Below are 897,067 nucleotides of genomic sequence, written 5' to 3'. Positions count from 1 at the left end.
GGCGCGCCCGAGGCGAGCATCAGGAACTGCGTGGCCGCGGCCTCGCGCGAGTTTCGCGTGCCGGCATCGGGCATCGCTGCGGACAAGGGCTCGACGCCGCGCGACGGCGTCTACGCGGTCAATCTGAAGATCGGTCCGCAGGGACGACCGGCGCTGTGTACGACGGATGAAAACAGCGCGGTGCTGGGCGTGGTCTACAAGCGGCCGGAATAGGCAATGGAAAAGCCGGCACCATCGCGGCCGCCGGCTTTGTACGAGCAGAGGGCAGCTTTACTTGCCCCAGCTGTCCCGCATGCCCGCAGCACGATTGAACACCCGCTTGCCGCCGGCACTCGCCTTCGCATCGAGCACGAAGTACCCGTGCCGCTCGAACTGAAATGCCGCGCCGTCATCAGCCTTGGCCAGTGACGGCTCCACGAACGCAGAGCAGGTTTCAAGGCTGGCCTTGTTCAGCTCATCCATCAGTTCCCCGCTGCCCGGATTGGCGGCCGCGAACAGCCGCTCATACAAGCGCACCTCGGCCTGCACCGCATCGGCCGCGGCCACCCAGGTGATGTTGCCCTTCACCTTGATGGCGTCCGCGCCGGGCGTGCCGCTCTTGGTGTCGGGCACCAGCGTGGCCTGCACTTCGACGAGCTTGCCGCTCGCGTCCTTGGTGCCGCCGGTGCACTCGATGACGTGGCCGTACTTCAGGCGCACCTTGTTGCCCGGGAACAAGCGGAAGAAGCCCTTGGGCTGCACTTCTTCATAGTCGGTGCGCTCGATCCAGACCTCGCGACCGAGCTTGAATTCGCGCTTGCCCATCTCGGGGTGGTGTGGATGCACGGGGGCGGAGCAGTCGTCGAGCACCTCGTCGCCGCCCATCAGTTCGCCCCAGTTGGTGATCACCAGCTTGACCGGGTCGAGCACGGCCATGGCGCGCGGGGCGATGGGGTCGAGGGTGTCGCGCAGCGCGGCTTCCAGGCTCGCGTAGTCGATCCAGCCGCCGGACTTGGTGGTGCCGCTGCGTTCGCAGAACAGGCGCAGCGCCTCGGGCGTGTAGCCACGGCGGCGCAGGCCCGCCAGGGTGGGCATGCGCGGGTCGTCCCAGCCGTCGACGTGCTTTTCCTCGACCAGCTGGCGCAGCTTGCGCTTGCTGGTGAGCACGTGGGTGACGTTGAGGCGGGCGAATTCGTACTGGCGCGGATGCGGGCTCGCGATGAGGCCGCCTTCGGCCAGGCGGTCGAGCAGCCAGTCGTAGAACGGGCGCTGGTCTTCGAATTCCAGCGTGCAGATGGAGTGGGTGATCTGCTCGAGCGCGTCTTCGATGGGGTGCGCAAAGGTGTACATCGGGTAGATGCACCACTTGTCGCCGGTGTTGTGGTGGGTGGCCCGGCGGATACGGTAGAGCGCAGGGTCGCGCATGTTGATGTTGGGGCTCGCCATGTCGATCTTCGCGCGCAGGATGGCGGCGCCGTCGGGCAACTGGCCGTCGCGCATGGCGCGGAAGCGGGCGAGGTTTTCTTCCGCGCTGCGGCTGCGGAAGGGGCTGTCGGTGCCGGGCGTGTTGAAGTCGCCACGGTTGGCGCGGATTTCCTCGGCGCTTTGCTCGTCCACATAGGCCAGGCCGGCGCCGATCAGGTATTCGGCGGCGCGGTACATGAAGTCGAAGTAGTCGCTCGCGAAGTATTCGTGCGGCTGCAGGGTGCCCGGTGCGCTCGGGCGGTCGGCCAGGCAGGTTTCATAGCCGAGCCACTGGACGGCGTCGCGGATGGAATCGACGTATTCCTGCTCTTCCTTTTCGGGGTTGGTGTCGTCGAAGCGCAGGTGGCAGACGCCGCCGTATTCCCTGGCCAGCTCGAAATTGAGCCAGATGCTCTTGGCGTGGCCGATGTGCAGGTAGCCGTTGGGCTCGGGCGGAAAGCGCATGCGCACCTTGGCCGGGTCGGCCATGCCCTGGGCGTGATGGGCGGCGTCGCCGGGCGAGCCACCCCATTTGCGGCCAGAATAGGCCCCCTGCGCAAGGTCGTTTTCGATCACGTGACGCAGGAAATTGCTCGGTGCAGCGGCTGTTTTTGCGCTGTCTTTGTCGGTCGGGGAGGTCATTGCGGCATTCTAGAACGCACCCCCTGCCGGTTACCTTTGGCTACGTTCTTCACATTACGGCGGGCAACCGCTTTGCATTTGGCGCGTTCAATACCTACATGGGCGGGAAACGCCCCAACAAGGAGTCCAAGATCATGAGCCTCACACGTTCAACCTTCTTCAAATGGGCCGCTGCGGGTGTCGTGGCAGCCGGTGCATTGTTTGCGGCCACCTCGGCCAGTGCCCGTGGCGACGTGAGCTGGTCGATCGGCGTGGGTCTGCCCGGAGTTGCCGTGGGCGTAGGCGCTCCGGCCTACTACCCGGCACCGGTTTATTCGGCCCCCGCGCCGGTGTACTACGCGCCGCCGCCCCCGGTGTACTACCGTCCGCCGCCGCCGGTCTACTACCGCCCGGCCCCGGTGTACTACGCGCCGCCGGCGTACTACGCACCGCGCTACTACGGTCCGCGTGGCTACTACCGCGGCCATCACCACGGTCACGGCCACCGCCACTGGCGTTGAGCGCCGCGGGTGCAGAATCCCGCTATCTGAAAAAGCCGGTTCGCAAGAGCCGGCTTTTTTCATGGGCGGGCCATTCGGTCGATTTCACATGGCGCGAAAAAGATGGCCGTAAAGCCGGCTGACGGGAATCTTCTCGGTCCGGCCGCGCAAGTCGAGGTGCAGCTTGCCGGCCTCGTCGCGGTGCACGGCCTCGATGGCCGAACTGCGCACCACCACGGCGCGATGCACCTGCCAGAAAGTCTCGGGGTCGAGCTGGGCCAGCAGCTGCTTGAGCGGCGTGCGGATCAGGTATTCGTGCGTGGCGGTCAGCACGCGGATGTATTTGTCGGCCGCCTCGAAATACAGCACCTCGCCGATCGGAACCATGCGCACGGTGCTGCCGCCGGCTTCGCTGGCGGCAATCATCTTCAGCGGGGCGGTGGAGGCGGGCTGCGACGACGCGCCGTTGCCTGCTGCGGCTGCAAGCAGCTGGCGCCACTGCGCAAGGGTTTGCTCGAGCGCCTCGTCGGCGGCGGCAGGGGCTGGCTTGGCCTGCTGCTGCACCGCCAGCGCCTGCTGAAGCCGCAGCACGGTCTTGCGCAAACGCTCGGGCTGCACGGGCTTGAGCACGTAGTCGATGGCCTGGGTCTCGAAGGCGCGGGCGGCGTATTCGTCGTAGGCGGTCACGAAGACGAGTTGCGGCATGGGCGCCTCGTCGACGGGCCAGCGGTCGGCCAGTTCGGCGGCAGCGGCCAGGCCGTCGAGGCCGGGCATGCGGATGTCGAAGAGCAGCACCTGCGGCAGCAGGCGCAGTGCCTCCCGCACGGCGCTGCGGCCGTCGCCCGCGATGGCGAGCACCTGAAGTTCGGGCCAGGCAGCGGCGAGTTCGGCCTTGAGGGCCTGGGCGAGCAGCGGTTCGTCTTCGGCGATGAGGGCGGTGGGCTTCATGCGTGTGGCGGCAGGGGAAAGCTGAGTGTGGCAAGGGTTCCGCCCGAAGGCCCGGCGGCCAGGCTCATTCGGCCCTGGTCGCCATACGTGGTGGCGAGCCGCTCGCGCACCTGCTCGAGCCCGAAGCCGCTGCCTTCGGAAGTTTGCGCAGCATCGAGGCCGACGCCGGTATCGTTCACTTCGATGACCAACCGGCCGTCGAGCTGCCGTGCGCGCACGGCGATCGCGCCGCCTTCGACCTGGGGCTCGAGCCCGTGGCGGATGCTGTTTTCGACCAGCGGCTGCAGCAGCAGCGGCGGCACCGGCGTGCCGCGCAGTTCATCGGGCAGATCGAGCGTGTAGCGCAGTCGCTCGCCCATGCGCACGGACATCAGTTCGAGGTAGTCGGCCAGCCGTTCGAACTCGGCCGACAGCGGATGCGCCAGGGCGCGCGAGCCGCTGAGCGTCATGCGCAGGTAGTTGTTGAGGCGGTCGAGCATGGCCACGGCGCGCGGCGGGTCGGCCGTGATCAGTACGCGCAGGTTGGCCAGCGTGTTGAACAGCATGTGCGGTTCGAGTTGGGTTTCGAGCAGCTTGAGCCGCGCCTCGGTGGCGTTGCGCTGCGCCAGGTCGATCTGGCGCCGCATGTGCTTGCTCCTGCCCAGGCTGTAGAAGAAGAAGCACATGCAGACGGTGGCCGTCACCGTGATGATGATCGTGGTTGCGAGCTTGCGCTCCGTGAAGTTGCCGAAGTCGAGCAGGGGCTGGTGGGTCCAGGCATCGCCGATCGCATTGCCCCCCAGGAAGCCCACCGCCACGCCGCCCGCCACCAGCAGATAGCCCCAGGGGCCGAGTGGCCAGAGGACTTCCCGGTGGCCGCTGATCAACAGCCGGCCCACGTCGATGAAGAGCCAGCTGATCAGCCCGATCGACAGCGAATACACCATCTGCGCGCCCCAGTCCCCGTGCTGCGTGATGGCCAGCGCCGCGGCGATGAAGCAGCAGAACACGACGGTGATCAGGCCATGCCGGAGCAGGCCCCGGACGTTCTCCGCGCGGAAACGAGGGAGCGCTTGGACGTTCATTGGTGCACCCTTGGCGCTGCGCGCCGTCCCGCCAAGCGGGAGCGAGCGGGCTTGGGGCGGCCCTGCGCTCCGCTCATCCGCGCTCCCCGGAACGCAGCGCGCGCCGTTCGCGCTCCACCAGCCGGTCGTAGAAGCTGCCGCCGGGCGCGATGAACCAGATCACGGCGCCGTGGATCAAGAGGCCCAGGCCCCAGCCCATGAGTGGATACACGGCCCAGCTGTGGCCGCGCGATGCGGAGAGCGCCACCAGCCCGAGATTGACCAGCACATAGACGAGGGCATGGATGTACCAGCCCATCTTGGCGCCGGCGCGGCGGCGGGCGAGCTTTTCGACGTCGGAAACGGAGGTGTTGGCGTGTGTGGAGTTCATGACGGTTGTCCGAATGGATGAATGATTGGAGTCGGTCGATGAAGCGGCCGTGATCTTAGGCCGCGCGGGCGTCTGCGGCCATGGCGTCGGTGCTGATGGCCAGCCGCCAGAGCCGCACGGCGCGCGCCGCGAAGATGCCGCTGAAGGCGCCGTAGAGCATGGGAACCGCAACGGCGAAGCCGGCCTGCTGGCGCAGTTCGGGGTGCATGGCCAGGGACGCGCCCACCACATACTTGGTGAAGAAGATGCCCATCATCAGCAGCAGCGGCACCGCGCTGCCGGCCACGTGGAACTCGCGCGCCGCGCGGTCGTAGCGCGTGCTGGCGGGCAGCGGGCTCTGGAGCACCAGCAGCACCAGCGCGGCGGCCGCCACGGCCCAGCCGAGCAGGGCGCCCGGCGAATCGCCGAAAGCCGAGATCACGCCGGCCAGCGAAAGGCCGGTCATGGCAATGGGCATCACCGTCACCTTGGCCAGGCTGACGCGGCCGGTCAGCAGCTGCCTGCAGCCAAGCCACAGCAGAAGGACGAAAACGGCGAAGACCCATTTCGGGGTGTGATGAATGATCTGCAGCAGCATGGTGTTTCTCCAATGAAAAGACGATTCGATGGGCCGGACTGTGCCGGCGCCCCCGCGCAGCCGCCACGGGCGTGCGACGAAATGCAGGCCGGCGGCGCCAGCCGCGGCGAACCGGCGCGAAATGCAGCCCTTGTCCGCAGCTTTACCGGCGCTTTACGGTTCATAAGACAGGCGCGCTACGATCCGGCGCTCCACTAGCGGCTGTACTTGCGCACTGCCACACCCCATGGAATCTCCGAACTCCGAGCCTTCTTCCGGCGATTCGCCTGCTGTCCAACCGGCAACCCCACCTTCTTCGTCCCCGCCCCCGCGGCCGCCTTCGCGCCGCAGGCTCTGGCTCGGCAGCCTGATCGCGCTGGTGCTGCTGATGGTGCTGGGGGGCGGCGCCTGGTATCTCATCAACCGCAAGGGCAGCACCGCTGGCGGACCGGGCTTCGGCGGTGCGACCGTCACGGTGGGCAATGCGGCGGCGCGCGAGATCGAGTTGCCGGTGACCATCGATGCGCTCGGCACGGTCACACCGCTCGCGACCATCACGCTCAAGGCGCAGGTCGGCGGCGTGCTGACCGAAGTGCTGTTCACCGAAGGGCAGACCGTGGCAAAGAACCAGCTGCTCGCGCGCATCGATCCGCGGCCCTACGAGCAGGCGCTGATGCAGGCCCGCGGCACCCGCCAGCGCGACGAGGCGCAGCTCGAGGCCGCGCGCGTCACGCTCGCGCGCTACCGCACGCTGCTGGGGCAGGACTCCATTGCCCGGCAGGACGTCGACACCCAGGCCGCGCTGGTCCGCCAGCTCGAAGGCACGGTCACCACCGACCTGGCCGCCGAGGCCGCCGCCAAGCTGAACCTCGACTACACCCGCATCACCTCGCCCGTGGCCGGCCGCATCGGCCTGCGCGCGGTGGATGCGGGCAACACCGTGACGGCCAACGCGACCACGGGCATCGCGGTTATCACGCAGATGAACCCGATCGACGTGCAGTTCTCGGTGCCGCAGGACCGCGTGCCCGACATCCAGGCGCAGCTGGCCAAGGGCGAGCCGCTGCCGGTCACCGCCTTCGACCGCACCCGCGCGGCAACGCTCGACACCGGCACCTTCTCCACGCTCGACAACGTGGTCGACACCACCACCGGCACGGTCAAGGCCAAGGCGCGCTTCGGCAATGCGCAGACCACGCTGTTCCCGAGCCAGTTCGTCAATGTGCAGATGCTGCTGCGCAAGGTGCGCGCGGTGGTGGTGCCGGTGACGGCGGTGCGCACCGGCCCCAATGGCGACTACGTCTATGTGATCAACGAAGACCGCACGGTGTCGATGCGCGCGGTGAAGCGCGGCGAGGCCAATGTCGAGGTGGTGGCCATCACTTCGGGCCTGAAGGCCGGCGAGAACGTGGTGACCGAGGGCGGCGACCGCATCAAGGACGGCGCGGTCGTGCAGCTGCAGGGCGACCGGCCCGCGGCAGGCCCGCGCGCTGCGGCTTCGGGCCCGCGTGGACAGCGCGGCGAAGGCGGTGGAGAGCGGCGGCGCCAGCGTCCGCCGCAATGACGAGCAACCGCCACAACAACCCACGGAACAAGCGAGCGCGTCCGCGATGAGCCCCTCCCGCCCCTTCATCGAACGGCCGGTGGCCACGGCGCTGCTGATGGTCGCCATCGTGCTGGCCGGCCTGGTGGGCCTGCGGCTCCTGCCGCTGGCCGCGCTGCCGCAGGTCGACTACCCGACCATCCAGGTGCAGACCCTCTACCCCGGCGCCAGCCCCGAGGTCATGAGCCGTACCGTCACGGCCCCGCTGGAGCGCCAGTTCGGCCAGATGGCGGGGCTCAACCGCATGAGCTCGGTGAGCTCGGCGGGCGTGTCGATCGTCACGCTGCAGTTCGCGCTCGACCAGACGCTCGACGTGGCCGAGCAGCAGGTGCAGGCCGCCATCAACGCCGGCGGCTCGCTGCTGCCGGCCGACCTGCCGGCGCCGCCCGTGTATGCCAAGGTGAATCCGGCCGACGCGCCCATCCTCACGCTGGCCGTGAGCTCCGAGACCATGCCGCTCACCGAGGTGCAGAACCTCGTGAACACGCGGCTCGCGCAGAAGATCAGCCAGGTCGGCGGCGTGGGGCTGGTGTCGCTTTCGGGCGGGCAGCGGCCGGCCGTGCGCATCCAGGCCGACACCAACGCGCTCGCGTCGGTGGGCATCGGGCTGGACACCTTGCGCAGCGCCATCACCGCGGCCAACGCCAACAGCGCCAAGGGCAGTTTCGACGGACCGCGGCGGGCCTACACCATCAACGCCAACGACCAGCTCGTGACGGCGGACGACTACAAGAACCTGATCGTCGCCTGGAGGAACGGCGCACCGGTGCGCATGACCGACGTGGCGCGCGTGGTCGACGGCGCCGAGAACACGCAGCTGGGCGCCTGGGCCGCACTGCGCGCGGGCGAGCAGCCGGCCACGCTCTACCCGGCCATCATCCTGAACGTGCAGCGGCAACCGGGCGCCAACGTGATCGGCACGGTCGATGCCATCAAGAAGCAACTGCCCGAGTTGCAGGCCTCGCTGCCGGGCTCGCTCAAGGTGGAGGTGCTGAGCGACCGCACCACCGGCATCCGCGCCTCGGTCTCGCACGTGCAGCTGGAGCTCGGGCTGGCCGTGGTGATGGTGGTGCTGGTGATCTTCTTCTTCCTGCACAGCGTGCGCGCCACGGTCATTGCGAGCCTGGCGGTGCCGATCTCGCTCGTGGGCACCTGCGGGCTGATGTACCTGCTGGGCTACAGCCTCAACAACCTGAGCCTGATGGCGCTGACCATCGCCACCGGCTTCGTGGTGGACGACGCGATCGTGATGATCGAGAACATCGCGCGCTACCTGGAAGAGGGCGATCCGCCGTTCAAGGCCGCGCTCAAGGGGGCCACGCAGATCGGCTTCACCATCATCTCGCTCACGGTGTCGCTCATCGCGGTGCTGATTCCGCTGCTGTTCATGGGCGACGTGGTGGGGCGGCTGTTCCGCGAGTTCGCGGTCACGCTGGCCATCACCATCCTGATCTCCGCCGTGGTGTCGCTCACGCTGGTGCCGATGATGTCGGCGCGCTGGCTCAAGCCGCAGGCCGAGGAGGGCGGGCGCTTCGGGGCCAGCGTGCAGCGCCGCGCCGGCGACGGGCCGCCCCTAGGCGGCGCAGCCCCCTCGGGGGGCAGAGAGCCACACGAAGTGGGCGAACGTGGGGGCGGTTTCCTTGAGCGCGTGATCGGCCGCTACGACGTGTGGCTGCAATGGGTGCTGCGCCACCAGCCGCTCACGCTGGTGGTGGCGGTGGCCACGCTGGCGCTCACGGTGCTGCTCTACGTGGTGATCCCCAAGGGCCTCTTCCCGACGCAGGACACCGGCCAGCTGCAGGCGCGCATCGAAGCCGCGCAGGATGTGTCGTACACGCGCATGGCCGAGCTGCAGCAGCAGGCCGCCAACGCGATCCTGGCCGACCCCGAGGTGGCCAGCGTGAGCTCGGTGGTGGGCGTGGACGCCGCCAACAACACGGCGCTGAACACCGGCAGCATGCTCATCAACATGCGCCCCGACCGCGGCAACCAGGAGGCCACGATGCAGCGCCTGCGCGAGCGGGTGCGGGCCGTGGCCGGCGTGACGCTGTACCTGCAGCCCACGCAGGACCTGACCATCGATGCCGAAACCGGCCCGACCGAGTTCCGCGTTTCGCTCGAAGGGGTGGACACCAACACCGTGGATACCTGGGCGCAAAAGCTCGTGGAGCGCCTGCGCTCCGAACCGCTGGTGCGCAATGCCACCACCAACGCGGGCGCGAAGGGTTTGGCCGCCTACGTGGACATCGACCGCAACACGGCCTCGCGCCTTTCGGTCACGGCCAGTTCGGTGGACGACACGCTCTACAGCGCGTTCGGCCAGCGCATCGTCTCGACCATCTTCACCGAGACCAACCAGTACCGCGTGATCCTTGAGGCGCAGCGCGAGGCCCTGGCTTCGCCGCAGCTCCTGGGCAACCTGCAGCTGCGCACCGGGGGCGGCGGCGCCACCACGCTCTCGTCGATTGCCACGGTGCGCGAGCAGGCCGCGCCGCTGCAGGTGACGCACGTGGCGCAGTACCCGGCCGCCACGGTGGGCTTCGACACGGCCGAGAACGTGGCGCTCGGAAAGTCGGTGGCGGCCATTCGCGCGGCGGCCAAGGAAATCGGCATGCCCGCGAGCATGACCATGAGCTTCCTCGGCGCGGCCGGAGCCTACGAGAAATCGCTGTCGAATCAGCTGTGGCTCATCCTGGCGGCGGTCGTGTGCGTGTACATCGTGCTGGGCGTGCTGTATGAAAGCTACATCCATCCGCTGACGATTCTCTCGACGCTGCCCTCGGCCGGCGTGGGCGCGCTGCTGGCCTTGATGGTCACGGGCAACGACCTGGGCGTGATCGGCATCATCGGCATCATCCTCTTGATCGGCATCGTCAAGAAGAACGCGATCATGATGATCGACTTTGCCATCGACGCCGAGCGGCGCGAGGGCAAGTCGCCGCACGAAGCCATCCACCAGGCGGCACTGCTGCGCTTCCGGCCCATCCTGATGACCACGCTGGCGGCGCTTTTCGCGGCGCTGCCGCTGATGTTCGGCTGGGGCGAGGGGGCAGAGCTGCGCCGGCCGCTGGGCCTGGCCATCTTCGGCGGGCTGGTGGTGAGCCAGGTGCTCACGCTGTTCACCACGCCGGTGGTGTACCTGGCCTTCGACCGCATGGGCCGCCGCTTCGGGCGCAAGCGGGAGGCCGCAGCCGCATGAACCTGTCCAGGCCCTTCGTCGAGCGTCCGATTGCGACGGTGCTGCTGACCATCGGCATTGCGCTGGCCGGCATCGCGGCGTTCTTCGTGCTGCCTGTGTCGCCGCTGCCGCAGGTCGACTTTCCCACCATCTCGGTCACCGCCAGCCTCTCGGGCGCCAGCCCGAGCACCATGGCATCGAGCGTGGCAACGCCGCTGGAGCGCCGGCTCGGGGTGATCGCGGGCGTCAACGAACTCACCTCGACCAGCTCCAACGGCTCCACGCGCATCAGCCTGCAGTTCGACCTCAAGCGCAACATCGACAGCGCCGCGCGCGAGGTGCAGGCGGCCATCAACGCGGCGCGGGCCGACCTGCCGGCCACCCTGCGCAGCAACCCGACCTACCGCAAGCGCAACCCGACCGCCGCGCCCATCGCGATCCTGGCGCTCACGTCCAGGACGCGCACGCCGGGCCAGATCTACGAGGCCGTGTCCAACATCGTGAGCCAGAAGCTCTCGCAGGTAGAGGGCGTGGGCGAGGTCGAGATCGGCGGCGGCTCGCTGCCGGCCGTGCGGGTGGAGCTGGAGCCCTTCTCGCTCAACCGCTTCGGCATCAGCAGCGAGGACGTGCGCGCCGCCATCCAGGCCAACAATGCCAACCGGCCCAAGGGCGCCATCGAGAATGACGAGCGCCGGCTGCAGATCTACACGCCCTCGCCGGGCCGCCATGCCGTGGAATACCGCGACATGGTGATCGCCTGGCGCAACGGCGCGGCCGTGCGGCTGGGCGACGTGGCGCGGGTGATCGACAGCGTGGAGAACACGCGCACGCTGGGCCTGTTCAACGGCCAGCCCGCGGTGATCGTGCTGGTCACGCAGGAGCCGGGCGCCAACATCATCGACACCGTGGACGGCGTGCGTGAGCTGCTGCCCGAACTGCGCGCGCAATTGCCGCAGGACATCGAGGTGCAGGTGGCCTCCGACCGCACCAACTCCATCCGCGCGTCGCTGCGCGAGATCGAGGCCACGCTCATGATCTCGATCGCGCTGGTGGTGCTGGTGGTCGGCCTATTCCTGCGCCGCGCGCGCGCCACCATCATTCCGGCGGTGGCCACGGTGGTGTCGCTGCTCGGCACCTTCGGCGCGATGTACCTGTTCGGCTACAGCCTCAACAACCTGAGCCTGATGGCGCTCACGGTGGCCACGGGCTTCGTGGTGGACGACGCCATCGTGGTGCTCGAGAACACCAGCCGCCACATCGAGGCCGGCATGGGCCGCATCGAGGCGGCCCTGCGCGGGGCGCGCGAGGTGGGCTTCACCGTGCTGTCGATCAGCCTGTCGCTGGTGGCGGTGTTCATTCCGCTGCTGTTCATGGACGGGCAGATCGGCCGACTGTTCCGCGAATTCGCGGTGACGCTGTCGGTGGCGGTGCTGATCTCGCTGGTCATCTCGCTAACCACCACGCCCATGCTGTGCGCCATGCTGCTGCGGGCCGAGGAGCCCGATGCCAAGCCGCCGGGGCGCCTGGCGCGCATGGCGGAGGGCGTGTACCAGTGGAGCCTGCGCACCTATGCCCACAGCCTGGACTGGGCGCTCGCGAGCAAGGCCGTGGTCATGGCGGTGCTGCTGGCGGTGGTGGGCCTCAACGTGTACCTGTTCTCCGCCATTCCCAAGGGCTACTTCCCGGAGCAGGACAACGGCCAGCTCAACGCCGGCCTGCGCGCGGACCAGAGCATCTCGTCGGTGGCGCTGAGCGAGAAGCTGCGCCAGGCGGTCGACATCATCCACAAGGACCCGGCGGTCGATACCGTGGTGGGCTTCTCGGGTGGCAGCCGCTCGGGCGGCGGCTTCATGTTCGTCAACCTGAAGCCGCTGTCGCAGCGCACCGAGAAGACCGCCGCCGTCATCAACCGGCTGCGGCCGCAGCTCAACCAGCTCACCGGCCTGCGCGTGTTCCTGAGCCCGGTGCAGGACCTGCGCATGGGCGGGCGTTCGAGCAACTCCACCTACCAGTACACGCTCAAGGGCGACAACCTCGCCGACCTGCGCACCTGGACCGCCAAGCTGGCCGACCGGCTGCGCCAGGAAACCGCGCTCACCGACGTCGACAGCGACCAGGCCGACAACGGCGTGGAGACCTACGTCGACGTCGACCGCGACAGCGCCGCGCGCCTTGGCGTGACGTCGAGCGCGGTCGACAACGCGCTCTACAACGCCTACGGCCAGCGCTCGGTCGCCACCATCTACGACGAGCTCAACCAGTATTCGGTGATCATGGAATGGGCCCCGCGCTACCAGCGCGCACCCGTGGTGCTGAAGGACCTGTACGTGCCTTCGACGCTCACCACCAGCACCACCACGAGCGGCACCACCACGGTGAGCTCGCTGGCCAACACCACCGACGCGAGCACCGGCACCTCGACCACCACGTCGGCCAACCCGGGCCTGCGCACCGCTTCCACCGGCCAGGCGCTGGCGGCCAACACCACGCTCATGGTGCCGCTCTCGGCCATTGCCAAGGTCAGCGAGCGCGCGGTGCCGAGCTCCATCGACCACCAAGACACGGAGCTCGCAAGCACCGTATCGTTCAACCTGGGCGAAGGCGTGACGCTGCAGGACGCGCGCCGCATCGTCGCGCAGGCCGAGGCCGACATTGCGATGCCGGTCAACGTGCGCGGCAGCTTCCAGGGCACGGCGCTCGCGGCGCAGCAGTCGCAGGGGCAGCAGCTCGCGCTCATCCTGGCGGCGATCGTGGTGATCTACATCGTGCTCGGCGTGCTCTACGAGAGCCTGATCCACCCGATCACGGTGCTGACCACGCTGCCTTCGGCGGGCGTGGGCGCGGTGCTGGCGCTGCTGCTGTTCCGGATGGATTTTTCGATCATTGCGCTGATCGGGCTGTTCCTGCTGATCGGCATCGTGAAGAAGAACGCGATTTTGATCATCGACTTTGCGCTCGAGGCCGAGCGCGCGCGCGGCATCTCGGCCGTGGAAGCGGTGCGCGAGGCCTGCATGCTGCGCTTCCGCCCGATCCTCATGACCACGCTGGCCGCCGCGCTGGGCGCGCTGCCGCTGGCCATCGGCTTCGGCCAGGGCGCCGAGCTGCGCCAGCCGCTGGGCGTGGCGATCATCGGCGGCCTGATCGCGAGCCAGCTGCTCACGTTGCTGACCACGCCCGTGGTCTACGTGCTGCTCGACAAGTTGCGCCGGCGCTCGGGCAACGAGCGGCACCTGAGCCGCGCCGCGAGCTCTCCGACCTGAACAGAAGAATGAACGAAGCCGCCATGACACACCGACAACGCATCCTTTCGCATCTGCCCGCCAGGCTGTCCGCCCTGGCGTTGGCGGCCGTGCTGGCCGGCTGCGCCGTGGGCCCCGCCTACGAGGTGCCCAGCGCAGCCCTGCCCGCCGGCTGGAAAGAGCAGAAGACCGCCGAAGGCTGGCTGCCTGCCGCGCCGGCCGATGCACTCGACCGCGGCGAATGGTGGAAGCTTTTCGGCGACGCCACGCTCGACGAACTGGCCGCCCGCGTGCAGGTGTCGAACCAGAACATCGCCGCGGCGGTGGCCAACTATGCGCAGGCTCAGGCGCTGGTGCGTGGCGAGCGCGCCGCGCTGTTCCCCACGGTGTCGCTCGACGGCAGCGGCCGGCGCAGCGGCAACATCGGCGGCACCAGCAACGCGGCCAATGCGTTTTCGGCGACGCTCGGTGTCGACTGGGCGCCCGACGTGTGGGGGCGCCTGCGGCAGGCCGTGAGCAGTGCGCAGGCCAATGCACAGGCCAGCGAGGCCGACCTGGCGTCGGCGCGCCTGTCGGCCATCGGCGACCTAGCCACCAACTACTTTTCGCTGCGCGAGGCCGATGCCGAGATCGTGCTGCTCGACCAGACCATCGAGGGCTACCAGCGCGCCTTCGAGATCACGAGCAACCGCTACAAGGCCGGCATCGCGGCCCAGACCGACGTGCTGCAGGCGCAGACCCAGCTCGTGAACGCACAGGCCGACCGCGTGGGCCTGCAGCGCACCCGCGCCACGCTGGAGCATGCCATTGCGATGCTGGTGGGCGTGGCGCCGGCCGACTTCAACTTGCCCGCGGCGCAGTGGACGCCCACGGTGCCGGGCATTCCGGCAGGCGTGCCTTCCACGCTGCTGCAGCGCCGGCCGGACATCGCGGCCGCGGAGCGTTCGGTGGCCGCGGCCAACGCGCAGATCGGCATCGCGCGGTCGGCGTACTTCCCCAACTTCGGGCTCAGTGCCTCGGTGGGCAGCAGCGCAAGCCGGGTGAAAGACCTGTTCAATGCATCCAACACGCTGTGGGCGCTCGGCCTGTCGGTCGCTCAGGTGGTGTTCGATGCCGGTGCCATCGGCGCGACCGTCGACTCGGCCAAGGCGGCGCACGAAGCCAGCGTGGCGCGCTATCGCCAGACCGTGCTCACCGCCTTCCAGGCCGTGGAAGACCAGCTCGCTGCGGGCGCCGCGCTGGCGCAGCAGGAGGGCCTCCGGCGCGAGGCCTCGGCCGCGGCCGACAAGACCGAGCAGCAGTTGCTCAACCGTTATCGCGCAGCCCAGGTGAGCTACACCGAGGTCGTCACGGCACAGGCCGCCGCCCTCAGCGCGCGGCGCACGCTGGTGCAACTGCAGGTGAATCGCCAGACCGCCGCGGTGGCGCTGATCCAGGCCCTGGGCGGCGGCTGGCAAGCCGGCTGGGCGGGCGAGACGCCGCCTGCGGCACAGCCTGTCTCCCTCCGCGCGGCGGAGTGAAATAGCTGACAGGAGGAAGGGCGGCTGCCCGTCCCCCTCAGCCCCGCTGCGCCAGGCGCGCGGGGCCGCTTCTCACGATGCGATCGCCCGTGTGCTCAGTGCGCGTGGCGATCCATGCTCCCGCCCAGGTAGTCCTTGTCGGTGACAAGCACCCACAGCGCGAGCACCAGGATGGCCGCAGCCACGAGCACTGCGTTGACCATCGCGTTCTCCACGGTGGCAAAGCCGAGCACCCAGGGCGACACGGCCAGCCAGATGGCGAGCGCGCCTTCGGTCCACTCTTCCCATGCACGCGGCACCAGCGTTGCGCCCAGCGCCACGGCGCCCAGCAGGACACCCGTCACCACTGCGCTCCACATGGCCGCCGTGACGCCCTGGAAGCCCAGGACCCAAGGCGAGATGATCAGCCACGCCCCCAGGGCGACGTTGACCGGATCTTGCCAATGCTTCACTTGCTTCATGGTCATTACCTCCTGTCGCGACACAAAACCGCGACAGCGGTTGGACCATGCCGTTTCAGCGGGGTTCCGCGATGCGGCGCTGCAGCATGCAATCGAGCCCGCCGGGCCTAGCCTCCGCGCGCCACCGGCGCCACCAGGTAGGCACCCGACTCGAACAGCTGCGCCTCGGCCTGGTCGATGCGCCGGATCACCGGCTTGCCCGCGCGGCTCGCGAGCAGCTCGACCAGTGCTTCGGTCACGGCCACGCCGGCCGCCACCGACGGAAAGAACGAGGGGCTGTTGATCGTGAAGAGCAGCGTTTCGTCCGCCAGCAGCGACAGCGGCGAGGCCACGCTGTCGGTGATGGCCACGATGCGGCAGCCGGCCTCCCGGGCCGCCTCGGCCACCTGCAGCGCCTCGCGCGAGTAGGGCATGAAGCTGGCCACCACCAGCGCGTCGCCCTTGGCGAAGGCGCGCTGCTGCATTTCGAGCGAGCCGCCCTGGCCGTCGACCAGGTGCACGCTGGCGCGGAAGAGCCGGTAGACGTAGACGAACGAGAACGCGATCGGAAAGCAGGCCCTGAAACCCGCCGCATGCACCGCTGGCGCCTTCTCGATCAGTGCGCAGGCTTTTTGCAGCGCCTGCTCGCTCTGCTGGTGCGTGGCCTCCAGGTTGCGGCGCTGCACCTCGAACATCTCGGCCGTGAGGCTGCGGTCCTGCGCGCGGCCGATCAGCTGCTTGGCGCGCCCGCCGTAGCTTTCGCTGCCCAGGCCCATGTCGCCGGCAAAGGCTTCCTTCAGCTGCGGCCAGCCCGCATAGCCCAGGTGCTGCGCAAAGCGCACCAGCGTCGCGGGCGTGCTCTGCGCGCGCGTGCCCACGTTGCGCATCGACGCGGTCACCACCTCGTTGGGATGGTCGAGCACATAGCGCGCCACCTGCTGCAGCGCGGGGCTCAGTTCGTTGAAACGCTGGCGGATCTGGTCTCTGGCGCCCATGGCGGTGTCTCTCTTCTGGCGGTCGTTGGAACGAATGTACCGGACCTGGAACGGCGGGACAGTTGACGGAACAAATGTTCCAAACAATAATTCGACGGAAACGTTAGTTCCAGAACCGGATCCGCCAGCAACCGCCATGACGCACGTCTTCCACCGCCACCTTCGCCACACCCCGCCGGTTGCCGCCGGCTCCAGCGGCATGTTCATCCGCGACGCCGAAGGGCGCGAATACCTCGACGCCTCTGGCGGTGCGGCCGTGTCTTCGCTCGGCCATGCGCACCCCGAGGTGCTGGCCGCCATGCATGCGCAGCTCGACCGGCTGGCGTATGCGCACACCAGTTTCTTCACCAGCGAAGTGGCCGAGCAGCTGGCCGACGAGCTGATTGCTTCCGCGCCCGAAGGCATGAGCCACGTGTACCTGGTGAGCGGCGGCTCCGAGGCGGTGGAGGCTGCGCTCAAGATGGCGCGGCAGTATTTCGTCGAGACCGGCCAGCCGCAGCGCACGCACTTCATCGCGCGCCGCCAGAGCTACCACGGCAACACGCTGGGCGCACTGGCCGTGGGCGGCAACGCGTGGCGGCGCGAACCGTTCGCGCCCATCCTGGTGCCGGCCACGCATGTGGCGCCGTGCTATCCGTACCGCGAGCAGCGCGCCGATGAAAGCGCCGAGCAGTACGGCCTGCGCCTGGCGGCCGAGCTCGAGGCGGCCATCGTCGCGCAGGGTGCCGACCGCGTGATCGCCTTCGTGGCGGAAACGGTGGGCGGTGCCACGGCCGGCGTGCTCACGCCCGTGCCGGGTTACTTCAAGGCGGTGCGCGCGGTGTGCGACAAGTACGGCGTGCTGCTGATCCTCGACGAGGTGATGTGCGGCATGGGCCGCACCGGCTCGCTGCACGCCTGCGAGCAGGAGGGCGTGGTGCCCGACCTGGTCACCATTGCCAAGGGCCTGGGCGGCGGCTACCAGCCGATCGGCGCGGTGCTGGCGCAGCGCAGGATCGTCGAGGCCATGTCCAAGGGCAGCGGCTTCTTCCAGCATGGCCACACCTACCTCGGCCATCCGATGGCCTGCGCGGCGGCGCTCGCGGTGCAGCAGGTGATCCGGCGCGACGGCCTGGTCGCCAAGGTGCGCGAAGACGGCGCGGCCTTCGGCGCCATGCTGGCCGAGGCGCTCGGCGGCCATGCGCATGTGGGCGACGTCCGCGGCCGCGGCTTCTTCTGGGGCATCGAGCTGGTGGCCGACCGCGCGAGCAAGGCGCCGTTCGATCCGGCGCTGAAGGTCCATGCGCTCATCAAGAAAGACGCGATGTCGCGCGGCCTGCTGTGCTACCCCTTCGGCGGCACGGTCGATGGCCGGCAGGGCGACCACGTGCTGCTCGCGCCGCCCTTCATTGCCACGCGGCAGGAGTTGCAGGACATCGCTGCCCGCCTCGCTGCTTCGATCGATGCGGTGACGCGCATCGCCGCGCGCTGACCGCTTCGTTGCCGATTTTTCTTTCGCCTGTTTTCTTCAACCGCCGTTCCGAGGAGCGCTTCCATGCCCAAGCTTCGTCTGCCGATCCCTTTCGGTGCTGCCGCTCTCGCGGTGGCCTTCGCCGCCCTGTTGCCGCACGTGGCTGCGCAGGCCCAGGAGAACGACACGCTCGCCAAGATCAAGGCGAGCGGCGCCATCACCTTCGGCTACCGCGAGTCGTCGTTCGGCTTCTCCTACCTCGACGGCAACCTGAAGCCGGTGGGCTACAGCATCGAGATCTGCAACCGCATCGTCGAAGCGGTAAAGGGCGAACTCAAGCTGCCGGCCATCGAGATCAAGTACCAGGCCGTGACCTCGGCCAACCGCATTCCACTGGTGCAGAACGGCACGGTGGACATCGAATGCGGCTCCACCACCAACCTGGTCGAGCGCCAGAAGCAGGTGGCCTTCTCACCCGACATCTTCCGCTACAACGTGCGCATGCTGGTGAAGGCCGATTCGGGCATCAAGAGCATTGCCGACCTGCAGGGCAAGACGGTGGTCACCACCACGGGCACCACCTCGTTCCGCCTGCTGCGCGAGGCCGACAAGGGCCGCAGCCTCGAGGTGAACAACCTGGGCGGCAAGGACCACAGCGATTCCTTCCTGCTGGTGGAAAGCGGCCGTGCGCAGGCCTTCGTGCTCGACGACATCCTGCTGGCCGGTCAGATTGCGAATGCGCGCAATCCGAAGGACTTCATCATCACCGGCGAGAGCCTGCGCACCGAGAACCAGTCGCTCATGTTCCGCAAGGACGATCCGGCCTTCAAGGCGCTGGTGGACCGCGTGGTGTCGGGCATGATGAAGTCGGGCGAGATGGAAAAGCTCTACAACAAGTGGTTCATGTCGCCGATTCCGCCCAAGGGCATCAACATCAACTACCCGCTCAACGCCGAGACGAAGGAGGCCTTTGCCAACCCGTCGTCCAAGGGCATCTGACCCTTCCTGCCGCATGACCCGCATCGCACTGATCCACGCGCTCTCGCACTCGGTTGCACCCATCAACGCCGCCTTCGAGCGCGACTGGCCCGAGGCCGTGCGCATGAACCTGCTGGACGACAGCCTCTCGGCCGACCTCGCGCGCGGCGGCAAAGGGCTCGACGCCGCCATGCATGAGCGCTTTCAGCGGCTCGCGCAGTACGCGGTCGACACGGGCGCGGAGGGCATTCTCTTCACCTGCTCGGCCTTCGGACCGTGCATCGAGGCGGTGGCGCGGCGGCATGCGGGCATTCCGGTGCTCAAGCCCAACGAGGCGATGGTCACAGAAGCCGCACAAGGGCAGGGCCGGCTCGGACTCATCGCCACCTTCGCAGCCACGCTGGTGTCGATGCCGCCGGAGTTTCCGCCCGGCATCGCGCTCGAGCCCGCTCTGGCCGAAGGCGCGCTCGACGCGCTGAACGCCGGCGACACGCAGCGGCACGACGCGTTGATCGCCGCCCAGGCGGTGGCGCTGCGCGAGCGCGGCTGCACGCGCATTGCGCTCGCGCAGTTCAGCATGGCGCGCGCGCGTGCCGCCTGCGAAGCGGCCAGCGGCCTGCCGGTTCTCACCACCGTCGACAGTGCGGTGCGGGCCCTGCGGCTGCGCACGGACCGAGCTCCACGATAAAGCCCGCGGATGCCAGGGGACAGCTGAACCTGGCCTGACTCGATGCCTCGCCATAATTGGTGCTCTTTAAAGGAGTAAGCGTGGACATCGTTTTGCTGGTGAAGGCTGCCATCATGGGCATCGTCGAGGGGCTGACCGAGTTTTTGCCGATCTCGTCGACAGGGCATCTGATTCTTGCGGGCTCGCTGCTCGGTTTCGACGACGACAAGGCCAAGGTGTTCGACATTGCCATCCAGACCGGTGCGATCTTCGCGGTGATCCTGGTGTACTGGCAGAAGATCCACTCCACCGTGGTGGCGCTGCCGCGGCAGCCCAAGGCGAGGCGCCTGGCCATCAACGTGGTGCTCGGCTTCATCCCCGCCGTGGTGCTGGGCCTCGTGTTCGGCAACATGATCAAGGCGCACCTCTTCACGCCGGTGGTCGTGGCCAGCACCTTCATCATCGGCGGCTTCATCATCCTGTGGGCCGAGAAGCGGCCGCCCGGATCGGTGCGCATCGAGCATGTCGACGACATGACGATGTGGGACGCCCTCAAGGTCGGCCTGGTGCAGTGCTTCGCGATGATCCCGGGCACCAGCCGCAGCGGCTCGACCATCATCGGCGGCATGCTGCTCGGCCTGTCGCGCCAGGCGGCCACCGACTTTTCGTTCTTCCTGGCCATTCCCACGCTGATCGGCGCCGGTGCCTACAGCCTCTACAAGGAGCGCGCGCTGCTGTCGGTGGCCGACATTCCGCTGTTCTCGGTGGGGCTGGTGTTCTCCTTCATCAGCGCCTGGCTCTGCGTGCGCTGGCTGCTGAAGTACATCAGCACGCACGACTTCATTCCCTTTGCCTGGTACCGCATCGCCTTCGGCATCGTGGTGCTGGCCACGGCGTGGACCGGCACGGTGGTCTGGGCGGAGTGAACATGATGCGCGGCTCTCAGGCGCCGCGCCCATTCCCGTGCCCCAGGATGGCGCTCGCGGCACGGGCTTCCTGCCGCACCGCGGTGGCGATCGGGCCGTCGATGGCCGGGTCGAAGCCGCCCGTGGCGCCCAGCGCGGTGAGCACCGCGCAGACGCGGCCCGCATAGTCGTAGACCGGTGCCGCCACGGCGCTGATGCCGCGCAGGTAGGTGTCCTTCACGCTCGCGCAGCGGGCCTCCTGAACCTCGCGCCGCAGCTGGCCGATGGGGTCCTTCGCGTCCAGCGTGGCGCGCATGTCTTCCGGTGATTCCGCCAGTTCCTGTTCGGCCAGCGCCAGCACCCGCGACTCGTCGAGCAGGCCCAGGAACGCGCGTCCGGTGGCCGACCAGAGCATCGACATCACCGAGCCGGCGCGCACGTTGACCGTGACCGGCAGGCCCGGCTCCTCGAAGCGCACGATGGTCGGCCCCTTGTTGCCCATGACCGCGACGAAGCAGGTCACTTCCAGCGATTCGCGCAGCCGCACGAGGCAGGGCTCGGCCGCGCGGATCGGGTCGGCCTGGCGCATGGCGGCCAGGCCGATCTGGATGGCTTCCGTGCCCAGGTAGTAGTGCTGCGAGACGGCGTCCTGCAGCACCAGCCCTTCCTCCATCAGGCTGGCGAGGTAGCGGTGCACCTTGGCCGGGCTTTCGGCCACGTGGGCCGACAGGGCCGTCAGGCTGCTGCGGCCGCCCAGGTGGGCCAGGCCCTTGAGCACCGCCATGCCGGTTTCGGCCGATTGCACGCGCTGGCGGCGCTCGCGGGTCGCGGGGGAGAGAGGGGGGAGCTCCGGAGCTTGGGTCATGTGGGCTGCATGTTAGGTGCTGGGGCCGGGCGGCCGCCCGGCTTCAGGGTTGTCCCTTGAACCATGATTACGCAATGCGTATGATACTTACGCAATACGCAATCATGCCGCAGACATCTATGAAAACCCGCCTTGTTCGGTGCCTTGCCGTTCTTTCCCTCGCTGCCGCGGCAAGCGCCGGCGCCCAGACCTTTCCCGCCAAGCCGATCCGCTGGCTCGTTCCGTACGCGGCCGGCGGCGGCTCCGACTTCCTCGCGCGCACGGTGGCGCAGACGCTCTCCACGCAGGTGGGGCAGCCGGTGCTGGTGGACAACAAGCCCGGCGGCAACACCGCGCTGGCCGCGGCCGAGACGGCGCGCGCGCCGGCCGACGGCTACACCGTGCTGTCGGCCGACAACGGCACGCTGGTGTTCAACCCGGCGCTCTACAAGTCGCTGTCGTACAGCCCGACGAAGGACTTGGCACCCGTCACGCTGATGGGCAAGTTCCCGATGATCCTGGTGGTCGGCGCCAATTCCGGCATCGCGACGGCCAAGGATTTCATCGCCAGGGCCAAGGCCAAGCCGGGCGACCTGAGCTACGCCTCGGCCGGCGCGGGCAGCCCGCACCACCTGGCGATGGAACTGCTCAAGGTGGAGGCGGGCCTCTTCATGGTCCATGTGCCGTACCGCGGCGCGGCGCCGGCGCTGGCCGACGTGGTGGGCGGGCAGCTGCCGGCCATGATGGTCGACCTGGCGGCCGGCGCCGGCTTCATCAAGGGCGGCAAGGTCCGCGCGCTGGCGGTGGCCAACCCGACGCGGCTGCCGCAGTTGCCCGACGTGCCCACCTTCGCCGAGCTGGGCTACAAGAACGTCGAAGCCGCCGCGCTGGTCGGCGTGGTGGTGCCCTCGGCCACGCCGCCGGAGGTGGTGAACACGCTCAACCGCCAGCTGTTGGCCGCGATCAACGAGCCCTCGGTGAACAAGCGCATGACCGACTTCGGCGTCGAGCCCGTGGGCAGCACGCCGGCGCAGTACGCCGCGCTGCTCAAGAGCGAGACGACCCGCTGGCACAAGCTGATCCGCGACCTGAAGATCACGCTGGATTGAGGACGCCCCCCGAAGCGCCTTCGGCGCCTCCCCCCACTGGGGGGCGCACCCGGCGGCCCGGCGGAGCCGGTTCCGCGGGTGCGCTGGGCTGGCGCATGTCGTTTTAGAGATTGAAGGAAGCATCACCATGCCCGATACCGCCAATCCCCCGCGCGCCGCAGGCTGTCCTGTCGCGCACGGGCCGCTGTCCCCCGAGCGCACGCCCACCGGCTGTCCCGTGAGCGCGCGCGCCGCCGAGTTCGATCCCTTCGAGGACGGCTACCAGCAGGACCCGCCCGAGTACGTGCGCTGGGCGCGCGAGAAGGAGCCGATCTTCTTCAGCCCGAAGCTCGGCTACTGGGTGATCACGCGCTACGACGACATCAAGGCGGTGTTCCGCGACAACATCACCTTCAGCCCCTCCAACGCGCTCGAGAAGATCACGCCCACCGGGGACGAGGCCAACGCCGTGCTCGCCTCCTACGGCTTCGCGCTGAACCGCACGCTGGTGAACGAGGACGAACCCGCCCACATGCCGCGCCGCCGCGTGCTGATGGACCCGTTCACGCCCGAGGCGCTCAAGCACCACGAGCCGATGGTGCGCGAACTGGCGCGCAGCTATGTCGACCGCTTCATCGACGACGGCCGTGCCGATCTCGTCGACCAGATGCTGTGGGAAATTCCGCTGACCGTGGCGCTGCACTTCCTTGGCGTGCCCGAGGAAGACATGGACACGCTGCGCAAGTATTCGATCGCGCACACCGTCAACACCTGGGGCCGGCCCAAGCCCGAGGAGCAGGTGGCCGTGGCGCATGCGGTTGGCAACTTCTGGCAATACGCCGGCAAGGTGCTCGAGAAGATGCGGCAGGACCCCGACGCGCCCGGCTGGATGCAGTACGGCATCCGCAAGCAGAAGCTGCACCCCGAGGTGGTGACCGATTCGTACCTGCACTCGATGATGATGGCCGGCATCGTGGCCGCGCACGAGACCACCGCCAATGCCACCGCCAATGCGGTGAAGCTGCTGCTGCAGCATCCGCAGGTGTGGCAGGAGCTGTGCGAAGACCCGGGCCTCATTCCCAACGCGGTGGAAGAGTGCCTGCGCCACAACGGCTCGGTGGCCGCCTGGCGGCGCCTCGTCACGCGGAACACGCACGTGGGCGGCGTGGACCTGCCGGCCGGCTCGCGGCTCCTGATCGTCACTTCGTCGGCCAACCACGACGAGGCGCACTTTTCCGATGCCGACCTGTTCGACATCCGCCGCGACAACGCCAGCGACCACCTGACCTTCGGCTATGGCTCGCACCAGTGCATGGGCAAGAACCTGGCGCGCATGGAGATGCAGATCTTCCTGGAGGAGTTCACGCGGCGGCTGCCGCACATGCGGCTCTCGGAGCAGCGCTTCAGCTACGTGCCGAACACCTCGTTCCGCGGGCCCGAGCACCTGTGGGTCGAATGGGACCCTGCGGCCAATCCGGAGCGCAGGAACCCCGCGCTGCGCGCGGTGCAGGTGCCGGTGCGCATCGGCGAGCCCTCGCGGCACGCGATCACGCGGCCGGTGGTGGTGGAGCGCGTGACGCCGGTGGCCGAAGGCATCGTGAAGCTGCGGCTGGTGTCGCCCGATGGCAAGCCGCTGCCGCGCTGGACCGCGGGTTCGCACATCGACGTGGAATGCGGCTCGTCCGAGCTGTCGCGCCAGTACTCGCTGTGCGGTGACCCCGACGAAGCCGGCGTGCTGGAGATCGCGGTGCTGCACGAGCCCGGGGGCCGCGGCGGCTCGGCCTGGGTGCACACGCAGGTGAAGGCCGGCGACCGGCTGCGCATCCGCGGGCCGCGCAACCACTTCCGGCTCGACGAGTCGCTTGCGAAGGCGATCTTCATCGCGGGCGGCATCGGCATCACGCCCGTGAGCGCAATGGCGCGCCGCGCGAAGGCGCTCGGCATGGACTACGAACTGCACTACAGCGGCCGTAGCCGCGCGCGCATGGCCTTCCTGGACGAGCTTGCGGTACTGCACGGCGAGCGGCTGCAGGTCCATGCGAGCGACGAAGGCCAGCGCTGCGATCTGCGCGCGCTGCTCGCAGAGCCCGTGGCCGGTGTGCAGGTCTATGCCTGCGGCCCGCTGCGCATGCTCGAGGCGCTCGAAGACTGCTGCGCCGCCTGGCCCGAGGGTGCCTTGCGCGTCGAGCATTTCGAGTCGACGCTCGCCACGCTCGATCCGTCGAAGGAGCACGCGTTCGAAGTCGAGCTGAAGGATTCCGGCCTCGTCGTCACCGTGCCGCCCGACCAGACCCTGCTGTCGGCACTGCGCGCAGCCAACGTCGATGTGCAGAGCGATTGCGAGGAGGGCCTGTGCGGCTCCTGCGAAGTGCGGGTGCTGTCCGGCAAGGTCGATCACCGCGACGTGGTGCTGACCCGCCCGGAACGCGAGGCCCACAACAAGATGATGGCCTGCTGCTCGCGCGCTTGCGAGGGCCGGCTGGTGCTCGAGCTCTAGGGCTGGTGGTCAGCGCAGCAGGGCGTGCCCGCCGGCTATGTGCGCCGTCTCGGCGCGCGAGCCGAGTGCCAGCTTTCTGTAGATGCCCTTGATGCGGCATTCCACCGCGAGCCGGGGCATGGCCAGCGCTTGGGCGACGTCGCGGTGCCCGAGGCCCTGCACCACGAGTTCGAGCGTCTTGCGCTCCTGCGGCGCCAGCGCCGCGTCGGGCATCGACCCCGGATCGGCCGCGTGCCCGGCGTGCCAGGCCAGCACGCGCCGCGCGATGGCCGGATCGATGGTGGCACCGCCCTGTTCGATGCTGCGCAGGCCGATGCTCAATTCGAGGTCGTCGCGTTCCTTCAGCAGATAGGCCACCGCGCCGGCGCGAAGTGCGGAAAAAATGGCTTCCTCGCTGCGGGAGGCGGAAATGGCCACGGCCGGCACCTGCGGATGGTGCGCCTGCAGCCACTCGACGAGCTCGACCGCGTCGTCGCCAGGCAGGCCGATGTCCACGAGCACGACGCCGAAGCTCGGCTTCTCCAGCAACTGCATGGCCATCTCGGCGTCGTCGGCCCAGGTGATCTGCGGCTCGTCGCATCCGAGCGTGGGCAGGATGTAGCGCAAACGTTCCTGCATCGCCGTGTCGTTTTCGACCACGAGCACCGAGTTCAGCGAAACGGTTTCGACGGCTTCCGAGGAGAACATTTGGGCGGCATTCTGAGGCTGTGGCCGAGAAACTGGGACGTTTCGACTTATTTTGCGCGAATGTTGCTGGAATTCACAGCTATATCCTTCGGTTTGCCCATGCCTTGATGAGGGCCTTGAACAGGACCTTGCACGGATGGCCCGGTGCAGGCGGCGCAATCCGTTCCGGCAAAGGGCAGGAGGGGGCGCGCAGGCCCTCAGGCCACTGCTGCCAGCGGCATGCGCAGCGCCAATTGCGTCTGGCCGGGCCGCGACTGCAGCTGCAGGTCGGCCCCCAGGCGGCGCGCGCGCGTGCGCAGGCTGCGCAAGCCCGCGCCGGCGCCCTTGTCGGCGCCATCCACCGCGAAGCCGCGGCCGTCGTCGCGCACGCTGAGCTGCAGTTCGGCGCCGGTGCGCGTCACCGCCACGTCCACGCGGCGGCTTGCGCTGTGCTTGAGCACATTGGTCAGCGCCTCCTGCAGGAAGCGCAGCAGGTCCAGGCTCTGCGAGGGAGGGAGTTCGAGCGTCTCGATGTTCGACACCTGCCAGCGGCAGTCGATGCCGTTGGCGTCGAGCAGCTGAGAGGTGCGGTGCCGCAGGGGCACGAGCAGTTCGCCGAAGGCCCGCGTGCCGTCGTGCTGGCCGGTGGCCTCGATGATCAGCCGCAGGTCGTCGCGCAGGCGCTTGAGCATGGCGAGCAGTTCGGGCGCGGAGAGTTTCTCGGGTTTGCGTTCGAGCGTTGCGATGCTGCCCACCAGCATGCCGCCCAGGCCGTCATGCAGGTCGCTTGCGAGATTGACGCGCTCGCCGATGCGCGCATGCGCCAGCTCGAGCGCATGCTGCTGCGCCAGCGTGACGCCCAGTTCGGCCTTGGCCGCGTTCACTTCCTCGATCAGCTCGGTGTTGAAGTTCTCGATGCGTTTCAGGCTCTGCACGAAGCGCCCGGCCTGCGTCAGCGCCATGCCCAGCAGCAGGCCGTACGAGGACATCGTCGTGTAGTAGATGTTGCTGTCGATCACCTGCGTGAACACCAGCAGGTCGTGCGCGCCCGTTGCCGCCGACAGGGCCATGAAGGGCGCGAGGGAGCGCATCGGGCTGTGGCGATGGCGCAAGGCATGGATCAGCGCGGCACTGTTCACCGCAATGATCGTGAGGCCGCCCACCAGCGTCCAGACGGCGCGGTGGGTGAGCAGGTTGGCGGAACCGGTGAGCCACAGGTCGAGCACGCCGGCCACCGCGACCAGCAGCGCAAGGCCTTCCAGCCGCGGCATGCGCCGCTCGCAGAAGCGCAGCGCGAACACGGCGTAGGAAACACTGAAGAGCAGCAGCAGCGAGGTGTTCAGCGCCTGCCAGCTGTGGTTGCTCGCAAAGGGCCAGGGGCTGGTGGCGATCTGGTTGTAGCCGAACAGGAGCCACAGCACCGACATCAGCGCGAACCAGCCGTAGGCCGTCTCGCGCCGGCGCATGGCCCACAGCGCGGCAAAGAAGGCCGAGACCGCGGCGCTCACCGCGAGGCCGAGCATCTGGAGATCGCGGCGCCAGACGCGCTCCTGCCCGTACGCCGCCTGCATCGCCGCCGGTGCGCCGAGGCTGACCGGGCCGAGGCCGGCCTGGTAGGCGGACAGGCCCGAGACGCGCACCAGCAGCGTGTTGCGGCCCGCCTGCAGCAGCGGCGGCGCCAGCAGCCAGTAGCGCGGGCTGTTCCAGGCGCGCGTCAGCGGCTCGACCAGGCTCTGGTCGCGCCAGATCGGGGTGCCGTTGAGCGACACCGCGCCGGCCATGTTGAGGTAGTGCAGCAGCAGGCCGACCTCGGTGACCTCGGCGGGCTGGTCCCAGGTGAGCCGATACCAGACCACGCCGTCGAAGCCGGGCCAGCGTGCGGCCCAGCTGTCGGGCAGGGCGACGGGCGTCCAGCCATCGGCCGGCGGAGCGGCTTCGTCCCAGCCGGTGCCGCGCACGGCTTCGACCTGGAATGCAGCCTGGAATGCAGGGGCGGGCTGCGCCTGCGCCATGCCGGCCGCGGCGAGAAGAAGAACAACAAGGAAGAAGCAGGCGCCGGCCCGTGCAGCAAGCCATGCCGCAAGGCCCGGGCGCGCATGCCGGCGGCCCGCCTGCGGGGGAGATTCTTCATATGGCATTTACCAGCTTTCGGGGATGGCTTGGTCGGGACGCGAAATACACACTTCGTCTTACTTGTTTTATTTGCTTTCAAGAAAGAAGTCCATGCCCACACGAATCCATGACAGCGACGCCCCACGCGGCTTGCACAAGGCGCCGGCCAGACAACAGCGGTGGGTGCGCGCATTCCGGCATCTGCCTGCGGTCGCGCTGCTGGTCGGGGGAAGCGCCTACGCGGCAGGTTTGGTCGGCGGCGCGGCGGGCAATGCCGGCCCGGCAACCATCAACGGGACGGCAGGAGCCGGTGGCGCTGCGGCCGCTGTCTCGGGGGACGGAGCCACTTCGCTCGGTGCGGGCGGCAACGGCGGCATGGGCACTGCGGGCGGCACCGGCGGCGCGGGCGGGGCGGGCGCCAGCGCAACCGCGGGCGGCGCGACGGCGGTCGGGGGTGGCGGTACCGGTGCGCTGGGCGGGGCGGGGGGAATCGGCGGCGCGGGAGGGCGTGGCGCCCAGGCCACGGCGGGCGGTGCGATTGCGCTCGGCGCGGGTGGCGCGGGTACCGAGAGTTGCTGCCTCGACACCGGCCCGGCGGGTGGCAATGGCGCGCAGGCTTCGGGCTATGCGGCAATCGCCATCGGAAGCGCCTCGAACTTCAGAGAGGGTGCCGTGGCATCCGGCGACGGCAGCACCGCGATCGGCGGCGCCAATGGTGCAGCTTCAGGCGCGGCCGCATTGGCCACGGCCGGCGTGGCGGTTGGCACCGGCAGCCGGGTCGAGAGCGGCGCGACCGGCGGCGTGGCCATTGGCGCGAATTCCGTCGCCACGGCGGCCAATACCGTGTCCTTTGGGTCCACCGGCCGGACGCGCGGCCTGGTCAACGTCAGCGCCGGATCGGTGACGTCCACGAGCACCGACGCCGTCAACGGCAGCCAGCTGTACGGCGTACAGAATGCGGCGGATTTGGCTCAGGCAACTGCCAGCGCCGCAAACGGCGCGGCGTTCCTTGCTTTGGCTGATGCGGCGCTGGCCCAAGACGTGGCGAACTCCGCGGTTGCCAGCGCAGGCGTCGCACAGATCATGGCCAACGGTGCCCACACGGCGGCGGTTGCTGCTCAGAGCAGCGCGGGCACCGCGCAGACCACAGCCAACGGCGCCCAGACTGCGGCCGCTGCGGCCCAGGGCACGGCAAATACGGCGCTCACGAATGCGGCCACTGCACAGGCCACGGCCAACGGCGCCCAGACCGCGGCGGCTGCCGCCCAGGGCACGGCGAACACCGCCCTGGGCGTGGCCAACAACTCGGTCCAGTATGGTCCGGGCGGTACCAGCGTCAGCCTGAACGCCAACGACGGCGCGGGAACCACGCTCAACAACGTTCGCGCCGGCACGGCCGCAACGGATGGCGCCAACGTCGGGCAGGTCCTGCAGGCGGAGCAAGGCGCCGTCACGGCCTCCAACAGCTTCACGATGCAGCAGGTGAGCGCGCTGCAGAGCGTCATGAACCAGGCCCTTGCCAACGGCCTGTGCAGCTTCAGCGGGGGCAGCGTGACCTGCGGCACGGGCAGCAAGGCCACCGGCGCGGGTGCCACGGCAATGGGCACCAACGCCATTGCCGATGGCGAGGGCACCACCGCGCTGGGCAGCGGCGCCGAGGCCCGCCATGCCGGCTCGGTGGCCATCGGCGCCGGCGCCAGGGCCCTGGCCGATCCCACCACGGCCGTGGGCAACAACGCAGTGGCCACCGGCAACAACGCGGTCGCACTGGGCGCCAACACGCTGGCCTCGGGCAGCAATGCGGTGGCGCTGGGCCAGGGGTCGGTGGCGGACCGCGACAACACCGTTTCGGTGGGCAATGCGGCCACCGGACAGTTGCGCGGCATCGCAAATGTCGCGCCCGGCGTGCTGGGTACCGATGCCGTCAACGTCAACCAGTTGCAGCAGGCGGTGAGCAACGCGACCAGCCAGGCGAATGCCTTTGCCGCGCAGGGCGTGGCAGCGGCACTGGCCATGCCGTCGATGCCGGCCCTCTCGGCGGGCAAGAAGTGGATGGGCGCCGCCGTGGGCAACTACGCCGGCGCAGCGGCCGTCGGCTTTGCCTTCGGCTACCAGGTCAACGACAACCTGAACCTGGGGCTGGGCGTTTCCACCGCCACCAGCAGCGGCAGCAGCAACCGCATTGCCGCCCGCGTGCAGGCCGGCTATTCCTGGTGAGGCGTGGCACCGGACATCAGTGCAGCAAGCCGTGCCTGCGGGCCTGGTAGACGGCTTCGGTGCGGGAGCTGACGGCCAGCTTGCGGTAGATGTTCTTGGTGTGGCATTCCACGGTCAACCTGGAGATCGACAGCGATTCGGCCATGTCGCGGTTGCTCAGCCCCTGCGCCACGAGTTCGAGAATCCGGCGCTCCCGCGGGGTCAGCGCGACGGGCAGCGCAGCGGGCGCATCGGCCGCCGGCACGGCTTGCGGCGAAGCCTGCTGCGCCGCAAGCCAGCCGAGGATATGGCGCGCAATGGCCGGATCGATCGGCGAGCCGCCCTGCTCGATGCTGCGCAGCGCAATGCCCAGTTCGAGATCGTCGCGGTCCTTCAGCAGGTAGCCGATGGCGCCGGCCCGCAGCGCCGCGAAGATGACGTCCTCGGTGCGGAAGGCCGAGATCACCACCGCGGGCACCGTGGGATGCTGCGCCTGCATCCAGCCGATCAGCTCGACCCCGCTGCCGTCCGGCAGGCCGATGTCGACCAGCGCGATGCCGAAGCTCTGCGCACCGAGCAGTTCCTTGGCCGCGGCAATGCTGTCGGCCCAGGCGATCTTCGGCGCGGCGTTGCCGAGCGTGGCCAGCACGTGGCCCAGGCGTTCGCGCATCGCGGGATCGTCTTCGACCACCAGCGAAGGGCTCAGGGAAACGCCTTCGATGGCTTCCGGGCTGGAATTGGACATGGGGAAACGGTGTTCTGCTCGGTGGCAAGGCCAGCAGGTGGTCTTGCCGATCCTGGGGATTGTTCCAGAATATTTCCGTTCGATCAGCCCATCAGGTTGCGCAGCGCCGCTTCCACCGCCGCGGCAGTGGCCAGCGGCTTCTCCATGGGAAACAGGTGCGTGCCGTCGAGCACGGCGATGCGCCCCCTGGTGACCTTCTGGGTCATGGCCATGCCCACTTGCTTCATCTCGACGGACTGGCGCCCGCCGATGAAGGCCGCCTTGCACTTGAGCGGATGGTTGCGCAGCAGCGCGCCCAGGTTGTGGGGCAGGGTGTCGTAGATGGCCGTTTCCACGTCGCGGTCGAAACTCAGTTCGCGCATGTCTTCGCTCGCGAAGGTGCCGTGGTCGATGTAGTCGTGCAGCACCTGCTCGTCCCACCTGGCAAAGGCCTTCTTGCTGCGGAAGTGCTCGAACACCGCTTCCCGGTGCGCCCAGCTGTTCCTGCGCTTGCGGCTGATGGCGCCGGGCGACACGGTCTTCATCAGCGAGGTGCGCTTCACGATGCTCAGCGTGTTCGCGCGCCAGCCGCTGAGGACCGGCGAGTCGAGCAGCACCACGCCGCAAGCGAGCGCCGGATGCAGCGCCGCGCACATCAGGCTCAGGATTCCGCCCAGCGAATGGCCGACCAGGAACACCGGGCCGCCGGCGCGGTCGGCGTGCCGTTGTGCGAAGTCGGCCAGCTGCTGCACCAGGTGCGGCCAGTTGTCGGTGACGGGGTACTTCGGGTCGTGCCCGAATTTCTCGATGGCATCGACCTCGAAGCCGCGGCTGCGCAGGCTGTCGAGGACGACGCGGTAGGTGCTCGCGGGAAAGCTGTTGCCGTGCGAGAACACGACGGGAGGCATCGGCATGGCCGCGGTCGGCTTCAGATCAGCTTTTCGTCGGGCGTCGAGATCTTGCGCAGCGGGCTGTGCCGCGTGGCCGGCATCTTCAGCGGATGCTCGGTGGCGGAGTCGTCCCACACCGGGTCCTCGATGCTGTCGAACACTTCGCGCAGCTTCTGGCCCCAGCTGTTGTGCATCATGCGGTAGTAGGGGTTGTCGGCATCGATGCAGATCACGCGGTCGGTCTCGAGCTTGTTGGCCTCGTACACCACCAGGTCGAGCGGCAGGCCCACCGACAGGTTCGACTTCATGGTCGAGTCCATCGACACCAGCGCGCACTTGGCGGCTTCGTCGAGCGGGGTCTCGGGCGTGAGCACGCGGTCGAGCACCGGCTTGCCGTACTTCGATTCGCCCACCTGGAAGTAGGGCGTCTCGGTGGTGGCCTCGATGAAGTTGCCGGCCGCATAGACCAGGAACAGGCGCATGCCTTCGCCCTTGACCTGGCCGCCGAAGATGAAGGACACGTTGAAGTCCAGCCCCGCATGCTTGAGCGCCTCGGCGTCGCGGTCGTACACGTGGCGTACGGCCGAGCCGAGCACGCGCGCGGCGTCGAACATGCTCTTGGCGTTCCAGATGGTGATGGGATCACCCTGCGAGCCGTCTTCGCGCGTTTCGCGCAGTTCCTCGATCTGCAGGATCTCGCGCACCGACTGCGAGATGCTCAGGTTGCCCGAGGACAGCAGCACCATGACGCGGTCGCCCGGCTGCTCGTAGACGATCATCTTGCGGAAGGTGCTGATGTGGTCCACACCCGCGTTGGTGCGCGAGTCGGAGAGAAACACCAGGCCGGCGTTGAGTTTGATGCCTACGCAATAAGTCATTTTTTCATCTCGCACGAAGGATGCCCGCTCACATGGCGCTGCGTTCGCGCGTGTTCAGTTTTTGTAAGGCATAGAGCGCGTCGAGCGCCTCCCGTGGCGTCATCGCATCGGGGTCGAGCGCGGCCAGGGCGGATTCTACGGCGCTGGCCATCGGCGTTTCGGCCGCCGGGGGCGGGGCGAACAGGTCGACCTGCGCGCGCGTCTGGGCGTGCTGCGACTCCAGCGCCTCGAGCGCCTGCCGCGCGTGGTTGACCACGGCGGCCGGCATGCCGGCGAGCCGCGCCACCTGGATGCCGTAGCTCTTGCTGGCCGGGCCGGGCTGCATTTCGTGCAGGAACACGATGTCGCGGCCCGCCTCGGTGGCGCTCACGTGCATGTTCACGGCGCAGTGGTGCGTGGCCGGGAATTCGGTCAGCTCGAAGTAGTGGGTGGCAAACAGCGTGAAGGCCTTGCTGCGGTCGTGCAGCTGGGCCGCGATGCCCGCGGCCAGCGCCAAGCCGTCGAAGGTGCTGGTGCCGCGGCCGATCTCGTCCATCAGCACCAGCGACTGGGCGGTGGCGCTGTGCAAGATTTGCGCGGCCTCGGTCATCTCGAGCATGAAGGTCGACTGCGCGTTGGCCAGGTCGTCGGCGGCGCCGATGCGGGTATGAATGGCGTCGATCGGCCCGAGCCGGCAGGCCGCCGCCGGCACATGCGAGCCGATGGACGCCAGCAGCACGATGATCGCCACCTGCCGCATGTAGGTCGACTTGCCGCCCATGTTGGGGCCGGTGATCACCTGCATGCGCTGCTGCGGCCCGAGCTGCGTGTCGTTGGCGATGAAGCCGCCCGACGATTTTTCGGCCAGCCGCGCCTCCACCACCGGATGGCGGCCCTGCTGGATCTCGATGCAGGGATGCGAGACGAAGCTCGGCGCGCGCCAGTGCAGCGTGTGCGAGCGCTCGGCCAGTGCGCACAGCGCATCGAGCGTGGCAATGGCGCCGGCCAGCTGCGTGAGCGCGGGCACCGAGGGCTGCAGCGCGTCGAGCAATTGCTCGTAGAGCCACTTCTCGCGAGCCAGCGCGCGGTCCTGCGCGCTCAGCGCCTTGTCCTCGAAGGCCTTGAGCTCGGGCGTTATGAAGCGCTCGGCATTCTTCAGCGTCTGGCGGCGGCGGTAGTTGTCGGGCACCTTCGATAGCGCGCTTTGCGTCACCTCGATGTAGAAGCCGTGCACGCGGTTGAACTGCACCCGCAGGTTGCTGATGCCGGTGCGCTCGCGTTCGCTGACTTCGAGCTTCAGCAAGAAGTCGTCGCAGTTCTCGCTGATGGCGCGCAGCTCGTCGAGCTCGGCGTCGTGGCCGGTGGCGATCACGCCGCCGTCGCGCACCAGTGCCGACGGGTCGGGCTTGATCGCGCTCGCCAGCAGGTCGGCGCAGCCCGGCGGCGGCGCGAGCCGTTCGATGATGCGGCCCAGCAGCTCGCCGGACGCCGGAAGCGCCGGCGCCAGCTGCTCGGCCTTCGCGAGCGCGAGGCGCAGCGCGAGCAGCTCGCGCGGACGCACCTGCCTGAGCGCGATGCGCGCCGCGATGCGTTCCACGTCGCTGGTGTTCTTGAGCTGTTCGCGCAAGGTGCGCCAGGGCGCGGCGGTGCCGCCCAGCACAGTGGACTGGAGGGCGGCAATGGCTTCGAGCCGGGCCTGCGCCTCGCTGCGGTCGCGCCGCGGCGACAGCAGCCAGCGCTTCACGAGGCGGCTGCCCATGCCCGTCATGCAGGTGTCGAGCAGAGAGAACAGGGTGGGCGAGTCTTCGCCGCGCAGCGTCTGCACCAGTTCGAGGTTGCGGCGCGTGGTGGGCGGCAGCTCGACCAGGTCGCCGTCGCGCTCCACCGACAGGCGCTGCACGTGCGACAGCGCGCGGCCCTGCGTGTGCTCGGCATAGCCCAGCAGCGCAGCCGCGGCGGCATGCGCGTTGGCGAGCGACTCGGCGTTCCAGGCCGCGAGGCTGTTGCTGCCCATCTGCTCGCTGAGCTTGCGCTCGCCCAGGCCGCCGTCGAACTGCCACGCGGGGCGGATCGAGAGCGTGAAAGGTGTGGCCGAACGCGCGGCCTTGAGCCGCTGCTCGAAGGCCGGCGTCACCTCGGCGCTGTAGAGCAGCTCGCTCGGCGCGATGCGCGCGATCCAGGCTTCGAGCGCGTCGGCCGGGCACTCGGCCAGCCGCAGTTCGGCACCGGTCACGCTGAGCCACGCCAGGCCGCAGAAGTTGCGCGTGCCCGCATGCACCGCGAGCAGCAGCGATTCGCTCTTGTCGTTGAGCAGTTCCGAATCGGTCAGCGTGCCGGGCGTGACCACCCGCACCACCTTGCGCTCGACCGGGCCCTTGCTCGCGCCGACTTCGCCCACCTGCTCGCAGATGGCCACCGATTCGCCCAGCTTGATGAGCCGCGCAAGATAGGTGTCGACCGCATGGAAGGGCACGCCGCACATCACCACGGGCTGGCCGGCCGACTGGCCGCGCTGGGTGAGCGTGATGTCGAGCAGGCGCGCGGCCTTTTCGGCGTCGGCCCAGAACAGCTCGTAGAAATCGCCCATCCGGTAGAACAGCAGGGTGTCCGGATGGTTCGCCTTGAGGCCCAGGTACTGCGCCATCATGGGCGTGTGCCCGGAGAAGTCGCTGGTGGAGGGGGAGGGTTGCGCGGTCGTCGTTTTCACTCGGACGATTATCGGGGACGGCGAACGGCTCGGCCGGGCGGACAGCCCGCCTTTAAAATCCGCCGGCGCGAACACCGCGTGAAGAAACAAGGCGCCCATGGTCCATCCGGATGAATTCAAAGGCCCCGAAGCGGACGCGCTGCCCGACACCGCCACCTTGCCCGCAGAACTCGCCGCGCTGTACCTCTGCATGCCGCCGGCCCAGCTCGCCGACCTGCGCAAATCGAAACGGCCCGATGGGCGGGCGGGCAACGGCGCGTCCATCATCAAGCCGGTGGAAGGCGGTGCGAAAGACCCGGTGCTCTACAAGCTCGGCACCTTGCGCGAATTTGCCAAGTCGCACACCGCCCCCACTGCCTTCGACACCGCGCTGGACTCCGGGTTGCCGGGCTGGGTGTCCGCCAAGCTGCCCTTCTTTGCCGAACGCGAACCCCGCATCAAGCGCGGCCGCCGCGTGCTCATCGGCGGCGCCTGGGACCGGGCGGACCCGCTGCGCGAGAAACGCTTCGCCGATCTGGCGAAGGGCCGCATCCGCTTCACCTCATTGACCTGCGCCGAAGCCGCCGCGAGCCTGTGGGCCGATGTGGCAAGCCACGCTGCACTCGCCGAAAAGGGGCTCGCCCTGCTCAGGAGCGAGACGCAGGCCATCGAGGCCGCGCTGGCGGCGACCGGGCAGCTGGCCGCGGCTTCGAATCCAGATGCGGTGGCCTGACCCGCGTCCTTCAAGACAGACCATGGACGAGCACCGATGCTGATCAACTGCGTGGCCTACGAGAACGGCGCCAAGCTTGCCGACATTCCGGTCGAGGACATCAGCGAGTACATCTCCCGGCCCGGCTGCTTCGTCTGGGTGGCGCTGAGCGACGCCACGCCGCAGGAGCTGGCCCAGATGCAGGACGAGTTCAACCTGCATCCGCTCGCGGTGGAAGACGCCCAGCACGGCCACCAGCGGCCCAAGGTCGAGGAATACGGCGATTCGCTCTTCGTCGTGATGCACCTGGTCGAACCCTCTGCCGAGGGCGAGCACTGTGTGAACGTGGGCGAGGTCGACGTGTTCGTCGGCAAGAACTACGTGCTGTCGGTGCGCAACCGCAGCCAGCAGGGCTTCCTGGGCGTGCGCGAGCGCTGCGAGCGCGAGCCCGAGCTGCTGCGCAACGGCTCGGGCTTTGTGCTGTATGCGCTGATGGATGCGGTGGTCGATCGCTACTTTCCGGTGATCGATGCGCTCGAGGTGGAGCTCGAATCCATCGAGCAGCAGATCTTCACGCAGGGCGGCGCGGCGCGCGACAAGATCAAGCAGCTGTACGACCTGAAGCGGCGCAGCATGGTCCTCAAGCGCGCCGTGGCGCCGCTGGTCGAGGCGTCGGGCAAGCTGCACGGCGGGCGGGTGCCGCAGATCTGCGTGAGCTCGCAGGAATATTTTCGCGACGTGGCCGACCACCTGGTCCGCATCAACGGCTCGATCGACGCCATGCGCGACACCATCGGCACGGCCATTTCGGTGAACCTCTCGATGGTCACCATCGAGGAGAGCGAAGTCACCAAGCGGCTGGCGGCCTGGGCCAGCATCTTTGCGGTGTGCACCGCGTTCGCGGGCATCTGGGGCATGAACTTCGAGCACATGCCGGAGCTGAAATTCCGCTACGGGTACGCAGTGGCGCTGGTGCTGATTGCGGCTACCTGCAGCTATCTCTACTACCGGTTCAGGCGCGCGGGCTGGCTCTGAGCACTACCAAGGCGCTTTACTCGTCGTGTGTATCGTGCGTGGCCACCGCGCCGCGCCGCCAGTAGCCGGAGGCGCGAATCCACTTAGGGTTGGCGCCGCGTTCGCCCACGAGGTGCGCACGCAGCGCCTTCGCGATGGCCGATTCGCAACCCACCCACGCATGGAAGTCGCCGGCCGGCAGCGCCATGGCCTTGAGCGCATCGAGCAGCACCGGGCTCAGGCCCGGTTCGACGCCGTTGCGGTGCACCCACTTCAATGTGAGCTGCGCCTGCGTCTCGAACGGAACCTGGTCGGCTTCGCTGTCGACTTCGGCCAGCACCACCACCCGCGCACCGGCCGGCAACTCGGCCAGGCGCCGCGAGATGGCGGGCAGGGCGGTGTCGTCGCCGATCAGCAGGTGCCAGTCGAAGGCCGTCGGCACGATGAACGAGCCGCGCGGGCCGCCCACGCCGAGCAGGTCGCCGGGCCGGGCCTGCTCCGCCCATTGCGTGGCGGGGCCGGCATCGTGCAGCGCGAAGTCGAGCTCCAGCGTGTTGGCGTTGGCGTCGTGGCGGCGCGGCGTGTAGTCGCGCATGGTGGGCCGGCCGCCCGCTGGCCACACCGGGCCGTCGGGCCCCACGGTCGGCAGCGTGAGCTGGCCGGTCGCATCGGGGAAAAAGATCTTTGCGTGGTCGTCGAAGCCCGGGCTCGTGAAGCCCGCGAGGTCGTCGCCCGTGAGCGTGATGCGGATCAGGTGCGGCGTCACGCGCTGCACGGTCTTGACCGTGAGCTGGCGAAAGCGAAGCTCGTGGCGCACGCGGTGCGGCGTGCGGTCGGGCGTGAGGGAAGCAGGAGTGGTTGTGAAGTCGGTCATTTCAAAAAGAAGAAGTTCAGATGCGCTCTAGCTGTTGAGCGGCGCTGTCGAGCACCGCGGCGAAATCGTGGGCCTGTTGTTCGGTGAGGGGGGCGCCCGAGAGGCGCATGCGCATCGCGAGCTTGAGGTTCTCGATGGCGCGCGTGACCTGCGGCGGGCGGCCGCCGCGCGGGCCGGCGCCGTCGACGCCGCCGTTCATGCGGGCCATCATGGCGTCGGCCGTGTCGCGGTTGGCCGCCAGGAAATCCCGGCCGCTCGCGGTGATGCTGTAGCGCTTGCGCCCGCCGGTGTCGGCCGTTTCCACGCTCAGGTAGCCCATCTCCTCGAGCAGCGTGAGGGTGGGGTAGACCACCCCGGGGCTCGGCGCGTAGCTGCCGCCCAGGCGGTCTTCGATGGCCTTGATGAGCTCGTAGCCATGGGCGGGCTTGTCGGCGATGAGCTGCAGCAGCACGAAGCGCAGGCCGCCGTGGCCGAACACCCGCCCGCCGCCGCGTCCGCCGTGGCGGCCGCGGCCGCCCGAGAGGCCGTCTTCATGTTCGCCGCGCGGGGAGTGGCAGTGGTGATGGTGGTGATGGCCGAAGTGGAAATGTCGCATGTCGATGTCCTCTCGAGGTATATCGAAATTATTTTCGATATATCTAAAAAAGTCAAACAGCTCTGCCTGCCGCATCACTGCAGCGCATCCACGGGGTGGTTTAGGTCGGGTTGGGCCGAGGCCCAGGCTGACGGGCGGGCGGCGCCCGTCCGGTGATCAGGCGATCATCGATTCCAGGTCGGACGCCAGCTCGCGCGGTGCCGGCATGTCCTGCATCACGTCCTCGGAAAGGCCGATCGCGTCGGCAGGCTGGGCCGGCCAGACATGCTGCGCGTCGCCGATGCGCAGCCCTTCGCGCTCCAGCGCGACGCGCCAGACCGCCAGGTGCAGCACGCTGGCGAGCGGGTCGACCTGTTCGGCCTCCATCGGGTTGGCGAAGGAGGAAAGGGCGCTGACGAACTCGGGCGCGAATTCCCAGCGGGCAGCCAGCCGCGCGCCGACCTGGCCGTAGTGGAAGCCGAACTTCTGGCGCTCCACCTCGAGCCGCCCCATGCGGTCGAAGGGGTGCGCGGCATTGAGCTCGGCCATCGGCTGCTTCATGGGCACGGCGCCGGCCATGATCAGGTGCCCGATGGCGTGCATGCTGCCGACGGTGAAGGCCAGGCTCTGGTCCACGCGGCGCGTCTTGCCCGCGAGGTAGCGGGCCACGGCGGCCACGCGCAGGCTGTGCGACCAGAAGGCCGGCAGATGCACGCCTTCGACCTTGCGGAAGGTGCCCGTGAGGCCGGAGCTCACCACCAGGGAGCGGATCGAGGAGAAGCCCAGCAGCTGGATCGCGTCCTGGATCGACAGGATCTTGCGGCGCAGCCCGAAGTACGGCGAATTGGCCATGCGCAGCACGCGGGCCGTCAGCACCTGGTCGAGCTCGATCTTGCGTGCCACCACGGAAACCGCGGCGTCCTCGTTGCGAAGGAGCTCGATGAGATCGAACACCACCTTGGGCACCGTGGGGAGCAAGTGGCTGTCGGTAAACAGTTCGTCCAGGGTCATGGCGATCTCGGGCTGTAGTTTTTTGCTGCCCGGGATTGTCCTGCAACCTTAGTGTTACATGTTGATGTCTTCGGAATCGGGCCGGTTCCGCGGCCCGGTTGCAGACTTCCAGCAACACAGAGCGGTGACGCGCTAGCCTCGCACCGCGCTCCTGAAGGCCGCCGAAAGCGCGGCCAGCGCATCGCGCGGCCGGCCGTCCTTGACCCTCGAGTGAAGCAAAACCGGCAGGCGTGGCAGATCGGGAAGCCCGAGCCTGGCGCCTACGTCGACTGCGCCGAACGGCAGCATGCGCGGCGCCAATGCAGCGACGCCCAGCCCGGCCATGACGGCCGCAGCGACCGCCGCAACGCCGCCGCCGACGAAAACTTCTGCCCAGGGCACGGCTGCCGCATCGAGCAACTGCCCGGCCATCGCGCGCACGCCGCAAGGCTCGGCCATCGTGGCAAGCGGCAGGGGCTCGCCCGCGCGATGCTGCCAGCCTGGCGCTGCGAACCAGCCGAATTTTTCTTCGGCAAGAATTTCCCCGTCGCTGCGACCGGCATGCAGGCGGACGATCACCGTGTCGAGTTCCCGCCGGTCGAAGCTGCGAAGCAGATCGCCCGACGATCCGATCCGGATTTCGATCAGCAGCTGCGGATCTTGCGCGTTCATGCGCGCGATCAGCGCGGGAAGCTCCGGGCCCGCCACATGGTCGCTGATGCCGATGGTGAGGCGCTGCCGGGCTTCGGCAAATACGGCAAGCGCGCGATCGTGGACTTCCAGGAGTTCGCGGGCGTGTTCGAGGAAGGCGGCGCCTCGCGACGAAAGCTCCACGGATCGGGGCGTGCGCTCGACGAGCCGGCAGCCGAGCCTCTCTTCGAGCCGCTTCAGCTTCAGGCTGACGCCGGCCTGTGTCGTCTGCATGGCTTCAGCCGCGCGCGTGAAGCTGCCAAGCTCGACGATGCGGATGAAAGCCTCCACGGCATCCAGGTCGAGAGGGCGGTCAATCATTTCAATTGATTATCTTTGATATAAATATCAATATCAAATTGAAATAGATGGCATCGAACCGGGACACCATGGAAAGGACCCGGATGCCACTGCTTCAGATCTCGCTTCGCGCCGGAAAGCCGGAGGCCTACCGGCAGGCGATCTTCGACAGTCTTTATCGCGCGATGCGCGAAACGCTCGACGTGCCTGAAGACGACCAGTTCATGACCATCACCGAGCATGAGGCTGCGAACTTCCGCTACGGCGCTGCCTTTGGCGTGGCCCGCAGCGACGATCTCGTGTTTATCCGGATCACCGTGTTCAACACGCGCACTGCGGAGCAGAAGAAGGCGCTGTTCCGGCGGATCGCGGAATTGCTCGGCGAGAACCCCGGCATCCGGCCGGAGGACGTGTTCGTGAACATTGCCGACGCCGCGAAAGAAAATTGGTCCGTCGGCAACGGCCTTGCGCAATTTGCTTGAGGCGATCCTGTTGAACGCGCCCGCCCTCAGCGCTGCGGCATGTCCTTGACCGAGTAGCCCAGGCTCACCGTCGCATCCTCCGGAATCGCGGGCATGGTCGCATTCCAGGCCAGCCAGTCTTCCCGCATGGCCGCGAGCCGCTGCGGCTCCTTCTTGCCCAGGTTCGCCCGCTCGCGCTCGTCGGCCGGAATGTTGAAGAGGTACTCGTTGCCGTCGACCTTCAGGTACTTCCAGTCGCCGTCGCGCATGGCCTGCTGGCCGCGGTGGTTCATGCGCCAGTGCAGCGGGCGTCGGAAGCTGTGCTTCGCGTCCTTCAGCACCGGCATCAGCGACACGCCGTCGAGCGGATAGTCCGCATCGGCCTTGACGCCGGCCGCGTCGAGCATGGTGGCCGACCAGTCCATGGTCATGCACAGCTGCCGGCTCTCGCCGCCCTTGGCAATCACCGCGGGCCAGTGCGCGATCCATGGCACGCGGATGCCGCCTTCGGTCAGGTCCATCTTGCCGCCCACCAGCGGCCAGTTGTCGGAGAAGCGCTCGCCGCCGTTGTCGCTGGTGAACACCACCAGCGTGTTGTCGGCCATGCCGTGCTTCTGGAGCGCGGCCATGATCCAGCCGATGCCTTCGTCCATGTGATGGATCATGCGGCGGTACATGTGGATGTTGCCGCCGGCCAGGTCGAACAGGTTGTCCTTCACGAGCGGCGCCTTCTCGGCGTCGTCGCGCGTTTCCCAGGGCCAGTGCGGCGCGGTGTAGTGCAGGCTCAGGAAGAAGGGCGCGTCCTGCTTTGCCATGCGCTCCACGTAGTCGACGGCGCGCTTGGAGAGGATGTCGGTGAGGTAGCCCTCTTCCTTTTTGTCTTCCTCGCCGAACCACAGGTCGTGGCGGCCGGTGGAATCGCAGTGCGTGAAGTAGTCGACGCCGCCCGACATCGGTCCGAAGAACTCGTCGTACCCCGAGCGCAGCGGCCCGAAGGTGGGCGGGTAGCCCAGGTGCCACTTGCCGATGAGCGCGGTCTGGTAGCCGCCGGCCTTCAGCAGCGAAGGCAGCGTGGGGTGGTCGGTCGGCAGGCCGAGCGTGGTGCTGCCGCGGCTCTTGCTGTTGATGGGTTCCTCGGCCGCGCCGCGCAGCCGGTACTGGTAGCGCGCGGTGATCATCGCAAAGCGTGTGGGCGAGCACACGGGCGAGTTCGAGTAGCCCTGCGTGAGCTTCAGCCCATGGGCCGCCAGGCCGTCGAGCACGGGCGACACGGGGCCGAATGCGGCATCGCGGCCGCCGTAGCAGCCGAGGTCGGCATAGCCGAGGTCGTCGGCCACGATGAAGATGATGTTGGGTCTGGTCATGTCGCTGGAAAGGTTCAGGGCTGGTAGCCGGACTTCTGCACGACGGGTGCCCATTGCGCCTTGTAGGCCTTGAGCATTGCGGCGGTCTGCGCCTGCGTGCTCACCACCGGCGTCATGCCGGCGTCCTTGAACTTGCGCTGCGTGTCCGCATCCTGCATGACTTCGCGGATGGTGGCGGCCAGGCGCTCGACCTTGGCCTTGGGCATGCTGGCCGGCGCAAAGAAGGTGTTCCAGCCGGTGGCGGCCAAGTCGAGGCCGGCCTCCTTGAAGGTCGGGATGTTCGGCGCGAAGGGCGAACGCTTTTCGCCCGACAGCGCCAGGATGCGCAGCTTGCCGGCGTTGTGCTGCGGCAGCACCACGTCCTCGGTATCGACCGAAATGGGTACCTGGCCGCCGATCAGGTCGTTCAGCAGAGGGGCCGAGCCGCGGTAGCCGATCACCTGCGTCTGCACCTTGGCTTTCTCGCCCACCATGAGGCCGAAGAAGTGCGGCAGGCTGCCGGTGGCCGGCACGCCCACGTTGGCCTGGTTGGGGTTGGCGCGCATCCACGCCAGCAGGTGGTTCAGCTCGCGCACCGGCAGCGTGGGCGAGACCGACAGCGCGAAGTCGTAGCTGTTGACGTGCGACACGGGCACGAAGTCGCGCTCGGGGTCGTAGTTGTTGTCCTTGAAGACGAGCGGCGCCACCACCATCACGGCCGGGTTGGCGAGCATCAGCACGTTCTGGCTGGCGGGCGTGTTCCTGGCCTGCTGCGCGGCAAGGCGGCCGCCCGCGCCGGGTTTGTTGTCGACGATGACCGGCACGCCCAGCCGAGCGCCGAGCTTGTCGCCCACGATGCGCGCCACGCGGTCGGTGGCGCCGCCGGGCGCGTAGCCGACGATGATGTGCAGCGGGCTGTCGATCGTCTGCGCGCCCGCGCTGGCGGGCACGGCGGCGATGGACGCCATGAAGCCGGCTGCGGCAAGCAGCGCGGCAAGGCGGCGGGTGATGGGGGCGGTCTTGGGCATGTCGGGGTTCCTCCTCGTTCGGTCGTTCGTTCGGTTGTTCAGTCGGTGGCCTGGAAATTCACGGCCTTCATGATGCCCGCCCAGCGCGCAGTGTCCTCGCGCATGGTCTTGAGCAATGCCTCGCTGCCGTCGCCGACCGGGTACATGCCGTTCTGCAGCAGCAGCTGGCGCACCTCGCGGGCATTGACGGCCCGGGTGAATTCGGCGCGCAGCTTGTCGATGACGGGCTGTGGCGTCTTGAGCGGCGCATAGTAGGCGAACCACGCGGTGGCCACCACGTCCTTGTAGCCGGCCTCGACGAAGCAGGGCAGGTTGGGCATGAGCGGCGAGCGCTTCTCGCCGCTGGTGGCCAGCACCTTCGCGCGGCCCGTGGGCAGCATCTGCTGCGCGCCGCCGACGGTGTCGAAGTACACGGGCACGGTGCCGCCCATCAGGTCCTGCCGCGCGGGCGTGGAGCCGCGGTAGGGCACGTGCACCATCTTCAGTCCGGCCGCGCGGTTGAGCATCTCGCCGAGAAAGTGCGAAGGCGTGCCCGCGCCATAGGAGCCGAAGCTCAGCTTGTCGCCCTGCGTCTTGGCCCAGGCGATGAATTCGGCCAGCGTGTTGGCGGGCACGTCCTTGTGCACGGTCAGGGCCAGCTCGAAGCGCGCCGCGTTGATGAGCGGCACGAAATCCTTGATGGGGTCGTACGACAGGCTGCGGTACGCGCTCGGGAACATGGTCATCATGCTGGCCGTGCCCAGCAGCAGCGTGTGGCCGTCGGGCGCGGCCGTCTTGACGGTTTCGGCCGCAATGCGGCCCGCCGCGCCCGCGCGGTTGTCGATGATGAGCGGGCCCAGTGCGTCGCGCACCTGCTGCGCGATGGCACGCGTCAGCACGTCCTGGGTGCCGCCGGCGGGCACCCCGATCAGCACCTTGATCGGCTGGCCGGGCCTGAAGGCCTGGGCCTGCGCATCGAGGGCGAGCGGCGCCAGGGCGAGTCCGCCCAGCGCGGCGAGTGCGCGGCGGCGGTCGAAGCTCAAGGAAAGAGGTGTGCTGGGCATGGGGCGGTGTCTCCGGGGTCTTATAGGGCTGGTGTTGGATCCCGAAGGACTTTAGAGACGCTACATTCGATTGATCTAATCAACCATCCCCCGGACTAACCCCGAATGACCGCGCCGCGCCGCTCGCCCGACGACCTGCTGCTGTACCGGCTCGCGCGGCTGGTCGGGGTGGCGGGCAGCATGGTGATCCGGCTGTGCGAGGGCCGCTTCGGCATCACGCGGCGCGAGTGGCGGCTGATCGCGGTGCTCGCGAGCCGCGGCGAACTGGGCTCCTCGCAGCTGGCCGAGCACGCCCAGCTCGACCGCGCCCGCACCTCCAAGACGATCGGCTCGCTGGTCGAAAAGCGGCTGGTCTCGCGCGTGGCCCGCGCGGGCGACCGGCGGCAGGTGCTGCTGGGCCTGACCGAGAGCGGGCAGGCGCTGTACGAGGAGCTTTTTCCGCTGGTCACCCAGATCAACGCCGAACTGATGGAGGCGCTCGACCAGGAAGACGCGGTGCGCCTGGACGGATTCCTGGACCGCCTGCAGGCGCAGGCCGAGCGCATGGTGCAAAAGGCCGTGCTGCCCAAGGCCGACCGTGGGCGCCGCGGCGCGGCCGGCATCAGTCCACCTTCATCCCGGTCGCCTTGACGATGCGGCCGTAGCGCGCCTGATTGCCTGCCAGGCGCTCGGCCGCGGCGGCGCCGGTCTCGCCGAGCGCCACCATGTCGAGCGAAGCAAGGCGCGCCTTCACCTCGGGCAGCGCCAGCGCCTTCTGCAGCGACTGGCGCAGCACCTGCACCACCGGCTCGGGTGTGGCGGCCGGCACCATCGCGAGGTAGAGCACCTCGAACTCCAGGTCCTTCAGGCCGAGTTCGCCCACCGTGGGCACCTCGGGAAGCAGCGGCGAGCGCTGGCGGCCGGTCACGGCCAGCGCGCGCAGCTTGCCGGCCTGCACCTGCGGCAGCAGGCCCGGCGTGGCGAGGATGCCGGCCTGCACCTCGCCGCCCAGCAATGCCATCACGGCCGGTGCGTTGCCCTTGTAGGGCACGTGCGTGACCTTGGCGCCGGTCGCGGTCGAGAAGATGCCGGCCGCAAGATGCCCCGGGCTGCCGTTGCCGGCGGAGCTGAAGGTGGCGGGCTCGGCCTTGGCCTGCGCGATGAATTCCGGCAGCGTCTTCGCCTTCACGGCGGGCCCGACGCCGAAGCCCAGGCCCGAGGAGCTGAAGATCATCAGCGGCTTCAGGTCCTTGGCCGCGAAGGGCATCGACGCGTACAGGTGCGGGTTGATGGTGAAGGTGCTGTCGATGCTCAGCAGCACCGTGTAGCCGTCGGCCGGGCTCTTGGCCACGAGGTCGGCGCCGATGTTGCCGCCGGCGCCCGGCCGGTTGTCGACCACGAAGGGCTGCTTGAGTTCTTTCTGCAGCACGTCGCCCAGCGCGCGGCCGAGGATGTCGAGCGGACCGCCGGCCGGGAAGTTGGTGATGAACTTCACCGGCTTGGCGGGGTAGGCCGCGTCGGCATGCGCGGCCGGGCTGCCCAAGGCGAGAGAAAGCGCCGTGCAAGCAGCGGCGGCAAGGGCCAGGCGGCGCGATGCGCCCGGGGCGTTCTTCTTCGAGAAACCGGTGGTCATGTCTTTGCTTGTCTCCGTATCGGGGGCCACTCTAGAAGGTGGAAGGGGCCCGCACAACTGAAAGCTCTTCTGCCAGCTATTCCATCTGGTTATATTTGAACGGCCGCCTCACAGGGAAGACACCCATGTCAGCCATGAACAACTTTGCGCGCCTCAAGCTGCGCCACCTGCAGTGCCTGGTGATGGTGGCGCAGGAGCGCAACCTCGTGCGCGCGGGCAAGGCCCTGTCGCTCACGCAGCCCGCGGTGTCCAAGACCATCGCCGAGCTCGAGGAGATCGTCGGTCGCCAGTTGCTGTTGCGCCGCCGCCGCGGCGTCGAGCTCACGCCGGCGGCCGAGGTGCTGGTGCGCCATGCCGTCTCCGCGCTGCGTGGACTGCGCGAAGGCATGGGCCTGGCCATGGACCAGCCCGAAGCCGAACAGCTGCACGTGGCCGTGGGCGCGCTGCCCAACATGGCGGCCAACCTGCTGCCCGAGGCCGTCGCGCGGCTGTATGCATCGCATCCGGCGCTGCGCGTGCGCGTGGTGAGCGGCACCAATGCGCAATTGATGACGCAGCTGCGCCAGGGCGAGATCGACCTCGTGCTCGGCCGGCTCGCGCAGGCCTCGGCCATGGCCGACCTGGCGTTCGAACAGCTCTACAGCGAACCGCTGCTGCTGGTGGTGCGCCCCGGCCATCCGCTCGCCGCGCGGCGCAAGCCCACGCTCGATGCGCTGGCCAACCATCCGCTGGTGCTGCCCGTCTCGGGCACCCTGATCCGGCACACGGCCGATGCCTTCCTGATCGCGCAGGGCATGGCGCTGCCCAGCCGGCTGGTGGAGGCGACGGACACCAGCTTCGTGGTCGGGCTGCTGCAGCGCTGCGACGCGGTGTGGTTCGCCCCGCAGGGTGCCGTCGAAGGCTTCATTGCGCAGGGCGCGTTGAAGCGCGTGGCCATCGACACCTCGGGCACCGAAGGGCCGGTGGGCTTCACGGTGCGGCGCGGCGGCGAAGCGGGCGAGGGCGCGCGGCTGCTGGTCGAGGCGATCCGCGGCATCGTCGCGGCCGCGGCGCGCGGGGAGCGGGCTGGTGCCAGACTCGGGAACACTGCATGAACACCGCTCCCCAAGCCATGGCGCCCCGCCAGCCTCCCGCGCAGAACCCGGGCGGCGCTGCCTCGAACGAACGCCAGCAGATGGTCGATGCGCTGCGCGGCTTCGCGCTGCTGGGCATCCTGGTGGTCAATATCGCGAGCTTCGCATCGACCTATTACGGCCTGGGCGTTCCCGATCCGATGGCCGTCTCGCTGGCCGACCGCTGCGCATCGTTCGTGCGGGCCTTCGTGTTCGAGACCAAGTTCTACCTGCTGTTCTCGTTCCTGTTCGGCTACAGCTTCACGCTGCAGATGCGGTCGGCGGAACGCGACGGAAAAGCTTTCGTGCCGCGCATGGTGCGGCGGCACGTCGGCCTGTGGGTCATCGGCGTCGTGCATGCCGTGCTGCTCTACTACGGCGACATCCTCACCACCTACGCGGTGCTGGGCGCCGTGCTGCTCATGCTGCGCAGGCGCGGCGATGTGTTCCTGGCGTGCGCGGGCATCGCGCTGGTGCTGCTCACTTCATTGCTGTGGGCCGCCGTCGGCCAGATGTACACGCACATGGACATGCTGATGGCCACGCAGGCGGCGTACGCCGAAGCCGCCGCGGCGCTGGCCGCCTACCGCGCCACGCCCGCCATGGTGGTGGTGCAGCACTTGCGCGATCTCTCGCAGACCTGGTGGATCACGGGGCTGGTGCAGGCGCCGGAGGCGCTGGCCATGTTCTTCGCGGGGTTCATCGCCGGCAAGCGCGGGCTCCTCGCGCATGTCGAAGCGCATCGCGCGCTGTTGTGGCGCGTGTTCTGGTGGGGCCTTGCCGTCGGCCTGCCGGGTGCGCTCGCCTACGCCTGGCCGACCCTGCGGCTGAACGACCCGGTGCGCGACATCCAGGGCCTCGCGGTCACGCTGCTGACGGCGCCGTTCCTGGCTGCCGCGTATGCGGCCGGCATGCTGCTCGTGTTCCAGCGCGGGCGCGGCGGCCGGGTGCTGGTGCAACTGCTGGCGCCGGCGGGCCGCATGGCGCTGTCGAACTACCTGCTGCAATCGCTGGCCTGCGCGTGGATCTTCCTCGCTTACGGGCTGCGCTGGATCGGAACGATCGGGCCGCTGGCCACATTCGCAGTGGCGTTCGCGATCTTCGCGGGCAACCTGGCGCTGAGCCGGTGGTGGATGCACCGCTTCGCCTACGGCCCGGCGGAGTGGCTGCTGCGGGCGTTCACCAACCTCCAGCGCCCGCCGCTGCGCCGGCGCCGGCGTGCGGATCAGCGCGACAGCAGCGCCGAGAGCTGAAACACGGCAAAGCCCAGCAGCAGTGCGCCCGACAGCCGGTTGATGGACTGGAGCACCCGCGCACCGAGCTTGTGCCGCACCATCGACACCACGGTCGACAGGCCCACCCACCACAGTGCCGACCCGAAGAAAACGCCCAGCACCATCGTTACGGCGGCGCCGCTGCTGCTGCTCGCATGCCCGGTGCCGATCGATGCGAACACCGCGACGAAGGACAGGACCGTCATCGGGTTCGCGAGCGTGAGCATGAACACCGACAGCATGGCCTTGAGCGGCGTGGCGGCGTCCTGCGCGGCGCGGGCCTGGGTGGCGGCCGGTGCGCGCAGCAATTGCACGCCCATCCACGCCAGGAAGGCCGCGCCGCCGAGCGCCAGCGGCACACGCGCCGCCACCATGGACGAAATGACCGCCGACACGCCGAACGCGCCGATGGCGCCGTAGCACGCATCCGCCAGCGCGGCCCCGAGGCCGCTGAGAAAACCGATGGCACGGCCGTGCGCGAGCGTGCGCTGGATGCAGAGCAGCCCGATGGGACCCACGGGTGCGGCGATCGACAGCCCGATGACCAGGGCCTTGAGGAAAAGAGAAAAGTCCATGCCTTCGATTGTTCGGCGCGGCCTTCATGGCGAGAATGACGAAATTCAGGCGTGCAGCGTGCCCAGCCTGAAATCGGAAGTGAAATTCCCAACTGCACCTTAGATTCATGGAAATCGACTCCAAGCACTGGCAAATCCTCGACGCGCTCCAGCAGGACGCGCGCACCTCGCTGACGGCGCTGGCGCGGCAGGTGGGCTTGTCCGTGCCCTCGACCTCGGAGCGCGTGAAGCGGCTCGAGGAGGCCGGCGTGATCGAGGGCTACCGCGCGGTGGTTCCGCCGCGCAAGGCGGGCTATACGGTGACGGCGCTGATCGGCATCACGACCGCGCAGCCCGACAAGGCCCGGCTGCTGAAGCTGCTCGATGGCCGGCGCGAGGTGCTCGAGTGCTTTCACGTCACCGGGCAGGATTCCTATGTGCTGAAGGTGGTCGCCCGGGACATCGAGCATCTCGAGTCCTTCGTGAGCAGCATCAACCACCTGGGGGAGACGCGCACGTCGATCGTCATGTCGGTGCCGATCCCGGCGCGCGCGGTGGCGGTGCCGGCGGGCACCGTGCCGGGGTGATTCGCTGCGGTGCGCTTCTTCAGCTCGCTGCCGCGCCCTGCGGCGGATCGGCCTCGATGCGCATCCTCGGCAGGAACTGCGGGTACTCGCGCTGCATGAAGCCGATGAGCCCTTCGCGCACCTTGCAGCGCAGGTCGAAGGCCAGGCTCGAGGTGGCCGCGGTGCAGAGCACGCGGACCTGCATGGTGCGCTCGGTGGCGTCGGTCACCTGTACGTTGAAGAAGCGGCCGTCCCATTCGGGCGCCGCCTTCACGATGCGCTCGACCTCTTCGCGCAGCGGCGCGAGCGGCATGCCGTAGTCGGCATAGACGAAGACCGAGCCGAGCAGCTGCGACGAATGGCGCGTCCAGTTCTGGAACGGCTTTTCGATGAAGTAGCTGAGCGGCAGGATCAGGCGCCGGTCGTCCCAGATCTTGAGCACCACGAAGGTGCCGGTGATCTCTTCGACGCGGCCCCATTCGCCCTCGACCACCAGCACGTCGTCGATGCGGATCGGCTGGGCCAGCGCGATCTGCAGCCCGGCGATCAGGTTGCTGAACACCGGCTTGGCCGCGAGGCCCGCCACGATGCCGATCACGCCCGCGGAGGCCAGCAGGCTCGCGCCGACCTGGCGCGCGCCCGGAAAGGTCATGAGCATCATCGCGCCGCCGGCCACCAGCACCACCGACATGGCCGTGCGCGCGAGCACGCGCGTCTGCGTGAGCACGCGGCGCGCCTGCAGGTTGTCGGCAATGTCGGAGGGATGCTGCGCGAGCACGCCGTCGGCAAAGCCGCTGATGGCCCTTACCGTGAGCCAGGTGGTCGCGGCAATCAGCAGCAGGCCGTTGAAATGCCGCACGCTGCCAAGGAAGCGCAGATCCTCGGGCGCGGCCTGGAACACCAGCAGCAGGGCCACCAGCGGCAGCACCAGCCGCGCCGGTGCGTTGCAGTTGATCACCATCGCATGCACCGCGGGTGCGGGGCGCGTGATCCGTTTCAGCACAAGGCCGCCGATGCGGTGGATCAGCAGCGCGAGCGGAACGGCAATCAGGGCTGCGAGCCAGGTACCGAACCAGGGGTGGGCAAGAAGCTCTTGGTTCATCAGGCGGTGGTGGGTGTTGCTTCGGTTGTCTCGTCCAGGTGTTGAAGGATTCGCGCCGCGTCGTCGCGCAGCTGCGTCGAAAGTGCCGTGGCCAGGTCGAGCCGGCGCAGCAGCCAGGGGCTGATGTCGTTGTCGAACGGGTCGGGCAGGGGAATCGGGCCACCCACGGTGGTGGAGCCGGGGCTTTCGGGGAGCGAGGGGCCGGTGGTCGGCGCGGTGCCGATGGCGGCCTCGATGCGCTGCGCGGTGCGCGCGAGCGGGCCTTCGATCTCGGCGGCCGTGAGCCGGTCGCGCCGCAGCACCAGCATCGACTTGACGGCGCTGAGCTGCGCGAGCAGCTGGTAGCTGTGCGCCTGCAGGTGTTCGAGCGGCTCGAGCGGCGGCTGCACCGCGCGCGGCTCCGACAGCGAGCGCTGCGTGGCCTGCACCAGGGCCGAGAGGCTGTCGTAGGCCTCGCGGCGCGCGAGCCGCCATTCGAGCTCGGGGCTGCTGTCGACGGCCTGCAGCTGGCCGAGGCCGAGCGCCAGCCGTGCATGGCGCGCCTGCGCGGTGAGCGTGCGCGCCACCAGCGCCGGAATCTGCCCGCGCTCCCACGAGGGCAGCACATAGCAGAAGCCCCAGGCCAGCGCCGCGCCGATCAGCGTGTCGGCAATGCGCTCGAACAGCGCGAAGATGGGCGCGGCGCCGGTGTTGAGCATGTGCGCCTGCACCAGGCCCAGCACCGTGGCCGCCACCGCCGTGATCAGGTAGCGCCGCACCGCAAAGCTGTGCGCAATGGCCTGCGCCACCGTGAGGATGACCAGCAGCATGAGCGGCGAAGGATGCGCGGAGAGCAGGCCCACCGCGAGCACGCTGCCCAGCAGCGTGCCGGCGACGCGGCTGTTGCGCCGCTCCAGCGTCTGCGAAAGGCTGCCGCGCAGCACCACCACGATGGTCAGCAGGATCCAGTAGTCGTGCGAACCCCAGGGCAGCGACACCGCAATCGCGTAGCCGGCCGCGATGGCCAGCGCCGCGCGAATGGCGTGGCGCAGCGGCGGCGCGTCCCAGCGCCACAGCGTGAGAAAGGGCAGCAGCGACCAGTCGGTCGGGCTCACGAACATCTGCCAGTTGGCGCGCACCACGGCAAGGTTGGGCTCGGCATCGCCGCGCGCCATGGCCGACAGGCGCAGCACCTCGTCGTTGATGTGGCCGATGCGGCTGGCCAGGCCGCGCGCGAGCATGGCGGCGTTCGGGCCGGGCAGGCCGTGGCTGGCGATATGGTCCTCGCCCGAAAGATGGATCGATGCGAGCCGCGGCCGCCGGTCGGCCACCACCCCGGGCTGGCGGCCCATCAGCAGCGCGTCGCCGAGCGCGATGGTGTCGTCGGCCAGTTCCTCGAGCACGCGGCGCATCTCGATGAGCGCCTCGGCGTGCGCGGGATGGCTCTTGAGCGCGTCCAGGTCGAGCTCGCTCGCGAGCAGCTGGTCGCGCATCTCGAGCACGATCACCAGCATGGCGGCCAGCCGCTGACGGCGCGGCGTGCGCGGCGATTCGAGCACGATGTCGCGCGTGGCCTGCAGCTGGTCGGCCAGCGCGGCCTGTTCGCGCAGCAGCTGGCCCAGCAAAGGCGCGGGGGTTTCGCGGATGTCGCTGGTGTCGTCGCGCGGCGTGAACTGGCTGGCCTCGGTGCGCATCAGCGCGGCCAGCGAATACAGCACGTCCGAGACCGACTGCACGCGAAAGCGCGAATTCAGCGCATGGTTGGCGAGCGTGGCCCAGATCACGTAGAGCCCGGCGCCAAGCCCGAAGTGCCAGGTGCGCTCGAGCGCCTCGGCCATGCCGCTGGGTGCGGGCGTGGCCATCGAGAAGATCATCGAGAACATCACCGCGATGGCAATGGGGATGCCGCGCTTGCCCCATGCCATGGCCAGGAAGGCGACGAAGGTGGCGGGCACCAGCACCAGGCCGAGGCGAATGGGGGCGGCGTGCAGCAGCTGCACGAAGAAGAACAGCGGCAGCCCGATCAGCGGGGCCGGCAGCATCTGGAAGAACTTGCCGCGGCGCGGGCCGGGCAGGTCGGGCGGGGCCGTGACGATCACGCCCACCGCGGCGGTGGAGGCCGCGATGGCGCCGAGCCACAGGTGCGCGCCGGCCGAGATGACCAGCAGGCCGAGCGCGACCGTGAGGCCGCTGGCGACGTACTGGCTCAGCGCAATGCGCAGCGCCGCACGGAACCGGAGGGCGGCACCTGGCCCCTGCATCACTTGGCGGAAGCGTCGCCTTCGGAGGAGCCGCCGCCAGCAGGCGCGTCGCGGCGCACGCGCGTGAGCTTGCGCTGCACGGGGGCGGCCGGCGCGGCCGCGGGAGCGGGCGCCTCGCCGTCGAGCGGCGCGGCCGTCAGGTCGGTGACCGTGCTGCGGGCGTACAGGTCGACCGATTCGTCGGCACCGGGCCGCGCGGCGGCCGATACGGCGCGCACGCGGTCGCTGGCGCGCATCTTGTCGTCGATGCCCGCGAATTTGGAATATTTGGAGAGCAGCGGCACCAGCTGGCCGTAGATGCGCGGCGCGCCGGCCAGGCATTCGCGCTGCTCCAGGAAGTCGGGCTCGCCCGTGAAGTTGCCGATCAGGCCGCCGGCCTCGGTGACCAGCAGCGAGCCTGCGGCCACGTCCCAGGGGTTCAGGCCGGTCTCGAAGAAGCCGTCGGTGAAGCCGGCCGCCACGTAGGCCAGGTCGAGCGCCGCGGCGCCGGGGCGGCGCAGGCCCGCCATGCGGGGCATCATGTCGGCCATGATGGCCAGGTACTGCTTGAAGTTGTCGCCGCTGCGGAACGGAAAGCCCGTGGACACCAAGCATTCGCTGAGCCGGGTGCGCTTGGAAACGCGGATGCGGCGCTCGTTCATGTAGGCGCCGCGGCCCTTGGTGGCGGTGAACAGGTCGTTGCGGCTCGGGTCGTAGATGACCGCCTGCTCGATCTTGCCGCGCACCGACAGCGCGATGGACACGCAGTAGACCGGGAAGCCGTGGATGAAGTTGGTGGTGCCGTCGAGCGGATCGATGATCCAGACGTAGTCGGAATCCTTGGCGCCATGCTCGGCGCCCGATTCCTCGGCCAGGATGCCGTGCCCCGGATACGCGCCAAGCAGCGTTTCGATGATGACCTGCTCGCTGGCGTGGTCGACTTCGGTGACGAAGTCGTTGACCTGCTTTTGCGAGATGCGCACGGCCTCGACGTCGAGGGCGGCGCGGTTGATGATGGCGCCGGCGGCGCGTGCGGCCTTGACGGCCACATTGAGCATGGGATGCAGGTTGGGGGACGACATTCTGGATTGTGAGAAGAGCGGTGGGGTAGGTCCCCTGGAGGCGACCCTGCGGTCCGGCGATGCGGGCGGCGAGAATCGGGCATTTTACCGGCTCCGCCGCCTTGTGTCTCCCAACCCCGCCATGCGCACCCGCTTCATCCTGATCCAGACCAGCCACGCCGGCAATGTGGGCGCCGCCGCCCGCGCCATGAAAACCATGGGTTTCGACGACCTGGTGCTGGTCGCGCCCAGGTGGGCCAACGTGCTGCGGCGCGAGGAAACCATCCAGCGCGCGAGCGGTGCGCTCGACGTGCTGGCCAATGCCCGCATCGTCGAAACGTTGGACGAAGCTCTCGATGGCGTGACCCACCTGTGCGCCACCGCCATGATCCCGCGCGACTTCGGCCCGCCCACGCGCACCCCGCGCGAGCACCTGGAGCCGCTGGCGAAGCAGGGCGACCAGCACGTGGCCTTCCTGTTCGGCTCCGAGCGCTTCGGCATGCGGAACGAAGACGTCTACCGCTGCAATGTGGCGCTCAGCATTCCGACCGATCCGAAGTTCGGCTCGCTGAACCTCGGGGCTGCGATCCAGGTGGTGGCCTACGAATGGCGGCTTGCGCTGGGCGGCTACGAGGTGCGCGATGCCACGGCGCCCATCGAGGCGGCCGATGCCAAGGCGGTGGCCGGCATGCTCGAGCACTGGGAGCGTTCGCTGGTCGAGATCGGCTTTCTGGACCCCGGGGCACCGAAGAAGCTGATGCCGCGGCTGCAGCAGCTGTTCAACCGCGCCCAGCCCACGCCGGAGGAGATCCACATCCTGCGCGGCATTGCCAAGGCGATGGCCGATGCGGCCCGCGGGCCGCGCAACGGCTGACAAAACCCCATCGGCGATGCGCGAAGACGGCCGGCCTTAGACTTCGCGGCCCTATCGATATAACGACAACAAAGGCTGCGATGTTCTCTCGATTGCGCGCCGACATCCGGTGCATCCTCGAACGCGACCCGGCCGCGCGCAGCGCCTGGGAAGTGATCACGGTCTACCCCGGCTTCCATGCCGTGGTGCTGCACCGCTGGGCGCACGCCTGCTGGACGCACGGTTTCAAGTGGCCGGCCCGCTTCATCGCGCATGTGGCGCGCGGGCTCACGGGCATCGAGATCCATCCGGCGGCCAAGATCGGCGAGCGGGTGTTCTTCGACCATGCGATGGGCGTGGTGGTGGGCGAAACCGCCGAGATCGGCGACGGCTGCACCATCTACCAGGGCGTGACGCTGGGCGGCACCTCGCTCTACAAGGGCACCAAGCGGCATCCGACGTTGGGCAAGAACGTGGTGGTGAGCGCGGGGGCCAAGGTGCTGGGCGGTTTCCTCGTCGGCGACGGCGCCAAGATCGGCAGCAACGCGGTGGTCATCAAGCCGGTTCCGGCAGGGGCGACGGCGGTGGGCATTCCCGCGCGCATCATCCCGTCGAAGGCCGGCGAGAGCGCCGATGTGGCCGCGCCGCAGAAGTTCTCTGCCTACGGCATCACGCAGGACGACGACCCGCTGAGCCAGGCGATGCGCGGGCTGATCGACAACGCCGCGGGCCAGGAACACCAGATCGCGCTGCTGTGGCAGGCCATCGAGAAGCTGTCTGCGCATCCCGGCACCAAGGACTGCGTGCCCTGCGACGCGGCGCGTGATGAGAGCTTCGAGGCGGAGAAGCTGACGCAGCTGATCGGGAAGTGACGGTTCAGGGCGCTTGTGTTCGGACGCTCTTGTTCAGGGCGCGTGCACAGGACACCGGGTACTCCCCTCCGCGAATGTCCCCCGCCTTCGGCTCCTCCTTTATTTCGCTGCGGGGAGCACCCGATGCCCTGTGCCCGTGAGGCGCGGCTGCGGTGCTGGCCGATCAACGGCCGCTCTGAATAACGATCACGTCGATGGGGTGCCTTGCGCAGCGAAATCAAGGGGGAGGCCGCAGGCCGGAGGACATTCGCGGAGCAAGGTACCCCGTCGGCGGGAGCGCGCCCTGAAACTACGTCAACTCAAGCCGAACGCTTCGACGCCGCACTGTGCAGCGACCCATGCACATGCCCCGCGTGCTGCCCGAAGGGCTCGGCTACGGGCGCGGCGGTGTCCAGCTCCTGCAGGATGCCGCAGTTGCGCGCCGATTCGGCGCCGCAGCATTGCTGGCGCAGCGCCTTCAGCTGCTTCTCCAGCGTCTTGAGCTCGCGGATGCGCGCGGCCACGTGGCCGATGTGGTCGTCGAGCAGCTGGTTGACCTCGCCGCAGTCTTCGCCCGGTGCATCGCGGAACCTCAGCAGGCTGCGAATCTCGTCGAGCGTCATGTCCAGCGAACGGCAGCGGCGGATGAAGCCCAGGCGCTGGGCATGCTCGTCGTCGTAGATGCGGTAGTTGCCTTCGGTGCGCGCGGGCTCGGGCAGCAGCTGCTCGCGCTCGTAGTACCGGATGGTTTCGACCGGCGTGTTCGCGGCCTTGGCCAAGTCTCCGATTTTCATGATGCGGCAAGATGAATGAGTGGAGGAATCGTCGTTTGACTCTACACCTGCTTCAGGGTTTCCAATCGGATTCATGACGAACCAGAATGCCCTGAAATCGATGACGCCGCATCCTCAGCCCCATGCGCAGGCCGCTGCCGAAACGGCCTGCTGCGGCAGCAAGGGCTGCGGCTCGCCGGCCGTCGCCGTGGCCCCTGCCGACATTCCGAAGGGCGCCTTGCTCTTTCGCATTCCCACGATGGACTGCGCGGTCGAAGAGTCCGAGATCCGGCGCGCACTCGAGCCGGTCGCGGGTGTGCGGGGGCTGCGCTTTCGGCTCGGCGAACGCACGATGGCCATCACGGCCGACGAAGGCGCCTTGCCCGGTGCGCTCGATGCCATCCGCAAGGCGGGCTTCAAGCCCGAGCCGCTGAACGACGCGGCAGGCAGCCCAGCCGACGGTGCGCAGCCGGTGGCCGCTCCCGCAGGCATCGCGGGCATGAGCAGCGGCCTCGTGCGCCTCATTGCCGCGCTGGTGCTGGCCATCGCGGCCGAGGCCGTTTCCTTTCTCGCACCGGAGGGCGCCGGGTTCATGGCGGCGGAGATGGGGCTCGCGCTCGCGGCCATCGCACTGGCCGGCCTCGACACCTACAAAAAAGGCTTTGCCGCGCTGCTGCGCGGGCGCCTGAACATCAACGCGCTGATGGCCGTGGCGGTCACGGGCGCCTTCCTGATCGGGCAATGGCCCGAGGCGGCGATGGTGATGGCGCTCTATGCCATTGCCGAGCTGATCGAGGCGCGCGCCGTCGATCGCGCGCGCAACGCCATCCAGGGCCTGCTGGCGCTGGCGCCCGAACTGGCCGAGGTCAGGCAGCCCGACGGCAGCTGGAAGACCGCCAAGGCCGATGCGGTGGCGCTCGATGCCGTGGTGCGCATCCGGCCCGGCGAACGCGTGCCGCTGGATGGCGTGGTGACCGAGGGCGCGAGCGCCATCGACCAGGCGCCGGTCACGGGCGAGAGCATCCCCGTCGACAAGACGGTGGGAGACCCGGTGTTCGCGGGCACCATCAACCAGGCGGCCGCGCTCGAATTCCGCGTGACCGCCGTGGCGGCCAACACCACGCTCGCCCGCATCATCCATGCGGTCGAGGAAGCGCAGGGCACGCGTGCGCCCACGCAGCGCTTCGTCGACCGGTTCGCGGCGGTCTACACGCCCGCGGTCTTCGTGCTGGCGATGGCCGTGGCGCTGCTCACGCCCTGGCTCATGGGCTGGAGCTGGACCGAGGCCATCTACAAGGCGCTGGTGCTGCTGGTCATCGCGTGCCCGTGCGCGCTGGTCATCTCGACGCCCGTCACGGTGGTGAGCGCGCTGGCCTCGGCCGCGCGGCGCGGCATCCTGATCAAGGGTGGCACCTACCTCGAAGAGGCGCGCAGGCTCAAGGCCGTGGCGCTCGACAAGACGGGAACCATCACCGAAGGCAAGCCGAAGCTGGTCGCGTCGCGCCTGCTCGATCCCGCGGCGGATGAAGCCGCGATCTTTGCCATTGCCGCGAGCATCGCGGGCCGCTCCGACCACCCGGTGTCGAAGGCCATTGCCGACGGGTTGAAGCGCGAGCACCAGCCGGTCGGCGACTTCAGGGCCCTGCCTGGACGCGGCGTGCAGGCCGTGCACGAAGGCCGCTGCTATGTGCTCGGCAACCACCGCCTGATCGAAGAGCAGGGGCTGTGCAGCCCCGCGCTCGAAGCCGAGCTGAAGCAGCATGAGGAAGCGGGGCGCACCGTCACGCTGCTGGCCTCCGGCCAGGCCGTGCTGGCGCTGTTCGCGGTGGCCGACACCATCAAGCCTTCTTCGAAGGCGGCCATGGCCGAGCTGCGCGCGCTGGGCGTCACGCCCGTGATGCTGACCGGCGACAACGCCGCCACGGCCAGGGCGATCGGCCTGCACGCGGGCATCGATGACGTGCGCGGCAACCTGCTGCCCGAGGAGAAGCTCGATGCCATCAAGGCGCTGCAGCAGCGCCACGGCATGGCCGGCATGGCGGGCGACGGCATCAACGATGCGCCCGCGCTCGCGCAGGCCGATATCGGCTTTGCGATGGGCGGCGCCGGCACCGATACCGCCATGGAAGCGGCCGACGTGGTCATCATGAACGACGACCTGCGGCGCCTGCCCGAAACCATCCGCCTCTCGCGCCGCGCGCATGCGGTGCTGTGGCAGAACATCACGCTGGCGCTCGGCATCAAGGCGGTGTTCTTCGTGCTCGCGGTGTTCGGCAGCGCCACCATGTGGATGGCCGTGTTTGCCGACATGGGCGCAAGCCTGCTGGTGGTGGCCAACGGATTGCGGCTGATGCGCTCCCCGAAGACCGATTGAGGAAATTCACCAGCGCGCGGCCCACTCCTCCAGCGGCACGCGCGCGGCGTTGCACACGTAGCTCACCGCGTGGTACCAGCCCGCGAGCATCATCAGCTCGATCAGCTGCGGCGGGCTCCAGTGGGCGCCCAGCGCCTCCCACAGCGCGTCATCGATGTGGCTGGTGTCGTGCAGCTGGTCCACCATCGACACCAGCAGCCGGTCGCGCGGGGCGAGCAGCGCCACGTCTTCGGCCGACGACGCCATCACGCGCCGGTCGGTGGCGCTGAACCCGGCGGCATCGCCGAAGGCGGCCACGTGCACGCCCCATTCGTATTCGGCGCCGCAGCGGGCGCAGGCGCGCGTGATCACCACCTCGCGGTCGCGCAGGCCGATGGCCGCCTTCCGGCCCAGCAGGTAGCGGCCCAGGCCCAGCGTGCGCTCGGCAAGTTCGGGGTTGATGGCCAGCACGCGGAACAGCGCGAGGATGTCGGCGCGCCCCGGCGGATTCATCCGGTTCAGCAGGTCGGCGATGGGGTCGGGGAAGGGCGCTTCCAGCGGTGGGATGCGGGGCGCGGAGGCAGTAGGCGCAGCGAGGTTGGGCATGGGTCGGATCCTTCGTAGAATGCGATTGAAATCGCTACGAAATCCGTAGCGATCGACTCAGTCTATCGCTACGAAATGCGTAGCGCAAGGGCAGACGCGACCACTTTGGAAAAACAGGCATGAACGACGCTGAAAGCTCGCAAGAACAAGCGGGCGCGACCGCATCCCGCCGCCCGGTGATGCGCCTGCTGGAGCAGCTGGGCCGCAAGGGCACGTTGCGCATCCTGTGGGAGCTGCGCGATGGACTGCCGCAGAGTTTCAGGGCGCTGCGCACGAGCACGGGGGACATGTCGCCTTCGGTGCTGAACGACCGCCTCAAGGAATTGCGCGCGGGTGGCATCGTCGCGCTGGCCGATGCGGGCTATGTGCTCACCGAATCGGGCAGCGAGCTCGTCAAGCGCCTGAAGCCGCTCAATCAATGGGCCGACCGCTGGTTCGAGGCGCCCGAACAAAACTAACATCGGCTGCTCCGCTCACCCCAGGTCCCCGGTTCCATGTCCGCCACTTCCCTCCTGCTGCAACTCATCGTCATCCTGAGCACCGCGCGCATCTGCGGCTGGGTGCTGCGCCATGTCGGCCAACCCAGTGTGGTCGGCGAAATGGCGGCGGGCCTCATGCTCGGGCCGGTGGTCATGGGGGCGCTGTTTCCCTCGCTGCATGCGCAGCTGTTTTCCAAGAGCCATCTCGAAGGCCTGTCTTCGCTCTCGACGGTGGGCCTGGTGCTCTTCATGTTCGTGGTGGGCCTGGAACTGCGGGCCACGCAGGGCGTGCGTGCGCAGCTGAAGGCGGCTGGCTATGTGGGCGCGCTGAGCATCATCGTGCCGATGGTGCTGGGCCTCGCGATCTCGCCGGCGCTGCATCCGGCGCTGGCGCCCGCGGGCGTGGGCTTCTGGCCGTTCGCGCTGTTCATGGCCGCGGCGCTGTCGATCACGGCCTTTCCGGTGATGGCGCGCATCCTGAAGGACCGCGGCCTCGCGCGCACGCCGTTCGGCCAGCTGTCGCTCGGCGCCGCGGCGGTGGTCGACGTGTTCGCCTGGATCCTGCTGGCGCTGGTGGTGGCGCTCGCGGGTGCGGGAGAGGGCTACACGGGCCTGTTGAAGACCACGGCCGGCGTCGCCGTGCTGCTGGCCGTGCTGTTCTTCGGCCTGAAGCCGGCCTTCGCATGGATTCTGCGCACGCGCGCACCCGACGGGGAACCGTCGACCACGGTCATGGCCTCGCTCATGATCGGCCTCCTGGCTTGCGCGATGGTGACCGAATGGCTGCACCTGCATGCCGTGTTCGGCGCCTTCCTGTTCGGTGCCTGCCTGCCACGCGACGACCGCCTGCTGAGTTCGCTCACCGAGCGCATCGAGCCGATTTCCATCGTCGTGCTGATGCCGCTGTTCTTTGCGCTCGCCGGGCTCGGCACCACCACCAATGCCTTCTCGGGCGCGAGCATCGGCGCCATGCTGCTGATCGTCGCGGTGGCCACCATCGGCAAGCTGGCCGGCGGCGCCATCGGCGCGCGCATGGCGGGCTACGGATGGCGCGACAGCCTGGCCACCGGTTCGCTGATGAATGCGCGCGGGCTGATGGAACTCATCGTGATGAAGATCGGGCTGGACGCCGGCCTGATCGGCCCCGAGCTCTTCACCATGCTGCTGGTGATGGCGCTGGTCACCACCGCGATGACCGGGCCGCTCATCAACCTGGTGATGGGGCGCGCCAAGGCCCCCACCGGGGCCGAAGAGGCCGAGGCGCGCGCCAAGCCGTGATGCGCCGTCAGCGCGCGAGCGGCACCGCGAAGCCGATGCGGGTCTCGCCGTTCGCACTCGAGGCGAACACGCGTCCGCCATGCATGCGCGCAATGGCCTCCACGATCGAGAGCCCCAGGCCGTGGTGGCGCGCCGACCTGTCCCGTGCGGGATCGGCGCGGTAGAAGCGCTCGAACAGGCGCGGCAGCGTTTCGGCTGCGATCGGCTCGCCACGGTTCACGACGCTGAGCGTGGCTTCGTTCGGACCCTTGCCGATCTCGATGCCGATGCTCGATGCCGGGGCCGCGAAGCGGATCGCATTGCCCAGCAGGTTGGAAAGCGCACGCCGCACCAGGGAGGCGTCGACGTCGGCCACGGCTTCGCCGGTGACCGTGGCGCGGAGCCCGGCTTCCTCGAGCATGGCTTCGTGGAAGTCGATCACGTCGCGCGCCTGCGCGGCCAGGCTCGTGCCTGCCTTCACGCGCAGCGGCGCACCGCGTTCGGCCTGCGAGAGAAAGAGCATGTCGGTGACGATGCCCGAGAGCCTGCCGACCTCCTCGAGATTGGAGGCCAGAACGGCCTGCAGTTCGTCGTTCGGCCGCGGGCGCGACAGCGCAAGCTCGGTGGTGCCGATCAGGTTGGCGAGCGGTGTGCGCAGTTCGTGCGCGACGTCGGCATTGAACGATTCGAGCTGCACATAGGCCTTCTGCACGCGCAGCAGCAGGGCATTGAACTGCGTGATCCACGGGTGCAGTTCGCGCGCGAACGCCGATGCATCGATGGGCTGGTTGATGTGGTCCGGCGTCAGCGCCGCGGTGCGCTCGGCCAGCGCCTCCAGCGGCCGCAGCCCGCGCCGCACCAGCTGCGCGCCGGTCAGCGAGACCAGCAGCGTGCCCAGCACGGCGGCCGCAAGCAGCGTCCATGCAAGCCGGCGCAGCAGCACCACGTCCCTTGCCACGTCGATGCCGATGCGGATCGAAAGCGGCGTGCCGCCGCCTGCCTGGCCCCAGGTGTGCACGAAGTCGCGCTGGAGCCAGCGTCCGCCCGCGGGCGGTTCGGAGCGGAAGAACACGCTGCCGTCGGACTGCCGCGCAATCGAGAGCCTGACGTCGTCCTGCAGCGAGAAGAAGTCCTCGAGCTTGTGGCGCAGGAACGAAAGGTCGCCGTCCTTCTCGCCTTCCTCGAGCAGGTGCCGCACCAGCTGCGCCTTGTGCTCGAGCTCGCCGTCCTGCTTTTCGCCGAAGCTCCATGCCGTCACCAGGTAGACCGCGAGGCAGGCCACGCTCAGGCAGAAGAAGGCCTGCGCGGCGAACCAGGAGGTGAGCCGGTTGCGGATCGAGTGCGGCCGTGCCGGGCTCACGACCAGGAACGATCCTCGAGCACGTAGCCCATGCCGCGCACCGTGTGCAGCAGCTTGACGTCGAAGGGATCGTCGATCTTGCTGCGCAGCCTGCGGATGGCCACCTCGACCACGTTGGTGTCGCTGTCGAAGTTCATCTCCCACACCTGCTCGGCCAGCGTGCTGCGCGAAAGTATCTGGCCGCGGCGGCGCAGCAGCACCACCAGCAGCGTGAACTCCTTGGCCGTGAGGTCCAGGCGCGTGCGGTTGCGAAAGCACTTGCGGCTGGCCAGGTCGAGCTCCAGGTCGGCCAGCCGCAGCACGGTGGACTCCTGCGGCTTGCCGCGGCGCAGCAGCGCCTGGATGCGCGCCAGCAGCTCGGAAAAGGAAAAGGGCTTGACGAGGTAGTCGTCGGCGCCTTGCTGCAGGCCGTTGACCCGGTCCTCGACCTTGTCGCGCGCGGTGAGCACCAGCACGGGCACGTTGCTGGTGCGCCGGATCGCCTGCAGCACCGCGAAGCCGTCGATGCCGGGAAGCATCACGTCGAGCAGGATCAGCGCGTAGTCGCCCTCGGTGGCGAGGTAGCGGCCTTCGATGCCGTCGCGCGCGATGTCGACCACGTAGCCGTTCTCTTCCAGGCCCTTCTTCAGGTAGTCGCCCAGCTTGGGCTCGTCTTCAATGACCAGAATTCGCATCGACGGATGTTAACGATGGGGCGTTGGCGCCGCAGGTTACGAATTCGTAATCAGAGCGACGGGCAAAAGCCGCACGCCTGTCGTACATTGCGCCGCAACCTGCAAACCGCAGGGGCATTGCAGGCCAGCATGCCATATGCCGCCGATATACTTTTTGCTCCATGCGCCGCTGGCTTCTGATCTTCTTGCTGCTTGTGCTTCCGTTCCAGTTCAGCTGGGCGGCCTCGGCCGCCTATTGCCAGCACGAGCGCGATGCGCAGCCAGGCCACTGGGGCCATCACGAGCACGAGCCGGACCGCAGCGCGGACGGTTCCCGCGCCGACGATGCGCAGAAGAGCCCCGGCACCCCGCCCAATGCCGTGCTCGGCGATTGCGCCGCCTGCCACCTGGGGCAGGCGCAACACCTGCCATCGGCGGCCGATCGCGCGCATGCGCCGTTGCCCATCGCGCAGGTGCTGCGCGCCGTGCCCGCCGAGCATTTCATCTCGCACATCTCCGAAGTGCCCGTGCCTCCTGCGTGGCCTCTCGCCCTTTGATTCGGCGAGAGAACAAGCACCCCCATCCCTGATACCCGACATCAGCCGCTGAGCCCTCTCGCCGAATTCGTCCGCCCGTTGTTTTGCAACCCAGGAGAATTCGATGCGCACGCTCTTCGTGCCGCTGGCCGTCATGGCCTTGGCGGTACCCCCGGCATTTTCACAAACCGCTGCCGGTTCCAACCCTTCGCCGATCCGGCACGCGGCCGCGGCAACGGCGGAGCCCGCCGGCCCGCTGGACCTGCGCAGCGCGCTCGCGCTCGCACTGCGCTTCAACCCGGGGCTTTCGTCCGCCTCGCGCGAGCGCGAGGCCAGCGATGCGGCCGTGCTGCAGGCCGGTGCCTGGCCCAATCCGGTGTTCGACGCGCAGGTGGAAGACCTGCGCCGCGGCAGCCGCACCACCACGCTGCAGCTGAACCAGCCCATCGAGCTGGGCGGCAAGCGCGCGGCCCGCGTGACGGCGGCCGAGCGCGCGCGCGACCAGGCCGCTTCGGCGCTGCTCGCGCGGCGCTCCGAACTGCGCGCATCGGCGATCACGCTGTTCTTCGAGGTGCTGGCCGCACAGGAGCGCCTGCGCCTGGCGCAGGATTCGGTGGGGCTTGCGGAGGCGGCGACCCGCGCCGCCGCCAACCGCGTGGCGGCCGGCAAGGTCTCGCCGCTGGAAGAAAGCCGCGCGCGCGTGGCCGAAGCCGGCATCCGCGTCGAGCTGCTGCAGGCCGAAGGCGCGTTGCGTTCGGCGCGCCAGCAATTGGCCGCGCTCTGGAGCAACCCGAACCCGCGCTTCACGCAGGCGGACGGCGCGCTCGACCGGCTGCCGGCTGATGCTGCTGCGGATGTGGTGGGCCGACTCTCCGCGGCGCCGGTGCTGCGGCAGGCGCGGCTCGAGGTCGAGCGGCGCCGGGCGCTGTCGGAGCTGGAACAGGCCCGGCGCGTGCCCGACGTCACCGTGTCGCTGGGCGCCAAGCGCGTGCCGGCCGATGAGGGCATGGGCAGCGGCCGCAATCAGGTGGTGGTCGGCCTGTCGGTGCCGCTGCCGATCTTCGACACCAACCGCGGCAATGTGGCCGAGGCGCTGAGCCGCGAAGAGAAGGCGCGCGACGAGCTCGCCGCGGCCGAGCTGCAACTGGGCGCCGACGTGGCACAGGCCACCGAGCGCCTGCGCTCGGCGCGCGCCACCGCCCTGACCCTGCAGCGCGATGCACTGCCCGGCGCCGAAGCCGCCTACAAGGCCGCCGCCAGAGGCTTCGAGCTCGGCAAGTTCAGCTTTCTCGAGGCGCTCGATGCGCAGCGCACGCTGTTCCAGGTGCGCAACCAGCACCTGCTGGCCGTGGCCGACGCGCACCGCGCTGCCGCCGAGCTCGACCGGCTGCTCGGCACCGGTGGCGAAGAAGAAACCCCTGATGCGGCACCCGCCGCGCGCTGACAAGGAATGCACGAACCATGAACACCAAAGAAGAACGCAAGTCTTTCGCCGAACGCGTCGGCAGGAAGCAGTGGATGGCCATCGCGGTCGTGCTGGCGCTAGGCCTCGGCGCCGGCGCGATGATCCTGCGCACCGCGCCGCCCGCGCCCGAAGCCGCCGGGCATTCGGAAGCCGAGGGGCATGCCGATGGCGAGCACCACGAGGAAGGCAAGGCCGAGGGCAAGGACGAGCACGGCCACGGCCACGGTCACGGTCACGGTCACGGCGAAGCCAAGGGCCATGCCGCCGAGGAGCACAACGAGGAAGAAGAGAAAAAGATCGTCTTCACCGACGCGCAGATCCAGGCCGCCGGCATGGCCATCGAAAGCGCCGGCGCCGCGCGCATCAAGACCACGCTGCAGCTGCCTGGCGAAATCAAGTTCAACGAAGACCGCACGGCCCACGTGGTGCCGCGCGTGGCGGGCGTGGTCGAGAGCGTGCCGGCCAACCTCGGGCAGGAGGTCAAGCGCGGGCAGGTGCTGGCGGTGCTCTCGAGCCCGATGCTGTCGGAGCAGCGCAGCGAGCTTCGGTCGGCAGAGCGCCGGCTCGAACTGGCCCGCACCACCTACCAGCGCGAGAAGAAACTCTGGGAAGAAAAGATCTCGGCCCAGCAGGACTACCTGCAGGCGCAGCAGGCCATGCAGGAGGCGCAGATCGCCGTGGCCAATGCCAACCAGAAGCTGCTGGCGCTGGGCGCCGCGCCCGCCTCTTCGGCCCTGGGACGCTACGAGCTGCGCGCGCCCTTCGACGGCATGGTGGTCGAGAAGCACATCTCGCTCGGCGAATCGGTGAAGGAAGACGCCAGCGTCTTCACCATTTCCGATCTCTCGACCGTGTGGGCCGAGATCAGCGTGGCCGCCAGCAACCTGAACCTGGTGCGCATCGGCGAGCCGGTGACCATCCGCTCGACCGCGTTCGAGCAGGCGGCCAGCGGCACGGTGTCCTACGTAGGCTCGCTGATCGGCGCGCAGACACGCACTGCCACGGCGCGCGTCACGGTGACGAATCCGCAGCGTGTCTGGCGGCCCGGACTGTTCGTGAATGTGGAGCTCGTTTCGTCGGAGGCAGAGGCCCCGGTGACGGTTTCGGCCGATGCGGTGCAGACGGTGGAGGACAAGCCCACCATCTTCCTCAAGGTGCCCGGCGGCTTCATGCCGCAGCAGGTGCAGACCGGCCGCAACGACGGACGGCGCATCGAAGTGTTGAGCGGGCTGAAGCCCGGCACGGCCCATGCCGCGAGCGGCAGCTTCGTCGTGAAGTCGCAGCAGGGCAAGAGCTCTGCCACCCACACCCACTGAGGACGCCGCATGTTCGAACGAGTCATCCGGTTTTCCATCGAGCAACGCTGGCTGGTGCTGCTGGCCGTGCTGGGCATGGCGGCCCTCGGTATCTTCAGCTACCAGAAGCTGCCGATCGACGCCGTGCCCGACATCACCAACGTGCAGGTGCAGATCAACACCGCCGCGCCCGGCTATTCGCCGCTCGAGGCCGAGCAGCGCGTGACCTACCCCATCGAGACGGTGATGGCCGGCCTGCCGGGGCTGCAGCAGACCCGGTCGCTGTCGCGCTACGGCCTTTCGCAGGTGACGGTGATCTTCGAGGACGGCACCGACATCTACTTTGCGCGGCAGCTCGTGAACGAGCGCATCCAGTCGGCGCGCGAACGCATGCCCAGCGGCATCTCGCCGGTGATCGGGCCGATATCGACCGGGCTCGGCGAAATCTATCTCTGGACCGTCGAGGCCGAGGAGGGCGCGAAGAAGGCCGACGGCAAGCCCTACACGCCCACCGACCTGCGCGAGATCCAGGACTGGATCATCAAGCCGCAGCTGCGCAACGTGAAGGGCGTGACCGAGATCAACTCCATCGGTGGCCATGCCAAGGAGTTCCAGGTCGCGCCCGACCCCGCCAAGCTGCAGGCGCACGGCCTTGCGATGGCCGACCTGGTCGGCGCGCTGGAGCGCAACAACGCCAACGTGGGCGCGGGCTACATCGAGAAGCGCGGCGAGCAGTACCTGATCCGTGCGCCGGGGCAGGTGAAGTCGGTGGAGGACATCGGCAACGTGATCCTCGCGAACTCCAGCGCGAGCGCGGCCGGCATGCCGCTGCGCGTGCGCGACGTGGCCGAGGTCGGCATCGGCCAGGAGCTGCGCACCGGTGCCGCCACCGACAACGGCCGCGAGGTGGTGCTGGGCACGGTCTTCATGCTGATCGGCGAGAACAGCCGCACCGTCTCGCAGGCGGTCGACAAGAAGATGCAAGAGATCAACCGCACGCTGCCCGAAGGCGTGAAGGCCGTCACCGTGTACGACCGCACGGTGCTGGTCGACAAGGCCATTGCCACGGTGAAGAAGAATCTGTTCGAGGGCGCGGTGCTGGTGATTGCGGTGCTGTTCCTGTTCCTCGGCAACATGCGCGCGGCGCTGATCACCGCGCTGGTGATTCCGCTGTCGATGCTCTTCACCTTCACCGGCATGGTGAACCAGAAGGTCAGCGCCAACCTCATGAGCCTGGGCGCGCTGGACTTCGGCATCATCATCGACGGCGCGGTGGTGATCGTCGAGAACTGCGTGCGGCGCCTCGCGCATGCGCAGGCCAGGCACGGGCGGGCACTGACGCGCAGCGAGCGCCTCCACGAGGTGTTCGCGGCCTCGCAGGAGGCGCGGCGGCCGTTGCTGTTCGGGCAGCTGATCATCATGGTCGTGTACCTGCCGATCTTTGCGCTCGCGGGCGTGGAGGGCAAGCTGTTCCACCCGATGGCCTTCACCGTGGTGATTGCGCTGCTGGGCGCGATGATCCTGTCGATCACCTTCATTCCCGCGGCCGTGGCGCTCTTCATCGGCAACAAGGTCAGCGAGAAGGAGAACCGCCTGATGCACTGGGCCCGGCGCGGCTACGAGCCGCTGCTGGCGCGCGCGATGGCGGCCAGGCCGCTGGTCATCACCACGGCGGTGGTGGCGGTGCTGCTCTCGGGCCTGCTGGCCACGCGCCTGGGCACGGAGTTCGTACCGAGCCTGGGCGAAGGCGACTTCGCGTTGCAGGCGTTGCGCATTCCGGGCACCAGCCTCACGCAGTCGGTCGAGATGCAAAAACAGATCGAACGCACGCTGAAGGCGAAGTTTCCGGAGATCGAGCGCGTGTTCGCGCGCACCGGCACGGCCGAGATCGCGTCGGACCCGATGCCGCCGAACATCTCCGACGGCTACATCATGCTCAAGCCGCAAAGCGAGTGGCCCGCGCCACGGCGCACGCGCGATGAGCTGCTGGCGGCAGTGCGGGAAGAAGTCGAGAAGCTGCCGGGCAACAACTACGAGTTCTCGCAGCCGATCCAGCTGCGCTTCAACGAGCTGATCTCGGGCGTGCGCAGCGACGTGGCCGTGAAGATCTTCGGCGACGACATGGAGGTGCTGAACAAGACCGCGGCCGAAGTGTCGGGCGTGCTGGGAAAGATCCCCGGCGCCGCCGAAGTGAAGGTCGAGCAGACCACGGGCCTGCCGATGCTCACGGTGAACATCGACCGCAGCAAGACCGCGCGCTACGGCCTCAACGTGGGCGACGTGCAGGACGCGGTCTCCATCGCGGTGGGCGGGCGCGAGGCCGGCACGCTGTTCGACGGCGACCGGCGCTTCGGCATCATCGTGCGGCTGCCCGAGAACCTGCGCACCGACCTGGAGGCGATCAAGCGCCTGCCGTTGGCGCTGCCCGCGGGCGCGGGCGCGCAGGCTCCGCAGCGCGCCAGCTTCATTCCGCTCGGCGAAGTCGCCACGCTGGAGCTTGCGCCGGGCCCGAACCAGGTGAGCCGCGAGGACGGCAAGCGCCGCATCGTGGTGAGCGCCAATGTGCGCGGCCGCGACCTCGGCTCCTTCGTGGCCGAGGCCGAGGAGGCGATGCGCAAGGTGCGCATTCCGCCGGGCTACTGGACGGCGTGGGGCGGCCAGTACGAGAACCTGGCGTCGGCCGCCGAGCGGCTGCAGGTGGTGGTGCCGGTGTCGCTGCTCTTGGTGTTCACGCTGCTGTTCGCGATGTTCGGCAACCTGAAGGATGGGTTGCTGGTGTTCACCGGCATTCCGTTCGCGCTCACGGGCGGCATCGTCGCGCTGTGGCTGCGCGGCATTCCGCTGTCGATCTCGGCGGCGGTGGGTTTCATCGCGTTGTCGGGCGTGGCGGTGCTCAACGGGCTGGTGATGATCTCGTTCATCCGCAAGCTGCGCGAAGGCGGACTGCCGCTCGACGCGGCAATCAGCGAAGGCGCGCTCACCCGGCTGCGGCCGGTGCTGATGACCGCGCTGGTCGCGTCGCTGGGCTTCGTGCCGATGGCCATAGCCACGGGCACCGGCGCCGAGGTGCAGCGGCCGCTGGCCACGGTGGTGATCGGCGGCATCCTGTCATCGACCGTGCTGACGCTGCTGGTGCTGCCGCTGCTCTATCGCATGGCGCACCGGCGCGAGGAGAACGAAGAGAAGGAGGGCGCGCGCGAACAGAGCCATGGTGCACCGCTCGATCCTGCGCACGGAGTGGTCCATGGCACATGAACTGGTCCGCGCCGGGCTTTACGGGCGGGCCGGTTCCAAGTAGCTTTCGCCCCTGGTGTCACAAACCATTCCCACCGGACGTCTTGCTTGCAAGGACGTCCGCGGGGGGCGTTCTCTGGACTGCCTTTTCACAAGGAATCGACCATGAAGATCGTCATCATCGGGGGCTCCGGCCTCATCGGCTCCAAGCTCGCCGCACGGCTGCGCCGCACCGGCCACGAAGTCGTTGCCGCCTCGCCCTCCACGGGCGTCAACACGCTCACGGGCGAAGGGCTGGAGGAGGCCCTGGCGGGTGCACAGGTTGTCGTCGACGTGGCGAACTCGCCGTCGTTCGAGGACGAGGCCGTGCTGCGCTTCTTCGAGACCTCGGGCCGCAACCTGCTCGCGGCCGAGGCCGAAGCCGGCGTGGCCCACCACATCGCGCTCTCGGTCGTCGGCACCGACCGGCTGCTCGCCAGCGGCTATTTCCGCGCCAAGCAGGCCCAGGAAGAGCTGATCGAGGCCTCGCCCGTGCCCTACACGATCGTGCAGGCGACGCAGTTCTTCGAGTTCCTGGGCGGCATTGCCAACGCAGGCGCCGCGGGCAGCGAGATCCGCCTGTCGCATGCCTTGGTGCAGCCGATTGCGGCGGAAGACGTTGCCGCTGCGCTGGCTGACATCGTGAACGAGCCGCCGGCCGGTGGGCGCGTGGAGATCGCAGGCCCCGAGGCCGTGCCGCTCGATGAGCTGGTGCGCCGTTTTCTCGCTGCGACGGGCGATGCCCGGCAGGTCGTGACCGATGCCGAAGCGGTTTACTTCGGCGTGCGCCTCGACGACCGCTCGCTCACGCCGGCCGCCGGCGCGCGCCTCGCGCCGACCGGCTTCGAGGCCTGGGTCCGGCAGCGCCCGAAGGCCTGACCCCGCTGGCCCGCCGCCTAGCGCGGCGGCCGGATGGCCGACTTGGGCCGGAAGGCCTTGCAGACCGTGTCGTCCGTTTCGAGGTACGGACCGCCGATCAGGTCGATGCAGTAGGGCACCGCCGCGAAGATGCCGGGCACGGCCTGCACGCCTTCGGTGTCCTTGAGCCCTTCGAGCGTTTCCGCGATCGACTTCGGCTGCCCCGGCAGGTTGATGATCAGGCTCTTGTCGCGGATCACCGCCACCTGGCGCGACAGGATCGCGGTGGGCACGAAGCGCAGGCTGATCTGGCGCATCTGCTCGCCGAAGCCGGGCATTTCCTTGTGGGCCACGGCCAGCGTGGCCTCGGGCGTCACGTCGCGCAGGGTCGGGCCGGTGCCGCCGGTGGTCAGCACCAGCGAGCAGCCGGCGTTCACCAGCTCGATCAGGGTGGCGCTGATGAGGGCCGCTTCGTCGGGAATCAGCCGGGCCTCGAAATCGATCGGGTTCTTCAGCGCGCGGCCGAGCCAGGCCTGCAGCGAGGGCAAGCCCTTGTCTTCATAAGTGCCGCTGGAGGCGCGGTCGCTGATGGAGACGATGCCGATGCGGACGGAGTCGGGTGTGGTCATGCGTCCTCTTCCCGATCCTGCGCGGCCGCCGCGGCCGCATGGTCCGCACCGCCGTGCACCGCGAGCTGCGCGCGCACCAGCTGGAAGATCTCGCGGTAGGCCTTGCCCTGGCGCGGCGCCTCGCCGGCCGGCCCGGCCTTCAGGTCCTTGCGGGCCTGGCGCACCAGGGCGCGCAATTGCTGCGAATCGGTGGCGGGGTGGGTTTCGATCCAGCCGCCCAGCGCGTCGTCGTCGGCAATCAGCCGATCGCGCCAGCGCTCGGCCTCGTGCAGCGCGGCGGTTTCGGCCGCGGGCACGCTGTTCTGCTCGGTCAGGGCGAGCTTCACGGCTTCGAGTACTTCGGGTTCGAGCTTGCGCATCAGCTTGCCGATGAACTGCATCTGGCGCCGCTTGCCCTCGAAATTGGTGATGCGCTTGGCCTCGGCGACGGCGTCGACCAGTTTTTCGCCCAGCGGGAGCGCGTCGAACAGGCCGGCGCGCAGGCCGAGCAGTTCGGTGCCGAGCTTTTGCAGTTCGTCGCTTTCGCGCTTGAGGTCGGTGCGGCTGGCTTCGTCGGTGCCCTTGAGCTCGCGCTTGAGCTCCAGGTCGAGCTCGCTGCCAACGGCTACGAACTGGCCACGGACGAAATAGCCTTTTTTGGGTTTGCGGGACATGGGGTGGATTCTGGGCCGCACCGTGCGGCGTTGCAACGCGTGCAATGCGCAAGTGGGAAGCCGGGGCAAAACGGGATATGGGGGGCGCAAGTATCATAGCCACCACATGACGACATCCTCCTCGCGCGCCGATTCCGGCTTCGCCTACAGCCGCTCCTTCTTCGAAAACCTGGTCGACACGGCCCTGGCCCACGCCAGGAAGCTCGGTGCCACCGACGCCGGCGCCGAGGCCTCCGAGGGCTGCGGGCTCAGCGTCTCGGTCCGCAAGGGCGAACTCGAGAACGTGGAGCGCAACCGCGACAAGTCGCTCGGCATCACGGTCTACGTGGGCCACCGCCGCGGCAACGCCAGCACCTCCGACTTCTCCGAGGCCGCCATCGCCCAGACCGTGCAGGCGGCCTACGACATCGCCCGCTTCACCGCCGAAGACCCGGTCAGCGGCCTTCCCGACGAAGAGGACATCGCCAAGGAGCACCCCGAGCTCGACCTGTTCCATCCCTGGAGCGTGACCAGCGAAGAAGCCGCCAGGCTCGCGCTCGAATGCGAAGAGGCGGCGCTCTCGACCGACAAGCGCATCACCAACAGCGAAGGCGCGGGCGTCTCGGCCCAGCAGAGCCACTTCTTCAGCGCCCACACGCACGGCTTCCGCGGCGGCTACGCCAGCTCGCGGCATTCGATGTCGGTCGCGCCCATTGCCGGCAAGGGCGACGACATGCAGCGCGACTCCTGGTACAGCTCCATGCGCTCGGCCGGCGAGCTGGCCAGCCCGCAGGCGGTGGGCCGCTATGCCGCCGAACGGGCGCTGAGCCGGCTCAAGTCGCGCAAGATCAAGACCACCGAGTGCCCGGTGCTGTTCGAGTCGCCGCTGGCCGTGGGCCTCCTGGGCGGGCTGGTGCAGGCCGTGAGCGGCGGGGCGCTGTACCGCAAGAGCACTTTCCTGCTCGATTCGCTCGGCAAGCCGGTGCTGCCCAAGCACGTCGACGTGGCCGAAGACCCGCACATCCTGCGCGGCAAGGGCAGCTCGCCCTTCGACGACGAAGGCGTGGTGACCCGTGCACGCAAGGTGGTGGACGCCGGCCGGCTCGAAGGCTACTTCCTCTCGACTTATTCCGCGCGCAAGCTGGGCATGAAGACCACCGGCAACGCCGGCGGCTCGCACAACCTGATCCTGAGCTCGCGCCTCACCAAGCCCGGCGACGACCTCGACGCCATGCTCGCCAAGCTCGGCACAGGCCTGTTCGTCATCGAGCTGATGGGGCAGGGCGTGAACTACGTGACCGGCGACTACTCGCGCGGCGCGAGCGGCTTCTGGGTCGAGAAGGGCCGCATCGCCTTTCCGGTGCACGAGATCACCATTGCCGGCAACCTGAAGGACATGCTGATGGGCATCGAGGCCATCGGCGCCGATGCCTACACCTTCGGCGCCAAGACCACCGGCTCGGTGCTGGTCAACCGCATGAAGGTGGCCGGCAGCTAGCCGGCCGGCGCATCCATCAGACGATGCGCACCGACAGGTTCGGCAGGCCGTCGATGTGGATCTCGATCACATCGCCGCGCACCACCGGACCCACGTTCTCGGGCGTGCCCGAATAAATGATGTCGCCGGGCATCAGCTCGAAAGCCTGCGACAGGCGGCTGATCTGCTCCGCCACCGACCAGATCATGTGCTTGAGCGTGGCGTTCTGCTTGGTCTGGCTGTTCACCTTGAGCCAGATCGAGCCGTCGGTGTAGTGGCCGACCTTGGCCACCGGATGGATCGGCCCGATGGGCGCCGAGCGGTCGAAGCTCTTGCCGATCTCCCAGGGCTTCTTCTGGTCGCCCAACTCGCGCTGCAGGTCGCGCCGGGTCATGTCCAGCCCGAGCGAATAGCCGTAGACCAGGCCCAGCGCATCCGCCGCCGCGATGTTGCGGCCGCCCTTGCCGAGCGCGACCACCAGTTCCACCTCGTAGTGGTAGTTCTTGGTGAGCGAGGGGTACGGATGGTCAGCCACGGTGCCGGGCGTGACGACCTGGATCGCATCGGTCGGTTTCTGGAAGAAGAAGGGCGGCTCGCGGGTAGGGTCGGAACCCATCTCGCGCGCATGGGCCGCATAGTTGCGACCGATGCAGTAGATGCGGCGCACCGGAAACGCCTGCTCGCTGCCGGCGATCGGCACCGTGGTCTGCGCCACCGTGAAGGGCGTTGGCGCCGAGCGCGATGCGCCGGCCGGCAGCGCGCAGCCGGCCATGGCGCTGGCGGCCACGGCGGCGGAGCCGGCCAGCAGGCCGCGTCGTGAATTGGACATGGTCTTTGTCTCCTGGATCTTTGATGAAAGGCGATGAAGGCCGGCCGCAGCCGGCTGGGCCATTCTGGAGCGCGCCGCGGCGGCGCTTGCGTACGCATCTACGCAAAAACAGGACGCAAGCAACACCGGGCCGCCTGCAGGGCCGCCCAGGACAGGGGCTTACCATCGCGCCATGCCGTCGGCCCTTCCATCCAGCAGCCTGCGCCTGTACGGCATGCAGGAGCGCGCGAACCACCTCGACTTCGACATCCGCTTCGAAGGCGCGCGCGACGTGCTGGCGCGTCCGCACCGGCACGAGTATTTCCAGATCCAGGTGAGCATCCACGGCGGCTCGCAACAGGTGATCGGCGGCGCGGTGCGGCCGTTCACCGCAGGGCACCTGAGCTTCGTTTTGCCCTACCGCGTGCACGTGGTGCCGCATCCGCCCGGTGCGCGCTATGCCATCGTGAATTTCGACCAGGGCTTTCTCTGGCCCGAGCTCGCGGTCGAGCCGCTCGACCTCGAGGAGGTGCCGGCCGCGCGCCAGCCCGAGCTCGCGCCCTTCCTGTTCCAGGAATACGTGGACTTCCACTTCGGCGATGCCGATTTCGCGCGCATCCTCGGATGGCTCGATGAGCTCGCCGTGCTGAACCGCGAGCGGCGCTTCGGCGCCGTGGGCGCGATCCGCGGCATCCTGCTGCAGCTGATGGCGCTGGCCTGCCACCGGCACGAGGCGCCGCTGCTCGCGCAGGCGGCGCTGCAGAGCGGCCGCAGCGCCGGCCACGCTGCGCTGCAGCGCGTGATGCGCTACGTGCGCGAGCACCTGGCCGAAGAGATGTCGCTCAACGACGCCGCGGCGGCGGCCATGCTCTCGCCCAACTACCTCGCGCACCTGCTCAAGAAGCAGACCCAGCGCACCTTCACCGAGCTGGTGACCGAGCGCCGCCTGGAACGCGCGAAGGAACTGCTGGTGACTTCGAACGCCCGCATCGGCGACATCGCGCGGCAGTGCGGCTTCGGCGATGCCGTGTACTTCAGCCGCCGCTTCAGGCTGCACAACGGCGTCACGCCGCGGCAGTTCCGCAGCCAGGCCGATGCCGGGCTGGCGGCGGCGGCGCAGGCGCTTTCCAGCCGCTAGGGCCGCGCGCCGCGAAGCGCTTCGGTCATCGCATCCACGATGGTCGCGTTGGCCGTATCCTGCAGCCGCACCACGCCCACCGGCGGCAGGTTCCACTGCAGGCGCTGGGGCATCACGCGGGCGCCGCTCGCATCGGCCACCTCCTGCGCAATGTCGTCGGGCAGGATGGTGATCGCGTCAGGCATGTGCCGCAGCACCGACACCAGCGTCTTGTGCGCGTAGGCCTCCAGCAGGGGCACCGGCACCGGCTGCCCGGCCGAGGCGAAGATCGAATGGATCATCTGGCGGATCGGCGTGTCCGCCGGCGGGAAGATCCAGTGCAGGGACACGAAGGCCTCCCAGTCCAGTCCGCGCCGCAGCAGCCGCTGGGCGGCCGTGCGCGACACCACGAGGCGCGGCTCCTGCTCGTAGAGAAACTGCTGTGCCAGCCCGGCTTCGGCGCTGGCCGGCGTGAAGCGGCAGATCGCGCAGTCCAGCGTGCGCGCCCGCACGGCCTGCACGAGCGCATGGGTCGTGGCCTCTTCGACCACGAAGCCCAGGCGCGGCCGCACTGCCAGCAGGTGCTGCCAGACGGCGTCCTGCGTGACGCGCGAAAGAAAGGGAATGACGCCGATGCGCAGCCGCCCCTGCAGCCCCGTGCCGAGCGCTGCCAGGTCCTCGCCCAGCGATTGCGCATCGGCCAGCGCAACCCGCGCCCGTGCCAGCACCAGCAGGCCCGCGGCCGTGGGCTCCAGGCCGCGCCGGCCGCGGGTGAACAGCGGCGTCATGAAGATGTTCTCGATCTCGCCCAGCGCGCGCGTGACGGTGGGCTGGCTCAGGCCGAGGTGCTGCGCCGCGCGGCTGACCGAGCGCTGGCGCTCGAGCTCCGCGAGAAGGGCGAAGTGGCGCAGCTTGAGCCGCGGCGTGAGGTGTTGCAGTGTCGGCGCCGGCATGCCGCCATCCTATGCGAGAGCTATAGCAGCCAATGCATGCATTCATCAGAAAATATGCAGAAGCAGCTATTCGTTGTTTCTACACTCGGCCGGATGTTCACGACCCGTCCTGAAATCGCCGGCACCTTCGGCGTCGCCTCCTCGACCCATTGGCTGGCCTCGCAAACCGCGATGGGCGTGCTCGAGCGCGGCGGCAACGCCTTCGACGCCGCCGTGGCCGCGGGCTTCGTGCTGCAGGTGGTGGAGCCGCATCTCAACGGCCCCGGCGGCGAGGCGCCGATCCTGCTGTGGAGCGAACGCGAGCGGCGCATGCACGCCATCCGTGGACAGGGCTGCGCGCCGGCCGAGGCCAGCGCCGCGGCGTTCCGTGCGCTCGGCTTCGAGCAGGTGCCGGGCATCGGCCTGCTGGCGGCCACGGTGCCGGGTGCGTTCTCCGCCTGGCTCACCATGCTGCGCGAGCACGGCACCTGGTCGCTCGCCGGGGTGCTGGCTCCGGCGATCGGCTATGCGCGCGACGGCTTTCCGCTGGTGCCGCGCGTCGCCGAGGCAATTTTTGCCGTGCGCGGCCTGTTCCTCGAACACTGGCATTCGTCGGCCGAGGTGTGGCTGCCCGGCGGCAAGCTGCCCCAGCCGGGTGCGCTGTTCCGGCTGCCGGCGCTGGCTGCCACCTACAGCCGCATCGTCGAGACCGCCGAGCGCGAAGGCAGCGGCCGCACCGGCGTGATCGATGCGGCGATCCGCACCTGGCAGCAGGGCTTCGTGGCGCGCGAGATCGACAGCTACTGCCGCGGCACGGCCGTGCGCGACAGCAGCGGCGAGGCGCATGCCGGCCTGCTGCGCTTCGAGGACATGGCCGCATGGCGCGTTGCCACCGAGGCGCCGCTCACGGCCCAGTTCGGCCGCTACACGGTCGCGAAGTGCGGCTTCTGGAGCCAGGGGCCGGCTTTCCTGCAGCAGATCGGCATGCTGCGCCACGCGGGGCTCGAGCACCATGCGCCCGGCACGGCGGGCTTCGTGCACCGCATCACCGAAGCCGCCAAGCTGGCCCTGGCCGACCGGCTGGCTTGGTATGGCGCGGCGTCCGGCGCGCGGGCCGATGCGCAGCAGGCGCTGCTGTCGGATGCCTACCTGCGCGAACGCTGGGCCATGGTCGATCCAGCGCGCGCGTCCGACGTGCTGCGGCCCGGCGAGCCGCTCGGCCTGGCGCCGCGCCTGCCCGACCTGGACGTGAGTGCGCGGACCCTGCGCACGGCCGACACGCGCTTCGGCGTCGGCGAGCCCACCTTCGCCGCGCTGCCGCCGGTCGCCGAATGGGCGGAGCGCGAGATCTTCGTGGGCGACACCTGCCACATCGACGTGGTCGATCGGCACGGCAACATGGTCGCGGCCACGCCTTCGGGCGGCTGGCTGTCCTCGAGCCCTGCGATTCCGGCGCTGGGCTTCGCGCTGAACACGCGGCTGCAGATGAGCTGGCTCGACGAGGGGCTGCCCAGCTCGCTCGAGCCGCGCGTCGCGCCCTGCACCACGCTGTCGCCGTCGATGGCGCTGCGCGACGGCGAGCCCTACATGGCGTTCGGAACGCCCGGTGGCGACCAGCAGGACCAGTGGTCGGTCGGCTTCTTCCTGCGCCATGCGGTGCACGGCCTCAACCTGCAGCAGGCCATCGACGCGCCGGCCTGGCACGTCAAGCACGCTCCCGGCTCCTTCTGGCCGCGCCAGACCACGCTCAACACGCTCACGCTGGAATCGCGCTTCGACCCCGAGGCGCTCGAACAGCTGCGCGCAATGGGCCACCGCGTGCAGGTCGGCGATGCCTGGTCCGAAAGCCGCATGTCCGCCTGCAGCCGCGAACACGACGCGCAGGGCCGGCTGGTGCTGCGCGCCGGCGCCAACCCGCGCGGCATGCAGGGCTATGCCGTGGGCCGCTGATTTCCGCCCCTTTGCTTCAACTTCCTCCTCTTCGTTCCAAGGACATCACCATGCTCCAACGTGCCTTCCGGGGCCTGCTTCTGCTGGCCCTCTCATGCGCCGCGCAGGCCGCGCCGGCTGCCTACCCCGAGAAGCCGATCACGCTGGTCGTTCCCTGGGCCGCCGGCGGCTCGACCGACATCCTGGCGCGCGCCATTGCCGAGCAGCTCGGCAAGTCGATGGGCCAGCCGGTGGTGGTCGACAACCGTGTCGGCGCTTCCGGCAACATCGGCTCCAACTTCGTCGCCAAGGCCAGGCCGGACGGCTACACGCTGCTGATCGGCTCGATGAGCACGCACGCGATGAACCCCACGCTGATGCCCGGCATGCCCTTCAAGGGCGCGGATGACTTCACGCCCATTGCGCTGGTGGCCAACGTGATCAACACGATGGTCGTCAACCCTTCGGTGCCGGCAAAGGACCTGCGCGAGTTCATCGCCTACGCCAAGGCCAACCCCGGCAAGCTGGCGTACGCCTCGGCCGGCGGCGGCTCCACCAACCACCTCAGCGCCGAGATGTTCAAGAAGGCGGCCGGCATCGACATGCTGCACGTGCCCTACAAGGGCGGCGCGCCGGCCGTGCTCGACACGGTGGGCAACCAGACCCAGGTGCTGTTCTCCGCCGGCACGCAGACGCTGCCGCACGTCAAGGCGGGCAAGCTGCGCCTGCTGGCCGTGACGGAGCCCAAGCGTTCCGCGCTGCTGCCCGATACGCCTACCGTCGCCGAGACGCTGCCCGGCTACGAGATGAGCGTGTGGTACGCCGCATTCGGACCCGCGGGCATGCCCGCCGAGCTGGTTGCGCGGCTCAATGCCGAAATCAACAAGGCCCTGGCGGTGCCCGAAGTTCGCGCCCGCATGGACGCGATCGGCGTCGAGCTGGTGAAGAGTACACCCGAGCAGCTGGCCGCCTCGCTTCGCAGGGACACCGAGCGCTATGGCAAGGTCATCCGGGACCTCGGGATCAAGCTTGACTGAGGTGTTGTCCGCCGAAGTGTGCGAGCGGCTGTGCGACGCTTTGCCGCGGGCCGCCACGGTCGATGCTGCGCTGGGGCACATCGAGTCGGCGCGCCGCGCGCTGCTCGGGCCGGGGCTGCTCACGGTGAACCTGAACGCGACGGCCCCGGATGATCCGCCGGACGAAGTGCAGCTGCAGCGCCTCTGGTCCTCCGACCCGCAGGCCTATCCGGTGGCCGGCCGCAAGCGCAAGACGCTCACGCGCTGGACGCAGCAACTGCTGGTGCGCGCCGAGGTCTTCGTCGGTGAAGGCGAGGCGGCGCTGGCCGAGGTGTTCGACGACCACGTGCTCATTGCCACGCTGGGCTTGCGCGCGGTGGTGAACGTGCCGCTGCTGGAAGACGGCCGATGTGCGGCCACCTTCAACGTGCTGGGCACACGCCCGCGCTGGACGCAGCAGGAGATTGTGCTGGTGCGGCTGCTGGCCCTGCTGGCCACGCCGTGGGTGTTGCGCGCGCGCCGCGATGCTTTGGCATCTAGGCCGCGGCCGCCGGGCCGACAGCCTTCCTCCACCGTCGCGTAAGTCCTAAGTCCTATAAACCTTCGCCGCGCGCAGACTCGCGCTTGCCGGTCCCCTTGGCCGGCAAAGCACAAGGAGCGGCATGGCTGCACTGGACCGGATCGGCTGTCATCGCTGCGGGCGCGTTCGCCTGCACGCCGATGCGCCATGTCCGGCCTGCGGCGCGGCGCCTGCCGCAAGAGCGGCGGTGGCGGGCGCGAACGAGCCCTTCGTCGGCCGCCGCGGCGAATTGCAGCTGGCGCACGATGCGCTCGGCGGGGCGCTGGCCGGGCGCGGCCGCGTCGTCATGCTGAGCGGCGAGGCCGGCATCGGCAAGACGCGGCTGGCCCAGGAGGTGGCGACGCTGGCGCTGCGGCGCGGCATGCTGACGCTGTGGGGCCGCTGCCTCGAGGAACCGGGCGCGCCGCCCTTCCTGCCGTGGACCCGCGCGATGCAGGCCTGCCTGCGGGCCTGCCGCGACGAGCGCCTGCCCGCGCTGCTCGGGCGCGAGGCCGCCGCGGCCGTCGAGATTGCGCCCGAGCTCGCCGAGCGGCTGCCCCCCGGCACCGCGGTGCCGGCGATCGGCGAGGGCGACCAGGCGCGCTTCCGGCTGTTTGCCGCGGTCGCGCATTTCTGGCGCCAGGTGGCGACGCTGCGCCCGCTGCTGCTGATCCTGGACAACCTGCACTGGGCCGATGCATCGTCGCTGCGGCTGCTGGCCTTCATCGCCCAGGATGTCGGCGAATCCCGCATCCTGCTGCTCGGCTCCTACCGCGAGGCCGGCCTGTCGCGCCAGCATCCGCTGGCGGCCACCCTGGCCGAGCTGCTGAACACGCGGCAGTTCTGCCGCCTGCCGCTGCAGGGCCTGAGCCTCGACGAAACCGAGCGGATGGTGGCCGCGGCCAGCACGGTGACGCCGCCGCCCGCCGTGATCGCGACCATGCATCGCCGCACCGAGGGCAATCCGCTGTACCTGGTCGAGACGCTGCGCTTCCTGCAGCAGGGGCACTGCGGCAACGACCCGCACGCCGCCGCGGCGCGGGCCGAGACCGTGCCGAGCGGCATCCGCGCGGTGATCGGCCGGCGGCTCGACCAGCTCTCGGCGCCGTGCTGCGAACTGCTCGCGATCGCCGCATGCATCGGCCGCGACTTCGACCTGCCGCTGCTGGCCGAGCTGGCCGGCACCGGCAGCCAGGCCGCGCTGCTGGGCAGGCTCGACGAGGCGCTGGTGCAGCGCGTCATCGAGGCTGTGCCGCCCGGGCCGCAGTACCAGTTCAGCCACGTGCTGATCCGCGAGGTGCTCTACGACGAACTGCCCGCGGCGCGCCGCGTCGCGCTGCACGCGCGCATCGCCGAGTCGCTCGAGGCGCGCCACGCCGGGGGGCTCGATGCGGTGCTGGCGCAGCTCGCCTACCACGCGGCCGCGGCCCTGCCCGCGGGCAGCGCGGCGCGCGCGCTGGACATCGCGCAGCAGGCCGCCGCGCGGGCCGTGGCGCTGATGGCACACGAAGAGGCCCTGCGCTGCTACCGCCTCGCGCTGCAACTGCAGGAACGCTGGCTGCCGGCAGAGCGCGCGCGGCATGGCGCGCTGCTGCTGGCACTCGGTGCGGTCCAGGTGCATGCCGGCGAGAACGACGCCGGCGCCGCCACATTCCTCGAAGCGGCCACGCTGGCGCGGTCGCTCGGCGACGCGGACCTGTTCGCGCAGGCGGCGCTCGGCTTCGAGAACAACGGCTGGCGCATCAGCCGCCCGGGCGAGCAGGCGGCGGCGTTGCTCGAGGAAGCGCTGGCGTCATCGGACAGCTTCGACGCCGCGCTGCGGGTCGACCTGCTGGCCGCGCTGTGCCGCGCCTGCATCTTCTGCGGCCGCCAGCCGCAGGCCAACGCGGCGCAGCGCCAGGCGGTTGCGCTGGCGCGCGAACTGGCGATGCCGCAGCCGCTGTTCAAGGCGCTGGCGGCGATCCTGCCGGCGCGCGCCGATCCCACCCAGCTCGACGAACGCCTGCGCTGCGCGCGCGAGGCACTCGAAGTGGCCGAGCGTGCCGGCCACATGGAGTGGGTCGACGCGCTGACTGGCTGGTACTTCGGTGACCTGGTCGAGAAGGGCGAACTCGGCGCGGCGCGCCCGCTGGCGCAGGTCCATGCGCGGGTGGCGGACGCGATCCGCCAGCCCTTCATGCAGGCCATGGGGCTCGCCAGCCTCACATTGCTCGCCGCCTACGAGGGCCGCTTCGCGGATGCCGAGCGGCTGGCCGGCGAGACCTTCACGGTCGGGCAACGCTTCCTGCCCGGCAACGCGCAGGGCGCCTACAGCCTGCAGATCTTCGTGCTGCGGCGGCACCAGGGCCGCCTTGGCGAGGTGCTGCCGGTGCTGCGCGGCCTGGTCGGCAGCGTGCCGCGCGACAGCCTCTGGCAGCCCGGCCTCGCGCTGATCTGTACCGAGCTCGACCTGCACGAGCCGGCCCGCGAGGCCTACGAGGCGCTCGCGGCCGACGGCTTTGCCGGCATTGCGCGCGACGGCATGTGGCTGACCAACATCGTCTTTGCGGCCGAGGTCTGCGCCCGCCTCGGCGACCGGCCGCGCGCGGCGCTGCTGTACCGGCTGCTCGCACCCTATGCCGGCCGCAATGTGGTGACCGGCACCAACATCGCCTGCTTCGGCGCCGTGGACCGCTACCGCGGCATGCTGGCCGCGCTGGCCGGCGACGATGCGAACGCCGCAGTGCATCTGCAGGCCGCGGTCGCCCTGGACGAGCGCTGCGGCGGCCGCCCCTGGCTGGCGTACAGCCGCTTCGAATGGGCGCGCTGGCTGGCCGCGCGCGGCGATGCAGCGGCCGCGGGCACGCAGCTCGATGCGGCACTCGCGCTCGGCCGCGAACTGGGCATGGCCAGCCTGGCGCGGCGCTGCGAGGCGCTGCAGCGCGAACTGGCAGGCGCCAGTGCGGTGCCGTCCGCGTCTCCCGAGGGCCTGAGCCGGCGCGAGCTCGCCGTGCTGCGGCTGCTCTGCGCCGGCTGCAGCAACCAGGCGATCGCCGAGCGCCTGTTCATCAGCCCGCACACGGTGGCGCACCACGTGCGCCACATCCTCTCCAAGACCGACTGCCGCAGCCGCACCGAAGCTGCGGCCTGGGCGCACCGCCACCGCGTCGCGGCCGACGGCCTGGAGCAATCCTGATCGCCGGGGCGGTCCGGCGCGAAATGGTCAATTCGGGCGATGCGCGGCCGCGCGCCCAGGCCTAACTTCGGTTCTCGGGCTCGGCGCCGCCGGGCCCCTCAACCTGAAGGAGTGCGCCCCATGCCTGCAACCCTGTACGAACGACTTGGTGGAGAGGAGCGCATCCAGCGGCTCGTCACCGACGTCGTCGAGAACCACTACACCAACCCGCTCATCCGTTCGCGCTTTGCGAACAGCAACCGCGCCGACGTCGAGCGCCACGTGGTCGAGTTCCTCTGCTCCGGCAGCGGCGGCCCGCAGTGCTACACCGGCAAGGACCTGGTGTCGGCCCACAAGGGCATGAACATCAACGAGCAGGAGCTGGTCGCCGCAATGGACGACATCGTCGCGGCCATGACCAAGAACGGCTACGACCAGGCCGAGAAGAACGAGGTGGTCGCGATCCTCTATTCGTTGAAGGGCGACGTGGTGCGGCTGTAGACGCAGCCGCAGCTCTCGCTCGCGCTCCGGCGGCGCTTCGCCGGTGACACGGAAGGAAAGGAACCTCACCATGACACGCCAACCATTTGCCGCCTGGGCGATCGGGGCCGCCCTGATCGCGGGCATCGCCACCAGCTGGGCCCAGTCCGGCGACCACCGGATGATCTCGCCCGCCGACCTCAAATGGGCCGATGTTCCCTCGCTGCCGCCCGGCGCGAAGCTCGCGGTGATCGAAGGCCCGATGAGCGAGGCCGTGCCTTTCACGGTGCGCATCAAGGTGCCGGCCAATTACCGGATTCCGTCGCACTGGCATCCGGCCGTCGAGCGGGTGACCGTGCTCTCGGGCACCTTCCACATGGGCCTGGGCGACAAGCTCGACATGCAGAAGTCGATGCCGGTGGTTGCGGGCGGCATGATGATCCTGCAGGCCAAGACGCCGCACTTCGCCTGGACCAGCGAGGAAACGGTGGTGCAGCTGCACGGCACCGGTCCCTGGGGCGTGACCTACGTCAATCCGGCGGACGACCCGCGGGCGAAATGAACTTCAGGCCGACAGGAGGTCGGCCGGCAGCGGCGGCGGGCGCAGCTCGCCGACCTCGACCACCACATCGGCCGGCAGTCCGTTGCGCCGTGCCGCCTCGCGGATCGGCTCGATGCCGGGGGCTTCATACAGGCAGTACGTCTTCTTCTTGTCGGCGCTGAGGAACGAATACAGCCAGCGCACGCCGACGTCGTCGTTGACGCGGATGATGCCGGCCGCGGCCTCGGGCGAGACCTCGAGTTGATCCGCAAAATTGCGCTCGATCAGATAGAGAGGCATGGCGGCTCCTTCGTCGTGAGGAAGTGCCATCGTAGTACGGCGGGCCGCAAAAACCTAAGATGTGCCCTTCATGGACACATCTCCCGACAACCCGGCGCGCCCGCGGATCTACCTTGCCGGCCCCGACGTCTTCCGCCCCGACGCCAGGGAGCACTTCGTGCGGCTCGCGGCAGCCTGCGACGCGCTGGGGCTGGCGGCCCTGCTGCCGGCCGACGGCAACGAGGAGCCGGGCGCACAGGCGCCCGAAATGCAGATCTACCAGGCCAACATGCAGCGCCTTCGCGGCGCCGACGGCGTGGTGGCCAACCTCGCGTGCTTCCGCGGCCTGGAGCCCGATTCGGGCACGGTGTTCGAGGTGGGCGCCGCGGTGGCGCTGCAGATTCCGGTCGTGGCCTACGGCGTGCCCGCGGGCAGCTATGCCGACCGTGCCCGGGTAGCGCTGCAGTGCGCGCCCGATGCGGCCGGGGTGCTGCGCGAGAGCGGCAGCGGCATCGCGGTCGAGGACTTCGGGCAGCCGCTGAACCTCATGCTGGCCTGCTCGATCCACATCGCGCCGACGCCGGAAGCGGCGCTGCAGAAGATGGCGGAACTGCTCGCCGCGCCCGCGCGCTGAGCCGGCCGGAGAAGGGCGCCGCGGCTACTTCGCCGCCACCTGTTCCACCGGTGCCACCAGGTGCTCGAGCATGCGCCGCGCATTGAGCGGCAGCTCCTGCGACGAGCGCACGCATGCCATCAGCGTGCGCTCGGCCCAGGCGTCGCCGAGCGCGGCGCGCGCGATCTTCATCGAGCGGGCGCAGCGTTCGGCCGCCGTCTGCGGCACGATGCCCACGCCGATGCCGTGCGCCACCATGCGGCACACGGCCTCGAAGTTGCCCACGCGCACGCGGTAGGCCAGGTGCTTGCCGAGCGCGCGGGCATGCTGCGTGAGCAGCAGCTGCAGCGCGCTGTCGGCGGGCAGTCCGACGAATTCGCTGTCGATCACCTCGGCCAGCATCACGCGGCGGCGCCCGGCCAGCGCATGGCCGCGCGGCATCACCAGCACCAGGTCGTCGCGGCGGAACGGGTGGCATTCGAGTCCCTCGGTGTCGATGGCGTCCGAGACGATGCCGATGTCGCAGCGGCCGCTGCGCAGCGCGTCGACGGTGTCGGGGCTGGGGCGCTCCTCCAGGTCGACCGAGATGCGCGGGTGCTGCATGAGAAAGCGGCTCAGCACCTCGGGCAGGTGCTCGGTCAGCGCCGAGGTGCCGCACATGAAGCGCACGTGGCCCTTGAGGCCCTGGCCGTATTCGCCGAGCTCGCCGCGCAGGCGCTCCATCTGCTGCAGCACGACGCGCGCATGGTGCAGCAGCGTGCGGCCGGCCTCGGTGGGGCGCACGCCCTGCGCATGGCGCGTGAGCAGCGGGCTGCCGAGGGCGTCTTCCATGCCGCGCACGCGCTGGCTGGCCGAGGCGAGCGTCATGTGCGAGCGCGCCGCACCGGCCGTGAGGCTGCCGGCCTCCACAACGTGGAGAAAAAGCCGCAGGTCGGTGAGATCGAATCGCATGGTGAGGCCGCAAGGTAGCACGGGAGCCTCAGCCTGTGCCTGAGGCCGGCTGCGCGAATGCCGCATTTCCAGGCGCGGCCGGTGCCGGCAGACTGCGCCGCAATGACGATTTCGAATGATTTTGCAGAACTGGCAACGGGCCACTGGGCGGCGGCCACCCTGGTGTTTCTGCTGGCCGGCGTGGTCAAGGGCGTGATCGGGCTCGGACTGCCGACGGTGTCGATGGCGCTGCTTGCGCTCTGGATGCCGCCGGTGCGCGCGGCGGCGCTGCTGATCGCGCCTTCGCTCGTCACCAACCTCTGGCAGACCGGGCCGCGCGCGAGCTTCTGGGCGGTGCTGCGCCGCATCGGCGGCATGCAGGCGGGCATCGTGGCGGGCACCCTGGGCGGCGCACTGTGGCTCGGCGTGCCGGCGGGCACCTGGGCTTCGATCGCGCTGGGCGTGGCGCTGGTGGCCTATGCGCTCTGGGGGCTCACGGGGCGGCAGCTGCAGGTGCCCGCGGCGCACGAGCGCTGGCTCGGGCCGGTGGTGGGCGCCGCCACCGGATTGGTGACGGCGGTGACCGGGGTGTTCGTGGTGCCGGCCGTGCCCTATCTGCAGGCCCTGGGCTTCCAGCGCGATGCGCTGATCCAGGCGATGGGCATCTCGTTCACCACCTCGACCGTGGTGCTCGCCATCGGGCTCGCGGGCAACGGCGGCTATCCGATGGCGGCGGTGGGGGGATCGCTCGCCATGCTGGCGCCGGCGATCGGCGGCATGGCGATCGGCACCTGGCTGCGCAAGCGGTTGCCGGTGGCGGTGTTCAGGCGCTGCTTCCTGGCCGGGCTGGCGCTGCTGGGGCTCTACATGGTGGTTCGCGCGCTGGCGTGAACCCGACGGGCCCTACGCTGCGAGCAGAGCCGCGCGAACGCGCTCGATGGCCTGCTGGTAGGGCAGGGTGAAGTTGGCGGTGTCGTCACCGGCCGCCAGCCAGCTGAACGAGAACACCAGGCCGTCTTCCTCGGGGCTGCCCATGGCCACGTGGTCGAAGGTTTCGGGCAGCGGGCCGTCGGCGCGCATCAGGAACAGGTGCCACAGCTGGGGGTGGCGCAGCGTATTGCCCTCGATGCCGGCTTCGCAGTCGCGCTGCAGGGTGCCGAGCGGCAGCAGCTCGCCGACGTGGTCGATGCCCGATTCCTCCAGCAGCTCGCGCCGCACCGCCACCTCGGGCGATTCGCCGGGTTCGATGGTGCCCTTGGGCAGCTGCATGTTGCCGTCGCCGGGGTGGCGGAACACCAGCAGCCGGCCCCTGGCGTCGACCAGGCAGGCGCAGGCCTTCAGGATCGGGCTGGTGCGGCCGCTGCTGCTGTCGTTCATCAGGCGTTCGCGAGGGCGGCCTTGACCGCGGCGCTCACCTGGCCCATGTCGGCCTTGCCCGCGAGGCGGGTCTTGACCGCACCCATCACCTTGCCCATGTCGCCGGGGCCCTTGGCGCCCAGTTCGGCCACGATGGCCTTCACTTCGGCGGCCACTTCGTCGGCGCTCATGCGCTGCGGCAGGTAGACCTCGAGCACCTTGATCTCGGCCGATTCCTTGTCGGCCAGGTCGGTGCGGCCGCCGGTGGTGAACGCGGCGATCGAGTCCTTGCGCTGCTTGACCATCTTGTCGACGATGGCAACGACCATGGCGTCGTCGAGCTCCACGCGCTCGTCGACTTCCTTTTGCTTGAGCGCGGCCAGCAGCAGGCGGATGGTGCCCAGGCGCTCCGAGTCCTTGGCGCGCATCGCGGTCTTCATGTCTTCGGTGATCTGTTCTTTGAGTGTCATTCGGCACAGCCTTTCGGAAAAAACAAAAGCCGCGGCAGGTTTCCCTGGCGCGGCTGGAGCAACGGGGCGCTGGCGGTGACTTTCGTCGACGGCCGGGCCCGGGTGTTGCTTAGTACAGCTTCTTGGGCAGCTGCATGCTGCGCACGCGCTTGTAGTGGCGCTTGACGGCGGCTGCCTTCTTGCGCTTGCGCTCGGCGGTCGGCTTTTCGTAGAACTCGCGGGCACGCAGGTCGGTCAGCAGGCCGAGCTTTTCGATGGTGCGCTTGAAGCGGCGCAGGGCGACGTCGAAAGGCTCGTTTTCTTTAACGCGGATGGTGGTCATTGATGAATCGTTGAACTGAATTTGGCCTGGGGAGATCGAGGCCCCAAGCCGGGGTTCCTCAACTGAAAAATTTTTGCGGCCGTTGAGGGAAGGCCAAAGTTAGCCCGCGAGTATAGCACTCCCCCAGGCTCCGCGCACTTCGTGTCGCTCCTCCCTCCCCCTCGCCGGGGGCAACACCAGTGGCCCGGCGGAGCCGGTTCCACGGTGTTCTGGAAAGGAGGCCTTTTCAGAAGGACGTGGCGCAGGCGTGAGCACTGGCCCAGGCCCATTGAAAGTTGTATCCGCCCAACCAGCCCGTCACATCGACCACTTCGCCGATGAAATACAGGCCCGGCTGCTTCGATTCCATGGTCTGGGAGGACAGATCGCGGGTATCGACGCCGCCAGCGGTGACTTCGGCCTTTTTGTAACCTTCGGTGCCGCTGGGGGTGATCTGCCAGCGGGCAATGCGCTCGGAAAGCGCCGCCAGGGCCTTGTCGGCGGCCTCGTTGACGGGCCGCTGCAGGGCCGGATCCTGCCCGACCCAGGCATCCGCCAGCCGGGAGGGCACCAGCGCGGCCAGCTCGTTGGCGATGCGCTTCTTCGAGCGCAGCTTGGCTTCGCCCAGGGCCTCGGCCACGTCCACGCCGGGCGCGAAGTCGAGCGTGAGCGGGCTGCCGGGCTTCCAGTAGCTTGAAATCTGCAGCACGGCCGGACCGGAAAGGCCGCGGTGGGTGAACAGCAGGTCTTCGAGGAAGGCCATCCTGTCTTTCTTGGCGCCGGTCTCGATGCGCACCGGCAGCGCCAGCCCGGCCAGTTCGGCATACGGCGCCCAGGCCTCGCCGCCGAAGGTCAGCGGCACCAGGGCCGGGCGCGGCGTGACGACGCGCAGGCCGAACTGCTCGGCCAGCCGGTAGCCGAAGTCGCTGGCGCCGATCTGCGGAATCGACAGGCCGCCGGTGGCGACCACCAGCCTGGGCGTCTCGATGGGGCCCCTGGTGCTATCGATCCGGTAGCTGCCTGCGCCCGATGCATCGGCGTCGGAGGCTGAAAACACGATCTTTCCCAGCTTGCACGGCTGCCAGCGCGTGACGCTGCCCGCGTCGCACTCGGCCAGCAGCATGTCGATGATCTGCTGCGAGGATCCGTCGCAGAACAGCTGCCCCTTGTGCTTCTCGTGGAAGGCGATGCCGTGCTTCTGCACCAGATCGATGAACTGCTGCGGCGCATAGCGCGACAGCGCCGAGCGGCAGAAATTCGGGTTGTCGCCGATGAAGTGGCGCTGTGGGGCGCGCACGTCGAGGTCGCGGTTGGTGAAGTTGGCGCGTCCGCCGCCCGAGATGCGGATTTTTTCCGCGATCTTTTCGCTGTGGTCGACCAGCAGCACCTTGAGCCCGCGCTGCCCGGCGAGCGCCGCGCAGAACAGGCCCGCGGCACCGGCGCCGACCACGACGGCGTCGAAAAGATGAACCGGAGAAGAATTGCTCAAGGCGGTCAGGGGCCGTCCGCGGCAAGCAGCGGCGGCGGGTTGTATTTGAGGTGGCCCACGTAGCGCAGCGGCTGCGTGGCGGCAATCGAGGGCACGTCGCCTTCGCGCATGTGCAGCAGGTCGGCCGGGCTGACCCAGCGCGGGTCGGCGTCGGTGATCGGCAGGCCGGCCCGGCGGTAGGCCTCGAGCACGAACTGCGAGCAGAAGAACTGGTCGTCGCGGCTCGCGCCCAGCTGCACCATGGCCATGCCGCTGATGCAGTAGTGGCTGACGGCAGAGGGAATGAGCGGCAGCTCGCACAGGCGCCGGTTCAGCACGAAAGGCGCATTCAGCAGCACGCCGGTGGTGTTGTAGCGGATGCCCACCTGCGAGTTGGCCCAGGTACGCAGTTTGTGGGCCCCCGAGTCATCGAGCCCGGGCACCCGGAAGGCCACGACCATCTGCTCTTCGTCCACCACGTCGGCCAGCGGCCGCGCGCGCACGCCGCTGCCCACCGCCTCGGCGATCAGGCCGTCGCCCAAATAAAGCACGGCGTGGCTCACGGGCGAGAAGGTGCCCAGCCGGATGCCGAAGGAGTTGACCGTGGCGATGGAGGTCAGCAGGATGTCGCCGGGCTGCAGCGCCTCGGCGGCAATGAGCTCGCCGCCGTTGCCGGGCGCGATGACCGAGCTCTGCACGCGCAGGCGCAGCCCCGCGTCTTTCGACGGCAGGTCGACGCGGGTGGCGCAGGCCGACAGCAGCAGCGATGCGCAAGCGGCGAGCGCCGCCGCGCGCAGAGGGGGCCTCGTCATCATCCCTTCCAGACGAAAGGAAACTTCAACTGCTTGAAGAAGCCGTTGGGCACGTAGTCGCCGAGCACGCCGTACTTCTCGGGCCAGAGCTTGGTGCTCTTCACCGCGGTGCCGAAGAGATAGTCGAGAAAGGCGTAGTGCGCCGAATAGTTCTTGTCGAGCGCCTCCACGTCCTGGCTGTGGTGCCAGTGGTGGAAATTGGGCGTGACGATGATATAGCGCAGCGGCCCGAGCCGCACGCTCACATTGCAGTGGTTGAACACCGCCTGGAAGCCCACCACCACGATGTACGCGTCGATCACTTCCTTGGAGAAGCCCAGCACGTAGATCGGCGCGAGCACCAGCGTGCGCGTGATCAGCAGTTCGAGGATGTGCTGGCGCGAGCCGGCCATCCAGTCCATGCTCTTCACGCTGTGGTGCACCGCGTGCAGGCGCCACAGCACCGGCACCTCGTGGTAGGCGCGGTGGGTCCAGTACTGCACGAGGTCGGCCACCAGGACGATCAGCAGCAGTCCGGCCCAGAACGGCAGGTTGCCCACCCAGCCGCGCACGCCGTCGTTGGCGGCCCAGCCGAAGAACTTGTGCACCATCAGGTTGGTGGCCAGCAGGACGAAGCCCACGATCATGTGGTTGACCACGAAATGGTGGAAGTCGGTCTGCCATTCGGCGCGGAACACCGGCTGGTCCTTGCGCAGCGCGAACAGCTTCTCGATGAAGATGAAGATCAGCGAGGAGCCCAGCAGGTCCAGGATGAACCAGTCCAGGCCGATGTAGGGCGTGTTGTCGGCAAAGTCGTTCACCGGCACCTTGTGCCCGCCCAGCAGCGCGGCCGCGGCCACCAGCAGGAAGGCGGCCGAAGAGAGCCAGCGCGAGCGGTTGAAGATGATGTTCACCAGCGCCAGCCCGCCCGAGACCACCATGGCCGCCAGCAGGATGAAGCGCATCACGTCGACGTTGTAGCTCTTGCGCAGCTCGGGCGTCGTGAGGTACTGCGGAAAGTGGAAGGCCAGCACGCCGAGGAAGCACAGGATGCCCAGGCTCAGGGCGATGGTTCCGGTGACGAGGCCGCGGCCGCGCTGCAGCTCGCCATGGCTCCCCGTGAAGTCGTTCAGTTTGTCGAGCATGTCCGCCTCTCTCTCTCTCGCTTGCGCTTTTGTTGGAGCGCGATTTTAGGCGGCTGTAGGAAAACGCTCACGTCCGCCAAAAGGTCTAGACGCGGCCGCCCGGCTGCCGGTCTTCGGTATCAGCGCGGCCGGACTGCGCGCCGGCGCAGGAGCGCGGCCGTGCCCAGCGCCACGGCCATCACCAGCAGCGAAACGACGGTGGTCACCGTGCCTAGCGCATAGATGGAAGGCGTCGTGACGGTCGAGGTCAGGCCCTGCAGCTCGAGCGGCAGCGTGTTGACGTCGCCGATGGCCTGCGAGGTGCGGGCGATCTCGTCCCACGACAGCGTGAAGCCGAACATGCCGATGCCGACGATCGACGGGCCGATCAGCGGCAACACCACGAAGCGGAAGGCCTGCCACGGGGTGGCGCCGAGGTCGCGCGCGGCTTCCTCGTAGGCCGGGTTGAAGCGGTTGAACACCGCGAACATGATGAGCAGGCCGAAGGGCAAGGTCCAGGTCAGGTGCGCGCCGAGCGCGGAACTGAACAGGCCGAGCGCGGTGCCGTAGCCTTCGAGCAGCGTGGTGGCGTCCATCGCCGTGAGCACGCTCTTGATGCCGGTGTCGAGCAGCCGGAACTGCAGGCCGATGCCGAGCGAGATGATGATCGACGGCATGATGAGGCTCGCGACCGTGACGAAGAACAGGGCGTTGCTGCCCGCGAGCTTCTTGCGGAACGCGAGCCCGGCCAGCACCGACAGCACCACGGTGAAGCCCATGACCACGGTGCCCAGCGCCAGCGAACGCCGGAAGGCCGCACCGATGTCGACGGTGCCCAGGCCCTCGGCCAGCTTGTGGAACCAGTGCAGCGAGACGCCGCGCAAAGGGAAGGTCAGGCCGCCTTCGGGGCCCTGGAAGCTCAGGATGAAAATCGTGATCATCGGGCCGTAGAGGAACAGCACGAAGAGGGCGAACACGATCGCCAGGGGCCAGAAGCCGGGGGCTCGTTGCTCTCCCATGCGTTGGCTCATTTGTGTTTTTCTTTCGGGGGGCTGTTGTTCAGGGTGCTGCTGTTCAGGGCGCTGTTGTTCAGGGCACTGTTGTTCAGGGCGCGTGCACAGATCACCGGGTACTCCCCTCCGCGAATGTCCCCCGGCCTGCGGCCTCCTCCTTTATTTCGCTGCGGGGAGCACCCGATGCTCTGTGCACTTGGGCACGCTCGTTGTGCATCGCTGATCAACGACCGCTGCGCATAACGCTCCCGCTGATGGGGTGCCTTGCGCAGCGAAATCAAGGGGGAGGCCGCAGGCCGGAGGACATTCGCGGAGCAAGGTACCCCGTCGGCGGGAGCGCGCCCTGAACAACGAAGCCCGAATCGAACAAAGGAGCCCAAGTTCACCCTAAAGCTCCTTGCGAATATCGACCAGCCGCGTGAGCCCCCAGATGATCATCAGCACCACCGCCAGCAGGATCACCGCGTTGGCCGCGGCCAGCGGAAACTGCAGGTACGAGGTCTGCACCTGGATGATCTTGCCGATCGATGCGATCTGCTGCCCGCCCATCACGCCGATGGTGACGAAGTCGCCCATCACGATCGTGATGACGAAGATCGAGCCGATCAGGATGCCGGTGCGCGACAGCGGCACCACCACGTTCCAGAGCGTCTGCCAGCCCGAGGCGCCCGCGTCGCTGGCTGCTTCGAGCAGCGAGCGGTCGATGCGCATCATGCTGTTGAAGATCGGCACGATCATGAACATCGTGTAGAGATGCACGAAGGCGAGCACCACCGAGAAATTGGAGAACAGCAGCCACTCCACCGGCTGGTCGACCAGGCCGAGCCCGGTCAGCATCTGGTTGACCAGTCCGTTGCGGCCCAGCAGTGGCACCCACGAGATCATGCGGATCACGTTGGAGGTCCAGAACGGCACGGTGCACAGCACGAACAGCGCCGTCTGCATGCCCGGCGATCGCACGTGGAACGCAAGGAAGTAGGCCACCGAAAAACCGACCAGCAGCGTGATGCCCCACACCAGCAGGCAGAACTTGAAGGTGCTCAGGTAGGTGTTGAGCGTGACGCACAGGTCGCCGTTGTCGGTGAGCTGCGAGCAGCCCTCGAACAGGCTCAGGTAGTTGCGCAGCGTCACCGCCGGGATCAGCTCGTACTCGTTGAAGTTCCACAGGCTGACCATCGCGACCAGCGCCAGCGGAACCAGGAAGAACAGCAGGAACACCAGCGCGAACGGTGCCGCCTGCCACCATGCCTTGACAGCGTGGACGGACGGACTGGGCGCGTGCGCGCTGGCGGTGGGAGCGCTCACGGGGTCAGGCTGCGACGAACTCGTTCCACTTGCGAACCATGTATTCGTTCTCGTCCATGACGGCGTTCCAGCAGGCGATGCCGCCCATGCGCTGCTCGTAGCTGCCGCCGTCGCGCACCGCGCCGGCCTTCGCCAGCAGGTCGCCGTTCGGGCCCTTGATGTCTTGCGTGGCGGGCTTGCCTTCCATCCAGTAGGCCCATTCGTAGGCCTCCATCTTGGCCTTGGCGGTGTCGAGCACGGCGCTGTAGTAGCCCTGGCGGTTCAGGTAGGCGCCGGCCCAGCCGTCGAGGAACCAGTTGATGAATTCGTAGGCACCGTCGAGCTTCTTGCCCGAGAGCGTGGCCGGCAGGCCGAAGCCGGCGGCCCAGGCGCGGTAGCCTTCCTTCAGCGGCTGGAAGTTGCAGGCGATGCCCTTGGTGCGCACGGCGGTGACGGCCGGCGACCACATCGACTGGATCACCACCTCGCCCGAAGCCATCAGGTTGACCGATTCGTTGAAGTCCTTCCACAGCGCGCGGAACTGGCCGGCCTTCTTGGCTTCGATCAGGGTCTTGATCGTGAGGTCGATCTCGGCCTTGGTCATGTTGCCCTTGTCCTTGTACTTGTGGATGCCCTTGGCTTCCACCACCATCGCCGCATCCATGATGCCGATCGACGGAATGTTCAGGATTGCGGCCTTGCCCTTGAACTCGGGGTTCAGCAGTTCGGCCCACGAGCCGATCGGCCGCTTGATCAGGTCGGGACGGATGCCCAGCGTGTCGGCGTTGTAGACCGTGGGAATCAGCGACATGAACTGCGTGGGCGAGGTAGCGAACTTCTTCGATTTCTCGCCTTCGAGATAGATCACCTTCTTGGGCGCGGTGCCCTGGTCGCCCACCGCCTTGCCGGCGACCTCGCCCTTGGTGAAGAGCGTGGTGATCTTGTCCGCGTTCTTGATCTTCTGCGTGTCGATGCCCTTCAGGTTGCCGGTGGGCACGATCTTCTTGAGCGAGAAGAACTCGGTGTCGATCAGGTCGAAGCTGTTGGGCGCGGTGACGGCGCGCTTGGTCACGTCGTCGGTGGTCACGGCCACGTACTGGATCTCGATGCCGGTGTCGGCCTTGAACTTCTCGGCGATGGCCTTGTCCTGGTTCACCGCCGTGCCCAGGTAGCGCAGCACGATCTTTTCCTGCGCATGCACGAAGGGCGCGATGCCCGTGGCCAGGATGCCGGCGGTGCCTTGCAGCAGGGTGCGACGCTGGAGGCCGGCGGACGAGTCGATGGGGTCGGTCATGGAAGAGTCTCCGTGGAAGAAAAAAGCAGGGGAAGGAAAACGAAAAAAGGCGAACGGACCTGCAGGCAATGCGTGAACGGCCGCGCGCTCACAGCGGCATGCTCGCGAGCGCGGCCAGGTCGTCGCGCGCGGGGCGGCTGCCGCTGGCGGCCGGCACCGGCACGCGTTCGGCGGGAGGCCTGGCGCCGGGGCCGAGCACGCGCGCATCGGCCTCGGCCCAGGACAGGCGCACCGCATCGCCCGGCGCATGGGGGCTCGCAAGAAAGGCGGCTTCGCCCAGCAGCACCGAGACGCTGCCGCGGCCGGGTGCGGCGTCCTGCAGCGCGAGGCCGAGCAGCACGTAGGTGCCCTGGTATTCGACGTCGGTGACCGTGGCGGCCAGGCCGCCGTCCGCATCGCCCGCCGCGATCTTCATGTGGTCGTTGCGCACGGCGATCGGTCCGGCGGGCGTGTCGAACACGTTGTGGCCGCCCATGAAGCGCGCCACGAACTCGCTTGCCGGATGGTTGTAGACCTGGTGCGGCGAGCCGACCTGCTCGATCACGCCGTGGTTCATGACCACCATGGTGTCGGCCAGCGCCATCGCTTCTTCCTGCGAGTGCGTGACGTGGACGAAGGTCAGCCCCAGTTCCTTCTGCCAGCGCCGCAGCTCGGCGCGCATCTGGATGCGCAGGAACGGATCGAGCGCCGACAGCGGCTCGTCGAGCAGCAGCACGCGCGGCTCGGTGATGAGTGCGCGCGCCAGCGCCACGCGCTGCTGCTGGCCGCCGGAGAGCTCGCCGGGCTTGCGCTCGGCCAGGTGGCCCATCGCCACGCGCTCGAGCAGGTCGCGTGCGCGTTTCTGGCGCTCGGCCTTGCCGACGCCCTTCATCTTGAGGCTGAAGGCTACGTTGTCCAGCGCCGAAAGATGCGGGAACAGCGCGAAGCTCTGGAACATCATCGCGGTGCCGCGCGCGGCCGCGGGCAGGTTGGTGATGTTGCGGTTGTCCAGCAGGATGTCGCCGCTCGTGACCGACTCGTGGCCCGCGATCATGCGCAGCGTGGTGCTCTTGCCGCAGCCCGAGGGGCCCAGCAGGCAGCAGTAGCTGCCGCTCGCGATGCGCAGGTCGATCTGGTCGACGGCGGCGGGCGTGCCCGCGGCATAGCGCTTGCTGAGCGCGACGACCTCGACGGCGGCGGGCGGGGGCGCGACGGCGGCGGTCATCGATGGGCCCCGGGCGCGGGAAATGATCGGAAGGCGAGCATGCTGGCGTTAAGCACGCTCCATGCCACCCTGGGCGCTAAAGCGCGGCGTTCGGGCGCGCAATCATCTTCGGCGTGATGAACACCAGCATTTCGACCTTGTTCACCACCCGCTCGCGCGAGCGGAACAGCGCGCCCAGGTAGGGCACCTCGCCGAGCACCGGCACGCGCGACTCGTCGTTGGTCTCGGTCAGTTCGAAGATGCCCCCGATCACCACCGTGCCGCCGTTCTCGACCAGCACCTCCGTCTGCACGTGCTTGGTGTTGATGGCCGGGCCGGCCGAGGTGCTGACGCCGCGGGTGTCCTTGCTCACGTCGAGCGTGAGGATGATGTTGCCCTCCGGCGTGATCTGCGGCGTGACCTCGAGCTTGAGCACCGCCTTGCGGAACGAGATGGAGGTCGCCCCGCTCGACGTCGCCTGCTGGTAGGGAATTTCCTCGCCCTGTTCGATCAGCGCCTTGGTCTGGTCCGCCGTCACCACCCGCGGGCTCGACACCAGCCGGCCCTTGCCTTCGGCCTCGAGCGCGGAGATCTCCAGGTTCAGCATGCGCGTGAGGCTCGAGTTGAACAGCGACAGCGAAAACGCTCCTGCGCTGCTGCCGGTGCCGCCCGCGTCGCCGGCCGGCAGGTTCACGAAATTGCTGCTCGTGTACGAGGTAAAGCTGTTGTCGCTGCCCGTGGGGCTGGTGCCGAAGGAGCTGTTCTTGCCGATGGCCCCGCCGCCCAGCTTGACGCCCAGCGACTTGCCGAAGGTGTCCGAGGCCTCGACGATCCGCGCCTCGATCAGCACCTGCCGCACCGGCACGTCCAGCTTGCGGATGAGCTCGCTCACCTCGGCCAGCCGCACCAGCGTGTCGGTCACGAAGAGCTGGTTGGTGCGTATCTCCGCAATCGCGCTGCCGCGCGTGCTCAGCAGGCGCGTTGCCGAAGCGCCGCCGCTGCCGCCCGCGCTGCCGCTGCCCGTCAGGCTTTGCACCACCGTGGCGGCCTTGGCGTAGTTGAGCTGGAAAGACTGGGTGCGAAGCGCCGCCAGGTTCTCCAGCGTGGCCAGCGCCTCGAGCTCAATCTTTTCCTTGGCGTTGATTTCGTCCCGCGGCGCGATCCAGAGGATGCTGCCGTTCTTTCGCAGCCCCAGGTTCTTTGCCTGCAGGATGACCTCCAGCGCCTGGTCCCAGGGCACGTCCTTGAGCCGCAGCGTCAGCACGCCGGAGACCGTGTCCGAGGTCACCACGTTGAAGCCGGTGAAGTCGGCGATCACCTGCAGCAGCGCGCGGACCTCGACGTTCTGGAAGTTGAGCGTGAGCTTCTCGCCGGTGTAGCCGGTGCCCTGGGTCAGCTTGCCCGGATCGGTCTTGCGCGGGCGCACCTCGATGACGAACTGCTCGTCCGTCTGGTAGGCGCTCTGTTCCCAGTCGCCGCGCGAATGGATCGTGAGCCGGACCCGGTCGCCGACCTGCTGTGCAACCACCGATTCGACCGCCGTGCCGAAGTCCGACACATCGAGCCGGCGGCGCAGCGCCTCGGGCAGCGAGGCCCGCACGAACTCGGCCACCAGCGTCGAGCCCTGCCGCCGCACGTCCACGCCGAGCTGGCTGCTGCCCATCGCGATGAGCACGCGGCCGGCGCCGTCGCCGCCGCGCCGGAAGTCGATGTCCTGCAGCGGCGTCACCTGGCGCTCCCTGCCTTCGGCGAACCCGGCGGTGGACGATGTCCTGGGCGGCTGGCCCGTTCCGGACTGCAGCGAGACCAGCAGCGAGCGGCCCTGGATTTCCGCCTGGTAGGTCGTCGCATGCTTGAGGTTCAGCACCACGCGCGAGCGTTCGCCGGCCTGCACGACGTTGGCGGTGCGAAGGTTGCCCAGGTTGAACTCGATGGCCGAACGCCCCACGGCATTGGCCACGCCCGGAAAGTCCAGCGCAATGCGCGCAGGCTCCTGCACCACGAAGCCGGTGGGCAGCGCGGCCAGCGGGTGGGTGAAGTCGATGCGGACCAGCTCCACGTCGGCCCTCGCGGTGCTCGTGACGGCCTCGATGGCGTTCTGCGCCTGCGCCGCCATCGACAGCAGGGAGGCGAGCGCAATGCCGATCCATCGCCGCAGTCGCAAAGCGCTCGGGGAGCGCGGGCATGTCTTCATGGGTTCTCTCCGTGTACGGCAGGCGCGAACGACACGCGCGCTCTTCCGGTGACGGGTGAATGGTTTCGCCCAAACTGGGAGGAATCTTGCCGAGCCGCGACCGATCGCAACTTGTGTTGCACGGATGCAATGGATCGCAGGCGGCCGCGCCTCTCCGATTTCTCCGAATTTGCGGGGAACCATCGCGGTTTTCGGATTCCGTGGAGCGCGTGAATGATGGCGAGTCGATCGATGGTTGCGATGCTTGTGGGCGCGCTGGGCATCGCCTGCGCCGGGTCCGGCATGGGCGCGAGCCACGCCGTGGCCGCACTGGAGCGCCGGGAACTGCCGCCCGTGGCCTCGGCATTGCGGCCCACGGCGCGCCCCTGGTGGTCGGCCTTCGAGAGCGAGACCTTGAACGCCTTGATTGCCGACGCCAGCCGCGAGGCGCCTTCGGCGAGCGCGAGCCTGGATGCGCCGGTCGCCGAGATCGGCGTCTCGGCGGCCTACGTGACGCTGTTGGTCCAGACGCTGCGCCTGGCCTACATCGACAACGCACGCGCGGCGGCGCGGCGTCAATCGCAGCTCATGGCCGCGAGTCCGGCGCTGCACGACGACTTCAGCAAGGAACTGAAGCGCCGCGAGGCAGTCACCGAGGCGGCGATGGAAAAGATCGATGTGCAGCGCGAGGCGACCCTTGCCTTTCTCGTTGCGCGCTGCGGCCTGCCTGCGGACGCGTTGAAACAGACGATTGCCGACGAGGCCGCAAAGCGCAGGCTGCCCCGTTTCGCGGCCCCGCTGCTGCAAGCCGTGCCCGCCGCACTGCTTGCCAACCGTGACGACATCCAGCTGGCGGCGTCGCTGTACGGCATCGAGGCGCGCGCCTTGCTCGCGGGCACCATCGACGCCGTGGAAGACGCTGGCGAAACCGATGTGCAAGCCGATGCAGGCTTTCCCGGCTACCCGCTCTTTCCGCAGGCCGTGGCGCAGGCCCGCGCAGAAGTTGCCGATGCCTTGCGAAGGCTGCAGGCATCGAACGACGCGGCGTTCGAGGCGAACCGGCGGGTGCGCGATGCGAAGGACGAGTTCGAGCGCGCTAAAACGCGCATGAGCCGCAAAGAGATTTCGGAAGTCCGGATGCTGGAAGACTTTCAGGGCCTGATGCTGGACCAGCAGCGGCTGGTCGTGGCCGATGGCGAACTGGCCATCGCCTGGATTGCCCTCGTCGCCAGCCTTGGAAGCCGCACGCCGGCGGTGCTGCGCGCGAGCCCTGCACCGGAAGCCGCTGCCCTCCGCGCGCGGCTCGGGCTCGTCGGGAGCTTCTGAGAAGCCTAGGTGCCGAAGCGGTTCGCGTCGGCCGGCAGCGCCGCCGCGGCCAGTCCGCGCAGCACGTCGCCCACCACGATCACCGCGGGGCTCGCGATGCCGGCTTCGGCGATGCCGGCCTGCAGCTTGCCGAGCGTGGTCGCAACGTGGCGCTGGTGGGGCAGGCTCGCGTGCTGCACCACGGCCACGGGCGTGTCGCCGGGCAGGCCGTGCAGCAGTTCGCGTTCGATGTGGCCGGCGCCCGCCACGCCCATGTAGATCACGAGCGTGAGCCGCGCGCTGTGCGCGGTGGCGGCCAGGGCGCGCCAGTCGGTCGGGTCTTCGGCCGCGCCGGCGCCGGTCTTGGCGTGGCCCGTGACGAACACCACGCCCTGCGCATGGTCGCGGTGCGTGAGCGGCACGCCCAGCGAGGTGACGGCCGCGAGGCCGGCCGTGATGCCGTTGACCACCGTGCATTCGATGCCGGCTTCGCGCAGGTGCTCGACCTCTTCGCCGCCGCGGCCGAAGATGAAGGGGTCGCCGCCCTTGAGGCGGACCACGGTTTCGCCTTCGCGCACCGCGGTGATCATGAGCCGCTCGATGAAGGCCTGCGGCGTGCTCTTGCAGCCGCCGCGCTTGCCCACGTGCACGACGCGCGCATCGGGCCGCGCATACGAGGCCAGGATGTTCTCGCTCACGAGGTCGTCCACCAGCAGCACCGTGGCGGCCTGGATCGCCTTGACGGCCTTGAGGGTCAGCAGTTCGGGGTCGCCGGGGCCGGCGCCCACCAGCGTGCAGCTGCCGGTGGTGGATGAAGAAGTGGCGTTGTTCATGCGTGGGATGCCAGTTGCGTGATGTGCCTCACCTGCGTTGCGATGGCCTCCGGCACGGGAAGCTCGCCATTCAGCACACGCCGCGTGTACGCGGCCGTGGTCGCGACGTCGATCTCCTTCGGCAGGCCCGGCACCTCGCTTGCCGTGCCGCTTTCCTGGGCCTGCAGTTCGCTGCGCACGCCGCGCACGAAGCCGTCGATCTGCGCGGTGCGGCGCGGGTCTGAAACGACCTCGCCCTCGAGGCCGCGCGAGAGCAGGGCGGTCATGCCCATGAGCTCGAAGGTTTCGCCCATGGTGCGCGCGTATTCCGGATGCGTGTAGCTTGCCACGATCACGCAGGGACCGGTGGTCGGCTGCATCAGCTTGACCACGCTGTGGCCAGGGTTGCGCAGGCCGACCACGCGGCGCACGTCGAGCAGCCGCTTGAGCGCGGGGTTGAGCAGCTCGGTCGGCGCAAAGCCCACCTCGCCGGAAGGAATCTTGCGGATGGCGGGCAACGCGGGCACGTCCAGCGCCTCCAGCACGTTCGACGCCAGCACGCGCGAGGTTTCGGTGGCGCTGCCGTGCACCAGCACCGGCAGGCCTTCGCGGGCCAGCAGCAGCGCCAGCAGCGGCGTGAGCACCGGCAGCCGGCGCGCGCCGTTGTAGCTCGGCAGCACGATGAGCGGGCGGTCGGCGGCGGGCAGGTGGTTGAGCCGCGCGTGCGTGGCATCGAGGAAGCCCGCCATCTCCTCGGGCGTTTCGCCCTTGATGCGCATGGCAAGGCAAAAGCCGCCGATCTCCAGGTCGGTGACGGTGCCGTCCAGCACCTGGCCGAACAGGTCGGTGGCCTGTTCGCGCGTGAGCGGCTTGGCGCCTCGCGCGCCGCGGCCGATTTCCTTGATGTATTGGCTGATTCCCATGGGTGCGCCGATTGTCCCGCAATGCTTATGCCGGAATGCAAGTCGGCTTATGCACCCTCGGCCACGGTCTCGACGGGCGTTGCGCGCACCATGCGCTTGAGCTCGGGCAGGCAGGAGCCGCAGTTGGTGCCGCATTTGAGCGCGCCCTGCAGCGCGGCCAGGCGCTCGTCCGGCGTGCCGGTGCAGCGGCCCAGTTCGGCCTGGATCGCCAGGTCGGTCACGTTGAAGCAGGTGCAGACCGGATGTCCGCGCGACTGCACCGCCACCGGCGCGCGCGCGCCCGGCGACAGCAGCAGCCGGCCGTAGCTCTGCGCCGGAATCTCCTCGCGCAGCAGGGTGCCGATCCAGGCCTCGGCGCTGGTGTCGCCGCCCAGCAGGAAGGCTTCGAGGCCGGCGTTGCCGTCGGCGCGCCGCAGCAGCCGCGCCACGCGGCGCTGGCCGCGCCGGCGGTCGGCGTAGCGCAGGGCATCGCTGCCGCGCAGGCCGAGCAGGCCTTCGATGCGGTCGATGGTTTCGTCGGCCGGCGCATCGTGCGCGGCGGCGCGGAACAGGATGCCGCTGCGCTCCTCGCCCGGCGTGTTGCCCGAGAACGGCACGCAGGTGGCAAACGGAAACATCGCCATCATCGGCTTGAGCGCCTGGTGCGCCGCCAGCGCGGCGTCGGGCGGCAGCCAGGCCATGGCCAGCAGCGACCAGGGCAGCTCGGCCTTGAGGATCTTGACCGGCGTGTGCTTGAGCTCGGGCTGCTTCGAGGTGGGGCAGTAGGCCGAAGTGGTCAGCGCATTGATGCCGGCCAGCGGCGTGCCGGTCGAGGAGCAGCCGCTCAGGTATTCCTCGCCCCAGTGCATCGCGACGAAGGCCTGGCTCAGGCCGATCTCGGCGCTGGCCTGCACAGGCAGCAGGATCGAGCCGCGCTTGGAGGTCAGGTGCACGAGGTCGCCGTCCTTCAGCTGGCGGCGCGCCATGTCCTGCGCATTCATCTGCACCAGCGGCTCGGCCACGTGGCCGAACAGGCGGCCGACGGTGCCGGTGCGGCTCATGCCGTGCCACTGGTCGCGCAGGCGCCCCGTATTGAGCGAGAACGGATAGCGCGCCTCGCGCGCCTCGGCCACCGGCTTGTAGACCGTGTCGACAAAGCGCGCGCGGCCGTCCGGCGTGGGGAAGATGCCGTCTTCGTAGAGGCGTGCGCGGCCGGTGGCCTCGCCTTCCTTCAGCGGCCACTGCTGCGGGCCCACGCTGTCGAGCATCGCGTAGCTCATGCCGGTGATGTCGAGGTCGCGCCCGCGCGTGGATTCGCGGTGCTCGTTCCACACCCGTTCGGCGCTGTCGTAGGGAAACAGCGTGGAGGTGCGGCCGAGCCGCTGTTCGAGCCGGCGCGCGAAGTCCACGGCAATCGACCAGTCATGGCGCGCCTCGCCGGGCGCCGCCACCGCGGGCCGCACGCGCGAGATGCGGCGCTCGCTGTTGGTCACGGTGCCTTCCTTCTCCCCCCAGGTGGTGGCGGGCAGCAGCAGGTCGGCGAAGGCGCAGGTGGCGGTGGTCGAAAAGGCTTCCTGCACCACCACGAACTCGGCGCGCTCGAGGGCGCGGCGCACCGTGGTCTGGTCGGGCATCGACTGGGCAGGATTGGTGCAGGCAATCCACAGCGCGCGGATCTCGCCGTCAGCCGCGGCCTGGAACATCTCCACCGCGGTCTTGCCGGGCTTTTCGGGCACGGAGGGCACGTTCCACAGTGCCGCCACTTCGGCCCGGTGCGCGGGATTGGCCAGGTCGCGGTGCGCGCTCAGCAGGTTGGCCAGGCCGCCCACTTCGCGTCCGCCCATCGCATTGGGCTGGCCCGTGAGCGAGAACGGGCCGGCGCCGGGCTTGCCGATCTGGCCGGTCGCCAGGTGCAGATTGATCAGCGCCGCATTCTTGGCGGTGCCGCTGGACGACTGGTTGAGGCCCTGGCAATAGAGGCTCAGCGTGGCCGGCGAGGTCGCGAACAGGCGCGCCGCGGCGAGCAGATCTTCTTTCGAGATGCCGCAGATCTGCGCCACCTTGTCGGGCGTGCATTCGCGCACCGTGGTCTTCAATGCGTCGAAGCCGCTGGTGTGGGCCGCGATGTAGCCGTTGTCGGTCCAGCCCTCCCACAGCATCAGGTGCAGCATGCCGTTGAACAGCATGACGTCGGTGCCGGGCTGGATCGGCAGGAACAGGTCGGCGATCTCGACCGTGTCGGTGCGGCGCGGATCGGCCACGATGATCTTCAGCCCGGGGTTCGCGGCCTTCGCATCCTCGATGCGGCGAAACAGGATCGGATGCGCCCACGCGGCATTGCTGCCCACGATGAAAAGGCATTGCGCATGCTTGAGGTCGTCGTAGCAAGCCGGCGGCGCGTCGGCGCCCAGCGTCTGCTTGTAGCCGGCCACCGCGCTGCTCATGCACAGGCGCGAGTTGGTGTCGATGTTGTTGGTGCCGACGAGGCCCTTGGCGAGCTTGTTGAAGACGTAGTAGTCCTCGGTGAGCAGCTGGCCCGAGACATAGAAGCCTACGGCGTCGGCGCCGTGGTCGCGGATGACCTGGGCGAACTTGTCGGTCGCCATGTCGAGCGCGCCGTTCCAGCCGATGGCCTCGGGCATGGCGCCGCGCTCTGCCCGCCGCATCGGCTGCAGCAGCCGCGTCTGCCGCGTGACCGTGGCCGTGGCCGTGAGATGCAGCGTCGAGCCCTTGGTGCACAGGCGCCCGAAATTCGCGGGATGGTCCGGATCGCCGCGCACGCCGGTGATCTGGGCGCCATCGGATTCGATGACCACGCCGCAGCCGACGCCGCAATAGGGGCAGGTGGAGCGAGTCTCAGCCATGGTTGGACAAGAGAAGGAGGTTGCGGCGTTCACGTGCACCGCGGAGCGGACCGCCGAAGGCGTGTCCGCAGCCCACGCCGCAGTAGGGGCAGGTGGAGCGAGTTTCTTCCATGGGTCGGTGCCTTTTTTCGCCTAGCTGCCGTGCGGCGCCTGCACGTCGAAGGTCTCGTCTCCCAGCTTGCCAGCCGTGGCGGCACCGGGGCCCGCGCGAGGCGGCGCCAGGTCGAGTGCGTGCGTCTTCAGTTCGACCACGTTCATCATGACCTGGCCATCTTCGACCTTCACCGCAAACCTCGGCGTACACCCCTCATCCGGCGACTTGGCACACCCGTCATCGAGCCCGATGGCCCAGTTGTGCAGCGGACATGCCACGCTGGTGCCGAACACGATGCCCTGGGAGAGGGGCCCGCCCTTGTGCGGACAGCGGTCCAGCAGCGCGAAGACCTGGTCCTCGGCATTGCGGAACACCGCCACGTCCACCCCCACCGGGCGCGCCACGCGGCGCGCGCCCAGCACCGGGATGTCCTCGACGCGGCAGATCACCTGCCATTCGTTGTGATTGCTGTTGTTGCTCATGGGTTGTTTCTCCTTGTCCTTCAGGCCGCCTGGGTGGCCTTGTCCGCGTCATCCACCACCGCCACCGGCGTGAACTGCCGCACATCCACCGACGCCTGGCTCGATTCGAACCACGGATCCGGCTCCCCATCCAGCGCGAACTGCAGCCGCTCCCACAGCGCCTTGCGGCCGGCCTCGTCTTCCAGGATCTTCTTCTTCACATAGTCCAGCCCCACCCGCCCGATGTAGTGCACCGTGCGCTCCAGGTACCAGCCTTCCTCGCGGTACAGCTGCAAGAAGGCGCCCGAATACTCCATCACCTCGGCGGCCGTCTTCACCTTCACCAGGAACTGCGCCACCTCGGTCTTGATGCCGCCGTTGCCCCCCACATACAGCTCCCACCCCGAATCCACCCCGATCACCCCCACGTCCTTGATCCCGGCCTCGGCGCAGTTGCGCGGGCAGCCGGAGACGGCGAGCTTGACCTTGTGCGGCGAATACATCGCCCACAGCGCGCGCTCCAGGTCCTTGCCCATCTGGGTACTGTCTTGCGTGCCGAAGCGGCACCACTCGCTGCCCACGCAGGTCTTCACCGTGCGCAGGCTCTTGGCATAGGCAAAGCCCGAAGGCATGCCGATGTCCTTCCAGACACCCTCCAGGTCCTCCTTCTTCACCCCCAAGAGGTCGATGCGCTGGCCGCCCGTGACCTTGACGGTGGGAATCTGGTACTTGTCGGCCGCATCCGCGATGCGGCGCAGCTCGTCGGGCGTGGTGTGGCCGCCCCACATGCGGGGGATGACCGAGTAGGTGCCGTCCTTCTGGATGTTGGCGTGGCTGCGCTCGTTGATGAAGCGGCTCTGCGGATCGTCCCTGGCCTCCTTGGGCCAGGTCGAGATCAGGTAGTAGTTGACGGCCGGGCGGCAGGTGGCGCAGCCGTTGGGCGTGCGCCAGCCCAGGCCGCGGTAGACCGCGTCGTGGCTGAGCCAGTGTTCCTTCTTGATCGCGTCGCGCACGTCCTGGTGGCTCGCGTCGGTGCAGCCGCACACCGCCTTCTTCTTGGGCGTGGCCGAGTAGTCGCCGCCGGCGGTGAACATCAGGATCTGCTCCACCAGGCCGGTGCACGAGCCGCAGCTGGCGCTGGCCTTGGTGTGCTTCTTGACCTCGTCCAGCGTGAACAGGCCCTTGTCCTTGATGGCCTTGCAGATGGTGCCCTTGGTCACGCCGTTGCAGCCGCACACCTCGGCGTCGTCGGGCATGCTGGCGGCCTTGCTGTGGCCCTCGTGGCCGGTGTCGCCGATGTTGGACTCGCCGAACATCAGCTTGTCGCGGATGTCGTGCACGCTGCGCCCGTCGCGCAGCAGCTTGAAGTACCAGCTGCCGTCCACCGTGTCGCCATAGAGGCACGCACCCACCAGCTTGTCGTCCTTGATGACGAGTTTCTTGTAGACCCCGCCGAAGGGGTCGCTCATGACGATCTCTTCCGTCCCTTCGCCGCCCATGAACTCGCCGGCGCTGAAGAGGTCGATGCCGGTGACCTTGAGCTTGGTGGAGGTCAGCGACCCGAGGTAGCGCCCGATGCCGAACTGGGCCAGGTGGTTGGCCGCGACCTTGGCCTGCTCGAAGAGCGGCGCGACCAGGCCGTAGGCGATGCCGCGGTGGGCCGCGCATTCACCGACCGAGTAGATGCGCGCATCGGTCACGGTCTGCATGGTGTCGGTGACGACGATGCCGCGGTTGCAGTGCAGGCGCATCTGCTCGGCGAGCTCCACATTGGGGCGGATGCCGACGGCCATGACGGCCAGGTCGGCGGGCACTTCGGTGCCGTCCTTGAAGCGGATGGCAGCCACGCGGCCCTGGTCATTGCCCACCAGCTCCTGGGTCTGGGCACCGATCAGGAACTTCAGGCCCCGGTCCTCCAGCGACTTCTGCAAGAGCTTGCCCGCGACGTCGTCGAGCTGGCGCTCCATCAGCCAGGGCATGACGTGCACCACGGTGACGTCCATGCCGCGCAGCATCAGGCCGTTGGCCGCTTCCAGGCCCAGCAGGCCGCCGCCGATGACGACCGCGCTCTTGTGGGTCTTGGCGGTCTCGATCATGTAGTCGGTGTCGGCGATGTCGCGGTAGGCGATGACGCCCTTCAGGTCCTTGCCGGGCACGGGCAGCATGAAGGGGTTGGAGCCGGTGCACATGAGGAGGCGGTCGTAGGGCGCCTCGGTGCCATCCTCGGCACGCACGATGCGCTTGACGCGGTCGACCTCGACCACCTTCTTGCCGGCGTGCAGGGTGATCTTGTTCTCGGCGTACCACTCCCAGCTGTTGAGCACGATCTCGTCCACGGTCTGCTCGCCCGCGAGCACGGGCGACAGCAGGATGCGGTTGTAGTTGGGGTGCGGCTCGGCACCGAAGACGGTGATGTCGTACAGGTCGGGGGCGAGCTTCAGCAGCTCCTCGAGCGTGCGCACGCCGGCCATGCCGTTGCCGACCATCACGAGCTTGAGTTTCTTCATCATGGGTGGGGCCTTCCGAAAATCAAACGAGGGAAAGCGCACGGTGCGCGTGGAGAATCGCGCCATGAGCTTTGAAGTGGACATCGGCTACAGCAGCCAGCGCGGACCGCGCGATGTGAACGAAGACTTTGCCGGCGCCGTGAACGCACCGCCCGGCGAAGAGTCGCGCGGGCTCATCGCGGCCATTGCCGATGGGGTGTCCATGGGCGGGCGCGGCCTGGAGGCGGCGCAGACTACCGTCATGGGCCTTTTGGCCGACTACTTCGCGACGCCCGACACCTGGGAGCCGACCGCCGCGCTCGACCGCCTGGTGGCCGCGCAGAACGCCTGGCTCGCCGACCACAACCGGCGGCGCCAGGGCGGCGCCACCGCGCTCACCACGCTGACGGCGCTGGTGCTGCACGGCCAGAGCTACACGCTCGCGCATGTGGGCGACACGCGCGCCTGGCGCGTGCGCGCCGACGGCGAGCCGGCCATGCCGCTGACCCAGGACCACGCCTTCGAGCATCCCGACATGCGCAGCCGCCTGACGCGCGCCATCGGCCTGGACGACCAGGTGCGCGTCGACTACGCGCAGGGCGACGTGCGCGTGGGCGACTGCTTCGTGCTCACCACCGACGGCGTGCACGGCGTGCTCAAGCCGCAGCGCCTGGCCGCGCTCGCCCTGCAGGGCAGTGCCGAGGAAGCGAGCGAGGCGCTGGTGCGCGCGGCGCTCGACGCCGGCACGCGCGACAACGCGACGGCGCTGGTCATTCGCGTGGTCGGCCTCGATGTGCGGCAGCTGGACGACGAGCTCGGCGACGGCCGCCGCCTGGCGCCGCCGCCGTTCCTGAAGGTGGGCGACGCGCTCGACGGCTACGTCGTCACCGCGCTGGTGGCCGACACCGGCGTGCACCTGCTGTACCAGGCGCGCAATGCGGCCACGCGCGAACTGGTGGCGCTCAAGACGCTGCATCCCTCGCGCGCCAGCGACCCGCAGGAGCGCGCGATGCTCGCCCACGAAGCCTGGCTGGGCCAGCGCGTGGGCAACAGCGGATTCGTGCGCGTGCACGAACGCGCCGAGAACGCGAGCGCGCTCTACATCGTGTTCGACTGGCACGGCGGGCGCACGCTGGAGCAGATGCGCAAGTCCGGCGCGCGCGGCGCGGTGGCCGAGGTGGTTGCCGCCGCCATCGAGCTGACCAAGGCCCTGGGCCGGCTGCACCGCCACGGCGTGGTGCATCGCGACATCAAGCCTGGCAACCTGCACCTGGGCGATGACGGCCGCTGGCGCATCCTCGACCTGGGCGTGGCGCTGTCGGGCCGCGAAGGCGCGGCCCAGCGGGAGCTGCATGCCGGCACGCCGAGCTACATCAACCCCGAGCAGTGGGAGGGCGCCGAAGCCGACACCGCGAGCGACCTGTTCGCGCTCGGCGTCACGCTGTACCAGTGGCTCGGCGGCCATCTGCCCTACGGCGAGATCGAGCCCTACCAGGTGGCGCGCTACCGGCGCGATCCGGCCGCGCTCTCGCGCCTGCGGCCCGACGTGCCCGTGTGGCTCGACCACCTGGTGCGCAAGGCCGTCGCGCGCGACCCGCGCGAGCGCTTCGAAACCGCCGAGGAAATGCTGCTCGCGCTGGAGCGGGGTGCTTCCCGCCCCGTGAGCGCGCCCGCCGCCACGCCGCTGATCCGCCGCGACCCGGCCGCGCTCTACAAGATCGCGCTGGCCGTGTCGCTGCTGTTCAACGCACTGCTCGTGGTGTGGCTGCTCTTCTTGCCACGTTGAGGACGGGCGGAGGAAGGTCATGGCCGCGCCGTCTTCCTTGGGGGCACGTACTTGGCGTCGGCCGTGTGGGGCGAGGTGCGCGCGCGGCCACCTTTCTCGGCCCAGGTGCGCGTCCAGCGGATCTGCATCACGCGCATGACGCCCAGCATCACCAGCGACAGCGCACCGAAGAACACAAAGCCCCAGACGTAGCTGCCCAGGTACTGCTTCGACAGGCCCATGGCGTTGGGCACCAGGCCGCCGCCCAGTGCGCCGATCTCGCCGATCATCGAGCCGGCCACCGCGGTGCTCGTGGGCCAGCGCAGCGGCACCAGCTGGAACAGCGCGCCGTTGCCCGCGCCCAGCGCGGCGAAGCACAGGATCAGCAGCAGCGTGGTGAGCGCGAGCGACGCCGAGGAGATGCCCACCAGCACCAGCCCGACGGCCACCACCAGCAGCACCACGGTCAGCGTGTTGACGCCGCCCCAGCGGTCGGAGATCCAGCCGCCGACGATGCGCACCGCGGCGCCCATGAAGGCGGCCAGCATCGTGAGCTGTCCGGCCTGCACCTTGCTCACGCCGAACTGGTCGTAGTAGTAGGAAGGCAGGAAGGTGATGAGCCCGATGAAGCCGCCGAAGGTCACGCCGTAGATCAGGCTGAACACCCAGCCGTCCTTCTCGAACAGGCAGGCGATGTGCTCGCGGAAGCTCGCATGGCTGTCGACGTCGGGCGGCTCCTTGGCGAACACGATCATCACGATCATCGGCACCAGGATCGCGGCCGCCGCCACGGCATACACCGCCTGCCAGCCGAGCCACTGCGCGAGCGGCGGCGCCACCAGCACCGACACCGCCGTGCCCACGTTGCCGGCGCCCACCAGGCCCATCGCCAGGCCCTTGTGCTGCGGCGGGAACCAGCCCGAGCCCAGCGACAGCGCCACGCCGAAGCTCGCGCCCGCAATGCCCAGCAGCACGCCCATGGCGAGCAGGTCGTTGAAGCTCTTCACGAAGAAGAAGCCGAACAGCATCGCCACGGCGATCAGGCCCATCTCGACCAGCGTCGCATTCTTGCGGCCGATGTACTGCGACAGGATGCCGAGCGGAAAGCGCATCAGCGCGCCCGCGATGATCGGCACCGACAGCATCAGGCCCTTCTGCGCGGGCGAGAGGTCGAAGGTCTCGCCGATGAAGGGCGCCATCGCGCCGTTGAGCACCCAGATGCAGCACGAAAACGAGAAGTACAGGAAGGACGCAAACAGCGTCGGCCCGTGGCCGGAATGCAGAAAGGTCTTGAAGCTGGACATGGCGTTCAATCGTGCGAAATGCCGCGGCGCGGCCTCGCAGGAGCCGTGTCGACGGACGGGGTTGGGGCGGGATGCCGGCAGCGGACGCTGTCGGCGTGGGGGTGCTTCCCGGCACGTGCAGTGCCAGGACGGATGCAGGAGCCTGCAGCCTCACCAAAGCGGTGCTTCGTTACACCGCACCCTGTTCTACGCAAGAGGCGTGCCTGCGAAAGCGCGCGGGCCTGGCCTATGCTTGCACTGCTCTGCATCACCTCGCCATGATTTCTCTTCTCGCCGTCCTGCCCAATGAATTCGCCGGCTCCGCGCCCTTGTCGGACCTGCCGGAGCCGTTGTGGCTGGCGCTGGAGGGGGTGAATGCCACCGTGCTCGGAAGGGCCACTTGCCACACGCTGGTGCAGCAGGTGAGTGCGCTTGCACCGCAACAGGCCCTGGTTCATCTGCCCGAGCCGGCGGACCAGCTGCCGGCGCTGGTCGAGGCACTGCAGGCGTGGGGTGGCGCGCCGCCTTGCGCGCTGAGCCTGGCCAGTGCGCCGCTGGGCGGAGAACAGCACGAGGCGCTGACCGCGCTCGGCGTGCACGCCTGGGCGCCCATCGATGCGCTGGACGCCGCGTCGCTCGCGGCACTGCTCGCTCGCGCGCAGGCCCGCTGGCAGCGCGAAGCCGCGCTGCGCACCGAACTCGACGCCCTGCGCACGCGCATGGACGAGCGCAAGTGGGTCGATCGTGCCAAGGGCCTGCTGATGTCGGCGCGCGGCATCGGCGAAGACGAAGCCTTCGGCCTGCTGCGCGGCGCGGCGATGCATGCCAACCTGCGGCTGGGCGAGGTGTCGCGCTCCGTGATCGAGGCCGCGCAATGGGCCGACGCGATCAACCGCGCCGGGCAGCTGCGCATGCTCTCGCAGCGGCTGGTGCGCGTGGCGGCGCAGCTGCTGTCGGGCATCGACGTGCAGCGCGCACGGGTCCTGCGCACGCAGTCGACCGAGCGGGTGCAGCAGAACCTCGATCATCTGGGCACCCTCGAGCTGGGCGCGGCTGGCGTGCTTGCGCTGGGCGAAGTGCGGGCCGCCTGGAGCGGGCTCGCCGGCTCGCTGGCCGCGCGTCCCACGCAGCCGGGGCTGGCCGAGATCGACGCGCGCGGCGAGGCCTTGCTCTCGGCCGCCGAAGCCATGACCGAAGCGCTCGAGGCCTCGGGTGCGCGGCGTGCGCTGCGCATCGTCAACATCTGCGGGCGGCAGCGCATGCGCGCGCAGCGCCTCGCGAAGGACGCATTGCTCGCATCGACCATTGCGGCCGAGGCATCGCGCGAGCGGCTGCTGCCGACCATGAACGAGTTCGAAGCGGCGCTGCTGGAGCTCGAACGCGCGCCCCTCAGCTCACCCGAGATCCGCGCCGCTTTGGCCGCCGCGCGCGATGAATGGCTGCGCCTGGTCGGCGGCGTGCAGGCGCAGGGCAGCCCCGAAGGCCGAGCGACGCTGGTGCGTTCGAGCGAGGCGCTGGTCGATACCTTCGAGCGCCTCACCGCCTGGTACGAGCACAGCCTGCAGGTCATCATGTCCTGACGCCGGTCGTGCCGTGCCTGCTGGGTCAGGCTGCAGCCTTCTCCACGTGTGCCTGGCGCGTGTAGAGGAAGTCGATCACGGCCTTGCGGGCATGCACGTAGATCGGGTCTTCGGCCAGTTCGACGCGATTGCGCGGACGCGGGATGTCGACCTTCAGCACCTCGCCGATGGTGGCGGCCGGGCCGTTGGTGAGCATCACGATGCGGTCGGAGAGCAGCACCGCCTCGTCGACGTCGTGCGTGACCATGACGACGGTGCTCTGGGTCTTCTGCACGATGGCGAGCAGCTCGTCCTGCAGCTTGGCGCGCGTGAGTGCGTCGAGGGCGCCGAAGGGCTCGTCCATCAGCAGCACCTTGGGTTCCATCGACAGCGCGCGCGCAATGCCCACGCGCTGCTTCATGCCGCCGGAGATTTCGCCGGGGCGCTTCTGCGCGGCCGCCGAGAGGCCGACCATCGCAAGCGCCGCATCGGTGCGCGCGCGCAGCTGCGCCTTGCCTTCGGTGGCGGCAAACACGCGCTCGACGGCCAGGTGCACGTTCTCGAAGCAGGTGAGCCAGGGCAGCAGCGAGTGGTTCTGGAAGACCACCGCGCGCTCCGGTCCCGGCCCCTTGATTTCCCTGTTCGCGCACAGCAGCACGCCCTGCGTCGGCGTGGTCAGGCCCGCGATGAGGTTCAGCAGCGTCGACTTGCCGCAGCCCGAATGGCCGATCAGCGTGACGAACTCGCCCTTGGCCACGTTCAGGTTGACGCCCTGCAGCGCAAGGAAGCTGCCCTTGGCGGTCTTGAAGCGCTGCTCGACGTCGTGGATCTCGATGTATTTCGAATCGTCATTCATGACTTCACCTCTTCGAACGTGAATGCAGTGGCAAGCTTGATGAGCGCGAACTCCAGCACCAGGCCGACGATGCCGATCACGAAGATCGCGATGATGATGTTGGCGACGTTGAGGTTGTTCCACTCGTCCCACACCCAGAAGCCGATGCCGACGCCGCCGGTCAGCATCTCGGCCGCCACGATCACGAGCCAGGCGGTGCCCACCGCCAGCCGCACGCCGGTCAGCATGTAGGGCAGCACGGCCGGGAACAGGATCTTCGTGAAGATCTTCCACTCCGACAGGTTCAGCACCTTGGCCACGTTCATGTAGTCGCTCGGCACGCGCTGCACGCCGACCGCGGTGTTGATCACCATCGGCCAGATCGAGCAGATGAAGATGGTCCAGATGGCGGCCGGGTTGGCGCCCTTGAAGACGAGCAGGCCGATCGGCAGCCAGGCAAGCGGCGACACCGGGCGCAGCAGGCTGATCAGCGGATTGAACATGCGCGAAAGGAACTCGAAGCGCCCGATCGCAAAGCCCGCCGGAATGCCGACCGCCGCCGCCAGGCCGAAGCCCAGTGCCACGCGCTGCAGCGACGAGAGCACGTTCCAGCCCACGCCCTGGTCGTTCGGGCCCTTGCTGTAGAACGGGTCGCTGAAGACCGTGAGCGCCTGCTGCCAGGTGGCCAGCGGCGACGGAAAGCCGGTGGTGCTTTTCATGGCGACCAGCTCCCAGACCAGCACCAGCAGGCCGAAGCCTGCGAGCGGCGGCAGCACGCGCATCCAGAAGGCGCGCAGGTCGATGGGCGAGCGTGGCTTTTGCTCCCTCTCTACTTTGGGCTGCGAGGCCGCCTCGGCGCGGGGCGCACCCTCGCCCCGGCCCTCTCCCGCACGCGGGAGAGGGAGAGATGCGTCCATCGGCGAATGAAATACAGCACTGACCATGATGTGTTTCTCCTCAGACATGCAGCTTGAAGGAATCGGCGTACTTCTTCGGATCCTTGCCGTCCCACACCGTGCCGTCGAACAGCTTGCTGCTGCGCATCACGTCCTTGGGCACGGGGGTCTGCGTGGCGGCGGCGGCCTGTTTGTAGATGTCGATGCGGTTGATCTCGGTGGCCACCTTCAGGTAGTCCGGATGCTCCTTGAGCAGGCCCCAGCGCTTGTGCTGCGTGAGGAACCACATGCCGTCCGACAGATAGGGGAAGCTCACGGCGCCGCCGTTGTAGAACTTCATGTGGTTGGGGTCGTCCCAGCTCTTGCCCATGCCGTTGACGTAGCGGCCCAGGATGCGCTGGTTGATCGCGTCCACGCTGGTGTTGACGTAGCTCTTGTCGGCGATGGTCTCGGCCATCTTGTTCTTGTTCTGCAGGCCGGCGTCGATCCACTTGCCGGCCTCGATGATGGCCGCGGTGACGGCACGCGCGGTGTTGGGGTACTTCTTGACGAAGTCGCCGGTGGTGCCGAGCACTTTCTCCGGGTGGTCCTTCCAGATGTCCTGCGTCGTGATGGCCGTCACGCCGATGCCGTCCATGATCGCGCGCTGGCCCCAGGGCTCGCCCACGCAGTAGCCGTCCATGTTGCCCACGCGCATGTTGGCCACCATCTGCGGAGGCGGCACCGTGATGTTCTTGACGTCCTTGAAGGGGTCGATGCCGGCCGATGCGAGCCAGTAGTAGAGCCACATCGCATGCGTGCCCGTGGGAAAGGTCTGTGCGAAGGTGTATTCGCGCTTCTCGCTCGCGATCAGCTTGGCGAGCGAGGGAGCATCGACTGCGCCCTTGTCCGCGAGCTTCTTCGACAGCGTGATCGCCTGGCCGTTGTTGTTGAGGGTCATGAGCACGGCCATGTCCTTCTTGGGGCCGCTCAGGCCCAGGTGCATGCCGTAGACCAGGCCGTAGAGCACGTGCGCCATGTCCAGGTCGCCGTTGGAGAGCTTGTCGCGCACGCCGGCCCAGCTGGCTTCCTTGCTGGGCACGATCTTCACGCCGTACTTCTTGTCGATGCCCAGCACCGAGGCCATCACCACGCTGGCGCAGTCGGTCAGCGGGATGAAGCCGATCTTCACTTCCTCCTTCTCGGGCTTGTCGGAGCCCTGGGCCCAGACGGCGGCGCGCAGCGCGGGATCGATGGCCACGGCGCCAATGGCGGCGGCTTGCAGTACGCGGCGGCGGCTGAGGCGGGTTGTCAGCGGGTCGGTCATGTGGCGGGCTCCGGTGAGTGAAGGAAGAAGAACGAACAAAAGCAGAAAACAAAAAAGGCGTCCGCACCGCGCAGGGGCTGCTCGAAAACGAGCCCTTGCGGGATGGGGACGCCTTTGTCCGGTTTCGGTGGACGACACCCGCCGTTGGGTGCCGCCTGCCTGGGACCCGAAGGTCCATGTACTACTTCAGCAAACTATGTGCCAGCTTTCGTGGCTGCCGATTGCTATCGAATCGGCAGCAGGAGAGCGGTTGCCGGCTTGCGCGAAACGGCCGCAAGGCGGAAATCCGGATTCATGCACGGTTGTTGTGCGCCGCACCAATTCGAACGCTTTTCGGGCGGCGCTCAGCGGCGGGGCGCTGCATCGAGCGGCAGGTAGTCGGCCATGGCGAGCATCGACTCGGCCACGTCGACGAGGCGGCGCTTCTGGTTCATGGCCGTCTGCAGCAGCATCTTGTGCGCCTCGTTCTCGCTCATGCGGCGGTGCGCCATCAGGAGGCCCTTGGCGCGCTCGACCAGCTTGCGCTCGTTGAGCGAAGCGCGCACGGTTTCGAGCTCGTCGCTCATGGCCTGCAGGCGGCGCGACTGCTCCTGGACCATGTCGAGCACCGAGCGCTCGAGGTGGCGGCCGTACTGCGCAGGCTCCGTGGCCCGGGTGTCGGCGTCGTCGAAGAACACCGCGCCCTCGGGCTGCGGCGCCAGGTTGCCGAGCACCTCCTGGTATTTCTGCAGTTCGGCGCGCGCCTGTGCGGTCTTGCGGGCGCAGAGCTCGCGCAGGTCGGCGGCGAGCCGGTGTTCGACGGTCTTCATGGCGTCGATGCGGCGCGTGCACCAGTCGAACCAGGCCTGGCTCAGCCGGGCGTCGGGAACGCACGCCGAGGCCGCCTGGGGCGTGCTCACGCTCATGCGGCGCTGGCGCTCGATCTCGGCCATGACGGGGTCGGACTGGCCTTGGTGCCAGAGCGCCAGCACGCCGCTGCTCGAAAAATCGGTAAAGACCTGGAAGCAGCGCTCCTGCAGTTCGATAAGGTGCAGCCATTGCTGGCGCTGCGCCTCGTCGCTGCGCCCCAGCGCCAGCGACGCGGCGCCGAAGGCGCGCTCCTGGCCGGCAAATTCCTTGCCCTGCATGAAGTTGAACATTGCCACCAGCAGGCGCGAGATCTCGGGGTCGGTGGCGCCATCGGCCGCTTCGAACACCACCGCCAGCAGGCCGGCAACGAGCTTTGCGAACGCGGCGGTGGCCTGCGCGGGCGTCAGCTCGAGCGCGCCGATGCGCTGGCGCAGGGCGGGCAGGCCGTCGAGCCCGGGGAGCACCCAGGCAATCCGGCTGAAGAGGCGGGCGCTGTTGCCTGCGGTGGCGCCGGGGTGCGCTTCGGTCTCGAGCTGGTCGAATCCGGCGCGCACCTCCTGCTCGAGCGCCAGGCATTCGGCGATCTGCGGATCGCGCTGCTCGGCGAAGCGGACGCCGCGCGAGGCGAGGAACACGTTGGACATGCCGCGCTCCCGCTGCAGCGCATGGACGAGCCGCGCGATCAGGCCGACCAGGTCGCTGGTGCGCGCGAGCTGGTCCAACTCGTCGATTTCGCACTTTCTGGCGGCGATCAGAAAACTCAGTCCGGATTTCATGGTGGGGGAGGGGTAGCAAAAGGCTTGCTGCAACATCCGTGCCGCACGGGCATTCTTCGCCGCCTACACTCCCGGGCATGCTTCTCCTGGGAATCGAATCATCCTGCGACGAAACCGGCGTGGCGCTGGTGGAAACGCATGGCAACGCGCTGCCGCAGCTGCGCTCGCATGCGCTGCACAGCCAGATCGCCATGCACCAGGCCTATGGCGGCGTGGTGCCCGAACTGGCCAGCCGCGACCACATCCGCCGCGTGCTGCCGCTGACCGAAGCCGTGATGGCCGAAGCGGGCCGCACGCTGGCCGAGATCGACGTGGTCGCCTACACGCGCGGGCCGGGCCTGGCCGGGGCCCTGCTCGTGGGCGCGGGCGTGGCCTGCGCGCTGGGCGCGGCGCTCGGCAAGCCGGTGCTCGGGGTGCACCACCTCGAAGGGCATCTGCTGTCGCCGTTCCTGAGTGCCGATCCGCCGGAATTTCCCTTCGTGGCGCTGCTCGTATCGGGCGGCCATACGCAGCTCATGCGGGTCGACGGCGTGGGCCGCTACGAGCTCCTGGGCGAAACCATCGACGATGCGGCCGGCGAGGCTTTCGACAAGAGCGCCAAGCTCATGGGCCTGCCTTATCCGGGCGGCCCCTGGCTGGCCAAGCTGGCGGAGGCGGGCAACCCCGCGGCGTTCAAGCTGCCGCGGCCGCTGCTGCACAGCGGCGACCTCGATTTTTCCTTCGCAGGCCTGAAGACTGCGGTGCTGACGCAGGCCAAGAAGCTCGGCGCCGAGCTCGAGGCGAACAAGGCCGACCTCGCCGCGTCCACGCAGGCGGCGATCGTCGAGGTGCTGCTGAAGAAATCGCTGGCCGCGCTCGGGCAGACGGGCCTCAAGCGGCTCGTGGTGGCCGGCGGGGTGGGCGCGAACCGAAGCCTGCGGGAGCAATTGAACGCCGCCTGCGCCCGGCGCGGCGTGCGCGTGCACTATCCGGAGCTGCATCTGTGCACCGACAACGGCGCCATGATTGCCATGGCGGCCGCCATGCGGCTGCAGTCGGGCCTGGCGGAGGCGAGCGAGCGCTATGCCTTCGACGTCAAGCCGCGATGGCCCATGGCTTCGCTGATGACGTCATCCGCGGCGCCGGTGTCCGCATAGCTGGCGACGGACGCGAACGGCCGAGCGACGGCAGCGGCAGCACGTCGAGCACGTTGCGCCAGAGCTGGCGCCATTGCGGCCAGTCGTGGCCGCCCTCGGTGGTGAAGACGCGGCCTTCGGGCAGGGCGTCCGCCAGCAGCTTGTGGTTGCTGGCAAAGCGGTCGCTGAGGCCGAATCCGAGATAGAGCTGGGGCAGGCTCTGCGACTTCTGCGGCTCCAGGTACTGCTGGAACCAGGGCCACAGCTTGCGGTCGACTTCCTCGTCGGGCAGGGGGCCGGCCGGCGCCTGCCAGGTGCGCAGGCCGCCGGCCTTGAGGATCTCGGCGCCAAGAACGCGGCGTCCCAGGTAGGGCGCCAATGCGACGATGCCGTCGACCGAGCCCGGCCGCGACAGTTCATGGATCAGCGCGCCGAAGCCGCCAATGGAAATCCCGACCAGCCAGATCGACTTGTAGCCCTGGGCGCGCTGCGGCTCGATGACGTCCGCATGCAGCCGCTCGCTGAGCGTCTGGTCGTAATAGTAGGAAACATCGGCATCCACCAGCAGCGAGTCGGCCGCCAGGTGGCGCTCGCGCACGGCGCTGATGAAGCCCTCGCGCTCGAACTCGTCAGGTTTCAGGTAGGCGCCCGGCAGGAAGACCAGGAGCGTATCGGACCGTTCATCGTCTTTGGCTGACTTGAGGTGCGTGATCATGGCGTGCCTTGAGGGGCACCCGAATCCGCACCGTCATGGATTCGATGCGTCTGTCGAAACGCCCACGAAGAAAGGAAAATGTGAAAACGTCACATGATGTGACGTTATTCGCTGTCGTATTGTGATTAGAGAGCGTCTTCAAAGTCAAAAACAATAGATAACGACACTTTCCTCTTGTGGGCTTTGCAGGCTCAGTTGATCGGCAGCTGCGCCACCTGGCTGACCGGCACCTGCTTGCCCAGCTTCAGCGTGAGCACGCCGTTCTCGAGCCTGGCTTCGCTCGAAGCCACGTCGATGTCCAGCGGCAATTCGTAGGCTGCCTTGAACTGGCGCTTGGCTTCTGCCTTGCTGTCGATGCGGACCACGGCGCCCTCGATGCCGATGGCGAGGTCTTCGCGCGAGAGGCCCGGCACGTCGATGGAGAGCGTCCAAGTCTTGTCGTCCTGCTCGACGAGCGGCGAGGTGCGCGTTCCGGCGAAGGCATCGTTGACGAAGCGCTCGAAGGCGCGGTCGTACGAACGGGGTGCAAAGCGGGCGGTGCGAAGGGTGGGTGCGAAAAACATGGGAGAACTCCTGAATGAACACAATGGGGACAAGGAATGTGTGTCCCTTACACTGCGCGGCCATTCAATCCTGAGTGCCGCTTGACACCCATCTAGGCACAGCCGCACCCGTTTCAAGACAATGAATCCCCCCTTTATTTGGCGTCGCAAGGCCTTGAAATTTGCGGCGCTGGCGCTATGCGCGGCCCCCTTCGCAGCGCAGGCGCAGACACCGCCCGCACCCATCCGCCTCGCGCTGATCGAAAGCATGAGCGGGCCGTTCGCCAACACCGGCGAGGCGGTGTTCCGCAACCTGCTGTGGGCCGTGGAGCGCGTGAATGCGCGCGGCGGAATCAAGCTGCCCGGCGGGGCGCGGCCGCTGCAGCTCGACCGCTACGACAGCAAGGGGCAGAACGAAGAAGCGCTGTCGGCGCTGCGCGCGGCCATCGACGACGGCGCGCGCATCGTGCTGCAGGGCAACTCGTCGGCCACCGCCGCGGCGCTGGTCGATGCCATCGAGAAGAACAACGAGCGCGACCCCGCGCGGCGCGTGATCTTCCTCAACTACGCGGCGGTCGATCCGGTGCTGACCAACGAGCGCTGCAGCTTCTGGCACTTCCGCTTCGACGCGCATGCCGACATGCGCGTGGCCGCGCTCATGGAAGTGGTGAAGGACGATGCGGCCATCAAGCGCGCCTACCTGATCGGACAGGACTACAGCTTCGGCCAGGCGGTGCTGCGCGAATCGAAGCGCCAGCTCGGCCTGCAGCGGCCCGACGTGGAGATCGTCGCGGAAGAGCTCCATCCGATGGGCAAGGTGAAGGACTTCGCGCCCTATGCCAGCAAGATCATCGCGAGCGGTGCACAGGCGGTGTTCACCGGCAACTGGGGCAACGACCTCACGCTGCTGGTGAAGGCCGCGCGCGAGGGCGGCTTCAACGGCACCTTCTATACCTTCTATGGCAACGCGCTCGGTGCGCCGGCAGCCATCGGCGACGCCGGCATCGGCCGCGTGATCGCGGTGGCCGACTGGCTGCCCAACGTGCAGACCGCGCAGTCCGAGGCCTTCTACCGTGCCTTCCGCACGCGCTTTCCCAAGCCTGCCGACGACTACGTGCACATGCGCATGCAGTTGCTCGTGGAGTCGCTTGCGCAATCGATCGCGCGTGCGGGCAGCGTCGACGCGGTGGCCGTGGCGCGCGCGCTCGAGCAGGCCGACGTGAGCCTCTACGGCCAGCGCGGCCGCATGCGCGCGGCCGACCATCAGTTCCAGCAGCAGCTGGTGGTCGGCGTGATGGACAAGCAGGGCAGGCCGGGCGTGCAGTTCGATGTCGAGGGTTCGGGCTACGGCTTTCGCGTGGTCAAGACCATCGCCCCCGAGCGCGCCGAACTGCCGACCACCTGCAAGATGAAAAGAATCTAGGAAACGAAGACATGCGTGAAGCCATCCACAACCTCGAAGCCTCCAAGATCCGCGAGGTTGCCAATGCCGGACTCGGCCGCGACGACGTGCTCGCGTTCTGGTTCGGCGAAAGCGACGAGGTCACGCCCGAGGTGATCCGCCAGGCGGCCATCGACTCGCTGCAGCGCGGCGAAACCTTCTATGCGCACAACCTCGGCCTGCCCGAATTGCGCGAGGCCATCGCGCGCTACACCAGCGCGCTGCATCCGGCGGTCGATGCGTCGCGCATCGCCGTCACATCCGGCGGCGTCAGCGCGCTGATGCTCGCGGTACAGGCGCTGGTCGATGCGGGCGACGAGGTGGTCGCTGTCACGCCCGTGTGGCCCAACCTCACGGCGCAGCCCGCGATCCTCGGCGCCCACGTACGCACCGTGCCGCTGGTGCCCGCCGATGGCCAATGGACGCTCGACCTGGCCGCGCTGCGCAAGGCGGTCACGCCAAGGACCAGGCTGCTGATCGTCAACGCGCCCAACAACCCGACCGGCTGGACCATGACGCGCGAAGAGCAGCAGGCCGTGCTCGACCACTGCCGCGAAACCGGCACCTGGATCCTGGCCGACGAGGTGTATGAGCGCCTTTACTTCGAATCCACGCCGAACGGCTGCGCGCCCAGCTTCCTTGACATCTCCAAGCCCGACGACCGGCTGGTGGTGACGCACAGCTTCTCCAAGAGCTTCCTCATGACCGGCTGGCGCCTCGGCTGGCTCGTGCTGCCGCCCGCGCTGGTCGACGGCATCGGCAAGCTGATCGAGTTCAACACCTCCTGCGCCAGCGTCTTCACGCAGCGCGCCGCCGTGGCTGCCATCGAGCACACCGCGGAGATCACCCCCCGCGTGGTGGCCCACCTGAAGCAGTGCCGCGACACCCTGGTGCCCCTGCTGGCCGCGCTGCCCGGCGTGCAGGTGGCCCCCGCCAAGGGCGGCATGTACGCCTTCTTCCGCCTCGAAGGCTTCGGCGACTCCCTCGACCTGGCCAAGCGCCTGGTCGTCGAAGCGGGCCTCGGCCTGGCCCCCGGCAATGCCTTCGCCCCGGAAGCCCAGGGCTGGCTGCGCTGGTGCTTCGCCTCCAAGGACCCGCAGCGGCTGGTGCAAGGCGTGGAGCGCCTCAAAACCTGGCTCGCCGCCCAGAAATAGGCGCCCGCCAAAATCGCGCCCGGCGAAGCCAGGGCCGTTCGGGAAACACCGCGGAACCGGCTTTGCCGGGCCGCCGGTGTTGCCCCTCGAGGGGGAACGAGCTACACGAAGTGAGCGAGAACGGGGGAGGGTTATAATCCCATGGCTTTGCATGCCGCAAGGCGCACGGCAGGGGCAGTTCCAGCGCCTACCGCAAGTCAAACATCCCGGAACAAGGAAATTCAACATGATCGCAGCCTCCATCAAGGCCGAAGTCGTCAAAGACAACGCCCGCGCCGCCAACGACACCGGCAGCCCTGAAGTGCAAGTCGCACTGCTGACCGCCCGTATCAACGAGCTCACCCCCCACTTCAAGACGCACGCCAAGGACCACCACGGCCGTCGCGGCCTGCTGCGCATGGTGAGCCGCCGCCGCAAGCTCCTCGACTACCTCAAGTCCAAGGATGCCGACCGCTACACCGCGCTGATCGCCAAGCTGGGTCTGCGCAAGTAAATCGAATCGCATGAAAAAACGCCTGGGTTAGTCCGCTAGCTCAGGCGTTTTTTACTTCGCGATCCACTTTCGGAGTGCCAAAACAGAGCGAAGCTGTGTCATTCCAATGAAGTTCCCGCCGAGCTTCGCTGGAATGGCATCGTGTTCTGAGAAGCCTCCGTCCCTGCGGAACCTGTGCCCAATGCAGGTCATCCGCTCTCAAAACAGGAGCAAAACATGAGCCTCTTCAACAAAGTCACCAAGTCCTTCCAATGGGGCGACAAGACCGTCGTCATGGAAACGGGTGAAATCGCCCGCCAGGCCAGCGGCGCCGTGGTGGTCGACATCGACGGCACCGTGATCCTCGCGACCGTGGTCGCTTCCAAGACCGCCAAGCCGGGCCAGGACTTCTTCCCGCTGACCGTCGACTACATCGAGAAGACCTACGCTGCGGGCAAGATCCCCGGCAGCTTCTTCAAGCGCGAAGCCAAGCCCAGCGAACACGAAACCCTGACCAGCCGCCTGATCGACCGTCCGATCCGCCCGCTGTTCCCCGAGGGCTTCCTGAACGAAGTGCACGTGGTCATCCACACGCTGTCGCTCAACCCCGAAGTCGATGCCGACATCGCCGCCATGATCGGCGTGAGCGCAGCGCTGTCGATCTCCGGCATTCCGTTCAGCGGCCCGATCGGTGCTGCCCGCGTGGGCTACATCAACGGCCAGTACGTGCTGAATCCGGGCCAGACCGCCCGCAAGGATTCGCAGATGGACCTCGTCGTGGCCGGCACCGAAGCCGCCGTGCTGATGGTCGAATCCGAAGCACAGCAACTCAGCGAAGAAATCATGCTGGGCGGCGTGGTGTTCGGCCATGAGCAGGCCAACATCGCGATCAACGCGATCCACGAACTCGTGCGCGACGCCGGCAAGCCGGTGTGGGACTGGCAAGCGCCGGCCGAAGACGAAGCCTTCGTCGCCAAGGTCAAGAGCCTGGCCGAGGAAAAGCTGCGCGCCGTCTACCAGATCCGCAGCAAGCAAGCCCGCACGCAAGCCCTGCGCGAAGCCAATGCCAGCGTGATGAACACGCTGAAGGAAAGCGGCGAGCCCTTCGACGCCGGCAAGGTCAATGACCTGCTGTTCTCGATCGAATCCAAGATCGTCCGCAGCCAGATCCTCTCGGGCGAACCCCGCATCGACGGCCGCGACACGCGCACCGTGCGCCCCATCGAGATCCGCAACTCCGTGCTGCCCCGCACCCACGGCTCGGCGCTGTTCACGCGCGGCGAGACGCAGGGCCTGGTCATCACCACGCTCGGCACCGAACGCGACGCGCAGCGCATCGACGCGCTGGCCGGCGAGTACGAAGACCGCTTCCTGTTCCACTACAACATGCCTCCCTTTGCCACCGGCGAAGTGGGCCGCATGGGCTCGACCAAGCGCCGCGAAATCGGCCATGGCCGCCTGGCCAAGCGCGCGCTCGTCGCCGTGCTGCCGACCAAGGAAGAATTCCCGTACACCATTCGCGTGGTGTCGGAAATCACCGAATCCAACGGCTCCTCGTCGATGGCGTCGGTGTGCGGCGGCTGCCTCTCGATGATGGACGCCGGCGTGCCGATGAAGGCCCACGTGGCCGGCATCGCCATGGGCCTGATCAAGGAAGACAACCGCTTTGCGGTGCTGACCGACATCCTGGGCGACGAAGATCACCTGGGCGACATGGACTTCAAGGTGGCCGGCACGACCAACGGCATCACCGCGCTGCAGATGGACATCAAGATCCAGGGCATCACCAAGGAAATCATGCAGGTTGCACTGGCGCAGGCCAAGGAAGCGCGCATGCACATCCTCGGCAAGATGCAGGAAGCCATGGGCGAGGCCAAGACCGAGGTGTCGCAGTTCGCACCGCGCCTGACCACGCTGAAGATCAATCCCGAGAAGATCCGCGACGTGATCGGCAAGGGCGGCGCGGTCATCCGCGGCCTGCAGGAAGAAACCGGCACGACGATCAACATCGACGAAGACGGCACGATCACCATCGCCTCGACCGACCCGGAGAAGGCCGAATTCGCCAAGAAGCGCATCGAGCAGATCACGGCCGAAGTCGAAATCGGCAAGGTCTACGAAGGCCCGGTCACCAAGATCCTGGACTTCGGCGCGCTCATCAACCTGCTGCCCGGCAAGGACGGCCTGCTGCACATCAGCCAGATCGCGCACGAGCGCGTCGAGAAGGTGACCGACTACCTGAGCGAAGGCCAGATCGTCAAGGTCAAGGTGCTCGAGACCGACGAAAAGGGCCGCGTCAAGCTGTCCATGAAGGCCCTGACCGAGCGTCCGGCCGGCATGGAATACAGCGAGCGCCCGCCGCGCGAAGACCGTGGCGACCGCGGTGACCGCGGCGGCGAGCGCCGCGAGCGTTCGGACCGCGGCGACCGTGGTGGCGATCGCGGCGAACGCGCTCCGCGTTTCAACAACGAGCAGCAACAGCAGCCGCGCAGCAACGAGCAGCAGCCGGCGCCCGTCGGCGAGCAGCCGTACGCACCGCGCGATTCGCAAGAGTAAGAAAGCAGGGCGCAGCGGCAGCCATGCCGCTGCCGTCCAACTTTCCAGTATTCGCTAACCACGCCCGGAAACGGGCGTTGCAGGCCAAAGACCATGAAAGCCATTGAAATCACTTCGTACGGCGCCCCCGAGGTGCTGCGCGCCGTGGAGCGCCCCGATCCGGTGGCCGGCGTGGGCGAACTGCTGATCCGCGTCGCCGCCAGCGGCGTGAACCGTCCGGACGTGCTGCAGCGCAAGGGGCACTACCCGGTTCCGCCGGGCGCCTCCGATCTGCCGGGCCTCGAAGTGGCCGGCGAGATCGTGTCGGGCGACGCCGCGGCCCTGGCCGAGGCGGGCTTCAAGATCGGCGACCGCGTCTGCGCGCTGATCGCGGGCGGCGGCTATGCCCAGCTGTGCGTGGCGCCCGTGGCGCAGTGCCTGCCGGTGCCCAGGGGCTGGAGCGACATCGAGGCCGCCTCGCTGCCCGAGACCTTCTTCACCGTCTGGAGCAACGTGTTCGAGCGCGGCCGCCTGCAGAAGGGCGAAACCCTGCTGATCCAGGGCGGAACCAGCGGCATCGGCGTGACGGCCATCCAGATCGCCAAGGCGCTGGGCGCCACCGTGATCGCCACGGCGGGCAGCGACGACAAGTGCGAGGCCTGCAGGAAGCTGGGCGCCGATCATGCCATCAACTACCGCACGAGCGACTTCGCCGAAGAGGCGAAGAAGCTCACCGGCGGCAAGGGCGTGGACGTGGTCCTGGACATGGTCGCGGGCGACTACGTGGCGCGCGAGATCGAATGCATGGCCGAAGACGGCCGGCTCGTGATCATCGCGGTGCAGGGCGGCGTCAAGAGCGACTTCAATGCGGGCCTGGTGCTGCGCAAGCGGCTGGTGATCACCGGCTCCACGCTGCGTCCACGGCCGGTGGCCTTCAAGGGGGCGATCGCCAAGGCGCTGCGCGAGAAGGTCTGGCCGCTGCTCGAAAGCGGCGCGGTCAAGCCCGTGATCCACAGCACCTTCGCGGCGGACGGCGAACCCAGCGGCGCGGCACAGGCGCATGCGCTGATGGAATCCAACCAGCACATCGGCAAGATCGTGCTGACATGGTGACGGACAACAACACGATGACCACGAAAAAGAAGCTGATCGCGGGCAACTGGAAGATGAACGGCAGCCTGGCTGCCAACGAGGCGCTGGTGAAGGCCCTGCAGCAGGGCCTGGCCGCGGCGCCGGCCAACTGTGACATCGCGCTTTGCGCGCCGGCCCCGTATTTCGCACAGCTGCAATCGCTGCTGGCCGGCTCCACGGCCATGGCGCTTGGCGCACAGGACATCTCGGCGCATCCGCAAGGTGCGTTCACCGGAGAGCAATCGGCGGCCATGCTGAAGGACTTCGGCGTGCGCTATGCGATCGTCGGCCATTCGGAGCGCCGCCAATACCATGGCGAAACCGATGAGGCCGTGGCGGCCAAGACGGCGGCCGCGCTCGCGAACGGCATCACGCCGATCGTCTGCGTGGGCGAAACGCTGGCCGAGCGCGAAGCAGGGCGCACCGAAGAAGTCGTCAAGCGCCAGCTGGCCGCGGTGATCCACGTCAATGGCCATTGCATCAGCGAGATCGTCGTGGCCTACGAGCCGGTCTGGGCCATCGGCACCGGCAAGACGGCCACGCCGGAACAGGCGCAGGCGGTGCATGCCGTGCTGCGCGCGCAGCTGCACCATGCCGCGAGCGAGCACGCCGCCGGCATCTGCATTCTTTACGGCGGCAGCATGAACGCGGCCAACGCCGCGCAGCTCTTGGCGCAGCCCGACATCGACGGCGGCCTGATCGGCGGCGCGTCGCTCAAGGCCCCCGACTTTTTGCAGATCATTTCCGCCGCTTCCCGCTGAACGCGGGCAGTGGCCGATATCAATTAGGAGTAAGAACGAATGAATGTGGTCCTCAATCTACTGGTCGGCGTGCAGATGCTGTCGGCCCTTGCAATGATCGGGCTGATCCTGATCCAGCACGGCAAGGGCGCCGACATGGGCGCGGCCTTCGGCAGCGGCAGCGCGGGCAGCCTGTTCGGTGCGAGCGGCAGCGCCAATTTCCTTTCGCGCACCACGGCAGTGCTGGCAGCGGTCTTCTTTGCATGCACCTTGCTGCTGGCCTACTTCAGCCACGCGCGGCCTGCGGGCGGCGGCAGCCTGCTCGAGCGCGCAGCCATCGGTACGCCGGCAACGCCCGCCTCGGGCGCGGCAGGGCAGATTCCGGGCAGCACCTCGGGCGCAGCGCCTGCCGGTGCACCTGCTTCGGCGCCTGCCGCACCCGTTTCGGGCGCGGGCCAGATCCCGAACAAATAATCAAGTTGTTTTCATGAAGCTGTCAGTGAGAAACTGCTTCATTTCAGGGTAAACTCTAAAGCTGTTCGGAAAGCCAAACACCTTTCCAGGTACCTCATGCCATCCGAACAAAAAACCGCGGTCGTGGTGAAATTGGTAGACACGCTATCTTGAGGGGGTAGTGGCGAAAGCTGTGCGAGTTCGAGTCTCGCCGACCGCACCAAATCTCACCGGCAGAAAACCTCATCCAGAGTGTTTTCCTGCCGGTGGCAAGCGGTGAAAAATCTCCCGATGAACCTCGATTCCTATCTCCCCGTCCTCTTGTTCATTTTGGTCGGTGTCGGTGTAGGCGTCGCACCGCAAGTCATCGGCTACATCCTGGGTCCCAACCGGCCCGACGCAGCGAAGAACGCTCCCTACGAGTGCGGCTTCGAGGCCTTCGAGGATGCGCGCATGAAATTCGACGTGCGCTATTACCTCGTCGCCATTCTCTTCATCCTGTTCGATCTCGAGATTGCCTTTCTCTTTCCGTGGGCCATTGCGCTCAAGGAAATCGGCGCCGTCGGCTTCTGGGCCATGATGATCTTTCTCGCCATCCTCGTCGTGGGCTTTGTCTACGAGTGGAAAAAAGGCGCGCTCGACTGGGAATGACAAGGAATCGACAAAATGGCCATTGAAGGCGTCATGAAGGAAGGCTTCGTCACCACCACCTACGACTCGGTGGTGAACTGGGCGAAGACCGGATCACTTTGGCCGATGACTTTCGGTCTGGCTTGCTGTGCCGTCGAAATGATGCACGCAGGCGCGGCCCGCTACGACATCGACCGTTTCGGCATGCTGTTCCGGCCCAGCCCGCGCCAGTCCGATCTGATGATCGTGGCCGGCACGCTGTGCAACAAGATGGCGCCGGCATTGCGCAAGGTCTACGACCAGATGCCGGAGCCGCGCTGGGTTCTTTCCATGGGCTCGTGCGCCAACGGCGGCGGCTACTACCACTACAGCTATTCGGTGGTGCGCGGCTGCGACCGCATCGTGCCGGTGGATGTCTATGTGCCGGGTTGCCCGCCCACCGCCGAAGCGCTGCTCTACGGCGTGATCCAGCTGCAGCAGAAGATTCGCCGCACCAACACCATTGCGCGCGCCTGAGGGATTGCCGAAGATGACTGACTTTGCAATTTCGCCGGAGGTGCTGCGCGCCACCATTGCCGAGACGCTCGGCGCTCGCGCCAAGAGCGTGACGCTCGCGCTGGGCGAGGTAACCGTGGTGGTCGGCGCTGCCGACTACATCGAGTCGGCCATGCTGCTGCGCGATGCGCCCGGCTGCCGCTTCGAGCAGCTGATCGACCTCTGCGGCATGGACTACTCCGACTACCGCGAAGGCGAGTGGCAGGGCGAGCGCTATGGCGTCGTCACGCACCTGCTGTCGGTGAGCCTCAACCAGCGCGTGCGCCTCAAGGTGTTTGCGCCGAACGAAGACCTGCCCGTGGTCGATTCGCTCCAGCCCGTGTGGAGCGCCGCCACCTGGTTCGAGCGCGAAGCCTTCGACCTCTACGGCATCGTGTTCGAAGGGCACGACGACTTGCGCCGCATCCTGACCGACTACGGCTTCATCGGCCACCCGTTCCGCAAGGACTTCCCGGTGTCGGGTCACGTCGAGATGCGCTACGACGAAGAGCAGAAGCGCGTGGTCTACCAGCCGGTATCGATCGAGCCGCGAGAAATCACGCCGCGGGTGATTCGCGAAGACAACTACGGCAGCGGTTTGCATTGATATGGCCGAAATCAAGAACTACACACTCAACTTCGGTCCCCAGCATCCGGCAGCGCACGGCGTGCTGCGCCTGGTGCTCGAGCTCGACGGCGAAGTGATCCAGCGCGCCGATCCGCACATCGGCCTCCTGCATCGCGCGACCGAGAAGCTCGCCGAATCGCGCACCTTCATCCAGTCGCTGCCGTACATGGACCGTCTCGACTACGTGTCGATGATGAGCAACGAGCACGCCTACTGCCTCGCCATCGAGCGGATGATGGGCCTGGACGTGCCGATCCGCGCGCAGTACATCCGCGTGATGTTCGCCGAGATCACCCGGCTGCTGAACCACCTGCTGTGGCTCGGCGCGCACGGCCTGGACTGCGGCGCGATGAACATGCTCATCTACTGCTTCCGCGAGCGTGAAGACCTGTTCGACATGTACGAAGCCGTGTCGGGCGCGCGCATGCATGCTGCGTACTTCCGCCCGGGCGGCGTCTACCGCGACCTGCCCGATGCGATGCCGCAGTACAAGGTCAGCAAGATCAAGAACGCCAAGGCGATCGAGAAGCTCAACGAGAACCGCCGGGGCTCGCTGCTCGATTTCATCGACGACTTCTGCAAGCGCTTCCCCGGGATGGTCGACGAGTACGAAACGCTGCTCACCGACAACCGCATCTGGAAGCAGCGCACCGTGGGCATCGGCGTCGTGACGCCGGAGCGCGCGCTGAACCTCGGCTTCACCGGCCCCATGCTGCGCGGCTCGGGCGTCGAATGGGACCTGCGCAAGAAGCAGCCCTACGACGTCTACGACCAGATGCAGTTCGACGTGCCGGTCGGCAAGACGGGCGACTGCTACGACCGCTACCTCGTGCGCGTGGAAGAAATGCGCCAGGCCAACAAGATCATCCAGCAGTGCTCGGCCTGGCTGCGCGCCAACCCCGGCCCGGTGATCACCGACAACCACAAGGTCGCGGCGCCCGCGCGCGAATCGATGAAGGCGAACATGGAGGAGCTGATCCACCATTTCAAGCTCTTCACCGAAGGCTTCCATGTGCCCGAAGGCGAGGCCTATGCCGCCGTCGAGCACCCAAAGGGCGAGTTCGGCATCTACCTGGTGAGCGACGGCGCCAACAAGCCGTACCGCCTGAAGATCCGCGCGCCCGGCTTCCCGCACCTCGCCGCCCTCGACGAAATGTCGCGCGGCCACATGATCGCCGACGCTGTCGCGGTGATCGGCACGATGGACATCGTGTTCGGCGAAATCGACAGGTGAGAAAGAGCGAATGACGACTTCCTCGACCCACCATGACACGGCGCCCTCGGCGCCTTCTGCTCCTCTGAAGCCCGCGATTCTCGAGCGCTTTGCGCGCGAAGTCGCCAAGTACCCCGAAGCCGGCAAGCAGTCGGCCGTGATGGCCTGCCTGGCCATCGTGCAGCAGGACGAAGGCTTCATCAGCATGCAGCGCGAGCGCGAGATTGCCGAGTACCTCGGCATGGCGCCCATCGCCGTGCACGAGGTCACGACCTTCTACAACATGTACAACCAGCACCCGGTGGGCAAGTTCAAGCTCAACGTGTGCACCAACCTGCCGTGCCAGCTGCGCGACGGCGTCACCGCGCTGGTCCACCTCGAAAAGAAGCTCGGCATCAGGATGGGCGAGACCACGGCCGACGGCATGTTCACGCTGCAGCAGAGCGAATGCCTGGGCGCCTGCGCCGATTCGCCCGTGATGCTGGTCAACGACCGCACCATGTGCAGCTTCATGAGCAACGAGAAGCTCGACCAGCTCATCGACGGGCTGCGTGCTTCCACCAAAGGGGAGGCCGCCTGATGTCGCCCGAACAAGTGCTCCAGCAATTCCAGGCCACGGGCGTCCAGACCTGTTTCCATGACCGCCACATCGAGCCGCAGATCTATGCCGGCCTGAACGGCACCAACTGGCGCCTGGCCGACTACGAGGCGCGCGGCGGCTACAAGGCGCTGCGCAAGATCCTCACCGAGGGCCTCACGCCCGACCAGGTGATCGCCGAGGTCAAGGCCTCGGGCCTGCGCGGCCGCGGCGGCGCGGGCTTCCCCACGGGCCTGAAGTGGAGCTTCATGCCCCGCCAGTTCCCGGGCCAGAAGTACCTCGTCTGCAATTCCGACGAAGGCGAGCCGGGCACCTGCAAGGACCGCGACATCCTGCAGTTCAACCCGCACATCGTGATCGAAGGCATGGCCATCGCCGCGTATGCGATGGGCATCAGCGTGGGCTACAACTACATCCACGGCGAGATCTTCCAGAGCTACGACCGTTTCGAGGAAGCCCTTGAAGAAGCGCGCGCCGCCGGCTATCTCGGCGACAAGATCATGGGCAGCACGTACAACTTCCAGTTGCACGCCGCCCACGGCTTCGGCGCCTACATCTGCGGCGAGGAAACCGCGCTGCTCGAATCGCTCGAAGGCAAGAAGGGCCAGCCGCGCTTCAAGCCGCCGTTCCCGGCGAGCTTCGGCCTCTACGGCAAGCCGACCACCATCAACAACACCGAGACCTTCGCGGCGGTGCCCTGGATCATCAACAACGGCGGTCCGGCCTACCTCGAATGCGGCAAGCCGAACAACGGCGGCACCAAGATCTATTCGGTGAGCGGCGACGTCGAGCTGCCGGGCAACTACGAAGTGCCCATGGGCACGCCGTTCTCCAAGCTGCTCGAACTGTGTGGCGGCGTTCGCAAGGGCCGCACGCTCAAGGCCGTGATTCCCGGCGGATCGTCGTCGCCGGTGCTGCCGGCTTCGATCATGATGGAATGCACGATGGACTACGACTCCATCGCCAAGGCCGGCTCCATGCTGGGCTCGGGCGCGGTGATCGTGATGGACGACAGCCGCTCGATGGTCGAGTCGCTGCGGCGCCTTTCTTACTTCTACATGCACGAATCCTGCGGCCAGTGCACGCCGTGCCGCGAAGGCACGGGCTGGCTGTACCGCGTGGTGGACCGCATCCACAACGGGCAGGGCAGGGCGTCGGACATGGACCTGCTGAACTCCGTGGCAGACAACATCCAGGGCCGCACCATCTGCGCGCTCGGCGACGCGGCGGCCATGCCGGTGCGCGCCATGATCAAGCACTTCCGTCACGAGTTCGAGGCCCTGATTCCGGGCTACGTCCCGAAGGCGCCGGTTCAAGCCTGAGCGCGAGAAGAAACATACTCATGATCGAAATCGAACTCGACGGCAAGAAGGTCGAAGTGACCGAAGGCAGCATGGTGATGCATGCGGCCGACAAGGCGGGCACCTACATCCCGCACTTCTGCTATCACAAGAAGCTCAGCATCGCGGCCAACTGCCGCATGTGCCTGGTCGACGTGGAGAAGGCGCCCAAGCCGATGCCGGCCTGCGCCACGCCCGTCACGCAGGGCATGATCGTTCGCACCAAGAGCGAAAAGGCCATCAAGGCGCAGCAGTCGGTCATGGAGTTCCTCCTGATCAACCACCCGCTCGATTGCCCGATCTGCGACCAGGGCGGCGAGTGCCAGCTGCAGGACCTGGCCGTGGGCTACGGCGGTTCTTCTTCGCGCTACGAAGAAGAAAAGCGCGTCGTCTTCCACAAGGACGTCGGCCCGCTGATCAGCATGGAAGAAATGAGCCGCTGCATCCATTGCACGCGCTGCGTCCGCTTCGGCCAGGAAGTGGCCGGCGTGATGGAGCTCGGCATGACCCAGCGCGGCGAGCACTCTGAAATCGAAACCTTCCTCGGCGATTCGGTCGACTCCGAACTGTCGGGCAACATGATCGACATCTGCCCGGTCGGCGCGCTCACGAGCAAGCCGTTCCGCTACAGCGCCCGCACCTGGGAACTGTCGCGCCGCAAGTCGGTGAGCCCGCACGATTCCACCGGTTCCAACCTGATCGTCCAGGTCAAGAACAACCGCGTGATGCGCGTGGTGCCGCTCGAGAACGAAGAAGTCAACGAGTGCTGGATCGCCGACCGCGACCGCTTCTCGTACGAAGCGCTCAACGGCCCCGAGCGCCTCACGCAGCCCATGCTCAAGCAGGGCGGCCAGTGGCAGCAGGTCGACTGGCAGACCGCGCTCGAATACGTGGCCAACGGCCTGAAGCAGATCAAGGCCGACCACGGCGCGCAAAGCATCGGCACGCTGGCGAGCCCGCACAGCACGCTCGAAGAGCTGCAGCTGGCCGCCATGCTCACGCGTGAGCTCGGCAGCGACAACATCGACTACCGCCTGCGCAACGCCGAATTCACGGCGTTCGAAGGCGTGCGCTGGCTCGGCACCTCGATCGCTTCGCTCACGCAGTTGCAGCGCGCGCTGGTCGTCGGCTCGAACCTGCGCAAGGACCATCCGCTGTTCGCGCAGCGCATCCGCCAGGCCGTGCGCAAGGGCGCCGCGCTGTCGGTGATCACCTCGGCCAGCCTGATGGCCGACCGCGACGCCTGGGCCATCAGCGTGGCGCAATCGGCCATCGTCGAAGCCGGCCAGTGGGTCGAGGCACTCGCTGCCGTTGCTGCCGCCATCGGCAAGACCAACGGCGCGACCGCACCGCTGGCACCGAAGAACGAGCCCGACGCCGCCGCACAAGCCATCGCCGCCTCGCTGCTGAGCGGCGAACGCAAGGCCATCCTGCTCGGCAACGCCGCCGCCCACCACGCGCAAGCCAGCAGCCTGCTGGCCCTTGCCAACTGGATCGGCGCACAGACCGGCGCCACCGTCGGCTACCTGACCGAAGCCGCCAACACCGTGGGCGCGCAGCTCGTCGGCGCGTTCCCGAAGAACGGCGGCCTCGATGCCGGCCGCATGCTGGCCGCGGGCTCGGGCCTCAAGGCCGTGCTGCTGCTCAATACCGAACCGGTGTTCGACTCGGCCGCGGGCGCCGCAGCCGCCGACATCATCGGCAATGCACAGATGGTCGTCACGCTCAGCCCCTTCAAGGCCAACCTCGAATTCAGCGACGTACTGCTGCCAATCGCACCGTTCACCGAAACGCCGGGCTCCTTCGTCAATGCCGAAGGCCGCGTGCAGGGTTTCCATGCCGTCGTGAAGCCGCAAGGCGAAGCGCGTCCGGCCTGGAAGGTGCTGCGCGTGCTGGCCAACCTGCTCGGCCTGCCGGGCTTTGCATTCGAATCGACCGCTGACGTGCTGCGCACCATCGGCGACAACGGCAGCGTCCCGGCCAATGCGCTGAACAACGCCACCGCCGCCAAGGCCGCGGCTTCCAGCAGCGCCGCTCCCGCGCCCGTGGTCGCGAGCATCTATCAACTCGACTCGATCGTGCGCCGCGCACCGTCGCTGCAACTCACCGCCGATGCCCGCAACGCATCGGCCGCTCCGGCCCGTGCCGAGGAGGCATTGGCATGATCGACGCATTGCATGCTTTCGGCCAGGGACTGGTCCACGCGGGCTGGTGGACGGCCATCGCCTGGCCGGTGATCTGGACGCTGATCAAGATCATCGTGGTCGTGCTTCCGCTGATGGGGGCCGTGGCCTACCTCACGCTGTGGGAGCGCAAGGCGATCGGCTTCACGCAGATCCGCATCGGCCCGAACCGCATCGGGCCGCTGGGCCTGCTGCAGCCCATCGCCGACGCGCTCAAGCTGATGACCAAGGAAATCATTCTTCCGACGGTCGCCAACAAGGGCCTGTTCCTGCTGGGCCCGATCATGACCATCATGCCGGCGCTCGTCGCATGGGCCGTGATCCCCTTCGGCCCCGACGTGGCGTTGGCCAACATCAACGCCGGCCTGCTGTTCGTGATGGCGATCACCTCGCTCGAGGTCTACGGCGTGATCATCGCGGGCTGGGCATCCAACTCGAAGTACGCATTCCTGGGCGCGCTGCGCGCCTCGGCACAGATGGTGAGCTACGAGATCGCGATGGGCTTCTGCTTCGTCGTGGTGCTGATGGTCTCGGCCAGCCTGAACATGACCGACATCGTGACGGGGCAGGGCAAGGGCATCTTCGCCGACATGGGCATCGGCTTCCTGTCGTGGAACTGGCTGTCGCTGCTGCCGATCTTCGTCGTCTACTTCATCTCGGGCCTGGCGGAAACCAACCGCCATCCCTTCGACGTGGTCGAAGGCGAGTCCGAGATCGTTGCGGGCCACATGATCGAGTACTCGGGCATGAGCTTCGCGATGTTCTTCCTGGCCGAGTACGCCAACATGTGGCTGGTCTCGATCTTGTGCGCCGTGCTGTTCCTCGGCGGATGGCTGCCGCCGTTCGAATTCCTGAGCTTCATCCCGGGCTGGATCTGGCTCGGCGTCAAGACCTTCTGCGTGGTCACCATGTTCCTGTGGGTCCGATCCACCTTCCCGCGCTTCCGCTATGACCAGATCATGCGGCTCGGCTGGAAGATCTTCATTCCGGTCACGCTCGTGTGGCTGGTCGTGGTCGGTGCCTGGATGCAGACCCCGTTCAACATCTGGAAATAACTGGAAGCGCCAACATCATGACTGCTGCGCATACCGCCGGCGCGCTCGCGCGCCCTTCCAAGCTCGCATCCGCGCCGTTCTCGCTCAAGGACTTCCTGGGCAGCTTCATGCTGTTCGAGCTGTTCAAGGGCCTGGCCATCACCGGCAAGTACGCCTTCGCCCGCAAGATCACGGTGCAGTTCCCCGAAGAGAAGACGCCGCTGTCGCCGCGCTTTCGCGGCCTGCACGCGCTGCGCCGCTATGAAAACGGCGAAGAGCGCTGCATTGCCTGCAAGCTCTGCGAAGCCGTGTGCCCGGCGCTGGCCATCACCATCGAATCCGATGTGCGCGACGACGGCTCGCGCCGCACCACGCGCTACGACATCGACCTGACCAAGTGCATCTTCTGCGGCTTTTGCGAAGAGAGCTGCCCGGTCGATTCGATCGTGGAAACCCACATCTTCGAATACCACGGCGAAAAGCGCGGCGACCTGTACTTCACCAAGGACATGCTGCTGGCCGTGGGCGACCGCTACGAAAAAGAAATTGCAGCGAACAAGGCGGCCGACGCCAAGTACCGCTGATCCCGCTCAGCCCGAACCCCGTACCAATTCGAATTCCAATGGACGTCAAGACCGGTCTGTTCTATCTGTTTGCCGCGGTGCTGCTGTTCGCAGCCTTCCGCGTCATCACCGCCCGCAATCCCGTGTATGCCGCGCTGTACCTGGTGCTGGCCTTCTTCCAGGCTTCGGCGATCTGGCTCCTGCTGCGCGCCGAGTTCCTGGCGATCTCGCTGGTGCTCGTCTACGTGGGGGCGGTGATGGTGCTGTTCCTGTTCGTCGTGATGATGCTGGACATCAACGTCGACGGCCTGCGGCAGGGCTTCTGGAAGCACTTTCCGCTGGCAGCCGGCGTGGGCGCGCTCATTGCGCTCGAAATGGCCGCCGTGCTGATGGGCGGCTTCCGCCTGGCGGAGCCGCCGCGCGCCGCAGCCGGCATGGCAGCCAACAGTTCGAACACGCTCGAGCTCGGCAAGCTGCTGTATTCCGAGTACCTGTATCCGCTCGAGATCGCGGCCGTCATCCTGCTCGTGGCGATCGTGGCGGCCATTGCGCTGACGCTGCGCACCCGCAAGGACAGCAAGTACGTCAACCCCTCCGACCAGGTGCGCGTGAAGGCGCGGGACCGCGTGCGCATCGTGCAGATGCCGGTCACGCGCGCCGCCGAGCCCGTGGTGGAAGCACCCGCAGACGCAGCAGCAGCGGCAAAGGAAAACAAGGCATGACGCTCACGCTCGGACACTTTCTATCGCTCGGCGCCATGCTCTTTGCGCTGTCGGTGATCGGCATCTTCCTGAATCGCAAGAACCTCATCGTGCTGCTGATGGCCATCGAGCTGATGCTGCTCGCGGTGAACATGAACTTCGTGGCGTTCTCGTACTACCTGGGCGACATGCACGGCCAGATCTTCGTGTTCTTCATCCTGACGGTGGCCGCGGCCGAGTCGGCCATCGGCCTGGCGCTGCTGGTCCTGCTGTTCCGCAACAAGTCGAACATCAACGTGGACGAACTCAACTCGCTCAAGGGTTGAAAGCAACATGAGCGCAACCCTTTCCGCATCCACCCTGCTGGCCGTTCCGCTGGCACCCCTGGTCGGCGCTGTCGTCGCCGGCCTGTTCGGCACCAAGTTCGGCGGCAATCACATCGGCCGCAAGGTCACGCATTCGCTGACCATCCTCGGCGTGCTGGTCGCCTTCATCATCTCGGCCATGACGCTCAAGAGCGTGGTGGCCGACGGCGCGCGCTTCAACGCCACCATCTACGAATGGATGGTGGTGGGCGGCCTGAAGATGGAGATCGGCTTCCTGGTCGACGGCCTCACGGCCATGATGATGTGCGTGGTGACCTTCGTCTCGCTGATGGTGCACGTCTACACCATCGGCTACATGGAAGAAGACGAGGGCTACAACCGCTTCTTCGCCTACATCTCGCTGTTCACCTTCTCGATGCTGATGCTCGTCATGAGCAACAACATGCTCCAGCTGTTCTTCGGCTGGGAGGCGGTGGGCCTGGTGTCGTACCTGCTGATCGGCTTCTGGTTCAACAAGCCGACCGCGATCTTCGCGAACATGAAGGCCTTCCTGGTCAACCGCGTGGGCGACTTCGGCTTCATCCTCGGCATCGGCCTGATCGCCGCCTACGCCGGCACGCTGAACTACGGCGAAGCCTTTGCCAAGGCCAACACGCTGGCCGGCATCACCTTCCCCGGCACCGAGTGGATGCTGGTGACCGTGATCTGCATCTGCCTGTTCATCGGCGCCATGGGCAAGAGCGCGCAGTTCCCGCTGCACGTGTGGCTGCCCGACTCGATGGAAGGCCCGACGCCCATCTCCGCGCTGATCCACGCCGCGACCATGGTCACGGCCGGCATCTTCATGGTGGCGCGCATGTCGCCGCTGTTCGAACTGAGCGACACGGCCCTGAGCTTCATCCTGGTGATCGGTGCCATCACGGCGCTGTTCATGGGTTTCCTCGGCATCATCCAGAACGACATCAAGCGCGTGGTGGCGTACTCGACGCTCTCGCAGCTCGGCTACATGACGGTGGCGCTCGGTGCCTCGGCCTACTCGGTGGCTGTGTTCCACCTGATGACGCACGCCTTCTTCAAGGCGCTGCTGTTCCTTGGCGCGGGCTCGGTGATCATTGGCATGCACCACAACCAGGACATCCGCTGGATGGGCGGCGTGCGCAAGTACATGCCGATCACCTGGATCACCTCGCTGCTGGGTTCGCTCGCGCTGATCGGCACACCGCTCTTCGCCGGCTTCTACTCGAAGGACAGCATCATCGAAGCGGTGCATGAAAGCCACCTGTGGGGCGCGCAGTTCGCCTACTACGCGGTGCTGGCGGGCGTGTTCGTGACGGCGTTCTATTCGTTCCGCATGTACTTCCTGGTGTTCCACGGCAAGGAGCGCTACGACCAGAACCCCGACGCGCACCACCACGACGAACATGCGGAGCACGACGACGATCACGGCCACGGCCACAAGCCGCACGAATCGCCCTGGGTGGTGTGGCTGCCGCTGGTGCTGCTTGCGATCCCGTCCGTGGTGATCGGCTTCATGACGATCGAGCCGATGCTCTTCGGCGAGTTCTTCAAGGATGCCATCGCGGTCGACGCAAACAAGCACCATGCCATGAAGGAACTCGGAGAAGCCTTCCACGGCCCGCTGGCCATGGCGATCCACGGCCTGCAGACGGCGCCGTTCTGGCTGGCCCTGGCAGGCGTGGTGCTCTCGTTCTACATGTACATGGTCAACCCGGCGCTGCCGGCCGCGATCAAGCGCGCCTTCGGCCCGGTCTATCGCCTGCTCGAAAACAAGTACTACCTCGACTGGATCAACGAGAACATCCTCGCCCGCGGTGCGCGTGCCTTCGGCACCGGGCTGTGGAAGGGCGGCGACCAGGCGCTGATCGACGGTGCGGTCGTCAATGGCTCGTGGAAGGTCGTGGGCCGCATCTCTGGCGCGGTGCGCTGGCTGCAGTCGGGCTACATCTATCACTACGCCTTCGCGATGCTGCTCGGCATCTTCATCCTGATGACGTACTTCGTCTGGTTCAAACGCTGAGCTTTAGCGCTGGAGAAAAACAAAAATGGGTTTGTTGAGCCTTGCCATCTGGGTGCCGATCGCATTCGGTGTCGCGTTGCTGGCGTTCGGCCGTGACGAGCATGCCAGGGGCGTGCGCTGGGTCGCGCTGGTCGGCGCGATCGTGAGCTTCCTGGTGACCGTGCCGCTTTACACGGGCTTCGAGAACGGCACCGCCGCGATGCAGTTCGTCGAAAAGGGCAGCTGGATCGCGCGCTTCAATGTCAACTACCACCTGGGTGTCGACGGCCTGTCGCTCTGGCTGGTGCTGCTGACCTCGTTCATCACCGTGGTGGTCGTGATCTCGGCCTGGGAAGTGATCACCGAGCGCGTGAACCAGTACATGGGCGCGTTCCTGATCCTCTCGGGCTTCATGATCGGCGTGTTTGCCGCGCTCGACGGCATCCTGTTCTACGTGTTCTTCGAAGCCACGCTGATCCCGATGTACCTCATCATCGGCATCTGGGGCGGCCCGAACAAGATCTACGCGGCCTTCAAGTTCTTCATCTACACCCTGCTCGGCTCTCTGCTGATGCTGGTGGCGCTGATCTACCTGTACAACAAGTCGGGCGGCAGCTTCGACATCCTGAGCTGGCACAAGCTGCCGCTGGGCTCGACGGCGCAGACCTTCCTGTTCTTCGCGTTCTTTGCCGCCTTTGCCGTCAAGGTGCCGATGTGGCCGGTCCACACCTGGCTGCCGGACGTGCACGTCGAGGCGCCGACCGGCGGCTCGGCCGTGCTGGCCGCGATCATGCTGAAGCTCGGCGCCTACGGTTTCCTGCGCTTCTCGATGCCGATCGCGCCCGACGCCTCGCACGAATGGGCTTGGCTCATGATCGCGCTGTCGCTGATCGCGGTGATCTACGTCGGCCTGGTGGCGCTGGTGCAGGAAGACATGAAGAAGCTCGTGGCTTATTCGTCGGTTGCCCACATGGGCTTCGTGACGCTCGGCTTCTTCATCTTCAACGACCTGGGCGTGTCCGGCGGCATCGTGCAGATGATTGCCCACGGCTTCGTGTCGGGCGCCATGTTCCTTGGCATCGGCGTGCTCTACGACCGCGTGCATTCGCGCCAGATCGCCGACTACGGCGGCGTGGTCAACACCATGCCCAAGTTCGCCGCGTTCGCGCTGCTGTTCGCCATGGCCAATTGCGGCCTGCCGGGCACCGCTGGTTTCGTGGGCGAGTGGATGGTCATCCTGGGTGCGGTCAAGGCCAACTTCTGGATCGGCGCCGGCGCTGCCACCGCGCTGATCTTCGGCGCGGCCTACACCCTGTGGATGTACAAGCGCGTGTACCTCGGCCCGGTCGGCAACGACCACGTCAAGGAACTTACCGACATCAATGCCCGCGAATTCCTGATGCTGTCGCTGCTGGCCATTGCCGTGCTGTGGATGGGCATCCATCCGAAGCCGTTCACCGACGTGATGGACGCTTCCGTGACCGAGCTTCTTCGCCACGTGGCGATCTCGAAGCTGCCCTCCTGATGCCACGCTGAAGAAGAGAACGAGATGATTGACAAACTCAGCTGGGTCGCGATCTACCCCGAAATCGTGCTGCTGGTCATGGCCTGCATCATTGCGCTGGTCGACCTGTCGAGCACCAGTGCGCAGCGCACGCGCACCTACATCCTGACGCTGCTCACGCTGGCCGTGGTGGCGGTGCTGACCGGCCTTGCCGCCAACGAGGGCAAGACGGTCTACGGCTTCGGCGGCATGGTCGTGAGCGACCCCATGGGCAACTGGCTCAAGTGCTTTGCCACGGTAGCCCTGATGGTCACGCTGGTCTACGGACGGCCCTATGCGGCGGACCGCGACATGCTGCGCGGCGGCGAGATGTTCACCATCGGCATGTTCGCGCTGCTGGGCATGTTCGTGATGATCTCGGGCAGCAACTTCCTCCTGATCTACCTGGGCCTCGAGCTGCTCACGCTGTCGAGCTACGCCCTGGTGGCGCTGCGCCGCGACAACGCGGTGGCCAGCGAGGCGGCCATGAAGTACTTCGTGCTCGGCGCCATGGCCAGCGGCTTCCTGCTCTATGGCCTGTCGATGCTGTACGGCGCGACCGGTTCGCTCGACGTCAACGAAGTGTTCAAGATCATCGCCAGCGGCAAGGTGAACCACCAGGTGCTGGTGTTCGGCCTCGTGTTCATCGTGGCGGGCCTGGCCTTCAAGGTGGGTGCGGCGCCTTTCCACATGTGGGTGCCCGACGTCTACCAGGGCGCTCCGACGGCGGTCACGCTGCTGATCGGCGCGGCGCCCGAGCTGGCCGCCTTTGCCATCATCATCCGCCTGCTGGTGGAAGGGCTGCTGCCGCTGGCCATCGACTGGCAGCAGATGCTGGCGCTCTTGGCCATCGCCTCGCTGCTGGTGGGCAACCTGGCCGCCATCGCGCAGACCAACCTCAAGCGCATGCTGGCCTACTCGACCATTGCGCAGATGGGCTTCATGCTGCTCGGCCTGGTGGCGGGCGTGGTCAACGGCAACACCTACAACGCACAGTTCGCCTACAGCGCTTCGATGTTCTACATCGTGACTTACGTGCTGACCACGCTGGCGAGCTTCGGCATCATCCTGCTGCTGGCGCGCGAAGGTTTCGAAAGCGAAGAGATCACCGACCTGGCCGGCCTGAACCAGCGCAGCCCGCTGTACGCCGGCGTGATGGCCATCGCGATGTTCTCGCTCGCGGGCCTGCCGCCGCTGGTCGGGTTCTACGCCAAGCTGGCGGTGCTGCAGGCGCTGATCGCCTCGGGCCAGGCGCTCTACATCGGCCTGGCGGTGTTCGCGGTGATCATGTCGCTGATCGGCGCCTTCTACTACCTGCGCGTGGTCAAGGTCATGTACTTCGACGCTCCGGTCACGGCCAGCACCGTGTCGGCGCCGCGCGACGTGCGCACCGTGCTGTCGATCAACGGCCTGCTGATCCTCGTGCTGGGCATCGTTCCCGGCGGCCTCATGACGCTGTGCGCCAAGGCCATCGTGGCCACCCTGGCGAACTGACCCCGGCCTGCCCACGGTGTCGCAAACCGCATCGGTCTGGGTCGTTCTGCTGGTGGCGCTGGTGGCGGCCAACCTGCCGTTCTTCAACGACCGGCTGTTCGGCGTCGTGCCGCTGGCCACGCGGCCCAAGCCGCTGGCGGTGCGGCTCGCCGAACTGGTGGTGCTGTACTTCGTCGCAGGCGGCGTGGGGTTGCTGTTCGAAAGCCGGGCAGGGCAGATCGCCCCCCAAGGCTGGGAGTTCTATGCGGTGACCGGCGCGCTTTTCATCGTGCTGGCCTTTCCAGGGTTCACCTGGCGCTACCTCATGAAGCACAGGCACGGATGACCGACATGACTTCTCCCATTGCCGATTCGCACCTGAAGGAAGAACGCACGGCCAGCGAGGTGCTGGTCAAGGGCAATTTCCTCCAGGTCTGCCGCGACACCGTGCGCCTGCCCGACGGCCACAGCGCCACGCGCGAGTACGTGATCCATCCGGGCGCGGTGGTGGTGATTCCGCTGCTCGACGACGGCCGCGTGGTGCTGGAGCGGCAGTACCGCTATCCGGTCGGGCATGTGATGGTCGAGTTTCCGGCCGGCAAGCTCGATGCGGGCGAAGACCCGCTGGTGTGCGGCCAGCGCGAACTGCTCGAGGAAACCGGCTACACCGCGGGCGAATGGGCCTACGCCGGCGCCATGCACCTGGCCGTGGCGTATTCCACCGAGATCATCCACATCTACTTTGCGCGCGGCCTGTCGCTCGGGAAGCGGCAGCTCGACCACGGCGAGTTTCTCGACGTGTTCACGGCCACGCCGGCCGAAGTTGCGCTCTGGTGCCGCGACGGCACGCTCACCGATGCCAAGTCGCTGACCTGCACGCTGTGGCTGCAGAACGTTCTTTCGGGTGCATGGTCACTCGATTGGCAAGCCACCGCTTCGCAGGGCGGCGCGGGATAATCCGCGCATGAAGGTTCTCGATCTGCGCTGCTCGCATGGCCACGGCTTCGAAGGCTGGTTTGCGTCCAATGAAGCTTTCGAAACCCAGCTTGCCGCCGGACTGGTGGAATGCCCGGTGTGCGCCGACACGCGCATCGTCAAGCTGCTGAGCGCGCCGCGCCTGAACCTGGGCAACGCGAAGGCGCCGGCAGAGGGCGCTGCAACATCGCCATCGGCATCTCCAGCGCCCGCCAAGGCCCAGGCACCGGCCGAACAATCTCCGGAGGCCCGCTGGATGCGCGCCGTGCGCGAGGTTCTCGCAAAGACCGAGGACGTGGGCGACCGTTTTGCCGACGAGGCACGCAGGATGCACTACGGCGAAGCCGAAGAGCGCGGGATCCGCGGCCAGGCGACCCGCGAGCAGACCGAGGCGCTGCTCGAAGAGGGCATTCCGGTGATGGCCCTGCCCATTCCCGCGGCGCTCAAGGAAACGCTGCAGTAGCAGCAGCCTGCCGCCGCTGGTTCAGGCCGTGAACTGGAGGGCCGCCAGGCGGGCATAGACCCCGCCTTGCGCCACCAGCGTGGCGTGCGTTCCCTGTTCGACGATGCCGCCATGGTCCAGCACGATGATGCGGTCGGCCTTCTGCACGGTGGCCAGGCGGTGCGCAATCACGAGCGTGGTGCGGCCTTCCATGGCCGATTCGAGCGCTGCCTGCACCATGCGCTCGCTCTCCGCGTCGAGTGCGCTCGTGGCTTCGTCGAGCAGCAGCAGCGGCGGGTTCTTGAGGATGGCGCGCGCAATCGCGATGCGCTGGCGCTGCCCGCCCGACAGGCGCACGCCCCGTTCGCCGAGGAAAGTGTCGTAGCCCTCGGGCAGCGCCTGCAGGAAATCGTGCGCAAAGGCCGCGCGGGCGGCGGCATGCACCTCGTCGGCCGTCGCGTCGGGACGGCCGTAGCGGATGTTCTCCAAGGCGCTGGCCGAGAAGATCACGGCGTCCTGCGGCACCAGGCCGATGCGGGTGCGCAGTTCGGGCAGCGCGAGCGAGGCCAGCGGCACGCCGTCGAGCAGCAGGCCGCCCGACTGCGGATCGTAGTAGCGCAGCAGCAGCTGGAACACCGTGCTCTTGCCGGCGCCGCTCGATCCCACCAGGGCCACTGTTTCGCCGGGCGCGATGTCGAGGCTGAAGTCCTTGAGCGCCGGTGTGCCGGGCCGCGAGGGGTAGTGGAAAGTCACCGCCTCGAGCTTGACGGCGCTGCCCGCCACGGGCACGGGTGCAGCCGCCGGGTTGGGCGGTGAAACGATGGCCGCCGGGGCATGCAGCAGTTCCATCAGGCGCTCGGTTGCGCCGGCCGCGCGCAGCAGGTCGCCATAGACCTCGCCGAGCACCGCGGTCGCACTCGCAAGAATGGCCACGTAGACCACGGTCTGGCCCAGGTGGCCGGCCGTGATGTCGCCGCGCAGCACCGCCTGCGTGCCCTGGTACAGGCCCCAGAGCAGCGCCGCCGAGGTGGCGATGATGATGAAGGCCACCAGCACCGAACGCGCCCTGGTGCGGCGCACGGCGGTTCGAAAGGCGTTTTCGGTCGAGGCATTGAAGCGGCCGGCCTCGCGCGATTCGGCCGTGTAGCTCTGCACCACCGGAATCGCGTTGAGCACCTCGGCCGCGATGGCGCTCGAATCGGCCACCCGGTCCTGGCTCGCGCGCGAGAGCTTGCGCACGCGCCGGCCGAACCACATGCTCGGCAGCACCACCAGCACCAGGATGCCCAGCACCTGGACCATCACATAAGGATTGGTCCAGATCAGCACCGCCAGCGCGCCCACGCCCATGACGGCATTGCGCAGGCCCATGCTCAGCGACGAACCCACCACCGTCTGGACCAGCGTGGTGTCGGCCGTCAGGCGCGACAGCACTTCGCCGGTCTGCGTGGTTTCGAAGAACGCCGGGCTCTGGCGCAGCACATGGCCGTAGACGGCATTGCGCAGGTCGGCCGTGACCCGTTCGCCGAGCCAGCTCACCGTATAGAAGCGCGCCGCCGAAAAGAGGCCCAGCGCCACGGCCACTGCAAACAGGGCGCCGAAGTGCTCGCGCAGCGCCATGGTCTGCGCGCCCTTGTCGGTGCTCACCAGTCCGCCGTCGATCAGGCTGCGCAGTGCCAGCGGAAACACCAACGTGGTGATGGCGGCCATCACCAGGAAGATGCCCGCCAGCACGATCTGGACGCGGTAGGGCCGAAGAAAAGGGCTCAGGCCCGACAGCGATCGGGGCGAGCCCTTGGCCGGTGAAGACGGAGGGGAAGAAGCCATGGCCCGGATTCTACCGACCCTTGCCATCGCAAAGGTGGCCTTGACAATAATTGCCCAGACAATTAATATTTTGACCCATGAGCGATGCAGACAATCCGCAAGTCCCGCCAGCCTCGGGCGACACCGAGCGCCGGCCGGTCGATTTCTACCGTGCCGAGACCTACAAGGCCGAGGAAAGCATCGGGTACTTGATGCGCCGCATCCTGAGCGCGGTGGCCCAGGCGGTAGAAACCCGTATGTGCGAGCCCGGCAGTCCCACCTTTCCGCAATGGTTGCCGCTGTACAAGCTGCACGTCGGCGCAGCCACCACGGTGGCCGAATTGGCCCGGGCCTGCGAGCTCGACGCCGGTGCCATGACGCGCCTGCTCGACCGCCTCGAGGCCAAGGGCCTGTGCCGCCGCGTGCGCTCGCTCGAAGACCGCCGCGTCGTCAACATCGAGCTCACCGAGGAAGGCCGTGCCGCCGCCCAGGAAGTGCCGTACGTGCTGAGCCGCGTGCAGAACGAGCACCTGGCGGGCTTCACCAGGGAAGAGTGGGAGCAGCTCAAGGGCTACCTGCGCCGCATTCTCGACAACGCCCAGGCCCTGGCGGCCCGTGGAGATAAAAATGACTGAATCCCTTGCCGCGCGCGCCGTGCGCCGCACTCCCGTCGTTGCCGCCGTGCTGCTCGTGGCTGCGCTGGCCGGCTGTGCCGACATGGCCGGCATCGGCTCCGAGGCCCGGCTGCGCGACGCCGCGTCGCTCGGCATTGCCGCGGACCGCAGCGCCGCCGCCGTGCCGGCCCTCGAGCGCCAATGGTGGCTCGCCTTTGGCGATGCGCAGCTCAACGCGCTGATCGACCAGGCCGTGGCCGGCAATCCGAACCTGCAGGTGGCGCGGGCGCGGCTCGCGCGCGCGCAGGCTTCCGCGGACATCGCCGGGGCGGCGCTGAAGCCCAAGGTCAACGGCGAACTCGACCTGAACCGCCAGAAGTTCAACAGCAACTACATCTACCCCGAGCCGCTCGGCGGCTCCACGCAGAACATCGGCCTGCTGCAGCTCGGCGCGAGCTGGGAGCTCGACTTCTTCGGCAAGAACCGCACTGCGCTCGAAGCCGCCATCGGCGCCGCCAACGCCGCGGCGGCCGATGCCGATGCCGCGCGCGTGCTGCTGGCCAGCAACGTGGCGCGCAGCTACTTCCAGTGGGCGCGCCTGAACGAACAGCTCGGCGTGGCGCGGCGCACGCTGGCCCAGCGCGAGGAAACGCTCAAGCTGGTGCGCGACCGCGTGTCCGCGGGCCTCGACACCCGCCTCGAACTGCGCCAGAGCGAAGGCGGCCTGCCCGAAGCGCGCCAGCAGATCGAAGCCCTCGGCGAGCAGATCGCGCTGCAGCAGCACGCGCTCGATGCGCTCGTGGGCCAGCCCGATGTGTCCGCATCGCTCAAGCCGCCGATGCTCGAAGCCGTCAAGCCGATGGCGCTGCAGGCCAGCATTCCGGCCGACCTGCTGGGCCGCCGCGCCGACATCGCCGCCGCGCGCTGGCGCGTCGAGGCCGCCACCAGCGACGTGGCCAATGCCAGGACCCAGTTCTATCCCAACCTGAACCTCACGGCCTTCGTCGGCTTCCAGAGCCTGGGTTTCGGCAAGCTGCTCAAGTCGGGCAGCGAGCAGTGGGGCGTGGGCCCCGCGATCCACCTGCCGATCTTCGAAGGCGGCCAACTGCGCGCCAACCTGCGCGGCAAGGCGGCCGACCTGGATGCCGCAATCGAAAGCTACAACGCCACCGTGCTCGATGCGGTGCATGACGCGGCCGACCAGGTGTCCAGCGCCCAGTCGATCACGCGCCAGCAGGCCGAACAGCGCGCCGCGCAGGCCGCCGCCGAAGGGGCCTACGACATTGCCGTGCAGCGCTATCGCGCGGGACTGGGCAACTACCTCAACGTGCTGACCGCCGAAACCGCGGTGCTCGCGCAGCGCCGGCTGGCGGTCGACCTGGCCGCGCGCGCGCTCGACACGCAGGTGGGCCTGGCGCGCGCGCTCGGCGGCGGCTGGCAGCCGCCGGCAACCGCCACCGCCACGGCGCCCGCCTCATCTGCTGCATTGAACTGAACTGAATCGACTTTTTTCGTCTTCGGAAAGAACTCCATCATGAGCGACAACAACACTCCGACGCCCGCTGCAACCGACGCTTCCGCAGCTCCCGAAGCACCCGCCGGCAACGGCAAGCGCCGCCGCGCGCTGACCGCACTGGCGGCCGTGGTGATCGTCGCCGGCGGCGGCTGGGGCCTCTACGAATGGCTGGTGGCCAGCCACTACGAGGACACCGACAACGCCTACGTGCAGGGCAACGTGATCCAGATCACGCCGCAGATCGCCGGCACCGTCATGGCCATCAACGCCGACGACACCGACTTCGTGAAGGCCGGCCAGCCGCTGGTGCAGCTGGACCCCGCCGATGCGAAGGTGGCGCTCGAGCAGGCCGAGGCCGCGCTCGCGCAGGCCGTGCGCCAGGTGCGCACGCTCTATGCCAACAACGGCTCGCTGGCCGCGCAAGTCACGCTGCGCCAGGCCGACATCGTCAAGGCCCAGAGCGACATCGCCAAGGCGCAGGACGACCTGCAGCGCCGCCGCGCGCTGTCGGGCAACGGCGCGGTCTCGAAGGAAGAACTCAACCACGCCGAAACGGCGCTCGACAACGCGAAGAGCCAGCTCGCCGCTGCGCAGGCCGGCGTGGTGGCCGCGCGCGAAGCGCTGGCCAGCAACCAGTCGCTGACCGAAGGCACCAGCGTGGCCCAGCACCCGAGCGTGCAGGCCGCCGCCGCCAAGGTGCGCGAGGCCTACCTGGCCACGCAGCGCGTGGCCATGCCCGCGCCGGTCGACGGCTACGTCGCCAAGCGCACCGTGCAGCTTGGCCAGCGCGTGGCCGCCGGCACGCCCATGATGTCGATCGTGCCGCTGAACCAGCTGTGGGTCGACGCCAACTTCAAGGAAGTGCAGCTGCGCAACATCCGCATCGACCAGCCCGTGAAGCTCACGGCCGACGTCTACGGCAAGAAGGTCGAATACACCGGCAAGGTCGCGGGCCTGGGCGTGGGTACCGGCAGCGCCTTTGCGCTGCTGCCGGCGCAGAACGCCACCGGCAACTGGATCAAGGTGGTGCAGCGCGTGCCCGTGCGCATCGCGCTCGACCCCGAGCAGCTCAAGGCCAACCCGCTGCGCATCGGCCTGTCGATGGACGCCGAGATCGACATCTCGCAGAAGGGCGGCAAGATGCTGGCCGACGCGCCGCGCGCCACCGCCATTTCACAGACGCAGGTCTACAGCAAGCTCGACCACGGCGCCGATGCCGAAGTCGACCGCATCGTGGCCGCGAATCTCGGCCGCGGCGCGCCGACGGCCGCCGCAGTGCCGGCGGCGGGCCGCTCCGCCACGCCCGCGGCAACGGCCGGAACCGCGGCCCACGGCGCTTCGCAGTCCCATCCCGGCTGATCGTCATTCACGGTTCCCGAGGCAAAGCCAATGGCCACTGCTGCTCCCGCCTACGTCGCGCATCCGCCGCTCGAGGGCGCCGCCCGCGTCTGGGGCACGATCGCGCTGTCGGCCGCCACCTTCATGAACGTGCTCGACTCGTCGATCGCGAACGTGTCGCTGCCGGCCATCTCGGGCGACCTTGGCGTGAGCACCACGCAAGGCACCTGGGTCATCACCAGCTTCGCGGTGGCCAACGCCATCGCGGTGCCGCTCACGGGTTTCATGACGCAGCGCTTCGGCCAGGTGCGCCTGTTCATGGCGAGCGTGATCCTGTTCATGGTCGCCTCGCTGCTGTGCGGCCTGGCGCCGAACATGACCACGCTGATCCTGTTCCGCGCGCTGCAGGGCTTCGTCGCGGGGCCGATGATTCCGCTGTCGCAGACGCTGCTGCTGTCGAGCTACCCGCGCGCCAAGGCGGGCCTCGCGATGGCGATGTGGTCGATGACCACGCTGGTCGCGCCGGTGATGGGGCCGCTGCTGGGCGGCTGGATCACCGACAACATCTCGTGGCCGTGGATCTTCTACATCAACATCCCGGTCGGCATCGTCGCGGCCGCGATCACCTGGGCGCTCTACCGCAAGCGCGAGAGCAGCACGCACAAGGTACCGATCGACGCCATCGGCCTCGCACTGCTGGTGCTGTGGGTCGGCGCGATGCAGCTCATGCTCGACAAGGGCAAGGAGCTCGACTGGTTCCACTCGCCCGAGATTGTCACGATGGCTGTGATCGCGGTGGTGGGCTTCGCCTTCTTCCTGATCTGGGAGCTGACCGACAAGCACCCGGTGGTGGACCTGTCGCTCTTCAAGCGCCGCAACTTCTGGTCGGGCGCCGTGGCCACGGCCATTGCCTATGGCCTGTTCTTCGGCAACGTGGTGCTCTTGCCGCTGTGGCTGCAGCAGTGGATGGGCTACACCGCCACGCAGGCCGGCATGATCATGGCGCCGGTGGGGCTGCTGGCCATCTTCTTCTCGCCGTTGGTCGGGCTCACGGTGGCCAAGATCGACCCGAGGCGCTACGCCACGTTTTCATTCCTGGTGTTTGCGCTGGTGCTGTGGATGCGCTCGAACTTCAACACGCAGGCCGACTTCGTGACGATCATCATCCCGACGATCATCCAGGGCATCGCGATGGCGTTCTTCTTCATCCCGCTCGTGACCATCACGCTGTCGGGCCTCACGCCCGACCGCATCGCGGCCGCGTCGGGGCTGTCGAACTTCCTGCGCATCACCGCGGGCGCCATGGGCACGTCGATCACCACCACGCTGTGGGAGAACCGCGCGGCGCTGCACCACTCGCAGCTCGCGGAGTCGGTGAACCAGGGAAACAACGCGGCGGCCAGCGCAATGTCTGGGCTGGCGAGCAGCGGCCTGAGCACCGAGCAGGTGATGGGCCAGATCAACCGCATCGTCGACCAGCAGTCGTTCATGCTGGCCACCAACGACATCTTCTATGCGTCGGCGATCCTCTTCCTGCTGCTGATTCCGCTGGTGTGGCTGGCCAGGCCGCAGCGCGGCGGTGCCGGCGGCGATGCGGCCGCCGGGGCTCATTGAGGGCACGCGTTCCTCTTCAGGCGCCGAGTGCCCGCAAGACGTCGTAGCACGCCCCCGTGGTGTGATAGTCGGTCTTGCCGGCCGGGCTTTTTTCGTCGCTGATCTTGCGGTTGTCGGGCGCGAGGATGCGGTACCACGCGCCATGGCGGTGGTCGACGAAATGCGCCCAGCTGTAGGCCCAGATGCGGTCGTACCAGTTCCAGTAGCCGGCATCGCCGGTGCGCGCCGCCAGCAGGGCCGCGGCGGCAAAGCTCTCGGCCTGCACCCAGAAGTACTTGTCGCCGTCGCACACCGCGCCATCGGGGCCGAATCCGTAGGCGAGGCCGCCATGCGCCGCATCCCAGCCACGGAGCATCGCGGTGTCGAAGAAGTGCCTGGCGCGCGGCACGGCCCAATCCGCGTCGCGGCCCGCGGCAACGAGCGCGCGCTCCAACTGCAATAGGAGCTTGGCCCACTCGGTCAGGTGCCCGGTCTGGAAGCCCCAGGGCCGGAAGATGTTGCTCTTGTCGCCGCGGTTGTAGTCCCAGTCGACCGACCAGTCGTCGCGGTAGTGCTCCCAGACCAGCCCGCCGGCCAGCGCGGCCTGCCGGCCCGTGACCGACTCCGCGAGCGCGAGCGCGCGATCGAGGTAGCGCGCGTCCTGCGTGGCCTCGAAGGCCGCAAGCATCGCCTCGCAGGCGTGCATGTTGGCGTTCTGGCCGCGGTACGCACCCACATGCCAATCGGGGGTGGCCTCGTCGGCATAGAGCGCGTGCCGAGGCTCCCAGAAATGCCGTTCCATCAGCTGCCACGTGTCTTCGAGCCCCGCGCGCGCCTCTTCGATGCCGGCCATGAGCGCATGCGCATGCGCGAGCAGCACGAAGGCCAGGCCGTAGCAATGCTGCGTGCCGTCCTGCACGGTGGCGCGGCCGTCGTGCCAGTCGATCTGCCACGCGTAGCCGCCGCCGGGCTGCGCATGCGCGCGCTGCACGAACGCCAGGCCGTGGCGCGCAGCGTCGAGGTGCTTCGGATCGCCGAAGCGCCGGTACGCCATCGCATGGTTGAAGACGAAGCGCGTGCTGCTGACGAGGTGCCGCGTGCGCCGGTCGTACACCGTGCCGTCGTCCTTGAAGAAGTGGAAGAAGCCGCCTGATGGGTCGCGGCTGACCGGCTCATAGAAGGCCAGCGTGTGCAGGATGTGGCCGATCAGGAATTCGGGCGAGCGGAAGTTCGGCATGGGCGTAGGGGTTCGAACCGATGAGTCATTGTCATTGTGACGACAGTCGTGCGCTGCCGGAGACAGCCGCCGAAGGCAGGTTGCACTGCAGCATAGGCATTTGCCCCAGTATGCAAGCGGGAGACGGCCACGAACAATCGGTCCGCGTTAACAATTACGCAACAAAGATGGACCGCATGACCCAGCAATCTTCTCGGTACCCGGGCGACTTCGCGAGATGAGCGACGTCATCCTCGAAACACGCCAGCTCACCAAGGAATTCAAGGGGTTCACTGCGGTCAGCAAGGTCGATCTCTCGGTGGTGCGCGGCTCGATCCATGCGTTGATCGGCCCGAACGGGGCCGGCAAGACCACCTGCTTCAACCTGCTCACCAAGTTTCTCGAACCCACCAGCGGCACGATCCTGTTCAACGGGCACGACATCACGGGCGAGCGGCCGGCGCAGATCGCGCGGCGCGGCATCATCCGCTCGTTCCAGATCTCGGCGGTGTTTCCGCACCTCACGCTGCTGGAGAACGTGCGCCTCGGGCTGCAGCGCGCGCTCGGCACCTCGTACCACTTCTGGAAGAGCGAGAAATCGCTCGAGCCGCTCAACACACGTGCCCGCGAACTGCTGGCCGAGGTCGGCCTGGCGCACGAGGCCGACGAGCTCACGGTGAACCTGCCCTACGGCCACAAGCGCGCGCTCGAGATCGCAACAACGCTGGCCATGGACCCCGAACTGATGCTGCTCGACGAACCCACGCAGGGCATGGGCCATGAAGACGTGCACCGCGTGGCCGAACTCATCAAGCGCGTGTCCGCCGGCCGCACCATCCTGATGGTCGAGCACAACATGAGCGTGGTCTCGACCATTGCCGACACCATCACGGTGCTGCAGCGCGGCGCCGTGCTGGCCGAAGGGCCGTACGCGGAAGTCTCGAGGAATCCGCAGGTGATGGAGGCCTACATGGGCACCACCGACGGCCAGCTTCAAGGGGCACATTGACATGACCGCTGCCTTGGAAATCAAAGGTCTCCACGCCTGGTACGGCGAATCGCACGTGCTGCACGGCGTCGACATGGTGGTGCAGCCCGGCGAGGTCGTGACGCTGCTCGGGCGCAACGGCGCGGGGCGCACCAGCACGCTGCGCGCGATCATGGGCCTGACCGGCTCGCGCAAGGGCAGCATCGAAGTCAACGGCGTGCAGACCATCGGCATGGCCACGCACCGCATCGCGCACCTGGGCATCGGCTATTGCCCCGAGGAGCGCGGCATCTTCGCGAGCCTCTCGGCCGAGGAGAACCTGCTGCTGCCGCCGACGCTCAAGAACGCCAGGGGCGCAGGGCAGGGCATGTCGGTGGCCGAGATCTACGAGATGTTCCCCAACCTGGCCGAGCGCCGCAACAGCCCGGGCACGCGGCTGTCGGGTGGCGAGCAGCAGATGCTGGCGGTGGCGCGCATCCTGCGCACCGGCGCCAAGCTGCTGCTGCTCGACGAGATTTCCGAAGGCCTCGCGCCCGTCATCGTGCAGGCGCTCGCCCGCATGATCCACACGCTGCGCGGCAAGGGCTACACCATCGTGATGGTGGAGCAGAACTTCCGCTTTGCCGCACCGCTGGCCGACCGCTTCTACGTGATGGAGCACGGCCGCATGGTCGAGGCCTTCGGCGCCAAGGAACTCGAAGCCAAGATGCCCGTGCTCAGCGAGCTGCTGGGCGTGTAGCCGCGGCCGCGTCCATTCATTTTTTTGTTGACTCTCTCAACCGTTCCAGGAGACACCATGCAAACCAAGCTCAAAATCATTGCCCTCATGCTCGGGGCCGCGGGTCTTGCGAGCCATGCCGTGCAGGCGCAGGAGAAGGTCGTCATCGGCTACATCAGCGACCTGTCCGGCCTGTACGCCGACCTGGAAGGCAAGGGCGGTGCAACCGCCATCCAGATGGCCATCGACGACATGGGCGGCAAGGTGCTCGGCCAGCCGGTGGAGGTGCTGAGCGTCGACCACCAGAACAAGCCCGACATCGCCGCCTCGAAGGCGCGCGAGTGGATCGACACCGCGGGCGCCACGATGATCTTCGCGGGCACCAATTCGGGCGTGGCGCTGGCCACCGCCAAGGTGGCACAGGAAAAGAAGCGCGTGTTCTTCACCAACGGCGCGGCCACCTCGGCGCTCACCAACGCGCAGTGCAGCCCCTACACCGTGCACTACGCCTACGACACCGTCGCGCTCGCCAAGAGCACCGGCGGCGCAGTGGTCGACACCGGCGGCAAGAGCTGGTTCTTCCTGACGGCCGACTATGCCTTCGGCCATGCGCTCGAGGGCGACACCGCCAAGGTGGTCAAGGCCAAGGGCGGCACGGTGGTGGGCACGGTGCGGGCGCCGCTCAATGCGTCGGACTTCTCTTCCTTCCTGCTGCAGGCGCAGAACTCCAAGGCCCAGGTGCTGGGCCTGGCCAATGCCGGCGGCGACTTCATCAATTCGATGAAGGCATCGAAGGAGTTCGGCATCGACAAGTCGATGAAGGTCGCGGGCCTGCTGGTGTTCCTCACCGACGTGAAGAGCCTGGGCCTGCCGGCCACGCAGGGCCTGCTGCACACCACCAGCTGGTACTGGGACGCCGACGACGAGTCGCGCAAGTGGGCCGCGCGCTACGAAGCCAAGACCAAGAACAAGCCGACCGACATCCAGGCGGCCGACTACTCGGCCACCATGGCCTACCTCAAGGCCGTGGAGGCGGTGAAGAGCACCGATGCCGACAAGGTCATGGCGCACCTCAAGAAGACCCCGATCAACGACTTCTACGCCAAGGGCGTGATCCGCCCCGACGGCCGCATGGTGCACGACATGCTGCTGGCCGAGGTCAAGAAGCCTTCGGAATCCAAGGGCCCGTGGGACCTGCTGAAGATCGTCAAGAAGGTGCCGGGCGATCAGGTCTACACGACCAAGGAAGAAAGCACCTGCGCACTCTGGAAGTAACCGTTGCCTGAGCGGGAGCCGGCCGTACGCGGCGGCCCCCGCGCGAAGCCGCTGCCTCCTTTCTGAACCTCGATTCCATTCACGATGAATATTTCCATGCCTGCCCTGTTGAGCCAGCTCCTGCTGGGGCTGGTCAACGGGTCGTTCTACGCGATCCTGAGCCTGGGGCTGGCGGTGATCTTCGGGCTGCTCAACGTCATCAACTTCGCGCATGGCGCGCTGTTCATGATGGGTGCGGTGCTGTCGTGGATGGCGATGAACTACTTCAACGTCAACTACTGGGTCATGCTGGCGGTGGCGCCGCTGATCGTCGGCCTGTTCGGCGTGCTGATCGAGCGGCTGCTGCTGCGCTGGATCTACAAGCTCGACCACCTCTACGGCCTCCTGCTCACGCTGGGCCTCACGCTGCTGATCGAAGGCGGCTTCCGCTCGGTGTACGGCGTGTCGGGCCTGGCCTACAACACCCCCGAGGCGCTGAGCGGCGGCACCAACCTGGGCTTCATGTTCCTGCCCAACTACCGTGCCTGGGTGGTCGTCGCATCGCTGGTGGTGTGCTTTGCCACCTGGTATGCGATCGAGAAGACGCGGCTCGGCGCCTACCTGCGCGCGGGCACCGAGAACCCGCGGCTGGTGGAGGCCTTCGGCGTCAACGTGCCGCTGATGGTGACGCTGACCTACGGCTTCGGCGTGGCGCTGGCGGCCTTTGCCGGCGTGCTCGCGGCACCGGTGATCCAGATCTCGCCGCTGATGGGGCAGAACCTCATCATCATCGTGTTCGCGGTGGTCGTGATCGGCGGCATGGGCTCGATCATGGGCGCCATCCTCACGGGGCTGGGGCTCGGCGTGATCGAGGGCCTGACCAAGGTGTTTTACCCGGAGGCTTCGGCCACCGTGGTGTTCGTGATCATGGTCGTGGTGCTGCTGATCCGCCCCGCGGGCCTGTTCGGCAGCGAGAAGTGAAGTCCATGAAGAAAATATCGCTCGTCGTCTACGGGGTGCTGCTGCTGGCACTCATCGCGGCACCTTTCATCGGCTTCTATCCGGTGTTCGTGATGAAGGTGCTGTGCTTTGCGCTCTTTGCCTGCGCCTTCAACCTGCTGCTGGGCTATACCGGCATGCTGTCCTTCGGCCATGCCGCGTTCCTCGGTGGCTCGGCCTACCTCACGGGCCAGGCGCTCAAGGTCTGGCATTTCACGCCCGAACTCGGCCTCGTCATGGGCACGCTGGCCGGCGCGCTGCTGGGCCTGGTGTTCGGCTGGCTGGCCATCCGCCGCCAGGGCATCTACTTCTCGATGATCACGCTGGCACTGGCGCAGATGATGTACTTCGTCGCGCTGCAGGCACCGTTCACGGGCGGCGAGGACGGGCTGCAGAGCGTGCCGCGCGGCAAGCTCTTCGGCATCGTCGACCTGCGCGACGACCTCACGATGTACTACGTCGCGCTGGTGATCGTGGTTGCGGCCTTCCTGCTCATTGCGCGCACGGTGCATTCGCCGTTCGGGCAGGTGCTCAAGGGCATCAAGGAGAACGAGCCGCGCGCCATTTCGCTCGGCTACGACGTCAACCGCTTCAAGCTGCTGGCCTTCGTGATCTCGGCCGCGCTGTCGGGCCTGGCGGGCTCGCTGAAGACGCTGGTGCTCGGCTTCGCTTCGCTGAGCGACGTGCACTGGACCGCTTCGGGCCACGTGATCCTGATGACGCTGGTGGGCGGCCTTGGCACGCTGTCGGGTCCGCTGGTGGGCTCGGCGGTCGTGGTGCTGCTGGAGAACAAGGTGGGCGACTTCGGCAGCTTCATGGCGCGCCTCACCGGTGTCGACTGGTTCAATACGCTGGGCGAGTCGGTCACCATGGTCACGGGCCTGATCTTCGTGATCTGCGTGCTGGCATTCCGCAGGGGCATCATGGGCGAGGTCATCGCCTTCATCGACCGGCGCCGCGGCAAGAAGGCCTGAAGCGAAAGAAGGCGGCTTCTGTCCGCCCTCGTCGTTTCTGAGTAGCGCGATGTTTGGTCCGGTGCCTGAATACCCTGGCACGGGAATTCAGGCCGTGCGCGTTTCAGTTCTTGGATGGTTTGGGCTCGCGACTTTCTCGCAGCGCCTTGAGCCGTGGTTCTGCCTGACCTGGGGGAATCTGGCCTTCTGCCTCCAGTCGTCTGAGTCGGCGTTCATCTGCCCGATTCAGGGCGTCTTTGAGAAGTGCCATCTTTCGTGACGCGCAGGGCTCGCATTCGTAGTAGGTCTCTGGACGACCAGCGGGCTCCAGTTTTGCATTCAGCTCAAATGTGTTTATTCGGCCTGAGGGCTCAATGCCGATAGTGATGGCCTTGCCATTCTTAAAAAAGACTCGTGCGCCCCCTAGGCATCCCGTCCTCTCCGTATCTTCGCTGTAATAAGATTTTTCGGAGACCCTCCGCATGTGACGTAATGCGTAGAGAACGTCGTCTTCGGTCAAGACAACGTCGTCACAGTCCAGGAAATCCTTCCTTTCCCAAGCGGACCGGATCGAAGGTTCGGTGATTTCAATCTTCTTCACATATGCGACAGGGTATCGCTTGTCAGCCGCGTGAGTGGCGCAGACCGCTGATGCCAAGAACAGCGCGACTGCCAAGATGTTGGTCTTGTTCATGGGGCCGTGACGGGGAGATTCCAATTCGCTCCCTGCGCCTCCGTTGGGTTCTTCCTGCTGGCATCTGGATGACGAAAAACCTCGCCCGGCGCGATCTGCATGGAGTCTTCAAGTGCCTTGACAAGCCACGAGAGCGATTGATTTTGAGCTGCGGTTGGCGTGTCGTAGATGCCAAATTCCCCGCGTAGCTGTTCCGCAGATCGCTGCTTGCGAGGGTCTGGGTCCCTGAAGCCCAGTGGCAACCTGGCTCTGCCGACCATCTCAATTCCGACGGCTTCCATATTGCTCGGGTAGCGGTCGCTAGGCGGTTTGGTCATTTCAATGCGGTGCATCGCGTCTACACCTGAATTTTTTGGGCCGTATGCCGGCATACAACTGCCCGTGAGAAGGCACCTCGCCCTCAATGGCCCAACATGATTCGTGCGCTGGTAGATCGCGGCCGTCTGGTAAATGGTTCCATCGGTGTCGATGAGAAAGTGTGCGCCATTGGCCTTGGGACGTGTGTAACTGCTCAGCGAGGATGCTGCAGTATCCGCATCGGTCTGGTGCACGATGATGCCGGTGATAGGAACGCTCCGCCTGCCCCGTTCAATGATTTGGCTGCGAGCACTGCGCACTCTCGCGTGAATGATCATTCCGTCTGTGTCAATTTGAACTGCCATGCGACCTCCTTGAAGAATTATTTGTCGTCGGTTGGCGTGCGGGGCGCAGGACATGGCGGGTCAACTGACCGATCGTTGACATGAGTTCTCTCCCTTTTCGACCGGCCGAGCGGCGATCCTGCGGCATCTTATCGGCGCGGGCATGGTCCACCAGTCAACCAAAAGACTGCGGTGGCTGCTAGCGGCCGTGGCGAGACCGGTAATTTGTCACGCTCCGTGCGGCTTTTCGCGGCAGACTGAAGCGGCCCGCCCCAGCTTCCAGTTCCTCTGGCTCTACGGCTGGTGACTCGGCAACGTCTCCAAGAGCTTGGCGCGCTCCGCAAACAGGTTGTTGCGCACACTCTGGATCAGATCGAGGAACTCGTCGATATTGCTCAGTTCAGCCAGGCCATCCACTCGTATTGCGCCCAGGGGAACATGACGCCATGGCCCCCGGTCTCCCAATACGGCGGATCCATGTAGAACAGCGTATGCGGATGGTCGTAGCTGTCCGGGCAGGCCGCCCAGACGAGCCCCTCGATGGCGCAAACCCGCTCAGGGCAGCGCGGTAATGCGGTTGGCCGCGGGCGGCGCGAGCGGGCTGTTCGCCTTGATGTAGGCCTCGAGGGCGTCCACGTCCTGGTCGCCGCCGAGCGTGTCGGTGCCCTGGTTGAAGACCGTGAAGTTGTCGCCGCCGGTGGCCAGGAAGCTGTTCATCGTCACGCGGTAGCTCGCACCGTCGGTCATCGCGGTTCCGTTGAGCGCCATGTTGCTGATGCGCGAGCCCGCGGGCGCCGAGAGGCTGTAGCTGTAGCTCAGGCTGCGCGAAGGCAGCAGCACCCTCGGCGAGGCGACCGTGTTGCTGCCGCTGTTGAACTGCTGCTCGAGCAAGGCCTTGATCTGCGCGCCGGTCATCGTCTTCACCACCAGGCTGTTGCCGAAGGGCTGCACGCTGAAGATCTGGCCATAGGTCACGCTGCCGTCGCCGGCCGGCACCAGGTCGGCGCGCACGCCGCCCGGGTTCATGAAGGCGATCTGGGCGCCGCCCTTGTCGCTGGCGCTGGTCGCGGCGAGCTGCGCATCGGCGATCAGGTTGCCGAGCACGCTTTCGCGCGATGCCGTCTGCGTGCGCATGGCCGGGGCGGAGAGCGTGCCCACCACCCGCTGCACCAGCGGCGCCGCGACGGAAAGGTACTGGCTGACGAGCGCGGCCACTTCCTGGTTCTTGCCGAACACGGGGTACTGGTCGGTCACCGCCACCGTGGTCGCGCCGCTGGTGTAGGCCTCGCCCTGGACGATCACGTTGTCGGCCGACTTGGCCGTGACCTTGCGGGTGCGCGTGTCGATCGTCAGGTTGATGTCGGTCAGCAGGGTGCCGTACTGTCCGGCGCTGGTCAGCAGGAAGGGCTTGGCCGGGTTGGTCTTGCCGTAGTCGCAGATGTAGGAGCGGTGCGTGTGGCCCGAGATCACCACGTCGACGGAGGCGTCGAGCTTGTTGAGGATCGGCAGGATGTCGCCGTTCAGGCCGGCGCAGCTCTTTTCGTTGTAGCCCACGGTGGTGGTGCCGCCTTCGTGGACCACCACCACGATGGCGTCGGCGCCCTGGGCCTTCAGCTGCGGGATCAGCGCGTTGGCCGTATCGGCTTCATCCTTGAAGCTCAGCCCCGCAACGCCGGCCGGCGTCACGATGCTGGGCGTGCCCTTGAGCGTCATGCCGATGAACGCCACCTTCACCGTGGCGCCGTCCTTGGTGAAGGTCTTGATGCCCGTGGCGGGGAACAGCGTGGTGCCGTCGCTCTTCACGGTGTTGGCCGCCAGGAAGCCGAAGTTGGCGCCCGGGAAGGCCTTGTTCACGCGGCAGGGCTCCAGCGGCGTGTTCTTGGCGCAGCCGCCGTTCTTCATGCGCAGGAGCTCGGTCTGGCCCTTGTCGAACTCGTGGTTGCCGACCGCGTTGAAGTCGATCTTCATCGCGTTCACGGCTTCGATGGTCGGCTCGTCGAGGAACAGGGCCGACACCAGCGGCGAGGCGCCGATCATGTCGCCGGCGGAGACCACGGCGTTGTTCTCGTTCTTCGCCTTGAGCGACGCGATGGCCGAGGCGAGATACGCGGCGCCGCCGGCGGGCACCGGTATCGTGCCGCCGCCGCTCGCCGGCGCGGTGATGGAAAGTCGGGGCGGCTCGAGGTTGCCGTGCAGGTCGTTGAAGGCAATGAGCTTCACGTCCATGCTGCCGGGCGCGGCGGGCGGGGGCGGTGCCGGCGGCGCGGGAGCAGGGGCGGGCGGGAGGAACGGAATGAACCCGTTCGAATTGCTGCTGCTTCCGCCGCAGGCGGACAAGGTGGCCAGGACCACCCCCGCCAGGGCGAGATGTTTCAACGATGCGTGCATGAGCCTCTCCTCTTTGATGGAATGCAGCAGCGCATGCTGGACATGGCAGATGACGTCGCCATGACCGCCCCGCAGGAAGAGTGATCAGGGCAGGGGAACCACGCGGATGGCCACGCCGGGGCCGAAGGCGCGCCGCAGCAATTCGCTGGCCTGGGCGCTCTGCGCGTCGCCGGGCGACTGCACCGCCAGCCATCCCTCGGTGGCTCGCCGCTGCAGGTGCCAGCCCTCCTGCCCGATGCGGATCAGGCTGGCAAGCGACGCGGCGTCCGCGATGGGCAGCGCCGCGGGCACGATGTCGAGCCAGTCCACCACCTGGTCGGCTTCGCCGCCGAGCCGCGCGGTCGCGCCGTCCACCAGCGCGCGCTGCGTGGCCGCATCCCTGACCGCGCCCTGCAGGATGATCCCGTTGCCGTGCCAGCGGATTTCAAGCGCTGCGTTCGTTGCCGGCGGGGCCGGCCGCGCGGCTGCGAACACCCACGCGGCGCCGGCGGCGGCCAGCAGCACCATCAGCAGCGCGATGAGCCGGGGTCGTCTGTTCATTCAAGCCTTGTTGGCGCACGTCCATCGTGCAAGTGTCGAATGCCGAGTTCAGGGGCCCGGCATGACGGCGTGATGACAGACGCACAGGGCTGCTGCGCGGCCTCAGAGCCGCAGTGGTGCGGCGTAGCCGGTCATCTCCAGGTAGCCCCGGCCGACGCGGCGGCCTTGTGCATCGACGAGGTCGCTCAGGCCTTCCCAGTAGACCCCGCCGGTGGAGCCGCGGCTGTCGAGCTCCTGGTCGTCGAGCAGCGCGCGCACCTCGAAGCTGCCCGACGGCGTCTGCACGCGCCACCGGGTCGGGTACTTCGCCTGCGTGCGCGGGCTGGTCCACGTATTCGCGCTTTCGAAGCGCACCTCGTCGTTGTTGAAAACGCGCAGCGCACCATCGCGCGTGCGAAACGATCCGCCGGCCCACAGCGCACTGCCGTCGCGGCGCCGCAGGCGAAAGGCGGTGAGGGCGCTGCCGTCGTCCAGGTTCATGCCGATCCAGTCCCAGCCCACGGCCTCGGGGTGCATCAGCGCTTCGCTCCATTCGTGGTCGAGCCAGGCGATGCCGTCGACATCGAAGGCCTGGCCCTTGAGCGTGAGCCGGCCCTGCGTGCGCAGCTGGGGCTCGCTGTAGTAGTAGCTCGCCTGTGTTTCCTCCGGTCCCTTGCGCGAGAGCCCGGCCTTGCCCTGCAGCAGCACCGGCTGCGTGGGCGTGAAGCGCAGGTCGAGCGAGAACTCGCCGGCCGGGATGCGCGCCGAATAGCTGCCGTTCTCCCTGCGCACCAGCGACCAGTCGCGCAGGCGCACGTCGGTGTCGGCTTCGCTGGCCGATGCAACGCCGAAGCCCGCGCGCGCAATGCGCTGGTCGTGCAGCAGCACGCGGCCTTCGAGGTCGGTGACGGCCGCATGCGCGAACACGAGGTTCCTGGCCGCGAAGGCCGAGCGCAGGCCCTCTGCCGCATCGACGCGCGAGCGGAAGAAGGTCACCTGGAAGCCGAACTCGCGTCCCGCCGGAGTCTTCGCGTGGCCCGTGATGTACCACCACTCGGTCTGCAGGTCAGGGTGGCTGCCGAAGTCGCGCGGGAACTGCAGCGTGCGCGCGGGCAGTGCCCAGCCTGCGGGCGCGGCGGCCAGCGCCGCAAGCAGCAGGCTGCGGCGCGAGAGCTTGTGAAAGAACGCGGCCGGCGGCATCACCCCGCAACCAGTGCGTCGATGCGCTGCTGTGCCGGCCCGATGTCGCCGAATGCGTTCTGCACCCAGGCCGCATCGTGATAGCTCGGCAGATAGCGCTCGCCCGCATCGCACAGCAGCGAAAGAATGGAGCCCTGCCGGCCGGCCGCGCGCATTTCGCCGGCAATGGCCAGCATGCCGACGAAGTTGGTGCCGGTCGACGGGCCCACCTTGCGGCCGAGCAGCGCCGAGAGCGCGTGCATGGCCGCCACCGAATCGAGATTGGGCACCTCGATCATCCGGTCGACCAGCGTGCGGATGAAGCTCGGCTCCACGCGCGGCCGACCGATGCCTTCGATGCGCGAGCCCGCCGCCGTCAGCGTGGCGTCGCCGCTGCGGTGGTAGGCCGAGAACACCGAGCCTTCGGGATCGGGCACGCAGACCTGCGTGTCGTGGCAGCGAAAGCGCACATAGCGCCCGATGGTGGCGCTGGTGCCGCCGGTGCCCGCGCCCACCACGATCCACGCCGGCACCGGATGCCGCTCGCGCGCCATCTGCTGGAACATGCTTTCGGCGATGTTGTTGTTGCCGCGCCAGTCGGTGGCGCGCTCGGCGTACGTGAACTGGTCCATGTAGTGGCCGCCGGTCTGCTCGGCGAGCGCGTGCGCTTCCTCGTAGACCTGCGCCGCATGGTCGACGAAGTGGCAGCGCGCGCCATAGAAGGCGATCTGCGCCACTTTCTCGGGCGAGGTGCTGCGCGGCATCACGGCGATGAAGGGCAGCCCCAGAAGCCGCGCGAAATAGGCTTCGCTGACCGCCGTCGAGCCGCTCGAGGCCTCGACGATGGTGGTGCCCTCGCGCACCCAACCGTTGCACAGCGCATAGAGGAAGAGCGAGCGCGCGAGCCGGTGCTTGAGGCTGCCGGTGGGATGGGTCGATTCGTCCTTCAGGTACAGGTCGATGCCGGCCGCGGCGAGCGCGGGCAGCGGCAGCGGGATCAGGTGCGTGTCGGCGCTGCGCTGGTAGTCGGCCTCGATGCGGCGGATCGCGCCGCCGAGCCAGCCGCCGCAGGAGGAAGAGGAGGGGGTTTGCTGCATATCTGTGGCAGTCTACAAGTCGTGGGTGTGGATGGTCTCTGTTGGGCTTGTTTGTTTTCCGGGGCCGGGTCTCGCCCCGGCGGGCGAGCTACTTTCTTTTGCTTCGCCAAAAGAAAGTAGCCAAAGAAAAGGCGACCCCACTGTCTGCGATCCCTTCGCTTCGCTACGGGGCAACCTGCGGTGCTCGCGTTTCGCGGGGTCTCGCCCAAACTCGCTTCGCTCAAACAAGGGCGAGCCCTGATCCGCGAAACCCTGCGCTCCTCGGCGCATACAGAGGGGAGGGCAAACCACACGGGCCTTTGCTTCGCTCGGCCACCAAGCCACCGCGGCGCGCAGCGCCGCGGTGGTTGGGATTGGCTGTTGGGTTTGGTCTTGGGGCCGAGCGAAGCGAAGGTGCCCGCTCCCACCCCTTCTGTATGCGCCGAGGAGCGCAGATGGAGGCGGGATCAGGGCCGCAGCTGTCTGAGCGGAACGCAGTGCAGCGAGTTCTGCGGACCCCCGCCGTAATCGAGCACCGCAGGTTGCCCGCAGCGAAGCGGAGGGACGCAGACAGCAGGGTCGCCTTTTCTTTGCTTACTTTCTTTTGGCGAAGCAAAAGAAAGTGAGTCGCCCGCCGGGGCGAGACCCGGCCCCCGAACCCAAAAACCTACCAATCCTCCTTCACAGCCAGAACCACATCCCTCCCCGCAGCAGCCCGCCCCGCCAGCCACGCAGTCACCGTCCCCGCGGCAACCACGGCCGCGCAGAGCACCAGCAGCCGCCCCCAGGGCACCAGCAGATCCATCGTCCAGTGAAAGCTCTGCGGATTGACCACCTTCACCAGCACCACCGACACCGCGAGCCCGAGCAGGAGCCCCGCCACGGCGCCGATCGCGGTCCATGCGGCGCCTTCGCCGGCCACCACCGCCAGCACCTGCCGCCGCGTGAAGCCCAGGTGCGCGAGCAGTCCGAACTCCTTGCGCCTGGCCAGCACCTGCGCGCTGAAGCTCGCGGCAATGCCGAACAGGCCGATGGCAATGGCCACGGCCTGCAGCCAGTAGGTCACGGCAAAGCTGCGGTCGAAGATGCGCAGCGAGGTGGCGCGGATCTGCCCGACCGACGAGATCTCGACGTTCGTAGCAGTCGAATCGGAGCCACCGCCGCGTGCCGCCAGCTCGCGCACCGCGGCCTGCACTGCGCCCTCGGACGCGCCGGACGCGAGCCACAGCGACACATCGCTCACGTTGCGTTCGCCCGTCAGGCGCTCGAAGTCGCGCGCGTCCATGGTGATGGCGCCGAACTGCCGCGCATAGTCGCGCCACACGCCCGCGACGAAGAACGCGGCCGGAGCGGAGTCTGCGGTCGTCAATGCCGGCGACAGCGGCGCAAAAAGCGAACCCGGCTTCGCGCCATACAACTCGACCATCGGCTCGCTCACGTAGATGCCGACCTGGCCGGCGGGTACCGGCAGCGCGGGCCCCACCAGCGGCAGCGCCTGTGATGCGCCGCCCTCGAGGCTTCGTGCGATCAGCGTGACCGCGGGTTGCGCGGGGTCGAGCTGCAGCGAGCGGGTTCGCAGCGTGCCGATGCGTTCCACGCCAGGCAGCCGTGCCAGCGCCTGCACGAAGGCCGGCGCAAAGGTGGCGGTGTCGCTGCTGCTCTGGGTGCCCGAATTGCCGGAGCGGCCGCTCGAGGTGGCGCGAACATAGAGATCGGCCGGCAGCACCACGTCGAGCCAATGCGTGACCGAGTCGCGAAAGCTCGCCACCATCACCGTGAGTGCCACCGCAAGGCTCAGGCTTGCGACCACGCCGCTCACCGCCACGGCCGCGGTGCCGCGCATGCGCCGCGCGCGCTCGATGGCCAGCATCGGCAGCACGCGCTGCGCGAACGCAGGCGCGATGCGGTCGTACAGCAGCGCAATCAGCCAGGGCAGCGCGGTGATGCCGCCCACCAGCAGGCAGCCCACCGAGAGATACGCCGCAATCGGAATGCCGCCGACCGCCGGCATGTTGGCCAGCGCCGCGCTGGCGGCAATGAGCCCGAGCGCGAACCAGTGGCCATGGCTCTGCACGGGCGCGGCGCCCAGGCCCTTGAGAGTTTGCGCTTCGGGCAGCGCCTGCGCCGCGCGGGCGGGCCACCAGCCGCCCACCAGCGCCGCAAGCACGCCGAGCCCGCCATACAGCAGCGCCGAGGCGCTGCTCCAGTGCAGTGTGGGCGCCACGCCCTCGAAGTAGCCGCCGCCCAGGTCGCCGCCGAGCACGCGCAATGCGAAGGCCGCGAGCGCCGTGCCCAGCGCAAGGCCGGCGACGCTTCCGATCAGACCCAGCACCAGCGATTCGACCAGCACCAGGCGCAATCGCTCGCGCGGCGTCAGGCCCAGCACGCCGAGCAGCGCGAACTGCTGCGCGCGCTTGGCCACGCTGAGCGCGAGCACCGAGAACACCAGGAAGGCCCCGGTGAAAAGCGCCACCAGCGCGAGCACCGTCAGGTTGACGCGGTAGGCGCGCGAGAGATTGCTCACGCGCTCGGCCGCATCGCCCGGCTCGGCAAACTGCAGGCCCGCGGGCCAGCCCGGTGAGCGCTGCAACGACGCGGTGAAGGCCGCCCGGTCGGTGCCGGGAGCCAGCCTCAGGTCGACGCGGCTGAGCTGGCCAATCTTGTCGAACAGGTCCTGCGCGGCCGCGATGTCCAGCACCGCCAGCGCTGCGCCGCCCGCGGCGACGTGGCCTGCAACCTCGAGCCGCTGCCAGGCGCCGCCGCCCGTGCGCAGTTGCACCGTCTCCACGCGGCCTTCCTCCGCTTCGGCCGGGAGCCCGAGCGCGCTGCGCGCCGCGGCATTGAGAAACACATGGCCCGGCGCGAGCATCGCGAAGCGCGCGGCGTTCCTGCCGGGCTGCGGCATCAGCGCCGGCGCGATGGTGGGCAGCGCCAGCGCATCGATGCCGATCACGCGCATCGGCAGCTGGCGTTCGCCGGACAGCGCGAGTCCCTGGAATTCGAGCACCGGGCTCGCCAGCGCCACCTGCGGATGCTGCGCGAGCCGCGCGAACACCGCTTCATCGAAGCTGCCCTGCACGGCGCGCACTTCGAGATCGGGCTGGCCGTTGACCGAGCGCACGGCGCTCGAGAATTCGTCGAGTGCCGAGGCATTGATCAGCTGCACCGAGAACGCCAGCGCCACGCCCAGCATCACGGCCAGCACGGCCGCGGCGTTGCGCCAGGGATGGTGGCGCAGTTCCCGCCAGGAGAAGGTGGTGAGCAAGGCACGCATGCCGCGATTGTGGCCGCCGCGCGCCAAGTTTCGCGGCCGTGGCACCATGGCGCCTCTTCGATGCCTGGGAATTCCACGATGCGGCTTTCTTGCTCCGCCTTGGTCCGCCGATGGATGGCGGCCTGGCTTGCTGCCCTGCTGCCGGGCGCCGCCGCATGGGCACAGCCGCTGCCCATCACCCTGGCCAGCGATCCTGCCGCCATCGCGAAGATGGCGCTCGGCGCCGAAAGGGGAACGCTCGTGGTCGGTGTGCTGCGCGGCGGCAAGGCCACCTATGGCGTGGCGCACAACCCCGAGCCGTCTGCGGCGCCACGCGCCATCGAGCCGAACAGCGCCGAGCAGCCGATGTTCGAGATCGGCTCCGTGACGAAGGTGTTCACGGGCCTGCTGCTGGCGCAGTCGGTGGAGCGCGGGGAGCTGAAGCTCGACAACACCGTGGGCCAACTGCTCGCTGGCAAGCTCGCATCGCCGCTCTCTCCCGCGGTCGCTTCCGTGACGCTGCGCCAACTGGTGACCCACACCGGCTGCATGCCCGTGATGGCCGACGGCGTGGCCGGCGGGCCCGCGCTGGCCGCGCAGTTCCGTGCCTTCGACAAGGCGGCGTTCTGGGATGCGCTGTCGCGCCTCAGGCTCACGGGGCCGGCGCCGCCCTGCGAGGCGGCGTACAGCAATTTCGGGATGGCGCTGCTGGGGCAGATCCTGGCCGAGCACCACGGCACCACCTGGGGCGAGTTGGTGCGCGCGCGCATCACCGAGCCGTTGGGCATGAACGACACGGTGATCCAGCTCGGCGACAAGGCCTCGCGCATGGCCCCGGCCTTTGCCGGCGATCGGCGCCAGCGGCTGCTCGACATGGCGGCCTATGCGCCGGCCAGCGCGCTGCGCTCCACGGCGGCCGACATGCTCACGCTGAGCCGCGCGATCCTGGCGGGCGCCAGCGGTCCGCTGGGCCCCGCGGCCGAGCGCATGCTCACGCCGCTCGCACGCTACGAAGGCGCCGAGATCGGCTATGCGGTGATGGTGCGCGGCCCTGAAGGCGGCCGGCGCACCTACTACCACGCGGGCGTGACCGAGGGCTACCGCACGCTGTGGCTGCTTGCGCCCGACACCGCAGAGGCGCTGATCGTGCTCGGCAGCAATGCGCGCGCGCCGCTGCAGTCCGTGATGCTGGCCATCGGCAAGAGCCGCTACCCGGTGCCGACCGTGGAGGTGCCGGTCGATCCGCAGCGCCTTGCGGATTACGAAGGCGAGTTTCGCATCAACAAGGCCAAGACGCTGGGCTTTGCCGTGCGCAGCGGCCGCCTGCTGGTGCGCGAGACGGGCCGGGGCTACAACGCGCTCACGCCCATCGGCAGCGACCGTTTCGCGGTCACGGCCATCGGCGCCGAGGTCACCTTCCGGCGCGGCGAAGGCAACGCGGTGGTCGGCGTGACGCTGGCACAGGGCGGCAGCCGGCTCGATGCGCGCAGGGTGGGCGAGGCCGTCGCGGTTCCGCAGGATTGACCTGTCTTCGGGCGATGAAAGCTCAAAGCCGTTCCGACATTGCGTTGAGGTAGGCGCGCACGGCGGCGTTGCTGCTGAGGCCGATCGCGCGGTCATAGGCCTGGCGCGCCGCCGCGCGCGCGCCACCGGCCGCAAGCAGGTGCGCGCGGGCGGCCCAGAACGGCTGGTAGCTTTGCACCTCGGCTGCCGGCATGGCCTCCAGCGCGCGCAGGCCGATGTCAGGGCCGCGCGCATTGGCGAGCGCGCAGGCCAGGCTGACCTGGGCACCGATGCTGGGCCGCAGCGCCAGCAGTCCTTCGTAGAGCGACACCAGCACTTCGGGCGGCACGGGCGCGCCGACGCGGCGCTCGCAATGGGCCGACTGGATGGCCGCCTCCAGCTGGTAGGGGCCGAGGAGTTTCATCTCTGAAGCCCGGCGCAGGCAGCGTTCGGCCTCCGCGAGCAGGTCGGGGTTCCAGCGCAGCGGATCCTGCTGGTCGAGCGGCACGTAGGCGCCGGTCTCGCTGCGCCGCGCTGCAGCGCGGCTTTCGCAAAAAAGCATCAGCGCGAGCAGGCCCAACGGCTCGGGCTCGGCGGGCATCAGGCTGCACAGGATGCGGCCGAGGTCGATGGCCTCGGCGGTGAGGCCGCGCGGCAGGGCGTCGGCGCCGTCGACGTCGTCCCAGCCGGTGCCGTAGGCGGCGTAGATGCCATCGAGCACGTCCTGCAGCCGCTGCGGAAGTTCGCGCGCCTGCGGATATTCGAAAGGAATGCGCGCGGCGCGGATGCGCGCCTTGGCCCGCACCAGCCGCTGGCCCAGCGTGGAAGGCGCGGTGAGAAAGGCGCTGGCCATGCGGGCCGCGTCGAGCCCGAGCACGGCCTGCAGCATCAGCGGCGCGCGGGCCGCCGCGTCGATGGCCGGATGCGCGCAGACGAACATCAGCCGCAGCCGCTCGTCGGGCACGGCCGCGCCTTCGGTGCCGGCGGCATTGTCGACCTCGCCGGCCAGCAGCAGCAGGGTCTGTGTCGCGTCGTCCTGCACGCGGCTGTGGCGCCAGGCGTCGAGCTTGCGGTGCCTGGCCACGCTCAGCAGCCAGGCGTCGGGCTGCGCGGGGATGCCGTCGGCCGGCCAGCGCTCCAGCGCGCGCGCGAAGGCCTCGGCCAGCGCATCTTCCGAGGCGGCGATGTCGTGCGTGCGCGCGCTCAGGATGGCCAGCAGGCGGCCGTACGACTCGCGCGCCGCGCGTTCGGCGGCCTGGTGAGCCGCCGGGTCGTTCACGGTGTTGCCGCAGCGATGGCTGTGGCCGTGAAGACCGGTCGCACTTCCACGCCCCCGCTGGCCGCGCAGGGCGCACGGGCCGCCCATTCGAGCGCGGCATCGAGGTCGGGCACGTCCACCACGAAGTAGCCGCCGAGCTGCTCCTTGGTGTCGGCGAAGGGGCCGTCCTGCACCTGGCGCTTGTCGCCGCGCACGCGCAGCGTGGTGCCGGTCATCGGCGGGAAGAGCCCGTGGCCGCCGAGCGAAATGCCCGACTGGCGCACCGCATCGGCATACGCGATCCAGTTGGCCCGGTAGGCCTGCGAGGAAGCGTCGTCCCGTTGTTCGAATTCGGCCGCGGGCTGATAGAACATCAACATGTACTGCATGGTGTCTCTCCGTCGTGGAAAAGATGCTGAGCAGGATCGCTCACCACAATGACGGCCCGCTGCCGGTCATTTCGACACGGCGTCCGTGTCGAGCAGATGATTTTTTACGCTATTGACGTTTGGCGCAACGGTTGCGCTACTTAGGCTTCAGGCCGCCTTGGCCTGGGCGGCGGGCGCGAACATGGCCTCCATCTCGCTTCGCAGCCTGTACGCGGGGGTCGAGGTGTCCATGGCCACGTCGGCCCAGCAGAGGCTCTGGCCCTTCTTCACCGGGCGCACCAGCTTGAGGTTGTGCGCGAGCCCGAGCGGCAGGCCGCCCAGCCCGAGCGAGCGCTCGGCCGGCAGCAGCTTGCCCCAGACGGTGTAGCCGCCTTCGCCGTCGAGCATTTCGCCGGGCGCGAGATCGCGCTTGGCCGTGGCCACCACGTCGGCATTCCAGCAGGTGGCCACGCCGGTGGGCTCGCCGCGCAATGCGACGCTGGCCACCGACATGCCGACCTCCAGGCCGATCAGGTGCCAGCGCTTGTAGAGCGTGAAGTAGCGTCCGCTCGGGTCGGTGTGGGCGTTGTATTCCTCGAAGCAGTTCTTGATGTAGTCGGTCTCGGCCTCGACCGTGACCCACACGCCCATGCGGATGTCGTAGGGGATCTTTCGCCCATTGGCCTCGAGCGAGGAAATGACCTCGACCATGCCCTTGCGCTCGAGCACGCCGCCTTCGCTCTGCGGACGCGTCACGAAGGGAATGTCCTCCACGCTTGCGGGCGGGTAGAGCAGGCCGTTCGAAGGCACCGTGAGGCCGGTGGCGTTGGCCACCGCCGAGCTTTCGATGGACGGCTTGGAGCCGTCGAGAAAGCTGTTGAACATCTTCGGATTGAGCCCGCCGCGCAGCGCCTGTTCGGGCGTGAGGCCGTAGTTGCCCCAGACGGTTTCGGGCGTCGATTCGGTGAAGTGCGGCAGCCACTTGTGGCCGCGTCCGGCCGCCACCACCGGAAAGCCGCAGGTGCGCGCCCAGTCGACCAGGTCGCAGATCAGCGCGGGCTGGTCGCCGAAGGCCAGCGAATAGACCACGCCGGCCTGCTGCGCGCGGCGCGCGAGCAGCGGGCCGCAGAAGGCATCGGCCTCGACCGTCACGTTGACCACGTGCTTGCCGTGCGCAAACGCATCCAGGCAATGCTCGACGGCCGCCACCGGGTTGCCGGTGCACTCGACCACGATGTCGATCGACGGCTCGCGCGTCACGGCCTGCCAGTCGTCGGTGATCCAGGTGCTGCCCGTCTTCAGGGCCTGCTGCACCGAGCCCGCCGCGGCGCGCTCCGGGTTCCAGCCGACGCGCTCGAGATTGGCGCGCGCCGCCGCGGGCGAGAGGTCGGCAATCGCCACCAGCTGCACGCCGGGCGTGCGCGGAATCTGCGCGAGGTACATCGAGCCGAACTTGCCGGCGCCGATCAGGCCGATGCGGATGGGGCGGCTTTCGGCGGCGCGCTGCTTCAGGCGGGTGTAAAGGCTCATGGCGTCAGGCCTCCGCGGTGTCGAGAACTTCGAGCGAGGTCTGCAGCGCACTCTCGGGCAGGCCGTTCTTCCAAGGCACCTCGACCGGGTAGGGCTTCAGCAGGCAGTCGTCGGGCAGCAGCTCGATAGGCGCGAAGTTTCTGTGCGCGATGTACTCGGGCCGCTTGTGGCGCCGGATGTGGTTGCTGACGGCGCACAGGCTCAGGTACACCGCCACGCGGTTGAACGGCGAGAGGTTGCTGCCCGAGGCATGCACGAGGCAGCTGTGGAACAGGATCATCGAGCCGGCGGGGCCCTTGGGCGAGACGATGCCGCCCCCGACGTGGCGGCCCGCCGCGTCGTAGTGGCCTTGGCCGCCGGCGCGGTCCACCAGCTGCCGGATCAGGTCGTTGTCCACCGTCCAGAGCGGATAGCTGGTGGTCGTGAGGTCGTGCTTCGCGTCCACCACGCCCTTGCGGTGGCTGCCCGGAATGAACATCAGCGGACCGTTGTGCTCGTTCACCTCGTCCAGGAAGATCGCGACGTTCATCGCGCGTTCGGTGGGCATCAGGTCGTCGTTGAGCCAGGTGCCGTAGTCCTGGTGCCACTGCCATACGTCGCCTTCGAAGGCCATCTTTCCGTTGATCTTGAACTGGTGCATGTAGACCTCTTCGCCGAAGAGGTCCATCACCGGCTCCACCATGCGCGGATGGCGTGCGAGCCGCGCGAAGGGCTCGCTGATCAGGTGCGCGGCAAAGTTCGTACGCACCGCATCCGAGCCTTTCTCGCGCACGTTGAAAGCCTCGCGCTTGCTGTACAGGTCGGGCACCGCATCGGTCAGCGCCCTCGTTTCTTCGGGCGAGAAATGGCCGGGAAAGAACAGGTAGCCGTCGCGCTCGAACTGCGCGCGTTGCTCGGGGGTCAACTTCATGCCTTGTCTCCTTTGCGGGTGGGGGTGGGTGCGGATGCGGTGCGCGCGAGCTGCTGTGCGAGCCGCCGGCTCAATGCCTCGCTGGCCCGGGCAACGTGTTCCTCGCTCAGCTGCGCGGCGCGCTGCGCATGGCCGGCCGCAATGGCGGCGGCGATGGCCTCGTGCTCGTCCCAGAGCGTCTCGCGCTGCGGCTCGGCCTGCAGCACCGCGCCCATCGCCCGGCGCAGGTGGCGCCAGTGCTGGCCGGCGCTCTGGCCGATCAGCGGATTGCCCGAGGCTTCGTAGATGGCCTGGTGGAAGGCCACGTCGGCATCGATCATGGCTTCGACATTGCGCCCGCGCGCCGCACGGCGGCCGCGCTCCAGCAGCCTGGGATCGATGCGAAAGCGCTGCGCAGCCGCGAGCCGCGCGGCCAGCACGTCGAGCGCGCCGCGCACCTGGTAGACCTTGCGCATCCAGTCGGCGTCGAGCGGCGCCACCAACACGCCGCGGCCGGGCGCGTCATGCACGAAGCCGTCCTTCTTGAGCAGGCGCAGCGCCTGCAGCACGGGCTGGCGCGACACCGAGAGCCGCTGCGCGATGTCTTCCTGCGTGATCCGCTCGCCGGGCGCCAGCGCGCCGCTGCTGATGGCGCCGAGCAGGGCGCGGTAGACCTGGTCGACGAGGTCGGGCGCGGCTTCGATGCTGACGAGCTGGGCGGGCATGGATGGTTTTCCTTGAACTCTGTATACAGAGTACGGAATCCGGAGCTGCCGCGCATCCCGGGTTTTTACCCATGGGGGCTGCAAAAGAACGTAACCCGCCGCTAAGCTCGGCCCATGCAACTACCTACCTACGACGACGTCATCGCCGCGGCCGCGCGGCTCGAGGGCCATGCCCATCGCACGCCCGTGCTGCAATCGCAGACGGCCGACGAGCGCTGGGGCGCCAGCTTCTTCTTCAAGTGCGAGAACTTCCAGCGCATGGGCGCATTCAAGTTCCGCGGTGCATTCAATGCGCTGTCGAAGTTCGACGCCGCGCAGCGCAAGGGCGGCGTGATCGCGTTCTCGTCGGGCAACCATGCGCAGGCCATTGCGCTGTCGGCCCGGCTCTTGTCGATGCCGGCCGTGATCGTCATGCCCAAGGACGCGCCGGCCGCCAAGGTTGCGGCCACGCGCGGCTACGGTGCCGAAGTGGTGACGTACGACCGCTTCAGCGAAGACCGCGAGGCGCTCACGAAGCGGCTCGCGCAGGAACGCGGCATGACGATGATCCCGCCCTACGACCATCCCGACGTGCTCGCGGGACAGGGCACGGCGGTGAAGGAACTGATCGAGGAAACCGGCCCGCTCGACCAGCTGTTCGTGTGCCTGGGCGGCGGCGGGCTGCTGTCGGGTTCGGCGCTGTCGGCGCGCGCGCTGGCGCCCGGTTGCAAGGTCTACGGCGTGGAGCCCGAAGCGGGCAACGACGGCCAGCAGTCATTGCGCGCCGGAAAGATCGTGCACATCGAAACGCCCAAGACCATTGCCGACGGCGCGCAGACGCAGCACCTGGGGCAATACACCTTCGGCATCATCCGGCGCGACGTGGACGACATCTTCACCGTAACCGACGAGCAGCTCGTCGAGGCGATGCGCTTCTTTGCCGAGCGCATGAAGATCGTGGTGGAGCCGACCGGCTGCCTCGCCTTTGCGGGGGCGATTGCCGCGGGCAAGGCCATCGCGGGCCAGCGCGTGGGCATCGTGGTCAGCGGCGGCAACGTCGACCTTTCGCGCTACGCGGCGCTGCTCGCGTAGCCCCCTCAGGCGCGGATTCCCTCGGCCGTGAGGTGCAGCAGGCGGTCCGCGCGGGCCGCCGCGCTCTCGGAATGCGTCACCAGCACCAGCGAGGCGCCGTGCTCGCGCGTCTGGCCGATCAGCAATTCCATCACCTTCGAAGCGGTGCCCGGGTCGAGGTTGCCGGTGGGCTCGTCGGCCAGCAGCAGGGCGGGCCGGTGCACCAGTGCGCGCGCGATCGCCACGCGCTGCAGCTGGCCGCCCGAGAGCGTCTGCGGCAGCCGCGCGCCCATGCCGGGCAGGCCCACCGCATCGAGCATGTGCGCGACGCGGCTTTCGTCGCGCTTGCCGCCCAGCAGCATCAGCGGCAGCGAGACGTTCTGCGCAACGTCCAGGTGCGGCAGCACGTGGAAGGCCTGGAACACGAAGCCCACGTGGCGCCGGCGCCAGAGCGCGCAGGCTTCGCCGTCGAGCGCGCCGATGTCGATGCCGCCGTGCGTGACCGTGCCCGCGTCCCAGCTGTCGAGCCCGGCCATGCAGTTGAGCAGCGTCGACTTGCCGACGCCCGATTCGCCGACGATGGCAACGAACTCGCCGGGCTCGACGCCGAGCGTCACGTTCTCGAAGACAGGCACATCGCCGTAGTGCTTGGCGAGCCCGGAAATGCGCAGCGTCATGCGGTGGTGCCTGCCATGCGTTGGACGGCCGTCTGCACGGCGTCGGGCGCGTCGCAGGCGATGACGGTGCGCGCCGGCATGCTGCGCAGCCAGGTGATCTGCCGCTTGGCGAGCTGGCGCGTGGCCGCGATGCCGCGTTCGCGCAGCTCGTCCATGGCCTTGGCATCGGGCTCCGCGCTGCCGCATGCGTCGAGCATTTCCCAGGCCTGCCGGTAGCCCACGCAGCGCATCGAGGGAAGCTCGGTGGAGAGATCGCCGCGTGCGCGCAGCGCCCTGACCTCGTCGAGGAAGCCGGCGGCCAGCATGGCGTCGAAGCGCTCGGCAATGCGCGCATGCAGCCAGGCGCGGTCGGTGGGTTCGAGCGAGAACAGCGCGCCGCCGGCCAATCCTTTCACTGCCTTGTCCTTGTCGCCGGCATGAAAGCGCGACAAGGGTTGGCCGCTGCTCTCCCACACTTCGAGCGCGCGCTGGATGCGTTGGCTGTCCTGTGGTGCGAGCCGCGCGGCCGTCGCGGGATCGACCTGGGCCAGGCGCGCGTGCATCGCGGGCCAGCCGAGCGCGGCGGCTTCGGCGTCGATGCGCGCGCGCACCGCGGCATCGGCGGCGGGCATGGCGTCGATGCCGTCGAACAGGGCTTTGAAATACAGCATGGTGCCGCCCACCAGCAGCGGCAGGGCGCCGCGCGCACGGATCTCGCCGATGAGCCGTGTCGCATCGGCCACGAAGGCGGCCGCGCTGTAGCTTTCGCGCGGGTCGAGGATGTCGATCAGGTGGTGCGGCACGGCGGCCCGTTCGGCAGGGCTGGGCTTGGCGGTGCCGATGTCCATGCCGCGGTAGACCAGCGCCGAATCGACGCTGACGATCTCGACCGGGCGCACCCGCGCCAGTGCGAGCGCTGCCGCCGTCTTGCCGGAGGCGGTCGGCCCCGCGAGCGCGATGTACTTGAGGTTTTCAGGAAGGCCGGAAGCGGCAGCGGAGGGCGGCATAAGCGCCCGAGGGTAACAACAAAAACGAAGCGGCTAGGCCTTGCCTCAGATCGCCTGAGCGCTGGCGCTGGCCTTGCCGCGCGCTTCCTGCGGCAGGGCGGGCGAATCCGCCTGCGCGGCCGCCGGCGAGGCAGGCAGCGATGGCGTGCTGCGCAGCACGGGCGTGACTTCGCCCTGCCGCGAAGCCAGCGTGGTCTCGGGCTTCATGCGGAACAGCTGCGAGAGCGCCGAGCGGTACTGCGCCTCGCCGATCGAATTGGTGTTGTGGTGCGAGCCGCCCTCGACCAGCACGAAGAGCTTGGGCACGGTGGCCGCGTTGTAGAGCTTGCGGCCCAGCGTGGGGTTGATCAGGCTGTCGGCGGTGCCATGCACCACCAGCAGCGGCGCGCCGATGTCCTTGACGCGGTTGATGGCTTCGAAGCGCTGCGTGATGAGCGGGCCGAACGGCAGCCAGCCCCACTTGAAGCCGCTCACCACGTCGGCAATGGAGGTGAAGGTGCTTTCGACGATGGTGCCGCTCTCGTCGTTGACATGCGCGGCCAGGTCGATGCCGATGGCGCCCCCGAGCGAGTGGCCGAAGATGTAGCGGTGCTGCCTCGGATGGCGGGCCGCGAGCCAGGTCCAGGCGGCGCGGGCGTCCTCGCGTGCCGATTCTTCCGACGGCAGGCCCTTGGAGCTCTTGCCGAAACCGCGGTAGTCGATGGCCAGCACCGAGAAGCCCAGCTCGTGCATGCGCTGGATGCGCGGCGCCGAGCCGGCCACGTTGTAGCGGGCGCCGTGCAGGTAGAGCATGACCGGCCGGTCGGTGGTCTCGGGCTCGCCGCCGAGCCAGAGGCCGTGAAGGCGCGCGGATTCGCCGGTAATGGACGACTGGAAGTCGATCCAGACGTCCTGCATGCCCTCGGTCATGGTCGCGGTGTTGCCCCAGCTGCGGTCGCTGGGCTGGAAGATCCACTCGCGTTGCTGTTCGTCGAATGTGGAGCAGCCGGCGGCCAGAAGGGCGCACAGCGAAAGAACGGAGGCAAGGAGGGACCAGCGTTTCATGGACTAGAGGGACAGCGAAGCCGGCGGAAAGTTCATGCTCGAGCATGGAACGCGCCGACACTGCGCTCCAGCACCTCCCCCATAGTGCCCTCAGGTGGCACTTTGTTCTACATATGCAACGCCCGTGCCCGCTTCGCGGATGACTCTCCAAAACCCCGGAAAAACCCTCAAAATGCCCCGATTTGCTATCTGCCGCGCATAAAAAGCGCGTCCAGCTCCCGAATCGACAGCTGCCGCCAGGTCGGCCGGCCATGGTTGCACTGGTCCGAACGCTCGGTGGCTTCCATTTGACGTAATAAAGCGTTCATTTCGTCGATCGTGAGCTTGCGGTTGGCCCGGACCGCACCATGGCAGGCCATGGTCGAGAGCAATTCGTTCTGCGCCCGCTGCACCACGGTGCTGGCGTCGTGCTGCGCCAGTTCGGCCAGCACGCTGCGCGCAAGCTCCACCGGATCGCCGTCGGCCAGGGTGCCCGGCACCGCGCGCACCGCAAGGGTGCGCGGTGAAAACGGCGTGATCTCCAGCCCCAGCGTGGGCAGCACCGCGGCGCAGGCCTCGGCGGTGGCCACTTCCTGGGGCGTGGCCGCGAAGGTGGCCGGGATCAGCAGCGGCTGGCTCGTGATGGCGGCGCCGTCGAGCTGGGTCTTGAGCCGCTCGTAGACGATGCGCTCGTGCGCCGCATGCATGTCGACCACGATCAGGCCCTGGCTGTTCTCGGCCAGGATGTAGATGCCCTGCAGTTGCGCGAGCGCGCGGCCCAGGGGCCAGGCTTGCTCGTTGGTGGCCAAGTCACCTGCGCCCGGCGATTCGGCCGGCAGCCCGACAGGGGCCCGGAACGCTGCGGGCGCCGCGCCCGCCGCAGGCCAAAGGGAAGGGCCGGATTCGGCTGCATGGCCCGGTCCGCCGGTCCGCTGGGGCCACAGGGCCTCGAAATCGCCGGCGCCGCGCTCCGCGGCCACGAAATCGATGCCCGGCTGGGCCCAGGTGGCGCCCGAAGCGGGCACATGGGGCTTGAAGAAGGGTTGCTGCGGCGTTGCTGGCGTGACGGCATCGCCTGCGCGCGGTGCGGCAAGCGCGTTCTCGATCGCGTGGCGCACCGCCTGGTGCACCTCGCGGCCATCGCGAAAGCGCACCTCGATCTTGGTCGGATGCACGTTCACGTCGACGCGCGACGGATCGATTTCGAGGTACAGCGCATACACGGGCTGGCGCTGGCCGTGCAGCACGTCTTCATAGGCGCTGCGCACGGCATGCGAGAGCACCTTGTCGCGCACGAAGCGGCCATTGACGTAGAAGAACTGCTGGTCGCCGCGCGACCGCGCCGCATCGGGAATGCCCGCACGGCCGGCCACGCGCACGGCGCCGCCCAAGTGCTCGACAGCGACGCTCTGCGCCACGAAGTCGTCGCTGAGCGCATCGGCCAGGCGCTGCTCGCGCCGGTCGGCGGCGCGCCACTGCTCCATCAGCTTGCCGTCGTGCCACACCGAAAAGCCGACTTCGGGCCGCGCCAGCGCATGGCGGCGCACGGCCTCGATGCAATGGGCGAGTTCGGTGGCGTCGGTCTTCAGGAACTTGCGCCGCGCCGGGGTCGCGAAGAAAAGCTCGCGCACCTCGACCGTGGTGCCGACGGCACGGGCCACCGGCCGCAGTTCGCCGGTGCGGCCGTCGAGCGCGAAGGCGCCGTCGGCGCTGGCAAAGCGCGAAAGGATGCTGAGCTCCGCAATGGCGTTGATGGCCGCGAGCGCTTCGCCGCGAAAGCCCATGGTGCCCACGGTCTCGAGATCGTTGAGGCTCGCGATCTTGCTGGTGGCATGGCGGCGCAGCGCCACCGTGAGTTCTTCGCGCGGAATGCCCTGGCCGTCGTCCTCGACCGAGATCAGCCGCACGCCGCCCGAAGCCAGCCGCACCGTGACCTGGCGCGCGCCGGCATCCAGCGCGTTGTCGAGCAGTTCGCGCACCACGGAGGCCGGGCGTTCGACCACTTCGCCCGCGGCGATCTGGCTGATCAGCTCGTCGGGAAGTTCGCGGATCGGACGGCGTTCGAGGGACGGAATGGAAGAGGGAAGGGCGCTCACGCGAGCATTCTAGAAGCCGGCTGCCGCCGCCGCGCCGTTGCCCGCGGGAGCCCTTTCAGCCTGGCATCAGCGTGTCAGGCCGCCAGGTACATCGGGCTGCTGGCGCCAGAACAGGTCTGGATGTATCGACCTGTCATCTTGAATCTCCGAATTCGTCGTGGGACGCCACACGGCGCGCAGCAAGGATAATCCGCGACCATGGAAATCATCAGCTTTCTCGTCGACTTCATCCTGCATGTCGACAAACACCTCGAGGCCTTCGTCGTCGCCTATGGCCCCTGGGTCTATGCGCTGCTCTTCCTGATCGTGTTCGTGGAGACAGGCGCGGTGGTGATGCCCTTCCTGCCCGGCGATTCGCTGCTCTTCATCGTGGGCGCGCTGTGCGGCGTGGGGCTCATGAGCTTTCCGGTGGCCTGCGCGGTGCTCATTGCCGCGGCCATCCTGGGCGACCAGTGCAACTACAGCATCGGCCGCTTTTTCGGGCCCAAGGTCTTCCAGTGGGAGAACTCGCGCTTTTTCAACCGCAAGGCCTTCGACCAGGCCCACGCGTTCTACGAGCGTTATGGCGGCATCACGATCATCCTTGCGCGCTTCATGCCCTTCATTCGCACCTTCGCACCCTTCGTGGCTGGCGTGGCCGAAATGAACCGCGCGAAATTCACCATGTTCAACGTGGTTGGCGCGCTGATCTGGGTGCTGGGCATCGCAACGGCGGGCTACTTCTTCGGCAACCTGCCGTTCGTGCGCGAGCACCTGGACAAGATCATCTGGGCGCTGATCTTCGTGCCGGGCCTGATCGCGATCTTCGGCGCGTGGCGTGCATCGCGTGCGGAAAAGGCGCGTGCGCAATTGCCTTCGAAGGCCTGACGGCAGGCAAAAAAAAGCGCGCCCGCGGCGCGCTTCAGTGAGAGTGGAATCGAGTCAATAGCTCGGCCCGTTGTAGGGGTAGTAACTGCGCGGCGGATAGGCGCGCTGGCTCTCGTAGTAGTTGCGTTCGTCCACACTGCGCCCCACCTGGTTGCCGATCACGCCGCCAATGGCCGCGCCGCCCAGGGTACTGCCGGTGTTGCCGCCGATGGCGTGGCCCACGGCCGCGCCGCCGAGCGCGCCGATACCGGTGCCCAGGTTCTGGTTGGGGCCGGATGCGCAACCTGCCAGCGCCATGACCGCGGTTGCCGCTGCAGCGGTCATCCAGATTCGTGCCTTCATCATCATGGTGTCCACCTTTCTAGAGTGATGCATCCATGATGGGCAAAAGGCGCCGGTTCCCTGTGTAGGAGCCTGCCGCGCCTGCCTGTGCGTTGCCACGGGCCGGCCGGCGTGGGACGGCACGGCGCGCGCGACGCTCAAAGCTGGCGGCTGCGCGCGAGCGGCGGGTTCTGCGCAAAGTAGCGCTGGATGCCGCGCATCAGCGCATCGGAAAGGCTTTCCTGGTAGCTGACGCTGCGCAAATTGGCTTCTTCTTCGGGGTTGCTGATGAACGCCGTTTCGACCAGCACGCTGGGAATGTCGGGCGCCTTGAGCACCGCGAAACCAGCTTGCTCTACCGCGGGCTTGTGCAGCCGCGCACCGATGCCGCGGATCTCCCCGAGCATGGCGCCGCCGAGCTTGAGGCTGTCGTTGATCTGCGCCGTGGTGCTCATGTCGAGCAGCGCGCGCTGCACCTGCACTTCGTGGTTGCCCACGTTCACGCCGCCGACCTTGTCGGCTTCGTTTTCCTTGTTGGCGAGCCAGCGCGCGGCGCTGCTCGAGGCGCCGCTCTGGCTCAGCGCAAAGACGCTCGCGCCGCGCGCGGCGGGCGTGGTGAACGCATCGGCATGGATGCTCACGAAGAGGTCGGCCTGCACGCGCCGCGCCTTTTGCACGCGCACACCCAGCGGCACGAAAAAATCGGCGTCACGCGTGAGAAACGCGCGCATCGGGTTGCCGTTGACGCTGCTCGCGTTGATGCGGTCGCGCAGGCGGTGCGCGATCTGCAGCACGATGTCTTTTTCGCGCGTGCCGTTGGGGCCGATGGCGCCCGGGTCTTCGCCGCCATGGCCGGGATCGAGCGCCACGATGATGATGCGGTCGGTGCGGCTCGCGGTGGCGCCGCCGCGTGCGGACGCGAGGGGCGCGGGAGGCGCCACGGGTACGGCAGGCGCAATGGTCGGCGCGGGTGGCACGACGGGGCTGGGCCGGGTCGACTGCTGCGCCATCAGCTCGCCCAGCGGATCGGGTGCGGGCGCGGCCGCCGTGGCCGGCGGGCGGGAGGGAGCTGGCGCGATGCTGCCGGGCGCAGGGCGCGGCGCGGGCACGCTGGGCGACGGCCGCACGAGGATCGGCGGCCCGCCGTCGGGCGCGAGGCCCGAGGAGGGCGCGGCCGGCGGCGGCACCGAGGGTGCACTCGCCACGGCGCCGTTGTTGCCGCCACCGTTGCCGCCGCGCGGTGCCTCGCGCAGGCGTTCGGTGATCAGCGCTTCCATCGGGTCGATGGCTTTTTCGGGATACAGGTCGAGCACCAGCCGGTGCTTGTACGCGGCAATGGGCGCCAGCGAGAACACCTGCGGCACCACCGCCTGCTTGAGGTCGAACACGATGCGCACCACCTTGGGTGCGTTCTGGCCGACGCGCAGGCCGTTGATGTACGGGTCGCCCGGCTTGATCTTGCCGACGAGGTCGCGCAGCTCGGGGTTGAGGTCGATGCCTTCGATGTCCACCGCCAGCCGCGGCGGACTGCCGACGACCAGCTGCTGCGAGTGCAGCCGCGCATCGGATTCGATGGTCACGCGCGTGTAGTCGGCCGCGGGCCACACGCGCACGGCGAGGATGGTGGCGCCGCGCGCGATCTGATGCACGCCGAGCATCAGCGCGACGCTGCCGCCCTGCAGCAGCACGCGCCGCTTGAGGCCGCTGGCCTTCATGCGCGGAGCTGCGTCAGCAGGGCGCTGCCGCGGGGAGTGTTCGCCAGGAGGGTCACGCTGCGGGTGTCGTCTGTCATTGCTTCTATTTTAATAGCGAGGTCGGCAATTGGTGTGCGGCCGGCAGCGTTTTCTGGCCACTCCGCGAGCTTGAGGCCCGGTCCCGCGAAAATGTCACGGAAGCCGGCGTCGTCCCACTCGCGCGGATCGTTGAAGCGGTAGAAGTCGAAATGGAAGATGGCAAGCCCGTCGGGCGCTTCGTGCGGCTCGACCACGGCATAGGTCGGGCTCTTGATGCGGCCCTCGATGCCCAGCGCGCGCAGCAGGTGGCGCACGAAGGTGGTCTTGCCGGCGCCGAGGTCGCCGTGCAGCGCAATGAAGGCATCGCGCAGCGCGGGCGAGGCCGCCAGCGCGCGCGCGAAGGCGTCGGTGTCGTCCTCGCTGCGCCAGTGCAGCGTGCGGCCGGCGTTCTTCGGCGTTTCTACAATCGGCAAGTGATCGTCAGCCATCCACTCGTTGCTCGTATTCAGGCATTGGCCCGGGAACTCGGATTCTCCCAAATCGGAATCGCGGGCGTCGATTTATCGAGCGCCGAGGAAGGTCTGATGCAATGGCTGGCCCATGGGTTCCATGGCGAGATGAAATACATGGCCGCGCACGGCACGCGCCGCGCGCGGCCGGCCGAACTGGTGCCGGGCACGGTGAGCGTCATCACGGCACGCATGGACTACCTGCCGCGCGACACGCCGCTCGATGATTGGCAGGCCGTGGAGTTCGATCGGCTCGCGCGGCCCGGCGAAGCCATCGTCTCGGTCTATGCGCGCGGCCGCGACTACCACAAGGTGATGCGTGCGCGGCTGGCCAGGCTGGCCGAACGCATCGCCGAGGAAGTGGGCCCGTTCGGCCATCGCGCCTTCACCGATTCGGCGCCGGTGCTCGAAGCCGAGCTTGCATCCCGCAGCGGCCAGGGCTGGCGCGGCAAGCACACGCTGGTGCTGGACCGCAGCGCGGGCTCGATGTTCTTCCTGGGCGAGATCTACGTCGACATGGCGCTGCCCGAAAGCGAGCCTGTCACCGCGCACTGCGGAAGCTGCAGCGCCTGCATCGATGTCTGTCCGACCAAGGCCATCGTTGCGCCGTACCGGCTCGATGCGCGGCGCTGCATTTCGTACCTCACCATCGAGCACGGCGGGCCGATCCCGCTGGAGCTTCGGCCCCTGATGGGCAACCGCATCTACGGCTGCGACGACTGCCAGCTGATCTGCCCCTGGAACAAGTTCGCAAAGAAGAGCGCTCTGCCCGACTTCGATGCGCGCGAAGGGCTCACCGGCCAGGCGCTGGCCGCGCTCTTTGCCTGGAGCGAGGAAGATTTTCTTCGCTTCACCGAAGGCAGCCCGATCCGCCGCATCGGCCATGAACGCTGGCTGCGCAACATCGCGGTGGCTCTGGGCAACGCACTGCGCGCGGGCGAAAGCAGCGCTGCAGAGGCACTGGCCACGCGTGCCTCGGACCCGAGCGAACTGGTGCGCGAGCATGTGGCCTGGGCACTGGCGCAGCGCCCCGAAACGCCGAACGAGTCCTAGCGCGGCAGCGCCAGCGCAAACGGCAGGCTCGCCACCCCCAGCAGCGTGGACAGGGTCACGAGGCCTGCCACATACGGTCCGTTGTAGCCCATGCGCGCCGCCAGCACATAGGCGCTCGAGGCCGTGGGCACGGCGGAAAACGCCATCAGCACGGAGGCCTGCGTCGCGTCCAGCCGCAGCGCAAGCGAGAGGCCCCAAGCCACCAGCGGCAGGAACAGATGCCGTATGGCGAGCACCGACACCGCCAGCACCTTGCCGCGCCCCAGCGTGGCGAACTGCATGCCCGCGCCCGCCGCCAGCAGGCCGAGCGCGAGCGATGCGGCGCCGATGCGCGTGAGCGTGGGCGTGGCCCAGTTCGGAACGGTGAAGCCCAGCACGTTGGCCAGCAGCCCGGCCAGCGTGGCGACGATCAGCGGATTGCGCACCAGCTGCCGCGCGAAGCCGCTCTCGGCATGCCGCGCCATCGGCCAGACGGCCGCGATGTTGAACATCGGCACGCACACGCCGATCAGCACCGCAATCAGCAGCAGGCCCTGCGCACCGGCCAGCCGCTCGGCGAGCGCTAGGCAGATGAAGGAGTTGAAGCGGAACCCGATCTGCGCGCTGGCCGCATGGTCGCGGCGGTCGATGTGCGAACCGAGGCCAGGTGCGTAGGGAAGCGCGTAGGCCATCGCGATGCCGCTGAGGCCGATGCCCACGCCAGCGGTGAGCAGGCTCGAGGTGGCGGCAAAATCGAGCGGGCTGCGCACGATCGAGTGGAACAGCAGCACCGGGAATAAAAAGTAGTACACCAGGCTTTCGACCTGGTCCCAGACGCGGCGGTCGAGCGCCGTGTAGCGGCAAAGCAGCCAGCCGATGGCAATGAGCGAAAAATCCGGGAAGAGCAGCTGGGCGAAGTTCACCGCTTCGAGCATAAACCGTGGCGGACCATGGGTAATCCACAGCACGGGTCAAGTGCGAAGCCGCTAGCATCCGGGGCTTTGGTTTTTCGACATCCCTCAGTCAATCAAGGAGTTATAGATGCAACGTCGTCAATGGGGCGCCATGGTGGGAGCCGCCGCGCTGGTCGCGGCCGCGGGCCAGAGCTTCGCGCAGGGCTATCCCAACAAGCCGGTCGAACTGAGCGTGCCCTTTGCACCGGGCGGCACGACCGACATCGTGGCGCGCGTGATTTCCGATCCGCTCGGCAAGGTGCTGGGCCAGCCGGTGGTGGTGATCAACCGCGCGGGCGGCGGCGGCATCGTGGGCGCGGCCGAAACGGCACGCGCCACGCCCGACGGCTACAAGCTCGGCGTGGCCACGGTCTCGAGCACGGCGGCCAACCCGGCCATCAACCCCAAGGTGCCGTACGACCCGATCAACGACTTCACGCCGATCATCAACATCGCGGCCACGCCCAACATCATTGCGGTCAACCCGAGCTTCCCGGCCAAGAACTATGCGGAGTTCGTGGCCGAGCTCAAGAAGAACCCCGGCAAGTACTCGTACGCCTCCTCGGGCACGGGCGGCATCGGCCACCTGCTGATGGAGCTCTACAAGAGCCTCACCAACACCTTCGTCACGCACATTCCCTACCGCGGCGCGGGCCCCGCGCTCAACGACGTGGTGGCCGGCCAGGTGCCGATCATGTTCGACAACATCCCGTCGGCCATGCCCTTCATCCAGAGCGGCCGGCTGATTCCCATCGTGGTGTCGGCGCCGCAGCGCCTGGCCGCGCTGCCCAATGTACCGACCTTCAAGGAAGTCGGGCTCGAGCCGGTCAACCGCATGGCGTACTACGGCATCCTCGGCCCCAAGGGCGTGCCGAAGGAAGTGGTCGACAAGATCAACGCCGGCGTGAAGAAGGCGGTGGAAGACCCGGCCGTGAAGAAGCGCATCGAAGACACGGGTTCGCTGATCGTGGCCAACACGCCCGAGCAGTTCGCCGCGCAGATCAAGGCCGAATACGAGGTCTACAAGCAGGTCGTCGCCAAGCAGAAGCTCAAGCTCGACTGAGCCTCGCCAACCCTGCCAAAGCCGCCCGCGCCACGGGCGGCTTTTTCTTTTTGTTATCTTGCAGCGCATGACCGAGGCCGCCGCCACACAAACCCCCGAGATCGACGATTTCATCGATGCCCTCTGGCTCGAGGACGGGCTGTCGAAGAACACGCTGGCCGCCTACCGCCGCGACCTCGCGCTGTTCGCGCAGTGGCTGGGCAGCCAGCGCAGCGGCGGCGCGCTCGACACGGCGCAGGAGTCCGACCTGCAGGCCTACATGGGCGCGCGCCTGTCGACCCGCGGCAAGGCCACCTCGGCCAACCGGCGGCTCACGGTGTTCAAGCGCTACTACCGCTGGGCGCTGCGCGAGCGCCGCATCGCGGCCGACCCGAGCATCCGGCTCGCGCCCGCGCGGCAGATGCCGCGGGCGATCAAGACGCTGTCGGAAAAGCAGGTGGACGACCTGCTGGCCGCGCCCGACGTCGAAACCCCGCTCGGCCTGCGCGACCGCGCGATGCTCGAGCTGATGTACGCGAGCGGCCTGCGCGTGAGCGAGCTGGTGGCGCTCAAGGTCATCGACATGAGCCTCAACGACGGGGTGCTGCGCGTGCTCGGCAAGGGCAGCAAGGAGCGCCTCGTGCCCTTCGGCGGCGAGGCGCGGCGCTGGATCGAGCGCTACCTGGAAGAGTCGCGCCCCGCCATCCTCGGCGGGCAGCAGACGCCCGACCTGTTCGTGACCGCGCGCGGTGCGGGCATGACGCGCGTGATGTTCTGGATCATCGTGAAGAAGCAGGCCGCCGCGGCCGGCATCCATGTGCCGCTGTCGCCGCACACGCTGCGCCATGCCTTCGCCACGCACCTGCTGAACCACGGCGTGGACCTGCGCGCGGTGCAATTGCTGCTCGGCCATGCCGACATCTCCACGACCACCATCTACACCCATGTGGCGCGCGAGCGCCTCAAGCAGCTGCATGCGCAGCACCACCCGCGCGGCTGAAGGCGCGGTGTTCCTTCACTTCATCAACAGCAAAGAGACTTCGTTCATGCAGAAAAGAATCTGGGTCGCGGCGGCATTGCTCGCTGCCGGCGGCGCACAGGCCCAGGCCGTTCCCAAGACCATCCGCATCATCGTGGCGTATCCCGCAGGCGGCGTCAGCGACGTGGTCGCGCGTGCGCTCGGCGACAGGCTCGCCACGCAGCTGGGCACCACGGTGGTCGTCGACAACCGCGCCGGCGCCAGCGGCGCCATCGGCATGGACGCCGTGGCCAAGGCCGCACCCGACGGCGCCACGCTGGGCTTCTCGGCCATCAGCCCGCTGGTGCTGAGTCCGCACCTCGGCAAGCTGCCCTTCGATCCGCTGAAGGACATCGCGCCGGTGGCGAGCGTGATGTATTCGCCGGTGCTGCTGATTGCCACGCCGGCCAGCAAGGCCCGGGACTTCCGCGCGCTGATCGCCGATGCCAAGGCGCAGCCCGGTGCGGTGCGCTGGGCCACCTCGGGGCCGGCATCGCTCGGCCACATCGTGCTCGAGCAGGTGAAGGCGGCGGCGGGCGTGGACATCACGCACGTGCCCTACAAGGGCGGCGGCCAGCAGCTCAACGATGCGCTCGGCGGGCAGTTCGAGATTCTCTCGAGCAATGCGAGCCCGACGCTCACTGCGCACATCCAGTCGGGCAAGCTGCGTCCGCTGGCCGTGGGTGCGCCCGCGCGGCTCGAGAGCCTGCCGCAGGTGCCCACGCTGGCCGAGCTGGGCTACAGCGCGGCGAACATCAATTCGGTGTTCGGCGTCTTCGCGCCCGCGGCCACGCCGCCCGCATTGATCGCAAAGTACAACGCCGAGATCAACAAGGCCCTGGCCAGCCCCGAACTGCGCGCCAAGCTCACGGCCACCGACAACGTGCCGACCGGCGGCACCCCCGCGGCCTTTGCCAAGGAGATCGCCTCGGAGTTCGAAGGCAACGGGCGCATCGTGAAGGCCGCGAACATCAAGGCCGATTGACCCTGCGGCTTGTGGTTCCGATTTCCCTACCTTATAGTAGGTAGATGAGCAGCGCCATCGCCCCTTCGACCGCACTCGCCGCCGGCAGCACCCGGGAGCAGATCCTCGGGGTGGCGCGGCACCTGATCGAAACGCGCTCCTACCTGGGCTTCAGCTTCCAGGATGTGGCCGATGCGGTCGGCGTCCGCAAGGCGAGCCTGTACCACCACTTTCCAACCAAGGAAGCGCTGGGCATTGCGGTGATCCGGCAGGCCACCCAACTCTTCAAGGACTGGGACGCGGCGCGCGTGCGCACGCCGAAGGACGCGCTCGAATCGTATTTCCGCATGTTCCGCAACACGCTCAAGGCTGGCTCGGGCATGTGTCCCGCGGGGGCGATGACACCCGGCTGGGACTGCATCGACGAGGAACTGCGCCAGGCCGTGCAGGAACTGCGCAACACCCAGGTGATGTGGCTCACGGGCGTGCTGGGCGCGCTGGCGCCGGCCCGGCAGGAGAAGGGCGCATCGCTTGCATCGCAGGCGGCCTATGTGTTCGCGGTGTGCCAGGGTGCGCTGCTCGCATCGCGCATGACGGGGCGCGTCGAAGACTTCGACGAAGCCATCGCGCAGCTCAGGAGTTCATTGCCCGGCTGATCGCCGGGCGGCATCGCGGGCACGCAGCGCGTGCCTATTTTTTGACCTCGTTACCTACCGATTGGATGGTAGGTTTTGACCAAGGAGTGTTTCCATGAAAGCCGTCATTTCGGCCTACGCCCGCTCGCCTTTCCACTTTGCGAAGAAGGGTGCGCTCGCCGAGGTGCGCCCCGACACGCTGGCCGCCGGCGTGGTCCGCGGCCTGCTGCAGCGCACCGATCTCGACCCCGCGCTGCTCGAAGACATCATCCTGGGCTGTGCGTACCCCGAGGCCTCGCAGGGCAACAACCTCGCACGCATCGTCGGCCTGCTTGCCGGCCTGCCGCACGAGGTGGGCGGCATGACGGTCAACCGCTTCTGCGGCTCGTCGATGCAGGCCGTGCACATTGCCGCGGCACAGATCGAGGCGGGCATGGGCGAGGCCTTCCTGTGCGTGGGCGTGGAGTCGATGACGATGGTGCCGCAGGGCGGCTTCAACTTCTCGCCCAACCCTGAGCTGCAAGAAGACACCGATGCCTACATCTCGATGGGCGAGACCGCCGAGAACGTCGCGCAGCGCTGGAACGTGAGCCGCGCCGACCAGGAAGCCTTCGCGGTCGAGTCGCACCGCAAGGCCGCCGCTGCGCGCACACAAGGGCGGTTCGCGGGTGAGATCGTGCCGGTGCGCCTGGCCTCGCGCGAGGTGGTCGATGCCGATGGCTGCATCCGACCGGCCACCTCGGCCGAGGCGCTGGCAGGCCTCAAGCCAGTGTTCCGTGCCGATGGCGTGGTGACGGCCGGCACTTCGTCGCCGCTCACCGACGGCGCCGCCGCCGTGCTCGTGACCAGCGATGCCTTCGCCGCGAAGCATGGCCTGCAGGCGCTCGCGCGCATCAAGTCCTTTGCGACCGTGGGCGTCGACCCGGCCGTCATGGGCATCGGCCCGATTCCCGCCACGCGCAAGGCACTGGCGCGTGCGGGCCTCGCTGCGGCCGACCTCGACGTGATCGAACTCAACGAGGCCTTCTCGTCGCAGGCGCTGGCCTGCATCCGCGATCTCGGCCTCGACGCGGCGAAGATCAATCTCGATGGCGGCGGCCTTGCCATCGGCCATCCGCTGGGCGCGACCGGTGCGCGCATCACGGGCAAGGCGGCTTCGCTGCTTGCGCGCGAGAACGGCCGCTATGCGCTGGCCACGCAATGCATCGGCGGCGGGCAGGGCATTGCCACCATCCTCGAGCGCGTCTGAGCGCTTGTTCGAGAATGCGCGCAGGCACTACAAGGAACTCCCATGCCGGCACTCCCTGACGACCCGGACGCCAAGCGCGCGCTCTACCTCGAAGACCTGTCGGTCGGCGACCGCTTCCAGAGCGGCGAACACGCGCTGGACGTGGCGCAGATCAAGGCCTTTGCATCGCAGTTCGATCCGCAGCCCTTCCACACCGACGAAGAGGCCGCGAAAAGCACCTTCTTCGGCGGCCTTGCGGCCAGCGGCTGGCACACGGCGGCGCTCACGATGAAGCTGATGGTGGAAAGCGGCATTCCGCTCGCCGAAGGCATCATCGGCTCGGGCGGCGAACTGCAATGGCCCAAGCCGACGCGGCCCGGCGACGTGCTGCACGTGGTGAGCGAAGTGCTCGACATCACGCCCTCGCGCTCCAAGCCCGGCCGCGCGATGGTCACGATGCGCTGCCGCACGCTCAACCAGCGGGGCGAGGTGCTCCAGTACTTCACGCCCAAGCTGGTCGTGCACGCCCGGCCCGCGTAGGCCTCCCGTTCAGTCCTTGCCGCCGGCCGAGAGGGCGCGCAGCTCTTCGGGGCTGAAGCCCGCCCGCCCGCGGGCTTCGAGGTTGAAGGGCGGCTTCAGGCGCGGCGCTTCGTAGCGCGCCACGAGTTCGGGGTATGTCGCCTCGGGGTCGCAGCCGGCGCGCTCGCAGAGCCAGCGGTACCAGCGGTTGCCGATGGCCACATGGCCCACTTCGTCGCGCAGGATGATGTCGAGGATCTCGACCGCGCGCAGCGCATCGGGCGTGTTCACGCGCTTGAGCTTGGCCTGGATGAGCGGCGTGGCGTCGAGCCCGCGCGCTTCGAGCGTGCGCGGCACCAGCGCCATGCGCGCGAGCACGTCGTCCCTGGTCTTCTCGCACATGCTCCAGAGCCCGTCGTGGCCCGGGAAGTCGCCGTAGCGCCAGCCCATGTCCTGCAGGTGCGCATGCAGCAGCGTGAAGTGCTGCGCCTCCTCGTCGGCCACGCGCAGCCAGTCGCGGTAGTAGGCCTCGGGCATGCCGTCGTAGCGCCACACGGCATCGAGCGCGAGGTTGATGGCGTTGAACTCGATGTGGCAGATCGAATGGATCAGCGCGGCGCGGCCTTCGGGCGTGAAGGGCGAGCGCTTTTGCACGGCGGTGGCGGCCACGCGCAGCGGCCGTTCGGGGCGGCCCGGCACGCCGACGTCATCACCCACGGTGCGCAGAGGGTCGATTGCTATGGAATCGGTAGCGGCCAGGGCAGCAGTGGCGCGCGTTGCCGCAACCTTCTGTTCAGGGTCGGTGAGTCGCAGCGCGGCCAGCGCGCTCAATCGGGGGTGCATCCCTACAATTCTAGGTTTTGCCCCCGGAGACTCCACGATGGCCCTCTACGAACTCGACGGCGTTGCGCCGCAACTCGGCACCGGCGCCTGGGTCGCCGACAGCGCGGAGGTGATCGGCAACGTGCAGTTGGGCGACAACGCGAGCATCTGGTTCGGTGCGGTGCTGCGTGGCGACAACGAGAAGATGACCATCGGGCGCAACAGCAACGTGCAGGACATGTCGATGCTGCATTCCGACCCCGGCAGCCCGCTCACCATCGGCGAGAACGTCACCATCGGCCACCAGGTCATGCTGCATGGCTGCACCATCGGCGACAACTCGCTGATCGGCATCCAGGCCGTGGTCTTGAATAACGCGAAGATCGGCCGCAATTCGATTGTTGGCGCCGGCAGCGTCGTGACCGAGGGCAAGGAGTTCCCCGACAACTCCCTGATCTTCGGTTCGCCCGCCAAGGTGATGCGCACGATCAGCGACGAAGACGCCGCCCGCCTGCGGCACGGCTCCGATCACTACGTAGCAAACGCCATTCGCTATGCGAAGGGCTTGAAGAAAATCGCCTGACACTGCGCAGGCCCAACAGAAAGAAGAATCCGTTTTGAGCGAGCTGCACAAATTCCTGTTCGATGGCCTGCCGGTGCGCGGCATGATCGTGCGCCTGACAGATGCGTGGCAGGAAATCCTGGCGCGGCGCGCCTCCAACACCGCCACCGGCGCCTACCCGCCGCCGGTGGCCGAACTGCTCGGCGAGATGACGGCCGCGGCCACGTTGATGCAGGCCAACATCAAGTTCAACGGCGCGCTGATCCTGCAGATCTTCGGCGACGGCCCGGTCAAGGTGGCCGTGGCCGAGGCCAAGCCCGACCTGAGCCTGCGCGCCACCGCCAAGGTGATCGGCGACCTGCCAGCCGATGCGCGCCTGCCCGAGATGGTCAACGTCAACAACAAGGGCCGCTGCGCCATCACGCTCGACCCCAAGGACAAGCTGCCGGGCACGACGCCCTACCAGGGCGTGGTGCCGCTGTTTGACGACGAGGGCGAGAAGCTCGGCAGGCTCAGCGACGTGCTGCAGCACTACATGCTGCAGAGCGAACAGCTCGACACCACGCTGGTGCTCGCGGCCGACGACAATGTGGCGGCCGGCTTGCTGATCCAGCGCCTGCCGGTGAAGGGCGAGGGCAACCTCGAAGGCACCTCCGGCACTTCCGACAGGGACCACGACCAGGCCAACGAAGACCAGATCGGCCGCAACGAGGACTACAACCGCATCTCGATCCTCGCCTCGAGCCTCACGCGCGACGAGCTGCTCACGCTCGACATCGAGACCATTCTTCGCCGCCTGTTCTGGGAAGAGAAGCTGCTGCGCTTCGAGCCGCAGGCGGGCCTGCTGGGTCCGCACTTCGCGTGCACCTGCGGCCGCGACCGCGTGGCGCAGATGATCCGCGGGCTTGGCGTCGAGGAGGCCGAGGAGATCCTGGCCGAGCGCGGCGACATCGAGGTGGGCTGCGACTTCTGCGGCAAGCAGTACCGCTTCGATGCGGTCGATGCGGCGCAGATCTTCAGGCCGCCGACGGATCAGATCCCTGGGAGCCCGATCGTCCAGTAGGTCTTGGCGCGCCGGCCTTGCTCAAGCGGGCTGGCGCAGCACCTTGATCATCGCGGCCAGCCGTTCGTTCGCCAAGCCTGCATTCAATGAGCGGTCGAACAACCCCATCAGAAAATCCGGAAAGCTCGCATCGAGGCCTGCTTCGCGCGCCTGCTTCGCGAAGAGCCGGCCCGAGCCCACGCAGGTGGCCATCGAGCTCTCGGGTTCGCCGTACTTGCCGGCGTGGATGGCCTCGCCCTCGGCGGTGATCATTTCACCGAGCACCGGCGAGATTGCGCCGATCATCTGTGAGAACGCGTTCACCTGCAGCCCTTCGGATTCGCAGATGCGCACGCCGTGGAAGAAGCCGCTCATCGCGCCGAACATGCACGAGAGCGTGGCCAGGTCCCAGGCGGCCGCGTTGCCGATGGGCTCGCCCATGTACTGGATGTTGCCGGCAACGGCTTCGAGCACCGGCCGGCACGCGGCCAGCGCCCGTTCTTCGCCCGAGATGAAGAGGGGTGTGTCGGGCCGGCCGATCTGGCTGGGCGTGGCGAGCAGGGCGCCGTCGAGGTAGGCCACGCCGCTCAATGCGGCCCAGTCGTCGCGCGCGTCCTGCGGGGTGCCGGTGCTCAGCTGCACCAGCACCTTGCCGCGCAGCGCGTCGGCCACGCCGGGCGCAGCGAGGATCGCGCGGGACGCCGCATAGTCGGCCACGCAGACCAGCACCACGGGGCTGGCCTGGACCGCGGCGAGCGCGCTGGCCGCGAGCACCGTGCCCTGGTTCAGCAGCGGCTCGGCGCGCTCGGCGGTGCGGTTCCACACCGTCAGCGTGTATTTCGATCGAAGGGCGCGCGCGAGTGCGATGCCCATGGGGCCGAGGCCGATGAGGGAAACGTCGGTCATGTGCTTTTGTTCCTTGGTGTGTGATCAGGCGGCGGCCGGCGTGAGGTTCTGCCCCAGCCCGCCGTCGACGGTGAGCCGCGCGCCGGTCGTGAAGGTCGCCTCGAAGGCGAAGAAGAGCACCGCGCGCGCCACCTCGGCGGCCGTGCCGTGGCGCCGCATCGGCGTGATCTGGTCGCCCAGGCGGATGAACTCGGCGCGTTCCTCGGCCGTGGCGTCGGCAATGCCGAGCGTGGGCGTGTCGATGAAGCCCGGGCTCACCACGTTGACGCGGATGCCGCGCCCCACCAGCTCCGCCGCGAAGCCCGAGGCGAAGGAACGCAGGGCCGCCTTGGTCGCGCTGTAGACGCTCAGGCCGTGCATGCCGCCCTCGTCCGCAATGGACGAGGTGACCACCACCGCGCCGCCCGCGGGCATCAGGGGCACCAGGCGCTGCACGGTGAAGAAAGGGCCCTTGGTGTTGATCGCAAAGGCACGGTCGTAGCCTGCCTCGGTGACCTGCTCGAAGGGCTCCAGCGTCGAGATGCCGGCGTTGATGTGCAGCAGGTCGATGTGGCCGAGCTTTTCCCGCACGAGCGTTGCGAGTGCGTCGATGTCCGCAAGCGAGCCGGCATCCGATGCGACGACGTGGGCGCGAGGGCCCAGCGCGCGCCGCGCGGCTTCCAGGTTGCGGGGATTCAGGCCGGTGACGAGCACTTCGGCGCCGCCTTCCAGCAGTGCCAGCGCGGTGGCCAGGCCCATGCCGATGGTGCCGCCGGTGATGACGGCCTTCTTGCCTGCGTAGTTGCCGGTGGTGGCGTGGTCCATGGATCGCGTGTCTTGGGTGGTTGTGTTCATGACAGCCGATGATCCGGAAAGCGGCCCGCAGGGTCGCGCACGTTCGGCCGCGGTGCAGCACGAACGGACGGCGACGCGCGGGCACGTTGCGCCGCAGCGCCGGATAATGGCCCGATGAGCCACGACGCCTCCTCCGACACCCATCTGAACGTGCACGTGCGCCACACGCCCGGCGGCGTGGTCGGCCTCGAGGCCGTGCCCGACCACCGCATCAAGGTGCATGCGGGCGCGCCGGTGAATGGCGCCTGCCGGCTGCACAAGTTCCGCTATACGCGGGGCGACATCGACATCCTGCCCGCCGGCACCTCCGACATCTGGCACGAGGAAGCCGCCAGCACCTCGCTGGTCGTGCGCATGCCGCCATCGCTGCTGCGCCGCACCGCCGAGGAAATGGGCCTGCCGGCCGAACGGGCCAGCCTGGCGGAGCGCCACCAGCTGCGCGACGCGCACATCGAGCACATTGCCTGGGCGCTCGACGCCGAAAGGCGCGCCGGCTTTCCCAACGGCACCCTCTACGCCGACAGCCTGGGCACCGCGCTGGCGGTGCACCTGCTGGGCGGGCACCGGCGGCAAGAGGCGGCGCCGGCACAGGGCCTCACGCGGCCGCAGCTGCGCCGCGTGACCGACTACATCGAGACGCACCTCGACGGCGATCTTTCACTGGCCAGGCTGGCGGAGGTCGCAGGCCTGAGCGCGTCGCACCTGAAGACGCAGTTCAAGCGTTCCACCGGCCTGCCGGTGCACGAGTACGTGGTTCATCGGCGCGTCGACCGTGCGCGCGGCCTGCTGGTGCGCAGCGCGATGGCCGCAAGCGAGGTGGCGCTGGAGAGCGGCTTTTCGCACCAGAGCCACATGGCGCGCTGCATGCGCCGCGTGCTCGGCGCCACGCCGGGCGAGGTCCGGCGCGCCGGCTAGCCCCCGGCCGGCGCAGGCAGCCGGCCTCAGCGCGTTGTCAGCGCGGCGCCTTGTCGTCGAAGTCGCTGAAGGCGATGTCGGGCGCGCTGGTGTTGTGGCGCGACGGCAGGCTGCGGCCGAAGCGCACCTGCGTGGCGTTCAGCGTCTTCACATCGGGCAGCGGCAGCACCTGTTCCGCGGCCTCGGGCGATTCCTGCCAGCGCAGCTCGCTCACGTCGGCGTTGTCGGGCGCCACGTACATCGAGCGCAGCACGGCAAAGGGCCGCGCGTCCGCCGTGGGCTTGGAGAGCGTCACGTCGAGCGCGGTGCGCTCGCGGCTGATCTCGGACACCTTGGCCACGGCGCTGCCGCCCCCGACGAAGCGCAGGTGGACGGCCAGCGGCTTCGGCACGATGCGGATCGACGCGATGTCGACCACCGGCCGGCTGCCCTGTTCGACCGGGCCGAGCAGGAACGACGAGCCATACACCCCGTCGCCGAAGCGTGCCTGCGGCAGCGGCTTGATGCGCCAGTAGCCGTCGGCCGGATAGAGCACCAGCGCTTCGAGCGCCTTGCCTTCCTCCTTGCGGAAGATCTGCAGCAGGTGGAAGCCGCGGTCCGTGCGCGCGCCCACGCGCACCGGCACCTGCTGCGGCCGCCAGAAGCTGGGCAGCGTCATGCCGACGATGCGCCACTGCGCGTCGTCGAGCAGCACCACGCGGCGCGGCTTGAACTTGTGCGCCGGATCGGTGGGATGCGCGCCGCCGTCGAAGTTGCAGCCCGAGAAATCGGGGGCGGTGATGTCGTTGCCGATGCTGTCGAGGTAGGCCGGCTGCAGCGCCTCGATGCGCATGCGCCGGATGCCTTCGCCGCGCAACACCAGCGACACGTTGTCTTCCTCGGCGCAGGCAGTGGCTGTGGTGGCGTTCTCCACGGTGGCCGCGACAGGCGCGGCCGTGGCAGCCGTTGCCAGCAGCGCGGCAAGGAAGAAGCCGCAAAAGCGAGAGAAGCGAGGCGGGAACATCGATCAGGTCTCCGAGCTGGGGGTTGAAGGCGTGTCGTCGCGGCGTCCGATCAGGTCGCTGAAAAGCCGATGCTCGCATTCCGGGTCGGAGCACTTCTCGCAAGGCCATGACCAGGAAGCGGGTTTGGATTCGAGGCGGCCCCGTGCGCGGGCCCGACCCTCGCTGCCGGCGATGGAATTGATGGCGTTCCACGCATTCGAGAGCCTCTCGCTGCCGGTGCCATGCACCACCGCGAACGAAAGCCCCGCGCCCGCGAGCGCCGCACGCACCAGCGCATCGGTGGGTTCGCGCGCGTGGTCGCCATCGCGCAACGGGTCTGCGATCCACGGGATGTCGAGCGCGGTCAGCAGGGTGATCGCGCAGCGCGCCTGCGCCGCCAGCGCGTCGGCATGCAGCGAGGTGTCGCCGAACAGCAGTTCGCTGTAGACCGCGGTCATGAGGGCCGTGGTGTCGGCCACCACCACGCCCGAAGCGGCCGCGGCATCGATGCGGTGCGTCTGTTCCTGCGCGATGGCCCGCTGCTCGTCGGGGCGGGGCGTGCGGCCTTCGCGGTCGCACCATTCGCGCAGGTATTCGTCCACCAGTGTGGTGGCAATGCCGCGTTCCTGCAGGCGCTGCGCGAGCGCGCGGGCGAGTTCGGTCTTGCCGGTGCTCTCGGCACCGAGCAGCGCAATCACGCATCCAGCCGGCAGCATCGGCGTCATGAGCGCGCTGCTGCCCCGTCGTGCATGCGCGTGCGCCACGCAAGAAAGCCAGCCACGCTGAGCACCGCGAACACGGCGTAGAGCCCGACCGTGAGCCACAGGCCCTTGTGGATGAACAGGCCCACGCTCACGACGTTCACCGCCAGCCAGACCAACCAGTTCTCGATGAATTTGCGCCCGAGCAGGAACTGGCCGACGAGGCTGAGCCCGGTCGAGAATCCGTCCCACCAGGGCACGTCGGTGTCGGTGAAGCGGCGCAGGAAGAGGGCGACCGCGGGCCATGCCAGTGCGCAGGCCGCGAGTGCCAGCGCGATGCCGCGCGGCGAAAGCCGGCTCACGCGCAATGCGCTGCCATCGGCGCGATGGCCGCGCAGCCATTGCGCCCAGCCCCAGAGCGCGACCACGGCGAAGAACACCTGCAGCGAGGCATCGCCGTAGATGCGCGCCTGCGCGAACACGGCCACGTAAAGAAGCGAACTGACGATGGCCAGCGGCCAGCCCCAGTGGATCTCGCGCATGTTGCAGCCGACCATCGCAAGCGCCAGCACCGCGGCCACGAGTTCGAGCCAGCTGACCGGTGAGCCCCAGAGCGCGAATGCGGGGGCCGAGAAGAACTCGGGCATCAGCAGCCGTTGGTTGTCTAGTGCGTGACCTGAACGAACACTTCGTTGGGCTTGACCATGCCCAGCTCCTGCCGCGCACGCTCTTCGACCATCTCGAGGCCGATCTTGAGGTCGTTGACTTCGGAGGCCAGCCGCTCGTTGTTGACCACGGCCTTGGCGTTGGCCGCCTTCTGGTCGGCCAGCTTGGACTGCAGCTGCGCCACGTCGCGCACGCTGCCGCGCCCGTTCCACAGCTGCCACTGCAGGATGACCAGCAGCAGCAACAGCACGATGGGGGGAACGAGGCGCGAGCGCATGCCGCCGGCTTCGCGCGCTACTTCAGGTTGTAGAACGCGCCGCGGCCAGGGTAGCTGGCGATGTCGCCGAGGTCTTCCTCGATGCGCAGCAGCTGGTTGTACTTGGCGATGCGGTCCGAGCGCGAGAGCGAGCCGGTCTTGATCTGGCCCGCATTGGTGCCCACCGCGATGTCGGCGATGGTGCTGTCCTCGGTTTCGCCCGAGCGGTGCGAGATCACGGCCGTGTAGCCCGCGCGCTTGGCCATCTCGATGGCGGCGAAGGTTTCGGTCAGCGTGCCGATCTGGTTGATCTTGATCAGGATCGAGTTGGCAATGCCCTTGTCGATGCCTTCCTGCAGGATCTTGGTGTTGGTGACGAACAGGTCGTCGCCCACCAGCTGCACGCGCTTGCCCAGGCGCTCGGTGAGCAGCTTCCAGCCGTCCCAGTCGCCTTCGTGCATGCCGTCTTCGATGCTGATGATCGGGTACTTGTCGACCCAGGTGGCCAGCATGTCGGCCCAGTTGCCGGCCGAGAGCGTGAGGTTCTCGCCGGAGAGCACGTAGTTGCCGTCCTTGTAGAACTCGCTGGCGGCGCAGTCGAGGCCGAGCGCAATCTGCTCGCCCGCCACGAAGCCGGCCTTGTCGATGGCTTCGAGGATCAGCTGGATCGCCGCTTCATGGCTTTCGACGCTGGGCGCGAAACCGCCTTCGTCGCCGACGGCCGTGCTGATGCCGCGGTCGCCCAGGATCTTCTTGAGCGCATGGAACACCTCGGCGCCGTAGCGCACGGCTTCGCGGAAGCTCGGAGCGCCCACGGGGATGATCATGAACTCCTGCAGGTCCAGGCTGTTGTTGGCGTGCGCGCCGCCGTTGATGACGTTCATCATCGGCACCGGCAGCTGCATGCCGCCCATGCCGCCGAAGTAGCGGTACAGCGGCAGGCCCGACTCTTCGGCCGCGGCGCGTGCCACGGCCATCGAGACGGCGAGGGTGGCGTTGGCGCCCAGGCGGCCCTTGTTGTCGGTGCCGTCCAGGTCGATCATCGTGCGGTCGAGGAAAGCCTGCTCGCTGGCGTCCAGGCCGAGCACGGATTCCGAGATCTCGGTGTTGATGTTCTCCACTGCCTTGAGCACGCCCTTGCCGAGGTAGCGCTTCTTGTCGCCGTCGCGCAGCTCGATGGCTTCCCGCGAACCGGTCGATGCGCCCGAGGGCACGGCCGCGCGGCCCATGGTGCCCGATTCGAGCAGAACGTCGCACTCGACGGTGGGATTGCCGCGGCTGTCGAGGATTTCACGGCCGACGATGTCTACGATTGCACTCACTTATTGCCTTTCGATTGAACGGGATCTCAGACCGGGGCGGAAACGCCCTCGACCAGAACCATGTTGAAGAACTCGGTCGCGCCGGCACGCTTGGCGCGCGCGGCGCGATACAGCTCGTCGTCGTAGAAGGCCTTGGCCTTCTCATAGCTGGGGAAGCGCAGCATGGCCACGCGCGCGGGCTGCCAGCTGCCTTCCATGGTCTCGAAGCGGCCGCCGCGCACCAGGTACTCGCCGCCCGCGGCCTTCACCGCCTCGGGTGCGACAGCCATGTACTGCTTGTACTGTTCGGGGTCGGTGATCTTCATGTCGACGATGATGTAGGCAGGCGCCACGGTGTTCTCCAGTCTTGTTGTGGGGGGCTCAGTTGAAAGCGTTTTCGAGGAAGCCGTTCTTCTTCGTGATGCGGTCCAGCTCGAGCAGCGTTTCCAACATGGCCTTCATGTGCTTGAGCGGCACGGCGTTGGGGCCGTCGCTCAGTGCCTTGGCGGGATCGGGGTGCGTCTCCATGAAGAGCCCGGCCACGCCCACGGCCACGGCCGCGCGCGAGAGCACCGGCACCATTTCGCGCTGGCCGCCCGAGGTCGTGCCCTGGCCGCCCGGCAGCTGCACCGAGTGGGTGGCGTCGAACACCACGGGGGCGCCGGTCTCGCGCATGATCGCGAGCGAGCGCATGTCCGACACCAGGTTGTTGTAGCCGAAGCTCGCGCCGCGCTCGCAGGCCATGAAGCTGTCTTCGGGCAGGCCGGCTTCCTTGGCGGCAGCGCGCGCCTTGTCGATCACGTTCTTCATGTCGTGCGGCGCAAGGAACTGGCCCTTCTTGATGTTGACCGGCTTGCCCGACTGCGCCACCGCGCGGATGAAGTCGGTCTGGCGGCACAGGAAGGCGGGCGTCTGCAGCACGTCGACCACCTTGGCGGCCTCGGTGATGTCGTCCTCGGTGTGGACGTCGGTCAGCACGGGCAGGCCGAGCTCGCGCTTCACCTTGGCCAGGATCTCCAGGCCCTTCTCGCGGCCCGGGCCGCGAAAGCTGGTGCCCGAGGAGCGGTTGGCCTTGTCGAAGCTGCTCTTGAAGATGAACGGAATGCCGAGCGAGGAAGTGATTTCCTTCAGCGTGCCGGCCGTGTCCATCTGCAATTGCTCGGATTCGACCACGCAGGGGCCGGCAATCAGGAAGAAGGGCTGGTCGAGCCCGATGTCGAATCCGCAAAGTTTCATGCGACAGCCTTCAGGTTCTTCGCGCCGCCTGCGCTCCGGGCCTTGTGGTCGAGCGCCGCCTTGATGAAGGCGTTGAAGAGCGGATGGCCGCTCCACGGCGTCGACTTGAATTCAGGGTGGAACTGCACGCCCATGAACCACGGGTGCACGTCCTGCGGCAGCTCGACGATCTCGGTCAGGTGCTCGCGCTGCGTCAGCGCGGAAATGACAAGGCCGGCGGCGCGCAGTTCGTCGAGGTAGTTGACGTTGGCTTCGTAGCGGTGGCGGTGGCGTTCGGTCACCACGTCGCCATAGATGCTGTGGGCCAGCGTGCCGGCCGAGACGTCGGAGCTTTGGGCGCCCAGGCGCATGGTGCCGCCGAGGTCGGACTTCTCGTTGCGCGTCTTCACGGTGCCGTCGGCGTCCTTCCACTCGGTGATCAGCGCGATCACGGGGCAGGGCGTTTCGGGATCGAATTCGGTGCTGTTGGCGTTCTTCAGGCCCGCCACGTGGCGCGCGTATTCGATGGTGGCCACCTGCATGCCCAGGCAGATGCCGAGGTAGGGCACCTTGCCTTCGCGCGCGAAGCGGGCGGCCGAGATCTTGCCCTCGACGCCGCGCTGGCCGAAGCCGCCGGGCACCAGGATCGCGTCGTACTTGGCGAGCCGCGAAACATCTTGTGGGGAGATGGTTTCGGAATCGATGTAGTCGATCTTCACGCGCGCATGGTTCTTCATGCCGGCGTGGCGCAGTGCCTCGTTCAGCGACTTGTAGCTGTCGGACAGGTCGACGTACTTGCCGACCATCGCGATGCTGACTTCCTGCTGCGGATGCTCGACCTCGTACACCAGCTCGTCCCAGCGCTGCAGCTTGGCCGGCGGCGTGTTGATGCGCAGCTTGTCGCAGATCAGGCCGTCCAGGCCCTGCTCGTGCAGCATGCGCGGCACCTTGTAGATGGTGTCGACGTCCCACATGGAGATCACGCCCCATTCGGGCACGTTGGAGAACAGCGAGATCTTGGCGCGCTCGTCGTCGGGGATCGGGCGGTCGGCGCGGCACAGCAGCGCGTCGGCCTGGATGCCGATGGCGCGCAGTTCCTTGGCGGTGTGCTGCGTGGGCTTGGTCTTGAGCTCGCCGGCGGCGGCGATCCAGGGCACGTAGCTCAGGTGCACGAAGGCCGAGTTGTTCGGGCCCATGCGCAGGCTCATCTGGCGCACGGCTTCGAGGAAGGGCAGCGATTCGATGTCGCCCACGGTGCCGCCGATCTCGACGATGGCCACGTCCACTTCATGTGCGGTGCCGAGGCCGGCGCCGCGCTTGATGTATTCCTGGATCTCGTTGGTGATGTGCGGAATCACCTGCACCGTCTTGCCCAGGTAGTCGCCGCGGCGCTCTTTCTCGAGCACGGTCTTGTAGATCTGGCCGGTGGTGAAGTTGTTGGCCTTGCGCATCCGCGTGGTGATGAAGCGCTCGTAGTGGCCGAGGTCGAGGTCGGTCTCGGCACCGTCGTCGGTGACGAACACCTCGCCATGCTGGAACGGTGACATCGTGCCGGGGTCGACATTGATGTACGGATCGAGCTTGATGAGAGTGACCTTGAGGCCGCGCGATTCGAGGATCGCGGCGAGGGAGGCGGAGGCGATTCCCTTGCCAAGGGAAGATACGACACCACCGGTGACGAAGACAAATTTGGTCATGCCAGTTCCGGACCAGAGATCCGGGCAGTGGGAAATTGCGATTATAGGTGTCCCCTTTGTGCCCCTTGGGCCCAAGGCCATCCCATTCCTGATCTTGTCGGTATGTGAGCAACAATATGACTCATGCAAGATCTCGCCGGCAAACACATCGTCCTGGGCCTTACCGGTGGTATCGCCTGCTACAAGTCGGCGGAGCTGTGCCGCCTGTTCGTGAAGGCGGGCGCCACCGTCCAGGTCGTGATGACCGAGGCGGCCGAGCAGTTCATCACGCCGGTCACGATGCAGGCGCTCTCGGGGCGCACGGTCTACACCTCGCAGTGGGACGCGCGCGAGCCCAACAACATGCCGCACATCAACCTGAGCCGCGAGGCCGACGCCATTGTGCTGGCGCCCTGCAGCGCCGACTTCATCGCGCGGCTGGTGCAGGGCCGGGCCGACGACCTGCTGAGCCTGATGTGCCTCGCCCGCCCGATGGAGCGCGTGCCGCTCCTGATCGCGCCGGCCATGAACCGCGAGATGTGGGCGCATCCCGCCACCCAGCGCAACCTGATGCAGGTGGCGGCCGATGGCGCCACGGTGCTGGGCGTGGGCAGCGGCTGGCAGGCCTGCGGCGAGACGGGCGACGGCCGCATGCTCGAGCCGGCGCAGTTGCTCGAGGACATCACGGCCTTCTTCGTGCCAAAGCTGCTGGCGGGCCAGAAGGTGCTGGTGACCGCGGGCCCCACCTTCGAGCCGCTCGACCCGATCCGCGGCATCACCAACCATTCGTCCGGAAAGATGGGCTTTGCCATTGCGCGCGCCGCGCGCGAGGCCGGCGCCGAAGTCACGCTGGTGGCCGGCCCGGTGCACCTGCCGACGCCGCGCGGGGTGAGCCGCATCGACGTGCTCAGCGCGCAGGACATGCTCGAAGCCACCCTCGATGCTGCGCAGTCCGCTAGCATTTTTGTAGCGACGGCCGCGGTTGCCGACTGGCGGCCCGCCACCCACAGCGAGCAAAAGATCAAGAAGGACGGCAGCGGCAAGACGCCCGTGCTCAATTTCGTCGAGAACGCCGACATCCTGCTGGCGGTGGCCCAAAGCGAGCGCGCGCAGTCCCGCAAGCTGTTCTGCGTGGGCTTTGCGGCCGAGAGCGAGAACCTCGCCGAGCACGCCAAGGCCAAGCGCGAGCGCAAGGGAATTCCGCTCCTGGTCGGCAACATCGGGCCGCTGACCTTCGGGCAGGACGACAATGCGCTGCTGCTGGTGGACGCAACGAGCACGCGCGAACTGCCGCGTGCGCCCAAGCTCACGCTGGCACGCGAACTCATGACCGAGATTGCCGCCCGACTGCCTGACTGGAGAGTCTGATGAACCCCCAATGGAACACGCCGCCCAATGGCGATTTCGCCAGCTACGTCGAGCGGCTGTCAGCCCAGGCCGCATTGCCGAAGCGGGCGGCACACGAGGGCGACCACGGCCTGGACGTGGGCATCACGCCCGCACCGGGCGCGCAGGGCGCCGCGGCGGCCGCCGCCCAGCGGCGCGAATCGTCGAACGGCGACACCTCCGCGCCGGGCGCCGGGGCGCTGCCGCCCGCGGCGCTCAAGATCATGGCCGCCGTGGGGGCCGTGGTGCTGCTGGCGCTGTGGTCGGCCGGCGTTTCCCTCGTCGTGCTGGTGTTCCTGGCGGGCGCGGCTTTCTGGCTCGCCAGCAAGCTCAAGGGACTGAAGCTTTCACCCGGTGTCGCCAAGTGGCAGCAGGTGCTCGAGGAAGCCGCCCGCAAGCAAAGAGAACAGCAACAGAAGCAAGGCAAGTAGAAGTGAAAGTAGACGTTCGTATCCTCGATCCACGCATGGTGGACCAATTGCCCGCCTATGCGACGCCCGGCAGCGCTGGGCTCGATCTCAGGGCCTGCCTCGACACGCCGATCACGCTGGAGCCCAACGCCTGGCAGCTCGTGGGCACCGGCATCGCGATCCACCTGGCCGACCCGGCCTATGCGGCGCTGATCCTTCCGCGCTCGGGCCTGGGCCACAAGCACGGCATCGTGCTCGGCAATCTCGTGGGCCTGATCGACAGCGACTACCAGGGCGAACTCAAGATCAGCGCCTGGAACCGCAGCGACACGCCTTTCGTGCTCCAGCCGATGGAGCGGCTCGCCCAACTCGTGATCGTGCCGGTGGTGCAGGCGCAGTTTCGCGTGGTCACAGAATTTGCAGCTTCGCAACGCGGCGAAGGCGGCTACGGTTCCACCGGCAAGCACTGACCGCTCCCCGTCTTGCCCGGCTTCGTGTCGGGCCCGTAAAGACCGGAACTGGCGGTTCGCGGCGCGCTCCTACGTTTCGGTGTGTGTCTTGCGTCATCCCCGTTGCGGGCGAGACGTTGGATACAGGCTTTGGCGCATCGGAATGCGCCGATTTATCCGAGGAGCCTCTCAACATGAAAATTTCAACGCGCTTCATTTCCATTGCCGCTTCCGTGGTGGCGCTTGCCACGCTCACGGCCTGCGTTGCTCCCGCGCCGGTCTATCACACCACGCGCTATCCCTACCAGGCACCGCCGCAGGCCGTTCCGTACCAGGAGGCGGCCTATGTCGAATACGGCCACGTGGCCAACATCGAGGTGCTGCGCAGCGAAACCGCGGGCACCGGCACCACCGGCGGCGGTGCCGTGGCGGGCGGTGTGCTCGGCGGCGTGGTGGGTAACCAGTTCGGGCACGGCAGCGGCCGCGCCGCGGCAACCGCCCTGGGCATCGTGGGCGGTGCGCTGCTGGGCAACACCATCGAAGGACAGGCCAGCGGGCCGCGGGCCTACGAGAGCTACCGCATCTCGGTGCAGACCGACCGCGGCGGCTACCGTGCCTTCGACGTGCAGCATCCGGGCGACCTGCGCATCGGCGACCGCGTGCGCATCGACAACGGCCAGATCTCGCGCATGTAGCCGTGTGCCGCAACAAGCAAAAAGCCGGGCACTGCCCGGCTTTTTGCTCGTTGCGGCGGTTTGCCCATGAGGTCAGTGCAGCAGGTCGTTGCCCGGCGCGGTCGGCGGCACCTTGAAAAAGGCCGTGCCCGCCGTTCCACTGCCGACTTCTTCTTCGGTGGCCTCGCGCACCGAGCGCACCGTGATGTCGAGCCGGATCGCGATGCCCGCGAGCGGATGGTTGCCGTCGAGCACCAGGTGGTCCGGATAGATCTCGGCCACGGTGTAGATCACGTCCTTGGGCATGGCTTCGCTCACGCCTGGGGGCAGGGCGGCGCCGTCGAAGGTCATGCCTTCCTCGGTGCCTTCGGGGAACAGCGAACGCGGCTCGAGAAAGAGCAGCTGGTCGTTGAAGTCGCCGAAGCCCTGTTCGGGCTCTAGCTGCAGTTGCACCCGGGCGCCGGGCTCGTGGCCCTGCAGGGCAGCTTCGATCACGTCGAAGAGGTCATCGCCTCCCACCATGAACTCCACCGGTTCGTCGAGCACGTCCAGAACTTCGCCCAGGGTGTCTTTCATCGTCCAGGTCAGGCCGACCACGCATTGTTCAGAGATTTCCATTGCAGAATTCTCCCATGGAGATTACACAACCGCTGCCGTTGCTCGGCGGCCTGAGCGCCGCGCAGTTCATGCGGCGGCACTGGCAGAAGAAACCGTTGCTGGTGCGCCAGGCCATTCCCGCCATGGTGCCACCGATCGAGCGCAGCGCGCTCTTTGCCCTGGCCGAGCGCGAAGACGTCGAATCGCGCCTCATCCGCCATGGCAAGGCCGGCTGGACGCTCAGGCATGGGCCGCTTGCGCGGCGCGCGCTGCCGCCGCGCAAGCAGCCGGCGTGGACGCTGCTGGTGCAGGGCGTCGACCTGCACCACGACGGCGTGCACGCGCTGCTGCAGCAGTTCCGCTTTCTGCCCGATGCGCGGCTGGACGACCTCATGATCAGCTATGCGAGCGACCAGGGCGGCGTGGGCGCGCATTTCGACAGCTACGACGTGTTCCTGCTGCAGGCGCAGGGCAGGCGGCGCTGGTCGATCGGCAAGCAGAGCGACCTGCGCCTGCAGCAGGGCGTGCCGCTCAAGATCCTCGAGAACTTCGAGCCCGAGCAAAGCTTCGTGCTCGAGCCGGGCGACATGCTGTACCTGCCGCCGCGCTATGCGCACGACGGCGTGGCGGTCGGCGACGACTGCATGACCTGCTCCATCGGCTTGCGGTCTTCCGCGGCCGGCGAGCTTGGCGCCGACCTGCTGGCGCGCGTGGCGCAGGCGTATGCGGAAGCGCTGGAAGATGCGGGCCCGGCCGAGCTGGCGCGCTACCGCGATCCGACGCAGCCCGCGGTCGAGGCACCGGCCGCCATGCCGGCCGCGCTGCAGGCCTTTGCGCGCAAGGCGGTCGACGCCGCGCTGCGCGATCCGGACGCCATCGACCGCGCGCTGGGCGAATCGCTGACCGAACCCAAGGCCAACGTCTGGTTCGAACAGGGCGCCGAGGCACCAGCTGAACTGCACGCCGTGGCGCTCGACCGCCGCACGCGCATGCTCTACGACGCGCGGCACCTCTACATCAATGGCGAGAGCTTTCGCGCAGGCGGGGCCGATGCAACGCTGATGCGGCGGCTGGCCGACCGCCGCGCGCTCGGGCCGCGCGAACTGGCGCGCGCGAGCGACGGTGCACTCGCACTGCTGGCCGAGTGGTGCGAAGCGGGGTGGGCCCATGCCGAATGAGAGTTTCGCGGCGTCCGCGCCGGCCTTGCCCGAAGGACGCTTCGATGGCCCCGAAGCCTTCGCGGGCATGGTGCGGGACGCGCTGTCGAGCGCAGCGCGGCAGGGGTGGAGGGAGCTGGTGTTCAGCGATCCCGACTTCGTCGACTGGCCGCTCGGCGAGCGGGCCAGCATCGAGGCGCTCCAGGCCTGGTCGGCCACGGGCCGCCGCCTCATGCTGCTGGCGCAGCGCTTCGATGCAGTCGAACGTTCACATGCGCGCTTCGTTGCGTGGCGGCGCATGTGGGATCACATCATCGAATGCCGCGCGGTGCGTGCAGAGGCGGGCAGCACCGCGGTGCCGAGCGCCATCTGGACGCCCGGGTGGTTCGCCCACCGCACCGATCCCGAGCGCAGCCGCGGCCTGTGCGGCTTCGATCCGCGGGCGCGGCGCGAACTGCGCGAAACAATCGATGAGTCGTGGCGAGTGGGCGTTGCCGCATTTCCGGCGTCGACACTGGGCTTGTAAGCCAATGCCGCGAATGAGGCCGCGAGACACAAACGGGCAGCGATGCGGGTCTAGAATTTTTTCGTTCTGACATCCATTGCCAAAGGAGTTTCCATGAAGAAGTCATCGTCCGTCCTGCTCGCTTCGTTGATCGCCGCTGCCGCACTCGTGGCCTGCGGAAAGAAAGAGGACGCCGCGCCGGCGGTTGTGACACCCCCGCCCGCTCCGGTGACCGAACCGGCCCCGCCGCCGCCCGCAGCTGCGCCGGCCCCGTCGACCACCGATCCGTCGGCCGCAACCACGCCTTCGCCGGGTGCATCCTCGGCGCTGGACGCCGCCAATGCCGCGACCGAAGCTGCCAAGAAGAACGAAGCGCCGAAGCAATAACCCGGGTGTTCATTCACCCCGGCAAAAAGCCGCCATGAGGCGGCTTTTTGCATGGGGGCTCGGAACAACACCGCGCGATCACACGTCCAGCCAGGGCGAGCCTTCCGACGCATTGGCCGTGAGCATCTCGGCCTCGTGCCCGCCAAGGGCTTCGGCCATCAGGCGCCGCACGATGTCGGGACGGTTGTTCTGCTCGCTCAGATGGGCCGCGACCACGTGGCGCAGGCCGTCGTGGCGCACCGCGCGCGCGATCTCCGCGGCCGCATCGTTCGACAGGTGTCCGTGCCTGCCGCCGACGCGCAGCTTCAGGAAGGCCGGATAGGCCGAATTGGCGAGCAGTTCGCTGTCGTGGTTGAACTCGAGCAGCAGCGCATGCACCCCGCTCAGGCGGGCCAGCACATGCGCGGTGGCATGGCCCAGGTCGGTCAGCACGCCCAGCGTGCGCGCACCGTCGGAGCAGCGAAGCTGCAGCGGCTCGCGCGCATCGTGCGGCACGGTGAAGGGCTGCACCGCGATATCGCCGACTGCAAACTCGGCGTCGTCCCGCGCGAGGTTGAGCCGGCCTTCGAAATCGCGGGCCCCGGTGGCCAGCCAGGTGCCTTCGCTCATCCAGACGGGAATGCGGTTGCGCCGCGACAGCGAGTGGGCGCAGCCGATGTGGTCGCCGTGCTCGTGGGTGACGAAGACCGCATCGATGTCGCCGGCCGCGAGCCCGGCCTTGGCGAGCCGCAGGTCGAGTTGCCGCAGGCCGAAGCCGCAGTCGACCAGGAGCCGCGAGGTGCGCCCGCCGCTGCTGGATTCCACCAGCGCGGCGTTGCCCGTGCTGCCGCTGCCGAGGCTTCGGAAGCGGAGCATGCGGCTTACTTCAGGTCGTCGGCAATGACCTGGACGATGCGCTGCGCGTTCGCCGAGGTTTCGGGCGCGCCGTTCGCGTTCAGCACCGAGACCGTGGTGCTCTCGCCCTGGCCGCCCTTCACGAGGATGCGGAACTTGATCGGTGCTTCGTTCTTGCCGGAGCTGCCGAACAGCTTGCCGAAGAAGCCGGGCTCCTTCTTGTCGGGATTCGGGGTCACGTAGCGCACGTAGTAGATGCCGGCGCTGCGGTCGCGGTCTTCCACGGTGAAGCCGGTGCGGTCGAGCGCCAGGCCCACGCGGCGCCATGCGCGGTCGAAGCCTTCGCTGATCTGCACGACCGGCTGGCCGCCCACATTGGCGACGGTGGCGGTCTTGGACGGCGCGGTGGTGGCGGCCAGGATCTTCGACTGCTCTTGCGTCACGCCGAGCTTGACCATCAGGCGGCGCAGGAATTCGGTCTCGAGTTCAGGATCGCTCGGGCGGGGCTGCCAGACGGTCTGGTCCTGGCGGCTGTTGTTGTAGACCTCCTGCATGCCGCGGTGGCTGATGAAGATCTCGGTGCCCGTGGGCGTGCGCTCCAGGCGCGTGCGGAAGCGGTCGAGCTCGCCGGTCGAGTAGACCGAATCGACCAGCTTGCCCAGCGTGCCGCGGATGATGTCCTGCGGCAGCTTGGCGCGGTTCTCGGCCCAGTCGGTTTCCATGATGCCGAGGTTGCGCTGCTCGGTGGTCAGGAGGAAGCCGCTTTCCTGCCAGAAGTCCTTCACCGGATCCCAGAGCTGGTCGGGCGAGCGGTTGATCACGATCCAGCGCTGCGTGCCCGAGCGCTCCATGCGGACGTCGCCGATGTTGGCCACCGCGGTGGGAATGCCCGGCGCGTTGGCGGCACCGGCCTGGTAGGCGTTGGCCGTGACCGCACCGCCCGGCACCGCATAGCGGTTTTCGCGCGAGAGCTGCGACAGGTCGGGCGGGACTTCGAGCGTGGGAGCCTTGCCGGCGCTCTTGTAGTCGATCTTGTCGCTCTCGAGAACGGAGCAGGCGGCGAGGCTGACAACGAGGGTGGCCAGCAGTGCAGCTCGCGAAATGTGCGAAAGGTTCTTCAACGTCGTCTTCCTTGTTGGAATGGGTTCGGTCAATCTGTGGGCCGCATTGCCCGCACTCTCTGAGCACGGTTCAGGCAAAAGGTTGCGTAACCTCGATGCGGCAGGGAAAGCGATGGGGTGTCGAGAAGAAAAACGGGAGTCAGCCCTTGAGCAGGCCGGTGGCGCGCAGGGCGGCCTCGACCACGGGCCGGTTCGTTTCCGCCAGCTCGGTGAGCGGCAGCCGCAATGCGCCGCCGCACAGCCCGAGCCTGGACATGGCCCACTTCAGCGGGATCGGATTGGGCTCCACGAACAGGTGGCGGTGCAGCGGCATCAGCTCGAACTGGATCTGCATCGCGCGGCGCACATCGCCTGCGATGGCCGCAACGCACAGCTCGTGCATCTTGCGCGGCGCGACGTTGGCCGTGACGCTGATGTTGCCCTGGCCGCCGCAGAGCATGAGGGCGACTGCGGTCGGGTCGTCGCCCGAGTACACGGCAAAGCTCTTGGGCAGGTCGCGGATGAGCCACTGCGCGCGCTCGATGTTGCCGGTGGCTTCCTTGATGCCGATGATGCCCGGCACCTGCGCCAGGCGCAGCACGGTGTCGTGCGCCATATCGGCCACGGTGCGGCCGGGCACGTTGTACAGCACGGTGGGCAGGTCGCCCACGGCTTCGGCGATGGCCTTGAAGTGCTGGTACTGGCCTTCCTGCGTCGGCTTGTTGTAGTAGGGCACGACCTGCAGCTGCGAATCGGCGCCCACGCCCTTGGCGAACTTGGCGAGCTCGATGGCTTCCTTGGTCGAGTTGGCGCCACAGCCGGCCATCACGGGCACGCGGCCCTTGGCCTGCTCGACCGCCACGCGGATGATCTCGCAATGCTCTTCCACGTCGACCGTGGGCGACTCGCCGGTGGTGCCGACCACGCCGAGGCAATCGGTGCCTTCGTCGATGTGCCAGTCGATCAGCCGGCGAAGGGCGGGGTAGTCGACACTGCCGTCGTCGTGCATCGGCGTGGCAAGAGCGACGATGCTGCCTGTCAGTTGCTCCAAGGGGAATCTCTCTGTCGGGTGGACGAAAGCGCCGATTCTACTGACTCCGGCGTCCCCGGAAACGGCGGCCCCGGGGGGCTCAATTTCCCTGCAGCAGATGGCGCGGGGGCTGGCCCGCGCTGGCATCGTCGACACGGATGGCCGCGATGCGCTGCACGAAGCGCGCCGGTTCGGCGAGGAAGCCGTCCTCGTAGGCCACCACGTGCAATTCCCGGCATGCGGCCAGCAGTTCGCCGGGCCGCAGCAGGAAGTCGGGGCGCGAGGGCTTGCCGACCATCTCGTTGCCCGCTGCGAAGGTTTCATACAGCAACACGCCGCCGGGCGCGACCGCGGCCACGATGTCCGCCATGCGCGGACGCCACAGGTAGTTGGTGACGACCACCGCGCCGAAGGCCTGGCCCGTGAAGGGCCAGGGGCCCGCCTCGATGTCGGCGGTCAGCACGTGGCCGAAGGCGCCCGCGGCCTCGGCAGCCTCGGCCGCGCGGTCCACGCCCGTCGCCGCATGCCCGCGCGCTGCGAACCAGCGCATGTGCCGCCCGTGGCCGCAGGCCACGTCAAGCACGGTGGCGCCAGGGGCGAGCAGGTGGGACCACCGCACGATCCATTCCGACGGCGCTGTTCCGCCATGCGAAGGTGCTACATCTTTCATAGCAATGATCAGAAGCAGGACCAGACCTGGTCGACCAGCGCCACCAGGAAATCCGGGTGGACGTAGAGCGCAAAGACGCCGCCCAGCGCCGCCAGCGCGGCGGCCAGCCAGCCGGCATGCACGAGGTGGTGGCGCATCTGCGGAGTCATGGGGCCATTGTCCTCCGCCAGGGTCAGCCGGGCACGGCGGCCGGCCGGCCGGCGCGCGCGATGGCGCTTTCCTTCACCGGCAGGTTGATCAGCGCCGCGAACACGCCCAGCGCGATCGCGATGTACCAGACGATGTCGTAGCTGCCCGTGGTGTCGTACAGGTAGCCGCCCAGCCAGACGCCGATGAACGAGCCGACCTGGTGGCTCAGGAACACGAAGCCGCTGAGCATCGACAGGTGCGCCACGCCGAAGATGCCCGCGATGATCGCGTTGGTGGCGGGCACCGTCGACAACCACAGGAAGCCCATGGCCGCCGAGAACACGTACACGCTGAGCGGCGAAATGGGCGCCAGCAGGAACAGCGCGATCGAGACCGCCCGCGCAAAGTAGATGGCCGCCAGGATCTTGCGCTTGGCCAGCTTCTGGCCCAGCAGCCCGACCGTGTAGGTGCCGAACACGTTGAAGAGCCCGATCAGCGCCAGCGCGTAGCCCGCCACCTCGGCCGGCAGGCGCTGGTCGCGCAGGTAGGTCGGCATGTGGATGCCGATGAAGGCGAGCTGGAAGCCGCAGACGAAATACCCCGCCATCAGCAGCCCGAAGCTCGGGTAGCGGAAGGCCTCGCCCACCGCCTGCAGCACCGACTGGTCGCGGTGCCCGGCGAGCGCGCCGCGCTGCGGTTCGCGCAGGCCGAAGGCCAGCGGCATGATCACCAGCGCCAGCATCGCCACCGCCGCGAGCGCGCTCTGCCAGCCCAGCTGCCTGATCAAGAGCCCCTCGATCGGCGCCAGCAGGAACTGCCCGAACGAGCCGGCCGCCGCCGCTACCCCCATGGCCCAGGAGCGCCGCTCGGCCGGAATCTGGCGCCCGATCACGCCGTAGACGACCGCATAGGTGGTGCCGGCCTGCGCCGCGCCGATCAGCACGCCGGCGCTCAGCGTGAACAGCAGCGGCGTGGGCGAATACGCCATGCCCAGCAGGCCCAGCGCATAGAACGCCGTGCCGGCGATCAGCACCCGGAAGGCGCCGAAGCGATCCGCCACCATGCCCGCGAACACGCCGAAGATGCCCCACGACAGGTTCTGCACGGCCAGCGCGAACGAGAAGGTCTGGCGGCTCCAGTCCTGCGCCTGCGTGATCGGCTGCAGCCAGAGGCCGAAGCCGTGGCGGATGCCCATGGAGAGCGTGACGATCATGGCGCCGCAGATCAGCACCTGCTTGACCGAGAGAGTGGGAGAAGAGGCTTGCATGCCATCGAATGTAGCGACTTGGCCACTTGGGCAGGCGCGCCGGCGGCCAAGGCCATTGATGATTTGTGGCGCCGGCTTTGATGCGCGGCACGCATCAAAGCCGGCGGCCTGCCGTGAACGCGCCGCGTGCCTGTATGGGTATCCAGTTGTTTGGTGGCGACTGACTACAATCCGCCCCCATGGCGACTCCCCCCAAGACTCCCCCCAGTTCATCGTCCGCGTCCTCCGGGTACTCGGAAGGCTCCATCCGCGTGCTCAAGGGCCTCGAGCCCGTGAAGCAGCGCCCGGGCATGTACACCCGGACCGACAACCCGCTGCACATCATCCAGGAAGTGCTCGACAACGCCGCCGACGAAGCGCTGGCGGGCCACGGCAAGAAGATCAAGGTCACGCTGCATGCCGACAACTCGGTCAGCATCGAGGACGACGGCCGCGGCATTCCCTTCGGCCTGCATCCTGAAGAAAAAGCCCCCGTGGTCGAGCTCGTGTACACCCGGCTGCACGCCGGCGGCAAGTTCGACAAGGGCTCGGGCGGCGCCTACAGCTTCTCGGGCGGCCTGCACGGCGTGGGCGTGTCGGTGACCAACGCGCTGTCGAAGCGCCTCGAAGTGACGACGCACCGCGAAGGCTCGATCGCCCGGCTGGCCTTCAGCGGCGGCGACGTGATCGAGGCGCTCGAAATCCGCAAGCTCGAAGCCGGCGAGCGCAAGCAGGGCACCACGGTGCGCGCCTGGCCCGACGCCAAGTACTTCGAGACCGCGGCGCTTCCGATGGCCGAGCTCACCCACCTGCTGCGCAGCAAGGCCGTGCTGATGCCGGGCGTGAGCGTCACGCTCACGGTCGAGAAGACCAAGGAAACGCAGCAGTGGCTCTACAAGGGCGGCCTGAGCGACTACCTGATGCAGACGCTCAACGGCGACCCGGTGATTCCGCTATTCGAAGGCAGTGGCCATGCCGACAAGAACGCCGACAACTTCGCCGAAGGCGAGGGCGCCGACTGGTGCGTGGCCTTCACCGAAGACGGCCAGCCGGTGCGCGAGAGCTACGTCAACCTGATTCCCACCAGCGCCGGCGGCACGCACGAGAGCGGCCTGCGCGACGGCCTGTTCACCGCGGTGAAGGGCTTCATCGAACTGCACTCGCTGCTGCCCAAGGGCGTGAAGCTGCTGCCAGAGGACGTGTTCGCACGCGCTTCGTACGTGCTGAGCGCCAAGGTGCTCGACCCGCAGTTCCAGGGCCAGATCAAGGAACGCCTCAATTCGCGCGATGCCGTGCGCCTGGTGTCGAGCTTCGTGCGCCCCGCGCTCGAACTCTGGCTCAACCAGCACGTCGACTACGGCCGGAAGCTCGCCGAACTCGCCATCAAGGCCGCGCAGACGCGCCAGCGCGCCGGGCAGAAGGTCGAGAAGCGCAAGGGCTCCGGCGTGGCCGTGCTGCCCGGCAAGCTGACCGATTGCGAGAGCAAGGACATCAGCCACAACGAAGTCTTCCTGGTCGAGGGCGATTCGGCCGGCGGCAGCGCCAAGATGGGCCGCGACAAGGAAAGCCAGGCCATCCTGCCGCTGCGCGGCAAGGTGCTCAACACCTGGGAAGTGGAGCGCGACCGGCTCTTCGCCAACACCGAAATCCACGACATCTCGGTGGCCGTGGGCGTCGATCCGCACGGCCCTGCCGACACGCCCGACATGAGCGGCCTGCGCTACGGCAAGATCTGCATCCTCTCCGATGCCGACGTGGACGGCTCGCACATCCAGGTGCTGCTGCTCACGCTGTTCTTCCGCCACTTTCCCAAACTCATCGAAGCCGGCCACGTGTATGTCGCAAAGCCGCCGCTGTTCCGCGTCGATGCGCCTGCGCGCGGCAAGAAGCCGGCCTCCAAGGTGTATGCGCTCGACGAGGGCGAACTCACGGCCACGCTCGACAAATTGCGCAAAGATGGCGTGCGCGAAGGCGCCTGGAGCATCAGCCGCTTCAAGGGCCTGGGCGAAATGAGCGCGGAACAATTGTGGGAAACCACGCTCAATCCCGATACCCGGCGCCTGATGAAGGTGCAATTGGGGCGCTTCGACTTCAGCTCGACCCAGGGCGAGATCACCAAGCTCATGGGCAAGGGCGAGGCAGCCGCCCGGCGCGAACTGATGGAACTGCGCGCCGACGATGTCGATATCGATGTTTGACCACCCTCGTGAAAATTCCAGATCTCATGCGTCCGTTGCTCCTGGCCCTGCTGCTGTGCGCGCAGCAGGGGCTCGCGCACGCCGCTGACGTCTACGGCTACATCGACAGCAAGGGCGTGGCGCACTTCGCGTCCGAAAAGATCGACGAGCGCTACCAGGTCTTCTTTCGCCGCGGCCAGAGCTTCGACACCGCGCAGGGCCTGGCACCGTTCGCGCGCGGCGGGCGCAAGCTCGACGGCAAGGTGCCACAGGCCTCGCAGACCCTGCTGGCCCTGTTCGAGGCCTCGCCAAGCTACAAGACCGCCAAGGCCGCGCTGCGCGATGCGGCGAACAAGCATTCGATCGACTACGAATTGCTGCAGGCGCTGATCGCCACCGAATCGGGCTTCGATGCCCAGGCCGTTTCGCCCAAGGGCGCGATGGGGCTGATGCAGCTCATGCCGGCCACCGCGCAGCGCTACGGCGTGGCAGCCGACAAGCGCAGCACCATCGAGAAGAAGCTGTTCGATCCGCGCATCAACATTGGCGCGGGCTCTCGTTACCTGCGCGACCTGATCGCCATGTTCCCGGGCCAGATCGAGCTGGCGCTCGCTGCCTACAACGCGGGCGAAGGCGCGGTGCAGCGCGCGGGCAACAAGATCCCCAACTACAAGGAAACGCAGAACTACGTGCAGACCGTGCTGCAGCTCTACGCCTACCTCAAGCCATCGGCGGCGGGATCGTCGGCCATGGCGGGTGGCGGCGGGCGCGGCGGCAAGACGCCGGGGCGCATCCGCATGGAACTCACCGTACCCAAGGGCGGCGCCCTGGGCCGCGGCAACATGCCGCCCGATTCGCCGGGCGCCATACCGGCCATGCCCGATGCGCCCGAGCCATCGGCGGTGCCGGACGGCGGCTCGGACGCTCCGGTGTCCTGATGGCCGGCCCCGCCTTTCCTCGCCGATGAAGGAGCCCTTCTTCATGCACCGCCGAAGCTTCGTTCTCGCGACCGCCGCCTGCGCGGTGGCCAGCGCCGCGCGCGCGCAGCACGCGGCCACGCACGACACGCTGCCGCCGGCGCCTTCGTCGAAGGAACCCTACGCGCGGCTGCAGGGCGGCGTTCCGCACCACATGACGCCGGAGCAGGAAGCCCAACGCGTCACCGACAGCCCCGCACCGGCCGGCCCCGCGGGCCGCTGGGTGCCGCGTGCGGCGCTGCCCATTCCGCGCAGCGAGATGGCCTGGGCCACCGCGGCGCAAGGGCGCATGCACGTGGTCGGCGGCTATGGCGAGGGCGCGGTCAACCGCGACTACCACCACATCTACGACCCCAAGGCCGATCGCTGGCTCGACGGCGCACCGCTGCCGCGCGGCGCCAACCATGTGGCGGTGGCGGCCGATGGCGACCGGGTCTACGCCCTGGGCGGCTTCGTCGAGCAGAACCGCCGCTCCGACACCAACGCCTACGTCTACGAGATCGCGGCCAACCGCTGGAGCGCCATCGCACCGCTGCCACGTCCGCGCGGCGCCGCAGCCGCGGTGATGCAGGGCGGTGTGCTGCACCTGATCGGCGGCGCCTCCGAGCCTGCCGCCGAACGCGCGAGCGTGGGCTGGCACGAGGTCTACGACCCCAAGGCCGACCGCTGGTCCTCCGCCAAGCCGCTGCCCGGCGCGCGCGACCACGTGGGCTGCGTGGCGCACGGCGGCCAGATCCACGTGATCGGCGGGCGCTTCAACACCTTCGAATACAACACCGACCTGCACCACGTCTACCTGCCCGCGCGCGACACCTGGGAGCTGCGCGCGCCGCTGCCCACCGCGCGATCGGGCCACGGGCTCGTGGTGTACCGCGGCCGCTTCTTCGCGATGGGCGGGGAGGGCGGCTTCCTGGCGGGCGGCGTGCCGCGCCAGGCCAAGGTGTTCGGCCAGATGGAAAGCTACGATCCCGTGGCCGACAGCTGGCAGCGCCATGCCCCGATGCTCACGCCGCGCCATGCGGTGGGCGCCGCGGTGATCGGCGACTGGATCTACGTGGCCGGCGGCGGCGCGGTGCTCGGCGGCGCCGTGCAGTCCGCGGTGCACGAGGCTTTCACACTGGGCTGAGCGCGAACGCGCACAGCCCGCAACCGTTTCTCTTTCTCTCTTCCACATGGACTCCCAACCTCCGCTCGATCTCCAGGGTCCCACCGACGGCGACACCACCCTCACCCTTGCCGACTACGCACAGACCGCCTACCTCGAATACGCGCTCAGCGTGGTCAAGGGCCGCGCGCTGCCCGACGTGTCCGATGGCCAGAAGCCGGTGCAGCGGCGCATCCTGTATTCGATGTCGCGCATGGGCCTGGGCTTCGGCGGCGCCAACGGCACCGTGGGCGCCAAGCCCGTCAAGAGCGCGCGCGTGGTCGGCGACGTGCTCGGCCGCTTCCACCCGCACAGCGACCAGGCCGCCTATGACGCGCTGGTGCGCATGGCGCAAGACTTCTCGCAGCGCTATCCGCTGGTCGACGGCCAGGGCAACTTCGGCAGCCGCGACGGCGACGGCGCCGCGGCCATGCGCTACACCGAGGCGCGCCTGGCCCGCATCACCAGCCTGCTGCTCGACGAGATCGACGAAGGCACGGTCGACTTCATTCCCAACTACGACGGCAGCACCGAGGAGCCACGCCTGTTGCCCGCGCGGCTGCCCTTCACGCTGCTCAACGGCGCGAGCGGCATCGCGGTCGGCCTGGCCACCGAGATCCCGAGCCACAACCTGCGCGAGATCGCCGATGCCTGCGTGGCGCTGATCAAGTCGAACGGCAAGCTCAGCGACGAGGAGCTGCTGCAGATCGTGCCCGGCCCCGACTACCCGGGCGGCGCGCAGATCATCAGCGGCCCGGCCGACATTGCCGACGCCTACCGCACCGGCCGCGGCTCGCTCAAGGTGCGCGCGCGCTGGAAGATCGAAGACCTTGCGCGCGGCCAGTGGCAGCTGGTGGTCAACGAGCTGCCGCCGGGCGTCAGCACGCAGAAGGTGCTCGAGGAAATCGAGGAGATCACCAATCCGAAGGTCAAGGCCGGCAAGAAGGCCCTGAGCGCCGACCAGACCCAGCTCAAGGCCGCGATGCTCTCGGTGCTCGACGTGGTGCGCGACGAATCCAGCAAGGACGCCGCGGTGCGCCTGGTGTTCGAGCCCAAGACCTCGCGCATCAGCCAGGAAGAGTTCATCACCACGCTGCTCGCGCAGACCTCGCTCGAAACTTCGTCCCCGATCAACCTCACGATGGTGGGCATCGACGGCAAGCCCACGCAGAAGTCGCTGCGCCAGATGCTCAACGAGTGGATCGCGTTCCGCGAGGTCACCGTCGAGAAGCGCTCGCGCCATCGGCTCAACAAAGTGCTGGAGCGCATCCACATCCTCGAGGGGCGGCAGCTGGTGCTGCTCAACATCGACGAGGTGATCGCGATCATCCGCGCGGCCGAGGACCCGAAGGCCGCGCTCATCGCGCGCTTCAACCTCAGCGAACGGCAGGCCGAGGACATCCTTGAAATCCGCCTGCGCCAGCTCGCGCGGCTCGAAGCCATCAAGATCGAACAGGAGCTCAAGGGCCTGCGCGACGAGCAGAAGAAGCTCGAGGACATCCTCGGCAGCCCGGCCGCGCTGCGCCGCCTGCTGGTGAAGGAAATCGAGGCCGATGCCAAGACCTTCGAAGACCCGCGTCGTACGCTGATCCAGGCCGAGAAGCGCGCCGTGGCCGAAGTGAAGGTGGTCGACGAGCCCGTGACCGTGATCGTCTCGCAGAAGGGCTGGGTCCGCGCGCAGAAGGGCTGGGCCAGCGAGAAGGCCGCGGCGAACGGCGCCAACGGCTCGGCAGCCCCCGAGTACAGCTTCAAGTCCGGCGACGCGCTCTACGGCGCCTTCGAATGCCGCAGCGTCGATACGCTGCTGGTGTTCGGCTCGGCCAAGGACAAGAGCGTGCGCGTCTACACCGTGCCCGTGGCCTCGCTGCCCGGCGCGCGCGGCGACGGCCAGCCCGTGACCACGCTGATCGAGCTCGATGCCGGCACGCACGTCACGCACTTCTTCGCGGGCCCGGTGGGCGCCAGCGTGCTGCTGGCCAACACCGGCGGCTACGGCTTCATTGCCACGGTCGAGAACATGATGTCGCGCCAGCGCGGCGGCAAGGCCTTCATCGACGTGGGCGAGGGCGAACAGCTCTGCCGCCCCTCGCTGGTGGGCGGCGCGAGCGGCGCGGAGCCGATGCCGGCCGCCACGCACGTGGCCTGTGCCTCGACCGGCGGCCGCATCCTGACCTTCGACATCGCCGAGCTCAAGAGCCTGCCCAAGGGCGGCCGCGGGCTCACGCTGATCGACCTCGACGCCAAGGACACGCTGGCGGGTGCCGCGGCCTACACGCGCAGCGTGAAGATCGAAGGCATCGGCCGTGGCGGCAAGGAGCGCGATGAAACGCTGGAGATCCGCACGCTCAACAACGCGCGCGGCAGCCGTGCGCGCAAGGGCAAGGCGGCCGACCTCGGCTTCAAGCCGACGAGCATCGTGCGGGTGCTGTGATGGGCGGCATCGACATCAGCGTCATCGGCCTCGTCATTGCGGTGATCACGGGCCTTGCCAGCTTCTGGTTCGGCCGGCGCATGCGCCTGAAGCGCGGGGCCAGGCAGCGCGAGAAGGACCGCATCGCGGCGCAGGCCAACGAAACCCGGCAGCAGCGCCGGGCGCGCGAGCGCAGGGAACGCGGCTAAAGCCCGCGCGCCCTAGCGCAGGCCCTGCCACCAGCGCTCGTTGGTGCGCGCCTTTCCCACCGTGAGCACTTCGCCGATCACCGGCGTCGCGAGTTCGATCTTCTTCGCCTGCGACAGGTTGGCAATGCGGTCCAGCGGATCGTGCCAGGTGTGGAAGGCCAGGTCGAAGGTGGTGTTGTGCACCGAATAGAGCACCTTGCCGCGCAGGTCCTCGAAGGCCTGCACGCTTTGTTCGGGCGTCATGTGCACCGCGGGCCAGTAGGCGTCGTAGGCGCCGTTTTCCATCAGCGCCAGGTCGAAGCCGCCGAAGCGCTCGCCGATCTGCTTGAAGCCCGCAAAGTAGCCCGAGTCGCCGCTGTAGAAGATGCGCTGCTCGCCGCTTTGCACCACCCATGACGCCCACAGCGTGCGGTCGCGGTCCGTCAGCGTACGGCCCGAGAAGTGCTGCGCCGGCGTGGCGGTGAGCTTCACGCCGTCGTGCTCGCCGCCTTGCCACCAGTCGAGCTCCGTCACGCGTTCCGCGGGCACGCCCATGGCCACCAGCCGCGCGCGCACGCCCAGCGGCACGAAGTAGCGCTGCACGCGCTGCGCGAGGTACTCGATGGTGGCCACGTCGAGGTGGTCGTAGTGGTCGTGCGAGAGGATCAGGCCTTCGATGGGCGGCAACTGCTCGAGCGTGAGCGGCGGCTTGTGAAAGCGCTTGGGACCGGCGAAAGTGAACGGCGACGCGCGCTCGCTGAACACGGGATCGATCAGCCAGTACTTGCCGCGCAGCTTGAGCAGGTGCGACGAATGGCCGAGCCGCACCACATGGTTGGCCTTGGGGTCGAGCGCTTCCAGGTCGGCGGTGGCCAGCATGCGCACCGGAATCGGGTCGACCGGCACGGTGCCGACCTTGTCGCCCACGATGAAGCGCGTCCAGATCCGCCAGCCGCTGGCCGAAGGCAGCACGTCCGGGTTCGGCAGGTTCTGGAAGCTGCAGCCCTTGAACTGCGGCGATGCGTCGTAGCGCGCCTCGCATCCGCTGCTGCTGGCGCAGCCCGCGACCAGTGCGCAGCCGGCCGCGAAGAGCGAGGTGCCATAGCTGCGAAGACGGCGCTTCAGTAGAGGAATCGAGAGGCGGGTGGCGTCGTTCATGGGCTGCGATGTGGTCGGGTTTTTGCGGCGCGAGCTTAGCCGGCGTGCGGCGGCCAATGGTTTCAGCGGCAGAAACATTCGGCGCACAGGGACATTTGCGCGCCGCTCGTCGTAGGCCATGCGTTCTATGGCCGCCCGCGGCATCGCGCGGCACACTGAAGCGCGCCACGTTCCGCAGGCTTCAAGGAGGCGACCACCATGAGCAGCAACCGCTATCCCATCATCTATGTGCGCGGCTACGCCATGACCGAGGCCGAGCGCGACGACACTGCTGCCGATCCGTTCTGCGGATTCAACGTGGGCTCCACCGTCTACCGCGCCACCGTGAAGAAGGATGCGCCGGCGCAGAAGTTCGTCTTCGAGTCTCCGGTGGTGCGCCTTTTGGCCGACTTCCAGTACCAGAGCGTCTACCAGAACGGCCTCGACATCCTCGACAACGACTGGAAGCCTTCGCCCGACGAAACCGGCAAGGACGTGGATGGCATTCCGGCCGCATCGATCGTCATCTACCGCTACTACGACAGCGGCTCGGAACTGCTGGGCGACGGCAAGTCGCGCGACGTGAAGATCTACGCTCAGGGTTTGAGCAAGCTGATCCTCCGCGTGCGCGACCTGGTGGCGCTGCGCGAGGGGGCCGCCTTTTCGCCGGCCGACTTCCGCTGCTACCTGGTGGCGCATTCGATGGGCGGGCTGGTGGTGCGGGCCTTCCTGCAGAACCCGGCCCTCGGCGATGCGGCGGCGCGCGCCTGCGTCGACAAGGTGTTCACCTACGCCACGCCGCACAACGGCATCGACATGGGCGGCGTCAACGTGCCGGCCTGGCTCACGGCCAACGAGATGAACACCTTCAACCGCGAGCGGATGTCGGAGTTCCTGGACACGGCGCCAGTCGACGGCCGCATGGACTATCTGCCGGCCGCCGCATTTCCGTCCGAACGCTTCTTCTGCATGGTGGGCTCCAACCGCGGCGACTACGAGGCCGCCAAGGGCCTCTCGCGCATGTTCGCGGGCCACGGCAGCGACGGGCTGGTGCGCATCGAGAATGCCTCGCTCTGGTCCATCGATGATGCGAAGCGCAGCAAGCCGGTGGCCACCGCCTACGCCTTTCGTTCGCACTCGGGCTACTTCGGCATCGTCAATTCCGAGGAGGCCTATCAGAACCTCGTGCGCTTCCTGTTCGGCGACGTGCGCGTCGATCTCTGGTTCGAGGTCGACGGCGTGACCCTGCCGCCGGACCTGCCCAAGGATGCCGACGTCGACGCGCTCTACCAGGTCGAGCTCTTGGCCGCGCCGCGCGGCAAGCGCTGGTACCTGAGCCGGCGCGTGGCCGAGGAAGACTCGCCCGCCTGCCGCACGCACAAGGAACTGACCGATCCTGAAAGGCCCGAGCGCCGCTCGATCTATCTCTCGACCGTGTTCCTTGCCAACAAGGCGCGCGTGAAGCAGGACCGGCCGACGCTGGCCTACGCGATGACGCTCGGCGTGCGCGTGCCCGACTACCAGGTGAACAAGAAGTTCTGGCTCGACGGCCACTACGAGGGCAGTTCGCTGTTCCGCGACACGCTGGTGATCGAGATCGCACCGCCCCAGCCCGACGACGCGGCGCAGAACTGGAACGTGAAGTACGGCTGGCAGACCGACACCGCGGGACAGGCGTCGCTGCCGATGAGCCCGAAGCAGCTGGCCGACGGCAAGCTGCAGTTCGTCGTGCCGCTTTCGAGCCTGGGCGCGGCAGCGGCGGCGCCCGGCATCAGCGGCAAGGTGCGGCTGGAGGTGAGCGCCTGGAGTTGAAGAAAGCGCCGCCCGGCGGGGCGCCGGCGTCATACTCGGGGCGGTCCAGGGTCCTGCCTTCTCCTCCCCCATGAAAACTGCCGTTCTCGTCATCGACATGCAGCGTGGCCTTTACGACGACCTGCCTCGCCCTCACGAGGCCGCCGAGGTCGCGCAGCGGATCAATGACCTCACCGGGCGTGCCCGTGTCGCGGGCGTGCCGGTGGCCTTCATCCAGCACGAGAACGCCGTCGACCTCGAATTCGACTCCGAGCGCTGGCAGCTTTCGAGCACGCTGGAAGTCGATCCGGGCGACACGAGGATCCGCAAGTCCACGGCCGACTCGTTCCTGCGCACGCCGCTGCAGGCATGGCTCGCGGGGCATGCGGTGCAGTGCGTGGTGATCTGCGGCTATTCGTCGGAGTTCTGCGTGGACACCACCGCGCGCCGCGCCGCAGCGCTGGGCTACGAGGTCGTGATCGCGGCCGACGCGCACACTTCGCACGACAAGCCGCACGCCACCGGCGACTTCATCCGCGCGCACCACAACGCCACGCTGTCGGACATCACGAGCTTCGGCGTGCCGATCCGGGCGGTGCCCGGCGCGAAGATCGTGTTCGGCGATTGATCCCTAGGGCATGCGCCCGGTGGCGAGGGCATGGGCCCAGTCCGGCCGCTCGTGCGCAAGCGCCAGTGCCGCCATGGCCATGTGGTCGTAGGGCACGGCGACCAGCCGGGAGGTCCAGCCGTCTTCGCGCCGCTCGACAATGGCATAGCGCGCCTTCGGCGAGCCGGTTTCGACGGCGTGCGGATACGGGTGGATGTCGTCGTAGGCCGGCAGGCCGACGCTGCCCGGATTGACGATCAGCTGCCCGCTGGATGCACGCGCCACGCGCGGCACATGCGTGTGACCGCAGGCGATCAGCTCCGCATCGACTTCGCCGAGCCGTGCATCGATTTCCGCCTGCGTGGCCGGGCGGAAGTCCGTGGGCTCGACGGTCTCCAGGAAATATTCGAGGTCGCTGGCCGGCGTGCCATGGCAGAGCAGGACCTCGGGACTGAAGCGCAGGCTGTGCCCAAGTGACGCCATCCACTCGAACTCCTTCGCGCCGAGCCGGGCATGCGCGAACGCATCGGACGCGCCGCGCTTGTCCGTGGGCGTTGTGAGCAGCTGGCGTTCATGGTTACCCGCGAGATGGACCCAGTCCTGCGCCATCAGGAACTGCGCGGTCTCCAGCGGCATCAGCGGACCGGAGAGGCTGTCGCCCAGGTTGACGATGGCATCCGCGCCGCGGCGGCCGATGTCCTCGACCACGGCTTCGAGTGCAGGAAGGTTTCCGTGGATGTCGGAGACGAGGGCGATGCGCATTGGTGGGTTTGTCTTTGGGCGCGGGTGATCTTAGTCCTGAGGTGCTTTGTTTTGGGCCTTTGTTTCAGGGCGTGTGCACAGGCCACCGGGTACTCCCCTCCGCGAATGTCCCCCGCCTTCGGCTCCTCCTTTATTTCGCTGCGGGGAGCACCCGATGCCCTGTGCACCTGGGCACGCTGCTGGTGTTCCGCCGATCAACGACCGCTGCGCATGACGCTCCCGTCGATGGGGTGCCTTGCGCAGCGAAATTAAGGAGGAGGCCGCAGGCCGGGGGACATTCGCGGAGAAAGGTACCCCGTCGGCGGGAGCGCCGCCCTGAACAACGCACTCCGGCAAATTCAATCAGCCCCGGACCGCCAGACCCGCGCCAGCGCACCGAGTTTCCCGCGAAACCCCAGTCGATCATTCGACAGCGCATCGATGAAGTCCGACAGCCGCTGCGACTTCACCATCGTGTAGATCGTGAGCCAGGTGGTGAAGACGAACACCACGCCGAACCAGATCGCCTTGCGCCATAGCGGCGCATCGGCTTCGGCCAGCAGGTTCATGCCGAGGAAGCCGGTGGTCACCGTGCCGATCAGGCCGAACAGCGTGACCACCGTGAGCCGCACCACGGTGCTGGCCTGCCGGCGCAGGCTGTCGGCGTCCAGGTAGGTGTTCATGTCGGCGATGCGCGCCTTGACTTCGTCGTAGAGCGGATCGAGCCCGAGGTGCGCGGTGCACATGTGGGAGAGCGCGCGCACCTGCGCCTGCTCCGAGATCTCGTGGAACCAGTAGCGGTGCGTGAAGCGCAGGAAGCGCTCGAAGCTCGAGCGGATCGCGCGCTTGAACTGCTTGACGCTCGGCGTGCTGTGGATGTCGAGCCGCTTGAGCGCCTCGACCAGCTGGTCCGAGAACATCAGCAGCGCCGCCTTCTGGAAATGCGCAATCAGGAACAGCAGGAAATGCTGGTGGCGGAACTGCGCGAGCACGCCGCGGTCGCGGCAGCAGAAGAATTCAGAGCGTGCATCGCCCACCACGATGAGCGCGTGGCCGTTGCACAGGTAGCGCGTGTTGGGCGCGGCGCCCGCATCGACCCAGAAGCGGTCGTAGCAGTAGCGGTGCTCGAAGTCGGCCAGGTGCTGCTCCGCGTAGGGCAGGTGGGCATGCTGCGCCGCATCGGCTTCGGCCGCGCCGGTGACGAGGCCGAGCCGGATGAAGTCGTTGCGCGTGAGGCGCTTGGGATCGTCGAGCGAAAGATAGGCCATCACCGGCATGCGGTAGTACTCGATCTGCCGGTAGCGCAGCACGCCGGGGTCTTCGGAATGGTCGCTCACCAGCGGCTGCATCAGGTAGGCCCAGTGGGCCGAGATGCGCGGCGCACGGTGCTGGGCCACGTGCGAGAGAAAGGCTTCGCGCTGCTGCGCATCCGACCGCGCGAGCACGCTGCCGTCGGCGGCCAGCCATTCGACGCTGGCCATGCAATGCAGCGCACCGCCCTCGGCGTTCCAGCCCGCGGGATAGGCGCGGCCGAAGCGGTAGAGCAGGTCCTGCGCCTGCGCGAGGCTCAGGTGGTCGGCGCCGACCTCGAGGTTGAGCAGCACCACGTCGATGTCGAAGAAGAAATACAGGTCGCAATGCACCACGTCGAGCGTGATCGGCGCGTCGCCGTGCTGTGCCACCACGCGCACAGCCGCAATGTCGCGGCGGCGGAAGATGCGCATCGGCGAATCGCCGTCGCTGCCGGCGTCGGCGCCGTCCTTGTTCTTCGAGCGGCCCTCGCCGTAGAGGAAGCGCTGCACGTACGGCAGGAAGCTCACGAACTCGTTGTAGTGCCGCTCGTGGAAGCGGCTGCTGTCGCCGGTGTATTCGTCGATCTCCTCGCGCCAGGGCGAGGCCTCGCCCATCTCGCGCAGCACGTGCCAGGGGCCGTGGTGCGTGGGCTTGGCATCGGGGGCCGGCACCAGCCGCAGGGGCCAGAGCAGGGCCTGCCTGAAATGCTGCACGGCAGGAGGTGCAACTGCCTGTGCGGGCACGGTGGCCTCGGATGTATTCAGCATCGCGCGAGTGTAGGCAGAAGGGCCGTCGGAAGACCGACCTAGGGAAATCCCTGCCTTGGTCTGAAACCGGTTTCATATAAGCTGCAAGCATTGCTTTCGAGGCATGCGCATGGCCACGCCGTGCTCGCCCCACCCATGAACTACCAGTTTCAATTCGACGCCGTCTTCGCTGCCTGGCCGCTGCTGCTCAAGGGCACCTGGATCACGATCCAGCTCTCGCTCGTGGCCACGCTGCTGGGCCTGGTGGTCGCTATTTTTTGCGCCTGGGGCAAGACCTCGGGGCCCGGTTGGCTGCGCTTTTTCATCAACGCCTACATCGAGGTGATCCGCAACACGCCGTTCCTCGTGCAGCTGTTCTTCTTTTTCTTCGCGCTGCCGGCCATCGGGCTGCGCTGGTCGCCGCAGACGGCCGCGCTGGTGGCCATGGTGGTGAACCTTGGCGCCTACGCCACGGAAATCATCCGCGCGGGCATCGAGTCGATTCCCAAGGGGCAGATCGAGGCGGGCAGGGCGCTCAACCTCAAGCCCTGGGAGATCTTCCGCTTCGTGATCATCAAGCCCGCGCTCAAGGCCATCTACCCGGCGCTCACGAGCCAGTTCATCTTGCTGATGCTGAGTTCGGCCGTGGTCTCGGTCATCTCGGCCGACGACCTGACCTCGGTGGCCGCCAACCTGCAGTCGCAGACCTTCCGCAGCTTCGAGATCTACATCGTGGTGGCCGCCATCTACCTTGCGCTGGCGCTGGCCTTCTCGGCGATGTTCAAGCTGATCTACAAGCGCACGCTCAACTACCCGGATCGCCGGTAGCAGGCCCCAGAGCGGAGCAGGAAAAAACCATGCGTACCTTCGGCTTTCCCGAATTCCTTTTCATCCTCGAAGCGGCCAAGTGGACGCTTGCGCTGTCGGCCATCGCCTTCGTGGGCGGCGCGATCCTGGGCTTGATCATCGCGCTCATGCGCACGTCGGAATCGGCGTGGGCGCGCGGCGTGTCGACCACCTTCATCCAGATCTTCCAGGGCACGCCGCTGCTGCTGCAGCTGTTCCTGGTGTTCTTCGGCGCGCCGGTGCTGGGGCTGGACATCAACCCCTGGGTGGCGGCCGGTGTCGCGCTCATCCTGAACAGCGCCGCCTTCCTCGGCGAGATCTGGCGCGGCTGCATCGAGGCCATTCCGCGCGGCCAGTGGGAGGCTGCGCAGGCGCTCAACCTCAAGTACGCAGCGCGCATGCGCGACGTGGTGCTGCCGCAGGCGCTCAAGATTGCGCTCGCGCCCACGGTGGGCTACGTAGTGCAGATCATCAAGGGCACCTCGCTCGCCGCGATCATCGGCTTCGTCGAGGTCACGCGCGCCGGGCAGATCGTCAACAACGCCACCTTCCAGCCGCTGGTCGTGTTCTCGGTGGTGGCCGCCATCTACTTCGCGATCTGCTGGCCGCTGTCGCTGCTCGCTGCCCGCATGGAGCGCAAGCGCGCGCGGGCGCTGGCCCGCTGATTCCTTTCCCTTTCTTCATTGCTTCCCTCTTTATCCAGGAGACACTTTCCATGACCCGTACCACCACCCGCCGCGCTGCGCTGGCAGCTCTTGCATCCCTGGGATTGGGCGCCGCGCTCACCGTGTTCGCACCCTTCGCCTCGGCACAGTCCGTGGCCGACATCAAGAAGAAGGGCGAGATCACCATCGGCATGCTGGTCGACTTTCCGCCCTACGGCACCACCAACGCGAAGAACGAGCCCGACGGCTACGACGCCGACGTGGCCAGGCTGCTGGCCAAGGACTGGGGCGTCAAGGCCAACATCGTGCCGGTGACCGGCCCCAACCGCATTCCCTTCCTGTTGACCAACAAGGTCGACGTGCTGGTCGCCTCGCTGGCCGTCACGCCCGAGCGCGCCAAGCAGGTGCAGTTCTCGCAGCCCTACGCGGCCGCGACCATCGTGCTGTACGGCGCCACCAAGACGCCCATCAAGGCGGCCGGCGACCTGAAGGGCCTGCGCGTGGGCGTGGCCCGTGCCTCCACGCAAGACGTGGCCGTGACCAAGGCCGCGCCCGAAGGCACCGAGATCCGCCGCTTCGACGACGACGCCTCGGCCATGCAGGCGCTGATCTCGGGCCAGGTCGATGCGATCGGCTGCTCGGTGACGGTGGCGGCGCAGATTGCCAAGCGCGTGCCCGCCGGCAGCTACGAGAACAAGTTCACGCTGGTGCAGCAGTCGATGGGCATCGCGATGCGTCCGGGCCAGGAAGAGCTGACCAAGGCCGTGAACGAATTCGTCGCCAAGAACACCGCCAACGGCGAGCTCAACAAGCTCTACCAGAAGTGGCTGCAGGCCGACCTGCCCAAGATGCAGTGAGCTTCGAAGGCTGAAGAAGAAGGAATCCTGGCATGACGACGGAATCGATCATCCGCATGGAAGCGGTCAACAAGTGGTACGGTGAATTCCAGGTGTTGACCGGCATCGACCTGTCGGTGCGCCAGGGCGAGCGCATCGTGATCTGCGGGCCTTCGGGCTCGGGCAAGTCCACGCTCATCCGCTGCATCAACCGGCTCGAGACGGTGCAGAAGGGCCGCATCGTGGTCGACGGCATCGAGCTCACGGCCGGTGGCAAGAACGTGGACGCAGTGCGCGCCGAAGTGGGCATGGTGTTCCAGCAGTTCAACCTGTTTCCGCACCTCACCATCCTGGAGAACTGCACGCTGGCGCCGATGCGTTCGCGCGGCATGACCCGTGCGCAGGCCGAAGAGGTGGCCATGAAGTACCTCACGCGCGTGCGCATTCCCGAGCAGGCGAACAAGTACCCCAGCCAGCTTTCGGGTGGCCAACAGCAGCGCGTGGCGATTGCGCGGGCGCTGTGCATGTCGCCCAAGATCATGCTGTTCGACGAACCCACTTCGGCGCTCGACCCCGAGATGGTCAAGGAAGTGCTCGACACCATGATCGGCCTGGCCGAAGACGGCATGACCATGCTGTGCGTGACGCACGAGATGGGCTTTGCCCGCAGCGTGGCCGACCGCGTGATCTTCATGGCCGACGGCAAGATCGTCGAGCAGGCGCCGCCGCAGGAATTCTTCGGCAACCCGAAGGACGAGCGCACGCGCCAGTTCCTCGGCCAGATCCTGAGTTCGCACCAGGCCCACTGATGTCCTTCCAGGTACTGATTTCTCTGTCGTCCTTCGGTGCGGCCGAGGTGGGCAGGCATGGGCAGCTCTGGTGCGCGCAGATGGCGCTGGAGGCCGGTGCCGATTCAGTCGAGGTGCGCGGCGAGATGCTGCGCAACGCCGACGGGGAGCTGCCTTCGCTGGCCGGCCTGGCCTCGGTGTATTCGAGCCCCGAAGGGCTCTGGGCCGAAGGCGGCTGGCTCGACAGTGCCGCGCTGGCACGCGGCATCGCAGCCGCAACCAGGCTGGGCGCACGGCGGCTCAAGATGTCGATCGGCGACTTTCGCGCGTCTTCGCACGGCTCGCTCTGGGGCCTGAAGGTGCAGCTTGCGGAAACCCGCGTCGAACTGCTGATCGAGAACGACCAGACCGTGCGCGCCGGCACGCTGCCCGCGCTGCAGGCCTTCTTCGATGCGGCCGATCGCGCCGGTGTCGAGCTCGGCATGACCTTCGACATGGGCAACTGGCACTGGCTCGGCGAGTGCCCGCTGCAGGCCGCACAGGCGCTGGGACGCCGCGTGCGCTACGTGCACTGCAAGGGCGCGCAGCGGCTGCCGCACAAGTGGGTGGCGGTGCCGCTGGCCGACTCGGCCGCGCCGTGGCGCGCGGTGCTGCGCGCGCTGCCCGCCGATGTGCCGCACGCCATCGAATATCCTCTGGCGGGCGACGACCTGCCGGCCGTCGTGCGCACGCAGGTCGACTTCATCCGCGCCGCGCGGGCCTAGGGAGAAACACATGACAGAACCCACTGCTTTCGACGTTGCCCTGTTCGGCGAAGCCATGCTGCTGCTCGTGGCCGACCGGCCCGGCCCGCTGGAGGACGCGCAAGCATTCCACAAGCGCACCGCCGGCGCCGAGACCAACGTGGCCATCGGCCTCTCGCGCCTGGGGCTCAAGGTGGGTTGGGCCAGCCGCCTGGGCACCGACTCGATGGGGCGCTACCTGATCGCGGCGATGAAGGGCGAGGGTATCGACTGCTCGCACGTCATCTGCGACCCGGCGCAGCGCACCGGCTTCCAGTTCAAGGGCCGCGTCACCGACGGCAGCGATCCGCCGGTCGAATACCACCGCAAGGGTTCGGCCGCGAGCCAGATGGGCCCGGCCGATATCGACGAAGCCTGGCTGCGCTCGGCGCGCCACCTGCATGCCACGGGCGTGTTCGCGGCCATCTCCGACACCAGCCTGCAGGCCGCGCTCAAGTCCATGGAGGTGATGCGTGCGGCCGGCCGCACGATCTCGTTCGACACCAACCTGCGGCCCACGCTGTGGCCGTCGACCGAGACCATGCGCCACTGGATCAACGAGCTGGCCTCGCGCGCCGACTGGGTGCTGCCGGGCATCGAGGAAGGCCTGCTGTTGACGGGCCATGACAAGCCTGAAGACGTGGCGAAGTTCTACCGCGAACGCGGCGCGAAGCTCGTGGTCGTCAAGCTCGGTGCAGCGGGCGCCTACTACGACAGCGACGTGGCGGGCACCGGGCATGTCGACGGCTTCCCGGTGAAGGAAGTGATCGACACCGTGGGCGCGGGCGACGGCTTCGCAGCCGGCGTGGTGAGCGCATTGCTCGAAGGCAGGAGCGTGCCCGAGGCCGTGCGCCGCGGCGCCTGGATCGGCGCGCGCGCGGTGCAGGTGCTGGGCGACACCGAAGGCCTGCCGACGCGCGCACAACTCGAAGAAGCGGGACTCTGACCATGACGACGAAAAAGAACGTGCTTGTCTTTCGGCCCCTGCCTGAGGACCAGCTGGCGCGCCTGCAGGCTGCGCACCATGTGACCGTGGCCGATCCGCGCAAGGAGCCCGAGGCCTTTGCCGCCGCGCTGCGCACGGCGAACGGGCTCATTGGCGCGAGCCACACGGTCGATGCGGCGCTGCTCGATGCGGCGCCCGAGCTCGAGGTGATTTCGAGCATATCGGTCGGCGTCGACAACTACGCGCTGGCGGAACTGCACAAGCGCGGCATCGTGCTGTGCCACACGCCCGACGTGCTGACCGAGACCGTGGCCGACACGGTGTTCGCGATCCTCATGGCCACGCAGCGCCGCATCGTCGAACTCTCGAACCTCGTGCGCGAAGGTCGCTGGACCAGGAACATCGGCGAAGAACTCTTCGGCACCGACGTGCACGGCAAGACGCTCGGCATCCTCGGCTTCGGCCGTATCGGCCAGGCCGTGGCACGGCGCGCCGCGCTGGGTTTCGGCATGCCGGTGCTCTACCACGCACGCCGTCCGGTCGACCTGGCCGCGCAGGCGCCCGAGCTGCAGGGCCGCGCCACGCACACGCCGCTCGACGATCTGCTCGCGCAGTCGGACATCGTGCTGGCGATGCTGCCGCTGACCGACGCGACGCGCGGCATGATCGATGCCGCCTTCTTCGCGCGCATGAAGCCCGGCGCGTCCTTCATCAACGGCGGCCGCGGCGCCACGGTGAACGAAGAAGCGCTGCTGCACGCGCTGGACCACGGCACGCTGCGCGCAGCCGGCCTCGACGTGTTCGCGAAGGAGCCGCTGCCCGCCGATTCGCCGCTGCGCACGCATCCGCGCGTGACGCCGCTGCCGCACATCGGATCGGCCACGCACGAGACGCGGCACGCGATGGCGGAGCTTGCGACGACCAACCTGCTGCAGGTGCTGGCGGGCGACAAGCCGACCGCGCCGTACGACACGGCCGCGGTATGAGCCGCGCATGAACCCCAGCGGCCGCGCCACCATCGCCGACGTCGCCGAGGCGGCCGGCGTTTCCAAGGCCACGGTCTCGCGCTTTCTCAACCACCGCGAGCGCCTGCTGAGCCATGACATCGCGGCGCGCGTGGAGGCGGCCATCGCCAAGCTGGCCTACACGCCGAGCCCGATGGCGCAGGCGCTGAGCCATGGGCGCTCGCGGCTCATCGGCCTGATCGTGGCCGACATCACCAACCCCTATTCGGTGGCCGTGCTGCGCGGTGCCGAGAAGGCCTGCCAGGACGCCGGCTACCTGGTGATGCTGTTCAACCTGGGCAACGAGAGCGAACGCGAGCGCGAGGCCATCGATGCGCTCGCGGGCTACCAGGTCGACGGTTTCATCCTCAACACCCTGGGCCGCGGCAGCAACGTGGTCGATGCGGTCACGCTGCACGGCAAGCCCGCGGTGCTGGTGGACCGCCGCCACGCCGGCATGCACACCGACTTCGTCTCGCTCGACAACCACTCGGCCATGCGCGACACCTGCGGCCACCTGGTCGAGGGCGGCTACCGCGAACTGCTCTACGTGACGGAGCCGCAGAAGGGCGTGAGCTCGCGGCGCGAGCGCACGGCCGCCTTCGGTGCCTGCGTGGCCGCGCACGAGCCGCGCGTGGCGGGCGAGGTGTTCGAAAGCGTGGAGGGTGATGGCGCTGCGCTCGACGATGCATTGCGCGCCCTGCGGCAGCGCGCCAAACGCGGGCGCCGCGCGGCCGTGGTCGCGGGCAATGCGGTGGTCACGCTGCGCATCGCGCAGTCCATGGCGCGGCTGGGCTGGCAGTTCGGGCAGGACCTGGGCTTCGTCGGCTTCGACGATCCCGAATGGGCTTCGCTGATCGGCCCCGGCCTGAGCACCGTGGCGCAGCCGACCGACGCCATCGGCCGCACGGCCGCCACCTGCCTGATCGAGCGGCTGCGGGGCCTGGATGCCGCACCGCGCCAGCTGCTGCTGCCGGGGCAACTGGTGGTGCGGGGCTCGTCGCAGCCGGCCTAGGCGCCGCCGATCAGCCGACTTCGGCGATCAGCTCGATCTCGACGCAGGCGCCCATCGGCACCTGTGCCACGCCGAACGCGCTGCGCGCATGCGCGCCCTTCTCGGGGCCGAACACTTCGGCGAAGAATTCGCTCGCGCCGTTGGTCACGAGGTGCTGTTCGGTGAACGTGCCCACGGAGTTGACCAGGCTCATGACCTTGACGATGCGCGTGACCTTGTTCAGGTCGCCCACGGCCGCATGCAGCGTGCCGAGCAGGTCGATGGCAATGGCGCGCGCGGCCTGCTTGCCTTCTTCGGTGCCGATGTCCGCGCCGAGCTGGCCGGCCCACACCTTGCCGTCCTTCCTGGCGATGTGGCCGGAGAGGAAAACGAGGTTGCCGGTGCGCACGAAGGGCACATAGGCCGCGGCGGGGGCGGCGACCGGGGGCAGGGTGATGCCGAGGCTGGAAAGCTTGTCGTAAACGCTCATTGAAGATCCTTTTCAGTGGGTTGCGATTGAGTCTGTGATTGTGACTGCGCCGCCTCTTCGGCCTGCGTGCGCAGCTCTTCGATGGGGCGCACCGTCACGCCCACCTTGAGCGTGTGGCGTGCGCCGCCGTGCAGCACGCCGCGCATCGGAGAAACGTCGGAGTAGTCGCGGCCGATCGCGAGCGCGACATAGTCTTCGCCCGGCTGGCGCCCGTTGGTGGGGTCGAAGTCGGCCCAGCCGCCGGCGCTTTCGGGGCCGTCGCCCGCGCCCGGCAGGTAGACCGACACCCAGGCGTGCGAGGCATCGGCGCCCACCAGCCGCGGCTGGCCCGGCGGCGGCTGCGTGAGCAGGTAGCCGCTCACGTAGCGCGCCGGCAGGCCCATGACGCGGAAGCAGGCGATCATGATGTGGGCGAAGTCCTGGCACACGCCCTTGCGCTGCGCCAGCGCCTCGGCGGCCGGCGTGTTGATCTCGGTGCTGTCGGCGTCGTAGGCGAAGTCGCGGTACATGCGCTCGGTGAGGTCCATGGCCACGTCGAAGGTCGGCCGCTCGGGCGCGAAGCTCGCGCGCGCGTAGGACGCGAAGTCGTCGTGGCGCGGCACGTAGGGCGACGGAAACACGAACTCCGAGGCCGGGTCGAAGGTGGCGTCCTTGCGGTAGCGGAAGCGCTCGCGCACGGCCTCCCAGGGCAGCTCGCGCGCAACGCCGGGCGCGAGCTGCGGCGTCGAAGTCTCGACCACGCTTTCGGCCGTGACGACCAGGCTGTCGTGCGTGGCCTCGAGCGCGAAGAAGGCGCGGGTGTTGCCGTAGACGTCGGGCACTTCGCTGCGCTGCGCGGGCTGCGGCTCGATCGCGAGCTTGTGGCTCACGAGCCGCTGCGAGCCGGTGGCCAGCGGCTTCAGGTGGGCCAGGTGCTGCGCGGTCTCGACCGCGGGCGAATATTCGTAGCGGGTTTCGTGCGTGACGTGAAGGAGCATGGTTGTTCCTGTGGGACTGCGGTGCAAAGCGGCGCCGGGCCGTCCTGCCTCAGGCGCCGACCGAGCGCAGCGATTCCGAGGTGAGCGTGAAATAGCGCGTGCCGATGGCGTCGGACACATGGTAGGCCGCCGTCTCGCAACTGGCCAGAAGCTGGACCAGCGCCGGGTAGTCGGCCTCGGCGCCGGCTGCGCAGAGATGCTCGAGCGTCCAGGCCGCGGGGTCGGGCAGCTCGTACGACAGCGCGGTAAGCTTGCCGGGCGCGCTGCCGGCCAGGCGCGCAATGCGCCCGCGCAGCGTCTGCGTGACCCATGCCAGCGAGCGCGGGTTCTCGGCATCGAGCACCAGCAGGTCGACCAGCGTGGCCACGTCGCGCCGCTGCTGGTAGCGGGCGTGGAAGGTGATGGTGCTGTCGAACAGCGCCACCATGGCTTCGAAGCCGCTCACTTCGTGCACGGCGCCGTTCTCGAAGCCGGCCTCCAGCGCGCTCGAAAGAAAGCCCAGCCGTTCGATGTGGCGGCCGATCGACAGCAGGCGCCAGGCGTCGTCGCGCGTCATGCGGTCGGTCTGCGCGCCGGTCATGGCGGCGAGCGCGGTGCTGGCGGATTCGAGCGCGCGCAGCGCGGCGCCGGTGGCGAAGCTGCCTTCGCCGGCCTGCTCGGCCGCGCGCCGCAGGAAGTCGGCCTCGGCGCGCACGATCTGGTTCCAGGTGTCCTGCGAGAGCCGTTCGCGCACGGCGGCGGCGGCCTGCCGGATGCAGCGCAGGCTGAAGCCCACGCTGCCGCCGCGCGCCACGTCGCCGAGCTCGGCGATCAGCGCGCGTTCGAACACGCGGCGCGACTGCGGCGCGCTCGGCGCCTCGGCCGGCACCAGTGCATTGCGCAGCGCCATGCGGTGCAGCCAGTCGAGCAGCGGGCGCGACGACTGGTCTTCGCTGCCCAGCAGGTTGAGCGTGAGGCGCGCGAGGCGCACCGCGTTTTCGGCGCGCTCGGTGTAGCGGCCGAGCCAGAACATGTTTTCGGCCGCGCGGCTGGTCACGGGTGCGCGGTGCCGCGCGAGCGAGGCCGGCGTGGCATGCGGCTGCAGCAGCGTGGTGCGGTCGACCTCGCCGTGCGTCTGCACCCACACGTCGGCGCTGCTGCCGCCGCGCTGCATGGAGGCGATCTGCGCATCGCGGCCCGCGAGCCGGGCCAGCCCGCCCGGCAGCACGCGCCAGGACTGCGGCCCGTCGCTCACCGCGAAGACGCGCAGCAGCATGGCGCGCGGCGCGATGTGGCCGGGGCCCATGTCGTTGGCCCAGGTGGGCATCTGCGACAGCGGCAGGTAGCTCTGCACCGTGTGGGCCTCGCCCTCGCGCACGATGCGGCCGGCCCATTCGTCGAGTTGGCGCCGGCCCAGCTTGCTGCCGAGCACCGCGTCGAAGCTGGTCTGCCCGTCCGACCCGGGATAGGTGGGCTTGATGGCGCAGTCGCCCAGCTGCGGCAGCACCGCCTCGAGCGCGGCGCGCTCGCCGCACCACCAGGTCGGCAGCGCCGGCAGCTTGAGCTTTTCGCCGATGAGGCGGCGCGCGAGACCGGGCAGGAAGCCCAGCAGCGCGGGCGATTCGAGGAACGCCGAGCCCGGCATGTTGGCCACCAGCACATTGCCGGCGCGAATTGCCTGCAGCAGGCCCGGCACGCCCAGCGTGGAGTCGGGGCGCAGCTCGAGCGGGTCGAGGAACTGGTCGTCCAGCCGCTTGATGAGACCGTGCACCGGCCGCAGCCCCTGCAGGGTCTTGAGGTAGAGGCGCTGGTCGCGCACCGTGAGGTCGCTGCCCTCGACCAGCGTCAGGCCCAGATAGCGCGCGAGGTACGCATGCTCGAAGTAGGTCTCGTTGTAGGGGCCGGGCGTCAGCAGCGCGATGTGCGGCGGCGCGCCGGCCGGGCACATGCCCTGAAGGCCGTCCATCATGGCGCTGTAGGTGGCGGCCAGGCGCTGCACCTGCAGGGCCTCGAAGGCCTGCGGGAACTGGCGCGTGATGGCCAGGCGGTTCTCGAGCAGGTAGCCCAGGCCCGAGGGTGCCTGGGTGCGCTGCGACACCACCCACCAGTTGCCGTCGGGCCCGCGGGCGAGGTCGAAGGCCGCGATGTGCAGCCAGGTGTCGCCCGGCGGCTTCACGCCGTGCAGGGCGCGCAGGTAGCCGGGGTGGCCGCACACCAGCGCCGCCGGCAGCAGGCCATCGGCCAGCAGCTGCTGCGGGCCGTAGACATCGGCCATGACGCGGTCGAGCACGCGCACGCGCTGCAGCACGCCGGTCTCGATCTGGCTCCAGCTCTCGGGCGAGACGATCAGCGGGAACAGGTCGAGCGACCAGGGCCGCTGCGGGCCATCGGCGTCGGCATAGACGTTGTAGGTGACGCCGTTGTCCCGGATCTGCCGCTCGAGGCTGACCGCGCGCCTTGGCAGGTCGTTGAATCCGCCCGGGCCGAGCTGCTCGAAGAAGTCGTTCCAGGCGGGCGTGAGGGGCGGGGTGTCGCCGGAGGCGGGCTGAAGGACCTGGGCCTGCGTTTGAGCCTGCGTCTGGGACTGAGACTGGGACTGCGACGGGCCCGGCAGCTGCGCCGCAGCGTCGTAGAGCATGGGCGGCATCGGCGCCAATGGCGCTGCCCCCGCGGCCGGCCGCGCCGGCGGCACGGGCGTGGCCTGCCCGCGCAGTTCGTCGAAGTGGCCGGGCAGGGCGGCCGGCGCGAGCGCCGACGCCAGGGCGGCTGGAAATTCCAGCGCCTGGGCATCGAACAGGGATTCGTTCAGGGGTTCCACAGGAGGTGGATTGTCACATTGCCGTCACCGGTCGGATGACGGGCGATGTGCTGAATGTCCTCTTGCGGGCTTTTCAAATCCCTCTCAGCGTCGCAAATCGAGCGTGAACGGGAATTCGCGGCTGCCCGCGAGCTCGATGGTGGCCGGCGGCGTGCGCATCAGTCCCGGCGTGTGGCCCATCTGCGTGAAGCGCGACATGCGCCGGCTTTCCGCCTCGTAGGCATTGACCGGGAAGGTGTCGTAGTTGCGCCCGCCCGGGTGGGCCACGAAGTACTGGCAGCCACCCAGCGAGCGCTTCATCCAGGTGTCGACGATGTCGAAAGTCAGCGGCGCATGGGCGCCGATGCTCGGATGCAGCGCCGACGGCGGGTTCCAGGCCTTGTAGCGCACGCCCGCCACGAACTCGCCGACGGTGCCCGTGGGCTGCAGCGGCAGCACCTTGCCGTTGACGGTGATCACGTGGCGGCTTTCGTTCAGGCCGGTCACGCGCACCTCGATGCGCTCGAGCGACGAATCGACATAGCGCACCGTGCCGCCGGCCGAGCCTTCCTCGCCCATCACGTGCCAGGGCTCGAGTGCATTGCGCAGCGACAGCTCCACGCCCATGGCCTGCACCTGGCCCACCAGCGGAAAGCGGAACTCCAGGTGCGGCGCGAACCAGTCGGCATCGAAGGCGAAGCCGGCCTGGCGCATCTCGCTGATCACGTCGTCGAAATCCATCTTGACGAAGGTCGGCAGCAGGAAGCGGTCGTGCAGCTCGGTGCCCCAGCGGGTGACGGGCGCCTTGTACGGCTCGTCCCAGAAGCGGGCCACCAGCGCGCGAATGAGCAGCTGCTGCGCAATGCTCATGCGCGCATGCGGCGGCATCTCGAAGGCGCGCAGCTCCAGCAGGCCGAGGCGGCCGGTGCTCGAATCGGGCGAGTAGAGCTTGTCGATGCAGAACTCGCTGCGGTGGGTGTTGCCCGACACGTCGATCAGGATGTTGCGCAGCGTGCGGTCCACCAGCCAGGCCGGCATGTTCTGGCCGTGGATCTCGCGGCTCCTCGCGATTTCCTTCAGTGCAATTTCGAGCTCGTAGACCTGGTCGTTGCGCGCCTCGTCCACGCGCGGCGCCTGGCTGGTCGGGCCGATGAACATGCCCGAGAACAGGTAGCTCAGCGAGGGGTGGTTGTGCCAGTAGAGCAGCAGGCTCGCGAGCAGCTCGGGCCGGCGCAGGAACGGGCTGTCGGCCGGCGTGGCGCCGCCCATCACGAAGTGGTTGCCGCCGCCGGTGCCGGTGTGGCGCCCGTCGGTCATGAACTTCTCGGCCGAGAGGCGGGTCTCGAACGCGGCGTTGTAGAGGAACTCGGTGTGGGCGACCAGTTCCTTCCAGTTGTGGGCCGGATGGATGTTGACTTCGATCACGCCGGGGTCGGGCGTGACGGCCAGCATCTTCAGGCGCGGATCGCGCGGCGGCGGATAGCCTTCCATCACGATGCGCATGCCGAGCTGCTGGGCGGTGGCTTCGACGGCCGCGACCAGGTCGAGGTAGTCCTCCAGGCGCGCGAGCGGCGGCATGAAGACGTAGAGCACGCCCGAGGCGCTGCCCTTTTTCTCGGCCGCGGGGCCGTTGGCGCGGCGCGGATCGCGCACTTCGACGCACAGCGCGGTGCGCGTGACCCAGTGGGCCGATTCGCCGCGCACCGGCTGGCGCGTGGACGGCGTGGCGGAGGAACGGGTGGCTGCTGCTGCGTCGGCTGAGGCGGCATCGCTGCTCGCGGCTGTGCCTGCTGCGGCCGTTTCGCCCGGCGCCTGCATGCGCAGGGCCGCAGGCACCACCGGCGGCGCGCCGAAGGCATAGGGCACGGCGCCCAGGTCGGCGCCCGTTGCGCCGCCGGCCGGCACGGCATAGCGCGCACGGTAGTCGGCCGAACTCGGCAGCGCGGCGCGCGGCGCGGTGGGGTCGCGCTCGACGAGGTAAGGGTAGTCGCCCTTGCTGGCCCAGGGCTGCGAATCGAGCGGCAGGCGGTAGCCCATCGGCGAATCGCCCGGGATCAGGTAGAGCCGGTCGTCGCGCAGGAACCAGGGGCCGGTCTTCCAGCCCGGGCCTTCGAGCGCGGGCGCGTCGGCATCGGCATTGGCGGGTTCGAGCGGCAGCATGTAGCCGATGACCGCGTCGAGCTTCTGCGTGAACACGCGGCGCAGGCGAATGCGCTCGAGCTCGTCGTCGAGCTTCGACTCGAAGGGGTCGACGTTGACCGGCAGGCGGCGTTCGCGCCAGAGGTAGTAGTAGACGTCTTCGTAGCCGGGCTGGACGTAGCGCTCGGTGATGCCGAGCTTGTGCGCCAGCACGGTGGTGAAGCGGCGCGCGTCTTCGCTCGTGTAGTGCGTGGGCACGCGCTCGTCGGCGAAGAGTTCGGGGTCGTGCCAGAGCGTCTGGCCGTCGGCGCGCCAGAAGATCGACAGCGCCCAGCGCGGCAGCTGCTCGCCCGGGTACCACTTGCCCTGGCCGAAATGCAGGAAGCCGCCCTGGCCGTACTCGGCGCGCAGCTTGTGCACGAGCTCGGTGGCATAGCCGCGCTTGGTGGGGCCGAGGGCATCGGTGTTCCACTCGGGCGCGTCGCGGTCGCTGGTGGCCACGTAGGTGGGCTCGCCGCCCATCGTGAGGCGCACGTCGCCGGCTTTCAGCCGCGCATCGACCGCGTCGCCGAGTGCGAGCACCTCGGCCCATTGTTCCTCGGTGTAGGGCTTGGTCACGCGCGGCGATTCGTAGATGCGCGTGACCTTCATCTCATGGCCGAAGTCGACCTCGGCTTCGTCCACCCCGCCTTCGATGGGCGCGGCGCTCGAAGGCGTGGGCGTGCAGGCGAGCGGGATGTGGCCTTCGCCGGCCAGGAGGCCAGAGGTGGCATCGAGGCCGACCCAGCCCGCGCCGGGCAGGAAGACCTCGCACCAGGCGTGCAGGTCGGTGAAGTCGACCGTGGTGCCGCTCGGGCCGTCGAGCGCCTTGACGTCGGGCGTGAGCTGGATCAGGTAGCCCGAGACGAAGCGCGCGGCCAGGCCGCAATGGCGCAGCAGCTGCACCAGCAGCCAGCCCGAGTCGCGGCAGGAGCCGCTGCCGCTGGTGAGCGTTTCTTCCGGCGTCTGCACGCCGGGCTCCATGCGGATCAGGTAGTTGACGTCCTGCTGCACCTGCTGGTTGAGGCCGACCAGGAAGTCGATGGTGCGCTGCTCCTTGCGCTCGATCTTGTCCAGGTAAGCCGACAGCAGCGGCGTGGGTTCCTCGGTGACGAGGTAGGGCGCGAGTTCCTCGGCCTGCGAGGCGGTGTACTTGAACGGGAAGTTCTCGGCCTGCGGCTCGAGGAAGAAGTCGAAGGGGTTGTAGACCGCCATCTCGACGACCAGGTCGACCGTGACCTTGAACTCGCGCGTCTTCTCGGGAAACACGAGCCGCGCCTGGTAGTTGGCGAACGGGTCCTGCATCCAGTTGACGAAGTGCTCGGCCGGCTCGACCTGCAGCGAATACGAGATGACGTTGCTGCGGCAGTGCGGCGCGGGACGCAAGCGCACGACCTGCGGGCCCAACTGCACCGGGCGGTCGTATTTGTAGTGGGTGACGTGGTGGAGTGCGGCGTGAATGGACATGCGTTTTGTGTGCAGTACTGCGAGATTGCATCGAAAAGATGTCTCTTGTGAGACGCATACTAGCCCAGAAGCAAAGCAATTAACGCGCCACTGAGCGTGAGTACAGGGAGGGTTTGCATCATGTGTTCTGGAGTTGGCCGGTGAGGCCGGCACGCGCGTCCGGCGGCGCTGCGGCATCGTCGTGGGCCTTTGCTGCGCTGGGCGGATCGCTCGTCGGCGCGGCCTTGCAGTTGCACCAGCCGAGGCTGTGGAGCGCGGGTGCCTATGCGGCGCTGCTCTTCGCAGGCTTGGCCGGCATGGCGGCACTGTCGCGCCGATGGCGCCGGCCGCTTCGCGCGTGGCGCATGCCGGCAGGGCTTGCGATGGCCCTTGCGCTGGCCTCCGGAGCGCTTGCCGCCGGCGGGCTCGCGGGCTGGCGCGCGGTGGCCTATGCAGGGGGCGCGCTCGACCCGGCTCTCGAAGGCCGCGACCTGCAGGTGGTTGGCGTGATCGCGCAGATGCCCCAGCGCAACGAGGGCGGCACGCGCTTTCGGCTCGATGTGGAGTCGGCGCGCTGGGCTGACGGGCGCGCCGGGACTGCGCCACGCGTTCCGGCGCGCATCGCGCTCGGCTGGTACCGCGAGGACAGCGCTCTTTGGGGACGTGCGACGGAAGGCCGTGCCGCAGCCGGCGATACGGCTGCGCTGCATGCAGGCGAACGCTGGCGCCTCACGGTGCGGCTCAAGGCGCCGCACGGCAATCTCAATCCACATGGCTTCGACAACGAACTGTGGCTCTGGGAGCAGGGCGTGCATGCCAGCGGCTATGTGCGGACCGGTGCCCGCGATGCCGCACCGGCACATCTGCAATCCACGTGGCTGCATCCCGTCGAGCGTGCGCGGGAGGCGGTGCGCGACGCGGTGTTCGAGCGCGTGGCCGACGCGCGGCAGGCGGGCGTCATCGCCGCACTCGTCACCGGCGACCAAAGCGCCATCGATCGCAGCGACTGGGATGTGTTCCGCGCCACCGGCGTGGCCCACCTGATGTCGATCTCGGGGCTGCACATCACCATGTTCGCCTGGCTCGCCGCGCATGCGGTGGGCGCGCTCTGGCGGCGCAGCGGCCGGCTGATGCTTCGCGTTCCCGCGCCGCAGGCCGCGCTGGCCGGCGGCGTGCTGCTGGCCGGGCTCTATGCGCTTTTCAGCGGCTGGGGCGTGCCTTCGCAGCGCACGGTGTGGATGCTCGCGACCGCGGCGCTGCTGCGGCTCACGGGGCGGCGCTGGCCGTGGCCTCATGTCTGGCTGCTGATCGCGGCGGTGGTGGTGGCCGTCGACCCGTGGGCGCTGATGCAGGCCGGGTTCTGGCTCAGCTTTGTGGCGGTCGGCATCCTGTTCGCGACCGGCTTCATGCGGCCGGCCGAGGAGGCGGCGGGCCGGTCGGCCCGGCTGCTGGCGTTCTTCCGCGAGCAATGGGTGATCACGCTCGCGCTGACACCGCTCAGCCTGCTGCTTTTCCAGCAGGTGTCGGTGGTGGGCCTGCTGGCCAACGCGGTGGCGATCCCCTGGGTCACGCTGGTGGTCACGCCGCTGGCGATGCTGGGGGCCGTGGCGGCACCGCTCTGGGATCTTGCCGCCTGGGCTGTGCAGGCGCTGGCCCTGCTGCTGCGGTGGCTGGCCGCACTGCCGTATGCCACGGTCTCGATGGCGGCGCCGCCCGTGTGGATGGCGGCGTGCGGCGTGGCGGGCGGCGTTTTGCTCGCGATGCGGCTGCCCTGGTCGCTGCGCACGCTGGGCCTGCCGCTCCTCTTGCCGGTGCTGCTCTGGCACGCGCCCCGGCCGGCCGCGGGGCAGTTCGAACTGCTGGCCGCGGACATCGGGCAAGGCAACGCGATTCTCGTGCGAACCGCAACGCACAGCCTGCTGTACGACGCGGGCCCGCGCTACAGCCTCGAGAGCGACGCCGGCCACCGCGTGCTCGTGCCCCTGCTGCGCGCCTTCGACGAGCGCCTGGACATGCTGGTGCTGAGCCACCGCGACAGCGACCACACCGGCGGCGCGCCCGCGGTGCTCGCGATGCAGCCGCAGGCGGCGCTGTTGAGCTCGATCGAAGCCGCGCACCCGCTGCAGTCGGTGCGCCCGGCCCGGCGCTGCGAGGCGGGCCAGCGCTGGACCTGGGACGGCGTGGATTTCGAGATCCTCCATCCGGCGGCGGGCGACTACCTTTCGTTCACCAAGCCCAATGCCGTGTCGTGTGTGCTGCGCATCGCCAACGGCCGCGCCACGGTGCTGCTGGCCGGCGACATCGAGCGCCTGCAGGAGGCCGCGCTGGTGTCGCGCACGGCCGACCTGCGCGCCGACGTGCTGCTCGCGCCGCACCATGGCAGCAAGACCTCGTCGAGCGCGCTGTTCCTCGAAGCGGTGCGTCCGCGCATCGCGCTGGTCCAGGCGGGCTACCGCAACCGTTTCGGCCACCCGGCCCCGGAAGTGGTCGAGCGCTATGCCGCGCAGGGCGTGAAGCTGGTCGAGAGCGTGCCTTGCGGCGCCGCGCTGTGGCGCAGCCGGGAACCGGCCGAAGTCGGCTGCGAACGGGAGCGCAATGCCCGCTACTGGCACCACCGCCTGCCGTGAAAGCGGGCGGCGGCGCGGTGTTTCGCCTCAACATAGGGCTTTCACTGGCCTCGAACTTGCTAAGCTATGGCTCAAGGAGATTGGTCGTTCCATGCACAAATTCGACGAGATGTATGAGCAGTTGCCCTATGCGGGGGCTGCAATCCGACAGCACTACAAGCGCTACGACCAATGGCTTGCGAAGCAACCCGGCGAGGTGATGCGATCGCGGCGAGAAGAGGCGGAAATGATCTTCCGCCGGGTCGGCATCACCTTTGCGGTGTACGGCGCCAAGGACGAGGACGGTTCCGGCACCGAGCGGCTCATACCGTTCGACCTGCTGCCGCGCATCATTCCGGCCCACGAGTGGGAGAGCATGGAAAAGGGACTGGTGCAGCGCGTGACGGCGCTCAACCGCTTCCTGCATGACGTTTACCACGACCAGGAAATCATCAAGGCCGGCATCATTCCGGCCGAGCAGATCCTGAACAACGCGCAGTTCCGCCCCGAGATGATGGGCGTCAACGTGCCGCACAACGTCTACTCCAACATCTCGGGCATCGACATCGTGCGCGCCCCCGATGCCCAGGGCAACGGCGAGTACTACGTGCTCGAGGACAACCTGCGCGTGCCCAGCGGCGTGAGCTACATGCTGGAGAACCGCAAGATGATGATGCGGCTCTTCCCCGAGCTGTTCAACCAGAACCGCATCGCGCCCGTGGCGCACTACCCCGACCTGCTGCTGGAAACGCTGCGCGCCAGCGCACCGCCCGCCACGGCCGAGCCCACGGTGGTGGTGCTCACGCCCGGCATGTACAACAGCGCCTACTTCGAGCACGCCTTCCTTGCCCAGCAGATGGGCGTCGAACTGGTCGAGGGGCAGGACCTGTTCGTGAAGGACAACTTCGTCTACATGCGCACCACGCGCGGGCCGCGGCGCGTCGACGTGATCTACCGCCGCGTCGACGACGACTTCCTCGACCCCGAGGTGTTCCGGCCCACCTCCACGCTCGGCTGCGCGGGCCTGATGCGCGCCTACCGCGAGGGCAACGTCGTCATCTGCAATGCCGTGGGCACCGGCGTGGCCGACGACAAGTCGATCTACCCCTACGTGCCCAAGATGGTCGAGTTCTACCTCGGCGAAAAGCCGATCCTGAAGAACGTGCCCACCTACATGTGCCGCAACAAGGACGAGCTGCAGTACACGCTCGACAACATGAAGGACCTGGTCGTGAAGGAGGTGCACGGCGCCGGCGGCTACGGCATGCTGATCGGCCCGGCCGCCACACAGGCCGAGATCGAGGACTTCAAGAAGGCCGTGATCGCCAAGCCCGACGGCTACATCGCGCAGCCCACGCTGAGCCTGTCGACTTCGCCGACCTTCGTCGATGCCGGCATTGCGCCGCGCCACATCGACCTGCGCCCCTTCGTGCTTTCGGGCAGCGAGGTGCAGATGGTGCCCGGCGGCCTCACGCGCGTGGCGCTCAAGGAGGGCTCGCTGGTGGTCAATTCATCGCAGGGCGGCGGCACCAAGGACACCTGGATCCTCGAAGCCGACCGCGCGCCCAGGCCCAACAAGGCGGCGCAGTCGCAAAGCCAATCGTAGGAGCACAAAAGATGCTGTCACGCACCGCCGATCACCTTTACTGGATGTCCCGCTACACCGAGCGCGCGGAGAACACCGCCCGCATGCTCGACGTCAACTACCAGACCTCGCTGCTGCCCCAGTCGGCCGAAGTGGCCAAGTACGGCTGGCAGGGCGTTCTGTCCATCAGCGAGCTGCTGCCTTCGTACAACAAGAAGTACGAGCAGATCACGCCGCACGACGTGATGGAGTTCATGGTCAAGGACGAGAGCAATCCGTCTTCCATCCTTTCCTGCCTGAAGGCCGCGCGCGAGAACGCGCGGGCGGTTCGCGGCGCGCTCACCACCGAAGCCTGGGAAACCCAGAACACCACCTGGCTCGAAGTCAACCGCATGCTGCGCGCCGGCGATTTCGAGCGCGACCCGGCCCAGTTCTTCGAATGGGTCAAGTTCCGCTCGCACCTGTCGCGCGGCGTCACGCTCGGCACCATGCTGCAGGACGAGGCGTTCTACTTCTCGCGCCTTGGCACCTTTCTGGAGCGCGCCGACAACACCGCGCGGCTGGTGGACGTGAAGTTCCACGCACTCAACAGCGAGTTCTTCGGCACCGCCACCGAAGAAGACCAGGAGTACGACTTCTATCACTGGAGCGCGATCCTGCGCAGCGTCTCGGCCTTCGAGGTGTACCGCAAGGTGTACCGCGACGTGATCAAGCCCGAGCGCGTGGCCGAGCTGCTCATTCTTCGCGCCGACATGCCGCGCTCGCTGCATGCGAGCCTGGTCGAAGTGGTGAACAACCTCGCCAAGGTGCAGAACGAGCAGAGCGCCGAAACCCAGCGCCGCGCCGGCAAGCTGCTGGCCGACCTGCAGTACGCGCGCGTCGACGAGATTCTCGCGACCGGGCTGCATGCCTATCTCACGCAGTTCCTCGACCGGGTGAACGAACTCGGCGGGCGGATCAGTCAGGACTTCCTGGTTCCGGCGCACTGAGCCCTGCGCCTCGGGCCGGGATCGTCGCCGACAACGGGGCGAGGTTCCCGGCTGCTGCTTCAGGCAGGTGGTGATGCGGCAGCCCGCTCCCTGGCGTCTCTGCACTTGAGTTGCAGTTGCTGGAAATGCGACCGCCATGCCACCGCGTCGAACCAGCTCTCGACATCGAGCCTGAGCGATACGCGGCGCACGCCATCGTGATACTGCGTCACCTTGACCCGCAGGCCGTCATTCGCCGGGGCGGAAGCGATATCGACCTGCGAGTTCGTCAGCGCGATGACCAGGCGCTCGCCCGGGTCCGCGTTGCGGGATTTCTTCAGCACGAGATGGCAGCTGTCCTGTTTTGCGAGCTGTCTGTTCCCCGCGCCTGCTGCCAGATAGCGATTGAGCGCCTTCAGGTGGGCGGATGCGGTCATGCGCCTGTCGTCCAGCGCGTCTTCGATGGGATAGCGATCGCCGCACCCTGATGCCAGGATGCAGGCAAGCAGCGACAGGCTCAGGGCTCGTCTCATGAGCGGGGACGCGGATGGGGCGCCATGGTGCGCTGCGTTCGGCAACATCCTGCAAGTATCGGCCATGGCGTGCTTGTCGATGGACGGCGCACGCGGCGACTCAGGGATATCCCCCACGGAACTTATTGCGCCTCACAGGCCCAGACGGGCTCGCCCGGCATCGCCGGACATATTCGTGAAGCCCGATAGAAAGGAACCGTCCCTCCATGTTCAGATCCAGCCGACTGCCCGCGCTGCTCCTCGCATTCGTTCTCTCGTGGATGGCACTGCCGTCCGCATTCGCCGCCGAGCGGCAGATGGTCAGTTCCGCGGCCAAGACCCTGAACATGCGCACCGGTCCGGGCCAGCGCTACGAAGCGCACTGGACCGTGGGCAAGGGCTACCCGTTCCGCGTCATCGGCAGGAAGGGCGACTGGCTGCGGGTCAGCGACTTCGAGAACGACAAGGCATGGGTCTACCGCCCGATGACCAGCAGGACGCCGCATCACGTGGTGAAGGCGAAGGTGGCCGTGCTGCGCAGGTCGCCGAGCACGCGCAGCCCGGTGGTGAAGCGGGCGGTCTATGGCGACGTGCTGCGCACGCTCGAACGCCGGGGCGGCTGGGTCAAGGTCCGGCATGAAGGCGGCGGCACCGGCTGGGTGGCGCGGCGCCTGGTGTGGGGCTGGTAGGCCTCAGGTCGCCGTGGCCTGCCGCACCGCGCGCTCCCAGCGCGCCATCGACTCCTCGGCCTGCGCGCGGCCCATGGTCGGCATGAAGCGCCGCTCCACCTTCCACAGCTTCGACAGCTGCCGCGCGTCGCTGTAGACGCCGGTGGAAAGGCCCGCAAGGTAGGCGGCGCCGAGCGCGGTGGTCTCGATCACTTCGGGCCGCACCACGGGAATGCCCAGCAGGTCGGCCTGGAACTGCATCAGCAGGTCGTTCACGCTGGCGCCGCCGTCCACGCGCAGTTCGGCGACGGGTGTGCCGCCGGCCGCCACCGCGTCGCGGCTCATGGCCTGCAGCAGCGCGGCGCTCTGGTAGGCGATGCTCTCGAGCGCGGCGCGCGCGATGTGCGCCACCGTGGTTCCGCGCGTGAGGCCGGTGATGGTGCCGCGCGCATCGGCGTCCCAGTAGGGCGCGCCCAGGCCGGTGAAGGCCGGCACCATCATCACGCCGCCCGCGTCGGGCACGCTTTCGGCGAGCGACTGCACTTCGGCGCTGCCCTTGATGGCCTTCAGGCCATCGCGCAGCCACTGCACCACGGCGCCGCCGACGAAGACGCTGCCTTCCATCGCGTACTGCGGCGTGGCGCTGGTCTGCGCGGCGCTGGTCACGAGCAGGCCGTTGTGCGAGGGCTGGAATTCGCCGCCCGTGTGCATCAGCAGGAAGCAGCCGGTGCCGTAGGTGTTCTTGGCCATGCCGGCCGCAAAGCAGGCCTGGCCGAAGAGGGCGCTCTGCTGGTCGCCGGCCACGCCGCCGAGGGGCAGCGCGCGGCCGAGCAGGGCCGCGTCGGTGTCGGCAAAGTGCGAGCTCGAGGGCTGCACGTTGGGCATGAGCGCGGCGGGAATGTCGAGCGCCTTGAGCAGGTCGGCATCCCATTCGTTGCGGTGCACGTTGAAGAGCATGGTGCGCGAGGCGTTGCTCACGTCGGTCACGTGCACCTTGCCGCCGGTGAGCTGCCACATGAGCCAGCTGTCGACGGTGCCGAAGGCGAGTTCGCCGCGCTCGGCCTGCGCGCGCGCGCCGGGCACGTTGTCGAGCAGCCAGCGCAGCTTGGTGCCGGAAAAATAGGCATCGATGACGAGCCCGGTCTTCTCCTGGATGGTGGTGGTCATGCCTTGCTCGCGCAGCTGCGCGCACATCGGCTCGGCGCGCCGGTCCTGCCAGACGATGGCGTGGTGCACCGGCTGGCCGGTCTTGCGGTTCCACAGCAGGGTGGTCTCGCGCTGGTTGGTGATGCCGATGGCGTGGATGTCCGCAGGCTGCAGCTTGGCCTTGGCGAGCACGTCGCGCGCGGTGGCAAGCTGGCTCTGCCAGATCTCCATCGGGTCGTGCTCGACCCAGCCGGGGCGCGGATAGATTTGCGTGAGCTCCTTCTGCGCAATGGCGACGATGCGGCCTTCGCGGTCGAACACGATGCTGCGGGAGCTGGAGGTGCCTTGGTCGAGGGCGAGCAGGTAGGTCATGGCTTGAATGGTCCTCGGGGTCGGGTCATGTCATTTGTTCTTGGCGCTGTTGTTCTTGGCGCTGTTGTTCAGGGCGTGTGCACAGAGCATCGGGTACTCCCCTCCGCGAATGTCCCCCGGGGGCTGCGCCCCCTCCTCCTTGATTTCGCTGCGGGGAGCACCCGATGCTCTGTGCACCTGGGCACGCTCTGGGTGCACCGCTGATCAACGACTGCTCTGTCCAACGCTCCCGCCGATGGGGTGCCTTGCGCAGCGAAATCAAGGGGGAGGCCGAAGGCCGGAGGACATTCGCGGAGCAAGGTACCCCGTCGGCGGGATCGCGCCCTGAACAAGGCAGCTCAAACACGACAGAGAAGCAAGTTTTCATCTTCAATCGCGCGCAATCTCGAGCCGAACCTGCGCCGCATGCAGCAGATCGGCAAAAGGCGCCGGCGGCTCCGCGTCGGTGAAGAGGCGGTCGATCTGCGAGAGCGTGCCCAGCTGGATCATCGCGGGCCGGTTGAACTTGCTCGCGTCCGCTGCCAGCCAGACCTCGCGCCCCTGCGCGATGATGGTCTGCGCCACCTTCACCTCGCGCAGGTCGAAGTCGCGCAGCGACCCGTCGGGCTCGATGCTCGACACGCCGATCAGCGCGATGTCCACCTTGAACTGGCGGATGAAATCGATGGTCGCCTCGCCCACGATCGCGCGGTCGCGCGGGCGCACCGAGCCGCCCGCCACGATCACCTCGCACGAGGTGTTGCCGCTCAGGATCGTCGCCACGTTCAGGTTGTTGGTGATCACGCGCAGGCCCGTGTGGCGCAGCAGCGCCTTGGCGATGGCTTCGGTGGTGGTGCCGATGTTGAGGATCAGCGAGCAGTCGTTGGGCACCAGCTCGGCCACGCGCCGCGCGATGCGCGCCTTGCCCTCCGCGTGCAGCGTTTCGCGCTGCTGGTAGCCGATGTTCTCGGTGGTGGAGCTCGGCACGCGCACGCCGCCGTGAAAGCGCGTGAGCAATCCCTGGTCGGCCAGCCGCTGCACGTCGCGCCGCACCGTCTGCAGCGTGACGCCCAGCATGTCGGCCAGTTGCTCGACGGTGACCGAGCCGCGCGTGCGCACGGTATCGAGAAGATTGATCTGGCGCGGATTGGAGTTCACAGAAACGTCGTGGAAAGCGGGAAGACTCTCCAGAGAGTACAGGCCGTGCCACTTTAAAACGAACGAAAACGAATCTTACTAAGGGAAAACTCGGAGGAAAATCGCGTCAAAAGGAATCCAAATGAAAAGACGCGAAAATACAATGGCGCCCTTCCGTGACCGAAGTCATGAACCAACGGGCCCATCTTCTGTGAGCGATTTCTCCTCCAATCCGCCTTCGCCGGCAACCGATTGCGACGTGCTGATCGTCGGCGGCGGCATCAACGGCTGCGGCATTGCGCGCGACCTGGCCGGACGGGGCTGGCGCGTGGTGCTGTGCGAGAAGGACGATCTCGCCTCGCACACCTCGTCGTCGTCCACCAAGCTGATCCACGGCGGCCTGCGCTACCTGGAGTACTACGAGTTCTCGCTCGTGCGCAAGGCGCTGCAGGAGCGCGAGGTGCTGCTCAAGAGCGCGCCGCACATCATGTGGCCGCTGCGCTTCGTGATGCCGCACGACCCTTCGATGCGGCCGGCCTGGATGATCCGCATCGGCCTGTTCATGTACGACCATCTCGCCAGGCGCGAAGTGCTGCCGGGCTCGCGCAGCATCGACCTGCGCAGCCATGCGGCCGGCGCGCCGCTCAAGCCGCAGTTCAAGCGCGGCTTCGTCTATTCCGACGGCTGGGTCGACGATGCGCGGCTCGTGGTGCTCAACGCCATCGACGCCAGGGCGCGTGGCGCCGAGGTGCTCACGCGCACCCGCTGCGTCCATGCGCAGCGCGATGCCGATGGCTGGACCGCCATGCTCGAAGCCGCGGACGGCGGCATCCGCGTGGTGCGCGCGCGCGCCGTGGTCAATGCCGCGGGGCCGTGGGCGGAATCGTTCCTGCGCGGCGTGGCGCAGTCGGCCAAGGGCGAGCCGCTGGCCACGCGGCACCTGCGGCTGGTCAAGGGCAGCCACATCGTGGTGCCGCGCCTGTTCGAGCACGACCATGCCTACATCTTCCAGAACCCCGACAAGCGGATCATCTTCGCGATTCCCTACCAGGACGAGTTCACGCTGATCGGCACCACCGACATCGAGCTGAACGGCGACGATCCCGGCGCGGCGTGCATCGCCGAGGAGGAAATCGCCTACCTCTGCCTGCAGGCGAGCCGCTATTTCGACAAGCCGGTCAAGCCGGCCGACGTGGTCTGGACCTATTCGGGCGTGCGCCCGCTGCTCGACGATGCGTCGGGCGATCCGTCGGCCGTCACGCGCGACTACATGCTGGAGTCGAACACCACCGCGGCGCCGCTGCTGTCGGTGTGGGGCGGCAAGATCACCACCTTTCGCAAGCTGGCCGAGGACGCGGCCGACGAGGTCGGCAAGATGCTCGGCCAGTCGAGCGCGCAGCGTCCGCCCTGGACCGATGGCGCCTTCCTGGCGGGCGGTGATCTTTCCGCATGGATCGGCGCCGCCACCCGGCCCGACGACGATTTCGAACGCTTCGTGGCCGCGGTGCAGGCACGCCATGCATGGCTGGACGCGCGGCTCGCGCGCCGGCTGGCACGTGCCTACGGCGCGCGCGTGGCCGAGCTGCTCGGCGATGCCAAGTCCATGGAAGACATGGGCGAGGCCGTGGCGCCGGGGCTCCACGAGCGCGAGCTGCGCTTTCTGCAGGAGAACGAGTGGGCCGTGAGCGCCGACGACGTGCTCTGGCGCCGGTCGAAGCTCGGCCTGCGCTACACGGCCGAAGAGCGCCGGCAGGTGGCCGCCTGGCTGCAGGCGCGCACCACCAACAACAGCTACATGATCAACGGGGAGCGCTGATGCAATTGACTCTGGAGCGCGTCACCAAGAAGGTTGGCGCGCAGACGTGGCTCTACGAACAGGACATCGCGCCCAGGAGCGGCGCGGTCACCGTGCTGCTGGGCGCCACGCAGGCCGGCAAGACCAGCCTGATGCGCCTGATGGCGGGACTCGACACGCCCAGCACCGGCCGCGTGCTGGTCGACGGCAAGGACGTGACCGGCATGCCGGTGCGCGAGCGCAACGTGGCCATGGTGTACCAGCAGTTCATCAACTATCCATCGCTCACGGTGGCCGACAACATCGCCTCGCCGCTCCGGCTGCGCGGCGAGAAGAACGTCGAGGCGCGCGTGAAGGCGCTGGCCGACAAGCTGCACATCGGCATGTTCCTCGACCGCCTGCCGGCCGAGCTGTCGGGCGGGCAGCAGCAGCGCGTGGCGCTCGCGCGCGCGCTGGCCAAGAACGCGCCGCTGATGCTGCTCGACGAACCGCTGGTGAACCTCGACTACAAGCTGCGCGAAGGCCTGCGCGAAGAGCTCACGCAGCTGTTCGCCACCGGCGATTCGACGGTGATCTACGCCACCACCGAACCCGGCGAGGCGTTGCTGCTGGGCGGCTACACGGCCGTGATGGACGAGGGCGAACTGCTGCAATACGGCCCGACCGCCGAGGTGTTCCATGCGCCGCAATCGCTGCGTGTGGCGCGCGCCTTCAGCGATCCGCCGATGAACCTGTTGGCCGGCACCGCAACGCCCGGCCGCGTGCAGCTCGCAGGCGGACCGTCGCTGGCGCTGGCGGTGCCTGAAAGCGCTTCGGGCGCGGTCACGGTCGGCCTGCGCGCGAGTGCATTGAACGTGGACGCGGGGGAGGGCGACATCGCCTTGCCCGGCAAGGTGGAGCTGGCCGAGATCTCGGGCTCCGACACCTTCGTGCACGTCGAGACGGCGGTCGGCGAACTGGTGGCGCAGCTCACCGGCGTGCACCGCTTCGAGCTGGGCGCGCCAATCACGCTGTACTTCAGCGCCTCGCAAGCCTATGTGTTCGATGCCGGCGAAAAGCTGGCGCTCGCGCCGGAGAAATAGGATGACCCCCAGTCTTCGCGCACTTCGTGTCGCTTCGCCAACCCCCTTCCAGGGGGCAACACCAGCGGCCCGGCAAAGCCGGTTCCGCGGTGTTCCGCGAAAAGATATCGATTGTTTCAGTGATTGCGTATCGCGCGGAAGCGTGAAGGAGAGCTGACATGGCACGCATCGATCTCGACCTGGCCCACGCCTACCGTCCCAACCCGAAGCAGGACAGCGACTATGCGCTGCTGCCGCTCAAGATGAGCTTCCGCGATGGTGGCGCGTACGCCTTGCTCGGCCCCTCGGGCTGTGGCAAGACGACCATGCTCAACATCATCTCGGGCCTGCTGGTGCCCTCGCAGGGCACGGTGACCTTCGATGGCCGCGACATGACGCGCGCCACGCCGCAGGAACGCAACATCGCGCAGGTGTTCCAGTTTCCGGTGATCTACGACACCATGACCGTGGCCGAGAACCTTGCGTTTCCGCTGCGCAACCGCAAGGTGCCCGAAGACCAGATCAGGAAGCGCGTCGGCGAGATTGCCGAGATGCTCGACATGAGCGGCCAGCTGAACCAGCGCGCCTCGGGCCTTGCGGCCGATGCCAAGCAGAAGATCTCGCTCGGCCGAGGCCTGGTGCGCAGCGACGTCTCGGCCGTGCTGTTCGACGAGCCGCTGACGGTGATCGATCCGCACCTCAAGTGGCAGCTGCGCCGCAAGCTCAAGCAGATCCACCGCGAGCTCAAGCTCACGCTGATCTACGTGACGCACGACCAGGTCGAGGCGCTCACCTTCGCCGAAGAGGTGGTGGTGATGACGCGCGGCAAGGCCGTGCAGGTGGGCAGCGCCGAGGCGCTCTTCGAGCGGCCGGCGCATACCTTCGTCGGCCACTTCATCGGCTCGCCGGGCATGAACTTTCTTTCTGCGAAGAACGCGAACGGTGCGCTCGAGGTGGCGGGCACGCCGCTCGTGCCGACGCGCGAACTGCCGCAGGGCGCACTCAAGATCGGCATCCGGCCCGAGTACCTGCGCCTGTCGAACGCGGGCGCCGCCGGCGCCGTGCCGGCCGTGGTGAAGCAGGTGCAGGACGTCGGCACGCACGCCATGCTGAGCGCCGAGGTCGATGGCGGCGTGGTCAAGGTGCGCCTGCACTCGGACGACCAGCCGCCGGCAGTGGGCGACACCGTGTGGCTGCGGGTGCTCGACACCCACACCTGCTACTACAAGGACGAGGAGCTGGTCGCATGAGCGCAGCGCCGGGCCGCCCCAAGCAAGCTCGCACCGCAGTGCGGAGCACGGAGGTACTTCAATGAACGCAACCAACAAGCCCATCAACCAGAAGGCCTGGTGGCTCGTGCTGCCGGTGCTGATCTGCGTGGCCTTCTCGGCCATCGTGCCGCTGATGACGGTGGTCAACTATTCGGTGCAGGACATCATCTCGCCCGACCGCCGCGTGTTCGTCGGCACCGAGTGGTTCGCCTCGGTGATGCGCGACGACGAGCTGCACCAGGCGCTGTGGCGCCAGCTGGGCTTTTCGCTGTCGGTGCTGCTGGTGGAGATTCCGCTGGGCATCTGCCTGGCGCTGTCGATGCCGGCCAAGGGCTGGAAGTCTTCGGCGGTGCTGGTGGTGGTGGCGCTGTCGCTGCTGATTCCGTGGAACGTGGTCGGCACCATCTGGCAGATCTACGGCCGTGCCGACATCGGCCTCCTGGGCCATGCGCTGCAGAAGCTGGGTATCGACTACAACTACACGGGCAGCGCGACAGACGCGTGGCTCACGGTGCTGGTGATGGACGTGTGGCACTGGACGCCGCTGGTGGCGCTGCTGTGCTTTGCCGGCCTGCGCTCGATTCCCGATGCCTACTACCAGGCCGCGCGGATCGACGGTGCGAGCAAGTTCGCGGTGTTCCGCTACATCCAGCTGCCGAAGATGCGCGGCGTGCTGATGATCGCGGTGCTGCTGCGCTTCATGGACAGCTTCATGATCTACACCGAGCCCTTCGTCCTGACGGGCGGCGGGCCGGGCAACGCCACCACCTTCCTGAGCCAGTACCTCACGCAGAAGGCCGTGGGGCAGTTCGACCTGGGGCCGGCGGCCGCGTTCTCGCTGATCTATTTCCTGATCATCCTGTTGTTCTGCTTCGTGCTCTACAACTGGATGCAGCGGGTCGGGACACAGGAAGTCGAGGTCGAGAAATGACTTGTTCCTGGTCCTCCTATTCAGGGCGCGCTCCCGCCGACGGGGTACCTTGCTCCGCGAATGTCCTCCGGCCTGCGGCCTCCCCCTTGATTTCGCTGCGCAAGGCACCCCATCGGCGGGAGCGTGATTCAGAGCGGTCGTTGATCAGCGATGCACAACGAGCGTGCCCTCGTGCACAGGGCATCGGGTACTCCCCGCAGCGAAATAAAGGAGGAGCCCGAAGGGCGGGGGACATTCGCGGAGGGGAGTACCCGGTGGCCTGTGCACCCGCCCTGAACGAGAGCGCCAAGAAAAAGCAGCAACATGCCGTGGAGCAACCGACATGAACGATAAGAGATTCCGCAAACGCAGCATCTTCCTGGTGCTGTACATCCTGTTCGCGCTGCTGCCCATCTACTGGATGGTCAACATGAGCTTCAAGACGAACGAGGAAATCGTCTCCAGCTTCTCGTTCTTTCCGCACGAGCTCACCTGGGCCAACTACGCGCGCATCTTCACCGACGAGTCGTGGTACTCGGGCTACATCAACAGCCTGATCTACGTGGCCATCAACACCGTGATCTCGCTCACCGTGGCGCTGCCGGCGGCCTACGCGTTCTCGCGCTATTCGTTCCTGGGCGACAAGCACGTCTTCTTCTGGCTGCTGACCAACCGCATGACCCCGCCCGCGGTGTTCCTGCTGCCGTTCTTCCAGCTCTACAGCACCGTCGGGCTCATGGACACCCACCTGGGCGTGGCGCTCGCGCACCTGCTGTTCAACGTGCCGCTGGCGGTGTGGATCCTCGAAGGCTTCATGAGCGGCATCCCGCGCGAGATCGACGAGACAGCCTACATCGACGGCTACTCGTTCCCGCGCTTCTTCGTGAAGATCTTCCTGCCGCTCATCAAGGCCGGCGTGGGCGTGGCGGCGTTCTTCTGCTTCATGTTCAGCTGGGTCGAGCTGCTGCTCGCGCGCACGCTCACCAGCGTGAACGCCAAGCCCATCGTCGCGACGATGACGCGCACCGTGAGTGCCTCCGGCATGGACTGGGCCACGCTGGCCGCCGCCGGTGTGCTCACCATCGTGCCGGGCGCGATCGTGATCTGGTTCGTGCGCCACTACATCGCCAAGGGTTTCGCGATGGGCCGCGTTTAAGAGGAGGCGAAAAGACATGTTCGACTGGATGGTCTGGACCACCCCGGTGGCCGTTTTCTTCATCTGCATCGCGCTCATGCTGGTCGGCATGACGGTGTGGGAGTTCAAGTCGCCCACCACCATGCGGCGCGGCTGGCTGCCGATTGCCACCACGCGTGGCGACCGGCTCTTCATCGGGCTGCTGGCCGCTGCCTACGTGAACCTGGCCTTCATCGGCCTGGCCGGCAAGTTCCAGGAATGGATGAGCCTGGAAGCCGAGCCCTCGATCTGGATCAGCTTCGTGCTGTCTATGTTTCTTCTGGCGCTGGTGATGCGCAAGGGCTGAGCCCGACGATTTTCAGACGCGACCGGCTCTCCGCCTCCCCGGAGCCGCGATCGAAAAAACCGGGGAAGCTTTCAACCGAGGAGACACATTCATGAAGATGCGCTACACGGCATTGGCAATGGCAGCGGCGGTGTTCGCCGCGCAGGGAGCATGGGCCGCAGAGCCCGAGGCCAAGAAATGGATCGACAGCGAGTTCCAGCCATCCACGCTCAGCAAGGACCAGCAGGCTGCCGAGATGAAGTGGTTCATCGATGCGGCCAAGAAGCTGCAGGCGAAGGGCGTCAAGGAGATCTCGGTGGTGTCGGAAACCATCACCACGCATGAATACGAATCGAAGACGCTCGCCAAGGCCTTCGAGGAAATCACCGGCATCAAGGTGAAGCACGACCTGATCCAGGAAGGCGACGTGGTCGAGAAGCTGCAGACCTCGATGCAGTCGGGCAAGTCGATCTACGACGGCTGGATTTCCGACTCCGACCTGATCGGCACGCACTACCGCTACGGCAAGATGATGAACCTGACCGACTACATGGCCGGCGCAGGCAAGGAGTTCACCAACCCGGGCCTGGACATCAAGGACTTCATCGGCACGAAGTTCACCACCGCGCCCGACGGCAAGCTCTACCAGCTGCCCGACCAGCAGTTTGCCAACCTCTATTGGTTCCGCGCCGACCTGTTCGACCGCAAGGACCTGAAGGACAAGTTCAAGGCCAAGTACGGCTACGACCTGGGCGTGCCGCTCAACTGGAGCGCGTATGAAGACATCGCCGAGTTCTTCAGCGTCGACGTCAAGACCATCGACGGCAAGCCGATCTACGGCCACATGGACTACGGCAAGAAGGACCCGTCGCTCGGCTGGCGCTTCACCGACGCATGGCTCTCGATGGCCGGCACCGCCGACATCGGCAACCCCAACGGCATGCCGATCGACGAGTGGGGCATCCGCGTGGCTGACGACAAGTGCACGCCGGTGGGTGCCTCCGTGTCGCGCGGCGGCGCCACCAATTCGCCGGCCGCCGTGTACGCGCTCACCAAGTACATCGACTGGATGAAGAAGTACGCGCCCAAGGAAGCCATGGGCATGACCTTCGGCGAATCCGGCCCGGTGCCGGCGCAGGGCCAGATCGCGCAGCAGATCTTCTGGTACACGGCCTTCACGGCCGACATGACCAAGAAGGGCCTGCCCGTGGTGAACGAGGACGGCACGCCCAAGTGGCGCATGGCGCCCGGCCCGAACGGCCCGTACTGGAAGCAGGGCATGCAGAACGGCTACCAGGACGTGGGTTCGTGGTCGTTCTTCAACGGCCACGACGCCAACAAGACGGCCGCCGCCTGGCTCTACGCCCAGTTCGTCACGTCCAAGAGCGTCTCGCTCAAGAAGACCATCGTCGGCCTGACGCCGATCCGCGAATCGGACATCCAGAGCAAGGCGATGACCGACATGGCGCCCAAGCTCGGCGGCCTGGTCGAGTTCTACCGCAGCCCGGCCCGCGTGGCCTGGACGCCCACCGGCACCAACGTGCCCGACTACCCGAAGCTCGCGCAGCTCTGGTGGAAGAACGTGGCCGAGGCCGTCACGGGCGAGAAGACCCCGCAGAAGGCGATGGACAACCTGGCCGACGAGATGGACAACGTGATGGCTCGCCTGCAGCGCGCCGGCATGGCCCATTGCGCGCCCAAGCTCAATGCCAAGGGCGATCCGAACAAGTGGCTGAGCGACAAGAACGCCCCGTGGAAGAAGCTGGCCAACGAGAAGCCCAAGGGCGAGACCATCGAGTACAGCAAGATGCTGACAGCCTGGAAGGAAGGCAAGGCGCGCTGAGCGGCTGCTTCTTGCCGAACAGCGTTTGACGAAGGGCCGCGCCGAAAGGGTGCGGCCCTTTTTTTCGTCCATTCGTGGGATCGACGCGACGGCATGACCAATGGCAGATGCGCCAGTGCTACGGTTGGCTTACATTCGACGGCCCCCGCCTTGCCCCAGCACGTGAACTCAAGCATTTCCAGCCCCGCCGCGCGCATCAAGCGTGTCCTGGTGATCCACTATTCGCAGACCGGCCAGCTCGGCAGCGTCGCCGAGCAGATCGTCGCGCCGCTCAGGGCCGATCCGGGGATTTCGGTGCACGTCGAGACCCTGCGCCCAGAGGCGGATTTCCCGTTTCCCTGGCCCTTCCTGACCTTCTTCGACGCGTTCCCGGAGTCGGCCCACATGAAGCCGCCGCCGCTGGCGCCGCTCTCGCTCACGGGCGATGAGCAGTTCGACCTGGTCATCCTGCCCTACCAGGTGTGGTTCCTGGCGCCGTCGCAGCCGGTCGTCGCCTTTCTCAAGCATCCGCTGGCCCGGCGCCTGCTCGAGGGCAAGCCGGTGGTCACGGTCATTGCCTGCCGCAACATGTGGCTGCTCGCCCATGAAAAGCTCAAGGGCCTGCTCGACGCGGTGGGCGCGCGCCTGATCGACAACGTGGTGCTCACCGATCCCGGCCCGACGCTGGCCACCTTCTTCACCACGCCGGCCTGGCTGATCTGGGGCCGCAAGCGCGGTTTCTGGGGCATGCCCGATGCGGGCCTGAGCGACGCACAGATCCAGGGCGCGGGCCGTTTCGGCCGGGCGCTGCGCGAGGCGCTGCACGGCGACCGGGAGCGCGGATCGCAGCCGCTGCTCGCGGGCCTGGGTGCGGTGCAGGCCGATGCGCGGCTCCTCATCAGCGAAAAGGCCGGCACGCGCAGCTTTTTCCTCTGGGGCAAGCTGATCATGGCGGCGGGCCGGCCCGGCGCCTGGCAGCGCAAGCCGCTGCTGCTGCTCTACGTGGTGTTCCTGCTCGTGCTCATTGTCACGGTCGTGCCGGTGAGCTTGACCCTCCAGGCGCTGCTGCGGCCGTTGTTCAAGGGGTGGCTGACTAAAATGACAGCCAGCTTCGAACGCCCTTCGGGCTCGGCCACGGACCGTTTCCCCCTCTATGACGACTGAAGTCTTCCTGACCCGCACCGCCGCCTTCCTGCCCTTTTCCCCGGTCAGCAATGAAGACATCGAAGACGTCCTCGGCCGCATCGGCGGCAAGGCCTCGCGCGCGCGGCGGCTGATTCTTCGCAGCAACGGCATCCAGTCGCGCCACTATGCGATCGACCGGGCCACCGGCCGGCTCGCCATGAGCAATGCGCAGCTCACCGCCGAGGCCATCCGGGCGCTCGGCGACATCGGCCCGGTGGACTGCCTCGCCACCGGCACCTCGCTGCCCGACCAGCTGATGCCCAACCACGCGGTGATGGTGCACGGCGAGCTCGGCTGGCCGCGCCTCGAAGTGGTGGCTTGCGCGGGCATCTGCCTGGCGGGCACCACGGCGCTCAAGCACGCTTGGCTCTCGGTGCGCTCGGGCGATGCGCGGCGCGCGGTGGCCACCGGCTCGGAACTGGCCTCGGCCGTGATGCGCGGCTCCAGGTTCGAAGCCGAGCTCGAGCACAAGCTCCAGGCGCTCGAGGAGCGGCCGGAACTCGCCTTCGAGAAAGACTTCCTGCGCTGGATGCTTTCCGACGGCGCCGGCGCGGTGCTGCTCGAGCGCGAGCCGCGCGGCCCGCTGTCGCTGCGCGTGGAATGGATCGACCTGTCTTCCGCCGCGCACGAGCTGCCGGTGTGCATGTACGCGGGCGCCGACAAGAATGCCGAGGGCGGGCTCGACGGCTGGGCGCGCATCGCCCCCGAAGACTGGCGGCGCGAGTCGACCTTTGCGGTCAAGCAGGACGTGCGCCTGCTCAACGAGAACATCGTGCGCGCCACGCTGGGCGAGCCGCTGGCGGCCATCGTCGAGAAGCGCGGGCTGAAGGCTGCGGACGTCGACTGGTTCCTGCCGCACCTGTCGTCCGGCTATTTCGTCGAGCCCGTGAGCCGCTGCCTCGAGCAGATGGGCTTTGCCATTCCGCGCGAGCGCTGGTTCAGCAATCTCGCGACCAAGGGCAACACCGGGTCGGCATCCCCCTACATCATGCTCGACGAACTGTTCCGCTCGGGCCGCATCAAGCCCGGCCACAAGCTGCTGATGTTCGTGCCCGAAAGCGGCCGCTTCTCGAGCGGCTTCATCTACATGGAAGCCGTGTGACATGAACCACGCCACAACTCGCCGGGAGGCCTGACATGGACCTCGACGCTGTTCCGCAAGAAGGCAACGCCACCCTCGACGGCCACGCCAAGCTCATGTACGCGCGCGACGCGCAGGGCCGCGTGGTCACCACCCGCTCGCGCGGCTGGGAGGCGGAGGAAATCGTCACCAGCCATGCGGTCGACGTGCTCGTCGAGCAGGCCCGGGACGCGAAGGAACGCGCGGCCCGGGGACTCGCGTCGCCGCTCGAATTCTGGATGTACGAGCGCCGCATGGACGTGGCGCTGCTCTCGCAGACCAGCGGCTTCTGGCAATGGCGCGTGCGGCGCCACCTGAAGCCGAAGCACTTCGCAGCGCTGCCCCAGAAGCATCTGGCGCGCTATTCCGAGGCGCTGGGACTTCCCGTTTCCACCTTGCAGGGCCTGCCGTGAAATTCGAACACCAGCAAGCGGCGCATTGCGAAAGCGGCGTCATCTCGAACCTCATGCGCCACCACGGCGTGCCCATGACCGAGAGCATGGCGCTCGGCCTGTCGTCGGCGCTGTCGTTCGCCTACCTGCCGTTCATCAAGCTCTCGGGCCTGCCTCTCATCTCGTACCGCATGCCGCCCAAGGCCATCATCAAGGGCCTGCTGGCGCCGATGGCCGCGCGCTTTCGCTTCGAGACCTTCCGCAGCGCCGAGGCCGGCGCGCAGCGCCTCGATGCACTGCTCGCGGGCGGGCAGATCGTGGGGCTGCAGACCTCGGTCTACTGGCTGCCGTACTTTCCGCCCAACATGCGCTTCCACTTCAATGCGCACAACCTGCTGGTGTACGGCAAGGAGGGCGACGACTACCTGATCAGCGACCCGGTGTTCGAAGAGCCGGTGCGCTGCGCCAGCGCCGATCTTTCGCGTGCGCGCTTCGCCAAGGGCGTGCTCGCGCCCAAGGGCCTCATGTACTACCCGCAAGCCATCGAGCGCAAGACGGTCGATGCGGCGTCGGTGACCAAGGCGATCCGCAAGACGGTGCGCACCATGCTCGCGCCGGTTCCGATCGTCGGCGTGCGCGGCATGCGCACGCTCGCCAGGCGCATGCAGAAGCTGCCGCCGGGCGATCCGCGCAGCGTCGACTTCATCGGCCACGTGGTGCGCATGCAGGAAGAAATCGGCACGGGCGGGGCGGGCTTTCGCTTCATCTACGCGGGCTTCCTGCAGGAGGCGGCGCAGCTGCTCGACAAGCCGCAGCTGCAGCAGATGTCCGAGCGGCTGATCGCCATCGGCGACGATTGGCGCGCATTCGCACTCAAGGCCGCGCGCATGGTGAAGGGCCGCGAGCCGGTCGATCCTGTGGCGCTGGCCGACAAGCTGCGCGAGCAGGCGCAGCAGGAAGAAACCTTCTTTCGCGACCTCAGGGCCGCTGTCGCCTGAATGGGATCTTGTTCTTCTGTTCGTCGCGTTGTGTTTGGCGTGCGTGCTTCTGGGCGCTGCTGTTCAGGGCGCGTGCACAGGCCACCGGGTACTCCCCTCCGCGAATGTCCCCCGGCTTCGCCTCCTCCTTTATTTCGCTGCGGGGAGCACCCGATGCCCTGTGCACAGGGGCACGCTGCTATTGATCCTGCGATCAACAACCGCTCTGCGCAACGATCCCGCCGATGGGGTGCCTTGCGCAGCGAAATCAAGGAGGAGGCCGCAGGCCGGGGGACATTCGCGGAGCAAGGTACCCCGTCGGCGGGAGCGCATCCCGAACAGCACCCCCCCGAACAAGACACAGCCCGATGCTGGAACTGAAGAACCTAGGCCACCGCTATCCGCACGCCGACGCGGCTGCGCTGGCCGATGTCTCGCTTGCGGTGCCCCGGGGCTGCGTGATGGGACTGCTCGGCCCCAACGGCGCGGGAAAGACCACGCTGATCTCGCATCTGTCGGGTGCACTGGCCGTGCAGTCGGGTGAGATCCGCATCGACGGCCAGCCGCTGCAGCAGGTGCGCGCCAAGGCACCCACGCGCATCGCGGTGGCGCCGCAGGACCAGGCCTTCTATCCGATGCTCACGGTGGCCGAGAACCTGGCCTGCTTTGCCGCGGCGGGCGGCCTCGCCGGTGCGCGCAAGAAGGCGCGCATCGAGGCCTGCACACGTTTTTCACAGCTCGAACAGTTTGCCGGCGTGCGCGCCGAGCGGCTCTCGGGCGGCCTCAAGCGCCGCCTCAACCTGGCCATCGCACTGCTGCCCGAGCCCGAGCTGATGCTGTTCGACGAGCCCACGGTGGGCGTCGATCCGCAGTCGCGCGCCTTCATCCTCGATGCCATCAAGAGTCTGGCGCAGCAGGGCGCGGCGGTGATCTATGCCTCGCACTACATGGAAGAGATCGAGGCCATTGCCGACCGCGTGGCCATCCTCGACCATGGCCGCGTGCTGCGCGAAGGCTCGCTCGAGGAACTGCTGTCGAAGAGCGCCATGCTGCTCACGCTGGCGGCCGACGGGCTCGACGCGCAGAAGCTCTCGCGCTTCGGCACGGTGGAGCAGGGCGGCGTGCACTGGCGCATTCACCTGCGCGAAGGCACCGGCCCCGGCCCCGTGCTGCAGGCCCTGGAAGCCGAAGGCATCGAGGTGCGCCACGCCGAGTTCGGCCGCCACGATCTCGAGCAGCTCTTCATGGCGCTCACCCATCGCTCGCTGCGCGATTGAAGAACCCCATGCTCTTGGCGCTCATCAAGAAGGAACTGCTCGCACTCGTGCGCGACATGCACGGGCTGGCGGCGCTGTTCCTGATGCCGATGGTCTTCATCGTGCTGATGTCGCTCACGCTGAAGGACATCTACCGGCCGCCGCTCGCGGAGCTGAGCTATGCGGTCGACCGGCGCGACACCGGCACGCCCGCGCAATGGCTGCAGCAGATCTGGCAGCGCAGCCACGGCGCGCCCAAGACGCTCGACGCCGACTGGCAGGCGCAGCTGCGAAGCGGCACTCTCAAGTACGTGATCGTGCTGGAGCCCGGACTGTCGGCGGAGCTCGAATCGGCCGCGCTGTCGACCCAGGCACATATCCGGCTGCTGACGGAGCCCGGCATCGACGCCAACCTGTTCAACGCGCTGCGCGCCGAACTCGTCGGCGCGTCCGGCGAGCTGAAGGCGCGCCTGGCGCTGGCGGTGCCCGGTACCTCGGGCCCGCCGCCGGGCGCATCGATCCAGGCGCTGGTGAATGCCGAGCGCTATGCCACCGCCGGGCCGCGGCCCACCTCGGTGCAGCAGAACGTGCCCGCATGGCTGGTGTTCGGCATGTTCTTCGTGGTCGCTTCGCTCTCCAGCCTGTTCGTGCAGGAACGCGGCTCGGGCGCGCTGGGCCGGCTGCGCAGCCTGGGCGTGTCGCGCGTCATGCTGCTGATGTCGAAGGCGCTGCCCTACCTGGGCGTCAACGCGCTGCAGGCCGTGCTGATGCTGGCCGCCGGCATCTGGCTGATGCCGCTGATTGGCGGCGACGCGCTTTCGCTCGCGGGCATCCATTGGGGCGCGCTGGTGCTGGCGCTGGCGGCCGTGAGCCTGGCCGCGGTGAGCCTGTCGCTGGCACTGGCCTGCGCGGTGCGCAGCCATGCGCAGGCCGCCACCATCGGACCGATGGTCAATGTGCTGATGGCGGCGGCGGGCGGCATCATGGTGCCCAAGTTCGTGATGCCGGGCTTCATGCAGCGGCTGGTCGAGATCTCGCCGATGAACTGGGGGCTGGAGGCGCTGCTCACCGTGCTGCTGCGCGGCGGCGGCGTGGCCGAGACGCTGCCGCAGGTCGGCCGGCTCGTGGTATTTGCGGCCGCCATGTTTCTTCTCGCCGTCTTTCTGTTTCGCAGGCGCGCATCGTGACCCACTCCCATTCCGCTGAATTCATCGCCAGCCTGAAGGCCATGGTGCTCGAGGCCGTCGAAAAGGACGCACCGCCGGGCGGCCTTGGCGACGACGAGCCGCTGTTCGGGCCCGAGGCCCGGCTCGACCTCGATTCGCTCGACGCGCTGCAGGTGTCGATGACGATCCAGCAGCGCTTTGGCGTGCGCATGCCCGACAGCAAGGAAACGCGCCGCGCGCTCACTTCCATCGCCCATCTGGCCGACCACCTGGTGCAAGCGGGCAAGGCATGAGCGGTGCGGGCGTGTACCTTGCCGGCATGGGCCTGGCCTGCACGCTGGGCAACGATCTTCCGACCGCCGTGGCGGCTCTGGCGCGCGGCGGCGTGCGGCCCGTGCCGCTCGCAGTTTCGGAAGGCGTGCAGTGGCCGGTCCACATGCTGCCGCCGCAGGAGGGCGACTGGCGGCAGCGCCTGGAGCGCGTCGTGCGCGGCGTGGCCGCTCAGGCGTACGAAGGAACAGCGGTTGCACGGTCCGGTCCGCTCTTCGTCGCATCGTCCTCGCTGGACATCGGCGGCATGGAACACACGGTGCAGGACCTGCGGCTGGGCGGCGACCTGCAGGACTTTGCCGGCCTCGTGGCCGCTGCGCTCGACTGGCAGGGGCCGGTCTTCACCATTTCCACGGCCTGCACCTCGGCGGTCAATGCGGTGCTCGCGGCTTGCGACCTGATCCGAAGCGGGCAGGCCGACGAGGCGCTGGTGATCGGCGCCGAGCTCGGCAACCGCTTCACGGTGGCCGGCTTCGGCGCGATGCAACTGCTCTCGCCCGACGGCGCGCGGCCCTTCGGCGCCGGGCGCAACGGGCTGGTGCTCGGCGAGGCGGTGGCCGCATTGCGCCTTGGCTCGCGCGCGGCGCGCTGGCGCATTGCGGGCGGGGCCAACGTGGTCGACGGGCGCAATCCCTCGGGCACCGAGGCCAGCGCGGTGCTTGCGATGTGCCATCAGGCGCTGGCGCAGAGCGGGCTGCGGCCGCAGGACATCGGCCTGGTCAAGGTGCAGGCCGCGGGCAGCCCGGTCAACGATGCGATCGAGGCGCTGGCATTGAAGCAGGTCTTCGATCCGCTGCCGCCGCTGGTGTCGCTCAAGTCGGCGATCGGCCACACGCTGGGGGCATCGGGGGCCGCCGAGCTGGCCTTGCTGGTTGGCTGCATCGAAGCTGGCGTGTGGCCGTCGGCGGGCTATGCCATCGACGATGAACTCGGCCTTGCCCTGAGCACGCAGGCGCCTTCCGGTCTGCGCAACATCCTGCTCAACGTGGTCGGCTTCGGCGGCGGGCACGCCTCGCTGGTGCTGGAGGATGGCCGATGAACGACGGTTCCGCCCCCGCATGGCGCACCGTCGCCCACTTCTCGGCCGATCCGCTGCCTGCGGACTGGCGCGACCAGCTCGCGCACCGGCTCGGCCGGCGGCCGCGGCGCGTCGGCGTCTGGACCGAGCTTGCGATGTTCGGGGCCCGGCAGTGCCTCGATGCCGCGGGCGAGGCGGCCTTGCCCGCGGGTGCGCGCCTGCGCGTATCGAGCCTGCGCGGCGCCTGGGGCGCGACGCATGCGGGCCTGGCGCAGCTCGACGCCGGCATGCTGATGCCGTTCACTTTCATGCAGGGGCAGCCCGCGCTGATGCTGGCGGAGGTCGGCCGCTGCCTCGAATGGCAGGGCGACGCGAGCTTTGCGCTGTGCCGCGATCCGCAGCAGCTGCTGCAGCTCTCGAAGCTCGGCGCCGGCAGCGCCGGCTTGCTGGTCGGCGTGGTGGAAGAGGAGCGCAACGGCGAGCAGCCGCGCTCCGAATGGTGGCGGCTGGTGCCGGCCTGAAGCATTGCAGGGCCGCCTCGGGACGGAGCGATCAGGCCAGCGCCGCGATCGACCGGGCCAGGTTGGCGCGAGCCCTTGCCTCCAGCAGCGCGTGCATTCGCGGCGTGGCGTAGATCGCGTCCCGCGCAAGAAAACGCTGCAGGATCGCGCGGCGGCGCGGCCGGCGCACCTCGTCGGGCACGAAGGCATATTCGGCATGCACCTGCCGTTCATATTCGTCGAAGCGCGCGGGGTCCGCGCCGAGGATCGACAGGTCGATGTCGACCAGCAGTTCGGCGTCGCGGCCTTCGGGCACGGCATCGTGGCGCGTGGCCATCACGAGGGCATGCACGCGTTCGGCCGCGTCAGCCGGCGCGCCGGCCGAGAGCATGGCGCTGCGCGCCCAATCGGCGCTGCGTGCCTCGTTGTCGTGCGCATGCACGTCGTAGACCGCGTCGTGGAACCACAGCGCGAGCGCGACTTCGGCGGGGTGCTCGGCCGCTTCCTTCTCGCGCTCGAACCAGGCCAGGCATTCGCCGAGGTGCTGCAGCGTGTGGTAGTGGCGCTGCGGCTCGCCGTAGCGGCGCTGCAGCTCGATGCCGAGCGCCTCGTCGGCAGCGGTCACGCCCAGCGCGCGCCAGGCGGCGTTCCAGTTGTCCCGCAGTGCCTCGGGCGCCATCGGCTATTGCTCCATGGCGGCCTTGACCTCCTGGCCGAGGTCGAGCACCGACATCGCGTAGTAGCTGCTCCAGTTGTAGCGCGTGATCACGTAGAAGTTGCGCGTGCCGGCCACATAGGTCGGCGCTGCGTCGGCGCCGTTCTGCAGTTCGATCAGGGCGAGCAGGCCCTTGTGGCGCAGGCCCTCGCCTTCGGGCACCGCACCGGCTGCCACGAAGCTGTCGGCGCTGAAGCTCGGCAGGATGTCGGGCGCCAGCAGCAGCGCCTTCTTGAGGCGGGTCTCCTCGAAATGCACCGGGTAGGTCGCGGGCATGCCGGGCGTCCAGCCGAAGGCCTTGAAGTAGTTGGCCACCGAGCCGATCACATCGGCGGGGTTGTCGACCAGGTCGATGCGGCTGTCGCCGTCGAAGTCGATGGCGTACTTGGCGATGCTGCTGGGCATGAACTGCGGCATGCCCATGGCGCCCGCATAGCTGCCCACGGGCAGCAGTGGGTTGTCGGCAGTGCGGCTTTCGGTGCTCAGGAAGCTCTCGAGCTCGCCGCGGAAGAAGGCTTCGCGCTCGGCCGCGCGCGGATGGGCCTGCGGAAAGTCGAACGACAGCGTGGCCAGTGCATCGATCACGCGGAAGTTGCCCATGTTGCGGCCGTAGATGGTCTCCACGCCGATGATGCCCACGATGATCTCGGCCGGCACGCCGTACATCGCCTCCGCGCGCGCGAGCGTGTCGGCGTTGCTGCGCCAGAAGCGCACGCCGGCGGCAATGCGCGTCGCGTCGATGAAGCGGCTGCGATAGGCCTGCCAGTTCTTCACCGTGCCGGCCGGGCCCGGCAGCATCAGGCGCGGCACGTTCGGCAAGAAGCGCGCGCTGCCGATGGTGGCGCGCACCCATTCGCGGTCGAGGCCGCGGCGCTCGGCCACCTCGTCGGCAAAGCGCATGGCGTCGTCGCGCGTGGCGTAGGGCGTGCTGCCGGCCACGGTTTTCACGCTGCGGGCGCTGGGGGCTTTCTGGGCCTGTGCGGCCATGGACGCTGCGCAGCAGGCGGCGAGGAGGGCGACGGCGGCGGCGCGGCGCGGCGCGGGAAGAAAAAATCGCATGGAGCCGATTGTGCCGTCCGCGCGAGCCCGCCTTGGCGGGACGCATGCGGCATCAGCGCCGTGTGGTGGGCGCGGCGGGCCAGTCCAGGCGCCGGAACTCGGCCCGCAGGGCCGCGAGCGAAGCCGGCGAGGCCGGGGCGTAGCGCTGCGCCTCGAGCTTCAGCAGCCATTCGCGCACGGCCTGTGCCGCCGGGCCGAAGCGTGCCTCGGCCTGGGCGGCCATCTGGCGCGGCGGCGCGGTGTCGGGCAGCTGGAGGCCGGCCTTGGCGAGGCGCGCGCGTGCCTGGCCGAGCAGTCGTAGCCACGGGTCGTGCTGGCTGCGCTCCCACAGGGTCCATGCCGCACCGGCAAGGCTCGCACCCACCAGCAGGTAGAGCAGCACGTAGGCCAGGTCCTCGAGGCTGGGCGCGTTGAAGCCGATGGTCTTGAGCAGGTTGAGCTGGCGGCTTTGCGTGTAGTTGAGCACCCACTGGTTCCAGCTGTTGTTTACCGCTTCCCAGGCGGCGCGCAGGTTCTGCGCCAGCGTGGGGCTCATCGCGCCGATGGCGCCGGCAAACAGGCCCGGCTGCGGCACGAGCCGCTGCAGCTGGCCGACCCGGCCCGGCGACACCGCGCCGGTGGGATCGACGCGCACCCAGCCCGTGCCGTCTTCCCAGACCTCGGCCCAGGCGTGCGCGTCGCTCTGGCGCAGCACCCAGTAGTTGTCGACGCTGTTGAGTTCGCCGCCCTGGTAGCCGGTCACGATGCGCGCCGGAATGCCCGCCCCGCGCATCAGCACCACGAAGGCCGAGGCGATGTGCTCGCAGAAGCCTTCCTTGCGGTCGAACCAGAACTCGTCGGCCGTCTCGTTGCCGTAGAAGCCGGGCTCCAGCGTGTAGGTGTAGCCGCCGGTGCGCAGCCGCTGCAGTGCGGCGCGGATGAAGGCCTGCGTGCCGGCGTTGGCCAGCGCGGGCTGGGCGCGCATTTCGGCGGCGAGGGCGGCGGTGCGCGGGTTCGATCCGGGCGGCAGCGCGAGATAGGGCCGCAGCGCGGCCGTCTGCCGCACGGGTCCGCTGTGGAACTGCGTGTAGCTCTCGGCGCGGTAGCGCACGAGATCGGAGATGGGGCGGTTCACCAGCCACTGCAGGTCGGGCGTGCCCGTGACCTCGAGGCCGGGTGCCTGCGGTGCGCTTTGCGCCGCATCGAGCGTGAGCAGCCAGGGGCGGTGGTTGGGCTCGAGCGTGACCTCGTAGCGAACCGGCTGGCCGCTGGTGCGCAGGTTGCCCGAGGCCGGCGCGCCGCGCGCCCAGGACGGCAGCGCCGTCCATTCGCGCCCGTCGAACTGCGCGAGCACCGGCCCGCGGAAGTACAGCTGGCTCTGGGGCGGCGCGCGGTTGTCCTCGAACTTGATGCGCGCCGCAATGCTGTCGTCGAGCGCCAGTTCGGCGATGGCGCCCACGCGCATGGTGTTCGACAGGCCCGTTCGCCCGGCCATCGCATCGCCAGGCGTGCCCCACAGCGGCGCGAAGCGCGGAAACAGCAGGAACAGCGCCAGCATGATCGGCGCGCCCGCCAGGGCCATCCAGCTGGCGGTGCGCGCGGCCTGCATCAATGGCGGCTTGCCCACCGGCATGTGCGCATTGACCAGCGCGGTGAGCAGGCCCAGCAGCGCAAGCAGCATGGTGACCGCGGTCATCAGCGACTGCGAGTAGAAGAAGTTCGTGAGCATCGCGAAGAAGCCCAGGAAGAAGATGACGAAGGCGTCGCGGCGCGCGCGCAGCTCCAGCGTCTTGAGCGCCAGCAGGATCACGATCAGCGTCACCCCGGCGTCGCGCCCCAGCAGGGTGCGGTGGGTGGCGAAGGTGGCGGCCAGCGTCAGCGCCAGCAGGCCCACGCGCGCCCACTTGCCCGGAAGCGGCCGGGCCTCCACGGCGAGCGTGCTGCGCCACACCAGCACCATCGCCGTGATGGCGGTGCACCACCAGGGCAGGTTTCCGACCTGCGGCAGGACGATGAGCGCGATGACCGCGAGCAGGAACAGCGTGTCCCGGGCGTCCCTTGGCAGCGCAGAGATCTCGCGCATGAACTTGTTCATGGGCGCGGCTCCCGGCCTGGAGAAGAACGAGCGGCGTTCGGATTCAACATAGCGCCAGCGCCTCCAGGCAAGCTCTTCGGTGGGCTTCTCCCTGCGAGGGCTGCACCACGCGCGCGGCCACGCGGATGCCGTAGTCCACGCCCAGGCGGTCCGCCATCAGCACCCAGGCGCAGAGCCGCGACACCCGGGCCTCGGTGTCGGCCAGCTGGGTGGCCTGGGCATCGAGCCACAGCTCTTCGCGCTGCGTCTGCTGCGTGTCGCGGCTCACCAGGTCTTCCGAGCCGGTGGCTTGGGCGCGGGCCGCCTTCTTCCAGACCACGAGCTTGAGCGGGTCGCCGCGCCGGTAGGCCCTGAGGCCGTCGTATTCGCCGGCGGCCTGGGCGCGCAGCGCGGCCGACGTGGCGGCCGGGCCTGACAGCGGCTCGCCCGGCGGCAGCGGGGGCGGATGCGCCTCGGGCGCGGGATAGACCAGCATCTTCGCGGCCGGCCGCCACACCGTCCAGACGCGGAAGGTGCCGAGCGGAAAGCGCGTTTCGGCGGTCAGCGCGGGCACCGGATGGAGCCCGCGCCGCTCGGGCTTGAACGCGATCTCGACGGTGGCGCTGCCCTCGGCCGGGACGTCGGTCCAGGCCCACTGGCCGCTGCCGCGCACGGCCATGCCGATGCCGTAGCGCACGCTGCGCCGCGTGTTGTGCAGCACCACGCGAAAGACCGCGGCGGCGCCCGCATAGTGCGCCTCGGGCGGCATCATGTGCATGGCCAGGCCGCGCAGCGTGGCGTGGCACACGTGCATGCCCACGGCCACGCTGCCCGCGAGCAGGAAGGTCAGCAGGTAGCCGAGGTTGAGCTGGTAGTTGATCGACGCGATCAGCAGCACCAGCAGCGTGGCGCCCAGCGTCCAGCCGGCGCGCGTGGGCACGATGTAGACGTTGCGCTGCGTGAGCTCCAGCGTGTCCGAAGGCGGCCGGCGCGACAGGAACCAGCCGTCGATGCGCGAGCGTAGCGACGCGATCATCGGTGGCCGGCGGGCGTGCTCGTTTTCACGGCAGCGGCACGTCCGCGATCATCGCGCGCACCTGCTCCACCGCGCCCCGGCCCGCGTCGCCCACCGGCGTGAGGCGGTGCGCAATGGTCTGCGGCAGGATCGACTGCACGTCGTCGGGCGCGACGTAGTTGCGGTTGGCCAGCAGCGCCTGCGCCTTGGCGGCGCGCAGCACGGCAATGCCGGCGCGCGGCGAGAGGCCCTGCAGGAACCAGCGGCCGGAGCGCGTGGCCGCGATCAGGTCCTGCACGTAGTTCAGCAGCGGCTCGGCCGCATGCACCTGCTGCACGCGCTGCTGCAGCGCCGTGAGCTCGCCGGCGGTCAGGAGCGCGGGCAGGGTGGCCAGCATCTCGCGGCGGTCGGCGCCCGAGAGCAGCTCGCGCTCGGCGGCGCGGTCGGGGTAGCCCAGCGAGATGCGCATGAGGAAGCGGTCGAGCTGCGATTCGGGCAGCGCGAAGGTGCCGAGCTGGTCCTGCGGGTTCTGCGTGGCAATCACGAAAAAGGGCGTGGGCAGCGGCCGCGTCTCGCCTTCGATGGTGACCTGCTTTTCTTCCATGGCCTCGAGAAGCGCGCTTTGCGTCTTGGGGCTGGCGCGGTTGATTTCGTCGGCCAGCAGCACCTGCGCGAAGATCGGCCCGGGGTGGAACACGAAGGCCTGCTGGCCCCGGTCGTAGATGGCCACGCCCGAGAGGTCGCCCGGCATCAGGTCGGCGGTGAACTGCACGCGCGAGAACTGCAGCCCGAAGGTGTGCGAAAGCGCATGGGCGAGGGTGGTCTTGCCGACCCCCGGCACATCCTCGATCAGCAGGTGCCCGCCCGCGAGCAGGCAGGCCACGCAGTCGCGCACCTGGGGCTCCTTGCCCACGATCACCGTGTTAAGCTGACTCAGCAAAGTGGCAAGCTTCGCAGCAACGTCCATATTTGTATCCATATGCAAACGATACCGTAAGACTGCGCGGCCCCATGCCGTGTGAGGTCTAGATACGACAGAGACACGGCAAAGACATGGGCAAGACCGGCTACTTCACACATCGCGATTGCTGGAAGCACGACATGGGCCGGGGCCATCCCGAATGTCCCGAGCGGCTCGACGCCATCGAGGACAGGCTGCTGCTCACCGGCGTGGGCGATGCCCTCGAACACCGCGACGTGCCGCTGGCCACCCTGGCCCAGATCACCCGCGCGCACAGCGAGGCGCACCTCGAACACCTCGAATCCCTGCACCAGCGCCTGGTGGCCGACGAGCCGGCCGGCGGCCCCCGCCATGCGCAGCTCGACCCCGACACCATTCTGAACCGCTTCACCCTGCTGGCCGCGCGCCGCGCCGCGGGCGCCGCCATTGCCGCCACCGATGCGGTGATGGCGGGCGAGATCGAGAACGCGTTCTGCTCGGTGCGCCCGCCCGGGCACCACGCCTGCTACGAACAGGCCATGGGCTTCTGCTTCCTCAACAACGTGGCCATTGCGGCGCGGCATGCGCTCGAGGTGCACGGCCTGGAGCGCGTGGCCATCGTCGATTTCGACGTGCACCACGGCAACGGCACCGAGAACATCCTGTCGAACGATCCGCGCGTGCTGATGGTGGGCTTCTTCCAGCATCCGTTCTATCCGTACAGCGGCACCGAGCACCCGGCCTCGAACATGCTCAACCTGCCGATCCCGGCCTACACCAGGGGCATGGACGTGCGCGAGCTGATCGAGGCCGCCTGGATGCCGCGGCTCGAGGAATTTGCGCCCGAGATGATCTTCGTGAGCGCGGGCTTCGACGCCCACCGCGAGGACGACCTGGGCCAGCTCGGCCTCACCGAGAACGACTTCGCCTGGATCACGGGCCGCATCCGGGACGTCGCGCGGCGCCATGCGCAGGGGCGCATCGTCTCGATGCTCGAAGGGGGCTACAACCTGGACGCCCTCGCGCGCAGCGTCGAAGCCCATGTCCGTGTCCTTGCCGATCTGTAGAGCTGCCGGCGCACACACCGCGCCATGTTTTCCCAAGAGATGAATTTCAACGATTTCACACAACGCCTGGGCCAGGTCGACGCACGCGGCCTGGGCATCGAGTTGGCGGCGCTGGTCGCCTGCGTGGTCATCGCCTGGGTGGTCACCCGCTGGTTCGGGCGCGACCAGCCGAAGGATTCCATCTGGTTCGGCGAGCGCACCTTCGACGGGCTTTTGTTCCCGCTGCTGGCGCTGGTCTTCGCCGAGCTGGCCCGGCGCCTGGTGAGCGGCTACCAGCCCGTGCTGGTGCTGCGCATCGGGGTGTCGGTGTTCCTGTCGCTGGCGGTCATCCGGCTGTTCGCGCGCGTGATGCGGGCGGTCTTTCCCACCTCCAACCTGGTCCGGCTGCTGGAGCGCACGATCTCCTGGCTGGCGTGGATCGGCGCCATCCTCTGGATCGTCGGGCTGCTGCCGCCGGTGCTGGCCGAGCTCGATGACATCACGCTGGCCTTCGGCAAGACGCGCGTCAGCCTGCAGACCATCTTCCAGGGCGTGCTGTCGGCCGGGCTGGTGCTGGTGATCGCGCTGTGGATTGCCGCCACCATCGAGAAGCGCATCCTGCGCGAGGCCGTGACCGACCTCTCGATGCGCAAGGTGGCCTCGAACGCGGTGCGCGCCTTCCTGCTGCTGGTGGGGCTGCTGTTCGCGCTGTCGGCGGTGGGGGTCGACCTCACGGCGCTCTCGGTGCTGGGCGGCGCGTTGGGCGTGGGCCTGGGCTTTGGGCTGCAGAAGCTGGCGGCCAACTACGTGAGCGGCTTCGTGATTTTGCTGGAGCGCTCCATCCGCATCGGCGACAACGTCAAGGTCGACACCTTCGAGGGCCGCATCACCGACATCAAGACCCGCTACACGCTCATCCGCGCGGGCAACGGGCGCGAGGCCATCGTGCCGAACGAGTCGCTCATCACCAGCCGGGTCGAGAACCTCTCGATGGCGGACCGCAAGTTCAACATCACGACCAGCATCGTGGTGGGCTACGACAGCGACGTGGCGCAGGTGCAGTCCATCCTGTGCGCGGCGGCCAAGGCGCAGGCCCGCGTGATGACCGACCCGGGGCCCGTGGCCTTTCTGATGAACTTTGCGCCCGACGGGCTGGAGTTCACGCTGAACTTCTGGGTGGCCGACCCTGACAAGGGCAAGGACAACGTGCGCTCGGCCATCAACATCGCCATTCTCGAGGGCCTGCGCAGCGCGGGCGTGGACATTCCGTATCCGCAGCGCGTGCTGCGGGTGGAGTCGCTGCCGCCGGGCGTTTCCGCCACGCGCGAGGCTGCCGTATAATCACGGAAAAGCACGGTCGTTCTTTTTTGTTGCACTGCAGTGCCAGTCGCCATGGGCGCAGGTGCGGCAAGGGCCGGACTCTAAAATGACCGGCTGCCCTCGAAGCCCCCTTTTTGCAATCCCAATGGAGTCAAGTCAATGAAGGTTCTAGTGCCTGTCAAACGGGTCGTCGATTACAACGTCAAGGTGCGCGTGAAGAGCGACGGCACCGGAGTGGACATTGCCAACGTCAAGATGAGCATGAACCCCTTCGACGAGATCGCCGTGGAAGAAGCCGTGCGCCTGAAGGAAAAGGGCGTGGTCACCGAGGTCATCGCCGTCTCCTGCGGCGACGCCAAGTGCCAGGAAACCCTGCGCACCGCCATGGCCATTGGTGCCGACCGCGGCATCCTGGTCGAGACCACCGAAGAGCTGCAACCGCTGGCCGTGGCCAAGCTGCTCAAGGCCCTGGTCGACAAGGAACAGCCCCAGCTCGTGATCCTGGGCAAGCAGGCCATCGACGACGACGCCAACCAGACCGGCCAGATGCTCGCCGCGCTGGCCGACCTGCCGCAAGCCACCTTCGCCTCCAAGGTCGAAGTGGCCGATGGCAAGGCCACCGTCACGCGCGAAGTCGACGGCGGCCTGGAAACCATCCAGCTGAGCCTGCCGGCCGTCATCACGACCGACCTGCGCCTGAACGAGCCGCGCTACGTCACCCTGCCCAACATCATGAAGGCCAAGAAGAAGACGCTCGACGTCTTCAAGCCCGAAGACCTGGGCGTGGACGTGAAGCCCCGCCTGAAGACCCTCAAGGTCAGCGAGCCGCCCAAGCGCGGCGCCGGCATCAAGGTGCCCGACGTCGCCACCCTGGTGGACAAGCTCAAGAACGAAGCCAAAGTGATCTGAGGAAGACAACGACATGACCGCACTAGTTATTGCCGAACACGACCACGCGACCGTCAAGCCCGCGACCCTCAACACCGTGACCGCGGCCCTGGCCTGCGGCGGCGACGTGCACGTGCTCGTGGCCGGTGCCAATGCCGCCGAAGCCGGCAAGGCCGCCGCGCAGATCGCCGGCGTCAGCAAAGTCATCGTGGCCGACAGCGCATCGCTCGCAGAAAACCTTGCAGAGAACGTCGCCGCCCAGGTGCTGGCGATCGCATCGAACTACAGCCACATCCTGTTCCCCTCGACCGCCAACGGCAAGAACGTCGCGCCGCGCGTGGCCGCCAAGCTGGACGTGGCGCAGATCTCCGACATCACGCTGGTTGTGAGCCCCGACACCTTCGAGCGCCCGATCTACGCCGGCAACGCCATCGCCACGGTGCAGAGCAGCGACGCCACCAAGGTGATCACCGTGCGCACCACCGGCTTCGATGCCGCGGCTGCCACCGGTGGCAGCGCAAGCGTTGAAACGGCTGAAGGCGTGGCCGACAGTGGCAAGTCCAGCTTCGTGGGCCGCGAAGTCACCAAGAGCGACCGCCCAGAACTGACGGCCGCCAAGATCATCGTCTCGGGAGGCCGCGCGCTGGGCAGCGCCGAGAAGTTCACCGAAGTGATGACGCCGCTGGCCGACAAGCTCAACGCGGGCCTGGGCGCGAGCCGCGCCGCGGTGGACGCGGGCTACGCGCCCAACGACTGGCAGGTGGGCCAGACCGGCAAGATCGTCGCGCCGCAGTTGTACATCGCCGCGGGCATCTCGGGCGCCATCCAGCATCTGGCCGGCATGAAGGACTCCAAGGTGATCGTCGCGATCAACAAGGACGAAGAGGCGCCGATCTTCTCGGTGGCCGACTACGGGCTGGTGGCCGACCTGTTCACGGCGGTGCCGGAACTGGTGAAGGCGCTCTGATCGAAGCAAGGCATTGATTGAGCCGGAGGGCATCGTTCGCGATGCCCTTTTCGTATCCGCTGTATCTGGAGACAAGACATGAGCTACACCGCCCCCCTCAAGGACATGCTGTTCGACATCGAGCACCTAGCCAACATCGGCGAGATCGCCAGGCTGCCGGGCTTCGAGGACGCCGGCCTCGAAACCGCGCAGGCCGTACTCGAGGAATGCGCGCGCTTCAACCAGGACGTGATCGCGCCGCTGAACATCGAGGGCGACCGCAACCCTTCGTCCTTCAAGGACGGCCAGGTCGCGACCACGCCGGGCTTCAAGGAAGCCTTTGCGCAGTACGTGTCGGGCGGCTGGCAGGGCCTGCAGCATCCGGCGGATTTCGGCGGCCAGGGCCTGCCCAAGACCATCGGCGCGGCCTGCGGCGAGATGCTCAACTCGGCCAACATGAGCTTCGCGCTGTGCCCGCTGCTGAGCGACGGCGCCATCGAGGCGCTGCTCACGGCCGGCTCCGACGAGCTCAAGGCGGTGTACCTCGAGAAGCTGGTGAGCGGCCAGTGGACCGGCACCATGAACCTCACCGAGCCGCAGGCCGGCAGCGACCTTGCGCTGGTGCGCAGCCGCGCCGAGCCGCAGCCTGACGGCACCTACAAGGTCTTCGGCACCAAGATCTTCATCACCTACGGCGAGCACGACATGGCGGAGAACATCGTGCACCTGGTGCTCGCGCGCGTGACCGGCGCGCCCGAGGGCGTGAAGGGCATCAGCCTGTTCGTGGTGCCGAAGTTCATGGTCGGCACGGACGGTCGCTTAAGCGAGCGCAACGACGTGCACTGCGTGAGCATCGAGCACAAGATGGGCATCAAGGCCTCGCCCACGGCCGTGCTGCAGTACGGCGACGGCATGGCGGCGAGCATTGCAGACAGCGCCGGACCCGGCGCTGTGGGCTACATCGTCGGCCAGGAGAACCGCGGCCTCGAATACATGTTCATCATGATGAACTCGGCCCGCTACGCCGTGGGCATGCAGGGCATCGCGATTGCCGAGCGTGCCTACCAGCACGCCGTGGCCTACGCCAAAGACCGCGTGCAGAGCCGCCCGGTCGACGGTTCGATGAACGCGAGCGCACCCATCATCCACCACCCCGACGTCAAGCGCATGCTGATGACCATGCGTGCCTACACCGAAGGTTGCCGCGCGATGGCCAGTGTGGCTGCCGCCGCCTACGACGCCGCGCACCACCACCCGGATGCCGAGGCGCGCAAGCAGAACCAGGCCTTCTACGAATTCATGGTGCCGCTGGTCAAGGGCTACAGCACCGAGATGAGCCTGGAAGTGACCTCGCTCGGCGTGCAGGTGCATGGCGGCATGGGCTTCATCGAGGAGACCGGCGCGGCGCAGTACTACCGCGACGCCAAGATCCTCACGATCTACGAAGGCACCACCGCGATCCAGGCCAACGATCTCGTGGGCCGCAAGACCGCGCGCGACGGCGGCCAGACCGCGAAGGCCATCGCGGCGCAGATCGAGAAGACCGAGGCCGAGCTGGCCAAGAGCAGCAGCCCCGCCGCAGCCGCCGTCCTCAAGCGCCTGAAGCCCGCGCGCGAGGCTTTCGTGGAAGTGGTCGACTTCGTCGCCGGCCAGACCAAGGCATCGCCGAACGCCGTGTTCGCGGGCAGCGTGCCCTACCTGATGCTCGCGGGCAACCTCGTGGCGGGCTGGCAGCTGGCGCGCTCGCTGATCATTGCGGAGGACCTGGCGTCGCGCAGTGTCGACGTGGACTTCATGCAGGCCAAGATCGCGACCGCGCGCTTCTATGCCGAGCACATCCTGAACAAGGTGCCCGGGCTGCGCGACAGCATCGTCGATGGCGCGGAAAGCGTCACGGCACTGGCGCTCGACGCCTTCTGACCCACGGCCCGTGTCGCCCATCTGACGGGCGATGCAGGCCTTTCTCTTATATAAAACCGAACCCCATTCCCGGAGAAGACATGTCCAAGCTGCCCCCCGTGCTCGCGAACCTGCCGCTGCCGATCATCGGCTCGCCGCTGTTCATCATCAGCAACCCCAAGCTCGTGATCGCGCAGTGCAAGGCCGGCGTGGTCGGCTCGATGCCGGCGCTCAACGCCCGCCCCGCGGCGCAGCTCGAAGACTGGCTGGCCGAGATCACCGAGGAGCTCGCGGCCTACAACAAGGCCAATCCGGACAAGCCTGCCGCGCCGTTTGCTATCAACCAGATCGTGCACAAGAGCAACGACCGGCTCGAGCACGACATGGAAATGGTCGTGAAGTACAAGGTGCCGATCGTCATCACCTCGCTGGGCGCGCGCACCGACGTGAACGATGCGGTGCACAGCTACGGCGGCGTCACGCTGCACGACATCATCAACAACAAGTTCGCGCAGAAGGCGATCGAGAAGGGCGCCGACGGCATCATTGCCGTGGCGGCCGGCGCCGGCGGCCATGCGGGCGTGAAGAGCCCGTTCGCGCTGGTGCAGGAAATCCGCCAATGGTTCGACGGCCCCATTGCGCTGTCGGGCTCCATCGCCACCGGCGGCGCGGTGCTCGCGGCGCAGGCCATGGGCGCAGACTTCGCGTACATCGGCACCGCCTTCATCGCCACCGAGGAAGCGCGCGCGAGCGACGAGTACAAGCAGGCCATCGTCGAAGGCACCTCCGACGACATCGTCTATTCGAGCCTCTTCACCGGCGTGCACGGCAACTACCTGGCGCCCAGCATCGTCAAGGCCGGCATGGACCCGGCCAACCTGCCCGAAGGCGACGTCAAAACCATGAACTTCGGCGGCGGCGAGGGCAGCAAGGCCAAGGCCTGGAAAGACATCTGGGGCTCGGGCCAGGGCATCGGCGCCGTGACCGAAGTGGCCAGCGCCGCGGCCTTCATCGAAAAGCTCAAGCGCGAATACCAGCAGGCAAGGCAGCGGCTCGCACTTTGAGCGGCGCGCGCAACCCGGCGCCTGCCGCAGGGCCCGCGCTGCGCGGGCGGATGCCGCTGCTCGACATCGCCAAGGGCATGGCCTGTGCGGTGATCGTCGGGCACCACCTGTCGCGCTACGGCACGATGCCGGTGGGCGCCTTTCCGCTGGCGCCGGGCTTCCTGGGCTGGCTGGCCGATGACGGCCGGCTCGCGGTGCAGGTCTTCCTGGTGATTGCCGGCTTTCTTGCGGCGGCCAGCCTGGCGCCCGACGGCGTGCTGCGCGTCGACCGGCCGATGGCGCGTATCCTGCAGCGCTACGGCCGCCTGGTCATGCCCTACCTGGCGGCGCTCACGGTGTGCGTGCTGGTGGCGGCGCTCGTGCGGCCCTGGATGCTCGGCGACGACGTGCCGGCGTCGCCGAGCATCGGCCAGTTGCTCGCGCACGGATTGCTGGTGCAGGACCTGCTGGGCTACGAGGCGCTGTCCACGGGCGTCTGGTACGTGGCGATCGACTTCCAGCTGTTCGTGCTGGCGCTCACGCTCATGGGGCTCCCCGCCATGCTGCGGCGGGCGCCGGCGGCGGCTGCAGCGGCTTCGTACGAACGCTGGATTCCGGTGGCGCTGGTGCTGGCGGCGGCCACCACCTCGCTGCTGCTCTTCAACCGCAATGCCGATCTCGACGACACGGCGTTCTATTTCTTCGGTGCCTACGGGCTCGGCATGCTGGCTTTCTGGATCGGACGCGCCACGCGGGCCAGCACCTGGCACAGTGCCGTCGTGCTGCTGGCGCTGACCGGCGCGGGCGCACTGGCCATCGACTGGCGCAGCCGCATCGCCATCGCCCTCTTGAGCGCGCTGCTGATTGCCGTTGCGCAGCGGCGGGGTTGGCTGTCGCTCGGGCGCTGGCCGGATGCGGCCATGCCCCTGCAGCGGCTGGGCCGCATTTCGTACTCGCTGTTCCTCATCCACTTTCCGGTGCTCTTGGCCACCAACGCATTGGCGGCGCAACTGGGGCCGCATGCCGGCTGGATCGACGCACTGGGCATGGCCGCCACCTTCGGGCTTTCGGTGGGCGCGGCGCTGCTGCTGTACCGCGGGGTCGAGGTGCGGCCGGCGTCATGGCGCGCGGTCGCGACACTGTTCGCGGCGCTGCTGGTCAGCGGGATGCTCGTCTCGTTCTGACCCGAGCCGCCCGTGCCGGCAGTGCAGGGCGCCGGCCGTTTTCGCTGAAATAAGGGGTTGCAAGAGGCCGCCGGAGCCGTCAGGCTCCAGCGGCTTCATGGGTTTTTCGTCTTTGGTAATATTGCGAATATTCAGTAAATACTGAAAATACAAAATATCAAGGAATGATCAAGCATCCTCCGCCACGGCCGCCGCTGCAGTTTTCTGCGCGGCCGGATGCCGCAAGCCTCGTGCAAGGCATGGCGGCGCTCACGTGGATTCCGCAGGCGGCGCTGCTGGCCATGGCCGTGCAGGGGCTGGCATCGGGGCAGGGGATTTCGGCGGTGCAATGGCCGGCTTGCGGCATCCTGCTGCTCGGCGTGCTGCGGGCGGTGTGCGAGGCTTGGGGCGCACGGCGTGTCTTCGGGCATGCCAGGGCGCAGCTCTCGGCGCTGCGCGCCCAGACCGCCTTCGCGCTGGCGGCCGGTTCGCCGCTGGACCGCGAGCGTGTCGAGTCCGGGCGCGCGGCCAGCGTACTCGCCGAGCAGGCTGAAGCGCTGGTGCCGTATCTCGTGCGCTACCGGCCCGCGCGCTGGCGCGCGATGGTGGTCCCGGTCGTCATCCTGGTGGCGGTGGCCAGCCTTTCGTGGGTGGCGGCGCTCGTGCTGCTGGTGGCCGCCCCGCTGATTCCGCTTTTCATGGCCATCGTCGGCTGGCGCGCCAAGGCGGCGAGCGAGGCGCAGATGGTCGAGATGGGCGGCATGAACGCCTTCCTGCTCGACCGCCTGCGCGGGCTGGCCACGCTACGCGCGCTCGATGCGGTGGATGCCGCCGCCGAGCGGCTCGCGCAGGCGGCAGAGGCGCTTCGGGAACGGACCATGGCGGTGCTGCGCATCGCCTTTCTTTCGTCGGCGGTGCTGGAGCTTTTCTCGGCGCTGGGCGTGGCCATGGTGGCGGCCTACGTCGGCTTCCATCTGCTGGGCACCTTGGGCTTCGGTGCCTGGGGAGGCCAGCTCAGCCTGGGGGAGGGGCTGTTCATCCTGCTGCTCGCGCCGGCGTTCTTCGAACCGCTGCGCGAACTCTCGGCGGTCTGGCACGACCGCGCGGCCGGCGAGGCGGCACTGCAGGCGCTCGACGCGCTGCAAAGGCGCGCATTGCCCCTGCCCGGGGCGCAGGCGCCTGTCGCACGTGCTGCAACAGGTGCGGCCCGCGCGGGCTCCGCGCCCGCCATCGCGGTCCGCGACCTGCATTTCGCCTGGCCGGGCGAGGAGCGCAAGGTCTTCGATGGCCTGGACCTGCGCATCGGAGCCGGCGAGCACGTGGCGCTCACCGGCGCAAGCGGCGCGGGCAAGACGGCGCTGCTGTCGCTGCTGGCGGGGCTGCTGCCGGCAGCGCACGGCGAAATCTCGATTGGCGGCGTGCCGCTGTCCGACCGCACCGCGGGTGCGCTGCGCCAGCGCATCGCCTGGATGGGGCAGAGGCCGCATGTGTTCGCGGGCTCGGTCGAGTCCAATGTCGCACTCGGGCGCGCAGGCGTCGGCACCCCGCAGGTTGCGGCGGCGATGCGCTTCGCCTCCCTCGAGACGGTGGCGCAGGCGCATCCGGGCGTGGCGCTGGGCGAGGGCGGCATCGGCCTGTCGGGCGGCGAGGCGGTGCGCCTGGCGCTGGCGCGCATCGCCGTCCATCGGCATGCCGACCTGCTGCTGGTGGACGAGCCCACCGCCCACCTCGACACCGAAACCGCCATCCAGGTGGCCGACGCGCTGCTGGCCCTGGCGCGCGGAAAGACCCTGGTCGTCGCCACGCACGACCCGGTGCTGGCGGCGCGCATGGACCGCTCGATCCCTCTCGATGCCGAACCTGCCGATGCAGTCTTGGAGCGCGCCGCATGAGCAGGTCCCAGGGCGGCTGGCGCGATCTTCGGCTGGTGCTGCGGCCGTTCCTGGCGACGCAGCCCCGCGCGCTGCTGTGGGGCGGCCTGCTGGCGGCGGTCACCGTGCTGGCCGGCATGGCCTTGCTCGGCCTGTCGGGCTGGTTCATTACCGCGACGGCGCTGGCGGGCCTGCATGCGGCCACGGCCTTCACCTTCGACGTGTTCATGCCCTCGGCCGGCATCCGGCTGCTGGCGCTGGGACGCACCGCATCGCGCTACGGCGAGCGCCTGGTTACGCACGACGCAACCTTCGGCGTGCTCGCGGACTTGCGCGTGCGCCTGTTCCGCGGCTGGGCGCGCCCCGGCGCGGCGCTCCAATTGGCGATGCGGCCGTCGCGGCTCCTGTTCCGGCTGACTTCCGACATCGATGCGCTGGAGTCTCTCTACCTGCGGCTGCTCGTGCCCGCCGCCGCGGCGCTGGGCGCGGCGCTGCTCGCGGGTGTGGTGCTCGGCTTCATGCACGCCGGCCTCGGGCTCGCGCTGCTGCTGTGGCTGGTGGCCGTCGGCTGGGGCCTGGCGCTGTTCATCGCGCGGCGTGCCCGGCGTCCGGCGGTGCGCCGCGCACATGGCATCGAGGCGCTGCGGGCGCGCACCGTCGACCTCGTCGCGGGCCAGACCGACCTGGTGATGGCGGGGCGCGCCGATGCGCAGCGCGAAGCGCTGATGAATGCCGATGCGCACCTGGCCAGGGCCGACCTCGCGCTGAACAGGCTCGAGACGTCGGCCGGCGCGGCCTACGGCGTGGCCGGCACGCTGACGCTGGTGGGCGTGCTGCTGGCGGTGGGTGCGCTCGTGGGCGAGGGCGCCATCGGCGCACCTGCCGCGGCGCTCGGGCTGCTGGTGGCGCTGACGGCCACGGAGCCGTTCGCGGCCCTGCGGCGCGGTGCGCTCGATGCCGGCCGCACCTGGCTCGCGGTCCGGCGCCTCGCGCCGCGCATGGCACCGGACGAGGCGCGGCCAGGCGTCGCCGCTGTCGAATCCGGCGCGGCGTGCGCCGTGAACCTGGTCTGCCTGAGCGCGGCGCACGCCGGCAGCGGCATCGCTGCGCTGAACGATGTCTCGCTGGCCATCGTTCCGGGCGAGCGGGTGGCGCTGATCGGCGCGAGCGGCGCGGGCAAGTCGACATTGCTCGCGGTGATCGCCGGAGAAATCGCGCCGCTGGCCGGCAGCGTCAACGCACAGCCGGCCTGCCTGCTGACCCAGCGCACCGAGCTCTTCCAGGACAGCCTGCGCGACAACCTGCGGCTCGCCGATCCCGCCGCGGACGACGCCCGCCTGTGGAACGCATTGCAATCGGCCGGCCTTGCGGGCGACGTGCGCGCGTTCCCCGCCGGACTCGATACCGCGCTGGGCGAAGGCGGCCTCGGCCTTTCAGGCGGGCAGTCGCGCCGGCTCGCGCTCGCGCGGCTGCTGCTGCGTCCGGTGCCGCTCTGGCTGCTCGACGAGCCCACCGAGGCGCTGGACGCCGCCATCGCGCATGACGTGCTGCAGCGCCTGTACGCAGAGGCCGGCCCGCGCGCGCTGCTGATCGCCACGCACCTGCGGCGCGAGGCCGCGCTGGCCGACCGCCTGGTGTGCATGCGCCAGGGCCGCATCGTTGCCGACCTGCGGCGCGGCAGCCCCGCCTTCGACGCCGCACTGAACGCGCTGCGGCCCGACTGAACCGACAGAAGCCAAAGACCGAAACAGGGAACACAAAAGGAAGCCACCCCATGGACCTCGACATCGTTGCGCTATCGCGCCTGCAGTTCGCCGTCACGGCGCTCTACCACTTCCTGTTCGTGCCGCTGACGCTCGGGTTGTCGATCATCCTCGCGGTCATGGAAACCGTCTACGTGATGACGGGCCGCGTGATCTGGCGCGACATGACCAAGTTCTGGGGCGTGCTGTTCGGCATCAACTTTGCGATGGGCGTGGCCACCGGCGTGGTGATGGAGTTCCAGTTCGGCATGAACTGGAGCTACTACAGCCACTACGTCGGCGACATCTTCGGCGCGCCGCTGGCCATCGAGGGGCTGATGGCCTTCTTCATGGAAGCCACCTTTGTGGGCCTGTTCTTCTTCGGCTGGGACAAGCTCTCCAAGGTGGGCCACCTGGTCGCGACCTGGGCCGTGGCCATCGGCTCCAACTTCTCGGCGCTGTGGATCCTCATTGCCAACGGCTGGATGCAGAACCCCGTGGGCGCGGCCTTCAACCCGCAGACCATGCGCATGGAGGTGACCGACTTCTTCGCGGTGCTGACCAACCCGGTGGCGCAGGCCAAGTTCGTGCACACCGTGTCGGCAGGCTATGTGTGCGCGGCGGTGTTCGTGCTCGGCGTGTCGGCCTGGTACCTGCTCAAGGGCCGCCACCTCGAACTGGCCAAGCGCTCGATGACGGTCGCGGCCTCGTTCGGCCTGGCGGCGTCGCTGTCGGTGGTGGTGCTGGGCGACGAGAGCGGCTACCTGTCGACCGAGCACCAGAAGATGAAGCTCGCCGCCATCGAAGCCATGTGGGAAACGCACCCCGCGCCCGCGGCCTTCACCGCCTTCGGCTTCCCCGACCAGGAAGCGCGCGAGACGCACTACGCCATCCACATTCCGGCGGTGATGGGGCTGATCGGCACGCGCTCGCTCAACACCGTGATTCCCGGCATCGACGAGCTCGTGAAGCGCGCCGAGGTGCGCATCCGCGAAGGCATCAAGGCCTACGACGCGCTGCAGCAGATCCGCGCCGCCGGCAGTACGCAGGCCGTGCCGCAGGGCGTGCGCGACACCTTCGAGAACGGCGGCGCCGACATGGGCTATGCGCTGCTGCTCAAGCGCTACGTCGACGATCCGCGCAACGCCACGCCCGAGCAGATCGCCAAGGCCGCATGGGACACCGTGCCACAGGTGGCGCCGCTGTTCTGGCTGTTCCGGATCATGGTGGGCATCGGCATGCTGCTGATCGTGCTGACGGCCACCTTCTTCGTGCTGTCGGCGCGGCGCCGGCTCGACCGCCACCGCTGGTTGCTCCGGGCCGCGGTGCTGGCCATCCCGCTGCCGTGGATCGCCATCGAGGCCGGCTGGCTGGTGGCCGAGTTCGGCCGCCAGCCCTGGGTGATCGAAGGCGTGCTGCCAACGGCGGTGGCCGTGTCGAACCTGGGCGTGAAGACGCTGCTCATCACGCTCGGCGGCTTCATCGCGATCTACACCACGCTCTTCATCATCGAGATGAAGCTGCTGCTCAAGGTGATACGCAAGGGGCCGGAGGCCGAGCACGCGCCCGATGTCGGCGAAGCCCGGTCCCATGTTCCGCCAGTTCGCGCCATGGCGGCGCCTGGGAGTTCCTCATGATCCTGCATCAACTCATCGACTACGACACGCTTCGAATCATCTGGTGGGCGCTGATCGGCGTGCTGCTGGTCGGCTTTGCGGTCACCGACGGATTCGACCTGGGAAGCGGCATCCTGCTGCCGTTCGCCGCGCGCACCGATCTCGAGCGGCGCGTGGTCATCAACAGCGTGGGCCCGGTGTGGGAGGGCAACCAGGTGTGGCTGATCCTTGGCGGCGGCGCGATCTTCGCGGCCTGGCCGCAGCTGTACGCGGTGTCGTTCTCGGGCTTCTACCTGGCGATGTTCGTGATTCTCACGGCGCTCATCCTGCGGCCCGTGGCCTTCAAGTTCCGCAGCAAGCGCGAGGAGCCGGCCTGGCGCGCCCGCTGGGACGCGGTGCTTTTCTTCAGCGGCCTGGTGCCGGCGCTGATCTTCGGCGTGGCCGTGGGCAACGTGCTGCAGGGCGTGCCGTTCCGCTTTGCGACCGACATGCACATTCATTACGACGGCAGCTTCTTCGCGCTGCTCAATCCGTTCGCGCTGCTGTGCGGGCTGGTGTCGGTGGCGATGATGGTCACGCACGGCGCGGCATGGCTGCAGCTCAAGACCGCGGGCCCGGTGGCCGAGCGCGCGCGCCTCTATGGCAGCGTTGCAGCGGTGGCGGGCATCGTGCTCTATGCGCTGGCAGGCGTGTGGATGGCCTCGGCCATCGGCGGCTACCGCATCACCAGTGCCGCCCAGATGACGGGGCCGTCGAATCCGCTGCTGAAGACCGTCGAGTTGCATGCGGGCGCATGGCTTGCCAACTATGCGGCCCACCCCTGGACCATGGCGGCGCCGGCGGCGGGCTTTGCCGGGCTGCTGGGGGCGCTCGCGGGCCTGCTGCTGCGCCGGCCGGTGCTCGCGCTGCTGGCGGCCGCGCTCGGCATTGCCGGCATCATCCTGAGCGTGGGCGCATCGATGTTCCCGTTCATCCTGCCGTCGTCGATCGACCCGCGTGCGAGCCTCACGGTATGGGACGCATCGTCGAGCCACCTCACGCTGTTCATCATGCTGGTGGTCACGGGATTCTTCATTCCCATCATCGTGGCCTACACCACCTGGGTCTACCACGTGCTGTGGGGCAAGGTCGACGAAGAGGCCATCCGCGAAGAGAGCGGACACGCGTACTGAACGGAGAAAAAATATGTGGTACTTCGCCTGGATCCTCGGCCTGCCGCTGGCGGCCGCCTTCGCCGTTCTCAACGCCATGTGGTACGAGCTGATGGACGACGACGCCATCCGCAAGGAAAAGCTCGCGATGCCCGAAGCGCCGCAGGGGCAGGAGCGGCTCTGACGAAGTCGCTCAGCCGGCGGCCGGCTTTTTCTTCTTCTTGGGCGCGCTCCCGGTGATGCGGTCCTTGAGGCTCAGCACCTTGGTCACGGTGGCGCCCATGCCCATCAGCTGCATCGCGGTTTCGGGCGCGAGCCGCTGGACGTCGTCGAACCACTTCATGAGCCGGTCGATCAGGTCGTGCATCTCGCGCATGCGCTCCTGCGCGTGGCGCTCGGCGTCGCTGGCGGGCGATTCGAGCAGCGCGCTGCGCAGCATCGAGAGCGTGGGCTCGATCTCGCGGCGGCGGCGCTCCTCGGCCAGCACGCGAAAGATCTCCCACACATCCGCCGGCGCCTCGAAATATTCGCGCCGGTCGCCCGGTTGATGGCGCAGCTGCACCAGCCGCCACGCCTGCAACTCCTTCAGGCCCATGCTCACGTTGGAGCGCGAGAACTCGAGCAGTTCGGCAATCTCGTCGGCATTGAGCGCATGCTCGGATATGAAGATCAGCGCGTAGATCTGGCCGACGGTGCGGTTGATGCCCCACTTGCTGCCCATCTCGCCGAAGTGGGCGACGAACTGGCGGTTGAGCGGGGGAAGGGTGGCGGTTGGCATCGGCAGATTTTCGTTGCGAATTGCTGTAGCTTCAAGAAAGACTGAAGTTTTCTGGCGGCGAAAATCAGATTGGAAGACTTCTCCAACAAAGGTGTGGCAAAGGAGGCGAGGCTATGGAAATCGACCCGGAGAACCTGCTGAATTTCCGGCTGTGGAGGATCGTTTCGATGTCGGGCGCTCCGGTGACGCGCCTGTGTGAGGGGCGGTACGGAATTACGCGGCGCGAGTGGCACCTGTTGATCCTGCTGTTCCGTGATGGCCAAGTATCACCTTCGGAATTGGCGGAACGCGCCACGCTTGACCGTGCGCGCGTTTCCAAGGCCGTTGCGGGACTGATCGAGAAGTCTCTGGTTCAGAAGACCGCCGGACGCGATGATCGGTGTCGGGTCATCCTGGCGTTGACGGACAAAGGGGTGAGACTGGTCAAGGAATTGTTTCCCCAGGTAGAGGCTATCAACGCGCGGGTTCTTTCTGCAGTCCCTCTGGCAGATCAAGATGCGCTATTCACCGCATTGGATGCGATGACGCGGAAGGCAAATGAGATCGCTCGGGAGATCGGAACGGATATCCGAGCCGATCGATGTCGCGGTGGTCGTAAGCGACCCTGGGAAGGTAACGAGTTTTCCGATTGATCTGGCCACTTCGCCCACTCATGGGGCGAAGAATGTCATCAGTAAAATTCGCGATTCAGCGGAAGTGGTAGTCAGCGGAGTTCACTGTTCGCGTCATGCCTTGATACTGCGTTTGCGTGCCGGGAAAGTTGGTGACCACCTTGCCTGCGGCGTTCATGTAGTAGCTGCTGCAATGAGCGGCGGTTTGGGTGGTGGATGCGATGTCCCGCTGCAGGTCGTCGCAGAAGCAACGCATCGCTTTCTGGCTGACCTCCATCGTGGTGGCGCCGCGCGAAGCCAGAGTACGCAGTGCATCCATGATGTACTGTGCCTGGCACTCCAGCATGAAGAGCACGCTGCCAGGCACATTGGTGTTAGGGCCGAACTGGATGAACATGTTCGGAAATCCATGTACGGTGATGCCAAGGTAGGCTTCGGCGCCATCCTGCCAGATGTCGTGAAGCAGCACGCCCTCGCGGCCGCGCACGGTGATGCCGGGCAGGTAGTTGGAAGGATTGAATCCCGTGGCGTAGATGACAAGGTCGACTTCGCGAAGCTTTCCATCCCGGGTGAGAACGCCGGTTTCGGTCAGCGTCTCGATCGACTCGGTCACCACTTCCACGTTCGGCTGTTGCAGCGCCCGATACCACTCGTTGGAGAACAGCGATCGTTTGCAGCCCAGGGTGAAGTTGGGCGTGAGTTTGGCACGCAGCGCCGGGTCTGGGACCTGTTGCGCGAGGTACTGCATGAAGGCATCCTGCGCCGCCTGGGTGGCGGTGAAGTCCTTGCGGCGACCCGCGACTGCCTCGAACTCGGTAAAGATACGTTCGCGCTCTGACAGGGGCTGGCCTGCGGCAATGACCGACTTTGGGACGACGAAGGGCGGCGTGCGCTGGTACAGAGAGACTTGGGAAGCAGCCCGCGCCATCTCCGGCACGATCTGTATGGCGCTGGCGCCCGTGCCGATGATGGCCATGCGCAGGCCGGCGGGATCCAGGTCATCTCGCCAATGAGCCGAATGGAAGGCCTCGCCGTGGAAGCGTTCACGCCCGGCGATGCGTGGCATCGTCGGATCGTTGAAGATCCCGACAGAGGGTACGAAGCACTCGCCTTCCCAGGCTATGCCTTGTTCGGAGGACACAGTCCAGCGCTGGCGGCCGTCGTCGAAGGCAGCCTCGGTCACCCGCTGGCCAAAGCGCAGATGCGGGCCGAGACCGTACTTGGCCACGACGTGGTGCATGTAGTCCAGGAGTTCGCGCTGCTTCGGGTAGCCTGTGGACCAGGGGTATTCGGCTTCGAAGGAGTAGGAATAGAGTACCGCCGGGATATCGCAGGCAGAGCCGGGGTAGTGATTGTCCCGCCAGACGCCGCCGATGTCGTCCGCGCGCTCAAGGATGACGAAGTCGTCGATGCCGGCTTGCTTGAGGAGCACTCCCAGGCCGATGCCGGCGAAGCCCGCACCTACGATGATGGCGCGATGTGTGCCGTTTGTAGCGCTGCGTGCTGCGCCGGGTGCTTTCGCAGATGTGTTCATTCCAGATATCCCCCATCGATGAGGAAGGTCTGCCCGGTTGTCATGCAGCTCTCGTCGCAGGCCAGGAAGAGCACCGACTGTCCAATCTCCGTGGGCGTAACGAAACGGCCGAGCTTGATGCGCGCAATCAGGTCGGCATGGCGCTGCTTGGGATCGGGGTGCCGGTCGATCAAGCGACGCAGCATCTCGCTTTCAACCATGCCGGGATGCACTGTGTTGACCCGAATGCGCCGTGCCGCAAGATCGCCCGCGGCCGAGCGCATCAGCCCCACCACAGCATGCTTGCTGGCGGTGTAGGCGATGTTGCGGGGTGCGCCCGCAAGCCCCATGACCGAGGACGTGATGATGACGCTGCCACCGTCGCGCAAGTGAGGGGCGATGTACTTGATGCCAAGGAAGACCCCCTTGACATTCACGTCCATCACCTTGTTGTACACATCTTCGGGATAGTCGGCTGTGGGCTGCACCACGCCTTCCACACCCGCATTGGCGAAGAAGATGTCCACACCGCCGAAGCGCGCAATGGCCTCTTGAGCGGTGCGCTGGGTATCCTCCGGCGATGTGACGTCCGCTGCTACGAACAAAGTGGTGGCGGGATCGAATTCCGCGCAGGCGCTCTCCAGTGTTTCTCGCTTGGCATCAACGAGTACCAATCGCGCGCCTTGCTGGGCGAACAGCCGAGCCGTCGCCAAGCCGATGTTGCCTGCCGCCCCGGTGATGATGGCGACCTTGTCTTTCAATCTCATGGGTTACCTCGCTTGGGTTTGTTCGTTATGTGCTTACGGGTTGGCCTTGAAGCCGGATTCCTTGATGACGGCGGACCAGCGCTTGTGGTCGCGCGCCATGATCTCGGCGAGCCCCTGGGGGCCGATGTTCATCACCTCCAGTCCGTAGTCGGACAAGCGCTTCTTCATGTCGGGTTCATTGACGGCAGCAAGGGCGGCACGCGAGAGTGACTCGACCATCGGCTTCGGGGTCTTGGCCGGCGCGAAAAGCGCCAACCAGGCCGAACCTTCGGCATCGACGCCGGCCTCCTTTAGCGTCGGCACATTGGGCAGCAGTGCGCTGCGCTTGCTGCCCGAGGTGGCGAGGATGCGCACGCGTCCGGATTTCTCCAACTCCAGCACAGCGGACACGGGCGCCACCAGCATGCTTACCTCGCCCGACAGCAGCGCTTGCTTTGCTGGCGCATCGCCGCGGTAGGCAACGTGCACCAAAGGGGCGCCTACCGACTTGCCAAACATCAGCCCGAAGAAATGCGGCAGGCTGCCTGCAGCGGGCGAGGAGAAGTTGGCCATCTGCGGGTTGGCGCGGGCCGCCTGCGCCAGCTCCGCAATGGACTTCGGTCCACTCGTGCCGTGCACCACGATAGCCAGGTCAAACATCGCCAACAAAGCGACCGGCTCATAGTCCTTGATGGGGTCATAGCGCAGGTTGTCGAAGGTGTAGGGGAAGGTCACCATCGTCGCCAGGGGAGCCTGCATGATGAGGTTGCCGTCAGGTGGCGCGGCCTTGACGGCCTCTGCCGCGAGAATGCCGCCCGCACCGGGCCGGTTCTCCACCACGACACTGCGGTGCAGCAGGGGGCGCATCTTTTCCGCTGTCAGCCGCGCGAGCACGTCACCGACATCTCCTGCGGGAAAACCCACCAGAATCTTCAACGGAGGAGCCTCTTGCGCGCCCGCGGCGAATGCGCACGCGCCCATGGCGCAAGCGAACAACAATTGATTCAAGAATTTCATGACCTGTCTCCTACATTTTTTGGCGGGTGATCAGAAGGCGTGGCGCATGCCCAGTTCGAGGCCACTGGATTGACGCCCTGGGCTCGGAGCGACGCCTCCGGAGACCAGGTACGTGGCCTGACCCTGGTTGGCAATACGTGCATAGGTTCCGTAGAGAGCAGTGCGCTTCGACAGGTTGTGGACATAGCCTATGCCCCAGAGGCGCGCATCATTGGAACTGCGCTGTGAGCCGTTCGCGTTCCTCAGCACGGAGCTACTGCGGTCGTTCAGGCGCGCGTAGCTCAGTCGTAAGCGGCCCACCTGGCCGAGGGGAATGTGCGCGCCGATCTCCGATGTGTGTTTTCGTACGTCGCCGCCCAGGATCTGCACTTTGGCGAGGTTGTAGAGCGCGAAGAATCTAACGAACCCCGCTTCCCATGAGGCTCCCAGGTTGCCGTGCGTGTAGTCGCCGAGTGTGGCCGTGCTGGTGTAGTGGGTGCGTCCCAGCGCTCCTGCGACGTCGAATGGACCGGAGCGCCAGCCCAGTCGGCCACTGACCATGTTGCCGTCGCTCGCGTTCCCGGTATTCGAGGCATTCTCACCGCGGGCGAGCATGGCCATGCCGTAGAGCCCGCCAAGGTCGGGCGGCAGCCAATAGCTGATGCTGTTGCTGGCCACGACGGTAGTGGGCAGGTTGCCTGTGCCCACGGTGGAGAAGGTGAACGCAGCTGCGCGCGCCACGCCATTCGCGTTGAAGGGGTCGAACTCGAAGATGTTGTAGTGAGTGGGAACAAAGTCTCGGCCCATGCGCAGCTGACCAAACGCACCGGAAAGGCTGACATAAGAGCGGCGGTTGAAGGTCAGGCTGCCACCGCCCGTGAAGCCGTTGGGCTGGTTATTGGTGTTCGTGAGTTGCCCGGAACCGGTGTCGGGGTTGAGGCCACTCTCCAGCCAGAATCCAGCGCTGAGTCCGCCGCCCAGATCTTCCGTTCCGCGAAAGCCGAATTGGCTCGCACCCAGCCCCGAGGAAGATATCGTCCTGGCGGATGCGTTGCCGCCTTTCGAGTGCATCACGCTCAAGTCCATCACCCCGAAGATCGTGACAGAGGATCGCGCGCTGGCGCCGCTGCATAGCAGCGCCAATGTGACGCCGCATGTGGCTGCGGTCTTGGATTTCATGGGTTGTCTCCTTCTTATGGTGTGAAAATTGGGGGCGTGCGTTCGGGCGCCGCTTGCTCGCGACCTGCTCAGTCGCACAGCAGCGACACTGATTTGGTGTTGGTGTAGGCGTCCAGTGCTTCGGGGCCGCCTTCGGAGCCGAACCCGGAATCCTTGACGCCGCCAAAGGGCAACTCAGGCCAAGCCAGCGCCGGCTGGTTGATCCACAGGAGGCCAAGTTCGAGCTGCTGACTCAATCGGTGGGCGTTCTTCAGAGAACGGGTGAAGGCGTAGCCAGCCAGGCCGTAGGGAAGCCGGTTGGCTTCGGCGATCGCCTCATCCAGCGTCCGGAAGCGTCGCACCGCAGCGATTGGACCGAACGGTTCGTCATTGAAGACACGTGCACTCTGCGGTACCTCGGTCAGCACGGTGGGCGCAAAGAAGTTGCCATGTCCACCGACCCGCTCGCCGCCGACGGCAAGTTGCGCTCCCTGTTGGATCGCATCGGTGGTGAATGCCTCCATCGCTGCCAATCGGCGCTCGTTGGCCAGCGGCCCGAGCGTCGTGCCTTCATCCATTCCGTGACCGAGCTTCAGTCCCTGGGCATGACGTATCAGCTCGCGCACGAATTCATCGTGAATGGAATCGTGAAGGATGAAGCGCGTCGGAGCGACACAGATCTGGCCAGCATTGCGGAACTTGGCGGAAGCGCTGGCACGCACAGCAAGTCCGATGTCGGCGTCCTCGGTCACAATGACGGGCGCGTGTCCTCCGAGCTCCATCGTCACGCGTTTCATGTGCGCGCCGGCAAGTGCTGCGAGCTGTTTGCCAACGGGGGTAGAGCCGGTGAAAGTGACCTTGCGCACTACCGGGTGAGGAATCAGATATGCGGAGATTTGGATCGGGTCGCCGAACACCAGGCCGATGACACCCGCGGGGACGCCGGCATCGACGAAGGCACGAACCAGCGCAGCGGGTGCAGCCGGCGTTTCCTCCGGTGCCTTCACGATGATGGAGCAGCCGGTCGCAAGCGCTGCTGCGATCTTTCGCACGGCCTGATTGATCGGAAAATTCCACGGCGTGAAGGCTGCTACCGGTCCGACCGGTTCGCGCAGTACCAGTTGTTGTACCGCCAAGTTGCGCGAAGGTATCACGCGTCCATAGAGTCTGGTCCCCTCCTCGGCGAACCACTCGATCACGTCTGCGGACATGCGTGTCTCAGCCAATGCCTCGACCAGCGGCTTGCCTTGCTCACGGGTGAGGAGGCGAGCTATGAACTCGGCGCGCTCGCGCATCAGCTGGGCAGCGCGCCGGAGCATCCGGCCACGCTCGATCGCTGATGTCTGCCGCCAGGTTTCGAAGCCGCGGGCCGCAGCGCCCACCGCACGGCTCAGATCGACAATGTCAGCGTGCGCGACACGGCCGATGGATCGGCCGGTCGCAGGATCGAACACCTGCAGCGTGCGGCCATCGACTGCATCGCACCATTTGCCATCAATGAGAAGCTGCGTATCGGGATAGTTCATCTGTTGCATCCAGCCTGGTCCTTGTCGGACTTGATCGGCGACTACTGCCTCGAAAAATCAGCAGGAGTCAGTTGATTGGCTCGTGCTGGGGCAATCTTCGGGACCGCTGTGCTAATTGCTCAAAACAATTAGGCTGCGGAGTTACCCGAATGCGGACGGCAAATGCACCCGCCAGATTGCTTCAAGAGGTTCGGATACCACAGGAAAAAGGGCCGCGCACCTTGGGTCGAGCGAGATCTATCGACCGTCGCGCTTTGATGCACTTGCTGTTGATGCGGATGGAAGCCGTGGCAATCGCACGGGGTCCTGTCCCGATGTCACCCCAATGGGGCGCATGAGTGCCGTGCTGAGTTCAGGCGGCCTGCGCCTGCGTTTGCGCATCGGCGAAGCGCCGCAGGTGGGCGATGAAGGTCGCAGCCGTCTCCGACAGCGGCTCGCCGATGCGCGTCAGCACCCCAAAGCCTTTCAGATCCTTGCCGATGGGCACGGGCAGCACGCGCAGCAGCTTCGCGCGCACGTGGTCGCGCACGACGGATTCCGGCAGGGCGCCCACCGCGTCGCTGGCCTGCAGCAATTGCAAGGTGGCGAAGACCGACGCGCATTCGACGAGGTTGGCCGGCGTGCTTCGTCCCACCGAGGTGAATTCTTCCTCCATCAGTTGGCGGGCCGGGCTGGTCAGCGGCTGAAGAATCCAGGGCCAGGCCGTGAGCGCCTCGAGCGTCAGGCCGCGCTGGCGTGCGCATGGGTGCCCGCGCCGCACGACCACCTGCATGGTCTCGTTGGCCAGCGGCGCGAAGGCAAAGGTGTTGTGCTGCTTGAGCGAGGAGAAGCGTCCGACGGCGAATTCGATCTCGTGCCGTTCGAGGAGGGCGCCGACCTGGTCGCTGGTCTCGCCGAGGATGCGGACGTTGAGGAGCGGGCGCTCGCGCTTGATCTCGGCCATCGCACGCGCAACGAGGTCGGGAGCCGCGCCCATGATCGCGCCGATGACCAGTTGTCCGTGGCCGCCGCGGCGCTTGATCTCCAGGCCTTCGAGGAAGCGGGACAGGCCGGCCTGTGACTGGCGCGCGTAGGCGACGACTTCTTCTCCGAGCGGCGTGGGACGCAGGCCGCGCGAGTGGCGCTCGAACAATGGAAACCGGAAGGCCGATTCGATGTCCGCCAGCATCTTGGTGGCCGAAGGCTGCGTCACGCTGATCGCGGACGCGGCTTGGGCGAGCACCGGGCTCTCGGCCAGCGCGGCGAGAAGCGCCCAGTGCTTCAGCCGCAGGCGATTGATGAGCCGGGGCGCGCTGTTCGGGCTGTCGAATCGATATTCCATTTTGGAAATGCTCATGCCAAATTTTCGATTGGATCGTAATGGCGGCGGCTTCTAGAGTCCAGGCCATCGAACACCAAGGAGACAACATGAGACTGCTGCGATATGGCCCCGCGGGCCAGGAGCGACCGGGCCTGCTCGACGCCGACGGGATCCTTCGGGACCTGTCGTCCTTTGCGCCCGACATCACCGGCGAAGTGCTTTCACCCGCGAGCCTTGCCAGGCTCGCGGCGCTCGACCCGCAGGGCTTTCCGGCCGTGCCGGGCCAGCCGCGGCTGGGTGCGCCGGTTGCCAACATCGGCAAGTTCATCGCCATCGGCCTGAACTACGCGGACCATGCGGCCGAATCGAACCTGCCGCTGCCGACCGAACCGACGGTGTTCACCAAGGCGACGTCCTGCATCGTCGGACCCCACGACGAGGTCACCATTCCGCGCGGATCGGCCAAGACGGACTGGGAGGTCGAACTGGGCTTCGTGGTCGGCACGCGCGCAAGCTATGTGCCCAGGGAACGCGCTCTGGAGCACATCGCGGGCTATGTGCTCGTCAACGACGTGTCCGAGCGCGCCTTCCAGATCGAGCGCGGCGGCACCTGGGACAAGGGCAAGGGCTGCGACACCTTCGGGCCGATCGGCCCCTGGCTCGTGACGCGCGACGAAGTGGGGGATGCGCAGCAGCTGGGCATGTGGCTTGACGTGAACGGCCAGCGCCGCCAGACCGGCAGCACCGGCACGATGGTGTTCGACTGCGCAACCATCCTGAGCTACCTGAGCGAGTTCATGACGCTGATGCCGGGCGACGTTGTCACCACCGGCACGCCGCCTGGCGTCGGCATGGGCATGAAGCCCGAGCCGATGTACCTGAAGGCCGGCGACGTGATGACCCTGGGCATCGACAGGCTCGGCATGCAGAGGCAGACCGTGGTCGCCTGGAAGGAGGCCGCATGACTGCCGCTCCTTACGCCAATCGCTTCGCGGGCCGCCGCGCCGTCGTCACCGGCGGCGCTGCCGGCATCGGCCTGACCTTTGCCACGCGCTTCATCGCCGAAGGCGGTTCCGTGAGCCTGTGGGACATGAACCAGCAAGCGCTGGACCAGGCGTGCGCCGCGCTCGGCGCCAGGGCTTCCGCAGTCCAGGTCAACGTGGCCGACTGGGCGGAGGTCGAGGCAGCGGCCGCCGCTTCGGCCGTGCAGTTCGGCGGCGGCATCGACGTGCTCGTGGCCTGCGCGGGCATCACCGGCCCCAACGTGCCGCTGGCGGAGTACCCGGTGGACCAGTGGCGGCGGGTGGTCGACGTCAACCTGAACGGGCTCTTCTACTGCAACCGCGCGGTGCTGCCGTACATGCAGGCCGGCAACTACGGCCGCATCGTCAACGTGGCCTCGGTGGCGGGCAAGGAAGGCAATCCCAACGCCTCGGCCTACAGCGCATCGAAGGCGGCGGTGATCGGGCTGACCAAGTCGCTCGGCAAGGAACTCGCCAAGGCCAACATCACGGTCAACGCCGTGACGCCGGCGGCAGTGAAGACCGCGATCTTCGACCAGATGTCGCCGCAGCACATCGAGTTCATGTTGTCGAAGATCCCGATGGGACGCTTCGGCACGGTCGACGAGATCGCGGCGGTGATCGGCTGGCTTGCGAGCGAGGAGTGCTCGTTCACCACGGGCAGCGTGTTCGATGCCTCGGGAGGCCGCGCCACCTATTGAAAGAAACCGTGCGGCCGGCATGCCGCGAACAGACAAACACAAATAACGGAGACCTCGATCATGAATTCCATCGCCACGAGCACCGCGCTCGACAAGGTGATCGCCAAGGCGATCCGCCGCCTGGTGCCCTTCTTGCTGCTGATGTACGTGCTGGCTTTTCTCGACCGCGCCAACGTCGGCTTTGCCAAGAAAGCCTTCCAGCTCGACACCGGCCTTTCGGACGCCGTCTTCGCCTTCGGCGCCGGCGTCTTCTTCATCGGCTATGCGCTGTTCGAAGTGCCGAGCAACCTGATCATGCATCGCGTCGGCGCGCGTGTCTGGATGTGCCGGATCATGGTGACCTGGGGCCTTGTCTCGGCCGCGCTCATGTTCGCGCACAACGAGACCAGCTTCTATGTCTTGCGCTTTTTGCTCGGTGTTGCCGAGGCGGGCTTCTTCCCGGGCGTCATCTACTTTCTCACGCGGTGGTTCCCGGCCAAGGCGCGCACGCGCGTGATCGGCATGTTCTATTTCGGCGCGCCGCTCGCGTTCATCTTCGGCAGCCCGCTCTCCGGCTTGCTGCTCGAACTGAACGGCGTGTGGGGCCTGAAGGGCTGGCAATGGCTGTTCCTGGTGGAAGGCGTGATGGCGTCGCTGGTCGGCGTGTGGGCTTACTGGTACCTGGACAACAAGCCGCTCGACGCACGCTGGCTGTCCGCCGAAGAGCGCCAGATGCTGGAGCGCGCCATCGACGCCGAAGAAGAACAGAAGACCGCGCATGGCCCCGCCACGGTGCTGAAGGCGCTGACCAATGGCCGCGTGCTGTTTCTTTCGCTGATCTACTTCCTGATCCAGGTCAGCGTCTATGGCGTGGTGTTCTACCTGCCGACCCAGGTGGCGGCCCTGCTCGGCAAGAACGTCGGGCTGCTGGTGGGCTTTGTCACCGCCATTCCCTGGGTCTGCGCATTGGCGGCCGCGTACTTCGTGCCGCGCCTGGCCGAGCGCAGCGGCCAGCATGCGTTGATTGCGCTGGTGGTGCTGGCGGTTTCGGCGGCAGGCATCGCGGTGTCGGTCAATGCCGCCTCGCCGCTGGTGGCACTGATCGCGCTGTGCTTCGCGGCCGCCGGCTTCATTGCGGTGCAGCCCGTGTTCTGGAGCTTCCCCACCGCGTACCTCGGCGGCGCGGCGGCGGCGGGCGGGATCGCGCTGATCAATTCGCTCGGCGCGATGGGCGGCTTTGTCGCTCCGAACGTCAAGACCTGGGCCGAGCATGCCTTCGCATCGCCCAGCGCCGGGCTCAACCTGCTGGCCGCGACCACGGTGGTCGGCGCCATGCTGTTCCTGGCACTGCGCCAGACGCGCAGCGCCGCAGCAGAGGCTGCCGCGTAGCGCCGCCCTTCATCACTCTCTCTGCTCGACGAAAGGATTCCCCATGAGCATGCCCACGATCAAGCACGTGCGCGCCTTCACCCTCCGCGGTGGCGGCGCCGACTACCACGACCAAGCCGATGGCCACTGGATCGACGACCACATCGCCACGCCGATGAGCAAGTACCCCGAGTACCGCCAGAGCCGCCGCAGCTTCGGCCTCAACGTGCTGGGCACGCTGGTGGTGGAGATCGAGGCCAGCGACGGCACGGTCGGCTTTTCGGTGACGACCGGTGGCGATCTCGGCTGCTGGATCGTCGAGAAGCACCTGGCCCGCTTCATCGAGGGCGCCCGGGTGACCGACATCGAGAAGATCTGGGACCAGATGTACAACGCCACGCTGTTCTACGGGCGCAAGGGCATCGTGCTCAACACCATCTCGGGGGTCGACCTGGCGCTGTGGGACCTGCTGGCCAAGGTCCGCAAGGAGCCGGTCCATGCGCTGCTGGGCGGCCCGGTGCGCGACGAACTGACTTTCTACGCCACCGGCGCGCGGCCGGACCTCGCGAAGGACATGGGGTTCATCGGCGGCAAGATGCCACTGCACCATGGGCCCGCCGAGCGCGAGGAGGGCCTGAAGAAGAACCTCGACATGCTGGCCGACATGCGTGCCGAGGTGGGCTCCGACTTCTGGCTCATGCTGGACTGCTGGATGAGCCTGGACGTGGAATACGCCACGCGCCTGGCGACGGCCGCGCGCAACGAGTTCGGCCTCAAGTGGATCGAGGAGGCGCTGTCGCCCGACGACTACTGGGGCTACGCCGAGTTGCGCCGCAACGTACCGCGCGGCCTGCTGGTAAGCACCGGGGAGCACGAAGCCACGCGTTGGGGCTTCCGGCTGCTGCTGGAGATGGAGTGCTGCGACATCCTGCAGCCCGACGTCGGCTGGTGCGGCGGCATCACCGAGCTGATCAAGATCTCGAACCTGGCCGACGCGCACGGCAAGCTCGTGGTGCCGCACGGCTCGTCGGTCTACAGCTACCACTTCGTCATCACGCGCCACAACAGTCCGTTCGCCGAATTCCTGATGATGGCGCCGAAGGCCGACGAGGTGGTGCCGATGTTCAATCCCCAGCTTCTGGACGAGCCGGTGCCGGTCAATGGCCGCATGAAGGCCTCCGCGCTCGATGCGCCGGGCTTCGGCGTGCGGCTCAACCCGGACTGCGCGCTGCACCGCCCCTTTCCCAGATGAGCGCCCCTAGACCCACGGCGTAGGCGGCGGAATCTCGCACACCGGCTCGACGTCGATGCTCTTGAAATCGGCCGGCGAGACGATCTCCAGGTATTCCATGTCGGGCGAGTAGTCGAACAGGAAGTGCCGGATGCCGGGCCGCTGGTGCACCACGTCGCCAGCCTCGACCCGCGTTTCCTTGTCCTCGTACATGAAGCGGGCCCAGCCCTTGAGCATGATCACGATCTGGAAGTCGGCCTCGTGGCGGTGCCAGCCGGTGCCCGTTTCCGGTGCCATGTTGGCCTTGACGAGGTGCGCGATGACCTTTCCGTTGGTGGCCTCGGCAATGCCGAGGTCGCGGTAGAGGAAGAAATCGCGCAGGCCGCCCGAGACGTACTCGGTGTCGCCGGGCTTGACGTGGGAGAACTGGGTGGCGGTTCGGTCCAGCATGGGGCGCTCCTTCGCGGCAGGTGGTGGTGATGGCGCGGCACGCATAAAACGTTCCCAAAGGCATCTGCCGCGAAGGGCTGATGCGGGCATCGCTTGACGCCCCCGCGGCGCACCGGGATACTCAACCACATGGTTCACTCAGACAATGCCACGCTCGACGCCGTCTTTGCCGCGCTTTCCGACCCCACGCGCCGCACCGTGCTGGAGACGCTGGGCGAGCGCAGCCTCAGCGTGACCGAGCTGGCCGAGCCGCATGGCATGTCGCTGACCGGCTTCATGAAGCACCTGCGGGTGCTGGAGGACGCCGGGCTCATCTCGCGCACGAAAGAGGGCCGCATCGTGCGCTGCGAGCTCTCGCCGCGCCCCATGCAGGAGGCCGCCGTGTGGTTGTCGCGCTATGAGAAATTCTGGACCGGGCGCCTCGATGCACTGGCGCGCTTTCTCTACCACCAAGAGGAGACCGAATGGCAAAAGCTGCCGCCCCCGCCACCGAGCGACCCTCGCTCACCCTCCGCCGGCACTACCCCGTCGCCCCCGAAAAAGTCTGGCGCGCGTGGACCGACCCGCAAGCGCTGAAGGCCTGGTTCGGCCCTGAAGAAATCGTTTCCGTGCCGCTGGCCGAAGTCGACCTGCGCGTGGGCGGCCGCTTCCGGGTGGCCATGCGCGCGGCTGACGGCGAGACGCACGACGTGAGCGGCACCTACCTGGAACTCGTGCCCAACCGCAAGCTGGTCTTCAGCTGGGCTTGGCGCAGCACCCCGGAGCGCGAATCGCGCGTCACGGTGCGCATCGAGCCCGACGGCAATGGCTGCGAACTGGTCCTGCTGCACGAGCAGTTCTTCGACGAGGCCGCGCGCGACGGGCACAGCCACGGCTGGGCCGGCGCCATGGTCAAGCTCGAGCAATGGCTGGTGAAAGCGGTCGAATGACCGGCCGGCGCGACAAGGCTGTCGGCAGGCCGCCGCCGGCCCGCGCAACAGCGCGCGAGTGGACGGGCCTGGCCGTCATCGCGCTGCCGTGCATGCTGTATTCGATGGATCTCACGGTGCTGAACCTGGCGATTCCCTCGATCAGCGAAGACCTCAAGCCCACCGCCTCGCAGTTGCTGTGGATTGTCGATATCTACGGCTTCTTCGTCGCCGGGCTGCTGGTCACCATGGGCACGCTGGGCGACCGCATCGGCCGGCGCCGGCTGCTGCTCATCGGCGCGGCGGCCTTCGGCATCGCCTCGGTGCTGGCTGCGTTCTCCACCAGCGCCAACATGCTCATTGCCACGCGGGCGCTGCTTGGCGTGGCGGGCGCGACGCTCGCGCCGTCGACGCTCTCGCTCATCCGCAACATGTTTCTCGATCCGGGGCAGCGCACGGTGGCCATCGGCGTCTGGATTTCCAGCTATTCGGCCGGTGCGGTCATCGGCCCGGTGCTGGGCGGCGTGCTGCTGCAGTTCTTTCCGTGGGGCTCGGTGTTCCTGATCGGCGTGCCGGTGATGGTGCTGCTGCTGGTGCTCGGGCCCATCCTGCTGCCCGAACACCGCGACCCCGAAGCGGGGCGGCTCGACCTGGCCAGCGTGGTGCTTTCGCTCGGCGCGGTGCTGGCGGCCATCTACGGCATCAAGCAGGTGGCGGAGCACGGGCCCGATGCCATGTCGACCCTGGCCATCGTGGCCGGTGTGGCGCTCGGGTGGGCGTTCGCGCGCAGGCAGCGGCGGCTCGCCGACCCGATGATCGACCTGCGCCTGTTCCGGTTGCCTGCCTTCAGCGTCTCGCTGGCGGCCTACATGCTGGCGTGCTTCGTGATGTTCGGCATGTTTCTCTACAACGCGCAGTACCTGCAGCTGGTGCTCGGGCTCTCGCCGCTGCATGCGGGCCTTTGGAGTGTGCCGAGCGCGGCTGCTTTCATCGCCGGCTCCATGGTCGTGTCTGCGCTGGTGCGCCGCATGCGGCCTGCGTTTGTCATGGGCGGCGGCTTGGGTGTTGCGGCCTTGGGATTCGCGATGCTCGTGGTGCTGCCCGCGGAGGGCGGCCTGGCGTGGATGGTGACCAGCACCGTCATTTCCTCTCTCGGGTTGGCACCTGTGTTTACGCTCGCAACAGACCTGGTGGTGGGCAGCGCGCCGCCCGAGCGCGCTGGCGTGGCCTCTGCCATTTCGGAAACGAGTTCGGAGTTTGGCGGTGCGCTTGGGATCGCGATTCTGGGCAGCATCGGCGCGGCCATCTACCGCAGCACGATGGCCGATGTCGTTCCGGCCGGTTTGGCGGGTGCTGCCGAAGTGGAGGCTGCGCGCAGCACGCTCGGCGGGGCGGTGGCCCTGGCAGGACAACTCGGAGGTACCGCTGGCGCCGAACTGCTCGACACAGGCCGGGCCGCCTTGCTTCATGGCCTGCGGCTGACAGCCGGGATTTGCGCGGCGGTGCTGCTTGCGGTGGGCGCGCTGGTGGCTGTGCGGCTGCGCAGCGCCGGAGAGGCCGCGCAGCCCGAGGCGCCGTCGGATGCATTGCCGGAGCGCTGACGAAGACCCATACTGGGGCCTCCACGACGAGACGACGAACGGAGCCTCCCATGAGCAATGAACTTCGCAAGAAGCTGCACGACCTGGCGGAACTGGCCGACAACACCACGGACCCGCAGACCAAGGCCATTGTCGAGGCCATAAGGCTGCAGACCGCCGTGCTGAACGAACGGCTCTTTGCCATCGAACTGCAGTTGGGCACGCTCACCAAGCGCATGGAAAACACGACGGACTGAGTGGCCGCCGCTTTGTAGGGATAATCCCCACCATGAGCGGCAACACCTTCGGAACTCTCTTCGCGGTCACCAACTTCGGCGAGTCGCACGGCCCGGCCATCGGCTGCGTCATCGACGGCTGCCCCCCGGGCATGGAACTGAGCGAGGCCGACATCCAGGGCGACCTCGACCGCCGCCGTCCCGGCACCAGCCGCCACGTCACCCAGCGCAACGAGCCCGACGCGGTGCAGATCCTTTCCGGTGTCTACGAAGGCAAGACCACCGGCACCCCGATTGCGCTGCTGATCCAGAACACCGACCAGCGCAGCAAGGACTACGGCCAGATCGCCCAGCAGTTCCGCCCCGGCCACGCCGACTTCACCTACTGGAAGAAATACGGCATCCGCGATCCGCGCGGCGGCGGGCGCTCCTCGGCGCGGCTTACGGCGCCCATGGTGGCGGCGGGCGCGGTCGCCAAGAAGTGGCTGGCCGAAAAATACGGCATGGTGTTTCGCGGCTGCATGACGCAGATCGGCGAAATCGCCATTCCGTTCGAGAGCTGGGACCATGTCCGGAACAACCCCTTCTTCGCCCCGATGGCAGACGTGAGCGAGCTCGAAGCCTACATGGACCGCCTACGCAAGGCCGGCGATTCCTGCGGTGCGCGCATCCGCGTGACGGCCAGCAACGTGCCCATCGGCTTGGGCGAACCGCTGTTCGACAAGCTCGACGCCGAGATCGCCTACGCGATGATGGGCATCAACGCGGTGAAGGCGGTCGAGATCGGCGCCGGCTTCGAGAGCATCACGCAGCGCGGTACCACGCACGGCGATTCGATCACGCCCACGGGCTTCGTCACCAACAACGCGGGCGGCATCCTGGGCGGCATCAGCTCGGGGCAAGACCTCGAAGTGAGCATCGCGATCAAGCCCACCAGCTCGATCATCAGCCCGCGCCAGTCCATCGACATCCACAACAACCCGGTCGAGGTGGTCACCAAGGGCCGCCACGATCCGTGCGTCGGCATCCGCGCGACGCCCATCGCCGAGGCCATGCTTGCGCTGGTGGTCATGGAGCACGTGCTGCGCAACCGCGCGCAGTGCGGCGATGTGCAAGCCCAAGCCGACAAGACCGAAGCCGCGTCCCCGCAGGCGTCTTTTCTCTAGTGTCCGCCCCGCCACAAGTGGCCGCCGGGCGCGGCCACCTGCTGGCGTTCGCTGGTCTGTCGGCCAGCTATTTCGCGCACATCGGTTTCTTCAACCCCTACCTGCCGCTGTGGCTCAAGGACCTGGGGCTGCCGATCTTCACGATCAGCCTGCTGGCTTCGGTGCAGTCGATCACGCGCGTGTTCGCGCCCTATGCCTGGGGCGCGCTCAGCGACCACACGGGACAGCGCGTGAAGCTGCTGCGCTTCAGCGCCGCGGTGGCGCTTGCCAGCTCGTTCGGACTCTGGTGGCATGGCGGCGCCTGGTGGCTGGCGCTGGTGCTGCTGGTGATGTTCACCCACACCAGCTCGATGATGTCGCTCACCGAGGCCGCCATGGCGCAGCTGGTGGCGGGCGACTGGGGGCGCTACGGTCGCATCCGGCTCTGCGGCTCGGCCGGCTTCCTGGTGACCGTGTTCTTTGCGGGCGAGTGGTTCGAGCGCTTCGGCATGAAGCACTTTCCGGCCTGGGCCGCGGGCACGCTGGCCATCGTGCTGATCGCGACCATGAAGCTGCCCGACATCCGCGAGCCAGTGGCGGCGCACGACGCGGCCCGCGAGCCGATCGGTCCGGTGCTGCGCATTCCGGCGGTGCGGTGGTTCTTCGCATCGCTGTTCTTCCAGGTGATGTCGCACTTCTCGGTCTATGCGTTCTTCTCGCTGTACCTCGATTCGCTGGGCTACGGCAAGAGCGTCATCGGCCTGCTCTGGGCGCTGTCGGTGGTGGCCGAGATCGTCTGGTTCTTCCTGCAGGGGCGGCTCATCGGCCTCTTGCCGATGCCGCGCTGGATGCTGGTGTGCGGCATTGCCGCCGTGGCGCGGCTGGGCCTCACGGCGGGGCTGGGCGGCTCGATCGCGGCGCTCGTCGTCGCGCAATGGCTGCATGCGCTGAGCTTTGCGGCGCACCACACGACCTGCATCGCCGTGGTGTCGCGGCGCTTTCCCGGCCGGCTGCGCGGACGCGGGCAGGCGCTCTTCACCGTGATCGGCTACGGGTTCGGCGGCGTGCTGGGCGTGCTGCTGGGCGGTGCGGTGGCGCAGGAGCTGGGATACCGGACCATGTTTGCGCTGGCGGCTGTGCTGGCGGCGGTGGGCAGCTTGTGTGCCTGGCGGGTGGTGAGGTTGGAGCGGGTGGCCAAGACCTGAGCTTCTCGCGGCTGGCGCATGGAGACCGTGCAGCAAAGTGTCACGGGCCCTAAATGTCCACGTCATCGGGCCTGCATACGCTGCGCGCTTTCCAACGCTTTGCCATCCACATGTCTGTTTCCGACGATCCGCGCGGTGCGCGCACCCCGAGCCATCTTTCCCTGCCCGAATCCCATGGCGAACCGGCGGCCGCGCCGCGCCGCCAGGTCCTCAAGCTCGGTGCGTCCCTGCTGACCGTCGGTGGCAGCAGTGCCTTGCTGGCCGCCTGCGGTGGAGGAGGAGGCGGTGCGCCCGGCTTCGGCCCGTTGCCGGCCCCGGCTCCCGCGCCTGCTCCAGCGCCCGCACCGCCACCGCCCGCGCCGCCGCTCGACACCAGGATCTCCAGCTTCGCGCTCGCCGTGATGCCCGATACCCAGTTCTATGCGCGCTACGCCACGGCCGCGGAGAGCGATCAATACGACAAGCGATTCGGCAGCGCACCCTTCGCCGCCCAGACGAAATGGATCGCAGCCAATGCCAAGGCGCTGAACATTCCCTTCACCATCCATCTCGGCGACGTGGTTGACCAAGTCGGCAAGCCCGACCAGTGGAAGGTGGCCGATGCGGCCATGAAGGTGCTCGAAGACGCCAGGCTGCCCTACAGCGTGCTTGCCGGCAACCACGATGTGCTGAACGACGTCGACTACAGCATCGATCCGAACAGCGGCACCGATGCGACCCGCACCCTTGCCAGCGAGCCCTACCTGCAATGGTTCGGCACCGAACGCGCCAAGAAGCAGGCCACCTTCGGCGCGCGCGATGCCAGCGGCTTTCACGAATACCACGTGTTCGAGGCGCAGGGCCAGAAGTTCATGGTGCTGTCGCTGTCGTGGCGCATCTCGGACGCGGGCATCGCCTGGGCGCGCCAGGTGATCACGAAGAACCCGACGCTGCCGGTGATCCTGGTCAACCACCAGCTGCTCAACATCGCTGCCGACGGCACCAGCCCGCTCGAGACCGACTACGGCAAGATGCTGTGGGAGAAGCTGATCCGCGACAACGACCAGATCTTCATGACGCTCAACGGCCATCATCACGGCGCCGCGCACCTCACGAAGACCAACGACTTCGGCCACAAGGTCGAGGAGATGGTGGTCGACTACCAGATGGCCTACCAGGGCGGCAATGGCCTGATGCGCCTGTACGAATTCGACCTGACCCGCAAACAGATTAAGGTGCTGTCGTTCTCGCCCTGGGTGCCGCAGAAGCCGGCGGCCACGCTGACGTCCTTCGACCAGGCCGTGCTCGCCACGCCCAACGAGGCCTTCACTATCGAGATGGATTTTGCGCAGCGTTTCGCGGGCTTCAACAAGAGCTTTGGCACGGGCAGCGCCACCATCGAGGGTTCGCTGGTCGACCAGGCCAGGGCCATGATCCTCGCGAACTACACCGAACCCGAAGTGGCCGCACAGCGGCCGGCTGCGAACCCGGACGACTACCCCAAGGTTGCGAACACGCTCGCGCACTGGCGCTTCTTCGGCGGCGCCGTCAACCAGCCGGTGCCCCCGGGCACCGTCATTCCCGATGTGGCGGGCGCCAATCCGCTGCATCGCGATGCGCTGAACCAGGGCGGCATCCAAGGCGCAGCGGACGCCGACATCGTCTGGACCGACGACCGCCACCATCTCTCGGCGGCGCCGGGCTCGGTGCGTTTCCTGAACACCGACAAGAACGTGCCGCGCCTGAGCTATTTCCTCACCGAGGCTGCCGCGCCGATCAACGGCCAGACGCTGGAGAGCGGCTACACCGTCGAGGCCTTCGTGAAGATCGACAAGAGCTGGACCAGCAGCAAGCAGGCGTGGATGAACATCATGACGCGCGACGGCCGGCGCGGCGATCTCGCCGGCTACCAGGGCGGCGACCCCGAAGCACCGCCGATGCTGTTCGCGATCTCGAGCCTGCGCGAAGTGCAGTGGGAAGTGGTGCCGAGCGCCGCGGGCACCCGCTCGCCCAAGACCAACTGGTCCGGCGAGGTGATTGCCGACCGCTGGGTGCACATCGCGATCGTCAACGACCCGGTGTCGCACGACACCACGATGTATGTCGAAGGCGCACCGGTGCTGCGCAACATCGGCAACGCACCCGGACTGGCCACGCTCTCGGCCAGTTCTCCCTGGGTGGTGGGCGGCGGCTCATGGGACGGCGCCCGGGCGGACGGCTTCTTCGGCAACATCGGGGAAGTGCGCGTGGTGGGCGCCGCGCTGGCGCCTGGCCAGTGGCTGACGGCGCGCGCGGGTTGATCCAGAACAGATGAGGGCGGGGGCTGCTGCTTCCCGCCTGCCTTTGCCGGCTTGCTGCGCGCTATGCGCAGCAGCGCAATTCGGCTGGCTCTTTTTTTAATTCCTCGATGTCGATCACATGTCGATCACGGCTCCTTCTTCCTGGAGTGCCGTGAGGCTCATTCGTGTGACCTTTTTCACTGATGGCGAGGAAAAACAAACCTAACCTCGAGCAATTGACTCCTCAATCCGGTATTGCCTCTTACGATAAATCAACACTTAAAATAATTGCATAAGAGAGCAAAGGGAGGTGAGCATGAAGCTCAATTTGAAAACAATAATCTTGTTTGTTAAATTTCTTTTAACAAAATTAAATTGCCGATTCGCGGCGATTCGGCAATGAAGCGCCGAGTCACCATCGAGACGCCGTTGGGCGAGATGTTGCAGTTCCGCCAACTGGTGGGACGCGAGGCGCTGAGCCAGCTGTACGCCTTCGACATCCAACTGCTGGGCCGCCACAACGCGATAGATGCGAAGTCCTTGCTGGGCCAAGCCTGCAGCGTGGCGTTGAAAACCGAGAGCAGCGTGCGCTATCTGGGCGGTATTGCCACGCACTTCGGCCTTGTCCAGGAAGATGCTCGCCACGCCTTCTATCGGCTGCAACTGCGTCCCTGGCTGTGGCTGGCCACCCAGCGAAGCGACTTCAGAATTTTCCAGTCGAAGAGCGTGCCCGAGATCCTCATGGAAGTGCTCGACCGCTACGGCCACCCCATCGAGAAGAAGTTCAGCCGCAGCGACTATCGCCGTTGGGACTACTGCGTGCAGTACCACGAGAGCGACTTCAACTTCATCGCGCGCCTGTGCGAACTCGAAGGCATCTACTACCACTTCCGTCATGAGCCTGAGAACCACGTGCTGGTCTTCGCAGACGACATTGCCAGCTCGCACAGCCCGCTGCCTGGCGGCGAAGACGTGCGCTACCACCCGCTGGAGAAGTCCGGCATGGGCCAGCGCGAACGCATCTACGCCTGGGAGACGGCCGAGGAAGTGCGCCCGGGCCACCACGCCAGCGACGACTACGACTTCGAGAAGCCGAGGGCTGAGCTCTTGCAGTTGCGCCAGATGCCCCCTGGGCACGATCACGACAGCCACGAGCGCTACGCCTGGCCCGGCGGCTTCACCCAGCACGACGACGGTGAGGCCTACGCACGCCTGCGCACCGAAGAGCAGTTGAGCCAGCGAAGCCGTGTCCGCGGCCGCTCCAATCTGCGTGAACTGGCCACCGGACATACCCTGCGCCTTGCCAGCCATCCCCGGGCCGACCAGAACCAGCAATACCTGCTGCTCGCGGTGAGCTATCACCTGCAGGAGAATCTGCAAGCCAGCGAAGGCGCCAGCGCCAGTGAAGGCTCGGTGCAGCGCTTCGCCTTCGAGGCCCAGCCCACGAGCTATGCCTGGCGTCCTCCGAGCGTCACGCCCAAGCCGCGCACCCACGGGCCTCAGACTGCGAAGGTCGTTGGTCCCGCGGGCGAAGAAATCTGGACCGATCAGTACGGACGCATCAAGGTGCAGTTCCATTGGGACCGCATCGGACAGGACAACGAGCACTCCAGTTGCTGGGTGCGCGTGTCCACTGCTTGGGCTGGCTCCACCTTCGGTATGACCTCTGTGCCGCGCATCGGCATGGAGGTCATCATCGACTTCCTCAACGGGGACCCCGACCACCCGATCGTCACGGGTTGCGCGCACAACGCCGACGAGATGCCCGCGTGGCAGTTGCCAGCGCAGAAGCATCTATCGGGCATTCGCAGCCGCGAATTCGGCGGCGGGCGCAGCAATCACCTCGTGCTGGACGACGGCGCGGGGCGGATCCAGGCGCAGCTCAAGAGCGACCACCAGAGTTCCAGCCTGAGCATAGGCCACATCGGGCGCATCGAGGACAACGCGGGGCGCAAGGACGACCGGGGCCAAGGCTTCGAGTTGCGTACCGATGGACACGGGGCTGTGAGATCAGCCAAGGGACTGCTGGTGAGCACCGAAGCGCGGCCCAACGCGCAGGCGCATATCACGGATATGGGCGAGACGGTAGCGCGGTTGACCAGCGGGCGCCAGCAGCACGAGAGCCTGGGCGATGCGGCGCGGCAGGCCGGGGCGCATGAGACCGGCGACCAAGACGAAGTGGCCGAGGCGCTGAAGGCGCAGAACGATGCGCTGAAGGGCAGCGGCCGGCACCTGAGCCAGGGCGAGTTTCCCGAATTTCAGGAGCCGCATCTGACGCTGGCAAGCACGGCCGGAGTCCAGAGCACTGCGCAGGGCTCGACGCACATCGCCAGCGGGGAGCACCACGCGGTGACCAGCGGTGGGCACACGAGCGTGAGTGCGGGAAAGAGCCTGCTAGCCAGCGCGAAAGGGGCCGTGCGGCTGTTTGCCTACAAGGCTGGCATGAAGCTGATGGCGGCAAACTCCAACATCGACATTTCCGCGCTCAGGAACAGCGTCAACGTGCTGGCCAAACTGAACATCACGCAGACGGCCGAGACGATCATCATCACTGCAACAAAAGAAGTGCTGATCAACGGCGGCTCAAGCTACACGTGCTGGAATGCCAGCGGCATCGTGCACGGCACCAACGGCCTCTGGCGTGAGCATGCAGCCGTGCACAGTCTGGCAGGACCGGCGAGCAAGATGGTTGAGGAAACCGCGTTCCCAGAAACCAGCCTGCGCAACGGCGAATATCACGAAATGTTCCAGGTAATCGACAGGAGGGGCCGAGCCATGAAGGGCGCGCGATTCGTGTTGGAAGGTGATCCGGGCGGACCGATCTACGGGAGAACGGATGAAGCCGGCCGCACGCCTCGTGTGTTTACCGAGGGAGCGAGAGATCTTTCGCTGAAGGCTGTTTTCGACGAACTCGAATTGCCGAAAGACGCAGCCGGTGATAGTGCCGGAGCCTGAATAGGCCGGCGAACCTACGACACAGCGAATCCAACGAGACATCGATCGGCGAAACATGGGAACATTTGGAAGATCAGCGCAGGAGCAAGGCCTGACAAACCCGCGACCTGCCTCGCGGATTTGCGTAGAAGCGGACTGTTGCTACAAATGGAGTGCTCTGCAAGAGCAGACATACAAGCGCGTCTCCACACCGGGACGCACTCTGGACAACGGCGCGCAGAGCCACACGATCATCCTGGACAACCTGCGGCGGGCCAAGCGGATCGCTGCGACCTATGCGCGCATCTATCTGGAAAGCGAAGATGTGCAAGGAGACAAGACGAAGAAAGGGCGCTATTACTGGCCGGCGCTTGGTGCCTTTGCCGTGAAGCAGGTGTATTGCGGCTTCAAGTTCGCGGACGAGGCGTTGGTCATGAAGCTCGTCGGCTGGATCCCGGCATTCAAGAAAGACAACGCATTGCTGCTCGAGGCCATGTCGCGCGGCAATTTCTGGCTATTCCAGGAGATTGCGCCCTGGCATCTCTTCTACACCCACTGGCCTGACGATTTCGACGAGTGCATCGAAGAGCGCGACGAGCAGCAGTTTCACGAAACCGTACGCAAAAATCTGAAGACCTTCCCATGGAACTCACAGGAATCAATTGCCAAGCTTGATCATTTCCGTGTGACCGCGGATCTGCGGCGCGGTCTGAAGCTTTTCAAGAAGATCGAAGAGGCTGATGAAATAGGCCGGCCGCAGTTGCAGTACGACTCTCTGGTCTTTCTTGCCAAGCACGAACAGAACGTCGTGCTTCAGCGTCTGACCTATGCCGATGCTGAAGTCCAGCGGATCCTGAAAATGCAAGCCACGACTGAAACGATGGTGCCCGGCATGATGGAACGCGCAGTATTTTTTGCGGCAGCGTGCGAACTCCACGAGACCGAACCCAATCGCGCACTCAAAGTACGCATGGGCTACACACAGGATGGTGAGCACGAAGAGAGCCGCGACATGCTGGGCCGCGATCCCGAGGCGGACGCTTTCGGCCTCGCTCCGCGTCCGACGCGTTTCGGAAGGGAACTCAAGGCTGAGAAAGCACTTTTCGACGCCAGCCAGCGGTGGCTGTTCGTGACGCGGGTGGCGGATGCGTTCCATCGCTTGATGCAGAAGAGAACAACCTACATGGAAGATCAAATAGCAGCCATCGCCAGTTGGAGCAACGCATGAGCCAGCGTTCAGGTGTGCTTCTGGCTGGTGTAGCGGTGGTCTGCGCGGCGGCTTTTCTGGTGGCGGCGTGCGTAGAGGAGAAGAGGGGAGACAGTGGAGCAGGCATGAGCAATTCAAACAATCCCGATCAGATCGATCTGCGAATCGGTTCATCCGAGGTTTTCGGCCAACCTGTTGCGTACGGGGACCTGGGCCTTGGAACGTCAAACAAGGACTTCGACCACCGGCGGCCCAAGCATCCTCGTGTGCGATTCGTGCATGGCGCCTTCACGCTGCTCACTCCTGAGGTGAACCATATCGACGCCTCCAGCGAGAAGGAGCTTGGGGGGCTGACAGAAATCAAGCTCACCCTGCATGAGCCGCTCTACGGAGCAACGCACGAGCAGGCGCGTGATTTCGTTTACGGCCTGATGAAACAGGTTCAGGCTGCAGGTTGGAAACGACTGATCGATATTGGGGCTCCGCGGCTCAAGGGGGAATCGTCGATGCGCGCGGCCTTTAGCGACCACTATGGATTGCCCAGCCGCGTGTCGGTGATGCACCTGGACCCCGGCTACCTGATCCCAATCGAGGACATGGTTCGCGAAGGACAGAGTGGTGCGTGGAGTCCGAGGTTCCGCTGGCAGTTCTACGCCGATGGCGTGGAGCTGACGGTCGGATTGTTCGACACCAAATTCGACGAAAAGAACCCCGACTTCAATACGTACCGTGTCCAAATGGCATTTGTGTCTCAAGAGGCGCGGGTGCGTTTACTGTTCCCCGAGAAGGACCGGGCGAAATGGCGCGAGATGTGGCCGGCAAAGGCGGCAGAATTCGCAGGTTCACGCTTGGAGCGCGAAGCCCTGGCGCGCCAGCAGAAGCTCGAAATCGACGAGAGCTATCAGGATCCGCCCCTGGCACCTCCAATGGCAGATCGTCCGCTGCAAAAAGGTGAGCTCTTGCCTCAGGAGCAGGTGATGCCCAAGAGGCTATCCAGCCTTAACGTGCTTCCCGGCGATCCCTGTCCGCAAACTGGGGACTGGATCGCACCGGCGCTCCGCGGGCGTGTAGTGCATGCTGCCCGTGGCGAGATCATGCCCGGGCCGCAATATTCGGATATCGGTCTGGTGATCTGGCATTTGCAGCGGGCTTGACGCAGACGGCCGGCGGCACGTCTTTCGCGGGAAATTTCTATGGGCTTCGCTCCGGTCCCGTCGCTTCTTTTTCTATTCTTGCTGGTTGCTCTGCCAGCCATCGCCGTGGTTGGCACGATCGTTATCGTGCTGATGTGCGGCCATTCAAGGTGGATCAACGGGACGGGCTGGTGGCCTTTCAAGTCCAAGCGCATCGTGTACTTCGTGGTGCTCCCACTGGTTCTTTTGGATGCTGGCGTTTCACTTGGGGCGTGGAAATCCCACGAACTCAGTGTCGAACTCGAGCATCAGCGCGTTCGCAGAGAGGCCCGCAGGGACTTCGTACTCGAGCAGGAATTCCAATACGGCGAATTGCTCATTCCCGCCGGCACCCGGATCAAGCGGCATGACCCTTTCGACAACGGCGAACCGGACCGACCGCTCAAGCTCACCGGACTGATGGCTGTTCGATTTCCGCGGCCGGTTGATGTTGCAGGCGTGAGCGCTATTGCGTTCAACGCGTACCCGGGCATCATCGAACTTGCGAGCGATCAAACCATTCAGGGTGTGCAATGCAAGAAAGGGAATCTGGCCAGATTCGAGATTCCCCCAGATACCCTTGAGGCAATCGCCGAATTTGGAAAGGAAGCGCCGGACGGCCCCAAAGCGAACTTCTGGCCCAGTCAATGGCGCTTCGTCGGTTGCGCAAACGGCCATCCCATTTTGGAATCGAAGCGTTGATCGGTTGCCGAACGCGACGCTTGCCCAGTAAAAAAACTCTACCCGCCATAAACCATGAGCGCCCAACAAATCATCCTCGACCACGACAAATGGCGCAAAGGCCTCGGCGGCGCTCCCGCCGGGCTGGCCGGCCAAAGCGATGCCAATGTCTATGCAGGCCTTGATCTGGAGACGGCGCAGTTCGCCTCGTCGTCCTTCTCGGGCAGCAGCTTCACGGACACGGTCTTCCGGCACGCCGGCTGGACCGCCTGCCAGCTCGACGGCTGCAGCTTCACGCGCTGCAATTTCGAGCACATTGCCATGGCGGATTGCGTGTTCACGCGCTGCGCCTTCGACCATGCGCAATTCAGCCAGAGCTCGCTTCGCGGCTGCCGTTTTGTCCAGTGCACGTGGAACGGCATGAATTTCGACGGCAGCGACTGGCGAAACGTGCAGGTGCTGGAGTGCAAGGGAACGGACGTGCACGCCAGGAACCTGCGCGGCGAGCAGGTCGACTTCACGAACAGCTATTTCGAGCAGCTCGAATTCGAAGGCGCCTTGCTCAACAACAGCCGGTGAAGGGGCAAGGACGGGGACGCGGCGCGAGCCCTGCAACCCCGGGTTTTCGATAACTAAAACCACTTGATTTAGTCGCTCCCCTCATCGATAGTCTCCCTGCGTCCGGTCGCCACTCCCTTGCACACGGGGCACGCGGCCGGTTATCCAGCCCTGCGGGCGCCTGCCGCCCGCCAACGAACGTACGGAGACAAACCATGTTCAGCTCCCGCTCCATCCTGGCCATGGCGGCCATGTCCCTGGCTGCATCGTCCGCCGCCTTCGCCGCCGACCAGCCCGTCATCGGCCTGGTCACCAAGACCGAGACCAACCCCTTCTTCGTCAAGATGAAGGAGGGCGCGCAGGAAGAAGCCAAGAAGCTCGGCGCCAAGCTGCTCTCCGGCTCGGGCAAGGCCGACGGCGATAACGCGGGCCAGATCACCGCCATGGAAAACATGATTGCCGCGGGCGCCAAGACCATCCTGATCACGCCGAGCGATGCCAAGGCGATCGTGCCGGCCATCAAGAAGGCGCGCGACAAGGGCGTGATGGTGATCGCGCTCGACAGCCCGGCCGATCCGCCGGATGCGACCGACGCGCTCTTTGCCACCAACAACTACACGGCCGGCGTGCTGATCGGCGAATACGCCAAGGCCGCGATGGCCGGCAAGCCGCCCAAGATCGTCGCGCTCGACCTGCTGCCGGGCCACCCGGTGGGCGCACAGCGGCACAACGGCTTCATGAAGGGCTTCGGCCTGCCGGCGAACGACGCCAAGTCGAACGAGCTGTCGAAGGCGCCAGAGATCGTCTGCATGGCCGACAGCTTCGGCGACCAGGCCAAGGCGCAAACCGCGATGGAAAACTGCCTGCAGAAGGCGCCCGAGGTGAACCTGGTCTACACCATCAACGAACCCGCCGCGGCCGGTGCCTACAACGCCCTGAAGCGCGCGGGCAAGGAGAAGGGCGTGCTGATCGTCTCGGTGGACGGCGGCTGCCAGGGCATCAAGGACACCAACGCGGGCGTCATCGCGGCCACCTCGCAGCAGTACCCGCTCAAGATGGCCGCGATGGGCGTGGCAGCGGGCGTGGAGTTTGCCAAGACGGGCAAGAAGGCCTCGGGCTACGTCGACACGGGTGTGACCCTGATCGCCGGCAAGAGCGTCGCGGGCGTCGACAGCAAGGACACCAAGACCGGTGCCGAGCTGTGCTGGGGCAAGAAGTAAGCATCGGAGCGTTTTGATGGCGAAATCTCCAACGCACCAGATTCCGTGGGGCGCCCTGGGGCCGTGGCTGGCCCTGCTTGGCGCATGCATCTTCTTTGCGACCCAGTCCGACCGTTTTCTCACGGGGGACAACCTCTCGCTGATCCTGCAGCAGGTGATGGTGGTCGGCGTGATCGCCATCGGCCAGACGCTGATCATCCTCACGGCGGGCATCGACCTGTCGTGCGGCATGGTGATGGCGCTGGGCGGCATCATCATGAGCAAGTTCGCAACCGAGCTCGGGCTGCCGGTCCCGGTGGCCATTCTTTGCGGCGTGGGGGTGACGACGCTGTTCGGGCTGGTCAACGGCCTGCTGGTCACGCGCATCAAGCTGCCGCCCTTCATCGTGACGCTGGGCACGCTGAACATCGCGTTCGCGATCACGCAGCTGTATTCGTCCTCGCAGACCATCACCGACCTGCCCGCCGGCCTCACGGGCCTGGGCACCACCTTTGCCGTCGGCGGCGCCGCGGTGGCCTGGGGCGCGGTGCTGATGCTGGTGCTCTATGCGCTCGCGTGGTTCGTGCTGCGCGAGACGGCCGCGGGGCGGCACATCTATGCGGTGGGCAACAACGCCGAGGCCACGCGCCTGGTCGGCATTCCGACGCAGCGCGTGCTGCTGGGCGTTTACGTGGCGGCGGGCGCGCTCTACGGCATTGCCTCGCTGCTGTCGGTGGCGCGCACCGGCGTGGGCGACCCGAACGCGGGGCAGACCGAGAACCTGGACGCCATCACGGCCGTGGTGCTCGGCGGCACCAGCCTGTTCGGCGGCCGCGGCGTGGTGCTGGGCTCGCTGATCGGCGTGCTGATCGTGGGCGTGTTCCGCAACGGGCTCACGCTGATGGGCGTGTCGTCGATCTACCAGGTGCTGGTGACGGGCGTGCTCGTGATCCTGGCGGTGGCGGCCGATCAACTCTCGCGCCGGGGAGCCCGCTGATGAACGCCGTTGCAAACCCCAAGATCGTGATGCAGGCCCGGGGCCTGGTGAAGCGCTATGGCCAGGTCACGGCGCTCGACGGTGTCGACTTCGAGCTGCGCGAAGGAGAAATCCTCGCGGTGATCGGCGACAACGGCGCGGGCAAGTCGTCGCTGATCAAGGCGCTGTCGGGCGCCATCGTGCCCGACGAGGGCGAGATCCTGCTCGACGGCGCGCCGGTGCACTTTCGCAATCCGCTCGACGCGCGGCGCGCGGGCATCGAGACGGTCTACCAGGACCTGGCCGTGGCGCCGGCCATGACGATCTACGAGAACCTCTTCCTCGGCCGCGAACTGCGCCGCCCCGGCTTCCTGGGCAACGTGCTGCGCATGCTCGACAAGAAGAAGATGCTGCACGAGAGCGCGGCCCGCATGGCGGACCTGAAGGTCGGCATCCAGTCGATGACGCAGGCGGTGGAAACGCTCTCGGGCGGCCAGCGTCAGTGCGTGGCGGTGGCGCGCAGTGCGGCCTTCGCGCGGCACGTGGTCATCATGGACGAGCCCACCGCGGCGCTGGGCGTGAAGGAGGGCAACATGGTGCTGGAGCTGATCCGCCGCGTGCGCGACCGCGGCCTGCCGGTGGTGCTCATCAGCCACAACATGCCCCATGTGTTCGAGGTAGCCGACCGCATCCACGTGGCGCGCCTGGGCAGGCGTGCGGCGGTGCTCAACCCGAAGAACATCAGCATGAGCGACACGGTGGCCGTGATGACCGGCGCCATGACCGCCGACCAGCTGCCCGCGGAGGCGCATGCCTGATGCAGAAGCCCCTGCGCGCTCGCCCGACCTGCTGCGGCCCCGCGGGTCCAACCAGGTCGGCATGCGCCAGTTCAACGAGCGCACGGTGCTGCAGGCGCTGCGCGTTCACACCAGCCTGCCCAAGGCCGACCTTGCGCGGCTCACCGGGCTGAGCGCGCAGACCATCGGGCTCATCACCGCGCGGCTCGAGGAAGACGGGCTCATCGTCAAGCAGGGCCGCGTGCGCGGCCGCATCGGGCAGCCCTCGGTGCCGCTCGCGCTCAACCCCGACGGGGCCTTTGCCATCGGCATCAAGGTGGGCCGGCGTGGCGCCGAATGGCTGCTGATCGACTTCACCGCGAAGGTGCGCGAGCGGCATGCGATCAGCTACGACTTTCCCGATGCGGACGAGCTGCTGCCCGCCATTGCGCAGCACATCCACCGGCTGCGCGAGGGCCTCGGGCCTCTCGCCGTGCGCAATGTGGGCGCGGGGCTGGCCGCACCGTTCCAGCTCGGCGGCTGGCACCGCACGCTGGGTTTGTCGAAGGCGCAGGCCGACCTCTGGAACCAGATGGACCTGGCGGCCGAGGTGCGCGCACGCACCGAGGTGCCCGTGAGCTTTGCGCGCGACACCGTGGCGGCCTGCGTGGCCGAACTGGTGGGCGGGCGCGGCCATGACCTGAAGAGCTTTCTCTACATCTTCGTCGACACCTTCGTGGGCGGCGGGCTGGTCATCAACTCGCACCTGCATACCGGCGTGCACGGCAACGCGGGCGCACTGGCCTCGCTGCCGATGCAGCCGGCGCAGGCCGGCCCGGGTGCGGCGCTGCCGCCGCAGGTGATGGCGGAGGCTTCGCTGTGGGAACTGGAGCAGCGGCTGCAGGCCGAGGGGCTCGATACCACCGCGGCCTATGACGACCGCGCGCTGCAGGCGCCCTTTGCCGCGGCCACGCAGGCCTGGCTCGGCTCCGCATCGCTGGCATTGGCGCATGCCATCGTGAGCAGCACCGCGGTGCTCGACCTGGCGGACGTGGTCATGGATGGCTCCATGTCGCGCTCGCTGCTGCAAGCCCTGCTCGAGCAGACCCGCGCCGCGCTGGCCCGGTGCAACTGGGAGGGTCTATGGGCGCCCCAGCTGCATGGGGGCCGGGTGGGCGCGCAGGCCTGTGCGCTGGGCGGGGCGATGCTGCCGCTGCATGCGAACTTCGCGCCGGACCACGACGTGTTCCTGAAGGCGGCCTGAGCGGCGCGCGGCTTCGGCCGCCGCGCAATCAGTCCGGCTTGATGTTGGCCCTTGCAATGACCTTCTGCCAGCGCGCCTGCTCGGCCGCGATGAACTGCGCGAACTGCTCGGGCGTGCCGCCGACGGCCTCGGCCGCATCGGCCGTGAGCCGCTGCATCGAATCGGGCGACTTCACGGCCTTCATCGTTTCGGCCGAGAGCTTGGCCAACTGCGCGGGCTCGATGCTGGCCGGCGCGAGCATGCCGTACCACTGCGTCATCTCGAAGCCCGGAAAGCCCTGTTCGGCGACCGTGGCCACGTCGGGCAGCTGCGCCAGGCGCTTGGCCGAGCCGGTGGCGATGCAGCGCACCTTGCCGGTCTTGATGAAGGGAAGGATGGCCGCGGCGCCGATGGCCGAGGCCTCGAGCCGGCCCGAGAGCAGGTCGGTGACCATCGGCCCGGTGCCGCGGTAAGGCACGTGCAGCATGAACACGCCGGCGGTCATCTTCAGGTATTCGAAGGCCAGGTGGCCTGCGCTGCCGTTGCCCGCGGAGCCGTAGCTCAGCTTGCCGGGATTCGACTTGGCGTAGGCGATGAACTCCTTGAGGTTCTTCGCCGGCACGTCGGGGTGCACCACGTAGAGACTGGGCACCTTGGCCAGCAGGCTCACGGGCTTGAAATCCTTGTTCGCGTCGTAGGGCAGCTTGGCGAAGATGTACGGGTTGACCGCCAGCGTGCCGATGTGGCCGAGGATCAGCGTGTGCTGGTCGGTGCTGCGCGCCACCTCGCTCATCGCGATGTTGCCGGCCGCGCCGGGCTTGTTGTCGACGAAGACGCTCTGGCCCAGCGTGCGCGAAAGCTCGGCGGCGGTGGAGCGCGCCACGATCTCCGAGCTGCCGCCCGGCGCGAAGGGCACGACAAAGCGCACCGACTTGCTGGGCCAGGCCGACTGCGCCGAGGCCATCGAAGGCAGCAGCCCGCCCAGGGCCAGGGCGCCGCCGCCCTGCAGCCACTGGCGGCGCGTGGGCTGCGGGTCGTTCAGGAAGTGGTCGTCGAACATGGTGCTTGTCTCCGTCGTCTTGTGTGAAAGAAAAGCCTGCATCCTGCCAGACGGATGCGCTCGGAAAGCCGCCGCTCAGATCAGGTTGCGCATCGCCTGCGCGGTTTCGCGCAGCACCGGCAGCACGCGTGCCACCGCGTCCTCGGAGCTTTCGTGGCCCATCGGCATGGTGATGTTGAGCGCGCCCACCAGCGTGCCGTGCCGGTCGCGCAGCGGCACCGCAATGCCGCGCGAATTGAGGTCGAGCTGCTGCTCCGACAGCGCCCAGCCCTGTGCCCGGATGCGTGCGAGCTCCAGCTTCATGCGCTCCATGCTCGCGATGGTGTGCGAGGTGAACACCTGCAGCTGCCGCGTGGCGAGCCAGTCGGCCAGCTCGGTATCGCTGCGCAGCGCGAGCATCAGCATGCCCGCGGCCGTGACCTGCGCCGGCACCCGCGCGCCCAGCACGTAGCCGGTGCTCATGCTGCGGTTGGGGCCGTTGCGCGCGATGTAGACCACTTCGTCGCCGTCCATCACGCTGAGGTAGGCGATCTCGCTGGTGCCCGCGGCCACGCGCTGCAGGAAGGGCTGGACGATCCGCGGCAGCCGCGCCGAGTCGAGGTACGACTGGCCGAGCCGCAGCACGCGCGGCGTGAGCCAGAACAGCTTGCCGTCGCTCGCCACGTAGCCCATGTGCTGCAAGGTCAGCAGGTAGCGCCGCGCGGCCGTGCGCGTCATGCCGGTGCGTTCGCCGGCCTGGCTGGCGGTGAGGCGCGGATGGGCGTCGTCGAAGGCTTCGATGATGCTCACGCCGCGTTCCAGCCCGGCGATCCAGTCGCGCTTGTCGAGGCCGGCGGGCGCTGGAGAAAGATCGGTGGCATCGGTGCTCATGGCCCGGAGTGTGCCGTGCGGCGGGCGGCGCGGCGGCCCGGCCGGATCAGGACAAACCCTGTTTATGTACGATCATCGAACGAATACGGACGATTGTCGATCGATTGGGGCTCAGCTCCTGAGCGAAATCCGCGGAGAGGTGGCTAAAGTTCGCCCTGGCAATGGCCCTGGAGCGATTGCCGTACAAAAAAGAGGCAAGACATGACCACCTCCATCAGCGGCAGCACCCTGGCGTACCTGATTCCCGGCGACCCTGTGCGCAACGTGCGCCTGCCCCGGATGTTCAACGCCGCCTTCGAGCGCTTCGGCATCGACGCGGTGCTGGTGCCCGTGCAGGTGCCGCTGCGCGATTTCGCGGTGTTCTTCAAGTCGGCGTTCCTCGCCCGCAACGTGCGCGGCATGGTGATTGCGCCGCCGCACAAGCCGCTGGCGGTCGACCTGCTCGACGGCTGCGGCCTGTTCGGCCGCGTGGCGGGCTCAGTCAACGTGGTGCGCCGCATCGAGAACAACGAACTGGAGGGCGACCTGTTCGATGGCGAAGGCCTCTTGGGCGCGCTCGATCACTTCAACATTCCGTTCCGCGGCAAGCGGGTGCTGATCCTGGGCGCCGGCGTGAGCGCCGCGGCCATTGGCGTGGCGCTGGCCGAAGGCGGCACGGTCGACGGTGCCGAGCACATCGCGTTCTACGACACCTCGGCCGGCAGGGCGGCCGGCGTGGCGGCCAAGCTCGACGCCTTCTTCGATGCCAACGTGGTGTCGGTCGACAGCAATGCGCCCGAAGGCTACGACCTGGTGATCAACGCCACGCCGCTGGGCCTGGACGAGGCCGACGCGCTGCCCGTCGATGTCGCGCGCATGGATTCCCATGCCGCGCTGTTCGACATCCTGCTGCGCAACCAGCCGACGCCGCTGGTGCGTGCGGCACGCGCACGCGGCCTCAATGCGCAGGCCGGCTTCGAGATGCTGATCCAGCAGATGCCGCACTACTTCGGGTACTTCGGCCACAAGGATGCGGCCGAAGCGCTGCGCAAGGACTCGGATTTCCTGCGCGAACTGATCTATCCGGCCGCCATGGCCGCGGAGATTGCCGCGCCGCTGCGCTACCAGTCACCGAGCGTGGCTTGACAGAGAGGCCGCAGCCCGGAGGACCGCCGGGCTCCAAGCGATCGGCGTGGGAACCAATTTTCAAGGAGGAGACGCAATGACAAGGATTTTCGACGGCTACTGCAAGTTGCTCGATGCGCTGATCGCGCTGGCGCTTGCCATCATGGTCGTGCTGGTGTTCGGCAACGTGGTGCTTCGCTACGCCTTCAATTCGGGCATTACCGTGTCGGAGGAAGTGTCGCGATGGCTCTTCGTGTGGGTCACGTTCCTGGGGGCGGTGGTCGCGGTCAAGGAGCGCGCGCACCTGGGCACTGACTTCCTGGTGGCCCGCCTGCCGGTGCTGGGCAAGAAGATCTGCCTTGTCGTGGGCCATCTGCTCATGCTGTATGCGACCTGGCTGCTGTTCAGCGGCAGCCTGGCGCAGGCGAGGATCAACTGGGACGTGGAGGCGCCGGTGACCGGCGCATCGGTGGCGATCTTCTACGCCTCGGGCATCGTGTTCGCGGCCTCGGCGGCGGTGTTCCTGCTGAGCGACCTGGTGCGCGCGCTCACCGGCCGGCTGAGCGAAGAGGAACTCGTGATGGTGCAGGAATCGGAAGACCTTGCGCAGCTCCAGCGCGACGAAGCGGCCGAGCGCGCCGCGCACGACAAACGCTGAGCACCGGAGCCCGCCATGACCGTATTCATCTTCCTCGGCTCCCTGCTCGGCGCAATGGCGCTGGGCATTCCGATCGCCTATTCGCTGCTGCTTTCGGGCATGGCGCTGATGGTCCACCTCGACCTGTTCGACGCGCAGATCCTGGCGCAGAACGTGGTGAACGGCGCCGACAGCTTCCCGCTGCTCGCCGTGCCGTTCTTCATGCTGGCCGGCGAGATCATGAACGTCGGCGGCCTCTCCAAGCGCATCGTCAACCTCGCCTTGACGCTCGTCGGCCATCGCCGCGGCGGACTCGGCTTCGTCGCCATCCTGGCGGCCTGCCTGCTGGCCGCGCTCTCGGGCTCGGCGGTCGCGGACACTGCCGCGCTCGCGGCACTGCTCCTGCCGATGATGGTGCGTGCGGGCCACGACAAGGCACGCGCCGCGGGCCTCATCGCCTCGGCCGGCATCATCGCGCCGGTCATTCCGCCCTCGATCGGCTTCGTGATCTTCGGCGTGGCCGCCAATGTGTCGATCAGCAAGCTGTTCCTGGCGGGCATCGTGCCGGGCATCATGCTGGGAGCAGGCATCGCCATCGCGTGGTGGTGGGTTGCCAAGCGGGAGAACATCCAGCCTGCGGCCAAGGCCACTGGCGCCGAGCGTGCGAAGGCCTTCAAGGAGTCGCTCTGGGCCCTGTTCCTGCCGGTGATCGTGCTGGTGGGCCTCAAGATGGGCGTGTTCACGCCCACCGAGGCGGCCGTGGTCGCGGCGGTCTACGCGCTGTTCGTCGCGATGGTGGTCTACCGCGAGATGAACTTCGCGCAGCTCTACCGGGTCTTCGTGAGCGCGGCCAAGACCACGGCCGTGATCATGTTCCTGGTGGCGGCGGCCATGGTTTCCGCCTGGCTCATCACGGTGGCCGACCTGCCGAGCAAGCTCATCAGCCTGCTGGAGCCCTTCATGGGCAACCAGACCCTGCTGCTGATCGCGATCATGGTGCTCGTGATGGCGGTCGGCACGGCCATGGACATGACGCCGACCATCCTGATCCTCACGCCGGTCCTGATGCCGGTGGTCAAGGCTGCGGGCATCGACCCGGTCTACTTCGGCGTGCTGTTCATCATCAACAACGCCATCGGGCTGATCACGCCGCCGGTGGGCACCGTGCTCAACGTCGTGGCGGGCGTCGGCAGGATGAAGATGGACGAGGTGACGCGCGGCGTGCTGCCGTTCATGACGGCGCAGTTCATCGTGATGTTCCTGCTCGTATTTTTCCCCTCGCTGGTGCTGGTGCCGATGCGCTGGTTCGCCGGCTGACCCCGCGTTTCACGTTCCCTTTTTTTCGACCCGACCCCCAAGGAGACCATCCATGAAGAAGACCATCACCCGGGCCCTTTGCCTCGGCATCGCGATGCTGCTGCCCGTGGCTGCTGCCGTTGCGCAGGACATCAAGGAGCGTTCGATCAAGTTCGCGTTCCAGAACCAGGGCGATCATCCGCAGGCCCTGGGCGCGAAGAAGTTCGGCGAACTCGTCGCGCAGAAATCAGGCAACAAGATGCAGGTCAAGCTGTTCCCGGGCGGCACGCTCGGCGGCGACGTGCAGACGGTGTCGGCCATCCAGGGCGGGACCATCGAGATGACCGTGCTCAACGCCGGCATCCTCTCCAACCAGGTCAAGGCCTTTGCGGTCTTCGACTTCCCGTTCCTGTTCGCCAATCCGCAGGAAGCCGATGCGGTGACCGACGGGCCGTTCGGCAAGAAGCTGTTCTCGGAACTCGCGGCCAAGAACCTCATCGGCCTCGGCTACTGGGACCTGGGCTTTCGCAACGTGACCAACAGCAAGCGCCCGATCCACAAGGTGGAAGACCTGGCCGGCCTGAAGATCCGCGTGATCCAGTCGCCGATCTACATCGATCTCTTCAATGCGCTCGGCGCCAACGCCACGCCGATGCCCTTTCCAGAGCTCTATCCGGCGCTCGAACAGAAGGCAGTCGACGGCCAGGAGAATCCGAACACGGTCATCCGCACGTCGAAGTTCGCCGAAGTGCAGAAGCACCTCGCGCTCACGCAGCACGTCTACAACCCGCAGGCGCTGATCGTCGGCAAGAAGCTCTGGGACTCGCTCAGCGATGCCGAGAAGAAAATCATGACCGAAGCGGCCGCGGAAGCCACCAGGTTCGAGCGCGAAGTGTCGCGCGGCCAGGCGCAAGCCGCGCTGGACGATCTCAAGAAGGCCGGCATGCAGGTGACCGAGTTCAGCCCCGCCGAAATGCAGCGCCTTCGCGACAAGGTCAAGCCGGTGGTGGACAAGCACAGCGCCCTGGTGGGCGAGGCCGTGGTCAAGGAGCTGTACGCCGAGATCGCCAAGGTTCGCAAGTAACCCAGGAAGGGGCGAGTGAAGAACACCATGATTTCCGGCAAGACCACCCTCGTCGCGCACCTGGGCTTTCCCACCGAAAGCTTCAAGGCGCCGATGATCTACAACCCCTGGTTCGAGAAGCAGGGCATCGACGCCGTCGTGGTGCCGATGGGCGTGAAGCCCGAGGACTATCCGGCGGCCTTCGCCGCGCTGTTCCGGCTCACCAACATCCGGGGCGCGTTGGTGACCATGCCGCACAAGATCACGACCATGGGCCTGGTCGACGAGGTCACGCCCACCGCAAAGATCGCCGGCGCCTGCAACGCGGTGCTCAAGCGCGCCGACGGCACGCTGGTGGGGGACCAGTTCGACGGCGCCGGCTTCGTGCGCGGTGTGCTGCGCAAGGGCTGCGCGCTCGAGGGCGCGCGCGTGCTGGTCTCCGGCAGCGGCGGCGTGGGCTCGGCAATTGCCGCCTCGCTGGCCGCGACCGGCGTGGCGGAAATCGCGCTCTTCGATGCCTATGCGGCTTCGGCCGAGGCGCTGGCCGGGCGCCTGCGCACGCACTATCCGGCGCTGGCCGTGTCCACCGGCTCGAACGATCCGGCCGGCTTCGACCTCGTCGTCAATGCCACGCCGCTGGGCATGAAGGAGGGCGATCCGCTGCCTTTCGACGTGGACCGCATCGCGGCCTCGACCTTCGTCGGCGAGGTGGTCATGAAGTCGGAATACACGCCGCTGCTGCGCGCCGCCCGCGACAAGGGTTGCGCGGTGCAGGTGGGCACCGACATGCTGTTCGAGATGATTCCCGCATACCTCGAGTTCTTCGGCTTCGGCACGGCGACGGCCGATGCGCTGCGTGCCGAGGCCAAGATCAGCTACTGAGCAGTGTGCAACGCCGGCCCTGCGCCGTGCGGCGCGAGGGAAGACGCGGTGTAATGCTGTTGCGCTCACTCGATTTTTTTGACGCAAGAAGACATTCACCATGAGCATTTTCGAAGGCTTCCTTTCCACGTCCGAGACGCTTTCCGCCTTCAGCGACCACAATTTCGTCGACGCGATGCTGCGCTTCGAAGCCGCATTGACCCGCGCGCAGGCCGCGCTCGGGCTGGTGCCGGAGACTGCCGCGCATTCGATTGTCGGCAGCTGCAAGGTCGAGCTGTTCGACGTGGCCAAGATCGTGCGCGACAGCGGCCGTGCGGGCAGCGTCGCGATTCCGCTGGTCAAGGCCTTGAAGGAGGCCGTGGGCCTGTTCAATCCGGCTGCCGTGCCCTTCGTGCATTTCGGCAGCACCAGCCAGGACGTGATCGACACCGCGATGGCGCTGGTCACGCGCGAAGGCATCGCGCTGATCGAAGCCGACGTCGACCGCGCCATCGAGGCGCTGCTGCAGCACGCCGTGCAGCATGCGGCCACGCCGATCCTTGCGCGCACGCTGATGCAGCCCGCGTCGGTCACGAGCTTCGGCCTCAAGTGCGCCGGCTGGGCCGCGCCGCTGGTGCGCAGCCGCGCCCGCCTGCGCGAGGCCGCGCGCCATGCGCTCAGCGTGCAGCTCGGCGGCGCCGTCGGCACGCTCTCGCAGATGAAGGGGCAGGGCGCGGCCGTCGTGCAGCGCGTGGCGGACGAGCTCGGCCTCGGCAATGCCGGCGCCACCTGGCACACGCAGCGCGACGAATGGGTCGCGCTCGGCTGCGAGCTGGGGCTGCTCACGGGCAGCCTCGGCAAGATCGCGCGCGACATCGCGCTCATGGGCCAGTACGAGGTCGGCGAGGTGGCCGAGCCCACCGAGCCGGGCCGCGGCGGCTCCTCCGCGATGCCGCACAAGCGCAACCCGGTGGCGGCGATGGTGGCGCTCGCCGCGGCCCAGCGTGCGCCGCAGCGCGTGGCCGCGCTGTTGGCAGCGATGCCGCAGGAACACGAGCGCGCGCTCGGCGGCTGGCAGGCCGAGCTGGCCGAATGGCCGCAGCTGCTGATGTCGGCGCACGGCAGCGTGCGGGCGCTGGCCAGTGCGCTGCCGGGCCTGCAGATCGACGCGGCGCGCATGCGTGCCAACATCGACATCCTGCGCGCGGAGCTGCCGCGCGAGGCGGCGGACGAATGGTTCGATCCCGCGCTGGCCGGTCCCGCCGGCGAAACCGCGCTGCGGCAAGTCGCGGCACTGCGCGCCCAACTGATTGCGAAAGACACCCCCTGATGACCGACGAAACAAGCACCCCACCTCCCGACGACTACGAAGCCGGCCTCGTCAACCGCCGCCGCGTGCTCGGCGACGCCTGGGTCGACAAGTCGCTCGCCAACCGCAACGCGTTCAACGCCGAGTTCCAGGAGCTCATCACCCGCCATGCCTGGAACGACATCTGGGGCCGGCCCGCGCTCGGCGACAAGACGCGCCGCTACATGGTGCTGTCGATGATGCTGGGCATCCATGCCTATGAAGAATTCGCGATGCATGTGCGCGCCGCGCTCGACGGCCCGCCCGAGTCGCGCCTCACGCCCGAGGACATCAAGGAAGTCATCATGATGGCGGCCATCTACTGCGGCGTGCCGGTGGCGAACCACGCCTTCGGCATCGCGACCGGCATCCTTCGCGAGAAGGGCTTGCTGGCCGCGGCCGCGCAGTGACCGGACCGCGCATCCGCAAGGACCGGTTCGAACCCGGCTTCGGCCTGCTGCTGCCGCTGCTGCTGGCGGCGCAGCCCGTGGCCACCGACAGCTACCTGCCCGCGCTGCCCGCCATTGCGAAGGAGCTGGGATCGGCCAGCACCAGCCTCACGCTGTTCGTGCTGGCCTTCGGCTTTGCGCAGTTGCTGTGCGGCCCGCTGGCCGACCGCTTCGGCCGCCGGCCGGTGCTGCTGGCGGGGCTCGGCTGCTACGCGATCGCGGCGCTGGGCGGCGCCTTCGCCGGCAGCGTGGCGGTGCTCGCGGGCTGGCGCACGCTGCAGGGCTTTTCGATGGCGGCCATCCTGGTGTGCGCACGCGCCGCGGTGCGCGACCTCTATCCCGCGCACGAAGGGCCGCACGTCATGGCGCGCGGGCTCACGGGCCTGGGCGTGGTGGGGCTGCTGGCGCCACTCCTGGGCGCGTGGCTGGTGCAGGGCGCCGGCTGGCGCTGGGTGATGGCCTCGATGGCGCTCTACGCGCTGGTGCTGCTTGCCCTGTGCTGGCGCTCGTTCGCGGAAACGCGGCGGCCGCTGGCCGGCGAGTCTTCGGCGCCGCGCGGCAGCACCCGCGCCGTGTTCGCGAGCCGCAGCTTCCGGGCCTGGGCCTCGGTGGCCGCAACCACCTACGGCGGCCTTTTCTGCTTTCTGCTGCTGTCGCCGATGGTCTATATCGGCTACCTGGGCTGGTCGCCCGCGATGTACGGCTGGATCCCGGCCGGCGGTTCGCTGGTCTACATCTTCAGCACCACGCTGTGCCGGCGCCTGCTGCGCAGGCACGGACCGGTGGGCACGGTGCAGCTGGGTGCCACGCTGAGCATGGCCGGCGCGGCGATCCAGGCGCTGGGCTGCTGGCTGGCGCCGCACAGCGCGCTGCCGCTGCTCGCGGGCCACGCGGTCTATTGCCTGGGCCACGGCATCCACCAGCCCTGCGGCCAGGCCGGCGCCGTGGGCGACCTGCCGCACCTCGCGGGGCGGGCCGTGTCGTGGTCGGGTTTCGGCATGATGATGGTGGCGTTCAGCGTCGGGCAGATGGCCGCGCAGTTCGTCGACACCGATTTTTCGAACGGCGCCTGGCCGATGGTCGTTCCGATGCTGCTCGCGGGCTGCGGGTTGCTGGCCATCGCGTTCCTCTGGCTGCCGCGTCTTCAACATCCGATGAAAGAAAAGGAATCACCATGACCCGTTTGAACGTCGTCCGCGAAGGCAGCGGTCCTTTTGTCGTGCTGAGCCATGCGCTGGGCTGCGACCTGCACATGTGGGACGGCGTGGCCGAGCAGCTTGCGCGTGCCCACACCGTGATCCGCTACGACCACCGCAACCACGGCGGCTCGCAGGTGGTGCCGGGTGCGCTGCGCGTGGAGACGCTGGCGCAGGACGCGGCCGAGCTCATCCAGCGCGAGGCGGGCGGGGAGCCGGTGCACTTCGTCGGCCTGTCGATGGGCGGCATGACCGCGCAGGCGCTGGCGGTGCGCCATCCCGAGCTGCTGCGCAGCGTGGTGATCGCGAATTCGTCGGCCCACTACCCCGACCAGTCGCCGTGGCGCGCGCGCGCCGAGACGGTGGCCGCCAAGGGCGTGGCCGCCATCGCGCCGGGCGCGGTGGCGCGCTGGCTCACGCACGGCTATGTCACCACGCAGGAGGGCAAGGCTGCGGCCGAGGCGCTGCACGACGTGCTGGTGCGCACCGATGCGCAGGGCTACATCGAAAGCTGCAACGCGGTGGCCGCCATCGATTTCCGCGAGGGTAACCGCCGCATCGCCGTGCCCACGCTGGTGATCGCGGGGCTGCAGGACGAGGCCACGCCGCTGGCCATGTCCGAAGCCATCGCGGCCGCCATTCCCGGCGCCCGCCTGGCCACCATCGACGCGGCGCACCTGAGCGCGGTGGAGCGGCCGGTCGAGTTCACCCAGCTGCTGATCGATTACTGGCGCAGCCTTTGAGAAACGCCGCCTTCGGGCCCTGGAGGTTGGCCTAGGTCTAACCCCTATTTCGTGCGAACAATGCACGCATGCGTTCGATGATCGAACACTGAGGGGGCTCGGAGCGTTGTGGGCGGCGGCGGGTGTTTCTACAGTCACCCCCCATGCACCGCTCCATTGCCACCGTCTCCCTCAGCGGCACGCTTCGCCAGAAGCTCGAAGCCGTTTCGGCCGCAGGCTTCGACGGCATCGAGCTGTTCGAGGCCGATTTCGTCAACTTCAAGGGCAGCGCCGCCGAGCTGCGCCGCATTGCCTCGGACCTCGGCCTCTCGATCGACCTGTACCAGCCGTTCCGCGATTTCGAGGGCATGCCCGAGGCGCAGTTCCGCCGCAGCCTGGAGCGCGCCGAGCGCAAGTTCGACCTGATGGAGGCCATGGGCGCGCCGCTGATGCTGTGCTGCTCGAACACCTCGCCGCTCTCGGTGAACGACCCCGCGCTGGCCGCCGCGCAGTTGCACGAGCTCGCGGAGCGCGCCGCGCGCCGCAATCTGCGCGTGGGCTTCGAGGCGCTGGCCTGGGGCCGCCACACCTCGCTGTATGGCCAGGCCTGGAACATCGTGAAGCAGGCCGACCACCCGCAGCTCGGGCTGATCCTCGACAGCTTCCACACGCTGTCGCTGAAGGACGATGCTGCGGGCATTGCCGCCATTCCGGGCGACAAGATCTTCTTCCTGCAGATGGCCGACGCGCCGCTGCTGTCGATGGACGTGCTGCAGTGGGCGCGCCACCACCGCTCGTTCCCGGGCCAGGGCGATCTCGACGTGATCGGCTTCTTCGAGCAGGTGCTGCGCGCGGGCTACACCGGCCCGCTGTCGCTGGAAATCTTCAACGACCTGTTCCGCGAAACGCCCAACCGCCGCACCGCGGTGGACGCCATGCGCTCGCTGCTGTACCTCGAAAGCGAGGCGCAGCGGCGGCTGGCTTCCTCTGCCGATGTGCCGGCGCTGAAACCGCAGATCGAGCTGTTCAGCCCGCCGCCCGTGCCGGCGCTCTCGGGCCTGTCGTTCATCGAGTTCGCGGCCGACGAGGCCTCGGCCGGCACGCTCGGCGCGCTGCTGGAGCAGCTCGGCTTCCGCCGCGTCGGCCGGCACCGATCGAAGGCCGTGGCGCTGTACCGCCAGGGCGAGATCAACCTGATCGTCAACGCGCAGCCGGATTCGTTCGCGCGCAGCCGCTTCGAGGCGCACGGCACCTCGGTGTGCGCGCTGGGCGTGCGCTGCGCCGATCCGCTGGCCGCCGTCGAGCGCGCCACGGCCATGCGCTCGCAGCGCCACGACAGCCCGGTCGGCCCGAACGAATTGCGCGTGCCGGCCATCGTGGCACCGGGCGGCAATCTGATCCACTTCGTGCCCGAGGCCCTGGGCACCAACGGCCTGTACGAGGCCGACTTCATCCTCGAGCAAGACGCCGCGGCCGATGCCACCGGCGCCGGCCTCGCGCAGGTCGACCACGTGGCGCTCGGCCTCGCGCTCGACCAGCTCGACACCTGGGTGCTGTTCACGCGCGCCGTGCTGGGGCTGGAGCCGGGCGAAAGCCTGGAGCTGGCCGACCCCTTCGGCCTGATCCGCAGCCGCGGCGTCGCCAACGCCGAGCGCAGCGTGCGGCTGGTGCTCAACGTGTCGCTGAGCCAGCGCACCCGCACCGCGCGCACGCTGAGCCTGACCGGCGGCGGCGCGGTGCACCACATCGCGCTGCGCTGCGACGACATCTTCGAGAGCGTGGAGCGGCTGCGCGCCGCGGGCACGCGCTTCGTGCCCATTTCGGACAACTACTACGACGACCTGGCCACGCGCATCGACCTGGACCCGGCGCTGCTCGCAAAGCTGCGCGCGGCGGGCGTGCTGTTCGACCGTTCGCCCGCGGGCGACTACCTGCACATCTACACCGAGAACATCGAAGGCGGACTGTTCTTCGAACTGGCACAGCGCACCGCGGGCTACGACGCCTACGGCGCGCTCAACGCACCCGCGCGCATGGCATCGCAGGCGCAGCAATAAAGATTCTTTTCGTCAACCGGAGACAAACCATGGCAACCATCACGGCCCACGAGCCGAAAGGCAAGCACCAGTCGAAGAAGGCCACCGCAAGCGGCTGGATCGGCTCGGCGCTGGAGTACTACGACTTCTTCATCTACGCCACCGCGGCGGCGCTGATCTTTCCGCAGATATTCTTTCCCAAGGGCGACCCGCAGATCGCGATCATCGCGTCGCTCGCGACCTACGGCGTGGGCTACGTCGCACGGCCGATCGGCGCACTGCTGCTGGGCCACTGGGGCGACACGCACGGCCGCAAGACCGTGCTCATCCTGTGCATGTTCCTGATGGGTTTTTCCACCATCGCCGTCGGCCTGCTGCCGACCTACGACCAGGTCGGCCTGTGGGCACCTGCGATGCTGGTGGTGCTGCGCCTGATCCAGGGCTTCGCGGTGGCGGGCGAGATTTCGGGCGCGAGCTCGATGATCCTGGAGCACGCGCCATTCGGGCGCCGCGGCTTCTTCGCGAGCTTCACGCTGCAGGGCGTGCAGGCCGGCCAGATCATGGCGGCCGCCGTGTTCCTGCCGCTTGCGCACTACATGGACAAGGACGCCTTCAATTCCTGGGGCTGGCGCATTCCGTTCCTCCTGAGCTTCATCGTCATCGTGGCCGGCTACATCATCCGCAAGGAAGTGGACGAGACCCCCGCCTTTGCCGAAGTCGAGAAGAGCACGAAGCCGAAGGCGCCGGTGATCCAGGCCGTGACCGAGAGCTGGGGCGACATGCTGCGCGTGCTGCTGTGCTCGCTGATGAACGTGATCCCGGTGGTCGCGACCATCTTCGGCGCCGCCTACGCGGTGCAGCCGGGCTACGGCATCAACTTCGAGAAGGACATCTATCTCTGGATTCCGGTGATGGGCAACATCCTGGCCGTGATCGTGATCCCGTTCGTCGGCAACCTGTCGGACAAGGTCGGACGCCGCCTGCCGATCGCCGTCGGCGCCATCGGTTCGGGCCTGCTGTCGTTCGGCTACCTGTATGCCATCAGCATCCACAACGTGCCGCTGGCCATCGTGATGTCGCTGCTGATGTGGGGCGTGGTCTACCAGGGCTACAACGCCGTGTTCCCGAGCTTCTATCCGGAGATGTTCCCCACCCGCACCCGCGTCTCGGGCATGGCGATCTCGCAGAACATCGGCACCGCGATCACCGCGCTGCTGCCGGCGCTGTTCGTGGCGGTCGCGCCCCCCGGCGCCGCCAACATCCCGCTGACGGTCGGCGCCATCACGCTGGCAATCTGCGCCATCGCGGCAGTCTCGGCCCTGAGCGCACGCGAAACCTACCGCGTGCACATGAACGACCTCGGCAATCCCGACGCGGTGCCGGTCGACAAGCTCGAATACGACCGGCTGCGCGAAGAGACGCTCGCCACCGCACGCATGGCCGCCAAGGCCGCGGCCTGAAGACCTTGCGCGCACCAAGGGCGTCGGGGCGATGAAGAATGGCGGGCATGACCTCCCATCTCAAGATCGATTTCGTTTCCGATGTTTCCTGCCCCTGGTGCGCCGTCGGCCTGGGCTCGCTCGAGGCGGCGCTGCGGCGCGTCGCGCCCGACGTCACGGCGGAACTGCATTTCCAGCCTTTCGAGCTGAACCCGCAGATGCCGCCCGAAGGCCAGGACACCTTCGAGCACCTGAGCCAGAAATACGGCTCCACGCGTGAACAGCAGGCGCAGTCGCGCGAGATGATCCGCCAGCGCGGGGCCGAGGTGGGCTTCGAGTTCAGCCCCGAGGGCCGGCCGCGCATCTACAACACCTTCGACGCCCACCGCCTGCTGCACTGGGCCGAGCTCGAAAGCCCGGCCAGGCAGGCAGCGCTCAAGAAACTGCTCTTGAAGGCCTACTTCACCGACCGCCAGAATCCCTCCGACCACGAGGTGCTGGTGCGCCTGGCCGCTGAAGCCGGGCTCGATGCGGCACGGGCCTGCGAAATCCTTGCGAGCGGCGAGTTCGCCCGCGAAACCCGCGAGCGCGAACGCATGTACACCGATGCCGGCATCCATTCGGTGCCCGCGATCATCATCAACGACCAGCACCTGATCTCGGGCGGCCAGCCGGTCGAGGTGTTCGAGCGGGCCTTGCGCCAGATTGCGGGCGCTGCACCTGCCAGCGTGGCGGTTGCCTGACTTAGCGGGAGCTTAGGCACCGCCTTGCGCGGCGCCGCGAAGGTAAAGTGCGTCAACGCGGAGCGGGGCACGGCGGTTGAGGAAGCGTCCTTGAACCGCCGTCACTCACAGGAGCTCCGAAGATGAAGAAGAAAAGCCTCATCGCCGCATTCGTTCTCATGGCCGCGGCCTCGCTGCCCGCATTGGCTGACGAATACGGCAGGCACCCGTTCTACCTGCACGCCCTGTCCGACCTGCGCACGGCCGCCTGGAAGGTGGAGCACCGCCGCCCCGAAGACGGGCAGGTCTCGCGCGACGAGCAGGTGGTGCTCGACGAGATCCATGCCGCCATCGGTGAGCTGCAGCATGCGGCGTGGCTCGACGGCAAGCCCATCGAATGGCGCGAGCCCACCGATGCCTGGCTGCCGCGCCAGAGCCGCCTGCATGCGGCGGTCGACCTGCTGCGCAAGGTGCGCTCCGATGTGGCGCGCGAAGAAGACGACCCGCGCTCGCGGCCGTTCCAGCAGCGCGGCCTGGCGCATGTCGACGCGGCGCTGGGCACCGCGCAGCATGCCATCGGCGACGTGCGCCGCCACGACCTGCGCACGGAGTGAATGCGGTGGCGGCCGCCGCTTCGCAGTGGTTGTTGTTCTCCCCGCGCCGAGTGCCGATGGCGCTGGCTGCATGCGCGCTGGCGCTGCTCGCGGCTTGCGCGAGCGACCCGGGGGAGCATCGGCCGCTCGTGTCGGTGTCCTTGCCTTCTGCACCCATGAACGAAGCCGCGCGGCTGCGCTGGCTCGACCGCGTCGGCTGGGGTGCCAATGCGAGCAGCGAGGCGCGGCTGGCGCGGCGCGGCCTGCCGCTGTGGATGCGCGACCAGCTCAATCCGCGGCCCGCACCGCTGCCGCCGGCCGCGCAGGCGCAGATCGATGCCATGGCCATTTCGCGCACGCCGCTCGACCAACTCGTCACCGGACTAGACGCGCAGCGCAAGGCCGCTGATGCGCTGCCCGATGAAGACCAGAAGAAAGCCGCGCGCCAAGCCTACCAGCGGCGGCTCAACGAGCTGGCGCGCGAGGCGCAGCAGCGCTTCGTGCTGCGCGCGCTCTATTCGCCCAACCCGCTGCAGGAGCAGATGACGTGGTTCTGGATGAACCACTTCAACGTCAACCTGCGCAAGGACAACATCCGCGCGATGGTGGGCGACTACGAAGAGAACGCGATTCGCCCGCATGCGCTTGGCAGGTTCCGCGACCTGCTCGGCGCCACGCTGCACCACCCCGCGATGCTGCGCTACCTGGACAACGCGCAGAACGCCGCCAACCGCATCAACGAGAACTACGCGCGCGAGCTGATGGAGCTGCACACCATGGGCGTGGGCGGCGGCTATTCGCAAGCCGACGTGCAGGAGCTGGCGCGCGTGCTCACCGGCGTGGGCGTGAGCTACCAGCCGCTCGATGCGCCGCCGCCCAATGTGCGGCCGGCCCTTCGCGCCGACTACGTGCGCCGTGGCCTGTTCGAGTTCAATCCCAACCGGCACGACTACGGGCCGAAGACGCTGCTGGGCCAGCCCATCCAGAGCCGCGGGTTGGCCGAGGCCGACGAGGCGCTCGACCGGCTGGCGCGCGCGCCGGCCACCGCGCGCTTCATCTCGCGCAAGCTCGCCGTGTACTTCGTCTCCGACGATCCGCCGCAGGCATTGGTCGAGCGCATGGCGGCGGCCTTCACGCGCAGCGACGGCAACATCGCCGTCACACTCAAGGCGATGTTCGAGTCGCCCGAGTTCGCCGCCTCGCTCGGGCGCAAGTTCCGCGACCCGGTGCACTACGTGATCGCCGGCGTGCGGCTTGCGTACGACGAGCGCGTGGTGACGAACGTGGGTCCGATGCTCGGCTGGATCAACCGCATGGGCGAGCCGCTGTACGGCCATGAGACGCCCGACGGCTATCCGCTCAACGAAGCGGCCTGGGCCAGCGCGGGGCAGATGAACACGCGCTTCGAGATCGCGCGCGCCATCGGTGCGAACGGCGCCGTGCTGTTCCGCACGGACGACAAGGCGCCGCTCGAGAAACCCGCATTCCCGCCGCTGGCCGATTCGCACGCGGTGCGCGCGATGCAGGCGGGCCTGGGCGCGGACACGCGCGAGGCGCTCGCGCAGGCGAAGAACCCGCAGGAGTGGAACACCTTCCTGCTGGCGTCGCCGGAGCTGATGCGCCGCTGATGATGAGAAAAGGACACACCGCCATGCAACGCCGGGAACTGTTCAAGCTCATGGCCGCCGTTCCGTTCGCGGGCGCCGCCGGCCGGCTGATGGCCGCGCCCGCAGCCGAAGGTGCCAAGCTGCTGGTGGTGTTCCTGCGCGGCGCCTACGACTGCGCCAGCCTGCTCGTGCCCACGGGCAGCGACTTCTACTACGCCTCGCGCCCCAACATCGCCATCGCCCGGCCCGGCATGCCCGGCGGCGCGCTGTCGCTGGACGGCAACTGGGGCCTGCACCCCGCGCTGGCACAAAGCGTGATGCCGATGTTCGAGCAGAAGCAGGCCTCCTTCATCGCCTTCGCCGGCACCGACGACCTCACGCGCAGCCACTTCGAGACGCAGGACTCGATCGAACTGGGCCAGGCGCTCGACAAGCGCCGCGACTACGGCTCGGGCTTTCTCAACCGCCTGGCCTCCGTGCTCGGTGCCGGGCCGCTGGCCGGCGTGTCGCCCATGGCGTTCACCAACCAGCTGCCGATCGCGATGCGCGGCAGCGCCAAGGCCGCCAACATGGCGCTCGCGGGCAGCGCGCGTCCCTCGATCGATGCGCGCCAGAGCGAGGTGATTTCGGCGATGTACCGCAACACGGCGCTGGCACGGCCGGTGGCCGAGGGCTTTCAGGTGCGCGACGAGGTGGTGCGCGCCATGCAGGCCGAGATGGACGCGGCCAGCCGCGATGCCATGACGGCCAAGGGCTTCGAACTCGTCGCGCGCCGCATGGCGCGGCTCATGCGCGAGCGCTTCGATATCGGCTTCGTCGACGTCGGCGGCTGGGACACGCACGTGGGGCAGGGCGGCGCCACCGGCTACCTCGCCAACCGTTTCGAGGAACTGGGCCGCGGCGTCGCCGGCTTCGCGCAGGAGATGGGCGACGACGCCTGGCGCCAGACCGTGGTCGTGGTCATCAGCGAGTTCGGCCGCACCTTCCGCGAGAACGGCAACCGCGGCACCGACCACGGGCATGGCAGCGTGTACTGGGTGCTCGGCGGCGGCCTCTCGGCGCAGGCCGGCGGGCGCATCGTGGGCGAGCAGCAGGAGGTGGCGCAGGCCACGCTGTTCCAGAACCGCGACTACCCGGTGCTCAACGAATACCGCGCGGTGTTCGGCGGGCTGTTCAGGCGCATGTACGGCCTCTCGCCGGCACAGCTTGCGCGGGTGTTCGAGGGAGTGGCGCCGAAGGATCTGCAGCTGGTCTAGCTGTCCGGCGCACCGGGCGTCCAGGAGCCGCCGAGAATCGGTGCATGCCCCACGCCGTCTCCTTCCTTCGCGCTGCGCGCCTGGCGCGAAGCGCCAAACCCTTTCTGGCCCGTGGTGGCTTCAAGCGCGAGCGCTGCGCGGGCTGCCGCCTGGTGCCCAGCCATTGCATGTGCGCCGTGCGCCCTTCAGTGGGAACGCGCGCGGGGGTGTGCCTGCTCATGGCCGACATCGAGCCGCTCAAGCCCACCAACACGGGGTGGCTGGTCGCCGACGTGGTGGCCGACACCTTCGCTTTCGGCTGGGCCCGCACCGAAACCGATCCCGCGCTGCTGGCGCTGCTGGACGATCCGCAATGGCAGCCCTACGTGGTGTTCCCGGGGCAATATGCGGCGCCCGAGCGCGTCGTCCTGGCCGTTCCGGCGCCTGGAGCGGACGGCAGCGGCATTTCGAAACGCCCGCTCTTCATCCTGTTCGACGCGACATGGGCCGAGGCACGCAAGATGTTCCGCAGAAGCCCTTACCTCGACCGGCTGCCGGTGCTGAGCCTGCAGCCGGAGCGGATCACGCAATACAGGCTGCGCAACTCCGGCCGCGACGACCACTTCTGCACCAGCGAGGTGGCCGCGATGTGCATGAGCCTGGCGGGCGAGCCTGTTGCCGAACAGACGCTGGAGGCGTACCTGGCGGTGTTCACGCACCACTATCTGCATGCGAAGAACCAGCAGCCCATTGCCTGGGACGATGCGGCGCATCGGCGGCTGCGCGAGCTGTCCGCCCGGCCGCCGGCCTGATGCCGTCGGTCTGGCGTTCGGCATACTCTCGGTGCGCCAATCTTCGGAGGTTCATATGCCGCCACAACCGTCCATCGCCAAGACCGCACCGCAAGCCGCATGGGGTCCCATTGCGCTCGCGCGCCTTCTGCACGGCGTGGTGGCGCTGGCCGCAGCCGGGGGAATCGGGCTCGAGCTGAGCGCGGCGATCAGCGGCGGCCCCGGCATCGCGCCCACGCATCTCGAGCGCTTCGTGCGGCTGTTCAGCTACTTCACCATCGATTCGAACCTGCTCATCGGCGGTGTCTGCGCGCTGCTCGCCTTTCGTCCCGCGCACGACGGGCAGCTGTTCCGGGTGCTGCGGCTCACGGCGGTGCTCTGCATCGCGGTCACGGGCATCGTGTTCCACACGGTGCTCACGGGGTTGCGCGAGCTCACGCCCTCGGGGCAGCTCGCCAACTTCCTGCTGCACACGGCGGCGCCGGTCTTCGCGGTGCTCGGCTGGTTCCTGGTGGGCCCACGGCCGCGCACCGGCCGCGGCACCATCGCGTGGGCGGTGCTGCTGCCGCTCGCGTGGATCGCCTACACCTTCGTGCGCGGCGCATTCACCGGCTGGTATCCGTATCCGTTCATGGACGTGGGCACACTGGGACTGGCACGCGCAACGCTCAATTCGGCTTTCGTTGCCGCCGTCTTCCTCGTGATGGCCATCGGCCTGCGCCTGCTCGAGAAGCAGCTTCCCGCCGCGCCTGCCGGCTGAGCGCAGGGGCTTTGGGCTTCGCCGCAGAATAGGTGCTGGCATGCGCGCCACATTCAAAAGGAACATCCACCAATGACCACCTCATTGCAGCAACTCCTCGGCATCGAGCTGCCGCTGATCCAGGCACCCATGGCGGGCGTGCAGGGCAGCGCCATGGCCGTTGCGGTCAGCAACGCAGGCGGGCTCGGCTCGCTGCCCTGCGCCATGCTGAATGCCGACGCCATGCGCAGCGAGCTCGCCGCCATCCGCGCCGGCACCGGCAAGCCCTTCAACGTCAACTTCTTCTGCCACACGCCGCCGGAGGCGAGCGCCGAGCGTGAGGCGGCATGGCGCAGCGCGCTGGCGCCGTACTACGCCGAGTTCGGCATCGATGCCGCGAGCATCCCCACCGGCCCGGGGCGCAATCCGTTCAGCGCCGAGGTGGCCGGCCTGCTGGCCGAGTTCCGTCCTGCTGTGGTGAGCTTTCATTTCGGGCTGCCTTCGGAGGCACTGATGGCGCAGGTGCGCGGCTGGGGCGCGAAGGTGCTGGCCTCGGCCACCACGGTCGACGAGGCGCTGTGGCTCGAAGCGCATGGCGTCGATGCGGTCATTGCGCAGGGGCTGGAAGCCGGCGGCCATCGCGGCCATTTCCTGTCGCACGACCTGACGATGCAGCTCGGCACCTTTGCGCTGCTGCCGCAGCTGGTGCATGCCGTGAAGGTGCCGGTGATCGCGGCCGGCGGCATTGCCGATGCGAACGGCGTGGCCGCCGCCATGGCGCTGGGTGCCGCGGGCGTACAGGTGGGCACGGCCTACCTGCTGGCGTCCGAAGCCACCACCAGCGCCGTGCACCGCGCGGCACTGAAGAGCGATGCCGCGCGCCACACGGCGTTGACCAATCTCTTCACGGGCCGGCCCGCGCGCGGCATCGTCAACCGCGTGATGCGCGAACTGGGCCCGATCGGCCCGGCGGCGCCCGAGTTTCCGCTGGCCACCTCGGGCATTGCGCCGCTGCGCGCCAAGGCCGAGGCGCAGGGCAGCGGCGATTTTTCTCCGCTGTGGTCGGGACAGAACGCCACCGGCTGCCGCGAGCTGCCGGCCGCCGAGATCACGCGCGCATTGGCGCAAGGTTTTCAATCTCTTACGGCCTGACTTCATGACGCAACTCCACCTGCCTTTCAAGTTTCTCGAGCAGGCCGCGGGGCCGAACGTGCGCGAGCCCTGGCTGCTGGTGCTGATGCACGGCGTCGGCAGCAACGAGCAGGACCTGTTCGGCCTGGCGCGGCTCATGCCGCCGCAGTTCCACGTGCTGAGCCTGCGCGCGCCCTATGTGCTGTCGCCCGATGCCTATGCGTGGTTCGAGTTCCAGGTGCTGGCCGATGGCGAGCGGCGCATCAACGAGGCGCAGGAGCGCGAAAGCCGCTTCCTGGTGGGCGAGATGGTGGCCTCGGCGTCGCAGCAACTCGGCGTACCGCCCGAGCGCGTGGTGGTCGGCGGCTTCAGCCAGGGCGGCATCATGGCGCTGTCGCTGCTGCTGACACAGCCCGAGAAAGTGCGCGCCGCGATGGTGTGGCACGGCCGGCTGCTGCCGCAGGCGGCGGCGCACATCGCGGCGCCCGAGGCTTTCGAGGGCAAGGCGCTGTGGGTGAGCCACGGCAGCGCCGACAACGTGATTCCGCCAGGCGCTGCGCAGGCCACGCGCGAACTCGCACGCGGCCTGCCGCTGGCCTTGTCGGGCGCCGATTTTCCGGGCGGCCACGAGATCCGCCCGGCCGAGTTGCAGGGCGCGCTGGCTTGGCTGCAGTCGCTCGGTTCGGCGGCGGGCTCGTCCTAGCGGGCGAACTTTCTCGCCGCGGGCGCGTCACAGGGCGTTACGGGACGAAGCCGCGGCCGGGCGCCATCTGGTGCACCATAGCCGCTCGTCTCCCCTTGCAATCCTCGAAAAAGGAACCGCAGACATGTCCGACCGAGACATCCCCGAAATTCCCGACGCGCACGATTCGCGCGATGCGCCCGCGTACAGGCCGCGGCGCGAGACCTCGACCGGCACCATCATCGTCATCGTGCTGCTGGCGATCGCGGCCGGATTCCTCGGCTGGCGCTGGTACCAGCAGCAACAGCCGCTGCCGGTCGAACCGCCGGTGGCCGCCGCCCCGAACGACGGGATTGCGCCCGCACCGCCCCCCGCCCTGCCCGAATCCCCGGAACCGCAGAATCCCATCGACGCGATCGCGCTGCCCGAATCGGGCTTGCCCAAGGTCGCCGATTCCGATTCGCGCGTGATGAAGGCGCTCGTCGACCTGATGGGCAGCAAGAACGTGGCGGACTTCCTGCAGTTCGAAGGCATCGTGCGCCGCTTCGTGGCCACGGTCGACAACCTCGCGCGCGAACAGTCGCCCGCGAGCACCTGGCCGGTGCAGCCGACGAAGCAGCGCTTCACCACCCAGGGAAAGGGCGAGAAGGAGACCATTTCGCCCACCAATGCCGCGCGCTACAACCCCATCGTGATGGTGGCCGAGTCGATCGATCCGGCCAAGGCGGCCAAGGTGTATGCGTGGCTCTATCCGCTGTTCCAGCAGGCTTATGAAGAACTCGGCTATCCGGGGCGCTATTTCAACGACCGGCTCGTTGCCGTGATCGACCATCTGCTGCAGGCGCCCGAGCCCGCCGGCCCGGTGCCGGTGCGCCTCGTCGAGGTGAAGGGCAACGTGCCGTCGCAGCGGCCCTGGGTGCGCTACGAGTACGCCGATCCGCAGCTCGAATCGCTCTCGTCGGGCCAGAAGATCATGGTGCGCGTGGGGCTGGAGAACGAGCGCAAGCTCAAGGCCAGCCTGCGCGGCTTCCGCGAGCAGATCGCCACGGGCGAGCTGATGAAAAAGAAAGCGCAGCAGCAGCGCTGACCGGGTGCGCCGTGTAGGCGCGGGCCGATTGCATGCGGCCCGGATGCCGGGGATGATTCGCGGGATCCCAAGATTTCGAGGACACCCGTATGAACCTGATGAGCGTCGACCTCTACCAGAGTGCCACCGATCCCGAGAAATTCCTGGCGCTTCCCGCGGGCACCGACCCCGCCGAGCTCATGGGTCCGATGACCTTCGACCGCGATTTCGCGCATGTCAGGTGCTACAGGGAAGGCTTCGAATTCGATCCATCCGAAAGCTACGCGGGCGTCAACGCCGCAAAGATCGCCGCGGACATCCTCACCGTGAAGTGGGCGATGTACCGCCGCGAAGCCTGAGCGGCTTTTTTCAGGCCTCTTCGGTTTCCTTGTAGTCGCCCACCGGCACGCAGCTGCAGAACAGGTTGCGGTCGCCATAGACGTTGTCGACGCGGCCGATCGGCGGCCAGTACTTGGCCAGCTTGAGTTCGGCCAGCGGAAACGCGCCGAGTTCGCGCGAATAGGGATGCGGCCACTCCGTTCCGAGCAGGCTGGCCGCGGTGTGCGGCGCGTGCTTGAGCGGGTTGTCGTCCTTCGGCCAGACGCCTTCCTCGACACGGCGGATCTCGCCGCGGATCGCGATCATCGCGTCGATGAAGCGGTCGAGCTCGGCCAGTGGCTCGCTCTCGGTGGGTTCCACCATCAGCGTGCCGGGCACCGGGAAGCTCAGCGTGGGCGCATGGAAGCCGTAGTCGATCAGCCGCTTGGCCACGTCCTCGGCGGTGACGCCGCTGCTGTCCTTGAGCGGGCGCAGGTCGAGGATGCACTCGTGCGCGACGTGGCCATTGGGGCTCGCGTACAGCGTGGGGTAGTGGTCCTTGAGGCGCGCGCTGATGTAGTTGGCGCTCAGGATCGCGATTTCGGTCGCGGCCTGCAGGCCCTTGGCGCCCATCATGCGGCAATACATCCAGCTGATCGGCAGCACGGCCGCATTGCCGAGCGGCGCCGCCGAGACGGCGCCCACGCCGTTGGATGCCACGCCGGCCGTCGCATGGCCAGGCAGGTAGGGCACGAGGTCTTCCACCACGCACACGGGGCCCACGCCCGGGCCGCCGCCGCCGTGCGGAATGCAGAAGGTCTTGTGCAGGTTCAGGTGGCTCACGTCGCCGCCGAACTCGCCCGGTGCGGCCACGCCGACCAGCGCATTCATGTTGGCGCCATCGACGTACACGCGGCCGCCGTGCTCGTGCACCAGTTCGCAGAGCTCCTTCACCCGGGTTTCGAACACGCCGTGCGTGCTCGGGTAGGTGATCATCACGGCCGCGAGCTTGTCGCTGTGCTTCTCGCAGGCGCGCTTCAGGTCGTCCATGTCGACGTTGCCCTGCGCGTCGCAGGCCGTCACCACCACCTGCAGGCCCACCATCTGTGCGCTCGCGGGGTTGGTGCCGTGCGCCGACGAAGGAATGAGGCAGATGTTGCGGTGCCCCTGGCCGTTGGCCTCATGGAAGGAGCGGATGGCCAGCAGGCCCGCGTATTCGCCCTGCGAGCCCGCGTTGGGCTGCAGGCTGATGCCGGCGTAGCCGGTGGCTTCGCAGAGCCAGGCGCGCAACTGCGCGTCGAGCTGGGCGTAGCCCACCAGCTGCTCGGCCGGCGCAAAGGGATGGATGTTCGCGAACTCGGGCCAGGTGATCGGGATCATCTCGCTGGTCGCGTTGAGCTTCATGGTGCAGCTGCCGAGCGGGATCATGCTGCGGTCGAGCGCCAGGTCCTTGTCCGACAGGCTGCGGATGTAGCGCAGCATCGCGGTTTCGCTCTTGTGGGTGTTGAACACCGGGTGCGTGAGAAAGGCGCTGGTGCGGCGCAGGTCCTCGGGCAGGCGCGGCACTGCGTTGGCCAGGTCGTCGAAGCGCGGCATCGGCGTGCCGGTGGGCACGAACAGGGCCCAGAGCGTCTCGATGTCGGCGCGCGTGGTGGTCTCGTCGAGCGAAATGCCCAGGTGCTGCTGCAGCCGCTGGCGCAGGTTGACGCCGGCGGCCTGGGCGCGCTCGATGATCTTGGGCGTGTCGTCGCCGGTGCGGATGGTCAGCGAATCGAAGGCGGTGCCGTTGACCGGCTCGCGGCCCATCTGCGCGAGGCCTTGCGCGAGGATGGCCGTGAGCGCGGCCACGCGCTGCGCGATGCGCGTGAGGCCGTCGGGGCCGTGGTACACGGCGTACATGCTGGCCACCACGGCCGGCAGCACCTGCGCGGTGCAGATGTTGGAGGTCGCCTTCTCGCGGCGGATGTGCTGCTCGCGCGTCTGCAGTGCAAGGCGGTAGGCGGGCTGGCCGTGGGTGTCGACGCTCACGCCGACCAGGCGGCCCGGCAGCGAGCGCTTGAATTCGTCGCGGCAGGCCAGGTAGGCCGCGTGCGGGCCGCCGTTGCACATCGGCATGCCGAAGCGCTGCGTGGTGCCGCAGACGATGTCGGCGTCCCATTCGCCGGGCGGCGCGAGCAAGGTGAGCGCCAGCAGGTCGGCGGCCACGCAGAAGGCGGCGTCGCACTGGTGCGCATGGCCCGCGAGCGGACGCAGGTCGTGCACATGGCCGGTGGTGGCGGGGTACTGCGCAAGCACGCCGAAGAACTCGCCGCTCACCATCAGGTGCGGCAGCGTCTCGGAGACAGTGCTCACCTTCACCTCGATGCCCAGCGGCGCGGCGCGCGTCCTGATGACCTCGATGGTCTGCGGATGGCAGTCGCCCGACACCAGGAACACGTTGCTCTTGCTTTTCACGCTGCGCTTGGCGAGCGTCATCGCCTCGGCCGCCGCCGTGGCTTCGTCGAGCATCGAGGCATTGGCGATGGCCATGCCCGTGAGGTCGCACACCATGGTCTGGAAGTTGAGCAGGGCTTCCATGCGGCCCTGCGAAATCTCGGCCTGGTAGGGCGTGTAGGCCGTGTACCAGGCGGGGTTCTCGAGCACGTTGCGCAGGATGACGCCCGGCGTGTGCGTGCCGTAGTAGCCCTGGCCGATGAAGCTCCTGAAGACCTTGTTCTTTGCCGCGATCGCCTTCAGTTCGGCCAGCGCATCGGCCTCCGTCGCGGGCGCCGGCAGCCGCATCGGCTTGGCGCGGCGGATGGCCGCGGGCACGATGCCGTCGATGAGTTCGGCACGCGTTTCCGAGCCGATCACCGGCAGCATGCGCGCCTCGTCCGCCGCATCGATGCCGATGTGGCGGGCGAGAAACTCTTCGGCGTTCTCCAGTTGTTGCAAAGAGGGAAGGGCGGGAATCGGCATGGCGGGTGAAGGCTCGGGAATGAGGAAAAAGGCGGCTTGCGAATTCGGCGGATCAGGACTCGGCAGCGAACTTGTCGTAGCTGGCGGCGTCGAGCAGCGCGTCGAGCTGCGCGGGTTCGCTGAGCTTGACCTTGAAGAACCAGCCGGCGGCCAACGGGTCGGTGTTGGCGAGCGAGGGATCGGCGCGCAGGGCTTCGTTCACTTCGGTGATCTCGCCCGACACGGGCATGAACACATCGGCCGCGGCCTTGACCGATTCGACGACACCGGCCACCTCGCCCTGGGCAAAGCTCTTGCCGACTTCGGGCAGGTCGACAAAGACCACGTCGCCGAGCGCGTCCTGCGCATGCACGGTGATGCCGACGGTGGCTGCGCTGCCTTCGGCCGAGACCCATTCGTGGTCCTTGGTGTACTTGATGCTCATGGTGGAAAACTCCTCGTGGAAAAAAATGATGATCGGGGGCGCAGCGCCTAGCCGCGGTAGTAGCGGGTGGGCACGAAAGGCAGCGTCGAGACTTCCATCGGCACCGGCTTGCCGCGCACGATGGCCTGCACGCGCGTGCCGGGCTCGGAAAACGCGGTGGCCACGTAGCCCATGGCGATCGGGCGGTCGGCCGTCGGGCCGAGCAGGCCGCTCGTGACAAAGCCGATGTCCTTGCCTTCGAAGGATTGCAGCATGGTGCCGTCGCGCACCGGAATGCGTTCCAGCGCCACAAGGCCGACGCGCTTGCGCTTCAGCGTGTCGTGGTCGGTGTGGCCCGCGGCGCCGGCCGTGGCGGCGGCGAGCTGGGCCAGCACCCTGGCCGCGCCCGGAAAGCCGCCTTCGCGCGCGCCGCCCGTGCGGCGCACCTTCTGGATCGCCCAGTTGAGCGAGGCTTCGATTGGCGTGGTGGTGGTGTCGATGTCGTTGCCGTAGAGGCACAGCCCGGCTTCCAGCCGCAGCGAATTGCGCGCGCCCAGGCCGATGGGCTTGACCTCGGGCTGGGCCAGCAGGAGGCGGGCGAGGGCGTCGGCATTCTGGCCGGCCACCGAGATCTCGAAGCCGTCTTCGCCGGTGTAGCCGCTGCGCGTGGCAAAGGCCGGAATGCCGCCGATCTGCACCGCGCCGCCGGTCATGAAGACGAAGCGCTCGATGCCGGGCGACAGCCGCGCCAGCACCACGGCCGCCTGCGGCCCCTGCAGCGCGAGCAGCGCGTGGTCGGGCATGGGCTGCACATCGCAGCGTGCGCCGATCTTCTGCTGGATGTGGGCGATGTCCGCCACCTTGCAGGCGCCGTTCACGATCACGAAGATCGAGCCGTGGCCCTCGTTGAAGAACATCAGGTCGTCGAGGATGCCGCCCTGGTCGTTCAGCAGCAGGCCGTAGCGCTGCTTGCCGGGCGCGAGGTCGATCACGTCGACCGGCATCAGGGTTTCAAAGGCGGCCGCGGCGTCCGGGCAGACCAGGCGCAGCTGGCCCATGTGCGAGATGTCGAACAGACCGGCCGCGTCGCGCGTGTGCCTGTGCTCGGCCATGAGGCCGGCGGGGTATTGCACCGGCATCGAATAGCCCGCAAACGGCACCATGCGGGCGCCGAGCTCCACGTGCAGGTCGTACAGCGGGGTCTTCAGGAGTTGTTCGGCGGAAGAGGAGTCGGAGGAAGCAGCCACGGGGCACTCCAAAGGGGCAGACGAATTCCATGGCGCGAGCCATGGGCCACCCCTGCTGTCCGCTTTACCTGAGAGATTCGCCCCACGATCGGGGTTTGCTCCTTCGGTGGGCCGGTGCATGGTTTGGGATGCAGCGGCCTCTCTCCAGCAAGGAAGCGCCGGCATGCGCCAGCGCTGTGTCAGTCCTTTTGCCTGAGCGTTCGGGAAACCCCTGCGCCTTCGGCGGCCCCGGCTGGCGGGGCTCTCTCCTGACCATAGGAGTGTAGTGGATCGCGGCCGCCCGGTCTGCGGCTCAGTGCACGGTCTCGGCCGGCGGCAGCAGCCGGTCGATGCGCTCGCGCAGCGATTCGGCCCGCTCGGCGCCGGCGGCTTTCTCGACCTCGGTGAGCATCAGTGCGGCAATGGTCAGCATGGCGCCGCGGTCGCGCGCCTCGCGCAGGGCGTCGCGCATCTGCAGCGCGAACTTGGGGTCGCGGCGCACGAACATGCGCTCGCAGATGTCGAACAGGAACATGCGCGTGGTGGCCAGGGAGCGCTTGCCGTCGAAGTTGTCGGCCGAGGTGGCGAGCCGGATCGGGTCGGCCGCGGGTACCGGGGCGGGCGGCTGCGCCACGGCTTGCGCCGCCGTGGCAGCAAGCGCCTGCGCGTCCTGCAGATAGCCTTGGCGCATCAGCGCCTGGATCGCCTGCTCGGCTTCGGTGCGGCTGGCGAAAAGCGGGCTGAAATCGGTCAGCGAACGCCGGCCGTCGGCCATCAGCAGCAAGGCGCGCTCGCGCTGGCTCAGCGTGCGCTCGCGGCCTTGGAGTTCGTCGCGTGCCTTGTCGGTCTTGGTGGGAAACATGGCGCCACAGCTTTGGGGATCGAGGGCTGAAGCATCGTTGCAAGCGGTGACATCTTCATGAAACGTTTGCCTTACAGGGAAACCGCCGCACAAAAAAAAGCAGCCTGCGAACAGGCTGCCGTTTCTTCTTTTTCGCCTTGTTTCCGCTATTTGGCGTACGCCAGGTCGCGCAGCGCGAGCGATATCCACGGCACGTAGGTGATCACCATCAGGCAGGCCAGGATCACGAGCACGAAGGGCACCAGGTATTTCACGATCCGGTCGAGCGAGATGCGCGCCACCGTGCAGGCCGCGAACAGGTTCACGCCGAAAGGCGGGGTGATCATGCCGAGCGCCAGGTTCACCACCATGATCAGCCCGAAGTGCACCGGGTCGATGCCGAAGTGCACCGCCACCGGCGCAAGGATGGGCGCGAGCACGATGATGGCCGCGCTGGTCTCGATGAACATGCCGATGACGAACAGCGCCGCGTTCACGCCCAGCAGGAACATCGCGGGCGACTTCAGCACTTCCTGCAGCCAGTGGCCGATGGCGTCGGGCACCCCTGCACGCGTGATCAGGAACGCGAACAGGCCCGCGTTGGCGATGATGAACATGATCACCGCCGACGACAGCACCGACTTGCGCAGGATGACGTACAGGTCCGTGGGCTTGATCTCGCGGTAGATTCCCACGCCCACCACCAGCGCATAGAGCACCGCCACGGCCGAGGCTTCGGTGGGCGTGAAGATGCCGCCGTAGATGCCGCCCAGGATGATGACGGGCATCAGCAGCGCCCAGCCGGCCTGCCACGTCGCCTTGAAGAAAGGCATGCGGCCGTCGCCGTCGTTCTTGCCCCAGCCCTTCCACTTGCAGAAGGCCCAGACGAACAGCATCAGCGCCAGGCTGATCAGGATGCCCGGCCCGAAGCCCGCAATGAACAGCTCGCCGATCGACACCTCGGCGCTCACGCCGTAGAGGATCAGGGGAATGGAGGGCGGGATGATCACGCCGAGCTCGGCGCTCGTGGCCTGCAGCGCGGCCGCGTACGCGGTGGGATAGCCGTGCTTGATGAGCGCCGGAATCAGGATCGCGCCAATGGCGAAGGTGGTGGCCACCGACGAGCCCGACACCGCCGCGAAGATCATGCAGGTGAGCACGCAGGTCATCGGCAGGCCGCCCTGCACGCCGCCCACGATGCTCTTGGCAAACTCGACCAGCCGCCGCGAGATGCCGCCGGTTTCCATCAGGTTGCCGGCCAGGATGAAGAACGGAATCGCGGCCAGCGGAAACTTGTTGATCGAATTGAACATCTCCTTCACGGAGATCAGCATGTTGACGTTGGCCACCTGGATACCCAGGATCGAGGCCAGGCCGATCGATACGGCCACCGAAACCGACAGTGCAAAACACAGCACCATCGTTGCAACCATCACGGGCGTCATTGCGCGGTCTCCAGTTCGAGCCGCTTGGGATCGAGAAAATTGCCAACAATGCCAAAAAGGCAGAAAACCGAGCCGACCGGCAGCGCCAGGTACGACCACATCATCGACAGGCTTTCGAGCCCGGCCATCGACTGCACGCGGCCACGCATCGCGTAGTCCCAGCCCCACCAGAGAATGACCAGCATCAGTGCCAGCGCCGCAATGCTGACCACCGCGTCGAGCACGCGCTTGATGCGCGGCGGGCTCCAGCGGTAGAGCACGTCCACGCTCACCATCGCGCCTTGGCGGAAGGCCATCGGGATGCCGAGGAACACCATCCAGATCAGGCTCACGCGGATCAGGATCTCGCTCCATTCGGCGGGCTGCTCCAGCACGAAGCGCGTGACGATCTGGAACACGCCCAGGCCCGAGGCGATGACCAGCATCACGCAGGCCGCGATCATCGAGACGCCGGTGGTCCAGCGCTCGATGCCGAGAAATTTTTCTTTCATCTGCAATCGTGATTGTTGAAAACAAAAAAGCCCGTCAGATGCAACTGAACGGGCGGGTGATGCTACCTAAAAGATAGCATCGGGGGATCACTTGAAGTTGCGGATCTTGTCGAGGTTGGCCTTGCCGAAATCCTTTTCGAACTGGGCATTCACCGGCGACAGCGCTGCGACGAACCTGGCCTTGTCGACGTTGTCGATCACGGTCATGCCCTTGGCGCGCAGGTCGGCCACGCCCTTGGCGTCGTCTTCGTCCACGCGCGCACGGTTGGCCTTGGTGGCTTCCTTGGCTGCTTCGAGGAAGGCCTGCTTGTCGGCCGCGCTGAGCTTGTCGAACGACGCCTTGTTCATCAGGAAGATGCACGGCGAATAGACGTGGCCCGTGAGCGACAGGTGCTTTTGCACCTGGTCGAACTTGGCCGCGATGATGACCGACAGCGGGTTTTCCTGGCCGTCGACCGTGCCCTGCTGCAGGGCGGTGAACACTTCGGGGAAGGCCATCGGCGTGGTGACGATGCCGAAGGTCTTGTAGGCCGCGATGTGCACCGGGTTTTCCATGGTGCGCATCTTCAGGCCCTTGAGGTCTTCGGGGCCCTTCACGTCGCGCTTGCTGTTGGTCATGTGGCGGAAGCCGTTCTCGGCCCAGGCCAGCGCCTTGAAACCCTTGGCGTCGAACTTGGTCAGGAGCTCCTGGCCGATCGGGCCGTCGAGCACGGCGCGGGCGTGGGCCTTGTCGCGGAACAGGAAGGGCACGTCGAGGATCTTGGTCTCAGGCACGAAGTTGGGCACCGGGCCGGTCGAGGACAGCGCCAGTTCCTGGGTGCCGAGCTGCACGGCCTCGATCGATTCGCGCTCGCCGCCGAGCGAGCCGTTGTAGAAGGTCTGGACCTTGTAGCGGCCCGCGGTGCGCTTCTCGACTTCCTTGGCAAAGACGTCGATCGCGACGCCCTGGTGCGAGTTCTGCGCGGTGGAAATGCTGATCTTCATGGTGGTCTGCGCGAAGGCGGCGCAGGCCATGCCCAGGCCCAGAACCAGGCCGGCGGCCAGTCGGGTCAATTTCATTGTGTAGTCTCCAGAGAAAAGAAGTCGCGAAGAAGGGAAAAGGAGGGGAACTCCGCGGGCAGCCGTCGACTATGCCGTAACCGAAAGCTTCACCGCGTCGGGATTTTCACGGACGTAATCGCGAATAACCGCTTCGAAGCTGGCATCGGCCGAAAGCCCCAGGCGGCTGGCGCGAACGGTTTCGATGCGCCCGGGCCAGGTTTTCACGATGCGCTGGATGGCCGGATCGGGCGTGCGGTCGAGCAGGGCGGTGGCGGCCTTGCCGGCCACGCGCTCGAGTGCCGCGGCCATTTCGCCCACGGTGGTGGAAAGCGAGGGCAGGTTGAGCGCGGTGCGCGGGCCCCATTCGGCATCGCTTGCCTGGGCGGCGCGAATGATGCCTTCGACCGTGCGCGCGGGCGACGCAATGGCCACCGGCGTCTCGTCGGGCACTGGGCAGGCGGCGCGGATGCCCGCGAGCGGCTCGCGGATCATGCCGCTGAAAAAGCCCGAGGCCGCGCCGTTGGGCCGGCCGGGGCGCACGCTCACCGTCATCAGGCGCACGCTGCGCCCGCGCACGAAGCCCTTGCGCGTGTAGTCGGCCATCAGCTGTTCGCCGATGAATTTCTGGATGCCGTAGCTGGTCTGCGGCGTCGGCAGCGTGTGGTCTTCGATCAGCGGCGGCAGCGGCTGCTCGGGCGAATCGCCAAACACCGCGAGCGAGCTGGCAAACACCAAGAGCGGCCGGGTGCCCACGGCGCGGGCCTTTTCGAGCAGCGCGTGCGTGGCGGCAAAGTTGCTGCGCATGCCCAGGTCGAAATCGGCCTCGCATTCGCCGCTGACTGCGGCGGCCAGGTGAAAGATGGCGTCGGCCTCGGTCCAGGGCGAGGCGTCGGGCGAGGCCAGCTGTTCGTTCAGGTCGCCGAGCGCAGTAGCAATGCGCGGGTCGGCCGCAAGGTCGGCCGGCGGCGCGGCCCGGTCGACCAGCGTGATGCGGGAAATGGTGCGTGCCGGCGCACCGGCCAGCGAAAGCTCGCCCTGCTTCAGCAGGGTGCGGGCAAGGCGTGCGCCCAGGAAGCCGGCGCCGCCCGTGATGACGATCTGCATGGTGGTCTTGTCTCCTTCGCCAACGAGCATAGCGCAGCGGAATGCGCGGCTCAGGCGACACTTGCACGATGAACCTGCGATTCGTCGAAGCCTTCCACTGGGCTGTGGCGCTCAAGAGCGTCACCCGTGCGGCCGAGAAGCTGCACCTCACGCAGTCGGCGCTGTCCAGCCGCATCGCCGCGCTCGAGCGCGAGCTGGGCGTGCTGCTGCTCGACCGGCGCGACAAGCAGTTCCGCCTCACGGTGGCGGGGCAGCGCTTCCATGCCTTCGCGCAGAAGCTGCTCGAGATGCAGATGCACATCAAGGCCGAGATGGGTTCGGGCACGGTGCGCGAGGCCGTGCTGCGCGTGGGCGCCATCGAATCGGTGGTGCACAGCTGGCTCACCGGCTGGCTCAAGCACATGCAGGCCACGCACCCTGATTTCGAACTGGAGCTCACCGTCGAAACCACGCCGGTGCTGGTCGACCAGCTGCAGCGCGGCAAGCAGGACCTGGTGTTTGCCGCGCTGCCGGCCACCGGCGACGGCGTGCGCACGCGGGCCGTGCCACCGATGCCCATGTGCTTCGTCGGCCACCGCGAGCTGCACCTGAAGCGGCGCTACCGCCTGCCGGACCTGCTCTCGCTCGACCTGCTGACCTTCCAGCGCGGCTCGCAGCCGCACGTGGCGCTGCTCGAGCTGTTCCGCGAGGCCGGCAGCCCGCCGCCGCGCGTGCATGCGATCTCGTCGATCTCGGCGATGGCGCAGCTGGTGGAGGCGGGCTTCGGCGTGGCCGCGCTGCCGCGCGCGGTGGTCGAGCCGCTGGCGCGGCGCCTGCCGCTGCGCGTGCTGCCTTGCGATGTGACGCTGGAGCCGCTGCCCATCTATGCGAGCTACCGCGACGACCCGTCGTCGCCGCTGCCCGAGGCCGCGCTCGGCTCCGCCGTGGTGCACGCGTCGCACCGCATGGGGTCATCGAAAAAATCGATGACTTGAGCGAGAAACTTTGCGTTGGCGTTCGTGAGCGCGGATTCCCACAATCCGGCGCATCACACCACAGCGATGCCCCGGGCATCGGAAACGCCAAATGTCGAACCGTCCATCCTTCGCAGAACAGCCCGGCGCAGGCAGCAGCGCGCTGGCCGTGCGCCAGGCCTGCCGCAGCGGTGCGCTGAGCTCCCACACCAGCGGGCTCGCGAGCGCCCATGTGCAGGGCAACCTCGTGATCCTGCCGCGGGCGCACGCGGCCGACTTCCTGCGCTTCTGCCAGGCCAATCCCAAGCCGTGCCCCTTGCTCGGCGTGTCGGAAGCCGGTGACCCGGCGCTGCCGGCGCTCGGCGAGGACATCGACATCCGCACCGACCTGCCGCGCTACCGCGTGTGGCGGGACGGCGTACTGGTGGACGAACCCACCGACGTGCGCGCACTCTGGAGCGGCGACCTGGTGAGCTTCGTCATCGGCTGCTCCTTCACCTTCGAGCACGCGCTGATGGCCGAGGGCATCGCGCTGCGCCACGTAGAGCAGGGCCGCAACGTGGCGATGTACCGCACCTCGATGGCCACCGAGCCGGCCGGCGCCTTCCATGGGCCGATGGTGGTGTCGATGCGCCCGCTGCGGGCGGCCGATGCCATTCGCGCAGTGCAGATCACCTCGCGCTTTCCGGCCGTGCACGGCGCGCCGGTGCACATCGGCGACCCGGCGCTGATCGGCATCCGCTCGATCGCCGATCCCGACTACGGCGACGCGGTCGAGGTGATGCCCGACGAGCTGCCCGTGTTCTGGGCCTGCGGCGTCACGCCCCAGGCCGCGCTCGCCGCCGCCAGGCTGCCGTTCGCCATCACGCATGCGCCGGGCTCGATGCTCGTGACCGACCTGCTGCACCACCAGCTGGCCGCGTTCTAGCCGCGGCGCTGTCCACCCCCCATTTCAAAACGCAAGGAGACAACCCCATGAAGACCACCCTCGACGCCGCCCAGGCGGGCGACGACACGCAAGCCGGAGGCAGCTGGCTGCGCACGCTCAACCCGAACGAGAAACGCACGCTCACCGCATCCTTCAGCGGCTACGCGGTCGATGCCTTCGACTACTACACGCTGCCGCTGGTCACGCCCATCCTGCTGTCGCTGTGGGGCATGAGCAAGACCGAGGTGGGGCTGATCGGCACTGCCACGCTGGTGGCCTCGGCCATCGGCGGCTGGGCGGCCGGCATCCTGGCCGACAGGTACGGCCGCGTGCGCATCCTGCAGCTCACGATCCTGGTGTTCGCGATCTTCACCTTTGCCTGCGGGCTGGCGCAGACGCCCGAGCAGCTGCTGGTCGCCCGCACGCTGCAGGGCCTGGGCTTCGGCGGCGAATGGGCGGTGGGCTCGGTGCTCATCGCCGAGATGATCCGGCCCGGCTACCGGGGCAAGGCGGTGGGTCTGGTGCAGAGCAGCTGGGCCGTCGGATGGGGCGCGGCGGTGCTGGTGTCGATGGCGCTGTTCTCGTTCCTGCCGCCGGAGTATTCATGGCGCGTGATGTTCATGCTGGGCCTGCTGCCGGCGCTCCTGATCGTGTTCATCCGCCGCTCGATCCGCGACCCGGAGATCTACGTGCAGAGCCGTGCTGCCGTGGCGCGCGGCGAGCGCAGCGGCAATTTCCTCGCGATCTTCAAGCCCGGCATGCTGGGCACCACGGTGCTCGCGAGCCTGCTGTTCACCGGCATGCAGGGCGGCTACTACGCGATCGGCGTCTGGCTGCCCACCTTCCTGAAGAACGAGCGCCATCTCACGGTGCTGGGCTCGGGCGGCTACCAGTTCATGTTCATCATCGGCGCCTTCATCGGCTACCTGTGCGGCGCCTACCTGTCGGACCGGCTCGGACGCCGCCGCGCCTTCATCCTGTTCGCAGTGGGTGCCGGATCGCTGGTCTACGCCTACACGCTCTTGCCCATCACCGACGGCCTGATGCTGCTGCTGGGTTTTCCGCTCGGCTTCTTCATGTCGGGCATCTTCAGCGGCGCCGGGGCCTTCCTGGCCGAGCTCTTTCCCAATGAACTGCGCGGCTCCGGGCAGGGCTTTTGCTACAACTTCGGGCGCGGCATCGGCGCCACCTTTCCGGCGCTGGTCGGCGTGCTGAGCGACCGCATGCACCTTTCGCTGGGCACGGCCATCGGCGTGTGCGCCGCGGTGGCCTACGCCATGGTGGTGATCGTGGCGCTCTGCCTGCCCGAGACGCGCGGGCGCGACCTGCGCCAGAACTGACTCGTATCGATTTTTCCAGGACTCTTCCTTTCCATGACCACGCATTCCCTTCTCCCGTCCCGCTGGCAGTTCTGGATCGACCGCGGCGGCACCTTCACCGACCTGGTCGGCCGCGACCCCGTGGGCGGCCTGCACACGCTCAAGCTGCTGTCGGAGAACCCCGAGCAGTACCAGGACGCCGCCGTCGAAGGCATCCGCCGCCTGCTGAAGCTCGCGCCCGGCGAGGCCGTGACCCCCGAGCGCGTCGAGTGCGTGAAGATGGGCACCACCGTGGCCACCAACGCGCTGCTGGAGCGCAAGGGCGAGCCGACGGTGCTGGTCACCACCGTGGGCTTTCGCGATGCGCTGCGCATCGCCACCCAGGCGCGGCCGCGCCTGTTCGACCGCCGCATCGTGCTGCCCGAGCTGCTCTACCAGCGCGTGATCGAAGCCGGCGAGCGCATGGATGCGCAAGGCGGCGTCGTGCAGCCGCTGGACGAGCCTGCGCTGCGCGCCGAGTTGCAAGAGGCCTTCGATGCCGGCCTGCGCGCCTGCGCCATCGTCTTCATGCACGGCTGGCGCTACGCCGCGCACGAACTCGCGGCCGAGCGCATCGCGCGCGCCATCGGCTTCACGCAGGTGTCGGTGTCGCACAAGACCAGCCCGCTCATGAAGCTGGTGCCGCGCGGCGACACCACGGTGGTCGACGCCTACCTGAGCCCGATCCTGCGGCGCTACGTGGAGCAGGTGTCGCGCCAGATGCCGGGCGTGCCGCTGTTCTTCATGCAGAGCTCGGGCGGACTCACGCAGGCCGACCGCTTCCAGGGCAAGGACGCGATTCTCTCGGGCCCGGCCGGCGGCATCGTCGGCATGGTGCGCACCGCGCTCGACGCCGGCCACGCGCGCGTGATCGGCTTCGACATGGGCGGCACTTCCACCGATGTGTCGCACTACGCCGGCGAATTCGAGCGCTCCTTCGAAACCCAGGTGGCGGGCGTGCGCATGCGCGCGCCGATGATGAGCATCCACACCGTGGCCGCAGGCGGCGGCTCGGTCGTCGCCTTCGACGGCGCGCGGCTGCGCGTGGGGCCGGAGTCGGCCGGCGCCAACCCCGGCCCGGCCAGCTACCGGCGCGGCGGACCGCTCACCACCACCGATGCGAACGTGCTGCTCGGCAAGATCCAGCCTTCGCACTTTCCGCATGTGTTCGGGCCCAATGCCGATGAAGCGCTCGACCTGGCGGCGGCGCGGCGCGGCTTCGAAGCCATGGCGCGCCGCATGTCGGAAGCCACGGGCCGCAGCGTGGGCGCCGAGGAAGTGGCGAGCGGCGCGCTGCGCATTGCCGTGGCCAGCATGGCCAATGCCATCAAGCGCATCTCGGTGGCGCGCGGCTACGACGTCACGCAGTACACGCTGCAGTGCTTCGGCGGCGCGGGCGGCCAGCACGCCTGCCTCGTGGCCGATGCGCTGGGCATGCGCAGCGTCTACCTGCATCCGCTCGCGGGTGTGCTCTCGGCCTTCGGCATGGGGCTGGCGGACCAGCTCGCGATGCGCGAGCTGGCGCTGGAGCGCCGGCTCGATGCACAGGGACTGGTGGCGGCGCGCCAGGCGGCGGCTTCGCTGGCGGCGCAGGCCAAGGCAGAACTGCGCGAGCAGGGCGTGGCCGATGCGGCCATTGCCGCGGTGCACCGCGTGCAGCTGCGCTACGAAGGCACCGATACCGCGCTGGCCTGCGCGCTGCCCATGGCGGGTTCGGCCGACGAGGCGATCGCCGCGATGCGCGAAGAATTCGAAGCCGGCTATCGCCGCCGCTTCGCCTTCCTGATGGCCGAGCGCGCGCTCGTGATCGAAGCCGTGACGGTCGAAGCCGTGGGCGCCGGCGAGCGCGCGGCGCCGCCGGCCGCGCAGGCCGATGCGGCCGCCCATGCACCTGAACCGCTGGCGGCCGTGCGCATGTACTGCGAGGCCGACGAGAAAGCCGCGGGCTGGCGCGACGCCGCGCTGTTCGACGAGGCGGCGCTCAAGGCCGGTGCTTCCATCGACGGCCCCGCCATCCTCGCGGGCCGCAATGCCACCACGGTGATCGAGCCCGGCTGGCAGGCGCGGGCCACCGCGGCCGGCATCGAGCTGCACCGCGTGCGCCCGCGCGTCGCCACGCAGGCCCTGGGCACCAGCGCCGATCCGGTAATGCTCGAGGTGTTCAACAACCTTTTCATGAACATTGCCGAGCAGATGGGCCTGCGGCTGCAGAACACGGCCTACTCGGTCAACATCAAGGAGCGGCTCGACTTCTCGTGCGCGCTGTTCGACGTGCAGGGCAACCTGATCGCCAATGCGCCGCACATGCCGGTGCATCTGGGCTCGATGAGCGAGTCGATCAAGACCGTGATCGACGGCAACCCCGGCATGAAGCCGGGCGACGTCTTCGTGCTGAACGACCCCTACCACGGCGGCACGCACCTGCCCGACATCACGGTGGTCACGCCGGTGTACCTGGCGTCCCACGACGCGCGGCCTTCGTTCTACGTGGCTTCGCGCGGCCACCATGCCGACGTGGGCGGCATCACGCCGGGCTCGATGCCGCCGTTCTCGGCCACCATCGGCGACGAGGGCGTGCTGATCGACAACTTCAAGCTGGTGGAGGGCGGCCGCCTGCGCGAAGCCGAGCTGCGCGCGCTGCTGGGCGGCGGTGCGCACCCGTCGCGCAACATCGAGCAGAACCTGGCCGACCTGCGCGCGCAGATCGCTGCCAACGAGAAGGGCGTGCAGGAGCTGCAGGCCATGGTCGCGCAGTTCGGCCGCGAGACCGTGGCGGCCTACATGGGCCACGTGCAGGACAACGCCGAGGAGTCGGTGCGCCGCGTCATCACGGCGCTGAAGAACGGCGAGTTCACGCTGCCGCTGGACAACGGCGCGCAGATCCGCGTGCGGGTCACGGTCGATGCCGTCGCACGCTCGGCCACGGTCGACTTCACCGGCACCAGCGCGCAGCTGGCCAACAACTTCAACGCGCCGCGCGCCATCACCATGGCGGCCGTGCTGTATGTGTTCCGCACGCTGGTGGACGACGACATTCCGCTCAACGCGGGCTGCCTGAAGCCCATCGAGGTGGTCGTGCCGGACGGCTGCATGCTCAACCCGCTGCCGCCGGCGGCGGTGGTGGCGGGCAACGTCGAAACCTCGAGCTGCGTGACCAACGCGCTCTACGGCGCACTCGGCGTGATGGCCGCGAGCCAGTGCACGATGAACAACTTCACTTTCGGCGACGGCGAGCACCAGTACTACGAAACCATCTCGGGCGGCTCGGGTGCGGGCCCGGGCTTCGACGGCACGAGCGTGGTGCAGACCCACATGACCAACTCGCGCCTCACGGACCCCGAGGTGCTCGAGTTCCGCTACCCGGTGCGCCTTGAAAGCTATCGCCTGCGCGCCGGTTCAGGTGGAGCCGGGCGCTGGCGCGGCGGCGATGGCGGCGTGCGGCGCGTGCGCTTCCTGGCGCCGATGACGGCCTCGATCCTCAGCAACGGCCGGCTCTACGGTGCGTTCGGCGGTGCGGGCGGCGAGGCCGGTGCGGTGGGCATCAACCGTGTCGAACGCGCCGATGGGACGGTCGAGACGTTGGACCACATCGGACAGGTGCAGATGGCACCGGGGGACGTGTTCGTGATCGAGACGCCTGGTGGGGGAGGGTGGGGCGAAGCCGGCTCTTGAGCTGTGTTCTGTCGGCAGGGGTGCGCTCCCGCCGACGGGGTACCTTGCTCCGCGAATGTCCCCCGGCCTGCGGCCTCCTCCTTTATTTCGCTGCGCAAGGCACCCCATCGGCGGGAGCGTGATTCAGAGCACCGGTTGATCAGCGGTGCACCCAGAGCGTGCCCTCGTGCACAGGGCATCGGGTGCTCCCCGCAGCGAAATCAAGGAGGAGGGGCGTAGCCCCGGGGGACATTCGCGGAGGGGAGTACCCGGTGTCCTGTGCACGCGCCCCGAACAAGAGCAACAGCCCCCGAGAAAGAACTACATCCCCACGTAGTTAGGCCCGCCGCCCCCTTCAGGCGTGACCCACACGATGTTCTGCGTCGGGTCCTTGATGTCGCAGGTCTTGCAGTGCACGCAGTTCTGCGCGTTGATCTGCAGGCGCTCCTTGCCGGCGTTGGCCTCGTCGGGCACGAACTCGTACACGCCGGCCGGGCAGTAGCGGCTTTCGGGGCCCGCGAACTTCGACAGGTTGATGTTCACCGGCACCGACGCATCCTTGAGCGTCAGGTGCGCCGGCTGCTGCTCCTCGTGGTTGGTGTTGCTGATGAACACGCTCGAGAGGCGGTCGAAGGTCAGCTTGCCGTCCGGCTTCGGATAGGCGATGGGCTTGCACTCCGCCGCCGGCTTGAGGTACAGGTGGTCGGGCTTGTTGCGGTGCAAGGTCCATGGAATATGGCCCTTGAGCAGCCACTGCTCGATGCCGTTCATGAAGGTGGCAATGCCCAGCCCCTTCTTGAACCAGGCCTTGAAGTTGCGTGCCTTGTTCAGCTCCGTGTAGAGCCAGCTCTTCTCGAACGCGGCCGGGTAGGCCGTGAGCTCGTCGTGCTGGCGGCCGGCCTGCACCGCGTCGAAGGCCGCTTCGGCGGCCAGCATGCCGGTCTTGATGGCGGCATGGCTGCCCTTGATGCGGCTCACGTTCAGGTAGCCCGCCTCGCAGCCGACCAGCGCGCCGCCCGGGAACACCGTCTTGGGCAGCGACATGAGGCCGCCGGCCGTGATGGCGCGCGCGCCGTAGCCGATGCGCTTGGCCGGCTTGATGCCCTGGGCCTCGTCGCCTTCGAGGTACCAGCGGATGTTGGGGTGCAGCTTCCAGCGCTGCATTTCCTCGAACGGGCTCAGGTACGGGTTGCTGTAGTCCAGGCCGGTGATGAAGCCCATCGTGACCTTGTTGTCCTCCATGTGATAGAGGAAGGCGCCGCCGTAGGTGTCGCTCTTCATCGGCCAGCCGGCCGTGTGCAGCACGAAGCCGGGCTGGTGGCGCTTGGGGTCGATTTCCCACACTTCCTTCACGCCCAGGCCGTAGGTCTGCGGGTCCTTGCCTTCGTCGAGCTTGAACCTGCTGATGAGCTGGCGGCCCAGGTGGCCGCGCGCGCCTTCGGCAAACACCGTGTACTTGCCCAGCAGCTCCATGCCGAGCTGGAAGTTCTCGGTGGGCTCGCCGTCCTTGCCCACGCCCATGTTGCCGGTGGCCACGCCGCGCACCGAGCCGTTCTCGTTGTAGAGCACCTCGGCCGCCGGAAAGCCCGGGAAGATCTCCACGCCCAGGTTCTCGGCCTGCTGCGCCAGCCACTTGGTGAAGGCGCCCAGGCTGATGATGTAGTTGCCGTGGTTCTGGAAGCAGGCCGGCAGGAAGGCGTTGGGCGTGCGCAGGCCCGACTTCTCGCCGAGGAACACCATGGCGTCGTCGGTCACGGGCTGGTTCAGCGGGGCGCCCTGTTCCTTCCAGTCGGGCAGCAGCTCGTTGAGCGCGCGCGGGTCCATGATGGCGCCCGAGAGAATGTGCGCGCCGGGCTCGGAGCCCTTCTCGAGCACCACTACCGAGATTTCCTTGTCGTGATGGGCCGCCAGCTGCTTGAGCCGGATGGCGGTCGAGAGGCCGGCCGGGCCGCCCCCGACGACCACCACGTCATATTCCATGGATTCGCGGGGGCCGAACTGGGTGAGGATTTCGTCGTGGGTCATGTGGGTCTCGTCGATAATGATTTGAGGCTCGGACGCTTCGAGGGCGCGAAACATTTTATGTGGAGTGCCGGGCGTCACCTCGGCGACTCGGCAACGGCTCAACAGGACCCCCTTCCCATGGCTTACAGCATCGATCTTTCGGGCCGCGTGGCCTTCATCACCGGCGCTTCCAGCGGGCTGGGCGCGCAGTTTGCCAAGACGCTGGCGCGCGCCGGCGCCGCGGTGGTGCTCGCGAGCCGCCGGCTCGAGAAATTGAAGGAGCTGCGCGCGCGCATCGAGGGCGAGGGCGGCGACGCGCACGCGGTCGAGCTCGACGTGACCGACATCGGCAGCATCAAGGCCGCCGTGGCGCGCGCCGAAACCGAGGTCGGCCCCATCGACATCCTGGTCAACAACTCGGGCGTGAGCACCACCCAGCGCCTTTCGGACGTCACGCCCGACGACTACGACTACATCTTCGACACCAACGTGAAGGGCTCCTTCTTCGTCGCGCAGGAAGTGGGCAAGCGCATGCTGGCGCGTGCCGACGGTTCGGCGCCGGGCACCTACATCGGCGGGCGCATCATCAACATCGCCTCGGTGGCGGCGCTCAAGGTGCTGCCGCAGATCGGCACCTACTGCATGAGCAAGGCCGCGGTGGTGCAGATGACCAAGGCCATGGCGCTCGAATGGGGCCGCTTCGGCATCAACGTGAACGCGCTGTGCCCGGGCTACATCACAACCGAGCTCAACGAGGACCACTGGGCTTCCGAAGCCGGCGCCAAGCTCGTCAACATGCTGCCGCGCAAGCGCGTGGGCAAGCCCGAAGACCTCGACGGCCTGATCGTGCTGCTGGCCAGCGGCCAGAGCCATTTCGTGAACGGCGCGGTCATTGCGGCCGACGACGGGTTCGCGCTCTGATCCTCTCCATCAAAGCCCACCGATGAGAATCGAAATCCCCGAAAAGAAGAAGTTCGTGTTCGAGATGTCCATCCCCATCCGCTGGGGCGACATGGACGCCATGGGCCACCTCAACAACGGCACCTATTTCCGCTACCTCGAAACTGCGCGCATCGACTGGATCCGTTCGCTCGGCATCGAGCCCGGCCCCGGCGGCGAAGGCATGGTGATCGTCAACGCCTTCTGCAATTTCTACCGCCAGATCGAATACCCGGGCGACGTGCTGCTCAAGATGTACGTGAGCGACCCGGCCCGCACCACCTTCGAGAGCTGGGCCACCATGGCGCGCGCCGAGGCGCCCGAGGTGATCTGCGCGGCCGGCGGGGCGACCACGATCTGGGTCGATTTTCCTAGGCAGAAGGCGCTGCCCTTGCCTGACTGGCTGCGCGCGGTGGTGAGCGACTAGGCCGGCCGCAGCACGATGCGCGCCTCGAAGCCGCTGGCGGCACCTGCCGGCGGCGATGCCAGTTCGAGCCGGGCGCCGTGCTTCTCGACGATAGTGCCCACGATCGACAGCCCCAGCCCATAGCCCGCGCGATCGGAGCTGTGGCGCACATGGCGCTGCTGCAGCGTGGCGAGCTGCCCGGCGCTGACGCCCGCGCCGAAGTCGCGCACCGCGAGCGTGCAGGGCGCCATCACCTCGATCACCACCCGGCCGCTGCCGCCGTAGCGCAGCGCGTTCTCCACCAGGTTGCGCAGCGCGATCGCCAGTGCGTCGACATCGCCCGAAGCGACGGGAGCGGCGTCGTCGGGCACCTTGAGCGCGAGCCGCTCGCTGATCTGCGGGTCGTTCCAGAAGTCCTGCGCCACGGCGCCGGCCAGCTGCACCAGGTCGACCCGTGCGCGCGCGAGCGAGGCGCCCGACTCGGCACGCGAGAGCTGCAGCAGCTTCTCGGTGCGGTGGCTGAGCATCTGCAGCGCATCGAGCGCCGCCTGCACGTCGTTGCGCTGCAGGTCGTGCTCGAGCGCGGTCTGCAGCCGCAGCCGTGCCGCGGCCAGCGGTGTTCGCAGCTCGTGCGCCGCATTGGCGGCCAGCGCGCGTTCGACGTCGAGCGAATGCGACAGGCGTTCCAGCAGGCTGTTGACGTGGTCGCCGACCGAGCGCAGCTCGCGCGGCAGGCCGGGCAGCGTGATGGGGCGCAGGTCGGAGCCGCTGCGCTTCTCGATCTCGCCCGCGAGCTGCTGCAGCACGCGCAGCTCGTTGCGCGCCACCTTGCGCAGCACCAGCGCCAGCAGCGGCAGCACGGCACCGAGCGGAATGATCAGCCCGAACAGTGTGCGGTTGAGCGCCGAGCGCCGCTCGTCGAGCGGATCGGCCACCTGGAAATACAGGCCCAGCGTGGGATGCCGCACCGTATAGATGCGCCAGGTCTGGTTGTTGGCGAAGCCCGCGGCCAGCGGCACGTCGAAGGCATCGGTGGGTGCCTCGGCCGAGCGCAGCAGCACCTTCTCGTGGATGTCCACCACCTGGTACATCACCGCGTCTTCCGAGAACAATTGCTTGGGCGCGATCAGCGGCGTGTCCGGTGCCGCGCCCGGATGCTGCAGCTTGCCGAGCTCCTGCAGCGCCATGTCGAACATGCGGTGCGACACCTCGACCAGCTCGTTGTCGAAGTTGTGGTTGATCTCGCGGTCCACATACCAGACCACGGCCAGCACGCACAGCAGCCACACGCCGCCGACCCAGAGGATCAGGGTGCGAGTCAGGCGGCCGGCCAGCGTGTCGCGGCCGTCCTTCGGGTGTGCCGCGGTCATTCGTCCTCGTCCGCCGAGGTCGACAGCCGATAGCCCAGGCCGCGCAGCGTCTGGATGTGGCTCTTGCCCAGCTTGCGCCGCAGGCGGCTGATGAACACCTCGAGCGTGTTGCTGTCGGCCTCGTCGCCGAAGCCGTAGAGCGCGTCGGCCAGGTTCTCGCGGGTGTGGATGCGCTCGGGCCGCGTGGCCATCACGCGCAGCAGGGCCCATTCCTTCTGCGTGAGGACGACCGGGTTGCCGTCCTTGCGGACCCGGTCCTGCGCCAGGTCGATCTCCAGCGTGCCCAGATGCAGCACCGGCGAGCTGCCGGCGCTGCGCCGCCGCTCCACCGCGCGCAGCCGCGCCAGCAGTTCGGCCGGGTCGTAGGGTTTGATGAGGTAGTCGTCGGCGCCGGCGTCGAGGCCGCGGATGCGGTCGGTGACCTGGTCGCGCGCCGTCAGCACGATGACGATGGGCGGTTCGCGCAGCGCGCGCACCTGGGGCAGCAGCGAAAGGCCGTCGCCGTCGCCCAGGTGCAGGTCGAGCAGCACGGCGGCGTACTGCACCGAAAGCAGGGCGCCGCGCGCCTGGGCGAGGCTGGGCGCCACGTCGACCACGAACGCCTTCGCAAGCAGGTAGCTGCAGACGGCGTCTGCCAACGCACTGTCATCTTCGACGAGCAATATGCGCACGCGATGGGGTCTTTCCAAAAAAACGCAGTCTAGCGCCGACTGTCGCGGGGCCGGGCGGCGTCAGTTCCCGCTCAGGGCCGCTTCAGGCTCGGTTCAGGCCGCGAACGTAGGCTCAGGGGGTTTCAGGCTTGCTGGTTTTTCTCTCTCTCTGCTCATGACGCGTGTCCCGAATCTTCCGAATCCCTCGAATCTCCGCCTGGGAGGCATGACCCTCCTTGCATTCGCCTTGCTGCTGGCATGGGACGCCACCGGCGGTGATCTCGCGCTGGCGCGCCTGGCGGGTACGCCGATGGGCTTTCCGTGGCGCGACAACGCCTTCATGGTGCACGTGATGCACGAGGGCGCGAAGAACCTGAGCTGGCTGTTCGTGATGGCGCTGTTCGCCGGCATCCGCTGGCCGCTCGGCATCCTGCGGCGGCTGCCCGTTCGCGCCCGGGCGCAGCTGGCATTCACCGTGCTGCTCTCGGTCATTGCCATCAGCCTCATCAAGCATGCAAGCCACACGAGCTGCCCGTGGGACCTGAAGGAGTTCGGCGGCGTGGCAAGCCATGTGTCGCATTGGGCGTGGAAGGTCTACGACGGCGGCTCGGGCGGGTGCTTTCCGGCGGGCCATGCGTCCGCGGCCTTTGCCTACGCAGGCGGCTATTTCGTGCTGCGACGGGTGTCGCCGCGCGCCGCCATCCTCTGGCTCTGCGCGTCGCTGGCCGCGGGGCTGATGCTCGGCCTGTCGCAGCAACTGCGGGGAGCGCACTACATGAGCCATACGCTCTGGACCGCCTGGATCTGCTGGGTGGTGGGCTTTGCCATCGACCTGGCCGTTGCACCCCGTGCCTCCCGGCTGCCCGCAGCCGAAACCGCCGTGTTGCATGCAGGCCATTGATACCGCCCTGTTCGCGCTGATCAACGCCAGTGCCGCGGCACCGGCGTGGAGCATCTATTTCGCGCGCTTTGCCTCCGACGTGCTGCCGGCCTTGCTGGCCACCGCGATCATCGGCGCGGCGGCGCTCGACCGCCGCCTGCGCTATGCCTGCTTCACCGCGCTGGTCAGCGTGCTGGCGGTCTGGGTCTTCGTGAACGTGTTCCGCTCGGCCATGCCGTTCCAGCGGCCGGCCTTCTACGGCCTTGGCATCCAGTGGGCGCCGCAGGGGCCGCGGCCGGGTTTCCCGAGCCTGCATGCCGCCTGCACCTTCGCAGCCGCGTTTTCGCTGTGGTGCCTGCCGTGGCGCGCGCCCATGCTTGCCGCGCTGGCGGTGGCTGCAGTGGTCGGGTGGAGCCGCGTGTTCCTCGGGCTGCACTTTCCGCTCGACGTGGTCGTGGGGGCGATGCTGGCCGCCCTGGCGTCGATCGTGGTGGAGCGCGGCGTGAGCCGGCCGCTCAACCTGGCGCTCAGGGCCTTCATGCGGCCCAGGCTCCGGGCGAGAAGGGCGCGAATCTGAACACCGGCTGAACGCGCAATTCAGGCTGCCTTCAGTTGCGCTTCCTACAGTCGGTGCATGTCATTTTCAAGAATCGAACCCGCGCCCGTGCGGGGCATGGCGCTGCCGGCAGCCGGCGCGCCGCAGCTGGCGTCCGCACGTGCATTCTGGGCGCGCATCGACCTGTGGCTGGTACGGCCCCGATCGGCACAGCGCGTGGTCGTGTGGCTCGCCATCTACCTTGCCGTGGCCGCCAACTGGCCGCTCTGGAACGAGCTCGCGCGCATCGGCGGCGCACCCAGTGCCTACCTGCCCACGAGCGCCGCCATGGCGGTGCTCATGGTGTGCGCCACGGTGGCGCTGCTGTCCTTCACGGCCTGGTCGCGCTGGATGAAGCCCTTGTGGTTTGCGGTGGTGCTGCTGGCCGCGTTCGTGCAGCACTACATGCTCGAGTACCGCGTGGTGATGGACCCGACCATGATCGCCAACGTGTTGCAGACCGACCCGAACGAGGCGCGCGACCTCATGAGCTGGCGCATGGCCTTCCATGTGCTGCTGGTGGTGCTGCTGCCGGCGCTGGCGCTCTGGCGCGCGCGCATCGTGCCGATGCGCTTCGTCTCCAAGCTCTGGCGCAACGCGGCGCTGCTGCTGCTCGCGGTGGTGCTGGCCCTGGTGGCGGCGGTGTCGATGAACCGGCAACTCGCGCCGCTGATGCGCAACAACGTCCACCTGCGCTACATGATGAACCCGGTCGCGAGCCTCTATTCGGCCGGCTCGGTGGTCCTCAGGCCGATGTTCAAGCGCAGCCGCAAGCTGATCCCGATCACGGCCGGAACGGCGCTGGGCGCGAGCTACGCGGGCCAGGCGCGGCCGCCGATGTTCGTGCTGGTAGTGGGCGAGACGGCGCGGGCCGACCACTTCGGCCTCAACGGCTATGCGCGCAACACAACGCCCGAGCTGGCAGCGCGCGGCGTGCAGAGCTGGCACGACGTGCATTCGTGCGGCACCAACACGCTCGCCTCGGTGCCGTGCATGTTCTCGCCGCTGGGCAAGCAGGGCTACGAATCGCGCAGCGACGACTACGAGAACCTGGTCGACGTGCTGCAGGCCGCCGGGCTGGCGGTGCTGTGGCTCGACAACCAGGCCGGCTGCAAGGATGTCTGCACGCGCATTCCCAACGCCTCCGCCTTCGACAGCCTCACGCCCGCGCAGAAGAGCGCGCTGTGCGACGGCGAGGAATGCCTGGACGACGTGATGCTCAAGGGGCTGGACGCGCGCATTGCCGCGCTGCCCGCCGAGCGCCGCGCAAAGGGCGTGGTGCTGGTCATGCACCAGATGGGGAGCCACGGGCCGGCCTACTACAAGCGCTCGGCGCCGGAGATGAAGCGCTTCCTGCCCGAGTGCAGGACCAACTCGCTGGCCGAATGCGGCCATGCGGAGCTGCAGAACGTCTACGACAACTCGATAGCGCAGACCGATCATTTCCTGGGCCAGACCATCGACTGGCTCAAGGCGCAGTCCGGCCAATACGACCCGGCCTTGCTCTACGTGAGCGACCATGGCGAATCGCTCGGCGAGTACGGCCTGTTCCTGCATGGCGTGCCCTACAGCTTTGCGCCCGAGGCGCAGAAGCACGTGCCCATGGTCACCTGGTTCAGCGCCGGCATGAGCGAGCGCCGCAAGCTGTCGCGCCCGTGCATGGAAGCGGAGCTCGATGCGCCGCTCACGCACGACAACCTCTATCACACGGTGCTGGGGCTGATGGACGTGAGCAACCCCACCTACAAGCCCGCGCTGGACGCGCTCGCATCCTGCCGAAGCAGGGCCTGAGCCGCGGTGCGCGCTACTTATTTCTTCTCACGGGGCAGCCGCCCCATCAGGAAGAACTCGGTGTTCGGCTGCATGCCGCTGAAGCTCGCGAGGCGGTTGCTCAGGCCGAAGAAGGCGGTGATGGAGGCGATGTCCCAGATGTCCTCGTCGTCGAAGCCGTGGGCATGCAGCGCGGTGAAATCCGCGTCCTCGACTTCATGCGAGCGTTCGCAGACCTTCATCGCGAAGTCGAGCATGGCGCGCTGGCGCGGCGTGATGTCGGCCTTGCGGTAGTTCACCGCCACCTGGTCGGCCACCAGCGGCTTCTTCTCGTAGATGCGCAGCAGCGCGCCGTGCGCCACCACGCAGTAGAGGCACCGGTTGGCCGCGCTGGTGGTGGTGACGATCATCTCGCGGTCGCCCTTGGTGAGCGAGCCCTCCTCCTTCAGCATCAGCGCGTCGTGGTAGGCGAAGAAGGCGCGCCACTCGGCCGGGCGGCGCGCCAGCGCGAGGAACACGTTGGGCACGAAGCCGGCTTTTTCCTGCACCGCGAGGATGGCGGTGCGGATGTCTTCCGGCAGGTCTTTCAGCTCGGCGAGGGGGTAGCGGTCGGCCATGTTCTGTCTCCTGGGTGGCAATGCCAGGATCATAGGCAACTGCCCGTCGCCGGGCCCGCTGCCTACTTCAGTGCCTTGCCTTGGGTTGCGCCCAAGGGCGTGTGCAGCTGCGAAGCCACCCACTGGCCGGTGTTGTCGTCGCGGCCCTGCAGCAGGTAGCGCGTGTCGGGCTTGCCGTAGTTCTGCACCGCCATCGCCGAGAACTTGCCGATGTCGGTCTTCGGGTCGCGCAGGCGGTTCACGATCAGCACCTTCTTCGTGTCGGCGAAGTCGGCCATCATGTTTTGGTCGCCCTCGCTGTCGCCGGCAATGAAGCAGGGCCCGTAGCCGTATTTGCTGACCAGGAAGCGCTGGATGTTCTTGGTCTTTCCGGGGCCCTGCGTCTGGTCGTAGCCGCGCCGGTACTCGGGCTGGATCACGCCGCTGGCGTCGCGCTCCAGTTCCATCGCCAGCACGCGTTCGGGCGGGTTGTTGTAGCCGAAGGCGGGGTTCGACGAAATCTCCTTGATCACGTCGACGAAGGAGGCCGAGCACACCCACACGTCGAAGCCCGCGTTGCGGAAGGCGGCGTACAGCTCCTGCATCTCGGGCTGCAGCCGCAGGCCGTTCTTCCAGCTGACCGAGACCACGCCGGCCTGGCCCGGCAGCGCGGCCGGCGAGCTCCATTTCACCTTGGCCACGGGCTCCTTCAGCTGCCAGGCCACGGTGGCGGCCGTGAGCTTGCGCACCTGGGCTTCGGTCATGCCGACGAAGAGATAGGTCACCCAGGGGTAGGCGGTGTCGTGGTCGAAGGTGTCGCCGATGGCTTCGTACAGGTAGCGCACCTTGGTGGTGAAGGCGATGTAGTGTGGGCTGAGCTTCACAGCGGCCAGCGGCTGGCTGCCCTTGAGGCCGCTGTAGTTCTGGTAGAGCCAGGTGTAGCTGGCCACGATGTCGGGCACCACGCGGTCGATGTTGACCGGCTGGCCGGCCGCATTGTTGTGCGCCGGCAGGAAGTCTTTCTTCGGGATGTTCTTGCGCAGCGCCACCTCGAGCTGCGCGGGCGTGGCGCCGAACACCAGGTTCTCGAGCTGGTAGATCAGCGAGGCTTCCTCGGCGTCCAGGAAGATGCTGGTGTTGTCCCAGTCGAAGACCACGTAGGGCGGCCGGGCGGCGCTGTAGCCCGGACTCGCCTTGCCGAGGCTGGCGATCAGGCCTTCGATCTGCGTGCGGTTGAAGGCGTCCCAGCGGCCGGGCGAAAGCGTGGTGGACGCAGAGGGGGCCAGGCTGGCGCAGCCCGTGGCGGCGAGTGCGGCGGCGAGCGGCGTGAGAAGAATCAGGCGGCGTTGCATGGAGTTCCTGTTGTTGTGCGGCGTTGAACGGAAGGCCGAGCGTAGGGAACGCTCGTGACACTTCGGCACAGGCCTACGCATCAGCCATGCCAGCCTGGGCACGGATGCGGTCGTACTGCTGTTCGATGAAGGCCGCCACGCGGCGCACGAGTTCGCGGTTGCCGCCGGCCGCGTGCAAAGCTCGCCTATCCAGGCAAGGACAGTGCCGGCCGGCCGGGCTCGAGCACCGCGAGATCGCTTTCGTCCTTCAGGCCGACGCCGGTCAGCCCTAGGCGAAGGGCTTCGCGCATCAGCCATGCGAGCTTGAAAGCCGCAGCTTCGCAGGGCAGGCCTTCGGGCCGCACGTTCGAGATGCAGTTGCGCTCGGCGTCATGCCGGCCGCGCTTCGGCGAATGGGTCAGGTAGATGCCGAGGCTGTCCGGCGAGCTGAGCCCCGGGCGCTCACCGATCAGCATCACCGAGAGCGCGGCGCCGAACAGCTCGCCGACCTCGTCGGCCAGCGCCACGCGCGCCTGGGTGGCGATGACCACCGGGGAGAAGCGCGTCTCGGGCGGCAGCTGCGCGCGCAGCGCGGCCAGCAGCGGGGCGGCATGGCGCGCCACCGCGAGCGAGGAGAGGCCGTCGCCGACGACGAGGCACACATCGCAATCGCCTTGCGCGGCGGCCTGCAGGCGCTGCGCGTCCGCGGGGTCGAGCTGCCGGCCGAGGTCGGGGCGGCGCAGGTAGGTGGTGCGGTCTTCGGCGCGGCTGCGGGCCCGCATGACTTGCCAATGCTGTTGTTGCAGTGTGGCTTCGAGTGCGTCGACGTCGAGCGCCGCGTGGATGGCATCGCGCGCCATGGCATGGGCCCAGCCGAAGCGCAGCGTCTCGTCGGTCGGCATGCCGGCGCCGGCGCGGCCCAGCGCCAGGCGCGCGGGCGTGGCCGAACGCCACTGCGCCCAGGGATTCGGCGTGACGGCGTCCTTGCTCATGGCGCGAGCGCGGCCAGTCCGCTCATGTCCGCCAGCAGGCGGTTGGCCGAGGGCGGCGCGAGTTGTCCCGCCGCGTCGGTGATCTGCATGCGCTGCAGCCAGGCCTCGAATTCGGGCGCGCGCTTCAGGCCCAGCGTCTGGCGCAGGAACAGTGCGTCGTGGAACGAGGTGCTCTGGTAGTTGAGCATCACGTCGTCGGCGCCCGGAATGCCCATGATGAAATTGATGCCCGCGGTGCCCAGCAGCACGAGCAGGTTGTCCATGTCGTCCTGGTCGGCTTCGGCATGGTTGGTGTAGCAGATGTCGCAGCCGATGGGCAGGCCCAGCAGTTTGCCGCAGCAATGGTCTTCGAGCCCGGCGCGGATGATCTGCTTGCCGTCGAAAAGATATTCGGGCCCGATGAAGCCGACCACCGTGTTGATGAGGAGCGGCTTGTAGCGCCGCGCCAATGCATAGGCGCGCACCTCGCAGGTTTGCTGGTCGACGCCGAAGTTGGCATTGGCCGAGAGCGCGCTGCCCTGGCCGGTCTCGAAGTACATCACGTTGTTGCCGACCGTGCCGCGGTTCAGCGCCAGCGCCGCGGCGTGTGCCTCGGCCAGCAGTTCGGGCGTGACGCCGAAGGACAGGTTCGCCTTCTCGGTGCCCGCGATCGACTGGAACACCAGGTCCACCGGCGCGCCGGCTTCCGCGAGCCTGAGTGTGTTGGTCACGTGCGTGAGCACGCAGCTCTGGGTCGGAATCTCGAAGCGCTGGATCACCTCGTCGAGCATGTGCAGCAGGCGGCCCAGCACCTGCATGCTGTCGGACACCGGGTTGAGGCCGATCACCGCATCGCCCGCACCGTAGAGCAGCCCGTCGAGCGTGGAGGCCGCCACGCCGCGCAGGTCGTCGGTCGGATGGTTGGGCTGCAGCCGCACGGCCAGGTGGCCGGGCAGGCCGATGGTGTCGCGAAACTTCGTGACCACGCAGCACTTCTTGGCGACCGACACCAGGTCCTGGTTGCGCATGAGCTTGGACACGGCCGCCACCATCTCGGGCGTGAGGCCGGGCGCCAGTGCCGTCAGCGCTTCGGTGGTGGCCTGCTCCGAGAGCAGCCAGTTGCGGAAGTCGCCGACCGTGAGGTGCGACATCGGCGCAAAGGCCTCTGCATCATGGCTGTCGATGATGAGGCGCGTGATGTTGTCGCTCTCGTAGGGAATCAGCGCTTCGGTCAGGAACTGCTTGAGCGGCGTCTCGGCCAGCACGTGGCGCGCCGCCATGCGCTGCTGCGCGGTGGCCGCGCCGATCTCCGCGAGGTAGTCGCCCGAGCGCGCCGGGCTGGCCACGGCCATGATCTGCTTCAGGTCGTCGAAGGCGAAGACCTGGCCGGCGATGGTGGTGCGATAGCGCATCTTTCTTTCTTCTTGTTCACTCGATGGTGCGGGAGGACAGCATCTCGTCGGGCGCCGCCGCCTTGCGCTGCGCCGAGGTCAGCAGGAAGTAGCCGTAGGCCGCCGCCATCAGCACCAGGAACAGCAGCGTGAGCATGGCGTTGAACCAGACCATGGCACCCAGGCAGACCACGCCGAGCCCGAGCGCAATGGCCGGAAACACCGGATAGAAGGGCGCGCGGTAGGTGCGCAGCAGGCCGGGCTCGCTCTTGCGCAGCTTGAAGAGCGCGGCCATCGAGATCAGGTACATCACGATGGCGCCGAGCACGGCCATGGTCACGATGTTGGCGGTGAGCGTCTGGCCGCCGAACTGCACCCACTCGTCGCTGAAGATGGCCACCACGCCGATCACGCCGCCCGCCAGCAGCGCGCGGTGCGGCGTGTCGAAGCGCGGGCTCAGGCCCGCGAAGTAGCGCGGCAGGTAGCCGGCGCGCGCCAGCGCGAAGATCTGGCGCGAGTAGCCCATGATGATGCCGTGGAACGATGCGACCAGCCCGAAGAGGCCGATCCACACCAGCATGTGCAGCCAGCCGCTGTTGTCGCCCACCACCGCCTTCATGGCCTGCGGCAGCGGGTCGTTGATGTTGGCGAGCTTGCGCCAGTCGCCCACGCCGCCCGCAAAAATCATCACGCCGAAGGCCAGCACCACCAGCGTGACGATGCCCGTGGTGTAGGCGATGGGAATGGTGCGGTGCGGATCGCGCGCCTCCTCGGCGGCCATGGCCGCGCCCTCGATGGCCAGGAAGAACCAGATCGCGAACGGTATCGACGCGAAGATGCCCGAGACGGCCGCGCCGTTGAGCACGCTGCCGCCGGCCCAGCCGTTGGCGACGAAGTTGGCCATCGACCAGCCCGGCGTGACCACGCCCATGAACACGACCAGCTCGAAGATCGCGAGTACCGTCACGAACAGCTCGAAGGCCGCCGCAATGCCGATGCCGATCCAGTTGAGTGCGATGAAGATCACGTACGCACCCAGCGCGAACCACTTCGGGTTGATGCCGGGGAACTGCACGTTGAGGTAGGCGCCGATGGCCAGCGCGATGGCCGGCGGCGCAAAGACGAATTCGATCAGCGTGGCAAAGCCCGCCACGAAGCCGCCGGTCGGCCCGAAGGCGCGCCGCGCATACGCGAAGGGGCCGCCCGCATGCGGAATGGCGGTGGAGAGCTCGGTGAAGCTGAAGATGAAGGTGGTGTACATCGTGGCCACCAGCACCGTGGCCACCAGGAAGCCGAGTGTGCCGGCGGTGTTCCAGCCGTAGCTCCAACCAAAGTACTCGCCCGAGATGACAAGGCCCACGGCGATGCCCCAGAGCTGGACGGGGCCGAGGACCTTCTTCAGGTGGCCGGTGCCTGTGGGAACAGTGGCTGCGACCGGCGTGACTGTGGTGGGCTGCATGGGGCTTCCTCTTTTTGCGGATGTTGACAGTGCGTATCCGGCAAAGCAAGGCCCGTTCCATCGCTGGCCATAATCGTGCTTTTCAATCTCCCGAGGTGTTCAGTGAAGTCTTCCTCTTCTCTCTTCTGTGCCGCCCTGGTTTCGCTGTGCGCGGTGTCGTCCGCCGGGGCGCAGTCGGCGCCCGTCACCACGCCAAGCGGCCTGGTCTACCAGTCGCTGAAGGAAGGCACCGGCGCATCGCCCGCCGTCACCGACGTGGTCAAGGTGCACTACCGCGGCACCTTCCCGGACAGCGGCAAGGAATTCGACAGCTCCTACAGCCGCGGCGAACCGACCGAGTTTCCGCTCAACGGCGTGATCCCCTGCTGGACCGAGGGCGTGCAGAAGATGAAGCCCGGCGGCAAGGCCAAGCTGACCTGCCCGCCGGCCATTGCCTACGGCTCGCGCGGCGCGGGCGGCGGCGTGATTCCGCCGAACGCCACGCTCAACTTCGAAGTCGAGCTGGTCTCCGTCAAGAAGCGCTGACCGGCAGATCTCGAGAACTCAACTTGGCTGGAACTGGAACAGCCAGGTTTCGGTCAGCGTCTTGTCGCCGGTCTTCAGGTAGAGCCGCATGTCGATCGGCTCGTTGCCTTCGGGCGTGAAGTCGAACTGGGCGCGCCAGTGGCCCGGCACGCCGTTGGGCACGGCCTCGGCAAAGACGTAGGAGAACTTGCCGCGTGGCGCCGTCAGCACCAGCTCGGGCTTCACGCCGAAGGGCACGGTGGTGAGCGGCTGCCCGACAAACTCCACCATGAACTTGCGCACGCCCGGCGGGCGCGGCTGGCCGGGCTGTCCGCCGCGCCCGATGCGCGTGGCCACGCAGCGCGCGAGCGGCGAGGGAAAGGGCTCCTGGTCGGTCCAGTGCAGCCGGTACTGCAGGCTGTAGCTCGCGCCCGCCTTGGCATCGGCCTTGGGCACCCAGAAGGCGACGATGTTGTCGTGGATCTCGTCGTCGGTCGGGATCTCGATCAGCTGCACCGAGCCTTCGCCCCAGTCGCCCAGCGGCTCGATCCAGAGGCTCGGGCGCTTCTCGTAGTTGACGCCGTCCTGGTAGTTGTCGAACGCGCGGTCGCGCTGCAGCAGCCCGAAGCCGCGCGGGCGGGTGTCGGCAAAGGCCGAGGCGCGCGTCTGCGTCGGGTTGTTGAGCGGGCGCCAGATGCGTTCGCCCGCGCCGTTCCAGATGGCCAGGCCGTCGGAGTCGTGCACCTCCGGGCGCCAGTCGATGGCGGTGGGCTTGATGGTCTCCGAGTACCAGTACATCGAGGTGAGCGGCACCAGGCCCAGGCGCGACACATCGCGGCGCAGGAAAACGCGTGCGTCGATGTCCATGATCACGGCCTTGCCGCGCTGCATCACGAACTTGAACACGCCCGTGACGCTCGGCCCTTCGAGCAGCGCGTAGACGGTCATCGAAGTGGTGTTGTTGGCGGCCGGCGTCTCGAAATAGAAGCGCGTGAAGGTGGGGAATTCCTCGGGCTTGTCGGGCACCGCCACGTCGAGCGCAAGGCCGCGCGCCGACAGGCCGTACTGGTAGAGCTCGCCGATCGCGCGGAAGTACGAGGCGCCCAGGAAAGCCACCCAGTCGTTCTTCTGCCAGTCGAGCTTGCCCTGGTCGCCCAGTCGGCTTTCCTGCAGCCGAAAGCCCGCAAAGCCCGCGCCGGCCGGCAGCGCGCGCGCCGGGCTGTCGGGCGGCATCGAGAAGTACGAAGGGCTGTAGAGCACCTCGCGCGCGAAGGCGTCGCCATCGGAATTCTCGAGCACGTGCATGCGCACCGGTGTCTGGAAGAAGCGGCCGAGGTGGAAGAAGGTGACCGGAAAGGCGCCCGGGCCGTCGCGGAAGAGGGCGTTGGCCGGGTCGAACTTGATCTTGCCGTGCGCGTCGTAGTCGATCTTCTCGAGCACCTCGGGCGCGAGCGGCGCGGCAGCGGCATAGGGCTGCCCGGCCAGGCGCCTGGCCTGCGCCACGAGGCGGTCGAAGGAGAAGGGCGAAGGCTGGCTCAGCTTCAGGCCGTTGGCGGCCAGTGCCTCTTCGGGCAGTCCAAGGGCGGCGAGTGCGGCGGCGGCACCACCTGCGGCAAGGAAGGATCGGCGATCAAGCATGTGTTTCTTGAGGGTTGCGGTCTTGGGAGTACGTCGTGGAGTACGAAAAGGAATGAGCGGAAGGCGATGCGGCCGGAGAAACCATCCTAATGCAGCCGGCGCCGGGAATTTTCCGCGCACAAGAGCGGCGAGCATGCCGCGGCCGTGGGGTTTCGCGCGTCAGCCAAGCTGCGCAGCGCGAGCCGGACAAGGCCGGGATTTGAGATATTTGTGCGTTTATGTATCGGCGCTGTCATCGGCGCTGTCGGCCACGCCCAGGGCGTAGACGGCATAGAGCGGCACGCCGAGCAGCATCAGCGCCAGCGGCGCGAACAGGGCGTAGGCCAGCCCGACGCCTTCGAGCACCCGGTAGGTGGCCTCGAGGCGCAAACGCGGATGGGGCTGCGCTAGTTCGGCGGTCTTGCGCAGCCCCCAATGAAACTCCGCCCCGGTGGCGCGCAGCGAGGGATGCTGCGCGGCACGGCCCACCGCGAGCCAGCAGACGGCATCGAAGGCCAGCACCGAACCCGCGGGCGCGCGCTCGCCGAAGGTCGCGAGCACGGCCTGCGCCTGCTGCGGCTGCAGGTACATCAGGACGCCTTCGGTGAAGAGGAAGACGGGTTGTGCCTGGCGCTTGCGCGGCAGTTCGAGCGCGTCCCACCAGCGGGGCGATGTGAGGTCGAGCTCGCGCGCATCGTGGCGCGGGTGGGCCTCTGGCAGCAGCTCGCGGCGCAGCGCCATCACTTCGGGCAGGTCGGCATCCGTCATGCGCGACCTTCCGTCGTCCAGCCACTGGAAGTAGTGGCTCAGGCCGCAGCCCATGTTCACCACGCGGCCGCCCGGGTGCTGCTTGAGGAACTCCTGCGCGAGGCTGCGGAAGCGCCGCGTGCGGCTCAGGATGCTGTAGATGGTGGTCCGGTCCTCGGGCAGCGGATGGCCTTCGTCGCGGATCTTCTCGAGAATCGACGCGGCGTAGGCGTCCCGCACGGCCATCTGCGGAAACATCGCGTCGCCGGAAGCGCGCGCGGCGAGCGGAATCCGCAGGGTCGACGGCACCGCCGAAAGCCTTTGTGCGGCTCTCTTGCTTGCTGTCATGGGCGCAGGCACCGGGTCATGCGCAAGTCTGGCTGCTCCCACGCGGCGGAGCAAGTCAGCCTTTCGTTAGCCCCCGCGCCGGCCGCCGCTACACCATTTACTTGGCGGTGGGCATCACGAACTCGGCGCCCTTGGGCGTGCTCTCGGGCCAGCGCTGCATGATCGACTTCTGCTTGGTGTAGAAGCGCACGCCTTCCTCGCCGTAGGCATGCATGTCGCCGAACAGGCTGCGCTTCCAGCCGCCGAAGCCGTGCCATGCCATCGGCACCGGGATCGGCACGTTGATGCCGACCATGCCCACCTGGATGCGGCGACCGAACTCGCGCGCCACGTTGCCGTCGCGCGTGAAGCAGCTCACGCCGTTGCCGAATTCATGGTCGTTGACCAAGTCCACCGCGTCCTTGAAGTTGGCCACGCGCACGCACGAGAGCACCGGGCCGAAGATCTCTTCCTTGTAGATGCGCATTTCGGGCGTGACGTGGTCGAACAGCGTGCCGCCCATCCAGAAGCCGTCGCCGCAGCCAACGCCTGCCTTGCCGCCGTCGAACTGGCGGCCGTCGACCAGCAGCTTCGCGCCTTCCTGCTCGCCCTGGGCGATGTAGCCGGTGATGCGCTCGTGCGCCGCGCGCGTGACGATCGGGCCCATCTCGGCCGCGAGGTTCTCGCCGTCGAGCACCTTGAGCGTCTTGGTGCGCTCGATGAGCTTGGGAATGATCTTGTCGGCCACGTCACCCACCAGCACCGCTACGCTGATGGCCATGCAGCGCTCGCCGGCCGAGCCGTAGCCCGCGCCGATCAGCGCATCCACCGTCTGGTCGATGTCGGCGTCGGGCATCACCACCATGTGGTTCTTCGCACCGCCAAGCGCCTGCACGCGCTTGCCGTTGCGTGCGCCGGTTTCATAGATGTAGTTGGCAATGGGCGTGGAGCCCACGAAGCTCACGGCCTTGACGTCGGGGTGCTCGAGCAGCGCGTCGACCGCCACCTTGTCGCCCTGCACCACGTTGAACACGCCGTCGGGCAGGCCGGCTTCCTTCAGCAGCTCGGCCATGCGCAGCGACGGGGTCGGGTCGGTCGGGCTGGGCTTGAGAATGAAGGTGTTGCCCGCGGCAATGGCCACCGGGAACATCCACATCGGCACCATCACCGGGAAGTTGAAGGGCGTGATGCCGGCCACCACGCCGAGCGGCTGGCGCAGCGTCCAGTTGTCGATGCCGGTGGAGACCTGGTCGGTGAAGTCGCCCTTGAGCAATTGCGGGATGCCGCAGGCGAACTCGACGATGTCGATGCCGCGCGAGACCTCTCCCTGCGCATCGGTGAACACCTTGCCGTGCTCGGCGGTGATCATGTGCGCGAGCTCGTCCTTGTGCAGGTTGAGCAGCTCCAAAAACTTGAACATCACGCGGGCGCGGCGGATCGGCGGCGTGTCGGCCCACTTGGGAAAGGCGGCCTGCGCGGCGGCCACCGCGGCATCGACGTCGGCCTGGACGGCCAGCGCCACCTTGCCCGTGACCTTGCCGGTGGCCGGGTTGGTGACGTCCTGCGTGCGGGTGGAGTTGCCGGCGGCGTGCTGGCCGCCGATGAAATGCGCGATCTGTGTGGTCATGGAGAGTCCCAGGTCAAGTGATTGCGCCAGTCTAGGAAAGGCAAGGGCCCCTGCCTAGGCGCCAGGGTTGAACTGTTTGTTCGCTATAGTGAACAATCCCGCCATGGATCTGCAAAAAGCCGAATCGCTCTGGATGCACCTGCACTGGCTGATCGTGCTCGGCCAGCAGGGCAGCTACACCGCCGCCGCCGCGCGCCTGGGCGTGAGCAAGGCCGCCATGAGCCAGCGCATCGCCGAGCTGGAGCGCGCCGTGGGCGTCACCCTGGTGCGCCGCACCACCCGCAGCATGCGGCTGACCGAGGCCGGGCAGCAGCTGGTCGACCAGACCCGGGAGCCCTTCGAGCAGATCGCCCACAGCTTCCTGCAGGCGCAGGACCACGCGGGCGAGCCGCGCGGCCTGGTGCGGGTGACCGCGCCGGTGGCGCTGGGGCGGCAGCAGCTATTGCCCAGGCTTGCCGACTTCCTGCTGGCGCATCCGTCGATCCGCGTCGAAATGGAACTCTCCGACCGGCTGAGCTCCCTGGCCACCGAGGGCTTCGACCTGGCGGTGCGGCACGCGGCCTCGCCGCCCGACACGCATGTGGCCTGGCGGCTGTGCGACACGCGTTCGGTGCTGGTGGCGAGCCGTGCCTACCTGCGCCGCAAGGGAACGCCGCTGGCGCCGCCCATGCTGACCGAGCACGACTGCCTGCACTATCCCCGCGGGCAGGAAACCAACGTATGGTCCTTCGAGCGGCGCGGCGGCCGCGCGCGCCATGCCGAGCGCGTGACCGTGCCCATCGCCGGCCCGCTGGCCGCCAACAACAGCGAGGCGCTGCGCGACGCCGCCCAGGCGGGGCTTGGCATTGCGCTCTTGCCCGACTTCAGCGCGCAGTCGGGCCTGCAGGCGGGCAAGCTGGTCGAGGTGCTGCCCGACTGGCAGCCCACGGGCGCCTTCGCCGACCAGATCTACGCCATACGGCCGTATTCGCTGCACATTCCGCGTGCGGTCAACCTGTTCGTGAGCCACCTGCGCGAGACGCTGAAGGCGGGGTTCCCGCTGCCCGAGGCCTGATGGCCTGCGGGCTTCCGGCCTCGCTTTCGGTTTTTCAGGTCGACGACGCCATCAGCTGCCCAACCAGCAGCTGCGCCGCCGGCGACAAGGTCTCGCCGGTCTTGGTGGCCATCAGCAGGCGGCGCACGGCCCAGGCATCCTTGAGCCGCACCACCTTGAGGCCGAGTGCGCTCACCTGCGCCTTGCAGGCCGCGAGCGGCACCACGCCGATGCCGAGGTTGGCCGCGATCATGTGGCACATCGCGTCGAAGCTGCGCACCTGCACGCGCAGGCGCATCGGAATGCCGGCCTGCTCGGCCGCGCGCGAGGTGAGCTCGAGCAGCGAGCTGCTGCGGTTCAGGCCCACGAACTCGTGCGCGAGGCAGGTCTTGAAATCGGTCCGGCGCGTGCGCGCGAGCGGATGCTGCCGGGCGCACAACACCACCAGCTCGTCGGTCTGGAATGGCGCCACGTCGAGCCCGTAGGCCGGCGTGTTCTCGGCGAACACGCCCACGTCGGCCAGGCCGTCGACCAGCGCGCGCACGATGTCGCCGCTCAGCTGCTCCTCGACTTCGACGCGGATGTCCGGATGCTGGCCGAGGAAGGCGGCCAGCGTGGCCGGCAGGAATTCGGTGAGCGCCGACATGTTGGCCCACAGCCGGACATGGCCGCGCACCCCGCTCGAATAGTCGCCGAGCTCGTTGCTGAACTGCTCGAAGCCCTGGAACAGCCGCATCGCATGCTGCATGGCCACGTGGCCGGCCGGGGTCAGCGCAATGCCTTGCGAGCTGCGTTCCAGCAGCTTCGATCCGGTTGCGGCCTCGAAGTCCGACAGCCGCCGGCTGGCCGCCGAGAGCGCCAGGTGGCAGGCCTCGGCGCCCTTGGTGATGCTGCCCGACTGGGCCACGGCGCAGAACAGGCGCAGCGTGACGAAATCGACGCGGGCGGGGTTGATGGGGGCGGCCATGCTCGCATTCTAGAAAGCCTTCGCATTTTGCGAAGGCCTCCTCCCACCAAAGCAATTCCGTTCGCAGCGATCTGTTTCTAGAGTTGGGGCAACCAATCAGGAGACAAGATGAACGCACTCGAAGGCCTCAAGGTGCTGGAGCTCGGCCAGCTCATTGCCGGCCCGTTCGCCGGCAAGACGCTCGCCGAGTTCGGCGCCGACGTGATCAAGGTCGAGCCGGCCGGTGTCGGCGACCCGCTGCGCAAGTGGCGGCTGCTGCGCGAAGGCACTTCGGTGTGGTGGGAGGTGCAGTCGCGCAACAAGCGCTCGGTGTGCCTGGACCTGCGCAGCGCCGAGGGCCAGCAGGCGGTGCGCGCGCTGGCGCTGGAGGCCGACGTGCTGATCGAGAACTTCAAGCCCGGCACGCTCGAAGGCTGGGGCCTGGGCTGGGAGCAGCTGCATGCGCTCAACCCGCGGCTCATCATGCTGCGCATCTCGGGCTATGGGCAGACCGGCCCCTACCGCGACAAGCCGGGCTTCGGCGTGCTCGGCGAATCGATGGGCGGGCTGCGCTACCTGAGCGGCGAGCCGGGCCGGGTGCCCGTGCGGGTGGGCGTTTCGCTGGGCGACACGCTGGCGGCGCTGCATGGCGTGATCGGCGTGCTCACGGCGCTGCACCATCGCACGGCCCATGGCGGGCAGGGGCAGTTCATCGACGTGGCGCTCTACGAATCGGTCTTCAATGTGATGGAAAGCCTGCTGCCCGAATACGACGCGTTCGGCGCGGTGCGCGAGCGCGCCGGCAGCGCCTTGCCGGGCATTGCGCCGACCAATGCCTACAAATGCAGCGACGGCCACTACGTGCTGGTGGCGGGCAATGGCGACAGCATCTTCCGCCGGCTGATGCGCGCCATCGGCCGCGCGGACCTGGAGAACGATCCGCAGCTCGTGCACAACGACGGCCGCGTGCAGCGGGTGGAAGAGATCGATGCCGCCATCGAGGCCTGGACGCTGCAGCGCAGCCGCGACGAGGTGCTGGCGGTGCTCGATGCGGCCGGCGTGCCGGTCGGGCGCATCTACACGGTGGCCGACATCGCTACCGATCCGCAGTACCTGGCGCGCCAGATGATCGTCGAGGCGACCACCGCCGACGGCGACATGCTCAAGGTGCCGGGCGTCGTGCCCAAGCTCAGCGCCACGCCGGGGCGCATTGCGCACCCCGCTCCGCGGCTCGGCGAACACACCGATCAGCTGCAAGGCGCAGGCTGGCCGGCGCGCCGCACCGCAGAAAGCGAGGCCGTATGAAAGAAGGCAAGGGCAAGCGGCTCTTCATCAACGAAGTGGCCACGCGCGACGGCTTCCAGATGGAGAGTCGCTTCATTCCCACCGATGACAAGATCGCGCTGGTCGACCGGCTGAACACGCTGGGCTACGCCAAGATCGAGGTAACTTCGTTCACCTCCGCCAAGGCGATCCCGGCGCTGCGCGACGGCGAGGAAGTGATGCAGCGCATCGTGCGGCGGCCGGGCGTGGTCTATACCGCGCTGGTGCCGAACCTGCGCGGTGCCGAGCGCGCGCTGGAAAGCCGCATCGGCGAATTCAATATCGTCATGTCGGTGAGCGAGACCCACAACCTCAGCAACCTGCGCATGACGCGCGAGCAGTCCTTCGCGCAGCTGGCCGAGGTCATCGCGCTGGCCAGGCAGGCGGGCGTGCCCGTGAACGTGTCGCTCTCCTGCGTGTTCGGCTGCCCGATGGAAGGCGAGGTGCCGCTGGCCGCGGCGCTGGAATGGATCGACCGATTCGCGGCGCTGCAGGTGCAGGGCGTCACGCTGTGCGACACCACGGGCATGGCTTTTCCGACGCAGGTGCAGGCCGTCTGCGAAGCCGTGATGCCAAGGCACCCCGGCCTGCAATGGACGGCGCACTTCCATAACACGCGGGGCATGGGGCTCGCGAACACGGTGGCGGCGGTCGAGGCGGGCATCGAGCGGCTCGACATGTCGCTGGGCGGCATCGGCGGCTGCCCGTATGCGCCCGGTGCCACCGGCAACGTCGCCACCGAGGACGTGGTGCACATGCTGCAATGCATGGGCTACGACACCGGCATGGATCTGGGCGGCCTGATCGATGCCGCCTCGGAACTCGAAGCGCTGGTGCAGCACGACTTGCCGAGCCAGGTGCCGCGCGCCGGCCACCGGCTCACGCGGCATGCGCCGCCGGCGGATTTCAACGACATCGCGGCGCGTGCGCATGCGCGCCGGGCCAAGGAGCTGAACCCATGATCGACCATCTGGACCACCTGGTGCTCACCACCGCTGACGAGGAGGCCTGCACCCGCTTCTACGTCGACGTGATGGGCATGGCGCTGGAGACCTTCGGCGCCGACCGCAAGGCCTTTCGCTTCGGCAACCAGAAGATCAACCTGCATGTGAAGGGCCACGAGTTCGAGCCCAAGGCGCAGGTGCCGACGCCGGGCTCGCTGGACCTGTGCTTCATCGCGAGCGTGCCGCTGGAGGACGTGATCGCACGGCTGAAAGACAAGGGCGTGCCGATCCTCGAAGGCCCGGTGATGCGGACCGGCGCCACTTCGCGCATCCGATCGGTCTATGTGCGCGACCCCGACCTGAATCTCATCGAGATATCCGAACTGGCGCCCTGACGCGCCGGCTTCGAATGCAACCCTAAAAACACCGGAGACAGACAAACCATGAAACCCACCCATCGCCTTCTGATTACCGCAGGCCTCGCGCTGGCGGCGGCCGCGGCCGGCGCCGACACCTGGCCCTCGAAACCGATCACCTTCATCGTGCCCACCGCGCCCGCCGGGTCCACCGACATCATGGCGCGCATGGTGGCCGACCCGCTGCAGCGCGCGCTGGGCCAGCCCATCGTGGTCGACAACAAGCCCGGCGCCAGCGGCAACATCGGCACCGAGGCGGTCGCGCGCGCCGCGCCCGACGGCTACACGCTGCTGATGCAGTACTCGGGCTACCACGTCGGCAACCCCGCGCTCTTTCCGCAGATCAAGTGGAGCCCCACCAAGGACTTCGTGCCGGTGGCGCTGGTGATGCGCGCACCGCACGTGGTCGCGGTGAGCGGCAAGCTGCCCGTGAACTCGATGAAAGAACTGATCGAGTACGGCAAGAAGAAGAAAGAGGGCGGCCTGTTCTACGCCTCGTCGGGCAACGGCTCGATCCAGCACATCGCGGGCGAACTGCTGTCGCGGCAGGCGAAACAGCCCATGACGCACGTGCCCTACAAGGGCTCGGGCCCGGCCATCAACGACCTGATCGCGGGCAACGTCGACATGTTCATCACCACGCCGCCGTCGGTCATCGGCCATTTCGCGGGCGGGCGCATCAAGCCGCTCGCGTACACGGGCAGCAAGCGCCATCCGTCGATGCCCGATGTGCCGACCTCGGCCGAGGCGGGGCTGCCAGGCTACGAGGTGGAATCGTGGTTTGCGGTGTTCGCACCGGCCAGGACGCCGCCCGAGGTCGTCAACAAGCTCAGCGCCGAGATCAGGAAGATCGTCGAGAGCGAGCCGTTCCGCAAGAAGGTGGACGAGCAGGGCGCCTTTGCCACCTACATGGACCCGGCGGCCCTGGGCAAGTTCGTCGACCAGGAACTCGCGGCCTGGGCGAAGGTGATCAAGGCGGCGGACATCAAGCCGGACTGAGGGGCCTCGCCAGCACGGCGTTCGCTCGCCGCGCCAGGCGCTTTTGGGGCGCGAGAAATGAACGGCGCATCGCCGGCCCGGCGAATCATCCGGCAACCCGCATGCACACTGGATTTTCGCTTGCGCACCTCGCGAAAGTGCGCAAAAAGGCCTGGGCAGCTACGCCTCACGCTGGTAGCCTTGGGCGGAAAGGCAATCAACCAAATGATTGCTTTTCATAGTGCGCCTAAGGGGGAATTTGTGGCTGAAGTACTGGAAATGGCAGTGATGGACCGGGTCGGCGAAGCCATGCGGCGGGCCCTGCCTCTTTTGCCAAGCGAAGCTCGGTCTACCGTCATGGCGATGTTGCAGCCCCAAGCGCTTGCGATCATCGCCGGGACGCTGGTCGTGTGGGCTGGCTCGCACTTCTTCGGGGTGGGCGAAATCGTCGACATCATTCTGCTTGTGGTGGGCTTCGCTGCACTCGGGATGTCGGTATTTTCAGGAGCCAGTGAGCTCACCGATTTTGTGGAGAAGGCGGTAAATGGCCGGTCGGATGCGGATCTCGATCAGGCCGCCGAGCACTTTGCAAAAGCGATTTCCTTGCTTGGAATTTCGGCGATTCAGGCTCTGCTGATGCGCGGCGCTGCCCGTACCGTGATAGAGCGTGGCATACCGAAAGTCGAGCCCTTGCCCAATGTTGGGACGCCCCCTCCCGCGGGCAATGCGCTGCGGCTCAGCCGGCCCGAGACCCTGCCTGGCGGGTCGCTTGGTTCTACTGGTGTATTCGGCGAGATCAGTGTTGCTCGCAACCAGAGCCTCACCGAGCAACGACTCACGCTCTTTCACGAGTTGGTCCACCGCTATTTCTCGCCGCGCATGGGCCCCTTGCGTCAGCTGCGCGCCCAGATGAGCTGGTCTGCCTACTCTCGATCCGCGCTGCTTCGTTATCTCGAAGAAGCATTGGCGGAAGGCTACGGACAGCTGAAAGTGCATGGCTTGGCGCAGGCACTTGGCGCGTATCGCTTTCCAATCCAGAACGGGTACGTCACGGTATCTCAGCTTGCGGTTGAGGGCATGTACATCGGCCGAATTCTTATCGGTGGATCCAGCTTCTGGGTTGGTGTGAGTGGCGGCCAGATTCCCAATCGCAAACCATGATTGACGAGCAAACCGCAGTGGAGATCGCCAGAGCCGAAGCACAGTCGATGGGCTGGGCCTTTGGCGAACCCGTTGAGGCTGTGTTGAGACAGCGTCGATCCTGGTTCGGCAAGCTCGAGAACCGCGGGCGGTGGAATATTCGCGCCAACGCCATGGCACGTGGAACTTGCGCCTGGTTTGTCATTGACGCCGTCGATGGACGGGTCCTTGAAAAGGGCTATGTGCCGCGCTGAAGCGATCTCTAGCCCGCAATGAGCTTCTGCACCAGCTCCGCCGTGGTCGCCGCCGCGTACTTGCGCATCAGCCGCGCGCGGTGCAGCTCCACCGTGCGGTGGCTGATGCCGAGCGCCTTGCCGATCTCCTTGGACGTGAGCCCGCGCATCACCTGCGCGGCCACCTCGCGCTCGCGCGGCGTGAGCTCGGCCTTCACGGCGCGACGCGATCCCAAATCTTCGAAGGTCCAGATGCCGGCCTCGTGCGGCGCGGCGCGGTTCATGGCGTGGCCGGTGACATGGCACCAGAAGGTCTCGCCGGCAATGGCGCCGTGCAGGCCGCCCAGGCGCTTCATCATGCGGTTGTCGGCATAGCGGCCGCTGGCGTTCAGGAAGGGCTCCATGCGCTTGCCGATGCGCTCGAACTCGGCCACGCTCGGGTACAGGATGCTGAACGAATGCCCGACCAGGGCGGAGGGCGTTGCACCGAAAATCTCGCACACCCGCTCGTTGCAGGCCACGATGGTGCGGTTGCTCGACACCACCATGCCGACGGGCGCCTGTTCAAAAGCCAGCCGGTAATCGATCTCGGGCATCGGGGGTCACCATTACGAAATACTACGTATGCGACTACGTAGTATCGTTCAAGGCTCTGCAAAGCTTTCGCCAACTCTCCACCATCCATCAAGGAGCCCGAGTGAACAAGATTTATCCCTCCGCAGACGCGGCACTCAAGGGGGTCGTGGCCGACGGGCAGATGCTCGCGGTCGGCGGCTTCGGCCTGTGCGGCATTCCCGAGGCGCTCATCGACGCGCTGCGCGACTCCGGCGCCAAGGATCTCACCTGCATCTCCAACAACGCGGGCGTCGACGGCTTCGGCCTCGGCAAGCTGCTCGAGACGCGCCAGATCAAGAAGATGATCGCGTCCTACGTGGGCGAGAACAAGGAGTTCGAGCGCCAGTACCTCGCGGGCGAACTGCAGCTCGAATTCACGCCCCAGGGCACGCTGGCCGAGAAGCTGCGCGCGGGCGGTGCGGGCATTCCGGCCTTCTTCACCAAGACCGGCGTCGGCACGCAGGTGGCAGAAGGCAAGGAGCTGCGCGAGTTCGACGGTGAAACCTACGTGATGGAGCGCTCGCTGGTGCCCGACGTGGCGCTGGTCAAGGCCGACGTGGCCGACAAGTCGGGCAACCTGCGCTTCCGCCTCACGGCGCGCAACTTCAACCCGGCCGCCGCCATGGCCGGCAAGATCTGCATCGTCGAGGTCGAGAAGATCGTCGAGGTGGGCGAGCTGGCCCCCGACGACATCCACCTGCCGGGCATCTACGTGCACCGCATCGTGCTCAACGCCAAGCCCGAGAAGCGCATCGAGAAGCGCACCGTGAGCGCAGCCGCGCCGGCCGATGCGGCCGCCGCCAAGGTCGAAGCGCAGGCCGCCATTGCGCAGGCCGCCGCCGGCAGCGAAGTGCCTGCCCCCGTCAAGAACAACAAAGGAGCCTGAGATGTCCTGGACCCAAGACCAAATGGCCGCGCGTGCGGCGCAAGAACTCGAAGACGGCTTCTACGTGAACCTGGGCATCGGCATTCCCACGCTGGTGGCCAACTTCGTCGGCGACAAGGAAGTGTGGCTGCAAAGCGAGAACGGCATGCTCGGCATCGGCCCGTTCCCGACCGAGGACCAGGTCGACGCCGACCTGATCAACGCCGGCAAGCAGACCGTGACCACCATCCCCGGCTCGGCCATCTTCGGCAGCCACGAGAGCTTCGCGATGATCCGCGGCGGCAAGATCAACCTGTCGATCCTCGGCGCGATGCAGGTCAGCGTGGAGGGCGACCTCGCCAACTGGATGATCCCGGGCAAGATGGTCAAGGGCATGGGCGGTGCCATGGACCTGGTGGCCGGCGTGAAGCGCGTGATCGTGCTGATGGAGCACGTCGCGAAGAAGAAGGACGGCACCGAGGACCTGAAGATCCTCGAGAAGTGCACGCTGCCGCTGACCGGCGTGGGCGTGGTCGACCGCATCATCACCGACCTGGCCGTGATGGACGTGGTGCCCGAAGGCCTCAAGGTGGTCGAGCTCGCGCCGGGCGTGAGCTTCGATACGCTGCAGGCCAAGACCGGCGCCAAGCTGATCCAGTAAGGCCGCCGACGCAACGACGACCAAGGGCAGGGCCGCGAGAGCGGGCCCTGCCTTTTTGCTTTGGACGTTCTGGAGGAATGAAATGAATGCGAGCGAAGCCCTGGGCAGCATTTGGCAGCGGGCGGACTTGCCGCCTGAGGCCTTGCAGCATGCGCGGCTCGCGGGCGAAGACCCGGTGCTGCCGTCGTCCTTCGCAGTGGGCGCGGCCGCGCAGAGCACCATCGCCGCAGCGGCGCTCGCGGCCTGCGAGCTCGGGCATCTGCGCGGCGTCGCGCGCCAGCAGGTGGCGGTCGACATGCGGCATGCGGCGCTCGACTGCACCGGCTGGTTCAGCCTCGACGGCCGCGTGCCCGAGCTGTGGGACAGCTTCTCCGGGCTGTACCGCTGCGCCGACGGCTGGGTGCGCATCCACGCGAACTTCGCGCATCACAGGGAGGGCGCGCTGCGGCTGATGAAGCTGGACCCGGACGCCGCCACGCGCGCCGAGGCCGAGGCGGTGATGGCCACCTGGCGCGCGCTCGATTTCGAAGACGCGGCCGCCGCGCAAGGCCTGGTGGCGAGCGCGCTGCGCCGCTTCGACGAATGGGACGCCTCGCCGCAAGGCCGGGCCATTGCGGCACAGCCGCTCTTCACCATCGAACGCATCGGCGATGCGCCGCCGCGCGTGCTGCCGCCGCTGCGCGAAGACCAGCGGCCGCTCACCGGCCTGCGCGTGCTCGACCTGACGCGCATCCTCGCGGGCCCCGTGGGAGGCCGCGCGCTGGCGGCCTATGGCGCCGACGTAATGCTCGTCAATTCGCCGCATCTTCCGAACATCGAATCCATTGCCGAAACCAGCCGCGGCAAGCTGTCGGCGCATGTGGACCTGCGCACCGAAGCGGGCCGCGCCACGCTGCGTCAGCTCGCCGCCGACGCCCATGTCTTCGTGCAGGGCTACCGCCCGGGCGGCATCGCGGCGCTGGGCTTCGGGCCGGCGGAACTCGCGCGGCTCGCGCCCGGCATCGTGTGCGTGTCGCTCACGGCCTATGGCACGCAGGGCCCGTGGGCGCAGCGCCGCGGCTTCGATTCGCTGGTGCAGACCGCCATGGGCTTCAACCATGCCGAAGGCGAAGCAGCCGGCGACGGCAAGCCCAGGCCGCTGCCGATGCAGATCCTCGACGAGGCCACGGGCTACCTGATCGCCTTCGGCGCCGCCGCGGCGCTCTGGCGGCAGCAGCAGGAGGGCGGCAGCTGGCATGTGCAGGTGTCGCTGGCGCAAACGGGCCAATGGCTGCGCGGGCTCGGCCGCGTGCCCGGCGGGCTGTCGATCGCCAGGCCCGACTTGAAGCCCTATCTGGAGACCTCGGCCTCTGGCTTCGGCGAACTGACCGCGCTGCGCCACAGCGCGCAGCTGTCGCGCACGCCGGCCGCATGGCCGCGCCCGTCGATGCCGCCGGGCAGCCATGCGCCGGCCTGGCCCGGCGGCGCCGGGCGATGAGAAACTTGGCGCATGCAGACGACGAACAGATACGAAGGAAGGCCGTTGCTGCGGCTGGTGGATTGCCTGGTGCTGGACGCCATTGATCAACTCGACGACGCCAAGCGCGCCAAGCTCGAGGCGCTGGAGCCCACGCTCGCCCAGACCTTCAGTGCGAGCGGCACCTGGCAGGAGATGGTCGGCACCCAGATGGGCTTTGCCGATGATGTGCAGGACCAGATCCGGCAGTTCTGGCGCAGCTACCTCGACCGTGCAGTAGAGCAGCAGCTGCGCGCGGACCCGCAGGAGTTCGTGATCGAGTTCGTGGCGCAGAACTTTCCGGACCTGGCTCCGCCGCGGCGCTGACCCTTCGGCGTCATGCGGATGCAGGCAGCAGCAGCTGCCGCTGTGCCTGCGCCGTCTCGCGCAAAAACTCCCACACCGCCTGCATGCGCACCAGGTGCTTGGTCTCCGCGGGCATCGACATCCAGAACGTGCGCGTGAAGTTGGCCTGCCCCGGCAGCACGGGCTTCAATGCAGCGTCGTTCTCCGCGATGAAGGCCGGCAGCACCGCAATGCCCGCGCCCGCCGCCACCGCCCGGTGCTGCGCGAGCACGCTGGTGCTGCGCAGCGCAAAGGCGTCGGGGCGGTGCAGCTCGTCGAGGTACTGCAGCTCCTTGCTGAAGAGCAGGTCGTCCACATAGCTGATGAAGGTGTGGCCGCGCAGGTCTTCGCGCGTCTTGATGGGTTTGTGCGCGGCCAGGTACTTCTTCGATGCATAGAGCCTGAGCGTGTAGTCGGTGAGCTTGCTCACGACTACGGGCCCGCGCGCCGGACGTTCGAGCGAGATCACGATGTCGGCCTCGCGCCGCGACAGGTGCACCAGCCGCGGCATCGCGAGCAGGTCGATGGTGAGCCTGGGATGCTGCTGCGCGAACAGGGCCAGCTGCGGCGCCAGCACCACGGTGCCGAAGCCCTCGGTGGCGCCGATGCGGATCAACCCCGACAGGCCTTCCTGCGAGGCCGGCGCAGTGCTTTCCACCGCCTGGAACGCGCTTTCCATGGCCTCGACCTGCGGCTGCAGCTTGCGGCCCGCCTCGGTGAGCCGGTGGCCGCCCGATTCGCGCGAGAAAAGCGGCGCGCCCACTTCCTTTTCAAGCGCCTGGATGCGCCGCGCCACCGTGGTGTGGTCCACCTCGAGCCGGCGCGCGGCGCTCATCAGCGTGCCCGAGCGGGCCAGCTCCAGAAAGTAGCGAAAGTTGTCCCAGTCCATGTGCTCGCGTTCCCTCGGGTTGGCTCTGCATTTTTGCAAAGCGATAGCGCATATTTGTCTATTGTCATGGCAAATCTGCAAAGCTAGGATGCGTGTTGAACCTGCCACGCAGGCCTCGTATTCACAGGAGACAAAACCCCATGGACGCCACTACCACCCCCAAGACCCAGGTCGCCACCGTCAAGCTCTTGATCGGCGGCAAGTTCGTCGAATCCAAGACCACCGAATGGCGCGACATCGTCAACCCGGCCACGCAGGAAGTGCTGGCCCGCGTGCCCTTTGCCACGCAGGCTGAGCTCGACGCCGCCGTGGCCTCCGCCAAGGATGCCTTCAAGACCTGGCGCAAGACGCCCCTCGGCGCGCGCGCCCGCATCTTCTTGAAGTACCAGCAGCTCATCCGCGAGAACATGGGCGAGCTGGCCGCCATCCTCACCGCCGAGCAGGGCAAGACCCTGCCTGATGCCGAGGGCGACGTGTTCCGCGGCCTCGAGGTGGTCGAGCACGCATCGAACATCGGCAACCTGCAGCTCGGCGAGCTGGCCAACAACGTGGCCAACGGAGTCGACACCTACACGCTGCTGCAGCCGCTGGGCGTGTGCGCCGGCATCACGCCGTTCAACTTCCCGGCCATGATCCCGCTGTGGATGTTCCCGATGGCCATCGTCACCGGCAACACCTTCGTGCTGAAGCCCTCGGAGCAAGACCCGATGGTCACGATGCGCCTGTGTGAGCTCGCGCTCGAAGCCGGCATTCCGCCCGGCGTGCTCAACGTGGTGCATGGCGGCGAAGCGGTGGTCAACGGCATCTGCGACCACAAGGACATCAAGGCGATCAGCTTCGTCGGCTCGACCAAGGTCGGCACGCACGTCTACAACCGCGCCACGCTGGCCGGCAAGCGCGTGCAATGCATGATGGGCGCGAAGAACCACGCCATCGTGATGCCCGACGCCAACAAGGAGCAGACGCTCAATGCACTGGCAGGCGCAAGCTTCGGCGCGGCCGGCCAGCGCTGCATGGCGGTGTCGGTGGCGGTGCTGGTGGGCGAGGCGCGCAACTGGGTGCCCGAACTGATCGCCAAGGCCAGGACGCTGAAGATCGGCGCCGGCACCGAGAAGGGCGTGGACGTGGGCCCGCTGGTCTCGTGCGCCGCCTACGAGCGCGTCAACGGCCTCATCGAGCGCGGCGTGGCCGACGGTGCCAAGCTCGAGCTCGACGGCCGCAAGCCCACGGTGCCGGGCTACGAGAAGGGCAACTTCGTGGGCCCGACGATCTTCTCGGGCGTGAAGCCTGGCATGACGATCTATGACCAGGAAGTGTTCGGCCCTGTGCTGTGCGTGGCCGACGCCGAGAACATCGACGAGGCCATCGAGCTGATCAACAGCAACCCGAACGGCAACGGCACGGCCATCTTCACGCAGTCGGGCGCCGCGGCGCGCCGCTTCCAGGAAGACATCGACGTGGGCCAGGTCGGCATCAACGTGCCGATCCCGGTGCCGGTGCCGATGTTCTCGTTCACCGGTTCGCGCGCGTCGAAGCTCGGCGACCTGGGCCCGTACGGCAAGCAGGTCATCATGTTCTACACGCAGACCAAGACCGTGACGGCACGCTGGTTCGACGACAGCACCGTCTCGCACGGCGTCAACACCACGATCAGCCTCAAGTGAGCCGCGCGTTCCGCGCTGTCGCGGCATCGGCCGTGCTTCTCCTGCTCGCCGCGGGCGCGCATGCGGCCGATGACGCCAACCCGCTGGACTGCAGGCCCGACGGCAACCAGCAGCAGATGAACGCCTGCGCGGTGCGCGACTTTCGCGCCGCCGACGCCGCGCTCAACATCCGCTACGGCGAGGTGATGAAGACGCTCTCGCCGCAGATGCGCGTCGCGCTGCGCACCGAGCAGCGCACCTGGCTCAAGGGCCGCGACCCCTCTTGCAAGCGGGCCTCGAAAGCCAACGAAGGCGGCTCCATCTGGCCGCTGGTGTTCAATTCATGTCTGGAGAAGTCGACCCGGCAACGGACGGCCGAACTGGATCGCTGGAAGGGTCGCGAACAATGAACTTCGAATTGTCTGAAGAGCAGAACGCCTTTGCGCAGACCGCGCGCGATTTTGCACAGGCCGAGTTCGCGCCCCATGCGGCGCGGTGGGACGCCGAGGCCATCTTTCCGAAGGAGGCCATCGCCAAGGCCGGCGAACTGGGCTTCTGCGGGCTCTATGCGCCCGAGCGCATCGGCGGCCTCGGCCTGCCGCGGCTCGACTCGGCGCTGGTGTTCGAGGAGATGGCCGCGGTCGATCCTTCGACCACCGCCTTCATCACGATCCACAACATGGCGACCTGGATGCTCGGCACCTGGGCGACCGACGCGGTGGCCGCGCAATGGGGCGAAGACCTCACGAGCGGGCGTAAGCTGGCTTCCTACTGCCTCACCGAGCCGGGCGCCGGGTCGGACGCGGGCTCGCTCAAGACGCGCGCCGAGCTGCAGGGCGCCGAGTACGTCATCAATGGCGGCAAGGCTTTCATCTCCGGTGCCGGGTCGACCGACGTGCTGGTGCTCATGGCGCGCACGGGTGGCGGCGGCGCGGGCGGCATCTCGGCCTTTGCGGTGCCGGCCGACGCGCCTGGCGTGAGCTACGGCAAGAAGGAGCACAAGATGGGCTGGAACAGCCAGCCCACGCGCACCATCAACTTCGACAACGTGCGCGTGCCGGCCGAGAACCTGCTGGGCAAGGAGGGCGAGGGCTTTCGCATCGCGATGAAGGGGCTCGATGGCGGCCGCATCAACATCGCGACCTGCTCGGTGGGCGCGGCGCAGGGCGCGCTCGATGCGGCGCGCCGCTACCTGCACGAGCGCCAGCAGTTCGGCAAGCCGATCGCGAGCTTCCAGGCCCTGCAGTTCAAGCTGGCCGACATGGCGACGGAACTGGTGGCAGCGCGGCAGATGGTGCGGCTCGCGGCAAGCAAGCTCGATGCGGGCCATGCCGATGCCAGCACCTACTGCGCGATGGCCAAGCGCTTTGCGACCGATGCGGGCTTCAACGTCTGCAACGACGCGCTGCAATTGCACGGCGGCTACGGCTACCTGAGCGAATTCCCGCTCGAGCGGCTGGTGCGCGATACCCGCGTGCACCAGATCCTCGAAGGCACCAACGAGATCATGCGCGTGATCGTTGCGCGAAAATTGCTGGAAGGGGACAGCGATATCCGCTGAAGCCCCGCACCCAGAACCTCTCAAGACAATGACCGACTCCGTAGTTCTCTTCGACGAAATCAAGACCACCGGCGGCAAGCGCTTTGCCACCGCCACGCTCAACGCACCCGCTTCGCTCAACGCGCTGTCGGTGGACATGGTGCGCCTGCTCACGCCCAAGCTGCGCGAATGGGCGGCTGGCGACGGCATCGTCGGCGTGCTGCTGCAGGCGGCCGGCGAGAAGGCCTTCTGCGCCGGCGGCGACCTGCGCCAGCTCTACCAGACGCTGCTCGAGTGCGGCCCCGCGCGCAACACCTACGCCGAAGACTTCTTCCGCGAGGAGTACGAGCTCGACTACCTGATCCACACTTTTCCCAAGCCATTCCTCTGCTGGGGCCACGGCATCGTGATGGGCGGCGGCGTGGGGCTGATGTCGGGCTGCTCGCACCGCGTGGTCACGGCGCAGAGCCGCATTGCCATGCCCGAGATCAGCATCGGCCTGTACCCCGACGTGGGCGGCAGCTGGTTCCTGCGCCGCACGCCGGGCCGCACCGGCCTGTTCCTGGCGCTCACGGCCGCCAACCTCAATGCGGCCGACGCCATCTTCTGCGGCCTGGCCGATGTGCTGGTGCCGCACGAACGCAAGGGCCAGGTGCTCGAAGCGATTGCCGCTGCGCCATGGCGCGGCGAGCAAAAGGCCGACCGCGCCGAGCTCTCGCGCATCCTTGCGCGCGCGGGCGAAGGCGCTGAAATGCCGCCCTCCAAGGTGCGTGAACACTACGACACCATCAACGCGCTGATGGCCGGCGACGACCTGCTCGACATCGCCGTGCGCCTGCGCAGCCTGCAGAGCGACGATGCCTGGCTGCAGTCCGCGTCCAAGACCTTCACCAAGGGCGCCCCGAGCTCGGCCGCGCTGAGCTTCGAGCTCTGGCAGCGCGTGCACCGCATGTCGCTGGCCGAGGTGTTCCGGCTCGAATACTGGGCCTCGCTCGGCTTCTGCGCGCACAAGGACTTTGCCGAGGGCATCCGCGCGGTGCTGATCGACAAGGACCGCAATCCGCGCTGGAACCCCGCCACCATCGAAGAGATCACGCCCGCCTTCGTCGAGGACCACCTGCGCCCGCGCGGCCAGATGCCCGCGGAACTGGCTGCGCTGGCCTGAGCCTCTTCCATACATACAACGGAGACATCAAATGAAAATCGCATTCATCGGCCTCGGCCACATGGGCGGACCCATGGCCCTGAACCTGCGCAAGGCGGGCTTTGCGGTCAAGGCCTTCGACCTGTCGGACGAGGCCTGCAAGAAATACGCGGCCGAAGGCCTGGCCATTGCCGCATCGGCCGCTGAATCGGTGACCGACGCCGACGTGGTCATCAGCATGCTGCCGGCCAGTGCGCACGTGGAAGGCCTGTTCCTCGGCAGCGGCGGCGGCAAGCCCGGCCTGCTCGACAGCATCCGTGCCGGCACGCTCGTGATCGACAGCAGCACCATCGCCGCCGCCACCTCGCGCAAGGTGGCCGATGCGGCCGCCGCCAAGGGCATCGCGATGATCGATGCGCCAGTTTCCGGCGGCACGGGCGGCGCGATTGCCGGCACGCTGACCTTCATGGTCGGCGGCGAGGCCGACGACCTCGAACGCGCGCGCCCCGTGCTCGAGAAGATGGGCGCCAACATCTTCCACGCGGGTGGCATCGGCGCGGGCCAGACCGCGAAGATCTGCAACAACATGCTGCTCGGCATCCTGATGATCGGCACCTCGGAGGCGCTGGCGCTGGGCGTGGCCAACGGGCTCGATCCCAAGGTGCTGTCCGAGATCATGCGGCGCAGCTCGGGCGGCAACTGGGCGCTCGAAAAGTACAACCCGATGCCCGGCGTGATGGAAACCGCGCCCGCATCGAAGAACTACGCGGGCGGCTTCGGCACCGACCTGATGCTCAAGGACCTGGGCCTCGCGCAGGAAAACGCCACCGCCGTGCGCGCCGCCACGCCGCTGGGCGGGCTGGCGCGCAGCCTCTATGCGGCGCACAGCCTGGCGGGACATGGCGCACTCGATTTCTCGAGCGTGCTGAAGCTGCTGCAGAAGGCTTCGTCCTAGCCTTCCAAATTTCTAGCCGAACAGGGCGTCGCTGGCCCACAGAAGGCCCAGCACGCCCAGGAACAGCAGCAGGAACACGGCCCATGCGCGGGTGAACGCCTGCGTCTCCGTGACTTCGACGGGAGCCGTTTCGGGCGGCTTAGGAGCGCTGGGCGTGTGTGGGTTCATTCCCGACTGTACCCCGCGCGTCCGATTTTGCCGCCGCACGCGTCTTCGACATGGCCAGCAGCACCGCGGCCGCGACCAGATTGGCACCGATGCTGGCGAGGATCGGCAGCAGGTAGCTGCGGCTGATGTCGAACGCAAAGCCCGCCGCGCTCGGACCGACCAGGGTCCCGAAGGCCACGCTGGTGTACAGCACGCCCAGGATCGCGCCGATGCTGCGGCCGCCGAAGTAGTCCATGACCAGCGCGGGCAGCAGCGCGACGAAGCCGCCGTAGAACACGCCGTAGGCAAAAGCGAACGCGGCCAGCCCCCAGAAGCCGCTGGACACCGCCCACACCACCAGCGAAAGCGCCATGCCGGCCGACATCAGCGGCAGCGCCAGTTGACGGCCCAGCCGATCGGCCAGCCCGCCAAGAAAAAATCGCCCCGCGGTGCTGCCGATGCCGATCGCTCCGAGCAGCAGCACGGCCGAGCCGGCCGGCAGGCCGTGGTCGAGCGCGTAGGGCACCAGGTGGACGAAGGGAACGAACAGCCCGAACGAACTGATCAGGCACGCCGCATAGAGGCCGGCGAAGCGGCGCGAGCTGATCGCGTTCCGCACCGTGGAGCCTGCGGGCACGGCCGACGGCGCCTGCGGCTGCGGCGGATCGCCGTCGGGCCCGAGCCCGCGGTGGCGTGGATCGTCCTCGATCAGCAGCGCCATGCCGGCGCCCACCACCACGGCCAGCACGCCCAGCGCCAGGTAGGCGTGGCGCCATCCCAGCGCGTCGATGAGGAGCGACGCCAGCGGCGGCATCGCCAGCGTGCCCACGCCGATGCCGCTCACCGCCAGCCCCGAGGCGAATCCGCGCCGCCTGACGAACCAGCGCTGCACCGCGCCCAGCACCGGCACATAGGAGGCGCCGACACCGAGCCCGACGCCCAGGCCGTAGGCCAGGCAGGCCTCGGCCAGGCTGCGCGCCTGTCCCGCGGCGGCCAGGCCCAGGCCGACCAGCACCATGCCCGCGATTGCGAGCCGCCGCGCACCCCACCGGTCCGCGAGCGGGCCGCTGACCACGCCGAGCCCGAAGTAGAGAAAGCCCGCGAGCGAGAACACCAGCGACACCGAGCCGCGCGAGGCGCCGAAATCGCGTTGCAGCGATTCGAGGAAGGCGCTGAAGGTGTAGGCACTGCCGAAGCCCACGAGCGTGACGGCGAAGGCGCCGGCCACCACGAACCAGCCGCGGAAGAGGCGTGTGCGGGGTGGTGAATGGGAAGAGGGGGTCAAGGGAGGGTCTCCGGGTTTGCTCAGAATATCTATTGGCTGGAGAATGGGATCCGGCGCGGAACGAGTCGATGCTCCTCCTTCCCTTGCGGCCTCGCAAACCAGATTTTCTGAGGCGATCGGATCAGAATACCTAAACCATGGAACACCAGCTCCCGCCGCTCAACGCGCTGCGCGCCTTCGAGGCGACCGCACGCCATCTCTCGGTGAAGAACGCGGCCGACGAGCTCTGCGTCACCGCCGGCGCCGTGAGCCAGCTGGTCAAGTCGCTGGAACTGCACCTGGGCATTGCGCTCTTTCGCCGCGCGAACCGCGGCATCTTTCTGACCGATGCGGGCCAGGCCTACCTGCCGCCGGTGCGCAATGCCTTCCGGCAGATCAGCGATGCCACGCGCCGCATCGCCGCGCCCGCGGAGACCGGCATCCTCACGGTGAGCGCCACGCCGTTCTTCGCGTCAGCATGGCTGGTGCCGCGCCTGAAGGGCTTTCACGATGCGCATCCGGACATCGACCTGCAGGTGGTGAGCAGCACCGCGCTCGCCGATTTTTCGCGCGACGGCGTGGACGTGGCGATCCGCCACGGGCTCGGCCGCTATCCCGGCTTGATCAGCCAGCGCGTGCTGACGGTAGAGATTGTTCCGGTTGCAACGCCGGCCCTGGTCAGGCAGCTCGGCATGCCTGGATCGCCGGCCGATCTCACGCGCTGGCCGCGCGTGAACGATGCCGAGCGCAAGGGCTGGGCGCTGTGGTTCGAGGCGCAGGGCATCGACGATGCAAAGCCGGCGCGCGGCCCGTCCTTCGACGATTCGGGCCTGCTGCTGAAGGCGGTGCTCGCAGGGCAGGGCGCGGCCCTGCTGCCTGCCGCGGTGGTGGCCGACGACCTGGCAGAGGGCCGGCTCGTCCAGCTCTCGGACCTGGGCTGGCTCGAAGACTTTGCCTACTACCTCGTCTGCCCGGAAGGCAGCCGCGACCGCCCCAAGATCGCGGCCTTCCGCGAATGGATCGCTGCCGAGTCCGGCAGAAAAGCCGCCAGGCCGCGCAGGAAGACGCCGGTCAAAGCAGCTCGATCCCGGGCAGGCTCTTGAAGCAGCTCTCGCGCGTGACGCGCACGAAGTCCGCCAGCCACGGCTGATCGGACGTGCCCTGGGTGCAGGCCATGTAGAGCCGTCCCGTCAGGCCCCGGGCACCCACGCGCCGCGCCGTGACATAGCCGCGGTCCAGGTAGTTCTGCACCGCCCACAGCGGCAGCGTGGCCACGCCGCGGCCGCTGGCCACCAGCTGCAGCATCGCCACCGTGAGCTCGGTCGTGCGGCGGTGCGCGGGCGCCACGCCGGCCGGCGCCAGCACCTGGCGCACGATGTCGAGCATCTCGTCGGGCACGGGGTAGGTGATGAGCGTCTGGTCGGCAAAGTGGCGCGCCGTGAGATGCGGTTTGGCCGTGAGCGCATGGTCGTTGGCGAGCAGCGCCACGATCTCGAAGCGGAACAGCGCGTGGTAGTCCACGGTCTCATCGGGGTCCTGCTCGGAGACGATCGCCACCTCGGCGCGGTTCTGCATCACCAGCGCGATCGGGTCGGGGTGAAAGCCCGAGACGATGTCCAGCTCGATCTCGGGCCAGCGCTGGCGGAAGGCATCCATGGCCGGCATCAGCCAGTCGAAGCAGGTGTGGCACTCGACCACGATGCGCAGCTGCCCGCTGCGGCCCAGCGCCAGCCGCGCCACGTCGCGCTCGGCTTCCTCCACCAGCGGCAGCGCGGCATCGGCCAGCTGCAACAGGCGCAGCCCCGTGGTGCTGAACTGCGGCGGCACCGACTTGCGCTCGAAGAGCTGCGCGCCATAGCGGTCTTCGAGCAGCTTGATCTGGTGCGACAGCGCCGACTGCGTGAGGTTCAGCAACTGCGCCGCGCGCACCAGGCTGCCGGTGTCGCGCAGCGCAACCAGCGTGCGCAGGTGGCGTATCTCGAGGATCGACTGCAACATGAATGATTTTCAAGTGAATGGGCAAAATGTTTCGTTTGAATCATAGGCCCCAAAGCCCGACCATTGCCGATTCCCAAGATCCAGCGACCGGAATACCTGCAATGACCACCCGTACCCACATCCTCGGCTTTCCGCGCATGGGCGCCCACCGGGAACTCAAGTTCGCCCTCGAAAGGCACTGGCACGGCGAGATCGACCGCGCTGCGCTGGAAGAAGTTGGCGGCCAGCTGCGCGCGCGCCACTGGCAGGCCCAGCGCGACGCCGGACTCGACTACGTGACGGTGGGCGACTTCGCTTTCTACGACCACGTGGCCAACCACATCCAGCTCCTCGGCTGCGAGCCGGCGCGCTTCGGCTTCAAGGGCGACGAGCCCGAGCTGTCGCGCTATTTCAAGATGGCGCGCGGCGTGGAGGACGAGGCCGGCCATGTGCACGATGCCGGCTGCACCCACGGCGCCGAAGGCACTTTCGCGCTGGAGATGACCAAGTGGTTCGACACCAACTACCACTACCTCGTGCCCGAGTTCAAGGCCGACACGCAGTTCAAGCTCGCATCGACGCGCCTGTTCGACGAGGCGGCGCAGGCGCAGCAGGCCGGGCATGCGGTCAAGGCCGTGCTGCTCGGGCCGCTGAGCTTCCTGTACCTCGGCAAGGAGAAAGAGGCGGGCTTCGACCGCCTGTCGTTGCTCGATGCATTGCTGCCCGTGTACGAGCAGGTGCTGAACCGGCTCAAGCAGCAGGGCGTGGAATGGGTGCAGATCGACGAGCCCATCCTCGGGCTCGACCTGCCCGATGCATGGCGCAACGCCTTCGAGCGCGCCTACTGGCAGTTGGCCCGCAGCGCGCCCAAGCTGCTGCTGGCCACCTACTTCTCGCCGCTGTCAGACAACCTGCGCCTGGCCTGCCAGCTGCCGGTGGCCGGCCTGCACGTGGACGCCGTGCGCGCGCCGCAGGAGCTGACCGGCGTGGCCGACTGGCTCGCCACGCACAAGGTGCTGTCGATCGGTATCGTCGACGGCCGCAACATCTGGCGCACCGATCTGGACGCCGCGCTTGCCACGCTGCGCCCGGTGATCGACAAGCGGGGCGCCGAACTCTGGATCGCGCCATCGTGCTCGCTGCTGCACGTGCCGTTCAGCCTGGCCGCGGAAGACCGGCTCGATGCGGAACTCAAGTCGTGGCTCGCCTTTGCCGTCGAAAAGCTCGGCGAGCTGCGCGTGCTGCACGCCGTGCTCGACGGCCGCGAAGACTCGGTTGCGCAGGAGCTCGAAGCTGCGCGCGCCGCGCTGATTGCAAGGCGCAGCAGCCCGCGCGTGCACCGCGCCGACGTGGCGCTGCGGCTTGCCCGCAGCGTGGCCGGCGACGACCAGCGCGCATCCCCCTTCGGCCAGCGGCAGCAGGTGCAGCGCGCGCGCTTCGCATTGCCCGCGCTGCCCACCACCACCATCGGCTCGTTTCCGCAGACCAAGGAGATCCGCGCCGCGCGCGCCGTCTTCAAGCGCGGCGAGCTCGATGCCGCGGGCTACCGCGAGAAGATGCGCGCCGAAATCGCACTGGCCGTGCGCAAGCAGGAAGAACTGGGCATCGACGTGCTGGTGCATGGCGAGGCCGAGCGCAACGACATGGTCGAGTACTTCGGCGAGCAGCTCGACGGCTTTGCCTTCACCGCCAACGGCTGGGTGCAGTCGTACGGCTCGCGCTGCGTGAAGCCGCCGGTCATCTTCGGCGACGTGGCGCGCCCGGCGCCGATGACGGTCGAATGGACCGCCTATGCGCAGAGCCTCACGAAGCTGCCGATGAAGGGCATGCTGACCGGCCCCGTCACCATCCTGCAATGGTCCTTCGTGCGCGACGACCAGCCGCGCAGCATCACCTGCGAGCAGATCGCCTGGGCGATCCGCGACGAGGTGGTGGACCTCGAGAGCGCCGGCATCGGCATCATCCAGATCGACGAGCCCGCCATCCGCGAAGGCCTGCCGTTGCGCCGCGCCGGCTGGCCGGCCTACCTGAAGTCGGCCACGCGCGCCTTCCGCATCAGCGCCTCGGGCGTGCGCGACCAGACGCAGATCCACACCCACATGTGCTATTCGGAGTTCAACGACATCCTGCCCGAGATCGCGGCCATGGATGCCGACGTGATCACCATCGAGACCAGCCGCTCCGACATGGAACTGCTGCGTGGCTTTGGCGGCGAGAACAGCGCGGGCGGCTTCCGCTACCCGAACGAGATCGGCCCGGGCGTGTACGACATCCATTCGCCGCGCGTGCCCTCGGTGGACGAGATCGTGCGCCTGATGCGCAAGGCCGCCGGCGTGGTGCCGCCCGAGAACCTCTGGATCAATCCCGACTGCGGCCTGAAGACCCGCGGCTGGCCGGAGACCGAGGCGGCGCTGTCGAACATGGTGGCCGCCGCGAAGCTGCTGCGCATGGAGTTGGCGGCGGCCTGAAGCAAAAGGGGCGGCCATGGCGGGCGCCAATAATGGCGCCATGCTTGCCTCTTCAGTTGCTTCGCGCCGCTTCTTTCGCGCGCCTTTCCATCTTCTCCTGCTGTCGCTGCTGCTCGCACCGGCCGTGGCCTCTGCGCAAGACCGCGCCGAGGCCCTGCTGCAGTTCGAGGGCGTGCAGGCGCGCTACCAGGCGGCCTATGCGCCGGGGGCGGTGTCGCGCGATGCGCACCAGTTGCTCGAGCCTGCCGACCAGGCCATTGCCGGCAAGGCGCTCCAGGCGCTGGACGCGGCTGCTGCGCGGTCTTTCGACGTGGCGGCATCCGTGGCCGCCATCCAGCAGGAAGTGGCGGCTGCCGGCAAGGACGGCGCAGCGCCGGGTGCGCAGGTGCAGGCCGCGGTGGCCCGCTTCTCGAAGCTGCGCGCCGATTACGCCGCCATGGACGACGCAGGCAAGCAGGCGTTCTTCAACCGCGAACGCGCGAAGCCGGCCGACCCCGCACGCACCGAACTGCTCGAACGCATGGCCGTGGCCGACCTGCGCGAGGTCGACTTCTCGAGCCAGCTGCTGCTGAGCTCGGTGGCCAAGCAACTGGCGCGCGGGAACGCCGGCCAGTTCACCTCGCTGCCGGACCGCACGCTCGACATGGCCGTCGACACGCTGTGGTCGCGCGGCATCACCTCGCCGCGCCCGCGCAACCTGCTGACGGTGGCGCGCGAGTTCGAAAGGCAGGTCACGCAGGCGCTGCTCGCGGCGCTGCCCGATGCGGACGTGGCCGCCTTGCTGGCCTGGCGCAACGACCCGCAGGCCGCGGCCGAGCGCGAAACCCTGGTCGGCAGCTACCGCGCCGAGGTCAAGGGGAGCGGCGCCGTGGCGATCCGGACGCTGGTGCGCGGCTGGCCGCGTTCCTGAGCCCGCAGTGGCTGGCATGCAACATGCGTGGGCTGTCTTGCGCGATACTCGCCGCCCAAACGGAGTTAGAGAAAAAATACGCCGATGGGCCGAATTTCTTAATCAAAGTGTGCACTTTGGCGCTCACGTCAAAAAGTTCCCCGTCATTGTTTCAGTTTCATGAACACTGCGATTCGATTGGCTAGGGTTTTCCCTTGTCATCGTGGTGCAAACTTCAGGGCATCCAAAGCCCAATCAAGAAGGAAATTGAAATGAAGACCTCGAACATCCTCGCCGCCGCCGCTCTGTCCCTGCTCGCCGCTGCCGGCGCCCATGCAGAAACCTACGAAGGCGTGCAGCCGCTGAGCTCCGGCTACAGCCGCGCCGACGTGGCTCCCCAGGCTGCTGCCGCAGCCCGCGAAGGCAACGTCTACAGCGACGCCGCTTCGGCCACCGTGGCCCCCGTGCTGGCTGCCTCGACCGACCGCGCCACGGTCCGCAGCGAAGCTGTTGCCGCCGCTCACGCGCCCGGCCAGAACCTGCGCCGCGAAGCTTTCGCCGGCAGCGTGGTTCCCTCGCAGGCACGCAGCTTCACGCGCCAAGCCGGCCTGTAAGAAGGCGGGCAGAAGAGAAGAGACGGCGGCATCGGGCCGCGCGTCTTTGCTCTGCAAGAAAAAAGCCGGACGGCGCCCAGGTGCCGTCCGGCTTTTTGCGTTTTTCAGCGCTGCCGCGGCGCGCCGTGGTGGCAGAAGCACGCGGGCGCATGGTCGTCCACGATGCCGGTGGCCTGCATCCATGCATAGACGATCACCGGCCCCACGAACTTGAAGCCACGCTTCTTCAGGGCCGCCGACATCTGTTCCGAAAGCGGCGTCTTCGTCGGCACCGCGCCGGTCCTGTTGACGATGGGCTTGCCGCCGGCCATGCCCCAGACGAATTCCGAAAAATCCTCGCCCGCGGCCTGCATCGCAAGGTAGGCGCGGGCGTTGCCGATGGTGGCCTCGATCTTGGCGCGCGAGCGCACGATGCCCGCCTCCAGCATCAGCCGGTCGACGTCCGCCGCAGTGAACCGTGCCACCTTTTCGGGCACGAAGCCCTCGAATGAAGCACGGAACGCATCGCGCTTGCGCAGGATCGTGAGCCACGACAGGCCCGCCTGGAAGCCGTCGAGCATGAGCTTTTCCCACAGCGCACGGCTGTCGCGCTCGGGCACGCCCCATTCGGCGTCGTGGTAGGAGGCCAGCAGCGGATCGCTCTGGGCCCAGGTGCAGCGGGGCTTGGTTTCGGGTGGCATCTGGAGGTGGGTTTCGTTCATCTTCTACGCGGGATGGTTCGGACTTTAACCACCGATACTCGAGCCCTCATGATCTCAGTCCATCTCCACGGCCAGCGCTTCCAGGTGCGGGCCGCCGCGGTCATTCTTCATGCGGGCCACGCGCTGCTTCACCGGGCGCCGGGCGACGACTACTGGGCCTTGCCGGGCGGCAGGGTCGAAGTCGGCGAAGAGGCCTCGGTGACGATCGTGCGGGAGATGAAGGAGGAGCTTGGCGAACAAGTCGAATGCGGCCGGCTTCTTCATGTGGCGGAGAACTTCTTCGACCTCGCGGGCCGGCGCAACCACGAGATCGGGTTCTATTTTCTCGTCTCGCTGCCCGAGGATTCGCCCCATCTCGACAAGGCGCGAAGCTACCGGGGCATCGAGAGCCACCTGGATCTGGAATTCCGCTGGTTTCCCATCACGGAGCTGGCCGCCGTCAACCTGCGCCCGACCTTTCTTCCGGCCTCGCTCGCGGCCAATCCGCTGGTCTTCTCGCACGCGGTCCAGCGTGAATACCCATGAACGGCGAGCGCTACCTGTTCAATGTGTTCGGCCAAATCGTGGCCATCGAAAGGATCGAAGACCGCTGGATCAGCTACTTGAAGGGAGCGGATGGCAAGCGCTGCAGGATCCAGTTGGCAATTCCGTCCGACCTCAGCCGCGGCGAGCTTTCGCAGTATCTCTACGACATCTATCACGAGCAGGCGACGCCGACCAACGGCGATGTCTTCGAGATCTTCCAATGACAAACCACCATCGATTGCACAAATCCCGCCGCGAGGCGCTGCCCTCGGGCGCGCGCGTGGCCGGCCTCTATCGCGGCGCCTTCCTGGCCGACGCCTTTGCCATCGACCTGCCGCCGGGCGCCACCCGCGACATGATGGCGCTTGTGCGCTTCGCGTTCGAGCGTCCCGCTCCCTGGGTCAGCGCGCTGTTGGCGCTGCGCGACCGCCTGGTCGGCGGCTTCGGCCTCAAGACGACCGGCGCGCTGCGTGCGGGCACGCCGGGCGATGCGCCGCGCGTCGGCTTCTTTCGCATCTACGAAACGCATGCCAACGAGGTGGTGCTGGGCGAGGACGACCGGCACCTGGATTTCCGCGTCTCGGTGATGCGGTCCGGGGCGGGGGATTCGCTCACTGCGGTCACGGTGGTGCACTGCCACAACCTCTTCGGGCGCAACTACATCCGGCTGATCGCGCCGTTCCATCGGCTGGTGGTGCGTTCTGCGCTCGAACGGGCGGCGCGCTCGGGCTGGCCCGCGGAAGCGGGGGCCTGAACCCGGCGGAACGCCTGGTTACCGCCTGGAACGTTTGCTTGAACTTTCCGTTCTGGCGGGCGCAGCGGAGCGGGGAGGCCGAGGGGAGCTGCCGGTGTAGACTGCCAGGTTTTTCGTTCTGGCGGGTATGGCGCAAGTTTCACAGCGCACAGTTTTCAACGGCTCGGCGCTTGTTCGCTTGCTTTCTCGGCTGACCGACATCGACCTCCGCGAACCCCGGCAGGCCACCGCGGATCGATTGAGCCAATGGTTCGGCTGGACCGATGCCATCTCGCTGTCGGCGGCGCTGGACGGCGCCGTGGCGGCGGCAGCGCCTTCGCGCGCGCGGGCTTCCGCGAGCGCCGAGGAGCGCGAATGCGTCCGTGCGCGGGCCGCGTTGGCCAAGGCCGTGGCCGAAGACGGCGCTGTCGCGGCGGCCGTCGACTTCACGCCGTTTCGCCGCCGCCATCTCACGCTGCAACAGGCCATGGAAGCGGGCATCGGCCCGCTGCGCGGCCGCTTGCGGGCGCTGCTGGCGGCCAGGTCGCCGGCCATGGCCCGGCTCGCGGCCGTGGACGTGGTGATGGAGCAGGTGCTGGCTGCGCGCGAGCACAGCCTGCTCGCGGCCGTGCCCGCGCTGCTCGAAAAGCATTTCACGCGCCTGCGCCAGGCCAGCCCGGAGACGATGGGCGAACCCGAGGGCGAGGCAGAGGCCGGCGAGTGGCTGCATGTGTTCCGCAAGGACATGAAGAACGTGCTGCTCGCCGAACTCGATTTCCGATTCCAACCGATCGAAGGGCTGCTCGAAGCCCTTCGCATGAGGCAACCAGAGTGCCATGAATAGATTTCTTCACTACGCTGTTTTTGCCGCGGGCCTGGTCGTCGTCTGCTGGGTCGGGGCCGGATACATCGGCTCGCACACGCTGGCGCTCGCCGTCACGATGCTGGTCGGCGCGTTCTACCTGATGGGCGCGCTGGAACTGCATCGCTTCCAGCAGGCCACCGCCACCTTGTCGCGTGCCGTGGCGGATCTTTCCGACGCGCCCGCGAGCCTGGGCGCCTGGCTCGACCGGCTGCATCCCACGCTGCGCAACGCGGTGCGCCTTCGCATCGAGGGCGAGCGCGTGGGCCTGCCGGGCCCGGCGCTCACGCCGTACCTGGCCGGACTGCTGGTGCTGCTGGGCATGCTGGGCACCTTCCTCGGCATGGTGGTCACATTGAACGGCACCGGCATGGCGCTGGAAAGCGCAACGGACCTGCCGGCCATCCGCGCCTCGCTGTCGGCGCCCGTGAAGGGCCTGGGGCTGGCATTCGGCACTTCGGTGGCTGGCGTGGCCGCCTCCGCGATGCTGGGGCTGGCCTCGGCGCTGTGCCGGCGCGAGCGGCTGCAGGCCGGGCAGATGCTCGACAGCAAGATCGCCACCACGCTGCGCGCCTACTCGCTGGCCCACCAGCGCGAGGCCTCGTTCCAGCTGCTCGAGCAGCAGGCCCACCAGATGCCGCGGCTGGTCGACCAGCTGCAGGCCATGATGGCGGCGATGGAGCGGCAGAGCCAGGCCCTGAACGAGCGCCTTGCCGCCGGCCAGGCGCAGTTCCACACCAAGGCCGAGGCCGTGTATGCCGGGCTGGCGTCCTCGGTCGACCAGTCGCTCAAGCAGAGCCTGAGCGAAAGCGCGCGCATCGCCGGCGCGACGATCCAGCCGGTGGTCGAGGCGACCATGGCGGGCATCGCGCGCGAAACGGCCTCGCTGCACGACACCGTGGCGCGCACCGTGCAGCAGCAGCTCGACGGCCTCTCGAGCCGCTTCGAGGCCACCACCGCGAGCGTGGCGGGCACCTGGCAGGCTGCGCTGGCCGAGCACCAGCGCACCTCCGAGGCGCTGTCGAGCGACCTGCGCGCTTCGCATGACCGCTTTGCCGAAACCTTCGAGCAGCGCTCGGCCTCGCTGGTGGAGGGCGTCTCGGCCCGGCTGGAGAGCACGGCGGCCGGCGTGTCGGACACCTGGGGCAGCGCGCTCGCGCAGCACCAGCGCGTCAGCGAAAAGCTGTCGCAGGAGGCGCAGCAGTCGCTCGCGGCGGCCACGGCCGGCTTCGAGCAGCACTCGGCATCGCTGCTGCGCACCGTGGAACAGGCGCACGCCACGCTGCAGGCCGACATCGCAGCGCGCGACGAGCAGCGCCTGTCGGCCTGGACAGAGGCGCTGGCCACGGTGTCCGCATCGCTGCAGCAGGAGTGGCAGCAGGCGGGCGCGCACACGGCAAGCCAGCAGCAGCAGCTCTTCGATGCGCTGGCGCAGACCGCGCGCGACATGTCCACCCAAGCCGAGGCGCACGCGAAGAACACGGTCGGCGAGATCTCCCGGCTGCTGCAGGCCGCGTCGGAAGCGCCGCGGGTGGCGGCCGAAGTGGTGGCCGAGCTGCGCCAGAAGCTGTCCGACAGCATGGCGCGCGACAACGCGATGCTGGAAGAACGCAGCCGCATCATGGAAACGCTGGGAAGCCTGCTCGATGCCGTGAACCACGCCTCCACCGAGCAGCGCTCGGCAGTCGATGCGCTGGTGGGTGCATCGGCGGACGTGCTGGACCGCGTGGGCAGCCGCTTCACCGACAAGGTCGACGAGGAAACCGGCAAGATGGCCGCGGTCGCCGCGCAAATCACCGGCAGTGCCGTCGAAGTGGCAAGCCTTGGCGAGGCCTTCGGCTTTGCCGTGCAGCTGTTCAGCGAATCGAACGACAAGCTGGTGGCCCACCTGCAGCGCGTCGAAGGCGCGCTGGGCAAGTCCATTGCGCGCAGCGACGAGCAGCTGGCCTACTACGTGGCGCAGGCGAGGGAAGTCATCGACCTGAGCATCATGTCGCAGAAGCAGATCGTCGAAGACCTGCAGCAGATCGCGGGCCGGCAGGCCGCCGTGGGCAGCGAAGCGTGATGCGCGACGATCTCGACGCCGGCCTGGAGCCGAGCGTGCCGGTGTGGGCGGTCTTCGGCGACCTGATGTCGGGGCTGGTCGGGGCCTTCGTGCTGATCCTCGTGGGCGCACTCGGCATGCAGCTGGACCTGGCCGCCAGGCTGCAGGCCGAAGTGCAGCAGCGCCAGGCCGAGACGCAGCGCCGCGAGGCGCTCGAACAGGCGCTGGCCGGACCGCTCGCGGCGGGCCGCGTCACGCTGAACAACGGGCGCATCGGCATCAGCGGCAGCGTGCTGTTCGCCTTCAACTCGGCCGAGCTGCAGCCCGAAGGCCGGCAGGTGCTCAAGAGCCTGGCCACGCCCGTGGCCACCTACCTGCGCGCGCGCGACGAGGTGCTGATGGTGAGCGGCTTCACCGACGACCGGCAGATGCGGCAGTCGAAGGACGGCAACCGTCCGTTCGCCGACAACTGGGAGCTCTCGGCCCAGCGCGCATTGACCGTGACGCGGGCCCTGATCGAAGAGGGCGTTCCGTCGTCGTCGGTGTTTGCCGCGGCCTTCGGCTCCGAGCAGGCGGTGGCATCCAATGCCGACGCCGAAGGGCGCGCGAAGAACCGCCGTGTCGAGATGGCGCCCACGCCGCGGCAGGCTGGCGCCGGCACCAAGTCCCGTGAGTAGCAGCAGCATCGATACCGCCGCGGTGCTCGACGCCTGGCGCGCGCAGGGCGGCCATCGCCGCGATCCCGTGCGCTTTCGCTTCATCGAGGCGCTTGCGAGGCGTGCGGCTGTCCATGAAGGCGATGCGCGGCGCATCCTCGACGAGCGTCTGGCCGCGCTGCTCGCGGCGTATCGCGAGAAGCTTGAAGATGCCCGGTGCGTTGGCAGTGCTTCGGCCGTTCCAGATGCCAGCACGAAACAGGCGGCCCGTCTTTCCCGCAGCCCGCTCGCGGAGCTTGTCGAGCACATGGCGCGGCAGGCGCCGCTGCAGGGCGATGATGTTGCGGCGGCCGATGATGCCGCACCCGCCACCCCCGAGCTCAAGACGCTGCGCTACTTCAGGAGCACCTGGTCGCGGCTCAGTGCCGACCGGCGGCTGACGCAGTCGCTGGCCAAGGTGCCGGAGAACGCGGGCCCGCTCAACTCGCACCACCTCGTGCACCGGTCGCTCATGCTGATGCACGAGCTGTCGCCGGAATACCTCAACCGGTTCATGTCGTACGTCGACACCTTGCTGTGGGTCGATCAGCTGAACGCCAGCAACGGCCCGGCGGCTCCCGCGAATGCGCCGCGCGCCGAAGGCCAGAAGAAAACAGCGCGCGGCAAGCCGGGCTGATCTGCGGCTAGCGAAGCCCGTGCGCGCGGATCACGGCCTTGAGCCGCCGCACCTCGTGCTGCAGATCGAGGATCAGCGCAGCGGCATCGAGGCCCACGCCAAAGTCGCGCTCCAGGCGGCGCGCCTCGAGCGCGCATTGCAGGTCGGTGCTCGAGAACCGCCAGTGCTCGGGCGGCGCCTCGGCCGTGGATATCTGCACGATGCCCACCTCGACGAGCTGCACCACCCATTCGGTATCGGCGCCGCAGGCATGGGCCAGCTCGCTGGCGGCGAGCGGCTGCGAAGCGCTGATGGCTGTGGTCACGGAAACGGTCGCCATGCTCACACTCCCAGATGCTGGCGTGGGTTGAACGAAGCGGACGCCTGCGCCAGCTGCTCGTAGGCCTTGCGCGCGGCTTCGCTGTCGGCGGGGGGCAGCGCGATCTCGAGCAGCAGGTACAGGTCGCCGGTCTGCTTGCCGGCCAGCCCGCGGCCCTTGAGCCGCAGCTTGAGGCCGCTGCGCGCGTTGCGCGGCACGGTCACCTCGACCACGCCGCCGGTGGGCACCGGCACCTGGACCTGCGCGCCGAGCGCGGCCTCGGTCGGCGTGACGGGCAAGGTCATGTAGAGGTCGCGTTCCTCGATGCGATAGAGCCGGTGCGGCGCGATGCGCACCTCCAGGTAGAGATCGCCCGCGGGTTCGCCGCCATGGCCCGGCATGCCCTGGCCGGCGAGCCGGATGAACTGCCCCGGATGCACGCCGGGCGGAATCTTGACGCTGAGCGTGCGCGTCTTGAAGGTGGGCCGGCCCTGCGCGTCGAGCTCCTGCGCGCGCAGCGTGATCTCGCGCTCGGCACCGTTGAGCGCATCTTCGAGCGCGATCTCGATGGCCGCATGATGGTCTTCGCCGCGTGCGCGGTAGTTGCGCCTTGCGGCGCCGCGCCGCTCGGCCTCTCCGAACAGCGACGAAAAGAACTCGCTGAATTCGGCATGGTCGGCCGGGCCCTGGTTCGGCCCGCGGTGGAATTCGAAGCCGGCGTCCCAGCCCGGCGGCGGCTGGAAGTCGCCCTCGGGACGGCCGCCGCGCGCCACGCGGTCGGCCAGCGCGTCGTAGGCAGCGCGCTTTTCCTTGTCGCGCAGCACGTCGTTGGCTTCGTTGATGTCGCGCATGCGCTTCTCGGCGTCGGGCTCCTTGCTGACGTCGGGGTGGTACTTGCGCGCGAGCTTCCGGTAGGCCTTGCGCACGTCGTCGTCGGACGCGGTGCGGTCGATGCCCAGGGCGCTGTAGTAGTCCTTGAATTCCATGCTATTCGGTGGTGTGGATGCCGAAGGGTACGCCTGCCGGCCGCCTCAGGCCAGGCTCGAACCGCCGTCGGCATGCCGCAGCAGCGGCGTCACGGCCCATGTGGGGCCGCTGCGCGAAAAACGCAATGGCTGCGCATTGCCGAGCAAGGCCAGGTCGATGGGCAGGCCGATCAGCGCAGCCAGCGCATAGAGCGTGCCCCCGTGCGCCACCACCAGCACTGGCGCGGGTTGCGCCAGCGCGGCGTCCAGCGCCAGCCGCTTGCGGGCCACGAACTGGGCCAGGGTTTCGCCGCCCTCGGGCTCGCAGGCCCAATCGATCTCGGCCGACGAGGTGCCGATGAGCGCACCGAAGTTGCGCTCGCGCAGGGCCGCCTGCGGCGTGGGCACGAGGCGCAGCACGGTGGCCACCGCATGCGCGGTGTCGTGCGCGCGGCGGGCGTCGCTGCAGACGATGGTGCGGATCGGCTCGCCCGCCAGCAGCTGCGCGGCGCGCGCGGCCTGCTGCAGTCCGAGCTCGCTCAGCGGCTCGTCCACGGCCTGGAAGATGCGCTGCGCATTGCGGCCGGTCTGGCCGTGGCGCAGGAAGTAGAAGTGATCGCAGGCCGGCGCCAGCGGCTGCTCGGCGGCGATGCGGACCAGCTGGTCGAGGCCGGTGGCCGCGCCGTGGGGGAAAGGTGCCTTTGACATGGATGGGTGCGGTTCAGCCGAACTTCATGCCCTTGGGCCGGGCCTGTAGGCGATCGATGTAGGCATCGATCCCGGGCCGGTTCGAGTGCCCGCCGAAGGCGCGGTGCCAGATGAACATCGCGCCGATCATCACGTCGGCCGCGGTGAACTGCGCGCCGAAGAGATAGGGGCCATCACCCAGCTCGCGCTCCACCGCATCCTTGGCCTGCTCGAAATCGGTCCAGCCGCGCGCGCTGTTGTCGCTGTGCAGCCCGAGCAGGCTGTCGCCCATCGAGGGTTCGAGCTGCGCCGTCGAATAGACCATCAGCGACAGGTAGCGGCCCCGGTCGGGCGAGCCCACCGGCGGGGCCAGTCCGGCCTCGGGAAACTTCTCGGCCACGTACATGCAGATGGCCGCGTTCTCGAACACGCGGGTGCCGCCGTCGACCAATGCCGGCAGCTTGCCCGAGGGATTGATCTTCAGGTAGTCGGGCTTCTTGTGCGCCTTCTCCTTGATGAGGGTCGGCACGATCTCGTAGTCCACGCCGGCTTCGTCGAGCATCCATTTCGCAACCTGCGAGCGGCTTTGCGGATCGAAATACAGCTTCATCATTTGAAGGGGTTCCTTGGAGTGGATGGACAGACAGTCAATCAGAACTTGGGAATGCGCAGCGTCTTGCTGATCATCAGCGTGCCCGAGAGCGCGAAGAGCAGCGTGAGCGGATGCAGCTGCCAGGGCCCGAGCATCCAGGCGCCGCCCCACACCGCATCGCCGATGCGGCCCTGCCAGGCGGCCCAGGCCAGCACGCCGACCAGCACCACGCTGGTCGGGATGGGCGTGCCTTCGAAATACTTGACCTTGTCGGCGCCCGCGGAAAGCGCCTCGGCCGTGACGTTGTAGCGCGCGAGCCGGCTCACGCCGCAGCACACGAAATAGATCAGCAGCACGCAGTCCCAGCCGCCGTCCAGGCCCGCGGCAAAGGCCAGCGCGGCCGGCGCCACGCCAAAGGAGATCACGTCGGCCAGCGAGTCGAGTTCGCGCCCCAGCGCCGAGTGCGTTTGCCGCCAGCGCGCGATGCGCCCGTCGAACACGTCGAACACGAAAGCCGCGGGCGCGAGCGCCGCGGCCCAGAAGAATTGCGCGAGCGACTGGCTCGCCATGAAGGCCATCGAGAGGAACACCGCACCCACCCCGCATGCCGCGTTGCCGAGCGTGAATGCATCGGCCAGGTGAAAGCCGCGGATCATCGAGAAATGCTTGCGGACCGGTACGGGGGAAGGGGTGGTGGCCATGGGGGTGCTTCGGAGTCGGCGGATGCTCCGCACCTTAACGCAAGCGCGGGCGCTTGCCTGTAGTCGCCATCCGACTCCGCAAGGGGGCCGGCCGCGCCGGATGGGGCGGCGCGGCTTGTTCGCCGGCTCAGGCCGGAAGGCGTTCGTCGTAGGCCTTTTCGAGCGCCGCGTGGTTGGTCCAGAACCCCCGCGGCTTGCGGCCGTGCAGCACGTCGTCGAGCACGTCGAGGTGGGCGTGCCAGCCGCTGGAGACGCTGAGCGTTTCCTTGCGGTCGGGCAGGCGCCGGTGCGTGAGCACGAGGCGGGTGGCATCGCCCTCCTGCGTGAATTCGAAGCTGACCTCGGAGGCGGTGGCGCTTTCGCTGCCCCAGCTGATGGTCAGGCGCTTCAGCGGTTCGAATTCGACGACCCGCGATTTCTGGGAGATGGGGCTGCGGCAGGCGGCGAAGCGTTCGGGGGCCACTTCGCCGGAGAGCCGGGTGTGGTCGAAGCGCAGCTCGAACACGCTGCCGGGCTCCTCGGCCATGGTGCCGCCGGCCAGCCAGGCGGCGCGCTTGTCGGGGTCGACGAAATAGGCCCACACGCGCTCGACGGGGGCGGGCAGGGTGCGCTCCATGCGCAGGGTGCCGGGTTCGATCAGGGTTCCGAGGTGGCTCTTGGCCATGGCTTGCTCCTTGAAAAAGAATAGGGACTTCACTTGCCGCGGGATGCTTCGCGCCGCAGTTCCTTCTCCAGCGCGTCCAGATGGTTGTTCCAGAAGCCTTCGTAGTAGCGCAGCCATGCGTTGGCCGATGCGAGCGCCGCCGGCTCCAGCCGGCAGACGTGTGCGCGGCCCTGCACCGTGCGGGAAACCAGCCCGGCGCGCTCCAGCGCCTTGACGTGCTTCGACGCGCCCGCGAACGACATGCGAAACGGCGCGCCGAGCTCGCCCACGCTGCATTCGCCCTGGGCCAGCAGCTGCAGCATGGTGCGGCGGGTGCTGTCGGCCAGGGCATGGAACACGGCGTCGAGCCGTTCGTCGTCTAGTTCAACCATGAGGTTGAATATAGTCGTGCCCCGGAAATTATTCAACCGATTAGTTGAATGATTTTTCCGGTTACACCCGATACAGCCGGGACGCGTCTGCGCCGCCCGGCGCTGGAGCCTGCGCGATGGCGCTCCTACGATGGCCGCCGTTCCATCCACTCGCAGAAAAAACCAATGAAATCCTTCGCCAATCGCCGCACTTTCCTGCTCGCCGCCTCCGCCTTGCCCTTGGCCAGCGCCTGTACCGCATGGTCCGCCAAGGGGCCGCAGGCCGCCACGTTTTCGAAGGCCGAAGCGCAGCTCGCAGCCCTCGAACGCTCCGTGGGCGGGCGGCTCGGCCTGGTGGCCTTCGACACCGCCACCGGCGCGCGCGTGCAGCACCGCGCCACCGAGCGCTTTCCGATGTGCAGCACCTTCAAGATGATGGCGTCCGCCGCCATCCTCGCGCGCAGCACCCGCGAGCCCGGCCTGCTGGAGCGGCGCGTGAGCTACGCGAGGAGCGACATTCTTCCCAACTCGCCCATCACCGAGAAGCACCTGGGGCAGGGCATGACGGTTTCCGCGCTGTGCGCCGCCACCATCCAGTACAGCGACAACGCCGCGGCCAACCTGCTGATGAAGATTCTCGGCGGCCCCTCCGCGGTGACAGAATTCGCGCGCTCCATCGGCGACCCGGTCTTCAGGCTCGACCGCTGGGAGACCGAGCTCAACAGCGCCATTCCGGGCGATCCGCGCGACACCACCTCGCCCGAGGCCATGGCCGCGAGCCTGCAGCGGCTGGTGCTGGGCGACGGGCTCGGTGCGGCGCAGCGCAGCCAGCTCGAGGCCTGGCTGCTGGGCAACACCACCGGCGCCACGCGCATCCGCGCGGGCGTGCCGGCCGACTGGAAGGTGGGCGACAAGACCGGCGCCGGCTCCTACGGCACCGTGAACGACATCGCCGTGCTGTGGCCGCCGGCCGGCGCGCCGCTGGTGATGGCGGTCTACCTGACCTTCCCCAAGCCCGATGCGCCGGGCCGCAACGACGTCATCGCGTCGGCGGCGCGCATCGCGGCGGATGCGCTGCGGGGCTGAGCCGCCCCGCGTTCGCTGGGCTCACTCTTCGCTCGTCCACTCCACCTGCGCGCCCAGGCTGCGCAGGTTCTCGGCGAAGCGCGGGTGGGCCCGGCGGATCGGCGCGGCGTTGCGGATCTCGGAGCGGCCTTCGATGCTTGCCGCCACCATGAAGAGCGCGATCGCCACGCGGATGATGTAGGGACTCTCGACCACGGCCGGCGTCAGCGGGCTGCCGCCGAAGCTGATGAGCCGGTGCGGGTCCGAGGAGAACACGTGGGCGCCGAACTTCGACAGCTCGCCGGTCCATCCCAGCGCGCCGTCATACACCTTGTTCCAGAACATCGCATTGCCCTGGGCGCGCACGCCCAGCGCAATGAAGATCGGAAGCAGGTCGACCGGAAAGTACGGCCACGGCGCCGCTTCCACCTTGGTGAGCACGTTGCTGGTGAAAGGCGTCTGCACCTTGAGCGGGCCGTTGCTGCTGGCGCGCGACCAGCCGTCTGCGTGCGTGACCGTCACGCCGAACTTGTCGAAGGTGCGGTCGATCAGCGGAAAGTTCTCGGGCGCGCTGTTGCGCACGACCACGTCGCCGCCCGTGATGGCACCCAGCGCAAGGAAGGTGGTGATCTCGTGGAAGTCCTCGTCGAAGCGGAATTCCCCGCCGCCCAGCGTGCCGCCGCCGTGCACCGTGAGCCGCGAGGTGCCGATGCCCTCGATGCGCACGCCGAGCATCGCCATGAAACGGCAGAACTCCTGCACATGCGGCTCGGAGGCGGCATTGGTGAGCGTGGAGCTGCCGTGGGCCGCGGCCGCGCACAGCACGAAGTTCTCGGTGGTGGTGACGGAGGCGTAGTCGAGCCAATGCTGCGCGGGCACGAGCGGTCCGGCGCAGCGCACCAGCAGCGAGCCGCTGGCGCGTTCGACCTCGCCGCCGAAACGCCGGAACACGTCGACGTGCGGATCGATCTCGCGCACGCCGAGCGTACAGCCCTTGACGTTGTCTTCGAGCCGCGCAATGCCGAAGCGCGCGAGCAGCGGCGGCACCAGCATGATCGACGAGCGCATTTCCTCGGGCAGCCGGTCGCGCGTGGCATCGAACGCCGTGTCGCGGTGGTGCAGCTCGAGCGTGCCGGTGGCGTGGTCCATGCGCGCCTCGCTGCCCAGGCTGCGGAAGATGTCGAGGATCTTGCGCACATCGGTGATGTCGGGCACGCCGTGCAGGCGCAGCGGCTCGCGCGTAAGCAGCGTGGCGCACAGCACCGGCAGCACGGCATTCTTGTTGGCGGAAGGTGTGATGCGGCCACGAAGCGGCGTGCCGCCGTGCACGATGAGGCTGGACATGAAGGAAGAGCGCGGCCGGCTTATCCGTTCAGCTGCTCGGCCACTTCGCGGCGGCCGAGGCCCCGCACGGCGGCCAGGCCTTCGAGCTGGGCCTTGCGCGGCCTGGCCTTGCCTTGCTCCCACTTGTAGATGGTCTGGCCGGTCACGCCCACCAGCTTGCCGTAGGCGGCCGCCGAGAGGCCGAGCTTGCCGCGGTGCGCGGCCAGCCGGCTGGCACTGAATCGCCGGTGCGGGCCCGACTCGGCGGCTTCGTCGGCATCGCCTGCGGGAGCGGCGCGTGCCACGGTCTTGGTGGCGCGGCGCAGTTCCTTCTCCAGCTTTTCGACCTGCCGGCGCAATGCGGCGATCGAGGCGCGGTGGAGCGCGGAGGCTTTTCTGAGCGTTTCGATCTCCGTGCGAACTTCCTTGCGGGCGACACGGGAAATCTCGGATTTCAGGATGGAGGCGATATTTGGCATGGGGCGCATTGTGCACATCCCACGACGCGAAACCCCGCGAGAGGTGGTAACAGGCGCTTACGGTGGGGCTGCTCGCCCGCGGCTGCGCATCACAGCACGAACCAGCCCACGGCCACGAAGTGGCTCGTGGTGCCCGCGAGCACGAACAGGTGCCAGGTGCCGTGCGCATGCCGGAAGCCCCGCCGGTTGCGATAGAACACCGTGCCCGCGGTGTAGAGCACGCCGCCGGCCAGCAGCCACGCAAGCCCGCCGCTGTCTAGCCGCGCGGCCAGCGGCACCGCGGCCAGCACGCCGAGCCAGCCCATGGCGATGTAGAGCGCCAGCGGCGGCTTCGACGCCTCGCTGCCTGCCTGCAGCAACTCGCGCCCGATGCCGAAGAAGGCCGCGCCCCACACGGCGGCCATCAGCAGCCAGCCCCAGAGCCCGTGCAGCGTGACCAGCGCGAACGGCGTGTAGGTGCCCGCGATCAGGAGGTAGATGGCGCAGTGGTCCACGCGCTCCCAGAAGCGCTTGCGCGGCCCGCGCGTGCTGTGGAACAGGGTGGACGCCGCATACAGCACCACCGCCGAGAGCGAGAACACCAGCGCGCCGGCAATCCGCGCGGCGTCGCCGGAGGGCAGGGTCTTGGCAAGCAGCAGCGCGGTGGCCGCGAGTGCGAGCACCAGGCCCAGCAGATGGCTGTATCCGTTGAGCCGTTCGCCGGGGTACATCGCGTGGAGTGGTGTGCAGTCTGAGGAGAGGGGCGGCAAGGGCCTGCGGATGCTAGGTGCGCCGCGTGACTGCGCGGTGACCACCGCGGGCGGGGCCACCTTGCCGGTGCCTATGCAGCCGCACCGCCGAAGCGCTCCGCATAGAGCTGCGCGATCCAGTCGATGAACACCCGCACGCGCGGCGAGAGCTGGCGGTGGTGCGGGTACAGCACCGAATAGACCATCGGCGGGCAGGGCGTGTGCTGCAGGATCTCGACCAGCGAGCCCTCGCGCAACTGGCTCTCCACGCTGAAGCGCGGCACTTGGATGATGCCGCAGCCCTGTTCGGCGCAGGTCTTGTAGAGATCGGCGTTGTTGACGCTGATCCAGTCCTTCAGCATGCAGGTCTCGAGCTTGCCGTCCACCATGAACTCGTACGGAAACACCTCGGGCCGCGAGGCCGAGAAGAAATTGACCGCCAGGTGCCGGGCCAGGTCGGATGGCTGCGTGGGCGTGCCGTAGGCGGCCAGGTAGCCCGGGCTCGCGCAGGTCACTTGCGGCAGCAGCGCCAGGCGGCGCGTGACCAGCGACGAATCCTTGGGTTCGCCCGCGCGCACCACGCAGTCGACGCCTTCGCGCACCAGGTCCACCAGCCGGTCGCCGCTGCCCACGACCAGCTCGATGTGCGGATAGCGCGAATGGAACTCCTGGATGCGCGGCAGCACGATCGCCTGGGCGGGCGCGCCGTGGATGTCGATGCGCAGGCGCCCGCGCGGATTGACCGCCAGTTCCGCCAGCGAAGACTCGGCCTCCTCGAGCTCGCGCAGCAGGTGACGGCAGCGCTCATAGAAGGCCTGGCCGTCGACGGTTGTGCGCACCTGGCGCGTCGTGCGCTCCAGCAGCCGCACGTGCAGCCTGGCCTCCAGTTCCTTGATGGCATGCGTGGCCGTGGCGCGCGGAATGTCGAGTGCGGCCGCGGCCTGGGTGAAGCTGCCCAGATCGACGATGCGGGTGAACAGCTGCATGGCGTCGAAGCGGTCCATGGGTCTTCTCGATTGTTGAGGCTCCTTGAATTGTATTGGCGAGATTTGCGTATTTATTCGCGCGGGGAGAACAGAGAGACTTTCTCTCGCGCCATCTTTTCGGCGCTTCCCGCAACCCCTTCGACCCAGGAGCGATCCCCATGCAACTGATCTTTCCACGGCTGCGCAGCCTCTATGACCGGCTGGAGCCGCTGAGCCATGCGCTGCTGCGCATCGCGTTCGGCCTGATGCTCATGACCCACGGCATCCCCAAGCTGCTGGGCCGCAGCCACGGCAGCATGGCCGATCCGATGGCCGGCTCGGTCAACCTGATCGCCAACGTGCTGCACCTGCCGGCCGCACCGCTGATCGGCTGGTTCATCGCGCTGCTCGAAGGCGTCGGCGGGCTGATGCTGGCACTGGGTTTCCTGACCCGCATCGTCGCGCCGATGGTGGTGGTGCAGATGCTGGTCATCAGCTACCTGCTGGCACCCACCTTCCCCTGGATCGATCGCGGCTACGAGTACCCGCTGATGCTGGTCTTCGTCGCGCTGTGCATCGCGGCGCGCGGCAGCGGCCCCGTGTCGGTCGATGCGCGCCTCGGCCGCGAATTCTGAAGAAGCAAGAAAAAAGGAAAGCCCCATGAGCCACCTCTCCCTGCAGAACGCGGCAGGCCCGTTGCCTGCCGTCAACCGACGCATGTTCATGATGACCACGGCAGCCAGCGCGGGCGCCGCGGCTTCGGCCGGCGCCGGTGCGGCCGCGGACGCCGGCAGCGCGGTATCCGGCCTCGGCACGGGCGCGCGGGAGACCCGCGTCACCATCAACGGCAGGCTCCACGAACTGAAGCTGGAGCCGCGCGCCTCGCTGCTCGACGTGCTGCGCGAACAGCTCGGCCTGACCGGCGCCAAGAAGGGCTGCGACCACGGCCAGTGCGGCGCCTGCACGGTGCACGTGGACGGCCGTCGCGTGGCCTCGTGCCTCACGCTGGCGGTGAAGACCGACGGCTGCGCCGTGACCACCATCGAGGGCATCGAGTCGCCCGACGGCACGCTGCATCCGATGCAGCAGGCTTTTGTCGACCATGACGCGCTGCAGTGCGGCTATTGCACGCCCGGCCAGATCATGGCGGCCATTGCCTGCGTGCGCGAAGGCCATGCCACCAGCGACGCGCAGATCCGCGAATACATGAGCGGCAACATCTGCCGATGCGGCGCGTACGCCGGCATCCTCGAAGCGATCCGCGAGGCCGCGCCGCATGTGCGTCGCATGGACGGCCGCATGGAGGGCAGCCGCCATGCATGACTTCGCCTACCTGCGTCCGCGCAGCACCGGCGAAGCCGTGCAGCTGCTCGCACAGAACCAGCCCGGCGCGCGCTACTTCGCGGGCGGCACCACGCTGTTCGACCTGATGAAGCTCGGCGTGGAGGCACCGGCCACGGTGATCGACATCACCCGCATCGAAGGCCTGCGCGACGTCGACGCAGCAAGCCGTGGCGAGTTGCGCATCGGCGCCCTCGCGGCCATGAGCGACGTGGCCGACAACGCCGTGGTGCAGCGCGAATTCCCGGCCCTGTCGGAGGCGCTCTGGAAGGCCGCCTCGCAGCAACTGCGCAACATGGCAACGGTGGGCGGCAACCTGCTGCAGCGCACGCGCTGCGCCTACTTTCGCGGCGGGCCCGAATTCGCCTGCAACAAGCGCGTGCCCGGCAGCGGGTGTGCGGCGATGGGCGGCCAGAACCGCGGCCATGCGGTGCTGGGCGGCAGCGATGCCTGCGTGGCCGTCTATCCCGGCGACTGGGCCGTTGCATTGGTGGCCTTCGATGCGCTGGTCGACACCGTCAGCCCGCGCGGCGAGCGCACGCTGCCGGTGCGCGAACTGCACCGCGCACCGGGCGCCACGCCGCACCTGGAAACGGTGCTCGCGGCCGACGAGCTGATCGTGCGCATCCGCGTGCCGCGCGGGGCGATCGGGCGGGGCTCCACGTACCACAAGATCCGCGACCGCGAGTCCTACGCCTTTGCGCTCGCCTCGGCGGCTGTGGCCCTGGAGCTCAGGAGCAACCGCGTGGCCGACGCGCGCATCGCACTTGGCGGCGTGGCAACGCATCCGTGGCGCGCGGCCGAGGCCGAGCGCAGCCTGGTCGGCCAGCCGTTCACGCGTGCGGCCGCGCGGCGCGCCGCCGAGCTTGCCTTCGAGGGCGCGAAGCCGCTCGCGCACAACGCGTTCAAGGTGGCGCTCGGCATCGAAACGGTGACCGATGCGCTGATGCTGGCCAGGGAAAGGAGCTGAAGATGGCAACGAGCCTCAAGACAGTGATGGCGAAGCGCACGCCTCGCGCGGGTGCCGAGCGCGTCGACGCGCGCGACAAGGTGCGCGGCGCCACGCGCTATGCGGCGGACGATGCGCGCGCCGGGCTGCTGCATGCCGTGCTGGTGCCGTCGCGCATTGCGCGCGGCAGCGTCACCGCCATCGACACCGCGGCGGCGCAGCGCGTGCGCGGCGTTCGCACGGTGTTCACGCACGAGAACATCGGCAGCTTCGACACCGGTGGCTTCCTGATGGGCGGCGGCTTCGGCTTCCAGAGCTTCTATCCGCTGCGCTCGCCGCAGGTCGCCTACCGCGGCCAGACCGTGGCCATGGTGGTGGCCGACACGCCCGAGGCAGCGCGCGAGGCCGCGGCGCTGGTGGCCGTGACCTATGCCGCCGTTCCTTTCGTGGCGACCATCGATGCACCCGATGCCCAGCCGCAGGCGCAATCGGCCCTGCTGCCGCAGCCCATGTTCGCCGACCGCCGCGCGGGCGATGCCGAGGCTGCGCTCCAGGGCGCGGTCTTCACGGTGGACGCGGCGTACGAGTTGCCGGTCCAGCACCAGAACCCGATGGAGATCATCGCGACCGTGGCCGAGTGGAGCGCCGACGGCCTGCTCACCATCCACGAGCCGACCCAGAATGCCGAAAGCGTGCGCCACGGCCTGGCAAAGCAGCTCGGCATCGAGCCGGCCAGGGTGCGCGTGCTGTCGCCCACGGTGGGCGGCGGTTTCGGCCAGAAGAATTCGCTGCAGTCGCACACCGCACTGGTGGCACTTGCGGCGCGTGCGCTGGGCCGGCCGGTCAAGCTCGTGCTGTCGCGCAGCCAGCTGTTCCACAACGCGAGCTTCAGGCCGGCGAGCCGCCATCGCGTGCGGCTGGGCGCCGACCGCGGCGGCAAGCTGGTCGCCGCCATCCATGAGATCGACCAGCAGACCTCGCGCCACGACCTCTTTCCGTCGAGTGGCACCGAGATCACTTCGCGGCTCTACGGCATCGGCAATTTCCTCGGCCGAGAGCGGCTCGTGCGCACCGACGTGCAGACGCCCGGCTACATGCGCGCGCCGTTCGAGCATCCGGCCGCCTTCGCATTCGAAAGCGCGGTGGACGAGATGGCTTACGCACTGGGCCGCAACCCGGTCGCGTTCCGCCTGGCGAACGATGCGGCGGTCGACCCGCTCAGCGGCAAGCCCTTTTCGTCGCGCCACCTGGCCGAGTGCCTCGCCAAGGGAAGCAGCGCCTTCGGCTGGGCGCGCCGCACGATGGCGCCGCGCTCGATGCGTGCGCCCGACGGCAGCTTCATCGGTTGGGGCGTGGCGGTTGGTGCCTACAAGGCGGCCATTGCACCGGCCATTGCCAAGGTGCGGCTCGATGCGAACGGCACGGTGCGGGTGGCGGTCGGCGGCCACGAGATGGGGCAGGGCATCCGCACCGCCATTGCATTGACGGTGGCGCGCGTGCTTGGCGCGCCGGTGGCCGCGGTGGAGATCCTGGTCGGCGACACCACCGCCGCGCCGCAGCACCTGACCGCCGGCTCCTGGGGCACGGCCACCGCGTTGCCGCCGGTGCAGGAAGCCGCGCAGCGGCTCATGGAGGACCTGCGGCAGAACGCGGGCGCGCAAGCTGGCGCGAACGGCGCCACGGCCGTGGCGCTGCTGCGGGCTTCCGGCCGCTCCTTTGCCGAGGCCGAGAGCCGGATGCGCGCGCCGGGCCAGCCCGAGCAGGTCTTCGGCCGGCTCACGGGCGGCCTGCCCGCCGCGGCGGGGCCGGTGTATCCGGACTTCGTCGCCTTCAGCTTCATCGCGCACTTTGTCGAGGTGCGCATCGAACCCACCACGCGGCGCATCCGCGTGCCGCGCGTGCTCAGCGTGGCCGACTGCGGCACGGTGGCCAGCCTGCGCACCGCGCGCAGCCAGGTCGAAGGCGGCGTGGTGTGGGGCATTGGGGCCGCATTGCGCGAGGCGAGCGAGGTGGATGCGCGCTACGGCGGCTTCCTCAACGCGGACCTGGCGGAATACGTGCTGCCCGTGGCGGCGGACATCGGCCGCATCGATGTCGACTTCGTCGGCAAGCCCGACATGCGGCTCAATTCCATGGGCGTGAAAGGCCTGGGCGAAGTGGCGATGGTGGGTGTGGCGCCCGCCATCGTGAATGCGGTGTTCCATGCCACCGGCAAGCGCCTGCGCCGGCTGCCGCTGCGGCTGGAGGACCTGCTCGAAAGCTAGGCCCGAAGGCTATCTGCCGGTGCCGAACGAGTTGACGTGCACCTCGACGATGTCCACGAACTCCGGCAGCTCGAGCAGGAACTCGGCATCGCGCGCCAGCGGCGCCACGCGCAGCGGATCGCCGCGCTGCGCGTGCATCGCGTGCATGTGCTCGATCGATTGCCAGTAGGAGACGGTCCTGAATTCGGCGGTGTCGCCGTTCAGCTTGCGAAAGTACTGCACGCCCAGGCATTCGGGCTTCTTCGCGATCTCCTGGATGCCGTGCTCGAAGCTGTAGCGCAGGTATTCGTCGGCCCGCGCAATCGGCGTGCGGCCTTGCCACACGCGTCCGATCAAGGGGGTGGCGAGCAGTTTGCATTCGACGGCCATGGGTGCTCCTTTTTCGATGAAGACAAAAAGACGAACGGCACCCCGCGTGCCATCGATGTCCTCGAAAAAAAGAGTGGGGCGTGCGGCAGCGCCGGCGCGTAGGAATCGGTCGCCTCCGCCTGCAAGCGAAGGCAGGAGCGGCGCTCAGGGTTCGAAGGCGCCCTGCAGCGTGCGCGCGAGATCGGCCGCGAGCGCGTCGCGCTGCGGCGCGGGGCGCCAGAAGCCGCGCGTGGCCAGGCCCGCCGATTCCCATTCGGGATGGCTGCGCGCGGGCCGCACCGCGCGCACGGCGGCGGCCGTGGCGCGCGTCGGCGCGTCCTGCGTCGCGCTCGTTTCGGCCGCGATGCGCCCGGTGGCCGCATGCCCGCGCTGCTCCAATGCGCGCGTGAGCTTCAACTGCCATGCCACCAGCGCAAACAGTACGCCGTCCTCCACCGTGAGCTCGTGCACGTTGCGCAGCCGGTTCGCCAGCTTGCGCCCGAACGGGCCCCAGCCCTGCGACACCGCGCCGCCGATGGCGCCGCCCACCGCCGCGCCCGTGCCCAGCGAAATGCCGGCCACCGCCAGGTCCGCCACCACGCCCACGGCCGCGCCGATGGCGGCACCCTTGCCGAGCCGCAGGCCCGCGTCCTTCATGGCTTCGGGGCTGAAGAAGTCCAGCGTCCAGCGGCCTTCGATGAGCGGCAGCGGCGCCTCGCCCGCATCGTCCTGGCGAAAGCCGTAGAGCGCGAGCAGGTCGTCGGTGCAGCGCTGCGCCTTGTCGAACACCTCCTTCTGCAAGGCCGCGACGAAGGCCTTGCGGCGCGCCGTGTCGGCGAACTCTTCGGCCGGCACCGTGCGGCGCAGCGCCGCGGCGTCGACCAGCAGTTCGGCGATGCGCGCGCAGGCCGCACGGCGGCGTTCGGCGGCTTCGGCGGCGAGCGAATCCGCCACCGCGCGCAATTGCTCGCGCCGGTCGCGCAGCAGTGTCGACAGGTCGCCGTAGAGCTCGCGCTCGGCCCCCACGAAGGGTGCTGCGGCATCGAAGCGCACCTGCACGTGCAGGCCGTAGGCCGAGAGCAGCTCCTTCCAGTCGGTCTCGCGGCTGGCCGCATCGCGCACGAAGTTGAGCACCGGCAGCACCGGCCGCGCGCAGGAGTTGAGCAGCTCGATCTCGTCGCGGAACTTGGGCAGCACCGGCTCGCGCACATCGATCACGAGAAAGGCTGCATCGATGTCCTGCATGGTGCGCAGCACCTTGGCTTCCTGCTCGAACACGCCGTGCGCCTCGGGGCCCTGCAAGAACAGGCGGATGCGCTCGGGCGGCGTGGCCTGTGCATCAGCAAGGCCGGCCAGGTGCTCGCGCAGCGCCACCGCATCCTCCAGGCCCGGCGTGTCGAAGAAGCGCACCGCGGCCTGGCCGTTCACGTCCAGATCGACCGATTCGACATGGCGCGTGGTGCCGGGCCGCTGCGACACCTCGCCGAAATTGGCGCGCCGCGTCAGCGTGCGCAGCAGCGAGGTCTTGCCCGCGTTGGTGTGGCCGACCACGGCGATGCGGATGGCTTGCGTCATGAGGCGACCCCCAGGCCTTGCAATGCGTCTTCGAGCCGGGGCGTGGCCGCGATGCGCTGCAGGCCGGTGCCCTGCAGCCAGTCGATCCAGCGTTGCGATGCGTTGGTGTCGGGCGTGTCCTTGGCGGCCGAGGCCAGCCAGAGCCGGCATTCGCCGCAATGGGCCAGCACTTCGCGCAGGAAGCGTTCGGTGCCGCGGTCGGGGCTCGATGCGGCGTGGCACACCAGCAGCACGGCGCGCGGAGGGGCCGCTGCCAGCCGGTCGAGCAGCGCGCGGCGCGCGGGCGCGCTGCCGTCGATGCGCTGCAGCTGGGCCGGGGTGATGGCGGCGGGCAGTCCCTCGGGCGGCCACGGCGTATCCGCGGGCAGCTCGAAGCCGATGACGAACAGCTCGTCCCGCAACTGCGATGGCGCCAGGCCCGCAGGCGCCGCGCCCGGCGCGCGCCCCGGATCGGCATCGACGATGGCGGGCGGTGCGAGTGCGGCGAAGCGAGCCGCGAGCTTGCGGTAGTAGGGCTCGCTCCAGTCGGGCCGCAGCGCCGTGCGGCGCCGCTGCCACACCACTGCGCTCAGCAGCACCAGCGCCAGGCGCGGCAGCAGCCCGTACACCACGATGCAGCCGGTCAGCCACAGCGCCCAGTTGCGCTGGCCCGCGGCGCCGGGAGAAGCAGAGCGCACGGTCGCGGCATCGGGAACCGGAAAGCCGATTTGCGACGGTGCCCAGCCCAGCACCTGCACGGCGTCCACGAAGAAGGCCGGATCGAGGATCGTCGTCTCCCAGCTCAGCGTGTAGCTGCGGAACGCCAGCGCAAACAGCAGCGCGGCCAGCACCACCGCGAACGAGAGCGACCAGATGCCGTGGCTCACCAGCCCCAGCGCCCAGGGCAGCAGCCTGGCGCGCGCGAGCAGCCCGGTGGCGGCCCGCACCAGCACCGGCGCCTGGCCGCGCTTGCCGCCGGCCACGCGCGCGGTGAGCGAGAGCCAGATCCAGCCGAGCGAGCTCGTGTTGAATGCCCCCAGCGGCAGCCACAGGCCGGCCAGCCAGAGCAGCAGCGTGAGCGCATGCAGGCCGAGCAGGCTCGCGAGCGCGACGGTCACGTTGATGTGCCGTTCGCCGCCGCCGACCACGTTGCCCGCGAGGCCCAGGCCGGCCATGACGATGAGCGCCACCAGCCCGAGCAGCACCCATGGCGCCCATTGGCGGGCGCGTGCCAGTTCGGATTGCAGCCCGATGCGCTCACCGAGCAACAGGGCGCGTGCGGTGATCCGTGCCGGTGCATCGGAAGCGCGGTGGAGGGCGGCGCGCAGGACCTCTGCATCATCGAGCGGACCTTTCTCCTCGGTCCATCGGATCGCTTCGGTGACGACCGCGTCCGGAAAGGCAGGTTCGCGCAACGCGGTGTTGGTCAACAGGGTCCCTTCGCAGCAAGTGGTGCCCCGCAAGTCGCAAGTGCCGGGGCGCGCGAATTATGCCCGGCGCGCTCCGGGCGACCCATGAGAAACGGGGCCGCGCGGACGGCCCCGTTCTTGTTCAGCAGGCGAGTCGAAAACGCGTGCCCGGTTTCAGCGCAGGCCGAAGAACGAAAGCACGGCCACGACCACGACGACCAGACCGACGATGTAGATGATGGAATTCACGCGAGGACTCCTCGTTGTTGACGACAGCTTCAGCATCGCGCCCGGGGTGTCGGGCTGCTGTCGGCGAGTGGCGGCCCGTGCTGTAGGACTCGCCAAGGCCCGGCCGACCGCATGCGCCGTGCCGGCGCGCCTCAGGCGGCCGGCTTGCGGCGGGGCTCGGAGCCCAGCGCCTGCTCGAGCAGCCAGAGCATCGCCGAGCGGACGTCCTGCGCGTCGGCGCCGGCATCGATCTCGAGCGCGGCCCGGTCGAAGGCGGCCGAGAGCAGCCGGGCGAGCGCATCGAGCGGCACCTCTGCCTTGCCGGCCCTGGCCCTTTCCAGCCCCTGGCGCAGCGAGTTCGCCGAGGTGGCCGCGTCGATGGCCATGACTTCCGCAAGGCCCAGCACGGCGGGACCCTCGATCAGCAGCAGCCGCGTGCGGCCCGGAACGGTCATGGCGTCCAGGTAGGCCTTGCTGCCCTCGACCAGCGCCTCGCGCGGCGTGAGCTGCCCGGGCGCGGCCGCCTCGATGCCGGCCGCCACGGCCTCGGCCTCGCGCACCAGCACCTGCCTGAACAGGTCGCGCTTGTCCACGAAGTGGTGGTACAGCGCGCCGCGCGTGATGCCGGCGGCCGCTGCAATCTCGGGCGTCGAGGTGTCGCCGTAACCCTTGCTGACAAAAAGGCCGCGCGCCGCCTCGACCAAGGCGAGCCGGGTGGTTTCCGTGCGTTCACGGTTGGTCCTGGAAGGAGGGGTGGCGGCGGTCTTGGTCATTTACATACAGGCTGTCTGTAGATTAATATGGAGACTTACATGCAGTCTGTATGTTAATTGAAAGGACCGATGCCATGAAAGTGACGAGCTACTACCCGGTGATCATGACCAGCGACGTGGCCGCCACGGCCCGCTTCTACCAGTCGCACTTCGGCTTTGTGCCGCTGTTCGCGAGCGACTGGTACGTGCATCTGCAGCTCGAAGGCGAGCCCTCGGTCAACCTGGCGGTGCTGGACGGCCGGCACGAGACGATTCCCGCCGCCGCGCGCGGGCAGGTGGCGGGCGGCCTGCTGCTCAATTTCGAGGTGGACGACCCCGACGCGGTGCACGACCGCCTCGCGGCCGCGGGCCTGCCGATCCTGCTGCCGCTGCGCGACGAAGACTTCGGCCAGCGCCACTTCATCACCAGCGATCCGAACGGCGTGCTGATCGACATCGTCAAGCCGATCCCGCCGAGCGCGGAGTTCGCCAGGCTCTACGAGGCCGGCGCGCTTCCGGGCTGAGACGGCGCGGCGCGGCTCAGGCGCGCAGGGCTTCTTCTTCCTCGTCGAGATCGTCGCCCAGGAAGCCGCCGCTCTGGTGCGCCCACAGCCGCGCGTAGAGCCCGCCCTGCGCCATCAGCGTGCGGTGGTCGCCTTCTTCCACCACGCGGCCTTCGTCGAGCACGATCAGCCGGTCCATCGCCGCGATGGTCGACAGCCGGTGCGCGATGGCGATCACGGTCTTGCCTTCCATCAGCCGGTAGAGGCTCTGCTGGATGGCGGCCTCCACCTCGGAGTCGAGCGCGCTGGTGGCCTCGTCGAGCAGCAGGATCGGCGCGTCCTTGAGCATCACGCGCGCAATGGCCACGCGCTGGCGCTGGCCGCCCGACAGCTTCACGCCGCGCTCGCCCACATGCGCCTCGTAGCCGCGCCGGCCGCTGGCGTCGCCCAGCGTCTGGATGAAGTCGTGCGCCTCGGCGCGGCGCGCGGCGGCTTCGATCTGGGCCGGCGTGGCATCGGGCCGGCCGTAGGCGATGTTGTCGGCCACCGAGCGGTGCATCAGCGAGGTGTCCTGCGTGACCATGCCGATGTGGCTGCGCAGCGAATCCTGCGTCACATGGGCAATGTCCTGCCCGTCGACCAGGATGCGGCCGCTCTCCAGGTCATGGAAGCGCAGCAGCAGGTTGACCAGCGTCGACTTGCCCGCGCCCGAGCGGCCGACCAGGCCGATCTTCTCGCCCGGCCGCACCACCAGGTTCAGGTCGTCGATGACGCGGCGGCCCGCATCCGCATAGCGGAAGCTCGCGTGCTCGAAGCGCACCTCGCCGCGCGGCACCTCGAGCACGCCGGCATCGGGCGCATCGAGCACGGTGCGCGGGCGCGACAGCGTCTTCATGCCGTCCTGCACGGTGCCGATGTTCTCGAACAGGCTGGTCATCTCCCACATGATCCAGTGCGACATGCCCTGCAGGCGCAGCGCCATCGCGGTGGCCGCCGCCACCGCGCCCACGCCCACCGTGCCGTTCGACCAGAGCCACAGCGCGGTGCCGGCCATGCCCGCGGTCAGGCCCATGCTGAGCGTGTGGTTGACGATCTCGAAGGCGCTCACCAGCCGCATCTGGCCGTAGCCCGTGTACATGAATTCGCGCATCGCCTCGCGCGCGAAGCCGGCCTCGCGCTGGGTGTGCGAGAACAGCTTGACGGTGGCGATGTTGGTGTAGGCGTCGGTCACGCGCCCGGTCATCAGCGCGCGCGCGTCGGCCTGCGCCTTGCCGACCTTGCCCAGGCGCGGCACGAAGTACATCAGCGCACCCGCATAGAGCACCAGCCAGACGATGAAGGGCAGCACCAGCTGCACGTCGAGCACGGTCACCAGCACGATGATGGTCACCACGTACACGCCCATCGCCACCACCACGTCGGCCAGCACGAACAGGGTGTCGCGCACCGCCAGCGCGGTCTGCATCACCTTGGCCGTGATGCGGCCCGCGAACTCGTCCTGGTAGAACGCCATGCTCTGGCCCAGCATCACCCGGTGGAAGTTCCAGCGCAGGCGCATCGGCAGGTTCACCGCCAGCGTCTGGTGCTTGACGATGGTCTGCAGCGCGACCACGCCGATGCTGATCACCAGCAGCGCGGCCAGCCACGCCAGCGTGTTGCCGCGCTCGGCCCACAGCTGCGACGGCACCTGCCCGCCGAGCCAGTCGACGATGCGCCCGAGGATCGCGAACAGCAGCGCCTCGAAGCCCGAGATGGCCGCCGTGAGCGCCGCCATGGCGGCCATCTTGAGGCGCAGGCCCTGGGTGCAGGCCCACAGGAATGCGAAGAAGCCCGTCGGCGGAGGCGCCGGTTCGGCCGCGGGATAGGGATGGAGGAGTTTTTCGAAGAAACGGAACAAGGCGTGCGGTCTCCAGGGGAAGCCGCGACTTTAGCCCGGGGTGGCATGTCCTTGCCCCGAAAGGGTGCGTTTTGCCGCCGCGGGCGGCTGGCCGCCGAGCCGCTCGCCGAGAAAGTCGATGAAGCTGCGCAGCTTGGGCGCCATGTACTGGCGGCTGGTGTACACGGCAAACAGCGTGACCGGCGGCGAGGCGTGGTCGGGCAAGAGCCGCACCAGCCGGCCCGCGGCCAGGTCGTCGTCGACCAGCCATTCGGGCAGGAAGGCAATGCCCATGTCCGCGCGCACCGCATGCAGCGTGAGCGTGGTGTCGTCCGAGCGCAGCGCCGGCGTGAGCCGCAGCGGAAACATCCGCCCGCCCGGCCCCTTGAGCGAGAGGTTGTCGAGGTTCACGTAGCTCGGCACGATGGCGCCGAGCCGGCCCACGTCGGCCGGCAATGCGGGGTTGCCGCCCATGCGGCGCAGGTAGGCCGGCGTGCCCGCCAGGTGAAACGGCACGCGGCACAGCGGCCGCGCAATCAGCGCGGGGGAGGGCTCCTGCGTGGCGCGCAGCGCGAGGTCGTAGCCGTCGGCCGCGAGGTCGACCTTGCGGTTCTCCAGGTGGATGTCGACCAGCACTTCGGGAAAGCGCTCGCGGTAGTCGGCCAGCGCGCGCGCGAAGCGCGGCGTGGCACACCACACCGGCGCGCTCACCTTGAGCTGGCCGCGCGGCGCCTCGCTCTTCTGGCCGATGGCGGCTTCGGCGGCATCGAGCAGGTCGAGCGCGCGCCGGCTCTGCTCGTACCAGGCGGTGCCGGCCTCGGTCAGGCTCAGGTGGCGGCTCGATCGGTGCAGGAGCCGCGCGCCCAGGGATTTTTCGAGCTGCGCCACATGCTTGCTGGCCATGGGCGGAGACATCGACAGGCGCTCGGCCGCAGCCACGAAGCTGCCCGATTCGACGACCTCCCGGAACACGCGCAGGCTGGTCAGGCGGTCCATGGATGCTTTCCTCAGAAGAAATGAACCGATGCATCGTAGCCTGTCGATTTCCTGCTGGGAAATATCTACAGTCGATGCAACGCTTTCAAGGAGCATCGGCTTGACCCACGACAACACCACCTCGCGCCTGCCCACGTATTTCATCTCGCACGGCGGCGGCCCATGGCCGTGGATGAAGAAGGAAATGGGCCCGACCTACGACCAGCTGGCCGCCGCGCTGGCCGACATGCCGCGCCAGATCGGCCGCACGCCGGACGCCATCCTCATGGTGTCGGCGCATTGGGAGGCACCGGTCTTCACGGTGCAGGGCAACCCGCGCCCGCCGATGATCTACGACTACGGCGGCTTTCCCGCCCACACGTATGAAGTTCGCTACGACGCACCGGGTTCGCCCGAACTGGCGCGGCGCGTGCAGTCGCTGCTCGAGGCGGCCGGGCTGCCCGCGGCCATCGACGCCGAGCGCGGCTTCGACCACGGCATGTTCTCGCCCATGAAGGCGATGTACCCCGATGCCGGCGTGCCGGTGGTGCAGCTGTCGCTGCGCCGCGGGCTCGATCCGGCGGAGCACCTGGCGCTCGGCCGCGCGCTCGCGCCGCTGCGGGACGAGAACGTGCTCATCGTGGGCAGCGGCCTGAGCTATCACAACCTGCGCAACTTCGGCCCGCAGGCGCACGGCGCTTCCAAGGCCTTCGGCGACTGGCTCGACCACACGGCCGTGCAGTCGCCGCCGCAGGAACGCGTGCAGCGGCTCGCGGACTGGGCGGCGGCCCCTTCGGCGCGCGTCGCCCATCCAAGAGAAGAACACCTGATCCCGCTGATGGTGGCGGTCGGCGCGGCCGAGCAGGAGCCGGGCGAGCGCGTCTATCACGAAGAGGCCTTCATGGGCGGGCTGGTGGTGTCGAGCTACCGCTTCGGCGCCGCCGCCAGCTGAAAAGGCGGTGCGTTGGCAAAATCGGGTGATGCCTTCCATTCCCGATACTGATTTCAATACCGAAGCCCGCCTCTCGATCGAACGCATCGCCGCGATCGGTACGCGCCACGACGTGGTGCACGGCGGCGTCCGCGTCTGCTGGCGCCGCTTCGGCGCTGAAGAAAGCGCCCATGCGCCGCTGGTGCTGCTGCACGGCGGCCACGGCAGCTGGATGCACTGGCTGCGCAACGTCGAGGCGCTCTCGGCCGGGCGCACGCTGTGGCTGCCCGACATGCCCGGGTTCAACGATTCCGATGCGCCGCCGCGCGCCGTGCCCGGCGAAGATCCGCTCGGCCCGCTGCTCGATGCGCTGGGCGGATCGCTCGACCAGCTGATCGGCGCGGGCACGCCCATCGACCTGGGCGGCTTCTCCTTCGGCGGGCTCACCGCCGCGCGCTTCGCGGTGCGGCGCGGTGCCATCCGGCGCCTCGCGCTCGTGGGCAGCGGCGGCCACGGCACGATGCGGCGCATGGCGGTGGAGATGATCAACTGGCGCGCCGCGCCCAACCGCGAGCGGGAACGCGCCGCGCTGCTGCACAACCTGGCCGCGCTGATGCTGCACGACAAGGCCGCGATCGACCCGGTGGCCTTCGAGATCCACGACATCTCCTGCCACGGCACGCGCTTTCGCAGCAAGGACGTGTCGCAGGCGGGCGGCCTGCAGGCTGCGCTCGACACGCTCGGCGGGCCGCAGTTGCTGCTCTGGGGCGAATACGACGTCACCGCCGATCCGCGGCCGCTGGTGGCGCGGCTCACGGCCGGCCATCCGCAGCGCGAAGGCGTGGTGATCGACGGGGCAGGGCATTGGGCGCAGTACGAGCGCGCCGATGAATTCAACCGGCTGCTGCTGCGCTTCCTGGGCTGAGCTCCGGGGGCATTCATCGAATCTTAAAAAGCCTAAAGAGTTATTAAAGCCTCAGGGTCAGCATCCGGCGGCGAGGCGGCCATGCTGCTTCGAACCTTCGACTTTTCACCCTGAGGATCCTGATGAAGAAGCAAACCCGCTTTGCCGCCCGAGGCCCCCGTTTCCATGGCCGCTCGGCCTTCGCGGCAATCGCCGTGGCCGCCATCTCCGCCACCTGCATGCCACTCGCCCGGGCACAGTCCGACGAAGAGAAATTCCAGGCCGGGGGCTCCCAATGGGGCCTCGGTATCGCGGCCGGCATGGATCGCAAGCCCTACCGTGAATTCGACGACAAGGCGGTCGTCATCCCCATGGTCACCTACGAGAACCGATGGGTCAGCGTTGCGGGCCCGAGCCTCGACCTGAAGCTCCCTTCCGCTGGCCCGGTGTCGTTCCGGCTGCGCGCGCGCTACGCGTCCGACGGCTACGAGGCCGAAGACTCCCCGTACCTGATCGGCATGGACGAGCGCAAGGCCAGCATCTGGCTTGGAGGTGCCGCGATCTGGCGCAACGAATTCGCCAACTTGTCGGCCGAGCTGCTGGCCGACGCTTCCGGGCACAGCAAGGGCACCCGGTTCAAGCTGCAGGTCGACCGCCGCTTCACCTCGGGTGCCTTCAGCTTCACGCCGCGGCTCGCGCTGCATTGGGCCGACCGCAAGTATGTGGACTACTACTACGGCGTGCGCGCAGCGGAGTCCCGCTCGGACCGCGCCCGCTACGACGGCGACGCCGCCGCGAATGTCGAACTGGGCCTGCGCGTGGACTACGCGGTGGCGCCGAAGCAGACGATCTTTCTGGACCTCAGCGGCACCAGCCTCGGCAGCGGCATCAAGAACAGCCCGCTGGTCGGCCGATCGAGCCAGACCGGCGTGCGCGTCGGCTATCTCTACAGGTTCTGATCCGGCACTGCGACCATCACGGGCGGAAACAGCACGCGGATGCCGAGGCCGCGGCCGTCGAGCCCGGCACCGGTCTCGATGGCCGCGCGATGCACCTCGGCGATGCCCGCCACCAGCGACAGCCCGATGCCGCTGCCGCGCGACGGCGTGCCCGGCACGCGGTGAAAGCGCTTGAAGATCGCGGCGCGCTCCGCGGCCGGCACGCCGGGGCCGTCGTCGGCCACCTCGAGGTAGACGCGCCGCGCCGCGTCGGCTTCGGTGCTCGCCGCGTGGCCGCAGCTCACGCGCACGCGGCCGCCCTTGGGCGTGTAGCGCAGCGCGTTGTCCACCAGGTTGCGCAACAGGATGCCGATCTCGTCGATGTCGCAGCGGATGGTGCACGGCCGCGCGTCGAGCAGGATGGTGCGCGCGTGCTGGAGCGCATGCACGTCGAACTCGTTTGCCACGTGCATCACGAGCGCGCCCAGGTCGGCCGGCGCATGCTGCGGCGCATTGGCGCCCGCATTGAGGCGCGCCAGGTCGAGCAGCTGCTCCGACAGGCGCGTGCTGCGCTCGGCCACGGCGAGCAGCTTGGCGAGCGCCACGTCCTTCTCGGCCGCGGTGGGTGCGCGCAGCGCGATCTGGGCCTGCGCCTGCAGCGCCGAGAGCGGCGTGCGCAGCTCGTGCGCCGCATCGCCGATGAAGCGGCGCTCGCCCTCGACCGCCTCGTCGAGCTGCCGCAGCGCATGGTTGAACGACGCGACCAGCGGATGCAGTTCGCGCGGCAGCGGCGCCGGAGAGAGCGGCGTGAGGTCGAAGCTGCGCCGCTGGCGCATCTGCTCGCCCAGCGCCAGCACCGGCTTGAGCGAACGGCGCACCACGAACCACATCAGTGCGCCCACGAGCAGCAGCAACAGCGTGTTGATGACCAGCGCGGTCATCGCGTCCTCGCGCAGTTCGGCGTCCACCACGCTGTGCAGGTTGCCCACCTGCACGTGCACGCGGCCGGTCTTGTCCGAGACGGAATAGACGCGCCATCGCGCGCCCGCGATCACGCTGGTGGCCGCGCCGCCCGCGAAGCCGGGCCGCAGCGCGGTGTCGGGCGCGCCGGGCGAGCGCACGAGCAGGCGGTCGCCATCGAGCCAGATCTGGAACGCGAGCGCGTCGCCATCGGGCAGCGCCTCGTCGCGCAGCTGAAGGCCGTTGGCGCGCGGCCGCAGCCCCTTGAGCTTGTCCTCGCCGGGAATGGTCAGCAGGATGCGCGTGGCGATGGTCTGGAGCTTGTCGTCCCAGATGCTGTTCCTGTTGTGCGTGAGGTAGACAAACAGCACCGCGAGCGCCACCGCCCAGCACAGCGCGATGGTCGCGGCGATCACCATGATCATCCGCGCCTGCAGCGAGTTCAGCCTCATGGGCGCGGCTGGCCCACCACGTAGCCGTGCCCGTGCACGGTCCGGATCAGGTCGTCGCCGAGCTTGCGGCGCAGCTGGTGAATGAACACCGCGATGGTGTTGCTCTCGACCGCGCTCGCGCTGCCGTAGACGGCGTCCTGCAGATGGTCGCGCGTGACCACGTGGCCGGGCCGCTCGAGCAGTGCCAGCAAGGTGCGGTATTCGTGTGCGCTCAGCGTCACCTCGGCGCCGGCCTTCGACACCACGCGGCGGCTGCGGTCGACCTCGATGTCGCCATGCGAGAACACCGGGATCACACGGCCCTGGCTGCGCCGGATCACCGAGCGCACGCGCGCCCAGAGCTCGTCGAACTGGAAGGGCTTGACGATGTAGTCGTCGGCGCCTGCATCGAGCCCGTGGATGCGCTCGCTGAGCTGGCCGCGCGCGGTCAGCATCAGCACGGGCGTCGGGTCGTAGCGGCCGCGCATCGCGCGCAGCACCGAGAGCCCCGACTCGCCGGGCAGCCCGATGTCGAGCAGCACGGCGGCATAGGCATGGTCGATCAGCGCGAGCCGGGCCGCGGGCGCATCGCAGACATGGTCGATGGTCCAGCCGCCCTGGCGCGCGCCGTCGCACACCGCCTCTCCCAGCATGGCATCGTCTTCGACCAGGAGCAGGTGCATGGGGGGTGGGCGTGGGGTGGGGCGCGTGAAAAGCAGTGCGGATGATGCCCCAGAGTTTTTAATATCTCTTTAAGCCCGAGCTTCGCTATTGCTTCGCGAGCCCCAGCTTGCGGATCATGTCGCCCCACTGCTCGTAGGTCGCGCGCGTGAGCTCGGCCAGTTGCGCGGGGCTCGACGACTCCGCCTCGTAGGCACCCTGGCGGAAGAAGTCGCGCGTGGCCGGCATCGCCAGCACCTGCGCGAGCGCGGCGTTGAGCCTGGCGACCACCGGCGCGGGCATGCGCGCGGGCCCGTAGAAGCCCAGCCAGCTCGGCATGTCGACCCCGCTCACGCCCTGCTCGGTCATGGTGGGCACGTCGGGCAGCATCGCGCTGCGCCTGGGCGCCGCCACCGCGAGCATGCGGACCTTGCCGGTGGCGGTGTTCTGGATCGCGTTGGGCGCCGCGTCGAAGTAGTACTGCACGCGGCCCGCCAGAAAGTCCTTCGCGGCATCGGCACCGCCCTTGTAGGGCACGTGCACCACGTCCAGCCCCGCCTGCTTCGCGAAGGCCTCGCCGTAGATGTGCGAGGAGGTGCCGGTGCCGAAGGAGGCGTAGCTCATCTTGCCGGGGTTGGCCTTGATGTAGGCCACCAGCTCCTGCACCGTGCGCGCCGGCACGCTGGCGTGCACCGTGAGCACCAGCGGCCCGCGCGCGCCGAGCGAGATGGGCGTCAGGTCCTTGAACGGGTCGTAGCGCACCTGCGCCAGCGTCTGCGGGTTCTGCGCCACCACGGAAGAGGGCGCGTACATCATCGTGTAGCCGTCGGGCGCGGCGCGAATCACTTCCTCGGTGGCCAGGATGAAGCTCGCACCCGGCCGGTTCTCCACGATGACCGGCGTCTGCAGCACCTCGCCGAGCTTGTTGGCGACGAAGCGCGCCTGCGCATCCGAGGCGCCGCCCGCCGCGAGGCCGAGCACGATGCGGATGCTGCGGCCTTTTTCAGGGAAGGGCTCGGCCGCGAGCGCGGCACACGGCAGCGCGGCCGCGCCGAGCGCGAACACCAGCCACGCGGCAACGCGCCGGCGGCCGATGGAGGAATGGGGCCAGGCGTTCATTGCTTCGCCAGCCCGACCTGCTGCACCATCGCGCCCCAGCGCTCGTAGGTCGAGCGCGTGACGCCGGCGAATTCCTCGGGCGTGCTGGCCCCGGCTTCGTAGCCGCCGCTGCGGTAGAACTCGCGCACCTGCGGCATCGCCAGCACCTGCGTGAGCGCCGCGTTGAGCTTCGCGACCACCGGCGCGGGCATGTGGGCCGGCCCGTAGAAGCCGAGCCAGCTCGGCAGGTCGAGGCCCGCCAGGCCCTGCTCCGCGAAGGTCGGCACCTCGGGCAGCGCGGCGATGCGCGCGTTTGCGGCGATCGCCAGGATCTTCACCTTGCCGGTGCCCGAGGTGATGATGGCCGACGAGGCCGAATCGAACATGTACTGCACGCGGCCGCCGATCAGGTCCTTGGCCGCGTCCGAGCCGCCCTTGTAGGGAATGTGCACCGCGTCGATGCCGGCCTTCTTCACGAAGGCCTCGCCGTAGATGTGCGACGAGGTGCCCGCGCCGAAGGAGGCATAGCTCACCTTGCCGGGGTTCGCCTTCACGTAGGCGATGAGCTCCTTCACGTTGCCGGCCGGCACGGTGGTGCTCACCGACAGCACCAGCGGCCCGCGGCCGCCCATCGAGATGGCGGTGAAGTCCTTGAACGGGTCGTAGGGCACCTGCGTGAAGGTGTGCGGGTTCTGCGCCATGGTCGACGAAGGTGCGTAGAGCAGGGTGTAGCCGTCGGGCAGCGCGCGCGCCACCTCGCTCGCGGCCAGCATGGTGCTGGCGCCGGGCTTGTTGTCGACGATCACGCCGGTGCCCAGCACCTCGCCGAGCTTCTGCGCCACGATGCGCGCCTGCGCATCGGTGCCGCCGCCGGCCGTGAAGCCCACCACGATGCGTATCGGCTTGCCGCCGCGCACGGGAAAGTCTTGCGCCAGCGCCAGGGGCGCCAGGCCCAGGAGGGCCGCCGCGCCGAGCGCCGCGCCGAATGCGCGGCGGGTGCCGCAGGGGTTCTTCATCGATGTCTCCGTTTGGAATGTTCTTCTTATATTGGTTTAGAAAACCATAAAAATCTATATCGACTAGGGAATACCCCGAAGAAATGCCTTTTTCAGGCTTTTGTGTTTGACAAAATGAACATTGAAATCAAAATACGATGCAACAGCCCATCCAAGACACTCATCCATGAAAACTGTCGTCCGCACCGACGAGCGCATCCTCAGCTCCGACATCTTCGACCGCGACAGCCGCGTCAAGCGGCCTGACCACGGCACCTGGGCCGAGCCCGGCAAGGACATTCCGGTCTACCACCGCTGCGGCGTGCTGGTGGTCGGCGGCGGGCCTTCGGGCACCGCGGCTGCCGCAGCCGCCGCGCGCGCCGGCGCCGACGTGGCGCTGCTCGAGCGCTACAACCACCTGGGCGGGCTTTCCACCGGCGGCCTCGTGATCTGGATCGACCGCATGACCGACTGGGAAGGCCAACTGGTGATCCGCGGCTTTGCCGAAGAGCTGTTCGACCGCTTGCCGGCCGATGCCATCGCCGGACCCGCGCGCGAGGACTGGGGCTCGCAGGACGCGGCCAAGGCCGCCCACTGGTCGCAGCGCACGGCCGCCTACCACGGCGTGGTCACGTGGTCGCCCACCATCGACCCGGAGCGTCTCAAGCTGCTCTCGCAGGAGATCGTGCTGGAGCGCAAGGTCAAGCTCATCTACCACTCGTGGGCGGCCATTCCGATCGTGCAGGACGGCGCGGTGAAGGGCGTGGTGTTCGAGAGCAAGGAAGGCCGCATGGCGATCATGGCCGACGTGGTGGTCGACGCCACCGGCGACGGCGACCTGTTCGCGCGCGCCGGCGCGGCCTACGTGAACGACATCGAGGAGGCCGACGTGCACCACTGCATGAACACCTCGTGGCTGTTCGGCGGTGTCGACATGAACCGCTGGATCGAATTCAAGGCCGGCCAGCCCGAGGCGTTCAGCGCCTTCATGGCGCGCGGGCGCGAAGTGTGCGGCCTGTTCGAGCGGCCCTTCGTCTCGTGGCGCAACGACGTCGCGCTGTTCATGGGGCCGCGCCAGTCGGGCTATTCCGCGCTCGACGTGGACGACCTCACGGCCGTCGAAGTGCGCTCGCACCGTGCCATGGCCGCGCACCTGGACTACTTCAAGGCGCATGCGCCGGGCTTCGAGGAGGCCTACCTGATGCTGAGCGCACCGCAGATCGGCGTGCGCCATGCGCGGCGCCTCAGCGGCGTGGGCGCGGTGCTGCGCAGCCAGTGGCCCGACGGCGTGGCGCTGGCCGACGAGGTGGGCGTGACGCCCGCGGTGTCGCCCAAGTTCCCGAACATCTCCATTCCCTACGGCGCGCTGGTGCCGCAGCAGCTCGACGGCCTCCTGGCCTGCGGGCGCCACATCTCGTGCGACCGCAACTCGCACGGCTTCATGCGCGAGATTCCGCAATGCTGGATCACCGGCCAGGCCGCGGGCGTGGCGGCGGCGCTGGCGTCGCGGGGCTGCATCGAACCGCGCTTCATCGACGTGGGCGCGCTGCAGGCGGCGCTGCTCGCGCAGGGCGTGTACCTGCGCGCCGGTGCCGGGCAGGGCGCGCAGGCGCTGGCCGCGGCCGAAGCCGGTATCTGAACCGCATGAACCCGGCCGACGCGCTTTCGCCAGCCTCTACATTGCAGAGTCTTGCAAAGGGTTCCTCCATGTCCACTGACAAAAACGACAGCTCTCTTTCCGCCGCCGATGCCGCCGATGCGCGCGGCGACCGCGCCGACACCGTGAGCGCGCTGGAGCGCGGCATCTCGGTGCTGCGCTGCTTCAGCGAGGCGCGCCCCGTGCTGGGCCATGCCGACATCGCACGCATGACGGGCATCCCGCGGCCGACCGTCAACCGGCTCGTCGCCACGCTGCTCTCGCTGGGCATGCTCAAGGCCGCGCAGGTGGCCGACCGCTTCATGCTCGGGCCCGGCGTGGTGTCGCTGTCGCGCGTGTTCCTCGGCAGCCTCGACGTGCGCGCCGCCGCGCGGCCGAGCATGCAGGCGATGGCCGAGGAGGTGGGCGCCTCGGTCTACCTGGCGATACGCGACGGCATGGAGATGGTGCTGATCGAGGCCTGCCGGCCGCGCTCGTCGATGCTGTCGGCGCGGCTGGACGTGGGCTCGCGCGCGCCGCTGGCCAATTCGGCGCTGGGCCGCGCCTATCTTTCGGCGTTGCCCGAGGCGCAGCGCAACCAGCTGGTCGATTCGATGCGCCTGCTGCGCGGCCCCGAGTGGGACAGCATCGCGCCCGGCATGACGCGCGCCATCGGCGAAGCCCGGCGGCTCGGCTACTGCCTTTCTCTCGGCGAGTTCCACCGCGAGATCAACTCGGTGTCGGTGCCGCTCATCGGGCCGGACGGCGAGGTGATGGCGCTCAACGGCGGCGGCGCGGCCTTCGTGTTCACCGAGGAGCGCCTGCGCAACGAACTGGCACCGCGCCTGCACGACATCGCGCTGACCATCGCGCGCGACATCGGCGGCCATGTGCCGACGCCCCTGCCGGGCTAGCCCCGGCCACCCCACGACACATAACAACGGAGACACAGGGCCATGCACCTGAGCGATGAAGAAAAAGCCATGATGGACGGCCGCGACGGGCCGGCCGTGCAGAAGGCGATGGACCTGCTGATGCGCTACGGCGAGGCGCTGGGCGCCGAGCGGCTGGTGGAGACGCGCAACGTCTGCGCCACCATCACCTCGACCACGCCGTTCCAGCGCGACTTCGCGCTGGCCAAGGGCGGCGGCATGGACGCGGTGTTCTCCGAGTTCAGCCTCGACAGCCAGGAGACCGTCGAGATCCCGAAGTTCAAGGTCTTCACGAGCCACCTGCAGCTGGGCTTCGACCCTGGCCAGCCCGAGCGCATGGGCGTGAGCGAGGAGATCGTGCAGTTCTACAACAAGAGCGAGCGCCATGCGGCCGGCCTGGGCGCGCAGATCATGAACACCTGCACGCCCTACCAGGTCGGCAACATCCCGACGCGCGGCGAACACTGCGCTTGGATGGAGTCGTCGGCCGTGGTGTATTGCAATTCGGTGCTCGGCGCGCGCACGAATACCGAAGGCCGCGAGAGCACGGGCGCCGCCATGCTCACCGGGCGCATTCCGTACTGGGGCTACCACCTCGACGAGAACCGGCGCGCCACGCACGTGGTCGAGCTCGACGTCGAAGTCGAGTCGGTGCAGGACTGGGGCTTGCTCGGCTATTACATCGGCGAGCATGTGCAGGAGCGCGTGCCGGTGGTGCACAGCAGGCGCGGCATCGGCCGCGTGCCCAACCTGCCGCGGCTCAAGCACTTCGGTGCGGCGGCATCGTCGTCGGGCGGCGTGGAGATGTACCACATCGCGGGCATCACGCCCGAGGCGCTGACGCTCGAGCAGGCGCTCGGCGGCCGCGCGCCGGTGGAGGTGCTGCGCTTTGGCGAAGCCGAGCGCCGTGCCACCTACGAAAAGATCAACGCGACCGGCAAGGACGCCGAGGTGCAGTACGTGATGCTCGGCTGCCCGCACTACACCATCGAGCAGATCTGGGAGGCCGCGCAGCTCATCGAGGGCCGCAAGGTGCACCCCGATTGCGAGCTGTGGATCTTCACGCCGCGCGCCATCAAGTCGCTGGCCGACCGCAACGGCTACACGAAGATCATCGAGGATGCGGGCGGCATCCTCATGACCGACAGCTGCTCTGCCATGAGCCGCGCCGTGCCCAAGGGCACGAAGACCGTGGCGCTCGATTCGGCCAAGCAGGCGCACTACCTGCCCGCGATCCTCGGCGTGCAGGCGTGGTTCGGCAGCACGGCGGAGTGCATCGATGCGGCGTGCACGGGGCGGTGGAATGGAGGCATGCAATGAGCGACGCCGTCATGAATGAACAGACCATCGTCATCGGCGGCCGCAAGGTGGTCGGCGGCGTGGCCGAAGGCGAAGCACTGGTCACGCGCGACCGCATCTCGGGCTGGGGCGGCATCGATCCGCGCACCGGCACCGTCATCGAGACGCGGCACGAGCTGCGCGGCCAGAGCTTCGCGGGCAAGGTGCTGGTGTTTCCGGGCGCCAAGGGCTCGTCGGGCTGGTCGGCCATGTTCCACATGACGCGGCTCATGAACTCGGCGCCCGCGGCATTCCTGTTCAACGAGATGACCACCAAGATGGCGCTCGGCGCCGTGGTCACGCACGCGCCCTCGATGACCGACTTCGAGCGCGACCCGCTCGAATGCATCGCGACCGGCGACTGGGTGCGCGTGGACGCCGACCGCGGCGTGATCGAGATCACCAAAAAGAGTAAACCCGGAGACCGCCCATGACCACCCGTCCCCTGCGCAGCAACTTCCCGCGCGGCTCCTACCTCTGGTCGGTGCGCAATGCGCACTGGCGCGCGCTCGGCATCCCGGAAGAGGATTGCGAGAAGCCGAAGATCGCGATCGTCAACAGCTCGTCGGAGCTGGCGGCGTGCTTCAGCCACCTCGACCGTGTGGCGGCGGAAATCAAGACCGCGATCCGCGCCGCAGGCGGCGTGCCCTTCGAGATCCGCACCGCCGCGCCCAGCGACTTCATCACCGGCGCCGGCGCGCGCGGTGCCTACATGCTCGGCGCGCGTGACCTCGTGACCAACGACATCGAGGTGGCCGTCGAAGGCGCGCAGCTCGACGGCATGGTGTGCCTCACCTCGTGCGACAAGACCGTGCCGGGCCAGCTCATGGCGGCCGCGCGGCTCAACATTCCGACGCTGCTCGTGCCCTGCGGCTACCAGCCCAGCGGCGAGTACCGCGGCAAGCACATGGACATCGAGGAAGTGTTCATCGGCGCGATGCATGCGGTCACGGGCCACCTGCCGGTGGAAGAACTCGTGGGCATGAGCCGCGAGGCGATCCGCGGGCCGGGCGTGTGCTCGGGCCTGGGCACGGCCAACTCGATGCACATCGTCTGCGAGGCGCTCGGCATGGCCTTGCCGGGCAGCGCGCCGGTGGCTGCGCTGAGCCCGAAGATGATGGCCGACGTGCGCGCCGCCGGCACGCGCATCGTGCAGATGGTGTGGGACGACCTCAAGCCGCGCGACATCCTCACGCCCGGTGCCTTTGCCAACGCGGTGCGCGCGGTGCTGGCCATCGGCGCCTCGCTCAACACGGCCAAGCACCTGCAGGCCGTGTCGACCGAAGGGGAGTGCGGCGTCGATGTGTACGGCCTCTTCGAAAGCCTCGGCCCGGCGACGCCGGTGCTGGCCGGCGTGCGGCCGATCGGCGAGCACAGCATCGAGGCCTTCGAGGCGGCGGGCGGTTGCCGCGCGCTGATGAAGCAGCTCGCGCCGCTGCTCGACATGGGCGCGCTCACGGTCACAGGCGGCACCGTGGCGGACAACCTGCGCGATGCCGAGGTGACGGAGCCCGAGGTGATCCGCCCGATCGAGCGCCCGGTCGCGGCGCATCCCGCCATCGTGCTGCTGCGCGGCAACCTCGCGCCCGAGTCGGGCCTCATCAAGACCGGCATCGTGGAGCGCAAGGTGCGCAGCTTCACGGGGCCGGCCGTGTGCTTCTGGACATCCGATGCGGCCATCGCGGCGCTCAAGAAGGGCGAGATCCTGCCGGGCCAGGTGGTCGTGATGCGCGGCGCCGGCGCCTGCGGCGGCCCGGCCATGGGCGGTGGTGCCTCGCGCGTGGTCTTCGCGGTCGATGGCGCGGGCCTGGGCGACCAGGTCGCGATCCTGACCGACGGGCATCTCTCGGGCCTGGTCTGCAAGGGCCTCGTGGTGGCCGAGGTGTCGCCCGAAGCCGCGCTCGGCGGGCCGCTCGGCCTCGTGCGCGATGGCGACGTGATCACCATCGACCTCGATGCACGCCGCCTCGACATCGCATTGACCGACGCCGAACTCGCCGCCCGCCGCGCCGACTGGCAGGCGCCCCCGCCGGCCTTCGACACCGGCTGGCTGCAGCAGTACCGGCGCAACGTGAGCCCGCTCTCGAAGGGCGCCGTGCTCGTGCGCACCGAACGCCCCGAGCCCTAGGCCTTTTTCACCCGGCCTTCGCCAACCGGCGCGCACCCCCGCGCGCACCCGGTGGCGCAGCCCTGCGCGCGTACCCGAGTTTTTCAACCAAGAGAAGAAGCAGGAGACAAGAAAACATGAAGAGATTCTTGATGGGGTCGGCGCTGGCGCTGGCCGGCAGCGGCGCGGCGCACGCGCAGTCCAGCGTCACCGTGTTCGGCGTGGTGGACCTCGGCGTGCAGTACACGAAAGGCGAGGGCGGCGGCTCGGTCAAGGCGCTGTCGAACGGCGGCCTTTCGACCAGCCGGCTCGGATTCCGCGGCACCGAAGACCTGGGCGGCGGCCTGCGCGCAGGCTTCTGGCTCGAAGGCAGCCTGAACCCCGACACCGGCACGGGCCGGCCGAGCAACAGCAACAACCAGGCGAGCGGCGCGGGCACGGCGGGGCCGATCACCTTCGACCGCATGTCCTTCGTGAGCCTGTCGCACCAGAAGTTCGGCGAGCTGCGCCTGGGCCGCGACTTCATTCCCACGCACTACAACAGCATCTACTTCGATCCCTTCAACGCCAATGGCGTGGCGCGCGCAGGCAACCTCACGTTCGCGGGCGCGGGCACCGGGCCGCTGCCCACCGGCATCACGGGCAGCAACACCGTGAGCTACTGGCTGCCGGCCGGGCTCGGCGGCTTCTACGGCATGGCGATGATCGGCACCGGCGAGAACGACTCCACCGCACCCAACCGCGACGACGGCAACTTTGCCGGCGCGCGCTTCGGCTTTGCCGCGGGCGCATTCGACATTGCGGCGGCCGTCACGCGCTCGCACTTCAATGCCACCGCCGCCATCGGCAACTACACGCATGCCAACATCGGCGGCACCTGGGACGCGGGCTTTGCGAAGTTCTTCGCGCTCTACAACAAGGTGACGGTGAAGCTCGCCGCCGGCACGGTGCGCAAGAACACCGCCGAGATCGGCGCGCACATTCCGGCCTTCGAGGTCGGCCGCATCCGCCTGAGCTACGCCTACCTGGACGACCGCAGCGACGAGAGCCTGCGCAACGCCAACGGCATGCCACGCAACCGCGACGACGCGCGCCAGTTCGGCATCGGCTACGTGCACAACCTTTCGAAGCGCACTGCGCTCTACGGCACCTATGCGCGGCTCATGAACGGCGGCCAGGCGCGCTATGTGGTGAGCGGCGGCGTGGCGCCGGCGGGCGGCAAGCGCTCTTCGGGGTGGGAGTTCGGGGTGCGGCATCTTTTCTGAAAGGAGCCTTTCATGCGACGCAGAGACCTGGCCCTTGCGGCCCTTGCAACGACGATGCTGCCCGGTGCGGCAGCCTGGAGCGCCCAAGGCAGCTATCCGGACAAGCCGCTGCGCCTGATCGTGGGCTTTGCGGCCGGCGGCGGCGCCGATGCGCTCACGCGCATCATCGCGGAGGGGTTGTCGAAACAGCTCGGCCAGCAGGTGATCGTGGAGAACCGCCCCGGCGCCGACGGCGTGCTCGCGGCGCAGGCCACCTCGTCCGCCAAGCCCGACGGCTACACCTTGCTGATGGGCACCAACACCGCGATGGTGGCGGCGCCCACGCTGCGGCCGACGCCGCCCTACGACCCGTTCAAGGCCTTCACGCCGATCAGCTCGGCCGGCCAGTTCTCGATGTTCCTGGTGGTGCCGGCCAGCCTGCCGGTGAAGAGCGTGAACGAGCTGCTCGCCATGGTGTCGGCGAAGCCCGGTGCCTACAACTCGGCATCGAGCAACAGCGCTTCGGAACTGGCCATGCTGCAGCTCCTGGGCGAGCGCAAAGTGGTCAACGCGCGCTACAAGGGCGACATGCAGGCCATGACCGACCTGCTGGGCGGGCAGATCCACATGATGTTCACCACCGGCACGCTGGCGCCGGGCTTCGTGAAGGACGGGCGCATCCGCGCGCTGGTCACGCTGCTGCCGCAGCGCAGCGCCTTGCTGCCCGACGTGCCCACGGGCGGCGAGCTCGGGCTGGGCAAGCTCACCATCACGCCCTGGGCCGGCTTCTTCGGGCCGCCGGGGCTGCCGCAGGCGATCACCGACAAGCTGTCGCAGGAGCTGCAGAACACGCTCAAGCGGCCCGACGTGCATGCGCAGCTGGTGCAGCAGGGCTTCGAGGGCTATGGCATGAGCCCCGCGAAGTTCGCCGAATTCTTCCGCGCGCAGTACGAGGCCTTCGGCGCCACCGTGCGGCAGCACAACGTGAAGTTCGAATAGCCGCGGTTGTGGCGGCTCAGAGCCCGATCGATTCCGCGTTGCGGCGCCAGAACGCCGCATCCGGAAATGCGCCGGCGCCGGCCGCGGCGTTGTCGGCCATGTGCTCGGCGCGGCTGGTGCCGGGAATGGTGCAGGTCACGGCCGGGTGGCTCAGCACGAACTTCAGCAGCACCTGCGCCCAGCTCGTGCAGCCGATCTCGCCGGCCCAGGCGGGCAGCGGCTTGCCGCGCAGCCGGCGCAGGAGTCCGCCGCCGCCGAAGGGCATGTTGACGATCACCGCCACGCCGCGTTCGGCCGCGAGCGGCAGCAGGCGCTCCTCGGCCTCGCGCGCGTCGAGCGAATAGTTGATCTGCAGGAAGTCGAGCTTCTCGGCGCGCAGCACGGCCTCGACCTCGCGGTAGGCCGAGGCCGTGTAGTGCGTGATGCCGATGTAGCGCACGCGGCCTTTCTCTTTCCAGCCGCGCAGGGTGGCGAGGTGGGTCTTCCAGTCCATCAGGTTGTGCACCTGCATCAGGTCCATGCGCTGGGTGCGCAGCCGCGCGAACGACTGCTCCATCTGCGCAATGCCGGCCTCGCGGCCCGAGGTCCAGACCTTGGTGGCGAGAAAGGCCTTGTTCTCGCGCGGCTTCGATGCGGCGGCCAGCAGCTCGCCGGTGGTTTCCTCGGAGCGGCCGTACATCGGCGAGCTGTCGATCACCGTGCCGCCGGCCGCGAACAGCGCGTCCAGCACGCCGGGCAGGCGCTGGTATTCGTCGCTGCCGGGGCGCTGGTCGAAGCCGATCCAGGTGCCGCAGCCGACCACCGGCAGGGCTTCTTGCGTGGAGGGGATGGGGCGGGTGTTCATCTTCAGGCGGCCTTGCTGCGCGGATGCGGGGGGAAGCGCCGCGCCGGCGCACAGCGCCATGCCCAGGCGCAGCAACTGGGCGCGCGTGAGGAAAAGACCGTTTGCCGGCAGGGTCACGGGAGAAAAAGTCCTTCGGGGGTGGCGTTGCCGTTACGGCTTTCAGTATCGGCCGGGACGGCGCACAGGGCCACCGCGCAAGGAAAGCCCCTCCAGCCGGCTTTCCAGTTGCGACGCATGGAATACTGTATAAAAATACAGTTAACAGTTGAATCATGGGCCTCCCTTTCCTCGACTCCTTTTCCGCTGCCGCGGGCCGCGGCGTCTGGCATGCCGACGAGCTCGGCCTGGCCGATGCACAGGTGGTTGCCACCGGCCATGCCGCGCTCGACGCGCAGCTGCCGGGCGGCGGCTGGCCGGTCGGCGCCATGACGGAGCTGCTGCAGACCGCGCCCGAGGCGCATGTCTGGCGGCTGCTGCTGCCCGCGCTGGCGCAGGCGGTGCAGGCGCACGGCGGGCCGGTGGTGCTGATCGGCGCGCCCTACGAGCCCTGCGCGGCGGCGCTCGCGGCGCAGGGGCTGCCGGTGGAGGCGCTGATGTGGGTCCGCAGCGACGCGCCGGCCGCGCGGCTGTGGGCCTGCGAGCAGGCGCTGCGCTGCGCCGACGTGGCCGCCGTGCTGGCCTGGCTGCCGCAGGCCCGGGTGGGCGAGCTGCGCCGGCTGCAGCTGGCGGCCGCCCAGCACGACGTGCTGCTCTTCGTGTGCCGGCCCGCATCGGCCGCGCAGGGTGCATCGCCGGCGCGGCTGCGCCTCCAGGTGGAAAGCTGCGAGGCCGATGCGTCGCAGATCGAACTGCGCATCCTGAAGCGGCGCGGCCCGCCGCTGGCCGCGCCGGTGATGCTGCCGGCGCGCAACGAGCGCATGAGCGCATTGCTGGCCGCCGCCCGGCTGCGCCGCAAGCTGCGGCTGCAGCAGCAGGGCACGGTGCCGGCCGGCGAAGCGGCGGCCTCGGCCACGGTGGTGCGCATCGACGCATGGAAGGGAGGCCCCAATGCACTGGATCGCATTGCGGTGGTCGCTTGATGCCGACACGCCCGATGCCCCGGTGCTTCCCACGCCCGAGGCGCTGGGCTGGTGGGCGCTGCGCTACACGCCGCACGTCGCCTGGCAGGACGAGGCGCTGATGCTCGAAGTCTCGGCCTGCGAGCGCCTGTGGGGCGGGCGCTCGTCGCTGATGCGCCAGCTGGCCCACGAGAACCCCGCGCCCGGTGCCGTGATGCGCGGCGCGCAGGGCGCCACGAGCCTGATCGCGCTGGCGCGGCTGCGCCTGTTCGAGCGCAACGAGAACCGGCCCAAGGACATTCCCGCCGGCCTGCCGCTGGACACGCTGACGGCCGCGCACCCCCACCTCGACCTGCTCGCGCGCCTGGGCTGCCGCACCTGGGGCGAGGTGGCGGCCCTGCCGCGCGGCGGCCTCACGCGGCGCTTCGGCGCGGAACTGCGCAAAGCGCTCGACACCGCCTGGGGCCTGTGCCCTGAAAGCCACGACTGGCTCACGCTGCCCGACGTGTTCGAGCAGAAGCTGGAGCTGCCCGCGCTGGCCGAGACCGCGCCCGAATTGATGTGGTCGGCCAACCGTTTGCTCGCGGCGCTGCAGATCTGGCTGCGCGCGCGCCAGCGCGGCGCGCGCGCGCTCGAACTGCAATGGACGCTCGACCTCAAGCGCTTCAACGGCGTGAACCTGCCGCCGAACCAGCAGGTCACCGTGCGCACGGCCGAGCCCACGCAGGACATGGCGCACCTGCGCCGCCTGCTGTCCGAAAAGCTCGCCCTCACCACGCTCGCGGCGCCCGCGAGCTGGCTCAGGCTGCGCACGCTCGAAACCGATCCGTGGGCCGGCGCCAGCACCAGCTTCCTGCCCGAGGACAACCGCAAGGGCGACAAGCTGCACGAGATGGTCGAGCGGCTCAGCGTGCGGCTCGGAGCGCACCAGGTGGTGGTGCCCGCGGCGCAGGCCGACCACCGGCCCGAACGCAAGCAGGCCTGGCGCCCCGCGCTGCAGCAGGACAAGGCGCCGGCGGACAAGGCCGGCAAGCAAGCGAAGGCCGCGGCCTTGCAGCCCGATGCCATCTACCCGCCCTGGCTGCTGCCCGAACCGCTGCTGCTCGAGATGGACGGCGAGAGCCCGTGCTACCGCGGCCCGCTGCGCAAGCTGGTCGGGCCGCAGCGCATCGAGGCGGGCTGGTGGGGCGGCAAGGAAGACGGCGGCCAGCCCGCGATGCGCGACTACTACGTGGCGGAAAGCCCCGAGGCCGGCCTGGTGTGGATCTTTCGCGAGCGGCCCTCGGCGCGCTTTTCTCCGGCCGAGGTGCGCTGGTACCTGCAGGGGTTCTATGCCTGACCTGAGCGAAAAGCAGCTGCGCGGGCGCAACTCGGCCAAGGTGCATGCGCTGCCCTTGCCTTTGCGCAAGGCTGCGCCGACGCTGCCCGACTACGCCGAGCTGCACTGCCTCAGCAACTTCAGCTTCCAGCGCGGCGCCTCCACGCCCGAGGAACTGGTCGAGCGCGCCTACCAGCTCGGCTACACGGCGCTGGCCATCACCGACGAATGCTCGGTGGCGGGCATCGTGCGCGCGCATGTCTGCCTGCGCGAGCTGCCGGCCAAGCTCGAGGAATACGAGCGCGAGCACCCAGGCGAACCATCGCTGCCGCGCAACCCCGGCTTCCGGCTGCTGTTCGGCAGCGAGTTCCGCTTCGAGCGCTTCAGGCTGGTGGTGATCGCGAACGATACCGAAGGCTGGGGCAATCTCTGCGAGTTCATCACCGCCGCGCGCAACACCGAGCTGCCCAAGGGCGAGTACCGCGTGAGCTGGGAGCACAGCGACGTGGCCTCGCTGCAGGACTGCCAGGTTCTCTTCGTGCCGCACCGCGAGCCGGGCGCCGCCGTGGACGCGGCCACGCTGCATGAAGACCTGCTGGCCGCCAAGGCGCTCTATGGGGAGAACCTGTGGCTGGCGATGGAAATGCTCAACGAGCTCGACGACGACCTCTGGTTCGCCGCGCTGATGCAGGCGGGCGAACAGGCCGGCGTGCCGCTGCTGGCGGCCGGCGACGTGCACATGCATGCGCGTTCGAGCAAGCCGCTGCACGACGTGCTGACGGCCGTGCGCGAAGGCAGGACGGTGGCCGCGTGCGGCTTTGCGCTGCAGCCCAATGCCGAGCGGCACCTGCGGCAGCGCGTGCGGCTGGCCGAGCTCTACCTGCCCCGGATGCTCGCGAACACGCTGGTGGTGGCCGAGCGCTGCCGCTTCGATCCGGAGGTGATCCGCGAGAACTACAAGTACCCGCTCGAAACCGTGGGCAGCAGCGAAACGCCGGCCGAGACGCTGGTGCGCAAGACGTGGGAAGGCGCACAGGTGCGTTTTCCGGAGGGCATTCCGGACAAGGTGCGCGCGCAGCTCGAGAAGGAGCTCGCGCTGATCGTCGAGATGAAGTACGAGATGTTCTTCCTCACGGTGGAAGACATCGTGCGCTTCGCCAGGTCGCAGGACATCCTCTGCCAGGGCCGCGGCTCCTCTGCCAATTCGGCGGTCTGCTATTGCCTGGGCATCACCGCGATCAATCCCGAAAAAGGCCACCTGCTGTTCGAGCGCTTCCTGAGCCGCCACCGCCATGAGCCGCCCGACATCGACGTCGACTTCGAGCACCAGCGGCGCGAAGAAGTCATCCAGTACATCTACAGGAAGTACGGCCGCGAGCGCGCGGCCATCGCGGCCGTCGTCATCTGCTACCGCGCGCGCAGCGCCTTGCGCGACGTCGGCAAGGCCATGGGCATCGACGAGCGGCTGATCGACGAATTCGCCAAGGACCACTACTGGTTCGACGACACCGTGCTGGGCGAGCAGTTGTTCAAGGCGGCCGCGCGCGTCGGCGTGCAGGAAGACGAACTCAAGCTGGTGCAGTGGATCGAGATGACGCGGCGGCTCAAGGGCTTTCCGCGCCACCTGAGCCAGCACGTGGGCGGCTTCGTGCTCACGCACACCCGGCTCACGCGGCTGGTGCCGGTCGAGAAGGCGTCCATGAAGGACCGCTCCGTCATCCAGTGGGAGAAGGACGACCTCGAAGCCATGGGCATGCTCAAGGTCGACGTGCTCGCGCTCGGCATGCTCAGCGCGATACGGCGCGGGCTCGACCACATGAACCGCTGGCGCGGCTCGATGGTGCAGATGCACCACATCCCCAACGACGACCAGAAGGTGTTCGACATGATCTGCGACGCCGACACCATCGGCGTGTTCCAGATCGAGAGCCGGGCGCAGATGTCGATGCTGCCTCGACTGAAACCGAAGACTTATGAAGACCTGGTGATCGAGGTCGCGATCGTGCGGCCCGGGCCCATCCAGGGCGGCATGGTGCATCCCTACCTCAAGCAGCGCGAGCGGGTGGCCAAGGGCCTGGCGATCCATTACGAGAAGGAAGAACTGAAGCCCGCGCTGGAGCGCACGCTGGGCATTCCGATCTTCCAGGAACAGGTGATGCAGATCGCGATGATCGCGGCCAGGTTCACGGCCGACGAGGCCGACCAGCTGCGCCGCGCGATGGCGGCCTGGAAGCGCAAGGGCGGCCTCGAGAAGTTCCACCACAAGCTCGTGAAGGGCATGACCGACAACGGCTACAAGGCCGAGTTCGCCGAGGCCATCTTCAAGCAGATCCTCGGTTTCGGCGACTACGGCTTTCCCGAAAGCCACGCCGCGAGCTTTGCGCTGCTGGTCACCGTGAGCAGCTGGCTCAAGAACTACGAGCCGGCCTGTTTCCTTGCGGCGCTGCTCGACTCGCAGCCGATGGGCTTCTACAGCCCCTCGCAGCTGGTGCAGGATGCGCGGCGGCATGGCGTCGAGGTGCGGCCGGCCGACGTGACCTGCAGCGACATCGACACCACGCTCGAAGCCCGTGCGCCCGATGCGCCGCGCATGCCGCCGGGCACCGATGCGCGCTATGCCGATCGCCTCGGCCGCGAGAACCAGCCCGCGGTGCGGCTCGGCCTGAACCGCATTTCGAGCCTCAGCAAGGAGGGCGCCAGGCGCCTGCTCGAAGCGCGCGCGCAGGCACCCTTCACCAGCACCGAAGACCTCGCGCTGCGCGCCGAGCTCGACGGCAAGGACATGGCGGCGCTGGCCGCGGCCGATGCGCTGATGTCGCTCTCGGGCCACCGCCGCCAGCAGGTGTGGGACGCTACCGCGCAGCGGCGCTCGCCGGCCCTGCTCAAGGGCGTGCCGATCAACGAGCAGGTGCTGCAGCTGCCCGCGGCGCCCGAGGGCGAGGAGATCGTCGGCGACTACGCCGCGCTCGGCCTCACGCTGCGCCGCCATCCGCTCGCGCTGCTGCGCCCGCGCCTCGCGCGCATGAAGCTCATGAGCGCGGAGCAACTGCGCGCGCAGCCCAGCGGCCAGACCGTGCGCGCCTGCGGCATCGTCAAGGGCCGCCAGCGCCCGGGCACTGCCAACGGCACCATCTTCGTCACGCTCGAGGACGAGACCGGCAACGTCAACGTGATCGTCTGGAGCCATGTCATCGAGGCCTGGCGCGAGCCGCTCTTGAAGTCGCACCTGCTCGCGGTGCAGGGCACCTGGCAGCGCGACGACGACAGCGGCGGCAAGGTGCAGCACCTGATCGCCACCGGCTTCAAGGACCTGACGCCGCTGATGGGCCGGCTGGCGCAGAGCAACACCAGCCGCGACTTCCATTGAGGGCATGGCAATCGAATGCAACCGATCGTTCCATGTCTCGCGCACCCCACGACTTTTCGCTAACCTGTTTCTCCCATGCCCGCACTCGCCCTCGATCCCGTCGTCGACACGCCGATCGGCCCGCCGCCGCCCGCGCCCGACGTGCCCATTCCCGTGCCGCCGCCACCGCCACCGGGGCCTCCGCCCGAGGGCGATCCGCCACCCGTGGAGCCGCCGTTCACCGACCCCGGTTTTCCGCCGCCCGTGATCGATCCTCCGCCACCGATGCAGCGGACCGGCGAGGTGCCGTTCGGCAAGCTGCATGCGCGGCGGCTGCGCGAGATCTACCGTTCGGCGGGCTGGCCCTGCTGCGATGCCATCGAGGTCGAACTGCTCGCGGGCGGGTTCCTCGAACGCGTGCGCACGCCGCATGGCCACGAGACCCTGCGCGTGACCGATGCCGGCATTGCGCGCATTGCCACCACGCTCACCCTCAACCGCGCGGCGCTCTCGCCGCACGAGGCACTGGTCGAGCGCGTGGCACGCGAAATGACGCGCGGCGGCCGCATTGCCTGGCGCGGCCTGGGCCTGCGGGCACGCCTGCCGCCGCTCGAAGAAGGCGGCAAGCCGCGCTGGTGCATCGCCAGGCCCGACGTGTTCTCGATCCGCAATACCAGCGTCGAGGCCTATGCGCATCCCGTCGTGCACGAGGTGAAGGTGAGCCGCGCCGATCTGCTGGGCGACCTGCGCAAGCCCGACAAGCGCGCGGCCTACCTCGACCTGGGCGGCGAATGCTGGTACGTGCTGGGCAACGATGCGCGCGGCCGCTGCATTGCCTCGCCCGACGAGATTCCGCCGGAGTGCGGCGTGCTCGTGCTCGAAGGCGAACGGCTGTTGGTGGCACGCGCCGCCGTGCACCGCGCCTTCGACCGCATTCCGTTCGGCGTGTGGCTCGCGCTTGCCAAGGCCCAGCCCATCGCGGGCTTCGACGACGACGCGCAGGACTTGCTCGGCGAGCCCGGCGCGCACGAGAGCGCCTAGGCAATTTCCATTCAGCCGGCCGGCGGCCACCAGTGCTCGGCCGTGGTGCGCAGCACGCGCGCCGCATGCAGGCGCATGTCATTGCCGTCGCCAGGGAGGCTGCCGCCGTCGCGGTCTTTTTCGGAGGCCACGCGAAAGGGCCAGGTCGAGATCCGGCCCACGGGCTGGCGCGGCTGCGAGCGCCGCAGCGGCGAGAAAAACAGGATTCGCGCAGAGGACGCCGGCGGGCTGGCGGTGGTCATGGTGTCGCCTTGAATGTTTGCTCTTGGAGACGAGTAATTCTAGAGGAAACACTGTATGGAAGAACAGTATTTTTGCGGTGCTTCAAGGCACTGGACGCTCAGGTATCGAGCAGCGGATGCGCCGCTCTCGGCATGTCCGGCCCGCTGCGCAGGTTGCGCTCGATGAACTCGCGCGCAATGGCATCCACGTCGGCCGGTGCCGGCGCCTCGAAGGACATGCGGTACTTCAGCAGCCGGCCGTTGCGCGCGGTGAGAAAGGTGAACGACTCGTAGGCCTTGCGCGTGACGGCATGCACGATGCGAAGGCTCACGCGGCGAAAGTCCTGCCCCTCGATCCGCACGTCGCTGATGGGACCGACCTCCACTTCGGCGTAGAAGCCCCTCGCACCCGCGAGCCGGATCTCTTCCACCGAGGACTGGAATTGCGCCTCGAAGCGCGGATCGTCGACCCCGGCCTGCCAGTGGCCCTGATTCATGTCGTACAGGTAGACGTCGATCCAGCCCACGCGGCTCTGGTAGCGGTGGCTGATGCCCAGCCCCGGCTGCCGCGCCTCGTGCCAGGTCGAGCGCATGTACTGCCACGTCACCGTGCCGGCCGCGGGCGCCGCCGGCACGGGCGCGGCTGGCGGCGGCGTGGCGGTGGGCGCAGCGCAGCCCGAGAGCAGGGCGGCGGCCAGCAGCGCAGGCCAGAGCTTCGTCATGGCGGATGCTGCGCAAGGGTTGCGGCAGCTACGGGGCAGGGGCCAATTGCGGCGCGGCCACGGGCACGGGCACGGCGGCCGCGGCGGCATCCGGCAGCGGCAGCGCCTGCGCATCGCCGCGCGCCTTGGTCGAAGGGCAGCGGCCGTAGGTGTCGTCGAAGCGCACGATGTCGTCCTCGCCCAGGTAGCCGCCGGTCTGCACCTCGATCACTTCCAGCATCGTCTTGCCCGGGTTCTCCAGCCGGTGGATGGCGCCCAGCGGCAGGTAGATGGATTCGTTCTCGCGCACCAGCGTGACCTGTCCGTCGCAGGTGGCCTTGGCTGTGCCCTGGACCACGATCCAGTGCTCGGCGCGGTGGTGGTGCATCTGCAGCGAGAGCTTGGCGCCGGGCTTCACGGTGAGCCGCTTCACCTGGAAGCGCTCGCCGAAGTCGAGCTTGTCGTAGGCCCCCCAGGGCCGCACCACGCGCCGGTGTTCGGTGGCCTCGGCCTGGCCTTCGGCCGCGAGCATCCGCACCACGTCGCCGACCTGCTCGGCACAGTCCGCGCCCGCCACCAGCACGGCATCGGGCGTGTCCACGATGATCAGGCCGCGGGTGCCCAGCGCCACCACGCGGCGGTGCGGCGCGTGGATGAAGGTGTCGCTCGAACGCAGCGCGCTGGCATTGCCGCTCAGGTGGTTGCCGCTGCCGTCCTGCGGATGCAGCATGGCCACCGCGTTCCAGCTGCCGACGTCGCTCCAGTTGCCGTTGAACTTGACGACCGAGATGGCCTCGTGCTTTTCGAGCACCGCGTAGTCGATGCTGTCGGCGCGGCAGGCCTCGAAGGCCTCGCGGTCCAGCCGGTCGAAGCTGCCGTCGGCCGAGATGGCGGCGGTGGCGCGCTCGCAGGCCTCGAGGATGTCGGGCGCATGCGTGCGCAGCGCCGCAACCAAGATGTCGGCGCGCGCCAGGAAGATGCCGGCGTTCCAGCAGTAGCCGCCGTGCAGGATCAGCGACTCGGCCACGGCGGCCGTCGGCTTTTCGACGAAGCGCACCACGGCGTGGCTGTGGCCGTCGGCCGCGGGCGCGCCGGCCTCGATGTAGCCATAGGCCGTGCTCGCGAAGCTGGGCGCCACGCCGAAGGTCACGATCCGCCCGGCCAGCGCCGCGTCGACGCCGCTGCGCACCGTCTGCGCGAAAAGCGCGGTGTCGGGAATGTGATGGTCGGCCGGTGCGAACAGCAGCAGGTCGTCCGGCCCCGCGCGCAGCGCCGCGGCGGCCATGGCGGCCGCCGTGTTGCGCGCCACCGGCTCCAGGATCTGGCGGCCTGTGGCGCCGGCCTTGTCGACCGCCTCGCGCACCAGGAAGCGATGGTCTTCCGATGCCACGCAGGTGATGTCGCGGTTCAGGCTGCACAGGCGCTCCAGCGTCAGCTGCAGCAGGCTCTTGTTGCCGATCAGCGGCGCGAACTGCTTGGGCAGGGTCTTGCGCGAAAGAGGCCACAGGCGCGTGCCGCTGCCGCCGCACAGCACGACGGGGTGGATGGTGGGGGTGGTCATGGCGTCATCCTCGTGAAGGGTGGTGGGCGCTTCTTCCGGTCAGAGCTGGCCGGTGTGGGTCGCCAGGCTCACCGCCTGCGCGCGCGAATGCACATGCAGCTTCTTGTAGATGTTCTTGATGTGGGCGTTGACGGTCTGCCCCGAGATCCCGAGCCGGATGCTGATCTCCTTGGAGACGCAGCCGCGCGCCACGAAGCGCAGCACCTCGCGTTCGCGCGCGGTCAGCGTGGCTTCGCGCACCGGCGTTTCGGTGGCCGGCCGCTCGCCGCTGCCCTGCAGGTTCATGCGCGTGAGCAGCCGGCGCGTCAGCTTGGGCGTGATGGCCGCGCCGCCGTTGACCACCTGCAGCACGGCCTCGGCAAAGCTCTGCAGCCAGGCGTGCTTGAGCAGGTAGCCGGTGGCACCGAGCTCGAAGGCGTGCATCACGTGGGCATCGTCCTCCAGCGCGGAGATCACGATGATTTCGCAGTAGCGGTGCAGCTTGCGCGCCTCGCGGATCAGGTCGAAGCCCGAGCCGTCGCCCAGCCGCAGGTCGACCATCAGCACGTCGAACTCGTGGGTGGCCAGCAGGCGGCGGCCGTCGCGCACGCTGCTGCCTTGCCCTTCGAGCTGGATGCGCATGTCCGACAGCAGTTCCTGGGCGATCACGCGCCGCATGAATTCGTCGTCGTCGATCAGCAGCACGCGCACCGGCGCGTCTTCCTGCCCGGTGAGGAAGTGCGGCCACAGCGGTTCGGGCGGTGGACACAGGCCCGGCGGGCTGGCTTTCCGGCGCTCCGGCAGGCGGCCGGGATCCGGCGTGTCGGAAGGAGGAGTGGTGTCGGACATGTGGATCCCCAGGTTGGAGTTGGAGGAAGTGGATGTCGTGGGTGGCGTGTGGGGTGGTGTCAGTCGGCAAGGCAGCGCAGCAGCTCGCGCTCCAGGCGCTGCAGGATGGCGTTCTGGTCCAGCTCCGTTTCGGCGAAGGAGCGGGCGGCCGCCCCCATGGCTTCGCGCTGCGGGCGCGAGGTGGCGAGCTGCGCGATGGCCTCGGCCAGCGCATCGGCGTCGCCGGGCGCAACCACCAGGCCGCGGCCCGACACCACGTTGCTCAGCTCGGTGCCCGCATGGGCCGTGACGATCACGGCCTTGCCGCTCGCAAGCATGCCGCCCAGCTTCGAGGGCATCACCAGGTCGGCGGCGTCGGCGCGCTGCGGCAGCACGTGGATGTCGGCCATGCCCAGCAGCTCGTTGAGCCGCTCGGCCGGCTGCAGGTCGAGAAAGTGCACGTGGTCCAGGCCTGCGCATGCGGCCTTCAGCGGCTCGCGGCTCGGCCCGTTGCCGCAGAGCACGAAGTGGATGTGCCTGGCGGCCGCCAGCCGGCCTGCCGCCTCGGCCAGCACCTCGATGCCCTGCTTGTTGCCCAGGCTGCCCGCATAGAGCACCACGACCGCGTCGTCCGGAATGCCGAGCATGGCCCGGTAGCCCGTGGCGCCGTCGCCCGCGTCCGGGGCGGCGGCCGCATGCGGGTAGATCGAGCGCACGTCCACCCAGTTGGGAAGAAGCACCAGCCGCGCCGCGTCGATGCCCTTGTTCCTGGCCTTGTCGAGCATGGCGGCGGAGATGGTCGACACCCGGCTGAAGCGGCTCAGCAGCCAGCGCTCGGCCGAGAGCGCGAAGCGCCGCACCCGTGCGCCGCGCACCAGGCCCAGGTCGAAGGCCGCGTCCACCTCGTAGTCCTGGATGTGCAGCCACGACTTGATGCCCAGCATGCGCGAGAAGAACAGCACCGCCGGCGCGCAGAACAGAGGCGGCTCCACGACGAAGACCAGGTCCGGCTTCCAGCGGACCTGCCCGAAGAGCAGCGGCATGCTCGACAGCATGAAGGAGAACAGGTGCAGCATGCGCGCCAGCGCGCGCGGCCGCGCGGGCACCCAGGTGGGCGCGCGCCAGACCGTGATGCCGTTCCAGTCCGTCTTGCGGTAGGCCCAGGCCGAATGCCCTTCGAACGGCGCCCAGTGCGGAAAGAACGGCGGCGAGGCGATCACCCGGACCGTGTGGCCCTTGGCATGCAGCCACTGGGCCATCTCGCCCGAGTACTTGCCGATGCCCACGAGCTCCGGCGTGAAGTTCATCGAATAGAGCAGGATTTTCATGAACGCCTCGGGAAGGAACCGCGAACCAGCCGTGCGAGCGGAAAGAAGCCGAGCAGCGCACGCATCCGCACCTCGTAGAGGAGCAGGTCGGAAAAGGCGGCAATGAAGAACACGTAGTGCGGCTTGCCGGGAAAGACCGCGACCACGGCGCCGTACGACAGGAGCCGCAGCAGCACCTCGGCCAGCGCCCACCATCCCAGCGAAGCCATCGAAACCTTGAGCGCGAGCAGCATCTCGTGGTGGACCGTGTAGGTGCGCAGCAGGAAGTAGGGCGCCATGCACAGGAAGATCTCGAGCGCCTCGCGCCCCACCTTCAGCAGCGGCGCGGCGGCCGCGATCACCACGGCGAGCGCCGCGAAGAGCGCGCAGCCCAGCAGGAACGAGTGCTTCGCCAGCCGCAGCTCCGAGCCGTCCGAGCTCGCGGCGTCGGTGCCCAGCATCGGCCGTGTCTTGGTGTAGAGAAAGGCCTGCACGAACTGCGACGGTGCCTCCGCCAGCAGGAAGGCGACCTTGAAGGCGCCCACGTAGCCGAGCGGCATGAAGAAGGCCACCACCAGCAGGTCCGACTTGCGAAGCAGGAACATCAGCAGCGAATAGACGGTGGCGCTGCCCTGCGAGGCCAGGCCGAGCGCGGGGCGTCCGGCCGGCGGGCCCGCGGCCCAGCGGCTGTGCATGCAGGCCGCGCCCACCAGCAGGAAGGCCAGCAGGTTGATGAGCAGCAGCTGCGTGGCGCGCAGCTCGGCGCCCCACGCGGCGAAGGCCGCCACCCCGATGACCAGGATGGTCGAGCGGATGCCGCCCTCCAGGTTGAGCAGCCCGGCAAGGCCCAGTCCGCGGCTGTAGGACAGGCGCAGGCTCATGAGCGAGAAGACCGCGAGCGCCGCCATCAGCAGCACGAAGGGCGCGCCCACCACCGGCAGGTGCTGGATGCGCAGCACGGCGGCACTCAGCAGCGCGGCCAGCGGAAGCCCGATGGCCAGCGTGCGCACCACGTCGCCGCGCCGCACGCCCGGCGGCACGGTGGCGGCATTGCGCGCGAAGAGCAGCGAACTGCCCAGCGTGGCAACCACCAGCGCCACCTCCAGCACCGACTGGTAGATCGAGTACTCGCCGAAGTCCGATGGCGAGACATACGCCGCCATCAGGAACAGGGCCAGGAAGCCCGACAGGTACACATAGAGCCGCGATGCCAGCGCGCCCAGGCCGTGGAGCTGCACCGCGCGCATGCCGGTGAGCTGGGCGGTGCGGTGGAGGATGTTCATGGCGTGCCCGGGAGTGCGTTGCCTGCGGGCTCATTTCGGCCCGGCGGCGCCGGCGAAGCGTCCGCCGTTCACGGCGCGCTGCCCCAGCAGGCGCACGCCGAAGGCCCAGTTCTTGGCCCGGCGCGCCAGCAGCAGCGCATAGGTCAGCGCGGCGACCGTGTGCACCCGGCCGCGCAGCACGTGCGGCATCGCGATCTTTGCGCTGCCCTGGAAGTGCAGCGCCATCACGTTCACCATTTCGCCCGCGGGCGTGACCACGCAGGGCCGGCCGTCGACGAACACGAGGCGCTTGGCGCCTCCCCGGCCCTGGAATTCGTTCGCAAGCAGATTGCGCCCGCCGTTGATGTTGTGGTCGATCACGCGCCCGTCGAACATCCGGTTGATGGGCGCCGCATTGCCGCTCGCGTGGGCCCAGAGGTGCAGCAGGGTCATGTCCGACACGCCGCCGCGCACGCCCCTGGCGGCAAACCGGCCCGCGATCGCGCGCAGCTTCCTGCGGCCGCTGGACGTTGCGTAGGTGTTGAGCAGGAAGGCGATGAACTGCTGCAGGCCCGCCGCGGTCCAGTAGCTGACGTGCGGCGAGATCTGGCACGGGTCCCAGCCATCGTCGGGGCGCATGTAGGAGCCCGAGAAATCCGCCTTTCCGGCCACGCTCCGGATGTGCGCGCCGACGCCGCGGAACAGCAGCACGTCGCTGTCGATCAGCACGAACTCGCGGTGCTCGGGATGGGCACGCAGGTATTCCGACAGCAGGAAGTAGCGCCGGAAGCAGATCTTCTCGAACTCCGGCGGATTGCTCGACAGGTGCACATAGGTGCGGCACAGGCGCTCGTAGCCGGGCCCGGCGTCGGTGTCCGACAGCACGATCAGCGGCTCCTGCGCGCGCGCCGCGGATTCGCGGCACAGCAGCAGGGACTTGTTCTGGCGGTCTTCCACCACGATGAAGGGAAGGGAATGGGTCATGGTCATGTGTCAGGGCCGGGGCGCCGTCGCATTGCGGACCAGCGCGACGTGCGCGGGAAGAAAGCGGAAGTCGTCGTCCAGCGGCAGGTCGAGCGTGAAGAGCCCGCCGCGCGCGTTCGCCTGCGCGATCCAGCCGCGCAGCTGGGCGGCCGTGAAGCGCGGCGCCGTCGGCTGGCCCCAGGAGGCGCCGAGCGGGGTCAGCAGATGGAACTTCAGCTCCGAGCGCGGCGCGCTCAACTGCGCGGGAGGCTGCATGAATTCGCCGGCCATCAGGTTCTGGCAGGGCGCTGCCTTGGCGCTGAAGCGCGCCGGACCTTCGCCGGCATTGAAGGCCAGCCACCGGTCGGGGGCGCCGCTGCGCGCCGCTGCGCACAGCGCATCCCAGCCGGCCGGCGAGATGCCCCGGGTGTTGTAGACGCCGTCGAACCACCAGCCCCTGGCCAGCGCGCCGTAGTGCTGCGACCAGTCGCGGATCACCGCGGTCCATGCGGCGATGAAATCCGCCGGCGGCGGTTTCTGCTCGGAGATGTCGCCCAGGCAATTCATCAGCTCGGGATCGGCCTGCGGCGCGCGGAACGGCAGGTAGAGCACCATGGCGATGCCGCGGCTGCGCAGCGCGCGGCCGATCTCCAGCGGCAGGTCGCGCGGCGGCCGGTTCGCGGCAGTGTGCGGGCACAGCGCCTCGAGCGCCGCATTCGGCGCAATGTACTGGCCGTTGTTCTGCCCGAGCGTCAGGATGAGGTGGGACGCGCGCATCTGCGCGAGCGATGCCGCAAACGCTTCGACGTCGAAGCGGGCGACATCGGCGATCGATTGCCTGTCGGGCAGGTAGTGCACCATCACGCCGAAGCCGGTGGCCGCCGTTGCCGAAGCCGCGCAGGCCGCACCGAACAGCGCCGCCGCGAGCAGCCGTCCAAGGGCGCTTGCGGTGCGTGTCATTGCATGGCTCCGGCCAGCGAGACGGCTTCGCGCTTGAGCATCAGATAGCGCCTGGCCACCGCGCCCGGCGCGCAGGCCTCGGCATGCAGCCAGGCCGGCTGCGTGTCGCGGTGATCGTCCAGGTAGCGCGACAGCTGGCCCATGTCGCATGGCTCGCTGCCGATGAGGAAGGCGTAGCCGCCGAACAGCTCGCGGTGCACCGGAATGTCCGAGAGCAGCAGCGGCACGCCCAGCGTGGCGGCTTCGGCGGCCGAGAGATTGAAGCCCTCGAAGGCCGACAGCGAGATGAAGGCCGTGGCGCCGCAATAAAGCCGCGTCAGTTCCTGGCGCGAGACCAGCCCGCGGTGCCGCACGCAGCTGCCGAGCTCGGGTGCCATGCTGGCGACCATCCGTTCCACTTCGGCCGCGCCGTTGCCCGTGATGTCGAGCCAGTCGACCAGCCCCTCGCGCTTCATGCGCTCGAAGAGCTTCAGCGCGGCGCCGAAATTCTTGTGCGGGTAGTAGTGGTAGGACGCGATCAGGTAGCGCTCGCCAACGGGCGGTTCGCGGGACGGCCCGGCCGCAGCGGCCGAGCCGGCTGTGCGCGTGGCCTCCACCGGATTGAAGATGACGCTCGCGTGCTCGCAGCATCCGAAGTACCGCTCGAAATCCTGCTGGCTGCTCCTGCTGATGAACACCACGTCGGCCGCGCTGCGGGCCACGCGCCTGAGGCTCCAGTCGAGCCACAGGCGCTTGGCGCGGCTGAAGTACACGGGGTAGTACCGGTACTGCAGGTCGTGGACGATCACGATCGAATCGCGGTGGCGCCCGAAAAGCGTGAACGGCAGGAAGTAGTTCGGGAACAGCGAGAACACCCGCTCGCCCGTGGCCAGCGCGCGCAGCCGGTGGTAGTTGTAGAGCAGTATCTCGACCAGGAACCGGCTGATGCGCAGGAACCGCGCCGCGGCGAAGAGGCGCGGATGCAGTTCGCTGACCGGCTGGATGTGGTCGCCCTTGCACAGGCGCATCCTGCGCAGCAGCAGGTCGGACACGTTCAGCACGCCGCCTGCGCCGCGGTTGAGGCGGATCGTGTCGTAGAACAGGTACTTGTACATGCCGGACCTCAGGCCACGCGGGGGGCGTAGGGCGCCGCGCCGCGGCGTGCCGGGCGGAAGCGCGAGCTCAGCAGGCCGGCGAGCAGCGCCGCAATCAGCCCCGATGCCGCGAACGGCCCCCAGCCGAGGATCGGCCCGCGCATGAACGGCACGTAGGCGGCCAGCAGCACCAGCGCGCACAGGTAGCTGCCGGACAGCGCGGCGCGCGGATCGACCAGCCTGTCCAGCACCCGGAAGCCGGCCGAGATCGCGAGGCCGAACATCACCGGCCCGGCCAGCCCGAAGTCGAAGTACGCGGTGGTGAAGGGCGGCAGCGACAGGTTGGCCTGCGAGAAGTTGCCCAGGATGGCGGGCCACCCCAGCGGATCGAAGTCGGGAAACAGCTTCAGGTCGCGCGGCAGGAAGAACGAGAAAGCCGACAGCAGGTAGCGCCCCCATCCGAGCTCCGGCTCGGATGCGCGCTCCAGGATGCCGGCCACGACGTACATCGCGTCGAAGTCCGGGCTGTAGGGAAAGGTGGTGAGCGTCTCGCCCCAGATGCTGCCGCGCGACACCAGGTTGAGCACCGGGCCCAGGCCCGCAATGGCGCCGAAGATCAGCAAGGCCAGCGTCCAGCGCCAGCCCCGGCCGAAGAGATGGATGAAAAGAGGCAGCAGGCCGATCAGCAGCACCTGCCGCGCCGTGTTGACCGGGTTCGCGGCGAAGGCGGCCATCGCCAGCGCAAGACCCGCGGCGCACCATGCCCAGAACGTGCCGCGGCGCATGGCATGGATCGTGAGGGCCACGAAGCAGACCAGCACGATCAGCTTGGGCAGCGTCGAGTAGACGATGAAGTCGACCGGAACGTTGTCTTCGGCCCCCGGAATGCCGCGCGCGATGAAGTTCAGGTCGGGGCGGATGAACAGCGAGGCAAACGCAGAGATCGCGCCGCTCAGGAGCAGCAGCGCGGGGTGGGCCACGCCGGCCGACTGGACCTGGGGGCCTGCGTCGCTGCGCACCGGCGCCGGCGCATCGGGCAGGCCGAAGCGGGCCGCCTCGACACCCGCCATGTACAGCAGCAGCAGCGTCAGCGCCTGCATGTGCGCGGCCGGGCCGATCACCCCCGTGTCCCAGAACGAGACGTCGGCGGCGATCTGCATCGCCGGCGCCACCGAGAAGTAGGTCAGGATCGTGGCGTAGTGGATCAGCAGGAAGACGCTGGCCCCCGGCGCGCGGAGCATCGACAGCTGGACCAGCGACAGCGCGCACACCACCGCATAGCCCCAGGCCGGCTCGAGCGAGCCGCACAGGAAGGCGATGCCGATGCCTGACCAGAAGGAGAGCGCTCTCATGGAAGGCCTTGTGCTTGTTGTTGCATGTGGAGCCGGCGCGGGCTCAGGCGTGCGCCAGTTCCTGCGCGGCGGGCTGCAGCGACTTCTGGTAGTCCGCATAGGTGCGCTGCAAGCCCTCGGCCAGCGACACCGTGGGGTGCCACCCGATGGCGGCCGCGCACGACACGTCGAGCAGCTTGCGGGGCGCGCCGTCCGGCCGCGAGGTGTCGAAGCGGATGCGGCCGCGGTAGCCCACGACCTCACCGACCAGCTGCGCCAGCTCGGCGATCGACTGGTCCTCGCCCATGCCCAGGTTGATGTGGGCGCACATCGGCGTGGTGTGCTGCTCGTAGCCCGCGCGGCTCAGGCCCATCACGGTGGTGCAGCCTTCGGCCATGTCGTCGACGTAGAGGAACTCGCGCCTGGCCTGGCCCGTGCCCCAGATCAGCACCTCGGGCGCGTCGGTGGTCTTGGCAAGATGGAAGCGGCGGATCAGCGCCGGCACCACGTGGCTGTTCTCGGCGTGGTAGTTGTCCCCGGGGCCGTACAGGTTGCACGGCATCACGCTGCGGTAGTCGATGCCGTGCGAGGCGCCGTACTGGCGGTTGTAGCTCTCGCACAGCTTGATGCCGGCGATCTTGGCGATGGCGTAGGGCTCGTTGGTCGGCTCGAGCTGGCCGCCCAGCAGCGCGTCCTCGCGGATCGGCTGCTCGGTGAGCCGCGGATAGATGCAGCTGGAGCCGAGGAACAGCAGGCGCTTGACGTTCGCAAGAAATGCCTGGTGCGTGACATTGGCGGCGATCAGCAGGTTCTGGTAGATGAACTCCGCCGGATAGGTCATGTTGGCGTGGATGCCGCCGACCTTCGCTGCCGCCAGGTACACCTGGTCGACGCGCTCGGTGGCGAAGAAACGGCGAACGGCTTCCTGGTCGAGCAGATCGAGTTCCTCGTGGCTGCGCGTGACGACCTCGTGCCCGAGGCTGCCCAGACGCTTCACGAGCGACTGCCCCACCATGCCGCGATGACCAGCAACGTAGATACGCATATGTTCTTTCGGTTAAAGGTTGAGGGTTGAGGGGGTGGCGCCTAGCGCGAGCCGCGTGCTCCGGCCACCACGAGGAAGGTCTTCAGGAGGATCGCGATGTCCTGGCGGATCGAGAGGGTGGCAACGTAGTCCGCATCCATCGCCGCGCGGCGCCGGTAGCTGATCTCGTTGCGCCCGCTCACCTGCCACAGCCCGGTGATGCCGGGCCGCACGGCGCAGTAGCTGCTCCAATAGACGCCGTACAGCTCCTTCTGGGCAAACATGCAGGGCCTCGGGCCGACCACGCTCATGTCGCCCTTGAGCACGTTCCAGAACTGGGGCAACTCGTCCAGGCTGTACTTGCGCAGCACCGCGCCGAAGCGCGTGATGCGCGGATCGCGGTCCAGCTTCTGGTACATCTCCCATTGCCGCCGCGCCGCCTCGTTGCCGCGCAGGTAGCGCTCCAGCACGGCGTCGGCATCGGGCACCATGGTGCGGAACTTGTAGAAGCTGAAGACGCGCCCGTCCCGGCCGTAGCGCGGCTGCTTGTAGATGCCCGGCTTGCCGGAAGTCAGCAGCACGCCGACCCAGACCAGCGCGAACGCCCATCCGAGCAGAAGGAAGAAGCCGCCGGCCAGCAGCACGTCCACGGCCCGCTTGGTGCCCATCAGCAGCCGTGAATTGCCAGGCGAATGGACTGCGGCATTCGATGGCAGCGTGTTCATGATGCGGCGCTCGCACGGGCAGGTTGTGGAAGCTCGGCCACCGCGCTCGGGTACTCGTGAACCCGCGGCTGGTAGCCGCCATAGCGGTAGGCCAGGTTGCCGTAGTAGCGCCGGCTGGTGTCCATCGCGTTCAGCACGACGCCCTGGAACTGCGCCCCTGCATGCCGCAGCTGGTTCGCGCTTTCCGACAGGTCGCCCAGCTCGTTGTCGCCGGCGCGCGCCACCATCAGCAGCGTGCCCATGCAGGGCGCCATCTCGGCCGTCTCCGAGGCGAGCAGCATCGGCGGCGTGTCCACGATCACCACGTCGTAGCGTTCCGAGGCCTTTTCGAGAACCTCGGCAAAGGCGTCGCTGGTCAGGAGCGCGCTCGGGTCCGTGGGCAGCGACCCGGTGGTCATCACGTCCAGGTGCCCGAGCACGCCCGTGTGGATGGCGTTCGGGAATTCGATCGAGCCGCGGATCAGTTCCGACAGGCCGCCGCGGCGCTTCAGCCCGAACATGGCCGCCACGCTGCTGCGCCGCAGATCGGCGTCGATCAGCAGCACGCGGCGGCCGGTCGAGGCGAGCACGGCCGCGAGGTTGGCCGACACGAAGGTCTTGCCCGCGCCGGGCGTGGCGCTGGAGATCATGACCCGGTTGTTCGCTGCCTTGGGCATGGCGAACTTCAGCGCCGTGCGCAGCCGCCGCAACCCTTCGAGCGCCGGGTCGTTCGGATGCTGCGCCGCCAGCAGGTGCACGCCGGGCTTGCCGTGGCGAATGGCGCGGTCGAGCAACGGCTGGTGCGCGCTCAGCGTCACGGTGCTGTAGACGTCCAGGCCCGTGTGGGTCTCGATCTCGGCCGGGCTGGCGATGGTCTTGCGCCACGACCTGCGCAGGAACGCCGAGCCCGCCCCGAACGAAAGGCCTGCGATCAGCGCGATGCCCATGACGATCACCGCCTTGGGCCGAATCGGCTTTTCGGGGAGCAGCGCCTGGTCGAGCACGCGCACGTTGCCGATGCGCCCCTCCTTGGCCAGGCGCATCTGCAGCGAGCTGTTGAGCAGCGACACGTACAGGTCGGTGTTGACCTTGATGTCCCGCTGCATGCGCAGCGAGTTCTGCTGCAGCATGGGCATGCGGCGGATGCGCTGCTCCACGCCCCCGAGGGCTTTCCTGAGCGACGCGATCTGTGCGTCGATGGTCATCACGCTCGGGTCCCTGGACGTGAAGCGCTCGGAGAGCTCGATGCGCTTCTGCGTGGCATCGAACAGCTTCGTCTGCAGTTCCAGGTTCTGCGACAGCGCGTTGCGCGCCTCATCGTCCAGGCTGATGGTTCCGTTCTGGTTGCGGTACTGGTTGTAGATTTCCTCGGACTGCTCCAGCTGCAGCTTGAGCTTGGGCAGCTCGGAGCCCAGGAAGTTGAGGGCGCGCTGCGCCTGCGCCGTCTTCTGGTCGATGTTCACGCGCACATAGAGCCGTGCGACTTCGTTGAGCAGGTTGGCCAGCTGCGTCCGGTTGCCGTCGCGCCAGCTCACTTCCACGACCGACGACTGCTTGCCTTTCTCGATCACGCGCAGCTCGCGCTGCAGTTCAATCAGCACGAGCTGCTTGGACTCGCGCACCAGTTCGAAGGCCGCGCCGGGCAGGCCCGACATCGAGCCCACCAGCAGATGGATCGGGCCGAGCGGGGTCTGCATATCGAGCGGCACGCCGACGGTGCCGGCCATCGGCTTGTCCAGCTTGGGATGGGTCAGCGTGTAGCTACCGTTGGCGCCCGCGGTCAGCAGGAAGCGCTTGCCTTCCAGGTCGGCCGGCACGTCCATTTGCGCGACCACGATCTGCTCCTTGCCGCTCACGTAGCCCGACAGGCCCGCGAAGCCCGGCTCGGAGAGCGTCTTGGCGCGCCGCGCCAGCCAGGCGCCGACGATCGGCACGTACAGCGGCTGCGCCTCGATGTAGAGCTTGGTGTTCTCGATCGCCTGCTCGAGCACCAGGCGCGACTTGAGGATCTCGGCCTCGCCCGCGGTCGGCGTCTTGGCGTTGAGCGCATTGCTCGCGGAGTCGCCGACCAGCGTGCCGCCCGAGCGGTCCGGGTCCTCGACCTGGATCAGCACGTTGGCCTCGTACACGCGCGGCCCGAACATGGCGTAGGCCGCGCCCAGCAGCAGCGCGACAGCGGTGATGCCCGCGATCTTCCATCGGCTGTCCAGCAGCAGGTCGACATGCTCCCTGAGCCTGGAAGGAGGAGGGGTGTCGGACGCCGCGGCATCCGCGGCCGAGGGAGCGGGAAGTGCAGGTTGCCAGTGCGCATTCATGGGAATCACCTTTGTGTGTTGCCTGGACGGGTGGAGGCGCGGCTTCAGCGGCGGCTGGTGTTGCCGCCGAGGTTCACGACCTGCGCGGCGGGAAGGATCAGGCTGATCACCCGGTTCCAGCGCGCCAGCGGCACGGGGTCGACATAGACCACGTCGCGCGGCTGCAGCTCGAAGCGGTCGGCAAGGGCCAGCGCCACCGGGTTCTTCGCATCGAGGTGGAACACCTCGGGCACGTCGCCGCTCGAGTTGCGCACCACGTAGATCTGGTCGGTCGAGGCGGTCTGCAGCGCCGGTCCGCCCGCATCGCCCAGCGCCTCGTTCAGGCTCAGCCGGCCGTCGCGCATCGGCAGCGCGGTGGGGCGCTGGATCTCGCCCATCACGTAGATGCGGCTGTCGTCGCGGCTGCCCACGTTCACGATGTCGCCGTTCTGCAGCGGGATGCGGGTCGGGTCCAGTCCCAGGCGGCGAAGCAGCGGCAGGTCGATCACCATCGTGCGTTCCGCGCGCGTGAGGGACACGCGCGAACGGTCGCCGGCCTGCGTGATGCTGCCGGCGCGGTTGATCGCCTCGGCCAGCGTCATCGGCACGTCGGTGAAGATCTGCAGGCCCGGCGCGCGGACCTCGCCTTCCACATAGACGCGCCGGCTGCGGAACGACTGGATCCTGACGCTCACGAGCGGATCCTTGACGAAGGGCTTGATCTTGCCCGAGATCATCTCGGCGGCGGACCTCTCCGTCATGCCTTCGATCTTGGTGCGGCCGATGTAGGGAAAGCTGATCTCGCCCTCGGCATCGACGATGAAGCCGGGCGCGACGCTCACACCGGTCGGGTCCGTCTGCTGCGAGATGACCGCGCCCGCATTGGGCATCAGTTCGGGATGGCGGTAGACCACGATGCCGACCACGTCGCCCGGGGCGATGGTGTAGGCCGGCGCCTTGCCGAACAGCTGCCGCACATCGGCCGGCAGCGCGGCGGGGTTGCGCGTTGCCATCGTGCGGATCAGTTCGGGCGTGATGGAGACGATCTTCGGTTCGCCCCGCGCGTCGCTGCCGCTCGAGCGATAGGCGCCCCAGTTGCCGCTGTCGGGCGGGCCGAAGCCCGGCACCCCGCAACCGGCCAGGCACAGCGGCAGCAGCAGCAGCGCCGCCGATCGGATGCGGATTCGGGCGCGGGCGGGAACGGCGCGGGCGATGCGCAAGGAACTGGCCGGATCGAGGTGTGCCATGGGGTGTGTCCTTTCTTCCTGGGGAATCGGTTCACTGCGGGACGTAGGCGCCGTGCTCGGGGCGCTCCACCACGGGTGCGAGCGGGCTCGGGCTGGTGCTGGGGCTGCGGCGTTCCGGGCCGGCGCTGATGGCGCAGGCGGCCACCCAGCCGCCGACGGAGCGCAGGAACAGCTGCTGTCCCCGCGCCGTGCACAGCGTGTGGTCGGCATCGCGCATGAATTCGTACTGCACGGCCTGTGCGAACGGTTCGCTGCGGAACGGACCGAGCTGGTCGCGGTCGTGGTCGCAGACATGCAGCGAGCCCGAATAGAGCAGCTGCACCGCCACCTTGCGTTCGACCAGGCGCCGCATGGTGGCGCCGAACCACACGGCGTTGACCTCGGGCGGCTTGCGTTCCGCGAAGAAGCCGGGCAGCGGCTTGGTCGAATGGCTGGGCAGCAGGTGGCGCTGCAGCCAGCGCTTGGCCTTGCCCGCGAACGACGGATGCGCGGGCGCCGCCAGCGCGCGCCGCAGCGTGCGTTCCCAGCGCGAGCGCCGGTCCGGAAAGGCGAAGCCGTCGAACAGCGAGAGCGCCACCACGCGCGTGTCCGTCGCGGCCGCGGTCATGGCGTGCTCCACGCCCGAGCACATGCCCACGATCGCGAACTTGCGGATGCCCAGCATGCTCTCGAGAAGATCCATGCCGGCGCGCAGGTCGCGCACCGCGCGGGCCTGCAGGTCTGACGACGCATCGGATGCGTCGCTGTCCCCCAGGCCGCCAAGGTCGAAGCGCAGGCTGCTCACGCCGCGCGCGGCCAGCGCGTGCGCCAGCTTCACGTTGATGCGGCGCGGGCCGACCCGGTGGTTGGCGCCCATGTTGAGCATCAGGCAGGCGACGTCGGCCGGCGCCCGGTACATGGGAATGGTGATCATGCCCATCAGTGCGTCTCCCGGTCCGAACCGGACGGGGCATTGCGTCATGTCATTCATGGAGGGCACCCTGCAAGCGGTTGAGCGCGTCGGCCGGAACCATGGCGCTGTTGGGATAGGGATCGGCGGTCCAGTCGAGCCGGTGCTGGAAGTAGGCGAGCCGCACCGGCATGTGGCGCGACTGCTGCTCGGCCGCCCATTGCGCGGTGTGCTCGTCGTCGGGCGAGGTCAGCACCAGCGTGTCGTGCAGGGCGGTGAGCGGCAGCGATTCGGGCGCCAGCGCGCCGAGCTGCGTGCGCAGCGCGGGCGAGAGCAGGGTGCCCAGCGCTTCCTCGGGCAGCGCGTCAGGGTCGTGCGCAAGGCTGCGGCGCCAGACCAGGTCCGGAATGCAGAAGGTCGTGTCGATGGCCGCCACATGCTGCTCGCGCAAGTGGCGCGCATAGCGCCGGCCGTCGATCACCGGCTCCCACAGCACCAGCCGCGCCGGGTCGCAGCGTCCGTTGCGCGCGGCCAGCACGGCCAGGGTGGCGCCGAGCCGCGCGCCGACCCAGACGATGCGGCTGCCCAGGGCCCTGCGGCGCAGCTCCTCGTGGGCCGAGCACAGGTCGCGGCGCCAGCCGTCGAGCTCTCCTTCGCTTTCATCGCCGGGCGAGTCGCCCGCGCCATGGAAGTCGAAGCGCAGCGTGGCGATGCCCGAGCGCGCGAGGCGCTCGGCCAGCACCTTGAAGAAGCGGTGGGTCCGCAGGCCCTCCTGGCCGAAAGGAGGACACACGAGCACCGCGGTACTACCGGGCCGCCCATCGCCGGCGGCATGGAACACGCCGAAGATCTGGCGCGACGCCGGTCCGAACATGAAGGGGTATGCGTTCATTGCGGGACCCTTGGCGCCGCGCGCCGTTCCGCCGAGCGCGAGCGGGCGCAGGTCTGCGCCGCGAAACCCGGCATGCTGGCGCGCACGTGCGTCTGCCGCCATTCCGCAATCGCTCCCACGCTGTCCACGCGCAGCGGCGCGGGCTGCAGCACGAGCCACAGGATCCGGCCGGCCACCGGCACTTCCACGCTCCGGCAGTCGGGCTCCAGCCCCACCTCGAAGCGCTCCGTCGGCACCACCAGCCCGAGGCCGATGGCCTTGAGGCAGGCTTCCTTGCGCGTCCAGCAGGTCAGGAAGGCGTGCTCGCGCTCGGCCTCGGGCAGGGCCAGCAGCGCTTCGTTCTCGCTGTCCGTGAAATGCTGTGCGGCAAGCTCGAGCGCATCGGGAATCGGCCGCAGCAGCTCGACGTCGGCTCCCAGCGGACCGCGTTCGCCGATGGCGAGCAGTCCCAGCCCCAGGCTGTGGCTCAGCGAGAACCGCACCCGCGGCCAGCCCGACAGCGAAGGCTTGCCGAATGCGCTGCGGGTGAAGCGCAGCGCCTCGGGGCGCTCGCCCGTCTGCGCGGCCAGCGCGCAGCGCAGCGCAACATGCGCGGCCACGAAGCGCTGCCGGTCGGCCGCGAACCGGAACTGCGCGGCGCGCTCCAGTTCCTCGTCAGAGAGGAACCGCTCCGCCTCGGGGCCGGGTTCGTCGTCGAGTTCGAGATACCGGCAGACCGGCGCATCGACGGAAGTCAGGGAGAAAGCTGCGGCGCCCATGATGGATCACTCCTTGCGCAGCCAGTTGCCGAAGGCGCGGCTCAGCAGGCCGTCGCTGCGCGCCGCGCCCTTCAGGTTGCCGAGCGGCAGCTTTCCGAGATCCGGGAGCTCCGCGTCCTCCGCGGCCTGGTGGGCGGACGAGGCGATCTGCCCGAGGTTCTCGAACAGGTAGCGGCGCGAATGCACGTGGTAGCCCAGCGTCTTCTCGGCCTGCTGGATCGCACGCAGCACCAGCAGCGAATCCCCGCCGAGGTCGAAGAAGTTGTCGCTCGAGCGGATGTCGTTGACATCGATCCCGATCACCGAGGCCCAGATCTGCGCGAGCCGCGCGTGCTCGGGGTTCAGGATGGTGTCTTCCTGCGCCTTGCCCGCACCGGCCGGCGCATCCACCGGCGCGGCAGGCCTGAGCGGATCGACGGCGGCGAGCCTGCGCAGGTAGACGGCGCTCGCGGAGCCTTCTTCGCTCGCAAGCTCGGCCAGCGAGGCCTCGGGACGGTCGGCCACTTTCTGCAGCAGTTCGAGATAGCGGTCGCGCAGCTGCGCCCCGGTCTCGCGCAGGTAGATGTCGGCGTTGTAGATCAGCGCGCCTTCCAGCCCGTGCGGCTTGTCCATCAGCCACACGCCGATGTCGTCGGTGGCGCCGCGCTGCATCAGGTGCAGCTGCCGCGTCTGCAGGCTGCCGAGCCGGCGCGCACGGTCGCGCGCATCCTGGAACGAGAACATCGACTGGTAGGGCCCGACCGCCCGGATGCGCGCGCCCAGCGCGGGCTCCGCCATCAGGCGCTCGAACGGCACCTGCTGGTAGTTCATGAGCGAGAGCAGCTCGCGCTTCACGCAGCGCATGAACTCCGCGAGCGGCTGCTCCAGGCCGACCTGCAGCGACACCGGCAGCACGTTGTTGAAGAAGCCCATCACGTCCTCGGTCTCGGGCTGCTGCCGGCCGCGCACCGGGTTGGCGATGACGATGGTCTCGGAGCCGATGATGCTGCTCATGGCAAACGCATACACGCCGAAGGTCAGCATGCTGAGCGTCACGTCCATGTCGCGCGCCACCTTGCGCAGCTGCTGCGTGGTGGCGAGGTCGACGCGGATCCAGTGGGCGCCGCCCTGGCCGCTCTTGCCCGCGCGCCGCGGCATGTCGGTGTTGGGCAGGCGCGGCATCGGCGCGCTCGCGAAGCGCTTGAGCCAGAAGTCGAGCTGGTCCTGGAACGACGGCTCCTTCATCCAGTTGGCCAGCCACTCGGCATAGTCGCCCTGCGTGGTGGCAATGGGCGCCAGCGCATGCGGCCGGCCGCGCTCCGCCGCGTCGTAGATGGCGGAGAGTTCGCGCTGGAGCAGGTCGAAGGACCAGCCGTCCCAGATCAGGTGGTGCGGCACGAAGACGAACACATGCTCGTGCACGTCGAGCTGGAACACCGCCGCATGCAGCATCGGTGCGCGGTGGATGTCGATCGGCCGGTCGGCGAGTTCCTGCATGCGTTCGGCCAGCTCGGCCTCGCGCTGGTCGGCCGGCAGGTCGCGCAGGTCGATGAAGGGCAGCGAGAAATCCACCGACTCCGAGATCAGCTGGGCCGGCTGGCCCGTGTGCGGATCGGTGCCCATGCGGGTGCGCATGGCGGGCTGGCGGCGGATGATTTCCTTGAATGCGGCCTCGAAGCGCTCCGCATCGAAGACGCCGGTCAGGCGCTGCGCCGCGGGCGCGTTGTAGACCGAGCGGTCCGGGTGCAGGTCTTCCATGAAGCGGATGCGCTCCTGCGCGGGCGTGAGCGGCGCCGTCTTGCGATCGATGCGGCAGGGCAGCGGTGCCTGCGCGCCGGCGCCCGCGTGCTGCAGGCCTTCGACCACGGCGGCCAGCTTCTCGGCCGTGGGCGCCTCGAACAGCGAGCGCAGCGGCAGCGTGATCTGGAATTCGCGGCTCAGCAGCGTGGTCAGGCGCGAGGCCAGCAGCGAGTGCCCGCCCATCGTGAAGAAGTCGTCGCGCATGTCCAGGCCCGGCAGGCTCAGCACCTTTTCCATGGTGGCGAGCACCTTGCGTTCGCATTCGGTGCGCGGGCCGGCGCCGCGCCGCGCCTCGTCGCGCGACACCGCCTGCGGCGCGGGCAGCGAGACGCGGTCGACCTTGCCGTTGGGCAGCGTGGGCAGCGCGTTCAGCGCCACCACGTGCTGCGGCAGCATGAAGGCCGGCAGGTGTTCGCGCAGGTGCGCCATCAGCGTGTCGAGCTCGAAGTCGACGCCGGGCGTCAGCGCAAGGTAGGCCACCAGCCGGACGTCGCCGGGGCTGTCTTCGCGCGCCACCACCACGCAGCGCGATACGCCGGCCACCTCGCAGCAGCGCGCCTCGATCTCGCCGGGCTCGATGCGGTAGCCCCGCACCTTGAGCTGGAAGTCGAGCCGGCCCAGGTGCTCGATGAGCCCGTCGTTGCGCCAGCGGCCACGGTCGCCGGTGCGGTACACGGTTTTTGCGCTGCCGAAGATGCGCGCGGCAACGAAGCGCTCGGCCGTGAGTTCGGGGCGGTCGATGTAGCCCAGCGCCAGGCCTTCGCCCGCGATGCAGATCTCGCCCGGCACGCCGATCGGGCAGGGCTGCAGGTCGCCGTCGAGGATCCATATCTCGGTGTTGTCGACCGGGTGTCCGATCGACACGCCGCGCGATGCGACGACGTCGGTGCGCACCAGCCAGGCCGTGGAATACACCGTGGTCTCCGTCGGCCCGTAGCCGTTCCAGAGCTCGTCCAGCCGCTCGCACAATGCGAGCGCCAGGCTGGGCCGCAGCGGCTCGCCGCCGATCCAGCCGCGAAAGCCCGGGGCGCCGGGCCACTGGGCGTCGAGCAGCATCTGCCACATGCCGGGCGTGGCCTGCAGGAAGGTGATGCGTTCTTCCTGGAGCAGCCGGCACAGGCGGATGCCGTCCATGGCCAGTTCGCGCTGCACCATCACGATCTCGGTCCCGGTCGACAGCGGCAGCAGCAGGTCCGGCACCGCCATGTCGAAGGAGAGCGTCGTCACCGCGGCGATCCGGTCGCTTGCGGTCATGCCCGATTTGCGCTGCATCCATTGCAGCAGGTTGGCCACCGACCGGTGCCGCGCGCACACGCCCTTGGGCAAGCCGGTCGAGCCCGAGGTGTAGATCACATAGGCGCCGTCGTCGGGGCCGGCGTCGTCGCCGCTGGGCGGCAGGGGCTCGCCGCTGTCCTGCTGCCAGGCGGTGTCGCGGTCGATCTCGAACACCTGTCCGCCCGCTTCGCCGCGCCAGTTGCGCGGGGCGGCCGCGATGTCCGACGAGGTCAGCAGCAGGCAGAGCCCGGCGTCCCTGGCGTAGTGTTCGAGCCGCGCCTGCGGAAACGCCGGGTCGAGCGGCACATAGGCGGCGCCGGCCTTGAGCACGGCCAGCAGCCCGGTGATCATCTCGATGCTGCGCTCCAGGCACAGCCCCACGCGCTCGCCGCGGCGAACGCCGCGCGCGCGCAGTGCCCGCGCCAGCCGGTTGGACTGCGCATCGAGCTCGGCATAGCTGCAGACCCGTGCACCGTCGCGCACCGCGGGGCGCTCGGGCTGCATCGGCACGCGCGCCCGGAAGCGGGCCAGCGCATGCGGCGCACCATCCAGCTCGGTGGCCGGCGGCTGCAGCGCGACCAGCGCCTGCGCGGCCTCGGCCGACAGCACGTCGAGCCGGCCGATCGGCTCGCCGGGGTTGCGCGCGGCCGAGCGAAGCACGCATTCGTAGATGTCCAGCCAGCGCTGCACGCTGGCCTCGTCGAACAGGTCGGTGTTGTACTGCGCCTCGATCTGCAGGCCGCCGTCGAGCGGACGGAGGTTCAGGAAGAGTTCGAAGTTCTCGTACTGGCGCGCGATCGTGTCCTGCGCGACCTCGATACCCGGGAAGGTCTGCGCGCTGCTCGCAACGTCGGGGTCGACGTTGAACGCCACGCTCACCAGCGGCAGGCGGCTCGGGTCGCGCTGCAGCGACAGCTTGCCCAGCAGCGCGCCGTAGGTGAGCGCCTGGTGCTCGAAGGCATCGAGCACGGCGGTGCTGCATTCGCTCATCAGGGCATCGAAGCGCAGCTGCCCATGCGCGGCGATGCGCAGCGGCAGCAGGTTCACGCAATGGCCGACCAGGCCGGGCATGTCGCGCGCGACCTGGCCCGATGCCGGAATGCCCACCACGATGTCGTCCTGCCCCGTGAGGCGGTGCAGCGTGGCGATGAAGCCGCTGAACAGGCCCGCGAACAGACTGGCGCCGGTCTTCGCGCTCACGGAGCGCAGGGCGCTCACCAGCCGGCGGTCGAGCAGGCGTTCGGTGCGCAGCGAATGGAAGGTGCGCGTGGCCGGGCGCGGATGGTCCACCGGCAGTTCGAGCACGGGCAGGGTGCCGCCGGCGAAGCGCTCCAGCCAGTAGTCCACATGCGGCTGCATGTCGGGATGCGCGGCTTCGGCGGCTTCCTGCGCGGCAAAGTCGGCATAGGTGGGCGCGGCCTTCAGCGGTTGCCCGTTGCCGGTCTGCTCTGCATAGAGGTGGCCGAGCTGCTCGGTGATGACCATCCAGGACCAGCCGTCGCACACCACGTGGTGGGCCGACATGACCAGTTCATGCTCGGTCTCGCCCAGCCTGCAGAGCACCGCCCGGAACAGCGGGCCGTGCTCCAGCGCGAAGGGCGTGCACACCGCGTCGTCGTGCACGGCCTTCAGCGCCTGCTCGCGGGCTTCGGGCAAGAGGCCGCTGAGGTCCTGCTGCTCCAGCAGGCCTTCGCCGGGCCGGCCGACCAGCATGCAGCTGCCGTCCGGCGAGATGGTGGCGCGCAGCGCCTGGTGGCGCTCGACCAGCCGGGCCATGGCACGTGCCATGGCGGCGGTGTCCAGCGCGCCGCGCAGGCGCAGCAGCACCGATTCGTTGTAGGCCAGCGAGGCGTCGGTGCTCATCGTCGCGCCGAGCCAGATCTCGCGCTGCGATTCGGTTGTCGGTATGACGCATTCGATGAGGCCGCCGGTGGCGGCGGGGCGGAGAACGGCGTTCATGCTGCGGCCTTTCCATTGATGAGGGGGGTGGGGCTCGCGGCGTCGGGCACGTACCAGAAGGGCTGGCCGTCGACGTCGCGGGCGAGGACGGAGCCGTCTTCCTCGCAGCGCTTGCGGTAGTCGAAACCCGTGACCACCGTCGCGCGGCGCGGCAGGAAGCCCGATTCCTGCATCTCGGCCACCGACTCCTTGAAGACGCGCTGGATGGTGGCGATGTCCTCGGCGCTGTGCGCGCTGGTGAGGAAGCAGGGGAAGTTGTCGAGGATGTGCACGCCGCGGCTGCGCATCATGGCGAACAGCAGGTCCTGCAGCGGATGCTCCTCGAGCCAGCTCACGCGCCAGAGCGAGGCGAACTGGCGGATCGCGATCGGTGCGCCCACCTCGGTGCACCAGGCGGTCAGTTCGTCGGCCATGGCGGCGGTGCTGCCCGTGAGGCCGGCCTGCAGCGACGGGCCGGCTTCCTTCAGGTGCGTGAGCGAGGCCTTGGCCGCGGCCAGCGCGAGCGGGTGCCGCACGAAGGTGCCGGCAAAGTAGGTCACGCCGACGCCCGGGATCGAGTCGTCGCCGTACTGCCAGGCGCCGCCGTCGAGCGCGTCCATGAAGGCCCGCTTGCCGGCGATCACGCCCACCGGAAAACCGCCGCCGATCACCTTGCCGTAGGTGGCGAGGTCGGCGCGCACGCCGAACAGCTCCTGCGCGCCGCCAAGGCCGACGCGAAAGCCGGTGATGACCTCGTCGAAGATGAAGCAGGTGCCGCTCTTCTCGGTGATGGCGCGCACTTCCTGCAGGAACTCGCGCGGCTGGAAGTCGGGCCGGCGGCTCTGCACCGGCTCGGCCAGTACGGCGGCCAGGTCGTCGGCGTTGTCGCGGATGAAGGCCAGCGCCTCCGCCGTGCCGTAGTCCAGCACGCGGATGTCGCCGAACATGCCGCTCATCACGCCGGGCGCGGCCGACAGGCCCTTGCCGCCCTTGCCGGCGCGCACCAGCACCTCGTCGAAGGTGCCGTGGTAGGAGCCGGTGAACACCACCACGGTGCTGCGCCCGGTGACCGTGCGCGCGATGCGCAACGCGGCCATCACGGCTTCGGAGCCGGTGTTGCACAGCGCCGCGCGGTCGCAGCCCGTGAGCTCGCAGATGAGGGCGGTGACGTCGGCCGCCAGCGGATGCTGCGGCCCGATCTCGTAGCCCGCGTCGAGCTGCTTGCGCACCGCTTCCTGCACGAAGTCGGGCTGCCAGCCGAACATGTTCATGCCGAAGCCGTTGAGCGCATCGACGTACTCGTTGCCGTCCAGGTCCCAGAGCTTCGAGCCCTTGGAGCGCTCGATGACGATCTGGTAGGTGATCTCCTTGGTCAGCGGCCGGAAGCCGTTGACCACGCGCGGGTCGGCCATGTGCGGGCGGTTGGCCTGCGTGAACTGCTTGCTCTTCTGCGTGCGCTCCACGTAGCGCCGCATGAAGGCCGCCAGCCGGGCCTTCTGCCGGCCGCTCGGCTCGGCGGTGCGCTGGGTGTGGATGCGCGCGATGGCGCCGAAGGCCTTGGCGACGTCGTAGCGCTGCGGCTCCTTGGCCGGGGCGGGTTCGTCGGCGGCGGGCTGCGCCGCCACGGCCACGGTGCTTGCGGCGGCGGCCGGCATGGCGGGCACGGTGGACGCAACGGGCAGCGCGTCCATGCCTGCGCCCGACAGCAGCGCGAGCTGGCGCCGCATCAGTTCCATCTGCTGCGCGACCAGCTGCACGATCGGCCCGCTGCCGATGTCGGTGCCAGCGGCCGCTGCGTTCATCGCCGGCAGGAACGCGGCCGGCGGCTGCGCGGCCGCCGCCTGCACCGCCATGGCCACGGCCAGCGGCACCGCAGCAGCGGATGCAGGCGCAGCCGCAACCACCGGCTCGGGCGGCAGGCTCTCGCGCAGGAACGCGGACAGGGTGTCGAAGCTGCGGTAGTTCTCCATGAGCTGGCGAAAGCTCAGGTTCACCTTGAAGCGCTTCTTGATCTGCGTGGCGACCTGCGTCAGCGTGAGCGAATCCAGGCCCAGCTCGCCGAAGGCGGCGTGTCCCTCGGCCTGCATCATGTCGATGCCGGAGATGTCCTCGAACAGGGATCGCAGCCGCGCGTCCATGGATTCGGTGGGCCCAGTGGAAGCAGGGGACGCGGGTGAGGAAGGAAGTGGCGGGGGCACTGCAGCTGTCACGGTCGACTCCAGGAAAGTGGGTGGAACGAAGAGCGCGGGCGTGGGTGGGGCAACGGGCAGCAGGGCCGGCGGCGAAACCGGCGCGGGAATGGCCGGGCTCGCCGCGGCCGCTGCGATGTCGACCCAGAAACGCTTGCGTTCGAAGGGGTAGGTGGGCAGGCGCACGCGTTGTGCGCCGGTGCGAACGGAAAGGCGCGACAGCTCCACGTCCGCGCCGCAGGTCCAGAGGCGGGCCAGCGCCAGGCGCAGCGTGCGGGCCTCGTCGGCCGGCTCGCCGTGCAGCAGCGGCATCACTTCGGCCGCGCCGTGCTGGCGCACCAGCGTGGCCAGCGTGTTGCGGGGCCCCACCTCGATGAAGAGCGGGCGCGCCGCCTGCGCCATGGCGCTGCGCACGGCGGGCGAGAAGCGCACGGTGCTGCGCAGGTGGCGGGCCCAGTAGGCGGGGCTGGTGGCCTCGGCATCCTCGAGCAGGCGGCCCGTGAGCGTCGAGAAGATCGGCACCGTGGGCGGGTGCAGCGCCACCTCGCCGACCAGCGCCTCGAAGGGCGCGACGGCACCATCCATCATCGAGGAATGGAAGGCGTGCGAGGTCTGCAGCTGGCGGCTCGCGATGTCTTCTTCCTGCAGCGAGGCGCGCAGCGATTCGATCGCGTCGAACGGGCCGGCCACCACGCAGGCCGTCGGGCCGTTGTCCGCCGCCAGCGAGAGCAGCGGGCCGAGCCGGGCCGAGAGTTCGTCCGCACCCAGGCGCACCGACAGCATCGCGCCCGCGGGCTGCGCCTGCATGAGCGCGCCGCGGCGGGCCACCAGCCGGGCCGCGTCTTCCAGCCGCATCACGCCGGCGATCACCGCGGCAACGAACTCGCCCACGCTGTGGCCGATGAGCGCATGCGGCCGCACGCCCAGCGAGAGCAGCCGGCGCGCCAGCGCGTACTCGATGGCGAAGATGGCGGGCTGCGTGACGGCGGTGGGCAGCAGCGCCTGCGGATCGTCGCCGAACATGCGCTCGCGCAGGTCGAAATCCACCGCGCTGCCGAAGGCCTTCAGGCAGGTGTCGAAGGCGGCCGCGAACACCGGATCGTTGGCGTGCAGGATCTTGCCCATGCCGGCGTACTGCGCACCCTGGCCCGGGAACATCAGCACCGGCTGCGGCGCCCGCGCATCGACGCGGCCGCTGGCTCGCCACGGGCTGTCGCCCGCGCGCAGTGCGGCCACGGCCTGCGCCGCATCGCCGGCCACCACCGCGCGGCGGAAGGCATGCGCCTTGCGGCCGACGCTCAACGTGTAGGCCACATCGGCCAGCGGCACGCCGGGCGTCGCGTCGAGGTGCGCGGCCAGCTGCTCCGTGGCCACCGCCAGCGCGGCTTCCGAGCGAGCCGAGATCGGCAGCACCTGCGGCCCCGCGGCGCTGGCCGTGGCGGGCCGCGCGGGTGCTTCCTCGAGGATGATGTGGGCGTTGGTGCCGCCCACGCCGAAGGCGCTGACGCCGGCGCGCCGCGGCTGGCCGGTGCGCGGCCAAGCCTGCAGGCTGCCGCTCACGTAGAAGGGCGTGCGTGCGAAGTCGATCGCCGGATTCGGCGCGCTGAAGTGCGCGGTCGGCGGAATCGCTTCATGGTGCAGCGAGAGCGCCGCCTTGATGAGGCCGGCGGCCCCCGCGGCCGTCACCATGTGGCCCACGTTGCTCTTGAGCGAGCCGAGCGTGCAGTAGCCGAGCGCGCCGGTGTGCTCGGCATAGGCGCAGGTCAGTGCCTCGACCTCGACCGGGTCGCCCATCGGCGTGGCGGTGCCGTGCGCCTCGACGTAGGAGATGCTGCGCGCGTCCACGTTGGCCGCCGCCAGCGCCGCGCGGATCACCGCGGCCTGCCCGTCCACGCTGGGCGCGGTGAAGCTGGCCTTGGTGCCGCCGTCGTTGTTGACGCAGGCGCTGCGCAGCACCGCATAGATGGTGTCGCCGTCGGCCTGCGCGTCCGCCAGGCGCTTGAGCAGCACCACCGCGGCGCCGTCGCTGAAGACCGTGCCCTGGGCCTGCGCGTCGAAGCTGCGCGTGCGCCCGTCGGGCGAGAGCATCGAGCCTTCCTGGTACAGGTAGCCGCTGCGCGGCGGGCAGGTGACGGACGCGCCGCCGGCCAGCGCCATGTAGCACTGGCCGGTGCGCAATGCGTGGAAGGCATGGGCCACGGCCACCAGCGAGGTCGAGCAGGCGGTATGGATGCTCACCGCCGGCCCTGTCAGGTTGAGCCGGTTGGCCACGCGCGTGGTGATGTAGTCCTTCTCGTTGGCCAGCATCACCTGGAACTCGCCCACCGCTTCGATGAGGTCGGGCCGGGTGGCGACGTGGCGCTGGAAGTAGCTGGCGTTGTACATGCCGGCATACACGCCGACCGGGCCCGGTGCGGCGTCGGGCACGTAGCCCGCGCGCTCCAGGCATTCCCAGCAGATCTCCAGGAACACGCGCTGCTGCGGGTCCATCAGCGCGGCGTCCTTCGGGCCGATGCCGAAGAAGGCGGCGTCGAAGTTCTCGATGCCCTCGATCACGCCGCGGGCCCGCACGTAGGCCGGGTCCTTGCGCAGCGCTTCGCTCACGCCGGCATCGAGCGTGTCGTCGTCGAAGAAGCTGATGGTGTCGCGGCCGGCAACGAGGTTCTCCCAGAACTGCTCGACATCGGCCGCGCCCGGGAAGCGGCCCGCGGTGGCGATCAGCGCAATGGCTTCCGACATGTGGGCGTCGGGCTCGGCGAGCGGCTGCTGTTCGTTCCCCGTGCGCGGTGCGGCGGCGGGCGAGGGCGTCGCGTCGGCAGTGGTCGCCAGCTCGGCCGCGATGGCGCTCGGCGTCGGATGGCGGAAGAAGAGATTGGTCGACAGCGGCTGCGCGCTGTCCTGCTGCAGTTCGGCCAGCACCTGCAGCACGCGCAGCGAGTCGCCGCCCAGGTCGAAGAAGTTGTCGTTGCGCCCCACCTTCTCGATGTGCAGCGCGCGGGCGAAGGCTTCGCACACGCGCTGCTCGGCGGCGTCGCGTGCCTCCTCGAAGGGCTGCGCGAGATCGGGCCGCTCGGCCGCCGGTTCAGGCAGCGCGCGGCGGTCGAGCTTGCCGTTGGGCGTGACCGGCAGCTGCGCGAGCCAGACTTGCGCGGAGGGCAGCAGCGCCGCGGGCAGGCGCGCGGCCAGGTGCGTACGCAGCGCATCCCACGAAAGCCTGTGCGAACGCGCGACGAGGTAGGCCACCAGGCGCAGCTGCCCGTCGGCGTCGGGCCGCGCATCGACGGCGCAGGCCTGGATCGCGGGGTGCGAGAGGATGGCCGCCTCGACCTCGCCGGTCTCGATGCGGTGGCCGTGGATCTTGACCTGGCCGTCGCGCCGGCCGATGAATTCGATCGTGCCGTCGGGCAGCCAGCGTGCCAGGTCGCCGGTGCGGTAGAGGCGCTCGCCGGGTGCGCCGAACGGATCGGGCACGAAGCGCTCTTCGGTCAATTGCGGCTGCCGCAGGTAGCCGCGCGCGAGCCCGTGCCCGCCGATGCACAGCTCGCCCACCAGCCCGGTCGGCAGCAGGTCCATCGAAGGGCTCAGCACGCGCAGCACGGTGTCCTTGATCGGCCGGCCGAGCGGCACCGAGCGCAGCTCGGCGGGCAGCGCGGCCGGAATGCGGTGGGTGGCCGCGAAGGTGGTGCATTCGGTCGGCCCGTAGCCGTTGCTGAGCGCAAGTGCCGGCAGCGCGGCCAGCGCGCGCCGCACGTGCGGCACCGAGAGCGCTTCGCCGCCGGTGATGAGATGCCGCAGGCCCGCGAGGTGCGCCGGGTCGTCGTCGACCACCGCGTTGAACAGCGCCGCCGTGAGCCAGGCGGTGTGCACCTGGTGGCGCGCGACGGTGCGGGCCAGGCCGGCGCCCGTGGGCACGCGTTCGCCATGCACCACGCAGCAGCCGCCGTTGAGCAGCGGTCCCCAGATCTCGAAGGTGGCGGCATCGAAGCCGAGCGGCGCGGCATGGAGCACGTTGCGGCCCGGGGCCAGGTCCGCATAGTCGACGCCGACGACCAGGCGCAGGATCGCGTGGTGGCAGATCTCGATGCCCTTGGGCGTGCCCGTGGAGCCGGAGGTGTACATCACGTACGCCACCGATTCGGCGTCGATGGCGGGAGCGTTCCAGGGCGCGGGTTCGGTGGCCCCGGCGGCTTCGTCGAGCAGCAGCAGCGCACGGGACGCGGGCACCAGATGGCGCAGCGCCGAGGTGCTGACCACCTGCTGCGCGTTCGCCTGCTCGAGCATGAAGGCGATGCGCTCGGGCGGGAAATCCGTCGGCACCGGCACATAGGCCGCGCCGGCCTTGAGGATGCCCAGTTGCGCCACCACGGCCTCGATCGACCTGTCGAGCACCAGTCCCACGTTGTCTCCCGAACGCACGCCCAGGTGCTGGAGGCGGTGCGCGAGCTGGCCGGACCGGCGCTCGAGCTCGCCGTAGCTCATCTGCGCATCGCCCTGCGCAAGTGCGATGGCATCGGGCGCGGCCGCGGCCTGGCGGGCGAACATGCCCACCACGGTGAGGCTCGGGTCAAGGGGAGAGGGCGCCGTGTTCCAGTCGGCAAGCTGGTGCTCGCGGTCGGCGGATTGCAGGGTGCGGATGTCGCCGAGCGGGCTGTCGGGCCGCTCAAGCAGGTCGGCGGCGGTGTCGGCAATGGCCGCGAGCAGCTGCTGCACCGATGCCGGGTCCAGCAGGCTTGCAGCCGCGCTGGCGTGAAGGCGTGGCGCGTCCGATGCGGTGGTGCTCAGCCAGAGGAGGAGGGGGGCCTGGGCGCCGTCGACCGCCGGGTCGCCGCGCAGCCAGAGAGCTTTTGTCGATGGCTCCCGCGAGCCTGCCGCTGCTGCCTGGCGCCGTTCCTGGTCGAGCGAGGCGAGCCAGGCGTGGGCCGATTGGGCCGGATCCGGCTGCTGCTCGCCGAGCCAGCGCGCCTGGAGCAGCAGCCACGCGGCCGCGAAGGGGGAGTCGGGCAACTGGCCGGTGGCGCCGAGCCACTGCGTCCAGCGCTGCGCGCCCTGTTCCCCGAGTGCCACCGAGCCCTGGACTCGTTCGTCCGGCCTGTCCGAATTGGGACGCGAAACGAACAGGTCATCCAGCGAAAGTCGGGGGGGCGCGAATTGCGCCGGATCGGCTAATTGAATTTTCATAGAGAAAATAAAAGAAGTGATGCATGCAATGGAGGCGGGTTCGGAAATTGGCGATCAAGCCAATTAAATAGTTAGTACGTTAGTTTGTATTTCGGGGCAATCCTAGAGGCTTTGTCGGGCACGGTGTTGATCAAAGTTTGTCGGGTTACATTTCTGAATCGTTCGTTACATGTTCGTACTACCTCATATCGCTCGAATAGGGTAGCTAGCGGTCATTTCCGCCGGCTTTCTCCGATTCGCCCGATCTGCGGGAGGGGCGTTTTCCCGAAAGGCATTGGCCCAGGGAACTCACTGTAGGAATTGCGCCGCGGCCGCGCATGAGCAATGCGCCCCCTCCCGAGGGAGACAAGCGCCCCCGGCCGCCCGGCTTGCGACCATGACAAAGCGCCTGCCAAAAACATGGCAAACCGCTGCTGCGCAAGCCGAATAGATCTGCAGAATGGGGAGACGGGGTAGAGGCGAGACAGGGGAGTGCCGGCTGCCCGGCATTCCCTGCGCTGGATACCGCAGCCTGCGGGCCGGAAGCAGATTCGGCGGGGCTGCGAAGCGCAATGGATGTAATCGCTACCCGCGCAGGGCAAGGTAGCTATTAATTGACTTGGCTTTGGGTGAATATGAAAATATTCACCGAGGGCGCGCCGGAATTGTGTAACTCCAGGGTGGCCGGCTGCCCCGCTGATTGACAGGATCCAGGCCTGTTTTTTTGTAAATTTAATAAATCAATCGGGTTTGTGGCGTTTTGATAGCAATTCGAGGCCTGGAGGTCCGCAGCAAATCCGAAAAGCACCGGCGCTTGCCGGAAGTTCGTCCGTGCGGCACCCGAATCGTCAGGTGCGCATTTCAGCCAAAGAGGAAACCAGCCCATGCTTCCCAACCTGCTGCCCTTGCGTCACCGCGCCGAAGCCTACAGGCGCAAGTTCCTGGTCAACGAGACCGAGAACCTCTTCATGGGATCGTTCGAGAGCTTTGCGGCCGCCGAGGCCGGCGCGCCGGAGTCGAAGGCCATCGGCTACAGCAACGCCAAGGCCGCCGGCGAGCTCTACACCCACCAGATCTACTTCTACGACTACCCCGGACTTTTCTGGCTCGGGAGATCGTTCGACGAGGGCATGCGGCGCGTGTTCGACCTGGGCGGCCACGTGGGCATCAAGTACTACGCATTCCGCCGTGTCCTGCCTTACCCGGACGCCCTGCGCTGGACGGTCTGCGACGTGCCCGGGGTGGTGCAGTCAGGCAAGGAACTGGCCGTACAGCGCGACGCCACCGCGCAACTGGACTTCACCACCGACTACCAGGACGCGAGCGGCTGCGACGTGCTCTATGCCTCGGGCAGCCTGCAGTATTTGCCGCAGCGCATTGCCGAGATTCTTGCCACGCTCGCCGTGAAGCCGAAGCGCATCGTGCTGAACACGACGGCCGTGCACCCCGAGCGCACCATCTTCACGATCAACAGCATCGGCATCGCGTTCTGCCCCTACCGCATCCAGCACGTCGAGGAACTGTGGGCCGAGCTCAGGGACGCCGGCTACAAGCGCCGCGATGCCTGGCGCAACGAAGGCAAGCCCATCGAGGTGCCGTTCGTCGAGGGCGGCGACAAGCCCTACTACGCGGGCTGCTGCTTCGATCTGGCGGGATAGTGGGTACCTAGGTACCATATCCGGTACTCGGCCCCGTGGTGACGCCAGCCTCGGTGGCCCGAATCCCCAGCTCTCCGCCAGGAGAGTTTCCCCGTTTTAGTGCTTAAGTTGGCGCCTTTGCTACAACGCGGCTGGCTTGCGTCCGACAAGCCGACGCGGCAGGGAAATACTTTTTTCGAATCTCACGCGAAGGAACATTTGCGGCAACAACATCGATCGAGGGACCCGCATGCCTCTGACTTTCCTGATGAGCCTCCAGCACGTACCGCTGCCCAAGAAAGTAGTGACGCCCGAAGATATTCGACACGTGTCGGTCCTCAAGGCAACGGGCCTGATCGAGGCGGAGATAGCGCCGGCGCTGGATGGCTCGGGCAAATACAAGAACGCCCGCAACGCCATCGTGACGCGCATCACCAAGGAGGGGCTTGCCGAGATCAACAGGATGCGGACCGAGGAGAGCCGGTCGAAGCTTGCGCGGCGGCTGTGAGTGTCGCGCAGGCCGCGCAGGAGTGCGGGGCGTGTGGAGCGGGTGAAGGGAATCGAACCCTCGTATGAAGCTTGGGAAGCTGCCGTTCTACCATTGAACTACACCCGCAGCAGGCGCGGATTCTACCGTCAGTCCGGGCACCCCACGGCCGCCGAAAACTACCGCCGAAAAACCGAAGGCTCGTTCTGCCCCTTCGCCGCTGCAAGGCACTTGCTCGCCGCCTCCGCCGCCTCCTGCATCAGCTGCTGATCGAGCGCATCGGGCGCAGGCCCGAGGTCGCGGAAGTAGGCGATCTGCTTCTTGTGCAGGTCGCTCGCCGCGTCGCGGGAGCGCTGCTCCAGTTCCTTCCACAGCCGCAGGTACGCGACGGTGGCGGGCACGAGCTCCGGCGCAGCCGGGGCAACGGGGGCGGGGGTGGCGCCTATATCGATCTCGCCCGCATGTGCGAACTGTTCCTCGGCCCATGCCGGCTGGGGCGGCATGTTCCCGGCATGGGCCGCTTCACCGATGCCGGCGGCAAACCAGCGGTAGGTATTCCTGCGTTTGCCGACGCGGCCCGTGGTTCGCACGAACAGGTAGCCCGCTGTCGCGTTTCCCGTTTCATCGACCGGTATGCCCGCTGCCCGGAGCGCCTCGACCCTCTCGCCGACGCTCAAGTAGAAGGACAACTGCAACGTGACTGTTGCGTTGTGAATGACCTGATGGACCATTTCTCCGCTCACATTGATGGGTTGGCAAAGGGCGAAGCTTCCCTTTACCGGCCCCGCAAGTGAAGACATGGGGGAGGTCAAAAGTGTGAATTTCTCCACGAATTGCAAAAAAGTTTGCAATCGTGTGCCGGTCAGCGCAGGAAGACGTGCTCCATGAACTGCCTGATCGGGTATTGCACCACGGCCTGCACGCCGGCCGGCAGTTCCAGCGGCCGCATCAGCATCTTGAGCGTGGCGCCTGGGCTCAGGTGGGTGCGCACGGTGCTGTTCATGCGGGTGCTCAGCTGCTGGATGTAGGCCGTATCGGCAGCCCGCTCGGGGGTGCGGGCGCGCACCACGTGGCGGATGGCGCAGTCGGCGTCCTCGCTCTTGAGTTCCAGCGTGCGCCGTCCGATGGTGCCCAGCACGCGGAAGCGGCCCAGCCTTTCCTCTTGCCGGTAGCGGCGGAAAAACCGGTAGAAGTGCTTGTAGTGGCTGACCTCGTCGGCCGCGATGCGGCTCGCGAGGTCGCACAGCACCGGTTCGGCCGTGCTGCGCGCCAGGGCCCGGTAGTAGCTGGCGGTGCCGGTCTCGATGACGCAGCGCGCGGTCAGCTCGAGCCCGCGCGTGGGCGCGAGCAGCTCCACCTTGCAGTAGGTGGCGTATTCCTCCAGGAAGCCGCGGTAGGCACCTTCCCAGTCGAATTCGGGCCAGACGTGAGACACATAGGCGCGCAAGGCCCTGCCATGCTGCAGTTCCTCGGCTTCCCATTGCTGGGTGAGCCAGGCGGTGACTTCGTCGTCGCCGCGGAAGAAATCGACCAGGTTCTGGGTGTAAAGGTCGGAGCCGCTTTCGATGAACGAGGCGCAGGCCACGAGGTTGAAGAGATTTTCGTCCCGGCGGACCTCCGGCCGCGCGATACGGGAGAAATCCAGGTCCTCGATCTTCCAGTGTGCCGCCTCTTGGCCTGCCATGCATGCTCCTTGATTCACGTTGAAATGAATGGGACGAAGCCGCGCGCATTTGGTTCTGCGCGCTAATTCCCATATTAGCTTTGGCGTTCGCGCGGTGCGGGCGCCGCTCCCGGCGGGGGGCGCAGCCCGCTAGCCAAACCTATAATCGATTGTTCAAGCAAATCAAGCAGTCAGGTCGGTTCGCCGCAGTGGTTTCGACGAGAGGGTCGCCATCGCCAGGCCGCCCTCGACAGAAGACGAAATCCAAAGATGAGCCAGCCCACAATCACGGTCGCGGACATCCGCAAGACCTTTCTCGATTTCTTCGCTTCCAAGGGCCACACGGTGGTGGCCTCCAGCTCGCTGGTGCCGGGCAACGACCCCACGCTCATGTTCACCAACTCGGGCATGGTGCAGTTCAAGGACGTGTTCCTCGGCGAAGACAAGCGCCCCTACGTTCGTGCCGCCTCGGTCCAGGCCTGCCTGCGCGCCGGCGGCAAGCACAATGACCTGGAGAACGTGGGCTACACCGCGCGCCACCACACCTTCTTCGAGATGCTGGGCAACTGGAGCTTCGGCGACTACTTCAAGCGCGACTCGCTGAAGTGGGCCTTCGAGCTGCTGACCCAGGTCTACAAGCTGCCGGCCGACAAGCTCTGGGCCACGGTCTACATCGAGGACGACGAGGCCTACGACATCTGGACCAAGGAAATCGGCCTGCCGCCCGAGCGCGTGGTGCGCATCGGCGACAACAAGGGCGGGCGCTACATGTCCGACAACTTCTGGATGATGGCCGACACGGGCCCCTGCGGCCCGTGCTCCGAGATCTTCTATGACCACGGCCCCGAGATCCCCGGCGGCCCGCCCGGTTCGCCCGATGAAGACGGCGACCGCTACATCGAGATCTGGAACAACGTGTTCATGCAGTTCGACATGCAGCCCGACGGCTCGGTCAAGAAGCTGCCCGCGCCCTGCGTCGACACCGGCATGGGCCTGGAGCGCCTGGCCGCGATCCTGCAGCACGTGCACAGCAACTACGAGATCGACATCTTCGACGCGCTCATCAAGGCCGCCGCGCGCGAAACCGGCGAGAAGGACCTGGGCAACAACTCGCTCAAGGTGATTGCCGACCACATCCGCGCCACCTCGTTCCTGGTGGCCGACGGCGTCATTCCGTCGAACGAAGGCCGCGGCTACGTGCAGCGCCGCATCGTGCGCCGCGCGATTCGCCACGGCTACAAGCTGGGCCAGAAGAAGCCCTTCTTCCACAAGCTGGTGCCCGACCTCGTGAAGCTCATGGGCGAGGCCTACCCCAAGCTGGTGGCCGACGAGAAGCGCATCACCGACACGCTCAAGGCCGAGGAAGAACGCTTCTTCGAGACGCTGGCCAACGGCATGGAAATCCTCGATGCGGCCCTGGCCGGCGACGCCAGGACGCTGCCGGGCGAAGTCGCCTTCAAGCTGCACGACACCTACGGCTTTCCGTTGGACCTGTCGGCCGACGTGTGCCGCGAGCGCGGCGTGAGCGTCGACGAGGCGGGCTTCAATGCCGCCATGGAAAAGCAGAAGGCCGCAGGCCGCGCCGCCGGCAAGTTCAAGATGGACCGCAACGTCGAATACGGCGGCGCGGGCAACGTCTTCACGGGCTACGAGAAGCTCGAAGAAAACGCCAAGGTCGTGGCGCTGTACTTCGAAGGCGCGGCCGTGCAGCAACTGAAGGAAGGCCAGCCCGGCATCGTGGTGCTCGACACCACGCCCTTCTATTCGGAGAGCGGCGGCCAGGTCGGTGACCAGGGCGTGCTGGTGGCCGAGGGCGTGCAGTTCGGCGTGGACGACACGCAGAAGATCAAGGCCGACGTGTTCGGCCACCACGGCACGCAGACGCAGGGCACGCTCAAGGTGGGCGACACGGTCAAGGCCGCGGTCGACACCGCGCTCCGCGCCGCCACCATGCGCAACCACTCGGTCACGCACCTGATGCACAAGGCCCTGCGCGAAGTGCTGGGCACGCACGTGCAGCAGAAGGGCTCGCTGGTCGATGCCGACAAGACGCGCTTCGACTTCGCACACAACGCACCCGTCACGCACGACCAGATCCTCGAGATCGAGAAGCGCGTGAACGCCGAGATCCTGGCCAACACCGAGACGCATGCGCGCGTGATGGACATGGAGTCGGCCCAGAAGACCGGCGCCATGATGCTGTTCGGCGAGAAGTACGGCGAGAGCGTGCGCGTGCTCGACATCGGCTCGAGCCGCGAGCTCTGCGGCGGCACCCACGTGGGCCGCACGGGCGACATCGGCCTGTTCAAGATCGTGAGCGAAGGCGGCGTGGCCGCCGGCGTGCGCCGCATCGAAGCCGTCACCGGCGCCAATGCGCTCGGCTACCTGCAGGAGCTCGAAGCCACGGTGCAGAGCGTGGCCGCCACGCTCAAGTCGCCCGCTGCCGAGCTGCAGGGCCGGCTCGTGCAGGTGCTGGAGCAGGTGAGGGCGCTGGAGCGCGAGGTGGGTTCGCTCAAGGGCAAGCTCGCGTCGTCCAAGGGCGACGAGCTGCTGGCGCAGGCGGTGGACGTCAACGGCATCAAGGTGCTGGCTGCCAAGCTCGACGGCGCCGACGCCAAGACGCTGCGCGACACCATGGACAAGCTCAAGGACAAGCTCAAGACGGCTGTCATCGTGCTGGCCGCGGTCGACGGCGCCAAGGTGCAGGTGGCTGCGGGCGTCACGAGCGACACGGTCGGCAAGGTCAAGGCCGGCGAACTGGTCAATTTTGTTGCGCAGCAGGTGGGCGGCAAGGGCGGCGGCAAGGCCGACATGGCCATGGCCGGCGGCACCGATGCCGCGGGCCTGCCGGCGGCGCTCCAATCGGTGCAAGCCTGGGTGGCGGAACGCACCTGATGGCCCGAGCCGAGGTGCCCGACCGGCCTCCCGGCGAAGTGCTGGTGATGGGGGCGGGCACCATCGGCTGCTTCGTGGGCGGCAGCTTGGCGGCGGCCGGTGTGCCGGTCACTTTCGTCGGCCGTCCGCGCGTGCTGCAGGGCCTGGCCGAACACGGCCTGGCGCTCACCGACCTGGAAGGCGGCACGCATCGGCTGCCGGCCGCGAGCCTTCGGCTGAGCGAGCAGGTGCCCGTCGGCGCGATGCCGGCACTGGTGCTGCTGTGCGTGAAGAGCGGAGCCACGGCCGCCGCCGCCGCCGAGCTCGCCTTTGCGCTGCCCGCGGGCACGCTGGTCCTCTCGCTGCAGAACGGCATTTCCAATTGCGCCGCGGCGTCGCGCGTGGGGCCCACGCTCCAGGTGCTGCCGGGCATGGTGCCCTACAACGTGGCCGAGATCGGGCCCGGCGCCTTCCACCGCGGAACGGCCGGCCGCCTGGCGGCGCAGGACGATGCGGCGCTGCGGCCCTGGCTGCCGGTCTTCGAGCGGGCCGGCGTACCGCTCGACCTTTACCCTGACCTGCTGCCGGTGCAGTGGGGCAAGCTGCTGCTCAACCTCAACAATCCCGTCAATGCGCTCTCGGGCCTGCCGCTGCGCGACGAACTGCTGCAGCGCGGCTACCGGCGCTGCTTTGCGGCGCTGATCGACGAGGCGCTGGGCGTGCTGGGCAGCGCCGGCATCGCGCCCGCGCAGGTGGCCGCGGTGCCGGCGCAGCGGCTGTCGGCCGTGCTGCGGCTGCCCGACTGGCTGTTTCGCATTGTCGCGGCGCGCATGCTGCGCATCGACGCCAAGGCCCGCTCGAGCATGGCCGACGACCTGGCGCTCGGGCGCCGCACCGAGATCGATGCGCTCAGCGGCGAGGTCGTGCGGCTCGCGCAGGACCAGGACCTGGAAGCGCCGCGCAACGCACGGATGTTCGCGCTGCTCGAGGAGTGGCCCGCGCAGCCCCGGCGCTGGACGGCACGGCAATTGCAAGACGCACTGGGCCTGTAGCGCGGACGCTGTACCCTCCGGGGGGCCATCGGTGCGCATGGTTTCAAGGGAGTGTTCTCATGCAGGTTCTGATCCTCGGCAGCGGTGTCATCGGCACCTCGGTGGCGTACTACCTGGCGCGCGCCGGCCACGACGTGACGGTGCTCGAGCGCCAGCCCGCGCCCGCGCTCGAAACGAGCTTCGGCAATGCGGGCGAGGTGTCGCCCGGCTATTCGGCGCCCTGGGCCGGACCCGGCGTGCCGCTCAAGGCCATCAAGTGGATGCTCATGCAGCACAGCCCGCTCGTGATCAAGCCCATGCTCGATCCGGCCATGTGGCGCTGGGGCCTGTCGATGCTGTGCAATTGCACGCAGGCGCGCTATGAACTCAACAAGGGCCGCATGGTCCGGCTTGCCGAATACAGCCGCGACTGCCTGAAGGCGCTGCGCGCCGACACCGGCATCCGCTACGACGAGCGCGCGCTCGGCACGCTGCAGCTCTTCCGGACCCAGAAGCAGCTCGACGGCATCGCCAAGGACGTGGAAGTGCTCCAGGCCTCCGGCGTGCCCTACCAGGTGCTCGACCGCGAAGGCTGCGTGCAGTACGAGCCGGCGCTTGCGGCCGTGAAGAACAAGTTCGTCGGCGGGCTGCGCCTGCCGGGCGACGAGACCGGCGACTGCTTCAAGTTCACGCAGGCGCTGGCGGTGCTGACCGAGGCGGCCGGCGCGAAGTTCCGCTTCGGCGTGGCCATCCAGGCCATCGAGCACGACGCCGGCGGCGTCACGGCCGTGAACACCGATGCCGGCCGCTTCACGGCCGACCGCTACGTGGTGGCGCTCGGCAGCTACTCGCCGGCCATGGTGAAGCCGCTGGGCATCGACCTGCCGGTGTACCCGGTCAAGGGCTTCTCGATCACCGTGCCCATCTCCGACGCCAGCGGCGCGCCCGAATCCACCGTGATGGACGAGACCTTCAAGGTGGCCGTCACGCGGCTGGGCGAGCGCATCCGCGTGGGCGGCACCGCGCAGCTCTCGGGCTTCGACCTGCGGCTCGATGCGAAGCGGCGCGACACGCTCGAGCATGTCGTGACCGACCTCTTTCCGAAGGGCGGCAACGTGCGCGACGCCTCCTTCTGGACCGGCCTGCGCCCCATGACGCCCGACGGCCCCCCGGTGATCGGCGACACGCGCATTCCCAACCTGTTGCTGAGCACCGGCCACGGCACGCTCGGCTGGACCATGGCGGCCGGCACCGGCCGCGTGATGGCCGACCTGATCGATGGCCGAAGCCCCGCCATCGACATGGAAGGGCTGACGGTGGCGCGCTACGGCGCGTGAGCCGAGCCGCCGGACAACCCGCCTGATAACCACCCGCCGTCGGTACGGCGGGCCGCGGCCGTGCGCGCTCGATTCAAGGGTTTGTACCTAGATTGACGAAGCCATTCGTACTCGGTATTCTTCGTCTCGTTCCATTAATAAATCATTGTTTCATTAGTGAAACAAGCAGATCAACCCACGAACGCCATGCCATCCACACGCCGACAAGCCATTGCAGCCGCCGTCGCACTGGGCGCCGCCTGCGCCACCGGGCTCGCCCGGGCCGACAGCTATCCGAGCAAGCCGATCACGCTGGTCGTCGCCTATCCGGCCGGCGGCGACACCGACGCGCTGGCGCGGCTCTTCGCCGAGAAGCTGTCGGCGCGCGTGGGCCAGCCCGTGGTGGTCGACAACCGCCCCGGCGCCAGCGGCATCATCGGCAGCGCCCATGTCTCGAAGGCGCAGCCCGACGGCTACACGCTGCTGCTTTCGCCCAGCACCTTCTCGATCGCGCAACTGGTGCTCAAGACGGGCGGCGCCTCGAGCTACGACGTGCTGAACGGCTTCACGCCGATCGTGCAGACCGGCAGCCAGCCGCTGTTCCTGGTGGCGAGCGGCGCCAGCGGCATGGCGAGCGCGAAGGACCTGGTGGCCGCGGCCAAGGGCGGCAAGCCGCTGACCTATGCGAGCCCGGGCAGCGGCTCGCCGATGCACATCCTGGGCGAGATGTTCAACCGCGCCGCGGGCGTGAACCTCGCGCACGTGCCCTACAAGGGCGTGGCGCCCGCGGTCAACGACGTGCTGGGCGGCCACGTGCCCGCCACCTTCATCACGCTGGGCCCGGTGGCGCCGCACCTCGCCAACGGCAAGATGCTGCCGCTCGCGGTGGCATCGCGCGAGCGCTCGGCCCTTGCGCCCAAAGTGCCGACGCTGCAGGAGCTCGGCTACAAGGACGTCGAGGTCACGGCCTGGAACGGCCTCTGGGGCCCGCGCAACCTGCCGCCCGAAACCGTGAAGACGCTCAACGCGCATTTCAACGAGATCCTCAAGATGCCGGACGTCGTCTCGCGCATGGCCGTTCTCGGCACCACGCCGGTGGGCGGCGGCGCCGACGTCCTCGGCAAGACCAATGCCGCGGACTTCGAGCGCTTCGGCAAGGTCATCAAGGACATCGGCATCCAGGCCGACTGAAAAAGCATGACCGAACCCAAGGCCCTTCCCGATCCCTCGAGCCTGCAGGCCCTGCTGGCCGAACTGCCCGCCAACCTGCTGGCGGGCCGCCGCATCCTCGTGACCGGCGGCGCGCGCGGGCTGGGGCTTGCGTTTGCGCAGTGCATCGCCGCGGCCGGCGCGCAGGTGGTGCTGGCCGACATCCTCGGCGAGCTGGCCGAGAGCGAAGCCAAGGTACTTCGCGATGCCGGCCACAAGGCGCATGCGTTGGCCGTCGACCTGTCGGACCCGGCCTCGATCGAAGCCTGCGCCGCGGAAGCGCTTCGCCTGCTCGGTGGGCTCGACGGCCTCGTCAACAACGCGGCCATCACCAATTCGGGCGGACGCGATGCGCACCAGCTCGACGTCGACACCTGGGACCGCGTGATGAACGTCAACGTGCGCGGCACCTGGCTCATGGGCCGCGCCTGCCGGCCCGCGCTCGCGGCCAGCGGGCGCGGTGCAGTCGTCAACCTCGCCTCCGACACCGCGCTGTGGGGCGCGCCCAACCTGCTGGCCTATGCGTCGAGCAAGGGCGCCGTCATTTCCATGACGCGTTCGCTGGCGCGCGAATGGGGCGGCGACAACATCACCGTCAACGCCGTGGCACCCGGCCTCACGCTGGTGGAAGCCACCGAGTACGTGCCGATGGCGCGCCACCAGAAGTACCTCGAAGGCCGCGCCATCCCGCGCGAGCAGCAGGCCGCCGACGTCTGCGGCGCCACGCTGTACCTGCTCTCCGGCCTCGCGCGCTTCGTGACGGGCCAGCTGCTGGCCGTCAACGGCGGCTTTGCGATGCACTGATTCAAATTTTTTCCGACGAATGGAGTGAACACGATGAGCGATCTGTCCGAACAGCAGAAGATCACAGATACCGCCGGCAGCACGCTGGCGCAGCCCGAAGGCAGCAGCCTGGCCGAGTGGATGAACAGCCGCATCGCGCGCTACGAAACCCGCAAGTACGACTGGGATGCGCTCAAGTTCCAGGCCGACCTCGACCCCAAGTTCCGCCGCGCGCAGATGCGCTACGTGGGCACGGGCGGCACTGGCGTTGCGAAGGACGTCAACACCGTGCCGGCCGAGCACTTCACCTTCTCCACCATGGTGATCCCGGCCGGGCATGAAGGCCCGCCGCACCTGCACACCGATGTGGAAGAAGTGTTCTTCCTGATCCGCGGCAAGCTCAAGGTGGTGATCGAAAAAGACGGCGAGCGCTTCGAAACGATCATGACCGACCGCGACCTGATCTCGGTGCCGCCCGGCGTGTACCGCGAAGAAATCAACATCGGCGACGAAGACGCGCTGATGTGCGTGATGCTCGGCGCGAAGAAGCCCGTGACGCCGACCTATCCGGCCGACCATCCGCTCGCGAAGATCAAGCGCTGAAGAAGAAAGAGGCCATGAACGACGCCATTGCCACCCACGCGCCGACCGCCTTGCCCGCTTCCGAGCTGGCGCTGCTGGAGGCCCGCTTTCCGGCGCGCGCCGTGCCGGTGGGCGGCGGCGCCGCGGTGTCGGTGCGCGAATGCGGCGCGGGCCCGGCCATCGTCTGCCTGCATGGCATCGGCTCGGGTGCGGCCTCGTGGCTCAACGTCGCCTTGCTGCTTGCGCCGCAGGCCCGCGTGGTCGCGTGGGATGCGCCGGGCTACGGCGCATCGACGCCGCTCGCGCCCGCGGCGCCTTCCGCGGCCGACTACGCGCAGCGGCTGCACGGCCTGCTCGATGCGCTCGACGTGCAGTCCTGCGTGCTGGTCGGCCATTCGCTCGGTGCGATCACGGCAGGCTGCGCGGCGCGCAAGGATTCGGCGCTGGCTTCGCGCATCCGGCGCCTCGTGCTCGTCAGCCCCGCGGCCGGCTATGGCGCCCCGCAGCGCGAGGAAGCCCGCCGCAAGGTGCGCGCCGAGCGGCTTGCCACGCTCGACGAGCTCGGCATCGCCGGCATGGCCGCGAAGCGCGCGGGCCGGCTGGTGTCCGCCAACGCCAGCGAACTCGCGCGCCAGTGGGTGCAGTGGAACATGGCGCAACTCAACGGGGGCGGCTATCGCCAGGCCGTCGAACTGCTGTGCAATGCCGACCTGCTGGCCGACCTGCCGCCCGCCATGCCGGTGCGCGTGGCCTGCGGCGCGCTCGACGCCGTCACCACGCCCGAGGCCTGCGCCGAAGTCGCGCGCCGGTGCGGCGTGCCGCTCGAGCCGATTGCCGATGCCGGGCACGCGAGCTACGTGGAGCAGCCGCAGGCCGTTGCCGCACTGCTGCGCGAAGCACTGGCCGCCTGACAGGCCTGATAGAAGACACACGACAAGACCACCAACGGGAAGAACGAACCACCATGGCCACCAACGACAACGAGACAATGGAAGAGGGCGGCGAGCGCTACAACGTGCCGGCGCTCGAACGCGGCCTGCGCGTGCTGTGCGAGTTCAGCCGCGAGAGCCGCACGCTCTCCGCGCCCGAGCTGGCGCGCCGCCTCGACCTGCCGCGCTCGACCGTGTTCCGGCTTCTCACCACGCTGGAGAACATGGGTTTTCTCGAGCGCGCCGAAGGCGGGCGCGACTACCGCCTGGGCCTGGCCGTGCTGCGCCTGGGCTTCGAATACCTGGCCTCGCTGGAACTCACGCAACTGGGCGCGCCGCTGCTCAACCGCCTGTGCGACGAACTGCGCACGCCCTGCAACCTGGTGGTGCGCGACGGCCGCTCCATCGTCTACGTGGCCAAAGTGGCGCCGCCCACGCCCTTCGCAAGCTCGGTCACCGTGGGCACGCGCCTGCCGGCCCATGCCACGGTGCTCGGCCGCGTGCTGCTCGAAGACCTCACGCTGCCGCAGCTGCGCGCGCTCTACCCCGAAGACAGGCTCGAGACCTTCTCGCCGAGCACGCCCAAGACCGTGAGCGAGCTGTTCGACATGGTGCAGGCCGACCGCACGCGCGGCTATGTGCTGGGCGAAGGCTTCTTCGAATCGAACATCTCCAGCATTGCGGCGCCGGTGCGCGACCACAGCGGCCATATCGTGGCGGCGCTGGGCGCGACCATCACCTCGGGCCACATCGAGGAGAACCGCATGGACGAGATGGTGCAGCGCGTGCGCGCCACCGCCGAAGAAATTTCGGGCCTCTTGAACTACTCGCCCGCCCGCGCGCAAAAGGTGGTGCCGCTTCGCAGCGCATGAACCACGCCATGACACAGCCATCTTCTTCTTCCTTCTTTGCCGCCGACGCACTGGCGGGCCGCGTGGCCGTGGTCACGGGTGGTTCCTCGGGCATCGGCCTGGCCACGGTCGAGCTGCTGCTCGAATGCGGCGCCGCGGTGGCGCTGTGCGGGCGCAATGCCGGGCGGCTGGAGCGCGCGGTTGCAGGCCTGCGCGAGAAGCACCCTGACGCGCGGCTCTTCGCGCAACCCTGCGACGTGCTCGACGGCCCCTCGGTGCGCGCCTTTGCGGCCGCCAGCGAGGCCGCGCTCGGCCCGGCCTCGATGCTGGTCAACAACGCGGGGCAGGGGCGGGTCTCCACCTTCGCCGATACCGACGACGCGGCCTGGACCGAAGAGCTCAGCCTGAAGTTCTTCTCGGTCATCAACCCGACGCGCGCCTTCCTGCCGCAGCTCGCTGCGCAGCGGATCGTGCACGGCGACGCCGCCATCGTCTGCGCCAACTCGCTGCTCGCGCGCCAGCCCGAGCCGCACATGGTCGCCACCTCGGCCGCGCGCGCCGGCCTGCTGAACCTGGTGCGCTCGATGGCCACCGAGTTCGCACCGCAGGGAGTGCGCGTGAACGGCATCCTGATCGGCCTGGTCGAGTCGGGCCAGTGGCGCCGCCGCTTCGAGGCGCGCGAAGACCAGTCGCAGGACTGGGCCGCATGGAGCGGCCAGCTCGCGCAGAACAAGCACATCCCGCTGGGCCGCCTGGGGCTTCCGACCGAAGCCGCGCGCGCCATTCTTTTCCTCGCTTCACCGCTCGCGTCGTACACGACCGGCAGCCACATCGATATTTCCGGAGGCCTTTCGCGCCATGCATAACCCGAACAACAACACGGTCACGGTCGGCGCAGTCGTCGCGGCCTTTCTCGAACAGTGCGGCGTCAAGGCGGCATTCGGTGTGATCTCGATCCACAACATGCCGATCCTCGATGCCTTCGCGCAGCGCGGCGCGATCCGCTTCGTGCCGGCGCGCGGCGAGGCCGGGGCCGGCAACATGGCCGACGCCTATGCGCGCTCCACGGCAAGCCTGGGCGTGTGCCTCACGAGCACCGGCCCGGCGGCCGGCAACATCGCGGGCAGCATGGTCGAGGCGCTGACGGCCGGTGCGCCGCTGCTGCACATCACGGGGCAGATCGAGACGCCGTACCTCGACAAGGGCATGTCGTACATCCACGAGGCGCCCGACCAGCTCACCATGCTCAAGGCGGTGTCGAAGGCGGCCCTGCGGGTGCGCAGCGTGGAGACCGTGCTCGGCACGCTCAAGCGCGCGGTGCAGCTTGCATTGACGGCGCCGACCGGCCCGGTCAGCGTGGAGATCCCGATCGACATCCAGTCCGCGCTCACGACCATGCCGGCCGACCTGTCGCCGCTGCCGATCGAGCGGCCCGTGCCTTCGGCCGCATCGCTCGACGCACTGGCGGCGCGCCTGGTTGCCGCCAGGCGCCCGATGCTGTGGGTCGGCGGTGGCGCGCGCCATGCGGGCGCCGCGATCCGCCGGCTGCAGAAGCTCGGCTTCGGCGTGGTCACGACCACGCAGGGCCGCGGCACGGTGCCCGAGGACGATGCGGGTTCGCTCGGCTCCTACAACATCCACAAGCCGGTCGAGGCGCTCTACCAGCGCTGCGATGCGATGCTGGTCGTCGGCTCGCGGCTGCGCGGCAACGAAACGCTCAAGTACGAGCTGAAGCTGCCGCGCCCGCTGCTGCGCATCGATGCCGACGCCGCCGCCGAAGGCCGCGGCTACGCCACCGAGCTGTTCGTCTACGGCGATTCCGCGCTGGCGCTCGAAGGCCTGGCCGACCGACTCGAATCCGCGAAGTACAGCGCCGACCCGGCGCTGCTTGCCGAACTGCGCGCCGCACACGCGCAGGCCGTGGCCTCGCTGACCGACGGCCTCGGTCCCTACGCCGCGCTCGTGAAGGAGCTGCAGGCTGCAGCCGGCCGCAGCTTCAACTGGGTGCGCGACGTCACGGTGTCGAACAGCACCTGGGGCAACCGCGAGCTGCGCATCTTCGAGCCGAGCGCGGGCGTGCATGCGACGGGTGGCGGCATCGGGCAGGGCATGCCGATGGCCATCGGCGCGGCCATCGGTGCGGCCGAGACGGGCTCGGGCCGCAAGACCTTCTGCCTGGCCGGCGATGGCGGCTTCATCCTGAACCTCGGCGAGCTTGCCACCGCGGTGCAGGAGCAGGCCGACATGGTGATCGTGCTCATGAACGACAAGGGCTACGGCGTCATCAAGAACATCCAGGACGCGCAGTACGGCGGCCGCCGCTGCTATGCCGACCTGCATACGCCCGACTACGCGATGCTGTGCGCCTCGCTGGCCCTGCCGCATGCGCGCGTGCAGCGCATGGACGAGCTGAAGGCGAAGCTCGGCGAGGCGCTGGCAAGGAAGGGCCCGTTCCTGCTCGAGATCGACATGCTGTCGATCGGCGAATTCAAGAGCGCCTTCGCGGGCCCGCCGACCAACACCGTGACCCAGATCCCGGCGCTCGGCAAGGCTGCCGCCGCGTCGGTGGAGTGATCGGCATGGCCGCGTTGCGCGTTGCACTCATCGGCTGCGGTGCCATCGGCACTTCGGTGCTCGAACTGCTCAAGGGCGATACCGCGCTGGCGGTGGCGGCCATCGTCGTGCCTGAAGAAGGCGTGGCCGCTGCGCAGAGGCTTGCGCCCGGCGTGCCGGTTGCAAGCCGCGTGCCGGCTTCAGGCATCGACCTCGTGGTCGAGACGGCCGGCCATGCGGCCATCGAGGAGCATGTGCTGCCGGCGCTCGCACGCGGCACGCCGTGCATCGTCGCCTCGGTGGGCGCGCTGTCGGCTGCGGGCCTCGCCGAAAGGCTCGAAGCCGCCGCCACTGCCGGCCGCACCCAGGTGCAATTGATCGCGGGCGCCATCGGTGCCATCGATGCGCTGGCAGCCGCCCGCATCGGCGGGCTCGACAGCGTGCGCTACACGGGCCGCAAGCCGCCGCAGGCCTGGAAGGGCACGCCGGCCGAGCAGGGCCGCGACCTCGATGCGCTGACCGAGGAAACCGTGATCTTCGAAGGCTGCGCACGCGAGGCGGCACAGCTCTATCCCAAGAACGCCAATGTCGCGGCGACCGTGTCGCTCGCGGGGCTGGGGCTCGACAAGACGATGGTGCGGCTGATCGCCGATCCGGCCATCGCCGACAACGTGCACACGGTCGAGGCCGAGGGCGCCTTCGGCAGCTTCGAGCTGACCATGCGCAACAAGCCGCTCGCAGCCAACCCCAAAACCTCCGCGCTCACCGTGTACAGCGCGGTGCGCGCGCTGCGCAACCGGGCCGCGGCACTCGCCATCTGAGCCATTCCCACCATGATCTCTTCCGAACTTCTTCCGATCTGCGTTGCCGGCGAGTGGCGCCTGGGCGGCGGCGACGTGTACGAGAGCCTCTATCCCGCCACGGGCGAGCCGATCGCGCGCCTCAGGGCCGCAAGCCTGGCCGACGTCGAGGAAGCCATCACGCGCGCCGACCACGCGTTCCGCAACAGCGGCTGGGCCCAGCGCCTGCCGCACGAGCGCGCCGCCGTGCTGCACCGCGTGGCGCAGCTGATCCGCGAAGAAGGCGAATTGCTCGCGCAGAAGCAGCGCCTGGACAACGGCAAGCCGATCAACGAAACGCGCAACCTCGTGGCCAGCGCGGCCGGCACCTTCCAGTTCTTCGCGGCCGCGCTCGAAACGCTCGAAGAAACCATCACGCCTTCGCGCGGCGCCTTCGTCACGATGAGCGTGCACGAGCCCATGGGCGTGGTCGCGGCCATCACGCCGTGGAACTCGCCGATCGCGAGCGAAGCGCAGAAGCTCGCGCCCGCGCTGGCGGCCGGCAACGCGGTGGTCGTGAAGCCCGCCGAAGTCACGCCGCTGATGGCGCTGGAACTCGCGCGCATCTGCGAGCAGGCCGGCGTGCCGAAAGGCATCGTCAGCGTGCTGCCAGGCAAGGGCTCGGTCATCGGCGATGCGATCACGAAGCACCCGCTGGTCAAGCGCGTGTCGTTCACCGGCGGCACCACCACCGGCAAGCACATTGCGCACATCGCGGCCGACAAGATGATGCCGGTGTCGCTGGAGCTGGGCGGCAAGTCGCCGACCATGGTGCTCGACGATGCCGACCTCGACCATGCGGTGAGCGGGGTGCTCTACGGCATCTTCAGCTCGTCGGGCGAATCGTGCATCGCGGGCTCGCGGCTTTTCGTGGCGCGCGGCATCTACGACGAGTTCCTCACGCGGCTGGCCGAAGGCGCCAACGCCTTGCGCGTGGGCGACCCGGCCTCGGAGCGCACGCAGATGGGCCCGCTCATCACCGCCAGGCACCGCGAGGGCATCGAGCGCTATGTGGAACTGGGCGTGTCCGAAGGCGGGCGCATCCGCACCGGCGGCGTGCGTCCGCATGGCGGCGAGTACGACAAGGGCTACTTCTATCGGCCGACGATCATCGAAGGCCTGGACAACAGTGCGCGCATCAGCCAGGAAGAGATCTTCGGCCCGGTGCTGGTCGCAATGCCCTTCGACGACGAGGAGTCGCTGATCGCGCAGGCCAACGACAGCGTCTACGCGCTGGCCGCGGGCGTCTGGAGCCGCGACTTCAAGCGCGCCTGGAAGCTCGGCCGCGCGGTGCAGGCGGGCACGGTCTGGGTCAATACCTACAAGCAGTTCTCGGTCTCCACCCCCTTCGGCGGCTGGCGCGACAGCGGCCTGGGCCGCGAGAAGGGCCGCGAAGGCATCTTCCAGTACATGGAGCAAAAGAGCATGTACTGGGGCACCAACGAACAACCTCTGCCCTGGGCACTGACATGAGCGTACTTGGCATCGACCAGATCACCTATGGGGCGGACGACCTGCCCACCTGCCGCCGTTTCTTCGAGGACTGGGGCCTCGCGCTGAAGTCGGAAGCGGCCGACGAGCTCGTCTTCGAGTGCCTCAACGGCTGCAAGGTGGTCGTCGCGGCGTTGGACAAGGCGGGCCTGCCGCCCGCGATGGAAGAGGGCCCGACGCTGCGCGAAGTGGTGTGGGGCGTGGAAAGCGAAGCGGACCTCGACCGCTACGCCGCCGCCATCGCCCAGGACCCGGCCTTCTTCGACGGCACCACCGACGGCGCGCGCCGTATCGGCTGCATCGACCCCAACGGCCTGGCCGTGCGCCTGCAGGTCAGCCGCAAGCATGCGGTCGAGCTCGACTGCGGCGCCATGAACACCTGGAACGCCAAGCCGCGCATCAACCAGCCGGCACCGGTCTACGAGCGTGCGACGCCGATCGAAGTCGGCCACGTCGTGTTCTTCGTGAGCGACGTGGCGGCCACCAGCGCGTTCTATGCGCAGCGTTTCGGCTTCATCTCGTCCGACAGCTATCCGAACCGCGGCGCGTTCATGCGCTGCGCGCCGGAGGGCGGCCACCACGACCTGTTCCTGCTGCAAATTCCTTCGGGCAAGCGCGGACTCAACCATGTGGCCTTTACCGTGCGCGACATCCACGAAGTGTTCGGCGGCGGCCTGCATTTTTCGCGCCGCGGCTGGGAAACGCAACTGGGCCCGGGGCGGCACCCGGTGTCGTCGGCTTACTTCTGGTACTTCAAGAATCCGGCCGGCGGCCTGATCGAGTACTACGCGGACGAAGACCAGCTTACCGCCGACTGGCAGCCGCGCGAGTTCGAGCCGGGCCCCACGGTGTTTGCCGAATGGGCGGTCGACGGCGGCCTCGATGGCAACACGCGCCGCCAGAAGAACGCGGAAGGCCCGAAAGGCGCCTTCCTCACAGAGAAAAAGTGAATCCGACAACCACGACCATGCAACGACGTCTTTCCCTTTCCCTTTCCCTTGTGTTCGCCGCGCTGTCGGCCTTCGCCATTGCTTCGCCCGCGCGTGCCCAGGGCGACGCGCAGAAGCAGCTCTCGAGCGACCGCTTCACCATCGTCTCGCCGTTCCCGCCCGGCGGCCCGGTCGACACACTGGCGCGCGTGCTTTCGGACGGGCTCGCCAAGCGCTACGGCCAGGCCGCGGTGGTCGAGAACCTGGTCGGCGCGGCCGGCAACATCGGCATCGACAAGGTCAAACGCGCCAAGGGCGACGGCCACACGCTGCTGGTGGTGCCCGCGGGCAACCTCACGATCAACCCCACGCTGATGCCGAACTTCCCGTTCGACATCGAGAAGGATTTCGTGCCCGTCACCATGCTGGCCAAGGCGCCCAATGTGCTGGTGGCCTCGCCCTCGTCGGGCATCAGGAGCGCGAAGGATCTGGTGGCGCAGGCCAAGGCCAGGCCCGGCACGCTGTCGTATGCCTCGCCCGGCGTGGGCAGTGGCCTGCATCTGGCGGGCGAGCTGTTCAAGCAGCAGGCCGGCATCGACCTGCTGCACGTGCCCTACAAGGGCACGGCGCCCGCACTCAACGACGTGCTCGGCGGCGTGGTGCCGCTGATGTTCAGCAACCTGCCCGCGACCATGTCCTTCATCAAGAATGGCAAGCTCGTTGCGCTGGGCGTGACCGAAACCGCGCGCAGCCCCGCCGCGCCCGACATTCCCACGCTGGCGGAGCAGGGCATCCAGGGCGTGGCCGTGACCTCGTGGTATGGCCTGCTGGCACCCAAGGGCACGCCGCCCGCGGTGGTCGAGCAGCTCGCCAAGGACGCGGCCGAGATGCTGGCCCAGCCCGACGTGCGCGAGCGCCTCAAGGCCCAGGGCATGACCGACGCCGCCATGAAGCCGTCCGCCTTTGCCGCGCACATCCGCGACGAGACGGCCGTGTGGGCCAAGGTCATCAAGGCCCGCAACATCGTGGCCGAGTGAGCCGCCCCTTTCACATCCACCTCACCCCACGGAGGCAACCATGCAACAAGACCGCTACCTGCAACCGCACCAGGCGCGCCAGCGCCCCGCGACCACCTATGAAGACCTGCTGGGCGACGTGATCGAGCGTGCCTTTGCCGACGGCATCCACGACCTGCCCGGCCTCGTGCAGCGGCTCAACGACAGCGGCCTGGCCACCCCCGGCGGGCAGCCGTGGACCGAGGCGCTGTACCGCAAGGAAATGGCCACGCTGGCCGCCTGAGGAGCATCACACCATGACCATTGCCATTACCCCCGTTGCCGCAGATCCGGTCGATCACCTGCTCGAGATCGGCCTGAAGGATCTCTGGTATCCGATCTGCCCCTCGCACTTCATCAAGGAGAACCCCGTCTCGCTGCGCCGCCTGGGCCGCAAGATCGCGCTGTGGCGCGACGGCGAAGGCGTGCTGCATGCGCTGGAAGACCGCTGCCCGCACCGCGGCGCGCCGCTGTCGCAGGGCGTGGTGCTGGGCGACCGGCTCTCGTGTCCCTACCACGGCGTGGAAGTGCGCCATGACGGCGTCGTCACGCGCGTGCCCGGCAGTCCGGGCTGCAAGCTCGAAGGCTCGCAGGCCACGCGGCACTTCCATGTGCAGGAGCGTGCGGGCGCCGTCTTCCTCTACAACGGGAAGGAATCGGTCGACGTGCCGCCGCCGCTGGTGCTGCCCGAGCAGCTCACGGACGATGCCGAGTATTCGAGCTTCCTTTGCTACACCGAGTGGAAGGGCGACTACCGCTACGTGCTCGACAACGTGATGGACCCGATGCACGGCACCTACCTGCACAAGCAGTCGCATTCGATGGCCGAGGGCGATTCGACGGCCAAGTTCGGCATCCGCCAGACCGACACCGGCTTCGTGTTCGAGAAGGAAGGCCAGCGCAACGTCAACTTCGACTGGACCGAATGGGCCGACACCGGCATCCACTGGATGCGGCTGGAAATTCCGTATCCGAAGACCGGCGGCCCCGGCGGCAACTTCATCATCATCGGTGCCTTCTCGCCGATCGTGAAGGGCATGACGGCCACCTTCTTCTGGCGCGTGCGCAAGCTGCCGCAGGGCTGGGAGCGCGACACCTGGCGCTTCCTCTACAAGAACCGCCTCGAGGTGCGCCACTGGCACGTGCTGGAGCAGGACCGCGTGATGCTCGAAGAGATGGAGCCCGACGCCAACCAGCACGAGAACCTGTACCAGCACGACCTGGGCATCGTGCGCCTGCGCCGCCATATGCGGAACCTGGCGCAAGCCCAGCTCGTGGAACCCGCCGCAGCCACGGCCTGATCCATAGAAAGCTTTGCCATGTCTTCCCCCACGCTGAACGCCCTGGTGCACACGATGCGCTACGAGGCCGACGGCATCGTCAGCGTCGAGTTCCGGCCGGCTTCGCCCGAAACGGAGTTTCCCGCCTTCGAGGCCGGCTCCCACATCGACCTGCACCTGCCCAACGGCCTGGTGCGCAGCTACTCGCTGTGCAATCCGTCGAGCGACCGGCAGCGCTACGTGGTCGGCGTGCTCAACGACCGCAAGAGCCGCGGCGGCTCGCGCTACGTGCATCAACAGTTGCGCGTGGGCATGACGCTGCCGATCTCGGTGCCACGCAACAACTTCAAGCTGGAAGAGGGCGCGGGCCATTCGGTGCTGGTGGCCGGCGGCATCGGCGTGACGCCCATCTGGTGCATGCTGCAGCGGCTCGCGGCGCTGGGCAAGCCGGTGGAACTGGTCTACTGCGCGCGCACCCGCAAGGAGGCCGCCTTCTGCGATGCGATCGAGGCGCTGGCGTGCGAGAACGCGGTGCCGATCACCTGGCACTTCGACGACGAGAAGGGCGCGCCGCCCGACCTGGCCGCGCTGCTGGCCGGCAAGGGCACCACCAGCCACTACTACTGCTGCGGCCCCACGCCGATGCTCGATGCCTTCGAGAAGAGCTGCGAGACGCTGGGCTATGCCAATGCCCACATCGAGCGCTTTGCCGCGGTGCACGTGGAGGCGCCGAGTGCCACGCAGGGCTGCGTGGTCGAGTGCGCCAAGAGCGGCCGGTGCGTCGAGGTGCCCCCCGGAAAGTCGATCCTCGACAGCCTGATCGATGCCGGCCTGAACCCCGACCACAGCTGCAAGGAAGGCGTCTGCGGCGCCTGCGAAACAACCGTGCTCGAAGGCGAGATCGACCACCACGACGGCATCCTCACCAAGATCGAACGTGCGTCCAACAAGACCATGATGATCTGCGTCTCTCGCTGCAAGGGCGAGCGGCTGGTGCTCGATATCTGAGATTCCCCCACCAAAGCAAGAAAGCGTAGAGAGACATCCCATGAAAAAGTACGTGTTCGCGCTGGCTTCGGCCGGCGCGGCTGGCGCAGCGCTGGCCCAATCTTCCGTCACCCTGTTCGGCGTGGTCGACGCGGCCGTCACCCACACGCGCGGCAGCGGCGACGGATCGGCCCGCAAGACGCAGCTGACCAGCAGCGGCAACATGTTCAGCCGCATCGGCTTCCGCGGAACCGAGGACCTGGGCGGCGGCCTCTCGGCGGGCTTCTGGCTCGAGGCCGGCCTGCAGAACGACAGCGGCACGGGCTTTCCCTCGAACACGAACAACCAGGCCAGCGGCAACGGCACGCCGGGCGTGCTGAGCTTCAACCGCCGCTCGACGCTGAGCCTCGCGGGTCCGTTCGGCGAAGTGCGCCTGGGCCGCGACTACGTGCCGGCCTTCTGGAACACGGCCATCTTCGATCCGTTCGGAACCGGCGGCGGCATCGGCGCCAACCATATCTATTTCTCGGGCCTTGGTGGCCTGCCCGCGCCCACCGGCACGCGCGCGTCGAACAGCATCGGCTACTTCCTGCCGGGCAACCTGGGCGGCTTCTACGGACAGGCCATGTATGCGATGGGCGAGAACGACTCGACCTCGGTGCTGCCGGGCACGCTGCGCTCGAACCGCCGCGACGGCAGCCACGTGGGCTTTCGCTTCGGCTATCTGCAGGGCGGCTTCAACATTGCGCTGGCCACCGGCAAGACGCGCTACGCGAGCGGCGACCTCCGCGTGACCAACCTCGGCGCGTCCTACACCTTCGGTCCCTCGCTGATGAGCCTGAAGCTCACGGGCGAGCTCTACACCGAGTCGAAGGGCAGCACCGACGGCAAGGGCGCGCTGATCGGCTTCCAGCTGCCGGTCGGCCCGGGCGAGATCAAGGGTTCGTATGCGCACTACCGGCTCGAGCCCGCGGGTGCCGCACTGAAGCCGACCACCTCGAAGTTCGCGATCGGCTATGTGCACAACCTCTCGAAGCGCACCGCGCTGTACGCCACCTTCGCGCGCATCGGCAACCGCAATGGCGCGGCACAAGCGCTTGCGGGCGCCATCACCATGCCGAACCGCGCCTCCAGCGGCACGGAGTTCGGCATGCGCCACATCTTCTAGGGCCTGTTCGCGCGCATGGTGTGGCTATGGGGTCACACCGAATGCATTCCGCTTTCCCGTTCAGTGCAGTGCGCATGGCATGAAGAAAGAACCATCTTCGTAGTGCCTTGCGCGCGCGTGTTCGATGACTCCATTTGTCGTATGGCGCGCGAACATTTTGAGAGCGAAAAGTTCCGTGCTTCGTTGACGCTGTCATCTTCGATCAGCTAAAAATGTGCGCACTTCCAAGGAGGGAGAGCGCACGTGAAGCTACCCACAACAGCTACAAGAGAACCTGCCGCAGCGGCCGCCATTTCGATGGCCGCTGCGGCGCATGAAGCCGCAGCGCCAGCGCGCTTGCGCTAAGCCTACCGCTCAGGCATCCAGCCCAGCCCGGCATTCCATCGCCCTCGCACTCGACGGGAATGGAACCCATCACTCCCCGCATCCTGGGACCGCCCGCATCGCTTGCGCTGCGGTCTGGTGCTGCGCGTTCGCGCCGCGCCGGCTGAAAAAAGCAAGGCATTGCCGTGCCGTGTTTCCTGGCGAACCTCTGGTTCGGCGGGAGGGCGCGGTGCTGCCTGTTCGATGTGTTGTTCATCCATTCCTGCGCGCGTCCGCGCACTGCCGGCTACCCGCCGGCGCAAGCGGGGCGGCGCTCGTTGTCCTTACCAAGAGGCGATCATCATGAAGAAACTTGCCAAGCCAGTCGTCGGCCATCTTGCCATCACCGCCGTGACCCTTGCCGTGCTCACGGCCTGCGGTGGCGGAGGAGGCGGCGGCGACGCTTCCCTGGGCGGTGCCGGGCTGAACGCGTCCGCGCCCTCGCTCGACAGTCCTGCCGCCTCGTCCCCGGCGCCCAACGACGGCCCTGTGCTTGCACCCGAGTCTTCGGTGGCGCAGGTCGACCGCTCCGTGAAGCCGATGGAGCTGCCCGACACCGTCTGGCCCATCAACTACAAGCTGTGGTTCAGGCCCGATGCGGCGCTGAAGACCTTCGTGGGGCGCGGTGACGTGGAGATCGAGGTGCTCAAGCCGGTCGATGCCATCGTGGTTGCCGCGCACGACCTCAAGTTTGCGAACGGCCGCACCACCTTGCGCAAGCTGTCGAACCCTTCGGAGGTGATTGCGCTGGTGCCCACGCCGCAGACGCTGGGCGACTTCGTCCAGCTACGGCGCAATGACGGGCAGATCGCCAAGGGCAAGTACCTGCTGCACATGGAGTGGGACGGCAAGATCCAGTTCTCCGACGCGGAGTACTGCCCGCCCGACGAGATGGCGCGCAATCCGTTCTGCTCGGCCGCCACCGGCATCTTCAAGGTGGGCCTTTCCACGCCCGAGGGCGTGAGCAGCGATGCGATCGTGACGCAGGGCGAAACCAACTTTGCGCGGCAATGGTTCCCGGGCTGGGACGAGCCGGCCTTCCGCCACACCTTCGAGATCTCCGCCGAGGTGCCGGGCGACTGGCAGACCGTGTCGAACGCCGCGCAGAAGTCGGCCGTCAAGCTGCCCGATGGCTACCAGCAGGTGTCGTTCGAGAAGACGCCTTCGATGCCGATGTACCTCGCGTTCTTCGGTGGCGGCAAGTTCGACATTCTCTCGGACACCTTCAAGAACCCGCTCGACGGCAGCGAGATGCCGCTGCGCTGGTTCACTCCGCCGGGCCGCTCCACCTGGGCCACCTTTGCCATGGAGTGGACCAAGGTGGCGATGGACTACTACTACAACTACACCGGAATTCCACTGCCGTTCAAGAAGTTCGATACCGTGGCAGCCAACGACAGCTACGACAACAAGCCCAACACCGGCTTCGGCGGCATGGAGAACTGGGGTTCGATCTTCGAGTTTGCCGACCGCGTGCTGACCAGGCCGGGCGACACGCCCACGCTGTATTCGGTGACGGTGGTGACGCACGAGATCGCGCACCAGTGGTTCGGCGACCTCGTCACGCTCGACTGGTGGGACAACGTATGGCTCAACGAATCGTTCGCGCGCTGGTTCGACCGCCGCACCACGATCAAATTCCACCCGAACTACTACAGCTTCTCCGACTACGTGCTTGACAAGCACGCCGTGATCGTGGCCGACCTGAAGGACACGGCGGTGCCGGTGCAGCGCAACCTCAACGATGCGGGTTCGTTCGGCTTCATCAGCCCGTCGATCTTCGTCTACAACAAGGGCAGCCATGTGCTGGAGATGGTGCAGAACTACATCGGCGAGGAGGCGATGCAGAAGGGCCTGCAGATCTACCTGAAGGATTACGCCTTCGGCAATGCCACGCCGTCGCGGCTGTGGACCTCCATCGAGAAGGCGAGCGGTGGCAAGAAGGTGGCGGACATCGGCGACAGCTTCATCCGCCAGACCGGCGTGCCGCTGCTGACGGTGGACGCGCAATGCGCGGGCGACCGCACCTACGTGTCGATCAGCCAGGAGTCGTTCCCGAACCAGAACGCCTATCCGGCCTCGGCGTGGACCATTCCCGTGACGCTGGCCTACGGCGACGCGATGGAGCAGCGCAAGAGCTTCGTCATGGCGACCAGCACCACGCAGCTGGATCTTCCGGGCTGCACCGCGGTGCTGGCAGGGCCCACGGGGCAGGACTACTACGTGAGCAACTACAGCACGCAGTCATGGAGCGACCTGCTGGCCAAGGCGCAGAACTTTGCCGACAACAAGCCGCTCCTGCTGAACATCGAGCGGGACGCGTTCCGCCTGCTGTCGGTGGGGCGCATCACGCAGGGGCAGTACGACCAGATCAAGGGCGTTCTCAACCTGCCGACGACGCTCTTGGCCAAGACCGAGGCAAGCCAGCAGAAGATGAGGGCGCAGGAGGCCGGCGGCAAGGAAGACTATCCGCACGCGCTGCGCTACCAGGGCAGCCTGAAGCTGCGCGGCAACGAGAAGCGCTGAGGACGCACCATCATGAAAAAGTCACTCAACTGCCTTGCGGCCGGCCTGTCGTCGCTGCTGTTGCTGGCCGGCTGCGGCCCGCGCGCCGAGCCCGAGGCGCAGCTGGTCGGTGTCTATGCCGTGAAGAAGAACGGCGCGCTGCGCGAGCTGGTCAAGATCGAGCGCCAGGGCGGCCGCTACATCATGCGCGACAAGGTCCGCACCCCCGAGTGGAGCGAACCGAAGATGCAGATGCAGCCTGTGACGCGCGAGCGCTGGAACCGGATCACCACCGACAGCGAGAACACCGCGTTTGTCGGCGTGTCGAGCGACCAGCTCGCGATCTTCAAGGTGCTGCCGGGGTGGCAGAAGAACAGCTTCAAGACGGAGACCGGCTACTTCCTGTTCTATTCGCAGGGGCCGGTGGAGGCGTACAAGCTGTGACGCGGTTCTTGCGTTTGCGTTGAAGGGGAGGGCGCGGGAGCGGGTTCGGGTTCATTCAGGGCGCGCTCCCGCCGACGGGGTACCTTGCTCCGCGAATGTCCCCCGGCCTGCGGCCTCCTCCTTGATTTCGCTGCGCAAGGCACCCCATCAGCGGGAGCGTGATCAGAGCACTGGTTGATCAGCGATACACCAGCAACGTGCCCTGGTGCACAGGGCATCGGGTGCTCCCCGCAGCGAAATAAAGGAGGAGGGGCGTAGCCCCGGGGGACATTCGCGGAGGGGAGTACCCGGTGGCCTGTGCACGCGCCCTGAAAAACAGCGCCGAGAACTAAGGGCCAGTTGAACCCGGCGCCACGATCGCACCTTCAATGCGATGACGCTCAAGCGCGTCGGCAACAAAGCCGCTCGCCTTCATCTCCTCGACAAAGGAAGACAGCAGCGCCTGCGCCTGCGCACCGCGGCTCGCGGGCGTGCCCATGGCCTGCTGGATCACCATGAAGCGGCCGGGCAGCACGCGCACACCCGACTCGCGCCGCGCTTCGGCTTCGAGCAGTTGGCGAATGCCGGCGGCCACCTCGACCTCGCCTGAACGCAGTGCCGCCAATGCAGCGGCCGCGCCCTGGAGCCGGACGATCTCGGCCTGCTGGATCTCGCGCGTGAGGAACAGGTCGTAGGCGCTGCCCGCGCCGACCGAGATGCGATGGCCCTTGGCATCGACCTGCGCGTTGTCGGTGAACCCAGATGACTCGCGCACGAGGTAGCTGCCTTCGATCAGCACATAAGGCGCGGTGAACAGCAGCCCTTCGCTGCGCGCCGGGTCGATCGCGAAGAAGCCGATGTCGGCCTTCTCGTTCTTCATCGCGTCGACCGAGGCCGCCGCCTTCTCGAACACCACGAGCTCGATGCCCACGCCAAGCCTGCGCGCGAACTCCCGCGCGAGATCGATCGACACGCCCACCGGTTCGCCGGTGGCCGCATCCTTGTTCGCGAGGATCGGGTTGCCGAGGTTGATCGATGCGCGCAGCGTGCCGCCGGGCGCGAAGGCGGAGACAAGGGCGGGGGCAACAGCTTGGTTCATGGCGTGCATCGTCCGGGAAAGAGGATGGGCGCCAGTTTACTGAGCCGTTGTTTCAGCGCGCCGTCAGCGGCTCCAGCCCCGTCTTTGCAATGGTCGGCGCCGCTTCGAGCGAGTTGAGATGGCGGATCAGCTGGCGCGCCGCATCGGGCTGCTTCGAGGCCGTGGCAATGCCGGCCGAGAACACCGTCACGCGCTGCACTTCCGCGGGCAGCGGCCCGATGTAGTCGATGCCCGCGATCGGCAGCAGTTCGCTCACCTGCTGCAGCCCGAGCGCCGCGTCGCCGCGTGCCACCACGGTGCCCACGCGCTCGCTCAGGATGCGCTTGCTCTTGGGCTTGACCTGGTCCTCGATGCCGAGCTTCTTGAGCAGTTCGGTCTCGTAGTAGGTGCCGCTGGCGCTGGCCGAGTAGGCGATCGAAGGCGCCGCCAGCAAGGTGCGCTTGAGCGCATCGACCGTCGAGATGTCGGGCTTGGGCGCGCCCTTGCGCACCGCAAAGCCGATCGAGGAGCGCACCAGGTCGACCTGGCTGCCCGGCACCACCTTGCCTTGGGCCACCAGCGCATCGAGCGCGGGCCGCGCGAGGATCACCACGTCGGCCGGCTCGTTGCGCGAGAGCCGGCTTGGAATGGAGTCTTCGGCATTGCCCATGGAGGCGCCATACGCGGTCTTGACCGTGCGGCCGCTGCTGCGTTCGAAGCCGGGGCGCAGCTCGTTGTACGCGGCCGTGAAGCCGCCCGAGGTCATCACGTGGATGTCGCCGGCCGCGGGCGGCCGGCTGCCGAGGCTGCCGCATGCGGCAAGAACGGATGCCGCAGCCAGCAGGCTGGCGCGGCGGGTCAGGCGGTTGAGCGAGAAGGTGGGGGTCTTCATGGTGTCTCCTGATGAATTTCCCTCGATCGTAGGCAGCGAGGCTGTCAATCGGCCTTCAGCGCCTTCGGGGTAAACACCAAGGTCTGTGGCCCCCGGCTGGCAGAATCCGGGGCGAGCGGCCTTGCTGCCTTTCACACCCATGACCTACCTTCGCAGCGTGCTCGTCGATGCGCCGCTGCGCGACGTGCTGTGGCAGGCGCTGATGCAGGGCGCGGTCGCGGGCTTGCTGGGGCTGTGGATCTTCGGCGCGGCCGTCGCGCGCCTTGGTGCGTCGCAGGCGGCGGCGTTCGGAGGGCTGGCACCCGTTTTTTCCGCAGTGGGCGGATGGTGGTGGCTGGCCGAGCCCGTCACGGGTGTCGACCAAGTCGCCATTGCCAGTGCCGTGATCGGCGTGACGCTGGCCAGCGGTGCCTGCACGCGCGCTGCGCGCATGGAATCAACCGCGGGGTAGATCGAACTCGCGCAGCATCACCGGCTCGATCGAGCCCTGCGCCACCCGTCGGCGCACGGCCGCTTCGAGCTGGTCTGCGTACTGTGCGTAGATCTCCATCGGGTCGTCGCCCTGCGCGCCGGGGCGGAAGCGGTAGCGCAGGACGTCCTTGCTGATGCTCGCGCCCATGTGCTGGCCATCGATGAGCACCCAGAAGCGGACCGTGCCGGAGGCCTCGTGGAAGAAGGGTGGATCGACGGGGTCCGTCCCGGAAAGAGGCTGTTCAGACATGGCGTGTGTTCCGGTAGGAGGAGCCTCAGGATACGCTCATCGAGTACCCCTTTTCTCCGGCGCCCGGGCAGTGGTGGCTCCTGGGCCGAATCTCCTGCTGTCCTACACGGGCGCATACTCCGTCCAGCATGCGCCTGAGCCAATTCATCAAAGACAACATCGAACCCATCCTCGTCGAGTGGGAATCCTTTGCACGAACGATGATCCCGCCGGCGGAGACCATGTCGGTCGTCGAGCTGCGGGACCATGCGCATGAAATCCTGCTGGCCATTGCCGGCGAAATGGAATCGGCCCAGTCGGAAAAGGAGCGCGAGGCAAAGTCCAAGGGACTTGCGCTGCCGTTCCTCAAGGAGACGTTTGCCGCCGAACACGGCGGCCTGCGCCAGCGGGTGGGTTTCGACCTCTCCCAGTTGGGCGCGGAATACCGCGCGCTGCGGGCCACGGTTCTTCGTTTGTGGATGGGGCAGGTCGGCACGGTCGATGCCGCGGTCCTGGAAGAAGTGATGCGCTTCAACGAAGGCATCGACCAGGGCCTTGCCGAGGCCATGGCCACCTATTCGGACCATGTGGCCAATTCCAGGGACACCTTCCTGGCCGTGCTGGGGCACGACCTGCGAAACCCGTTGAGCGCGCTCAGCTCCTGCATTCATCTGCTCGAGCTGGCAGGCGAGGCCAAGCCCAAGGAGCGCACGCTCCAGATCGCCAGGCGAAGCATTGCGTCGATCAACGACATGGTCACCGACCTGCTCGAGTACACGCGCACCCGGCTCGGCCGCGGCATCGAGGTGGTGCCACAGGAAGGCAACCTGAGTGCCCTGTGCCAGGAGGCCTTCGACGAGGTCTGCGCGGCCTATCCCAAGCGGGAGCTCGTCGCCGAGCTTCCAGCCGATGTGGTGCTGATGTTCGATGCGCCCAGAATGCGCCAGGTCCTCACCAACCTGCTGAGCAACGCCGTGCAGCATGGAGACCCCGCCCATCCCGTGGCGCTGGCGATCCGGGACGAGGGGGTGCACGTGACCTTGATCGTCAAGAACCAGGGAAGGCCGATTCCTCCCGATTCGATGCAGGTCATCTTCAACCCGCTGGTGCAGGTTGCGACACGCGAATCGGCTCCGCACGAGCGGCCCGCCACGAGCCTGGGCCTCGGCCTCTACATTGCGCGGGAGATCGTGACGGGGCACGGCGGCACCATCACGGTGACCTCGTCCGCGGCGGAAGGCACGGCATTCACGGTTCATCTGCCTCGCGGCGGCAAGCAGGCGACCCAGCCCGGCGGGTGATGCCGTGCCCGCGTGCATGGGCACAATCAGCCGCATGAAGCTCGTTTTCATCTACGGCCCGGTCGCGTCGGGCAAGCTGACCATTGCAAGGGAACTGGGGCGCCTCACCGGTCTTGCGGTTTTTCATAACCACCTGGTCGTCGATGCGGTGGCCTCGGTGTTTCCGTTCGGCACGCCGCAGTTCGTGCAGCTGCGCGAGAGGATGTGGCTCGACATGATGCGCGAAGCTGCACAGGCGAAGCGCTCGCTGATCTTCACCTTCGCGCCGGAACCATCGGTGGCAGAAGGCTTCCCGCAGCGGGCCGTGGCCGCGGTGGAAGCCGCGGGCGGCAGCACGGCCTTCGTCCAACTGCGCGTTCCGGTGGCCGAGCAGGAACGACGGCTCGTGGCCCCGGGCCGGACCGAGTTCGGCAAGCTTCGGTCGCTGGAGCTGTTGCGGCAGATGCAGGCGCAGTTCGCCGCATCCGAACGCGACATGCCGCAGGCCCAGGTCGCTGTCGACACCTCGGCGGTGCAGCCGCCGGCCGCTGCGCGCGCCATTGCTGACGCGCTGGGATTGCCGGAGATCTAGCAAAGCCGCGAAGCCAGGCGCCGCGCAGCTATCCCTTTCGTAGCGCCGACGACTGGACCGGCCCGCCATGAAGACTTTGGACTACAAGCCGGATTTCCGGCCGTGTCTAGCTTGGCCTTGTCGAAACATCAACAAGGAGACTTCGATGAAGCTGACACGACGTATTGCACCGACCCTGGTGGCGGTTCTCATGGGCGCCTGCGTGGCCCCGCTCGCATTGGCTGCAGGTGGCGGTGCCGGCGGTAGTGGGGGCGGCGGCGGCAGCAGTGCCGGCTCCGGCGTGGGTGCTGGCGCAGGCGGCAGCGGCGCGGGCGCAGCCAGCGGCTCCAATGCCTCGGACAACGCCGCCACGCCGGCGACACCCGCCACGCCAGCAACACCGGCCACGGCCACCTCGCCTGCGACGCCAGCTACGCCTGCGACACCGGCCACGCCATCGCCGCAGTCTTCTTCCTCCACATCGTCCTCGATGTCTGCCACGCCCGCGACGCCGGCCGTGCCCGGCTCCAAGGCCGACGGCAGTACGACGACGCCTGCGGTGCCTGCAACGCCGGCAACGAAGAGGTAGGCAACTCGATCAGGCCAGCTGGCCGCTGGGTGGCTCGATCAGGCCAACTGGCCGCTGGCCAGTGCCGCCGCGGCGGCGCGCGTCTCGACGCCCAGCTTCTCGAAGATGTGCTCGAGGTGCTTGTTGACCGTGCGCGGGCTGGTGCCCAGGATCTCGCCGATGTCGCGGTTGGTCTTGCCCTTGGCAAGCCATGAGAGCACCTCGGTCTCGCGCGGCGTGAGCGCCGCTTCGGCCAGCCGCGCCGACGGCGTGCCCGCGGCTCCTTCGCGCTGCGCCGCGAACAGCAGCATGGTCTCGCCGAGCGCCGCGGCGCCGAGGTTGCGCACCGAGATGCGTGCGCCTGCCGCCGTCGTCACCGCAATGGCAGCGCCGGGCGCAAGCGCGGGTGCGAGCGAGGCGGGCAGCAACCCCGCCGCCGGCGGCGCATCGAGCGCCTGAATCCACAGCGCGGCTTGCGGCGAGCGCCATGCGATGCGTCCGCGCGCATCGACGAAAACCACGCCCATGCCGGCCACGTCGACCGCATCGCGCGCCATGCGCGTGATCCGTGCGTTGCGCGTGTGCGTGTGCAGCCGCGCGAGCACCTCCTGCGCGCGGATCGGCTTCACCACGTAGTCGACGCCGCCGCATTCGAAGCCCTCGACCACATGCGCGGTTTCCGAGAGGCCGGTCATGAACAGCACCGGAATGTGCGCGAGCGCCGCGTTGGCCTTGATGCGCCGGCAGGTCTCGAAGCCCGACAGGCCGGGCATCAGGCCGTCGAGCAGGATGGCGTCGGGCACCACCAGTTCGAGGCGCTGCAGCGCGGCCTCGCCGTCGGCCGCGACCAGCACGGTGTAGCCGCTGGATTCGAGCGTGTCGCACAGCATGCCGAGGCTGCTGGGGGCGTCGTCCACCACCAGCACCACGGGGCGTTCGGTTTCATCAGGGGGCGAGAGTGTCTGCATCTTGTTCTGCGAGTGCCTTGCGGAGCTTGTCGAGTTCGAAACGGGTGACCATGCCGCGCAGCCAGGTGCAGGTGGCCGCGGCCGGCGGGGAGGCGGCGGCAAGGCGGTCGAGCACCTGGTGCAGGCCGCGCATGTGGCCCATCTGCACCAGCCGCATCAGCTCGGCGCGGTCGTCTTCCGAGAGCGCGAGCTGCACCGGCCGCGGCGCCGTGTCGACAGTGGGCGGCATGGCATCGTTCGACGCCAGCCATTCGAGGCCGAGGTGGCGCTCCAGCGTGGCGATCAGCTGCGACTCGATGACCGGCTTGCCCACGAAGGCCTGGCAGCCCGCGGCGCGCAGCAGCTCGCCCTGGTTCTCGAACATGTTGGCCGAGACGATGATGATCGGCAGCCGGTCGAAGCCCGAGGCGCGCACCAGCGCCGCGGTTTGCCAGCCATCCATGTCGTCCATGGTGAGGTCCAGCAGGATCGCGGAGGGCAGGTTCTCGCGCAGGCTGTCGAGGCACTCGGTGCCGCTCGCGGCCTCGCGCACCTCGAAGCCCAGCGGCGCGAGCATGCCGGCCAGCATCTGGCGCTGCACCGGCTGGTCGTCGACCACCAGCAGCGTGCGGCGCGCGCCGATGTAGCCCGACACCGGCCGCCGTGTCTCCGCCTGCGGGCCGGGGTCGGCCACTTCGCGCAGGTACACCCGCACGCTGAAGGTGCTGCCCGCGGGCGAGGTGGCGGCCAGCGCCAGCTCGCCGCCCATCAATGACGTGAGCAGGCCCGTGATGGTGAGGCCCAGGCCCGTGCCGGGCTCGCCGCGCCGGCGCCCGGCGGCCCCGCGCTCGAAAGGAAGAAAGATGCGCTGGTGGTCCTGCGGCGCCACGCCGATGCCGGTGTCGACCACGTCGAAGCGCAGCACCTCGCGCCGCGCATCCACATGCAGCGTGACCGTGCCGCTGTCGGTGAAGCGCACCGCGTTGGCCAGCAGGTTGATGAGGATCTGGCGCAGCCGCTTGGCATCGGCATGCACCCAGGGCGGCAGCCGCCCGCTGTGGGTGTAGATGAACGCCAGGCCCTTGTTCTCGGCCTGCGGCCGCACCATGTGCACCACCTCGTCCAGGAAGGCCGGCAGCGCGAGCGGGGCGGGCTCCAGCTGCAGCCGGCCGGCCTCGATGCGCGCCAGGTCGAGCAGCCCGTCGATCAGCCCCAGCATGTGCTCGCCGCTGCGCTGGATGGTCTGCACCGCTTCGCGCGGCGGCGCCACGGCCTCGCCCTTGAGCAGGATCTGCGAATAGCCCAGGATGCTGTTGAGCGGCGTGCGCAGTTCGTGCGTCATGCCGGCCACGTAGCGGGTCTTGGCCTGGTTGGCGGCTTCGGCGGCTTCCTTCGCGGTCTGCAGCGCGGCGTCGGTGCGCTGGTGCGCCTCGATCTCGACGGTGAGCAGGTGGTTGTGGCGGTTCGATTCCTCCTGCGCCATCTGCCGGCTCTCGCTGCCCAGCACGATCCACCAGGCGGCCACGGCCGCCACCAGCGACAGCAGCGCAAACACCTTGAGGAAGGCGCTGCGCAGGGCAGGGTCCACCGCATCGGCGCCCACGATGGCCTCCTGCGCATACACCACGCCCATCACCGTGGCCAGCAGCGCCACCAGCGAAGTGGCCACCATCAGGTAGTGCGCCACGCGGAAGTTGAGCCGGCCCGACAGCGCGGGCGGCAGCAGCGCCTGGAGCCAGCCGCTCATCTGCTCGGCCGCGCGCGAATCGGTCTTGCAGCGGTCGTGGCAGCGCGATTCGAGCGTGCAGCACAGCGAACAGATCGGCGCGCTGTAGGCCGGGCAGTGCGCCATGTCCTCGGACTCGAAGCTGTTGTCGCACACCGAGCATTTCACGATCTGCCCCGGCGTCCAGCGCCGGATGTCGCTGCGCGCCAGGTAGTAGCGCCCGCGCGTGCGCCAGGCGAGGAGCGGCGAGACCACCAGCGCGGTGATCAGCGCGATGAACGGCGAGAACGCGCGCGCCCACTGGCCCAGCACGCCGGAGTACGCCAGCATGGCGAGCGCCGCCGCCACCAGCATTGCACCCAGGCCGACCGGATTGATGTCGTACAGGTGCGCGCGCTTGAACTCGATGGTGCGCGGGCTCCAGCCCAGCGGCTTGTTGATGACCAGGTCGGCCACCAGCGCGCCGACCCAGGCGATGGCGATGTTGCTGTAGAAGCCCAGCACGTGCTCGAGCGCCGCAAACACGCCCAGCGTCATCAGCAGGATCGCGATGACCACGTTGAACACCAGCCACACCACGCGCCCCGGGTGGCTGTGCGTGAGCCGCGCGAAGAAGTTCGACCACGCCAGCGAGCCCGCGTAGGCGTTGGTGAGGTTGATCTTCATCTGCGAGACCACCACGAACAGCGTGGTGATCGCCAGCACCCAGGCCGGATCGCGCAGCACGTACGAAAAGCCCGTGAGGTACATCAGCGTGGGCTCGACCGCATGCCTCGCCGAGATCTCGTGCTGGAGCGCCAGAAAGGCCAGGAAGGCGCCGCCCATCATCTTGAGCATGCCCGGCACGATCCAGCCCGGCCCCGCCACCAGCACCGCGGCCCACCAGCGGCCGCGGTTGGCGGCCGTCTTCTCGGGCAGGAAGCGCAGGTAGTCGACCTGCTCGCCGATCTGCACCACCAGCGAGAAGGCCACCGTCGCGGCCGCGCCGAACATCAGCGGGTCGAAGCTGCTGCTGTCGGAGCTGCGGCCCACCAGGCCGGTGAAGTCGGCATACAGCTCGGGCTTCTTCACCAGCACCGCGATGAACGGGCAGACGAACAGCACGATCCAGATCGGCTGTGTCCACAGCTGCAGGCCCGAGATCAGCGTGATGCCGCGCATCACCAGCGGCACGATCACGATCGACGACAGCAGGTAGAGCAGCGGCAGCGGCCAGTCCAGGTACAGCTGCAGCGCCAGCGCGAGGATGGCCGCCTCCAGCGCGAAGAAGATGAAGGTGAAGCTCGCGTAGATCAGCGAGGTGAGGGTGGAGCCCAGGTAGCCGAAGCCCGCGCCGCGCGTGAGCAGGTCCATGTCCACGCCATGCCGGGCCGCGTAGTAGGAGATCGGCAGGCCGGTGAGGAAGGTGATGAGCCCCACCACCAGGATGGCCCACAGCGCGTTCGAGAAGCCGTAGCTCAGCGCAATGGCGCCGCCGATGGCCTCCAGCGCCAGGAACGAGGTGGCGCCGAAGGCCGCGTTGGCGACGCGGAACTCCGACCACTTTCGAAAGCTGCGCGGCGTGTAGCGCAGCGCGTAGTCCTCCAGCGTTTCGTTCGCGACCCACGCGTTGTAGTCGCGGCGGATGCGAAAGATCTTCTGGCCGGTGACGGTTGGCATGGTGGGGTCTGGCGGCGAGGGCGGCGGTGGCATGGCAGGCAGACACAGCAAGAAGCGCTCCCTGCATCCGGCCCGCCTGTGCACGGCTTGCGAGTCTGGCTGCTGCGGGCGTCCTGGCCGCTACGTTGAATGACGTATTCGCGCCGGCACAACTGATTTCTAAAGTACCAGCCATGGTGCTCGGGGCACCGTCCGATGCACTGCGATGGTGCGCGGCTCAACCTTCCAACAACCTGCCTGGAGTTTCCCGATGTCGCGTGATTCAGAAGACCTTTCCCTCGATGCCCTGGCATTGCGCCGCCGCCGCTTGCTGCAGGGCGCCGCCGCGCTGCCCGTGATGGGGCTCTCCGGCCTGAGCTTCGGCCAGTCGCAGTTCCCCACGGCCAAGGTCAACACCACCAAGCTCGCGGTGACCGACACCGAAGTGACGGTGGGCCAGCTGCACTCGTCCTCCGGCACCATGGCTATCTCGGAGACCGGCTCGATCCAGGCCGAGCAGCTCGCCATCGACCAGATCAACGCGATGGGCGGCATCCTCGGGCGCAAGATCAAGGTCATCAAGGAAGACGGCGCCTCCGACTGGCCCACCTTTGCGGAGAAGTCGAAGAAGCTCTTGGTCAACGACCACTGCGCCGCGGTGTTCGGCTGCTGGACCAGCGCCTCGCGCAAGGCGGTGCTGCCAGTGTTCGAGAAGGAGAACGGCCTCCTGTACTACCCGACCTTCTACGAAGGCCTGGAGCAGAGCAAGAACGTGATCTACACGGGCCAGGAAGCCACGCAGCAGATCATCTGGGGCCTGGACTGGGGCGCGAAGGAGAAGAAGGCGAAGACCTTCTTTCTCGTCGGCTCCGACTACATCTGGCCGCGCACCTCGATGAAGATCGCGCGCAAGCACATCGAGAACTTCCAGAAGGGCTCGGTCAAGGGCGAGGAGTACTACCCGCTGGGCCACACCAACTTCAACTCGCTGATCAACAAGATCAAGGTCGCCAAGCCCGACTGCATCTTCGCGGCGGTGGTGGGCGGCTCGAACGTGGCCTTCTACAAACAGCTCAAGGCCGCGGGCATCACGGGCGACAAGCAGTTCCTGCTGACGCTGGCCGTGACCGAGGACGAGATGACCGGCGTGGGCGGCGAGAACTTCGCGGGCTTCTATTCGTCGATGAAGTACTTCCAGTCGCTCGACAACGAGAACAACAAGAAGTTCGTGGCCGCCTTCAAGGCCAAGTACGGCAAGGACGCGGTGATCGGCGACGTCACGCAGGCCGGCTACCTCGGCCCGTGGCTCTGGAAGGCGGCGGTGGAGAAGGCCGGCAGCTTCGACGTGGACAAGGTGGTGGCCGGCTCGCCGGGCATCGAGCTGAAGACCGCGCCCGAAGGCTACGTGAAGCTGGACGCGAACCACCACCTGTGGAGCAAGGCGCGCATCGGGCAGGGGCAGTTGGACGGGACGTTCAAGGTGGTGGCGGAGTCGGCTGATTTGATCAAGCCGGATCCGTTCCCGAAGGGCTATCAGTAAGCAGGCCGCCGACCCTCACCCCCACCCTCTCCCGCGCGCGGGAGAGGGAGCCAATACAGGAATCTCCATGACTCTGTCGGACATGATGAACATCGGCCTCATGCAGGGCTTCGCGGGGCTGAGCCTGTTCGCGGTGCTGCTGCTGATGGGCCTCGGGCTCGCGATCATCTTCGGCCAGATGGGCGTGATCAACATGGCGCATGGCGAGTTCATGACCATCGGCGCCTATTCGATCTACCTGGCCGCGCGCGTCACCGAAAGCCTGGCGCCGGCGTTCATGCCGTACTACTTTCCGATCGCGATCGGCCTGGCCTTCGTGTTCGCCTTCATCGTCGGCTGGATCGTGGAGTGGGTGCTGATCCGCCATCTCTACAAGCGCCCGCTCGACACGCTGCTGGCCACCTGGGGCGTGAGCCTGGGGCTGCAGCAGATCTTCCGCACCTTCATCGGCCCGAAGGAAGTGAGCCCCACGCTGCCCGAGTGGCTCATGGGCTCGTGGACGCCGCACGAGGGCCTGGACATTCCGATCAACGGCCTGTTCGTGCTCGCGCTTACCGCGCTGGTCACCGGCGGCGTGCTGGTCGCGCTGCACAAGAGCCGCTGGGGCCTGCGCGTGCGCGCCACCGTGGCCAACCGCACCATGGCCAACGCGACCGGCATCGACACCATGAAGACCGACCGCCTGACCTTCGCCATCGGCTGCGGCATTGCCGGCATGGCGGGCGCGGCCTTCACCACCATCGGCTCGACCGGGCCGACCTCGGGCTCGCTCTACATCGTCGATGCCTTCCTGGTCGTCACCTTCGGCGGCGCGGCGAGCCTGCTGGGCACCGTGGTTTCGGCCTTCGGCATTGCGCAGACGCAGTCGATTTCGGAGTTCTTCATGACCGGCTCGATGGCCAAGGTGCTGACGCTCTCGCTGATCGTGCTGATCCTGATGATGCGGCCGCAAGGGCTTTTCGCAGTCAAGGTCCGCCGCTGATGAACCCGATTCCTTCCTGGAGAACGTTCCGATGATGAATTTCATCAAGGCCTCGATCCTGCGCTACCAGCTCGGCAGCCTCTTGCTGCTGGTGCTGCTGCTGGCGGTCGTGCTGCCGCTGTCGCTCGACATCTTCCGCCTGAACCTCGTGGGCAAGTACCTCACCTATGCCTTCGTGGCCGTGGGCCTGGTGATGGTGTGGGGCTACGGCGGCGTGCTGAGCCTGGGGCAGGGCGTGTTCTTCGGCATCGGCGGCTACGCGATGGCGATGTTCCTCAAGCTCGAAGCCTCCGACCCCGTCACGACCAAGATCCAGTCGACCCCCGGCATCCCCGACTTCATGGACTGGAACCAGATCACCGAGCTGCCCGCGCTCTGGCTGCCGTTCAAGAGCCTGCCGCTGAGCCTGGCGCTGGTGGTGCTGGCGCCGATGGCGCTGGCCTGGCTCGTGAGCTTTGCGATGTTCAAGCGCCGCGTGGGCGGCGTGTACTTTGCGATCATCACGCAGGCGGTGGCGCTGATCTGCACCGTGCTCATCATCGGCCAGCAGGGCTACACCGGCGGCGTCAACGGCATGACCGACCTGAAGACGATGCTGGGCTGGGACACACGCACCGACGGCGCCAAGTACGTTCTCTACTACGTCTGCGTGGGCCTGCTGGTCGCGAGCATCGTGCTGTGCCGCTGGATCCAGACCAGCAAGCTCGGCACGCTGCTGCTCGCCATGCGCGACAAGGAAGACCGCGTGCGCTTCTCGGGCTACGACGTGTCGAACTTCAAGGTCTTCATCTTCTGCCTGGCGGCCGGGCTCTCGGGCATCGGCGGCGCGATGTTCGCGCTGCAGGTGGGCTTCATGTCGCCGAGCTTCGTGGGCATCGTGCCGTCGATCGAGATGGTGATCTTCTGCGCCGTGGGCGGCCGCATGAGCCTGGTGGGCGCGGTGTACGGCGCGCTGCTGGTGAATGCGGGCAAGACGCTGTTCTCGGAGAGCTTTCCGGACCTGTGGCTGTTCCTGATGGCCGGCCTCTTCATCGGCGTGACCATGGCCTTCCCGATGGGGCTTGCGGGCCTGTGGGACGAAAAGTTGAGGCCGTGGTGGAAGGAGCGCCGCAAGGCGCTGCGCGAGGCCGCCGTGCAGCCGCCGGCCTCCACGCCGCTGCCGCCCTCCACGCCGCTGCCGCCCGCTGCACCGGCCGCGGCCGCGGCGCCCGAACCCCACCTGCCCGACGGCGTCGGCAGCCAGCGCGCCTGAAGAACACCGGAGCCACCACCTCATGAGCAACACCGACTTCGCGCTTGCCGTGGAAGACCTCAGCGTCTCGTTCGACGGCTTCAAGGCCATCGACGACCTCACGCTGTACATCGACAAGAATGAGCTGCGCGTGATCATCGGCCCCAATGGCGCGGGCAAGACCACGCTGCTCGACTTGATCTGCGGCAAGACGCGTGCGAGCGCCGGCAGCATCAAGTTCAAGAACACCGAGCTCACGAAGATGGCCGAGCACAAGCGCGTGCGGCTGGGCATCGGCCGCAAGTTCCAGACGCCGTCGATCTACGAGAACCTCAGCGTGTTCCAGAACCTGGAGGTGTCGTTCCCCAAGGGCCGCTCGGTGCTCGGCGCGCTGGCGTTCAAGTGCGACGACGAGGTCAAGTCCAAGGTGCAGGCGGTGGCCGAGGACATCGGCCTGGCCGACAGGCTGCGCACCGAGGCGGGCCTGCTGAGCCATGGCCAGAAACAATGGCTGGAGATCGGCATGCTGCTGATGCAGGAGCCCGAGCTGCTGATGCTCGACGAGCCCATTGCCGGCATGAGCGCGCGTGAACGCGAACTCACGGCCGACCTTCTCAAGCGCATCTGCCGGAACCGCGCGGTGATCGTCATCGAGCACGACATGGCCTTCGTGAAGCAGATCGCGCACAAGGTCACGGTGATGCACCAGGGAAAGATCCTGGCCGAGGGGCCGATGGAGAAGGTGCAGGCGGATCCGAAGGTCATCGATGTTTATCTGGGGCACTAGATGAGGCGCTGTCTTTCAGGGCGCGCTCCCGCCGACGGGGTACCTTGCTCCGCGAATGTCCTCCGGCCTTCGGCCTCCCCCTTGATTTCGCTGCGCAAGGCACCCCATCGACGGGAGCGTTATGCGAAGCGGTCGGTGATCGGCGATGCACAACGAGCGTGCCCTGGTGCACAGGGCATCGGGTGCTTCCCGCAGCGAAATCAAGGAGGAGGGCGAAGCCCGGGGGACATTCGCGGAGGGAAGTACCCGGTGGCCTGTGCACACGCCCTGAACAGCAGCACTAGAGGAACAACCAGATGAGCAACATCATGCTGAAGGTAGAAGACCTCCACGTCGCCTACGGCCAGAGCGAGGCCCTGCACGGCATCTCCTTCGAAGGCCATGCCAACGAAACCATAGCCGTCATGGGCCGCAACGGCATGGGCAAGACCACGCTGTTCAAGAGCTTGATGGGCGTGCTTCCCATCAAGAGCGGGCGCATCGAGGTGGCGGGACAGGACGTATCGCGCGACGAGAGCTTCAGGCGGGTGGCCAAGGGCATCGCCTACGTGCCGCAGGGCCGCATGATCTTTCCGACGCTCACGGTGGAAGAGAACATCCAGACCGGCCTGGAGAACTCGAAGACAAGACGCATCCCCGAAGAAATCTACGCCCTGTTCCCCGTGCTGTGGGACATGAAGCGCCGCAAGGGCGGCAACCTCTCCGGCGGCCAGCAACAGCAGCTGGCCATTGCGCGCGCTCTCGTCACCGACCCCAAGGTGCTGCTGCTCGACGAGCCCACCGAAGGAATCCAGCCTTCGATCATCAAGGACATCGCCAAGGCCCTCAACGAGATCCGCAAGCTGCGCGGCATCACCATCGTCGTGTCCGAGCAGGTGCTGAGCTTTGCCATGGACGTGGCCGACCGGCTCTTCGTGATCGAAGGCGGCCGGCTCGTGCACGAGACCGCGCGCGACAAGACCGACGTCGACCACATCAAGGCCTATCTCTCTGTTTAACCACAACCCAACCAGGAGCCACTGCAAATGACGGACACGCTGATCAAGGTCGACCTGACCAAGCCGCCCACCGAGAACGAGATGATCCACAACCGCTGGCATCCGGACATTCCGATGGCCTGCTGGGTCAACCCGGGCGACGACTTCATCCTCGAGACCTTCGACTGGACCGGCGGCTTCATCAAGAACGACGACAGCGCCGACGACGTGCGCGACATCGACCTGAGCACCGTGCACTACCTCTCGGGCCCCGTGGGCGTGAAGGGCGCCGAGCCCGGCGACCTGCTGGTGGTGGACCTGCTCGACATCGGCGCCAAGCAGGACAGCCTCTGGGGCTTCAACGGCTTCTTCTCGAAGAAGAACGGCGGCGGCTTTCTGACCGACCACTTTCCCGAAGCGCAGAAATCCATCTGGGACTTCAAGGGCATGTTCACCAGCTCGCGCCACATTCCGGGCGTGAACTTCGCGGGCCTCATCCACCCCGGCCTGATCGGCTGCCTGCCCGACAAGCCGATGCTCGACATGTGGAACGAACGCGAAGGCAAGCTCATCGCCACCGACCCGGACCGCGTGCCCGGCCTCGCCAATCCGCCGTTCGCCGGCACCGCCCACATGGGCAAGATGACCGGCGAAGCGCGCACCAAGGCGGCGGCCGAGGGTGCCCGCACCGTGCCGCCGCGCGAGCACGGCGGCAACTGCGACATCAAGGACCTGTCGCGCGGCTCGAAGGTGTTCTTTCCGGTGTACGTCGACGGCGCGGGCCTCAGCGTGGGCGACCTGCACTTCAGCCAGGGCGACGGCGAGATCACCTTCTGCGGCGCCATCGAGATGGCGGGCTGGGTGCACATGAAGGTCACGCTCATCAAGGGCGGCATGGCCAAGTACGGCATCAGGAACCCGATCTTCAAGCCGAGCGTGATCACGCCGCAGTACAACGACTACCTGATCTTCGAAGGCATCTCGGTCGACGAGGCCGGCAAGCAGTACTACCTGGACGTGAACGTGGCCTACCGGCAGGCCTGCCTGAACGCCATCGAGTACCTGAAGAAGTTCGGCTACTCGGGCGCGCAGGCCTATTCGATTCTGGGCACCGCGCCCGTGCAGGGCCACATCAGCGGCGTGGTCGACGTGCCCAACTCCTGCGCCACGCTCTGGCTGCCCACGCAGATTTTCGACTTCGACATCAACCCGAACGCCGCGGGGCCGATGAAGATGATCGACGGCAGCATCGACATGCCGCTGTCGCACGACCTGGTCTGACGGACGCGCCCATGCCCACCTACGACTACGCCTGCGGCCAGTGCGGCGGCTTCGAGGCGCTGCGGCCTTCGGGCCAGCGCGACGATCCCGCCGCGTGCCCCGACTGCGGATGCGCATCGCCGCGCGTGCTTTCGGCGGCGCCGCGGCTCGCGCTGATGGCCTCGGGCACGCGCCGCGCGATGGAGACCAACGAGCGCGCCCGGCACGAGCCGGGCAGCTCGCGCGACTACGCGCGCTTCAAGCATCCGGCGGGCTGCGGCTGCTGCTCGGGTTCATCGTCGCGGCGCAGTGCGACAGTGACGGCGCCCAACGGTGCCAAGTCGGCGCCGGCCAAGCGGCCCTGGATGATTTCGCACTAATCCTCCACTAAGACTGCGGGGCGGGCGGTGCCATGGCATCTGCCCCATTGTTTCAATCTCGTGAACGCCGTGATTCGTTTTGCGGCGTTTTTTCATGGGGCTTCGGGATCAAACTTCATCTCACCAACCAACCCATTAGGAGATTGAAATGAATGCCTCGAAAGTCCTCGCTGCTGCTGCTCTCTCGCTCCTGGCTGCCGCCGGTGCGCATGCAGAAACCTATGAAGGTGTGCTGACCGTGAACTCCGGCGTTTCGCGCGCCGAGGTCGCACCGCAAGCCGTTGCCGCCGCCCGCGCCGGCAACGAATACGGTGACGGTGCTACCGCACAAGCCTTCACCTCGACCGCCGACCGCGCGACCATCCAGGCCGAAGCCGTTGCCAAGGCGCACGACCCGCTCGCAAGCCTCGACCGCCGCGCGTTCTACCGCGACGAAGTGCCGCAAGCCTACAAGAAGCCCAGCGTGTCGTTCACGCGCCAGGCCGGCCTCTGAGCCGAAGCGATCCCTTGATCGGCGCAATGAAGAACGGGCCCTCGACGGGGCCCGTTTTTCGCGTCTTCCGCCAGCCGCCGCATCATCATCCGATCCTGAACACCCTGGCTTGGCCGTTGCATCGGGCGCGCAGCAGATCGCCATCGATCTCGATGTGCGTCCAGGTCGCGAACACCCCATCGCCGTCCAGCAGCTCGATGCTGTCGGCAGACAGCACGCGGTAGCGAAAGAGCGGTGCGCATGCGGGCCCGTTCTTCTCTCCCAGGATCGCGGCGACGGTGCCGTCCGGACCGAAGCTGTAGTTCTCGATAACCGTTTCGGAGACGAGTTCGAGGCGGCGCCCGGTGGGCACGGGTGTTTTCATCATTGATCGATCGTCCATCGCGCCTCACTCCCGCGTGAGCGCGAAGCTCTTCCTGATGCCGCCCGCGGCCGAAGGCGCCACCCACAGGTCGAACTCTCCCGGCTCCACCGTCGGCTTCATGTCGCGGCCGATGAACTGCAGCTCGTCCGCGCGCAGCGTGAACTCGACCACCTTCGACGCGCCGGGCTCGATGCGCACCTTGCGGAAGTTCTTGAGCTCGCGCACCGGCCGCGTCACGCTCGCGGCGCGTTCGGCGGCATAGAGCTGCACCACTTCCTCGGCCTGGCGCTGGCCGGTGTTGGTGACGGTGGCGCGCACGCGTAGCGTGCCGCCGAGCGGCAGCCGGTCCTGGCTCAGCTCCATGCCGTCGTAGCGCACCGGCGCATAGCCGATGCCATGGCCGAAGGGGTAGAGCGCCTGGTTGGTGGTGTCCACGTAGCGGGTCTTGAAGGCCATGGCCTGGTCGTTGTCGGGCAGCGGCCGGCCGGTGCGCTTCTGGCCGTAGTAGAAGGGCACCTGGCCGGAGGCCTGCGGAAAGCTCACCGGCAGCCGGCCCGAGGGATTGAAGTCGCCGAATACCACGTCGGCAATCGCCGTGCCGGTCTGCACACCGAGAAACCAGGTGACGAGGATGGCGTCGGCATTGCGCACCGCGCCCCTGAGCGCCATCGCGCGGCCATTGCTCAGCAGCACGACCACCGGCCTGCCGGCGGCGGCCACGGCCTCGGCCAGGTCCTGCTGGGCCTGCGGGATGCCGATGTCGGTGCGCGAGCGGGCCTCGCCCGACATGCGCTCGCTCTCGCCGATGGCGAGCACCACCACGTCGGCATCGCGCGCGGCGGCCACGGCGGCCTCGATGCCGCCGGCCAGCGGCGAATCGATGCCCGAGCCGCGCACCACCGTCAGCGCGCCAGGGTCGGCCAGCGCGGCGCGCAGGCCTTCGTCGATACCGACGGGCGCCGACTGGCCCGGGAACAGGCTCCATGCGCCGAGCAGGTCCTGCGTGCCCGAGGCGAAGGGCCCGATCAGCGCGATCTTCCGGCCCGACTTGGGCAGCGGCAGCACCGCGCGTTCGTTCTTCAGCATCACGATGGAGCGGCGCGCATCCTCGCGTGCCAGCGCGATGTGCGCGGGGTTGTCGGCCCGGGGCTGTGCCGGCGCGGCATCGAGCCCGCGCAGCGGCTGGTCGAAGAGGCCGAGCTTCTGCTTGACCCACAGCACGCGGCGCACCGCGTCGTCGAGCCGCGCCATCGGCACTTCGCCCGAGGCCACGAGCTCGGGCAGGTGGCGCATGTACAGGCCGCTCTGCATGCTGACGTCGGTGCCGGCCAGGAACGACTGCTTGGCCGCCTCGCGGCCGTTGGCGGCATAGCCGTGCGCGATCAGTTCCTCGTCGGCCGTGTAGTCGGACACCACGAAGCCCTTGAACTTCCACTCGTCGCGCAGCACGCCTGTGAGCAGCGCCGGGTTGGCAATCGACGGAATGCCGGAGATCTCGTTGAAGGCGCTCATGACCGAGAGCGCGCCCGCGTCCAGCGCGGCGCGGAACGGCGGCAGGTAGACCTGGCGCAGCGTGCGCTCGGAGATGTCGGTGGCGGCATAGTCGAGCCCGCCTTCGGCAGCGCCGTAGGCCGCGAAATGTTTGGGCGTGGCCAGCAGCGAGTCGGCGCGCGAGAGGTCGCTCCCCTGGAAGCCGCGCACGCGCGCGGCCGCGAACAGGTTGGCCAGGTACACGTCTTCGCCGGCGCCCTCGATGCCGCGGCCCCATCGCGCGTCGCGTGCAATGTCCACCATCGGCGCGAAGGTCCAGCGGAAGCCGTCGGCGCTGGCTTCGACCGCGGCGGCGCGCGCGGTGCGCTCGGCGAGCTCCGGCTCCCAGCTCGCGGCCTCGGCCAGCGGCATGGGAAAGATGGTGCGAAAGCCGTGGATCACGTCGGCGCCGTAGAGCAGCGGAATGCCCAGGCGCGATTCGCGCACGGCCACCTCCTGCAGCACCCGCTTGCGCTCCAGTCCTTCGTTGTTGAAAAGGCCCGTGAGGCGGCCGGCGCGCACGTCGTCGATCTCTTGCTGGGCGTTGCGCTGGCCGGCCTGCGGGTTGCCGGGAATATTGGTGTTGGCGGGGCCGTAGAGGCTGAGCTGGCCGACCTTCTCCTCGACCGTCATGCGGGCGATGAGCGATTCGATGCGGGCATCCGCGCCCGCGGCGCCCTCGGCGGTGGCCGGGGCTGCGTGGGAGACGGGGGAGGAGAGAACAGAGGCCAGGCCCAGCAGGGCCGCCGCCATGGCGGAGATTCGAACGTGCATGGCACGCCATTCTCACGCCAAAGCGATGCCGCACGGCACGGCTGGGTCTTAACGCTGTTACACCCTGTTCAGCAGCGGCTGTCCCCGGGCCCAGCGCCGCAGGTTGTCCAGGAAGATGGTGGCCACGCGCGCCTCGTTGCCGTCCGAGTGGCCGGCGGTGTGCGGCGTGACGATCACGTTGGGCAGCATCCACAGCGGCGATGCGGCCGGCAGCGGCTCCTGCGCGAACACGTCCAGGCAGGCGCCGGCCAACGCGCCGCGCTGCAGCGCATCGATGAGCGCGGCCTCATCGGCCACTTCGCCGCGGGCCACGTTCACCAGCCGCGCGCCGGCCGGCAGCCGCGCGAGCGCGGCCGCGTCGACGAGGTTGCGGGTGCGCTCGCTCAGCGGGCAGGCCAGCACCAGCCAGTCGGCACGCGGCAGCACTTCGCCGATGCGTTCATAGCTCACCGATTCCGATGCGGGCGGCTCGGCCGCACGGTCGCTGCTTCGAACCGCGACCACGCGCAAGCCCAGTGCCGAGAGCAGCGAGCCCAGCCCCTGGCCGATGGGACCCCAGCCGACGATCACCGCGGTCTGTCCCGCAAGGTCGCGCGGCAGCCCGCTGCCCACGAGCGGCGCCCAGCTTCGGCTGCGCTGCGCTTCCAGCAACTGCGGAAAGCAGCGCGCCAGCATCAGCACACCGGCGAGCGCGGTCTGCACCACCACGCCCGCATTGGCGCCCGACGAGGTCGTCACGGCCACGCCGCGCGCAAGCAGTTCGCCATACACCGGCCGGTCGGCGCCCGACGAGTGGGCATGCACCCAGCGCAATGAAGGCGCGGCGCGCAGCGCGTCGTGGAAGCGTTGCGTGTCAGGCAGCACCGCATGCTTGGTCGAAAGGCCGGTGACGTCGCGCGAGACGAAGGCCACGTCGGCATCGTCGCCGATGCCTGCCAACACGTACGGCCGGGCGCCCAGCGCTTCCGCCAGGCCGCCCGCCGCCTGGTGCGCGGCCGCGGGCGACATCAGGATGCGCAGGGGCTGTGTCATTCGGCGGTGGCGCCCGATTCGCGCACGATCAGCTTCCACTTCTCGTACTCGCGGCGCGCGAACTGCCCGAACTGCGCCGGCGTGCCGCCGACCGGGTCGGCGCCCTCGCGCACCATCTGCGCACTGAGCGAGGGCAGGGCCTCGTTGACCGCCTTGTTGAGCAGCGCAATCACCGGCTCGGGCGTGCCCTTGGGCGCGAAGAAACCGAACCACGAGCCGGCCGAGAAGTCCGGAAAGCCCTTCTCGGCCACCGTGGGCACATCGGGCAGGGAACGCGAGCGCTGCAGGCTGCTGACCGCGATGGCGCGCAGCTTGCCCGCCTTGATGTGCGAGATGACCGATGGAATGGTCGCGAACATGAACTGCACCCGGCCCGCGAGCAGGTCGTTCAGCGCAGTGGCGCCCTTGTAGGGAATGTGCAGCGTCTCGGCGTCGATGCGCTTGCTGAGCATGTAGCTCGACAGGTGCGACGAGGTGCCGACGCCGGTGGAGCCGTAGTTCAGCTTGTTCGGATTCGCCTTGGCATAGGCGATGAATTCCTCCATGGTCTTCGCGGGCACCCCGGGATTCACCACCAGCACGTTGGGCACGTCGGCAATCTGCACCACGGGCACGAGGTCGGTGAGCGGGTCGTAGGGCAGGTTCTTGTAGAGCGTCTGGTTCACGGCCATCGGGCCGACCGAATTGACGATCAGCGTGTAGCCGTCGGCCGGCGCGCGCACCACGAACTCGGTGCCGATGTTGCCGCCGCCGCCGGGCTTGTTGTCGATGACGAAGGGCTGCCCGAGCTTCTCGGACATCTGCTGCGTCACCGCGCGCGCCAGGATGTCGGTGGTGCCGCCGGCGGTGAAGGCCACCACCACGCGCACCGGCTTCGAAGGGTAGGGCGACTGCGCTTCGGCACGGTGGGCCGCGGCCAGGCCGCCTGCGAGCAACGCGAGTGCCGCAGCACTGGCGAAGCCGCGGCGGCGCATGGCGAATGAATGGATGGATGATGAAGGCTTGTCTCGTGTCATTTTTTCTGGTCCTCTGATGGGAGTGCGGGATGCGGGGAGGTATCAGTCGCGAAAGCCCGGGTCCATGCGGTCGAGCTTGCGCAGCAGCGCGGGCCATTCCATGAGCCCGTAGGGGCGGCGCGTGCCGGGCTGGTAGTTGTTCCAGGTCTCTTCGAGGACGTGCTGCGGCACCGCCTGGAGCGGCGTGTTGCACGACATCGCGCCGATCTGCGCGCGGCAGGCCAGCTCGAGCCGGTGCATCCAGTTGAAGGCCTCGCCCACGCTGCGGCCCACCACCAGCGCGCCGTGGTTGCGGAAGATCACGGCTTCGCTCTGGCCCAGGTCGGCCAGCAGCGAGGCCTGCTCCTCGGTGTCGAGCACCACGCCCTGGTAGTCGTGATAGCCGATCTTCAGGAAGCGCATCGCGGTCTGCGTGAGCGGCAAGAGGCCGCATTCGAGCGAGGACACCGCCATCGACGCCCAGCTGTGCGTGTGGATCACGCAGGCCACGTCGGACCGCGCGGCATGCACCGCGCTGTGGATCACGTAGCCGGCCTTGTTGATGCCGTAGTCCAGTTCGCCGAAGTCGGGCTTGGAGAGGATGTTGCCGTCCTGGTCGACCTTGATGAGGCTCGACGCGGTGATCTCCTCGTACATCATTCCGTACGGGTTGATGAGAAAGGCGCCTTTCTCGCCCGGCACGTGCGAGGAGATGTGGTTGGCCATCATGTCCGACATGCCGTAGAGATCGACGAGCCGGTAGCAGGCGGCCAGGTCGATGCGGGCCTGCCACTCGGCCTCGGAGCAGCGGCCTTTCATGGAGGGGATCTGGAGTACGCCCGGAGGGGTCATCGCGTGGTTCCTTTCTTCGATGGGAGGATTCGTTTCATTCATTCACTCGGCGCCCAGCTGCAGGCGGCTGGGCAGGCGTTTTTCGATCGCGAACTTGAGCAGCGCCGCCGAACGGAAGATGCCGTGCGCGAACTTGCCGTAGGGCAGCGTGAGGAACAGCGCCATCACCACGCCCAGGTGCACCGCGAGCAGCAGCGCCATGAAGCCGGTGTCGCGCCACGCGAGCAGGGCCAGGCCCGTGACGCTGGTGAGCAGCAGCAGCGCGATGAAGCCGCGGTCCATCGGCCGCTGGGCCACGTCGCCATGCGCCGCATTGCGCCGCAGGTTCATCCACAGCAGGCCGACCGGGCCGATCACCAGGCCGATGCCGCCGGCGGTGCCCAGCAGCACCGGCAGGCTCGTGAGCGCATAGGGCGCGTGCAGGCCAAGAAGGTAGTGGTAGAGCGTTGCCACGCAGGTGGAGGCGAAGCACAGCATGAAGCCGTAGAAGGTGAAGTGATGGAAGCGCCGGCGCCAGAGGGTGAAGCGGTCGTCTTCGTTGTTGCAGCCTTCGCCGTGGCCGCCGCCCAGGTAGCTGAGGCGCAGCACATCGTGCGCGGCCTCGGCGCTGGCCGCGGCGCGCACGCCGGCCACTTCGCCCGGCGCGTTCTCCTGCGCCGGCGACACCTCGCGCCAGAAGCGCCGCACGCCCATCGCCAGCGCGAACAGCACGAAGAGGAACACCGCACCGAACACGAGCGCGAGAAAGTTGTGCGGGAAGATCGCGTAGAAGTTGCCCGCGAGCGGTTCGTGCAGCAGCGCGCCCGTCATCGCCACGGCCAGCACCAGGAACAGCGCGAGCCCGCCCGCCAGCGCCAGCGCAACGGTGAGGCCGGCCTTCTTGTAGAGCGCGCCCATCGCGGGTGGCCAGGCGTAATCGTAATAGGTCTGCATGCGCACCTGCGCCATCGCCTGCGGCACGTTCACCGCAAACTCGTGCGGCGGCGCATATTGGCAGGCATGCAGGCAGGAGCCGCAGTTGTGGCACAGGTTGGCCAGGTAGTGCGTGTCGGCCTTGCCGAACTCGAGCCGACGCGTCATTGCGGGGAACACGGCGCAGAAGCCTTCGCAATACCGGCAGGCGTTGCAGATCTGCAGGATGCGCGCAACTTCGGCTTCGCTGGCGGCGAGCGGCAGGGCCGGGCGGATGGGAATCACGCGCGCCGAGGCGCTGCCGATGCCGTCGGCATCCGCACGGGCGCGTGCGACCAGGTCAGTGAGCTGCTGCAAGGGCGGTCTCCGGGGACTTCTTTTTCGAAAGGTTCTTTGCTGCGCGCGCCGCCTGCGTGCCCGCGATACGGCCGAAGGCCGTGCCGATGCTCATGCCCACGCCGGCCGTGTAGCCCTTGCCCAGCACATTGCCGGCCATCATTTCGCCGGCCACGAACAGGTTGGGGCTGGGCCGGCCGCCAAAGCGCACGGCCGCGGTCTCGTCCACCTTCAGGCCGAGATACGTGAAGGTGATGCCGGGCCGCACGGGGTAGGCGTAGAAGGGCGCGGTGTCGATCGGGCGCGCCCAGTGCGTCTTGGCGGGCGCGATGCCTTCGGTGTGGCAGTCGTCGAGGGCGGTGTGGTCGAAGCGGCCGACGCGGCAGGCGGCGTTGTAGTCCTGCACGGTGCGCACGAAGGCGGCTTCGTCCAGGCCGATCTTCTGCGCGAGTTCGCCGAGCGTGCTTGCCTGGGTGCCGGCGAACACCGGCGGCATGAAGCGCCCGACCGCCTTCTGGTCGATGACCGACCACGCGATCTGCCCCGGCTGCTGTGCCACGAGCCGGCCCCAGATCGCATAGCGCTTGGGCCAGAAGTCTTCGCCTTCGTCGTAGAAGCGCTCGGCCTCGCGGTTGACCACCACACCCAGCGACACGCAGTCGATGCGGGTGCAGATGCCGCCGTCGTAGAGCGGCGCGCGCGCATCGATGGCCACCATGTGGCCCTGCGACGGATCGCCGATGCTGTCGGCGCCGGCTTCGATCATGTACTTCAGCAGCACGCCCTGGTTGAAGCGCGTGCCGCGGACGAGGAAATTGTCGGCCGGCCATTCGCCGCGCTCGTTCCGGCCCCAGGCTTCGCGCAGCCATTCGCGGTTCGACTCGAAGCCGCCGGCGGCCAGCACGCAGCTCCTGGCTTCGATGCGCTCGCCGGCCTCGGTGCGCACGGCCACGAAGCGCTCGCCGTCGAGCTCCACCGAGGCCACGGGCGTGTCGTAGCGGATCTGCACGCCCAGCTTTTCGGCGCTGCGGAAATAGGCATTCACCAGCGCCTTGCCGCCGCCCATGAAGAAGGCATTGGTGCGCGCGACGTGCAGCGCACCCGACAGCGGCGGCTGGAAGTGCACGCCGTGGCTGCGCATCCAGTCGCGGCAATTCGACGAGGCGCGGATCACCAGGCGCGCGAGGTGCTCGTCGGTCAGGCCGCCGGTCACCTTCAGCAGGTCTTGCCAGTACTCCTCTTCAGGGTAGGCATCGACCAGCACGTCCTGCGGTGCGTCGTGCATGCAGCGCAGGTTGCGGGTGTGCTGCGAATTGCCGCCGCGCCATTCTTTCGGCGATGCTTCCAGCAGCAGCACCGAAGCGCCGGCCTCGCGCGCCATCAGCGCGGCGCACAGCGCGGCATTGCCGCCGCCGACAACCAGTACGTCTATCACTCGTGGGTCTCCTTGGAAAAGGGCCTGTTGACGCTATTCAAGGGGTCGCGTTGCTCCGCCAAGGGGCTGGATGCAAGGCGCCCGGGCGCAGCAAGGCTGAAGCCTTGCAAGCGCGGGCAACGCCGCAGACAGCCCCTTGGCGGAGCAACCCGCAGGGAAGCTCGCCACAGTCCGCCCCTCGGCGTTGCGCTCCTTGTGCGTGCGGACGCACGCACAGCGTCACGCGTCTTGATGGGCGGACTGTGGCGAGCTTCGCGACCCCTTGAATAGCGTCAACAGGCCCTATGAGACTTTAGGGAGCCAGGCCTTCACGCGAAAGGCCGAAAGAGGCAACGGGTGTTCAGTTTTCGAGAAGACTGGCCCCGGTCCAGCGGCCTTCGCGCACCAGGGCACGCGCCGTGTCGGCGACCACCACGCGTGCGGCCAGCGCGGCCGGCGAAAGCTCGTCGTCGGACAGGCTCACGAGCAGGTTGCGGCGGCCCACGTGCGCATCGCTGATCTGCGTGAGCTCCAGGTCGTCGCGGTCGTGCCGGGCCGTGGCGGCGCCGGGCTGCACGGTGGCGCCGTAGCCCGCGCGCACCGCGTCCATCAGCAGCGCAAGGCCGTCGACTTCGGCAACGATGCGCGGCTGGATGCGGGCCCGGGCAAAGGCCGCCATCAGCGTCGCGCGCAGGCCGTGGCTGCCGCTCGGCAGGATCAGCGGCACCTCGGCGAGCTGCGACAGGCGCACCTTGGTGCCCGTGGGGCGCCCGTCCAGCGTCGGCGATGCGATCACGAACAGCTTCTCTGCCAAGAGCGGCGTCACGCTCCAGCGCCGCGGCGTGTCGGTCTGGAACAGCACCGCCAGGTCGAGCTGGCGCGCATGCAGCATGGTCGTGAGATGGCCCGACAGCGCCTCGACCATGTGCAGCCGCACCTCGGGGTAGCGCTCCTGCATGGCGCGCATCAGCGGCACGCCGAGCACGGTGGCCGTGGTGGGCGCAAGGCCCACGCTGACATGGCCCGACAGGCGTGCCTGCTGCGCCGCGCGCACCGCGTCGTCGGCATGGCGCAGCGTGAGCTGCGCCTGGTGCAAAAAGGCCATGCCGGCGTCGGTGGGCACGACGCCCGTCGAGCTGCGCTGCAGCAGGCGCGTGGAGAGCTCGCCTTCGAGCCGGCTGATCTGCTGGCTCAGCGCCGAGGTGACCACGCCCAGCTCGATGGCCGCGCGGCCCATGCTGCGGAGTTCGCAGACCTTGACGAAGTAGCGCAGTTGCCGAAGTTCCATGCGCGCATCATCGCGCAGGAACGGCCACCGGTTGGCGCCGGCGCAGCAGCAGCCAGCCGAACAGCGGCGCGGTGATGTACATCACCACCGAATAGATGGCTGCCGGCAGCGCGAGCGGAAAGCTGCCGAGCACGCTCACCGCGATGAAGATGGCCAGCGTGGAGTTGTGGATGCCGATCTCGTAGCTGATGGCCGTGGCCAGCGGCTTGTCCAGGCCCGCGGCGCGGCTCAGGTAGTAGCCCGCGAGCAGGCTCAGCAGGTTGAACAGCAGCACCGGCAGTCCGATCTCGGCAAAGGTCGTCGTGATGGTCTTCCATTCGTTCGCAATGGCCAGCACCGTCACCACCGCGAGCACTGCGGCGCTGAAGATCTTGGTCGGCTTTTCCATGCGCGCGGCAAAACCGGGCCGGCGCGAGGCCACGAACATGCCGATGGCCACCGGCACCAGCACGATCGCGATCACCTCCACCAGCTTGCGCGTCTGCAGCGGCACCACCTGGCCGCCTTGCGCGAAATGCCCGATGGCCCAGTTCGCGATGAGCGGCAGCGTGACGATCGACAGCAGCGTGTTCACGGCCGTGAGCGAGATGTTCATGGCCACGTTGCCGCCGAACAGGTGCGAGAACAGGTTGGCCGAGATGCCGCCCGGCGATGCCGCAAGCAGCATGAGGCCGACCGCGAACACCGGCGACAGCCCGAAGCCCACGATGATCGCGTAGCAAGCGAGCGGCAGCCCGACGACCTGCAGCACGAGCGCGATGGTCACCGCCTTGGGGTGCTTGAAGAGCCGCCGGAAGTCGTCCAGCGAGAGCGACAGCCCGAGCCCGAACATCACCAGCGCGAGCGCGCCGAACAGGAAGCGGGTCACGATGAGCGTAGCGTCCATGGCTTGTTGTCTCCTCTTTCTGGTTCTTCTGAAAAAATGGCCGCCAACACCCGTCGCGCAGGCGCTGGCAGCCGTGGAAACCGGGATCGGCGCTCTGCTTATTGCTTGTAGCTGTCGTCGATGCGGTCGAGCTTGCGGATCAGCGAAGGCCAGACGAACTGTCCGCCCAGGCCGCCGGTCTGCACCTTCATCGCCTGGCCCACGCCCTCGACGATCTTGGGGTTCACCTGCGTGAGTTCGCTACCGCCCGATTGCGCGGCGATCTGGATCTGGCAGGTGTTCTCGAAGGTGTACATCGAAAGGAAGGCGTCGGCAATGGTCTTGCCGCAAGTCAGCAGGCCGTGGTTGCGCAGCATCAGGAAATTGGCGTTGCCCATGTCGGCCTGCAGGCGCGGCTTCTCGTCGTCGCGGAAGGCCACGCCTTCGTAGTCGTGGTAGGCCAGCGACGCCAGCACGAAGGTCGACTGCTGGCTGATGGGCAGCACGCCGTTCTTCTGCGCGCTCACCGCGATGCCGGCCCGGGTGTGGGTGTGCAGCACGCACTGGATGTCTTCGCGCGCCGCATGCACGGCGCTGTGGATCACGAAGCCGGCCGGGTTCACGGGGTAGGGCGAGTCGATGATCTTGTTGCACTGCTGGTCGACCTTGACCAGGCTCGACGCGGTGATCTCGTCGAACATCAGGCCGTAGGGGTTGATCAGGAAGTGGTGCTCGGGCCCGGGAATGCGCGCGCTGATGTGCGTGAAGACCAGGTCGCTCCAGCCGTAGAGCGCCACCAGGCGATAGCAGGCGGCAAGGTCGACGCGCAGCTGCCACTCCTCGGCGGAGACGAGCTTCTGGATTTCAGATTGGGAGTTTGCGTTCATGGTGGGTTGGTTCCTTGTGGGGGTCAGACCGCGGCCGGTTCCTTCATGGCCGCCTTGTAGATGCTCTGCTTCGGCTGTGCCATCAGGCGCTGCAGCATGGGTTCGAATTCACCGATGGGCAGCGTCTCGGCGCGGGGGTCGAAGGCCGGGTTGTCGTAGAGCGCGCAGAACTCGGCCGTGCGCTCGTAGTGCGGATGGTCCTTGAAGCCGTCGCGCATGTCGCGGTCCAGGCCGATGTGATGGAAGAAGTAGTGGCCCTGGAAGATGCCGTGGTGCTGCACCATCCAGTGGTTGGCCTCGCTCACGAAGGGCTTGAGGATGGCCGCGGCAATGTCGGGATGGTTGAAGCTGCCGAGCGTGTCGCCGATGTCGTGCAGGAGCGCGCACACCACGTATTCCTCGTCGCGGCCGTCGCGCAGCGCGCGCGTGGCGGTCTGCAGCGAATGGGTGTAGCGGTCGACCGGAAAGCCGCCGTAGTCGCCTTCGAGGATCTGCAGGTGCTTGATCACGCGCGCGGGCAGGGCGCCCGCGAACTGCCTGAACTCGCCGCCGATCAGTTGCCAGTCTTCGCGCGTGCTCTCCTGCATGCTCCTGAAACCTGCCCGTTCGCTCATCGTGTTGTCTCCGTGTTCTTTGGGGGGAGCGGCCACTGTAGACCCGGGCTTGACGTTCAACTGTCAAGAATTTGACAATGCAAGGCTCTGGTAAACCCCCGCATGCCGCCTTCCAAACCGCGTCTTTCCCCTGTGCACCGCGCTGCGATGGAGCGCAATCCATGGTTCACCAGCATGCCGCGCGCGCAGCGCGAAGCACTGCTGGGCGCGGGCGAACTCATTCACGTGCGGCGCGGCGCCATGGTGTTCCGCCAGGGCGATCCGATCCATGCCGCGGGCGGCGGCTTCTATGGCCTTCTGGCCGGCACGATCAAGATCTCGTCGCTGCGGCAGGACGGGCGCGAGGCCATTCTTGCGGTGCTCGAGCCCGGCAACTGGTTTGGCGAGATCACGCTGATCGATGGCTCGCCGCGCACGCACGACGCCACCGCGCTGGAGGCGCTCGACCTGCTGGTGGTGCCGCCCGAGGCCTTTGCCCAGCAGATGCGCGACGTGGTCTTTGCCAACGCGATGGCCGCCATGCTGGCCGCGCGCGTGCGCATGCTCTACGGCCTGACCGAAGACGCCACGCTGCGCAGCCTGCGCGCGCGCGTGGCGCACCGGCTGCTGGTGCTGGCGCGCGGCGACGCCACGCAGTCGGTGCAGCTGCGCCGCACGCTGATGCTGCCGCAGGAGGCGCTGGCGATGATGCTCGGCGTCACGCGCCAGACGCTCTCGAAGGAGCTCAATGCGCTGGCGGGCGAGGGCGTGCTCGCACTGGGCTACGGGCGCATCGAGCTCAGGTCGCTCGATGCGCTGCAGGCGCTGGTGAGCACCGGATAGCGCCTCAGCGCAGCACGCGCCCGTCGGCCGAGATGCTGATCAGGTCGATGGTGCGCGAGGCATCGCGCAGGCCCGGGCGCAGGTTGACGCGGAAGCCGCCCACGTCGTAGTCGGTCATGGCGGTCATCACGCGCTGCAGGCTCGCAGTCGTGAAGCCGCGGCCCGCGCGGCGCACCGCTTCGCCCGCCACCTTGACTGCGATGAAGCCTTCGAGGCCTTCGTACGAGGGCGTCTGGTCGGAGTTGTCGACCGCGGCGCGGTACTCCTTGACGATCGGGATGGCCGAGGGCCGCGGCGACGGCACCACCTGCGAGATCACGATGCCGCCGATGTCCTTGCCCAGTTCGGCATAGAGCGGGTCGATGCCCACGATCGAGAAGGCCATGAAGCTGCCGCTGTAGCCGCTCTTGCGCAGCTTGCGGATCGCGTTGGCCGTGGTGCCCGAGAGCGACACCAGCACGATGGCCTGCGGCGTCTGCTGCAGAACCGTCTTCAGCGCCGCGTCGAGCTTGTCGGCGCCGCCGGCCGGCACCATCGCCGAGGCCACCAGCGCGGGCAGCTTCAGCTCGGAGATGGCCTGCTGGACGGCGGCCAGGCCGGCGCGGCCCATGGCGTCGTCGTCGCCCACCAGCGCGATGCGCGTCTGCCCCACGGTGGCGCACTGGCGCACGATCTTCAGCGCCTCGTCGATCATGCCGGGGCGCACGTGGAACACGTTCGGATGGCTGGCTTCGCGCAGCGCGTCGGCGGCGGCAAAGGGCGCGAACAGCAGGCTGCCCTGCTGCGCGGCCACGTTGGCCCCGGCATCGCTGCTGGCGGTGCCCACGAAGCCGAACAGCATGTCGGCCTTGTCGGCGCCCAGCAGCGTGCGGGCATTGGCGGCGGCCCGGCCCGCGTCGTAGCCGTCGTCGAGCTGCAGCAGCTTGAGCTGCAGGCCGCTGGCGGCATTGCGCTCGTTGAAGTCGGCCACCGCGAGCCGGCCGCCGGCCGCGAAGGCCAGCCCGATCTCGCCGGCTGCGCCCGTCAGCGGCACCGACTGGCCCAGGACGACCACCCGTGCGCCCGCGGCGCGGCCCGACGATTGCGACAGCACCGGCAGATGAACGCCGCCGCCCAGCAGCAGCGCCCCGCACGCCTTGCCCAGCCATTCCCTGCGAGAACTGTCCATGGGTCACCTTTTTTAACAGTAGTAAAAAAGTGTAGCAAGTTCGGTGCCCATGGGGAAGGCTGCGGCGCGCGCCGCCGGCAGGCTGCGCAAGCCGCTTCAGGCGCGCCGGAACACCAGGTCCCAGACGCCGTGGCCCAGCTTGATGCCGCGGTTCTCGAACTTGGTGAGCGGCCGGTACTCCGGCTTGGGCGCGTAGCCTTCGGCCGTGTTGCGCAGCAGCGGCTCGGCGGACAGCACCTCGAGCATCTGCTCCGCGTAGGGCTGCCAGTCGGTGGCGCAGTGGATGTAGCCGCCCGGCTGCAGGTGCTCGGCGAGCTTCTTCACGAACTCGGGCTGGATCAGGCGGCGCTTGTTGTGGCGCTTCTTGTGCCAGGGATCGGGAAAGAACACATGCACGCCCGCCAGCGAGCCGGGCTGCAGCATGTGGTCGAGCACGTCGACCGCATCGTGCGCGCAGATGCGGATGTTGGTGATCGACTGCTCGCCGATGCGCTTGAGCAGCGCGCCCACGCCGGGCTCGTGCACTTCGCAGCACAGGAAATTGGTCTCGGGCAGCACGGTGGCGATGTGCGCGGTGGCCTCGCCCATGCCAAAGCCGATCTCGAGCACGGTCGGGCCGGCGCGGCCGCCGAAGGCCGCCGTGAGGTCGAGCGGCTCCGGCTTGTAGGGGATGAGGAACAGCGGGCCCAGCTCGGCAAAGGCGCGCGCCTGGCCGTCGGTGGTGCGGCCCGCGCGCTTCACGAAGCTCTTGAGACGGCGGTGCAGCGGATGCGGCTTGTTGCTGTTGTCGTCGGCCGCGTCGTCGTCGTCGCTGGGCGTGGAATCGTGGGGCACGGTGTCGGAAGAGGTCATTACGGCCGCGAATTGTAGAGATCGCGCCATTCGGGCACCCAGCCGGCCAATGCAGGTGCGCAGGAAGCGGCCGTGGTGCCGCGCAACCCGAGCACGCGCGCGGCCGCGTCGAGGGCCGCCAGCGCAGCCTCGGGCGTGGCGGTGTCGATGGCGGTGGCGCCGTTCTGCTTGGAGAGCTTGTCGCCGTCGGCGCCGCGCACCAGCGGCGTGTGCAGGTAGCCGGGGGTGGGCAGGCCGAGCGCGCGCTGCAGCAGGATCTGGCGCGCGGTGTTGTCGGCCAGGTCCTCGCCCCGCACCACGTCGGTCACGCCCTGTTCCGCGTCGTCGATCACCACCGCAAGCTGGTAGGCCCACGGGCCGTCGGCGCGGCGCAGCACGAAGTCGCCGACTTCGCGGCTCACGTCCTGGCACTGGCGGCCGAGGCGGCGGTCGGTCCAGCAGAGTTCGCCGGAGGCAAGCGCCGGCTGGGCGGATTCGAATTTCTCGGTGGCAAAGCGCCAGGCGCGTGCGGGCTTGCCATGCAATCCATCGCGGCAGGTGCCGGGGTAGACCCGCTCGCCATGGCGCGTGTGCGGCCGGCCGAGCCGGGCGAGCGCCTCGTCGATGTCCTTGCGCGAACAGCCGCAGGGGTAGGCAAGGCCGAGGCCCTGCAGCCTTGCCAGCGCGGCTTCGTAGCGCTCGGTGCGCTGCGTCTGCCATACCGGCGTTTCGTCGGGCAGCAGGCCGCAGTCGGCCAGCTGCCGGAGGATGTGCTCGCCCATGCCGGGCAGGCAGCGTTCGGTGTCGGCGTCCTCTATGCGGACCAGCCAGCGCGCCTGAGGGCCGCGCGCGCGCACGTCGAGCCAGCTTGCGAGCGCAGCCACCAGCGAGCCGGCATGCAGCGGGCCGGTGGGCGAGGGCGCGAAACGGCCGGTCTCCCGCATCCGCGGATCAGATCACTGCAAGCGCCAGCGAAAGGCCCGAGAGGAACGCGTCTTCGACCCGGTGCCCGGTGCACCAGTCGCCGGCTACGCCGATGCGCGCCTTGGCGTCCCACAGGTGGCTCTTGCCCACTGGAACCTGGGTCTGCGCTTCGGGCCAGCAGCGTGCCCGGGCGTGCGTGGGCGCGGCATGGATGCCGGTGATCTCGGCGAAGGCGCGCAGCAGCTTGGCCTCGACGCGCGCGGCATCGTCGCGCAGGTGCTCCTGCGACCAAGTTGCGCTGGCCTGCAGCGTCCAGCGCTCGACGCGTTCGCGGCCGGGCTTGGACGACTCGCGCGCGAGCCATGCCACGCGGTGGTGGGTGCTGCGCGCCGCATTCCATTGCGGGCCGAGGTGCGACATGTTGGCCTGGTTGGCCTGCGGGAAGGCGATCATCAGCGTCCAGCACGGCGCGATGCGCACCGGCTCGATCTTCTGGCTGATGGCGGCCGAGAGCTTGCCGTCGCCCAGCAGCGCGCGCGTGCGCGAGGGGGGCACGGCCAGCAGCACGGCGTCGAAGCCCGAGTACACGTGCTGCGAATCGTCTTCACCGGCGGTGCGCAGCTGCCAGCGCTTGGCGTCGAGCGCATCGGGTTCGATCTGCGTGACCTGCGTGTCGAGCACGAGGCTGTCGCCCAGCGGCGCGGCCCAGTGGGCCACCAGGGCGTCCATGCCCGGCTGGGCCACCCAGTGCGATTCGCGCCCGGGCAATGCGGCCTCGGCCACGCGGCCGTGCGCATCGAGCACGCGCACGAGGTTGGCGCTCCAGGGGCGGCAGAGGCTGGGCGTGGCTTCCAGCGCCAGCGCAAAGCGTGGATCGCGCACGGTGAAGTACTGTGCGCCGCTGTCGAAGCGGCCAAAGGCGGTGTCGACGCTCGCCATGCGCCCGCCGGCCGCGGCCTCGCGTTCGAACACCGTGACCTTGTGGCCGGCCTGCACCAGCGTCCGGGCGCAGGCGACTCCGGCAATGCCGGCGCCGACGACGGCGTAGTGGCGTGGAGCGGCGGGGGTTCGGTGGCGGTCGGCCGCCTTTGCAGTTGCGCGAGTGGTCATGAGGGACTCTTTTCTTGTGTACGGAGACGGATGGATGTGTCCGGACTCTACATCGGTCCGGGAGCGGGGCTGGAGGACGCGTCCTGTTCGGGGTGCGTGCACAGGCCACCGGGTACTCCCCTCCGCGAATGTCCCCCGCCTTCGGCTCCTCCTTTATTTCGCTGCGGGGAGCACCCGATGCCCTGTGCACGACAAGCGCCGCGCTTGTGCTGGCGGATCAACGACCGCTCTTTCCAACGATCACGTCGATGGGGTGCCTTGCGCAGCGAAATAAAGGAGGAGCCCGAAGGGCGGGGGACATTCGCGGAGCAAGGTACCCCGTCGGCGGGAGCGCGCCCTGAACAGCAGCGACCCGAACAATGCACCCGAACGTACCCGCACCGAGTCAACGCCCGCGATGCCGTTCAAGCAAAGCGCGCCGCGTGGCCTCGTGCTCGAACTGCGCGAGCCACCATTCGAGTGCGCGGCCCGGTCCGCCCGCGCTGCGCACGCGCCAGGCGCAGTGCATGGTCGCGAGCGGCGGCTGGCGTTCGGTCTTGCGCTCGACCAGGTGGCCGGCCTCGATGTAGGGCCGCGCCATCGGCTCGGGCAGGAAGCCGCCGCCCAGCCCGTGCAGCTGCGCGTTCAGCTTGGCCTGCATGCTCGGCACCGTGAGCACGTCCTGTCCGCCGACCAGGTTGACCGTCATGCTCGGCCCGCTGCGCACCGAGTCGGCCGCCGCCACCGCGCGATGCTGGCGCAGCACCACATCGGTCAATGGCTCGGGCAGGCGCGCGAGCGGATGGTGCGGCGCCACGGCATAGACAAAGCACAGCTCGCCGATCGGCCGGCTGCGGATGCCGGTGGCGGTGAAGGCCAGGCTCGCGGCGTCGAGCACCGCGCCGATGGCCAGGTCGGCCTCGCCGCTGGTCAGCGCCTCGATGGTGCCGAGCAGGGTTTCGTCGCGCAGCTTGAGCCGCGTGGGCGGATCGAGCGCGAAGAAGGCCGTGGCCAGGTCGAGTAGCGGGTCGCGCGCGATCACGCTGTCGACCGCGATGGTGAGCATCGGCTCCCAGCCGGTGGCCACGCGCTTGACGCGGTTGGCCACCGCATCGATCTCGCCGAGCAGCCGCGCCGCCTCGCGCAGCAGCTCGGCGCCGGCCTCGGTGATGCGCGCCTGGCGCGCGCTGCGGTCGAACAGCAGCACGTCGAGCGCGTCCTCGATCTGGCGCACGCGGTAGCTGAGCGCGCTGGGCACGAGGTTGAGCGCGCGCGCCGCGCCGGCAAAGCTGCCGGTGCTCGCCACGGTCTGCAGCATGGCGAGCGCATCGGGGGTCAGTACGTCTCTGGCGCTGGGCATGGCGGCTCCTTCGACCGGTGGATCGATCGATCAAAAAATTTGAATGATGCCATCAAAACCCGGCGCTTTTACTGATGGGGTGCGGGCCTAAAGTTCTTCACATCCGCTGCGCATCCGGCGCGGCATACGAAGAAGGCCCGAGCATCCCCACGGGGCAGGGCCGAAGGAGTCTGACGATGTTGCAAGTCCGTAAATCACAGGAACGCGGTTATGCCGACCATGGCTGGCTGCGCTCGTTCCACAGCTTTTCCTTTGCCGGCTACTACGACCCGGCCCACATGGGTTTCGGCAACCTGCGGGTGATCAACGAAGACCGCGTGGCCGCGGGCGCCGGCTTCGGCACCCATGGCCACAAGGACATGGAGATCATCAGCTACGTGCTGTCGGGCGAACTGGCGCACAAGGACAGCATGGGCAACGTGGAATCCATCCCGCCGGGCGACGTGCAGCGCATGAGCGCGGGCCGCGGCGTGATGCACAGCGAGTTCAACCACAAGGCCGACGAGACCACGCACTTCCTGCAGATCTGGATCGAGCCGAACGTGCGCGGCATTGCGCCCGGCTACGAGCAGAAGAAGTTCAGCGACGCCGAAAAGCGCGGCAAGCTGCGCCTGGTGGCTTCGCCCGACGGTGCCGACGGCTCGGTCACGGTGCATGCCGATGCGCGCCTCTTCGCAGGCCTGCTCGACGGCGACGAGAAGGCCAGCCTGGCGCTCGACCCCGAGCGCAAGAGCTACGTGCACCTGGTGCGCGGCGAACTCGAAGTCAATGGCCAGAAGCTCGCGGGCGGCGACGCCGCGATGCTCCAGGGCGAATCGCAGCTCACGCTCGGCGCCGGCAAGGATGCCGAAGTGCTGGTGTTCGACCTGGCGTCCTGAGGTCCTGAGAAGGCGCTCTCTTTTTTCCCCGTTTTCCGTCTCTTTCTTTCAATTCAACAACCGAGGAGTTTCATCATGACAACCACTGCATTCAACGCAACCGCCACCACCACCCCCACCGCTGCCCAGGACACGCTGGCACTGGTCGGCCGCGTCCTGATCGCACTCTTGTTCGTGCCAGCCGGTTTCAGCAAGCTCATGGGCTTTGCCGGCACGGTGGGTTACATCTCGTCCGTCGGCGCACCGCTGCCGCAAGTTGCTGCAGCCATCGCAATCATCGTGGAGCTGGGCCTGGGCCTGATGCTGCTCGTCGGCTTCAAGACGCGCCTGTCGGCCGTCGTGCTGGCGGTGTTCACCGTGGCGGCATCCGTGCTGTTCCACAACTACTGGAGCATGCCCGCCGACAAGGCCTTCGTGAACCAGCTGATGTTCTTCAAGAACATCGCCGTCGCCGGCGGCTTGCTCGCCTTTGTCGCCTTCGGTGCCGGCCGTTTCAGCATCGACAGGAAGTAAGCTGACCCCCAAGGCTTCGCATCGACGGCCATCGTTTCCACTCAGGAGAATCATTCAATGCCCAACATAGTCATCGTGTTTCATTCCGGCTACGGCCACACCCAGCGCGTGGCGCAAGCCGTGGCCGATGGCGCAGGTGCGCAGCTGCTCGCCATCGATGCCGATGGCAACCTGCCCGAAGGCGGCTGGGAGACGCTGGCCGCAGCCGACGCGATCATCTTCGGCTCGCCGACCTACATGGGCGGCGTGAGCTGGCAGTTCAAGAAATTCGCCGATGCCTCGTCCAAGGTCTGGTACACGCAGGGCTGGAAGGACAAGCTCTTCGCGGGCTTCACCAACAGCGCCACCATGAACGGCGACAAGGTCGCGACCATTGCCTACCTGTGGACGCTTGCAATGCAGCACAGCGGCCTCTGGGTCAGCATGGGCATCCTGCCGACCAACAACAAGGCGGCCACGCGCGACTCGATGAACTACGTGGGCGGCTACGGCGGCCTGCTGACGCAATCGCCTTCGGACGCGAGCCCGGCCGAGATGTTCAAGGGCGACTTCGACACCGCGCGCGCCTTTGGCGAACGCATTGCCGCAGTGGCAAGATCGCGAGTCTAGAACTTACCCCCAGTCTTCGCGCACTTCGTGTCGCTTCGCCAACCCCCTTTCAGGGGGCGACACCAGTGGCCCGGCAAAGCCGGTTCCACGGTGTCCCACGAAAAGACAGTGACGAAGCTGACAAACAACGGAGCCCCCGATGACCGATACCGCCGCACAGACCCAATTGCTTCAACCACACGACAAGGACCTGGGCGGCGGCTTCAAGGTGCGGCGCCTGCTGCCCGCGGCGCAGCGCCGTTCGGTGGGCCCGTTCGTGTTCTTCGACCACTTCGGCCCGGCCACCGAGCAGCCCGGCACGGCGCACGACGTGCGGCCGCATCCGCACATCGGCCTGTCCACGGTCACCTATCTTTTCGAGGGCGCGATGATGCATCGCGACAGCCTCGGCAGCGTGCAGGAGATCCTGCCCGGCGCGATCAACTGGATGACCGCGGGGCGCGGCATCGTGCACTCCGAGCGCAAGCCCGAGCGCCTCAAGGCCGACACCTACGTGAACCACGGGCTGCAGCTCTGGGCTGCCTTGCCGCAGGCGCATGAAGAAACCGAGCCGAGCTTCGAGCACACGCCGGCCAGCGCCATTCCCGAGGTGGTGGAGCAGGGCGTGGCGGTGCGCGTGCTGGTGGGCGAGGCCTTTGGCGTGCGTTCACCCGTGAAGACGCTCTCGCAGACGATCTACCTCGACATCGCATTGCCCGCGGGCGGCCGCTTCGAGCTGCCCGCGCTGGCTCCCGAACTGGCCGTCTACGTTGTCGATGCCGATGCGAGCGTCAACGGCGAAGCGATTTCCGCGCACACGATGGCGGTTCTGCCCGACGGCCAAGGCGCGGTACTGGCTTGCGACAGCGCCGCACGCCTGATGGTGATCGGCGGCGAGCCGCTCGACGGCCCGCGCTACATCACCTGGAACTTTGTCTCGAGCCGGCGCGAGCGCATCCTCGAAGCCGGTTCCGACTGGGCTGCGCAGCGCATGGGGCATGTGCCTGGCGAGACCGAATTCATTCCGCTGCCCGGCAAGCCCTTTGGCGTGCGCGAGCCCGACGTGGGCACGACGCCGGTCTGATCTCCAAAGCGCGTGGCCGGCAATCCGCCGGCTATTTTTTCAGGCCGCTGCCGAGGTCGACGTCTTCCGCCGCACGCGCACTGGCATCGGCCGCACGCGCGCTCAGGTCGGGCGCCAGCGCGCGCCGGCCGTCGAACACGAAGCAGTCGCCGTGGTAGTGCGCGCCGCCGACCTCTTCGAAATATTTGAGGATGCCGCCTTCGAGCTGCAGCACGTTCTCGATGCCTTCTTCGCGCATCAGGATGGCGGCCTTCTCGCAGCGGATGCCGCCGGTGCAGAAGCTCACCACCGTCTTGCCCGCGAAATCGGCGCGGTGCGCCTTGAGCGCGGGCGGGAATTCGGTGAACTTGGTGATGCGCCAGTCGATTGCGCCGTCGAAGCTGCCTTCGTCGACCTCGAAGTCGTTGCGCGTGTCGAGCAGCGCGATTTCCCGGCCTTCGTCGTCATGGCCCTGGTCGAGCCAGCGCTTGAGCGTGGGGGCGTCCACGCCCGGCGCCCGGCCTGCTGCCGGCTGGATGGCCGGGTGGTCCATGCGGATGATCTCGCGCTTGAGCTTCACGAGCATGCGGCGGAAGGGCTGCGCGGCGGACCAGCTTTCCTTGGTCTCGAGGTCGGCGAAGCGCGCATCGGCGCGCAGGCCGGCCACGAAGCTGCGCACGGCGTCGGGCAGCCCCGCCAGGAACAGGTTGATGCCCTCGGGCGCCAGCAGGATGGTGCCCATGAGGCCCAGGGCCTGGGCGCGCCCGCGCAGGTCTTCGCGCAGCACGGGGCTGTCGTCGATGGCCACGAACTTGTAGGCCGCGATATTCAAAATCTCTTGCACGGGGGGCGATTGTAGGGATTGCCAACCCACATCGTGGAGTGCCGGTTTCTACAATGGGCGGATGTTTGTTCACCTGCGCCTGCACACCGAGTTTTCCGTCGTCGACGGCACCAACCGAATCGACGAAGTCGTCAAGGCCGCCGCTGCCGACAAGCAGCCCGCACTGGCCATCACCGACCTGAACAACCTGTTCGGGGCGGTCAAGTTCTACAAGCAGGGGCGGAGCAAGGGCGTCAAGCCGGTCATCGGCGCTGAAATCTTCATCGAAGGCCTGGGCAAGGAGCCCGGCGTGCTCACCCGCATCGTGCTGCTGGTGCAGAACATGGAGGGCTACCTGCACCTGTCCGAGCTGCTCGCACGCGCCTGGACGCAGAACGTGGGCCGCGGCCAGTCGCAGGCGGCCTGCAAGCTCGAATGGCTCCAGGAGCTGCAGGGCGGGCTCATTGCGCTTTCGGGCGCGCAGGCCGGCCCGCTGGGCGCACCGCTGCTGCAGGGGCAGGAAGAGCGCGCCGCCGAGCTGGCGCTGCAACTGGCGGGCATGTTCCCGCATCGCTTCTACATCGAGCTGCAGCGCGCGGGCCGCCCCGAGGACGAGCCGCACGTGATTGCCGCCGTGAAGCTTGCGGCCCGGCTGCGCCTGCCGGTGGTCGCCACGCACCCGGTGCAGTTTGCCGAACGCCAGGACTACGAGGCGCACGAGGCGCGCGTCTGCATCTCGGAAGGCGAAATCCTCGGCAACCCGCGCCGTGTGCGCAAGTTCACCGAGGAGCAGTACTTCAAGTCGAGCGCCGAGATGCAGGCACTCTTTGCCGACGTGCCGAGCGCGCTGGCCAACACGGTCGAGATCGCCAAGCGCTGCAACCTCACGCTGGTGCTCGGCAAGCCGCAGCTGCCCGACTTTCCGACGCCCTTCATCAACGAAGGCGTGCGCATGCCGATCGACGAGTTCTTCCGCCAGGAGTCCTTCCTGGGCCTGGAAGAACGCCTGGCGCACCTCTACCCCGACCCGGCCCGGCGCGACGCCGAGCGGCCGCGCTATGTGGAGCGGCTGGAGTTCGAGATCAACACGATCCTGAACATGGGCTTCCCCGGCTACTTCCTGATCGTGGGCGACTTCATCAAGTGGGCCAAGAACAACGGCTGCCCGGTGGGGCCGGGCCGGGGCTCGGGCGCGGGCTCGCTGGTGGCCTATGCGCTGAAGATCACCGACCTCGATCCGCTCGAATACAAGCTGCTGTTCGAACGTTTCCTGAACCCCGAGCGCGTCTCGATGCCCGACTTCGACATCGACTTCTGCCAGGGCAACCGCGACCGCGTGATCGACTACGTCAAGGACAAGTACGGCCGCGACGCCGTGAGCCAGATCGCCACCTTCGGAACGATGGCCGCGCGCGCCGCCATCCGCGACGTGGGCCGCGTGCTCGACATGAGCTACATGTTCTGCGACGGCATCAGCAAGCTCATTCCCAACAAGCCGGGCCAGCCCGTCACCATCCAATATCCGCCGGACCCGAAGGTGGAAGGCGACAAGAACAACTACGCCATCGAGATGGAGCCGCAGCTCGCGGCGCGCATCGAGAAGGAAGAAGAAGTGCGCATGCTGGTCGAGCTCGCGCAGAAGCTCGAAGGCATGACGCGCAACATCGGCATGCACGCGGGCGGTGTGCTGATTGCGCCCGGCAAGCTCACCGATTTCTGCCCGCTCTACCAGCAGCCCGGCAGCGACTCGGCCGTGAGCCAGTACGACAAGGACGACGTGGAGGCCATCGGCCTCGTGAAGTTCGACTTTTTGGGCCTGGCCACGCTCACGATCCTCGAGATCGCGAAAGAGTTCATCGTCAAGCGCCACAAGGGCCAGGAGAACTTCGCCTACGAGAACATCAAGCTCGACGACCGCGAGACCTACAAGCTGTTCTCCGAGGGCAAGACGGAGGCGGTGTTCCAGTTCGAAAGCCGCGGCATGCAGGGCATGCTGAAGGATGCGCGGCCGACGCGGCTGGAAGACCTGATCGCGCTCAACGCGCTGTACCGTCCGGGCCCGATGGACCTGATCCCGAGCTTCGTGGCGCGCAAGCATGGCCGCGAAGAGGTGGAGTACCCGCACCCGGCCGTGGCCGAGATGCTCTCCGAGACCTACGGGATCATGGTCTACCAGGAGCAGGTGATGCAGACCGCGCAGATCCTGGGCGGCTACTCGCTCGGCGGCGCCGACCTGCTGCGCCGCGCCATGGGCAAGAAAAAGCTCGAGGAGATGGCCGAGCACCGCGAGAAATTCCGCGCGGGCGCGCTCAAGACGCACGGCATTCCCCAGGACAAGGCCGACGAGATCTTCGACCTGATGGAGAAGTTCGCGGGCTACGGCTTCAACAAGTCGCACGCCGCCGCCTACTCGCTGCTGGCGTACCACACGGGCTGGCTCAAGGTCCACTACACCGCCGAGTTCTTCTGCGCCAACATGACCGTGGAAATGGACGACACCGACAAGCTCAAGGTGCTGTTCGAGGACGCGCAGAAGAACTTCGGCATCACCTTCGAACCGCCGGACGTGAACCGCGGCAACTACCGCTTCGAGCCGGTCACCGACAAGGTGATCCGCTATGGCCTGGGGGCCGTCAAGGGCACGGGCCAGCTCGCGGTCGAGGCCGTGGTGCGCGCACGCGAGGAGGGCGGGCCGTTCAAGAGCCTGTTCGACTTCTGCGTGCGCATCGACCGCCAGCGCATCAACAAGCGCACGGTCGAGGCGCTCATCAAGGCCGGTGCCTTCGACGCGATCCAGCAGAACCGCGCCTCGCTCATCGCCTCGGTCGACCGCGCCTTTGAGTTCGCAGCCGCCACCGAGGCCAATGCCGCGCAGGTCGACATCTTCGGCGACAGCGAGCACGGCTCGGCCACGCAGGAGCCCGAACTGGTCGACGCCACGCCCTGGGGCGTGAAGGAGCGGCTCACCTTCGAGAAGACGGCCGTCGGCTTCTATCTTTCGGGCCACTTGTTCGACGAGGTGGCGCACGAGGTGCGGCGCTTCTGCAAGCGCGAGATCGGCGACCTGATGGACACGCGCGAACAGCAGGTGATCGCGGGCATCGTGAGCGATTTCCGCGTGATCAACGGCCAGCGCGGCCGGCTGGCGATCTTCAAGCTCGACGACAAGTCCGATGCCATCGACGCCACCGCCGACGAGGCGCTGATCAACGCGAACCGCAACACCCTGAAGGACGACGAACTGGTGATCGTGAGCGGCCGGCTGCAGCCGGGCCGCGGCGGCTTCGAGGCCCGCTTCCAGGTGCAGCAGGTGTGGGACCTGGCCACCGCGCGCTGCCGCTTCGGAAAATTCCTGCGCGTGGCGGTCAATGGCAAGGCACCCGACATCGCGCGCCTGGTGAAAGACTTTCCGCCGCGCACCGAGCAGAGCGAGCACGGCGACCTCGTGCAGGGGCTGCCGGTGCGCCTGTCGATGGCGCGCGGCGGCGCGCAGGTCGAGCTGCAGCTCGGGGAGCGCGCCAAGTTCTTCCCGACCGACGCCGCGCTCGCGAGCTGGACGGCGCAGGCGGACGCCGGCAAGGCCTCGGTCGTCTACGAGTGAGCGCAGCCAGGGGCGCCGAACGTTCCTCCAGCGGGAACAATCGGCGGCTCGGGCTGTCCATCTTTCTTTGACCCGCCCGTTCGAAGGAGGAACGATCGCCATGCCCCATCCCAAGACCCTGAAGAAAACCGCGCTGGCCCTCGGCATGTCGCTTGCACTGGCGCTGCCCTTGTCGTCGGCGTTCGCGCAGTACGCGGGCCCGAGCAGCGTGCCGGCAATGACCGTCAAGCAACTGCTCGACACCGGCAAGGACGACCAGCACGCCACGCTGCGCGGCTTCATCGTCTCGCACGATGGCGGCGGGCACTACACCTTTGCCGACGACACCGGCCGCATGAAGGTGGAGATCGATGCCAAGCACTTCCCGCCGGGCGTGAAGATCGACGACAAGGTGCGCGTCGAGATCTCGGGCGAGTTCGACAAGGACCTCGTGGGCAACAAGGCCGAACTCGACGTCAAGCGGCTGAGCGTCGTCGCTGCGGCAAGGTAGCAGGGCGGCGGGGCGCCGCCAGCGGCTAGCGCTTGGGCCGCAGCGAGACGATCAGCGACGGGAAGATGCGCCCGTCGGTGTCGCGCGGCAGCTTGTCGGTCTTGTGCAGGCCGCGTTCGGCGGCTTCGTCCCAGCTGGGCAGTCCGCTCGACTTGGTCAGCTTGACGCCGACGATGGTGCCGTCCGGTGCCAGGTTCACCTCGAACTCGGCCGCCGGATTGCCGTTGACCGTCTCGGCGTCGGGGAAGGTGATGTTCGGGCGCACCGCAGCGGCAATGCGTCCCGCGTAGCCGCTCGACGGCCCTGACGAGCGCAGGGCCGTGCCCTTGGAATCGTCGCTGCCGCTCGCGCCCGCGAGGCCCTGCATGCGCTTGAGCGTTGCGGCGCGGTCGGCCGCGGCCTGCTTGGCTGCGGCTTCCTGCTGCTGCTTCTTCGCTTCGGCCTGCTTGGCCTCGGCTTCCTGCTGCTGCTTCTTCTGCTGCTCGGCGAGCTTTTGCTGCTGCGCCTTCTTGCGCTCGGCTTCGTCTTCGGCGCGCTGCTTGGCCTCGAGCTCTTTCTTGCGCTGCTGTTGCTGGCGCTCGAGCTCGCGCTCCTTCTGTTCCTTTTCTTCCTTGAGCTTTTTCTCGCGCTCGAGCGCGATGTCCGGCGTACGCGGCGGCGGCGCGGGCTCGGGGGCCTTCACCTGAGGCGGCGGTGGCGGCGGAGGAGGAGCAGGCGGCGGCGGCGCGGGAGCCGGCGTGGGTGCCTGCGGCGCGGACAGGCGCGGCGCGGCCTGCTGCACCGTGGAAGACCACAGCTCCGCATCGACGGCGCCTTCGTCGGCATCGCTGCGCCAGCGCACTCCCCACGTCAGCGCGGCAATCAGCAACGCGTGCGCAACCAGCGCGAGCAACACCGCGCGCGGCGTGCCGCGCTGCGGCGGTGGTGCGAACTCGGGGCGATCCAGTGCGAGCGACATGCCTTATTTGCCGCCCGTGGTGGTGACCGACAGGCCCACGCGCTCGATGCCGCTGCGCTTGAGCTGGTTCATCGCCTTCACGACGGTTTCGTACTTCACGGACTTGTCGGCGCTGATGACCACGGGGCGCTGGTCGTCGCCGCCCTGGGCGGTCTTGGCCGCGGAGCCGATCTGGGTCATGGGAACGGACGTGCCGCCGCTGCCGGTGGACGGGTCCTTCTTGATCTGCGCTTCGTCATCGCTCTTGATGACGATCTCGATCGGCTTGTCGGGCTGCTTGTTGGCGCGGTCGACCGAGGGCAGGTTGATCACGCTCGGCGTGATGAGCGGCGCGGTGACCATGAAGATGATCAGCAGCACCAGCATCACGTCGATGAACGGGACCATGTTGATCTCGTTGATCGTGCGGCGGCCTCGGCCCCGGGATGAAACTGCGGGCATGGGCTGTAACCTCCGCTCAGCGGTTGGCCGGAGCCGCCGAAGTTGCCGACGCCACCGCGGCCGGGTTGGCCGAGAGGTTGCGCTGCAGGATGTTGGAGAACTCCTCGATGTAGGTCTCGAGGGCAATCGCGATCTTGTCGATCTCGCGTGCGAAGCGGTTGTAGCCCACCACCGCCGGAATGGCGGCGAACAGGCCGATGGCGGTGGCCACCAGCGCTTCGGCAATGCCGGGCGCCACGGTGGCCAGCGTCACCTGCGCGAGCGCGGCCAGGCCGGTGAACGCATGCATGATCCCCCAGACCGTGCCGAACAGGCCCACATATGGCGACACCGAACCCACGGTGGCCAGGAACGACAGGTTCTGCTCGGCCGCGTCGAGTTCGCGCTGGAAGCTCGCGCGCATGGCGCGGCGGGCGCCGTCGAGCAGCGTGGGGGCGTCGCTCACGTGGCGCTCGCGCAGCTTCTGGTACTCGCGCATGCCGGAGGCGAAGATGCGTTCCATGGGTCCCGCGAACTTGGCGTTCTGCGCGGCCGAGGCGAACAGTTCGTTCAGGCTGGTGCCCGACCAGAACTCGCGCTCGAAGTCGTCGTTGAGCGCGCGCATGCGGCGCAGCGCGAAGTACTTGCGGATGATCGCGGCCCAGCTGGCGATCGAGACGATCACGAGCAGCAGCACGACCAGTTGCACCACGAAGCTCGCATGGAGCAGGAGATTGATGATGGAGAGGTCTTGGTTCATGGCTTGAAAGGTTGAGTCATGGAGCCGCCGCAGCGCTCGAGGGTTCCCGCAACTTGGGCCGGTATGCGCGCAGGACGCAATGTGGAGGCATCCACCCAGCCGATGCGGATCGTGCCTTCGCACAGCAGGACGGGTGCCGCGGCTCCCGTTCGTTCTTGCTCTGTTTTTGATAGCACTCGTTGACCGATTATCAACGACGCCGTACCCATTTGTCGGAGATCGGCTGTAACCAGCAGTTCGTCGTCGAGCCGGGAGGGGCGATGGTATTTGAGCTGCGTTTCGCTCACCACGAACTGGCCGCCGGTTTCCTCGCGCAGCTTTCGCTGCTCCACGCCCAGCGAGCGCAGCCATTCGGTGCGGCCGCGCTCCATGAACTTGAGGTAGTTGGCATAGAACACGATGCCGCCGGCGTCGGTGTCTTCCCAGTAGACGCGGATCGGAAACGCGTAGCTCATCGGGCGGGGTTCGCGATCATGGCGCGCAGGCGCTCGACCGATTCCTGCAGGTGCGCCATCGAGCTGGCGGTGGAGAAGCGCACGAACCGGCTTGTCTCGGCGGTGCCGAAATCGCGGCCCGGCGTCACGGCCACGTGGGCGCGCTTCATGGTTTCGAAGGCGAAGTCCCAGCTGCCCGAGATGCCCAGTTTCTCGGCGACCGCGGTGCAGTCGGCCCAGGCGTAGAAGGCGCCATCGGGCACCACCGGCACGTTCAGGCCCAGCGCATTCAACTGTGGGATGAACCAGTCGCGGCGCGCCTTGAACTCGGCGCGGCGGCGCTCGTATTCGGCAATGCTCTCGGCCTCGAAGCAGGCCAGCGCGGCGTACTGCGACACGGTGCTCGCGCAGATGAAGAGGTTCTGCGCCAGCCGCTCGACCACCGGCACCAGCGCCTCGGGCACCACCAGCCAGCCCAGGCGCCAGCCGGTCATGTTGAAGTACTTGCTGAAGCTGTTGATGCTGATGACGTTGTCGTCGATGGCCAATGCCGTCTGCCCGAAGGCATCGTCGTACGAAAGTCCGAGGTAGATCTCGTCGATCAGCGTGATGCCGCCGCGCTGCGACACCACCTCGTGGATGCGGCGCAGTTCATCGGGCGCGATCGAGGTGCCGGTCGGGTTGGAGGGCGAGGCCAGCAGCACGCCGCGCGTCTTCTCGGTCCAGGCGGCCTCGACCTTGGCGGCCGTGAGCTGGAAGCGCTCTTCGGCGGTGGTGGGCACCAGCACGGCCTTGCCGTCCGCGGCGCTCACGAAGTGCCGGTTGCAGGGATAGCTGGGGTCGGGCAGCAGGATCTCGTCGCCGGATTCGATCAGCGCCAGGCAGGCCAGCTGCAGCGCAGCCGAAGCTCCCGCGGTCACCACGATGCGGCGCGCCGGCACGTCGACGCCGAAGCGCTGCGCATACCAGCCGCTGATGCGCTCGCGCAGCAGCTCCAGGCCGGTGGCCTGGGTGTACTGCGTGGCACCGGCGCGCACGGCGCGGGCGGCGGCTTCCTGCACCAGCGGCGGGGCGGTGAAGTCGGGTTCGCCGATGTTCAGGAAGATCATCGGCCGGTCGGTGTGGGCCACCTCGCGCGCGAGCACGCCGGCGGCCTTGGCCACCTCCATCACGTAGAAGGGTTCGATGCGCTGTGCGCGCCCCGAGATTCTCATTGCACCCCCAGGCTACGGCGCTGCGCGCCTTCGCCACCCCCCTCGCAAGCGAGGGGGCGAGCGCCTTCGGGCGGCCGGGCGGCGCTCCTCACGCTCTGGCCTTGCCCGAGGCCCGGTCGGCCTCGACCTCGGCGGCGCGCAATTGCGGCGCCAGGCCATTGAGCACGGCGTTCACGTACTTGTGGCCGTCGGTGCCGCCGAATTCCTTGGCAAGCTCGATGCATTCGTTGAGCACCACGCGCCATGGCACGTCCAGGCAGTGCTGGAACTCGTACACGCCGATCCACATCACGGCGTGCTCGATGGGCGAGATCTCCTCGAACTTGCGGTCGAGCAGCGGGCGGATCAATGCATCGAGCTGTTCGGCGCCTTCGATCGAGCCGTGCAGCAGCGCGTCGTAGTGCGCGGCGTCGGCCTTGTGGAAGCCCGCGAGGTCGCGCGTGAAGTGGTCGATCTCGGTCGGGTCGTTGCGGCCCACCAGGTGCTGGTAGAGCGCCTGCAGCGCGAACTCGCGCGCGCGGCTGCGGTTCGACTTGGCCGAAGCCTTGCGCGCGCCGGTGCTGGTGAGGCCGGTACGCACTTGCCGCGCCGGGCGCGGCTTGGCGCCGGCTGCCTTGTTGTCGTTGTTGTCTTCGGTCATGTGAGGGAGGCCAGCAGCCGCGCCATCTCGACAGCCACCTGGGCCGCATCGCGGCCCTTGTCGGTCTGCCGGGCAATGGCTTGTTCGAGGTTTTCGGTCGTGAGGATCGCGTTGGCGATGGGAAGGCGATGGTCGAGCGCCACGCGGCTCACGCTCGCGCCCGATTCGTTGGCCACCAGTTCGAAGTGGTAGGTCTCGCCGCGGATGATGCAGCCCAGCGCCACCAGTGCGTGGTAGCCGCCGCGCACGGCCATGGCCTGCAGCGCGACCGGCACTTCGAGCGCGCCGGGAACCCGCACATGGTGGATGTCCTCCGCGGCCACGCCCAGCTTCTCGAGCTCGGCGAGGCAGGCGGCTGCGAGCGCATCGGTGATGTCGGCGTTGAAGCGCGCCTGCACGATGCCGATGCGCAGGCCTTTTCCGTCGAGCGGCGTGTTGTTGTCAGCGCCCTTGTTTGCACCTTGCATGGTGGTCAGTCTTTCGTGAGGTAGCCGGCAATTTCGAGGCCGTAGCCCGCGGCCATGCTCGGCATGCGGCGGGGCGTGCCGAGCAGGTTCATCTTGTGCACGCCGCATTCGCGCAGGATCTGCGCGCCGATGCCGTAGCTGCGCAGGTCCATGCGGCCGCGCTCGGGTGCTTGCGCGGGGCGCGCGGTGCCGTCGAATTGCGCGAGCAGCTCGCCGGCCGTTTCGCCGCAATTGAGCAGCACGGCCACGCCCTTGCCCTCGTTCGCGATGTGCGCGAGGCTGGCGTCCAGGCTCCACGAGTGCAGCGAGCGGTTGATTTCGAGCGCATCGAGCACCGAGAGCGGCTCGTGCACGCGAACAGACACCGTGTCTTCCGGTGACCACTTGCCGCGCACCAGCGCCAGGTGCACGCCGCGGCTCGGCTTGTCGGTGAAGGCATGGGCGGTGAAGCTGCCCCAGGCGGTCTGGATCTCGCGACAGCCGACCTTCTCGACCAGCGATTCGGTCCGGCTGCGGTGCTCGATGAGCGCGGCGATGGTGCCGATCTTGAGGCCATGCTCGGCCGCGAAGATCTGCAGGTCGGGCAGGCGCGCCATGGTGCCGTCCTCGTTCATCACCTCGCAGATCACCGAGGCGGGCGAGCAGCCGGCCATCGCGGCGAGGTCGCAGCCGGCTTCGGTATGGCCGGCGCGCATCAGCACGCCGCCGTCCACCGCCTGCAGCGGAAAGATGTGGCCGGGCTGCACCAGGTCGCTGGCCACGGCGTTGCGTGCCACCGCCGCCTGAACGGTGCGCGCGCGGTCGGCGGCCGAGATGCCGGTGGTCACGCCTTCGGCCGCCTCGATGGACACGGTGAAGGCCGTCGAATGCTTGGCGCCGTTGCGCGACACCATGGGCGGCAGCTGCAGCCGTTCGCACATCTCGCGCGAGAGCGTGAGGCAGATCAGCCCGCGCGCATGGCGTGCCATGAAGTTGATGGCCTCGGGCGTGATGTGGTCGGCCGCAATGACGATGTCGCCTTCGTTCTCGCGGTCTTCCTCGTCCACCAGGATCACCATGCGGCCGGCGGCGAGCTCGGCCACGATCTCCTCGACCGAGGAAATCGGCGCGGGAGCCCGCGTGCCGCGGGGAGTGCCGATGGGCGTGACGGAAGCGTTCATTCGGCGGTGTCCTTGGAATACGTGGAAGGAGTCGGCACCAGGACGCCGGCCTGGAGCATGCGCTCCACGTAGCGCGCCACGGTATCGATTTCGAGATTGACCTTCGAGCCGGCCTGCAGGCTGCCGAGGGAGGTGTTGTCGACGGTGTGCGGGATCAGGTTGATGCTGATCTCCGCGCCGCCATCGATGTCGCTCACGCTGTTGACCGTGAGGCTCACGCCGTTGATCGTGATGGAGCCCTTGTAGGCCAGGAAGCGCGCCAGCGCGGGCGGCGCCACCACGCGCAGCTCCCAGCTTTCGCCGACCGGCGCGAAGTGGCTGACCGTGCCGATGCCGTCCACATGGCCGGAGACGATGTGGCCGCCGAGCCGGTCGCTGGCGCGCAGCGCCTTCTCGAGGTTGATGCGGGCGCCTTCTTCGGTCAGCCCCGCGGTCTTGTCGAGCGATTCGGCCGAGATGTCGATGGTGAACTGCTGCCGGGCGGGGTCGAGCGTGGTCACGGTCATGCACGCGCCGTTGAGCGCAATGCTGTCGCCGAGCCCGACGTCGGCCAGATAGCCGTCGGGCACCGCAATGCCGAGTCTTTTGCCGTAGGAGGAGGAGGGGCCGAGGTCGTGGATGGCGGCGATGCGCCCCACGCCGGTGATGATTCCGGTGAACATCCGCGCATTTTCGCAGACATCGGGGGTCCGCCCGGCGGGCGCCTGCATTCGCCCGCTAGAAAGCGTCCCTTCCGGCGACCCGGGCCACGATCCGGACATCCGGCCCGACCTGCTCGATGGTCCTGAACTCCAGCGGCAGCGCGCCGGCCAGGTCGGCCAGCGGCCCGCCGGCGTGGATGCCGGAAGCCATGTCGAGCCCGTCGCCGATGAGCTTGGGCGCCAGGTACACCAGCAGTTCGTCGACCAGGCCCTCGCGCAGCAGCGAGCCGTTGAGCTTGTGGCCGGACTCGACGTGGAGCTCGTTGACCTCGCGCCGAGCCAGATCCCGCAGCATCGCGGCCAGGTCGACCTTGCCCTGTGCATTGGGCAGGTAGGCGATGGTGGCGCCGCGCGCTTCCAAGGCGGCGGCCTTGGCCTCGTCCTGCGCCGCGGCGTAGATCCAGACGGGGCGGCCGGCCATGAAGATCCGCGCGCCGGGCGGTGTCTGCAATTGGCTGTCGACCACCACCACATGCGGCTGGCGCGTGGTTTCCACCAGCCGCACGTCGAGTCGGGGATCGTCCTCCAGCACCGTGCCCACGCCGGTCAGCACCGCGCTGGCCCGCGCCCGCCAGGCGTGGCCGTCGGCGCGCGCCGGTTCCGAGGTGATCCATTGGCTCACGCCGTTGCGCAGGCCGGTCTTGCCGTCCAGCGAGGCGGCGGCCTTGAGCCGCACCCACGGCATCTTGCGGACCATGCGGCTGAAAAAGCCGATGTTGAGCTCGCGCGCTTCCTCCGCGCCCGGCCCCACCTCGACCGCCACGCCCGCCGCGCGCAGCCGTTCGAAGCCCTGGCCCGCCACCAGCGGGTTGGGATCGGCCAACGATGCCACCACCCGGCCGATGCCCGCCGCCGCCAGCGCATCGCAGCAGGGGCCGGTGCGGCCATGGTGCGCGCAGGGCTCGAGCGTGACAAAGGCGGTGGCACCGGCAACCGCATGGCCGCGCGCCGCGGCATCGCGCAACGCCATGACCTCGGCATGCGGGCCGCCGACCTGCTGGGTGTGCCCTTGGCCGATCACCGTGCCGTTCGCGGCCACCAGCACGCAGCCGACGCGCGGATTGGGGTCGGTCTCCGGGCCGGCCTGGCGCGCGAGGTCCAGGGCTTGGGTCATGAAATTCACAATTCCATTTGCAGTTGTCATTTTTTATTAAATCAATCTATTTGGAAATCAATTCAAAACAATTGAAGCCAGTGATCCATTGATCCGTTTATTTCGACCGTTCGTCGTTCAATGGGTGGTTAATACGAATTGGCCAAATAGAATTTTTGAAAAATTGCAGCCAGGGAGAAAACGTCCGCCGCTCCAGCCACTTGGGCGAGGCGGCGGACGGTACAACATGAAAAACGGATTCTGCGCGTCCGCGAGGGCGCATTCCCGCCGAAGCGGAGCCCCACGCGGCTTCACGCTGGTCGAAATGATGGTCGTCATCGTACTGATGGCCATCCTGCTGGCACTGGCGCTGCCCGGCTTCAACAGCCTGATCGAGAAGTACCGCGTCGAGGGCATGGTTTCGGCCCTGATGGCGAGCGTGAGCCACGCGCGCGCAGAAGCGGCCCGGCGCGGGCAGGCCGTGACGATCCGGCAGCGCGCGGAGTGCAGCGGTACAGACTGGAGCTGCGGCTGGGAAACAGTGGTCGGCAGCGGCGACGGGCTCGAAATCCTCCAGCGGCAAGACCCCGACACGCGTGTTGCGATCGAGAAAACCGCAGTCGGGCCCATGGCTTTCGATCCCATGGGCCATTTTTCGAGCGTCGCCCGCATCAGCTTCCATCCGGTGGGAAGCGCCAGCTCATCCAACGACGTCGTCGTGTGCCTGTCGCTCGGCTGGCGCGTCCGGCGGTGCTGACGGAGGGAGCGGAACATGCCGAGCCATTCGATTCGCGCGCCGCGCGGCCAAGCGGGCTTCTCGATGATCGAGGCCCTGGTCGCCATTCTCGTGCTCTCGTTCGGCTTGCTCGCGCTGGCCGGCTTCCAGCTGCGCGTGCTCTCCGACAGCGTGGGCGCGAGCAACCAGAACATCGCCGCGCAGTTGGCCGGCGACATGGCCGATCGCATCCGTGCGAATCCCGTGACCGGCGCCGCGTCGACCAGCCCCTATGTGGCCGACTGGACGGCGGCCACCGAACCCACCCCCTCGTGCGCAGGAGCCAAGGCCAGTTGCACCGCCGCTCAACTGGCCACCCACGATCTGTGGGCCTGGAAGCACAGGGTGGCGAGTGCGTTGCCGGGCGGCGTGGCGAACGTGCAGAGCAACAAGGACGTCGGCGGCTTGCTGTTCGTGCACATCGCCTGGGACGAGCCCTCCGCAGTCAACCCGATCGCAACGGCCTGGAGCTGCCCGAGCGGCAAGGCCTGCCAGGAAGCCGTCGTCGCGGTGCCTCAACCATGAACAACAAAGCCTTCTCTCACCACCTGCGGCAGGCCGGCTTCACGCTGGTCGAGATCCTTGTCGCGCTGATCATCGGCATGCTGGTGGTGCTGGCCGCCATGGCCAGCATGCTCGGCACGCGCAGCACCGCTGCGACCGGCGACGACGTCAATGTGCTGCACCAGTCGTCGGCGCTGGCATTCAGGCTGCTGGGCCAGCAGATCCGGCAGGCCGGCTACTTCCCGATCGATGCCACCGGGCCGCTGTATTACTTCGACGTCAATGCGGGCACCAAGCTCACGAGCGAGCCGGCCTTCTTTGCAATCAAGGGGCAGGAGGCGGCCGCCGGTTCGGTGAACGACACGCTGAAGGTCGGCTTTGCGCCGAATCCGGATTTCTTCCACGACTGCCTCGGCCAGGTGGCCAAGGACTCGGCGGGTGCAGCGTACACCCCCGGCAATCCAGCGGACCCCGCGAACGTGCGCCTGATCACCAGCGAGTTCTACGTGGTCAACGGCGCCTTGCGGTGCAAGGGCAGCGGTCATACCACGCCGCAGCCGATCATCGACGGCGTCGAGCGCTTCGACGTCATGTACGGCATCGGCGATGCCGGAACCGAACGCGTGGTGCGCTACGTGACGGCCACGAACGTAGCGAGCTTCGATCAGGTTCGCACGGTGCGCGTGTGCCTGCAGCTTGCAGGCGCTTCCAGGAGCAACCCGGGCGGTAGCTACGTCGACTGCGATGGTTCGTCCCGGACCAGCAGCGACGGCAGATTGCGCCGCGTCTACACGGCAGTGTTCGCACTGCGGAACCTATGACCACCCCCAGTCTTCGCGCACTTCGTGTCGCTTCGCCACCCCCCTTGCAGGGGGCAACGCCAGCGGCCCGGCGAAGCCGGTTCCGCGGTGTTTCTGGCGAATACCTGGCGCAGCAGCGCGGGTTCTCGCTGTTCATCGTGCTCATCATGCTGCTGCTCTCGGCGCTGCTCGCGGTGGGCGGTGCGCGGACGGCCCAGCTGCTCGAATCGATGGCAGGCAACCAGCGCGACTACCAGCGTGCCTTCGAGGCTGCTGAAGCCGCGCTGCTGGATGCCGAGCGCGACATCCGGCAGCAGGCTTTCAACGCCGCGACCCAGACCTACGTGTCGTGCTCCTCGCTCGTGAGCTCGCCTTGCCGCAAGGCCGCGGATGGCCGCGTGTTTCCCGATCGGGATACCGGCTGGGTGACCGCCTACGTGGGCGAGGGCGCCAACAGCTGCGATCGGGGCATCTGCTACTTCGCGGGGACCGACTCGGTGAGTGCTGCTTCCGGCAGCGAGGCCTACCGGTTCTGGTCCCGCGCCGCGTACGTGGACCAGTACGCCGCCTATGGTGCATTCACGGGCGCACCGACGGCCGGCAACCCGGCCCTGGCCAGCGCCAGGTACTGGATCGAGGTGATCGACCGCGCGCGCAGCGACGAGCCGCTGTACCGGATCACCGCGCTTTCCACCGGCGCACGCACCGCGAGCACGGGTGGCGGCACGCGGGTCCTGTTGCAGATGTCCTTCGACCCGGCCGCGGTCAGGAAAGTGAATTGAGCATGGCAAGAAAAATCGAGATGAACATCCACAGGTTTTCGAGGAACGCCGTGCTGTGCGGCCTGGTACTCGCGCAGACCGCCGGGCACGCCGCGCAATACCCGCTGGCCCAGGCGCCGCGCAATACCGCGGTCAAGGAGCCGGCGCCGAATGTGATCGTGTCGGTCGACAACTCGGGCAGCATGGCGTGGTCGTCGCGGGCCTCGGAAGGAAAGGACCCGTCAGCCGGAACACCCACGCGGCTGGAAGCGCTCAAGACCGCGCTCAGGGACAACTTCTCGGCGGCCAATATCCCCAACGACCAGATCCGCCTCTCCTGGCAGGCGATGAACAACAACAAGATTGGCAGCTGCGTCGGCTTCTTCGGCGACAGCGCCCCTGGCATCTATCAGGCCGGCAGTTGTCTCGTCAACGGTCGAGCCAATGCGAACCTGATGCGTTCGCTCGATGACACGCATCGCGCCAACTTCATGAGCTGGGTCGATGCTCTGGCCGCGGGCGGTGGAACACCACTGCACGCCATGATGACCCGCGCCGGCGAATACATGAAGACGACAGGCCAGTTCAATCCCTACTCGGACGACCCGGGCGTGGAGGGCGCGACCCAGTCGAGCTGCCGCAAGTCCTTCCACATTTTCATGACCGACGGCGACTACAACTTCTTCGGCTTCAACCCGGAGCCGGCGGAGCTCAATATCCCAGCCATCGGGAACGCAGATGGAGCAAGCCGCGCCTTGCCCGATGCCGTGACCTACGTGCCACGCGCGCCCTTCAAAGACGAGGCAGGTGCAATCAGCAGCGGCCTCAGCTGGGCGAAGGACGCGAGCGGTTCCTGGAGGCCGACGGCGGAATACCGGCCTACGCTGGCTGACATGGCATTTCACTATTGGGCCAGCGACCTGCAACCCGGTGTATCGAACAACCTCAAGAAGACAGTTGCAGAGCCCGGTAATGTGACTGTAGGAGCAGCGACGGTCCCCGAGTACTGGAATCCCAAGAACGATCCCGCCACCTGGCAGCACCTGAGCACCTACACCATCGGCTTTGGCGCTGCCTCGTCATGGACGGGCGCGCCGGCCATCTCGGGCGACGCGCCGCAGCCCACCTACAGTGGCGACTACACCGCACTGGTCGATGGCTCGGCCACCTGGATCGACCCGCTGGCCAACACCTTGGCGAACACGCCCACGGCGGACGGCTACAACGGCTTCCTGGGGTGGAGATCCGGCAGCGGCTCCGCCGGCTACTGGCATGAAAAGACGTCCAACGCCTCCGCCGTTCGCATGGACCTCTGGCACGCCGCGCTCAACAGCCGCGGCACCTTCACGCCGGCCGCGAACGCGCAGGCGCTCGGCGATGCCTTCCGATCCATCCTCTCGCAGATCCTGTTCAACACCAGCACCCCGCTGACCTCGATCTCCGCCAGCGGCTCCAGGGTTTCGACCGCCACCTCGGCCTATCAGGGCGGCTACGACACGGCCGACTGGTCGGGCAAGCTGACGGCCACTCCGTTCGGCAGCAACGGCAAGCTGGCTACCGCGCCCGCGTGGTCGGCGCGCGAGCTGCTCGATGCGCGCATGGCCGTGGCCGGCGCGCACGACAGCGATCGCAAGGTGCTGAGCTTCTCTGGCACCGCCGCGGCAACGCCCACCAATGCCGCAGCCAGCGGGGCGGGCGTGCCGTTCCGGTGGGCCAACCTGAGCGAGGCGCAGAAGGCGGCGCTCAAGGGCAGCACCGGCACCGACGCGGCAAGCACCGCGCTCGGCCAGGGCGTGCTCGACTTCCTGCGCGGCGACCGCAGCAACGAGGGCGCCGGCCTCGGCCTGCGCAAGCGCGGCCATGTGCTCGGCGACATCGTGGGCTCCAGCGTCCAGTACGTGGGGCGGCCCAGCAGCGGTTTCACCCACGAAGGCTATGCCACGTTCGCCTCGACCATCGACCGCACGCCGATGGTCTACGTCGGCGCCAACGACGGCATGCTGCATGCCTTCAACGCCGGCACCGGCCAGGAGGCGTTCGCCTATGTGCCCGAAGGCGTCTACGGCACGGCGGCGGCGCCCCAGCTCAAGAAGCTCAGCGAAAGCACCTACTCCCACAGGTACTACGTCGACGGCAGCCCGTTCGTGGCCGACATCTACATGGGGTCGGCCGATGACGCCAAGGCCACCGACGCCAAGAAGGCAGCGCTGTGGAAATCCTTCCTCGTGGGCACGCTGGGAGCGGGCGGCAAGGGCTACTTCGTGCTCGACGTCACCAAGCCCGAGAACATCGGCGAGACCAGCGCCGCCGACGTGGCCGTGATCGACACCACCGCGCTCGCCGACGACGACCTCGGCCACCAGTTCCAGCAACCCGTGCTCGATTCCTTTTCCAGGCGCGCGCTGCAGGTGGCGCCGCTCAACAACGGCCGCAGGGCCGTGATCCTGGGCAACGGCTACAACAGCACGAGCGAGAAGGCGATGCTGTGGATCCAGTACCTCGACGGCGACAAATCCGTGCTGAAGATCCCGGCGCCGGCCACGCAGGCCGCCGGCACCGGCAACGGGCTGTCGGCGCCGCAGGTGGTGGACGGCAACGGCGATGGCAAGGTCGACTACGTCTATGCCGGCGACCTGCTCGGCAATCTCTGGAAGTTCGACCTGAGCAGCGCAAAGAGCAGCGACTGGAAGGCGACCCTGGGCGCATCGAGCCTGGACGACGCGCCGCTGTTCGCCGCCGGCGCTACGCAGCCGATCACGGCCGCGCCGCTGGTCGTCGACCATCCGCGCGGCGGCTACATGGTGATGTTTGGCACCGGCCGGCTGTTTGCCGCGGGCGACGAAAGCAGCACCGCCCAGCAGTACCTGTACGGCGTCTGGGACCGCGCCAACGGCAGCACGGGCACCGCGGTGCTGGCCGACCTGGTGGCGCAGACCATCGGGACCAGCACGGTGAAGGAAGGCGACGTGGAATTCCGCACCGCGTCGAACCACGGCGTGAGCTACAGCGGCTCGGGCGGCAAGCGCGGCTGGTTCCTCCAGCTGGGAACCGCCGGCGAACGCATCGTCTATCCGGGCGATGCCTTGAGCGGCAGCGCGGGGCTGTTCTCGTCCACCATTCCCGGCTCGGCGAGCAATTCGCTCGACTGCGCGCCGGGCACCAGCGACGACGGCTGGTCGATGGTGGTCGACTTCTTCAGCGGCGTGGTCCCCGACGGCATCGCCTACAACGGCTCCACCAGCGCGCTGGGCAGCTACCTCGGCTTCCGCAACCATTCAGGCCGGGACGACATCGTCTTTCGGCCGCAGGACGCCGCGGAAAAAGGCAAGCACGTGATCTGCAATGCGGCCGGCGGCTGCAACGAGACCGAGCTGCCGCAAGCCGTTCGCCGCTTCGGCTGGCGCAACCTGATCTCGTGGAATTGACGCCGCATGAACAAATATCCTGAAATGCAGGCCCGCAAGGAGCGGATTCGCCCGCGCGGCTTCACGCTGGTCGAACTCATGATCGTGACGGCGGTGATCGCCATCCTCGCCGCGATTGCCTACCCGAGCTACATGCGCTACGTGCTGCGGGCCAAGCGGGCCGATGCCAAGCAGCAGCTGCTGCAGGCGGCCCAATGGACCGAGCGCTACCTGACGGCCAACGGCCGGTATCCGCCGTCGACCGTTGCGCTGCCGGCCGGGCTGAACCAGTCGCCATCGTCCGGCACGGCGAACTACACCATCAGCTATGCCGCCCGGGACGCGACCACCTACACGCTGCGGGCCGTGCCGCAGGGTGCATCGGCCGCCGACGAGTGCGGAACGCTCACGGTGAACCAGCAGGGCGTCAAGCTGGCGGCCGGCCAGACCAGCGCTTCGAATGCGCGGGTGCAGGCCTGCTGGAATCGCTGAGACCTGGGGTTCTTCAGATGTCGCGTAGCAGCTGCCGGAACTCGTCCACATCCTCGAAGCTGCGGTACACCGAGGCAAAGCGCACGTAGGCTACCTTGTCGAGCTTTTTCAGCTCGCGCATCACGAGTTCGCCCACCTTGGTCGAATCGATTTCGCGCAGGCCGCTGGCCAGGAGCTTCTGCTCGATGCGCAGCAGGGCGTTGTCGATCTGCTCGATGCTGACCGGGCGCTTGCGCAACGCGAGCATCATCGAGGCGCGGACCTTGCCCGAATCGAAATCGGCGCGGCTGCCGTCCTTCTTGACGACGACCGGAAAGTTGACGTCCGGCCGCTCATAGGTGGTGAAGCGCTTGTCGCAGGCGCTGCACTGGCGGCGCCTGCGCACGAAGTCGGCGTCTTCCGAAACGCGGGTCTCGACGACCTGCGTTTCGAGATGACCGCAAAAAGGACATTTCATGCGGCCACTTCTTGCCGGATCAGCGGTAGACCGGGAACCGGCTCGTCAGCGCGTGCACCTTGGCGCGGACCGCATCGATGTTGGCGGCGTCGCGCGGGTTCTCGAGCACGTCGGCGATCAGGTTCGCGGTGATGCGCGCCTCTTCGTCCTTGAAGCCGCGCGTGGTCATGGCGGGGGTGCCGATGCGCACGCCGCTGGTGACCATCGGCTTTTCGGGGTCGTTGGGGATCGCGTTCTTGTTGATCGTCATGTGGGCGCTGCCCAGCACGGCTTCGGCTTCCTTGCCGGTGATGCCCTTGGCGCGCAGGTCGACCAGCATCACGTGGCTTTCGGTGCGTCCGCTCACGATGCGCAGCCCGCGCTCGGTGAGGGTGTCGGCCACGATCTGGGCGTTCTTGACCACCTGCTGCTGGTAGGCCTTGAACTCGGGCGTCATGGCTTCCTTGAACGCGACGGCCTTGGCGGCGATCACGTGCATCAGCGGGCCGCCTTGCAGGCCCGGGAAGATCGCGCTGTTGATGGCTTTTTCGTGCTGCGACTTCATCAGGATGATGCCGCCGCGCGGGCCGCGCAGGCTCTTGTGGGTGGTGGAGGTGACCACGTCGGCGTGCGGCACCGGGTTGGGGTACACGCCCGCGGCCACGAGGCCGGCGTAGTGGGCGATGTCGACCATGAAGATCGCGCCCACGTCCTTGGCCACCTTGGCGAAGCGCTCGAAGTCGATGCGCAGCGAATAGGCCGAGGCGCCCGCGATGATCAGCTTGGGCATGTGCTCGTGCGCCTTGCGTTCCATCGCGTCGTAGTCGATGGCTTCGTTGGCGTCGAGGCCGTAGCTCACCACGTTGAACCACTTGCCGCTCATGTTGAGGGGCATGCCGTGGGTCAGGTGGCCGCCTTCGGCCAGGCTCATGCCCATGATGGTGTCGCCGGGCTTCAAAAAGGCCAGCATTACGGCTTCGTTGGCCGAGGCGCCGCAATGCGGCTGCACGTTGGCGGCGTCGGCGCCGAAGATCTGCTTGACGCGGTCGATGGCCAGCTGTTCGGCCACGTCGACGTGCTCGCAGCCGCCGTAGTAGCGCTTGCCCGGGTAGCCTTCGGCGTATTTGTTGGTGAGCTGCGAGCCCTGCGCGGCCATGACGGCCGGCGAGGCGTAGTTTTCGCTCGCGATCAGTTCGATGTGGTGTTCCTGGCGCGCGTTTTCGGCCTGGATGGCAGCCCAGATTTCGGGATCGGTCTGTTCGACCAGGATGTTGCGGTGGTACATGGCAGTCCTTTGAAGACGAGGTCCTTGTTCTTCAACCAAACAAGGGCTGCCCAGGCGAACGGCTGAACGCCTGTATGGATGCCAGGCGGCACGCTTCCCAGTGGTATTCCACGTCAGCGCAGGGCACCGTGCGGGGTGCTGCGCCTATCGCCAGTCGCGTACGGGGTGAAGTGTAGCGCAGGGGCTCAGGAAACTTCCGACAGCAGGGCCACTTTCTGCGGGTCCGCTGCCGGCTCGGCCGCCTGTTGCGGCTTGGGCGGCACGGCAACCGGAATCGGCTGGGCCTGCGCCCGCACGACCGGCGCCGCGGGCGTCGGCATTGTCGGCAGATTGCGGCCGTTGGCCACCTGCACCAGGCGTTCGTGCTCGGCCAGGACCTTGCCGGCATAGCCGCCGTCGTCCTCGAGGTTGGCCGCGCCCACGTAGTAGCGCAGGCCGCCTTCGAGCGAGCCGGCGCGGGCGATGCATTCCTGCAGCACCTTCACGCCCACGCGCATGTTGGTCACGGGGTCGAAGGCGGTGAGCGTGCCGCCCGCGCTTTCGTACTTGTCGCCGTGCACGCGCGTCATGACCTGCATCAGGCCCTGGGCGCCCACGTGGCTCTGGGCGAAGGGATTGAAGCTCGATTCGACGGCCATGATGGCCAGGATCAGCGTCGGATCGAGCTTGGTGCGCTTGCCCAGGTGGTACGCCTCTGCAACCAGCACGCTCAACGGCTCGGCCGCCACGCGGTACTTCTTGCTGAGCCAATAGGCCACGGCGGCCTGCTGCTTGGGCAGGTCACCGGGGCTCGCGGCCGTGGTGCGCACGATGGCGGTCGGCTCCAGGTCGGTGGCTTCGGGCGCGGGCTTGCGCGACTGCAGCCAGCCCATGAGCTGTTCCTCGCCGGTCTTGCGCAGGTCGGGCCGCGCCACGAGCGCGAGGGCCGCGAACACGATGGCCAGGCCAACCAGTGCAAACCCGTTGTGGGTGATTTCAAAAAAGCCGTCTGCCACATCGGACACAAAGGTCCTCAGCCCGCGGGCCGTGGCATCAAACGCCTTGTTCATCGCTCTTCCTTTCTGTGCGGCACCTGTTCGCAGCGCCGCAGGGGCGATGGATGAAGGCAGCGGCGCTTGGATTGGTACGAATCAGGCTCCGCGCATGGAGGTGTAGGGGTAGGAGCGCGGTGGCCTGATCAAGCCGGGGGAACTCGGCAGCGGATTCAGGTGGCCCCTGCTGGGTCTGGGGCAGCCAGGGGCAGGCGGGATTCTAGCGCGGCTAAATACCCGGTCAAGTATAAGAACCTATTCCCTTATGTGATTACATATTTAAACAAAATCTCAGGGAAAACCCTTGGAAGACGGCATTGCAATGCAAGGGTGGGGCGCCTAATCTGAACACGCCTGAGTTCTCAGGCGGTTTTCCGAAATCCTACGGCCCGAGGTGCAAGTCAAGGGTTGGAACGATGGAGGATCCATGGCGGCAATCTCTTGCTGCCAGCACGGCAGGAACCATTGACTTCCGGTCGCGCGAAACGATGGCATGGGTTTTGTGCCCGCCATCAAGCCCGGTAATGAGACATTTCGTCGAATTGCCGGGCTTTCTTGTTTCTGGCTCCATGCTTGTTTGCGGCACACTCCCGCGATGGATGTAGCTTCGCTCAAACAAAATAAATGGGTGCGACGTGGGATCGTCGCGTTGCTGGTTTTGCTGGCTCTCTGGGTCATCGCCTGGCTGGCGGTGCCGCCGATTGCCAAGAGCCAGCTCCAGAAGATCGCGAGCGAGAAGCTGGGCCGGCAGGTCACTGTCGGCAAGATCGATTTCAAGCCCTGGACCCTCGAGCTCGCGCTGAACGACCTGCGCATTGCCACGGCCGACGGCAGCCGGCCCCAGGTGGCGGTCAAGCGCATCTATGCCGATGCCGAACTGCAGTCGATCCTGCGCCTGGCGCCGGTGATCGACGCGGTGACGGTCGAGGCGCCGGCCATCCTGCTCACGCACCTGGCCGACGGCAAGTACGACATCGACGACATCCTGGCCAAGCTCGCGGCTGGCCCGCCGCCCGACCCCAAGGCCGAGCCGGCGCGCTTTGCCATCTACAACATCTCGATCAAAGACGGCGCGGTCGATTTCGACGACCAGACCGTCAAGCGCAGGCACGAGCTGCGCGGCTTCGTGCTCAACGTGCCGTTCCTGAGCAACCTGGCCTCCAAGCGCGACATCAACACCGAGCCCAAGCTGGCTTTCGAACTCAACGGCAGCAAGTTCGATTCGGCGGCCCTCACCACGCCGTTCGCGGAAAGCCGCAAGACCGACGCCCATGTGCAGTTCAAGGGGCTCGACTTGGCGCCGTACCTGGGCTACATCCCGGGCGGCCTGCCGGTGCAGCTGCAGGCGGGCAGCCTCGATGCCGATCTGAAGATCGACTTCGAGCAGGCCGCCACCGCGGGCCTCAAGATCACCGGCACCGTCGAGGCGCACAAGGCCAAGCTCGGCGATGCCCGGGGGCGGGACCTCCTGGGTTTCGATTCGCTCAAGCTGGCGCTGGCCGACGTGCGGCCGCTGGAAGCGGTGTTTCACCTGAGCGAGGTGGCGCTGGCCAATCCGCAGCTTGCGGTCGCGCGCGATGCCAAGGGCCAGCTCAACCTGCTGGCCACCGATCCGGCCACCGGAGCGGCAGAGAAGGTGGCGAAAGCCCCCGCCGCCGCTGCAAGCGCGCCGAACGGCAAGGCCCCCGAAAAGCCGAAGCTGAAGGTCCGGGTCGACAAGGTGGCCTTGAGCGGCGGGCGCATCGGGTGGCGCGATGAAACGGTTCAGCCCGCTGCGGCCATCGAGACGACCGCGCTCGGCCTCGACCTGACCGAGCTCACCTGGCCCATGGAGAAGCCGGCCCGGTTCAGCGGCAGCACCGCCCTGGCCGGTGCCACCCTCAAGTTCCAGGGCAACGCCACCGACAAGGCGGCCGAGGTGCAGACCGAGGTCGACGCGCTGCCGCTGTCGTTGGCCGCCCCCTACCTGGCGCACAGCCTGGAGCCCACGCTCGACGGCAAGCTCAGCGGCCAGATCGACATCGCCTGGACCCAGCCCGACCTCCGCTTCAAGGCGCGGCGCCTGGCCATCGACGGCCTGGCGCTCACCCAGGCAAAGACCGCGCTGGCAAGCGTCGGCCGCTTCGAGCTGATCGATGCCGAGGTCGACATGACCAAGCACACGCTCGACGTGGCCTCGTTCACCGCCACCAACCCGAAGGTGCAGGTCGAGCGCGACAGCGAAAAGCGCTGGATGTTCGAGCGCTGGCTCAAGACGCCGGCCGGGAACGGCGCCACGGCCCAGGCCAAGGCGGCCGCGCCCAAGCCCGCCGGTTCGGGCCCCGAGGCGGCACCGCCCGGCGCCAACACCAAGCCCTGGGCATTGACCATCGGTACCCTGGCGGTCGACAACGGCACGCTCTCCTATGCCGACAAGGCCGGCGCCACGCCGGTGGCCGTCGAGATCACGGCGTTCAGCCTGAAGGCGCAGAAGGTCGCGCCCGAAACCGCCACGGTCTCGCCCTTGCAGGTTTCGGGGCGCATCGGCTCCCGCCGCTCGGAGCCGGGCCGCTTCGACTACAAGGGCAACGTGGTGCTCAAGCCGCTCTCGGCCGAGGGCCGGCTCGAAGTGGCCTCGTTCCCGGCCCATGCCTTCAAGGCCTACTACGCCGACGCGCTCAACGTCGACATCCGCCGCGCCTTCGCCAGCTACAAGGGGACCGTGCGCTATGCCAGCGCGCCGGCCGGCATGACGATCAAGCTGGCCGGGGACACGGCGCTCGACGACTTCCGCGCCAACAGCATCTCGCTGACCCAGTCGCCGGGCTTCGACCGCAACACCAACCAGCTGCTGAGCTGGAAGACGCTGAGCCTGCGCGGCCTGCAGGTGAGCATGGCGCCCAATGCCGCACCGGCGGTGGACGTGCGGGAAACCACGCTGACCGATTTCTTCGCCCGCGTGATCGTCGACCCCACCGGCCGGCTCAACCTGGTGAACCTCACCAAGAAGGGCGAGGCGGACGCCAATGCCGCCGCCGCGGCCAGCGCGGACGTCAAGTCCCGCCGCAGCCTCGGCGGAACCACCACCACGACGCGCGGCGGGCCGCAGCAGCCGTCGGGCGGCGGCGGTGCGCCGGTATCGGCCGAGGCCATGGTCGGCGGCGGCTCCGAGCCGGCCAAGCCGGACGCGGCGCCCGTTGCAACCGCGCAGGCCGAGGCCGATTCCGGGCCCAAGCCGGTCATCAACTTCGGCCCGATGAGCCTGGTCAACGGCCGGGTCGATTTCACCGACCTGTTCGTGAAGCCCAACTATTCGGCCGACCTGAGCGAGCTGACCGGCAAGCTCAGTTCCTTCTCGTCGAACCCGCCCAGGGGCGAAAGCGGCCGCCCCGCGCTGGCCGACCTGGAACTGCGCGGCAAGGCGCAGCAGACCGCCGCGCTGGAAATCACCGGCAAGCTCAACCCGCTGGCCAAGCCGCTCGAACTCGACATCACCGCCAAGATGCGCGATCTCGACCTGGCGCCGCTGTCGCCGTACTCGGTGCGCTACGCCGGCCACGGCATCGAGCGCGGCAAGATGAGCATGGACGTCAACTACAAGATCGCACCCGACGGCCAGCTCACGGCCTCCAACAAGCTGGTGCTCAACCAGCTGCAGTTCGGCGACGAAGTGCAGGGCGCGCCGAACAGCCTGCCGGTGCGGCTCGCGGTGGCGCTGCTGGCCGACCGCAACGGCGTGATCGACGTGGACCTGCCGCTCAGGGGCTCGCTCAACGATCCGCAGTTCAGCATCGGCCCGCTGATCTTCAAGGCGGTGGTCAACCTGATCGTCAAGGCCGTGACCTCGCCGTTCAGCCTGCTGACCGGCGGCCTCGGCGGGGGCAGCGGCGAGTCGAGCACCATCACCTTCGAGCCCGGAAGCTCCGTGCTCAGCGCCACCGCCAAGGAGAGCCTGGACAAGGTCGTCAAGGCCCTGACCGACCGTCCGACCCTGCAGATGACGGTGGTCGGCACGGCCAGCCTCGAAAAGGAGCGCGACGCCTACCAGCGCCAGCGCCTGCGCCAGCTCGCCCAGGCCGAGAAGCGGCGCGCGGCGGTGCGCGGCGGCCAGGAGGGCACCAATGTGCCGCCCGTGACCGATGCCGAATACCCCGAGCTGCTGACCGCCGTCTACAAGCGCGCGGACATCACCAAGCCGCGCAACATGGTCGGCCTCGCCAAGGACCTGCCGGTGAAGGAAATGGAAAACCTGCTGCTTGCGAGCATTCCGGTCGACGAGGAGTCGATCCGGCAGCTGGCCGTGGAGCGCGGCGCCGTGGTGCGCGACTACCTGCTGGCCCAGAAGCTGCCGAGCGAGCGCCTGTTCCTCGGCGCCGTGAAGACCAAGGCGAGCGGTGACGACTGGAAGCCCGGCGCCGAGCTCGACCTGGCCATGAAGTGACAAACGTTCACTTGGTTTTCCGCTCCACCTCGCCATATAGATAGCCATCCGTGACCGCTTCCGGCAGCCATTTGGCTGTGGTTGCGGCATGGAATTCAACCGCCCGCCACAACTGGGTGAAAATGTCGATGTGCGCCGGCCTTTGCCGGCGCCTTCGCTTTCTCTCTTCAGACAACGATTTCGCGCAAGTGACCTCTACTTCTTCCAAGCCACACGACCTCCAGGCCCTCGACACGCTCACCGGCGGCGCCTTCACCGCGCCAACTTCGGGCGAGCGCGCCGCGCGCATCCGCGACTGGCTCGCGGGCAACCCCGCGCCCGAGCAGATGCAGGAAGTCTTCAAGGAGCTGAGCGGCCGCGACAAGGGCGCGGCGCGCCTGCTGCGCGAAAAGCTCGACGAACTCAAGCGCGCCAAGGGCCAGGAGGCCATTGCCGCCGAATGGGCGCAAAAGGCCGAGGCGCTGCTCGGCCAGTCCAAGCTCAACATTGCCGATGCACTCGCCTGGCAGCGCGACGCCGCCAAGGCCGGCGCGCCCCTCTCGCGCGAGCCGCTGGCAGGTTTCAAGGTGCAACTGGCCGAACGCGTCAAGGGCATCGAAGACCTGCAGCACCGTGCCCAGGTGCACCGCGAGGCCGCCGTGCTGCTGGCCCAGCGCTTCGAGGTGCTGTCGACCAAGGGCTGGCAGGACGCCCAGGCCGCCGAGGAATCGCTGCGCGCCGACGTGGCCCACTGGCAGCAGCAGGCCGCCGACATCACGGCCGATGCCAACTGGAACAGCCTGGACGCCAGGTTTGCACCGCAGCTCGAATCGTCGAAGGCGCAGTTGCTGGTCGTCTCCGATGCGTTCCATGCGGCATTGGCCCAGGCGCAGGCCGCGGCCGCCGACGCTGCGGCTGCCTTGCCGCCGGTGCCGGTGTGGGCCGACGAACTGCGCGCCGCGCGCGGCGAAGTCGTCGCACCCAAGGCGGCGCCCGCCAAGCCCGCCGCGCCCAAGGTCGATCCGGCCGTGCGCGCAGCGGCGCAGGACGCCGTGCAGGTGGCCCTGGCCAAGCTCGAGCAGGAAACCGCCGAAGGCCACGGCAAGGCCAGCGCCGGCGCGGCCGCCGCACTGCGCGCGGTGCTGAAGGAACACGGCAAGCTGGTCGAGGCCCCGCTCGAAGCGCGCGTGCATGCGGCGCTGGTCGCAGCCGGCGAGCTCGAAGGCTGGCAGCGCTGGAGCGCCGACAAGGTGCGCGAAGACCTCGTCGCCAAGGCCGAGGGCCTGCTCAAGCGCCCCGAAGGCCAGGCGCTCGGCGGCCGCAAGATGCAGGAAACGCTGCGCTCGCTGCGCGACCAGTGGAAGCAGGCCGACCAGGGCGGCGTGCCCAACCATGCGCTGTGGAAGCGCTTCGACGAAGCCTGCAACGAAGCCCACAAGGTGGTCGAGGCCTGGCTCGAGAAGGTCCGTGCCGATGCGGCGGAGCACCGCGCCCACCGCGTGGCACTGATCGAAGAAGTGCGGGCCTGGGCGGCCGAGCATGCCGGCGCCTCCGACCTGAAGGCGCACAACCGCGCGCTGCACCAGTTTGCCGACCGCTGGCGCGATGCCGGCCACGTGGGCGAAAAAGTCTTTGCCGAGCTGCAGCCGCAGTGGAACGAGGCCTTCGGTGCCGCGCGCGCACCCTTCGAGGCGGCGCAAAAGGCCAGCATCGAACGGCGCCAGGCCATGATCGCGGAGGCCGCCGAGCTCGGCGCCCAGCCCATGCTGCGCATCGACGCCGTCAAGGCGCTGCAGCAGCGCTGGCAGGCCGAGGCCCAGAGCGTGCCGCTCGACCGCCGCCATGAGCAAAAGCTGTGGGACGCGTTCCGCGCGCCCATCGACGAAGCCTTCAACCGCAAGACGGCCGAGCGCGAGAAGGTCTCCTCCGCAATGAGCGAGCACGACCGCCATGTGCTCGAGGCTTCCAAGGCGCTGGACGCCGCCAATGCCGGCGGCGACGTGCAGAAGATCCGCGCCGCCATCGCGCGGCTCGAAGCCGCGCTGCGTGGCGAAGCGCCTCCGCCGGCAGCACCTGCCGCGAAGCCCGAGCCCTCGAGCGACGGCCCCGCCGTGGGCGCCACTGAAGTGGTTGCGCCCGGACAGGCTGCAGCCGAATTCGGCGAAAGCGCCGAGCAGGCGCCGGGCTCGAGCGACGCGGAAGCCCTGCCGGGCACGCCCGCTCCGGCGCACGCCGCGGCCACCCCGGACCTCGTTGCACCGGCCGACGGTGCCGACGCATCGGCGCGCTCCGACGGCGCGGCACATGAAGCCGGCGAAGCTGCCGCGGCCGAAGAAGCCAAGGCACCGCCCGCACCGCCAAAGCCCGCTCCCAAGCCCGTGGTCGCGGTGCGCGGCGACGACCGTCCCGGCAACAAGAAGGCCGAGGCCGTGCCCGCGGGCCGAGCAGGCGGCCGCTTCGGCGACCGGCGCGACGGTGCCCGTCCGGGCCCGGGCGGCCCTGGCCGCCCAGGCGATCGCGGCGCGCCGCGTCCCGATGGCCGCGGCGACCGCAGTGACCGCGGTGCGCCGGCCGGACGCTTCGGCGACCGTCCGCCGCGCTTCGAGGACCGTGGTCCGCGGCTCGGTGACGCCGCTTTCCGCGCCCAGCGCGAAGCGCTCGAGCGCGCCGACCTCGCATTGCGCAAGCTCGCGGCCCAGGCCCACGGCGAAGCGCTCACGCAGGTGCTCGGCGCATGGGAACAGCGCGACGCCTCGCGGCTGCCCAGCGTGCAGGAACTCGGACGCGCGGTCACGCCCGCGGTGCGCAGCGGCTGGTCGCAGGCGATCGGCTCGGCGCCCAAGGCGGCGCCCGATGAAGCCGCCGAAGCACTGCTGCGCCTCGAAATGGCCGCCGAAGTGCCGACGCCGGCCGAGCAGCTCGACGCGCGCCGTGCATTGCAGCTCAAGCTGCTGACCAAGCGCGGCGATCCGGCGCCGGCCCAGACCTGGGGGCAGGATGCCGGCAAGGTGCTGGCAGCGGCCCATGATCCTGCGAGCGCGCGCCGTTTGCAGAACGCGCTGAAGGCGCTGCTGCGCAAGTAGGCGGGATCGTCCTGCCAAAAAAGGAAAAGCGCCCACGGGCGCTTTTCTTTTGCCCGGCCGCGCGCGGCGATCAGGTCTTGCCGCGTCCGAAGAATTCGTCGAAGAGCGCGAGCACCGATGGGAAATCCCGTGCAAAGGCCGCGCGGTTCACGAAGTAGGCCTCGCAGGCCACCGCGAAGAATTCGCTGATCGATACCGCCCCGTAGTCGTCGAGCCACGGCGGCTCCGCGCCGAAGCGCTCGGCCAGGATGGTTTTCTCGCGAAAGTCCTCATAGGCCGGCTGCAGCACCGCGAGCCAGGCGGCGCGGGCCTCGCGCGCGCTGCGCTTGCCCGCAAAGCCGGGCGGCAGCGGCGGGCAGCCGTCGGCATCGCCCGCGCGCATGTCGATCTTGTGGGCGAATTCGTGGATCACGACGTTGTAGCCGCCGCCCGTCGTGATGCCGCTCGCGAGCACGTCCTGCCAGCTCAGCATCACCGGCCCGCGGTCCATGGCCTCGCCGGCCACCACCTCGTCGTATTCGTGCACCACCTGCGCCTCGTCGACGATCTTGCGCCGCGCGACGACCTCCGACGGATGCACCACGATGCCGACGAAATCGTCGTACCAGTCCAGGCCGCCCTTCAGGTTGAGGATCGGCAGCACCGCCTGCGCGGCGATCGCCAGGGCGACCTCGTCGGTGATGACGAAGCCTTGCGTGCCATGAAACTCCTTGTCGCGCAGGAACTCGGCCGAGAGCGCTCGAAGCCGCAGCTGCATGTCGTGCGGAAGCTCGCCAAGAAAGGCATAGCGCGCCAGCGTGGCCTGCCAGGCGTCTTCAGGGATGGGAGGCAGGGCGCGCAGCCGGCGCAGCCACTTGAACATCTAGCGCAGATCGACGCGCTGCGCGCCGGCAGGGGACAGGCACAGCAGCTGCGCGCGCGGCGGATGGGCTGCGGCGTCCCAGTCGCTGAGCACCATGCGCCTGAGGCCGTCGCCCAGGTCGTGATCGGCCGGCCGGTGCGTGTGGCCGTGCACCAGCGTGCCTGCACGCGCCTGCTGCAGCCACTGGCGCGCGGCGCCGCCGTCCACGTCGGCCCAGACGGCCGACGGGTTGCGCTTGCGGTCTTCGCTTTGCGCGCGCATGGAGCGCGCGAGCGCGCGGCGCTCGGCCAGCGGCCTGGCCAGGAACGCGGCCTGCCATTCGGGCGTGCGCACCTGGGCGCGGAACTGGAGGTAGTCGGTGTCGTCCAGGCAAAGGATGTCGCCGTGGCTCAGCAGCCAGCGTTCGCCGTGCAGCACCAGCACCGTGGGATCGTCCAGCAGCGTGAAGCCGCATTGGGCGGCCAGCACCGGGCCCACGAGGAAGTCGCGGTTGCCGTGCATGAAGTACACCGGCAGCCGCTCGGCCGTGCGGCGCAGCAGCTCGGCGCATTCGGCCTCGAACCCGGGCAGGGCGGCTGCGTCGTCGCCCACCCACACTTCGAACAGGTCGCCCAGGATGACGAGCGCATCGGCCGGCGTGGTCTGCAGATAGCCGCGCCAGGCCTCGAAGGTGGCGGGCTCGTCGGCCTGCAGGTGCAGGTCGGAGATCAGGTCGACGGTGCGCCACGCGGGCGGGGCGAGCAGTTCCTTGAAAACCGGATGTTCCTCCATGCCCGTGCCGCGCCGCGTTCGTTCGCCGGTCCGCGCGTTATTCCGCGACGAGGACGGCCTTCTCGATGACCACGTCCTCGAGCGGCACGTCGTCGTGGAAGCCCTTGCGGCCCGTCTTCACGGCCTTGATCTTGTCCACCACGTCGGTGCCGCCGGTGACCTTGCCGAACACCGCATAGCCCCAGCCTTGGGCCGAGGGAGCGGTGTGGTTCAGGAAGCCGTTGTCGGCCACGTTGATGAAGAACTGGGCGGTGGCCGAGTGCGGTGCGCTCGTGCGGGCCATGGCCACGGTGTAGTTGTCGTTCTTGAGGCCGTTGTTGGCTTCGTTCTCGATTTCGGCGCCGGTGGGCTTTTGCTTCATGCCGGGTTCGAAGCCGCCGCCCTGCACCATGAAGCCCGGGATCACGCGGTGGAACACCGTGTTGTCGTAGTGACCGTTCTTCACATAGTTGACGAAGTTCTCGGCCGACTTCGGCGCCTTGGCGCTGTCGAGTTCGAGCGTGATCACGCCGTAGTTCTTGATGTGGAGTTCGACTTTGGGGTTGCTCATGAGGGAGTCCTTCTTTCGGATGTTCGGAGGAGATTACTTCGCCAGTGCGGCGGACTTGATGATGATGGACTCGAGCGGCACGTTCTGCATGCCGCCCTTGTTACCGGTTTGCACGGCACGGATCTTGTCGACCACCTCGGTGCCGGCCACCACCCGGCCGAACACCGTGTAGCCGTAGCCGTCGGGGTTGGGCGCGTTGAGCGAATCGTTGTTCTTCACGTTGATGAAGAACTGCGAGGTGGCCGAGTTCGGATTGCCCGTGCGCGCCATTGCGATGGTGTAGCGGTCGTTCTTCAGGCCGTTGCTGGCCTCGAGTGGAATGGGCGCGCGCGTGGGCTTTTGCTGCATGTCGGCCGTGAAGCCGCCACCCTGGATCATGAAGCCGTCGATCACGCGGTGGAACACGGTGCCGTCGTAGTGCTTGTCCTTGACGTACTGCAGGAAGTTCTCGACCGTCTGGGGCGCCTTGGCCTGGTCGAGCTCGACCAGGATGTCGCCGGCCGAGGTGGCGAGCTTCACGCGCGGACCGGGCTGCTGCGCATGGACGGCGCCGGCAAGCGCGAGCGAGGCGGCCAGCAGGAGCGCGCCGCGGCGGCTGAAGCGGGTGGACAGGGAAGGGGCTTGGATCGTCAAGGATGGCTCCGTGTGCGAATGATGTGGGGCGCGGGCCGGGCAATGCAAGCGGCCGCCGCCAGGATGCTGCCGGCGGTTGTCGCTTTACTTGCTGGCGCGGCCGACCGGCTTGCGGGCTTCGGGCGGTGCCGCCGGCAGGGCCGCGGCATCGGCCTCGGCCTTGGGCGTGAAGATCTGGCGGATCAGCGAGAGCTTGGGCGCCACGCTGGCGTTGGTGCTGGCGAATTGCTGCGCTCGCACATATTCCTGGGCCGCCAGGCGGGCGTAGACGTCGCCGAGGTTCTCGTGCGCGGTGGCGTAGTTGGGGTTGAGCCTGAGCGCCTGCTCCAGCGCGGCGCGCGCCTGGTCGAACTTGCTCTGCGCTGCATAGAGCGCGGCCAGGTTGTTGTAGGGCTCGGGCAGCTCCGGGAAATCCTGCGTCATCTGCGTAAACGCGGCAATGGCCTCGTTCTGCTTCTTCTGCTCGGTGAGGATCACGCCGCGCAGAAAGCGCATCTGCGGATCGCGCGGCTTGCCGGCGATGTAGGCGTCAGCCTTGGCGAGCGCCTCGTTCGACTTGCCCTGGCGCAGCAGCTGGTTGACGTCGTCGTAGTCGTTGGCATAGGCCGCCGAACCCCACAGGCTGAACAGCAGTGCGAAGGCGATGGAGAGTTTGGAGAACGCGACGTGCTTCATGAAGCCTCGGCAGGAGTGGGAAATGCGGGCTTCGAAAACACCCGGAATGGACACGGCAGCAGCCGTTTATACTGCGGTGCATTGTAGCCGAGGGGCCATGTCCAACCCCTCGTGGCCACTGTCCCGTCACCCCTGAAATACACCGTCGTTCGCCCGTGCCGCACGAGCGCGAAGCGACGCTTTCCGAGCCTCATGAGTCTGCGCATCTACAACACGCTTTCGCGTGAACTGGAGGAGTTCTCCCCATTGCAACCGGGCCGGGTGCGCATGTACGTGTGCGGCATGACGGTCTACGACCTCTGCCACATCGGCCATGCCCGCATGATGATGGCCTTCGACGTGGTGCAGCGCTGGCTGCGGGCGAGCGACTACGCCGTGACCTACGTGCGCAACATCACCGACATCGACGACAAGATCATTGCGCGCGCGGTGCAACGTGGCATCACGATTCGCCAGCTGACCGATGAAGTCATTGCTGCAATGCACGAAGACATCGGTGCGCTCGGCATCGAGCCGCCCACCCTGGAGCCGCGTGCGACCGAGTACGTTCCGCAGATGCTCGGCATCATCGAGACGCTGGAGCGCAAGGGGCTGGCCTATCGTTCGCTCGATGGCGACGTGAACTATGCGGTGCGCAAGTTTCCAGGCTACGGCAAGCTGTCGGGGAAGTCGCTCGACGAACTGCATGCCGGCGAACGCGTCGCGGTGCTCGAAGGCAAGCAGGATCCCCTCGACTTCGTGCTCTGGAAGGCCGCAAAACCCACCGAGCCGGACGATGCCAAGTGGGACAGCCCCTTCGGCACCGGCCGCCCGGGTTGGCACATCGAATGCTCCGCGATGAGCTGCGCCACCCTCGGTGAAACCTTCGACATCCATGGCGGCGGGGCGGACCTCCAGTTTCCGCACCACGAGAACGAAATTGCGCAAAGCGAGGGCGCCCACGGCAAGCCGCTGTCGCGCTTCTGGGTGCACAACGGCTTCGTGCGCGTGGACAACGAAAAAATGTCCAAGAGCCTGGGCAATTTCTTCACCATCCGCGAGGTGCTCCAGAAGTACGACGCCGAAAGCCTGCGCTTCTTCCTCGTGCGCACGCACTATCGCAGCGCGCTCAACTACAGCGATGCACACCTGGACGACGCCCGCAACTCGCTGAAGCGCCTTTACACCGCGCTCGATCTGGTCGCTCCAGCCGAAGTGATGATCGACTGGACGCAGCCCTATGCCGCGCGCTTCAAGGCCGCCATGGACGAAGACTTCGGCACGCCCGAGGCCATTGCCGTGCTGTTCGAGCTGGCCGGCGAGGTCAACCGCACCAAGTCCGCAGAAACAGCCGGCTTGCTGAAGGCGCTGGCCGGTTCGCTGGGCCTGCTGCAAGGCGATCCGCGTGCTTTCCTGCGCGCGGGCACCACGCTGGACGAAGCCACCATCCAGGCGCAGATCGATGCGCGCGCGGCCGCCAAGGCCGCCAAGAACTTCGCCGAGGCCGACCGCATCCGCAACGACCTCCTGGCGCAGGGCATCGTGCTCAAGGATTCGCCCACCGGCACAACCTGGGCCGCAGCGCAGTGAACGGAACCACGAATCCCATGCCTGCTTCCTCGAAAAATCCGGCGGTCCAGATCTTCACGCCGGACTATTGGGAAGAGGCCTGCAAGCACCTGTCCAGGAAGGACCGCGTGATGAAGCGGCTGATCCCGAAATTCGGCGATGCCTGCCTCGAGTCGCGCGGCGACGCGTTCACCACGCTCGCGCGCAGCATCGTGGGCCAGCAGATTTCGGTGAAGGCCGCGCAGACCGTGTGGGACAAGTTCGCGGTGCTGCCGCGCAAGCTCACGCCGGCCAACGTGCTCAAGCTCAAGGTCGACGACATGCGCGCGGCGGGACTGTCGGCGCGCAAGATCGAGTACCTGGTGGACCTGGCCATTCATTTCGATTCGGGCGCGGTGCACGTCGACGCCTGGAAGGACATGGCCGACGAGCTCATCATCGACGAGCTCGTGGCCATCCGCGGCATCGGCCGCTGGACGGCCGAGATGTTCCTCATCTTCCACCTGATGCGCCCCAACGTGCTGCCGGTCGACGACCTGGGCCTGCTCAACGGCATCAGCGTCAACTATTTCTCGGGCGATCCCGTGAGCCGCAGCGATGCCCGCGACGTTGCCGTGGCCTGGGCCCCGTATTGCAGCGTGGCGACTTGGTATATTTGGCGATCGCTCGACCCGGTACCGGTCGCATACTGAACAACAGGAGAAGACGTTGGCGAAACGAACCTTCCTCGACTTCGAGCAGCCCATCGCTGAACTCGAAACAAAGATCGAAGAACTGCGCTATGTACAGACCGAATCGGCGGTCGACATCTCGGAGGAAATCGACCAGCTCGGCAAGAAGAGCCAGCAGCTCACCAAGGACATCTACAGCGACCTGACGCCCTGGCAGATCACCAAGATCGCGCGGCATCCGGAGCGACCCTACACGCTCGACTACGTCAACGAGATCTTCACCGACTTCGTCGAATTGCACGGCGACCGGCACTTTTCGGACGACCTCTCCATCGTGGGCGGCCTGGCCCGCTTCAACGGCACGCCCTGCATGGTGCTCGGCCACCAGAAGGGGCGCGACACCAAGGAGCGCACCGCGCGCAACTTCGGCATGAGCAAGCCCGAGGGCTACCGCAAGGCACTGCGCCTCATGAAGACGGCCGAGAAGTTCAAGCTGCCGGTCTTCACCTTCGTCGATACGCCCGGCGCCTATCCGGGCATCGATGCCGAGGAGCGCGGCCAGTCCGAGGCCATCGGCCGCAACATCTACGAGATGGCGCAGCTCGAGGTGCCGATCATCGTCACCATCATCGGCGAAGGCGGCTCCGGCGGCGCGCTGGCCATCTCGGTGGGCGACCAGCTCGTGATGCTGCAGTATTCGATCTACTCGGTCATCAGCCCCGAAGGCTGCGCCTCCATTCTCTGGAAGACCAGCGACAAGGCGCAGGAAGCGGCCGATGCGCTCGGCATCACCGCGCACCGCCTGAAGGCGCTGGGCCTGGTCGACAAGATCGTGAACGAACCGGTCGGCGGCGCGCACCGTGACCACCGCCAGATGGCCGCTTTCCTCAAGCGCGCGCTCAACGACGCCTTCCGCCAGGTCAGCGACCTGAAGCCGAAGGAACTGCTCGAGCGCCGCTACGAACGCCTGCAGAGCTACGGGCGCTTCAACGACACCAAGGCCGACACCGGCAGGTAAACAAGCCAGCGCGCTGCTCCTTCCATGAACGAAGCCTTCGAACGCGCCATGGCCGCGTTCGAGCCGGCGCATCTGCCGCTGGCGGTGGGCTTCAGCGGCGGTGCGGATTCCACGGCGCTGCTTGCCGCTTGCGCCTCGGCCTGGCCCGGGCAGGTGCTTGCCTTTCATGTGCACCACGGCCTGCAGGCCGCGGCCGACGATTTCGAGCGCCATTGCGCGGCCGTGTGTGAACGCCTCGGCGTGCCGCTGGTGGTGCACCGCGTGGACGCACGCCATGCGCAGGGCGACAGCCCAGAAGATGCGGCACGCCGCGCCCGCTACGACGCCTTTGCAGCCATGGCGCGCATGGATACGGCGCTTGGCGCTATCGAATCGATAGTCCTCGGGCACCATGCCGACGACCAGGTCGAAACGCTTTTTCTGGCCCTCTCCCGGGGTGCCGGTCTGCCGGGCCTCGCGGCCATGCCCGCGCATGCGCGGCGCAACGGGCTGGACATCTACCGCCCGCTGCTGGCGGTGCCCGGGGCCGACATCCGGGCGTGGCTCAAAGGCGTCGACCTGCCCTGGATCGAAGACCCGAGCAACGAGGACGAGCGCTACACCCGCAACCGGATCCGCGCCGTGCTGCTGCCGGCGCTGGAGCGGACCTTTCCGCAGTTCCGCGCCACCTTCGCGCGCAGCATCGGCCATGCCGCGCAGGCGCAGGAACTGCTGGGCGAACTCGCGGCGCAAGACCTGGCCGTGGTGGGCAACCCGCCCCGCATTGCCGCGCTGCAGGCGCTTTCACGCGCGCGGCAGGCCAATGTGCTGCGGCACTGGCTGATGCAGGCGCACGGCTGCTCGCCCAGCGCGGCCCAGCTCGACCAGCTGCTGGACCAGGTGCGCGCCTGCACCACCCGCGGCCACCGGATCCACCTCAAGGTGGCCAATGGATTCGCCCAGCGCAGGGGCGACCTGCTGCATTGGTACAATTCCGGGCCCTCGCCCAAGGCTTCGCGCTGACGGCTTGCAGGGCGCCGCGCTGGCACTCGGGAGTGCGGCGGCGGCCCTTCCCATTTCTCTGAATTCATCCATGGCATTGATCGTTCACAAATACGGCGGTACGTCGATGGGCTCGACCGAGCGCATCAAGAATGTCGCCAAGCGCGTCGCCAAGTGGGCGCGCGCCGGCCACCAGATGATCGTGGTCCCGAGTGCCATGAGCGGCGAAACCAATCGCCTGCTCGGCCTGGCCAAGGAGCTGGCGCCGAGCAAGCCGAGCGACGCCCACGGGCGCGAGCTCGACATGCTCGCCTCGACCGGCGAACAGGCTTCGTCCGCGCTGCTGGCCATTGCGCTGCAGGCCGAGGGCATGCAAGCCGTGAGCTACGCGGGCTGGCAGGTGTCGGTGCGCACCGACAACTCCTACACCAAGGCGCGCATCGAAAGCATCGACGACGAGCGCGTGCGCGCCGACCTGGACGCCGGCAAGGTGGTGGTCATCACCGGCTTCCAGGGCGTGGACGACGACGGCAACATCACCACGCTGGGCCGCGGCGGCAGCGACACCTCGGCCGTGGCCATTGCGGCCGCGATGAAGGCGCACGAGTGCCTGATCTACACCGACGTCGACGGCGTCTACACCACCGATCCGCGCGTGGAGCCCGATGCGCGCCGCCTCTCGACCGTGAGCTTCGAAGAGATGCTCGAAATGGCGAGCCTGGGCTCCAAGGTGCTGCAGATCCGCTCGGTGGAATTCGCCGGCAAGTACAAGGTGCCGCTGCGTGTGCTCTCGAGCTTCACGCCGTGGGACATCGACATCAATGAAGAGGCCAAGTCCGGCACGCTGATCACTTTCGAGGAAGACGAAAACATGGAACAAGCCGTCGTATCCGGCATCGCTTTCAACCGCGACGAAGCCAAGATCTCGGTGCTGGGCGTGCCCGACAAGCCGGGCATCGCGTATCACATCCTCGGTGCCGTGGCGGACGCCAACATCGAAGTCGACGTGATCATCCAGAACCTCAGCAAGGACGGGCGGACCGACTTCAGCTTCACCGTGCACCGCAACGAGTACGCGAAGACGGTCGACCTGCTGCAGTCGAAGGTCATGCCCTCGCTGGGCGCGACCGAGATCGTGGGCGACACCAAGATCTGCAAGGTCAGCATCGTGGGCATCGGCATGCGCAGCCACGTGGGCGTTGCCAGCAAGATGTTCCGCGTGCTGAGCGAAGAGGGCATCAACATCCAGATGATTTCCACCAGCGAGATCAAGACCTCGGTCGTGATCGACGAAAAATACATGGAATTGGCCGTGCGCGCCCTGCACAAAGCCTTCGATCTGGACCAACCGGCCGCCTGATGGTGGCATAATCTCGGCTTCTTTCAGGAACTGTGACCGAGTGGCCGAAGGTGCTCCCCTGCTAAGGGAGTATGGGGTGTAGAGCCTCATCGAGGGTTCGAATCCCTCCGGTTCCGCCAGATAGCAAGCAAAAACGCCCCTCACGGGGCGTTTTTCATTTGGGGCGCTGCACCCGCAGCAGCCACCCCTGCCGCGGCCCCCGCGCGCCGTGACACATTGTCCCGCTCCTGGGACATCGCCGGCCTCCTGAACGCGCCCTGGCCCCGGTGCCCCCTCTGGGCACGTGGACGGAACGGCCCTTGCTATGACAAGCGGGTCCATGACCTCGCCTCATCGCACACCGCCGCCCATGACCTCCGCCGACCTCGCCTTTGCTTCCAGGCTCGACCAGAGCGTTCGCACGGTGAGCGTGAGTGCGCCCGGGCGCCTGCACCTCGGTTTTCTGGACCCCTCGGGCTCGCTGGGGCGCGCATTCGGCAGCCTGGGGCTGGTGATCGACGGCTTCACCACCGACCTCGAGTTGTCGGCGTCCGCGTCATCGGACCAGCTGGCGGCCGACACGCCGGCCGGCGGGGCGGAACTGGCCCGCGCGGCGGACTATCTGGCGGTGTTGAAGCAGCGCAGCGGCCGCCATGCGCCGCTGTCGCTGCGGCTGCGCCACGCGCTGCCGCCGCACGCGGGCTTCGGCTCGGGCACGCAGCTGGCGTCGGCGATCGGGCGGGCCTTTGCCGAATGGCATGGGCTCGACCTGGACACGGGCACGCTGGCGCACTGGCTCGGGCGCGGCCTGCGCTCAGGGGTCGGCATTGCGGGTTTCGACAGCGGCGGCCTGCTGCTCGATGGCGGCCCGGGCGCCGACGGGCTGCCCGCACCGCTGCTGTCGCGCATCGAGTTTCCGGAGGAATGGCGCGTCATCGTGGTCCAGGATCCCGCGCACAAGGGCCTGTCGGGCGGCGCGGAGAAGAAAGCCATCGCGGCCTTGCCGCCCCTGCCCCAGGCGGGCGCGGCCGAGATCTGCCATCAGGTGCTGATGCGGGTGCTGCCCGGCGCCGCGCGTGCGGAGTTCGCGCCGTTTGCCGCGGGCATCAACCGCATGCAGCAGCTGCTCGGCGAGCACTTTGCGCCGGCGCAGGGCGGCAACTACACGAGCGCTGCGGTCGGGCGGCTGATGCACTGGTTCGCGGATGCGAGCCGCGGGCATGACGCGGCCATCGGCCAGAGCTCGTGGGGCCCCACGAGTTTTGCGATCGTGCCCTCGCACGTGCGGGCCGAGATGCTGGTCGATGCGGCGCGCGCCTCCAGGCAGCTCGACCCGCGGCTGGAGCTGCGCATCGTCTCGGGCCGCAACCGCGGGGCGGTGGTGCGGGGCCGTGCCGCCGAGCCGCGCAACCGCTGAAGCCGTTGCAGCCGAAGAGCACCCGCCCTCAACCTTCACACATCAACATCAACCAACGCAGGCCCTCATGGAACGTCCCCGCATCCTCCACATGTTCACCCCCGGCCAACAGATGAGCCCGTTCGACATCAACATGGCAGCGGACGCCGGCTACCAGATCATCGTGCCCTACTGCGAAGTGGGCCTGGACCGCATCACCGGGCTGACGCAGGACACGATCTTCTCGCGCGGGCCCAAGGGCGTGGCGCGCACCGGCATCTTCATCGGCGGGCGCGATGCGCAGCTGGCGGCCGACATGCTCGAGCGCGCGCGAACCTCGATGGTCAAGCCCTTCGTCGTCTCGGCCATGGCCGACCCGAGCGGCGCCTACACCACGGCCGCGGCCATGGTGGCCTGCGTCGAGGCCGCGCTCAAGCGCCACCATGGGCAGGGCCTGGAAGGCCAGCGCGTGGTGATCCTCGGCGGCACGGGGCCGGTGGGCCGCGTGGCGGGCGTGATCGCGGCAGGAGCCGGTGCCGAGGTGTACCTGTCCAGCCGCAACGGCATCGACGCGGCGCAGGAAGCGGCCGATGAAACCGGGCAGCGCTTCGGCGTGAAGCTGCACGGCCTCTCGGGCGGCGACCCCGACGCCGTGCGCCGCTCCATCGCCGATGCCGACGTGCTGCTGGCCTGCGCGGCCGCCGGCGTGCAGGTCGTATCGAGCGAGGCGCTCGGCGCCGCGACGCGGCTCAAGGTGGCGGCCGACGTGAACGCCGTGCCGCCCGAAGGCATTGCCGGCGTCGGCGTGATGGACGACGCCAAGCCATTGGCCGGCACGCAGGCCGTGGCCATCGGCGCGCTGGCGGTGGGCAACGTCAAGTACCAGACGCAGCATCGGCTGCTGGTGCAGATGTGCGAGGCCGAAAAGGCCCAGGTGCTGAGCTTTCCCGAAGCCTTTGCAGTGGCCCGCGCATTCCTGGTCGAGCAGGCCGGAAAGACGGCTTGAAGCCAGCGGCCACCATGCAGACGATCGCCGTCGCCGCCATCTCCGCGCGCGCCATGGCCGAGGCGGCGGCAAGCGAGGGCTTCAAGGTGGTCGCGCTCGATCTGTTCGGCGATGTCGACACGCGCCGCGCGGCGTCGCGCTGGATGCCGATCGGCGCGCCCGGCAGTCTGCAGATCGATGCGGCCAGCGTGCTGGCTGCGCTGCGCACGCTCGCAGAGGACAGCGAGCCTGTGCTGGGCTGGATCGCAGGCAGCGGCTTCGAAGGCGAGCCCGAGCTGCTGGAAGAGGGCGCGGCCGTGCTGCCGCTGATCGGTACCGCGCCCGCGGCCGTGCGCCGCCTGCGCGATCCGGCGGCCTTCTTCGGCTTTCTCGCCGCGCAGGTCATCCCCTTTCCGCAAGTGCTGCTGCAGCCGCCCGAGGATCCCGCGGGATGGCTCATGAAAGACGCGCACGGCTGCGGCGGCTGGCATGTGCGCCATGCGCCGTGGTCGATCGACGAGCCACCGTCTTCGCACCACTACTTTCAGCGCGAAATGGCCGGGCTGCCGATGTCGGCGACCTTCATCGCCAATGGCCGCGATGTGCATGTGCTCGGCTTCAACGAGCAGACCGTGCGACGCTTCGGCACGCGGCCCTTCGTGTTCTGCGGTGCCATCGGGCCGGTGCCCGTGACAGAGGACATCGCGCGCCGCGTGACGGCCATTGCGCGCTCGTTGACTGCGGAGTTCGAACTGCGCGGCCTGTGCAGCCTCGACTTCATGCGCGACGGCGACGCCATCGGTGTGCTGGAGGTCAATCCGAGGCCACCGGCCAGCATGAGCCTCTACAAGGCGCGCGCCGGCTCGCGGGGCGTGATGCAGGCGCATCTGCGCGCCTGCCTGCATGGCGAACTGCCGCCGCCGGCGCAATCGCCTGCGCAAGAGGTCGAAGGCATCGAGATCGTGTTCGCGCGGCAGCCGCTGCAGCTCGACGCGGCCGCGGCGCAGCGCCTGGCCGCATGGCCCGGCATCCGCGACCTGCCCGAAGCCGGGCAGCGCTTCGACATCGACGACCCCCTGTGCACCCTGACCGCGAGCGGAAGCAGCGCGCAGCAGGTGCGCACCCGCCTGAGCGAAGGCCGCGAGCGGCTGCTGCAATCACTGGAGACCAAGGCATGAGCAACACTTCCCCGCCCGCGGCCGCTTCGGGCCTGAGCGTCAACCTGCTGGCCCGCCCGCTGGTCGAGGGCCTGCTGGCCGATGCCGATGCGTTCGGGCTGCAAGTGCGCCGCGACGACAGCGGCGCGCGCATCGTCGATGCCGGCATCGAGGCACGCGGCAGCGTGGCGGCCGGCCTGCAGATCGGCGAGATCTGCATGGGCGGGCTGGGGCATGTGAATCTGCGCAGCGGTGCCGCCGCCGAGGGCTGGCCCACGTGGCTCGACGTGCGCAGCTCGCAGCCGGTGCTGGCCTGCCTTGGCAGCCAGTACGCCGGCTGGAGCCTCGCGGCCACCAAGGAAGAGACCGGCGGCAAGAAGTTCTTCTCGCTCGGCTCGGGGCCGGCGCGCGCGCTGGCGGTCAAGGAAAAACTCTTTGCCGAACTGGGCTACCGCGACCATGCGCAATGCGGCGTGCTGGTGCTGGAAGTCGATCGCGCGCCGCCGAAGATCGTGATCGACAAGCTGCTGCGCGATTGCGGCCTGGCCGCCGAAGCGCTGACCCTGATCCTCACGCCCACCACCAGCCTGGCGGGCACCACGCAGGTGGTGGCGCGCGTGCTCGAGGTGGCGCTGCACAAGGCGCACGAGCTGGGCTTTGCGCTCGCCAATATCGTCGATGGCGCCGGCACCGCGCCGCTGCCGTCGCCGAGCGCCGATGGCGTCGAGGCCATGGGCCGCACCAACGATGCCATCCTGTACGGCGGCCGCGTGCACCTCACGGTCCGCGGCGACGATGCCGCGGCACGCGAGCTGGCGCGCGCGCTGCCGTCGCGCAATTCGCGCGACCACGGGCGCTCGTTCGCCGAGATCTTCAAGGAGGTCGAGTACGACTTCTACAAGATCGACGGCGCCTTGTTCGCCCCGGCCGAGGTGTGGGTCAGCAACATCGACAGCGGCAACACCTGGCACGGCGGCGCGCCCGACATGGCACTGCTGCAGCGCCTGTGGCTGCAGGAGGCCTGACCGTGCGCATAGTCATCATGACGGACGAGATCGGCTGGCACACGCGCCAGCTGCAGGCTGCGCTGCGCGCACGCGGCGCGGTGGGCCGCTGCGTCGACCTGGCCGACTGCAACATCGACACCACCGCGGCATGGCATGGCCTGGTCATTCCCGGCTACGGCCGCGAGCTGCCCGATGCGGTGCTGGTGCGCGGCATTGCCGGCGGAAGCTTCGAGCAGGTCACCAAGCGCCTGGGCGTGCTGCATGCCCTGCGCGAGCTGGGCGTGCCGGTCTACAACGATGCGCGCGCCATCGAGCGCACGGTCGACAAGTCGATGACCAGCCTGCTGCTGCATGCCGCGCGCATTCCCGCGCCCGCCACCTGGGCCACCGAATCGGCGGCGCAGGCGCGGCGCATCGCCATGCGCGAGATAGCCGCGGGCCATGCGCTGGTGCTCAAGCCCTTGTTCGGTTCGCAGGGCAAGAACCTGCAGCTGGTGGGTGAGGTCGACGGCGTTCATCATCCGATGCCCGACATCGATGCGCGCTACGCGGGCCTGGCCTATCTGCAGCGCTTCGTGCCGCCCATGGCCTCGCCGGGTTTCGACTGGCGCGTGATGGTGGTGGGCGGGCGCGCCGTCACCGCGATGCGGCGCGTCAGCATGCACTGGATCCACAACGTGGCCCAGGGCGCGCGCTGCGAGCCGGCCACGCTGGAGCCCGCGCTCGCGCAGCTGGCCGAAGGCGCGGCCCAGGCGCTCGACATGGACTACGCGGGCGTGGACCTCATCGCGGCGGCCAGCGGGCCGAAGATCCAGGTGCTCGAGGTCAACGGCGTGGCCGCCTGGCAGGGGCTGCAGCGCGTGACGGGGTTCAACATCGCGCGCGCCATCGTCGACGACCTGCTCGACCGCAAGCTCGCGCAGGCGCACCGCCTCGTGCAGCAGAGCCTGCCGCTGCCGGAGCGCCGCGCCTGATGATGACGAACGCGCGGCAGGCGGCCATCGAGCGTGCGCGGGCCTGCTTCCTGCGCGCCTGCTGGCTCGACGTGGCCGTGCGCAAGCCCGGCAACGTGAGCCAGGCTTCGCCGGGCCACGGCATGCAGGCCTCGATGTTCATCGCCAGCGCCGAGGCCGCGGCCGGTGCGCTGTTCGAGCCCGGCTTGCGTGTGGGCGCGCGCATCGAGGCCGCCGTGGCGGCCACCTGGGCGGTGGCGGGGTGCAACACCAACCTCGGCATCCTGCTGCTGTGCGCGCCGATCGCGCTCGCGGTGGAGCAGCATCCGCAGGCCGGATCCCCCGCAGCCTTGCGCGCGGCGGTGGAGTCGGTGCTGGCCACGCTCGACATCGACGATGCGCGTGCCGCCTATCGCGCCATCGCGCAGGCGCATCCCGGTGGCCTGGGCACCGCGCCGGCCGAGGACGTGCGCGATGCGCCGAGCGTCGACCTGCGTGCCGCCATGGCCCTTGCCGCGGACCGCGACCTCATCGCGCGCCAGTACCGCGACGGATTTGCGGACCTGTTCGCGCTCGCGTTCCAGGAACCGGTCCACCCGGCGGGCTGCGGCGAAGCGCCGGCCGATGCCGGTGCACCGCCCGATACCGCCACTGTGGCTTTCGTCCAACGGCTTTACCTGGCTTGTCTGAGCGCCTTTCCTGATTCACACATTGTTCGAAAACACGGAGAGCGCGTGGCACAGACTGTCATGACGGCGGCGCAGGCCTGGCGGGAGCGTGCCGGCGCGGGCGTGGCGCTCGATGCCGACCCCGGCTTCGCCGCCTGGGACCTTTCCCTCAAGGCCGCAGGCGTCAACCCCGGCACCAGCGCCGATTTCACTGTGGCGGCGCTGTTGCTTTCGGGCTGGATCCGCTCGTGCGCGGCACCCGCGCGCGAGGCGGCGAATGGATGGCACGGATCGTGATACCCATGGCTTTGCGCTGGTCTTCCTGACCGGTGTCGTATTGACCCTAATCACCTTGGACCTCTGAGAGGAGACTCGAAACCATGGCAAAAATCGATCGACTGATGGTGGGCGAATCGCTCGTTGGCGACGGCAATGAAGTAGCCCATATCGACCTGATCATCGGACCGCGCGGCAGCGCTGCCGAGACAGCCTTCGCGAATGCGTTGACGAACAACAAGGACGGCTTCACTTCGCTGCTCGCAGTCGTGGCTCCCAACCTGCTGACCAAGCCGGCCACCGTGATGTTCAACAAAGTGACCATCAAGGGCGCCAAGCAGGCGGTGCAGATGTTCGGCCCGGCGCAGCGCGCCGTGGCGCTGGCGGTGGCCGACAGCGTCGAGGATGGCACCATCCCCATGGCGGAGGCGGACAACCTGTTCATCTGCGTCGGCGTGTTCATCCACTGGCTTGCCGACGACGACAAGAAGATCCAGGACTACAACTACCAGGCCACCCGCGAGGCCATCCAACGCGCCGTGGCCGGCTCGCCGACGGCCGCGGAAGTGGTCGACAAGAAGGGCACGACGGCACATCCGTTCGCAGCCCATCTCTGAGTCGCAGAAAGCAAAAAACCGGCGCGAGGACCGCGCCGGTTTTTTTCTTGCTGCCGCATCGCGCGGCAGGCGTGAGTGCTCAGTGCTTGGCGGGCACCATGCCGCTCGCAAGGAAGTTCAGCACGGTGGCGCCGTGCACCAGCTTCGAGGCGCGATGCGTGGGCGCGTGGCGCTCGATCTGCACGCCCACGGCCTGCACATCGTCGAACTTGCGCGGCTTCACGACCTTCACGCGGACCCAGCTGGCGCCGAACTCGTCGATGAGGATGTCGGCAATGGCCTCTGCGAAGGCCTCGAGCAGTTGCAGCCGGTGCTCGGCCATGAGCCGCACCAGCCGCTCGCGCACCACGCCGTAGTCGATGGTGTCGCCGATGCGGTCGGTGTCGCAGGCGCGTGCGCGGGGCACGCCGGCGTGCACGTCGATCAAGAGGGGCTGCGGATGATGCAGCTCGGAGTCGTGGATGCCGATCACCGTCTGGCCGCTGAAGCCCTCGATGAAGATCAGGTCCATGGGCGCGGCTGCCTCGGCGGCGTCGGGCGATGCGTTCGAGGCAGGCGAGGCATTCGAGGAGGAAAGGCGGGCGACGGAAGGACGCGGGCTGGTGTTCAAGTGGTGTCTCCGGTGATCGAATGTGTTTGAAAGTGTGTCTGGCGGCATGCAAGCCCACCCCAGCGAGATTCGTCAACGCAAAATGCAGGCCAGAGACCGGACCCGCTCCGGCATTGCCAGTGCTTGGTGTTTCACCGGGTGCGCGGCGAGCCGGCAGGCACAACAATGGGCCGAACGAGACATGATGGAACGCGCCGGAGAACTCCAATGACATTGACGCTGAGGCAAGGCGATCGACACGCTGACCGTGTGCTCGACGTGGTGAGGCGGGGCTTTCATGAAGAGGGCAATGATCTGGTCACGCGCTCGTGGAGCCGTTGCCTGAACCAGTACCAGCTCGATCCGGGTCGCCCGCGCGAACCGGTGGTCATTGCATCGTCTGCGCTGCAGAGCCGGCGCAACCAGCATGCCGACGTCATCGAGTGCGCGCGCTACGAGATGACCACGCTCTACCAGCAGCTCGCCGATGCCGAGTCTGCCGTGGTGCTGACCGATACCGACGGCGTGATCGTGCACATGGTGTCCTCGCCCGAGTTCGCCGCCGAAGCGGAACCCATGGGCCTGCGCGCCGGTGGCATGTGGGGCGAGGCCGAAGCCGGCACCAACGGCATGGGCACCTGCCTGGCGGCGGCGCATCCGATCTCCGTTCGGCGCGAAGAACATTTCTTCAGCCACTTCACGCAGCTCACGTGTTCGGCGGTGCCGGTGTTCGATCCGTCCGGCGAGATCATCGCGGTGCTCGATGTGACCAGCCGCTCCAGCCTCATGCAGCAGCACGTGCTGGTGCTGCTGGGCATGACCGCGCGCATGATCGAGAACCGGCTCATCGACAAGCGCTTCTCGAATGCGCATCCGCTGCACTTCCACAGCCGGCCCGAATTCGTCTACACGCTGCACGAAGGCAAGCTCGCGGTCGGCGACGACGGGCGCATCCTCGCGGCCAACCGCAGCGCCTTGTTCCAGCTCGGCCTGCAGTCGATGGACGAGATCCGCACGCAGCGCATCGACGACCTGTTCCAGACCTCGCTCGAGGACATCGTCCAGCGCAGCCTTTCTTCTTCATTCCATCCGGTGGTCGCCTACCGGGCCAATGCGGCGCTGCGCTTCTTCGCGGTGGCGCGGCGTCCGGCCTCCGATGCCGCCACGCCGGCGCGTGCGCGCGTGGCCGGCGCGGCGGGCACGGCTTCGATGGTGGCGGAGACGGGTGCCGAAGCCTTCCGTGCGCCGCTGCGGCCGGCGGCCGCGCGTGCGCCGAGCGTTCGCACCTTCAAGGACGCGCGGCTCGTCGCGCACCTGGACACCGCGCGGCGCGTGGTCGCGCGCCGAACCCCCGTGCTGCTGTGCGGCGAGACGGGCTCGGGCAAGGAAGTGTTCGCGCGCGCCATCCATGAGAGCAGCCCGCATGCCGAGGGCGCCTTCGTCGCGGTCAATTGCGCGAGCCTGCCCGAGACGCTGATCGAATCCGAACTCTTCGGCTACAAGGCCGGCGCCTTCACCGGCGCACAGCGCAGCGGTCGGCGCGGCAAGATCCTGCAGGCCGATGGCGGCACCTTGTTCCTCGACGAAATCGCCGACATGCCGCTGGAGCTGCAGGCCCGGCTGCTGCGCGTGCTCGACGAGCGCCAGGTCACGCCGCTGGGCACCGAGGACACCCATCCGGTGGACTTCCAGCTCGTGAGCGCGAGCCACCAGCACCTGCCGAGCCTCGTGCGCGAAGGCCGCTTCCGCGAAGACCTCTACTACCGCCTGGCCGGCATCGAACTCGACCTGCCCGCCTTGCGCGACCGCAGCGACAAGCGCGAGCTCATCCACGACGTGCTCAAGGACGAAGGCGGCAGCGACAGCCGGCTCGGCGAAGAGGCTGAGCGCCTGCTCATGGCTTATTCATGGCCCGGCAACCTGAGGCAATTGCGCCACGTGCTGCGCAGCGCCGCCGCGCTGGCCGACGGCAAGACCATCACGCGGGAGCACCTGCCTTCGCTGGCCGTGCGCACGGCGCCGTCGCCATTGCCCGCGCTGGCGCATGCCGCTGCGGTGTCCGAACCGGCCGATGCCGCCGCGGACGCGGCGTCGTCCGATGCGGCGCCCGCCATCAAGCAACTCAACCCGATCCAGGCCAACGAGCGGCAGGTGCTGCTGCAGATGCTCGAGCAGCATCGCTGGAACGTGAGCAACGTCGCCAAGGCGCTCGATGTCAGTCGCAACACCCTGTACCGAAAACTCCACAAGCTTCACATCGAGATCTCTCCACCCGATTGAGCCTCAAGGCTCGCAGACATGACGAACGGGGAGCCGACGGACACGGGCAAGATCGATCCACGCAGCGCCGCGCTGGCTGCCGAAGACGGCGAAGCGCCGCTGCCGGCATCGCCGCCGCGCTCGCGGCTGGCCTGGTGCATCACGGGTTCGGGTCATTTCCTTGAGGAATCTCTCGCCATTGCGGCGCGGCTGCCCTCGGTCGACCTGTTCCTCTCGGCCGCCGCTGAAGAGGTGCTGCCGATCTACAAGCTGCAGATCGAGGCGCTCAGGCCGCGCTTCCGTGTCTTCCGCGACAAGACCGCCAGCGGCGTGCCGGTCGGCATGCTCTATGACGACGTCTATCACACGGTGGTGGTGGCGCCGGCCACCAGCAACACCGTGGCCAAGTGCGCATTCGGCATCAGCGACTCGCTGCCGACCAACATGTTTGCGCAGGCTGGAAAGCTCGGCATTCCTGGCATCGTGTTTGCATGCGATACGGAACCGGTGGTGGTGACCAAGTCGCCGCATGACTGGGTCACGCTGCGTCCGCGGCGCATCGAACTGGACAACGTGGAGCGGCTGCGCGGCATCGACTTTTGCCAGGTGGTCTGTTCACCGGCCCAATTGGAGACCGCGCTCGACACGCGCCTGAAGGAACTTTCTCTCGCATGGAACACATCGTCTTCCTGACCGGGCGCCTCGCCCAAGCCAGCCTCACGCGGGTGCTGGCCGGGATCGAGGCGGCACCGTTCACATGGGAAGTGCGCGAGATCGGTCTGCAGGTGGCGGCGCTGATGACGGCCGACATGATCCGCCGTCGCGTTGCGGCCCCCGTGTTCAGCGAGGGCGAAGGCGAGGGCGCCGCGCCGCGCCGCGCCGACCGCATCATGGTGCCGGGCCGCTGCCGCGGCGACGTCGAGGCGCTGAGCCTTCACTTCGGCGTTCCGGTGGAGCGCGGCCCGCAGGAGCTGAAGGACCTGCCGCGCCACTTCAACCGCAGCGCGCGCGCGGTCGACCTGGACGACTACGAGGTCGCGATCTTTGCCGAGATCGTCGACGCGCCGCGGCTCTCGGTGGCGCAGATCATCGAGCGCGCGCAGCAGCTCGCGGCCGATGGCGCCAACGTGATCGACCTGGGCTGCCTGCCCGAGACGCGCTTCGACCATCTGTCCGAGAGCGTGCAGGCGCTGAAGGCCGCGGGCTTCCAGGTCAGCGTCGATTCGAGCGACACGCAGGAACTGCTGCTCGGCGGCAAGGCCGGCGCCGACTACCTGCTGAGCCTCACGCTCGACACCCTGTGGATCGCCGACGAGGTCGCGGCCACGCCCGTGCTGATACCGCGCGTTCCGGCCGATGAAGAATCGCTGTACGAAGCCGTGGCGCAGATGCAGCGCCGCGGCCGCGCCTTTCTGGCCGATTCGATCCTCGACCCGATACCCTTCGGCCTGACCGCCTCCATCGTGCGCTACCACCGGTTGCGCGAGCGCTTTCCCGATGCGCCGATCATGCTGGGTGTAGGCAACCTCACCGAGCTCACCGAGGCCGACACCAGCGGCATCAACGCGGTGCTGTTCGGCATTGCCGCCGAGCTCAACGTGGCGGCGGTGCTGACCACGCAGGTGAGCCAGCATGCGCGCCGCGCGGTGAGCGAGGCCGACTGGGCGCGCCGCATCATGCATGCCGCGGCGCGCAACGCCACGCTGCCCAAGGGCATGAGCGATGCGCTGATGACGGTGCACGCCAAGCATCCGTTCCCCGACACGCCCGAAGAAATCGGCGAGATCGCCTCGCAGGTGCGCGACCCCAACTTCCGCGTGCAGATCTCGCCGCTGGGCCTGCACGTCTACAACCGCGACGGCATGCGGCTCGCGCAGGGCGCCTTCGAACTCTGGCCGCAGCTGCAATTGCAAGACGACGCCGACCATGCGTTCTACATGGGCGTGGAACTGGCGCGCGCCGAGATCGCATGGCAGCTCGGCAAGCGCTACGTGCAGGACCAGCCGCTCGACTGGGGCTGCGCCGCACCGCGGGCCACCGAGGACCTCGCGCGCTGGTGCGCCCCGGGAACCACCATGAAGACATCGAAGAAGAACAGCGCGGCAGAGACCGATGCCACGAGCACCACCATCACCACCGCGCCATCACCCTCATGAACGACCAGATCTTCGAAGCCGTGGTGACCACCGTGGCCCCCGGCGGCAAGCCGCACGTGGCGCCGATGGGCATCCGCTACCAGGAGGGCGGCATCCTGCTGATGCCGTTCAAGCCCTCGACCACGCACGACAACATCGTGGCCACCGGCCATGCGGTGCTCAACATCGTCTGCGACACGCGTGTGTTCGCAGGCTGCGTCACGGGCCGCAAGCTGTGGCCCACGCTGCCGGCCGAGCGCATCGAAGGCGTGCGGCTCGCTTCTGCACTGCGCCACGTCGAGCTCGAACTGGCCGAGCAGCGCGACGACGTGCAGCGGCCGGTGCTGCGCATGGTGGCTGTGCACGAGGCCACGCATGCGCCGTTTGCCGGCTTCAACCGCGCGCAGGCCGCGGTGATCGAAGGCGCCGTGCTGGTGAGCCGGCTGCACATGCTTCCTCCCGAGAAAGTGGAAACCGAAATGACCTACCTGCAGATCGCGATCGACAAGACCGCCGGCCCCGAGGAACGCGAAGCCTGGGAGTGGCTGCGCGCCGCGGTCGCGCAACACCGCGCCGCCGCCCGGGAGCGCACATCATGACGATGCACATGCTGGTGAGCGTACGCAGCGTGGACGAAGCCCTGCTCGCGGCCAGCGGCGGCGCCGACTTCATCGACCTGAAGGAACCCAACGAAGGCGCACTGGGCGGCTTGCCGGTGGCAACCATCGGCGCCATCGTGGGCGCGCTGCGCGGGCACGGCATCGGCCTGCCCGTGAGCGCGACGATCGGCGACCTCCCGATGCATGCGCTGGATGCCATCGTGGCGCAGGTGGACGCGGTGGGTGCCTGCGGCGTCGACTACGTGAAGGTCGGCATCGAGCGCGGGCCAGAAGCCTTTGCGGTGCTCGATGCGCTCGCGGCCTGCCACTGGCCGGTGGTGCCGGTCTTCATCGGCGACCGCGGGCTCGATGCCGCGCTGACCGCGCATGCCTGCACGCTCGGCTTTCCCGGGCTCATGGTCGACACCGCCGACAAGCAGGCCGGCAGCCTGTTCGATGCCGTGCCGATGGCCGATCTGCGCGCCTTCCTGGTCCAGGTGCGCGCCGCGGGGCAAATGGCCGGCGTGGCGGGCGCGCTGCGCACGGCACATGTTCCGCTGCTGCAGTCGCTGGCGCCGGACTTCGCGGGGTTTCGCAGCGCCGTCTGCGTGGGCGACCGCAAGGCGGCGCTCAGCCCGGAGCGGCTTGCGGCACTGGCCGCGATGCTGCATGGCGAGGCGGTGGAGCCTGTAGCGGCCTGAATTTTTTTGTGAGCGGGCGCAAGGCCCGCTCAGCGCGGGGCGAAGGTCGCCTCGCCCAGCAGCAGCGCACGCATGGTCGCGAGCTGGTTCTTGTGGAGCAGGGTGATCGGAAACGCCGCATCGCCGGAGCGTTCGGCAAACTGCTGGTCGACCACGCCGGCGTCGCCAAGCTCATTGAGCGTCATCTGCGGATCGATGGTGCACGACTTCACCAGCACCAGCTGCTCGGCATTGAGATGCTTGGCGAGGTCGAGCGCGATGGTGTCGGACGTGGCGTCCCAGCTGGTGCGGCCGTCCGGCTTGTCGCGCCGCAGTTCGAGCGGCAGCCACAGCGCGGTTTTTCCGCGCCGCAGCAGGTCGGGGATTTCGGTCTTGCGCGCGGCCAGTTGCAGCGCCGGATTCAGCGCATGCAGCTGGTAGGCCGTCTGCGCCATGGCCAGCACTGCCATGTTGTGCGCGGCCAGGTCGTTGAACTGCCAGTGCGCCTGCACGCGCCGCACTTCGTCTGCGAAGGTCCCGCCGCCGCAGACCACCGTGACGCGGCCACCGCCGATCTGCGTCAGCAGATCGAGCCACTGCGGCAGCACCGGGTCGGCGCAGAGGCTGCCGCCAATCTTGACCACCCACATCAGTCGTGCTCCCTTTCGAACAGCGCGGCCACCGCCACGCTCGGTGCGCACACCTGCGCCCAGCCAGCGGTGCCCGCGGACGCATGGCGGGCGACGTTTGCCACCTCGCTGCCATAGGCAGCAAAGCGGCGCGGCACTGACGCCGTGCCTTCGCCTGCAGTCGCAACGGCGGCCAGGCCGAGCACCAGGAAGGCGCCGCAGCCTGCGCTCACCACCACGGCATCGCGCGAGAGCGCATGCGCCGCCAGCACGCGGCGCAACTGCGCACCGATAGCCTCGACCTGCGCCGCGCGCCAGGCGCGTGCGAGCTCCAGCCATTCTTCGGCGGACGCATCGCGCTCGTCCAGCCCCACCATGCGCGCAAGGCGCTGGCGCGTGGCCGGCAGGCTCTTGGCTGCGTTGTCGGCGCTGGGGTGCAGGTCGTGCGCCGGCTCGAGCTCGCCGCACAGGCGATAGACGTCGGCCGTGGTCGCGAAGAACTCGTTCATCACATGCCTTGCCTGGCCGCGCCATTCGATGCGCTGCGTCAACGCGCACACTGGCGTGCGCACCACGCCGTGGTAGGCGAGCTCGCCACTCACCAGGCGCTCGGCGTCGGTGCGGTTGGTGGTCAGCACGCGCTGGTTGCCGAAGGCGATCAGGTCGGTGGTGGTGCTGCCGATGTCGACCAGCACGCCTTCGGGGAACACGAGCGCGGCATGCCGCGCGGTCGCGAGCCAGTTGGCCGAGGCGATGTGCTCCCAGTGCCGCGCGACATCCGCCGCGGTGCACCAGCCCGCATCGCCGGCAAAGAAATGCAGCGCGCCCGGCCGCGTGGGCAGCGTGGCCGCCAGTGCGGCGGCAATGCCGCGCACGCCGGCTTCGCGGTCGGGAAACAGGTCGACCATTTCGCCCGTCATGGTGACGGCATGCTGTGCGGACGCAAGCACGGGCCAGCGCGTGCTTGCGGCCTGCAGCGCACGCGCCAGATGGTCGAGGCCCTGCCAGAGCGGACAGCCCCACTGCGCCACGTCGACCACCTCGCCGCCTTGCAGCAGGCAGGCCTTCACATGGGCGCCGCCGATGTCCCAGCCGATGGTGGTGCGTTCAGGCGACGGCACGCGCAAGTTCCCGTTCCTGGGTGCCGCCGCCGTGCAGGCGGTCCGCCAGCAGCTCCGCCGCGAGGTTGCGGCCCAGCGCCGCCGAGAGCCCGACATAGGCGCAGGTCACACGCGGATTGACCTCGATCAGCACCGGCCCGTGCTGCGGATGCCAGACCAGGTCGATGCCCGCGAAGCCGCGCAGCCCGGGGATGGCATGCGCCACCTGCATGGCCAGTGCGGCCAGGGCATGCCGGCGCGGGTCGCCGCGGCCCACCGCATCGACGTTCACGCCATCGAAAGACAGCCTGCCGTGCGCATCGATCGAAATGCATTGGCGGTTGATGCTCAGCATTTCGGCATTCTGCTCCGTGCACAGCAGCGAGAGGCTCAGGGCTTCGCCCTCGATCCAGGGCTCGAGCGTCAAGGTGGCGCCGGCCTGCGCGCGCAGGGCCTGGTCGTCGAGCGCATCGGCGTGGCGGGCGTGCACGTGGGTGGCCACGCCGCCGGCGCCGTCGTCGGGCTTGACCACCCAGCGTGCGATATCGGGCGCATCGGCAAAGGCCAGCGGCGTCTGCACGCCGTGCGCGGCCAGGTGTGCGAGCGTGGCCTTCTTGCCGGCCGTGAGCTCGATGGCCTCGGCGCTGCAGCCGAGCCAGCGTGCATCGCCCACCGTGCGCTGGAAGCGCGCGAGCAGGCCGTCCGTCTCGGGTGCCACGAGCCACACCAGGTCGTGCAGCGCGCTCTGCCGCGCGACGAAGTCGAAGGCCGATTCGTTGGCGCGCGCCCGCAGTGGCACGGCGCCTGCAGGCAGGGTGTTCCCCGGTTCGCAGACCGCCGCGGAAACCGAACAATCGGCGGCGCGCACCAGGTCCGCCACCATGGCATCGCGCATCGACAGGCCCAGCGGCAGCAGCTCGTCGGCTGCGGCGTCGTCGCCATAGTCGCTCCAGCCGCCGCCACTGAGATACTCGTAAACAAAAACGCGTTTGGTCATTTCATCATCCACTTTCCGGGCTCTTCCCCATCTTTTCCATGACTTCCGAACTGAACCTGATCCCTGTCGTCGACCTGCTGAAGGGCCAGGTGGTGCGGGCCGTGCGCGGCGACCGCAAGGCCTACCGGCCGATCGTGTCGGCGCTGTGCGCCAGCAGCGATCCGGTGACGGTGGCGCGCATCCTGTGCGAGCACTGCGCGGCGCGCCAGCTGTACGTGGCCGATCTCGATGCCTTGCAGGGCGGGGCGGTGCAGGCCGGCGTGCTGGCCGATCTGCTGCAGGCACTGCCGGGCATCGAGCTGTGGCTGGATGCCGGCCTTGCGGACGCATCGGCCGGCCAGGCGCTGCGCGAACAGCTGGCGCCGCATGCCTCGCGCATCGTGCTGGTGTTCGGCAGCGAATCGCTGCGTTCGCGCGAGGCGCTGGAGCGCTGTTTCGAGGCCACGGCCGGTGACGGCGCCGGCGACCCCGGGGCGGCGCTGTCGCTGGACCGGCGCGACGGTCGGCGGCTCGATGCCGCCGGCTGCTGGGATGCGGTGGAGCTGTGGCCGAAGCGGCTGATCGTGATGACGCTGGAGCGCGTCGGCTCCGGCGCCGGCCCCGACCTGGAAACGCTGCAGGAGGTCAGGCGCCTGGCGCCGGGCGCGATGGTGATCGGTGCCGGCGGCATCCGCAGCGAGGACGACCTGGCGCGCGCGAGCGCCGCCGGCGCCGATGCCTGGCTGGTGGCCAGCGCACTGCACGACCTGCAATTGCCACGCGTACGCCGCTGATCTGCCGAAGCCGGTGCGACGAGGGTGGGTGAGGCGTGCCATCCGCCCGCTGTACACACGAACCGTGCCATCCACCGGCGGGCCGGCTTGCACTGCCGCCGGCCCCTGCCGGCACGCATTGACCGCCAAAAGCGCAACACTCTGTCTCACTTCGTGTGTGTCAACAGGGCCCGGTCCCAAGGCGCGGCGGCCCTGCGGGTGAATGGCACATGGCTTGCGTGGTGGCCTGCCCATGAATCAACCCGACACTGCCGCGCCGCCCGGCAATGCCCCCTGGACCTGCCCTTTTTGCCCCCTGCTGTGCGACACCTTCGGCGTGGAAGTGGGCACGCCGCTCAAGCTCGTGGGCAGCGACTGCCCACGCGCGCGCAAGGCGCTCGCCAATTTCGATGCCTCGGCCGGCTTGGCACAGCCTCAAGTCGACGGCCAGGACTGCGACCTGGACACGGCGATCGGCAAGGCCGCCTCGCTGCTCGCGGCCAGCCGCCAGCCCCTGTTCGGCGGCCTCGGCACCGATGTCGCGGGCGCCAGGGCGCTCTATGCGCTGGCCTGCGAAACCGGCGCCATCTGCGACCCGGCCCAGGGTCAGGCGCTGATGCATGGCCTGCGCGCGCTGCAGGACCGCGGCGGCTTCAGCACCACGCTGGCGGAAGCAAAAACGCGCGCCGACCTGGTCGTCTGCATGACCGAGGAGCCGGCGGCGCACTACCCGGAGTTCTTCCGCCGCATCGGCGTGGGGGAGCGGGAGGGCGTGGCCGTGGAAACGCTGCCGCTGCACGGCGACCTGTTCGACACCGTGGCGCTGCTCGCGGCGCTGGTCGCGGGCCGTGTTTCCAAGGACGATGCCCGCGTGCCGGCCGACCTGGCGGCGCTTTCGGCGCGGCTGCAGGCGGCGCGCTATGCGGTGCTGGTGTATGAATCGGGCCGGCTGCCGGCGCAGGGCGCGCTGATCGTCGAGGCGATCCAGCGCATCGTCGCCACGCTCAACCGCAGCACGCGCGCGGCCTCGCTGCCGCTGGGCGGCGGCGACGGCGCCTCCACCGTGAACCAGGTGTTCGCCTGGCTCTCGGGCCTGCCGCTGCGTTCGCGCGCCGGGCCGCTGGGCCTGGAGCATGAGCCGCTGTGCTTCGATGCCGGGCGCCTGCTGGCCGATGGCGCGGCCGACACGCTGCTGTGGGTGTCGAGCTACGGCCCCGAGCCTGCGCCGCCAGCCGCAGGCATGCCGCGCATCGTGCTCGGGCATCCGGGGATGCGCCCGAGCCAGGACGCGCACGGGCTGGTGTTCATTCCCGTGTCCACACCCGGCATCGGCTCCGCGGGCCATCTGTTCCGCACCGACGGCTCGGTGCTGCTGCCGCTGCGGCCCGTGTACGAAGACGGGCTGCCGGGCGTGGCCGAGGTGGTCCGGCGCCTGACGCAGGCGGTGCAGGCGCTGAAGAAGGGGCGCGTGCAATGACGGCGACACTGCGCCTGCGCGGCGGCCGCGTCATCGATCCCGCGAACGGCCGCGACGAGGTGCGCGACCTGTACGTGCGCGATGGCCGCATGGTCGAGCTCGCACCGAACGAAGCCGCCACCGAGGAGATCGACATCGGCGGCTGCATCGTGATGGCCGGCGGCATCGACATGCACACCCACATCGGCGGCGGCAAGGTCAACCTCGCGCGCATGCTGCTGCCCGAAGACCATCGCGCCAACGCGAACCCCATTGCGCTGCCCGACAACGTGCTCGAGCTGGCCTCGTGCGGCACCTGCACGCCGGGCACGCTGGCCACCGGCTACCGCTATGTCGAGATGGGCTACACGGCGGCCTTCGAGCCGGCCATGATGGCCTGCAATGCGCGGCACGCGCACATGGAGATGGGCGACACGCCGATCCTCGACCACGGCGCCTACGTGATGCTCGGGAACGACGAGCTCTTCCTGCGCATGCTGGCCGAGGGCTGGGACTTCGAGCGCATCCGCGACTATGCGGGCTGGACCATCAACGCCAGCAAGGCGATGGGCGTGAAGGTGGTGAACCCGGGCGGCATCTCGGCCTTCAAGTTCAACCAGCGCAAGCTCGACGTCGACGAGAACCACGTGCACTGGCAGGTCACGCCGCGGCAGGTGGTGCACACGCTGGCACGCGCGCTGCGCGAGCTTGGCGTGCCGCATCCGCTGCACATCCACGGCAGCAACCTGGGCGTGGCCGGCAACATCCAGTCCACGCTCGACACCATCGCCGCGCTCGACGGCCTGCCCGGGCACCTGACGCACATCCAGTTCCACGCCTATGGCACCGAGGGGCCGAAGAAGTTCTCCTCGGCCGCACTGCAGCTCGCGGAGGTGGTGAACGCGAACAAGAACGTCAGCATCGACGTGGGCCAGATCATGTTCGGCCAGACGGTCACGGCCTCGGGCGACACCATGCGCCAGCATGCGCAGTCGGGCCTGGCCGATCCGCGCAAGTGGATCGGCGCCGACATCGAATGCGAGGCCGGCTGCGGCGTGGTGCCGTTCCGCTACCGCGAGCAGAGCTACGTGAATGCGCTGCAGTGGGTCATCGGGCTGGAGATCTTCTTGCTGGTCGACGATCCATGGCGCGTGGTGCTGACCACCGACCATCCCAACGGCGGCCCGTTCACGAGCTATCCGCACCTGATCCGCCTCTTGATGGACCGCAGCTTCCGCGAGGAGCAGCTCGCCAAGCTGCATCCCGAAGTGGCGGCGCAGGCTGCGCTGCGCTCCATCACGCGCGAGCTCTCGCTCTACGAGATCGCGATCATGACCCGCGCCGGCCCCGCGCGGCTGCTGGGCCTGCGCGACCGCGGCCACCTGGGCGCGGGCGCCGCGGCCGACATCGCGGTGTACCGCGAGAACGCCGACCGCGAGGCCATGTTCGCGACGCCCGCATACGTGTTCAAGGACGGCGTGCTGGTCTCGCGCGCGGGCCGCGTCACGGCGGCGCCGGTGGGCGGCACGCACTTCGTCGCACCCGACTACGACCGCGGCATCGAGAAGCGGCTGCGCCGGCATCTTGCGGCGCAGGGTTCGGTCAATTTCGACCACATCGCCATCGGCCACGACGAGCTGTGCCAGTGCTGCAACGGCGGGCGCCTGCTGCCGGCCGAGTGCTTCAAGGAGTCGTCGTCGTGAAGGCCCTGGAGCGCAACGGCGTCGTCATCGACGAAACCTTTGCCGAGGCCTTCCCGATGAAGGCCACGCGCATTCTCATCACGGCGCACAACATGGCGTGGGCGCGCCACGCGGCGGTGTCGGCCACCGGCTTCGCGACCTCGGTGATCGCCTGCGGCTGCGAGGCCGGCATTGAGCGCGAGATATTGCCGGACGAATCGCCCGACGGCCGGCCCGGCGTGAGCGTGCTGATCTTCTCGATGTCGGGCAAGGAGCTCGGCAAGCAACTCGAGCGCCGCGTCGGCCAGTGCGTGCTGACCTGTCCGACCACCGCGGTGTTCGCGGGCCTGCCGCGCGGCGCACCCGGCAGCGACGTGGCGGCGCTCGGCAAGAACCTGCGCTTCTTCGGCGACGGCTGGCAAATTTCGAAGGTGATCGACGGCGTGCGCTACTGGCGCGTGCCCGTGATGGATGGCGAATTCGTCGCGCAGGAAGACACGCCTGTGGTGAAGGCCGTGGGCGGCGGCAACCTGCTGCTGCTGGCGCGCGACACCGATGCCGCGCTGGCCGCCGCCGAAGCCGCGGTGGCGGCGATGAAGCGGCTGCCCAACGTGGTGATGCCGTTTCCGGGCGGCGTGGTGCGCTCGGGCTCGAAGGTCGGCAGCCGCTATGCGAACCTCAACGCCTCGACCAACGATGCCTTCTGCCCGAGCCTCGTCGGGCTGGTGGCGCACAGCGAACTGGCGGGCGGAACTTCCGCACAGGAGATCGGCTGCGTGATGGAAATCGTGATCGACGGCCTGACCGAGGCCGACGTGGGCGCCGCCATGCGCGTGGGCATGGAAGCGGCCATTGCCATCGGGCCGGCGGGCGGCCTGCTGCGCATCTCGGCCGGCAACTATGGCGGCAAGCTGGGGCCGTTCCATTTCCACCTGCACAAGCTGCTGGGCGCGGCGGGAGACGCGGCATGAGCGGTTGGCACTTCAGGCTGCGGCAGGTACCTGCGCTGCGTGTCGATCTGCGTGGCATCACGCCGGCGGCACTCGCCGAGCTTTCGCCTGCACAGGTCGGGCAGCTGCGCGTGGGCCATGGCAATGCGATGCTGGCGCTGGCCGAGCTGTTCGATGTTGCGCCGGGCACGGAAGAGGGCGTGCTTCGCTTCGAAGGCGATCTCGGGCGCTTCGACCGCATCGGCTGGCAGATGGACAGCGGGCGCATCCGCGTCGAGGGCGATGCGGGCCACTATGCGGGCGGCTGCATGCGCGGCGGCGCGCTGCAGATCGATGGCAGCGCCGGCCTGCTGGCCGCCTGCGAAATGGCCGGCGGCCGCATCGACGTGAAGGGCGACGTCGGCGACTTCGCGGCCAGCACCTTGCCCGGCAGCATGGACGGCATGCGCGGCGGCACCCTCGTGGTCCATGGCCATGCGGGCGAGCGCTTCGGCGACCGCATGCGCCGCGGGTCCGCGATTGTCCATGGCGATGCGGGCGCGTTCCTGGGCTCGCGCATGGTGGCGGGCACGATCGCCGTGGGCGGAAAGGCCGGCGCGCATGCGGGCTACGGCATGCGCCGCGGCAGCATCGTCCTTGCAGCGCCGGGCGCGGCGCTGCCGGCGGGCATCGAGGCGGCATTGACCTTTGTGCCGAACCGCACCGCAACGCCGGTGTTCTGGGCCTTGCTGGCGCGGGATCTGACGCGCCACGGCGGAGCTTTCAGCGACTTGCCTGCACGCCGCATCGAACGCCACCTGGGTGATCTTTCAGCGGACGGCAAAGGCGAACTCATCGTGTGTCTATGACTCGCCCCCAAGCTTCGCGCACTTCGTGTCGCTTCGCCAACCCCCTACCGGGGGCAACACCAGCGGCCCGGCAAAGCCGGTTCCGCGGTGTTCCTGGAATGGTTCTCGACTTCTTTTAACCTCGATTGTTTATGACGCATCCCTATCTTTTCCATGCCGGCGAAGCCACCGTCCTTGCCAAGGAAGGCCAGTTCACCGACGCCATGCCCGAGATCCTGATCGGCGCGACCGACGGCCCCGTGGGCCAGGCCTTCGCCAACATGATGGCGCAGAGCAAGGGCCACACCGCGATGTTCGCGATCCGCGCCTGCAATCAGCTCGTGCGGCCCGCGACCATCATGGTGCCCAAGGTCACGCTGAAGGACGTGGCCAACATCGACCTGTTCGGCGGCGTGGTGCAAAGCGCAACCGCCGATGCGGTGGTCGACTGCCTGATCGATGGCATCATTCCCCGGGAACATGCCAACACGCTGTGCATCATCAGCCTGGTGTGGATCGATCCGCGCTGCGCCAAGGACCAGAATCTCGACAAGAAAGACATGTACCGCACCAACTACGAAGCCACCAAGCTCGCGATCCGGCGCGCGCTGAACAACGAGCCGTCGGTGGACGAGCTGATCGCCAACCGCCACCGCATCAAGCACGACATGGACGACTGGAGCTGACCTTGCCTTCGTTCGCGCTCCTCGACGACTGCGGCTCGACGCCCGCGCGGCCCACCAGCCGGCTGCACACCGGGTTCGTGCGCGAGCACCGCTGCGCCGACCCGGCCGATCTCGATGCCGCCTGGGCGCGCGTCGATGCCGACCTGCGGCAGGGCCTGCACGCGGTGCTGCTGGCCGACTACGAATGGGGCGCCAGGCTGCAGCGTGCAGGGCATGCACGGCTTGCGGCCGACGATGCCTCGGCGCTGCGCGTGCTCATGTTCCGCGAATGCGCCATGCTCTCGTCGGACGAGGTTGCCAGCTGGCTGGAGCAACTCGAGGCGAGCGAGGCCAACGCGCCGCAGCCCGTCGGCGTGATGGACCTGCAGCCCAGCATCGACGAGCCGGCCTTCACCGAGGCCATCGGGCGCATCCACGACGCCATCGCCGCGGGCGAAACCTACCAGGTCAACTTCACCTACCGGCTGCACGGCCAGGGCTATGGTTCGCCCGTGGCGCTGTACCGGCGCCTGCGCGAACGGCAGCCCGTGGCCTACGGCGCGCTGATCGCCTTGCCCGAAGCCAATTCGAAGACGGGGGAGGGCGACGCCACCCACGTGCTCTCGTGCTCGCCCGAACTCTTCCTGCGCCACGACGCTGGCGTGCTCACGGCGCGCCCGATGAAAGGCACCGCGGCCCGCGCCGATGCGCCCGAGGGCGACAGCGAGATGGCGCGCCGGCTCTCGGTCGACGCCAAGAACCGCGCCGAGAACGTGATGATCGTCGACCTGCTGCGCAACGACATCGGCCGCGTGGCGCAGATCGGCTCCGTCAAGGTGCCGACGCTGTTCGCCATCGAGCCCTACGCCACGGTGTTCCAGATGACCTCGACCGTGCAGGCACGGTTGCGCGCAGGCGTCGGCGTGCCCGAACTGCTGCGCGCGGTGTTTCCCTGCGGCTCCATCACGGGCGCGCCCAAGCACCGCACCATGGAATGGATCGGCGAACTCGAAAGCACCCCGCGCGGCCTCTACTGCGGCGCGATCGGCTGGGTCGATGCGCCCGCGGAGGATGCGGCCATCGGCGACTTCTGCCTGTCGGTGGCCATCCGCACCCTCACGCTGGGCGCGCAGCAGAAGGGCCTGCGGCCGCTGCGGCTGGGCATTGGCGCCGGCATCGTGCAGGACAGCATGGCGGCCGACGAGTTCGAGGAATGCCTGCTCAAGGCGCGCTTTCTCACCGCGCTCGATCCCGGCTTCGAGCTCTTCGAGACCATGCTGGCCACGCCCGGCGAAGGCATCCGCTACCTGGACCGCCACCTCGCGCGGCTGGCGCGCAGCGCGCGTGCGCTGGGCTTCCGGCTCGACCGCGATGCCGCGATGCAGGCGCTGCGGGAAGCCTTGCCCGCGCTCGCGCCGGGCCAGCCCTCGCGCCTGCGGCTGGCGCTGGCGCACGGCGGGCGCATCGGCATCACGCATTCGCCGCTGCCGCCCTTGCCCCCGGGCGCAGTGAAGCTGCTGATTGCCGACCAGCGGCTGCCCAATGCGAACCCGCTGGCCGCCCACAAGACCACCGTGCGCCAGCACTACGACGCCGGCGTGCGCGCGGCCGAATGCGCCGGCGCCTTCGACAGCCTGTTCTTCACCGAAGACGGCCGGCTCGTCGAAGGCGGGCGCAGCACCGTGTTCGTGCGCATCGACGGGCGCTGGTGGACACCGCCCGTTGCCGACGGCGCGCTGCCCGGCGTGATGCGCGGTGTGCTGATCGAAGACTCGATCTGGGAGGCCACCGAACGCAGCCTGTACCGGCAAGACCTGGAGGCCGCGCAGAAGCTCGTGGTGTGCAATGCGCTGCGCGGCGTGCTGCCGGCGCAGCTGGTTCGGCAAGCGCAGCCGCACGAGGCGGCGGCCGCTTGAGAAGCCGGGCCCGCGCTTCGCTCGACCGGGATTGCCGATGAAGCTGGCGCTGTTCGACCTGGACCACACGCTGATTCCGTTTGACAGCGGCATGGCCTGGACGCGCTTCCTGGTGGCGCGCGGCATGCTGCCGGCCGATGCCGAGACGGTCTACCTGGGCTACTGCCAGCAGTACGTGGACGGCACGCTCGACATCCGCGAGCTGCATCGCGTCAGCGTCGCGCCGCTCGCGAGCTTCGGCATGGCCGCGCTGCGCCAATGGGCGGCGGAGTTCGAAGCCGAGATCGCGCCGCAGGTGCCCGAGCCGATGCGCGCGCTGGTGCGGCGGCACCAGGACGCGGGCCATGTCTGCGCCATCGTGACCGCCACCACCCGCTTCATCGCCGAGCCCTTCGGCCGCGTGTTCGGCGTGGCCGACGTGCTGGCGACGCGCTCCCTGGTGATCGACGACACGCTCGACGGCGGCATCGACGGCGACCCGTGCTTCGGCGTGCACAAGCTGGCGCACGTGAACCAGTGGCTGGCGCTGCGCGGCACGCGGCTCGAGGCGCTCGAGCAGTCGTGGTTCTATTCCGATTCGGCCAGCGACCTGCCGCTCCTGTGCGCCGTGTCCGATCCGGTGGCGGTGGCGCCCGACGATCGCCTGCGCGCCCGGGCCGTCGGGGCTGGCTGGCCGATCATCGAACGAACGCAGCGTAGCGGCTAGACCTGGATCAGCCCCCAGCGCAGCGCCACCCAGGTGAGCTCCGCCTGGTTGGTGGCGCCCAGCTTCTGCTTGACGCGGTACAGGTGCGAGCCCACGGTGCTGAGCGAGAGGTTCAGCGTGCTGGCAATCTGCGCTACCGTCATGCCGCGCGCGAGCTGGATGAAGACCGAGAACTCGCGCTCGCTGAGCAGGTCGGCCGGGTTGGCTTCGCCCTCGATCTGCGCCGTGGCCAGCGCCTGCGCGGTGTTGGCGTCGATGTAGCGGTCGCCGCGCGCCACGGCCTTCACCGCGGCAATCAGCGCATCGGGCGCACTGCGCTTGGCCAGGTAGCCGAGGGCGCCGGCGCGCAGCACGCGGCGCGGATGGATCGTGTCCTCGTGCGCCGACAGCGCCAGCACGCGCGCCTTGGGGTCGTGGGCCAGCAGGCGGCGCAGCGCTTCCAGGCCGCCCATGCCGGGCATCGACAGGTCCATCACCACCACATCGGGCCGCACCTGCGGATAGTCCTGGCAGGCCTGCTCGCCGGTGTCGGCCTCGGCCGCCACTTCGATCTGCGCATCGGCCAGCAGCATGCGAAAGCCCATGCGCACCAGCGCATGGTCGTCCACCAGCATCACTCGAATCGGCTGAATCGCCTGGGTCATGTGTTCTCCGCGGCGGCTGCCGGCAAGGGCAGGCGCACCGTCAATTGGGCACCGCTGGGCGCGGCGGGTTCGAGGCGCAGGTCGCCGCCCAGGCTGTCGATGCGCTCGGCCAGCCAACGCAGGCCATAGTGCCCTGTGCTGGTTTCCCTGGCGGCATCAGGGCCGGGCAGGCCGCGCCCGTCGTCGGTCAGCGTGAGCTTCACCGTCTGTTCGTCGCCCTGCAGGGCCAGCGCGATATGGCGCGCCTCGCCGTGCCGCAGCGCGTTGGTGATGCCTTCCTGTGCGGCGCGGTAGAGCACCAGCGCGGTGTCGGTGTCGAGCCGCAGGCGGTCGAGCTCGATCTCCAGATGCCATTCGACCTGCACGCCGCCATGGCTGTTGCGGGTTCGCTCGACCAGGTCCTCGAGTGCGGCCACCAGCCCGAACTTGTCGAGCACCAGCGGCGTCAGGCGCGGGATCATGCCGTGCATGGCCGTGTAGAGCCGCCCCGACTCCTCGGCGATCAGCCGCGCCGCCTGTTCGGACTGCGGATCGAGCGCCTGCACGCGCTGCGCGATCGACAGGGCCATGCTGCGCATCGCGGTGACCGACTGGCCCAGTTCGTCGTGCAGCTCGCGCGCGATCAGGCGGCGCTCCTGCTCGATCTTCTGGTCGACCCAGCGGCCCAGCTCGCGGCTTTCGGACAGGCGGCTTTCGGCCCGCACGGCTCGGCGTTCGGTCTCGATGTGCTGCTGCAGCATGCCGACCATGCGGTTGAAGGCGGCGCCGATGGCCGCCGCCTCGGTGCCGGGCAGGTCGCGCAGGGAAACGTCGAAGCGCCCGCTCTCGAGCTGGTTCAGCGCATGCACGATGTCCGCGAACGGGCGCGTCGCGCGGCCCACGAGCCAGAACACGCCGGCATTGACGACCGTCAGCAGCCCCAGCGCGCTGAGCGTCAGCAGAACGAAGTCGTCCCACGCGTCGAGCACGGCGCGCGACGCGTTGGAACGCACCATCAGCTGGCCGCCCGGAAAGGCGATGGACAGCTGCGAGGGCGGCGGCGAGACAAGGCCGGCGAACCAGTCCGGCGCATCGCGGCCGGCCTTGTAGACCGAGGTCGGCGAGCTGTACAGCACGCGATCCTCGCTGTCGAGCAGCGTGATGTCGTTGGAGCGCACGCGCCCGACGCCCTGCAGGAACGACAGCATGGCCGGCGTGCCCTGGGCCGCATAGAGCCAGGCGGTTCGGTTCAGCAGCTGCGCGGCCACGCGATTGGCCGCCACGACTTCCTCGTGCACCGATTCGCGCATGGCGCGCATCTGCAGCGCGAGCATGGCCGCGACGAACAGCAGCGTCAGCAGGCTGACGATCAGGTTGATCTTCAGGCGCAGCGTCATGGTGCGGGCGCGTGGCCGAAATGGCCGTGCCGCGCGTAGCCGTCGAGCGCGGCGACCATCGCAGAGGCCATGGCCGGGTGCGCCGGATCGTGGCCTGCGCCGTCGACCCATTGCAACTGGCTGTGCGCAATGCGGTCGTGCACGGCCTGTGCGCCACGCGGCGCGCAGATGCGGTCGTCGCGGGAATGCAGCAGCAGGGTGGGCACGCGGGACAGCGCGGCCAGGCGGTCCAGCAGCGGGGGTGAATCGAGCCAGCAGCGGTGCTGCAGGTAGTGGCTTTGCACGCGGTAGCGGTCGACCAGTGCATCGAGCTTTTCGCGGTCGGGTTCGTCGGTCGGCGGCTCGCCGGTTGGTGCACCCGCGCCGCGCGCCAGCGTCTGCTCCCAGCGCCACCAGGCGAGCGCGAGCTGCCGGGGTAGCGTGGCATCGTTATCGGCCGATGCCTGCTGCAGGCCGCGAGCCAGGAAGCCAAGCATGTCGTGGCGCTCGCCGGCCGGTGCCACGGCCGCGAAGCGCGCCCATGCAGCGGGTGCGCGGCCGGCGCTGTCCTGGAAGAAGGCGCCGATCTCTTCGGCACTCGGCAAGAACACCGCGCGCAGCAACAGCGCCGCCACCGCTCGCGGCTCGAACGCCGCATGGGCCAGCGCCAGCGTGGCGCCCCAGGAGCCGCCGACCACCAGCCAGCGCGGCACGCCGAGTTGTTCGCGCACGCGCTGCAGGTCTTCGAGCAGGTCGGCCGTGCGGTTGTGCGCCGTCGCACCGCGCGGGCGGCTTCGGCCGGCGCCGCGCTGGTCGATGCTGATCACGCGGTATCGCGCCGGATCGAAGAAGCGCCGCAGCAGCGGCGAACTGCCCGAGCCGGGCCCGCCGTGCAGGACCACGGCGCAGATGCCTTCCGGATTGCCACCTTCTTCTACATGCAGCACGTGGCCATGCGGCACCTCCAATGCTTGGGTGCGCCAGGGAGGAGAGTCGGGGTACAGGCCGGAGGGAAGCACGAGGCGATGGTACGCGGTGGCCCTGCAGCCGCTATTCATGAAAATCATGAAGTGCGAATCATGATTTCATGGCTGGGTCTGGCCGGTGCATGGGTTCAAGATGGGTACCGGAGCAAACGAAGTTCCCGCAGCCGCCACGTGGCGCTGTGCAACCTTGCAGGAGACACCATATGAAATGGGAAACCCCGACGGCCACTGATCTTCGCTTCGGCTTCGAGATCACCATGTACGTCAGCGCCCGCTGATTGGACGCCCCCCGTTGCTTGCTCACTTCGTGTAGCAGCCTCCCCCCACTGGGGGGCGCACCCAGCGGCCTGGCAGAGCCAGTTCCGCGGGTGCACTGGGCTGGGTGCGTTGGGTTCGGGCGGTGGGGAAAGCGTACAACGCGGCAACTCCTTGACAGCCTGCCCCGGTGCGTCCGGGGCGGGTTGTTTTCACCCGACCGACACGTCATCCATTTCTCTCCCGATGCGCATCACTGTCCTGGGCTCGGCCGCCGGCGGCGGCTTTCCGCAGTGGAACTGCAACTGCCCCAATTGCGCCGGCGTGCGCAACGGCACGGTGCGCGCCAAGCCGCGCACGCAGTCGTCGATCTTCGTGCGCCCCGACGAGGGCGAGGACGGCGTGCTGTTCAACGCATCGCCCGACATCCTGGAGCAGATCCGCAGCAGCCCCATATTGCAGCCCGCACGCGCGATGCGCGACACCGCCATCGCGGGCGTGGTGCTGATCGACGGACAGGTCGACCATGCCACCGGCCTCTTCATGCTGCGCGAGCGCGGCACGCCGCTGCCGCTGTGGTGCACCGACCCGGTGGCCGAAGACCTGAGCGAGGGTAATCCCGTGCTGCGCGTGCTGTCGCACTACTGCGGCGTGGCGCGCCATGCGATCACGCTCGACGGCAGTGCCTTCGAGGTGCCCGGCGTGCCCGGCCTCGTCTTCCGCGCGATGGCGCTCACCGGCAAGGCCGCGCCGTATTCGCCGCACCGCGAGCAGCAGGTGGCGGGCGACAACATCGGCGTGACCATCCTCGACCGCAGCAGCGGCAAGAGCCTGTTCTACGCGCCGGGCCTGGGGGCGATCACGCCGCCCGTGTTCGATGCCATGGCCAGCGCCGACGCGGTCATGGTCGACGGCACCTTCTGGACCGACGACGAGATGGTCCGCCTGGGCGTGGGCAGCAAGCGCGCGCGCGAGATCGGCCACCTGCCGCAGTCGGGCGAGGGCGGCATGATCGAATGGCTGTCGAAGCTGCCCGCGACCACCGCGCGGCGCATGCTGATCCACATCAACAACACCAACCCCATCCTCGACGAGGACTCCGATGAGCATGCGGCGCTGCGGCGCGCAGGCATCGAGCCCTGCGAGGACGGGATGACGATCCAACTCTGAAAAAAAGGCACCGAGCCCGCCATGCACGCCGACAGGATCCAAGATTCACCGCGCCCGGCCACGGGCAGCGACAAAGCCGGCCCGGCATGGAGCCGCGAAGAGTTCGAAGCCAAGCTGCGCGAGCGCGGCCGCAGCTATCACATCCACCATCCGTTCAACGTCATGCTCAACAGCGGCCGGGCCACGCCCGAGCAGATCCGCGGCTGGGTGGCAAACCGCTTCTACTACCAGATCGCGATCCCGATCAAGGACGCGGCCGTGCTCTCGAACTGCCCCGACCAGCAGGTGCGCCGCGGCTGGGTGCAGCGCATCCTCGACCACGACGGCTTCGAGCTCGGCGGCATCAAGGACGAAGGCGGCGTCGAGGCCTGGCTGCGCCTGGCCGAGGCCGTGGGGCTGACGCGCGAGGAAGTGCGCGACCTGCGCCACCTGGTGCCCGCGGTGCGCTTCGCGGTCGATGCCTACGTGAACTTCGCGCGCCGTGCGCCCTGGCAGGAGGCCGTGTGCTCCTCGCTCACCGAACTGTTCGCGCCCGAGATCCACAAGCAGCGCCTGGCCACCTGGCCCGAGCACTATGCGTGGATCGAGCCGGCGGGCCTCGGCTACTTCCGCAACCGCGTGAGCCAGGCGCGGCGCGACGTGGAGCAGGGCCTGGCCATCACGCTCGACCATTTCGACACCCGCGCGCTGCAGGAGCGCGCGCTCGAGATACTGCAGTTCAAGCTCGACATCCTGTGGGCCATGAACGACGCGATGGCGACGCGCTACGGCGTGAACGGCGCATGACCGCGAACAGGACCATGCTCACCGCCGAAAGCAAACCCCGCGTCGGCCCCGGCTTCCGCCTGCAGTGGGAGCCGGCGCAAGAGTGCCATGTGCTGCTCTACCCCGAGGGCATGGTGCGGCTCAACGGCAGCGCGGGCGAGATCATGAAGCGTTGCGACGGCGAGCGCAGCATCGCGGCCATCGTGGCCGACCTGGAGCAGGCCTTCGACACCACCGGGCTCGAACCCGAGGTGCGTGGCTTCGTCGAGATGGCGGCGCAGCAGAACTGGCTGCGCTGGGACCCCCAATGACCACCGCGCCGCCGCGCCCCGGACCGCCGCTCTGGCTGCTGGCCGAGCTGACCTACCGCTGCCCGCTGCATTGCGTGTTCTGCTTCAACCCGGTCGACTTCGCGCAGCAGGAGAACGAACTCGGCACCGAGGACTGGCTGCGCGTGCTGCGCGAAGGCCGCGAGCTCGGCGCGGTGCAGTGCGGCCTCTCGGGCGGCGAGCCGCTCCTGCGCGACGATCTCGAGATCATCATTGCCGAGGCCGCGCGCCTGGGCTACTACACCAACCTGCTGACCTCGGGCGTCGGCCTCACGGCGCAGCGCGCCGCCGCGCTGAAGGCCGCGGGCCTGGACCACGTGCAGCTGTCGTTCCAGGACTCCACGCGCGAGATGAACGACTTCCTCTCGCACACCAAGACCTTCGAACTCAAGAACCGGGTGGCGAAGATCATCAAGGACCAGGGCTGGCCGATGGTGCTGAACGTGGTGATCCACCGCATGAACATCGACCACATCGACCGCATCATCGAGATGGCGCACGAGATGGGGGCCGAGTACCTCGAGCTTGCCAACACCCAGTACTACTCGTGGGCCTTCGTCAACCGCGACCAGCTGCTGCCGACGCACGAGCAGCTGCGCCATGCCGAGGAGGTGACCGACGCCTGGCGCAAGCGGCTCGGCGAGCGCATGCGCATCTTCTTCGTGGCGCCCGACTACCACGAGGGCAAGGCCAAGAAATGCGTCAACGGCTGGGGCAGCATGTTCCTCACCGTGGCGCCCGACGGCACCGCGCTGCCTTGCCACACGGCCAAGATGCTGCCGGGCCTCGAATTCCCGAACGTGAAGGCGCACAGCCTGCGCGAGATCTGGTTCGATTCCGAAGGCTTCAACCGCTACCGCGGCACGGGCTGGATGAAGGAGCCCTGCGCGAGCTGCGACCAGCGCGAGCAGGATCTGGGCGGCTGCCGCTGCCAGGCCTACCTGCTGGCGCAGGACGCGGCCGCGGCCGACCCGGTGTGCGCGAAGAGCCCGGACCACCACCGCGTGGTCGAGGCGGTGGAGCGTGCGGCCGCGCGCGATCCGGCGGCGCCGACGGAGCACCCGCTGGTGTTCCGCGATCCCGCCAATTCGCGGCGGCTCTCTTCCGTAGCGCTCGTCACGCCGGACGCGTGAGGCCGCGCGGCGGCAGGCCGCGATCGATCGCCTTTTTTTTCTCCCGCTTCGCCGGCCGCAGTTCGCGCAGCCAGCCCAGATCCGGCGCGAACCGCCACGCCAGCAGCAGCAGCGCGAGCAGCGCGGGAATCCACCGCAGGTCCGTGTCCGCCGGCAGATGCTGCGCATAGCGGCGGTCCAGCATGGCGGTCTTCAGTGCCTCGGGCGTGTTCAAGCGCCGGTAGTTCACGCCGACCAGTTCAGCCAGCGCACGCAGATGGTCCTGCCGCAGCTCGGAAAGATGTTCGTGGTTCAGCGCGCTGCCGATCGCCGAGCCCTGCACCACTTCGTCGGCCCGCCAGTAGCCGGCGGGCTCGCCGTTGCTGCCGGTCTTGGGAATCGGCATCGGCACGTCGCCGCCTACGCCGATCAGCCAGCCCTGGACCTCGCCAGGCTTGATGTCCGTCATCGGCGGTGTCTCGTTGATGCGCAGCGGCGGCGATTCCTGCCCGTCGCTGATGAAGACGAAATGGGTGTCGGGCCCCACGCTGCGGGCGCCGCGCACGGCCCAGGTCACGCCCTTGCTGACGTTGCTGGCATTGGCCCAGCGCATGCGGCCGTCGATGCGCTCGAGCGAGGCCAGCAGTTCTTCATAGTGGCTGCAGACCTCGACGGGCGCGAGGATCACCAGCGAGCGGTAGTCCGCGAAGACGCTCCAGCCCACCTTGGAGCCGCAGGGCAGCGCACCCAGCACCTCGCGCATGGCGGCGCGCGCGAGTGTGAGGCGGCTCACGGCCGCGCGGTCCAGCTCCACATCCTCGACATTCATGCTCTGCGTGATGTCGAAGCTGACTTGCCAGTTGAACACCGGGCGCTGCAGCTGCACGCGCGGCGGCCAGACCGCGAGCGCCAGCAGCAGCAGGGCCAGCACCAGCGGCCAGCTGCCGGTGCTGCCGCCGATGCGCCGCCAGGCGGCGTGCCACTGTTGCGGCAGCGTCGGCCTCATGGCAGGTCCCCGGCGACGAAGCCAGGCACCCGGACCCGGCGCTGCTCGTGCGCGGGTTGCTGCTCGGCGGAGAAGGCTTCGTGGTCTTCAGGCGCGAGCCGCAGCGCGCGCTCCAGGTTGTAGCGCGCGTCCCAGTCCTCGGGCGCGGCGCGCAGCAGGTCGCGCAGCCGCTGCTTGCCGAGTTCGAACAGCGGCAGTGCGCCGGCGTCCTGTGCCATGCCCTGGCGCAGGTACATGTTGCCGAGGTTGAACAGCGCCTGCCGCGCGACGGGATCGCGCTCGCCGGCCTGGATCAGGCTCGCGTAGCCCTTGAGCGCGGCATCGTGCGCGCCGGCCTTCGAAAGCGCCAGCGCCTGCGCCAGCTGCAGTTCGCGCGGGGCCGAAAGCGGCGCCGTCGTTGCATCCTTGCCGACCGGCATGGCGGCGATGCGCGCGATCTCCGTGTTGAGGTCGATCGTCTGGCGCAGCCGCAGTCCGCGCTCCAGCGCCACGCCCACGCAGCACAGGCTCAGCACGCCGAAGACCAGGTGAACCGCGCGTCGCTTCATGAAGTTTCTTTCCGCCAGCTCTGCAGCTGCACGGCGCGGCAGGCGAGCAGGCCCGCGCAACATAGCATCGCTGCCAGGTAGAACGCGGCGCCGTGGTCGCGCCGCGGCACGCGCTCATGAATGGTGAGCGGGAAGTTCTGCTGCCGGTCGATCTCGGCCATGGCGGCGGCCATGGCATTGGAGTCATCGACCTGGTAGAGCCGATAGGGCGTGCTCAGCGTCTTGAAGAACTGGTGCAGCGCCAGCTCCTCGCCAAGGCCGTAGGCCGAGACCGTCTCGGTGTTGAGGTTGGGCGAGTTGGGACCGCTGCGCACGTAGATCCAGTACAGGCCGATCTTCTCGCGCGCGAGCCCGGCATGGATGCGCTGGCGCGTCGGCTCGTCGAGCTGCGCCCCGCCGTCCGAAACGATCAGGATCACGCGGCTGCCCGAATAGCTGCGGCCTTCGAATTCCTCGATGGCGGCGAGCAGCGCCACGCCCATGCGGGTTTCGGGCAGGCCGCGGCCGATGGCGGTGGCGGCAAGCGCGGCCTGCACGGTGTCGGTCTTTTGCGTGAACGGCACCACCGCGATCGGCACCGTGCTGAAGGTCATGAAGGCAAAGCGGTTGTCGGGCCGCTTGGCGACGAATTCGCTCAGCAGGTCGCGCACGACCTTGGCCTTGGGCTCCTGCGACATGCGGCCTGCGGTCTGCAGGCCGTTGGTGTGCACCGTCGCGTCCATGCTGCTGCTGCGGTCCATCAGGATCAGCACCTCGGCGCCGCGCCCGGCGCGTTCGACCACGGCACCCGACTGCCCCGGCCCTGCGAGCCCGAGCACCGTGAAAGCCATGGCGCCGACTGCGAACGCGCGCCACAGAAAGCCGACCAGGCGGCCGACGCGGTCGGCCGGCAGCCAGGCCACATACGAGAAGCCCAGCGTGTCGCTTCGCTTGCGCAAGAGCGGCAGCAGCGCAAGCGGCAGCAGCATGAGCATCCAGGGCTGGGCGAGGTCGAAGCGCATGGCTCGGTCTGCCTGTCGGTCAATGCCGGTGGCGCTTTTCCGCGTTGCGCAGCGCGCGGCACAGCGGCTTGAGCGGATAGGCGGCCTGGGGCTGCGCCGGTGCGGCGGCACTTTCGGCGAAGAAGAAGCGCCGGGTCGATTCGCGGTAGAAATCTTCCAGCCGCGGCTGCAGCGGGCGCAGATAGGGCGCATCGGCCAGCAGCTGCGGCAGGCTGGCGCCGTGCACGACGCGGCCGGCGCTCCGGTTGAGCGCGCGGTGCAGCACGCGCCATGCTTCGGGGCTTGCCGGATCGTCGATGCGCTTGAGCTCGCGCCAGGCATGCGCGAACGGAAGCTGCTGCGCTTCGCGCATGTTGCGCCAGGCCCACCAGGCGAGCCAGGCCAGCAGCACCGCGAGCAGCGCCAGGAGCGAGAGCTTCAGGCCTTGTTCGATGGGATGGGTCGCAAGCGCCGCGACGGGGCGGTCCGGCCGCAGCGGCTGCAGGTCGCCCTGACCGAAGGCTTCCGCCGGCGTCAGCGGTCCGATGCTGACCGGCCAGGCGGGCAGCGCGATCGCCGGGCCCGAGGCGGTGGCGATCGTCAGGGCCGGCAGCGAGATGGCGGTCAGCGCGCGCGGCGCATTGATGAGCTGGTACTCGATGGCGAGCCAGCGCCTGCCCTGTGCATCGGTCTCGATGCGCGACGGCCTGCGTTCGAGCCAGAGATCGATGCGCGCCGCGGCGGGCAGCACGCCGGGCTCGAGCGGCCGGCCTTGCTGCTCGAGCAGCACGCGCTGCGTGAGCACATCGCCGAGCACATGGCCGAAGCTGCGCGGCTGCTCGATGGTGGCGGCGGTGGCAGCGGCAGCTGCCGGCGCGGCGGGATCGGCGGGATCGGCGGCGCGCGCAAAACCGGCAGGCAGGGCGGTCAGCACCAGCGCCAATGCCAGCGCCGCGGTATGAACAAGGTTCATTGCGCTCATGCCGCCGTCTCCAGGAAATAGCGCGTGAGCGCCTCGGCGTCGAAGCGGCCCTGCAGGTGAAACGGCGGCATACCGTGTGCGTTGAACAGGGCGGTGAGTTCGGCGCGGCGCGCCGCAACCGATTCGCGCCACCGCGTGCGCAGCGAATCGCGCATCCACAGGCTGCGCCGCGCGCCGGTTTCGGCATCGCGCAGGGCGACCAGCGCACGGGCATCGGGCGGTTCGATTTCGGCCGGGTCCCAGACCACCAGCGGAACGACGCAGGCGGGCGAGAACTGTTCGAGCAGCTCGCCGAGCGCACCGACCGGCCAGTGAAAGTCGGACGCGAGAAACACCAGCCCGCCGCGGCCCACCAGCCGTTCGGTGGCACGGCGCAGGCCCGCCAGCGCGCGGTCGTCTGTGGGCGGTGCGCCCGTCGCCGCACGGCAGTCGCGCAGCATGCGCGCCATCAGGCTGCCGTTGCCGCGGCTGTGGCGGGCGGGCACGAAGAGGTCTTCGCGCTCGCGCTGGTCGAAGGCCAGCAGGCCGACGGTGTCGCCGGCGCGAAACGCGCTGTAGCCCAGCGCCTCGACCAGGTCGGCCACCACGTCGAGCTTGCGCCGCTCGGCGCCAAAATGCATCGAGGCCGACACGTCGACCACCACGTGCACGGGAATCGCCACGCGCAGCCGGTGGATGCGCACCAGCCAGTCGCCGCGGCCCTCGCGCACGCTTGCGCGCAGGTCGATGCGGCGCGGGTCGGGATGGTCGAACAACCGCCGGTGCGCGGCGAATTCCTGCCCGCTGCCCTGGCTCAGCCCACGCTGTGCACCCGGGCGCCAGCCGCCGAAGCGGCGCGGCAGCTGGTAGTGGAATTCGTCGACGCGGTCCATGGCATCAGGGGGCGGCGATCTTGTCCATGATCTGCGTAACCAGCGCTTCCGACAATTCGGCCCGGCGCAGTTCGTACACCGGCGTGAAGAAGACGCGGTGCCCGAGCACCGAGGGCAGCACCGCCGCAAGATCGGCCGGCTCCAGGTGCGAGCGGCCTTCGAGCCAGGCCACGGTGCGCGCCGCGCGCAGCAGCGCACTCATGCCGCGCGGGCTGGCGCCGGCCAGGATCAGGCGGTCCATGTCCACGCCGTCGAGCCGGATGCCGAACTTCTGCGGAATCTCGGTGGCCTCCCATACGTCGAGCACATAGCGCTCGATGGTCTCGCTGGCCCGCACGCTGCGCTGCACCTGTGCGCCGATGGCGTTGAGCCGGTCCCAGGGCAGGATGGCGGGCGCCACCTTGTCGATCAGGCTCTCGGTGTCGTGGTAGGCGGTGTCGAACACCAGCGACTGGCGGATGCCGCGGTCGGCCGGCTTGGGCATGTTCAGCTCGAACATGAAGCGGTCGCGCGCCGCCGAAGCCAGCTCGAAGGTCTCTTCGCGCTCGACCTTGTTGCGGTCGGCGAACACAGTCATGTGCGGAAAGCTGTATTCGCGGTCGAAGGCCGACACCGTGCGCTCGGCCATCGCGCGCAACAGCAGCGACTGCACCTGCGGCCGGGCCCGGTTGATCTCGTTGAAGAAGAAGGTGACCAGGCGCTCGCCGTGGCGCAGCAGCGGCCCCGGGTCGATGCGCGGCCGGCCCTCGGCATCCACGTAGGTGTGATAGACCAGGTCGCCGGGCATCAGGTCGACCGTGCCCTCGACGCGCTCGAAGTCGCCGCCGATGGCGCGCGAGAAGGCGCGCAGCACCGTGGTCTTGCCGACGCCCACGTCGCCCTCGAGCAGCACGTGGCCGCGCGCGAACAGCGCAACGTTGATGAGGCGGATCGTCTCGGCCTGGCCGATCACCGCCTTCGCGACTTCGCTTTCGACGCGCAGCGCGAGGCGGCGCCAGTCTTCGAGTTGTTCTTCGGTGCCCATGGTGGTGTCCGGTGCCGCGGGCTACTTCGACTCCATCATCTTCTTGAGGTGGGCGAGGCCGCCGCGGTAGACGTCGGTCACGGCCTTGAGCGCCGCCTCGTCGTTCTGCTCGGGCGGCGGATTGTTGTTGGGAAAGCCGCGATAGAAGGCGCCGCGCCATTCGACGACCGATTTGCCGCCGTCGGCCACCACCGAGAGCACGGAGGTGTAGTTGGTGACCGGCAGCGCGCCGCCGTCCTTGGCGCGGTAGCTGTATTTCATCTTCGCGTCGTCGTAGCCCTCGAGCGTCTCGACCAGCGTGCCGCCGGACTTGAGCTTGACGGTGCGCACCGAGCCTTCGGCATTGCCCTTGTCGGCCGCGCTGTCGGCCACGGCCGGATGCCAGTCCTTCAGCGCGTTGAAGTTCTTGATCTTGGCCCAGACGGCATCGGCCGGGGCCTCGATGGTGACTTTCTCGCTCACCTTCTGGCGCGTGGGCCCGTGAGCCTGGCTCGGCGCCGATGCGGCAAGCAGGATCGAAGCTAGAAGAACGGAGAGCGCCCGTCGGCCGGAAGGGTGTGTCAGCATGGAAATATCCGTGATGAGGTGGGAAGAAAAGGGTCGGTAAGAGAAAAATACGTCAGGGCTCCATCGGCGCACCGATGAAGGCGCCGAAGCCGCGGCTGTTCTGCCCCGTGGCAATGGTCTTGAGCTTCTGCCCGCTCGCGGCGTCCAGCACCTGCACGTTGTCGTCCATCCAGTTCACGACATAGACGCGGTCGCCGTGCGCGGCAATGCCTTCGGGGTAGGCGAAGCCGGGCAGGGTGCGCAGCAGCTTCAGCGAGGCGGCGTCGATCACGCTGACCGAGTCTTCGTGCTGGTTGGTCACGTAGAGCAGCGCACCGCCCTGGGCCAGCGCCGCGCCGTAGGGTGCCTTGCCCACCTTCACCGTGGCGATGACGGCCGGCCGGCGCGCATCGCGCATGTCGACCACCGAGACATCGTTGCTCTGCACGTTGAGCGCATAGAGGCGCGAGCGAGGGGCGTCGTAGAGCAGCGCGAACGGATGGCTGCCGACGCGCACGCGCGCCAGCACCCGCCGCGAAGCGGTGTCGACCACGGCTACGCTGTCGTCGTCGCGCTCGGCCACGAAAACGGTGCTGCCGTCGGGATGCGCGGCCACGCCGGCGGGCGCGCGGCCGACCGCGATCGAGGCCGGGAACCTGGAGGCGTCGCCGGCCTGCGCGTCGTACACCAGCAGCCGGCTGCTGTACCAGTCGGCCACGTACAGGCGCCGGCCGTCGGCCGAGATGTCGATGCCCACCGGCCCGTCCCCGGCCGACAGCGTGCTCACGACCTTCTGCTGGCGCATGTCGATGACCGAGATGGTCTTGCTGTCGGGGTTGGAGACGAAGACCCGGCCGGCGCGGCTGGACGCCACCACGCCGGCCGGCGACCGGCCCACCGGCACGGTGGCCACCACCTGCTGCGAGGCCAGGTCGATCACCGACACGTCGTGGCTGCCCTGGTTGGTGATGTAGGCGAACGGCGAGGCCCAGGCCGAGGCGCACAGCAGCATCGCGGCAATCCCGGCGTGCACAGCTGTCGCGGTACCCGTCATGGCGATCGGTCGGCCCGGGATGCGGCTCAGCGCGCGGTGGCAGGGCCGATGAAGCAGCCCTTGGTCACCTTGGCCTGCAGCGCCTTGTAGCGCTTGATGTCGGCCTGCAGCTTTTCGGAGTCGCGGATGTAGCCGCCGCGCTCGCCGCCGATGGTGGTGGCCTTGGCGGCGGTGCTCAGCTGCACGTACTCGTCGTACCTGATTTCCCGGGCGAGCGAGTCGAGCGCGCAGGAGCACTTGTTCGTCATCTCGAAGTTGCCTGCGTCCGGATGCGCGGCGATGCATTCCTGCACGTACAGCACGCGGTCCACCGTGGGAAAGTCGTTCGCGCGCGGCGCGCCATGCACGGCCATTGGAAGGCCCAGAAGACAAAAGAGAAGGCGGACTGTTTTTTTCATGGCGTTCGCTGGAAGAATTCTTGAGAGGCAACAGGCGCTAGCGCGCCGGCGCCTTCGCCCCCTCGATCAGGAGCTCCTCGACGACGAGGGGCTGGGCCGCGGCGCTTTCGCCCGGAATGGAAGTGCGGATGCCATAGACGCCGCCCGGCACCGCATCGGACAGCGTGAAGCGGTAGCTCTTGGTCGCGAACTTCTCGTACTTCGGCCGGTTCGGGTCGTCCAGGAAGGGGCTGAAGACGATTTCCTTGCCCTTGATGGCGCGGCCCTGGTAGCGCAGCGACACGTCGCGCACTTCGGCGGCCTGGTAGATACCCATGCGGATGCGCTTGCGGAAGTGGTACTCGGAGCCGCGCGTGAGGCGCTTCATCTCGCGCACGTCGTGCTCCAGGAAATAGAGGATCACGGGATTGCCGTCGGCGGCCGGCACGTCGGGCACCTGCAGCTTGCGCGCACCGCTCAGGAACACGCCCTTGGCATCGCAGCAGCGGCCGTCTTCCTTGGCGCTCAACGACACGGTCACGCTGTCGGCAAACGCTTCCTCGAAGCTGCCGGTCTTGCCGAAGGTGTAGCGCAGCAGCATGGGCGCCTGCAGGCCTTTCAGCTGCGGTGTCATGAACAGCAGGCGTTCGGCGGGCGAGAAGTCGCGCTTGTCGGGCTCGGCGTGCGAGGCCGGGAGAGACAGGAGCAGGACGCAGAGCGATGCGGCGATGGGGAGGCGCATGGGGAAAACGGCAACTCAGTTGGTGGGAGTCCCGAACGATGCATCGACCAGCGGCACGCCGAACTCCTTCAGGATGGCCTGGATCTCGGGCGCCTTGGATTCGATCAGCCCCTCGACCTGCTGCTTCCATTCGCGCTCGCCATAGCGCACGCCCATCGCCATCTGGTAGTCGAGCCGCAGGCCTTTTTCGGACTTGAGCGGCACCACGATCAGCGCCGGATTCTTGACGCGCCGGGCGAAGAAGCCCGCGATCGGGCCCCAGACGACCACGGCATCGAGCTTGCCTTCGGCCAGGTCCTTCTCGACGATCTCGCCCGGGTATTGCGCGGGGTCGGCGCTCATGAGCTTGTAGGGCACGCCCTGCTCGAGCAGGCCGTGCCGGTTGAGCCACTGCGAAGCCGGCGAGCGGTCGTAGATGCCGATGCGCAGCGACTTGAGCTTGGCCGGATCGAGCTTGAGGAAGTCTTCCGCCGAGGCCACGTTGTCCATGCCCTTGCCCTTGGGAAAGACCAGCGCATAGGTCGAGCGGTAGTAGGGCTTGGTGACCGAGACTTCGTCGAGGCCGACGGGCACGCCCATCACGATGTCGCAGGGGTAGTCTTGTCCCGGCAGCTTGAAGCGCAGCGTGTTGCGGAAGAAGGCCAGCCGCTGCGGGAACGAATAGTAGGTGACCGGCAGCCCCAGCGCCTTGCCGAACAGCTCGGCGATGCGGTTCTCGATGCCTTCTCCCTTGGTGTTGGAGAAGGGCATGTTGTTGGGGTCCTGGCAGACGCGCAGCGCCTTGCGCGGCGGCGTCTCCTGGGCCAGGGCCGGCACCAGTGCGCAGCAGCATGCCGCGCCCAGGAGCCCCGCCCGCAGGCGGGCGCCGAAGGAGAAGGGCCTGCCGGCGCGCGGCCGGGCGGTCATTTGTTTTCTTCCACTCGGGCGCGTGTGATGGCGCCGTCGGACCGGCCCTTGAGGTAGGCGTAGAGCTGGTTGATGTTGTCCATCACCGCCGGGTTGTTGCCGAAGCTCTGCATGCCCTTGTCCAGCCTGCCGTCGCGCACGACCTTGATGAACTCTTCCTTCTTCATCGTCTTGAGGCTGTTGATGAGGGACGGTCCCACCATCCCTTCCTGGTTGGGTCCGTGGCAGCGGTCGCAGGCTGCGGAGCGCCAGGTGCGGAAACCCTTCATGGTTTCGGGGTCCACCTTGTATCCCTCGGTGACTTTGTAGGGCGCGGGGTCTGGCGCGGCGACGGCCAGTGTGCAGGCCACGCCGGCGAGCAGGACGAGGGAAGGCAGCAACGTTGACTTACGAAATTTCATGGCTCCTGGGTCTCCGATATCTTTTGAAAGTGCGTGGGGGAGAGCCCTCGAGCGAGTGCTCTCCCGGTTCGCATGTTGCGTCTATCTATCCAATGACGCCTCGGTAATAACGCCTCACTTGGGCAGCGCGAAGACAGTCAGCGAGCCGCCGAGCTCGGTGTACTGGCTCAGTTCCTTGTAGCCGCCGACGGCGCCCAGGCCCTCGGTGCTCTTCTCGGGGTCGATGCCCGCAGCCATGCCGATGCCGGCCCAGCCGCCAATGCCCGAGAACACGCCGACGTACTGCTTGCCCTTGTGCTCATAGGTGAACACGTTGCCGATGATGCCGGACGGGGTCTTGAACTTGAACAGCTCCTTGTTGATGTCCTTGGCATCCACGCACTTGAGGTAGCCCTCCAGCGTGCCGTAGCAGGAGATTCCGCCGGCGGTGTTCAGCGAACCGCTCCACACCGAGAACTTCTCGGCCTTGGTCTGCACGATCTTGCCGGTGCCTGCGTCCCAGGTGATGAAGTTGCCCATGCCGCCATGGCTGCCCGGCGTGGGGTACATCGAGAGCGTGGCGCCCACGTACGGCTGGCCTGCCGTGTACTCGACCTTGAACGGCTCGTAGTCCATGCAGACGTGGTTCGTCGGCACGTAGAAGAGCTTGGTGTTGGGGTCGTAGGAGGCCGGTTGCTGGTCCTTGCTGCCCAGCGCCGCCGGGCAGATGCCCTTGGTGTTGACGTCGGCGCCGTTCTGCGCGGTCGAGTACTTGGCCACCACCTGCGGGCGGCCGGTCTTCATGTCGACGTGCGTGGCCCAGTTCACCTTGGGGTCGTACTTCTCGGCCACCAGCAGGGCACCGGTCACGCGGTCCAGCGTGTAGGCAAAGCCGTTGCGGTCGAAGTGCACCAGTGCCTTGGTCGGCTTGCCCTTGACGTTGATGTCCGCCAGGATCATTTCATTGATCCCGTCGAAGTCCCACTCGTCGAACGGCGTCATCTGGTAGACCCAGTTGACCTTGCCGGTGTCCACGTCGCGCGAGAAGATGCTCATCGACCACTTGTTGTCGCCGGGCCGCTGCGAGGGGTTCCAGGTCGACGGGTTGCCGGTGCCGTAGTAGACGGCATTGGTCGCCTTGTCGTAGCTGTACCAGCCCCAGGTGGTGCCGCCGCCGATCTTCCACTGGTCGCCCTTCCAGGTCTTCAGCGAAGAGTCCTTGCCCACCGGCGCGAGCTTGCCGTCGGTCCAGGTCATGGTCTTGGCCGGGTCCATCAGCATTTCTTCGTCGGGGCCGGTGCTGAAGCCCTTCCATGCCAGCTTGCCGTCCTTGATGTTGTAGGCCGCCAGGAAGCCGCGCACGCCGAACTCGCCGCCGCTGATGCCGGTGATGACCTTGTCCTTGAAGACGTGGGGTGCGTTGGTGTTGGTGGCGCCGACCTTCGGATCGCCGTTCTTCACCGTCCACACCACCTTGCCGGTCTTGCTGTCGAGCGCCACCAGGGTGGTGTCGGCCTGTTGCAGGAAGACCTTGCCTTCGGCATAGGCGAGGCCCCGGTTCACGGTGTCGCAGCACATGACGGCAATGACCGACTGGTCCTGCTTGGGCTCGTACTTCCAGAGGATCTTCTGGGTTTCGATGTCGAGTGCGTACACCTTGTTGGGAAACGGCGAGTGCAGGTACATCGTGCCGTCGACCACCAGGGGCGAACCCTCGTGGCCACGCAGGACGCCGGTGGAGAAGGTCCACGCGACCTGCATCTTGCCCACGTTGCTCTTGGTGATCTGATTCAACTTGCTGTATCGCTGGTTGAACATATCGCCCGCTTGCGTGGCCCAGTTCTTCGAGTTGGCGATGTTTTTCTCGACGTCGGCATTGGCAAGCGCCAAAGCCGGAAGAGCCAGCATCGCGACGCCGATATGCCGTACGAGACGGCCGGCGATCTGCCTGGAAAACTTCATAAATGTCTCCTCACATTTCAGTGGGTTTTGAACACGGTCTTGGCAGCACCTGCGGATCTTTCGATCGCTTTGGCGAATGCTGCGGTCCGCAACATCCATGCCTGCCGGTTCCAGCGTGGAGCATTTCGAAGTCCCACGCGCGCTCCATGCGGAGACACGCGGCTTCACTCGGGGGAGGCGTGCACGAGGCGGTGTTCGCGCAGTGTGCGGCGGCGTGCCTCAACGCGATCCGAACCTAGGGAAATCCCGAGCGTGCGATGCGCTGTCCAGCGCTGCGCGCCACGCATTGCCGTGGCCCTGCATCGTGTGCGCATCAAATTTGACGCAAAGTGTCTCGTGCGAAGTCACGGATGTCGAGCGGCCAGGGCTTGCAGCGGGCTGCAGCGGCTCTTGCGAGGGCAAATGAGTAGGGACTCATCACAGTGAAAACCCTCGACCGCCAGAGGCACAGAATTTGCGGATTGAAAGCAAACGGCAAATACCATTGAAACCCCCAAAGCCCGGCAGATCCCAACGTTCTACATGCTGCGAACCATCGACTTAACCAAGCGCTATGGCACGCGCACGGCGCTGCAGTCGTTGTCGCTGCATGTGCCCGCGGGCCAGTTCGTGGCGCTGCTCGGGCCCAACGGCGCGGGCAAGTCGACGCTGTTCCAGGTGCTCACGGGCATGTTCGCGGCCGACGAAGGCGAGGTCGAAGTCGCCGGCCATTCGCTGCGCCGCTCGGCGACCGCGGCGCTGCGGCACATCGGCGTCGTGTTCCAGCAGATGTCGCTCGACCTGGACCTGAGCATCCGGCGCAACCTGCTGTTCCAGGCCGACCTGCACGGCCTGCCGCGGCGGCTCGCGGCCGCGCGCATCGCGTCGGCCTGCGAGCGCCTGAACATCGATGCCGACCTCGACCGCAAGGTGCGCGAGCTGTCGGGCGGCAACCGGCGCAAGGTCGAGCTGGCGCGCGCGGGGCTGCACCGGCCAGCCGTGCTGCTGATGGACGAAGCCACCGTCGGCCTCGACCCCAGATCGCGCCAGGACCTGCTGGCCGCCCTGCATGCCGACGTGCGCGAGCGCGGCGTGTGCGTGCTGTGGGCCACGCACCGGGTCGAGGAGGCCGAGGAGGCCGACCGCGTGCTGGTGCTGCACAAGGGATCGCTGCTGGCCGATGGCACGCCGGCCGACGTGGGCCGCCAGCTTGGCGGCGCCAGCCTGGAGGCGGGCTTCATCGCCCGCACCGCTTGATGATTGACGAATCCGAACCAACAAGAATGGAGACATCGCATGCCGCAACCTTCTTTCATGGCGCCTGGCGCGCTGGTCCGCGCCGCTGCTAGCGCGTTCGTGCTCGCCGCTGCCAGCAGCGCCGTGCTGGCGCAGGGCACCGCCTATGTCTCGAGCGAGAAGGACAACGCGCTGACGATGATCGACCTTGCCACGCTGGCGGTGAAGGGAACGATCCCGACCTGCAAGCGCGCGCGCCACATCCAGCTGACGCCCGAGCGCCAGATCATGGTGGCCTGCACCGATTCCAACCAGGCCGACCTGATCGACCCCGCGAGCGGCAAGTCGGTGCGGCGCATCGCGCTGGGCGACGAGCCCGAGGCCTTCGACCTGTCGCCGGACGGCAAGGTCATCTACGTCTCCAACGAAGACGCGGGCGAGGCCAGCTTCATCGACACCGCCAGCGGCAAGAAGCTGCGTTCGGTCAAGGTGGGCGCGGAGCCGGAGGGCGTCAAGGTCAGCGCCGACGGCAAGACGCTGTACGTCACGTCGGAGGTGGCAAGCCTCGTGCATGTGATCGACACGGCCACCGGCAAGGTCGTGAAGAACATCAAGGCGGGCAAGCGCCCGCGCCGCATGGCCATCACGCCGGACGGCAAGGAGCTGTGGATCACCAACGAACTGGGCGCGAGCGTCAGCATCGTCTCCACCGCCACCCACGAGGTGATCGACACGCTCAAGTTCGAGGTGAAAGGCGCCCGCGCCGAGGACATCACGCCCGTGGGCATCCAGATGACGAGCGACGGCAAGCGGGCCTTCGTGGGCCTTGGCCGCGCCAACCACGTGGCCTTCATCGACGTGGCGAGCCGCAAGGTCGGCTCGCTGGTGCTGGTCGGCAAGCGGGCCTGGAACGTGACGCTCGACAAGGCGCAGGCGCGGCTCTACGTGGTCAACGGCTTGAGCGACGATGTGACGGTGGTCGACGTGGCCGGCGCCAAGGCCATCAAGAGCGTTCCGGTAGGGCGCGTGCCCTATGGGCTCGTGATCGTCGAATGAGGACGCGCGCAACGGCTTCCTGTTTTGCGGGCGCGTGGTTGATGGCCGTGGCGCTCGTGGCGCCGGTGGCGGCGGGCGCGGCCGTGCTCAAGGCCACGCTGATCACGCCGGACGACGATCCCCGCCTGGAGCGCTCCCGCCTGGAGCGGGCCTACCTGGGACACCCGGGCGGCCCGCTTTCCGATGGGCTCGAGGTCGCGCTCGAAGAGGCGAAGTTCGAACTGGAGGCCGCCGGTGCCGAAGTGGCGCTGGCCGCCGCGCCGGCCGCGACCCTCGAGGCCGCGCGCGCCGCCGCGGTGGCGGCCGAGAAGAATGGTGCGGCGGTGCTGCTGACCGACCTGCCCGCCGAATGGACGCTGGCCGTGGCCGATGCCGTGAAGCTGCCGGTGCTGAACCTGGGCGACGCCTCCGACCGGCTGCGCCAGCAGGATTGCCGCGCCCGCATGTTCCACCTGGCTCCCAGCGAACGCATGCGCAGCGACGCGCTGGCGCAGACGCTGGTGTCGCGCAAATGGAGCAAGCTGCTCCTGCTGGTGGGCGGCAGCCCGCAGGACGCGCTGCGCGCGGCCACCGCGCAGGCATCGATCAGGCGCTACGGCCTGCAGGTGGTGGCCAGCAAGCCGTTCAAGCTCTCGGCCGACCCGCGCGAGCGCGACCTCGCCAACCCGCTGCTGCTCACGGCCGGCAACAACTACGACGCCGTGTGGGTGGTCGACAGCGACGGCGAATTCGCCCGCACGCTGCCCTACCGCACCGTGCTGCCGCGGCCGGTGGTGGGCGACGGCGGGCTGGTGGCGCTGGCCTGGCATGCGCAGTTCGAGCGCTACGGCGCGCCGCAGGTCTCGAGGCGTTTCACCAAGGCCGCGAAGCGCCCGATGACCGCGCAGGACTGGGCCGCCTGGATGGCCGGCAAGACCCTGGCGGCTGTCGCCATTGCCGCGCCCAAGGGGCCGAACACGGCCTGGGCCCAGGCCATCGGCAAGAGCACGCTCGACGGCTCCAAGGGCACCAGCCTGAGCTTCCGCGCCTGGGACGGCCAGCTGCGCCAGCCCATGCTGCTGACCGACGGGCAGGGCGTGATCGCGCAGGCGCCGGCCGAAGGCGTGCTGCATGCGCGCAACGTGCTCGACACGCTGGGCGCCGATGCGCCGGAGAAGCTATGTCCGAACGCGCGCTGAAAACGAAGACGCCCGCGGGCGAGAGCGCCGGCGAGCCGCTGGTGCGTCGCGGGCTGGGCCATGCGCTGCAGGCGATGCGCGCGATCATGATGCGCGAGCTCTACAAGTTCTCGCAGCAGACCGGCCGGCTGGTGTCGGCGCTGGTGCGGCCGCTCCTGTGGCTGGCGGTGTTCGCGGCCGGTTTCCGCAACGTGTTCGGCGTGGCGATCGTCGAGCCCTACGACACCTACATTCCCTACGACGTCTACATCGTGCCGGGGCTGGTCGGCATGGTGCTGCTGTTCAACGGCATGCAGTCGTCGCTGGCCATGGTCTACGACCGCGAGATGGGCCTGATGCGCCTCTTGCTCACCGCGCCGCTGCCGCGGCCCTGGCTGCTGTTCTCCAAGCTCTGCGCCACTGCGCTGCTGTCGGTGCTGCAGGCGCTGGTGTTCGTGGTGGTGGCGGCGCTGATCGGCACCGAACTGCCGCTGCTGTCGCTCTCGGCCCTGCATGCCTTGGTGGCGCTGGCGGCCGGCGCGCTCATGCTGGGCGCGCTCGGGCTGCTGCTGTCGGTGCACATCAAGCAGCTGGAGAACTTCGCGGGCACGATGAATTTCGTCATCTTTCCGATGTACTTCCTGTCGACCGCGCTCTATCCGCTGTGGAAGCTGCAGGAGTCGGGCGCCGAATGGGTGTACCAGCTGGCGCGCTTCAATCCCTTCACCTACGCGGTGGAGTGGATCCGCTTCGCGCTCTACGGCAAGGACCCGGGCCTGGCGCCTTACCTGGTGCTGGGCTGCCTGGCCGTTTTCTTCGGGCTGGCCTGCTGGGGCTACGACCCGCAGCGCGGCTTCGGCGGCCTCACCAAGCGTGGAGGGGGCGGGCCATGAGCCGGAGGCGGGCCATGAACGGGCAGGGCGGCCTCGGCTCATTGACCCGGCGCAGCTGGCTGCGCGGTGCCGGCGCGCTGGCGCTGGGCGCGTTGCCCTTGGCCCGGGCAATGGCTTCGACCGAGCCCTTTCCTTCCCGCCCCGTGACGCTGTGGGTGCCCTGGCCCGCGGGCGGCGCCACCGACATCTCGCTGCGGATCCTGGCCGAACTGGCCTCGGTTGCGCTCGGGCAGCCGGTGCTGACCGAAAACCGCGGCGGCGCCGGCGGCACGCTGGCCATGCCGGTGCTGCAGCAGGCGCGTCCCGACGGCTACACCATCGCCCAGATGCCGCAGCCGGTGTTCCGCGCACCGCACACGCAGAAGGTGCTGTGGGACCCGATCCGCGACGTCACGCCGATCATCCAGGTGTCCAGCGTCACCTTCGGCATGCTGGTCGCGACCGGCAGCCCCGTGCGGTCGGTCGAAGACATGTTCGCCTTCGCGCGGGCCCGGCCCGGCGAGCTGACCATTGCCACCAACGGCATCGGGACCACGCCGCACATGGTGCTGGAAGAGCTGTTCACGGCGCGCGGCCTGCGCTACATCCACGTGCCGTACAAGGGCACGGCCGAGCAGCTCAACGCGATTGCGGGCGGGCAGGTGATGGCCGGCGTCAATTCCACCGGCTTCGGGCCCGCCGTCGATGCGGGCACGCTGCGGCTGCTGGCGATCTTTTCCGGCGAGCGTTCGAAGCGCTGGCCCCAGGTGCCCGTGCTGCGCGAGCTCGGCTTCGACATCGTGGCCAAGTCGCCCTACGGGCTGGCCGGGCCACGCGGTCTGTCGCGCGGCGTGGTGACGGTGCTGCACGATGCCTTCAAGAAGGCCATGTTCGACCAGCGCTTCAAGGACGAACTCGCGAAGTACGACCAGGAAGTCGACTACCTCGGGCCCGAGGCCTACGCGCAGTCGTGCCGCGAAATCTTCGCGCAGGAGCGCGCCATCATCGAAAAGCTGGGCCTCACGCGCACCGGCACTTGAGGGGGAACACTGTGAGCCGACCGAAATCGCCTACCGCCCGCCGGCTGATCGGCCTTGCGATGGCCGCCGCTGCCTGCCCGATGCCCGGACAGGCACAGGAGGCCATCGCGGCCCGGGCGGGCAGCCTGCCGGCCGTCGAGGTGGTCGGCACCACGCCCGTGCCGGGCATCGAGGTGCCGAAGGACCAGATCCCGTCCAACGTGCAGACCGCCGACGACCAGCACCTGCGCCGCGCGCAGAGCCTGAACCTGCCGGACTTCATGGCCACGCAGCTGCCCAGCGTGAACGTGAACGAGATCCAGGGCAATCCGTTCCAGGTCGACGTGAACTACCGCGGCTTCACCGCGAGCCCGGTGCTGGGCACGCCGCAGGGCCTGTCGGTGTACCAGGACGGCGTGCGCATCAACGAGCCCTTCGGCGACGTGGTGAACTGGGACCTGGTCCCGAAGGCCGCCATCTCGAGCATCACGCTGCTGCCGGGCTCCAACCCGCTGTTCGGCCTCAACACGCTCGGGGGTGCGCTGTCGCTGCAGACCAAGCGCGGCGACACGCATCCGGGCACCGGGCTGGAACTGCAGGCCGGCTCCTTCGGCCGCGTGAGCACCGAGCTCACGCATGGCCGCAAGCTGGCCGAAGGCGGGCACCTGTTCCTCGCGCTCGGCGGCCTCAACGAGGACGGCTGGCGCAACTTCTCGCCCTCGCGCGTGCGCCAGCTGTTCGCCAAGGTCGGGCAGGACAGCGGAAAGCTCTCCTGGGACCTGAGCTTCACCCATGGCGACAACCGCATGGTGGGCAACGGCCTGCTGCCCGAATCGATGCTGATGCAGAACCGCAAGCAGGTGTACACGCGGCCCGACCGCACCGACAACCGCATGTCGATGCTCACGCTCAATGCCAGCTACCGCCTGAGCGACGTGCAGACGATCTCCATGACGGCCTACACGCGGCGTTCGCGCTACAGCACGCTCAACGGCGACCTCAATGACGATTTCGAGCCGCCGGAGGTCGAGGAGTCGGGCGTGGAGAACCGCACCTACACGCGCCAGCACGGCGAAGGCGTGGCGCTGCAGTCCACCTACACCGCGGGCATTCACCAGCTCACTTTCGGCGCTTCCGTGGACCGTGCGCGCACGCACTTCCGGCAGACCGAGTCCGAGGGCATGCTGGACTCCACGCGCGCGGTGGTGCCGATGGAAGAAGCCGAAGTCGACGCGCTGCTCGCGGGCAAGAGCCGCACTGCGAGCATCTATTTTTCCGACCTGGTGAGCCTGCGGCCGAACCTGCAGCTGAGCCTCTCGGGCCGCTACAACGACACCCGCGTGAGCACTCGCGACGATGGGCGCGCCTTGCTCGGGCTTTCCACGCAGCTCGATGGCGAAGGCCGCTACAAGAAGTTCAATCCCGCCATCGGCCTCACATGGCAGGCCACGCCGCGGCTCACGGCCTATGCGGGCTGGAGCCAGGGCAGCCGCGCGCCGAGCCCGATCGAGCTCGGCTGCTCCGACCCGGCCAACGCCTGCGTGCTGCCGAACGCGCTGCAGTCCGATCCGCCGCTCAAGCAGGTGGTGTCGCAGACGCTCGAAACCGGGCTGCGCGGCACGCTCGAGTCCGGCATGCGCTGGAATGCCTCGGTGTTCCGCACCGTCAACAAGGACGACCTGCTGTTCGTGAGCAGCGGGCTCTCGCGCGGCTACTTCAGCAACTTCGGGCGCACCCTGCGCCAGGGTGTGGAGCTCGGCCTTTCGCAGCAGACCGACCGCGTCGACTGGTCGCTGTCGTACAGCTACCTGCGCGCGAGATACGACTCGCCGGCCTGCCTGGTGGCCGAAGCCAACAGCAGCGCCGAAACCAGCCCCGCCTGCACCGGCGAGGGCGAGATCGCGGTGCGCCGCGGCGACCGCCTGCCGGGGCTGCCGGCGCATTCGCTCAAGCTCAATGTCGATTGGCGCGTGACGCCGGATTGGACGCTGGGCGCGCAGTACCGCGTGTACTCGAAGCAGACGGTGCGCGGCAACGAGAACGGCCTGCACGCGCCCGACGGGGTCGACTTCAGCGGCAGCGGCCGCATCGGCGGCTACGCGCTGCTCGACCTCACGACGCGCTGGAAGCTCGGGCCCAACGTGGAGCTTTTTGCCAAGGTGGCGAACGTCTTCAACCGCCGCTACGCCAGCGCGGGCCAGCTGGGCCGCAACGGCTTCGATGCGAGCGGCGTGGTGGCCGCGCCCGATGCATGGCGCAATGCGCAGTTCGTGGCGCCGGGCGCGCCGCGCGCGGTGTGGATCGGCATGCGGGTGCAGCTGGGGGTCTGAGAGTCGGCGCGAAGAGCGCTCGCATCAGCGAATCAACGGCAGCAGATGTCCTGCGAAATGGAACATGATCACCAGCAGGACGAGCACCCCAAAGCGCCATGTCCATTTGCGGAGCGTCCACCGCCGCCACGCAAACCCGTTCAGCAGGCCCAGCAGCAGGGCTGGACCGAGCAAGGTTCCAAAGAGCGCTGGATATGTCCACCAACGAGTTGGACATTTGTCGATTTCGTAGCAGCCCTGCGCAGGCGCTGCCAATACGGGCCAATTGATTTTGCTGGCGATGTAGAGGCAAACCCATGTGACGAACAGGCCAAAGATCGCTCCGCCCAACGATACGGCGAGCCGCTTCACTTGACCTCCCGGAACAGAATCTCCTCGGACTTGCCCAGGCCGGAAAACCAGTTGTCCTCCCGGTCGTAGGCGGCTGTATCCCGACCGCGTACCCATCCAATGATCTGCATCTTTGTGCTCCCTGCTTGAATGAACGCGGAGATTATCCGCGCCCATGAGCGATCGACCTCTCAGGCCGCGCGCCGCGTGCTGCGTTTCTTTGCAGCGGCACGGGCCACTGGCAATGTGCCAAGCTGCTGCTGGATCTGCGCCTGGCCATGCGTGCGCAAATACTCCTCGAAGGCCAGCGCCACCTGCGGCAGTTGCCGCGAGGCCAGGTGCATCACGTACCAGTCGCGCACCACGGGATTGCCCGGCACCGGCAGCACGCCGAGCAGGCCCGCGTTCATCTCGAGCACGCAGGTGTGCATCGACAAAAAGGCAATGCCGAAGCCCGCGGCGCACATCTGCTTGATGGCCTCGTTGCTCGACAGCTCGGAGCCGATGCGCAGCGGCAGCCCATGGTCCTTGAAGAAGCGTTCGACCGTGGTGCGCGTGCCCGAGCCGCGCTCGCGCACCAGCATGCGCGTGTCCGAGAGCAGGGCGATGCTCGGCTTGGCCGCGGACATCAGCGGATGCGAGGGCGCCGCGAGAAAGGCCATCGGGTGCTTGGCGAAGGCGCTGGAGTCGGTCTTCAGCTCTGCGGGCGGTCGGCCCATGATGGCGATGTCGATCTCCTGGCCCGCGAGCATGCGCACGATCTCGTCGCGGTTGCCGACCTGCAGCTTGACCTTCACCTTCGGATGCTCCTTGGCGAAGTTCACCAGGATCGGCGGCAGCAGGTATTCGGCCGTGGTGATGGCGCCCACGCGCAGCGTGCCCGAGAACACGCCCTGCAGCATGGCCATTTCGTCGCCGGCCTCGCGCCACAGGTCGAGGATGCGGCCGGCATAGCCCGCCAGCAATTCGCCCGCTTCGGTCAGCCGGATGCCGCGGCCCGTGCGCTGCAGCAGCGGCGTGCCGGCCGACTCCTCGAGTGTGCCGATTTGTATCGACACCGCGGGTTGCGTCAGGTGCATTTCATCTGCAGCAAGTGAAACGCTGCCGAGCCGCGCCACGGCATGGAAGGTGGCGAGCTGTCTGAAGCTCGCGTGCTTGGAAAGAGGCATGCGGTGATATTAGGTTTGGCAAATGTGAATGTCAAAAGATTTAATTTTTCTTTATCTTTCACGAGGCCTACATTCGCTTCACCAGACAGCACCAAACCCCTTCTTTTTCGAGAGGCACTCCATGGGCAACATGAACGAAGCAATCCAGATCACCGACGCCAAGAAGCGCTACTCGGCCGGTGTGCTCAAGTACGCGCAGATGGGCTACTGGGACGGCGACTACGTGCCCAAGGACACGGACATCCTCGCGCTCTTCCGCATCACGCCGCAGGAAGGCGTGGACGCCATCGAGGCCGCCGCGGCGGTGGCGGGCGAATCGTCCACCGCCACCTGGACCGTGGTGTGGACCGACCGCCTCACGGCCTGCGACATGTACCGCGCCAAGGCCTACAAGGTGGAGCCGGTGCCCAACAACCCGGGCCAGTACTTCTGCTACGTGGCCTACGACCTCTCGCTGTTCGAGGAGGGCTCGATCACCAACGTGACGGCTTCCATCATCGGCAACGTCTTCAGCTTCAAGCCGCTGAAGGCCGCGCGGCTGGAGGACATGAAGTTTCCGGTGGCCTACGTCAAGACCTTCCCCGGCCCGCCGACCGGCATCGTGGTGGAGCGCGAGCGGCTCGACAAGTTCGGCCGGCCGCTGCTGGGAGCCACCACCAAGCCCAAGCTCGGGCTCTCGGGCCGCAACTACGGCCGCGTGGTGTACGAGGGCCTGCGCGGCGGGCTCGACTTCATGAAGGACGACGAGAACATCAACTCGCAGCCGTTCATGCACTGGCGCGACCGCTTCCTGTTCGTGATGGACGCGGTCAACAAGGCCAGCGCGGCCACCGGCGAGGTCAAGGGCAGCTACCTGAACGTCACGGCCGGCACCATGGAAGAGATGTACCGCCGCGCGCAGTTCGCCAAGGAGCTGGGCTCGGTGATCGTGATGGTCGACCTGGTGATCGGCTACACGGCCATCCAGTCGATGAGCAACTGGTGCCGCCAGAACGACATGATCCTGCACCTGCACCGCGCGGGCCACGGCACCTACACGCGCCAGAAGAACCACGGCGTGAGCTTCCGGGTGATCGCCAAGTGGATGCGCCTGGCGGGCGTGGACCACATCCATGCGGGCACGGCCGTGGGCAAGCTCGAGGGCGACCCGATGACGGTGCAGGGCTACTACAACGTCTGCCGCGACACGCACACCAAGGTCGACCTGCCGCGCGGCATCTACTTCGACCAGGACTGGGGTGCGCTGCGCAAGGTGATGCCGGTGGCCTCGGGCGGCATCCATGCCGGCCAGATGCACCAGCTGCTCGACCTGTTCGGCGACGACGTGGTGCTGCAGTTCGGCGGCGGCACCATCGGCCATCCGCAGGGCATCCAGGCCGGGGCCACCGCCAACCGCGTCGCGCTCGAAGCCATGGTGCTGGCCCGCAACGAGGGCCGCGACATCGCCAACGAGGGGCCGCAGATCCTGCGCGACGCGGCCAAGTGGTGCACGCCGCTCGCGGCCGCGCTCGACACCTGGGGCGAGATCTCCTTCAACTACGCCTCCACCGATACCTCGGACTACGTGCCGACGCCGTCGGTGGCCTGAACCCGCCTTTTCCAGTTCCAGGAGCAACAGACATGCGAATCACGCAAGGTACCTTTTCCTTCCTGCCCGACCTGAGCGACGAGCAGATCAGCCGCCAGGTCGAGTATTGCCTCGACAAGGGCTGGGCCATCGGCCTCGAATACACCGACGACCCGCATCCGCGCAACACCTTCTGGGAGATGTTCGGCAACCCGATGTTCGACATCAAGGATGCGGCCGGCGTCATGCTCGAACTCGCGGCCTGCCGCAAGACCTTTCCGCAGCAGTACATCCGCGTGACGGCCTTCGATTCGACGCACGGCACCGAATCGGTCGTGATGTCCTTCATCGTCAACCGGCCGTCGAACGAACCGGGCTTCCGCCTGATCCGCTCCGAGGAGCCGGGCCGCACGATCCGCTACAGCATCGAAAGCTATGCGGTGCAGGCGCGGCCCGAAGGCAGCCGCTACTGATCGAACCCCACCGCACGGAGATTGCCGGAGCCACGCATGGACGCCACCGAAACCCCCGCCACCACGGCCGCCGTCGCGACCGCGCCGAGGCAGCTCTTCGAGTCCTCGGGCGTGAAGGCGCTGCTCGACCAGCTCGACGCCGAGCTGATCGGGCTGGCGCCGGTCAAGGGCCGTATCCGCGACATCGCGGCGCTGCTCCTGATCGACAAGCTGCGCCAGGAACAGGGACTGCAGTCGCAGCCGCCTTCGCTGCACATGTCGTTCACGGGCAACCCGGGCACCGGCAAGACCACGGTGGCGATGCGCATGGCCGAGGTGCTCAAGCAACTGGGCTACGTGCGCAAGGGCCACTTGGTGGCGGTGACGCGCGACGACCTGGTGGGCCAGTTCATTGGCCACACGGCGCCCAAGACCAAGGAAGTGATCAAGAAGGCGATGGGCGGCGTGCTGTTCATCGACGAGGCCTACTACCTCTACCGGCCCGAGAACGAACGCGACTACGGGCAGGAGGCCATCGAGATCCTGCTGCAGGTGATGGAGAACCAGCGCGACGATCTCGTGGTGATCCTCGCGGGCTACAAGGACCGCATGGAGACCTTCTTCAGCAGCAACCCGGGCATGGCCTCGCGCATCGCGCACCACATCGACTTTCCGGACTACAGCGAGGCCGAGCTGATGCAGATCGCGCAGCTCATGCTGGGGCGGCTGAACTACAGCTTCGACGACGGCGCAGCCTCCACCTTCTCGCGCTACGTGAGCCTGCGCCGGCAGCAGCCGCACTTTGCCAATGCGCGCTCGATCCGCAACGCGCTCGACCGCATCCGGCTGCGCCACGCCACGCGCCTGTTCGGCAGCGACGAGGCCCTGACGCGCGAGCAGCTCTGCACGCTGCAGGCGCAGGACATCCTGGCCAGCCGCGTCTTCCATCCGGCGGCGGACGCCGCGCAGGCCGAAGGAGAAAAGAGATGAGCATCGAAGCCCTGGTCTTCGACGTCGACGGCACCCTGGCCGACACCGAGGAAGTGCATCGCATGGCCTTCAACCTGGCGTTCGAGCAGCTCGGGCTCGGCTGGCACTGGAGCCAGGCCGAATACCGCGCGCTGCTGGCGGTCACGGGCGGCAAGGAGCGCATGAAGGCCTACATCGGTTCGCTGCCGCTGGGCGCATCGGAGAAGAAGCGGCTGCATGAACGCGTGCCGGCCATCCATGCGGCCAAGACGCAGCACTACACCGACATCGCGCGGCGCGGCGGCATCGAGCTGCGCACCGGCGTGCTGCGCTTCCTGGAGGAAGCCCAGCGCGCCGGCCTGCGCCTGGCCATTGCCAGCACCACCACCGCCGTCAACATCGACGCGCTGCTGCAGGCCACGCTGGGCCCGCGCGGGCTCACGATGTTCGACGTGATCGCCTGCGGCGACCAGGTGCGCGCGAAGAAGCCCGCCTCCGACATCTACCTGCTGGCGCTCGACACGCTGGGCGTGCCGCCCGAGCGCGCCATCGCCATCGAGGACTCGCCCAACGGGCTGCGCTCGGCCCTGGGCGCCGGCCTCTGGACGCTGGTCACGCCCACCTTCTGGACCGAGGGCGGCGACTTCAGCGGCGCCGGCCTGGTGTTGCCGAGCCTGGGCGACCCTGGCCAGCCGCTGCCCGGCGAGCCCGGCGGGCGCCTCGAATCCGCGGCCTGGCTCGGCATCGACGAACTGTTGCAACTGGCCACCGTGGCCCCGCCATTGAATGCCGTGCAGGCGCTTTACCGCGAGAACTCCTAGATGCAGAACACAAGAAACGCCATGCGGATCGCACCCAGCCTGCTGTCGGCCAACTTTGCGCGGCTCGGCGAAGAGGTCACGGCGGTCATCGAGGCCGGCGCCGACCTGATCCATTTCGATGTCATGGACAACCACTATGTTCCAAATCTGACAATCGGTCCGCTGGTCTGCGAGGCCATCAAGCCCTATGCAACGGTGCCGATCGACGTGCACCTGATGGTCAAGCCGGTCGACACGCTGATCCCGATGTTCGCGCAGGCCGGTGCCTCGATCATCTCGTTCCACCCGGAGGCCAGCGAGCACATCGACCGCACGATCCGGCTGATCCGGGACAGTGGCTGCAAGGCCGGCCTGGTGCTCAACCCCGCCACGCCGCTCGCGGTGCTCGACCATGTGCTGGACCAGCTCGACCTGGTGCTGCTGATGTCGGTCAACCCGGGCTTCGGCGGCCAGAGCTTCATCGAGAGCGTGCTGCCGAAGATCGAGGCGGTGCGCCGCCGCATCGATGCGAGCGGGCGCGAGATCTGGCTGGAGGTCGATGGCGGCGTGAAGCCCGACAACGCCGCGCGCATCGGCGCCGCCGGGGCCGACACGCTGGTGGCGGGCTCGGCCGTGTTCAACGGCGGCCGCTACCGCGAAGCCATTGGCGCGATCCGCGCGCAGGCGCTGCAGGGCCGCGAGTCGATGGAAGGGCGTCCCGCATGACGAAAGAAGAACTGCACGGCATCGATGCGATCGCCTTCGACCTCGACGGCACGCTGGTCGACAGCGCGCCCGACATCCGCCAGGCGCTGAACTTCGCGCTCGACGAAGCCGGGCTGGCCTGCTTCGAGCTGGACACCGTGCGCGCATGGATCGGCGACGGCCCCGATGCGCTGATCCTGCAGGCGCTGCGCGAGCACGGGCTCGGCGGCAGCGAGGCGTTGCGCGGCCGGCTGCGCAAGTCCTTCGATGCCGCCACGCTGGCGGCGCCATTGAAGTTCGGCAGCGTGTTCGAGGGCATTGCCGCACTCGTCGCGGGCCTGCGCCGCACGCTGCCGATGGTGGTGGTCACGAACAAGCCGACGCCGCTGGCACGCGCCGTGCTGGATGCAGCGGGTCTGCTGCCGGCCATGGCGGGGGTCTTCGGCGCCGACACCGCGGCGCAGCGCAAGCCCGCGCCGCTCCTGCTGCAGGCCGCGGCGCGCCAGCTGGGTGTGGAGCCCGCGCGGCTGCTGATGGTGGGCGACGGCCCGGCCGACCTGCTCGCGGCGCAGGCCGCAGGCTGTCCGGCGGCGCTGGTGGCCTGGGGCTATGGCGGCCATGCGGCAGCGAATGCGAGCGAAGCGGCGCGCGCGTGGCGCGTCTCGACGCCGCAGCAACTGCTGCTGAGGGCATGCGAGTCGCGCGCCGCGGTCCGCCGAGACGAAGAAATGACGACCCGGATTTTTTGATTCAACCAGGAGACGATCATGCCCATTGCAGGCAAGGCCACGCTGACCCAGTACATCATCGAGGAGCGCCGCCGCCACCCCGGTGCCACGGGCGCGCTCAACGCGCTCATTACCGACGTCTCCCTTGCCTGCAAGGCGATCTCGCGCAAGGTGGCGCTCGGCGCGCTGGGCGACGTGCTCGGCAGCGCCAGCACGCAGAACGTGCAGGGCGAGGAACAGAAGACGCTCGACGTGCTGAGCAACGACATGTTCCTGCGCGCCAACGAGTGGGGCGGCCACGTGGCGGGCATGGTCTCGGAAGAGATGGAAGAGCCGTACCTGCCGCCGCAGCAGCAGTACCCGCGCGGAAAGTACCTGCTGCTGTTCGATCCGCTCGACGGCTCGTCGAACATCGACGTCAACGTGGCGGTGGGCAGCATCTTCTCGATCCTGCGCGCGCCCACGCCCGAGGCCGACGCCAAGCCTGAAGACTTTCTGCAGCCCGGCACCGAGCAGGTCGGCGCCGGCTATGCGATCTACGGCCCTTCGACCATGCTGGTGCTGACGCTGGGCAACGGCACGCACGCCTTCACGCTCGATCCCCAACTGGGCGAATGGGTGCTGAGCCATCCGAACCTGAGCATTCCGCGGCAGACCAGCGAGTTCGCGATCAACGCCTCGAACAGCCGCTTCTGGGAGCCGGCCGTGAAGCGCTATGTCGACGAATGCCTGGCCGGCAAGGAAGGCCCGCGCGGCATCGACTTCAACATGCGGTGGATCGCCTCGCTGGTGGCCGAGACGCACCGCATCCTGATGCGCGGCGGTGTCTTCATGTACCCGCGCGACAGCAAGGAATCGGGCCGCGACGGGCGGCTGCGGCTGCTCTACGAGGCCAACCCGATCTCGTTCCTGATCGAGCAGGCCGGCGGCATGGCCAGCACCGGCCGGCGGCGCCTGATGACGGTCGAGCCGGAGTCGATCCACCAGCGCATCGGCTTCGTCTTCGGATCGTCCGACGAGGTGGCGCGCGTGGAGGCCTACCACAGCGAGGAGCCGCAGGACACCTACCAGGCGCCGCTGTTCGGCAAGCGCGGCCTGTTCGCGACCGCCGCCTGAACCGCGAGGCCCTGCCGCTCCGCACGAATTCTTCATCTCCCCGAGGCCACCATGTCAGCCAAACATCCCATCGTTGCCATCACCGGTTCGTCCGGCGCGGGCACCACATCCGTCACGCGGACCTTCGAGAACATCTTCCGCCGCGAGAGCGTCAAGGCGGCCATCGTGGAAGGCGACAGCTTCCACCGCTACGACCGCAATTCCATGAAGGTGGCCATGGCCGAGGCCGAGGCCGCCGGCAACCGCAACTTCAGCCACTTCGGCGAAGACGCCAACCTGTTCGCCGAGCTCGAGGCGCTGTTCCGCGACTATGGCGAAGCGGGCGTCGGCCAGAGCCGCAAGTATCTGCACGACGCGGTGGAGGCGGCGCCCTACAAGCAGGACCCCGGCACCTTCACGCCGTGGGAAACGCTGCCCGACAGCGAGCTGCTTTTCTACGAAGGCCTGCATGGCGGCGTGACCACCGAGAAGGTCGACATCGCGCGCCACGTCGACCTGCTGATCGGCGTGGTGCCGGTGATCAACCTCGAGTGGATCCAGAAGCTGCACCGCGACAAGAACACGCGCGGCTATTCGACCGAGGCCGTGACCGACGTGATCCTGCGCCGCATGAACGAGTACGTGCACTACATCTGCCCGCAGTTCACGCGCACCCACATCAACTTCCAGCGCGTGCCGGTGGTCGACACCTCCGACCCGTTCATTGCGCGCACCATCCCGAGCCCGGACGAGAGCCTGGTGGTGATCCGCTTCGCCAACCCGATCGGCTTCGACTTTCCGTACCTGCTGAGCATGCTGCACGACTCCTTCATGTCGCGCGCCAACACGCTGGTGGTGCCGGGCGGAAAGATGGAACTCGCGATGCAGCTGATCTTCACGCCGATGATCCTGCGTCTCATGGAGCGGCGCAAGAAGGCCTACGCGATCTAGCGCGCGTGCTCCGAACAAGCACCTCACGCAAAAAAACGAACCAACCGGACCTTCGCATGACGATTGAAAACCTCGCCTTGCGCACGCAGTGCGCCAACGCCATCCGCGCGCTGGCCATGGACGCCGTGCAAGCCGCCAATTCGGGCCATCCGGGCATGCCGATGGGCATGGCCGACATCGCCGAAGCGCTGTGGCGGCACCATCTGCGGCACGACCCGGCCGATCCGCGCTGGATGAACCGCGACCGCTTCGTCGTTTCCAACGGCCACGGCTCGATGCTGCTCTATGCGCTGCTGCACCTGAGCGGCTATGCGCTGCCGATGGAGGAGCTGCGGCGCTTCCGCCAGCTGCATTCGCGCACGCCGGGCCACCCCGAGGTCGGCGTCACGCCCGGCGTGGAAACCACCACCGGGCCGCTCGGGCAGGGCATCAGCAATGCGGTGGGCATGGCGCTGGCCGAGAAGCTGCTGGCCGAGGAATTCAACCGGCCCGGCCACGAGGTGATCGACCACCGCACCTATGTGTTCCTGGGCGACGGCTGCCTGATGGAAGGCATCAGCCACGAGGCCTGTTCGCTCGCAGGGACCTGGCGCTTGAACAAGCTGGTGGCGTTCTACGACGACAACGGCATCTCGATCGATGGCGAGGTCGGCGGCTGGTTCAGCGACGACACACCGGGCCGCTTCGAAGCCTACGGCTGGACCGTGCTGCGCGATGTCGACGGTCATGACGCCGCGGCGCTCGACGCGGCCATTGAACGCGCCACGGCCGCGGACCGCCCGGTGCTGGTGTGCTGCAAGACACGCATCGGCCAGGGCTCGCCGAACCGCGCCGGTACCGCGAAGGCGCACGGCGAGGCGCTGGGCGATGCCGAGATCGCGCTGACGCGTCAGGCGCTCGGCTGGAGCGCCGCGCCTTTCGAGGTGCCGGCGGATATTGCAGAGGCCTGGTCGGCGCGCGAATCGGGTGCCGCGCTGCACAAGGCCTGGCAGGAGCGCTTCGCCGCCTATGCACAGGAGCATCCGGCGCTCGCGCGCGAGCTGCTGCGGCGCCACCGCACCGATGCGCCGCTCACTGCGAAGGCCGAAGCGGCACTGGACTCGGCCGCGTCGGGCGCGGAACAGCGCAAGGCATCGGTCGCCACGCGCAAGGCTTCGCAGCAGGTGCTCGACGAGGTCGGCCCCGCGATGCCCGAGCTGATCGGCGGCTCGGCCGACCTCACGGGATCGAACCTCACCGACTGGAAAGGCCACCGCGCGCTCAAGGGCACCGGCACCGGCAACCACGTGCACTACGGCGTGCGCGAGTTCGGCATGGCGGCCATCATGAACGGGCTCGCGCTGCATGGCGGCTTCCGTCCCTTCGGCGGTACCTTCCTGACCTTTTCCGACTACGCGCGCAACGGCGTGCGCATGTCGGCGCTGATGAAGCTGCCGGTGATCTACGTCTTCACGCACGACTCCATCGGGCTCGGCGAGGACGGCCCGACGCACCAGCCGGTGGAGCATGCCTCGAGCCTGCGGCTGATTCCCGATGTCGATGTCTGGCGGCCCGCCGATGCCACCGAGACGGCCGTGGCCTGGCGCCAGGCGCTGCGCCGTGTGGACGGGCCGAGCTGCCTGCTGCTGACACGCCAGGCGCTGCCGCATGCCGGCGACAGCGGCGAGCGCATCGAGTCGGTCGCGCGCGGCGCCTACGTACTGCGCCGACCGGAGGCCGAGTGCGTGGCGCTGCTGGCAAGCGGCTCCGAAGTCGGCGTCGCGTTGGCCGCCGCGGCCTTGCTGGCGCAGGAAGGCATCGAGGCGCGCGTGGTGTCCGTGCCATGCATGGACGTGTTCGAACGCCAGGACGCCGAGTGGCGCCATGCGGTGATTCCGCGTCACCTGCCGCGCGTGGCGGTGGAGGCCGGCAGCACGGGCCTGTGGTGGAAGTTCGTCGGTGAATACGGCGACGTGGTCGGGCTCGACCGTTTCGGCGAATCGGCGCCGGCCGGCGAGCTCTTCAAGCTGCTCGGCCTCACGGCCGAAGTGGTGGCCGAGCGCGCCCGCCGACTGCTTGCGAACGCCGCACTGGCCAGCCTGAAAGAGGCCGCATGAGCTTCAACACGCTCGACCAGATCGACCTGCGCGGGCAGCGCGTGTTCATCCGCTGCGATCTCAACGTGCCGCTCGATGCCTCGGGGCGCATCAGCGACGACACGCGCATCCGCGCCAGCCTGGGCGGCATCCGCCACGCGCTGTCGCAAGGGGCGCGCGTGATGGTCGCTTCGCACCTGGGCCGCCCGAAGGAAGGCCAGCTTGCACCCGGCGAATCGCTCGCGCCGGTGGCGAAGCGACTCGGCGAACTGCTGGGCGCGCCGGTGGCGCTGATCGGCGACTGGCTCGATCGCCCCTTCGACGTGGCGCCCGGCCAGGTGGCGCTGCTAGAGAACTGCCGCGCGAACGTCGGCGAGAAGGCGAATGCCGAAGCCTTGGCGCGGCGCATGGCGGCCCTGTGCGACGTGTACGTGAATGATGCCTTCGGCACCGCGCACCGCGCCGAGGCCACCACCGAGGCGCTGGCACGGCTCGCGCCCATTGCCTGCGCCGGACCGCTGATGGCGTCGGAACTCAATGCGCTCGGCCGTGCGCTCGCGAACCCCGCGCGGCCGCTGGCCGCGATCGTCGGCGGCGCCAAGGTGTCGACCAAGCTGTCGATCCTCGAGTCGCTCGCGGCGCAGGTCGAGTGGCTGGTGGTGGGCGGCGGCATGGCCAACACCTTTTTGCTGGCGGCGGGCCATCCGGTCGGCCGGTCGCTGTGCGAACCCGAGATGGTGGACACAGCGCGCGCCGTGGCCGCGGCGCTCTCGGCGCGCGGTGCGCAGCTCTTCATGCCGACCGACGTGGTCACGGCCACCGAGTTCTCGCCGAACGCAATGGCGACTGTGAAGGCCGTGGCCGACGTGGCGCCGGACGACATGATCCTGGACTTTGGCCCGGAGTCGGTGGCGCAACTCGTCGCGATGCTCGGCCAGTGCAGGACCATCGTCTGGAACGGCCCGCTCGGCGTGTTCGAGATCGAGCAGTTCTCGCACGGCACGCGCACGCTGGCCCACGCGATCGCGCGCATGGACGCGTTCTCGCTCGCGGGCGGCGGCGACACCGTGGCCGCCATCAACCAGTTCGAGGTGGAGGAGTGCATCGACTACGTCTCGACGGCGGGCGGCGCGTTCCTCGAATTCCTCGAAGGCAAGAGCCTGCCCGCTGTCAAGGCGCTCCAGGACCGCAGGCATTGATGCCCCCATTACCGATTTTCCACATCCACAGGAGCTTCCCATGGCCATGATTTCGCTGCGCCAATTGCTGGACCACGCCGCCGAGCACCAGTACGGCGTGCCGGCGTTCAACGTCAACAACCTGGAGCAGATCCAGGCCATCATGCAGGCCGCGCGCAAGACCGACAGCCCGGTCATCCTGCAGGCCTCGGCCGGTGCGCGCAAGTACGCGGGCGAAGCCTTCCTGCGCAAGATGGTCGAGGCCGCTGCCGAGATGTACCCCGAGATCCCGATCGTGATGCACCAGGACCACGGCGCGAGCCCGTCGATGTGCATGCAGGCCATCCGCTCGGGCTTCACCAGCGTGATGATGGACGGCTCGCTGATGGAAGACGCGAAAACGCCCGCGAGCTACGACTACAACGTGGGCGTGACGAGCCGGGTGGTGGAGATGGCGCATGCGGTCGGCGTCTCGGTCGAGGGCGAGCTGGGCTGCCTCGGCTCGCTCGAGTCGGGCATGGCCGGCGAGGAAGACGGCAGCGGCGCCGAGGGCGTGCTGACGCACGACCAGCTGCTGACCGATCCGCAGCAGGCGGTCGACTTCGTGTCGCGCACCGGCGTGGATGCGCTGGCCATTGCCATCGGCACTTCGCATGGCGCCTACAAGTTCAGCCGCAAGCCGACCGGCGACATCCTCGCGATCGACCGCATCAAGGAGATCCATGCGCGCATTCCGAAGACGCACCTCGTGATGCACGGCTCCTCGTCGGTGCCGCAGGAATGGCTGGCCGTGATCCGCGACTTCGGCGGCGACATCAAGGAAACCTACGGCGTGCCGGTGGAGGAGATCCAGGAGGGCATCCGCCATGGCGTGCGCAAGGTCAACATCGACACCGACATCCGGCTCGCGATGACGGGCGCCATGCGCCGCGCCATGGGCCAGGACCGCAGCGAATTCGATCCGCGCAAGTTCCTGAAGGAGGCGACCGCGGCCGCGCGCGACGTCTGCATCGACCGCTTCCAGGCCTTCGGCACCGCCGGCATGGCGTCGCGGATCAAGCCGGCGGCGCTGCAGTAGGCACTGTGCCGCGCTGCTATTCGAGCAGCGCCCGGTGCACGCGGATCGCCTCGGCCGACACGGGGTTCAGTTCCCCTGGTCCGCCGGCGTCCAGGTGCGCCAGCAGCTCGCGCCGCATGCGCGGTTCCCAGAAACGCCTCAGGTGCAGCGCAAGGTCATGCAGGGCTTCGCTGCGGTCGGGCATGGCTTCGAAGAAGCTGCCCATCTGGTTCACCATGCGGATCAGCTGGTCGACGTGCATAAAAAAACTCAGGCGTTGGCGGGCAGGCCGTTGAGCCGCCACGGGTGGGTGTAGATGACCAAGTCGTCGCCGCGCACGAAGCCCGCCAGCGTCAGGCCCGCGTCCTCTGCAATGGCCGTGGCCAGCGAGGTCGAGGCCGATACGGCCGCCAGCAGCGGCACACCGGCGGCGACGGTTTTCTGCACCATCTCGAAACTCGCGCGGCTGGTCACCGCGATGAAGCCGGTGGAGGCGGCCACGCTGCTTCTTGCGAGCGCGCCGACGAGCTTGTCGAGCGCGTTGTGGCGGCCGACGTCCTCGCGCACCAGCAGGGCTTCGCCCTCCGCGCTGCACCAGGCCGCCGCGTGCACGGCGCCGGTGACTTTCTGCAGCACCTGCATCGATGCCAGCTCCCGCATGCCGCGCGCCACGACGCGGGTCGAAAGCGCCGAGCCCTCGGGCAGTGGCGGCAGCGCGCGCGTGACATGCGCCAGGCTCTCGGCGCCGCACAGGCCGCAGCCCGTGCGCCCGGCCATCGAGCGGCGGCGCTCCTTCAGCCGCGCGAAGGCCGCGCCCGCCACGTCGAGCTTGAGCGTGATGCCCTCGGGCGCGTACGCTTCCTCGACACCGTAGAGCTCATTGCGCCCGAGCAGGATGCCCTCGCTGAGCGCGAAGCCCAGCGCGAAGTCGGCCAGGTCGGTGGGCGTTGCAAGCATCACGGCGTGCGCAATGCCGTTGAACTCCAGCGCGACCGGCACCTCCACGGCCACCCAGTCGCGGTTGTCGAAGGCCTGGAGTGCGCGCACGCCGCGCACGGGCAGCAGTTCCGCGCTCCCGGGGCGCAGTGGGACGTCGGACAGGTTCACTTGGCGGCCGCCGTTTCTTCGATGCGCCTGCTCAGCAGTTCTTCCTGCAGCGCGTTGAACCGGCTGTACTCCTGCTGCCATTCGGAAGGCTGCATCACCGGCATCACCTGCACCGCGGTCACCTTGAACTCGGGACAGTTGGTGGCCCAGTCGGAGTTGTCGGTGGTGATGACGTTGGCGCCCGATTCGGGGAAGTGGAAGGTGGTGTAGACCACGCCCGGTTGCACGCGCTCGGTGATGGTGGCGCGCAGCACGGTTTCGCCGGCGCGGCTCCGGATGCCGACCCAGTCGCCCTCGGCAATGCCGCGGTCCTCGGCGTCGGCCGGATGGATTTCGAGCCGGTCCTCGCTGTGCCACTGGTTGTTGTCTGTGCGGCGGGTCTGGGCGCCCACGTTGTACTGCGACAGGATGCGTCCGGTGGTCAGGATCAGCGGGTACATGCGCGTGACCTTCTCGTCGGTCGGCACGTACTGCGTGATGATGAACTTGCCCTTGCCGCGCACGAACTCGCCGATGTGCATGGTCGGCGTGCCTTCCGGTGCGGCCTCGTTGCAGGGCCACTGCACGCTGCCCAGCTTCGCGAGCTTGGCGTAGCTCACGCCCGTGAAGGTGGGTGTGAGCGCGGCGATCTCATTCATGATCTCCTCGGCGCTCGCGTAGTTCATGGGATAGCCCAGCGCGTTGGAGAGCAGCTGCGTCACCTCCCAGTCGGCGTAGCCGGCCTTGGGCGGCATGACCTTGGTGACGCGCGAGATGCGGCGCTCGGCGTTGGTGAAGGTGCCGTCCTTCTCGAGGAACGACGCGCCCGGCAGGAACACGTGCGCGTACTTGGCGGTTTCGTTCAGGAACAGGTCCTGCACCACGATGCATTCCATCGCCATCATCGCCTCGGCCACGTGCTGGGTGTTGGGGTCCGACTGGACCACGTCCTCGCCTTCGCAATACAGGCCCTTGAAGCTGCCGGTGATGGCGGCATCGAACATGTTGGGAATACGCAGCCCCGGTTCGGCCCGCAGCGCCACGCCCCAGGCGTCTTCGAAGCTGCCGCGCGCGGTGCTGTCCGACACATGGCGGTAGCCCGGCAGCTCGTGCGGGAACGAGCCCATGTCGCAGGAACCCTGCACGTTGTTCTGGCCGCGCAGCGGGTTCACGCCCACGCCTTCGCGGCCCACGTTGCCGGTGGCCATGGCGAGGTTGGCGATGCCCATGACCATGGTCGAGCCCTGGCTGTGCTCCGTCACGCCCAGGCCGTAGTAGATGGCGGCATTCCTCTTGCCATCGTGGCCCAGTGCGAAGAGCCGCGCGGCAGCGCGCAGCTCGGCGGCCGGCACGCCGGTCACTGCTTCCATGGCCTCGGGCGAGTTGGCCGGGCGCGCGACGAATTCGCGCCACTCGTTGAACGACTTGGGGTCGCAACGCTCGGCCACGAAGGCTTCGTCGACCAGGCCTTCGGTCACGATCACATGCGCCATCGCGCTGATGACCGCCACGTTGGTGCCGGGCTTGAGCTTGAGGTGGTGGTCGGCCTTGACGTGGGGCGACTTCACGAGATCGATGGTGCGCGGGTCGATCACGATCAGCCGGGCACCGGCGCGCAGGCGCTTCTTCATGCGCGATGCGAACACCGGGTGGCCGTCGGACGGATTGGCGCCGATCACCATGATCACGTCCGACTTCTCGACCGACTTGAAGGTCTGCGTGCCGGCCGATTCGCCCATGGTCTGCTTCAGGCCGTAGCCGGTGGGCGAGTGGCACACGCGCGCGCAGGTGTCGACGTTGTTGTTGCCGAAGGCTGCGCGCACCAGCTTCTGCACCAGGTAGCCCTCTTCGTTGGTGCAGCGCGAGGACACCAGCCCGCCGATGGAATCGGTGCCGTACTTGGCCTGGATGCGGCGGAATTCGCTGGCGGCGTAGTTGACGGCTTCGTCCCAGCTCACCTCCCGCCACGGGTCGGTGATCTTGCTGCGGATCATGGGCTTCAGCACGCGGTCCTTGTGGGTGGCGTAGCCCCAGGCGAAGCGGCCCTTGACGCACGAGTGGCCTTCGTTGGCCTTGCCGTCCTTCCAGGGCACCATGCGCACCACTTCGTTGCCCTTCATCTCGGCCTTGAAGCCGCAGCCCACGCCGCAATAGGCGCAGGTGGTGATGGCGCTGTGCTCGGCCTGGCCCAGCCAGATCACCGATTTTTCCTGCAGCGTGGCGGTGGGGCAGGCCTGCACGCAGGCGCCGCAGCTCACGCATTCGGACTCCATGAAGGGCTGGTCCTGGCCCGGCGACACGCGCGACTCGAAGCCGCGTCCGCTGATGGTGAGCGCGAAGGTGCCCTGCGTTTCTTCGCAGGCGCGCACGCAGCGGTTGCAGACGATGCACTTGGCCGGGTCGTAGGTGAAGTAGGGGTTCGACTCGTCCTTGGCGCTCTTCAGGTGGTTGGCGCCGTCATAGCCGTAGCGCACGTTGCGCAGGCCCGTGACGCCGGCCATGTCCTGCAGCTCGCAGTCGCCGTTGGCGGCACAGGTGAGGCAGTCGAGCGGATGGTCGGAGATGTAGAGCTCCATCACGCCCTTGCGCAGCTCCTGCAGTCTCGGGCTTTGCGTGCGCACCTTCATGCCGGCTTCGGCCGGCGTGGTGCACGACGCCGGATAGCCCTTGCGCCCGTCGATCTCCACCAGGCAGAGCCGGCAGGAGCCGAAGGGCTCCAGGCTGTCGGTCGCGCACAGCTTGGGCACCTGCACGCCCGCGTCGACCGCGGCGCGCATCAGCGAGGTGCCCTTGGCCACCGTCACCGGCATGCCGTCGATCTCGAGCGTGACTTCCTCGGTGGACTCGCGGCGCGGCGTGCCGTGGTCGATGTCTTGCGATGGGTTCAGCATGGGGTGTCTCCTCTCTGTTCGTCTCGCCGGTCAGGCCGCGGCGCGGTCAGGGGCTTCGATGCCGAAGTCCTCGGGGTAGTGATTGATGGCCGACAGCACGGGGTAGGGCGTCATGCCACCCATGGCGCAGAGCGAACCGTGCAGCATGGTGTCGCACAGGTCGCGCAGCAGGATGACCTGCTGCGGCCGGTTCTGGTTGCTCGTGATCTTGTCGATCACTTCCACGCCGCGCGTGGAGCCGATGCGGCAGGGCGTGCACTTGCCGCAGGACTCGAGCGCGCAGAACTCCATTGCGTAGCGCGCCAGTTGCGACATGTCAGCCGTGTCGTCGTGCACCACGATGCCGCCGTGACCGACCACCGCGCCCACGGCCGCATAGGCCTCGTAGTCCAGAGGCAGGTCCCACTGCGATTCGGGCACGTAGGCGCCCAGCGGCCCGCCCACCTGCACCGCCTTGATCGGCCGGCCGCTGGCACTGCCGCCGCCGAAGTCGTAGAGCAGTTCGCGCAGGCTCAGGCCGAAGGCCTTCTCGACCAGGCCGCCATGCCTGATGTTGCCGGCCAGCTGGAACGGCAGCGTGCCGCGCGAACGGCCCATGCCGTAGTGCTTGTAGAAGTCCGCGCCGCGCGCCAGGATGAGGGGCACCGACGCCAGCGTGATCACGTTGTTGATCACGGTCGGCTGGCCGAAGAGCCCCTGCAGCGCCGGCAGCGGCGGCTTGGCGCGCACGATGCCGCGGCGGCCTTCCAGGCTTTCGAGCAGCGCGGTTTCCTCGCCGCATACGTAGGCGCCGGCCGCCTTGCGCACGGTCAGTCGGAAGGCGTGGCCCGAGCCCAGGATGTCGTCGCCCAGGAAGCCCGCCTGCTCCGCATGGCGGATCGCCTCGCTCAGCGCGGCGATGGCATGCGGGTATTCCGAGCGAACGTAGATGTAGCCCTCGGTCGCGCCGGTTGCAACGCCCGCGATGGCCATGCCTTCCACCAGCATCAGCGGATCGCCTTCCATCGTCATGCGGTCCGAGAAGGTGCCCGAGTCGCCTTCGTCGGCATTGCAGACGATGTATTTCTGCGGCGCCTCTGCGGCCAGCACGGTCTTCCATTTGATGCCGGCCGGGAATGCGGCGCCGCCGCGGCCGCGCAGTCCGGAGTCCAGCACCTGCTGCACGATCTCCGCCGGTGCGAGGGTGAGCGCGCGGCGCAGTCCGGCAAAGCCCTCGTGCGCCTCGTAGTCGGCCACGGACACCGGATCGGTCAGGCCCATGCGCGCGAAGGTCAGGCGCTCCTGCTTCTTCAGGTAGGGGATTTCTTCGGTCAGGCCCAGGCTCAGCGCATGGGCGTCGCCCGAAAGAAAGCCGGCGTCGAACAGGCCCGCAACGTCGGCGCCCGTGACCGGGCCATAGGCCACGCGGCCTTGCGGCGTGGCCACCTCGATCAGCGTTTCCAGCCAGAACAGGCCGCGCGAGCCGTTGCGCACGATGCGCACGTCGGCATTGCGCGCATGGGCTTGTGCTTCGATCTGCCGCGCCACCCGGTCGGCGCCGACCGCCAGCGCCGCGGAGTCGCGGGGGACATAGACGGTGATTGTCATGAGGCGCTCCGTGCTTCCCGGGCGATGTCGTCGAACAGCGCCGGCGTGATGCGCGCATGCACCTCGCCGTTTACCGCGATGGCGGGCGACGAGGCGCACAGGCCGAGGCAGAACACCGGCTCCAGCGAGCACTGGCCGTCCGCCGAGGTGCCGTGCACGCCGCAGCCCAGGTGCTGCCCGGCATGCGCGAGCAGCGCGTCCGCACCCATCGCCTTGCAGGCCTCGGCACGGCAGACCTGCACCAGCAGCCGGCCCGCCGGGGCCGAGCGGAAGTGGTGGTAGTAGCTGACCACGCCATGCACCTCGGCGCGCGACAGGTTGAACTGCTCGGCGATGAGGGGAACCGCGTCGGGCGGAACATGCCCCAGCGCGTCCTGGATGCCGTGCAGCGCAGGAAGCAACCCGCCCGGCGTGTCCTTGTGCGCGGCGGCGATGGATGCCGCGATGCCCAGATTGTTCATATGCTTTGAATCTCCTAAAGTTGGGGCTGCAGTACTCGTGGTGGCGCGAGTCTATGGAGAGGCGTCGAATGCCACAATATGAAGCGTTCAGCCCAATAAATATGCTTTGGAAAGCCGAAACTCATGCATGAAGTGCACATCAGGCCGCAATGGACCATCCGCCAGACCGACGGCGCGGCCCTGGCGCCGCGGGTGATCGAACTGCTGGTGCAGGTGCTGGAGCACGGCAGCCTTTCGAGCGCCTGCACCGCGTCCGGCGTGTCGTACCGCCATGCATGGGAGCTGATCCGCCAGGGCGAAGCCATGTTCGGCCAGCCGCTGGTGGCCATGCGGCGCGGCAAGGGTTCCAGCCTCACGCCGCTCGGCGAAAAGCTGGTGTGGGCCGACCGCCGCATCACCGCACGGCTGTCGCCGCTGCTGGATTCGCTGGCCTCCGAACTGGGCGCGGAAATCGAGAAGCTGATTCCCACCGCGCCCACGCTGCTGCGCATCCACGCGAGCCACGGCTTCGCGATCGAGGCGCTGCATGGCTTCCTGGCCGCGGCGCAGGTGCCGGGCGATCTGCGCTACTGCGGCAGCGAGGAAGCCGTGGCCTCGCTGCACCACGGCAGCTGCGACGTCGCGGGCTTCCACGTGCCGCTGGGCGCGTTCGAGGCCGAGGCCGTCGCGCACTACGGGCCCTGGCTCAACGCCGATACGCAGAAGGTCATCGGCATGGCGACGCGGCACCAGGGCCTGATGGTGGCGCCCGGCAACCCGAAGAAGATCTACACGCTGGCCGACCTGGCGCGTCCCGGCGTGCGCTTCATCAACCGGCAGGCGGGCTCGGGCACGCGCTACCTGTTCGACCTGCAACTGCGCGAGCAGGGCATCGCGCCCGAGGCCATCAAGGGCTACGAGCAGTGCGAGTTCACGCATGCGGCGGTGGCCGCCTTCGTGGCCAGCGGCATGGCCGACGCGGGCTATGGCGTGGAAACGCCGGCGCGCCAGTTCAAGCTGGACTTCATCTCCAACCAGGTGGAGCGCTACTTCCTGCTGTGCGAGGAGCGCTCGCTCGCCGCACCCATCGTGCGGCGGATGCTGGACATCCTGCAGAGCGAGGCCTACCAGGGCGCCGTGAACCGGCTGCCCGGCTACCAGGCGGTGAACTGCGGCCGCGTGCTGTCGCTGCCGGAGGCCTTCGAATCGCTTCGCCCCGCGCCGGCCGGCAAGCGCCGCACGGCCACGCGGTCCAGGTAGCAGGGGCTCTCTTTCGCTGTCAGCAAAAAGCACTCAGCAACTCCTTCGTCGCAACTTCGCGACAAAGCAGGCTCAAAAGTAACCATCTGTATGGTTAAATCGCCCGAACTATCGCGAAGAGGACGAGGGATCTCCATGAAGCTGCTGCTGAGCATCGTGTGCGCCGTTGTTGCGTTGGCAGGGTGCGTCAGCACGCCGCCCACGCCGACGCAACCTGGAACCGGATCGGGGCTGTCGTACGTGCCCATGGTCGCCATGGAAGGCGTGGACCGGGCCCGCTACGACAGCGACGTGGCCGATTGCCGCACGGCGGCCACGCGGATCACCGCGCGCAGCGAAACCGGCGACGCCATGTGGCTCGCATTGGGCCTGGGCCTGATCACGGTGCATGGACAGGGCATCGTGGCAGCGGCCTCGTACACCGGCATTTCGGCCGCGGTGATCGACATGTCCTACCGGCCCAGCGCAGACCTGATTGCCGAGCACCAGCAGATCGCCGTGGTGCACTGCATGGCCAAGCGTGGCTACCGCAACCTCGACCCGAACGTGCGCGACACCTTCTACGGCCATGCCTTCAATCCGGAAGTGGCGATGGCGCCGCGCAGGACCGGGGTCGACACCTACAACGCCGAAGTGCTTGCGAGGGCCGGGCAGTGCAGCATCCAGCCGCGCGCCGAACTCACGGCCAAGGGTCCGGGCTACGAGTCGTACAGCGTGCCATGCTCGAACGGCACGGCCTGGGCCGTGCGCTGCGAATTCGGCAAGTGCCGCGTGCTGGGCCAGTCGGCCGTCCGGCGCGCCTCCTGACGACGCCGGCGCTCGTCACTTGATGAGCATGCCCTTGAGGGCCGGGTCGGCGGGCGGCGCCTTGAGCTTCATCTGCCGCAGGATCTTCATCAGGAGCCGCGCGATCATCAGGTTGCGGTGCCGCTTGTTGTTGGCCGGTATCACGTACCAGGGCGCGTGCTCCGTCGAGGTGGCGCGCAGCGCCTTGTCGTAGGCCTGCTGGTAGGCGTTCCACTTGGTGCGCACCTCGAGGTCGCCCACATTGAACTTCCATTGCTTGCCGGGCGTGTCGATGCGCGCCTGCAGGCGTTCGCGCTGCGTGTCCTTGTCGATGTGCAGCATGCACTTGACGATCACCGTGCCGGTCTCGACGAGCAGGCGCTCGAAATCGTTGATCTGCGCATAGCGCCGATGGGTCTCGGCCTTGTCGATCCAGCCTTCGACCGCGGGCACCAGCACGTCTTCGTAGTGGCTGCGGTTCCACACCGCGATCTCGCCGCTGCGCGGCACCACCGCATGGCAGCGCCAGAGATAGTCGTGCGCGCGCTCGTCGTCGCTGGGCGCCTTGAAGGCGGTGACGCGCACGCCCAGCGGGGAGGTGCGCGAGAAGACCCAGCGGACGGTGCCGTCCTTGCCGCTGGTGTCCATGCCCTGCAGCACCAGCAGGACCTTGCGGCGGCCCTCGGCATGCAGCAGGTTCTGCATTTCGTCGAGTTCGATGGCCAGGGTGTCGATCTCGGCGAGCTGGGCGGCTTCGTCGCCGTCCAGGAACGGAGATTCGCCGGGGTCCACCTGCGAGAGTTTGAATTTGCTGTCGACGCGGTATTTCTTGAAGCTGGCCATGAATCCGGACTCCGTGCAAAAGCACGCAGCGTACGCGATCGGTGCCGGTCAGCGCTCGCTCTCGTCCGGATCGATGGAAGCGCTCCAGCGGCTGTCCCATTCGGCATGCCGCGCGGCGCCGTCGAGCTCGCGCCGGTCGCGCTTGGTGGGGCGGCCCTGCTCGATGGCCAGCGCCGGCTCGCTGCCCATGCGGCGCTGCTCGCGCATGGCGGCCTGCGCGGCAATGCTCTCGGGCGTTTCTTCGTAGAGCTGCTGCGCCACCGGCGCCGGCCCGCGCTGGCCGCTCAGGCCGCGCACCGTGACGGTTCGCGTCACTGCGCCCAGGCGGATGGCCACCGTGTCCCCCGGCTTGACCTCGCGCGAGGCCTTGGCGATGTCGCCGTTGACCTGCACCCGGTTCTTGCCGATTTCGTCCGCGGCCAGCGAGCGCGTCTTGAAGAAGCGGGCGGCCCAGAGCCATTTGTCGATGCGCAGGCGATCCATATGTTCAGGGATTGTGGTGCAGGGCAGGCAGCCGCACGACAGCATCGAGGCCGATCACCTGTGCGGAATTTTCCTGCGTGCTGCGGTTGTCGAGGGTGATGCGTCCGCCGAGCGCGAGCACGATCTCGCGGCAGATGGCCAGGCCCAGCCCCGAGCCGCTGGCCGTGTCGCCGGCGGAAAACGGCGCGAACAGACGCTGGCGCAGGTCGGCCGCAATGCCGGGCCCCTGGTCACGCACCGTCAGCACGGCTTCCTGGCCTTCGCAGCGCACCATCACCGAAAGGGCGCCGCCGCGCGGGCTCTGCTTGATGGCGTTGTGCAGCAGGTTGCGCGTGAGTTCCTGCAGCATCCATTGGTGCGCACGCACGGTGACGGGCCCGTCGATGGCCAGTTCGAAGTCGAGCGCCTTGTCGGCGATCAGCGGTGACACGTCCAGCGCCATCTGGCGCACCACGCCGCCGAGCTCCAGCGGCACCGATTCCGGCTGCTGGCGCAGCTGCTCGACCTTGGCAAGCGACAGCATCTGGTTGGCGAGCGTGGTGGCGCGCTCCACGGTCTGGCTGATCTCGCCCAGCGCCTGCTCGGGCGGCACGTCGCCGCGCCGCGCGGACTGCACCTGCGCCTTGAGCACCGCGAGCGGCGTGCGCAATTGATGGGCACTGTCGCGCACGAAGCGCTTCTGGTGGTCGAGCAGGCGCTGCAGCCGACCCATGACCTCGGTGGTGGCGTCGACCAGCGGGCGCAGTTCGCGCGGCGCATCGGGCGCGTCGATGGGGGAAAGATCGTCGGCCGCGCGCTTCTCGATGGCTTCGCCGAGCTCGCGCACCGGCCGCGTGGCGCGCTGCACCACGAAGACGGTCACCAGCGCGATCACGCCCATCAGCAGCAGCTGGCGCCACAGCATGTCCACCAGCAGCTTGCGCACCAGCGTTTCACGCAGCTCCAGGGTTTCGGCCACCTGCACCACGGCCATGCCGCGGCCGCGCGCGCTGGCCACGGGCTGCAGCATGACCGCCACCCGCACCGGCTGGTCGCGAAAGCGCGCGTCGTAGAAGTCGACCAGGGCCGCATAGGCCCCGCGGTCGGGGATGCGGCCGCGCCAGAACGGCAGCTCGGCAAAGCCCGAGACCATCTCGCCGTCGAGCGCGGAAACGCGATAGAAAAGGCGGCTGCGGTTGTCGGCCTCGAAGGCCTCGAGCGCGGAATAGGGCACGATGGCGCGCAGCCGCGCGTTCTCGTCGTAGCCTTCCACGTCGAGCTGCTCGCCGATGGTCTTGGCCGATGCGAGCAGCGTGCGGTCGTAGGCCGTGGTGGCCGCGGCCAGGCTCTGCCGGTACAGGCTCACGCTGTTGATCACGATGAACAGCGCCACCGGCGCGAGAATGCCGAACAGCAGCCTCGCGCGCAGCGACAGGGCGGTCTTCATGGCTCGGCGCGCAGCAGGTAGCCCAGCCCGCGCAGCGTCATCAGCGCCGCGCCGGTGCCCGCGAGCTTCTTGCGCAGCCGATACACCACCACCTCGATGGCCTCGTACTGCACATCGGTCTCGCCCGGGAACACGAGCTCGAAGAGCCGCTCCTTGCTCACGGCATGGCCGGGCTTCGTCATCAGCGCCTTGAGCAGCGCCAGTTCGCGCGGCGTGAGCTCCAGGATGCCGCTCTTGTGATAGATGGCACCGCTTTCGGGCTCGAAGCGCAGCCCGCCCACTTCCTGCGGGTTCGGGCCCGCGTCGGCGCCGGCATTCTGGTGGCGCCGGCGCAGTGCGCGGATGCGCGCTTCCAGTTCGTCGAGATCGAAGGGCTTGGGCAGGTAGTCGTCGGCGCCGGCGTTCAGGCCCATGATGCGGTCGCCGACCGTGCCGCGGGCCGTGAGCAGCAGCACGGGCGTGCGCAGCCCCGCGGCGCGCGCCTGGGCCAGCACCTGCAGGCCGTCGAGGTTGGGCAGGCTCAGGTCGAGCGCCACCACGTCGGGCTCCAGCTCTCGCCACTGCTCGACGGCCAGCGCGCCGTCGCCGCAGATGCGCACGTCGATCTTGCTGCGGGCGAGGGCGCGCTGCAGGGTGACCTGCATCGAGGGATCGTCTTCGACCAGCAGCAGCTTCATGGGGTGTGGAGGGGGAATGGTACTTCGGTGTTTTCCCCAGTCCGGTGGACAGCCAACTGACAGCAGGGCGGCGCATGATAGCGGCTCAGGTCCAAGTCAGGTTTTCTTTAGTTTTCAGGAGACAACGATGCGTCGCGACACCTTTTTGAAGTCATTGGCCGCGCTGGCCGCCGCCGGAGCCCTGCCGTTGTCGGCACGCGCCGCAGCCAACGTCAAGATGATGGTTCCAGCCAACCCGGGCGGCGGCTGGGATACCACGGGCCGCGCGCTGGGCAAGGCCCTGACCGAAGCCAAGCTGGCCGACACGGTCACCTACGACAACAAGGGCGGCGCCGCCGGCGCGCTGGGCCTGGCCCAGTTCGTGAACGGCTCCAAGGGCGATCCGAACGCGCTCATGGTGATGGGCTCCGTCATGCTCGGCGGCATCATCACCGGCAAGCCGCCGGTCAATCTCTCGCAGGCCACGCCGATTGCGCGCATGACCACCGAATACAACGTGTTCGTGCTGCCGGCCAATTCGCCCTTCAAGACCATGAAGGACGTGGTCGAGCAGCTCAAGAAGGACCCGGGCAGCGTCAAGTGGGGCGGCGGTTCGCGCGGCTCCACCGAGCACATTGCCGCGGCCATGATCGCGCAGAAGGTCGGCGCCGATCCGTCCAAGATCAACTACGTGGCCTTCCGCGGCGGCGGCGAAGCCACGGCCGCCATCCTGGGCGGCAACGTCACCATCGGTGGCAGCGGCTACAGCGAGTTCGCCGAATACATCGCCGCCGGCAAGATGAAGGCCATTGCGGTCACGTCGGCCCAGCGCCTGCCGGGCATCAACGTGCCCACGCTCAAGGAGCAGGGCATCGACGTGGAGATCGGCAACTGGCGCGGCGTGTACGGCGCCCCCGGCATCAGCGCCGAGCAGCGCAAGGCGCTGACCGACATGGTGCTGGCCGCGCTCAAGAGCCCGTCGTGGGCCGAATCGCTCAAGAAGAACGACTGGACGCCGGCCGTGCTTTCGGGCGAGGCCTTTGCCAAGTTCGTCGATGACGACTTCGCGAGCCTGCGCGCCATCATGGCCAAGTCCGGGATGATTTGATTTCGCTCGCCCCCAGTCTTCGCGCACTTCGTGTCGCTACGCCAACCCCCTACCGGGGGCAACACCAGAGGCCCGGCGGAGCCGGTTCCTCGGTGTTCCTGGAAGGAGACGGGGGCTCTTTCGAGTAGGGGGCTTTCAGCGGGCCCCGTTCCTTTCCCTGACTGCGGGAGCAAAAAATGACAACTCCAGAATCCTCGGTCTCGCCGCAACCTGCGGCCATGTGGCCGCAAACCCTGGTCGGGGCCGGCGTGCTGCTGACCGGGCTGGCACTGGCTTTCGGCGCCATCGGCATTTCTTCCGAGGCCGGCTACGGCGGTGTCGGGCCCAATTTCCTGCCCTGGCTGGTGTCGAGCGCGCTCACGCTGTGCGGCGCCTGGATTCTCTGGGAAGCGCGCACCGGCGGTTTTCGCGAGCTCGACGTACCCTCGGACGCGGAGCACGCCTACTGGCCGGGCTTCGTCTGGGTGTCGGCCGGCCTGCTGCTCAATGCAGCGCTGATCACCACGCTGGGTTTCATCCTGAGCTGCACGCTGTGCTACGTGCTGGCGGTGCAGGGCCTGCGCCGCGCGGGCGGCCAGCCCTCGGCCAACCAGCCGCGCACCTGGGCCATCGACCTCCTGACCGGCGCGCTCATCTCGGCGCCCGTGTTCTGGATGTTCACCAAGTTCCTGGCCATCAACCTGCCGGGCCTCACGACCACCGGCTGGATCTGACATGGAAATCTTCAACGCACTCATGACGGGTTTCGCCGCGGCGATCACCCCTGTCAATCTGCTCTGGTGCCTGGTGGGCTGCGCACTGGGAACGGCCGTGGGCGTGCTGCCGGGCATCGGCCCGGCCGTGGCGGTGGCCATGCTGCTGCCCATTACCGGCAAGGTCGACATCACGGCCTCGATGATCTTCTTCTCGGGCATCTATTACGGCGCCATGTACGGCGGCTCGACCACTTCCATCCTGCTCAACACGCCCGGCGAAACGGCCAGCATGGTGACGGCGATGGAAGGCAACAAGATGGCCAAGAGCGGCAGGGCGGGCGCGGCGCTCGCCACCGCCGCCATCGGCTCGTTCGTGGCCGGCACCATTGCCACCGTGATCGTCACGCTGTTCGCGCCGTTCGTGGCCGAGTTCGCCGTGAAGCTCGGGCCGCCCGAGTATTTCCTGCTGATGCTGCTGGCCTTCACCACGGTGAGCGCGGTGCTCGGCAAGAGCACGCTGCGCGGCATGACGGCGCTGTTCATCGGCCTGGCGGCCGGCTGCGTCGGGCTCGACCAGATCTCGGGCCAGGGCCGCTACACCGGCGGCATTCCCGAACTGCTCGACGGCATCGAGATCGTGCTGGTGGCCGTGGGCCTGTTCGCGGTGGCCGAGGTGCTGTATGCCGTGCTCTACGAGGGCAAGGTGGTCGAGGGCCAGAACAAGCTGACCCGCGTCCACATGACCGGGCGCGACTGGAAGCGCTCGATTCCGGCATGGCTGCGCGGCACCGCCATCGGCACGCCGTTCGGCTGCATTCCGGCCGGCGGCACCGAGATTCCGACCTTCCTGAGCTATGCGACCGAAAAGAAGCTGGCCAAGGACGCGGAAGCCAAGGCCGAGTTCGGCACCAAGGGCGCCATCGAAGGCGTGGCCGGCCCCGAAGCCGCCAACAACGCCACGGTGACCGCGGCGCTGATCCCGCTGCTCACGCTCGGCATTCCCACGTCGAACACCACCGCCATCCTGCTGGGCGCGTTCCAGAACTACGGCATCCAGCCAGGGCCGCAGCTGTTCACCACCTCGGCTGCGCTGGTGTGGGCGCTGATCGCCTCGCTCTACATCGGCAACGTGATGCTGCTGGTGCTGAACCTGCCGATGGTGGGCCTGTGGGTCAAGCTGCTGAAGATTCCCAAGCCGCAGCTCTACGCCGGCATCCTGATCTTTGCGACGGTGGGGGCCTACGGCATGCGCCAGAGCGCATTCGACCTGTTCCTGCTCTACGGCATCGGCCTGCTCGGCGTGGCGATGCGGCGCTTCGACTTTCCGACCGCACCCGTGGTGGTGGGCATGATCCTCGGGCCTCTGGCCGAAGCGCAGCTGCGCAATGCGATGTCCATCGGGGAGGGCAGCGCCGCGGTGTTCTTCCAGCGGCCGATGTCGATCACGCTGGTGGTTGTCATCGTGGCTGTGCTGGTGTTGCCGCGGGTTGCTAAGCGGATGAGTGAACGCAAGCTGGCGAGGCTGGCAGCCTGAAGCTCATTTGGGCGAGAGTCTTCTTGACGCTTGCCTGGTGTTTTTTCCCCGGGGCCGGGTCTCGCCCCGGCGGGCGACCTACTTTTCTTTGCTTCGCCAAAGAAACGTAGGCAAAAGAAAGGCGACCCCACTGTCTGCGACCCTTCGCTTCGCTGCGGGCAACCTGCGGTGCTCGGGTTTCGCGGGGTCTCGCAGAACTCGCTTCGCTCAAACAGCTGCGAGCCCTGATCCGCGAAACCCTCCGCTCCTCGGCGCATACAGAGGGGATTGGGAACCGAACGGGCCTTTGCTTCGCTCGGCCACCAAGCCACCGCAGGCGCGCTGCGCCTGCGGTGGTTGGTATCGAGTTGGGCTGTTGGTATTGGGGCCGAGCGAGAGCGAAGGCTGCCCGGCTCCCCCCCTTCTGTATGCGCCGAGGAGCGCAGGTGGAGGCGGGATCAGGGCCGCAGCTGTTTGAGCGAAGCGAGTTCTGCGGACCCCCGCCGGAGTCGAGCACCGCAGGTTGCCCGCAGCGAAGCGGAGGGACGCAGACAGCAGGGTCGCCTTTTCTTTGCTTACTTTCTTTTGGCGAAGCAAAAGAAAGTGAGTCGCCCGCCGGGGCGAGACCCGGCCCCGGAAAACAACCCCCGAGCAAAACTCGAAGAATCAACCAGCCGGCTTCTCCACCAGATCATCATCAATATGCGGATCAGCCGGCTGCCCGCGCAGCTTGCGCACCGTCCGCCGGATCCAGTGCTCGATGTCGTCCACGTAGGTGAACACCGCCGGCACCACCAGCAGGCTCAGCACGGTCGACGTGATCAGCCCGCCGATCACCGCCATCGCCATCGGCGAGCGGAAGCTCGAATCCGCGGTGCCAAGGCCCACCGCAATCGGCAGCATGCCGGCACCCATCGCGAGCGTGGTCATGATGATGGGCCGCGCGCGCTTGTGGCAGGCGTCGCGCAGCGCGTCCCAGCGGCTCATGCCGTGGTCGCGGCGCGCCACGATGGCGTATTCCACCAGCAGGATCGAGTTCTTGGTGGCAATGCCCATCAGCATGATCAGGCCGATCAGCGACGGCATCGACAGCGCCTTCTGCCCGATCAACAGACCCACGAAGGCGCCGCCGAGCGCCAGCGGCAGCGCGCAGAGGATCGTCACCGGATGCAGGAAGTCCTTGAACAGCAGCACCAGCACGATGTAGATGCACAGCACGCCCGTGAGCATCGCAAGGCCGAAGCTGTTGAACAGTTCCGTCATCACCTCGGCGTCGCCCACCTCGGTCACGCGCACGCCGGGCGGCAGCTTCTGGATCGAGGGCAGCGCCGTGACCGCGGTCTTGGCATCGCCCAGGCCCACGCCCGAGAGCTCGATCTCGAAGTTGACGTTGCGCGAGCGGTCGTAGCGGTCGATGACGGCCGGGCCGCCTTCCATCGTGAGCGAGGCCACCTGGCTCAGCATGACCGGCCCGCGCGTGCCGGGCACCGAGAGGCGGCCGAGCAGGTCGAGGTTCTGCCGCGCCGAGTCCTCGAGCTTCACCACGATGGGCACCTGCCGCTGCGCGAGGTTGAGCTTGGCCAGCGCCTGGTCGTAGTCGCCCAGCGTGGCCACGCGCAGCGTCTCGGCGATGGCCGAGCTGGTCACGCCCAGGTCGGCGGCGCGCGCGAAGTCGGGGCGCACGGCGATCTCGGGGCGGATCAGGCTCGCGGTGGAAGTGATGTTGCCGAGGCCGGGCACCGTGCGCAGGTCCTTCTCGACCGCGCTGGCGGCGCTGGCCAGCGCGGCGGGGTCTTCGCCGGTGAGCGCGAGGATGTATTTTTCACCCGAGCCGCCCAGGCCCACGGTGCTGCGCACGCCGGGCAGCGTTTCGAGTGCGGCGCGGATCTGGTTCTCGATCACCTGCTTGCGCGGACGGTCGCCGCGCTCGTCGAGCTTGATGGTGAGCGTGGCCTTGCGCGTCTCGGGCGTGCCGAAATTGGCGAACGGATCGCCGCCCGCGCTGCCGCCGGCCACGGTGGTGTAGACGCTGCGCACATGGTCGATCTTCATCACGCGGTGGCGCGTTTCCTCCGCGGCCGCGGTGGTCTGCGCGAGCGTGGAGCCGGGCGGCAGCGACAGATAGATCTGCGTCTGCGAGTTGTCGTCCGGCGGAATGAAGCCGGTCTTCAGCAGCGGAATCATCGCCAGCGAACCGAAGAAGAAGAGGGTGGCGAGCACCATCGTCTTGAAGCGGTGGTGCGTGCTCCATTCCACGGCGCGCATGTAGGCCGTGAGCCAGCGCGGCTCCTTCTCGGCACCGACCACCGGCTTCAGCAGGTAGGCCGCCATCATCGGCGTGAGCACCCGCGCCACCACCAGCGACGCGAACACCGCGAGCGAGGCCGTCCAGCCGAACTGCTTGAAGAACTTGCCGGCCACGCCGCTCATGAAGGCGGTGGGCAGGAACACCGCGATCAGCGTGAAGGTGGTGGCGATCACCGCCAGTCCGATCTCGTCGGCCGCCTCCATGGCCGCCTCGTAGGGTGACTTGCCCATGCGCAGGTGGCGCACGATGTTCTCCACCTCCACGATGGCGTCGTCCACCAATATGCCCACCACCAGCGAGAGCGCGAGCAGCGAGATCACGTTGACCGAAAAGCCCAGCAGGTGCATGCCGATGAAGGCCGGTATCACGGACATGGGCAGCGCCACGGCCGAGACAAAAGTGGCGCGCCAGTCGCGCAGGAACAGCCACACCACGATCACGGCCAGGATCGCGCCCTCGTACAGCAGGTGCAGCGAGCCCTCGTACTCTTCTTCCACCGGCTCGACGAAATTGAAGGCCTCGGTCAGCTCGATGTCGGGGCGCTGCGCGCGCAGCTCGGCCAGCGCTTTCTGGATGGCGCGGCCCACCTCGACCTCGCTCGCGCCGCGGCTGCGCGCCACTTCGAAGCCGACCACCGGCTTGCCGTTGAGCAGCGCCGCGGCGCGCGGCTCGGCGATGGTGTCGCTGATGCGCGCCACCTGGTCGAGCCGGATGCGGCGGCCATCGGAAAGCGCGATCTGCATGTCGGCCAGCTGGTCGGCCGACTGCACGGTGGCCAGGGTGCGCACCGGCTGCTCGCTGCCGCCCAGGTCGATGCGGCCGCCCGCGCTTTCGGTCTGCACCTGGCGCAATTGGCGCGAGATGTCGGCCGCCGAGGCGCCCAGCGCCTGCAGCTTGGCCGGGTCGAGGTCGACGTGCACCTGGCGCGTGACGCCGCCCACGCGGTTCACCGCGCCCACGCCGGGCAGCGCGAGCAGCTTCTTGGTGACGTCGTTGTCCACGAACCAGCTCAGCGCCTCGCCATCCATGCGCGACGAGGCGATGGTGAAGGCCAGCACCGGCTGGGCCGCGAAGTCGAGTTTGGTGACCACCGGGTCGCGCACGTCGGCCGGCAGGTCGGCGCGCACGCGCTGCACCGCGGAGCGCACGTCGTCCACGGCTTCCTGCACCGGCTTCTCGAGGCGGAACTCTACGATCAGCGTGGCCGCGCCGTCCTGCACCTTGGTGGTGATGTGCTTGAGGCCCTGCACCGTGGCAATGGAGTTCTCGAGCTTGCGCGCGACGTCGGTCTCGAGCTGCGAAGGCGCGGCGCCGGGCAGCGACGCCGAGACCGTCACGGTCGGCAGGTCGATGTCCGGGAAGTTCTGCACCTTCATGGCGTTGAAGGACAGCAGCCCGCCGAAGCTGAGCAGCACGAACAGCATCACCGCCGGAATCGGGTTGCGGATGGACCAGGCGGAAACGTTCATGGGCGCGCCCTCGTTTCGCCATTGCCCTGGCCGCCCGCGGCGGCCGAGGCCGGCGCTGCGGCGGGCCGGGCGCCCGCGGCTGCAGGGGCCGCTGCCGCCACCACGCGCACCAGGTCGCCGTCGTTCAGGAAGCCGGCGCCCTGCACCACGATCTGCGCGCCCTCGGGCAGCGCGCTGGTGATCTCCACGCGCTCGCCGACGCGGCGGCCGGTCTGCACCTTCAGCTGCGCCACGCGGTTGTCGGGCTGCAGCACGAAGACGTTGTTGAAGCCGTCGCGCGGAACGATGGAGCTCTGCGGTACGGTGGGCGCGGAGCTGCGCCCCAGCTCGAAGTCGCCGCGCGCGAACATGCCGGCCTTGATGCCGGTGTTCTGCTGCACGTTCGGCAGGTCGACATAGACCAGCGCCGCGCGGGTCTGCGGATCGACCGTGGGCGCGATGCTGCGTACCTTGCCGCGCACCTGCGCGCCGCTCGCGCTGACCACGAAGGCGGTGGTGCCCACGGCAATGCGGCTGAGCTCGGCCGAGGTGACTTCGGCGCGCCATTCGAGCCGGCCCTGGCGAATCAGGCGGAACAACTCGGTGCCGGCGGCCACCACGCTGCCCACCGTGGCGGTGCGCGAGGAGATCACGCCGTCGTCGGGCGCCAGCACCTGCGTGTTGCGGCCGCGCACTTCCTGCGCTGCGAGCACGGCTTCGGCGGCCTCGACGCGCGCCTTGGCGGTCTGCTCGGCCGTCTGGTATTGGTTGATCTGCTGCTGGCTCAGTGCGCCGGTGGCCTGCAGCGTGCGGGCACGCGCCGCGTTGCCCGCGGCATCGGCCGCGGTGGCCCTGGCCTCGGCGAGCGAGGCGCGCGATTGCGCGATGTCCGCGCGCACCGTCTCGGGCGAGAACACGGCCAGCAGCTGGCCCTTCTTCACCACGTCGCCCACGTTCACGCGCACTTCGGCGAGCCTGAGGCCGGTGGATTCGGAGCCCACGCTGGCCTCCTGCCAGGCCGCCACGTTGCCGTTGGCCGCGAGCGTGAGGGTCAGCTCGGTGGCTTCGGGTTTGGCCACGGTCACGGTCAGCGTCGGCCGGGAAGCGGGCGTGGCGTCCTTGCCCTTGGCGGCGGCGGCCGGCGTGCCGGCTTCGTTCGCGGGCTTGCGGGTCAGCCACACGGCCGCGGCAACGATGACGACCAGCGCCAGCAGCGCGATGGCAAGGGTGGAGCGTTTGATTCTTTTCATGGCGACGTCGCGACCTTGGCGGCCGGGTTGGAAGTCATTGAGGGTGATTCGGGGCGGGCCCAGCCGCCGCCCATGGAGCGGTAGAGCGCGACCCAGGCTTCGGTGCGCTCGCGCTGCAGCGAGACGCGCGCGGTCTGCGCGGCAAAGAGCGTGCGGCGCGAATCCTCGAGCTCGAACAGGCTGGCCAGGCCGCTCTGGTAGCGCGCCTGGGTGGCGTCGAACGAGGCCTGGTAGTTCTGCACGGCGGCATCGGCATCGGTGGCGCGCGCGTTGGTGCTGTCCAGGTTGACCAGCGCCTCTTCCACTTCGCGCACTGCCAGCCGCACGTTGGCCCTGTAGAGCGCCACCGCTTCGGTGTAGCGGGCCTTGGCCGCATCCGAGTTGGCGGCGCGCGTGCCGCCGTCGAACAGCGGCACGGTCAGCGACACCGGCCCCACGGTCCAGGTGTCGAGCGATTCGCGGAAGCCGCTGGTGCGGATCTGCATGCGGCCGATGGAACCCGAAAGCGACAGGCGCGGATAGCGCGCGGCCTCGGCCGAGCCCACGTCGGCGCTGGCGGCTGCCACGCCGAGTTCGGCGGAGTAGACGTCGGGCCGCTGCGAGATGGCCTGTGCCGGCACGCTGGCGATGCTGCCCACCGCCGGCAGCGCGCGCTGGGTCGGCGAGGCGGCCAGCTTCTGCTCCAGCGCCGTTTCGTCGATGCCGCTGAGCGCCACCAGCGCCTTGCGCTGCACGGCGCACAACGCGCGCTGCTGGGTCAGGCGGCCCGAGGCGTCGGAAGCGCTGGCGCGTGCGAGCGCGGCATCGGCCGGCGCCGTGAAGCCGGCGCGCGCCGACAGGTCGGTGAGCCGCGCGGTTTCGCCGCGCGACCTGGCATCGGATTCGGACACGCGCAGCTGCTGCTGGCAGGCGCGTTCTGCAAAGTACGCGTTGGCTGTTTCGGCCGCCACCGCAACGCGCGCCTCGTGCCACTTGGCATCGGCGCTTTCCTGCCGGCGAAGCGCCGCGTCGCGATCGGCACGCAGCCGGCCGAACAGGTCGATCTCCCATTGCGATTGCAGGCCGGCCTGCAGCGTGGTCAGCGGCGCGATCGCTGAGAGGCTGCTGCCGCTCGACGAGCCGCTCGTGCCGCCCGAGCCGAGCGAAGAGCCCGAGACGCCGCGGCTGGCCGATGCCGTGCCGTCCAGGCTGGGCAGCAGCGCCGCGCCGGCCGCGATGCGCGTGGAGCGCGCCTCGGCCACGCGGGCCGCGGCGCTCGCGACATTGGGGCTCGCGGCCTCGGCCGCGGCAATGAGCTCGACCAGCAGCGGGTCGTCGAGCTGGCGCCACCAGTCGGCCAGCGACGCAAGCGAGCCGCCGTGCGGCAGCGGCGCGTGCCACTTCGCGGGAAGGGGCGCCTCGACGGCGGCGGGCGGCCTCGTGAATCCGCAGCCGGCGAGCCCGAGCCCGAGGCCCAGCGGCAGGCAGAGGGCGGCAATCGATCGGAGTCGTCTCATGTCTTCTTTCTCCCGGAACGGGCAGGTGCGGCCGCGGGCCTGGCCGTGGCCTGGCGGCGCAGGGCTTCGGCCTCGACCAGCGCAACGGCATAGCCGGTGAGGCGCTGCGCCCAGGTGTCCACGCTGCGCGGCGTATTCAGCAAGGAAGGGCGTATGGCGTCGACGAGGTCCTGGCTCACGAAAAGCTGCATCGCCAGGCCGGTGATGGCAAAGGTCAGCCGGTGCACGTCGTCGTCGGGCCGCGCGATGCCCAGGCGGCGGCACAGCACGCCGGCAATGGCATTGTGCGGGCCCTTGATGTCGCGCTCCATCTCCTCGGCCCACTGGCTGGTCGGCTCGAGCATTTCGCGCAGGTGCAACTGGATGCACTGGCGCACGATCTCTCCCTGCTTCAGGGGCTCGATCATGCGGGTGAAGAAGATCTGCAGCGCTTCTTCCAGCGGCAGCTCGGGCGCGGCATAGAGCGAGATGAAATCGCCCGCGTTGCCGCCCATCGGCTCGCCGAAGGTGGCGGCATACAGCCCGGCCTTGTCGCCGAAGTAATAGCTGATGGCCGAGATGTTCACGCCCGCGGCGCGCGCGATCTCGCGGGTCGAGGTCTTGGCGTAGCCGTTGGCGGCGAACAGCGCGAGGGCGGCGTAGAGCAGGCGCTGGCGTGCTTCGACGCCGTCGCTGCGCGGTGCGCGGGCGGAAAGTGCTTGCAGGGCGGAGGCGCTCATGCCGGCGATTAGACCATGCAGCTAATCAAACGTTTGATTTACTTATGGCGGGATGAGGGCTTTCTTCGCATCGGTGGCGAATGTGCTTTTGGCGCATTTCCGCAGGCTGCATCGGCGCCCCGGCAAGTGGTCCGGCGAGCGGCCGAATGATGCGCGCTACGATCCGCCCATGTCCGCCGTTCCGCCCGCCGCCGCATCGCCCGCCCTGCCTCTGGACGCCGAAGGCATCCTTGCGCTGGCCGCGCGTTCGATGTTCCATCTGTTCTCGAGCATCAGCCAGGGCATGTTCCTGGTGGACCGCAGCGGGCGCATCGTATGGGTCAACGAAGGCTATCGCCGCTTCCTGCCGGCGCTGGGTTTTTCGTCGATCGACCAGTTCCTCGGCCACATGGTCGAGGACGTCATTCCCAACACGCAGATGCGGCGCGTGCTCGAGACCGGCGAGCCGATCCTGGTCGACCTGCTCAACAACAAGGCGGGCACCTTCGTGGTCAGCCGCATTCCGCTGCGCGCCGAGAGCGATGGGCGCGAAGGGCAGGCGGGAGAAGTCATCGGCGCCATCGGCATCGTGCTGTTCGACCAGCCGGAAACCACGCTGCAGCCGCTCATCAGCAAGTTCGCGCTGCTGCAGCGCGACCTCGACGACGCGCGGCGCGAGCTCGCCACCCAGCGCAACAACCCGCTCTACCAGCACGCGGCCGACGGGCAGCGCCGCTCCAAGTACACCTTTGCCAGCTTCATCGGCAGCAGCCCGGCCGCGGTGGAGGTCAAGCGCCATGCGCGCCGCGCCGCGCAGTCCACGAGCCCGGTGCTGCTGCTGGGCGAGACGGGCACCGGCAAGGAACTGCTCGCGCATGCGATCCATGCGGCCTCGGCGCGGGCCAAGGGGCAGTTCGTCAGCGTCAACATCGCGGCCGTGCCGGACACGCTGCTGGAGGCCGAGTTCTTCGGCTTCGCGCCCGGTGCCTTCACCGGCGCCGACAGGCGAGGGCGCGAGGGCAAATTCAAGCTGGCCGATGGCGGCAGCCTCTTTCTCGACGAGATCGGCGACATGCCGCTCGGCCTGCAGGCCAAGCTGCTGCGTGCATTGCAGGAGGGCGAGATCGAACCGCTCGGCTCCAACAAGCTGGTGCCCTTCGATGCGCGCGTGATCGCCGCCACCTCGCGCGACCTGCCCGAGCTGGTGCGCCGCGGCCAGTTCCGCGAAGACCTGTACTACCGCCTCAACGTGCTGCCCTTGCGCGTGCCGCCGCTGCGCGAGCGCCGCAGCGACATTCCGGCGCTGGTCGAGGCGCTGGGCGAAGACATGGCGCTGCGCAGCGGCGAAGCGCCGCCCGAAATCACGCCCGATGCGCTCGCGCTGCTGGCCGGCCAGCACTGGCGCGGCAACATCCGCGAACTGCGCAACGTGCTGGAGCAGGTCACGATGCGCAGCGACTCGCAGCGCATCGACGCCGCGCAACTCGAGCGCATCCTGCGCGAAGCGGGGCTGGAGCAGATCGAACTGCCCGCCACCCTGCAGAGCGCGCACGACGCCGACGAAGAGGCGCTGCTGCTGCGGCCGCTCGCGCAGCAGGTGGCCGAACTGGAGCGCAAGGCGATCGCTGCGGCGCTTGCGGCCACCGGCGGCAACAAGCTGGCGACGTCGAGGCTGCTCGGCATTTCGCGCGCCACGCTCTACGAGCGCATGACGAGCCAGGAGCGGCCGGCGTGAAGCCGCCGAGCGCCGCGCACCGTCCCGGCCTGGGGCGAGCAAGCCTGTGAGCGTGCGCGCCCTGCGCTCCACCTTCGGCCCCAACTGCCATTGGTGCGGCCTTGCCATGGACTTCGACGAGCCGCACGGCAGGCCCGAGTCCGCGACCATCGAGCACCTGGTCGATTCGACGCTCGGCGGCGTGCGCTCGCAGAAGCACCGCCGGCTCGCGCACGCCGCCTGCAACCACGCGCGCAACGAGTTCCGCATGCAGGCCGAGCGCCAGTTCCAGCACTGGATCGCGGAGCGCCAAGTCTCCGAGAAAACCCTGACCGACAAATAGACAGTTGACTGAAATTCAGACACATCAAGTGTTCTGAATTCAGTCGAAAGGCGCATCTTCCGAATGAAGAAGCGTTTGGTATCAAGGGGTTAGCAGGTGGCACGAAGTGTGCAATATTCAGTCACCTATTACAGGAGACACAGAATGAACCGTCGCCACCTCGTCGCCCTGGCCGCACTCGCCGCCTGCGCCGCCGCCGCACCCGCCTGGGCCCAGTCCAACGAAATCCGCATCGCCCACATCTACAGCAAGACCGGTCCGCTCGAGGCCTACGGCAAGCAGACCCAGACCGGCCTGATGATGGGCCTGGACTACGCCACCGGCGGCACGATGACCGTCAACGGCAAGAAGCTCGTGGTCATCGAGAAGGACGACCAGGGCAAGCCCGACCTGGGCAAGTCGCTGCTGGCCGCGGCCTACTCCGACGACAAGGCCGCACTGGCCGTGGGCCCCACGGCCTCGGGCGTGGCGCTGGCCATGCTGCCGGTGGCCGAGGAGTACAAGAAGATCCTGATCGTGGAGCCCGCGGTCGCCGACTCGATCACCGGCGACAAGTGGAACAAGTACATCTTCCGCACCGGCCGCAATTCGAGCCAGGACGCAATCAGCAACGCGGTGGCCATCGACAAGGCCGGCGTGACCGTGGCCACGCTGGCGCAGGACAACGCCTTCGGCCGCGACGGCGTGAAGGCCTTCGGTGCCGCGCTCAAGAAGGCGAAGCTGGCGCACGAGGAATACCTGCCGCCCGCCACCACCGACTTCACGGCCGGCGCGCAGCGCCTGATCGACAAGCTCAAGGACCAGCCGGGCCGCAAGATCATCTGGATCGTCTGGGCCGGCGCGGGCAATCCGTTCAAGATCGTCGACCTCGACCTGAAGCGCTACGGCATCGAGATTGCCACCGGCGGCAACATCCTGCCGGCCATGGCGGCCTACAAGAACCTGCCCGGCATGGAGGGCGCGGCCTACTACTACTTCGGCATCCCGAAGAACCCGGTCAACGAGGCGCTGGTGGCTGCGCACTACAAGCAGTTCAAGGCACCGCCGGACTTCTTCACGGCCGGCGGTTTCTCGGCCGCAATGGCGGTGGTCACGGCGCTCAAGAAGACGGGCGGCGACACCGGCACCAACAAGCTCATCGGCGCCATGGAAGGCATGAGCTTCGACACGCCCAAGGGCAAGATGACCTTCCGCAAGGAAGACCATCAGGCGATGCAGTCGATGTACCACTTCAAGATCAAGGCCGATCCGGCATTCGCCTGGGGCGTGCCGGAACTGGTGCGCGAGATCAAGCCTGAAGAGATGGACATCCCCATCAAGAACAAGAGGTAGGGCTCGCCCTTTCAATTCGTGCGAATTCGCCCCGGCATGGCCGCCGGGCGAAGCGCCAGCCTGCGCGCCCAGCGGCCGATTCGTCAGCAATCCAGCAAGCGTTCGATAGACCTACAACAGAAGGAGACAGCGATGGCAGCGATGCGATGGAAAAACTGGAAGGGATGGGCCGCGGCTGCGGCGATCACGATGGCGGCAGGGCAGGCCGCGACGGCGGCGGTGCCGCTGCCGTCGCTCGGCGCCAACCCGGCGGAGGTCAGCGTGTCCGGCCTCTCGGCGGGCGGCTTCATGGCCGTGCAGCTGCACGTGGCCTATTCGGCCACCTTCAAGCGCGGTGCCGGCGTGGTGGCCGGCGGGCCGTACTACTGCGCCGAAGGCTCGGTGCTCAATGCCACCGGCCGCTGCATGGCGCACGGCAGCAGCATTCCGGTGTCGACGCTGGTCAACACCACCAACAGCTGGGCCGCCAGCGGTGCGATCGACCCGGTGTCGAACATGACGGGCTCCAAGCTGTACCTGTTCTCGGGCACTTCGGACAACACCGTCAAGCCCGCGGTAATGGACGACCTCAAGACCTACTACCAGAGCTTCGTGCCCGCCGCCAACACGGTCTACAGGAACAACATCGGCGCCGGCCACGCGATGGTCACCGACGACTACGGCGGCGCCTGCAGCACCACCGCCGCGCCCTACATCAACAACTGCGGCTTCGACCTGGCGGGCGAGATACTCGCGCAGCTCTACGGACCGCTGAACCCGCGCAACAACGGCACTTTGGGCGGCAGCTTCACCGAGTTCAACCAGTCGGAATTCATCACCGGCCACGGCGTGGCCGCCACCGGCTGGATCTACGTGCCGCAGGCCTGCACCACCGCCTCGTGCCGCGTGCACATGGTGCTGCATGGCTGCAAGCAGAACTACACCGACGTGGGCGACCAGTACGTGAAGAAGACCGGCTACAACCGCTGGGCCGACACCAACAACATCGTGCTGATCTACCCGCAGACCAGCACCGCCGCCACCAACAGCTGCTGGGACTGGTGGGGCTACGACAACGCGAACTACGCGAAGAAGTCGGGCCCGCAGATGGTGGCACTCAAGGCCATGGTCGACCGCGTGACCGGCTCCGGCGGCGGCTCGTCGCTGCCGGCGCCCACCGGCGTGGGCACCTCGGGCGCGACCAGCAGCAGCATGGTGGTCGGCTGGGCCGGCGTCTCGGGTGCGAGCGGCTACAACGTCTACCGCGGCGGCAGCAAGGTCAACGCGGCGCCGGTGGCCGGCACCAACTACACCGACACCGGCCTGGCCCCGTCCACCACCTACAGCTGGACCGTGGCGGCGGTGGATGCCGGCAACGCGCAGGGCGCGATGTCGGCCGCGGCCACGGGCACCACGCTGGCCGGCAGCGGTGGCGGCGGAACCTGCTACACCGCCAGCAACTACGCGCACACCGTGGCAGGCCGCGCCTACGCGCTGTGGGGCCTCACCTATGCCTACGGCTCAGGGCAGTCGATGGGCCTGTGGAACGTCTACGTGACCACCACGCTCAAGCAGACCGGGCCCAACTACTACGTGATCGGCACCTGCTGAGGCCGATCGGCACTACTTTTCTTATTTGCCATGACCCACGATGCTTGAGACCAAAGACCTGACCATCCGCTTCGGCGGGCACGTGGCCGTCAACGGCGTGAGCTGCGCCTTTGCGCCGGGCACGTTGACGGCCATCGTCGGCCCCAACGGGGCGGGCAAGACCACCTACTTCAACCTGATCTCGGGCCAGCTCAAGGCGAGCGCGGGCACGGTGTCGCTCGACGGGCAGCTGCTGTCGGGCCTGTCGCCGTCGGCGCGCACGCACGCGGGGCTGGGGCGGGCCTTCCAGCTCACCAACCTGTTCCCCAACCTCACGGTGCTGGAGAACGTGCGCCTGGCGGTGCAGGCCACGCGCGAGGGCGCGCACCGGCGCGGGCTCAACCTGTGGAGCATCTGGAGCGACCACAAGGCGCTGACCGAGCGCGCCGACCAGATCCTCGCGGACGTGGCGCTGAAGTCGCGCGAGCATGCAACGGTGGCGAGCCTGCCGCACGGCGACCAGCGCAAGCTCGAGGTGGCGCTGCTGATGGCGCTCGAACCCAAGGTCTTCATGTTCGACGAACCCACGGCCGGCATGAACGCGGCCGAGGCGCCGGTCATCCTCGACCTGATCCGCAAGCTCAAGCAGGACAAGACCAAGACCATCCTCCTGGTCGAACACAAGATGGACGTGGTGCGCGAACTCGCGGACCGCATCATCGTGCTGCACAACGGCACGCTGGTGGCGGATGGCGAACCGGCGGAGGTGATTGCCTCGCCGGTGGTGCAGGAAGCCTACCTGGGCATTGCGAAGGAGGCCGCATGAACCTGCTCGAACTTCAGGGCGTGCACACGCACATCGGGGCGTACCACATCCTGCACGGTGTCGACCTGGCCGTGCCCCGGGGCCAGCTCACCATGCTGCTGGGCCGCAACGGCGCGGGCAAGACGACCACGCTTCGGACCATCATGGGCCTGTGGCATGCGTCGCAGGGCAGGGTGCGCTTTGGCGACAAGGACATCACCACCATGCAGACGCCGCAGATCGCCGGCCTCGGCATTGCCTACGTGCCCGAGAGCATGGGCATCTTCTCCGACCTCACGGTGAAGGAAAACATGCTGCTGGCCGCGCGCGGCGCCAGGAATGCCGCAGAGATCGACGACACGCGCCTCGAGTGGATCTTCAAGCTGTTCCCGGCGGTGGAGAAGTTCTGGAACCATCCGGCCGGCAAGCTCTCGGGCGGACAGAAGCAGATGCTCGCGGTGTCGCGCGCGATCGTCGAGCCGCGCGAGCTGCTGCTGATCGACGAGCCCAGCAAGGGCCTTGCGCCCGTGATGATCAACAACATGATCGACGCCTTCGCCGAGCTCAAGGCGAGCGGCGTGACGATTTTGCTGGTGGAACAGAACATCAATTTCGCCCAGCGCCTGGGCGACAACGTCGCGGTGATGGACAACGGCCGCGTGGTGCACAGCGGCTCGATGGCGGCGTTCTCCGCGGATGCGCAATTGCAGCAATCTTTATTGGGTCTCGCGCTATGACGTACTTGATGTCTTGTCCCCTCTCCCGCGTGCGGGAGAGGGCCAGGGTGAGGGCAGACGGCCTGCGCAAAGGCCACGCCCTCCTGACGGCGCCGCTGGCCCTCACCCCGACCCTCTCCCGGAGGGAGAGGGAGCAAGAGGAGGCGCGGTCATGAAAGCACTCGACTTCGACTGGAAGCCACTGCTGCTCGCCCCCATCCTCGCGCTGGCCGCGTTGCCGCTCACGGGCTCGTTCTCGACATGGCTCACGCTCACGGTCGCGGGGCTGGCGATGGGCATGATTATCTTCATCATCGCCTCGGGCCTCACGCTGGTGTTCGGGCTGATGGACGTGCTCAACTTCGGCCACGGCGTGTTCATTGCGCTCGGCGCCTTCGTGGCCAGCAGCGTGCTCGGCCTGATGGGCGACTGGACGGGCTCGGGCGAACTGTGGCGCAACCTCGTTGCGGTGTTCCCCGCGATGCTGGTCGCCATGGCGGTGGCCGGCGCGGTCGGCCTTGCGTTCGAGCGCTTCATCGTGCGGCCGGTGTACGGCCAGCACCTGAAGCAGATCCTCATCACCATGGGCGGCATGATCATCGGCGAGGAGCTCATCAAGGTGATCTGGGGCCCGGCGCAGATTCCGCTGCCGCTGCCCGAGGCGCTGCGTGGCTCGCTGTTCGTGGCGGACGCGGCCATCAGCAAGTACCGGCTGCTCGCGGTGGTGGTGGGCGTGGTGGTGTTCGGGCTGCTCGCATGGACGCTCGCGCGCACCAAGATCGGCCTCCTGATCCGCGCCGGCGTGCAGGACCGCGAGATGGTCGAGTCGCTGGGCTACCGCATCGGCCGGCTGTTCGTCGGCGTGTTCGTGGTGGGCAGTGCGCTGGCCGGCCTGGGCGGCGTGATGTGGGGGCTGTTCCAGCAGAACCTGGTGCCGCAGATGGGCGCGCAGGTCAACGTGCTGATCTTCATCGTGATCATCATCGGCGGGCTTGGCTCGACCGGCGGTGCGCTCATCGGTGCGCTGCTGGTGGGGCTCATGACCAACTACATCGGCTTCCTGCTGCCCACGCTCACGCAGTTCGCGAGCATCCTGCTGATGGTGGCGGTGCTGCTGTGGCGCCCGCAGGGCGTGTACCCGGTGGCGAACCGCTGAGGAAGAAGACGCCATGTTCCTGAAACGACTTCTCTCCAACGACATGCCCCGAAGCCGCCTGCTGGCGCTGCTGCTGGTGGCGCTGTTCATCGCGCTGGCGTTCGCGCCGTTCATCTTCCCGGGCGTGAAGGCGCTCAGCGTCGCGGCCAAGATCCTGGTGTTCGTGGTGCTGGTCGCGAGCTTCGACCTGCTCCTGGGCTACACCGGCATCGTGAGCTTCGCGCACACCATGTTCTTCGGCATCGGCGCCTATGGCATTGCCATCTCGGCGTCGCGGCTCGGGCCCAACTGGGGCGCGGTGCTGCTCGGGCTCGCGGCGTCGCTTGCGGTCTCGCTGGTGCTCTCGTTCGCGATCGGGCTGTTCTCGCTCAGGGTGCGCGCGATCTTCTTCGCGATGATCACGCTGGCGGTGGCCTCGGCCTTCCAGACGCTGGCCTCGCAGCTGTCGGACTTCACCGGCGGCGAGGACGGCCTGACCTTCAAGCTGCCCGAGTTGATCTCGCCGAGCTTCGAGTTCTCCGAAGAACCTTTCCTCGGCGTCTCCCTCGACGGCCGGCTGCTGTGCTACTACCTGCTTTTCGTGGCGGCGGTGGTGCTGGTGCTCGCGCTGCTGCGCATCGTGAATTCGCCCTTCGGCCGCGTGCTGCAGGCCATCCGCGAGAACGAGTTCCGCGCCGAGGCCATCGGCTACCGCGTGGTGGTGTACCGCACCACGGCGGCCGTGCTGTCGGCGCTCTTTGCCACGCTGGCCGGTGCCATGCTCGCGATCTGGCTGCGCTACAACGGGCCCGACACCTCGCTGAGCTTCGAGATCATGATCGACGTGCTGCTGATCGTGGTGATCGGCGGCATGGGCACGATCTACGGCGCGGCGATTGGCGCGGTGCTGTTCGTGGTGGCGCAGAGCTACCTGCAGGACCTGCTGCGCGTGGGCAGCGAGGCCGTGAGCGGGCTGCCGTGGCTCGCGGCGCTGCTGTCGCCGGACCGCTGGCTGCTGTGGCTGGGTGTGCTGTTCGTGCTCTCGGTCTACTACTTTCCGACCGGCATCGTCGGCAAGCTCAGGGCGAGGGCTGCGCGATGAGCAACGAGCTTCCGCTTCCGTCTTCTCACTACGCGCAGCTCGCGGGCCGCGAGATCCATTGGCTCGACTGGGGCGCGCCAGACGCGCCGGTGGTGATTGCCTGGCACGGCCTTGCGCGCACCTGCCGCGACATGGACGAGCTGGCGCAGCACTTTGCAGCGCGCGGCTTTCGCGTGATCTGCCCCGACACCATTGGCCGCGGCCTGAGCCAGTGGAGCCCGCTGCCCGACGAGGAATATCAGCTCTCGTTCTATGCGCGCATGGCCGCCGCGCTGTGCGACGAGCTGCGGCTGGACCGCGTGCATTGGGTCGGCACCTCGATGGGCGGTGCCATCGGCACGGTCTGCGCGTCGGGCCTGTTCGAGCCGCGCATGAAGGCGCGCATTGCGAGCCTCACGCTCAACGACAACGCACCGCAGCTCGCGCAGGCGGCCATCGAGCGCATCCGCGCCTATGCCGGCGAGCCGCCCGCGTTCGACACCGTGGCCGAACTGGAGACGTTCTTCCGCACCGTCTACAAGCCCTATGGCTGGCTCAGCGATGCGCAGTGGCGCCGGCTGACAGAAAGCTCCACGCGCCGCCTGCCCGACGGCCGCGTGACGCCGCACTACGACCCGGCGATGGTCCGGCAGTTCAGCGCGCACGACAACGACTACCTGATCTGGCCGCACTACGACGTGATCGAGGCACCGGTGCTGTGCCTGCGCGGCGCCGAGTCGGACCTGGTGCTGCCCGAGGTGACGCAGCAGATGGAGCAGCGGGGGCCGGGCGCCGCCGGGCTGCTGAAGGTCGTCGAAATCCAGGGGTGCGGCCACGCGCCCGCGCTCAACGTGCCCGAACAACTGCAGCTGATCGAAGGGTTTATCCGGGCCGCCGGCCGCTAGGCGCGCGTCGGCGAGACAATCGCCGCCGATTTCCCACCCCAAGGATCCACGCCATGGCGCTTTCGATGTACGACCTCTCCGTACCGGTCTTCTCCCGCGGACTCGGCCAGCTCACCCACCTGCTCGACAAGAGCCTGGCGCACGCCAGGGCCAACGACATCGATCCGGCCACGCTGGCGGACGCGAGGCTCGCGCCCGACATGCTCACGCTGGTCGGCCAGATCCAGCGCGCGAGCGATGCTGCGAAGCTCGGCGTGGCGCGCATCGCGGGCATCACGGCGCCGAGTTTTCCCGACGAGGAAAAGACCTATGACGAGTTGCTGGCCCGCATCGCGAAGACGCAGGACTTTCTCGCGACCGTGGACCGCGCGCTGGTCGACGGCCAGGAGGAGCGCCCCGTGACCATCAAGGCGCGCGAAGGCGAGGCGCATTTCACCGCGCAGCGCTACCTGCTGCAGTTCGCGCTGCCCAACTTCTTCTTCCATGTGACCACCGCCTACGGCGTGCTGCGCCACAAGGGCATGCCGATCGGCAAGATGGACTACCTGGGCAAGTTCTGAGCGTTGGCGGCGGACCGGGTGGGCCAGCCCGCCAGGTTGCGCTCGGCAATGCCTGCCAGCGCGGTGATCCACGCCGGGCTGTCGTTGAGGCAGGGGATGTAGCTGAAGGTTGTGCCGCCCGCATGCAGGAAGGCTTCGCGGCCTTCCATGGCAATTTCTTCCAGCGTTTCGAGGCAGTCGGCCGGAAAGCCCGGGCACACCACGTCGATCCGCTTCATGCCGCTTGCGCCGAGCTCGCGCAGCGTTGGCTCGGTGTAGGGCTCGAGCCACTTGGCGCGGCCGAAACGCGACTGGAAGGTCACGCGGTATCCCGTGTCTGCAAGGCTGAGCCGCGCCGCCAGCAGGCGCGCGGTTTCGAGGCATTGGGCCTGGTAGGGATCGCCGAGCGCGATGTTGCGCACCGGAATGCCGTGGAAGCTCATCAGCAGCAGCTCGCCGCGGCCTTCGCGCTCCCAGTGCACTTCGATGCTTTGGGCAAGCGCCTCGATGTAGGCCGGATCGTCGTGGTACTGGTTGACGAAGCGGAACTCCGGAATGCGGCGCTGGCCGCGGCTCCAGTCGTTCACCGCATCGATCACGCTGGCCGTGGTGGTGGCCGAATACTGCGGATAGGCCTGCAGCACCAGCACGCGCGTGGCGCCCTCGGCCTGCAGCGCATCGAGGCGCGAAGCGATCGATGGACTCGCATAGCGCATGGCGTCGTGCACCGCCACGCGGTGGCCGCGCTCGCCGAGCCAGCGCGCGAGCAGCGAGGCCTGCTTGCGGGTCCACACCTTCAGCGGCGAACCCTCGGCCATCCAGATGCTCGCGTACTTGGCGGCCGATTTGGCGGGGCGCACGCGCAGGATGATGCCGTGCAGTATCAGCGCCCAGAGCAGCCTGGGAATTTCGACCACGCGCGGGTCGCCAAGGAACTCCGCCAGGTAGGGCCGCACGGCGGCCGCGGTGGGGGCATCGGGCGAGCCCAGGTTGCACCAGAGGATGGAGGTGCGTTCGATGGCGCGTCCGGGGTCGATGGAACTGCGGTTCCCGTTGTCTTGAGGCATGCGATATTCTCGGGCATGACCTCCGCTTCCACGGCGCCGGCGAGCGCCGCGCCCCTCGACATCAAGCGCATCTCGGCGATCTCGCTCGACCTGGACGACACCCTCTGGCCGATCTGGCCGACCATCGAGCGCGCCGAGACCGTGCTGCAGCAATGGCTGCTGCGCGAGGCACCCAAGACCGCCTCGCTGCTGCTGACGCCGGGCGTCCTGCGCGAGCTGCGCGAAGCCACCGCCAAGGAGCGCTCCGACCTGGCGCACGACCTGAGCGCGCTGCGCCGCGAGTCGATCCGCGCGGCACTCAGGCACGCGGGCGAAGACCCGGCGTTGGCCGATCCGGCCTTCGATGCCTTCTTTGCCGAACGTCAGCGCGTGACGCTCTACGAAGACGCGCTGCCGGCCCTCAAGTGGCTCAGCGAGCGGTATCCGTTGGTGGCGGTGTCGAACGGCAATGCGGACATCCACCAGACCGGCGTCGGCCGGTGGTTCCGCACCGCGTTCAACGCGCGCGCCTTCGGCAGCGGCAAGCCGCATGCGCCGATCTTCCGTGCCGCGGCCGCGTCGGTCGGCCTGCTGCCCAAGGACGTGCTGCACGTGGGCGACGACGCCGAGCTCGACGTGGTCGGCGCGCTCAACGCCGGCATGCAGGCGGCCTGGCTGGTGCGCGACGAGCGCCCCTGGGTGCACGGCGCGCGGCCACAGCTGATCGTGCCGAACCTGCACGCGCTGTGCGTGGCGCTCGGCGCCTGAATTACGAAAAAACCGGCCTGAAGAAGCTGCGCTCGTAGCTCAGGATGCACCGGGTGTCCTCGGCGTACCTGAAGGCGGCTTGGCATTCGGCGTCCTGCATCGAATCGCTGCGGTACTGCTCGTAGGCGGCCAGGCTGGGAAAGCTGAACATGGCGAGTGCCACGTTGTTGGCGCCTTCCGACGGCAGGAAGTAGCCATGGTGCTGGCCGCCGAACTTCTCGACCAGCGGAATCCACAGCTTGCCGTAGTGCTCGAATTCCTTGAGCTTGTAGGGATCGATGATGTAGCGCAGATAGCAGGTGACCATGGTTCTTTCCGTGGGAACAAGGAAGGCCTCAATCCAGGCCGAAATGCGCGCGCAGCGCGGCGCAGAAATCTTGCGTGCCGCTGAGCGAGAAGGTCACCGTGTCCAGCTCCGGCGCCTCGCGGGTCTGCTGCAGGTCGAAGTCCCAGGCCGCCCCGTCGTCGAGTGCGCCGCGCGCATCGGGAAAAGTGGCATCGGCCCAGGCCAGCACCCGCGCGATCTCGGCCAGCACTTCGTGTGTTCTTGCAGGCACGGTCGAGGCCATGGCATCGAAGGTGCCGTGGCCCTCGGTGTCTTCGCTGTAATCGAAATCCAGGTAGCGCAGTTCGGTCATGGTGTTGTCGATGCCTTGGCGGAGGCCAGTCCGCTCAGGACCGCGCCTTCGAGTGTCGCAGGGTAGGGGCCTTCGGTGTAGTCGCCGCAGGCGTGCAGGCCGGGCGCGATGCGCATCGGCGGCCGCGCGAGCGCGGGCGTGCAGGCGAAGGTGGCGCGCTTTTCGACCACGGTCTGCACGATCTGCAGCGCTTTCTGGCCGAGCTGCACGGCGGCTTGCGCAAGCACCTGCTGCTCCAGCGTTTCGCGCGGCGTCTCGTTCGCGCTCACCACCATGGCGAGCACGCCCTCGGGTCCGCCGAGCTGGCCGCGATCGAACACGAATTGCGCCGGTGCAGTGGCGGGATGGCTGCGCAGCGCCAGCATCGGCTGCGCGAGCGGCGAGGCGCCGCGCATGTAGACGGTGGCAATGGCCTCGAAGCGCAGCGCCTCGGTGGTTTCGCACCAGCGCTGCGCCGCCGCGCCGGACGCGCGCACGAGCCGCGCCGCGTCCCAGGGCGCGCACGCCAGAACGACTTGGTCGAAGCGCTCGCCTTCGACCCGCCATGCCGCGCCCTCGGGCGAGATGGCGTGCACGCGCGTGCCGATGCGCAGCGTTGCGTCGTGCCGCGCGAGCCATGCCAGGGCCGCGTCGGGAAACAGCGCGCCCAGGTCGACGCGCGGCAGCAGCAGGTCCGCGCCGCCGTTGCCGCTGAAGAGCGCATCGTGCAGCACGCGCAGGAACACCTCGCCGCTCGACTGGTCGATCGGCGTGTTGAGCGCGGACACGCACAGCGGCTCGATCAGCTCCTCCATCACGCGCGGCGTGAGGCCGGCGCAGAGCGTGGCCACGGTGGTGCCGGCGGCGCAGCGGAATCCGGCGAGGCGCCATTGCACGGCAGTGCGCAGCAGCGTCGACTTGTCCCGCCACGTCCAGCCGTGCGCCGTGAAGATGCCGGCCAGCAGGTCGAGCGGGGCAGGCAGCCGCGGCAGCTTCAGGCCGCCGCCATCGGCAAAGCGCAGAGAGAGCGGCAGCCGCAGCAGCGCCTGGCCGGCATCGATGCCCACTTCGCGCATCAGCTTCAGCGTCGCGGCGTAGGCACCGATCAGGATGTGCTGTCCGTTGTCGAGCACCAGCCCGTGCATGTGGTCGACCCGCCGCGCCCGCCCGCCCGCCATGTGCGCCGCTTCGTAAAGCGTCACGGCATGGCCGAGCCGCGTGGCTTCGACGGCGCAGGCGAGGCCTGCCCAGCCGGCGCCGACGATGGCGACTTTCACGTCAGCGCCTCGGTGCCAAGCTGCCGAGCTCGGTGGACGTCTGCGCAGCCGTATTGCCAGGAACACCGCGGAACGGGCTTCGCCCGGCCGCTGGTGTTGCCCCCGGTAGGGGGAAGGAGAAGCGACACGAAGTGCGCGGAGCCTGGGGGCGAGTCATATCCTCCCCAGCGCCTGGACTTTCCACGCCAGCCAAAACTTGCGCACCGGCGTCAGGCTCACGCGCTGGTTCAGCACCTGGAAGTTGTCGCGTTCGATCTCGCGCAGCAGCGTGCGGTAGATGCTGGCCATCATGAGGCCGGGCTTCTGGGCGCGGCGGTCGGGGGCGGGCAGGAGCGCAAGGGCTTCGTCGTACGCCGCATGCGCGCGCTCGGCCTGGAACTTCATGAGCGCGACGAAGCGCTCCGAATGCACGCGGTTCAGGATCTCGTGCGCCTTGACGTCGAATTTCTGCAGTTCGTTCACGGGCAGGTAGATGCGGCCGCGCAGCGCGTCCTCGCCGACGTCGCGAATGATGTTGGTGAGCTGCAGCGCCAGGCCGAGCTTGTGCGCATAGGCGGTGGTTTGCGGATCGGTCTGGCCGAAGATGCGCGCGGCGACTTCGCCCACCACGCCGGCCACTAGGTGGCAGTAGCGCGCGAGGCCGGGAAAGTCGAGGTAGCGGGTCTGGTCGAGGTCCATCTGGCAGCCGTCGATCACCTCGTTGAGCTGGGCGGGCTCGATACCGTAGGCGGCGGCATGCGGCACCAGCGCCTGCATCACGGGATGGCGCGGCGGGCCCGCGAAGGACTGCGCGACCTCGGTGCGCCACCAGGCGAGCTTGGTCGCGGCCACGCCGGGGTCGCTGACCTCGTCGACCACGTCGTCGATCTCACGGCAGAAGGCATAGAAGGCCGTGATCGCGGCACGCCGCGGCTTGGGAAGGAACAGAAACGCGTAATAGAAACTGCTGCCCGAGGCGGCGGCCTTGTCCTGTACGTATTGCTCGGGAGTCATCGGAGGGGCGCTTTCATGGGCCGCAATTGTCTCCGCATCCGCAGGGCGCGCCAGACCAGCAGCGGGGCGTCGGCCTTGCCTATTTTCGGGCGCTGCGAAAAGGTGTCGAAGCCCAGGTCCTCGATCTTGTCGAGAATGCGCAGGCCGCCCTGCACGACAAAGCGCAGCTCCCAGCCGGCGCGGCCGGGCAGGCGATGGACCAGCGGCGCGCCCTCGGCCATCAGCTCCCGTGCCCATGCGCTTTCGACGGCGATCAGGTTGATGGCTTCCTGCGGGGGCGGCGCCTCGGCCAGCGGCATGAAGGCCTTGAAGCTCTCGCGCGTCAGGCCGCGCCGGGCGCAGTCGGCGAGCGGCGGATAGAAGCGGCCGCGCGGCAGGTCCACGCTCGGGTCCTGCCAGAAATTGATGAGTTGCAGCGCGCTACAGATGGCATCGCTTTGCGCCAGCGCCTGCGGATCGTTCACGCCGTACAGGTGCAGCAGCAGGCGGCCGACCGGGTTGGCGGAGCGGCGGCAGTAGTCGAGCAGTTCGGCGCGGTCGGCGTAGCTTCCGCCGTCGCGGGTCTTCTCGATGTCCTGCATGAAGGCGCTCAGCAGGTCGGCGAGCAGCTCTTCGGGTAGCTTGAACTGCGCGATGCTGTGGGCGAGCGGGCCGAACACCTGGGGCCAGCGCGAGGAGGGCGCCACCTGGCCGCGCGCGGCGGCCGCCAGCTCTTCGCGGTAGGCGCGAAGATCGGCGAGCCGCTGGCCGGGCGAGGCATCGCCTTCGTCCGCGATGTCGTCCGCGGTGCGCGCGAAATGGTAGATCGCGGCAATCGGCGGCCGCAGGTGCGGCGGGCACAGCCAGGAGGCCACGGGGAAATTCTCGTAGTGCGCCGGCGGCGCGGCAATGTGGGGTGGTGCAGACACGCGGCGATTGTCCGCGACGCGCGGCGCGGACTATGCTCGCGGCGTCGCCAACACCCCAGTTCTTTTTCATCCATGAATGCACCGACGCAGGCTTCCGCCGCCCCGAGTCCAGCGCCAGGCGAGGCGCCTCATGCGGCGGGGCCGGGCCCGATGATCGCGGCGCTGGGCGTGGTGTTCGGCGACATCGGTACCTCGCCGCTCTATGCCTTCAAGGAAACGCTGAACCCGGACCACGGCGTGGCGTTCACGCCCGATGCGGTGCTGGGCCTGCTTTCGCTGATCTTCTGGGGCCTGATGTTCGTGGTCACGCTCAAATACGTGGTGTTCGTGCTGCGCGCCGACCACGACGGCGAGGGCGGCATCCTGGCGCTGCAGGCCCTCGCGCGCAGCGCGGTGGCGGGGCCGCGGACCCGGCCCTGGGTGTGGAACGCGATCGGGGTGCTCGGCCTGGTCGGCGCGGCCATGTTCTATGGCGACAGCCTGATCACGCCTGCCATCTCGGTGCTGTCGGCGGTCGAGGGGCTGGAGGTGCAGGCGCCGGTGCTGCAGCGGGTGGTGATTCCGATCACCATCCTGATCCTGCTCGGGCTCTTCGCGGTGCAGCGCAAGGGCACCGGCGCGGTGGGCAAGGTGTTCGGGCCCGTCATGCTGCTGTGGTTCCTGGTGCTGGCCGTCGCAGGCGGCTGGCAGGTGCTGCAGCATCCGCAGGTGCTGGCGGCGCTCGATCCGCGCCGGGCCATCGGCTTCCTGGTCGAGCACCGGCTGCAGTCGCTGGCTGTGCTGGGGGCGGTGTTTCTTGCGTTTACCGGCGGCGAGGCGCTGTATGCCGACATGGGGCACTTCGGCGCGCGCTCGATCCGCCTCGCCTGGCTCTTCATCGCGCTGCCCGGGCTGGTGCTGAATTATTTCGGCCAGGGCGCGCTGGTGCTGGTGGAGCCCGCGGCCGTCGACAACCCCTTCTTCCGGCTCTTTCCTTCGTGGGGCGTCGTGCCGATGGTGGTGCTGGCCGCGATGGCGACCGTCATTGCGTCCCAGGCCGTGATCTCGGGTGCCTTTTCCCTCACTGCCCACGCCATGCGCATGGGCTACCTGCCGCGCATGCGCGTGGTGCAGACCTCGGGCTCGGCCATCGGCCAGGTCTACGTGCCGGTCGTCAACTGGATGCTCATGACGGGCGTGCTGCTGCTGGTGCTGGGCTTTCGCAGCTCGGGTGCGCTGTCGGCGGCCTACGGCATTGCGGTGTCGATCACGATGGTGACCACCACGCTGCTGGCGGGCGTCGTGGCCTGGGGGCTCTGGCGCTGGAACAGGGTGGCGGTGGTGCTCGGGGTGGCGGCTTTCGCCGCGGTGGACCTGACCTTCGTGCTTGCCAACAGCCTCAAGGTTGCCGACGGCGGCTGGCTCACGCTGGCCGTGGCCGCGGGCGTGATGCTGCTGTTCACCACCTGGGCCAAGGGCCGCCGGCTGGGCCTGGAGGCGGCCGCGGCCGAAAGCATGCCGCTCAGGACCTTCTTCGAATCGCTGGCGCTCAACATGCCGCACCGCGTGCGCGGCACGGCCGTGTTCCTGAACGCCGATGCGGCCACCGTGCCCCACGCGCTGCTGCACAACCTCAAGCACAACCAGGTGCTGCACGAGCAGGTGGTCGTGCTGCGGGTGCTGGCCTGCGACACGCCCCGCGTGGACGCGCGGCAGCGCATCGAGGCCGAACAGCTGATGGACGGCATCTGGGTGGTCACGGCGCGCCATGGCTTCATGGAGCGGCCCGACGTGCCCGAGTTCATCCGCATCCTGGCCTACCAGAAGACGCTGGCCATCGATTCGATGACCACCTCCTACTTCGTCTCGCGCGCCTCGGTGGGGGAGGAGCACCTGCCCGGCATGAACCCTGTGCGCCGCGCGCTCTTCGGCTGGCTGCAGCGCAATGCGGGCCGGGTGTCCGACTATTTCGAGCTGCCGGACAACCGACTGGTCGAAATGGGCCAGAGGACCTGACAACCGCCGAATCTCGATTGACAGTCCCTGAGGTTTACCCTAAATTACTAACCAGTGGGTCAGTAATGACCGGGTTCGACCTTTCTAGGGTGTCTCATGACTGCCTCCTCCGGCTTTTCTCCTTTTGCCCGCAGTGCCGCCTGGCTGCTGCTTCCCGCCTTGTTCCTGGCCGGCTGTTCGCAGTCGAAGCCGGCCGAGGAACCCGTGCGCGCGGTCAAGCTGGTGACCGTGGGCACCAGCGATTTCGAGGCCCAGCCCGAGTTCTCGGCCGAAGTCCGGGCCCGCGTCGAATCGCGGCTGGGCTTCCGCGTGGCGGGCAAGATCACCAAGCGCCAGGCCGAACTCGGCCAGCATGTGCAGGCCGGCCAGGTGCTGGCGCAGCTCGATCCGCAGGACTATCGCCTGGCCGCTGAAGCGGCGCGCGCGCAGCTGGCGGCGGCCCAGACCAACCGCGATCTCGCGGCAGCCGATCTCAAGCGCTATACCGAACTGCGTACGCAGAACTTCATCAGCGGCGCCGAGCTGGAGCGGCGCGAATCCACCTGGAAGGCCGCGCAGGCGCAACTCGAGCAGGCACAGGCCCAGCTTTCGTCGCAGGGCAACCAGGCCAGCTACACCACGCTGGTGGCCGACGTGGCCGGCATCGTCACCGCCATCGAAGCCGAGCCCGGCCAGGTGGTGCAGGCGGGCACGCCCGTCGTGCGCATTGCGCAGGACGGTGCGCGCGACGTGGTGTTTGCAGTGCCCGAAGACCGCGCCGCGCTGATCAAGCCCGGCTCGCCGGTCACGGTGCGCGGCTGGTCGGGCGGCAGCGAGCTGCAGGGCCAGGTGCGCGAAGTGGCGGCCAGCGCCGACGCGGTCACGCGCACCTACGCGGTCAAGGTGGCGATCGATGCCGCCACCTCGCCGGCGCTCGGCGCCACCGTGTATGCCCGTCCGCAGGCGCTGGCACGTACCGGCGGCGCGGTCATCAAGCTGCCGACCAGCGCCCTGCGCCAGGAGGGCAAGGGCACGGCGGTCTGGGTGCTCGACAAGTCGACCATGACGGTGCGTTCGCAGCCCGTGCAGGTGGCCACGGCCGACGGCAATGAAGCCGTGATCGGCGCCGGCCTCGCGCCCGGCATGATGGTCGTGGCCGCGGGCGTGCACGTGCTCTCGCCGGGGCAGAAGGTCACCATCTACCAGTCGAAGGAGGCTGCCGCGGCGGCCGCCAACGCGAAGGAATCGGCGCAGCCGGTCGAGGCCGTGGCGGCCACCAAGAAGGAGATCGCTGCAGGTGCTTCCAAATGACGGAAGGCGCAGCCACCACCGCCAAGCCTGCCGGCTTCAATCTTTCCAAATGGGCGCTGGACCACGCGCCGCTCACGCGCTACCTGATGGTGGTGCTGATGGTGCTGGGCGCCTTCGCGTACTTCCAGCTCGGGCAGGACGAAGACCCTCCGTTCACCTTCCGTGCCATGGTGGTTCGCACCTATTGGCCCGGCGCCACCGCGCAGCAGGTGGCCGAGCAGGTCACCGACAAGCTCGAGCGCACGCTGCAGGAGGCGCCGTACGCCGACAAGATCCGCAGCTATTCGAAGCCGGGCGAGTCGCAGATCATTTTCCAGATCAAGGACTCGTCCAAGGCCGCCGACGTGGCCAACGTCTGGTACACCGTGCGCAAGAAGGTCGGCGACATGCGCAACACGCTGCCGCCGGGCGTGCAGGGGCCGTTCTTCAATGACGATTTCGGCGACGTCTATGGCGTGATCTACGCACTGGAGAGCGAAGGCTTCAGCCCGGCCGAGCTCAAGACCCTGGCCGACGAGGTGCGCCAGCAGCTGCTGCGCGTGAAGGACGTGGCCAAGGTCGACCAGTTCGGCGTGCAGGACCAGAAGGTCTACATCGAGATCTCACAGAAGCGTGTCGCGCAGCTGGGGCTGGACTTCAACGCGGTGCTGGCCCAGCTCGGCTCGCAGAACGCGATCGAGAGCGCGGGCACGATCCAGTCGCCGCTCGATGTGGTGCAGGTGCGCGTGGGCGGGCAGTTCACCAACGTGGAGCAGCTGCGCGAGATGCCGATCCGCGGCAGCTCGGGCAACCAGCTGAAGCTCGGCGACATTGCAGAGATTCACCGCGGCTACATCGATCCGCCGGCCGTGAAGGTGCACCACCAGGGCAAGGAGGTCGTCGCACTCGGCGTTTCCATGGCCAAGGGCGGCGACATCATCGCGCTGGGCGAGGCGCTGCGCGCCACCACCGCGCAGATCGACCAGCGCCTGCCGGCCGGCGTGAAGCTCGCCCAGGTGCAGGACCAGCCGGTGTCGGTGGCCAGCTCGGTCAATGAATTCGTCGGCGTGCTGATCGAGGCCGTGGCCATCGTGCTGGCCGTGAGCATCATCTCGCTGGGCCTGCACAAGGGCGGGCGCTTCGGCTGGTACATCGACATCCGGCCGGGGCTGGTGGTGGCCATCACGATCCCGCTGGTGCTGGCCGTGACCTTCCTGTCCATGAACTACTTCGGCATCGGGCTGCACAAGATATCGCTGGGGTCGCTGATCATCGCGCTCGGCCTCTTGGTGGACGACGCGATCATCGCGGTCGAGATGATGGTGCGAAAGATGGAGGAGGGCTACGACAAGGTGCGCGCCGCCACCTTTGCCTACGACGTCACGGCCAAGCCCATGCTGACCGGCACGCTCATCACGGCTGCGGGCTTCCTGCCGATCGGCATCGCCAAGTCGGTGACGGGCGAATACACCTTCGCGATCTTCGCGGTGACGGTGATCGCGCTGGTGCTGTCGTGGATCGTCTCGGTGTACTTCGTGCCCTACCTGGGCACGCTGCTGCTCAAGGTGAAGCCGCACGACCCCGATGCGCCGCCGCACGAGCTGTTCGACACGAAGTTCTACAACGGCTTCCGCCGCGCGGTGAACTGGTGCGTGCAGCACCGCTGGCTGACCATCGGCGCCACGGTGCTGATCTTCGCGCTCGGCATCTTCGGCATGGGCAAGGTGCAGCAGCAGTTCTTTCCGGATTCGAGCCGGCCGGAAATCATGGTGGACATCTGGTTCCCAGAAGGCACCTCGTTCGCGGCCAATGAAGAGGTCGCCAAGCGCGTCGAGCAGCGCATCATGAAGGAAGAGGGGGTGAAGACGGTCAGCACCTGGATCGGCTCCGGCGTGCCGCGCTTCTACCTGCCGCTGGACCAGGTCTTTCCGCAGACCAACGTCTCGCAACTCATCGTGCTGGCCAAGGACCTGAAGGTGCGGGAGAGCCTGCGCATCAAGCTGCCCGCGCTCCTGGCGCAGGAATTCCCCGAAGTGCGCGGCCGGGTCAAGCTGCTGCCCAACGGGCCGCCGGTGCCGTATCCGGTGCAGTTCCGCGTGATCGGCACCGATCCCGCCCAGCTGCGCGCGCATGCCGACGAGGTCAAGGCCGTGCTGCGCGAGAACGCCAACATGCGCGGCGTGAACGACAACTGGAACGAATCGGTCAAGGTGATCCGTCTCGAGGTCGACCAGGCCAAGGCGCGCGCGCTCGGCGTCACCAGCCAGGCGATCGCCCAGGCTTCCAAGACGATGTTCTCCGGCACCACCGTGGGCCAGTACCGCGAGAACGACCTGCTGATCGACATCGTGCTGCGCCAGTCGGCCGACGAGCGCGAGGCCATCTCGGACATCGGCAACGCCTACCTGCCCACCACCTCGGGCCGCTCGATTCCGCTGACGCAGATCGCCCGGCCGGTGTTCAGCTGGGAACCCGGCGTGATGTGGCGCGAGAACCGCGACTACGCCATCACGGTGCAGGGCGACGTGGTCGAAGGCCTGCAGGGCGCCACGGTGACCGAGCAGCTGCTGCCCAGACTGCGCCAGCTCGAGGCCGGCTGGCACGCGGCCGGCGAGGGCGGCTACCGCATCGAGGTGGCCGGCGCGGTCGAGGAAAGCAGCAAGGGCTCGGCGTCCATCGTTGCGGGCGTGCCGATCATGCTGTTCCTGGTGTTCACGCTCTTGATGCTGCAGCTGCACAGCTTCAGCCGCTCGCTGCTGGTGTTCATCACCGGCCCGATGGGCATTGCCGGCGTCGCCGGTGCGCTGCTGCTGCTGAACCGTCCGTTCGGCTTCGTGGCGCTGCTGGGCGTGATCGCGCTGATGGGCATGATCCAGCGCAACGCGGTGATCCTGATCGACCAGATCGAGAGCGACCGCGAGGCCGGCGTGCCGGCCTGGGATGCGATCGTGGAATCGGCCGTGCGGCGCCTGCGGCCCATCGTGCTGACGGCGGCCGCGGCGGTGCTGGCGATGATTCCGCTTTCCCGCAGCGTGTTCTGGGGGCCCATGGCCGTGGCCATCATGGGCGGGCTGATCGTGGCGACCGTATTGACCCTGCTGGCGCTGCCGGCAATGTACGCCGCCGCCTTCCGCGTCAAGCGGGAGCCGAAAGAGCTCCCGATTAGCGCTTAAAATACGCGGTTGACCGATTTCAGGCGGACGGTCTTTGGGCGGCGGGCATCCGGCAATCGGATGTTTGCGGCACCAGGGCCGTCCGCCTTTGCATTCACCTGAAAAATTTGGCAAGCGCGGGTGGCGAAATTGGTAGACGCACCAGGTTTAGGTCCTGACGTTCGCAAGAACGTGCCGGTTCGAGTCCGGCCCCGCGCACCAGCCACACCCCTCACAAGGAAGACACCATGACCGTGACCGTTGAAACTCTCGAGAAGCTCGAACGCAAGATCACGCTGACCCTGCCGGTCGGCACCATCCAGTCCGAAGTCGATTCGCGCCTCAAGAAGCTCGCGCGCACCGTCAAGATGGATGGCTTCCGTCCCGGCAAGGTGCCGATGAATGTCGTGGCCCAGCGCTACGGCTACTCGGTGCACTACGAAGTCATGAACGACAAGGTCGGTGAAGCCTTCTCGCAGGCCGCCAACGAAGCCAAGCTGCGCGTGGCCGGCCAGCCCCGCATCACCGAGAAGGAAGAGTCGCCCGAAGGCCAGCTCGCCTTCGACGCCGTCTTCGAAGTGTTCCCCGAAGTCAAGATCAACGACCTGTCGGGCGCCGAAGTCGAGAAGCTCTCGGCCGAAGTGGGCGACGACGCCATCGACAAGACGCTCGACATCCTGCGCAAGCAGCGCCGCACCTTCGCCCAGCGCGCCCAGGACGCCGTGGCCCAGGACGACGACCGCGTGACGGTCGATTTCGAAGGCAAGATCGACGGCGAGCCCTTCCCGGGCGGCAAGGCCGAAGACTTCCAGTTCATCGTCGGCGAAGGCCAGATGCTGAAGGAATTCGAAGACGCCGTGCGCGGCATGAAGGCCGGCGACAGCCGCACCTTCCCGCTCTCGTTCCCGGCCGACTACCACGGCAAGGACGTGGCCGGCAAGCAGGCCGATTTCATGGTCACCGTGAAGAAGATCGAAGCCTCGCACCTGCCCGAAGTCAACGAACAGCTCGCCAAGTCGCTCGGCATTGCCGAAGCCACGGTCGAAGGCCTGCGCGCCGACATCAAGAAGAACCTCGAGCGCGAAGTGAAGTTCCGCCTGCTGGCGCGCAACAAGAACGCCGTGATGGACACCCTGGTGGCCAACGCCGAACTCGACCTGCCCAACGCGAGCGTGCAGTCCGAAGTCAACCGCATGGTCGAAGGCGCCCGCGCCGAGCTCAAGCAGCGCGGCATCAAGGACGCCGACAAGGCGCCGATCCCCGACGAAGTGTTCCGTCCCCAAGCCGAGCGCCGCGTGCGCCTGGGCCTGGTCGTGGCCGAACTGGTGCGCGCCAACAACCTGCAGGCCAAGCCCGAGCAGATCAAGGCCCACATCGACGAACTCGCCGCCAGCTACGAAAAGCCGGCCGACGTGGTGCGCTGGTACTTCAGCGACAACAACCGCCTGGCCGAAGTCGAAGCCGTGGTCATCGAGAACAACGTGACCGATTTCGTGCTCGGCAAGGCCAAGGTCAACGAAAAGTCGGTGTCGTTCGACGAACTGATGGCGCAGCAGGGCTGATCCGCCGCCGCCTGCAATGCCAATGGGGCTTGTGCTTTGCGGCACGAGCCCCATTTCACTCAGGCGTACAGTAAATTCGAACAGCGAACGAACCCTTTTCCGGAGAGCAATTCAATGAGCGCACAGGAAATCAAAGGCCTCGGCATGATCCCGATGGTCATCGAGCAGTCGGGCCGCGGCGAGCGGTCCTATGACATCTATTCGCGTCTCCTCAAGGAGCGCATCATTTTCCTGGTGGGCGAGGTGAACGACCAGACCGCCAACCTCGTGGTGGCGCAGCTGCTGTTCCTCGAGAGCGAGAACCCGGACAAGGACATTTCGTTCTACATCAACTCCCCGGGCGGCAGCGTGAGCGCCGGCATGGCCATCTACGACACCATGCAGTTCATCAAGCCCGACGTTTCCACCATGTGCATCGGCTTTGCGGCCAGCATGGGCGCCTTCCTGCTGGCAGCCGGCGAAAAGGGCAAGCGCTTCTCGCTGCCCAATTCCAAGATCATGATCCACCAGGTGCTCGGCGGCGCGCGCGGCCAGGCCACGGACATCGAGATCCATGCCCGCGACATCCTGCGCACCAAGGACCAGATGAACCGCATCCTGGCCGAGCGCACGGGCCAGCCGCTCGAAAAAGTCAAGTCGGACACCGAACGCGACTATTTCCTCACGGCCGACGAAGCCAAGGAATACGGCCTGGTGGACCAGGTCATTGCGAAGCGCAGCTGATCGATTGAGCCCGTGCCGCGGCGCCGGCGGCGCCAAAAAGGCAAAAACCGGCGTTTTCCACACGGGAAACGCCGTTTTTGTTTAGTTATCATTGTCCCCACCCCTTTACGAGGCACCTGTCCATGGCCGAAAAAAAAGGCTCCTCCAGCGAAAAAACGCTTTATTGCTCGTTCTGCGGCAAGAGCCAGCATGAGGTCAAGAAGCTGATCGCGGGCCCTTCGGTCTTCATTTGCGACGAGTGCATCGACCTTTGCAACGAAATCATCCGCGACGAGCTCCCGGCCGGTGAAGAGGCGCGCGAGGCGCGCAGCGACCTGCCCACGCCGCTGGAAATCAAGACCAACCTCGACAACTACGTGATCGGCCAGGAGCCGGCCAAGCGCATGCTGTCGGTGGCGGTCTACAACCATTACAAGCGCCTGCGCCACAAGGAAAAGGCCAAGGGCGACGACGTCGAACTCAGCAAGAGCAACATCCTCCTGATCGGCCCCACGGGCTCGGGCAAGACGCTGCTCGCGCAAACGCTCGCGCGCATGCTCGACGTGCCCTTCGTGATGGCCGACGCCACCACGCTGACCGAAGCCGGCTACGTGGGCGAAGACGTCGAGAACATCATCCAGAAGCTGCTGCAGAGCTGCAACTACGAAGTCGAGCGCGCCCAGCGCGGCATCGTCTACATCGACGAGATCGACAAGATCTCGCGCAAGTCGGACAACCCGTCCATCACGCGCGACGTGTCGGGCGAGGGCGTGCAGCAGGCGCTGCTCAAGCTCATCGAAGGCACCATGGCCAGCGTGCCGCCCCAGGGCGGGCGCAAGCACCCGAACCAGGACTTCCTGCAGATCGACACGACCAACATCCTGTTCATCTGCGGCGGCGCCTTTGCCGGCCTCGAGAAGGTCATCGAGAACCGCACCGAGGCCTCGGGCATCGGCTTCGGCGCCTCGGTCAAGAGCAAGGCGCAGCGCAGCATCACCGAGGTGTTCCGCGAAGTCGAGCCCGAAGACCTGATCAAGTTCGGACTGATCCCCGAACTGGTGGGCCGCATGCCCGTGGTGGCCTCGCTGGCCGAGCTCAGCGAAGACGCGCTGGTGCAGATCCTGACCGAGCCCAAGAATGCGGTGGTCAAGCAGTTCACCAAGCTGCTGCAGATGGAAGGCGTCGACCTCGAGATCCGCCCCGCGGCGCTCAAGGCCATTGCACGCAAGGCACTGGCCCGCAAGACCGGCGCGCGCGGGCTGCGTTCGATCCTCGAGCAGTCGCTGATCGACACCATGTTCGAGCTGCCGAATGCCACCAACGTCGACAAGGTTGTGGTCGAGGAATCCACAATTGATGAAAACAAGCCGCCGCTGCTCGTGTATCGCGAAGCGGCCAAGAAGGCCTGAGTGAACGCGGCGCCGGCTCTTTTCAACAAGGCGTCCGGCGCCTTCGACAAAGACCGGGTGCACGGGCTTGAAATGCCCGAACACCCATCCATCTTTGCCTGATCAATCAAAGGATATTCATGTCCGGTCATACCCCCCTGCCTGCCGACGCGATCGACCTGCCGCTGCTGCCGCTGCGCGACGTCGTCGTGTTCCCTCACATGGTGATCCCGCTGTTCGTGGGGCGCCCCAAGAGCATCAAGGCGCTCGAACTGGCCATGGAGGCCGAGCGCCGCATCATGCTGGTGGCCCAGAAGGCCGCCGCCAAGGACGAGCCCTCGGTCGAGGACATGTTCGAGGTGGGCTGCGTCTCGACCATCCTGCAGATGCTCAAGCTGCCTGACGGCACCGTGAAGGTGCTGGTCGAGGGTCAGCAGCGCGCCCGCGTGAACCGCATCGACGACGGCGAGACCCACTTCTCGGCCAACGTGACGCCCGTCGAGGCGGCCACGGGCGGCGAGAAGGGCACCGAGGTCGAGGCGCTGCGCCGTGCCGTGATGCAGCAGTTCGACCAGTACGTCAAGCTCAACAAGAAGATCCCGCCCGAGATCCTCACGTCGATCTCCAGCATCGACGATCCGGGCCGCCTGGCCGACACCATCGCCGCGCACCTGCCGCTCAAGCTCGACAACAAGCAGGCCGTGCTCGACCTGGACGACGTCAAGTCGCGCCTGGAGAACCTGTTCGGTCAGCTCGAACGCGAGGTCGACATCCTCAACGTCGACAAGAAGATCCGCGGCCGCGTGAAGCGCCAGATGGAAAAGAACCAGCGCGACTTCTACCTCAACGAGCAGGTCAAGGCGATCCAGAAGGAGCTCGGCGAAGGCGAAGAGGGCGCGGACATCGAGGAGATCGAGAAGAAGATCAAGCTCGCCAAGATGCCCAAGGAAGCGCTCAAGAAGGCCGAGGGCGAGCTCAAGAAGCTCAAGCTGATGTCGCCCATGTCGGCCGAGGCCACCGTGGTGCGCAACTACATCGACGTGCTGGTCGGCCTGCCCTGGAGCAAGAAGACCAAGATCAAGCACGACCTGGCCAATGCCGAGGCGGTGCTCAATGCCGACCACTACGGCCTGGAGAAGGTCAAGGACCGCATCCTCGAATATCTCGCGGTGCAGCAGCGCGTCGACAAGGTCAAGGCGCCGATCCTGTGCCTCGTGGGCCCGCCCGGCGTGGGCAAGACCTCGCTCGGGCAGTCGATCGCCAAGGCGACCGGCCGCAAGTACACCCGCATGGCGCTCGGCGGCATGCGCGACGAGGCCGAGATCCGCGGCCACCGCCGCACCTACATCGGCGCACTGCCGGGCAAGGTGCTGCAGGGGCTGAACAAGATCGGCACGCGCAATCCGCTGTTCCTGCTCGACGAGATCGACAAGCTGGGCACCGACTTCCGCGGCGATCCTTCGAGTGCGCTGCTCGAGGTGCTCGACCCCGAGCAGAACCACACCTTCGGCGACCACTACGTCGAGGTCGACTTCGACCTGTCCGACGTGATGTTCGTCGCCACCTCGAACTCGATGAACATCCCGCCGGCGCTGCTCGACCGGATGGAAGTCATCCGCCTGTCGGGCTACACCGAGGACGAGAAAACGCACATCGCGATCAAGTACCTGCTGCCCAAGCAACTGAAGAACAACGGCGTCAAGGAAGACGAACTGCTGGTCACCGAAGAGGCCGTGCGCGACATCGTGCGCTACTACACGCGCGAAGCCGGCGTGCGTTCGCTCGAGCGCGAGCTTTCGAAGATCTGCCGCAAGGTGGTCAAGGGCCTGCTGCTCAAGCAGATGACGCCCAAGGTCGTGGTCGACGGCGCCAACCTCAACGACTTCCTCGGCGTGCGCAAGTACAGCTTCGGCCTGGCCGAGAAGCAGAACCAGGTGGGCCAGGTGGTCGGCCTGGCCTGGACCGAGGTGGGCGGCGACCTGCTCACCATCGAGGCGGTCACCATGCCCGGCAAGGGCGTGATCAGCCGCACCGGTTCGCTGGGCGACGTGATGAAGGAATCGGTCGAGGCCGCCCGCACCGTGGTGCGCAGCCGCTCGCGCCGCCTGGGCATCAAGGACGAGGTGTTCGAGAAGCGCGACATCCACATCCACGTGCCCGATGGCGCCACGCCCAAGGACGGGCCGAGCGCGGGTGCCGCCATGACCACGGCCTTCGTGTCGGCGCTCACGGGCATTCCCGTGCGTGCAGACGTTGCCATGACGGGCGAGATCACGCTGCGCGGCGAGGTCACGGCCATCGGCGGTCTGAAGGAAAAACTGCTGGCCGCATTGCGCGGCGGCATCAAGACCGTGCTGATTCCCGAGGAAAACGCAAAGGACCTGCAGGACATTCCCGAGAACGTGAAGAACGGCCTCGAGATCGTGCCCGTGAAGTGGATCGACAAGGTCCTGGAGATCGCGCTCGAGAAGATGCCCGAGCCGCTGTCGGACGAGGAGGTTGCCGCCTCTGCCGCCGCCGTGGCCGAGCTGGCCAAGCAGCGCGCGGGCGCGCCGGCCTCGGAGGGTTCCGTCAAACATTGATCGGCAGAACTTGCCGAGCCCCGAAAAAGTGTTCTATAATTCAAGGCTCGAAACGCGGGAATAGCTCAGTTGGTAGAGCGCAACCTTGCCAAGGTTGAGGTCGAGAGTTCGAGACTCTTTTCCCGCTCCAGTTTTTGAAAAAGGGAAGCACTGCTTCCCTTTTTTTCGCGAATTCGATTTCGTTTTCAGCAGCGTGGCGCGATAGCAAAGCGGTTATGCAACGGATTGCAAATCCGTCTAGCCCGGTTCGACTCCGGGTCGCGCCTCCACCCTCTCTCTGATCAAGTTCGATCCACCCTCCACCGAAAAAAACCAGCCCCGCCAACCTGCGTTGCCGGGGCCCGTTTCGTTTGGGTTATCGTCGATGTTCAACCCGAGGCCCGGATGGTGAAATTGGTAGACACATCGGACTTAAAATCCGCCGCTTCCTTAATCGGGGCATACGGGTTCGACCCCCGTTCCGGGCACCACATTTAGACAAGGGAGCACTCCATGCCTCGTTACAACGCTCCATTTGAAATCCATGTGCACGGCGACGTGCCCTTGCGCTCCGACGTCGGCTTCGACCAGATCCAGGAAGCACTCAAGCCGCTGTGGGCCTATGCGGGCGCCAAGTCGCTGGCCGACGGCGCGACGAGCACCTACGAAGAAGAACCCGGCATCCGTTTCGAGCAGAAGGACCACATGCTCCAGATCTGCTGGACGGTGCCGGGCGACGAAGACTTTCGCCAGGCGCTCGACGAGATGTGCATGGCCCTGAACGAATTGTCCGAGCGCGGCGCCGCGATCGAGGTCACCTTCTACGACACCGACTTCGACGAGGAAGAGGGCGACCCCGACGAAGAGTCGCGCGACGATTTCCTGATGCTGTTCGTCGGTCCCAATCCGGCCGCGATCATGCAGGTGCAGCGCGACCTGCTGGTGGAAGACGTCGTCAACCTGATGGAGCGCCACTTCGATGGCGCCGAGCTCGGCGGCGTGGTGTCCGAGATCGACCGCCTTTTCAGCGACCGCTTCGATGCGCTCGTGAATTCGCTCGAGATCGGCAAGCGCCCGCGCGGCACCGGCGGCAGTGGCAGCGGTGGCGGGCATGGCGGCGGCCGCCGCCCGCGCCACCTGCACTGATCCGATCGGGCCAAGGCTGCGCCCGGCGCCCGGTTGACCATCCATCGCCGCATGGCGCTGTTATCGTCTTCAGCCCTGAATCCCGGCGTGCGCAAGCGCGAGGTGTTCGGCTGGGCCATGTACGACTTTGCCAATTCCGGCTACACCACGGTCGTCATCACGGCCGTGTTTGCCGCTTACTTCGTGGGCGGCATCGCCAAGGGCGCACCGTGGGCCGCCTTCGCCTGGACGGCGGCGCTCAGCGCCTCCTATGCCGTCGTCATGCTCTCGATGCCTGCGATCGGCGCCTGGGCCGACCGGCGCGCAACCAAGAAGCGCGTGCTCGCCGTGGCGACCCTGGGCTGCGTCATTGCGACTGCCGCGCTCGCGCTCACGCCGAGCTTCTCCGGGGCCATGGGCGTCGCGGTCGCGATGGCGCTGATCATCGTCTCCAACACCTTCTATTCCTACGGCGAGTCGCTGACCGGCGCCTTCCTGCCTGAACTCGCGACCGCCGAGGGCATGGGCAAGGTCAGCGGGTGGGGCTGGAGCTTCGGCTACGTCGGCGGCATGCTGGCGCTCGGGCTGTGCCTGGCCTACGTGCTGTCGGCCCAGGCGAAGGGCCTGCCTGCGTCGCACTTCGTTCCGGTCACGATGCTGATCACGGCGGCCATCTACGGTGGTGCCGCCTGCGCCACCTTTGCGCTCCTGCCCGAGCGCGCGCAGCCCCGGACGGCTGGCAGCGCAGTGGGTGCATGGCAGCAGCTGCGCGCCACCTTCAGGCAGGCCCGTGCCTACCGCGATTTCATGCAGCTGCTGGTCTGCACCGTGTGCTACCAGGGCGGCGTGGCGGTGGCCATCACGCTCGCGGCCATCTATGCCGAGCAGGTCATCGGCTTCGTGGCGAGCGAGACCATGGTGCTGATCTTCGTGCTCAACATCGCGGCCGCGGTCGGCGCCTTCGGCTTCGGCTACGTGCAGGACCGCGTCGGCCACAAGATCTCGCTGGCCGGCACGCTGGTGGCATGGATCGCGGTCTGCGTGATTGCCGCGATGGCGACCACCAAGGGCACTTTCTGGTGGGCCGCCGCCATCGCGGGGCTCGCCATGGGTTCGAGCCAGTCGGCCGGCCGCGCGATGACGGGTTACCTGGCGCCGCCGCGGCAGCTCGCGGAGTTCTTCGGGCTCTGGACCTTTGCCACGCGGCTCGCGGGCATCATCGGTCCGCTGATGTTCGGCGCCATCACATGGGCTGCGGGCGGCAACCAGCGCATCGCCATTCTCTCGACCGCCGCGCTGTTCATTGCGGGGCTGCTGCTGTTGCTGCCGATCGACATGGCGCGCGGCAGGGAAGCGGCGCTGCGCAGCCGATGAGGGCAGCAGCAGATCAGGGCATCTGCTGCTGCAGGGACTTTGGCACCCGATAGCGCTCGCCGTCGTAGCGCAGCGTCACGGTATTGAAGCGCGCGGGCATGGCCTTTTCGGTGCAGCCCTGGTCCTCCTGCATCTGCGCGCGGCTCTGCACCAGCGTGCGCGACAGCTGCAGATCGGCATAGCCGTTGCTCGCCGGCTTGCCGACCGAAAGCATCGTGCGAAGCTGCTCGAAGCGGCCGGTGCACGTGCTGTCCCATTCGCCGCTGTCGTGGTCGAGCTCGACCTCCTGCAGCACCTGGCGCAGCTTGCTGCCGTGGTGCACGTAGAGGCGGATGGTTTCGCTTGCCACCGTGCTGCCCGGCGCCGTGCCCCGGTAGCGCACGCGCAGCCCGAAGGCGCGCGTGTCGGACGACAGCACGTAGCGCGAGGTGTCGATGCGGATGTCCTGGATGGCGGTGGCGCTGTCTTCGTCGAGTGCCTCGGGCTGGAAGATGCGGCCGATCACCGTGTCGCGCTCGGTGTTGCCGTTGTCGGGCCGCTGGATCAGCAGCAGTTCCAGGTCGAAGACCTTGGCGCCCGTGCTGCTGGTTTCGCGTGGCACGGGCAGCACCACGATGCTGCGTCCCGGAAAGGCGGGCCAGAGCTTGCAGGCGGCCAGGCGCTCATCGAGCGGACGGTTCGGATAGAGCTTGGCATGCATGCGCTCGGCGAGGCCGCTCTCGCAGGCCGCATGGCCGAGGCCCGCTGCCGAGAGGCCGAGCAGCAGCAGGGCGCAGCGCAAAAGAAGATGCATGGTGTCGGGTCGGCTTCAGGCGGCGGTTGCGGCAGCCGCCGAGCTGCCTTGGGGCTGTTGCAGCCAATGCGCGGCGGCGGCTTCGAGCGTGGCCGCGTCGCCGCTGCCCTGCAGGACCAGCCCGCCTTCGCCGCCTTGCGCGAGGCGGCCGAGCGAAGCCAGCACGCGCCGGGCCTGCTGCGCGACCGGCGCGCCGGTGTCGATGAAACGCAGCGCGGGCGGTGCATGGCGCTGCAACTCGTTCTTCACGAGCGGGTAGTGGGTGCAGCCGAGCACCACGGTATCGACCTGGCCGGGCGCATCGCCCAAAGGTCCGGCTTTGCTCATGTAGCGGGCGCAGAGTTCCGCGATGGCCGCGGTGTCGAAGCCCTCGATCGCCTTCACGAGCCCGTCGCAGGGCACACCGCGCACATTGGCCGATCCTGCGAAGGAGTCGCGCAGCGCCGCGTACCTGGCACTGGCCAGCGTCCCGCGCGTGGCCATCACCGCGATGTGGCCGGTGCGGCTGGTCGCCACGGCGGGCTTGAGCGCAGGCTCGAGGCCCACGATGGGCAAGGCCGGATGCTCGGCGCGCAGCAGGTGGATCGCCGCCGTGGTGGCCGTGTTGCAGGCCACCACCAGCGCCTTGATGCCGTGCTCGGCCATCAGTTGCTCCACCACCTTGCGCGAGCGCTCGATCACGTAGCCATCGCCGCGCTCGCCATAGGGCGCAAAAGCGGTGTCGGCAAAGTACACGAAGCGCTCGTGCGGCAGCTCGGCGCGCAGCGCGGCCAGCACGCTGAGCCCGCCGACGCCGCTGTCGAAGACGCCGACCGGGTTGTTCAAGCCTCTTCCATCATGATGGTCTTGAACTCGCCGCTCGCAATGCGCTTCTGCCACTCGGCCGGGCCGGTGATGTGCGCGCTCGTGCCGCCGGCATCGACCGCCACCGTCACGGGCATGTCGACCACGTCGAATTCATAGATGGCTTCCATGCCCAGGTCCTCGAAGCCCACCACCTTGGCGGTCTTGATCGCCTTGCTCACGAGGTAGGCGGCGCCGCCCACGGCCATGAGGTAGGCGCTCTTGTGCTTCTTGATGGCCTCGATGGCGACCGGGCCGCGCTCGGCCTTGCCGATCATCGCGATCAGGCCGGTCTGGGCCAGCATCATCTCGGTGAAGCCGTCCATGCGCGTGGCGGTGGTCGGGCCGGCCGGGCCCACGGCCTCGTCGCCCACCGGATCGACCGGGCCGACGTAGTAGATGACGCGGTTGGTGAAATCGACCGGCAGCTTCTCGCCCTTGGCCAGCATGTCCTGGATGCGCTTGTGCGCGGCGTCGCGGCCAGTGAGCATCTTGCCGTTGAGCAGCAGCGTGTCGCCGGGCTTCCAGCTCGCCACTTCGGCGGGCGTGAGCTTGTCGAGGTCGACGCGCTTGCTCTTCTTTTCGTCGGGCGCCCAGTTGACGTCGGGCCAGAGGTCGAGCGAGGGCGGGTCGAGGTAGACCGCGCCGCTGCCGTCCATCACGAAGTGCGCATGCCGCGTGGCCGCGCAGTTGGGGATCATCGCCACCGGCTTGCTGGCCGCGTGCGTGGGGTACATCTTGATCTTGATGTCGAGCACGGTTGCCAGGCCGCCCAGGCCCTGCGCGCCGATGCCCAGCGCATTGACCTTCTCGTACAGCTCGATGCGCAGCGCCTCGACCTTGCTGAGCTCGGCGCCCGAGGCCTTCTTGGCCTGCAGCTCGTGCATGTCGAGGTCGTCCATCAGGCTTTCCTTGGCCATCAGCGCGGCCTTCTCGGCCGTGCCGCCGATGCCGATGCCCAGCATGCCCGGCGGGCACCAGCCGGCGCCCATGGTGGGCACCGTCTTGAGCACCCAGTCGACCACGCTGTCGCCGGGGTTCAGCATCACGAGCTTGCTCTTGTTCTCGCTGCCGCCGCCCTTGGCCGCGACCGTCACTTCGACGGTGTTGCCCGGAACGATCTCGGTGAAGATCACTGCGGGCGTGTTGTCCTTGGTGTTCTTGCGGTCGAACTGCGGATCGGCCACGACCGAGGCGCGCAGCGTGTTGTCGGGGTGGTTGTAGCCGCGGCGCACGCCTTCGTTGACGGCGTCGTCCAGCGAGCCCGTGAAGCCGCCCCAGCGCACGTCCATGCCCACCTTGAGGAACACGTTGACGATGCCGGTGTCCTGGCAGATCGGGCGGTGGCCCGTGGCGCTCATCTTGCTGTTGGTCAGGATCTGCGCGATGGCGTCCTTGGCGGCGGGGCTCTGCTCGCGCTCGTAGGCCTTGGCCAGGTGGGCGATGTAGTCGGCGGGGTGGTAGTAGCTGATGTACTGCAGCGCGGCGCTGATCGATTCGATCAGGTCGGCCTGCTGGATCGTGGTCGTCATGGTGGGGGGTGCTTTTTGGAGTGTGGAAACGCCCCCCGATTATCTCAGCCGCCGCGTTCTACCTTGCGGCGGCCCGGGCTTCCTCGATCCAGCCGTCGAACAGCGGCCGGTGCACCCGGATCCAGCCGTCCGCGTGGCGCTCCAGGTCTTGCTGCGTATTGGCGCCCTCGCTCATGCGCAGGTTCTGGGCGTTGATGTCGCCGATCGGCAGTTTCATCACCTCGAACAGCCTGCCGGCGGCCGGATTCTTCTCGACGAAGGCCCGGTTGGCGACGATCTGCTCCTGGTTGGCCTGGAAGCCGTAGTTCTTGCCGTTGGGGAGCTGCGTGTCCGCGTTGCCGCCCTGGGAGGACGAGAAGGGCACCTGCAGCCACACCACGTCCGCTCCGGGCCGCAGCACCGCGCTGACCCAGTAGGGCGTCCAGGTGTAGTACAGCACCGGCTTGTCCTGCTTGAAGCGGGCGATGGTGTCGGCCATCAGCGCGGCATAGCTGCCCTGCTTGTGCGTGACGGTGTCGCGCAGCCGGTAGGCCGTCAGGTGGTTCTCGATCGCCAGTTCGCAGCCCCAGCCGGGGTTGCAGCCCGTCAGGTCGGCCTTGCCGTCGCCGTCGGCGTCGAACAGCCTGGCGATGGCCGGGTCCTTCAGCTGCGCGATGCTGCTGATGTTGTACTGCTCGGCCGTCTTGCGGTCGATCAGGTAGCCCTGCACCGCGCCGTCCGAGTACACGCCCTTGCGCCACAGCTTGGCGTCGCCGCCGCTGTTCTTGTAGAAGTCGGCGTGCAGCAGGCTCCAGTGGTTGGCCATGAAAGTGGCGTCGCCGTTGGCGATGGCCAGGTGCTCGGTGGCGGGTTCGAGGTCCTTCATGGGCTCCACCGTGTAGCCGAGCTTTTCGAGCGCGCGCATCACGAGCAGCGTCTGGAACGCCTCTTCGGCGAGCGAGCTCTTGAGCGGCTGCACGGTGACGCCCTTGCCGGGCAGGTCGTTGGCGGCCTGTGCGGCCATGCCGAAGGCGGCGAAGCCGAGCGCCAGCAGGCCGCGGGCGAGGATGAGACTGATTTTCTTCATGCGTTGATTTCCTGCGTGACGGCTTATTGCGCTTGCGTGGCGAGGGCGGAAACGGGTTCGTTCGCACCGTCGCCGCGGGACGGCGTGCCGACGAGGCGCTGCAACAGGCGCAGTGCCAGGCCGGCCGGCCCGGTGTGCCACCAGCGGCGCCCGGCGCTGCGGCGCGACTTGCCCATGGCCTGCGTGAGCCGGTCGAGCGAGATCGCCAGCAGCACGATGCCCAGGCCGCCCACGGTCGCCAGGCCCATGTCGAGCCGGCCAATGCCGCGCAGCACCATCTGGCCGAGGCCACCGACGGCGATCATCGAGGCGATCACCACCATCGACAGCGACAGCATCAGCGCCTGGTTGATGCCCGCCATGATCGAGGGCATGGCCAGCGGCAGCTGCACCTTCACCAGCATCTGCCAGGGCGAGGCGCCGTAGGCACGCGCGGCCTCGATCAGGTCGGGCCGCACCTGGCGCAGGCCCAGGTTGGTCAGGCGCACCAGCGGCGCCAGCGCGAAGATGATGGTCACGATCACGCCGGGCACGTTCCCGATGCCGAACAGCATCACCACCGGCACCAGGTAGACGAAGGCGGGCGTGGTCTGCATCGCGTCGAGCACCGGGCGCATGAGGCGCTGGGCGCGGTCGCTGCTGGCCAGCAGCACGCCGAGCGGGAGACCGATGATCATGCAGAACACCAGCGAGGTCAGCACCAGCGACAGCGTCACCATGGCCTCGGGCCAGATGCCCAGCATGGCCACGAGCAGCAGCGCCACCGTGGTGCCGATGGCGAGCGCACGGCCGGCGAACTGCCAGGCAAAGAGGCCGATCAGCGCGATCATCGCGAGCGTCGGCAGGCCGGTCAGCAGGCCCTGGACCCAGTTCAGCGTGCTGTCGATGGGCAGGCGCACGGTCTGGAAGAAGGGACGGAAATGTTCGACCACCCAGCCGAGGCCCTGGTTGATCCAGGATTCGACCGGCAGGGAGCCGTCCCAGAGGCGGTGCAGCTGCAAGCCGCTCGCCGTGGCGTCGGCCGAGCCGGCCAGCTGGTGGGCCGCGTCGGCGGGCGCGTCGAGCCAGGTGCTGGTGGTCGAGGTGTCGGGCGCGGCCGACAGCGCTTCCCACGGATCGACGAAGGTGGGGGTTGCGGGCGTGCTCAGGTCGGAAGGGAGTGTGTTGTCGTTCATCGTTCAGGGCCTTCGTGAATTCAGTGCGGCTCGGCGGCGAGCGCGGGTGCGGCGTTGGGCAGGACGGGCTCGATCGGCGGCGTGTCGCGGTCCAGGAACTTGAGCAGCGTCGTCTTGCTGATCGCACCGCAGAAGCGGCCGTCGTTCGCCACCACCGGCAGCGCGCACGGTGCCTGCGCGAGCTGGCCGATCAGGCCTGCCACCGGGGCGTCGGCATCGATGCGCGGCAGGTCGTCGATGAATGCGTGCTGCAGCCCCAGCGAGCCCGAATGCCCGTCGAGCGCGCCGCGCAGCGTGTCCGCCGACACCACGCCGAGGAAGCGCTTGTTCGGGCTCGTCACGTAGGCAAAGTCGCGGTCCTGGTCTTCGAGCAGCTTGAGTGCCGCGCGCGCGCCGCGCTCGGGGTGCTCGCACACCACCGTGAGCGACTTGCGCGCGATGTCCGCCGCCTTGAACACGGCCGCCGCATCGACGCCGCGCACGAAGCTGCGCACATAGTCGTCCGCCGGGCTGCGCAGGATCTCGTCGGGCGTGCCGACCTGGATCACCTGGCCGTCCTTCATGATCGCGATGCGGTCGCCGATGCGCATGGCCTCGTCGAGGTCGTGCGAGATGAAGACGATGGTGCGCCGCTGCTCCTTCTGCAGCCGCAGCAGCTCCGACTGCATCTCGGTGCGGATGATCGGATCGAGCGCCGAGAAGGCCTCGTCCATCAAGAGGATCGACGGGTCCGAAGCCAGCGCACGCGCGAGGCCCACGCGCTGCTGCATGCCGCCCGAAAGCTCGTCGGGGTAGCTGTCGCCCCAGCCCGCGAGGCCCACCTGCGCGAGTGCCAGGTCGGCCTGCGCGAGGCGTTCCTTCTTGCTGGTGCCCGAGAGTTCGAGGCCGAAGGCGGTGTTCTCGCGCACCGTCATGTGCGGCATCAAGGCGAACGACTGGAACACCATGCTGATGTCCTTGCGGCGCAGTGCGCGCAGCCTGGCGTCGGAATGCTCGTTGATGTCCGCGCCGTCGATCACGATGCGCCCCGCGGTCGGCTCGATCAGCCGGTTCAGGAGGCGCACCAGCGTCGACTTGCCCGAACCCGAGAGGCCCATGATGACGAAGATCTCGCCGGCCTGGATCTCGAAGGTGGCATCGAACACGCCGATCGACTGGCCCGTCTGCGCGAGGATTTCCTTCTTCGAAAAACCTTGGCGGACGAGGTCGAGTGCCTGTTCGGGCGAATCGCCAAACACCTTGAAGACATGGTCGATGAGAATTCCTTTGGCCATACGCCGGGGCTCCTTGTGTAAAGGTTGGACACAGCACCGCCCCCCAAAAAGTACGAGGCGGCAACGGTCACGCCATCAGCCGAAGAGCCGTCCGAACAGAGAGCGCGAGAAACGCGTGCAATGACCCGGCGAGCCTTGGAGGGCTGCCGACAGGCACTGAAGACGACGTGGCGACGAAACCAGTGCCCGCCGAAAGGTGGCGTGGCAGTGGGGCCGGAAAACGATCCGGCCGGTGTGCCGGGCAGGGCCCGGCGGGGAGAACCTGGCACCGCGACGGGATTCGGAGATCCGCGAGTAGTGCAGGGCCGACCAACATGACTTGTTGGTCGTCTGAAGCCCATGATTATAACTTTTTGACATGACGCAGGTCAACCCAACGGGCGTAACGTGATGCTGGCTGCGGCCCCAATGGCCCCGTCAAATGCGAGCTATTCTTATTGCCCGATACTCGGGCCGTGCCCGATCAGGCGGCGCGACCATCCAAGACTGCGGAGCTTTTCTCATGACGACTTCCCCCAAGACCCGTGCCGAACGCGATACCTTCGGACCGATCGACGTGCCGGCCGACAAGCTGTGGGGTGCGCAGACGCAGCGCTCGCTGCAGAACTTCGACATCTCGGGCGAGCAGCAGCCGCGCGAGATCATCAAGGCGCTGGCGCAGGTCAAGCGCGCCTCGGCCGCGGTCAACCACGCGCTGGGCCTGCAGGACGAGAAAAAAACCAAGGCCATCATGGCCGCGGCCGACGAAGTCATTGCCGGCAAGCACCCGGGCGAGTTTCCGCTGGTGGTGTGGCAAACCGGCTCGGGCACGCAGACCAACATGAACGTCAACGAGGTGCTGGCCAACCGCGCCAGCGAACTGCTCGGCGGCGAGCGCGGGGAAGGGCGCCTCGTGCATCCGAACGACGACGTGAACCGCAGCCAGTCGAGCAACGACGTGTTCCCCACCGCGATGCACGTGGCGGCGGTCGAGGCCATCACGCACAAGCTGCTGCCGGCCATCGCCAGGCTGCGCGGCACGCTTGAGCAGAAGTCGAAGGACTTTGCCGACATCGTGAAGATCGGCCGCACCCACCTGCAGGACGCCACGCCGCTCACGCTGGGCCAGGAGTTCTCGGGCTACGTGGCGCAACTCGCGCATGGCGAGGCGCATGTGCGCGCCGCACTGCCGCACCTGTGCGAACTGGCGCTGGGCGGCACGGCCGTCGGCACCGGGCTCAATGCGCCCAAGGGCTATGCCGAGCAGGTGGCCGCCGAACTCGCAAAGCTCACGGGCCTGCCTTTCGTGACCGCGCCCAACAAGTTCGAAGCCATGGCCAGCGTCGATGCGCTGGTGCATGCCCACGGCGCGCTCAAGACACTGGCCGCCAGCATGAACAAGATCGCCAACGATGTGCGCTGGCTCGCGAGCGGCCCGCGCAGCGGCATCGGCGAACTCAGCATTCCGGAGAACGAACCCGGCTCGTCGATCATGCCGGGCAAGGTCAACCCGACGCAGAGCGAAGCCGTCACGATGCTGGCCGCGCAGGTGTTCGGCAACGACGTGGCCATCAACATCGGCGGCGCCTCGGGCAACTTCGAGCTCAATGTGTTCCGCCCGATGGTGGCGCACAACTTCCTGCAGAGCGTGCGCCTGCTGGCCGACGGCATGGTGAGCTTCAACGACCACTGCGCGGTGGGCATCGAGCCGAACCGCGAACGCATCACCGAGCTGGTTCAGCGTTCGCTGATGCTCGTGACCGCGCTCAACACGCACATCGGCTACGACAAGTCGGCCTACATCGCGAAGAAGGCGCACAAGGAAGGCACCAGCCTGCGCGAAGCCGCGATTGCCTCGGGCCACCTCACGGCCGAGCAGTTCGACCAGTGGGTGGTGCCGGAGAACATGACCGGCCGTTGATCAGTACCCGATGGTGTAGCGCTGGCGCGAGTGCGCTGGTTTCTCGAGCTCGTCGATGAACGCGATCGCGTAGTCCTCGAACGTGATCCAGCTGCGGCCTTCGGCACTCACGAGCAGGTCGTCCTTGCCCAGGCGGAACTTGCCCGTGCGCTCGCCTTCGACGAACTCGGCCGAGGGCGACAGGAAGGTCCAGTCGAGTTCCTTCTCGTTGCGCAGCGCCTCCAGGAACACGCCGCCGGCCGAGGCTTCGGCCTTGTACGCCTCGGGGAAGTTCGGCGTGTCGATCACCTTCAGGCCCGGTGCCGCGAACAGGCTGCCGGCACCGCCGACCACCAGCAGGCGCTTCACGCCCGCGCGCTTGGCCGGCTCGATGATGGCCGCGGGCGGCACGGTGGAGAAGTGCGCGGCGCTGAACACGGCGTCGTGGCCGGCCAGTGCCTTTTCGAGCGCGGCGCTGTCGAGCACGTCGAGGTCGAGCGCCTTCACGTTGGCGCGGCCCGAGAGTTTTTCGCTCGCCTTGCGCGCGATGGCCGTCACGGTGTGGCCGCGGCGCAGGGCTTCGTCGAGAAGGCGGCCGCCGGCGCGTCCGGTGGCGCCGATGATGGCGATGTGGCTCATTGAATGGCTCCAGAGAGTGGTTGGGATGAATCGCATCTTAGGTTTCTGGTTTCGAAAGAAATACCTCGAATTGCGCGCTTGTTTATTCCTAAAATCGTTCGAATGGACCGATTGAATGCAATGCGCGTGTTCGTCACCGTGGTGGATTCGGGCAGCCTTTCGGCCGCGGCCGACAAGCTCGACCTCTCGCGCCCGGTGGTCACGCGCTACGTGGCCGAACTCGAGCAATGGACGGGTGCGCGCCTCTTGCACCGCACGACGCGCCGGCTGAGTCTCACGGCGGCGGGCGAGGAACTGCTGCCGCGCTGCCGCCAGGTGCTCGAACTCGCGGGCGACATGCAGGAAGCCGTGCGGCAGCCGGCCGAGGCGCCGCGCGGCCAGCTGCGCATCACGGCCAGCACTTCGTTCGCACAGGCGCAGCTGGCCGATGCGGTGGCCGACTACGTGCGGCTCTATCCCGGCGTGGCGGTCGACCTGGTGCTGCTGGACCGGGCGGTGAACCTGGTGGACGAGCGCATCGACCTGGCGATCCGCGTGGCGGTGGAGATCGATCCCAACCTCATTGCGCGGCGGCTCACCGATTGCCGCTCGGTGGTGTGCGCATCACCCGGCTACCTGAAGGAGCACGGGCAGCCGCTGCGCGTGGAGGAACTGGCCCAGCGCAACTGCCTCACGCACTCGTACTTCGGCCGCAGCCTCTGGAATTTCACGCGCAAGGAAGACGGCGCGCCCGTTTCGGTGGCCGTGGGCGGCAACGTGTCGACCAACGATGCCGCGAGCCTGATGCACCTGGCGCGGGCCGGGGCCGGCATCACGATGCTGCCGACCTACCTGACCGCCGGCTTGCTGCAGGCCGGCGAACTGGTGCGGCTGTTCCCGGAATTCGAGCCGCAGGTGGTCGGCATGTATGCGGTGTATGCGTCGCGCAAGCACATGCCGGCCACGCTGCGCACGATGCTCGACTTCCTGGCCAGGCGATTCACCGAGGTGCCCGCCTGGGACCAGCCGAATGCAGGCCGGGCGCTCAGTGCGAGCCGCCGCCCTGTGGCGCGCTCGACGTCATGAGCTTGTCGGTGTAGGCGATGGCCATGGCCGAGAACAGGAAGGCGATGTGGATCACGGTCTGCGCAATCAGCACGCGGTCGGTGTAGTTGTCCGCGTTGATGAAGGTCTTCAGCAGGTGGATCGAGCTGATGCCGATGATGGCGGTGGCCAGCTTGACCTTGAGCACCGAGGCGTTCACATGGCTCAGCCACTCGGGCTGGTCGCGGTGGCCTTCGAGATCCATGCGGCTCACGAAGGTTTCGTAGCCGCCCACGATCACCATGATCAGCAGGTTGGAGATCATCACCACGTCGATCAGCGCCAGCACCACCAGCATGATCACCGTTTCGTTGAGCGTGCCCACCGGCGCGGTGGTCTTGTAGCCGATGCTGGTGATCAGCGCCTGCAGCGCGTCCTTGCTGCCGAAGGCCGCCTCCACCAGGTGCAGCAACTCGACCAGGAAGTGCACCACGTACACCGCCTGCGCCACGATCAGCCCCAGGTAGAGCGGCAGCTGCAGCCAGCGGCTCGCGAAAATCAGCTTGGGCAGCGGCCGGAGCGGCGAGCCGCGGGCTGGAACAGGCGTATTCGGGCGGTCGAAGGATTCGGGTGCGGACATGGAGAGGATGATTGGAAACGACGGGCGATTCTAGAGGTGCCCCCATGTCCGACTCGTGATAACCCTGCGAACTAACATCGCAACCGTCAGTGGCCCGTAAGTGGGCCCGCCGACATTACGGCCGCACCTAGATCAAGGAGACAAGAAAATGAGCAGCAGCGCATCGAAGAACATCGAATCCGTCCTGGTCGAGAACCGCGTGTTCCCCCCCGACGCCCGCGCCAGCACCGGCGCCCGCATCGCCGGCATGGCCGCCTACGAGGCCCTGTGCCAGGAGGCCGAACAGGACTTCGAAGGCTTCTGGAGCCGCCTGGCGCGCGAGAACCTGGACTGGACCCAGCCCTTCACGAAGACACTCGACGAGTCGAAGGCGCCGTTCTACGAGTGGTTCGGCGACGGCGAACTCAACGCCAGCGCCAACTGCCTGGACCGCCACATCGGCACCCCCGTCGAGCACAAGACCGCCATCGTCTTCGAGGCCGACGACGGCGCCGTCACCAACGTCACCTACAAGGAACTGCTCGCCCGCGTGAGCCAGTTCGCCAACGCCCTGAAGGCCGCCGGCATCGGCAAGGGTGACCGCGTCATCATCTACATGCCCATGACCATCGAGGGCGTGGTCGCCATGCAGGCGTGCGCCCGCATCGGCGCCACCCACAGCGTGGTGTTCGGCGGCTTCTCCGCCAAGGCCCTGCAGGAGCGCATCATCGACGCCGGCGCCGTGGCCGTCATCACCGCCAACTACCAGCTGCGCGGCGGCAAGGAGCTGCCCCTCAAGGCCATCGTCGACGACGGCATTGCCCTGGGCGGCTGCGAATCCATCCAGACCGTCTTCGTCTACGAGCGCACCCCCAGCGCCTGGCCCCGCGTCGACGGCCGCGACAAGACCTTCGCCGAGGCGCTGGCTGGCCAGAGCACCGACTGCCCGCCCGTGCCCGTCAACGCCGAGCACCCGCTCTTCATCCTCTACACCTCCGGCTCCACCGGCAAGCCCAAGGGCGTGCAGCACGCCACCGGCGGCTACCTGCTGTGGGCTCGGCTCACCATGGACTGGACCTTCGACATCCGGCCCGAGGACGTCTTCTGGTGCACCGCCGACATCGGCTGGATCACCGGCCACACCTACGTCGCCTACGGGCCGCTCGCCGCCGGCGCCACCCAGGTCGTGTTCGAGGGCATCCCCACCTTCCCGCACGCCGGGCGCTTCTGGCAGATGATCGAGAAGCACCAGGTCAGCGTCTTCTACACCGCCCCCACCGCCATCCGCTCGCTCATCAAGGCTGCCGAATCGGACGAGAAGGTGCACCCGAAGAACTGGAACCTGGACAGCCTGCGCATCCTCGGCTCCGTCGGCGAGCCCATCAACCCCGAGGCCTGGATGTGGTACCACCGGCACATCGGCCATGAGAAATGTCCGATCGTCGACACCTTCTGGCAGACCGAGACCGGCGGCCACGTCATCACGCCCTTGCCGGGCGCCACGCCGCTGGTGCCGGGCTCGTGCACCTTGCCGCTGCCGGGCATCGCGGCGGCCATCGTGGACGAGACCGGCAAGGACCTGCCCAACGGCGCGGGCGGCATGCTGGTCATCAAGCGGCCCTGGCCCTCGATGATCCGCACCATCTGGAACGACCCCGAGCGCTTCAGGAAGAGCTACTTCCCCGAGGAGATGGGCGGCACCATCTACCTGGCCGGCGACGGCGCGGTGCGGTCCGCTGGCGGACCCTCCGGTTCCGGGGCCGACCGCGGCTACTTCCGCATCACCGGGCGCATCGACGACGTGCTCAACGTCTCGGGGCATCGCCTGGGCACGATGGAGATCGAATCGGCGCTGGTGTCCAAGACCGACCTGGTGGCCGAGGCCGCGGTGGTGGGGCGGCCCGACGACGTGACGGGCGAGGCGGTGTGCGCCTTCGTGGTGCTCAAGCGCGGGCGCCCGAGCGGCGAAGAGGCCAAGCAGATCGCCAACGAGCTGCGCGCCTGGGTGGCCAAGGAGATCGGCCCGATCGCCAAGCCCAAGGACATCCGCTTCGGCGACAACCTGCCCAAGACGCGCAGCGGCAAGATCATGCGGCGCCTGCTGCGCAGCATCGCCAAGGGCGAGGCCATCACGCAGGACATCTCGACGCTGGAAAATCCGGCGATTCTGGAACAGTTGTCACAGACCAACTGATTCGATCTGTAGGACATGGCCGTTAACGGAAAGCAGGGGCCATTGCGGCCCTCGGCCTGAGGTAAAACCGGCGCAGTTGCCATGCACCTCGACGTGCATGGCGAGTTCACTGTGTTCGATCTTTACGAAGGAGGCCCCCATGGGCGTGAGATCTGCTTTCCTGTTCGTCATCCTGCTGCTGATCGCGGCGCTCGCCGCGCTCAACTGGGGCACGCTTTCGGGCCCGGTGCCGGTGTCGCTGGGCTTCATGACCGTGTCGGCGCCGCTGGGCCTCATGATGCTGGGGCTGACGGTGGCCCTCGGCGTGTTCTTCCTGGTCTACGTTCTGTACCTGCACAGCTCGGTGCTGCTCGACGCCAAGCGCCACAACAGGGAAATGCAGGTGCAGCGCGACTTGGCCGACAAGGCCGAGGCCTCGCGCTTCACCGAGCTGCGCAATTTCCTCGAAGCGCAGGAAACCAAGCACATGGCGCAGAACGCCGATCGGCATGCCGCGCTGCTGACGCGGCTGGGGCAGCTCGAGAGCGTGATCCGTCAGCGCTCGGAGCAGTCCGACAACACCGTGGCCGCACACATCGGCCAGCTCGAGGACCGCATCGAGCGCAAGCCGCTACCCACGGACATCGATCCGCGGATCTGACGAGCGCTCGTCAGCGCGCCAGCAGCACCCAGGCCGCCAGCTTCTTGGCGTCGGCTTCGCTGACCTGGTTGTTGGCCGGCATGGCCAACGGCCCCCACACGCCCGAGCCGCCCTTGATGATCTTCGTCGCCAGCATGTCGACGGCACCGGCATTGCCCTTGTACTTGGCGGCCACGTCCTTGAAGGCGGGGCCGAGCACCTTGCGGTCCACCGCGTGGCAGCTCATGCAGTTCTTCGACGTTGCCAACGCCAGGTCGGCAAAGGCGGGCGCCGCCAGGCCGAGACCGAGAACCGCGAATGACAGGAGTCTTTTCATGGGGCTTTATTCGTAATGGCTGGGTTACATTCGATGTAACGCGATTGTAGGTAGCGCCGTGGACCGGCGTCCGGAAGCGTTGCCAAACAAAACCCGGAGGGATTCGCGATGCTTTTTCTGCTGTTGGGCCTGCTCGGCGTGGGCCTCAAGTACTTCGAGGTGGGCATGGTGGCCGGCTGGAGCTGGTGGATCGTGCTGTCGCCTTTTGCCATGGCCGTGGCGTGGTGGGCATGGGCCGACTGGTCGGGCTACACCAAGCGCAAGGTCGTCGAGCGCGAGGATGCGCGCAAGCAGGCGCGCATCGACCGCCAGCGCAGCAACATGGGCCTGCCGGGCAGCAAGGGCCAGCGCCCCAAGCGCTGACGGGCGGCCTCCAGCCCGCACGCCTCGCGGCACCGCGACATGGACGAGGAAGCGACCCGCCATGCGATGCTCGTCTTCGGGCTCTCGCTGCTTGTCGGGCCGGCCATCGGCGGGCTGGCGGGATGGCTCAAGAATCTTTTCTGGGGCGTGGGCGTCGGAGCCCTGCTGATCGGCTGCGCCGGCCTCTATGCGGCCGCGACCATCGGCTGGCATCGCTACCAGTCGATCGCAGGCACGGCCAGCGTGCAGGGCAGCCTGGTCGAATTCGTGGAGGAGCGCAGCAAGGACAGCAACGGCCGCACGACGGTCTCGCGCGCACCCATCGTCGAATACACCGCCGCCGATGGGCAGAAGCGCCGCGTCAAGGGGCTCGGCGGCGGACTGTCGGACAAGGAGTGGGGCGATCCGGTGGAGGTGCGCTACAGCCTGGCCGACCCTGCGCAGGCCCTGGTGGCCGATTTCCAGAACATGTGGGGCGCCGTCTGGGGCCTGGGCCTCTTCGGGCTGTTCCCGATGATGTTCGGGCTGTTCTTCACCGGCATGGCGATCAAGGAAGGGCGGCCCCATGGCCGTGCAGCGGCGCCGCAGTGCACGGCCACCCCCGCGCAGCAGCGCTGGCGCACGCGCGGCACCGTGCTGGCCAACCTGGTGTTCGTGGCCGGCTTTGCCGTCTGCTTTCTCTACCCGGACGAACGCCTGGGAAGGGCGCTCGGCGCGGGCTTCATGACCATCGGCACCGGCGCATTGCTGCACTTCATTGTGCAGAGCCTGCCGCCGGCGATGGAGTTCGAGTTCCGCAGCATCCTCGCGATCGTGGGCCTCGGCTTCCTGGCCTTTGGCTACGGCGCGTGGATGATGTTCTGACCGGCCTCAGAACTTGTCGAGCACCGCGCCCGAACTGGCGCTCGAGGCATTGAACGCGAACTTGGCCTGCACGCCGCGCGTGTAGCGCGGCGCCGGCGGCTTCCAGCCTTCGCGGCGCTTGGCCAGCTCGGCTTCGGGCACGTTGAGTTCGAGCACCAGCTTGTGCGCATCGATGGTGATCGAGTCGCCTTCGTTGACGAAGGCAATGGTGCCGCCCGCCGCCGCTTCAGGCGCGACGTGGCCCACCACCATGCCCCAGGTGCCGCCCGAGAAGCGGCCGTCGGTGATCAGGCCCACGCTTTCGCCGAGGCCCGCGCCGATCAGCGCGCCCGTGGGTGCCAGCATCTCGGGCATGCCCGGGCCGCCCTTGGGGCCGAGGTAGCGCAGCACCATCACGTCGCCGGCCTTGATCTTGCCGTCCAGGATGGCCTTGAGCGCCGACTGCTCGTCGTCGAACACGCGCGCCGGGCCGGTGATGACCGGGTTCTTGAGGCCGGTGATCTTGGCGACCGCGCCTTCGGGCGACAGGTTGCCCTTGAGGATGGCCAGGTGGCCTTCGTCGTACATCGGCTTGTCGATCGGGCGGATCACGTCCTGGTCGGCACGCGGCACGTCGGGCACGTCCTTCAGCACTTCGGCGATCGTCTGGCCGGTGATGGTGATGCAGTCGCCGTGCAGCAGGCCCGCGTTCAGCAGCACCTTCATGACCTGCGGGATGCCGCCGGCCTGGTGCAGGTCGACCGCGAGGTACTTGCCCGAGGGCTTCAGGTCGCACAGCACCGGCACCTTCTTGCGCATGCGCTCGAAGTCGTCGATGGTCCATTCGACCTCGGCGGCATGCGCAATGGCCAGGAAGTGCAGCACGGCATTGGTGGAGCCACCGGTGGCCATGATCACCGCCACCGCGTTCTCGATGGCCTTCTTGGTCACGATGTCGCGCGGCTTGATGTCTTTCTTGATGGCCTCGATCAGCACCTTGGCCGATTCCTTGGCCGAGTTGGCCTTTTCGTCGTGCGGGTTGGCCATGGTCGACGAGTAGGGCAGCGAGATGCCCAGCGCCTCGAACGCGCTGGACATGGTGTTGGCCGTGTACATGCCGCCGCAGGAGCCGGTGCCGGGAATGGCGCGCTTCTCGATCTCGTGCAGGTCCTCGTCGCTCATGTTGCCGGCGGCGTTCTGGCCCACGGCCTCGAACACGCTCACGATGTTGAGGTCCTGCCCCTTGTAGCGGCCCGGCAGGATGGTGCCGCCGTAGACGTAGATCGCCGGCACGTTGGCGCGCAGCATGCCCATGAGGCCGCCGGGCATGTTCTTGTCGCAGCCGCCGACCACCAGCACGCCGTCCATCCACTGGCCGCCCACGCAGGTCTCGATGCAGTCGGAGATGACCTCGCGGCTCACCAGCGAGTACTTCATGCCTTCGGTGCCCATGGCCATGCCGTCGGAGATGGTGGGGGTGCCGAACACCTGCGCGTTGCCGCCGGCTTCCTCGATGCCCGCGATGGCCGCGTCGGCCAGCTTCTGCAGGCCCGAGTTGCAGGGCGTGATGGTGCTGTGGCCATTGGCGACGCCGACCATCGGCTTCTTGAAGTCGGCCTCTTCGTAGCCCATGGCGTAGAACATCGAGCGGTTGGGCGCGCGGCTCTTGCCTTCGACGATGTTGGCGCTGCGGCGGTTGATCTGGATTGGCTTGGTGTCCATGGTGTCTCTTGTATCGTGGAGGAGATCGAGGGGAATTCCAAGTATCGGACTTCTCATTGATTCATTCCAATCCATTTTTATGCGCCGATTGATATGCTTGGCATATGAAAGATGCCTTGATCGACCTGCGCGCCTGGCGCCAGTTCGTGGCCGTGGCCGAAGAGCTGCACTTCGGCCGCGCCGCGCTGCGGCTGCACATGACCCAGCCGCCGGTCACGCAGGCCATCGCCCAGCTCGAGAAAACGCTGGGCGTGGTGCTGTTCGACCGCACGCGCCGGCGCGTCGCGCTCACGCCGGCCGGCGAGGCGCTGCTGCCCGACGTGCGCGAGTTGCTGGCGCGCGCCCAGGCGCTGCCGGCGCGGGCGCGTGCGGCGGCGGCGGGGCAGGTCGGGCGCGTGCGCATCGCCTTTGTCTCGACCGTCGGTTTCGAGCAGCTGCCGGCCTGGGTGCGCGAATTCCGCGTGCGCTGCCCCGAGGTGGCGCTCGAACTGGTCGAAGCCACGGGCGACGTGCAGCTCGAGGCCTTCGCGCGCGGCGAGATCGATGCCGGCCTGATGCTGCATTCGCCGGGCGCCGCGCCACCCGGACTGGCGCGCCTGCAGGTGGAGGAAGAAGCGCTGGTGCTGGCGTTGCCGTCGCAGCACCGGCTCGCGCGTGCGCGTCCCGTGCCGCTGGCCGAGGCGCTGGCCGAACCGCTGGTGATCTTTCCGCGCCGCATCGTGCCGTCGCTGCACGATGCGGTCTTCGATCTTTATCACGCGGCAGGGCGCACGCCGCAGGTGGCGCAGGAAGCGATCCAGATGCAGACCATCGTCAACCTCGTCTCCGGCGGCATCGGCGTGGCCTGGGTGCCGCACAGCGTGATGCAGTTCCGGCGCGCCGGGGTGGTCTATCGGCAGGCCGGCGAGTTCAAGGGCACGGGCCGGCGCCGCGTGGCGCTGCCGGCCTGCGAAACCAGCCTGGTGTGGCCCGCGCAGGCCGCGCATCCGGCGCTGGCGCGCTTCGTGGAATTCGTGCGCGAGCGCACGGGGCGGGTGCGGGCGACGTAGGTCCGACTACCTGCGCGGCGTTCGTGCGCCGGCCGGCCGCGGTGCTTCGGGCGCATCGAGCGACGCGGCGAGCAGCATCTCGAGCCAGCCCGCGAAGGCCTGCATGCGGCGCGAGAGATTGCGGCGGTGCGGATAGACCAGGTGCACCGGCAGCGGCTGGGCGCGCGCCTCGGGCAGCACCTCGGCCAGCTCGCCGGCCGCGAGGTGTTCGCGCACGTCGTAGGCCGGGATCTGGATCAGCCCGAGCCCCGCCAGCGCGCAGGCGATGTAGGTCTCGGCATTGTTCGCGCTGACCTGGCTGCGCATGCGCAGCGTCGCGGTCTCGCCGTCGCGCTGCCACTCCCAGGGCGCCGCGCGGCCGCTGGTCGGCGAGGCGTAGTTGACCGCGGTATGCTCCGGCAGGTCCGCCGGCGCGCACGGCGTGCCATGGCGCGCCAGGTAGGCCGGGCTCGCGCAATTGATCAGCGTGAAATGCCCGAGCGGCCGCGCCACCAGGCTGCTGCTCGCCAACGGACCCACGCGCAGCGCGCAATCGACACCTTCGAGCACCAGGTCCACCGCACGGTCGCTGGAGCCGAGCTCGAGTTCGATCGCCGGGTAGCGCTCGAAGAAACCCGGCAGCGCCGGCGCGATGAGCCGCCGCGCGATGCGGCTCGGCACATCGACCTTGAGCCGTCCGCTCACCTGGCTGCGCGAGGGCAGGAACTGCTGCTCGATGTCTTCCATGTCGGCCACGAGCGTGCGGGCTCGCTCCAGCAGCACTTCGCCGTCGGGCGTGAGGCCGACGCGCCGCGTGGTCCGGTGCAGGAGGCGCGAGCCCAGCTTCGCCTCGAGCTGCTGCACCGCCGTGGAAATGGTGGCGCGCGGCAGCGCGAGCCGATCGGCCGCGCGCGTGAAGCTGCCGGTTTCGGCCACGCGCAGGAACACCTTGAGAAGGTCGATGCGGTCCATGCGTGCTGGCTGGATTGTTTGTGATTCTCGGAACAGTCTAGCGTCGGATTGTTGATTTATTCCGGAACTTGCCATCAATAGACTGAAGCTTCCCGATTCACATCAATGCTCTTCAGCAGGAGGCCATTCCATGTCCGCACGCACTCTCCAGAACAAGGTCGCCGTCATCGCCGGCGGCGGCAAGAACCTCGGCGCGCTCATCGGCCATCAACTGGTCGACGGCGGCGCCCGCGGCATCGCCATCCACTACAACAGCGACGCCTCGCGCAAGGAGGCCGAGAAGACCGCCGCCGAACTCGAGGCGAAGGGCGCCGGCACGCTGCTGGTGCAGGGCGACCTCTCTGTTGTGGACAACAACGTCAGGCTGTTCGACCAGGCCGTGAAGCACTTCGGGCAGGTCGACATCGCCATCAACACCGCGGGCGTGGTGATCAAGAAGCCGATCCTCGATGTCACCGAAGCCGACTACGACAAGAGCTTCGACGCCAACGCCAAGGCCGCGTTCTTCTTCATCCAGCAGGCCGGCCGCACGCTGGCCGACGGCGGCAGCATCGTGTCGCTGGTGAGCTCGCTGCTCGCGGCCTACACGCCGTTCTACGCGATCTATCCGGCCTCGAAGGCGGCGGTGGAGCACTACACGCGCGCAGCCTCCAAGGAGTTCGGCGAGCGCGGCATCTCGGTCAACGCCATCGGCCCCGGACCGATGGACACGCCGTTCTTCTACGGCCAGGAAAGCAAGGAAGCCGTCGAATACCACAGCAGCGCGGCGGCACTCAGCAAGTTCTCGAAGAAGGGCTTGACCGACATCGAGGACATCGCGCCCATCGTGCGCTTCCTGGTCACCGAAGGCTGGTGGATCACCGGCCAGACGATCTTTGCCAATGGCGGCTACACCACCCGCTGATCCGGCAGGATCGCGCCCGGAGGACAACGCAAGATGCACACGATCATGGTGATGGGCGGCGGCTTCGTGCTGCTGGTGGTGTTCCTGTTGGCCAGCCGCTTCATCGGCGACGGCTCGTCGCTGGCGCTGGCCACGGCTGCCAAGTGGTTCATCCCGGTGTGGTTCATCGGCGCCGGCATCAACATGGCCGTGGGCGTGGTCAAGGCCGGCTATTCGGTGGCCGAAGAACTGCCGATCTTCCTGCTGGTGTTTGCCGTGCCGGCGGTCGTGGCGGCACTGCTGTGGTGGAAGTTCGGGCGCTGACATTGCCCTGAATGTCCCCGCGCCGGCCGCGACATTCGGGCCGGGCACAATCCGCGGATGCTCATGTATCCGCAGATCAATCCCGTCGCCCTGCAGCTCGGGCCCGTGGCCATCCACTGGTACGGCCTGACCTACCTGGCCGCGTTCGCGCTGTTCTATTTTCTCGGTACGCGCCGGCTGCGCCACGAACCGTACCGCTCGCTGGTCGGGCAGGGCGCCTGGCAGCGCAAGGACATCGAGGACATCCTTTTCCTGGGCGTGATGGGCGTCATCGTGGGCGGGCGGCTCGGCTATTGCCTGTTCTACAAGCCCGAGTTCTATCTTTCGCACCCGCTCGAGATCCTCTACGTGTGGCAGGGCGGCATGAGCTTCCATGGCGGCCTGTTGGGCGTGATCGGCGCGATGGTCTGGTTCGCACGTTCGCGCGCGCGGCCGTTCTGGCAGGTGATGGACTTCGTATCGCCTTGCGTGCCCACGGGCCTGGCGGCGGGCCGCGTCGGCAACTTCATCAACGGCGAGCTCTGGGGCCGCTTCAGCAGTCCCGACCTGCCCTGGGGCATGGTGTTTCCGCAGAGCGGCTCGATGCTGCCGCGCCATCCCTCGCAGGTGTACCAGTTCCTGCTCGAGGGGCTTCTGCTGTTTGCCATCATGTGGCTGTACGCCCGCAAGGAACGCAAGCAGGGGCAGGTGGCCGCGGTGTTCATGATCGGCTACGGCGTACTGCGCTTCATTGCCGAGTATTTCCGCGAGCCCGACGACTTCCTGGGCCTGCGCGCGCTGAACCTGAGCCAGGGGCAGTGGCTCAGCGTGCCGATGGTGATCTTCGGCATCGGCCTGTGGATCTGGGCCGCGCAGCGCCGCCAGCCGGCGAGCGCCTGAGCATCGGGTCCTCAGGGTAAGCACGGGCCGCGCAGGGGGTGCGCGGCCTTGCAGCCCCTTCGAGCGCGCCTCACAATTACGCGTAATTACAGAAAATTACGCTAGCCTGATCGCCTTCAACCGCCATGCGCCTGGTCCCCAACTCCCTGCACGACGAAGTCGCCGCCACGCTGCGCGAGCAGATCTTCGCGGGCGCGCTGGTGCCGGGCAGTTTCCTGGACGAGGCCGCGCTGTGCGAGCGGCTGTCGATTTCGCGCACCCCCTTGCGCGAGGCGCTCAAGGTGCTCACGGCCGAAGGCCTGCTGCGCCACGAGCCGCGGCGCGGCTGCTTCGTGCGCGAGGTGACGGAGCGCGATCTCGACGAGATATTTCCCGTCATCGCGCTGCTCGAGGGCCGCTGCGCCTACGAGGCGGCACGCAACGCCAGCGATGCGGAGCTGAGCGAACTCGACGTGCTGCACGAACGGCTGGTGCGCCACGCCAAGGCCAAGCGCATCAACGACTACTACGCCACCAACCACCTGATCCACGAGGCCATCATCCAGCTGGCCGATAACAAGTGGCTGGCGCAGGTGATTGGCGATTTGCGCAAAATCCTCAAGCTGGCGCGGCTCCAGCAGCTGCATGCACCGGGCCGGCTCGAGCAGAGCCTGTCGGAGCACCTGGCGGTGTTCGCGGCGCTCAAGGCGCGCGACAGCGAGGGCGCCGACGCAGCCATGCGCACGCACCTGACACGGCAGCGCGAGGCGCTGCGCGCGGTGGCGCGGCAACAGAAATCCAGGGTGATGTCGTGAACGGCCTGAAAGAAGACGGCATTCCCGCACCCCACAGCATTGGAGCTTGTCGATGAGTGCGACCGAGTGGTTCCAGGCGCGACTGCGCTCTGGCGAGAAGTCCGGCGAAAAGGCCGCTGCCAAGGTGCCCGTGGCATCCGACGGCGCGGCCCGCGGCGCACCCAGGACGGCCGCGAAACCCAGCATGCGCTCGACCGCCGAGCGCCTGCAGGCCACGCTGCGCAAGGCCGACGAAGCCTTGTCGCCGCGTGCGCTGCGCCGCGTGCTCACGGCGCTGCAGGCGGTGATCGATCCACGCGTGAGCGAGGTCGAGGGCGGGCGCCGGGCCCATGCCATTGCACGCGAATATGCCGCCGCCACGCCCGAGGAGCGGCGCGACTACTGGGCGCTGATGAGCGAGCATTTCGCGGCCGATCCGCACAAGCTCAAGTCCGCGCGCGACCAGCACCAGGCCGCCGTGGGAACGCCCGACGAAGGACAGGCCGAGCTGCGGCTGCGGCGCGCACTGGTGTCGCCGCGCATGCGCCTGCTGCAGCGTTTTGCGGTCGAACCAGAAGGCATGCGCTTCCTGGTCGACCTGCGCGCCGAACTGCTGCCATTCCTCAAGTCGGACAAGCGGCTGATCGCGCTCGATGCCGAACTGGAGCATCTGTTCTCCACCTGGTTCGACGTCGCGTTCCTCGAACTGCGCCGGATCGACTGGCATTCGCCGGCGTCGCTGATCGAGAAGCTGATCCGCTACGAGGCCGTGCACGACATCAAGAGCTGGACCGACGTGAAGAACCGGCTCGACGACAGCGACCGCCGCTGCTACGGCTTCTTCCATCCGCGGCTGCCCAACGAGCCGCTGATCTTCGTCGAGGTGGCGCTGGTCGACCGCATCAGCGACGGCATCATGCCGCTGCTCGACGAGGCCGCCGTGCCGATCCAGCCGGCCAAGGCCACCACCGCCATCTTCTATTCGATCAGCAATACCCAGAACGGGCTGCGCGGCGTGAGCTTTGGGGATTCGCTCATCAAGCGCGTGGTCGAGACGCTGCAGGAAGAGCTGCCGCGCCTGAAGACCTTTGCCACGCTGTCGCCGATCCCGGGCTTTCGCAGCTGGCTCGCCAGGAATGCCGCCGAGCTGCTGCCGCGCCTGGACGAAAAGCGCGAGGCCGAGCTCGGCCGCCTCGTCGGCTCGCTGCCGCCGACCGCCGAGCGGCTGCTCGCCGCAGTGGAGTCGCCGGCCACGCTCGATGCCAAGTCGCCGCTGCGCCAGTGGCTGCTGCAGGCGGCGGCCGAATACCTGGGCCACACGCTGGTCGACGGCACGCCGGCCGATCCCGTGGCGCGTTTTCACCTGGGCAACGGCGCGCGCGTGGAGCGCCTCAACTGGGCCGGCGATCCGTCGCCCAAGGGGCTGAAGCAGTCGTACGGCCTGATGGTCAATTACCTCTACGATCTCAAGCGCCTCGACAAGCATCGGGCATGGATCGCCGAGGGCAAGGTGGCGGTTTCAGGGGATGTGGAAAGCCTGTTCTTCAAAAAAGGCTGAGTTCTGGAAAGAAGAGAAGTCCGGCGCGTGATGCACCGGCCCGCATGGTGCGGCAATCTACAACGACAGGAGATGACAGATGACTCAGAGTTTTCAGCGACGCGACGTGCTGCGCCTGGCCGCGGCCGGTGCCGCCGTTCTGTGCGGCGGCGCAGGCGCGCAGGGAGGTAATTGGCCGACGCGGCCGGTCAACATGGTCGTGCCGTTCCCGGCCGGCGGCGGCACCGATGCCTTCGCGCGCCCGCTCTCGGCCCAGTTCGCCAAGGTGGCCGGCCAGACGCTGGTCATCGACAACCGCGGCGGCGCGGGCGGCACCGTGGGCGCCAGCATCGCCGCCAAGGCCCAGCCCGACGGCTACACGCTCTTCATGGGCGCGGTGCACCACGCGATTGCGCCATCGATCTACCCCAAGCTCGACTACGACCTCGAGAAAGACTTCGTGCCGCTGATGCTGCTGGCCAACGTGCCGCAGGTGGTGGTGGTCAATCCGCGCCGCGTCACGGCCAATACGCTGCAGGAATTCGTGGCCGCCGCCAAGCGCAATCCCGGCAAGCTCAACTACGGCTCGGCCGGCGCGGGCACCTCGCACCACCTGGCGGGCGAGCTGTTCAAGCTGCAGACCGGCACCTTCATCACGCACATTCCCTACCGCGGCGCGGGACCGGCGCTGTCCGACCTGATCGCCGGCAACGTCGACCTGATGTTCGACGGCCTCGGCTCTTCGGCCCAGCACATCAAGGGCGGCCGCATCAAGGCGCTGATGGTTGCCGGCAGCAAGCGCAACCCGGCGTTCCCCGACGTGCCGTGCGCCGCAGAGGTCGGCCTGCCGGACTACACCGTCACCACCTGGTACGGCCTGTGGGCGCCCAAGGGCACGCCGGCCGACTTGCAGGCGCGCATCGTCGAGGAAATGAAGAAGGCCCTGGCGAGCGACGAGCTCAAGGCCATCTGGACCCAGAATGGCTCCGAGATCCCGAACCTCACCATGGCGTCGTACGGCGGCTTCGTGAATTCCGAGATCAAGCGCTGGGCCACGGTGGTGAAGGCCTCGGGCGCCAAGCTGGAGTAACGCGCGGCCGCAAGCTCGCACGCCCGGCGCACACCGAATTTCCGAAGTAGTACCTGTCCCGATGAAGACGAAAGCCAATTCCAACCTGTTTGCCGCCCTGCGCGCGGCCTTTCCCGCCGACCTCGGCCGCACGGCCGTGGAAACCGACAACGGCCTGTTCTATTCGTGGCAAGACCTCGACCGCGCCAGCGCGATGATGGCCAACCTGTTCGGCGCGCTGGGGCTGGAGGAGGGCGCCCGCATCGCGGTGCAGGTCGAGAAATCGGTCGAGGCGATGATCCTGTATCTCGCCACGCTGCGCGCCGGCTACGTGTTCCTGCCGCTCAACACCGCCTACCAGAGCGCCGAGATCGAATACTTCATCGGCAACGCGGAGCCGGCCGTGGTGGTGTGCACCAGCCGTAATGCCGCGTGGGTCGGACCGATCGCGAGCGCGGCGGGCACCCGGCATGTGTTCACGCTGGACGACGACCGCACCGGCACGCTGCTGGAGCTTGCCGCGCAATGCAGCGACCGGCATGAAGCGGCGCGAAAGAGCGCAGACGACCTGGCCGCCATCCTCTACACCAGCGGCACCACCGGCCGCAGCAAGGGCGCGATGCTCACGCATGGCAACCTGCTGTCGAATGCCGAGGTGCTCAAGGACTACTGGGGCTGGACGGAGGGCGACGTGCTGATCCACGCGCTGCCGATCTTCCATGTGCACGGCCTCTTCGTTGCGCTCCATGGTGCGCTGCTCAACGGCAGCAAGATGATCTGGTTTTCCAGGTTCGACCCCAAGCGCGTGGTCGAGAAGCTGCCCGAGGCCACCGTGTTCATGGGCGTGCCCACGCTCTATGTGCGCCTGCTGGCCGAGCCCGGCCTCACGCGCGAGGCGGTGCGCAGCATGCGGCTCTTCATCGCCGGCTCCGCGCCGCTGCTCATCGAGACCTTCGATGAATGGCGCGAGCGCACCGGCCACACCATCCTGGAGCGCTACGGCATGAGCGAAACCATCATGCTCACCTCCAACCCCTACAGCCCCACACAGGGCGAGCGCCGAGGCGGCACGGTCGGCTTTCCGCTGCCGGGCGTGCGGCTGCGCGTGCGCGACGACGCCGGCCGCGACTGCACCACCGACGAGATCGGCAGCATCGAGGTCAGCGGCCCGAACGTGTTCGCGGGCTACTGGCGCATGCCGGAGAAAACGAAGGAAGAATTCACCGCCGATGGTTTCTTCAAGACCGGCGACGTCGGCAAGATCGATGGCCGCGGCTACGTCACCATCGTCGGACGCAGCAAGGACCTGATCATCAGCGGCGGCTACAACGTCTATCCCGCCGAGATCGAGGGCTACATCAACGAGCTGCCCGGCGTGGCCGAAAGCGCGGTGGTCGGCGTGCCGCACCCCGATTTCGGCGAGGTGGGCGTGGCCATCGTCATCGCCAAGGCGGGCGGGGCGCTCGACCCCGATGCCATCGTGGCAGAGCTCAAGTCGAAGCTCGCGAACTTCAAGATTCCCAAGCGCTGCTTCGTCGTGCCCGAGCTGCCGCGCAACACCATGGGCAAGGTGCAGAAGGCGCTGCTGCGGGAGCAGCACAGGGGGCTGTTCGCCTAGGCCATTCTCGGCGCGAGCGCGGTGACGCGGGGTTCGTGGAAGATGAGGGCATCCACCGCGTCGGATGACGGCCGGCGGAATTCCACGCCGAAGCCCTCGAGCGTGTCGACGCGGAAACTGCGGCCATCGGCCGGCAGCAAGCGATAGGTCGGCTGGCCTGGGATCGTCATGGCGAGCTCGCCGCGCGCATCGAGCCTGATCTCGATCACGCGGCCGCTGTGCAGGTAATCGCCGGCGCACAGCCGCCGGAATGCCGGGTCCAGCACATCGCCGGCTGCGACGCGATGGAACACGATGTCGTCCACCATCTCCTCGAACGGTATCTCGATGCGATCGATGCGGCCTTGCCGGTCGTAGCGGAAGGTGAGCGTCCGGTTGCTGGGGTGAAGCACTGCCGGGCGGTCGGGGGTGATGAACACATCGTAATGGCGGTGCTCGAGCTTCTCCTCGACACCGCGCCAGCGCCATGCGAGCCCGTCCGCTTCCCGGTCGATGCGCAGGCGCCCGTAGGCCGGATGCTCGTAGTCGCCGACATGGTCGTCGAGCGGATGGCTCGGGTGGGTTCCGCTCCTGCGGACTTCCGCGCTCGCCTTCCTGTCGAGCGCCTGCTGTTCGATGGCCTGCCTGCGCTTGGGTGCCAGGCGCCCGAACCAGTCGACCGGCTCGCGGCCGCAGATGCGGTCGAGCACCGCGTAGGTGAGGATCGCGTGCACGCTCCCCGGCGTGCGGTTGGTCAGCACCACGACGCCTGCGCGGCGCTCGGGCTGCATCGTCATGAGCGTGCTCCAGCCGGTCCACGAGCCCGAGTGCGCGACGATGCGCTCGCCGCGGTACTGCTCGCAGAAGAGGCCGAGGCCGTAGTGCGAGTCGCCGATCTCGGCGTAGGGGGAGCGCCCCATGTGCACGCGGGGGATCGTCATTTCGCGCAGCGCCTGGGTCGAAAGCAGTTGCTGCCCGTGCGCCTTGCCATCGAGGAGAAAGCGCGCCCATTTCGCAAGGTCGGCCACCGAGGCGTTGATGCCGCCGGCCGGCGTCGCGCGGATCGGCGACAGCGGCGTGCGGTAGCGCTCGTCGCCATCCATCGCATGCGGACGGGCGGCGTCTTCGGCTGCCGCGAGCGCCTCGATGGAGAAGCCGAAGTGGCTGAAGCCCAGCGGCTTCATCAGGCGCTCGGTGGTGAAGTCCTGGTAGCTCCGGCCGCTGATGCGCTCGGTGACCATGCCGGCGACCAGGTAGCCGAGGTTCGAGTACTGGAAGGTGTCGCGCACGTCCTTGTTCGGCGCCAGGTGCCTGAGCGCGGCGAGCATCTGCGCGTTGCTCAGGTCGCCGGGCATGTGGATCCAGTCGTGCCGCGGCAGCCCGCTGTGGTGGCACAGCAGGTCGCGTACGGTCAGCCGCTCGGTCGCCACCGGATCTTGCAGGCGGAATTCGGGAATCACCTCGCGCACCGGCCGGTCCCAGTCGAGCTTGCGTTCGTCGACCAGCAGGCCGAGCCCGGCCGCGGTGAACGACTTGGTGATCGAGCACAGCAGGAATTGCGTGTCGATGGTCACGGGCAGGCCCGTGTCGGTGTCGCGCACGCCGTAGCCCTTGAGCACGGCGATCTCGCCGTCCTGGATGACGGCCAGCGCGAGTCCCGGTACTTTCCATTCCTGCATCGAGGCTTCGACGAGGCTGTCGAGATCGCTCCACATGGTCGGGGTCCTTGCCTTTGTGTAGGGCCGCGCATCCTACGGCATCCCCGAGGCGAGGGCCCCGCTACGCCGCGCCCAGCCCGTTCATGAGCCCGCTGCCCGCATGGCAGTTGATGTATTCGTAGCTCTGCTCGTCGGCCTTCAGCACCGACACCTCGTGGTACACGCGCAGCTGCAGCTGGAAGTTCAGCGCCTGCACATAGCGCATAAAGCTGCCGAAGATCGCGACGTGCGTGGGATGCGATTCGGCCCAGCGCTCCATGTCGGCGAGCGAGCGCCAGAAGCTCAGGCCGAACGATTTCTCCAGCGGCGAACCCTTGGCATCGAGGTGGTGCATGTAGCGATTGCTGTAGCAGCCGATGTGAAGTCCCTGGTCGCGCAGGAAGTCCATGCCTTCGCGCAGCACGGGTTCCATCTCGCCGAGGTAGAGCGTGCGTTCCTGTCCCGTGGTTTCGGCCCACTCCTGGCCGGAGCGGATCATCGCGATGTTCTCGTGGCCTGCAATGCGCACGCGCTGGCCCGGCGCCGGCGCGCCCGCAATGACGGCGCGTGTGCCCGAGGGCGCCATCGCATCGGTCTGCGACAGCGGAATGCGGTCGCGCATCGAACCCCAGTAGCCATGCTCCTGCAGTTCACCGCTCACGCCGCCCATCACCACGCCCACGCCTTCGAGGCGGTCGGGCGTGTTGAATATGGTCTCGAAGTGCTCGGCGCGCGGCGAAACGATTTCGCGGAAGTAGCCGAGGTCATCCGCCAGCCGTTCCTCGGAGCGCCACCAGGCATCGATCTCGGGCGTTGCGCACCAGCGCGCATGGGCCGCAGGGTCGTTCCAGTAGGCGATGGCGATCATGTTGTCGCAGCCGGCGGCGTCGACATGGTGTGCGAAGTCGTGGTGGCCGGGCCCGTCGGGCAGCGCGAAGCCGGCCGCGATCTTCATCAGCGCCGCGCATGCGCGGCCCTGCATCCCGGCGCCGCGCGACTGCACGCCGAAATAGCCCATCACGACCTGCCTGACCGCGGCCGGCGCGCGCGCCGACCAGACGGGATAGGGCGGCGCGTAGTCGTCCTCCACGCGGCGATGGCGCGTGCGGGGGCACTTCAGGTGCTCGGCAATGGCGGATTCCATGGCGTGGCTCCGGTGCTTCAGGCCACCAGCGGCTGCTGGCGCGCGGCCGCCGGTGCCGGCTCGGGTGCGGCGACGATGGCCTCGAAGGCGCCGCCCTCGACCTCGGGCGTGCGCTGCAGCACCACGGGCTCGCGGCGTGTCTTGTTCAACAGCAGCTGCGTGACGTCGGGCCGCGAGTAGTGGCCGCTCGGGTCGGCGGCCGCCTTGGAGAGCGCGATCATTCCCAGGTCGATGTCCGCAATCACCAGCCCCTCCTGGTCTTCGGCCAGCGGCGTGCCCAGCGGCGAACCGTCGGGCGCGTAGATGCGCGCAAAGCCGCCGCCCACGCGCAGCATCTGCTGCTTGCCGGCGTCGGTGCACATCAGCTCGCTCATGGCCTGCGAGACGGTAGCGCACGGCGCCACCACGAAGCACTGGCCCTCGGCCGCGTACACCTGGCTCGCGGCGTTGTTGAGCTCGGGGCCGAGCGCATAGGCCGCGCCGCGGTAGAGCGAAAAGCTTGGCCAGGCGCCGCAGTGGATCTGCTCGTTCTGCGCATACATCGCGTACTTGCTGAGCGGCTGCAGGTGCTCCCAGCACGAGAGCGATCCGATGTTGCCGATGGGCGTCTCGACCACGGCCAGGTCGCAGCCGTCGCCTTCGCCGAACACAGTGCGCTCCACATGCGTGGGCTTGAGCTTGCGGCGCGTCTGCACCGTGCGGCCCTGATCGTCGATCAGCGCCTGCGCAATGTAGAGGCTGCCCGCGGCCTTTTCGCTGTAGCCGAGCGAAACCCAGATGTTGTGCTTGCGCGCGGCCTCCCGGATGCGGTCGAACTCGGCCGAGCCCACGACCAGCGCGTTGTCGTGGTAGCGCTGCACGAACTGCATGCCCCAGGCCGGCGAGTCGAGCCAGATCCACCAGGGGTAGCCGGGCACCCAGGTTTCGGGAAAGGCGATGAGCTTCACGCCCTGGACAGCGGCCTGGGCCATGAGGTCGATGGTCTTGTCGATGGTGCCGTCGAGATCGAGGAACACGGGCGCTGCCTGCACGGCGGCAACGCGGAGCTTGGGGTGAACGGTGGCGGGCATGGCGGGGTCTCCAGAAGCGGGATAGTGAAAGAAACAACTTCGCACACCTCGCACCGGGTTTGCGCGGTGGCATGCGGGTTGCTTGAAGCGTAGATTCGCCGCCGCGAAACGCCTTGACCCGAACTTGCGGCGTTCTTGTTCCAGCGTTGCATGCCGACTTCCGAAGGAACCCCGATGACCCCGTTGCTCAGCACCGACGCCGTCCCGCGCGACCAGCGGCTCGCCTACTGGACCGACATGATCTGCAACGTCTACGTGCAGCTCGGATGCGACCCGGTGCGCGAAGGCGATACGGGCAATTTCGAAGGCAGCATCCGCCAGCACACGCTGCCGAGCCTGGATGTGTCGGTGGTCAGGTCGGGGCCGCAGAAGGTGATGCGCACGCAGGGCCACATCTCGCGTTCGAGCGACGACTTTTTTCTGGTCAGCATCCAGGCGCGCGGCCAGGGCGTGGTGCGGCAGGACGGTCGCGACGCCGTGCTGGCGGCAGGCGACTTCGCGCTGTACGACAGCACGCGGCCCTACCAGCTGCTGTTCGACGACAGCTTCGAGCAGATCGTGCTCAAGCTGCCGGGCGAACGCCTGCGCAGCGAACTGCACGACACCGAGGCGCTGACGGCCACCACCGTGTCGGGGCGCGAGGGCGCGGGGCACCTGCTGCTGGGCATGATCCGCACGCTGCGCGAGGACATCGACACCTTGCAACCCGCGTCGGCGCTGGCGGTGGCCAACGGCGTGCAGAGCATTCTTGTCGCCGGGCTGCAGACGCTGCCCGCGGCGCGCTCACCGGGCCTGAGCAGTCTCACGGCCTACCACCTGGCCCGCGTGAAGCGGCGCATCGACGAGCAATTGGCGGACCCTTCGCTGTCGGTGGGAAGCCTCGCGGCGCAGCTGGGCGTCTCGGCGAGCCACATCCACCGCGTCTTCAAGAGCGAGCCGCTCACGCCCTCGCAGTACATCTGGGAGCGCCGGCTCGAAGCCTGCAGCCGCGACCTGCTCGAGCCGCGCCTTGCCGGCCGGCCGGTGGCCGAGATTGCCTACGGCCGCGGCTTCAACGATGCGGCGCATTTCAGCCGCGCGTTCCGCGAACGCTTCAGCTGCTCGCCGCGCGAGTGGCGGCAGCAGCGCGTGCAATAGAAGAGAAGAAGAGGGTCTGGTTACTGCACCAGCAGCACCGAGGTGTCGGTCTCGGAGATCACCTTGGTGGCCACCGATCCCATCAGCGCGCGGCCCAGGAGGCCATGGCCATGGGTGCCGAGCACGATCAGCTGCGCATGCGCCGCGGCCGCCGACTTGAGGATTTCCTCGGCCGCATGGCCATGGCGCTTGTCGATCGTGTAGTTGCTTACGCCGTTCTCCGTCAGCAATGCCGCCACGGGGTCGAGCACCTTGGCGTTTTCCTCGGCGTAGTAGTCGGTGATCACCTCCTTGCTGAGGTGGCGCGCCACGTGGCCCGAGATGCCGGTGCAGACATGCACGATGACCAGTTCATGGCCCTCCACGAACATGGAGCGGTTGGCCAGCAGGTAGTTGAGCGCCTTTTGCGTGTAGGCGCTGCCGTCGACGGCGATGAGGATTTTCATGAGCCCGTTATACGACCGGGGCCCGGGCGTCGCAACGGGTCTCACCCCAGACCCGAGGGGCTTTCAGGATGCTCTCAGCCCTGCAGGCCCTTCCAGAGCATGTAGGCCGCCAGCAGGTACAGGATGCTCGCGAACACGCGCTTGAGCTTCTTCACCGGCAGGTTGTGCGCCGCCTTCGCACCCAGCGGCGCAGTGAGCACGCTGCACACCGCAATGACCGCGAGCGCGGGCAGCCAGATGTAGCCGAACGCGCCGGCCGGAAGGCCCTGCACCGACTGTCCGCTCACCACGTAGCCCAGCACGTTGGCCACAGCGATCGGAAAGCCGAGCGCGGCGCTGGTCGCCACGGCGTTGTGGATGGAGATGTTGCACCAGGTCATGAACGGCACGCTGACAAAGCCGCCGCCCGCACCGACCAGGCCCGAGATGAAGCCGATCGCGCCGCCCGCCGACAGCTGCCCCGCGGTGCCCGGCATCTGGCGCGTGGGCTTGGGCTTGCGGTCGAGGAACATCTGCGTGGCCGAGAAGCCCACGAACAGCGCGAAGACGATGGCGAGCACCGTGCCCTTGAGCAGCGCGAACACGCCCAGGCTGCCCAGCAGGCTGCCGATGACGATGCCGGGCGCCAGGCGCCGCACGATGTCCCAGCGCACCGCGCCGCGCTTGTGATGGGCGCGCACGCTGGACACCGAGGTGAAGATGATCGTGGCCATCGAGGTGGCGATCGCCATCTTGACTGCAAGATCGGAGGCCACCCCGCGGTGTCCCATGATGATCGTGATGAACGGCACCATGAGCATCCCGCCGCCGATGCCCAGCAGGCCCGCCAGGAAACCGGTGCCCAGGCCGAGTGCGGCCAGTTCGGCGATCAGGAGGGGGTCGAGCAGGGAAGTCACGCAGCGGAGCCTTGAAAAAAAGCAACGGCCCCGTGCAGCGCATGCAGGGGCCGTATGAACGGAAAAAGGTGTCTGCAAGTGGGCGCCGAACCCGCATCCTGAACCAGGGTTCAGGTGGGCGAGGGCAGCAAGACTTCGGGTTCATCTGACGCGAGATGATCACACCCGTCAAGCGATGTACCAAGCCCGGCTCCGGAGAGCATTGGAACAAGGAAATATTAAGCCCGACGCGCACCGCAGACAGTTCGGATTTTACGCCCCGGACGGGCCGGGTGCTGCCGTTCAGAGTAAATGGTCATCGCCCGCAAGGGCTTGATCGAGTTTCTGAATGAGTTGGGCGGCCCTGGCATCGGCGTCGCCGGCGTCTGCCGCGGGCACGGCAACCACGGGGGCCGGCGCGGCCGCAGCGGCCGCTTGCTGGGCCGCCAGGTCGAAAGCCAGGTTCAGCGAAGCGAGCACCGCGATGCGGTCGCGCGCCTTCACCTTGCCCGCATCGCGGATCTTGCACATGGCCGCGTCCACGCGCTCGACGGCTTCGCGCAGCTGCGCCTCGCCGCCTTCGGGGCAGCCGAGCAGATAGCTCTGGCCCATGATCTGAACTTCAATCTGCTTCATGCGGGGGAATCTTGGGAAGGTGGTTCGGCCGGCAGCCGCTCGAGCAGCGCATCGAGGCGCGTGCGGGCCGCGGCCAGCCGCGACTTCAGCGCGTCGCGCTCGCGCGTGAGCGCTTCGACCTGCTCCTGCAGCAGCGCATTGGTGCGCTGCACCTCTTCATGACGCACGAGCAGGCGTTCCACACGCTCGGCGATCTGGTCGATGGGGCTGGAGGCGGGCATGGTTGGCGATTGTAGTTTCCCCGGCGGACGCCAGGCGGCGCAACTTTTGGCTTACTGCGTTGGCGCAGGCCCTAAAATCCTGCGCGTTGGTGCCTGCGGCGTGGTTCACACGCCGCGGTTCAACGGGAAGCAGGAGTGAACGCCCCCCGGAAACGGAACAAGGCCGAAGCCGCCTGCGCTGCCCCCGCAACGGTCAAGCAGTCGACGCCGCAAGCGTCAACCTCATCCATCAAGCCACTGGGTGCCCTGAAACAGGCGCCTGGGAAGGCGGTGGGGTCGCACTGCCAGCCCGGATACCGGCCAACGAGGCGGCTGCCGCATGCGCGATCGATTTTCGATTCGGCGCGCAAGGCAGCCATTGCGCCCAAGCGCCGGCGGGGAAGCCGGCAACGGGCATAGACGTTCGTTCGCTCCATTCATGACTTCCTGTGGCTCCCTCTCCCTCGGCCGTTCGCCTGCGCGCCGCCGCCTTGCCTGCCTGCCGCTCGCGCTGGCATCCGCCTTCGGCGGCATGGCACTGCTCCAACTGCCGGCCATCGCACATGCGCAGCAGGGTGCGCCGGCACTCGGCGAAACCGTGGTTACCGCCAACCGCACGCCGCAGCCGCTGTCGGACCTGGTGGGCGACGTGTCCGTGGTCGACCGCCAGACCATCGAGCGCAGCGGCGCGGTCGGCGTGGCCGATGTGCTGGCGCGCCTGCCGGGCATCGAGATCACGCGCAACGGCGGCGTGGGCAACACCACCAGCCTGTTCGTCCGCGGCGCCGAGACGCGCTTCACGGCCGTCTACATCGACGGCGTGCGCGTCGATTCGCAATCGACCGGCGGTGCCGGCTGGGAAAGCATCCCCCTTTCGCAGATCGACCGCATCGAAGTGCTGCGCGGCCCGGCCGCTGCGGTGTACGGCTCCGATGCCGTGGGCGGCGTGATCCAGCTCTTCACGAAGCGCGGCGAAGAGGGCGTGGCGCCCTACGCGGGCATCGGCTTCGGCAGCCATGGCCTGCGCAAGGCGGAGGCGGGCGTGAGCGGCAAGTCGGGTGCCTTCGACTACGCGCTGGGCGTGGCGCACGAGGAAAGCCGGGGCTTCAACGTGCTGCCGATGGACAAGCGCACGCCCTCGAAGGACGGCTTCACCAGCCCCGACCGCGACGGCTACCGCAGCAACGCCGGCAACCTGCGCCTGGGCTACCAGCTCACGCCGAACCAGCGGCTGGAAGCCACGCTGCTGTACAGCGACATGGAAGCCGGCTACGACCCGCCGGTGAGCTTCAGGACCCGGCCGCCGATCCTGTTCAAGAACGACATCTCGAACAACACGCTGCGCACGGCCGGGCTCTCGTGGTCGGCCAAGTGGAACGACATCTACAGCACGCGCGTGCAGGTCACCGATTCGCAGTCGGTCTACAAGACCCAGCCTTCGTTCTACCGCACCGAGACCAATCTGCGCGGCTACCTGTTCCAGAACGAGTTCCGCTTCGGCCCGCACCTGGTCACGGCCACGCTCGAGCGCCGAGAAGACGCGCTCGAGAATGCGCCCACCACCAGCAGCGGCCTGTTCTCGAGCAAGCGCTCGCAGGACGCGGTCTCGCTCGGCTATGGCTTCGTGCAGGGCGCGCATTCGCTCCAGCTGCACGTGCGCCACGACAACGACAGCGAATTCGGCGGCAAGACCACCGGCAGCGCCGCCTACGGCTACGCGATCACGCCGCGGCTGCGCGCCACCGTGTCGGCCGGCACCGCCTTCCGCGCACCCACGCTGTACCAGCGCTTCAGCGAATACGGCGTGGCCAGCCTCAAGCCCGAGTCGAGCCGCAACGTCGAGCTTGGCCTGCAGTACACCGACGGCGGCACGCATGCGGGCATCGTCGTCTACCAGAACCGCGTCGAGAACCTGATCGTGTTCGACGGCGCGGCCACCAACTGCCGCTCCGACTTCGGCTGCTATGCCAGCACCGCGCGGGCCCGCTACCAGGGCGTGACGCTGTCGGGCGGCCACCGCATCGGCGACGTGACCTTGCGCGCATCGCTCGACTTCCAGGACCCGCGCGACCTGGACACCGACCACCTGCTGGCACGCCGCGCGCGTCGCCACGGCACGCTGGGCGCCGACTGGCGCATTGCCGGCTGGACGCTGGGCGCCGAGCTGCAATCGTCGAGCAAGCGCTTCGACGATGCGGCCAACACGCGAACGCTGGGCGGCTACACCGTGCTGAACCTCGTGGCCAGCACGCAGATCACGCGCGACATCGGCCTGGTGGCCCGCGTCGACAATGTGGGCGACAAGGACTACACGCTTGCACGCGGCTACGCTACCGGCGGCCGCAACGCATACATCGGCCTGAAGTGGACACCGCAATAAGCCAGCCCGGCGCCAACAGCGAACCGATCGCTGCGCGCTCCTGCGCCGCCGTGCTGGTGGCGGCGCCGGCCTCGGGGCAGGGCAAGACCACGGTGGCGGCCGCGCTGGCGCGCCTGCACACGCGGCAGGGACGGCGCGTGCGGGTCTTCAAGTGCGGGCCCGACTTTCTCGACCCGTACTGGCTGGCGCTTGCCAGCGGCGCGCCGGTGCATTCGCTCGACCTCTGGATGACCGGCGAGGCCGACTGCCGCCGGCGGCTGCATGCGGCCGCGGCCGAGGCCGAGGCCGACCTGCTGATCGTCGAAGGCGTGATGGGCCTGTTCGACGGCAGCCCCAGCGCGGCGGACCTGGCCGAGCGCTTCGGCCTGCCGGTGCTGGCCGTGATCGATGCGCAGGCCATGGCCGGCACCTTCGGCGCGCTGGCCTACGGCCTGCAAAACTTCCGCCCCGCACTGCCCTGGGCCGGCGTGCTGGCCAACCGCGTGGCAGGCGAGCGGCATGCCGGCATGCTGAAGGAGGCCTTGCGCGAACCGGCGCAATGGCTCGGCAGCCTGCCGCGCGGCGCCGGTTTCGAGCTGCCCGAGCGGCACCTGGGCCTGGTCGCCGCGCATGAACTCGGCGACGCGACGGCGCGGCTCGATGCGGCTGCCGACGCGATAGCTGCCACGCCTCTTGGCCAGCGGCCGCTTTCCGATTGGCCGCAGGTGCGCTTCGAGGCTGCGCCGGTCGAGCTGCCGGCGCGCATCGATCCGCTGCTGCAGGGGCGCACCATCGCGGTCGCGCGCGATGCGGCCTTTGCCTTCATCTATGCGGCCAACCTCGACGTGCTTGCGGCGCTGGGCGCACGGGTCGTGTTCTTTTCTCCGCTCGCCGGCGATGCGCTGCCCGCATGCGATGCGATCTGGCTGCCTGGCGGCTATCCCGAACTGCATGCGAAGGCGCTGTCCGCCAGCGATTCCCTGCGCGCGTCGCTGGTCGCGCATGCCGCCGCGGGCAAGCCGGTATGGGCCGAGTGCGGCGGCATGATGTCGCTGTTCGAGCAACTCGAAACGGCCGATGGCACGTCGCACGCACTCTGGGGCTTGCTGCCGGGGCGGGTGATGATGCACAAGCGGCTGTCCGGCCTCGGGCCCCAGCAGCTCAAGCTCGGCGCCCACACCCTGCGCGGCCATACCTTTCACTATTCGAGCTGCGAAACGCCGCTGGTGCCGGCGGCCTTCACCGGCAGGCCGGGCGCGGACGCCCGCGCGGGAGAGGCCTTCTATGTGCACGGCCCGGTGCGGGCGAGCTATTTTCATGCGTGGTTCGCGTCCAGCCCCGAAGCCACGGCCCGGCTGTTCGGCGCGATGCCGATCGAGCTCGAACGCGAAAACCTGGAGGCCGATGCGCATGCCCATTGAGCACGAATTCATCCTCGGCGGCCAAAAGAGCGGCAAGTCGCGTCGCGCCGAACAGCGCGCCGCCGACTGGCTGGCCGAGGCGCCCGCCATGCGGCGCGCCGTGCTGATTGCCACCGCCCAGGCGCATGACGACGAGATGCAGGAGCGCATCGTGCGCCACCAGGCCGACCGCGCCCGCCGCGTGCCCGCCATGCGAACCGTGGAAGAACCGGTCGAGCTGGCGCGCGCCATCGTCACGCAGAGTTCGCCCGACACGCTGGTGGTGGTCGACTGCCTCACGCTCTGGCTCACCAACCTGCTGATGCCGCTGCGCTCCGAGACCGCGCAGCCGGTCACGCGCACGCCGGCGGCGCATGCCTCCCTGCTGCTCGTCGCACTGCGCGAGGCGCGCGGACCGGTGGTGCTGGTCGGCAACGAGATCGGCCTGGGCGTGATACCGCTCGGCCGCGAAACGCGCGCCTTCGTCGATGCGCTGGGCCGCATGAACCAGGACGTGGCGGCCGCCTGCGACCGTGTCACGCTGATGGCGGCCGGCTTGCCGCTGACCCTGAAGGCGCCCGCATGACGGCCCGCTGGATCCGGTGTTTTTCGGCGGCCCTTGGCCTGGGCCTCTTCGCGCTGGCCGCGCATGCCATCGACGTGGTCGACGAGCGCGGCGTCACGGTGAGCCTGCCGCAGCCGCCGCAGCGCATCGTCACGCTGCTGCCGTCGCTGACCGAAGGCGTCTGCGCGCTCGGTGCCTGTTCGCGGCTGGTGGGCGTCGACAACTATTCCAACTCGCCCGACGCGGTGCGCGCCTTGCCGCAGCTGGGCGGCGGGCTCGAGCCGAACGTCGAAGCCATCGTGGCGCTGCGGCCCGATGCGGTGCTGCTCGCCAAGTCCTCGCGCGTGACGCAGCGGCTCGAGGCGCTGGGCCTCAAGGTGCTGGTGCTCGAACCCAAGAGCCATGCCGATGTGCGGCGCGTGCTCGACAAGCTCGACCAGGTGCTCGGCACCCGCGAGGCGCCGAACATCTGGCGCGCGATCGATGCGGGCGTGTCGGCCGCGGCACAGTCGCTGCCGGGCGGCGCGAGGGGCCAGCGCGTCTACTTCGAGGTCAACAGCGCGCCCTATGCGGCCGGCGAGTCGTCGTTCATCGGCGAGACGCTCGCGCGGCTGGGCATGAAGAACATCGTGCCGGCTTCGCTCGGACCCTTTCCCAAGCTCAACCCCGAATACGTGGTGCGCGCCAATCCCGATCTCATCATGGTCAGCGTGCGCAGCGCGGCGGGCATGGAGCAGCGCCCGGGCTGGAGCGGCATCCGCGCGGTGCGCGAAGGGCGCATCTGCCGCTTCGACGCCGCGCAGTCGGACGTGCTCGTGCGCCCCGGCCCGCGCATGGACGAGGCCGCGCGGCTGATGGCGCGCTGCATTGCGGAGAAGGCCGGCTGAGCCGCGGCGACCTCATGCACACACGCCATCAGCGCCGCGTCTGGCTCTTCGGCATCGCCTTGCTGGTGCTCGGCGGCGCGCTGGCGGCGCTTGGCCTGGGCATCGGCAGCACCGGCTTCGAAAGCCTGCTCGCGGCATGGCGCGATCCGGTGGCGCTGCGCATCGTCTGGGACATCCGGCTGCCGCGCACGCTCGGCGCCTGGCTCGCGGGCGCATTGCTCGGGCTGGCGGGCTCGGTGGCGCAGGGGCTGTTCCGCAATCCGCTGGCCGACCCTTATCTGCTGGGCAGTGCATCGGGCGCTTCGCTCGGCGTGGCGGTCGCACTGCTGCTGTTCGGCGGCTCGGCCGCCAGCACGCAATGGGCGATGCGCCTGGGGCTCACGGGCGCGGCCTTCGTGGGCGCGGTGCTCGCGGTGATGCTCACGCTGGTGCTCGCGCGCGGCGTGCAGCAGACGCTGCGGCTATTGCTCGCGGGCGTGATCGTGGGCGTGGTGCTCGGCGCCGCCAAGGATCTGATCACCATCGCCTCGGCCGACATCCTGCAGGCCATCCAGGGCTTCATTCTCGGCAGCACCGGGCTGGTCGGCTGGAGCGCATGCGCGGTGATGGCTGCCGTCGGTGCGGTGTGCCTGCTGCTGGGCTGGGCGCTTGCGCCGGTGCTCGACGGCCTTGCGCTCGGCGAGGCGACGGCCCGCAGCCTGGGCCTGCCGCTGGGCGCGATGCGTGCCACGCTGGTGGTGGTGCTCGCACTGGCCACTGGCGCGGCCGTGGCGCAGACCGGGCTCATTGCGTTCGTCGGCCTGGCCGCGCCGCATCTCGTGCGCTCCGTGGTCAAGACCACGCATGCCGGGTTGATCGTGCTGTCGGCCGCGATGGGCGGCCTGCTGCTGATGGCGGCCGACCTGCTGGCGCGCTGGCTCATCGCGCCGCAGGAACTGCCCGTGGGCGTGCTCACGGCGGTGCTCGGCGGCAGCTATCTGCTGTGGCTGATGCACAGGCGCGGCGCGCGGGGCGGGGTGGCATGAGCCGGATTCCTGCACTCGAAGCACGCGGGCTGAGTGCCGCGCTCGGCAACACCGAGGTGCTGCACGGCATCGACCTGAAGCTCGGCGCCGCGCGCTGGACCAGTGTGGTCGGGCCGAACGGGGCGGGCAAGTCGACCCTGCTCAAGGCGCTGGCGGGCCTGCTTGCGCACCGCGGCGAAGTCTTTCTTTTCGGCGAGCCGTCGGCCAGGGTGCCGGGCCGCCTTCGCGCGCAGCGCCTGTCGTGGCTGGGCCAGAGCGGCGCGGCGGGCGAGGGCAGCGCGGATGACCTGATGGTCTATGACATCGCCATGCTCGGCCGCCTGCCGCACCAGCGCTGGCTCGCGGCGCCGAGCACGGCCGACCGCGAGGCGGTGGAGCGCGCGCTGCGCAGCACCCAGGCCTGGGATTGGCGCGAACGGCCGCTCGGCCAGCTCTCGGGCGGCGAACGCCAGCGCGTGCTGCTGGCGCGCGCGCTCGCGGTCGAGGCCGAGCTGCTGCTGATGGACGAGCCGCTCGCCAACCTCGACCCGCCGCACCAGGCCGACTGGATGCAGACCACGCGCGCCCTGGTGGCCGAGGGCCGCACCGTGGTCAGCGTGCTGCACGAACTGCCGATGGCGCTGGCCGCCGACGAGCTGGTGGTGATGAACCATGGGCGCGTGGTGCACCACGGCGGCAGCAGCGACCCGGCCACCCACGCCGCGCTCGAACAGGTGTTCGACCACCGCATCCGCGTGCACCGCGTGGCCGACCAGTGGATCGCGCTGCCGAACTGACCGACCCCCATCAACACGGAGCCCGCCTCATGCAAATCGAAACTCCCCCCAGCGAGAAGCCGTACGACAAGGCCGAAGGCGAACGCCGCGGCATCGTCATCGTCAACACCGGCGACGGCAAGGGCAAGAGCACCGCGGCCTTCGGCCTCGCGCTGCGCGCGCACGGCCGCGGCAAGGCGGTGAAGATCTACCAGTTCATGAAGGTGCCCTCGGCGCGCTTCGGCGAGCACCGCATGTTCGAGCAGATCGGCATTCCGATCGAGGGGCTGGGCGACGGCTTCAGCTGGAAGAGCCAGGACCTCGAACACTCGGCCCAGCTCGCGCGCGACGGCTGGGAGAAAGCCAGGACGGCCATTCTTTCGGGCGAGTTCTTCCTGGTGGTGCTCGACGAGATCACCTATCCGCTGATCTACGGCTGGCTGCCGCTCGAAGGCGTGCTCGAAACGCTGCGCACGCGGCCCGGGCACGTGCACGTGGTGCTCACGGGCCGGCGCTGCCCGCCCGAGATCGTCGAACTGGCCGACACCGTGACCGAGATGGCCATGGTCAAGCACGCATTCAAGGCCGGCATTCCGGCGCAGCGCGGCATCGAGGACTGATTTCGATGTCGCAAGCCTTCGCGGCCGACGAGGTGAGGGCGGTGTACCGCGCCATCCATGAGCGGCGCGACATGCGTCACTTCGCAGGGGGGCAGGTGGCGCCCGAGTTGCTGCGCCGGCTGCTCGAAGGGGCGCACCACGCGCCCAGCGTCGGATTCATGCAGCCGTGGCGGTTCATTCGCGTTCGCGACGGTGCCTTGCGTCAGCGGCTGCACGATGTGATCGAGCGCGAACGCGTGCTGACGGCCCGCGCCCTCGGCGAGCGCGAAGACGCGTTCATGCGGCTCAAGGTGCAGGGCGTGCTCGATGCGGCCGAACTGCTGGCCGTGTCGCTGGCCGACGGCCGTGAACGGCATGTATTCGGCCGACGCACCTTGCCGCAGATGGACCTGGCCTCGGCGTCCTGCGCCATCCAGAACCTCTGGCTTGCGGCGCGTGCTGAAGGGCTGGGCATGGGCTGGGTCTCGCTGTTCGATCCCGCCGAGGTGTCGGCCCTGCTGGGCCTGCCCGAGGGTGCGGAACCGATCGCGCTGCTGTGCCTGGGCCCGGTGCACGATTTCTACGAAGAGCCGATGCTGCAACGCGAACGCTGGGCCCGGCGCGAGCCCTTGTCGGCGCTGGTGTTCGACGAACGCTGGGGCCAGCCGTCGGACCTGTTTCCCACCCCGTCTTCGCAAGAATGACGGCCCCCATGCCCCCCTTTCCCCTCGAACACGCCCTGGCCGTCGTCGCCGCGCTGTGGCTTGCGCTTGCCATCGACTGCTGGCTGGGCGAGCCCGCCGCGCGCTGGCATCCGGTGGTGTGGATGGGACAGTACCTCGGCTGGATCGGTTCGCGCATCGCACCGCCGGTGGCCAAGGCGAAGCCGCGCGACCTGTCGCTCTTCTTGATCGGGGCGCTGACGTGGTGCGTGGGCGCGATGTGCGTGGGGGTGGTCGCCGCCGGCGTGCAGGCTGCGATGGGGCAATGGCTGCCCGCATGGGCGCTGGCGGTGGCGATGGCCTTTGCGCTGAAACCGCTTTTCGCGTGGCGCATGCTGCACGACGAAGTGCTCGCGGTCGAGGCGGCGCTGGGCGTTTCGCTCGATGCGGGGCGCGCGCAACTGGCCCGGCTCGTCAGCCGCGATGCCTGCGCGCTCAGCGAGCGTGAGGTGCGCGAAAGCGCCATCGAATCATTGGCCGAGAACCTCAACGATTCGCTCGTGGCGCCGTTGTTCTGGTTCGTGCTGCTGGGCCTGCCGGGCGCGGCGGTCTACCGCTTCGCCAACACGGCCGACGCGATGTGGGGCTACCGCGGCGAACGCAATGGCCGCGACTGGAGCTGGTTCGGCAAATGGGCCGCGCGCGCCGACGACCTGCTCTCGTGGCTGCCGGCACGGCTCACGGCGCTGCTGCTTGCGCTGGCGGCATGGCGTTGGCCGCGGGGCGTGGCACGCGAGGCGCGCCGCACGCCGTCACCCAACAGCGGCTGGCCGATGGCGGCAATGGCGCTGCTGCTCGGCGTGCGGCTTGCCAAGCCCGGCGTCTATGCCTTGAATGCCGAAGGGCGGCCCGCCGATGCGGCCGATACGCAGCAGGCCGCGCGATGGGCCGGCAGGGCGGTGCTGGCAACGGCCGCTTGTGCATCATTGGCCATCTTCTTCGCGGCAACCCACTGGGCATGACACCGGAACACACGACATCCACCGGCCTGCTGCATGGCGGCCCCGACGCCACCGGCACCGCCTGGCACGATTTCTCGACCAACGGCAACGCCACGGGCTCATGCCCGGCGGTGCTTGCCGCACTGCGTGCAGCCGATGCGGCGCACTACCCCGACCCGGGCTACACGGCGCTGCGCCGCGCATTGGCAAACTTTCACGGCGTGGCCGCCGAACGCATCGTGATCGCGGCCAGTGCGAGTGAGTTCATCCACCGCATCAGCGCCGCCTTTGCGCAGGGCGGTGGGCGGCAGGTCCTGCTGCCGGCGCACAGCTACGGCGACTACGAGCGCGCGGCATCGGCCTGGGGCCTGCAGGTGCTGCGGCCGCCGGCGCCGCACGGCGAAGCGGCGCTGCACTGGTGCTGCGAACCTTCGAGCCCGCTCGGCCAGGCCGAGGCCGATCTTGCGCTGCACGCCGTGGCCGCAGGCACCTGCGTGCTCGACCTGGCCTACGAAGCGCTGCGCCTCGAAGGCGCGGCATCGCTCGACGCGGCGCAGCGCAATCGCGTCTGGCAGCTGTGGACGCCCAACAAGGCCATGGGCCTGACGGGCATCCGCGCCGCCTATGCCATTGCGCCCGAAGGCGATGCCGCCGTGCCGCTCAAGCAGCGCCTCGAGCGACTGGCTCCCTCGTGGCCGGTGGGCGCGCACGGCGTGGCGCTGCTCGAGACCTGGATCGGCGACGCCGCGCAAGCCTGGCTCGCCCGAAGCCTGCGCACCTTGCGCGAATGGAAGACGCAGCAGCGCGCCGTTTGCGAATCGATGGGATGGCAGTGCCTGCCGAGCGACGCCAATTTTTTCTGCGCGCGCACCGATGCGCCTTATCCGCAGCGGGCCGCCCGGCTGCGCGCCGAAGGCATCAAGCTGCGAGACTGTGCATCATTCGGCCTGCCGGGCCATGTGCGGCTCGGCGTGCTGCCGCCGCAGAGCCAGCAGGCGCTGAAAGAGGCCTGGACGCGCGCGGCGGCTTCGGCCGAACCTTGAAAGCCAGGACATCCGCATGCTCTACGCCATCACCACGCTCTTTCTTTGCCAACTGGCCGGCGAACTGCTCGTGCAGTGGCTGGGCCTGCCGATTCCCGGTCCGCTGATCGGCATGCTGCTGCTGTTCGTCGTGCTGCTCGTGCGCGGCGGCGTGCCCGAGGCGCTGAACGAGACCTCGGGCCATCTGCTGCGCAACCTCATGCTGCTGTTCGTTCCAGCAGTGACCGGCGTCATGCTGCATTTCGAACGGGTGGGGCGCGAATGGCTTCCGTTCCTTGCGGCCGGCATCGTGGGTGCGGCCTTCACCATGGCCGTGACCGCGCTCACCCTGCGCTGGATGATCCGCATCACCGGCAAGGATGCCGAATGACCCCGCCCGCCAAGCTGTCCGAGATCTGGGTCTTCCTCGCGCAGTCGCCGCTGCTGTGGCTGTCGCTCACGCTGCTGGCCTACCTGGGCGCGCTGTGGCTGCACCGGCGCAGCGGCGCCAACCCGGCGGTCAATCCGGTGCTGGTATCGGTGGTCGTCATCGTGGGCGTGCTGCTCGTCACGCGCACGCCCTACGACACGTATTTCGAAGGCGCCAAGTTCGTGCACTTCCTGATCGGGCCGGCCACCGTAGCGCTGGCCGTGCCGCTCTATGGCCAGCTCGGGCGGCTGCGGCGCCTGTGGCTGCCGATTGGCGTGGCGCTGCTGGTGGGCTCGGCGGCGGCCATCGTGTCGGCCATCGGCATTGCCTGGGCGCTGGGCGGATCGCACGAGCTGCTGATGTCGCTCGCGCCCAAGTCGGCCACCATGCCGATCGCGATGGGCGTGGCCGAAAAGATCGGCGGGCTGCCGTCGCTGGCCGCGGTGGCGGCCGCCGTGGCGGGCATCTCGGGTGCGATCATGGCCACGGGCCTGCTGAACCTGCTGCGCATCAAGGAGCCCGCGGTGCGCGGCTTTGCGGTGGGCATGGCGGCGCACGGCATCGGCACCGCGCGGGCCATCCAGGTGAACGAAACGGCGGGCGCCTTCTCGGCGCTGGCGCTGGGGCTGAACGGCATCGCGACGGCGCTGCTGGTGCCGCTGCTGATCAGGCTCGCGGGCTTCTTCTGACGCAGAATGGCGCCTTCCCATTTGGCGCTGGAGAGCAGGCATGGCCCAGTACACCGCAGAAATCCTCTGGCAGCGAGGCGACCAGGACTTCCTCGGCAACAGCTACAGCAGAAGGCATTCGCTGCGCTTCGATGGCGGCACGGAAGTGCCGGGCTCCTCGTCGCCGCATGTGGTGCCGCTGCCGTTTTCCGATGCGGCGGCGGTCGATCCTGAAGAAGCCTTTGTCGCATCGCTGTCGAGCTGCCACATGCTGTGGTTCCTCACCATGGCGGTGAAGCGCAAGTTCATCGTCGACCGCTACTTCGACGCGGCGAGCGGCCTCATGGAAAAGAACGCCGAAGGCAAGCTCGCGATGACGGTGGTCACGCTGCGTCCCGAGGTCAGCTTCTCGGGCGCGAACCTGCCCACGCGCGAGCAGGTCGAGCACATGCACCACCGCGCGCACGAAGAGTGCTTCATCGCCAACTCGGTGAAGACCGAGGTGCGCTGCGAGCCGGTGTTCGCTCCGGCCGGTTGAGGAGCGTCAGGCGGCGTTCAGCGCCGCTGCAGCCGCGGGTTCTTTGCGAACAGTTCCGCCGCCCAGTCCACGAAGGCCCGCACCTTCGCGCTCAGGTGGCGGTTGGGCGGATAGACCACGTGGATCGGCAGCGGCTCGCGCTGCCAGTCGGACAGCACCTCGATCAGCTCGCCGCTTGCGAGCAGCGGCTCGGCCATGAAGGTGATGCACTGCGAAATGCCGAAGCCGCCGAGCACCGCCGCCATGTGGGCGTTGCTCTCGTTGACCGACACGCGGTAGGGGCCGTTGAGCTCGATGTATTCGTCGCCCTTCCTGAACTCGTGCGGATAGATGCGCCGCGTGCTGCCCGAAAAATAGCTCACCACGTGGTGGCGCTTCTCGATGTCGTTCGGATGCTGCGGAATGCCGTAGCGCTTGACGTAGGCGGGCGAGGCCACGGTCACGAAGTGCAGCGTGCCGATGCGCCGGGCCACCAGCGACTGGTCGCTCAGCTCGCCGGCGCGGATCACGCAGTCGACGTTGTCGCTGATGAGGTCGACCGTGCGGTCGCTCACGCCCAGGTCGACCTGGATCTCGGGGTAGCGGTCGCAGAAGGTGGCCAGCGCGGGCAGGATGATCTGCCGCGCCACCGAGGTGCCGACGTCGATGCGCAGCCGCCCCGTGGGATTGGCCTGCGCGTTGGTCATGCTGGCCTCGATGTCGTCGAAGTCGTTCAAGAGGCGCGCCGCGCGCTCGTAGTAGGCCGCGCCGTCCGGCGTGACCGTGACGCGCCGCGTGGTGCGGTTGAGCAGCTTCACCCGCAGGCGCGATTCCAGCGCCTGGATCTGCTTGGTGACCGTTCCCTTGGGCAGGGCGAGCGAGTCCGCGGCCCGGGTGAACGTGCCCGCTTCCACCACGCGGACAAAGATCCGCATTGCCTGGATTTGATCCATTGATGACTGTTCCTGGGAACCCGGCCATTGCCGGGAGGACGCGGATTCTCACACAAGGTGACAATCCCCGGCGTTTCCTGGATTGTTAGCTGTTTGGAAACAGAGTAGGGGCAGCTTGCCTGTTTAACGCCACACTGGCCGCCTTATATTTCGACTATCGCCAATCCTCCTGAGGTTGCCTCCATGTCACCGCGCCCATCGTCCCGCTCTGCCGAAGCCGCTGCTCTCGCCGCGGCAGAAGGCGTGGAAGCCGATCTCTCGATCGAGCTGCCCGGCCGCGAGCCCGTGGGCGCCCGGGTCTACGGACAGCGCCCGCGGGGCGAGACGGTGCCGCTGGTGCTGCATTTCCATGGCGGCACCTTCATCTGCGGCAACCTGGACAATGGCCGCAACGTGGCCCGGCTGCTGGCCGGCGCGGGCGCGGTGGTGGTGTCGGTGGACTATCCGCTGGCGCCCGAGTCGCCTTTCCCCGAGCCCATCGAAGTGGGCTATGCCGCGCTCGAATGGCTCTACAAGCAGCGCGTGAAGCTCGGCGGCAAGGGTGCCCAGGTGTACCTGGCCGGCGAAGAGGCCGGTGGCAACCTGGCCGCCGGGGTGGCGCTGATCGCCCGCGACCGGGCGCATCCGCCGCTGGCCGGGCAGATCCTGTTGTCGCCCATGCTCGACCCGTGCGCGGGCACGGCATCGCTGCGCAAGGCCACCAACGACTCGGCCGAATGCCGCTGGGCCACGGGCTGGGAAAAGTACCTGAGCTGCCCGTCGAACGCGATGCACCCGTATGCCGTGCCGAGCGGATCGCTGCGGCTGTCGTCCCTGGCGCCGGCCCTGGTGCTGGTGGGCCCCGACGACGCCATGCGCGACGAGGCGATGACTTTTGCCGGCCGCCTGCGCGCGGCGGGCATCGACGTCACCAGCAGCGTGCTGCCCGGCGCCGCCAACTGGCCCAAGGCCCTGTACGACCCCGAGCCCTCGGGCTGCAAGGCCTGCGAAGCCAGCGTGCAGCAGCATTTCCGCGAATTTTTCAGTGCCACCACGCCGCCCCCGGTAGCACCCAAGCCCAGCTAGGCGGGCCGGTCGCGACAGCCCTGCTGACGACGCGACGCCGCCCCTCGGCCCACCGGTAACCCCGGTCATTTTCGAGTTCCGCCTCCTGGCGCCAAAAGCGCCGGGATGGCCTGTTGCATCCCAAGAAGTCATCGAGAAGGACGAACCATCATGTCGAACAACAAGCAAAACCTTTCTTCCGCCGCCCGCAAGGGCCTGTGGCCCGCCGTGACCGGCCTCACCGCACTGCTGGCGGTGGCCGCCGCGGTGCTCGGCATGCACAGCTTCAAGGCCGAGGCCACGGCCCCGGCCGCGGCGCAGCAGGGCACGCCGGTGTCGGTGGCCACCGTGGCTTCGAGCGAGATCAATGCCTGGGACGAGTTCTCGGGCCGGCTCGAGGCGGTGCAGCGCGTCGACGTGCGCTCCCGCGTGGCAGGCGCCGTGCAGTCGGTGCACTTCCGCGAAGGCGCGCTGGTGAAGCAGGGTGACCTGCTGATCACCATCGACCCCGCGCCGTACGCGGCCGAAGTGGAGCGCGCCGAAGCGCAGGTGGCCTCGGCCCAGGCGCGCCAGGCCTTCAGCCGCAGCGAGCAGGAGCGCGCCAAGCGCCTGTGGGACCAGCAGGCCATCGCCCAGCGCGAATACGACGAGCGCGTGAACGCCGCCCGCGAAGCCGAAGCCAACCTGCGTGCCGCGCAAGCGTCGCTGCAGTCGGCACGGCTGAACCTGGGCTACACCCAGGTGCGCGCGCCGGTGGCGGGCCGCATCGGCAAGCTCGAAGTGACGATGGGCAACCTGGTGGCCGCAGGCCCCGGCGCGCCGGTGCTGACCACGCTGGTGTCGGTGAGCCCGATCTATGCGAGCTTCGATGCCGACGAGCAAGTGATCACGCGGGCGCTGAAGGACCTGCCGAGCGGCGCCAGCGCCCGCGGCCAGATCGAGAGCATTCCCGTGCAGATGGGCACCGCCGGCCTCGAGGGCACGCCCTTCACCGGCAAGCTGCAGCTGATCGACAACCAGGTCGATGCGCGCAGCGGCACCGTGCGCGTGCGGGCCTCGTTCGACAACAAGGACGGTAGCCTCATTCCGGGCCAGTTCGCCCGCATCCGCATGGGCCAGGCACGCAACGACTCCGCACTGCTGGTGAGCGAACGCGCCATCGGCACCGACCAGAACAAGAAGTTCGTGATGGTGGTGGGCGAGGACAACAAGGCGGTCTACCGCGAAGTCACGCTCGGCGCATCGATCAACGGGCTGCGCGTCGTGAGCAAGGGCCTGAAGGCCGGCGATCGCGTGGTGGTCAACGGCCTGCAGCACATCCGCCCCGGTGCGCTGGTAGTGCCGCAGAGCGTGACGATGGACGCCAAGGCCGACACCAAGCAACAACAACCGGAACGCGTCGCGGAAGCCGCGAAGTCCTGAACTCGGAGGGGAGCGCCCTGGCGCTCGCCGGAGAAACAACATGAATCTCTCTAAATTCTTCATCGACCGGCCGATCTTTGCCGGCGTGCTGTCGCTATTGATCCTGATAGCCGGCCTGATCGCGCTGCGCGGGCTGCCGATCTCGGAGTACCCCGAAGTCGCGCCGCCCTCGGTGGTGGTGCGCGCCCAGTACCCTGGCGCCAACCCGAAGGTGATCGCCGAAACCGTGGCCACGCCGCTCGAAGAGCAGATCAACGGCGTCGAAGGCATGCTCTACATGGGCAGCCAGGCCACCACCGACGGCGTGATGACGCTCACCGTCACCTTCCGCCTCGGCACCGATCCCGACAAGGCCCAGCAGCTGGTGCAGAACCGCGTCTCGCAAGCCGAGCCGCGCCTGCCGGAAGAAGTGCGCCGCCTCGGCATCACGACCGTCAAGAGCGCGCCCGACCTGACGATGGTGGTCCACCTCGTCTCGCCGAACAACCGCTACGACATCAACTACCTGCGCAACTACGCGGTGCTGAACGTCAAGGACCCGCTGGCGCGCATCGAAGGCGTGGGCCAGGTGCAGATCTTCGGTGGCGGCGACTACTCGATGCGCGTCTGGCTCGACCCGCAGAAGGTCGCGCAGCGCGGCCTCTCGGCGAGCGACGTGGTGGCTGCCATCCGCGGCCAGAACGTGCAGGCCGCGGCCGGCGTGGTCGGCGCTTCGCCGGGCCTGTCGGGCGTGGACATGCAGCTGTCGATCAATGCGCAAGGGCGCCTGCAGAGCGAGGAAGAGTTCGGCGACATCATCGTCAAGAGCGGCACCGACGGCGCCGTGACCCGCCTGCGCGACATCGGCCGCCTCGAGATGGGCGCTGCCGACTACTCGCTGCGTTCGCTGCTCAACAACGACCCGGCCGTCGGCATGGGCGTGTTCCAGGCGCCGGGCTCCAACGCGCTCGACATCTCGTCCAACGTGCGCAAGACGATGGCCGAGCTCAACAAGAACATGCCCGAAGGCCTCGAATACCGCATTGCCTACGACCCGACGCAGTTCGTGCGCGCATCGATCGAATCGGTGATCCACACGTTGCTCGAAGCCATCCTGCTGGTGGTGCTGGTCGTGATCCTGTTCCTGCAGACCTGGCGCGCGTCGATCATTCCGCTGCTGGCCGTGCCGGTGTCGGTGATCGGCACCTTCGCGGTGCTGCACATCCTCGGTTTCTCGATCAATGCGCTGAGCCTGTTCGGGCTGGTGCTGGCGATCGGCATCGTGGTGGACGACGCCATCGTGGTGGTGGAGAACGTCGAGCGCAACATCGAGGCCGGGCTCACGCCGCGCGAAGCCACGTACCGCGCGATGCGCGAAGTGTCCGGGCCCATCATCGCGATCGCGCTGGTGCTGGTGGCCGTGTTCGTTCCGCTGGCCTTCATCAGCGGCCTCACGGGCCAGTTCTACAAGCAGTTCGCGGTGACCATCGCGATCTCGACGGTGATCTCGGCGATCAACTCGCTCACGCTGTCGCCCGCGCTCGCCGCCTTGCTGCTGCGCGGCCACGACGAGCCCAAGGATGCGCTGACGCGCGGCATGGACCGTGTCTTCGGCTGGCTGTTCCGCGGCTTCAACAAGCTCTTCAGCCGCGGCTCGGAAGCCTACAGCGGCGGCGTCAAGAGCGTGATCTCGCGCAAGACGCTGATGCTGGCGATCTACCTCGCGCTGATCGGCGTGACCTTCGGCCTGTTCAAGGCCGTGCCCAGCGGCTTCGTGCCGGCGCAGGACAAGCAATACCTGATCGGCTTTGCCCAGCTGCCCGACGGCGCCACGCTCGACCGTACCGACGAAGTGATCCAGCGCATGGGCGAGATCATGAAGAAGAACCCGAACGTGGAAGACGCCATCGCCTTCCCGGGCCTGTCGATCAACGGCTTCACCAACAGCTCGAACTCGGGCATCGTGTTTGCCACGCTCAAGCCCTTCGACCAGCGCAAGCGCGCCGACCAGAGCGGCGGTGCGGTGGCCGGGCAGCTCAACGGCGCCTTCGCCAGCATCCAGGACGCGTTCATCGTGATGTTCCCGCCGCCGCCGGTGGCGGGCCTGGGCACCACGGGCGGCTTCAAGCTGCAGATCGAAGACCGCGCCTCGGTCGGCTACGACCAGATGGACGCGGCGGTGAAGGCCTTCATGGCCAAGGCCTATGCCGCGCCCGAGCTCACGGGCATGTTCACGAGCTGGCAGGTCAACGTGCCGCAGCTGTATGCCGACATCGACCGCACCAAGGCGCGCCAGCTCGGCGTGCCGGTGACGGACATCTTCGACACCATGCAGATCTACCTCGGCAGCCTGTATGCGAACGACTTCAACAAGTTCGGCCGCACCTACAGCGTGCGCGTGCAGGCCGATGCGCCGTACCGCGCCCGCGCCGAAGACGTGGGCATGCTGAAGGTGCGCTCGACCACGGGAGAGATGGTGCCGCTGTCGGCGCTGATGAAGGTCAATTCGACCTTCGGACCGGAACGCGCCATGCGCTACAACGGCTACCTCGCGGCCGACATCAACGGCGGCCCGGCCCCGGGCTATTCGTCGGGCCAGGCGCAGGACGCGATCACCAAGATCGCGGCCGAGACGCTACCCAAGGGCGTGAGCTTCGAGTGGACCGAGCTGACCTACCAGGAAATCCTGGCCGGCAACTCCGCCTTCCTGGTGTTCCCGCTGGCCATCCTGCTGGTGTTCCTGGTGCTGGCCGCGCAGTACGAGAGCCTGACGCTGCCGATCGCCATCATCCTGATCGTGCCCATGGGCATCCTGGCCGCGATGACCGGCGTATGGATATCGGGGGGTGACAACAACGTCTTCACGCAGATCGGCTTGATCGTGCTGGTGGGGCTGAGTGCGAAGAACGCGATCCTGATCGTGGAGTTTGCGCGGGAGCTCGAGTTTGCCGGCAGAACGCCCGTACAAGCCGCGATCGAAGCCAGCCGCCTGCGCCTGCGCCCGATTCTCATGACCTCGCTGGCCTTCGTGATGGGTGTGCTGCCCCTCGTGCTGTCGACCGGCGCGGGTTCGGAGATGCGCAAGGCCATGGGCGTGGCGGTGTTCGCCGGGATGATCGGCGTGACGGCCTTCGGCCTGTTCCTGACGCCGGTGTTCTATGTGCTGCTGCGCCGCCTGGCGGGCAACCGCGCACTCAAGCTGCATGGCGAAGTGCCGCATGGCGAGGAGTTTGTCTCTGCGGGCCATCCGGTCGCAGCGGCACCCTCGTCGCACGGTGGTTCGGGCGGCGGCGGGCTGCACCCGGTGCCGGCCTCGCCGCGTCCTTCGCATGACTGATCGCGCAATCGATCAAGAAGAAAGTTCATCATCATGAAATTCGCATTTCAACCCTGGGCCCGCACTGCCTTGCTGCCGCTGGTCGCAGCCCTGGTGCTGGCCGGCTGCGCGAGCGTGCCCTCCGGCGTGCCCGAGATCCAGACCACCGCCGAGTTCAAGGAGCAGGGCGCCGCTCCGCCGGCCGGCTGGACGCGTGCCGTGCCCTCCGAAGCGCAGGCGCGCGGTGCCTGGTGGCTGGCGTTCAACGACCCGGTGCTCGATGCGCTGGTCGAGAAGGCCGACGTCAACAACAACAACATCCAGGCCGCGGCGGCGCGGCTGGCCGAGGCCCGCGCGCTGGCGCGCAGCGCCAACGCCGACCGCATGCCGCAGATCGGCCTGGGCGCGGGTGCCAACCGCGGCGCCGGGCTCGACAAGGCCTCGGCCAGCACCCGGCCGGGCACCATGACCAACATCGGCGCCACCTTCTCGTACGAGGTCGACCTGTTCGGCCGCCTCTCGGGCGCGAGCAATGCGGCCAAGCTCGACGCACAGAGCCGCGAGGCCCTGCTGCAGAGCACGCGCCTCGCGGTGCAGGCCGAGGTGGCCCAGACCTACCTGCAGCTGCGCGCGCTCGACGCCGAGCGCGCGCTGGTGCGCGAACAGGTCGAGGCCTACCGCGACACGCTGCGCCTCTCGCAGCGTCGCCAGCAGGCCGGCGACATCGCCGAGCTCGACGTGGCGCGCGTGCAGACCGAGGTGTCGTCCACCGAATCGGACGCGCTCGCGCTCGACCGGCAGCGCGCCCAGGTCGAGCATGCACTCGCGGTGCTGGTGGGCGATTCGGCCTCCAGCTTCGGCCTGCGCACCGACGACTGGGCCACCGCGCTGCCGTCCGTGCCGCCCGGCGTGCCGGCCACGGTGCTGACGCGCCGCCCCGACGTCTCGGCCGCGCAGAACGCGGTGCTGGCGGCGCAGGCCCGCGTGGGCGTGGCGCAGGCGGCCTGGTTCCCGGACATCTCGCTGACCGGCGCGGCCGGCTACGCATCGCCCGAAATCGGCGACCTGTTCAAGTGGTCGGCCCGCTCATGGGGTGTGGGTGCGCTGCTCTCGCTGCCGATCTTCGACGGCGGCCGCCGCGAAGCCGGCGTGCAGGGCGCCAACGCCCAGCTCAACGGCGCGCTCGCGAACTACCGCAACCAGGTGCTGGTGGCGTTCCAAGAGGTCGAAGACCAGCTGTCCGCCATCCGCATCCTGCAGGAGCAGTCGACCGTGCAGGCGCAGGCCGTCACTTCCGCGCAGCGCGCGACCAGCCTGTCGGACACGCGCTACCGCAACGGCTACATCAGCCAACTCGACCTGCTCGACGCCCGCCGCAGCGAACTGCGCAACCGGCGCCAGGCGCTGCAGGTGAAGTCGGCGCAGTACCAGGCGGCCGTGGGGCTGATCCGCGCCATCGGCGGCGGTTGGGAAGCGCCGGCCGCCACGGCGCAGGCGCAGCCTGGCGGAACAGCGGCGGTAAAAACCGCGGCACGCTGAAAGAAACACCAAGGGGCGCAAGCCCCTTTTTCCTTGCCTCTTCGCGGCTGCCGCAAGAGGGCCGCGGCGACAACGGACAATAGCCGCATGACAACCCGATGCGTGATGGTTCTCGGCACGACCAGTGGCGCCGGCAAGAGCTGGCTGACCGCCGCGCTGTGCCGCTGGTACGCGCGCCAGGGCCTCAAGGTGGCGCCCTTCAAGGCGCAGAACATGAGCAACAACGCCCGCGTGGTCGACGGCGGTGAAATCGGCAGCGCGCAGTATTTCCAGGCGCTGGCCGCGCGTGCCGTGCCCGACGTGCGCATGAACCCGCTGCTGCTCAAGCCCGAGCGCGACACCCACAGCCAGGTGGTGCTGATGGGGCAGGTGAGCGCGGAGCTCACGGCCATGCCCTGGCGCGGCCGCAGCGAGCGCGTCTGGCCGCAGATCGCGCAGGCGCTCGACGCGCTGGGTGCCGAGAACGACGTGGTGGTGATCGAAGGCGCCGGCTCGCCGGCCGAGATCAACCTGATGGCGAGCGACATCGTCAACCTGCGCGTGGCCCGCCATGCGGATGCGCGCTGCCTGCTGGTGACCGACATCGACCGCGGCGGCGCCTTCGCGCATCTGTACGGCACCTGGGCATTGATGCCCGAGAGCGACCGCGCGCTGCTGCGCGGCTTCGTGCTCAACAAGTTCCGCGGCGATGCCTCGCTGCTGGCGCCGGCGCCGCAGCAGCTGCAGGGGCTGACCGGCATCGCGACCGTCGCGACGCTGCCGATGTGGCGGGAGCACGGCCTGCCGGAAGAAGACGGCGTGTTCGACGACAGAAGCCACGCGAGCGGGCCTGTCACGCGCACGGTTTGCGTGGTGGCCTATCCGCGCATCAGCAATCTCGACGAATTCCAGCCGCTCAAGAACGTGCCGGGCGTTCGCCTGGTCTGGGCGCGCACGCCGGCGGACCTGGCCGGCGCCGACTGGATCGTGCTGCCCGGTTCCAAGCACACCAGCGGCGACCTCGCATGGCTGCGCGCGCAGGGCCTGGACCGCGCCATTGCCGCGCACGCGGCCAGCGGCGGTGCCGTGCTGGGCGTCTGTGGCGGCCTGCAGATGCTGGGCGAGGCGCTGGTCGATCCGCACGGCATCGACGGCAATGCGCCCGGCCTCGGCCTGCTGCCGCTGGTGACGGTGTTCGAGCGCGAAAAGACCGTGCGCCACCGGGCGGCCGTCTTCGGCCAGTTGGGCGGCGCATGGGCTTCGCTCTCGAACGTGCCGGTGACGGGCTACGAGATCCATCACGGCCAGACCGCCATCCACCCGCAGATGGCGCAGGACGGCCGTGCCGTGATGCCCGAGGGCCTGGCCTGGCAGAACGCGCGTGGCAACGTGCTGGGCCTCTACCTGCACGGCCTGTTCGAGGACGCGGCCGCGCTCCACGCACTCTTCGGCGCCGCGGCACCCACGCTCGACGCCACCTTCGACGGCCTGGCCGATTTCATAGACACCCACTTCGAAGCCGGCGTACTGCAAGGCCTGATCGCATGACCGACAACAACCAGACCATTCCTTCCATCTCCGACATCCACGACGGCGCCCTTGCGGCGCGCCTGCAGGCGGCGCTCGACAACAAGACCAAGCCGCTCGGCGCGCTCGGCCGACTCGAGAGCCTGGCCTTGCGGATCGGCCTCGTCCTGGGCAGCGAAACGCCGGTGCTCGAAGCACCGCAGATGCTGGTGTGCGCGGCCGACCATGGCCTGGCGGCGCGCGGCGTCTCGGCCTTTCCGAGCGACGTGACCTGGCAGATGGTCGAGAACTTCCTGGCCGGCGGCGCAGCCGTCAGCGTGCTGGCGCGCCAGCATGGGCTGGCACTCACCGTGGTCGACTGCGGCGTGCGGCGCGACTTCCAGGCCCGCCCCGGGTTGGTCTCGCGCCGGATCGCTGCCGGTACCGCCGATGCGTCGGCCGGGCCCGCCATGACCGCGGCGCAATGTGCGCAAGCCATCGCCAACGGGCGCGAGGTGGTGCGCGCGCTGCCGGGCAATGCCTTGCTGCTCGGCGAAATGGGCATCGGCAACAGCTCGGCCGCGGCGCTGCTGCTGGCGCGCCTTGCGGGGCTGGACATCGACGGCTGCACCGGCTCCGGCACCGGCCTCGATGCCGCGGGGCTCGCGCGCAAGCGGGAGGTGTTGCGCGACGTGCTGGTGCTGCATGCGGCTGCGAACGAGCCGCTCGATGCACTCGCTGCGTTCGGCGGCTTCGAGATTGCCACGCTGGTCGGCGCGGTGCTGCAGGCGGCGCAGGAGCGGCGTGTGATCGTGGTCGATGGCTTCATCGCGAGCGCCGCGGTGCTCGTCGCGCAGGCGCTGCAGCCGCACGTGGCGCAGCGCTGCGTGGCCGCGCACAGCTCGGCGGAGCCCGGGCATGCGCTGCTGCTGAAGCACCTCGGGCTCGAGCCCTTGCTGAACCTGGACCTGCGCCTTGGCGAAGGCTCGGGCGGCGCGCTGGCCTGGCCGCTGCTCGAATCGGCCTGCCGTATCCTGCGCGAGATGGCCAGCTTCGAGGCCGCCGGCGTGTCGCGCAAGGACAGTTGAACCCATGAACGGTGTCCGCCACTACCTGCTGGCGCTGCAGTTCTTCACGCGCGTGCCGGTGACCGGCCGGCTCGCCGAATGGATCGGCTTCAGCCCACAGATGCTGCGTGCAAGCGCGGCACATTTTCCGGGCGTGGGCTGGCTCGTGGGTGGCGTGGGCGCGGCTGTTTTCGTGCTCGCGCTGCAGGGCTTGCCGGGCGTGGCCGGTGCCCTGGCCGCGGCGCTGCTGAGCATGGCGGCAACGGTGCTGCTGACCGGCGCCTTTCATGAAGACGGACTGGCCGACGTGGCCGACGGCCTGGGCGGATCGGCCGACCGCAGCCGCGCGCTCGAGATCATGAAGGACTCGCGCATCGGTGCCTTCGGCGCCATTGCGCTGGTGCTGGCGCTCGGCCTCAAGGCCGCGCTGCTCGCGTCGATGGCGGGGCAGGGCGCGCAGGCGGTGGCCGGTGCCATCGTGGGCGCGCATGTGCTGTCGCGCCTGGCGCCGCTGTTCCTGATCCGCTGGCTGCCATACGTGGGCGACAGCGGCGCAAGCAAGGCCAAGCCCCTGGCCGATGCGATCGGCGGCGGTGCCTTGCTGGTCGGCGTGCTCTGGTCGGTGCCCGCTGTCGCATTGATGCTGGCGACGCAGGGACCCGCACGAACGATGGCCATGGCGGTGGCATGCGCCCTGGCGGCGCTGGCGATGGCGCGCATGTTCCGGCGCCGGCTGCAGGGATTCACCGGCGACGGGCTCGGCGCGACGCAGCAGCTGTGCGAACTCGCGATCTACCTCGCGCTGGCCTGGCAGGCATGAAGCTGTGGCTGGTGCGCCATGCGCAGACCGAGGCCGCGCCGGGCCTTTGCTACGGCAGCGCGGATGTGGGCGTGCCGGCCGAGGCGACGCTGGCGGTGGCGCATGCGGTGGCTTCGCGCCTGCCCGCGGACCTTGCGCTGGCGCACTCGCCCCTGCGGCGCTGCGCCGAACTCGCGCAAGCCATCGGCAGGCTGCGCCCGGACCTTGCCACGCGCGCCGATCCGCGCCTCGCCGAGATGGATTTCGGTGCCTGGGAAGGCCAGCCCTGGTCGTCGATTGTGCGTGCCGAGTTCGAGGCGTGGACCTGCAATTTCGCCGAAGGGTGCCCGGGCGGGCATGGCGAAAGCACGGCCCGCTTCATGCAGCGCATCGGCACGGCCTTCGACGACTGGCGCGCGTCGGGGCAGGACGCGGTGTGGGTCACTCATGCGGGCGTGATGCGGGCGGTGGAACTGCTGAATCGCGGCGTGCGGCGCGTCGACGAGGCCGCGCAGTGGCCGTCGGCGCCCATTGACTATGGGGCGTGCCAGCTGATCGAATGCGGCTGATGCGCGGTGGCACCCGCTGCCGCGCGTCACGGTCCGCCAACGCGATGCCGACACCGCCCAAGAACGAACGCCTGTACCTGCGCCTCGACGACGACCCCTTGCACGGTTTGCACGGGCCGGAGGCCGGCATGCCCGCGGGGACGCTGCGCGCCTTTCCGGTCGCCGAGCCGCTGCGGATGCACGTTGCGCACATTCTTCTCTACAGGGAAACGCTGCCCGAGGGCCGCGAGGTCCTGGAGCGCGTGCTGCCCGATGGGGCGGTGCGGCTCGTCTTCAATCTCGGCGATGCGCCCTCGGCGGACGAGAACGCCGGGCATGCGGTCGAGGCCATCGGTGCGTCGGCGGCGCCGGCCCTCGTGCGCCTGCGCCGGAAGATGGACGGGCTGTCGGTGACCCTGCGCCCCGGTGCGGCCGCGGCGCTGCTGGGAAGGCCGGCCAGCGAGATCGCAGGCACTGCCGTGCACCTGGACGAGCTGTGGCGCGGCCGTGGCGCCGAACTGCTCGAGCGCATCGCGCTGCAACCGGACGACGCATCGCGCGTGTCGGTGCTGTGTGCAGCCCTGCAGCGCCGGCTGCCCGATGGCGACGGCGCCGTCCACGCGGCGGCAATGCGCGCGGTGCAGCTCATCGCCATGTCGGGCGGGCGGCGTCCGCTGCGCGAGGTGGCGCAGGCCGTCGGGCTTGGCGAGCGGCGGCTGCAGCAGGTCTTTCGGCAGCAGGTGGGCCTGTCGCCGCGGGCCTGGAGCCGGCTCGCGCGGCTGCATGCCTGCGTGCGCGCCTTGCGCCTGCAGCGCGAGCCTGCCTGGGCAAGCCTTGCGCTGGATGGCGGCTTCTATGACCAATCGCACCTCATCAACGAGTTCCAGGCGCTTTGCGGCCTCACGCCGACGGAGTTCCTGGGCCGCGCGATTTCGGGTTCTTCCAAGACGGCGGATTGACGCGGCCTTACCGTCGTCGCCTCTCACTCGCAACGAAAGGACAGGACGATGCCATCCGAAAGCAGGGAGCGGCCGCTGAAGGGCCGCGTGGCCGTGGTCACCGGCGCCAGCCGCGGCGCGGGCCGCGGCATTGCGGTGGAACTGGGCGCTGCGGGCGCCACCGTGTATGTCACCGGGCGAAGCACGCGCGGGCAGCCGGCAAACAGCTACGGCCAGCTGCTCGCGCTCTCGGAGCTCGAAGCCCTGCCGGGCAGCATCGACGAAACGGCCGGCGAGGTCACGCGCATGGGCGGACGCGGCATTGCGGTGCGCTGCGACCACACGCAGGAAGACGAGGTGCAGCAGCTCTTTGCGCAGGTTCAGCGCGAGCAGGGCCGCGTGGACCTGCTCGTCAACAACGCCTGGGGCGGCCACGAAACTTTCACGGGCGTGTTCGAGGCACCGTTCTGGGAGCATCCGCTTGCCAACTGGGACTCGATGTTCGACCGCGGCGTGCGCAACCACCTGCTGGCCAGCCGCTTCGCCGCGCCGCTGATGGTGGCGCAAGAGAGCGGGCTGATCGTGACCACCACCTTCTGGGACCGCGGCAACTACCTGCGCGGAAACCTGTTCTACGACCTCGCCAAGTCGGCCATGACCCGGCTGGCCTTCGGCATGGCGCAGGAGCTTCGCCCGCACGGCGTCGCTTCGCTGGCCGTGTCGCCGGGCTGGATGCGCACCGAGTTCGTGCTGGCCGGCCACAAGACCGACGAGGCGCATTGGCACGAGCGCCCGGCATTGGCGCGAACCGAGTCGCCGCGCTATCTCGGCCGCGCGGTGGCTGCGCTGGCGGGCGACGCGCGGGTGCTGGAGAAAAGCGGCGGCGTGCACCGCGTGGCCGACCTGGCGCGCGAATATGGCTTCACCGACATCGACGGCCGGCAGGTCGAAGCGTTCGAGCTGTAGCTGAAGAACAGGCCGGTCTCAGGCCGTCCTGGGCCGCGGTGTCTTCGGCTTGTAGTCGCAATAGGATGCCACCGCGCATTCCCAGCACTTCGGCGTGCGCGCCACGCAGATGTAGCGCCCATGCAGGATGAGCCAATGGTGCGCATGCAGCCGGAATTCGAACGGCACGCGTTTCTCCAGCTTGAGTTCCACTTCGAGCGGCGTCTTGCCCGGCGCGAGCCCGGTGCGGTTGCCGACGCGGAAGATGTGCGTATCGACCGCGATCGTCGCCTCGCCAAACGCCACGTTGAGCACCACGTTGGCGGTCTTGCGGCCGACGCCCGGCAGCGCCTCGAGTTCGGCGCGCGTGCGGGGCACTTCGCCGCCATGCTTCTCCACCAGGATGCGGCACGTCTCGATCAGGTGTTTGGCCTTGCTGCGGTAGAGCCCGATGGTCTTGATGTAGTCCTCCAGGCCCTCCACGCCCAGCCTGAGGATCGCCTGCGGCGTGTTCGCCACCGGAAACAGCTTGCGCGTGGCCTTGTTCACGCCCACGTCGGTCGCCTGCGCGGAAAGCAGCACGGCCGCCAGCAGCTCGAAGGGCGTGGCGTATTCGAGCTCGGTTTCGGGGGTGGGGTTAGCCGCCTGCAGGGTGGCGAAGAAGAGGGGGATGTTGTCTTTTTTCATGGGGTTCCGGGCAAGGCGCCCAATATATCGCCGGCGGCCCAAAGCCGACCGTGCCGCACGCCGCCGCGCTTTCGCCACAATAGCGACCCAGAAAGTGAGACTTCCCATGCAATTCGCTTCCCGACTCGACAACGTCGAAACCTCCGCCATCCGCGAACTCTTCAAGCTGCTGGGCAAGCCCGGCATCATCAGCTTTGCGGGCGGCTTCCCCGACAGCGCCATGTTCGACGTGGAGGGCCTGAAGGAGGCGAGCCAGAAGGCGCTGACCGAAGAGCCCGGCGGCGCGCTGCAATACGGCGCCACCGAAGGCTACGAGCCGCTGCGCACGCAGCTGGGCGCCTTCATGAAGACCAAGGGCGTCGACGTGGACCCCAGCGGCCTGATCGTCACCACCGGCAGCCAGCAGGCGCTCGACCTGCTCGGCAAGACCATGATCTCGCCCGGCGACAAGGTGATTGTCGAGGGCCCGACCTTCCTGGCCACCATCCAGTGCTTCCGCCTCTACGGCGCGCAGCTCATCAGCGCGCCCATCGATGCCAACGGCGTGAAGACCGACGAGCTCGAAAAGCTCATCGCCGAGCACAAGCCCAAGTTCGTCTACCTGATTCCCACCTTCGGCAACCCGAGCGGCGCCATGCTGAGCCTGGAGCGCCGCAAGAAGGTGCTCGAACTGGCCGTGAAGTACCAGACGCTGATCGTCGAGGACGACCCTTACGGCGACCTCTACTTCGGCGAAGCGCCGCCGCCCTCGATCCTGGCGCTGAGCAAGGATGTACCGGGCAGCCGCGAACTGCTCGCGCACTGCGGCAGCCTCAGCAAGGTGCTGAGCCCGGGCCTGCGCATCGGCTGGATGATCGCGCCGGCAGAGCTGCTCGCCAAGGCCACCATGTGCAAGCAGTTCAGCGATGCGCACACCAGCACCTTCTCGCAGGCCACGGCCGCGCAGTACCTCAAGAGCGGCCGCATGCCGGCCACGCTCGCGCATGTGCGCGAGGTCTACGGCCAGCGCGCGCAGGCCATGGGCGCGGCGCTCAAGCGCGAACTGGGCGATGCGGTGAGCTTCACGCAGCCGCAGGGCGGCCTGTTCTTCTGGGCCCGCCTCACGGGCGCCAACGGCAAGCTGGCCGACGCGAACGAATTGGCCAAGCGCGCCATCGAGAAGCTCGTGGCCTTCGTGCCCGGGGCACCATTCTTCGCGGAGAAGCCCGATGTCGCGACGCTGCGGCTGAGCTTTGCGACGGCCGACGTGGCCAAGATCGAAGAGGGCGTGAAGCGCCTGGGCCAGGCCCTCTAGGCGTTCAGCTCAGGGCGAGCGGTGCAGGCGCGGCGCCGCCAGCAGCGCCAGGTTGTCCGCAATGGCCGCATCCACGTTCGGATAGCGGCCTTTCATTTTCGATAGCGTCATGATGGTCTGCAGCGCCTTCAGGTCCTTGACCGAGGGTGCGACCTTGATCTGCGCGATGGCCGCCGATGCGTTGCCGCCGTTGACCAATGCCATCACCTTGCTTGCCCAGTCGTTTGCGCGCGCCATGTCTTCACCTGCTTTCGTTTGAACCACCGCCGACTGTACACAGGCCGCGGGTTAGGATCGACCATGAGAAAAACCTTTCAGCTTCAGGTCGAGGGCAAGCACCCCGACCGACTCCTCGAAGCCATCAAGCACGAGATCCGCAAGTACATCAAGCGCGAGCGGCGCCGCGAGTTGCCCGAGGGCAGCGACTTCTGGGACTTCGATTGCAGGTTCGGCGCCTCGGCAGAAGCCGCCGAAGTCGTGCACCTGTCGGCCATCACCGGACTGATCGACGGCATCGTCAAGGACGCCGGCAAGCAGTTCTACGTCGAGATCCTGGCCAAGCCCGGCAAGCGCAAGCCGCGCGCGGCCGGGGAGCCGGCGCAAGAAGAGCCGCCCGAAGAAATCTAGCCAGCGCTATCTCAGAGCAGCGCCTGCGCAAGGCGCAGCCCGTGGCGCTGCTCCGCATCCTGCAGCGACCGCGCGATCGACGGGTGCAGCCGTACCCCGTTCTTCGACTGCGCATCGCGGCGCTTCAAGCCGCCTTCGCCCGGCAGCCGCACCGGCCTGGCCGGATCGATCGGCGCGTTGTTGCGGCACTGCGCCGCCACATGGTCCATCTGGCGCAGGAAAGCTTCCTTGCCCCCGAAGGCATGCAGATCGTGCAGCGTGACGTGCACCGTCGCGCCCCAGCCCTCGGGCGGATCGGCCCGGCCATGGCCCGCGAGGCCGGCGGTCAGCGTCTCGACCAGCAGCGCCATGCCGTAGCCCTTGTGCCCATGGCTCAGTCCGCCCACGGGCAGCAGCGTGCCGGGCGGCTGGTCGAACAGCACCTGCGGGTTGTTCGACGGCTTGCCGGCGGCGTCGATCAGCCATTCCTCCGCAAAGGTTTCACCGGCCGCGCGCTTGCGGTTGCTCATGCCGTTGGTGGTGATGGAGGCCGAGATGTCGACCATCACGCCGCCTTGCGAGAGCGGAAAACCCATGGCCAGCGGATTCGGCGTGAACACCGCCTGCGTGCCGCCGAAGGGCGCGACGCTGGCGGTGTTGGGATCGGAGCAGGCGAGCAGCATCAGCATGTCTTCCTCGAGCGCGCGCAGCATGTAGACGGCGAGGCAGGCGATGTGGTGGCTGCGGCGGATCACGAGCGAGGCGGTGCCGAGTTCGCGGGCGCGCGGAATCAGCAGGTCCATGCCCTGGTCCATGAGCCAGGGGCCGGGCAGGCGCTTGCCGTCCCAGAGCACGGCGGCGGGGCGGTCCGACAGCACCTCGGGCGCGCCGTCCGGCGTCATGCCACCCGATTCGAGTTCCTTCACATAGCCGGCCAGCAGCGCGAGGCCGTGCGTGTCGTGGCCGAGCAGGTCGCCTTCGACCAAGGTGCGCGCGACGCTGTCGGCCATCGGTGCGGCGAGGCCGCCCTTCTGCAGCAGGGCGCTGGCGTAGTCCTTGAGTGCGTCGGCGCGGTAGAGGGGGGCGGTTGTGTCGGTCATGTCATGTCTCCATCAAGCTGGTTGTTGCGGGATGCTTGTGTTTTTGATGTGCGTGAATTGGTTCGGGCGGTTTTTCGGGGCGCGTGCACAGGCCACCGGGTACTCCCCTCCGCGAATGTCCCCCGGCCTTCGGCCTCCTCCTTTATTTCGCTGCGGGGAGCACCCGATGCCCTGTGCACCTGGGCACGCTGCCGGTTCGCGGCTGATCAACCAGTGCTCTGAACACGCTCCCGTCGATGGGGTGCCTTGCGCAGCGAAATCAAGGGGGAGGCCGCAGGCCGGAGGACATTCGCGGAGCAAGGTACCCCGTCGGCGGGAGCGCGCCCTGAACAAGCATTGCACGCACAACAAAAAACATTCACTCCAGAAGCTCCAGCAGCCGTTCAAGTCCGCCCTCGTTGATCGCGACCATGGCCTGCTCGCGCACCTTCGGCTTGGCGTGATAGGCCACCGAGAGGCCGGCTTCCGCCATCATCGGCAGGTCGTTCGCGCCATCGCCCACGGCAATGGCTTCCTGCGGCGAAATGCCCAGCAGGGATGCAACCTCGAGCAGCGTGCGGCGCTTCTCGGCGCCGTCGCAGATGTCGCCCCAGCTCTGCGTCACCACCTGGCCGGTGAGCTTGCCGTCGGCCTCGTCGAGCAGGTTGGAGCGCGCGAAGTCGATGCCCAGGCGGTCCTTCACGCGGTTCGCAAAGAAGGTGAAGCCGCCCGACACCAGCAGCACCTTGAGGCCGGCCGCCTTGCAGGCCGCCACCAGTTCCGCCGCGCCCGGATTGAGCTTCAGCCGCTCGTCGTAGACCTGCTGCAGCGCCTCGACCGGCACGCCCTTCAGCAGCGCCACGCGCCGCCGCAGGCTTTCCTTGAAGTCCTTGATCTCGCCGCGCATCGTGGCTTCGGTGATCGCGGCCACCTCGGCCTTCTTGCCGACGGCATCGGCGATCTCGTCGATGCACTCGATGTTGATCAGCGTCGAGTCCATGTCGAACGCGATCAGCTTGAAGTCGGCCAGCTTCAGCGGCGGCTTCACGCGCTGGATGACGAGGCCGGGGGAGATTTCTGTGATTGCGCTCATGCGGGGGCGGGTTCCTTGACGATCGGTTGTCCGAGACTGCGCAGCACGTCGCGCACCATTTGCGCACGCTCCTTGGGCTCCTTCAGCTCGCGCTCGATGCGCAGCTTCTCGTTGCCCGCGAGCTTGATGTGCTTGTTCTTCTGGATCAGGTGGATGATGGCCATCGAATCCACCGGCGGATCCTTCTTGAAGGTGATGTGGATGATGCCCGGCGCCGCATCCACCTTCACCACGCCATAGGGCCGCGCGAGCACGCGCAGCCGGTGCGTGTCGATCAGTGTCTGCGCCTGCGGCGGCAGCTTGCCGAAGCGGTCGACGATTTCTTCGAGCAAGGTGTCGATCTGCTCGGGCGTCTTTGCCGTGGCCAGCTTCTTGTAGAACGACAGGCGCAGGTGCACGTCGCCGCAGTAGTCGTCGGGCAGGAGGGCGGGGGCGTGCAGGTTGATCTCGGTGGTGACCGACAGCGGCGCGAGCAGGTCGGGCTCCTGCCCGGCCTTGAGCGCGCGCACGGCCTCGCTCAGCATCTCGTTGTAGAGCTGGAAGCCGATCTCCATCATGTTGCCGCTCTGGTTCTCGCCCAGCACTTCGCCCGTGCCGCGGATTTCCAGGTCGTGCATCGCAAGATAGAAGCCCGAGCCCAGTTCTTCCATCTGCTGGATCGCGTCGAGCCGCTGCGCCGCCTGCTTGGTGAGGCCTTCGGTGTCCGGCACCATCAGGTAGGCATAGGCCTGGTGGTGGGAGCGCCCGACGCGCCCGCGCAGCTGGTGCAGCTGCGCGAGGCCGAACTTGTCGGCGCGGCTCATCACGATGGTGTTGGCGGTCGGCACGTCGATGCCGGTCTCGATGATGGTCGAGCACAGCAGGAGGTTGTAGCGCTGCGCCACGAAGTCGCGCATCACGCGCTCGAGCTCGCGCTCGGGCATCTGGCCGTGGGCCACGGCGATGCGGGCCTCGGGAAGAATCTCCTCGAGCTTCTGGCGCCGGTTCTCGATGGTCTCGACCTCGTTGTGCAGGAAGTACACCTGCCCGCCGCGCTTCAGTTCGCGCAGCACGGCTTCGCGAATCACGCCCGTGCCCTCGTTGCGCACGAAGGTCTTGATGGCCAGTCGCCGCTGCGGCGCGGTCGCGATCACGCTGAGGTCGCGCAGGCCCTCGAGCGCCATGCCCAGCGTGCGCGGAATCGGCGTGGCGGTGAGCGTGAGCACGTCGACCTCGGCGCGCATGGCCTTCATCGCTTCCTTGTGGCGCACGCCGAAGCGGTGCTCCTCGTCGATGATGAGCAGGCCCAGGTTCTTGAACTTGACCGACTGCGAGAGCAGCTTGTGCGTGCCGACCACGATGTCGACCGTGCCCTCGGCCAGGCCCTTGGCCGCCGTGGTGATCTCCTTGGCCGAGCGGAAGCGGCTCATCTCGGCCACCTTGACCGGCCACTTGGCGAAGCGGTCGACCAGCGTCTGGTAGTGCTGCTCGGCCAGCAGCGTGGTGGGCGCGAGGAAGGCCACCTGCTTGCCGCCGGTGATCGCGATGAAGGCGGCGCGCAGCGCCACCTCGGTCTTGCCGAAGCCCACGTCGCCGCAGACCAGGCGGTCCATCGGCTGCGGCGAGATCATGTCCTGCACCACGGCGTGGATCGCGGCCTTCTGGTCGGCGGTTTCCTGGAAGCCGAAGTCGTTGGCGAACACCTCGTAGTCGGCGGCCGAGTAGCGGAAGGCATGGCCCTGGCGCGCGGCACGGCGGGCGTAGATGTTGAGCAGCTCGGCGGCCGAGTCGCGCACCTGCTCGGCGGCCTTGCGCTTGGCCTTTTCCCACTGGCCGGAGCCCAGCTTGTGCAGCGGCGCCTCGTCGGCGCTGACGCCGGTGTAGCGGCTGATCTGGTGCAGCTGCGAGACGGGCACGTAGAGCGTGGCCTTGTCGGCGTACTCCAGGTGCAGCATTTCCTGCAAGAGCGGCTTGCCTTCGGCATCGGTGCCCTGGCCCAGGTCCATGTGGATCAGGCCGCGGTAGCGTCCGATGCCGTGCGCGGTGTGGACGACCGGATCGCCGACGTTGAGTTCGGACAGGTCCTTGATCAGCGCCTCGACGTCGCTGACCTGTTCCTGCTTCTTGTTGCGCCGGCGCGTGGTGGGCGCGGTGGCGAAGAGCTCGGTCTCGGTGACGAAGTCGATGCCCTGCTCGCGCCACGCGAAGCCCGAAGCCAGCGCGGCGGTGGCGATGCCGATCTTCTCGTCGGCCGAGGCTTCGAACTCGGCCAGCGAATCGAAGGCCGGCGGGCTCACGCCGCTGGCGCGCAGGAAGTCGAGCAGGCTTTCGCGCCGGCCTTCGCTTTCGGCGATCAGCAGCACGCGGTGCGGCGTGGCCTTGATGTGGGCCTTGAGGCCGACCAGCGGGTCCTCTGCGCCGCGCACCACGGCAAAGGGCGGCAGCTTGTCGAACTCGGCGTAGGGCGTGTCGGTGGCAATGTCGCCGGCGCTTCCGCGGATGGCGAGCTGCGCATGCGGCTTGGCGCGCTGGTAGAACTGCTCGGCGCTCAGGAACAGCGCCTCGGGCGGCAGCGCCGGGCGTTCGGGGTCGCCGCGCACGAGGCGGTAGCGCTCGCTCGTGTCCTGCCAGAAATGCTGGAACGCGGGCTCGAGGTCGCCGTGCAGCACCACGGTGGCGTCCGCACCCAGGTAGTCGAACACCGTGGCCGTCTCGTCGAAGAACAGCGGCAGGTAGTACTCGATGCCGGCGGTGGCCACGCCGTTGCCCATGTCCTTGTAGATGCGGCTCTTGGTCGGGTCGCCTTCGAGCAGCTCGCGCCAGCGGCTGCGAAAGCGCGCGCGGGCGTCGTCGTCCATCGGGAACTCGCGGCCCGGCAGCAGCCGCACTTCGGGCACCGGGTAGAGGCTGCGCTGGGTGTCGGGGTCGAAGGTGCGGATCGAGTCGATCTCGTCGTCGAACAGGTCGACGCGGAAGGGCACCAGCGAGCCCATCGGAAAGAGGTCGATCAGGCCGCCGCGCACCGCGTATTCGCCGGGGCTCACCACCTGCGTCACGTGGCTGTAGCCGGCCAGCGTGAGCTGGGCCTTGAGCTTGGACTCCTCGAGCTTCTGTTTGGCCTTGAAGTGGAAGGTGTAGCCGGCCAGGAAGGCCGGCGGCGCGAGCCGGTAGAGCGCGGTGGTGGCGGGCACCAGCACCACGTCGGCCTCTTTCTGGCTGATGCGCCAGAGCGTGGCCAGGCGCTCGCTGATCAGGTCCTGGTGCGGCGAGAAGCTGTCGTAGGGCAGCGTTTCCCAGTCGGGGAACAGGGCGCAGCGCAGCTCGGGCGCGAAGAAGGCGATCTCGTCGATCAGCCGCTGCGCGTCGTTGGCGTCGGCCGTGAACATCGCGGTGGCGCGGCCCGCGGCCTTCTCGCGCATGCCCAGCTGCGCCAGCAGCAGGGCATCGGCCGACAGAGGAGGACGCGGCAGCGTGAATCGCTTGCCCGCCGTGAGGTGGGGGAGGTCCATGGAACGCTTTGAAAATGCAGAACACCCCGCGCTGAGGGCGAGGGGTGTGTGAGACGGTCGATTCTAGAATGGCGGCCCTTTATCCGCTTGCCGGCCCTTGGCTCGTGCCGCACCCCCATGTCTTCTTCCCGACTTTTCGTGCTGATTCCTTGTGCCGGTTTCGGCCACCGTGCAGGTGGCGTTCAGCCCAAGCAATACCAGCGGCTGGCGGGATCGTCCATGGTGGCCCACACGGTGGCTGCGTTCCGCGCGCTGGCGGGCCGCTTCGCCGGGCTGGCGGTGGTGGTGTCGCCGGACGACCGCGAAGTGCAGGCGGCGCTGCCGCGCTTTCCGGCCGACAACGAATTCCTGCTGCGCATGGGAGGCGTCACGCGCGCCGCCACGGTGCGCAACGGCCTCGCGGCGCTGCGGCAGAAGGGGGCCGGGGCGCATGACTGGGTGCTGGTGCACGACGCGGCGCGCTGCCTCGTCACCTCGAGCCAGATCGAGGCGCTGATCGCGGCCTGCGAGCACGACGCCGTCGGCGGGCTGCTGGCGCAGCGGCTGGCCGACACGCTGAAGGCGTCCTCGGCCGACAGCCGCGTCTCCCAGACTCTTTCGCGGGCCGACAAGTGGCTGGCCCAGACGCCGCAGATGTTCCGCATCGGCATGCTGCTCGATGCGCTGGAGCGGGCGGGCGACGCGGTGACCGACGAGGCCGGCGCCATCGAGGCCATCGGCCTGTCGCCCTTGCTGGTGCCGGGCAGCGCGCAGAACTTCAAGGTGACCTTTCCCGAGGACTTCGCGCTGGCCGAGGCGGTGCTGCTCGGCCGCAGGAAGGCCATCGCATGACGGCCGCGTTCAACATCCGCGTGGGCGAGGGCTGGGACGTTCACCAGCTGGTGGCGGGGCGCAAGCTCATCCTCGGCGGCGTGGAGGTTCCGCACACCACCGGCCTGCTGGGGCATTCGGATGCCGACGTGCTGCTGCATGCCATCACCGATGCATTGTTCGGCGCGGCGGGCCTGGGCGACATCGGCCGGCATTTTCCCGATACCGACGCGCAGTTTCGCGGCGCCGATTCGGCGGTGCTGCTCGGCGAAGCGGCACGCCGCGTGCGCGCCGCGGGCTGGGAGATCGGCAATGTCGACAGCACGGTGATTGCGCAGGCGCCCAAGCTGGCGCCGCACATTCCGGCCATGTGCCGGCGCATTGCCCAGGTGCTGGGCCTTGCGCCTGACCAGGTCAACGTGAAGGCCAAGACGGCCGAGAAGCTCGGCCCCGTCGGCGAAGGCCGTGCGATGGAAGCCCGCGCGGTGGTGCTGCTGCACCGCCAGGGCTGATTCAGGCCCGCCGGCCCTGGGCTTCCGCCGGCCTCGGCTCGGGCATGGCGCGCGGCATGCGGATGTGTGCCGCCAGGCCGCGTCCGGGCGTGCTGGTGAGCGCAAAGGTGCCGCCCATGCGCTCGATGTTCTTTGCCACGATCGACAGGCCGAGCCCGGCGCCGGCCGCGGACGTGCGCGCCACGTCGCCGCGGAAGAAGGGCTTGGTCAGCTGCGAGAGCAGGGCGGGCTCGACGCCCGCGCCGTGGTCGCGCACCTTGATCAGCACCGCGTCGTTGTTCGACTGCGCCTGGATCACCACGTCGGCAATGCCGGTGGAGGGAGTCTTGCCGTAGCGCCGCGCGTTCTCCACCAGGTTGGAGATCACGCGCGTGAGCTCGACCTCGTCGCCCAGCACGCGCAGGTCGGGCGGCACGTCGACGCGGATGTTCATCTCTTCGTAGTCCTGCACGGCGTAGGTGCAGGCATCGACCACGTCGCGCAGCAGCACGGGCTTGGGGTCGACATGGTCGGGGCGCGCGTAGTCGAGGAACTTGTCGATGATGGCGTCGAGCTGGGCGATGTCGGCCGCCATGTGGTCGCGCGCGTCCTCGTCGGACACGCTCATCTCGGTTTCGAGCCGCAGCCGCGCGAGCGGCGTGCGCAGGTCGTGCGAGATGCCGGCCAGCATGATGGCGCGGTCCTGCTCGATCTTGGCGAGCTGGTCGGCCATGCGGTTGAAGCCGATGTTGACCGCGCGGATCTCGTTGGTGCGGGCGCTCTCGTCGAGCCGGTGCGCCTCGTACTCGCCTTCGCGCACCTGCATGGTGGCCCGCGACAGCTGCTTGAGCGGCAGGTTGATGAGCCGCGTGATCAGCGCCGCGCCGGCCAGGGACAGGGCCATGGCGGTGCTGAGCCAGACCAGCCAGGTGCGCCCGCCCACGCGGCTGAAGCGGGTCGGGTCGAGCAGCAGCCAGTAGGTGTCGCTCTCGATGGTGAAGCCGATCCACAGGCCCGGCTCGTCGTTGACGCGGCTGGCCACCGTGGTGCCTTCGCCGAGCTGGTCGATCAGCTCCTCGGTCACGCGCTGGTCGAGTGCGCCGCTGGTGTAGGGCTGGAAGCGGTCGTTGGGCTCGCGCGGCAGGATGCGCACGCCCTCCTGGTCGGCCAGCGTCTTGATCAGCGACACCCGCGTGATCGCATCCGAGTACACCAGCGCCGCGCGTGTGAGGTTCACGAGCGAGGCGATCTGGTGTGCGGTCTGGATGGCGCGCGGCTCGTATTCGAGCGAGCGGAAGGTCTGCAGCCAGGCGACCGTACAGCCGATCAGCAGCAACGCGAGCAGGAAGAATGTGCGCCAGAAAAGGCTGAAGCCGAGCTTCAGGCCCGGTCGCCGGTCACGCTGGCCGCTGCCCTCCAGGGGGCTTGGCATGGTGACCTGCGCGCCGTCCTCCTGGGCTGGGCTGGGTCTGGCGGATTGCAGGCCGATGGCCACCTCAGGTTGTCGTTCAGGCCGTGCCGTCCGGCACGAACACATAGCCCACGCCCCACACGGTCTGGATGTAGCGGGGCGCGGCCGCGTCGGCCTCGACCAGCTTGCGCAGGCGCGAGATCTGCACGTCGAGGCTGCGGTCGAAGGGCTCGAACTCGCGGCCGCGGGCCAGCTGGGCCAGCTTCTCGCGCGACAGCGGCTGGCGCGGATGGCGCACCAGCGCCTTCAGCATCGCGAATTCGCCGGTGGTCAGGGAGAGTTCCTCGCCATCCTTCTTGAGCGTGCGCGAACCGAGGTCGAAGGCGAAGGGGCCGAAGGTCACGGTCTCGTTCTCGGTGGAAGGGGCGCCGGGCGCTTCGAGCGGCGGACGGCGGCGCAGCACCGCATGCACGCGCGCCAGCAGTTCGCGGGGGTTGAACGGCTTGCCCAGGTAGTCGTCCGCGCCGACCTCGAGGCCGACGATACGGTCGACGTCCTCGCCCTTGGCGGTGAGCATGATGATTGGCGTTCGGTCGTTGGCGGCGCGCAGGCGGCGGCAGACCGACAGGCCGTCTTCGCCGGGCATCATCAGGTCGAGCACGATCAGGTCGACCGTGTCGCGCAACAGGATGCGGTTGAGCGCCTTGCCGTCCTCGGCCACGATCACTTCGAAACCTTCCTGGGTCAGGTAGCGGCGAAGCAGGTCGCGGATGCGGGCGTCATCGTCGACGATCACGATCTTGTCAGTGCGGGCGGGAACTTGAGTCATTTCTACAACGTTGAATTTGTAACAGCGCCGATTCTGAAGGCGTTGAGCCCCCGTTGAGCCGGTTTTACTTATGGTTTGACACTAAGTTACAAAACTTGCGGTCGCTAGCTGTCTAGTCATCCGACGTTCGCCCGGCAGTGGCAAAGTCCGGCCAGCGTTACGACTTTTGTTCAATGAGAACCCTTCTTCCCGTCCTGCCGATCCTTGTTGCCTGCAGCTGCGGACCTGCCTTGGCGAGCGCCGGCGAGTTTCTCAGGGTCGGTGATTCGCGCCGCAGCGAGGTACGCGAAGCCGTGGCGGCCCACCGTGCCGCACAGCGCGACGAAATCCGGCGGGAGGAGGCCGTGGCCGGCCGGCGCCTCACGGCGGCCGAACTCTTCGAACTGCGCCAGCAGGTGCGAAAGCAATGGACGCCGCCCGGCACACCCAACGTGCTGAATTCGGCAGAATCGCAACCGGCCGAGCGAATGGTGCCGGAGCCGATCTCGGCCGCGCGCGCCCTGACCTTGCCACGCAGCCAGCGCCGCTGAAGCGGCGAGGGCCGCGCGTTCTGGCGTTCTCGAATACCAACCCAGGGGGTTACCTCGTCTTGAAAAAAATCAGTTTGATCGCGGCTTGCGTCGCACTGGCTGCGGCAGGCGCCGCAAGCACCGCCATGGCCCAGAACATGGTCCCGCCGCCGCAGAACGTGCTGCAGCTCACAGCCTCGGGTACGGTGGAAGTGCAGCAGGACATGCTCAGCATGACGCTTACCACCACGCGCGACGCAGCCGACGCCGCCACGGTCCAGTCGCAACTCAAGGCCGCGGTGGACGCGGCCCTGGCCGAGGCAAAGAAAAATGCCCAGCCCGGCCAGCTCGACGTGCGCACCGGCAATTTCAGCCTGTCGCCGCGCTACACCCGTGAAGGCAAGATCAACGGCTGGCAGGGCTCCGCCGAAATGGTGCTCGAGGGCCGCGACTTCCCGCGCATCACGCAGACCGCGGGCCGCATCACCACGCTGAACGTCGGCAACGTGGGCTTCGCGCTGAGCCGCGAGCAGCGCGCCAAGAGCGAGACCGAGGCCCAGACCATCGCCATCGAGAACTTCAAGCAGAAGGCCACCGAACTGGCCAAGGGCTTCGGCTTCGGCGGCTACACGCTGCGCGAAGTGTCGGTGAACGCGAACGACAGCGGCCCGATCCGGCCGCGCGTCATGGCGGCGGCAGCCAAGTCTTATGCGGCCGATGCGCCGGTGCCGGTGGAAGCCGGCAAGACCAGCGTGGTTGTGAACGTGTCGGGATCGGTGCAGCTCAAATAGCTTCTTCTATTGGGCGGTCCAGCCGCCGTCCATCTGCCAGGCGACGCCGCGCACCTGGTCGGCAGCGGGCGAGCACAGGAACACCGCAAGGCCGCCGAGCTGCTCGACCGTGGTGAACTGCAGCGAAGGCTGCTTTTCCCCGAGCAGTTCGTTCTGCGCCTGCGTGGCCGAGATGCCTTCGCGCGCCGCGCGGTCGTCGATCTGCTTTTGCACCAGTTGCGTCAGCACCCAGCCCGGGCAGATCGCATTGCTCGTGATGCCGGTGGTCGCGGTTTCGAGCGCCACCGACTTGGTGAAGCCCACGATGCCGTGCTTGGCCGCCACGTAGGCCGACTTCTGCGCCGAGGCCACCAGCCCGTGGGCCGATGCCACGTTGATGATGCGGCCCCAGTTGGCCTCGCGCATCGCGGGAATGGCGAGCCGCGTCGTGTGGAACGCGCTCGTGAGGTTGATGGCAATGATGGCGTCCCAGCGTTCCGGCGGGAAGTCCTCGACCTTTGCCACGTGCTGGATGCCGGCGTTGTTGACGAGGATGTCGACGCGGCCGAATTTGGACGCCGCGAACTTCATCATGTCCTCGATCTGGCCAGGCTGGCTCATGTCGGCGCCGTGATATTCGGCGCGCACGCCGAGCGCCTCGATCTGGGCCTTGGGGGTTTCGGCGTCGCCGAAGCCGTTGAGCACGATGTGTGCGCCTTGTTGCGCGAGCGCCTTGGCAATGGCAAGGCCAATGCCGCTGGTGGACCCCGTGACAAGCGCGGTTTTGCCTTTGAGCATGAAGATCAATCTCCGGATGAATTAGGATGCGACGAGACCATTATCCGCACCAGGACGACTTCGTTTTCATGACAGAACCGACGCTTCATTACGTGGCGTGCGATGACGCCCAGGGCGGTCACCGCATGGCCTACTGGCAATGGGGCGACGCGCGCAGCGCGCGCGTGGTGGTCTGCGTGCACGGCCTCACGCGGCAGGGACGCGACTTCGACGTGCTCGCACAGGCCCTCGTGGCACGCGCCGCCGGCGACGTGCGCGTGGTCTGCCCCGACGTGGCGGGGCGCGGCCGCAGCGACTGGCTGCGCGATCCGGCGCTCTACCAGGTGCCGGTCTATGCGGCCGACATGCTGGCGCTCGTTGCACAGCTGCACCGCGAACAACCGATCGACACGCTCGACTACCTGGGCACCAGCATGGGCGGGCTGATCGGCTTCGTGCTGGCGGGGCACAAGCAACTGCCGCTGGCCCGTCCGATCCGCCGCTTCATCGTGAACGACGTGGGCCCGACGATCGAGGCCGCGGCGCTGCAGCGCATCGGCGCCTACGTGGGGCAGGGTGGCCGCTACGAAAGCCTGCAGTCGGCGGCGGACGCCATGTGGGCGATCTCGACCAGCTTCGGACCCCATACACCTGCCCAATGGCTTTCGCTGTCGCAGCACATGGTGGTGCCCGCATCGCAGCGCACGGCCGATGGCGCCGGCAAGGTGGAGCCCGGCGGATCCCATGGCGATTCGGCCAGCCCCTGGCTGCTTCACTACGACCCGGCCATTGCCGTTGCGCTGCGCGCCATCACGCCCGAGGCTGCGGCCCAGGGCGGTTCCGTGATGTGGAGCCTCTACGACGCCATCGATGCGCGCACGCTCGTGACGCGCGGCGCCCAGTCGGACCTGCTCTCGCGCGAAACGGCCCTCGCCATGACGCAGCGCGGTCCGCGCGCGGCGCTGATCGAGTTCGAAGGCGTGGGCCATGCGCCCACCTTCGTCGACCCCGGGCAGGTAGGCGCCGTCACCAACTTCCTGTTCGATTGAGGCCAACGTGAAGCGCGAGTCCTCGAGTCTTCAAACGGCGCACGCCTCCGATACGGCGGTGGTGGACTATCCCTTGTCCGCCGCCACGGCCGACCGCACGCCGGTCATGGAGAACATGCTCGCCCGTGCGCGCGCTTTCGCCGAGCCGCTGATCGCCGACGAAAAGCTCGACACCGGCGAGAACACGCTGGCGCATGCCGACGCCGTCGCGGCCATCGTCGCGAAGATGGGCGGCTCCGAGGCCATGCAGGCCGCGAGCTACCTGGTCTACGCCTGCCAGCATCTCAACCGTCCGCAGGAGGTCATCGCTAAGGTGTTCGGCGACAACTTCGCGGCGCTGGCGGTCGAGACCACCAAGCTGGTGCGCGTGCAGGAGCAGGCCCGCTCGGCTTCGCAGGGCCATCACTTGGCCGAAGGCGCGGCGGGTGCGCAGACCGAGAACGTGCGCAAGATGCTGCTTGCGTTCTCGCGTGACCTGCGCGTGGTCATGCTGCGCCTCGCATCGCGGCTGCAGACCTTGCGGCATGCCGCCGCCAGCAAGCAGCCGGCGCCCGAAAGCGTGGCGCGCGAGTCGCTGCAGGTGTTCGCGCCGCTCGCCAACCGGCTCGGCATCTGGCAGGTGAAGTGGGAGATCGAAGACCTCTCGTTCCGCTTCCTGGAGCCCGAGACCTACAAGCTGATCGCGCGCCTGCTCGACGAGAAGCGCGTCGAGCGCGAAGGCCACGTCGAGCAGCTGCGCTCGCAACTCGAAAGCGAACTGCAGGCCGAAGGCGTGCGCGCCACGGTGCAGGGGCGACCCAAGAACATCTACAGCATCGTCAAGAAGATGCGCGGCAAGTCGCTCGACTTCGCGCAGGTGTTCGACATCCTCGCGCTGCGCGTGGTGGTGCCCGACGTGAAGGACTGCTACGCGGCGCTGGCCTGGGTGCACTCGCACTTCCTGCCGATCGACGAAGAGTTCGACGACTACATCGCGCGGCCCAAGCCCAACGGCTACCAGTCGCTGCACACCGTGGTGCGCGAGATGGTCGACGGCAAGCCCGGCAAGCCGATCGAGATCCAGATCCGCACCGAAGAAATGCACGACCATGCCGAGCACGGCGTGGCGGCGCACTGGGCCTACAAGGAAGCCGGCCACAAGGGCTATGCGGGCGTGTGGGCGAGCGGCGAATACGACGCGAAGATCGCAGTGCTGCGGCAACTGCTGGCGTGGGAGCGCGACCTTTCGGGCGGTTCGCAAGGCCAGGGGCTCTTCGACGACCGCATCTATGTGCTGACGCCCGACGCGGCCATCGTCGAACTGCCGCAGGGCGCGACGCCGGTCGACTTTGCCTACACCGTGCACACCACGCTGGGCCACCGCTGCCGCGGAGCGCGCGTCGATGGGGCCATGGTGCCGCTCAACACGCCGCTGTCGAACGGCCAGACGGTCGAGATCATCGCGGCCAAGGAGGGCGGCCCTTCGCGCGACTGGCTCAATGCCGAGCTCGGCTATCTTGCAAGCCACCGCGCGCGCGCCAAGGTGCGCGCATGGTTCAACGCGCAGATCACGCACGAAACCGTGGCGCGCGGGCGCGAGGCGGTCGAGAAGCTGCTGCAGCGCGAAGGCAAGACCTCCACGCGGCTCGAGGATCTGGCTTCGCAGCTTGGCTTCAAGTCGGCGGATCATTTGTTCGAAGTGGTCGGCAAGGACGAGTTCTCGCTGCGCAACATCGAGGTGCTGCTGCGCCCGCCCGAGCCCGCGCCCAACCCCGACGACGGCGTGCAGATCAAGAAGCCGCGCGCGAGCGAGAAGTCCGGCAAGGGCGGCGTGCTGGTGGTGGGCGTGTCTTCGTTGATGACGCAGCTCGCCAAGTGCTGCAAGCCCGCGCCGCCCGATGCCATCCGCGGCTTCGTGACGCGCGGCCACGGCGTGAGCGTGCACCGCGTCGACTGCAGCAATTTCCGGATGATGGCCTCGCGCGACGGCGAGCGCGTGATCGATGTCGAATGGGGCGCCGCGAAGGGTGGCGAAGCACCGGTCTATGCGGTCGACGTGGCCGTCGAAGCGGCCGACCGCCAGGGCCTGCTGCGCGACATCTCCGATGTGTTCGCACGCGAGAAGATGAATGTGATCGGCGTGCAGACCCAATCGGTCAAGGGCACGGCATGGATGACTTTCACCGTGGAAATCTCCGATGCGGCGCGGCTCACGCAGGTGCTTGGCGTGGTGATGGCGGTTGCCGGTGTGCGATCTGCACGTCGGCGCTGAAAAAGCGCGTTTTCTCCTGCTACAATAGCTGCTTCTCGGACACATCCTTAGGCGCGTAGCTCAGCTGGTTAGAGCACCACCTTGACATGGTGGGGGTCGTTGGTTCGAGTCCAATCGCGCCTACCAATTTCTGTTTCGACTTCCGGCCAACCACCGGGTCTGTCGAACAGAGCTTTCACCGGGTTCCCCGGTGTCTCAATCGTCCTTGCGGGGAAGCAGACAAAGACCATGGCCATGTTGTTGTGCTACCTTGGCCGCTCTGCAAACCTTTTCCAAATTTCTTGACAAGCGATCTGATGAATACGCGATCAACGCTGGTTGATCGGGCTCATGCCGACATGCGCCTGGCCGCATTGCTCCGGCAGGCTCCCATCGAATTTGCGCGCGCGGTCTATGGCATCAATGACCACGCAAGCGGCCGTACCGACACCATGGCGGCACGCGAAATAGCCCGCGCCATCCGGCAGGGCACGCCCGTCACGCAGGAGCGCGCCGAGCAGCGCTCGCGCGCCTACTTGCCCACGGCAGGGCAGGAACACTGTCCGCGCTGCTGGGTGGTCTATGGCCACAAGAGTCCGCTGCGTTTCAGGGAAGCCGCCGAAGAACGCCCCGAGACCGCCACCTGCAGCGCCTGCGGCGCCGAGTACGCAACAACGCTTGGTTGAAGCGGCGCAGGCACGGTCAGGGTAAACCTTGTCGCGATGCAGCAAAACCGCTACCTAGAATCATCGGATGACATGGGCATCCATGTGAAGGAGTCCGCAGTGCAGAGCAAGAAGTCCGGGGTCAAGCCGGTGCAACGTGTAATCAAGAAGTACCCCAACCGAAGGCTCTACGACACCGAGACATCCACGTACATCACGCTCACCGAGGTGAAGCAGCTGGTCATACAGAATGCCCAGTTCGTGGTGCGCGATGCCAAGACCGGCGACGACCTCACCCGCAGCATCCTGCTGCAGATCATCCTCGAGGAAGAAGCGGGCGGTGCGCCCATGTTCACCGAGCAGGTGCTGGCCAACATCATCCGCTTCTACGGACAGGCGATGCAGGGCTACATGGGCCCCTATCTCGAAAAGAACATCCAGGCCATGACCGAGGTGCAGGCCCAGCTTGCCGAAAAGGCCGAGGGCCTCACGCCCGAGATGTGGTCGCGCTTCATGACCATGCAGTCGCCCATGCTCCAGGGGCTCATGGGCAATTACGTCGAGCAGTCCAAGAACGTGTTCCTGCAGATGCAGGAGCAGATGCAGAAAAATACCGAGCAGGTCCTGGGCGCATTCGGCATCAAACGCCCCTGAAATCCCGTCCCCGGCCGATAGCTGGGACAATAGAGGCATATATGAGCGAAGTTGCCTCCCCCGAACGCATGGCCACGCCGGCTGCCCCCAAGGTCGGTTTTGTGAGCCTGGGCTGCCCCAAGGCCCTGACCGATTCCGAACTGATCCTGACCCAACTGAGCGCCGAGGGCTACCAGACCGCCAAGACCTTCGAGGGCGCCGACCTGGTGATCGTCAACACCTGCGGCTTCATCGACGATGCCGTGAAGGAAAGCCTGGACACCATCGGCGAAGCGCTGGCGGAAAACGGCCGCGTGATCGTCACGGGCTGCCTGGGCGCGAAGACCGGCGACCAGGGCGGCAACCTGGTGCGGCAGATGCACCCGAGCGTGCTGGCCGTGACCGGTCCGCACGCCACGCAGGAAGTGATGGACGCGGTCCACGCCAACCTGCCGAAGCCGCACGACCCGTTCGTCGACCTGGTTCCCAACACTTTCGGCATCGCGGGCCTCAAGCTCACGCCGCGGCACTATGCCTACCTGAAGATCAGCGAAGGCTGCAATCACCGCTGCACCTTCTGCATCATTCCCTCGATGCGCGGCGACCTGGTGTCGCGGCCGGTCGGCGACGTGCTCGGCGAGGCCAAGGCCCTGTTCGAAGGCGGCGTCAAGGAGCTGCTGGTGATCAGCCAGGACACCTCGGCCTATGGCGTGGACGTCAAGTACCGCACCGGCTTCTGGGACGGCAAGCCGGTCAAGACGCGCATGCTCGAACTGGTGCGCACGCTCGGCGAAATTGCCGAGCCTTATGGCGCCTGGGTCCGGCTGCACTATGTATATCCGTATCCGAGCGTGGACGAAATCATTCCGCTGATGGCCAGCGGCCAGGTGCTGCCTTACCTCGACGTGCCGCTGCAGCACAGCCACCCCGACGTGCTCAAGCGCATGAAGCGTCCGGCCAGCGGCGAGAAGAACCTGGAGCGCCTGGCGCGGTGGCGCGAGGTCTGCCCCGAACTGGTGATCCGCAGCACCTTCATCGCGGGCTTCCCTGGCGAAACCGAGCAGGAGTTCGAACACCTGCTCGACTTCATCCGCGAGGCGCAGATCGACCGCGCCGGCTGCTTCGCCTACAGCCCAGTCGAAGGAGCCACCGCCAACGACATTCCCGGCATGCTGCCGCCGGCGGAACGCGAAGCGCGCCGCGCCCGTTTCATGGAAGTGGCCGAAGCGGTGTCGATCGCCAAGCTGCGCCAGCGTGTCGGTGCGACCATGCAGGTGCTGGTGGACTCGGCGCCCGGCATGGGCCGCAAGGGCGGCGTGGGCCGCACCTACGCCGACGCCCCCGAGATCGACGGCACCGTGCGCCTGCTGCCGCCCGAGAAGATCAGCAAGACGCTCAAGGTGGGTGAATTCACCCGAGCCCGCATCGTGGGCGCCGAGGGCCACGACCTGATCGCGCTGCCGATCTGAACCGTCGCCACCTGGCGGGAGCGAGAGAGCAGGGCGGCGATCGCCGACCTGCGAACCACGGGCTGAGCGACAGGCGAAAAAGTTGTACGCCTACAGACGCATGCAGCCCGGAGCTTGAACGTGGCGGCTTATGTTCTCCAGGAGGTCCCATGTTCTTCCAGCTCTTTCAACCCGGATCCAGCCTTCATCTCAAAAGGGCTGCCACGCTGCTTCAGGAAGCCCAGATGGCGAGACTCGAGCACCAGGCTGCGGCGGAGCATCACGCGGCCCTGGCCAAGATGTATGCGGAGCGCGTGAAGCGCCTTTCCGGCGAGGTCTATCCGCTTCCCGCTCCCAGTGGCGAGGCGGCAGGCACGAAGACCGAGCAGGACAAGCCGGCGATCTATTCGATCGAGAGCAATCGCAGGCCCAAGTCGAACCTGCTGACATAGTCCAAGAAAAGGAAAAGCCCGCTGGATGCGGGCTTTTCGATGGGCACGGACAGGGCTGCAAGGACCCGGCGCTTCTTCTCAGTCATCCGAGCGAGAAACGACCAGGAGGCTCATGAACAACGCCCCGAGGAACATGCCGACTAACAAGGTAAATGCTGTGATCACAATGGTCTCCGCTAAATTTGATATTTTCAAATCAAACGTAACCTTGTGTACGCATTCGAGTTACTTCTTGAATCGTTTTTGATGTGAAAGTGTGACTTTTGCTACACCTTGGGAGCGAAAGTCGGGAGCGCATCGCTGCTCTTGGGCGGACGGCCCGGATACAGGTACCTGGAATACTCACCCGACTGGCCGTACAGCCGCGCCGCGAGCTCCACAGGATCCTCGTTGCGGTGCTTTTCATAGAGCACGGGGCCCCAGATGATGAATCCATCGATGCTCAGCGAGTGAGGCACCGGCTCGATGGCCTTCCATGCATGCGCGAACTTTGAAATCCATGCCAGTGCTTCGGCCAGCGCATGGTTGCGAGCAGGAGAGGTGACGGGTTCGGATGTCGACATGGCGGTTATCCTTTGTGAAAAGACTGTATAAATATACAGTAAAATTCACATGGGCAGGAGCGCCGCCGCCGGGACAGCGATCAATTTTTCGTGTTGAACCAGGCCCAGAGCACGGCACCCAGGCCGATCCAGACCGCCAGGACGAGCACGGCACCGGCAATGCTTCGCGGCTTCGTGCCTTGTTCCTTCATCCACAGGTCGGCGCGCTCGCGGCATTCCTCGAGCACATCGGCCGGAATGAGCCGGATGTTCAGCCAGATCAGGCCGGGCAGCAGCAATGCGTCGTCGAGGTAGCCGAGAACGGGAATGAAATCCGGGATGAGGTCGATCGGGCTCAGCGCATACGCGACGACGAATGCCGCGAGCAGCTTGGCGAACCAGGGCGTGCCTGGATGGCGGTAGGCAAACCACAGGGTGACGGCATCGCGCTTGATACGCGAAGCCCATTGCCTGATGCGTTGGAAAATGGCCATGCTCACATGCTGTCGAACCGGTGCAATGCTTCGCGTGGTAAGGTGCACCTCGGCTTCAAAGCCGTCGCAACCCCGCAGATCCGCCTGTGATCCCCAGCAGCGAGTCGAATGCCGCGCTCATCAGGTTGGGTTTTGCGGTTCACCTCTACTGCCAACACGGTGTTATTGATTCGGTTGCCCTGCTTCTCGAGACTCTGCGCGATCATTCGTCGATGTACTGCGTCAGAATGGTGGAAAGCCGCTTCTCCACGAGCGGGTTGCTGCATCATTTCATGAGACGAAGCCCGTTCCATTTGTTCGAATCCGTGCCGCCGACAAGCGCTTCGCAGCAGAATGTTCCGTCTCAGGATCACGAAGCTGTGCGCGAACGCGGCACACAACCGTCGGTGCGGCCAAGCCTGGCCGCGATCGGCATCCGTGAGGGAGAACATCCCTCGATCATGTTCCCAGGGAAAAGAAAAAACCCCTGTAAATCGATGATTCACAGGGGTTTCAGCTTGGTAGGGGTGGTGCCCAGAAGAGGACTCGAACCTCCACGATGTTACTCGCTAGTACCTGAAACTAGTGCGTCTACCAATTCCGCCATCTGGGCCCACATAGCTGCCGAAGCAGTTATGTTTTGAATTTCAGGAAAGAGAGAATCATATCAAAAATAATGGCACTTCCAGCGGTCTGCTGGATGAATTTGAAGGAACTGTTCAAGGGCATCGCGACGGACACGGTTTCGTGCAGCGCGACGACGGCGAAGCCGACATCTATCTGCCCCCGAACGAGATGCGTGCGGTGCTGCACAAGGACCGCGTCAAGGCGCGCGTGGTGCGGCAGGATCGACGCGGGCGTCCCGAGGGGCGGGTGGTCGAAATCGTCGAGCGCCCCGAGCAGCCGATCATCGGCCGCCTGCTGCATGAAGGCGGCGTCTGGCTCGTTGCGCCCGAAGACAAGCGCTATGGACAAGACGTCCTGATCCCGAAGGGGGCCACCGGCCCCGCCAAGGTGGGGCAGGTGGTCGTGGTGCAGCTCACGGAGCCGCCGGCGCTGTTCGGCCAGCCGGTCGGGCGCGTGAAGGAAGTGCTGGGCGAGATCGACGACCCCGGCATGGAGATCGAGATTGCGGTGCGCAAGTACGGTGTGCCGCACGAGTTTTCCGAGGCCTGCCTGGCCGAAGCCAAGGCACTGCCCGAGAAGGTCCGCCCCGCCGACAAGAAAGGGCGCATCGACCTGACCGACGTTCCGCTGGTCACCATCGACGGCGAGGACGCGCGCGACTTCGACGACGCCGTGTACTGCGAGCCCGCCAAGGTCGGCCGCGGCAAGGGCTGGCGCCTGCTGGTGGCCATTGCCGACGTCAGCGCCTATGTGCAGACCGGCTCGGCCATCGACATCGATGCCTACGACCGCGCGACCAGCGTCTATTTTCCGCGCCGCGTGATTCCGATGCTTCCCGAGAAGCTGTCGAACGGCCTGTGCTCGCTGAACCCCGAGGTCGAACGCCTGTGCATGGTGTGCGACATGCTCGTGGCGGCCGACGGCGAGATCTACGCCTACCAGTTCTACCCGGCCGTGATGTTCAGCCATGCGCGCTTCACATACACCGAAGTGGCGGCCATTCTTGGCAACACGCGCGGCCCCGAGGCTGCCAAGCGCAAGGACCGTGTCAAGGACCTGCTGAACCTGGCCGACGTCTACAAGGCGCTGCTCAAGCAGCGCGGCAAGCGCGGCGCGGTCGACTTCGAAACCACCGAGACGCAGATCATCTGCGACGACGCGGGCCGCATCGAGAAGATCGTGCCCCGCACGCGCAACGAGGCGCACCGCCTCATCGAAGAAGCCATGCTCGCGGCCAATGTGTGCAGCGCCGACTTCATCGCCGAAGGCAAGCACCCGGGCCTGTTCCGCGTGCACGAAGGCCCGACGCCCGAGAAGAAGGAAATCCTGCGCGGCTACCTGAAGGCCATGGGCGTGGGCTTGAGCATCACCGACGATCCGCGGCCCGGCGAGTTCCAGGCGATTGCCGAAGCCACCAAGGAGCGCCCCGACGCGCAGCAGATCCACACCATGCTGCTGCGTTCGATGCAGCAGGCGATCTACACGCCCATCAACAGCGGCCATTTCGGCCTGGCGTACGAGGCCTACACGCACTTCACGAGCCCGATCCGGCGCTACCCCGACCTGCTGGTGCACCGCGTGATCAAGGCCATCCTCGGCAAGACGCGCTATCAGCTGCCGATGCTGCCGACGCCGGGCGAGGCGCATGCCAAGCTCGCCAAGCGGCTGGCCTCGCGCGTCAAGGCGCCGACCACCAAGCCGCAGAAAGCCACCGTCGCGCCGACCAAGGAAGTGCTGGCCTGGGAAGCGGCCGGCCTGCATTGCAGCGCCAACGAGCGCCGCGCCGACGAAGCCAGCCGCGACGTCGAAGCCTGGCTCAAGTGCAAGTACATGCGCGAGCACCTGGGCGAGGAATACGGCGGGGTCGTCACGGCAGCCACGACCTTCGGCATCTTCGTGACGCTCGATGCGATGTACGTCGAGGGGCTGGTGCACATCACCGAACTCGGCGGCGAATACTTCAAGTTCGACGAGATGCGCCAGGAGCTGCGCGGCGAGCGCACCGGAATTCGCTATGCCATCGGCACCCGCGTGCGGGTGCAGGTGAGCCGCGTCGACCTGGACGGGCGCAAGATCGATTTCCGCCTGGTGCGCGAAGGCGAAGACCTCACCACGCGCGCCATGAAGGACAAGGGCGCAGCCCCGGCCGGCGTGCCGGTCAAGGCATCGGCCAAGCGCAGCTCGCGCCACAAGGCCGAAGCCGTGTCCGAGCAGCGCGTCGAGCGCAACGCGACCGTTGCCGCGGCGGGCCCGCAGTCGGCAATGCAGGCTTTCAAGTCGGCCGTCAAGAAGGCCGCCAACAAGATGAAGGGCCGCAAGCCGCGGCGCGCATGATGCGCAGCGCAGCGCAGCGCAGCATTGCATCCCATCCATACAGACAAACAGAGAAGGAGACACCGAGCATGAGCGTGGAAAACAACAAGGGCCGCATCGCGATCGTCACGGGCGCCGGCACCGGCATCGGCCGCGCCGCGGCGCTGGCGCTGCTGGCCGATGGCTGGAGCGTGACCCTGGCGGGGCGCCGCCTCGAGCCGCTGGAACAGGTGGCGGAAGAGTCCGGCGCCGGTGCGCGCGCCTTCGCAGTGCCCACCGACGTGGCCAATGCGGAATCGGTGCAGGCGCTGTTCGCCGCCGCGGTGGAGCGCTTCGGCCGCGTCGACCTGCTGTTCAACAACGCCGGCGTGGGCAACCCGCCGGGTCCGTTCGAAGACTGGACGCCCGAGCAGTGGCGCGGCGTGGTCGACATCAACCTGAGCGGCATGTTCTTCTGCATCCAGCAGGCGTTCCGCACGATGAAGGCGCAGACGCCACGCGGCGGCCGCATCATCAACAACGGCTCCATCTCGGCCACCGCGCCGCGGCCCAATTCCGCGGCCTACACCGCGACCAAGCATGCGGTCGAGGGCCTGACCAAGACCGCTTCGCTCGATGGGCGCAAGTACGACATCGCGGTCGGCCAGATCGACGTGGGCAACGCCATGACGGAACTGGCCGCACGCATGGCCAAGGGCGTGCCGCAAGCCAACGGCGAACTCGCGATCGAGCCGCTGATGGACGTGAAGATCGTGGGCCAGTCGGTGCTCTACATGGCGAACCTGCCGCTGGAGGCCAACGTGCTGTTCCATACGGTCATGGCGACGAAGATGCCCTTCGTCGGGCGCGGCTAGAACCCGTCAGCAGGGCGCCTGGCGCGCCAGCGCGCCGGCCGTCAGCGGCGGCGCGCCGGGCGGCCAGGTGTCGGCGATGTGGCCGTGGCGCCAGACGGCTTCGCGGGCCGCTTCGAACGGCGGCCGCTGCGCCGCGAGGGCGGCGCCGATCATTCCCGCGAGCACATCGCCCGTGCCGGCGGTGGCGAGCCTGGCGTTGCCGGTCAGGTTGACTGTCGGCGGCGCGCCGCCCTCGGCGATCACCGTTCCCGAACCCTTGAGCACGGCGACCACGCCGTAGCGTGACGCGAGCTCGCGGGCGGCTGCAAGCCTGTCGGCCTGGATGTCGGCGGCCGCGCAATCCAGCAGGCGCGCGGCTTCGAGTGGGTGCGGAGTGATCACCGTCGGCCTGCCGCGCCGCGCACGCGATGCCAGCTGGGCCTGCAGCGCGCCGTCGACTGCGATGGCATTCAATGCATCGGCGTCGAGCACCAGCGCGGCCGCTGTCGCCAGCACGCGCGGCAGCACCGCGCGGATGTCCGTGCCGCCGCCGCATCCGCAGACCGCCGTCATGCCCGAAAGATCGAGCGACCTGGCGTCTCGCAGCATCAGTTCGGGCTGGGCCGGGTCGACCGGGGCTGCGCTCGCATCGAGCAGTCCGACGAAAACGCGGCCCGCGCCCGCATGCAGCGCTGCGGATCCGGCCAGCAGCGCGGCGCCCGCCATGCCGGATGTGCCGCCGATCACCGCGACATCGCCATAGCTGCCCTTGTGCGAGGCGTGGCTGCGCGGGGCATTGGTCGGTGCACCCGCCAGGCGCGCGACCGGCGCCTCGCCGGTGCCGCTGCAGCCCAGGTCGTCAAACCAGACCGTGCCCGCCGCGTCGCGCCCTTGTGCCGTGAACAGGCCGGGCTTGAGGGTCAGGAAGGTCACGCAGAAGCGGGGCGAAAGAGCACCCGGATGAGGTGTGGCGCTTGAGACGCCGGTGTCGGCATTCAGCCCCGATGGCACATCGACGCTGAGCACCGGTGCGGCCATCGCATGCATCCGCCGCAGCCAATCGGCCATGGCATTCGCGGGCGGCCGGCTCGATCCGATGCCGAGCAGCGCGTCGATCGCCAGTTCGCAGCTCGCAGGCGGTTCCGGCGCAAAGATCACGCCGGCATCGCGGGCCCGCTGCAGCGAGGCGCCGGCATCCGGTGGCAGCCGGGTCTCATCGCCAGCGAAGGTGACGATCGGCAGGAAGCCGCGGTGCTGCAGCTGCGCGGCAGCTTCGAAGCCGTCGCCGCCGTTGTTGCCCGGCCCGCAGGCGATCCAGATCGTCCGCGCATGCGGCGCCAGCGCCATCGCGAGCCGCGCCACCGCCAGGCCCGCGCGCTGCATCAGCGCGTGAGCAGGCAGGGCGGCGGCCGCTGCCTGTTCGATGCGACGCGTTGCCGCAATGTCGAACAGGTCGCAGGCGGTGGCGGGCGTGATGCGTTGCATGGGCCGATTCTGCCCGCCTGGGGCGTGCGTAGCCGCCGTTGTGCCTACTGGCCGAGCCGCTCGATGCCCAGGCCCTCGAGGTCGACGCCCGCGTCGCGGCCGCCGATCAGGTCGGCCACCACGCGTGCGCTGCCGCATGACAGCGCCCATCCGCTCGAACCGTGGCCCAGATTGAGCCAGACGCCCGGTATGCCGCTGGCGCCGAGCACCGGGGGCCCATCGGGCAGCATCGGGCGCGCGCCCTTCCATTGCTGCACACCCGACTGCAGCGTTGCGGCGCCCGGAAACCAGTCGTGCAGCACCTTGTAGAGCGTTTGCACCGCGGAGGGGTTCATGGTGCTCAGGGAGCCGCCGATCTCGGCGCTGCCGGCCACGCGCACGCGCTGGCCCAGGCGCGAGATCGCCACCTTGTAGCGTTCGTCCATCACGGCGCTGCGCGGCGCGTTGAGCGATTCGCGGATCGGCGCGCTGATCGAATGGCCGTACACCGGCGCAAGCGGAATCCGCAGCCCGAGCGGCCGCAGCAGCGAGGCCGAGGCAAGACCGGCGCACACCACCACCGCATCGAAGCGCAGCGGCGGCGAGCCGCTCGCGAGCGAAATGGAAGCGGGTTCCGCACGGCTCAGCGGTGCGATGTCGCAATTGAAATGGAACTGGGCGCCGAGCGCCTCGGCTTCCCACTTGAGAAGCAGCGCGAACTGGCGGCAGTTGGCCACTTCATCCTCGGGCAGGTGGATCGCGCCCGCGAGCGCCGTATCGTTGCTGAGCGCGGGCTCGATGCGGCGGGCCTCGTCGGCGTCGACCTCCCTGAAGACGCTGCCTGCCGCGCGCAGCACCTCGAGCCCCGGCTGGACCAGCTTTTTCTCGCGCTTGGAGCGCAGCAGCACGAGGTAGCCGTCGCTGCGTTCGTAGCTCAGTTCGCGCGCTTCGGTCACTTCGTGCAGCCGGGTGCGGCTGTAGAACGCCAGGCGCTGCATGCGGGCGCGGTTGGCCAGGTAGGTTTCGAGCTTGCAGGCCTTCTGCCAGCGCGACATCCAGCCGAGGTCGCGCGAGCTCAGCGGCCAGCGCAGTTTGATGGCGCCGTGCGGCGACAGCAGCGAGCGCAGCACCTTGGCGCGCATGCCCGGCGCCGCCCAGGGCGTGACATAGCCCGGCGCGACCACCCCCGCATTCGCAAAACTGGATTCCTCGGCGGCGGCGCCGCGGCGCTCGAACACGGAAACTTCATGGCCGTCCGAAACCAGTTCCCAGGCGGTTGTGACGCCGATGATGCCGGCGCCCACGATCGCGATTTTCATTGAATTTTTGAGTAAGAAGAGATGGCCGGCGCCCGTCGATCGGTGCGTGAAGCTATTGTTTTGGCAGCGCTTGTTCCGCTTGCAGGGCGACCGCCAGGACGGCGTCGTCGCGCAGCGCGGCATGCCACAGCATCAGGCCCACCGGCAGCTCGCCGGTGGCATGGCAGGGCAGCGATATGGCGCAGCCGTCGAGCATGTTGACGATCGACGGATTGCGCAGCAAGAGCGCATTGATGCGGAAGAATTCGTCGTCGCGCTCGGCACCCGGCGCAACGCTCGCAATGGCGGGCGCGGTGATCGGCACAGTGGGCGACAGCACCGCGTCGAAGGGCGACAGCGCCGCCTCGACGCGGGCGATCCAGGCCTGCCGGGCATGCACGAGATCGATGTATTCGTGCGCCTTCATGGTGGCGCCCCGCAGGATGCGCTGGGCCACGCGGGGGTCGTAGCCGGCGCCGCTGCGCTCGAGCAGCAGCCGGTGCCAGGCATAGGACTCGGCCGCCGAAAAACCGCCGGTGGCGTTGATGGCCTGCAGCTCCGCGAGCTCGGGTAGTTGGATCTCCTCGATCCGGGCGCCGCCGTCGCGCAGCGTTCGCAACGCATCTTCGAAGGCACGGGCCACCGCAGGCTCCATGTCGTCGAAGAACACGTTCTTCACCACGGCAAGCCGGTACGCCCCCAGCGATGCCGCACCGGCGGTCACGCGGCGCGCCGCGAGGACCTCGTGCGCCGTGATGGCATCGCGCACCGAGCGCGTCATGGCGCAGACGGTGTCGAGCGTGGTCGACAGCGGCAGGGCGCCTTCGGTCGGCACCAGCCGGGCGGTGCTCTTGAAGCCCACGATGCCGTTCAGCGCCGCGGGAATGCGGATCGAGCCGCCCGTGTCGGAGCCCAGGCCGATAAAGGCCGCGCCGGTGGCGACCGAAACGGCGGCGCCGGACGACGAGCCTCCCGGGATGCGCGGCGTGGCGGCGTCGCTCGCATTGGCCGGCGTGCCGTGGTGCGGGTTGACGCCCACGCCGGAAAAGGCGAATTCCGTCATGTTGGTGCGGCCCGTCAGCACGCCGCCCGCGGCGCGCAGCCGCGCCACGGCGACGGCATCGGCCTTGGCGGCCGGCGCATGCGAGAGCACCACGGAGCCCGCCGGGTTCGGCTGCCCCTCGATGTCGAACAGGTCCTTGGCGGTGAAGGCGAGCCCGGCGAGCCGGCTCTGCGGCGCCGGGCCGGCGACCTGCCGGCGGGCTTCGTCGAACAGCGTGCGGGTGAACACGTGGCGGCACGCGGAGGACTGGGCGATGCCGATGGCACGCTCCATTTCGGTGCATGCATCGGTGCCACCTGCCAGAAGATTCAGACGGGTGGCGTGGAGATCGTTCATGGGTGGGCTGCGAGGGCGCGGACGGCTCGGTTCCGGGGTGGTGCAAGGAGAAGGGCGGGGAGGGCCGTGCTATACTCTTTGGGTTTCGCTGAACATGTGACGGCTTTCGTCGCACCCAGCCAAACACATCCGCAAACCGGCCCAATCAAGGTGTTGTGATTCCATTCGAAGGAAGCACAAAACGGGCTGGATTTTAGACCCAACCTTTGGAGTAATTTTCAATGTCTACCACCATGCGCGAAATGCTGGAAGCCGGTGTCCACTTCGGTCACCAAACCCGCTTCTGGAACCCCAAGATGGCCCCGTACATCTTCGGCCATCGCAACAAGATTCACATCATCAACCTGGAAAAGTCGCTCCCGATGTTCCAGGACGCGATGAAGTACGCCAAGCAGCTCACCGCCAACCGCGGCACGATCCTGATGGTCGGCACCAAGCGCCAGGCCCGTGAAATCGTGGCTGCCGAAGCCCGCCGCGCCGGCGTGCCCTTCGTCGACACCCGCTGGCTCGGCGGCATGCTGACCAACTTCAAGACGGTCAAGACCTCGATCAAGCGCCTGAAGGACATGAAGGCCCAGCAGGAAGCCGGCCTCGACAGCCTGAGCAAGAAAGAGCAGCTCACCTTCAGCCGTGAAATCGAGAAGCTCGAGAAGGACATCGGCGGCATCCAGGACATGACCGCGCTGCCCGACGCCATCTTCGTGATCGACGTGGGCTTCCACAAGATCGCCGTGGCCGAAGCCAAGAAGCTGGGCATCCCGCTGATCGGCGTAGTCGACTCCAACCACTCGCCCGAAGGCATCGACTACGTGATCCCGGGCAACGACGACTCGTCGAAGGCCGTCACGCTCTACGCTCGCGGCATCGCCGACGCGATCATCGAAGGCCGCAACAGCGCCACCGGTGACGTGGTCAAGGCCATTGCCGAAGGCAGCGATGAATTCGTCGAAGTCGAAGAGGGCGCCTCGGCCTGATCGAGTGCTCTCACGCGCCTGAAGAAGGGGCTTGGTGCCCCTTTTTTTTAATCTGATTTTTTGGACACGGAGATAGAACAATGGCTGCAATCACCGCAAGCATGGTCGGCGAGCTGCGCGCAAAGACCGACGCGCCCATGATGGAATGCAAGAAGGCTCTGACCGAGGCCGACGGCAACATGGAAAAGGCCGAAGAGCTGCTGCGCATCAAGCTCGGCAACAAGGCTGGCAAGGCATCGGGCCGCATCACCGCCGAAGGCGTGGTCACGGCGTTTGTCGACGGCGCTGCCGGCGGCATGATCGAGATCAACTGCGAAACCGACTTCGTCACCAAGAACGACAGCTTCCTGGCCATGGCCAACGCTGCCGCGATGCTGGTCGCCAAGCACAACCCCGCGGACATCGCCGCGCTCGGCGCGCTGCCCTATGAGCAGGACGGCTTCGGCCCCACGCTCGAGGACGTGCGCAAGGGCCTGATCGGCAAGATCGGCGAGAACATGAGCTTCCGCCGCTTCAAGCACTTTGCCGGCAACGGCAAGCTGGCTTCGTACCTGCACGGCACGCGCATCGGCGTGATGGTCGAGTTCGAAGGCGACGACACCTCGGCCAAGGACGTGGCGATGCACATCGCCGCCATGAAGCCGGTCGCCATCTCGGCCGCCGACGTGCCTGCCGACCTGATCGAAAAAGAGCGTGCCGTGGCCGCTGGCAAGGCCGAAGAAGACCGCAAGGTTGCCGAAGCCGAAGGCAAGAAGCCGCAGCCTGCCGACATCGTTGCCAAGCGCATCGAAGGCGGCGTGCAGAAGTACCTCAAGGAAGTCTCGCTGCACAACCAGCCGTTCGTGAAGAACGACAAGCAGACCGTCGAGCAGATGCTCAAGGCCGCCAACACCAGCATCAAGGGCTTCACGCTCTACGTGGTCGGCGAAGGCATCGAAAAGAAGGTCGACGACTTTGCCGCCGAAGTTGCGGCCCAGGTGGCTGCCGCCAAGGCTGCCGCGTAAAAACTGTTACGCCCCAAAGCGACGGTGCACGCGTGTGTGCCGCCGCTTTTTCACCGCCTCGTTCTACACTCGCCCCCGCCAACCCAAGTAAGGAAATTGCCCATGTCTGATCCCCGCCCAGCCCACAAGCGAATCTTGTTGAAGCTGTCGGGTGAGGCATTGATGGGAGACGATGCCTTTGGTATTAACCGTGCAACCATCGTCCGCATGGTCGAAGAGATTGCGGAGGTGGTGAACATGGGAGTGGAGCTTGCCGTTGTGATCGGCGGCGGCAACATCTTCCGCGGCGTCGCGGGAGGCTCGGTCGGCATGGACCGCGCCACGGCCGACTACATGGGCATGCTGGCCACCGTCATGAATTCGCTGGCCCTGGCCGATGCGATGAACAAGCAGGGGCTGGTGGCGCGCGTCATGTCCGCCATTGCCATCGAGCAGGTGGTCGAGCCCTACGTGCGGCCCAAGGCGCTGCAGTACCTCGAAGAGGGCAAGGTCGTGGTGTTTGCCGCGGGCACCGGCAATCCGTTCTTCACCACCGACACGGCCGCCGCGCTGCGCGGTGCCGAGATCGGCGCCGAGCTGGTGCTGAAGGCCACCAAGGTCGACGGCGTCTATTCCGCCGATCCGAAGACCCATCCCGATGCAACGCGCTATTCGACGCTCACTTTCGACGAGGCAATTGCGCAGAATCTCGGCATCATGGACGCCACGGCCTTCGCGCTGTGCCGCGACCAGAAGCTGCCGATCAAGGTGTTCTCGATCTTCAAGAACGGCGCGCTCAAGCGCGTCGTCATGGGCGAGGACGAAGGCACGCTGGTGCATGCCTGAGGAGTAATTTGAGATGACGACCCCGACCATTGCAGAAATCCGCAGCGCGACCGACGCCAAGATGAATCAGTCGCTTGCCGCGTTCCAGAACAACCTCACCAAGATCCGTACCGGCCGCGCCAACTCCGCGCTGCTCGACTCGATCCACGTCGAGTACTACGGCTCGCAGGTTCCGCTGAGCCAGGTGGCCAATGTGTCGGTGCTCGACTCGCGCACGATCAGCGTCCAGCCCTGGGAAAAGGGCATGGGCGCCAAGATCGAAAAAGCCATCCGCGAAAGCGACCTGGGCCTGAACCCGGCCTCGATGGGCGACCTGATCCGCGTGCCGCTTCCCGCGATGAGCGAGGAGCGCCGCAAGGAAATGACCAAGCTGGTCCGCAACGAAGGCGAGAGCGCCAAGATCGCCACGCGCAACCTGCGCCGCGATGCGAACGAGTCGGTCAAGAAGCTGGTGAAGGAAAAGCTCGCCTCCGAGGACGACCAGAAGCGCGCCGAAGCCGAGATCCAGAAGGTCACGGACCGCCACATCGCGGAAATCGACCGCCTGGTCGCGGCCAAGGAAGCGGAGATCATGGCCGTTTGAGGCTGCGCATGGCCTCGTCTTCGCTGCAGATTCCCCACCACATTGCCATCGTCATGGATGGCAACGGACGCTGGGCCACGCGGCGATTCCTGCCTCGCGTGGCGGGACACAAGCAGGGCGTCGAGTCGCTCAGGCGCTGCGTCAAGGCGTGTGTCGACCGCGGCGTGGGCATTCTCACGGTCTTCGCGTTTTCGTCGGAGAACTGGAATCGTCCGCCCGAAGAAGTTTCGGGCCTCATGGAAATCATGGTGGGCGCACTCGCGCGCGAAGTGCCCAAGCTGAGCCGCGACGGCGTGCAGCTGCATTTCGTCGGCGAGCGCGCCGGGCTCTCCAAGAAAATGGTGCAGGGCCTGATCGATGCCGAGACCGCCACCGCGCAGAACACCAAGCTGATCCTGAACGTCTGCTTCAACTACGGCGGCCGCTGGGACATTGCCCGCGCCGCGGCCAGGCTGGCCGAGCAGGGCGAGGCGCTCACCGAAGCGAATCTCGACCGTGCCATGGCGCTGGCGCACGTGCCCGATCCCGACCTTCTCATCCGCACCGGCGGCGAGCAGCGGCTGTCGAACTTCCTGCTGTGGCAAAGCGCCTACGCGGAGCTTTTCTTCAGCGACAAGCTCTGGCCCGAATTCGACCAGGCCGAACTGGATGCGGGAATCGCCGCATTCCAGGCGCGCGAGCGCCGCTTCGGCAAGACCTCGGCGCAAGTCACGGCCGGCAGCGGCTCCGCACCCGATCGCCAGCTGGCCTGAGGGCTTCACGGCCTGCCCCTCCAGCCGCCCAGCCGCATGCTCAAACAACGCATCCTCACGGCCATCGTCCTGTTGGCGATCCTGCTGCCGGCGCTCTTCTACCCGTCGCACGTTCCCTTCGCCTGCGTGATGCTGGTGCTGATCGGTGCCGGTGCATGGGAGTGGGGCCGCCTCAACGGCTATGGCCAGCGGCTGTCGGTCTTCCTTGGCGTGGAAACCGTGGCGCTGTGTGCGCTCTCCTGGTGGCTCGGGTTGCTCGATCGGTCGCTGCTGCCCATGTGGCTCCTGGCCGGTGCAGCATGGGTGCTCGGCGGTGCCGCGCTGCTGCGGGTGGCCGTGCCGGGCTGGCCCCGCATTCCGCGCGGGCTGCGGTTGGTCGGCGGGCTGCTGGCACTCTGGGTGGCGTGGCTCGCGGCCGTGCAGGCGCGCATGGTCGGCATCAACTTCCTGCTTTCGATCCTCGTGCTGGTCTGGGTGGCGGACGTCTTCGCGTATTTCGCGGGCCGCGCCTTCGGCCTCAAGTTCACGCGCAGCAAGCTCGCGCCCGCCATCAGCCCCGGCAAGAGCTGGGAAGGCGTGTGGGGCGGCATGGCAGGCGTCGTGGTGCTGGCCTTTGCGTGGGTATGGGCCGACAGGGCTGCCGGCGCGACGGTGGCCAGCCTCTACACCCGGCTGTATGAGCGCGGCTGGTGGCTGCTGCTGGTCGGGGTGCTGTTTCTCGCCGCCATCAGCGTCGTTGGCGACCTGGTCGAATCGCTGATCAAGCGCAGTGCCGGCGCCAAGGACAGCAGCAGCCTGCTGCCGGGCCACGGCGGCGTGCTCGACCGCGTGGATGCCCTCTTGCCGGCACTTCCCATTGCAATGATGCTGGCTTTCCTGTGAACACACCCAAACAACGCATCACGGTGCTGGGCTCGACCGGATCGGTCGGCGTCAGCACGCTCGATGTCATTTCGCGGCACCCGGACCGTTTCGAGGTCTTCGCGCTTTCCGCATCGACCAAGGTCGATGAGCTGCTGGTGCAGTGCGCACGGTTTTCGCCGCGCTATGCGGTCATGGCGAGCGCGCCGCATGCGGCGCTGCTGGCCGAGAAGATAGAACAGAACAATCTCAAGACCACCGTGCTGAGCGGCGGCGATGCTATTGAAAAAATAGCGTCCCACGAAGAGGTCGACGCCGTCATGGCGGCCATCGTGGGGGCGGCAGGCCTCGGGCCCTGCCTGGCGGCTGCGCGCGCCGGCAAGCGGCTCCTGCTGGCCAACAAGGAGGCGCTGGTGGTGGGCGGCGAACTGTTCATGCGCACCGTGCGCGAGGGCGGTGCCACGCTGCTGCCGATCGACAGCGAACACTCGGCCATCTTCCAGTCGCTGCCCGAAGATCCGTCGACTTGGCCGCGCCGCATCGACAAGATCATTCTCACGGCGTCGGGCGGTCCGTTCCGCACCCGTGCGCCCGATACGCTGGGCACGGTCACGCCCGAGCAGGCCTGCGCGCATCCGAACTGGGTCATGGGCCGCAAGATCTCGGTCGACTCCGCCACCATGATGAACAAGGCGCTCGAGGTGATCGAGGCGCGCCACCTGTTCGGCGTGCTGCCCGAGCAGATCGAGGTGGTCATCCATCCGCAGAGCGTGGTGCATTCGATGGTCCAGTTCACCGATGCATCGGTCATTGCCCAGCTGGGAACGCCCGACATGCGGGTGCCCATCGCCGTCGGACTGGCCTGGCCCGAGCGCATCGAGAGCGGCGCGGCGCGCCTCGATTTCCGCCAGATGGCCTCGCTGAGCTTCGATGCCCCCGATGCGGCGCTGTTTCCCGGGCTGGGCCTGGCCTGGCATGCGCTGCGCGCGGCGCCGGGGACCACGGCGGTGCTCAATGCTGCCAACGAAGTCGCGGTCGAGGCCTTTCTTGATCGGCGCCTGCGCTTCGACCGCATTCATGCGGTCAACATGGAAACTTTGGAAGCCGTCAGCCCCTCCAAGCCCGCATCGCTGGCCGACCTGCTGGCGCTCGACGCCAGCGCGCGGGCGGCGGCCAATGCCGCGGCGCTGCGCTTCGCGGCCTGACACTCCCGCCAACAGAGGATCCGGATGCTTACCGTCATTGCTTTCGTGGTTGCACTCGGCCTCCTGATCGCTGTGCATGAATACGGCCACTACCGCGTTGCCGTCGCCTGCGGCGTCAAGGTGCTGCGGTTTTCCGTGGGCTTCGGCAAGACGCTCTTCCGTTGGCAGCCCAAGCGGCAGCATCCGGGGCAGGAAACCGAGTTCGTCATCGGCGCGTTTCCCTTCGGCGGCTACGTCAAGATGCTCGACGAGCGCGAAGGGCCGGTGGCGCCGGAAGACCGGCATCGCGCCTTCAACACGCAGCCGCTGCGCTCCCGCGCGGCCATCGTCGCTGCCGGGCCCATTGCCAATCTGCTGCTCGCCGTGGTGCTTTACACGGCCGTCAACTGGATCGGGGTCGAGGAGCCCGTTGCCAAGCTGGCGCGTCCGGTGGCGGCATCGCTGGCGGAAGCGGCGGGCCTGCGCGGCGGCGAGCACATCACGCGCGCCGGCTTCGAGGGCGACCTGGAGCCGGTGCAGTCGTTCGAGGACCTTCGCTGGCGCATGACGCGCGGCGCGCTCGACGGCCGGGACCTGACGCTCGAAGTGGCGGGCGAGGGTGGCCGGCCCGGCCGGCAGGTCGTGCTGCCGCTGAGCCTCATGGAGGCCAAGGACGCCGACCCGCAGATGTTCCGCAAGATCGGCGTGCTCGCTCCGCTGACGCGGCCCGAGATCGGCCAGGTGATGGCCGGCAGTGCGGCAGAGCGCGCGGGCCTTCGCAGCGGCGACGTGGTCCGCAGCGTCGGCAACGTGCCCATCGTCGATGGACAGCAGCTGCGCGAGCTGATCCGGACCTCGATCGACGGCGACCAGCCGCGCCCGCAGACCTGGCAGGTGCAGCGCGGCAGCCAGTCGATCGATCTCGAGGTCAGGCCCGAACTGCGCGAGGAGGGCGCCGCGAAGGTCGGCCGCATCGGCGCCTATGTCGGTGCGCCGCCTGAAATGGTGACGGTGCGCCAAGGCCCCGTCGATGGCGTCTGGCGCGGCGTCGTGCGCACCTGGGAGGTGTCGGCGCTGACCGTCCGCATGATGGGCAAGATGGTGATCGGCGAAGCCTCGCTCAAGAATCTGAGCGGGCCGCTCACGATCGCCGACTATGCAGGCAAGTCCGCGAGCCTCGGGCTGACCCAGTACTTGGTATTCCTTGCATTGATCAGCGTGAGCCTTGGCGTGCTCAATCTCATGCCGCTGCCGGTCCTCGATGGAGGACACCTGATGTATTATCTTTGGGAGGGCCTGACCGGCAAGAGCGTCTCTGACGCCTGGATGGAACGGCTTCAGCGCGGCGGTGTCGCCTTGCTGCTGGTCATGATGTCGGTTGCACTCTTCAACGACGTCACGCGGCTCTTTGGTTAACTTTCTGCCGGCCCTTTCCGCGCCGGCCCAATTCACAGATGAACACAAACTTCAGTCGCTTTCGCCTGCGTAGCGTTGCCGCGGTGGTGGCCAGCGCGTTGGCGGCCACGGCAGCCTGGGCCGTCGAGCCCTTCACGGTGCGTGACATTCGCGTCGAGGGCTTGCAACGCGTCGAGCCCGGCACGATCTTCGCATCGCTGCCGCTGCGTGTGGGCGATACCTACAGCGACGAGCGCGGATCGGCCGCCATCCGTGCGCTGTTCGACCTGGGGTTGTTCAAGGACGTGCGCATCGATGTCAACGGCAACGTGCTGGTGGTGATCGTCGAGGAGCGCCCGACCATTGCCGACGTCGATTTCGTCGGCACCAAGGAATTCGACAAGGCCGCGCTCCAGAAGGCGCTGCGCGAAGTGGGCCTGGCCGATGGCCGCCCGTACGACAAGGCGCTGGCCGACCGCGCCGAGCAGGAGCTCAAGCGCCAGTACGTGAGCCGCAGCCTCTACAACGCGCAGGTCGTGACCACGGTCACGCCGATCGAGCGCAACCGCGTCAATCTCACGTTCACCGTCACCGAAGGCGATTCCGCGCGCATTCGCGAAGTGCGCGTGGTCGGCAACAAGGCCTTCAGCGAATCGACGCTCCTGAGCCTGTTCGACCAGGACAGCGGCGGCTTCATGAGCTGGTACACCAAGTCCAACCAGTACTCGCGCTCCAAGCTCAACGCCGACCTGGAAACGCTGCGCTCGTACTACATCACGCGCGGCTACCTCGAGTTCCGCATCGATTCGACCCAGGTCGCCATCTCGCCGGACCGGCAGGACCTGTCGGTGACCGTCAACATCACCGAAGGCGAGAAGTTCGTGGTGGCCGGCGTCAAGCTCGATGGCAACTATCTCGGCCGCGACGAGGAGTTCAAGTCCCTCGTGACCATCAAGCCCGGCGAGCCCTACAACGGCGAGCAGGTCACCGAAACCACCAAGGCCTTCACCGACTATTTCGGCACCTTCGGCTACGCATTCGCGCGCGTGCAGGCACGCCCGGAAATCGACCGCGTCAACAACCGCGTGACGCTGACCCTGCAAGCCGAACCCTCGCGCCGCGTCTACGTGCGCCGCGTGGCGGTGGGCGGCAACGCCAAGACGCGCGACGAAGTGATCCGGCGCGAGTTCCGCCAGTTCGAGGCCTCGTGGTACGACGGCGACAAGATCAAGCTCTCGCGCGACCGCGTGGACCGCCTGGGCTTCTTCACCGAAGTGAACGTCGAGACCCAGGAAATCCCGGGTTCGCCCGACCAGGTCGACCTGGTTGTCAACGTGGCCGAGAAGCCCACCGGCAGCCTGCAGCTGGGCGCCGGCTACTCGAGCGCGGAAAAGGTGGCTCTGACCTTCGGCATCTCGCAAGAGAACGTCTTCGGTTCGGGCAACTTCCTGGGCGTGCAGGTCAACACCAGCAAGTACAACCGTACGCTGTCGCTGACCACCACCGATCCGTACTTCACGAAGGACGGCATCTCGCGCACCATCAGCGTCTACCACACCACCACGCGCCCGTATTCGACCACCCTCGATGGCGACTACAAGCTGGTCAACCAGGGTGCTTCGATCCGCTTCGGCGTGCCGTTCAGCGAAGTCGACACGGTCTTCTTCGGTGTCGGGCTCGAGCGCTATGCCTTCGATCCGAACTCGACGACCTCGTTCTCGGGACTCTTCACGCCGGCGTCCTACCTGCGCTATTTCCAATGCTCGAAGGATGCGAGCGGCTTGTTCGTGACCGAGTGCAACCGGGACAGCGTGTGGGGTGTTCCGCTGACCATCGGCTGGGGCCGCGACAGCCGCGACAGCGCGCTGATCCCGACCACGGGGCGCCTGCAGCGTGCCAACGTCGAACTGGGCATCGGCGGCGAGATGAAATACATCAAGACGAACTACCAGTACCAGCAGTTCTTCGCAATCAACAAGCAATACACGTTTGCGATCAACGCCGACCTCGGCTATGCCAAGGCCCTCGGCGGCAAGGACTTCCCGATCTTCAAGAACTTCTATGCCGGCGGCCTCGGCTCGGTGCGCGGCTTCGAGCAGAACTCGCTCGGCCCGCGCGATGTGCCGCTGCTCTGGCAGACGGAGGGCGCCGCGCTCGGCGGCACCAAGAAGGCCGTGTTCAATGCCGAACTCAGTACGCCGTTCCCGGGCGCCGGCAACGACCGCACGCTGCGCCTCTATGGCTTCTTCGATGTCGGCAACGTGTTCGGCTCGCGCGCCCCCGGCATCACGGACGCGCAGTACGACGCCCAGAAGAAGCTGCGCGCCTCGGTGGGCCTCGGGATCAGCTGGATCTCGCCGCTCGGTCCGCTGCGCCTGGCCTACGCCTTCCCCGTCAAGTCTCAAAAAGAAGTGCTGGATCCGGCTACCGGCTTCGTCGTGATCCCGAAGGATAGAATCCAGCGCTTGCAATTCCAGATCGGAACGTCTTTCTAAATGAAGCATTTGATCCGCGCCGCTGTGGGCGCGCTGTTGATCCCCGTTTTCGCGCTGGCTGCGGCGCCTGCTGCCCAGGCGCAGGAAACCTTTCGCATCGGCTTCGTGAATCCGGATCGCGTGCTGCGCGAGGCGCAGCCGGCCAAGGCTGCGCAAGCCAAGCTCGAGGCTGAATTCCTGAAGCGCGAAAAGGATCTCACGGCTCAGGGCGAAGCACTGAAGACGGCCTCCGAGCGGTTCGAGCGCGAAGCTCCCACCCTGTCCGAAAGCCAGCGCACCGCACGCCAGCGCGCGCTGGTCGACCAGGACCGCGATTTCCAGCGCCGCCGCCGCGAGTTCCAGGAAGATCTCAATGCGCGCAAGAACGAAGAACTCCAGCAGGTCTACGAACGCGCCAACCGCGTCGTGAAGCAGGTGGCCGAGGCTGAAAAGTACGACGCCATCCTGCAGGAAGCGATCTACATCAATCCCAAGCACGACATCACTGACAAGGTGATCAAGGCCCTGAACGCCTCGACCGCTGCTCCTTCGGCCGGCAAGTAACGCCGCGAATCGGCGTGGGACTGCAGCTCGGAGCCATTGTCAGCGCCCTTGGGGGCGAGCTTCACGGGGACCCGGCGCTGTCCATCGAGCGGCTTGCGCCGCTCCAGAATGCACAGCCCGATGCGCTCAGCTTCCTGAGCCATCCCAAATACCAGCAGGAGCTGGCGGCCTCCAAGGCCGCCTGCGTGATCGTTGCGCCGGCCATGCGCGAGGCCGCGGCCGCGCGCGGGGCGTTCATTCTCGCGGCTGACCCCTACCTTTATTTCGCGCGCCTCACGCAGTTGTGGAAGGCGCATCATGCGCGGCCCGAGGCCGACCGCATCCATCCGTCCGCGGTGATCCATCCCGAGGCCCTGGTGGACGCCACGGCGCGCATCGGCGCCTTGTGCGTGGTGGAGCGGGGCGCGCGCATCGGCGCTGGCACGGTCCTCAAGTCGCGCGTGACGATCAGTGAAGACTGCGTGGTCGGCGAGCGCTGCCTGCTGCATCCGGGCGTGGTGATCGGCGCCGACGGCTTCGGCCTGGCGCCGCACGAAGGCGCCTGGGTCAAGATCGAGCAGCTGGGCGCGGTGCGCATCGGCAACGACGTCGAGATCGGCGCCAACACCTGCATCGACCGCGGCGCGCTCGACGACACCGTCATCGAGGACGGCGTCAAGCTCGACAACCTGATCCAGATCGGCCACAACGTGCGTGTCGGCAAGCACACCGCCATGGCCGGCTGCGTCGGCGTGGCGGGCAGTGCCACCATCGGCGCGCATTGCACCTTTGGCGGCGGTGCGATCGTGCTCGGCCATCTCACGGTGGCCGACCGGGTTCACGTGTCCGCGGCCACCGTGGTGACCCGCTCGATCCGCAAGGCCGGCCAATACACCGGCATGTTCCCCATCGACGACAATGCGAACTGGGAAAAGAACGCGGCAACGCTCAAGCAGTTGCACAGCCTGCGCGAACGACTCAAGGCGCTCGAAAACGCCCCTCAGAAAAAGTGAAGACGATGCAGGAACAGAAAATCATGACGACGACGCTCGATATCCATCAAATCCTCAAGCTGCTGCCCCACCGCTACCCGTTCCTGCTGGTGGATCGCGTGCTGGACATGGAAAAGGGCAAGCGCATCACGGCGCTCAAGAACGTGACGATGAACGAGCCGTTCTTCAACGGCCACTTTCCGCACCGGCCGGTGATGCCGGGCGTGCTCATGCTCGAAGCCATGGCGCAAGCGGCCGCACTGCTGTCGTTTCATTCGCTCGACATCGTGCCCGACGACAACACGGTCTACTACTTCGCGGCCATCGATGGCGCGCGCTTCAAGCGCCCCGTGGAGCCGGGCGACCAGCTCACGCTCGAAGTCGAGATCGAGCGCATGAAGGCCGGCATCTCCAAGTTCAAGGGCCGTGCGCTGGTGGGCAGCGAACTGGCCTGCGAGGCCACGCTGATGTGCGCCATGCGCCAGATCAACTGATCCTGGGCGGTTACGACAAGGCATGACGCAGGTTCATTCCACAGCGCTCGTCGACCCGAAGGCACAGCTGGACGCCTCCGTTTCGGTCGGGCCCTACACCGTGATCGGTCCGCACGTGCGGGTGGGCGCCGGCACGACCATCGGTGCGCATTGCGTGATCGAAGGGCGCACCACCATCGGCCGCGACAACCGGATCTTTCAGTTCTCCTCGCTCGGCGCCATTCCGCAGGACAAGAAATACGCGGGCGAGCCTACAGAGCTCGTCATCGGCGACCGCAACGTCATCCGCGAGTTCTGCACCTTCAACCTCGGCGTGCCGGGCGCGGGCGGCGTCACGCGGGTGGGCAACGACAACTGGATCATGGCGTACACGCACATCGCGCACGACTGCCGTGTCGATGACCACACCACGCTGGCCAACAACACCACGCTGGCCGGCCACGTGCATCTGGCCGACTGGGTCACGATCGGCGGCCTGACCGGCATCCACCAGTTCGTCTCGGTCGGCGCCCATGCCATGGTCGGCTTTGCCAGCGCCGTGTCGCAGGACGTGCCCCCCTTCATGCTGGTCGATGGCAATCCGTTGGCGGTGCGCGGCTTCAATGTGGTGGGCCTGCGGCGCCGCGATTTTTCGGCGCCGCGCCTGGCCGCGGTCAAGCAGATGCACCGCCTGCTATACCGGCAGGGCAAGACGCTCGAAGAAGCGCGCGCCGGCATCGCCGCGCTGGCTGCCGAAACGCCGGAAGCGGCCGCAGACGTGGCGTTGATGGACCAGTTCCTGGCTCAATCGACACGCGGCATCGCGCGTTGAAGTAGCACAGGCAGCGGCATGGGCAAGGACGAACAGCGACGCTTCGCGCTGGTCGCGGGAGAAGCTTCCGGCGACCTGCTCGCGGGCCTTCTGCTCGACGGCCTGCAGGCGCGTTGGCCGTCGCTCCAGACCATGGGCATCGGCGGACCCCGCATGCTCGCGCACGGGCTGCAGAGCTGGTGGCCGCAGGAAAAGCTCGCGGTGCGCGGCTACATCGAAGTGCTGCGGCACTATGCCGAGATCGCGGGCATCCGGCGCCAGCTCAAGGCGCGGCTGCTGCGCGAGTGGCCCGAACTCTTCATCGGCGTCGACGCCCCCGATTTCAACCTCGATCTCGAAGCGGGACTGCGCAGCCGCGGCATGAAGACCGTGCACTTCGTCTGCCCGTCGATCTGGGCCTGGCGTGCCGACCGCATCGAAAAGATCCGGGCCGCGGCCGATCACGTGCTGTGCATCTTTCCATTCGAGCCGGCGCTGCTGGCCGAACATGGCGTGCAGGGCAGCTACGTCGGCCATCCGCTGGCCAATGTGATTCCGATGGCGCCCGACCGCGCCGGGGCCCGCGCGGCCCTCGGCCTCGCGCCGGATGCGCAGGTCGTGGCCCTGCTGCCGGGCAGCCGCCGCTCGGAAGTGCGCTACCTCGCTGCGCGGTTCTTCGACGCCGCGGCGCAGATGCTCAAGGCGCGGCCCGCGCTCCAGTTCGTCGCGCCCATCCTGCCGGGGCTGCGCGTCGAGGTCGAGGCGCTGCTGCAGGCCAGCGGAGCGGCGGGGCGCGTGCAACTGCTCGACGGCCAGTCGCATGCCGCGCTGGCCGCCTGCGACGCCACCCTGATCGCCAGCGGCACCGCCACGCTCGAGGCGGCGCTGTTCAAGCGGCCGATGGTCATCGCGTACAACATGAATGCGCTTTCATGGCGCCTGATGCAGCGCAAGCAGCTCCAGCCGTGGGTCGGCCTGCCCAACATCCTGTCGCGCGAATTCGTGGTGCCCGAGCTGCTGCAGGAGGCCGCCACGCCGCAGGCGCTGGCCGACGCCACGCTCGCCTGGCTCGACGCGCCCGAGAAAACGCGGGCGCTGCAACAAAAATTTTCAGAGCTGCACGTGCAACTGCAGCGCGATACGCCCACACTTTGCGCCGATGCGATCCAGAAAGTTCTTGAAGGCTGAGCAGGCGGCCCTCGTGTGGGATGCGCCGGGCCTCGTTGCGGGCGTCGACGAGGCGGGCCGCGGGCCGCTGGCCGGCCCGGTCGTGGCGGCGGCCGTCATCCTCGACGACCAGCGCCCGATCCGTGGCCTGGCCGATTCCAAGACGCTCACGGCCCTGCAGCGCGAACGCCTGCACGACCAGATCCTTGCCAAGGCGCTGTGCTGCTCGGTGGCGCAGGCCACGGTCGAGGAAATCGACACCCACAACATCCTGCAGGCCACCATGCTCGCCATGCGCCGCGCGGTCGAGGGCCTGCGCCTGAAGCCCGCCAAGGTGCTGGTCGACGGCAACCGCCTGCCCACGCTGGACGTGCTGGCCGAGGCCATCGTCAAGGGTGATGCGCGGGTCAAGGCCATTTCCGCCGCCTCGATCCTGGCCAAGGTCCATCGCGACCGGCTGTGCGAGCAGCTGCACCTGGAGTTTCCGCACTACGGCTTTGCCGGCCACAAGGGCTACGGAACGCCGGAGCACCTGGAGGCGCTGCAGCGCCACGGCGCGTGCATTCATCACCGCAGGTCGTTCAGCCCGGTGGCCGCGGCACTGGCGCGCACTGCGGACGGTGCGGCGGCGCTCATGCTCGATGCCACGACGCAGGTCCCGGCCGACATTCCAGCGGTCGAGACCGTGCACCTCGACCTGCGCACCGCGCCCTGAGCCAAAGCATGACCAGTCCCACCGGCGCGAACCACATCAGTTCGCGCGACAACCCGCTGCTCAAGGACCTGCGCAAGCTGGCCCAGGACCCGGGTGCCTACCGCCGGCTCGGCCGCGTCTGGCTCGAGGGCGACCATCTCTGCCGGGCGGCGCTTGCGCGCGGCATCCGGCCCGCGGTCGCCGTCTTTTCGGAGTCCTTCTGGCCGTCGGCACCCGCTGAATGGGTGAGTTCTGCTATCAAAACGGTAGTGGTAGACGACGATCTGCTGCGGGCCGTCAGCGGCCTGGAGTCGCCTGCGCCGATGGGCTTCGTGCTCGATCTGCCGGCGCGGCCGACTTTGCTTCCCGATGCGCCCAGCGTGGTGCTCGACCGCCTGCAGGACGCCGGCAACGCCGGCTCCATCCTGCGCAGCGCGGCGGCTTTCGGGTTCAAGCAGGTGATCGCGCTCAAGGGCACGGCGGCACTGTGGGCGCCGAAGGTGCTGCGCGCCGGCATGGGCGCGCATTTCGGGCTGCGGCTGATCGAAGGCGTGGAGGCCGATGCGCTCGACGAACTGAAGGTGCCGCTGGTGGCCACCAGTTCCCACCGGGGCGACTGGCTGCACCAGGCGAGGCTGCCGCATCCTTGCGCATGGCTGCTGGGGCATGAAGGGCAGGGCGTTTCAGCGGCGCTGGAAGCCCGCGCCAGCCATCACATCCGGATTGCGCAGCCGGGCGGCGAGGAATCGCTGAACGTGGCGGCCGCGGCGGCGATCTGCCTGCATGCGAGCGGCGCGGCGGCGCTGGCCCAGGCGGCTTGCTGATCTTCGAATGCCGCATAGGCATGGGCTGCGAATGTTTTCCGGCCCTCCGGCTCGAGAGGGCGATGCCGCCGGGCTACAATCGGGGGCTTACTCGCAATAGCGTCGCCCGGCCGCCTTTAACGCCAAAATCCCCTTAAGCAGCAGTCCGCAGGCAACGCGCCTGGGGCTCCGGGCGACCGTAACCATCCGGAGAACCCAGTGCTTTTGTCTCTCAAGGGAAGTTTCCCGCCCGCCATCCTGGCGCTCGCAGACGGCACGGTCTTTCAAGGCAATTCGATCGGAGCCGCCGGCTCCACGACCGGCGAGGTGGTGTTCAACACCGCCATGACCGGTTACCAGGAAATCCTCACCGACCCGAGTTACTGCCAGCAGATCGTGACGCTCACGTATCCGCACATCGGCAACTACGGCGTCAACGGGGAAGACATCGAAGCCGACAAGATCCATGCCGCGGGCCTGATCATCAAGGACCTGCCCCTCGTCGCCTCCAACTTCCGCAAGACCGCCACGCTGAGCGAATACCTCGTGGCCGGCAAGACGGTGGCCATCGCGAACATCGACACCCGCAAGCTCACGCGCCACCTGCGCACCCACGGCGCGCAGAACGGCTGCATCCTGGGCCTGGCCGCGGGCGAGGCCGTGACGCAGGCGCTGGTCGACAAGGCCATCGCCGCCGCCAAGGCCGCGCCGAGCATGGCCGGGCTCGACCTGGCCAAGGTGGTGTCGGTCACGCAGACCTACGAATGGACCGAGACCGAGTGGAAGCTGGGCGCGGGCTACGGCGTGCAGATCACGCCGAAGTTCCACGTGGTGGCCTTCGACTACGGCGTTAAGAAGAACATCCTGCGCATGATCGCGCAGCGCGGCGCCCGCATCACCGTGGTGCCGGCGCAGACGCCCGCGGCCGACGTGCTCAAGCTCAAGCCCGACGGCATCTTCCTGGCCAATGGCCCGGGCGATCCGGAGCCCTGCGACTACGCCATCAGCGCGGTCAAGGAACTGATCGAGACCGGCATTCCCACCTTCGGCATCTGCCTGGGTCACCAGATCATGGCGCTGGCCTCGGGTGCGAAGACCTTCAAGATGAAGTTCGGCCACCATGGTGCGAACCATCCGGTGAAGGACCTGGACGACGGCCGCGTGAGCATCACCAGCCAGAACCACGGCTTCGCGGTCGACGAGAAGTCGCTGCCCGCCAACCTGCGCGCGACCCACATCAGCCTGTTCGACAACACGCTGCAGGGCCTTGCGCGCACCGACAAGCCGGCGTTCTGCTTCCAGGGCCACCCGGAAGCCTCGCCCGGCCCGCACGACATCGGCTACCTGTTCGACCGCTTCACCGCGCTCATGGAGCAGGCACGTGGCTGATGCGCCCGCGGTGCTCGACGTCTCGGTCATCGCCGCCTTGCGCGATGCCGAGGGCAAGATCTATGTGCTGCGCGGCCTCAAGGTCATGCTGGCGCAGGACCTTGCCGCGCTCTACGGCGTCGAGACCCGGGTGCTGCTGCAGGCCATGCGCCGCAACCTCGATCGTTTTCCGGCGGACTTCGCCTTCACCCTCGAGAACCACGACCTCGAGGTTTTGAGATCACAGCTTGTGATCTCAAAACCCGAGAAGCCCGGCTCCGGCGGCGCGCGCTACCGCAGCGTGGCCTTCACCGAGCAGGGCGTGGCCATGTTGTCGAGCGTGCTGCGCAGCGAACGCGCCGTGGCCGTCAACATCGAGATCATGCGGACCTTCGTCAAGCTGCGCAGCATGCTGTCGGAGCACGCCGATCTCAAGCGCAAGCTGAATGCGCTGGAACAGCGATACGACCAGAACTTTCGCGATGTATTCAACGCGATCCATCAATTGATGGATGAGCCGAAGCCGGGCGCCTACAGCGGCCGCGGCATCGGTTTCACCAAGGACAAATAAGATGCCCAAGCGCTCAGACCTCCAATCCATTCTCATCATCGGCGCCGGCCCGATCATCATCGGCCAGGCCTGCGAGTTCGACTACTCCGGCGTGCAGGCTTGCAAGGCACTGCGCGAGGAGGGCTACAAGGTCATCCTGATCAACAGCAACCCCGCGACGATCATGACCGACCCGGCCACGGCCGACGTGACCTACATCGAGCCGATCACCTGGCAGACGGTCGAGAAGATCATCGCCAAGGAACGCCCCGACGCGATCCTGCCGACCATGGGCGGCCAGACCGCGCTCAACTGCGCGCTCGACCTCTGGCGCAACGGCGTGCTCGACAAGTACACCGGCGCGGCCACCAACAAGCCGGTCGAGCTGATCGGCGCCACGCCCGAAGCCATCGACAAGGCCGAGGACCGCCTGAAGTTCAAGGACGCGATGACCAAGATCGGCCTGGGCTCGGCGCGTTCGGGCATCGCCCACTCGATGGACGAAGCCTGGGCCGTGCAGAAGTCGGTCGGCTTCCCGACGGTGATCCGCCCCAGCTTCACGCTCGGCGGCACCGGCGGCGGCATCGCCTACAACCCGGAAGAGTTCGAGACCATCTGCAAGCGCGGCATCGAAGCCTCGCCGACCAACGAGCTGCTGATCGAAGAGTCGCTGCTCGGCTGGAAGGAGTACGAGATGGAAGTCGTGCGCGACAAGGCCGACAACTGCATCATCGTCTGCTCGATCGAAAACCTCGATCCGATGGGCGTGCACACCGGCGACTCGATCACCGTGGCCCCAGCGCAGACGCTCTCCGACAAGGAATACCAGATCCTGCGCAACGCCTCGCTGGCCGTGCTGCGCGAGATCGGCGTCGATACCGGCGGCTCGAACGTGCAGTTCTCGATCAACCCGAAGGACGGCCGCATGGTCGTGATCGAGATGAACCCGCGCGTCTCGCGTTCGTCGGCGCTGGCCTCCAAGGCCACGGGCTTCCCGATCGCCAAGGTCGCGGCCAAGCTGGCCGTGGGCTACACGCTCGACGAGCTGCGCAACGAAATCACGGGTGGTGCCACGCCCGCATCGTTCGAGCCGTCGATCGACTACGTGGTCACCAAGATCCCGCGTTTCGCGTTCGAGAAATTCCCGCAGGCCGATTCGCGCCTCACCACGCAGATGAAGTCGGTGGGCGAGGTCATGGCCATGGGCCGCACCTTCCAGGAATCGTTCCAGAAGGCGCTGCGCGGCCTCGAAGTGGGCGTGGACGGCCTCAACGAGAAGACGCAGGACCGCGAAGTGCTCGAGAAGGAACTGGGCGAGCCCGGCCCCGAGCGCATCTGGTACGTGGGCGATGCCTTCGCCATGGGCCTGAGCGTCGATGAAGTGTTCGCACTGACCAAGATCGACCCGTGGTTCCTGGTGCAGATCGAGGAGATCGTGAAGATCGAGCTCGAGCTGGAAACCAAGTCGCTGGACGACATCGACAAGGACACGCTGCTCGCGCTCAAGAAAAAGGGCTTCTCCGACCGCCGCCTCGCCAAACAGCTCAAGACCACCGACACGGCCGTGCGCGAAAAGCGCCGCGCGCTGGGCGTTCGCCCGGTCTACAAGCGCGTGGACACCTGCGCGGCCGAGTTCGCGACCAACACGGCCTACATGTACTCGACCTACGAGGACGAGTGCGAAGCCGACCCCACCGACAAGAAGAAGATCATGGTGCTCGGCGGCGGCCCCAACCGCATCGGCCAGGGCATCGAGTTCGACTACTGCTGCGTGCATGCCGCTCTTGCGATGCGCGAGGACGGCTACGAGACCATCATGGTCAACTGCAATCCCGAGACCGTGTCGACCGACTACGACACCTCCGACCGCCTGTACTTCGAGCCGCTCACGCTCGAGGACGTGCTCGAGATCGTCGACAAGGAAAAGCCGCTCGGCGTGATCGTGCAGTACGGCGGCCAGACGCCGCTCAAGCTCGCGCTCGACCTCGAAGCCAATGGCGTGCCGATCATCGGCACCTCGCCCGACATGATCGACGCCGCTGAAGACCGCGAGCGCTTCCAGAAGCTGCTGCACGAGCTCAAGCTGCTGCAGCCGCCGAATGCCACCGCGCGCACCGAACCCGAGGCGCTCGAAAAGGCCGCGGCGCTGGGCTATCCGCTGGTGGTGCGCCCGAGCTATGTGCTCGGCGGCCGCGCGATGGAAATCGTGCACGAGCAGCGCGACCTCGAGCGCTACATGCGCGAGGCCGTGAAGGTCAGCAACGACTCGCCGGTGCTGCTCGACCGCTTCCTGAACGACGCCGTCGAATGCGACGTCGACTGCCTGCGCGACGCCGAGGGCCAGACGCTGATCGGCGGCGTGATGGAGCACATCGAGCAGGCCGGCGTGCATTCGGGCGACTCCGCCTGCTCGCTGCCGCCCTACAGCCTGAGCGCCGAGACCATTGCCGAACTGAAGCGCCAGAGCGCCGCCATGGCCGCCGCGCTCAACGTGGTCGGCCTGATGAACGTGCAGTTCGCCATCCAGCAGAAGGACGGCAAGGACGTCATCTACGTGCTCGAAGTGAACCCGCGGGCTTCGCGCACCGTGCCCTACGTGAGCAAGGCCACCGGCATCCAGCTCGCCAAGGTGGCAGCGCGCTGCATGGCCGGCCAGTCGCTCGCGTCGCAGGGCGTGACCAAGGAAGTCACGCCGCCGTACTTCAGCGTGAAGGAGGCCGTGTTCCCGTTCGTCAAGTTCCCGGGCGTGGACACCATCCTCGGCCCCGAGATGAAGTCGACCGGCGAAGTGATGGGCGTGGGCAAGACCTTCGGCGAAGCCTTCGTGAAATCGCAGCTCGGTGCCGGCACGCACCTGCCGAAGTCGGGCAAGGTCTTCATCTCGGTGAAGAACAACGACAAGGCGCGCGCCGTGGAAGTGGCGCGCGGCCTGGTCAAGCTGGGCTTCGAGATCATCGCGACCAAGGGCACGGCCGCCGCCATCGGCGCCGCAGGCATCGAATGCGCGACGGTGAACAAGGTGACCGAGGGCCGCCCGCACATCGTGGACATGATCAAGAACAACGAGATCGCGCTGGTCATCAACACGGTGGAAGAGCGCCGCAACGCGATCAACGACTCGCGCCAGATCCGCACCTCGGCATTGCTGGCGCGCGTGACCACCTTCACCACGATCTTCGGCGCCGAAGCCGCGGTCGAGGGCATGGGCTTCATGGACGAGCTCGGCGTGATCTCGGTGCAGGAGATGCACGCGCAGCTGGCAGCCGCCTGAGCGTGGCCATGGAAACGCAGCTCGTCGAACTGGGCCTTGCGGACTGGAGCGCGGCCACGCCCAACGAGGCGTGGATCGCGCAGCTCGAAGCGGGCAAGGTGCTGTACTTCCCGCGACTGGGTTTCGAGCTGCGGCCCGAAGAGCGCAGCCTGCTGACGCCCAGCCTGCTGTCGCCCGACGTGCGCAACATCAGCCTCGATGCCAACGGCAAGCTCAAGGGCGTGGCCGGCGACGAGGCGGTGCAGCGTGCCGCCGCCGCGATGGTGGGGCGGTTCCGTGCGCAGGCGCAGCAGCTGATCCACGGCCTGCTGCCGCACTACACACCGGCCCTGCGCCTGGCACCGACCAGCTACCGGCCGGCAAAGGTCGAGACGCGCGTGCAGTCGTGGCGCGCCGACGACCGGCGCCTGCACGTCGATGCCTTCCCGTCGCGGCCCAACTATGGCGAGCGCATCCTGCGCGTCTTCACCAACGTCAACCCCGAGGGCGCACCGCGCGTGTGGCGCGTGGGCGAGCCTTTCGAGGACATTGCCAAGCGCTTCCTGCCGCGTGCCAAGCCCTATGTGCGCTGGCAGGCCAGGCTGCTGCAGGCGCTGCATGTGACCAAGTCGTTTCGCAGCGAGTACGACCACCTGATGCTTCAGCTGCACGACGGCATGAAGGCCGACATGGCCTACCAGGAAAACTCGCCGCAGGAGAGGGCCGAGTTCCCGCCGGGTTCGGTGTGGGTGTGCTTTTCCGACCAGACCTCGCATGCTGTCATGGCGGGCCAGTACATGCTCGAGCAGACCCTTCATCTGCCCGCGTCGAAGCAATACAATCCGGATTCGAGCCCGCTCGCCATCCTGAGCCGGCTGACCGGACGCACACTCGTCTGATCCTGTCCCCCAATCGACCGCCGAACGGCAGCGTTCGGCGGTTTCGCTTTATGGAGAACCAAACATGGCCACCATTCCAATTACCAAGCGCGGTGCCGAGAAGCTGCGCGCCGAGCTGCATCAGCTCAAGACCGTGGACCGCCCCTGGGTCATCAATGCGATCTCCGAAGCCCGTGCGCAGGGCGACCTGAGCGAGAACGCCGAATACGAAGTTGCCAAGGACCGCCAGGGCTTCATCGAGGGCCGCATCCAGGAGGTCGAGGGCAAGCTCTCGGCCGCGCAGATCATCGACCCGGCCGAGCTCGACGCCGGCGGCAAGGTGGTGTTCGGCTCCACGGTGGAACTCGAGGAAGAAGAATCGGGCGAGGCCGTCAAGTACCAGATCGTCGGCGAGGACGAGGCCGACCTGAAGCTGGGCCTGATCAACATCTCCAGCCCGATTGCGCGCGCGCTCATCGGCAAGGAAGAGGGCGACACTGCCGAAGTGCAGGCGCCCGGCGGCCTCAAGCGCTACGAGATCGTGGCCGTTCGCTACATCTGACAGGCAGGATGAAAGACCGCCTCGCGCTGCTGCTGGCTGCCTTCTGGTGGGGCAGCCTCACGACGATCGGTTTCCTGGTCGTGCCGATGCTCTTCGCGAGGCTCGGCAATCCCGCGGTGGCCGGAAATTTTGCGGGCCAGCTGTTCGAGGCGCAGAGCTGGATTGCGATTGGCTGCGGCCTGCTTCTTCTGGTTCACTTCCGCACGAAGATGGACCAGCGCATCGACAGCGCCTCGATGGGCGCCATCTTCCTGATCCTCGGTGCGCTCCTGCTGGCTTTGCTCCAGCAATATGCCGTGGCGCCGCGCATCCTCGCGCGCGACAACCTCAAGCTGTGGCACGCCGTGGGAAGCGGCATGTACGTGGGTCAGTGGCTCTGTGCCGGCGCGCTGCTGTGGCGCATGGGCGGCCGGGCGCCTGCTGCGGCCTGAACGCCGACGGCAGCAGGACGACTTGCGCCGTCCCTGCCGCCATCCCGTTCATTCCTTCCAGAACCTGGCGATCCAGTTCGCCCGCCGGATATAGCGGAAAGCCCGGTTGCGCCGGCCCGCCAGCGCGTCGGGCGGATTGCATTCGCCGTGGAACACCATGATGCGCGCGCCCTCCGGCACGAAGGGCTCTTCCCAGTAGTTGGTCGGCCACATCGGGATGCCGTGGTACTTGAAGCTCGGGCACCAGGCCGCGGGCCAGTAGCCCAGCTTGCCTTGCTTGTGCAGCATGGCGGACAGGTACGTCTGCTCGTTGCGGTACTCGGCCTGGACCTTGTCCATGTTGGCGCGGAAATACGCCAGGACGTCGGCATGGGCACCGAGCTCGAAGCGGTAGACCGACGAGTTTCCCGTGATCCGCTGGCGCCGCCAGGGGCGCGCGTAGTCGTGGATGATCAGGAATTCGCCGGGGTATTCGAAGAAGGCATCGAGGCTGCCGACGACGACCACGTCCACATCCAGGAACAGGGCGGTGCCGCGCAGGCCGTGCAGGTCTTTTTCGAAGGTGGTGAGCTTCTTCCACGCGCCGTCGCGCTGGCCGGGCGCCAGCTGCAGGTTGAGCGGCGGGATCGGCAGGCAGGTCACCTCGGGGCGGATGCCGGTGCCGTCGTCCGTCAGGCACACGAACTTGAAATCGCCGCTGAGATTGCGGCGCACCATCGCGTAGAGGCGGTTGACGTATTCAGGGCCGTATTTCGTGCCCCACTTCATGCAGAGAATGTGGCGCTGGGCGCCTTGCGCTGGCGCCAAGTTCAGTCTGCCTGGTTGCGTTTCTTGGCGGAGAGCGGCCGCTTGGCCTTGGCACGCTTGATGGTGCCGCCGGGCGTGAGCCGCTGGTTGCCGAGCACGCGCAGGGTCTTGATTTCGGGCCGCTGGCCGCCGCGCTTGCTGTACTTCAGCACCTTGATGTCGCGCGGGCCGGGCATGCGGTCTTCATCGACCACGCGCTCTTTCTCGGGCTTGGGGCGCCACAGCACCAGCAGTTTGCCGATGTGCTGGATGGGGGCGGCGCCGAGTTCGTCGGCGAGCTCTTGCAGCATGGCATCGCGGGCCAGGCGGTCGTCGGAGAAGACGCGGATCTTGATCAGGCCATGGGCCTTGAGCGCCGCGTCGGCCTCTTTCTTCACGGCAGGGGTGAGCCCGTCTCCACCGACCATGACGATCGGATCCAGGTGGTGAGCTTCGGCGCGGTGCACCTTGCGCTCGGCAGGGGTAAGTTGAATGGCGGGCATCCCCGTATTATCGAGGGTAGAAAGCAACCTCTCGAGCCGCCGGGCCAGTCCCAGGGCGAATACCGCAGCGCGAAGCACGGGAGGCCACCCATGAGCACCAAGGCAAAAAGCAAAAAAGTCAACAAGGCGTGGCTGCACGACCACATCAACGACCCGTACGTGAAACTGGCCACGCGCGAGGGATACCGCGCACGCGCCGCCTACAAACTCAAGGAAATCGACGAATCGCTCGGCCTGGTCAGGCCGGGCCAGTTGGTGGTCGACCTGGGTTCCACGCCGGGGGCCTGGAGCCAGTACCTGCGGCGGCGCATGTCGCCCGACGGCGCGGCGGCCGGCGAGCTGAACGGCACCATCATCGCGCTGGACATCCTGCCGATGGAGCCGATCGAGGGCGTGACCTTCCTGCAGGGAGATTTCCGCGAGACGGAACTGCTGGAACAGGTGCTGGGCGTGCTGGCCGGCCGGAAGGCCGACCTGGTGGTTTCCGACATGGCGCCCAACCTGTCGGGCATCCATTCGGCCGATGCGGCCCGCGTGGCGCACCTGATCGAGCTTGCAATCGACTTTGCCCAGCACCACCTGAAGCCCGAAGGGGCCTTGGTGGCCAAGCTCTTCCATGGCAGCGGCTATGACGAGCTGGTAAAGCTGTTCAAGGCGAACTTCCGCACCGTGAAGCCCTTCAAACCCAAGGCCTCGCGCGACAAATCGTCGGAAACCTTCCTTGTCGGCATGGGTCTGAAGGCTCAGGAAACGCTTTGATACCTTGACGCCAAGGCCCTGAAAGCGCGCCCATGGGGCGCAAACCCTTGTCCGGCTATGGCTGCTTTAGGGAAATGCCCGCTTTTCGCAGCTTGAAAAGCCTAAAATGGGGCGCAATTGCGTATCCATAGCGCGTTCTTTTCACAATCTTGTCACGCGCTTTCGACTGGAGCTTCGTTTGAACAATCAGTGGTTTTCCAAAGTTGCCGTATGGCTCGTCATTGCCATGGTGTTGTTCACTGTGTTCAAGCAGTTCGACACCCGCGGCGGCGTCGGCTCAGGGACGGTGAGCTATTCGGAGTTCCTGGATCAGGTCCGAAACAACCAGATCAAGAGTGCCGTCATTCCTGAAGGCGCCGGCGGCGGAGAAATCGTGGCCGTCACCAACGAGGATCGCAAGATCCGCACGACCGCCACCGTGCTCGACCGTGGCCTGGTGGGCGACCTGATCGACCACAACGTCAAGTTCGACGTCAAGCCGCGCGAAGAGGGCTCGCTCCTCATGACGTTGCTGGTGAGCTGGGGGCCGATGCTGCTCCTGATCGGGGTGTGGATCTACTTCATGCGGCAGATGCAGGGCGGCGGCAAGGGCGGGGCGTTCAGCTTCGGCAAGAGCAAGGCCCGCATGATGGACGAGAACAACAACACGGTCACTTTCGCCGACGTCGCGGGCTGCGACGAGGCCAAGGAAGAAGTCCGCGAGGTGGTCGACTTCCTGAAGGACCCGCAGCGCTTCCAGAAGCTCGGCGGCCGCATTCCGCGCGGCCTGCTGCTGGTCGGCCCTCCGGGTACCGGCAAGACCTTGCTGGCCAAGTCGATTGCCGGCGAAGCCAAGGTCCCGTTCTTCTCGATCTCGGGTTCGGACTTCGTCGAAATGTTCGTCGGCGTGGGCGCGGCCCGCGTGCGCGACATGTTCGAGAACGCCAAGAAGAACGCGCCCTGCATCATCTTCATCGACGAAATCGATGCGGTGGGCCGCCAGCGCGGCGCCGGCCTGGGTGGCGGCAACGACGAGCGCGAGCAAACCCTGAACCAGATGCTGGTCGAGATGGACGGCTTCGAAACCAACCTGGGCGTGATCGTGGTGGCTGCCACCAACCGCCCGGACATCCTGGACGCCGCGCTGCTGCGCCCGGGCCGCTTCGACCGCCAAGTTTACGTGACGCTGCCCGACATCCGCGGCCGCGAGCAGATCCTGGGCGTTCACATGCGCAAGGTGCCGCTCGGCCAGGACGTGAACCCGAGCGTCATCGCGCGCGGCACACCCGGCATGTCCGGCGCCGACCTGGCCAACCTCTGCAACGAAGCCGCGCTGATGGCCGCACGCCGCAATGCACGCGTGGTCGAGATGCAGGACTTCGAGAAGGCCAAGGACAAGATCTTCATGGGCCCCGAGCGCAAGAGCATGGTCATGCCCGAGGAAGAGCGCCGCAACACGGCCTACCACGAGTCCGGCCACGCGCTCATCGGCAAGCTGCTGCCCAAGTGCGACCCGGTCCACAAGGTCACCATCATCCCGCGCGGCCGCGCCCTGGGCGTGACCATGAGCCTGCCGGCGCAGGACCGCTACAGCTATGACCGCGAGTACATGCTGAACCAGATCAGCATGCTGTTCGGCGGCCGCATCGCCGAAGAAGTGTTCATGCACCAGATGACCACCGGCGCCAGCAACGACTTCGAGCGCGCGACCTCCATCGCCCGCGACATGGTCACGCGCTACGGTATGACCGATGCGCTGGGCCCGATGGTCTACGCCGAGAACGAAGGCGAAGTGTTCCTCGGCCGCTCGGTCACCAAGACCACCAACATGAGCGAGCAGACGATGGAAAAGGTCGACGCCGAAGTTCGCCGCATCATCGACGAGCAGTACGCCCTGGCGCGCCGCCTGATCGAGGAAAACAGCGACAAGATGCACGTCATGGCCAAGGCCCTGCTCGAGTGGGAAACCATCGACACGGAACAGCTCGACGACATCATGGCCGGCCGCGCGCCGCGCCCGCCCAAGGACTGGACGCCGCGCATTCCGCCGTCGGGCAGCGGCGGCAGCGGCGGCACGCCGGCAGTCAATCCGGATCCGGCACCCACAGTTGCCTGAAGTGAATCCGGTGTTCAACACCAACGGGGCCATGGGCCCCGTTTTCGATGATGAAGGTGCCGCATGACGATGGCCCGCGCGACGGTCTGGCAGGCCGGCCGTTTTGCAATCGATCTCGCGCAGCCGCGCGTGATGGGCATCGTCAACGTCACACCCGATTCCTTCTCCGACGGCGGCGCGCACGCTTCCACCGAGGCCGCGCTGCAGCATTGCGAGCAGCTGCTGAAGGAGGGCGCCGACATCCTCGACATCGGCGGCGAATCGACCCGCCCCGGCAGCCCGGCCGTGCCGCTCGATGCCGAACTGGCGCGCGTGCTGCCGGTGGTCCGGGAAGCCGTCAAGTTCAACGTGCCGCTGTCCATTGACACCTACAAGCCGGAAGTCATGCGCGCGGTGCTCGAACTGGGCGCCGACATCGTCAACGACGTCTGGGCGCTGCGCCGGCCCGGCGCGCGCGATGCGGTGGCGGCGCATCCCTCGTGCGGCGTCTGCCTGATGCACATGCATCGGGATCCGCAGACCATGCAGGCGTCGCCCATGCAGGGCGACGTGGTGCCGCAGGTGCTGTCGTTCTGGGCCGAGCAGGTGGCCCGGTTGCAGGCGCTGAAGGTCGATCCGTCGCGGATCACGCTGGACCCGGGCATCGGCTTCGGCAAGACCGTGGCGCAGAATTTTGCGCTGCTGGCGCGCCAGCGCGAACTGCTCGAAGCCGGCTATCCGCTGCTGCTGGGGTGGTCCCGCAAGTCGTCGATCGGCACGGTCAGCGGCATTCCGGCGGCCGCCGAGCGCCTGGTGCCCAGCGTGACGGCGGCGGTGCTCGCGGTGGACCGCGGCGCGGCCATCGTTCGGGTGCACGACGTGCGCGACACCGTGGCGGCGATCGCCGTGTGGCGCGCCATGAAGGCTGAAGAGACACATCCATAACAAACCCGACAACAAGAACGAATCCATGACCCGCAAATACTTTGGCACCGACGGCATCCGCGGCACCGTCGGCCAGTCGCCCATCACACCCGATTTCGTGCTGCGCCTCGCGCATGCCGTGGGCCGCGTGCTCAAGAAGAGCGAGGCGCGCCCCACGGTGCTGATCGGCAAGGACACGCGCATCTCGGGCTACATGCTCGAGTCCGCGCTGGAGTCGGGTTTCAACTCCGCCGGGGTCGACGTGGTGCTGCTGGGGCCGCTGCCCACACCTGGCGTGGCGTACCTGACTCGCGCCCAGCGCGCGAGCCTGGGGGTGGTGATCAGCGCCAGCCACAACGCCTATCCGGACAACGGCATCAAGTTCTTCAGCGCGCAGGGAACCAAGCTCGACGATGCATGGGAGCTTGCGGTGGAGGCCGCGCTCGAAGAGGCCCCCGTGTGGGTCGACTCCGCCAACCTCGGCAAGGCACGCCGCCTCAACGATGCACCGGGCCGCTATATCGAGTTCTGCAAGAGCACCTTCGCCAACGACCTGACGCTGCGGGGCATGAAGCTCGTGGTCGATGCAGCGCATGGCGCGGCCTACCAGGTGGCGCCGAATGTGTTCCACGAACTGGGCGCCGAGGTCAACAGCATCGGCTGTGCACCCGACGGCCTCAATATCAACAAGGGCTTCGGCGCGACCCATCCGGCCGCCCTGGTCGAGGCCGTCACGGCGCAGAAGGCCGACTACGGCATTGCGCTCGACGGCGACGCCGACCGCCTGCAACTGGTCGATGCCAGCGGACGGCTGTTCAATGGCGACGAGCTGCTCTACCTCATGGTGGCCGAGCGCATTGCGCGTGGCGACAAGCCCGCGGGCGTGGTCGGCACGCTCATGACCAACAAGGCGATCGAGGTGGCGCTGCGCGGGCAGGGCATCGAACTGGTGCGCGCCAAGGTGGGCGACCGCTATGTGCTCGAGGAACTCGAAAAGCGCGGCTGGCTCCTGGGCGGCGAGGGCTCGGGCCACCTGCTGGCGCTCGACCGCCACACCACCGGGGACGGCATCGTGAGCGCGCTGCAGGTGCTGCAGGCCTGCGTGCGCAGCGGCAAGACGGTGGCGCAGCTGCTCGCGGAGATCACGCTGTTTCCGCAGGTGCTGATCAATGTCCGCCTGACGCCGGGGCAGGACTGGAAGAACAACGATGCGCTCGCCGGCGAGACGCAGCGCATCGAAGCCGAGCTCGGCGACAGCGGCCGCGTGCTGATCCGCGCGAGCGGCACCGAACCGCTGGTGCGCGTGATGGTCGAGGCGCGCGATGCGAAGCAGGCGCAGTCTTGCGCGCAGCGGCTTGCCGCCACCCTGGAACCCGCGCGGTGACGATGGTCGAGGTCATCCTGGCAGACTATCGCAACGCCGCGCACGCAGCCGCGCTGGTCGACCTGCTCGACGCCTACGCACGCGATCCCGCGGGCGGCGGTACGCCGCTCGAAGCGGGCGTGCTGGCCGGGCTGCCCGCGGCGCTGGCCGCGCGGCCGCAAGCCTTCAGCGTGCTCGCGTACGACGGGCCAACGCCTGTGGGCCTGGTCAACTGCATCGAAGGCTTCTCGACCTTTGCCTGCAAGCCGCTGGTCAATGTGCACGACGTGGTCGTGCTGCCCAGCCATCGCGGCCGGCGCATCACGCAGCGCATGCTTGCGCGGGTGGAGCAGGAGGCCCGCGCGCGTGGCGCCTGCAAGCTCACGCTCGAAGTGCTGTCGGGCAATGCACCGGCGCTGCGCAGCTACGAGCGCGAGGGGTTCGCCGGCTATCAGCTCGATCCGGCGTTCGGGCACGCCGTGTTTCTGCAGAAGAAGCTCTGAAAGAGAAAAGGGCCGGGGCGCGCTTGGTGCCGTCGGCCCTCACCCCAACCCTCTCCCCGAGGGGAGAGGGAGGAAGACAGATCAGAAGCGCGTGACGGGCATGTCGGCATCGCCCTTGTTCGGCGCGTACTTGCCGAGTTCCCACTTGGCGATCGCATTGCGGTGCACCTCGTCCGGGCCGTCCGCAAAGCGCAGCGTGCGGGCACCGGCATAGGCATAGGCCAGCGGGAAGTCGTCGCACATGCCGCCGCCGCCATGCGCCTGCATGGCCCAGTCGATCACCTGGCAGGCCATGCTCGGCGCCACCACCTTGATCATCGCGATTTCGTTCTTCGCGACCTTGTTGCCGGCCACGTCCATCAGCCATGCGGCCTTGAGCGTGAGCAGGCGCGCCATGTCGATCTTGCAGCGCGCTTCGGCGATGCGCTCCTGCGTGACGGTCTGCGAGGCGACGGTCTTGCCGAAGGCCACGCGCGAGGAGGCGCGCTTGCACATCAGCTCGAGGGCGCGCTCGGCCAGGCCGATCAGGCGCATGCAGTGGTGGATGCGTCCGGGGCCGAGGCGGCCCTGGGCGATCTCGAAGCCGCGGCCTTCGCCGAGCAGCATGTTGTCGGCCGGCACGCGCACGTTCTCGAAGTACATCTCGACGTGGCCGTGCGGCGCGTCGTCGTAGCCCATCACATTGAGCGGCCGCACGATGCGGATGCCCTTGGCGTCGGCCGGCACGATGATCATGCTCTGCTGCGAGTGCCTGGGCGCATCGGGGTCGCTCTTGCCCATGGTGATGAAGACGGCGCAGCGCGGATCGGCTGCGCCCGAGATCCACCACTTGCGGCCGTTGATCACGTACTCGTCGCCCTGGCGTTCGATGCGGGTCGAGATGTTGGTGGCATCGCTGGAGGCGACGTCGGGCTCGGTCATGGCGAAGGCCGAGCGGATCTGGCCTTCGAGCAGCGGCTTGAGCCAGCGCGCCTTGATGGCTTCGGAGCCGTAGCGGGCAATGGTCTCCATGTTGCCGGTGTCCGGCGCCGAGCAGTTGAAGGCTTCCGAGGCCCATGGCACGCGGCCCATGATCTCGGCCAGCGGCGCGTATTCCTGGTTGGTGAGGCCCGCGCCTTCGTAGCCCGAGGCGGCCGCGCTGTCGACCGGCAGGAACAGGTTCCACAGGCCCTGGGCCTTGGCCTTTTCCTTGAGCTTCTCGACGGTCTTGAGCGCGGTCCAGCGCTTGCCTGCGGCCGTGTTGGCGGCCAGCTCGGCGGAATACTCGGCTTCGGCCGGATAGATGTGCGCATCCATGAATGCGCTCACGCGCTTCTGGAGTTCCTTGGTTTTTGCCGAGTATTCGAAGTCCATCGTCTGTCTCCTGGTGGGGTGTGGGGGCGGTTATGCCTTTTGGGCAAACTGCCAGGCCATTTCGGCCATGGGGCGCGCGCCGCGGGCCGAGGCCACGGCCTGCTCGCTCGATGCGGTGCCTGCCTCGACCCGCTTGGCAATGCCTTGCAGGATCGCGGCCATGCGAAACAGGTTGTAGGCCTGGTAGAAATTCCAATCGGGCGCCAGCGCCTCGGGCGTGGTGATGCCCGTGCGCTCGCAGTACCGGCGGATGTATTCGCTCTCGGTGGGAATGCCCAGCGCCGCGACATCCACGCCGCCGATGCCGCGGCCCGTGGTGGGGGGCATGTGCCAGGACATGCAGTGGTAACTGAAGTCCGCCAGCGGATGGCCCAGCGTGGAGAGCTCCCAGTCGAGCACCGCGATGATCCGCGGCTCCGTGGCATGGAACATCACGTTGTCCAGGCGGTAGTCGCCATGGACGATCGAAACCTTGGCCTCGTCGCGCGCGCTCGCCGGCATATGGGCGGGAAGCCAGTCGATCAGGCGCTCCATGGCCTCGATCGGCTGCGACAGTTCGCCGGCGCCATCGGCCGAGGCCTTGTACTGCTTGCTCCAGCGGCCGATCTGGCGCTCGAAGTAGTTGCCGGGCTTGCCGTAGTCCGCGAGGCCGCGCTCGGCGAACTTCACGGTGTGCAGCGCCGCGATGACGCGGTTCATCTCGTCGTAGATGGCCGCGCGCCCGGCGTTGTCCATGCCGGGCAGGGCCTGGTCCCACAGCACGCGGCCCTGCATGAACTCCATCACATAGAAAGCACGGCCGATCACGGCCTCGTCTTCGCACAGGCAGTGCATGCGCGGCACGGGCACGTCAGTGCCGGCCAGGCCGCTCATGACCTTGAATTCGCGCTCCACGGCATGGGCCGAGGGCAGCAGCTTGGCAACGGGGCCGGGCTTGGCGCGCATCACGTAGCTCTGCGTGGGCGTGACGAGCTTGTAGGTCGGGTTCGATTGCCCGCCCTTGAACATCTCGACCGTCAGCGGGCCCTTGAAGCCGTCGAGGTTCTTCGCCAGCCACGCGGCAAGCGCTTCGACGTCGAAGGCATGCTGCTGCGAGACCGCACGGGTGCCGATGAAGTTGGAGAAGTCCTGGCTCATGTCAATGATCTGCTTCCGAGACGCGCATCAATGCTGCGCGGTCCAATACGACCAGGCCGCCCGGCTCGATGCGGATGGTGCCCTCGCGTTCCATGGTCTTGAGTTCCTGGTTGACGCGCTGGCGCGAGGCGCCGAGCAGCTGGGCGAGTTCTTCCTGCGCCAGCTGCAGGCCGATGCGCATCTGGCTGCCGTCTTCCAGGTTGGGCACGCCGTAGCTGCGCACCAGGTGGATGAGTTGCTTGGCCAGTCGTGCACGCAGGGGCAGGGTGTTGAGGTCTTCCACCAGCCCGAACAGCGTTCGGATGCGGCGCGCCTGCAGCCGCATCAGCGCTTCGTACAGCTCCACGTGCGCAGCCAGGATCTTCTGGAAGTCGGCCCGCGCCACGCACAGGATGGTGGTGTCCCCGTGCGCATAGGCATCGTGCGTGCGCCGGTCCCCGTCGAACATTGCCACGTCGCCGAACCAGATGCCCGGCTCCACGTAGGTCAGCGTCACCTGCTTGCCCGAGACGGCCGTCGAGCTGACGCGCACCGCGCCCTTGGCGCAGGCGATCCAGTGGTCGGGAGGATCGCCGCGGGCAGCGATCAGGTCGCCGTCCTTGAAGCGTTTGACAAAGGCGCATCGGAGAATGTCGTGCCGTAGCGATGGAGAAAGAGAAGAAAACCAGCGACCACTGTTGATCGCTTCACGTTCTTCGATGGTAAGAATGGGGTCGTCCATTGGTCTGTCCTGTCGGCGACTGAAAAACTGGAGGGTGTCGCAGGAGCGACGGCGTGCCGCTACTCGTAGTGCGGTGGTTTCTTCTCGATGAACGCGGCAATGCCGATGCCCGCATTCGGGTGGTGCAGGTTGCGCACGAAGTGGTCGCGCTCCTGCGAGAGCTGCGATGCAAACGTGGCGCCGGGCGCTTCGCTGAGCAGTTCCTTGATGCTGGCCAGCGAGTTGGGCGCACGCTCATTGAGCCGGGCCGCCAGCGCCAGGGCGCTTGCAAGCGCCTGGCCGTGCTCGCTCAGTTCATTGACCAGTCCGAGCGCATGCAGCCGCGGCGCGCCGATGCGCTCGCCGCACATCAGCCACTCGCTGGCCAGTTGGCGCGGCAATGCACGCGCGAGCTGCCAGCTCAGGCCGCCGTCGGGCGAGAGCGCCACGTTGCTGTACGACGCCGCAAAGACCGCGTCGCGCGCGGCCACCACGAAATCGCAGGCCAGTGCCAGCGAGAAGCCGGCACCTGCGGCCGCGCCTTCGACCGCAGCGATGATGGGCTTGGGAAAGGCGCGGATCGAGTCGATCCAGTTGTGCAGGCCCTCGATGCTTTCGGCCTGCACCGACGGGTCGCGCTGGCGGTTGTCGGACAGCCGCTGCAGCGAGCCGCCGGCGCAGAACCATGCGCCTTCGCCCACGATGACGACGCTGCGGATTTCGTCGCTGCTCTCGGCGCCGTTGAGCGCCTCGATGCCGGCGGCGTAGATCTCGGGGCCCAGGGCATTGCGCTGGGTCGGGTTGGCGATCGTCAGCACCATGGTGCGTCCCTCGCTGGTGCTCTTCAGTTCGGCGGTCATCGCTGTGATGCTTTCGTTTTTTGGTGTTGGTCTGCTTATTCTTCTTCGTGCAGCAGGCTCAGGCCGATCGCGCCGCGGCGGCGCAGCCACGGGCTCGGGCGATAGCGCGGATCGCCGTAGACGGTCTGCAGGTTGAACAGCACTTCGAGCATGTTGGTCGGCCCGTACAGGTTGCCCATGGCGAGCGGGCCGCGCGGATAGCCCAGGCCCAGCTGCACCGCGGTTTCGAGGTCGGCCGGCGAGCAGACGCGCTGCTGGCACATGTCGGCGGCAATGTTCACGATGGTGCCGATCACGCGCTGCGTCACGAAGCCGCCGCTGTCGCGGATCACGCTCACGGCCTTTGCATCGCGCGCGAAGAGCGCATGCGCCGCATCGCGGATGTCGCGCCGCGTGGCGGGGTTGGTGGCGAGCACGCGGCGCTTGGTGGCGGCATCGTCGATCAGCATGTCGATGCCCATGGTGCGCGTGGCGTCCAGCCGCTCGACCGCGGCCACCGTGGTCACGTCGAAGCCCAGCGGGGCCACCAGGATCAGCGACGTGGGCGCCGCCGTGGCGCCGCTGTCGATCTGCGCGCCCAGCGCGTTCACCAGCCGCAGCAACTCGGCCCGGCGCGCGGCGCGCGGCGAAACCCAGACCGAGGGCATCGCCGCCACCACCGGCACCGCCGGCTCGGCGGGCTGCTGCATCACGCCGTCGTTGTAGCGGTAGAAGCCTTCATTGGTCTTGCGCCCGAGCACGCCGGCCGCAAGCCGCTGGGCGGTGATCACGCTGGGCCGGAAGCGCGGCTCCTCGTAGTACTGGTGGTAGATCGATTCCATCACCGGATGCGACACGTCGAGCGCGGTCAGGTCCATCAGCTCGAAGGGGCCCAGGCGAAAACCGGCCTGGTCCTTCAGGATGCGGTCGATGGTGGCGAAATCGGCCACGCCTTCGCCGACGATGCGCAGTGCTTCCGTGCCATAGCCGCGGCCCGCGTGGTTGACGATGAAGCCCGGCGTGTCCTGCGCCTGCACGGCGCTGTGACCCATCTGCACCGCATAGCCTGCGAGCTGCTTGCAGACCTCGGCCGAAGTCTTGAAGCCGGCCACCACTTCGACCACCTTCATCAGCGGCACCGGGTTGAAGAAGTGAAAGCCCGCCACGCGCTCCGGATTCGCGAGCCCGGCCGCAATGGCCGTGACCGACAGCGACGAGGTGTTGGTGGCCAACGTGGCCGTGGGCGCGACGACCGTTTCGAGCTCGCGGAACAGCTTGCGCTTGACTTCGAGGTCTTCGACCACTGCCTCGATCACCAGGTCGCATTGAGCCAATGCCCCGACCGAGTCGACCGCCTTCACGCGGGCGATCTGCGCATCGCGCGCCGCGGCGTCGATCTTGCCCTTCTCGTGCAGCTTGTTCCATTGGGCCGCGAGGGCTTCGCGTCCGCGTTCGGCGGCACCTGCAAAACTGTCGAGCAGCAGCACTTCGCTGCCCGCCTGGGCCGCGATCTGTGCGATGCCTCGGCCCATGGCGCCGGCGCCGACGACGCCGATCCGGGTGTAGTTGACTGTCATTGGAAAAAAGATCTTCGCTGGTTGGTGGGTGTCCGGGTCCGCCTGCAGGCACCGGGCCCGGAGTTTGCGCAGCCTTCGATTTTGCAGCCATCGGCTGCAGGGCCATGCCGGGTTTTACGCGAGGCCGCCGCGCGGTCAGGCCGGCCGGCGGCTGCGGTCGATGGCCACGCTCAGGCCGATGGCCGCGAGCAGCAGGGCGAAACCGGCCCAGTTCATCCACGCCACCGCGTCGTTGGCAAGCAGCCATCCACCCAGCCCGGCACCCACCGCCTGGCCGACATAGATGCCGGAACTGTTCAGCGCCACCGAGCCCGGCGCGAGCGCGGGGGCCAGGCCGACCAGCCGTGCCTGCTGCGCCGAATTGGTCGCAAAGCAGCCCAGGCCCCAGGGCACGAGCACCGCCGCCAGCCACGGCAGCGTGCCGGCCCATGGCCACAGGAACAGGCTCAGCGCGATCAGCGAACTCGTCAGGAGCACCATCCGGCCCGCGCCCACACGGTCGATGAACCGGCTCACGAGCATGTTGCCCGCGAGGCCGAACACGCCGAACAGCGCCCACATCAGGCTCAGCGTGGTGGGATCCGCGCCGAAGTCCCGCTTCAGGATCGGCCCGAAGTAGCTGAACAGCACGAACTGGCCGGCCCCCTGCAGCGCAGTGACCGAGACGATGCCCATCAGCACCGGGCTGCGCAGCACGCGCGACCAGGCAGCCGCCGTCAGCGCCGCGGGACGAATCCCCTGCGGCAGGGTCAGCCAGATCGATACCGCGCTGGCGATGCTCAGCAGTGCGATTGCACCGAACGCCATGCGCCAGCCGAGATGGCCGCCCACCAGCGCACCGATGGGCAGTCCGAGCACCGAGGCCAGCGACCAGCCCAGAAAGACGAAGGTCACGGCGCGGCCGCGATGCTCAGGCGGCACCAACATGCCGGCGCAGGCCGCGGCCTGGGGCGTGAAGATGGCGGGCGCGACCACCGTGAGCATGCGCACCGGCAGCAAGGCGCCGAAGCTCGGCATCAGCGCCGCAATGGCGTGCCCGGCCGCGTACCAGAGCAACGTAAGGGCGAGCAGCTGGCGGCGGTCCCAGCCTGCGACCGCTGCCGCCAGCAGCGGCGCGCCCAGGCACATCACGATCGCGGCGACCGTGATCAGCTGGCCCGCTGTCGCGACGGAGACAGAAAGCGAAGTGCTGATTTCATTGAGCGTGCCCGGCACCACCATCACGCCCGTGCCGATCACGAAATTGCCGGCCAGCAAGGCCCACAGTGCGCCGCGGGGCGCGGGCCGGCGGCTCATGGATTCACCGGCGAACCTGCAGCGCGCCGGGATTCACGATGTTGGTGGGATTGCCCTTGATGAAGCTCACGACATTGTCGAAAGCCTGGCCGAAATAGCTTTCGTAGCTGTCCTGCTCGACATAGCCGATGTGCGGCGTGCAGATGCAGTTCTCCAGCCGCAGCAGCGCATGGCCCTGCAGCGGCGGCTCGCTCTCGAACACGTCGACCGCCGCCAGTCCGGGCCGGCCGCGGTTGAGCGCAGCGAGCAGCGCATCGGCCTCGACCAGTTCGGCGCGGGAGGTGTTGACGAAGAGCGCCGTCGGCTTCATGCGCGAAAGATCCTCGAGCTTGACCAGGCCGGTGGTTTCCTCGTTGAGCCGCAGATGCACCGACAGCACGTCGGCCGCGGCGAAGAACTCGTGGCGGTTCTGCGCCACCTGGAAGCCGTCGGAGCGGGCCTTGGCGCAGCTTGCCTCGCGCCCCCAGATCACCACCTGCATGCCGAAGGCCTGCCCGTAGCGCGCCACCAGCTGGCCGATGCGGCCGTAGCCCCAGATGCAGAGCGTCTTGCCCTTGAGCACCGAGCCCAGCCCGAAATTCGGCGGCATGGAGGCCGACTTGAGCCCCGATTGCTGCCAGGCCCCGTGCTTCAGGTTGCTGATGTACTGCGGCAGGCGGCGCATGGCCGCCATGATCAGCGCCCAGGTCAGCTCGGCAGGCGCCTGGGGCGAGCCGGTGCCCTCGGCCACCGCCACGCCGCGCTCCGTGCACGCAGTGACGTCGATGTGGCCGCCGACGCGCCCGGTCTGCGAAATGAGCTTGAGCTTGGGAAGCTTTTCGATCAGCTGGCGAGAAATGTGGGTGCGCTCGCGGATCAGCACGATCACGTCGGCATCCTTCAGCCGAACCGAGAGCTGCCCGATGCCCTTGACCGTGTTGGTGTAGACCTTGGCTGCGTACGCGTCCAGCTTGGCGGCGCAGCGCAGCTTGCGCACGGCGTCCTGGTAATCGTCGAGGATCACAATGTTCATGGCGTGCCATTGTGCCTCGCAGCATTGGCATGACGCGCGTGTGAACGTTTGGATACCCACCCCGGGTAACGGTCACCGGGGGTTGCACGGGTTCAGTGCAGCTGGGTGGAGCGGGGCGCGGTGCTGATCGTTTCCATCGCCTCGAGTGCCGCCAGGCGGTCGAGCTCGGCGCAGACATCGGCCATGCGGCCCGAAATCACCATTCGGTTGGTGCTGCGTTTGTCGCCTTGGTGGCCGTCGACCACGCGAATGACGCGCAGCGGCCGCACCGGTGCCGGCGCTGTGCTGGTAGCTGCCGCCTGGGCGCGGGCCGTGCAGGCCGGCCGGACCGCGACGTAGCGCAACCCGGCGGAGGTGCTGCCGGTGTCTCGGCGAGCCGGACGGCGTGCCGGCAGCAGCCGGCTTGCAAGCGATTGCAGCGGCATCCACAAATCAGCGATGGCGAGGAGGGCGATTCCCATGTGAACTCCAAAAAAGTCTGAGGTTGAACACAGGCAGGATTTCTTTGAATGGACGCAACAGGGTGATGGCGACAAAGCGCCATACGCCCGCCACCTGTTGCGGCCGGATGGGGTGCAGGCTGCGCGGCCTACATCAGCATGGTGTTGCGGATCAGGCCCACCGCCAGCCCTTCGATCTCGAAGGGCTCGCCGGGCTGGACCACGATGGTTGGGTAGTCGGGGTTTTCGGCGTGCAGCTCGATGACCTGCTTGTTGCGCTTGAGGCGCTTGACCGTGACTTCGTCGCCCAGCCGGGCCACCACGATCTGGCCGTTGCGCGCCTCCTTGGTGGCCTGGACCGCGAGCAGGTCGCCGTCCATGATGCCGGCGTCGCGCATCGACATGCCGCGCACCTTGAGCAGGTAGTCGGGCTGGCGCTGGAACAGCGTGTTCTCGACGTAGTAGGTCTGGTCGACATGTTCCTGCGCGAGGATGGGCGAGCCCGCCGCCACGCGGCCGATGAGGGGCAGCGCGAGTTGCGACATGCCGGGCAGCGAGAGGGAGAACTGGCCGCCTTCACGGTGGCGCGACTCGTTGAGCGAACGCAGCGCGTCGCCCTTGAGCCGGATGCCGCGCGAAGTGCCGCTGACAAGTTCGATCACGCCCTTGCGGGCCAGGGCCTGCAGGTGCTCCTCGGCGGCATTGGCCGACTTGAACCCGAGCTCATTGGCGATTTCGGCCCGCGTGGGCGGCGCGCCGGTACGGGCGATGGCGCTCTGGATCAAGTCCAGGATCTGCTGCTGGCGGGCGGTAAGCTTCACGGCGAACTGCATATGTGGTTCCTTGCGGCACTGGCTGAATATCCAGTACCTGTATTTTTAACCAGTTTTTAAAAGTTGGCAACCCATGGTTAATTCCCTTTCGCCCAGCCTGCGGCGCGTCGTGGTCCTGGGCACTGGCGGCACCATCGCAGGCCGGGCCGCGAGCGGCGCCGACAACATCGGCTACACCGCTGGAGAGGTGGGTGTGGCGGACCTGCTCGGCGGCATCGACGCGCCCGCAGGCGTGGCGCTTGTCGCGGAGCAGGTGGCGCAGCTCGACAGCAAGGACATGGCTTTCGACGTCTGGCTGCAGCTCGCCGGGCGCTGCGCCTCCTGGCTGGCCGAGGCCGACGTGGCGGGCGTGGTGATCACGCACGGCACCGACACCATCGAGGAAACGGCGTTCTTCCTCCAGGCGGTGCTTGCGCCCGGCAAGCCCGTGGTGCTGACCTGCGCCATGCGCCCGGCCAGTTCGCTCTCGCCCGATGGTCCGCAGAACCTGCGCGATGCGATCGCCGTCGCGGCCACGCCGGCGGCGCATGGCGTGACGGTGGTCTGCGCGGGTGCCATCCACGGCGCGCTGGATGTGCAGAAGGTGCACACCTATCGCCCCGACGCGTTTTCATCGGGCGATGCAGGGCCGGTCGGCTACGTGGAAGAGGGCGCGGTGCGGCGCCTGCGCGACTGGCCGCAGGCGGTGGGCGGGGCCTCGAAGATTCCTGAAGCGAAGGCAGGGGCGGCGGTGCGCTGGCCGCGCGTGGAGATCGTCACCAGCCATGCAGGCGCAAGCGGCGCGCTCGTCGATCTGCTGCTGCAGGAGCGCGCATCGGGCGTTGCCGAACCGGTTCGCGGGCTGGTCGTGGCCGCGACCGGCAATGGCACGGTGCACCATGCGCTCGAGGCAGCGGCACTGCGGGCTCAGGATGCCGGCGTGGCGGTGCTGCGTGCCACCCGCTGCGCGAATGGACGCATCCTGCCGAAGCCCGGCGATCTGCTGCGGGACGCCGGTGCGCTGACGCCCGTCAAGGCGCGCATCGCACTGATGCTGGAACTGATGGAAACGGCGGCCGCCTGAGCGGCGGCCGCGGGCAGCCGACGAGATTCAGCTGCTGAGGGCCGCGAGTGCGCGCTGCTTGATCTCTTCGACGCTGCCGACGCCCTGGATGGCGCGGTACTTCGGCGCCGAGGCCGGATCGGCCTTGGCCCAGGCCGAGTAGTAGTCGACCAGCGGGCGCGTCTGCTGGCTGTAGACCTCGAGCCGCTTGCGCACGGTTTCTTCCTCGTCGTCCTTGCGCTGGATCAGGTCTTCGCCCGTGATGTCGTCCTTGCCTTCGACCTTGGGCGGATTGAACTTGACGTGGTAGGTGCGGCCCGACGCAGGATGCGAGCGGCGGCCGCTCATGCGTTCGATGATGTCGCTGAACGGCACGTCGATCTCGAGCACGTAGTCGAGCTTGACGCCGGCCGCCTTCATGGCGTCGGCCTGCGGAATGGTGCGCGGGAAGCCGTCGAACAGGAAGCCGCCGGCGCAATCGGGTTGCGCGATGCGTTCCTTCACGAGGTTGATGATCAGGTCGTCGCTCACGAGGCCGCCCGACTCCATGACGGCCTTGGCCTGCTGCCCGAGCGGGGTGCCCGCCTTGACGGCAGCGCGCAGCATGTCACCGGTCGAAATTTGAGGAATGCCGTATTTCTGGCAGATGAAGGCCGCTTGCGTGCCTTTGCCCGCCCCGGGCGCGCCCAGCAAAATTAGTCTCATGGTGTCCTCGGAGGGTTCTTCGATCTTGTGTCGCGCCAAGCGTCAGCCCGGGAGCGGGGCAAGGCGGAGTTGCGTCGAGGATAGCATGCGACAGCGTGATGATTTTCCGCTGCCGCCCTCGCAGCAGCGCACTTTTTCAGCGCGCCGGATCGGCGGCGAAGACCGCGCGCACGCGCTCGAGGTCCGCAGGGGTATCGACGCCGGGCCCAGGTGCGACATGGCTGACGTGCACCGCGATGCGATGCCCGTGCCACAGCGCGCGCAGCTGTTCGAGCGCTTCGGTGGCCTCGACGGGTGCGGGTGCCAGCGAAGGAAAGCTGCGCACGAAGCCGGCGCGGTAGCCGTAGATGCCAATGTGCCGCAGCGGCGCCGGTGCGGGCAGCACGGAAGGCGGCGCACCGTTGGCGGAACCGTCGCGCCACCACGGAATGGGCGCGCGGCTGAAATACAGCGCGTTGCCCTGTGCATCGAGCACCGCCTTCACCACGTTTGGATTCAGGAAGTCGTCGAGCGAGTCGATCTCGTGGGCCGCCGTGCTCATGGCGGCTTCCGGATGCGTGGCCAGCGCGGATGCCACGGCGTCGATGAGCGCGGGATCGATCAGCGGCTCGTCGCCCTGGACGTTGACGACGATGTCATTGCCGTCCAGACCCAGTTGCTCGCAGGCTTCGGCCAGGCGGTCGGAGCCGCTCGGGTGGTCCTGGCGGGTCAGGATGGCTTCCACGCCATGCGTCCTGCATGCCGCGACGATGGATGCATCGTCGCCGGCCACCACCACGCGCGCGGCTGCGGATTGGCTGGCACGCCGGGCCACGCGCACCACCATGGGCAGGCCGGCAATGTCGGCCAGCGGCTTGTTGGGCAGCCGCGTCGAAGCCAGCCGGGCCGGCACCAGGACGGTGAAGCTCACAGCCCCAGCTCTTCGTCGGACAACGTGCGGGCTTCGTTCTCGAGCAGAACGGGAATGCCGTCGCGCACCGGGTAGGCCAGGCGTGCGCTGCGCGAGCAGAGCTCCTGCTTCTCGGGGTTCCAGGTCAACGGGCCCTTGGTGACGGGGCAGACGAGCAGTTCAAGCAGCTTGGTATCCATCGAGCGATGATAGCTTTGCGTCGAGCGCGGCGAAGAATTCTGGCGAGGGTGCGAAGTCCAGCGGCACCGCAAGCGCATCGGGCGCCCTGGGCCACAGCTTGACGGCATCTTTTTCGGTGCAGACGAGGCGCTGCCCGGTGCCGGCAGGACGCTGCCAGCCTTCGAAATCGTAGTGGTCCGGCAGGGCGATCGTCTCGGCAAGCGTCAGCCCGCGCGCCCGCAGCATGCCGAAGAACGCTTCGGGCCGCGCAATGGCCGCCAGCGCGATCAGCGGTTCGCCGGCGAGTGCCTCGAGCGGCGTGCGTTTGCCGTCGCTTGCCACGGCGTCATGCGCGAGCGCACGGGTGGCGGTGTAGCCGCCCTCGAACGCGGGATGTTCTCCGCTGTGGAGCACCAGGTCGCACGGGCGCGGCCAGCGTTCGCGCAGCGGCCCCGCGGGCAGCCGCCAGCCGTTGCCCACGCCGCGGTCGTCGAACACGCAGATCTCGATGTCGCGCGCCAGCGCCAGGTGCTGCAGCCCGTCGTCGCTCACGATGACCTGCGTGGCCGGGTGCCGGGCGAGCAGGGCGCGCGCGGCCTCGATGCGGCGCCGTGCCACGAACACCGGCGCGCCGGTGGCACGGCGGATCAGCAGCGGTTCATCGCCGACATCGTGGGCGTTGCTCTCGGCGAGTACTTCGCGGCAGTCGCCGGTGCGGCGGCCATGGCCGCGCGACACCACGCCAACCTGAAGCCCGCGAGCCTGCAGGTGCCGCACGACTGCCATCACGACCGGAGTCTTGCCCGCGCCGCCGGCAATCACGTTGCCGACCACGATCACCGGCACCTGGACGCGTTCGGTCGTGCGCCATCCCATCCGGTAGAGCCAGCGCCGCAGCCCGAAAAGCACCGCGTAGAGCAGCGACAGGGGCCACAGCAGGCAGGCCAGCACGCCGCGATGCAGCCAGGCACGCTGCAGCCGCGAGGCCGGCACAGCGATCGGGCCGGTGGTGCCGGTGGTGCTGCGGCCCTGCGACGGCACTCAGTGCCCTGCTTGCGCCGTCGACTGGGCTGCGAAAGTGATCTGCACCAGACCCACGCGGCGCGCGGCTTCCATCACCGTGATCACGGCCTGGTGCGGGCTGCTGGCGTCGGCGCTGATGATGACCACGCTGTCCTTGCCGCCGATTGCGGCCGCACCCAGTGCAGCGGCCACGGTGTCCACGTTGCGGTCGGCCACGGGTTTCTTGTTGATCGAGTAGCGGCCGTCGGCGGAGACCGCCACGATCACTTCCTTGGGATAGTCGCGCTGCGAATCGACGTCCGCCGTCGGCAGCCGAAGCTGCATCTCGGTGAACTTGCTGTAGGTGGTCGACAGCATCAGGAAGATCAGGATGACCAGCAGCACGTCGATGAACGGGATCAGGTTGATCTCCGGCTCGTCGCGCGCGCCGTGGCGAAACTGCATGCGGCCGCGGCTCATGGCAAGCCTCCGCGGGCCAGCGCGGCACACGCAGTGGCAAACGACGCAAAACCCATCATTTGCGCAACGCGTTCAGGTGGCGGGCAAAGCGCTCGCCCGACAGTTCGAGGTTGAGCAGGTATTCGTCGACCCGGCTGCGGAAATAGCGCCAGAAGATCAGGGTCGGAATGGCCACGATCAGGCCGAAGGCCGTGTTGTAGAGCGCGATCGAGATGCCGTGCGCCAGCTGCGCGGGGTTCCCGGAGCCCACCGCGCCGCTGCCGGGCGACTGCGAGCCGAAGATCTCGATCATGCCGATGACCGTGCCCAGCAGGCCGAGCAGGGGCGCCGCCGATGCAATGGTGGCCAGCGCCGGCAGGTAGCGCTCCAGCTTGTGCGCCACGGTGCGGCCCGAGGCCTCCATGGCGGCGCGCAGGTCGTCCTCGGTGCAGCGCGGATTGGCATTGAGCGCCCGCAGGCCGGCGGCCAGCACCTGTCCGAGCATCGAATTGCGCTCGAGCTTGGTCACCACGTCGGGCCCCGGCACGGCGCCATGCGACACGGTAATGGCTTCGTCGAGCAGCTTGGGCGGCAGGACCTTCACGGTCTTGAGGCTTGTGAAACGTTCGATAACCAAGGCGAGCGCGACGATCGAACAGGCGAGCAATGGCCAGATCGGCCAGCCCGCGGCAACTATGATGGAAAACAAGGAATCCTCCGGCCCCGTAGACTGCAAATGCGCGGCGATTATCCACCGAGGCCACCATCGCCACGCGGCTTGTTTGCATGTCAGCGAAGACGCACAGATTCTGTGGATAACTTTGTGATTAACCCGCTGCGCAACTTGTCCGGACCCGCATGGGACGGGCCTCCCGCTAGATCGATTGAATTTTGAGCAGTTCTTTTTCCAATGAAATCAACAGCTTGCACGACAAACCGTGCACCTGTTCCGTATCGAGGCCGCGGCATCGAGGCCAGGCAACCCACTGTGGAAGAGTGGGCGCCGGCCGCGCGGGCGTCCTGTGAACCTGCGTGACGCGAATCCAACGCCGGGCCCGCGGATCTGGGCTGTGGGCGCGCTGTGCCGGGCGGTGGCCGATGCGCTCGATGCGCGCTTCAATCCGGTCGCGGTGCGCGGCGAGATTTCCGGCTTCTCGCGTGCTTCGAGCGGACATTGTTACTTCGCGCTCAAGGATTCGTCCGGCCAATTGCGCTGCGCGATGTTCCGGCGCGCGGCGGGCCTGCTCGATTTTTCGCCGCGCGACGGCGACCAGGTCGAGGTGCGCGGCCGGTTGGCGGTGTATGAACCGCGCGGCGACCTGCAACTGGTGGTCGAAAGCCTGCAGCGCGCCGGCCAGGGCGCGTTGTTCGAGCAATTCCTGCAGCGCAAGGCGCGGCTAGAAGCCGAAGGACTGTTCGATCCGGAACGCAAGCGGGCGCTGCCCGTGATGCCGCGCGCGGTCGGCCTCGTCACCTCGCTCGGCGCCGCGGCGCTGCACGACGTGGTCACGGCGCTGCGGCGCCGGGTGCCGCACATTCCCGTGGTCCTGGCACCGGCGGCGGTGCAGGGCGCCAATGCACCGGCGGAACTCGTGCGCGCGCTGCAATCGCTGTACGCGCTGGAGCCGGCCGTCGACGTGATCCTGCTGGTGCGCGGGGGCGGCTCCATCGAGGATCTCTGGGCGTTCAATGATGAAGCCCTGGCGCGCACCATCGTCCAAAGCCCGGTTCCGCTGATTTGCGGCGTCGGCCACGAAACCGACTTCACCATCGCCGACTTCTGCGCCGACCTGCGCGCGCCCACGCCCACGGCCGCGGCGGAACTCGTCAGCGCGCCCCAGGCGATGTGGCTCGGTGCGATCGATCTGTTGAATGACCGGCTCGACAGTGCGCTGGGTGCGCGCCTCGACGCTCTGGGACAGCGCCTCGACCAGGCCGCAGCGCGCCTGGGCCGGCCCTCCGGACTGGTGGCGCGCCAGCAGCTGCGGCTCGCTCACCATTCGCAGCGGCTGCGCTATGCGCTGCTGTCCAGGGCCGAGCGCCTTGCCCAGGTGCCGCGCGCGATCTCCGCCGATTTCCCGCTCAAGCTCGAGCGCGCGATGGCGCAGCGGCGCGAGCGGCTGGAACGCGTCGCCCTGCGCCTGCGGCTGCTCGATCCCGCGCTGGTGCTGCAGCGCGGCTATGCCTGGCTCACCGATCCCGACGGCCGCGCGATCGTCAGCGCGAAGAAGCTGAGCCCGGGCGACGCCGTGGTCGCACGGCTCGCCGACGGTTCGGTCGACCTGGCCGTGACGCCCGGCAAAACGGGAACGCGTCCGACGCCCGGTGCGTAATTCCTTTCTAGAATCCTTTATTCCCCACAACCAACCCACGAGAAAAAACCATGGAACATGTGCTCCCACCCCTGCCATACGCCCTCGACGCGCTGGCACCCGAGTACTCGAAGGAAACGCTCGAGTACCACTACGGCAAGCACCACAACGCCTACGTGGTGAACCTCAACAACCTGCAAAAGGGTACCGAGTTCGAATCGATGCCCCTGGAGGACATCGTCAAGAAGTCCAGCGGCGGCATCTACAACAACGCCGCCCAGATCTGGAATCACACCTTCTTCTGGAGCTGCATGAAGCCCCAGGGCGGCGGCGCTCCGGGCGGCGCGCTGGCCAAGGCCATCGATGCCAAGTGGGGCAGCTACGACGCCTTCAAGGAAGCGTTCGTGAAGTCGGCCGTGGGCAACTTCGGCTCGGGCTGGACCTGGCTGGTGAAGAAGGCCGACGGCTCGCTGGACATCGTGAACATGGGTGCCGCGGGCACGCCGCTGACCACCGGCGACACGCCGGTGCTGACGGTGGACGTCTGGGAGCACGCCTACTACATCGACTACCGCAACCTGCGCCCGAAGTTCGTCGAGACCTTCTTGGCCAAGCTGGTGAACTGGGACTTCGCGGCCAAGAACTTCGGCTGAGCCGGGTTCTCCCAATGAAAAAGCCGACCCTCGGGTCGGCTTTTTCGTGGGCTGGTGAAAGGCGGGCGCTCAGCGCTTCGAAGCGGCGAACAGTTCGCCGCCGAGCTTGGCGCCCTTCTTGATGTTCTTCTTGGCGAACCAGCCCTGGTTCATCTCGAGCACGAAGCGCACGGGCTCCTCGGAGCAGTGGGAGTTCTCGGTCATGGGCTGCATGTCGACCAGGTTGACGATGCGGCCGTCATCCGCCACGAAGGCGGCCGTCAGCGGCAGCAGCGTGTTGCGCATCCAGAAGCACTGGGTGGCCGGCTGGTCGAAAACGAAGATCATGCCTTCGGCCTGCGGCATCTCCTTGCGGAACATCAGGCCGATCTCCCGCTGCCGGGGTGTCTGCGCGACTTGCGCATCGATCGTATACAGGCCGACGGACAGCTTGGTGCGTTGCAGGTCGGTCTGGGGTTGCTGCTGTGCCTGCGCGGGGCCCGCCAGGGCGGCGGCGAGCAGGAGCAGGGCGGCAAAACGCTGGAACATCGGGGCTTCTTTCAGGACGGGGCCCAAGGATTCGAGGACGCCGGGCCAATAAAAATGCCCGCTGATGCGGGCATTGCCGGGAGCTTGGAAGCTTACACCTTCTTGGCTGCAGCCGTGTGCGCCTTGGCCAGGTGATGGCGAGCCTTGTGCTTCTTGACGGAGTGCTTCACGGGTTGCTTCGCCTTGTGAACGGCGGCAGGTGCAGCCGGCGCTGGTGCGGGCGGGGTTTGCGCGAATGCGCCGGCTGCGAAGAGACCGGCGACGAGGGCTGCGAGCAGCTTGTTCATGAGACATCCTTTGAAATTCGTTGATATGGATCACCTTCCATCGGAAGGTCAAGCTTCAACGCGGCAGCCGTTCGCCCCGGTTGACAGCAGTCTCGTTGCTGCAGGCGAAAAAAAAGCGCTCCGGAGAGCGCTTCTTGTACGGCCTGGGCCGACTTACTCGGGCGTGCCGCCCTGGGTCGACTTGCGCTTCACGCTGCCGTCCTTGTTGCGGCGGCGGTCGTCGCGGGTCTTGGCGCGCTTTTCGCCGGCAACGCCAGCCTTGTCGGCGCCGAACGTGCCGCCCTCGGGCGTCTTGGCGATGTCGCCAGCGGGAGCGGCCACTTGGCCTGCGGGCTTGGCTTCCTTCTTGGCTTCGGCGCGGGCTTGCGGCTTGCTGCTGGTGGCGTTCCCTTGCTCGGGCGTGGTGCCGGTGGGGTTCTGGGCGTAGGCGCCAGCGGCGAACAGGCCAGCGATCATGACTGCGAGAATTTTGCTCATTGATGATTCCTCTATCGAGAATTGGTTGGAAACGCCTCCCGGCGAGCAGAAGGTCAGCCACTAACGAGACCATTGTCTCTTAGGTTGACAAACGCCAGCTGATGGGTTGCGTCTAAAATGTACAGCGATTTGTTCGCGGGCTGTACAGCGATTCCCCATCGCTGTCTGAATTCGCAGACAGTCGTCCGAATTACGTCACTCCCGGAGTCATTCCCCCTCATGTCCAGCTACCAGCACATCAAAGTCCCGGCCGAAGGCCAGAAGATCACGGTCAACGCCGACAACTCGCTCAATGTGCCTGATCAGCCGATCATTCCCTTCATCGAAGGCGACGGCACGGGTCTGGACATCACCCCGGTGATGCTCAAGGTGGTGGATGCTGCAGTGGCCAAGGCCTACGGCGGCAAGAAGAAGATCCACTGGATGGAAGTCTATGCCGGCGAAAAGTCGACCAAGGTCTACGGCCCCGACGTCTGGCTGCCCGAGGAAACGCTGCACGCCGTGCGCGACTACGTGGTGTCCATCAAGGGCCCGCTCACCACGCCCGTCGGCGGCGGCATCCGTTCGCTGAACGTTGCGCTGCGCCAGGAACTCGACCTCTACGTCTGCCTGCGCCCCATCCAGTACTTCGAAGGCGTGCCCAGCCCGGTGCGCGAGCCGCACAAGACCAACATGGTCATCTTCCGCGAGAACTCGGAAGACATCTACGCCGGCATCGAGTTCGAAGCCGAAAGCGACAAGGCCAAGAAGCTCATCAAGTTCCTGCAGGACGAACTGGGCGTCAAGAAGATCCGCTTCCCCAACACTTCGGGCATCGGCGTCAAGCCCGTGTCGAAGGAAGGCACCGAGCGCCTCGTGCGCAAGGCGCTGCAGTACGCGGTCGACAACGACAAGCCCAGCGTCACCATCGTGCACAAGGGCAACATCATGAAGTTCACCGAAGGTGGCTTCCGTGACTGGGCCTACGCCCTGGCCGCCAAGGAATTCGGCGCCGAGCTGATCGACGGCGGTCCGTGGATGAAGTTCAAGAATCCCAGGACGGGCAAGGAAATCACCGTCAAGGACAGCATCGCCGACGCATTCCTGCAGCAGATCCTCCTGCGCCCCGCCGAGTACAGCGTGATTGCCACGCTCAACCTGAACGGCGACTACGTGTCTGACGCGTTGGCGGCCCAGGTGGGCGGCATCGGCATTGCCCCGGGCGCGAACCTGAGCGACACCGTCGCCATGTTCGAAGCCACCCACGGCACGGCGCCCAAGTACGCCGGCAAGGACTACGTGAACCCCGGTTCCGAAATCCTCTCGGCCGAAATGATGCTGCGCCACATGGGCTGGACCGAGGCGGCCGACCTGATCATCAGCTCGATGGAAAAGTCGATTGCCAGCAAGAAGGTCACCTATGACTTCGCCCGCCTGATGGACGGCGCCACGCAAGTGAGCTGCTCGGGCTTCGGCCAGGTCATGATCGACCACATGTAATTGCGCGAGCAGCGGCGCTCCGGCGCCGCCCAGCCAAGGCCCTCGAGATCACCCGGTCTCGAGGGCTTTTCTTCATCCGGCACGGCAAGGCGGGTCAGGTTGAGAAATGGAACACCTTGCTCCAAATACCCATTTTTTTCCGGGCGGGTGCCGCGTAATATTTACGCTGCAGCGCAGGCGAGAGGCAGATTTTTTTGCATCGTCTGTGGTGTCGTGCACGACGCAAGCCCCTTGATTTGTCGAATACGCGCCACCAAGTCTTCTTGCGCCGGCACGGTGCTTGCACGCTCTATAGAATCTTTTTTATGGCAACGAGAATTCCCAAGACTCCCAGTACTCCGCCGGCCCAGAAACCGGCCGGGGATGACGGAGATTCGGTCGTTCTGGAGCGGCGGCCGCAAAAAACCGCGCCGCCCCAGATGTACCAGGTCGTCATGCTGAACGACGACTACACGCCCATGGAGTTCGTGATCGTCGTGCTGCAGGAATATTTCAACAAGGATCGCGAAACCGCGACCCAGATCATGCTCAAGATCCACCTCGATGGCCGCGGCGTTTGTGGGGTCTATTCCCGCGATCTGGCGGCCACCAAGGTCAATCAGGTGATGGAGGCCGCGCACCAGGCCGGGCATCCGCTGCAGTGCGTCAGCGAGCCCATTGCGTGAACCAGTTGAATTGCACGCGCTCAAACCCATCTGAGAATTTATTTACAGCAAGGCAAAAGGAAATCACATGATTGCCCAGGAACTGGAAGTCAGCTTGCACATGGCCTTCGTCGAGGCCAGGCAGCAGCGCCACGAGTTCATCACCGTGGAGCATCTGTTGCTCGCTTTGCTGGACAACCCGAGCGCCGCAGAGGTCCTGCGCGCCTGCTCGGCCAACGTCGACGACCTGCGGGCGTCGCTCACCAACTTCATCAAGGACAACACGCCCCAGGTGGCGGGTACCGACGATGTAGACACCCAGCCGACGCTGGGTTTCCAGCGCGTGATCCAGCGCGCCATCATGCATGTGCAGTCCACCGGCAACGGCAAGAAGGAAGTCACCGGCGCCAATGTGCTGGTCGCGATCTTCGGCGAGAAGGACTCGCACGCCGTGTACTACCTCCACCAGCAGGGCGTGACCCGCCTGGACGTGGTGAACTTCATTGCCCACGGCATCAAGAAGAGCGATCCGCCCGAGGCTGTCAAGGGCAGCAGCGAATCGCCTTCGGGCGAGGGCGAAGAGGGCGGCGCCGAAAAGAACGAGAAGGCCTCGCCGCTCGAGCAGTTCACGCAGAACCTCAACCAGCTCGCCAAGGACGGCAAGATCGATCCGCTGATCGGCCGCGAATACGAGGTCGAGCGCGTGATCCAGATCCTGTGCCGCCGGCGCAAGAACAACCCGCTGCTGGTGGGTGAGGCCGGCGTGGGCAAGACCGCCATCGCCGAGGGCCTGGCCTGGCGCATCACGCAATCCGACGTGCCCGAGATCCTCGCCGAGGCGCAGGTCTACTCGCTCGACATGGGCGCACTGCTGGCCGGCACCAAGTACCGCGGCGATTTCGAGCAGCGCCTGAAGGGCGTGCTCAAGTCGCTCAAGGACAAGCCGAACGCGATCCTGTTCATCGACGAGATCCACACCCTGATCGGTGCGGGCGCTGCCTCGGGCGGCACGCTCGACGCGTCGAACCTGCTGAAGCCGGCGCTCTCGAGCGGCCAGCTCAAGTGCATCGGCGCCACCACCTTCAGCGAATACCGCGGCATCTTCGAGAAGGACGCGGCCCTGTCGCGCCGTTTCCAGAAGGTCGACGTGGTCGAGCCGACGGTGCAGGAAACCGTCGACATCCTGAAGGGCCTGAAGTCGCGCTTCGAAGAGCACCACGGCGTCAAGTACGCGGTGGCGGCCCTGCAGGCTGCGGCCGAGCTGAGCGCCAAGTACATCAACGACCGCCACCTGCCCGACAAGGCCATCGACGTGATCGACGAGGCCGGTGCTGCGCAGCGCATCCTGCCGGCGAGCAAGCGCAAGAAGACCATCAGCAAGACCGAGGTCGAGGACATTGTCGCGAAGATCGCGCGCATTCCCCCGGCCAACGTCAGCAACGACGACCGCGGCAAGCTGCAGACGATCGAGCGCGACCTCAAGAGCGTGGTGTTCGGCCAGGACAAGGCGCTCGAGGTGCTGGCTTCGGCCGTCAAGATGGCGCGCTCGGGCCTGGGCCGCGAGGACAAGCCGATCGGCTCGTTCCTGTTCAGCGGCCCCACCGGCGTCGGCAAGACCGAGGCGGCCAAGCAGCTGGCCTACATCATGGGCATCGAGCTGATCCGCTTCGACATGTCCGAGTACATGGAACGCCATGCGGTGAGCCGCCTGATCGGCGCGCCTCCGGGCTACGTCGGGTTCGACCAGGGCGGCCTCTTGACCGAAGCCATCACGAAGAAGCCGCACGCGGTGCTGCTGCTCGACGAAATCGAGAAGGCGCACCCGGACATCTTCAACGTGCTGCTGCAGGTCATGGACCACGGCACCCTGACGGACAACAACGGACGCAAGGCCGACTTCCGCAACGTGATCATCGTGATGACCACCAACGCGGGTGCCGAGACCATGAACAAGGCGACCATCGGCTTCACCAACCCGCGCCAGGCGGGCGACGAGATGGCCGACATCAAGCGCCTGTTCACGCCGGAGTTCCGCAACCGCCTGGACGCCACCGTGAGCTTCAAGGCGCTCGACGAGCAGATCATCCTGCGCGTGGTCGACAAGTTCCTGCTCCAGCTCGAAACGCAGCTGGCCGAGAAGAAGGTCGACGTCACGTTCAGCGACGGGCTGCGCAAGCACCTGGCGAAGAAGGGCTTCGATCCGCTGATGGGCGCCCGCCCGATGCAGCGCCTGATCCAGGACACGATCCGCCGTGCGCTGGCCGACGAGCTGCTGTTCGGACGCCTGATCGATGGCGGCCGCCTGTCGGTCGACATCGACGACAAGGGCGAAGTGCAGCTGGACATCCAGCCGCTGCCGAAGAAGGAAGGCAAGTCCAAGCCCGAAGCCGAAGAAGCTGCTGCTGGATAAGGCGGACCGGCAAAGCCGGTTCCGCACTGTTCCTGGCGGTACCCAAAAGGCCGGTAGCATTCGCTGCCGGCTTTTTTTTGGCCGGAATCTATCCGTACGCAGTTTCACTTTGATCCTCCCCGAGCTCAGTCAGGAATGGAAAACCGGCCTCTCTCTGGCCTGGAGCGGCTATATCGCCGTGCTGTCGGTCTGGATCGTGATGCAGAAGCGCGCGCCGGTGTCCACCATGAGCTGGATCCTGTCGCTCGCGCTGTTGCCGTTCGCGGGCTTCGTCATCTATTACTTCCTCGGGCCGCAGCGCCTGCGCAAGCAGCGCGTCAAGCGCCTGCGCAGCCGCGCCAGCGCGCACACCCAGGCCGACCTGGCGCGCTTGCGCGATGCGGCGCAGAACGCGCCCCCGGCGCTGCAGCAGATGGCGCGGCTGGGCACCGCGGCCTGCGGACTGCCGGTGTCCAGCGCGACGGGCGTGGCGCTGCTCTCGGGCGGTGCGCGCACCTTCGACGCCATCTTCGACGCGGTGCGTGCGGCACGCGACCACATCCATCTCGAGTACTACATCTTCGAGCCCGACAAGATCGGCACCGCGCTGCGCGACCTGCTGGTGGAGCGCGCACGGGAGGGCGTGTCCGTGCGCCTGCTGCTCGACGCGCTGGGTTCCAAGCGCATCGGCCGCAAGTTCATGGCGCCGCTGCATGCCGCGGGCGTGCAGGTTGCGCTCTTCCATGACACGCGCATCGGCCGCCGCCTGCGCCCGGTGACCAACTACCGCACCCACCGCAAGATCGTGGTGTGCGACGGCCGCGTGGGTTTTACCGGCGGCGTCAACATCACCGACGAGGAAGACAAGCGCACCCGGCCCGACGCCTACCATGACGTCCACCTGCGCATCGAGGGCAGCGCGGTGCGCTGGCTCCAGACCACCTTCCTGGAGGACTGGACCTATGCCACCGGCGAAGATCTCCGTGACATCGACCACCTGATGGGCGCCATGCTGCCGCAGGTCGAGGCCGGCGACATTCCCGTGCAGATCGTGACCAGCGGCCCCGACAACATGCTGGAACCGATCCACCGCATGCATGTGGAGGCGATCCATTCGGCGAGCGAGCGGGCCTGGCTCACAACACCGTACTTCGTGCCCGGCGAGCCCGCCATGATGGCGCTCACCAGCGCGGCGCTGCGCGGCGTGGACGTGCGCCTGCTGGTGCCGCGGCGCAGCGATTCGGCCATTGTGAGCGCGGCCGCGCGCTCCTACTTCGACGAGCTGATTGCGTCGGGAGTCAAGGTATGGGAGTACAAGGCGCGCATGCTGCATTCCAAGACCTTGGTGGTCGACGACCATTGCGCGATGATCGGTACCGCGAATTTCGACAACCGCAGCTTCAGGCTCAATTTCGAAGTGAGCGCGGTGGTCTACGGCCCCGAGCTGGCACGCCCCCTGGCTGCGCAGTTCGAGACCGACCTGCACAGCTCCGGCGCGGTGCGCGCCCATCGGCCGCAGAGTTTCTGGCGCCGCCTCGGCGACGCGATTGCACGATTGTTCTCTCCCTTGCTCTGAATGAACCACACCTTTCTCTGGCACGACTACGAAACCTTCGGCGCCGTGCCGCGCCGCGACCGGCCTTCGCAGTTCGCCGCCATCCGCACCGACGCCGAGCTCAACGAGATCGGCGAGCCGCTGATGATCTATTGCAAGCCGGCGCCCGACTACCTGCCCAGCCCCGAGGCCTGCCTGATCACCGGCATCACGCCCCAGCTCTGCCTGGAGCGCGGCATTCCCGAGCACGCCTTTGCCGCGCAGATCGAGAAGGCCTTCTCGCAGCCCGGCACCATCGGCGTGGGCTACAACACCATCCGCTTCGACGACGAGGTCACGCGCTTCCTGTTCTGGCGCAACCTCATCGACCCGTACGCCCGCGAATGGCAGAACGACTGCGGCCGCTGGGACCTGCTCGACGTGGTGCGCCTGACCTACGCGCTGCGGCCCGAGGGCATCGAGTGGCCGAAGAAGGAAGACGGCAAGCCCAGCTTCAAGCTCGAGGACCTGGCGCGCGCCAACGGCCTGCTGCACGAGTCCGCGCACGATGCGCTGTCCGACGTGCGCGCCACCATCGCGCTGGCGCGGCTCATTCGCGAACGCCAGCCCAAGCTCTTCGAATTCGCCTTCGGCCTGCACAAGAAGGACCGCGTCGCCAGCGAGCTCGGCCTGCCGGCCATGCGCGAGACGGCGCGGCCGTTCCTGCATGTGTCGGGCATGTTCCCGGTCGAGCGCGGCTGCCTCGGCGTGATGTGGCCGCTCGCGAGCCATCCGACCAACAAGAACGAACTGATCGCCTGGGACCTGGCCCATGACCCCAGCGAGCTGCGCGACCTCGACGTCGAGACCTTGCGCCTGCGCCTGTTCACGCGCACCGCCGACCTGCCCGAAGGCGTGGTCCGCCTGCCGGTCAAGGGCATCCACCTCAACAAGTCGCCCATGGTGGTCGGCAACCTGCGCACCCTGGCACCCGCGATGGCCGAGCGGTGGAACGTCGACCTCGATGCGGCGCTGCGCCACGCGGCCATTGCGCGCGACCTGCCCGACATGAGCGCCATCTGGTCGCAGGTGTATGCGCGGCCCAAGGAGGCAGTGCCCGATGTCGACGAAGACCTCTACGGCGGCTTCGTCGGCAACGGCGACCGGCGCCGCCTGAACCAGCTGCGCGCGCTGTCGCCCGAGGAGCTCGCCAAGGACCGCACCGGTTTCGACGACGGGCGGCTCGAGGAAATCCTCTTTCGCTACCGCGCCCGCAACTGGCCCGAGCTGCTCAGCCCGGAAGAAGCCGAACGCTGGGAGGCGCTGCGCGTCGCGCGGCTCTTCAAGGGCGAGGGCGGCGCGCGCACCATCGAGATGCTGTTCAGCGAAGTCGATGCGCTGTCCGAAACCGCGGACGAGCGGGGCGAGGAGATCCTGGGTGCGCTCTACGAGTACGCCGAGGCGATCGCGCCCGAAGCCTGAGACGCTAGGACTTGCGGCTCATCCAGCTGGTGGACTGCGCGCGGCCCGGCAAATGCAGCGTGGCCGTCGCGGCCGGCGTTTCCGCCAGCAGGCGCCCCTTGCGGAACACCTTGAGCCGCGTCGCGCGCAGCCGGATCGCCTCGACCGGATCGCGCGCCTGCAGCAGCACGAAGCTCGCGTCGCAGCCCGCCTCGAGACCGTAGCCTTCGAGGTGCATCACGCGCGCGGCGTTGGTGGTCACCGCGTCGAAGCACTGGCGGATGCCGGCCTGGCTGGTCATCTGCGCCACATGCAGGCCCATGTGCGCCACCTCGAGCATGTCGCCCGAGCCCATGCCGTACCACGGGTCCATCACGCAGTCGTGGCCGAAGGCGACGTTCACGCCGGCGGCCATCAGCTCGGGCACGCGCGTCATGCCGCGGCGCTTGGGATAGCTGTCGTGGCGGCCCTGCAGCGTGATGTTGATGAGCGGGTTGGAAACCACGCTGACGCCGCTCTGCGCGATCAGCGGCAGCAGCTTGCTCGCGTAGTAGTTGTCCATCGAATGCATCGAGGTGCAGTGCGAGCCCGTCACGCGGCCCTGCATGCCGAGGCGCCAGGTCTCGGCAGACAGGGTTTCGATGTGGCGCGAGAGCGGGTCGTCCGATTCGTCGCAATGCATGTCGACCAGCTTGCCGCGCTCGGCCGCCAGCTCCATCAGCAGCTTCACGCTGGCGGCACCATCGGCCATGGTGCGCTCGAAATGCGGAATGCCGCCGACCACGTCCACGCCCTTGTCGAGCGCGCGCTTCAGGTTGTCCACGCCGCCTGCCGAGCGCAGCACGCCATCCTGCGGAAAGGCCACGAGCTGCAGGTGAAGATAGGGCGCGACCTTGCGCTTGACCTCGAGCAGCGCATCGACAGCGAGCAGGCTCGGGTCGCTCGTGTCCACATGCGAGCGCACGGCCAGCAGGCCCTTGGCCACCGCCCAGTCGCAATATGCCAGCGCACGCTCGATGAGCGCCTCGGCCGTGAGCAGCGGCTTGAGCTCGCCCCACAGCGCAATGCCTTCGAGCAGCGTGCCGCTCTGGTTGATGCGCGGCAGGCCGTAGCTCAGCGTGGCATCCATGTGGAAGTGCGGATCGACGAAGTGCGGCGCAACGAGCAGGCCCTGGGCGTCGAGCTTTTCGAGCGCTAGCGCGTCGAGCCCGGCGGTGACTTCGGCGATGCGGCCGCCCTGCACGGCGATCGACATGTCCGAGCGGCCGTCGGGAAGGGTGGCGTTGGTGATCAGGAGGTCGAGCATCGTGAGGGTCTCCGAAGGCGAATGCGGGGATTTTCGGTCGCGCTGACGGCGCTGCGCGAGTGGCCGGGAAGGAAGTTCGCTCAGCGCGTGCGCTGCGCCCGAAACCGGTACTGGCCGGGCGCCGGACCCACCTCGATGGTCACGCGGCGCAGCTTGTCGTCATGGCCGGAGGTGGCGCGCGCCGTCACCACGATGCCGCGCGGCGTGGCGCGGCAGCCCAGATCGGCAAGGGCGATTTCCGCATGGTCGTTGCCGAGTTCGGCGATGGCGGCGGTGTGCGCGGCATGCAGGCTGCCGTTGGCGTCGCGCGCCATCCACTGCACATAGAGAAAGGACTGGGCGTATTGGTCGGCATGGACCACGCGGTAGGTGCCCTGGCGGTTCGGTCCCCAGGTGCCGCACAGTTGCACCCAGCTGACCGCGTCGGGCGTCTTGAAGCTGTCGTAGCTGTAGTCGCTGCCGAGTGCGCATGCGCTCGTGCCGCCAAGCGACAGCAACACAGCCGCGAGCAGGGTGGCAGCGCTTGTCTTGGTCATCAGCGCTCCCCCTTGCGGTAGGGTTTCATCAGCGCCTGCGGATAGCTGGCCTTGCGTGCCACCAGCACCAGCGCGAGGATCGACAGCAGGTACGGCAGCATCAGGTAGATCTGGTAGGGCAGCACGGCATCGCCCGATTGTTGCAGCCGCAGCTGCAGCGCATCGAAGAATGCGAACAGCAGCGCGCCGAGCAAGGCCTTGCCCGGCCGCCACGAGGCAAACACCACCAGCGCCACGCAGATCCAGCCGCGGCCGTTCACCATGTTGAAGAAGAAGGCGTTGAAGGCCGAGAGCGTGAGGAAGGAGCCGGCCACGCCCATCAGCGCCGAGCCCGCCACGATGGCGCCGGTGCGCGTGGCCGCGACCGACACGCCCTGGCTCTCGGCCGCCTGCGGGTTCTCGCCCACCATGCGCACCGCGAGTCCGAGCGGCGTGCGGTACAGCACCCAGGCGATGGCCGGCACCAGCAGCAGCGCGAACAGCGTGAGCGCGGTCTGCGCATTGAGGATGGGCACCGGCAGCCACTCCATCGGTGCGAAGGGCGTGATGGTCGGCGGCGTGTTCACCTTCGGAAAGCTCACGCGGTAGCCGAAGTAGCTGAGCGCGGTGGCCAGCAGCGTGATGCCCAGCCCCGAGACGTGCTGCGACAGCGCCAGTCCCACCGTGAGAAAGGCATGCAGCAGCCCGAACACCATGCCGGTGAGCGCGGCCACGCCGACGCCGGCCCAGAGCGGCGCGCCGGCATACACCGCGAGCCAGCCGGTGAAGGCGCCCGCGACCATGATTCCCTCGATGCCGAGGTTGAGCACGCCCGCGCGCTCGCACAGCAGCACGCCGAGGGTGCCGAGGATCAGCGGCGTGGCGATGCGCAGCACCGCGACCCAGAACGCCGGATTGGCGAGGATGTCGAGCAGGTCGGTCATTTCACCCGCACCCGGTATTGCGTCAGCAGCGTCGCCACCAGCACCGCGACCAGCGAGGCCGCGACGATCACGTCGGCGATGTAGGTTGGCACGCCCACGGCGCGGCTCATGGTGTCGGCGCCGACCAGCACGCCGGCCACGAACACACCCGCGGCGATCACGCCCAGCGGATGCAGGCCCGCGAGCATCGCGATCACGATGCCGGTGTAGCCGTAGCCCGGCGACATGTCGAGCGTGACATAGCTGGTGCGGCCCGCCACTTCGATGGCACCCGCAAGGCCGGCCAGCGCACCCGAGAGCAGCGCCACCACCACCACCGTGCGCGTCACCGGCACGCCGGCAAAGGCGGCGGCGCGCGCATTGGCACCCACGGCGCGGATGTCGAAGCCCAGCACCGTGTACTTGAAGATCGCCCACACCATCACCGCGAGCGACACGGCCCAGACGAGCCCGGTGTGCACGCGCGTCTGCGCGACCAGCTTGCCGAGCTCGAGCTCGGACTGCAGCGACACGCTCTGCGGCCAGCCCATGGCGCTCGGGTCCTTTATCGGCCCGTCGAGCAGCGCCGACACGCCGAGCAGCACGATGAAGTTGATCAGCAGCGTGGTCACCACCTCGTCGACGCCGAGCCTGTTCTTCATGAGCGCCGGGCCGAGCAGCAGCAGGGCGCCCGCCGCGGCGGCGGCCAGCATCATCAGCGGGAACAGCAGCCAGGGCGGCAGCTCGAAGCCGGTGCCGCCATGCATGCCGCCCACGGCCACGGCCGCGAGGGCGCCGGCGAACAGCTGCCCTTCGGCGCCGATGTTGAAAAGCCGCGCCTTGAAGGCGACGGTCGCGGCCAAGCCGGTGAGGATCAGTGGAATGGCGCGCGTCAGCGTTTCGCTCCACGCGAACACCGAGCCGAAGCCGCCCTGCAGTAACAATGCGTAGGTGCGGCCGACCGGTGCGCCGGCCCAGAGCACGAGCAGCGCGCTCACCACCATGGTGAAGGCCACTGCGCCGATGGGTGCCAGCACCAGTGCGGCGCGCGAGCTTTGGTGGCGCCGTTCGAGCCGCATCATGGCGTGGCCCCTGCGCGTTGCTGCTGCGGCGGCGCCGCCGCGCCGGCCATCGCCAGCCCGATGGCTTCGCGCGTCCATGCCGCGGCCGGGCGCGCTTCGCCGAGCTGGCCGCCATGCATCACGGCCACGCGGTCGCCGAGCGCGAGCACTTCGTCGAGGTCGTCGGAAATCACCAGCACCGCCGCACCGGCATCGCGCGCGGCAATCAGCTGCTGCTGCACGTAGGCGACGGCGCCGATGTCGAGGCCCCAGGTCGGCTGGTGCGCGACGATCAGGCGCGGCGCGCGCGTCGGGTATTTCTTGTTCTCTGCGTCTTCTTCGTCCTGCTCGGGCGCCAGCAGCGCGCGCCCGAGGATCAGCTTCTGCATGTTGCCGCCCGAAAGCGAACGGGCCGGCGCCATCAGCCCCGCGCCGCGCACGTCGAACGCCTTTTCGATGCGCCGTGCATGCAGCCGCGCGGCCGCACGCCGCACGAACCAGGACCAGCGCGAGAAGACCGGGCTGCGCAGCCGCTCCGACACCGCGTTCTCCCACACCGGCAAGTCGCCGACCACGCCGACCGCGTGTCGGTCCTCGGGGATGCGCGCGACGCCGCGCTGCACCAGCCGGGCGGGCGAGGGCGGCAGCGCGCGGCCCATCAGCAGGGCCGTGCCCGAGGTGGCGCGGCGCGTGCCGCACAGCAGTTCGGCCAGCGCCACCTGGCCGTTGCCCGAGACGCCCGCGATGGCGGTGATTTCGCCGGCGCGCAGCGTGAGCGACACCTCGCGCAGCCGGTTCTGTCCCTGGTCCTTGTCCGACGCCGTGCTCACATGGTCGAGCACGCAGACCGCGTCGCCCACCGACCTGGCGGGCCGGCGCTGCGGCGCCTCCACCGCATGCCCGACCATCCAGAGTGCGAGCTGCGCCTGCGTGGTCTCGGCGGTGCGCGCCTCGGCCACCAGCTTGCCGCCGCGCAGCACCGCAATACGCTGCGACACGCGCAGCACCTCGCCCAGCTTGTGGCTGATGAAGATCACCGACAGGCCCTGCGCGACCATTTGCGCGAGCGTGGCGAACAGGGCTTCGCTTTCCTGCGGCGTGAGCACGGCGGTCGGCTCGTCGAGGATCAGGATGCGCGCGCCGCGGTACAGCGCCTTCAGGATCTCGACGCGCTGCCGCTCGCCGACCGAGAGGCTGCCGATCTTCGCGTCGGGCTGCACCGGCAGGCCGAAGCGCCGTGCCACCTCGAGCAGCTTCGCGCGTGCGGCCGCCCGGCGCGAGACCGGGCGCCAGAGCGGCTCGGTGCCCATCATCACGTTGTCGAGCACGCTGAGGTTGTCGGCCAGCGTGAAGTGCTGGTGCACCATGCCCACGCCCGCGGCCAGCGCCGCCTTGGGATTGCCCGGCGGCAGCGGCGCGCCGAAGACTTCGATGCTGCCTTCGTCCGCGACGTAGTGGCCGAACAGGATGGACATGAGCGTCGACTTGCCGGCGCCGTTCTCGCCCAGCAGCGCGAGCACTTCGCCCGCCTGCAGGTCGAGCGAGATGGCGTCGTTGGCGACGAGGGTGCCGAAGCGCTTGGTGATGCCCTGCAGGCGCAGAACAGGAGCGCCGGTCACTTCCACGCAGCCAGGAACGCCAGCATCACCTTGGCCGAGTTGTCGGCCGCAATGCCCATGAAGGTGCCCATCTCGTTCTCGCCTTCGCCGCCGCCCGCCAGGTCGCTGAGGGAGCGGAAGGCGATGTAGGGCACGCCGTTGCTGTAGGCCACCATGCCCACGGCCGCCGTTTCCATGTCGAGCACGTTGGCCTGGAAGGTCTTGTAGGTGTATTCGCGGTAGGCCTTGTTGTCCATGAAGGCCTGGCCCGAGACGCCGTTGCCGCCGATGACCAGCTGGGGCTTGCGCGCCAGGCACTTGCCGGCGCTGCAGTTCGCGAGGTCGACGCTGCGGATGCTGCGCGCCACCTCGAGCATCTTCGGGTCGGCCTCGAACCAGAACTTGCGCACGATCTGCGGATGCGCCGCGGAGCGCACTTCCACCGGGCGCGGATGCATCATGCCGAAGTTGGGCAGCGTGGCGTCGGTGATGAAGGGCGGCGCGATGAACTTGCCCGGCGCGGTTTCGCGCGCCATCAGCACCTCGAGGTACTGGCCCCATTGCGCGGGCACCGTGACGTCGCCCACATGCAGCTGCGGGTTCACGCCGCCCGCGATGCCGCTGAACACGATGTGGGTGACGCGAAAGCGGTCGAGCACCAGCTGCGTGTTCATCGTCGCGTTGGTCATGCTGATGCCGGAGAGGAACAGCACGACCGGCTTGCCTTCGAGCGTGCCGGTGGTGAACTCGACGCCGTTGACGCTGTGCTTCGCCGGCCGCTGGAGCCGGTTCAGCAGCAGCGTGAGCTCGGGCTGGAAGGCCGAGATCACCGCGATGCGCGGCGTGTCGTCCAGCCGCACGCTGCGGTCGGCGGCGGGACTCTTGTAGACACCGGCACAGCCGGCCAGGCCGAAGGCCAGCACGCCGGCCGTGAGAAGAGAACGCCAGCGCATCGTCATCGGCCCCTTCACTTCGCGGTCGACTTGGGCTGCGAGTCGTCGACCTTGATGGTGACCTTGCCCGCGAGGATGTCGGCCTGCTTGGCCTTGACCTTGGCGACGATGTCCGCCGGCACCTTCTTCTCGAAGGTGCCCAGCGGCGCGAGTTCGGAGCCCTTGTGCTTCATCATCGAGTAGGGGCCGTAGTCCTCGGCGGTGAACTTGCCTTCCTTCACGAGCTTGATCGCGCGGTCGGCCGAAGGCTCGAAGTTCCACAGCGCCGAAGCCACCACCGTATCGGGGTACTGCGCCTGCGTGTCGATCACGTTGCCGATGGCGAGCTTGCCTTTTTCCTTGGCCGCGTCCGAGACGCCGAAGCGCTCGGCGTACATCACGTCTGCCCCCTTGTCGATCATCGCGAAGGCCGCTTCCTTGGCCTTGGGTGGATCGAACCAGCTGTTGATGAAGCTCACGCTGAATTCGACCTTGGGGTTGGTTTCCTTCGCGCCCGCCATGAAGGCGTTCATGAGCCGGTTCACCTCGGGAATCGGAAAGCCGCCGACCATGCCGATGCGGTTGGTCTTGGTCATGCCGCCGGCCACCATGCCGCTCAGGTAGGCCGGCTCCTGGATGTAGTTGTCGAACACGCTGAAGTTGGGTGCCTGCGGCTTGAGCGAAGAGCCCATGAGAAAGGCGACCTTCGGAAAGTCCTTCGCGACCTTGCGCGCCGCCGCTTCCACGCCGAACACCTCGCCGAGGATCAACTGGTTGCCGCCGGTGGCGTACTCGCGCATCACGCGCTCGTAGTCGGCGTTGCTGACGTTCTCGGTGGCCTTGTATTCGATCTCGCCGCGCGCCTCGGCCGCCTTGAGCGCCTTGTGGATGCGGCCCACCCATTGCTGCTCGAAGGGCACGGTGTACACCGCCGCCACCTTGAGCTTGGCCTGCGCGAGCGCGAGGCTCGGCGCGCCGGCCGCAAGCGCTGCTGCGGCAATGGCGGCGGAACGAATGATCAACTGACGGCGTGCTGTCACGGTGCTTCTCCTCGAGGTATGGAAATCTTCTTGTCGCTGCCCGAGGGACAGCGTGTCGGCCGCCGGGGCCTCACTTGGTGCCGAAAATCCTGTCGCCGGCGTCGCCCAGCCCGGGCAGGATGTACCCATGGCTGTTGAGCTCCCGGTCGATCGCGGCGGTGTAGACCGGCACGTCGGGGTGGGCCTTCTGCATGGTGGCCAGGCCTTCGGGGCAGGTGAGCAGGCAGACGAACTTGATCGACTTGGGATTGAGCTCCTTGAGCCGCTCGACTGCGGCCACCGCCGAGTTGCCGGTGGCCAGCATCGGGTCGACCACGATCACGTCGCGGTTCTCCATTTCGCCGGGCATCTTGAAGTAGTACTCGACGGCCGTGAGCGTCTTGGGGTCGCGGTACAGGCCGATGTGGCCGACGCGAGCGCCCGGCACCACGGTGAGCATGCCGTCCAGGATGCCGGTGCCCGCGCGCAGGATCGACACCAGCACCAGCTTCTTGCCGTCGATGACCTTGGCCTGCATGGTTTCGAGCGGGGTCTCGACCTCGATGTCCTGCATCGGCATGTCGCGCGTGACCTCGTAGGCCATGAGCATGCTGATTTCGTTCAGGAGCCGGCGGAAGCTGTTGGTGGAGGCGTCCTTGCGGCGCATCAGCGTGAGCTTGTGCTGGACGAGGGGGTGGTCGACGAGGTGGACGTTGCTCATTGGATTTTTTTCTGCCGTTGCTGAATGGACCCGCGAGTCTAAAAGACGGTGCCGTCGCTTTCGATCAGGAGCGGCGGCGATCCGTCACGCAAGCGCTGTGCCAGCACGCGGCCCGCGGCCCAGGTGCCGCCCTCGAGCACGCAGGCCAGCGGCAGCTCTTCCGCGGTGCGGTCGAGGATCTTGCGCACGCGCGGCGCCAGTTCGTCGAGCAGCGCCACGGTGAGGGCACGCCATTCGACGATGAACTCGTCGCCGGCTTTCCAGGTGCGCGAAAGAAAGGCCGGGTCCTTCGGCACGACCACGCCGCTGTCGATCAGCAGGCCGCCGTTGCGGTATTCGGGCAAAGCGGTGAGCGCGTCGAGGTGGCGCACCTTCACGCCGGCCCGCTCGAAGGGTTCGAGCAGCGAGTAGGTCAGCCATTGCGACAGCTTGTGGAACGGCATCCAGCCGTTGGTGAGGCCCGGGCCGCGCACCGCGCTGTGGCGCCAGCAGTCGCCCAGCGCGAGCGCCGGGTCGCTCGAGCCGATGCCGCCCGTGGTGTCGCTGCCGTCGAGCGCGATGCTGTCGATGGCGTTGGCCGAGGGCCAGATGCGCGAGAGCGTCTCGAGCAGCAGCGAGAGGATCTGGTGCGCGGTGATCTCGGCCGTGGGCGGCGCGGCCGCGCCGAACGGGGCGACCAGCGCATCGAACATGCCGGCGGGCCGGCCCTCGTCGCCGAAGGTCTCGGGCTGCTCGCTCATCGCCTCGCCGAGCCGGCGCAGCAGCACCGCGCGGCCGGCCAGGCCCACCAGCGGATTGACGTCGCTGACCTGGAAGGCGTCGCCGAGCCGGTCGGTCACCAGGCCGCGCAGGCCGGCGGCATCGGCCTGCAGCGGATGGTTGGGGTTGGACGAGAACAGCCCGCTCGTGAAGGCATGGAAGCTTGCAATGGCCAGGCCCTCGGAGCGCGTGAAGCGCTCGCCGGTGGCGGGCTCGGTGTAGTGCCAGCCGGGGCCGGCGCCGGCATCGAGCAGCACGCTCACCAGCACGAGGTCGATGTGCGCGCTGGCGCGCTGCCGGGCATCGACACGCTTGCCGAGCAAATCGTCGAGTTGCTTCAGCCGGTCGACGCCGCCGGCTTCGAAGTGGCGCCAGCGACTGTGGTACGGGATGGTGTCCCAGGGATAGCGTTCGCGCGTGACTTCGGCGACGGTGCGCGCCGCGTCTTCGAGCACGTCGCTGCCGGCGATGCGGAACCACTGCGACTCGCCCCGGCGCGCGCGCGCCAGCAGGGCGGCCGCGCGCTCGCGGATGGCGGCGGTGGTGCGCAGCACCGTGGCGGCGCCTGCGGGATGGCTGGTGTCGGGAGCGAACTCGATCGCCGGATCGATCTCGCCCGCGCTGCCCGGCGGCAGGCTGCCCGAGCCGTCGGCGGGCAGGTAGTCGCTGCTGCTGTTTTGCTTGGTGTCGCTCATTCGCTCAATCCCCGGCCCTTGGCCTTCTTGAGTTCCTCGGCATCCGGCACCGGGCCGGGCGTGAAATAGCCGGCGGCCATCTTGGCGTCCATCTCGACGCGGGCGTCGGCCGGAATCAGTTCGTCGGGAATGTTCACGCGCTCGCCGATCTCGATGCCCGAACCGGTGATGGCGTCGAACTTCATGTTGCTCATCGACACGAGCCGATGGATCTTCCTGATGCCGAGCCAGTGGAAGACGTCGGGCATCAGCTCCTGGAAGCGCATGTCCTGCACGCCGGCCACGCACTCGGTGCGCGCGAAATACTGGTCGGCCGTGTCGCCGCCCACCTGGCGCTTGCGCGCGTTGTAGACCAGGAACTTGGTCACTTCGCCGAGCGCGCGGCCCTCCTTGCGCGAGTAGGCGATGAGGCCCACGCCGCCGCGCTGCGCACCCTGGATGCATTCCTCGATGGCGTGCGTGAGGTAGGGGCGGCAGGTGCAGATGTCGGAGCCGAACACGTCGGAACCGTTGCATTCGTCGTGGATGCGTGCCGTCAGTTCGACCTCGGGGTTGGCCAGGTCGCGCGGATTGCCGAAGATGTAGAGCGTCTGCCCGCCGATGGGCGGCAGGAACACCTCGAGGTCGGAACGCGTGACGAGTTCGGGGTACATGCCGCCGGTCTCTTCGAACAGCGTGCGGCGCAGGTCGGTTTCGGAGCAGCCGAAGCGCCGCGCCACTTCGGGCAGGTACCACACGGGCTCGATGGCGGCCTTGGTCACCATGGCTGCGCCGCCGGCGGTGAGAAAGTGGCCGTCGGCCTTGAGGCGGCCGCTCTGCAGCGCCTCGATCACCTCGGGCAGGATCACGTGGGCCTTGGTGATCGCGATGGTCGGGCGGATGTCGTAGCCCGCCGCCAGCTCGGTGGAGAACACATCGGCCACCAGCGCGCCCCAGGGGTCGAGCGAAACGATGCGCCCGGGCTCGCTCCACTGCGGGTACGGGCCGATCACGTCGGTGGGCGCGGTGTTGGTCAGGTCGGCCTTGTGCTCGCGCTTGAGGGCGCCGGCCGCCACGGCCAGCGCGCGATAGACGCTGTAGGAGCCGCTGTGCGTGCCGATGACGTTGCGATGCGCCCGCTTCGTGGTGGTGCCGACCACGGGCCCGCGCTCGGCGGCGGTGGCCGCGCCCCAGCGGATGGGCAACGCGCCGAAGCCGCCGGCATGGGAGGTCAGCCGGATGTGGCCGGTCGACGAGGAAGGATGGAGCGGGGGAAGGGGTGAGACGGGGATCGCTGAAGTCGCAGGGACGGCGGGGATCGCGGAAATCTCGGGAATTTCAGAAGGGGTCGCTGTGCTATCTGCGGACATTGGAGGCCCTCAAAAAATGCAATGTACCGATCACTCGCGCGGCTGGCAAGCAGGGCGCGAAGGTCGTCAATGCCGCCGGGGGGCCGCGGCGATGGCCGCCGCGGCCGGTGCGCCGATCAGGCCGGCGAGGACCGCAGTCCGTAGGCCTTGCCGCCGACGAACAGGTATTCGGCGCGCAGCACCGGATCGCCTTTTTCGCCGGTGAAGGTGAAGCCCAGCGCGGCCACCGGGGTGCCGGGCTTGATCTCCTCGACCCCCCAGGCCTGCAGCCGCGTGAGCGGCGCCAGCTCGACCAGCCACTTGCGGTCGCGCCGCGTCGGCAGCTGCGCCTTGGCCAGCAGCGCGGGGCCGTCGACGTTCGCGCTTTGCCTGGGCAGCGGACGCTGCTTCAGGTCGGCCGGTAGGGAGGGGTTTTCGGACAGCTCGAGCTCCACCTCGCCATGCGGATTGCGCCACATGACCTTGGTCGCGCGCCCCTCCAGGTAGAGCGGGCGGTCCTGGTCGAAGCTGCTCCATCCATGGTGCGCCCAGGAGGGCAGGGCCAGGCCCAGCGAACCGGCAACGAACAAGCGTCTCTCAATCATCTCGGTCTCCTTGCTCAGACGTAGGCAATCCAACGCCCGCAGATGATGACAGCGAGCCAAAACCCCAACGACAGCAGGCATTGCACCCTGGACATCGCGCCGGTGGCGGCCAGGCCGCCTCGAACATGGAACCAGACGGCATTGGCGCCCGCCAGGCCGATCAGGAACAGCTTGATGCGAAAGGCGGAATTGGCCAGCAGCTCGCCGGGCTGCGTCGAAAACATCGTGAGGCCGGTGGCGGCGCACAGCCCGAAGCCGACGAGCGCCGGCAGCAGCGTCAGGTGTGCCAACTGCCTTTGCGGCAACTCCCGGCCCAGGCCGAGCACGCGCAATTCGAACACCAGCAGCCCGCCGAACAGCAGCGCGATGCCGACGATGTGCACCGTCTCCAGCGCCGGGTAGGCCCAGGGATGCGAAACCAGTCCGGCCAGCATCGGCGTCAGCTCCGGGCGGCGGACGGTTCAGGGGCACGAAGGCACGGGCTGGCAGGTTGCATGGGGCGCTCCTTCCATGGGTTCGGGCGAGCTTAGCCGAGGACGCCTCCGGCGTCTGCGCCGGGCACGGCACAATCCGGCGGGATCTTTTTTCCGAAAGGGCTGTAACCAGCCGGTCCGATGGCACGAAACACAATGGACAGCAGTTCGCGAATGAGCGACGCCGAAGCCGCGCTGCGCAGCCTGTTCCTGCGCGGCCTCGACGGCGACGCCGCCGCTTATCGCGAATTTCTGCAAAAACTCAGCGCGCATCTGCGCGCCTTTCTGGGCAAGCGCCTGTTCGGCTGGCCCGATGAAGTGGAAGACCTTGTCCAGGAATGCCTGCTCGCCATGCACAACCAGCGCCACACCTACCAGAGCGACCAGCCGCTGACGGCCTGGGTGCATGCGATTGCGCGCTACAAGATGATCGACCTGCTGCGCGCCAAGTCCGCGCGCGAAGCGCTGCATGACCCGCTGGACGACGACCTGGCGGTGTTCGCCGAATCGGCCATCGACGCCAGCGATGCGCGGCGCGACCTGGGCGGCCTGCTGCAGACCCTGCCGGAACGCCAGCGCCTGCCGATCGTGCACGTGAAGCTCGAAGGCCTCTCGGTGGCCGAGACGGCAAGCCTGACCGGCATGTCCGAATCGGCCGTGAAGGTGGGCATCCACCGCGGACTCAAGGCGCTTGCCGCCAGGCTCAGGAGCAAGGCGCCATGAAAACCGACGATCTCGTGGCCATGCTGGCGACCGGCGCCACGGCCGCGCCGCGCCGCGCCGCAGGGCGCCGCCTGGTGCTTGCGCTGACCGCCGGGCTGCCCCTGTCGTTCGCGATCCTGTTCACCGAATACGGATTGCGCCGCGACCTGGTGCAAGCCATGTTCTGGCCGATGTTCTGGATCAAGGTGCTGTTTCCGCTGTGCATTGCGGCGGCCGCCTTCGTGGCGGTGCAGCGCCTCGCGCGGCCGGGCGTGCCGGTGCGGCGCGCCTGGATCGGCATTGCGGTGCCGGTGCTTGCCGTGTGGGTGATGGCGGCGCTGGCCTGGTTCAACGCGCCGGCCGAAGAGCGCATGCCCTTGCTCATGGGCGAGTCGTGGCGCGTTTGCGCGCTCAGCATCGGGCTCATGGCGCTGCCGGTCTTCGCGGCGGCACTGCTGGCCCTGAAGGGGCTGGCGCCCACGCGGCCGGCACTGGCCGGTGCGGCCGCCGGCGCGCTGGCCGGCGGGGTGGGTGCGGCGGTCTACGCGCTGCACTGCGTGGAATTGACGGCACCTTTCCTCGCGGTCTGGTACGTGAGCGGCATCGCGCTCCCCGTGCTGGCGGGCGCCGTGCTCGGACCGCGCCTGCTGCGCTGGTAGCCGTCAGCGGCCCAAGGCTGGCTCAGCGCTTCTTGGCGCCGAAGATGCCGCCCAGCACGCCGCGCAGGATTTCCTTGCCGACCGAAGTGCCCATGGTCCGCACCGCCGACTTGGCCATGGTCTGCACCAGGCCGTCGCGCTTGCCGCCGCGCGTGCCGGTGCTGCCGAAGAGCAGGTCGTTCAGCATGCTGCTGCCTTCGGACGCTTCGGCCGCACCCTTGCCGCCGCCTGCCGTCTTGGCCGGCGGCGCATCGGGTGCGGTTTCGGCCCGGCCCTTGAGTTTTTCGTAGGCCGATTCGCGGTCCACGGTCTTCTCGTACACGCCGGCGACGAGCGAATTGGCAATGACCGCCTGGCGCTGCGCGGCCGTGACGGGGCCGATCTGGCTGCCGGGCGGCACCACGAACACGCGTTCGGTCACACTCGGGCGGCCCTTGGCGTCGAGAAAACTCACCAGCGCCTCGCCCACCGCAAGCTCGGTGATGGCGGTTTCGATGTCCAGGCCCGGTTTCTGGCGCATGGTGGTGGCCGTGGCCTTGACGGCCTTCTGGTCGCGCGGGGTGAAGGCGCGCAGCGCATGCTGGACGCGGTTGCCCAGCTGGGCCAGCACCGAATCCGGAATGTCCAGCGGGTTCTGCGTGACGAAGTACACACCCACGCCCTTGGAGCGCACCAGCCGCACCACGAGCTCGATGCGCTCGACCAGCGCCTTGGGCGCCTCGTTGAACAGCAGGTGGGCCTCGTCGAAGAAGAAGGCGAGCTTGGGCTGCTCGGGGTCGCCGATCTCGGGCAGTTGTTCGAACAGCTCCGACAGCATCCAGAGCAGGAAGGTGGCGTAGAGCCGCGGCGAGTTCATGAGCTTGTCGGCCGCCAGGATGTTGACCACGCCCTTGCCGCCCACGGTTTGCATGAAGTCGGCGATGTTGAGCATCGGCTCGCCGAAGAACTTGTCGCCGCCCTGGGTCTCGATCTGCAGCAGGCCGCGCTGGATGGCGCCCACGCTGGCGGCGCTGATGTTGCCGTACTCGGTGGTGAACTGGCTCCCGTTCTCGCCCACGTACTGCAGCATGGCGCGCAGGTCCTTCAGGTCGAGCAGCAGCAGGCCGTTGTCGTCGGCGATCTTGAACACCAGGTTCAGCACGCCGGCCTGCGTTTCGTTCACGTCGAGCATGCGGCCCAGCAGCAGGGGGCCCATGTCGGAGACGGTGGCGCGCACCGGATGGCCCTGTTCGCCGAACACGTCCCACAGGGTGACGGGGCAGGCCTGCGATTCGGGCAGTTCGATGCCCCGTTCCTTCAGCGTGGCCGCCATTTTTTCGCCGATGCTGCCTTTCTGGCTCATGCCGGTCAGGTCGCCCTTGACGTCGGCCATGAACACGGGAACGCCGATGCCCGAGAGCTTTTCGGCCATGGTCTGCAGGGTGACCGTCTTGCCGGTGCCGGTGGCGCCGGTGATCAGGCCGTGGCGGTTGGCCAGGCTGGGCAGCAGGGCGCACTCGATGGGGTCGTGGCGCGCGATCAGAAGGGGGTCGGCCATGAAGGGCTCCGGGTCGTATCGAAGCGGGCAGTCTAATCAAGCTGCCCTCCTATAATCCACGGCCCCCGAGGTAGTTACGGAAAAAGTTTCAGGAGGTTTTTTTGTCATCGACTGCTCAGCCCCCCATTCCCGCCGCCGGCGATTCATCTGAACAGTCGCCGATTGAAAAAGAGTTGGCCGTCCTGCTGGTGAACGCGCTCAATCTCGAAGTCGCGCCCGAAGACATCGTGCCCACCGATCCGCTGTACGGCGAAGGCCTGGGCCTCGATTCCATCGACATCCTCGAAGTCGCGCTCGAAGTGTCCCGGCGCTACGGCTTCCAGCTGCGTTCGGACGACGAGCGCAACCAGCAGATCTTCCAGTCGCTGCGCACGCTCGCGACCCACGTCGCCCAGCATCGCAGCGCTTCCTGATCCATGTCTCGATGGCGACTGGCGCTCCTGCTGCTGGTGGGAGTGGCCTATGCCGGTCTCTCTCACTGGATGATGCTGTTCCACCCCACCGAGCCGTGGGCCGTGGTGGTGCTGCTCGGTCCGCTCTGGCTGGCCGCCATGGGGTTTGCCGCGAGCAAGTTCGGCCGCTGGGGTTTCGCTGCGGCCCTGCTGCTGGGCATCGGGGGCTTTGCGCTCGTGTTCCTGGGTGAGGCGGGCGACACCAACCGGCTCTATGTGTTTCAGCACGTCGCCATCAACGGCCTCCTGTGCGGCTGGTTCGGCGCCTCGCTGCGCGGGCCCGGCCTGCCGCTGATCACCCAGTTCGCGCAGCGCGTGCATCCGCTCAAGGGCCAGATGCTGGCCTACACGACAACGCTCACGCGCATCTGGACCGTGTACTTCGCGCTGGTGGTGGTGTCGTCGATCGTGGTGTACCTGACGCTGCCTTTTTCGGCCTGGTCATTGCTCGCGAACGTGCTGACGCCGCTGTCGGTCACGCTTCTTTTCGTGGGCGAGCACCTGGTGCGCTACCGGCTGCATCCCGAGTTCGAGCGCACGCGGCTCATCGATGCGGTGCGCGCCTTCCAGGGCGCATCGCCCGTCGACCACGGCAGCGGCAGCCGTTGAAGCAGGGGGCAACCGCATGAGCACCTGCCCGGCCGTTCCGAAGGGGGCTCGCACCGCAGTGCGAAGCACGGAGGTTACTCAATGAGCGCCGATACCCGCCTGCTGCCGCTGATCGCCAACCGGGACCTCGATGCACCGCTGGCCTGGCGCGCCGGCGTGCCCGTGAGCACGCGCCAGTTCCTGGCCGACGTGGCCCGCTTTGCGCCGCTGCTGCCGGCTGAAGGCAAGGCCGTCAATCTTTGCGTCGACCGCTATGCGTTTGCGGTCGGCCTGGCGGCGGCGCTGGTGCGCGGCCACGCGAGCTTGCTGCCGCCCGATGCGCGGCCCGACACGCTCGCGCGCCTGCTCGAATCCGGCGGCTCGAACCTGTTCGCGCTGACCGATGACGCCGCACTCGCCACGCCCGGCATGCCGCGCGTGCTGGTCGAATACCGGGGCGGCTCCGAAGACGGCGCCGATCTCGAGATTCCGGCCATCGACGGCGGCATGCACGCGGTGAGCCTGCTGACCTCCGGCTCCACCGGCGCGCCGCAGCCGCATGCCAAGCGCTGGGACACGCTGGTCGGCGACGTCGCGGTGGCCGTGGAGCGGCTTTCCAGCCTGCTCGGCCTGCCATCGCTCGCAGGCCTGACGCTGGTTGCGACCGTGCCGGTGCAGCACAGCTACGGGCTGGAATCGTCGGCGCTGCTGGCCATGCTCGGCGGCGCCGCATTCGACAGCGGGCGGCCGTTCTTTCCGGCCGACGTGGCCAGGACGCTGGCCTCGGTGCCGCGCCCGCGCGCGCTGGTCACCACGCCTTTCCACCTGAAGACGCTGCTGCTCTCGGGCATCGAACTGCCGCCGGTCGACCTGGTGCTTTCCGCCACCGCGCCGCTGTCGCCGCAGCTCGCGGCCCAGGCCGAGCAGGCGCTCGGCGGCGTGCTGATCGAGATCTACGGCAGCACCGAGTCCGGCCAGGTCGCCACCCGCCGCACCACGCACAGCGAGGTCTGGGAGAACTTCGGCGAGATCCGCGTTCATGCGGAACCAGGCGAGGGCGACGGTCCCGAGCGCTTCATCTTCAGCGGCGACTTCCTGCCCGAGCCCACGCCCATGGCCGACGTGCTCGAACTGCTCGACGCGCGCCGCTTCCGGCTGCTGGGCCGCGCCAACGACCTGATCCACGTCGCGGGCCGGCGCAGTTCGCTCGCGCACCTGAACTACCACCTCAACAGCATCGCGGGCGTCGAGGACGGCGCGTTCTGGCTGCCCGACGAAGTGGCCGACGGCGTGGTGCGTCCCGTGGCCTTCGTGGTGGCGCCCACGCTCTCGGCCGGCCAGATCGTCGCCGCGCTGCGGCAGCGGCTGGAGCCGGTGTTCGTGCCGCGCCGCGTGGTGCAGGTGAAGGCCTTTCCGCGCGAAGGCACCGGCAAGCTCACGGCGCGCGCGCTGCGCGAATTCGCGCTCGCGCAGCTGGCGGAAGACGACACGCCGGTGCAGCTGGCCCATGCGGTGCCCGTCGACCATCCGGCGTTCGCGGGCCACTTCCCGGGCCAGCCGCTGCTGCCGGGCGCGCTGGTGTTGGCCGAGGTCATGGAAGCCGTGCAGCGCGTGCCGGCGCTGGTCGCCCGGCTGGGCACCCATCCCACGCTCGCAGCCGCCAAGTTCCTGGCGCCCGTGCGGCCGGGCAGTATGCTCTCCATCGAGCTGCAGCCCGAGTCCGGCGCCGCGCGCGGCGTGCGCTTCGACGTGCGCTGCGACGGCGTGCTGGCTGTCACCGGCCGCTGGGCCGCCGTGCCAGAGTCTGCGTGATGGATCACACCGACGCCGAGACGCGCGCCGTGAAAGACGCGGCGCAGGCAGGCCAGCGCGGCGACTGGGCGCACACCCCCGAGCGCAGCAACATGCTGGCGTTGCGCTTCATCTGCCTGATGGCGCTGGTGTGCGGACGCCATGTCACGCGCCTGCTGCTGCCGCCGATCAGCCTGTACTTCCTGCTGTTCGCACCCGCGCCGCGGCGCCACATCAAGCGCTACCTGTTCAGGGCCATCGGCCCGCACGCCGGCTGGCTCGACGGCTACCGCCTGCTGCACGCCTTTGCCTCGACGGTGCTCGACCGCGTGTACTTCCTGCGCGGCCGCATGGACCTGTTCGACGTCAGGGTCGAAGGCAACCAGGCGCTGGAAGCCGAGGCGCTGAAAGGGCGCGGCGCCTTCCTGCTCGGCGCACACGTCGGCAGCTTCGAGGCCATGGGCGCCTGCAAGCACAAGAGCCCGCACCAGCACGAGCTGCGGCTGGCGATGCTGATGTACCCCGACAACGCCCAGCGCATCACGGCCATCCTCAACGCCATCAGCCTGCCCGGGCTGCGGCCGCACGTGATCGCGCTGGGCCGCCCGCATTCGATGCTCGCGCTGCGCGACTGGCTCGACGGCGGCGGCCTTGGCGGCATGCTGGTCGACCGCACCCTGCCGGGCAGCGAGGATCAGCCCGCACAGCAGCGCGGCAACAACATCGTGCTGCCGTTCCTCGGCCATCCGGCAAGCTTCAACGACGGCCCGTTCCGCCTGGCAGCGCTGTTGCGGCGCAAGGTGTTCTTCATGGCCGGCCTTTACGGCGGCGGTGCGCGCTACGATGTCCGCTTCGACCTGCTGGCCGACTTCAGCGAGCGGGCGTCCGACCCCGCCGAGCGGGAACGCCGCATCCGCGCGGCGGTCGAAGCCTACGTGGCGCGCCTGGATGCCCTGTGCCGCGCGTATCCCTACAACTGGTTCAACTTTCATGATTTCTGGCTCGAAGATTCGGTTTGACTGGCTTTGCAGGAGCCTGCTGCTGGCACTGGCCTGCTGCGCCGCGCCGGCCTGGGCCTTCGACCTGCCCGAGCTGATGGGGCTGCTTGCCAAGCAGAAGAGCGGCGAGGCCCGCTTCACCGAGCAGCGCTTCGTGCACGGCCTCGAAGGCCCGCTCGATGCCCGCGGCACGCTGAGCTTCGATGCGCCCGACAAGCTGGTGCGGCGCACGCTGTCGCCGCGCGTGGAGACCATGGCGGTCGAAGGCAACACGCTGACGCTTTCGCGCGGCGGACGCAACCGCACCCTGACGCTCGACAGCATGCCCGAGCTGCTCGGCCTGGTCGAAGCCATGCGCGGCACGCTGACCGGCGACGGCGCCACGCTGCAGCGCTATTTCCGCAGCACGGTGAGCGGCTCGGCCGCCAGCTGGACGCTCGATCTTCTGCCGGCCGACAGCCGGCTCGCGGCGCAGGTGCGCAGCATCCGCATCAGCGGCCGCGCCAGCGAAGTGCTGGGCCTCGAAATGGAGTTCGTCGGCGGCGACCGCTCGGTGATGAACATCACGCCCGAGCGCCCGGGCGCCGCACCCACCGCGCCTTCGGGCGCTGCCGGGCGCACCACGCCGTGAGGGCGCGCGAGACCGGCGAGGGCGGCCCGCCGAGCTGGCAGCGCCGGGCGCTGGTGCTGCTGGTCTGGGCGCTGGTCCTGCTCGGCGGCGCGCTGCAGATCGCGCGCACGCAGTTCAGCGCAGACCTTTCCGCTTTCCTGCCCAAGAGCCCCGACGTGCGGCAGCAGGTGCTCATCGAGCAGCTGCAAAGCGGCGTGGCGTCGCGCACGCTGATGCTCGGCATCGAGGGCGGCGCGAGTGCCGAGCAGCGCGCGGCCGTGTCGCGCGCGGTGGCCAAGTCCATGCGCGAGAGCCGTCTCTTCGACCTGATCCAGAACGGCGACACCGGCGACTGGAGCGAGGCCGGCACCTGGGTCTTCGAGCACCGCTACCAGCTTTCGCCGGGTGTCCGGCCCGAGCAGTTCACCGCCGAAGGCCTGCGCGACGCGATCTACGAAACGCTGTCGATGCTGGGCACGCCGGCCGGCAACGTGATCAAGCCCTTGCTCGACCGCGATCCCACCGGCGAAACCCAGCGCATTGCCGTGGAGCTCACGCCGGCCAGTGCACCGCGCAGCGAAGACGGCGTCTGGATGTCGCGCAGCGCGCCGCGAGCGCTCATGATCGCCACCACGCGCGCCGCGGGCAGCGATCTCGACGCCCAGGCGCAGGCCATCGCAAGCGTGCATGCGGCCTTCGATGCCGCCACGCGCGGCATGGCCGAGGCCACCCGGCCGAAGCTGCTGCTGAGCGGCCCGCCCGTGTTCTCGGTGCTGAGCCGCGACAAGATCAAGACCGAAGCGATCCACCTCGCGATCGTGGGCGGCATCGTGATGGGCGGCCTGCTGCTGCTGGCCTTTGCGTCGCCGCGCGCGCTGGTCATCGCGTTCCTGCCCGTGGCCACCGGCGTGGTGGTGGGGACCGCGGCGGTCAGCGTGGTGTTCGGCTCGGTGCACGGCATGACGCTGGGCTTCGGCAGCACGCTGATCGGCGAGACCGTCGACTACGCCATCTACTACCTGATCCAGGCGCGCGGCGCGGCCGTGGCCGGCACCGGCTGGGCACGCTGGCGCGACGTGCACTGGCCCACCGTGCGGCTCGGCCTGCTGACCTCGGTGTGCGGCTTCGCGGCGCTGGTGTTCTCGGGCTTTCCGGGCCTGGCGCAGCTGGGCGTGTTCTCCATCGCCGGGCTCGTGGCCGCGGCGCTGGCCACGCGCTACGCATTGCCGATGCTCGCGCCCGATGGCGCCACCGGCATGGGCATGCGCAGGTACATGGCGCACGCGGCCGGCGTGCTCGTGCGCGGCCTGCCGTGGCTGCGCTGGGTGCTGGCCGGGCTCGGCGTGGCTGCGCTGGTGCTGGTCATCTGGCAGGGCGGGCATTTGTGGCGCGCCGACCTCGGCGCCATGAGCCCGGTGCCCAAGTCGGCCCAGCAGCTCGACGAGATGCTGCGCGCCGACATCGGCACCGGCGACGGCAGCACGCTGGTCGTGGTCTACGGCGCCGATGAAGAAACCGCACTGCGCAACACCGAGGCCGCCACCGCGCGGCTCGAGGCCCTGGTCGACAAGGGCGAACTTGGCGGCTTCGAGGCCGTGACGCGCGTGCTGCCGAGCATCGAGACCCAGGCGGCCCGGCTCGCCAGCCTGCCCGACGGCGAAACGCTGCGCACCCGGCTGGCCGAGGCCACGCAGGGCTCGCCGCTGCCGGCCGCGCGCCTCGGGCCGTTCCTGGCCGATGTCGAAGCCGCGCGCAAGCTCGCGCCCGTGCGGCGCGCCGACCTGGCCGGCGGCCCGCTCGGCTCGGTGGTCAACACGCTCATGTACCAGCGCCCGGGCGGCGGCTGGTCGACGCTGGTGGTGCTGCACCCCGGAGCGAAGTTCGATGCGCGCCGGCTCGAAGCGGCGCTGGCGGGCGTGCCCGAGGTGCAGGTGGTCGACGTGGGCCGCGAACTCGCGGGGCTCTATCAGCGATATCTGCACGAGGCCTTCGTGCAGGTGCTGCTCGGCGCGCTGGCCGTGGTGCTGCTGCTGGGCATCTACCTGCGCTCGGGCCGGCGCCTGCTCGCGGTGTGCCAGCCGCTGGTCTTCGCTGTGGTGCTCACGCTGGGCGGCATGGCCGTGCTCCAGGTGCCGCTGGGCATCCTGCACCTGGTGGGGCTGCTGCTGATCGTGGCGGTGGGCTCCAACTACGCGCTGTTCTTCGACCAGCTGCGCGTGGCCGGGCGGGCCGACGAGGACACGCTGGCGTCGCTGATGCTGGCCAACCTGACCACGGTGGTGTCCTTCGGGCTGATCGCGATCTCGGACATTCCGGCGCTGTCGTCGATCGGCCGCGTGGTGGCGCCCGGCGCCTTGCTGGCGCTGCTGCTGTCGGCCGCGTTCGCGCGCCGCGTGGCGCCAACGCCGCCCGCGCGCGGCTGATGGGAAAATCCCGCGCCATGCCGTCCGCCTCCGCTGCTCCGTCCGAATCCTGGCCCTGGCCGCTCGCCATTCGCGCCAGCGCGGCCTGGCACGTGGCGGCCATCGGCGCCGGCGCCATGGTGCCGGGCGCCATGCCCTGGGCCATCGGCGCCATTGCGCTGAACCACGCGTTGATCACCGGTGCCGGGCTCACGCCGCGCAGCAGCCTGCTGGGCCCCAACGTCACGCGCCTGCCCGAGGCGGCCGCTGGCCGGCGCCAGGTCGCCATCACCATCGACGACGGGCCCGACCCCGAGGTCACGCCCCGCGTGCTCGACCTGCTCGATGCGCACGGCCAGCGCGCCACCTTCTTCTGCATTGCCGAGCGCGTGCTGGCCCACCCGGCGCTGGCGCGCGAGATCGTGGCGCGGGGCCACAGCGTCCAGAACCACACCGCGCAGCACCGGCACAATTTTTCGTTCCTCGGTCCCCAGGGCTTTGCGAGCGAGATCGCGCGCGCGCAGGACATCCTGGCCGATGCCACCGGCCAGCGCCCGACCTGCTTCCGCGCGCCGGCGGGCCTGCGCAACCCGTTCCTCGAGCCGGTGCTGCACCGGCTCGGCCTGTCGCTCGTGAGCTGGACGCGCCGCGGCTTCGACACGCGCGAAGGCGATCCTGCCAAGGTCATGGCGCGCCTGGACCGCAAGTTGCAGGCGCGCGACATCCTGCTTCTGCACGACGGCAACGCCGCGCGCACCCCTTTGGGAAACCCTGTATTGCTGGAGGTACTGCCCTTGCTTTTCGAACGCCTGCGCGCCGAACGCCTGCACGCCGTCACCTTGCCGGAAGGCCTCGAATCATGAGCGCGGTGCTGCCTTCTTCTTCGTCTTCATCCACCGATGCCGCGTGGCGCGAGCTTCACGAGGCCGCCACCGTTCCCTACAAGAAGGGCGGCAGCTTTGCCTGGCATTTCGCGCGCGGCAAGCTGGGGCGCGATCCGGTGTTTCGCGGACTGCTCGAACGCGGACTGATCGATGCGGCGCACCGCCGCGTGGTCGACATCGGCTGCGGGCAGGGGCTCTTCGCGAGCCTGCTCGCGTCGATGAGCCGCATGCAGGCCCAGGGCCGCTGGCCCGCATCCTGGAAGCCCACGCCGCCAGCCGCCGACTACACGGGCATCGAGCTGATGCCCAAGGACGTGGCGCGCGCCGAGGCTTCCATCGGCCATCTGCAGCCGGCACCGCGGCTGGTCTGCGCCGACATGTGCTCGGCAGCGCTGCCGCCGTGCGACCTGGTCGTGATTCTCGATGTGCTGCACTACGTGGACATCGAAGCACAGGACGGCGTCCTGCGGCGTGTGCACGATGCGCTTCGGCGCGGCGGCAATGCGAACGCCCGGCTGCTGCTGCGCGTGGGCGATGCATCGAGCAAGCGCGGCTTCGCCATCAGCCAGTGGGTCGACCGCACCGTGACGCGCATCCGCGGCCACAAGGTGTCGCCCACCTGGGGCCGCCCGCTGTCCGAGTGGATGGCGGTGCTGCAGCGGCTGGGATTTCGCGTGCAGAGCATCCCGATGAGCGAAGGCACGCCCTTTGCCAACGTGCTGCTGGTGGCCGACCTGGAGCCCCCCGCATGACGACGGCCCCGCAGACGCTCGACCGCGCCGGCATTGCCGAGCGCATTCCGCACAGCGGCAGCATGTGCCTGCTCGACCGGCTCGAGCGCTGGGATGCCGAGTCCATCGATTGCAGCACCCGTACGCATGCGCAGCCCGGCAACCCCTTGCGAACGGCGGGTGGCCTGCTCGCACCCAACGCCATCGAGTACGCGGCGCAAGCCATGGCGCTGCACGGCGGCTTGCTGGCTGCCGAGGGAAGCACGCCGTCGGCCGGCTTCCTCGCAAGCGCGCGCAACGTGCGCCTGTCGGTGGCGCGGCTCGACGACATCGACGGCGCGCTGCGGGTGCACGCGCAGCGGCTGTCGGGCGACACCAACCAGATCCTCTACGAATTCGCGGTGAACGACAGCAGCGGCCGCGTGCTGGCCGAAGGCCGCGCGGTGGTGGTGCTGAACACGCCGCTGGCAACCGGAGCCCACGCACCATGACTCTCGAAGGAAAACGCGCGCTGATCACCGGCGCCAGCGGTGCCCTGGGCGCCGCCATGGCCGAGCGCCTGGCGCGCGACGGCGCCACGGTGCTGCTGCACGCCAACTCGCGCCCCGAAGCGGTGGCGCAGCTGGCAGCCACCATCGCGGCCGCGGGCGGCAAGGCCGAGTGCCACGTGTTCGACCTGCGCAGCGACGAGGCCTGCCGCGTGGCCTGCGAGCGCATGCTCGAAGGCGGCCCGGTCCAGATCGTCGTCAACAACGCGGGCGTGCATGACGACGCCGTGCTGCCCGGCATGCGCGCCGACCAGTGGCACAAGGTCATCGACGTCTCGCTCAACGGATTCTTCCGCGTGACGCAGCCCTTGCTGCTGCCGATGATGCGCACGCGCTGGGGTCGCGTGCTCAATATTTCGTCCGTCTCGGCGCTGACCGGCAACCGCGGGCAGGTCAACTACGCCGCCGCCAAGGGTGCGCTCAACAGCGCGACCAAGGCGCTGTCGCTCGAAGTGGCCTCGCGCGGCGTCACGGTCAACGCCATCGCGCCCGGCATCATCGCCTCGCCCATGGCCGATGCCGCCTTCGACCCCGCCATGGTCAACCAGATGGTGCCGATGAAGCGCGCCGGAACGCCGCAGGAAGTGGCGGCGCTGGCGTCATTCCTCGCCAGCGACGAGGCGGCCTACATCACGGGGCAGGTGATTTCGATCAATGGCGGAATGATCTGAGTTTGACTGCCGGGACAGCACCGCCATTGGTCTCCCCGCTTCGAGGCCGCATTGCGTCTTGCTCCCTCTCCCTCCGGGAGAGGGCTGGGGTGAGGGCAGCGGCATCAACGTCACAGCAAGTGCCCGGCAGGCGGTGTGGTGCGGGCGGCCCCTCTGTGCCGCCGAGGAGCGCAGCGTTTCGCGGATCAGGGCTCGCAGCTGTTTGAGCCGCAGGCGAGTTCTGCGAGACCCCGCGAAACGCGAGCACCGCAGGGCAGCCGCGAAGCGGCCGGCATAGTGGGGCCGACCGCGCCGCACCGCTTGCCGGGCACTCCCCAACAACGAGCAAACGCTATTTCTGAAACGGCGCAATCCCGCGCAGCTTGCGAAAAACCAGCCCTGGCAGCCGCACCACGAACTCGACCATCAACCGCGCGTGCATCCACGTCAGCAGCACGTTGTCGCGTCCATAGCGAAAGTGCGAAACCCCGCCTTCCTCGGCAGTCAGGTACTTCACCGGCGCGTCGATGTTCACTGGCTTGACGCCGCGCCAGGCCAGCCGCACGACGGCCTCGGTGTCGAAGTCGAAGCGACGCATCCATGGCTGCCGCGCCATCACGGCGATCAGGTCGGCCACCGGGTACACGCGGAATCCGTAGAGCGAATCGCCGACGCCGGCAAACAGGGTCTCGAGCTGGGTCCAGCCATTGGACACGCGCCGCCCGCGCACGCGCAGCAGCGGGGCGGAGGCATCGAACACCGGGCGGCCCAGCACCATGGTCTCGGGCCGTGCCTGCGATGCCTTCATGAACGAGGGAATCAGGTCGGCCGGATGCTGGCCATCTGAATCCATGGTCAGTGCGTGCGTGAAGCCGGCCTCGCGCGCCGCGCGCAGGCCGTGCAGCACGGCCGCGCCCTTGCCCTGGTTCTGCGGCAGCAGCCAGACCCGCAGGCCCGGGTCGCTGGCGGCCATCTGCTGCAGGCGCTCGCCAGTGCCGTCGGTGCTGCCGTCCACCACCACCCATACCGGGTTCCACTGCGCGCGCGCCGCTTCGACCGTGGAGAACAGGCGTTCGCCCGTGTTGTAGCTGGGGATCAGGACAAGGTGTGTGCGCGAGGCGTCTGGCATGCGGGGGACGCGTCGGTTGCGCGCTGTTCCATGTGTTGGCGAAAGTATTGTTCCAAGTCCGATTGCAGCACGTGGCTGTCCTGCATGGGCGCGAAGCGCTGGCCCAGCCGGAGCCTGAAGACGATGGGCAGCGGCGGCACGCGCCACAGCGGCCAGCCCTTGCTGAGGTAGGGCGAGTCGGTCTCGATGAACACGGTCTGGATCGGAGCCTGCGCGAGCTTGGCGATCAGCGTCACGCCGGGGCCGAAGGGGTTGAGCGGCGGCGTCACGGTGCGCGTGCCTTCCGGAAAGATCACCAACTGGCCGCCGTTGCGCAAGTCGGCCACCGCCAGGCGCACCATGGTGCGGGCCGATTCGTTGCTGATGTAGCGCGCCAGCCGCGCCCCTGCGCCCAGAAAGATGTTGCGCAGCAGGTCGGCCTTCATGATGCAGGCGCTGCGCGGCAGCCGCGCCACCAGCAGCAGGGCGTCGAGCATGGTCGGGTGGTTGGCGACGAAGATCACGCCCGGCTCATTGCGCATCGGGTCGAGGCAGCTGGCGTCGATGCGCATCATCCCGGTCACCGAGGCCAGGCCCCAGAACATGCGGTAGGCGAAGGCGATGGTCAGGCGGCCCAGCGTGCGCGCGGGCGCCTCGGGCATCACCGGGTAGAGCAGCATCGCGACCAGGTTCCAGGCCAGCGAAATCAGCCCCAGGAACAGCAGCAGCGCGTAGAGCATCAACGCGAGCGGAATGGCCGTGAGAATGCGCAGCACGCGGGTCATCGACATGGGGTCGCCGGTCCGATCGATCGCGCCGGGTCAGGCCCGCAGGCGACCCGGGGCGACGGCGTGGGCTTCGATCTCGACCAGCAGGTCGCTGCGGCAGATGTCCGCTTCCAGGTAGACCGCGTGGCGGATCATCGGCGCGTCGGCGCCGAGCGCGCTTTCGAGCACGCCGCGCACCTTGTCGGTATCCCCCGGATGCCGCACATAGACCACGCAGTCGAGCATGGCCAGCGCGAAGCGGGCCGTGGCCTGGCCGTTGGCGGCCGCGATCACGGCTTCGAGGTTTCGCAGCGTTTCGCGCGTCTGCTCCAGCACGTCGCCATGGTGCACGGTTTCATGGCCCACGATGCTCGCGGTGCCCGATATGAAAAGCGCCACCTCGCCATTGCCGATCTCGGCGAGCGCGGCACGCGAGAAGGTGGGCGAGCGCGGGCCGTAGGTTTCGGGGTAGCGGTAGGCCGAGACCTGGCGCGGATTCTCGACCGGCATGGGCGCGGTCTGGCCGGCCAGGAAGCGGATCGACAGCGCACCCTGGTGGATGCCCAGCGCACATGCCGCGGGCGCGCCCTCGAAGGCGGCGCGGCCGGCCTCGAAGAAGGCTTCCTGGCGCCCCAGGTTGAACTGGCGATACCGCTCCAGCCCGCCGCCATCGGCATTGATCTGCGGCAGGTAGTTCCAGATGCGCAGCAGGTGCGGCGTGCCCGCCTGGTCGAGGGTCTTGAACAGGTCGCGGTAGGCGCGATGCGAGAGCTCGGCAAGGTCCTGCTTCTCGACCGATTCGTCGAGGTCGATGGCGCCGAGCAGCCAGTGTCCGTCGCTGCGCCAGCGGGCGATGCCGGTGGTGCTCGATGCAACCCGCCCGCCGCTCACGTGCCACACGTCGGCCATGGCGCCTTGTCCGGAAAGAACGCGCGCATTGACGGTCGGCATCCATGCCAGTTCACGCGGCGTGCCGTAGCCGAGCGCCGCGAAAGGCACACGCCCGTCGGCGGCCAGCGCAAGGCTGGCGGGCAGCGAAAGGCGCTCGACGCGCAAAGAGGAAGAGTTTTCGCCCTGGACTCGCACGGTCAGCCGGCCTCGACAGTGTTTTCTGGTTTGCGCGCCATGTATTCGGAGAACACACCAAGGCTCGCGTGGCGGCGCACGTCGGTGAAGCCCGCGGCGCGCAGTGCTTCGAGCACGCGCTCGGGCGGAATGCAGGCCTCGATGGTGTCCCAGTAATAGCGCCACAACTCGGAAGTGTTGCTGCGGCGGCCGACCACGCGGGCGATCAGCGGCACCACGGCGCGCATGTAGGCCTTGAGCAGCGCGGTGGCGATGCGGCCGTTCGGCTTGGTGATCTCGAGCACCACCACGCGTCCGCCGGGGCGCAGCACGCGGTGGAACTCGCCGAAGGCGGCCGCCACGTCGCTGATGTGGCGCATGGCGTAGCCCATGCTCACGAAATCGCAGCTGGCATCCGGCCGGGGCAGCGCTTCCGCCACGCCCTGGACCAGTTCGACGCCAGGCAGGTCGACCTGTTCCATCATGCCCGCGCTGGGATCGACGCCCACGAGCCGGCCCGTCGGGCCGATGATCCTGAGTGCCTCGCGGGCGACCAGCCCGGTGCCGATGCCGACGTCGAGCACCTGTGCGCCCGGCGCGAGCCCGGCCTGCGAGAGGGCGGCGCGGCGGTACGACGGGCCGGTGCCGAAGGCCAGCACGCTTTCGATGCGGTCGTAGTCGGCGGCGGTGCTGTCGAAGATGCGCCGCAGGAACGCCTGGTGCTCCGCCTCGTTCCTGTAGTACAGCGGCAATGGGGTGTGCGGCGGCAGGATGGTCGGATTCCCGGGCCCGACGGAAGGCGATGGCGTCATCGAAGGATTATCACCAAAAGACCTTGCCGCTTTGGCGCCGGCGCGCCGGCCGTTGTGCGCGCCGGACAGTAAACTCGGAGCTTGCTTTGAAAACACAAGACAGCGAGATAGAAAGCCATGGCCGGACACAGCAAATGGGCGAACATTCAGCACCGGAAGGGCCGCCAGGACGAGAAGCGCGGCAAGCTCTGGACCCGCGCCATCCGTGAAATCACCGTGGCTGCCCGCGCCGGCGGCGGCGACCTCAGTGCCAACCCGCGGCTGCGGCTGGCGGTCGAGAAGGCCAAGGCGGTCAACCTGCCGATCGACACCGTCAAGCGCAACATCGACAAGGCCACCGGCAACCTCGAAGGCGTCAATTACGAAGAAATTCGTTACGAAGGGTACGGCATCGGCGGCGCGGCGATCATCGTCGACACCATGACCGACAACCGCGTGCGCACCGTGGCCGAAGTGCGCCACGCCTTCTCCAAGCACGGCGGCAACATGGGCACCGAGGGCTCGGTGGCCTTCCAGTTCAAGCACTGCGGCCAGATCATCTTCGCCCCCGGCACCAATGAAGACAAGGTGATGGAAGCCGCGCTCGAAGCCGGCGCCGAGGACGTGGTCACCGACGACGACGGCGCCATCGAGGTGATCACCGCCGTCGCCGATTTCGAAGCCGTCAAGAATGCGCTCGAAGCCGCCGGCCTCAAGCCCGAGGTGGCCGAGGTCACCATGCGCGCCGAAAACACGATCGAACTGACCGGCGAGGACGCGGCCAAGATGCAGAAGCTGCTCGATGTGCTCGAAGACCTGGACGACGTCCAGGAGGTCTATCACAACGCCGCGCTCTCCGAATGAATGAACATTGATCCACAGCGAATGAAGAAGGCCCACGAATGAAGGTACTGGTAATTGGAGGAGGGGGCCGGGAGCACGCACTGGCGTGGCGGCTGGCGCAGGCCAGCCGGGTCAGCCGCGTGTACGTGGCGCCGGGCAACGGCGGCACCGTGAGCGACGAGCGCTACGACTGCATCGACATCACCGAGCCCGCCGCGCTGCGCGAGTGGGCTGCCAAGGAAAAGATCGCGCTGACCGTGGTCGGCCCCGAGGCGCCGCTGGCAGCAGGCGTGGTCGACGAATTCCGCGCGCACGGCCTGCGCATCTTCGGCCCCACGCAGGCCGCCGCGCAGCTCGAGAGCTCCAAGGCCTTCTCCAAGGCCTTCATGAAGCGCCACAAGATCCCCACGGCCGAGTACGAGGCCTTCACCGATGCCGCGGCAGCACACGCCTACATCGACGCCAAGGGCGCGCCGATCGTCGTCAAGGCCGACGGCCTGGCCGCCGGCAAGGGCGTGGTGGTGGCCATGACCGCACAGGAGGCGCACGAGGCGGTCGACTTCATGCTGGTCGACAACAAGTTCGGTGTCTCCCACAACGACGGCGGCGCGCGCGTCGTCATCGAGGAATTCCTGCAGGGCGAGGAAGCCAGCTTCATCGTGCTGTGCGACGGCAAGAACGTGACCGCGCTGGCCACCAGCCAGGACCACAAGCGCCTGCTCGACAACGACGAAGGTCCCAACACCGGGGGTATGGGCGCCTATTCGCCCGCGCCCGTGGTCACGGCCGAGGTGCATGCGCGCGCAATGCGCGAAATCATCCTGCCGACCATCCGCGGCATGGAAAAGGACGGCATCCCGTACACCGGTTTCCTCTACGCCGGCCTCATGATCGACGCCTCCGGCCATCCCAAGACGCTCGAATTCAACTGCCGCATGGGCGACCCCGAGACACAGCCGATCATGATGCGGCTCAAGTCCGACCTGTTCGAAGTGTTCTGGCATGCCACCGACGGCACGCTCGACCAGGTCGAGCTGCAGTGGGACCGGCGCGTGGCGCTGGGCGTGGTGATGGCGGCGCACGGCTATCCGCTCTCGCCACGCAAGGGCGACCGCATCACCGGCATTCCGCCCGAGGCGCCCGATGCCGTGGTGTTCCACGCCGGCACCACCCAGCAGGACGGCGAACTCAAGACCAGCGGCGGGCGCGTGCTGTGCGTGACCGTGCTGGCTGACAGCGTGAAGCTCGCGCAGCAGCGGGCCTACGAAGTCGCCGCGCGCATCGGCTTCGACGGTGCGCAATACCGCAAGGACATCGGACACCGCGCGGTCCACGCGCGCAACAACCCGCACGCCTGATGCAACAGACCAACCCGGCAGCGGTCGGCGACTACCTGCGCAAGCTGCAGCAGGAGATCGTCGCGGCCGTCGAGGCGGCCGATGGCGGTGCCTGCGTGCGCGACGCCTGGCAAAAGGAGCCCGGCGAGGCGCTGCAGGGCAGCGGCCTCACCTGCATCCTGGAAGGCGGCGCGCTGTTCGAGCGCGCGGGCTGCGGTTTCTCGCAGGTGCGCGGGCCCAGGCTGCCGCCTTCGGCCACGCAGAACCGGCCCGAGCTCGCGGGCGCGCCCTTCGAGGCCATGGGCGTTTCGCTGGTGTTCCATCCGCGCAATCCCTATGTGCCCATCGTCCATATGAACGTGCGCATGCTGGCTGCGCTGCCCGAGGGCAAGGACCCGGTGTGCTGGTTCGGCGGCGGCATGGACCTCACGCCCTGCTATGGCTTCGAGGACGACGCGGTTCACTTCCACACGGTGTGCCGCGACGCGCTGGCCCCTTTCGGCGACGACAAGTACCCACGCTTCAAGACCTGGTGCGACGAGTATTTCTTCCTGAAGCACCGCAACGAGCAGCGCGGCATCGGCGGCATCTTCTTCGACGACTTCGCCGAGGGCGGATTCGAGAACGGCTTTGCCATGATTCGCTCGGTGGGCAATGCCTTCCTGCCGGCCTACCGGCCCATCGTCGATCGCCGCCGCGCCATGCACTGGGGCGAGCGCGAACGGGCGTTCCAGCTCTACCGGCGCGGACGCTACGTGGAGTTCAACCTCGTATGGGACCGCGGCACGCACTTCGGGCTGCAATCGGGCGGGCGCACCGAATCGATTTTGCTGTCGATGCCGCCGCTGGCCAGCTGGGCCTATCGGCAGCAGCCGGAGCCAGGCAGCCCCGAAGCCGCGCTGTACAGCGACTTCATCGTGCGGCGCGACTGGTTGTGATCCCCACCGGCACGGCTCCGCGCATCGGCATCTTCGGCGGCGCCTTCGACCCGCCGCACAACGCCCACGTCGCGCTGGCCGAGGCCGCATTGGCGCAGTTGGATCTCGCCGAACTGCACGTCATTCCGACGGGCCAGGCCTGGCACAAGAGCAGGGCGCTGACGCCCAAGGAAGATCGCCTGGCGATGGCCCGCCTGGCTTTTGGCGGATTGACGGGCACGGTCGTCATCGACAGCCGCGAAGTGTTGCGCGACGGCCCCACCTACACGCTCGACACCCTGCATGAATTGCAGCGGGAGCAGCCCGGCGCCCAGCTCGTCCTGATCATGGGCGCCGACCAGGCCAGCGCACTGCCGACATGGCACGGTTGGCAGGCTATACTCGGCATTGCTATTGTTTCTGTAGCGTATCGCGCATTATCGACGGGCGGCACTGCTCGTTTTGATCCGAAGATGCTGCCCGGCCTGCCGGCTGGCGCGCGTTTCGAGGCGCTCGAATTGCCGGCCATGGACACCAGCGCCACCGACATCCGGCGGCGTGCGGCGCTTGGCGAGGACATTTCCTCGCTGGTTCCGTCCGCCGTTGCACGCTATATTGACCAACACCACCTTTACCGCCCTGCCTGATGACCACTGAAGCCGCCGCCAAGAAAGACACCCAGAAACTCCAGCGAGCCATCATCGATGGTCTCGAAGACGTCAAGGCGCAGGACATCCAGGTTTTCGACACCGAGCATCTCTCGCCGCTGTTCGAGCGCGTGATCGTGGCCTCGGGCACCTCTAACCGGCAGACCAAGGCGCTGGCCGCCAGCGTGCGCGATGCCGTGCGCGAAGCCGGCTTCGGCAAGCCGCGCATCGAGGGCGAGGACAACGGCGAGTGGATCATCGTGGACTGCGGCGCGGCCGTCGCGCACATCATGCAGCCCGCCATCCGCCAGTACTACCACCTCGAGGAGATCTGGGGCGACAAGCCGGTGCGCGCCAAGCTCGGCGGCACCAAGCCGGCCCTTGCCACCGCCTCCAAGGTGATCGAGGAAAAGAAGCCGGTCGCGGCCAAGATGCCCAACCTGCGCCGCGCGAGCGCGGCCAAGACCGCCATCCGCGCGGCCGAGCAGGAAGCCAAGGCCGAGAAGGCGAGCCGGAGCCCGGCAAAGAAGACCGCCGCCAAGAAGGCGCCGGCCCGGAAGACCACCACGGCACGCGTGCCGGTCAAGGTGGTCGGCAAGCCCGCTGCCAAGAAGCCAGCCGCAAAGAAGGCGCCTGCCAAGAAGGCGCCTGCCCGCCGCGCATGAAGCTGCTGGTGGTCGCCGTCGGGCAGCGCATGCCCGACTGGGCGCAGACCGCCTGGGACGACTACGCCAAGCGCTTCCCGCCCGAGCTCAAGCTCGAACTGCGCGCCGTCAAGACCGAACCCCGCGGCTCCAAGTCGCTCGAGACGCTCTACGCGGCCGAGCGCGAACGCATCGAGGGCGCCATCGCCAAGGGCATGCGCATCGTCGTGCTCGACGAGCGCGGCACCGCACTCACCACCAAGGCCCTGGCTGCGCGCCTGCAGGCCTGGCAGGGCGAGGGCGACGACGTGGCCCTTGTGATCGGCGGGCCCGATGGCCTCGACCCCGCCTTCAAGGCCGCAGCCCACGAGCGCATCCGCCTGTCCGACCTGACCCTGCCGCACGCGATGGCGCGCGTGCTGCTCGTGGAGCAGCTGTACCGGGCCTGGTCGGTCAACGCGGGCCATCCGTATCACCGGGAATGAGCACCGGCTTCATCTACCTTGCATCCCAGAGCCCGCGCCGCGCCCAGCTGCTCGGCCAATTCGGCGTCCGCCACGAACTGCTGCTGGCCGGTACCGACGAAGATGCCGAATCGCTCGAAGCGGTGCTGCCCGGTGAATCGCCGACTGCCTACGTGCAGCGCGTGACGGGCCTGAAGCTCGATGCGGCGGTCGCGCGGCGCAAGCGCCTGGGACTCGCCGATGCGCCGGTGCTCTGTGCCGACACCACGGTGGCCCTCGGCCGCACCATCCTCGGCAAGCCCGAGGATGCGCGCGATGCCGAGCGCATGCTCGCGCTGCTGTCGGGCACCACGCATCGCGTGCTGACGGCCGTGGCGCTGCAGCATGGCCGCCGGCGCCATGCGGCGCTCAGCGTGTCGCGCGTGCGCTTTGCAGCCATGACCCGAAAGCAGATCGCGCGCTATGCCGCCAGCGGCGAGCCGCTCGGCAAGGCCGGCGCCTATGCGATCCAGGGTGCGGCGGCTGCGTACATCGAGCACATCAGCGGGTCCTATTCGGGCATCATGGGACTCCCGATGTTCGAGACCGCGCAGCTTCTTCGCAGCGCCGGTTTCATTATTTAAGACCTCATGCAAGACATCCTGATCAACTGGTCCCCGCAGGAGACCCGTGTGGCGCTGGTCGAGCACGGCGCGGTGCAAGAGCTGCACGTCGAACGCACGCTGGAGCGCGGGCTGGTCGGCAACATCTACCTTGGCAAGGTGTCGCGCGTGCTGCCGGGCATGCAGTCGGCCTTCATCGACGTCGGCCTCGAGCGCACGGCCTTCCTGCACGTGGCGGACATCGTGGCGCCGTTCACGCCGGGCTCGCGGCCGAGTGCGCCGGCCCCCGAGCGCGACCACCGCAACGGCGGGCCGATGGTGCCCATCGAGAAGCAGGTGTTCGAAGGCCAGTCGCTGCTGGTGCAGGTGATCAAGGATCCGATCGGCACCAAGGGTGCGCGGCTTTCCACGCAGATCAGCATTGCCGGCCGGCTGCTGGTGTTCCTGCCGCAGGACAACCATATCGGCGTTTCGCAGAAGATCCCTTCGGACCAGCGCGAATCATTGCGCACGCGCATGCTCGCGCTGATCGAGGCCGCCGCAGCGGCCGACAGCGGCGGCGTGGTGCCTGCCAACACCGGCGGCTTCATCCTGCGCACCAACGGCGAAGATTCGTCCGACGCCGAGCTGGCCGAGGACATCGCCTACCTGCGCAAGACCTGGTCGCGCATCCGCGAGGCGTCGAGCAAAATGCCGCCGATGTCGCTGCTGCACCAGGACCTGAGCCTGCTGCAGCGCGTGCTGCGCGACATGACCAGCGAAGACACGCAGACCATCCGCATCGATTCGCGCGAGCAGTTCGAGGTGCTGCTCAAGTTCGGGCTCGAATACATGCCGCAGGCGGCCGGCAAGCTGCAGCACTACAAGGGCGAGCGGCCGATCTTCGACCTGTATTCGGTCGACGAGGAAATCGCCAAGGCGCTGGGCCGTCGCGTCGAACTCAAGTCGGGCGGCTACCTCGTGGTCGACCAGACCGAGGCGCTCACCACGGTGGACGTGAACACCGGCGGCTTCGTGGGTGCGCGCAATTTCGACGACACCATCTTCAAGACCAACCTGGAAGCGGCGCAGGCCATCGCGCGCCAGCTGCGGCTGCGCAACCTGGGCGGGATCATCATCGTCGACTTCATCGACATGGGGCGCGACGACCACCGCGAGCAGGTGCTGGCCGAGTTCCGCAAGCAGCTTGCGCGCGACCGCGTCAAGACCACGGCGGGCGGCTTTTCGCAGCTCGGCCTGGTCGAGATGACGCGCAAGCGCACGCGCGAATCGCTGGCCCACATGCTGTGCGAGCCCTGCGCGGCCTGCGGCGGGCAGGGCATCGTGAAGACCGCGCGCAGCGTGGCCTACGACGCCATGCGCGAGATATTGCGCGAGGCGCGGCAGTTCACGCCGCGCGAGTTCCGCATCGTGTCGTCGCCGCAGGTGATCGAGCTGTTCCTCGACGAGGAAAGCCAGCATCTTGCGGGGCTGAGCGACTTCATCGGCAAGCCGATTTCGCTGCAGTCCGAGCCCGCCATCGGGCAGGGCCAGTACGACATCGTGCTGCTCTGAAGGCTTCTTGTCAGAGCGGCGGGTCCTGCCCCGGCGTTGCGCTGCGCATCGCCAGCGTCTGCAGCCGGGCATAGAGCCCGTCCAGCGCCATCAACTGCTCGTGGCTGCCTTGCTCGGCGATGCGGCCTTGCTCCATCACGATGATGCGGTCGGCGTGCTGGATGGTCGACAGCCGATGCGCGACGATCAGCGTGGTGCGGTTCTGCATCAGGCGATGCAGGGCGTCCTGCACCAGCCGCTCCGATTCGGTGTCGAGGGCCGAGGTGGCCTCGTCGAGCAGCAGGATGGGCGCGTTCTTGTAGAGCGCGCGTGCAATGGCTAGGCGCTGGCGCTGGCCGCCGGAAAGCTGCGTGGCGTTGTGGCCGAGCACCGTGTCGATGCCCTGCGGCAGGCTTTCGACGTGGGAGGCGAGGTTGGCGGCTTCTATGCACTGCTGCACGCGAGCGCGATCGACCGCGGCGCCCAGCGCCACGTTGGCGGCCAGCGTGTCGTTGAGCATCACCACGTCCTGGCTTACCATCGCGAACTGCGCGCGCAGGCTCTTGAGTTCCCATTCGCTGGTGTCGTGCCCGTCGAGCAGCACCTGTCCGCCGCTCGGCAGCACGAAGCGCGGCAGCAGGTTGACCAGCGTGGTCTTGCCGGAGCCCGAAGGGCCGACGAAGGCCACCACCTGGCCCGGCTCGATCGTCAGGTTCACGCCGTCGAGCGCGCGGGCTTCGTCCTCGCCGCGGTAGCTGACCTTGACCTCGCGCAGCTCGATGCGGCCTTGTGCATGCTCGATGGAGAAACTGCCCTGCGGCTCCGGGGCCACCTCGTCGATCAGTACCAGGCCGCGTTCGAGCGCTGCAAGGCCGCGCGTGATGGGCGCGGCCATGTCCGCCAGGCGGCGGATCGGCGCGATCAGCATCAGCATGGCCGTGATGTAGGCCACGAAGCCGCCCACGGTCAGGCCCTGTTCGCCGCTCTGCCAGAGCGCGATCATCACCACCACCGACAACGCGAGCGCGGCCATCATCTGCGTGAGCGGCGTGGTGGCGGCCTGCGCAATGGTCGATTTCACGGCCAGGCGGTTCAGGCGCTGGCTCAGCTGTTCGAAGCGCTCGCCTTGCGCAGCCTCGGCCCCGTGCAGCCGCACCATGCGGTGCGCGAGCACGTTCTCTTCCACCACGTAGGCCAGTTCGTCGGTGGCCTGCTGGCCCTGCTGCGTCAGGCGATACAGGCGCTTGGAAAACACCTTCATGATCCACGAGATGCTCGGCACCAGGAAGGCGACGATGAGCGTGAGCTTCCAGTTCAGATAGACCAGGTAGGCGAGCAGCGCCACCAGCGTGAAGCCGTCACGCGAAAGCCCGAGCAGGGCCTGCACCAGCAGCATGGAGCCGGTCTGCACTTCGTACACCACGGTGTTGGAAAGCGCGCTGGCCGACTGCCGCGAGAACAGGGCCAGCTCGGCCGCCAGCAGGCGCTGGAACAGCACGCGGCGCAGCCGCTGCATGCCTTCGTTGGCGATGCGCGAGAGCGCATATTGGGAAATGAACTGCGCGATGCCGCGCACCGCGAACAGCAGCAGCACGGCCGCCGGCACGATCCACAGCGCGAGCTGGCCGCGGTTGAAGCCGCGGTCGAGCAGCGGCTTCAGCAGGGCCGCCATCAAGGGCTCGGTGACGGCCGCCAGCAGGGCGCCGATGAGCCCGACGGCCCACCAGTGGCGCGAGCCGCCGAACCAGGTCATGAGTCGCGCCAGCCGGCGTGTCAGGGGAGGGCGTGCGGTCTCACTGCCGGGGGATGCTTGCATGGCGGCGGATTCTACGGGCCTCACCGGAGGGCCTTCGGAGGGCCGCCGTGTAGGACCGCATCGCCCGATACACGTTTTGTGACGGCACGATCGAACCAGTGTGTAACATGTGGCCCGTCGCACCGGGTAGAACTTTTTGCCCCGAAACATCTCCGAACCGCATGAACAAGCCGTTGCCAGTTTCCATTCCAACTCCTTCTTCATCGCTTTTTGCACGCCGCGCCTTGATTGCGGCTCTTGCTGCAACTCCCATGCTGCCCGCGCTCGCCCAGTTCCGGGTCGAGGTGTCGGGCGTCGGGCTCACGCAGCTGCCCATTGCGCTGGTTCCGTTCAAGGGGCAGGACGCCTCGCCGCAGAAGATCTCCGAGATCGTGCAGGCCGACCTGGAGCGCAGCGGCCAGTTCCGCGGCGTCGATGCTTCGGGCCAGGCGCTGGACGAAGCCTCGCGCCCCGACCTCGCGCTGTGGCGCCAGCGCACGGCCGATTCGCTCGTGGTGGGCAGCGTCACGCGCCTGGCCGACGGCCGCTTCGACGTGCGCTTTCGCCTCTGGGACGTGGTGCGCGGACAAGACCTCGGCGGTCAGAGCTACACCGTTCCGCAAGGCGACCTACGGCTCGCGTCGCACCGCATTGCCGACTACGTCTATGAAAAACTGACCGGCGACAAGGGCATCTTCTCGACCCGCATCGCCTACGTGACCAAGGGCGGCAGCCGCTATTCGCTGTGGGTGGCGGATGCCGACGGCGAGAACGCGCAGGCCGCGCTCGCCAGCCCTGAGCCCATCATCTCGCCGGTCTGGTCGTCCAACGGGCAGCAACTGGCGTACGTGTCCTTCGAGTCGCGCAAGCCCGTGGTGTACGTGCACAACGTGGCGAGCGGGCAGCGCCGCCTGCTGGCCAACTTCCGCGGCTCCAACAGCGCACCGGCGTGGGCGCCCGATGGCGGCTCGCTGGCCGTCACGCTCAGCCGCGACGGCGGCTCGCAGCTCTACACCATCCCGGCGGGCGGCGGCGAGCCACGCCGGCTGACCCAGAGCGCCAGCATCGACACCGAGCCGGTCTACTCGGCCGACGGCAGCACGATCTACTTCGTGAGCGACCGCGGCGGCGCCCCGCAGATCTACAAGATGGGCGCCAGCGGCGGTGCGCCGACGCGTGTCACCTTCAGCGGCACCTACAACATTTCTCCTTCTGTCAGCGGCGATGGCCGGTGGTTGGCCTACATCTCCCGCGTTGGCGGTGCCTTCAAACTCCACGTGATGGAGTTGGCCACCGGCAATGTCTCGGCCATCACCGACACCTCGGCAGACGAGAGCCCGAGTTTTGCCCCCAACAGCAAGCTGATCGTCTACGCAACGCACCTGCAAGGCCGCGAAGCGCTCATGACGACCACGCTGGATGGAAAAATAAAGGCACGGCTGGCGGGACAGGGCGGAGACATAAGAGAACCGGACTGGGGTCCGTTTCAAAAGCAATGACCAAGGTTTATTTGAGGAGTACCCAATGTTGAAACGTACGATTTATTCGCTGGCCATCGTGGCTCTGATTGCCGGTTGCTCGTCGGGCACCAAGCTCAACGACGCCCCGGTGACCGACCGCTCCGGCACCGCCGGCGGCCAGCAGGGCAGCGCGAGCGCAGTGGCGCCCGTCACCATCGATCCCAATGCCGGTACCGCACAAGGTCCGGTCGGTATCGAACGGATCGTCTTTTTCGACTACGACAGCTACACGGTCAAGCCCGAGTTCCAGTCCCTGATCGACGGCCACGCCCGTTTCCTCAAGGCCAACCCGCAGCGCCGCGTTTCCATCGAAGGCCACACCGACGACCGTGGCGGCCGCGAGTACAACCTTGCACTGGGCCAGAAGCGCTCCGAAGCCGTCCGCCGCGCGTTGACGCTCTTGGGCGTGAACGATGCCCAGATCGAAGCCGTCAGCTTCGGCAAGGAAAAGCCGGCGGTCCAGGGCTCGGGCGAAGAAGCCTGGGCGCAGAACCGCCGCGCTGAAATCCGCTACACCCGGTGATGCAACACACCCTGTTGCGAGGCGCGGCACTGGCTGCTGCCTTGCTTTGCGTTTCGGTCGGCTCGCAAGCTGCGTTGTTCGAGGATGACGAGGCGCGCCGCGCCATCCTCGACCTGCGGCAGCGGGTGGAGGCGATGCGCCAGCAGACCGACCAGCGGCTTGCCGACGAAAACGGCCAGCTGCGCCGCAGCCTGCTCGACCTGCAGAACCAGATCGAGCAGATGCGGGGCGACCTCGCGCGCATGACCGGCCAGAACGAACAGCTGCAGCGCACGGTCAGCGAGATGCAGTCGCGCCAGACCACCATCGACGACCGGCTCAAGCAGAACGAGCCGACGAAGGTTTCGGTGGACGGCCGCGAATTCACCGCCGATCCCAAGGAAAAGGCCGACTTCGACGCTGCGCTCGGCATCTTCCGTGCGGGCCAGTTCGCGCAGGCGCAAACCGCGTTTGCCGAATTCGTCAAGCGCTACCCGCAAAGCGGCTACAACGCCTCCGCGCTGTTCTGGCTCGGCAATGCGCAGTACGCCACGCGCAACTACAACGAGGCCATCGCGAACTTCCGCTCCATGCTGTCGCTTGCGCCCGACCACGCCAAGGCTCCCGAGGCCGTGCTGTCGATCGCCAACTGCCAGATCGAGTTGAAGGACACGCGCGCCGCGCGCCGCACGCTGGAAGACCTGACCAAGGCCTATCCGCAATCCGAAGCCGCCCAGGCGGGCCGCGAGCGTCTCTCGCGCCTGCGCTAACGACGGCGGAGCCCTCCGCTTGAGCGCAGCCATCCTTCCCGATGCGTCGACCGCCGCCGCGAATGTCGTCACCGACACCGCGGCGCCCGACTTCGCGCGCCGCTTCGGCGGCCTCGAACGCCTGTACGGCGTGGCCGGTGCCGCGCGCATCCGCAACGCCCACGTGCTCGTGGCCGGCATCGGCGGCGTGGGATCGTGGGCGGTCGAGGCGCTGGCACGCAGCGGGGTGGGGCGGCTCACGCTGATCGATCTCGATCACGTCTCGGAGTCGAACATCAACCGGCAGATCCACGCGCTCGATGCGACCGTGGGGCAGGCCAAGGTCGAGGCCATGCGCGACCGCATTGCGCAGATCAATCCCGACTGCAAGGTGCTCGCGCTCGATGAATTCGTCGAGCCCGGCAACTGGACAGCGTTGCTCGACGCGGCGCAGGCTGCCAACGGCCCTGCAACGGCCGTCATCGACGCCTGCGACCAGGTCAAGGCCAAGCTCGCGATGGCCGCATGGGCGCGCGCGTCGCGCAGCGCCTTCGTCACCGTGGGCGCGGCCGGCGGCAAGCGGCAGGCGCACAAGGTCGACATCGACGATCTCGCGCTCGTCACGCACGACCCGCTCCTGGCCCAGCTTCGCCAGCGCCTTCGCAAGGAGCATGGCGCTCCGCGCGAGGGCCGCAAGATCGGCGTGGCCTGCGTCTTCAGCCGCGAGAGCGTCGCGCCGCCCGATGCCTCCTGCGCCATCGAAGAAGGCGACGGTTCGCTCAACTGCCATGGCTACGGCTCGGTGGTGAGCGTGACCGCGACTTTCGGCCAATGTGCAGCAGGTTGGGTTCTCGACAAGATTGCGAGCAACGCCACGCTATAATCTTTGGCTTTGCCGGATTCAACGCCGGTGAAGAAAAACCGAAAAAGAAGAAATTGGTTCCGGGACGTTAGCTCAGTTGGTAGAGCAGCGGACTTTTAATCCGTTGGTCACTGGTTCGAATCCAGTACGTCCTACCAGACCCATACAAAAAGCCGCTCATCGAGCGGCTTTTTTATTGCCCGCAGAAGATCGGCGTCAGTCCTCGTCTTCCCACTTCCCCACGACGGTGCCGAGCACCGTGAACGCGGCGCGGATCGGCTCGTGCTTGGGATTCAGCGGCAGCAGCCAGCGGCGGCCGTCTTCCTGCTTGAAGACCTTGAAGGTGACCTCGTTGCTTGCATCGAGCCTGGCAATGATGCGCTCGCCGTCTTCAGGCGTTGTTCGCTGCGTGTCGACGAAGATGATGGACTCCGCGGGATAGCTCTTCAGGTGGCCGCTCGGTGCGGTCATGCTGTCGCCCCGCACGCGCAGCGCGTAGGTGTTGCCGGGACTGTGATGCGCAACGCAGGGAAGCCAGCGCTCGGCCTGGATCGCTCCTTGCGCGGCACCCTTCCATGAGGCGACCTGCGTCCATGCGATGAGGGGAACGGTGCCGGGCGTGCCGGGATTGAAAGAGGGGCCCGACGGCGGCGTGCGTGTGACCCGGTAGGAGCCTGGAGGTTCGCTGGCGTTGTCGCGCGCCGCGCGTGGCTGGGGGACGTCCCAGGGCGCAGGGCCGTCGCCGGTGTCGAGCCAGTTGGGATCGACGCGGTAGGCGCGTGCCAGCGCGAGCAGGGCCATCGAGCGGCCGGTGTCGCCGCGTTCTATCTTCGAGATGTTGGATTGCTTGACGCCTGAAGCCGCTTCGGCTTGCTTCTGAGTCATCCTGGCGTATTTGCGCGCTGCCAATGCGCGCGCGGCAATAGTCTCCATGGGCGCCGATTTAAGCGCAGGCGAATATTCACTTTGGACTCTAGAATAGTTGAAAGGGAGTATTTGCCATGAAACCACGCAAGTTGGTGCTGGCGCCGAAAGCCGCGAGGCCGAAGCACAAGCCAATTGAAGAGCGGAGCCACCACGCATGCGGCGTGGTGCCGCGCTCAGACCGTATTCACCCGTTGGGCTGAGCCGTGCGGAGGCTCCTGCCGCCGGGCCTGTGGCTCGACCGCGCGCTGTGCGCGCTGTTGGCGCTGCTGTCCGCCGCGGCGCTTTTCCATGGATTTCGATCGCAGGACGACGGCCTGGCCGGCCTGGGGATCGCGGGCCTCGTTGCCGCGGGGTGGATCGGGACCGCGTTGTTCGACGACAGCGCCTTCAGGCGGGCGCGTGCGGTCCGGGAGGCGGTAGAGAAAGCGTCGCGCTCACGCGCACGCAATCCTTGATGTGCTGCTCGCCCAGGGCGCGCAAGGCCGCGTAGCCGAGCGCAGCGGAAACGATCTGCCCGGCAATCGGCACGTACTTGGCAGCCTGCTTGGCCGTGAGCTTCACGCCGGCATGCCGCGCGAGCTTGATCAGCAGGTCGCGCGTGACGAGCCTGCCGACCAGCAGCGCACCAACGGTCGTGGCGGCCTTCTGGATGCGTTCGCGCTGGTGCGGCGCGAGCTTTTCGACCTGGGTGACCGACAGGCCGAACTCGGCGCTGATCTGCGGCACCAGTCGCGAGAGCAGGGCCGCATCGGCTGCCCAGTCGATGCCCGGCAGGGGCACGGCGCTGGCGGCCGCGGCCATCAGCGCCTTGCGGCCGATCAGACGGCGGCTGCGGTGGATGGCCGCGATCAGCTTTTCGTCACCACGGGCCAGTTCGATGGCGGATGGCATGCAGGGCGTCTCCTTCGGAAGGATCAGGCCGCGAGCGCCTCAAGCTGGTCCGAAAGGGCCAGCCAGCGCTCTTCGAGGCGGCCGATTTCGTCGTTGAGGGCTTTCAGCCGCTTGCCCGCTTCGGCAATCTCTGCCGGCGGCAAAGGCTGCGCCAGGCGCGCCTCGAGCGCGGTGCGTTCGCTGCCGGCCGCAACCAGCCGTTCGTCGATCTGCGCGATCTCGCGCTTGATCGGCTTGGCCTGGTCGCTGCGCTGCTGGCGGTCCTGAGCGTCCTGTTTCGGCGCCGGCGCGGCCGTGTTGGCGGCTTCGCGCACGGCCACCTTGGCTTCCTCGCGCAGCCGCTTGGCTTCGTCGAGCAGGTAGCGCTGGTAGTCGTCGAGGTCGCCGTCGAAATCGGCGACCACGCCGCGGCCCACGAGCCAGAACTCGTCGCACACCGAGCGCAGCAGCGCGCGGTCGTGGCTCACCAGCATCAGCGTGCCTTCGAACTCGTTGAGCGCCACCGCCAGCGCCTCGCGCGTGGCCAGGTCCAGGTGGTTGGTGGGCTCGTCCAGCAGCAGCAGGTTGGGGCGCTGCCAGACCATCATCGCGAGCACCAGGCGCGCCTTCTCGCCGCCGCTCATGGTGCCCACGGGCTGCTTCACCATGTCGCCGCTGAAGTTGAAGCTGCCCAGGAAGCCGCGCAGCGCCTGCTCGCCGGTGCTTTCCTTGACGGCGCTGCCCAGCTCGCGCGCCATGCGCACCATGTGTTCGAGCGGGTTGTCCTGCGGGCGCAGCACGTCGAGTTCCTGCTGCGCGAAGTAGCCGATGTTGAGGCCCTTGCCTTCGGTGACCTGGCCGGCCAGCGCGCCCATTTCGCGCGCAATGGTCTTCACCAGTGTCGACTTGCCCTGGCCGTTGGCGCCCAGGATGCCGATGCGCTGGCCCGCGAGCACAGAGCGGCTCACGCCCCGCAAGATGGTCTTGGGCTCTTCGCCCTCGATCTCATAGCCGAAGCTCGCATTGCTGATCGAGAGCATCGGGTTCGGGATGTTGCCCGGCTCCTTGAACTCGAAGGTGAAGTCGGCCTCGGCCAGCAGCGGCGCGACCTTTTCCATGCGCTCCAGCGCCTTGACCCGGCTTTGCGCCTGCTTGGCCTTGCTGGCCTTGGCCTTGAAGCGGTCGATGAACTTCTGCAGGTGGGCGATCTTGTCCTGCTGCTTGGAGAAGGCCACCTGCTGCTGCTCCATCTGCAGCGCGCGCATGTCCTCGAACTTGCTGTAGTTGCCGCCGTAGCGCGTGAGCTGCGCGTTGGCGATGTGCAGCGTGACGTCGGTCACGGCGTCGAGGAACTCGCGGTCGTGGCTGATGACGATCATGGTGCCGGCGTACTTCTGCAGCCAGGCCTCGAGCCAGACGAGCGCGTCCAGGTCCAGGTGGTTGGTGGGTTCGTCGAGCAGCAGCAGGTCGCTCGGGCACATCAGCGCGCGGGCCAGCTGCAGGCGCATGCGCCAGCCCCCCGAGAAGCTGTTGACGGGCTCGTCGAGCTCGTGCGACTTGAAGCCCAGCCCGAGCACCAGCGCCTGCGCGCGCGGCACGGCGTCGTGCTCGCCGGCGTCGGCCAGGTCGGTGTAGGCGTGGGCCAGTTCCATGCCGATGTCGGCGTCGTCGGGGTTGGCTTCGTAGGCGGCCTCGATGGCCGCCAGCGAGGCGCGCAGTTCGGCCAGCCGGGTGTCGCCGCCCACCACGAAGTCGGTGGCCGACTCCTCGGTTTCGGGCATGTCCTGCGCCACCTGCGCCATGCGCCACTGCTTGGGCACGTAGAAGTCGCCGCCGTCTTCGTGCAGCGAACCGTTGAAGAGCGCGAACAGGGTCGACTTGCCGGCGCCATTGCGCCCGACGAGGCCGACCTTCTCACCGGGATTGATGGTGACGGTGGCGCCGTCGAGCAGAACCTTGGCGCTGCGGCGAAGAATGACGTTTTTGAGAGTAATCATGAAATAGGAACCGTAGGGGCGATTATCCCGCCCGGCCCGTGGCGGCCTGGCGCGAAGGGACAAATGGGGAGGACACCACCCGGAGAAGGAGGGCCGCAGCCGTGCTGCGGGAAGCGGCAGAAAGGGGCGTGGGCGGGCGCAGCTAACGCGCGCCGGCGCCGGCCAGCAGCGCGGCTCGGGTCACGAGCAGGACCTGGTCCTCGCCCGCGGAGGTTTCCAGCCACACGACTTCGAGCTGCGGGAAGGCGGCCTCGAAGTATTCGCGCTCGTTGCCGATTTCCAGCACCAGCACGGCCTCTTCGCTCATGCGGGAAGGCGCGTCGGCGAACAGCTGGCGCACGAAGTCCATGCCGTCGGTGCCGCCGGCCAGCGCCAGTTCGGGCTCGGCGCGGTATTCGGCGGGCAGGGCGGCCATGCTCGCGCTGTTCACGTAGGGCGGGTTGCACAGCACCAGGTCATAGGGACCCGGCAGGCTGGCAAGACCGTCGGATTCGACCAGCCGGATGCGCGCATCGAGCTGGTGCCGCGTGACGTTGATGGCCGCGACTTCGAGCGCCAGGGCCGACAGGTCGGCGGCATCGACCGTGATGTCCGGATAGGTCATGGCCGCGAGGATGGCGAGGCTGCCGTTGCCCGTGCACAGGTCGAGCACGCGCTGCGTGTGCTCGCCGAGCCAGTAGTCAATGCTGCCGTCGGCGATCAGCTCCGCGATGAAGCTGCGCGGCACGATGGCGCGCTCGTCCACGTAGAAGGACACGCCCTGCAGCCATGCCTCCTTGGTCAGATACGCGGCGGGCTTGCGCGTGGCAATGCGTTCGTCCAGCAGCGCCGCGACCTTGCCGGCATCGGCCGGCGAGACGGCCGTGTCGGCCACCGCGTCGATGTCGTCCAGCGGCAGCTTCAGGCGCCACAGCACCAGCCATGCGGCTTCGTCGAAGGCGTTGGCGGTGCCGTGGCCGAAGGCGACCCCGGCCTCTTCCAGCCGCTTGGCGCCAGCTTCGATCAGCTCGATGACTGTGCTCATCGGGCGAGCGACGCTTCGAGGCGCTCCAGCGTGCGCTTGTAGATGTTCTTCAGCGTCTCGATCTCGGCCACGTCGATGTGCTCGTCGATCTTGTGGATGCTGGCGTTGACCGGGCCGAGCTCGACCACCTGCTTGCAGATCTTGGCGATGAAGCGCGCATCGCTGGTGCCGCCGCTGGTCGAGAGCTCGGTGGCGATGCCGGTTTCGTCGGCAATGGCCGCCTGCACTGCGCTGACGAGTTCGCCGGGCGTCGTGAGAAAGGGCAGGCCGCCGATGGTCCAGGCGAGCGTGCAGTCGACGCCGTGCGCATCGAGCACCGCATGCACGCGCTTTTGCAGGGATTCGGGCGTCGATTCGGTCGAGAAGCGGAAGTTGAAGTCGATGACGGCGCTGCCCGGAATCACGTTGCTCGCGCCGGTGCCCGCGTGAAAGTTGCTGATCTGCCAGCTGGTGGGCTGAAAGTAGGCGTTGCCCGCATCCCAGCCGCCCGCGGCGTTGATGGCCACCAGTTCCGCCAGCGCAGGCGCCACGGCGTGCACCGGGTTCTTTGCCAGATGCGGATAGGCGATGTGGCCCTGCACGCCATGGACCGTGAGCTTGCCGCTCATGGTGCCGCGGCGGCCGTTCTTGATCATGTCGCCGCAGCGCTCGACGGCGGTGGGCTCGCCGACGATGCAGTAGTCGATGGTTTCGCCGCGCGCAGCCAGCGCGTTGCAGACGATGACCGTGCCATCGATGCCCGGGCCTTCCTCGTCGCTGGTGAGCAGCAGCGCGAGCGTGAGCCTGGGATCGGGCGTGGCCGCAAGGAACTCCTCGATGGAGACAACGAAGGCCGCGATCGAGGTCTTCATGTCGCACGCGCCGCGCCCGTAGAGCTTGCCGCCGCGGTGGGTGGGCGTGAACGGGTGGCTGGTCCACTGCTCGACCGGCCCCGTGGGCACCACGTCGGTGTGGCCCGCGAACACCAGCGTCTTCGTCGGCGCGCTGCCGGCCGGGCGGCGCACCGCCCACAGGTTGGTCACGCGAAAATCGGCCGGGCCGCTTTCGATGGTCTCGAGCGTGAAGCCCAACCGTGCCAGCCGTTCGCCGAGGATCTGTTGGCAACCCGCATCCTCGGGGGTGACCGAGGGGCGCGAGATGAGTTGTTCGGCGAGCTGGAGGGTACGGGACATCGGCGGAAGGCTGTGTTCAGAACTTCACGTCGAGCGTGATGTCGGTGAAGGTGGGTTCGTCGACCTGGTCCGTCAGGCTGCGGTCTTCGGTCTTCTGCTTGGGCGCGGCGCGGTTCTGCAGCCGCCACATCAGGTTGGTGGGCGAGTCGGCCTGGGCCAGGCCTTCTTCGCGCGTCACGCGCTCTTCGGTGACGAGGCGGGCAATGTCTTCCTCGAAGGTCTGCGAGCCTTCCGCCATCGACTGCTCCATGGCTTCCTTGACGGCGGAGAAGTCGCCCTTTTCGATCAGCTCGGCCACCAGGGCCGTGTTGAGCATGACCTCGAGCGCGGGCACGCGGCCGCCGGTGGGCGTGCGCAGCAGCCGCTGCGACACGATGGCGCGCAGCGCCGAGCCCAGGTCGCCCAGCAGCGTGGGGCGCACCTCGACCGGGAAGAAGCTCAGGATGCGGTTGAGCGCGCGGTAGCTGTTGTTGGCATGCAGCGTGGCCACGCACAGGTGGCCCGACTGCGCATAGGCAATGGCGGCCGTCATGGTTTCGCGGTCGCGGATCTCGCCGATCTGGATCACGTCGGGCGCCTGGCGCAGCGCATTCTTGAGCGCGACCTGCAGCGACTCGGTGTCGCTGCCCACGTCGCGCTGGTTCACCAGCGACTTCTTGTTGGTGTAGGTGAACTCGATGGGTTCTTCCACCGTGAGGATGTGGCCCGTGGCGTGCTCGTTGCGGTAGTCGAGCATCGAGGCCAGCGTGGTGGTCTTGCCGGCGCCGGTTGCGCCCACCATCAGGATGAGCCCGCGCTTCTCCATGATGAGCGTCTTGAGGATGTCGGGCAGGTTCAGGTCGGCAAAGCTCGGAATGGTCGAGGCGATGTGCCGCACCACCACCGCATAGCTGCCGCGCTGGCGCATGGCGCTGATGCGGTAGTTGCCGGCACCCTCGAGCATCACGGCCATGTTGAGTTCGCCTGTTCGCTCCAGTTCCTGGATGCGGGCTTCGGGCACCACCTCGGCCAGCAGCGCGAGCGGCGCGGTGGCCGGCAGCACCTGGGCGTTGATCGGCACGCAGGTGCCGTTGAGGCGGATCAGCACCGGGGAGTGCGCCGAGAGGTAGATGTCGGAGGCCTTGCGCTCGGCCATCAAACGAAGAATCCGCTCCATCATGTTCATCGGTCTCTCTCCTCGGGTGCTGTTGTTTTCTCGATCAGTCGCGCAGCAGGTCGTTCAGGCTGGTCTTGGAACGCGTTTGCGCATCGACCGTCTTGACGATGATCGCCGCGTAGGTGCTGTATTCCTGGCCCGACTTGGTCTTCTTGGGCAGGTTGCCGCTGATCACGACGCTGCCGGACGGCACGCGGCCGAAGGAAGTCTCTCCGGTGTCGCGGTTGAAGATCGGGGTGCTCTGGCCGATGTACACACCCATGCCGAGCACCGAGTTTTCCTCGATCACCACGCCCTCGACCACTTCGGAGCGCGCGCCGATGAAGCAGTTGTCCTCGATGATGGTCGGGCCGGCCTGCAGCGGCTCGAGCACGCCGCCGATGCCGACGCCGCCCGACAGGTGCACGTTGGCGCCGATCTGCGCGCAGGAACCCACGGTGGCCCAGGTGTCGACCATGGTGCCTTCGCCCACGTAGGCGCCGATGTTCACGTAGGAGGGCATCAGGATCGCGCCCTTGGCGATGTAGCTGCCGCGGCGGGCCACGGCCGGCGGCACGATGCGAACGCCCGATTCCTTCAGCTCGTTGGCCGACAGGTGCGAGAACTTGGTGGGCACCTTGTCGTAGAAGCCGAGCGAGCCGGCCTGCATCTGCTCGTTGTCCTTCAGGCGGAACGACAGCAGCACGGCCTTCTTGATCCACTGGTGCACGGTCCACTGGCCCACGCTTTCGCGGGTGGCGACGCGCAGCTTGCCGTTGTTGAGCTCGGAAATCACGTGCTCGACGGCATCGCGCACTTCGGCAGTGGCGGTGCTGGACGAGATGTTGGCGCGGTCTTCCCACGCGGCGTCGATGATTTGTTGCAGTTGCTGGGTCATTGAGAAAGTCTCGTGTGAAAAATGGGTGCGGGCGGAAAAGCGGATCAGCGGCGGGCGTCCTTGCAGAAGCGGACGATGCGCTGGGCGGCCTCTACGCATTCGGCTGTTTCGGCGACCAGTGCCATGCGGATGCGGCCGCGGCCAGGGTTGGTGCCGTGGGCGGTCTCTCGCGCCAGATAGCTCCCCGGCAGAACCGTCACATTGTATTGAGCGTAGAGCGCGCGGGCGAAGGCTTCGTCGTCGCCAGCCCACACTTCGGGAATGCCGGCCCAGAGATAGAAACTGGCGTCAGGCAGGCGCACGTCGAGCACCGGTTCGAGCAGCGGCGTGACGGCCGCGAACTTGGCGCGGTACTGGGCGCGGTTGTCCACCACATGGGACTCGTCGCCCCAGGCCGCGATGCTGGCCGCGGCCACGGCGCCGCTCATGGCGCTGCCGTGGTAGGTGCGATAGAGCAGGAACTTCTTGATGATGGCCGCGTCGCCCGCCACGAAGCCGCTGCGCAGGCCGGGCACGTTGCTGCGCTTGGACAGCGAGGTCAGTGCAATCAGGTTCCGGAAGTCGGGCCGCCCGAGCTTCACCGAGGCTTCGAGGCCGCTGAGCGGAGGCTCGTCGCGGAAATAGATCTCGCTGTAGCACTCGTCGGCGGCAATCACGAAACCGTGGCGGTCCGACAGGTCGAAGAGCCTTTTCCATTCGTCCAGCGACATCACCGCACCCGTCGGGTTGCCCGGCGAGCAGACGAACACCAACTGCGTGCAGGCCCAGACGGCCTCGGGCACGCTGTCCCAGGCTACTGCGAAATTGCGCGCGGGCACGCTGGCCACGTAGTACGGCTCGGCGCCCGAAAGCAGGGCCGCGCCCTCGTAGATCTGATAGAACGGATTGGGCGACATCACCACCGGCTGCGGCGAGGCGGTGGGGTCGACCACGGTCTGCGCCAGCGAGAACAGGGCTTCCCGCGAACCATTGACAGGCAGCACCTGCGTGGCCGGGTCGAGCGCGAGGCTGTAGCGGGTTTTCAGCCAGTCGGTGAAGGCGGTGCGCAGAGCCAGATCGCCCGCGGTCGCGGGGTAGGCAGCCAGGGCACCGAGGCTGGCGCTCAGGGCGTCCTTGATGAAGCTTGGCGTGGCGTGCTTGGGTTCGCCGATGCCCAGGCTGATGGCCGGGAACTCGGGGTTGGGCGTGACGCCCGCGAACAGTTGCTTCAGCCGCTCGAAGGGATAGGGTTGCAACCGGGAAAGCAGGGGATTCATGCCCGGGATTATCGGTGACAGGTGTTACCGCTCCTGCCGAGGCGGCTACTGGCAGCCATGACGGCTGGCAGGCGTCAGGCCGCGCTGCGCCGGTAGAAGGCGAGCGAACCCGCCAGCGCCAGCAGCATGCCGCCGCAGGCGCGATCGACCCAGCGCGTGGCCGATGCCGTCAGCACCCGGATCGCGCGGGCGCCGACGAAGGCGTAGCCCAGCATCACCAGCGTGTCGAGGCCCGCGAAGATCAAGGCAATGATCAGGTACTGCGGCGCCTGCGCAGCCGCCGGATCGATGAACTGCGGCAGGAGCGCCGAGCAGAAGATGTAGCCCTTGGGGTTGGTCACCGCCACCAGGAAGGACTTGAAGAAGATGCGCCGGCTTTCGCCCGCCGTGACCGAGGCGGCAGAGTCCGCATCCGGCAGCTGGAAGCCGCCCTTGGAGCGCAGCATGCGCAGCCCGAGCCAGGCCAGGTAGACGGCGCCCACCCACTTGAGCATCGAGAACCAGAATTCCGAGGCCGCGAGCAGCGCACCGAGCCCGAGCGCCACGGCGCCGACCAGCACGAAGTCGGACAGCACCGCGCCGAGCATGCCCGGCAGCGCCCGGCGCACGCCGTGGCGGGAGCCGTTGCTCAGCGCCAGCAGCACCGTGGGGCCGGGCGTGGCGATAGCGGTGAAGGCGACGAGGGCGAACAGCAGGGCGGTGGCGAGCGTCATGGCGGCGGGCGTCCTTTTTTCAGGTTCAGATTTTCTTGACCAGCACCTGGCTCTTGCGGTCCCAGTTGTACTTGCGCTTGCGGGCTTCTGGCAGCCAGTCGGGATTGACCTGCTGGAAGCCGCGCTTGAGGAACCAGTGCATGGTGCGCGTGGTGAGCACGAAGATGCTTTCGAGGCCCATGGCCTTGGCGCGGTGCTCGATGCGCTTGAGGATGCGCTCGCCGTCGCCCTGCGACTGCGACTGGGGCGAGACGGTGAGCGCGGCCATCTCGGCGGTCTTGGCCTCGGGGTAGGGGTAGAGCGCCGCGCAGCCGAAGATCACGCCGTCGTGCTCGATGACGGTGTAGTGGCCCACGTCGCGCTCGATCTCGGTGCGGTCGCGCTTGACCAGCGTGCCGTCGCGCTCGAAGGGTTCGATCAGCTGCAGGATGCCGCCGATGTCGTCCACCGTGGCTTCGCGCAGGCTCTCGAGCTTCTCGTCGATCACCATGGTGCCGACGCCGTCGTGCACATAGACCTCGAGCAGCAGCGCGCCGTCCAGCGCGAACGGCAGGATGTGGTTGCGCTCCACGCCGCCCTTGCAGGCCTTCACGCAGTGCTGCAGGTAGAAGGCGGTGTCGGTCGGCTTTTGCGGCGGCGGCAGCGACGCCAGCAACTTCTCGGCCGCGGCAAGCGGCAGCTCGGTGTCGATGGGGTTGTCTTCGCTCTCCGGCAATTCGCTGTCGATGCGGATGCCCGGAACTTCGGTCAGGAAGATCAGCTTGTCGGCCTGGATGGAGATGGCCACGCTGGTGGCGACTTCTTCCATCGTCAGGTTGAAGGCCTCGCCGGTGGGCGAGAAGCCGAAGGGCGACATCAGCACCATGGCGCCGAAATCGAGCGTGCGGCGGATGCCCACGGCATCGACCTTGCGCACCAGGCCCGAATGCTTGAAGTCCACGCCGTCGACCACGCCCACGGGGCGCGCGGTGATGAAGTTGCCCGAGATCACGCGCACCGTCGACCCGGCCATCGGCGTGTTCGGCAGGCCCTGGCTGAAGGCGGCCTCGATCTCGTAGCGCAACTGGCCGGCAGCTTCCTGCGCCGAATCGAGCGCCACCTCGTCGGTGATGCGGATGCCGTGCGAGTAGCGCGCCTCGTGCCCCTTGGCCGCGAGCTGCTCGTTGACCTGCGGGCGGAAGCCGTGCACCAGCACGATCTTGACGCCCATGCTCTGGATCAGCGCCAGGTCCTGTGCAATGTTCTGCAGCTTGCCCGCCGCGATCGCCTCGCCTGCCAGCGCGACCACGAAGGTCTTGCCGCGGTGCGTGTGGATGTAGGGCGCGACCGAGCGGAACCAGGGCACGAAGGTGAAGTTGAAAACGGTGGACATGGAGCGTGATTGTGCATTCTTGGAGGGCGCTTGGTGCAGCTCAGGCCATCGCGCGCAGCAGCAGGGCGGCGCGGGTGGCCGCGCCAGGGCCGCCGTCGGGCTCGGGCGGCACCGGGCCGTCCATTCGGCGGGCCTTGAAAGTGGCCAGCAGGGCGGCGTAGGCGTCGGTCGAATCGCCTGCCTCGGCGGGCAGGTCGAGCATGTCGGCCAGCTGCGCCGGCGCCACCGAGCCTTCGCGCACCAGGGCGTCCACCACCGCCATGAAGGCCGGCGCGTGCGCCTCGAGCAGCGCCAGCGCACGCGCATGCTCCTGCGCCAGCAGCGCCTCGATTTCCGGGTTGGTGGCTTCCACGTCGGTGTTGAGGTTGTCCTCGGCGTCGTTGGCCACGTCGGTGCGGCTCAGCCGCGTGCCGAAGGCGAAATGGCGCACGTACTGCGCGGCGTAGGCGGTGGCCTGGCGGAAATCCTGCGACGCGCCCGAGGTGCAGGCCTGCGCACCGAACACCATCTGCTCGGCCGCGCGGCCCGCCAGGCTCACGCAGATGCGGTCGCGCAGGTTCTGCCGGGACCAGGCCTTGCGCTGCTCGTAGCTGTTGTAGCCGCCTTCGAAGGACGCGACGTTGATCTTGATCTCCTGCGGCGCGCGGCCGAAGAGCAGGCCGTAGGCCACGCCGTGGCCCGCCTCGTGCACCGCGAGCAAGGTGCGGAAGTCCTCGTTCGAGCGCTTCTTGAGCTGGTTGAGCTCGAGCGTGACCGGGAAGCGGCGCTGCGCCTTGCCCTTGCCTTTTCGGTACCGCGCCACGATGCAGGACTTGTCCGCCGCCGTTTCCAGCGACAGCCACACCGGCTCGCCGCCGCCCGCGCCTTGCTCCAGCGCCCAGAGCGCGGCGTTGACCAGCGTCGCGCTCAGGATCGCATGGATCGACGAGAACAGCGGGCGCGTGCCCTGCGCCGGAAAGACGGCGTTGGCATAGATCTGCTCGTACACGCTCGACTCGAGCATGAAGCGCACGCCCGAGCTCTGGCGGATGTCTTCCACATAGCGGTCGCAGATCGACAGGATCAGCTGCACATAGGTGGCCCGGCTGAACGAGGGATAGATGACGTGGTTGTTGCCCAGCCGCGCAATCTGCTCGGGCTTGAAGCGTTCGGCCAGCGCCTTCTTGACGTCGATCAGCGAGAGCTTCTTCGTCAGCGCATGGAAGATGTCGGCGTCGGTGTCGCAGTCTTCCACGCGGCGCGCGGTCTCGGCATACATCTCGTCGAGGTTGCCCGAGACGAACACCAGCAGCTTGCTGTAGTCGGTTTCCCAGGCCAGCTGCGAGTCGCGGAAGGCGCGCAGCCGCGCATGCACCTCGGCCGGCTTCCAGGCCATGATCTGCAGCAGCGTCTCGGGCAGCTTGAGGCAGCGCTTGACCTCCTGCGCCTCCCAGGGCGCGAGGTGCAGCTTTCGCTTCTTCGCCTTCTTCTTGTCGGCCGGGCCGTCGCGGTCCTGCTCGTACTCGGCCTGGGCGAGGGAGGACTCGATCTCGCCGAGCATCGACAGCGCCGGCGGCAGCCGGCCATCGGACAGCAGCGCCCACACGTCCTGGTAGCGCTCGACCTTGGCGTCGCGGCCGTTGCCGTCGAGCGTGCGAAAGCGCTGGAATTCGTCGAGCACCAGGATGCCCGGCGTGCCTTCGTCGATGCCCGATTCGGCCAGCATGGCCGAGATCGAACCCCGGCTGCCGTAGCCCGAGCCGTGGCTGAAGCCGTCCATCTGTACCTCGATGAAGCGGTCGTAGAAACCCAGGTGCTGCGCGAGCCTGCGCACCAGCTGCGTCTTGCCGGTGCCGGTGAGGCCCCAGAGGCAGACGATGACCGGCCGGCCGATGAGTTGCGGCAGCACGTACCAGGCGCGCAGCGAATCGATCACGCGGTCGATGATGTCGTCGATGCCGAAGAGCTCGGTCTTGAGCGCCTGAGCCACCGCCTGCAGGTGGCGCGTCCGCTCGGACAGCGCTGCGTGCAGGCCTGAATGAATGTCGTTGGACATGGAATTCTTGAGAAAAATAAAACTGAAATGAAGAAGCCGCCGCTCCCTCGCAAGGAGGGGGCGACAAATACAGACGCTGCGGGAGGTCGGTTGCTGCGCTTCGGTCCTGGAAGCGAGCAGGCGTCCGGTTCAACGGACGCGCGGGCTTCTTCTTCAGGCCGGACGCGCCAACTCGACCCCGCCATGCGCCGAGGCATGGCTTGCGCGGCGGCTGCGCAAAGTGGGGGGTGCGAGAAAGGAGGTCATGGCCGCGATCCTAGCGGTCAGGCCCGCTGGAGTAAAGACTATTTACTCTGCATGTGGCGCAATGGCCGCGCATTGTGGGAGGCGTGCAACAGCGGCGGCGCGCGCCGATAATGTGCGGTTTGCCTGCCGCGCCTTCCCGAACAGCTTTCCCCTTGACGACCACGACACCTTCCGCCCCCTTGCGCATCGACTTTCC

The 897,067-nt window shown here is 68.1% G+C and carries 831 protein-coding genes, 10 tRNA genes, 1 pseudogene and 4 riboswitches (2 of these 846 only partly in view); of the genes and pseudogenes, 484 read left to right on the top strand and 358 right to left on the bottom strand.

What is annotated here, in order from left to right:
* On the top strand, nt 1–213 hold the 3' portion of the coding sequence (locus RZE77_RS18900) for a hypothetical protein (RefSeq protein ID WP_319438765.1). The gene continues 90 nt to the left of window position 1, outside the view; only the last 213 of its 303 coding nucleotides appear in the window; its start codon lies beyond the left edge, outside the window; the stop codon is at nt 211–213.
* Between the two features lie 57 nt (nt 214–270).
* Here RZE77_RS18900 and RZE77_RS18895 read toward each other — a convergent pair whose 3' ends face one another.
* Complete coding sequence (locus RZE77_RS18895) at nt 271–2,085, bottom strand: glutamine--tRNA ligase/YqeY domain fusion protein (protein ID WP_319438764.1); 1,815 nt, start codon at nt 2,083–2,085, stop codon at nt 271–273.
* A 134-nt stretch (nt 2,086–2,219) separates the two neighbouring features.
* Here RZE77_RS18895 and RZE77_RS18890 point away from each other — a divergent pair, with 134 nt between their 5' ends.
* Nucleotides 2,220–2,585 carry a hypothetical protein gene (locus RZE77_RS18890; protein ID WP_319438763.1) on the top strand — a complete coding sequence of 122 codons (366 nt, stop codon included), beginning with the start codon at nt 2,220–2,222 and terminating at the stop codon, nt 2,583–2,585.
* Nucleotides 2,586–2,669: 84 nt separating this feature from the next.
* Here the strand turns inward: RZE77_RS18890 and RZE77_RS18885 are convergent, their stop codons facing one another.
* From RZE77_RS18885 to RZE77_RS18870, 4 genes are all read right to left on the bottom strand, one after another.
* The gene (locus RZE77_RS18885; RefSeq protein WP_319438762.1) at nt 2,670–3,512 is read right to left on the bottom strand and encodes a LytR/AlgR family response regulator transcription factor; all 843 of its coding nucleotides are present in this window, start codon (nt 3,510–3,512) and stop codon (nt 2,670–2,672) included.
* Entirely contained in the window at nt 3,509–4,576 is a 1,068-nt protein-coding gene (locus tag RZE77_RS18880; protein ID WP_319438761.1) for a sensor histidine kinase, read from the bottom strand. The genes RZE77_RS18885 and RZE77_RS18880 overlap by 4 nt, the downstream gene beginning before the upstream one ends.
* A 73-nt stretch (nt 4,577–4,649) precedes the next feature.
* The gene (locus RZE77_RS18875) at nt 4,650–4,946 is read right to left on the bottom strand and encodes a 2TM domain-containing protein (protein WP_319438760.1); all 297 of its coding nucleotides are present in this window, start codon (nt 4,944–4,946) and stop codon (nt 4,650–4,652) included.
* A gap of 55 nt (nt 4,947–5,001) precedes the next feature.
* Nucleotides 5,002–5,523, bottom strand: coding sequence for a DUF6622 family protein (locus tag RZE77_RS18870; RefSeq protein ID WP_319438759.1), 522 nt, complete (start codon nt 5,521–5,523; stop codon nt 5,002–5,004).
* A 226-nt stretch (nt 5,524–5,749) separates the two neighbouring features.
* Here RZE77_RS18870 and RZE77_RS18865 point away from each other — a divergent pair, with 226 nt between their 5' ends.
* Genes RZE77_RS18865 through RZE77_RS18850 form a run of 4 tightly spaced genes read left to right on the top strand, consistent with a single transcriptional unit; the run spans nt 5,750 to nt 15,042 of the window.
* The gene (locus RZE77_RS18865; protein ID WP_319438758.1) at nt 5,750–7,066 is read left to right on the top strand and encodes an efflux RND transporter periplasmic adaptor subunit; all 1,317 of its coding nucleotides are present in this window, start codon (nt 5,750–5,752) and stop codon (nt 7,064–7,066) included.
* A 46-nt stretch (nt 7,067–7,112) separates the two neighbouring features.
* Nucleotides 7,113–10,304 (top strand): efflux RND transporter permease subunit, encoded by a 3,192-nt coding sequence (locus tag RZE77_RS18860; protein ID WP_319438757.1) that lies wholly within the window; start codon nt 7,113–7,115, stop codon nt 10,302–10,304.
* Nucleotides 10,301–13,543, top strand: a complete 3,243-nt coding sequence (locus RZE77_RS18855; RefSeq protein WP_319438756.1) for an efflux RND transporter permease subunit — start codon at nt 10,301–10,303, stop codon at nt 13,541–13,543. The genes RZE77_RS18860 and RZE77_RS18855 overlap by 4 nt, the downstream gene beginning before the upstream one ends.
* A gap of 23 nt (nt 13,544–13,566) precedes the next feature.
* Nucleotides 13,567–15,042 (top strand): efflux transporter outer membrane subunit, encoded by a 1,476-nt coding sequence (locus RZE77_RS18850; RefSeq protein ID WP_405546152.1) that lies wholly within the window; start codon nt 13,567–13,569, stop codon nt 15,040–15,042.
* Between the two features lie 95 nt (nt 15,043–15,137).
* On the opposite strand, the gene RZE77_RS18845 is transcribed toward RZE77_RS18850, so the two are convergent.
* Both RZE77_RS18845 and RZE77_RS18840 read right to left on the bottom strand, forming a co-directional pair.
* On the bottom strand, nt 15,138–15,503 hold the full coding sequence (locus RZE77_RS18845) for an SPW repeat protein (protein ID WP_319438754.1): 366 nt from the start codon (nt 15,501–15,503) through the stop codon (nt 15,138–15,140).
* A gap of 107 nt (nt 15,504–15,610) precedes the next feature.
* Complete coding sequence (locus RZE77_RS18840) at nt 15,611–16,477, bottom strand: MurR/RpiR family transcriptional regulator (protein ID WP_319438753.1); 867 nt, start codon at nt 16,475–16,477, stop codon at nt 15,611–15,613.
* A gap of 136 nt (nt 16,478–16,613) precedes the next feature.
* On the opposite strand from RZE77_RS18840, the gene RZE77_RS18835 reads away from it, so the two are divergent.
* From RZE77_RS18835 to RZE77_RS18820, 4 genes are all read left to right on the top strand, one after another.
* Entirely contained in the window at nt 16,614–17,948 is a 1,335-nt protein-coding gene (locus RZE77_RS18835; protein WP_319438752.1) for an aspartate aminotransferase family protein, read from the top strand.
* A 63-nt stretch (nt 17,949–18,011) separates the two neighbouring features.
* Nucleotides 18,012–18,926, top strand: a complete 915-nt coding sequence (locus RZE77_RS18830) for a transporter substrate-binding domain-containing protein (RefSeq protein WP_319438751.1) — start codon at nt 18,012–18,014, stop codon at nt 18,924–18,926.
* 13 nt (nt 18,927–18,939) lie between these two features.
* Nucleotides 18,940–19,593 (top strand): aspartate/glutamate racemase family protein, encoded by a 654-nt coding sequence (locus RZE77_RS18825; protein ID WP_319438750.1) that lies wholly within the window; start codon nt 18,940–18,942, stop codon nt 19,591–19,593.
* 80 nt (nt 19,594–19,673) lie between these two features.
* Nucleotides 19,674–20,498 (top strand): undecaprenyl-diphosphate phosphatase, encoded by an 825-nt coding sequence (locus RZE77_RS18820; protein ID WP_319426910.1) that lies wholly within the window; start codon nt 19,674–19,676, stop codon nt 20,496–20,498.
* A 16-nt stretch (nt 20,499–20,514) separates the two neighbouring features.
* Here the strand turns inward: RZE77_RS18820 and RZE77_RS18815 are convergent, their stop codons facing one another.
* Nucleotides 20,515–21,342, bottom strand: coding sequence for an IclR family transcriptional regulator (locus RZE77_RS18815; RefSeq protein ID WP_319438749.1), 828 nt, complete (start codon nt 21,340–21,342; stop codon nt 20,515–20,517).
* A gap of 119 nt (nt 21,343–21,461) precedes the next feature.
* Between RZE77_RS18815 and RZE77_RS18810 the strand changes: the two genes are divergently transcribed.
* Together RZE77_RS18810 and RZE77_RS18805 are read left to right on the top strand one after the other, a co-directional pair.
* Nucleotides 21,462–22,430, top strand: coding sequence for a Bug family tripartite tricarboxylate transporter substrate binding protein (locus RZE77_RS18810; protein ID WP_319438748.1), 969 nt, complete (start codon nt 21,462–21,464; stop codon nt 22,428–22,430).
* A gap of 127 nt (nt 22,431–22,557) precedes the next feature.
* Nucleotides 22,558–24,906: a cytochrome P450/oxidoreductase gene (locus tag RZE77_RS18805; protein ID WP_319438747.1), complete on the top strand. Its 2,349-nt coding sequence runs from the start codon at nt 22,558–22,560 to the stop codon at nt 24,904–24,906.
* 9 nt (nt 24,907–24,915) lie between these two features.
* Here the strand turns inward: RZE77_RS18805 and RZE77_RS18800 are convergent, their stop codons facing one another.
* Together RZE77_RS18800 and RZE77_RS18795 are read right to left on the bottom strand one after the other, a co-directional pair.
* Complete coding sequence (locus RZE77_RS18800) at nt 24,916–25,593, bottom strand: response regulator transcription factor (protein ID WP_319438746.1); 678 nt, start codon at nt 25,591–25,593, stop codon at nt 24,916–24,918.
* Between the two features lie 197 nt (nt 25,594–25,790).
* Nucleotides 25,791–27,710, bottom strand: coding sequence for a sensor histidine kinase (locus RZE77_RS18795; RefSeq protein ID WP_319438745.1), 1,920 nt, complete (start codon nt 27,708–27,710; stop codon nt 25,791–25,793).
* A gap of 85 nt (nt 27,711–27,795) precedes the next feature.
* Between RZE77_RS18795 and RZE77_RS18790 the strand changes: the two genes are divergently transcribed.
* Nucleotides 27,796–29,901, top strand: a complete 2,106-nt coding sequence (locus RZE77_RS18790) for a YadA family autotransporter adhesin (protein WP_319438744.1) — start codon at nt 27,796–27,798, stop codon at nt 29,899–29,901.
* Between the two features lie 16 nt (nt 29,902–29,917).
* On the opposite strand, the gene RZE77_RS18785 is transcribed toward RZE77_RS18790, so the two are convergent.
* The 4 genes from RZE77_RS18785 to mutS all read right to left on the bottom strand — a co-directional run bounded on the left by RZE77_RS18785 (nt 29,918) and on the right by mutS (nt 34,998).
* Nucleotides 29,918–30,625 carry a response regulator transcription factor gene (locus tag RZE77_RS18785; RefSeq protein ID WP_319438743.1) on the bottom strand — a complete coding sequence of 236 codons (708 nt, stop codon included), beginning with the start codon at nt 30,623–30,625 and terminating at the stop codon, nt 29,918–29,920.
* 83 nt (nt 30,626–30,708) lie between these two features.
* Complete coding sequence (locus RZE77_RS18780) at nt 30,709–31,518, bottom strand: alpha/beta hydrolase (protein WP_319438742.1); 810 nt, start codon at nt 31,516–31,518, stop codon at nt 30,709–30,711.
* A gap of 14 nt (nt 31,519–31,532) precedes the next feature.
* On the bottom strand, nt 31,533–32,372 hold the full coding sequence (locus RZE77_RS18775) for a proteasome-type protease (RefSeq protein WP_012748685.1): 840 nt from the start codon (nt 32,370–32,372) through the stop codon (nt 31,533–31,535).
* Between the two features lie 28 nt (nt 32,373–32,400).
* Nucleotides 32,401–34,998: a DNA mismatch repair protein MutS gene (mutS, locus tag RZE77_RS18770; RefSeq protein ID WP_319442382.1), complete on the bottom strand. Its 2,598-nt coding sequence runs from the start codon at nt 34,996–34,998 to the stop codon at nt 32,401–32,403.
* Nucleotides 34,999–35,155: 157 nt separating this feature from the next.
* On the opposite strand from mutS, the gene RZE77_RS18765 reads away from it, so the two are divergent.
* Nucleotides 35,156–35,770 carry a hypothetical protein gene (locus RZE77_RS18765; RefSeq protein WP_319438741.1) on the top strand — a complete coding sequence of 205 codons (615 nt, stop codon included), beginning with the start codon at nt 35,156–35,158 and terminating at the stop codon, nt 35,768–35,770.
* Nucleotides 35,771–35,806: 36 nt separating this feature from the next.
* Entirely contained in the window at nt 35,807–36,784 is a 978-nt protein-coding gene (corA, locus tag RZE77_RS18760; RefSeq protein WP_319438740.1) for a magnesium/cobalt transporter CorA, read from the top strand.
* Between the two features lie 16 nt (nt 36,785–36,800).
* Here corA and RZE77_RS18755 read toward each other — a convergent pair whose 3' ends face one another.
* The 4 genes from RZE77_RS18755 to RZE77_RS18740 form a co-directional block, all read right to left on the bottom strand.
* Nucleotides 36,801–37,637, bottom strand: a complete 837-nt coding sequence (locus RZE77_RS18755; RefSeq protein WP_319438739.1) for a siderophore-interacting protein — start codon at nt 37,635–37,637, stop codon at nt 36,801–36,803.
* A gap of 16 nt (nt 37,638–37,653) precedes the next feature.
* Complete coding sequence (locus tag RZE77_RS18750) at nt 37,654–38,232, bottom strand: PadR family transcriptional regulator (protein WP_319438738.1); 579 nt, start codon at nt 38,230–38,232, stop codon at nt 37,654–37,656.
* A gap of 156 nt (nt 38,233–38,388) precedes the next feature.
* On the bottom strand, nt 38,389–39,222 hold the full coding sequence (locus tag RZE77_RS18745; protein WP_319438737.1) for an HDOD domain-containing protein: 834 nt from the start codon (nt 39,220–39,222) through the stop codon (nt 38,389–38,391).
* Nucleotides 39,223–39,354: 132 nt separating this feature from the next.
* Nucleotides 39,355–40,212 carry a LysR family transcriptional regulator gene (locus RZE77_RS18740; protein ID WP_319438736.1) on the bottom strand — a complete coding sequence of 286 codons (858 nt, stop codon included), beginning with the start codon at nt 40,210–40,212 and terminating at the stop codon, nt 39,355–39,357.
* An 83-nt stretch (nt 40,213–40,295) separates the two neighbouring features.
* Here RZE77_RS18740 and RZE77_RS18735 point away from each other — a divergent pair, with 83 nt between their 5' ends.
* Entirely contained in the window at nt 40,296–40,673 is a 378-nt protein-coding gene (locus tag RZE77_RS18735; RefSeq protein ID WP_319438735.1) for a tautomerase family protein, read from the top strand.
* Nucleotides 40,674–40,699: 26 nt separating this feature from the next.
* Here the strand turns inward: RZE77_RS18735 and RZE77_RS18730 are convergent, their stop codons facing one another.
* Genes RZE77_RS18730 through RZE77_RS18720 form a run of 3 tightly spaced genes read right to left on the bottom strand, consistent with a single transcriptional unit; the run spans nt 40,700 to nt 44,066 of the window.
* Nucleotides 40,700–42,016, bottom strand: coding sequence for a sulfatase family protein (locus tag RZE77_RS18730; RefSeq protein ID WP_319438734.1), 1,317 nt, complete (start codon nt 42,014–42,016; stop codon nt 40,700–40,702).
* Nucleotides 42,017–42,030: 14 nt separating this feature from the next.
* The gene (locus RZE77_RS18725; RefSeq protein ID WP_319438733.1) at nt 42,031–43,023 is read right to left on the bottom strand and encodes a Bug family tripartite tricarboxylate transporter substrate binding protein; all 993 of its coding nucleotides are present in this window, start codon (nt 43,021–43,023) and stop codon (nt 42,031–42,033) included.
* 38 nt (nt 43,024–43,061) lie between these two features.
* Entirely contained in the window at nt 43,062–44,066 is a 1,005-nt protein-coding gene (locus RZE77_RS18720) for a Bug family tripartite tricarboxylate transporter substrate binding protein (protein WP_319438732.1), read from the bottom strand.
* Between the two features lie 105 nt (nt 44,067–44,171).
* Between RZE77_RS18720 and RZE77_RS18715 the strand changes: the two genes are divergently transcribed.
* Nucleotides 44,172–44,696, top strand: a complete 525-nt coding sequence (locus RZE77_RS18715) for a MarR family winged helix-turn-helix transcriptional regulator (protein WP_319426886.1) — start codon at nt 44,172–44,174, stop codon at nt 44,694–44,696.
* Here the strand turns inward: RZE77_RS18715 and RZE77_RS18710 are convergent.
* Nucleotides 44,668–45,678 carry a Bug family tripartite tricarboxylate transporter substrate binding protein gene (locus RZE77_RS18710; RefSeq protein ID WP_319438731.1) on the bottom strand — a complete coding sequence of 337 codons (1,011 nt, stop codon included), beginning with the start codon at nt 45,676–45,678 and terminating at the stop codon, nt 44,668–44,670. The two genes, RZE77_RS18715 and RZE77_RS18710, sit on opposite strands and share 29 nt — an antisense overlap.
* 125 nt (nt 45,679–45,803) lie before the next feature.
* On the opposite strand from RZE77_RS18710, the gene RZE77_RS18705 reads away from it, so the two are divergent.
* A complete protein-coding gene (locus tag RZE77_RS18705) occupies nt 45,804–46,772 on the top strand; it encodes a LysR substrate-binding domain-containing protein (protein WP_319438730.1) in 969 nt (322 codons plus the stop codon).
* 17 nt (nt 46,773–46,789) lie between these two features.
* Complete coding sequence (locus RZE77_RS18700) at nt 46,790–48,043, top strand: DUF418 domain-containing protein (protein WP_405547634.1); 1,254 nt, start codon at nt 46,790–46,792, stop codon at nt 48,041–48,043.
* Here RZE77_RS18700 and RZE77_RS18695 read toward each other — a convergent pair.
* Nucleotides 48,016–48,639: a LysE/ArgO family amino acid transporter gene (locus RZE77_RS18695; RefSeq protein WP_319438729.1), complete on the bottom strand. Its 624-nt coding sequence runs from the start codon at nt 48,637–48,639 to the stop codon at nt 48,016–48,018. The two genes, RZE77_RS18700 and RZE77_RS18695, sit on opposite strands and share 28 nt — an antisense overlap.
* Before the next feature lie 107 nt (nt 48,640–48,746).
* Here RZE77_RS18695 and RZE77_RS18690 point away from each other — a divergent pair, with 107 nt between their 5' ends.
* Nucleotides 48,747–49,205: an Lrp/AsnC family transcriptional regulator gene (locus RZE77_RS18690; RefSeq protein ID WP_319438728.1), complete on the top strand. Its 459-nt coding sequence runs from the start codon at nt 48,747–48,749 to the stop codon at nt 49,203–49,205.
* Between the two features lie 19 nt (nt 49,206–49,224).
* On the opposite strand, the gene RZE77_RS18685 is transcribed toward RZE77_RS18690, so the two are convergent.
* From RZE77_RS18685 to RZE77_RS18675, 3 genes are read right to left on the bottom strand one after another with little or no spacing between them, the layout of a single operon-like run.
* A complete protein-coding gene (locus RZE77_RS18685; RefSeq protein ID WP_319438727.1) occupies nt 49,225–50,286 on the bottom strand; it encodes a mechanosensitive ion channel family protein in 1,062 nt (353 codons plus the stop codon).
* Nucleotides 50,286–52,526 carry an FUSC family protein gene (locus tag RZE77_RS18680; protein WP_319442380.1) on the bottom strand — a complete coding sequence of 747 codons (2,241 nt, stop codon included), beginning with the start codon at nt 52,524–52,526 and terminating at the stop codon, nt 50,286–50,288. The genes RZE77_RS18685 and RZE77_RS18680 overlap by 1 nt, the downstream gene beginning before the upstream one ends.
* Nucleotides 52,526–53,587 carry an inositol monophosphatase family protein gene (locus RZE77_RS18675; protein ID WP_319438726.1) on the bottom strand — a complete coding sequence of 354 codons (1,062 nt, stop codon included), beginning with the start codon at nt 53,585–53,587 and terminating at the stop codon, nt 52,526–52,528. The genes RZE77_RS18680 and RZE77_RS18675 overlap by 1 nt, the downstream gene beginning before the upstream one ends.
* A 121-nt stretch (nt 53,588–53,708) precedes the next feature.
* On the opposite strand from RZE77_RS18675, the gene RZE77_RS18670 reads away from it, so the two are divergent.
* Nucleotides 53,709–54,440 carry an RNA methyltransferase gene (locus RZE77_RS18670; RefSeq protein WP_319426874.1) on the top strand — a complete coding sequence of 244 codons (732 nt, stop codon included), beginning with the start codon at nt 53,709–53,711 and terminating at the stop codon, nt 54,438–54,440.
* An 80-nt stretch (nt 54,441–54,520) separates the two neighbouring features.
* Nucleotides 54,521–55,291, top strand: coding sequence for a serine O-acetyltransferase (cysE, locus tag RZE77_RS18665; protein WP_018906334.1), 771 nt, complete (start codon nt 54,521–54,523; stop codon nt 55,289–55,291).
* 299 nt (nt 55,292–55,590) lie between these two features.
* Here the strand turns inward: cysE and cadR are convergent, their stop codons facing one another.
* Nucleotides 55,591–56,064: a Cd(II)/Pb(II)-responsive transcriptional regulator gene (cadR, locus tag RZE77_RS18660; RefSeq protein ID WP_319438725.1), complete on the bottom strand. Its 474-nt coding sequence runs from the start codon at nt 56,062–56,064 to the stop codon at nt 55,591–55,593.
* 73 nt (nt 56,065–56,137) lie between these two features.
* Here cadR and RZE77_RS18655 point away from each other — a divergent pair, with 73 nt between their 5' ends.
* Nucleotides 56,138–58,417 carry a heavy metal translocating P-type ATPase gene (locus RZE77_RS18655; RefSeq protein WP_319438724.1) on the top strand — a complete coding sequence of 760 codons (2,280 nt, stop codon included), beginning with the start codon at nt 56,138–56,140 and terminating at the stop codon, nt 58,415–58,417.
* Between the two features lie 6 nt (nt 58,418–58,423).
* Here RZE77_RS18655 and RZE77_RS18650 read toward each other — a convergent pair whose 3' ends face one another.
* Nucleotides 58,424–59,002 carry a carboxymuconolactone decarboxylase family protein gene (locus tag RZE77_RS18650; protein ID WP_319438723.1) on the bottom strand — a complete coding sequence of 193 codons (579 nt, stop codon included), beginning with the start codon at nt 59,000–59,002 and terminating at the stop codon, nt 58,424–58,426.
* A gap of 119 nt (nt 59,003–59,121) precedes the next feature.
* Between RZE77_RS18650 and RZE77_RS18645 the strand changes: the two genes are divergently transcribed.
* Both RZE77_RS18645 and RZE77_RS18640 read left to right on the top strand, forming a co-directional pair.
* A complete protein-coding gene (locus RZE77_RS18645; RefSeq protein ID WP_319438722.1) occupies nt 59,122–59,460 on the top strand; it encodes a winged helix-turn-helix transcriptional regulator in 339 nt (112 codons plus the stop codon).
* Between the two features lie 36 nt (nt 59,461–59,496).
* Nucleotides 59,497–60,759, top strand: a complete 1,263-nt coding sequence (locus tag RZE77_RS18640; protein WP_319438721.1) for a cation:proton antiporter — start codon at nt 59,497–59,499, stop codon at nt 60,757–60,759.
* 7 nt (nt 60,760–60,766) lie between these two features.
* Here RZE77_RS18640 and RZE77_RS18635 read toward each other — a convergent pair whose 3' ends face one another.
* Nucleotides 60,767–62,098 carry a heavy metal sensor histidine kinase gene (locus RZE77_RS18635; RefSeq protein ID WP_319438720.1) on the bottom strand — a complete coding sequence of 444 codons (1,332 nt, stop codon included), beginning with the start codon at nt 62,096–62,098 and terminating at the stop codon, nt 60,767–60,769.
* The gene (locus RZE77_RS18630) at nt 62,095–62,772 is read right to left on the bottom strand and encodes a heavy metal response regulator transcription factor (protein WP_062366367.1); all 678 of its coding nucleotides are present in this window, start codon (nt 62,770–62,772) and stop codon (nt 62,095–62,097) included. The genes RZE77_RS18635 and RZE77_RS18630 overlap by 4 nt, the downstream gene beginning before the upstream one ends.
* 161 nt (nt 62,773–62,933) lie before the next feature.
* Here RZE77_RS18630 and czcI point away from each other — a divergent pair, with 161 nt between their 5' ends.
* From czcI to RZE77_RS18605, 5 genes are all read left to right on the top strand, one after another.
* A complete protein-coding gene (gene czcI, locus RZE77_RS18625) occupies nt 62,934–63,308 on the top strand; it encodes a cation efflux protein, CzcI family (RefSeq protein ID WP_319438719.1) in 375 nt (124 codons plus the stop codon).
* Between the two features lie 103 nt (nt 63,309–63,411).
* Entirely contained in the window at nt 63,412–64,731 is a 1,320-nt protein-coding gene (locus tag RZE77_RS18620) for a TolC family protein (RefSeq protein ID WP_319438718.1), read from the top strand.
* A 17-nt stretch (nt 64,732–64,748) separates the two neighbouring features.
* Nucleotides 64,749–66,068 carry an efflux RND transporter periplasmic adaptor subunit gene (locus RZE77_RS18615; protein ID WP_319438717.1) on the top strand — a complete coding sequence of 440 codons (1,320 nt, stop codon included), beginning with the start codon at nt 64,749–64,751 and terminating at the stop codon, nt 66,066–66,068.
* Between the two features lie 9 nt (nt 66,069–66,077).
* On the top strand, nt 66,078–69,302 hold the full coding sequence (locus RZE77_RS18610) for a CusA/CzcA family heavy metal efflux RND transporter (protein ID WP_319438716.1): 3,225 nt from the start codon (nt 66,078–66,080) through the stop codon (nt 69,300–69,302).
* Between the two features lie 144 nt (nt 69,303–69,446).
* A complete protein-coding gene (locus RZE77_RS18605; protein WP_319438715.1) occupies nt 69,447–70,199 on the top strand; it encodes an SDR family oxidoreductase in 753 nt (250 codons plus the stop codon).
* 17 nt (nt 70,200–70,216) lie between these two features.
* Here RZE77_RS18605 and mog read toward each other — a convergent pair whose 3' ends face one another.
* On the bottom strand, nt 70,217–70,807 hold the full coding sequence (mog, locus tag RZE77_RS18600) for a molybdopterin adenylyltransferase (RefSeq protein ID WP_319438714.1): 591 nt from the start codon (nt 70,805–70,807) through the stop codon (nt 70,217–70,219).
* Entirely contained in the window at nt 70,804–71,460 is a 657-nt protein-coding gene (yjgA, locus tag RZE77_RS18595) for a ribosome biogenesis factor YjgA (RefSeq protein ID WP_319438713.1), read from the bottom strand. The genes mog and yjgA overlap by 4 nt, the downstream gene beginning before the upstream one ends.
* Nucleotides 71,461–71,566: 106 nt before the next feature.
* On the opposite strand from yjgA, the gene pmbA reads away from it, so the two are divergent.
* Nucleotides 71,567–72,937, top strand: a complete 1,371-nt coding sequence (pmbA, locus tag RZE77_RS18590; protein ID WP_319438712.1) for a metalloprotease PmbA — start codon at nt 71,567–71,569, stop codon at nt 72,935–72,937.
* Between the two features lie 16 nt (nt 72,938–72,953).
* On the opposite strand, the gene RZE77_RS18585 is transcribed toward pmbA, so the two are convergent.
* On the bottom strand, nt 72,954–73,745 hold the full coding sequence (locus tag RZE77_RS18585; RefSeq protein ID WP_319438711.1) for a fumarylacetoacetate hydrolase family protein: 792 nt from the start codon (nt 73,743–73,745) through the stop codon (nt 72,954–72,956).
* Between the two features lie 214 nt (nt 73,746–73,959).
* On the opposite strand from RZE77_RS18585, the gene RZE77_RS18580 reads away from it, so the two are divergent.
* Entirely contained in the window at nt 73,960–74,862 is a 903-nt protein-coding gene (locus RZE77_RS18580) for an AraC family transcriptional regulator (RefSeq protein ID WP_405547631.1), read from the top strand.
* Here RZE77_RS18580 and RZE77_RS18575 read toward each other — a convergent pair.
* Complete coding sequence (locus RZE77_RS18575) at nt 74,859–75,794, bottom strand: LysR family transcriptional regulator (RefSeq protein WP_319438709.1); 936 nt, start codon at nt 75,792–75,794, stop codon at nt 74,859–74,861. The two genes, RZE77_RS18580 and RZE77_RS18575, sit on opposite strands and share 4 nt — an antisense overlap.
* Before the next feature lie 93 nt (nt 75,795–75,887).
* On the opposite strand from RZE77_RS18575, the gene RZE77_RS18570 reads away from it, so the two are divergent.
* The 6 genes from RZE77_RS18570 (at nt 75,888) to RZE77_RS18545 (ending at nt 83,473) form a co-directional block, all read left to right on the top strand.
* Nucleotides 75,888–77,723, top strand: coding sequence for a gamma-glutamyltransferase family protein (locus RZE77_RS18570; RefSeq protein ID WP_319438708.1), 1,836 nt, complete (start codon nt 75,888–75,890; stop codon nt 77,721–77,723).
* 50 nt (nt 77,724–77,773) lie between these two features.
* Nucleotides 77,774–78,739: a Bug family tripartite tricarboxylate transporter substrate binding protein gene (locus RZE77_RS18565; protein ID WP_319438707.1), complete on the top strand. Its 966-nt coding sequence runs from the start codon at nt 77,774–77,776 to the stop codon at nt 78,737–78,739.
* 1 nt (nt 78,740) lies between these two features.
* Complete coding sequence (locus RZE77_RS18560) at nt 78,741–79,301, top strand: GAF domain-containing protein (protein ID WP_319438706.1); 561 nt, start codon at nt 78,741–78,743, stop codon at nt 79,299–79,301.
* Nucleotides 79,302–79,380: 79 nt separating this feature from the next.
* Nucleotides 79,381–82,452: a helix-turn-helix transcriptional regulator gene (locus RZE77_RS18555; RefSeq protein WP_319438705.1), complete on the top strand. Its 3,072-nt coding sequence runs from the start codon at nt 79,381–79,383 to the stop codon at nt 82,450–82,452.
* A 120-nt stretch (nt 82,453–82,572) separates the two neighbouring features.
* A complete protein-coding gene (locus tag RZE77_RS18550) occupies nt 82,573–82,932 on the top strand; it encodes a group I truncated hemoglobin (protein ID WP_319438704.1) in 360 nt (119 codons plus the stop codon).
* Nucleotides 82,933–83,002: 70 nt separating this feature from the next.
* Nucleotides 83,003–83,473: a cupin domain-containing protein gene (locus RZE77_RS18545; RefSeq protein ID WP_319426854.1), complete on the top strand. Its 471-nt coding sequence runs from the start codon at nt 83,003–83,005 to the stop codon at nt 83,471–83,473.
* Between the two features lie 3 nt (nt 83,474–83,476).
* Here the strand turns inward: RZE77_RS18545 and RZE77_RS18540 are convergent, their stop codons facing one another.
* Nucleotides 83,477–83,752, bottom strand: coding sequence for a DUF4242 domain-containing protein (locus tag RZE77_RS18540; RefSeq protein ID WP_012748641.1), 276 nt, complete (start codon nt 83,750–83,752; stop codon nt 83,477–83,479).
* A gap of 70 nt (nt 83,753–83,822) precedes the next feature.
* On the opposite strand from RZE77_RS18540, the gene RZE77_RS18535 reads away from it, so the two are divergent.
* A complete protein-coding gene (locus RZE77_RS18535; protein ID WP_319438703.1) occupies nt 83,823–84,365 on the top strand; it encodes a nucleoside 2-deoxyribosyltransferase in 543 nt (180 codons plus the stop codon).
* A 24-nt stretch (nt 84,366–84,389) separates the two neighbouring features.
* Here the strand turns inward: RZE77_RS18535 and RZE77_RS18530 are convergent, their stop codons facing one another.
* The gene (locus RZE77_RS18530) at nt 84,390–85,295 is read right to left on the bottom strand and encodes a LysR family transcriptional regulator (protein ID WP_319438702.1); all 906 of its coding nucleotides are present in this window, start codon (nt 85,293–85,295) and stop codon (nt 84,390–84,392) included.
* Nucleotides 85,296–85,397: 102 nt separating this feature from the next.
* Here RZE77_RS18530 and RZE77_RS18525 point away from each other — a divergent pair, with 102 nt between their 5' ends.
* Nucleotides 85,398–86,165 (top strand): sulfite exporter TauE/SafE family protein, encoded by a 768-nt coding sequence (locus RZE77_RS18525; protein WP_319438701.1) that lies wholly within the window; start codon nt 85,398–85,400, stop codon nt 86,163–86,165.
* A gap of 12 nt (nt 86,166–86,177) precedes the next feature.
* Here RZE77_RS18525 and RZE77_RS18520 read toward each other — a convergent pair whose 3' ends face one another.
* The 11 genes from RZE77_RS18520 to pilQ all read right to left on the bottom strand — a co-directional run bounded on the left by RZE77_RS18520 (nt 86,178) and on the right by pilQ (nt 97,752).
* A complete protein-coding gene (locus tag RZE77_RS18520; RefSeq protein WP_319438700.1) occupies nt 86,178–86,651 on the bottom strand; it encodes an NUDIX domain-containing protein in 474 nt (157 codons plus the stop codon).
* The gene (locus RZE77_RS18515; RefSeq protein WP_319438699.1) at nt 86,651–87,100 is read right to left on the bottom strand and encodes a GatB/YqeY domain-containing protein; all 450 of its coding nucleotides are present in this window, start codon (nt 87,098–87,100) and stop codon (nt 86,651–86,653) included. Before RZE77_RS18515 ends, RZE77_RS18520 begins: the two co-directional genes overlap by 1 nt.
* Nucleotides 87,101–87,209: 109 nt before the next feature.
* Nucleotides 87,210–87,422: a 30S ribosomal protein S21 gene (gene rpsU / locus RZE77_RS18510; RefSeq protein ID WP_007833691.1), complete on the bottom strand. Its 213-nt coding sequence runs from the start codon at nt 87,420–87,422 to the stop codon at nt 87,210–87,212.
* Nucleotides 87,423–87,648: 226 nt separating this feature from the next.
* Entirely contained in the window at nt 87,649–88,890 is a 1,242-nt protein-coding gene (locus tag RZE77_RS18505) for a BaiN/RdsA family NAD(P)/FAD-dependent oxidoreductase (protein WP_319438698.1), read from the bottom strand.
* A gap of 5 nt (nt 88,891–88,895) precedes the next feature.
* Entirely contained in the window at nt 88,896–89,681 is a 786-nt protein-coding gene (locus RZE77_RS18500) for a YaeF family permuted papain-like enzyme (RefSeq protein WP_319438697.1), read from the bottom strand.
* On the bottom strand, nt 89,681–90,805 hold the full coding sequence (locus RZE77_RS18495) for a sterol desaturase family protein (RefSeq protein ID WP_319438696.1): 1,125 nt from the start codon (nt 90,803–90,805) through the stop codon (nt 89,681–89,683). Before RZE77_RS18495 ends, RZE77_RS18500 begins: the two co-directional genes overlap by 1 nt.
* A 119-nt stretch (nt 90,806–90,924) precedes the next feature.
* Nucleotides 90,925–91,815: an ABC transporter permease gene (locus tag RZE77_RS18490; RefSeq protein WP_319438695.1), complete on the bottom strand. Its 891-nt coding sequence runs from the start codon at nt 91,813–91,815 to the stop codon at nt 90,925–90,927.
* 369 nt (nt 91,816–92,184) lie between these two features.
* Entirely contained in the window at nt 92,185–93,102 is a 918-nt protein-coding gene (locus tag RZE77_RS18485; RefSeq protein WP_319438694.1) for an ABC transporter permease, read from the bottom strand.
* Nucleotides 93,103–93,106: 4 nt separating this feature from the next.
* The gene (locus RZE77_RS18480; RefSeq protein ID WP_319438693.1) at nt 93,107–94,375 is read right to left on the bottom strand and encodes an ABC transporter substrate-binding protein; all 1,269 of its coding nucleotides are present in this window, start codon (nt 94,373–94,375) and stop codon (nt 93,107–93,109) included.
* An 88-nt stretch (nt 94,376–94,463) separates the two neighbouring features.
* Nucleotides 94,464–95,579, bottom strand: a complete 1,116-nt coding sequence (locus tag RZE77_RS18475) for an ABC transporter ATP-binding protein (RefSeq protein WP_319438692.1) — start codon at nt 95,577–95,579, stop codon at nt 94,464–94,466.
* Between the two features lie 76 nt (nt 95,580–95,655).
* Nucleotides 95,656–97,752 (bottom strand): type IV pilus secretin PilQ, encoded by a 2,097-nt coding sequence (gene pilQ, locus RZE77_RS18470; protein ID WP_319438691.1) that lies wholly within the window; start codon nt 97,750–97,752, stop codon nt 95,656–95,658.
* 231 nt (nt 97,753–97,983) lie between these two features.
* Between pilQ and RZE77_RS18465 the strand changes: the two genes are divergently transcribed.
* On the top strand, nt 97,984–99,057 hold the full coding sequence (locus RZE77_RS18465; protein WP_319438690.1) for a hypothetical protein: 1,074 nt from the start codon (nt 97,984–97,986) through the stop codon (nt 99,055–99,057).
* A gap of 5 nt (nt 99,058–99,062) precedes the next feature.
* Here RZE77_RS18465 and cobA read toward each other — a convergent pair whose 3' ends face one another.
* The 5 genes from cobA to nirB form a co-directional block, all read right to left on the bottom strand.
* Entirely contained in the window at nt 99,063–99,869 is an 807-nt protein-coding gene (gene cobA / locus RZE77_RS18460) for a uroporphyrinogen-III C-methyltransferase (protein WP_319438689.1), read from the bottom strand.
* The gene (ybiB, locus tag RZE77_RS18455) at nt 99,866–100,771 is read right to left on the bottom strand and encodes a DNA-binding protein YbiB (protein WP_319438688.1); all 906 of its coding nucleotides are present in this window, start codon (nt 100,769–100,771) and stop codon (nt 99,866–99,868) included. The genes cobA and ybiB overlap by 4 nt, the downstream gene beginning before the upstream one ends.
* 47 nt (nt 100,772–100,818) lie before the next feature.
* Nucleotides 100,819–103,614: a nitrate reductase gene (locus tag RZE77_RS18450; protein WP_319438687.1), complete on the bottom strand. Its 2,796-nt coding sequence runs from the start codon at nt 103,612–103,614 to the stop codon at nt 100,819–100,821.
* A gap of 132 nt (nt 103,615–103,746) precedes the next feature.
* On the bottom strand, nt 103,747–104,190 hold the full coding sequence (gene nirD / locus RZE77_RS18445) for a nitrite reductase small subunit NirD (RefSeq protein ID WP_319438686.1): 444 nt from the start codon (nt 104,188–104,190) through the stop codon (nt 103,747–103,749).
* Nucleotides 104,191–104,210: 20 nt separating this feature from the next.
* Entirely contained in the window at nt 104,211–106,676 is a 2,466-nt protein-coding gene (nirB, locus tag RZE77_RS18440; protein ID WP_319442356.1) for a nitrite reductase large subunit NirB, read from the bottom strand.
* Between the two features lie 64 nt (nt 106,677–106,740).
* On the opposite strand from nirB, the gene RZE77_RS18435 reads away from it, so the two are divergent.
* Nucleotides 106,741–108,441: a bifunctional protein-serine/threonine kinase/phosphatase gene (locus tag RZE77_RS18435; RefSeq protein WP_319438685.1), complete on the top strand. Its 1,701-nt coding sequence runs from the start codon at nt 106,741–106,743 to the stop codon at nt 108,439–108,441.
* Nucleotides 108,442–108,458: 17 nt separating this feature from the next.
* On the opposite strand, the gene RZE77_RS18430 is transcribed toward RZE77_RS18435, so the two are convergent.
* Nucleotides 108,459–109,724 (bottom strand): MFS transporter, encoded by a 1,266-nt coding sequence (locus RZE77_RS18430; protein ID WP_319438684.1) that lies wholly within the window; start codon nt 109,722–109,724, stop codon nt 108,459–108,461.
* A 257-nt stretch (nt 109,725–109,981) separates the two neighbouring features.
* Between RZE77_RS18430 and RZE77_RS18425 the strand changes: the two genes are divergently transcribed.
* On the top strand, nt 109,982–111,283 hold the full coding sequence (locus RZE77_RS18425; RefSeq protein ID WP_319438683.1) for an ANTAR domain-containing protein: 1,302 nt from the start codon (nt 109,982–109,984) through the stop codon (nt 111,281–111,283).
* A gap of 25 nt (nt 111,284–111,308) precedes the next feature.
* On the opposite strand, the gene RZE77_RS18420 is transcribed toward RZE77_RS18425, so the two are convergent.
* From RZE77_RS18420 to RZE77_RS18405, 4 genes are all read right to left on the bottom strand, one after another.
* Nucleotides 111,309–112,118: an ABC transporter ATP-binding protein gene (locus tag RZE77_RS18420; RefSeq protein ID WP_319438682.1), complete on the bottom strand. Its 810-nt coding sequence runs from the start codon at nt 112,116–112,118 to the stop codon at nt 111,309–111,311.
* Nucleotides 112,115–113,041: a nitrate ABC transporter permease gene (ntrB, locus tag RZE77_RS18415; RefSeq protein WP_319438681.1), complete on the bottom strand. Its 927-nt coding sequence runs from the start codon at nt 113,039–113,041 to the stop codon at nt 112,115–112,117. Before ntrB ends, RZE77_RS18420 begins: the two co-directional genes overlap by 4 nt.
* Before the next feature lie 13 nt (nt 113,042–113,054).
* On the bottom strand, nt 113,055–114,299 hold the full coding sequence (locus RZE77_RS18410) for a CmpA/NrtA family ABC transporter substrate-binding protein (protein ID WP_319438680.1): 1,245 nt from the start codon (nt 114,297–114,299) through the stop codon (nt 113,055–113,057).
* Nucleotides 114,300–114,643: 344 nt separating this feature from the next.
* On the bottom strand, nt 114,644–115,924 hold the full coding sequence (locus tag RZE77_RS18405) for a nitrate- and nitrite sensing domain-containing protein (RefSeq protein WP_319438679.1): 1,281 nt from the start codon (nt 115,922–115,924) through the stop codon (nt 114,644–114,646).
* 77 nt (nt 115,925–116,001) lie between these two features.
* Here RZE77_RS18405 and tsaD point away from each other — a divergent pair, with 77 nt between their 5' ends.
* Nucleotides 116,002–117,060 (top strand): tRNA (adenosine(37)-N6)-threonylcarbamoyltransferase complex transferase subunit TsaD, encoded by a 1,059-nt coding sequence (tsaD, locus tag RZE77_RS18400; RefSeq protein ID WP_319438678.1) that lies wholly within the window; start codon nt 116,002–116,004, stop codon nt 117,058–117,060.
* Here tsaD and RZE77_RS18395 read toward each other — a convergent pair.
* Together RZE77_RS18395 and RZE77_RS18390 are read right to left on the bottom strand one after the other, a co-directional pair.
* Nucleotides 116,999–117,754, bottom strand: a complete 756-nt coding sequence (locus RZE77_RS18395) for an alpha/beta hydrolase-fold protein (protein ID WP_319438677.1) — start codon at nt 117,752–117,754, stop codon at nt 116,999–117,001. The genes tsaD and RZE77_RS18395 overlap by 62 nt on opposite strands.
* A gap of 191 nt (nt 117,755–117,945) precedes the next feature.
* Nucleotides 117,946–118,317 carry an Hsp20/alpha crystallin family protein gene (locus RZE77_RS18390; protein ID WP_319438676.1) on the bottom strand — a complete coding sequence of 124 codons (372 nt, stop codon included), beginning with the start codon at nt 118,315–118,317 and terminating at the stop codon, nt 117,946–117,948.
* 121 nt (nt 118,318–118,438) lie between these two features.
* On the opposite strand from RZE77_RS18390, the gene RZE77_RS18385 reads away from it, so the two are divergent.
* The 25 genes from RZE77_RS18385 to RZE77_RS18265 all read left to right on the top strand — a co-directional run bounded on the left by RZE77_RS18385 (nt 118,439) and on the right by RZE77_RS18265 (nt 142,443).
* The gene (locus tag RZE77_RS18385; protein WP_319438675.1) at nt 118,439–119,719 is read left to right on the top strand and encodes a branched-chain amino acid ABC transporter substrate-binding protein; all 1,281 of its coding nucleotides are present in this window, start codon (nt 118,439–118,441) and stop codon (nt 119,717–119,719) included.
* Between the two features lie 11 nt (nt 119,720–119,730).
* Complete coding sequence (locus tag RZE77_RS18380; RefSeq protein WP_319438674.1) at nt 119,731–120,891, top strand: pyridoxal phosphate-dependent aminotransferase; 1,161 nt, start codon at nt 119,731–119,733, stop codon at nt 120,889–120,891.
* Between the two features lie 226 nt (nt 120,892–121,117).
* The gene (rpsO, locus tag RZE77_RS18375) at nt 121,118–121,384 is read left to right on the top strand and encodes a 30S ribosomal protein S15 (protein WP_007837783.1); all 267 of its coding nucleotides are present in this window, start codon (nt 121,118–121,120) and stop codon (nt 121,382–121,384) included.
* A 216-nt stretch (nt 121,385–121,600) separates the two neighbouring features.
* Nucleotides 121,601–123,919: a polyribonucleotide nucleotidyltransferase gene (gene pnp / locus RZE77_RS18370; protein WP_319438673.1), complete on the top strand. Its 2,319-nt coding sequence runs from the start codon at nt 121,601–121,603 to the stop codon at nt 123,917–123,919.
* A gap of 93 nt (nt 123,920–124,012) precedes the next feature.
* Nucleotides 124,013–125,011 carry an NAD(P)H-quinone oxidoreductase gene (locus RZE77_RS18365; RefSeq protein ID WP_319438672.1) on the top strand — a complete coding sequence of 333 codons (999 nt, stop codon included), beginning with the start codon at nt 124,013–124,015 and terminating at the stop codon, nt 125,009–125,011.
* Nucleotides 125,005–125,790 (top strand): triose-phosphate isomerase, encoded by a 786-nt coding sequence (tpiA, locus tag RZE77_RS18360; RefSeq protein ID WP_319426811.1) that lies wholly within the window; start codon nt 125,005–125,007, stop codon nt 125,788–125,790. The genes RZE77_RS18365 and tpiA overlap by 7 nt, the downstream gene beginning before the upstream one ends.
* A 39-nt stretch (nt 125,791–125,829) precedes the next feature.
* A complete protein-coding gene (gene secG, locus RZE77_RS18355) occupies nt 125,830–126,243 on the top strand; it encodes a preprotein translocase subunit SecG (protein WP_319438671.1) in 414 nt (137 codons plus the stop codon).
* Nucleotides 126,244–126,360: 117 nt separating this feature from the next.
* A tRNA-Leu gene (locus RZE77_RS18350) sits at nt 126,361–126,445 on the top strand.
* A 68-nt stretch (nt 126,446–126,513) separates the two neighbouring features.
* On the top strand, nt 126,514–126,873 hold the full coding sequence (locus RZE77_RS18345) for an NADH-quinone oxidoreductase subunit A (protein ID WP_055805154.1): 360 nt from the start codon (nt 126,514–126,516) through the stop codon (nt 126,871–126,873).
* 15 nt (nt 126,874–126,888) lie between these two features.
* Nucleotides 126,889–127,368 (top strand): NuoB/complex I 20 kDa subunit family protein, encoded by a 480-nt coding sequence (locus tag RZE77_RS18340; protein ID WP_012748606.1) that lies wholly within the window; start codon nt 126,889–126,891, stop codon nt 127,366–127,368.
* 13 nt (nt 127,369–127,381) lie between these two features.
* Nucleotides 127,382–127,993, top strand: coding sequence for an NADH-quinone oxidoreductase subunit C (locus tag RZE77_RS18335; RefSeq protein ID WP_319438670.1), 612 nt, complete (start codon nt 127,382–127,384; stop codon nt 127,991–127,993).
* A gap of 1 nt (nt 127,994) precedes the next feature.
* Nucleotides 127,995–129,248 (top strand): NADH-quinone oxidoreductase subunit D, encoded by a 1,254-nt coding sequence (locus tag RZE77_RS18330; protein ID WP_319426807.1) that lies wholly within the window; start codon nt 127,995–127,997, stop codon nt 129,246–129,248.
* Nucleotides 129,249–129,258: 10 nt separating this feature from the next.
* Entirely contained in the window at nt 129,259–129,807 is a 549-nt protein-coding gene (locus RZE77_RS18325; protein ID WP_319438669.1) for an NADH-quinone oxidoreductase subunit NuoE family protein, read from the top strand.
* Nucleotides 129,807–131,147, top strand: a complete 1,341-nt coding sequence (gene nuoF, locus RZE77_RS18320) for an NADH-quinone oxidoreductase subunit NuoF (protein WP_319426804.1) — start codon at nt 129,807–129,809, stop codon at nt 131,145–131,147. The genes RZE77_RS18325 and nuoF overlap by 1 nt, the downstream gene beginning before the upstream one ends.
* A 20-nt stretch (nt 131,148–131,167) precedes the next feature.
* On the top strand, nt 131,168–133,330 hold the full coding sequence (gene nuoG, locus RZE77_RS18315; RefSeq protein WP_319438668.1) for an NADH-quinone oxidoreductase subunit NuoG: 2,163 nt from the start codon (nt 131,168–131,170) through the stop codon (nt 133,328–133,330).
* A complete protein-coding gene (gene nuoH, locus RZE77_RS18310; protein ID WP_319438667.1) occupies nt 133,327–134,403 on the top strand; it encodes an NADH-quinone oxidoreductase subunit NuoH in 1,077 nt (358 codons plus the stop codon). Before nuoG ends, nuoH begins: the two co-directional genes overlap by 4 nt.
* A gap of 17 nt (nt 134,404–134,420) precedes the next feature.
* On the top strand, nt 134,421–134,966 hold the full coding sequence (nuoI, locus tag RZE77_RS18305; protein WP_012748599.1) for an NADH-quinone oxidoreductase subunit NuoI: 546 nt from the start codon (nt 134,421–134,423) through the stop codon (nt 134,964–134,966).
* Between the two features lie 38 nt (nt 134,967–135,004).
* A complete protein-coding gene (locus RZE77_RS18300; protein WP_319426799.1) occupies nt 135,005–135,667 on the top strand; it encodes an NADH-quinone oxidoreductase subunit J in 663 nt (220 codons plus the stop codon).
* A complete protein-coding gene (gene nuoK, locus RZE77_RS18295; protein ID WP_012748597.1) occupies nt 135,664–135,972 on the top strand; it encodes an NADH-quinone oxidoreductase subunit NuoK in 309 nt (102 codons plus the stop codon). The genes RZE77_RS18300 and nuoK overlap by 4 nt, the downstream gene beginning before the upstream one ends.
* Before the next feature lie 7 nt (nt 135,973–135,979).
* Nucleotides 135,980–138,010 carry an NADH-quinone oxidoreductase subunit L gene (nuoL, locus tag RZE77_RS18290; RefSeq protein ID WP_319438666.1) on the top strand — a complete coding sequence of 677 codons (2,031 nt, stop codon included), beginning with the start codon at nt 135,980–135,982 and terminating at the stop codon, nt 138,008–138,010.
* 25 nt (nt 138,011–138,035) lie between these two features.
* Nucleotides 138,036–139,514: an NADH-quinone oxidoreductase subunit M gene (locus RZE77_RS18285; protein WP_319426796.1), complete on the top strand. Its 1,479-nt coding sequence runs from the start codon at nt 138,036–138,038 to the stop codon at nt 139,512–139,514.
* 24 nt (nt 139,515–139,538) lie between these two features.
* The gene (nuoN, locus tag RZE77_RS18280) at nt 139,539–141,026 is read left to right on the top strand and encodes an NADH-quinone oxidoreductase subunit NuoN (RefSeq protein WP_319426794.1); all 1,488 of its coding nucleotides are present in this window, start codon (nt 139,539–139,541) and stop codon (nt 141,024–141,026) included.
* 16 nt (nt 141,027–141,042) lie between these two features.
* The gene (locus RZE77_RS18275; protein ID WP_319438665.1) at nt 141,043–141,351 is read left to right on the top strand and encodes a DUF2818 family protein; all 309 of its coding nucleotides are present in this window, start codon (nt 141,043–141,045) and stop codon (nt 141,349–141,351) included.
* A gap of 5 nt (nt 141,352–141,356) precedes the next feature.
* Nucleotides 141,357–141,962 (top strand): NUDIX domain-containing protein, encoded by a 606-nt coding sequence (locus tag RZE77_RS18270; protein ID WP_405546108.1) that lies wholly within the window; start codon nt 141,357–141,359, stop codon nt 141,960–141,962.
* Nucleotides 141,963–141,969: 7 nt separating this feature from the next.
* Nucleotides 141,970–142,443: a DUF1178 family protein gene (locus RZE77_RS18265; RefSeq protein WP_319438663.1), complete on the top strand. Its 474-nt coding sequence runs from the start codon at nt 141,970–141,972 to the stop codon at nt 142,441–142,443.
* Between the two features lie 21 nt (nt 142,444–142,464).
* Here RZE77_RS18265 and RZE77_RS18260 read toward each other — a convergent pair whose 3' ends face one another.
* Entirely contained in the window at nt 142,465–144,249 is a 1,785-nt protein-coding gene (locus RZE77_RS18260) for an ABC transporter transmembrane domain-containing protein (RefSeq protein WP_319438662.1), read from the bottom strand.
* A 77-nt stretch (nt 144,250–144,326) separates the two neighbouring features.
* Between RZE77_RS18260 and RZE77_RS18255 the strand changes: the two genes are divergently transcribed.
* The 4 genes from RZE77_RS18255 to RZE77_RS18240 are packed head-to-tail and all read left to right on the top strand — an operon-like array spanning nt 144,327 to nt 149,310.
* Nucleotides 144,327–144,863 (top strand): MarR family winged helix-turn-helix transcriptional regulator, encoded by a 537-nt coding sequence (locus RZE77_RS18255; RefSeq protein WP_124961626.1) that lies wholly within the window; start codon nt 144,327–144,329, stop codon nt 144,861–144,863.
* Nucleotides 144,856–146,337 (top strand): efflux transporter outer membrane subunit, encoded by a 1,482-nt coding sequence (locus tag RZE77_RS18250; RefSeq protein ID WP_319438661.1) that lies wholly within the window; start codon nt 144,856–144,858, stop codon nt 146,335–146,337. The genes RZE77_RS18255 and RZE77_RS18250 overlap by 8 nt, the downstream gene beginning before the upstream one ends.
* A gap of 39 nt (nt 146,338–146,376) precedes the next feature.
* Nucleotides 146,377–147,717: an efflux RND transporter periplasmic adaptor subunit gene (locus RZE77_RS18245; RefSeq protein ID WP_319438660.1), complete on the top strand. Its 1,341-nt coding sequence runs from the start codon at nt 146,377–146,379 to the stop codon at nt 147,715–147,717.
* Between the two features lie 30 nt (nt 147,718–147,747).
* Entirely contained in the window at nt 147,748–149,310 is a 1,563-nt protein-coding gene (locus RZE77_RS18240; RefSeq protein ID WP_319438659.1) for a DHA2 family efflux MFS transporter permease subunit, read from the top strand.
* A gap of 16 nt (nt 149,311–149,326) precedes the next feature.
* On the opposite strand, the gene RZE77_RS18235 is transcribed toward RZE77_RS18240, so the two are convergent.
* Nucleotides 149,327–150,526: an AGE family epimerase/isomerase gene (locus RZE77_RS18235; RefSeq protein WP_319438658.1), complete on the bottom strand. Its 1,200-nt coding sequence runs from the start codon at nt 150,524–150,526 to the stop codon at nt 149,327–149,329.
* A gap of 217 nt (nt 150,527–150,743) precedes the next feature.
* On the opposite strand from RZE77_RS18235, the gene RZE77_RS18230 reads away from it, so the two are divergent.
* The 5 genes from RZE77_RS18230 to RZE77_RS18210 all read left to right on the top strand — a co-directional run bounded on the left by RZE77_RS18230 (nt 150,744) and on the right by RZE77_RS18210 (nt 155,438).
* Nucleotides 150,744–151,514 carry an ABC transporter ATP-binding protein gene (locus RZE77_RS18230; protein WP_319426782.1) on the top strand — a complete coding sequence of 257 codons (771 nt, stop codon included), beginning with the start codon at nt 150,744–150,746 and terminating at the stop codon, nt 151,512–151,514.
* A gap of 1 nt (nt 151,515) precedes the next feature.
* Nucleotides 151,516–152,232, top strand: a complete 717-nt coding sequence (locus RZE77_RS18225; RefSeq protein ID WP_319426780.1) for an ABC transporter ATP-binding protein — start codon at nt 151,516–151,518, stop codon at nt 152,230–152,232.
* Between the two features lie 57 nt (nt 152,233–152,289).
* Nucleotides 152,290–153,486, top strand: coding sequence for an ABC transporter substrate-binding protein (locus RZE77_RS18220; protein ID WP_124961619.1), 1,197 nt, complete (start codon nt 152,290–152,292; stop codon nt 153,484–153,486).
* Between the two features lie 84 nt (nt 153,487–153,570).
* The gene (locus RZE77_RS18215) at nt 153,571–154,446 is read left to right on the top strand and encodes a branched-chain amino acid ABC transporter permease (RefSeq protein ID WP_021008140.1); all 876 of its coding nucleotides are present in this window, start codon (nt 153,571–153,573) and stop codon (nt 154,444–154,446) included.
* A gap of 5 nt (nt 154,447–154,451) precedes the next feature.
* Nucleotides 154,452–155,438, top strand: coding sequence for a branched-chain amino acid ABC transporter permease (locus RZE77_RS18210; protein WP_319438657.1), 987 nt, complete (start codon nt 154,452–154,454; stop codon nt 155,436–155,438).
* A 103-nt stretch (nt 155,439–155,541) separates the two neighbouring features.
* On the opposite strand, the gene RZE77_RS18205 is transcribed toward RZE77_RS18210, so the two are convergent.
* The 8 genes and pseudogenes from RZE77_RS18205 to RZE77_RS18170 form a co-directional block, all read right to left on the bottom strand.
* A complete protein-coding gene (locus RZE77_RS18205) occupies nt 155,542–156,111 on the bottom strand; it encodes a hypothetical protein (RefSeq protein WP_319438656.1) in 570 nt (189 codons plus the stop codon).
* Nucleotides 156,108–156,773, bottom strand: a complete 666-nt coding sequence (locus RZE77_RS18200; protein WP_319438655.1) for a peptidoglycan recognition protein family protein — start codon at nt 156,771–156,773, stop codon at nt 156,108–156,110. The genes RZE77_RS18205 and RZE77_RS18200 overlap by 4 nt, the downstream gene beginning before the upstream one ends.
* 386 nt (nt 156,774–157,159) lie before the next feature.
* Nucleotides 157,160–157,294 (bottom strand): annotated as a pseudogene (locus RZE77_RS18195) (DNA adenine methylase); the annotation flags it as partial.
* 13 nt (nt 157,295–157,307) lie between these two features.
* Complete coding sequence (locus RZE77_RS18190) at nt 157,308–159,140, bottom strand: bifunctional metallophosphatase/5'-nucleotidase (protein WP_319438654.1); 1,833 nt, start codon at nt 159,138–159,140, stop codon at nt 157,308–157,310.
* 84 nt (nt 159,141–159,224) lie between these two features.
* A complete protein-coding gene (locus RZE77_RS18185) occupies nt 159,225–159,680 on the bottom strand; it encodes a hypothetical protein (RefSeq protein WP_319438653.1) in 456 nt (151 codons plus the stop codon).
* A 102-nt stretch (nt 159,681–159,782) separates the two neighbouring features.
* Complete coding sequence (locus tag RZE77_RS18180; RefSeq protein WP_319438652.1) at nt 159,783–160,859, bottom strand: lipocalin-like domain-containing protein; 1,077 nt, start codon at nt 160,857–160,859, stop codon at nt 159,783–159,785.
* The gene (locus RZE77_RS18175; RefSeq protein WP_319438651.1) at nt 160,859–161,935 is read right to left on the bottom strand and encodes a PLP-dependent cysteine synthase family protein; all 1,077 of its coding nucleotides are present in this window, start codon (nt 161,933–161,935) and stop codon (nt 160,859–160,861) included. The genes RZE77_RS18180 and RZE77_RS18175 overlap by 1 nt, the downstream gene beginning before the upstream one ends.
* Nucleotides 161,936–162,581: 646 nt before the next feature.
* Complete coding sequence (locus tag RZE77_RS18170) at nt 162,582–165,188, bottom strand: FtsX-like permease family protein (RefSeq protein WP_319438650.1); 2,607 nt, start codon at nt 165,186–165,188, stop codon at nt 162,582–162,584.
* 78 nt (nt 165,189–165,266) lie between these two features.
* Here RZE77_RS18170 and RZE77_RS18165 point away from each other — a divergent pair, with 78 nt between their 5' ends.
* The gene (locus RZE77_RS18165; protein WP_319438649.1) at nt 165,267–166,691 is read left to right on the top strand and encodes a serine hydrolase domain-containing protein; all 1,425 of its coding nucleotides are present in this window, start codon (nt 165,267–165,269) and stop codon (nt 166,689–166,691) included.
* A 22-nt stretch (nt 166,692–166,713) separates the two neighbouring features.
* Here RZE77_RS18165 and RZE77_RS18160 read toward each other — a convergent pair whose 3' ends face one another.
* From RZE77_RS18160 to RZE77_RS18140, 5 genes are all read right to left on the bottom strand, one after another.
* Entirely contained in the window at nt 166,714–167,949 is a 1,236-nt protein-coding gene (locus RZE77_RS18160; RefSeq protein ID WP_319438648.1) for an RNA polymerase sigma factor, read from the bottom strand.
* Nucleotides 167,946–168,317, bottom strand: coding sequence for a YciI family protein (locus RZE77_RS18155; RefSeq protein ID WP_319438647.1), 372 nt, complete (start codon nt 168,315–168,317; stop codon nt 167,946–167,948). The genes RZE77_RS18160 and RZE77_RS18155 overlap by 4 nt, the downstream gene beginning before the upstream one ends.
* 147 nt (nt 168,318–168,464) lie before the next feature.
* The gene (locus RZE77_RS18150; RefSeq protein WP_319438646.1) at nt 168,465–169,826 is read right to left on the bottom strand and encodes an NAD(P)H-dependent oxidoreductase; all 1,362 of its coding nucleotides are present in this window, start codon (nt 169,824–169,826) and stop codon (nt 168,465–168,467) included.
* A 4-nt stretch (nt 169,827–169,830) separates the two neighbouring features.
* Nucleotides 169,831–170,736, bottom strand: a complete 906-nt coding sequence (locus tag RZE77_RS18145; protein WP_319438645.1) for a phytanoyl-CoA dioxygenase family protein — start codon at nt 170,734–170,736, stop codon at nt 169,831–169,833.
* Complete coding sequence (locus tag RZE77_RS18140; RefSeq protein ID WP_319438644.1) at nt 170,733–171,440, bottom strand: GntR family transcriptional regulator; 708 nt, start codon at nt 171,438–171,440, stop codon at nt 170,733–170,735. Before RZE77_RS18140 ends, RZE77_RS18145 begins: the two co-directional genes overlap by 4 nt.
* 114 nt (nt 171,441–171,554) lie before the next feature.
* Between RZE77_RS18140 and RZE77_RS18135 the strand changes: the two genes are divergently transcribed.
* Nucleotides 171,555–172,511, top strand: a complete 957-nt coding sequence (locus RZE77_RS18135) for a threo-3-hydroxy-L-aspartate ammonia-lyase (protein ID WP_319438643.1) — start codon at nt 171,555–171,557, stop codon at nt 172,509–172,511.
* A 5-nt stretch (nt 172,512–172,516) separates the two neighbouring features.
* Here the strand turns inward: RZE77_RS18135 and RZE77_RS18130 are convergent, their stop codons facing one another.
* The 4 genes from RZE77_RS18130 to mutL form a co-directional block, all read right to left on the bottom strand.
* Nucleotides 172,517–173,167: an ABC transporter ATP-binding protein gene (locus RZE77_RS18130; RefSeq protein WP_319438642.1), complete on the bottom strand. Its 651-nt coding sequence runs from the start codon at nt 173,165–173,167 to the stop codon at nt 172,517–172,519.
* Nucleotides 173,164–174,153, bottom strand: coding sequence for a tRNA (adenosine(37)-N6)-dimethylallyltransferase MiaA (miaA, locus tag RZE77_RS18125; RefSeq protein ID WP_319438641.1), 990 nt, complete (start codon nt 174,151–174,153; stop codon nt 173,164–173,166). The genes RZE77_RS18130 and miaA overlap by 4 nt, the downstream gene beginning before the upstream one ends.
* 45 nt (nt 174,154–174,198) lie before the next feature.
* On the bottom strand, nt 174,199–175,197 hold the full coding sequence (locus RZE77_RS18120) for an alpha/beta hydrolase (protein WP_319438640.1): 999 nt from the start codon (nt 175,195–175,197) through the stop codon (nt 174,199–174,201).
* Nucleotides 175,198–175,382: 185 nt separating this feature from the next.
* A complete protein-coding gene (gene mutL, locus RZE77_RS18115) occupies nt 175,383–177,272 on the bottom strand; it encodes a DNA mismatch repair endonuclease MutL (RefSeq protein ID WP_319438639.1) in 1,890 nt (629 codons plus the stop codon).
* A gap of 198 nt (nt 177,273–177,470) precedes the next feature.
* On the opposite strand from mutL, the gene RZE77_RS18110 reads away from it, so the two are divergent.
* Complete coding sequence (locus tag RZE77_RS18110) at nt 177,471–178,139, top strand: DedA family protein (RefSeq protein ID WP_319438638.1); 669 nt, start codon at nt 177,471–177,473, stop codon at nt 178,137–178,139.
* Nucleotides 178,140–178,193: 54 nt separating this feature from the next.
* Here the strand turns inward: RZE77_RS18110 and RZE77_RS18105 are convergent, their stop codons facing one another.
* The 3 genes from RZE77_RS18105 to tsaE all read right to left on the bottom strand — a co-directional run bounded on the left by RZE77_RS18105 (nt 178,194) and on the right by tsaE (nt 180,681).
* On the bottom strand, nt 178,194–178,484 hold the full coding sequence (locus RZE77_RS18105) for a glycine zipper domain-containing protein (protein ID WP_319438637.1): 291 nt from the start codon (nt 178,482–178,484) through the stop codon (nt 178,194–178,196).
* Between the two features lie 134 nt (nt 178,485–178,618).
* Entirely contained in the window at nt 178,619–180,175 is a 1,557-nt protein-coding gene (locus RZE77_RS18100) for an N-acetylmuramoyl-L-alanine amidase (protein ID WP_319438636.1), read from the bottom strand.
* Nucleotides 180,172–180,681 (bottom strand): tRNA (adenosine(37)-N6)-threonylcarbamoyltransferase complex ATPase subunit type 1 TsaE, encoded by a 510-nt coding sequence (gene tsaE, locus RZE77_RS18095; protein ID WP_319426752.1) that lies wholly within the window; start codon nt 180,679–180,681, stop codon nt 180,172–180,174. The genes RZE77_RS18100 and tsaE overlap by 4 nt, the downstream gene beginning before the upstream one ends.
* On the opposite strand from tsaE, the gene queG reads away from it, so the two are divergent.
* On the top strand, nt 180,667–181,755 hold the full coding sequence (queG, locus tag RZE77_RS18090; protein WP_319438635.1) for a tRNA epoxyqueuosine(34) reductase QueG: 1,089 nt from the start codon (nt 180,667–180,669) through the stop codon (nt 181,753–181,755). The two genes, tsaE and queG, sit on opposite strands and share 15 nt — an antisense overlap.
* Here the strand turns inward: queG and RZE77_RS18085 are convergent.
* Complete coding sequence (locus RZE77_RS18085) at nt 181,752–182,669, bottom strand: AEC family transporter (protein ID WP_319442379.1); 918 nt, start codon at nt 182,667–182,669, stop codon at nt 181,752–181,754. The two genes, queG and RZE77_RS18085, sit on opposite strands and share 4 nt — an antisense overlap.
* 106 nt (nt 182,670–182,775) lie before the next feature.
* Here RZE77_RS18085 and RZE77_RS18080 point away from each other — a divergent pair, with 106 nt between their 5' ends.
* From RZE77_RS18080 to RZE77_RS18055, 6 genes are all read left to right on the top strand, one after another.
* On the top strand, nt 182,776–183,750 hold the full coding sequence (locus tag RZE77_RS18080; RefSeq protein WP_124961055.1) for a tripartite tricarboxylate transporter substrate binding protein BugE: 975 nt from the start codon (nt 182,776–182,778) through the stop codon (nt 183,748–183,750).
* Between the two features lie 67 nt (nt 183,751–183,817).
* Entirely contained in the window at nt 183,818–184,729 is a 912-nt protein-coding gene (xerD, locus tag RZE77_RS18075) for a site-specific tyrosine recombinase XerD (protein ID WP_319438634.1), read from the top strand.
* Between the two features lie 46 nt (nt 184,730–184,775).
* Nucleotides 184,776–185,732, top strand: coding sequence for a Bug family tripartite tricarboxylate transporter substrate binding protein (locus RZE77_RS18070; RefSeq protein ID WP_319442378.1), 957 nt, complete (start codon nt 184,776–184,778; stop codon nt 185,730–185,732).
* A 44-nt stretch (nt 185,733–185,776) separates the two neighbouring features.
* Complete coding sequence (locus RZE77_RS18065) at nt 185,777–186,367, top strand: TetR/AcrR family transcriptional regulator (RefSeq protein ID WP_319438633.1); 591 nt, start codon at nt 185,777–185,779, stop codon at nt 186,365–186,367.
* A 94-nt stretch (nt 186,368–186,461) separates the two neighbouring features.
* On the top strand, nt 186,462–187,595 hold the full coding sequence (locus RZE77_RS18060) for a thiolase family protein (protein ID WP_319438632.1): 1,134 nt from the start codon (nt 186,462–186,464) through the stop codon (nt 187,593–187,595).
* A gap of 42 nt (nt 187,596–187,637) precedes the next feature.
* Nucleotides 187,638–188,114: a MaoC family dehydratase gene (locus RZE77_RS18055; RefSeq protein WP_319438631.1), complete on the top strand. Its 477-nt coding sequence runs from the start codon at nt 187,638–187,640 to the stop codon at nt 188,112–188,114.
* Nucleotides 188,115–188,123: 9 nt separating this feature from the next.
* Here the strand turns inward: RZE77_RS18055 and RZE77_RS18050 are convergent, their stop codons facing one another.
* Nucleotides 188,124–188,936, bottom strand: coding sequence for a ferritin-like domain-containing protein (locus RZE77_RS18050; protein WP_319438630.1), 813 nt, complete (start codon nt 188,934–188,936; stop codon nt 188,124–188,126).
* Nucleotides 188,937–188,973: 37 nt separating this feature from the next.
* On the opposite strand from RZE77_RS18050, the gene RZE77_RS18045 reads away from it, so the two are divergent.
* Nucleotides 188,974–189,498 carry a gamma carbonic anhydrase family protein gene (locus RZE77_RS18045; RefSeq protein WP_062366495.1) on the top strand — a complete coding sequence of 175 codons (525 nt, stop codon included), beginning with the start codon at nt 188,974–188,976 and terminating at the stop codon, nt 189,496–189,498.
* Between the two features lie 34 nt (nt 189,499–189,532).
* Complete coding sequence (hslO, locus tag RZE77_RS18040) at nt 189,533–190,540, top strand: Hsp33 family molecular chaperone HslO (protein WP_319438629.1); 1,008 nt, start codon at nt 189,533–189,535, stop codon at nt 190,538–190,540.
* Nucleotides 190,541–190,561: 21 nt separating this feature from the next.
* Here hslO and RZE77_RS18035 read toward each other — a convergent pair whose 3' ends face one another.
* Entirely contained in the window at nt 190,562–191,425 is an 864-nt protein-coding gene (locus RZE77_RS18035; RefSeq protein WP_319438628.1) for an NAD(P)-dependent oxidoreductase, read from the bottom strand.
* 24 nt (nt 191,426–191,449) lie between these two features.
* Nucleotides 191,450–192,229: an SDR family oxidoreductase gene (locus tag RZE77_RS18030; protein ID WP_319438627.1), complete on the bottom strand. Its 780-nt coding sequence runs from the start codon at nt 192,227–192,229 to the stop codon at nt 191,450–191,452.
* Between the two features lie 144 nt (nt 192,230–192,373).
* Here RZE77_RS18030 and RZE77_RS18025 point away from each other — a divergent pair, with 144 nt between their 5' ends.
* Entirely contained in the window at nt 192,374–193,174 is an 801-nt protein-coding gene (locus tag RZE77_RS18025) for an AraC family transcriptional regulator (protein ID WP_319438626.1), read from the top strand.
* A gap of 37 nt (nt 193,175–193,211) precedes the next feature.
* On the opposite strand, the gene RZE77_RS18020 is transcribed toward RZE77_RS18025, so the two are convergent.
* From RZE77_RS18020 to RZE77_RS17985, 8 genes are read right to left on the bottom strand one after another with little or no spacing between them, the layout of a single operon-like run.
* The gene (locus tag RZE77_RS18020; protein ID WP_319438625.1) at nt 193,212–194,177 is read right to left on the bottom strand and encodes a hypothetical protein; all 966 of its coding nucleotides are present in this window, start codon (nt 194,175–194,177) and stop codon (nt 193,212–193,214) included.
* 3 nt (nt 194,178–194,180) lie between these two features.
* Entirely contained in the window at nt 194,181–194,882 is a 702-nt protein-coding gene (locus RZE77_RS18015; protein ID WP_319438624.1) for an ATP-binding protein, read from the bottom strand.
* Complete coding sequence (pnuC, locus tag RZE77_RS18010; RefSeq protein WP_319438623.1) at nt 194,879–195,505, bottom strand: nicotinamide riboside transporter PnuC; 627 nt, start codon at nt 195,503–195,505, stop codon at nt 194,879–194,881. Before pnuC ends, RZE77_RS18015 begins: the two co-directional genes overlap by 4 nt.
* Nucleotides 195,506–195,522: 17 nt before the next feature.
* On the bottom strand, nt 195,523–195,801 hold the full coding sequence (gene ftsB / locus RZE77_RS18005; RefSeq protein WP_012748544.1) for a cell division protein FtsB: 279 nt from the start codon (nt 195,799–195,801) through the stop codon (nt 195,523–195,525).
* A 17-nt stretch (nt 195,802–195,818) separates the two neighbouring features.
* Complete coding sequence (gene eno, locus RZE77_RS18000) at nt 195,819–197,102, bottom strand: phosphopyruvate hydratase (RefSeq protein ID WP_012748543.1); 1,284 nt, start codon at nt 197,100–197,102, stop codon at nt 195,819–195,821.
* 26 nt (nt 197,103–197,128) lie between these two features.
* Complete coding sequence (locus RZE77_RS17995; protein WP_319438622.1) at nt 197,129–197,434, bottom strand: DUF1330 domain-containing protein; 306 nt, start codon at nt 197,432–197,434, stop codon at nt 197,129–197,131.
* Nucleotides 197,435–197,462: 28 nt separating this feature from the next.
* The gene (gene kdsA / locus RZE77_RS17990; protein ID WP_319426734.1) at nt 197,463–198,317 is read right to left on the bottom strand and encodes a 3-deoxy-8-phosphooctulonate synthase; all 855 of its coding nucleotides are present in this window, start codon (nt 198,315–198,317) and stop codon (nt 197,463–197,465) included.
* The gene (locus RZE77_RS17985) at nt 198,314–199,993 is read right to left on the bottom strand and encodes a CTP synthase (protein WP_012748540.1); all 1,680 of its coding nucleotides are present in this window, start codon (nt 199,991–199,993) and stop codon (nt 198,314–198,316) included. Before RZE77_RS17985 ends, kdsA begins: the two co-directional genes overlap by 4 nt.
* Before the next feature lie 123 nt (nt 199,994–200,116).
* On the opposite strand from RZE77_RS17985, the gene coaBC reads away from it, so the two are divergent.
* From coaBC to RZE77_RS17965, 4 genes are all read left to right on the top strand, one after another.
* A complete protein-coding gene (gene coaBC, locus RZE77_RS17980) occupies nt 200,117–201,340 on the top strand; it encodes a bifunctional phosphopantothenoylcysteine decarboxylase/phosphopantothenate--cysteine ligase CoaBC (protein ID WP_319438621.1) in 1,224 nt (407 codons plus the stop codon).
* Entirely contained in the window at nt 201,340–201,789 is a 450-nt protein-coding gene (locus RZE77_RS17975; protein WP_209537224.1) for a hypothetical protein, read from the top strand. Before coaBC ends, RZE77_RS17975 begins: the two co-directional genes overlap by 1 nt.
* A 2-nt stretch (nt 201,790–201,791) precedes the next feature.
* Nucleotides 201,792–202,238: a dUTP diphosphatase gene (gene dut / locus RZE77_RS17970; protein WP_319438620.1), complete on the top strand. Its 447-nt coding sequence runs from the start codon at nt 201,792–201,794 to the stop codon at nt 202,236–202,238.
* Between the two features lie 173 nt (nt 202,239–202,411).
* Entirely contained in the window at nt 202,412–202,912 is a 501-nt protein-coding gene (locus RZE77_RS17965) for an outer membrane lipoprotein (RefSeq protein WP_124961074.1), read from the top strand.
* A 72-nt stretch (nt 202,913–202,984) separates the two neighbouring features.
* Here RZE77_RS17965 and RZE77_RS17960 read toward each other — a convergent pair whose 3' ends face one another.
* Nucleotides 202,985–203,509: an FKBP-type peptidyl-prolyl cis-trans isomerase gene (locus RZE77_RS17960; RefSeq protein WP_319438619.1), complete on the bottom strand. Its 525-nt coding sequence runs from the start codon at nt 203,507–203,509 to the stop codon at nt 202,985–202,987.
* A 14-nt stretch (nt 203,510–203,523) separates the two neighbouring features.
* Between RZE77_RS17960 and RZE77_RS17955 the strand changes: the two genes are divergently transcribed.
* The 3 genes from RZE77_RS17955 to RZE77_RS17945 all read left to right on the top strand — a co-directional run bounded on the left by RZE77_RS17955 (nt 203,524) and on the right by RZE77_RS17945 (nt 205,537).
* Nucleotides 203,524–204,666: a JmjC domain-containing protein gene (locus tag RZE77_RS17955; protein WP_319438618.1), complete on the top strand. Its 1,143-nt coding sequence runs from the start codon at nt 203,524–203,526 to the stop codon at nt 204,664–204,666.
* The gene (locus RZE77_RS17950; RefSeq protein WP_319438617.1) at nt 204,656–205,171 is read left to right on the top strand and encodes a hypothetical protein; all 516 of its coding nucleotides are present in this window, start codon (nt 204,656–204,658) and stop codon (nt 205,169–205,171) included. The genes RZE77_RS17955 and RZE77_RS17950 overlap by 11 nt, the downstream gene beginning before the upstream one ends.
* Nucleotides 205,172–205,264: 93 nt before the next feature.
* Nucleotides 205,265–205,537 (top strand): hypothetical protein, encoded by a 273-nt coding sequence (locus RZE77_RS17945; RefSeq protein WP_124961078.1) that lies wholly within the window; start codon nt 205,265–205,267, stop codon nt 205,535–205,537.
* 78 nt (nt 205,538–205,615) lie between these two features.
* Here RZE77_RS17945 and RZE77_RS17940 read toward each other — a convergent pair whose 3' ends face one another.
* From RZE77_RS17940 to RZE77_RS17915, 6 genes are all read right to left on the bottom strand, one after another.
* Nucleotides 205,616–206,392, bottom strand: a complete 777-nt coding sequence (locus RZE77_RS17940; protein WP_319438616.1) for an MBL fold metallo-hydrolase — start codon at nt 206,390–206,392, stop codon at nt 205,616–205,618.
* A gap of 5 nt (nt 206,393–206,397) precedes the next feature.
* Nucleotides 206,398–207,492: an outer membrane protein assembly factor BamC gene (bamC, locus tag RZE77_RS17935; protein WP_319438615.1), complete on the bottom strand. Its 1,095-nt coding sequence runs from the start codon at nt 207,490–207,492 to the stop codon at nt 206,398–206,400.
* Nucleotides 207,493–207,631: 139 nt separating this feature from the next.
* The gene (gene dapA, locus RZE77_RS17930; RefSeq protein ID WP_319442377.1) at nt 207,632–208,480 is read right to left on the bottom strand and encodes a 4-hydroxy-tetrahydrodipicolinate synthase; all 849 of its coding nucleotides are present in this window, start codon (nt 208,478–208,480) and stop codon (nt 207,632–207,634) included.
* Nucleotides 208,481–208,601: 121 nt separating this feature from the next.
* Nucleotides 208,602–209,171 carry a class I SAM-dependent methyltransferase gene (locus RZE77_RS17925; protein WP_319438614.1) on the bottom strand — a complete coding sequence of 190 codons (570 nt, stop codon included), beginning with the start codon at nt 209,169–209,171 and terminating at the stop codon, nt 208,602–208,604.
* An 8-nt stretch (nt 209,172–209,179) separates the two neighbouring features.
* On the bottom strand, nt 209,180–209,320 hold the full coding sequence (locus tag RZE77_RS17920; RefSeq protein WP_319438613.1) for a hypothetical protein: 141 nt from the start codon (nt 209,318–209,320) through the stop codon (nt 209,180–209,182).
* Nucleotides 209,321–209,343: 23 nt separating this feature from the next.
* Nucleotides 209,344–210,567, bottom strand: coding sequence for an MFS transporter (locus tag RZE77_RS17915; protein WP_319438612.1), 1,224 nt, complete (start codon nt 210,565–210,567; stop codon nt 209,344–209,346).
* A 179-nt stretch (nt 210,568–210,746) separates the two neighbouring features.
* Here RZE77_RS17915 and RZE77_RS17910 point away from each other — a divergent pair, with 179 nt between their 5' ends.
* The 5 genes from RZE77_RS17910 to RZE77_RS17890 are packed head-to-tail and all read left to right on the top strand — an operon-like array spanning nt 210,747 to nt 217,463.
* Nucleotides 210,747–212,744 (top strand): DNA topoisomerase IV subunit B, encoded by a 1,998-nt coding sequence (locus RZE77_RS17910; protein ID WP_319438611.1) that lies wholly within the window; start codon nt 210,747–210,749, stop codon nt 212,742–212,744.
* 26 nt (nt 212,745–212,770) lie between these two features.
* Nucleotides 212,771–213,661, top strand: coding sequence for a lytic transglycosylase domain-containing protein (locus tag RZE77_RS17905; protein WP_319438610.1), 891 nt, complete (start codon nt 212,771–212,773; stop codon nt 213,659–213,661).
* A gap of 43 nt (nt 213,662–213,704) precedes the next feature.
* Entirely contained in the window at nt 213,705–214,826 is a 1,122-nt protein-coding gene (locus RZE77_RS17900; protein WP_319438609.1) for a Kelch repeat-containing protein, read from the top strand.
* 46 nt (nt 214,827–214,872) lie between these two features.
* Complete coding sequence (parC, locus tag RZE77_RS17895; protein WP_319438608.1) at nt 214,873–217,275, top strand: DNA topoisomerase IV subunit A; 2,403 nt, start codon at nt 214,873–214,875, stop codon at nt 217,273–217,275.
* Complete coding sequence (locus RZE77_RS17890) at nt 217,275–217,463, top strand: hypothetical protein (RefSeq protein ID WP_319438607.1); 189 nt, start codon at nt 217,275–217,277, stop codon at nt 217,461–217,463. The genes parC and RZE77_RS17890 overlap by 1 nt, the downstream gene beginning before the upstream one ends.
* Nucleotides 217,464–217,475: 12 nt before the next feature.
* Here RZE77_RS17890 and RZE77_RS17885 read toward each other — a convergent pair whose 3' ends face one another.
* Entirely contained in the window at nt 217,476–218,600 is a 1,125-nt protein-coding gene (locus RZE77_RS17885; RefSeq protein WP_319438606.1) for an MBL fold metallo-hydrolase, read from the bottom strand.
* Between the two features lie 198 nt (nt 218,601–218,798).
* On the opposite strand from RZE77_RS17885, the gene RZE77_RS17880 reads away from it, so the two are divergent.
* Both RZE77_RS17880 and RZE77_RS17875 read left to right on the top strand, forming a co-directional pair.
* Complete coding sequence (locus RZE77_RS17880) at nt 218,799–220,391, top strand: esterase/lipase family protein (RefSeq protein WP_319438605.1); 1,593 nt, start codon at nt 218,799–218,801, stop codon at nt 220,389–220,391.
* Between the two features lie 70 nt (nt 220,392–220,461).
* Nucleotides 220,462–220,998, top strand: a complete 537-nt coding sequence (locus tag RZE77_RS17875; RefSeq protein WP_319438604.1) for an isochorismatase family protein — start codon at nt 220,462–220,464, stop codon at nt 220,996–220,998.
* Nucleotides 220,999–221,001: 3 nt separating this feature from the next.
* On the opposite strand, the gene RZE77_RS17870 is transcribed toward RZE77_RS17875, so the two are convergent.
* Together RZE77_RS17870 and RZE77_RS17865 are read right to left on the bottom strand one after the other, a co-directional pair.
* Nucleotides 221,002–221,739 carry a metallophosphoesterase family protein gene (locus RZE77_RS17870; RefSeq protein ID WP_319438603.1) on the bottom strand — a complete coding sequence of 246 codons (738 nt, stop codon included), beginning with the start codon at nt 221,737–221,739 and terminating at the stop codon, nt 221,002–221,004.
* A 338-nt stretch (nt 221,740–222,077) separates the two neighbouring features.
* Complete coding sequence (locus RZE77_RS17865) at nt 222,078–223,778, bottom strand: magnesium transporter CorA family protein (protein ID WP_319438602.1); 1,701 nt, start codon at nt 223,776–223,778, stop codon at nt 222,078–222,080.
* Nucleotides 223,779–223,913: 135 nt separating this feature from the next.
* Here RZE77_RS17865 and RZE77_RS17860 point away from each other — a divergent pair, with 135 nt between their 5' ends.
* From RZE77_RS17860 to RZE77_RS17825, 8 genes are read left to right on the top strand one after another with little or no spacing between them, the layout of a single operon-like run.
* Nucleotides 223,914–224,585: an amino acid ABC transporter permease gene (locus RZE77_RS17860; RefSeq protein WP_124961131.1), complete on the top strand. Its 672-nt coding sequence runs from the start codon at nt 223,914–223,916 to the stop codon at nt 224,583–224,585.
* Between the two features lie 29 nt (nt 224,586–224,614).
* Nucleotides 224,615–225,268: an amino acid ABC transporter permease gene (locus tag RZE77_RS17855; RefSeq protein ID WP_192327215.1), complete on the top strand. Its 654-nt coding sequence runs from the start codon at nt 224,615–224,617 to the stop codon at nt 225,266–225,268.
* Nucleotides 225,269–225,318: 50 nt separating this feature from the next.
* Nucleotides 225,319–226,125: a transporter substrate-binding domain-containing protein gene (locus RZE77_RS17850; RefSeq protein WP_319438601.1), complete on the top strand. Its 807-nt coding sequence runs from the start codon at nt 225,319–225,321 to the stop codon at nt 226,123–226,125.
* A gap of 32 nt (nt 226,126–226,157) precedes the next feature.
* Entirely contained in the window at nt 226,158–226,913 is a 756-nt protein-coding gene (locus RZE77_RS17845; protein WP_319438600.1) for an amino acid ABC transporter ATP-binding protein, read from the top strand.
* Nucleotides 226,913–227,656: a sugar phosphate isomerase/epimerase family protein gene (locus tag RZE77_RS17840; RefSeq protein ID WP_319438599.1), complete on the top strand. Its 744-nt coding sequence runs from the start codon at nt 226,913–226,915 to the stop codon at nt 227,654–227,656. Before RZE77_RS17845 ends, RZE77_RS17840 begins: the two co-directional genes overlap by 1 nt.
* A 10-nt stretch (nt 227,657–227,666) precedes the next feature.
* A complete protein-coding gene (locus RZE77_RS17835; RefSeq protein ID WP_319438598.1) occupies nt 227,667–228,620 on the top strand; it encodes a sugar kinase in 954 nt (317 codons plus the stop codon).
* A gap of 2 nt (nt 228,621–228,622) precedes the next feature.
* A complete protein-coding gene (locus RZE77_RS17830) occupies nt 228,623–229,606 on the top strand; it encodes a 2-hydroxyacid dehydrogenase (RefSeq protein WP_319438597.1) in 984 nt (327 codons plus the stop codon).
* 7 nt (nt 229,607–229,613) lie between these two features.
* Nucleotides 229,614–230,639: a LacI family DNA-binding transcriptional regulator gene (locus RZE77_RS17825; protein WP_319438596.1), complete on the top strand. Its 1,026-nt coding sequence runs from the start codon at nt 229,614–229,616 to the stop codon at nt 230,637–230,639.
* Between the two features lie 10 nt (nt 230,640–230,649).
* Here the strand turns inward: RZE77_RS17825 and RZE77_RS17820 are convergent, their stop codons facing one another.
* From RZE77_RS17820 to RZE77_RS17805, 4 genes are all read right to left on the bottom strand, one after another.
* A complete protein-coding gene (locus RZE77_RS17820; protein ID WP_319438595.1) occupies nt 230,650–231,108 on the bottom strand; it encodes a RidA family protein in 459 nt (152 codons plus the stop codon).
* Nucleotides 231,105–232,085: a transglutaminase family protein gene (locus tag RZE77_RS17815; protein ID WP_319438594.1), complete on the bottom strand. Its 981-nt coding sequence runs from the start codon at nt 232,083–232,085 to the stop codon at nt 231,105–231,107. The genes RZE77_RS17820 and RZE77_RS17815 overlap by 4 nt, the downstream gene beginning before the upstream one ends.
* A 49-nt stretch (nt 232,086–232,134) precedes the next feature.
* A complete protein-coding gene (locus RZE77_RS17810; RefSeq protein ID WP_319438593.1) occupies nt 232,135–234,882 on the bottom strand; it encodes a circularly permuted type 2 ATP-grasp protein in 2,748 nt (915 codons plus the stop codon).
* An 84-nt stretch (nt 234,883–234,966) separates the two neighbouring features.
* Nucleotides 234,967–238,506 (bottom strand): transglutaminase family protein, encoded by a 3,540-nt coding sequence (locus tag RZE77_RS17805; protein ID WP_319438592.1) that lies wholly within the window; start codon nt 238,504–238,506, stop codon nt 234,967–234,969.
* A gap of 140 nt (nt 238,507–238,646) precedes the next feature.
* Here RZE77_RS17805 and RZE77_RS17800 point away from each other — a divergent pair, with 140 nt between their 5' ends.
* The 3 genes from RZE77_RS17800 to RZE77_RS17790 all read left to right on the top strand — a co-directional run bounded on the left by RZE77_RS17800 (nt 238,647) and on the right by RZE77_RS17790 (nt 243,665).
* A complete protein-coding gene (locus tag RZE77_RS17800; protein WP_319438591.1) occupies nt 238,647–241,112 on the top strand; it encodes a DNA internalization-related competence protein ComEC/Rec2 in 2,466 nt (821 codons plus the stop codon).
* A 91-nt stretch (nt 241,113–241,203) separates the two neighbouring features.
* Complete coding sequence (locus tag RZE77_RS17795) at nt 241,204–242,697, top strand: circularly permuted type 2 ATP-grasp protein (protein WP_012748500.1); 1,494 nt, start codon at nt 241,204–241,206, stop codon at nt 242,695–242,697.
* 11 nt (nt 242,698–242,708) lie between these two features.
* Nucleotides 242,709–243,665: an alpha-E domain-containing protein gene (locus RZE77_RS17790; protein ID WP_012748499.1), complete on the top strand. Its 957-nt coding sequence runs from the start codon at nt 242,709–242,711 to the stop codon at nt 243,663–243,665.
* Between the two features lie 59 nt (nt 243,666–243,724).
* Here the strand turns inward: RZE77_RS17790 and RZE77_RS17785 are convergent, their stop codons facing one another.
* A complete protein-coding gene (locus RZE77_RS17785) occupies nt 243,725–244,177 on the bottom strand; it encodes a hypothetical protein (RefSeq protein ID WP_319438590.1) in 453 nt (150 codons plus the stop codon).
* Between the two features lie 206 nt (nt 244,178–244,383).
* Here RZE77_RS17785 and RZE77_RS17780 point away from each other — a divergent pair, with 206 nt between their 5' ends.
* A complete protein-coding gene (locus RZE77_RS17780; RefSeq protein WP_319438589.1) occupies nt 244,384–244,845 on the top strand; it encodes an SH3 domain-containing protein in 462 nt (153 codons plus the stop codon).
* A 3-nt stretch (nt 244,846–244,848) separates the two neighbouring features.
* On the opposite strand, the gene glpK is transcribed toward RZE77_RS17780, so the two are convergent.
* Both glpK and RZE77_RS17770 read right to left on the bottom strand, forming a co-directional pair.
* Nucleotides 244,849–246,342 (bottom strand): glycerol kinase GlpK, encoded by a 1,494-nt coding sequence (gene glpK, locus RZE77_RS17775; protein ID WP_319438588.1) that lies wholly within the window; start codon nt 246,340–246,342, stop codon nt 244,849–244,851.
* Nucleotides 246,343–246,711: 369 nt separating this feature from the next.
* Nucleotides 246,712–247,479: a DeoR/GlpR family DNA-binding transcription regulator gene (locus tag RZE77_RS17770; protein WP_018907393.1), complete on the bottom strand. Its 768-nt coding sequence runs from the start codon at nt 247,477–247,479 to the stop codon at nt 246,712–246,714.
* Between the two features lie 121 nt (nt 247,480–247,600).
* Between RZE77_RS17770 and glpD the strand changes: the two genes are divergently transcribed.
* The 16 genes from glpD (at nt 247,601) to RZE77_RS17690 (ending at nt 263,742) form a co-directional block, all read left to right on the top strand.
* The gene (gene glpD, locus RZE77_RS17765; protein ID WP_319438587.1) at nt 247,601–249,274 is read left to right on the top strand and encodes a glycerol-3-phosphate dehydrogenase; all 1,674 of its coding nucleotides are present in this window, start codon (nt 247,601–247,603) and stop codon (nt 249,272–249,274) included.
* A complete protein-coding gene (locus RZE77_RS17760) occupies nt 249,274–250,335 on the top strand; it encodes an ABC transporter ATP-binding protein (protein ID WP_319438586.1) in 1,062 nt (353 codons plus the stop codon). The genes glpD and RZE77_RS17760 overlap by 1 nt, the downstream gene beginning before the upstream one ends.
* 158 nt (nt 250,336–250,493) lie before the next feature.
* A complete protein-coding gene (locus tag RZE77_RS17755; protein ID WP_319438585.1) occupies nt 250,494–251,564 on the top strand; it encodes an ABC transporter ATP-binding protein in 1,071 nt (356 codons plus the stop codon).
* Nucleotides 251,565–251,625: 61 nt separating this feature from the next.
* Nucleotides 251,626–252,516 carry a carbohydrate ABC transporter permease gene (locus tag RZE77_RS17750; protein WP_319438584.1) on the top strand — a complete coding sequence of 297 codons (891 nt, stop codon included), beginning with the start codon at nt 251,626–251,628 and terminating at the stop codon, nt 252,514–252,516.
* A 322-nt stretch (nt 252,517–252,838) separates the two neighbouring features.
* Nucleotides 252,839–253,651 (top strand): carbohydrate ABC transporter permease, encoded by an 813-nt coding sequence (locus RZE77_RS17745; RefSeq protein ID WP_018907388.1) that lies wholly within the window; start codon nt 252,839–252,841, stop codon nt 253,649–253,651.
* A gap of 16 nt (nt 253,652–253,667) precedes the next feature.
* Entirely contained in the window at nt 253,668–253,976 is a 309-nt protein-coding gene (locus RZE77_RS17740) for a DUF2160 domain-containing protein (RefSeq protein WP_319438583.1), read from the top strand.
* A 91-nt stretch (nt 253,977–254,067) separates the two neighbouring features.
* Entirely contained in the window at nt 254,068–255,798 is a 1,731-nt protein-coding gene (locus RZE77_RS17735; protein WP_319438582.1) for an ABC transporter substrate-binding protein, read from the top strand.
* 162 nt (nt 255,799–255,960) lie between these two features.
* Nucleotides 255,961–256,941: a dialkylrecorsinol condensing enzyme gene (locus tag RZE77_RS17730; RefSeq protein ID WP_319438581.1), complete on the top strand. Its 981-nt coding sequence runs from the start codon at nt 255,961–255,963 to the stop codon at nt 256,939–256,941.
* Nucleotides 256,931–258,064, top strand: a complete 1,134-nt coding sequence (locus RZE77_RS17725; RefSeq protein WP_319438580.1) for a beta-ketoacyl-ACP synthase III — start codon at nt 256,931–256,933, stop codon at nt 258,062–258,064. Before RZE77_RS17730 ends, RZE77_RS17725 begins: the two co-directional genes overlap by 11 nt.
* A 35-nt stretch (nt 258,065–258,099) precedes the next feature.
* On the top strand, nt 258,100–258,495 hold the full coding sequence (locus tag RZE77_RS17720; RefSeq protein ID WP_319426683.1) for a DarG family dialkylresorcinol biosynthesis protein: 396 nt from the start codon (nt 258,100–258,102) through the stop codon (nt 258,493–258,495).
* Nucleotides 258,492–259,472 carry a BtrH-related acyltransferase DarH gene (locus tag RZE77_RS17715; RefSeq protein WP_319438579.1) on the top strand — a complete coding sequence of 327 codons (981 nt, stop codon included), beginning with the start codon at nt 258,492–258,494 and terminating at the stop codon, nt 259,470–259,472. Before RZE77_RS17720 ends, RZE77_RS17715 begins: the two co-directional genes overlap by 4 nt.
* Nucleotides 259,473–259,819: 347 nt before the next feature.
* The gene (locus RZE77_RS17710) at nt 259,820–260,728 is read left to right on the top strand and encodes an ABC transporter ATP-binding protein (protein WP_319438578.1); all 909 of its coding nucleotides are present in this window, start codon (nt 259,820–259,822) and stop codon (nt 260,726–260,728) included.
* A gap of 8 nt (nt 260,729–260,736) precedes the next feature.
* Complete coding sequence (locus RZE77_RS17705) at nt 260,737–261,894, top strand: ABC transporter permease (RefSeq protein ID WP_319438577.1); 1,158 nt, start codon at nt 260,737–260,739, stop codon at nt 261,892–261,894.
* Nucleotides 261,888–262,166: an acyl carrier protein gene (locus RZE77_RS17700; protein WP_124961133.1), complete on the top strand. Its 279-nt coding sequence runs from the start codon at nt 261,888–261,890 to the stop codon at nt 262,164–262,166. The genes RZE77_RS17705 and RZE77_RS17700 overlap by 7 nt, the downstream gene beginning before the upstream one ends.
* Nucleotides 262,163–263,242, top strand: a complete 1,080-nt coding sequence (locus RZE77_RS17695; RefSeq protein WP_319438576.1) for a beta-ketoacyl synthase N-terminal-like domain-containing protein — start codon at nt 262,163–262,165, stop codon at nt 263,240–263,242. The genes RZE77_RS17700 and RZE77_RS17695 overlap by 4 nt, the downstream gene beginning before the upstream one ends.
* Nucleotides 263,239–263,742, top strand: coding sequence for a hypothetical protein (locus tag RZE77_RS17690; protein WP_319438575.1), 504 nt, complete (start codon nt 263,239–263,241; stop codon nt 263,740–263,742). The genes RZE77_RS17695 and RZE77_RS17690 overlap by 4 nt, the downstream gene beginning before the upstream one ends.
* Before the next feature lie 31 nt (nt 263,743–263,773).
* On the opposite strand, the gene RZE77_RS17685 is transcribed toward RZE77_RS17690, so the two are convergent.
* From RZE77_RS17685 to RZE77_RS17665, 5 genes are read right to left on the bottom strand one after another with little or no spacing between them, the layout of a single operon-like run.
* Nucleotides 263,774–264,400, bottom strand: a complete 627-nt coding sequence (locus RZE77_RS17685) for an HD domain-containing protein (protein WP_319438574.1) — start codon at nt 264,398–264,400, stop codon at nt 263,774–263,776.
* Between the two features lie 3 nt (nt 264,401–264,403).
* Nucleotides 264,404–265,495 carry a lytic murein transglycosylase B gene (gene mltB / locus RZE77_RS17680; RefSeq protein ID WP_319438573.1) on the bottom strand — a complete coding sequence of 364 codons (1,092 nt, stop codon included), beginning with the start codon at nt 265,493–265,495 and terminating at the stop codon, nt 264,404–264,406.
* Between the two features lie 52 nt (nt 265,496–265,547).
* On the bottom strand, nt 265,548–267,569 hold the full coding sequence (locus tag RZE77_RS17675) for a transglutaminase TgpA family protein (RefSeq protein ID WP_319438572.1): 2,022 nt from the start codon (nt 267,567–267,569) through the stop codon (nt 265,548–265,550).
* 43 nt (nt 267,570–267,612) lie between these two features.
* The gene (locus RZE77_RS17670; RefSeq protein ID WP_319426674.1) at nt 267,613–268,584 is read right to left on the bottom strand and encodes a DUF58 domain-containing protein; all 972 of its coding nucleotides are present in this window, start codon (nt 268,582–268,584) and stop codon (nt 267,613–267,615) included.
* Nucleotides 268,585–268,609: 25 nt separating this feature from the next.
* On the bottom strand, nt 268,610–269,530 hold the full coding sequence (locus RZE77_RS17665; protein ID WP_012748474.1) for an AAA family ATPase: 921 nt from the start codon (nt 269,528–269,530) through the stop codon (nt 268,610–268,612).
* Between the two features lie 86 nt (nt 269,531–269,616).
* On the opposite strand from RZE77_RS17665, the gene RZE77_RS17660 reads away from it, so the two are divergent.
* From RZE77_RS17660 to cydX, 12 genes are all read left to right on the top strand, one after another.
* Nucleotides 269,617–270,570: a histone deacetylase family protein gene (locus tag RZE77_RS17660; RefSeq protein WP_319438571.1), complete on the top strand. Its 954-nt coding sequence runs from the start codon at nt 269,617–269,619 to the stop codon at nt 270,568–270,570.
* 39 nt (nt 270,571–270,609) lie between these two features.
* Entirely contained in the window at nt 270,610–271,890 is a 1,281-nt protein-coding gene (locus RZE77_RS17655; protein ID WP_319426671.1) for a mechanosensitive ion channel family protein, read from the top strand.
* A 138-nt stretch (nt 271,891–272,028) separates the two neighbouring features.
* A complete protein-coding gene (locus RZE77_RS17650) occupies nt 272,029–272,778 on the top strand; it encodes an electron transfer flavoprotein subunit beta/FixA family protein (protein WP_319438570.1) in 750 nt (249 codons plus the stop codon).
* Nucleotides 272,779–272,791: 13 nt separating this feature from the next.
* Nucleotides 272,792–273,724: an electron transfer flavoprotein subunit alpha/FixB family protein gene (locus tag RZE77_RS17645; protein ID WP_319438569.1), complete on the top strand. Its 933-nt coding sequence runs from the start codon at nt 272,792–272,794 to the stop codon at nt 273,722–273,724.
* A 78-nt stretch (nt 273,725–273,802) separates the two neighbouring features.
* Nucleotides 273,803–275,623 (top strand): acyl-CoA dehydrogenase, encoded by a 1,821-nt coding sequence (locus RZE77_RS17640; protein WP_319438568.1) that lies wholly within the window; start codon nt 273,803–273,805, stop codon nt 275,621–275,623.
* Between the two features lie 80 nt (nt 275,624–275,703).
* Nucleotides 275,704–276,666: an NAD(P)H-dependent flavin oxidoreductase gene (locus tag RZE77_RS17635; protein ID WP_124962207.1), complete on the top strand. Its 963-nt coding sequence runs from the start codon at nt 275,704–275,706 to the stop codon at nt 276,664–276,666.
* A 50-nt stretch (nt 276,667–276,716) separates the two neighbouring features.
* Complete coding sequence (locus RZE77_RS17630; RefSeq protein WP_405547628.1) at nt 276,717–277,829, top strand: acyltransferase family protein; 1,113 nt, start codon at nt 276,717–276,719, stop codon at nt 277,827–277,829.
* A 164-nt stretch (nt 277,830–277,993) separates the two neighbouring features.
* Nucleotides 277,994–279,700 (top strand): thiol reductant ABC exporter subunit CydD, encoded by a 1,707-nt coding sequence (cydD, locus tag RZE77_RS17625; protein WP_319438566.1) that lies wholly within the window; start codon nt 277,994–277,996, stop codon nt 279,698–279,700.
* Complete coding sequence (locus RZE77_RS17620; protein WP_319438565.1) at nt 279,697–281,403, top strand: amino acid ABC transporter ATP-binding/permease protein; 1,707 nt, start codon at nt 279,697–279,699, stop codon at nt 281,401–281,403. Before cydD ends, RZE77_RS17620 begins: the two co-directional genes overlap by 4 nt.
* A 50-nt stretch (nt 281,404–281,453) precedes the next feature.
* A complete protein-coding gene (locus RZE77_RS17615) occupies nt 281,454–283,058 on the top strand; it encodes a cytochrome ubiquinol oxidase subunit I (RefSeq protein ID WP_319438564.1) in 1,605 nt (534 codons plus the stop codon).
* Nucleotides 283,055–284,209 carry a cytochrome d ubiquinol oxidase subunit II gene (cydB, locus tag RZE77_RS17610; RefSeq protein WP_319438563.1) on the top strand — a complete coding sequence of 385 codons (1,155 nt, stop codon included), beginning with the start codon at nt 283,055–283,057 and terminating at the stop codon, nt 284,207–284,209. The genes RZE77_RS17615 and cydB overlap by 4 nt, the downstream gene beginning before the upstream one ends.
* A 13-nt stretch (nt 284,210–284,222) precedes the next feature.
* Nucleotides 284,223–284,372, top strand: a complete 150-nt coding sequence (cydX, locus tag RZE77_RS17605; RefSeq protein WP_319438562.1) for a cytochrome bd-I oxidase subunit CydX — start codon at nt 284,223–284,225, stop codon at nt 284,370–284,372.
* Between the two features lie 9 nt (nt 284,373–284,381).
* On the opposite strand, the gene RZE77_RS17600 is transcribed toward cydX, so the two are convergent.
* Nucleotides 284,382–284,966 carry a GbsR/MarR family transcriptional regulator gene (locus RZE77_RS17600; protein WP_319438561.1) on the bottom strand — a complete coding sequence of 195 codons (585 nt, stop codon included), beginning with the start codon at nt 284,964–284,966 and terminating at the stop codon, nt 284,382–284,384.
* A 113-nt stretch (nt 284,967–285,079) separates the two neighbouring features.
* Here RZE77_RS17600 and RZE77_RS17595 point away from each other — a divergent pair, with 113 nt between their 5' ends.
* Entirely contained in the window at nt 285,080–285,598 is a 519-nt protein-coding gene (locus tag RZE77_RS17595) for a MarR family winged helix-turn-helix transcriptional regulator (protein ID WP_319438560.1), read from the top strand.
* A gap of 55 nt (nt 285,599–285,653) precedes the next feature.
* Here the strand turns inward: RZE77_RS17595 and RZE77_RS17590 are convergent, their stop codons facing one another.
* The 6 genes from RZE77_RS17590 to RZE77_RS17565 all read right to left on the bottom strand — a co-directional run bounded on the left by RZE77_RS17590 (nt 285,654) and on the right by RZE77_RS17565 (nt 292,837).
* A complete protein-coding gene (locus RZE77_RS17590) occupies nt 285,654–287,111 on the bottom strand; it encodes a flavin-containing monooxygenase (protein ID WP_319438559.1) in 1,458 nt (485 codons plus the stop codon).
* Nucleotides 287,108–287,857, bottom strand: a complete 750-nt coding sequence (locus RZE77_RS17585; protein ID WP_319438558.1) for an SDR family NAD(P)-dependent oxidoreductase — start codon at nt 287,855–287,857, stop codon at nt 287,108–287,110. The genes RZE77_RS17590 and RZE77_RS17585 overlap by 4 nt, the downstream gene beginning before the upstream one ends.
* Nucleotides 287,858–287,890: 33 nt before the next feature.
* Nucleotides 287,891–288,853, bottom strand: a complete 963-nt coding sequence (locus RZE77_RS17580; RefSeq protein ID WP_319438557.1) for a Bug family tripartite tricarboxylate transporter substrate binding protein — start codon at nt 288,851–288,853, stop codon at nt 287,891–287,893.
* Between the two features lie 30 nt (nt 288,854–288,883).
* Nucleotides 288,884–290,011, bottom strand: a complete 1,128-nt coding sequence (locus RZE77_RS17575) for a porin (protein ID WP_319438556.1) — start codon at nt 290,009–290,011, stop codon at nt 288,884–288,886.
* Between the two features lie 68 nt (nt 290,012–290,079).
* Nucleotides 290,080–291,525: an NAD-dependent succinate-semialdehyde dehydrogenase gene (locus RZE77_RS17570; RefSeq protein ID WP_319438555.1), complete on the bottom strand. Its 1,446-nt coding sequence runs from the start codon at nt 291,523–291,525 to the stop codon at nt 290,080–290,082.
* 343 nt (nt 291,526–291,868) lie between these two features.
* Nucleotides 291,869–292,837, bottom strand: a complete 969-nt coding sequence (locus tag RZE77_RS17565; protein WP_319442376.1) for a LysR family transcriptional regulator — start codon at nt 292,835–292,837, stop codon at nt 291,869–291,871.
* Between the two features lie 86 nt (nt 292,838–292,923).
* Between RZE77_RS17565 and RZE77_RS17560 the strand changes: the two genes are divergently transcribed.
* Genes RZE77_RS17560 through rhmD form a run of 4 tightly spaced genes read left to right on the top strand, consistent with a single transcriptional unit; the run spans nt 292,924 to nt 297,138 of the window.
* On the top strand, nt 292,924–293,781 hold the full coding sequence (locus tag RZE77_RS17560; protein WP_319438554.1) for a fumarylacetoacetate hydrolase family protein: 858 nt from the start codon (nt 292,924–292,926) through the stop codon (nt 293,779–293,781).
* On the top strand, nt 293,778–294,539 hold the full coding sequence (locus RZE77_RS17555) for an SDR family NAD(P)-dependent oxidoreductase (RefSeq protein WP_319438553.1): 762 nt from the start codon (nt 293,778–293,780) through the stop codon (nt 294,537–294,539). Before RZE77_RS17560 ends, RZE77_RS17555 begins: the two co-directional genes overlap by 4 nt.
* A gap of 60 nt (nt 294,540–294,599) precedes the next feature.
* The gene (locus tag RZE77_RS17550) at nt 294,600–295,907 is read left to right on the top strand and encodes an MFS transporter (RefSeq protein ID WP_319438552.1); all 1,308 of its coding nucleotides are present in this window, start codon (nt 294,600–294,602) and stop codon (nt 295,905–295,907) included.
* A gap of 43 nt (nt 295,908–295,950) precedes the next feature.
* Nucleotides 295,951–297,138, top strand: a complete 1,188-nt coding sequence (gene rhmD / locus RZE77_RS17545) for an L-rhamnonate dehydratase (protein ID WP_319438551.1) — start codon at nt 295,951–295,953, stop codon at nt 297,136–297,138.
* Nucleotides 297,139–297,144: 6 nt separating this feature from the next.
* Here rhmD and RZE77_RS17540 read toward each other — a convergent pair whose 3' ends face one another.
* On the bottom strand, nt 297,145–297,567 hold the full coding sequence (locus tag RZE77_RS17540; protein WP_012748460.1) for a cupin domain-containing protein: 423 nt from the start codon (nt 297,565–297,567) through the stop codon (nt 297,145–297,147).
* Between the two features lie 129 nt (nt 297,568–297,696).
* Here RZE77_RS17540 and RZE77_RS17535 point away from each other — a divergent pair, with 129 nt between their 5' ends.
* The 16 genes from RZE77_RS17535 to RZE77_RS17460 all read left to right on the top strand — a co-directional run bounded on the left by RZE77_RS17535 (nt 297,697) and on the right by RZE77_RS17460 (nt 315,666).
* Entirely contained in the window at nt 297,697–298,143 is a 447-nt protein-coding gene (locus RZE77_RS17535; protein ID WP_018905554.1) for an ArsR/SmtB family transcription factor, read from the top strand.
* Nucleotides 298,032–298,496: an SRPBCC family protein gene (locus tag RZE77_RS17530; protein WP_319426655.1), complete on the top strand. Its 465-nt coding sequence runs from the start codon at nt 298,032–298,034 to the stop codon at nt 298,494–298,496. Before RZE77_RS17535 ends, RZE77_RS17530 begins: the two co-directional genes overlap by 112 nt.
* The gene (locus RZE77_RS17525; RefSeq protein ID WP_319438550.1) at nt 298,493–300,076 is read left to right on the top strand and encodes an MFS transporter; all 1,584 of its coding nucleotides are present in this window, start codon (nt 298,493–298,495) and stop codon (nt 300,074–300,076) included. Before RZE77_RS17530 ends, RZE77_RS17525 begins: the two co-directional genes overlap by 4 nt.
* Nucleotides 300,077–300,126: 50 nt before the next feature.
* On the top strand, nt 300,127–300,312 hold the full coding sequence (locus RZE77_RS17520) for a hypothetical protein (protein WP_319426653.1): 186 nt from the start codon (nt 300,127–300,129) through the stop codon (nt 300,310–300,312).
* A 32-nt stretch (nt 300,313–300,344) separates the two neighbouring features.
* Nucleotides 300,345–301,457, top strand: coding sequence for a chorismate synthase (gene aroC / locus RZE77_RS17515; protein ID WP_319438549.1), 1,113 nt, complete (start codon nt 300,345–300,347; stop codon nt 301,455–301,457).
* Nucleotides 301,457–302,641, top strand: coding sequence for an MFS transporter (locus RZE77_RS17510; protein WP_319438548.1), 1,185 nt, complete (start codon nt 301,457–301,459; stop codon nt 302,639–302,641). Before aroC ends, RZE77_RS17510 begins: the two co-directional genes overlap by 1 nt.
* Before the next feature lie 110 nt (nt 302,642–302,751).
* A complete protein-coding gene (locus RZE77_RS17505; protein WP_319438547.1) occupies nt 302,752–304,920 on the top strand; it encodes a LamG-like jellyroll fold domain-containing protein in 2,169 nt (722 codons plus the stop codon).
* Between the two features lie 378 nt (nt 304,921–305,298).
* Entirely contained in the window at nt 305,299–307,854 is a 2,556-nt protein-coding gene (locus RZE77_RS17500) for a type VI secretion system Vgr family protein (RefSeq protein WP_319438546.1), read from the top strand.
* A 55-nt stretch (nt 307,855–307,909) separates the two neighbouring features.
* Nucleotides 307,910–309,061 (top strand): DUF2515 family protein, encoded by a 1,152-nt coding sequence (locus RZE77_RS17495; RefSeq protein ID WP_319438545.1) that lies wholly within the window; start codon nt 307,910–307,912, stop codon nt 309,059–309,061.
* Nucleotides 309,058–310,194 (top strand): hypothetical protein, encoded by a 1,137-nt coding sequence (locus RZE77_RS17490; RefSeq protein ID WP_319438544.1) that lies wholly within the window; start codon nt 309,058–309,060, stop codon nt 310,192–310,194. The genes RZE77_RS17495 and RZE77_RS17490 overlap by 4 nt, the downstream gene beginning before the upstream one ends.
* A gap of 39 nt (nt 310,195–310,233) precedes the next feature.
* Nucleotides 310,234–310,914 (top strand): hypothetical protein, encoded by a 681-nt coding sequence (locus RZE77_RS17485; protein ID WP_319438543.1) that lies wholly within the window; start codon nt 310,234–310,236, stop codon nt 310,912–310,914.
* Between the two features lie 54 nt (nt 310,915–310,968).
* Nucleotides 310,969–311,472: a pentapeptide repeat-containing protein gene (locus tag RZE77_RS17480; protein WP_319438542.1), complete on the top strand. Its 504-nt coding sequence runs from the start codon at nt 310,969–310,971 to the stop codon at nt 311,470–311,472.
* Between the two features lie 194 nt (nt 311,473–311,666).
* A complete protein-coding gene (locus tag RZE77_RS17475) occupies nt 311,667–312,671 on the top strand; it encodes a sugar ABC transporter substrate-binding protein (RefSeq protein ID WP_319438541.1) in 1,005 nt (334 codons plus the stop codon).
* Nucleotides 312,672–312,687: 16 nt separating this feature from the next.
* The gene (locus RZE77_RS17470) at nt 312,688–313,647 is read left to right on the top strand and encodes an ABC transporter permease (RefSeq protein WP_319438540.1); all 960 of its coding nucleotides are present in this window, start codon (nt 312,688–312,690) and stop codon (nt 313,645–313,647) included.
* Nucleotides 313,647–314,444 carry an ATP-binding cassette domain-containing protein gene (locus tag RZE77_RS17465; protein ID WP_319438539.1) on the top strand — a complete coding sequence of 266 codons (798 nt, stop codon included), beginning with the start codon at nt 313,647–313,649 and terminating at the stop codon, nt 314,442–314,444. The genes RZE77_RS17470 and RZE77_RS17465 overlap by 1 nt, the downstream gene beginning before the upstream one ends.
* Nucleotides 314,437–315,666 carry an ROK family transcriptional regulator gene (locus tag RZE77_RS17460; RefSeq protein WP_319438538.1) on the top strand — a complete coding sequence of 410 codons (1,230 nt, stop codon included), beginning with the start codon at nt 314,437–314,439 and terminating at the stop codon, nt 315,664–315,666. The genes RZE77_RS17465 and RZE77_RS17460 overlap by 8 nt, the downstream gene beginning before the upstream one ends.
* Nucleotides 315,667–315,694: 28 nt before the next feature.
* Here the strand turns inward: RZE77_RS17460 and RZE77_RS17455 are convergent, their stop codons facing one another.
* Together RZE77_RS17455 and RZE77_RS17450 are read right to left on the bottom strand one after the other, a co-directional pair.
* Nucleotides 315,695–316,705 carry a Bug family tripartite tricarboxylate transporter substrate binding protein gene (locus RZE77_RS17455; protein ID WP_319438537.1) on the bottom strand — a complete coding sequence of 337 codons (1,011 nt, stop codon included), beginning with the start codon at nt 316,703–316,705 and terminating at the stop codon, nt 315,695–315,697.
* Nucleotides 316,706–316,780: 75 nt separating this feature from the next.
* The gene (locus RZE77_RS17450; RefSeq protein ID WP_319438536.1) at nt 316,781–317,575 is read right to left on the bottom strand and encodes an IclR family transcriptional regulator domain-containing protein; all 795 of its coding nucleotides are present in this window, start codon (nt 317,573–317,575) and stop codon (nt 316,781–316,783) included.
* 201 nt (nt 317,576–317,776) lie between these two features.
* Between RZE77_RS17450 and RZE77_RS17445 the strand changes: the two genes are divergently transcribed.
* The 21 genes from RZE77_RS17445 to RZE77_RS17345 all read left to right on the top strand — a co-directional run bounded on the left by RZE77_RS17445 (nt 317,777) and on the right by RZE77_RS17345 (nt 338,651).
* The gene (locus RZE77_RS17445; RefSeq protein ID WP_319438535.1) at nt 317,777–318,700 is read left to right on the top strand and encodes a shikimate dehydrogenase family protein; all 924 of its coding nucleotides are present in this window, start codon (nt 317,777–317,779) and stop codon (nt 318,698–318,700) included.
* 76 nt (nt 318,701–318,776) lie between these two features.
* Entirely contained in the window at nt 318,777–319,337 is a 561-nt protein-coding gene (locus RZE77_RS17440; protein ID WP_319438534.1) for a TRAP transporter small permease, read from the top strand.
* 15 nt (nt 319,338–319,352) lie between these two features.
* On the top strand, nt 319,353–320,633 hold the full coding sequence (locus RZE77_RS17435) for a TRAP transporter large permease subunit (protein ID WP_319426641.1): 1,281 nt from the start codon (nt 319,353–319,355) through the stop codon (nt 320,631–320,633).
* A gap of 52 nt (nt 320,634–320,685) precedes the next feature.
* The gene (locus tag RZE77_RS17430; protein WP_319438533.1) at nt 320,686–321,696 is read left to right on the top strand and encodes a TRAP transporter substrate-binding protein; all 1,011 of its coding nucleotides are present in this window, start codon (nt 320,686–320,688) and stop codon (nt 321,694–321,696) included.
* Between the two features lie 27 nt (nt 321,697–321,723).
* On the top strand, nt 321,724–322,557 hold the full coding sequence (locus RZE77_RS17425; RefSeq protein WP_319442375.1) for a shikimate dehydrogenase family protein: 834 nt from the start codon (nt 321,724–321,726) through the stop codon (nt 322,555–322,557).
* A 100-nt stretch (nt 322,558–322,657) separates the two neighbouring features.
* Nucleotides 322,658–323,866 (top strand): 3-carboxy-cis,cis-muconate cycloisomerase, encoded by a 1,209-nt coding sequence (pcaB, locus tag RZE77_RS17420; protein WP_319438532.1) that lies wholly within the window; start codon nt 322,658–322,660, stop codon nt 323,864–323,866.
* A complete protein-coding gene (locus RZE77_RS17415) occupies nt 323,866–324,294 on the top strand; it encodes a carboxymuconolactone decarboxylase family protein (RefSeq protein ID WP_319426638.1) in 429 nt (142 codons plus the stop codon). The genes pcaB and RZE77_RS17415 overlap by 1 nt, the downstream gene beginning before the upstream one ends.
* Nucleotides 324,291–325,511 carry a multidrug effflux MFS transporter gene (locus RZE77_RS17410; RefSeq protein WP_319438531.1) on the top strand — a complete coding sequence of 407 codons (1,221 nt, stop codon included), beginning with the start codon at nt 324,291–324,293 and terminating at the stop codon, nt 325,509–325,511. The genes RZE77_RS17415 and RZE77_RS17410 overlap by 4 nt, the downstream gene beginning before the upstream one ends.
* On the top strand, nt 325,508–326,272 hold the full coding sequence (locus RZE77_RS17405; RefSeq protein ID WP_319438530.1) for an alpha/beta fold hydrolase: 765 nt from the start codon (nt 325,508–325,510) through the stop codon (nt 326,270–326,272). The genes RZE77_RS17410 and RZE77_RS17405 overlap by 4 nt, the downstream gene beginning before the upstream one ends.
* Nucleotides 326,273–326,415: 143 nt before the next feature.
* Nucleotides 326,416–328,308, top strand: coding sequence for a bifunctional sugar phosphate isomerase/epimerase/4-hydroxyphenylpyruvate dioxygenase family protein (locus RZE77_RS17400; protein WP_319438529.1), 1,893 nt, complete (start codon nt 326,416–326,418; stop codon nt 328,306–328,308).
* Between the two features lie 29 nt (nt 328,309–328,337).
* Entirely contained in the window at nt 328,338–329,747 is a 1,410-nt protein-coding gene (locus RZE77_RS17395; protein ID WP_319438528.1) for an MFS transporter, read from the top strand.
* Between the two features lie 38 nt (nt 329,748–329,785).
* Nucleotides 329,786–330,469, top strand: a complete 684-nt coding sequence (locus RZE77_RS17390; protein ID WP_319438527.1) for a DsbA family oxidoreductase — start codon at nt 329,786–329,788, stop codon at nt 330,467–330,469.
* Nucleotides 330,470–330,591: 122 nt separating this feature from the next.
* Nucleotides 330,592–331,062, top strand: a complete 471-nt coding sequence (locus RZE77_RS17385) for a hypothetical protein (protein WP_319438526.1) — start codon at nt 330,592–330,594, stop codon at nt 331,060–331,062.
* A gap of 56 nt (nt 331,063–331,118) precedes the next feature.
* A complete protein-coding gene (locus RZE77_RS17380) occupies nt 331,119–332,669 on the top strand; it encodes a DUF1800 domain-containing protein (RefSeq protein WP_319438525.1) in 1,551 nt (516 codons plus the stop codon).
* A gap of 23 nt (nt 332,670–332,692) precedes the next feature.
* Nucleotides 332,693–333,904, top strand: a complete 1,212-nt coding sequence (locus RZE77_RS17375; RefSeq protein WP_319438524.1) for a DUF1501 domain-containing protein — start codon at nt 332,693–332,695, stop codon at nt 333,902–333,904.
* Nucleotides 333,905–333,948: 44 nt separating this feature from the next.
* Complete coding sequence (locus RZE77_RS17370; RefSeq protein ID WP_319438523.1) at nt 333,949–334,695, top strand: tRNA-uridine aminocarboxypropyltransferase; 747 nt, start codon at nt 333,949–333,951, stop codon at nt 334,693–334,695.
* A gap of 55 nt (nt 334,696–334,750) precedes the next feature.
* Nucleotides 334,751–335,434, top strand: a complete 684-nt coding sequence (locus tag RZE77_RS17365; protein ID WP_319438522.1) for a Pr6Pr family membrane protein — start codon at nt 334,751–334,753, stop codon at nt 335,432–335,434.
* Nucleotides 335,435–335,506: 72 nt separating this feature from the next.
* Nucleotides 335,507–336,565, top strand: a complete 1,059-nt coding sequence (locus tag RZE77_RS17360; RefSeq protein ID WP_319438521.1) for an NAD(P)H-dependent flavin oxidoreductase — start codon at nt 335,507–335,509, stop codon at nt 336,563–336,565.
* 4 nt (nt 336,566–336,569) lie between these two features.
* Nucleotides 336,570–337,247: an alpha/beta hydrolase gene (locus tag RZE77_RS17355; protein WP_319438520.1), complete on the top strand. Its 678-nt coding sequence runs from the start codon at nt 336,570–336,572 to the stop codon at nt 337,245–337,247.
* A gap of 124 nt (nt 337,248–337,371) precedes the next feature.
* Nucleotides 337,372–338,313, top strand: coding sequence for a DUF3014 domain-containing protein (locus RZE77_RS17350; protein ID WP_319438519.1), 942 nt, complete (start codon nt 337,372–337,374; stop codon nt 338,311–338,313).
* A gap of 89 nt (nt 338,314–338,402) precedes the next feature.
* Nucleotides 338,403–338,651, top strand: coding sequence for a hypothetical protein (locus RZE77_RS17345; RefSeq protein WP_319426625.1), 249 nt, complete (start codon nt 338,403–338,405; stop codon nt 338,649–338,651).
* 10 nt (nt 338,652–338,661) lie between these two features.
* Here RZE77_RS17345 and gcvP read toward each other — a convergent pair whose 3' ends face one another.
* From gcvP to denD, 8 genes are all read right to left on the bottom strand, one after another.
* On the bottom strand, nt 338,662–341,568 hold the full coding sequence (gene gcvP / locus RZE77_RS17340; RefSeq protein ID WP_319438518.1) for an aminomethyl-transferring glycine dehydrogenase: 2,907 nt from the start codon (nt 341,566–341,568) through the stop codon (nt 338,662–338,664).
* Nucleotides 341,569–341,620: 52 nt separating this feature from the next.
* Nucleotides 341,621–341,992, bottom strand: coding sequence for a glycine cleavage system protein GcvH (gcvH, locus tag RZE77_RS17335; protein WP_018905600.1), 372 nt, complete (start codon nt 341,990–341,992; stop codon nt 341,621–341,623).
* Nucleotides 341,993–342,039: 47 nt separating this feature from the next.
* Nucleotides 342,040–343,218, bottom strand: a complete 1,179-nt coding sequence (gcvT, locus tag RZE77_RS17330) for a glycine cleavage system aminomethyltransferase GcvT (RefSeq protein WP_319438517.1) — start codon at nt 343,216–343,218, stop codon at nt 342,040–342,042.
* Nucleotides 343,219–343,263: 45 nt separating this feature from the next.
* Nucleotides 343,264–343,376: riboswitch (glycine riboswitch) on the bottom strand.
* A 12-nt stretch (nt 343,377–343,388) separates the two neighbouring features.
* A riboswitch (glycine riboswitch) is annotated at nt 343,389–343,479 on the bottom strand.
* 31 nt (nt 343,480–343,510) lie between these two features.
* Nucleotides 343,511–344,059: a hypothetical protein gene (locus tag RZE77_RS17325; protein ID WP_319438516.1), complete on the bottom strand. Its 549-nt coding sequence runs from the start codon at nt 344,057–344,059 to the stop codon at nt 343,511–343,513.
* A 146-nt stretch (nt 344,060–344,205) separates the two neighbouring features.
* Nucleotides 344,206–345,483, bottom strand: coding sequence for a TRAP transporter large permease (locus RZE77_RS17320; protein WP_319438515.1), 1,278 nt, complete (start codon nt 345,481–345,483; stop codon nt 344,206–344,208).
* Nucleotides 345,480–345,974, bottom strand: a complete 495-nt coding sequence (locus RZE77_RS17315; protein WP_319438514.1) for a TRAP transporter small permease — start codon at nt 345,972–345,974, stop codon at nt 345,480–345,482. The genes RZE77_RS17320 and RZE77_RS17315 overlap by 4 nt, the downstream gene beginning before the upstream one ends.
* An 87-nt stretch (nt 345,975–346,061) precedes the next feature.
* Complete coding sequence (locus RZE77_RS17310; RefSeq protein ID WP_319438513.1) at nt 346,062–347,033, bottom strand: TRAP transporter substrate-binding protein; 972 nt, start codon at nt 347,031–347,033, stop codon at nt 346,062–346,064.
* A 69-nt stretch (nt 347,034–347,102) separates the two neighbouring features.
* Entirely contained in the window at nt 347,103–348,119 is a 1,017-nt protein-coding gene (gene denD, locus RZE77_RS17305; protein WP_319438512.1) for a D-erythronate dehydrogenase, read from the bottom strand.
* Nucleotides 348,120–348,187: 68 nt separating this feature from the next.
* On the opposite strand from denD, the gene RZE77_RS17300 reads away from it, so the two are divergent.
* The 4 genes from RZE77_RS17300 (at nt 348,188) to RZE77_RS17285 (ending at nt 355,030) form a co-directional block, all read left to right on the top strand.
* Nucleotides 348,188–349,093, top strand: a complete 906-nt coding sequence (locus tag RZE77_RS17300) for a LysR family transcriptional regulator (RefSeq protein WP_319438511.1) — start codon at nt 348,188–348,190, stop codon at nt 349,091–349,093.
* Between the two features lie 91 nt (nt 349,094–349,184).
* Nucleotides 349,185–350,000 (top strand): putative hydro-lyase, encoded by an 816-nt coding sequence (locus RZE77_RS17295; protein ID WP_319438510.1) that lies wholly within the window; start codon nt 349,185–349,187, stop codon nt 349,998–350,000.
* A 47-nt stretch (nt 350,001–350,047) separates the two neighbouring features.
* Nucleotides 350,048–351,340, top strand: a complete 1,293-nt coding sequence (locus tag RZE77_RS17290; protein ID WP_319438509.1) for an MFS transporter — start codon at nt 350,048–350,050, stop codon at nt 351,338–351,340.
* Between the two features lie 33 nt (nt 351,341–351,373).
* Nucleotides 351,374–355,030 (top strand): hydantoinase B/oxoprolinase family protein, encoded by a 3,657-nt coding sequence (locus tag RZE77_RS17285; protein WP_319438508.1) that lies wholly within the window; start codon nt 351,374–351,376, stop codon nt 355,028–355,030.
* A gap of 300 nt (nt 355,031–355,330) precedes the next feature.
* On the opposite strand, the gene RZE77_RS17280 is transcribed toward RZE77_RS17285, so the two are convergent.
* Complete coding sequence (locus RZE77_RS17280; protein ID WP_319438507.1) at nt 355,331–357,034, bottom strand: electron transfer flavoprotein-ubiquinone oxidoreductase; 1,704 nt, start codon at nt 357,032–357,034, stop codon at nt 355,331–355,333.
* Between the two features lie 117 nt (nt 357,035–357,151).
* On the opposite strand from RZE77_RS17280, the gene RZE77_RS17275 reads away from it, so the two are divergent.
* Together RZE77_RS17275 and RZE77_RS17270 are read left to right on the top strand one after the other, a co-directional pair.
* On the top strand, nt 357,152–357,934 hold the full coding sequence (locus RZE77_RS17275) for an SDR family oxidoreductase (protein ID WP_319438506.1): 783 nt from the start codon (nt 357,152–357,154) through the stop codon (nt 357,932–357,934).
* A gap of 22 nt (nt 357,935–357,956) precedes the next feature.
* Entirely contained in the window at nt 357,957–358,379 is a 423-nt protein-coding gene (locus tag RZE77_RS17270; RefSeq protein ID WP_319438505.1) for an acyl-CoA thioesterase, read from the top strand.
* Here RZE77_RS17270 and RZE77_RS17265 read toward each other — a convergent pair.
* Together RZE77_RS17265 and RZE77_RS17260 are read right to left on the bottom strand one after the other, a co-directional pair.
* Nucleotides 358,376–359,728, bottom strand: coding sequence for a sensor histidine kinase (locus tag RZE77_RS17265; RefSeq protein ID WP_319438504.1), 1,353 nt, complete (start codon nt 359,726–359,728; stop codon nt 358,376–358,378). The two genes, RZE77_RS17270 and RZE77_RS17265, sit on opposite strands and share 4 nt — an antisense overlap.
* Nucleotides 359,725–360,399, bottom strand: a complete 675-nt coding sequence (locus tag RZE77_RS17260) for a response regulator transcription factor (RefSeq protein ID WP_319438503.1) — start codon at nt 360,397–360,399, stop codon at nt 359,725–359,727. The genes RZE77_RS17265 and RZE77_RS17260 overlap by 4 nt, the downstream gene beginning before the upstream one ends.
* Before the next feature lie 154 nt (nt 360,400–360,553).
* On the opposite strand from RZE77_RS17260, the gene RZE77_RS17255 reads away from it, so the two are divergent.
* The 3 genes from RZE77_RS17255 to RZE77_RS17245 are packed head-to-tail and all read left to right on the top strand — an operon-like array spanning nt 360,554 to nt 363,644.
* Nucleotides 360,554–361,279, top strand: a complete 726-nt coding sequence (locus tag RZE77_RS17255; RefSeq protein ID WP_405546045.1) for a phosphatase PAP2 family protein — start codon at nt 360,554–360,556, stop codon at nt 361,277–361,279.
* A complete protein-coding gene (locus RZE77_RS17250; RefSeq protein ID WP_319438501.1) occupies nt 361,266–361,835 on the top strand; it encodes a phosphatase PAP2 family protein in 570 nt (189 codons plus the stop codon). Before RZE77_RS17255 ends, RZE77_RS17250 begins: the two co-directional genes overlap by 14 nt.
* A gap of 57 nt (nt 361,836–361,892) precedes the next feature.
* Nucleotides 361,893–363,644 carry a phosphoethanolamine transferase gene (locus RZE77_RS17245; protein WP_319438500.1) on the top strand — a complete coding sequence of 584 codons (1,752 nt, stop codon included), beginning with the start codon at nt 361,893–361,895 and terminating at the stop codon, nt 363,642–363,644.
* Between the two features lie 17 nt (nt 363,645–363,661).
* Here the strand turns inward: RZE77_RS17245 and RZE77_RS17240 are convergent, their stop codons facing one another.
* The 5 genes from RZE77_RS17240 to eat all read right to left on the bottom strand — a co-directional run bounded on the left by RZE77_RS17240 (nt 363,662) and on the right by eat (nt 369,371).
* On the bottom strand, nt 363,662–364,240 hold the full coding sequence (locus RZE77_RS17240; protein ID WP_124958246.1) for a peroxidase-related enzyme: 579 nt from the start codon (nt 364,238–364,240) through the stop codon (nt 363,662–363,664).
* A 62-nt stretch (nt 364,241–364,302) separates the two neighbouring features.
* A complete protein-coding gene (locus RZE77_RS17235) occupies nt 364,303–365,571 on the bottom strand; it encodes an HAD family hydrolase (RefSeq protein WP_319438499.1) in 1,269 nt (422 codons plus the stop codon).
* A 185-nt stretch (nt 365,572–365,756) separates the two neighbouring features.
* Entirely contained in the window at nt 365,757–366,542 is a 786-nt protein-coding gene (gene eutC, locus RZE77_RS17230) for an ethanolamine ammonia-lyase subunit EutC (protein ID WP_319438498.1), read from the bottom strand.
* Nucleotides 366,539–367,933: an ethanolamine ammonia-lyase subunit EutB gene (locus tag RZE77_RS17225; RefSeq protein ID WP_319438497.1), complete on the bottom strand. Its 1,395-nt coding sequence runs from the start codon at nt 367,931–367,933 to the stop codon at nt 366,539–366,541. The genes eutC and RZE77_RS17225 overlap by 4 nt, the downstream gene beginning before the upstream one ends.
* Before the next feature lie 16 nt (nt 367,934–367,949).
* A complete protein-coding gene (gene eat / locus RZE77_RS17220; RefSeq protein WP_319438496.1) occupies nt 367,950–369,371 on the bottom strand; it encodes an ethanolamine permease in 1,422 nt (473 codons plus the stop codon).
* 102 nt (nt 369,372–369,473) lie between these two features.
* On the opposite strand from eat, the gene RZE77_RS17215 reads away from it, so the two are divergent.
* Nucleotides 369,474–369,896 carry an FKBP-type peptidyl-prolyl cis-trans isomerase gene (locus tag RZE77_RS17215; RefSeq protein ID WP_319438495.1) on the top strand — a complete coding sequence of 141 codons (423 nt, stop codon included), beginning with the start codon at nt 369,474–369,476 and terminating at the stop codon, nt 369,894–369,896.
* 18 nt (nt 369,897–369,914) lie between these two features.
* Here RZE77_RS17215 and RZE77_RS17210 read toward each other — a convergent pair whose 3' ends face one another.
* The 3 genes from RZE77_RS17210 to RZE77_RS17200 all read right to left on the bottom strand — a co-directional run bounded on the left by RZE77_RS17210 (nt 369,915) and on the right by RZE77_RS17200 (nt 374,193).
* Nucleotides 369,915–371,513 carry an OpgD/OpgG family glucan biosynthesis protein gene (locus RZE77_RS17210; RefSeq protein ID WP_319438494.1) on the bottom strand — a complete coding sequence of 533 codons (1,599 nt, stop codon included), beginning with the start codon at nt 371,511–371,513 and terminating at the stop codon, nt 369,915–369,917.
* Nucleotides 371,514–371,729: 216 nt separating this feature from the next.
* Entirely contained in the window at nt 371,730–372,548 is an 819-nt protein-coding gene (locus RZE77_RS17205) for a class I SAM-dependent methyltransferase (protein ID WP_319438493.1), read from the bottom strand.
* A 136-nt stretch (nt 372,549–372,684) separates the two neighbouring features.
* The gene (locus tag RZE77_RS17200; RefSeq protein WP_319438492.1) at nt 372,685–374,193 is read right to left on the bottom strand and encodes a CoA-acylating methylmalonate-semialdehyde dehydrogenase; all 1,509 of its coding nucleotides are present in this window, start codon (nt 374,191–374,193) and stop codon (nt 372,685–372,687) included.
* A gap of 103 nt (nt 374,194–374,296) precedes the next feature.
* On the opposite strand from RZE77_RS17200, the gene RZE77_RS17195 reads away from it, so the two are divergent.
* The gene (locus tag RZE77_RS17195) at nt 374,297–375,247 is read left to right on the top strand and encodes a LysR family transcriptional regulator (RefSeq protein ID WP_012748368.1); all 951 of its coding nucleotides are present in this window, start codon (nt 374,297–374,299) and stop codon (nt 375,245–375,247) included.
* 34 nt (nt 375,248–375,281) lie between these two features.
* Here RZE77_RS17195 and RZE77_RS17190 read toward each other — a convergent pair whose 3' ends face one another.
* The gene (locus tag RZE77_RS17190; RefSeq protein WP_319438491.1) at nt 375,282–376,193 is read right to left on the bottom strand and encodes a LysR family transcriptional regulator; all 912 of its coding nucleotides are present in this window, start codon (nt 376,191–376,193) and stop codon (nt 375,282–375,284) included.
* A gap of 108 nt (nt 376,194–376,301) precedes the next feature.
* Between RZE77_RS17190 and RZE77_RS17185 the strand changes: the two genes are divergently transcribed.
* The 6 genes from RZE77_RS17185 (at nt 376,302) to RZE77_RS17160 (ending at nt 381,227) form a co-directional block, all read left to right on the top strand.
* Nucleotides 376,302–377,477, top strand: a complete 1,176-nt coding sequence (locus tag RZE77_RS17185) for a CaiB/BaiF CoA transferase family protein (protein WP_319438490.1) — start codon at nt 376,302–376,304, stop codon at nt 377,475–377,477.
* Nucleotides 377,474–378,457, top strand: coding sequence for a hydroxymethylglutaryl-CoA lyase (locus RZE77_RS17180; RefSeq protein WP_319438489.1), 984 nt, complete (start codon nt 377,474–377,476; stop codon nt 378,455–378,457). Before RZE77_RS17185 ends, RZE77_RS17180 begins: the two co-directional genes overlap by 4 nt.
* Nucleotides 378,454–378,834 (top strand): VOC family protein, encoded by a 381-nt coding sequence (locus RZE77_RS17175; protein WP_319438488.1) that lies wholly within the window; start codon nt 378,454–378,456, stop codon nt 378,832–378,834. The genes RZE77_RS17180 and RZE77_RS17175 overlap by 4 nt, the downstream gene beginning before the upstream one ends.
* Before the next feature lie 48 nt (nt 378,835–378,882).
* The gene (locus tag RZE77_RS17170) at nt 378,883–379,854 is read left to right on the top strand and encodes a Bug family tripartite tricarboxylate transporter substrate binding protein (protein WP_319438487.1); all 972 of its coding nucleotides are present in this window, start codon (nt 378,883–378,885) and stop codon (nt 379,852–379,854) included.
* A 204-nt stretch (nt 379,855–380,058) separates the two neighbouring features.
* Entirely contained in the window at nt 380,059–380,994 is a 936-nt protein-coding gene (locus RZE77_RS17165; RefSeq protein WP_319426577.1) for a hypothetical protein, read from the top strand.
* Nucleotides 380,991–381,227 carry a hypothetical protein gene (locus RZE77_RS17160; RefSeq protein ID WP_319426576.1) on the top strand — a complete coding sequence of 79 codons (237 nt, stop codon included), beginning with the start codon at nt 380,991–380,993 and terminating at the stop codon, nt 381,225–381,227. The genes RZE77_RS17165 and RZE77_RS17160 overlap by 4 nt, the downstream gene beginning before the upstream one ends.
* Before the next feature lie 8 nt (nt 381,228–381,235).
* Here RZE77_RS17160 and RZE77_RS17155 read toward each other — a convergent pair whose 3' ends face one another.
* Nucleotides 381,236–381,802, bottom strand: a complete 567-nt coding sequence (locus RZE77_RS17155) for a LuxR C-terminal-related transcriptional regulator (RefSeq protein WP_012748361.1) — start codon at nt 381,800–381,802, stop codon at nt 381,236–381,238.
* Between the two features lie 101 nt (nt 381,803–381,903).
* Between RZE77_RS17155 and RZE77_RS17150 the strand changes: the two genes are divergently transcribed.
* The 4 genes from RZE77_RS17150 (at nt 381,904) to RZE77_RS17135 (ending at nt 385,169) form a co-directional block, all read left to right on the top strand.
* Complete coding sequence (locus RZE77_RS17150) at nt 381,904–382,707, top strand: CoA transferase subunit A (protein WP_319438486.1); 804 nt, start codon at nt 381,904–381,906, stop codon at nt 382,705–382,707.
* A 1-nt stretch (nt 382,708) separates the two neighbouring features.
* On the top strand, nt 382,709–383,347 hold the full coding sequence (locus RZE77_RS17145; RefSeq protein WP_319438485.1) for a 3-oxoacid CoA-transferase subunit B: 639 nt from the start codon (nt 382,709–382,711) through the stop codon (nt 383,345–383,347).
* Nucleotides 383,348–383,429: 82 nt separating this feature from the next.
* Nucleotides 383,430–384,824 (top strand): CoA transferase, encoded by a 1,395-nt coding sequence (locus tag RZE77_RS17140; RefSeq protein ID WP_319438484.1) that lies wholly within the window; start codon nt 383,430–383,432, stop codon nt 384,822–384,824.
* A 12-nt stretch (nt 384,825–384,836) separates the two neighbouring features.
* Nucleotides 384,837–385,169 (top strand): hypothetical protein, encoded by a 333-nt coding sequence (locus RZE77_RS17135; RefSeq protein ID WP_319438483.1) that lies wholly within the window; start codon nt 384,837–384,839, stop codon nt 385,167–385,169.
* Nucleotides 385,170–385,179: 10 nt separating this feature from the next.
* On the opposite strand, the gene RZE77_RS17130 is transcribed toward RZE77_RS17135, so the two are convergent.
* Nucleotides 385,180–386,076 (bottom strand): LysR family transcriptional regulator, encoded by an 897-nt coding sequence (locus RZE77_RS17130; protein WP_319438482.1) that lies wholly within the window; start codon nt 386,074–386,076, stop codon nt 385,180–385,182.
* A 140-nt stretch (nt 386,077–386,216) separates the two neighbouring features.
* On the opposite strand from RZE77_RS17130, the gene RZE77_RS17125 reads away from it, so the two are divergent.
* From RZE77_RS17125 to mmsB, 5 genes are read left to right on the top strand one after another with little or no spacing between them, the layout of a single operon-like run.
* Nucleotides 386,217–387,740, top strand: coding sequence for a CoA-acylating methylmalonate-semialdehyde dehydrogenase (locus RZE77_RS17125; RefSeq protein ID WP_012748355.1), 1,524 nt, complete (start codon nt 386,217–386,219; stop codon nt 387,738–387,740).
* Complete coding sequence (locus tag RZE77_RS17120; RefSeq protein WP_012748354.1) at nt 387,737–388,129, top strand: lysozyme inhibitor LprI family protein; 393 nt, start codon at nt 387,737–387,739, stop codon at nt 388,127–388,129. Before RZE77_RS17125 ends, RZE77_RS17120 begins: the two co-directional genes overlap by 4 nt.
* A complete protein-coding gene (locus RZE77_RS17115) occupies nt 388,126–389,280 on the top strand; it encodes an acyl-CoA dehydrogenase family protein (RefSeq protein ID WP_319438481.1) in 1,155 nt (384 codons plus the stop codon). Before RZE77_RS17120 ends, RZE77_RS17115 begins: the two co-directional genes overlap by 4 nt.
* Nucleotides 389,281–389,308: 28 nt before the next feature.
* Nucleotides 389,309–390,424 (top strand): enoyl-CoA hydratase/isomerase family protein, encoded by a 1,116-nt coding sequence (locus RZE77_RS17110; RefSeq protein ID WP_319438480.1) that lies wholly within the window; start codon nt 389,309–389,311, stop codon nt 390,422–390,424.
* A 31-nt stretch (nt 390,425–390,455) separates the two neighbouring features.
* On the top strand, nt 390,456–391,358 hold the full coding sequence (mmsB, locus tag RZE77_RS17105; RefSeq protein WP_319438479.1) for a 3-hydroxyisobutyrate dehydrogenase: 903 nt from the start codon (nt 390,456–390,458) through the stop codon (nt 391,356–391,358).
* Between the two features lie 12 nt (nt 391,359–391,370).
* Here mmsB and RZE77_RS17100 read toward each other — a convergent pair whose 3' ends face one another.
* Both RZE77_RS17100 and RZE77_RS17095 read right to left on the bottom strand, forming a co-directional pair.
* Complete coding sequence (locus RZE77_RS17100; RefSeq protein WP_278873909.1) at nt 391,371–391,526, bottom strand: hypothetical protein; 156 nt, start codon at nt 391,524–391,526, stop codon at nt 391,371–391,373.
* Nucleotides 391,498–392,790, bottom strand: coding sequence for an MFS transporter (locus RZE77_RS17095; RefSeq protein WP_319438478.1), 1,293 nt, complete (start codon nt 392,788–392,790; stop codon nt 391,498–391,500). The genes RZE77_RS17100 and RZE77_RS17095 overlap by 29 nt, the downstream gene beginning before the upstream one ends.
* Nucleotides 392,791–392,927: 137 nt before the next feature.
* Between RZE77_RS17095 and gcvA the strand changes: the two genes are divergently transcribed.
* Nucleotides 392,928–393,872, top strand: coding sequence for a transcriptional regulator GcvA (gcvA, locus tag RZE77_RS17090; RefSeq protein ID WP_319438477.1), 945 nt, complete (start codon nt 392,928–392,930; stop codon nt 393,870–393,872).
* On the opposite strand, the gene RZE77_RS17085 is transcribed toward gcvA, so the two are convergent.
* Nucleotides 393,841–394,767, bottom strand: a complete 927-nt coding sequence (locus RZE77_RS17085; RefSeq protein ID WP_319438476.1) for a LysR family transcriptional regulator — start codon at nt 394,765–394,767, stop codon at nt 393,841–393,843. The genes gcvA and RZE77_RS17085 overlap by 32 nt on opposite strands.
* A 101-nt stretch (nt 394,768–394,868) precedes the next feature.
* Here RZE77_RS17085 and metE point away from each other — a divergent pair, with 101 nt between their 5' ends.
* The 3 genes from metE to RZE77_RS17070 all read left to right on the top strand — a co-directional run bounded on the left by metE (nt 394,869) and on the right by RZE77_RS17070 (nt 398,717).
* Entirely contained in the window at nt 394,869–397,214 is a 2,346-nt protein-coding gene (gene metE / locus RZE77_RS17080) for a 5-methyltetrahydropteroyltriglutamate--homocysteine S-methyltransferase (RefSeq protein ID WP_319438475.1), read from the top strand.
* Nucleotides 397,215–397,254: 40 nt separating this feature from the next.
* On the top strand, nt 397,255–398,124 hold the full coding sequence (locus RZE77_RS17075) for a hypothetical protein (RefSeq protein WP_319438474.1): 870 nt from the start codon (nt 397,255–397,257) through the stop codon (nt 398,122–398,124).
* Nucleotides 398,125–398,375: 251 nt separating this feature from the next.
* A complete protein-coding gene (locus tag RZE77_RS17070) occupies nt 398,376–398,717 on the top strand; it encodes an alpha/beta hydrolase (protein WP_319438473.1) in 342 nt (113 codons plus the stop codon).
* 104 nt (nt 398,718–398,821) lie between these two features.
* Here RZE77_RS17070 and RZE77_RS17065 read toward each other — a convergent pair whose 3' ends face one another.
* Nucleotides 398,822–399,397 carry a DNA-3-methyladenine glycosylase I gene (locus RZE77_RS17065; protein WP_319442374.1) on the bottom strand — a complete coding sequence of 192 codons (576 nt, stop codon included), beginning with the start codon at nt 399,395–399,397 and terminating at the stop codon, nt 398,822–398,824.
* Between the two features lie 69 nt (nt 399,398–399,466).
* Between RZE77_RS17065 and RZE77_RS17060 the strand changes: the two genes are divergently transcribed.
* The 7 genes from RZE77_RS17060 to RZE77_RS17030 all read left to right on the top strand — a co-directional run bounded on the left by RZE77_RS17060 (nt 399,467) and on the right by RZE77_RS17030 (nt 404,914).
* Nucleotides 399,467–399,943, top strand: a complete 477-nt coding sequence (locus RZE77_RS17060) for an NUDIX hydrolase (RefSeq protein WP_319438472.1) — start codon at nt 399,467–399,469, stop codon at nt 399,941–399,943.
* A complete protein-coding gene (locus RZE77_RS17055; protein ID WP_319438471.1) occupies nt 399,940–400,167 on the top strand; it encodes a DUF7661 family protein in 228 nt (75 codons plus the stop codon). The genes RZE77_RS17060 and RZE77_RS17055 overlap by 4 nt, the downstream gene beginning before the upstream one ends.
* A gap of 14 nt (nt 400,168–400,181) precedes the next feature.
* Entirely contained in the window at nt 400,182–400,697 is a 516-nt protein-coding gene (locus RZE77_RS17050) for a DUF2867 domain-containing protein (protein WP_319438470.1), read from the top strand.
* Nucleotides 400,698–400,824: 127 nt separating this feature from the next.
* A complete protein-coding gene (locus RZE77_RS17045; protein WP_319438469.1) occupies nt 400,825–401,520 on the top strand; it encodes a DUF3348 domain-containing protein in 696 nt (231 codons plus the stop codon).
* The gene (locus RZE77_RS17040; RefSeq protein ID WP_319438468.1) at nt 401,513–403,603 is read left to right on the top strand and encodes a DUF802 domain-containing protein; all 2,091 of its coding nucleotides are present in this window, start codon (nt 401,513–401,515) and stop codon (nt 403,601–403,603) included. Before RZE77_RS17045 ends, RZE77_RS17040 begins: the two co-directional genes overlap by 8 nt.
* On the top strand, nt 403,603–404,259 hold the full coding sequence (locus RZE77_RS17035; RefSeq protein WP_319438467.1) for an OmpA family protein: 657 nt from the start codon (nt 403,603–403,605) through the stop codon (nt 404,257–404,259). The genes RZE77_RS17040 and RZE77_RS17035 overlap by 1 nt, the downstream gene beginning before the upstream one ends.
* A gap of 7 nt (nt 404,260–404,266) precedes the next feature.
* Complete coding sequence (locus tag RZE77_RS17030; RefSeq protein WP_319442373.1) at nt 404,267–404,914, top strand: DUF2894 domain-containing protein; 648 nt, start codon at nt 404,267–404,269, stop codon at nt 404,912–404,914.
* 7 nt (nt 404,915–404,921) lie between these two features.
* Here RZE77_RS17030 and RZE77_RS17025 read toward each other — a convergent pair whose 3' ends face one another.
* The 7 genes from RZE77_RS17025 to RZE77_RS16995 all read right to left on the bottom strand — a co-directional run bounded on the left by RZE77_RS17025 (nt 404,922) and on the right by RZE77_RS16995 (nt 409,192).
* A complete protein-coding gene (locus tag RZE77_RS17025; RefSeq protein WP_185738289.1) occupies nt 404,922–405,233 on the bottom strand; it encodes a chaperone modulator CbpM in 312 nt (103 codons plus the stop codon).
* 2 nt (nt 405,234–405,235) lie between these two features.
* Nucleotides 405,236–406,198, bottom strand: a complete 963-nt coding sequence (locus RZE77_RS17020; RefSeq protein ID WP_319438466.1) for a DnaJ C-terminal domain-containing protein — start codon at nt 406,196–406,198, stop codon at nt 405,236–405,238.
* 45 nt (nt 406,199–406,243) lie between these two features.
* Entirely contained in the window at nt 406,244–406,885 is a 642-nt protein-coding gene (locus tag RZE77_RS17015) for a histidine phosphatase family protein (protein ID WP_319438465.1), read from the bottom strand.
* A gap of 13 nt (nt 406,886–406,898) precedes the next feature.
* Nucleotides 406,899–407,477 (bottom strand): glutathione S-transferase family protein, encoded by a 579-nt coding sequence (locus RZE77_RS17010; RefSeq protein ID WP_319438464.1) that lies wholly within the window; start codon nt 407,475–407,477, stop codon nt 406,899–406,901.
* 38 nt (nt 407,478–407,515) lie between these two features.
* Nucleotides 407,516–408,157, bottom strand: a complete 642-nt coding sequence (locus RZE77_RS17005) for a CDP-alcohol phosphatidyltransferase family protein (protein WP_319426548.1) — start codon at nt 408,155–408,157, stop codon at nt 407,516–407,518.
* 127 nt (nt 408,158–408,284) lie between these two features.
* Entirely contained in the window at nt 408,285–408,821 is a 537-nt protein-coding gene (locus tag RZE77_RS17000; RefSeq protein WP_319438463.1) for an SRPBCC family protein, read from the bottom strand.
* Between the two features lie 29 nt (nt 408,822–408,850).
* Nucleotides 408,851–409,192 carry an ArsR/SmtB family transcription factor gene (locus RZE77_RS16995; protein WP_062366770.1) on the bottom strand — a complete coding sequence of 114 codons (342 nt, stop codon included), beginning with the start codon at nt 409,190–409,192 and terminating at the stop codon, nt 408,851–408,853.
* Nucleotides 409,193–409,357: 165 nt separating this feature from the next.
* On the opposite strand from RZE77_RS16995, the gene bla reads away from it, so the two are divergent.
* A complete protein-coding gene (gene bla / locus RZE77_RS16990; protein WP_319438462.1) occupies nt 409,358–410,257 on the top strand; it encodes a class A beta-lactamase in 900 nt (299 codons plus the stop codon).
* 21 nt (nt 410,258–410,278) lie between these two features.
* Here bla and RZE77_RS16985 read toward each other — a convergent pair whose 3' ends face one another.
* From RZE77_RS16985 to RZE77_RS16970, 4 genes are all read right to left on the bottom strand, one after another.
* Nucleotides 410,279–411,580: a UDP-N-acetylglucosamine 1-carboxyvinyltransferase gene (locus RZE77_RS16985; RefSeq protein WP_319438461.1), complete on the bottom strand. Its 1,302-nt coding sequence runs from the start codon at nt 411,578–411,580 to the stop codon at nt 410,279–410,281.
* A 20-nt stretch (nt 411,581–411,600) separates the two neighbouring features.
* The gene (locus RZE77_RS16980) at nt 411,601–412,038 is read right to left on the bottom strand and encodes a helix-turn-helix domain-containing protein (protein WP_319438460.1); all 438 of its coding nucleotides are present in this window, start codon (nt 412,036–412,038) and stop codon (nt 411,601–411,603) included.
* A gap of 89 nt (nt 412,039–412,127) precedes the next feature.
* Entirely contained in the window at nt 412,128–412,748 is a 621-nt protein-coding gene (gene trhA, locus RZE77_RS16975) for a PAQR family membrane homeostasis protein TrhA (protein WP_319438459.1), read from the bottom strand.
* Nucleotides 412,749–412,858: 110 nt separating this feature from the next.
* Nucleotides 412,859–413,770: a LysR family transcriptional regulator gene (locus tag RZE77_RS16970; protein WP_319438458.1), complete on the bottom strand. Its 912-nt coding sequence runs from the start codon at nt 413,768–413,770 to the stop codon at nt 412,859–412,861.
* Between the two features lie 140 nt (nt 413,771–413,910).
* On the opposite strand from RZE77_RS16970, the gene RZE77_RS16965 reads away from it, so the two are divergent.
* Genes RZE77_RS16965 through RZE77_RS16950 form a run of 4 tightly spaced genes read left to right on the top strand, consistent with a single transcriptional unit; the run spans nt 413,911 to nt 418,285 of the window.
* Nucleotides 413,911–414,366 carry a DoxX family protein gene (locus RZE77_RS16965; protein WP_319426542.1) on the top strand — a complete coding sequence of 152 codons (456 nt, stop codon included), beginning with the start codon at nt 413,911–413,913 and terminating at the stop codon, nt 414,364–414,366.
* Nucleotides 414,367–414,391: 25 nt separating this feature from the next.
* The gene (locus RZE77_RS16960; RefSeq protein ID WP_319438457.1) at nt 414,392–415,054 is read left to right on the top strand and encodes a (2Fe-2S)-binding protein; all 663 of its coding nucleotides are present in this window, start codon (nt 414,392–414,394) and stop codon (nt 415,052–415,054) included.
* Nucleotides 415,047–416,042 carry an FAD binding domain-containing protein gene (locus tag RZE77_RS16955; protein ID WP_319438456.1) on the top strand — a complete coding sequence of 332 codons (996 nt, stop codon included), beginning with the start codon at nt 415,047–415,049 and terminating at the stop codon, nt 416,040–416,042. Before RZE77_RS16960 ends, RZE77_RS16955 begins: the two co-directional genes overlap by 8 nt.
* A 2-nt stretch (nt 416,043–416,044) precedes the next feature.
* The gene (locus RZE77_RS16950; RefSeq protein WP_319438455.1) at nt 416,045–418,285 is read left to right on the top strand and encodes a xanthine dehydrogenase family protein molybdopterin-binding subunit; all 2,241 of its coding nucleotides are present in this window, start codon (nt 416,045–416,047) and stop codon (nt 418,283–418,285) included.
* Nucleotides 418,286–418,294: 9 nt separating this feature from the next.
* On the opposite strand, the gene RZE77_RS16945 is transcribed toward RZE77_RS16950, so the two are convergent.
* The 4 genes from RZE77_RS16945 to RZE77_RS16930 form a co-directional block, all read right to left on the bottom strand.
* On the bottom strand, nt 418,295–418,654 hold the full coding sequence (locus RZE77_RS16945; RefSeq protein WP_319426538.1) for a hypothetical protein: 360 nt from the start codon (nt 418,652–418,654) through the stop codon (nt 418,295–418,297).
* Between the two features lie 144 nt (nt 418,655–418,798).
* Complete coding sequence (locus tag RZE77_RS16940; RefSeq protein ID WP_319438454.1) at nt 418,799–420,208, bottom strand: GTPase/DUF3482 domain-containing protein; 1,410 nt, start codon at nt 420,206–420,208, stop codon at nt 418,799–418,801.
* The gene (locus RZE77_RS16935) at nt 420,205–421,617 is read right to left on the bottom strand and encodes a DUF2868 domain-containing protein (protein WP_319438453.1); all 1,413 of its coding nucleotides are present in this window, start codon (nt 421,615–421,617) and stop codon (nt 420,205–420,207) included. The genes RZE77_RS16940 and RZE77_RS16935 overlap by 4 nt, the downstream gene beginning before the upstream one ends.
* Nucleotides 421,618–421,976: 359 nt before the next feature.
* Nucleotides 421,977–422,597, bottom strand: a complete 621-nt coding sequence (locus tag RZE77_RS16930; RefSeq protein ID WP_319438452.1) for a TetR/AcrR family transcriptional regulator — start codon at nt 422,595–422,597, stop codon at nt 421,977–421,979.
* Between the two features lie 74 nt (nt 422,598–422,671).
* Between RZE77_RS16930 and RZE77_RS16925 the strand changes: the two genes are divergently transcribed.
* A complete protein-coding gene (locus tag RZE77_RS16925) occupies nt 422,672–423,100 on the top strand; it encodes a VOC family protein (RefSeq protein WP_319438451.1) in 429 nt (142 codons plus the stop codon).
* A 16-nt stretch (nt 423,101–423,116) separates the two neighbouring features.
* On the opposite strand, the gene RZE77_RS16920 is transcribed toward RZE77_RS16925, so the two are convergent.
* Nucleotides 423,117–424,976 (bottom strand): ABC transporter ATP-binding protein, encoded by a 1,860-nt coding sequence (locus RZE77_RS16920; protein WP_319438450.1) that lies wholly within the window; start codon nt 424,974–424,976, stop codon nt 423,117–423,119.
* 30 nt (nt 424,977–425,006) lie between these two features.
* Nucleotides 425,007–425,951, bottom strand: coding sequence for a LysR family transcriptional regulator (locus tag RZE77_RS16915; RefSeq protein WP_319438449.1), 945 nt, complete (start codon nt 425,949–425,951; stop codon nt 425,007–425,009).
* Between the two features lie 100 nt (nt 425,952–426,051).
* Here RZE77_RS16915 and RZE77_RS16910 point away from each other — a divergent pair, with 100 nt between their 5' ends.
* The 3 genes from RZE77_RS16910 to RZE77_RS16900 all read left to right on the top strand — a co-directional run bounded on the left by RZE77_RS16910 (nt 426,052) and on the right by RZE77_RS16900 (nt 428,724).
* On the top strand, nt 426,052–426,882 hold the full coding sequence (locus tag RZE77_RS16910) for a DODA-type extradiol aromatic ring-opening family dioxygenase (protein WP_319438448.1): 831 nt from the start codon (nt 426,052–426,054) through the stop codon (nt 426,880–426,882).
* Between the two features lie 28 nt (nt 426,883–426,910).
* Nucleotides 426,911–427,786, top strand: coding sequence for an alpha/beta fold hydrolase (locus RZE77_RS16905; protein WP_319438447.1), 876 nt, complete (start codon nt 426,911–426,913; stop codon nt 427,784–427,786).
* A gap of 122 nt (nt 427,787–427,908) precedes the next feature.
* Entirely contained in the window at nt 427,909–428,724 is an 816-nt protein-coding gene (locus tag RZE77_RS16900) for a MipA/OmpV family protein (protein ID WP_319438446.1), read from the top strand.
* Here the strand turns inward: RZE77_RS16900 and RZE77_RS16895 are convergent.
* The 4 genes from RZE77_RS16895 to RZE77_RS16880 form a co-directional block, all read right to left on the bottom strand.
* Entirely contained in the window at nt 428,712–430,115 is a 1,404-nt protein-coding gene (locus tag RZE77_RS16895; protein ID WP_319438445.1) for an ATP-binding protein, read from the bottom strand. The two genes, RZE77_RS16900 and RZE77_RS16895, sit on opposite strands and share 13 nt — an antisense overlap.
* A complete protein-coding gene (locus tag RZE77_RS16890; RefSeq protein WP_319426527.1) occupies nt 430,112–430,777 on the bottom strand; it encodes a response regulator transcription factor in 666 nt (221 codons plus the stop codon). The genes RZE77_RS16895 and RZE77_RS16890 overlap by 4 nt, the downstream gene beginning before the upstream one ends.
* Before the next feature lie 85 nt (nt 430,778–430,862).
* On the bottom strand, nt 430,863–431,873 hold the full coding sequence (locus tag RZE77_RS16885) for a Bug family tripartite tricarboxylate transporter substrate binding protein (protein WP_319438444.1): 1,011 nt from the start codon (nt 431,871–431,873) through the stop codon (nt 430,863–430,865).
* Complete coding sequence (locus RZE77_RS16880) at nt 431,870–432,868, bottom strand: Bug family tripartite tricarboxylate transporter substrate binding protein (protein ID WP_319438443.1); 999 nt, start codon at nt 432,866–432,868, stop codon at nt 431,870–431,872. The genes RZE77_RS16885 and RZE77_RS16880 overlap by 4 nt, the downstream gene beginning before the upstream one ends.
* A 166-nt stretch (nt 432,869–433,034) precedes the next feature.
* On the opposite strand from RZE77_RS16880, the gene RZE77_RS16875 reads away from it, so the two are divergent.
* The 7 genes from RZE77_RS16875 (at nt 433,035) to RZE77_RS16845 (ending at nt 441,103) form a co-directional block, all read left to right on the top strand.
* Nucleotides 433,035–434,486 (top strand): FAD-dependent oxidoreductase, encoded by a 1,452-nt coding sequence (locus RZE77_RS16875; protein ID WP_319438442.1) that lies wholly within the window; start codon nt 433,035–433,037, stop codon nt 434,484–434,486.
* A gap of 68 nt (nt 434,487–434,554) precedes the next feature.
* Complete coding sequence (locus tag RZE77_RS16870) at nt 434,555–435,397, top strand: IclR family transcriptional regulator (RefSeq protein ID WP_319438441.1); 843 nt, start codon at nt 434,555–434,557, stop codon at nt 435,395–435,397.
* A 42-nt stretch (nt 435,398–435,439) separates the two neighbouring features.
* Nucleotides 435,440–436,735: an aconitase X catalytic domain-containing protein gene (locus RZE77_RS16865; protein ID WP_319438440.1), complete on the top strand. Its 1,296-nt coding sequence runs from the start codon at nt 435,440–435,442 to the stop codon at nt 436,733–436,735.
* Nucleotides 436,732–437,187, top strand: coding sequence for an aconitase X swivel domain-containing protein (locus RZE77_RS16860; RefSeq protein ID WP_319438439.1), 456 nt, complete (start codon nt 436,732–436,734; stop codon nt 437,185–437,187). The genes RZE77_RS16865 and RZE77_RS16860 overlap by 4 nt, the downstream gene beginning before the upstream one ends.
* The gene (gene ilvD, locus RZE77_RS16855) at nt 437,184–438,881 is read left to right on the top strand and encodes a dihydroxy-acid dehydratase (protein ID WP_319438438.1); all 1,698 of its coding nucleotides are present in this window, start codon (nt 437,184–437,186) and stop codon (nt 438,879–438,881) included. The genes RZE77_RS16860 and ilvD (RZE77_RS16855) overlap by 4 nt, the downstream gene beginning before the upstream one ends.
* Nucleotides 438,882–438,997: 116 nt before the next feature.
* Nucleotides 438,998–440,125: a porin gene (locus RZE77_RS16850; protein WP_319438437.1), complete on the top strand. Its 1,128-nt coding sequence runs from the start codon at nt 438,998–439,000 to the stop codon at nt 440,123–440,125.
* A gap of 12 nt (nt 440,126–440,137) precedes the next feature.
* A complete protein-coding gene (locus RZE77_RS16845; RefSeq protein WP_319438436.1) occupies nt 440,138–441,103 on the top strand; it encodes a Bug family tripartite tricarboxylate transporter substrate binding protein in 966 nt (321 codons plus the stop codon).
* A 16-nt stretch (nt 441,104–441,119) separates the two neighbouring features.
* Here RZE77_RS16845 and RZE77_RS16840 read toward each other — a convergent pair whose 3' ends face one another.
* Entirely contained in the window at nt 441,120–442,007 is an 888-nt protein-coding gene (locus tag RZE77_RS16840) for an aldo/keto reductase (RefSeq protein ID WP_405547625.1), read from the bottom strand.
* Nucleotides 442,008–442,219: 212 nt separating this feature from the next.
* On the opposite strand from RZE77_RS16840, the gene imuA reads away from it, so the two are divergent.
* The 4 genes from imuA (at nt 442,220) to RZE77_RS16820 (ending at nt 448,710) form a co-directional block, all read left to right on the top strand.
* Complete coding sequence (gene imuA, locus RZE77_RS16835; protein ID WP_319438435.1) at nt 442,220–443,026, top strand: translesion DNA synthesis-associated protein ImuA; 807 nt, start codon at nt 442,220–442,222, stop codon at nt 443,024–443,026.
* The gene (locus RZE77_RS16830) at nt 442,995–444,344 is read left to right on the top strand and encodes a Y-family DNA polymerase (RefSeq protein WP_319438434.1); all 1,350 of its coding nucleotides are present in this window, start codon (nt 442,995–442,997) and stop codon (nt 444,342–444,344) included. The genes imuA and RZE77_RS16830 overlap by 32 nt, the downstream gene beginning before the upstream one ends.
* The gene (locus RZE77_RS16825; protein WP_319438433.1) at nt 444,337–447,690 is read left to right on the top strand and encodes an error-prone DNA polymerase; all 3,354 of its coding nucleotides are present in this window, start codon (nt 444,337–444,339) and stop codon (nt 447,688–447,690) included. The genes RZE77_RS16830 and RZE77_RS16825 overlap by 8 nt, the downstream gene beginning before the upstream one ends.
* A 75-nt stretch (nt 447,691–447,765) precedes the next feature.
* On the top strand, nt 447,766–448,710 hold the full coding sequence (locus tag RZE77_RS16820) for a hypothetical protein (protein ID WP_319438432.1): 945 nt from the start codon (nt 447,766–447,768) through the stop codon (nt 448,708–448,710).
* Between the two features lie 11 nt (nt 448,711–448,721).
* Here the strand turns inward: RZE77_RS16820 and RZE77_RS16815 are convergent, their stop codons facing one another.
* The 19 genes from RZE77_RS16815 to RZE77_RS16725 all read right to left on the bottom strand — a co-directional run bounded on the left by RZE77_RS16815 (nt 448,722) and on the right by RZE77_RS16725 (nt 479,063).
* Complete coding sequence (locus RZE77_RS16815) at nt 448,722–448,952, bottom strand: hypothetical protein (RefSeq protein ID WP_319438431.1); 231 nt, start codon at nt 448,950–448,952, stop codon at nt 448,722–448,724.
* A 98-nt stretch (nt 448,953–449,050) separates the two neighbouring features.
* Nucleotides 449,051–449,653 carry a hypothetical protein gene (locus RZE77_RS16810; protein WP_319438430.1) on the bottom strand — a complete coding sequence of 201 codons (603 nt, stop codon included), beginning with the start codon at nt 449,651–449,653 and terminating at the stop codon, nt 449,051–449,053.
* A 28-nt stretch (nt 449,654–449,681) separates the two neighbouring features.
* Nucleotides 449,682–451,193 carry a mannose-1-phosphate guanylyltransferase/mannose-6-phosphate isomerase gene (locus tag RZE77_RS16805; protein WP_319438429.1) on the bottom strand — a complete coding sequence of 504 codons (1,512 nt, stop codon included), beginning with the start codon at nt 451,191–451,193 and terminating at the stop codon, nt 449,682–449,684.
* Nucleotides 451,194–451,232: 39 nt separating this feature from the next.
* A complete protein-coding gene (locus tag RZE77_RS16800) occupies nt 451,233–452,021 on the bottom strand; it encodes a response regulator transcription factor (protein WP_319438428.1) in 789 nt (262 codons plus the stop codon).
* Between the two features lie 59 nt (nt 452,022–452,080).
* On the bottom strand, nt 452,081–453,328 hold the full coding sequence (locus RZE77_RS16795; protein WP_319438427.1) for a glycosyltransferase WbuB: 1,248 nt from the start codon (nt 453,326–453,328) through the stop codon (nt 452,081–452,083).
* Nucleotides 453,325–454,590, bottom strand: a complete 1,266-nt coding sequence (locus RZE77_RS16790; RefSeq protein ID WP_319438426.1) for a polysaccharide biosynthesis protein — start codon at nt 454,588–454,590, stop codon at nt 453,325–453,327. Before RZE77_RS16790 ends, RZE77_RS16795 begins: the two co-directional genes overlap by 4 nt.
* 30 nt (nt 454,591–454,620) lie before the next feature.
* Nucleotides 454,621–455,553 (bottom strand): hypothetical protein, encoded by a 933-nt coding sequence (locus RZE77_RS16785; protein ID WP_319438425.1) that lies wholly within the window; start codon nt 455,551–455,553, stop codon nt 454,621–454,623.
* 9 nt (nt 455,554–455,562) lie between these two features.
* Nucleotides 455,563–456,492: a hypothetical protein gene (locus RZE77_RS16780; RefSeq protein WP_319438424.1), complete on the bottom strand. Its 930-nt coding sequence runs from the start codon at nt 456,490–456,492 to the stop codon at nt 455,563–455,565.
* Complete coding sequence (locus RZE77_RS16775; protein WP_319438423.1) at nt 456,489–457,586, bottom strand: glycosyltransferase; 1,098 nt, start codon at nt 457,584–457,586, stop codon at nt 456,489–456,491. The genes RZE77_RS16780 and RZE77_RS16775 overlap by 4 nt, the downstream gene beginning before the upstream one ends.
* Nucleotides 457,587–457,594: 8 nt before the next feature.
* Complete coding sequence (locus RZE77_RS16770; protein ID WP_319438422.1) at nt 457,595–458,917, bottom strand: hypothetical protein; 1,323 nt, start codon at nt 458,915–458,917, stop codon at nt 457,595–457,597.
* A gap of 43 nt (nt 458,918–458,960) precedes the next feature.
* Nucleotides 458,961–459,941, bottom strand: coding sequence for a GDP-L-fucose synthase family protein (locus tag RZE77_RS16765; RefSeq protein WP_319438421.1), 981 nt, complete (start codon nt 459,939–459,941; stop codon nt 458,961–458,963).
* Nucleotides 459,942–459,982: 41 nt separating this feature from the next.
* Nucleotides 459,983–460,645, bottom strand: coding sequence for a sugar transferase (locus tag RZE77_RS16760; protein WP_319438420.1), 663 nt, complete (start codon nt 460,643–460,645; stop codon nt 459,983–459,985).
* Nucleotides 460,642–462,939: a polysaccharide biosynthesis tyrosine autokinase gene (locus RZE77_RS16755; RefSeq protein ID WP_319438419.1), complete on the bottom strand. Its 2,298-nt coding sequence runs from the start codon at nt 462,937–462,939 to the stop codon at nt 460,642–460,644. Before RZE77_RS16755 ends, RZE77_RS16760 begins: the two co-directional genes overlap by 4 nt.
* Before the next feature lie 44 nt (nt 462,940–462,983).
* Entirely contained in the window at nt 462,984–464,165 is a 1,182-nt protein-coding gene (locus RZE77_RS16750; protein WP_319438418.1) for a polysaccharide biosynthesis/export family protein, read from the bottom strand.
* Nucleotides 464,166–464,196: 31 nt separating this feature from the next.
* The gene (locus tag RZE77_RS16745; protein WP_319438417.1) at nt 464,197–465,078 is read right to left on the bottom strand and encodes an alpha/beta hydrolase family protein; all 882 of its coding nucleotides are present in this window, start codon (nt 465,076–465,078) and stop codon (nt 464,197–464,199) included.
* Between the two features lie 49 nt (nt 465,079–465,127).
* On the bottom strand, nt 465,128–465,946 hold the full coding sequence (locus RZE77_RS16740; protein ID WP_319438416.1) for a serine aminopeptidase domain-containing protein: 819 nt from the start codon (nt 465,944–465,946) through the stop codon (nt 465,128–465,130).
* Nucleotides 465,943–466,704, bottom strand: coding sequence for a 4'-phosphopantetheinyl transferase family protein (locus RZE77_RS16735; RefSeq protein ID WP_319438415.1), 762 nt, complete (start codon nt 466,702–466,704; stop codon nt 465,943–465,945). Before RZE77_RS16735 ends, RZE77_RS16740 begins: the two co-directional genes overlap by 4 nt.
* 6 nt (nt 466,705–466,710) lie before the next feature.
* On the bottom strand, nt 466,711–471,717 hold the full coding sequence (locus tag RZE77_RS16730) for a non-ribosomal peptide synthetase (RefSeq protein WP_319438414.1): 5,007 nt from the start codon (nt 471,715–471,717) through the stop codon (nt 466,711–466,713).
* Nucleotides 471,714–479,063, bottom strand: coding sequence for an amino acid adenylation domain-containing protein (locus tag RZE77_RS16725; RefSeq protein ID WP_405545997.1), 7,350 nt, complete (start codon nt 479,061–479,063; stop codon nt 471,714–471,716). Before RZE77_RS16725 ends, RZE77_RS16730 begins: the two co-directional genes overlap by 4 nt.
* Nucleotides 479,064–479,926: 863 nt before the next feature.
* On the opposite strand from RZE77_RS16725, the gene RZE77_RS16720 reads away from it, so the two are divergent.
* Nucleotides 479,927–480,700, top strand: a complete 774-nt coding sequence (locus RZE77_RS16720; protein WP_319438412.1) for a TIGR04325 family methyltransferase — start codon at nt 479,927–479,929, stop codon at nt 480,698–480,700.
* Between the two features lie 229 nt (nt 480,701–480,929).
* Nucleotides 480,930–481,187, top strand: coding sequence for a hypothetical protein (locus RZE77_RS16715; RefSeq protein ID WP_319438411.1), 258 nt, complete (start codon nt 480,930–480,932; stop codon nt 481,185–481,187).
* Nucleotides 481,188–481,221: 34 nt separating this feature from the next.
* Here the strand turns inward: RZE77_RS16715 and RZE77_RS16710 are convergent.
* From RZE77_RS16710 to RZE77_RS16700, 3 genes are all read right to left on the bottom strand, one after another.
* A tRNA-Gly gene (locus tag RZE77_RS16710) sits at nt 481,222–481,295 on the bottom strand.
* 50 nt (nt 481,296–481,345) lie between these two features.
* Nucleotides 481,346–481,966 (bottom strand): hypothetical protein, encoded by a 621-nt coding sequence (locus RZE77_RS16705; RefSeq protein ID WP_319438410.1) that lies wholly within the window; start codon nt 481,964–481,966, stop codon nt 481,346–481,348.
* Nucleotides 481,967–482,028: 62 nt separating this feature from the next.
* Nucleotides 482,029–482,850 carry a ferritin-like domain-containing protein gene (locus RZE77_RS16700; RefSeq protein WP_319438409.1) on the bottom strand — a complete coding sequence of 274 codons (822 nt, stop codon included), beginning with the start codon at nt 482,848–482,850 and terminating at the stop codon, nt 482,029–482,031.
* A gap of 249 nt (nt 482,851–483,099) precedes the next feature.
* On the opposite strand from RZE77_RS16700, the gene alaS reads away from it, so the two are divergent.
* From alaS to RZE77_RS16600, 20 genes are all read left to right on the top strand, one after another.
* Nucleotides 483,100–485,724: an alanine--tRNA ligase gene (gene alaS, locus RZE77_RS16695; protein WP_319438408.1), complete on the top strand. Its 2,625-nt coding sequence runs from the start codon at nt 483,100–483,102 to the stop codon at nt 485,722–485,724.
* Nucleotides 485,724–486,755 (top strand): 2-dehydropantoate 2-reductase, encoded by a 1,032-nt coding sequence (locus RZE77_RS16690; RefSeq protein ID WP_319438407.1) that lies wholly within the window; start codon nt 485,724–485,726, stop codon nt 486,753–486,755. Before alaS ends, RZE77_RS16690 begins: the two co-directional genes overlap by 1 nt.
* Nucleotides 486,756–486,814: 59 nt before the next feature.
* Nucleotides 486,815–488,071 (top strand): D-amino acid dehydrogenase, encoded by a 1,257-nt coding sequence (locus RZE77_RS16685; protein ID WP_319438406.1) that lies wholly within the window; start codon nt 486,815–486,817, stop codon nt 488,069–488,071.
* A 186-nt stretch (nt 488,072–488,257) separates the two neighbouring features.
* Nucleotides 488,258–489,241 (top strand): Bug family tripartite tricarboxylate transporter substrate binding protein, encoded by a 984-nt coding sequence (locus tag RZE77_RS16680; RefSeq protein ID WP_319438405.1) that lies wholly within the window; start codon nt 488,258–488,260, stop codon nt 489,239–489,241.
* A gap of 6 nt (nt 489,242–489,247) precedes the next feature.
* Nucleotides 489,248–490,063, top strand: a complete 816-nt coding sequence (locus RZE77_RS16675) for an SDR family oxidoreductase (protein WP_319438404.1) — start codon at nt 489,248–489,250, stop codon at nt 490,061–490,063.
* A 33-nt stretch (nt 490,064–490,096) separates the two neighbouring features.
* Nucleotides 490,097–490,645, top strand: a complete 549-nt coding sequence (locus RZE77_RS16670) for a cupin domain-containing protein (protein ID WP_012748269.1) — start codon at nt 490,097–490,099, stop codon at nt 490,643–490,645.
* 14 nt (nt 490,646–490,659) lie between these two features.
* The gene (locus RZE77_RS16665) at nt 490,660–491,535 is read left to right on the top strand and encodes an alpha/beta fold hydrolase (protein ID WP_319438403.1); all 876 of its coding nucleotides are present in this window, start codon (nt 490,660–490,662) and stop codon (nt 491,533–491,535) included.
* A 53-nt stretch (nt 491,536–491,588) separates the two neighbouring features.
* The gene (locus RZE77_RS16660; RefSeq protein ID WP_319438402.1) at nt 491,589–492,425 is read left to right on the top strand and encodes an IclR family transcriptional regulator; all 837 of its coding nucleotides are present in this window, start codon (nt 491,589–491,591) and stop codon (nt 492,423–492,425) included.
* Between the two features lie 8 nt (nt 492,426–492,433).
* A complete protein-coding gene (locus RZE77_RS16655) occupies nt 492,434–493,270 on the top strand; it encodes an SDR family oxidoreductase (protein ID WP_319438401.1) in 837 nt (278 codons plus the stop codon).
* A complete protein-coding gene (locus tag RZE77_RS16650; protein WP_319438400.1) occupies nt 493,263–494,978 on the top strand; it encodes a thiamine pyrophosphate-binding protein in 1,716 nt (571 codons plus the stop codon). The genes RZE77_RS16655 and RZE77_RS16650 overlap by 8 nt, the downstream gene beginning before the upstream one ends.
* A 5-nt stretch (nt 494,979–494,983) precedes the next feature.
* Complete coding sequence (locus RZE77_RS16645; RefSeq protein WP_319438399.1) at nt 494,984–495,778, top strand: aspartate dehydrogenase; 795 nt, start codon at nt 494,984–494,986, stop codon at nt 495,776–495,778.
* Nucleotides 495,779–495,790: 12 nt separating this feature from the next.
* Nucleotides 495,791–497,269, top strand: coding sequence for an aldehyde dehydrogenase (locus RZE77_RS16640; RefSeq protein ID WP_319438398.1), 1,479 nt, complete (start codon nt 495,791–495,793; stop codon nt 497,267–497,269).
* A complete protein-coding gene (locus RZE77_RS16635; RefSeq protein WP_319438397.1) occupies nt 497,266–498,237 on the top strand; it encodes a VOC family protein in 972 nt (323 codons plus the stop codon). The genes RZE77_RS16640 and RZE77_RS16635 overlap by 4 nt, the downstream gene beginning before the upstream one ends.
* Before the next feature lie 17 nt (nt 498,238–498,254).
* Nucleotides 498,255–499,253, top strand: coding sequence for a Bug family tripartite tricarboxylate transporter substrate binding protein (locus tag RZE77_RS16630; protein ID WP_319438396.1), 999 nt, complete (start codon nt 498,255–498,257; stop codon nt 499,251–499,253).
* Nucleotides 499,254–499,293: 40 nt separating this feature from the next.
* Entirely contained in the window at nt 499,294–499,515 is a 222-nt protein-coding gene (locus RZE77_RS16625) for a recombinase-like helix-turn-helix domain-containing protein (RefSeq protein WP_012748259.1), read from the top strand.
* Between the two features lie 13 nt (nt 499,516–499,528).
* A complete protein-coding gene (locus RZE77_RS16620; RefSeq protein WP_319438395.1) occupies nt 499,529–500,572 on the top strand; it encodes an aromatic ring-hydroxylating dioxygenase subunit alpha in 1,044 nt (347 codons plus the stop codon).
* Nucleotides 500,573–500,590: 18 nt separating this feature from the next.
* The gene (locus tag RZE77_RS16615; RefSeq protein WP_319438394.1) at nt 500,591–501,559 is read left to right on the top strand and encodes a PDR/VanB family oxidoreductase; all 969 of its coding nucleotides are present in this window, start codon (nt 500,591–500,593) and stop codon (nt 501,557–501,559) included.
* A gap of 40 nt (nt 501,560–501,599) precedes the next feature.
* Nucleotides 501,600–502,706: a porin gene (locus tag RZE77_RS16610; RefSeq protein WP_319438393.1), complete on the top strand. Its 1,107-nt coding sequence runs from the start codon at nt 501,600–501,602 to the stop codon at nt 502,704–502,706.
* 666 nt (nt 502,707–503,372) lie between these two features.
* Nucleotides 503,373–505,595, top strand: a complete 2,223-nt coding sequence (locus RZE77_RS16605) for a M1 family metallopeptidase (RefSeq protein ID WP_319438392.1) — start codon at nt 503,373–503,375, stop codon at nt 505,593–505,595.
* Nucleotides 505,596–505,607: 12 nt separating this feature from the next.
* Nucleotides 505,608–506,018, top strand: a complete 411-nt coding sequence (locus RZE77_RS16600; protein ID WP_319438391.1) for a hypothetical protein — start codon at nt 505,608–505,610, stop codon at nt 506,016–506,018.
* Nucleotides 506,019–506,346: 328 nt separating this feature from the next.
* Here the strand turns inward: RZE77_RS16600 and RZE77_RS16595 are convergent, their stop codons facing one another.
* Nucleotides 506,347–507,096 (bottom strand): transporter substrate-binding domain-containing protein, encoded by a 750-nt coding sequence (locus RZE77_RS16595; protein WP_319438390.1) that lies wholly within the window; start codon nt 507,094–507,096, stop codon nt 506,347–506,349.
* Nucleotides 507,097–507,148: 52 nt separating this feature from the next.
* Entirely contained in the window at nt 507,149–507,967 is an 819-nt protein-coding gene (locus RZE77_RS16590; RefSeq protein ID WP_319438389.1) for a substrate-binding domain-containing protein, read from the bottom strand.
* A gap of 139 nt (nt 507,968–508,106) precedes the next feature.
* Here RZE77_RS16590 and RZE77_RS16585 point away from each other — a divergent pair, with 139 nt between their 5' ends.
* Nucleotides 508,107–508,418, top strand: a complete 312-nt coding sequence (locus RZE77_RS16585) for an EamA family transporter (protein WP_319438388.1) — start codon at nt 508,107–508,109, stop codon at nt 508,416–508,418.
* Here the strand turns inward: RZE77_RS16585 and RZE77_RS16580 are convergent.
* Nucleotides 508,404–508,688: a DUF1488 family protein gene (locus RZE77_RS16580; RefSeq protein WP_319426469.1), complete on the bottom strand. Its 285-nt coding sequence runs from the start codon at nt 508,686–508,688 to the stop codon at nt 508,404–508,406. The two genes, RZE77_RS16585 and RZE77_RS16580, sit on opposite strands and share 15 nt — an antisense overlap.
* A gap of 128 nt (nt 508,689–508,816) precedes the next feature.
* Here RZE77_RS16580 and RZE77_RS16575 point away from each other — a divergent pair, with 128 nt between their 5' ends.
* From RZE77_RS16575 to RZE77_RS16565, 3 genes are all read left to right on the top strand, one after another.
* A complete protein-coding gene (locus RZE77_RS16575) occupies nt 508,817–509,968 on the top strand; it encodes a sensor histidine kinase (RefSeq protein ID WP_319438387.1) in 1,152 nt (383 codons plus the stop codon).
* 34 nt (nt 509,969–510,002) lie between these two features.
* Entirely contained in the window at nt 510,003–510,539 is a 537-nt protein-coding gene (locus RZE77_RS16570) for a DEAD/DEAH box helicase family protein (RefSeq protein ID WP_319438386.1), read from the top strand.
* Nucleotides 510,540–510,684: 145 nt separating this feature from the next.
* A complete protein-coding gene (locus RZE77_RS16565; RefSeq protein ID WP_319438385.1) occupies nt 510,685–511,107 on the top strand; it encodes a hypothetical protein in 423 nt (140 codons plus the stop codon).
* A gap of 38 nt (nt 511,108–511,145) precedes the next feature.
* Here RZE77_RS16565 and RZE77_RS16560 read toward each other — a convergent pair whose 3' ends face one another.
* A complete protein-coding gene (locus tag RZE77_RS16560) occupies nt 511,146–512,054 on the bottom strand; it encodes a response regulator transcription factor (RefSeq protein ID WP_319438384.1) in 909 nt (302 codons plus the stop codon).
* A complete protein-coding gene (locus tag RZE77_RS16555; protein ID WP_319438383.1) occupies nt 512,032–515,418 on the bottom strand; it encodes a hybrid sensor histidine kinase/response regulator in 3,387 nt (1,128 codons plus the stop codon). Before RZE77_RS16555 ends, RZE77_RS16560 begins: the two co-directional genes overlap by 23 nt.
* Nucleotides 515,419–515,668: 250 nt before the next feature.
* On the opposite strand from RZE77_RS16555, the gene urtA reads away from it, so the two are divergent.
* The 8 genes from urtA (at nt 515,669) to RZE77_RS16515 (ending at nt 523,047) form a co-directional block, all read left to right on the top strand.
* Nucleotides 515,669–516,937 carry an urea ABC transporter substrate-binding protein gene (gene urtA, locus RZE77_RS16550; protein ID WP_319426463.1) on the top strand — a complete coding sequence of 423 codons (1,269 nt, stop codon included), beginning with the start codon at nt 515,669–515,671 and terminating at the stop codon, nt 516,935–516,937.
* 67 nt (nt 516,938–517,004) lie between these two features.
* Complete coding sequence (gene urtB / locus RZE77_RS16545; RefSeq protein ID WP_125964783.1) at nt 517,005–517,919, top strand: urea ABC transporter permease subunit UrtB; 915 nt, start codon at nt 517,005–517,007, stop codon at nt 517,917–517,919.
* A gap of 34 nt (nt 517,920–517,953) precedes the next feature.
* The gene (gene urtC, locus RZE77_RS16540) at nt 517,954–519,171 is read left to right on the top strand and encodes an urea ABC transporter permease subunit UrtC (protein WP_319442371.1); all 1,218 of its coding nucleotides are present in this window, start codon (nt 517,954–517,956) and stop codon (nt 519,169–519,171) included.
* 22 nt (nt 519,172–519,193) lie between these two features.
* Nucleotides 519,194–519,937 carry an urea ABC transporter ATP-binding protein UrtD gene (gene urtD / locus RZE77_RS16535; RefSeq protein ID WP_319438382.1) on the top strand — a complete coding sequence of 248 codons (744 nt, stop codon included), beginning with the start codon at nt 519,194–519,196 and terminating at the stop codon, nt 519,935–519,937.
* Nucleotides 519,938–520,245: 308 nt separating this feature from the next.
* Nucleotides 520,246–520,935, top strand: coding sequence for an urea ABC transporter ATP-binding subunit UrtE (gene urtE, locus RZE77_RS16530; RefSeq protein ID WP_319442370.1), 690 nt, complete (start codon nt 520,246–520,248; stop codon nt 520,933–520,935).
* Nucleotides 520,936–520,962: 27 nt separating this feature from the next.
* A complete protein-coding gene (gene fmdA / locus RZE77_RS16525) occupies nt 520,963–522,195 on the top strand; it encodes a formamidase (RefSeq protein ID WP_319438381.1) in 1,233 nt (410 codons plus the stop codon).
* A gap of 11 nt (nt 522,196–522,206) precedes the next feature.
* Entirely contained in the window at nt 522,207–522,554 is a 348-nt protein-coding gene (locus tag RZE77_RS16520; protein ID WP_319426460.1) for an FmdB family zinc ribbon protein, read from the top strand.
* A 148-nt stretch (nt 522,555–522,702) separates the two neighbouring features.
* Nucleotides 522,703–523,047 carry an alpha/beta hydrolase gene (locus RZE77_RS16515; protein ID WP_319438380.1) on the top strand — a complete coding sequence of 115 codons (345 nt, stop codon included), beginning with the start codon at nt 522,703–522,705 and terminating at the stop codon, nt 523,045–523,047.
* Nucleotides 523,048–523,132: 85 nt separating this feature from the next.
* On the opposite strand, the gene RZE77_RS16510 is transcribed toward RZE77_RS16515, so the two are convergent.
* The 11 genes from RZE77_RS16510 to RZE77_RS16460 form a co-directional block, all read right to left on the bottom strand.
* Nucleotides 523,133–523,414, bottom strand: coding sequence for a hypothetical protein (locus RZE77_RS16510; protein WP_319438379.1), 282 nt, complete (start codon nt 523,412–523,414; stop codon nt 523,133–523,135).
* 21 nt (nt 523,415–523,435) lie between these two features.
* Complete coding sequence (locus tag RZE77_RS16505; protein WP_319438378.1) at nt 523,436–525,715, bottom strand: glycoside hydrolase family 3 N-terminal domain-containing protein; 2,280 nt, start codon at nt 525,713–525,715, stop codon at nt 523,436–523,438.
* A 57-nt stretch (nt 525,716–525,772) separates the two neighbouring features.
* Entirely contained in the window at nt 525,773–526,747 is a 975-nt protein-coding gene (locus tag RZE77_RS16500) for a D-2-hydroxyacid dehydrogenase (RefSeq protein ID WP_319438377.1), read from the bottom strand.
* Complete coding sequence (locus RZE77_RS16495; protein WP_405547622.1) at nt 526,744–527,721, bottom strand: Bug family tripartite tricarboxylate transporter substrate binding protein; 978 nt, start codon at nt 527,719–527,721, stop codon at nt 526,744–526,746. The genes RZE77_RS16500 and RZE77_RS16495 overlap by 4 nt, the downstream gene beginning before the upstream one ends.
* An 84-nt stretch (nt 527,722–527,805) precedes the next feature.
* Nucleotides 527,806–528,594 (bottom strand): class II aldolase/adducin family protein, encoded by a 789-nt coding sequence (locus tag RZE77_RS16490; RefSeq protein ID WP_319438375.1) that lies wholly within the window; start codon nt 528,592–528,594, stop codon nt 527,806–527,808.
* A gap of 42 nt (nt 528,595–528,636) precedes the next feature.
* The gene (tcuB, locus tag RZE77_RS16485) at nt 528,637–529,863 is read right to left on the bottom strand and encodes a tricarballylate utilization 4Fe-4S protein TcuB (protein ID WP_319438374.1); all 1,227 of its coding nucleotides are present in this window, start codon (nt 529,861–529,863) and stop codon (nt 528,637–528,639) included.
* The gene (tcuA, locus tag RZE77_RS16480) at nt 529,847–531,277 is read right to left on the bottom strand and encodes an FAD-dependent tricarballylate dehydrogenase TcuA (protein WP_319438373.1); all 1,431 of its coding nucleotides are present in this window, start codon (nt 531,275–531,277) and stop codon (nt 529,847–529,849) included. Before tcuA ends, tcuB begins: the two co-directional genes overlap by 17 nt.
* Nucleotides 531,278–531,617: 340 nt before the next feature.
* Complete coding sequence (locus RZE77_RS16475; RefSeq protein ID WP_319438372.1) at nt 531,618–532,544, bottom strand: LysR family transcriptional regulator; 927 nt, start codon at nt 532,542–532,544, stop codon at nt 531,618–531,620.
* A gap of 7 nt (nt 532,545–532,551) precedes the next feature.
* A complete protein-coding gene (locus tag RZE77_RS16470; protein WP_319438371.1) occupies nt 532,552–533,430 on the bottom strand; it encodes a bile acid:sodium symporter family protein in 879 nt (292 codons plus the stop codon).
* A 98-nt stretch (nt 533,431–533,528) separates the two neighbouring features.
* A complete protein-coding gene (locus tag RZE77_RS16465) occupies nt 533,529–534,296 on the bottom strand; it encodes a class II aldolase/adducin family protein (RefSeq protein ID WP_319438370.1) in 768 nt (255 codons plus the stop codon).
* Between the two features lie 23 nt (nt 534,297–534,319).
* The gene (locus tag RZE77_RS16460) at nt 534,320–534,910 is read right to left on the bottom strand and encodes an HD domain-containing protein (protein WP_319438369.1); all 591 of its coding nucleotides are present in this window, start codon (nt 534,908–534,910) and stop codon (nt 534,320–534,322) included.
* A 102-nt stretch (nt 534,911–535,012) separates the two neighbouring features.
* Between RZE77_RS16460 and RZE77_RS16455 the strand changes: the two genes are divergently transcribed.
* Nucleotides 535,013–535,732, top strand: a complete 720-nt coding sequence (locus RZE77_RS16455) for a Crp/Fnr family transcriptional regulator (RefSeq protein WP_319438368.1) — start codon at nt 535,013–535,015, stop codon at nt 535,730–535,732.
* Between the two features lie 4 nt (nt 535,733–535,736).
* On the opposite strand, the gene RZE77_RS16450 is transcribed toward RZE77_RS16455, so the two are convergent.
* The 5 genes from RZE77_RS16450 to RZE77_RS16430 all read right to left on the bottom strand — a co-directional run bounded on the left by RZE77_RS16450 (nt 535,737) and on the right by RZE77_RS16430 (nt 541,104).
* Nucleotides 535,737–536,900: an ABC transporter substrate-binding protein gene (locus RZE77_RS16450; RefSeq protein WP_319438367.1), complete on the bottom strand. Its 1,164-nt coding sequence runs from the start codon at nt 536,898–536,900 to the stop codon at nt 535,737–535,739.
* A gap of 96 nt (nt 536,901–536,996) precedes the next feature.
* On the bottom strand, nt 536,997–537,752 hold the full coding sequence (trmB, locus tag RZE77_RS16445; RefSeq protein ID WP_319438366.1) for a tRNA (guanosine(46)-N7)-methyltransferase TrmB: 756 nt from the start codon (nt 537,750–537,752) through the stop codon (nt 536,997–536,999).
* Complete coding sequence (gene gluQRS / locus RZE77_RS16440; protein WP_319438365.1) at nt 537,752–538,675, bottom strand: tRNA glutamyl-Q(34) synthetase GluQRS; 924 nt, start codon at nt 538,673–538,675, stop codon at nt 537,752–537,754. Before gluQRS ends, trmB begins: the two co-directional genes overlap by 1 nt.
* Nucleotides 538,676–538,682: 7 nt before the next feature.
* Nucleotides 538,683–539,765, bottom strand: coding sequence for an NAD(P)/FAD-dependent oxidoreductase (locus RZE77_RS16435; RefSeq protein WP_319438364.1), 1,083 nt, complete (start codon nt 539,763–539,765; stop codon nt 538,683–538,685).
* Between the two features lie 385 nt (nt 539,766–540,150).
* Nucleotides 540,151–541,104 (bottom strand): LysR family transcriptional regulator, encoded by a 954-nt coding sequence (locus RZE77_RS16430; RefSeq protein WP_319438363.1) that lies wholly within the window; start codon nt 541,102–541,104, stop codon nt 540,151–540,153.
* A gap of 176 nt (nt 541,105–541,280) precedes the next feature.
* Between RZE77_RS16430 and RZE77_RS16425 the strand changes: the two genes are divergently transcribed.
* From RZE77_RS16425 to RZE77_RS16410, 4 genes are all read left to right on the top strand, one after another.
* Nucleotides 541,281–541,982, top strand: coding sequence for a pirin family protein (locus RZE77_RS16425; protein WP_319438362.1), 702 nt, complete (start codon nt 541,281–541,283; stop codon nt 541,980–541,982).
* 75 nt (nt 541,983–542,057) lie between these two features.
* Nucleotides 542,058–542,495, top strand: a complete 438-nt coding sequence (locus RZE77_RS16420) for a DoxX family protein (protein ID WP_319438361.1) — start codon at nt 542,058–542,060, stop codon at nt 542,493–542,495.
* 57 nt (nt 542,496–542,552) lie between these two features.
* Nucleotides 542,553–543,104 carry a flavodoxin family protein gene (locus tag RZE77_RS16415; protein WP_319438360.1) on the top strand — a complete coding sequence of 184 codons (552 nt, stop codon included), beginning with the start codon at nt 542,553–542,555 and terminating at the stop codon, nt 543,102–543,104.
* A gap of 139 nt (nt 543,105–543,243) precedes the next feature.
* Nucleotides 543,244–544,167 carry a pirin family protein gene (locus RZE77_RS16410; protein WP_319438359.1) on the top strand — a complete coding sequence of 308 codons (924 nt, stop codon included), beginning with the start codon at nt 543,244–543,246 and terminating at the stop codon, nt 544,165–544,167.
* A 31-nt stretch (nt 544,168–544,198) separates the two neighbouring features.
* On the opposite strand, the gene RZE77_RS16405 is transcribed toward RZE77_RS16410, so the two are convergent.
* On the bottom strand, nt 544,199–544,990 hold the full coding sequence (locus RZE77_RS16405; RefSeq protein WP_319438358.1) for a sulfurtransferase: 792 nt from the start codon (nt 544,988–544,990) through the stop codon (nt 544,199–544,201).
* Nucleotides 544,991–545,051: 61 nt separating this feature from the next.
* Between RZE77_RS16405 and dnaE the strand changes: the two genes are divergently transcribed.
* Both dnaE and RZE77_RS16395 read left to right on the top strand, forming a co-directional pair.
* Nucleotides 545,052–548,570 carry a DNA polymerase III subunit alpha gene (gene dnaE / locus RZE77_RS16400; protein ID WP_319438357.1) on the top strand — a complete coding sequence of 1,173 codons (3,519 nt, stop codon included), beginning with the start codon at nt 545,052–545,054 and terminating at the stop codon, nt 548,568–548,570.
* 100 nt (nt 548,571–548,670) lie between these two features.
* On the top strand, nt 548,671–549,060 hold the full coding sequence (locus tag RZE77_RS16395; protein ID WP_319438356.1) for a YgiW/YdeI family stress tolerance OB fold protein: 390 nt from the start codon (nt 548,671–548,673) through the stop codon (nt 549,058–549,060).
* Between the two features lie 25 nt (nt 549,061–549,085).
* Here RZE77_RS16395 and RZE77_RS16390 read toward each other — a convergent pair whose 3' ends face one another.
* The 10 genes from RZE77_RS16390 to ribD form a co-directional block, all read right to left on the bottom strand.
* The gene (locus RZE77_RS16390) at nt 549,086–550,018 is read right to left on the bottom strand and encodes an energy transducer TonB (RefSeq protein ID WP_319438355.1); all 933 of its coding nucleotides are present in this window, start codon (nt 550,016–550,018) and stop codon (nt 549,086–549,088) included.
* Between the two features lie 3 nt (nt 550,019–550,021).
* Nucleotides 550,022–550,459, bottom strand: a complete 438-nt coding sequence (locus RZE77_RS16385; RefSeq protein WP_012748215.1) for an ExbD/TolR family protein — start codon at nt 550,457–550,459, stop codon at nt 550,022–550,024.
* Between the two features lie 16 nt (nt 550,460–550,475).
* A complete protein-coding gene (gene tolQ, locus RZE77_RS16380) occupies nt 550,476–551,198 on the bottom strand; it encodes a protein TolQ (protein WP_012748214.1) in 723 nt (240 codons plus the stop codon).
* Nucleotides 551,195–551,653 (bottom strand): tol-pal system-associated acyl-CoA thioesterase, encoded by a 459-nt coding sequence (ybgC, locus tag RZE77_RS16375; RefSeq protein WP_319426433.1) that lies wholly within the window; start codon nt 551,651–551,653, stop codon nt 551,195–551,197. The genes tolQ and ybgC overlap by 4 nt, the downstream gene beginning before the upstream one ends.
* The gene (locus tag RZE77_RS16370) at nt 551,650–552,846 is read right to left on the bottom strand and encodes a pyridoxal phosphate-dependent aminotransferase (protein ID WP_319438354.1); all 1,197 of its coding nucleotides are present in this window, start codon (nt 552,844–552,846) and stop codon (nt 551,650–551,652) included. The genes ybgC and RZE77_RS16370 overlap by 4 nt, the downstream gene beginning before the upstream one ends.
* An 88-nt stretch (nt 552,847–552,934) precedes the next feature.
* Nucleotides 552,935–553,486, bottom strand: coding sequence for a transcription antitermination factor NusB (gene nusB / locus RZE77_RS16365; protein WP_319426430.1), 552 nt, complete (start codon nt 553,484–553,486; stop codon nt 552,935–552,937).
* Nucleotides 553,483–553,953, bottom strand: coding sequence for a 6,7-dimethyl-8-ribityllumazine synthase (gene ribH, locus RZE77_RS16360; protein ID WP_319438353.1), 471 nt, complete (start codon nt 553,951–553,953; stop codon nt 553,483–553,485). The genes nusB and ribH overlap by 4 nt, the downstream gene beginning before the upstream one ends.
* Before the next feature lie 5 nt (nt 553,954–553,958).
* Nucleotides 553,959–555,113 carry a bifunctional 3,4-dihydroxy-2-butanone-4-phosphate synthase/GTP cyclohydrolase II gene (ribBA, locus tag RZE77_RS16355; RefSeq protein WP_319438352.1) on the bottom strand — a complete coding sequence of 385 codons (1,155 nt, stop codon included), beginning with the start codon at nt 555,111–555,113 and terminating at the stop codon, nt 553,959–553,961.
* Nucleotides 555,110–555,775, bottom strand: a complete 666-nt coding sequence (locus RZE77_RS16350; RefSeq protein ID WP_319426427.1) for a riboflavin synthase — start codon at nt 555,773–555,775, stop codon at nt 555,110–555,112. The genes ribBA and RZE77_RS16350 overlap by 4 nt, the downstream gene beginning before the upstream one ends.
* A 55-nt stretch (nt 555,776–555,830) precedes the next feature.
* Complete coding sequence (gene ribD, locus RZE77_RS16345) at nt 555,831–556,958, bottom strand: bifunctional diaminohydroxyphosphoribosylaminopyrimidine deaminase/5-amino-6-(5-phosphoribosylamino)uracil reductase RibD (RefSeq protein ID WP_319438351.1); 1,128 nt, start codon at nt 556,956–556,958, stop codon at nt 555,831–555,833.
* Between the two features lie 274 nt (nt 556,959–557,232).
* On the opposite strand from ribD, the gene RZE77_RS16340 reads away from it, so the two are divergent.
* From RZE77_RS16340 to RZE77_RS16315, 6 genes are read left to right on the top strand one after another with little or no spacing between them, the layout of a single operon-like run.
* Complete coding sequence (locus RZE77_RS16340; protein ID WP_319438350.1) at nt 557,233–557,664, top strand: GspH/FimT family pseudopilin; 432 nt, start codon at nt 557,233–557,235, stop codon at nt 557,662–557,664.
* A gap of 15 nt (nt 557,665–557,679) precedes the next feature.
* Nucleotides 557,680–558,207: a type IV pilus modification protein PilV gene (gene pilV, locus RZE77_RS16335; RefSeq protein WP_319438349.1), complete on the top strand. Its 528-nt coding sequence runs from the start codon at nt 557,680–557,682 to the stop codon at nt 558,205–558,207.
* A complete protein-coding gene (locus tag RZE77_RS16330; protein ID WP_319438348.1) occupies nt 558,204–559,007 on the top strand; it encodes a PilW family protein in 804 nt (267 codons plus the stop codon). The genes pilV and RZE77_RS16330 overlap by 4 nt, the downstream gene beginning before the upstream one ends.
* Nucleotides 559,004–559,768: a pilus assembly PilX family protein gene (locus RZE77_RS16325; protein ID WP_319438347.1), complete on the top strand. Its 765-nt coding sequence runs from the start codon at nt 559,004–559,006 to the stop codon at nt 559,766–559,768. The genes RZE77_RS16330 and RZE77_RS16325 overlap by 4 nt, the downstream gene beginning before the upstream one ends.
* A gap of 2 nt (nt 559,769–559,770) precedes the next feature.
* On the top strand, nt 559,771–563,172 hold the full coding sequence (locus RZE77_RS16320; protein ID WP_319438346.1) for a pilus assembly protein: 3,402 nt from the start codon (nt 559,771–559,773) through the stop codon (nt 563,170–563,172).
* 6 nt (nt 563,173–563,178) lie between these two features.
* Nucleotides 563,179–563,643 carry a type IV pilin protein gene (locus RZE77_RS16315; RefSeq protein WP_319438345.1) on the top strand — a complete coding sequence of 155 codons (465 nt, stop codon included), beginning with the start codon at nt 563,179–563,181 and terminating at the stop codon, nt 563,641–563,643.
* Nucleotides 563,644–563,656: 13 nt separating this feature from the next.
* On the opposite strand, the gene nrdR is transcribed toward RZE77_RS16315, so the two are convergent.
* The 3 genes from nrdR to RZE77_RS16300 form a co-directional block, all read right to left on the bottom strand.
* Nucleotides 563,657–564,100, bottom strand: coding sequence for a transcriptional regulator NrdR (gene nrdR, locus RZE77_RS16310; RefSeq protein WP_319438344.1), 444 nt, complete (start codon nt 564,098–564,100; stop codon nt 563,657–563,659).
* Between the two features lie 19 nt (nt 564,101–564,119).
* On the bottom strand, nt 564,120–565,364 hold the full coding sequence (glyA, locus tag RZE77_RS16305; RefSeq protein ID WP_319438343.1) for a serine hydroxymethyltransferase: 1,245 nt from the start codon (nt 565,362–565,364) through the stop codon (nt 564,120–564,122).
* Between the two features lie 41 nt (nt 565,365–565,405).
* Nucleotides 565,406–565,532: riboswitch (ZMP/ZTP riboswitch) on the bottom strand.
* A gap of 17 nt (nt 565,533–565,549) precedes the next feature.
* Entirely contained in the window at nt 565,550–566,413 is an 864-nt protein-coding gene (locus RZE77_RS16300) for a lytic transglycosylase domain-containing protein (RefSeq protein WP_319438342.1), read from the bottom strand.
* A 577-nt stretch (nt 566,414–566,990) separates the two neighbouring features.
* On the opposite strand from RZE77_RS16300, the gene RZE77_RS16295 reads away from it, so the two are divergent.
* Entirely contained in the window at nt 566,991–570,815 is a 3,825-nt protein-coding gene (locus RZE77_RS16295) for a DUF748 domain-containing protein (RefSeq protein ID WP_319438341.1), read from the top strand.
* A gap of 128 nt (nt 570,816–570,943) precedes the next feature.
* Nucleotides 570,944–573,877, top strand: coding sequence for a DUF349 domain-containing protein (locus RZE77_RS16290; RefSeq protein ID WP_319442369.1), 2,934 nt, complete (start codon nt 570,944–570,946; stop codon nt 573,875–573,877).
* 70 nt (nt 573,878–573,947) lie between these two features.
* On the opposite strand, the gene RZE77_RS16285 is transcribed toward RZE77_RS16290, so the two are convergent.
* The 5 genes from RZE77_RS16285 to RZE77_RS16265 all read right to left on the bottom strand — a co-directional run bounded on the left by RZE77_RS16285 (nt 573,948) and on the right by RZE77_RS16265 (nt 577,368).
* The gene (locus tag RZE77_RS16285; RefSeq protein WP_319438340.1) at nt 573,948–574,739 is read right to left on the bottom strand and encodes a M90 family metallopeptidase; all 792 of its coding nucleotides are present in this window, start codon (nt 574,737–574,739) and stop codon (nt 573,948–573,950) included.
* Nucleotides 574,740–575,510, bottom strand: a complete 771-nt coding sequence (locus RZE77_RS16280) for a UDP-2,3-diacylglucosamine diphosphatase (RefSeq protein ID WP_319438339.1) — start codon at nt 575,508–575,510, stop codon at nt 574,740–574,742.
* A gap of 37 nt (nt 575,511–575,547) precedes the next feature.
* Nucleotides 575,548–576,060, bottom strand: a complete 513-nt coding sequence (locus tag RZE77_RS16275) for a peptidylprolyl isomerase (protein WP_012748192.1) — start codon at nt 576,058–576,060, stop codon at nt 575,548–575,550.
* Between the two features lie 33 nt (nt 576,061–576,093).
* On the bottom strand, nt 576,094–576,693 hold the full coding sequence (locus RZE77_RS16270) for a peptidylprolyl isomerase (RefSeq protein ID WP_319438338.1): 600 nt from the start codon (nt 576,691–576,693) through the stop codon (nt 576,094–576,096).
* An 84-nt stretch (nt 576,694–576,777) separates the two neighbouring features.
* On the bottom strand, nt 576,778–577,368 hold the full coding sequence (locus tag RZE77_RS16265) for a tetratricopeptide repeat protein (protein WP_319426410.1): 591 nt from the start codon (nt 577,366–577,368) through the stop codon (nt 576,778–576,780).
* A 192-nt stretch (nt 577,369–577,560) separates the two neighbouring features.
* On the opposite strand from RZE77_RS16265, the gene cysS reads away from it, so the two are divergent.
* The 13 genes from cysS (at nt 577,561) to fae (RZE77_RS16200) (ending at nt 589,984) form a co-directional block, all read left to right on the top strand.
* Nucleotides 577,561–578,937 carry a cysteine--tRNA ligase gene (gene cysS, locus RZE77_RS16260; RefSeq protein WP_319438337.1) on the top strand — a complete coding sequence of 459 codons (1,377 nt, stop codon included), beginning with the start codon at nt 577,561–577,563 and terminating at the stop codon, nt 578,935–578,937.
* 17 nt (nt 578,938–578,954) lie between these two features.
* On the top strand, nt 578,955–579,608 hold the full coding sequence (locus tag RZE77_RS16255; RefSeq protein ID WP_319438336.1) for a DNA-3-methyladenine glycosylase family protein: 654 nt from the start codon (nt 578,955–578,957) through the stop codon (nt 579,606–579,608).
* Nucleotides 579,609–579,624: 16 nt separating this feature from the next.
* Complete coding sequence (locus RZE77_RS16250; RefSeq protein WP_012748187.1) at nt 579,625–580,605, top strand: acetyl-CoA carboxylase carboxyltransferase subunit alpha; 981 nt, start codon at nt 579,625–579,627, stop codon at nt 580,603–580,605.
* Nucleotides 580,606–580,629: 24 nt separating this feature from the next.
* Nucleotides 580,630–581,607 (top strand): tRNA lysidine(34) synthetase TilS, encoded by a 978-nt coding sequence (tilS, locus tag RZE77_RS16245; protein ID WP_319438335.1) that lies wholly within the window; start codon nt 580,630–580,632, stop codon nt 581,605–581,607.
* A 70-nt stretch (nt 581,608–581,677) separates the two neighbouring features.
* Nucleotides 581,678–582,946, top strand: a complete 1,269-nt coding sequence (locus RZE77_RS16240; protein WP_319426406.1) for an aspartate kinase — start codon at nt 581,678–581,680, stop codon at nt 582,944–582,946.
* A gap of 26 nt (nt 582,947–582,972) precedes the next feature.
* A tRNA-Ser gene (locus tag RZE77_RS16235) sits at nt 582,973–583,065 on the top strand.
* A gap of 230 nt (nt 583,066–583,295) precedes the next feature.
* Nucleotides 583,296–584,342, top strand: a complete 1,047-nt coding sequence (locus RZE77_RS16230) for a beta-ribofuranosylaminobenzene 5'-phosphate synthase family protein (protein ID WP_319438334.1) — start codon at nt 583,296–583,298, stop codon at nt 584,340–584,342.
* Between the two features lie 67 nt (nt 584,343–584,409).
* Nucleotides 584,410–585,327 (top strand): NAD(P)-dependent methylenetetrahydromethanopterin dehydrogenase, encoded by a 918-nt coding sequence (locus tag RZE77_RS16225; protein ID WP_319426404.1) that lies wholly within the window; start codon nt 584,410–584,412, stop codon nt 585,325–585,327.
* Nucleotides 585,328–585,341: 14 nt separating this feature from the next.
* Nucleotides 585,342–586,484: an ATP-grasp domain-containing protein gene (locus RZE77_RS16220; RefSeq protein ID WP_319438333.1), complete on the top strand. Its 1,143-nt coding sequence runs from the start codon at nt 585,342–585,344 to the stop codon at nt 586,482–586,484.
* Nucleotides 586,481–587,488, top strand: a complete 1,008-nt coding sequence (mch, locus tag RZE77_RS16215) for a methenyltetrahydromethanopterin cyclohydrolase (RefSeq protein ID WP_319438332.1) — start codon at nt 586,481–586,483, stop codon at nt 587,486–587,488. Before RZE77_RS16220 ends, mch begins: the two co-directional genes overlap by 4 nt.
* 2 nt (nt 587,489–587,490) lie before the next feature.
* Complete coding sequence (locus tag RZE77_RS16210; protein ID WP_319438331.1) at nt 587,491–588,444, top strand: ATP-grasp domain-containing protein; 954 nt, start codon at nt 587,491–587,493, stop codon at nt 588,442–588,444.
* Complete coding sequence (locus RZE77_RS16205; protein ID WP_319442368.1) at nt 588,441–589,388, top strand: triphosphoribosyl-dephospho-CoA synthase; 948 nt, start codon at nt 588,441–588,443, stop codon at nt 589,386–589,388. The genes RZE77_RS16210 and RZE77_RS16205 overlap by 4 nt, the downstream gene beginning before the upstream one ends.
* An 83-nt stretch (nt 589,389–589,471) precedes the next feature.
* The gene (fae, locus tag RZE77_RS16200; RefSeq protein WP_012748178.1) at nt 589,472–589,984 is read left to right on the top strand and encodes a formaldehyde-activating enzyme; all 513 of its coding nucleotides are present in this window, start codon (nt 589,472–589,474) and stop codon (nt 589,982–589,984) included.
* A 79-nt stretch (nt 589,985–590,063) separates the two neighbouring features.
* Here the strand turns inward: fae (RZE77_RS16200) and RZE77_RS16195 are convergent, their stop codons facing one another.
* Nucleotides 590,064–590,495, bottom strand: coding sequence for a dihydroneopterin aldolase (locus RZE77_RS16195; protein ID WP_124958301.1), 432 nt, complete (start codon nt 590,493–590,495; stop codon nt 590,064–590,066).
* A gap of 306 nt (nt 590,496–590,801) precedes the next feature.
* On the opposite strand from RZE77_RS16195, the gene RZE77_RS16190 reads away from it, so the two are divergent.
* Genes RZE77_RS16190 through RZE77_RS16170 form a run of 5 tightly spaced genes read left to right on the top strand, consistent with a single transcriptional unit; the run spans nt 590,802 to nt 596,267 of the window.
* A complete protein-coding gene (locus RZE77_RS16190) occupies nt 590,802–592,853 on the top strand; it encodes a sigma-54-dependent Fis family transcriptional regulator (protein WP_319438330.1) in 2,052 nt (683 codons plus the stop codon).
* Nucleotides 592,854–592,871: 18 nt separating this feature from the next.
* A complete protein-coding gene (locus RZE77_RS16185) occupies nt 592,872–593,525 on the top strand; it encodes a flavoprotein (protein ID WP_319438329.1) in 654 nt (217 codons plus the stop codon).
* Complete coding sequence (locus RZE77_RS16180) at nt 593,504–594,988, top strand: DUF6513 domain-containing protein (RefSeq protein ID WP_319438328.1); 1,485 nt, start codon at nt 593,504–593,506, stop codon at nt 594,986–594,988. Before RZE77_RS16185 ends, RZE77_RS16180 begins: the two co-directional genes overlap by 22 nt.
* The gene (locus tag RZE77_RS16175) at nt 594,985–595,566 is read left to right on the top strand and encodes a DUF447 domain-containing protein (protein WP_319438327.1); all 582 of its coding nucleotides are present in this window, start codon (nt 594,985–594,987) and stop codon (nt 595,564–595,566) included. Before RZE77_RS16180 ends, RZE77_RS16175 begins: the two co-directional genes overlap by 4 nt.
* Nucleotides 595,563–596,267, top strand: a complete 705-nt coding sequence (locus tag RZE77_RS16170) for a (5-formylfuran-3-yl)methyl phosphate synthase (RefSeq protein ID WP_319438326.1) — start codon at nt 595,563–595,565, stop codon at nt 596,265–596,267. The genes RZE77_RS16175 and RZE77_RS16170 overlap by 4 nt, the downstream gene beginning before the upstream one ends.
* Before the next feature lie 29 nt (nt 596,268–596,296).
* Here the strand turns inward: RZE77_RS16170 and RZE77_RS16165 are convergent, their stop codons facing one another.
* From RZE77_RS16165 to RZE77_RS16155, 3 genes are read right to left on the bottom strand one after another with little or no spacing between them, the layout of a single operon-like run.
* Complete coding sequence (locus tag RZE77_RS16165; protein ID WP_124958051.1) at nt 596,297–596,896, bottom strand: amino acid kinase family protein; 600 nt, start codon at nt 596,894–596,896, stop codon at nt 596,297–596,299.
* Nucleotides 596,896–597,996 (bottom strand): hydantoinase/oxoprolinase family protein, encoded by a 1,101-nt coding sequence (locus tag RZE77_RS16160; protein ID WP_319438325.1) that lies wholly within the window; start codon nt 597,994–597,996, stop codon nt 596,896–596,898. The genes RZE77_RS16165 and RZE77_RS16160 overlap by 1 nt, the downstream gene beginning before the upstream one ends.
* Entirely contained in the window at nt 597,983–598,972 is a 990-nt protein-coding gene (locus RZE77_RS16155; RefSeq protein WP_319438324.1) for an ATP-grasp domain-containing protein, read from the bottom strand. Before RZE77_RS16155 ends, RZE77_RS16160 begins: the two co-directional genes overlap by 14 nt.
* Before the next feature lie 38 nt (nt 598,973–599,010).
* Here RZE77_RS16155 and RZE77_RS16150 point away from each other — a divergent pair, with 38 nt between their 5' ends.
* The 8 genes from RZE77_RS16150 (at nt 599,011) to RZE77_RS16115 (ending at nt 607,926) form a co-directional block, all read left to right on the top strand.
* Nucleotides 599,011–599,745: a HisA/HisF-related TIM barrel protein gene (locus tag RZE77_RS16150; RefSeq protein WP_319438323.1), complete on the top strand. Its 735-nt coding sequence runs from the start codon at nt 599,011–599,013 to the stop codon at nt 599,743–599,745.
* Between the two features lie 232 nt (nt 599,746–599,977).
* Entirely contained in the window at nt 599,978–601,201 is a 1,224-nt protein-coding gene (locus tag RZE77_RS16145; protein WP_319438322.1) for a molybdopterin-binding domain-containing protein, read from the top strand.
* Nucleotides 601,198–602,883: a formylmethanofuran dehydrogenase subunit A gene (locus RZE77_RS16140; RefSeq protein ID WP_319438321.1), complete on the top strand. Its 1,686-nt coding sequence runs from the start codon at nt 601,198–601,200 to the stop codon at nt 602,881–602,883. Before RZE77_RS16145 ends, RZE77_RS16140 begins: the two co-directional genes overlap by 4 nt.
* Nucleotides 602,880–603,833, top strand: coding sequence for a formylmethanofuran--tetrahydromethanopterin N-formyltransferase (gene fhcD, locus RZE77_RS16135; protein WP_319438320.1), 954 nt, complete (start codon nt 602,880–602,882; stop codon nt 603,831–603,833). The genes RZE77_RS16140 and fhcD overlap by 4 nt, the downstream gene beginning before the upstream one ends.
* Nucleotides 603,830–604,660, top strand: a complete 831-nt coding sequence (locus RZE77_RS16130) for a formylmethanofuran dehydrogenase subunit C (protein WP_319438319.1) — start codon at nt 603,830–603,832, stop codon at nt 604,658–604,660. Before fhcD ends, RZE77_RS16130 begins: the two co-directional genes overlap by 4 nt.
* A gap of 131 nt (nt 604,661–604,791) precedes the next feature.
* On the top strand, nt 604,792–605,325 hold the full coding sequence (gene fae / locus RZE77_RS16125; protein WP_319438318.1) for a formaldehyde-activating enzyme: 534 nt from the start codon (nt 604,792–604,794) through the stop codon (nt 605,323–605,325).
* Nucleotides 605,326–605,327: 2 nt separating this feature from the next.
* On the top strand, nt 605,328–607,220 hold the full coding sequence (gene pabB, locus RZE77_RS16120; RefSeq protein WP_319438317.1) for an aminodeoxychorismate synthase component I: 1,893 nt from the start codon (nt 605,328–605,330) through the stop codon (nt 607,218–607,220).
* Between the two features lie 37 nt (nt 607,221–607,257).
* Nucleotides 607,258–607,926: an HAD family hydrolase gene (locus RZE77_RS16115; RefSeq protein ID WP_319438316.1), complete on the top strand. Its 669-nt coding sequence runs from the start codon at nt 607,258–607,260 to the stop codon at nt 607,924–607,926.
* Here the strand turns inward: RZE77_RS16115 and RZE77_RS16110 are convergent.
* Genes RZE77_RS16110 through RZE77_RS16100 form a run of 3 tightly spaced genes read right to left on the bottom strand, consistent with a single transcriptional unit; the run spans nt 607,923 to nt 610,992 of the window.
* A complete protein-coding gene (locus RZE77_RS16110; RefSeq protein WP_021007691.1) occupies nt 607,923–608,570 on the bottom strand; it encodes a response regulator in 648 nt (215 codons plus the stop codon). The genes RZE77_RS16115 and RZE77_RS16110 overlap by 4 nt on opposite strands.
* Nucleotides 608,567–609,946: an ATP-binding protein gene (locus RZE77_RS16105; protein WP_319438315.1), complete on the bottom strand. Its 1,380-nt coding sequence runs from the start codon at nt 609,944–609,946 to the stop codon at nt 608,567–608,569. Before RZE77_RS16105 ends, RZE77_RS16110 begins: the two co-directional genes overlap by 4 nt.
* Nucleotides 609,943–610,992: an alpha/beta fold hydrolase gene (locus RZE77_RS16100; protein WP_319438314.1), complete on the bottom strand. Its 1,050-nt coding sequence runs from the start codon at nt 610,990–610,992 to the stop codon at nt 609,943–609,945. The genes RZE77_RS16105 and RZE77_RS16100 overlap by 4 nt, the downstream gene beginning before the upstream one ends.
* A gap of 122 nt (nt 610,993–611,114) precedes the next feature.
* Here RZE77_RS16100 and pqqA point away from each other — a divergent pair, with 122 nt between their 5' ends.
* The 5 genes from pqqA (at nt 611,115) to pqqE (ending at nt 614,563) form a co-directional block, all read left to right on the top strand.
* Nucleotides 611,115–611,189 carry a pyrroloquinoline quinone precursor peptide PqqA gene (gene pqqA / locus RZE77_RS16095; RefSeq protein WP_010100094.1) on the top strand — a complete coding sequence of 25 codons (75 nt, stop codon included), beginning with the start codon at nt 611,115–611,117 and terminating at the stop codon, nt 611,187–611,189.
* A 223-nt stretch (nt 611,190–611,412) separates the two neighbouring features.
* A complete protein-coding gene (gene pqqB / locus RZE77_RS16090; RefSeq protein WP_319438313.1) occupies nt 611,413–612,336 on the top strand; it encodes a pyrroloquinoline quinone biosynthesis protein PqqB in 924 nt (307 codons plus the stop codon).
* 21 nt (nt 612,337–612,357) lie between these two features.
* Nucleotides 612,358–613,122, top strand: a complete 765-nt coding sequence (gene pqqC / locus RZE77_RS16085) for a pyrroloquinoline-quinone synthase PqqC (protein ID WP_319438312.1) — start codon at nt 612,358–612,360, stop codon at nt 613,120–613,122.
* Nucleotides 613,119–613,412: a pyrroloquinoline quinone biosynthesis peptide chaperone PqqD gene (pqqD, locus tag RZE77_RS16080; protein WP_319438311.1), complete on the top strand. Its 294-nt coding sequence runs from the start codon at nt 613,119–613,121 to the stop codon at nt 613,410–613,412. The genes pqqC and pqqD overlap by 4 nt, the downstream gene beginning before the upstream one ends.
* Nucleotides 613,409–614,563 carry a pyrroloquinoline quinone biosynthesis protein PqqE gene (pqqE, locus tag RZE77_RS16075; protein WP_319438310.1) on the top strand — a complete coding sequence of 385 codons (1,155 nt, stop codon included), beginning with the start codon at nt 613,409–613,411 and terminating at the stop codon, nt 614,561–614,563. Before pqqD ends, pqqE begins: the two co-directional genes overlap by 4 nt.
* Here pqqE and RZE77_RS16070 read toward each other — a convergent pair.
* The 13 genes from RZE77_RS16070 to RZE77_RS16010 form a co-directional block, all read right to left on the bottom strand.
* The gene (locus tag RZE77_RS16070; RefSeq protein WP_319438309.1) at nt 614,547–615,548 is read right to left on the bottom strand and encodes an MxaL protein; all 1,002 of its coding nucleotides are present in this window, start codon (nt 615,546–615,548) and stop codon (nt 614,547–614,549) included. The two genes, pqqE and RZE77_RS16070, sit on opposite strands and share 17 nt — an antisense overlap.
* On the bottom strand, nt 615,545–616,096 hold the full coding sequence (locus tag RZE77_RS16065; RefSeq protein WP_319438308.1) for an MxaK protein: 552 nt from the start codon (nt 616,094–616,096) through the stop codon (nt 615,545–615,547). The genes RZE77_RS16070 and RZE77_RS16065 overlap by 4 nt, the downstream gene beginning before the upstream one ends.
* Complete coding sequence (locus RZE77_RS16060) at nt 616,093–617,097, bottom strand: vWA domain-containing protein (protein ID WP_319438307.1); 1,005 nt, start codon at nt 617,095–617,097, stop codon at nt 616,093–616,095. Before RZE77_RS16060 ends, RZE77_RS16065 begins: the two co-directional genes overlap by 4 nt.
* A 19-nt stretch (nt 617,098–617,116) precedes the next feature.
* A complete protein-coding gene (locus RZE77_RS16055) occupies nt 617,117–618,049 on the bottom strand; it encodes a calcium incorporation protein MxaA (RefSeq protein WP_405547619.1) in 933 nt (310 codons plus the stop codon).
* A gap of 5 nt (nt 618,050–618,054) precedes the next feature.
* The gene (locus tag RZE77_RS16050; protein WP_319438305.1) at nt 618,055–618,930 is read right to left on the bottom strand and encodes a DUF58 domain-containing protein; all 876 of its coding nucleotides are present in this window, start codon (nt 618,928–618,930) and stop codon (nt 618,055–618,057) included.
* A gap of 4 nt (nt 618,931–618,934) precedes the next feature.
* Nucleotides 618,935–619,954, bottom strand: a complete 1,020-nt coding sequence (locus RZE77_RS16045) for an AAA family ATPase (protein ID WP_319438304.1) — start codon at nt 619,952–619,954, stop codon at nt 618,935–618,937.
* Between the two features lie 21 nt (nt 619,955–619,975).
* On the bottom strand, nt 619,976–620,416 hold the full coding sequence (locus tag RZE77_RS16040; protein ID WP_319438303.1) for an SRPBCC family protein: 441 nt from the start codon (nt 620,414–620,416) through the stop codon (nt 619,976–619,978).
* A 157-nt stretch (nt 620,417–620,573) separates the two neighbouring features.
* A complete protein-coding gene (locus RZE77_RS16035) occupies nt 620,574–621,554 on the bottom strand; it encodes a YncE family protein (protein ID WP_319438302.1) in 981 nt (326 codons plus the stop codon).
* A 26-nt stretch (nt 621,555–621,580) separates the two neighbouring features.
* A complete protein-coding gene (locus RZE77_RS16030) occupies nt 621,581–621,952 on the bottom strand; it encodes a hypothetical protein (RefSeq protein WP_319438301.1) in 372 nt (123 codons plus the stop codon).
* A gap of 37 nt (nt 621,953–621,989) precedes the next feature.
* Complete coding sequence (locus tag RZE77_RS16025; protein WP_319438300.1) at nt 621,990–622,673, bottom strand: hypothetical protein; 684 nt, start codon at nt 622,671–622,673, stop codon at nt 621,990–621,992.
* Between the two features lie 15 nt (nt 622,674–622,688).
* Entirely contained in the window at nt 622,689–623,579 is an 891-nt protein-coding gene (locus RZE77_RS16020) for a substrate-binding domain-containing protein (RefSeq protein ID WP_319438299.1), read from the bottom strand.
* Nucleotides 623,576–623,980: a c-type cytochrome gene (locus RZE77_RS16015; protein ID WP_319426366.1), complete on the bottom strand. Its 405-nt coding sequence runs from the start codon at nt 623,978–623,980 to the stop codon at nt 623,576–623,578. The genes RZE77_RS16020 and RZE77_RS16015 overlap by 4 nt, the downstream gene beginning before the upstream one ends.
* A gap of 114 nt (nt 623,981–624,094) precedes the next feature.
* On the bottom strand, nt 624,095–625,867 hold the full coding sequence (locus RZE77_RS16010) for a methanol/ethanol family PQQ-dependent dehydrogenase (protein WP_405547617.1): 1,773 nt from the start codon (nt 625,865–625,867) through the stop codon (nt 624,095–624,097).
* A 576-nt stretch (nt 625,868–626,443) separates the two neighbouring features.
* Between RZE77_RS16010 and RZE77_RS16005 the strand changes: the two genes are divergently transcribed.
* Genes RZE77_RS16005 through RZE77_RS15980 form a run of 6 tightly spaced genes read left to right on the top strand, consistent with a single transcriptional unit; the run spans nt 626,444 to nt 633,570 of the window.
* Nucleotides 626,444–627,157, top strand: coding sequence for an ABC transporter ATP-binding protein (locus RZE77_RS16005; RefSeq protein ID WP_319438297.1), 714 nt, complete (start codon nt 626,444–626,446; stop codon nt 627,155–627,157).
* A gap of 39 nt (nt 627,158–627,196) precedes the next feature.
* On the top strand, nt 627,197–628,192 hold the full coding sequence (locus RZE77_RS16000) for a PQQ-dependent catabolism-associated beta-propeller protein (RefSeq protein WP_319438296.1): 996 nt from the start codon (nt 627,197–627,199) through the stop codon (nt 628,190–628,192).
* A complete protein-coding gene (locus tag RZE77_RS15995; protein ID WP_319438295.1) occupies nt 628,189–629,370 on the top strand; it encodes a type 1 periplasmic-binding domain-containing protein in 1,182 nt (393 codons plus the stop codon). Before RZE77_RS16000 ends, RZE77_RS15995 begins: the two co-directional genes overlap by 4 nt.
* Nucleotides 629,352–630,242 carry an ABC transporter permease gene (locus RZE77_RS15990; protein WP_319438294.1) on the top strand — a complete coding sequence of 297 codons (891 nt, stop codon included), beginning with the start codon at nt 629,352–629,354 and terminating at the stop codon, nt 630,240–630,242. Before RZE77_RS15995 ends, RZE77_RS15990 begins: the two co-directional genes overlap by 19 nt.
* Before the next feature lie 14 nt (nt 630,243–630,256).
* On the top strand, nt 630,257–631,261 hold the full coding sequence (locus RZE77_RS15985) for a tripartite tricarboxylate transporter substrate binding protein (protein ID WP_319438293.1): 1,005 nt from the start codon (nt 630,257–630,259) through the stop codon (nt 631,259–631,261).
* A gap of 11 nt (nt 631,262–631,272) precedes the next feature.
* Entirely contained in the window at nt 631,273–633,570 is a 2,298-nt protein-coding gene (locus tag RZE77_RS15980) for a TonB-dependent receptor (protein WP_319438292.1), read from the top strand.
* 24 nt (nt 633,571–633,594) lie between these two features.
* Here RZE77_RS15980 and RZE77_RS15975 read toward each other — a convergent pair whose 3' ends face one another.
* Nucleotides 633,595–633,921: a hypothetical protein gene (locus RZE77_RS15975; RefSeq protein WP_319438291.1), complete on the bottom strand. Its 327-nt coding sequence runs from the start codon at nt 633,919–633,921 to the stop codon at nt 633,595–633,597.
* Between the two features lie 170 nt (nt 633,922–634,091).
* Nucleotides 634,092–635,069 (bottom strand): LysR family transcriptional regulator, encoded by a 978-nt coding sequence (locus tag RZE77_RS15970; protein WP_319438290.1) that lies wholly within the window; start codon nt 635,067–635,069, stop codon nt 634,092–634,094.
* A gap of 130 nt (nt 635,070–635,199) precedes the next feature.
* Here RZE77_RS15970 and RZE77_RS15965 point away from each other — a divergent pair, with 130 nt between their 5' ends.
* Genes RZE77_RS15965 through fba form a run of 11 tightly spaced genes read left to right on the top strand, consistent with a single transcriptional unit; the run spans nt 635,200 to nt 646,667 of the window.
* Entirely contained in the window at nt 635,200–636,657 is a 1,458-nt protein-coding gene (locus RZE77_RS15965; RefSeq protein WP_307592608.1) for a form I ribulose bisphosphate carboxylase large subunit, read from the top strand.
* Between the two features lie 32 nt (nt 636,658–636,689).
* Entirely contained in the window at nt 636,690–637,109 is a 420-nt protein-coding gene (locus RZE77_RS15960; protein WP_124958015.1) for a ribulose bisphosphate carboxylase small subunit, read from the top strand.
* 36 nt (nt 637,110–637,145) lie between these two features.
* Entirely contained in the window at nt 637,146–638,078 is a 933-nt protein-coding gene (gene cbbX / locus RZE77_RS15955; RefSeq protein ID WP_319438289.1) for a CbbX protein, read from the top strand.
* Complete coding sequence (locus tag RZE77_RS15950) at nt 638,075–638,878, top strand: HAD-IA family hydrolase (RefSeq protein WP_319438288.1); 804 nt, start codon at nt 638,075–638,077, stop codon at nt 638,876–638,878. The genes cbbX and RZE77_RS15950 overlap by 4 nt, the downstream gene beginning before the upstream one ends.
* Complete coding sequence (gene rpe, locus RZE77_RS15945) at nt 638,879–639,583, top strand: ribulose-phosphate 3-epimerase (RefSeq protein ID WP_319438287.1); 705 nt, start codon at nt 638,879–638,881, stop codon at nt 639,581–639,583. It begins immediately after the preceding gene.
* Nucleotides 639,580–640,311 (top strand): HAD-IA family hydrolase, encoded by a 732-nt coding sequence (locus RZE77_RS15940; protein ID WP_319438286.1) that lies wholly within the window; start codon nt 639,580–639,582, stop codon nt 640,309–640,311. The genes rpe and RZE77_RS15940 overlap by 4 nt, the downstream gene beginning before the upstream one ends.
* An 18-nt stretch (nt 640,312–640,329) precedes the next feature.
* The gene (locus RZE77_RS15935) at nt 640,330–641,406 is read left to right on the top strand and encodes a class 1 fructose-bisphosphatase (RefSeq protein ID WP_319438285.1); all 1,077 of its coding nucleotides are present in this window, start codon (nt 640,330–640,332) and stop codon (nt 641,404–641,406) included.
* A 51-nt stretch (nt 641,407–641,457) separates the two neighbouring features.
* Nucleotides 641,458–642,336: a phosphoribulokinase gene (locus RZE77_RS15930; protein ID WP_319438284.1), complete on the top strand. Its 879-nt coding sequence runs from the start codon at nt 641,458–641,460 to the stop codon at nt 642,334–642,336.
* Nucleotides 642,337–642,392: 56 nt separating this feature from the next.
* Complete coding sequence (gene tkt, locus RZE77_RS15925; RefSeq protein ID WP_319438283.1) at nt 642,393–644,432, top strand: transketolase; 2,040 nt, start codon at nt 642,393–642,395, stop codon at nt 644,430–644,432.
* Nucleotides 644,429–645,610 carry a phosphoglycerate kinase gene (locus RZE77_RS15920; protein ID WP_319438282.1) on the top strand — a complete coding sequence of 394 codons (1,182 nt, stop codon included), beginning with the start codon at nt 644,429–644,431 and terminating at the stop codon, nt 645,608–645,610. The genes tkt and RZE77_RS15920 overlap by 4 nt, the downstream gene beginning before the upstream one ends.
* 40 nt (nt 645,611–645,650) lie before the next feature.
* Nucleotides 645,651–646,667 carry a class II fructose-bisphosphate aldolase gene (gene fba, locus RZE77_RS15915; RefSeq protein WP_018904556.1) on the top strand — a complete coding sequence of 339 codons (1,017 nt, stop codon included), beginning with the start codon at nt 645,651–645,653 and terminating at the stop codon, nt 646,665–646,667.
* Nucleotides 646,668–646,683: 16 nt separating this feature from the next.
* Here the strand turns inward: fba and RZE77_RS15910 are convergent, their stop codons facing one another.
* Genes RZE77_RS15910 through RZE77_RS15890 form a run of 5 tightly spaced genes read right to left on the bottom strand, consistent with a single transcriptional unit; the run spans nt 646,684 to nt 652,671 of the window.
* Nucleotides 646,684–646,908, bottom strand: a complete 225-nt coding sequence (locus RZE77_RS15910) for a formate dehydrogenase subunit delta (protein WP_319438281.1) — start codon at nt 646,906–646,908, stop codon at nt 646,684–646,686.
* Nucleotides 646,909–646,916: 8 nt separating this feature from the next.
* Nucleotides 646,917–647,753 (bottom strand): formate dehydrogenase accessory sulfurtransferase FdhD, encoded by an 837-nt coding sequence (fdhD, locus tag RZE77_RS15905; RefSeq protein WP_319438280.1) that lies wholly within the window; start codon nt 647,751–647,753, stop codon nt 646,917–646,919.
* Entirely contained in the window at nt 647,750–650,623 is a 2,874-nt protein-coding gene (fdhF, locus tag RZE77_RS15900; protein ID WP_319438279.1) for a formate dehydrogenase subunit alpha, read from the bottom strand. Before fdhF ends, fdhD begins: the two co-directional genes overlap by 4 nt.
* Nucleotides 650,624–650,653: 30 nt before the next feature.
* A complete protein-coding gene (locus RZE77_RS15895) occupies nt 650,654–652,210 on the bottom strand; it encodes a formate dehydrogenase beta subunit (protein WP_319438278.1) in 1,557 nt (518 codons plus the stop codon).
* Nucleotides 652,207–652,671, bottom strand: coding sequence for a formate dehydrogenase subunit gamma (locus tag RZE77_RS15890; protein ID WP_319438277.1), 465 nt, complete (start codon nt 652,669–652,671; stop codon nt 652,207–652,209). Before RZE77_RS15890 ends, RZE77_RS15895 begins: the two co-directional genes overlap by 4 nt.
* 123 nt (nt 652,672–652,794) lie before the next feature.
* On the opposite strand from RZE77_RS15890, the gene RZE77_RS15885 reads away from it, so the two are divergent.
* Nucleotides 652,795–653,910, top strand: coding sequence for a substrate-binding domain-containing protein (locus tag RZE77_RS15885; RefSeq protein ID WP_319438276.1), 1,116 nt, complete (start codon nt 652,795–652,797; stop codon nt 653,908–653,910).
* A gap of 135 nt (nt 653,911–654,045) precedes the next feature.
* A complete protein-coding gene (locus RZE77_RS15880; RefSeq protein ID WP_319438275.1) occupies nt 654,046–654,717 on the top strand; it encodes a hypothetical protein in 672 nt (223 codons plus the stop codon).
* A 15-nt stretch (nt 654,718–654,732) separates the two neighbouring features.
* Here RZE77_RS15880 and RZE77_RS15875 read toward each other — a convergent pair whose 3' ends face one another.
* Genes RZE77_RS15875 through RZE77_RS15860 form a run of 4 tightly spaced genes read right to left on the bottom strand, consistent with a single transcriptional unit; the run spans nt 654,733 to nt 658,125 of the window.
* Nucleotides 654,733–655,539 (bottom strand): PPK2 family polyphosphate kinase, encoded by an 807-nt coding sequence (locus tag RZE77_RS15875; RefSeq protein WP_319438274.1) that lies wholly within the window; start codon nt 655,537–655,539, stop codon nt 654,733–654,735.
* 48 nt (nt 655,540–655,587) lie between these two features.
* Nucleotides 655,588–656,022 carry an RNA-binding S4 domain-containing protein gene (locus RZE77_RS15870; RefSeq protein WP_018904550.1) on the bottom strand — a complete coding sequence of 145 codons (435 nt, stop codon included), beginning with the start codon at nt 656,020–656,022 and terminating at the stop codon, nt 655,588–655,590.
* Nucleotides 656,023–656,026: 4 nt separating this feature from the next.
* A complete protein-coding gene (locus RZE77_RS15865; protein ID WP_319438273.1) occupies nt 656,027–657,448 on the bottom strand; it encodes a sensor histidine kinase in 1,422 nt (473 codons plus the stop codon).
* Nucleotides 657,445–658,125: a response regulator transcription factor gene (locus tag RZE77_RS15860; protein ID WP_319426341.1), complete on the bottom strand. Its 681-nt coding sequence runs from the start codon at nt 658,123–658,125 to the stop codon at nt 657,445–657,447. Before RZE77_RS15860 ends, RZE77_RS15865 begins: the two co-directional genes overlap by 4 nt.
* Before the next feature lie 127 nt (nt 658,126–658,252).
* Between RZE77_RS15860 and RZE77_RS15855 the strand changes: the two genes are divergently transcribed.
* The 3 genes from RZE77_RS15855 to RZE77_RS15845 all read left to right on the top strand — a co-directional run bounded on the left by RZE77_RS15855 (nt 658,253) and on the right by RZE77_RS15845 (nt 661,441).
* Entirely contained in the window at nt 658,253–659,212 is a 960-nt protein-coding gene (locus RZE77_RS15855; protein ID WP_047782858.1) for a Bug family tripartite tricarboxylate transporter substrate binding protein, read from the top strand.
* A gap of 176 nt (nt 659,213–659,388) precedes the next feature.
* Complete coding sequence (locus RZE77_RS15850) at nt 659,389–659,925, top strand: tripartite tricarboxylate transporter TctB family protein (RefSeq protein WP_319438272.1); 537 nt, start codon at nt 659,389–659,391, stop codon at nt 659,923–659,925.
* Between the two features lies 1 nt (nt 659,926).
* The gene (locus tag RZE77_RS15845) at nt 659,927–661,441 is read left to right on the top strand and encodes a tripartite tricarboxylate transporter permease (RefSeq protein WP_319438271.1); all 1,515 of its coding nucleotides are present in this window, start codon (nt 659,927–659,929) and stop codon (nt 661,439–661,441) included.
* Nucleotides 661,442–662,086: 645 nt separating this feature from the next.
* On the opposite strand, the gene RZE77_RS15840 is transcribed toward RZE77_RS15845, so the two are convergent.
* The 4 genes from RZE77_RS15840 to RZE77_RS15825 are packed head-to-tail and all read right to left on the bottom strand — an operon-like array spanning nt 662,087 to nt 668,641.
* Nucleotides 662,087–665,197, bottom strand: a complete 3,111-nt coding sequence (locus tag RZE77_RS15840) for an efflux RND transporter permease subunit (RefSeq protein ID WP_319438270.1) — start codon at nt 665,195–665,197, stop codon at nt 662,087–662,089.
* Entirely contained in the window at nt 665,194–666,426 is a 1,233-nt protein-coding gene (locus RZE77_RS15835; protein WP_319438269.1) for an efflux RND transporter periplasmic adaptor subunit, read from the bottom strand. The genes RZE77_RS15840 and RZE77_RS15835 overlap by 4 nt, the downstream gene beginning before the upstream one ends.
* On the bottom strand, nt 666,423–667,922 hold the full coding sequence (locus RZE77_RS15830; protein WP_319438268.1) for an efflux transporter outer membrane subunit: 1,500 nt from the start codon (nt 667,920–667,922) through the stop codon (nt 666,423–666,425). Before RZE77_RS15830 ends, RZE77_RS15835 begins: the two co-directional genes overlap by 4 nt.
* Nucleotides 667,919–668,641: a CerR family C-terminal domain-containing protein gene (locus tag RZE77_RS15825; RefSeq protein ID WP_319438267.1), complete on the bottom strand. Its 723-nt coding sequence runs from the start codon at nt 668,639–668,641 to the stop codon at nt 667,919–667,921. Before RZE77_RS15825 ends, RZE77_RS15830 begins: the two co-directional genes overlap by 4 nt.
* A 169-nt stretch (nt 668,642–668,810) precedes the next feature.
* Between RZE77_RS15825 and RZE77_RS15820 the strand changes: the two genes are divergently transcribed.
* The 10 genes from RZE77_RS15820 to RZE77_RS15775 all read left to right on the top strand — a co-directional run bounded on the left by RZE77_RS15820 (nt 668,811) and on the right by RZE77_RS15775 (nt 678,780).
* A complete protein-coding gene (locus tag RZE77_RS15820; RefSeq protein WP_319438266.1) occupies nt 668,811–670,355 on the top strand; it encodes a sigma-54 interaction domain-containing protein in 1,545 nt (514 codons plus the stop codon).
* A gap of 46 nt (nt 670,356–670,401) precedes the next feature.
* Nucleotides 670,402–670,677, top strand: a complete 276-nt coding sequence (locus tag RZE77_RS15815) for a hypothetical protein (RefSeq protein WP_319438265.1) — start codon at nt 670,402–670,404, stop codon at nt 670,675–670,677.
* A 144-nt stretch (nt 670,678–670,821) separates the two neighbouring features.
* Nucleotides 670,822–672,009: a substrate-binding domain-containing protein gene (locus RZE77_RS15810; RefSeq protein WP_319438264.1), complete on the top strand. Its 1,188-nt coding sequence runs from the start codon at nt 670,822–670,824 to the stop codon at nt 672,007–672,009.
* A 132-nt stretch (nt 672,010–672,141) separates the two neighbouring features.
* On the top strand, nt 672,142–673,599 hold the full coding sequence (locus tag RZE77_RS15805) for an extracellular catalytic domain type 2 short-chain-length polyhydroxyalkanoate depolymerase (protein WP_319438263.1): 1,458 nt from the start codon (nt 672,142–672,144) through the stop codon (nt 673,597–673,599).
* A 40-nt stretch (nt 673,600–673,639) separates the two neighbouring features.
* Complete coding sequence (locus RZE77_RS15800) at nt 673,640–674,404, top strand: ABC transporter ATP-binding protein (protein ID WP_307597131.1); 765 nt, start codon at nt 673,640–673,642, stop codon at nt 674,402–674,404.
* Nucleotides 674,401–675,120, top strand: a complete 720-nt coding sequence (locus RZE77_RS15795) for an ABC transporter ATP-binding protein (RefSeq protein WP_319438262.1) — start codon at nt 674,401–674,403, stop codon at nt 675,118–675,120. The genes RZE77_RS15800 and RZE77_RS15795 overlap by 4 nt, the downstream gene beginning before the upstream one ends.
* A 151-nt stretch (nt 675,121–675,271) precedes the next feature.
* Nucleotides 675,272–676,255: a branched-chain amino acid ABC transporter permease gene (locus RZE77_RS15790; protein WP_319426327.1), complete on the top strand. Its 984-nt coding sequence runs from the start codon at nt 675,272–675,274 to the stop codon at nt 676,253–676,255.
* Nucleotides 676,256–676,268: 13 nt separating this feature from the next.
* Nucleotides 676,269–677,336 (top strand): branched-chain amino acid ABC transporter permease, encoded by a 1,068-nt coding sequence (locus RZE77_RS15785; RefSeq protein WP_319438261.1) that lies wholly within the window; start codon nt 676,269–676,271, stop codon nt 677,334–677,336.
* Nucleotides 677,333–678,220 carry an alpha/beta fold hydrolase gene (locus RZE77_RS15780; RefSeq protein ID WP_319438260.1) on the top strand — a complete coding sequence of 296 codons (888 nt, stop codon included), beginning with the start codon at nt 677,333–677,335 and terminating at the stop codon, nt 678,218–678,220. The genes RZE77_RS15785 and RZE77_RS15780 overlap by 4 nt, the downstream gene beginning before the upstream one ends.
* A gap of 53 nt (nt 678,221–678,273) precedes the next feature.
* Nucleotides 678,274–678,780: a DUF1993 domain-containing protein gene (locus tag RZE77_RS15775; protein ID WP_319438259.1), complete on the top strand. Its 507-nt coding sequence runs from the start codon at nt 678,274–678,276 to the stop codon at nt 678,778–678,780.
* On the opposite strand, the gene hemH is transcribed toward RZE77_RS15775, so the two are convergent.
* Entirely contained in the window at nt 678,762–679,826 is a 1,065-nt protein-coding gene (gene hemH, locus RZE77_RS15770; protein WP_319438258.1) for a ferrochelatase, read from the bottom strand. The genes RZE77_RS15775 and hemH overlap by 19 nt on opposite strands.
* 15 nt (nt 679,827–679,841) lie before the next feature.
* On the opposite strand from hemH, the gene RZE77_RS15765 reads away from it, so the two are divergent.
* Entirely contained in the window at nt 679,842–680,573 is a 732-nt protein-coding gene (locus RZE77_RS15765; protein WP_012747610.1) for an HAD family hydrolase, read from the top strand.
* Between the two features lies 1 nt (nt 680,574).
* On the opposite strand, the gene RZE77_RS15760 is transcribed toward RZE77_RS15765, so the two are convergent.
* The 5 genes from RZE77_RS15760 to hpnC all read right to left on the bottom strand — a co-directional run bounded on the left by RZE77_RS15760 (nt 680,575) and on the right by hpnC (nt 684,368).
* Nucleotides 680,575–680,880 carry an NIPSNAP family protein gene (locus tag RZE77_RS15760; RefSeq protein WP_319438257.1) on the bottom strand — a complete coding sequence of 102 codons (306 nt, stop codon included), beginning with the start codon at nt 680,878–680,880 and terminating at the stop codon, nt 680,575–680,577.
* Nucleotides 680,881–680,908: 28 nt separating this feature from the next.
* Complete coding sequence (locus RZE77_RS15755; RefSeq protein ID WP_319438256.1) at nt 680,909–681,211, bottom strand: hypothetical protein; 303 nt, start codon at nt 681,209–681,211, stop codon at nt 680,909–680,911.
* The gene (gene hpnE / locus RZE77_RS15750; protein WP_319438255.1) at nt 681,208–682,467 is read right to left on the bottom strand and encodes a hydroxysqualene dehydroxylase HpnE; all 1,260 of its coding nucleotides are present in this window, start codon (nt 682,465–682,467) and stop codon (nt 681,208–681,210) included. The genes RZE77_RS15755 and hpnE overlap by 4 nt, the downstream gene beginning before the upstream one ends.
* 153 nt (nt 682,468–682,620) lie before the next feature.
* Complete coding sequence (hpnD, locus tag RZE77_RS15745) at nt 682,621–683,460, bottom strand: presqualene diphosphate synthase HpnD (protein ID WP_319438254.1); 840 nt, start codon at nt 683,458–683,460, stop codon at nt 682,621–682,623.
* A complete protein-coding gene (gene hpnC / locus RZE77_RS15740; protein ID WP_319438253.1) occupies nt 683,457–684,368 on the bottom strand; it encodes a squalene synthase HpnC in 912 nt (303 codons plus the stop codon). Before hpnC ends, hpnD begins: the two co-directional genes overlap by 4 nt.
* A 72-nt stretch (nt 684,369–684,440) precedes the next feature.
* Here hpnC and RZE77_RS15735 point away from each other — a divergent pair, with 72 nt between their 5' ends.
* From RZE77_RS15735 to RZE77_RS15675, 13 genes are all read left to right on the top strand, one after another.
* Nucleotides 684,441–686,363, top strand: coding sequence for a potassium transporter Kup (locus tag RZE77_RS15735; protein ID WP_405545932.1), 1,923 nt, complete (start codon nt 684,441–684,443; stop codon nt 686,361–686,363).
* A gap of 96 nt (nt 686,364–686,459) precedes the next feature.
* Complete coding sequence (locus RZE77_RS15730; protein WP_319438252.1) at nt 686,460–687,653, top strand: efflux RND transporter periplasmic adaptor subunit; 1,194 nt, start codon at nt 686,460–686,462, stop codon at nt 687,651–687,653.
* Nucleotides 687,650–690,805: an efflux RND transporter permease subunit gene (locus RZE77_RS15725; protein ID WP_319438251.1), complete on the top strand. Its 3,156-nt coding sequence runs from the start codon at nt 687,650–687,652 to the stop codon at nt 690,803–690,805. Before RZE77_RS15730 ends, RZE77_RS15725 begins: the two co-directional genes overlap by 4 nt.
* A 114-nt stretch (nt 690,806–690,919) precedes the next feature.
* A tRNA-Leu gene (locus tag RZE77_RS15720) sits at nt 690,920–691,006 on the top strand.
* Nucleotides 691,007–691,032: 26 nt separating this feature from the next.
* Nucleotides 691,033–692,346: a trigger factor gene (tig, locus tag RZE77_RS15715; protein ID WP_124957969.1), complete on the top strand. Its 1,314-nt coding sequence runs from the start codon at nt 691,033–691,035 to the stop codon at nt 692,344–692,346.
* Between the two features lie 114 nt (nt 692,347–692,460).
* Nucleotides 692,461–693,069, top strand: coding sequence for an ATP-dependent Clp endopeptidase proteolytic subunit ClpP (gene clpP, locus RZE77_RS15710; RefSeq protein ID WP_021007616.1), 609 nt, complete (start codon nt 692,461–692,463; stop codon nt 693,067–693,069).
* Between the two features lie 122 nt (nt 693,070–693,191).
* On the top strand, nt 693,192–694,457 hold the full coding sequence (gene clpX, locus RZE77_RS15705) for an ATP-dependent Clp protease ATP-binding subunit ClpX (RefSeq protein ID WP_012747621.1): 1,266 nt from the start codon (nt 693,192–693,194) through the stop codon (nt 694,455–694,457).
* A gap of 119 nt (nt 694,458–694,576) precedes the next feature.
* Entirely contained in the window at nt 694,577–697,018 is a 2,442-nt protein-coding gene (lon, locus tag RZE77_RS15700; RefSeq protein WP_319438250.1) for an endopeptidase La, read from the top strand.
* Nucleotides 697,019–697,072: 54 nt separating this feature from the next.
* Nucleotides 697,073–697,148, top strand: a tRNA-Gly gene (locus RZE77_RS15695).
* Between the two features lie 65 nt (nt 697,149–697,213).
* Nucleotides 697,214–697,287 (top strand) — tRNA-Cys (locus tag RZE77_RS15690).
* 109 nt (nt 697,288–697,396) lie between these two features.
* Nucleotides 697,397–697,488 (top strand) — tRNA-Leu (locus RZE77_RS15685).
* A 22-nt stretch (nt 697,489–697,510) separates the two neighbouring features.
* Nucleotides 697,511–698,143 carry a DUF6806 family protein gene (locus RZE77_RS15680; protein ID WP_012747623.1) on the top strand — a complete coding sequence of 211 codons (633 nt, stop codon included), beginning with the start codon at nt 697,511–697,513 and terminating at the stop codon, nt 698,141–698,143.
* A 51-nt stretch (nt 698,144–698,194) separates the two neighbouring features.
* The gene (locus RZE77_RS15675; protein ID WP_319438249.1) at nt 698,195–699,496 is read left to right on the top strand and encodes an MFS transporter; all 1,302 of its coding nucleotides are present in this window, start codon (nt 698,195–698,197) and stop codon (nt 699,494–699,496) included.
* Nucleotides 699,497–699,509: 13 nt separating this feature from the next.
* On the opposite strand, the gene RZE77_RS15670 is transcribed toward RZE77_RS15675, so the two are convergent.
* From RZE77_RS15670 to proV, 6 genes are read right to left on the bottom strand one after another with little or no spacing between them, the layout of a single operon-like run.
* Nucleotides 699,510–700,289, bottom strand: a complete 780-nt coding sequence (locus RZE77_RS15670; RefSeq protein WP_319438248.1) for a PA3715 family protein — start codon at nt 700,287–700,289, stop codon at nt 699,510–699,512.
* Nucleotides 700,290–700,304: 15 nt separating this feature from the next.
* Nucleotides 700,305–701,114 (bottom strand): glutamate racemase, encoded by an 810-nt coding sequence (gene murI / locus RZE77_RS15665; RefSeq protein WP_319438247.1) that lies wholly within the window; start codon nt 701,112–701,114, stop codon nt 700,305–700,307.
* Complete coding sequence (locus RZE77_RS15660; RefSeq protein WP_319438246.1) at nt 701,111–702,664, bottom strand: fumarate hydratase; 1,554 nt, start codon at nt 702,662–702,664, stop codon at nt 701,111–701,113. The genes murI and RZE77_RS15660 overlap by 4 nt, the downstream gene beginning before the upstream one ends.
* Nucleotides 702,665–702,722: 58 nt before the next feature.
* Nucleotides 702,723–703,730, bottom strand: coding sequence for a glycine betaine/L-proline ABC transporter substrate-binding protein ProX (gene proX, locus RZE77_RS15655; protein ID WP_319438245.1), 1,008 nt, complete (start codon nt 703,728–703,730; stop codon nt 702,723–702,725).
* 23 nt (nt 703,731–703,753) lie between these two features.
* Nucleotides 703,754–704,905 carry a glycine betaine/L-proline ABC transporter permease ProW gene (gene proW, locus RZE77_RS15650; protein ID WP_319438244.1) on the bottom strand — a complete coding sequence of 384 codons (1,152 nt, stop codon included), beginning with the start codon at nt 704,903–704,905 and terminating at the stop codon, nt 703,754–703,756.
* A gap of 20 nt (nt 704,906–704,925) precedes the next feature.
* Nucleotides 704,926–706,179, bottom strand: coding sequence for a glycine betaine/L-proline ABC transporter ATP-binding protein ProV (proV, locus tag RZE77_RS15645; RefSeq protein WP_319438243.1), 1,254 nt, complete (start codon nt 706,177–706,179; stop codon nt 704,926–704,928).
* Between the two features lie 502 nt (nt 706,180–706,681).
* Between proV and fumC the strand changes: the two genes are divergently transcribed.
* Nucleotides 706,682–708,079 (top strand): class II fumarate hydratase, encoded by a 1,398-nt coding sequence (gene fumC / locus RZE77_RS15640; RefSeq protein ID WP_319438242.1) that lies wholly within the window; start codon nt 706,682–706,684, stop codon nt 708,077–708,079.
* Here the strand turns inward: fumC and RZE77_RS15635 are convergent, their stop codons facing one another.
* Nucleotides 708,080–708,697 carry an NAD(P)-dependent oxidoreductase gene (locus RZE77_RS15635; RefSeq protein ID WP_319426304.1) on the bottom strand — a complete coding sequence of 206 codons (618 nt, stop codon included), beginning with the start codon at nt 708,695–708,697 and terminating at the stop codon, nt 708,080–708,082. It abuts the gene before it with no gap.
* Between the two features lie 102 nt (nt 708,698–708,799).
* On the opposite strand from RZE77_RS15635, the gene RZE77_RS15630 reads away from it, so the two are divergent.
* The gene (locus RZE77_RS15630; RefSeq protein WP_319438241.1) at nt 708,800–709,762 is read left to right on the top strand and encodes a LysR family transcriptional regulator; all 963 of its coding nucleotides are present in this window, start codon (nt 708,800–708,802) and stop codon (nt 709,760–709,762) included.
* On the opposite strand, the gene RZE77_RS15625 is transcribed toward RZE77_RS15630, so the two are convergent.
* Nucleotides 709,722–710,360: a YqhA family protein gene (locus tag RZE77_RS15625; RefSeq protein WP_124957957.1), complete on the bottom strand. Its 639-nt coding sequence runs from the start codon at nt 710,358–710,360 to the stop codon at nt 709,722–709,724. The genes RZE77_RS15630 and RZE77_RS15625 overlap by 41 nt on opposite strands.
* Nucleotides 710,361–710,508: 148 nt before the next feature.
* Between RZE77_RS15625 and acs the strand changes: the two genes are divergently transcribed.
* A complete protein-coding gene (gene acs, locus RZE77_RS15620; protein WP_319438240.1) occupies nt 710,509–712,533 on the top strand; it encodes an acetate--CoA ligase in 2,025 nt (674 codons plus the stop codon).
* A 139-nt stretch (nt 712,534–712,672) separates the two neighbouring features.
* The gene (locus RZE77_RS15615; protein WP_319438239.1) at nt 712,673–713,173 is read left to right on the top strand and encodes a LapA family protein; all 501 of its coding nucleotides are present in this window, start codon (nt 712,673–712,675) and stop codon (nt 713,171–713,173) included.
* Nucleotides 713,174–713,183: 10 nt separating this feature from the next.
* On the opposite strand, the gene RZE77_RS15610 is transcribed toward RZE77_RS15615, so the two are convergent.
* Nucleotides 713,184–713,489 (bottom strand): c-type cytochrome, encoded by a 306-nt coding sequence (locus tag RZE77_RS15610; protein ID WP_319426300.1) that lies wholly within the window; start codon nt 713,487–713,489, stop codon nt 713,184–713,186.
* A gap of 108 nt (nt 713,490–713,597) precedes the next feature.
* Here RZE77_RS15610 and RZE77_RS15605 point away from each other — a divergent pair, with 108 nt between their 5' ends.
* Nucleotides 713,598–713,852: a TIGR04438 family Trp-rich protein gene (locus RZE77_RS15605; protein WP_319426299.1), complete on the top strand. Its 255-nt coding sequence runs from the start codon at nt 713,598–713,600 to the stop codon at nt 713,850–713,852.
* Between the two features lie 39 nt (nt 713,853–713,891).
* Nucleotides 713,892–714,716, top strand: a complete 825-nt coding sequence (locus RZE77_RS15600; RefSeq protein WP_319438238.1) for a DUF3592 domain-containing protein — start codon at nt 713,892–713,894, stop codon at nt 714,714–714,716.
* Between the two features lie 6 nt (nt 714,717–714,722).
* Here RZE77_RS15600 and ilvD (RZE77_RS15595) read toward each other — a convergent pair whose 3' ends face one another.
* Complete coding sequence (gene ilvD, locus RZE77_RS15595) at nt 714,723–716,417, bottom strand: dihydroxy-acid dehydratase (protein ID WP_319438237.1); 1,695 nt, start codon at nt 716,415–716,417, stop codon at nt 714,723–714,725.
* 104 nt (nt 716,418–716,521) lie between these two features.
* Between ilvD (RZE77_RS15595) and RZE77_RS15590 the strand changes: the two genes are divergently transcribed.
* Nucleotides 716,522–717,466 carry a LysR family transcriptional regulator gene (locus tag RZE77_RS15590; protein WP_319438236.1) on the top strand — a complete coding sequence of 315 codons (945 nt, stop codon included), beginning with the start codon at nt 716,522–716,524 and terminating at the stop codon, nt 717,464–717,466.
* Between the two features lie 6 nt (nt 717,467–717,472).
* Here RZE77_RS15590 and RZE77_RS15585 read toward each other — a convergent pair whose 3' ends face one another.
* Nucleotides 717,473–718,417, bottom strand: a complete 945-nt coding sequence (locus tag RZE77_RS15585) for a LysR family transcriptional regulator (protein ID WP_319438235.1) — start codon at nt 718,415–718,417, stop codon at nt 717,473–717,475.
* A gap of 130 nt (nt 718,418–718,547) precedes the next feature.
* Between RZE77_RS15585 and RZE77_RS15580 the strand changes: the two genes are divergently transcribed.
* The 7 genes from RZE77_RS15580 to RZE77_RS15550 all read left to right on the top strand — a co-directional run bounded on the left by RZE77_RS15580 (nt 718,548) and on the right by RZE77_RS15550 (nt 725,500).
* On the top strand, nt 718,548–719,321 hold the full coding sequence (locus tag RZE77_RS15580) for an SDR family oxidoreductase (protein ID WP_319438234.1): 774 nt from the start codon (nt 718,548–718,550) through the stop codon (nt 719,319–719,321).
* Nucleotides 719,322–719,354: 33 nt separating this feature from the next.
* A complete protein-coding gene (locus tag RZE77_RS15575) occupies nt 719,355–719,624 on the top strand; it encodes a hypothetical protein (protein WP_319438233.1) in 270 nt (89 codons plus the stop codon).
* Between the two features lie 57 nt (nt 719,625–719,681).
* The gene (gene lgt, locus RZE77_RS15570; protein ID WP_124960486.1) at nt 719,682–720,503 is read left to right on the top strand and encodes a prolipoprotein diacylglyceryl transferase; all 822 of its coding nucleotides are present in this window, start codon (nt 719,682–719,684) and stop codon (nt 720,501–720,503) included.
* A gap of 125 nt (nt 720,504–720,628) precedes the next feature.
* Complete coding sequence (locus tag RZE77_RS15565) at nt 720,629–721,297, top strand: GntR family transcriptional regulator (protein WP_145746528.1); 669 nt, start codon at nt 720,629–720,631, stop codon at nt 721,295–721,297.
* A gap of 52 nt (nt 721,298–721,349) precedes the next feature.
* Nucleotides 721,350–722,834, top strand: coding sequence for a malonyl-CoA decarboxylase (locus RZE77_RS15560; protein ID WP_319438232.1), 1,485 nt, complete (start codon nt 721,350–721,352; stop codon nt 722,832–722,834).
* A 79-nt stretch (nt 722,835–722,913) separates the two neighbouring features.
* Complete coding sequence (locus tag RZE77_RS15555) at nt 722,914–723,903, top strand: Bug family tripartite tricarboxylate transporter substrate binding protein (RefSeq protein ID WP_319438231.1); 990 nt, start codon at nt 722,914–722,916, stop codon at nt 723,901–723,903.
* A 61-nt stretch (nt 723,904–723,964) separates the two neighbouring features.
* Entirely contained in the window at nt 723,965–725,500 is a 1,536-nt protein-coding gene (locus RZE77_RS15550) for a malonate--CoA ligase (RefSeq protein WP_319438230.1), read from the top strand.
* Here the strand turns inward: RZE77_RS15550 and RZE77_RS15545 are convergent.
* From RZE77_RS15545 to RZE77_RS15535, 3 genes are all read right to left on the bottom strand, one after another.
* Nucleotides 725,497–727,194, bottom strand: a complete 1,698-nt coding sequence (locus tag RZE77_RS15545) for a serine hydrolase (protein WP_319438229.1) — start codon at nt 727,192–727,194, stop codon at nt 725,497–725,499. The genes RZE77_RS15550 and RZE77_RS15545 overlap by 4 nt on opposite strands.
* A 64-nt stretch (nt 727,195–727,258) precedes the next feature.
* Nucleotides 727,259–728,320: a phenylacetaldoxime dehydratase family protein gene (locus RZE77_RS15540; RefSeq protein ID WP_319438228.1), complete on the bottom strand. Its 1,062-nt coding sequence runs from the start codon at nt 728,318–728,320 to the stop codon at nt 727,259–727,261.
* Nucleotides 728,321–728,337: 17 nt separating this feature from the next.
* Entirely contained in the window at nt 728,338–729,390 is a 1,053-nt protein-coding gene (locus RZE77_RS15535; RefSeq protein WP_319438227.1) for a carbon-nitrogen hydrolase family protein, read from the bottom strand.
* 174 nt (nt 729,391–729,564) lie between these two features.
* On the opposite strand from RZE77_RS15535, the gene RZE77_RS15530 reads away from it, so the two are divergent.
* Complete coding sequence (locus RZE77_RS15530; RefSeq protein WP_319438226.1) at nt 729,565–730,527, top strand: AraC-like ligand-binding domain-containing protein; 963 nt, start codon at nt 729,565–729,567, stop codon at nt 730,525–730,527.
* 20 nt (nt 730,528–730,547) lie between these two features.
* On the opposite strand, the gene RZE77_RS15525 is transcribed toward RZE77_RS15530, so the two are convergent.
* The 4 genes from RZE77_RS15525 to RZE77_RS15510 form a co-directional block, all read right to left on the bottom strand.
* A complete protein-coding gene (locus tag RZE77_RS15525) occupies nt 730,548–730,973 on the bottom strand; it encodes a universal stress protein (RefSeq protein WP_319438225.1) in 426 nt (141 codons plus the stop codon).
* Nucleotides 730,974–731,047: 74 nt separating this feature from the next.
* The gene (locus RZE77_RS15520) at nt 731,048–731,869 is read right to left on the bottom strand and encodes a sulfite exporter TauE/SafE family protein (protein ID WP_124960495.1); all 822 of its coding nucleotides are present in this window, start codon (nt 731,867–731,869) and stop codon (nt 731,048–731,050) included.
* A 282-nt stretch (nt 731,870–732,151) separates the two neighbouring features.
* Nucleotides 732,152–732,484 carry a cell division protein ZapA gene (locus tag RZE77_RS15515; protein WP_319438224.1) on the bottom strand — a complete coding sequence of 111 codons (333 nt, stop codon included), beginning with the start codon at nt 732,482–732,484 and terminating at the stop codon, nt 732,152–732,154.
* Nucleotides 732,481–732,705 (bottom strand): hypothetical protein, encoded by a 225-nt coding sequence (locus tag RZE77_RS15510; RefSeq protein WP_012747655.1) that lies wholly within the window; start codon nt 732,703–732,705, stop codon nt 732,481–732,483. Before RZE77_RS15510 ends, RZE77_RS15515 begins: the two co-directional genes overlap by 4 nt.
* A gap of 70 nt (nt 732,706–732,775) precedes the next feature.
* Nucleotides 732,776–733,024: riboswitch (cobalamin riboswitch) on the top strand.
* 99 nt (nt 733,025–733,123) lie between these two features.
* On the opposite strand from RZE77_RS15510, the gene RZE77_RS15505 reads away from it, so the two are divergent.
* Genes RZE77_RS15505 through RZE77_RS15445 form a run of 13 tightly spaced genes read left to right on the top strand, consistent with a single transcriptional unit; the run spans nt 733,124 to nt 744,595 of the window.
* The gene (locus tag RZE77_RS15505; protein WP_319438223.1) at nt 733,124–735,064 is read left to right on the top strand and encodes a TonB-dependent receptor domain-containing protein; all 1,941 of its coding nucleotides are present in this window, start codon (nt 733,124–733,126) and stop codon (nt 735,062–735,064) included.
* The gene (locus tag RZE77_RS15500; protein ID WP_319438222.1) at nt 735,049–736,464 is read left to right on the top strand and encodes a cobyrinic acid a,c-diamide synthase CobB; all 1,416 of its coding nucleotides are present in this window, start codon (nt 735,049–735,051) and stop codon (nt 736,462–736,464) included. The genes RZE77_RS15505 and RZE77_RS15500 overlap by 16 nt, the downstream gene beginning before the upstream one ends.
* Nucleotides 736,448–737,029: a bifunctional adenosylcobinamide kinase/adenosylcobinamide-phosphate guanylyltransferase gene (locus tag RZE77_RS15495; RefSeq protein WP_319438221.1), complete on the top strand. Its 582-nt coding sequence runs from the start codon at nt 736,448–736,450 to the stop codon at nt 737,027–737,029. The genes RZE77_RS15500 and RZE77_RS15495 overlap by 17 nt, the downstream gene beginning before the upstream one ends.
* The gene (locus tag RZE77_RS15490) at nt 737,026–737,895 is read left to right on the top strand and encodes an ABC transporter substrate-binding protein (RefSeq protein WP_319438220.1); all 870 of its coding nucleotides are present in this window, start codon (nt 737,026–737,028) and stop codon (nt 737,893–737,895) included. The genes RZE77_RS15495 and RZE77_RS15490 overlap by 4 nt, the downstream gene beginning before the upstream one ends.
* A 14-nt stretch (nt 737,896–737,909) precedes the next feature.
* Complete coding sequence (locus RZE77_RS15485) at nt 737,910–738,920, top strand: FecCD family ABC transporter permease (protein ID WP_319438219.1); 1,011 nt, start codon at nt 737,910–737,912, stop codon at nt 738,918–738,920.
* A complete protein-coding gene (locus tag RZE77_RS15480; RefSeq protein ID WP_319438218.1) occupies nt 738,917–739,696 on the top strand; it encodes an ABC transporter ATP-binding protein in 780 nt (259 codons plus the stop codon). Before RZE77_RS15485 ends, RZE77_RS15480 begins: the two co-directional genes overlap by 4 nt.
* A 29-nt stretch (nt 739,697–739,725) precedes the next feature.
* Nucleotides 739,726–740,295, top strand: coding sequence for a cob(I)yrinic acid a,c-diamide adenosyltransferase (cobO, locus tag RZE77_RS15475; RefSeq protein WP_319438217.1), 570 nt, complete (start codon nt 739,726–739,728; stop codon nt 740,293–740,295).
* 5 nt (nt 740,296–740,300) lie between these two features.
* Entirely contained in the window at nt 740,301–740,978 is a 678-nt protein-coding gene (bluB, locus tag RZE77_RS15470) for a 5,6-dimethylbenzimidazole synthase (RefSeq protein ID WP_319438216.1), read from the top strand.
* Nucleotides 740,979–740,986: 8 nt separating this feature from the next.
* A complete protein-coding gene (cbiB, locus tag RZE77_RS15465) occupies nt 740,987–741,958 on the top strand; it encodes an adenosylcobinamide-phosphate synthase CbiB (protein ID WP_405545919.1) in 972 nt (323 codons plus the stop codon).
* Complete coding sequence (locus RZE77_RS15460; protein WP_319438214.1) at nt 741,955–742,980, top strand: aminotransferase class I/II-fold pyridoxal phosphate-dependent enzyme; 1,026 nt, start codon at nt 741,955–741,957, stop codon at nt 742,978–742,980. Before cbiB ends, RZE77_RS15460 begins: the two co-directional genes overlap by 4 nt.
* Before the next feature lie 16 nt (nt 742,981–742,996).
* Nucleotides 742,997–743,350, top strand: a complete 354-nt coding sequence (locus tag RZE77_RS15455; protein WP_319426270.1) for a CidA/LrgA family protein — start codon at nt 742,997–742,999, stop codon at nt 743,348–743,350.
* Nucleotides 743,347–744,078 carry an LrgB family protein gene (locus tag RZE77_RS15450; protein WP_319438213.1) on the top strand — a complete coding sequence of 244 codons (732 nt, stop codon included), beginning with the start codon at nt 743,347–743,349 and terminating at the stop codon, nt 744,076–744,078. Before RZE77_RS15455 ends, RZE77_RS15450 begins: the two co-directional genes overlap by 4 nt.
* Before the next feature lie 40 nt (nt 744,079–744,118).
* A complete protein-coding gene (locus tag RZE77_RS15445; protein ID WP_319438212.1) occupies nt 744,119–744,595 on the top strand; it encodes an OsmC family protein in 477 nt (158 codons plus the stop codon).
* Between the two features lie 17 nt (nt 744,596–744,612).
* Here the strand turns inward: RZE77_RS15445 and RZE77_RS15440 are convergent, their stop codons facing one another.
* Nucleotides 744,613–745,527, bottom strand: coding sequence for a LysR family transcriptional regulator (locus tag RZE77_RS15440; RefSeq protein ID WP_319438211.1), 915 nt, complete (start codon nt 745,525–745,527; stop codon nt 744,613–744,615).
* Between the two features lie 183 nt (nt 745,528–745,710).
* On the opposite strand from RZE77_RS15440, the gene RZE77_RS15435 reads away from it, so the two are divergent.
* The 10 genes from RZE77_RS15435 (at nt 745,711) to RZE77_RS15390 (ending at nt 758,630) form a co-directional block, all read left to right on the top strand.
* Entirely contained in the window at nt 745,711–746,592 is an 882-nt protein-coding gene (locus RZE77_RS15435) for an alpha/beta hydrolase (protein ID WP_319438210.1), read from the top strand.
* 150 nt (nt 746,593–746,742) lie between these two features.
* Entirely contained in the window at nt 746,743–747,993 is a 1,251-nt protein-coding gene (locus RZE77_RS15430) for an efflux RND transporter periplasmic adaptor subunit (RefSeq protein WP_124960511.1), read from the top strand.
* Between the two features lie 40 nt (nt 747,994–748,033).
* Nucleotides 748,034–751,309: an efflux RND transporter permease subunit gene (locus tag RZE77_RS15425; RefSeq protein ID WP_319438209.1), complete on the top strand. Its 3,276-nt coding sequence runs from the start codon at nt 748,034–748,036 to the stop codon at nt 751,307–751,309.
* Between the two features lie 33 nt (nt 751,310–751,342).
* Nucleotides 751,343–752,827: an efflux transporter outer membrane subunit gene (locus tag RZE77_RS15420; RefSeq protein ID WP_319438208.1), complete on the top strand. Its 1,485-nt coding sequence runs from the start codon at nt 751,343–751,345 to the stop codon at nt 752,825–752,827.
* Nucleotides 752,828–752,914: 87 nt separating this feature from the next.
* Nucleotides 752,915–754,354 carry a cobyric acid synthase gene (locus RZE77_RS15415; protein WP_319438207.1) on the top strand — a complete coding sequence of 480 codons (1,440 nt, stop codon included), beginning with the start codon at nt 752,915–752,917 and terminating at the stop codon, nt 754,352–754,354.
* Nucleotides 754,351–755,400: a nicotinate-nucleotide--dimethylbenzimidazole phosphoribosyltransferase gene (gene cobT / locus RZE77_RS15410; RefSeq protein WP_319438206.1), complete on the top strand. Its 1,050-nt coding sequence runs from the start codon at nt 754,351–754,353 to the stop codon at nt 755,398–755,400. The genes RZE77_RS15415 and cobT overlap by 4 nt, the downstream gene beginning before the upstream one ends.
* A 4-nt stretch (nt 755,401–755,404) precedes the next feature.
* The gene (locus tag RZE77_RS15405; RefSeq protein WP_319438205.1) at nt 755,405–756,199 is read left to right on the top strand and encodes an adenosylcobinamide-GDP ribazoletransferase; all 795 of its coding nucleotides are present in this window, start codon (nt 755,405–755,407) and stop codon (nt 756,197–756,199) included.
* Nucleotides 756,196–756,747 (top strand): histidine phosphatase family protein, encoded by a 552-nt coding sequence (locus RZE77_RS15400; protein WP_319438204.1) that lies wholly within the window; start codon nt 756,196–756,198, stop codon nt 756,745–756,747. Before RZE77_RS15405 ends, RZE77_RS15400 begins: the two co-directional genes overlap by 4 nt.
* A gap of 44 nt (nt 756,748–756,791) precedes the next feature.
* A complete protein-coding gene (locus RZE77_RS15395; protein ID WP_319438203.1) occupies nt 756,792–757,685 on the top strand; it encodes a helix-turn-helix transcriptional regulator in 894 nt (297 codons plus the stop codon).
* A gap of 48 nt (nt 757,686–757,733) precedes the next feature.
* The gene (locus RZE77_RS15390) at nt 757,734–758,630 is read left to right on the top strand and encodes an SDR family NAD(P)-dependent oxidoreductase (RefSeq protein ID WP_319438202.1); all 897 of its coding nucleotides are present in this window, start codon (nt 757,734–757,736) and stop codon (nt 758,628–758,630) included.
* Between the two features lie 18 nt (nt 758,631–758,648).
* Here RZE77_RS15390 and nth read toward each other — a convergent pair whose 3' ends face one another.
* Nucleotides 758,649–759,296: an endonuclease III gene (gene nth / locus RZE77_RS15385; RefSeq protein ID WP_319438201.1), complete on the bottom strand. Its 648-nt coding sequence runs from the start codon at nt 759,294–759,296 to the stop codon at nt 758,649–758,651.
* 106 nt (nt 759,297–759,402) lie between these two features.
* Between nth and RZE77_RS15380 the strand changes: the two genes are divergently transcribed.
* On the top strand, nt 759,403–760,590 hold the full coding sequence (locus RZE77_RS15380) for an aminotransferase-like domain-containing protein (protein WP_319426255.1): 1,188 nt from the start codon (nt 759,403–759,405) through the stop codon (nt 760,588–760,590).
* A 9-nt stretch (nt 760,591–760,599) separates the two neighbouring features.
* Here the strand turns inward: RZE77_RS15380 and RZE77_RS15375 are convergent, their stop codons facing one another.
* On the bottom strand, nt 760,600–760,827 hold the full coding sequence (locus RZE77_RS15375; protein WP_012747682.1) for a hypothetical protein: 228 nt from the start codon (nt 760,825–760,827) through the stop codon (nt 760,600–760,602).
* Nucleotides 760,828–760,890: 63 nt separating this feature from the next.
* Between RZE77_RS15375 and RZE77_RS15370 the strand changes: the two genes are divergently transcribed.
* Entirely contained in the window at nt 760,891–761,217 is a 327-nt protein-coding gene (locus RZE77_RS15370; RefSeq protein WP_047787035.1) for a DUF6172 family protein, read from the top strand.
* 11 nt (nt 761,218–761,228) lie between these two features.
* On the opposite strand, the gene RZE77_RS15365 is transcribed toward RZE77_RS15370, so the two are convergent.
* The 3 genes from RZE77_RS15365 to mfd all read right to left on the bottom strand — a co-directional run bounded on the left by RZE77_RS15365 (nt 761,229) and on the right by mfd (nt 766,856).
* Nucleotides 761,229–762,296, bottom strand: coding sequence for an Ldh family oxidoreductase (locus tag RZE77_RS15365; protein ID WP_319438200.1), 1,068 nt, complete (start codon nt 762,294–762,296; stop codon nt 761,229–761,231).
* A gap of 358 nt (nt 762,297–762,654) precedes the next feature.
* A complete protein-coding gene (serB, locus tag RZE77_RS15360; RefSeq protein WP_319438199.1) occupies nt 762,655–763,368 on the bottom strand; it encodes a phosphoserine phosphatase SerB in 714 nt (237 codons plus the stop codon).
* Complete coding sequence (gene mfd / locus RZE77_RS15355) at nt 763,365–766,856, bottom strand: transcription-repair coupling factor (RefSeq protein ID WP_319438198.1); 3,492 nt, start codon at nt 766,854–766,856, stop codon at nt 763,365–763,367. The genes serB and mfd overlap by 4 nt, the downstream gene beginning before the upstream one ends.
* Before the next feature lie 117 nt (nt 766,857–766,973).
* Here mfd and ispD point away from each other — a divergent pair, with 117 nt between their 5' ends.
* The gene (gene ispD / locus RZE77_RS15350) at nt 766,974–767,687 is read left to right on the top strand and encodes a 2-C-methyl-D-erythritol 4-phosphate cytidylyltransferase (RefSeq protein ID WP_319438197.1); all 714 of its coding nucleotides are present in this window, start codon (nt 766,974–766,976) and stop codon (nt 767,685–767,687) included.
* Nucleotides 767,684–768,178, top strand: a complete 495-nt coding sequence (ispF, locus tag RZE77_RS15345; protein ID WP_124960525.1) for a 2-C-methyl-D-erythritol 2,4-cyclodiphosphate synthase — start codon at nt 767,684–767,686, stop codon at nt 768,176–768,178. Before ispD ends, ispF begins: the two co-directional genes overlap by 4 nt.
* Before the next feature lies 1 nt (nt 768,179).
* Here the strand turns inward: ispF and RZE77_RS15340 are convergent, their stop codons facing one another.
* The gene (locus RZE77_RS15340) at nt 768,180–769,589 is read right to left on the bottom strand and encodes a sensor histidine kinase (RefSeq protein WP_124960526.1); all 1,410 of its coding nucleotides are present in this window, start codon (nt 769,587–769,589) and stop codon (nt 768,180–768,182) included.
* 76 nt (nt 769,590–769,665) lie between these two features.
* Nucleotides 769,666–770,397 (bottom strand): osmolarity response regulator transcription factor OmpR, encoded by a 732-nt coding sequence (gene ompR, locus RZE77_RS15335; protein ID WP_012747691.1) that lies wholly within the window; start codon nt 770,395–770,397, stop codon nt 769,666–769,668.
* Between the two features lie 230 nt (nt 770,398–770,627).
* Between ompR and RZE77_RS15330 the strand changes: the two genes are divergently transcribed.
* Together RZE77_RS15330 and RZE77_RS15325 are read left to right on the top strand one after the other, a co-directional pair.
* Nucleotides 770,628–770,927: a hypothetical protein gene (locus RZE77_RS15330; RefSeq protein ID WP_319438196.1), complete on the top strand. Its 300-nt coding sequence runs from the start codon at nt 770,628–770,630 to the stop codon at nt 770,925–770,927.
* 59 nt (nt 770,928–770,986) lie between these two features.
* Nucleotides 770,987–771,697, top strand: coding sequence for an SIMPL domain-containing protein (locus tag RZE77_RS15325; RefSeq protein WP_319426246.1), 711 nt, complete (start codon nt 770,987–770,989; stop codon nt 771,695–771,697).
* A 6-nt stretch (nt 771,698–771,703) separates the two neighbouring features.
* On the opposite strand, the gene RZE77_RS15320 is transcribed toward RZE77_RS15325, so the two are convergent.
* A complete protein-coding gene (locus RZE77_RS15320) occupies nt 771,704–772,474 on the bottom strand; it encodes a 3-hydroxybutyrate dehydrogenase (RefSeq protein WP_319438195.1) in 771 nt (256 codons plus the stop codon).
* A gap of 68 nt (nt 772,475–772,542) precedes the next feature.
* Between RZE77_RS15320 and RZE77_RS15315 the strand changes: the two genes are divergently transcribed.
* The 7 genes from RZE77_RS15315 to RZE77_RS15285 all read left to right on the top strand — a co-directional run bounded on the left by RZE77_RS15315 (nt 772,543) and on the right by RZE77_RS15285 (nt 778,930).
* On the top strand, nt 772,543–773,502 hold the full coding sequence (locus RZE77_RS15315; RefSeq protein WP_319438194.1) for an alpha/beta fold hydrolase: 960 nt from the start codon (nt 772,543–772,545) through the stop codon (nt 773,500–773,502).
* A 106-nt stretch (nt 773,503–773,608) separates the two neighbouring features.
* The gene (locus RZE77_RS15310) at nt 773,609–775,753 is read left to right on the top strand and encodes a RelA/SpoT family protein (protein ID WP_319442366.1); all 2,145 of its coding nucleotides are present in this window, start codon (nt 773,609–773,611) and stop codon (nt 775,751–775,753) included.
* A gap of 49 nt (nt 775,754–775,802) precedes the next feature.
* Nucleotides 775,803–775,879: transfer RNA gene (locus RZE77_RS15305), tRNA-Val, on the top strand.
* A gap of 170 nt (nt 775,880–776,049) precedes the next feature.
* Entirely contained in the window at nt 776,050–776,418 is a 369-nt protein-coding gene (locus RZE77_RS15300; protein WP_319426243.1) for a hypothetical protein, read from the top strand.
* A gap of 72 nt (nt 776,419–776,490) precedes the next feature.
* The gene (phaR, locus tag RZE77_RS15295; RefSeq protein ID WP_041946121.1) at nt 776,491–777,051 is read left to right on the top strand and encodes a polyhydroxyalkanoate synthesis repressor PhaR; all 561 of its coding nucleotides are present in this window, start codon (nt 776,491–776,493) and stop codon (nt 777,049–777,051) included.
* Between the two features lie 41 nt (nt 777,052–777,092).
* Nucleotides 777,093–778,499: a 30S ribosomal protein S12 methylthiotransferase RimO gene (gene rimO, locus RZE77_RS15290; protein WP_319438193.1), complete on the top strand. Its 1,407-nt coding sequence runs from the start codon at nt 777,093–777,095 to the stop codon at nt 778,497–778,499.
* A 149-nt stretch (nt 778,500–778,648) separates the two neighbouring features.
* Complete coding sequence (locus tag RZE77_RS15285) at nt 778,649–778,930, top strand: hypothetical protein (RefSeq protein ID WP_124960533.1); 282 nt, start codon at nt 778,649–778,651, stop codon at nt 778,928–778,930.
* A gap of 266 nt (nt 778,931–779,196) precedes the next feature.
* On the opposite strand, the gene RZE77_RS15280 is transcribed toward RZE77_RS15285, so the two are convergent.
* The 3 genes from RZE77_RS15280 to RZE77_RS15270 all read right to left on the bottom strand — a co-directional run bounded on the left by RZE77_RS15280 (nt 779,197) and on the right by RZE77_RS15270 (nt 780,558).
* On the bottom strand, nt 779,197–779,493 hold the full coding sequence (locus tag RZE77_RS15280) for a hypothetical protein (protein ID WP_319438192.1): 297 nt from the start codon (nt 779,491–779,493) through the stop codon (nt 779,197–779,199).
* 80 nt (nt 779,494–779,573) lie between these two features.
* Nucleotides 779,574–779,966, bottom strand: coding sequence for a YkvA family protein (locus tag RZE77_RS15275; protein ID WP_319438191.1), 393 nt, complete (start codon nt 779,964–779,966; stop codon nt 779,574–779,576).
* 507 nt (nt 779,967–780,473) lie between these two features.
* Nucleotides 780,474–780,558, bottom strand: a tRNA-Leu gene (locus RZE77_RS15270).
* A gap of 80 nt (nt 780,559–780,638) precedes the next feature.
* Between RZE77_RS15270 and rnr the strand changes: the two genes are divergently transcribed.
* Together rnr and RZE77_RS15260 are read left to right on the top strand one after the other, a co-directional pair.
* Entirely contained in the window at nt 780,639–782,906 is a 2,268-nt protein-coding gene (gene rnr / locus RZE77_RS15265; protein WP_319442365.1) for a ribonuclease R, read from the top strand.
* A 68-nt stretch (nt 782,907–782,974) separates the two neighbouring features.
* Nucleotides 782,975–783,739, top strand: a complete 765-nt coding sequence (locus tag RZE77_RS15260; RefSeq protein ID WP_018905025.1) for an SDR family oxidoreductase — start codon at nt 782,975–782,977, stop codon at nt 783,737–783,739.
* Nucleotides 783,740–783,745: 6 nt separating this feature from the next.
* Here the strand turns inward: RZE77_RS15260 and RZE77_RS15255 are convergent, their stop codons facing one another.
* The 3 genes from RZE77_RS15255 to RZE77_RS15245 are packed head-to-tail and all read right to left on the bottom strand — an operon-like array spanning nt 783,746 to nt 787,879.
* The gene (locus tag RZE77_RS15255) at nt 783,746–785,203 is read right to left on the bottom strand and encodes an NAD(P)H-hydrate dehydratase (RefSeq protein ID WP_319438190.1); all 1,458 of its coding nucleotides are present in this window, start codon (nt 785,201–785,203) and stop codon (nt 783,746–783,748) included.
* 44 nt (nt 785,204–785,247) lie between these two features.
* Nucleotides 785,248–786,501 carry a D-amino acid dehydrogenase gene (locus tag RZE77_RS15250; protein ID WP_319426238.1) on the bottom strand — a complete coding sequence of 418 codons (1,254 nt, stop codon included), beginning with the start codon at nt 786,499–786,501 and terminating at the stop codon, nt 785,248–785,250.
* Between the two features lie 52 nt (nt 786,502–786,553).
* The gene (locus RZE77_RS15245) at nt 786,554–787,879 is read right to left on the bottom strand and encodes an amidase (protein WP_319438189.1); all 1,326 of its coding nucleotides are present in this window, start codon (nt 787,877–787,879) and stop codon (nt 786,554–786,556) included.
* 221 nt (nt 787,880–788,100) lie between these two features.
* On the opposite strand from RZE77_RS15245, the gene rpsB reads away from it, so the two are divergent.
* The 22 genes from rpsB (at nt 788,101) to RZE77_RS15135 (ending at nt 810,453) form a co-directional block, all read left to right on the top strand.
* A complete protein-coding gene (gene rpsB / locus RZE77_RS15240) occupies nt 788,101–788,853 on the top strand; it encodes a 30S ribosomal protein S2 (RefSeq protein ID WP_319438188.1) in 753 nt (250 codons plus the stop codon).
* An 80-nt stretch (nt 788,854–788,933) separates the two neighbouring features.
* Nucleotides 788,934–789,857, top strand: a complete 924-nt coding sequence (gene tsf, locus RZE77_RS15235) for a translation elongation factor Ts (RefSeq protein ID WP_319438187.1) — start codon at nt 788,934–788,936, stop codon at nt 789,855–789,857.
* Nucleotides 789,858–789,959: 102 nt separating this feature from the next.
* On the top strand, nt 789,960–790,682 hold the full coding sequence (pyrH, locus tag RZE77_RS15230) for a UMP kinase (protein ID WP_319438186.1): 723 nt from the start codon (nt 789,960–789,962) through the stop codon (nt 790,680–790,682).
* A 13-nt stretch (nt 790,683–790,695) separates the two neighbouring features.
* On the top strand, nt 790,696–791,265 hold the full coding sequence (gene frr / locus RZE77_RS15225) for a ribosome recycling factor (protein ID WP_012747710.1): 570 nt from the start codon (nt 790,696–790,698) through the stop codon (nt 791,263–791,265).
* 8 nt (nt 791,266–791,273) lie between these two features.
* Nucleotides 791,274–792,017 (top strand): polyprenyl diphosphate synthase, encoded by a 744-nt coding sequence (gene uppS, locus RZE77_RS15220; RefSeq protein ID WP_319438185.1) that lies wholly within the window; start codon nt 791,274–791,276, stop codon nt 792,015–792,017.
* 36 nt (nt 792,018–792,053) lie between these two features.
* On the top strand, nt 792,054–792,899 hold the full coding sequence (locus RZE77_RS15215; protein ID WP_319438184.1) for a phosphatidate cytidylyltransferase: 846 nt from the start codon (nt 792,054–792,056) through the stop codon (nt 792,897–792,899).
* Nucleotides 792,896–794,083, top strand: a complete 1,188-nt coding sequence (ispC, locus tag RZE77_RS15210) for a 1-deoxy-D-xylulose-5-phosphate reductoisomerase (RefSeq protein ID WP_319438183.1) — start codon at nt 792,896–792,898, stop codon at nt 794,081–794,083. Before RZE77_RS15215 ends, ispC begins: the two co-directional genes overlap by 4 nt.
* A gap of 24 nt (nt 794,084–794,107) precedes the next feature.
* A complete protein-coding gene (gene rseP / locus RZE77_RS15205; RefSeq protein WP_319438182.1) occupies nt 794,108–795,478 on the top strand; it encodes an RIP metalloprotease RseP in 1,371 nt (456 codons plus the stop codon).
* A 38-nt stretch (nt 795,479–795,516) separates the two neighbouring features.
* Nucleotides 795,517–797,952: an outer membrane protein assembly factor BamA gene (gene bamA / locus RZE77_RS15200; RefSeq protein ID WP_319426231.1), complete on the top strand. Its 2,436-nt coding sequence runs from the start codon at nt 795,517–795,519 to the stop codon at nt 797,950–797,952.
* Nucleotides 797,953–798,495: an OmpH/Skp family outer membrane protein gene (locus RZE77_RS15195; protein WP_319426230.1), complete on the top strand. Its 543-nt coding sequence runs from the start codon at nt 797,953–797,955 to the stop codon at nt 798,493–798,495. It abuts the gene before it with no gap.
* A 14-nt stretch (nt 798,496–798,509) separates the two neighbouring features.
* Nucleotides 798,510–799,487, top strand: coding sequence for a UDP-3-O-(3-hydroxymyristoyl)glucosamine N-acyltransferase (gene lpxD, locus RZE77_RS15190; RefSeq protein WP_319438181.1), 978 nt, complete (start codon nt 798,510–798,512; stop codon nt 799,485–799,487).
* Nucleotides 799,488–799,510: 23 nt separating this feature from the next.
* Nucleotides 799,511–799,960, top strand: a complete 450-nt coding sequence (gene fabZ / locus RZE77_RS15185) for a 3-hydroxyacyl-ACP dehydratase FabZ (protein ID WP_021007523.1) — start codon at nt 799,511–799,513, stop codon at nt 799,958–799,960.
* A gap of 22 nt (nt 799,961–799,982) precedes the next feature.
* The gene (gene lpxA / locus RZE77_RS15180; protein ID WP_319438180.1) at nt 799,983–800,771 is read left to right on the top strand and encodes an acyl-ACP--UDP-N-acetylglucosamine O-acyltransferase; all 789 of its coding nucleotides are present in this window, start codon (nt 799,983–799,985) and stop codon (nt 800,769–800,771) included.
* Between the two features lie 18 nt (nt 800,772–800,789).
* Complete coding sequence (gene lpxB / locus RZE77_RS15175) at nt 800,790–801,938, top strand: lipid-A-disaccharide synthase (protein ID WP_319438179.1); 1,149 nt, start codon at nt 800,790–800,792, stop codon at nt 801,936–801,938.
* Nucleotides 801,910–802,632, top strand: coding sequence for a ribonuclease HII (gene rnhB, locus RZE77_RS15170; RefSeq protein WP_319438178.1), 723 nt, complete (start codon nt 801,910–801,912; stop codon nt 802,630–802,632). Before lpxB ends, rnhB begins: the two co-directional genes overlap by 29 nt.
* An 8-nt stretch (nt 802,633–802,640) precedes the next feature.
* Nucleotides 802,641–803,435 (top strand): TrmH family RNA methyltransferase, encoded by a 795-nt coding sequence (locus RZE77_RS15165; RefSeq protein ID WP_319438177.1) that lies wholly within the window; start codon nt 802,641–802,643, stop codon nt 803,433–803,435.
* Nucleotides 803,436–803,633: 198 nt separating this feature from the next.
* Nucleotides 803,634–804,803 carry a glutamine-hydrolyzing carbamoyl-phosphate synthase small subunit gene (gene carA, locus RZE77_RS15160; protein WP_012747723.1) on the top strand — a complete coding sequence of 390 codons (1,170 nt, stop codon included), beginning with the start codon at nt 803,634–803,636 and terminating at the stop codon, nt 804,801–804,803.
* A complete protein-coding gene (locus tag RZE77_RS15155) occupies nt 804,796–805,353 on the top strand; it encodes an ORF6N domain-containing protein (RefSeq protein ID WP_319438176.1) in 558 nt (185 codons plus the stop codon). The genes carA and RZE77_RS15155 overlap by 8 nt, the downstream gene beginning before the upstream one ends.
* Nucleotide 805,354: 1 nt before the next feature.
* Entirely contained in the window at nt 805,355–808,603 is a 3,249-nt protein-coding gene (carB, locus tag RZE77_RS15150; RefSeq protein ID WP_319438175.1) for a carbamoyl-phosphate synthase large subunit, read from the top strand.
* Nucleotides 808,604–808,611: 8 nt separating this feature from the next.
* Nucleotides 808,612–809,481, top strand: coding sequence for a Kdo hydroxylase KdoO (locus RZE77_RS15145; protein WP_319438174.1), 870 nt, complete (start codon nt 808,612–808,614; stop codon nt 809,479–809,481).
* Nucleotides 809,482–809,545: 64 nt separating this feature from the next.
* Nucleotides 809,546–810,022: a transcription elongation factor GreA gene (greA, locus tag RZE77_RS15140; protein WP_012747727.1), complete on the top strand. Its 477-nt coding sequence runs from the start codon at nt 809,546–809,548 to the stop codon at nt 810,020–810,022.
* An 8-nt stretch (nt 810,023–810,030) separates the two neighbouring features.
* Nucleotides 810,031–810,453, top strand: a complete 423-nt coding sequence (locus RZE77_RS15135; RefSeq protein WP_319438173.1) for a DUF4149 domain-containing protein — start codon at nt 810,031–810,033, stop codon at nt 810,451–810,453.
* Between the two features lie 48 nt (nt 810,454–810,501).
* Here RZE77_RS15135 and RZE77_RS15130 read toward each other — a convergent pair whose 3' ends face one another.
* Both RZE77_RS15130 and RZE77_RS15125 read right to left on the bottom strand, forming a co-directional pair.
* Complete coding sequence (locus tag RZE77_RS15130) at nt 810,502–811,260, bottom strand: glycosyltransferase (protein WP_405545894.1); 759 nt, start codon at nt 811,258–811,260, stop codon at nt 810,502–810,504.
* Between the two features lie 2 nt (nt 811,261–811,262).
* Entirely contained in the window at nt 811,263–811,742 is a 480-nt protein-coding gene (locus RZE77_RS15125) for a YhbY family RNA-binding protein (RefSeq protein ID WP_012747730.1), read from the bottom strand.
* Nucleotides 811,743–811,832: 90 nt separating this feature from the next.
* Between RZE77_RS15125 and RZE77_RS15120 the strand changes: the two genes are divergently transcribed.
* From RZE77_RS15120 to RZE77_RS15100, 5 genes are all read left to right on the top strand, one after another.
* Nucleotides 811,833–812,501, top strand: a complete 669-nt coding sequence (locus RZE77_RS15120) for an RlmE family RNA methyltransferase (RefSeq protein ID WP_319438172.1) — start codon at nt 811,833–811,835, stop codon at nt 812,499–812,501.
* A 178-nt stretch (nt 812,502–812,679) separates the two neighbouring features.
* A complete protein-coding gene (ftsH, locus tag RZE77_RS15115) occupies nt 812,680–814,596 on the top strand; it encodes an ATP-dependent zinc metalloprotease FtsH (RefSeq protein ID WP_012747732.1) in 1,917 nt (638 codons plus the stop codon).
* Between the two features lie 63 nt (nt 814,597–814,659).
* Nucleotides 814,660–815,520: a dihydropteroate synthase gene (gene folP / locus RZE77_RS15110; protein ID WP_319438171.1), complete on the top strand. Its 861-nt coding sequence runs from the start codon at nt 814,660–814,662 to the stop codon at nt 815,518–815,520.
* A 25-nt stretch (nt 815,521–815,545) separates the two neighbouring features.
* Nucleotides 815,546–816,883 (top strand): phosphoglucosamine mutase, encoded by a 1,338-nt coding sequence (gene glmM, locus RZE77_RS15105; RefSeq protein ID WP_319426218.1) that lies wholly within the window; start codon nt 815,546–815,548, stop codon nt 816,881–816,883.
* Between the two features lie 2 nt (nt 816,884–816,885).
* Nucleotides 816,886–817,365, top strand: a complete 480-nt coding sequence (locus tag RZE77_RS15100; RefSeq protein WP_319442363.1) for a GNAT family N-acetyltransferase — start codon at nt 816,886–816,888, stop codon at nt 817,363–817,365.
* A gap of 81 nt (nt 817,366–817,446) precedes the next feature.
* Here the strand turns inward: RZE77_RS15100 and RZE77_RS15095 are convergent, their stop codons facing one another.
* The 9 genes from RZE77_RS15095 to lexA all read right to left on the bottom strand — a co-directional run bounded on the left by RZE77_RS15095 (nt 817,447) and on the right by lexA (nt 826,552).
* Entirely contained in the window at nt 817,447–818,718 is a 1,272-nt protein-coding gene (locus RZE77_RS15095; protein WP_145746600.1) for an acyl-CoA dehydrogenase family protein, read from the bottom strand.
* 30 nt (nt 818,719–818,748) lie between these two features.
* Nucleotides 818,749–819,855 carry a phosphotransferase gene (locus RZE77_RS15090; protein WP_319438170.1) on the bottom strand — a complete coding sequence of 369 codons (1,107 nt, stop codon included), beginning with the start codon at nt 819,853–819,855 and terminating at the stop codon, nt 818,749–818,751.
* Between the two features lies 1 nt (nt 819,856).
* Nucleotides 819,857–820,576 carry a Crp/Fnr family transcriptional regulator gene (locus RZE77_RS15085; RefSeq protein ID WP_012747738.1) on the bottom strand — a complete coding sequence of 240 codons (720 nt, stop codon included), beginning with the start codon at nt 820,574–820,576 and terminating at the stop codon, nt 819,857–819,859.
* A gap of 59 nt (nt 820,577–820,635) precedes the next feature.
* Nucleotides 820,636–821,415 (bottom strand): oxepin-CoA hydrolase, alternative type, encoded by a 780-nt coding sequence (locus tag RZE77_RS15080; protein WP_319438169.1) that lies wholly within the window; start codon nt 821,413–821,415, stop codon nt 820,636–820,638.
* A 35-nt stretch (nt 821,416–821,450) separates the two neighbouring features.
* Entirely contained in the window at nt 821,451–822,971 is a 1,521-nt protein-coding gene (locus RZE77_RS15075) for a 3-hydroxyacyl-CoA dehydrogenase (RefSeq protein WP_319438168.1), read from the bottom strand.
* 135 nt (nt 822,972–823,106) lie between these two features.
* A complete protein-coding gene (locus RZE77_RS15070; RefSeq protein ID WP_319438167.1) occupies nt 823,107–824,267 on the bottom strand; it encodes an MFS transporter in 1,161 nt (386 codons plus the stop codon).
* Nucleotides 824,268–824,271: 4 nt separating this feature from the next.
* Entirely contained in the window at nt 824,272–825,279 is a 1,008-nt protein-coding gene (locus RZE77_RS15065) for a D-2-hydroxyacid dehydrogenase family protein (protein WP_012747742.1), read from the bottom strand.
* Nucleotides 825,280–825,371: 92 nt separating this feature from the next.
* Nucleotides 825,372–825,740 carry a hypothetical protein gene (locus tag RZE77_RS15060; protein ID WP_319438166.1) on the bottom strand — a complete coding sequence of 123 codons (369 nt, stop codon included), beginning with the start codon at nt 825,738–825,740 and terminating at the stop codon, nt 825,372–825,374.
* A gap of 128 nt (nt 825,741–825,868) precedes the next feature.
* Nucleotides 825,869–826,552 carry a transcriptional repressor LexA gene (gene lexA, locus RZE77_RS15055; protein WP_012747744.1) on the bottom strand — a complete coding sequence of 228 codons (684 nt, stop codon included), beginning with the start codon at nt 826,550–826,552 and terminating at the stop codon, nt 825,869–825,871.
* 73 nt (nt 826,553–826,625) lie between these two features.
* Here lexA and RZE77_RS15050 point away from each other — a divergent pair, with 73 nt between their 5' ends.
* A complete protein-coding gene (locus RZE77_RS15050; RefSeq protein WP_319438165.1) occupies nt 826,626–827,615 on the top strand; it encodes an asparaginase in 990 nt (329 codons plus the stop codon).
* A gap of 27 nt (nt 827,616–827,642) precedes the next feature.
* Here RZE77_RS15050 and adk read toward each other — a convergent pair whose 3' ends face one another.
* The 6 genes from adk to RZE77_RS15020 all read right to left on the bottom strand — a co-directional run bounded on the left by adk (nt 827,643) and on the right by RZE77_RS15020 (nt 831,538).
* Nucleotides 827,643–828,299 (bottom strand): adenylate kinase, encoded by a 657-nt coding sequence (gene adk, locus RZE77_RS15045; RefSeq protein WP_012747746.1) that lies wholly within the window; start codon nt 828,297–828,299, stop codon nt 827,643–827,645.
* A gap of 136 nt (nt 828,300–828,435) precedes the next feature.
* Nucleotides 828,436–829,209, bottom strand: coding sequence for a 3-deoxy-manno-octulosonate cytidylyltransferase (kdsB, locus tag RZE77_RS15040; RefSeq protein ID WP_319438164.1), 774 nt, complete (start codon nt 829,207–829,209; stop codon nt 828,436–828,438).
* Nucleotides 829,206–829,388, bottom strand: a complete 183-nt coding sequence (locus RZE77_RS15035; protein ID WP_007836935.1) for a Trm112 family protein — start codon at nt 829,386–829,388, stop codon at nt 829,206–829,208. The genes kdsB and RZE77_RS15035 overlap by 4 nt, the downstream gene beginning before the upstream one ends.
* On the bottom strand, nt 829,369–830,409 hold the full coding sequence (lpxK, locus tag RZE77_RS15030) for a tetraacyldisaccharide 4'-kinase (protein ID WP_319438163.1): 1,041 nt from the start codon (nt 830,407–830,409) through the stop codon (nt 829,369–829,371). Before lpxK ends, RZE77_RS15035 begins: the two co-directional genes overlap by 20 nt.
* On the bottom strand, nt 830,410–830,835 hold the full coding sequence (locus RZE77_RS15025; RefSeq protein ID WP_405547614.1) for an ExbD/TolR family protein: 426 nt from the start codon (nt 830,833–830,835) through the stop codon (nt 830,410–830,412).
* A gap of 70 nt (nt 830,836–830,905) precedes the next feature.
* On the bottom strand, nt 830,906–831,538 hold the full coding sequence (locus tag RZE77_RS15020; RefSeq protein WP_319438161.1) for a MotA/TolQ/ExbB proton channel family protein: 633 nt from the start codon (nt 831,536–831,538) through the stop codon (nt 830,906–830,908).
* Nucleotides 831,539–831,851: 313 nt separating this feature from the next.
* Here RZE77_RS15020 and xseA point away from each other — a divergent pair, with 313 nt between their 5' ends.
* Together xseA and RZE77_RS15010 are read left to right on the top strand one after the other, a co-directional pair.
* Nucleotides 831,852–833,162, top strand: coding sequence for an exodeoxyribonuclease VII large subunit (gene xseA, locus RZE77_RS15015; RefSeq protein WP_319438160.1), 1,311 nt, complete (start codon nt 831,852–831,854; stop codon nt 833,160–833,162).
* A gap of 50 nt (nt 833,163–833,212) precedes the next feature.
* Complete coding sequence (locus tag RZE77_RS15010; RefSeq protein ID WP_319438159.1) at nt 833,213–833,794, top strand: superoxide dismutase; 582 nt, start codon at nt 833,213–833,215, stop codon at nt 833,792–833,794.
* Between the two features lie 69 nt (nt 833,795–833,863).
* Here the strand turns inward: RZE77_RS15010 and RZE77_RS15005 are convergent, their stop codons facing one another.
* The 3 genes from RZE77_RS15005 to RZE77_RS14995 all read right to left on the bottom strand — a co-directional run bounded on the left by RZE77_RS15005 (nt 833,864) and on the right by RZE77_RS14995 (nt 835,086).
* The gene (locus RZE77_RS15005; protein WP_319426200.1) at nt 833,864–834,322 is read right to left on the bottom strand and encodes a DUF192 domain-containing protein; all 459 of its coding nucleotides are present in this window, start codon (nt 834,320–834,322) and stop codon (nt 833,864–833,866) included.
* A 92-nt stretch (nt 834,323–834,414) separates the two neighbouring features.
* Nucleotides 834,415–834,609, bottom strand: coding sequence for a hypothetical protein (locus RZE77_RS15000; protein WP_319438158.1), 195 nt, complete (start codon nt 834,607–834,609; stop codon nt 834,415–834,417).
* 153 nt (nt 834,610–834,762) lie between these two features.
* Nucleotides 834,763–835,086 (bottom strand): cell envelope biogenesis protein TolA, encoded by a 324-nt coding sequence (locus RZE77_RS14995; protein ID WP_319438157.1) that lies wholly within the window; start codon nt 835,084–835,086, stop codon nt 834,763–834,765.
* Between the two features lie 219 nt (nt 835,087–835,305).
* Between RZE77_RS14995 and icd the strand changes: the two genes are divergently transcribed.
* The 5 genes from icd (at nt 835,306) to sbcB (ending at nt 842,614) form a co-directional block, all read left to right on the top strand.
* On the top strand, nt 835,306–836,565 hold the full coding sequence (gene icd, locus RZE77_RS14990) for an NADP-dependent isocitrate dehydrogenase (RefSeq protein ID WP_018904993.1): 1,260 nt from the start codon (nt 835,306–835,308) through the stop codon (nt 836,563–836,565).
* A 305-nt stretch (nt 836,566–836,870) separates the two neighbouring features.
* Nucleotides 836,871–837,230 carry an ATP-dependent Clp protease adapter ClpS gene (clpS, locus tag RZE77_RS14985; RefSeq protein WP_012747757.1) on the top strand — a complete coding sequence of 120 codons (360 nt, stop codon included), beginning with the start codon at nt 836,871–836,873 and terminating at the stop codon, nt 837,228–837,230.
* Nucleotides 837,231–837,297: 67 nt separating this feature from the next.
* Entirely contained in the window at nt 837,298–839,619 is a 2,322-nt protein-coding gene (clpA, locus tag RZE77_RS14980) for an ATP-dependent Clp protease ATP-binding subunit ClpA (protein WP_124959522.1), read from the top strand.
* Between the two features lie 109 nt (nt 839,620–839,728).
* Complete coding sequence (gene cls / locus RZE77_RS14975; protein WP_319438156.1) at nt 839,729–841,174, top strand: cardiolipin synthase; 1,446 nt, start codon at nt 839,729–839,731, stop codon at nt 841,172–841,174.
* The gene (sbcB, locus tag RZE77_RS14970) at nt 841,175–842,614 is read left to right on the top strand and encodes an exodeoxyribonuclease I (RefSeq protein WP_319438155.1); all 1,440 of its coding nucleotides are present in this window, start codon (nt 841,175–841,177) and stop codon (nt 842,612–842,614) included.
* 4 nt (nt 842,615–842,618) lie between these two features.
* Here sbcB and RZE77_RS14965 read toward each other — a convergent pair whose 3' ends face one another.
* The 12 genes from RZE77_RS14965 to RZE77_RS14910 form a co-directional block, all read right to left on the bottom strand.
* Entirely contained in the window at nt 842,619–843,899 is a 1,281-nt protein-coding gene (locus RZE77_RS14965) for an amidohydrolase family protein (protein ID WP_319438154.1), read from the bottom strand.
* A gap of 80 nt (nt 843,900–843,979) precedes the next feature.
* Complete coding sequence (locus RZE77_RS14960; RefSeq protein ID WP_319438153.1) at nt 843,980–844,435, bottom strand: hypothetical protein; 456 nt, start codon at nt 844,433–844,435, stop codon at nt 843,980–843,982.
* Nucleotides 844,435–845,358 carry an ABC transporter permease gene (locus RZE77_RS14955; RefSeq protein ID WP_319438152.1) on the bottom strand — a complete coding sequence of 308 codons (924 nt, stop codon included), beginning with the start codon at nt 845,356–845,358 and terminating at the stop codon, nt 844,435–844,437. The genes RZE77_RS14960 and RZE77_RS14955 overlap by 1 nt, the downstream gene beginning before the upstream one ends.
* Nucleotides 845,355–846,416 (bottom strand): ABC transporter permease, encoded by a 1,062-nt coding sequence (locus RZE77_RS14950; protein ID WP_319442362.1) that lies wholly within the window; start codon nt 846,414–846,416, stop codon nt 845,355–845,357. Before RZE77_RS14950 ends, RZE77_RS14955 begins: the two co-directional genes overlap by 4 nt.
* Complete coding sequence (locus RZE77_RS14945) at nt 846,416–848,017, bottom strand: ABC transporter ATP-binding protein (protein WP_319438151.1); 1,602 nt, start codon at nt 848,015–848,017, stop codon at nt 846,416–846,418. The genes RZE77_RS14950 and RZE77_RS14945 overlap by 1 nt, the downstream gene beginning before the upstream one ends.
* Nucleotides 848,014–848,955, bottom strand: coding sequence for a 5'-methylthioadenosine/S-adenosylhomocysteine nucleosidase (locus RZE77_RS14940; RefSeq protein WP_319438150.1), 942 nt, complete (start codon nt 848,953–848,955; stop codon nt 848,014–848,016). The genes RZE77_RS14945 and RZE77_RS14940 overlap by 4 nt, the downstream gene beginning before the upstream one ends.
* Before the next feature lie 8 nt (nt 848,956–848,963).
* Nucleotides 848,964–849,968: a BMP family protein gene (locus RZE77_RS14935; protein WP_319438149.1), complete on the bottom strand. Its 1,005-nt coding sequence runs from the start codon at nt 849,966–849,968 to the stop codon at nt 848,964–848,966.
* A gap of 70 nt (nt 849,969–850,038) precedes the next feature.
* Complete coding sequence (gene upp / locus RZE77_RS14930; protein ID WP_012747768.1) at nt 850,039–850,668, bottom strand: uracil phosphoribosyltransferase; 630 nt, start codon at nt 850,666–850,668, stop codon at nt 850,039–850,041.
* Nucleotides 850,669–850,706: 38 nt separating this feature from the next.
* A complete protein-coding gene (locus RZE77_RS14925) occupies nt 850,707–852,122 on the bottom strand; it encodes a URC4/urg3 family protein (RefSeq protein ID WP_319438148.1) in 1,416 nt (471 codons plus the stop codon).
* On the bottom strand, nt 852,119–853,471 hold the full coding sequence (locus RZE77_RS14920; protein WP_319438147.1) for a GTP cyclohydrolase II: 1,353 nt from the start codon (nt 853,469–853,471) through the stop codon (nt 852,119–852,121). The genes RZE77_RS14925 and RZE77_RS14920 overlap by 4 nt, the downstream gene beginning before the upstream one ends.
* 116 nt (nt 853,472–853,587) lie before the next feature.
* Entirely contained in the window at nt 853,588–854,055 is a 468-nt protein-coding gene (locus RZE77_RS14915; RefSeq protein ID WP_319438146.1) for a DUF6152 family protein, read from the bottom strand.
* Between the two features lie 14 nt (nt 854,056–854,069).
* Entirely contained in the window at nt 854,070–854,489 is a 420-nt protein-coding gene (locus RZE77_RS14910) for a hypothetical protein (RefSeq protein ID WP_319438145.1), read from the bottom strand.
* Between the two features lie 213 nt (nt 854,490–854,702).
* On the opposite strand from RZE77_RS14910, the gene RZE77_RS14905 reads away from it, so the two are divergent.
* Together RZE77_RS14905 and RZE77_RS14900 are read left to right on the top strand one after the other, a co-directional pair.
* Nucleotides 854,703–855,251, top strand: coding sequence for a sigma-70 family RNA polymerase sigma factor (locus RZE77_RS14905; protein ID WP_021007465.1), 549 nt, complete (start codon nt 854,703–854,705; stop codon nt 855,249–855,251).
* Nucleotides 855,248–855,889 carry a DUF1109 domain-containing protein gene (locus tag RZE77_RS14900; protein ID WP_319438144.1) on the top strand — a complete coding sequence of 214 codons (642 nt, stop codon included), beginning with the start codon at nt 855,248–855,250 and terminating at the stop codon, nt 855,887–855,889. Before RZE77_RS14905 ends, RZE77_RS14900 begins: the two co-directional genes overlap by 4 nt.
* A gap of 22 nt (nt 855,890–855,911) precedes the next feature.
* On the opposite strand, the gene RZE77_RS14895 is transcribed toward RZE77_RS14900, so the two are convergent.
* On the bottom strand, nt 855,912–857,426 hold the full coding sequence (locus tag RZE77_RS14895; protein WP_319438143.1) for a helicase HerA-like domain-containing protein: 1,515 nt from the start codon (nt 857,424–857,426) through the stop codon (nt 855,912–855,914).
* Nucleotides 857,427–857,527: 101 nt separating this feature from the next.
* Between RZE77_RS14895 and RZE77_RS14890 the strand changes: the two genes are divergently transcribed.
* The 10 genes from RZE77_RS14890 (at nt 857,528) to fabG (ending at nt 867,101) form a co-directional block, all read left to right on the top strand.
* The gene (locus tag RZE77_RS14890; RefSeq protein ID WP_124959537.1) at nt 857,528–857,839 is read left to right on the top strand and encodes a phosphopantetheine-binding protein; all 312 of its coding nucleotides are present in this window, start codon (nt 857,528–857,530) and stop codon (nt 857,837–857,839) included.
* Nucleotides 857,840–857,842: 3 nt separating this feature from the next.
* Complete coding sequence (locus tag RZE77_RS14885) at nt 857,843–858,487, top strand: COG4648 family protein (RefSeq protein ID WP_319438142.1); 645 nt, start codon at nt 857,843–857,845, stop codon at nt 858,485–858,487.
* A gap of 81 nt (nt 858,488–858,568) precedes the next feature.
* On the top strand, nt 858,569–860,278 hold the full coding sequence (locus RZE77_RS14880) for an ApeI family dehydratase (RefSeq protein ID WP_319438141.1): 1,710 nt from the start codon (nt 858,569–858,571) through the stop codon (nt 860,276–860,278).
* Nucleotides 860,278–861,276: an acyl-CoA synthetase gene (locus tag RZE77_RS14875; protein WP_319438140.1), complete on the top strand. Its 999-nt coding sequence runs from the start codon at nt 860,278–860,280 to the stop codon at nt 861,274–861,276. The genes RZE77_RS14880 and RZE77_RS14875 overlap by 1 nt, the downstream gene beginning before the upstream one ends.
* Nucleotides 861,248–861,886 (top strand): LolA-related protein, encoded by a 639-nt coding sequence (locus RZE77_RS14870; protein ID WP_319438139.1) that lies wholly within the window; start codon nt 861,248–861,250, stop codon nt 861,884–861,886. The genes RZE77_RS14875 and RZE77_RS14870 overlap by 29 nt, the downstream gene beginning before the upstream one ends.
* Nucleotides 861,883–864,288: an MMPL family transporter gene (locus tag RZE77_RS14865; RefSeq protein ID WP_319438138.1), complete on the top strand. Its 2,406-nt coding sequence runs from the start codon at nt 861,883–861,885 to the stop codon at nt 864,286–864,288. The genes RZE77_RS14870 and RZE77_RS14865 overlap by 4 nt, the downstream gene beginning before the upstream one ends.
* A complete protein-coding gene (locus tag RZE77_RS14860; protein ID WP_319438137.1) occupies nt 864,288–865,130 on the top strand; it encodes a polysaccharide deacetylase family protein in 843 nt (280 codons plus the stop codon). The genes RZE77_RS14865 and RZE77_RS14860 overlap by 1 nt, the downstream gene beginning before the upstream one ends.
* Nucleotides 865,127–865,903 (top strand): class I SAM-dependent methyltransferase, encoded by a 777-nt coding sequence (locus tag RZE77_RS14855; RefSeq protein ID WP_319438136.1) that lies wholly within the window; start codon nt 865,127–865,129, stop codon nt 865,901–865,903. The genes RZE77_RS14860 and RZE77_RS14855 overlap by 4 nt, the downstream gene beginning before the upstream one ends.
* Nucleotides 865,900–866,373: a hotdog family protein gene (locus tag RZE77_RS14850; RefSeq protein ID WP_319438135.1), complete on the top strand. Its 474-nt coding sequence runs from the start codon at nt 865,900–865,902 to the stop codon at nt 866,371–866,373. Before RZE77_RS14855 ends, RZE77_RS14850 begins: the two co-directional genes overlap by 4 nt.
* Nucleotides 866,370–867,101 (top strand): 3-oxoacyl-ACP reductase FabG, encoded by a 732-nt coding sequence (gene fabG, locus RZE77_RS14845; RefSeq protein ID WP_319438134.1) that lies wholly within the window; start codon nt 866,370–866,372, stop codon nt 867,099–867,101. The genes RZE77_RS14850 and fabG overlap by 4 nt, the downstream gene beginning before the upstream one ends.
* A gap of 331 nt (nt 867,102–867,432) precedes the next feature.
* On the opposite strand, the gene RZE77_RS14840 is transcribed toward fabG, so the two are convergent.
* From RZE77_RS14840 to RZE77_RS14825, 4 genes are read right to left on the bottom strand one after another with little or no spacing between them, the layout of a single operon-like run.
* Complete coding sequence (locus RZE77_RS14840) at nt 867,433–868,209, bottom strand: glycosyltransferase family 2 protein (RefSeq protein WP_319438133.1); 777 nt, start codon at nt 868,207–868,209, stop codon at nt 867,433–867,435.
* On the bottom strand, nt 868,176–868,979 hold the full coding sequence (locus RZE77_RS14835) for a lysophospholipid acyltransferase family protein (RefSeq protein WP_319438132.1): 804 nt from the start codon (nt 868,977–868,979) through the stop codon (nt 868,176–868,178). Before RZE77_RS14835 ends, RZE77_RS14840 begins: the two co-directional genes overlap by 34 nt.
* A 30-nt stretch (nt 868,980–869,009) precedes the next feature.
* The gene (locus RZE77_RS14830; RefSeq protein WP_319438131.1) at nt 869,010–870,041 is read right to left on the bottom strand and encodes a chorismate transformation FkbO/Hyg5 family protein; all 1,032 of its coding nucleotides are present in this window, start codon (nt 870,039–870,041) and stop codon (nt 869,010–869,012) included.
* 2 nt (nt 870,042–870,043) lie between these two features.
* A complete protein-coding gene (locus RZE77_RS14825) occupies nt 870,044–870,832 on the bottom strand; it encodes a class I SAM-dependent methyltransferase (RefSeq protein ID WP_319438130.1) in 789 nt (262 codons plus the stop codon).
* Between the two features lie 117 nt (nt 870,833–870,949).
* Between RZE77_RS14825 and RZE77_RS14820 the strand changes: the two genes are divergently transcribed.
* The 8 genes from RZE77_RS14820 to rng are packed head-to-tail and all read left to right on the top strand — an operon-like array spanning nt 870,950 to nt 877,819.
* Nucleotides 870,950–871,675 carry a YebC/PmpR family DNA-binding transcriptional regulator gene (locus tag RZE77_RS14820; RefSeq protein ID WP_125965578.1) on the top strand — a complete coding sequence of 242 codons (726 nt, stop codon included), beginning with the start codon at nt 870,950–870,952 and terminating at the stop codon, nt 871,673–871,675.
* A gap of 38 nt (nt 871,676–871,713) precedes the next feature.
* Complete coding sequence (gene purD / locus RZE77_RS14815) at nt 871,714–873,012, top strand: phosphoribosylamine--glycine ligase (protein ID WP_319438129.1); 1,299 nt, start codon at nt 871,714–871,716, stop codon at nt 873,010–873,012.
* Nucleotides 873,012–873,929, top strand: coding sequence for an oxygen-dependent coproporphyrinogen oxidase (hemF, locus tag RZE77_RS14810; RefSeq protein ID WP_319438128.1), 918 nt, complete (start codon nt 873,012–873,014; stop codon nt 873,927–873,929). Before purD ends, hemF begins: the two co-directional genes overlap by 1 nt.
* Nucleotides 873,926–874,555 (top strand): nicotinate (nicotinamide) nucleotide adenylyltransferase, encoded by a 630-nt coding sequence (gene nadD, locus RZE77_RS14805; protein WP_319438127.1) that lies wholly within the window; start codon nt 873,926–873,928, stop codon nt 874,553–874,555. The genes hemF and nadD overlap by 4 nt, the downstream gene beginning before the upstream one ends.
* A complete protein-coding gene (gene rsfS / locus RZE77_RS14800) occupies nt 874,555–875,220 on the top strand; it encodes a ribosome silencing factor (RefSeq protein WP_062367049.1) in 666 nt (221 codons plus the stop codon). Before nadD ends, rsfS begins: the two co-directional genes overlap by 1 nt.
* On the top strand, nt 875,217–875,684 hold the full coding sequence (gene rlmH / locus RZE77_RS14795) for a 23S rRNA (pseudouridine(1915)-N(3))-methyltransferase RlmH (RefSeq protein ID WP_012747795.1): 468 nt from the start codon (nt 875,217–875,219) through the stop codon (nt 875,682–875,684). Before rsfS ends, rlmH begins: the two co-directional genes overlap by 4 nt.
* Complete coding sequence (locus tag RZE77_RS14790) at nt 875,681–876,286, top strand: Maf family protein (protein WP_319438126.1); 606 nt, start codon at nt 875,681–875,683, stop codon at nt 876,284–876,286. Before rlmH ends, RZE77_RS14790 begins: the two co-directional genes overlap by 4 nt.
* A gap of 6 nt (nt 876,287–876,292) precedes the next feature.
* On the top strand, nt 876,293–877,819 hold the full coding sequence (gene rng / locus RZE77_RS14785) for a ribonuclease G (RefSeq protein ID WP_319438125.1): 1,527 nt from the start codon (nt 876,293–876,295) through the stop codon (nt 877,817–877,819).
* A 10-nt stretch (nt 877,820–877,829) separates the two neighbouring features.
* On the opposite strand, the gene msbA is transcribed toward rng, so the two are convergent.
* Nucleotides 877,830–879,614 carry a lipid A export permease/ATP-binding protein MsbA gene (gene msbA / locus RZE77_RS14780; RefSeq protein WP_319438124.1) on the bottom strand — a complete coding sequence of 595 codons (1,785 nt, stop codon included), beginning with the start codon at nt 879,612–879,614 and terminating at the stop codon, nt 877,830–877,832.
* 251 nt (nt 879,615–879,865) lie between these two features.
* Here msbA and tolB point away from each other — a divergent pair, with 251 nt between their 5' ends.
* The 5 genes from tolB to RZE77_RS14755 all read left to right on the top strand — a co-directional run bounded on the left by tolB (nt 879,866) and on the right by RZE77_RS14755 (nt 883,384).
* Nucleotides 879,866–881,092, top strand: coding sequence for a Tol-Pal system beta propeller repeat protein TolB (gene tolB / locus RZE77_RS14775; RefSeq protein ID WP_319426163.1), 1,227 nt, complete (start codon nt 879,866–879,868; stop codon nt 881,090–881,092).
* A 25-nt stretch (nt 881,093–881,117) separates the two neighbouring features.
* Nucleotides 881,118–881,636, top strand: coding sequence for a peptidoglycan-associated lipoprotein Pal (pal, locus tag RZE77_RS14770; protein WP_319426162.1), 519 nt, complete (start codon nt 881,118–881,120; stop codon nt 881,634–881,636).
* Nucleotides 881,636–882,385 (top strand): tol-pal system protein YbgF, encoded by a 750-nt coding sequence (gene ybgF / locus RZE77_RS14765; protein ID WP_319438123.1) that lies wholly within the window; start codon nt 881,636–881,638, stop codon nt 882,383–882,385. Before pal ends, ybgF begins: the two co-directional genes overlap by 1 nt.
* A gap of 31 nt (nt 882,386–882,416) precedes the next feature.
* A complete protein-coding gene (locus RZE77_RS14760; RefSeq protein ID WP_405547611.1) occupies nt 882,417–883,247 on the top strand; it encodes a tRNA threonylcarbamoyladenosine dehydratase in 831 nt (276 codons plus the stop codon).
* Nucleotides 883,248–883,308: 61 nt separating this feature from the next.
* A tRNA-Lys gene (locus tag RZE77_RS14755) sits at nt 883,309–883,384 on the top strand.
* A gap of 58 nt (nt 883,385–883,442) precedes the next feature.
* Here RZE77_RS14755 and RZE77_RS14750 read toward each other — a convergent pair.
* From RZE77_RS14750 to RZE77_RS14700, 11 genes are all read right to left on the bottom strand, one after another.
* Nucleotides 883,443–884,111, bottom strand: a complete 669-nt coding sequence (locus RZE77_RS14750; RefSeq protein WP_319438121.1) for a helix-turn-helix domain-containing protein — start codon at nt 884,109–884,111, stop codon at nt 883,443–883,445.
* 429 nt (nt 884,112–884,540) lie between these two features.
* The gene (locus RZE77_RS14745) at nt 884,541–885,044 is read right to left on the bottom strand and encodes a hypothetical protein (RefSeq protein WP_012747818.1); all 504 of its coding nucleotides are present in this window, start codon (nt 885,042–885,044) and stop codon (nt 884,541–884,543) included.
* A gap of 23 nt (nt 885,045–885,067) precedes the next feature.
* A complete protein-coding gene (locus RZE77_RS14740) occupies nt 885,068–887,020 on the bottom strand; it encodes an ABC-F family ATP-binding cassette domain-containing protein (RefSeq protein WP_319438120.1) in 1,953 nt (650 codons plus the stop codon).
* 142 nt (nt 887,021–887,162) lie between these two features.
* Nucleotides 887,163–888,044 (bottom strand): 50S ribosomal protein L3 N(5)-glutamine methyltransferase, encoded by an 882-nt coding sequence (gene prmB / locus RZE77_RS14735; protein WP_319438119.1) that lies wholly within the window; start codon nt 888,042–888,044, stop codon nt 887,163–887,165.
* Nucleotides 888,041–889,216 carry a succinyl-diaminopimelate desuccinylase gene (gene dapE / locus RZE77_RS14730; protein ID WP_319438118.1) on the bottom strand — a complete coding sequence of 392 codons (1,176 nt, stop codon included), beginning with the start codon at nt 889,214–889,216 and terminating at the stop codon, nt 888,041–888,043. Before dapE ends, prmB begins: the two co-directional genes overlap by 4 nt.
* A gap of 16 nt (nt 889,217–889,232) precedes the next feature.
* Entirely contained in the window at nt 889,233–890,381 is a 1,149-nt protein-coding gene (locus tag RZE77_RS14725) for a PilT/PilU family type 4a pilus ATPase (protein WP_319426099.1), read from the bottom strand.
* A gap of 34 nt (nt 890,382–890,415) precedes the next feature.
* Entirely contained in the window at nt 890,416–891,249 is an 834-nt protein-coding gene (gene dapD, locus RZE77_RS14720; protein ID WP_319438117.1) for a 2,3,4,5-tetrahydropyridine-2,6-dicarboxylate N-succinyltransferase, read from the bottom strand.
* A gap of 44 nt (nt 891,250–891,293) precedes the next feature.
* A complete protein-coding gene (gene dapC, locus RZE77_RS14715) occupies nt 891,294–892,505 on the bottom strand; it encodes a succinyldiaminopimelate transaminase (protein WP_319438116.1) in 1,212 nt (403 codons plus the stop codon).
* A 74-nt stretch (nt 892,506–892,579) separates the two neighbouring features.
* Complete coding sequence (locus RZE77_RS14710; protein ID WP_319438115.1) at nt 892,580–893,218, bottom strand: LysE family translocator; 639 nt, start codon at nt 893,216–893,218, stop codon at nt 892,580–892,582.
* A gap of 25 nt (nt 893,219–893,243) precedes the next feature.
* Nucleotides 893,244–894,590, bottom strand: a complete 1,347-nt coding sequence (gene argA, locus RZE77_RS14705) for an amino-acid N-acetyltransferase (protein ID WP_319426095.1) — start codon at nt 894,588–894,590, stop codon at nt 893,244–893,246.
* 40 nt (nt 894,591–894,630) lie between these two features.
* Nucleotides 894,631–896,625 carry an AAA family ATPase gene (locus RZE77_RS14700; RefSeq protein WP_319438114.1) on the bottom strand — a complete coding sequence of 665 codons (1,995 nt, stop codon included), beginning with the start codon at nt 896,623–896,625 and terminating at the stop codon, nt 894,631–894,633.
* A 356-nt stretch (nt 896,626–896,981) separates the two neighbouring features.
* Here RZE77_RS14700 and hrpA point away from each other — a divergent pair, with 356 nt between their 5' ends.
* On the top strand, nt 896,982–897,067 hold the start of the coding sequence (gene hrpA / locus RZE77_RS14695) for an ATP-dependent RNA helicase HrpA (protein WP_405545862.1). The gene runs 3,826 nt beyond the window's last position; the window shows 86 of its 3,912 coding nt (coding positions 1–86); it begins with the start codon at nt 896,982–896,984; its stop codon lies beyond the right edge, outside the window.

The organism is Variovorax sp. SPNA7 (assembly GCF_033807855.1).
In the GTDB taxonomy this organism is placed as follows: Bacteria; Pseudomonadota; Gammaproteobacteria; order Burkholderiales; family Burkholderiaceae_C; genus Variovorax; species Variovorax beijingensis.
This window is presented reverse-complemented; position numbering and strand designations above follow the sequence as displayed.

Bases quoted from the DNA above. Each gene is read 5' to 3' on its own strand.
- RZE77_RS17155 (WP_012748361.1), bottom strand. From the start codon at position 381,802: ATGCCCGAGATCGATTACCGGCTGGCTTTTGAACAGGCGCCCGTCGGC.
- RZE77_RS18890 (WP_319438763.1), top strand. From the start codon at position 2,220: ATGAGCCTCACACGTTCAACCTTCTTCAAATGGGCCGCTGCGGGTGTC.
- RZE77_RS14710 (WP_319438115.1), bottom strand. From the start codon at position 893,218: ATGACGCTCGCCACCGCCCTGCTGTTCGCCCTCGTCGCCTTCACCGCT.
- RZE77_RS18855 (WP_319438756.1), top strand. From the start codon at position 10,301: ATGAACCTGTCCAGGCCCTTCGTCGAGCGTCCGATTGCGACGGTGCTG.
- RZE77_RS18575 (WP_319438709.1), bottom strand. From the start codon at position 75,794: ATGCCGGCGCCGACACTGCAACACCTCACGCCGCGGCTCAAGCTGCGC.
- RZE77_RS17345 (WP_319426625.1), top strand. From the start codon at position 338,403: ATGAACCTGATGAGCGTCGACCTCTACCAGAGTGCCACCGATCCCGAG.
- ybgC (WP_319426433.1), bottom strand. From the start codon at position 551,653: ATGAGCTACGCGTTTCCGATCCGCGTCTACTGGGAAGACACCGACGCC.
- RZE77_RS18730 (WP_319438734.1), bottom strand. From the start codon at position 42,016: ATGACCAGACCCAACATCATCTTCATCGTGGCCGACGACCTCGGCTAT.
- denD (WP_319438512.1), bottom strand. From the start codon at position 348,119: ATGCAGATCGTCATCACGGGCGGCGCCGGCTTCCTGGGCGCACGCCTT.
- RZE77_RS15310 (WP_319442366.1), top strand. From the start codon at position 773,609: ATGGAGAACATGCTCGCCCGTGCGCGCGCTTTCGCCGAGCCGCTGATC.
- RZE77_RS17160 (WP_319426576.1), top strand. From the start codon at position 380,991: ATGATTGACGAGCAAACCGCAGTGGAGATCGCCAGAGCCGAAGCACAG.
- RZE77_RS14950 (WP_319442362.1), bottom strand. From the start codon at position 846,416: ATGCGGCTCGAACGGCGCCACCAAAGCTCGCGCGCCGCACTGGTGCTG.
- RZE77_RS18405 (WP_319438679.1), bottom strand. From the start codon at position 115,924: ATGAAATCCGGACTGAGTTTTCTGATCGCCGCCAGAAAGTGCGAAATC.
- RZE77_RS15400 (WP_319438204.1), top strand. From the start codon at position 756,196: ATGAAGCTGTGGCTGGTGCGCCATGCGCAGACCGAGGCCGCGCCGGGC.
- RZE77_RS17300 (WP_319438511.1), top strand. From the start codon at position 348,188: ATGAACCTGCGATTCGTCGAAGCCTTCCACTGGGCTGTGGCGCTCAAG.
- RZE77_RS16220 (WP_319438333.1), top strand. From the start codon at position 585,342: ATGCAGACGATCGCCGTCGCCGCCATCTCCGCGCGCGCCATGGCCGAG.
- parC (WP_319438608.1), top strand. From the start codon at position 214,873: ATGGACTCCCAACCTCCGCTCGATCTCCAGGGTCCCACCGACGGCGAC.
- RZE77_RS16940 (WP_319438454.1), bottom strand. From the start codon at position 420,208: ATGACGCAAGCCATCCGCATCGCCGTGGTCGGCCACACCAACGCGGGC.
- RZE77_RS15145 (WP_319438174.1), top strand. From the start codon at position 808,612: ATGGAAACGCAGCTCGTCGAACTGGGCCTTGCGGACTGGAGCGCGGCC.
- RZE77_RS15825 (WP_319438267.1), bottom strand. From the start codon at position 668,641: ATGAGCGCCTCCGCCCTGCAAGCACTTTCCGCCCGCGCACCGCGCAGC.
- RZE77_RS18435 (WP_319438685.1), top strand. From the start codon at position 106,741: ATGAGCTTTGAAGTGGACATCGGCTACAGCAGCCAGCGCGGACCGCGC.
- RZE77_RS17555 (WP_319438553.1), top strand. From the start codon at position 293,778: ATGACTGCCGCTCCTTACGCCAATCGCTTCGCGGGCCGCCGCGCCGTC.
- RZE77_RS15215 (WP_319438184.1), top strand. From the start codon at position 792,054: ATGCTCAAACAACGCATCCTCACGGCCATCGTCCTGTTGGCGATCCTG.
- RZE77_RS17790 (WP_012748499.1), top strand. From the start codon at position 242,709: ATGCTGTCACGCACCGCCGATCACCTTTACTGGATGTCCCGCTACACC.
- gcvA (WP_319438477.1), top strand. From the start codon at position 392,928: ATGGAACACCAGCTCCCGCCGCTCAACGCGCTGCGCGCCTTCGAGGCG.
- RZE77_RS18640 (WP_319438721.1), top strand. From the start codon at position 59,497: ATGTCCGCCACTTCCCTCCTGCTGCAACTCATCGTCATCCTGAGCACC.
- clpX (WP_012747621.1), top strand. From the start codon at position 693,192: ATGGCCGAAAAAAAAGGCTCCTCCAGCGAAAAAACGCTTTATTGCTCG.
- nth (WP_319438201.1), bottom strand. From the start codon at position 759,296: ATGAAAAAAGACAACATCCCCCTCTTCTTCGCCACCCTGCAGGCGGCT.
- RZE77_RS17630 (WP_405547628.1), top strand. From the start codon at position 276,717: ATGCCGCTGCTCGACATCGCCAAGGGCATGGCCTGTGCGGTGATCGTC.
- RZE77_RS14750 (WP_319438121.1), bottom strand. From the start codon at position 884,111: ATGACTCAGAAGCAAGCCGAAGCGGCTTCAGGCGTCAAGCAATCCAAC.
- rlmH (WP_012747795.1), top strand. From the start codon at position 875,217: ATGAAGCTGCTGGTGGTCGCCGTCGGGCAGCGCATGCCCGACTGGGCG.
- RZE77_RS14820 (WP_125965578.1), top strand. From the start codon at position 870,950: ATGGCCGGACACAGCAAATGGGCGAACATTCAGCACCGGAAGGGCCGC.
- RZE77_RS17780 (WP_319438589.1), top strand. From the start codon at position 244,384: ATGTTCAGATCCAGCCGACTGCCCGCGCTGCTCCTCGCATTCGTTCTC.
- RZE77_RS16240 (WP_319426406.1), top strand. From the start codon at position 581,678: ATGGCATTGATCGTTCACAAATACGGCGGTACGTCGATGGGCTCGACC.
- RZE77_RS16760 (WP_319438420.1), bottom strand. From the start codon at position 460,645: ATGAACACGCTGCCATCGAATGCCGCAGTCCATTCGCCTGGCAATTCA.
- RZE77_RS15480 (WP_319438218.1), top strand. From the start codon at position 738,917: ATGAGCCGGATTCCTGCACTCGAAGCACGCGGGCTGAGTGCCGCGCTC.
- RZE77_RS15545 (WP_319438229.1), bottom strand. From the start codon at position 727,194: ATGTGGAGCGATCTCGACAGCCTCGTCGAAGCCTCGATGCAGGAATGG.
- RZE77_RS16960 (WP_319438457.1), top strand. From the start codon at position 414,392: ATGAGCCACCTCTCCCTGCAGAACGCGGCAGGCCCGTTGCCTGCCGTC.
- RZE77_RS15100 (WP_319442363.1), top strand. From the start codon at position 816,886: ATGGTCGAGGTCATCCTGGCAGACTATCGCAACGCCGCGCACGCAGCC.
- RZE77_RS18610 (WP_319438716.1), top strand. From the start codon at position 66,078: ATGTTCGAACGAGTCATCCGGTTTTCCATCGAGCAACGCTGGCTGGTG.
- RZE77_RS18265 (WP_319438663.1), top strand. From the start codon at position 141,970: ATGAAGGTTCTCGATCTGCGCTGCTCGCATGGCCACGGCTTCGAAGGC.
- RZE77_RS18425 (WP_319438683.1), top strand. From the start codon at position 109,982: ATGATTTCTCTTCTCGCCGTCCTGCCCAATGAATTCGCCGGCTCCGCG.
- RZE77_RS16860 (WP_319438439.1), top strand. From the start codon at position 436,732: ATGAGCGACGCCGTCATGAATGAACAGACCATCGTCATCGGCGGCCGC.
- rpe (WP_319438287.1), top strand. From the start codon at position 638,879: ATGCAGAACACAAGAAACGCCATGCGGATCGCACCCAGCCTGCTGTCG.
- urtC (WP_319442371.1), top strand. From the start codon at position 517,954: ATGAATTTCATCAAGGCCTCGATCCTGCGCTACCAGCTCGGCAGCCTC.
- fba (WP_018904556.1), top strand. From the start codon at position 645,651: ATGGCCATGATTTCGCTGCGCCAATTGCTGGACCACGCCGCCGAGCAC.
- tsf (WP_319438187.1), top strand. From the start codon at position 788,934: ATGGCTGCAATCACCGCAAGCATGGTCGGCGAGCTGCGCGCAAAGACC.
- RZE77_RS18605 (WP_319438715.1), top strand. From the start codon at position 69,447: ATGAAGATCGTCATCATCGGGGGCTCCGGCCTCATCGGCTCCAAGCTC.
- RZE77_RS18080 (WP_124961055.1), top strand. From the start codon at position 182,776: ATGCAACGTCGTCAATGGGGCGCCATGGTGGGAGCCGCCGCGCTGGTC.
- pilQ (WP_319438691.1), bottom strand. From the start codon at position 97,752: ATGAAGACATGCCCGCGCTCCCCGAGCGCTTTGCGACTGCGGCGATGG.
- RZE77_RS18780 (WP_319438742.1), bottom strand. From the start codon at position 31,518: ATGCCGATGCCTCCCGTCGTGTTCTCGCACGGCAACAGCTTTCCCGCG.
- RZE77_RS18100 (WP_319438636.1), bottom strand. From the start codon at position 180,175: ATGAAGGCCAGCGGCCTCAAGCGGCGCGTGCTGCTGCAGGGCGGCAGC.
- RZE77_RS16020 (WP_319438299.1), bottom strand. From the start codon at position 623,579: ATGACCGCCCGGCCGCGCGCCGGCAGGCCCTTCTCCTTCGGCGCCCGC.
- tig (WP_124957969.1), top strand. From the start codon at position 691,033: ATGACCGTGACCGTTGAAACTCTCGAGAAGCTCGAACGCAAGATCACG.
- urtA (WP_319426463.1), top strand. From the start codon at position 515,669: ATGTCGCGTGATTCAGAAGACCTTTCCCTCGATGCCCTGGCATTGCGC.
- RZE77_RS18870 (WP_319438759.1), bottom strand. From the start codon at position 5,523: ATGCTGCTGCAGATCATTCATCACACCCCGAAATGGGTCTTCGCCGTT.
- RZE77_RS17485 (WP_319438543.1), top strand. From the start codon at position 310,234: ATGGGCTTCGCTCCGGTCCCGTCGCTTCTTTTTCTATTCTTGCTGGTT.
- ribD (WP_319438351.1), bottom strand. From the start codon at position 556,958: ATGACAACTGCAAATGGAATTGTGAATTTCATGACCCAAGCCCTGGAC.
- RZE77_RS18645 (WP_319438722.1), top strand. From the start codon at position 59,122: ATGAACGACGCTGAAAGCTCGCAAGAACAAGCGGGCGCGACCGCATCC.
- rpsB (WP_319438188.1), top strand. From the start codon at position 788,101: ATGTCTACCACCATGCGCGAAATGCTGGAAGCCGGTGTCCACTTCGGT.
- RZE77_RS15165 (WP_319438177.1), top strand. From the start codon at position 802,641: ATGACCAGTCCCACCGGCGCGAACCACATCAGTTCGCGCGACAACCCG.
- RZE77_RS17170 (WP_319438487.1), top strand. From the start codon at position 378,883: ATGAAACCCACCCATCGCCTTCTGATTACCGCAGGCCTCGCGCTGGCG.
- prmB (WP_319438119.1), bottom strand. From the start codon at position 888,044: ATGAGCACAGTCATCGAGCTGATCGAAGCTGGCGCCAAGCGGCTGGAA.
- RZE77_RS17645 (WP_319438569.1), top strand. From the start codon at position 272,792: ATGACCGCACTAGTTATTGCCGAACACGACCACGCGACCGTCAAGCCC.
- RZE77_RS17010 (WP_319438464.1), bottom strand. From the start codon at position 407,477: ATGATGAAGCTGTATTTCGATCCGCAAAGCCGCTCGCAGGTTGCGAAA.
- lpxB (WP_319438179.1), top strand. From the start codon at position 800,790: ATGGGCAAGGACGAACAGCGACGCTTCGCGCTGGTCGCGGGAGAAGCT.
- RZE77_RS18775 (WP_012748685.1), bottom strand. From the start codon at position 32,372: ATGACTTATTGCGTAGGCATCAAACTCAACGCCGGCCTGGTGTTTCTC.
- greA (WP_012747727.1), top strand. From the start codon at position 809,546: ATGGCCACCATTCCAATTACCAAGCGCGGTGCCGAGAAGCTGCGCGCC.
- mog (WP_319438714.1), bottom strand. From the start codon at position 70,807: ATGACCACACCCGACTCCGTCCGCATCGGCATCGTCTCCATCAGCGAC.
- RZE77_RS18875 (WP_319438760.1), bottom strand. From the start codon at position 4,946: ATGAACTCCACACACGCCAACACCTCCGTTTCCGACGTCGAAAAGCTC.
- rsfS (WP_062367049.1), top strand. From the start codon at position 874,555: ATGACCACTGAAGCCGCCGCCAAGAAAGACACCCAGAAACTCCAGCGA.
- RZE77_RS16115 (WP_319438316.1), top strand. From the start codon at position 607,258: ATGAAGCTGGCGCTGTTCGACCTGGACCACACGCTGATTCCGTTTGAC.
- RZE77_RS17065 (WP_319442374.1), bottom strand. From the start codon at position 399,397: ATGCCACCCGAAACCAAGCCCCGCTGCACCTGGGCCCAGAGCGATCCG.
- yjgA (WP_319438713.1), bottom strand. From the start codon at position 71,460: ATGTCCCGCAAACCCAAAAAAGGCTATTTCGTCCGTGGCCAGTTCGTA.
- RZE77_RS15460 (WP_319438214.1), top strand. From the start codon at position 741,955: ATGACACCGGAACACACGACATCCACCGGCCTGCTGCATGGCGGCCCC.
- RZE77_RS15550 (WP_319438230.1), top strand. From the start codon at position 723,965: ATGAAGACGAAAGCCAATTCCAACCTGTTTGCCGCCCTGCGCGCGGCC.
- RZE77_RS18180 (WP_319438652.1), bottom strand. From the start codon at position 160,859: ATGCCGCCGGCCGCGTTCTTTCACAAGCTCTCGCGCCGCAGCCTGCTG.
- RZE77_RS15450 (WP_319438213.1), top strand. From the start codon at position 743,347: ATGACCCCGCCCGCCAAGCTGTCCGAGATCTGGGTCTTCCTCGCGCAG.
- RZE77_RS16510 (WP_319438379.1), bottom strand. From the start codon at position 523,414: ATGATGAAAACACCCGTGCCCACCGGGCGCCGCCTCGAACTCGTCTCC.
- RZE77_RS16450 (WP_319438367.1), bottom strand. From the start codon at position 536,900: ATGGACAGTTCTCGCAGGGAATGGCTGGGCAAGGCGTGCGGGGCGCTG.
- gcvH (WP_018905600.1), bottom strand. From the start codon at position 341,992: ATGAGCATCAAGTACACCAAGGACCACGAATGGGTCTCGGCCGAAGGC.
- glmM (WP_319426218.1), top strand. From the start codon at position 815,546: ATGACCCGCAAATACTTTGGCACCGACGGCATCCGCGGCACCGTCGGC.
- RZE77_RS17635 (WP_124962207.1), top strand. From the start codon at position 275,704: ATGTCCAAGCTGCCCCCCGTGCTCGCGAACCTGCCGCTGCCGATCATC.
- RZE77_RS15505 (WP_319438223.1), top strand. From the start codon at position 733,124: ATGACTTCCTGTGGCTCCCTCTCCCTCGGCCGTTCGCCTGCGCGCCGC.
- RZE77_RS15085 (WP_012747738.1), bottom strand. From the start codon at position 820,576: ATGGACGACCCCATTCTTACCATCGAAGAACGTGAAGCGATCAACAGT.
- RZE77_RS15615 (WP_319438239.1), top strand. From the start codon at position 712,673: ATGGGCGTGAGATCTGCTTTCCTGTTCGTCATCCTGCTGCTGATCGCG.
- RZE77_RS17320 (WP_319438515.1), bottom strand. From the start codon at position 345,483: ATGACGCCCGTGATGGTTGCAACGATGGTGCTGTGTTTTGCACTGTCG.
- hemF (WP_319438128.1), top strand. From the start codon at position 873,012: ATGCAACAGACCAACCCGGCAGCGGTCGGCGACTACCTGCGCAAGCTG.
- RZE77_RS18670 (WP_319426874.1), top strand. From the start codon at position 53,709: ATGCGCACCCGCTTCATCCTGATCCAGACCAGCCACGCCGGCAATGTG.
- RZE77_RS18225 (WP_319426780.1), top strand. From the start codon at position 151,516: ATGACCGCTGCCTTGGAAATCAAAGGTCTCCACGCCTGGTACGGCGAA.
- RZE77_RS18480 (WP_319438693.1), bottom strand. From the start codon at position 94,375: ATGACCGACCCCATCGACTCGTCCGCCGGCCTCCAGCGTCGCACCCTG.
- rpsO (WP_007837783.1), top strand. From the start codon at position 121,118: ATGATCGCAGCCTCCATCAAGGCCGAAGTCGTCAAAGACAACGCCCGC.
- RZE77_RS15730 (WP_319438252.1), top strand. From the start codon at position 686,460: ATGACTGCCTCCTCCGGCTTTTCTCCTTTTGCCCGCAGTGCCGCCTGG.
- rseP (WP_319438182.1), top strand. From the start codon at position 794,108: ATGCTTACCGTCATTGCTTTCGTGGTTGCACTCGGCCTCCTGATCGCT.
- pilV (WP_319438349.1), top strand. From the start codon at position 557,680: ATGCCGAGCCATTCGATTCGCGCGCCGCGCGGCCAAGCGGGCTTCTCG.
- RZE77_RS15025 (WP_405547614.1), bottom strand. From the start codon at position 830,835: ATGCAGTTTCGCCACGGCGCGCGCGACGAGCCGGAGATCAACCTGATC.
- RZE77_RS16370 (WP_319438354.1), bottom strand. From the start codon at position 552,846: ATGAGAATCTCGGGGCGCGCACAGCGCATCGAACCCTTCTACGTGATG.
- RZE77_RS17425 (WP_319442375.1), top strand. From the start codon at position 321,724: ATGATTTCCGGCAAGACCACCCTCGTCGCGCACCTGGGCTTTCCCACC.
- RZE77_RS16315 (WP_319438345.1), top strand. From the start codon at position 563,179: ATGAACAAATATCCTGAAATGCAGGCCCGCAAGGAGCGGATTCGCCCG.
- RZE77_RS17495 (WP_319438545.1), top strand. From the start codon at position 307,910: ATGGGAACATTTGGAAGATCAGCGCAGGAGCAAGGCCTGACAAACCCG.
- nuoH (WP_319438667.1), top strand. From the start codon at position 133,327: ATGATCGACGCATTGCATGCTTTCGGCCAGGGACTGGTCCACGCGGGC.
- RZE77_RS15860 (WP_319426341.1), bottom strand. From the start codon at position 658,125: ATGAAGCTGCTGCTGGTCGAAGACGATCCCTCGATGCAGGTCACCCTG.
- RZE77_RS16925 (WP_319438451.1), top strand. From the start codon at position 422,672: ATGAAAGTGACGAGCTACTACCCGGTGATCATGACCAGCGACGTGGCC.
- RZE77_RS17145 (WP_319438485.1), top strand. From the start codon at position 382,709: ATGTCCTGGACCCAAGACCAAATGGCCGCGCGTGCGGCGCAAGAACTC.
- RZE77_RS16815 (WP_319438431.1), bottom strand. From the start codon at position 448,952: ATGACCACCGCCAGCCCGCCGGCGTCCTCTGCGCGAATCCTGTTTTTC.
- RZE77_RS17910 (WP_319438611.1), top strand. From the start codon at position 210,747: ATGGCGACTCCCCCCAAGACTCCCCCCAGTTCATCGTCCGCGTCCTCC.
- RZE77_RS15525 (WP_319438225.1), bottom strand. From the start codon at position 730,973: ATGAAAATCCTCATCGCCGTCGACGGCAGCGCCTACACGCAAAAGGCG.
- RZE77_RS15895 (WP_319438278.1), bottom strand. From the start codon at position 652,210: ATGACAATCACCGTCTATGTCCCCCGCGACTCCGCGGCGCTGGCGGTC.
- lgt (WP_124960486.1), top strand. From the start codon at position 719,682: ATGCTCATGTATCCGCAGATCAATCCCGTCGCCCTGCAGCTCGGGCCC.
- RZE77_RS18815 (WP_319438749.1), bottom strand. From the start codon at position 21,342: ATGACCCAAGCTCCGGAGCTCCCCCCTCTCTCCCCCGCGACCCGCGAG.
- RZE77_RS17325 (WP_319438516.1), bottom strand. From the start codon at position 344,059: ATGTTTCCCACCAAGACCGACAAGGCACGCGACGAACTCCAAGGCCGC.
- RZE77_RS15635 (WP_319426304.1), bottom strand. From the start codon at position 708,697: ATGAGCCACATCGCCATCATCGGCGCCACCGGACGCGCCGGCGGCCGC.
- RZE77_RS17085 (WP_319438476.1), bottom strand. From the start codon at position 394,767: ATGTTGCAGTCGATCCTCGAGATACGCCACCTGCGCACGCTGGTTGCG.
- RZE77_RS16045 (WP_319438304.1), bottom strand. From the start codon at position 619,954: ATGGGCACCGAAGAACAACTCGAAGACTGGCGCCGCCTCGCGCTGCGC.
- RZE77_RS18845 (WP_319438754.1), bottom strand. From the start codon at position 15,503: ATGAAGCAAGTGAAGCATTGGCAAGATCCGGTCAACGTCGCCCTGGGG.
- RZE77_RS17135 (WP_319438483.1), top strand. From the start codon at position 384,837: ATGCAGACGACGAACAGATACGAAGGAAGGCCGTTGCTGCGGCTGGTG.
- clpP (WP_021007616.1), top strand. From the start codon at position 692,461: ATGAGCGCACAGGAAATCAAAGGCCTCGGCATGATCCCGATGGTCATC.
- fabZ (WP_021007523.1), top strand. From the start codon at position 799,511: ATGACGACGACGCTCGATATCCATCAAATCCTCAAGCTGCTGCCCCAC.
- ispD (WP_319438197.1), top strand. From the start codon at position 766,974: ATGTCTTCTTCCCGACTTTTCGTGCTGATTCCTTGTGCCGGTTTCGGC.
- RZE77_RS17310 (WP_319438513.1), bottom strand. From the start codon at position 347,033: ATGAAATTGACCCGACTGGCCGCCGGCCTGGTTCTGGGCCTGGGCATG.
- RZE77_RS17505 (WP_319438547.1), top strand. From the start codon at position 302,752: ATGTCTGTTTCCGACGATCCGCGCGGTGCGCGCACCCCGAGCCATCTT.
- RZE77_RS16185 (WP_319438329.1), top strand. From the start codon at position 592,872: ATGACGAACGGGGAGCCGACGGACACGGGCAAGATCGATCCACGCAGC.
- RZE77_RS16500 (WP_319438377.1), bottom strand. From the start codon at position 526,747: ATGACACAGCCCCTGCGCATCCTGATGTCGCCCGCGGCCGCGCACCAG.
- RZE77_RS15795 (WP_319438262.1), top strand. From the start codon at position 674,401: ATGAACCTGCTCGAACTTCAGGGCGTGCACACGCACATCGGGGCGTAC.
- ilvD (WP_319438438.1), top strand. From the start codon at position 437,184: ATGACCACCCGTCCCCTGCGCAGCAACTTCCCGCGCGGCTCCTACCTC.
- RZE77_RS17865 (WP_319438602.1), bottom strand. From the start codon at position 223,778: ATGCTGAATACATCCGAGGCCACCGTGCCCGCACAGGCAGTTGCACCT.
- eutC (WP_319438498.1), bottom strand. From the start codon at position 366,542: ATGAGCAAGGACGCCGTCACGCCGAATCCCTGGGCGCAGTGGCGTTCG.
- RZE77_RS18570 (WP_319438708.1), top strand. From the start codon at position 75,888: ATGTTCACGACCCGTCCTGAAATCGCCGGCACCTTCGGCGTCGCCTCC.
- RZE77_RS17200 (WP_319438492.1), bottom strand. From the start codon at position 374,193: ATGACCACACAGATCGCGCATTTCATCGGCGGCCAGCACGCCGCCGGC.
- RZE77_RS16195 (WP_124958301.1), bottom strand. From the start codon at position 590,495: ATGGACCTGATCTTCATCGAGGGCTTCAGCGGCCAGACGGTGATCGGC.
- glpD (WP_319438587.1), top strand. From the start codon at position 247,601: ATGAAAAGACGCGAAAATACAATGGCGCCCTTCCGTGACCGAAGTCAT.
- RZE77_RS17760 (WP_319438586.1), top strand. From the start codon at position 249,274: ATGCAATTGACTCTGGAGCGCGTCACCAAGAAGGTTGGCGCGCAGACG.
- RZE77_RS17925 (WP_319438614.1), bottom strand. From the start codon at position 209,171: ATGAAAGATGTAGCACCTTCGCATGGCGGAACAGCGCCGTCGGAATGG.
- RZE77_RS15805 (WP_319438263.1), top strand. From the start codon at position 672,142: ATGGCAGCGATGCGATGGAAAAACTGGAAGGGATGGGCCGCGGCTGCG.
- RZE77_RS17590 (WP_319438559.1), bottom strand. From the start codon at position 287,111: ATGAACACATCTGCGAAAGCACCCGGCGCAGCACGCAGCGCTACAAAC.
- RZE77_RS18410 (WP_319438680.1), bottom strand. From the start codon at position 114,299: ATGACCGACCCGCTGACAACCCGCCTCAGCCGCCGCCGCGTACTGCAA.
- argA (WP_319426095.1), bottom strand. From the start codon at position 894,590: ATGTCCACCGTTTTCAACTTCACCTTCGTGCCCTGGTTCCGCTCGGTC.
- RZE77_RS17740 (WP_319438583.1), top strand. From the start codon at position 253,668: ATGTTCGACTGGATGGTCTGGACCACCCCGGTGGCCGTTTTCTTCATC.
- RZE77_RS16625 (WP_012748259.1), top strand. From the start codon at position 499,294: ATGCAACAAGACCGCTACCTGCAACCGCACCAGGCGCGCCAGCGCCCC.
- RZE77_RS17460 (WP_319438538.1), top strand. From the start codon at position 314,437: ATGCCTGATGCAGAAGCCCCTGCGCGCTCGCCCGACCTGCTGCGGCCC.
- RZE77_RS18230 (WP_319426782.1), top strand. From the start codon at position 150,744: ATGAGCGACGTCATCCTCGAAACACGCCAGCTCACCAAGGAATTCAAG.
- dapD (WP_319438117.1), bottom strand. From the start codon at position 891,249: ATGACCCAGCAACTGCAACAAATCATCGACGCCGCGTGGGAAGACCGC.
- RZE77_RS18865 (WP_319438758.1), top strand. From the start codon at position 5,750: ATGGAATCTCCGAACTCCGAGCCTTCTTCCGGCGATTCGCCTGCTGTC.
- RZE77_RS17130 (WP_319438482.1), bottom strand. From the start codon at position 386,076: ATGGACTGGGACAACTTTCGCTACTTTCTGGAGCTGGCCCGCTCGGGC.
- RZE77_RS15515 (WP_319438224.1), bottom strand. From the start codon at position 732,484: ATGAAGCAGATTGAAGTTCAGATCATGGGCCAGAGCTATCTGCTCGGC.
- RZE77_RS18200 (WP_319438655.1), bottom strand. From the start codon at position 156,773: ATGGCAGTTCAAATTGACACAGACGGAATGATCATTCACGCGAGAGTG.
- RZE77_RS17400 (WP_319438529.1), top strand. From the start codon at position 326,416: ATGCACCGCTCCATTGCCACCGTCTCCCTCAGCGGCACGCTTCGCCAG.
- RZE77_RS17245 (WP_319438500.1), top strand. From the start codon at position 361,893: ATGTCATTTTCAAGAATCGAACCCGCGCCCGTGCGGGGCATGGCGCTG.
- RZE77_RS14850 (WP_319438135.1), top strand. From the start codon at position 865,900: ATGACGACGGCCCCGCAGACGCTCGACCGCGCCGGCATTGCCGAGCGC.
- RZE77_RS15585 (WP_319438235.1), bottom strand. From the start codon at position 718,417: ATGGACCGCATCGACCTTCTCAAGGTGTTCCTGCGCGTGGCCGAAACC.
- RZE77_RS17370 (WP_319438523.1), top strand. From the start codon at position 333,949: ATGCCCCACGCCGTCTCCTTCCTTCGCGCTGCGCGCCTGGCGCGAAGC.
- RZE77_RS17235 (WP_319438499.1), bottom strand. From the start codon at position 365,571: ATGCAACGCCGCCTGATTCTTCTCACGCCGCTCGCCGCCGCACTCGCC.
- RZE77_RS16425 (WP_319438362.1), top strand. From the start codon at position 541,281: ATGTTGCAAGTCCGTAAATCACAGGAACGCGGTTATGCCGACCATGGC.
- RZE77_RS17115 (WP_319438481.1), top strand. From the start codon at position 388,126: ATGAACTTCGAATTGTCTGAAGAGCAGAACGCCTTTGCGCAGACCGCG.
- RZE77_RS16190 (WP_319438330.1), top strand. From the start codon at position 590,802: ATGACATTGACGCTGAGGCAAGGCGATCGACACGCTGACCGTGTGCTC.
- RZE77_RS17975 (WP_209537224.1), top strand. From the start codon at position 201,340: ATGAACCCCCAATGGAACACGCCGCCCAATGGCGATTTCGCCAGCTAC.
- RZE77_RS16555 (WP_319438383.1), bottom strand. From the start codon at position 515,418: ATGCCAACCGTCACCGGCCAGAAGATCTTTCGCATCCGCCGCGACTAC.
- RZE77_RS17380 (WP_319438525.1), top strand. From the start codon at position 331,119: ATGGCGCTGGCTGCATGCGCGCTGGCGCTGCTCGCGGCTTGCGCGAGC.
- RZE77_RS15950 (WP_319438288.1), top strand. From the start codon at position 638,075: ATGAGCATCGAAGCCCTGGTCTTCGACGTCGACGGCACCCTGGCCGAC.
- RZE77_RS15445 (WP_319438212.1), top strand. From the start codon at position 744,119: ATGGCCCAGTACACCGCAGAAATCCTCTGGCAGCGAGGCGACCAGGAC.
- serB (WP_319438199.1), bottom strand. From the start codon at position 763,368: ATGAGCGCAATCACAGAAATCTCCCCCGGCCTCGTCATCCAGCGCGTG.
- RZE77_RS17000 (WP_319438463.1), bottom strand. From the start codon at position 408,821: ATGGCCAAGAGCCACCTCGGAACCCTGATCGAACCCGGCACCCTGCGC.
- upp (WP_012747768.1), bottom strand. From the start codon at position 850,668: ATGAGCAACGTCCACCTCGTCGACCACCCCCTCGTCCAGCACAAGCTC.
- RZE77_RS17690 (WP_319438575.1), top strand. From the start codon at position 263,239: ATGAACGACGGTTCCGCCCCCGCATGGCGCACCGTCGCCCACTTCTCG.
- rng (WP_319438125.1), top strand. From the start codon at position 876,293: ATGCAAGACATCCTGATCAACTGGTCCCCGCAGGAGACCCGTGTGGCG.
- RZE77_RS16290 (WP_319442369.1), top strand. From the start codon at position 570,944: ATGTGCGCCGGCCTTTGCCGGCGCCTTCGCTTTCTCTCTTCAGACAAC.
- RZE77_RS15845 (WP_319438271.1), top strand. From the start codon at position 659,927: ATGGAAATCTTCAACGCACTCATGACGGGTTTCGCCGCGGCGATCACC.
- ribH (WP_319438353.1), bottom strand. From the start codon at position 553,953: ATGCAAGGTGCAAACAAGGGCGCTGACAACAACACGCCGCTCGACGGA.
- RZE77_RS17040 (WP_319438468.1), top strand. From the start codon at position 401,513: ATGAATAGATTTCTTCACTACGCTGTTTTTGCCGCGGGCCTGGTCGTC.
- RZE77_RS15765 (WP_012747610.1), top strand. From the start codon at position 679,842: ATGACCTCCGCTTCCACGGCGCCGGCGAGCGCCGCGCCCCTCGACATC.
- proX (WP_319438245.1), bottom strand. From the start codon at position 703,730: ATGAAGAAAATCAGTCTCATCCTCGCCCGCGGCCTGCTGGCGCTCGGC.
- RZE77_RS15880 (WP_319438275.1), top strand. From the start codon at position 654,046: ATGAAGCTGCTGCTGAGCATCGTGTGCGCCGTTGTTGCGTTGGCAGGG.
- cbiB (WP_405545919.1), top strand. From the start codon at position 740,987: ATGCCCCCCTTTCCCCTCGAACACGCCCTGGCCGTCGTCGCCGCGCTG.
- RZE77_RS16415 (WP_319438360.1), top strand. From the start codon at position 542,553: ATGCCCAACATAGTCATCGTGTTTCATTCCGGCTACGGCCACACCCAG.
- RZE77_RS15580 (WP_319438234.1), top strand. From the start codon at position 718,548: ATGTCCGCACGCACTCTCCAGAACAAGGTCGCCGTCATCGCCGGCGGC.
- RZE77_RS17825 (WP_319438596.1), top strand. From the start codon at position 229,614: ATGAACCCCAGCGGCCGCGCCACCATCGCCGACGTCGCCGAGGCGGCC.
- RZE77_RS14885 (WP_319438142.1), top strand. From the start codon at position 857,843: ATGTCTCGATGGCGACTGGCGCTCCTGCTGCTGGTGGGAGTGGCCTAT.
- RZE77_RS15735 (WP_405545932.1), top strand. From the start codon at position 684,441: ATGAATGCACCGACGCAGGCTTCCGCCGCCCCGAGTCCAGCGCCAGGC.
- RZE77_RS16100 (WP_319438314.1), bottom strand. From the start codon at position 610,992: ATGATTTTCATGAATAGCGGCTGCAGGGCCACCGCGTACCATCGCCTC.
- RZE77_RS17360 (WP_319438521.1), top strand. From the start codon at position 335,507: ATGACCACCTCATTGCAGCAACTCCTCGGCATCGAGCTGCCGCTGATC.
- RZE77_RS17725 (WP_319438580.1), top strand. From the start codon at position 256,931: ATGACGACTGAAGTCTTCCTGACCCGCACCGCCGCCTTCCTGCCCTTT.
- rhmD (WP_319438551.1), top strand. From the start codon at position 295,951: ATGAGCATGCCCACGATCAAGCACGTGCGCGCCTTCACCCTCCGCGGT.
- RZE77_RS17365 (WP_319438522.1), top strand. From the start codon at position 334,751: ATGCCGCCACAACCGTCCATCGCCAAGACCGCACCGCAAGCCGCATGG.
- RZE77_RS16320 (WP_319438346.1), top strand. From the start codon at position 559,771: ATGGCAAGAAAAATCGAGATGAACATCCACAGGTTTTCGAGGAACGCC.
- RZE77_RS17580 (WP_319438557.1), bottom strand. From the start codon at position 288,853: ATGAAATTCTTGAATCAATTGTTGTTCGCTTGCGCCATGGGCGCGTGC.
- RZE77_RS17585 (WP_319438558.1), bottom strand. From the start codon at position 287,857: ATGAGATTGAAAGACAAGGTCGCCATCATCACCGGGGCGGCAGGCAAC.
- fae (WP_319438318.1), top strand. From the start codon at position 604,792: ATGACGCATCCCTATCTTTTCCATGCCGGCGAAGCCACCGTCCTTGCC.
- RZE77_RS18450 (WP_319438687.1), bottom strand. From the start codon at position 103,614: ATGGCTGAGACTCGCTCCACCTGCCCCTATTGCGGCGTCGGCTGCGGC.
- dnaE (WP_319438357.1), top strand. From the start codon at position 545,052: ATGTTTGTTCACCTGCGCCTGCACACCGAGTTTTCCGTCGTCGACGGC.
- RZE77_RS17840 (WP_319438599.1), top strand. From the start codon at position 226,913: ATGTCCTTCCAGGTACTGATTTCTCTGTCGTCCTTCGGTGCGGCCGAG.
- RZE77_RS16585 (WP_319438388.1), top strand. From the start codon at position 508,107: ATGACCTACCTTCGCAGCGTGCTCGTCGATGCGCCGCTGCGCGACGTG.
- RZE77_RS15555 (WP_319438231.1), top strand. From the start codon at position 722,914: ATGACTCAGAGTTTTCAGCGACGCGACGTGCTGCGCCTGGCCGCGGCC.
- RZE77_RS17550 (WP_319438552.1), top strand. From the start codon at position 294,600: ATGAATTCCATCGCCACGAGCACCGCGCTCGACAAGGTGATCGCCAAG.
- RZE77_RS18810 (WP_319438748.1), top strand. From the start codon at position 21,462: ATGAAAACCCGCCTTGTTCGGTGCCTTGCCGTTCTTTCCCTCGCTGCC.
- RZE77_RS18175 (WP_319438651.1), bottom strand. From the start codon at position 161,935: ATGCAGCAAACCCCCTCCTCTTCCTCCTGCGGCGGCTGGCTCGGCGGC.
- RZE77_RS14915 (WP_319438146.1), bottom strand. From the start codon at position 854,055: ATGATTGAGAGACGCTTGTTCGTTGCCGGTTCGCTGGGCCTGGCCCTG.
- ompR (WP_012747691.1), bottom strand. From the start codon at position 770,397: ATGACTCAAGTTCCCGCCCGCACTGACAAGATCGTGATCGTCGACGAT.
- RZE77_RS15675 (WP_319438249.1), top strand. From the start codon at position 698,195: ATGGCGCTGTTATCGTCTTCAGCCCTGAATCCCGGCGTGCGCAAGCGC.
- RZE77_RS15065 (WP_012747742.1), bottom strand. From the start codon at position 825,279: ATGAACATTGTGATCCTCGACGATTACCAGGACGCCGTGCGCAAGCTG.
- RZE77_RS16295 (WP_319438341.1), top strand. From the start codon at position 566,991: ATGGATGTAGCTTCGCTCAAACAAAATAAATGGGTGCGACGTGGGATC.
- RZE77_RS18545 (WP_319426854.1), top strand. From the start codon at position 83,003: ATGACACGCCAACCATTTGCCGCCTGGGCGATCGGGGCCGCCCTGATC.
- RZE77_RS18800 (WP_319438746.1), bottom strand. From the start codon at position 25,593: ATGTTCTCCTCGGAAGCCGTCGAAACCGTTTCGCTGAACTCGGTGCTC.
- RZE77_RS15070 (WP_319438167.1), bottom strand. From the start codon at position 824,267: ATGAGCCGCCGGCCCGCGCCCCGCGGCGCACTGTGGGCCTTGCTGGCC.
- RZE77_RS15785 (WP_319438261.1), top strand. From the start codon at position 676,269: ATGTTCCTGAAACGACTTCTCTCCAACGACATGCCCCGAAGCCGCCTG.
- RZE77_RS18380 (WP_319438674.1), top strand. From the start codon at position 119,731: ATGCGTGAAGCCATCCACAACCTCGAAGCCTCCAAGATCCGCGAGGTT.
- RZE77_RS17480 (WP_319438542.1), top strand. From the start codon at position 310,969: ATGAGCGCCCAACAAATCATCCTCGACCACGACAAATGGCGCAAAGGC.
- RZE77_RS18615 (WP_319438717.1), top strand. From the start codon at position 64,749: ATGAACACCAAAGAAGAACGCAAGTCTTTCGCCGAACGCGTCGGCAGG.
- RZE77_RS18525 (WP_319438701.1), top strand. From the start codon at position 85,398: ATGACGATTTCGAATGATTTTGCAGAACTGGCAACGGGCCACTGGGCG.
- RZE77_RS17005 (WP_319426548.1), bottom strand. From the start codon at position 408,157: ATGGCCACCACCCCTTCCCCCGTACCGGTCCGCAAGCATTTCTCGATG.
- RZE77_RS17225 (WP_319438497.1), bottom strand. From the start codon at position 367,933: ATGCGCTATCGCACCACCATCGCCGGCCAGGTCTTCGCCTTCGACGAC.
- RZE77_RS16580 (WP_319426469.1), bottom strand. From the start codon at position 508,688: ATGTCTGAACAGCCTCTTTCCGGGACGGACCCCGTCGATCCACCCTTC.
- cydD (WP_319438566.1), top strand. From the start codon at position 277,994: ATGATCAAGCATCCTCCGCCACGGCCGCCGCTGCAGTTTTCTGCGCGG.
- acs (WP_319438240.1), top strand. From the start codon at position 710,509: ATGAGCAGCAGCGCATCGAAGAACATCGAATCCGTCCTGGTCGAGAAC.
- RZE77_RS16895 (WP_319438445.1), bottom strand. From the start codon at position 430,115: ATGAGGCTGAACTCGCTGCAGGCGCGGATGATCATGGTGATCGCCGCG.
- RZE77_RS18205 (WP_319438656.1), bottom strand. From the start codon at position 156,111: ATGAACAAGACCAACATCTTGGCAGTCGCGCTGTTCTTGGCATCAGCG.
- xerD (WP_319438634.1), top strand. From the start codon at position 183,818: ATGACCGAGGCCGCCGCCACACAAACCCCCGAGATCGACGATTTCATC.
- RZE77_RS17390 (WP_319438527.1), top strand. From the start codon at position 329,786: ATGGCGGGCATGACCTCCCATCTCAAGATCGATTTCGTTTCCGATGTT.
- RZE77_RS17450 (WP_319438536.1), bottom strand. From the start codon at position 317,575: ATGAGCACCGATGCCACCGATCTTTCTCCAGCGCCCGCCGGCCTCGAC.
- RZE77_RS15590 (WP_319438236.1), top strand. From the start codon at position 716,522: ATGAAAGATGCCTTGATCGACCTGCGCGCCTGGCGCCAGTTCGTGGCC.
- trmB (WP_319438366.1), bottom strand. From the start codon at position 537,752: ATGACCTCTTCCGACACCGTGCCCCACGATTCCACGCCCAGCGACGAC.
- RZE77_RS18715 (WP_319426886.1), top strand. From the start codon at position 44,172: ATGACCGCGCCGCGCCGCTCGCCCGACGACCTGCTGCTGTACCGGCTC.
- RZE77_RS16050 (WP_319438305.1), bottom strand. From the start codon at position 618,930: ATGGACCGCGTCGACGAATTCCACTACCAGCTGCCGCGCCGCTTCGGC.
- RZE77_RS15605 (WP_319426299.1), top strand. From the start codon at position 713,598: ATGCTTTTTCTGCTGTTGGGCCTGCTCGGCGTGGGCCTCAAGTACTTC.
- RZE77_RS15250 (WP_319426238.1), bottom strand. From the start codon at position 786,501: ATGAAAATCGCGATCGTGGGCGCCGGCATCATCGGCGTCACAACCGCC.
- RZE77_RS14910 (WP_319438145.1), bottom strand. From the start codon at position 854,489: ATGCTGGCCGGACTGGTTTCGCATCCCTGGGCCTACCCGGCGCTGGAG.
- RZE77_RS16155 (WP_319438324.1), bottom strand. From the start codon at position 598,972: ATGACCAAACGCGTTTTTGTTTACGAGTATCTCAGTGGCGGCGGCTGG.
- RZE77_RS18430 (WP_319438684.1), bottom strand. From the start codon at position 109,724: ATGTCCAGCTTCAAGACCTTTCTGCATTCCGGCCACGGGCCGACGCTG.
- RZE77_RS16570 (WP_319438386.1), top strand. From the start codon at position 510,003: ATGAAGCTCGTTTTCATCTACGGCCCGGTCGCGTCGGGCAAGCTGACC.
- RZE77_RS16180 (WP_319438328.1), top strand. From the start codon at position 593,504: ATGGAACACATCGTCTTCCTGACCGGGCGCCTCGCCCAAGCCAGCCTC.
- clpA (WP_124959522.1), top strand. From the start codon at position 837,298: ATGATTGCCCAGGAACTGGAAGTCAGCTTGCACATGGCCTTCGTCGAG.
- RZE77_RS16030 (WP_319438301.1), bottom strand. From the start codon at position 621,952: ATGAAAAAAACAGTCCGCCTTCTCTTTTGTCTTCTGGGCCTTCCAATG.
- RZE77_RS15510 (WP_012747655.1), bottom strand. From the start codon at position 732,705: ATGCCCGCCTCCAGCCCCATCGACCAGATCGCCGAGCGTGTGGAACGC.
- RZE77_RS18675 (WP_319438726.1), bottom strand. From the start codon at position 53,587: ATGTCGTCCCCCAACCTGCATCCCATGCTCAATGTGGCCGTCAAGGCC.
- RZE77_RS18695 (WP_319438729.1), bottom strand. From the start codon at position 48,639: ATGGACTTTTCTCTTTTCCTCAAGGCCCTGGTCATCGGGCTGTCGATC.
- carB (WP_319438175.1), top strand. From the start codon at position 805,355: ATGCCCAAGCGCTCAGACCTCCAATCCATTCTCATCATCGGCGCCGGC.
- RZE77_RS18710 (WP_319438731.1), bottom strand. From the start codon at position 45,678: ATGACCACCGGTTTCTCGAAGAAGAACGCCCCGGGCGCATCGCGCCGC.
- RZE77_RS18735 (WP_319438735.1), top strand. From the start codon at position 40,296: ATGCCACTGCTTCAGATCTCGCTTCGCGCCGGAAAGCCGGAGGCCTAC.
- RZE77_RS16455 (WP_319438368.1), top strand. From the start codon at position 535,013: ATGCCGCCTTCCAAACCGCGTCTTTCCCCTGTGCACCGCGCTGCGATG.
- RZE77_RS18805 (WP_319438747.1), top strand. From the start codon at position 22,558: ATGCCCGATACCGCCAATCCCCCGCGCGCCGCAGGCTGTCCTGTCGCG.
- RZE77_RS17275 (WP_319438506.1), top strand. From the start codon at position 357,152: ATGGCTTACAGCATCGATCTTTCGGGCCGCGTGGCCTTCATCACCGGC.
- RZE77_RS18050 (WP_319438630.1), bottom strand. From the start codon at position 188,936: ATGCACCCCCGATTGAGCGCGCTGGCCGCGCTGCGACTCACCGACCCT.
- nirD (WP_319438686.1), bottom strand. From the start codon at position 104,190: ATGAGCAACAACAGCAATCACAACGAATGGCAGGTGATCTGCCGCGTC.
- RZE77_RS15935 (WP_319438285.1), top strand. From the start codon at position 640,330: ATGCCCATTGCAGGCAAGGCCACGCTGACCCAGTACATCATCGAGGAG.
- RZE77_RS18340 (WP_012748606.1), top strand. From the start codon at position 126,889: ATGGCCATTGAAGGCGTCATGAAGGAAGGCTTCGTCACCACCACCTAC.
- frr (WP_012747710.1), top strand. From the start codon at position 790,696: ATGACGACCCCGACCATTGCAGAAATCCGCAGCGCGACCGACGCCAAG.
- metE (WP_319438475.1), top strand. From the start codon at position 394,869: ATGACCACCCGTACCCACATCCTCGGCTTTCCGCGCATGGGCGCCCAC.
- RZE77_RS18270 (WP_405546108.1), top strand. From the start codon at position 141,357: ATGACTTCTCCCATTGCCGATTCGCACCTGAAGGAAGAACGCACGGCC.
- RZE77_RS17805 (WP_319438592.1), bottom strand. From the start codon at position 238,506: ATGTCCATTCACGCCGCACTCCACCACGTCACCCACTACAAATACGAC.
- RZE77_RS16660 (WP_319438402.1), top strand. From the start codon at position 491,589: ATGGCCACCAACGACAACGAGACAATGGAAGAGGGCGGCGAGCGCTAC.
- RZE77_RS18365 (WP_319438672.1), top strand. From the start codon at position 124,013: ATGAAAGCCATTGAAATCACTTCGTACGGCGCCCCCGAGGTGCTGCGC.
- RZE77_RS18210 (WP_319438657.1), top strand. From the start codon at position 154,452: ATGAAGAAAATATCGCTCGTCGTCTACGGGGTGCTGCTGCTGGCACTC.
- RZE77_RS16265 (WP_319426410.1), bottom strand. From the start codon at position 577,368: ATGAAGCACGTCGCGTTCTCCAAACTCTCCATCGCCTTCGCACTGCTG.
- RZE77_RS16435 (WP_319438364.1), bottom strand. From the start codon at position 539,765: ATGACCACTCGCGCAACTGCAAAGGCGGCCGACCGCCACCGAACCCCC.
- corA (WP_319438740.1), top strand. From the start codon at position 35,807: ATGCTGATCAACTGCGTGGCCTACGAGAACGGCGCCAAGCTTGCCGAC.
- RZE77_RS15965 (WP_307592608.1), top strand. From the start codon at position 635,200: ATGAACGAAGCAATCCAGATCACCGACGCCAAGAAGCGCTACTCGGCC.
- pqqB (WP_319438313.1), top strand. From the start codon at position 611,413: ATGCGCATCACTGTCCTGGGCTCGGCCGCCGGCGGCGGCTTTCCGCAG.
- RZE77_RS16970 (WP_319438458.1), bottom strand. From the start codon at position 413,770: ATGGACCGCTTCGACGCCATGCAGCTGTTCACCCGCATCGTCGATCTG.
- RZE77_RS18630 (WP_062366367.1), bottom strand. From the start codon at position 62,772: ATGCGAATTCTGGTCATTGAAGACGAGCCCAAGCTGGGCGACTACCTG.
- RZE77_RS15035 (WP_007836935.1), bottom strand. From the start codon at position 829,388: ATGGATACCAAGCTGCTTGAACTGCTCGTCTGCCCCGTCACCAAGGGC.
- RZE77_RS16110 (WP_021007691.1), bottom strand. From the start codon at position 608,570: ATGACCCAGGCGATTCAGCCGATTCGAGTGATGCTGGTGGACGACCAT.
- RZE77_RS14880 (WP_319438141.1), top strand. From the start codon at position 858,569: ATGAGCGCCGATACCCGCCTGCTGCCGCTGATCGCCAACCGGGACCTC.
- RZE77_RS15910 (WP_319438281.1), bottom strand. From the start codon at position 646,908: ATGCACGTCGACCAGCTGATCCGCATGGTGAACCAGATGGGCAGCTTC.
- coaBC (WP_319438621.1), top strand. From the start codon at position 200,117: ATGCAAGATCTCGCCGGCAAACACATCGTCCTGGGCCTTACCGGTGGT.
- RZE77_RS18655 (WP_319438724.1), top strand. From the start codon at position 56,138: ATGACGAACCAGAATGCCCTGAAATCGATGACGCCGCATCCTCAGCCC.
- RZE77_RS16705 (WP_319438410.1), bottom strand. From the start codon at position 481,966: ATGTCTTCACTTGCGGGGCCGGTAAAGGGAAGCTTCGCCCTTTGCCAA.
- RZE77_RS17560 (WP_319438554.1), top strand. From the start codon at position 292,924: ATGAGACTGCTGCGATATGGCCCCGCGGGCCAGGAGCGACCGGGCCTG.
- RZE77_RS16170 (WP_319438326.1), top strand. From the start codon at position 595,563: ATGACGATGCACATGCTGGTGAGCGTACGCAGCGTGGACGAAGCCCTG.
- RZE77_RS15575 (WP_319438233.1), top strand. From the start codon at position 719,355: ATGCACACGATCATGGTGATGGGCGGCGGCTTCGTGCTGCTGGTGGTG.
- RZE77_RS17870 (WP_319438603.1), bottom strand. From the start codon at position 221,739: ATGCGCATCGCCCTCGTCTCCGACATCCACGGAAACCTTCCTGCACTC.
- RZE77_RS16015 (WP_319426366.1), bottom strand. From the start codon at position 623,980: ATGAAATTTCGTAAGTCAACGTTGCTGCCTTCCCTCGTCCTGCTCGCC.
- phaR (WP_041946121.1), top strand. From the start codon at position 776,491: ATGGGCATCCATGTGAAGGAGTCCGCAGTGCAGAGCAAGAAGTCCGGG.
- rpsU (WP_007833691.1), bottom strand. From the start codon at position 87,422: ATGACCACCATCCGCGTTAAAGAAAACGAGCCTTTCGACGTCGCCCTG.
- nuoN (WP_319426794.1), top strand. From the start codon at position 139,539: ATGATTGACAAACTCAGCTGGGTCGCGATCTACCCCGAAATCGTGCTG.
- RZE77_RS17125 (WP_012748355.1), top strand. From the start codon at position 386,217: ATGGACGCCACTACCACCCCCAAGACCCAGGTCGCCACCGTCAAGCTC.
- RZE77_RS15670 (WP_319438248.1), bottom strand. From the start codon at position 700,289: ATGCATCTTCTTTTGCGCTGCGCCCTGCTGCTGCTCGGCCTCTCGGCA.
- bluB (WP_319438216.1), top strand. From the start codon at position 740,301: ATGTCGCAAGCCTTCGCGGCCGACGAGGTGAGGGCGGTGTACCGCGCC.
- RZE77_RS17985 (WP_012748540.1), bottom strand. From the start codon at position 199,993: ATGACCAAATTTGTCTTCGTCACCGGTGGTGTCGTATCTTCCCTTGGC.
- RZE77_RS17405 (WP_319438530.1), top strand. From the start codon at position 325,508: ATGACCCGTTTGAACGTCGTCCGCGAAGGCAGCGGTCCTTTTGTCGTG.
- RZE77_RS17270 (WP_319438505.1), top strand. From the start codon at position 357,957: ATGAGAATCGAAATCCCCGAAAAGAAGAAGTTCGTGTTCGAGATGTCC.
- RZE77_RS15095 (WP_145746600.1), bottom strand. From the start codon at position 818,718: ATGGACTTCGAATACTCGGCAAAAACCAAGGAACTCCAGAAGCGCGTG.
- RZE77_RS14875 (WP_319438140.1), top strand. From the start codon at position 860,278: ATGGATCACACCGACGCCGAGACGCGCGCCGTGAAAGACGCGGCGCAG.
- nuoF (WP_319426804.1), top strand. From the start codon at position 129,807: ATGTCGCCCGAACAAGTGCTCCAGCAATTCCAGGCCACGGGCGTCCAG.
- dapE (WP_319438118.1), bottom strand. From the start codon at position 889,216: ATGTCCCGTACCCTCCAGCTCGCCGAACAACTCATCTCGCGCCCCTCG.
- RZE77_RS16505 (WP_319438378.1), bottom strand. From the start codon at position 525,715: ATGCACGTTCGAATCTCCGCCATGGCGGCGGCCCTGCTGGGCCTGGCC.
- RZE77_RS16735 (WP_319438415.1), bottom strand. From the start codon at position 466,704: ATGGGCGCCGCAGCTTTCTCCCTGACTTCCGTCGATGCGCCGGTCTGC.
- RZE77_RS17835 (WP_319438598.1), top strand. From the start codon at position 227,667: ATGACAGAACCCACTGCTTTCGACGTTGCCCTGTTCGGCGAAGCCATG.
- RZE77_RS18765 (WP_319438741.1), top strand. From the start codon at position 35,156: ATGGTCCATCCGGATGAATTCAAAGGCCCCGAAGCGGACGCGCTGCCC.
- RZE77_RS17035 (WP_319438467.1), top strand. From the start codon at position 403,603: ATGCGCGACGATCTCGACGCCGGCCTGGAGCCGAGCGTGCCGGTGTGG.
- bamA (WP_319426231.1), top strand. From the start codon at position 795,517: ATGAACACAAACTTCAGTCGCTTTCGCCTGCGTAGCGTTGCCGCGGTG.
- RZE77_RS16820 (WP_319438432.1), top strand. From the start codon at position 447,766: ATGCCCGCACTCGCCCTCGATCCCGTCGTCGACACGCCGATCGGCCCG.
- RZE77_RS16610 (WP_319438393.1), top strand. From the start codon at position 501,600: ATGAAAAAGTACGTGTTCGCGCTGGCTTCGGCCGGCGCGGCTGGCGCA.
- RZE77_RS16715 (WP_319438411.1), top strand. From the start codon at position 480,930: ATGCCTCTGACTTTCCTGATGAGCCTCCAGCACGTACCGCTGCCCAAG.
- RZE77_RS17535 (WP_018905554.1), top strand. From the start codon at position 297,697: ATGGTTCACTCAGACAATGCCACGCTCGACGCCGTCTTTGCCGCGCTT.
- RZE77_RS15340 (WP_124960526.1), bottom strand. From the start codon at position 769,589: ATGCCAAGCCCCCTGGAGGGCAGCGGCCAGCGTGACCGGCGACCGGGC.
- RZE77_RS16055 (WP_405547619.1), bottom strand. From the start codon at position 618,049: ATGAACCTTGTTCATACCGCGGCGCTGGCATTGGCGCTGGTGCTGACC.
- mutS (WP_319442382.1), bottom strand. From the start codon at position 34,998: ATGATGGCGCAGTACCTGGGCCTCAAGGCGAACCATCCGGACACCCTG.
- clpS (WP_012747757.1), top strand. From the start codon at position 836,871: ATGGCAACGAGAATTCCCAAGACTCCCAGTACTCCGCCGGCCCAGAAA.
- pnuC (WP_319438623.1), bottom strand. From the start codon at position 195,505: ATGCCCGAGTTCTTCTCGGCCCCCGCATTCGCGCTCTGGGGCTCACCG.
- fae (WP_012748178.1), top strand. From the start codon at position 589,472: ATGGCAAAAATCGATCGACTGATGGTGGGCGAATCGCTCGTTGGCGAC.
- RZE77_RS16150 (WP_319438323.1), top strand. From the start codon at position 599,011: ATGACTTCCGAACTGAACCTGATCCCTGTCGTCGACCTGCTGAAGGGC.
- RZE77_RS17950 (WP_319438617.1), top strand. From the start codon at position 204,656: ATGCCGAATGAGAGTTTCGCGGCGTCCGCGCCGGCCTTGCCCGAAGGA.
- RZE77_RS15660 (WP_319438246.1), bottom strand. From the start codon at position 702,664: ATGACGACCACGATCCAGCAGGCCGACCTGATCGAATCGATCAGCGCC.
- urtD (WP_319438382.1), top strand. From the start codon at position 519,194: ATGAGCAACACCGACTTCGCGCTTGCCGTGGAAGACCTCAGCGTCTCG.
- RZE77_RS17525 (WP_319438550.1), top strand. From the start codon at position 298,493: ATGACCGGCCGGCGCGACAAGGCTGTCGGCAGGCCGCCGCCGGCCCGC.
- RZE77_RS17165 (WP_319426577.1), top strand. From the start codon at position 380,059: ATGATTGCTTTTCATAGTGCGCCTAAGGGGGAATTTGTGGCTGAAGTA.
- RZE77_RS17530 (WP_319426655.1), top strand. From the start codon at position 298,032: ATGGCAAAAGCTGCCGCCCCCGCCACCGAGCGACCCTCGCTCACCCTC.
- tolQ (WP_012748214.1), bottom strand. From the start codon at position 551,198: ATGAACCAAGACCTCTCCATCATCAATCTCCTGCTCCATGCGAGCTTC.
- RZE77_RS15420 (WP_319438208.1), top strand. From the start codon at position 751,343: ATGAAATTCGCATTTCAACCCTGGGCCCGCACTGCCTTGCTGCCGCTG.
- cobO (WP_319438217.1), top strand. From the start codon at position 739,726: ATGCAAATCGAAACTCCCCCCAGCGAGAAGCCGTACGACAAGGCCGAA.
- ybiB (WP_319438688.1), bottom strand. From the start codon at position 100,771: ATGGGAATCAGCCAATACATCAAGGAAATCGGCCGCGGCGCGCGAGGC.
- tsaE (WP_319426752.1), bottom strand. From the start codon at position 180,681: ATGGCTGACGATCACTTGCCGATTGTAGAAACGCCGAAGAACGCCGGC.
- RZE77_RS16470 (WP_319438371.1), bottom strand. From the start codon at position 533,430: ATGGACGCTACGCTCATCGTGACCCGCTTCCTGTTCGGCGCGCTCGCG.
- RZE77_RS15320 (WP_319438195.1), bottom strand. From the start codon at position 772,474: ATGCTCAAAGGCAAAACCGCGCTTGTCACGGGGTCCACCAGCGGCATT.
- RZE77_RS16885 (WP_319438444.1), bottom strand. From the start codon at position 431,873: ATGAACGCCTGGCCCCATTCCTCCATCGGCCGCCGGCGCGTTGCCGCG.
- RZE77_RS17745 (WP_018907388.1), top strand. From the start codon at position 252,839: ATGAACGATAAGAGATTCCGCAAACGCAGCATCTTCCTGGTGCTGTAC.
- proW (WP_319438244.1), bottom strand. From the start codon at position 704,905: ATGAACGACAACACACTCCCTTCCGACCTGAGCACGCCCGCAACCCCC.
- RZE77_RS17465 (WP_319438539.1), top strand. From the start codon at position 313,647: ATGAACGCCGTTGCAAACCCCAAGATCGTGATGCAGGCCCGGGGCCTG.
- fmdA (WP_319438381.1), top strand. From the start codon at position 520,963: ATGACGGACACGCTGATCAAGGTCGACCTGACCAAGCCGCCCACCGAG.
- RZE77_RS15855 (WP_047782858.1), top strand. From the start codon at position 658,253: ATGCGTCGCGACACCTTTTTGAAGTCATTGGCCGCGCTGGCCGCCGCC.
- RZE77_RS16395 (WP_319438356.1), top strand. From the start codon at position 548,671: ATGCCCCATCCCAAGACCCTGAAGAAAACCGCGCTGGCCCTCGGCATG.
- RZE77_RS17020 (WP_319438466.1), bottom strand. From the start codon at position 406,198: ATGGAATTCAAGGACTACTACAGCGCCCTGGGCATCGACCGCACCGCG.
- RZE77_RS16880 (WP_319438443.1), bottom strand. From the start codon at position 432,868: ATGAAGAACCCCTGCGGCACCCGCCGCGCATTCGGCGCGGCGCTCGGC.
- cobA (WP_319438689.1), bottom strand. From the start codon at position 99,869: ATGAACAACGCCACTTCTTCATCCACCACCGGCAGCTGCACGCTGGTG.
- rimO (WP_319438193.1), top strand. From the start codon at position 777,093: ATGAGCGAAGTTGCCTCCCCCGAACGCATGGCCACGCCGGCTGCCCCC.
- RZE77_RS17615 (WP_319438564.1), top strand. From the start codon at position 281,454: ATGGACCTCGACATCGTTGCGCTATCGCGCCTGCAGTTCGCCGTCACG.
- RZE77_RS16690 (WP_319438407.1), top strand. From the start codon at position 485,724: ATGGCCCGAGCCGAGGTGCCCGACCGGCCTCCCGGCGAAGTGCTGGTG.
- RZE77_RS15760 (WP_319438257.1), bottom strand. From the start codon at position 680,880: ATGGTCACCTGCTATCTGCGCTACATCATCGATCCCTACAAGCTCAAG.
- RZE77_RS16750 (WP_319438418.1), bottom strand. From the start codon at position 464,165: ATGGCACACCTCGATCCGGCCAGTTCCTTGCGCATCGCCCGCGCCGTT.
- nuoI (WP_012748599.1), top strand. From the start codon at position 134,421: ATGACTGCTGCGCATACCGCCGGCGCGCTCGCGCGCCCTTCCAAGCTC.
- RZE77_RS14900 (WP_319438144.1), top strand. From the start codon at position 855,248: ATGAAAACCGACGATCTCGTGGCCATGCTGGCGACCGGCGCCACGGCC.
- RZE77_RS18495 (WP_319438696.1), bottom strand. From the start codon at position 90,805: ATGCTCGACAAACTGAACGACTTCACGGGGAGCCATGGCGAGCTGCAG.
- RZE77_RS18830 (WP_319438751.1), top strand. From the start codon at position 18,012: ATGCCCAAGCTTCGTCTGCCGATCCCTTTCGGTGCTGCCGCTCTCGCG.
- RZE77_RS18105 (WP_319438637.1), bottom strand. From the start codon at position 178,484: ATGATGAAGGCACGAATCTGGATGACCGCTGCAGCGGCAACCGCGGTC.
- RZE77_RS17595 (WP_319438560.1), top strand. From the start codon at position 285,080: ATGGAAATCGACCCGGAGAACCTGCTGAATTTCCGGCTGTGGAGGATC.
- RZE77_RS16495 (WP_405547622.1), bottom strand. From the start codon at position 527,721: ATGCGCCGCCGCGGCTTCGCCAGTGCTGCGGCACTCGCGTTGCTCGCA.
- RZE77_RS15985 (WP_319438293.1), top strand. From the start codon at position 630,257: ATGAACGGGCAGGGCGGCCTCGGCTCATTGACCCGGCGCAGCTGGCTG.
- RZE77_RS15495 (WP_319438221.1), top strand. From the start codon at position 736,448: ATGCGCATGCCCATTGAGCACGAATTCATCCTCGGCGGCCAAAAGAGC.
- RZE77_RS15010 (WP_319438159.1), top strand. From the start codon at position 833,213: ATGGAACATGTGCTCCCACCCCTGCCATACGCCCTCGACGCGCTGGCA.
- RZE77_RS14740 (WP_319438120.1), bottom strand. From the start codon at position 887,020: ATGATTACTCTCAAAAACGTCATTCTTCGCCGCAGCGCCAAGGTTCTG.
- RZE77_RS15125 (WP_012747730.1), bottom strand. From the start codon at position 811,742: ATGCCCGCCATTCAACTTACCCCTGCCGAGCGCAAGGTGCACCGCGCC.
- RZE77_RS15120 (WP_319438172.1), top strand. From the start codon at position 811,833: ATGAGCACCAAGGCAAAAAGCAAAAAAGTCAACAAGGCGTGGCTGCAC.
- RZE77_RS18110 (WP_319438638.1), top strand. From the start codon at position 177,471: ATGGAAATCATCAGCTTTCTCGTCGACTTCATCCTGCATGTCGACAAA.
- RZE77_RS17455 (WP_319438537.1), bottom strand. From the start codon at position 316,705: ATGTTCGACGACCACTTCCTGAACGACCCGCAGCCCACGCGCCGCCAG.
- RZE77_RS17650 (WP_319438570.1), top strand. From the start codon at position 272,029: ATGAAGGTTCTAGTGCCTGTCAAACGGGTCGTCGATTACAACGTCAAG.
- RZE77_RS18220 (WP_124961619.1), top strand. From the start codon at position 152,290: ATGCAAACCAAGCTCAAAATCATTGCCCTCATGCTCGGGGCCGCGGGT.
- RZE77_RS17180 (WP_319438489.1), top strand. From the start codon at position 377,474: ATGAAAGAAGGCAAGGGCAAGCGGCTCTTCATCAACGAAGTGGCCACG.
- RZE77_RS17755 (WP_319438585.1), top strand. From the start codon at position 250,494: ATGGCACGCATCGATCTCGACCTGGCCCACGCCTACCGTCCCAACCCG.
- RZE77_RS15625 (WP_124957957.1), bottom strand. From the start codon at position 710,360: ATGTCCGCACCCGAATCCTTCGACCGCCCGAATACGCCTGTTCCAGCC.
- pqqC (WP_319438312.1), top strand. From the start codon at position 612,358: ATGCACGCCGACAGGATCCAAGATTCACCGCGCCCGGCCACGGGCAGC.
- RZE77_RS18795 (WP_319438745.1), bottom strand. From the start codon at position 27,710: ATGCCATATGAAGAATCTCCCCCGCAGGCGGGCCGCCGGCATGCGCGC.
- RZE77_RS17055 (WP_319438471.1), top strand. From the start codon at position 399,940: ATGAACGGCGAGCGCTACCTGTTCAATGTGTTCGGCCAAATCGTGGCC.
- gluQRS (WP_319438365.1), bottom strand. From the start codon at position 538,675: ATGCGGGAGACCGGCCGTTTCGCGCCCTCGCCCACCGGCCCGCTGCAT.
- RZE77_RS17675 (WP_319438572.1), bottom strand. From the start codon at position 267,569: ATGAACAAGTTCATGCGCGAGATCTCTGCGCTGCCAAGGGACGCCCGG.
- RZE77_RS17665 (WP_012748474.1), bottom strand. From the start codon at position 269,530: ATGGACGTTGCTGCGAAGCTTGCCACTTTGCTGAGTCAGCTTAACACG.
- RZE77_RS14925 (WP_319438148.1), bottom strand. From the start codon at position 852,122: ATGAGCGACACCAAGCAAAACAGCAGCAGCGACTACCTGCCCGCCGAC.
- cobT (WP_319438206.1), top strand. From the start codon at position 754,351: ATGACCGACAACAACCAGACCATTCCTTCCATCTCCGACATCCACGAC.
- RZE77_RS15850 (WP_319438272.1), top strand. From the start codon at position 659,389: ATGACAACTCCAGAATCCTCGGTCTCGCCGCAACCTGCGGCCATGTGG.
- ftsB (WP_012748544.1), bottom strand. From the start codon at position 195,801: ATGCGCTCGCGCCTCGTTCCCCCCATCGTGCTGTTGCTGCTGCTGGTC.
- RZE77_RS15890 (WP_319438277.1), bottom strand. From the start codon at position 652,671: ATGAACAATCTGGGCATCGCGGCATCCATCGCCGCCGCGCACAAGGAC.
- RZE77_RS17875 (WP_319438604.1), top strand. From the start codon at position 220,462: ATGAAAACTGCCGTTCTCGTCATCGACATGCAGCGTGGCCTTTACGAC.
- RZE77_RS16845 (WP_319438436.1), top strand. From the start codon at position 440,138: ATGCGACGCAGAGACCTGGCCCTTGCGGCCCTTGCAACGACGATGCTG.
- lexA (WP_012747744.1), bottom strand. From the start codon at position 826,552: ATGCAGTTCGCCGTGAAGCTTACCGCCCGCCAGCAGCAGATCCTGGAC.
- RZE77_RS16330 (WP_319438348.1), top strand. From the start codon at position 558,204: ATGAACAACAAAGCCTTCTCTCACCACCTGCGGCAGGCCGGCTTCACG.
- bla (WP_319438462.1), top strand. From the start codon at position 409,358: ATGAAATCCTTCGCCAATCGCCGCACTTTCCTGCTCGCCGCCTCCGCC.
- RZE77_RS15455 (WP_319426270.1), top strand. From the start codon at position 742,997: ATGCTCTACGCCATCACCACGCTCTTTCTTTGCCAACTGGCCGGCGAA.
- RZE77_RS17695 (WP_319438576.1), top strand. From the start codon at position 262,163: ATGAGCGGTGCGGGCGTGTACCTTGCCGGCATGGGCCTGGCCTGCACG.
- RZE77_RS18140 (WP_319438644.1), bottom strand. From the start codon at position 171,440: ATGCCCGCCCAGCTCGTCAGCATCGAAGCCGCGCCCGACCTCGTCGAC.
- RZE77_RS16965 (WP_319426542.1), top strand. From the start codon at position 413,911: ATGCAACTGATCTTTCCACGGCTGCGCAGCCTCTATGACCGGCTGGAG.
- RZE77_RS16385 (WP_012748215.1), bottom strand. From the start codon at position 550,459: ATGCCCGCAGTTTCATCCCGGGGCCGAGGCCGCCGCACGATCAACGAG.
- RZE77_RS16285 (WP_319438340.1), bottom strand. From the start codon at position 574,739: ATGTTCAAGTGGCTGCGCCGGCTGCGCGCCCTGCCTCCCATCCCTGAA.
- eat (WP_319438496.1), bottom strand. From the start codon at position 369,371: ATGCAGCCCACCACAGTCACGCCGGTCGCAGCCACTGTTCCCACAGGC.
- imuA (WP_319438435.1), top strand. From the start codon at position 442,220: ATGGGCCTCCCTTTCCTCGACTCCTTTTCCGCTGCCGCGGGCCGCGGC.
- pqqE (WP_319438310.1), top strand. From the start codon at position 613,409: ATGACCACCGCGCCGCCGCGCCCCGGACCGCCGCTCTGGCTGCTGGCC.
- uppS (WP_319438185.1), top strand. From the start codon at position 791,274: ATGGCCTCGTCTTCGCTGCAGATTCCCCACCACATTGCCATCGTCATG.
- RZE77_RS18260 (WP_319438662.1), bottom strand. From the start codon at position 144,249: ATGGCTTCTTCCCCTCCGTCTTCACCGGCCAAGGGCTCGCCCCGATCG.
- RZE77_RS15090 (WP_319438170.1), bottom strand. From the start codon at position 819,855: ATGAGCCAGGACTTCTCCAACTTCATCGGCACCCGTGCGGTCTCGCAG.
- RZE77_RS15610 (WP_319426300.1), bottom strand. From the start codon at position 713,489: ATGAAAAGACTCCTGTCATTCGCGGTTCTCGGTCTCGGCCTGGCGGCG.
- RZE77_RS17710 (WP_319438578.1), top strand. From the start codon at position 259,820: ATGCTGGAACTGAAGAACCTAGGCCACCGCTATCCGCACGCCGACGCG.
- RZE77_RS16685 (WP_319438406.1), top strand. From the start codon at position 486,815: ATGCAGGTTCTGATCCTCGGCAGCGGTGTCATCGGCACCTCGGTGGCG.
- lpxA (WP_319438180.1), top strand. From the start codon at position 799,983: ATGACGCAGGTTCATTCCACAGCGCTCGTCGACCCGAAGGCACAGCTG.
- RZE77_RS16795 (WP_319438427.1), bottom strand. From the start codon at position 453,328: ATGAAAATCCTGCTCTATTCGATGAACTTCACGCCGGAGCTCGTGGGC.
- RZE77_RS18025 (WP_319438626.1), top strand. From the start codon at position 192,374: ATGAGCCACGACGCCTCCTCCGACACCCATCTGAACGTGCACGTGCGC.
- proV (WP_319438243.1), bottom strand. From the start codon at position 706,179: ATGGCCAAAGGAATTCTCATCGACCATGTCTTCAAGGTGTTTGGCGAT.
- RZE77_RS16635 (WP_319438397.1), top strand. From the start codon at position 497,266: ATGAGCGTACTTGGCATCGACCAGATCACCTATGGGGCGGACGACCTG.
- RZE77_RS15565 (WP_145746528.1), top strand. From the start codon at position 720,629: ATGCGCCTGGTCCCCAACTCCCTGCACGACGAAGTCGCCGCCACGCTG.
- RZE77_RS15300 (WP_319426243.1), top strand. From the start codon at position 776,050: ATGAATACGCGATCAACGCTGGTTGATCGGGCTCATGCCGACATGCGC.
- RZE77_RS15375 (WP_012747682.1), bottom strand. From the start codon at position 760,827: ATGGCGCGCGCAAACGACTGGGCAAGCAAGGTGATGGCATTGGTCAAC.
- RZE77_RS16465 (WP_319438370.1), bottom strand. From the start codon at position 534,296: ATGAACGCAAACTCCCAATCTGAAATCCAGAAGCTCGTCTCCGCCGAG.
- RZE77_RS18825 (WP_319438750.1), top strand. From the start codon at position 18,940: ATGACCCGCATCGCACTGATCCACGCGCTCTCGCACTCGGTTGCACCC.
- RZE77_RS17015 (WP_319438465.1), bottom strand. From the start codon at position 406,885: ATGTCAAAGGCACCTTTCCCCCACGGCGCGGCCACCGGCCTCGACCAG.
- RZE77_RS16165 (WP_124958051.1), bottom strand. From the start codon at position 596,896: ATGTGGGTGGTCAAGATTGGCGGCAGCCTCTGCGCCGACCCGGTGCTG.
- RZE77_RS14920 (WP_319438147.1), bottom strand. From the start codon at position 853,471: ATGTCCGCAGATAGCACAGCGACCCCTTCTGAAATTCCCGAGATTTCC.
- RZE77_RS14905 (WP_021007465.1), top strand. From the start codon at position 854,703: ATGAGCGACGCCGAAGCCGCGCTGCGCAGCCTGTTCCTGCGCGGCCTC.
- RZE77_RS16810 (WP_319438430.1), bottom strand. From the start codon at position 449,653: ATGACGAAGCTCTGGCCTGCGCTGCTGGCCGCCGCCCTGCTCTCGGGC.
- RZE77_RS16850 (WP_319438437.1), top strand. From the start codon at position 438,998: ATGAAGAGATTCTTGATGGGGTCGGCGCTGGCGCTGGCCGGCAGCGGC.
- purD (WP_319438129.1), top strand. From the start codon at position 871,714: ATGAAGGTACTGGTAATTGGAGGAGGGGGCCGGGAGCACGCACTGGCG.
- RZE77_RS18345 (WP_055805154.1), top strand. From the start codon at position 126,514: ATGAACCTCGATTCCTATCTCCCCGTCCTCTTGTTCATTTTGGTCGGT.
- RZE77_RS17290 (WP_319438509.1), top strand. From the start codon at position 350,048: ATGAAGACCACCCTCGACGCCGCCCAGGCGGGCGACGACACGCAAGCC.
- RZE77_RS15930 (WP_319438284.1), top strand. From the start codon at position 641,458: ATGTCAGCCAAACATCCCATCGTTGCCATCACCGGTTCGTCCGGCGCG.
- RZE77_RS16475 (WP_319438372.1), bottom strand. From the start codon at position 532,544: ATGGAACTTCGGCAACTGCGCTACTTCGTCAAGGTCTGCGAACTCCGC.
- RZE77_RS18185 (WP_319438653.1), bottom strand. From the start codon at position 159,680: ATGAACAGACGACCCCGGCTCATCGCGCTGCTGATGGTGCTGCTGGCC.
- lon (WP_319438250.1), top strand. From the start codon at position 694,577: ATGTCCGGTCATACCCCCCTGCCTGCCGACGCGATCGACCTGCCGCTG.
- RZE77_RS15960 (WP_124958015.1), top strand. From the start codon at position 636,690: ATGCGAATCACGCAAGGTACCTTTTCCTTCCTGCCCGACCTGAGCGAC.
- RZE77_RS15425 (WP_319438209.1), top strand. From the start codon at position 748,034: ATGAATCTCTCTAAATTCTTCATCGACCGGCCGATCTTTGCCGGCGTG.
- RZE77_RS18335 (WP_319438670.1), top strand. From the start codon at position 127,382: ATGACTGACTTTGCAATTTCGCCGGAGGTGCTGCGCGCCACCATTGCC.
- RZE77_RS18420 (WP_319438682.1), bottom strand. From the start codon at position 112,118: ATGAATGACGATTCGAAATACATCGAGATCCACGACGTCGAGCAGCGC.
- czcI (WP_319438719.1), top strand. From the start codon at position 62,934: ATGCGCCGCTGGCTTCTGATCTTCTTGCTGCTTGTGCTTCCGTTCCAG.
- RZE77_RS15405 (WP_319438205.1), top strand. From the start codon at position 755,405: ATGAACGGTGTCCGCCACTACCTGCTGGCGCTGCAGTTCTTCACGCGC.
- RZE77_RS18700 (WP_405547634.1), top strand. From the start codon at position 46,790: ATGGCGCCCCGCCAGCCTCCCGCGCAGAACCCGGGCGGCGCTGCCTCG.
- RZE77_RS18550 (WP_319438704.1), top strand. From the start codon at position 82,573: ATGCCTGCAACCCTGTACGAACGACTTGGTGGAGAGGAGCGCATCCAG.
- RZE77_RS16420 (WP_319438361.1), top strand. From the start codon at position 542,058: ATGACAACCACTGCATTCAACGCAACCGCCACCACCACCCCCACCGCT.
- RZE77_RS15870 (WP_018904550.1), bottom strand. From the start codon at position 656,022: ATGGATCGCCTGCGCATCGACAAATGGCTCTGGGCCGCCCGCTTCTTC.
- RZE77_RS17250 (WP_319438501.1), top strand. From the start codon at position 361,266: ATGCAGGCCATTGATACCGCCCTGTTCGCGCTGATCAACGCCAGTGCC.
- RZE77_RS16980 (WP_319438460.1), bottom strand. From the start codon at position 412,038: ATGCCAAATATCGCCTCCATCCTGAAATCCGAGATTTCCCGTGTCGCC.
- RZE77_RS15415 (WP_319438207.1), top strand. From the start codon at position 752,915: ATGACAACCCGATGCGTGATGGTTCTCGGCACGACCAGTGGCGCCGGC.
- RZE77_RS15075 (WP_319438168.1), bottom strand. From the start codon at position 822,971: ATGACAGTCAACTACACCCGGATCGGCGTCGTCGGCGCCGGCGCCATG.
- ispF (WP_124960525.1), top strand. From the start codon at position 767,684: ATGACGGCCGCGTTCAACATCCGCGTGGGCGAGGGCTGGGACGTTCAC.
- RZE77_RS18785 (WP_319438743.1), bottom strand. From the start codon at position 30,625: ATGTCCAATTCCAGCCCGGAAGCCATCGAAGGCGTTTCCCTGAGCCCT.
- RZE77_RS18020 (WP_319438625.1), bottom strand. From the start codon at position 194,177: ATGTTCCCGCCTCGCTTCTCTCGCTTTTGCGGCTTCTTCCTTGCCGCG.
- tolB (WP_319426163.1), top strand. From the start codon at position 879,866: ATGCTGCCCGCGCTCGCCCAGTTCCGGGTCGAGGTGTCGGGCGTCGGG.
- RZE77_RS15630 (WP_319438241.1), top strand. From the start codon at position 708,800: ATGGACCGATTGAATGCAATGCGCGTGTTCGTCACCGTGGTGGATTCG.
- RZE77_RS15430 (WP_124960511.1), top strand. From the start codon at position 746,743: ATGTCGAACAACAAGCAAAACCTTTCTTCCGCCGCCCGCAAGGGCCTG.
- nusB (WP_319426430.1), bottom strand. From the start codon at position 553,486: ATGACCGAAGACAACAACGACAACAAGGCAGCCGGCGCCAAGCCGCGC.
- tsaD (WP_319438678.1), top strand. From the start codon at position 116,002: ATGCTTCTCCTGGGAATCGAATCATCCTGCGACGAAACCGGCGTGGCG.
- RZE77_RS17500 (WP_319438546.1), top strand. From the start codon at position 305,299: ATGAAGCGCCGAGTCACCATCGAGACGCCGTTGGGCGAGATGTTGCAG.
- RZE77_RS16785 (WP_319438425.1), bottom strand. From the start codon at position 455,553: ATGACCCATTCCCTTCCCTTCATCGTGGTGGAAGACCGCCAGAACAAG.
- RZE77_RS16175 (WP_319438327.1), top strand. From the start codon at position 594,985: ATGAACGACCAGATCTTCGAAGCCGTGGTGACCACCGTGGCCCCCGGC.
- pnp (WP_319438673.1), top strand. From the start codon at position 121,601: ATGAGCCTCTTCAACAAAGTCACCAAGTCCTTCCAATGGGGCGACAAG.
- RZE77_RS16225 (WP_319426404.1), top strand. From the start codon at position 584,410: ATGGAACGTCCCCGCATCCTCCACATGTTCACCCCCGGCCAACAGATG.
- RZE77_RS16105 (WP_319438315.1), bottom strand. From the start codon at position 609,946: ATGACGCTGCGCCTGAAGATCAACCTGATCGTCAGCCTGCTGACGCTG.
- tkt (WP_319438283.1), top strand. From the start codon at position 642,393: ATGACGATTGAAAACCTCGCCTTGCGCACGCAGTGCGCCAACGCCATC.
- RZE77_RS18685 (WP_319438727.1), bottom strand. From the start codon at position 50,286: ATGAACCAAGAGCTTCTTGCCCACCCCTGGTTCGGTACCTGGCTCGCA.
- RZE77_RS18060 (WP_319438632.1), top strand. From the start codon at position 186,462: ATGAAAGCCGTCATTTCGGCCTACGCCCGCTCGCCTTTCCACTTTGCG.
- RZE77_RS15195 (WP_319426230.1), top strand. From the start codon at position 797,953: ATGAAGCATTTGATCCGCGCCGCTGTGGGCGCGCTGTTGATCCCCGTT.
- folP (WP_319438171.1), top strand. From the start codon at position 814,660: ATGACGATGGCCCGCGCGACGGTCTGGCAGGCCGGCCGTTTTGCAATC.
- RZE77_RS16830 (WP_319438434.1), top strand. From the start codon at position 442,995: ATGCACTGGATCGCATTGCGGTGGTCGCTTGATGCCGACACGCCCGAT.
- RZE77_RS16350 (WP_319426427.1), bottom strand. From the start codon at position 555,775: ATGTTCACCGGAATCATCACCGGCGTGGGGCGCATCGCCGCCATCCAC.
- nuoK (WP_012748597.1), top strand. From the start codon at position 135,664: ATGACGCTCACGCTCGGACACTTTCTATCGCTCGGCGCCATGCTCTTT.
- RZE77_RS17850 (WP_319438601.1), top strand. From the start codon at position 225,319: ATGACCCGTACCACCACCCGCCGCGCTGCGCTGGCAGCTCTTGCATCC.
- RZE77_RS18155 (WP_319438647.1), bottom strand. From the start codon at position 168,317: ATGCAGTACATGTTGATGTTCTATCAGCCCGCGGCCGAATTCGAACAA.
- RZE77_RS18690 (WP_319438728.1), top strand. From the start codon at position 48,747: ATGGAAATCGACTCCAAGCACTGGCAAATCCTCGACGCGCTCCAGCAG.
- cysE (WP_018906334.1), top strand. From the start codon at position 54,521: ATGTTCTCTCGATTGCGCGCCGACATCCGGTGCATCCTCGAACGCGAC.
- RZE77_RS17640 (WP_319438568.1), top strand. From the start codon at position 273,803: ATGAGCTACACCGCCCCCCTCAAGGACATGCTGTTCGACATCGAGCAC.
- RZE77_RS17750 (WP_319438584.1), top strand. From the start codon at position 251,626: ATGAACGCAACCAACAAGCCCATCAACCAGAAGGCCTGGTGGCTCGTG.
- RZE77_RS17720 (WP_319426683.1), top strand. From the start codon at position 258,100: ATGGACCTCGACGCTGTTCCGCAAGAAGGCAACGCCACCCTCGACGGC.
- RZE77_RS15875 (WP_319438274.1), bottom strand. From the start codon at position 655,539: ATGGCCAGCTTCAAGAAATACCGCGTCGACAGCAAATTCAAACTCTCG.
- RZE77_RS16390 (WP_319438355.1), bottom strand. From the start codon at position 550,018: ATGTCGCTCGCACTGGATCGCCCCGAGTTCGCACCACCGCCGCAGCGC.
- gcvP (WP_319438518.1), bottom strand. From the start codon at position 341,568: ATGCCGATTCCCGCCCTTCCCTCTTTGCAACAACTGGAGAACGCCGAA.
- RZE77_RS15800 (WP_307597131.1), top strand. From the start codon at position 673,640: ATGCTTGAGACCAAAGACCTGACCATCCGCTTCGGCGGGCACGTGGCC.
- RZE77_RS18540 (WP_012748641.1), bottom strand. From the start codon at position 83,752: ATGCCTCTCTATCTGATCGAGCGCAATTTTGCGGATCAACTCGAGGTC.
- RZE77_RS15485 (WP_319438219.1), top strand. From the start codon at position 737,910: ATGCACACACGCCATCAGCGCCGCGTCTGGCTCTTCGGCATCGCCTTG.
- RZE77_RS16840 (WP_405547625.1), bottom strand. From the start codon at position 442,007: ATGGCGCTGTGCGCCGGCGCGGCGCTTCCCCCCGCATCCGCGCAGCAA.
- RZE77_RS16280 (WP_319438339.1), bottom strand. From the start codon at position 575,510: ATGGAGGAACATCCGGTTTTCAAGGAACTGCTCGCCCCGCCCGCGTGG.
- RZE77_RS17660 (WP_319438571.1), top strand. From the start codon at position 269,617: ATGGGCAAGACCGGCTACTTCACACATCGCGATTGCTGGAAGCACGAC.
- RZE77_RS17670 (WP_319426674.1), bottom strand. From the start codon at position 268,584: ATGATCGCGTCGCTACGCTCGCGCATCGACGGCTGGTTCCTGTCGCGC.
- pmbA (WP_319438712.1), top strand. From the start codon at position 71,567: ATGACGACATCCTCCTCGCGCGCCGATTCCGGCTTCGCCTACAGCCGC.
- RZE77_RS16070 (WP_319438309.1), bottom strand. From the start codon at position 615,548: ATGAGGCCGACGCTGCCGCAACAGTGGCACGCCGCCTGGCGGCGCATC.
- RZE77_RS15315 (WP_319438194.1), top strand. From the start codon at position 772,543: ATGACAGAACCGACGCTTCATTACGTGGCGTGCGATGACGCCCAGGGC.
- RZE77_RS17905 (WP_319438610.1), top strand. From the start codon at position 212,771: ATGCGTCCGTTGCTCCTGGCCCTGCTGCTGTGCGCGCAGCAGGGGCTC.
- RZE77_RS18850 (WP_405546152.1), top strand. From the start codon at position 13,567: ATGACACACCGACAACGCATCCTTTCGCATCTGCCCGCCAGGCTGTCC.
- RZE77_RS14965 (WP_319438154.1), bottom strand. From the start codon at position 843,899: ATGCTCGACCTCCTGATCACCAACGCCACCCTTCCCGACGGCCGCTCG.
- RZE77_RS17900 (WP_319438609.1), top strand. From the start codon at position 213,705: ATGCACCGCCGAAGCTTCGTTCTCGCGACCGCCGCCTGCGCGGTGGCC.
- RZE77_RS16460 (WP_319438369.1), bottom strand. From the start codon at position 534,910: ATGAGCGAACGGGCAGGTTTCAGGAGCATGCAGGAGAGCACGCGCGAA.
- alaS (WP_319438408.1), top strand. From the start codon at position 483,100: ATGAGCCAGCCCACAATCACGGTCGCGGACATCCGCAAGACCTTTCTC.
- RZE77_RS17430 (WP_319438533.1), top strand. From the start codon at position 320,686: ATGAAGAAGACCATCACCCGGGCCCTTTGCCTCGGCATCGCGATGCTG.
- RZE77_RS17240 (WP_124958246.1), bottom strand. From the start codon at position 364,240: ATGGCCGACCGCTACCCCCTCGCCGAGCTGAAAGACCTGCCGGAAGAC.
- RZE77_RS17955 (WP_319438618.1), top strand. From the start codon at position 203,524: ATGGAGATTACACAACCGCTGCCGTTGCTCGGCGGCCTGAGCGCCGCG.
- RZE77_RS17255 (WP_405546045.1), top strand. From the start codon at position 360,554: ATGACGCGTGTCCCGAATCTTCCGAATCCCTCGAATCTCCGCCTGGGA.
- RZE77_RS15380 (WP_319426255.1), top strand. From the start codon at position 759,403: ATGCAATTCGCTTCCCGACTCGACAACGTCGAAACCTCCGCCATCCGC.
- RZE77_RS16865 (WP_319438440.1), top strand. From the start codon at position 435,440: ATGCACCTGAGCGATGAAGAAAAAGCCATGATGGACGGCCGCGACGGG.
- RZE77_RS18740 (WP_319438736.1), bottom strand. From the start codon at position 40,212: ATGATTGACCGCCCTCTCGACCTGGATGCCGTGGAGGCTTTCATCCGC.
- RZE77_RS17570 (WP_319438555.1), bottom strand. From the start codon at position 291,525: ATGCAACAGATGAACTATCCCGATACGCAGCTTCTCATTGATGGCAAA.
- RZE77_RS16870 (WP_319438441.1), top strand. From the start codon at position 434,555: ATGTCCACTGACAAAAACGACAGCTCTCTTTCCGCCGCCGATGCCGCC.
- mfd (WP_319438198.1), bottom strand. From the start codon at position 766,856: ATGGACCTCCCCCACCTCACGGCGGGCAAGCGATTCACGCTGCCGCGT.
- RZE77_RS18530 (WP_319438702.1), bottom strand. From the start codon at position 85,295: ATGCGATTCGATCTCACCGACCTGCGGCTTTTTCTCCACGTTGTGGAG.
- RZE77_RS17705 (WP_319438577.1), top strand. From the start codon at position 260,737: ATGCTCTTGGCGCTCATCAAGAAGGAACTGCTCGCACTCGTGCGCGAC.
- rnhB (WP_319438178.1), top strand. From the start codon at position 801,910: ATGCGATCCAGAAAGTTCTTGAAGGCTGAGCAGGCGGCCCTCGTGTGG.
- RZE77_RS18860 (WP_319438757.1), top strand. From the start codon at position 7,113: ATGAGCCCCTCCCGCCCCTTCATCGAACGGCCGGTGGCCACGGCGCTG.
- RZE77_RS18240 (WP_319438659.1), top strand. From the start codon at position 147,748: ATGGCCACTGCTGCTCCCGCCTACGTCGCGCATCCGCCGCTCGAGGGC.
- RZE77_RS15370 (WP_047787035.1), top strand. From the start codon at position 760,891: ATGAGAAAAACCTTTCAGCTTCAGGTCGAGGGCAAGCACCCCGACCGA.
- RZE77_RS16700 (WP_319438409.1), bottom strand. From the start codon at position 482,850: ATGGCAGGCCAAGAGGCGGCACACTGGAAGATCGAGGACCTGGATTTC.
- RZE77_RS18165 (WP_319438649.1), top strand. From the start codon at position 165,267: ATGCGGCTTTCTTGCTCCGCCTTGGTCCGCCGATGGATGGCGGCCTGG.
- hemH (WP_319438258.1), bottom strand. From the start codon at position 679,826: ATGCCTCAAGACAACGGGAACCGCAGTTCCATCGACCCCGGACGCGCC.
- RZE77_RS15725 (WP_319438251.1), top strand. From the start codon at position 687,650: ATGACGGAAGGCGCAGCCACCACCGCCAAGCCTGCCGGCTTCAATCTT.
- RZE77_RS15060 (WP_319438166.1), bottom strand. From the start codon at position 825,740: ATGGGAATCGCCCTCCTCGCCATCGCTGATTTGTGGATGCCGCTGCAA.
- RZE77_RS17100 (WP_278873909.1), bottom strand. From the start codon at position 391,526: ATGAACCCACACACGCCCAGCGCTCCTAAGCCGCCCGAAACGGCTCCC.
- RZE77_RS18835 (WP_319438752.1), top strand. From the start codon at position 16,614: ATGACGCACGTCTTCCACCGCCACCTTCGCCACACCCCGCCGGTTGCC.
- RZE77_RS17295 (WP_319438510.1), top strand. From the start codon at position 349,185: ATGTCGAACCGTCCATCCTTCGCAGAACAGCCCGGCGCAGGCAGCAGC.
- RZE77_RS18680 (WP_319442380.1), bottom strand. From the start codon at position 52,526: ATGCAGGGGCCAGGTGCCGCCCTCCGGTTCCGTGCGGCGCTGCGCATT.
- fabG (WP_319438134.1), top strand. From the start codon at position 866,370: ATGACTCTCGAAGGAAAACGCGCGCTGATCACCGGCGCCAGCGGTGCC.
- RZE77_RS17890 (WP_319438607.1), top strand. From the start codon at position 217,275: ATGGGCGGCATCGACATCAGCGTCATCGGCCTCGTCATTGCGGTGATC.
- RZE77_RS16560 (WP_319438384.1), bottom strand. From the start codon at position 512,054: ATGCAGACACTCTCGCCCCCTGATGAAACCGAACGCCCCGTGGTGCTG.
- RZE77_RS16615 (WP_319438394.1), top strand. From the start codon at position 500,591: ATGTCTTCCCCCACGCTGAACGCCCTGGTGCACACGATGCGCTACGAG.
- RZE77_RS16515 (WP_319438380.1), top strand. From the start codon at position 522,703: ATGAATGCCTCGAAAGTCCTCGCTGCTGCTGCTCTCTCGCTCCTGGCT.
- RZE77_RS15285 (WP_124960533.1), top strand. From the start codon at position 778,649: ATGTTCTTCCAGCTCTTTCAACCCGGATCCAGCCTTCATCTCAAAAGG.
- RZE77_RS14825 (WP_319438130.1), bottom strand. From the start codon at position 870,832: ATGACGCCATCGCCTTCCGTCGGGCCCGGGAATCCGACCATCCTGCCG.
- RZE77_RS16275 (WP_012748192.1), bottom strand. From the start codon at position 576,060: ATGAGCAACCCCAAAGTCGAACTCCACATCAAGAACTACGGCGTGATC.
- RZE77_RS16025 (WP_319438300.1), bottom strand. From the start codon at position 622,673: ATGCGCCTCCCCATCGCCGCATCGCTCTGCGTCCTGCTCCTGTCTCTC.
- RZE77_RS17470 (WP_319438540.1), top strand. From the start codon at position 312,688: ATGGCGAAATCTCCAACGCACCAGATTCCGTGGGGCGCCCTGGGGCCG.
- RZE77_RS18045 (WP_062366495.1), top strand. From the start codon at position 188,974: ATGGCCCTCTACGAACTCGACGGCGTTGCGCCGCAACTCGGCACCGGC.
- RZE77_RS16790 (WP_319438426.1), bottom strand. From the start codon at position 454,590: ATGAACATCCTCCACCGCACCGCCCAGCTCACCGGCATGCGCGCGGTG.
- RZE77_RS14855 (WP_319438136.1), top strand. From the start codon at position 865,127: ATGAGCGCGGTGCTGCCTTCTTCTTCGTCTTCATCCACCGATGCCGCG.
- RZE77_RS17540 (WP_012748460.1), bottom strand. From the start codon at position 297,567: ATGCTGGACCGAACCGCCACCCAGTTCTCCCACGTCAAGCCCGGCGAC.
- RZE77_RS18885 (WP_319438762.1), bottom strand. From the start codon at position 3,512: ATGAAGCCCACCGCCCTCATCGCCGAAGACGAACCGCTGCTCGCCCAG.
- RZE77_RS15995 (WP_319438295.1), top strand. From the start codon at position 628,189: ATGAGGACGCGCGCAACGGCTTCCTGTTTTGCGGGCGCGTGGTTGATG.
- icd (WP_018904993.1), top strand. From the start codon at position 835,306: ATGTCCAGCTACCAGCACATCAAAGTCCCGGCCGAAGGCCAGAAGATC.
- RZE77_RS17565 (WP_319442376.1), bottom strand. From the start codon at position 292,837: ATGGAATATCGATTCGACAGCCCGAACAGCGCGCCCCGGCTCATCAAT.
- RZE77_RS17520 (WP_319426653.1), top strand. From the start codon at position 300,127: ATGAGCAATGAACTTCGCAAGAAGCTGCACGACCTGGCGGAACTGGCC.
- RZE77_RS14790 (WP_319438126.1), top strand. From the start codon at position 875,681: ATGAGCACCGGCTTCATCTACCTTGCATCCCAGAGCCCGCGCCGCGCC.
- RZE77_RS15440 (WP_319438211.1), bottom strand. From the start codon at position 745,527: ATGGATCAAATCCAGGCAATGCGGATCTTTGTCCGCGTGGTGGAAGCG.
- RZE77_RS15840 (WP_319438270.1), bottom strand. From the start codon at position 665,197: ATGAACGTTTCCGCCTGGTCCATCCGCAACCCGATTCCGGCGGTGATG.
- RZE77_RS16825 (WP_319438433.1), top strand. From the start codon at position 444,337: ATGCCTGACCTGAGCGAAAAGCAGCTGCGCGGGCGCAACTCGGCCAAG.
- RZE77_RS16805 (WP_319438429.1), bottom strand. From the start codon at position 451,193: ATGACCACCCCCACCATCCACCCCGTCGTGCTGTGCGGCGGCAGCGGC.
- urtE (WP_319442370.1), top strand. From the start codon at position 520,246: ATGCTGAAGGTAGAAGACCTCCACGTCGCCTACGGCCAGAGCGAGGCC.
- RZE77_RS15050 (WP_319438165.1), top strand. From the start codon at position 826,626: ATGGTTAATTCCCTTTCGCCCAGCCTGCGGCGCGTCGTGGTCCTGGGC.
- RZE77_RS16930 (WP_319438452.1), bottom strand. From the start codon at position 422,597: ATGACCAAGACCGCCGCCACCCCTCCTTCCAGGACCAACCGTGAACGC.
- RZE77_RS18085 (WP_319442379.1), bottom strand. From the start codon at position 182,669: ATGCTCGAAGCGGTGAACTTCGCCCAGCTGCTCTTCCCGGATTTTTCG.
- RZE77_RS15940 (WP_319438286.1), top strand. From the start codon at position 639,580: ATGACGAAAGAAGAACTGCACGGCATCGATGCGATCGCCTTCGACCTC.
- RZE77_RS15810 (WP_319438264.1), top strand. From the start codon at position 670,822: ATGAACCGTCGCCACCTCGTCGCCCTGGCCGCACTCGCCGCCTGCGCC.
- RZE77_RS15535 (WP_319438227.1), bottom strand. From the start codon at position 729,390: ATGCCCGCCACCGTTCACCCCAAGCTCCGCGTTGCCGCCGTGCAGGCA.
- RZE77_RS16915 (WP_319438449.1), bottom strand. From the start codon at position 425,951: ATGGACCGCCTGACCAGCCTGCGCGTGTTCCGGGAGGTCGTCGAATCG.
- RZE77_RS15000 (WP_319438158.1), bottom strand. From the start codon at position 834,609: ATGAACAAGCTGCTCGCAGCCCTCGTCGCCGGTCTCTTCGCAGCCGGC.
- RZE77_RS17440 (WP_319438534.1), top strand. From the start codon at position 318,777: ATGACAAGGATTTTCGACGGCTACTGCAAGTTGCTCGATGCGCTGATC.
- RZE77_RS16765 (WP_319438421.1), bottom strand. From the start codon at position 459,941: ATGCGTATCTACGTTGCTGGTCATCGCGGCATGGTGGGGCAGTCGCTC.
- RZE77_RS17940 (WP_319438616.1), bottom strand. From the start codon at position 206,392: ATGCTCCGCTTCCGAAGCCTCGGCAGCGGCAGCACGGGCAACGCCGCG.
- RZE77_RS15790 (WP_319426327.1), top strand. From the start codon at position 675,272: ATGAAAGCACTCGACTTCGACTGGAAGCCACTGCTGCTCGCCCCCATC.
- RZE77_RS17620 (WP_319438565.1), top strand. From the start codon at position 279,697: ATGAGCAGGTCCCAGGGCGGCTGGCGCGATCTTCGGCTGGTGCTGCGG.
- RZE77_RS18385 (WP_319438675.1), top strand. From the start codon at position 118,439: ATGAATCCCCCCTTTATTTGGCGTCGCAAGGCCTTGAAATTTGCGGCG.
- RZE77_RS15780 (WP_319438260.1), top strand. From the start codon at position 677,333: ATGAGCAACGAGCTTCCGCTTCCGTCTTCTCACTACGCGCAGCTCGCG.
- RZE77_RS16985 (WP_319438461.1), bottom strand. From the start codon at position 411,580: ATGTCCAGCCTCATCGTGCACGGCGGCACGCCGCTTCGTGGCCGCATC.
- ntrB (WP_319438681.1), bottom strand. From the start codon at position 113,041: ATGGTCAGTGCTGTATTTCATTCGCCGATGGACGCATCTCTCCCTCTC.
- RZE77_RS18490 (WP_319438695.1), bottom strand. From the start codon at position 91,815: ATGAGCCAACGCATGGGAGAGCAACGAGCCCCCGGCTTCTGGCCCCTG.
- RZE77_RS16950 (WP_319438455.1), top strand. From the start codon at position 416,045: ATGGCAACGAGCCTCAAGACAGTGATGGCGAAGCGCACGCCTCGCGCG.
- RZE77_RS18235 (WP_319438658.1), bottom strand. From the start codon at position 150,526: ATGCCGAACTTCCGCTCGCCCGAATTCCTGATCGGCCACATCCTGCAC.
- RZE77_RS17045 (WP_319438469.1), top strand. From the start codon at position 400,825: ATGGCGCAAGTTTCACAGCGCACAGTTTTCAACGGCTCGGCGCTTGTT.
- RZE77_RS18515 (WP_319438699.1), bottom strand. From the start codon at position 87,100: ATGACACTCAAAGAACAGATCACCGAAGACATGAAGACCGCGATGCGC.
- RZE77_RS16775 (WP_319438423.1), bottom strand. From the start codon at position 457,586: ATGTACAAGTACCTGTTCTACGACACGATCCGCCTCAACCGCGGCGCA.
- RZE77_RS18130 (WP_319438642.1), bottom strand. From the start codon at position 173,167: ATGACGCTGCGCATTTCCGGGCTCGCCAAGCACTACGGCGATGTGCCT.
- RZE77_RS16770 (WP_319438422.1), bottom strand. From the start codon at position 458,917: ATGAGAGCGCTCTCCTTCTGGTCAGGCATCGGCATCGCCTTCCTGTGC.
- RZE77_RS15820 (WP_319438266.1), top strand. From the start codon at position 668,811: ATGTCCGCCGTTCCGCCCGCCGCCGCATCGCCCGCCCTGCCTCTGGAC.
- cydX (WP_319438562.1), top strand. From the start codon at position 284,223: ATGTGGTACTTCGCCTGGATCCTCGGCCTGCCGCTGGCGGCCGCCTTC.
- RZE77_RS16575 (WP_319438387.1), top strand. From the start codon at position 508,817: ATGCGCCTGAGCCAATTCATCAAAGACAACATCGAACCCATCCTCGTC.
- RZE77_RS16595 (WP_319438390.1), bottom strand. From the start codon at position 507,096: ATGAACCAAGCTGTTGCCCCCGCCCTTGTCTCCGCCTTCGCGCCCGGC.
- RZE77_RS17475 (WP_319438541.1), top strand. From the start codon at position 311,667: ATGTTCAGCTCCCGCTCCATCCTGGCCATGGCGGCCATGTCCCTGGCT.
- RZE77_RS18750 (WP_319438738.1), bottom strand. From the start codon at position 38,232: ATGCGACATTTCCACTTCGGCCATCACCACCATCACCACTGCCACTCC.
- RZE77_RS15540 (WP_319438228.1), bottom strand. From the start codon at position 728,320: ATGGAATCCGCCATTGCCGAGCACCTGAAGTGCCCCCGCACGCGCCAT.
- RZE77_RS15990 (WP_319438294.1), top strand. From the start codon at position 629,352: ATGTCCGAACGCGCGCTGAAAACGAAGACGCCCGCGGGCGAGAGCGCC.
- RZE77_RS18465 (WP_319438690.1), top strand. From the start codon at position 97,984: ATGGTTGCGATGCTTGTGGGCGCGCTGGGCATCGCCTGCGCCGGGTCC.
- RZE77_RS18150 (WP_319438646.1), bottom strand. From the start codon at position 169,826: ATGAGCCTTTACACCCGCCTGAAGCAGCGCGCCGCCGAAAGCCGCCCC.
- RZE77_RS16900 (WP_319438446.1), top strand. From the start codon at position 427,909: ATGAAGAAGCAAACCCGCTTTGCCGCCCGAGGCCCCCGTTTCCATGGC.
- RZE77_RS16565 (WP_319438385.1), top strand. From the start codon at position 510,685: ATGAAGCTGACACGACGTATTGCACCGACCCTGGTGGCGGTTCTCATG.
- RZE77_RS14895 (WP_319438143.1), bottom strand. From the start codon at position 857,426: ATGGCCGACCCCCTTCTGATCGCGCGCCACGACCCCATCGAGTGCGCC.
- RZE77_RS14860 (WP_319438137.1), top strand. From the start codon at position 864,288: ATGGGAAAATCCCGCGCCATGCCGTCCGCCTCCGCTGCTCCGTCCGAA.
- aroC (WP_319438549.1), top strand. From the start codon at position 300,345: ATGAGCGGCAACACCTTCGGAACTCTCTTCGCGGTCACCAACTTCGGC.
- RZE77_RS16665 (WP_319438403.1), top strand. From the start codon at position 490,660: ATGAACGACGCCATTGCCACCCACGCGCCGACCGCCTTGCCCGCTTCC.
- nirB (WP_319442356.1), bottom strand. From the start codon at position 106,676: ATGAAGAAACTCAAGCTCGTGATGGTCGGCAACGGCATGGCCGGCGTG.
- RZE77_RS16035 (WP_319438302.1), bottom strand. From the start codon at position 621,554: ATGACGGGTACCGCGACAGCTGTGCACGCCGGGATTGCCGCGATGCTG.
- RZE77_RS17965 (WP_124961074.1), top strand. From the start codon at position 202,412: ATGAAAATTTCAACGCGCTTCATTTCCATTGCCGCTTCCGTGGTGGCG.
- tpiA (WP_319426811.1), top strand. From the start codon at position 125,005: ATGGTGACGGACAACAACACGATGACCACGAAAAAGAAGCTGATCGCG.
- RZE77_RS15835 (WP_319438269.1), bottom strand. From the start codon at position 666,426: ATGAAAAGAATCAAACGCTCCACCCTTGCCATCGCGCTGCTGGCGCTG.
- dapA (WP_319442377.1), bottom strand. From the start codon at position 208,480: ATGCACGACGACGGCAGTGTCGACTACCCCGCCCTTCGCCGGCTGATC.
- RZE77_RS16730 (WP_319438414.1), bottom strand. From the start codon at position 471,717: ATGAACGCCGTTCTCCGCCCCGCCGCCACCGGCGGCCTCATCGAATGC.
- cydB (WP_319438563.1), top strand. From the start codon at position 283,055: ATGATCCTGCATCAACTCATCGACTACGACACGCTTCGAATCATCTGG.
- RZE77_RS18745 (WP_319438737.1), bottom strand. From the start codon at position 39,222: ATGACCCTGGACGAACTGTTTACCGACAGCCACTTGCTCCCCACGGTG.
- miaA (WP_319438641.1), bottom strand. From the start codon at position 174,153: ATGCCGCCCTCCGCTGCCGCTTCCGGCCTTCCTGAAAACCTCAAGTAC.
- RZE77_RS15280 (WP_319438192.1), bottom strand. From the start codon at position 779,493: ATGTCGACATCCGAACCCGTCACCTCTCCTGCTCGCAACCATGCGCTG.
- RZE77_RS18300 (WP_319426799.1), top strand. From the start codon at position 135,005: ATGGACGTCAAGACCGGTCTGTTCTATCTGTTTGCCGCGGTGCTGCTG.
- nuoL (WP_319438666.1), top strand. From the start codon at position 135,980: ATGAGCGCAACCCTTTCCGCATCCACCCTGCTGGCCGTTCCGCTGGCA.
- RZE77_RS16745 (WP_319438417.1), bottom strand. From the start codon at position 465,078: ATGATCACCATTCCCATGTACCGGGCGCCGGCCGACGTCGCCTGCCTG.
- RZE77_RS16645 (WP_319438399.1), top strand. From the start codon at position 494,984: ATGGCCGCGTTGCGCGTTGCACTCATCGGCTGCGGTGCCATCGGCACT.
- RZE77_RS16655 (WP_319438401.1), top strand. From the start codon at position 492,434: ATGACACAGCCATCTTCTTCTTCCTTCTTTGCCGCCGACGCACTGGCG.
- RZE77_RS17795 (WP_012748500.1), top strand. From the start codon at position 241,204: ATGCACAAATTCGACGAGATGTATGAGCAGTTGCCCTATGCGGGGGCT.
- RZE77_RS15390 (WP_319438202.1), top strand. From the start codon at position 757,734: ATGCCATCCGAAAGCAGGGAGCGGCCGCTGAAGGGCCGCGTGGCCGTG.
- mch (WP_319438332.1), top strand. From the start codon at position 586,481: ATGAGCAACACTTCCCCGCCCGCGGCCGCTTCGGGCCTGAGCGTCAAC.
- RZE77_RS15365 (WP_319438200.1), bottom strand. From the start codon at position 762,296: ATGACCGACACAACCGCCCCCCTCTACCGCGCCGACGCACTCAAGGAC.
- RZE77_RS17375 (WP_319438524.1), top strand. From the start codon at position 332,693: ATGCAACGCCGGGAACTGTTCAAGCTCATGGCCGCCGTTCCGTTCGCG.
- ilvD (WP_319438237.1), bottom strand. From the start codon at position 716,417: ATGGACACCAAGCCAATCCAGATCAACCGCCGCAGCGCCAACATCGTC.
- RZE77_RS16670 (WP_012748269.1), top strand. From the start codon at position 490,097: ATGAGCGATCTGTCCGAACAGCAGAAGATCACAGATACCGCCGGCAGC.
- secG (WP_319438671.1), top strand. From the start codon at position 125,830: ATGAATGTGGTCCTCAATCTACTGGTCGGCGTGCAGATGCTGTCGGCC.
- RZE77_RS15395 (WP_319438203.1), top strand. From the start codon at position 756,792: ATGCCGACACCGCCCAAGAACGAACGCCTGTACCTGCGCCTCGACGAC.
- RZE77_RS17355 (WP_319438520.1), top strand. From the start codon at position 336,570: ATGACGCAACTCCACCTGCCTTTCAAGTTTCTCGAGCAGGCCGCGGGG.
- RZE77_RS17265 (WP_319438504.1), bottom strand. From the start codon at position 359,728: ATGACCGCGGCACACCCGAAGGACGGCCGCGACACGCTGGCCGGCCGC.
- RZE77_RS18880 (WP_319438761.1), bottom strand. From the start codon at position 4,576: ATGAACGTCCAAGCGCTCCCTCGTTTCCGCGCGGAGAACGTCCGGGGC.
- RZE77_RS16145 (WP_319438322.1), top strand. From the start codon at position 599,978: ATGAATCAACCCGACACTGCCGCGCCGCCCGGCAATGCCCCCTGGACC.
- RZE77_RS17025 (WP_185738289.1), bottom strand. From the start codon at position 405,233: ATGGCGACCGTTTCCGTGACCACAGCCATCAGCGCTTCGCAGCCGCTC.
- RZE77_RS15260 (WP_018905025.1), top strand. From the start codon at position 782,975: ATGAGCGTGGAAAACAACAAGGGCCGCATCGCGATCGTCACGGGCGCC.
- RZE77_RS18555 (WP_319438705.1), top strand. From the start codon at position 79,381: ATGGCTGCACTGGACCGGATCGGCTGTCATCGCTGCGGGCGCGTTCGC.
- RZE77_RS18790 (WP_319438744.1), top strand. From the start codon at position 27,796: ATGCCCACACGAATCCATGACAGCGACGCCCCACGCGGCTTGCACAAG.
- RZE77_RS14745 (WP_012747818.1), bottom strand. From the start codon at position 885,044: ATGCCATCCGCCATCGAACTGGCCCGTGGTGACGAAAAGCTGATCGCG.
- RZE77_RS16410 (WP_319438359.1), top strand. From the start codon at position 543,244: ATGACCGATACCGCCGCACAGACCCAATTGCTTCAACCACACGACAAG.
- RZE77_RS15600 (WP_319438238.1), top strand. From the start codon at position 713,892: ATGGACGAGGAAGCGACCCGCCATGCGATGCTCGTCTTCGGGCTCTCG.
- RZE77_RS18500 (WP_319438697.1), bottom strand. From the start codon at position 89,681: ATGACGAGGCCCCCTCTGCGCGCGGCGGCGCTCGCCGCTTGCGCATCG.
- RZE77_RS17490 (WP_319438544.1), top strand. From the start codon at position 309,058: ATGAGCCAGCGTTCAGGTGTGCTTCTGGCTGGTGTAGCGGTGGTCTGC.
- RZE77_RS16740 (WP_319438416.1), bottom strand. From the start codon at position 465,946: ATGAACGCATACCCCTTCATGTTCGGACCGGCGTCGCGCCAGATCTTC.
- dapC (WP_319438116.1), bottom strand. From the start codon at position 892,505: ATGAATCCCCTGCTTTCCCGGTTGCAACCCTATCCCTTCGAGCGGCTG.
- RZE77_RS16590 (WP_319438389.1), bottom strand. From the start codon at position 507,967: ATGAAGACCCCCACCTTCTCGCTCAACCGCCTGACCCGCCGCGCCAGC.
- RZE77_RS16620 (WP_319438395.1), top strand. From the start codon at position 499,529: ATGACCATTGCCATTACCCCCGTTGCCGCAGATCCGGTCGATCACCTG.
- RZE77_RS18030 (WP_319438627.1), bottom strand. From the start codon at position 192,229: ATGGACCACGCCACCACCGGCAACTACGCAGGCAAGAAGGCCGTCATC.
- RZE77_RS15865 (WP_319438273.1), bottom strand. From the start codon at position 657,448: ATGAAGACCGCCCTGTCGCTGCGCGCGAGGCTGCTGTTCGGCATTCTC.
- mltB (WP_319438573.1), bottom strand. From the start codon at position 265,495: ATGCGATTTTTTCTTCCCGCGCCGCGCCGCGCCGCCGCCGTCGCCCTC.
- nuoG (WP_319438668.1), top strand. From the start codon at position 131,168: ATGATCGAAATCGAACTCGACGGCAAGAAGGTCGAAGTGACCGAAGGC.
- RZE77_RS16065 (WP_319438308.1), bottom strand. From the start codon at position 616,096: ATGAAGCGACGCGCGGTTCACCTGGTCTTCGGCGTGCTGAGCCTGTGC.
- RZE77_RS17820 (WP_319438595.1), bottom strand. From the start codon at position 231,108: ATGAGCGTTTACGACAAGCTTTCCAGCCTCGGCATCACCCTGCCCCCG.
- RZE77_RS18015 (WP_319438624.1), bottom strand. From the start codon at position 194,882: ATGACGCCGATGCTGCCGGCTGGATGCGTGATTGCGCTGCTCGGTGCC.
- RZE77_RS16720 (WP_319438412.1), top strand. From the start codon at position 479,927: ATGCTTCCCAACCTGCTGCCCTTGCGTCACCGCGCCGAAGCCTACAGG.
- RZE77_RS17855 (WP_192327215.1), top strand. From the start codon at position 224,615: ATGCGTACCTTCGGCTTTCCCGAATTCCTTTTCATCCTCGAAGCGGCC.
- RZE77_RS18070 (WP_319442378.1), top strand. From the start codon at position 184,776: ATGCAGAAAAGAATCTGGGTCGCGGCGGCATTGCTCGCTGCCGGCGGC.
- RZE77_RS16005 (WP_319438297.1), top strand. From the start codon at position 626,444: ATGCTGCGAACCATCGACTTAACCAAGCGCTATGGCACGCGCACGGCG.
- RZE77_RS14960 (WP_319438153.1), bottom strand. From the start codon at position 844,435: ATGACCAAGACAAGCGCTGCCACCCTGCTCGCGGCTGTGTTGCTGTCG.
- RZE77_RS17915 (WP_319438612.1), bottom strand. From the start codon at position 210,567: ATGCAAGCCTCTTCTCCCACTCTCTCGGTCAAGCAGGTGCTGATCTGC.
- RZE77_RS17830 (WP_319438597.1), top strand. From the start codon at position 228,623: ATGACGACGAAAAAGAACGTGCTTGTCTTTCGGCCCCTGCCTGAGGAC.
- RZE77_RS15435 (WP_319438210.1), top strand. From the start codon at position 745,711: ATGTCACCGCGCCCATCGTCCCGCTCTGCCGAAGCCGCTGCTCTCGCC.
- RZE77_RS16955 (WP_319438456.1), top strand. From the start codon at position 415,047: ATGCATGACTTCGCCTACCTGCGTCCGCGCAGCACCGGCGAAGCCGTG.
- RZE77_RS15560 (WP_319438232.1), top strand. From the start codon at position 721,350: ATGAGTGCGACCGAGTGGTTCCAGGCGCGACTGCGCTCTGGCGAGAAG.
- RZE77_RS15680 (WP_012747623.1), top strand. From the start codon at position 697,511: ATGCCTCGTTACAACGCTCCATTTGAAATCCATGTGCACGGCGACGTG.
- RZE77_RS18390 (WP_319438676.1), bottom strand. From the start codon at position 118,317: ATGTTTTTCGCACCCACCCTTCGCACCGCCCGCTTTGCACCCCGTTCG.
- RZE77_RS17945 (WP_124961078.1), top strand. From the start codon at position 205,265: ATGAAGAAGTCATCGTCCGTCCTGCTCGCTTCGTTGATCGCCGCTGCC.
- RZE77_RS15755 (WP_319438256.1), bottom strand. From the start codon at position 681,211: ATGACCGAACTGCGCTACCTGGATTTCGATTACAGCGAAGACACCGAG.
- pal (WP_319426162.1), top strand. From the start codon at position 881,118: ATGTTGAAACGTACGATTTATTCGCTGGCCATCGTGGCTCTGATTGCC.
- ybgF (WP_319438123.1), top strand. From the start codon at position 881,636: ATGCAACACACCCTGTTGCGAGGCGCGGCACTGGCTGCTGCCTTGCTT.
- RZE77_RS14940 (WP_319438150.1), bottom strand. From the start codon at position 848,955: ATGACGATGCGCTGGCGTTCTCTTCTCACGGCCGGCGTGCTGGCCTTC.
- RZE77_RS16905 (WP_319438447.1), top strand. From the start codon at position 426,911: ATGCCTTCCATTCCCGATACTGATTTCAATACCGAAGCCCGCCTCTCG.
- glyA (WP_319438343.1), bottom strand. From the start codon at position 565,364: ATGTACCACCGCAACATCCTGGTCGAACAGACCGATCCCGAAATCTGG.
- cbbX (WP_319438289.1), top strand. From the start codon at position 637,146: ATGGACGCCACCGAAACCCCCGCCACCACGGCCGCCGTCGCGACCGCG.
- kdsA (WP_319426734.1), bottom strand. From the start codon at position 198,317: ATGAAACTTTGCGGATTCGACATCGGGCTCGACCAGCCCTTCTTCCTG.
- RZE77_RS16490 (WP_319438375.1), bottom strand. From the start codon at position 528,594: ATGACCCCTCCGGGCGTACTCCAGATCCCCTCCATGAAAGGCCGCTGC.
- RZE77_RS15275 (WP_319438191.1), bottom strand. From the start codon at position 779,966: ATGGCCATTTTCCAACGCATCAGGCAATGGGCTTCGCGTATCAAGCGC.
- RZE77_RS18580 (WP_405547631.1), top strand. From the start codon at position 73,960: ATGCAGGAGCGCGCGAACCACCTCGACTTCGACATCCGCTTCGAAGGC.
- RZE77_RS17060 (WP_319438472.1), top strand. From the start codon at position 399,467: ATGATCTCAGTCCATCTCCACGGCCAGCGCTTCCAGGTGCGGGCCGCC.
- RZE77_RS17655 (WP_319426671.1), top strand. From the start codon at position 270,610: ATGAATTTCAACGATTTCACACAACGCCTGGGCCAGGTCGACGCACGC.
- pyrH (WP_319438186.1), top strand. From the start codon at position 789,960: ATGTCTGATCCCCGCCCAGCCCACAAGCGAATCTTGTTGAAGCTGTCG.
- tilS (WP_319438335.1), top strand. From the start codon at position 580,630: ATGAACGAAGCCTTCGAACGCGCCATGGCCGCGTTCGAGCCGGCGCAT.
- RZE77_RS17885 (WP_319438606.1), bottom strand. From the start codon at position 218,600: ATGAACGACGCCACCCGCCTCTCGATTCCTCTACTGAAGCGCCGTCTT.
- RZE77_RS17880 (WP_319438605.1), top strand. From the start codon at position 218,799: ATGAGCAGCAACCGCTATCCCATCATCTATGTGCGCGGCTACGCCATG.
- RZE77_RS16680 (WP_319438405.1), top strand. From the start codon at position 488,258: ATGCCATCCACACGCCGACAAGCCATTGCAGCCGCCGTCGCACTGGGC.
- RZE77_RS18755 (WP_319438739.1), bottom strand. From the start codon at position 37,637: ATGACCGACTTCACAACCACTCCTGCTTCCCTCACGCCCGACCGCACG.
- RZE77_RS14700 (WP_319438114.1), bottom strand. From the start codon at position 896,625: ATGTCCAACGACATTCATTCAGGCCTGCACGCAGCGCTGTCCGAGCGG.
- RZE77_RS15245 (WP_319438189.1), bottom strand. From the start codon at position 787,879: ATGAACGATCTCCACGCCACCCGTCTGAATCTTCTGGCAGGTGGCACC.
- fumC (WP_319438242.1), top strand. From the start codon at position 706,682: ATGACGACTTCCCCCAAGACCCGTGCCGAACGCGATACCTTCGGACCG.
- RZE77_RS15080 (WP_319438169.1), bottom strand. From the start codon at position 821,415: ATGACCGCCGAACTGAAGAGCACCAGCGAGGGACGCACCATGGTGCTG.
- RZE77_RS17385 (WP_319438526.1), top strand. From the start codon at position 330,592: ATGAAGAAGAAAAGCCTCATCGCCGCATTCGTTCTCATGGCCGCGGCC.
- RZE77_RS16230 (WP_319438334.1), top strand. From the start codon at position 583,296: ATGACCTCCGCCGACCTCGCCTTTGCTTCCAGGCTCGACCAGAGCGTT.
- RZE77_RS16650 (WP_319438400.1), top strand. From the start codon at position 493,263: ATGCATAACCCGAACAACAACACGGTCACGGTCGGCGCAGTCGTCGCG.
- RZE77_RS16140 (WP_319438321.1), top strand. From the start codon at position 601,198: ATGACGGCGACACTGCGCCTGCGCGGCGGCCGCGTCATCGATCCCGCG.
- RZE77_RS18840 (WP_319438753.1), bottom strand. From the start codon at position 16,477: ATGGGCGCCAGAGACCAGATCCGCCAGCGTTTCAACGAACTGAGCCCC.
- msbA (WP_319438124.1), bottom strand. From the start codon at position 879,614: ATGCAAGCATCCCCCGGCAGTGAGACCGCACGCCCTCCCCTGACACGC.
- RZE77_RS16755 (WP_319438419.1), bottom strand. From the start codon at position 462,939: ATGAATGCGCACTGGCAACCTGCACTTCCCGCTCCCTCGGCCGCGGAT.
- RZE77_RS16060 (WP_319438307.1), bottom strand. From the start codon at position 617,097: ATGCGCTTCGACCTCGCCCAGCCCTGGATGCTCATGCTGCTGCCGCTT.
- RZE77_RS18250 (WP_319438661.1), top strand. From the start codon at position 144,856: ATGACTGAATCCCTTGCCGCGCGCGCCGTGCGCCGCACTCCCGTCGTT.
- ribBA (WP_319438352.1), bottom strand. From the start codon at position 555,113: ATGAACGCTTCCGTCACGCCCATCGGCACTCCCCGCGGCACGCGGGCT.
- RZE77_RS15885 (WP_319438276.1), top strand. From the start codon at position 652,795: ATGCATGAAGTGCACATCAGGCCGCAATGGACCATCCGCCAGACCGAC.
- RZE77_RS18145 (WP_319438645.1), bottom strand. From the start codon at position 170,736: ATGAAGTTGACCCCCGAGCAACGCGCGCAGTTCGAGCGCGACGGCTAC.
- RZE77_RS15005 (WP_319426200.1), bottom strand. From the start codon at position 834,322: ATGTTCCAGCGTTTTGCCGCCCTGCTCCTGCTCGCCGCCGCCCTGGCG.
- RZE77_RS18475 (WP_319438692.1), bottom strand. From the start codon at position 95,579: ATGACCGCCGCCGTCGCGCCCCCGCCCGCCGCCGTCGAGGTCGTCGCG.
- RZE77_RS16780 (WP_319438424.1), bottom strand. From the start codon at position 456,492: ATGACACGCACCGCAAGCGCCCTTGGACGGCTGCTCGCGGCGGCGCTG.
- nrdR (WP_319438344.1), bottom strand. From the start codon at position 564,100: ATGAAATGTCCTTTTTGCGGTCATCTCGAAACGCAGGTCGTCGAGACC.
- RZE77_RS17175 (WP_319438488.1), top strand. From the start codon at position 378,454: ATGATCGACCATCTGGACCACCTGGTGCTCACCACCGCTGACGAGGAG.
- RZE77_RS16000 (WP_319438296.1), top strand. From the start codon at position 627,197: ATGCCGCAACCTTCTTTCATGGCGCCTGGCGCGCTGGTCCGCGCCGCT.
- RZE77_RS18285 (WP_319426796.1), top strand. From the start codon at position 138,036: ATGGGTTTGTTGAGCCTTGCCATCTGGGTGCCGATCGCATTCGGTGTC.
- RZE77_RS14870 (WP_319438139.1), top strand. From the start codon at position 861,248: ATGATTTCTGGCTCGAAGATTCGGTTTGACTGGCTTTGCAGGAGCCTG.
- RZE77_RS17735 (WP_319438582.1), top strand. From the start codon at position 254,068: ATGAAGATGCGCTACACGGCATTGGCAATGGCAGCGGCGGTGTTCGCC.
- RZE77_RS17600 (WP_319438561.1), bottom strand. From the start codon at position 284,966: ATGCCAACCGCCACCCTTCCCCCGCTCAACCGCCAGTTCGTCGCCCAC.
- RZE77_RS16340 (WP_319438350.1), top strand. From the start codon at position 557,233: ATGATGGTCGTCATCGTACTGATGGCCATCCTGCTGGCACTGGCGCTG.
- cadR (WP_319438725.1), bottom strand. From the start codon at position 56,064: ATGAAAATCGGAGACTTGGCCAAGGCCGCGAACACGCCGGTCGAAACC.
- RZE77_RS18120 (WP_319438640.1), bottom strand. From the start codon at position 175,197: ATGAAACGCTGGTCCCTCCTTGCCTCCGTTCTTTCGCTGTGCGCCCTT.
- RZE77_RS17785 (WP_319438590.1), bottom strand. From the start codon at position 244,177: ATGAGACGAGCCCTGAGCCTGTCGCTGCTTGCCTGCATCCTGGCATCA.
- RZE77_RS17575 (WP_319438556.1), bottom strand. From the start codon at position 290,011: ATGAAATCCAAGACCGCAGCCACATGCGGCGTCACATTGGCGCTGCTA.
- RZE77_RS15490 (WP_319438220.1), top strand. From the start codon at position 737,026: ATGACGGCCCGCTGGATCCGGTGTTTTTCGGCGGCCCTTGGCCTGGGC.
- RZE77_RS18245 (WP_319438660.1), top strand. From the start codon at position 146,377: ATGAGCGACAACAACACTCCGACGCCCGCTGCAACCGACGCTTCCGCA.
- trhA (WP_319438459.1), bottom strand. From the start codon at position 412,748: ATGTACCCCGGCGAACGGCTCAACGGATACAGCCATCTGCTGGGCCTG.
- RZE77_RS16875 (WP_319438442.1), top strand. From the start codon at position 433,035: ATGAAAACTGTCGTCCGCACCGACGAGCGCATCCTCAGCTCCGACATC.
- RZE77_RS18330 (WP_319426807.1), top strand. From the start codon at position 127,995: ATGGCCGAAATCAAGAACTACACACTCAACTTCGGTCCCCAGCATCCG.
- RZE77_RS18585 (WP_319438711.1), bottom strand. From the start codon at position 73,745: ATGTCCAATTCACGACGCGGCCTGCTGGCCGGCTCCGCCGCCGTGGCC.
- RZE77_RS14955 (WP_319438152.1), bottom strand. From the start codon at position 845,358: ATGACCGACCTGCTCGACATCCTCGCCAATCCGGCGTTCTGGGTCGCG.
- hpnD (WP_319438254.1), bottom strand. From the start codon at position 683,460: ATGACTCCCGAGCAATACGTACAGGACAAGGCCGCCGCCTCGGGCAGC.
- RZE77_RS17350 (WP_319438519.1), top strand. From the start codon at position 337,372: ATGTCCGACCGAGACATCCCCGAAATTCCCGACGCGCACGATTCGCGC.
- RZE77_RS18035 (WP_319438628.1), bottom strand. From the start codon at position 191,425: ATGACCGACGTTTCCCTCATCGGCCTCGGCCCCATGGGCATCGCACTC.
- RZE77_RS18895 (WP_319438764.1), bottom strand. From the start codon at position 2,085: ATGACCTCCCCGACCGACAAAGACAGCGCAAAAACAGCCGCTGCACCG.
- RZE77_RS16605 (WP_319438392.1), top strand. From the start codon at position 503,373: ATGAAGAAACTTGCCAAGCCAGTCGTCGGCCATCTTGCCATCACCGCC.
- mmsB (WP_319438479.1), top strand. From the start codon at position 390,456: ATGAAAATCGCATTCATCGGCCTCGGCCACATGGGCGGACCCATGGCC.
- RZE77_RS17685 (WP_319438574.1), bottom strand. From the start codon at position 264,400: ATGGCGCCCGAGGCACTGCGGGACAACTGGAACGCCGCCTGGCGCGCG.
- RZE77_RS18255 (WP_124961626.1), top strand. From the start codon at position 144,327: ATGAGCGATGCAGACAATCCGCAAGTCCCGCCAGCCTCGGGCGACACC.
- RZE77_RS18705 (WP_319438730.1), top strand. From the start codon at position 45,804: ATGTCAGCCATGAACAACTTTGCGCGCCTCAAGCTGCGCCACCTGCAG.
- RZE77_RS17195 (WP_012748368.1), top strand. From the start codon at position 374,297: ATGGATCTGCAAAAAGCCGAATCGCTCTGGATGCACCTGCACTGGCTG.
- RZE77_RS16430 (WP_319438363.1), bottom strand. From the start codon at position 541,104: ATGCCCAGCGCCAGAGACGTACTGACCCCCGATGCGCTCGCCATGCTG.
- RZE77_RS18565 (WP_319438707.1), top strand. From the start codon at position 77,774: ATGCTCCAACGTGCCTTCCGGGGCCTGCTTCTGCTGGCCCTCTCATGC.
- RZE77_RS15530 (WP_319438226.1), top strand. From the start codon at position 729,565: ATGACCCCGTTGCTCAGCACCGACGCCGTCCCGCGCGACCAGCGGCTC.
- RZE77_RS17185 (WP_319438490.1), top strand. From the start codon at position 376,302: ATGAACGCACTCGAAGGCCTCAAGGTGCTGGAGCTCGGCCAGCTCATT.
- RZE77_RS16600 (WP_319438391.1), top strand. From the start codon at position 505,608: ATGAAAAAGTCACTCAACTGCCTTGCGGCCGGCCTGTCGTCGCTGCTG.
- RZE77_RS15135 (WP_319438173.1), top strand. From the start codon at position 810,031: ATGAAAGACCGCCTCGCGCTGCTGCTGGCTGCCTTCTGGTGGGGCAGC.
- sbcB (WP_319438155.1), top strand. From the start codon at position 841,175: ATGAACCACACCTTTCTCTGGCACGACTACGAAACCTTCGGCGCCGTG.
- RZE77_RS16520 (WP_319426460.1), top strand. From the start codon at position 522,207: ATGCCCACCTACGACTACGCCTGCGGCCAGTGCGGCGGCTTCGAGGCG.
- RZE77_RS17960 (WP_319438619.1), bottom strand. From the start codon at position 203,509: ATGGAAATCTCTGAACAATGCGTGGTCGGCCTGACCTGGACGATGAAA.
- RZE77_RS18135 (WP_319438643.1), top strand. From the start codon at position 171,555: ATGCAACTACCTACCTACGACGACGTCATCGCCGCGGCCGCGCGGCTC.
- RZE77_RS16130 (WP_319438319.1), top strand. From the start codon at position 603,830: ATGAGCGGTTGGCACTTCAGGCTGCGGCAGGTACCTGCGCTGCGTGTC.
- RZE77_RS15830 (WP_319438268.1), bottom strand. From the start codon at position 667,922: ATGAGACGACTCCGATCGATTGCCGCCCTCTGCCTGCCGCTGGGCCTC.
- RZE77_RS17210 (WP_319438494.1), bottom strand. From the start codon at position 371,513: ATGCTTGATCGCCGATCCTTCCTTGCCGCAGGTGGTGCCGCCGCCGCA.
- RZE77_RS17445 (WP_319438535.1), top strand. From the start codon at position 317,777: ATGACCACCTCCATCAGCGGCAGCACCCTGGCGTACCTGATTCCCGGC.
- urtB (WP_125964783.1), top strand. From the start codon at position 517,005: ATGACTCTGTCGGACATGATGAACATCGGCCTCATGCAGGGCTTCGCG.
- RZE77_RS17845 (WP_319438600.1), top strand. From the start codon at position 226,158: ATGACGACGGAATCGATCATCCGCATGGAAGCGGTCAACAAGTGGTAC.
- RZE77_RS18170 (WP_319438650.1), bottom strand. From the start codon at position 165,188: ATGCGTGCCTTGCTCACCACCTTCTCCTGGCGGGAACTGCGCCACCAT.
- RZE77_RS18535 (WP_319438703.1), top strand. From the start codon at position 83,823: ATGGACACATCTCCCGACAACCCGGCGCGCCCGCGGATCTACCTTGCC.
- adk (WP_012747746.1), bottom strand. From the start codon at position 828,299: ATGAGACTAATTTTGCTGGGCGCGCCCGGGGCGGGCAAAGGCACGCAA.
- RZE77_RS16640 (WP_319438398.1), top strand. From the start codon at position 495,791: ATGATCTCTTCCGAACTTCTTCCGATCTGCGTTGCCGGCGAGTGGCGC.
- RZE77_RS16725 (WP_405545997.1), bottom strand. From the start codon at position 479,063: ATGAAAATTCAATTAGCCGATCCGGCGCAATTCGCGCCCCCCCGACTT.
- RZE77_RS17190 (WP_319438491.1), bottom strand. From the start codon at position 376,193: ATGGCCGCCCCCATCAACCCCGCCCGCGTCGATTTCGTCACGCTGCGC.
- RZE77_RS18650 (WP_319438723.1), bottom strand. From the start codon at position 59,002: ATGCCCAACCTCGCTGCGCCTACTGCCTCCGCGCCCCGCATCCCACCG.
- RZE77_RS14835 (WP_319438132.1), bottom strand. From the start codon at position 868,979: ATGTCGATGACCCGCGTGCTGCGCATTCTCACGGCCATTCCGCTCGCG.
- RZE77_RS16010 (WP_405547617.1), bottom strand. From the start codon at position 625,867: ATGCTGGCTCTTCCGGCTTTGGCGCTTGCCAATGCCGACGTCGAGAAA.
- RZE77_RS17435 (WP_319426641.1), top strand. From the start codon at position 319,353: ATGACCGTATTCATCTTCCTCGGCTCCCTGCTCGGCGCAATGGCGCTG.
- RZE77_RS18325 (WP_319438669.1), top strand. From the start codon at position 129,259: ATGACGACTTCCTCGACCCACCATGACACGGCGCCCTCGGCGCCTTCT.
- RZE77_RS17315 (WP_319438514.1), bottom strand. From the start codon at position 345,974: ATGAAAGAAAAATTTCTCGGCATCGAGCGCTGGACCACCGGCGTCTCG.
- RZE77_RS17415 (WP_319426638.1), top strand. From the start codon at position 323,866: ATGACCGACGAAACAAGCACCCCACCTCCCGACGACTACGAAGCCGGC.
- RZE77_RS15920 (WP_319438282.1), top strand. From the start codon at position 644,429: ATGAGCTTCAACACGCTCGACCAGATCGACCTGCGCGGGCAGCGCGTG.
- RZE77_RS16675 (WP_319438404.1), top strand. From the start codon at position 489,248: ATGACCGAACCCAAGGCCCTTCCCGATCCCTCGAGCCTGCAGGCCCTG.
- pcaB (WP_319438532.1), top strand. From the start codon at position 322,658: ATGAGCATTTTCGAAGGCTTCCTTTCCACGTCCGAGACGCTTTCCGCC.
- glpK (WP_319438588.1), bottom strand. From the start codon at position 246,342: ATGACCTACCTGCTCGCCCTCGACCAAGGCACCTCCAGCTCCCGCAGC.
- RZE77_RS17075 (WP_319438474.1), top strand. From the start codon at position 397,255: ATGCTTGCCTCTTCAGTTGCTTCGCGCCGCTTCTTTCGCGCGCCTTTC.
- pqqD (WP_319438311.1), top strand. From the start codon at position 613,119: ATGACCGCGAACAGGACCATGCTCACCGCCGAAAGCAAACCCCGCGTC.
- RZE77_RS17285 (WP_319438508.1), top strand. From the start codon at position 351,374: ATGACCACGCATTCCCTTCTCCCGTCCCGCTGGCAGTTCTGGATCGAC.
- RZE77_RS18055 (WP_319438631.1), top strand. From the start codon at position 187,638: ATGCCGGCACTCCCTGACGACCCGGACGCCAAGCGCGCGCTCTACCTC.
- RZE77_RS18520 (WP_319438700.1), bottom strand. From the start codon at position 86,651: ATGAACGACAGCAGCAGCGGCCGCACCAGCCCGATCCTGAAGGCCTGC.
- cysS (WP_319438337.1), top strand. From the start codon at position 577,561: ATGAGTCTGCGCATCTACAACACGCTTTCGCGTGAACTGGAGGAGTTC.
- RZE77_RS16800 (WP_319438428.1), bottom strand. From the start codon at position 452,021: ATGTCCGACACCACTCCTCCTTCCGACACGCCGGATCCCGGCCGCCTG.
- RZE77_RS16995 (WP_062366770.1), bottom strand. From the start codon at position 409,192: ATGGTTGAACTAGACGACGAACGGCTCGACGCCGTGTTCCATGCCCTG.
- RZE77_RS18065 (WP_319438633.1), top strand. From the start codon at position 185,777: ATGAGCAGCGCCATCGCCCCTTCGACCGCACTCGCCGCCGGCAGCACC.
- RZE77_RS17860 (WP_124961131.1), top strand. From the start codon at position 223,914: ATGAACTACCAGTTTCAATTCGACGCCGTCTTCGCTGCCTGGCCGCTG.
- RZE77_RS15775 (WP_319438259.1), top strand. From the start codon at position 678,274: ATGGCGCTTTCGATGTACGACCTCTCCGTACCGGTCTTCTCCCGCGGA.
- RZE77_RS16890 (WP_319426527.1), bottom strand. From the start codon at position 430,777: ATGCACCTGCTCCTGGTCGAAGACGATGCCATGCTGGGAGAGGCGGTG.
- RZE77_RS16255 (WP_319438336.1), top strand. From the start codon at position 578,955: ATGCCTGCTTCCTCGAAAAATCCGGCGGTCCAGATCTTCACGCCGGAC.
- RZE77_RS14725 (WP_319426099.1), bottom strand. From the start codon at position 890,381: ATGAACATGATGGAGCGGATTCTTCGTTTGATGGCCGAGCGCAAGGCC.
- RZE77_RS17070 (WP_319438473.1), top strand. From the start codon at position 398,376: ATGAAGACCTCGAACATCCTCGCCGCCGCCGCTCTGTCCCTGCTCGCC.
- RZE77_RS18725 (WP_319438733.1), bottom strand. From the start codon at position 43,023: ATGCCCAAGACCGCCCCCATCACCCGCCGCCTTGCCGCGCTGCTTGCC.
- RZE77_RS17920 (WP_319438613.1), bottom strand. From the start codon at position 209,320: ATGACTCCGCAGATGCGCCACCACCTCGTGCATGCCGGCTGGCTGGCC.
- RZE77_RS16325 (WP_319438347.1), top strand. From the start codon at position 559,004: ATGACCACCCCCAGTCTTCGCGCACTTCGTGTCGCTTCGCCACCCCCC.
- RZE77_RS18620 (WP_319438718.1), top strand. From the start codon at position 63,412: ATGCGCACGCTCTTCGTGCCGCTGGCCGTCATGGCCTTGGCGGTACCC.
- RZE77_RS18190 (WP_319438654.1), bottom strand. From the start codon at position 159,140: ATGCACGCATCGTTGAAACATCTCGCCCTGGCGGGGGTGGTCCTGGCC.
- RZE77_RS15970 (WP_319438290.1), bottom strand. From the start codon at position 635,069: ATGCCTCTTTCCAAGCACGCGAGCTTCAGACAGCTCGCCACCTTCCAT.
- RZE77_RS14995 (WP_319438157.1), bottom strand. From the start codon at position 835,086: ATGAGCAAAATTCTCGCAGTCATGATCGCTGGCCTGTTCGCCGCTGGC.
- RZE77_RS18215 (WP_021008140.1), top strand. From the start codon at position 153,571: ATGAATATTTCCATGCCTGCCCTGTTGAGCCAGCTCCTGCTGGGGCTG.
- RZE77_RS16630 (WP_319438396.1), top strand. From the start codon at position 498,255: ATGCAACGACGTCTTTCCCTTTCCCTTTCCCTTGTGTTCGCCGCGCTG.
- RZE77_RS18720 (WP_319438732.1), bottom strand. From the start codon at position 44,066: ATGCCCAGCACACCTCTTTCCTTGAGCTTCGACCGCCGCCGCGCACTC.
- RZE77_RS15255 (WP_319438190.1), bottom strand. From the start codon at position 785,203: ATGCAACGCATCACGCCCGCCACCGCCTGCGACCTGTTCGACATTGCG.
- RZE77_RS17815 (WP_319438594.1), bottom strand. From the start codon at position 232,085: ATGCTCCTTCACGTCACGCACGAAACCCGCTACGAATATTCGCCCGCG.
- RZE77_RS16945 (WP_319426538.1), bottom strand. From the start codon at position 418,654: ATGGCCGTCGAATGCAAACTGCTCGCCACCCCCTTGATCGGACGCGTG.
- RZE77_RS17140 (WP_319438484.1), top strand. From the start codon at position 383,430: ATGAATGCGAGCGAAGCCCTGGGCAGCATTTGGCAGCGGGCGGACTTG.
- RZE77_RS17110 (WP_319438480.1), top strand. From the start codon at position 389,309: ATGACCGACTCCGTAGTTCTCTTCGACGAAATCAAGACCACCGGCGGC.
- RZE77_RS14840 (WP_319438133.1), bottom strand. From the start codon at position 868,209: ATGCCAGACGCCTCGCGCACACACCTTGTCCTGATCCCCAGCTACAAC.
- RZE77_RS18395 (WP_319438677.1), bottom strand. From the start codon at position 117,754: ATGATCACGCACCTCAAGTCAGCCAAAGACGATGAACGGTCCGATACG.
- RZE77_RS17395 (WP_319438528.1), top strand. From the start codon at position 328,338: ATGGCAACCATCACGGCCCACGAGCCGAAAGGCAAGCACCAGTCGAAG.
- fdhF (WP_319438279.1), bottom strand. From the start codon at position 650,623: ATGCTGAACCCATCGCAAGACATCGACCACGGCACGCCGCGCCGCGAG.
- RZE77_RS16300 (WP_319438342.1), bottom strand. From the start codon at position 566,413: ATGAACAAGGCGTTTGATGCCACGGCCCGCGGGCTGAGGACCTTTGTG.
- RZE77_RS17280 (WP_319438507.1), bottom strand. From the start codon at position 357,034: ATGACCCACGACGAAATCCTCACCCAGTTCGGCCCCCGCGAATCCATG.